The 892,508-nt window shown below is 61.4% G+C and carries 850 protein-coding genes, 15 tRNA genes, 2 rRNA genes, 12 pseudogenes, 4 CRISPR repeat arrays and 2 riboswitches (2 of these 885 running past the window's edge); of the genes and pseudogenes, 400 read left to right on the forward strand and 479 right to left on the reverse strand.

Translation table 11 applies throughout. The features are described 5' to 3' along the window. A protein-coding gene (gene gltX / locus Q0X23_RS02865) for a glutamate--tRNA ligase (protein ID WP_297858891.1) crosses the window boundary here: on the reverse strand, positions 1-607 show its start. Its footprint begins 833 nt before the window's first position; the window shows 607 of its 1,440 coding nt (coding positions 1-607); the start codon lies at positions 605-607; the stop codon falls past the left edge of the window. Between the two features lie 301 nt (positions 608-908). Here gltX and lptB point away from each other — a divergent pair, with 301 nt between their 5' ends. Continuing rightward, complete coding sequence (gene lptB / locus Q0X23_RS02870; RefSeq protein WP_297858892.1) at positions 909-1,679, forward strand: LPS export ABC transporter ATP-binding protein; 771 nt, start codon at positions 909-911, stop codon at positions 1,677-1,679. A gap of 82 nt (positions 1,680-1,761) precedes the next feature. Continuing rightward, entirely contained in the window at positions 1,762-3,258 is a 1,497-nt protein-coding gene (locus Q0X23_RS02875) for a DUF3084 domain-containing protein (protein WP_297858893.1), read from the forward strand. Positions 3,259-3,379: 121 nt separating this feature from the next. Here the strand turns inward: Q0X23_RS02875 and Q0X23_RS02880 are convergent, their stop codons facing one another. The 3 genes from Q0X23_RS02880 to purU all read right to left on the reverse strand — a co-directional run bounded on the left by Q0X23_RS02880 (position 3,380) and on the right by purU (position 8,487). Beyond that, on the reverse strand, positions 3,380-6,097 hold the full coding sequence (locus tag Q0X23_RS02880) for a DPP IV N-terminal domain-containing protein (RefSeq protein ID WP_297858894.1): 2,718 nt from the start codon (positions 6,095-6,097) through the stop codon (positions 3,380-3,382). A gap of 223 nt (positions 6,098-6,320) precedes the next feature. Further along, positions 6,321-7,568, reverse strand: a complete 1,248-nt coding sequence (locus Q0X23_RS02885; protein WP_119341233.1) for a S1C family serine protease — start codon at positions 7,566-7,568, stop codon at positions 6,321-6,323. A gap of 58 nt (positions 7,569-7,626) precedes the next feature. Further along, the gene (gene purU / locus Q0X23_RS02890) at positions 7,627-8,487 is read right to left on the reverse strand and encodes a formyltetrahydrofolate deformylase (protein ID WP_297858895.1); all 861 of its coding nucleotides are present in this window, start codon (positions 8,485-8,487) and stop codon (positions 7,627-7,629) included. Positions 8,488-8,635: 148 nt separating this feature from the next. Between purU and Q0X23_RS02895 the strand changes: the two genes are divergently transcribed. Continuing rightward, positions 8,636-9,178: a hypothetical protein gene (locus Q0X23_RS02895; protein ID WP_297858896.1), complete on the forward strand. Its 543-nt coding sequence runs from the start codon at positions 8,636-8,638 to the stop codon at positions 9,176-9,178. On the opposite strand, the gene typA is transcribed toward Q0X23_RS02895, so the two are convergent. The 6 genes from typA to Q0X23_RS02925 form a co-directional block, all read right to left on the reverse strand. Next, the gene (typA, locus tag Q0X23_RS02900; RefSeq protein ID WP_297858897.1) at positions 9,175-10,962 is read right to left on the reverse strand and encodes a translational GTPase TypA; all 1,788 of its coding nucleotides are present in this window, start codon (positions 10,960-10,962) and stop codon (positions 9,175-9,177) included. The two genes, Q0X23_RS02895 and typA, sit on opposite strands and share 4 nt — an antisense overlap. Before the next feature lie 523 nt (positions 10,963-11,485). After that, on the reverse strand, positions 11,486-13,036 hold the full coding sequence (locus Q0X23_RS02905) for a GMC family oxidoreductase (RefSeq protein ID WP_297858898.1): 1,551 nt from the start codon (positions 13,034-13,036) through the stop codon (positions 11,486-11,488). Between the two features lie 107 nt (positions 13,037-13,143). Next, positions 13,144-14,403, reverse strand: a complete 1,260-nt coding sequence (locus Q0X23_RS02910; protein ID WP_297858899.1) for a HAMP domain-containing sensor histidine kinase — start codon at positions 14,401-14,403, stop codon at positions 13,144-13,146. Between the two features lie 74 nt (positions 14,404-14,477). Beyond that, a complete protein-coding gene (locus Q0X23_RS02915; protein ID WP_297858900.1) occupies positions 14,478-15,125 on the reverse strand; it encodes a response regulator transcription factor in 648 nt (215 codons plus the stop codon). A 252-nt stretch (positions 15,126-15,377) separates the two neighbouring features. Further along, a complete protein-coding gene (locus Q0X23_RS02920) occupies positions 15,378-15,908 on the reverse strand; it encodes a TetR/AcrR family transcriptional regulator (RefSeq protein ID WP_297858901.1) in 531 nt (176 codons plus the stop codon). A 95-nt stretch (positions 15,909-16,003) separates the two neighbouring features. Beyond that, entirely contained in the window at positions 16,004-16,477 is a 474-nt protein-coding gene (locus tag Q0X23_RS02925; RefSeq protein WP_297858902.1) for a hypothetical protein, read from the reverse strand. A gap of 114 nt (positions 16,478-16,591) precedes the next feature. Between Q0X23_RS02925 and Q0X23_RS02930 the strand changes: the two genes are divergently transcribed. Continuing rightward, positions 16,592-17,038, forward strand: coding sequence for a hypothetical protein (locus tag Q0X23_RS02930; protein ID WP_297858903.1), 447 nt, complete (start codon positions 16,592-16,594; stop codon positions 17,036-17,038). 13 nt (positions 17,039-17,051) lie between these two features. Here Q0X23_RS02930 and Q0X23_RS02935 read toward each other — a convergent pair whose 3' ends face one another. Continuing rightward, positions 17,052-18,632, reverse strand: a complete 1,581-nt coding sequence (locus Q0X23_RS02935; protein WP_297858904.1) for a hypothetical protein — start codon at positions 18,630-18,632, stop codon at positions 17,052-17,054. Positions 18,633-18,879: 247 nt separating this feature from the next. On the opposite strand from Q0X23_RS02935, the gene Q0X23_RS02940 reads away from it, so the two are divergent. From Q0X23_RS02940 to Q0X23_RS02960, 5 genes are all read left to right on the forward strand, one after another. Further along, on the forward strand, positions 18,880-20,790 hold the full coding sequence (locus Q0X23_RS02940) for an alpha-amylase family protein (protein WP_297858905.1): 1,911 nt from the start codon (positions 18,880-18,882) through the stop codon (positions 20,788-20,790). Between the two features lie 10 nt (positions 20,791-20,800). Next, positions 20,801-22,390 carry an alpha-amylase family glycosyl hydrolase gene (locus tag Q0X23_RS02945; protein ID WP_297858906.1) on the forward strand — a complete coding sequence of 530 codons (1,590 nt, stop codon included), beginning with the start codon at positions 20,801-20,803 and terminating at the stop codon, positions 22,388-22,390. Continuing rightward, positions 22,387-22,839: a low molecular weight protein-tyrosine-phosphatase gene (locus tag Q0X23_RS02950; RefSeq protein ID WP_297858907.1), complete on the forward strand. Its 453-nt coding sequence runs from the start codon at positions 22,387-22,389 to the stop codon at positions 22,837-22,839. Before Q0X23_RS02945 ends, Q0X23_RS02950 begins: the two co-directional genes overlap by 4 nt. Further along, a complete protein-coding gene (locus Q0X23_RS02955) occupies positions 22,826-23,617 on the forward strand; it encodes a fructosamine kinase family protein (protein ID WP_297858908.1) in 792 nt (263 codons plus the stop codon). The genes Q0X23_RS02950 and Q0X23_RS02955 overlap by 14 nt, the downstream gene beginning before the upstream one ends. Positions 23,618-23,804: 187 nt before the next feature. Next, positions 23,805-24,563, forward strand: coding sequence for a DUF4388 domain-containing protein (locus Q0X23_RS02960; RefSeq protein ID WP_297858909.1), 759 nt, complete (start codon positions 23,805-23,807; stop codon positions 24,561-24,563). A 554-nt stretch (positions 24,564-25,117) separates the two neighbouring features. Here Q0X23_RS02960 and Q0X23_RS02965 read toward each other — a convergent pair. Both Q0X23_RS02965 and glpK read right to left on the reverse strand, forming a co-directional pair. Further along, positions 25,118-25,456 carry a dolichyl-phosphate-mannose-protein mannosyltransferase gene (locus Q0X23_RS02965; RefSeq protein WP_297858910.1) on the reverse strand — a complete coding sequence of 113 codons (339 nt, stop codon included), beginning with the start codon at positions 25,454-25,456 and terminating at the stop codon, positions 25,118-25,120. Positions 25,457-25,548: 92 nt separating this feature from the next. Continuing rightward, positions 25,549-27,039, reverse strand: coding sequence for a glycerol kinase GlpK (glpK, locus tag Q0X23_RS02970; protein WP_297858911.1), 1,491 nt, complete (start codon positions 27,037-27,039; stop codon positions 25,549-25,551). Between the two features lie 70 nt (positions 27,040-27,109). Between glpK and Q0X23_RS02975 the strand changes: the two genes are divergently transcribed. After that, positions 27,110-28,327, forward strand: a complete 1,218-nt coding sequence (locus tag Q0X23_RS02975; RefSeq protein ID WP_297858912.1) for a Gfo/Idh/MocA family protein — start codon at positions 27,110-27,112, stop codon at positions 28,325-28,327. Between the two features lie 513 nt (positions 28,328-28,840). On the opposite strand, the gene Q0X23_RS02980 is transcribed toward Q0X23_RS02975, so the two are convergent. From Q0X23_RS02980 to Q0X23_RS03055, 16 genes are all read right to left on the reverse strand, one after another. Further along, entirely contained in the window at positions 28,841-32,155 is a 3,315-nt protein-coding gene (locus tag Q0X23_RS02980) for a Swt1 family HEPN domain-containing protein (protein WP_297858913.1), read from the reverse strand. Positions 32,156-32,261: 106 nt separating this feature from the next. Beyond that, positions 32,262-32,618 (reverse strand): DUF86 domain-containing protein, encoded by a 357-nt coding sequence (locus Q0X23_RS02985; protein WP_297858914.1) that lies wholly within the window; start codon positions 32,616-32,618, stop codon positions 32,262-32,264. Then, positions 32,605-32,907, reverse strand: a complete 303-nt coding sequence (locus Q0X23_RS02990; protein WP_297858915.1) for a nucleotidyltransferase family protein — start codon at positions 32,905-32,907, stop codon at positions 32,605-32,607. Before Q0X23_RS02990 ends, Q0X23_RS02985 begins: the two co-directional genes overlap by 14 nt. Positions 32,908-32,951: 44 nt before the next feature. Further along, positions 32,952-36,923 (reverse strand): DUF559 domain-containing protein, encoded by a 3,972-nt coding sequence (locus tag Q0X23_RS02995; protein ID WP_297858916.1) that lies wholly within the window; start codon positions 36,921-36,923, stop codon positions 32,952-32,954. After that, the gene (locus Q0X23_RS03000; RefSeq protein WP_297858917.1) at positions 36,920-38,161 is read right to left on the reverse strand and encodes an ATP-binding protein; all 1,242 of its coding nucleotides are present in this window, start codon (positions 38,159-38,161) and stop codon (positions 36,920-36,922) included. The genes Q0X23_RS02995 and Q0X23_RS03000 overlap by 4 nt, the downstream gene beginning before the upstream one ends. A 42-nt stretch (positions 38,162-38,203) precedes the next feature. Beyond that, positions 38,204-41,785 carry a helicase-related protein gene (locus Q0X23_RS03005; RefSeq protein ID WP_297858918.1) on the reverse strand — a complete coding sequence of 1,194 codons (3,582 nt, stop codon included), beginning with the start codon at positions 41,783-41,785 and terminating at the stop codon, positions 38,204-38,206. Between the two features lie 172 nt (positions 41,786-41,957). Then, entirely contained in the window at positions 41,958-42,947 is a 990-nt protein-coding gene (locus tag Q0X23_RS03010; protein ID WP_297858919.1) for a tagatose 1,6-diphosphate aldolase, read from the reverse strand. Between the two features lie 45 nt (positions 42,948-42,992). Continuing rightward, a complete protein-coding gene (locus Q0X23_RS03015; RefSeq protein ID WP_297858920.1) occupies positions 42,993-43,841 on the reverse strand; it encodes a PfkB family carbohydrate kinase in 849 nt (282 codons plus the stop codon). Continuing rightward, positions 43,835-45,151: a fucose isomerase gene (locus tag Q0X23_RS03020; protein ID WP_297858921.1), complete on the reverse strand. Its 1,317-nt coding sequence runs from the start codon at positions 45,149-45,151 to the stop codon at positions 43,835-43,837. Before Q0X23_RS03020 ends, Q0X23_RS03015 begins: the two co-directional genes overlap by 7 nt. A gap of 48 nt (positions 45,152-45,199) precedes the next feature. Further along, the gene (locus Q0X23_RS03025) at positions 45,200-46,027 is read right to left on the reverse strand and encodes a carbohydrate ABC transporter permease (RefSeq protein WP_297858922.1); all 828 of its coding nucleotides are present in this window, start codon (positions 46,025-46,027) and stop codon (positions 45,200-45,202) included. Positions 46,028-46,326: 299 nt separating this feature from the next. Then, on the reverse strand, positions 46,327-47,190 hold the full coding sequence (locus Q0X23_RS03030; RefSeq protein WP_297858923.1) for a carbohydrate ABC transporter permease: 864 nt from the start codon (positions 47,188-47,190) through the stop codon (positions 46,327-46,329). 117 nt (positions 47,191-47,307) lie between these two features. After that, a complete protein-coding gene (locus Q0X23_RS03035) occupies positions 47,308-48,561 on the reverse strand; it encodes an ABC transporter substrate-binding protein (RefSeq protein WP_297858924.1) in 1,254 nt (417 codons plus the stop codon). Further along, positions 48,558-49,556 (reverse strand): Ldh family oxidoreductase, encoded by a 999-nt coding sequence (locus Q0X23_RS03040; protein ID WP_297858925.1) that lies wholly within the window; start codon positions 49,554-49,556, stop codon positions 48,558-48,560. The genes Q0X23_RS03035 and Q0X23_RS03040 overlap by 4 nt, the downstream gene beginning before the upstream one ends. Next, positions 49,553-50,479, reverse strand: a complete 927-nt coding sequence (locus Q0X23_RS03045) for an NAD(P)-dependent oxidoreductase (protein WP_297858926.1) — start codon at positions 50,477-50,479, stop codon at positions 49,553-49,555. The genes Q0X23_RS03040 and Q0X23_RS03045 overlap by 4 nt, the downstream gene beginning before the upstream one ends. A gap of 60 nt (positions 50,480-50,539) precedes the next feature. Beyond that, positions 50,540-51,718 (reverse strand): UxaA family hydrolase, encoded by a 1,179-nt coding sequence (locus tag Q0X23_RS03050; RefSeq protein ID WP_297858927.1) that lies wholly within the window; start codon positions 51,716-51,718, stop codon positions 50,540-50,542. Next, a complete protein-coding gene (locus Q0X23_RS03055; RefSeq protein ID WP_297858928.1) occupies positions 51,718-52,053 on the reverse strand; it encodes a UxaA family hydrolase in 336 nt (111 codons plus the stop codon). The genes Q0X23_RS03050 and Q0X23_RS03055 overlap by 1 nt, the downstream gene beginning before the upstream one ends. A 75-nt stretch (positions 52,054-52,128) precedes the next feature. On the opposite strand from Q0X23_RS03055, the gene Q0X23_RS03060 reads away from it, so the two are divergent. Further along, the gene (locus Q0X23_RS03060; RefSeq protein ID WP_297858929.1) at positions 52,129-52,779 is read left to right on the forward strand and encodes a GntR family transcriptional regulator; all 651 of its coding nucleotides are present in this window, start codon (positions 52,129-52,131) and stop codon (positions 52,777-52,779) included. A gap of 135 nt (positions 52,780-52,914) precedes the next feature. On the opposite strand, the gene murQ is transcribed toward Q0X23_RS03060, so the two are convergent. Genes murQ through Q0X23_RS03075 form a run of 3 tightly spaced genes read right to left on the reverse strand, consistent with a single transcriptional unit; the run spans position 52,915 to position 56,196 of the window. Then, on the reverse strand, positions 52,915-53,808 hold the full coding sequence (gene murQ / locus Q0X23_RS03065) for an N-acetylmuramic acid 6-phosphate etherase (RefSeq protein WP_297858930.1): 894 nt from the start codon (positions 53,806-53,808) through the stop codon (positions 52,915-52,917). A gap of 54 nt (positions 53,809-53,862) precedes the next feature. After that, on the reverse strand, positions 53,863-54,759 hold the full coding sequence (locus Q0X23_RS03070; protein WP_297858931.1) for an N-acetylglucosamine kinase: 897 nt from the start codon (positions 54,757-54,759) through the stop codon (positions 53,863-53,865). A 6-nt stretch (positions 54,760-54,765) separates the two neighbouring features. Continuing rightward, entirely contained in the window at positions 54,766-56,196 is a 1,431-nt protein-coding gene (locus tag Q0X23_RS03075) for an amidohydrolase (RefSeq protein ID WP_297858932.1), read from the reverse strand. Between the two features lie 149 nt (positions 56,197-56,345). Here Q0X23_RS03075 and Q0X23_RS03080 point away from each other — a divergent pair, with 149 nt between their 5' ends. Further along, entirely contained in the window at positions 56,346-58,082 is a 1,737-nt protein-coding gene (locus Q0X23_RS03080) for a VanW family protein (protein WP_297858933.1), read from the forward strand. Here Q0X23_RS03080 and Q0X23_RS03085 read toward each other — a convergent pair. The 5 genes from Q0X23_RS03085 to crcB form a co-directional block, all read right to left on the reverse strand. After that, positions 58,079-59,071, reverse strand: coding sequence for a diguanylate cyclase (locus Q0X23_RS03085; protein WP_297858934.1), 993 nt, complete (start codon positions 59,069-59,071; stop codon positions 58,079-58,081). The genes Q0X23_RS03080 and Q0X23_RS03085 overlap by 4 nt on opposite strands. A gap of 142 nt (positions 59,072-59,213) precedes the next feature. Continuing rightward, positions 59,214-59,828 (reverse strand): glycerol-3-phosphate 1-O-acyltransferase PlsY, encoded by a 615-nt coding sequence (gene plsY / locus Q0X23_RS03090; RefSeq protein ID WP_297858935.1) that lies wholly within the window; start codon positions 59,826-59,828, stop codon positions 59,214-59,216. Positions 59,829-60,299: 471 nt separating this feature from the next. Further along, positions 60,300-60,899 carry a sulfite oxidase-like oxidoreductase gene (locus Q0X23_RS03095; RefSeq protein ID WP_297858936.1) on the reverse strand — a complete coding sequence of 200 codons (600 nt, stop codon included), beginning with the start codon at positions 60,897-60,899 and terminating at the stop codon, positions 60,300-60,302. 55 nt (positions 60,900-60,954) lie between these two features. Then, on the reverse strand, positions 60,955-61,287 hold the full coding sequence (locus Q0X23_RS03100) for a DUF190 domain-containing protein (protein WP_297858937.1): 333 nt from the start codon (positions 61,285-61,287) through the stop codon (positions 60,955-60,957). Next, positions 61,284-61,658 (reverse strand): fluoride efflux transporter CrcB, encoded by a 375-nt coding sequence (gene crcB, locus Q0X23_RS03105; RefSeq protein WP_297858938.1) that lies wholly within the window; start codon positions 61,656-61,658, stop codon positions 61,284-61,286. Before crcB ends, Q0X23_RS03100 begins: the two co-directional genes overlap by 4 nt. A gap of 80 nt (positions 61,659-61,738) precedes the next feature. Between crcB and Q0X23_RS03110 the strand changes: the two genes are divergently transcribed. From Q0X23_RS03110 to tgt, 3 genes are all read left to right on the forward strand, one after another. Continuing rightward, positions 61,739-62,248, forward strand: a complete 510-nt coding sequence (locus tag Q0X23_RS03110) for a DUF4384 domain-containing protein (RefSeq protein ID WP_297858939.1) — start codon at positions 61,739-61,741, stop codon at positions 62,246-62,248. Continuing rightward, a complete protein-coding gene (locus Q0X23_RS03115) occupies positions 62,245-63,411 on the forward strand; it encodes a hypothetical protein (RefSeq protein WP_297858940.1) in 1,167 nt (388 codons plus the stop codon). The genes Q0X23_RS03110 and Q0X23_RS03115 overlap by 4 nt, the downstream gene beginning before the upstream one ends. Positions 63,412-63,555: 144 nt before the next feature. Further along, on the forward strand, positions 63,556-64,710 hold the full coding sequence (gene tgt / locus Q0X23_RS03120; RefSeq protein ID WP_297861152.1) for a tRNA guanosine(34) transglycosylase Tgt: 1,155 nt from the start codon (positions 63,556-63,558) through the stop codon (positions 64,708-64,710). On the opposite strand, the gene Q0X23_RS03125 is transcribed toward tgt, so the two are convergent. From Q0X23_RS03125 to Q0X23_RS03140, 4 genes are all read right to left on the reverse strand, one after another. Beyond that, on the reverse strand, positions 64,707-65,843 hold the full coding sequence (locus Q0X23_RS03125; RefSeq protein WP_297858941.1) for an AI-2E family transporter: 1,137 nt from the start codon (positions 65,841-65,843) through the stop codon (positions 64,707-64,709). The genes tgt and Q0X23_RS03125 overlap by 4 nt on opposite strands. Positions 65,844-65,849: 6 nt before the next feature. Then, positions 65,850-66,959, reverse strand: coding sequence for an AI-2E family transporter (locus tag Q0X23_RS03130; RefSeq protein ID WP_297858942.1), 1,110 nt, complete (start codon positions 66,957-66,959; stop codon positions 65,850-65,852). 18 nt (positions 66,960-66,977) lie between these two features. Next, positions 66,978-67,691 carry a M23 family metallopeptidase gene (locus Q0X23_RS03135; protein ID WP_297858943.1) on the reverse strand — a complete coding sequence of 238 codons (714 nt, stop codon included), beginning with the start codon at positions 67,689-67,691 and terminating at the stop codon, positions 66,978-66,980. Between the two features lie 69 nt (positions 67,692-67,760). Beyond that, positions 67,761-68,057 (reverse strand): L28 family ribosomal protein, encoded by a 297-nt coding sequence (locus Q0X23_RS03140; RefSeq protein WP_119339954.1) that lies wholly within the window; start codon positions 68,055-68,057, stop codon positions 67,761-67,763. Positions 68,058-68,162: 105 nt separating this feature from the next. Between Q0X23_RS03140 and lspA the strand changes: the two genes are divergently transcribed. Beyond that, positions 68,163-68,651, forward strand: a complete 489-nt coding sequence (gene lspA, locus Q0X23_RS03145) for a signal peptidase II (RefSeq protein ID WP_297858944.1) — start codon at positions 68,163-68,165, stop codon at positions 68,649-68,651. Between the two features lie 90 nt (positions 68,652-68,741). Here the strand turns inward: lspA and Q0X23_RS03150 are convergent, their stop codons facing one another. From Q0X23_RS03150 to Q0X23_RS03170, 5 genes are all read right to left on the reverse strand, one after another. After that, a complete protein-coding gene (locus Q0X23_RS03150) occupies positions 68,742-69,788 on the reverse strand; it encodes a hypothetical protein (protein WP_297858945.1) in 1,047 nt (348 codons plus the stop codon). 115 nt (positions 69,789-69,903) lie between these two features. Beyond that, complete coding sequence (locus tag Q0X23_RS03155) at positions 69,904-70,134, reverse strand: hypothetical protein (protein ID WP_119339951.1); 231 nt, start codon at positions 70,132-70,134, stop codon at positions 69,904-69,906. A gap of 139 nt (positions 70,135-70,273) precedes the next feature. Further along, positions 70,274-71,425 carry a pyridoxal phosphate-dependent aminotransferase gene (locus tag Q0X23_RS03160; protein ID WP_297858946.1) on the reverse strand — a complete coding sequence of 384 codons (1,152 nt, stop codon included), beginning with the start codon at positions 71,423-71,425 and terminating at the stop codon, positions 70,274-70,276. A gap of 48 nt (positions 71,426-71,473) precedes the next feature. Continuing rightward, entirely contained in the window at positions 71,474-71,998 is a 525-nt protein-coding gene (locus Q0X23_RS03165) for a DUF402 domain-containing protein (RefSeq protein ID WP_297858947.1), read from the reverse strand. 88 nt (positions 71,999-72,086) lie between these two features. Beyond that, on the reverse strand, positions 72,087-72,251 hold the full coding sequence (locus Q0X23_RS03170; protein WP_297858948.1) for a hypothetical protein: 165 nt from the start codon (positions 72,249-72,251) through the stop codon (positions 72,087-72,089). A 560-nt stretch (positions 72,252-72,811) separates the two neighbouring features. Here Q0X23_RS03170 and Q0X23_RS03175 point away from each other — a divergent pair. After that, on the forward strand, positions 72,812-73,282 hold the full coding sequence (locus Q0X23_RS03175; protein ID WP_297858949.1) for a hypothetical protein: 471 nt from the start codon (positions 72,812-72,814) through the stop codon (positions 73,280-73,282). A 402-nt stretch (positions 73,283-73,684) separates the two neighbouring features. Here the strand turns inward: Q0X23_RS03175 and Q0X23_RS03180 are convergent, their stop codons facing one another. Continuing rightward, positions 73,685-74,209 carry a Uma2 family endonuclease gene (locus Q0X23_RS03180; protein WP_297858950.1) on the reverse strand — a complete coding sequence of 175 codons (525 nt, stop codon included), beginning with the start codon at positions 74,207-74,209 and terminating at the stop codon, positions 73,685-73,687. A 104-nt stretch (positions 74,210-74,313) separates the two neighbouring features. On the opposite strand from Q0X23_RS03180, the gene paaA reads away from it, so the two are divergent. The 5 genes from paaA (at position 74,314) to Q0X23_RS03205 (ending at position 77,805) form a co-directional block, all read left to right on the forward strand. Next, the gene (gene paaA, locus Q0X23_RS03185; RefSeq protein WP_297858951.1) at positions 74,314-75,285 is read left to right on the forward strand and encodes a 1,2-phenylacetyl-CoA epoxidase subunit PaaA; all 972 of its coding nucleotides are present in this window, start codon (positions 74,314-74,316) and stop codon (positions 75,283-75,285) included. Between the two features lie 32 nt (positions 75,286-75,317). Further along, positions 75,318-75,878: a phenylacetic acid degradation protein gene (locus tag Q0X23_RS03190; RefSeq protein ID WP_297858952.1), complete on the forward strand. Its 561-nt coding sequence runs from the start codon at positions 75,318-75,320 to the stop codon at positions 75,876-75,878. Further along, complete coding sequence (gene paaC / locus Q0X23_RS03195) at positions 75,868-76,626, forward strand: 1,2-phenylacetyl-CoA epoxidase subunit PaaC (RefSeq protein WP_297858953.1); 759 nt, start codon at positions 75,868-75,870, stop codon at positions 76,624-76,626. The genes Q0X23_RS03190 and paaC overlap by 11 nt, the downstream gene beginning before the upstream one ends. 2 nt (positions 76,627-76,628) lie before the next feature. After that, positions 76,629-77,123 carry a 1,2-phenylacetyl-CoA epoxidase subunit PaaD gene (paaD, locus tag Q0X23_RS03200; RefSeq protein WP_297858954.1) on the forward strand — a complete coding sequence of 165 codons (495 nt, stop codon included), beginning with the start codon at positions 76,629-76,631 and terminating at the stop codon, positions 77,121-77,123. 97 nt (positions 77,124-77,220) lie between these two features. Next, positions 77,221-77,805, forward strand: a complete 585-nt coding sequence (locus Q0X23_RS03205) for a hypothetical protein (RefSeq protein WP_297858955.1) — start codon at positions 77,221-77,223, stop codon at positions 77,803-77,805. Positions 77,806-77,849: 44 nt separating this feature from the next. On the opposite strand, the gene Q0X23_RS03210 is transcribed toward Q0X23_RS03205, so the two are convergent. The 6 genes from Q0X23_RS03210 to Q0X23_RS03235 form a co-directional block, all read right to left on the reverse strand. After that, entirely contained in the window at positions 77,850-79,229 is a 1,380-nt protein-coding gene (locus Q0X23_RS03210; RefSeq protein WP_297858956.1) for a hypothetical protein, read from the reverse strand. Between the two features lie 55 nt (positions 79,230-79,284). Next, the gene (locus Q0X23_RS03215; protein ID WP_297858957.1) at positions 79,285-79,473 is read right to left on the reverse strand and encodes a hypothetical protein; all 189 of its coding nucleotides are present in this window, start codon (positions 79,471-79,473) and stop codon (positions 79,285-79,287) included. A gap of 63 nt (positions 79,474-79,536) precedes the next feature. Further along, the gene (locus Q0X23_RS03220; protein ID WP_297858958.1) at positions 79,537-79,782 is read right to left on the reverse strand and encodes a hypothetical protein; all 246 of its coding nucleotides are present in this window, start codon (positions 79,780-79,782) and stop codon (positions 79,537-79,539) included. 163 nt (positions 79,783-79,945) lie between these two features. Continuing rightward, positions 79,946-81,163: a VWA domain-containing protein gene (locus Q0X23_RS03225; protein ID WP_297858959.1), complete on the reverse strand. Its 1,218-nt coding sequence runs from the start codon at positions 81,161-81,163 to the stop codon at positions 79,946-79,948. A gap of 59 nt (positions 81,164-81,222) precedes the next feature. Next, the gene (locus Q0X23_RS03230; protein ID WP_297858960.1) at positions 81,223-82,644 is read right to left on the reverse strand and encodes a sigma 54-interacting transcriptional regulator; all 1,422 of its coding nucleotides are present in this window, start codon (positions 82,642-82,644) and stop codon (positions 81,223-81,225) included. A 176-nt stretch (positions 82,645-82,820) separates the two neighbouring features. Beyond that, entirely contained in the window at positions 82,821-83,396 is a 576-nt protein-coding gene (locus Q0X23_RS03235) for a lactate utilization protein (protein WP_297858961.1), read from the reverse strand. Between the two features lie 138 nt (positions 83,397-83,534). Here Q0X23_RS03235 and aroQ point away from each other — a divergent pair, with 138 nt between their 5' ends. Next, a complete protein-coding gene (gene aroQ / locus Q0X23_RS03240; RefSeq protein WP_297858962.1) occupies positions 83,535-83,975 on the forward strand; it encodes a type II 3-dehydroquinate dehydratase in 441 nt (146 codons plus the stop codon). After that, complete coding sequence (locus tag Q0X23_RS03245; protein WP_297858963.1) at positions 83,972-84,235, forward strand: hypothetical protein; 264 nt, start codon at positions 83,972-83,974, stop codon at positions 84,233-84,235. Before aroQ ends, Q0X23_RS03245 begins: the two co-directional genes overlap by 4 nt. Here Q0X23_RS03245 and Q0X23_RS03250 read toward each other — a convergent pair. Both Q0X23_RS03250 and Q0X23_RS03255 read right to left on the reverse strand, forming a co-directional pair. Next, positions 84,207-84,803, reverse strand: coding sequence for a biotin transporter BioY (locus tag Q0X23_RS03250; RefSeq protein ID WP_297858964.1), 597 nt, complete (start codon positions 84,801-84,803; stop codon positions 84,207-84,209). The two genes, Q0X23_RS03245 and Q0X23_RS03250, sit on opposite strands and share 29 nt — an antisense overlap. An 11-nt stretch (positions 84,804-84,814) precedes the next feature. Then, positions 84,815-85,732 carry a biotin--[acetyl-CoA-carboxylase] ligase gene (locus Q0X23_RS03255; RefSeq protein WP_297858965.1) on the reverse strand — a complete coding sequence of 306 codons (918 nt, stop codon included), beginning with the start codon at positions 85,730-85,732 and terminating at the stop codon, positions 84,815-84,817. Positions 85,733-85,880: 148 nt separating this feature from the next. On the opposite strand from Q0X23_RS03255, the gene Q0X23_RS03260 reads away from it, so the two are divergent. Further along, positions 85,881-87,644, forward strand: a complete 1,764-nt coding sequence (locus tag Q0X23_RS03260) for a WD40 repeat domain-containing protein (protein WP_297858966.1) — start codon at positions 85,881-85,883, stop codon at positions 87,642-87,644. On the opposite strand, the gene Q0X23_RS03265 is transcribed toward Q0X23_RS03260, so the two are convergent. Genes Q0X23_RS03265 through Q0X23_RS03275 form a run of 3 tightly spaced genes read right to left on the reverse strand, consistent with a single transcriptional unit; the run spans position 87,641 to position 89,310 of the window. Next, positions 87,641-87,940, reverse strand: coding sequence for a hypothetical protein (locus Q0X23_RS03265; RefSeq protein ID WP_297858967.1), 300 nt, complete (start codon positions 87,938-87,940; stop codon positions 87,641-87,643). The two genes, Q0X23_RS03260 and Q0X23_RS03265, sit on opposite strands and share 4 nt — an antisense overlap. Next, entirely contained in the window at positions 87,937-88,722 is a 786-nt protein-coding gene (locus Q0X23_RS03270; RefSeq protein ID WP_297858968.1) for a cobalamin-binding protein, read from the reverse strand. The genes Q0X23_RS03265 and Q0X23_RS03270 overlap by 4 nt, the downstream gene beginning before the upstream one ends. Positions 88,723-88,746: 24 nt before the next feature. Continuing rightward, positions 88,747-89,310 carry a cob(I)yrinic acid a,c-diamide adenosyltransferase gene (locus Q0X23_RS03275; RefSeq protein WP_297858969.1) on the reverse strand — a complete coding sequence of 188 codons (564 nt, stop codon included), beginning with the start codon at positions 89,308-89,310 and terminating at the stop codon, positions 88,747-88,749. A 94-nt stretch (positions 89,311-89,404) separates the two neighbouring features. On the opposite strand from Q0X23_RS03275, the gene Q0X23_RS03280 reads away from it, so the two are divergent. From Q0X23_RS03280 to Q0X23_RS03300, 5 genes and pseudogenes are all read left to right on the forward strand, one after another. Beyond that, entirely contained in the window at positions 89,405-89,695 is a 291-nt protein-coding gene (locus Q0X23_RS03280) for a nucleotidyltransferase family protein (protein ID WP_297858970.1), read from the forward strand. A 7-nt stretch (positions 89,696-89,702) separates the two neighbouring features. After that, positions 89,703-90,068 (forward strand): DUF86 domain-containing protein, encoded by a 366-nt coding sequence (locus tag Q0X23_RS03285; RefSeq protein WP_297858971.1) that lies wholly within the window; start codon positions 89,703-89,705, stop codon positions 90,066-90,068. 19 nt (positions 90,069-90,087) lie between these two features. Continuing rightward, a complete protein-coding gene (locus tag Q0X23_RS03290; RefSeq protein ID WP_297858972.1) occupies positions 90,088-90,507 on the forward strand; it encodes a serine hydrolase in 420 nt (139 codons plus the stop codon). A 214-nt stretch (positions 90,508-90,721) separates the two neighbouring features. Continuing rightward, positions 90,722-91,486: pseudogene (locus tag Q0X23_RS03295) on the forward strand (serine hydrolase domain-containing protein); the annotation flags it as partial. Between the two features lie 102 nt (positions 91,487-91,588). Then, positions 91,589-92,584 carry a M23 family metallopeptidase gene (locus tag Q0X23_RS03300; RefSeq protein WP_297858973.1) on the forward strand — a complete coding sequence of 332 codons (996 nt, stop codon included), beginning with the start codon at positions 91,589-91,591 and terminating at the stop codon, positions 92,582-92,584. 69 nt (positions 92,585-92,653) lie between these two features. On the opposite strand, the gene Q0X23_RS03305 is transcribed toward Q0X23_RS03300, so the two are convergent. Beyond that, positions 92,654-93,199, reverse strand: coding sequence for a 5-formyltetrahydrofolate cyclo-ligase (locus Q0X23_RS03305; protein WP_297858974.1), 546 nt, complete (start codon positions 93,197-93,199; stop codon positions 92,654-92,656). Between the two features lie 150 nt (positions 93,200-93,349). On the opposite strand from Q0X23_RS03305, the gene Q0X23_RS03310 reads away from it, so the two are divergent. The 4 genes and pseudogenes from Q0X23_RS03310 (at position 93,350) to Q0X23_RS03325 (ending at position 96,171) form a co-directional block, all read left to right on the forward strand. Continuing rightward, complete coding sequence (locus Q0X23_RS03310) at positions 93,350-93,601, forward strand: FmdB family transcriptional regulator (RefSeq protein ID WP_297858975.1); 252 nt, start codon at positions 93,350-93,352, stop codon at positions 93,599-93,601. Between the two features lie 122 nt (positions 93,602-93,723). Beyond that, positions 93,724-94,686: a prohibitin family protein gene (locus Q0X23_RS03315; protein ID WP_297858976.1), complete on the forward strand. Its 963-nt coding sequence runs from the start codon at positions 93,724-93,726 to the stop codon at positions 94,684-94,686. A gap of 51 nt (positions 94,687-94,737) precedes the next feature. Continuing rightward, positions 94,738-95,316 carry a glycerol-3-phosphate acyltransferase gene (locus tag Q0X23_RS03320; RefSeq protein ID WP_297858977.1) on the forward strand — a complete coding sequence of 193 codons (579 nt, stop codon included), beginning with the start codon at positions 94,738-94,740 and terminating at the stop codon, positions 95,314-95,316. A 124-nt stretch (positions 95,317-95,440) separates the two neighbouring features. Beyond that, positions 95,441-96,171: pseudogene (locus tag Q0X23_RS03325) on the forward strand (transposase). Positions 96,172-96,461: 290 nt separating this feature from the next. Here Q0X23_RS03325 and Q0X23_RS03330 read toward each other — a convergent pair. The 14 genes from Q0X23_RS03330 to Q0X23_RS03395 all read right to left on the reverse strand — a co-directional run bounded on the left by Q0X23_RS03330 (position 96,462) and on the right by Q0X23_RS03395 (position 108,958). Then, positions 96,462-97,835 (reverse strand): FAD-binding oxidoreductase, encoded by a 1,374-nt coding sequence (locus tag Q0X23_RS03330; protein WP_297858978.1) that lies wholly within the window; start codon positions 97,833-97,835, stop codon positions 96,462-96,464. Between the two features lie 196 nt (positions 97,836-98,031). Next, positions 98,032-99,258 (reverse strand): amidohydrolase family protein, encoded by a 1,227-nt coding sequence (locus Q0X23_RS03335; RefSeq protein WP_297858979.1) that lies wholly within the window; start codon positions 99,256-99,258, stop codon positions 98,032-98,034. A 163-nt stretch (positions 99,259-99,421) separates the two neighbouring features. After that, positions 99,422-100,615 carry an amidohydrolase family protein gene (locus tag Q0X23_RS03340; protein ID WP_297858980.1) on the reverse strand — a complete coding sequence of 398 codons (1,194 nt, stop codon included), beginning with the start codon at positions 100,613-100,615 and terminating at the stop codon, positions 99,422-99,424. Continuing rightward, positions 100,612-101,388: a creatininase family protein gene (locus tag Q0X23_RS03345; RefSeq protein ID WP_297858981.1), complete on the reverse strand. Its 777-nt coding sequence runs from the start codon at positions 101,386-101,388 to the stop codon at positions 100,612-100,614. The genes Q0X23_RS03340 and Q0X23_RS03345 overlap by 4 nt, the downstream gene beginning before the upstream one ends. 52 nt (positions 101,389-101,440) lie before the next feature. Further along, positions 101,441-101,878: a hypothetical protein gene (locus Q0X23_RS03350; protein WP_297858982.1), complete on the reverse strand. Its 438-nt coding sequence runs from the start codon at positions 101,876-101,878 to the stop codon at positions 101,441-101,443. Beyond that, complete coding sequence (locus Q0X23_RS03355) at positions 101,875-102,345, reverse strand: hypothetical protein (protein ID WP_297858983.1); 471 nt, start codon at positions 102,343-102,345, stop codon at positions 101,875-101,877. The genes Q0X23_RS03350 and Q0X23_RS03355 overlap by 4 nt, the downstream gene beginning before the upstream one ends. A 165-nt stretch (positions 102,346-102,510) precedes the next feature. Continuing rightward, positions 102,511-103,467: an ABC transporter substrate-binding protein gene (locus Q0X23_RS03360; RefSeq protein WP_297858984.1), complete on the reverse strand. Its 957-nt coding sequence runs from the start codon at positions 103,465-103,467 to the stop codon at positions 102,511-102,513. A 14-nt stretch (positions 103,468-103,481) separates the two neighbouring features. Then, positions 103,482-104,255 (reverse strand): ABC transporter permease, encoded by a 774-nt coding sequence (locus Q0X23_RS03365; RefSeq protein ID WP_297858985.1) that lies wholly within the window; start codon positions 104,253-104,255, stop codon positions 103,482-103,484. Continuing rightward, on the reverse strand, positions 104,252-105,040 hold the full coding sequence (locus Q0X23_RS03370; protein ID WP_297858986.1) for an ABC transporter ATP-binding protein: 789 nt from the start codon (positions 105,038-105,040) through the stop codon (positions 104,252-104,254). The genes Q0X23_RS03365 and Q0X23_RS03370 overlap by 4 nt, the downstream gene beginning before the upstream one ends. Before the next feature lie 496 nt (positions 105,041-105,536). Continuing rightward, on the reverse strand, positions 105,537-105,995 hold the full coding sequence (locus tag Q0X23_RS03375; RefSeq protein ID WP_297858987.1) for an ATP-binding cassette domain-containing protein: 459 nt from the start codon (positions 105,993-105,995) through the stop codon (positions 105,537-105,539). Further along, positions 105,929-106,174 carry a hypothetical protein gene (locus Q0X23_RS03380; protein WP_297858988.1) on the reverse strand — a complete coding sequence of 82 codons (246 nt, stop codon included), beginning with the start codon at positions 106,172-106,174 and terminating at the stop codon, positions 105,929-105,931. Before Q0X23_RS03380 ends, Q0X23_RS03375 begins: the two co-directional genes overlap by 67 nt. 83 nt (positions 106,175-106,257) lie before the next feature. Further along, on the reverse strand, positions 106,258-107,028 hold the full coding sequence (locus Q0X23_RS03385; protein ID WP_297858989.1) for an ABC transporter permease: 771 nt from the start codon (positions 107,026-107,028) through the stop codon (positions 106,258-106,260). Continuing rightward, the gene (locus Q0X23_RS03390) at positions 107,025-107,972 is read right to left on the reverse strand and encodes an ABC transporter ATP-binding protein (RefSeq protein WP_297858990.1); all 948 of its coding nucleotides are present in this window, start codon (positions 107,970-107,972) and stop codon (positions 107,025-107,027) included. Before Q0X23_RS03390 ends, Q0X23_RS03385 begins: the two co-directional genes overlap by 4 nt. 8 nt (positions 107,973-107,980) lie before the next feature. After that, the gene (locus Q0X23_RS03395; protein ID WP_297858991.1) at positions 107,981-108,958 is read right to left on the reverse strand and encodes a hypothetical protein; all 978 of its coding nucleotides are present in this window, start codon (positions 108,956-108,958) and stop codon (positions 107,981-107,983) included. A 518-nt stretch (positions 108,959-109,476) separates the two neighbouring features. Here Q0X23_RS03395 and Q0X23_RS03400 point away from each other — a divergent pair. Next, entirely contained in the window at positions 109,477-109,617 is a 141-nt protein-coding gene (locus Q0X23_RS03400; protein ID WP_297858992.1) for a hypothetical protein, read from the forward strand. On the opposite strand, the gene Q0X23_RS03405 is transcribed toward Q0X23_RS03400, so the two are convergent. Continuing rightward, complete coding sequence (locus tag Q0X23_RS03405) at positions 109,598-111,229, reverse strand: hypothetical protein (RefSeq protein ID WP_297858993.1); 1,632 nt, start codon at positions 111,227-111,229, stop codon at positions 109,598-109,600. The two genes, Q0X23_RS03400 and Q0X23_RS03405, sit on opposite strands and share 20 nt — an antisense overlap. A 157-nt stretch (positions 111,230-111,386) precedes the next feature. On the opposite strand from Q0X23_RS03405, the gene Q0X23_RS03410 reads away from it, so the two are divergent. Together Q0X23_RS03410 and Q0X23_RS03415 are read left to right on the forward strand one after the other, a co-directional pair. Continuing rightward, positions 111,387-111,656, forward strand: coding sequence for an AbrB/MazE/SpoVT family DNA-binding domain-containing protein (locus Q0X23_RS03410; RefSeq protein ID WP_297858994.1), 270 nt, complete (start codon positions 111,387-111,389; stop codon positions 111,654-111,656). Then, positions 111,653-112,051: a type II toxin-antitoxin system VapC family toxin gene (locus tag Q0X23_RS03415; RefSeq protein WP_297858995.1), complete on the forward strand. Its 399-nt coding sequence runs from the start codon at positions 111,653-111,655 to the stop codon at positions 112,049-112,051. Before Q0X23_RS03410 ends, Q0X23_RS03415 begins: the two co-directional genes overlap by 4 nt. Here Q0X23_RS03415 and Q0X23_RS03420 read toward each other — a convergent pair. After that, positions 112,048-112,503 (reverse strand): annotated as a pseudogene (locus Q0X23_RS03420) (ATP-binding protein); the annotation flags it as partial. The gene Q0X23_RS03415 and the pseudogene Q0X23_RS03420 sit on opposite strands and share 4 nt — an antisense overlap. Before the next feature lie 5 nt (positions 112,504-112,508). Between Q0X23_RS03420 and Q0X23_RS03425 the strand changes: the two are divergent. Beyond that, on the forward strand, positions 112,509-112,718 hold the full coding sequence (locus tag Q0X23_RS03425; protein ID WP_297858996.1) for a hypothetical protein: 210 nt from the start codon (positions 112,509-112,511) through the stop codon (positions 112,716-112,718). Here Q0X23_RS03425 and Q0X23_RS03430 read toward each other — a convergent pair. Continuing rightward, positions 112,705-113,115, reverse strand: a complete 411-nt coding sequence (locus tag Q0X23_RS03430; protein ID WP_297858997.1) for a PIN domain-containing protein — start codon at positions 113,113-113,115, stop codon at positions 112,705-112,707. The genes Q0X23_RS03425 and Q0X23_RS03430 overlap by 14 nt on opposite strands. Then, complete coding sequence (locus tag Q0X23_RS03435) at positions 113,115-113,321, reverse strand: type II toxin-antitoxin system VapB family antitoxin (RefSeq protein WP_013012885.1); 207 nt, start codon at positions 113,319-113,321, stop codon at positions 113,115-113,117. Before Q0X23_RS03435 ends, Q0X23_RS03430 begins: the two co-directional genes overlap by 1 nt. A 274-nt stretch (positions 113,322-113,595) precedes the next feature. Between Q0X23_RS03435 and Q0X23_RS03440 the strand changes: the two genes are divergently transcribed. The 5 genes from Q0X23_RS03440 to Q0X23_RS03460 all read left to right on the forward strand — a co-directional run bounded on the left by Q0X23_RS03440 (position 113,596) and on the right by Q0X23_RS03460 (position 117,617). Next, positions 113,596-114,027, forward strand: a complete 432-nt coding sequence (locus Q0X23_RS03440; RefSeq protein ID WP_297858998.1) for a hypothetical protein — start codon at positions 113,596-113,598, stop codon at positions 114,025-114,027. A 25-nt stretch (positions 114,028-114,052) separates the two neighbouring features. Then, a complete protein-coding gene (locus Q0X23_RS03445) occupies positions 114,053-114,667 on the forward strand; it encodes a hypothetical protein (protein WP_297858999.1) in 615 nt (204 codons plus the stop codon). After that, positions 114,664-115,191, forward strand: coding sequence for a hypothetical protein (locus tag Q0X23_RS03450; protein ID WP_297859000.1), 528 nt, complete (start codon positions 114,664-114,666; stop codon positions 115,189-115,191). The genes Q0X23_RS03445 and Q0X23_RS03450 overlap by 4 nt, the downstream gene beginning before the upstream one ends. 210 nt (positions 115,192-115,401) lie before the next feature. Continuing rightward, on the forward strand, positions 115,402-116,151 hold the full coding sequence (locus Q0X23_RS03455; protein WP_297859001.1) for a hypothetical protein: 750 nt from the start codon (positions 115,402-115,404) through the stop codon (positions 116,149-116,151). 26 nt (positions 116,152-116,177) lie between these two features. Beyond that, positions 116,178-117,617, forward strand: a complete 1,440-nt coding sequence (locus tag Q0X23_RS03460) for a nitrilase-related carbon-nitrogen hydrolase (RefSeq protein WP_297859002.1) — start codon at positions 116,178-116,180, stop codon at positions 117,615-117,617. Positions 117,618-117,807: 190 nt separating this feature from the next. On the opposite strand, the gene Q0X23_RS03465 is transcribed toward Q0X23_RS03460, so the two are convergent. From Q0X23_RS03465 to Q0X23_RS03510, 10 genes are all read right to left on the reverse strand, one after another. Then, positions 117,808-117,909, reverse strand: coding sequence for a hypothetical protein (locus tag Q0X23_RS03465; RefSeq protein WP_308446095.1), 102 nt, complete (start codon positions 117,907-117,909; stop codon positions 117,808-117,810). 59 nt (positions 117,910-117,968) lie between these two features. Further along, on the reverse strand, positions 117,969-119,657 hold the full coding sequence (locus Q0X23_RS03470; protein WP_297859003.1) for a helix-turn-helix domain-containing protein: 1,689 nt from the start codon (positions 119,655-119,657) through the stop codon (positions 117,969-117,971). Positions 119,658-119,747: 90 nt separating this feature from the next. Further along, entirely contained in the window at positions 119,748-120,488 is a 741-nt protein-coding gene (locus Q0X23_RS03475; protein ID WP_297859004.1) for an ABC transporter permease, read from the reverse strand. Next, positions 120,439-121,371, reverse strand: a complete 933-nt coding sequence (locus Q0X23_RS03480) for an ABC transporter ATP-binding protein (RefSeq protein ID WP_297859005.1) — start codon at positions 121,369-121,371, stop codon at positions 120,439-120,441. Before Q0X23_RS03480 ends, Q0X23_RS03475 begins: the two co-directional genes overlap by 50 nt. A gap of 1 nt (position 121,372) precedes the next feature. Next, complete coding sequence (locus Q0X23_RS03485) at positions 121,373-122,569, reverse strand: SagB family peptide dehydrogenase (protein ID WP_297859006.1); 1,197 nt, start codon at positions 122,567-122,569, stop codon at positions 121,373-121,375. Between the two features lie 21 nt (positions 122,570-122,590). After that, positions 122,591-122,992 (reverse strand): NHLP-related RiPP peptide, encoded by a 402-nt coding sequence (locus Q0X23_RS03490; RefSeq protein ID WP_297859007.1) that lies wholly within the window; start codon positions 122,990-122,992, stop codon positions 122,591-122,593. 70 nt (positions 122,993-123,062) lie between these two features. Continuing rightward, positions 123,063-123,212, reverse strand: a complete 150-nt coding sequence (locus Q0X23_RS03495) for an AAA family ATPase (protein ID WP_297859008.1) — start codon at positions 123,210-123,212, stop codon at positions 123,063-123,065. Between the two features lie 6 nt (positions 123,213-123,218). Beyond that, entirely contained in the window at positions 123,219-123,776 is a 558-nt protein-coding gene (locus Q0X23_RS03500; protein ID WP_308446096.1) for an ATP-binding cassette domain-containing protein, read from the reverse strand. 32 nt (positions 123,777-123,808) lie between these two features. Beyond that, entirely contained in the window at positions 123,809-125,596 is a 1,788-nt protein-coding gene (locus tag Q0X23_RS03505) for an ABC transporter ATP-binding protein (RefSeq protein ID WP_297859009.1), read from the reverse strand. Continuing rightward, positions 125,580-126,227, reverse strand: a complete 648-nt coding sequence (locus Q0X23_RS03510; RefSeq protein ID WP_297859010.1) for a hypothetical protein — start codon at positions 126,225-126,227, stop codon at positions 125,580-125,582. Before Q0X23_RS03510 ends, Q0X23_RS03505 begins: the two co-directional genes overlap by 17 nt. A 280-nt stretch (positions 126,228-126,507) precedes the next feature. On the opposite strand from Q0X23_RS03510, the gene Q0X23_RS03515 reads away from it, so the two are divergent. Then, positions 126,508-126,777 (forward strand): AbrB/MazE/SpoVT family DNA-binding domain-containing protein, encoded by a 270-nt coding sequence (locus tag Q0X23_RS03515; protein ID WP_297858994.1) that lies wholly within the window; start codon positions 126,508-126,510, stop codon positions 126,775-126,777. Then, positions 126,774-127,172 carry a type II toxin-antitoxin system VapC family toxin gene (locus Q0X23_RS03520; protein ID WP_297859011.1) on the forward strand — a complete coding sequence of 133 codons (399 nt, stop codon included), beginning with the start codon at positions 126,774-126,776 and terminating at the stop codon, positions 127,170-127,172. The genes Q0X23_RS03515 and Q0X23_RS03520 overlap by 4 nt, the downstream gene beginning before the upstream one ends. On the opposite strand, the gene Q0X23_RS03525 is transcribed toward Q0X23_RS03520, so the two are convergent. From Q0X23_RS03525 to Q0X23_RS03575, 11 genes and pseudogenes are all read right to left on the reverse strand, one after another. After that, on the reverse strand, positions 127,169-127,399 hold the full coding sequence (locus Q0X23_RS03525; protein ID WP_297859012.1) for a hypothetical protein: 231 nt from the start codon (positions 127,397-127,399) through the stop codon (positions 127,169-127,171). The genes Q0X23_RS03520 and Q0X23_RS03525 overlap by 4 nt on opposite strands. Before the next feature lie 5 nt (positions 127,400-127,404). Beyond that, positions 127,405-128,931 (reverse strand): ABC transporter ATP-binding protein, encoded by a 1,527-nt coding sequence (locus Q0X23_RS03530; RefSeq protein WP_297859013.1) that lies wholly within the window; start codon positions 128,929-128,931, stop codon positions 127,405-127,407. Between the two features lie 282 nt (positions 128,932-129,213). Further along, complete coding sequence (locus Q0X23_RS03535; protein ID WP_297859014.1) at positions 129,214-129,915, reverse strand: hypothetical protein; 702 nt, start codon at positions 129,913-129,915, stop codon at positions 129,214-129,216. 10 nt (positions 129,916-129,925) lie between these two features. Further along, positions 129,926-130,864 carry an ABC transporter ATP-binding protein gene (locus tag Q0X23_RS03540; RefSeq protein ID WP_297859015.1) on the reverse strand — a complete coding sequence of 313 codons (939 nt, stop codon included), beginning with the start codon at positions 130,862-130,864 and terminating at the stop codon, positions 129,926-129,928. Between the two features lie 115 nt (positions 130,865-130,979). Next, positions 130,980-131,573 (reverse strand): CPBP family intramembrane glutamic endopeptidase, encoded by a 594-nt coding sequence (locus Q0X23_RS03545; RefSeq protein ID WP_297859016.1) that lies wholly within the window; start codon positions 131,571-131,573, stop codon positions 130,980-130,982. Positions 131,574-132,410: 837 nt separating this feature from the next. After that, positions 132,411-132,842 carry a hypothetical protein gene (locus tag Q0X23_RS03550; protein WP_297859017.1) on the reverse strand — a complete coding sequence of 144 codons (432 nt, stop codon included), beginning with the start codon at positions 132,840-132,842 and terminating at the stop codon, positions 132,411-132,413. Positions 132,843-132,865: 23 nt separating this feature from the next. Then, positions 132,866-133,216: an SdpI family protein gene (locus tag Q0X23_RS03555; protein ID WP_119278139.1), complete on the reverse strand. Its 351-nt coding sequence runs from the start codon at positions 133,214-133,216 to the stop codon at positions 132,866-132,868. Position 133,217: 1 nt separating this feature from the next. Then, positions 133,218-134,243 (reverse strand): radical SAM protein, encoded by a 1,026-nt coding sequence (locus Q0X23_RS03560; protein ID WP_297859018.1) that lies wholly within the window; start codon positions 134,241-134,243, stop codon positions 133,218-133,220. Between the two features lie 15 nt (positions 134,244-134,258). Beyond that, positions 134,259-135,146: a hypothetical protein gene (locus Q0X23_RS03565; protein WP_297859019.1), complete on the reverse strand. Its 888-nt coding sequence runs from the start codon at positions 135,144-135,146 to the stop codon at positions 134,259-134,261. A gap of 84 nt (positions 135,147-135,230) precedes the next feature. Beyond that, on the reverse strand, positions 135,231-135,752 hold the full coding sequence (locus Q0X23_RS03570; RefSeq protein WP_297859020.1) for a LuxR C-terminal-related transcriptional regulator: 522 nt from the start codon (positions 135,750-135,752) through the stop codon (positions 135,231-135,233). A gap of 52 nt (positions 135,753-135,804) precedes the next feature. Then, positions 135,805-136,260: pseudogene (locus Q0X23_RS03575) on the reverse strand (ATP-binding protein); the annotation flags it as partial. A gap of 35 nt (positions 136,261-136,295) precedes the next feature. Here Q0X23_RS03575 and Q0X23_RS03580 point away from each other — a divergent pair. From Q0X23_RS03580 to Q0X23_RS03590, 3 genes are all read left to right on the forward strand, one after another. Next, positions 136,296-136,484 (forward strand): hypothetical protein, encoded by a 189-nt coding sequence (locus Q0X23_RS03580; RefSeq protein ID WP_297859021.1) that lies wholly within the window; start codon positions 136,296-136,298, stop codon positions 136,482-136,484. A gap of 220 nt (positions 136,485-136,704) precedes the next feature. Further along, positions 136,705-136,944, forward strand: coding sequence for a hypothetical protein (locus Q0X23_RS03585; RefSeq protein WP_297859022.1), 240 nt, complete (start codon positions 136,705-136,707; stop codon positions 136,942-136,944). A gap of 136 nt (positions 136,945-137,080) precedes the next feature. Continuing rightward, on the forward strand, positions 137,081-137,182 hold the full coding sequence (locus Q0X23_RS03590; protein ID WP_297859023.1) for an FAD-dependent oxidoreductase: 102 nt from the start codon (positions 137,081-137,083) through the stop codon (positions 137,180-137,182). A 164-nt stretch (positions 137,183-137,346) separates the two neighbouring features. Here Q0X23_RS03590 and Q0X23_RS03595 read toward each other — a convergent pair whose 3' ends face one another. Beyond that, positions 137,347-137,700, reverse strand: coding sequence for a hypothetical protein (locus tag Q0X23_RS03595; protein WP_297859024.1), 354 nt, complete (start codon positions 137,698-137,700; stop codon positions 137,347-137,349). Positions 137,701-138,062: 362 nt separating this feature from the next. After that, positions 138,063-138,749 carry a hypothetical protein gene (locus Q0X23_RS03600; protein WP_297859025.1) on the reverse strand — a complete coding sequence of 229 codons (687 nt, stop codon included), beginning with the start codon at positions 138,747-138,749 and terminating at the stop codon, positions 138,063-138,065. A 70-nt stretch (positions 138,750-138,819) separates the two neighbouring features. On the opposite strand from Q0X23_RS03600, the gene Q0X23_RS03605 reads away from it, so the two are divergent. From Q0X23_RS03605 to Q0X23_RS03625, 5 genes are all read left to right on the forward strand, one after another. Next, positions 138,820-139,065 carry a hypothetical protein gene (locus Q0X23_RS03605; RefSeq protein ID WP_297859026.1) on the forward strand — a complete coding sequence of 82 codons (246 nt, stop codon included), beginning with the start codon at positions 138,820-138,822 and terminating at the stop codon, positions 139,063-139,065. Between the two features lie 3 nt (positions 139,066-139,068). After that, positions 139,069-140,070 (forward strand): hypothetical protein, encoded by a 1,002-nt coding sequence (locus tag Q0X23_RS03610; protein ID WP_297859027.1) that lies wholly within the window; start codon positions 139,069-139,071, stop codon positions 140,068-140,070. Continuing rightward, positions 140,048-141,022, forward strand: coding sequence for an ABC transporter ATP-binding protein (locus Q0X23_RS03615; protein ID WP_297859028.1), 975 nt, complete (start codon positions 140,048-140,050; stop codon positions 141,020-141,022). The genes Q0X23_RS03610 and Q0X23_RS03615 overlap by 23 nt, the downstream gene beginning before the upstream one ends. Continuing rightward, positions 141,000-141,767, forward strand: a complete 768-nt coding sequence (locus Q0X23_RS03620; protein WP_297859029.1) for an ABC transporter permease — start codon at positions 141,000-141,002, stop codon at positions 141,765-141,767. The genes Q0X23_RS03615 and Q0X23_RS03620 overlap by 23 nt, the downstream gene beginning before the upstream one ends. Before the next feature lie 109 nt (positions 141,768-141,876). Further along, a complete protein-coding gene (locus Q0X23_RS03625; RefSeq protein WP_297859030.1) occupies positions 141,877-142,809 on the forward strand; it encodes a GNAT family N-acetyltransferase in 933 nt (310 codons plus the stop codon). 332 nt (positions 142,810-143,141) lie between these two features. On the opposite strand, the gene Q0X23_RS03630 is transcribed toward Q0X23_RS03625, so the two are convergent. Next, positions 143,142-144,632 (reverse strand): YifB family Mg chelatase-like AAA ATPase, encoded by a 1,491-nt coding sequence (locus Q0X23_RS03630; RefSeq protein ID WP_297859031.1) that lies wholly within the window; start codon positions 144,630-144,632, stop codon positions 143,142-143,144. A gap of 111 nt (positions 144,633-144,743) precedes the next feature. Here Q0X23_RS03630 and Q0X23_RS03635 point away from each other — a divergent pair, with 111 nt between their 5' ends. From Q0X23_RS03635 to Q0X23_RS03645, 3 genes are read left to right on the forward strand one after another with little or no spacing between them, the layout of a single operon-like run. Then, positions 144,744-145,046 carry a hypothetical protein gene (locus tag Q0X23_RS03635; RefSeq protein WP_308446071.1) on the forward strand — a complete coding sequence of 101 codons (303 nt, stop codon included), beginning with the start codon at positions 144,744-144,746 and terminating at the stop codon, positions 145,044-145,046. Then, positions 145,043-145,945: an ROK family protein gene (locus Q0X23_RS03640; protein ID WP_297859032.1), complete on the forward strand. Its 903-nt coding sequence runs from the start codon at positions 145,043-145,045 to the stop codon at positions 145,943-145,945. Before Q0X23_RS03635 ends, Q0X23_RS03640 begins: the two co-directional genes overlap by 4 nt. A gap of 58 nt (positions 145,946-146,003) precedes the next feature. Further along, on the forward strand, positions 146,004-146,249 hold the full coding sequence (locus Q0X23_RS03645) for a glutaredoxin family protein (protein WP_297859033.1): 246 nt from the start codon (positions 146,004-146,006) through the stop codon (positions 146,247-146,249). A 223-nt stretch (positions 146,250-146,472) separates the two neighbouring features. Here the strand turns inward: Q0X23_RS03645 and Q0X23_RS03650 are convergent, their stop codons facing one another. Further along, positions 146,473-148,317 (reverse strand): transcriptional regulator, encoded by a 1,845-nt coding sequence (locus Q0X23_RS03650; RefSeq protein WP_297859034.1) that lies wholly within the window; start codon positions 148,315-148,317, stop codon positions 146,473-146,475. Positions 148,318-148,818: 501 nt separating this feature from the next. On the opposite strand from Q0X23_RS03650, the gene Q0X23_RS03655 reads away from it, so the two are divergent. The 3 genes from Q0X23_RS03655 to Q0X23_RS03665 all read left to right on the forward strand — a co-directional run bounded on the left by Q0X23_RS03655 (position 148,819) and on the right by Q0X23_RS03665 (position 151,818). Then, complete coding sequence (locus Q0X23_RS03655) at positions 148,819-149,601, forward strand: hypothetical protein (RefSeq protein ID WP_297859035.1); 783 nt, start codon at positions 148,819-148,821, stop codon at positions 149,599-149,601. Positions 149,602-149,665: 64 nt separating this feature from the next. Continuing rightward, a complete protein-coding gene (locus Q0X23_RS03660; protein ID WP_297859036.1) occupies positions 149,666-150,466 on the forward strand; it encodes a hypothetical protein in 801 nt (266 codons plus the stop codon). Between the two features lie 149 nt (positions 150,467-150,615). Beyond that, positions 150,616-151,818 (forward strand): adenylosuccinate synthase, encoded by a 1,203-nt coding sequence (locus tag Q0X23_RS03665; protein WP_297859037.1) that lies wholly within the window; start codon positions 150,616-150,618, stop codon positions 151,816-151,818. Here Q0X23_RS03665 and Q0X23_RS03670 read toward each other — a convergent pair. The 6 genes from Q0X23_RS03670 to ald all read right to left on the reverse strand — a co-directional run bounded on the left by Q0X23_RS03670 (position 151,815) and on the right by ald (position 157,779). Continuing rightward, the gene (locus Q0X23_RS03670) at positions 151,815-152,942 is read right to left on the reverse strand and encodes an ABC transporter permease (protein WP_297859038.1); all 1,128 of its coding nucleotides are present in this window, start codon (positions 152,940-152,942) and stop codon (positions 151,815-151,817) included. The two genes, Q0X23_RS03665 and Q0X23_RS03670, sit on opposite strands and share 4 nt — an antisense overlap. A gap of 57 nt (positions 152,943-152,999) precedes the next feature. Then, positions 153,000-153,437, reverse strand: coding sequence for a 3D domain-containing protein (locus Q0X23_RS03675; protein WP_297859039.1), 438 nt, complete (start codon positions 153,435-153,437; stop codon positions 153,000-153,002). 367 nt (positions 153,438-153,804) lie between these two features. After that, positions 153,805-155,403 carry a DAK2 domain-containing protein gene (locus Q0X23_RS03680; RefSeq protein WP_297859040.1) on the reverse strand — a complete coding sequence of 533 codons (1,599 nt, stop codon included), beginning with the start codon at positions 155,401-155,403 and terminating at the stop codon, positions 153,805-153,807. After that, complete coding sequence (locus Q0X23_RS03685) at positions 155,396-155,737, reverse strand: Asp23/Gls24 family envelope stress response protein (RefSeq protein ID WP_119339902.1); 342 nt, start codon at positions 155,735-155,737, stop codon at positions 155,396-155,398. Before Q0X23_RS03685 ends, Q0X23_RS03680 begins: the two co-directional genes overlap by 8 nt. Positions 155,738-155,886: 149 nt before the next feature. After that, positions 155,887-156,558: a DUF3108 domain-containing protein gene (locus Q0X23_RS03690; protein ID WP_297859041.1), complete on the reverse strand. Its 672-nt coding sequence runs from the start codon at positions 156,556-156,558 to the stop codon at positions 155,887-155,889. A gap of 117 nt (positions 156,559-156,675) precedes the next feature. Then, positions 156,676-157,779, reverse strand: a complete 1,104-nt coding sequence (gene ald / locus Q0X23_RS03695) for an alanine dehydrogenase (RefSeq protein WP_297859042.1) — start codon at positions 157,777-157,779, stop codon at positions 156,676-156,678. A 109-nt stretch (positions 157,780-157,888) separates the two neighbouring features. Between ald and Q0X23_RS03700 the strand changes: the two genes are divergently transcribed. Further along, on the forward strand, positions 157,889-158,338 hold the full coding sequence (locus Q0X23_RS03700) for an Lrp/AsnC family transcriptional regulator (protein ID WP_297859043.1): 450 nt from the start codon (positions 157,889-157,891) through the stop codon (positions 158,336-158,338). 31 nt (positions 158,339-158,369) lie between these two features. Here Q0X23_RS03700 and truB read toward each other — a convergent pair whose 3' ends face one another. Beyond that, positions 158,370-159,299, reverse strand: a complete 930-nt coding sequence (gene truB, locus Q0X23_RS03705) for a tRNA pseudouridine(55) synthase TruB (RefSeq protein WP_297859044.1) — start codon at positions 159,297-159,299, stop codon at positions 158,370-158,372. A gap of 373 nt (positions 159,300-159,672) precedes the next feature. Here truB and Q0X23_RS03710 point away from each other — a divergent pair, with 373 nt between their 5' ends. The 4 genes from Q0X23_RS03710 (at position 159,673) to Q0X23_RS03725 (ending at position 162,879) form a co-directional block, all read left to right on the forward strand. Then, positions 159,673-160,479, forward strand: a complete 807-nt coding sequence (locus Q0X23_RS03710) for an enoyl-CoA hydratase/isomerase family protein (protein ID WP_297859045.1) — start codon at positions 159,673-159,675, stop codon at positions 160,477-160,479. A 99-nt stretch (positions 160,480-160,578) separates the two neighbouring features. Further along, complete coding sequence (locus tag Q0X23_RS03715) at positions 160,579-161,541, forward strand: pseudouridine synthase (protein ID WP_297859046.1); 963 nt, start codon at positions 160,579-160,581, stop codon at positions 161,539-161,541. After that, a complete protein-coding gene (hpt, locus tag Q0X23_RS03720; RefSeq protein ID WP_374707468.1) occupies positions 161,453-161,977 on the forward strand; it encodes a hypoxanthine phosphoribosyltransferase in 525 nt (174 codons plus the stop codon). The genes Q0X23_RS03715 and hpt overlap by 89 nt, the downstream gene beginning before the upstream one ends. Before the next feature lie 224 nt (positions 161,978-162,201). Continuing rightward, positions 162,202-162,879 (forward strand): queuosine precursor transporter, encoded by a 678-nt coding sequence (locus Q0X23_RS03725; protein ID WP_297859048.1) that lies wholly within the window; start codon positions 162,202-162,204, stop codon positions 162,877-162,879. A gap of 290 nt (positions 162,880-163,169) precedes the next feature. Here Q0X23_RS03725 and Q0X23_RS03730 read toward each other — a convergent pair whose 3' ends face one another. The 5 genes from Q0X23_RS03730 to Q0X23_RS03750 form a co-directional block, all read right to left on the reverse strand. Continuing rightward, positions 163,170-164,390 carry an endo-1,4-beta-xylanase gene (locus Q0X23_RS03730; RefSeq protein WP_297859049.1) on the reverse strand — a complete coding sequence of 407 codons (1,221 nt, stop codon included), beginning with the start codon at positions 164,388-164,390 and terminating at the stop codon, positions 163,170-163,172. A 237-nt stretch (positions 164,391-164,627) separates the two neighbouring features. Further along, on the reverse strand, positions 164,628-165,968 hold the full coding sequence (locus Q0X23_RS03735; protein WP_297859050.1) for an O-antigen ligase family protein: 1,341 nt from the start codon (positions 165,966-165,968) through the stop codon (positions 164,628-164,630). Between the two features lie 210 nt (positions 165,969-166,178). Continuing rightward, positions 166,179-167,447 carry a glycosyltransferase family 4 protein gene (locus Q0X23_RS03740; protein ID WP_297859051.1) on the reverse strand — a complete coding sequence of 423 codons (1,269 nt, stop codon included), beginning with the start codon at positions 167,445-167,447 and terminating at the stop codon, positions 166,179-166,181. A gap of 140 nt (positions 167,448-167,587) precedes the next feature. Next, the gene (locus tag Q0X23_RS03745) at positions 167,588-168,688 is read right to left on the reverse strand and encodes a glycosyltransferase family 4 protein (protein WP_297859052.1); all 1,101 of its coding nucleotides are present in this window, start codon (positions 168,686-168,688) and stop codon (positions 167,588-167,590) included. Positions 168,689-168,700: 12 nt separating this feature from the next. Then, positions 168,701-170,026 carry a hypothetical protein gene (locus Q0X23_RS03750; RefSeq protein ID WP_297859053.1) on the reverse strand — a complete coding sequence of 442 codons (1,326 nt, stop codon included), beginning with the start codon at positions 170,024-170,026 and terminating at the stop codon, positions 168,701-168,703. A 226-nt stretch (positions 170,027-170,252) separates the two neighbouring features. Here Q0X23_RS03750 and Q0X23_RS03755 point away from each other — a divergent pair, with 226 nt between their 5' ends. Continuing rightward, on the forward strand, positions 170,253-171,821 hold the full coding sequence (locus Q0X23_RS03755) for a polysaccharide biosynthesis tyrosine autokinase (RefSeq protein ID WP_297859054.1): 1,569 nt from the start codon (positions 170,253-170,255) through the stop codon (positions 171,819-171,821). Positions 171,822-172,537: 716 nt separating this feature from the next. Here Q0X23_RS03755 and Q0X23_RS03760 read toward each other — a convergent pair. Together Q0X23_RS03760 and Q0X23_RS03765 are read right to left on the reverse strand one after the other, a co-directional pair. Then, on the reverse strand, positions 172,538-172,999 hold the full coding sequence (locus Q0X23_RS03760) for a hypothetical protein (RefSeq protein ID WP_297859055.1): 462 nt from the start codon (positions 172,997-172,999) through the stop codon (positions 172,538-172,540). Then, positions 173,000-173,935, reverse strand: a complete 936-nt coding sequence (locus Q0X23_RS03765) for a hypothetical protein (RefSeq protein WP_297859056.1) — start codon at positions 173,933-173,935, stop codon at positions 173,000-173,002. It abuts the gene before it with no gap. 778 nt (positions 173,936-174,713) lie between these two features. Here Q0X23_RS03765 and Q0X23_RS03770 point away from each other — a divergent pair. The 6 genes from Q0X23_RS03770 (at position 174,714) to Q0X23_RS03795 (ending at position 182,257) form a co-directional block, all read left to right on the forward strand. Further along, complete coding sequence (locus tag Q0X23_RS03770) at positions 174,714-176,153, forward strand: FAD-linked oxidase C-terminal domain-containing protein (RefSeq protein ID WP_297859057.1); 1,440 nt, start codon at positions 174,714-174,716, stop codon at positions 176,151-176,153. Positions 176,154-176,243: 90 nt separating this feature from the next. Then, positions 176,244-177,317 carry an FAD-binding protein gene (locus Q0X23_RS03775; RefSeq protein ID WP_374707440.1) on the forward strand — a complete coding sequence of 358 codons (1,074 nt, stop codon included), beginning with the start codon at positions 176,244-176,246 and terminating at the stop codon, positions 177,315-177,317. 8 nt (positions 177,318-177,325) lie between these two features. Further along, on the forward strand, positions 177,326-178,594 hold the full coding sequence (gene glcF / locus Q0X23_RS03780; RefSeq protein ID WP_297859058.1) for a glycolate oxidase subunit GlcF: 1,269 nt from the start codon (positions 177,326-177,328) through the stop codon (positions 178,592-178,594). Positions 178,595-178,676: 82 nt separating this feature from the next. After that, positions 178,677-179,927, forward strand: a complete 1,251-nt coding sequence (locus Q0X23_RS03785; RefSeq protein ID WP_297859059.1) for a glycerate kinase — start codon at positions 178,677-178,679, stop codon at positions 179,925-179,927. Between the two features lie 60 nt (positions 179,928-179,987). Next, positions 179,988-180,848 (forward strand): ABC transporter permease, encoded by an 861-nt coding sequence (locus Q0X23_RS03790; protein ID WP_297859060.1) that lies wholly within the window; start codon positions 179,988-179,990, stop codon positions 180,846-180,848. After that, positions 180,845-182,257, forward strand: a complete 1,413-nt coding sequence (locus Q0X23_RS03795; protein WP_297859061.1) for a murein hydrolase activator EnvC — start codon at positions 180,845-180,847, stop codon at positions 182,255-182,257. The genes Q0X23_RS03790 and Q0X23_RS03795 overlap by 4 nt, the downstream gene beginning before the upstream one ends. A 149-nt stretch (positions 182,258-182,406) precedes the next feature. Here Q0X23_RS03795 and Q0X23_RS03800 read toward each other — a convergent pair. Continuing rightward, a tRNA-Ile gene (locus Q0X23_RS03800) sits at positions 182,407-182,483 on the reverse strand. A gap of 122 nt (positions 182,484-182,605) precedes the next feature. Here Q0X23_RS03800 and Q0X23_RS03805 point away from each other — a divergent pair. From Q0X23_RS03805 to Q0X23_RS03815, 3 genes are all read left to right on the forward strand, one after another. Further along, positions 182,606-182,682, forward strand: a tRNA-Pro gene (locus tag Q0X23_RS03805). A gap of 524 nt (positions 182,683-183,206) precedes the next feature. Next, on the forward strand, positions 183,207-183,653 hold the full coding sequence (locus tag Q0X23_RS03810) for an archease (RefSeq protein ID WP_297859062.1): 447 nt from the start codon (positions 183,207-183,209) through the stop codon (positions 183,651-183,653). Positions 183,654-183,662: 9 nt separating this feature from the next. Then, positions 183,663-185,090 carry an RtcB family protein gene (locus Q0X23_RS03815; protein ID WP_297859063.1) on the forward strand — a complete coding sequence of 476 codons (1,428 nt, stop codon included), beginning with the start codon at positions 183,663-183,665 and terminating at the stop codon, positions 185,088-185,090. Between the two features lie 50 nt (positions 185,091-185,140). Here Q0X23_RS03815 and Q0X23_RS03820 read toward each other — a convergent pair whose 3' ends face one another. The 11 genes and pseudogenes from Q0X23_RS03820 to Q0X23_RS03870 form a co-directional block, all read right to left on the reverse strand. Beyond that, positions 185,141-185,272 carry a hypothetical protein gene (locus Q0X23_RS03820; protein ID WP_297859064.1) on the reverse strand — a complete coding sequence of 44 codons (132 nt, stop codon included), beginning with the start codon at positions 185,270-185,272 and terminating at the stop codon, positions 185,141-185,143. A gap of 13 nt (positions 185,273-185,285) precedes the next feature. Further along, a complete protein-coding gene (locus Q0X23_RS03825) occupies positions 185,286-187,793 on the reverse strand; it encodes a heavy metal translocating P-type ATPase (RefSeq protein ID WP_297861159.1) in 2,508 nt (835 codons plus the stop codon). Between the two features lie 76 nt (positions 187,794-187,869). Next, entirely contained in the window at positions 187,870-188,199 is a 330-nt protein-coding gene (locus Q0X23_RS03830) for a metal-sensitive transcriptional regulator (protein WP_273048784.1), read from the reverse strand. Then, positions 188,177-188,380, reverse strand: coding sequence for a heavy-metal-associated domain-containing protein (locus Q0X23_RS03835; RefSeq protein WP_297859065.1), 204 nt, complete (start codon positions 188,378-188,380; stop codon positions 188,177-188,179). The genes Q0X23_RS03830 and Q0X23_RS03835 overlap by 23 nt, the downstream gene beginning before the upstream one ends. A 108-nt stretch (positions 188,381-188,488) precedes the next feature. Continuing rightward, positions 188,489-189,070 carry a DUF305 domain-containing protein gene (locus tag Q0X23_RS03840; protein WP_297859066.1) on the reverse strand — a complete coding sequence of 194 codons (582 nt, stop codon included), beginning with the start codon at positions 189,068-189,070 and terminating at the stop codon, positions 188,489-188,491. 37 nt (positions 189,071-189,107) lie between these two features. Further along, positions 189,108-189,449: pseudogene (locus Q0X23_RS03845) on the reverse strand (ATPase P); the annotation flags it as partial. Between the two features lie 51 nt (positions 189,450-189,500). Further along, positions 189,501-189,902, reverse strand: coding sequence for a VOC family protein (locus tag Q0X23_RS03850; RefSeq protein WP_297861160.1), 402 nt, complete (start codon positions 189,900-189,902; stop codon positions 189,501-189,503). Between the two features lie 5 nt (positions 189,903-189,907). Beyond that, a complete protein-coding gene (locus Q0X23_RS03855; RefSeq protein ID WP_297859067.1) occupies positions 189,908-190,051 on the reverse strand; it encodes a hypothetical protein in 144 nt (47 codons plus the stop codon). 617 nt (positions 190,052-190,668) lie between these two features. After that, the gene (locus Q0X23_RS03860; RefSeq protein ID WP_297859068.1) at positions 190,669-191,766 is read right to left on the reverse strand and encodes a cell wall metabolism sensor histidine kinase WalK; all 1,098 of its coding nucleotides are present in this window, start codon (positions 191,764-191,766) and stop codon (positions 190,669-190,671) included. Then, positions 191,766-192,431, reverse strand: a complete 666-nt coding sequence (locus Q0X23_RS03865; RefSeq protein ID WP_297859069.1) for a response regulator transcription factor — start codon at positions 192,429-192,431, stop codon at positions 191,766-191,768. The genes Q0X23_RS03860 and Q0X23_RS03865 overlap by 1 nt, the downstream gene beginning before the upstream one ends. Before the next feature lie 19 nt (positions 192,432-192,450). Continuing rightward, a complete protein-coding gene (locus Q0X23_RS03870; RefSeq protein WP_297859070.1) occupies positions 192,451-192,990 on the reverse strand; it encodes a DUF3105 domain-containing protein in 540 nt (179 codons plus the stop codon). A 240-nt stretch (positions 192,991-193,230) separates the two neighbouring features. Between Q0X23_RS03870 and Q0X23_RS03875 the strand changes: the two genes are divergently transcribed. Then, positions 193,231-194,217: a hypothetical protein gene (locus tag Q0X23_RS03875; protein ID WP_297859071.1), complete on the forward strand. Its 987-nt coding sequence runs from the start codon at positions 193,231-193,233 to the stop codon at positions 194,215-194,217. A 402-nt stretch (positions 194,218-194,619) separates the two neighbouring features. Next, positions 194,620-195,324, forward strand: coding sequence for a VIT1/CCC1 transporter family protein (locus Q0X23_RS03880; RefSeq protein WP_297859072.1), 705 nt, complete (start codon positions 194,620-194,622; stop codon positions 195,322-195,324). Between the two features lie 22 nt (positions 195,325-195,346). Here Q0X23_RS03880 and Q0X23_RS03885 read toward each other — a convergent pair whose 3' ends face one another. Both Q0X23_RS03885 and Q0X23_RS03890 read right to left on the reverse strand, forming a co-directional pair. Continuing rightward, entirely contained in the window at positions 195,347-195,829 is a 483-nt protein-coding gene (locus Q0X23_RS03885; RefSeq protein WP_297859073.1) for a DinB family protein, read from the reverse strand. After that, positions 195,826-196,218 (reverse strand): helix-turn-helix domain-containing protein, encoded by a 393-nt coding sequence (locus Q0X23_RS03890; RefSeq protein WP_297859074.1) that lies wholly within the window; start codon positions 196,216-196,218, stop codon positions 195,826-195,828. The genes Q0X23_RS03885 and Q0X23_RS03890 overlap by 4 nt, the downstream gene beginning before the upstream one ends. 114 nt (positions 196,219-196,332) lie before the next feature. On the opposite strand from Q0X23_RS03890, the pseudogene Q0X23_RS03895 reads away from it, so the two are divergent. Further along, a pseudogene (locus Q0X23_RS03895) lies at positions 196,333-197,012 on the forward strand (IS5 family transposase). 228 nt (positions 197,013-197,240) lie between these two features. Here the strand turns inward: Q0X23_RS03895 and Q0X23_RS03900 are convergent. The 7 genes from Q0X23_RS03900 to Q0X23_RS03930 all read right to left on the reverse strand — a co-directional run bounded on the left by Q0X23_RS03900 (position 197,241) and on the right by Q0X23_RS03930 (position 205,219). Next, positions 197,241-198,641 (reverse strand): putative glycoside hydrolase, encoded by a 1,401-nt coding sequence (locus tag Q0X23_RS03900; RefSeq protein ID WP_297859075.1) that lies wholly within the window; start codon positions 198,639-198,641, stop codon positions 197,241-197,243. A gap of 1,142 nt (positions 198,642-199,783) precedes the next feature. Beyond that, positions 199,784-200,401, reverse strand: coding sequence for a DsbA family protein (locus tag Q0X23_RS03905; protein WP_297859076.1), 618 nt, complete (start codon positions 200,399-200,401; stop codon positions 199,784-199,786). Between the two features lie 2 nt (positions 200,402-200,403). Then, entirely contained in the window at positions 200,404-201,369 is a 966-nt protein-coding gene (gene argC, locus Q0X23_RS03910) for an N-acetyl-gamma-glutamyl-phosphate reductase (RefSeq protein WP_297859077.1), read from the reverse strand. A 242-nt stretch (positions 201,370-201,611) separates the two neighbouring features. Then, on the reverse strand, positions 201,612-202,553 hold the full coding sequence (argF, locus tag Q0X23_RS03915) for an ornithine carbamoyltransferase (RefSeq protein WP_297859078.1): 942 nt from the start codon (positions 202,551-202,553) through the stop codon (positions 201,612-201,614). A gap of 84 nt (positions 202,554-202,637) precedes the next feature. After that, positions 202,638-203,336: a purine-nucleoside phosphorylase gene (gene deoD, locus Q0X23_RS03920; RefSeq protein ID WP_297859079.1), complete on the reverse strand. Its 699-nt coding sequence runs from the start codon at positions 203,334-203,336 to the stop codon at positions 202,638-202,640. 92 nt (positions 203,337-203,428) lie between these two features. Further along, entirely contained in the window at positions 203,429-204,526 is a 1,098-nt protein-coding gene (locus Q0X23_RS03925) for a type IV pilus twitching motility protein PilT (protein WP_297859080.1), read from the reverse strand. 186 nt (positions 204,527-204,712) lie between these two features. Beyond that, a complete protein-coding gene (locus Q0X23_RS03930; protein ID WP_297859081.1) occupies positions 204,713-205,219 on the reverse strand; it encodes a MogA/MoaB family molybdenum cofactor biosynthesis protein in 507 nt (168 codons plus the stop codon). 43 nt (positions 205,220-205,262) lie between these two features. On the opposite strand from Q0X23_RS03930, the gene Q0X23_RS03935 reads away from it, so the two are divergent. Together Q0X23_RS03935 and Q0X23_RS03940 are read left to right on the forward strand one after the other, a co-directional pair. Continuing rightward, positions 205,263-205,841, forward strand: coding sequence for a GNAT family N-acetyltransferase (locus Q0X23_RS03935; RefSeq protein WP_297859082.1), 579 nt, complete (start codon positions 205,263-205,265; stop codon positions 205,839-205,841). 365 nt (positions 205,842-206,206) lie between these two features. Next, on the forward strand, positions 206,207-207,364 hold the full coding sequence (locus Q0X23_RS03940; protein WP_297859083.1) for an amidohydrolase family protein: 1,158 nt from the start codon (positions 206,207-206,209) through the stop codon (positions 207,362-207,364). Between the two features lie 76 nt (positions 207,365-207,440). Here Q0X23_RS03940 and Q0X23_RS03945 read toward each other — a convergent pair whose 3' ends face one another. The 6 genes from Q0X23_RS03945 to Q0X23_RS03970 all read right to left on the reverse strand — a co-directional run bounded on the left by Q0X23_RS03945 (position 207,441) and on the right by Q0X23_RS03970 (position 212,192). Next, positions 207,441-207,968, reverse strand: coding sequence for a DUF192 domain-containing protein (locus tag Q0X23_RS03945; RefSeq protein WP_297859084.1), 528 nt, complete (start codon positions 207,966-207,968; stop codon positions 207,441-207,443). Beyond that, entirely contained in the window at positions 207,965-208,726 is a 762-nt protein-coding gene (locus Q0X23_RS03950) for a glutaminyl-peptide cyclotransferase (protein WP_297859085.1), read from the reverse strand. The genes Q0X23_RS03945 and Q0X23_RS03950 overlap by 4 nt, the downstream gene beginning before the upstream one ends. Positions 208,727-208,770: 44 nt before the next feature. Next, positions 208,771-209,397, reverse strand: coding sequence for a dTMP kinase (gene tmk / locus Q0X23_RS03955; RefSeq protein ID WP_297859086.1), 627 nt, complete (start codon positions 209,395-209,397; stop codon positions 208,771-208,773). Between the two features lie 28 nt (positions 209,398-209,425). Next, positions 209,426-210,178, reverse strand: coding sequence for a Nif3-like dinuclear metal center hexameric protein (locus Q0X23_RS03960; protein ID WP_297859087.1), 753 nt, complete (start codon positions 210,176-210,178; stop codon positions 209,426-209,428). A 145-nt stretch (positions 210,179-210,323) separates the two neighbouring features. Then, on the reverse strand, positions 210,324-211,778 hold the full coding sequence (locus tag Q0X23_RS03965) for a UDP-N-acetylmuramoyl-L-alanyl-D-glutamate--2,6-diaminopimelate ligase (RefSeq protein ID WP_297859088.1): 1,455 nt from the start codon (positions 211,776-211,778) through the stop codon (positions 210,324-210,326). 21 nt (positions 211,779-211,799) lie between these two features. Continuing rightward, complete coding sequence (locus Q0X23_RS03970) at positions 211,800-212,192, reverse strand: rhodanese-like domain-containing protein (RefSeq protein ID WP_297859089.1); 393 nt, start codon at positions 212,190-212,192, stop codon at positions 211,800-211,802. A gap of 47 nt (positions 212,193-212,239) precedes the next feature. Between Q0X23_RS03970 and Q0X23_RS03975 the strand changes: the two genes are divergently transcribed. Further along, positions 212,240-212,647: a hypothetical protein gene (locus Q0X23_RS03975; RefSeq protein ID WP_297859090.1), complete on the forward strand. Its 408-nt coding sequence runs from the start codon at positions 212,240-212,242 to the stop codon at positions 212,645-212,647. A gap of 76 nt (positions 212,648-212,723) precedes the next feature. Here Q0X23_RS03975 and Q0X23_RS16090 read toward each other — a convergent pair whose 3' ends face one another. Then, positions 212,724-212,873, reverse strand: a complete 150-nt coding sequence (locus tag Q0X23_RS16090; protein WP_374707441.1) for a PIG-L family deacetylase — start codon at positions 212,871-212,873, stop codon at positions 212,724-212,726. A gap of 110 nt (positions 212,874-212,983) precedes the next feature. On the opposite strand from Q0X23_RS16090, the gene Q0X23_RS03980 reads away from it, so the two are divergent. Next, positions 212,984-213,610: a hypothetical protein gene (locus tag Q0X23_RS03980; protein ID WP_297859091.1), complete on the forward strand. Its 627-nt coding sequence runs from the start codon at positions 212,984-212,986 to the stop codon at positions 213,608-213,610. Between the two features lie 345 nt (positions 213,611-213,955). Here Q0X23_RS03980 and hisD read toward each other — a convergent pair whose 3' ends face one another. The 12 genes and pseudogenes from hisD to Q0X23_RS04040 all read right to left on the reverse strand — a co-directional run bounded on the left by hisD (position 213,956) and on the right by Q0X23_RS04040 (position 225,853). Next, complete coding sequence (gene hisD / locus Q0X23_RS03985) at positions 213,956-215,203, reverse strand: histidinol dehydrogenase (protein WP_297859092.1); 1,248 nt, start codon at positions 215,201-215,203, stop codon at positions 213,956-213,958. A 143-nt stretch (positions 215,204-215,346) separates the two neighbouring features. Next, positions 215,347-216,150: a DUF3108 domain-containing protein gene (locus Q0X23_RS03990; protein WP_308446073.1), complete on the reverse strand. Its 804-nt coding sequence runs from the start codon at positions 216,148-216,150 to the stop codon at positions 215,347-215,349. A 136-nt stretch (positions 216,151-216,286) separates the two neighbouring features. Continuing rightward, entirely contained in the window at positions 216,287-217,375 is a 1,089-nt protein-coding gene (locus Q0X23_RS03995; RefSeq protein WP_297859093.1) for an aromatic ring-hydroxylating dioxygenase subunit alpha, read from the reverse strand. Positions 217,376-217,748: 373 nt separating this feature from the next. Continuing rightward, entirely contained in the window at positions 217,749-218,627 is an 879-nt protein-coding gene (locus tag Q0X23_RS16095) for a DUF4384 domain-containing protein (protein ID WP_308446074.1), read from the reverse strand. A 156-nt stretch (positions 218,628-218,783) separates the two neighbouring features. Continuing rightward, positions 218,784-218,859: transfer RNA gene (locus tag Q0X23_RS04005), tRNA-Val, on the reverse strand. Positions 218,860-218,862: 3 nt separating this feature from the next. Further along, positions 218,863-218,938 (reverse strand) — tRNA-Glu (locus Q0X23_RS04010). 115 nt (positions 218,939-219,053) lie between these two features. Continuing rightward, positions 219,054-219,129 (reverse strand) — tRNA-Lys (locus tag Q0X23_RS04015). Between the two features lie 136 nt (positions 219,130-219,265). Further along, the gene (locus tag Q0X23_RS04020) at positions 219,266-221,719 is read right to left on the reverse strand and encodes a cbb3-type cytochrome c oxidase subunit I (protein WP_297859094.1); all 2,454 of its coding nucleotides are present in this window, start codon (positions 221,717-221,719) and stop codon (positions 219,266-219,268) included. Between the two features lie 19 nt (positions 221,720-221,738). Further along, a complete protein-coding gene (gene coxB / locus Q0X23_RS04025) occupies positions 221,739-222,806 on the reverse strand; it encodes a cytochrome c oxidase subunit II (protein WP_297859095.1) in 1,068 nt (355 codons plus the stop codon). A gap of 122 nt (positions 222,807-222,928) precedes the next feature. Then, positions 222,929-224,779 (reverse strand): annotated as a pseudogene (locus tag Q0X23_RS04030) (heme o synthase). Positions 224,780-224,926: 147 nt separating this feature from the next. Next, positions 224,927-225,463 carry a DUF305 domain-containing protein gene (locus Q0X23_RS04035; protein ID WP_297861161.1) on the reverse strand — a complete coding sequence of 179 codons (537 nt, stop codon included), beginning with the start codon at positions 225,461-225,463 and terminating at the stop codon, positions 224,927-224,929. 147 nt (positions 225,464-225,610) lie between these two features. Beyond that, entirely contained in the window at positions 225,611-225,853 is a 243-nt protein-coding gene (locus Q0X23_RS04040; RefSeq protein WP_297859096.1) for a CDGSH iron-sulfur domain-containing protein, read from the reverse strand. A gap of 183 nt (positions 225,854-226,036) precedes the next feature. On the opposite strand from Q0X23_RS04040, the gene Q0X23_RS04045 reads away from it, so the two are divergent. Then, entirely contained in the window at positions 226,037-227,890 is a 1,854-nt protein-coding gene (locus Q0X23_RS04045; RefSeq protein ID WP_297859097.1) for a phosphoenolpyruvate carboxykinase (GTP), read from the forward strand. Positions 227,891-227,926: 36 nt separating this feature from the next. Here Q0X23_RS04045 and Q0X23_RS04050 read toward each other — a convergent pair whose 3' ends face one another. Continuing rightward, a complete protein-coding gene (locus Q0X23_RS04050) occupies positions 227,927-229,087 on the reverse strand; it encodes a transposase (protein ID WP_297859098.1) in 1,161 nt (386 codons plus the stop codon). Then, complete coding sequence (tnpA, locus tag Q0X23_RS04055) at positions 229,080-229,496, reverse strand: IS200/IS605 family transposase (RefSeq protein ID WP_297859099.1); 417 nt, start codon at positions 229,494-229,496, stop codon at positions 229,080-229,082. Before tnpA ends, Q0X23_RS04050 begins: the two co-directional genes overlap by 8 nt. A 275-nt stretch (positions 229,497-229,771) precedes the next feature. On the opposite strand from tnpA, the gene Q0X23_RS04060 reads away from it, so the two are divergent. After that, a complete protein-coding gene (locus Q0X23_RS04060; RefSeq protein WP_297859100.1) occupies positions 229,772-230,182 on the forward strand; it encodes a thioesterase family protein in 411 nt (136 codons plus the stop codon). A gap of 230 nt (positions 230,183-230,412) precedes the next feature. Here the strand turns inward: Q0X23_RS04060 and Q0X23_RS04065 are convergent, their stop codons facing one another. Continuing rightward, entirely contained in the window at positions 230,413-231,747 is a 1,335-nt protein-coding gene (locus Q0X23_RS04065) for a glucose-6-phosphate isomerase (protein ID WP_297859101.1), read from the reverse strand. A gap of 356 nt (positions 231,748-232,103) precedes the next feature. Here Q0X23_RS04065 and Q0X23_RS04070 point away from each other — a divergent pair, with 356 nt between their 5' ends. From Q0X23_RS04070 to Q0X23_RS04110, 9 genes are all read left to right on the forward strand, one after another. Further along, on the forward strand, positions 232,104-234,359 hold the full coding sequence (locus tag Q0X23_RS04070; RefSeq protein ID WP_297859102.1) for a bifunctional (p)ppGpp synthetase/guanosine-3',5'-bis(diphosphate) 3'-pyrophosphohydrolase: 2,256 nt from the start codon (positions 232,104-232,106) through the stop codon (positions 234,357-234,359). A 216-nt stretch (positions 234,360-234,575) separates the two neighbouring features. Continuing rightward, positions 234,576-235,208, forward strand: a complete 633-nt coding sequence (locus tag Q0X23_RS04075; protein ID WP_297859103.1) for a DUF92 domain-containing protein — start codon at positions 234,576-234,578, stop codon at positions 235,206-235,208. A gap of 289 nt (positions 235,209-235,497) precedes the next feature. Continuing rightward, positions 235,498-236,961: a lyase family protein gene (locus tag Q0X23_RS04080; RefSeq protein WP_297859104.1), complete on the forward strand. Its 1,464-nt coding sequence runs from the start codon at positions 235,498-235,500 to the stop codon at positions 236,959-236,961. A 279-nt stretch (positions 236,962-237,240) separates the two neighbouring features. Continuing rightward, positions 237,241-238,641 (forward strand): VWA domain-containing protein, encoded by a 1,401-nt coding sequence (locus tag Q0X23_RS04085; RefSeq protein WP_297859105.1) that lies wholly within the window; start codon positions 237,241-237,243, stop codon positions 238,639-238,641. A 119-nt stretch (positions 238,642-238,760) separates the two neighbouring features. Then, positions 238,761-240,569 carry a serine/threonine-protein kinase gene (locus Q0X23_RS04090; protein ID WP_297859106.1) on the forward strand — a complete coding sequence of 603 codons (1,809 nt, stop codon included), beginning with the start codon at positions 238,761-238,763 and terminating at the stop codon, positions 240,567-240,569. Beyond that, a complete protein-coding gene (locus Q0X23_RS04095; protein WP_297859107.1) occupies positions 240,566-241,153 on the forward strand; it encodes an FHA domain-containing protein in 588 nt (195 codons plus the stop codon). Before Q0X23_RS04090 ends, Q0X23_RS04095 begins: the two co-directional genes overlap by 4 nt. A gap of 2 nt (positions 241,154-241,155) precedes the next feature. Further along, on the forward strand, positions 241,156-242,940 hold the full coding sequence (locus Q0X23_RS04100; protein ID WP_297859108.1) for a PP2C family serine/threonine-protein phosphatase: 1,785 nt from the start codon (positions 241,156-241,158) through the stop codon (positions 242,938-242,940). 11 nt (positions 242,941-242,951) lie between these two features. Then, positions 242,952-244,670 (forward strand): VWA domain-containing protein, encoded by a 1,719-nt coding sequence (locus Q0X23_RS04105; RefSeq protein ID WP_297859109.1) that lies wholly within the window; start codon positions 242,952-242,954, stop codon positions 244,668-244,670. Positions 244,671-244,701: 31 nt separating this feature from the next. Next, positions 244,702-245,571 (forward strand): alpha/beta fold hydrolase, encoded by an 870-nt coding sequence (locus tag Q0X23_RS04110; RefSeq protein WP_297859110.1) that lies wholly within the window; start codon positions 244,702-244,704, stop codon positions 245,569-245,571. 48 nt (positions 245,572-245,619) lie between these two features. Here Q0X23_RS04110 and Q0X23_RS04115 read toward each other — a convergent pair whose 3' ends face one another. From Q0X23_RS04115 to Q0X23_RS04130, 5 genes are all read right to left on the reverse strand, one after another. Next, complete coding sequence (locus tag Q0X23_RS04115; RefSeq protein ID WP_297859111.1) at positions 245,620-246,294, reverse strand: ABC transporter permease; 675 nt, start codon at positions 246,292-246,294, stop codon at positions 245,620-245,622. Between the two features lie 74 nt (positions 246,295-246,368). Further along, on the reverse strand, positions 246,369-247,313 hold the full coding sequence (locus Q0X23_RS04120; protein WP_297859112.1) for an ABC transporter ATP-binding protein: 945 nt from the start codon (positions 247,311-247,313) through the stop codon (positions 246,369-246,371). Positions 247,314-247,432: 119 nt separating this feature from the next. Continuing rightward, positions 247,433-247,666, reverse strand: a complete 234-nt coding sequence (locus tag Q0X23_RS16140) for a four helix bundle protein (RefSeq protein WP_374707442.1) — start codon at positions 247,664-247,666, stop codon at positions 247,433-247,435. Positions 247,667-247,773: 107 nt separating this feature from the next. Further along, on the reverse strand, positions 247,774-249,114 hold the full coding sequence (locus Q0X23_RS04125; protein ID WP_297859113.1) for an ABC transporter permease: 1,341 nt from the start codon (positions 249,112-249,114) through the stop codon (positions 247,774-247,776). Further along, positions 249,111-250,022 (reverse strand): ABC transporter substrate-binding protein, encoded by a 912-nt coding sequence (locus Q0X23_RS04130; protein WP_297859114.1) that lies wholly within the window; start codon positions 250,020-250,022, stop codon positions 249,111-249,113. Before Q0X23_RS04130 ends, Q0X23_RS04125 begins: the two co-directional genes overlap by 4 nt. 154 nt (positions 250,023-250,176) lie before the next feature. Between Q0X23_RS04130 and Q0X23_RS04135 the strand changes: the two genes are divergently transcribed. After that, on the forward strand, positions 250,177-251,190 hold the full coding sequence (locus tag Q0X23_RS04135) for a zinc-dependent alcohol dehydrogenase family protein (protein WP_297859115.1): 1,014 nt from the start codon (positions 250,177-250,179) through the stop codon (positions 251,188-251,190). Here the strand turns inward: Q0X23_RS04135 and cax are convergent. From cax to Q0X23_RS04170, 7 genes are all read right to left on the reverse strand, one after another. Beyond that, on the reverse strand, positions 251,177-252,244 hold the full coding sequence (gene cax / locus Q0X23_RS04140; protein WP_297859116.1) for a calcium/proton exchanger: 1,068 nt from the start codon (positions 252,242-252,244) through the stop codon (positions 251,177-251,179). The two genes, Q0X23_RS04135 and cax, sit on opposite strands and share 14 nt — an antisense overlap. A 3-nt stretch (positions 252,245-252,247) precedes the next feature. Next, positions 252,248-252,661 (reverse strand): GNAT family acetyltransferase, encoded by a 414-nt coding sequence (locus Q0X23_RS04145; protein ID WP_297859117.1) that lies wholly within the window; start codon positions 252,659-252,661, stop codon positions 252,248-252,250. Positions 252,662-252,854: 193 nt separating this feature from the next. Continuing rightward, on the reverse strand, positions 252,855-253,259 hold the full coding sequence (locus tag Q0X23_RS04150) for a hypothetical protein (protein ID WP_297859118.1): 405 nt from the start codon (positions 253,257-253,259) through the stop codon (positions 252,855-252,857). A 325-nt stretch (positions 253,260-253,584) separates the two neighbouring features. Further along, complete coding sequence (locus Q0X23_RS04155) at positions 253,585-254,763, reverse strand: zinc-binding dehydrogenase (protein WP_297861162.1); 1,179 nt, start codon at positions 254,761-254,763, stop codon at positions 253,585-253,587. A 105-nt stretch (positions 254,764-254,868) separates the two neighbouring features. Further along, positions 254,869-255,744, reverse strand: coding sequence for a methylenetetrahydrofolate reductase [NAD(P)H] (gene metF / locus Q0X23_RS04160; RefSeq protein WP_297859119.1), 876 nt, complete (start codon positions 255,742-255,744; stop codon positions 254,869-254,871). Continuing rightward, the gene (locus Q0X23_RS04165; RefSeq protein ID WP_297859120.1) at positions 255,734-257,002 is read right to left on the reverse strand and encodes an O-acetylhomoserine aminocarboxypropyltransferase/cysteine synthase family protein; all 1,269 of its coding nucleotides are present in this window, start codon (positions 257,000-257,002) and stop codon (positions 255,734-255,736) included. The genes metF and Q0X23_RS04165 overlap by 11 nt, the downstream gene beginning before the upstream one ends. A 43-nt stretch (positions 257,003-257,045) precedes the next feature. Next, a riboswitch (SAM riboswitch) is annotated at positions 257,046-257,197 on the reverse strand. A gap of 151 nt (positions 257,198-257,348) precedes the next feature. Further along, positions 257,349-258,326 carry a bifunctional oligoribonuclease/PAP phosphatase NrnA gene (locus Q0X23_RS04170; RefSeq protein WP_297859121.1) on the reverse strand — a complete coding sequence of 326 codons (978 nt, stop codon included), beginning with the start codon at positions 258,324-258,326 and terminating at the stop codon, positions 257,349-257,351. Between the two features lie 136 nt (positions 258,327-258,462). On the opposite strand from Q0X23_RS04170, the gene aroA reads away from it, so the two are divergent. Together aroA and cmk are read left to right on the forward strand one after the other, a co-directional pair. Next, on the forward strand, positions 258,463-259,740 hold the full coding sequence (gene aroA / locus Q0X23_RS04175) for a 3-phosphoshikimate 1-carboxyvinyltransferase (RefSeq protein ID WP_297859122.1): 1,278 nt from the start codon (positions 258,463-258,465) through the stop codon (positions 259,738-259,740). Positions 259,741-259,917: 177 nt separating this feature from the next. Continuing rightward, a complete protein-coding gene (gene cmk, locus Q0X23_RS04180; RefSeq protein ID WP_297859123.1) occupies positions 259,918-260,541 on the forward strand; it encodes a (d)CMP kinase in 624 nt (207 codons plus the stop codon). Positions 260,542-260,913: 372 nt separating this feature from the next. Here the strand turns inward: cmk and Q0X23_RS04185 are convergent, their stop codons facing one another. The 3 genes from Q0X23_RS04185 to Q0X23_RS04195 all read right to left on the reverse strand — a co-directional run bounded on the left by Q0X23_RS04185 (position 260,914) and on the right by Q0X23_RS04195 (position 266,142). Further along, on the reverse strand, positions 260,914-262,236 hold the full coding sequence (locus Q0X23_RS04185; protein WP_297859124.1) for a 2-oxo acid dehydrogenase subunit E2: 1,323 nt from the start codon (positions 262,234-262,236) through the stop codon (positions 260,914-260,916). An 84-nt stretch (positions 262,237-262,320) separates the two neighbouring features. Further along, a complete protein-coding gene (gene aceE, locus Q0X23_RS04190) occupies positions 262,321-265,041 on the reverse strand; it encodes a pyruvate dehydrogenase (acetyl-transferring), homodimeric type (RefSeq protein WP_297859125.1) in 2,721 nt (906 codons plus the stop codon). A 426-nt stretch (positions 265,042-265,467) separates the two neighbouring features. Then, positions 265,468-266,142, reverse strand: coding sequence for a hypothetical protein (locus tag Q0X23_RS04195; RefSeq protein ID WP_119342025.1), 675 nt, complete (start codon positions 266,140-266,142; stop codon positions 265,468-265,470). Positions 266,143-266,306: 164 nt separating this feature from the next. Here Q0X23_RS04195 and trmB point away from each other — a divergent pair, with 164 nt between their 5' ends. Continuing rightward, positions 266,307-267,227 (forward strand): tRNA (guanosine(46)-N7)-methyltransferase TrmB, encoded by a 921-nt coding sequence (gene trmB, locus Q0X23_RS04200; protein WP_297859126.1) that lies wholly within the window; start codon positions 266,307-266,309, stop codon positions 267,225-267,227. On the opposite strand, the gene Q0X23_RS04205 is transcribed toward trmB, so the two are convergent. Both Q0X23_RS04205 and Q0X23_RS04210 read right to left on the reverse strand, forming a co-directional pair. Further along, positions 267,224-267,628: a bacteriohemerythrin gene (locus Q0X23_RS04205; RefSeq protein WP_297859127.1), complete on the reverse strand. Its 405-nt coding sequence runs from the start codon at positions 267,626-267,628 to the stop codon at positions 267,224-267,226. The two genes, trmB and Q0X23_RS04205, sit on opposite strands and share 4 nt — an antisense overlap. 49 nt (positions 267,629-267,677) lie before the next feature. Continuing rightward, the gene (locus Q0X23_RS04210) at positions 267,678-268,640 is read right to left on the reverse strand and encodes a Stp1/IreP family PP2C-type Ser/Thr phosphatase (RefSeq protein ID WP_297859128.1); all 963 of its coding nucleotides are present in this window, start codon (positions 268,638-268,640) and stop codon (positions 267,678-267,680) included. 124 nt (positions 268,641-268,764) lie between these two features. Here Q0X23_RS04210 and Q0X23_RS04215 point away from each other — a divergent pair, with 124 nt between their 5' ends. Next, positions 268,765-268,998 (forward strand): hypothetical protein, encoded by a 234-nt coding sequence (locus Q0X23_RS04215; protein ID WP_297859129.1) that lies wholly within the window; start codon positions 268,765-268,767, stop codon positions 268,996-268,998. Between the two features lie 3 nt (positions 268,999-269,001). Here Q0X23_RS04215 and nth read toward each other — a convergent pair whose 3' ends face one another. Beyond that, positions 269,002-269,637 (reverse strand): endonuclease III, encoded by a 636-nt coding sequence (nth, locus tag Q0X23_RS04220; protein ID WP_297859130.1) that lies wholly within the window; start codon positions 269,635-269,637, stop codon positions 269,002-269,004. A 147-nt stretch (positions 269,638-269,784) separates the two neighbouring features. Next, a complete protein-coding gene (gene proS, locus Q0X23_RS04225; RefSeq protein ID WP_297859131.1) occupies positions 269,785-271,218 on the reverse strand; it encodes a proline--tRNA ligase in 1,434 nt (477 codons plus the stop codon). Between the two features lie 269 nt (positions 271,219-271,487). Here proS and Q0X23_RS04230 point away from each other — a divergent pair, with 269 nt between their 5' ends. From Q0X23_RS04230 to Q0X23_RS04240, 3 genes are all read left to right on the forward strand, one after another. Then, the gene (locus tag Q0X23_RS04230; protein ID WP_297859132.1) at positions 271,488-274,070 is read left to right on the forward strand and encodes a S8 family serine peptidase; all 2,583 of its coding nucleotides are present in this window, start codon (positions 271,488-271,490) and stop codon (positions 274,068-274,070) included. 60 nt (positions 274,071-274,130) lie between these two features. Continuing rightward, on the forward strand, positions 274,131-274,661 hold the full coding sequence (locus tag Q0X23_RS04235) for a GNAT family N-acetyltransferase (RefSeq protein WP_297859133.1): 531 nt from the start codon (positions 274,131-274,133) through the stop codon (positions 274,659-274,661). Between the two features lie 145 nt (positions 274,662-274,806). Next, a complete protein-coding gene (locus Q0X23_RS04240; protein WP_297859134.1) occupies positions 274,807-276,036 on the forward strand; it encodes a 2,3-bisphosphoglycerate-independent phosphoglycerate mutase in 1,230 nt (409 codons plus the stop codon). A 378-nt stretch (positions 276,037-276,414) separates the two neighbouring features. On the opposite strand, the gene Q0X23_RS04245 is transcribed toward Q0X23_RS04240, so the two are convergent. The 3 genes from Q0X23_RS04245 to Q0X23_RS04255 are packed head-to-tail and all read right to left on the reverse strand — an operon-like array spanning position 276,415 to position 279,436. Beyond that, positions 276,415-277,389, reverse strand: a complete 975-nt coding sequence (locus Q0X23_RS04245) for an ABC transporter permease (protein WP_297859135.1) — start codon at positions 277,387-277,389, stop codon at positions 276,415-276,417. Continuing rightward, the gene (locus tag Q0X23_RS04250) at positions 277,379-278,308 is read right to left on the reverse strand and encodes an ABC transporter ATP-binding protein (protein ID WP_297859136.1); all 930 of its coding nucleotides are present in this window, start codon (positions 278,306-278,308) and stop codon (positions 277,379-277,381) included. Before Q0X23_RS04250 ends, Q0X23_RS04245 begins: the two co-directional genes overlap by 11 nt. A gap of 9 nt (positions 278,309-278,317) precedes the next feature. Further along, positions 278,318-279,436, reverse strand: a complete 1,119-nt coding sequence (locus Q0X23_RS04255) for an NEW3 domain-containing protein (protein WP_297861163.1) — start codon at positions 279,434-279,436, stop codon at positions 278,318-278,320. Positions 279,437-279,647: 211 nt separating this feature from the next. Between Q0X23_RS04255 and Q0X23_RS04260 the strand changes: the two genes are divergently transcribed. Further along, entirely contained in the window at positions 279,648-280,076 is a 429-nt protein-coding gene (locus Q0X23_RS04260) for an Hsp20/alpha crystallin family protein (protein WP_297861164.1), read from the forward strand. A 273-nt stretch (positions 280,077-280,349) separates the two neighbouring features. Here the strand turns inward: Q0X23_RS04260 and Q0X23_RS04265 are convergent, their stop codons facing one another. Both Q0X23_RS04265 and Q0X23_RS04270 read right to left on the reverse strand, forming a co-directional pair. Further along, entirely contained in the window at positions 280,350-281,531 is a 1,182-nt protein-coding gene (locus tag Q0X23_RS04265; protein ID WP_297859137.1) for a VanW family protein, read from the reverse strand. 40 nt (positions 281,532-281,571) lie between these two features. Next, the gene (locus Q0X23_RS04270) at positions 281,572-282,204 is read right to left on the reverse strand and encodes a TrmH family RNA methyltransferase (RefSeq protein ID WP_374707443.1); all 633 of its coding nucleotides are present in this window, start codon (positions 282,202-282,204) and stop codon (positions 281,572-281,574) included. A 32-nt stretch (positions 282,205-282,236) separates the two neighbouring features. On the opposite strand from Q0X23_RS04270, the gene Q0X23_RS04275 reads away from it, so the two are divergent. Beyond that, positions 282,237-283,205, forward strand: a complete 969-nt coding sequence (locus Q0X23_RS04275) for a zinc-binding dehydrogenase (protein WP_297859138.1) — start codon at positions 282,237-282,239, stop codon at positions 283,203-283,205. Here Q0X23_RS04275 and Q0X23_RS04280 read toward each other — a convergent pair. Further along, positions 283,202-284,218 (reverse strand): aldo/keto reductase, encoded by a 1,017-nt coding sequence (locus Q0X23_RS04280; protein ID WP_297859139.1) that lies wholly within the window; start codon positions 284,216-284,218, stop codon positions 283,202-283,204. The two genes, Q0X23_RS04275 and Q0X23_RS04280, sit on opposite strands and share 4 nt — an antisense overlap. 174 nt (positions 284,219-284,392) lie before the next feature. Then, positions 284,393-285,034 carry an ATP phosphoribosyltransferase gene (gene hisG / locus Q0X23_RS04285; RefSeq protein ID WP_297859140.1) on the reverse strand — a complete coding sequence of 214 codons (642 nt, stop codon included), beginning with the start codon at positions 285,032-285,034 and terminating at the stop codon, positions 284,393-284,395. A 145-nt stretch (positions 285,035-285,179) separates the two neighbouring features. Between hisG and Q0X23_RS04290 the strand changes: the two genes are divergently transcribed. From Q0X23_RS04290 to Q0X23_RS04300, 3 genes are all read left to right on the forward strand, one after another. Next, entirely contained in the window at positions 285,180-285,914 is a 735-nt protein-coding gene (locus Q0X23_RS04290; protein WP_297859141.1) for a pseudouridine synthase, read from the forward strand. A 332-nt stretch (positions 285,915-286,246) separates the two neighbouring features. After that, positions 286,247-286,867 carry a nitroreductase family protein gene (locus Q0X23_RS04295; RefSeq protein ID WP_297859142.1) on the forward strand — a complete coding sequence of 207 codons (621 nt, stop codon included), beginning with the start codon at positions 286,247-286,249 and terminating at the stop codon, positions 286,865-286,867. A gap of 47 nt (positions 286,868-286,914) precedes the next feature. Further along, the gene (locus tag Q0X23_RS04300; RefSeq protein WP_297859143.1) at positions 286,915-287,358 is read left to right on the forward strand and encodes a hypothetical protein; all 444 of its coding nucleotides are present in this window, start codon (positions 286,915-286,917) and stop codon (positions 287,356-287,358) included. A gap of 478 nt (positions 287,359-287,836) precedes the next feature. Here the strand turns inward: Q0X23_RS04300 and Q0X23_RS04305 are convergent, their stop codons facing one another. From Q0X23_RS04305 to Q0X23_RS04315, 3 genes are all read right to left on the reverse strand, one after another. Beyond that, complete coding sequence (locus tag Q0X23_RS04305) at positions 287,837-288,139, reverse strand: HU family DNA-binding protein (protein WP_119340146.1); 303 nt, start codon at positions 288,137-288,139, stop codon at positions 287,837-287,839. Positions 288,140-288,246: 107 nt separating this feature from the next. Further along, positions 288,247-288,888 (reverse strand): lysophospholipid acyltransferase family protein, encoded by a 642-nt coding sequence (locus Q0X23_RS04310; protein WP_297859144.1) that lies wholly within the window; start codon positions 288,886-288,888, stop codon positions 288,247-288,249. Positions 288,889-288,949: 61 nt separating this feature from the next. After that, on the reverse strand, positions 288,950-289,930 hold the full coding sequence (locus tag Q0X23_RS04315; RefSeq protein ID WP_297859145.1) for an MDR family oxidoreductase: 981 nt from the start codon (positions 289,928-289,930) through the stop codon (positions 288,950-288,952). Between the two features lie 460 nt (positions 289,931-290,390). On the opposite strand from Q0X23_RS04315, the gene Q0X23_RS04320 reads away from it, so the two are divergent. From Q0X23_RS04320 to mqnP, 3 genes are all read left to right on the forward strand, one after another. Continuing rightward, complete coding sequence (locus Q0X23_RS04320; protein ID WP_297859146.1) at positions 290,391-291,224, forward strand: sulfurtransferase; 834 nt, start codon at positions 290,391-290,393, stop codon at positions 291,222-291,224. Positions 291,225-291,462: 238 nt separating this feature from the next. After that, a complete protein-coding gene (locus Q0X23_RS04325; RefSeq protein WP_297859147.1) occupies positions 291,463-292,800 on the forward strand; it encodes an FAD-dependent oxidoreductase in 1,338 nt (445 codons plus the stop codon). Positions 292,801-292,873: 73 nt separating this feature from the next. Next, entirely contained in the window at positions 292,874-293,734 is an 861-nt protein-coding gene (gene mqnP / locus Q0X23_RS04330) for a menaquinone biosynthesis prenyltransferase MqnP (protein ID WP_297859148.1), read from the forward strand. A 208-nt stretch (positions 293,735-293,942) separates the two neighbouring features. Here the strand turns inward: mqnP and Q0X23_RS04335 are convergent, their stop codons facing one another. From Q0X23_RS04335 to Q0X23_RS04365, 7 genes are all read right to left on the reverse strand, one after another. Next, entirely contained in the window at positions 293,943-295,007 is a 1,065-nt protein-coding gene (locus tag Q0X23_RS04335) for an alanine--glyoxylate aminotransferase family protein (protein ID WP_297859149.1), read from the reverse strand. 189 nt (positions 295,008-295,196) lie between these two features. Next, entirely contained in the window at positions 295,197-297,977 is a 2,781-nt protein-coding gene (locus Q0X23_RS04340) for a hypothetical protein (protein ID WP_297859150.1), read from the reverse strand. 63 nt (positions 297,978-298,040) lie between these two features. Beyond that, positions 298,041-298,229: a hypothetical protein gene (locus tag Q0X23_RS04345; RefSeq protein ID WP_297859151.1), complete on the reverse strand. Its 189-nt coding sequence runs from the start codon at positions 298,227-298,229 to the stop codon at positions 298,041-298,043. 80 nt (positions 298,230-298,309) lie between these two features. Then, positions 298,310-301,324, reverse strand: a complete 3,015-nt coding sequence (locus Q0X23_RS04350) for a tetratricopeptide repeat protein (RefSeq protein WP_297859152.1) — start codon at positions 301,322-301,324, stop codon at positions 298,310-298,312. 368 nt (positions 301,325-301,692) lie between these two features. Next, complete coding sequence (locus Q0X23_RS04355) at positions 301,693-302,235, reverse strand: hypothetical protein (protein WP_297859153.1); 543 nt, start codon at positions 302,233-302,235, stop codon at positions 301,693-301,695. Positions 302,236-302,456: 221 nt separating this feature from the next. Then, a complete protein-coding gene (locus tag Q0X23_RS04360) occupies positions 302,457-304,025 on the reverse strand; it encodes an Ig-like domain-containing protein (RefSeq protein ID WP_297859154.1) in 1,569 nt (522 codons plus the stop codon). A 56-nt stretch (positions 304,026-304,081) separates the two neighbouring features. Continuing rightward, on the reverse strand, positions 304,082-304,645 hold the full coding sequence (locus Q0X23_RS04365) for a hypothetical protein (protein ID WP_297859155.1): 564 nt from the start codon (positions 304,643-304,645) through the stop codon (positions 304,082-304,084). A 97-nt stretch (positions 304,646-304,742) separates the two neighbouring features. On the opposite strand from Q0X23_RS04365, the gene Q0X23_RS04370 reads away from it, so the two are divergent. Both Q0X23_RS04370 and Q0X23_RS04375 read left to right on the forward strand, forming a co-directional pair. Beyond that, complete coding sequence (locus Q0X23_RS04370) at positions 304,743-306,845, forward strand: hypothetical protein (RefSeq protein WP_297859156.1); 2,103 nt, start codon at positions 304,743-304,745, stop codon at positions 306,843-306,845. 163 nt (positions 306,846-307,008) lie between these two features. Next, positions 307,009-308,550, forward strand: a complete 1,542-nt coding sequence (locus Q0X23_RS04375; protein ID WP_297859157.1) for a S8/S53 family peptidase — start codon at positions 307,009-307,011, stop codon at positions 308,548-308,550. A gap of 112 nt (positions 308,551-308,662) precedes the next feature. Here the strand turns inward: Q0X23_RS04375 and serA are convergent, their stop codons facing one another. After that, positions 308,663-310,228: a phosphoglycerate dehydrogenase gene (gene serA, locus Q0X23_RS04380; RefSeq protein ID WP_297859158.1), complete on the reverse strand. Its 1,566-nt coding sequence runs from the start codon at positions 310,226-310,228 to the stop codon at positions 308,663-308,665. A gap of 363 nt (positions 310,229-310,591) precedes the next feature. Here serA and Q0X23_RS04385 point away from each other — a divergent pair, with 363 nt between their 5' ends. The 7 genes from Q0X23_RS04385 (at position 310,592) to Q0X23_RS04415 (ending at position 317,911) form a co-directional block, all read left to right on the forward strand. After that, positions 310,592-311,431, forward strand: coding sequence for a DegV family protein (locus Q0X23_RS04385; protein WP_119340138.1), 840 nt, complete (start codon positions 310,592-310,594; stop codon positions 311,429-311,431). 193 nt (positions 311,432-311,624) lie between these two features. Then, complete coding sequence (locus Q0X23_RS04390) at positions 311,625-312,455, forward strand: DegV family protein (RefSeq protein ID WP_297859159.1); 831 nt, start codon at positions 311,625-311,627, stop codon at positions 312,453-312,455. 224 nt (positions 312,456-312,679) lie between these two features. After that, positions 312,680-313,144, forward strand: a complete 465-nt coding sequence (gene dtd / locus Q0X23_RS04395) for a D-aminoacyl-tRNA deacylase (protein WP_297859160.1) — start codon at positions 312,680-312,682, stop codon at positions 313,142-313,144. Positions 313,145-313,228: 84 nt separating this feature from the next. After that, a complete protein-coding gene (locus tag Q0X23_RS04400) occupies positions 313,229-314,443 on the forward strand; it encodes an ROK family transcriptional regulator (protein WP_297859161.1) in 1,215 nt (404 codons plus the stop codon). 1 nt (position 314,444) lies between these two features. Then, entirely contained in the window at positions 314,445-315,683 is a 1,239-nt protein-coding gene (locus tag Q0X23_RS04405; protein ID WP_297859162.1) for an ABC transporter substrate-binding protein, read from the forward strand. Between the two features lie 212 nt (positions 315,684-315,895). Next, positions 315,896-317,020 (forward strand): carbohydrate ABC transporter permease, encoded by a 1,125-nt coding sequence (locus Q0X23_RS04410; protein ID WP_297859163.1) that lies wholly within the window; start codon positions 315,896-315,898, stop codon positions 317,018-317,020. A gap of 81 nt (positions 317,021-317,101) precedes the next feature. Further along, positions 317,102-317,911 (forward strand): carbohydrate ABC transporter permease, encoded by an 810-nt coding sequence (locus Q0X23_RS04415; protein ID WP_297861166.1) that lies wholly within the window; start codon positions 317,102-317,104, stop codon positions 317,909-317,911. Between the two features lie 121 nt (positions 317,912-318,032). On the opposite strand, the gene Q0X23_RS04420 is transcribed toward Q0X23_RS04415, so the two are convergent. From Q0X23_RS04420 to Q0X23_RS04450, 7 genes are all read right to left on the reverse strand, one after another. Continuing rightward, the gene (locus tag Q0X23_RS04420) at positions 318,033-319,628 is read right to left on the reverse strand and encodes a hypothetical protein (RefSeq protein ID WP_297859164.1); all 1,596 of its coding nucleotides are present in this window, start codon (positions 319,626-319,628) and stop codon (positions 318,033-318,035) included. Between the two features lie 9 nt (positions 319,629-319,637). Beyond that, complete coding sequence (locus tag Q0X23_RS04425; RefSeq protein ID WP_297859165.1) at positions 319,638-321,860, reverse strand: hypothetical protein; 2,223 nt, start codon at positions 321,858-321,860, stop codon at positions 319,638-319,640. Next, positions 321,830-322,021 (reverse strand): hypothetical protein, encoded by a 192-nt coding sequence (locus Q0X23_RS04430; RefSeq protein WP_297859166.1) that lies wholly within the window; start codon positions 322,019-322,021, stop codon positions 321,830-321,832. Before Q0X23_RS04430 ends, Q0X23_RS04425 begins: the two co-directional genes overlap by 31 nt. Before the next feature lie 308 nt (positions 322,022-322,329). Continuing rightward, on the reverse strand, positions 322,330-324,612 hold the full coding sequence (locus Q0X23_RS04435; RefSeq protein WP_297859167.1) for a tetratricopeptide repeat protein: 2,283 nt from the start codon (positions 324,610-324,612) through the stop codon (positions 322,330-322,332). 46 nt (positions 324,613-324,658) lie between these two features. Beyond that, positions 324,659-325,075, reverse strand: coding sequence for a DUF6636 domain-containing protein (locus Q0X23_RS04440; RefSeq protein WP_297859168.1), 417 nt, complete (start codon positions 325,073-325,075; stop codon positions 324,659-324,661). A gap of 3 nt (positions 325,076-325,078) precedes the next feature. Further along, entirely contained in the window at positions 325,079-325,522 is a 444-nt protein-coding gene (locus Q0X23_RS04445) for a hypothetical protein (RefSeq protein ID WP_297859169.1), read from the reverse strand. Between the two features lie 3 nt (positions 325,523-325,525). Then, on the reverse strand, positions 325,526-326,107 hold the full coding sequence (locus tag Q0X23_RS04450) for a peptidoglycan-binding protein (protein ID WP_297859170.1): 582 nt from the start codon (positions 326,105-326,107) through the stop codon (positions 325,526-325,528). A gap of 107 nt (positions 326,108-326,214) precedes the next feature. Here Q0X23_RS04450 and nikB point away from each other — a divergent pair, with 107 nt between their 5' ends. The 4 genes from nikB to Q0X23_RS04470 all read left to right on the forward strand — a co-directional run bounded on the left by nikB (position 326,215) and on the right by Q0X23_RS04470 (position 331,518). Then, entirely contained in the window at positions 326,215-327,165 is a 951-nt protein-coding gene (gene nikB, locus Q0X23_RS04455; protein ID WP_297859171.1) for a nickel ABC transporter permease, read from the forward strand. Positions 327,166-327,281: 116 nt separating this feature from the next. Further along, entirely contained in the window at positions 327,282-328,148 is an 867-nt protein-coding gene (locus tag Q0X23_RS04460) for an ABC transporter permease (RefSeq protein WP_297859172.1), read from the forward strand. Positions 328,149-328,216: 68 nt separating this feature from the next. Then, a complete protein-coding gene (locus Q0X23_RS04465; RefSeq protein WP_297859173.1) occupies positions 328,217-329,734 on the forward strand; it encodes an ABC transporter substrate-binding protein in 1,518 nt (505 codons plus the stop codon). A 95-nt stretch (positions 329,735-329,829) separates the two neighbouring features. Continuing rightward, the gene (locus Q0X23_RS04470; protein ID WP_297859174.1) at positions 329,830-331,518 is read left to right on the forward strand and encodes a peptidoglycan DD-metalloendopeptidase family protein; all 1,689 of its coding nucleotides are present in this window, start codon (positions 329,830-329,832) and stop codon (positions 331,516-331,518) included. On the opposite strand, the gene Q0X23_RS04475 is transcribed toward Q0X23_RS04470, so the two are convergent. Further along, complete coding sequence (locus Q0X23_RS04475; RefSeq protein ID WP_374707444.1) at positions 331,515-333,464, reverse strand: DNA topoisomerase subunit B; 1,950 nt, start codon at positions 333,462-333,464, stop codon at positions 331,515-331,517. The genes Q0X23_RS04470 and Q0X23_RS04475 overlap by 4 nt on opposite strands. A 277-nt stretch (positions 333,465-333,741) precedes the next feature. Between Q0X23_RS04475 and Q0X23_RS04480 the strand changes: the two genes are divergently transcribed. Further along, a complete protein-coding gene (locus Q0X23_RS04480; RefSeq protein WP_297859176.1) occupies positions 333,742-334,212 on the forward strand; it encodes a hypothetical protein in 471 nt (156 codons plus the stop codon). On the opposite strand, the gene Q0X23_RS04485 is transcribed toward Q0X23_RS04480, so the two are convergent. After that, entirely contained in the window at positions 334,213-335,130 is a 918-nt protein-coding gene (locus tag Q0X23_RS04485) for a hypothetical protein (RefSeq protein ID WP_297859177.1), read from the reverse strand. 210 nt (positions 335,131-335,340) lie between these two features. Here Q0X23_RS04485 and Q0X23_RS04490 point away from each other — a divergent pair, with 210 nt between their 5' ends. Together Q0X23_RS04490 and Q0X23_RS04495 are read left to right on the forward strand one after the other, a co-directional pair. Next, positions 335,341-336,969: an amidase family protein gene (locus Q0X23_RS04490; protein WP_297859178.1), complete on the forward strand. Its 1,629-nt coding sequence runs from the start codon at positions 335,341-335,343 to the stop codon at positions 336,967-336,969. A 12-nt stretch (positions 336,970-336,981) separates the two neighbouring features. Next, positions 336,982-337,401 carry a hypothetical protein gene (locus tag Q0X23_RS04495; RefSeq protein ID WP_297859179.1) on the forward strand — a complete coding sequence of 140 codons (420 nt, stop codon included), beginning with the start codon at positions 336,982-336,984 and terminating at the stop codon, positions 337,399-337,401. Here the strand turns inward: Q0X23_RS04495 and Q0X23_RS04500 are convergent. The 8 genes from Q0X23_RS04500 to trpE all read right to left on the reverse strand — a co-directional run bounded on the left by Q0X23_RS04500 (position 337,364) and on the right by trpE (position 344,664). Next, positions 337,364-338,539, reverse strand: a complete 1,176-nt coding sequence (locus Q0X23_RS04500; protein WP_297859180.1) for a lipid-A-disaccharide synthase-related protein — start codon at positions 338,537-338,539, stop codon at positions 337,364-337,366. The genes Q0X23_RS04495 and Q0X23_RS04500 overlap by 38 nt on opposite strands. Further along, positions 338,536-339,561, reverse strand: coding sequence for an anthranilate phosphoribosyltransferase (gene trpD / locus Q0X23_RS04505; RefSeq protein ID WP_297859181.1), 1,026 nt, complete (start codon positions 339,559-339,561; stop codon positions 338,536-338,538). Before trpD ends, Q0X23_RS04500 begins: the two co-directional genes overlap by 4 nt. Positions 339,562-339,594: 33 nt before the next feature. After that, positions 339,595-340,452 (reverse strand): glycosyltransferase family 2 protein, encoded by an 858-nt coding sequence (locus Q0X23_RS04510; protein WP_297859182.1) that lies wholly within the window; start codon positions 340,450-340,452, stop codon positions 339,595-339,597. Beyond that, positions 340,445-341,326, reverse strand: coding sequence for a glycosyltransferase family 2 protein (locus tag Q0X23_RS04515; protein WP_297859183.1), 882 nt, complete (start codon positions 341,324-341,326; stop codon positions 340,445-340,447). Before Q0X23_RS04515 ends, Q0X23_RS04510 begins: the two co-directional genes overlap by 8 nt. Further along, positions 341,326-342,162 (reverse strand): glycosyltransferase family 2 protein, encoded by an 837-nt coding sequence (locus Q0X23_RS04520; protein WP_297859184.1) that lies wholly within the window; start codon positions 342,160-342,162, stop codon positions 341,326-341,328. Before Q0X23_RS04520 ends, Q0X23_RS04515 begins: the two co-directional genes overlap by 1 nt. 39 nt (positions 342,163-342,201) lie before the next feature. Continuing rightward, the gene (locus Q0X23_RS04525; RefSeq protein WP_297859185.1) at positions 342,202-342,810 is read right to left on the reverse strand and encodes an aminodeoxychorismate/anthranilate synthase component II; all 609 of its coding nucleotides are present in this window, start codon (positions 342,808-342,810) and stop codon (positions 342,202-342,204) included. After that, entirely contained in the window at positions 342,807-343,205 is a 399-nt protein-coding gene (locus Q0X23_RS04530; protein ID WP_297859186.1) for a four helix bundle protein, read from the reverse strand. The genes Q0X23_RS04525 and Q0X23_RS04530 overlap by 4 nt, the downstream gene beginning before the upstream one ends. A 64-nt stretch (positions 343,206-343,269) precedes the next feature. After that, positions 343,270-344,664 carry an anthranilate synthase component I gene (trpE, locus tag Q0X23_RS04535; protein ID WP_297861167.1) on the reverse strand — a complete coding sequence of 465 codons (1,395 nt, stop codon included), beginning with the start codon at positions 344,662-344,664 and terminating at the stop codon, positions 343,270-343,272. A 235-nt stretch (positions 344,665-344,899) separates the two neighbouring features. Between trpE and Q0X23_RS04540 the strand changes: the two genes are divergently transcribed. Beyond that, complete coding sequence (locus Q0X23_RS04540; RefSeq protein ID WP_297859187.1) at positions 344,900-345,664, forward strand: HAD family hydrolase; 765 nt, start codon at positions 344,900-344,902, stop codon at positions 345,662-345,664. 110 nt (positions 345,665-345,774) lie between these two features. On the opposite strand, the gene Q0X23_RS04545 is transcribed toward Q0X23_RS04540, so the two are convergent. Both Q0X23_RS04545 and Q0X23_RS04550 read right to left on the reverse strand, forming a co-directional pair. Further along, entirely contained in the window at positions 345,775-346,416 is a 642-nt protein-coding gene (locus tag Q0X23_RS04545; RefSeq protein WP_297859188.1) for a hypothetical protein, read from the reverse strand. Positions 346,417-346,836: 420 nt separating this feature from the next. Beyond that, positions 346,837-347,559: a PIG-L deacetylase family protein gene (locus Q0X23_RS04550; RefSeq protein ID WP_297859189.1), complete on the reverse strand. Its 723-nt coding sequence runs from the start codon at positions 347,557-347,559 to the stop codon at positions 346,837-346,839. A gap of 265 nt (positions 347,560-347,824) precedes the next feature. Here Q0X23_RS04550 and Q0X23_RS04555 point away from each other — a divergent pair. After that, positions 347,825-349,313: ribosomal RNA gene (locus Q0X23_RS04555) — 16S ribosomal RNA — on the forward strand. Between the two features lie 546 nt (positions 349,314-349,859). Continuing rightward, positions 349,860-351,155 (forward strand): cytochrome P450, encoded by a 1,296-nt coding sequence (locus Q0X23_RS04560; protein WP_297859190.1) that lies wholly within the window; start codon positions 349,860-349,862, stop codon positions 351,153-351,155. A 12-nt stretch (positions 351,156-351,167) separates the two neighbouring features. On the opposite strand, the gene Q0X23_RS04565 is transcribed toward Q0X23_RS04560, so the two are convergent. The 4 genes from Q0X23_RS04565 to Q0X23_RS04580 form a co-directional block, all read right to left on the reverse strand. Then, complete coding sequence (locus Q0X23_RS04565; protein WP_297859191.1) at positions 351,168-351,692, reverse strand: DUF192 domain-containing protein; 525 nt, start codon at positions 351,690-351,692, stop codon at positions 351,168-351,170. 120 nt (positions 351,693-351,812) lie between these two features. Further along, positions 351,813-352,136: a nitronate monooxygenase gene (locus tag Q0X23_RS04570; RefSeq protein WP_297859192.1), complete on the reverse strand. Its 324-nt coding sequence runs from the start codon at positions 352,134-352,136 to the stop codon at positions 351,813-351,815. Between the two features lie 12 nt (positions 352,137-352,148). Next, positions 352,149-353,042 carry a drug/metabolite exporter YedA gene (yedA, locus tag Q0X23_RS04575; RefSeq protein ID WP_297859193.1) on the reverse strand — a complete coding sequence of 298 codons (894 nt, stop codon included), beginning with the start codon at positions 353,040-353,042 and terminating at the stop codon, positions 352,149-352,151. Then, positions 353,033-353,587, reverse strand: coding sequence for a cysteine hydrolase family protein (locus tag Q0X23_RS04580; RefSeq protein WP_297859194.1), 555 nt, complete (start codon positions 353,585-353,587; stop codon positions 353,033-353,035). The genes yedA and Q0X23_RS04580 overlap by 10 nt, the downstream gene beginning before the upstream one ends. A gap of 202 nt (positions 353,588-353,789) precedes the next feature. Here Q0X23_RS04580 and Q0X23_RS04585 point away from each other — a divergent pair, with 202 nt between their 5' ends. The 11 genes from Q0X23_RS04585 (at position 353,790) to Q0X23_RS04635 (ending at position 365,085) form a co-directional block, all read left to right on the forward strand. Continuing rightward, positions 353,790-354,272 carry an Lrp/AsnC family transcriptional regulator gene (locus Q0X23_RS04585; RefSeq protein ID WP_297859195.1) on the forward strand — a complete coding sequence of 161 codons (483 nt, stop codon included), beginning with the start codon at positions 353,790-353,792 and terminating at the stop codon, positions 354,270-354,272. Positions 354,273-354,419: 147 nt separating this feature from the next. Further along, positions 354,420-355,067 carry a monothiol bacilliredoxin BrxC family protein gene (locus Q0X23_RS04590; RefSeq protein WP_297859196.1) on the forward strand — a complete coding sequence of 216 codons (648 nt, stop codon included), beginning with the start codon at positions 354,420-354,422 and terminating at the stop codon, positions 355,065-355,067. Between the two features lie 356 nt (positions 355,068-355,423). After that, entirely contained in the window at positions 355,424-356,305 is an 882-nt protein-coding gene (locus Q0X23_RS04595) for a histone deacetylase (RefSeq protein ID WP_297859197.1), read from the forward strand. A 509-nt stretch (positions 356,306-356,814) separates the two neighbouring features. Then, positions 356,815-357,696 (forward strand): pyridoxal kinase PdxY, encoded by an 882-nt coding sequence (gene pdxY / locus Q0X23_RS04600; protein WP_297859198.1) that lies wholly within the window; start codon positions 356,815-356,817, stop codon positions 357,694-357,696. A gap of 336 nt (positions 357,697-358,032) precedes the next feature. Continuing rightward, positions 358,033-358,350, forward strand: coding sequence for a hypothetical protein (locus tag Q0X23_RS04605; protein ID WP_297859199.1), 318 nt, complete (start codon positions 358,033-358,035; stop codon positions 358,348-358,350). Positions 358,351-358,836: 486 nt separating this feature from the next. Beyond that, a complete protein-coding gene (locus Q0X23_RS04610) occupies positions 358,837-359,883 on the forward strand; it encodes a LacI family DNA-binding transcriptional regulator (RefSeq protein ID WP_297859200.1) in 1,047 nt (348 codons plus the stop codon). Positions 359,884-359,942: 59 nt separating this feature from the next. After that, positions 359,943-360,947 carry a sugar ABC transporter substrate-binding protein gene (locus tag Q0X23_RS04615; protein WP_297859201.1) on the forward strand — a complete coding sequence of 335 codons (1,005 nt, stop codon included), beginning with the start codon at positions 359,943-359,945 and terminating at the stop codon, positions 360,945-360,947. A 117-nt stretch (positions 360,948-361,064) separates the two neighbouring features. Continuing rightward, positions 361,065-362,054, forward strand: a complete 990-nt coding sequence (locus tag Q0X23_RS04620) for an ABC transporter permease (RefSeq protein WP_297859202.1) — start codon at positions 361,065-361,067, stop codon at positions 362,052-362,054. 1 nt (position 362,055) lies between these two features. Beyond that, entirely contained in the window at positions 362,056-362,901 is an 846-nt protein-coding gene (locus tag Q0X23_RS04625; RefSeq protein ID WP_297859203.1) for an ATP-binding cassette domain-containing protein, read from the forward strand. Positions 362,902-362,955: 54 nt separating this feature from the next. Beyond that, a complete protein-coding gene (gene xylB, locus Q0X23_RS04630) occupies positions 362,956-364,383 on the forward strand; it encodes a xylulokinase (protein WP_297859204.1) in 1,428 nt (475 codons plus the stop codon). Positions 364,384-364,464: 81 nt separating this feature from the next. Further along, entirely contained in the window at positions 364,465-365,085 is a 621-nt protein-coding gene (locus tag Q0X23_RS04635) for a YceH family protein (RefSeq protein WP_297859205.1), read from the forward strand. 39 nt (positions 365,086-365,124) lie between these two features. Here Q0X23_RS04635 and Q0X23_RS04640 read toward each other — a convergent pair. Further along, positions 365,125-365,199: transfer RNA gene (locus Q0X23_RS04640), tRNA-Val, on the reverse strand. Between the two features lie 100 nt (positions 365,200-365,299). On the opposite strand from Q0X23_RS04640, the gene argB reads away from it, so the two are divergent. Together argB and Q0X23_RS04650 are read left to right on the forward strand one after the other, a co-directional pair. Continuing rightward, complete coding sequence (gene argB / locus Q0X23_RS04645; protein ID WP_297859206.1) at positions 365,300-366,052, forward strand: acetylglutamate kinase; 753 nt, start codon at positions 365,300-365,302, stop codon at positions 366,050-366,052. Positions 366,053-366,092: 40 nt separating this feature from the next. Next, positions 366,093-367,121, forward strand: coding sequence for a zinc-binding dehydrogenase (locus Q0X23_RS04650; RefSeq protein ID WP_297859207.1), 1,029 nt, complete (start codon positions 366,093-366,095; stop codon positions 367,119-367,121). Between the two features lie 140 nt (positions 367,122-367,261). Here the strand turns inward: Q0X23_RS04650 and Q0X23_RS04655 are convergent, their stop codons facing one another. After that, positions 367,262-367,456, reverse strand: coding sequence for a hypothetical protein (locus tag Q0X23_RS04655; RefSeq protein WP_297859208.1), 195 nt, complete (start codon positions 367,454-367,456; stop codon positions 367,262-367,264). Positions 367,457-367,646: 190 nt separating this feature from the next. Between Q0X23_RS04655 and Q0X23_RS04660 the strand changes: the two genes are divergently transcribed. Beyond that, a complete protein-coding gene (locus tag Q0X23_RS04660; RefSeq protein WP_297859209.1) occupies positions 367,647-368,219 on the forward strand; it encodes an NYN domain-containing protein in 573 nt (190 codons plus the stop codon). A gap of 42 nt (positions 368,220-368,261) precedes the next feature. Here the strand turns inward: Q0X23_RS04660 and Q0X23_RS04665 are convergent, their stop codons facing one another. The 3 genes from Q0X23_RS04665 to Q0X23_RS04675 form a co-directional block, all read right to left on the reverse strand. Continuing rightward, entirely contained in the window at positions 368,262-368,549 is a 288-nt protein-coding gene (locus tag Q0X23_RS04665) for a hypothetical protein (protein WP_297859210.1), read from the reverse strand. 293 nt (positions 368,550-368,842) lie between these two features. Continuing rightward, the gene (locus tag Q0X23_RS04670; RefSeq protein WP_297859211.1) at positions 368,843-369,319 is read right to left on the reverse strand and encodes a YbaK/EbsC family protein; all 477 of its coding nucleotides are present in this window, start codon (positions 369,317-369,319) and stop codon (positions 368,843-368,845) included. Next, positions 369,316-370,434, reverse strand: coding sequence for a M20 family metallopeptidase (locus tag Q0X23_RS04675; protein WP_297859212.1), 1,119 nt, complete (start codon positions 370,432-370,434; stop codon positions 369,316-369,318). Before Q0X23_RS04675 ends, Q0X23_RS04670 begins: the two co-directional genes overlap by 4 nt. A gap of 57 nt (positions 370,435-370,491) precedes the next feature. Here Q0X23_RS04675 and Q0X23_RS04680 point away from each other — a divergent pair, with 57 nt between their 5' ends. The 4 genes from Q0X23_RS04680 (at position 370,492) to Q0X23_RS04695 (ending at position 374,965) form a co-directional block, all read left to right on the forward strand. Then, the gene (locus Q0X23_RS04680; protein WP_297859213.1) at positions 370,492-372,333 is read left to right on the forward strand and encodes an arginine--tRNA ligase; all 1,842 of its coding nucleotides are present in this window, start codon (positions 370,492-370,494) and stop codon (positions 372,331-372,333) included. Between the two features lie 152 nt (positions 372,334-372,485). Then, positions 372,486-373,547: a S1C family serine protease gene (locus Q0X23_RS04685; RefSeq protein ID WP_297859214.1), complete on the forward strand. Its 1,062-nt coding sequence runs from the start codon at positions 372,486-372,488 to the stop codon at positions 373,545-373,547. Between the two features lie 84 nt (positions 373,548-373,631). After that, on the forward strand, positions 373,632-374,288 hold the full coding sequence (locus tag Q0X23_RS04690) for a deoxynucleoside kinase (RefSeq protein ID WP_297859215.1): 657 nt from the start codon (positions 373,632-373,634) through the stop codon (positions 374,286-374,288). A gap of 56 nt (positions 374,289-374,344) precedes the next feature. Next, entirely contained in the window at positions 374,345-374,965 is a 621-nt protein-coding gene (locus tag Q0X23_RS04695; protein ID WP_297859216.1) for a deoxynucleoside kinase, read from the forward strand. Here the strand turns inward: Q0X23_RS04695 and uvrA are convergent. From uvrA to dnaB, 3 genes are all read right to left on the reverse strand, one after another. Continuing rightward, complete coding sequence (gene uvrA / locus Q0X23_RS04700) at positions 374,962-377,901, reverse strand: excinuclease ABC subunit UvrA (RefSeq protein ID WP_297859217.1); 2,940 nt, start codon at positions 377,899-377,901, stop codon at positions 374,962-374,964. The genes Q0X23_RS04695 and uvrA overlap by 4 nt on opposite strands. Before the next feature lie 114 nt (positions 377,902-378,015). Further along, entirely contained in the window at positions 378,016-378,618 is a 603-nt protein-coding gene (locus Q0X23_RS04705) for a hypothetical protein (protein WP_297859218.1), read from the reverse strand. 36 nt (positions 378,619-378,654) lie between these two features. Further along, positions 378,655-379,995, reverse strand: coding sequence for a replicative DNA helicase (dnaB, locus tag Q0X23_RS04710; RefSeq protein ID WP_297861168.1), 1,341 nt, complete (start codon positions 379,993-379,995; stop codon positions 378,655-378,657). Positions 379,996-380,333: 338 nt separating this feature from the next. On the opposite strand from dnaB, the gene Q0X23_RS04715 reads away from it, so the two are divergent. After that, positions 380,334-380,409: transfer RNA gene (locus tag Q0X23_RS04715), tRNA-Asn, on the forward strand. A gap of 29 nt (positions 380,410-380,438) precedes the next feature. On the opposite strand, the gene Q0X23_RS04720 is transcribed toward Q0X23_RS04715, so the two are convergent. From Q0X23_RS04720 to Q0X23_RS04730, 3 genes are all read right to left on the reverse strand, one after another. Continuing rightward, complete coding sequence (locus Q0X23_RS04720; protein WP_297859219.1) at positions 380,439-381,182, reverse strand: amino acid ABC transporter ATP-binding protein; 744 nt, start codon at positions 381,180-381,182, stop codon at positions 380,439-380,441. Between the two features lie 77 nt (positions 381,183-381,259). Then, complete coding sequence (locus Q0X23_RS04725) at positions 381,260-382,366, reverse strand: amino acid ABC transporter permease (RefSeq protein WP_297859220.1); 1,107 nt, start codon at positions 382,364-382,366, stop codon at positions 381,260-381,262. A gap of 253 nt (positions 382,367-382,619) precedes the next feature. After that, on the reverse strand, positions 382,620-383,459 hold the full coding sequence (locus Q0X23_RS04730) for an ABC transporter substrate-binding protein (RefSeq protein ID WP_297859221.1): 840 nt from the start codon (positions 383,457-383,459) through the stop codon (positions 382,620-382,622). 215 nt (positions 383,460-383,674) lie between these two features. On the opposite strand from Q0X23_RS04730, the gene lepA reads away from it, so the two are divergent. After that, on the forward strand, positions 383,675-385,474 hold the full coding sequence (gene lepA, locus Q0X23_RS04735) for a translation elongation factor 4 (RefSeq protein ID WP_297859222.1): 1,800 nt from the start codon (positions 383,675-383,677) through the stop codon (positions 385,472-385,474). Here lepA and Q0X23_RS04740 read toward each other — a convergent pair. The 11 genes from Q0X23_RS04740 to Q0X23_RS04790 all read right to left on the reverse strand — a co-directional run bounded on the left by Q0X23_RS04740 (position 385,471) and on the right by Q0X23_RS04790 (position 395,645). Continuing rightward, positions 385,471-386,262: a type II secretion system protein gene (locus Q0X23_RS04740; protein WP_297859223.1), complete on the reverse strand. Its 792-nt coding sequence runs from the start codon at positions 386,260-386,262 to the stop codon at positions 385,471-385,473. The two genes, lepA and Q0X23_RS04740, sit on opposite strands and share 4 nt — an antisense overlap. A gap of 37 nt (positions 386,263-386,299) precedes the next feature. After that, positions 386,300-386,674 (reverse strand): prepilin-type N-terminal cleavage/methylation domain-containing protein, encoded by a 375-nt coding sequence (locus Q0X23_RS04745; RefSeq protein ID WP_297859224.1) that lies wholly within the window; start codon positions 386,672-386,674, stop codon positions 386,300-386,302. Further along, a complete protein-coding gene (locus Q0X23_RS04750) occupies positions 386,664-387,119 on the reverse strand; it encodes a Tfp pilus assembly protein FimT/FimU (protein WP_297859225.1) in 456 nt (151 codons plus the stop codon). The genes Q0X23_RS04745 and Q0X23_RS04750 overlap by 11 nt, the downstream gene beginning before the upstream one ends. Then, positions 387,116-389,236, reverse strand: coding sequence for a hypothetical protein (locus Q0X23_RS04755; protein ID WP_297859226.1), 2,121 nt, complete (start codon positions 389,234-389,236; stop codon positions 387,116-387,118). The genes Q0X23_RS04750 and Q0X23_RS04755 overlap by 4 nt, the downstream gene beginning before the upstream one ends. Positions 389,237-389,356: 120 nt before the next feature. After that, positions 389,357-389,941, reverse strand: a complete 585-nt coding sequence (locus Q0X23_RS04760; RefSeq protein WP_297859227.1) for a response regulator transcription factor — start codon at positions 389,939-389,941, stop codon at positions 389,357-389,359. Between the two features lie 221 nt (positions 389,942-390,162). After that, positions 390,163-390,945: a PilW family protein gene (locus Q0X23_RS04765; RefSeq protein ID WP_297859228.1), complete on the reverse strand. Its 783-nt coding sequence runs from the start codon at positions 390,943-390,945 to the stop codon at positions 390,163-390,165. Between the two features lie 11 nt (positions 390,946-390,956). Then, positions 390,957-391,397, reverse strand: coding sequence for a prepilin-type N-terminal cleavage/methylation domain-containing protein (locus Q0X23_RS04770; protein ID WP_119342198.1), 441 nt, complete (start codon positions 391,395-391,397; stop codon positions 390,957-390,959). Next, the gene (locus Q0X23_RS04775; RefSeq protein ID WP_297859229.1) at positions 391,397-391,822 is read right to left on the reverse strand and encodes a Tfp pilus assembly protein FimT/FimU; all 426 of its coding nucleotides are present in this window, start codon (positions 391,820-391,822) and stop codon (positions 391,397-391,399) included. Before Q0X23_RS04775 ends, Q0X23_RS04770 begins: the two co-directional genes overlap by 1 nt. Beyond that, the gene (locus tag Q0X23_RS04780; RefSeq protein WP_297859230.1) at positions 391,819-392,154 is read right to left on the reverse strand and encodes a hypothetical protein; all 336 of its coding nucleotides are present in this window, start codon (positions 392,152-392,154) and stop codon (positions 391,819-391,821) included. Before Q0X23_RS04780 ends, Q0X23_RS04775 begins: the two co-directional genes overlap by 4 nt. Positions 392,155-392,158: 4 nt before the next feature. Then, positions 392,159-394,402, reverse strand: coding sequence for a hypothetical protein (locus tag Q0X23_RS04785; RefSeq protein WP_297859231.1), 2,244 nt, complete (start codon positions 394,400-394,402; stop codon positions 392,159-392,161). Between the two features lie 253 nt (positions 394,403-394,655). Next, positions 394,656-395,645, reverse strand: coding sequence for a sensor histidine kinase KdpD (locus tag Q0X23_RS04790; protein ID WP_297859232.1), 990 nt, complete (start codon positions 395,643-395,645; stop codon positions 394,656-394,658). Positions 395,646-395,851: 206 nt separating this feature from the next. Between Q0X23_RS04790 and Q0X23_RS04795 the strand changes: the two genes are divergently transcribed. Beyond that, positions 395,852-396,625: a tRNA (adenine-N1)-methyltransferase gene (locus Q0X23_RS04795; RefSeq protein WP_297859233.1), complete on the forward strand. Its 774-nt coding sequence runs from the start codon at positions 395,852-395,854 to the stop codon at positions 396,623-396,625. Positions 396,626-396,688: 63 nt separating this feature from the next. On the opposite strand, the gene Q0X23_RS04800 is transcribed toward Q0X23_RS04795, so the two are convergent. Continuing rightward, positions 396,689-397,327 carry a hypothetical protein gene (locus Q0X23_RS04800; protein ID WP_297859234.1) on the reverse strand — a complete coding sequence of 213 codons (639 nt, stop codon included), beginning with the start codon at positions 397,325-397,327 and terminating at the stop codon, positions 396,689-396,691. Between the two features lie 683 nt (positions 397,328-398,010). On the opposite strand from Q0X23_RS04800, the gene Q0X23_RS04805 reads away from it, so the two are divergent. After that, positions 398,011-399,531: an NFACT family protein gene (locus Q0X23_RS04805; protein ID WP_297859235.1), complete on the forward strand. Its 1,521-nt coding sequence runs from the start codon at positions 398,011-398,013 to the stop codon at positions 399,529-399,531. Between the two features lie 5 nt (positions 399,532-399,536). Here the strand turns inward: Q0X23_RS04805 and Q0X23_RS04810 are convergent, their stop codons facing one another. Together Q0X23_RS04810 and Q0X23_RS04815 are read right to left on the reverse strand one after the other, a co-directional pair. Continuing rightward, positions 399,537-400,742 (reverse strand): potassium/proton antiporter, encoded by a 1,206-nt coding sequence (locus Q0X23_RS04810; protein ID WP_297859236.1) that lies wholly within the window; start codon positions 400,740-400,742, stop codon positions 399,537-399,539. A gap of 108 nt (positions 400,743-400,850) precedes the next feature. After that, positions 400,851-401,627, reverse strand: a complete 777-nt coding sequence (locus tag Q0X23_RS04815; RefSeq protein ID WP_297859237.1) for a fumarylacetoacetate hydrolase family protein — start codon at positions 401,625-401,627, stop codon at positions 400,851-400,853. A 164-nt stretch (positions 401,628-401,791) separates the two neighbouring features. Between Q0X23_RS04815 and Q0X23_RS04820 the strand changes: the two genes are divergently transcribed. Next, entirely contained in the window at positions 401,792-402,643 is an 852-nt protein-coding gene (locus Q0X23_RS04820; protein ID WP_297859238.1) for a PEGA domain-containing protein, read from the forward strand. Between the two features lie 165 nt (positions 402,644-402,808). Beyond that, positions 402,809-405,571: a tetratricopeptide repeat protein gene (locus Q0X23_RS04825; protein WP_297859239.1), complete on the forward strand. Its 2,763-nt coding sequence runs from the start codon at positions 402,809-402,811 to the stop codon at positions 405,569-405,571. Here the strand turns inward: Q0X23_RS04825 and Q0X23_RS04830 are convergent. The 8 genes from Q0X23_RS04830 to Q0X23_RS04865 all read right to left on the reverse strand — a co-directional run bounded on the left by Q0X23_RS04830 (position 405,565) and on the right by Q0X23_RS04865 (position 415,864). Then, positions 405,565-406,281, reverse strand: coding sequence for an alpha/beta fold hydrolase (locus Q0X23_RS04830; protein WP_297859240.1), 717 nt, complete (start codon positions 406,279-406,281; stop codon positions 405,565-405,567). The genes Q0X23_RS04825 and Q0X23_RS04830 overlap by 7 nt on opposite strands. 254 nt (positions 406,282-406,535) lie before the next feature. After that, the gene (locus Q0X23_RS04835; protein ID WP_297859241.1) at positions 406,536-407,819 is read right to left on the reverse strand and encodes a CCA tRNA nucleotidyltransferase; all 1,284 of its coding nucleotides are present in this window, start codon (positions 407,817-407,819) and stop codon (positions 406,536-406,538) included. A 72-nt stretch (positions 407,820-407,891) separates the two neighbouring features. Further along, a complete protein-coding gene (locus tag Q0X23_RS04840) occupies positions 407,892-408,662 on the reverse strand; it encodes a PIG-L deacetylase family protein (protein ID WP_297859242.1) in 771 nt (256 codons plus the stop codon). Between the two features lie 76 nt (positions 408,663-408,738). Continuing rightward, complete coding sequence (locus tag Q0X23_RS04845; protein ID WP_297859243.1) at positions 408,739-410,631, reverse strand: glycogen debranching N-terminal domain-containing protein; 1,893 nt, start codon at positions 410,629-410,631, stop codon at positions 408,739-408,741. 132 nt (positions 410,632-410,763) lie between these two features. Then, entirely contained in the window at positions 410,764-412,131 is a 1,368-nt protein-coding gene (locus Q0X23_RS04850; protein WP_297859244.1) for a carbohydrate ABC transporter permease, read from the reverse strand. 8 nt (positions 412,132-412,139) lie between these two features. Further along, positions 412,140-413,231 carry a carbohydrate ABC transporter permease gene (locus Q0X23_RS04855; protein ID WP_297859245.1) on the reverse strand — a complete coding sequence of 364 codons (1,092 nt, stop codon included), beginning with the start codon at positions 413,229-413,231 and terminating at the stop codon, positions 412,140-412,142. Positions 413,232-413,544: 313 nt separating this feature from the next. Next, complete coding sequence (locus Q0X23_RS04860) at positions 413,545-414,780, reverse strand: extracellular solute-binding protein (RefSeq protein WP_297859246.1); 1,236 nt, start codon at positions 414,778-414,780, stop codon at positions 413,545-413,547. A 100-nt stretch (positions 414,781-414,880) separates the two neighbouring features. After that, entirely contained in the window at positions 414,881-415,864 is a 984-nt protein-coding gene (locus tag Q0X23_RS04865; protein WP_297859247.1) for a LacI family DNA-binding transcriptional regulator, read from the reverse strand. A gap of 579 nt (positions 415,865-416,443) precedes the next feature. On the opposite strand from Q0X23_RS04865, the gene Q0X23_RS04870 reads away from it, so the two are divergent. Beyond that, positions 416,444-417,508 carry a glucose-1-phosphate thymidylyltransferase gene (locus Q0X23_RS04870; protein ID WP_297859248.1) on the forward strand — a complete coding sequence of 355 codons (1,065 nt, stop codon included), beginning with the start codon at positions 416,444-416,446 and terminating at the stop codon, positions 417,506-417,508. 56 nt (positions 417,509-417,564) lie between these two features. Then, complete coding sequence (locus Q0X23_RS04875) at positions 417,565-418,257, forward strand: LysM peptidoglycan-binding domain-containing protein (RefSeq protein WP_297859249.1); 693 nt, start codon at positions 417,565-417,567, stop codon at positions 418,255-418,257. Positions 418,258-418,514: 257 nt separating this feature from the next. On the opposite strand, the gene Q0X23_RS04880 is transcribed toward Q0X23_RS04875, so the two are convergent. Then, positions 418,515-418,898: a metallopeptidase family protein gene (locus tag Q0X23_RS04880; protein WP_297859250.1), complete on the reverse strand. Its 384-nt coding sequence runs from the start codon at positions 418,896-418,898 to the stop codon at positions 418,515-418,517. Positions 418,899-419,130: 232 nt separating this feature from the next. On the opposite strand from Q0X23_RS04880, the gene Q0X23_RS04885 reads away from it, so the two are divergent. The 4 genes from Q0X23_RS04885 (at position 419,131) to Q0X23_RS04900 (ending at position 423,685) form a co-directional block, all read left to right on the forward strand. Further along, positions 419,131-419,304 carry a hypothetical protein gene (locus Q0X23_RS04885; RefSeq protein ID WP_297859251.1) on the forward strand — a complete coding sequence of 58 codons (174 nt, stop codon included), beginning with the start codon at positions 419,131-419,133 and terminating at the stop codon, positions 419,302-419,304. A 164-nt stretch (positions 419,305-419,468) separates the two neighbouring features. After that, positions 419,469-420,569 (forward strand): phenylalanine--tRNA ligase subunit alpha, encoded by a 1,101-nt coding sequence (pheS, locus tag Q0X23_RS04890; protein WP_297859252.1) that lies wholly within the window; start codon positions 419,469-419,471, stop codon positions 420,567-420,569. 136 nt (positions 420,570-420,705) lie between these two features. Then, positions 420,706-423,060 carry a phenylalanine--tRNA ligase subunit beta gene (gene pheT, locus Q0X23_RS04895; RefSeq protein ID WP_297859253.1) on the forward strand — a complete coding sequence of 785 codons (2,355 nt, stop codon included), beginning with the start codon at positions 420,706-420,708 and terminating at the stop codon, positions 423,058-423,060. 139 nt (positions 423,061-423,199) lie between these two features. After that, on the forward strand, positions 423,200-423,685 hold the full coding sequence (locus tag Q0X23_RS04900; RefSeq protein WP_297859254.1) for a hypothetical protein: 486 nt from the start codon (positions 423,200-423,202) through the stop codon (positions 423,683-423,685). Between the two features lie 6 nt (positions 423,686-423,691). Here Q0X23_RS04900 and Q0X23_RS04905 read toward each other — a convergent pair whose 3' ends face one another. From Q0X23_RS04905 to Q0X23_RS04925, 5 genes are all read right to left on the reverse strand, one after another. Then, a complete protein-coding gene (locus Q0X23_RS04905; RefSeq protein ID WP_297859255.1) occupies positions 423,692-424,321 on the reverse strand; it encodes a viroplasmin family protein in 630 nt (209 codons plus the stop codon). 59 nt (positions 424,322-424,380) lie between these two features. After that, the gene (gene msrA / locus Q0X23_RS04910; RefSeq protein ID WP_297859256.1) at positions 424,381-424,938 is read right to left on the reverse strand and encodes a peptide-methionine (S)-S-oxide reductase MsrA; all 558 of its coding nucleotides are present in this window, start codon (positions 424,936-424,938) and stop codon (positions 424,381-424,383) included. A gap of 52 nt (positions 424,939-424,990) precedes the next feature. Then, a complete protein-coding gene (pfkA, locus tag Q0X23_RS04915) occupies positions 424,991-425,959 on the reverse strand; it encodes a 6-phosphofructokinase (RefSeq protein ID WP_297859257.1) in 969 nt (322 codons plus the stop codon). A gap of 309 nt (positions 425,960-426,268) precedes the next feature. Beyond that, the gene (gene rsmI / locus Q0X23_RS04920) at positions 426,269-427,087 is read right to left on the reverse strand and encodes a 16S rRNA (cytidine(1402)-2'-O)-methyltransferase (protein WP_297859258.1); all 819 of its coding nucleotides are present in this window, start codon (positions 427,085-427,087) and stop codon (positions 426,269-426,271) included. Beyond that, positions 427,087-428,424 (reverse strand): flavin monoamine oxidase family protein, encoded by a 1,338-nt coding sequence (locus Q0X23_RS04925; RefSeq protein ID WP_297859259.1) that lies wholly within the window; start codon positions 428,422-428,424, stop codon positions 427,087-427,089. The genes rsmI and Q0X23_RS04925 overlap by 1 nt, the downstream gene beginning before the upstream one ends. A 117-nt stretch (positions 428,425-428,541) precedes the next feature. Here Q0X23_RS04925 and Q0X23_RS04930 point away from each other — a divergent pair, with 117 nt between their 5' ends. The 5 genes from Q0X23_RS04930 (at position 428,542) to Q0X23_RS04950 (ending at position 434,024) form a co-directional block, all read left to right on the forward strand. Continuing rightward, entirely contained in the window at positions 428,542-429,681 is a 1,140-nt protein-coding gene (locus tag Q0X23_RS04930) for a site-2 protease family protein (protein ID WP_297859260.1), read from the forward strand. Between the two features lie 152 nt (positions 429,682-429,833). Continuing rightward, positions 429,834-431,322: ribosomal RNA gene (locus tag Q0X23_RS04935) — 16S ribosomal RNA — on the forward strand. A 123-nt stretch (positions 431,323-431,445) separates the two neighbouring features. Beyond that, on the forward strand, positions 431,446-432,267 hold the full coding sequence (locus tag Q0X23_RS04940) for a hypothetical protein (protein WP_297859261.1): 822 nt from the start codon (positions 431,446-431,448) through the stop codon (positions 432,265-432,267). Beyond that, on the forward strand, positions 432,264-433,346 hold the full coding sequence (locus Q0X23_RS04945) for a DNA adenine methylase (RefSeq protein ID WP_297859262.1): 1,083 nt from the start codon (positions 432,264-432,266) through the stop codon (positions 433,344-433,346). The genes Q0X23_RS04940 and Q0X23_RS04945 overlap by 4 nt, the downstream gene beginning before the upstream one ends. Positions 433,347-433,529: 183 nt before the next feature. Beyond that, a complete protein-coding gene (locus Q0X23_RS04950; RefSeq protein ID WP_297859263.1) occupies positions 433,530-434,024 on the forward strand; it encodes an NUDIX hydrolase in 495 nt (164 codons plus the stop codon). Positions 434,025-434,507: 483 nt separating this feature from the next. Here Q0X23_RS04950 and solA read toward each other — a convergent pair. Next, positions 434,508-435,678, reverse strand: a pseudogene (gene solA, locus Q0X23_RS04955) (N-methyl-L-tryptophan oxidase). Further along, entirely contained in the window at positions 435,675-436,646 is a 972-nt protein-coding gene (locus Q0X23_RS04965; RefSeq protein WP_297859266.1) for an NADPH:quinone oxidoreductase family protein, read from the reverse strand. The pseudogene solA and the gene Q0X23_RS04965 overlap by 4 nt, the downstream one beginning before the upstream one ends. A 167-nt stretch (positions 436,647-436,813) precedes the next feature. Between Q0X23_RS04965 and crtI the strand changes: the two genes are divergently transcribed. From crtI to Q0X23_RS04985, 4 genes are all read left to right on the forward strand, one after another. Next, on the forward strand, positions 436,814-438,454 hold the full coding sequence (gene crtI / locus Q0X23_RS04970; RefSeq protein WP_297859267.1) for a phytoene desaturase family protein: 1,641 nt from the start codon (positions 436,814-436,816) through the stop codon (positions 438,452-438,454). Positions 438,455-438,466: 12 nt separating this feature from the next. Next, the gene (locus tag Q0X23_RS04975) at positions 438,467-439,120 is read left to right on the forward strand and encodes a SinI family restriction endonuclease (protein ID WP_297859268.1); all 654 of its coding nucleotides are present in this window, start codon (positions 438,467-438,469) and stop codon (positions 439,118-439,120) included. 4 nt (positions 439,121-439,124) lie between these two features. Next, the gene (locus tag Q0X23_RS04980) at positions 439,125-440,270 is read left to right on the forward strand and encodes a DNA cytosine methyltransferase (protein ID WP_297859269.1); all 1,146 of its coding nucleotides are present in this window, start codon (positions 439,125-439,127) and stop codon (positions 440,268-440,270) included. Between the two features lie 154 nt (positions 440,271-440,424). After that, positions 440,425-441,300, forward strand: coding sequence for a hypothetical protein (locus Q0X23_RS04985; protein ID WP_297859270.1), 876 nt, complete (start codon positions 440,425-440,427; stop codon positions 441,298-441,300). A gap of 58 nt (positions 441,301-441,358) precedes the next feature. On the opposite strand, the gene Q0X23_RS04990 is transcribed toward Q0X23_RS04985, so the two are convergent. The 7 genes from Q0X23_RS04990 to bshA all read right to left on the reverse strand — a co-directional run bounded on the left by Q0X23_RS04990 (position 441,359) and on the right by bshA (position 450,523). Next, positions 441,359-442,207, reverse strand: a complete 849-nt coding sequence (locus Q0X23_RS04990; protein WP_297859271.1) for a hypothetical protein — start codon at positions 442,205-442,207, stop codon at positions 441,359-441,361. A gap of 58 nt (positions 442,208-442,265) precedes the next feature. Then, positions 442,266-443,498 (reverse strand): threonine ammonia-lyase, encoded by a 1,233-nt coding sequence (gene ilvA / locus Q0X23_RS04995; RefSeq protein WP_297859272.1) that lies wholly within the window; start codon positions 443,496-443,498, stop codon positions 442,266-442,268. A gap of 158 nt (positions 443,499-443,656) precedes the next feature. Continuing rightward, on the reverse strand, positions 443,657-444,880 hold the full coding sequence (locus tag Q0X23_RS05000) for a VWA-like domain-containing protein (RefSeq protein WP_297859273.1): 1,224 nt from the start codon (positions 444,878-444,880) through the stop codon (positions 443,657-443,659). Between the two features lie 25 nt (positions 444,881-444,905). Next, positions 444,906-447,581, reverse strand: a complete 2,676-nt coding sequence (locus Q0X23_RS05005; RefSeq protein ID WP_297859274.1) for a hypothetical protein — start codon at positions 447,579-447,581, stop codon at positions 444,906-444,908. A 49-nt stretch (positions 447,582-447,630) separates the two neighbouring features. Further along, entirely contained in the window at positions 447,631-448,626 is a 996-nt protein-coding gene (locus tag Q0X23_RS05010; protein ID WP_297859275.1) for an ATP-binding protein, read from the reverse strand. A 94-nt stretch (positions 448,627-448,720) separates the two neighbouring features. Beyond that, a complete protein-coding gene (locus tag Q0X23_RS05015; protein ID WP_297859276.1) occupies positions 448,721-449,194 on the reverse strand; it encodes a CYTH domain-containing protein in 474 nt (157 codons plus the stop codon). 63 nt (positions 449,195-449,257) lie between these two features. After that, positions 449,258-450,523 (reverse strand): N-acetyl-alpha-D-glucosaminyl L-malate synthase BshA, encoded by a 1,266-nt coding sequence (gene bshA / locus Q0X23_RS05020; RefSeq protein WP_297859277.1) that lies wholly within the window; start codon positions 450,521-450,523, stop codon positions 449,258-449,260. A 210-nt stretch (positions 450,524-450,733) separates the two neighbouring features. On the opposite strand from bshA, the gene Q0X23_RS05025 reads away from it, so the two are divergent. Continuing rightward, positions 450,734-450,910: a hypothetical protein gene (locus Q0X23_RS05025; protein ID WP_297859278.1), complete on the forward strand. Its 177-nt coding sequence runs from the start codon at positions 450,734-450,736 to the stop codon at positions 450,908-450,910. On the opposite strand, the gene Q0X23_RS05030 is transcribed toward Q0X23_RS05025, so the two are convergent. From Q0X23_RS05030 to argC (Q0X23_RS05055), 6 genes are all read right to left on the reverse strand, one after another. Then, the gene (locus Q0X23_RS05030; RefSeq protein ID WP_297861169.1) at positions 450,907-452,337 is read right to left on the reverse strand and encodes a phosphodiester glycosidase family protein; all 1,431 of its coding nucleotides are present in this window, start codon (positions 452,335-452,337) and stop codon (positions 450,907-450,909) included. The two genes, Q0X23_RS05025 and Q0X23_RS05030, sit on opposite strands and share 4 nt — an antisense overlap. A gap of 222 nt (positions 452,338-452,559) precedes the next feature. Then, positions 452,560-454,338, reverse strand: a complete 1,779-nt coding sequence (locus Q0X23_RS05035) for an acyl-CoA dehydrogenase (RefSeq protein WP_297859279.1) — start codon at positions 454,336-454,338, stop codon at positions 452,560-452,562. Between the two features lie 109 nt (positions 454,339-454,447). After that, complete coding sequence (locus tag Q0X23_RS05040; protein WP_297859280.1) at positions 454,448-455,257, reverse strand: [LysW]-aminoadipate kinase; 810 nt, start codon at positions 455,255-455,257, stop codon at positions 454,448-454,450. Between the two features lie 21 nt (positions 455,258-455,278). Beyond that, positions 455,279-455,722: a GNAT family N-acetyltransferase gene (locus Q0X23_RS05045; RefSeq protein ID WP_297859281.1), complete on the reverse strand. Its 444-nt coding sequence runs from the start codon at positions 455,720-455,722 to the stop codon at positions 455,279-455,281. A 4-nt stretch (positions 455,723-455,726) separates the two neighbouring features. Then, positions 455,727-456,251 (reverse strand): inosine/xanthosine triphosphatase, encoded by a 525-nt coding sequence (gene yjjX, locus Q0X23_RS05050; protein WP_297859282.1) that lies wholly within the window; start codon positions 456,249-456,251, stop codon positions 455,727-455,729. Between the two features lie 4 nt (positions 456,252-456,255). After that, positions 456,256-457,296: an N-acetyl-gamma-glutamyl-phosphate reductase gene (gene argC, locus Q0X23_RS05055; RefSeq protein ID WP_297859283.1), complete on the reverse strand. Its 1,041-nt coding sequence runs from the start codon at positions 457,294-457,296 to the stop codon at positions 456,256-456,258. Between the two features lie 36 nt (positions 457,297-457,332). Here argC (Q0X23_RS05055) and Q0X23_RS05060 point away from each other — a divergent pair, with 36 nt between their 5' ends. Then, positions 457,333-457,899 carry a DUF99 family protein gene (locus tag Q0X23_RS05060; RefSeq protein ID WP_297859284.1) on the forward strand — a complete coding sequence of 189 codons (567 nt, stop codon included), beginning with the start codon at positions 457,333-457,335 and terminating at the stop codon, positions 457,897-457,899. Positions 457,900-457,912: 13 nt separating this feature from the next. Here Q0X23_RS05060 and lysX read toward each other — a convergent pair whose 3' ends face one another. From lysX to Q0X23_RS05145, 17 genes are all read right to left on the reverse strand, one after another. Further along, entirely contained in the window at positions 457,913-458,758 is an 846-nt protein-coding gene (gene lysX / locus Q0X23_RS05065) for a lysine biosynthesis protein LysX (protein WP_297859285.1), read from the reverse strand. A gap of 219 nt (positions 458,759-458,977) precedes the next feature. Then, positions 458,978-459,142, reverse strand: a complete 165-nt coding sequence (lysW, locus tag Q0X23_RS05070) for a lysine biosynthesis protein LysW (protein ID WP_297859286.1) — start codon at positions 459,140-459,142, stop codon at positions 458,978-458,980. A gap of 59 nt (positions 459,143-459,201) precedes the next feature. Then, positions 459,202-459,522, reverse strand: a complete 321-nt coding sequence (locus Q0X23_RS05075) for a paraquat-inducible protein A (protein WP_297859287.1) — start codon at positions 459,520-459,522, stop codon at positions 459,202-459,204. A gap of 20 nt (positions 459,523-459,542) precedes the next feature. Beyond that, complete coding sequence (locus Q0X23_RS05080; protein WP_297859288.1) at positions 459,543-460,046, reverse strand: homoaconitate hydratase; 504 nt, start codon at positions 460,044-460,046, stop codon at positions 459,543-459,545. Next, positions 460,046-460,600: a DinB family protein gene (locus Q0X23_RS05085; RefSeq protein WP_297859289.1), complete on the reverse strand. Its 555-nt coding sequence runs from the start codon at positions 460,598-460,600 to the stop codon at positions 460,046-460,048. The genes Q0X23_RS05080 and Q0X23_RS05085 overlap by 1 nt, the downstream gene beginning before the upstream one ends. 14 nt (positions 460,601-460,614) lie before the next feature. Continuing rightward, positions 460,615-461,859: a 3-isopropylmalate dehydratase large subunit gene (locus Q0X23_RS05090; RefSeq protein WP_297859290.1), complete on the reverse strand. Its 1,245-nt coding sequence runs from the start codon at positions 461,857-461,859 to the stop codon at positions 460,615-460,617. A 175-nt stretch (positions 461,860-462,034) separates the two neighbouring features. Next, positions 462,035-463,270, reverse strand: a complete 1,236-nt coding sequence (locus tag Q0X23_RS05095) for a LeuA family protein (RefSeq protein ID WP_297859291.1) — start codon at positions 463,268-463,270, stop codon at positions 462,035-462,037. Positions 463,271-463,603: 333 nt separating this feature from the next. Continuing rightward, positions 463,604-466,450: a CHAT domain-containing protein gene (locus Q0X23_RS05100; protein WP_297859292.1), complete on the reverse strand. Its 2,847-nt coding sequence runs from the start codon at positions 466,448-466,450 to the stop codon at positions 463,604-463,606. 67 nt (positions 466,451-466,517) lie between these two features. Next, positions 466,518-468,374, reverse strand: coding sequence for a diguanylate cyclase (locus Q0X23_RS05105; RefSeq protein ID WP_297859293.1), 1,857 nt, complete (start codon positions 468,372-468,374; stop codon positions 466,518-466,520). A 213-nt stretch (positions 468,375-468,587) separates the two neighbouring features. Further along, positions 468,588-468,956, reverse strand: a complete 369-nt coding sequence (locus tag Q0X23_RS05110; protein ID WP_119340259.1) for a hypothetical protein — start codon at positions 468,954-468,956, stop codon at positions 468,588-468,590. 341 nt (positions 468,957-469,297) lie between these two features. Next, a complete protein-coding gene (locus tag Q0X23_RS05115) occupies positions 469,298-469,669 on the reverse strand; it encodes a hypothetical protein (protein WP_297859294.1) in 372 nt (123 codons plus the stop codon). A gap of 9 nt (positions 469,670-469,678) precedes the next feature. Further along, the gene (locus tag Q0X23_RS05120; RefSeq protein WP_297859295.1) at positions 469,679-471,367 is read right to left on the reverse strand and encodes a S8 family serine peptidase; all 1,689 of its coding nucleotides are present in this window, start codon (positions 471,365-471,367) and stop codon (positions 469,679-469,681) included. Positions 471,368-471,753: 386 nt separating this feature from the next. Beyond that, positions 471,754-472,056, reverse strand: coding sequence for a non-heme iron oxygenase ferredoxin subunit (locus Q0X23_RS05125; RefSeq protein WP_297859296.1), 303 nt, complete (start codon positions 472,054-472,056; stop codon positions 471,754-471,756). Between the two features lie 78 nt (positions 472,057-472,134). Continuing rightward, the gene (sufD, locus tag Q0X23_RS05130; protein WP_297859297.1) at positions 472,135-473,469 is read right to left on the reverse strand and encodes a Fe-S cluster assembly protein SufD; all 1,335 of its coding nucleotides are present in this window, start codon (positions 473,467-473,469) and stop codon (positions 472,135-472,137) included. Then, positions 473,469-474,878 carry a Fe-S cluster assembly protein SufB gene (gene sufB, locus Q0X23_RS05135; protein ID WP_297859298.1) on the reverse strand — a complete coding sequence of 470 codons (1,410 nt, stop codon included), beginning with the start codon at positions 474,876-474,878 and terminating at the stop codon, positions 473,469-473,471. The genes sufD and sufB overlap by 1 nt, the downstream gene beginning before the upstream one ends. 51 nt (positions 474,879-474,929) lie before the next feature. Then, positions 474,930-475,685, reverse strand: a complete 756-nt coding sequence (gene sufC, locus Q0X23_RS05140; protein WP_297859299.1) for a Fe-S cluster assembly ATPase SufC — start codon at positions 475,683-475,685, stop codon at positions 474,930-474,932. Between the two features lie 440 nt (positions 475,686-476,125). Continuing rightward, a complete protein-coding gene (locus tag Q0X23_RS05145) occupies positions 476,126-476,941 on the reverse strand; it encodes a pyruvate, water dikinase regulatory protein (protein WP_297859300.1) in 816 nt (271 codons plus the stop codon). A gap of 147 nt (positions 476,942-477,088) precedes the next feature. Between Q0X23_RS05145 and ppsA the strand changes: the two genes are divergently transcribed. After that, positions 477,089-479,458, forward strand: coding sequence for a phosphoenolpyruvate synthase (gene ppsA / locus Q0X23_RS05150; RefSeq protein WP_297859301.1), 2,370 nt, complete (start codon positions 477,089-477,091; stop codon positions 479,456-479,458). A gap of 75 nt (positions 479,459-479,533) precedes the next feature. On the opposite strand, the gene Q0X23_RS05155 is transcribed toward ppsA, so the two are convergent. The 3 genes from Q0X23_RS05155 to pyrE form a co-directional block, all read right to left on the reverse strand. Next, a complete protein-coding gene (locus Q0X23_RS05155) occupies positions 479,534-480,577 on the reverse strand; it encodes an NAD(P)H-dependent glycerol-3-phosphate dehydrogenase (RefSeq protein ID WP_297859302.1) in 1,044 nt (347 codons plus the stop codon). 96 nt (positions 480,578-480,673) lie between these two features. Further along, positions 480,674-481,735: a stage II sporulation protein M gene (locus Q0X23_RS05160; protein WP_297859303.1), complete on the reverse strand. Its 1,062-nt coding sequence runs from the start codon at positions 481,733-481,735 to the stop codon at positions 480,674-480,676. A gap of 24 nt (positions 481,736-481,759) precedes the next feature. Beyond that, positions 481,760-482,311: an orotate phosphoribosyltransferase gene (gene pyrE / locus Q0X23_RS05165; RefSeq protein WP_297859304.1), complete on the reverse strand. Its 552-nt coding sequence runs from the start codon at positions 482,309-482,311 to the stop codon at positions 481,760-481,762. Positions 482,312-482,428: 117 nt separating this feature from the next. Here pyrE and Q0X23_RS05170 point away from each other — a divergent pair, with 117 nt between their 5' ends. Genes Q0X23_RS05170 through Q0X23_RS05180 form a run of 3 tightly spaced genes read left to right on the forward strand, consistent with a single transcriptional unit; the run spans position 482,429 to position 484,675 of the window. Next, complete coding sequence (locus tag Q0X23_RS05170) at positions 482,429-483,097, forward strand: hypothetical protein (RefSeq protein WP_297861170.1); 669 nt, start codon at positions 482,429-482,431, stop codon at positions 483,095-483,097. Next, positions 483,090-484,169, forward strand: coding sequence for an enolase C-terminal domain-like protein (locus tag Q0X23_RS05175; protein ID WP_297859305.1), 1,080 nt, complete (start codon positions 483,090-483,092; stop codon positions 484,167-484,169). The genes Q0X23_RS05170 and Q0X23_RS05175 overlap by 8 nt, the downstream gene beginning before the upstream one ends. 8 nt (positions 484,170-484,177) lie before the next feature. Further along, positions 484,178-484,675: a nucleotidyltransferase domain-containing protein gene (locus Q0X23_RS05180; RefSeq protein WP_297859306.1), complete on the forward strand. Its 498-nt coding sequence runs from the start codon at positions 484,178-484,180 to the stop codon at positions 484,673-484,675. On the opposite strand, the gene Q0X23_RS05185 is transcribed toward Q0X23_RS05180, so the two are convergent. After that, a complete protein-coding gene (locus tag Q0X23_RS05185) occupies positions 484,672-485,541 on the reverse strand; it encodes a GNAT family N-acetyltransferase (protein ID WP_297859307.1) in 870 nt (289 codons plus the stop codon). The genes Q0X23_RS05180 and Q0X23_RS05185 overlap by 4 nt on opposite strands. Positions 485,542-485,697: 156 nt before the next feature. Between Q0X23_RS05185 and Q0X23_RS05190 the strand changes: the two genes are divergently transcribed. The 9 genes from Q0X23_RS05190 to Q0X23_RS05230 all read left to right on the forward strand — a co-directional run bounded on the left by Q0X23_RS05190 (position 485,698) and on the right by Q0X23_RS05230 (position 494,863). After that, positions 485,698-486,585, forward strand: coding sequence for a diacylglycerol kinase family protein (locus tag Q0X23_RS05190; RefSeq protein WP_297859308.1), 888 nt, complete (start codon positions 485,698-485,700; stop codon positions 486,583-486,585). 137 nt (positions 486,586-486,722) lie between these two features. Continuing rightward, positions 486,723-488,717: a GGDEF domain-containing phosphodiesterase gene (locus Q0X23_RS05195; RefSeq protein WP_297859309.1), complete on the forward strand. Its 1,995-nt coding sequence runs from the start codon at positions 486,723-486,725 to the stop codon at positions 488,715-488,717. Between the two features lie 20 nt (positions 488,718-488,737). Further along, positions 488,738-489,010 carry a hypothetical protein gene (locus tag Q0X23_RS05200; RefSeq protein ID WP_297859310.1) on the forward strand — a complete coding sequence of 91 codons (273 nt, stop codon included), beginning with the start codon at positions 488,738-488,740 and terminating at the stop codon, positions 489,008-489,010. Positions 489,011-489,346: 336 nt separating this feature from the next. Continuing rightward, entirely contained in the window at positions 489,347-490,372 is a 1,026-nt protein-coding gene (gene rlmN, locus Q0X23_RS05205) for a 23S rRNA (adenine(2503)-C(2))-methyltransferase RlmN (protein ID WP_297859311.1), read from the forward strand. Positions 490,373-490,635: 263 nt separating this feature from the next. Continuing rightward, a complete protein-coding gene (locus tag Q0X23_RS05210; protein ID WP_297859312.1) occupies positions 490,636-491,127 on the forward strand; it encodes an FKBP-type peptidyl-prolyl cis-trans isomerase in 492 nt (163 codons plus the stop codon). Between the two features lie 127 nt (positions 491,128-491,254). Then, positions 491,255-492,085, forward strand: a complete 831-nt coding sequence (rapZ, locus tag Q0X23_RS05215; protein WP_297859313.1) for an RNase adapter RapZ — start codon at positions 491,255-491,257, stop codon at positions 492,083-492,085. Between the two features lie 15 nt (positions 492,086-492,100). Then, on the forward strand, positions 492,101-493,426 hold the full coding sequence (yvcK, locus tag Q0X23_RS05220) for a gluconeogenesis factor YvcK family protein (RefSeq protein WP_297859314.1): 1,326 nt from the start codon (positions 492,101-492,103) through the stop codon (positions 493,424-493,426). 155 nt (positions 493,427-493,581) lie between these two features. After that, positions 493,582-494,268 (forward strand): glucodextranase DOMON-like domain-containing protein, encoded by a 687-nt coding sequence (locus tag Q0X23_RS05225; RefSeq protein WP_297859315.1) that lies wholly within the window; start codon positions 493,582-493,584, stop codon positions 494,266-494,268. A 226-nt stretch (positions 494,269-494,494) separates the two neighbouring features. Continuing rightward, positions 494,495-494,863, forward strand: a complete 369-nt coding sequence (locus Q0X23_RS05230; RefSeq protein ID WP_297859316.1) for a phage holin family protein — start codon at positions 494,495-494,497, stop codon at positions 494,861-494,863. Between the two features lie 52 nt (positions 494,864-494,915). Here the strand turns inward: Q0X23_RS05230 and Q0X23_RS05235 are convergent, their stop codons facing one another. The 3 genes from Q0X23_RS05235 to Q0X23_RS05245 all read right to left on the reverse strand — a co-directional run bounded on the left by Q0X23_RS05235 (position 494,916) and on the right by Q0X23_RS05245 (position 497,796). Then, positions 494,916-495,353 (reverse strand): CBS domain-containing protein, encoded by a 438-nt coding sequence (locus tag Q0X23_RS05235; RefSeq protein ID WP_297859317.1) that lies wholly within the window; start codon positions 495,351-495,353, stop codon positions 494,916-494,918. A 148-nt stretch (positions 495,354-495,501) separates the two neighbouring features. Next, entirely contained in the window at positions 495,502-496,659 is a 1,158-nt protein-coding gene (locus tag Q0X23_RS05240) for an MFS transporter (protein WP_297861171.1), read from the reverse strand. A gap of 252 nt (positions 496,660-496,911) precedes the next feature. Next, on the reverse strand, positions 496,912-497,796 hold the full coding sequence (locus tag Q0X23_RS05245) for an SIS domain-containing protein (RefSeq protein ID WP_297859318.1): 885 nt from the start codon (positions 497,794-497,796) through the stop codon (positions 496,912-496,914). Positions 497,797-497,995: 199 nt separating this feature from the next. Here Q0X23_RS05245 and Q0X23_RS05250 point away from each other — a divergent pair, with 199 nt between their 5' ends. Beyond that, the gene (locus Q0X23_RS05250) at positions 497,996-499,180 is read left to right on the forward strand and encodes an MFS transporter (RefSeq protein WP_297859319.1); all 1,185 of its coding nucleotides are present in this window, start codon (positions 497,996-497,998) and stop codon (positions 499,178-499,180) included. Between the two features lie 182 nt (positions 499,181-499,362). Here the strand turns inward: Q0X23_RS05250 and Q0X23_RS05255 are convergent, their stop codons facing one another. The 3 genes from Q0X23_RS05255 to dnaK are packed head-to-tail and all read right to left on the reverse strand — an operon-like array spanning position 499,363 to position 502,769. Further along, a complete protein-coding gene (locus Q0X23_RS05255; protein ID WP_297859320.1) occupies positions 499,363-500,238 on the reverse strand; it encodes a DnaJ C-terminal domain-containing protein in 876 nt (291 codons plus the stop codon). Positions 500,239-500,274: 36 nt separating this feature from the next. Beyond that, entirely contained in the window at positions 500,275-500,844 is a 570-nt protein-coding gene (locus Q0X23_RS05260) for a nucleotide exchange factor GrpE (RefSeq protein WP_297859321.1), read from the reverse strand. Between the two features lie 56 nt (positions 500,845-500,900). Next, positions 500,901-502,769: a molecular chaperone DnaK gene (gene dnaK / locus Q0X23_RS05265; RefSeq protein ID WP_297859322.1), complete on the reverse strand. Its 1,869-nt coding sequence runs from the start codon at positions 502,767-502,769 to the stop codon at positions 500,901-500,903. A gap of 416 nt (positions 502,770-503,185) precedes the next feature. On the opposite strand from dnaK, the gene ftsH reads away from it, so the two are divergent. After that, a complete protein-coding gene (gene ftsH / locus Q0X23_RS05270; RefSeq protein ID WP_297859323.1) occupies positions 503,186-505,066 on the forward strand; it encodes an ATP-dependent zinc metalloprotease FtsH in 1,881 nt (626 codons plus the stop codon). A 129-nt stretch (positions 505,067-505,195) separates the two neighbouring features. After that, positions 505,196-506,368 carry an alanyl-tRNA editing protein gene (locus Q0X23_RS05275; RefSeq protein WP_297859324.1) on the forward strand — a complete coding sequence of 391 codons (1,173 nt, stop codon included), beginning with the start codon at positions 505,196-505,198 and terminating at the stop codon, positions 506,366-506,368. A gap of 1 nt (position 506,369) precedes the next feature. On the opposite strand, the gene Q0X23_RS05280 is transcribed toward Q0X23_RS05275, so the two are convergent. Further along, the gene (locus tag Q0X23_RS05280) at positions 506,370-508,574 is read right to left on the reverse strand and encodes an MMPL family transporter (RefSeq protein WP_297859325.1); all 2,205 of its coding nucleotides are present in this window, start codon (positions 508,572-508,574) and stop codon (positions 506,370-506,372) included. Positions 508,575-508,950: 376 nt separating this feature from the next. Here Q0X23_RS05280 and Q0X23_RS05285 point away from each other — a divergent pair, with 376 nt between their 5' ends. Together Q0X23_RS05285 and Q0X23_RS05290 are read left to right on the forward strand one after the other, a co-directional pair. Further along, positions 508,951-509,211, forward strand: a complete 261-nt coding sequence (locus Q0X23_RS05285) for a hypothetical protein (protein WP_297859326.1) — start codon at positions 508,951-508,953, stop codon at positions 509,209-509,211. A 264-nt stretch (positions 509,212-509,475) separates the two neighbouring features. Continuing rightward, a complete protein-coding gene (locus Q0X23_RS05290) occupies positions 509,476-511,383 on the forward strand; it encodes a VWA domain-containing protein (RefSeq protein WP_297859327.1) in 1,908 nt (635 codons plus the stop codon). A gap of 221 nt (positions 511,384-511,604) precedes the next feature. On the opposite strand, the gene Q0X23_RS05295 is transcribed toward Q0X23_RS05290, so the two are convergent. Both Q0X23_RS05295 and Q0X23_RS05300 read right to left on the reverse strand, forming a co-directional pair. Further along, positions 511,605-511,955 (reverse strand): P-II family nitrogen regulator, encoded by a 351-nt coding sequence (locus Q0X23_RS05295; protein WP_119342316.1) that lies wholly within the window; start codon positions 511,953-511,955, stop codon positions 511,605-511,607. A gap of 11 nt (positions 511,956-511,966) precedes the next feature. Beyond that, positions 511,967-513,328 (reverse strand): ammonium transporter, encoded by a 1,362-nt coding sequence (locus Q0X23_RS05300; RefSeq protein WP_297859328.1) that lies wholly within the window; start codon positions 513,326-513,328, stop codon positions 511,967-511,969. A 317-nt stretch (positions 513,329-513,645) separates the two neighbouring features. On the opposite strand from Q0X23_RS05300, the gene Q0X23_RS05305 reads away from it, so the two are divergent. The 3 genes from Q0X23_RS05305 to Q0X23_RS05315 all read left to right on the forward strand — a co-directional run bounded on the left by Q0X23_RS05305 (position 513,646) and on the right by Q0X23_RS05315 (position 517,415). Beyond that, complete coding sequence (locus Q0X23_RS05305) at positions 513,646-514,551, forward strand: DeoR family transcriptional regulator (protein WP_297859329.1); 906 nt, start codon at positions 513,646-513,648, stop codon at positions 514,549-514,551. Between the two features lie 112 nt (positions 514,552-514,663). Then, positions 514,664-515,371 (forward strand): molybdenum cofactor biosynthesis protein MoaE, encoded by a 708-nt coding sequence (locus Q0X23_RS05310; RefSeq protein ID WP_297859330.1) that lies wholly within the window; start codon positions 514,664-514,666, stop codon positions 515,369-515,371. Between the two features lie 367 nt (positions 515,372-515,738). Further along, complete coding sequence (locus Q0X23_RS05315; protein ID WP_297859331.1) at positions 515,739-517,415, forward strand: 30S ribosomal protein S1; 1,677 nt, start codon at positions 515,739-515,741, stop codon at positions 517,413-517,415. 60 nt (positions 517,416-517,475) lie between these two features. Here Q0X23_RS05315 and Q0X23_RS05320 read toward each other — a convergent pair whose 3' ends face one another. Then, positions 517,476-518,549, reverse strand: a complete 1,074-nt coding sequence (locus tag Q0X23_RS05320; protein ID WP_297859332.1) for an aminopeptidase — start codon at positions 518,547-518,549, stop codon at positions 517,476-517,478. A 171-nt stretch (positions 518,550-518,720) separates the two neighbouring features. Here Q0X23_RS05320 and Q0X23_RS05325 point away from each other — a divergent pair, with 171 nt between their 5' ends. The 7 genes from Q0X23_RS05325 to Q0X23_RS05355 all read left to right on the forward strand — a co-directional run bounded on the left by Q0X23_RS05325 (position 518,721) and on the right by Q0X23_RS05355 (position 524,198). Continuing rightward, positions 518,721-520,145 (forward strand): E3 binding domain-containing protein, encoded by a 1,425-nt coding sequence (locus Q0X23_RS05325; protein ID WP_297859333.1) that lies wholly within the window; start codon positions 518,721-518,723, stop codon positions 520,143-520,145. A 107-nt stretch (positions 520,146-520,252) separates the two neighbouring features. Next, positions 520,253-520,768, forward strand: a complete 516-nt coding sequence (locus Q0X23_RS05330) for a hypothetical protein (RefSeq protein WP_297859334.1) — start codon at positions 520,253-520,255, stop codon at positions 520,766-520,768. A 90-nt stretch (positions 520,769-520,858) separates the two neighbouring features. Beyond that, positions 520,859-521,362, forward strand: coding sequence for a hypothetical protein (locus Q0X23_RS05335; RefSeq protein WP_297859335.1), 504 nt, complete (start codon positions 520,859-520,861; stop codon positions 521,360-521,362). 18 nt (positions 521,363-521,380) lie between these two features. Beyond that, positions 521,381-521,749 (forward strand): hypothetical protein, encoded by a 369-nt coding sequence (locus tag Q0X23_RS05340; RefSeq protein ID WP_297861172.1) that lies wholly within the window; start codon positions 521,381-521,383, stop codon positions 521,747-521,749. Between the two features lie 10 nt (positions 521,750-521,759). Next, positions 521,760-523,055, forward strand: coding sequence for a PEGA domain-containing protein (locus Q0X23_RS05345; protein WP_297859336.1), 1,296 nt, complete (start codon positions 521,760-521,762; stop codon positions 523,053-523,055). Positions 523,056-523,154: 99 nt separating this feature from the next. After that, a complete protein-coding gene (locus tag Q0X23_RS05350) occupies positions 523,155-523,715 on the forward strand; it encodes a YeeE/YedE family protein (RefSeq protein WP_297859337.1) in 561 nt (186 codons plus the stop codon). Positions 523,716-523,718: 3 nt separating this feature from the next. After that, positions 523,719-524,198 carry a DUF6691 family protein gene (locus tag Q0X23_RS05355; protein WP_119342016.1) on the forward strand — a complete coding sequence of 160 codons (480 nt, stop codon included), beginning with the start codon at positions 523,719-523,721 and terminating at the stop codon, positions 524,196-524,198. Positions 524,199-524,229: 31 nt separating this feature from the next. Here the strand turns inward: Q0X23_RS05355 and Q0X23_RS05360 are convergent, their stop codons facing one another. The 4 genes from Q0X23_RS05360 to Q0X23_RS05375 form a co-directional block, all read right to left on the reverse strand. Further along, the gene (locus tag Q0X23_RS05360; protein ID WP_297859338.1) at positions 524,230-524,889 is read right to left on the reverse strand and encodes a class I SAM-dependent methyltransferase; all 660 of its coding nucleotides are present in this window, start codon (positions 524,887-524,889) and stop codon (positions 524,230-524,232) included. Beyond that, on the reverse strand, positions 524,870-526,060 hold the full coding sequence (locus tag Q0X23_RS05365; RefSeq protein ID WP_297859339.1) for an anion transporter: 1,191 nt from the start codon (positions 526,058-526,060) through the stop codon (positions 524,870-524,872). Before Q0X23_RS05365 ends, Q0X23_RS05360 begins: the two co-directional genes overlap by 20 nt. Before the next feature lie 71 nt (positions 526,061-526,131). Continuing rightward, complete coding sequence (locus Q0X23_RS05370; RefSeq protein ID WP_297859340.1) at positions 526,132-526,359, reverse strand: hypothetical protein; 228 nt, start codon at positions 526,357-526,359, stop codon at positions 526,132-526,134. 106 nt (positions 526,360-526,465) lie between these two features. After that, the gene (locus Q0X23_RS05375) at positions 526,466-526,663 is read right to left on the reverse strand and encodes a hypothetical protein (RefSeq protein WP_297859341.1); all 198 of its coding nucleotides are present in this window, start codon (positions 526,661-526,663) and stop codon (positions 526,466-526,468) included. Positions 526,664-526,731: 68 nt separating this feature from the next. On the opposite strand from Q0X23_RS05375, the gene hrpB reads away from it, so the two are divergent. Both hrpB and Q0X23_RS05385 read left to right on the forward strand, forming a co-directional pair. Further along, positions 526,732-528,660, forward strand: coding sequence for an ATP-dependent helicase HrpB (gene hrpB / locus Q0X23_RS05380; RefSeq protein WP_297859342.1), 1,929 nt, complete (start codon positions 526,732-526,734; stop codon positions 528,658-528,660). Positions 528,661-528,774: 114 nt separating this feature from the next. Continuing rightward, complete coding sequence (locus tag Q0X23_RS05385; protein ID WP_297861173.1) at positions 528,775-529,212, forward strand: ATP-dependent helicase C-terminal domain-containing protein; 438 nt, start codon at positions 528,775-528,777, stop codon at positions 529,210-529,212. Between the two features lie 111 nt (positions 529,213-529,323). Here the strand turns inward: Q0X23_RS05385 and Q0X23_RS05390 are convergent, their stop codons facing one another. The 6 genes from Q0X23_RS05390 to Q0X23_RS05415 form a co-directional block, all read right to left on the reverse strand. Continuing rightward, the gene (locus tag Q0X23_RS05390) at positions 529,324-529,695 is read right to left on the reverse strand and encodes a hypothetical protein (protein WP_297859343.1); all 372 of its coding nucleotides are present in this window, start codon (positions 529,693-529,695) and stop codon (positions 529,324-529,326) included. Positions 529,696-529,704: 9 nt separating this feature from the next. Further along, positions 529,705-531,600, reverse strand: coding sequence for a S8 family serine peptidase (locus tag Q0X23_RS05395; RefSeq protein WP_297859344.1), 1,896 nt, complete (start codon positions 531,598-531,600; stop codon positions 529,705-529,707). A 177-nt stretch (positions 531,601-531,777) separates the two neighbouring features. Beyond that, entirely contained in the window at positions 531,778-532,365 is a 588-nt protein-coding gene (locus Q0X23_RS05400; protein WP_297859345.1) for a pyruvate kinase, read from the reverse strand. Next, positions 532,362-532,523, reverse strand: a complete 162-nt coding sequence (locus tag Q0X23_RS05405) for a hypothetical protein (protein ID WP_297859346.1) — start codon at positions 532,521-532,523, stop codon at positions 532,362-532,364. Before Q0X23_RS05405 ends, Q0X23_RS05400 begins: the two co-directional genes overlap by 4 nt. 79 nt (positions 532,524-532,602) lie before the next feature. Further along, positions 532,603-532,950 (reverse strand): hypothetical protein, encoded by a 348-nt coding sequence (locus tag Q0X23_RS05410; protein ID WP_297859347.1) that lies wholly within the window; start codon positions 532,948-532,950, stop codon positions 532,603-532,605. Positions 532,951-533,129: 179 nt separating this feature from the next. Continuing rightward, positions 533,130-534,341 (reverse strand): tyrosine-type recombinase/integrase, encoded by a 1,212-nt coding sequence (locus Q0X23_RS05415; RefSeq protein WP_297859348.1) that lies wholly within the window; start codon positions 534,339-534,341, stop codon positions 533,130-533,132. A 29-nt stretch (positions 534,342-534,370) separates the two neighbouring features. On the opposite strand from Q0X23_RS05415, the gene Q0X23_RS05420 reads away from it, so the two are divergent. Further along, a complete protein-coding gene (locus tag Q0X23_RS05420; protein WP_297859349.1) occupies positions 534,371-534,586 on the forward strand; it encodes a hypothetical protein in 216 nt (71 codons plus the stop codon). Between the two features lie 22 nt (positions 534,587-534,608). Here Q0X23_RS05420 and Q0X23_RS05425 read toward each other — a convergent pair whose 3' ends face one another. From Q0X23_RS05425 to Q0X23_RS05435, 3 genes are all read right to left on the reverse strand, one after another. Then, a complete protein-coding gene (locus Q0X23_RS05425) occupies positions 534,609-535,073 on the reverse strand; it encodes a DUF2335 domain-containing protein (protein ID WP_297859350.1) in 465 nt (154 codons plus the stop codon). Beyond that, entirely contained in the window at positions 535,039-535,260 is a 222-nt protein-coding gene (locus tag Q0X23_RS05430) for a hypothetical protein (RefSeq protein WP_297859351.1), read from the reverse strand. The genes Q0X23_RS05425 and Q0X23_RS05430 overlap by 35 nt, the downstream gene beginning before the upstream one ends. A gap of 86 nt (positions 535,261-535,346) precedes the next feature. Beyond that, complete coding sequence (locus Q0X23_RS05435; protein ID WP_297859352.1) at positions 535,347-535,766, reverse strand: S24/S26 family peptidase; 420 nt, start codon at positions 535,764-535,766, stop codon at positions 535,347-535,349. A 368-nt stretch (positions 535,767-536,134) separates the two neighbouring features. On the opposite strand from Q0X23_RS05435, the gene Q0X23_RS16145 reads away from it, so the two are divergent. The 38 genes from Q0X23_RS16145 to Q0X23_RS05620 all read left to right on the forward strand — a co-directional run bounded on the left by Q0X23_RS16145 (position 536,135) and on the right by Q0X23_RS05620 (position 553,933). Next, a complete protein-coding gene (locus Q0X23_RS16145) occupies positions 536,135-536,323 on the forward strand; it encodes a helix-turn-helix domain-containing protein (protein WP_374707445.1) in 189 nt (62 codons plus the stop codon). Beyond that, positions 536,316-536,525 (forward strand): helix-turn-helix domain-containing protein, encoded by a 210-nt coding sequence (locus Q0X23_RS05440; protein ID WP_297859353.1) that lies wholly within the window; start codon positions 536,316-536,318, stop codon positions 536,523-536,525. The genes Q0X23_RS16145 and Q0X23_RS05440 overlap by 8 nt, the downstream gene beginning before the upstream one ends. A 34-nt stretch (positions 536,526-536,559) precedes the next feature. Beyond that, positions 536,560-536,922, forward strand: coding sequence for a hypothetical protein (locus Q0X23_RS05445; RefSeq protein WP_297859354.1), 363 nt, complete (start codon positions 536,560-536,562; stop codon positions 536,920-536,922). Between the two features lie 124 nt (positions 536,923-537,046). After that, complete coding sequence (locus Q0X23_RS05450; RefSeq protein WP_297859355.1) at positions 537,047-537,403, forward strand: hypothetical protein; 357 nt, start codon at positions 537,047-537,049, stop codon at positions 537,401-537,403. Then, positions 537,396-537,518: a hypothetical protein gene (locus tag Q0X23_RS05455; protein ID WP_297859356.1), complete on the forward strand. Its 123-nt coding sequence runs from the start codon at positions 537,396-537,398 to the stop codon at positions 537,516-537,518. The genes Q0X23_RS05450 and Q0X23_RS05455 overlap by 8 nt, the downstream gene beginning before the upstream one ends. Positions 537,519-537,633: 115 nt before the next feature. Further along, positions 537,634-537,942 carry a hypothetical protein gene (locus Q0X23_RS05460; RefSeq protein WP_297859357.1) on the forward strand — a complete coding sequence of 103 codons (309 nt, stop codon included), beginning with the start codon at positions 537,634-537,636 and terminating at the stop codon, positions 537,940-537,942. Continuing rightward, positions 537,923-538,147: a hypothetical protein gene (locus Q0X23_RS05465; protein ID WP_297859358.1), complete on the forward strand. Its 225-nt coding sequence runs from the start codon at positions 537,923-537,925 to the stop codon at positions 538,145-538,147. The genes Q0X23_RS05460 and Q0X23_RS05465 overlap by 20 nt, the downstream gene beginning before the upstream one ends. A 7-nt stretch (positions 538,148-538,154) precedes the next feature. Beyond that, complete coding sequence (locus Q0X23_RS05470; RefSeq protein ID WP_297859359.1) at positions 538,155-538,373, forward strand: hypothetical protein; 219 nt, start codon at positions 538,155-538,157, stop codon at positions 538,371-538,373. Further along, positions 538,373-538,678 (forward strand): hypothetical protein, encoded by a 306-nt coding sequence (locus Q0X23_RS05475; RefSeq protein ID WP_297859360.1) that lies wholly within the window; start codon positions 538,373-538,375, stop codon positions 538,676-538,678. The genes Q0X23_RS05470 and Q0X23_RS05475 overlap by 1 nt, the downstream gene beginning before the upstream one ends. Next, a complete protein-coding gene (locus Q0X23_RS05480; protein ID WP_297859361.1) occupies positions 538,675-539,016 on the forward strand; it encodes a hypothetical protein in 342 nt (113 codons plus the stop codon). Before Q0X23_RS05475 ends, Q0X23_RS05480 begins: the two co-directional genes overlap by 4 nt. After that, complete coding sequence (locus tag Q0X23_RS05485) at positions 538,976-539,278, forward strand: hypothetical protein (protein ID WP_297859362.1); 303 nt, start codon at positions 538,976-538,978, stop codon at positions 539,276-539,278. The genes Q0X23_RS05480 and Q0X23_RS05485 overlap by 41 nt, the downstream gene beginning before the upstream one ends. After that, positions 539,275-540,930: a hypothetical protein gene (locus tag Q0X23_RS05490; protein WP_297859363.1), complete on the forward strand. Its 1,656-nt coding sequence runs from the start codon at positions 539,275-539,277 to the stop codon at positions 540,928-540,930. The genes Q0X23_RS05485 and Q0X23_RS05490 overlap by 4 nt, the downstream gene beginning before the upstream one ends. Before the next feature lie 182 nt (positions 540,931-541,112). Continuing rightward, positions 541,113-541,517, forward strand: coding sequence for a hypothetical protein (locus Q0X23_RS05495; RefSeq protein ID WP_297859364.1), 405 nt, complete (start codon positions 541,113-541,115; stop codon positions 541,515-541,517). A 3-nt stretch (positions 541,518-541,520) separates the two neighbouring features. Continuing rightward, positions 541,521-541,832, forward strand: coding sequence for a hypothetical protein (locus Q0X23_RS05500; protein WP_297859365.1), 312 nt, complete (start codon positions 541,521-541,523; stop codon positions 541,830-541,832). 42 nt (positions 541,833-541,874) lie between these two features. After that, positions 541,875-542,330: a hypothetical protein gene (locus Q0X23_RS05505; protein ID WP_297859366.1), complete on the forward strand. Its 456-nt coding sequence runs from the start codon at positions 541,875-541,877 to the stop codon at positions 542,328-542,330. Between the two features lie 73 nt (positions 542,331-542,403). Next, on the forward strand, positions 542,404-542,757 hold the full coding sequence (locus Q0X23_RS05510) for a hypothetical protein (protein WP_297859367.1): 354 nt from the start codon (positions 542,404-542,406) through the stop codon (positions 542,755-542,757). A 19-nt stretch (positions 542,758-542,776) separates the two neighbouring features. Then, the gene (locus tag Q0X23_RS05515; protein WP_297859368.1) at positions 542,777-543,196 is read left to right on the forward strand and encodes a hypothetical protein; all 420 of its coding nucleotides are present in this window, start codon (positions 542,777-542,779) and stop codon (positions 543,194-543,196) included. 76 nt (positions 543,197-543,272) lie between these two features. Continuing rightward, positions 543,273-543,779: a M23 family metallopeptidase gene (locus Q0X23_RS05520; RefSeq protein ID WP_297859369.1), complete on the forward strand. Its 507-nt coding sequence runs from the start codon at positions 543,273-543,275 to the stop codon at positions 543,777-543,779. Continuing rightward, the gene (locus Q0X23_RS05525) at positions 543,763-543,948 is read left to right on the forward strand and encodes a hypothetical protein (RefSeq protein WP_297859370.1); all 186 of its coding nucleotides are present in this window, start codon (positions 543,763-543,765) and stop codon (positions 543,946-543,948) included. The genes Q0X23_RS05520 and Q0X23_RS05525 overlap by 17 nt, the downstream gene beginning before the upstream one ends. 12 nt (positions 543,949-543,960) lie before the next feature. Continuing rightward, positions 543,961-544,140 (forward strand): hypothetical protein, encoded by a 180-nt coding sequence (locus tag Q0X23_RS05530; RefSeq protein ID WP_297859371.1) that lies wholly within the window; start codon positions 543,961-543,963, stop codon positions 544,138-544,140. After that, positions 544,118-544,582 carry a type II toxin-antitoxin system VapC family toxin gene (locus Q0X23_RS05535; protein ID WP_297859372.1) on the forward strand — a complete coding sequence of 155 codons (465 nt, stop codon included), beginning with the start codon at positions 544,118-544,120 and terminating at the stop codon, positions 544,580-544,582. Before Q0X23_RS05530 ends, Q0X23_RS05535 begins: the two co-directional genes overlap by 23 nt. Beyond that, positions 544,572-545,240 carry a DEAD/DEAH box helicase family protein gene (locus Q0X23_RS05540; RefSeq protein WP_297859373.1) on the forward strand — a complete coding sequence of 223 codons (669 nt, stop codon included), beginning with the start codon at positions 544,572-544,574 and terminating at the stop codon, positions 545,238-545,240. The genes Q0X23_RS05535 and Q0X23_RS05540 overlap by 11 nt, the downstream gene beginning before the upstream one ends. 99 nt (positions 545,241-545,339) lie before the next feature. Then, positions 545,340-545,720, forward strand: a complete 381-nt coding sequence (locus tag Q0X23_RS05545; RefSeq protein WP_297859374.1) for a hypothetical protein — start codon at positions 545,340-545,342, stop codon at positions 545,718-545,720. 9 nt (positions 545,721-545,729) lie between these two features. Next, entirely contained in the window at positions 545,730-546,239 is a 510-nt protein-coding gene (locus tag Q0X23_RS05550; RefSeq protein WP_297859375.1) for a hypothetical protein, read from the forward strand. A 6-nt stretch (positions 546,240-546,245) separates the two neighbouring features. Continuing rightward, on the forward strand, positions 546,246-547,118 hold the full coding sequence (locus Q0X23_RS05555; RefSeq protein WP_297859376.1) for a hypothetical protein: 873 nt from the start codon (positions 546,246-546,248) through the stop codon (positions 547,116-547,118). A 9-nt stretch (positions 547,119-547,127) separates the two neighbouring features. Beyond that, the gene (locus Q0X23_RS05560; protein ID WP_297859377.1) at positions 547,128-547,487 is read left to right on the forward strand and encodes a hypothetical protein; all 360 of its coding nucleotides are present in this window, start codon (positions 547,128-547,130) and stop codon (positions 547,485-547,487) included. Beyond that, a complete protein-coding gene (locus Q0X23_RS05565) occupies positions 547,487-547,834 on the forward strand; it encodes a hypothetical protein (RefSeq protein WP_297859378.1) in 348 nt (115 codons plus the stop codon). The genes Q0X23_RS05560 and Q0X23_RS05565 overlap by 1 nt, the downstream gene beginning before the upstream one ends. Further along, on the forward strand, positions 547,831-548,481 hold the full coding sequence (locus Q0X23_RS05570) for a hypothetical protein (protein WP_297859379.1): 651 nt from the start codon (positions 547,831-547,833) through the stop codon (positions 548,479-548,481). Before Q0X23_RS05565 ends, Q0X23_RS05570 begins: the two co-directional genes overlap by 4 nt. Next, the gene (locus Q0X23_RS05575) at positions 548,481-548,717 is read left to right on the forward strand and encodes a hypothetical protein (RefSeq protein WP_297859380.1); all 237 of its coding nucleotides are present in this window, start codon (positions 548,481-548,483) and stop codon (positions 548,715-548,717) included. The genes Q0X23_RS05570 and Q0X23_RS05575 overlap by 1 nt, the downstream gene beginning before the upstream one ends. Continuing rightward, positions 548,696-548,881 carry a hypothetical protein gene (locus Q0X23_RS05580; protein WP_297859381.1) on the forward strand — a complete coding sequence of 62 codons (186 nt, stop codon included), beginning with the start codon at positions 548,696-548,698 and terminating at the stop codon, positions 548,879-548,881. Before Q0X23_RS05575 ends, Q0X23_RS05580 begins: the two co-directional genes overlap by 22 nt. Positions 548,882-549,527: 646 nt before the next feature. Next, a complete protein-coding gene (locus tag Q0X23_RS05585; protein WP_297859382.1) occupies positions 549,528-549,947 on the forward strand; it encodes a hypothetical protein in 420 nt (139 codons plus the stop codon). Then, complete coding sequence (locus Q0X23_RS05590; RefSeq protein ID WP_297859383.1) at positions 549,947-550,081, forward strand: hypothetical protein; 135 nt, start codon at positions 549,947-549,949, stop codon at positions 550,079-550,081. Before Q0X23_RS05585 ends, Q0X23_RS05590 begins: the two co-directional genes overlap by 1 nt. Then, entirely contained in the window at positions 550,065-550,250 is a 186-nt protein-coding gene (locus Q0X23_RS05595) for a hypothetical protein (RefSeq protein WP_119341496.1), read from the forward strand. The genes Q0X23_RS05590 and Q0X23_RS05595 overlap by 17 nt, the downstream gene beginning before the upstream one ends. Next, positions 550,226-550,651 (forward strand): hypothetical protein, encoded by a 426-nt coding sequence (locus Q0X23_RS05600; RefSeq protein WP_297859384.1) that lies wholly within the window; start codon positions 550,226-550,228, stop codon positions 550,649-550,651. The genes Q0X23_RS05595 and Q0X23_RS05600 overlap by 25 nt, the downstream gene beginning before the upstream one ends. A 275-nt stretch (positions 550,652-550,926) precedes the next feature. Continuing rightward, positions 550,927-551,628, forward strand: coding sequence for a hypothetical protein (locus Q0X23_RS05605; RefSeq protein ID WP_297859385.1), 702 nt, complete (start codon positions 550,927-550,929; stop codon positions 551,626-551,628). Then, entirely contained in the window at positions 551,625-552,659 is a 1,035-nt protein-coding gene (locus tag Q0X23_RS05610; RefSeq protein ID WP_297859386.1) for a hypothetical protein, read from the forward strand. Before Q0X23_RS05605 ends, Q0X23_RS05610 begins: the two co-directional genes overlap by 4 nt. 2 nt (positions 552,660-552,661) lie before the next feature. Further along, positions 552,662-552,937 carry a hypothetical protein gene (locus Q0X23_RS05615; protein WP_297859387.1) on the forward strand — a complete coding sequence of 92 codons (276 nt, stop codon included), beginning with the start codon at positions 552,662-552,664 and terminating at the stop codon, positions 552,935-552,937. A gap of 471 nt (positions 552,938-553,408) precedes the next feature. Then, positions 553,409-553,933 (forward strand): lytic transglycosylase domain-containing protein, encoded by a 525-nt coding sequence (locus Q0X23_RS05620; protein WP_297859388.1) that lies wholly within the window; start codon positions 553,409-553,411, stop codon positions 553,931-553,933. Between the two features lie 66 nt (positions 553,934-553,999). Here the strand turns inward: Q0X23_RS05620 and Q0X23_RS05625 are convergent. Further along, positions 554,000-554,077, reverse strand: a tRNA-Arg gene (locus tag Q0X23_RS05625). Positions 554,078-554,279: 202 nt separating this feature from the next. Between Q0X23_RS05625 and gatB the strand changes: the two are divergent. The 3 genes and pseudogenes from gatB (at position 554,280) to Q0X23_RS05640 (ending at position 557,361) form a co-directional block, all read left to right on the forward strand. Further along, positions 554,280-555,705: pseudogene (gene gatB, locus Q0X23_RS05630) on the forward strand (Asp-tRNA(Asn)/Glu-tRNA(Gln) amidotransferase subunit GatB). Then, the gene (gene purM, locus Q0X23_RS05635; protein ID WP_297859389.1) at positions 555,702-556,709 is read left to right on the forward strand and encodes a phosphoribosylformylglycinamidine cyclo-ligase; all 1,008 of its coding nucleotides are present in this window, start codon (positions 555,702-555,704) and stop codon (positions 556,707-556,709) included. The pseudogene gatB and the gene purM overlap by 4 nt, the downstream one beginning before the upstream one ends. A 19-nt stretch (positions 556,710-556,728) precedes the next feature. After that, on the forward strand, positions 556,729-557,361 hold the full coding sequence (locus Q0X23_RS05640; protein ID WP_297859390.1) for a histidine phosphatase family protein: 633 nt from the start codon (positions 556,729-556,731) through the stop codon (positions 557,359-557,361). Positions 557,362-557,644: 283 nt separating this feature from the next. Here the strand turns inward: Q0X23_RS05640 and Q0X23_RS05645 are convergent, their stop codons facing one another. Next, a complete protein-coding gene (locus tag Q0X23_RS05645; RefSeq protein WP_297859391.1) occupies positions 557,645-557,878 on the reverse strand; it encodes a galactosyldiacylglycerol synthase in 234 nt (77 codons plus the stop codon). 34 nt (positions 557,879-557,912) lie between these two features. Here Q0X23_RS05645 and Q0X23_RS05650 point away from each other — a divergent pair, with 34 nt between their 5' ends. The 4 genes from Q0X23_RS05650 (at position 557,913) to Q0X23_RS05665 (ending at position 561,957) form a co-directional block, all read left to right on the forward strand. Beyond that, complete coding sequence (locus Q0X23_RS05650) at positions 557,913-559,028, forward strand: PLP-dependent aspartate aminotransferase family protein (RefSeq protein WP_297859392.1); 1,116 nt, start codon at positions 557,913-557,915, stop codon at positions 559,026-559,028. Between the two features lie 39 nt (positions 559,029-559,067). Further along, a complete protein-coding gene (locus tag Q0X23_RS05655; protein WP_297859393.1) occupies positions 559,068-560,117 on the forward strand; it encodes an agmatine deiminase family protein in 1,050 nt (349 codons plus the stop codon). A 171-nt stretch (positions 560,118-560,288) separates the two neighbouring features. After that, positions 560,289-561,164, forward strand: coding sequence for an N-carbamoylputrescine amidase (aguB, locus tag Q0X23_RS05660; protein ID WP_297859394.1), 876 nt, complete (start codon positions 560,289-560,291; stop codon positions 561,162-561,164). Positions 561,165-561,192: 28 nt separating this feature from the next. Then, positions 561,193-561,957, forward strand: coding sequence for an SDR family NAD(P)-dependent oxidoreductase (locus tag Q0X23_RS05665; protein WP_297859395.1), 765 nt, complete (start codon positions 561,193-561,195; stop codon positions 561,955-561,957). A gap of 38 nt (positions 561,958-561,995) precedes the next feature. Here the strand turns inward: Q0X23_RS05665 and Q0X23_RS05670 are convergent, their stop codons facing one another. From Q0X23_RS05670 to Q0X23_RS05690, 5 genes are all read right to left on the reverse strand, one after another. Beyond that, positions 561,996-562,274 (reverse strand): DUF4160 domain-containing protein, encoded by a 279-nt coding sequence (locus Q0X23_RS05670; RefSeq protein ID WP_297859396.1) that lies wholly within the window; start codon positions 562,272-562,274, stop codon positions 561,996-561,998. 111 nt (positions 562,275-562,385) lie between these two features. Next, complete coding sequence (locus Q0X23_RS05675) at positions 562,386-562,877, reverse strand: 8-oxo-dGTP diphosphatase (protein WP_297859397.1); 492 nt, start codon at positions 562,875-562,877, stop codon at positions 562,386-562,388. 11 nt (positions 562,878-562,888) lie between these two features. Further along, the gene (locus Q0X23_RS05680; protein WP_297859398.1) at positions 562,889-563,623 is read right to left on the reverse strand and encodes a zinc ribbon domain-containing protein; all 735 of its coding nucleotides are present in this window, start codon (positions 563,621-563,623) and stop codon (positions 562,889-562,891) included. 62 nt (positions 563,624-563,685) lie between these two features. Continuing rightward, positions 563,686-564,300, reverse strand: coding sequence for an MBL fold metallo-hydrolase (locus Q0X23_RS05685; RefSeq protein WP_297859399.1), 615 nt, complete (start codon positions 564,298-564,300; stop codon positions 563,686-563,688). A gap of 31 nt (positions 564,301-564,331) precedes the next feature. After that, positions 564,332-565,018, reverse strand: a complete 687-nt coding sequence (locus Q0X23_RS05690; RefSeq protein ID WP_297859400.1) for a sulfurtransferase — start codon at positions 565,016-565,018, stop codon at positions 564,332-564,334. Positions 565,019-565,130: 112 nt separating this feature from the next. Here Q0X23_RS05690 and Q0X23_RS05695 point away from each other — a divergent pair, with 112 nt between their 5' ends. The 4 genes from Q0X23_RS05695 to meaB all read left to right on the forward strand — a co-directional run bounded on the left by Q0X23_RS05695 (position 565,131) and on the right by meaB (position 567,973). After that, entirely contained in the window at positions 565,131-565,718 is a 588-nt protein-coding gene (locus Q0X23_RS05695; RefSeq protein ID WP_297859401.1) for a GNAT family N-acetyltransferase, read from the forward strand. Positions 565,719-565,997: 279 nt separating this feature from the next. Next, positions 565,998-566,459: a hypothetical protein gene (locus tag Q0X23_RS05700; RefSeq protein ID WP_297859402.1), complete on the forward strand. Its 462-nt coding sequence runs from the start codon at positions 565,998-566,000 to the stop codon at positions 566,457-566,459. A 170-nt stretch (positions 566,460-566,629) separates the two neighbouring features. Beyond that, on the forward strand, positions 566,630-567,007 hold the full coding sequence (locus Q0X23_RS05705; RefSeq protein WP_297859403.1) for a RidA family protein: 378 nt from the start codon (positions 566,630-566,632) through the stop codon (positions 567,005-567,007). Between the two features lie 39 nt (positions 567,008-567,046). Then, the gene (meaB, locus tag Q0X23_RS05710) at positions 567,047-567,973 is read left to right on the forward strand and encodes a methylmalonyl Co-A mutase-associated GTPase MeaB (protein WP_297859404.1); all 927 of its coding nucleotides are present in this window, start codon (positions 567,047-567,049) and stop codon (positions 567,971-567,973) included. On the opposite strand, the gene Q0X23_RS05715 is transcribed toward meaB, so the two are convergent. Then, positions 567,970-569,133, reverse strand: coding sequence for an aminotransferase class I/II-fold pyridoxal phosphate-dependent enzyme (locus Q0X23_RS05715; protein WP_297859405.1), 1,164 nt, complete (start codon positions 569,131-569,133; stop codon positions 567,970-567,972). The genes meaB and Q0X23_RS05715 overlap by 4 nt on opposite strands. Before the next feature lie 347 nt (positions 569,134-569,480). Between Q0X23_RS05715 and Q0X23_RS05720 the strand changes: the two genes are divergently transcribed. The 3 genes from Q0X23_RS05720 to Q0X23_RS05730 all read left to right on the forward strand — a co-directional run bounded on the left by Q0X23_RS05720 (position 569,481) and on the right by Q0X23_RS05730 (position 571,084). Continuing rightward, positions 569,481-570,326: a hypothetical protein gene (locus Q0X23_RS05720; RefSeq protein WP_297859406.1), complete on the forward strand. Its 846-nt coding sequence runs from the start codon at positions 569,481-569,483 to the stop codon at positions 570,324-570,326. 99 nt (positions 570,327-570,425) lie between these two features. Next, positions 570,426-570,608 carry a hypothetical protein gene (locus Q0X23_RS05725; protein WP_297859407.1) on the forward strand — a complete coding sequence of 61 codons (183 nt, stop codon included), beginning with the start codon at positions 570,426-570,428 and terminating at the stop codon, positions 570,606-570,608. A 59-nt stretch (positions 570,609-570,667) separates the two neighbouring features. After that, positions 570,668-571,084, forward strand: coding sequence for a hypothetical protein (locus Q0X23_RS05730; RefSeq protein ID WP_297859408.1), 417 nt, complete (start codon positions 570,668-570,670; stop codon positions 571,082-571,084). 6 nt (positions 571,085-571,090) lie between these two features. After that, positions 571,091-575,025: direct repeats of the CRISPR family, unit length 29 nt; unit sequence CGGTTCATCCCCGCGTGTGTGGGGAATAC. Between the two features lie 20 nt (positions 575,026-575,045). Here the strand turns inward: Q0X23_RS05730 and cas2e are convergent. From cas2e to Q0X23_RS05795, 13 genes are all read right to left on the reverse strand, one after another. Beyond that, positions 575,046-575,438 carry a type I-E CRISPR-associated endoribonuclease Cas2e gene (gene cas2e / locus Q0X23_RS05735; RefSeq protein ID WP_297859409.1) on the reverse strand — a complete coding sequence of 131 codons (393 nt, stop codon included), beginning with the start codon at positions 575,436-575,438 and terminating at the stop codon, positions 575,046-575,048. A gap of 3 nt (positions 575,439-575,441) precedes the next feature. Next, positions 575,442-576,389 (reverse strand): type I-E CRISPR-associated endonuclease Cas1e, encoded by a 948-nt coding sequence (cas1e, locus tag Q0X23_RS05740; protein ID WP_297859410.1) that lies wholly within the window; start codon positions 576,387-576,389, stop codon positions 575,442-575,444. A 16-nt stretch (positions 576,390-576,405) separates the two neighbouring features. After that, positions 576,406-577,050 (reverse strand): type I-E CRISPR-associated protein Cas6/Cse3/CasE, encoded by a 645-nt coding sequence (gene cas6e, locus Q0X23_RS05745; RefSeq protein WP_297859411.1) that lies wholly within the window; start codon positions 577,048-577,050, stop codon positions 576,406-576,408. After that, positions 577,025-577,720 carry a type I-E CRISPR-associated protein Cas5/CasD gene (gene cas5e, locus Q0X23_RS05750; protein ID WP_297859412.1) on the reverse strand — a complete coding sequence of 232 codons (696 nt, stop codon included), beginning with the start codon at positions 577,718-577,720 and terminating at the stop codon, positions 577,025-577,027. Before cas5e ends, cas6e begins: the two co-directional genes overlap by 26 nt. A 1-nt stretch (position 577,721) precedes the next feature. After that, positions 577,722-578,888, reverse strand: a complete 1,167-nt coding sequence (gene cas7e, locus Q0X23_RS05755) for a type I-E CRISPR-associated protein Cas7/Cse4/CasC (RefSeq protein ID WP_297859413.1) — start codon at positions 578,886-578,888, stop codon at positions 577,722-577,724. Next, complete coding sequence (casB, locus tag Q0X23_RS05760) at positions 578,885-579,484, reverse strand: type I-E CRISPR-associated protein Cse2/CasB (protein WP_297859414.1); 600 nt, start codon at positions 579,482-579,484, stop codon at positions 578,885-578,887. Before casB ends, cas7e begins: the two co-directional genes overlap by 4 nt. Then, complete coding sequence (gene casA, locus Q0X23_RS05765) at positions 579,465-581,012, reverse strand: type I-E CRISPR-associated protein Cse1/CasA (protein WP_297859415.1); 1,548 nt, start codon at positions 581,010-581,012, stop codon at positions 579,465-579,467. Before casA ends, casB begins: the two co-directional genes overlap by 20 nt. Before the next feature lie 53 nt (positions 581,013-581,065). After that, positions 581,066-581,242, reverse strand: coding sequence for a hypothetical protein (locus Q0X23_RS05770; protein ID WP_297859416.1), 177 nt, complete (start codon positions 581,240-581,242; stop codon positions 581,066-581,068). 221 nt (positions 581,243-581,463) lie between these two features. Beyond that, the gene (gene cas3, locus Q0X23_RS05775; RefSeq protein ID WP_297859417.1) at positions 581,464-584,181 is read right to left on the reverse strand and encodes a CRISPR-associated helicase Cas3'; all 2,718 of its coding nucleotides are present in this window, start codon (positions 584,179-584,181) and stop codon (positions 581,464-581,466) included. 28 nt (positions 584,182-584,209) lie between these two features. Next, positions 584,210-585,208 (reverse strand): YafY family protein, encoded by a 999-nt coding sequence (locus Q0X23_RS05780; protein WP_297859418.1) that lies wholly within the window; start codon positions 585,206-585,208, stop codon positions 584,210-584,212. 307 nt (positions 585,209-585,515) lie between these two features. Then, complete coding sequence (locus tag Q0X23_RS05785) at positions 585,516-586,442, reverse strand: C40 family peptidase (protein WP_297859419.1); 927 nt, start codon at positions 586,440-586,442, stop codon at positions 585,516-585,518. A gap of 61 nt (positions 586,443-586,503) precedes the next feature. Further along, a complete protein-coding gene (locus tag Q0X23_RS05790) occupies positions 586,504-587,670 on the reverse strand; it encodes a cation:proton antiporter (RefSeq protein ID WP_297859420.1) in 1,167 nt (388 codons plus the stop codon). Beyond that, positions 587,670-588,125: an HPP family protein gene (locus Q0X23_RS05795; protein ID WP_297859421.1), complete on the reverse strand. Its 456-nt coding sequence runs from the start codon at positions 588,123-588,125 to the stop codon at positions 587,670-587,672. The genes Q0X23_RS05790 and Q0X23_RS05795 overlap by 1 nt, the downstream gene beginning before the upstream one ends. Before the next feature lie 164 nt (positions 588,126-588,289). Here Q0X23_RS05795 and Q0X23_RS05800 point away from each other — a divergent pair, with 164 nt between their 5' ends. The 4 genes from Q0X23_RS05800 to Q0X23_RS05815 all read left to right on the forward strand — a co-directional run bounded on the left by Q0X23_RS05800 (position 588,290) and on the right by Q0X23_RS05815 (position 593,721). Continuing rightward, the gene (locus Q0X23_RS05800; RefSeq protein WP_297859422.1) at positions 588,290-589,567 is read left to right on the forward strand and encodes an S-layer homology domain-containing protein; all 1,278 of its coding nucleotides are present in this window, start codon (positions 588,290-588,292) and stop codon (positions 589,565-589,567) included. 494 nt (positions 589,568-590,061) lie between these two features. Further along, positions 590,062-591,288 (forward strand): DNA polymerase, encoded by a 1,227-nt coding sequence (locus Q0X23_RS05805; RefSeq protein ID WP_297859423.1) that lies wholly within the window; start codon positions 590,062-590,064, stop codon positions 591,286-591,288. A 37-nt stretch (positions 591,289-591,325) separates the two neighbouring features. Continuing rightward, a complete protein-coding gene (gene dnaX / locus Q0X23_RS05810; protein WP_297859424.1) occupies positions 591,326-593,209 on the forward strand; it encodes a DNA polymerase III subunit gamma/tau in 1,884 nt (627 codons plus the stop codon). Positions 593,210-593,445: 236 nt separating this feature from the next. Next, entirely contained in the window at positions 593,446-593,721 is a 276-nt protein-coding gene (locus tag Q0X23_RS05815) for a metal-sensitive transcriptional regulator (RefSeq protein ID WP_297859425.1), read from the forward strand. A gap of 8 nt (positions 593,722-593,729) precedes the next feature. Here the strand turns inward: Q0X23_RS05815 and Q0X23_RS16150 are convergent, their stop codons facing one another. Together Q0X23_RS16150 and Q0X23_RS05820 are read right to left on the reverse strand one after the other, a co-directional pair. Beyond that, the gene (locus Q0X23_RS16150) at positions 593,730-593,894 is read right to left on the reverse strand and encodes a hypothetical protein (RefSeq protein WP_374707469.1); all 165 of its coding nucleotides are present in this window, start codon (positions 593,892-593,894) and stop codon (positions 593,730-593,732) included. A 301-nt stretch (positions 593,895-594,195) separates the two neighbouring features. Further along, a complete protein-coding gene (locus tag Q0X23_RS05820; RefSeq protein WP_297859426.1) occupies positions 594,196-595,101 on the reverse strand; it encodes a hypothetical protein in 906 nt (301 codons plus the stop codon). A gap of 189 nt (positions 595,102-595,290) precedes the next feature. Here Q0X23_RS05820 and Q0X23_RS05825 point away from each other — a divergent pair, with 189 nt between their 5' ends. The 7 genes from Q0X23_RS05825 (at position 595,291) to Q0X23_RS05855 (ending at position 603,664) form a co-directional block, all read left to right on the forward strand. Further along, positions 595,291-596,328 (forward strand): LacI family DNA-binding transcriptional regulator, encoded by a 1,038-nt coding sequence (locus tag Q0X23_RS05825; RefSeq protein ID WP_297859427.1) that lies wholly within the window; start codon positions 595,291-595,293, stop codon positions 596,326-596,328. A 12-nt stretch (positions 596,329-596,340) separates the two neighbouring features. Further along, positions 596,341-597,630, forward strand: coding sequence for an ABC transporter substrate-binding protein (locus Q0X23_RS05830; protein ID WP_297859428.1), 1,290 nt, complete (start codon positions 596,341-596,343; stop codon positions 597,628-597,630). Between the two features lie 115 nt (positions 597,631-597,745). Then, on the forward strand, positions 597,746-598,597 hold the full coding sequence (locus tag Q0X23_RS05835) for a carbohydrate ABC transporter permease (RefSeq protein ID WP_297859429.1): 852 nt from the start codon (positions 597,746-597,748) through the stop codon (positions 598,595-598,597). Next, the gene (locus Q0X23_RS05840; protein WP_297859430.1) at positions 598,594-599,394 is read left to right on the forward strand and encodes a carbohydrate ABC transporter permease; all 801 of its coding nucleotides are present in this window, start codon (positions 598,594-598,596) and stop codon (positions 599,392-599,394) included. Before Q0X23_RS05835 ends, Q0X23_RS05840 begins: the two co-directional genes overlap by 4 nt. Before the next feature lie 75 nt (positions 599,395-599,469). Then, positions 599,470-600,531, forward strand: coding sequence for an ABC transporter ATP-binding protein (locus tag Q0X23_RS05845; RefSeq protein WP_297859431.1), 1,062 nt, complete (start codon positions 599,470-599,472; stop codon positions 600,529-600,531). 2 nt (positions 600,532-600,533) lie between these two features. After that, complete coding sequence (locus tag Q0X23_RS05850) at positions 600,534-601,820, forward strand: trehalase family glycosidase (RefSeq protein WP_297859432.1); 1,287 nt, start codon at positions 600,534-600,536, stop codon at positions 601,818-601,820. Positions 601,821-601,993: 173 nt separating this feature from the next. Then, positions 601,994-603,664 carry a sugar phosphorylase gene (locus tag Q0X23_RS05855; RefSeq protein WP_297859433.1) on the forward strand — a complete coding sequence of 557 codons (1,671 nt, stop codon included), beginning with the start codon at positions 601,994-601,996 and terminating at the stop codon, positions 603,662-603,664. 16 nt (positions 603,665-603,680) lie between these two features. On the opposite strand, the gene Q0X23_RS05860 is transcribed toward Q0X23_RS05855, so the two are convergent. Continuing rightward, the gene (locus Q0X23_RS05860; RefSeq protein WP_297859434.1) at positions 603,681-604,292 is read right to left on the reverse strand and encodes a lysoplasmalogenase; all 612 of its coding nucleotides are present in this window, start codon (positions 604,290-604,292) and stop codon (positions 603,681-603,683) included. Positions 604,293-604,483: 191 nt separating this feature from the next. On the opposite strand from Q0X23_RS05860, the gene Q0X23_RS05865 reads away from it, so the two are divergent. The 3 genes from Q0X23_RS05865 (at position 604,484) to Q0X23_RS05875 (ending at position 610,456) form a co-directional block, all read left to right on the forward strand. Continuing rightward, the gene (locus tag Q0X23_RS05865) at positions 604,484-605,239 is read left to right on the forward strand and encodes a DUF1175 family protein (RefSeq protein ID WP_297859435.1); all 756 of its coding nucleotides are present in this window, start codon (positions 604,484-604,486) and stop codon (positions 605,237-605,239) included. A gap of 128 nt (positions 605,240-605,367) precedes the next feature. After that, positions 605,368-609,834 carry an alpha-2-macroglobulin gene (locus Q0X23_RS05870; RefSeq protein WP_297859436.1) on the forward strand — a complete coding sequence of 1,489 codons (4,467 nt, stop codon included), beginning with the start codon at positions 605,368-605,370 and terminating at the stop codon, positions 609,832-609,834. Between the two features lie 22 nt (positions 609,835-609,856). Further along, entirely contained in the window at positions 609,857-610,456 is a 600-nt protein-coding gene (locus Q0X23_RS05875) for a hypothetical protein (protein WP_297859437.1), read from the forward strand. 57 nt (positions 610,457-610,513) lie between these two features. Here Q0X23_RS05875 and Q0X23_RS05880 read toward each other — a convergent pair whose 3' ends face one another. The 4 genes from Q0X23_RS05880 to Q0X23_RS05895 form a co-directional block, all read right to left on the reverse strand. Next, complete coding sequence (locus Q0X23_RS05880; protein ID WP_297859438.1) at positions 610,514-611,875, reverse strand: FAD-dependent oxidoreductase; 1,362 nt, start codon at positions 611,873-611,875, stop codon at positions 610,514-610,516. Positions 611,876-612,432: 557 nt separating this feature from the next. Beyond that, positions 612,433-612,957, reverse strand: a complete 525-nt coding sequence (gene nrdR / locus Q0X23_RS05885) for a transcriptional regulator NrdR (protein ID WP_297859439.1) — start codon at positions 612,955-612,957, stop codon at positions 612,433-612,435. A 73-nt stretch (positions 612,958-613,030) separates the two neighbouring features. Beyond that, complete coding sequence (locus Q0X23_RS05890; RefSeq protein ID WP_297859440.1) at positions 613,031-613,750, reverse strand: SDR family NAD(P)-dependent oxidoreductase; 720 nt, start codon at positions 613,748-613,750, stop codon at positions 613,031-613,033. A gap of 81 nt (positions 613,751-613,831) precedes the next feature. After that, positions 613,832-616,495: an HD domain-containing phosphohydrolase gene (locus Q0X23_RS05895; protein WP_297859441.1), complete on the reverse strand. Its 2,664-nt coding sequence runs from the start codon at positions 616,493-616,495 to the stop codon at positions 613,832-613,834. A gap of 572 nt (positions 616,496-617,067) precedes the next feature. Between Q0X23_RS05895 and Q0X23_RS05900 the strand changes: the two genes are divergently transcribed. Then, positions 617,068-617,379, forward strand: coding sequence for a hypothetical protein (locus Q0X23_RS05900; RefSeq protein WP_297859442.1), 312 nt, complete (start codon positions 617,068-617,070; stop codon positions 617,377-617,379). Next, a complete protein-coding gene (locus tag Q0X23_RS05905; RefSeq protein WP_297859443.1) occupies positions 617,376-618,323 on the forward strand; it encodes a GNAT family N-acetyltransferase in 948 nt (315 codons plus the stop codon). The genes Q0X23_RS05900 and Q0X23_RS05905 overlap by 4 nt, the downstream gene beginning before the upstream one ends. On the opposite strand, the gene Q0X23_RS05910 is transcribed toward Q0X23_RS05905, so the two are convergent. Continuing rightward, positions 618,295-618,492, reverse strand: coding sequence for a hypothetical protein (locus Q0X23_RS05910; RefSeq protein WP_297859444.1), 198 nt, complete (start codon positions 618,490-618,492; stop codon positions 618,295-618,297). The genes Q0X23_RS05905 and Q0X23_RS05910 overlap by 29 nt on opposite strands. A 28-nt stretch (positions 618,493-618,520) precedes the next feature. On the opposite strand from Q0X23_RS05910, the gene Q0X23_RS05915 reads away from it, so the two are divergent. Continuing rightward, positions 618,521-619,483 (forward strand): GNAT family N-acetyltransferase, encoded by a 963-nt coding sequence (locus Q0X23_RS05915; RefSeq protein ID WP_297859445.1) that lies wholly within the window; start codon positions 618,521-618,523, stop codon positions 619,481-619,483. Between the two features lie 261 nt (positions 619,484-619,744). Here Q0X23_RS05915 and Q0X23_RS05920 read toward each other — a convergent pair whose 3' ends face one another. The 8 genes from Q0X23_RS05920 to Q0X23_RS05955 form a co-directional block, all read right to left on the reverse strand. After that, the gene (locus Q0X23_RS05920) at positions 619,745-622,885 is read right to left on the reverse strand and encodes a type I restriction endonuclease subunit R (RefSeq protein ID WP_297859446.1); all 3,141 of its coding nucleotides are present in this window, start codon (positions 622,883-622,885) and stop codon (positions 619,745-619,747) included. Between the two features lie 2 nt (positions 622,886-622,887). Then, on the reverse strand, positions 622,888-623,784 hold the full coding sequence (locus Q0X23_RS05925; protein ID WP_297859447.1) for a DUF3800 domain-containing protein: 897 nt from the start codon (positions 623,782-623,784) through the stop codon (positions 622,888-622,890). Continuing rightward, the gene (locus tag Q0X23_RS05930) at positions 623,781-625,112 is read right to left on the reverse strand and encodes a restriction endonuclease subunit S (protein ID WP_297859448.1); all 1,332 of its coding nucleotides are present in this window, start codon (positions 625,110-625,112) and stop codon (positions 623,781-623,783) included. The genes Q0X23_RS05925 and Q0X23_RS05930 overlap by 4 nt, the downstream gene beginning before the upstream one ends. Positions 625,113-625,193: 81 nt before the next feature. Continuing rightward, entirely contained in the window at positions 625,194-626,363 is a 1,170-nt protein-coding gene (locus Q0X23_RS05935) for a Fic family protein (protein WP_297859449.1), read from the reverse strand. Positions 626,364-626,588: 225 nt separating this feature from the next. Next, on the reverse strand, positions 626,589-628,283 hold the full coding sequence (locus Q0X23_RS05940; RefSeq protein ID WP_297859450.1) for an ATP-binding protein: 1,695 nt from the start codon (positions 628,281-628,283) through the stop codon (positions 626,589-626,591). After that, positions 628,280-629,902 (reverse strand): class I SAM-dependent DNA methyltransferase, encoded by a 1,623-nt coding sequence (locus tag Q0X23_RS05945; protein ID WP_297859451.1) that lies wholly within the window; start codon positions 629,900-629,902, stop codon positions 628,280-628,282. Before Q0X23_RS05945 ends, Q0X23_RS05940 begins: the two co-directional genes overlap by 4 nt. Before the next feature lie 371 nt (positions 629,903-630,273). After that, a complete protein-coding gene (locus tag Q0X23_RS05950; protein WP_297859452.1) occupies positions 630,274-630,801 on the reverse strand; it encodes a chromate transporter in 528 nt (175 codons plus the stop codon). Continuing rightward, entirely contained in the window at positions 630,794-631,369 is a 576-nt protein-coding gene (locus Q0X23_RS05955) for a chromate transporter (protein ID WP_297859453.1), read from the reverse strand. Before Q0X23_RS05955 ends, Q0X23_RS05950 begins: the two co-directional genes overlap by 8 nt. Before the next feature lie 25 nt (positions 631,370-631,394). Between Q0X23_RS05955 and Q0X23_RS05960 the strand changes: the two genes are divergently transcribed. The 3 genes from Q0X23_RS05960 to Q0X23_RS05970 are packed head-to-tail and all read left to right on the forward strand — an operon-like array spanning position 631,395 to position 633,802. Further along, positions 631,395-632,189: a metallophosphoesterase family protein gene (locus tag Q0X23_RS05960; protein ID WP_297859454.1), complete on the forward strand. Its 795-nt coding sequence runs from the start codon at positions 631,395-631,397 to the stop codon at positions 632,187-632,189. Positions 632,190-632,198: 9 nt separating this feature from the next. Beyond that, a complete protein-coding gene (locus tag Q0X23_RS05965; protein WP_297859455.1) occupies positions 632,199-633,266 on the forward strand; it encodes a C45 family peptidase in 1,068 nt (355 codons plus the stop codon). A gap of 44 nt (positions 633,267-633,310) precedes the next feature. Continuing rightward, complete coding sequence (locus Q0X23_RS05970; protein WP_297861174.1) at positions 633,311-633,802, forward strand: macro domain-containing protein; 492 nt, start codon at positions 633,311-633,313, stop codon at positions 633,800-633,802. Here the strand turns inward: Q0X23_RS05970 and Q0X23_RS05975 are convergent. Next, entirely contained in the window at positions 633,799-635,010 is a 1,212-nt protein-coding gene (locus Q0X23_RS05975; protein ID WP_297859456.1) for a TCR/Tet family MFS transporter, read from the reverse strand. The two genes, Q0X23_RS05970 and Q0X23_RS05975, sit on opposite strands and share 4 nt — an antisense overlap. Positions 635,011-635,203: 193 nt before the next feature. Here Q0X23_RS05975 and tsaE point away from each other — a divergent pair, with 193 nt between their 5' ends. The 6 genes from tsaE to Q0X23_RS06005 all read left to right on the forward strand — a co-directional run bounded on the left by tsaE (position 635,204) and on the right by Q0X23_RS06005 (position 640,850). Beyond that, positions 635,204-635,629 carry a tRNA (adenosine(37)-N6)-threonylcarbamoyltransferase complex ATPase subunit type 1 TsaE gene (tsaE, locus tag Q0X23_RS05980; protein ID WP_297859457.1) on the forward strand — a complete coding sequence of 142 codons (426 nt, stop codon included), beginning with the start codon at positions 635,204-635,206 and terminating at the stop codon, positions 635,627-635,629. A gap of 153 nt (positions 635,630-635,782) precedes the next feature. Next, positions 635,783-637,027, forward strand: coding sequence for an extracellular solute-binding protein (locus tag Q0X23_RS05985; RefSeq protein WP_297859458.1), 1,245 nt, complete (start codon positions 635,783-635,785; stop codon positions 637,025-637,027). Positions 637,028-637,099: 72 nt separating this feature from the next. Then, positions 637,100-638,014 carry a carbohydrate ABC transporter permease gene (locus tag Q0X23_RS05990; RefSeq protein ID WP_297859459.1) on the forward strand — a complete coding sequence of 305 codons (915 nt, stop codon included), beginning with the start codon at positions 637,100-637,102 and terminating at the stop codon, positions 638,012-638,014. Further along, positions 638,014-638,826: a carbohydrate ABC transporter permease gene (locus Q0X23_RS05995; protein ID WP_297859460.1), complete on the forward strand. Its 813-nt coding sequence runs from the start codon at positions 638,014-638,016 to the stop codon at positions 638,824-638,826. The genes Q0X23_RS05990 and Q0X23_RS05995 overlap by 1 nt, the downstream gene beginning before the upstream one ends. 85 nt (positions 638,827-638,911) lie before the next feature. Beyond that, complete coding sequence (locus Q0X23_RS06000) at positions 638,912-639,103, forward strand: hypothetical protein (RefSeq protein ID WP_297859461.1); 192 nt, start codon at positions 638,912-638,914, stop codon at positions 639,101-639,103. A gap of 34 nt (positions 639,104-639,137) precedes the next feature. Further along, the gene (locus tag Q0X23_RS06005) at positions 639,138-640,850 is read left to right on the forward strand and encodes a glycoside hydrolase family 125 protein (RefSeq protein ID WP_297859462.1); all 1,713 of its coding nucleotides are present in this window, start codon (positions 639,138-639,140) and stop codon (positions 640,848-640,850) included. 372 nt (positions 640,851-641,222) lie between these two features. Here Q0X23_RS06005 and Q0X23_RS06010 read toward each other — a convergent pair whose 3' ends face one another. From Q0X23_RS06010 to Q0X23_RS06020, 3 genes are read right to left on the reverse strand one after another with little or no spacing between them, the layout of a single operon-like run. Beyond that, a complete protein-coding gene (locus Q0X23_RS06010; RefSeq protein WP_297859463.1) occupies positions 641,223-641,849 on the reverse strand; it encodes a PepSY-associated TM helix domain-containing protein in 627 nt (208 codons plus the stop codon). Beyond that, positions 641,833-642,369: a DUF2271 domain-containing protein gene (locus tag Q0X23_RS06015; RefSeq protein ID WP_297859464.1), complete on the reverse strand. Its 537-nt coding sequence runs from the start codon at positions 642,367-642,369 to the stop codon at positions 641,833-641,835. Before Q0X23_RS06015 ends, Q0X23_RS06010 begins: the two co-directional genes overlap by 17 nt. A gap of 17 nt (positions 642,370-642,386) precedes the next feature. Then, positions 642,387-643,295, reverse strand: a complete 909-nt coding sequence (locus Q0X23_RS06020; RefSeq protein ID WP_297859465.1) for an FAD:protein FMN transferase — start codon at positions 643,293-643,295, stop codon at positions 642,387-642,389. A gap of 170 nt (positions 643,296-643,465) precedes the next feature. On the opposite strand from Q0X23_RS06020, the gene Q0X23_RS06025 reads away from it, so the two are divergent. Then, a complete protein-coding gene (locus Q0X23_RS06025) occupies positions 643,466-643,741 on the forward strand; it encodes a hypothetical protein (protein WP_297859466.1) in 276 nt (91 codons plus the stop codon). Here Q0X23_RS06025 and Q0X23_RS06030 read toward each other — a convergent pair. From Q0X23_RS06030 to Q0X23_RS06040, 3 genes are all read right to left on the reverse strand, one after another. Continuing rightward, positions 643,705-644,415 carry an intradiol ring-cleavage dioxygenase gene (locus tag Q0X23_RS06030; protein WP_297859467.1) on the reverse strand — a complete coding sequence of 237 codons (711 nt, stop codon included), beginning with the start codon at positions 644,413-644,415 and terminating at the stop codon, positions 643,705-643,707. The two genes, Q0X23_RS06025 and Q0X23_RS06030, sit on opposite strands and share 37 nt — an antisense overlap. An 82-nt stretch (positions 644,416-644,497) precedes the next feature. Beyond that, positions 644,498-644,755 (reverse strand): SHOCT domain-containing protein, encoded by a 258-nt coding sequence (locus Q0X23_RS06035; protein ID WP_297859468.1) that lies wholly within the window; start codon positions 644,753-644,755, stop codon positions 644,498-644,500. A gap of 195 nt (positions 644,756-644,950) precedes the next feature. Next, a complete protein-coding gene (locus tag Q0X23_RS06040; protein ID WP_297859469.1) occupies positions 644,951-645,406 on the reverse strand; it encodes a hypothetical protein in 456 nt (151 codons plus the stop codon). Positions 645,407-645,694: 288 nt separating this feature from the next. On the opposite strand from Q0X23_RS06040, the gene Q0X23_RS06045 reads away from it, so the two are divergent. Both Q0X23_RS06045 and Q0X23_RS06050 read left to right on the forward strand, forming a co-directional pair. Beyond that, positions 645,695-646,357, forward strand: coding sequence for a response regulator transcription factor (locus Q0X23_RS06045; protein WP_297859470.1), 663 nt, complete (start codon positions 645,695-645,697; stop codon positions 646,355-646,357). Further along, entirely contained in the window at positions 646,354-647,691 is a 1,338-nt protein-coding gene (locus Q0X23_RS06050; RefSeq protein WP_297859471.1) for a HAMP domain-containing sensor histidine kinase, read from the forward strand. Before Q0X23_RS06045 ends, Q0X23_RS06050 begins: the two co-directional genes overlap by 4 nt. On the opposite strand, the gene Q0X23_RS06055 is transcribed toward Q0X23_RS06050, so the two are convergent. Further along, positions 647,678-648,946 carry a cell wall metabolism sensor histidine kinase WalK gene (locus tag Q0X23_RS06055; RefSeq protein WP_297859472.1) on the reverse strand — a complete coding sequence of 423 codons (1,269 nt, stop codon included), beginning with the start codon at positions 648,944-648,946 and terminating at the stop codon, positions 647,678-647,680. The two genes, Q0X23_RS06050 and Q0X23_RS06055, sit on opposite strands and share 14 nt — an antisense overlap. A 28-nt stretch (positions 648,947-648,974) precedes the next feature. Next, positions 648,975-649,682 (reverse strand): response regulator transcription factor, encoded by a 708-nt coding sequence (locus tag Q0X23_RS06060; protein WP_297859473.1) that lies wholly within the window; start codon positions 649,680-649,682, stop codon positions 648,975-648,977. 105 nt (positions 649,683-649,787) lie between these two features. On the opposite strand from Q0X23_RS06060, the gene Q0X23_RS06065 reads away from it, so the two are divergent. Then, positions 649,788-651,062, forward strand: a complete 1,275-nt coding sequence (locus Q0X23_RS06065; protein WP_297859474.1) for an MFS transporter — start codon at positions 649,788-649,790, stop codon at positions 651,060-651,062. A gap of 86 nt (positions 651,063-651,148) precedes the next feature. On the opposite strand, the gene Q0X23_RS06070 is transcribed toward Q0X23_RS06065, so the two are convergent. Beyond that, on the reverse strand, positions 651,149-651,388 hold the full coding sequence (locus Q0X23_RS06070; RefSeq protein ID WP_295398708.1) for a ferredoxin: 240 nt from the start codon (positions 651,386-651,388) through the stop codon (positions 651,149-651,151). Positions 651,389-651,922: 534 nt separating this feature from the next. Here Q0X23_RS06070 and Q0X23_RS06075 point away from each other — a divergent pair. Continuing rightward, a complete protein-coding gene (locus Q0X23_RS06075; RefSeq protein ID WP_297859475.1) occupies positions 651,923-652,978 on the forward strand; it encodes a [LysW]-lysine hydrolase in 1,056 nt (351 codons plus the stop codon). Positions 652,979-653,082: 104 nt separating this feature from the next. Here the strand turns inward: Q0X23_RS06075 and Q0X23_RS06080 are convergent, their stop codons facing one another. Beyond that, positions 653,083-653,544, reverse strand: a complete 462-nt coding sequence (locus Q0X23_RS06080) for a tRNA (cytidine(34)-2'-O)-methyltransferase (RefSeq protein WP_297859476.1) — start codon at positions 653,542-653,544, stop codon at positions 653,083-653,085. Between the two features lie 150 nt (positions 653,545-653,694). On the opposite strand from Q0X23_RS06080, the gene Q0X23_RS06085 reads away from it, so the two are divergent. Beyond that, positions 653,695-655,326: a diguanylate cyclase gene (locus Q0X23_RS06085; RefSeq protein ID WP_297859477.1), complete on the forward strand. Its 1,632-nt coding sequence runs from the start codon at positions 653,695-653,697 to the stop codon at positions 655,324-655,326. A gap of 777 nt (positions 655,327-656,103) precedes the next feature. On the opposite strand, the gene Q0X23_RS06090 is transcribed toward Q0X23_RS06085, so the two are convergent. The 3 genes from Q0X23_RS06090 to Q0X23_RS06100 all read right to left on the reverse strand — a co-directional run bounded on the left by Q0X23_RS06090 (position 656,104) and on the right by Q0X23_RS06100 (position 659,375). Next, positions 656,104-657,102, reverse strand: a complete 999-nt coding sequence (locus Q0X23_RS06090) for a DUF58 domain-containing protein (protein ID WP_297859478.1) — start codon at positions 657,100-657,102, stop codon at positions 656,104-656,106. 114 nt (positions 657,103-657,216) lie between these two features. Next, positions 657,217-658,146: a MoxR family ATPase gene (locus tag Q0X23_RS06095; protein ID WP_297859479.1), complete on the reverse strand. Its 930-nt coding sequence runs from the start codon at positions 658,144-658,146 to the stop codon at positions 657,217-657,219. Next, positions 658,143-659,375, reverse strand: a complete 1,233-nt coding sequence (locus tag Q0X23_RS06100) for a DUF4129 domain-containing protein (protein ID WP_297859480.1) — start codon at positions 659,373-659,375, stop codon at positions 658,143-658,145. The genes Q0X23_RS06095 and Q0X23_RS06100 overlap by 4 nt, the downstream gene beginning before the upstream one ends. A gap of 241 nt (positions 659,376-659,616) precedes the next feature. Here Q0X23_RS06100 and Q0X23_RS06105 point away from each other — a divergent pair, with 241 nt between their 5' ends. After that, complete coding sequence (locus Q0X23_RS06105) at positions 659,617-659,811, forward strand: hypothetical protein (RefSeq protein WP_297859481.1); 195 nt, start codon at positions 659,617-659,619, stop codon at positions 659,809-659,811. A 171-nt stretch (positions 659,812-659,982) separates the two neighbouring features. Here Q0X23_RS06105 and Q0X23_RS06110 read toward each other — a convergent pair whose 3' ends face one another. From Q0X23_RS06110 to Q0X23_RS06120, 3 genes are read right to left on the reverse strand one after another with little or no spacing between them, the layout of a single operon-like run. Then, positions 659,983-660,270: a metal-sensitive transcriptional regulator gene (locus tag Q0X23_RS06110; protein ID WP_297859482.1), complete on the reverse strand. Its 288-nt coding sequence runs from the start codon at positions 660,268-660,270 to the stop codon at positions 659,983-659,985. Between the two features lie 12 nt (positions 660,271-660,282). Then, positions 660,283-660,645, reverse strand: coding sequence for a rhodanese-like domain-containing protein (locus Q0X23_RS06115; RefSeq protein WP_297859483.1), 363 nt, complete (start codon positions 660,643-660,645; stop codon positions 660,283-660,285). Continuing rightward, positions 660,642-661,319, reverse strand: a complete 678-nt coding sequence (locus tag Q0X23_RS06120; RefSeq protein ID WP_297859484.1) for a thioredoxin family protein — start codon at positions 661,317-661,319, stop codon at positions 660,642-660,644. The genes Q0X23_RS06115 and Q0X23_RS06120 overlap by 4 nt, the downstream gene beginning before the upstream one ends. Positions 661,320-661,422: 103 nt before the next feature. On the opposite strand from Q0X23_RS06120, the gene Q0X23_RS06125 reads away from it, so the two are divergent. Beyond that, a complete protein-coding gene (locus Q0X23_RS06125) occupies positions 661,423-661,782 on the forward strand; it encodes a rhodanese-like domain-containing protein (protein ID WP_297859485.1) in 360 nt (119 codons plus the stop codon). A gap of 238 nt (positions 661,783-662,020) precedes the next feature. Here Q0X23_RS06125 and Q0X23_RS06130 read toward each other — a convergent pair whose 3' ends face one another. The 5 genes from Q0X23_RS06130 to Q0X23_RS06150 all read right to left on the reverse strand — a co-directional run bounded on the left by Q0X23_RS06130 (position 662,021) and on the right by Q0X23_RS06150 (position 666,589). After that, complete coding sequence (locus Q0X23_RS06130) at positions 662,021-662,644, reverse strand: MBL fold metallo-hydrolase (protein WP_297859486.1); 624 nt, start codon at positions 662,642-662,644, stop codon at positions 662,021-662,023. A gap of 261 nt (positions 662,645-662,905) precedes the next feature. Continuing rightward, on the reverse strand, positions 662,906-664,765 hold the full coding sequence (dxs, locus tag Q0X23_RS06135; protein WP_297859487.1) for a 1-deoxy-D-xylulose-5-phosphate synthase: 1,860 nt from the start codon (positions 664,763-664,765) through the stop codon (positions 662,906-662,908). Between the two features lie 119 nt (positions 664,766-664,884). Then, positions 664,885-665,565: a hypothetical protein gene (locus Q0X23_RS06140; protein WP_297859488.1), complete on the reverse strand. Its 681-nt coding sequence runs from the start codon at positions 665,563-665,565 to the stop codon at positions 664,885-664,887. 9 nt (positions 665,566-665,574) lie between these two features. Beyond that, positions 665,575-666,048, reverse strand: a complete 474-nt coding sequence (locus Q0X23_RS06145; RefSeq protein WP_297859489.1) for a hypothetical protein — start codon at positions 666,046-666,048, stop codon at positions 665,575-665,577. Positions 666,049-666,136: 88 nt separating this feature from the next. Further along, on the reverse strand, positions 666,137-666,589 hold the full coding sequence (locus Q0X23_RS06150) for a hypothetical protein (RefSeq protein WP_297859490.1): 453 nt from the start codon (positions 666,587-666,589) through the stop codon (positions 666,137-666,139). Positions 666,590-666,804: 215 nt separating this feature from the next. On the opposite strand from Q0X23_RS06150, the gene Q0X23_RS06155 reads away from it, so the two are divergent. Then, positions 666,805-667,146, forward strand: coding sequence for a hypothetical protein (locus Q0X23_RS06155; RefSeq protein WP_297859491.1), 342 nt, complete (start codon positions 666,805-666,807; stop codon positions 667,144-667,146). Positions 667,147-667,241: 95 nt separating this feature from the next. On the opposite strand, the gene Q0X23_RS06160 is transcribed toward Q0X23_RS06155, so the two are convergent. Further along, positions 667,242-667,904 carry a PspA/IM30 family protein gene (locus Q0X23_RS06160; protein ID WP_297859492.1) on the reverse strand — a complete coding sequence of 221 codons (663 nt, stop codon included), beginning with the start codon at positions 667,902-667,904 and terminating at the stop codon, positions 667,242-667,244. 311 nt (positions 667,905-668,215) lie between these two features. On the opposite strand from Q0X23_RS06160, the gene Q0X23_RS06165 reads away from it, so the two are divergent. Next, the gene (locus Q0X23_RS06165; RefSeq protein ID WP_297859493.1) at positions 668,216-669,226 is read left to right on the forward strand and encodes a polyprenyl synthetase family protein; all 1,011 of its coding nucleotides are present in this window, start codon (positions 668,216-668,218) and stop codon (positions 669,224-669,226) included. Positions 669,227-669,293: 67 nt separating this feature from the next. Then, entirely contained in the window at positions 669,294-670,364 is a 1,071-nt protein-coding gene (locus Q0X23_RS06170; protein ID WP_297859494.1) for an LLM class flavin-dependent oxidoreductase, read from the forward strand. 260 nt (positions 670,365-670,624) lie between these two features. Here Q0X23_RS06170 and Q0X23_RS06175 read toward each other — a convergent pair whose 3' ends face one another. From Q0X23_RS06175 to Q0X23_RS06195, 5 genes are read right to left on the reverse strand one after another with little or no spacing between them, the layout of a single operon-like run. After that, positions 670,625-671,494: a DMT family transporter gene (locus Q0X23_RS06175; protein ID WP_297859495.1), complete on the reverse strand. Its 870-nt coding sequence runs from the start codon at positions 671,492-671,494 to the stop codon at positions 670,625-670,627. A 1-nt stretch (position 671,495) separates the two neighbouring features. Further along, on the reverse strand, positions 671,496-671,855 hold the full coding sequence (locus Q0X23_RS06180; RefSeq protein WP_297859496.1) for an AzlD domain-containing protein: 360 nt from the start codon (positions 671,853-671,855) through the stop codon (positions 671,496-671,498). Continuing rightward, positions 671,819-672,532, reverse strand: coding sequence for an AzlC family ABC transporter permease (locus tag Q0X23_RS06185; protein WP_297859497.1), 714 nt, complete (start codon positions 672,530-672,532; stop codon positions 671,819-671,821). Before Q0X23_RS06185 ends, Q0X23_RS06180 begins: the two co-directional genes overlap by 37 nt. Then, positions 672,523-672,654: a hypothetical protein gene (locus tag Q0X23_RS06190; RefSeq protein WP_297859498.1), complete on the reverse strand. Its 132-nt coding sequence runs from the start codon at positions 672,652-672,654 to the stop codon at positions 672,523-672,525. Before Q0X23_RS06190 ends, Q0X23_RS06185 begins: the two co-directional genes overlap by 10 nt. Before the next feature lie 39 nt (positions 672,655-672,693). Continuing rightward, positions 672,694-673,362 carry a GntR family transcriptional regulator gene (locus tag Q0X23_RS06195; RefSeq protein WP_297859499.1) on the reverse strand — a complete coding sequence of 223 codons (669 nt, stop codon included), beginning with the start codon at positions 673,360-673,362 and terminating at the stop codon, positions 672,694-672,696. Between Q0X23_RS06195 and Q0X23_RS06200 the strand changes: the two genes are divergently transcribed. Next, entirely contained in the window at positions 673,361-675,271 is a 1,911-nt protein-coding gene (locus Q0X23_RS06200; protein ID WP_297859500.1) for a class I SAM-dependent DNA methyltransferase, read from the forward strand. The two genes, Q0X23_RS06195 and Q0X23_RS06200, sit on opposite strands and share 2 nt — an antisense overlap. Before the next feature lie 453 nt (positions 675,272-675,724). Here Q0X23_RS06200 and Q0X23_RS06205 read toward each other — a convergent pair whose 3' ends face one another. From Q0X23_RS06205 to dnaA, 5 genes are all read right to left on the reverse strand, one after another. Further along, positions 675,725-676,798 (reverse strand): hypothetical protein, encoded by a 1,074-nt coding sequence (locus tag Q0X23_RS06205; RefSeq protein WP_297859501.1) that lies wholly within the window; start codon positions 676,796-676,798, stop codon positions 675,725-675,727. A gap of 134 nt (positions 676,799-676,932) precedes the next feature. Next, on the reverse strand, positions 676,933-678,357 hold the full coding sequence (gene pyk / locus Q0X23_RS06210) for a pyruvate kinase (RefSeq protein ID WP_297859502.1): 1,425 nt from the start codon (positions 678,355-678,357) through the stop codon (positions 676,933-676,935). A gap of 68 nt (positions 678,358-678,425) precedes the next feature. Further along, a complete protein-coding gene (eno, locus tag Q0X23_RS06215; protein ID WP_297859503.1) occupies positions 678,426-679,700 on the reverse strand; it encodes a phosphopyruvate hydratase in 1,275 nt (424 codons plus the stop codon). A 162-nt stretch (positions 679,701-679,862) separates the two neighbouring features. Next, a complete protein-coding gene (gene dnaN, locus Q0X23_RS06220; protein ID WP_297859504.1) occupies positions 679,863-680,960 on the reverse strand; it encodes a DNA polymerase III subunit beta in 1,098 nt (365 codons plus the stop codon). Positions 680,961-681,889: 929 nt separating this feature from the next. Further along, positions 681,890-683,245 (reverse strand): chromosomal replication initiator protein DnaA, encoded by a 1,356-nt coding sequence (dnaA, locus tag Q0X23_RS06225; protein WP_297859505.1) that lies wholly within the window; start codon positions 683,243-683,245, stop codon positions 681,890-681,892. A 209-nt stretch (positions 683,246-683,454) separates the two neighbouring features. Here dnaA and mnmG point away from each other — a divergent pair, with 209 nt between their 5' ends. The 4 genes from mnmG (at position 683,455) to Q0X23_RS06245 (ending at position 687,681) form a co-directional block, all read left to right on the forward strand. Continuing rightward, positions 683,455-685,263, forward strand: coding sequence for a tRNA uridine-5-carboxymethylaminomethyl(34) synthesis enzyme MnmG (mnmG, locus tag Q0X23_RS06230; protein ID WP_297859506.1), 1,809 nt, complete (start codon positions 683,455-683,457; stop codon positions 685,261-685,263). A 129-nt stretch (positions 685,264-685,392) separates the two neighbouring features. Further along, positions 685,393-686,121 (forward strand): 16S rRNA (guanine(527)-N(7))-methyltransferase RsmG, encoded by a 729-nt coding sequence (gene rsmG, locus Q0X23_RS06235; RefSeq protein ID WP_297861175.1) that lies wholly within the window; start codon positions 685,393-685,395, stop codon positions 686,119-686,121. Between the two features lie 8 nt (positions 686,122-686,129). Then, complete coding sequence (locus Q0X23_RS06240; RefSeq protein WP_374707446.1) at positions 686,130-686,879, forward strand: ParA family protein; 750 nt, start codon at positions 686,130-686,132, stop codon at positions 686,877-686,879. Beyond that, positions 686,863-687,681 carry a ParB/RepB/Spo0J family partition protein gene (locus Q0X23_RS06245; RefSeq protein ID WP_119339613.1) on the forward strand — a complete coding sequence of 273 codons (819 nt, stop codon included), beginning with the start codon at positions 686,863-686,865 and terminating at the stop codon, positions 687,679-687,681. The genes Q0X23_RS06240 and Q0X23_RS06245 overlap by 17 nt, the downstream gene beginning before the upstream one ends. Before the next feature lie 32 nt (positions 687,682-687,713). Here the strand turns inward: Q0X23_RS06245 and Q0X23_RS06250 are convergent, their stop codons facing one another. The 3 genes from Q0X23_RS06250 to Q0X23_RS06260 all read right to left on the reverse strand — a co-directional run bounded on the left by Q0X23_RS06250 (position 687,714) and on the right by Q0X23_RS06260 (position 691,080). After that, positions 687,714-689,753: a DNA internalization-related competence protein ComEC/Rec2 gene (locus Q0X23_RS06250; protein ID WP_297859507.1), complete on the reverse strand. Its 2,040-nt coding sequence runs from the start codon at positions 689,751-689,753 to the stop codon at positions 687,714-687,716. After that, positions 689,750-690,115 carry a ComEA family DNA-binding protein gene (locus tag Q0X23_RS06255; protein WP_297859508.1) on the reverse strand — a complete coding sequence of 122 codons (366 nt, stop codon included), beginning with the start codon at positions 690,113-690,115 and terminating at the stop codon, positions 689,750-689,752. Before Q0X23_RS06255 ends, Q0X23_RS06250 begins: the two co-directional genes overlap by 4 nt. 110 nt (positions 690,116-690,225) lie before the next feature. Beyond that, on the reverse strand, positions 690,226-691,080 hold the full coding sequence (locus Q0X23_RS06260) for a hypothetical protein (protein WP_297859509.1): 855 nt from the start codon (positions 691,078-691,080) through the stop codon (positions 690,226-690,228). Between the two features lie 153 nt (positions 691,081-691,233). On the opposite strand from Q0X23_RS06260, the gene Q0X23_RS06265 reads away from it, so the two are divergent. Together Q0X23_RS06265 and Q0X23_RS06270 are read left to right on the forward strand one after the other, a co-directional pair. Beyond that, a complete protein-coding gene (locus Q0X23_RS06265) occupies positions 691,234-691,902 on the forward strand; it encodes a glycerophosphodiester phosphodiesterase (RefSeq protein WP_297859510.1) in 669 nt (222 codons plus the stop codon). Positions 691,903-691,943: 41 nt separating this feature from the next. Then, positions 691,944-692,138 (forward strand): hypothetical protein, encoded by a 195-nt coding sequence (locus Q0X23_RS06270; RefSeq protein WP_297859511.1) that lies wholly within the window; start codon positions 691,944-691,946, stop codon positions 692,136-692,138. A gap of 139 nt (positions 692,139-692,277) precedes the next feature. On the opposite strand, the gene Q0X23_RS06275 is transcribed toward Q0X23_RS06270, so the two are convergent. Continuing rightward, positions 692,278-693,297 (reverse strand): low specificity L-threonine aldolase, encoded by a 1,020-nt coding sequence (locus Q0X23_RS06275; protein ID WP_297859512.1) that lies wholly within the window; start codon positions 693,295-693,297, stop codon positions 692,278-692,280. Between the two features lie 32 nt (positions 693,298-693,329). Here Q0X23_RS06275 and Q0X23_RS06280 point away from each other — a divergent pair. Continuing rightward, positions 693,330-694,926: pseudogene (locus tag Q0X23_RS06280) on the forward strand (acyl-CoA dehydrogenase family protein). On the opposite strand, the gene Q0X23_RS06285 reads toward Q0X23_RS06280, so the two are convergent. Next, positions 694,923-696,938: a molybdopterin-dependent oxidoreductase gene (locus tag Q0X23_RS06285; protein WP_297859513.1), complete on the reverse strand. Its 2,016-nt coding sequence runs from the start codon at positions 696,936-696,938 to the stop codon at positions 694,923-694,925. The pseudogene Q0X23_RS06280 and the gene Q0X23_RS06285 sit on opposite strands and share 4 nt — an antisense overlap. 73 nt (positions 696,939-697,011) lie before the next feature. On the opposite strand from Q0X23_RS06285, the gene Q0X23_RS06290 reads away from it, so the two are divergent. Then, positions 697,012-697,287: a hypothetical protein gene (locus tag Q0X23_RS06290; protein WP_297859514.1), complete on the forward strand. Its 276-nt coding sequence runs from the start codon at positions 697,012-697,014 to the stop codon at positions 697,285-697,287. Positions 697,288-697,305: 18 nt separating this feature from the next. On the opposite strand, the gene Q0X23_RS06295 is transcribed toward Q0X23_RS06290, so the two are convergent. The 3 genes from Q0X23_RS06295 to Q0X23_RS06305 are packed head-to-tail and all read right to left on the reverse strand — an operon-like array spanning position 697,306 to position 699,149. Beyond that, the gene (locus Q0X23_RS06295) at positions 697,306-697,845 is read right to left on the reverse strand and encodes an AAA family ATPase (RefSeq protein ID WP_297859515.1); all 540 of its coding nucleotides are present in this window, start codon (positions 697,843-697,845) and stop codon (positions 697,306-697,308) included. After that, positions 697,842-698,081 (reverse strand): hypothetical protein, encoded by a 240-nt coding sequence (locus Q0X23_RS06300; protein WP_297859516.1) that lies wholly within the window; start codon positions 698,079-698,081, stop codon positions 697,842-697,844. Before Q0X23_RS06300 ends, Q0X23_RS06295 begins: the two co-directional genes overlap by 4 nt. Before the next feature lie 9 nt (positions 698,082-698,090). Continuing rightward, entirely contained in the window at positions 698,091-699,149 is a 1,059-nt protein-coding gene (locus Q0X23_RS06305) for an MFS transporter (RefSeq protein WP_297861177.1), read from the reverse strand. A 136-nt stretch (positions 699,150-699,285) separates the two neighbouring features. Between Q0X23_RS06305 and Q0X23_RS06310 the strand changes: the two genes are divergently transcribed. The 5 genes from Q0X23_RS06310 (at position 699,286) to Q0X23_RS06330 (ending at position 704,718) form a co-directional block, all read left to right on the forward strand. Then, on the forward strand, positions 699,286-700,221 hold the full coding sequence (locus tag Q0X23_RS06310) for a diguanylate cyclase (protein ID WP_297859517.1): 936 nt from the start codon (positions 699,286-699,288) through the stop codon (positions 700,219-700,221). Between the two features lie 387 nt (positions 700,222-700,608). Further along, complete coding sequence (locus Q0X23_RS06315) at positions 700,609-702,777, forward strand: primosomal protein N' (RefSeq protein WP_297859518.1); 2,169 nt, start codon at positions 700,609-700,611, stop codon at positions 702,775-702,777. Positions 702,778-702,971: 194 nt separating this feature from the next. After that, positions 702,972-703,685, forward strand: a complete 714-nt coding sequence (locus Q0X23_RS06320; RefSeq protein WP_297859519.1) for a hypothetical protein — start codon at positions 702,972-702,974, stop codon at positions 703,683-703,685. 92 nt (positions 703,686-703,777) lie between these two features. Further along, on the forward strand, positions 703,778-704,104 hold the full coding sequence (locus Q0X23_RS06325; protein ID WP_297859520.1) for a hypothetical protein: 327 nt from the start codon (positions 703,778-703,780) through the stop codon (positions 704,102-704,104). A gap of 17 nt (positions 704,105-704,121) precedes the next feature. Further along, entirely contained in the window at positions 704,122-704,718 is a 597-nt protein-coding gene (locus Q0X23_RS06330; RefSeq protein ID WP_297859521.1) for a GNAT family N-acetyltransferase, read from the forward strand. Between the two features lie 176 nt (positions 704,719-704,894). On the opposite strand, the gene Q0X23_RS06335 is transcribed toward Q0X23_RS06330, so the two are convergent. Beyond that, on the reverse strand, positions 704,895-705,734 hold the full coding sequence (locus Q0X23_RS06335) for a DMT family transporter (RefSeq protein WP_297859522.1): 840 nt from the start codon (positions 705,732-705,734) through the stop codon (positions 704,895-704,897). A gap of 17 nt (positions 705,735-705,751) precedes the next feature. Next, positions 705,752-707,743, reverse strand: a complete 1,992-nt coding sequence (locus Q0X23_RS06340) for a hypothetical protein (protein ID WP_297859523.1) — start codon at positions 707,741-707,743, stop codon at positions 705,752-705,754. A gap of 48 nt (positions 707,744-707,791) precedes the next feature. Between Q0X23_RS06340 and Q0X23_RS06345 the strand changes: the two genes are divergently transcribed. The 3 genes from Q0X23_RS06345 to Q0X23_RS06355 are packed head-to-tail and all read left to right on the forward strand — an operon-like array spanning position 707,792 to position 709,584. Continuing rightward, positions 707,792-708,085, forward strand: coding sequence for a hypothetical protein (locus tag Q0X23_RS06345; protein WP_297859524.1), 294 nt, complete (start codon positions 707,792-707,794; stop codon positions 708,083-708,085). A gap of 48 nt (positions 708,086-708,133) precedes the next feature. After that, positions 708,134-709,204 (forward strand): DNA replication/repair protein RecF, encoded by a 1,071-nt coding sequence (gene recF, locus Q0X23_RS06350; RefSeq protein WP_297859525.1) that lies wholly within the window; start codon positions 708,134-708,136, stop codon positions 709,202-709,204. Continuing rightward, entirely contained in the window at positions 709,195-709,584 is a 390-nt protein-coding gene (locus tag Q0X23_RS06355; protein ID WP_297859526.1) for a hypothetical protein, read from the forward strand. Before recF ends, Q0X23_RS06355 begins: the two co-directional genes overlap by 10 nt. Positions 709,585-709,828: 244 nt before the next feature. Here Q0X23_RS06355 and Q0X23_RS06360 read toward each other — a convergent pair whose 3' ends face one another. Then, a complete protein-coding gene (locus Q0X23_RS06360) occupies positions 709,829-710,581 on the reverse strand; it encodes a sulfite exporter TauE/SafE family protein (protein WP_297859527.1) in 753 nt (250 codons plus the stop codon). 68 nt (positions 710,582-710,649) lie between these two features. On the opposite strand from Q0X23_RS06360, the gene Q0X23_RS06365 reads away from it, so the two are divergent. The 5 genes from Q0X23_RS06365 to Q0X23_RS06385 all read left to right on the forward strand — a co-directional run bounded on the left by Q0X23_RS06365 (position 710,650) and on the right by Q0X23_RS06385 (position 714,105). After that, on the forward strand, positions 710,650-711,450 hold the full coding sequence (locus Q0X23_RS06365) for a DUF721 domain-containing protein (RefSeq protein ID WP_297859528.1): 801 nt from the start codon (positions 710,650-710,652) through the stop codon (positions 711,448-711,450). A gap of 87 nt (positions 711,451-711,537) precedes the next feature. After that, a complete protein-coding gene (locus Q0X23_RS06370; RefSeq protein WP_297859529.1) occupies positions 711,538-712,497 on the forward strand; it encodes a branched-chain amino acid transaminase in 960 nt (319 codons plus the stop codon). A gap of 76 nt (positions 712,498-712,573) precedes the next feature. Further along, positions 712,574-713,071, forward strand: a complete 498-nt coding sequence (locus tag Q0X23_RS06375) for a hypothetical protein (protein WP_297859530.1) — start codon at positions 712,574-712,576, stop codon at positions 713,069-713,071. Between the two features lie 62 nt (positions 713,072-713,133). Then, positions 713,134-713,352 (forward strand): hypothetical protein, encoded by a 219-nt coding sequence (locus tag Q0X23_RS06380; RefSeq protein ID WP_297859531.1) that lies wholly within the window; start codon positions 713,134-713,136, stop codon positions 713,350-713,352. A gap of 207 nt (positions 713,353-713,559) precedes the next feature. Further along, positions 713,560-714,105: an LOG family protein gene (locus tag Q0X23_RS06385; RefSeq protein WP_297859532.1), complete on the forward strand. Its 546-nt coding sequence runs from the start codon at positions 713,560-713,562 to the stop codon at positions 714,103-714,105. Between the two features lie 78 nt (positions 714,106-714,183). Here the strand turns inward: Q0X23_RS06385 and Q0X23_RS06390 are convergent, their stop codons facing one another. From Q0X23_RS06390 to Q0X23_RS06405, 4 genes are all read right to left on the reverse strand, one after another. Beyond that, positions 714,184-714,723 carry a hypothetical protein gene (locus tag Q0X23_RS06390; protein WP_297859533.1) on the reverse strand — a complete coding sequence of 180 codons (540 nt, stop codon included), beginning with the start codon at positions 714,721-714,723 and terminating at the stop codon, positions 714,184-714,186. An 80-nt stretch (positions 714,724-714,803) separates the two neighbouring features. Then, a complete protein-coding gene (locus tag Q0X23_RS06395; protein WP_297859534.1) occupies positions 714,804-716,096 on the reverse strand; it encodes an ABC transporter permease in 1,293 nt (430 codons plus the stop codon). Then, positions 716,093-716,806, reverse strand: a complete 714-nt coding sequence (locus tag Q0X23_RS06400; RefSeq protein ID WP_297859535.1) for an ABC transporter ATP-binding protein — start codon at positions 716,804-716,806, stop codon at positions 716,093-716,095. The genes Q0X23_RS06395 and Q0X23_RS06400 overlap by 4 nt, the downstream gene beginning before the upstream one ends. Further along, positions 716,803-718,152 carry an efflux RND transporter periplasmic adaptor subunit gene (locus tag Q0X23_RS06405; RefSeq protein WP_297859536.1) on the reverse strand — a complete coding sequence of 450 codons (1,350 nt, stop codon included), beginning with the start codon at positions 718,150-718,152 and terminating at the stop codon, positions 716,803-716,805. The genes Q0X23_RS06400 and Q0X23_RS06405 overlap by 4 nt, the downstream gene beginning before the upstream one ends. Positions 718,153-718,479: 327 nt before the next feature. On the opposite strand from Q0X23_RS06405, the gene Q0X23_RS06410 reads away from it, so the two are divergent. Continuing rightward, positions 718,480-719,151: a CPBP family intramembrane glutamic endopeptidase gene (locus tag Q0X23_RS06410; RefSeq protein ID WP_297859537.1), complete on the forward strand. Its 672-nt coding sequence runs from the start codon at positions 718,480-718,482 to the stop codon at positions 719,149-719,151. Positions 719,152-719,499: 348 nt separating this feature from the next. Here Q0X23_RS06410 and Q0X23_RS06415 read toward each other — a convergent pair whose 3' ends face one another. The 13 genes from Q0X23_RS06415 to Q0X23_RS06475 all read right to left on the reverse strand — a co-directional run bounded on the left by Q0X23_RS06415 (position 719,500) and on the right by Q0X23_RS06475 (position 739,256). Then, positions 719,500-720,573, reverse strand: a complete 1,074-nt coding sequence (locus Q0X23_RS06415) for a TolC family protein (RefSeq protein WP_297859538.1) — start codon at positions 720,571-720,573, stop codon at positions 719,500-719,502. Further along, positions 720,570-721,898, reverse strand: a complete 1,329-nt coding sequence (locus Q0X23_RS06420; RefSeq protein ID WP_297859539.1) for a TolC family protein — start codon at positions 721,896-721,898, stop codon at positions 720,570-720,572. Before Q0X23_RS06420 ends, Q0X23_RS06415 begins: the two co-directional genes overlap by 4 nt. 219 nt (positions 721,899-722,117) lie before the next feature. Then, positions 722,118-724,748 (reverse strand): C1 family peptidase, encoded by a 2,631-nt coding sequence (locus Q0X23_RS06425; RefSeq protein WP_297859540.1) that lies wholly within the window; start codon positions 724,746-724,748, stop codon positions 722,118-722,120. A 1-nt stretch (position 724,749) separates the two neighbouring features. Continuing rightward, positions 724,750-724,956, reverse strand: a complete 207-nt coding sequence (locus Q0X23_RS06430; protein ID WP_297859541.1) for a zinc ribbon domain-containing protein — start codon at positions 724,954-724,956, stop codon at positions 724,750-724,752. Positions 724,957-725,000: 44 nt separating this feature from the next. Beyond that, positions 725,001-725,717, reverse strand: coding sequence for a hypothetical protein (locus tag Q0X23_RS06435; protein WP_297859542.1), 717 nt, complete (start codon positions 725,715-725,717; stop codon positions 725,001-725,003). A gap of 214 nt (positions 725,718-725,931) precedes the next feature. After that, complete coding sequence (locus Q0X23_RS06440) at positions 725,932-729,030, reverse strand: tetratricopeptide repeat protein (RefSeq protein ID WP_297859543.1); 3,099 nt, start codon at positions 729,028-729,030, stop codon at positions 725,932-725,934. A gap of 758 nt (positions 729,031-729,788) precedes the next feature. Then, entirely contained in the window at positions 729,789-730,472 is a 684-nt protein-coding gene (locus tag Q0X23_RS06445) for a hypothetical protein (protein WP_297859544.1), read from the reverse strand. A gap of 9 nt (positions 730,473-730,481) precedes the next feature. Beyond that, positions 730,482-731,015, reverse strand: a complete 534-nt coding sequence (locus tag Q0X23_RS06450) for a hypothetical protein (RefSeq protein WP_297859545.1) — start codon at positions 731,013-731,015, stop codon at positions 730,482-730,484. A 16-nt stretch (positions 731,016-731,031) separates the two neighbouring features. After that, positions 731,032-733,629, reverse strand: a complete 2,598-nt coding sequence (locus Q0X23_RS06455; protein WP_297859546.1) for a S8/S53 family peptidase — start codon at positions 733,627-733,629, stop codon at positions 731,032-731,034. Positions 733,630-733,644: 15 nt separating this feature from the next. Further along, entirely contained in the window at positions 733,645-733,821 is a 177-nt protein-coding gene (locus Q0X23_RS06460; RefSeq protein WP_297859547.1) for a hypothetical protein, read from the reverse strand. 611 nt (positions 733,822-734,432) lie between these two features. Next, positions 734,433-737,936: an AAA family ATPase gene (locus tag Q0X23_RS06465; RefSeq protein ID WP_297859548.1), complete on the reverse strand. Its 3,504-nt coding sequence runs from the start codon at positions 737,934-737,936 to the stop codon at positions 734,433-734,435. 71 nt (positions 737,937-738,007) lie between these two features. Further along, positions 738,008-738,790 carry an ABC-2 family transporter protein gene (locus Q0X23_RS06470; RefSeq protein WP_297861178.1) on the reverse strand — a complete coding sequence of 261 codons (783 nt, stop codon included), beginning with the start codon at positions 738,788-738,790 and terminating at the stop codon, positions 738,008-738,010. 31 nt (positions 738,791-738,821) lie between these two features. After that, positions 738,822-739,256 (reverse strand): universal stress protein, encoded by a 435-nt coding sequence (locus Q0X23_RS06475; RefSeq protein WP_297859549.1) that lies wholly within the window; start codon positions 739,254-739,256, stop codon positions 738,822-738,824. A gap of 249 nt (positions 739,257-739,505) precedes the next feature. Between Q0X23_RS06475 and Q0X23_RS06480 the strand changes: the two genes are divergently transcribed. The 3 genes and pseudogenes from Q0X23_RS06480 to Q0X23_RS06490 all read left to right on the forward strand — a co-directional run bounded on the left by Q0X23_RS06480 (position 739,506) and on the right by Q0X23_RS06490 (position 742,328). Next, the gene (locus Q0X23_RS06480) at positions 739,506-740,618 is read left to right on the forward strand and encodes a type IV pilus twitching motility protein PilT (RefSeq protein ID WP_297859550.1); all 1,113 of its coding nucleotides are present in this window, start codon (positions 739,506-739,508) and stop codon (positions 740,616-740,618) included. A 64-nt stretch (positions 740,619-740,682) separates the two neighbouring features. After that, positions 740,683-741,397, forward strand: a pseudogene (gene rlmB, locus Q0X23_RS06485) (23S rRNA (guanosine(2251)-2'-O)-methyltransferase RlmB). Positions 741,398-741,449: 52 nt separating this feature from the next. Further along, on the forward strand, positions 741,450-742,328 hold the full coding sequence (locus Q0X23_RS06490) for a restriction endonuclease (protein WP_297861179.1): 879 nt from the start codon (positions 741,450-741,452) through the stop codon (positions 742,326-742,328). Here the strand turns inward: Q0X23_RS06490 and mltG are convergent. The 3 genes from mltG to alaS all read right to left on the reverse strand — a co-directional run bounded on the left by mltG (position 742,325) and on the right by alaS (position 746,863). Next, complete coding sequence (mltG, locus tag Q0X23_RS06495; protein WP_297859551.1) at positions 742,325-743,401, reverse strand: endolytic transglycosylase MltG; 1,077 nt, start codon at positions 743,399-743,401, stop codon at positions 742,325-742,327. The two genes, Q0X23_RS06490 and mltG, sit on opposite strands and share 4 nt — an antisense overlap. A gap of 24 nt (positions 743,402-743,425) precedes the next feature. Then, positions 743,426-743,830: a Holliday junction resolvase RuvX gene (ruvX, locus tag Q0X23_RS06500; RefSeq protein WP_297859552.1), complete on the reverse strand. Its 405-nt coding sequence runs from the start codon at positions 743,828-743,830 to the stop codon at positions 743,426-743,428. A 381-nt stretch (positions 743,831-744,211) separates the two neighbouring features. Beyond that, entirely contained in the window at positions 744,212-746,863 is a 2,652-nt protein-coding gene (gene alaS, locus Q0X23_RS06505) for an alanine--tRNA ligase (RefSeq protein WP_297859553.1), read from the reverse strand. 493 nt (positions 746,864-747,356) lie between these two features. Between alaS and Q0X23_RS06510 the strand changes: the two genes are divergently transcribed. Beyond that, on the forward strand, positions 747,357-748,469 hold the full coding sequence (locus tag Q0X23_RS06510) for an IMP dehydrogenase (protein ID WP_297859554.1): 1,113 nt from the start codon (positions 747,357-747,359) through the stop codon (positions 748,467-748,469). On the opposite strand, the gene Q0X23_RS06515 is transcribed toward Q0X23_RS06510, so the two are convergent. Both Q0X23_RS06515 and Q0X23_RS16155 read right to left on the reverse strand, forming a co-directional pair. Beyond that, positions 748,470-748,748, reverse strand: coding sequence for a YkgJ family cysteine cluster protein (locus Q0X23_RS06515; RefSeq protein WP_297859555.1), 279 nt, complete (start codon positions 748,746-748,748; stop codon positions 748,470-748,472). Next, positions 748,745-749,219, reverse strand: a pseudogene (locus Q0X23_RS16155) (DinB family protein). Before Q0X23_RS16155 ends, Q0X23_RS06515 begins: the two are co-directional and overlap by 4 nt. Positions 749,220-749,352: 133 nt before the next feature. Here Q0X23_RS16155 and Q0X23_RS06530 point away from each other — a divergent pair. From Q0X23_RS06530 to Q0X23_RS06540, 3 genes are all read left to right on the forward strand, one after another. Next, positions 749,353-750,492 carry an ABC transporter permease gene (locus Q0X23_RS06530; protein ID WP_297859557.1) on the forward strand — a complete coding sequence of 380 codons (1,140 nt, stop codon included), beginning with the start codon at positions 749,353-749,355 and terminating at the stop codon, positions 750,490-750,492. Continuing rightward, entirely contained in the window at positions 750,492-751,202 is a 711-nt protein-coding gene (locus tag Q0X23_RS06535) for an ABC transporter ATP-binding protein (RefSeq protein ID WP_297859558.1), read from the forward strand. Before Q0X23_RS06530 ends, Q0X23_RS06535 begins: the two co-directional genes overlap by 1 nt. 278 nt (positions 751,203-751,480) lie before the next feature. Continuing rightward, on the forward strand, positions 751,481-752,023 hold the full coding sequence (locus Q0X23_RS06540) for a DUF4256 domain-containing protein (RefSeq protein ID WP_297859559.1): 543 nt from the start codon (positions 751,481-751,483) through the stop codon (positions 752,021-752,023). Positions 752,024-752,031: 8 nt separating this feature from the next. On the opposite strand, the gene Q0X23_RS06545 is transcribed toward Q0X23_RS06540, so the two are convergent. Both Q0X23_RS06545 and Q0X23_RS06550 read right to left on the reverse strand, forming a co-directional pair. After that, positions 752,032-752,118, reverse strand: a tRNA-Leu gene (locus Q0X23_RS06545). A gap of 207 nt (positions 752,119-752,325) precedes the next feature. After that, a complete protein-coding gene (locus Q0X23_RS06550) occupies positions 752,326-752,487 on the reverse strand; it encodes a hypothetical protein (RefSeq protein WP_297859560.1) in 162 nt (53 codons plus the stop codon). Positions 752,488-752,773: 286 nt separating this feature from the next. Next, positions 752,774-753,398: direct repeats of the CRISPR family, unit length 34 nt; unit sequence TCGCAAAACCTTAGCCCCGAAAGGGGATTGCAAC. 91 nt (positions 753,399-753,489) lie between these two features. Between Q0X23_RS06550 and Q0X23_RS06555 the strand changes: the two genes are divergently transcribed. The 13 genes from Q0X23_RS06555 to Q0X23_RS06615 all read left to right on the forward strand — a co-directional run bounded on the left by Q0X23_RS06555 (position 753,490) and on the right by Q0X23_RS06615 (position 763,462). Further along, the gene (locus Q0X23_RS06555) at positions 753,490-754,716 is read left to right on the forward strand and encodes a TIGR02710 family CRISPR-associated CARF protein (RefSeq protein WP_297859561.1); all 1,227 of its coding nucleotides are present in this window, start codon (positions 753,490-753,492) and stop codon (positions 754,714-754,716) included. Positions 754,717-754,776: 60 nt separating this feature from the next. Further along, positions 754,777-754,936, forward strand: a riboswitch (cobalamin riboswitch). 158 nt (positions 754,937-755,094) lie between these two features. Then, positions 755,095-755,970 (forward strand): ABC transporter substrate-binding protein, encoded by an 876-nt coding sequence (locus tag Q0X23_RS06560; RefSeq protein WP_297859562.1) that lies wholly within the window; start codon positions 755,095-755,097, stop codon positions 755,968-755,970. A 14-nt stretch (positions 755,971-755,984) separates the two neighbouring features. Next, the gene (locus tag Q0X23_RS06565; RefSeq protein ID WP_297859563.1) at positions 755,985-757,055 is read left to right on the forward strand and encodes an iron ABC transporter permease; all 1,071 of its coding nucleotides are present in this window, start codon (positions 755,985-755,987) and stop codon (positions 757,053-757,055) included. Continuing rightward, entirely contained in the window at positions 757,052-757,867 is an 816-nt protein-coding gene (locus Q0X23_RS06570) for an ABC transporter ATP-binding protein (RefSeq protein WP_297859564.1), read from the forward strand. The genes Q0X23_RS06565 and Q0X23_RS06570 overlap by 4 nt, the downstream gene beginning before the upstream one ends. Then, positions 757,868-758,200 (forward strand): hypothetical protein, encoded by a 333-nt coding sequence (locus Q0X23_RS06575; protein WP_297859565.1) that lies wholly within the window; start codon positions 757,868-757,870, stop codon positions 758,198-758,200. Next, positions 758,197-758,745, forward strand: coding sequence for a histidine phosphatase family protein (locus tag Q0X23_RS06580; RefSeq protein WP_297859566.1), 549 nt, complete (start codon positions 758,197-758,199; stop codon positions 758,743-758,745). The genes Q0X23_RS06575 and Q0X23_RS06580 overlap by 4 nt, the downstream gene beginning before the upstream one ends. Next, on the forward strand, positions 758,735-759,247 hold the full coding sequence (gene cobU, locus Q0X23_RS06585; protein WP_297859567.1) for a bifunctional adenosylcobinamide kinase/adenosylcobinamide-phosphate guanylyltransferase: 513 nt from the start codon (positions 758,735-758,737) through the stop codon (positions 759,245-759,247). The genes Q0X23_RS06580 and cobU overlap by 11 nt, the downstream gene beginning before the upstream one ends. 15 nt (positions 759,248-759,262) lie before the next feature. After that, the gene (cobT, locus tag Q0X23_RS06590; RefSeq protein WP_297859568.1) at positions 759,263-760,318 is read left to right on the forward strand and encodes a nicotinate-nucleotide--dimethylbenzimidazole phosphoribosyltransferase; all 1,056 of its coding nucleotides are present in this window, start codon (positions 759,263-759,265) and stop codon (positions 760,316-760,318) included. A gap of 182 nt (positions 760,319-760,500) precedes the next feature. Next, positions 760,501-760,734 carry a DUF5522 domain-containing protein gene (locus Q0X23_RS06595; protein ID WP_297859569.1) on the forward strand — a complete coding sequence of 78 codons (234 nt, stop codon included), beginning with the start codon at positions 760,501-760,503 and terminating at the stop codon, positions 760,732-760,734. A 1-nt stretch (position 760,735) separates the two neighbouring features. After that, a complete protein-coding gene (locus tag Q0X23_RS06600) occupies positions 760,736-761,437 on the forward strand; it encodes an adenosylcobinamide-GDP ribazoletransferase (protein WP_297859570.1) in 702 nt (233 codons plus the stop codon). A gap of 75 nt (positions 761,438-761,512) precedes the next feature. Beyond that, on the forward strand, positions 761,513-762,271 hold the full coding sequence (locus Q0X23_RS06605; RefSeq protein ID WP_297859571.1) for a hypothetical protein: 759 nt from the start codon (positions 761,513-761,515) through the stop codon (positions 762,269-762,271). Positions 762,272-762,290: 19 nt separating this feature from the next. Beyond that, positions 762,291-762,587, forward strand: coding sequence for a hypothetical protein (locus Q0X23_RS06610; RefSeq protein WP_297859572.1), 297 nt, complete (start codon positions 762,291-762,293; stop codon positions 762,585-762,587). Positions 762,588-762,631: 44 nt separating this feature from the next. Beyond that, the gene (locus tag Q0X23_RS06615; RefSeq protein ID WP_297859573.1) at positions 762,632-763,462 is read left to right on the forward strand and encodes a hypothetical protein; all 831 of its coding nucleotides are present in this window, start codon (positions 762,632-762,634) and stop codon (positions 763,460-763,462) included. A gap of 130 nt (positions 763,463-763,592) precedes the next feature. On the opposite strand, the gene Q0X23_RS06620 is transcribed toward Q0X23_RS06615, so the two are convergent. The 8 genes from Q0X23_RS06620 to Q0X23_RS06655 all read right to left on the reverse strand — a co-directional run bounded on the left by Q0X23_RS06620 (position 763,593) and on the right by Q0X23_RS06655 (position 770,366). After that, complete coding sequence (locus Q0X23_RS06620; RefSeq protein WP_308446097.1) at positions 763,593-764,357, reverse strand: NAD(P)/FAD-dependent oxidoreductase; 765 nt, start codon at positions 764,355-764,357, stop codon at positions 763,593-763,595. Next, a complete protein-coding gene (locus Q0X23_RS06625; protein ID WP_297859574.1) occupies positions 764,358-764,900 on the reverse strand; it encodes an FAD-dependent oxidoreductase in 543 nt (180 codons plus the stop codon). Positions 764,901-765,407: 507 nt separating this feature from the next. Further along, positions 765,408-765,845: a hypothetical protein gene (locus Q0X23_RS06630; protein WP_297859575.1), complete on the reverse strand. Its 438-nt coding sequence runs from the start codon at positions 765,843-765,845 to the stop codon at positions 765,408-765,410. A gap of 299 nt (positions 765,846-766,144) precedes the next feature. Continuing rightward, positions 766,145-767,434, reverse strand: coding sequence for a cytochrome bc complex cytochrome b subunit (locus Q0X23_RS06635; RefSeq protein ID WP_297859576.1), 1,290 nt, complete (start codon positions 767,432-767,434; stop codon positions 766,145-766,147). 9 nt (positions 767,435-767,443) lie between these two features. After that, positions 767,444-768,088: a Rieske 2Fe-2S domain-containing protein gene (locus Q0X23_RS06640; RefSeq protein ID WP_297859577.1), complete on the reverse strand. Its 645-nt coding sequence runs from the start codon at positions 768,086-768,088 to the stop codon at positions 767,444-767,446. A 49-nt stretch (positions 768,089-768,137) separates the two neighbouring features. Further along, positions 768,138-768,629 (reverse strand): cytochrome C, encoded by a 492-nt coding sequence (locus Q0X23_RS06645; protein WP_297859578.1) that lies wholly within the window; start codon positions 768,627-768,629, stop codon positions 768,138-768,140. A gap of 14 nt (positions 768,630-768,643) precedes the next feature. Further along, a complete protein-coding gene (locus Q0X23_RS06650) occupies positions 768,644-769,399 on the reverse strand; it encodes a cytochrome c (protein WP_297859579.1) in 756 nt (251 codons plus the stop codon). Between the two features lie 199 nt (positions 769,400-769,598). Beyond that, on the reverse strand, positions 769,599-770,366 hold the full coding sequence (locus Q0X23_RS06655; protein ID WP_297859580.1) for a sugar phosphate isomerase/epimerase: 768 nt from the start codon (positions 770,364-770,366) through the stop codon (positions 769,599-769,601). 731 nt (positions 770,367-771,097) lie between these two features. After that, positions 771,098-771,733: direct repeats of the CRISPR family, unit length 35 nt; unit sequence GTCGCAAAACCTTAGCCCCGAAAGGGGATTGCAAC. Between the two features lie 166 nt (positions 771,734-771,899). Here Q0X23_RS06655 and cas10 point away from each other — a divergent pair. From cas10 to cas2, 12 genes are read left to right on the forward strand one after another with little or no spacing between them, the layout of a single operon-like run. Next, positions 771,900-774,314, forward strand: coding sequence for a type III-A CRISPR-associated protein Cas10/Csm1 (cas10, locus tag Q0X23_RS06660; RefSeq protein ID WP_297859581.1), 2,415 nt, complete (start codon positions 771,900-771,902; stop codon positions 774,312-774,314). Between the two features lie 9 nt (positions 774,315-774,323). Further along, positions 774,324-774,806 carry a type III-A CRISPR-associated protein Csm2 gene (gene csm2 / locus Q0X23_RS06665; RefSeq protein WP_297859582.1) on the forward strand — a complete coding sequence of 161 codons (483 nt, stop codon included), beginning with the start codon at positions 774,324-774,326 and terminating at the stop codon, positions 774,804-774,806. Continuing rightward, positions 774,806-775,483, forward strand: coding sequence for a type III-A CRISPR-associated RAMP protein Csm3 (gene csm3 / locus Q0X23_RS06670; RefSeq protein ID WP_297859583.1), 678 nt, complete (start codon positions 774,806-774,808; stop codon positions 775,481-775,483). Before csm2 ends, csm3 begins: the two co-directional genes overlap by 1 nt. Further along, entirely contained in the window at positions 775,480-776,355 is an 876-nt protein-coding gene (locus Q0X23_RS06675) for an RAMP superfamily CRISPR-associated protein (protein WP_297859584.1), read from the forward strand. The genes csm3 and Q0X23_RS06675 overlap by 4 nt, the downstream gene beginning before the upstream one ends. Continuing rightward, the gene (gene csm5 / locus Q0X23_RS06680; protein WP_297859585.1) at positions 776,352-777,482 is read left to right on the forward strand and encodes a type III-A CRISPR-associated RAMP protein Csm5; all 1,131 of its coding nucleotides are present in this window, start codon (positions 776,352-776,354) and stop codon (positions 777,480-777,482) included. The genes Q0X23_RS06675 and csm5 overlap by 4 nt, the downstream gene beginning before the upstream one ends. A gap of 30 nt (positions 777,483-777,512) precedes the next feature. Beyond that, positions 777,513-777,767: a type II toxin-antitoxin system VapB family antitoxin gene (locus tag Q0X23_RS06685; protein ID WP_276955495.1), complete on the forward strand. Its 255-nt coding sequence runs from the start codon at positions 777,513-777,515 to the stop codon at positions 777,765-777,767. Then, on the forward strand, positions 777,767-778,147 hold the full coding sequence (locus Q0X23_RS06690; RefSeq protein ID WP_297859586.1) for a type II toxin-antitoxin system VapC family toxin: 381 nt from the start codon (positions 777,767-777,769) through the stop codon (positions 778,145-778,147). The genes Q0X23_RS06685 and Q0X23_RS06690 overlap by 1 nt, the downstream gene beginning before the upstream one ends. After that, entirely contained in the window at positions 778,144-778,947 is an 804-nt protein-coding gene (cas6, locus tag Q0X23_RS06695) for a CRISPR-associated endoribonuclease Cas6 (protein WP_297859587.1), read from the forward strand. Before Q0X23_RS06690 ends, cas6 begins: the two co-directional genes overlap by 4 nt. Then, positions 778,886-780,286: a TIGR02710 family CRISPR-associated CARF protein gene (locus Q0X23_RS06700; RefSeq protein ID WP_297859588.1), complete on the forward strand. Its 1,401-nt coding sequence runs from the start codon at positions 778,886-778,888 to the stop codon at positions 780,284-780,286. The genes cas6 and Q0X23_RS06700 overlap by 62 nt, the downstream gene beginning before the upstream one ends. Continuing rightward, positions 780,283-780,444 carry a CRISPR-associated endonuclease Cas1 gene (locus Q0X23_RS16160; protein ID WP_374707447.1) on the forward strand — a complete coding sequence of 54 codons (162 nt, stop codon included), beginning with the start codon at positions 780,283-780,285 and terminating at the stop codon, positions 780,442-780,444. Before Q0X23_RS06700 ends, Q0X23_RS16160 begins: the two co-directional genes overlap by 4 nt. Beyond that, positions 780,441-780,866: a CRISPR-associated endonuclease Cas1 gene (gene cas1, locus Q0X23_RS06705; RefSeq protein WP_374707448.1), complete on the forward strand. Its 426-nt coding sequence runs from the start codon at positions 780,441-780,443 to the stop codon at positions 780,864-780,866. The genes Q0X23_RS16160 and cas1 overlap by 4 nt, the downstream gene beginning before the upstream one ends. A 1-nt stretch (position 780,867) precedes the next feature. After that, positions 780,868-781,146, forward strand: a complete 279-nt coding sequence (cas2, locus tag Q0X23_RS06710; RefSeq protein WP_297859589.1) for a CRISPR-associated endonuclease Cas2 — start codon at positions 780,868-780,870, stop codon at positions 781,144-781,146. A 379-nt stretch (positions 781,147-781,525) separates the two neighbouring features. Further along, positions 781,526-782,661: a CRISPR direct-repeat array (repeat unit 35 nt; unit sequence GTCGCAAAACCTTAGCCCCGAAAGGGGATTGCAAC). Positions 782,662-782,752: 91 nt separating this feature from the next. Here the strand turns inward: cas2 and Q0X23_RS06715 are convergent. Both Q0X23_RS06715 and Q0X23_RS06720 read right to left on the reverse strand, forming a co-directional pair. Then, positions 782,753-784,627 carry a hypothetical protein gene (locus Q0X23_RS06715; protein WP_297859590.1) on the reverse strand — a complete coding sequence of 625 codons (1,875 nt, stop codon included), beginning with the start codon at positions 784,625-784,627 and terminating at the stop codon, positions 782,753-782,755. A 12-nt stretch (positions 784,628-784,639) separates the two neighbouring features. Then, positions 784,640-785,275 (reverse strand): hypothetical protein, encoded by a 636-nt coding sequence (locus tag Q0X23_RS06720; RefSeq protein ID WP_297859591.1) that lies wholly within the window; start codon positions 785,273-785,275, stop codon positions 784,640-784,642. A 127-nt stretch (positions 785,276-785,402) separates the two neighbouring features. Here Q0X23_RS06720 and Q0X23_RS06725 point away from each other — a divergent pair. The 4 genes from Q0X23_RS06725 (at position 785,403) to Q0X23_RS06740 (ending at position 787,430) form a co-directional block, all read left to right on the forward strand. Then, a tRNA-Gln gene (locus Q0X23_RS06725) sits at positions 785,403-785,476 on the forward strand. A gap of 64 nt (positions 785,477-785,540) precedes the next feature. Further along, positions 785,541-785,615 (forward strand) — tRNA-Glu (locus Q0X23_RS06730). Positions 785,616-785,692: 77 nt separating this feature from the next. Continuing rightward, entirely contained in the window at positions 785,693-786,793 is a 1,101-nt protein-coding gene (locus Q0X23_RS06735) for a sugar MFS transporter (RefSeq protein WP_297859592.1), read from the forward strand. Beyond that, a complete protein-coding gene (locus tag Q0X23_RS06740) occupies positions 786,768-787,430 on the forward strand; it encodes an HAD family phosphatase (RefSeq protein ID WP_297859593.1) in 663 nt (220 codons plus the stop codon). Before Q0X23_RS06735 ends, Q0X23_RS06740 begins: the two co-directional genes overlap by 26 nt. Here Q0X23_RS06740 and Q0X23_RS06745 read toward each other — a convergent pair. From Q0X23_RS06745 to Q0X23_RS06775, 7 genes are all read right to left on the reverse strand, one after another. Next, positions 787,427-787,882 (reverse strand): isoprenylcysteine carboxylmethyltransferase family protein, encoded by a 456-nt coding sequence (locus tag Q0X23_RS06745; RefSeq protein WP_297859594.1) that lies wholly within the window; start codon positions 787,880-787,882, stop codon positions 787,427-787,429. The two genes, Q0X23_RS06740 and Q0X23_RS06745, sit on opposite strands and share 4 nt — an antisense overlap. 144 nt (positions 787,883-788,026) lie before the next feature. Then, on the reverse strand, positions 788,027-788,236 hold the full coding sequence (locus Q0X23_RS06750; protein ID WP_297859595.1) for a hypothetical protein: 210 nt from the start codon (positions 788,234-788,236) through the stop codon (positions 788,027-788,029). A 65-nt stretch (positions 788,237-788,301) separates the two neighbouring features. Continuing rightward, positions 788,302-788,955 (reverse strand): outer membrane lipoprotein carrier protein LolA, encoded by a 654-nt coding sequence (locus tag Q0X23_RS06755; RefSeq protein ID WP_297859596.1) that lies wholly within the window; start codon positions 788,953-788,955, stop codon positions 788,302-788,304. Next, positions 788,952-789,803, reverse strand: coding sequence for a hypothetical protein (locus Q0X23_RS06760; RefSeq protein WP_297859597.1), 852 nt, complete (start codon positions 789,801-789,803; stop codon positions 788,952-788,954). The genes Q0X23_RS06755 and Q0X23_RS06760 overlap by 4 nt, the downstream gene beginning before the upstream one ends. A gap of 171 nt (positions 789,804-789,974) precedes the next feature. Next, positions 789,975-791,096: an ABC transporter permease gene (locus Q0X23_RS06765; protein WP_297859598.1), complete on the reverse strand. Its 1,122-nt coding sequence runs from the start codon at positions 791,094-791,096 to the stop codon at positions 789,975-789,977. Continuing rightward, positions 791,093-791,968: a heme ABC exporter ATP-binding protein CcmA gene (gene ccmA, locus Q0X23_RS06770; RefSeq protein WP_297859599.1), complete on the reverse strand. Its 876-nt coding sequence runs from the start codon at positions 791,966-791,968 to the stop codon at positions 791,093-791,095. The genes Q0X23_RS06765 and ccmA overlap by 4 nt, the downstream gene beginning before the upstream one ends. Continuing rightward, the gene (locus Q0X23_RS06775; protein ID WP_297859600.1) at positions 791,955-792,548 is read right to left on the reverse strand and encodes a TetR/AcrR family transcriptional regulator; all 594 of its coding nucleotides are present in this window, start codon (positions 792,546-792,548) and stop codon (positions 791,955-791,957) included. Before Q0X23_RS06775 ends, ccmA begins: the two co-directional genes overlap by 14 nt. A gap of 108 nt (positions 792,549-792,656) precedes the next feature. On the opposite strand from Q0X23_RS06775, the gene Q0X23_RS06780 reads away from it, so the two are divergent. Together Q0X23_RS06780 and Q0X23_RS06785 are read left to right on the forward strand one after the other, a co-directional pair. Next, complete coding sequence (locus tag Q0X23_RS06780; RefSeq protein WP_297859601.1) at positions 792,657-793,196, forward strand: inorganic diphosphatase; 540 nt, start codon at positions 792,657-792,659, stop codon at positions 793,194-793,196. Positions 793,197-793,308: 112 nt separating this feature from the next. Further along, positions 793,309-793,740: a hypothetical protein gene (locus tag Q0X23_RS06785; RefSeq protein ID WP_297859602.1), complete on the forward strand. Its 432-nt coding sequence runs from the start codon at positions 793,309-793,311 to the stop codon at positions 793,738-793,740. Positions 793,741-793,883: 143 nt separating this feature from the next. Here the strand turns inward: Q0X23_RS06785 and moaA are convergent, their stop codons facing one another. Beyond that, positions 793,884-794,879, reverse strand: a complete 996-nt coding sequence (gene moaA / locus Q0X23_RS06790; RefSeq protein WP_374707449.1) for a GTP 3',8-cyclase MoaA — start codon at positions 794,877-794,879, stop codon at positions 793,884-793,886. 192 nt (positions 794,880-795,071) lie between these two features. On the opposite strand from moaA, the gene Q0X23_RS06795 reads away from it, so the two are divergent. Then, the gene (locus Q0X23_RS06795) at positions 795,072-795,476 is read left to right on the forward strand and encodes a thiol-disulfide oxidoreductase DCC family protein (RefSeq protein WP_297859604.1); all 405 of its coding nucleotides are present in this window, start codon (positions 795,072-795,074) and stop codon (positions 795,474-795,476) included. Positions 795,477-795,599: 123 nt separating this feature from the next. Next, on the forward strand, positions 795,600-796,427 hold the full coding sequence (locus tag Q0X23_RS06800) for a patatin-like phospholipase family protein (RefSeq protein WP_297859605.1): 828 nt from the start codon (positions 795,600-795,602) through the stop codon (positions 796,425-796,427). A gap of 59 nt (positions 796,428-796,486) precedes the next feature. On the opposite strand, the gene Q0X23_RS06805 is transcribed toward Q0X23_RS06800, so the two are convergent. Further along, a complete protein-coding gene (locus Q0X23_RS06805) occupies positions 796,487-797,605 on the reverse strand; it encodes a quinone-dependent dihydroorotate dehydrogenase (protein ID WP_297859606.1) in 1,119 nt (372 codons plus the stop codon). Between the two features lie 127 nt (positions 797,606-797,732). Then, positions 797,733-798,917, reverse strand: coding sequence for an acyl-CoA dehydrogenase family protein (locus Q0X23_RS06810; RefSeq protein ID WP_297859607.1), 1,185 nt, complete (start codon positions 798,915-798,917; stop codon positions 797,733-797,735). A gap of 212 nt (positions 798,918-799,129) precedes the next feature. On the opposite strand from Q0X23_RS06810, the gene Q0X23_RS06815 reads away from it, so the two are divergent. Beyond that, positions 799,130-799,519 carry a S1 RNA-binding domain-containing protein gene (locus tag Q0X23_RS06815; protein WP_119341975.1) on the forward strand — a complete coding sequence of 130 codons (390 nt, stop codon included), beginning with the start codon at positions 799,130-799,132 and terminating at the stop codon, positions 799,517-799,519. Between the two features lie 578 nt (positions 799,520-800,097). Here Q0X23_RS06815 and Q0X23_RS06820 read toward each other — a convergent pair. After that, complete coding sequence (locus Q0X23_RS06820; RefSeq protein ID WP_297859608.1) at positions 800,098-800,892, reverse strand: enoyl-ACP reductase; 795 nt, start codon at positions 800,890-800,892, stop codon at positions 800,098-800,100. Between the two features lie 271 nt (positions 800,893-801,163). Here Q0X23_RS06820 and Q0X23_RS06825 point away from each other — a divergent pair, with 271 nt between their 5' ends. The 3 genes from Q0X23_RS06825 to Q0X23_RS06835 all read left to right on the forward strand — a co-directional run bounded on the left by Q0X23_RS06825 (position 801,164) and on the right by Q0X23_RS06835 (position 802,862). Then, positions 801,164-801,391, forward strand: a complete 228-nt coding sequence (locus tag Q0X23_RS06825) for a hypothetical protein (RefSeq protein ID WP_119341977.1) — start codon at positions 801,164-801,166, stop codon at positions 801,389-801,391. A 107-nt stretch (positions 801,392-801,498) separates the two neighbouring features. Further along, positions 801,499-802,032 carry a DinB family protein gene (locus Q0X23_RS06830; protein ID WP_297859609.1) on the forward strand — a complete coding sequence of 178 codons (534 nt, stop codon included), beginning with the start codon at positions 801,499-801,501 and terminating at the stop codon, positions 802,030-802,032. Continuing rightward, a complete protein-coding gene (locus Q0X23_RS06835) occupies positions 802,029-802,862 on the forward strand; it encodes a neutral zinc metallopeptidase (protein WP_297859610.1) in 834 nt (277 codons plus the stop codon). Before Q0X23_RS06830 ends, Q0X23_RS06835 begins: the two co-directional genes overlap by 4 nt. Here Q0X23_RS06835 and opgC read toward each other — a convergent pair. Continuing rightward, positions 802,859-803,953 (reverse strand): OpgC domain-containing protein, encoded by a 1,095-nt coding sequence (gene opgC, locus Q0X23_RS06840; RefSeq protein ID WP_297859611.1) that lies wholly within the window; start codon positions 803,951-803,953, stop codon positions 802,859-802,861. The genes Q0X23_RS06835 and opgC overlap by 4 nt on opposite strands. A 54-nt stretch (positions 803,954-804,007) precedes the next feature. After that, on the reverse strand, positions 804,008-804,613 hold the full coding sequence (locus tag Q0X23_RS06845) for a metalloregulator ArsR/SmtB family transcription factor (protein ID WP_297859612.1): 606 nt from the start codon (positions 804,611-804,613) through the stop codon (positions 804,008-804,010). Between the two features lie 131 nt (positions 804,614-804,744). Between Q0X23_RS06845 and Q0X23_RS06850 the strand changes: the two genes are divergently transcribed. Together Q0X23_RS06850 and Q0X23_RS06855 are read left to right on the forward strand one after the other, a co-directional pair. Further along, complete coding sequence (locus tag Q0X23_RS06850; RefSeq protein ID WP_119339838.1) at positions 804,745-804,957, forward strand: DUF2892 domain-containing protein; 213 nt, start codon at positions 804,745-804,747, stop codon at positions 804,955-804,957. A 146-nt stretch (positions 804,958-805,103) separates the two neighbouring features. After that, positions 805,104-805,307: a DUF2892 domain-containing protein gene (locus Q0X23_RS06855; protein WP_119339839.1), complete on the forward strand. Its 204-nt coding sequence runs from the start codon at positions 805,104-805,106 to the stop codon at positions 805,305-805,307. Positions 805,308-805,415: 108 nt separating this feature from the next. On the opposite strand, the gene Q0X23_RS06860 is transcribed toward Q0X23_RS06855, so the two are convergent. After that, positions 805,416-805,742: a hypothetical protein gene (locus Q0X23_RS06860; RefSeq protein WP_297859613.1), complete on the reverse strand. Its 327-nt coding sequence runs from the start codon at positions 805,740-805,742 to the stop codon at positions 805,416-805,418. A gap of 189 nt (positions 805,743-805,931) precedes the next feature. Here Q0X23_RS06860 and Q0X23_RS06865 point away from each other — a divergent pair, with 189 nt between their 5' ends. Further along, positions 805,932-809,108 (forward strand): ExeM/NucH family extracellular endonuclease, encoded by a 3,177-nt coding sequence (locus tag Q0X23_RS06865; RefSeq protein ID WP_297859614.1) that lies wholly within the window; start codon positions 805,932-805,934, stop codon positions 809,106-809,108. A 393-nt stretch (positions 809,109-809,501) separates the two neighbouring features. On the opposite strand, the gene Q0X23_RS06870 is transcribed toward Q0X23_RS06865, so the two are convergent. From Q0X23_RS06870 to Q0X23_RS06885, 4 genes are all read right to left on the reverse strand, one after another. Continuing rightward, entirely contained in the window at positions 809,502-810,440 is a 939-nt protein-coding gene (locus tag Q0X23_RS06870) for an electron transfer flavoprotein subunit alpha/FixB family protein (protein WP_297859615.1), read from the reverse strand. Positions 810,441-810,501: 61 nt separating this feature from the next. Further along, complete coding sequence (locus Q0X23_RS06875) at positions 810,502-811,248, reverse strand: electron transfer flavoprotein subunit beta/FixA family protein (protein ID WP_297859616.1); 747 nt, start codon at positions 811,246-811,248, stop codon at positions 810,502-810,504. A 40-nt stretch (positions 811,249-811,288) separates the two neighbouring features. Then, positions 811,289-811,717, reverse strand: a complete 429-nt coding sequence (locus Q0X23_RS06880) for a four helix bundle protein (RefSeq protein WP_297859617.1) — start codon at positions 811,715-811,717, stop codon at positions 811,289-811,291. 35 nt (positions 811,718-811,752) lie between these two features. Beyond that, entirely contained in the window at positions 811,753-812,898 is a 1,146-nt protein-coding gene (locus Q0X23_RS06885; protein ID WP_297859618.1) for an acyl-CoA dehydrogenase family protein, read from the reverse strand. 221 nt (positions 812,899-813,119) lie between these two features. Between Q0X23_RS06885 and Q0X23_RS06890 the strand changes: the two genes are divergently transcribed. The 7 genes from Q0X23_RS06890 (at position 813,120) to Q0X23_RS06920 (ending at position 823,267) form a co-directional block, all read left to right on the forward strand. Next, positions 813,120-814,166: an NADH:flavin oxidoreductase/NADH oxidase gene (locus tag Q0X23_RS06890; protein WP_297859619.1), complete on the forward strand. Its 1,047-nt coding sequence runs from the start codon at positions 813,120-813,122 to the stop codon at positions 814,164-814,166. Between the two features lie 331 nt (positions 814,167-814,497). Then, positions 814,498-814,902 carry a cupin domain-containing protein gene (locus Q0X23_RS06895; RefSeq protein ID WP_297859620.1) on the forward strand — a complete coding sequence of 135 codons (405 nt, stop codon included), beginning with the start codon at positions 814,498-814,500 and terminating at the stop codon, positions 814,900-814,902. A gap of 205 nt (positions 814,903-815,107) precedes the next feature. Next, positions 815,108-817,795, forward strand: a complete 2,688-nt coding sequence (locus Q0X23_RS06900; protein ID WP_297859621.1) for a BTAD domain-containing putative transcriptional regulator — start codon at positions 815,108-815,110, stop codon at positions 817,793-817,795. Positions 817,796-817,827: 32 nt separating this feature from the next. Further along, positions 817,828-819,165 carry a hypothetical protein gene (locus Q0X23_RS06905; RefSeq protein WP_297859622.1) on the forward strand — a complete coding sequence of 446 codons (1,338 nt, stop codon included), beginning with the start codon at positions 817,828-817,830 and terminating at the stop codon, positions 819,163-819,165. 324 nt (positions 819,166-819,489) lie between these two features. Then, positions 819,490-822,015, forward strand: a complete 2,526-nt coding sequence (locus Q0X23_RS06910; protein ID WP_297859623.1) for a C1 family peptidase — start codon at positions 819,490-819,492, stop codon at positions 822,013-822,015. A gap of 131 nt (positions 822,016-822,146) precedes the next feature. Further along, the gene (locus Q0X23_RS06915; protein ID WP_297859624.1) at positions 822,147-822,359 is read left to right on the forward strand and encodes a hypothetical protein; all 213 of its coding nucleotides are present in this window, start codon (positions 822,147-822,149) and stop codon (positions 822,357-822,359) included. Positions 822,360-822,391: 32 nt separating this feature from the next. Further along, the gene (locus Q0X23_RS06920) at positions 822,392-823,267 is read left to right on the forward strand and encodes a PKD domain-containing protein (RefSeq protein ID WP_297859625.1); all 876 of its coding nucleotides are present in this window, start codon (positions 822,392-822,394) and stop codon (positions 823,265-823,267) included. Here the strand turns inward: Q0X23_RS06920 and Q0X23_RS06925 are convergent. Further along, complete coding sequence (locus tag Q0X23_RS06925) at positions 823,215-824,135, reverse strand: carbohydrate kinase (RefSeq protein WP_297859626.1); 921 nt, start codon at positions 824,133-824,135, stop codon at positions 823,215-823,217. The genes Q0X23_RS06920 and Q0X23_RS06925 overlap by 53 nt on opposite strands. A gap of 126 nt (positions 824,136-824,261) precedes the next feature. Between Q0X23_RS06925 and Q0X23_RS06930 the strand changes: the two genes are divergently transcribed. Together Q0X23_RS06930 and Q0X23_RS06935 are read left to right on the forward strand one after the other, a co-directional pair. Further along, positions 824,262-825,266 (forward strand): tagatose 1,6-diphosphate aldolase, encoded by a 1,005-nt coding sequence (locus tag Q0X23_RS06930; RefSeq protein WP_119339849.1) that lies wholly within the window; start codon positions 824,262-824,264, stop codon positions 825,264-825,266. Positions 825,267-825,655: 389 nt separating this feature from the next. Beyond that, positions 825,656-825,732 (forward strand) — tRNA-Arg (locus tag Q0X23_RS06935). Positions 825,733-825,829: 97 nt separating this feature from the next. Here the strand turns inward: Q0X23_RS06935 and Q0X23_RS06940 are convergent. After that, a complete protein-coding gene (locus Q0X23_RS06940; RefSeq protein ID WP_297859627.1) occupies positions 825,830-826,516 on the reverse strand; it encodes a hypothetical protein in 687 nt (228 codons plus the stop codon). Positions 826,517-826,613: 97 nt separating this feature from the next. Here Q0X23_RS06940 and Q0X23_RS06945 point away from each other — a divergent pair, with 97 nt between their 5' ends. The 4 genes from Q0X23_RS06945 (at position 826,614) to Q0X23_RS06960 (ending at position 830,124) form a co-directional block, all read left to right on the forward strand. Then, entirely contained in the window at positions 826,614-827,831 is a 1,218-nt protein-coding gene (locus Q0X23_RS06945) for an MFS transporter (protein WP_297859628.1), read from the forward strand. A gap of 84 nt (positions 827,832-827,915) precedes the next feature. After that, a tRNA-Ser gene (locus tag Q0X23_RS06950) sits at positions 827,916-828,005 on the forward strand. Positions 828,006-828,096: 91 nt separating this feature from the next. Continuing rightward, positions 828,097-828,191, forward strand: a tRNA-Ser gene (locus tag Q0X23_RS06955). 754 nt (positions 828,192-828,945) lie between these two features. Beyond that, positions 828,946-830,124: an MFS transporter gene (locus Q0X23_RS06960; protein ID WP_297859629.1), complete on the forward strand. Its 1,179-nt coding sequence runs from the start codon at positions 828,946-828,948 to the stop codon at positions 830,122-830,124. A gap of 5 nt (positions 830,125-830,129) precedes the next feature. On the opposite strand, the gene Q0X23_RS06965 is transcribed toward Q0X23_RS06960, so the two are convergent. Together Q0X23_RS06965 and glmS are read right to left on the reverse strand one after the other, a co-directional pair. Continuing rightward, complete coding sequence (locus Q0X23_RS06965) at positions 830,130-830,942, reverse strand: DUF72 domain-containing protein (protein ID WP_297859630.1); 813 nt, start codon at positions 830,940-830,942, stop codon at positions 830,130-830,132. A gap of 80 nt (positions 830,943-831,022) precedes the next feature. Continuing rightward, complete coding sequence (gene glmS, locus Q0X23_RS06970; protein ID WP_297859631.1) at positions 831,023-832,837, reverse strand: glutamine--fructose-6-phosphate transaminase (isomerizing); 1,815 nt, start codon at positions 832,835-832,837, stop codon at positions 831,023-831,025. Between the two features lie 759 nt (positions 832,838-833,596). On the opposite strand from glmS, the gene Q0X23_RS06975 reads away from it, so the two are divergent. The 4 genes from Q0X23_RS06975 (at position 833,597) to Q0X23_RS06990 (ending at position 839,203) form a co-directional block, all read left to right on the forward strand. Continuing rightward, the gene (locus Q0X23_RS06975) at positions 833,597-836,305 is read left to right on the forward strand and encodes an S-layer homology domain-containing protein (protein WP_297859632.1); all 2,709 of its coding nucleotides are present in this window, start codon (positions 833,597-833,599) and stop codon (positions 836,303-836,305) included. Between the two features lie 124 nt (positions 836,306-836,429). After that, positions 836,430-838,439, forward strand: coding sequence for an excinuclease ABC subunit UvrB (uvrB, locus tag Q0X23_RS06980; protein ID WP_297859633.1), 2,010 nt, complete (start codon positions 836,430-836,432; stop codon positions 838,437-838,439). Positions 838,440-838,460: 21 nt separating this feature from the next. Next, a complete protein-coding gene (locus Q0X23_RS06985; RefSeq protein ID WP_297859634.1) occupies positions 838,461-838,844 on the forward strand; it encodes a nucleotidyltransferase family protein in 384 nt (127 codons plus the stop codon). Beyond that, positions 838,841-839,203 (forward strand): DUF86 domain-containing protein, encoded by a 363-nt coding sequence (locus Q0X23_RS06990; RefSeq protein WP_297859635.1) that lies wholly within the window; start codon positions 838,841-838,843, stop codon positions 839,201-839,203. Before Q0X23_RS06985 ends, Q0X23_RS06990 begins: the two co-directional genes overlap by 4 nt. A gap of 41 nt (positions 839,204-839,244) precedes the next feature. On the opposite strand, the gene ndk is transcribed toward Q0X23_RS06990, so the two are convergent. Together ndk and Q0X23_RS07000 are read right to left on the reverse strand one after the other, a co-directional pair. Continuing rightward, positions 839,245-839,661, reverse strand: a complete 417-nt coding sequence (ndk, locus tag Q0X23_RS06995) for a nucleoside-diphosphate kinase (protein WP_119339883.1) — start codon at positions 839,659-839,661, stop codon at positions 839,245-839,247. Between the two features lie 119 nt (positions 839,662-839,780). Then, on the reverse strand, positions 839,781-841,646 hold the full coding sequence (locus Q0X23_RS07000) for a peptidyl-prolyl cis-trans isomerase (RefSeq protein WP_297859636.1): 1,866 nt from the start codon (positions 841,644-841,646) through the stop codon (positions 839,781-839,783). Positions 841,647-841,689: 43 nt separating this feature from the next. Here Q0X23_RS07000 and Q0X23_RS07005 point away from each other — a divergent pair. The 10 genes from Q0X23_RS07005 (at position 841,690) to purD (ending at position 851,238) form a co-directional block, all read left to right on the forward strand. Further along, positions 841,690-841,765: transfer RNA gene (locus Q0X23_RS07005), tRNA-Arg, on the forward strand. 214 nt (positions 841,766-841,979) lie between these two features. Continuing rightward, positions 841,980-842,678, forward strand: coding sequence for an endonuclease V (locus tag Q0X23_RS07010; protein WP_297859637.1), 699 nt, complete (start codon positions 841,980-841,982; stop codon positions 842,676-842,678). Positions 842,679-842,799: 121 nt separating this feature from the next. Continuing rightward, positions 842,800-843,714 (forward strand): MBL fold metallo-hydrolase, encoded by a 915-nt coding sequence (locus tag Q0X23_RS07015; protein ID WP_297859638.1) that lies wholly within the window; start codon positions 842,800-842,802, stop codon positions 843,712-843,714. Positions 843,715-843,841: 127 nt separating this feature from the next. Then, positions 843,842-845,461 (forward strand): long-chain fatty acid--CoA ligase, encoded by a 1,620-nt coding sequence (locus tag Q0X23_RS07020; RefSeq protein ID WP_297859639.1) that lies wholly within the window; start codon positions 843,842-843,844, stop codon positions 845,459-845,461. A 46-nt stretch (positions 845,462-845,507) separates the two neighbouring features. After that, the gene (locus Q0X23_RS07025) at positions 845,508-846,866 is read left to right on the forward strand and encodes a M20/M25/M40 family metallo-hydrolase (RefSeq protein ID WP_297859640.1); all 1,359 of its coding nucleotides are present in this window, start codon (positions 845,508-845,510) and stop codon (positions 846,864-846,866) included. A 102-nt stretch (positions 846,867-846,968) separates the two neighbouring features. Then, positions 846,969-847,865 carry an MBL fold metallo-hydrolase gene (locus tag Q0X23_RS07030; protein WP_297859641.1) on the forward strand — a complete coding sequence of 299 codons (897 nt, stop codon included), beginning with the start codon at positions 846,969-846,971 and terminating at the stop codon, positions 847,863-847,865. A 10-nt stretch (positions 847,866-847,875) separates the two neighbouring features. Continuing rightward, positions 847,876-848,484: a dihydrofolate reductase family protein gene (locus Q0X23_RS07035; RefSeq protein WP_297859642.1), complete on the forward strand. Its 609-nt coding sequence runs from the start codon at positions 847,876-847,878 to the stop codon at positions 848,482-848,484. A gap of 159 nt (positions 848,485-848,643) precedes the next feature. Beyond that, a complete protein-coding gene (locus tag Q0X23_RS07040; RefSeq protein WP_297859643.1) occupies positions 848,644-849,297 on the forward strand; it encodes an HAD family phosphatase in 654 nt (217 codons plus the stop codon). Further along, complete coding sequence (gene purN, locus Q0X23_RS07045; protein ID WP_297859644.1) at positions 849,294-849,914, forward strand: phosphoribosylglycinamide formyltransferase; 621 nt, start codon at positions 849,294-849,296, stop codon at positions 849,912-849,914. Before Q0X23_RS07040 ends, purN begins: the two co-directional genes overlap by 4 nt. Positions 849,915-849,984: 70 nt before the next feature. Then, positions 849,985-851,238, forward strand: coding sequence for a phosphoribosylamine--glycine ligase (purD, locus tag Q0X23_RS07050; RefSeq protein WP_297859645.1), 1,254 nt, complete (start codon positions 849,985-849,987; stop codon positions 851,236-851,238). A gap of 398 nt (positions 851,239-851,636) precedes the next feature. Here purD and Q0X23_RS07055 read toward each other — a convergent pair whose 3' ends face one another. The 7 genes from Q0X23_RS07055 to rpmH form a co-directional block, all read right to left on the reverse strand. After that, positions 851,637-852,413, reverse strand: a complete 777-nt coding sequence (locus tag Q0X23_RS07055) for an inositol monophosphatase family protein (RefSeq protein WP_297859646.1) — start codon at positions 852,411-852,413, stop codon at positions 851,637-851,639. A gap of 39 nt (positions 852,414-852,452) precedes the next feature. Next, entirely contained in the window at positions 852,453-853,352 is a 900-nt protein-coding gene (gene prmC / locus Q0X23_RS07060; protein ID WP_297859647.1) for a peptide chain release factor N(5)-glutamine methyltransferase, read from the reverse strand. Beyond that, the gene (locus Q0X23_RS07065) at positions 853,336-853,956 is read right to left on the reverse strand and encodes a R3H domain-containing nucleic acid-binding protein (protein WP_297859648.1); all 621 of its coding nucleotides are present in this window, start codon (positions 853,954-853,956) and stop codon (positions 853,336-853,338) included. The genes prmC and Q0X23_RS07065 overlap by 17 nt, the downstream gene beginning before the upstream one ends. A gap of 416 nt (positions 853,957-854,372) precedes the next feature. Then, entirely contained in the window at positions 854,373-855,749 is a 1,377-nt protein-coding gene (locus tag Q0X23_RS07070) for a YidC/Oxa1 family membrane protein insertase (protein ID WP_297859649.1), read from the reverse strand. Positions 855,750-855,762: 13 nt separating this feature from the next. After that, positions 855,763-856,020 carry a membrane protein insertion efficiency factor YidD gene (gene yidD, locus Q0X23_RS07075; RefSeq protein ID WP_186814635.1) on the reverse strand — a complete coding sequence of 86 codons (258 nt, stop codon included), beginning with the start codon at positions 856,018-856,020 and terminating at the stop codon, positions 855,763-855,765. A gap of 47 nt (positions 856,021-856,067) precedes the next feature. Continuing rightward, positions 856,068-856,400, reverse strand: coding sequence for a ribonuclease P protein component (gene rnpA, locus Q0X23_RS07080; protein WP_297859650.1), 333 nt, complete (start codon positions 856,398-856,400; stop codon positions 856,068-856,070). 137 nt (positions 856,401-856,537) lie between these two features. Continuing rightward, positions 856,538-856,696 carry a 50S ribosomal protein L34 gene (gene rpmH, locus Q0X23_RS07085; protein WP_119341620.1) on the reverse strand — a complete coding sequence of 53 codons (159 nt, stop codon included), beginning with the start codon at positions 856,694-856,696 and terminating at the stop codon, positions 856,538-856,540. Between the two features lie 446 nt (positions 856,697-857,142). Here rpmH and Q0X23_RS07090 point away from each other — a divergent pair, with 446 nt between their 5' ends. From Q0X23_RS07090 to Q0X23_RS07120, 7 genes are all read left to right on the forward strand, one after another. Continuing rightward, on the forward strand, positions 857,143-857,910 hold the full coding sequence (locus tag Q0X23_RS07090; protein WP_297859651.1) for an ABC transporter ATP-binding protein: 768 nt from the start codon (positions 857,143-857,145) through the stop codon (positions 857,908-857,910). A gap of 90 nt (positions 857,911-858,000) precedes the next feature. Continuing rightward, positions 858,001-859,941 carry a long-chain fatty acid--CoA ligase gene (locus tag Q0X23_RS07095; protein WP_297859652.1) on the forward strand — a complete coding sequence of 647 codons (1,941 nt, stop codon included), beginning with the start codon at positions 858,001-858,003 and terminating at the stop codon, positions 859,939-859,941. Positions 859,942-859,949: 8 nt separating this feature from the next. Continuing rightward, entirely contained in the window at positions 859,950-860,858 is a 909-nt protein-coding gene (locus Q0X23_RS07100) for a branched-chain amino acid ABC transporter permease (protein WP_119341617.1), read from the forward strand. Positions 860,859-860,951: 93 nt separating this feature from the next. Beyond that, complete coding sequence (locus Q0X23_RS07105; protein WP_297859653.1) at positions 860,952-862,028, forward strand: branched-chain amino acid ABC transporter permease; 1,077 nt, start codon at positions 860,952-860,954, stop codon at positions 862,026-862,028. Between the two features lie 92 nt (positions 862,029-862,120). Then, on the forward strand, positions 862,121-863,329 hold the full coding sequence (locus tag Q0X23_RS07110; protein ID WP_297859654.1) for an ABC transporter substrate-binding protein: 1,209 nt from the start codon (positions 862,121-862,123) through the stop codon (positions 863,327-863,329). Between the two features lie 66 nt (positions 863,330-863,395). Next, positions 863,396-864,214, forward strand: coding sequence for an ABC transporter ATP-binding protein (locus tag Q0X23_RS07115; RefSeq protein WP_297859655.1), 819 nt, complete (start codon positions 863,396-863,398; stop codon positions 864,212-864,214). 98 nt (positions 864,215-864,312) lie between these two features. After that, entirely contained in the window at positions 864,313-864,642 is a 330-nt protein-coding gene (locus tag Q0X23_RS07120) for a metal-sulfur cluster assembly factor (RefSeq protein WP_119341613.1), read from the forward strand. Between the two features lie 9 nt (positions 864,643-864,651). Here Q0X23_RS07120 and Q0X23_RS07125 read toward each other — a convergent pair whose 3' ends face one another. The 3 genes from Q0X23_RS07125 to Q0X23_RS07135 form a co-directional block, all read right to left on the reverse strand. After that, on the reverse strand, positions 864,652-865,062 hold the full coding sequence (locus tag Q0X23_RS07125) for a DUF3197 domain-containing protein (protein WP_297859656.1): 411 nt from the start codon (positions 865,060-865,062) through the stop codon (positions 864,652-864,654). 66 nt (positions 865,063-865,128) lie between these two features. Continuing rightward, positions 865,129-865,410: a DUF427 domain-containing protein gene (locus Q0X23_RS07130; RefSeq protein ID WP_297859657.1), complete on the reverse strand. Its 282-nt coding sequence runs from the start codon at positions 865,408-865,410 to the stop codon at positions 865,129-865,131. Positions 865,411-865,835: 425 nt separating this feature from the next. Continuing rightward, positions 865,836-867,278: an NAD-dependent succinate-semialdehyde dehydrogenase gene (locus Q0X23_RS07135; protein ID WP_297859658.1), complete on the reverse strand. Its 1,443-nt coding sequence runs from the start codon at positions 867,276-867,278 to the stop codon at positions 865,836-865,838. 312 nt (positions 867,279-867,590) lie between these two features. Between Q0X23_RS07135 and Q0X23_RS07140 the strand changes: the two genes are divergently transcribed. The 6 genes from Q0X23_RS07140 (at position 867,591) to Q0X23_RS07165 (ending at position 874,563) form a co-directional block, all read left to right on the forward strand. Next, positions 867,591-868,529 (forward strand): LysR family transcriptional regulator, encoded by a 939-nt coding sequence (locus tag Q0X23_RS07140; RefSeq protein WP_297859659.1) that lies wholly within the window; start codon positions 867,591-867,593, stop codon positions 868,527-868,529. A 178-nt stretch (positions 868,530-868,707) separates the two neighbouring features. Beyond that, entirely contained in the window at positions 868,708-869,877 is a 1,170-nt protein-coding gene (locus tag Q0X23_RS07145; protein ID WP_297859660.1) for an ABC transporter substrate-binding protein, read from the forward strand. A 225-nt stretch (positions 869,878-870,102) separates the two neighbouring features. After that, positions 870,103-871,125: an ABC transporter ATP-binding protein gene (locus Q0X23_RS07150; protein WP_297859661.1), complete on the forward strand. Its 1,023-nt coding sequence runs from the start codon at positions 870,103-870,105 to the stop codon at positions 871,123-871,125. Beyond that, a complete protein-coding gene (locus tag Q0X23_RS07155) occupies positions 871,122-872,036 on the forward strand; it encodes an ABC transporter permease (RefSeq protein ID WP_297859662.1) in 915 nt (304 codons plus the stop codon). The genes Q0X23_RS07150 and Q0X23_RS07155 overlap by 4 nt, the downstream gene beginning before the upstream one ends. Positions 872,037-872,128: 92 nt before the next feature. After that, positions 872,129-872,938, forward strand: a complete 810-nt coding sequence (locus Q0X23_RS07160; RefSeq protein WP_297859663.1) for an ABC transporter permease — start codon at positions 872,129-872,131, stop codon at positions 872,936-872,938. A gap of 182 nt (positions 872,939-873,120) precedes the next feature. Beyond that, complete coding sequence (locus tag Q0X23_RS07165) at positions 873,121-874,563, forward strand: gamma-aminobutyraldehyde dehydrogenase (RefSeq protein ID WP_297859664.1); 1,443 nt, start codon at positions 873,121-873,123, stop codon at positions 874,561-874,563. 43 nt (positions 874,564-874,606) lie between these two features. Here Q0X23_RS07165 and Q0X23_RS07170 read toward each other — a convergent pair whose 3' ends face one another. The 9 genes from Q0X23_RS07170 to Q0X23_RS07210 all read right to left on the reverse strand — a co-directional run bounded on the left by Q0X23_RS07170 (position 874,607) and on the right by Q0X23_RS07210 (position 884,918). Continuing rightward, entirely contained in the window at positions 874,607-875,983 is a 1,377-nt protein-coding gene (locus Q0X23_RS07170; RefSeq protein WP_297859665.1) for an FAD-binding oxidoreductase, read from the reverse strand. Between the two features lie 82 nt (positions 875,984-876,065). Then, complete coding sequence (locus Q0X23_RS07175; protein ID WP_297859666.1) at positions 876,066-877,427, reverse strand: aspartate aminotransferase family protein; 1,362 nt, start codon at positions 877,425-877,427, stop codon at positions 876,066-876,068. Beyond that, the gene (gene aac(6') / locus Q0X23_RS07180) at positions 877,424-877,870 is read right to left on the reverse strand and encodes an aminoglycoside 6'-N-acetyltransferase (protein ID WP_297859667.1); all 447 of its coding nucleotides are present in this window, start codon (positions 877,868-877,870) and stop codon (positions 877,424-877,426) included. Before aac(6') ends, Q0X23_RS07175 begins: the two co-directional genes overlap by 4 nt. Then, positions 877,867-879,408 carry an amidohydrolase gene (locus Q0X23_RS07185; protein ID WP_297859668.1) on the reverse strand — a complete coding sequence of 514 codons (1,542 nt, stop codon included), beginning with the start codon at positions 879,406-879,408 and terminating at the stop codon, positions 877,867-877,869. The genes aac(6') and Q0X23_RS07185 overlap by 4 nt, the downstream gene beginning before the upstream one ends. After that, positions 879,405-880,070, reverse strand: a complete 666-nt coding sequence (locus Q0X23_RS07190) for a GNAT family N-acetyltransferase (RefSeq protein ID WP_297859669.1) — start codon at positions 880,068-880,070, stop codon at positions 879,405-879,407. Before Q0X23_RS07190 ends, Q0X23_RS07185 begins: the two co-directional genes overlap by 4 nt. 41 nt (positions 880,071-880,111) lie before the next feature. Then, a complete protein-coding gene (locus tag Q0X23_RS07195) occupies positions 880,112-881,140 on the reverse strand; it encodes a PotD/PotF family extracellular solute-binding protein (RefSeq protein WP_297859670.1) in 1,029 nt (342 codons plus the stop codon). A gap of 44 nt (positions 881,141-881,184) precedes the next feature. Further along, positions 881,185-882,159, reverse strand: coding sequence for a threonine/serine dehydratase (locus Q0X23_RS07200; protein WP_297859671.1), 975 nt, complete (start codon positions 882,157-882,159; stop codon positions 881,185-881,187). Positions 882,160-882,167: 8 nt separating this feature from the next. Beyond that, a complete protein-coding gene (locus Q0X23_RS07205) occupies positions 882,168-883,520 on the reverse strand; it encodes an aspartate aminotransferase family protein (RefSeq protein WP_297859672.1) in 1,353 nt (450 codons plus the stop codon). 135 nt (positions 883,521-883,655) lie between these two features. Next, the gene (locus tag Q0X23_RS07210; protein ID WP_297859673.1) at positions 883,656-884,918 is read right to left on the reverse strand and encodes a serine hydrolase; all 1,263 of its coding nucleotides are present in this window, start codon (positions 884,916-884,918) and stop codon (positions 883,656-883,658) included. A gap of 1,246 nt (positions 884,919-886,164) precedes the next feature. Between Q0X23_RS07210 and Q0X23_RS07215 the strand changes: the two genes are divergently transcribed. Both Q0X23_RS07215 and Q0X23_RS07220 read left to right on the forward strand, forming a co-directional pair. After that, positions 886,165-886,527 (forward strand): hypothetical protein, encoded by a 363-nt coding sequence (locus tag Q0X23_RS07215; RefSeq protein ID WP_297859674.1) that lies wholly within the window; start codon positions 886,165-886,167, stop codon positions 886,525-886,527. 304 nt (positions 886,528-886,831) lie between these two features. Further along, positions 886,832-888,454, forward strand: a complete 1,623-nt coding sequence (locus Q0X23_RS07220; protein WP_297859675.1) for a hypothetical protein — start codon at positions 886,832-886,834, stop codon at positions 888,452-888,454. Positions 888,455-889,192: 738 nt separating this feature from the next. Here Q0X23_RS07220 and Q0X23_RS07225 read toward each other — a convergent pair. The 4 genes from Q0X23_RS07225 to Q0X23_RS07240 form a co-directional block, all read right to left on the reverse strand. Next, positions 889,193-890,221 carry a spermidine/putrescine ABC transporter substrate-binding protein gene (locus Q0X23_RS07225; RefSeq protein ID WP_297861182.1) on the reverse strand — a complete coding sequence of 343 codons (1,029 nt, stop codon included), beginning with the start codon at positions 890,219-890,221 and terminating at the stop codon, positions 889,193-889,195. An 81-nt stretch (positions 890,222-890,302) separates the two neighbouring features. After that, positions 890,303-891,088 carry an ABC transporter permease gene (locus tag Q0X23_RS07230; protein WP_297859676.1) on the reverse strand — a complete coding sequence of 262 codons (786 nt, stop codon included), beginning with the start codon at positions 891,086-891,088 and terminating at the stop codon, positions 890,303-890,305. Between the two features lie 82 nt (positions 891,089-891,170). Beyond that, positions 891,171-892,076 (reverse strand): ABC transporter permease, encoded by a 906-nt coding sequence (locus Q0X23_RS07235; protein WP_297859677.1) that lies wholly within the window; start codon positions 892,074-892,076, stop codon positions 891,171-891,173. Continuing rightward, positions 892,069-892,508: the end of an ABC transporter ATP-binding protein gene (locus tag Q0X23_RS07240; protein ID WP_374707450.1), read on the reverse strand. 916 nt of this gene lie beyond the right edge of the window; only the last 440 of its 1,356 coding nucleotides appear in the window; the start codon falls outside the window, past its right edge; it ends in the stop codon at positions 892,069-892,071. The genes Q0X23_RS07235 and Q0X23_RS07240 overlap by 8 nt, the downstream gene beginning before the upstream one ends.

Raw genomic sequence — 892,508 nt, forward strand, 5'->3', positions numbered from 1 at the left:
GATCGTCTACCATGGCCGCCAGGTGGTAGGTAGGGTAGCCGTCGGCCTTGAGGATCACCTTGTCGTCCAGGGCAGCATTCTCGAACTCGATGGGGCCGCGCAGCAGGTCGTGCACAACGGTTTTGCCCTCCAGGGGCACCTTGAGCCGCACCACGTGGGGCTCCCCGGCGGCGGCCCGTCGCTCGGCTTCCTCGGCCGGGTAGTCGCGGTAACGGCGGTTGTAGCCCTGCTCCTGCTTCCCCGCTCGGCGGGCCGCTTCGCGGGCGGCGGCCAGTTCCTCGGGGGTGTCGAAGGCCCGGTAGGCCGCGCCTTTTTCCAGGAGCATCTGCACGTGCTCGCGGTAGATGTGCAGACGTTGCGACTGCACGTAGGGGCCATTGGGGCCGCCTTTGGTGGGCGACTCGTCGGGGGAAAGCCGCAGCCACTCGAGCATCTCCAGAATGCGCCGCTCGGAGGTGGGGTTGTAGCGGGTGCGATCGGTGTCCTCGAGGCGAACGATGAACTTGCCCCCATGCTGTTTGGCAAAAACATAATTAAACAGAGCCTGGTAAGCCGTCCCCACATGGGGGTCGCCGGTGGGGCTGGGTGCAATGCGCGTCACAACCATAACCGATAGCTTAAGGCCCCAGGCCCAAAGCGGAAAGCCGGGGTCCTGGGCTGCCACAGGTGGGTGCATGGGGGATGGGCGCTGTTTGATCAACGATGCGTGTCGCAAGTCCCGGGTCACGGATAACCCCAAGGGCCAAGGCCCAGCTCAGCGCGATGCGCACAGAGCCGTTCAATAGCCTTTGGCCTTCAGCTTTAGACCACCCATGTAGACAAACCTTGCCCTACCGACCCCCCCAGACCCCCTTTGGGTTATTCCTCTCACAGCTGCCTTAGCGGGGGGTGCTACCCTGGTAGGGCAGATGGAAGCGGCATTGCAACCGAGATTTGGCACAACCCCCCCCTTCACTACCCGCCTCGAGGCCACCGGGCTGGTCAAGCGCTATGGCAAGCGGGAGGTGGTGCGGGGCGTAAGCCTGGAGCTCACCCGCGGCGAAATCGTGGCCCTGTTTGGCCCCAACGGGGCCGGCAAAACCACCACCTTTTACATGCTGGTGGGCTTTATCGAGCCCAACGCCGGACAGATTCGCCTGGGCGGGCAAGACGTCACCCGGCTGCCCATGTACAAGCGGGCCCGGCAGGGTCTGGGCTACCTGCCCCAGGAGCCCTCGGCCTTCCGGCGCATGACGGCCCTAGAAAACCTGCTGGCGGTGCTGGAGTTTCAACCCCTCTCCAAAAGCGAACGGGCTGAGCGGGCCAGAGAGCTGCTCGAGGAGCTGGGCATTGCCCACCTCAAAGATAAATACGCCTATACCCTCTCGGGCGGCGAGCGGCGGCGGCTGGAGATTGCCCGCGCGCTGTGCACCAATCCCAGCTTTATCCTCCTGGACGAGCCCTTCACCGGTGTTGACCCCAAAAACGTCCACGACATCCAGAAGCTCATCTCCGAGCTGCGCGAGCGGCGGGGGGTGGGCATCTTCATCACCGACCACTCGGTGCGCGAGACCCTGGCCATTGCCGACCGCATTTACCTGATGTACGACGGCCAGGTGGCCTTCCAGGGCTCGCCGGAGGAGTTCGCCCGCGACTCGGGGGTGCGCACGCACTACCTGGGCGACGAGTATGAGCTGTGAATTATCACAGGTCGCAGATCCCAATACCACCCCTTTAAACCCTGTCCGAAAGACCTGTGACTTATAGACTTGAGACCCTGGTATGACTTTCTGGGCCATCCTGATCCTTCTAGTGCTCGTGGCGGGCCTGGTGGCCTATGTGGGCGACCTGGTGGCCAAGCGGGTGGGCAAGCGCCACTGGCGTTTTTTGGGCCTGCGTCCCAAGGCCACCGCCACGCTGGTGGCAGTAGCGACGGGGGTGCTGATTGGTCTGGGGGCTTTTGGGGCCTTCTTCTTGCTGGTGCGCGATGCCCGCGAGACCATCCTGCAGGCCGAGGCGGTGCGCCAGGAGCGCGACCGGTTGCGCAACGAGGTGACGCGGTTGGAAAGCCGTGCGGCCAGCATTTTCAGCCAGTACGAGCAGCTCAAAACTGAGCGCGACGAGTTCGAGAAGAACAACACCCTGCTAGCAAGGCAGCTCGCGCAAAACGTCGAGCTCCAGCGCCAGACCCGCCAGGACCTCGAGGACGCCCTGATCGAGCGGGAGAAGTTGCGCCAGGAAGTCGAGAAACTCGAGGCCGAGCGGAACTCCCTGCGGCAGGCCCAAGCCCCGCTGCGGCAGGCCCTGACCACTTTGCAAAGCGAAAAGGCCCAGCTCCTGAGCGGTCGCGACCAGCTCTTGGCCCAGGCTGAACTGGCCAAGCGGCAGCTCCGCGAGCTCGAGGCTGCCGGGCGCAACGCGCAAAACCAGCTCCAGAAACTACAAAGCGAAAAAGAAAAGCTCGAACAAGCGCGTCGTGAAGCTCAGGCCCGCCTAACCGGCCTCCAGGCCCGCACCCGGGAGCTCGAGACCCGCTTGCGCCAGCTCGAGGCCGACAAACGCAACCTCGAGGGCGATGTGGCGGTGCTGGGCAGCAGCGCCTTGCAAGCGCCCCCCAGCGACACCCCCAACCGCACCCTCGAGGCCCTTCAGCGCGAGAATGGCGAGTTGCGCAACAAGCTGCTGGAGGCCCAGCGCGAGCTGCAGCAGCTGCGCGAACGAAACCGGCTGATAGCCGCTACTCTGGACAAAAGCCTGTCCATGAACCTGCTGGCCGAAGAACTGGTGGAGCCGGGCAACGAGCAGATAGCCCTGGAGGAGGTCACCCGGCGGGCCGACAACCGGGTGCGTCTGATCGGACTGCGGGGCCTTCAGGTGTTGGAAAACCCCAGTCTGAACAACCTCAAGCCGGGTCTTTTTCTGGCCCGCATCCAGAGCATCAGCGCCGAAGGGCGGGCCCTGGTGGTGATTGAGTACCGAGCCCGGGAACAGGCCTTTGCCGAGGGGGAGGTGCTGGCGGCAACCACCCTGGTGCTCCCGGCCAGCATGAGCGAGATGCGGCGCAAGTTCAATGCCCTTAGCCAGCAGGCGGAGAGCCGGCTCAGCGGGGCCGGCTGGGTTCCTGAAAAACTGGCCCGGGGGGGGATTGCCCTCGAGGAGTTTGTAAGCTTGGCTTCCCAGCTCTCCGGTAAACGTGGCGGCGCCCGCATTGCGGTGGTGGCCCTGGACAACCTCTACCCCACCGAACCGCCCCGGCTGGGGCTAAAGCTACTCCCATAGAGCGCTCTTCACATGGAACGAGCCTCCCGAGAATCAAGAATCCACTATCCGAGACCGAACAGTTGCCGCCCGGAAACTCGAAACACAAGCATCCGGGGGCCGGGCTTTGCTCTTGTGGAAACTACAACCCCGGCAAAACCAGGTTCAGGTAAAACCTGGGCCCCGGCTCGCCAATCCCCTGGGCGCCCCCCAGTGCTATGCTGCTGCCCGGTGCCAGATAAAACAAGGTCAGGCCCAGCCGCAGCTCTGCGCCCACCGCAAAACGCGTTTGGCTCCAGTCCAGGGGCGAACCGGCCACCCCCGCATCCACAAAGACCGATAGGCTCAGGTCGTCAAAAAACACCGGCCAGTTGCCAAAGCCCCGCTCGATGCTCCAGGGCGGCAGGCGGTACTCCAGCGACCCCACCAGCGCCTGCGACCCGCGCAGTTGACCCAGCCCATAGCCCCGCACCGCCAGCACCGGCGTACTGCCCACCACCAGCGGCAGCGAGCCCAAATCAAAGGCATCGAAGGCCAGGGGCGAGGTAGTAAAGCCACCCCCAACCCGCAGCCCGATCAGGTGCGAGGCTTCCAGCGGCAGGCGGAACTGAAATCCCAAAGCCCCCCGAACACTATAGCGCCAGTCCGGACTGCCCTCCCGCACAAAGGCGGTGCCCACCGCGCTCAGGCTGCTTCGGAAGCGAAAGAGGTCGCTGGCCGTACTGTTGAGGCCGCTCAAGCGAACCGAAAAGGCGTGGGTAACGGTATTCTGGATGGGGTCAAGGGCGGACTCGAGGACATCAGAACGTACGTACTGCAACCCCAAACTGCCCTGCGGCGACCAGAACGAAGCAGCAATACCCTGGGCATTATCGCTACCCGACCCCGCCGCTTGCAGGGTGATGGGAAAACCCAAGCCCGCAAACTGGTAGGCCGCATTGTAAAAAATCCCCCGCAAGTTGCTGTCAAACCCGGCCCCAACCTCATAGGCATGGATACCCACCGGGTCGGAAGCCCCAAAGGAAACCCCCAGAAAAGCGTTCAGCCCAAAGCCATCCACACTCACATCGGCCAGGGGCAGCCAGTACAGGGGGCGCAGGTAGCGCAAAGGGTCGTAGCGCTGGCCTTTGGCCGCCTCAGCAGGCTCGAAGGGGGGCAGGGGTTCGCGTTTCAGTTCCACCCGCTTCCAGGCGCTGGGGTTGTAGGGGGTCTGGTAGAGGTTGTAGCCCGTTTCGTCGTAGCCGGTAAAGATGATCTGCTGCTTGCTGTGCGAAAGGGTGGGCCGGTAGGCCCCGGTGAGCAGGTTGGTCACCTGAAAAACCGCGCCGTCCACCAGGCGGTAGGCATAGAGGTTGTAGACCCGGTTTACATCGCTGCTGTAAATCACGTACTGGCCGTCGGGGCTGAAGACCGGGTCGCTGTCTATGTTTTTATCCTGGGTGAGGGGGGTCAGGGCCCCGGTTTGTAGGGTGTAGCGGTAGAGGTCTTGAAACCCCCCTCGGCGCAGAAGAGATAGGATAAGCGAGCCCCCATCGGGCGATACCGCAAAAGAATGCACCACCCCATCCTGGTTGGGGAAGCTTCGCAGGGGCTGGGTGCGCTCGAGCTCGAGAAAATAGCGGGCCAGTTCGGTGGAGCCGTCCGGCGTGTTCCTGGCCATAAAGATGCTCTGGCCGTCGGGGGCATAGCGGGCGTAGTAGACCCGCTCCCCATTGGTGAGCCGCTTCACGCGGTCTTCCAGGCGGTCGTACCGATAAAGGTCGCTACCCACAAAGTAGGGGCTGGTGGTGCTGCTGGCGGTAAACAGCAAGTACCGCCCGTCCGGCGACCACTGCGGGTACTGGGCCGGGCCGTTCAGCAGTTCCCGTTCGCGCTCGTTTACGATGAGGCGCAGGCCGCTGCGCACGGGCGAAGCGTGCGCGTACACAATTCCATTGGCCGAATCGGTAGCGCCCTCGCTAAAAAAACCCAGGTTGCTGAGCTTTTGCACCGGGGTCAGGCCCTGGGCCCGGATGCGGGCAATTTCGTCCTGAAACTGGCTGGGCAGCCAGCGCACAAAGTCGGCGTAAATCTGGTCGAGCGAGAGCCCAAAGGCTTTTAGGAAAGGCTCGTTGAAGTCCTTGGTGGCCAGCATGGCCGCGTTGGCATCGGTGAAACGGCGGTAGGCATCCTCGCCAAAGCGCACCTCCAGGTACTGCACCAACCAGGCGCTGTAGTTATAGACCAGAAAGCCCAGGTAGGGCCAGGTGGACTTGCTGTAGGCCTGGCGAATCTCGTCCAGGGCAGGAAACCGGCCCGAAAGCACCATCTGGCGCAGCATCATGCGGGTGGTGGCGTCGTTCTGGCGCGACTCCCCCAGCTTTTTGTGCTTGAAGTAAAGCACCGTGCCTTCCACAAAGGGAAAGGGCTTCACCGCGTTTTGCGAAGGCAGTTGCCCAAAGATGCGGGTGCGGTCTTTGAGGGGGCCCCGCACCTGCGAGAGATCGAACATGTGCACAATCTCGTGGAAGATGACCGTCTCCCACCAGGAAGAAAGCCGGGGGTTGAATAAATCCGAGCTGCGGAACTGTCCGGTAAAAATGCCCACCACGTTGTTAGCAGGGTTGGCAAAGCCGTTAAGGGTGTCGCCCACGTCCGAAAGCACAATGCTGATGCGCCCAGGCGGCGGCTCGAAATCGGCCTGGAGCAGTTGGTAGGCGTTTTCGGCATATATGGCCGCCTCGCTGGCCACGCGCCCCAGGCCCGCATGGTAGTGAATGTCAAAATGCTCGGTCTGGAGCGTAAACCACTGCCGGGTAGGGTCGAACTGGGCCAGCGCCCCCGTGCCAAAGAGCAAAATAACCGCCAAGAGCCGCCACATTGGGCCCAGTATAGGCAACGCAGATGAAAGGCAATGTAGCGCGGCGTTGTGCAGACCCCCAAACCCAGTCGCAGGTCAACGAGTCGTTACCGCAGTGCATCCTTCACAGCCCGAAACCCTCCCGTGTGCGGGAGGGTTTGTCACTGCGCTCGAGCTGGGTTGTATCTGGCGATGGGGGTCACAACCAGAAGGCTCTAGGGCGGTCAAATTGCCCCGCCCGCCCTCAGCGAATCACCTGCGGCACCACCCGCACATCGCGGGTCTGGCCGTCGCGCCAGACCTTCAGGTTCACGGCTTCGCCTGGCTTTTTGGAGAGCAGCACCGCGCGCAGGTCGTTGATATTGTTGATGGGGTTACCGTCGGCCTCGAGCAGGATATCACCATTGACCCCCAGTTCAATCACCTGCCCGGTGCGAAGCTGTAGCTGCACGGTACGGGTGGCTGGCCGCAAGCCCGCCCGCTCGGCTGGGCCGCCCCGCTCCACCTGTTGAATCATAAGACCGGTATCCGGCAGGCGGTTCTGGCGGCGAATGTTCTCGGGGTACTCGCCCATCGAGAGCGCCGACAGGGTCACCCCTAAGCGGGGGCGGGAGCGCAGGATCTCCTCGGCGGTGATATCCTTCCCAGCCTTGAGGTCGGCCAGGTACTGCTTGGCCAGGTTGATGGGGATGGCAAAGCCAATCCCTGCCGACTGGGCCGCCCCAAAGGCCCCAGCGGAGCTATAGATGAAGGTGTTGATGCCGATTACCTCGCCGCGGGAGTTGAGCAGCGGCCCCCCGGAGTTGCCGGGGTTAATGGCTGCATCGGTCTGGATGACGGTGGGCACAAACGCCCCCTTACCCCCCCCGCTGCCATCGTTGGGGTTGCGCCTGATGGCTGAGACAATGCCTTCAGTGACCGTAAATTCCAGCCCAAAAGGGTTGCCCATGGCAATGGCCTTCTGCCCCACCCGCACCTGGTCGGAGTCGGCTAAGCGCATGGGCTTGAGCTTCTCCCGCGGGGCCTGCACCCGGATCAGGGCCAGGTCTAAGGGCTCGGCCCGGCCAATCACCCGGGCGGGATAGCTTTTGGGGTCGTTGTGAAAGCGCACCGTGATCTGGTCGGCCCCCTCGATCACGTGGTAATTGGTGAGGATCAGGCCGTCCTGATCGAGTACAAAGCCCGAGCCCGAGCCTTCCTGCGGCTGGGGCTGCAAAAAGGGTGAGAAAAAGCCAAAGTCCCGGCCAGCCTGCGGCGCACTCCGCACCGCCACGAACACCACGCCGTCCCCGCTACGCTGCACCACGTCCACGGTGTTGCGTTCGTTCTCGAGCAAAGCCCGGTTCTGGTCAAACGACTGCACCTGCACTTGCGTCTGCGGTTCGCTGGGGGCCGGGAGCGGGCTCTGGCTCTTGCTCAGATTGAACCAGGCCACCCCACCCCCCACCACCAGCAACACACCCAGGGCAATCGAAGCGTTTCTCATAGACATCTCAAAAACCTCCTCCCAATAGTGTAATCAACTACGGTGAAGACGATATGAAGTGCAATTATGAAAACACCACCGTTTTGTTGCCGTATACGATAATGCGGTCCTCGAGGTGCCACTGCACTGCCCGCGCCAGCACATTGCGCTCCAAGTCCCGGCCCAGCCGCACCAGCTCGGCCACATCGTGCCGGTGCGAGACCCGGGCCACGTCCTGTTCGATGATGGGCCCTTGGTCGAGGGCCTCGGTGACGTAGTGGGCGGTGGCGCCGATAATCTTCACCCCGCGCGTGTAGGCCTGTTTGTAGGGGTTGGCCCCCACAAAAGCGGGCAAGAAGGAGTGGTGGATGTTGATGATGCGATTGGGATAGCGCGCCACAAACTGCGGGGTGAGGATCTGCATGTAGCGGGCCAGCACCACAAGGTCGGTATCCTCCAGCAGTTGCAACATCTGGGCTTCCGCTTCCTCTTTGCGGTCTTTCTCCACCGGTACGTGGTGGTAGGGGATGCCAAAGCGCTCGACCTCCGGCCGCAGGTCTGGGTGGTTGGAAATCACCTGGGTCAGCTGGCAGGGCAGCTCGAGGTTGCTGTGCCGCCAGAGGAGTTCCAAGAGGGCGTGGTCGTATTTGGAGACCAGAATGGCCACCTTTTTGAGGTCGGCGGCGTAGGCGATACGCCAGTCCATCTCGAAACGGGCCGCTACCCGCTCGGCAAAGGCTTTTTCCAGGATTTCCCTCGAGACATCGAGGTGGGGGGTCTGAAACTCCAGGCGCATGAAAAATAGCCCCCCCTCAGGGTCGGTGGAGTGCTGGTCGAGGGCGGTGATATTGGCCCCGTGGTTGAAAAGAAAGTTCGAGACCGCCGCCACAATACCGGGCCGGTCAGGGCAGGTGATCAGGAGCCGTGCAGTGGTGTCGGTCTGCATACCGGCATCAGGCTAAAGGCTCCAGGCGCAAAGCTCAAGGTAGGAGCGGGCCCAGAGGGGACAGGGAAGCGGGGTCGGGAAAGGAAGGCAAGTTGGAAGTCTATCCGCCAGTACACTGGCTTCGGCGCAGCTTGTGCAGAATGATGGGATGAAAAAGTGGATGATTGGCCTTTTTATTGGGCTTTGTTCGCTGGGATGGGCCCACCAGCCGTTCTGGAACCCCGGCTCACCCACCTTACAGCAGGCCTACCGGGTTCTCGAGCCCACCATCTCCAAGGTTGTTACAGGTCAACTAGGGGCGGGCCAGCTTGGCTTCTATATCTTTGAACTGGCCGCCGGTTTTGTGTTGGATCTGGGGCTTTTTGTGGGAGCCGCCTGTCCCGCCGCTTTTCAGCCCCGGATGTGGCTGGTAGGGCCGGGGGTTCAAGGGAACCAACGCCCACCTTTCGCCGTTCCTGAGGGCCTGGGGGCCAGGGTTTTTGAGGGCGGCTGGCGCGAGTATCGCGGCCACGGCCTGGTCGCCCGCAAAGGCCCCGAATTGCGGGAGCGGCTTCAGGGCGGCACGTACTATGTGGTGGTGGAGGCTGGAAACGCCGCAGGCTATTACATGATTTCGCTGGCCGGCGCAGAGGTTCCGGGCGGGACAGCGGAGGGCCGGGCTGCTCTGGCTCGATTCAATCGCTGTGGCTAAACCGCCTCGGCCCGCTTGCGCTGGCTGGGGTCGAGCACCCGCTTCCTGAGGCGCAGGTTCTGGGGGGTGATTTCCAGAAGCTCGTCGGGGGCTAAGAACTCCAGGGCCTCCTCGAGGGTGAACTTGCGCGGGGGAATGAGGCGGATGTTCTCGTCGGAGCCCGCCGCCCGCACGTTGGTGAGCTTTTTGTTGATGTTGACGTTCACGTTCAGATCGTTGTCGCGCACGTGCTCGCCCACAATCATGCCCACATAGACCTCGGTGCCCGGCTCGATGAAGAAATTGACGCGCTCCTGCAAGCGATACAGACTGTAGGCGTAGGCCACCCCGGCCTCCATGGCCACCGCTGAGCCGGTGGTGCGGGTTTCCAGGCTGCCCACGTGCGGCCCGTAGGCATGGAAGTTGTGGCTCATCACGCCCTCGCCCGCGGTAAGGGTCAGGAACAGGGTGCGAAAACCAAACAGGGCCCGGGCCGGTACGGTGAACTCGGCGCGGATGCGTCCAGCTTCCTGCTCCATATGCACCATCTGGGCCTTGCGGCTACCCAGGGTCTCCATCACTGGGCCGAACCTGGCCTCGGGCACGTCTACTACCAGGTACTCGTAGGGCTCTTGAATCTGGCCGTCCACTTCCTTAAACAGCACGCTGGGCTGGCCCACCGATAGCTCGAAGCCCTCGCGCCGCATGGTCTCCAGGAGCACCGAGAGGTGGAGTTCGCCGCGTCCGTGTAGCTCAAAGGTGTCGGGGGTAACCTCGATTACACGCAGGGCCACGTTGGTCTCGAGCTCTTTGTGGAGACGTTCGCGAATCTGGCGGCTGGTGACGAACTTGCCTTCCTTGCCCGAAAAAGGCGAGGTGTTGGGGGTCACGGTAATGCTCACCGTGGGCTCGTCCACTGCCAGGCGGGGTAGGGCCTCGGGGGCTTCCCGGGCCGCAATGGTATCGCCGATTTCCACACCCTCCATGCCCGCGATGGCCACGATGTCGCCGGGGGTGACTTCGTCTACCTCGAGGCGCTCCAGGCCCCGGTGGGTAAAGACCGCCACCACCTTCAGGTCGCGCTGGCCGTGCTCACCCAGAATGGTCACAAACTGGTTCTTGCGCACCGTACCCCGGTGCACCTTGCCCAGGGCAATCTTGCCCAGGAAGTTGGAGTAGTCCAGGTTGGCCACCCGAAGCTGGAAGGGGCCTAGGGCCACCTGGGGGGCGGGGATGTGCTGCAGGATGGTCTCGAAGAGGTCGGTCAGGTCGGGCTTGGGGGTCTGGCCCAGCCAGGCCGTCCCCTCCCGGCCCACCGCATACAGGTAGGGAAAGTCAAGTTGTTCTTCGCTGGCTCCCAGCTCGGCCATCAGGTCGAAGGTCTCGTTCAGAACTTCGTCGGGCCTGGCGTCTTTTTTGTCTACCTTGTTGATGACCACAATGGGTTTGAGGCCGGCCTCAATGGCTTTCTTCAGCACAAAACGGGTCTGGGGCATGGGGCCTTCGGCGGCGTCTACCAGCAAGAGCACCCCGTCCACCATGCTCAAAGCCCGCTCCACCTCGCCGCCAAAGTCGGCGTGGCCGGGGGTATCCACAATGTTGATCTTGACGCCGCCCCATTCCACCGCGGTGTTCTTGGCCAGAATGGTAATGCCGCGCTCGCGCTCGAGGTCATTGGAGTCCATGATGCGCTCGCCGCCCTCGTCGTGGCGCGAGAGGGCCTTGGCCTGTTTAAGCATCGCGTCTACCAGGGTGGTCTTACCGTGGTCTACGTGCGCAATAATTGCGATATTTCTGAGTTCCATTGTGTCTCCGGGAAATGCACGCGCGGCGGCGGGCAACCGTAGTGTAGCGGATGAATGCAGGTTTGTATATGAGGGAAAAGCGCCCGCTCCCTCGATGGGAGAGGGCGGGGGTGATCGAGCCTCGCGGCTTGACTTATACCGGATTCAAAAAGACAGTTCAAAAAACCAAAAACCCATAGGTTGTCTTTTTGAATCCTAGAGCACACCCCTCCCTGGCGGTCGGCGAAGAAAGCGTCTCCCTTCCAAGGGGCGGTATCGCCCTCCGCTACGCGGATAACTTCGGTCGGGTTAGTGCGTCACCCTTCGGTGACGAACTAACCGAATCTGGTATTACGTAGGGCAAAAATCCAAAGTCGAAGGCGTTCTCTTTGCGCACCACCCCCCATCCTAACCCTCCCCCACAAGGGGAGGGGGGAGTGTACCTTGAGGTTTGCTGACTTTGCGGTTGCCCTGAGCCTGGATTCTTCATCGGGAAGAAAGCCTGCGTCTGGCCCAGACTTAAACCGAGCTTGAAGCCCAACATCTAAACCCCCAGCAGCAGGTCGGCGGCTCGCTCTGCCACCATCAGGGTGGGAATGTTGGTGTTGCCGCGAACCACCCCCGGCATCACCGAGGCGTCCACTACGTAAAGGTTCTCGGTACCGTAAACCTTCAGATGTTCGTCTACCACCTGCCCCATGCTGCACGTACCAGCAGGGTGGTAGAGGCTCTGGGCATGCTGCCGAATGTAGGCGGCCATTTCAACAGGGCTTTTTACTTCGGCCTGGCGATGGTGGGGCTGCCCCCGGTAGGGATCAAAAGCTTTCTGGGCAGCAATTTCGCGGGCCCACTCCATTCCGATTCGCAACACTTCCAGATCCTGCGGCTCCTTCAGGTAGTGCGGCTCGATGAGCGGCGCGGCCTCCGGGTCGACGCTCTTAAGGCCAATGAACCCCCGGCTCTGGGGCGCAATAAGCGTAGGGCCTATGGTGAAAAAGTAGCCCTCCTCGCGGTCGAAGCCGTGGTTGCTGAAGAAGGCCGGCCCAAAGTGGTACTGCAAATCGGGCGCGGGGGCCTGGGGCCGGGTGCGCACAAAAGCCCCGGCCTCGGCCACATTGCTCACAAAGGGGCCGCTTTGGGTGAGCAGGTAGCGGAGGGTATTGGCGAGGTTCTCGGCCTTGTCCAGGCTCACAGGCGCCTTGCAATGCCAGATGACCGGTAGGGCCAGGTGATCCCAGAGGTTCTGGCCTACCGGCAGATCCAGGCGCACCTCGATTCCAAGCGATTTCAGAGAATCGGCAGGGCCAATCCCAGAGAGCATCAGGAGTTGAGGCGACTGCACCGCACCGCTCGAGACGATCACCCCGCGACTGGCCCGCACCCGCCAGAGCTGGCCCTGGTGGCGGTACTCCACCCCAGTAGCCTTAGCTCCCTCGAACAGAATGCGGTGGGCCCTGGCCCCGGTCTGGGCATCCAGGTTGGGGCGCGGCAGGGCCGGTAGCAGGTAGGCCGTGGCCGCGCTGTGCCGGGCCCCGTTTCTCTGGCTGACGTGAAAAAGGCCCACCCCTTCCTGCCGGGGGCCGTTGAAGTCATGGTTGTGCTCCAGACCCCACTGCGCAGCGGCCTCAACGAAAGCCAGGCTCAGGGGATTGGTGTACTTACGTACCTCTACGTGCAAGGGGCCGCGGTCGCCGTGGTACTCGGAGGGGCCCAGGGGGTGGGTCTCGAGTTTCTTGAAGTAAGGCAGCACCTCGGCAAACGACCACCCCGGCTGTTGCCAGTCGTCGTAGTCGCGGGGGTTACCGCGAATCGCAATCATGGCATTGATACCGCTGCTGCCCCCCAGCCCCTTGCCCCGGGGCCAGTACAAAATGCGCCCCCCCAGCAAAGCCTGTGGTTCGGTGGAAAAAGCCCAGTCGTAGGGGCCCTTGAACAGCTTGGGAAAGGCCGCCGGGGCTTTGTGGTACAGGCCCTGCATGGGCTCACCGGCCTCGAGCACCAGCACCTTGAGGTCGGGCTTGGCGCTCAGCCGGCTGGCCAGCACGCAACCCGCCGAACCCGCCCCCACAATGACGTAGTCGTATTCCTGTCTCATTCGAAGCCATTGTACGGCCCAGCAAAATACACCTCCAGGGCCGGGGCAACGCCGACGCCGGATGGCCGACAGAGACAGGGTTGAGTGCACTGGAGGTTCTTCGCCCTTTAGCCCCTGGCCCCAGGCAACCAAACCCCCACCCGGGCCCCACCCCCGGGGCGATTCTCGGCGCGGGCCTTGCCTCCCATTCCCTGGGCGATAGCGGCTACCATCGCTAAGCCCAGGCCTACCCCATCGCTTCGGTCGTTCTTGACGAAAGCTTCGAAAGCTCTGGGCAGAACCTCGTTCGGGAAGCCGGGGCCTCGGTCGTAGACCCAAAGCCAGAACCCTTTATGCTCGGGCTCGAGCACAATCTTCTCCAGACCACCAGCGTGCTTTTGGGCGTTCTGAACAAGGTTTTCAATCACCAGCGAAAGCAGCCTGGGGTCGGCCTCCACCCATCCACTCCCCTCAACCTGTAGCCCGCGTTGCTCGAGAAAAGCTTTCAAGTTCAGCGGCTCTACCGGTACCCGGCCCTGGCCTTCCAGCCGGGCCAGGGTTAGCAAGCCCTGCAAAAGCGACTCCATGCGCAGCGCCTCGCGCAGGGCGCCCTCGGTGGCCCTGGGTTCCCCGGGCCGGCGCTGCAACACCTCCAGGTAGCCCTTGAGGGCAGCCAGGGGGTTGCGCAGTTCGTGCGAGGCCCCGTAGGCAAAACGCCGCGCAGCCTGCTCCTGCACTTTGAGCCGGTGCAGAGCGGCTTTAAGCTCGTTCATCAGGGTATTCATGGCTTCCACCGCAGGACGGGCTTCGGGAAGCAGGGGCGACGGAAGCGGCTCGAGGTTTTCGGCGTTGCGCCGGGCCAGTTCCCGCGAAACCGTGTCCAGCGGACGCAGCGACCGGGAAAGGCCAAAGGCCCCCACCGTAAACGCCAGCAGGGCCAGCACACCCCCAATCCCCAGATAAATCTGCAGCAACCGCTGGGGTAGAGCGGCCACCTCTTCCAGAGGGGTGCCCAGGCCCAATCCCCCCACGTCGCTGGGCAGCGCCACCCACAACCAGTTGTCCCGAATCTGGCGAAAGCTCTGGCCCTGGGACAGCGCCTCCTCGAGGCCCTCGGGGAGTTGATAATCGCCCAGGTCGGTGTAGGCAATGCGGCCTGCGGGGCTCAGGATAAAGCCAACCCCGCCGAACTCCTGCACTATTTGCGCCAAATCCTGAATGCGCACCTGCCCTTGACTGACCAGAAAACCCAGCCTGAAGAGGGCGGCCCGCTCGAGGGTATCCTGCACGGTGCGCTGGGCCTGCCGAACCGTTAAAACACCCAGCGGAACCCAGAGCAGGGCCAGGGCCAGCAGCAGCCACAGGAGTAGTCGCAGGCGAAGGGTCATGAGTAGGGTCGGGGAACCGGGAGCAGGGGTCGGGGGTCAGAGCAAAGCGGTGCGTTGGGTGCTGTGGGCCTCGATCACTTCCTCAAGATATAGCCATGCCCTCGCAGGGTGTGGAGCAGCATGGGCTCACCCAAGGCACGGCGCAACGCAGAAAGGTGCACCTCGAGGGTGTTGGGCTCGACTTCCTCGCCCCAGACCCGCTGCATCAGGGTTTCCTTGGGCAAGAGGCGCTCGGGGTGCTCCAAAAAACACTGCAATATCTGCAAGGCTTTAGGCGAAAGCTCCAGCAGCCGCTCCCCCCGGCGGGCCTCCATTTTGCGTGGGTACAGCAGTACATCGGCGTAGGAGAGCACCTCCGCGTCGCGCTTACTGCGACGCAACAGGGCCTCGAGGCGGGCCACGAGCTCCGAAAGGGCGTAGGGTTTGACCAGATAGTCGTCGGCCCCTTCACGCAGGCCTTTGACCCGCCACTCCACCTCGTCCAGGGCCGTGAGCATCAGCACCGGCACCGCACTCACCCGGCGAATCTCGCGCAAAACCCCAAATCCATCGCCCCCCGGCAACAGCACATCCAGCACCACCATATCCGGGCCCTCGGCCAGCTTGCGCAAACCCTCGGCGCCACTGGCCGCTTCCAGTACCTGGTAGCCCTCGAGCTCCAGCCCCAAGCGCAACGCTTCACGTACCCCCAGATCGTCTTCGATCAGCAGCACCAAGGCCATAAGGCTATTGTGGCAGATCCAGGCTGAGCCTGGGCTTAAAGAAGCAAAAGCCGAAAGCTGAAGGCCCAAAGCTCAAGTTATACCAGATTCGGTTAGTTCGTCACTAAACAGTGACGAACCAACCCGACTGAAAGGAGTGCTCTAGGATTCAAAAAGATAGCCTCTGGATTTTTTGGTTTGAATGACTATCTTTTTGAATCCGGTATTAGACAACTGGCTCATGGCAAATAATCCAGAGCGCTAAGTGTTGCTCTATTCGGGCAGGCCCCGCACAAAGAGGTCTACCCCTTCTTGTAAGAGCATTTCAGCCGAAAAACCGGGCATGTGCTGGGCGGTCATGTATGCCCCGTGCACGATTGAAGTGAACACCACCGCGAGCGCTCTGCCATGTCCAGGTGAGACTTTCTCCAATATATTTGCGAGTTGCTCCACAACCCGGCTCATAGCTTCTCGGGCCAGCAACACCGCTTCCTGATCGCCCCCCCGGCGGCTCGAGTGGGCGGTCATGAGGGCGGTCAGAGGTTCTACCTGACCACGGTAGGCCAGGGCCAGGGCCATCAGGCGCTCGTGCAGGGTGCCGGGGCGCGAAAGCCCCCGCTGGGTCTCTTGGAAGCCCTCCTCGAGCAAAGCTTCCAGCAGAGCCCGCTTGGAAGCAAAGTGGTGATAGACTGCCGCTTTGGTCAGACCCAGGGTTCGCGCCAGGTATTCCAGGCTGGTCGCCGCATACCCGCGCTCTGCAAACGCTTTACGGGCCTTTTGCAGGAGAGCCTGACGGGTGTCCATGTCGCTATAGCGTACGCCCCTTTTTTCCTATCCTGGTGTAGTTCCAGCAACAGAAATATAGAGCAACAGGCAGGGCAAACCCTGGTGAGGGTGTCTCAAAAAAGGTAGTTGACCCCAAAGCGAATCTGGATTCCAAAAGCCGTTCCGTAAATCCCGGTGGCATCGCTGGCCAGGTAAAGGGTCGGGACGGCCTCGGCAAACAAGCCAGAATCGCTGGCGGTGCTGTAATTCACCCCGGCCAGACCCCGAATCCCAAAAAAGTTCAGCGCCCCCAAACCCACCCAGTTGGCGCCAATCCCCCCATAAGGCAGCAGCCGACCGGCGCTCAACGGGAACAGCAGGTCGGCCCCCAGCTCCAAAAAGTTGGGGCTTATCCCAATCCCCACATTGGCCCTGGCCCCAAAGCCACCCCCCAAATTGTAGCTTCCCGCCTGCAACATCAAGCTGGTGAGGGGGGTGCCCTCTACCCACTGAAACACCAGGCTGGCTCCGGCGAAGGGTCGGTTGCCCTGTGCGAAAGCAGCCAATCCCCAAACGAGCAACACAAGAACGGCCAAACGTTTGCCCATACGGGTACATTTTAGGGGGCCTATCGGGGTAAAAGGGGTCAAAGTTTGTTACATAAAGATTTCATTAGCAAGCCCTAAGACTTCCCCCACGGCCATCTCTCTACACTGCAAACTATGCGCGCAGCCTATCTAGTGGTGTTGCTCCTGGCCCCACTTGCGGCCTGTGGGGGTCAAAGCGTTTTCAAGCCTCCCAACAACCCTGGTTCCCCTCCACCTTCCCCAGCTCCGGGTGAAAGTTTCAGCATGGCCGCCGACCCCTTTTCCCTGGCCCGGGGTGGTAGCGCCACCCTTACGGTACGGGTTACTTTCAACAACAGCAGCTTGACCCGGGTCTACTTAAAGTACCAGAGCAACACAGCGGGCCTCGAGGTCACACCCATCGAGCAGAACGCCGTGCGGGGAAGCTCCAACACCCAGACCGCTACCTTCACGGTGATCGATCGCGGCGTAGACCCCCTGGAGAAGAAGCCTTTCTTCTACATATACGGCCTTGCTTGCACCAGCAACGGTTGCAGCAATCAGTCCCAGCGGAGCATTACTGTGCAGTGGAACATGCCCTAGGAGGCATCATCGCTCAGTTAACTGTGCCCAGTGCGCCTTCCAGCTCCACGTCCTGGGTGCTGCCCCCGCGCACATACAGCCCCCGCCAGGCATCCTCGGTGGTGAAGAAGCCGTCCAGGCGCAGGTCGGTTCCGGGCTTGATGTACTGCTTGAGCGGACCGACGCCGGAGTTGCGGTCACCCGCGGTATAGGGGCCATCGCCATAGAGGTTGGTCTCGAAGTAGCCGTCGCCATCGGGGTCGAGCTCGGGCTTGTAGCGCAGACGCAGGTTCATGATTTGCAAGGTGCGGCGGGTACTGGAGGAACTGTTGGTAATCAGATCGGTGCAGTTGAGGCTGTTGCAGGCCGTCGCGGGGTTCTGGATGTCAATGCCCATACCAGGGCCGCTGAACTCCATGCCCAGGGCCTTGACCAACCCGCCATCCCACTGTTCGTAGCCGGAGTTGTTGGCCGCGATGCGGATGCGCTTGGAGGCACGCGTGTTTTGCACTTGCTGGCCGATTTGCTCTTGATTCACCTGCTGGCCCGTGCGGGGGTCGGTGCAGGTGTTGGCAAAAAAGGGATTATCGCCCTGGTTTTGCCTCGAGGCCCCAAAGTCGCCCTTGTAGTTGAGTTCGGCCAGCTTCTCGCCGGTACGCCAGCGGGTAGCCACCACCACCACGGTGTGGAAGCGGGCACAAACCCGCTGGTCGGTGCTGGTCTCGGAGTGGATGTTGATGTACCAGCCGATGTCGCCGTCCCGAATGGCAAAGCCCTTGAACCCCTCGGCCCGCTCGGGCTGGTTGTTGGTGTACTGCGCGGTATAGAGGAAGGGCGCCCGGTACCCAACCAGGCCGGGGTCGGAGTTGTGGTCGTGGCGGTAATAGCACCAGTAGACCGGGTCGATCTGAGGATGCCAGCTGGGGTAGTTGCGGTTATCGGGGCCTTTGGCTACCCAGAGGTTATCGAGCCAGGAGGGGCAGGTGGTGTTGGGCACGGGCCGTTCGGTAATGCCGCTCGGTAGGGCGGGTTCTGCCGAAGGCTGTCCGTTGCCCTCGGCCAGCAGCACCCAGTACTCTCCTTTGCCTTCCGGGGAACCCAACGCAATTTCACCGGCCCGGAAAGTGCGGGTGTAGGTGTTGAACTTCTTGCCATCGGCTGCGGTGGTCTCGCCCCGGCGCCAGCCCGAAAGCCACAGCGCGGAGTTCTCCCAGGCCACCACCACTGTGGCCTCGCGGGTCAGGGTCAGGCGCAGCCAGTCCGCACGGGTCGAGCTGGAGCCGGGCGCATCCAGAAGATCCCAACCGGCATACTCGGTGAAGCGCGGTCCAGAAGCCTGGTTGGGGTTATTGGGGTTGCGGTTTTTGTCGGCCTGTCGGGGCCAGTAGCGCAGTCCGCCATAGTTAGCCCGCAGTCGGCCATTTTCCTCACTCACCACCACATAGCGCGAGAGCAACGTAAGGGGCTGGTTGGTAGGGTGCTGGGTCAGCGACTCGGCCAGAAAAGGGCCATTGGAACTATCGGGGGTGGGGTTGTCGGTGTACTCTCCCCCGCCACAGGCCCCCAAACAAAGCCCCAGCCCCCCCAGCAGCGAAAGCATCTTCATTCGTTGCATGTAATCCTCCCCGGTACCCTGCTCATTTAGCGAGCAACTCTTAGCCCTAAAGTACAAGGACTCTTGCGCGTTGCTTTTCTGGATTAACCAGAGCTTAAGAAAGGCAACCGAGCAGGCTCAGAAAGCCCTAACCGACCTCACGAAAAGCCCGCCGGAGCGTTACGTTCTTAAGAGCAAAACGTGGGCCCGGCTGCACAACCCGCTTTGTGGGTAAGGCACCCAGCGATTGCGTAGAATACATGGGCGCATGGACGACCGCCGTTTTTTCCAGGGCATTGCGGAGCAAATGGTTTCATTAGACCCCTACCGCGCTACCGACCTTAGGGCGCGGATTCACCGCTATCTGAACGAATTAAAAGCCGGTTTGCAGGCGGTCTACCCAGAAGCCGATGGGGTAGCCGAGCGGGTGGCCCGGGTGCTTGGGCAAAACCTGGCCCAGCGACCGACCGACCTGCAAGCCCTGGACCTAGAGCGCATCCACACGCCGGACTGGTTTCAGAAGCCCCACATACACGGCTACATCGCCTACACCGACCGCTTCGCCGGAAACCTGAAGGGCGTGGCCGAGCGCGTTCCCTACCTGAAGGAACTGGGCATCCGCTACCTGCACCTGATGCCGTTGCTGCTACCCCGCCAGGGCGAAAACGACGGGGGCTACGCGGTGGCCGACTACCGCCGGGTACGCCCCGACCTAGGAACCATGGACGACCTCGAGGCCCTCTGCACAAAGCTCCGCCAGGAGGGGATAAGTCTTTGCCTGGATCTGGTGCTAAACCACGTAGCCCGCGAACACCCCTGGGCCCAGGCCGCCCGCCAGGGCGACCCCCGGTACCGCGACTACTTTTACATCTACCCCGACCGCACCCTGCCCGACGCTTTCGAGCGCACCCTGCCCGAGGTCTTCCCCGACTTTGCCCCCGGCAACTTCACCTGGGACGACGAACTGGGGGGCTGGGTCTGGACGACCTTTAATAGCTGGCAGTGGGATGTGAACTGGAGCAACCCCGAGGTGTTCCTGGAGTACCTCGACCTGATTTTGTGGCTGGCCAACCGGGGGGTAGAGGTCTTCCGGCTGGATGCCATCGCCTTCACCTGGAAGCGCCTGGGTACGAACTGCCAGAACCAGCCCGAGGTGCACGCCCTTACGCAAGCCCTGCGGGCGGCGGTGCGGATCGGCGCCCCCGCCGTGGCCTTCAAGGCCGAAGCCATTGTGGCCCCCGAAGACCTGATTGCCTACCTGGGCACCGGAGCGCACTTCGGCAAGGTTTCGGAGCTGGCCTATCACAACACCCTAATGGTGCAGATCTGGAGCAGCCTGGCCAGCCGCGATACCCGCCTTTTCACTCAGGCCCTGAAGCGCTTTCCGGAAAAGCCCCCCAGCACGGCCTGGGCCACCTACCTGCGCTGCCACGACGACATCGGCTGGGCCATCTCCGACACCGACGCTGCCGCCGTGGGACTCGATGGGGCCGCCCACCGCCGCTTTTTGTCCGAGTTTTACAAGGGCGACTTTCCGGGGTCGTTTGCCCGGGGGATGCACTTTCAGGAAAACCCCGCCACCGGCGACCGGCGCACCTCGGGGATGGCGGCCAGCCTGGCCGGGCTCGAGACCGCCCTGGAATCCGGCAACCCACGCCATGTGAACCTGGCCATAGAGCGCCTTCTGCTGGCCCATGCGGTCTTTATCGGCTACGGTGAGGGTATCCCGCTCATCTACATGGGCGACGAGCTAGGGATGCTCAACGACTACGACTACGTAAAGGAACCTGCTCACCAAGACGACAACCGCTGGCTGCACCGGCCCCGGATGGACTGGGCCAAAGCCCAGAAGCGGCGTCAGGGAGGCACGGTAGAGCACCGCCTGTTCCACGGCCTGAAAGCCTTGCTGGAGGCTCGAGCCCGCACCCCCCAGCTCCACGCGGCCTTTCCTACCCAGGCCCTTTGGCAAGCCAACCCACACCTGCTCTTGCTCAAGCGCCCGCACCCCCAGGGCACTGTGGTGCAGGTCTACAACTTCAGCGAACACGACCAGCCTTTCCCCTTTGAGGCTTTGCGCGCGGAGGGTGTTGTGCAGCCCTTCGACCTGATCAGCCAGGCCCCCGCCCCGGCTTACCTGGGGCCCTATGCCAGGCTGTGGCTCGTCCAGCACCCAGTGTAAAGGAGACCCTATGGAATGGTGGAAAACCGCAAGCATCTACCAGATCTACCCCCGCAGTTTCCAGGACTCGAACGGCGACGGCATCGGCGATCTGCCGGGCATCCGCAAGCGCCTGCCTTACATCCGCGACCTGGGCTTCGATGCCATCTGGCTTTCGCCTTTTTACAAAAGTCCCATGAAGGACTTCGGCTACGACGTAGCCGACTACTGCGATGTGGACCCCATCTTTGGCACCCTGAAGGACTTCGACGGGCTGATGGAAGACGCCCACCGGCTGGGCCTCCGGGTGCTCATCGACTTTGTGCCCAACCACACCTCCGACCAGCACCCCTGGTTCAAGGAGTCCAGAAGCAGCCGCGATAATCCCAAACGCGACTGGTACGTCTGGCGCGACCCCGCCCCGGACGGCGGCCCCCCCAACAACTGGCAGGCCTACTTCGGCGGGCCCTCCTGGACCTTCGACGACAAAACCGGCCAGTACTACCTGCACCAGTTTTTGCCCGAGCAGCCCGACCTCAACTGGCGCAACCCCGAGGTGCGCCGGGCCATGTACGACGTAATGCGCTTCTGGCTGGATAAGGGGGTGGACGGTTTTCGGGTTGATGTGCTCTGGCTTTTAGTCGAGGACGCCCTCTTCCGCGACGAACCCGACAACCCCCACTACAAACCCGGCGACATCGACCGCTTCCGCCATATTCACATCTACCAGGAAGACCAACCCGAGACCCGCGAAATTGTGCAGGAGATGCGCGCGGTGCTGGACGAGTATCCGGGCGACCGGGTGATGGTGGGCGAAATCTACCTGCCCTACGAGCAGCTCATGCCCTACTACGGCACCGCAGAAAAGCCCGGCTGCCACCTGCCCTTCAACTTTCACCTGATTTTCAGGGGCCTGTCCAACTGGACTGCCGAGAACATTCGCAGCATTGTGGAGGAGTACGAAAAGAGCCTGCCGCCCTTCGCCACCCCCAACTGGGTGCTGGGCAACCACGACCAGCACCGCCTGGCCACGCGGATTGGACACGACCAGGCCCGGGTAGCTGCAATGATGCTCTTTACCCTCCGAGGCTCGCCCACCTGGTACTACGGCGACGAGATTGGCATGGTGGATGGGCAAATTCCCCCCGAAAAGGTGCAAGACCCTGCCGCCTTGCGCCAGCGCGGGACCACGGGCGAACATGGCCTGGATCCGGGCCGCGACCCCGAGCGCACCCCCATGCAGTGGACACCCCACGCCTACGCCGGGTTCAGTACCCGTGAGCCCTGGCTGCCCATCTCGCCCGATTACACCGAACACAACGTGGAATCCCAGGATGCCGACCCCTTCTCCATGCTGACCCTAGTTCGCACCTTGCTGGTGGTGCGAAAGGAGACACCGGCCCTGTTCACCGGGGCCTACCAGACCTACAAAGCCCCTGCAGGCGTGTTTGCCTACCTGCGCGGCGGTGAGGTGCTGGTGGCGCTGAACTTTACCCCGGAGCCCAAAACCCTCTCCACCCCCGGAGGGGAGGTACTGCTTTCGACCTACCTCGACCGCTACGACAAAGTGGAGGGGGTGCTCGAGCTCCGCCCCCACGAAGGCGTTATCGTAAAACTATGACGCGGGTGCTTTTTGTTTGCATGGGCAACATCTGCCGCAGCCCCATGGCCGAGGGCATTTTGCGGCGCAAGCTGCGCGAGCGCGGCCTGGAGGGAGAGTTCGAGGTAGACTCCTGCGGCACCGGCGGCTGGCACGAGGGCGAGCCCGCCGACCCGCGCACCGAGCAGGTACTGGCACGGTACAACGCCCTGTTCCCCCACACCGCCCGCCGGGTTCGCGCCGAGGACTTAAACCACTTTGACCATATTTTTGTGATGGACAAGGAAAACCTCTGGACCCTCGAGCGCATGTTCCCAGCACACCGGGGCAAGGCCCGCCTGCTGCTGGAGCTAAACGGTGGCGGCGAGGTGCCCGACCCCTACTACGGCGGTATGGAGCAGTTTGAACAGGTCTACCGGATGCTGGACGAGGCGCTCGAGGTGTTCCTGCAGACCCATGCACCCCGCTGAACTGCTGCGCCAGGCCCGGCTCAAGGAATACCCCCTAGAGCCTCTGCACGGGGGCGATATAGGCCAGGTCTGGCGGGCCGGGCCCTATGTGGTCAAAACCCACCCCAGCCCCCCCGCCGGTATGTTCCAGGCCGAGGCCCGGGGGCTATTCGCCCTGTCTCAGGCCGGCATGCGCGTGCCCGAGATGTACTGGGCCAGCAACGAAGGGCTGGTGATGGAATACCTCCCGCCAGGCGAGCCAGACTGGCAAAAGCTGGCCCGGATGCTGGCCGGCCTGCACAAGCTCCGCCCCCCGGGCTATGGCTGGGACGACCGGGTATTTTTGGGCCGTTTTGAGCTGCCGAGCGGAACCCAAAGCGACTGGCAAAGCTTCTGGGTGGAAAAGCGCATCCAGCCCCTGCTGGAAGCCACCTGGCGCCAGTTGGGGCCGCTGGGCCCCCGGGTCGAAGCCTTGTTCAAGGAGCCCCTGCCCCAGGAGGGCCCGGCCCTGATCCACGGCGACCTGTGGCAGGGGAATGTGCGCCATGCCCAGGGGGGGCCGGCCCTGCTGGATCCCTCGGTCTGGTGGGGCGAACGGGCGGTTGACCTGGCCATGATGACCCTGTTCGGCGGCTTTCCAGCTCCGTTCTGGAAGGTATACCGCGTGCTCTACCCCATTCCCCCCGAGATTGAACGGGCCCTTCCGCACTACCAGGTTTACTACGTGCTGGTGCATGTGCTTTTTTTTGGCCCCCGCTACCTGCCCTTGCTGTTGCGCACCCTGGGGGCTGCCAGGTAGCGACACCCTTCACGTAACAATTTCTCGGTCAAATCCACCACTTATCCCCCCAAAACCCCTATCTTTAAAGGGGTAGGCTACCCCTCAGGTGCGCCTTCCCAACAACGCCTGCTACAATGATGGATGCTTCTCAAACCACCTGGGGGTAACCTGCGCCAATCTGCTTCTCCCCTCACAATCTGTTCTTATGGAAGGTACATTCGAGCTTCTGGGCCCCATTGAAATCCTGCAACTTCTCTCGCAGGCCGGTCAAACGGGGGTGTTCAAGGTGCCGGGGGGCGAGGTGTACCTCGAGCGCGGCCAGCCGGTGCACGCCCAGTACAAGGGCAAAACAGGCAAGGACGGGCTCTTGGAGATTCTGGCTCTGAGCGAAGGCAAATTTCGCTACCTGAAGGGCGAGCGTGCCAGGCAGTCGAGCCTGCTGGGTTCCCTGGATAACTACCTGCTCGAGGCCATCCGCTTCCTGGATGCCCGCCTCGACCTGAGCCCCTTCGACCAAGTGCATCTGGCCGATGCCAACCGCACCACCCACCTCACCCTTTCGCCCGACGAGTTCGAGTTGCTCCGGCACATGAGCAAGCCCATCAGCCTCTTTGACCTTGCGACCATTAGCGGCATTTCCAGTGATGAGGTTCAGCTCAACATCAGCCGGTTGGCCCGGCTGGGGCTGGTGCAGATCACCGCCCGCACCCCGCGCACGGTGCGCCTGGTAGTAGGCCGCCTGGAGGGCTCGAGCACAGCCCGCCTCGATACCCAGCTCCTCCGGGCCTGGCGCAGCCACTACGGCCCCTTCAGCCAGGTTGAGGTGCGCACCGAAGAACGCATCCTGCAAATGCCCGTCGAGGCCAGAAGCAATACCGGACCACAACTGCTGCTCTCCTCCGATGCCCTGTTCTTCTACAACCTGCGGGTAGGACAGGAGGTGCTGGTCTGGCCATCCCTGTAAGTGTTTTTTTTGGTATGTGCGTCAGACCAGATTCTGTTGATACCAACTTTACCTAGGCAGTTAGCTTTGAGGGTCGTTACAAGCTCCCTCATCCGGCGACACCCCAGGTGCAGTCAAGCATGTTCCTATCGCTGTTTGTAATACCAGATTCGGTTAGTTCGGCGCCATACGGCGCCGAACTAACCGGGCCGAAGTTATCCGCGTAGCGGAGGGCGTAAGCCCCTTGGAAGGGAGACGCTTTTTTCGCCGACCGTTCGGGAGGGGTGTGCTCTAGGATTCAAAAAGATAGCCTCTGAGGGTCTTTGGTTTGGATGATTATCTTTTTGAATCCGGTATTACAGCGGCGTAGAGATGGCTATACCTGGGGATTTGCCCTTCCATGGCAACCCCACCCTTGCCCTCCCCTGCTGGGGGGGGTAGGCAGTGTATGGGGGTCTATACGACGCTGCACTTATTTTGCGGTAGGTGTTGAAGCACGTTGACTGCCCAAAATTGCTATGTGCGGCTCATTGAGAGAGACTGCTGCGTATGCCGTATTCCTGGTTACCAGACCACTAGCTTTTCTTGCCCAGGCGATCCTGAGCAGCCTTGGCCAGCTCCTCGGCTTTGGCCCTGGCCTGCTCGGCGGCGTGCTGGGCCTGTTCGCTCAGGTGCTTGAGCTGGTCGGGCACCCCGTCACCGTCTTTGTCCAGGTTGGCCTTGAGCTCCTCGAATTTGGTTTTGGCCTGTTCGGCGGCCTGTTTGGCCTGGTTCATAACCCCCTCGAGCTGATCCGGTACTCCGTCGCCGTCCTTATCAAGACTAGCTTTCACTTCGTTGAATTTGCTTTCGGCCTGCTTAAGGGCGTTTTCCGCTGCTTCGCGGACTTTGTTGGCCAGTTCTTTGAAATCCATAAAAGTTCCCTCCACCCTCCATCCTAGCACCCCCATGTGACCCGGGCATGAAAGCGAAGGGTCGCACGTCCTGGGTCACGGGTCGCGAACCCTCAAGCATCTACCCAGTTTTTGGCCCGCTCCACGGCCTTTTTCCAGCCGCCATACAAGCGCTCCCGCTGTTCTTGGGGCATGACCGGCTCGAAGCGCTTCTGCACCACCCAGCGCTCGGCGATCTGCTCCCTGGAAAGCATTCCCACCCCCACCCCGGCCAGGTAGGCCGCGCCCAGCGCGGTGGTCTCGGTCACCTGGGGCCGCACCACCGGGGTGCCCAGAATATCGGCCTGAAACTGCATCAGCAGGTTGTTCACGGTGGCCCCACCATCCACCCGCAGTTCGGAAAGTTGCAACCCCGAGTCGGCCTCCATGGCTTCCAGCACATCCCGGCTCTGGTAGGCAATGGCCTCGAGGGCCGCCCGGGCAAGGTGGGCTCGGGTCGTCCCGCGGGTCAGGCCGATGAGGGTTCCACGGGCATACGCATCCCAGTAAGGCGCCCCCAGGCCCACAAAGGCCGGTACCAGATACACCCCATCGGTGCTTTCGACCTGGCGGGCCAGGGGCTCTACGTCGCTCGAGGTCTGGAGAATGCCCAGCCCATCCCGCAGCCACTGCACCACCGCCCCGGCCATGAACACCGAGCCCTCCAGGGCGTACTCGGGCGGCTCTCCTTCCAGTTGCCAGGCCACCGTGGTCAGGAGGCCCCGCTTCGACTCCACCTGTGACTGGCCGGTGTTCATGAGCATGAAGCAGCCTGTGCCGTAGGTGTTTTTGGCCATGCCGGGGGTAAAGCAGGCCTGCCCAAAAAGCGCCGCCTGCTGGTCGCCCGCTACCCCCGCAATGGGGATGGCCGTACCAAACAGCTCCGGCACGGTTTCACCGAAGAGCCCCGACGAGGGCCGCACCTCCGGCAAAAGCGCCTTGGGAATGCCCAGGATGCCCAGCAGGTGCTCGTCCCAGCGCAGGGTGTGCAGGTTAAAAAGCAGGGTGCGCGAGGCGTTGGACACGTCGGTGGCGTGTACCTGGCCCCCGGTCAGGTTATAGATTAGCCAGCTATCGATGGTGCCAAAGCACAGCTCGCCCTTTCCGGCCCGCTCCCTGAGCCCCGGCACGTTTTCCAAAAGCCACTTGACCTTGGTGCCGGAAAAATAGGCATCCAGCACCAGCCCGGTCTTCTGGCGGAACACCCCCTCGTAGCCCCCTTTGCGCAGTTCGTCGCAGATAGGCGCAGTGCGGCGGTCCTGCCAGACGATGGCCCGGTGCACCGGCCGGCCGGTGGCCCGCTCCCACAGCACGGTGGTCTCGCGCTGGTTGGTGATCCCGATGGCAGCGATCTCGCTGGGCAGAATGGCGGCCCGCTGGATGGCCTCGCGGGCGACCTGAAGCTGCGTCTGCCAGATTTCCAGGGGGTCGTGCTCGACCCAGCCCGGCTGGGGGAAGTGCTGCATGAATTCCTGCTGGGCTATGGCTCTGGGCTGACCCTCCAGGTCGAACACAATGGCCCGGCTGCTGGTGGTTCCCTGGTCTAGCGAGAGGATGTAAGGCATAAAACCTCCTGTGCTCCGATTGTATCCCACTCTATCGCAAAACAGATTTTAGATTTATAATCTAAAAAGCATGAAACGCAACAAGGAGTTCGCCAACCGGCTCCACGCCCTCACCCCGAAATTTGCCTACGTACCCCTGGAAGACCGCTTCCTGATGAACCCCGGCCCCCTCAAGTACCGCTTTAATGTGATTGGGGTGGGAGTTAACGGGCAGGAGCATATCAAGGTAACGCTGCTCGAGGGCCGTTGTACCATCCACGGGGTCTACGACCCCAACCCAAGCAGCGTAGAGGCCGCCAGGCGCATCAAGGCCCAGTTTTCCCAAGAGCCCCTGGTGGTCTACGAGAGCCTCGAGGCCGCCTGTTCCGACCCCGCAGTGGACGGCCTGATTATCTGCACCCCCAACCACACCCACCTCGAGGTGCTCAAGGTGGCCGTGCAGTCGGGCAAGCATATCCTGCTGGAAAAGCCCATGGCCACCAACCTGAAGGATGCCTACGCGATCTGGCAGATAGCAGAGCACTACCCCAAGGTGCTGCAGATTGGCCTCCAGTACCGCTACAAGCCCATCTACGTCGAGGCCATCCACGAGGCCAAAGTGCGCAAAAGCCTGGGCGAGATCAAGACCCTGACCATCCTGGAGCACCGCGAGCCCTTCTTGGACAAGGTCAAGCAGTGGAACAAGTTCTCCAAGTACTCCGGCGGCACCCTGGTGGAGAAGTGCTGCCACTACTTCGATTTGTTTAACCTGTTTGCCGAGTCGAGGCCGGCGAGCGTGTATGCCTCGGGCAGCCAGGCGGTGAACTTCCGCGACTTCGAGTACGGCGGCCTTCGCTCGGACATCCTGGACAACGCCTTCGTGATCGTGGAGTACGAGAACGGGGTGCGGGCCAACTTCAACCTGTGCATGTTCGCGCCCATGGTCTACGAGGAGATCGTCATCTGTGGCGACGAGGGCCGCCTCAAGGCCAGCGAGGGGGTGAACGGCCAGGCCTACTCCAAGTGGGAGAACTACCTCGAGGTGATTGCCCTCCCCGACCGCACCTCCCGCACCATGACCCCCAGCTACCCAGCCCTCATCGAGGAAACCGGCCACAGCGGGGCCACCTACTACGAGCACCTGCGCTGGATCGAGGCCATGGACGGCCAGCCTTCTACTGCTGCCACCGCCGAAGAGGGCTTCTGGAGCGTGGTGGTGGGGGTGGCGGCCGAAGAGTCGGTGAAGCGGGGGGAGAAGGTCATGGTGAAGGAGCTGCTCGAGGCCAACGGGCTGGGCCACCTGGCCTAGCGCCCAAGCTCAGCGCTCAGCTCAGATACCCAAACCGCCGTCCCCCCGCTCTTGTTTCAGCTTCCGACCATAGTCGGAAACAGAGCCGTCCCAATGGCACTTTGCACAACGCCCGTTCACAAAGGTATGCACACACGGCTCGTAGCCGTAGAGCAGATGCGCACACTCTGGGCATAGTGATTCCATGCGCGACGTGTGCAAAAAGAACAAGCTCCCGCACTCGTCACAAGTCTGGAAGGGTCTATTTGCCATATCAGAGTTTAGCAGAGTCTAATACCCGCTGGGGGAGGAAAACAGGGTCGGTGCATGAACCCTCGCAAACCTCAGCCAGGGGCGCTTCAGACGCCTGGGGTTGCAAAATTGCTCGTAGCAAGGCGAGATGGCTGGGTGTTATGCCCCCACCTAGCCTCCCCCGTTGGGGGAGGAAGGCGTGGCTTTACTTTATGCACCAGCCCTGGGGAAGAAATGGGGCTATGCGCTGGGGCAAAAATGGAATGAATTCGACAAGTTTTATCAGTCTGTCTCGAAGCCGTAGTTCTCGAACTTGAGGGTTCGGCTGTTCTCCGTAACCGTCCGAACCGTGTGCTCGCTGGCCCCGCTTGGCAGGCGCACCTGGATTTCCAGCGTGACCACCACCTCGGCGCCGGGTTGCCCAGCCAGGTGCGCGATCACTTCTTCGGCGATGCGCCCCGCCTCTGCCCCGACGCGAAGAGGATGGAGCCGCACGGTGCCGTGGTAGCGGCGGGGCAAGCGCGGTGGGCGAACTTCGGGCTCCCCGCCGCTCTTTACCCCGTTCCTGTCTTCCCTGGAGATATCACCCTGGACGGTATCGCCCTTTTCTGCTTCACGTTCGGTGGTTTTGATTTCAAGCTGCCGCCGGGCCACCTCGGGTTTGACGACGAGTCCGGGGTCTTCGGCGCTCAGCGAGACCGACTGTCCGCACTGCAAGCCGCGATACCTCCTGCCCGCTTCGTCGTAGCTCTCGGCATAGGCGAAGGTCTCGGACTCCCAGGTGAGTAGCGCCACGCCCTCGCGCAGGGCCCGTACCAGCACCTCCGGCCCGGCGAGCCGGGGCAGGTAGAGGTAGCGTGCGAAGTCCTCGACGAGCTGGCGCACCGGTACGTGCTCACCCCGCCACAGCGGTACTTCGTCCAGGTGCTTGCGCAAAACGGTCGCCCCGAGTTTGCCGAGGAGCAGCTCATCGCTTTTGAGCTTTTTGCTCGCCCGAATGGCGAGGGGGTCGGCGCCGGTGAGCCGTAGCGCTTGCCATTCGATGGGTCCTTGCGGCGACTTCTGTTCCGGCACCAAAAGCCACTGGTACGCCTCGGGCAAGCGTGCCTTCACGGCGGCGTCGGCGGCATTCTGCTGGGCTTCGGCCTGCCGAACCTGAAAGGGGCTGAGGTCGAGGGCTTCTTTCTCGGCCAGGATCGATTGCCACGCCAGGAACCCGCGCACCGCCTCGTCCAGGTCTTGTAGCCGAACCTTGTCGGCGGCCAGGAAAACCAGCGTGTTTTGGTAGATCCGCGGCGCGTTGCCGCGGGACTCGAGAATCGCCCGAGCTGCGCTCACGGCGGCGTTATCGGATTCCTTGCTGTAGGGGTGTTCCGGCGGCAGCACCACCAGGCGCGCCTCGAGGTCGTCCGGCACGTCGGCGATCGAGCGCGGCAGGGGATGCACGCGGGCAAACTCGCCCATCTGCCGCACGGCATCCCGGATGCGCTTTTCCAGCTCGGCAGCGACTTTGTCGGGGTCGCGCTTGAGCTGCTCGGCCCGATCCTCGGCCAGCTTGGTCACGGTGGGCTGCGTGGCGTACCAGAAGCGCGGGCCGTCTTGGTAGAGGTAGGTGGCTGCCGCCGCCAGCCGGCGCAGGGCATCGCCAAACACCGCCGGCGACTCGCCCGGCAGGACACAGCCGAGCTTCACCCGGCGGTCCTCGAGGCCCCGATGCGCCGCCCCCGCCGTGGGCGCCGACCCCAGGTAGACCGTGCGGGCCACGCGGCGCGTAGCGGAAAGCCTGCCCAGGTTGGGCACCTCGCCATCGATCTTCAGCGGCAGGGAGCTGGGCCCATCCACGTCCTTCTCGATGATGGGGGTCCAGTTGTCCGACAGATAGCGCGTGAGCTCGAACTGCACGCGCGGGTCGTCCACGGGAATGGTGGAGGGCAGGATCAGCGGGCTTTTGTCGCCCTTTTCCCACAGGCTGTGGATCACCGCGGCCATCAAGCGCAGCACCCCGCGGGTGCGCTGGAACTTGACCAGCGTGGACCAGTCCTCGTACAGCCGGTCGAAGACCTCGGGGTGGATGGGGTAGGCCGCCTGGATGCGGCGTTCGTAGTCGGTGGTTTTGCACTCGGGGGGAAACTCGGCGGCCTGGGTGCGGTACAGCTCGGCAAAGGCGCGGGCCGTCACGTCGCGCTGCTTGTACGCTTCCGGCCCGGCGAGCGGCTCGAACAGCCGTCGGCGCACGATCTCGAAGCCCTCCTCGGCGCTGGCCGGACGCCAGGACGACTCCACGCGCCCCACCACGTTGCGCAGCCGGTCGAGCGCCTCGCGCCCGCGCAGGCCGCCCACCTCCACGTCGTCGGCCTGGGTATCGGAAGCCGGCAGCGAGATCACCAGTAGGCAGGTACCGGCCAGCTTGGCCGACTCGGTGAGGGCCTGGGCAAAGCTGAACTGGGTCTCGAAGCTACCGCCCGGCAGGTCGGCGGCGTCGTGCAGTTGGCGGGCGTAGGCCACCCACTCGTCGATCAGAATGAGGCAGGGGCCATACTCGATAAACAGCTCACGCAGCGCATCGCCAGGGCTGGTAGCCCGCTCATCGTCGGCGCGGATGCGCTCGTAGGCCTCCCGCCCGCCCAGTTGCCAGGCCAGCTCGCCCCACAGCGTGCGCACCAGCGTGCCGTCGGGCTTGCGCATGGGGTTGCCGGGCGAGATTTTATTGCCCACCAGCACCACCCGCCGCGCCCTGGGCAGCGCCTTCACACCCGCTTCGGCCATCACCGCGTCGATGCCGGCGAGGTCGCCTGGCGCGGCACCGCTAAACAGGTGGTACAGCGCCAGCATGGAGTGGGTCTTGCCGCCGCCGAAATTGGTCTGAAGCTGGACCACCGGGTCGCCGCCGGTGCCCGACAAACGCTGCACCGCGCCCACCAGAAGCCGCTTTAAGCTCTCGGTGAGGAAGGTGCGGCGGAAGAACTCGGCGGGGTTTTGGTATTCGTCGCTGCCCTGGCCCAGGTGCACCTGCCACAAATCGGCGGCGAACTCGGCCTGCTGGTAGCGACCGCTGGCCACGTCGGGGTGGGGGTTTACCACCTCGCGCCAGGGCTTGAGCGCGCCGCTGGCTGCGGCCTCGATCAGCGAGCCCCCGGCCTTGCGTTTCTCGTTGCGCACCTGCTCGTCGAAGACCAGGCGACGAAGCTCCATCTTGATCCGGTTCACCTCGTCGGCCTGCGGAGCCGAGACGGCAGCGAGCAACCGCTCCATCGAATCGAGCGCACGGTCGGCATTGTCGCTCGAGAAAGGCGCCTGGTGCGCCCACTGGTTGCGCCACTCGCGCAGCTCGCTCACCAGCGAACGCTCGGCGAAACCCAGCGTCTTGCGGAACACCTCGTTCCAGGTCTCCCACATCAGCTTGAGCAGACCCGCCGCGTCCCACTCGGCGATGGGCTTGTTCTTGAGCAGCGGGTCCTCGGCATAGCGGCGCACCGTCTCCATGTTCACCGCTCCTGCCCGCACGGCCTCTTGTACTTCGCGCTCGACGTAGGGGGCCAGCCCCGCGCGCAGGAGTTCCAGCCCTTTGCCCACCCGCTCATGATTGGTTATGGCCATGTCTCAAGCCTCCGCATCCTCAAAAAGCGTCTCCTGGGCCGGGCGCGCCGCGCCGCCCTCCCGTGCCAGCCTCGCCGCCCGATGCGAGATCGTGGCTCACCCTCGGTCACGACGTCCCTCCTTTTTTCGCCTGCTCGAGCAGCTCGCGGAGCCGCGGCAGCAAGCCGGGCACCTCCTCAACGGCCGTTTTCCACACGATGTCCGCGTCGATGTCAAAGTAGGCGTGAACAATGCGATTGCGCATTCCGACCATGGCCCGCCAGGGAACGTCCTCAGCGCGTGACCTCGTCTCGTCCGAAATCTGGCTCGCAGCCTCGCCAATGATCTCGATCGCACGCACCACCGCAAAGAGCAGCATGCGGTCGGTGTCGAGATCGCCTCGAGTCCGGCCTGCGACGAATGTCGCGATGCTTTCGGCGGCCTCGACCATGTGCTGGAGACGGACACGGTCATCCGGACGCATACTGCACCTCCGCCTCGCGAAGCACCTCCTGCCGGAAGTGACGCGAGAGATCCTCGGCCGTGCGAAGATCGACGGCACGCCCACCCAACAGCGCTGAAAGCTCCGCCTCCATCGCGGCGAGCCTGATGAGCCCGGGCTTATGGCCGGGTTCAAACTCCACCAAAAGGTCAATGTCACTGTCCGGGCGCGCTGCGCCCTTGAGCGTTGAGCCGAAGAGCAACAGCTTGCGGATCCGATGCCGCTCACAGAAACGGCGCAGTTCGTCGTCGGCGATTGGAAGGCGCTTCATCAAGGGTTCCCTTCTTTACGTTCCTGATGGGTGATGGCCATGTCTCAAGCCTCCGCATCCTCAAAAAGCGTCTCCTGGGCCGGGCGCGCCGCGCCGCCCTCCCGTGCCAGCCGCACGATCTCCGGCCAGCTTTGCACCAAACCGTTGTAGGCCAGGGCCTCGGCAGCCCGCTTCTTTCGCTCGCAGATGGTGTAGAGCCGGTAGGCCAGCTCGCGCGCGGTTTCGGCCTTCGAGCCCAGCTTGGCCACCAGCTCCGCCGCGGCGGACTCGCCGCCCGATTCCAGCACCCGGATCAACTGGTGGACGGTTTCCCAGTGGGTGAGGCGCGCATCGCGCGCCGGGTCCCAGTCGGCGGGTAGTTCCTCGGGCTTCAGCAGCCGCACCTTGCCGCGTTTGGACTCGAGGATACCCGCCTCGGCCAGTCCCGCCACGCTGGTGTTTTTGGCCTTGGAGAGCGTCTCGGCCACGCCAAACTCGCCCTCGGCAAAGCCATGCTGCTCGAACCAGGCGATGGCCCAGCGCGTGTCGGCGTCGAAGTCGCCCTCCTGCTCAGCCAGGGCCTCGTCGAGCGTGGCGTTGATGAGCGCCAGCGCCTCACGCACCGAGACGGGCCGCCCCTCGGCGTCGAGCACCCGGGCGTAGCGGGTGTAGACCGCCATGCCCGGCCCGATGGCCGCCTGCGCCAGGTCCACCGGGGCGATGTTGGCCTTCTGTAGCTCGGTGAGCGCCGCGGGCAGCTCGGCCTTGAGGGCCTGCACGAACTCCCGGCGAGTGGCGGTCTCTCTCCCTGGCCCTCCCCCGCTGGGGGATGTATACCCCCACCCTGGCCCTCCCCCGTTGGGGGATTTATACCCCCACCCTGGCCCTCCCCCGTTGGGGGAGGGTATACGGGGGCGGCAGACCAGGACGATGCTCGAGGCCAGGGCGTTGGTACCCATGCCCACCATGCGGTTGCTAAGCTCCGTGCGCATGGGCCAGGTGCCGCTGATGGCGAAGCCGGCGCGGATCACCGCATCGAGGAAGGTCTCCCAGCCGGTAGAGACCCTCACCTCCTGCCCCTCTCCCGCTGGGAGAGGGGAGTCGGTTTCGGACTGCTTGAAGGCGTAGTAGATGGTGACCGGGAAGGCCGGGTGGGCCTGCTCGGCCAGGCGGTGCATGGCCTGGGTCATGCCGTCGAGGAAGAACGCCTCGGCCTTCTCCTTGCTGCCGTGGCGGTAGGGCGTGGCGACGAGTTCCTCTGCTTTTGGCACGGCGAGCGTGGCGAACAGGTCGGGAAAGACGGGCCTGAGCGAGCGGCGCAGCCAGACGTAGAAGAAGTCCGACAGGTCGGCGTAGCCGATGTTGTCGTAGTAGGGCGGGTCGGTGGAGATGAGTTTGCCCGTGCTGATGGATTGTGCCTGCGCACCATCCTGGGCTGCGGCTCCGCCTGCACGTGCCGGTGCTGCCTCTAGAGCCTTCCAAGTCCAGTCCACCATCGCCATCCAGTTGCCTGACGAATCACAAAACGGGTTCGCCTCGGCAAAATCCCACATCATCGGAATCGCCTGGCGTCCGAAGGTATTGCGCATCTTTTCGCCCGAGCTGTGCCAGCTACAGATGCTGGACCAGTAATCGGCACACTTATCCACCGCAAACGCCAAATACACCCCCACCGCCTCGGCGTAGGCCTGGGCGCCGGTGCCGCCGTTGCGCAGGGGGGTGGTGTGGCCCCCCTCCGGGTAGTGGCCCCCCTCCCTACCTCCCCCCTCCGGGGGGAGGAGAATTGCTCCCTCCACCAGCGGGGGAGGGCTGGGGTGGGGGCGTAAATCCCCCGTTGGGGGAGGGTTGGGATGGGGGCTATCATCCCCTTCTGAGGGAGGGCTGGGGTGGGGGTCAACATCCGGGGCAGGGTGGGGGCCAACGCTGTCGTGGGCGTGCAAGGCTTCCCAAATGGCTGTCAGGACGCCCTCGAGGTTGCCAAACACCTCACTGTTCCAGAAACGCAGCACGCGAATACCCCGCGCGTTCAACCAGGCAGTGCGCTCCGCATCGGCTGCCCGGCCTTGTTCGGTGTTGTGCTGGCTGCCGTCCAGCTCGACCGCCAGCCTTGCCGCAGGACAGTAGAAATCCAGAACGAAGCGGTCAATGGGATGCTGCCTGCGGAATTTGAAACCGTCCAATTGCTTCGCGCGCAAGCACTGCCATAGCAACTGCTCCGCATCGGTCATGGTTTTGCGCAGGTCGCGCGCAGCCTGCAACAGGGCAGGGGGAACCGGGGTGGGCTGCCAGGGTTGTGCCTCGGTGGCCCCCATGTCAGCCGCCCCCCTCCGGGGGGAGGAGAATTGCTCCCTCCCCCAGCGGGGGAGGGATGGGGTGGGGGCGTCTCTCCCCCAGCGGGAGAGGGCTGGCGTGGTGGCCCCCTCACCCATCGCCCTCAGGTAGTCCTGCTTCACACGCTCCATCGCCTCGCCCACCAGGTCGGAGAAGGTGGTGAGCGCGACGAGCTGGCGGGGGGTGAAGAGGTCGCCGTAGGTAGTGAGGCCGTAGTCCACCGTCCAGAAGTTGCGAGGGTCGTTGGGCAGCACAACCTCTGGCTTCCACGCTGGTTTCGCCTCCCGCGCCATCGCTTCGTGCTCTGGCGTGGGCGGCAAGTACACCCGTCCGCGCGGCCCCTCGGCAACGATTGCCATGAGCCGTGCGCCCATGCGCCCGGCGCGGCCTTCAGCCTTGATATAGTCGCCCGCGATCGGCGTGCCCGACATTAGGCAGCGGAAGTTTGCCCCGCGTGACAGCTTCGTTCCGTTCTTCGCCGCCTCCGGATCCTTGGGCTTGCCGACCTTGACGGTGAAACAGTAATACTCCCACCCTGGCCCCCCTCGGGGTAGTGGCCCCCCTCCCGGCCTCTCCCCGCTGGGTATTAGCCCCCCTCCCAACCTCCCCCCTCCGGGGGGAGGAGAATGGCTCCCTCCCCCAGCGGGGGAGGGTTGGGGTGGGGGCGTCCATCCCCCGTTGGGGGAGGGTTGGGGTGGGGGCGTCCATCCCCCGTTGGGGGAGGGCTGGGGTGGGGGCGTCCATCCCCCGTTGGGGGAGGGCTGGGGTGGGGGCGTCTCTCCCCCAGCAGGAGAGGGTTGGGTGGGGGCAGCGTTGTAGGTGATCACCGGCTCGACATACGCCTCCTTGCCCGGTTTGCTCGAGAGCACGAAGGTGGAGGCGAGCGGCACCTCCACGTGGGCGAAGGCCGGGTTGGGGCTCTTGACGGTGCGCGCCCACAGCCAGGCGATCACGGTGAGCTTCTGGCCGACCAGGGGTTTGAGGTCCGGACGGTCGGCGGCCATCTCGGGCGTCACTTCAATCTTGGGGTACAGGTGGCCGATGCGACGCTCGGCCTCGTCGCGCATCCACTGGCCGTAGTAGCGCACGTCCTCGGCCAGGCCCTGCGCGCCTTTCCACTCCCGTGCGAAGAGGTTCTTGTCTTTGCGCGCCTGGGGGTTTACGGGCGGCTGGCCGGCGAAGCGGGGCGGAATCTCGATCATGGCCTTGTTGATCAGCACCGCCACCGGGTTGAGGTCGCTGGCGTAGGCTTCCAAGCCCAGCCGCTGGGCTTCCAGCGGAAGCGCCCCGCCACCGGCGAAGGGGTCGTGAAAGGCGGGGAGCTTGTCCGGGTTGAAGAGTTCGGCGGCGCGGGGGTGGCTGGCGTGGTCGCGGCAGGCGCGCCGCCAGCTCTTCCAGACCTCCTCGCGGGCGGCCTGCAACACAGCTTCGTTGGTGGTGTTCTCCCACTGCACGAGGTCTTCGATGATCCTGAAGAGGTGCTGGCGTTCGGCTTCCTGGGCCTCTGGCGTGGGAAATTCCTCCGGCACGCTGGCGGGGTCGTCCACCATCTGGGCGAAGATCACCGCGCGGGCGGCAGCTAGGGGCCGGCGCGCCCACCACAGGTGCAGGGTGCTGGGGTGGCCGTGGCGGATGGACTTCTCACGGGCGCTCGCGGCGTTGATGGCCTCGAGGGGCAGAGCCACTTCGATCAGTTTCTTTCTCATAACACTCTCCACCATGGTGCAGCAATCACCCGCTGGGTCAGCGGAAAGACTTCATCGCCGCCATACAGCAGAAGCCCGCCGTCACACTTATCTTTATACTCGTCCAGGAAACTTTCCAGGCCCCTGGCATCCGCCGGTACCGCCCGGGTAGCGGTTTTGACCTCGATGGGTAGGAGCCGCCCGGGCGTCTCGATGACCAAGTCTACTTCCGCGCCGCTGGCCGTGCGCCAGTAGAGGATTTCGGGCCGGGGTGTCTGCAGTTCCCGCCAGGCCAGCAGATCCAGGAGCACCAGGTTCTCCAGGTGGGCGCCGCGGGGCTCGGCCTCGCCGCTCAGGTACAGGGCAAAAGCGGTATCGCCCCAGTAGAGCTTGGGGGCTTTGATGAGCCGCTTGGTGCGATTAACCGCATAGGCTGGCAGCCGCAGGGCCAGAAAGCTCGCCTCCAGCACGTTCAAGAAGCGGTGCACCTGGGGCTGCGCCAGCCCCACATCACGCCCCAGCTCGGCCTGGTTGAGCAAGGAGCCAATCCGCAAACAAGCCGCCTGAGCCAGTCGGCGGAAATCCCCCAGGTTTTCCACGGCCCGCAACTCCGGCAGGTCGCGCTCGAGGTAGGTCTGCAAATAGCCCGAGAACCAGAGCGCGCGCTGCTCGGGCGTGGAGAGTTCGTGGGCTGGCACCGGCATACCGCCGCGCCGCACCGCCTCGCGCCAGTCGGCGGGAGCGCGGGGGTTTTGGGTCAGCACCTCCGGCCACTGCACCGCTCGAGCGGCGAGCAGCGCACCCCAAAGGCCGGTGCGGCCCTGGCCCGCCAGCTCGCCCTGGGTGAGCGGCCAGAGCGTCACGTAGACGGCACGGCCCGCCAGCGACTCGCCAATGCGCTTGAGCATGAGTAGGTTTGCCGATCCGGTCAGCACGAAGCGGCCCGGGCGCCGCGGTCGGTCACGATCCACGGCCCGCTTGATGGCGATGAGCAAATCTTTGGCCCGTTGCACCTCGTCGAGCACCAGCGCAGGGGCTCGGGCCACCAGCGCTTCCGGGTCGGCCCCGGCCTGCAACCGCACCGCGAGGTCGTCGAGGGTGAGGTACGGCCAGCCCGCCAGCGCGGGATGGGCCCGCACCAGCGTGGTCTTGCCCGTTTGGCGAGCCCCGAGCAGAACCACCACCGGCATTACGCCGAGGGCCCTGTCCAGCGTGCGGGAGACGGCCCGGGGGAGCAACGAGCTGCTATCGGATTCCACAGCAGTATGATAATCATACTTTTGTAGTATTACAATCAACCTTCAGTTTGGCTCCTCCGCTCTGGCCAGCAGGGCGCTAAAGTCGTAGTTCACGCTGGTCACCTCGAAATCCGGCTCGCGCTTGAAGGGCCGACGCAGGTAGCGCACGCGGTGCCCGCCGCCCTCCTGGAACTCCACCAGCGCCAAAATGAAGTCGTCGGGCTTGTTAAGCGAGGTCAGGATTTCGTTTTTGGTCACGGTGAGGGTGTCGGCACCGGCCACGCGGCCCTTGACCTCCAGAAAGCGCAGCCGACCGGTGCGGGGGTCTCGGCTTTCGATGTCGTAGCCCAGTCGCTCAAACTCGCGGTCCACCGGCTCGAAGCCCAGCCGCCGCTCGGTCTCCATCACGATGGCGCGGGCGCGGGCGGCAGCGGCCTGGGTGTCCACCGGAGGGGTCGGGATGGGTGCTGCTTGGCCCATCATCCGGGCCAGGAGCCCGGCGGGCACCACCACTGCCCCGCCCAACACCACCGGCGGCAGGGCCGAGATCTGGGCCTCGCGCTCGAGTTCGGCCAGGCGGCGCTCGAGGCGGGCCTGGAGTTCGTCGGCCCGGCGGCGGGCTTCCTGCGAGTTGAGCCGCGCGCCGGCTTTGCCGGCCTGCTCTTGCAGCTTGAGTTCTTCGGCGCGGTGATCCCAGTGGGCGATTTCCTTGGTGAGGCGGTCTTTCACCGCGGCGCGGGTTTTCTCGATCTGGGTCAGGCGGCGCTCGCGCACCTCGGTGATGTGCTCGGGGACCACGGTGGCGATGGCGTGGGCCTGGGCGCGCTCTTCCAGCCCATGCGTGATCCAGCCACACTCGGGCCGCTCGAGGATCGCCGGTACCGCCGGCTCATCACCCTGCAGCGGGCGGTAGTCGAGGTAGGGCGCGTAGTACAGGTGCCGGGCCTGGCCGCTGGCGTCTTGCTCAATGTAAAGCATCCGGCGCGAGATGGTGCGCCGCTCACCGGAAGGGAGCAGGCTGGCGTCCTGGATGGCGTGCTCGAGGAAGAACAACACCCGTGGCGACGTTCCGGGGTCATGCTCGTCTACCAGCACGGTACCGCGCTTCAGGAGGTCGCGGTGGCGCTCAAGGGTAAGGTCGAGCACGGCCTCGAGCAGCGGGTGGCCGGGACAGACAAAGGCGGCGAGCGGCTGGCCGGGGGGCGTCATCAGCGGCTTCTCGAAAACGATGCGCTCGTAGCGCTCGAGCACGGGGTCGCCCGCGCCAATCTGGCGGTTGCGGTTGCGCACCGGTGCGGGCACGTGGCGGATCTCGTAGCGGCGCGGCTCGCGCTCGCGCACGCTTCCGCCCAGGCGCCTGAAGGCCTCGAGGAAGAACGATTCGACGTAATGCGGTTGCAACCGGCGCGCCTCGGCCCGCTCCATCGCCTCGCGCACGCGCGCCACGCGGCTGGCGTCCATGGCGTCGTGGGCGAGGGCCCGCTCCTCGAGCAGGTTCTGCAAGTGCGCGCGGTCTACCGCGTGCTCGATGGCCTGGGTCAGGCGCGCGCGCACCTCGGGCCGGTCGCCGTAGCGGATGGCCCCGATCATCAGCTCGCGCAGCGGCTTGCCTTCAAACAGCAGCTTGCCCAGCACATCAAAGACCTGGCCGCCCAGGGCCTGCCGCGCTTCCTCGAGCTTCTCCAAGAGCCGCCGGTAGACGTCGCCCTCGCGCGTCTCCTCGGCCACCAGGTTCCACAGGTGGCAGACCTCGGTCTGGCCGATGCGGTGGATGCGGCCAAAGCGCTGCTCGAGGCGGTTGGGGTTCCAGGGCAGGTCGTAGTTGACCATCAGGTGGGCCCGCTGCAAGTTGATGCCCTCGCCCGCAGCGTCGGTGGCCAGGAGCACGCGCACCTCGGGGTCGTGCAAAAAGCGTTCCTGGGCCTGCCGCCGCTCCTCGCGGCCCATGCCGCCGTGGATGACCGCCACGGCCTCGGGGCGGCCCAGCAAATCGCCGATGCGCCGCTCGAGGTAGGTGAGCGTGTCGCGGTGCTCGGTGAAGATCACCAACTTCTGGCGCGGCGAGGGCGCCGGCTTCGGGATGGGATCCGCGCCGTGCGCAAGCAGCGTGGGCTTGAAGATCTCGCCCAACAACTGCGATAGCTCGCGCCACTTGGTGTCCTGGCCGCTCCTGCGCACCTCGGCGGCGAGCGTTTCCAGGCGCTTTAGCGTCGCGATCTCCAGCCGCAGTTCGGCGATGGTGCTGGCGGCGGTGGCCTGATCCAGTATGGCTTCTTCAGTAGCCTCGATCTCGTTCTCGGGGGCCTCCTCGAGGTCTTCGAGGTCGTCGGCCTCGAGCAGCGGGCCGCTGGCCACGACCTCGCGCTGCAGCAGTTCCAGTTCGCGCAGGCGCTTTTCCAGCCGCTCGCGGCGGCGGCGCAGCGACTGGTAGATGGCCTCCGGCGAGGAGGCCAGGCGACGCTGTAGGATGGTGAGGGCAAAGCCCACCGTGCCCGCCCGCCGGTCGTCCTGGAGCGCCTCGGCGCGGCCCCACTCCTCGCGCACGTACTCGGTCACCCCCCGGTACAAGCGCGCTTCGGCATCGGAAAGCTTGTAGGGGACAGTATAGGCGATGCGCTCGGGGAAGAGGGGCGTGCCGTCGAACTTGAGTAGTTTCTCCTTCACCATACGCCGCATGAGGTCGCTGGTGTCCACCTGGTGCACGCCGTCGCGAAAGCGGCCCTCGAAGCGGTCGCCGTCCAGGAGCGCAAGGAAGAGCTGGAAATCTTCTTCCCTGCCGTTGTGCGGCGTGGCCGTCATCAAAAGGAAATGCCGCGTCAGACCCGAGACGAGCTGGCCGAGCCGGTAGCGCTTGGTGTACTTGACTTCGCCCCCGAAGAAACTGGCCGAGAGCTTGTGGGCCTCGTCGATCACCACCAGGTCGTAGCGGTTGTCCGGTGCGGCCAGCTTTTGCTGCACGTCCTCGTTGCGGGCCAGTTTGTCGAGCCGGGCAATCGCAAGGTCGTTCTCCAGAAACCAGTTGCCGGTGCGGGCGGCCTCGAGCTTGTCGTTGGTGAGGATCTCGAAGGCCAGGTGGAAGCGGCGTGCGAGTTCGTCCTGCCACTGCTCCACCAGGCTGCCGGGGCAGATGATCAGGCAGCGCTGGAGGTCGCCGCGGGCCATCAGCTCCTTGATGAGCAGGCCCGCCATGATGGTTTTGCCCGCGCCGGGGTCGTCGGCCAGCAAAAAGCGCAGCGGCTGGCGCGGCAGCATGGCCTCATAGACCGCAGTGATCTGGTGGGGCAGCGGCTCCACCAGCGAGGTATGCACGGCCAGAAGCGGATCGAAGAGGTGGGCCAGGCGGATGCGGTGGGCCTCAGCGGCCAGGCGGAAGGAAGCCCCATCGCCATCGAAGCTCCAGGGGCGACCCTGCTCGACGACCTCGAGCCGCGCCTCATCGTGGCGGTAAAGGAGCTCGTCGGCCACCTTGCCACCCGCATCGCGATAGACCAGCGTCAGGGCCTCGTAGCCGTGCCACTGCACATTGACGACGGTGACAGCCGAATGGGGAAGGATGCCGCGTACGCTCGTGCCGGGGGTAAGATCTTCAAGCTTCATGAGTCTGTGCTTGCGCTTGCCAGGGGCCTCGAGAGCAATCCGATACATTGATGTGCTGAAGACCCCATTTCCAGCACCATAAGGCATCTTCGCTATTGCGGCGAGGAAATATAAACCACACCCTCTTGTATCCCAGACCTCCAGCACCGCTGCCGGGCCGGTACTACACCTGATTCAGGAGAATGCCAGGGGTATCCACTACCGGCTGATGCGGGAGTAGCTAGCCCGCTACACCTGCAAGCTGCCAGTCTGCCTCGAGATGTTGGGGTGGGATGCCAAGCAGCAGTTCGTTCAGGCGTGCCAGGGTCTCGAGGCCCTCCTCGCGCAAAGCTTCGCGCACTCTGGTTTTGTCGGGGTAAAAGCGCAAAGGGTGCTGCCACACCGCCCGGCCCGCCAGGTAGCCCCTGGCGCCGGCGTTTAGGGCAGCCTCCAGCATCTGCACGAACTGATCGGCCCCCAGGCCCCCCGAAAGCAAAAGCCAGGGGGCGGGCAGCTTGCTGTACTCGCGCATGTCGGCTTCCAGGTCTTCGAGCGAATAGCCGCTGCCGCCAAACTCCCGCACCAGGCTGGCTGCCCCGGGGAAAGCCAGCTTGTAGAGATCCACGTTAAGGCCGGGGTCGGCGAAGGCGGCGGCAATCTCGAGCGAGAGGTCGCGCAGCTTGGCGTTGTAGGCGGCCTCGTCCTCGCCGGGGAGGGGGTAGGGCAGCACCTCGAAGATGAACAGGCGGTCGGCCTTCTTGCACTCTTCGCCCACCCTTCGCACGAACTCGAGCTGGTGCTCGACCACCTCGGTGGGGGCGTCGGGTCGGTGCCAGGCCAGCAGCTTCAGGCCATCGGCCCCCATGCGTACCGCCTGTTCCACACTCCAGCCCGGAATCACTGCGCTCTTGCGCCAGCCCCCTTCTACGGTCTCGAAGCGGTGGTGCTCGAGGGTCAGCATCAGGCCGGTCTCGCGCGGCAGGGTGGGCATGGCCGCCGGAAAGGCATAGTGCGGGTCTATCAGGATGCCGGTCACGGCCCGGCCCAGGATCTCGGCCAGGAGGCCCTTCAGCTCCGTCACTTCGGGCCCTACCTGTTCGGGGTCTCGGCCCAGGGCTTTCGCCACCAGGTGCATCAGGGGGGGTCGCTGGTCGATGGCCAGGGTGCCAAAGCGTAGGGCCCCATCGCCAATGCGGGCATACGCGCGGGCTTTTGCCGGGGTGGTTTTCATGGTCCTCCTATGGTTTTTCTGGTCGCAAAAGTTATGCTCAAAGCTTTAGCCCGAAGAAGCCAGCAAAGCCTGCACCTCGGCCCGGCGCGGGGGGGCGGCATTGGCGCAGTGCAGGGCGGCTACCGCGCTGGCGAACTTTAGCGCCTCCACATTCCCTTTGCCCTCGGCCACGGCCAGCGCAAAGGCCCCGTGGAACACATCGCCTGCCCCGGTGGTGTCCTGGACGTGTACCCGGTGGGCTGCTACCTGCCCTCCCATATAGGCCACCCCCTCGGCCCCCAGGGTCACGGCGGCAAACACCCCCAGGGCCTGCAAGCGGGCCAGCAGGGCCTCGACCCCCCCCAGTTTGGCGGCCAGTTCCTCCGAGGCCACCACATGGGTAGCGACCTGGGTCAGCATCCAGTCGTCGTCGCGGTCGCGGTCGAGGTCGAGCACCACCGGAATACCGCGCTCCCGCGCGGCCTGGCCCAGCCCATACCCGGCAGCGGCCCAGCGCCCATCCAGGAGCACGGCCCCTACCCCCTTGAGCAGGCGTTCTTCACTCAGTACCAGCTCTTCGGGCAGGGCAGGCCGGTACGGAAAAATATAGCGTTCGCCCTCCGGCGTCACCAGCACCGCCGAAACCGGGGTGGCCGCGCCCAGTTGGAAGTGCACCCTGACCCCCTCGGCCTGCAGCATCTCCTCCAGGCGCTCGCCGGCGGCATCGTCGCCCCGGCGGCTCAAGAGATGGGCCTCGGCCCCCAGCCTTGCCACCGCCACCGCCGCTACCGCAGCCGGGCCCCCAATGGTCTCGCGGTAGGCCCGCACCCCAGTCCGGCTTTCGCGGGGGGGAAACTCTTCGATGTAGAAACGCTGGTCCAGGTTGGCCCATCCCACGGTCAGCACCCTCACCATACCAGCCTGCGCTCCTCCGGACGGGCGGGCAGCACCTCGAGACCCAGCCAGGTGCACATCTCCAGCAGGGCCTCCTCGTGGGCGCCCATGCCCACCGCCATGTGGTGGGGGATGCGGTGGTTGAACCAGCTGGCCAAAAACTGCCGGGGGGTGAGGGGTTCGGTGGCCCAGGTGGGGCGGGTCAGGTAGCCCGAGTCGCCATCGTAGCCCTTCTCGCCATTCAGCACCCCTCCGTGCACCACGGCTTTGCCCCCGGGCAGCAGCCGCAAACCGCTGACGGGCCCGGCCCGAAGGGGCATGTCGCGCACGGCGGGCAGATTGCGGTTGAAGTGCGGCACCAGCCGGGTAGGGCCCCCGGCCCAGGCCTGGGGGGCCTCGCCCCCGTGCCAGAGCAGTATGCCTTTAGGCGAGAAGTGCGAGATGTCCAGCAAGATGGCTGGCTGGCCCGAGACGGCCTTTAAGGCCAGCAGGCTGGCCAGCCCCAGCACATCGCCCTCGGGGGCCAGGGTATAGCCCCGGTCGGCCAGGCGGGCCATGGCTGCGTAGGCCATCACCCCGGTTTTATCGGGAATTTCGGGCCATTCGCGGATGGCCACCCCGTCGTAGGGCCGGGCCAGTTTTTCTAAGGCCAGCTCGAGGCGAAACAGCTCGCGCAGGGCCTCCAGCGGGTACTCCGAAAGCTCGTCGAAAGCCGCAGCCCGATCGGTGACTTCGGCCTCCGGCACCGCTGCCAGCGCTTCCCATAGCTCGCCCAGCTCAGCCTTCTCCACCGTCAGGCCGGTCTGTGGCATGGCGGCAAAGGCAAAAAAACCCGGCGCATGGCCGCCCAGGGCGAGCACCCGCCCCTCGCGCAGCACCCGGGCCCCCCGCAGGGCATCCAGGGTGAGCTTCAGGCGGGCCTGAAACCAGGCATCCTCGGCGGATCCATAAAACCATTTGGTCGGTTTCTGGGCCAGTGAAACCCCCAGGTTGAGGCCGCAGATGGCGTTCTGCGGCAAGGGGCCGCTCTCCCACACCTCGGGCAGGGCCCAGAGCCCCACCGGGATGGGCAGCTCCAGCAGGGGCAAAAAAGCATCGCCGGTGGCAAAGGTCACGTGCTGCACCAGCAGCAAGTCGAGCCGGGCGGCCTGGGCGGCCCGGGCCGCAGCCTCGGCCTGGGGGGCATCGGCTACGGGCTCAGACACATAGGCCAGTTCAAAGCTTAACTTCTGGCCAAGCTTTTCCAGGGCCTCTTTTGAGGTATGCTCGAGGCCAAGCCGCGCCCCCCGAAAGAGGGGCCGCACGATGGGAACTAAACCGATTCGTAGCATAAATCAGGTAGAAGCAACCTTCTTGGTATAACTATCGACCCCAGACCCTTAGCCCTTCACCCCGCCCTGGGTCAGGCCGCCCACCACCCGTTCCTGGAAGACCGCAATCACCAGCGCCACCGGCACCAGGGCCACCACCAGGGCCGCGGAGATTAAGGGCCATGGAAACACATATTCGCCCTGGTAAAGCTGGATACCCACCGGCAGGGTTCGCATAGCCTTGGCCGGTAGTAGGGTGGAAGCCAACAAGAACTCGTCCCAGCTATTGACAAAGGCCAGGATGGCCGCCGTAAAAACCCCCGGCGCTGCCAGTGGCACCACCACGTGCCACAAAGCCCCTAACCGGGTACTGCCATCTACCATGGCGGCGGACTCGAGGTCGCGCGGGATACCCGCAAAAAAGCTCACCAGGGTAAGGGTTGCCACCGGCAGGGAAAGGGCCGCGTGCGGCAAAATGAGGGCCAGATACGTATTGCGCAAGCCCAACTCTACAAAAATCTGATAGAGCGGCACCATCAACGAGGCCACCGGAAACATCGAAACCCCCACCAGCAGCGATAAAATCAGGTTGCGACGCGGTACATGCAGTCGGGCCAGGGCATAGGCCGCCAGGCTGGCCACCCCCACACAAAGCACCGTAGAGAAACCCGCCACGACCAGGCTATTCAAAAAGTAGCGGGCCAGCGGCTGCTCGCGAAAAGCCTGCACGTAGTTTTGCAGGGTGGGGTTCTCCGGCCAGTAGGTAATGGGAATGCGGGTCAGCTCGGCCTCGCCCTTGATGGAGGTCATGAATATCCATAGGGCCGGGAAAAACCCGTTTAGCACCACAATGGCTGCTGCAAGCCATAGCCAGATGCGTGGGTTGTTAATTTTCATACTCCTCCCAGGCCATGAATAAAAGCCACCCAGAACCCCTCATGTCCCCAAAGCAACGCTTACCGCTAAGGTTCTTTCGGCGCTTCACGGCTATTTTCCTATGGCTCTCCCGTTTTTTCTCGCTTATAACAAAAATCGAGCCGCTGGCCATGCATGACTGCATCCAGGGGGCCGTACCACCGGCCCAACCCCGGCACATCCGGACACTGCGAACGGTATCCAAACGAACTTGTGGCAAGGGGGTTCTAGCCATAAAAAGTAAACTTACCGCAACCTTTGGCCCTGTGAGCAAAAGCGCTTTAGTCATCTGCACCCCGAATGTAGCGCAGATAAATCACGGTAATGACCATGCTGAGCAAAAAGAGTAGCACGGCCAGCGCTGAGCCATAGCCGAAGTTGAGGTTCTCGATACTGGTCACCCGCACATACATGGCCAGGGTCTCGGTGGCATTGCCGGGCCCGCCCTTGGTCATGGCGTAGGGAATGTCGAAGGTTTGAAAGGCTGTGATGGTTCGGAAAATCATGGCCACCAGAATCGCCGGTGTTAGAAGCGGCAGGGTAATGCGCCAAAACGACTGCCAGCGACTTGCGCCGTCTACCTGAGCCGCTTCGTAAAGTTCTTTGGGAATGGTCTGCAAACCCGCCAGCAAAATGAGGGCCACAAAGGAGCTGGTCTTCCAGATGATGGTAAAACAGATGGCTATAAAAGCCAGATCGGGCTTGAAAAGCCAAAACTGGCGCTCACCGCCTAAGCGCATAATCCAGTCGTTGACCACACCGTACTGGCTGTCGAAAAACCACTGGAAAATAAGGCCCACAAAAACCAGCGGCAGGGCCCAGGGCAGAAGCAGACCCAGGCGAACCGGCCACTTCACACGGAACGGCAGGTTGGCCAGTAAGGCCAGCAATAGCCCCACCACCAGGGCCCCCGGAACTGTAACCAGCACAATCAGGACGGTGTTTTTGAGGGCGCCCCAGAAGCGTGGGTCTCCAAAGGCCGCCGCATAGTTGGCCAGACCGGTAAAGCTGGCCTCGGGGCCCAGGGTGAGCTGGTACTGGAAAAAACTGGTGTAAATAAGCCGCACCACCGGATAGAGCGCCACAAAGCCCAACAACAGCCCTGCCGGGAGCAACAGCCAGATGGCCAGGGCTCGTTCGGACATATCGCCGAAACTTCGCCGGTACGGTTTGCCAGGGGCAGACACAGCTTTCCTCCTGAGGAAGCAGCCTCGAGCCGCACCAAGCGTGCATCAATGCGGCTCGAGGCGCAGGTCAAAGAGCTAGCGGTAAATGGCGCGCAGTCCGTCAATCACTTCCTTTGCGGCTGCCTCTGGGGTCTTGGTGCGGGCCAGCACTGCGTTAAGCGCTTTGCGCATCACATCGGCCACCTCGGGGTAGCGCGGGTGCACCGGCCGAGCCCGGGCCGCTTGCACCACCGGCAGGGCATCGGCAAACCAGGGATTGGCTTTTAGCACATCGGCATCGCGGTAGAGCGAGGGGAAGACGGGCAGGTTGGAGGCATCGATGGCCAGAATTTTGGAGACTTCCGGGCTCGAGAGGAAGCGCACCAGCTTGTAAGCCTGCGCCTTGTTCTTGGAAAAATCGGAGATGGTCCACTGCCAACCCCCCAGGCAGGAAGCCGAGCGCCCGCCTTCAAACTTGGGCAGCGGAACCACCCCAATCTTGCCCTTGACCTGGCTGTCGGCATCGTTTTGGAATCTGTTCCAGGCATAGGCAAAGAGGGTACCAAAAATCCAGCGACCGGCCTGCATCTCCTGGCGGATGGTGTCCTGGGCCTTCTCGGCCATATTGAGCGGAGAAACCTTGTGCTTATCCATCAGATCCAGCCAGAACTGCAAGGACGCGCGGGCCTGCGCTTCGGTGAGCACAAGCTTGCCCCCTTCGTCCACGTCGCCGCCGGCTGCCCAGATGGGCAGGAGGAAGCTGCATACCGTGCCCTCGGAGATGTTGCCCATGAAGCCAATGCCGTTGAGGTTGGGGTTGCGCTCGCCCGCCAGGATGGTCTGGGCCTGCTTGATGGCCTCATCCCAGGTTACGGGGGGCTTCAGACCGTACTTTTCCAGCAGGTCTTTGCGGTAGTACAAGAACTGGGCATCGGCAAAGCTCGGCAAGGCCACCAGACTCCCACCGATTACGTTGGCCTTGGCGTAGGCCGGAAGGTACTGCTTGAGCAGGGCATCTCGGGTTGCAGCCGGCAGGTATTTGTCCAGGGAATCGGCCCATTTAGCCGCGGCATACTGCGCGGGCCGGATGACGTCAATCAGAATCACGTCGATGCTGGGGTCACGCGAGGCCAGCACGGTGGTCAGGTATTGCTGCTGTTGATCGGAAGTGGCACCGCCCACCTCCACATCCACCCGCACCCCGGGGTTGCGCGACTGGTAGAGGTCGAAAATTTTCCGCATCACATCGGGGCGCTGCTGCCCCCCCACAAACACCCGCAAGCGGGTTTGCTGGGCCAGCGCAGTGGACATCACCAGCACAGCGACCAGTAGCCAAAAGAGCTTCTTCATGTATTTCCTCCTCCTTGTAGACGCATGCCTAGTTTACCGAGTTCGGCCTGAAGTGTCTCGCTAACTTCTACTCCTTCTTGCATAGCTTTCTCTCGTAAAGCGGCTCGGCGGGCACCGGGAATCCGGCCTCCGACCGCTTCAAGAGCATGGATAAGCTGAGCCATCCGGCCCGCGTAGCCCGCGCCGAATGCGCTGGGCTCGAGCCCCAGCAACAAGAGCCCCGGTTTGGCGGCCTGCTCGGGGGGCATCCAGGGCAGGGGCAGGTCGGGCGAGAGCGCCTCCCCCGCCAAGGCCCCGGCCAGGATTTCCACCAGCACCGCCAGCGCGAACCCCTTCCCGTCCCCGATGGGAATCAAAGAGCCATCCAGGGCGGCTTTGGCATCGGTGGTGGGGCGGCCTTCTTTATCGAGCGCCCAACCCTGTGGAATGGGCTCGCCCTTCTTGGCTGCGGCGATAATCTTGCCGCGCGCCACCACCGAGATGGAGGTGTCAATGATGACGGGTTGGGGATCGGCAGGGGCCCCCAGGGCAATGGGGTTGGTGCCGAGCACCGGCCCCGGTGCAATGGCGGGTGGGGTGTTGGCAAAGGCCAGGGCCACCAGCCCCTGCTGGGCCAGCCGGCCCACATAAGCCGACAAGACCCCCACATGCCCGGCGCCCCGCACGGCCAGGGTTGCACTCCCCTGTTCTCTGGCCATCTGGGAAAGCACCTGCACGGCCCACAACCCAGCCACCGGCCCCGGCGCGCCGTCGGCGTGCAGCACCGCCACCGAGGGTCGGGTGCGCCCCAGGCGCATCTCGGGCCTGGGGTTGAGCCCCCCAGCCTGGAGTTGAGCGGTGTACTGGGTTATGCGGGTGAGGCCATGCCCCACATTGCCCTCGAGTTCGGCCTCGAGGATCACCTCGGCCATTGCCTCGGCGTGGTCTGGGGACAGGCCCAGGTGATGGAAGTGACTAAAGACCACCTGCCTGAGTTCTGAATAAGGAACCTTCATGCCACCCCCAATAGATTTAACACGCCTTCGGCCACCCGCAGCCCCACTGCCTCCTGGGCCTCGGCGGTCAGACCGGCCACATGGGGGGTTATCCACAGGTTATCCACACCCCGCAGCACGTGCTCCGCTGGCAGGGGCTCGGGATCTACCACGTCCAGCACCGCCCCGGCCAGATGCCCCGAGCGCAGGGCCGACACCAGGTCGGTCTGGTTGACCAGCTCTCCCCGGGCGGTATTGATGAGATAACTCCCCTTGGGCATGGTTGCCAGGGTCTCGGCCCGGATGAGTTCCCTGGTTTCGGGGGTCAGTGGCGCATGCAGCGAGAGAAACTGGGCCGACCTGAGCACCTCTGCGGTGGAGAGCAACCGAATCTCCAGGTCTTCCACCGCGCTCTCCCAGGGCAGGCGCATGGGGTCAGCGGCCACCACCTTCATACCAAAAGCCCGGGCCCGCTTGGCCACCCGCAGCCCCACCTCGCCCAGGCCCAGCAGCCCCAGGGTCTTACCCGCCAGCTCAAAGCCCCCAAACGCGGCACGGTTCCAGCCACCCCCGGCCACATGGGCTGCGCCACCAGCAAGGTTGCGGGCCAGGTGCAGCATAGCCGCCAGCACATACTCGGCCACGGCGTTGGCGTTAATGCCGCGGGCAAAGTAAAGCTGCACCCCAAAGGTTTTGAGGTCAGACTGCACGATGTTATCCAGGCCCACCCCCAGCCGTCCCACCACCTTGAGGTTCGGCGCCGCGGCCAGCAGGTCGGCATTCACCAGGGTCTGGTTGCGCACCACCAGGGCCGTTGCCTCGGCCAGCTTAGCCTTGAGGGCCGCGCGGTCTTTCCAGAGGTTGGGGTCGTAGAAAACCTCGAGGCCCCCCTGCTGGAGGCGTTCCAGCCCGCTTTGTGTGATGAACTCGCAAACGATAATCATGGTAAAAAGCAGAAGGCTCGATGCTGAAAGCGCGAGGTGTTTTGCCTTGGGCTTTGGGCTTTAGGCGCTTGGGTACAGCTTCGTGATCACGAATTCGTTATGCCGCAGCAACTCCGCAGCGGTCAGGCGTCCGTTGGCGGTGCGCACAAACACATCCAGGATGCGATCGGCAGCCTGATCCAGGTTGATATCGCCTACCAGTAGGTCGGGCAGCTTCACATCGATGTGCTCGCTCATGGTGGCGCAGGTGATGGGGTTGGGAGAGACCTTGATGACAGGGATAAGGGGATGCCCCACGATGTTGCCCTGGCCGGTGGTGAAGAAGTGCAGCACGCTGCCCCCCGCCGCACACAGCGTGACCTGCTCGGCCCCCGCCGAGGAGCTATTCATGAAAACCAAACCCTGGCCGGGCTTGACCGGCTCGGCGTAATCAAGCACTGCGTTGATGGGGCGGGTGCCGGTTTTCTGGATGTTGCCCAGGGCTTTTTCCTCGATGGTAGAAAGCCCCCCGCGGATGTTGCCCTCGGTGGGCTGAGAGCCCAGCAGATCTACGCCCTGGTCTTCGATCATCTGAATGTATTCGTTGTAGATCTGCATGAACTTGCGCTTGAGGGCAGGGGTGGCGCAACGGCTGGCAATCAGGTGCTCCCCGCCAGTAAGCTCGGAGGTCTCGCCAAAGATGACCGAGGCCCCCATATCCACCAGCCGGTCTACCGCCCGGCCCTGGGCTTTGTTTCCGGCCAGGCCCAGGGTGGGGTCGGACTCGCCGCACTTGATGGAGAGCACCAGCTCGGACACCTGAATGGGCTCGCGCCGCAGCTCGGAGGCATCCTGCACCATCGGGTAGGCTGCCCGGCTGGCTGCATTAATCACGTTGAGGTCGCCGTGGCGCTCGATGGAGAAGGTCTCTACGGGCTTGCCGGTTTTGGCAATGGCCGAGGCCACCCGGTCGGTCCACTTGGGCTCGATACCGATCACCACCACCCCGTGCACGTTGGCGTTGGCCCCGTGGCCCGATAGGGTACGGAAGGTGAGCTCGAGGTCCTCGCCAAACTGCAAGCGCCCGTAGGGGTGGGGCAGGGCTGTAGTGCCGTTGATGAGCCGGGCTACCCCTTCGGCCGCGGCGTTGGAAAGATCGTCTACCGGCAGGATCAGCACGTGGTTGCGTACCCCCACAGCCCCGTTGGGACGGCGGTAGCCCGTGAGCTGTAAGCCCTTAGAAGTGGTTTTCCTGGGCATCAGCGGCCCCCTTTCGCCCGGGGCTTGGCGCTTTGGGCTTTGGCTTTTCCATAATCCCAACGCAGGGTGCGGAGGTTGTGCACGTGCACATAACCGCCCTTCCGAACAGGTTGGGTCATTCTGCCCACTTTTTCACCGTACTCGATGACCACATGGCCCTCCGGCATGTCCTTGAGGGCAATTTTGTGGCCCAGCGGAACGTCTTCCAGCAGCTTTACTTTGTGCGCTTTGCCACCCTCGAGGCTCTGGATGGTAAGTTCCTCGCCAGCCTTCAAGTCGTCCACCGCAACCGCCACATCATCGGTACTTTTGTGCGCCAAGGCTCTATGTGCCACAGATCCTCCTTTGCTTTGAATGGGATTTTATATCTAAAATCTTTTATGGTCAATGTGCTAAACTAATCAGCACGGATGACCCTGAACCGCACCACCCTGAACCGCGAAGCCTATAAGGCGCTCAGGCAGGCCATTCTGGCGCGCAAAATCCCTCCAGGACAAAAATTGGTGGTACGCGTACTGGCCGAAGACCTGGGGCTCTCCCCCACCCCGGTCAAGGAGGCCCTGAGTGCCCTGGAGCGCGAAGGGTTGGTCGTAGCGGTGCCCCACCGGGGCTATTTTGTTCTGGAGCCCAGCCTGGAAGACGTGCGGGAAATCTACAGCCTGCGCGAGGTGCTGGAAGGGCTGGCCGCCCGGCTGGCAGTAGAGAACGACGGGAAGGCCCTTTTGCGGCGGCTCGAGCGGCTGTTTGAAAAACAAGGTGAAGCTGCCGAGCAAGGCGACATAGACACCTATGGCGACCTCGACCTGGCCTTCCACCGCACCATCTGGGAAGCCTCGAGCAGCAAGCGCCTTCTGGCTACTGCCGAGACCATAGACGGCCAGATTCGCATGCTGATCAACAGTTCCGCGGCCATCCCGGGCCGCCTACCACTCTCCCGCACCGAGCACCAGGCCATCTTGCAGGCTGTCCGGGACAAGAACCCCGAAGCCGCAGAAGCTGCCATGCGAACCCACGTGCGCAACGCGGGGCGGGCGTTGGAGCGTTTTCTATCGTCAAGATAGGCAGCAAGAACCCCATATAGTGATCTGGCAACCAGGAATTCGGTATACACAGCAGTCCCTCACAATGCGCCGCACATCGCAATTTTGGGTAATCAACGTGCTTCAAAACATGCAGCAAAATAAGTTATTGGTGCACTAGCCCCCCAGCGCTCGCCGCACGTTCCCATCTACCTTTTCCAGTAATGCCTGGGCCGCCTCTGCACTAAGGTTTTTCTCAAGCATTACAATAGCGGTTTTGACGCGGTATCCACAGCGCTCGAGGGCCGCCCTGGCTTCTGCCTCGGTGGCCCCGGTGGCCGCTACCGTTAGCCGCACCGCCCGCGCCAGCAGTTTGGCATTGGTGGCCTGTACGTCCACCATCAGGTTGCCGTACACCTTGCCCAAACGCACCATAAGGGTACTGGAAAAGGTGTTGAGGGCTATCTTCTGGGCTGTGCCAGCCTTGAGGCGGGTCGAGCCCGAGATGACCTCGGGGCCGGTATCCAGCACAATGCCCACCTCGCTTAGCTGCACGATGGGGGTCTCGGGGTTGTTGGCAATGCCAATGGTAAGGGCCCCTGCTTCCTTGGCCGCGGCAAAAGCCCCCAGCGGGTAAGGGGTGGTGCCCGAGGCAGCAATACCGATAATCACATCGCTCGGAGTGGGATGCAGGGCCAGCACGTCGCGCCTTCCGGCCTCAAAGTCGTCCTCGGCACCCTCCACCGCTCGCCAGAGGGCTTCCGGGCCCCCGGCAATACAAGCCAGGGCCCGCTCCGGCGGCCAGGAAAAGGTGGGCGGAAGTTCGGAAGCGTCGAGCTGCCCCAGGCGCCCGCTGGTTCCAGCCCCCACATAAATCAAGCGCCCCCCCTCGAGCATCCGTTCGGCAGCCCGCTCAACAGCCCGGACAATCTGGGGGGCAGCCCGTTGCACAGCTTCCACCGCATGCAACTGATCGTCTATCAGGGCCTGCACGACCTGCGGGGTAGAACGGGTCTCGAGGTCGCGGTGGGCTTCGCTAATTTGTTCCGTAGCCAGAAGGGATTTATTCATACGGCTCCATCTCAAGTCGGAATCAAGGTTCTGCACTAGAGGCTGTATACCCGGTTAGCCCTCCGATTTCATCATCTGCAGGGCCATACGGGCCGCTGCCTCGGCGCTCGAGGCATATTGAACCGAAAGCTCAATCAGTTCACGGGCCCCCTGCTCAATCAGCGGACTCACCTGCAAAGCCCCCCCGCACAATACCACCGGCAGCGTCCCCAACCGATGCCGCAAGGTCAGGGCCAGTTCGGCTAGCTCGCGCCCAGCCTGGAGCAGTACCTGGGTAGCGGTCTCGTCGCCTTCCTCAGCAGCCCGGCCCACTGCCGGGGCCAGCGCCGCCACGGCCTGCCGCCCCCCACCATACACATACTCGCGGATGCGCGGCCAGTCCCGGCCCCCCAGCACGGCATACAGATGCCGGGCCAACGGGTACAAAGCTGTGTCCAGCCCCGCATCGTGCCAGCGCATCAGGTGGCGCAGGGCGGTTTTACCGATCCAAAAACCGGCCCCTTCATCCCCGATCAGGTAGCCGTGCCCGCCCGCCCGGTAGACGGTGCCATTCGGGGCAATGCTGTAGGCTACCGAGCCGGTTCCGGCATACACCACCATCCCCTCGCCGGGGGCGAAGTGGGCCCGGTAGACCAGCTCCATGTCATTGAACACCCCCACCTGCTGCTGCGAGAGTCCCAGCGCTCGCCCGATATATTCAGCCATCTGCTGGGCTTCGGGCGTGCCCGCATCCAGGCCGGTAATGCCCGCCACCACGGCAGCGGGCGCGTAGGCTTTTGTCTCTGACAGCAGCGTGTCCAGCGCCGCAAACACCTGGAACCGCATCTCGTCATTGAACAGATGCCCGATAATGGGCGCCGTGCGCCCCTGGGCCACCACTGTACCCGCTGCATCCAGCACCGCCCATTTGCTGCTGCTGGCCCCTCCATCAATCCCCAAAACACGGTGCATCCGGTATTAGCTTAGCTCGAGCGCCCCCCCCAACACCCGTCCCACCGGACGACCCTGCTCCCACAGGGTCAGGTCGGCGGGCGCGCCCGGGCGAATCTGGCCATGTTCGGGCCAGCCTGCCGCCAGGGCAGCGCCCCGGGTGTGGGCCCACAGCACCTCGGCGGGGGTCAGGTTCTGGGCTGGGTTTAAGGGGTGTGCCGTAGCGGCCTGGAGGTTCAGTTCAAAGAGGGGCCGCATCACCGGCGCATCCGAGCCGAAGGCCAGCGGCAGGCCGGTGTTCCAGAGGTCGCGCAGGCGGAAGGCCTCGAGTTCATGCCCCTTCAGATGATAGCGCACCAGCTCGGCATCACCCAGCAGGTGCATGGGCTGCATCGAGAGGGCCAGGTTTAGCCCCGAAAGCAGCAGCAGCTCGGCATCGCGCACGTGCTGGACATGCTCGAGGCGGAAAATACGCCGGGCCTGGAGCTTCAAGCGGTGAAAAACCTTCAGCGCCCCCTGTACCGCCCGCGTGCCGATGGCATGCACCACCAGGCCAAACCCAGCCTGCAAGGCTGCTTGTCCCTCACTTTCGATGAACTCGAGCGGGTCGAGCGCGAGGCCATGCGAGCCATCGGGATAGGGCTCGATCATCCAGGCGGTACGGCTACCCAGGGCCCCATCGGCAAAGAACTTGACCGCCGCTACTTCCAGGCGGTCGCCCCGCCAGCCGGGCCGGGTTTCGCGCCAGTGGTCTTTGTCCAGCGCCCACCACAGCCGCACCGGCAGCCGTCCCGATTGGGCCAGTTGCTCGGCCAGGCTGTAGTGGCACCAGCCCATGTGATGAACGGCGGTGTAGCCCCGGCAGGCCAGGTCTTGCAGGCCACGCTCGAGCTCGGCCAGGCCGGGCCGGGGCAGCACCCGGTTGACCAGCTCCTGGGCGTTCTCGAGCAGATATCCGGTGGGCCTGCCCTGTGCATCCCGCACCAGGGCCCCCCCCGGAGGGTCGGGGGTTTCGGGGGTTATGCCCGCTTGCTCCAGGGCCTGGCTATTGGCCCAGGCCGAGTGGCGGTCGCGGCTCTGCAAAAACACCGGGTGATGCGGGGCAGCGGCGTCCAGCAGTTCGCGGGTAGGGTAGGCCCGAAACAAATAGCCCCCGCCGCGAATCCAGGCGCCGGGGGACAGAGTGCGGGCCTTCTCGGCCACCCTTCGCGCCACGGCCTGGGGCTCGGTCAGGCCGTCCAGATCCAGGCTCTCCAGTTGCAGGCCCCACATCTGCGGATGGGCATGGGCTTCGTGCAGGCCGGGGGTAAGCTGCTCAAAAGACTTCTTTTTAGCGCCGGGGTAACGGGCGCTCAGGTCTTCCAGGCGGCCCACATCGGCAATACGCTCGCCCTCGAGATAGACCGCTTCGGCCTGATCCATTTCGCTCATGGTTTCTACGCGCCCATATAGCAGCATGGGGGCATCCTATCCCGCCCACCGCCAGCGCTCAAGTTGGGGGTCTTTTGCCCTGACGCTTTTGTCTTGCGACCTGAGACCCTCAAGAACTTGATTGGGTGATTACCTTCACACCTGGCCCATACCCAGCCGCTATACTCAGAAGCCGAATGAAACGGAGCTTGCTGATTAGTTTGGGAGTTTTCACCGGCCTGGTACTGGGCTGGGCTGTATTCGAGCGCTACCACCACCAGCGGGTGTTTGCAGGCGTAGAGGCCGCCGGGGTCGCGGTGGGCGGCCTGACCCTGGACGAGGCTGCCGCCAAAATTAGCGCCGCCACACAAAACATTACACCACCCCGCCTCACCCTCAAGGCAGGCGGACAAACCCTCGAGGTCTCTGCTGCCGAGCTTGGCTGGAGGCCGGATGCGCGCGCCACCGCCGAGCGGGCCTTCGCCGTGGGCCGTACCCGCTTTACCGAGCGCATAGCAGCTCTGTTGGGGCAGGTCAAGGTACCCCTCGTGCCCAGCGTGGACGCTGGCGCTCTGGAAAAGCGCCTGCAAGCAATTGCCCAGTCCCTCGAGTCCCCCCCCCAGAACGCCAAGGTCGTGTTTAAGGACGGTCAGTACCTGGTGACCCCAGAAAAAGCAGGGCTAAAGCTGGACATTCAGAGCGCGATTGAAACCTATGTGCTGCATCCTGAGCAGACCGTGCTCGAGTTCTTCCCCAAAACCCTCACCCCCCGCCTCACGGCCCCCATGCTGGAGCCTGTGGCCCGGCGGGCCAACGAGCTCCTGCGGCCCGTCACCCTGGTGTATGTCGAACCCAGGCCGGCCGGGGGTAGGAATGTACATAAACGCACCCTGAACAGCCGTGAGGTGGCCGCGCTTTTGAGCGTGCAGGAGGACGTCAAGGTTAATGTCCCGGCCCTGAATAAAATCCTGGCCCAGATGGCCCGCTTTGACCGGCTGCCGGTGGATGCGCGCTACGTCCTGAGCCCTGAGGGGCAACTGGTGGTGCGCCCGGAGGTGGAGGGCTGGAAGATGAACCAGCCCGAAACCCGCAAGCGACTGGAACTTGCCCTGCTGCGCCCCGATATCAGCGAGTTTGCCTTGACCGTGGTTCCCAAAGCTGCCCAGGTACGGGCCGCCGACCTCCCCAGGGCCGAAGACCTTCAGTTGCTGGCCGAAGCCACCACCTACTACGGCGGCTCGGCAGCCGAACGCATCGCCAACGTCCACGCCGCCGCCCGCAATCTGGATGGCTACATCGTGCCAGCAGGTGGGGTCTTCAATTTCAACGACGCCATCGGCAACATTAGCCCCGAGAACGGTTTCATGGAAGCCCTGGTCATCTCCGGAGGGCGCACCATCAAGGGCGTGGGGGGCGGGGTCTGTCAGGTCTCCACCACCGCCTTTCGGGCCTTGTACCAGGCCGGGCTGCCCATCCTCGAGCGCAACCAGCACGCCTACCGGGTGCGCTGGTATGACCCCATCGTGGGCTACGACGCGGCGGTGTACCAGCCCTACCTCAACCTGCGGGCCACCAACGACACCCCTGGCCCCCTGGTCGTGCGCACCGCCTTCACCCGCTCCACTCTCACGGTGCGGCTCTACGGCATCCCCGACGGACGGCAGGTTTCGGTTTCCAAACCCACCATCCTTTCCCGCACCCCCCACCCGCCGCCGCAGTACATCGTGGACAACAGCCTGCGCCCCGGCCAGGTCAAGCAGGTCGACTGGGCGGTGGATGGCTACCGCACCCGCATCACCCGCACCATCACCCACCCCGACGGAAAAGTGGAGGTGGACGTGCTCACCTCCAACTTCCGCCCCTGGCGGGCGGTCTACCAGGTGGGACCCCAGACGCCTACACCAGGGGATGAAGTGGCCTCGAGGTTGCCCTAGGCCGGACTCAGCTCCACCCGGTTGCGGCCCAGGTGTTTAGCCTGGTACAGCGCTTTGTCGGCCCGCTCGAGCAAATTGTGGATACTGTCGCCCATGTGCCCTTCGGCCACGCCAAAGCTGGCCGAGACGGCCCCCACCTCATCGAAGGGCCAGAAGGCGATGTCCTCGCGCAAACGTTCCACTGCAGCCAGTACATCGTGCTGGCTTTCGCCACGCATAACAATCATGAATTCTTCGCCGCCCCAGCGCCCCAGCATGTCGCCCTTTCGCAATGAAGACCGCAGGCGTCGGCCCACCTCTTTGAGCACCTGATCACCTACGTCATGTCCGTAGCGGTCGTTAATTTGCTTGAAGTGGTCAATATCCAGTAGAACCACATACAAACCGAACATATGTTGCGATGCCTCTTCCAGCACCTCACTCAGGGCCAGGCGATTGGGCAGCCCGGTTAGGGGGTCGGTGCGGGCCAGGGCGTGCATTTGCAGTACCTGCCGGTGCGCATCGGCCAGCTGATCCTTGATGCTGGCCAGCGCGTAGAGCAAGCCAGCCATGGCAAACAAGCGCATCTCATTCCGCACAAAAGCCAGGAACTCGTCGCGGTGGCTTCCCAGCGCCACCCCTCCCCCCAGGCGGAATAGGCCCAAGGCCAGGGTCATCACAAACAAGGCCAGGCTGTACATCAAGCCCCTGCGGGCATCAAAAACGATGTAGAGCAAAATCATCAAAAAAGCCATGACCCAGTAGGTGCTCTCGATCTCGACCCAGTTTTTTGTGAGATCGCCCCAGAAGAAGTAGTAGCCCAGCTTGATGGTAAAAAAGGCTGCCGTGATGGCAACAACTTCCCGTTCGATAGACTCCAGTTTAGCTTTGTGAAACAGCCGCCAGGCCCAGCTCACACACAGCAGAATGAACGCTGGATACAGCCAGTGAATGAACCCTTCCTCGGGACGAAATATCCAGATCAGTACCAAAACGGGGATGGCCAGCACTACGCCCCAAAAGTAGACCGTTCGCTTTCTGTTACTTGTCCAGTCCAAATGCACCCCCCTTGCACGCCATCAGTCTAAGGGGTTTGGCGGGGAATCTTTACTGCAAATGGGCACACCCATGCCATTGGGGCGTAACGGTAGTCTATTTAGCCACCTCCGAGTTAGACGCTTTATCGCCCAAGCGACGCTCATTTCCAGCCTGTAGGCGCTTAATGTTTTCACGGTGCGTCCAGAAAATAAGGCCAGCCAGCACCAGCAGGGTCAGGATTTCCCACAAAGGTCGTCCCAGTGCAATGGTAACAATCACAGCGGCCAGACCTCCAATCATACTTCCGGCGGATACAAACCGGGTAAGCCACATGGTGAGCACGCCCACCGGAAAAGCCAGCAGGGCCACCAGGGGGTCGAGGAACAACAGGGTACCAAAACTGGTCGCTACCCCCTTTCCTCCTGTAAAGCGCAGAAAAACCGAATAGTTGTGACCGAGCACCGCAGCCAACGCTACCCCCCCCAGCAAGGGCCCTTCGATGCCAAACAAGCGGGCCAGCAAAACCGCGATACCTCCCTTGAACACATCGAACACAGCCACCAGTGCTGCCGGGCCCGCCCCCAGGGTACGCAGGATGTTGGTAGCCCCAGTATTGCCCGAGCCCACTTTCTGGATGTCTACGCCATAGTAGCGGGCCACCCAAGCGCCCGCAGGAATCGCGCCAAACAAATAGGCCAGCAGCAAGATGAGCCAGGTTGTCCACTCCACACAAGCATTTTATATGACCTTACCGGGGCGCTACGTACGCATAGCTCAGGGACTGCCCTGAAAGTCGCCTGGTTGCTCTTCGTGTGCCATGCAAAGGGTTTGGAGGGTGTGCGTGAAGGCCATCCTCGGTACGGTTGCAGCATTCGGATTTTGGACGCCATAAAACATATCTAAGTACACAGGTAATACCAGATTCGGTTAGTTTGTCACTGAACAGTGACGTACTAACCCGACTGAAAGGAGTGCTCTAGGATTCAAAAAGATAGCCTCTGGGGATCTTTGGTTTGAATGACTATCTTTTTGAATCCGGTATAACTTGTTTTACGGCACGTATTGAAGCACGTTGATTGCCCCAAATTGCGATGTGCGGCTCATGGAGAGGGACTATAGTGTTTACCGAGTTCCTGTTTACCAGACCACTAAGCACATAGAAGCGTCCAGAAGCTATCTTTTTCGACTATCGGCCAAAGACTATCCGCTATCGCTAAAGCGCTCCTCTTTCCAGGGATCGCCCCGGCGGTGGTAGCCGTTCACTTCCCAAAAGCCCAGCTCTTCCTTATCCAGAAATTCCAAAGCGCGCACCCACTTGGCGCTTTTCCAGGCGTACAGGTGGGGCACCACCAGGCGCAAAGGGCCACCGTGGTCGCGGGGAATGGGCTGGCCAAAAAGGGTGTGGGCCAGCAGGTTTTGCTCGAGCAAAAAATCGTCCAGGCTCAGGTTGGTGGTATAGCCCCCGTAGCAGTGCACCAGCACAGCCCTGGCCTGCGGCTTGAGTTTGACCTGCTGCATCAGGTCCGGCACACGAATACCGCTCCACTGCACGTCCAGCTTGCTCCAGCGGGTCACGCAGTGGAAGTCGGCGGTCAGGTCGGACTGTGGGAGGGCCATCAAGTCTGGCCAGCTAAATGTTTTGGCCTCTTCCACCTGCCCCTTGATTTCAAAGCGCACCTCCTCGGGGCGCACGGTGGGGGTGGGGCCGTAGGTGAGCACGGGGAACTTCTCGGTGAGTACCTGGCCGGGGGGTACCCGGTTGGTGTCCAAGTTTTTGGGCTTAAAAAAGTTGCCAAACATACCCGAAGAATAGCCGCGGGGCCGTGGCGCTCGGGTAAGCGGGGGCACAAAACCCCTAGCGCGAACGGTACTGGATGACCTCCACTTTTTCCATGGTGATAAGCCCCTCCCGCACCATTTGATCCAGGGTGGGCAGGAAGGCCTGAATCTTTTCCTCGCTGTCCACAATCTCAATGCAGATGGGCAGGTCTTCGGAAAGCTGGAGAATTTTGGCGGTGTGAATGCGGGAATGGGCACCAAAGCCCATGAATCCCTTGAAGACCGTGGCTCCGGCCAGGCCCGATTTTTTGGCCTCGAGCACAATGGCCTCGTACAGCGGTTGACCCTGCCACTTGTCCGACTCCCCCAAAAAAATCCGCACCAGTTTGGCTTCCCCTTGCAGCTTCATACCCACCTCCCGGCCCAGCGGTAGGCCAGCCAGACCACCCCAAAGCCCAGCAGCACGCTACCTGCGACATACAAAAAGGCTTTGGGCCACTCCCCCTGCTGCACCAGGGTGAGGGTCTCCCAGCTAAAGGTGGAAAAGGTAGTGTAGCCCCCCAACACCCCCACCGCCAGAAACAGCCGCCACTCTGGGCTCAGGGCCCCGTCCAGGCTCAGGCGCAGCACCAGGCCAATCAAAAAGCTGCCGGAGAGGTTAATCAGAAAGGTGCTCCAGGGGAACCCCGGCCCGCTGAGGCCCTGCACCCAAGCCCCCAGCCCATAGCGCAGCGCGGCGCCTATGGCGCCCCCCAGCATGACCAGCAGATAGCGCTCCACGCTGCACAGTATCTTCCCTAAAGCCCACTTTAATCCAGCCCTCTACCGTGCTCTCAGGAAAAGCAGGTTAGACTTTTGGGATGAGATTTTGGAGCGTTGCAATTTTAATGCTGCTATTGGGAGCTTGCGCCCCCCAGCCGGGGATTAGCGATAACCAAAGGCGGGAATGGGGTTTACAGCCCATCATTGGCAACTTTGCACCCGACCGGGGCGAGGGCGGCAAGTACAAGCTGCGCGAACGGGTGTTTTTCAGCTTCACCCTGAGCCAGCCCGGCTACGTGACGCTGGTGACCATGGACTCCGACTCCACCACGGTGGTGCTCGAGCGCAACGTGCAACTGCCCGCCGGACGCCACACCTTCCCCCTGGCCACCGACCGCAACGCCCAGGGCCAGGCCACCTATCTGGTGGTGCCCCCCCTGGGGCCTTCGCGCTTTAGGCTCCTGTACACCAGTACCCCGGCCACCAACCGCGAGCTATTCCGGGGCAAGCTAAGCAACGAGGAGTTCAACCGCCATACCCAGGCCTACCTGAGCGAGGCCCCGGTGCGCGATGTGGCCGAGACCTGGATGGAGGCAGGACCCCAATGAGGACTTTATTATTGCTGTTCCTGACCCTTGTGCTGTTGGTAGCGTGTGGCCCCACCCCACCCCAAAACAGCCTGGATTTGAAGCCCAATGCGGTGGTGCTGCCCGACGACGAGGTCGATTCGGCTACCGCCACCGATATGAACGTGCAAACCGACAAAGACCTGACCGCAGGCCAGATTGTGATCAGCGATGAGGGCGAGGGTCTGGTACGCCGCATTACCGAGGTCACCCAGACCGGCGCGGGAATGGTGGGGGGTCAGGCGGTACGAAAGTTCTACCTCAAGACCGAAGATGCTGCCCTCGAGGACGCCATAGCCTCGGGCGAGGTGAGCCTCGAGACCGACCTGACCATCGGCGAGGCCAACATGGTGCAGGCCCTGGACGGGGTGAGCGTGCAAGACTTCACCGGAAAAATCAACCTGACCAACGTCAAGTTCGATATTCCAGGGGTTCCTGGCGCTTCCATCACCCTGAATGGCTTTATCGAACAAACCCTCAAGCCCAGCTTCAACCTCAAGTTCAGCAGCGGCAGCATCGAGGTGTTCAAGGCCGGTATGAGCGGTGCTCTAAAGGCGCAGGTGACCGCCACCATCCAGGCCAACGCCAGCTATAACCCCTTTAGTCTCAACAAAGAACTGGCCTCCTGGAACATCAAGCGGACCTTTTTGGTGGGCAGCGTGCCGGTGGTGGTGGTGTTGCAGCCCAAGCTGATTGCCGGGGTGAGCAGCAAGGCCAGCGGCAAGGTGACGGTAACGGTGGGCATCGCCCCTACCTTCAACACCAACGTCCAGCTCGACTATAATCGCAGCCGCACCACCAACGGCGGCTGGAACAACACCTTTACGGCCAGCTTTGCCCTCAACCCCACCTTTAACTACTCGGTGCCGGTGCAGGGCGCGGGAAGCGCTTTTGCGGGGCTGGCCATGGACATCAAGTTTTATGGCCTGGCGGGGCCCAGCCTCGAGGCCAAACCCTTCATCAACCTGACCCTCTCCGGCAACAATGGCTCGGCCACGCTCAAAAGCGGCATCAACGGTAGCAGCAAGGTCGAGGCCGGCTTTAAGGTGCTGGGCAAGGGCCTGGAAACCAGCTACAACGGCCCCAGCATCGAGCAGGCCCGCACCTTTAGCTGCCAGGCCCCCAGTACCTGTACGGCCAACTAGACTGCCGAAAGCTCAAGACTGCAGGCTAAAAAGAAAAAAAGCGAACAGTCGCCCTAGCCAAAGCGTGGGTGGGGGAGGCAGGTTGGCTTGCGGCTGCGGGTTGCTGGCCTTGCACATCAGCTCAACAACCCCGAAAATACCCAGGTGTTCAAGTTTTCCATCACCGCCCAGTCCGGCAGGGCCCGCACCGGGCTTTTTAGCACCCCCCACGGCGAGGTGCAAACCCCGCTCTTCATGCCGGTGGGCACCCAGGGCAGTGTGAAGGGGATTTCACCCAGGGAACTTAAAGAAATTGGCTCGCAGATTATCCTGGGCAACACCTACCATCTGCTCCTGCGTCCCGGCCCCGAGCGGGTGCGGGCCTTGGGCGGGCTGCACAAGTTTGCTGCCTACGATGGCCCCTGGCTCACCGACTCGGGCGGCTTTCAGGTGATGAGCCTGGGCGACCTGCGCAAAATTAGCGAGCAGGGCGTGACTTTTCGCAGCCACCTGAATGGCGACCTGATTGCACTGACCCCGGAATACAGCATCCAGGTACAAGAGGCCCTGGGGGCCGATATCATCATGGCCTTTGACGAGTGTCCCCCCTATCCGGCCACCCCCGACTACCTGAAGGCTTCGATTGAGCGCACCCTGCGCTGGCTCGAGCGCTGCCTGAAGGCCAAAACCCGCCCCGACCAGGCCCTTTTTGCCATTGCGCAGGGCGGTACCGACCTGGCCCTTCGTAAGGCCAGCGCCGAGGCCACCGTGGCTTTCGACACCCCGGGCCTGGCCATTGGGGGGCTGGCGGTGGGCGAGCCCAAGGAAGGCATGTACCCGGCGGTTGCGCTCTCCACGCAGCTTTTACCCGAGCATAAGCCCCGCTACCTGATGGGGGTAGGCCACCCCGAAGACCTGGTGGCCTCGGTGGCCCTGGGGGTGGATATGTTCGATTGTGTATACCCCACCCGCACCGGGCGCTTTGGCTATGCCCTGGTGCCCGAGGGCCGCCTGAACCTGAAGCTCACCCGCTACCTCGACGACCCCCGCCCCATCGACCCCGAGTGCGACTGCTACGCCTGCACGCACTTCAGCCGGGCCTACCTCTCGCACCTGGTGCGGGCCGAGGAGATGCTGGCCCCCCGCATGATCTCGCTGCATAACCTGCGCTACCTGCACCGCCTGATGGAAAGCGCTCGATCTGCCATCCGGTCCGGCGATTATGGCGAGTTTGCCAAAGACTTTGCCGGTAAGCGCTTTGGACGCGCAATTCCCCCATGGTTTACCGGGGCTCTTCAGGAAGGGGGGCACTGGCCTTAGCCCTCCTGGTAGAAACGGCTATTCAGGTAGTAGTCGGTGTACAAGATTTTTATAAAGGCCATCAGAGGTACCGATAGCAAGGCCCCGCCCAGGCCAAAAAGCGAGGCGCCAATCAGCACCGCTGCAATGCCCGTGACCGGGTGCAGGCTGGTGGTACGGCCCATAATCACCGGCCATACCACCCCTTGAATCTGGTTACAGATCCACAGGGCCAGGGCCACCACCGCCAGGGCCAGCCAGCCCAGCGGCAAGGCCAGCACCAACGCGGGGATGGCCGAGATAATCACGCCCAGCACGGGTACAAAGCTAAAGATAAAAGCCAAAAAGCCCAGCGAGATGGCCTGGGTCAGAACCTCGAGGCCAAACCCCTGAAAAAAGCCAAACGATACATACATCACTACGGTAATGAGCAGCCCATTGAACAAAGCGCCCAGAAGGGTGCCGCGCACGTAGCCCCCAAAGGCCATGTCGGCTTTCTGGGCCAGCTCGAGGGCCTGTGGCTGGTAGGGCTGGGGTATGGCCTTGAAGAGGGCCGAACCAATGCGGGGCAGGTCGTAGAGCAGGTATATCGAGATGGTAATCACGGTAAGAAGCTGAAAAGCACCGCCCAACAGCCCCGTGACAAAGCCCAGCAGGTTCCCTCCCTGGGCCAGCACCCCCTGGAGGGCCTGGAGCAAGGTCTGAATGAAAGCCTGGAGCAAGGTCTGTAGGTTGAGGGTGGCCTGATTGAGGGCCTCGAGCAGCACCGGCGGTAGCTCGAACCGGCCTATGTGTTCGGGCAGTTTTTGGGCCCAGTCGATGAGGGGCTGCAAAAGTACGGGTAAACCGGCAGCAAAGCGGGCCAGCTGGCCCACCATGCCGGCCAGCAACACCGTAGCCAGGCCCATGAAAAAAAGCATGCCCACAAAAACAGTCACCACGCCCAAGGCCCGGGTCAGGCGGCGCACTTCAAACCAGCGCACCACCGGGTTGGCTATGTACGAAAACACAAAAGCCGCCAGCACAATCCCGATGGCCGTGCGCGCGCCGTTCAAAATCCAGCTTAGAAATAGCAGCCCCAACCCGGCCAGAGCTGCGTACACCGCCAAGCGAACCCAGGGGTTCTGCCAGGCCCAGTTCAACGTTGCGCCCATACCACCTCAGCCCTCACGGTAGAACCGGCTGTTCAGGTACAGCTCGGTGTAGAGAACCTTGAAGAAAGCCATCAGCGGCACGGCCACCAGTGCGCCGACCAGCCCGAAGAGGCTCGAGCCCACCAGTATGGCTCCAATCACGCTCACCGGATGCAGGCTGGTGGTCTGGCCCAGAATGCGGGGGCTAAGGATGTGGGCTTCAATCTGATTGGCCGCGACCACTACCGCCAACACCGCGACTACCTGGGGCCACCCCACCGTGAGGGCCAGCAGCAGTGCCGGAACGGTAGATATGATGACCCCCGCAAACGGAATCAGGTTGAATACCGCCGCCAGGAATCCCAGCGACCCCGCCAGCGGAACCCCAGACACCCCCAGGCCCAGCGCCACAATCAAGCCCACCCCAATGGCCACCAGGAGCTGTCCCCGGATGTAGCCCCCTACTGCCCGGTCTAGCTTGGCTGCGATGTCGGCTGCCAGGGGTTGGTAGGGCAGGGGAATGGCCTGGAAAAGGTTTTTGGAAATTTGCGGCAGATCGTAGAGCAGATAAATGGAGATAATCAGCGCCGCAAAGAGTTGCAGCACCCCCCCTACCAGGGAAGCCAGGAACCCGATCAGGTTGCCCCCCTGGGCCAGCAGGGTGCGCAGCCCCTGCAATAGGGTCTGGGTAAAGCCCTGTAGCAGGGTTTGCAGGCTCTGGGCGGCCTGAGCAAAGGCCCCTTCCAGCGCAGGCGGCAGCTCAATCTGGCCAATACGCGAGGGCAGGTTTTCTATCCAGTTCAAAAGGGGGGCTAGAATGCGGGGAAGCTCTGTGGCAAAGCGGGCCAGCACATTGATCATATCGGCCATCAGGAAGGAAGCCAGCCCCAAAAACAACCCAAGCCCCAGGTAGACCAGCAGCACCCCTACAAAACGGGGCACCCGGCGCTTTTCCAGGGCCCGCACAATGGGCGAGGTCAGATAGGCAAAAAGAAAGGCCAAAAAAAGCGTAACCAAAGCCCCTCTGGCCCCCCCCAGCACCATGCCCAAAAGCTGAAGGAGCAGGTAAGCCAGTACGGCATACGCTGCCACGCGCACCCACAACAGCTTCCAGATCTCGGTAAGGTCGCGGCGCATGGGGACTACAATACCGCATCAGGGCAGGCCAAACTCGAGCTTCCCCCGAGCCCGCACCGCCTCGGGTGCGAGGCCCTGACCAAAATACCGGTCTTTATCGGGCTCACCGTCCCACAGCTCAAAAAGCAGGCGCGCCCCCTCGCCCGTACCCCGCAGCGCTGCCTCGGTACCGCTGTTGCCTACCCGGCCAATCCACTGCCCCTTGTACACCTTGCTGCCCACCTTAAGCCCTGGGGCAACACCGGAAAGGTGGGCGTATACCGTGGTATAGCCCTCAGCGTGACGAATCCAGATCTCCCGCCCGCGCAGTTTGTCCATCTGTTCCGGGCTGGCCCCTCCCGCCACCGCCCGTATCAGGGCCTCGAATTCGGCCCGGGACATTTCCTTGTAGTTGGTTTCGGCCTTAACCACCTCGCCCCCGGCCGCGGCCACCACCCCCATACCGAAGCGCACCGGTACACAGGCATCGTCGCCGGTAAACACAAAGCCGGGGTTGGTGCCTTTGCGGTATTCGCGGGGGGCACCGGGCAGGTTGGTGTCGGTTTTGGGCAGACAAGCCCCCGGCAAGGGCAGAGCAAATCCCTCGGGGCCTTTTTGCAGCTCTTGCTTGAGCCGGGTAACTTCTGACTGCAAACCCGCTATTTGCCGCCGGGCGCTGGAGAGCTGGCCGCTCTGCCACAGAGCCAGGAGCGTGACCAGTGCCAGGACAATCCAGCCGGGCTTGATCGGCATGCGTTTATTCTATGCGAAAGAAAAACAAGGGACACCATAGGAGGTGTCCCCGGCATTCGGCTTTAGGCCTTACAGCAGACTCAAAAGGCGGGCTTTAATCTGCTTGGCAGTAAGGCCCTCGAGCTTCATACCTTTGGATCGCTCGACGAGCTCGTAGACCTTGTGGGCGTGGCTGTTGGCCACCCGGAAGGTGATGTTCTGGCCCGCTACCGTAACCTTCACTTTGCGCAGGTTCGGTTCTTGCCAGTGCTTGGTGTAACCGGTAATCTTCTTACCCACCCCACCTTCACGCTTGGCCTTGCCGCGGGTAATGATGCTGTAGGCCACCGTGGGGCGCTTGCCGCTAATTTCGCAAATCTTCGACATCGCAGAACTCCTAACTGCCAGCACAAGGGAAGAAGTCCCTTGTTTCAGGGCAACGGCACCGAGTATAGCATACCCTCACACAGCCGTGCTAGACTTCCCAGCGGTATGAATATTGCCACCTGGCTGGTTCCTGCCCTGCTGGTCGCCGACCAGGCTATTAAGCTCATGGTGCTGTGGGCGGTTGGCCCCCGCATCTTCGACCCTGGGGTAGGCGCTATTTTCCTGACCAACTTGTTCTGGATTGTAGACGCCACTTTCATCAAGAACACCGGCGCGGCCTTTGGCATTTTTCAGGGGGGTGCCCGCATTCTGGTCTGGGTAAGCCTGGCAGTAGGCCTTGGGATACTGGTTTACCTGAGCCTGAACCACCGCCGGGTCTCGCGGCTGGGCCAGGTGGCCTTCTCCCTGATTGCTGCAGGGGCACTGGGCAATGCTGTAGACCGGCTGGGCCACGGCTGGGTGGTGGACTATGTGGACATCAACCGCACCGGGCTGGCTATTTTGGACAACTTTCCCATCTGGAATCTGGCCGATAGTTGTGTGGTCATCGGGGTTATTCTTTTACTACTGCCCCAGCGCAGGCGACGGTACTGATGGGCACGACTACAAACCCCCCTCCCGACGGGAGAGGGGCTGGGATAGGGGCTCGAATGTCGGCCCTGTATCTTTGATGGCGCACTAACCTTAGCCAATGCCCTCGGCCACTTCAATGCGTAGCAACGAACGCACATGCTCGAAGTGGTTGACAATGGTGGCTAGCGAGGAACCAGCAAATAGCAGTCCCAGGGCCAGATTACCCCGCTCACTCAACACCAGCGAACCGGAGTCGCCGGGGGCCGAGATGTTGGTGGTAACAATCTGGTCAATGAAGCGGGCCACCCGCCCGCCTCCATAGTTCACGTCTATCGTGGCCCCCAGTACGGTAATGCGGCCGGTGGTCATGTTGGTGGTACGCCCGGTTTTCTTGACCCGCTGCCCCACCAGTGTTTTGGAGCGGGGCTGCCAGCCCTGCACGTAGCCGTTCCAGTAAATCTCCCGGTCGAGGTCGTGGAACTGGCCCTCGGCAATGGCTGCGTCCACCAGGTTGCGGTGCTGGGCCCTTGGCACCGGCGGCTCGAAGGTAATGGGCACAAAGCGGCTGAGCCGGGCAATCAAGTCGGCAGGGAGGGTACCCCCATCGAACACCCCCGGCTGCAGGATGGGGTCGCCCAGGCTGGCACCGTTGGAGTTGGCCAGCACATGGTTGTTGCTGAGAATGTAAAAACGCGGTGGGATGCCCAGCCCGTGCGCCGGGGGGCTCACGGTCGCGCCGGGCAGAAAGTCGTAGACGGCGGTAGCCATGGTACCTGCCGTAACCCTGAAGTGCCCCACGCTATAACCACCCTCGGCAGGCCGAATGCGCCGGGTAAGGGTCTGTACCCCTATCTCCTCGGCGTTGCCGGCAAACACCTCGCCAATGGCCAGTACGTCGGTCTGCATATCGCCGAGCTTGGCCGGAATCAGGTCGGCCCGGCTGAGCTGGTTGCGCTCCAACTTCTGGCTGACCAAGACCACCAGGGCCGGTTCACCGGTCGGCTCGCCGTTCTTCCACTTGACCCCCACCCCCATGCCGCGCACATTCGGGCGCATGGCCTCGGGTGCTAGAAAATCATCTTGCGTGACCAGCTTGGCTTTTTCGGCCTCGGCCTGGGCACTGGCCGAAAGCATGGCTTTGGCTTCGTTAATAGGCATATCGTCCCCCTGCAGTTTGGGTAATGGTCCCCTGCTAATGCCCACGTAATGCAGAATCAGAGGTGGCTTATAACCGAGTGGCCTCGACACTCTTCTGACCGGAAGAAAAACCCTTTCACTGGGCCTGCACCGAGCCCACTTCCCGCACCCGCACCGGCACCCCCTCGAGGTTCCTGGGAACCCGCTCGTGCGGTTGCAAGGCCGCCAGCGGCAGCTTACGGCTCACCAACACCACCACCACCGCGCGGCCCTGCTCCTCCCCCCGCCCCACCCCCACCACATTGGGTAGGGCCATCAGGTGGGGGGTGTGTTTCTCGATGAGCGCTTGCAGGGTCTCCTCGGTCATACACCCTCCGTTCTCCCCGGGCTTTTCCGCGTCAAGTACCGGGGCAGCAATTCGGTGCTACCGGAAACACCGTCTACACAGCGTAACCCCAGGAGCGTTACATCTGCGTTACGGTTAGGATTGGGGCTCCACACCCGTTTTAGAGAATCGAGGCGATGCGCTCCAGGGCCTTGCGGATGTTGGCCTCGCTGGTAGCGTAGCTAAAGCGCACGTGGTGGGGGGCGGCGAAGTCGGTGCCGGGTACTACCGCCACCCGGGCCTCGTTCAGAAGCTTGAGGGCGGCCTGGTTTTCGTCGGGATCAATTTTGGACACGTCGGTGAGCACGTAGAAAGCACCGTTCACCTTGGGCGTGGGCAGGCCCAGTGCATTCAAGCCGTCCACAATGATGCTCCGCCGTGCACGGTAGGCCTCGCGGGCCATGGAGATAAATTTTTGCGCCTCGTCCACGTTGTTCAGGGCCTCGACCATGGCCCACTGGGCGATGGTGTCGGGGCTGGTGGTGGACTGGCTGGAAACGTCAATGATGCCCTTAATCACGTCCTTGGGGCCGCCAGCGTAGCCGATGCGCCAGCCGGTCATGGCGTAGGCTTTGGCCGCGCCATTGATGGTGATGGTGCGATCGGGGGCTACGTGGGCCGGCGAGAAGTGTTCGCCCTCGTAGATGAGGTGTTCATATATTTCGTCTGAAACAATATAAAGGTCGTGCTTGTTGGCCAGCTCGGCAATGGCTATCAGCACCTCTTTGGGGTAGACCGCTCCGGTGGGGTTGCCGGGCGAGTTAAGCACGATGGCCTTGGTGCGGGGGGTAATCTTGTGTTCGACCTCGGCAGGGTCGGGGATAAAGCCCGACTCGGGGCCGGTGTTGACCTCGACCGGCACGCCTTCGGCAAAGCGGGCCATCTCGGGGTAGCTGACCCAGTAGGGGCCAATCACAATTACCTCGTCGCCGGGGTCGAGAATAGCCTGGAACAGGTTGAAGAGGGCCTGCTTGCCACCTACCGTTACCACGGTCTGGTCGGGGGGAATCTCGAGGCCGTTTTCACGTTTGAACTTGGCGCTGATGGCTTCGCGCAGTTCGGGGATGCCCGCAGGAGGAGCGTATTTGGTCTTACCCGCCGCCATGGCCCTGGCCGCCGCATCCTTGACGAACTGAGGGGTGTCGAAGTCGGGCTCGCCGGCGGTCATGGCGATCAGGTCTACCCCCTGACGACGCAGCTCGAGGGCTTTGGCATTCACCGCCACCGTGGAGGAGGGCTTCATGGTTTTGACGCGCTTGGACAGGCCTCGCATACCAGTAGATTGTCCTGGGTTGAGCGGATGGGGTCAAGAGCCGGCTTGCTAGAACCGCTCGAGCCAAGCTCCCCCCTGCCCCGGCGGGAGCACCGGCCACTGCCGACGGCGCATGTGCCGCTGCACCTGTTCGACTGCGCGGGTGGCCTGCTCTACCCACTCGGTGGGGTACAGCGGGGCTTTGGCGGCGAACTCCTCGAGGTCGAAGGTCTGGCAGCGGTGATCGGCCCGGCACTTGATGTCTATTTCCAGGTCGTACTGCCAGATGCGGCCTGGCTCAAAGCGTGGTGGCGTCTGGATGTTCCAGTAGTATTCCAGCACCTTTCCCTCGGCGTCCAGGTCGGGCCCCCCCGAGTACCAGCGCCCCACAAAAAAAGCCACATAGGCCTGGTGCTGTACCCGCAGCACCCGGTTTTTGCTGACGTGGTGAAAGGTAAAACCCAGCGGCATGTAGACCAGCACCCCTTCCTCGCGCAGTTCGTATACCTGGGCCTCCCACCAGTAATGCAGCTTCTCGGCAGGGTATTTCCAGAACTCAATGCGCACCGTCTGGCCTATCTGGTAGTGCTCCATAGAAATCGCTCTTCCATCCGTACACGAAGCGTAGCCGATTTTTTACGGGGGTTTCAGGCATGGCGCTCTCAGCGTATCGCAAATGGGGTCAGTGCGGCTTATTCGCTTCAGCATCGTCGTCCCGGTCTTTGAAGCGCTCGAGCTCCTCGCGTTCCTCTTCCGGATTGGTAACACTCCAGATATAACGAACCAACACCACCAGGCCCACCAGGGCCAATAGGGTGAACAAGATCAAAAGAGCCGAAGAGAACACGGGACGCCTCACCTTTGGGCCATAGCAAAAATCGAACTGTACCGGGGAAGTACGGATTCACGAGTGAATCCAGATCGGTTGAAGCCTTATGAATAAGAGCATAACACACCCCTTGGCCCTGCCGTGACCAGAAACCTGCCCTGGCGAAGCGATGTTTTTTCGTTGCGAGTATAGCCAAACTACCTTGCTGTTAGAGAATTTCGAGCCGGATTTTGCTGCCGCCTTGCCAGATTTTATACCGGATTCAAAAAGACAGTTTACAAAACCAAAAACACCAGAGGCTGTCTTTTTGAATCCTAGAGCACTCCCTTCGGTCGGGTTAGTTCGTCACCATTCGGTGACGAACTAACCGAATCTGGTATTCGCTCCTGGATTGAAGCCCACCAAACCCTGGGGGATCAGCAGGCAGTCAAATAGAAAAAGCGCGTTCAGCACTGAAAAATCTGCGATATTTCGTTACTTCCGCGGGAGATCGGATAAGAGGCATATGAGTTTCGGCTCTCGGGCCATTAACGCCTTCTTGTCCTGGCCTCAGAAGCGCCGGTGCTAGGCTAGCGGACATGAAGTGGTCATCCTTGGGCCTGTTGGTATCGGGAAGTGTATTGATCTTCGCGGCCTGCGCCCCCAGGGCCAGCAGCCCCTCCGAAAGCAGTGTGCCCATCAAGCCGGGCGAAACCTACGTGCTGGAGGTGCGGGGCCTCCAGATTGCCAGGGGCAATAGCTTCACCCTGACGGTTGGAACCAACCTCGAGCGCCGCACCACCCTGGGGCGCGACTGGTTCTTCGTGACGGCCCGTCCCATCACGGCGGCGGCCCGTGGGGCCAACTTTAACTATTACCCCGACCGCCAAACCCTGAGCGTGGTGGTCATGCTGGATGCAGCCGTTAACCGTAACCAGGCCAGCCGGTTGGAAGTGCTCTACTGCGACCTGAAGCCGGGCCAGGGCGGCTGGACGGGCTCGGCCAACTACGACGCCAGCCTTAAGGACAAAACGCTCAAGGATGGAACCTGCACGCTCCGGCGAACTTGAGGGCACCCTAGAAGGCGCGCTAGCGTGCCACCCACTCAAGCTTCGCCACGCCTCCTCCGGATCTCCCTACGATGCCAAAGCGTAGGGAGATTTTATTGGTATGACTAATACCAGATTCGGTTAGTTCGGCGCCGGATGGCGGCGAACTAACCCGACCGAAGGGAGTGCTCTAGGATTCAAAAAGATAGCCTCTGGGGGTTCTTTGGTTTGGATGATTATCTTTTTGAATCCGGTATAATGTACACTGCCCCTGCCTCAGCTTAAGGCCTGATTTATCCAGTGACCCAAACCAGCTTCGAGAAGCACCGGGGGCTCGAGGCCCCACAGGCAAAGGACGCTTTAGCTACCTTGCCTGTACACAAAACCAGGCCCGAACAAGATATATGCGGTCATGGGCTTGCATTAGACCCACCACTCGAGCCTGTCCTCCCCAAACGCCAGCGGCGCCACCGCCGTGCCTTTCTCGAAGTAGACGGGCTGGTAGTCCGGGGCGCGGTAGACTTCTAGCTTTTCTTCCAGCAGGTTCACAATCCAGATTTCCGGGATGCCAGCGCGAATATACAGGGGAAGCTTCATGGTGCGGTCAAAAACCAGCGTTGCGTCACTCACCTCGATGATCAAAAGGATATCGGCAGGGCCGGGTGGGCGGTCGTCGTAGCGCGACCCAGGCGGCACTGTAAGGACAAAGTCCGGCTCGGGCTCCGACTTGTCGTCGAGCTGGATTGGAACCTGGCAGAACATGTAGGTCTTATCCTTCAGCTTAGTAACGATCTCGTAGTTCAGGGCTCCGATGTAGCGACGGTGCTTGTTGCCCATTGGGGACATGATGTAAACCTCACCGTTAATTAGTTCTACGCGGCCCTGCCCCAAGGCTCCGGCAGCATAGGCTTTGTGGTAATCCTCGACGGTGAAACGGTGCTTCACCATGGCCAAAGTATAGCAATCCTGGTTCGGGCCACTTTGAAATTTTGATTACCTCGAGCTAAACTAGCAAAAACTAACAAGCGTTAGTTTGGTAAACGGGAGGAGAGATGCCAGTAAAGTACGGAGTGCCCAGCGACCCTGATTACAACGAGCGCCTGGCCGAGTTCGAGGCCCGCATCAAGCGTGGCGAGAAAATCGAGCCTGGTGACTGGATGCCCGAGGAGTACCGCCGCCAGCTTATTCGCATGATCTCGCAGCACGCCCACTCCGAGGTGGTGGGCATGCTCCCCGAAGGGGCCTGGATTACCCGCGCCCCCACCCTCAAACGCAAGATGATCCTGGTGGCCAAGGTGCAGGACGAGGCCGGTCACGGCCAGTACCTCTACCACGCCGCCGAGACCCTGGGTGTGAGCCGCGAGGCCATGCTGGAAGCCTTGCTCGCAGGTAAAGCTAAGTACTCCTCCATCTTCAACTACCCCACCCTGACCTGGGCCGACATCGGCACCATCGGCTGGCTGGTGGATGGGGCGGCCATCAAGAACCAGACCATGCTGGCGGCCTGCTCCTATGGCCCCTACAGCCGGGCCATGGTGCGCATCTGCGCCGAGGAGACCTTCCACCACAAGCAGGGCAAGGAGATGGTGCTCTTGTATGCCAAAGGCACCCCCAAGCAGCGCCAGATGGCCCAGGACGCCATCAACCGCTGGTGGTGGCCGGCCCTGATGATGATGGGGCCCCACGACCAGGACAGCCCCAACACGGAAGTGCTGGTGCGCTGGGGCATCAAGACCAAAACCAACGACCAGGTGCGGCAGGAGTTCATCAACGAACACGCCCCCGAAATCCTGGAGGCGGGCCTCACCCTCCCCGACCCCGACCTGCGCTACGACGAGAAAACCGGTAACTGGCTGCACGGCCCCATCAACTGGGACGAGTTCTGGCAGGTGGTAAATGGCAACGGCCCCATGAACAAAGAACGCCTGGAAGCCCGGCGCCGCGCCCACGCCGAGGGGGCCTGGGTGCGCGAAGCCCTCGAGGCCTACGCGGCCAAACGGCAAAGATCCGCTGTTGCCGTTTAGTGGGCTATCGACAAGGCGCTGCGGAGGACAGCATGGATACACAGTGGCCCCGCTGGGAAGTCTTCAAGCAAGACAGCCCCAATAAGCCGCACCAGGCGGTGGGTTCGGTGCACGCCGCCGACCCCGAACACGCCCTCCTGACCGCCCGCAACATCTTTGCCCGGCGGCCTCAGGCGGTCAGTATGTGGGTGGTGCGGGCAGAAGACATTTACTCCTGGACCCAGGAAGAAGTTGCCGAAGGCCAAATGACGAAGGGGGAAAGCTACCAGGCCCAGGTCGGCCAGTATCTGGTTTTTCGCAAGACCAGCCACAAGCGCTCCATGACCTTTGTGGATTACGTGGGCGAAGTGCAGGCGGCCACCCCCGAGGAAGCCCTAAAGAAGGCCCAGGCAACCTTTACCGATGCCCTGGCCCTGGCCTGGTGGATTGTGCCCACCGACAGGGTGTACAAAAGCGACCCCAGCCCAGAAACCATCCAGAGCTGGTTCGCCCCAGCCAAGGACAAAACCTATAAGCAGCAGCAGTACTACGCCACGGTAGGCTCCCACATCAGCAAACACAAAGTGGGGCGGGGGGTGGAAGATGAGAAGTGAGGTTCGTGAGGCCCTGATTGCCAAACTGACCGCCCTGGCCGACGACGAGGTGATTCTGGCCCACCGGGGCAGCGAGTGGACCGGCCACGGGCCGATTCTAGAGGAGGACATTGCCCTGGCCAACATCGTGCAGGACGAACTGGGCCACGCCACCCTGTGGTACGGCCTGCGTCAGCAGCTCGATGGCTCCGACCCCGACCAGCTGGCTTTTTTCCGCGATGCCTACGGGTACCGCTGTTGTGAGCTGGTCGAGCTGCCCAAGGGCGACTGGGCCTTCACCATGCTCAGGCAGTACCTGTACGACCTGTACGAAGCTCTCTGGCTCGAGGCCGCCCAGCACAGCACGTACAAGCCCCTGGCCGAAGCGGTACAAAAAATCATGCGCGAGGAGCGCTTCCACCTCCAGCACACCCAGGCCTGGGTGGAGCGGCTGGGCCAGGGCACCGACGAATCCAACCGCCGCTTGCAGCAGGCCCTGGACATGCAGTGGGGCTACGCCCAACAGCTTTTTGTGCCCATCCCCAGCGAAGAGCTGCTGGTAGCCGAGGGCATCGTACCCGACCTTTTGCCCCTTAAGGAGCGGTGGCTCGAGCACAGTACCCGCCACCTGCAAAACGCCGGCCTCGAGCTGCCCATCAACCCCGGCTACCAGCCCACCTCCCGCACCTACCACACCGAGCACCTGTGGAGCATCCTGGCCGAGATGCAGTCCACTGCCCGCTGGGACACCGAAGCCAAGGTCTGGTGATTATGACCACCCTGCCCAGCACCAAGCAAGTCTGGGAGGCCCTGGCCCGGATTCCCGACCCCGAGATTCCGGTCATCAATATAGTCGAGATGGGCATTGTGCGGGAGGTGCATATTGAGGGCCCCAAGGCCATTATCAGCATGACCCCCACCTTCTCGGGCTGCCCGGCTTTGCACCTGATCCGGGAGCAGTTGGAGCAAACCGCCCGCTCGCTGGGCTTTGCGGAGGTCGAGGTGAAAACCGTGCTCTCGCCGCCCTGGAGCACCGACTGGATCACCCCCGAGGCCAAGGAGCGGCTGCGGCAGTACGGGATTGCGCCTCCCAAGCCGGCGCAGGAGCAGGGTTCGTTGATTGCGCTCGAGGCTGCCCCTACACGCTGCCCGCGCTGCGGCTCCTTCAACACTTCGGTCAAGAACACCTTTGGCCCCACCCTGTGCAAGGCTATTTATGTGTGCAACAACTGCAAAGAACCCTTCGAGAGCTTCAAAACGGTCTGATGTAACGCTGGCAAGCCCTTTGCAGGTCAAATGTAGCTACGTTCCTCCAATGCTTGGGTATATAATTGCATCGCTATAAGCGGTCAGGAGGAATCCTATGAAACGTTTAGCGCTACTCGGCAGCGTGCTGGCCCTAGCTTTTGCGGGTTGCGGGCTGATCAGCAGCCCCCCCATCGATAACCCCTTCCAGCTAGGAGGTAAGAGCATCACCTTTAACCTGGTTTCGGCGTCCGCTACCGGTTCGGCCAATGTAACCGCTACCTTCGAAGACCTCACCAACCTCAACCTTCCCGCCAACCCAAGCGGCTTCACTTATAACCTGGCCATCCAGAGCGTGAGCTTTGGTGCGGGCTGCCCTGCGACCATTCCCTCGCCCATCAACGTCACCCTGAACGCTACCCTGACCGTCTCAGATGGTAGCGGAGCTACTGCCCGCAGCAGCACTGCTTCTGCAAGCAACGTACAATTCACCCTTACCAACAGCGGCAGTCAAATTACGGTGGGCAATCTAACGGGTGGTACCCTCAACCTCAACGTCGGCCAAATTCTACCCATCATCCAAAACGGTGGAACGAACACCGCTGTGCTCGCAGCCCAGATCACCACCGTGAGCACCCCCGACCTGGCGGGCTGCGCCATGACCATCACCTGGGGCGGTGGACAGGGCACACTCAAGTTTTAGCGTTTCTCATCAACAAAACAGCCCACTCCTGGCGGAGTGGGTTTTTATCGCTGGGGTAGCTCGAAATAGCGACGCACAATGTCGCGCACCTCGGGGGGCAAAGGTTCGGACTCGAGGTAGTTTTCGGCCTGGCGCTGCACGTTTTGCGGGGGCTGGCCCGACTGCCAGGGGCTGGGCAGGGGCTGGGGTCTTCCCTGCCGGTTTTCACCCCGGCTGAGGGGCGCTTCGCCCGCCGGACGCTGCGGGTTGGCTGGAGGGCTCAGGGGGGGCCGAATCTGCTGACCCTGGGCCCCAGTACCGCCCTGTTCACTGCCCCCGGGCCGGCCCTGGCCCTGGGCGTTCGGCGCTGGATTATCGCGGGAAGCCTGGCCCTGCCCGGGTTGCGGCTGCGCCTGCCCAGGTTGCTGAGGCTGCGCCTGCCCAGGTTGAGATGGCTGCGCCTGCCCAGGTTGAGATGGCTGCGCCTGCCCAGGTTGCGGGGAGGGCTGCCCGGACGGGTTGGGCTCGCTTCCCTGAACACCAGGTGCAGCTTGTCCCTGCGGGGCTTGTTCGGAGGGCGAACGGCCTGTTTGAGACGGCTGTGCTTGTCCAGGTTGAGAGGGCTGTGCTTGTCCAGGTTGCGATGGCTGCGCTTGTCCAGGTTGGGATGCGGGTGGATTTTGACCAGGCTGGCCGGTCTGCGGTTGCCCGGTCGGGTCGGATTGGGGCTGCCCCGTGGGTGTGTTTTGCGGTTGTGTGGAGCCCTGACCGTTTGGGCTGGATGCAGGCTGTTCACGGCTTTGAGGGCTCCCGCTGGGGCGGGCTGCATCTTGGGTGTCTTCCTGGCTCGAGGCCGCGCCCGTGCGATCCTGCGCCTCCTGGCTGCCTGAGCTTTCAGGCCTTTCCGCAGGCCTGGCTGCTTCCGGGCCTTGCTGCTGGCTTTGCGACGAACCTTCGGGCGACTGGGGTTGTCCGGTTTGTGGGCTGGTATTGGGTTGGGCCGGGCTGGTCGTGGGGGGCGAACTGGGGGAGGCCGGGCTGGAAGGGGTAGGAGCCCCTGCCGGCGACGGTCCAAAGGGCAGTTGTAATGGGGGCAAGACCCACACCACACCCACCAGGGCCAGGTAGAGGGCCGCAAAAACCCAGGGCAAAGCCGGGGGTCGCGCCTCGCGCAAGCTGGCTTCCGCTTCGGTTTGGAGTTGGCCCCGCCAGGGGTGGTTGACGGGCGCCTCGAGCACACTGCGGTAGGCCAGGCCATAACGCCGGTCGAGTTCGGCTAGGGCTCTTGGCTCTTCCCAGCGCGTGGGATAGAGCAATCCTACCAGCGAAAACAAAACCCAGGCCGGATGCACCAACCAGGCCAGCGGAAGCAACAAAACAGCCAGCCCTACAGCCAACAAGAGCCGCATCCGCCAGGCCCGCCTTGCCGCCCACACCCGGTGCATGGCCTCAGGGTAGCGGATGGAACCTGGCGTCGGTAGGGTTCAGTGCACGTTGCAGCTAACGCTGTACCAGCAGCGAGGTGTTGGTGTTGCTAAACAGTTTCAGGTAAATATGCTGGGCAACCGAATCGTAGAAGTAAGCGGGCTGGGTAGCGGCGTCGAGCCCGGCCAGGCTCGAGAGTGAAGTAAGCGCGGTTTTGCCGCGGTTGGTGCCAGACTGCAAGGTTTCCAGCGCACAGCGGTGCACCGCTTAAGGTTACGTTGCACAACACGCAAAAACCGGGCTTTTGTCCCAAGCGCCCGGCTACACCTAAAGCTGCTCCAGAACTTCCTCGGCCTGTTGAAAGTAGCCATCTTTGGGAATCAGCACATAGCCCTTGGCGCTCTGCGCAGGGTAATAGGGCATATCGAGGCGCAACTCCCGCGTTGCGCCCTCGAAGCGGCGGATTTGTGCCGGGTTGAAGGCGGGCCGGGGCCGAAACTGTACGGCCTGCGAGATGCGTTCAATAAGGAGAGCTAAATAAGCAGCAATTCCCCAGGTTCGGGCCGATTTCACAAAGGGTAGTGTAGCCAGAAACAGCAAAGGAAGGATGAGTCAAGTGCGCTCTTCACCTATTTTGAGCCATCCGACTTTAAGAAAGCTTTGTCCTGTACAAACCAGCGGTCGCCTGGATGGGCGGCTATGTCTGTGAAAGGCGCGATATGACAGCCTCGAGATTTCAGTTCCGGCTTACCTTGCGGTTCAAAAAGTCCATCAGCACATATCGCCCAATGTTCCCCGGCGTGGTCATGTAGGCCTTGCCTTTGGTAATTTGCGTCAGCTTTTTAACAAAAGCCAGCAACTCGGGCTCGCGGGCCAGCATGAAGGTGTGGATGGGAATACCTTCCTTGCGGGCCAGGGTGGCCTCCTTAAGGGTCTCGGCCAGAATGACCGGGTCGAGACCCCAGGCGTTCTTGTAAATCTGGCCCGAGGGCAGGGTGAGCGCGGAGGGCTTGCCGTCGGTAATCATGATGATCTGTTTCATCTCGCCGCTCATTTTTTTGAGCATCTTGCGGGCCAGCTTAAGCCCTTCTGCGGTATTGGTGTGGTAAGGCCCGACCTGCACGGTGGGCAGCCGGCCCAGCGGTACCTCCTCGGCGCTGTCGTGGAACACACCAAAGCGCACCTGGTCGCCCGGGTACTGGGTGCGAATCAGGTGGGCCAGGCCCAAGGCCACGCGCTTGGCAGGGGTGAAGCGGTCTTCACCATACAAAATCATGGAGTGGGAACAGTCCAGCAGCACCACCGTGTTCATGGCAGCGGTGTACTCGGCCAGCTCGATGGTCAGGTCGCGCTCTTCGATGTTTTCCAGCCCCTTCATGATCACCTTTTTGAGGGTCTCGCCGATGTTGATGTTGGGCTGGTCACCAAACTCGTAGGGCTTGGTCTCGCCGCTCGACTCTACCCCCGAGGCATAGTGCCTTGTAACGTGGGCGCCGGGGGCATTTTTGCCCAGCGAACCCAGCAGGGTACGCAGGCTTTTGAGGCCCAGAAAGTCTACCGATTTGTTGGTGAGCTCGAGGCGGGTGTCCTGGGCCTCGCCCTGAAAGCCCTGTCCTGACTCCGTGGGGTCGTTGCCGGGAAGTCGGATAAAGCCTTCGTCTTGCAGGCGCTGCATCAGGCGCTGCAACTCCCGACCTAGTCGGGTTTCCTGAAAGTTCTGGGCATTGCGGGCCTCTTGCAGCCACTCCTCGGGAACGCGGTCTTGCTCCAGCAGGGCTTGCAGCAGAGCGTCCATCAGGTCTTCGGCGGTGGGGCCTCGGTTGGGGTCGGGCTGGTAGCGGTTGTAGGGGTCGGAAAAGCCCGAGTCCATCAGGAAGTCCTGAATCATGTCCATTAGGTCGGCGCCGCTGAGGTCGTCGAAGCCGGGCTCGTATTTGGAGTATCGGACAGGCATATTTCCTCGCTGATGGCTTTTTGGCTCTGCTATGAGCTACTGGCTATGTCCCAGGTACGTCAATTTCCACTCCCCCACCGCTCGCGCTCACGCTCGATAGGGGCGCTGTAGCTCTCCTCTCCCCGGGCAATCTTGCGGCGACCTGCCAGGCCCTCCAGGATAAACTCCCCGGCGGCCACCAGGGCTTCAGGGGTGTTCTGGGGTTCCAATTTTTTTGCAGCAGCCAGCAGGCCCGGCACTTTTTCCATTTCCTTCAGCACTGCTTTAGAGCTGCCCTCGGGCAGGGTCAGGAGGTTGCCGTCGGCAAAGTACTGCACGATTTCGTCTACCTGCAGGCCCCGGGCCCGTTCGCCATAGGCCAGGCCAAACGCCTTAAGCAAGAGGTCGCGCGCTACCCGCTCGGCCCCCTGGAGTTCGCCTTCGTATTCCAGCTCGATCTTGCCGGTGATGGCCGGCAGGGCCGCATAGAGGTCGAGGGGACGGGCCACCGGATGCTCGCCCAGGAGCAACGCCCGGCGTTCGGCGTTGGAGGCTACGAGTTCCAGCAGGCTAATCGAGAGGCGCTGCGAAACCCCCGAGGTCTTGTCTACGCGTTTGTCTTCCCGGGCCACAAAGGCCACCGCCTCCGAGGCCTCGGCCACATAGGGCGGTACGTACATGCCCTCTTCACGGGCAATCCAGGCTTCTTGGCGGGTGATGGAGAGGCCCTCCTCGAGGGTGCGGGGGTAGTGGGTGCGAATTTCCGAGCCGATGCGGTCTTTGAGGGGGGTGACAATCTTGCCCCGGGCGGTGTAGTCCTGGGGGTTGGCAGTGAAGGCAATCCAGACATCTAGCTCGAGGCGCACCGGGTAGCCCCGGATCTGCACGTCACCTTCTTGCAGGATGTTGAAGAGGGCCACCTGCACCTTGGGGGCCAGGTCGGCCACCTCGTTGATGCCGAAGATGCCCCGGTTGGCTCTGGGCAACAGGCCGTAATGGACGGCCTCGAGGTCGCCCAGACCAGTGCCCCGCTTGGCGGCCTTGATGGGGTCGATATCGCCCAGGATGTCGGCCACGGTGGTGTCGGGGGTGGCCAGCTTTTCCACGTAGCGCTCGGAGCGGGGAATCCAGACGATGGGCGCCTCGTCGCCGGCTTCTTCCAGCAGGCGCTTGGCCTCGGCCGAGAGCGGGAACAGGGGGTTATCGCGGATCTCGGTGGGCAGGGCCGGCACTTCGTCGTCCAGGAGTTCGGTAAGCTGGCGCAAAATGCGGCTTTTGGCCTGACCGCGCAGGCCCAGCAAAATGAAGTTGTGCCGCGCCAGAATGGCGTTGACCAGGCTGGGAATTACCGAGTCGTCGTAGCTCTGGATACCAGGGAACAGCCTCTCCCCTGCCCGAAGCTTTCCAATCAGGTTTTCCCGCGCCTCGTCCTTGACGCTGCGGCGGAGCTTTTCCAGGGGGTAGGTGCGCTTGAGTTCGCCGAGGGTTCGGGCCTTGGTCATTGCTCAAGTGTAGTGCGGTATGGCCCAAGATTGTGTAAATCAGATTGGGATTGAGCAGGTCGCAGGTTCCAGGTCACATATCGCAGGTCGCAAGCTCAATGCAGGTCAAGGGTCTAGCGCCCAGGAGCGCTGTATTAGCCTGTGGCTTGTGGAGGCTATCGCCTCCATGTTGGTTTTCATCTGCCAGATATTACAGCCACCACCAGCCGCCCCGGCCCGTGTACCCCCTTCACCATTATCTGGCCAATGTCGGCGGACTTACTGGGGCCGGAGTGCAGCCCAATAGCCGATGGCAGCGAGGGCTTCAGGGCATTCAGGGCTTCAACAAGGGTGGGGTAAATGCGGGCTTCGGGCACAAAGACCAGGTGGACGGGGGGCAAAAGCTGGTTGCGGCGGCCTTCCTGGCTGCTCAGGACGACCGTACCGGTCTCGGCCACTGCCCCCAGCGCCCAGGAAATGCCCAGCGGAGCCTCCTCGGGGGGCAAAACTGGGAGTTTAGGATGAAGCACTGGAGGGACGGTCTGGCCTACTGCTACCCCGGCAAAGGTCTGAGCAAAGTGGCCCAGCCATTCCGCTGCGGCCTCCAGGTTCTCCAGCCGTACCATCTCGCCCCCATTCCCGCTCAGGCGCTCAGTAAAGAGGGTCAGGGGTTCTGCAGGAGGCAGGCTGCCCGCTGGCAGCGGCTCAGGTAGCAGGGTCTTGGGACGGTGCTCGAGGGCGCGGTGAATGCGGCCCAAAATTCGCTCGCGCATACAACAAGTATAACGGCCAGACCTTGCGCTCCCATTTTCTGATCACGGTTCTGGCTTCGACCTGCAACAGTCAAGCTCGGGGTATACGTTTGTCCCGCAATTGCCCATTGCAATCCGGCCCCCTTAGCATAGAAACAAATGATCCTGATTCTCAACGGCCCCAACCTGAACCTGCTGGGCAGGCGTGAACCCGAGATATACGGCCATACGACCCTCGAGGAGCTAGAAGAGCTGTGCGAGGCCTGGGGCGCCGAGCTGGGCCTGGGGGTGGCCTGCCGCCAGTCCAACTTCGAGGGGCAATTGGTGGAGTGGATTCAGCAAGCCGCGGACGAGAGCTTCAAGGCCATCGTTCTGAACCCTGGGGCCCTCACCCATTACTCCCTGGCCCTGCTCGATGCCATCCGGGGGCAGCGACTGCCGGTGGTCGAGGTACACCTTTCCAACATCCATGCCCGCGAGGAGTACCGTAGCCGCTCGGTGACGGCAGCTGGGGCCAAAGGCTTGGTTTCAGGCTTTGGCCCCATGTCTTACAGAATGGCGCTGGTTTACTTGGCAGACCTGTTAGAGGCCCAGCCGTGAAGGTACACTGGCAGGAAGTGGCCATGGTAGCGGCCATCGCCTGGATTTTTGGAATCGTTTGGCAAATTCAGCATAGTGGCTTCTGGCCGTCCTTGCTGGCAGGGTTGCCACTGGGGCTGTTGGCGGGGGTGGCTTACTGGCTCCTGATGCCCTGGGTGATTCGCTGGGCAGCCAGGGGTCTCCCAAAAGAAAACCTCCCTCCCATCGGGAGGGAGGACGAAAATCCAGATCCTAGCGACGAACCAAGCGCCAGGCCATAGGCAGCAGGGTTGCGGCGATGGCGGCCTTGACCAGGTCGCCCAACAGAAACTTGGTCATCCCGGCGTAGAGCAGCGCCGAAAGGCCCGAAAAACGCCCCGCGCTGCCCAGGGCAAAACCCAGCCAGGTCACGCCGATGGCGTAGATAATCAGGCTGCCCAGCAGCATCGCGGAAAAGGTCTTGAGCGGGCTGCGGTCGGTGCCGTAGCGCTCGACCAGCCAACCGACCACAAAAGCCGCCAAGGGGTAGGAGATCAGGTAGCCCGCCGTGAACAGTTTGCCGGGATCGAACCAGGTGGTTCCACCTGCAAAAACCGGGAGCACCAGGCCCTGTGCCAGATAGGTCAGCATCGCCCAAAAACCCAAACGGCTGCCCAGGGCCGCACCCACCAACAGCACCCCCAGGGTCTGCAGCGTGATGGGTACGGGCTGGGTTGGAATGGCTACCTGGGCGGCCAGAGCCATGATCAGGCTGCCCCCCAGCACCAGCAGCACGTCGCGGGTGAGGCTGCGGGCCGGGAAAAGGGACTTGGAAAGCGGTAGGTATGGCAAACTCTGGGTCGGATTCATCTCAAGCTCCTTTACAAAACCCCCACCAACTGTACATCGCCTGCACCGATGCGGTGCGTCTGACCTGAGCGTTCCACCAGCAGCGAGCCATCCGGGGCGATGTCGGTAGCAAGACCCCGGATTTCGCCCTGTGGGGTCTGAACCCTGATCTGGTGTCCCAGGGTGTGGCTCTTGGCCCGGTAGTCGCGTAAAAGCCCTTGAGCGTCGGCCTCGAGCCGGGCGTAGCAGAACTCTAACCGCTCCAGCAAACGGGCCAGCACCAAAACCCTGGAGACTGCCCCAAACTCCTCGAGGGCCGCAGCCTCGGGTGGAAACCCTGCCGCACGGTGCACATTGAGGCCAATGCCCAAAAGCACATAGGCCGCCTCTTCCCCGCTCACCTGGGCTTCCAACAGCACCCCCGCCAGCTTGCGCCCATCGGGGGCCAGGAGGTCGTTGGGCCATTTGAGCCCGCCCACCCCGCAAGCCTCGCACAGGGCCAGACCCGCCGCCAGGGGCAAAAGCGGCAGGCTGGAAAGGGGTAGCCGGGGGCGCAGCAGCACCGAGAAGGTCAGGCTGTGGCCAGGTTCGCTGGCCCAGGCCCGCCCCCGCCGCCCTCGGCCTTTCTCCTGGCGTTCCGCCAGCACCACCGAGCCTTCCTCGGCCCCGTCCAGGGCCCAGTTTTTGAGCACATCCTGGGTACTGCTGACCGTCCCCAGGTAGGCGTAAAAGGCCCCGAAGCTACCCCTTCGCCGGGCTTCCAGGGCGGCTGGGGTGGGGGTGCCGGGGGCCAACCGATACCCCAGGCCTCGCCGGGTCTCGACGGGGTATCCAGCCTGCCGGAGCACGGCCATTTGCTTCCACACCGCTGCACGGCTGACACCAAGCCGCCGGGCCAGGCTTTCACCGCTCTGGTGCTGGTCGGTGAGATAGGCTAGCAGTGGGGGCACGTCAACTAAAATACCTTTCACGGGTTGACAAGCGCAAGTGGCGATTACCCCCGAAGACGTTCCCGACCAACCCTCCGTCCTTCGGAGGACTCGAGGCCACCCTCCTTCGTACACCCTGTTCTAACAGGCCTGTGAATAAGCTATAGGGGTGTGGAAATGGCTTGCTTGGATGGTGGTGGGCCTGACCTGTGCGCTGGCCCAGCAGCCCGTGCAGCTCCTGGCCGGGCATCGGGCCCCGGTGGGCGCTGTGGCTATAGGCCCGGGTGGCATTCTGGCGGTGGGGGCCGACGCCTATGTTCAGCTTTACCGGCCCGATGGGCGTTTGGTGCGCACCTTGAGCGGGCATGCCGACACCGTGCATACATTAGATGTGGCCCCGGATGGAACCCTGTTGAGCGGTGCTGCCGACACCACCCTGCGGCTCTGGGATCCACTCAGCGGAGCGGCCAGGGGGGTGCTGCAAGGGCACCGCGATCAGGTCTGGTCGGCCCGCTTCAGCCCGGACGGCGGGCGCATTGTGAGCGGCAGCGCCGACGGGGAACTGTGGCTGTGGACCAGGCAAGGACAGGCGCAGCAACTGAGCCTGGGGCGCAACTGGATCTATGGGGTAGGGTTCTCGCCCGATGGCACGCTGCTGGCAGCAGGCGGGCTGGACGGGGCGCTTTTGTGGAATCCCCGCGATGGCAGCCGCCTTCCTCTCCTGGGGCGACTCTCGGTGCGGGCCCTGGCCTGGGGGCCGGATGGCCGCCTGGCTACCGCGGACCGCGATGGGCGAATTCAGCTCTGGGACGCCAGGGGTAGCTTTGTTCGGCAGTTTAGGGCCCACCGCCTTGCGGTTAGCGCCCTGGTCTGGAGTGGCAACGGGCAGCTCATTAGCGGCGGTCAGGACGGGCAGATTATCTTCTGGCGGGGCGAGCAGCCCCTACGAAGCCTTCAGACCGCCTCGGCGCTGAGCCTGGCGGTGTCCGGGAACCAGCTCTTGAGCGGGCACGACGATGGGCGAGCCCGGCTATGGAACCTGCAAGGGACACTGCTCCAGACCCAGGAGCCCCCCGCGGCCTCGGTAGCTGTGCTGACCTTCAGCCCGGATGGCAACCTCCTGGCCAGCGGAGGCTGGGAGGGCGAGGTCTGGCTGTGGAACCAAAGGGGCCAGCCCGTGCGAAGGCTCACCGGGGCCGAGCTAGAGATTACCGCGCTGACCTTTACACCGGACGGACAGTATCTGGCGGCGGGCAGCCGCGACGGCCAGACCCGCATTTACCAGGTGGGCAGCGGGCGGCTGGTGCAGACCTTGGGGGCCCACGGGAACGGGGTGGGGGCCCTGGCTTTTGCCCCCAACGGGCGGGCCCTGGCCAGCGGGGGCCGCGACCGGCTGCTCTTTGTTTGGGACTGGCAAGCGGGAAAGAAGGTGCTCGAGTTTCGCGCCCATGAGTCGCACCTCACGGGCCTGGCCTGGAGCCGGGATGGCCGAACGCTTTATAGCAGCAGCAGCGACGAGAGCCTGGCCTGGTGGGCGCTTAGTCCCGAAGGGGCACGGCTCGAGCGCCGGATTATGGCCCACCCCAGGGGCCTGTATGGCCTGGCCCTGAGCCCCGACGGACGCACCCTGGCCACCGCCAGCCAAGACCAAACCCTGAAGCTCTGGAATGCCCGCTCGGGTGCCCTGCTACGAACCCTGCAAGGCCACACCGAAGCCGTCCAGGCCCTGGCCTTCTCGCCCGATGGCAAGCGGCTCGCGAGCGTAGGCTGGGATAAAACCTTGCGGCTTTGGAGTGTGCAGGGCCAGCTACTGGAGACCATCCCCGGCTTCGTCCGCCCCCTCTACGCCGTGGCCTGGAGCAGAGACGGGCGCCTGGCTGCGGGCAGCGGGACACTGCGACAAGCCGGAACGGTCGCTTTGTTCAGGCGTTAATTCACCTCTTGCCAGAGCCGCCCATACGCCCGCACCTCCCCCTGAGGAAAGGCCTGCTGTAAAAGCCCCTGCAAAAACCGGCCAGCGCTGGGGAATAGACCTGAGCAACCCTGGCGCACATAGACGAACACATACCCGGGGGGGCGCATAGACTGGCTAAACACCAGCATCCCCCCGTATTCGGGAAAGGCCTCGTAAAAGGTCGCCAAAAGGCCCTCGAGCAAAGCCCGGGCCTCGGGCAAAGGGGCTTCGCCCCTGGGCCGCACCCAGAAGGTAACCACTTTCAGGGGGGTCATGGCCTTGCTCCGTGCTGCCAGACCGGCACGTTTCGTAAGAGTTCGGCCAGCCTTTTCACGCCCTCGGCCAGGCGCGGCCCCGGCCGGCCCAGGTAGGCTTCCTCGAGGGCATAGACCTGCCGATTCTTGAGAGCGGGAATGTCCAGCTTCCGACCCAGCACCACCTCCAGGCGCAGTTTTTTGGCGCCGCACCACGAGACCGTAATCAGGTCGGGCTGGGCTTCCTCCACCTCGGCGGGGGTGAGGGGCTTGGAGCGCACCGGCAGGTGGGCAAAGGCGTTTTCTGCACCCAGCACTGCCAGCATCTGCGTGACCCAGCTATCCCGTCCGGCAGCAATCATGGGCCGGGGCCACCACTCCACCATCACCCTGGGGGGCCGCACCCAGTGCGGCAGGGTGCCACGGGCCTGGGCCATCTGCTGCTGCATGGCCCGCGCCACAAAGCGGCCCTGCTGCTCCAACCCCAGCCACCGGGCCACCCGCTCGATATCGGCGTACACGTCCTGCAAGGTCTGGGGGTCAAGCACCAGGTGAGGTATTTTTCGCTTTTCAAGACCCTCCACCACCCGCTCCATCCCCGGCACGCTCAGGCTGGCCAGCACCAGGTCGGGCCGCAGGGCTTCGACCTTGTCCAGGTCTATTTGCAAGTCGGGCCCGACCCGGGGCAGGCGGGCCACTTCGGGGGGAAAATCGGAGTTGCTATCCACCCCCACCAGCCAGTTCAAGCGGCCCAGGGCCCAGATAATCTCGGTATTGGAGCAGGTCAGGCTTACGAGGCGCATAGCGTCATATCTGAAGGCTACCGTCTATCTGCGCTTTTTGACCAGCCACTTCTCTTCAGAGAAGCCTTCGCGCTTATTGACCACTCGAGCCAGCGTAAAGAGCAGGTCGGAGAGCCGGTTGAGGTAGCGCAGGGCCTGTGGGTTGACCTCCTCGGTGCGCATCAGCTCGACCACCCGGCGCTCGGCCCTGCGGGCGATGGTGCGGGCCAGGTGCAAAGCCGCTGAGGCCGGGTGGCCGCCGGGGTGGATGAAACCGGTAAAGCGGGGGGCTTCTTCCTGGTAGCGGTCAATCAGGGCCTCGAGCTTCTCCACATCCGCGGCGTCCATGCGGGCCAGGTTGCGCTCGTAAGGGCCACCCTTGCGGGTAGCGAGGTCGGCCCCCAGGTCGAAAAGGGCGTTCTGGAGGTACTCGAGGTCGGCCTGGACATCGGCATGGGCGGCGGGCAGGGCCGCGCGGGCCAGCCCAATGGCGCTGTTGGCCTCGTCCACAGTGCCGTAGGCCTCTACCCGGGGGTGATCCTTGCCCACCCGGTCGGCCCCGTAGAGGCCGGTCTCGCCCGCGTCGCCGGTTTTGGTGTAAATTTTCATGCACTTATTTAACCCCAATTCGACGGGGCTCGAGTGGGTCTGGACTGACATACCCGCCTCGATGGTCGCCAGGGCCAGGCTGTACTATGGTCTCATGCGCAGGGGAAGCGTGCTGGCCATTCTGGAAGAGCGCCTGCCAGGCCTGACCGAACGTTATCAGATCAAAAGCCTGTATTTGTTTGGCTCCACCGCCCGCGACGAAGCCAATGCCAGAAGCGACGTGGATTTTCTGGTGCGCCTGGAGCTTCCCACCTTCGAACACTACATCGGCCTTAAACACGAGCTAGAAGACCTGCTGGGCTGCAAGGTAGATCTGGTCAGCACCAAAAAGGTGCCCGCCGAGCTGCGCCCGCACATCGAGGCCGATGCGCTGCAACTGGTATAGGGTACTTATGCGCAACCCCGATCTCCCCAACCCCCACCTGCTCTTTCAGGTGCACCTGGGGCAGATGCAACAAGCCGCCCAGCGCATCCTGGACTACACCGCCGGTATGGAGTTTGCCGAGTTTGCTGCCGATGGGCGCACCCAGGACGCCGTGCGATACAACCTGCAGCAGATCGGCGTAATTGCCGCCACCCTGCGCAAAAGCGAGCGAGAGGCGCTGGCCGAGCTCGACTGGCGCAGCATCCTGGACCTGCCCGACCTGGTGGGCCGTCTGCACTTTGGCATCCAGGACGAGATTCTCTGGGACCTGATCCAGCGCACCCTCCCCTACTGGCTGGTCATACTGGAGGAAAACCTACAGGAGACCACCTGACAAAATCGGTAGAAAGCAGATGACACGCGCTCCCCAATGGCTCTTTGGCCTGACCCTTCTGGCGGGTTGGAGCCTGGCCCAGACCCTCTGCATACCCCCTGCGCCGACCTACCCCTCCGGTCGCCCCATCACCGGCTACAGCGCGGCAAGCCTCGAGCCCTATGACCGGGTGATGCAAAGACTCCTGGAGCGCTACCAGATTCCCGGTGCAGCCCTGGCCGTGGCCAAGGATGGGCGGCTGGTGCTTTCGCGGGGCTACGGGTTGGCCGATGTGCGAACCAAAGAACCGGTGCAACCCGACGCGCTTTTTCGGCTGGCCAGCCTCAGCAAGCCCATCACGGCCGTCGCGGTGCTCCACCTGGGTGAGAGCCTGGTCTCCCAGGGGGGTCTACCCCGACCTGAACAGCTTTTTGCACGAAAAAGCCTTCGATCTGGTTAAGATGCCCCCCTTTGGCGGCCAGATAGCCGACCCCCGCCTGAAAAACATCACCCTGCGCGACCTCTCTGCAGCACTCCGGCGGGCTGGCATCGGGGCTGGGCCGGCGACCCCATGTTCCGCCCCACCCTGACCGATATCGCCCGGGCCATGCAGCGGCCCGAGCGCCTGAGCAGCCAGGAGTTAATCGCCTTCATGCTGAGCCGCACGCCTCCAGTTTGCCCCCGGCAGCCGCTCGGCCTATTCCAACCTGGGCTATGCCGTACTGGGGCAGGTTATCGAGAAGCTCAGCGGCCAGTCATACGAAGCCTATGTGCAATCCATGCTGCAACCGCTGGGCATTTACAGCGTGCGCGCGGGCAAAACCCGTCTGCAAGACCGCCTCAAAGGCGAGGTGCGCTACTACGATTTTCCGGGTGCTCCGCTGGTCAAGTCGGTGGTGGACGGTAGCCTGGTCAACCGGCCCTATGGCGAGTTCTACCTCGAGGCCCACACCGCCAACGGCGGCCTGGTGGCCTCGGCCCCCGACCTGGTGCGCCTGGTGGTGGCCCTGGAAGGCTGGCGTGGGCCGCCTCTTCTCTCCCACGAAGCTCTGCACGAGATGCTGCGCCGCCCCAAGCTGCCCCCGTACGAAAAGACCCCACGCTATTACGCCCTGGGCTGGGGGGTGCGGGTTCCCCAGCCCCAGGCCCAGGCCCTGCCACCCGGCAAAACCTCCGGCCAGGGCAGCAGCGACCCCCGCAACCCACCGGCCAAAATGTCCCCGGTACTCTCCCTGCCCCCCGAGCAGCTCGAGTGGAGCCACGACGGAGCTTTCGCCGGAAGCCGTACCCTGCTGCTGCGCCTACCGGAGGGGGTGGTCCTGGCAGCCCTCTTCAACAGCCGCCCCTGGAACGACTGGAGCTTTATCGCGGAGTTGCGGCGGGGCCTGGAGAACGCCACCAAGGCCGTGCGGCACTGGCCCGAGTACGACTGCTTTTGAGGATTGCCGATAGCCCCTAACCAAAAATAGCCCAAACGGCTCCGCATTCGACCCTCGGCTGTTCCTGACCCCAAACCACCGCTTAGCCGCTAGACTGACCTTATGCGTGGCTGGCTTTTTGCCCTCCTTACCCTGTATTCCCTGGCGTGGGCCCAGACCACCCATACCGTCAGGCCCGGCGAGACCCTCTACCGCATTGCCAAGCAGTACGACACAACCGTGGAAGCTCTACAGGTGCTCAACAACCTCAGCGACCCCACCCAGCTTCGGGTGGGGCAGGTTTTGCGCATCAGCGGGCAGCCCAGTGTTAGCGTCTACCGGCTGACCCAGACCCCGGCTCCCATCGAGGCCCTCGAGTGGCCCCGCCAGACCGTTCAGGGCCATCTGGCCGTGGTCCGGATTATTGCCCCGGAGCCGGTACAGGGCGAGGTGCGCTTCCTGAACAGCACCTATCCCATTCAGCAAAACCGTGTTTTGCTCCCGGTTCCGGCCCTGCAAGCCCCTGGGGTCTACCCGGCCCTGCTGCGGGTGGGCAGCCAGGAGGTTCCGCTCGAGGTTCAGGTCGTGGCCGGAACCTTTGGACGCTTCATCCTGCAACTGCCCCCGGAGCGCCGGGCCCTGCTGGTACCCGAAAAACTCCGGACCGAGCGGCTGCAGGTGGTCGGCTCGTGTGACTTCAACCGCCCCCAGCAGTGGCGTAGCCCCTTCCGAAAACCCATCCAGACCAACCGCATTACCGATCCCTTCGGCACCCGACGAAGCTACGACCAGGGGCGCACCTACTCCTACCACGAGGGGCTCGACTATGGCGTACCCGAGGGCACCCCGGTCTACGCCCCGGCCCCCGGCGTGGTGGGCCTGGCCGAAAAGCTCTTCGTACGGGGGGGCGCAGTCACCCTCGACCACGGACTGGGGGTGTGCAGCGGCTTCTGGCATCTTTCGCGCATCGCCGTGCGGCCCGGCCAGACCATAAAGGCCGGCGACCTGATTGGCTACTCCGGCAATACCGGCCTTTCCAACGGCCCCCACCTGCACTTTGAAATCCGCGTGCGCGGCATCCCCACCAACCCCGCGCCCTGGTATCTGGCGGTTCCTTGAACGGGGCATCTTACGCACACAAGCGCATCTAACCTTCTGGCCTGCGACATTTTGCAACACTGCTCTGCATTACGGCGCTTCCAACGCAGCCCGCACCCCCTGCTCGGTGGCCAGAAACTGTACCGGCACATCCCAGGGGTCGTGGGGCAGTTCAGGCACCACCAGCGCTTCGGCTACCAGGCCAACGGTCAGGGTTCTGGGCGGTAGCTGGGCCAGAAAACGGTCGTAGAAGCCCTGCCCATACCCCAGCCGGTGGCCCCAGGGGTCGAAGGCCAGCCCCGGCACCAGCACCGCATCCAGAATCTCGGGATCTACTTTAGGGGTCTCGGCAGCAGGCTCCCAGAAACCATATTTGTGTTTGACCAGCTTGCAGGGCAGGGGGTGCACCTCGAGCTGATAGGTGCGGGCCCTGGGCAGGTAGTACGTAGCGGGGTAAAGCTTTTGCAGTTCGGCCGCGTCGAGTTCGGTGCCGAATGCGCTGTAGAGCAGGATATGCCGGGCCTGATGCGAGGCCAAAAAGCGGGCCAGGTGCCGCACAACCCGCGCGGATAACTGCGCTGTCGGCAACCCTTTGCGAACCTCCTTGGCCCAGCTTCGGTGTTCGGCCTTGTTCATGCCCACCAGTATTCCACGCGAGGGTGGTGCTAAAGAAAAGTTATGGCGGTTATAAAAAAACCCACGTTGACAGTCACAAGGGTTGTTTGTCAAAATGCCAGGGTGAGGGAGGTGACCCCTCAAGACAAAATTGTCCCACAGGAGTCAGCTATGCCCAGATACGTTTACCAGAACCTCGAGACCGGCGAACAGTACGAGTTCGAACAGCGCTTCCACGACCCCGCCTACACCCACCACCCCGAGACCGGCGCTCCCATCAAGCGCCTGATCTTTGCCCCGGCCGTGGTGTTCAAGGGCTCGGGTTGGTACGTCAAGGACTCCAAAGCCTCCTCCACTGCTTCCTCTTCAGCCAAGGAAACCTCGAGCTGCGCTACCGGCACCTGTTCGGCCGCAGCCGACTGAGCGGCATTTACCGCTTGATGTCTCTAGCCGCAAGCTCTGGCTTGCGGCTTTTATCTGCTTCTTTTGCAGGAGGCGCTCTATCCCGGATACTGGTAGCGTAAGCTGAAAGGGGTGAGGTGAACATGTTTTTACTCTTGGGCATCGTTGTGGCGGTCTTAGGCATCTTCTTGCTGGCTCAACCTGGAAGCCGGCGGGCTTTGGGGGTGCCGCTCTTGCTGGTCGGCCTAGCCATAGCAGCCATCTCGCAGAGCTTTGTGGTGGTTCCTGCAGGTAATGTGGGCGTGGTATTCAATGTGTTTGGCGGTGTACAGCCCACACCACTGGGGGAAGGTTTTCGCATTGTGATTCCGGGCATCCAAAGCGTGATTCTGTACGACGCCCGGTTGAAAGAAGTCACGCTCGCCAAGGGGCCCGCGCCATCCGGGGCCACTACCCCGGGGGAGGATGCCATCAATGCCCGCAGTAAAGAGGGTCTGGATATCGGGGTAGATGTAACGGTGCAGTACCGCATTAAGCGGGACGAAGCGCCGCTACTCCACCGCAATCTGGGACCCAATTACCTCGAGACCCTCATCACCCCCCAAATCCGGAGCAAGGTGCGCGACGCGGTGGGCTTGTTCAACGCTGCTGAGCTGATTAGCACACAGCGAACCCAGCTTGAGGCCGCCGTAACCAAGGAACTGCGCGAAGACCTGGGCGCCCAGCACATCGAACTGATTTCGGTACTCCTGCGCCGGATTGACATCCCACCCTCGGTCGCGAAAGTGATTGAGGAAAAGCAGACCGCCGAGCAACAGGTACAGGTCGAGGTCAACCGCCGCCAGCAGGCCGAGATTGCCGCCCAGCGGGCGGTCGTGCAGGCCAAGGGCGAACGCGATGCCGCCATTTTGCGGGCTGAAGGCGAGGCCCAGGCCATCCGGCTGCGCGGCGAAGCCCTGCGGCAAAGCCCCCAGGTCATACAGCTTACGGTGGCCGAAAAGCTGGCCCCCAATATCCAGACCATCATGGTGCCCACCACGGGCAACTTCCTGCTCGACTTGCGGAGCCTGCAAAGCCCCGCTCAGCCCGCCCAACCTGCACGCTAAAAGCGGAGCTGGCCAGCGCGATGGGCCGAGCCATTTGGTAGCCTGTGCGGTATGGAATGGGTGTATGCGGCCCTGGCGGGCTATCTGTTTGGCTCGTTGCCATTTGCTTACTGGTTTGGCGTCCTGCAAAACAAAAACCTCCTCGCCGAGGGCTCGGGCAACGTGGGGGGCACCAACGCCTGGCGGGTACTGGGCGCAGTACCCGGGCTAATGGTGATGAGCCTGGACGTGGCCAAGGGCCTTATGGCAGTTGCGCTGGGCGAATTTCTAGTGCGTGAACCGGGCGGCGGACTGCTGGCAGGTGCCCTGGCCGTGCTGGGGCACTGCTACTCGGTGTGGCTGCTGGGGCGCGGTGGCAAGGGCATTGCCCCGGCCCTGGGGGCCTTGTTTGCCATCAACCCCTGGCTTTTGGCGACGGCAAGCGGGGCCTTTGGGCTGGCCTACCTGATGACCCGCAACCCCTACCGGAGCGTGGTGCTGGCGGCGCTAACTTTTCCGCTCACCTCGAGCGCCATCGGGGGTAGCCTTAGCTATCTGTGGTTTGGCTTCGGCGTGGCGATTCCCATTCTGCTCAAGCATCTGGCCGAGTGGAACCGACCAACCGGGCAGTTACCCAGCAAACCCAAATAAGCTCAATCGAAATCGGGGGCACAGGGTGGTTCCAGGAATGATACCCGATCTGCATCCGCAAAAAACGCTACCTACCCATGCGGGCATCTCAGAAACTGTTGTAAAAGTCTACTATGCTTGAAGGGTGGCTTCTACACGTAGATTTTACCCCAGCGACTTGAGCGATAAGGAGTGGGCCATCCTGGAGCCCTTGATCCCTGCCCCTAAAACCGGCGGCCGACCCGCTAAGGTGCCCAGAAGGGAGATCGTCCATGCCATACGCTACGTCCTGGAAAACGGCATCAAATCGAAAGCGGGAGGGGCGGTACGCCTCTCCCAGCGCCCTGGTGATGGATAGCCAGTCGGTGAAGACGAGTGAAAAGGGGGGCCCCGGGGACACGACGGGGCGAAGAAGGTCAAGGGGAGAAAGCGGCAGATTCTGACGGTTACGGGGGGCCGATGGCTGAAGGTGTATGTGCACCCGGCCAACGAGCATGACAAGTGGGGTGGGCAGGCGTTGCTTTTGGGGATGGACCCCTCCATGTGGCCCCGGGTGCGCAAGCTCTTTGTGGACTGGGGGTACTGGGGCCTCAAGGGGCTGGCTTCCTCCCTGGGCTGGAGCTGGAGGGGGTGGCCCGTCCATATGCGGGGGTGCGGGGGGTCTGGGTGCGGGAGGGGGAGCCGCTTCCGGAGGTAGAGCGTGTGAAGGGGTTTAGGCCGTTGCCCAGGCGGTGGGTGGTGGAGCGGACCTTTGCCTGGATGGGGCGGAACCGACGGCTGGGAAAAGATTACGAGTACCATCCTGAGGTAACGGAAGCCTGGATGTATTTAGGCATGATACGCTTGCTGGTGAAGCGGCTGGCAAAGGCCGCATAAGCTGGAGGAGGGAACTTTTACAACAGTTTCTTACCTGGACGCCGCGGACCTCAGGGACGACCGAGTGGCTCTATGGCGCCACCTACGGCGGCGGCACCTTCGTGGCGGTGGGGAGTGGAGGCGCCATCCTCACCTCGCCCTGAACCCTCGGAGGCGGGCTTTGCGCGAAGAAAGTATTTCACGCAACACTCCCCCAGCCAGGAAGCATTTCGCAACATAGCGAATGCGCAGCAGAAACATATGGAGCAGGGAAAGTTTCGTACACGGGCCGCGCGGCTGCAAACCAAAATTCACCACAACCGGGCCTTCTCGGTAAGTGGCTGGCTGCTAATCTTGCCGGGATTGAGGAGATTATGCGGGTTGTACCGGGCCCGGGCGGCCAGCACCACCTCACCGCTCCAGCGCGGGTCGGCGTCGAGGAGGAAGGTGTGCGGATCGGCCACCTGGATGCCCAGTTCTTCGCGCCGGGCAATTGCGGCGTAGATCGGCTCTTTGTCCTGGTAGTAGATGAGGTCGAGCGCAGCCAGCACCAGCTCGCCGCTCTGGCGGATGTATTCGTGGTGAAAGGCCACCTTGTCCCCGTGAAAGGCCCGGAGTGCAGAGATTTGTTCGAGCGCCTTTTCCGGCTCCGGGCTAAAACGCGATTGCAGATAAGTCCAGCCGGGGTCGGTTTTCATCGCCCAGAGCGTGGTGTGGTTCCAACTAAAGTCCGAGAGACAGAACTTGCCCTTGTGATAAGCTGAAGCCGGGGCAGTATAGGTGAGCTTTCCCCCGTAAGGGGCGGCTCTCTCCGCTACGGCAGTGGTACGATCCTCGGCTAGCTCGAGCAGCACCGCCGCCTGTCCTTCTATGATCCCGCCTGCGTCCACCAGCGGCCTAAAAAAACTCGGGATGGGCCACTCGTTAAGCGAGATCAGGCGTTTGGCTTCGGATTCGTCGAGGGCGAGTTGGTGGGAAAACCTCAGCGCGTCGGCGTAGTCGGGGAAACAGATCACAGCTTCTTCCCAGGGTACCGCGGGCACCAGGCTGACCTCGAGCCCCACCATGATCCCGCTCGTCCCATAGGCGTGGATGAAACCGAAAACGTCGTGACCCTCGAGCGTATGGGTTTTGGCTTCCTCGGTCATCTCGAGAACCGCGATGCTCTTAAGAAAGCCGTCCCACAAAACCCCGTTGCGGATCGAGCCCACCCCGCCGAAGCCCCCGCCCACGAAACCCCCAATAGCCGCCGTAGCCCAGGTGCTGGGGTAGCAGCGAAGTTCCCAGCCGCGCTCGCGGGCGAAGCGCTCGATCTGGCCCATCCGTACCCCGGCCTCCACTCGGATCACCCCCGAAGCCCCGTCGAAGTCCAGGATGCGGTTCAGGCGGTGGGTCGAGACCACGATCCCGCCGTGAAGGGGCACGCACTGGCCGTAATTACCGGTTCCCGCCCCGCGCACCGTGACCGGGATGCCCTCACGGGCTGCGTGGCTCACCACTTTTTGCAGCTCCGCCACGCTCTGCGGGGCTACGATCAGGTCGGCTAGCTTGTCCTCGAGCTGGGCTTTCAAAACCGGCGAATAATAAAAGGCGTCCCTGGAGAACACCGCGACGCTCCTGGCGTCGGTGAAAACGCCCTTCTCCCCCACGATTTTCCGCATGACTTCAGCCAGATCCGTTGCCATCCCAACTCGCTCCTTTATCTCATCCCGGTATTCGGAACCCTCCGGCACAGCTCGGGGCAGGCTTCGTGAAGAACTCTCCCGCGGGGGGAGACCGCCGAATCATGTCTGTACGAAGACCGATCGCTATAACTGATCCATAGGTGGTTGACGCGCGTATGGGATATCCCGCTTCGCTCAACATGACAAACCCTCGACTCTAAAAGTGGAAGTGGACTTCACGCCGCTCCTCCGCCCGAATCTGACCGCCCAGGATCACGTAACGCTTGGCGACCTGGAACTGGAGCGCTTCACGCCAGCTTTTGGCCTCTAGCACCACCAGATTCGCCTGGCAACCGGGCTCGAGCCCGTAGCCCGGCAGACCCAAAGCCTCCGCCGACCAATCGGTGACCATATGTCTGACGGTCTCGAGTTCCTCCCCCCAGGCCAGTTGCCCAACGTGAGCCATCCATGAGGCCACGTCCAGCGGGTCGTTGCGCCCGAAGGGGTAGTAGGGGTTGTCCACATCGTCCTGGGCGGTGACGACCCGCACCCCGGCGGCGAGCAGCTCCTTGACCCGCGTATTTCCCCGTGGGATCGGCGGGCGGTTGACCCCGCAGGTCACGAGTTCGATGTGCCCGTTGCTGATGACGGTCGCCCCCGCCTGTCGGATGAGCCGGATGGTCTCCTCTGCGGTCGCGTCGTCCTGAAAGCTCAGCGAGCCGAGCTGGGTGAGCAGGAGCGGCCAGCTATGCTCGATCGCGAGCTTCGCCAGGTAGGCCCCGGTCGTCGAGTCGGGGTTCTCGGTGTCGTCGGCGACGGCGTGCAGCGGCAGTTTATATTTTCGGGCCAGCTCGAGACAGAACTCGGCGTGTGCCTTCTGGTCGGTCTCGCTGGGCTCGAGCCAGGGAACTGCCCCCACCGCGTCACAGCCCATCTGAACGGCCTGCTCGAGTAAAGCCATGTTTTCGGGATGATGGGCGAAGCCGTTCTGCGGGAAGGGCACGAGCTGAATCGTGAGAAAGGAAAACCGGGCTTGCAACCGCTTCAAACCCTCGAAGGCCCGCAAACCCGCCCCTTCGTCCACGTCAGCAAATAGGCGGATCGCGCACGTCCCGTTCTGGATCGCTAGTTTGATCAGTTCGAGGCCCCGCTCGTAGACGCTCTGCGGCGTGTAAGCCCGTTTTACGTAGGCGAGCGCCTGGAAACGGTGCAGGGCGCGGACTTCCGGTGGCTGGCGGTTGAGTTCCCAGGTCCAGAACGACTTGCAAGCGTGGAGGTGGGGGTTGACGAAAGCAGGCTGGGCATAGCGGCCCTCGAGGTCAATCTCCCGCCTAGCTCCTCCCGACAAACCCTCCCCCACCGCCGCGATCACGCCGTCGGATACGGCAATATCCGCCCTTCGACCATCTGGGAGGATCGCATTTCGCAAAATCAGTTCCAGCAAAGCTCACCCCACCTGATTCGTGTCATGTTGAGCAAAGAAAAGCATCCCTGCCGAGCACCGCTCATCAACTGCTCGGGTGAAGTAACCGGCCTGTTTACGGGTATGGGTTTGGCCGTGTCCGTGCGCAGGAGAGATCCCTCCCTCCGTTCGGGATGACAACGTTTTAGAGCCAAGACTGACCGACCTCCTGTTTATAGATGAGCCTTCCAGCCTTGTACACCCGCAGCCGGGGTGAAACCTGGGCCAGGGCTTCGTCGGCAGTCAGGGCGTCCAGAATCACCAGGTCGGCGGCGCAGCCCACCTCGAGCCCGTACCCTCGCAACCCCAGAATCTTCGCGGGTGCGCGGGTGATCATCTCGAGCGCCGCCACCCGCTCCTCCGGCATGGTCAGGTGCGCGGCGTGGACGGCCACGTTGGCCTGCCAGAGCAGGTCGTAGTTGCCCATCGGCTGGAAGGGGTCGCGCACGTTATCCGAGCCGAGGGCCACGTTGATTCCGGCCTGACGCAGCGCCTTGATCGGCATGAGTCCCCTGGCGGGCGGGTGTCCCTTGCCCTGCAGCACTAAATTCACGGCGGGCAGGCTGACCATGTGAATTCCGGCCTCGGCGACCTTTTCGATGACACGACTTTGCACCTCGAGCGTCTGGAAGGTGAGCGAACAGTTGTGATCGGAAGTCACTCGACCCTGCAAGCCTCGAGCCCGCACCATCTCGGCCAGGGTTTCTAGGTCCAGGTGCCGGGGATCTTCGTGCTCGTCCATGTGCAAATCCACCGGGCGGTCGTAACGCTCGGCCAGATCGAGGGCGGACTTCATGGAGGCCACGGGGTCGGGGGTGATGTGCGGGGCTCCACCCACCACGTCTATACCCATCTCCAGCGCCTGCTCCATCACCGCGTCTCCTTCAGGAGTTCCGGGCATCCCCAGCGCCACAAACTCGAGGTCAATCCTCCCGGCGAACTCGGCTCGCAGCTCGAGCATCCCTTCCAGCACCTCGAGGCCCTTGGGCGAGTCCATGTCGAGGTGGCTGCGCAGGCAGGTGGTTCCCCTCGAGATCGCCTGCCAGATTCCGGCTCGAGCCCTGGTTTTGTAGTCTTCCTTGGCCCGTTTTGTCTTGCTTTCGCGCCAGCGCTCGATGGCCTCGAGGAGCGTACCCGATTGGTTCTCAAGACCGTCTACCCCCAGCGACAGGGTTTTGTCGAGATGACAGTGCGACTCCACGAAGCCGGGAAACACCGCCCTCCCCCCGAAGTCCTCGCCTTTATCCTGCGCTGACCCTACGAAGACAATTTTTCCCTTATCCACAAGGATATCCACCGGCTCGCCCCGGCCCCACAACCGCAGGTTTTTGAGGATCAAGACAGACCCCCAGGGTGGGCAACGTCGAAGTAAGCCACTTCAGCGATCAAATCCGCCAGCTTTTGCGCCGCCGAATCCATCCAGGCTTTGCCTTGTTCGGCGCTCGCTACGGTCGGGTCACCGAAGTGGCCCTCGGGGCTCCAGTCCCTCGTGAGCCAGCCCACCTGCGGCAGTATGGTGAGGTTGAGCGTTTCCGATTTGAAGTTGGGGTAGTGCGGCTCTGCCCGATCCAAGTGCACCAGGTCGGGTCGCCGGTGCAGCAGCAGCGCGGTCTCGACGGTTCCGGCGTGGATGCCAAAGCGTTGCTCCGGCGTGGGCAGGCTCGACCGGGCCGCCGAGTGATCGGGCTGGGTCACGAAACACAGCAGGCCGTACTCCGTCCGTAGGTCACGGGCCATCACCTGTAACAGGGCCAGGTTCCCGCCGTGGGCGTTGAACAAAAGCAGCCGCTTGAACCCGGCCCCGGCCACAGAAGCCGCGATGTCGCGCACTACTGCCATCAGCGTCGCGGCGGAGAGGGCAATCGTGCCGGGATAGCCGATGTGCTCGTTGCTTTTGCCGTAGGAGAGCACCGGCAAATACCAGGCCGGAACCCCGTCGGGGAGGCGGGCGAAGGCGGCCCGGACGGTATCCTCGGCCAGCAGAGCATCGGTCAGCAGGGGCAGGTGCGGTCCGTGCTGCTCTATGGCCCCGATGGGCAAAACCACCACGCCAGGGTCTTTGGGCAGGGCCTTTAGTTCCTTCCAGGTGTGTTCGGCGAAAGCACGTTTCATAGCCAACCTTAGCGTTTAGCCTTAGCCAAAATGCCTAGCGTATTGCCTCCTCTCACAACAGACGAATTGCCATCAGGGAAATCACGAACACCCCGAACAGGCTGCGGTGGGCCGCGACCAGGTTGGGGTCGGTAAGCCAGGCCATAAAGAACTGGTTGGCGAGGATAAAGCCGCCCCACAGCAGGATGCACCAACCGAAGGCGGCGGTGGCGACCTCGAGGCTCCCCGTCACGAAGGCCCACCACAACAGCCCCGAAGCCACGGCCTCCCAGACGATCACCCCACCAAAGAGCAGCGCCACCAGCCAGACCGGGGGGTGATAGATACCGGTGGTGCGGAGCATCAGCGTCCAGTTGGAGGAGGTCTTCCAGTTTTGCGGCACCAGCCCCAGGGCTTTGAAGGCTTCTAGGATGTTCATCAAGGTGACCATGCTGAGCCAGACAGCCCACACAAGCACGATGCCCTGTTTGATCTCCGGGATCCCGATCATGGCAGCAGGTGAACCGTCAGCAGCGAGACCAGAAACACGCCGAACAGGCTGCGGTGGGTGGCGGCGATGCTGTAGCCACCCTGCCCCTCGACCACGAAGGTCAGAAAGACCTCGTTCATCAGGATGAACGCCCCCCACATCGCCAGTGCAACGGCGAAAGCCAGATTGGCGGCAGGCAGAAAGGCTTCCTGGGCCGGGCTCATCAGACCCGCCCGCCACAAGAGCATCGCAGCTATGGCCTCCCAGGCGATGGCCCCGGCAAACAAGAGCCAGACCACCGACCGGGGGGTGTCGTAGATACGGGTAACCTGGAAAAGGGTCTCGAGGTTGTGCGAGTGCACCCGCCACCCCACGGGCAACAGCCGGGCTCCCTTCAGGGCGTCTAGTCCGTTCAGGATCACCACCGTCGAGAGCCACAGCGCCCACAACAATACGATCCCCTGTTTGATTAAGTGGGTGGATTCCATAGAGGGTAGTGGTGCATCTAATGCAAGGGGATGCGCCGGATAAGCATGAGAGACGTTTCTCGGCTACGTTTGCGACGCGGTTCCGGATAATAGTACTCCTCGAGTCTAAGCTGCTAGCGTAGCCGGGCGAGCAGAGGTAGTTTACCCTCCCCTACTGCCGTCTCCCTAGCGCGGTTTGGGCACGAACTGGTTGGTAAAGACTTTGCTCAGGTCAATCTCGCTCTTGAGCAGCTCGAGGTCTTTGAGCTGGTTGTAGAGGGTTTTCCAGCGCTCCGGGCTCATGTAGCCGATGCCGTTTTGCACCGCGTCGCCGCGCTGCACCAGGGGTTTTTGCTGCTCCGCCTGCCATACGATCCACTCCGGGGTCTGGCTCTGGTTGACCTCCTGGATGGCCGGGACGTAGCGCTGGGGATTGCCCATATAGCGATACCAGCCCAGCTGTGAGGCTTCCACGAAGGCTTTTACCGCCGCCGGGTTGTCGCGCAAAAACTGCTCGGTGGTAACGATCAGGTTCATGTAGGGGTTGAACCCCGAGTCGGCGATGAGCAAAGTGCCGGGGTTGGCTCCTTGCTGGCGGGCCGAGAACGGCTCGGAGATGACAAAGCACTGGGTAACCCGGCTTTTGTCGCGCAGCCAGTCGGCCAACTGCCCGTTATAGTTCACTACCTGCACCTTGCCGGAGAGGTTGTACTTCTTCTCGATAAAACGCCAGTACGCCGCCCCCGGCGAGACCGCCACCGTGCGCCCGGCCAGGTCTTCAAACCGGCGCACCGGGTTTTCGGTGTGGAACATAAAACCCTGGGGGTTGGTCTGGAAGGGCGCGAAAATCGCCACCACCGGGATTCCCTGGTCGCGGGCGAACATCACCGCCGCCGCGTCGGTCATGGCGAGCTGCACCCGTCCTGCCGCCAGCAAGGAGATCGAGGAAATGTTGGGGCCGCCCGGCTGAATGGTCAGGTCAATGCCCTTCTGCTTGTACAGCCCGTCTGCCAAAGCCGCGTAAAACCCGCCCTGCGAGGGCTGGGGGAACCAGTTGAGCACCATGCTCACCTTGGGCAGTTCCCGACCCTGCCCCAACGCCAACCCCAGGATCACCCAGATTGCCATCAACACTCTCTTCATAGTTCTCCTTCCCCTCATTCTCGAGCCGACTCGTGCCAGCTTTGCAAAAAGTAGTTGCTGAGGCTGCTCACCACCGCGAAAAACACGATCCCCACCAACGCCGAGCAGATCGTCGCGGCGAAGAGGGTGGGCATCTGCAAACGGCTGGCCGCGTCCACCAGAACGAACCCCAAGCCCCCCCGGTTACCTCCGGCCCCTGCGAAATACTCGCCCACGATGGCCCCGATCACCGCCAGCCCGCTGGCGATCCGCAATCCGGTAAAGAAGAAGGGCAACGAATACGGCAGCCGCAGCTTGAAGAGCGACTGGGCCGGGGTCGCGCCGTAGAGGGTGAAGAGCTGTTTGAGCGAGGCGTCGGTGGAGCGAAGCCCGGTGGTGGTGTTGGCGATCACCGGGAACACCGCGATCAGGATACCGATGGCGATGATCGAGGGCAGACCGATGCCAAACCAGATGATGATGATCGGTGCGACCGCGATCACCGGGATGGTCTGGAGCACCACCGTGTAGGGGAAAAAAGCTTTGTAGAGAAAGGGGATGTTCGAGAGGAGCAAGGCCACCACCGCCCCGATCAGGGCCGCCAGCAAAAAGGCGAACACCGCCGCCCGCAGAGTGATGAGGGTCGCGGTGGAAAGGATGGCCCAGTTCTCCTGAAAGGCCGCCACCACGTGGGCTGGGGCTGGAACCAGATAAGGCGGCGGCCCGAAAACCATCACCCCGATCTGCCACAGGGCGATCAGCGCCAGCAGGGCCGAGGCGGGCCAGGCTAGGTTCTTGAGCGTGCTCATGCCTTCACCGCCGGGGGCAGGGCCTCGTACCCCTCGAGCGCCCGCAACACCCCGTAAACCAGCTTGCCGTAGGTCTCGGAGGCGCGGAAGGAGGAGTCGCGTGGGTAGGGTACGGGAACCTCGATGGTCTCCGCGATCCGGCCAGGGTGTGGGGTCATCACCGCGATCCGCTGTGAGAGATAGACCGCCTCGAACATGTTGTGAGTGACAAAAACCACGGTGGCCCCGGTGGACTGTTTGAGCGAGAGCAGTTCGTCGTTGAGCCGCTGTCGGGTCATCTCGTCGAGCGCCCCGAAGGGTTCGTCCATCAGTATGATTTTGGGGCGTGTGATAAGGGCTCGAGCAATCGAGACCCGCATCTTCATCCCACCCGATAAAGTACGTGGAAAAGCACCGGCCCTTGGCCCCAAACCCACCAAGTCCAACACCTCTTTGGCCCGCTCGGTGCGCTCCTTGATGCCCACACCGCGCAGCTCAAGCGGCAAGGCCACGTTGTGCAGCACCGTGCGCCAGGGCAGCAGCGTCGGCTCCTGAAAGACAAAGGACATGTCCGAACGCGCCTGGGCCGATTCGGGAGCATAACCCTCGACCTGCACCCTCCCGGCGGTGATGTCCTCGAGACCCGCCAGCATCCGCAACAGCGTACTCTTGCCACAACCCGAAGGCCCTACCAGCGAGACGAACTCCCCGGGGCGCACCTCGAGGTTCACCCCCTCCAGGGCCAGGGTGCCGTCGGGGTAGCGCTTATACACGTCTGAAACCGAAATCAAAGGCCTGCTATCCACTACAAACCTCCAAGCGCAGAGGTGTCGGAGTAAAGGTTGGCACACCGTATCGGGCACGCGGAACCTGGGACACACCTACGGTTGCTCTGTTTATGGAGAGAGCCTCGTGGCTCATGGGGGCAAGTATAAGTATGCAGTGCCTGAGTGTCAATGGTCTCGAGTTCCCATAGTTTGGCAAGCGCTATAACTGGTATCTTCTGCACAACTATCGGTAACGTCCCGACAGTCAGTTCAATGTATAAATATAACTCAAGCTGCTACCCAACCAAATAGAGCAGGCCGGGAAAAACCAACCGCTGCATACCCCTGAGCCATCTAAAAGCGGTTCGCACAAATACTCAATACAGCGGGGTTTGCTGGGCCAAGTACATTACGCCTCACCGTAGGAGGCGTAATGACGGCAAACGTGAACCAACCCTCAAACTTAGACATCTTTCCCCTGCCTCCCGTGCGATGTCCTGAGTCTTTTGTCCCAGCGCCTCCACCATCACCTCCTTTAGTTCTCCTGGGCTTTTGGCACTGGCAAGCCCCGCAGCACCCCAGCGTAGACCAGCACCTCCGCGACGGTGTAGTTGCGCAAGATGGGGGCCCGCTGGCCATAAAAGCTGACGTAGCGCGGCACTGCCCCAGGGTAGCGCACCACGTCCTGGCCCAGCAGCTCGATCTGCCCGGAGGTGGGCCTCAGGAGCCCGGTGATCTGGCGCACCAGGGTGGTCTTCCCGGCCCCATTGGGCCCGAAAACCCCCAGGATCTCCCCTGGCGGATGTCGAGGGAGATCGCGTCGTTGGCCAGCACTCCTCGCGCCCCGTAGCGTTTGGTGAGCTTGCGGATGACGTAGAGGTTCACAAGCTACCCTCCTGCTCCAAGACCGGCTGGGCCTTGGTGAAGCTAAGAAGCTAAATATATAGAACACGCTGGCGAACCACTGCACCTCGAGGCCACCCGCACCGCCCATACGCCAGCCAGCGAGGCCACCGACCCGGTGGCGGTGAAAACCACCACACTCAGGGCCAGTACCGTGAACTGACTGCCCAGGCTCGAGAAAGCGGTGGCCCAGAGCAGCCGGACGTACAGGGAATGCTCCAGCGCAGGGTAGTGTCGGTTTAACCAGGCACGGATGGGATTTGCTCTCAAGTTAGACCCCCGATTCGCTAAAAGGCTCTCTAACCGCAATACCGGCATATTTCCAACGGATGTAGAGGTCTATGGTCGCCCTTTCAGTACGTTCCCAACGAACCCTGTTGTCGAGCCCTCCGGATGGCGCGTTGAAAGAGCCCGATCCCTAGCGCCAGATAGGCCAGGGCATTGACCCCGGCGAGGAGAAGAAGCTCCCAGCCAGGATCTTGCCCTTGACCGAGCATAATTCGTAGCGCAGAAGCCGAAGGCACCAGCGGCAGGAGGGAGCCCAGAGCATTCCAAGGCAAGGTCAGCGCCTCAAAACGTACCAAGAAAAGACCCAATAAAACGTATTGTAGGACGCCCAGGAGTTGCCCTACCCGCTTGTAAACCAGGGCCAGCCCCCCCAACATAAGCCCCAGGCCCAGTGCACTGAAGGCCAGGGTAGCCAAGGGGAGAAGGGCCAAAGGTTGGAGATCCAGCCTTGCTCCAGAGGTAGCGAGAATAGATAGAAAAACCGGGATGTTCAACAAGCCAATATAGAGGATGGATAGGGCCGCACGAACCAGCACCAACCCCAACAGACCGGGGCGGGTGAGGGCCAGTTGCTCCATAAGACCCGTCAATGCCTCCTCCGAAATGGTAGAGGCCGAAGTAGAGAGCAGGGAAAAGGCTAGGGTCCAGGCCAGGAGGCTGATCACCATAGCCTCCAGTCGCTCACCGAAGAGGGCCGAGCCGGCCAGGTAGCGCACCCCTATGAAGAAGAGGGCAAAGCCCACCGCCGCACCCATCACACCCCCAATGAGCTCCAGAGGATAACGGATAATGGATCTCAAAAAGCGCCAGAACTCAATTTGGACAACCCGAATCAAGGTCTCTTCCTTTCCCCTAGCATGCGCCAGAAAAGCCCCTCGAGGGAGAGGCTCTCCCGCTCCACCCGCTCGAGGGGTAGAGGATCCAAGATTCTGAGCACTTCCCACAGGACTTCCTCGCCCACCACCCGAACCGCTGCCCCCTCCACTTCCGCTCCACAGGCCCATAGTTTGGCAAGACGCGGATCCCCCTCTTCCAGGGGAGTCTGCAGCTCCAATCGGTAGGGATCGCCTGGAGAGCCTTGCAGCACCGCTTGTTTTTTCCCCTCCAGGGCCAACACCCCATCGAGAAGGATAGCCACCCGGTCGGCCAAGGCTTCGGCCAAGTCCATCTGGTGGGTAGTGAGGAGAATGGACTTGCCGTCATTCTTCAGCTGTAGGATCCATGTACTGATGGCTTCCTGGGCTTCAAGGTCTACCCCCAAGGTGGGCTCGTCCAGGAAAAGGATGGGGGGGTCGTGCACCAGCGCTACGACCAGGGCTGCCCTTTGTTGCTGTCCCCTGGAGAGGGTGCCCACAATTTGATTGGCCTTATCCAGAAGACCCACGGCCTCCAAGAACTCCAGTCCACGCTGCCGAGCCTGCTTGGGACTGAGTCCGCGTAGTACGCCAAAATAGACGAGATTCTCCAGGATGCTCAAGCGCCAGTAGAGGTTGCGGTTGCCCTCCAGCACCGCACCCAACCAGGTTCGTCGCTCTACCTGCGGTAGGCTTATCTGCCCACCATCCGGCTCTACCAGGCCAGCTAGTATCTTGACCAGGGTCGTCTTACCCGCGCCGTTGGGGCCCAAAAGGGTCAGGATCTCCCCCTGGAAGAGCTTTAGACTGATCCCCTTCAATGCCTCTTGCCAGCCCTTTCCCTTGGGATAGCGCTTGTGCAATTGATGGGCCTCCAGGACTGGGGCCGGGCTGGTGGAGTTGGCGCTCTTCATGCTTGGGTTCATGGTCGGCTCTAGAATATTCGGGCTTCCATGCCGGGGCATATGAAGTCAATGTGAGCGCCGGTGACCCCATCGCCAACGGCAAAATGGATACCACGCGCCCCCTCATTGAGCACCGAATTGACGCTCCAGTTGAGGTTGGAAGCCTCTAGACCCGGGTTATGGCTGATGGCCATTTCCACTAGCATGAGCTCGAGCCGAGGGTTCGAGAGCTCCCTTATTTCATCTGCGAAGTCTGCCCCGTCCACTGAACGCACCTCCTTCAGTTGTGAATTTTCTATAGTGACCCTCAGCGGGACTCTCCTTTGCTTGACCAGGCCGCCTAACAGCTGCCATGCCCTAATAGGCAGTGAAGTCAGTTGAGCAGGCATTATTCTGTGATGAGCAACCGCTACCCCTGGAACTATAGCTTCGCCGTTAACAATGTATCCCGGGTGGAAAAGATCCTCGTTATCTGGAATCATAGCGATTTCAAAGAACATGCCTACTGCCTCCCACTCGCCTGGCAGTAAGCCTGCCTGAACGCGAGGGAGCATAAGATCTAGCCTCTCCTTCAGGACGATTTCTAGTTCGCCGTAGGCCCCCTTAAATTCGATGCGTTGAACATCACCCTTCTTTAGCAAGGAGATCCACTTCTCATTTTCCTTGGTAGCTTTAGTGAAGTCCGAGGAAGCAAGCAGCTCTACCGTATAGATGGCCGCCTCCAAAGAGGGGTCAAAAGCGACAAGGGGAATAATCAAAACCCGGCTGCCTTTGAAGTAGCGCTCGAGTTGAAAAAATGAGAATCCATCCGCTGTTGTAGGCAAAAGAATTACATTTTTGTGCAGTTTCTTAGAGAGGTTTGATATCTCTTTCAACAAGGAAGATGCGATGCCTTGAGCTGTGAACCAATTAACCAAATCGAGATAATCCGTCACAAAAAGGGGCTTGGATTTTCCAAAAACAGGTGCCAAGGATAGTTCTAGCCTGTACTTCAAATCGCTCCCCATAATAACCCCCTAGAAATGCAGCCCCAGCTCAACCCTGGTAGCTTGGTCTCCTAAGCTAAAGGACTTGGTACCCTTGACTGGAACCGGCTAGATCCCCGCCGCACATGGGCAGGTTACTGAAGGGATTTGTTCAGGGTTGTTGAGTTCTTTAGGAATCCAAGTGTATGCAACAGTATAACCGAAAAATCCAACGAAGGGCTTGTCAGCGCTGCTCCCTCCAAGGTTACACAGTGGGTTAGCAATAAGCACTGTAGCCTTCTTGTGGCGACCTTCCGACACAAAATTAAGCAACCTTGGTGCTTTTGACCTAAGCTGTACGGTTTTCTCCACTCAGACCACCTCTCTGAGAAACCTTAAATCTGAGTTGGGGCTGCATTCCCAAATTTGTTGTAGCACCCCCCACGTAACCAAACCCCCTCTCAGAATGGTTACGTTCTTAACTCATTTTGGTTACCTTCCCTCTCATATTGGTTACCTTTTGACGGTTTTTGTCACCTTGCCCTTGCTAGGGTGAGGGTATGCGCAGGGTGAGATGGTTTTTGTTGTCGCTGATTCTGCTGGCTTTGGGTTGGAAGGAATTGGGCTACGCCTGCACCCTCCCCGACTGTGTTCCACCGGGGGCGGTGCGCTCGGGGGGGCCTAGCGGTACTGGGCGCTGAGCCTCTTGACCCAGGATCGGGCCGCGGTGTAGCGGGGGTCTTGCGGGGGCAGGCGATGTAGGAGGGCCTCCCAGAGGGTGAGGTCGTCCGGGATTTGCTGGGCCAGGCAGTAGAGCAGCTCGAGGTCGGGCTGTTGCAGCACGGCTTCTTTGAGCTGCTCTTCGATGCGGTGGCGCAGGAGCTCGATGCCCGGGGCCTGGCTTCTGGGCAGGAGGGGGCCCTGGTAGAGGGCCAGGGCTTGGTAAAGCTGGTTTCGTTCCAGGGCTTCTTGCAGTTGTAGAAAGTCGGCCTCGATGGGGCTAAGGAGCCGGTAGGGGCGGCTCTGGACTTCCAGGCCCTGCTGGCGCAGGCGGCAGAGCTCGCTCCGGAGGGCCTGGGGGTTGGGTGTGGGGTAGAGCTCTTGGGCCAGCTTCTCCCCTTCGATCCCCTCAGGATGAGCCAGCAGCAGAGTGAGGAGTTCTATGCTGCGGGGCCTCAGGTTGGGGAAGCCCTGGAGCTGGGCTTTTCCCAGGGTTTGCAGGTAGGGGGTGGCTTGGGTAAGCGGGGGAAGTTCCGCTGGCAGGAAGAGGGCTCTAGCCTCGGGGCGGAGGGCGTGGGCCATGCGGCGGTAGGGCTCGGGGAGGGGCTCACTGTTGAGTGCGCAGAGGTGGGCCACCGCCCGCAGCGCCTCCTCGGCCCACTCGGCTTCCAGGGTGGGCAGGCAGTCTTCCAAAAGAGGGCGGGCCTCGGGCTGAGGGTAGCGGTACAGTCCTTCGGCCAGCAGCAGCAGGGCCTGGGGCAGGGCTTGGTTAGAAGGTTGAGCTTTAGTCGCCCGCAGCAGGCGGGCAAGCTGCGGGTCTGCCGGGGGAGTCGGGCGTGAGGAGGACGGGAAGCGGTCTTTGAACAGCAGCACCCAGAGGGGCAGGTCGTAGGGCAGCAGGTGGGGGCTATGGTAGCTACTTAGATAAGTTTGCAAGAGTTCCGGATTGACCTGCCCCTGCATCCGCTGCAGCAGCAAGGCCAGCCACAGGGCGTAGTAGCGCACCGGGGGGGCCTCGTGGGCCAGCAAGGGGGGCAGGGATTCCTCGAGCGCAGCGAGGGGCTCCTCTCCGGCATAAGCCAGCAGGGTCAGCTCCTCCAGGCGGTAGTGGGGCTGCTCGGGGGCCTGCAGAGCGGCCAGGCTGGCGTAGGAAAGGGCTTCCCCCCACCGCCCCAGCCGCCTGAGGGTGCGGGCCAGGGCATGGGCCAGGCGGGCCTGCTCTCCGGCTGGGGCGCCCTGGGCTTGGAGCTGGTGAAAGGCTTCCTGCAGGGCCAGCAGGCCATCGGCGGGCGGGAGCGAGAGGCCCAGGTGGTAGAGGGTCAGGGGGGTCTGGGCCGCCTGGGCCGCGGCCAGGGCCAGGCGGCGGTAGGCGGCGTGGTCGCCCTGCCGGAAGGCGGCGAAGCCCAGGAGGGCCAGGCGTTCGGCGCTTTCTGTCTCCTCCCGCGGCTGCCAGGCCTCCAGCAGGGCTGCGGCCTCGGCAGGCTTTCCCAAGGACAGCAGGGCCAGCGCCACCGCTTTAGCATCCCCCTGCTGCTGGGCCAGCGCGAGGGCCTCCGCGTAGCGGCCCCGCCGGTAAAGGGCCAGGGCGTCCATGGGGGGAGTATAGCAAGCCGTGCCCCTCCCCACTTGAGGCTCGGGAACGAATGCCAAACTTTCGCCGGGTGCGGTTGTGGAGAGAACAGGAACAACCAGGTCTGCAAGGATCCGTATCGGCAATGTGGAGCATTCTAAAATGTGGTACGATTCAATTATGAAACACCCCGTGGTGCAACAAGCCGTACAGCTAGGGGTCAAAGGGCGTCTGGTACTACCGGCTGGGGTGCGCCGGGTTTTGCGGCTGCGGGAGGGGGATCGCCTGCTGCTGCGGCTGCGGGACGATGGGGTAATCGAGTTGGTCAAGGCGGAGGAAGTTGTACTGGGGAGCAAGGGTCTGTTGCAGCGTCTCTATCCGGCCCTGAAGGGGAAAACACTGGCTCAAGAACTGATCCAGGAACGGCGCAGGGAGGCCCTGCAGGAATGAGCGTGGTGCTGGATGCCTCGGCCTTGCTAGCCTACCTCAACCAGGAGGCGGGGGCTGAGGAAGTCGCTCGGCAGATGGTTGGGGGCGGTTTTATTAGCGCCGTGAATCTGGCCGAAGTCTACAGCAAGGTGGCCGAGTGGGGCCAGGACGTGCACCTGCTGGAGCAGGCCCTGGTGCGGCAGGGTTTGCTGGGGGGTGTATTGGAGGTGGTGCCCTTCGGCCCTGAAGACGTCCAGCTTGTAGCAACGCTGCGACCCTTGACCAAGGCCCAGGGGCTATCCCTGGGAGATCGGGTCTGTCTGGCGTTGGCTATGCGACTGAAATTGCCAGCCATCACCACCGACAGCGCCTGGAACAACCTGGAAGCAGGGGTTGAGGTGCGGGTGGTGCGTTAGGGCAGGCTCCGCCTATAGGTCAGCGCCTCGGCCAGGTGGGCTTCCTGGATGGGTTCTGAGTTCGAGAGGTCGGCGATGGTGCGGGCTGTCCGCAGGATGCGGTCGTAGCTGCGGGCGGTGAGGGCTAAGCGTTTAGTAGCCGCTTGCAAGAGGGCCTCACTGGAGGGGGAAAGCACCGTGTGCTGCCGTAGCGCTCTACCGAAGAGTTCGCTGTTGGGCTTTCCCTGGCGGGCCTTCATCTTTTCCCGAGCCAGGCGCACCCGTTCCCGCACTGCGGCGGTGGACTCCCCTTCCGGGGCGCGGGCGAGTTCGGCGGGGGTGAGGCGGGGGACTTCCACCACCAGGTCGAAGCGGTCGAGCAAGGGGCCGGAGATGCGGTTCACGTACCGGGTGCGCTGGGTAGGGGTGCAGCTGCAGGGTCTTTCCGGGTCGCCGTGCCAGCCGCAGGGGCAGGCGTGTGCAGGGCAATCGGGGGATTCCCGTTCAGGTGGGGTACGTTCTTCCCCGCAAGAAGCCGGGGCCGGTGGGCAAGATAGAGCTACGAGCTTTGTTGGTAGACGAGCACCGCCGGACAGGAGCCGGTGCCCGCAGCCTGGCTCGGAAGTATGGGGTGAGCAGCGGGACGGCCTGGAGGTGGGTGAGTGGGAAAAGGGCTAAGCGCTTTTGAGGTTGTGTTCCTGCAGGGGGCTATGGCCCGCGATGGTCGCAAAGTGGGCATCGCCAAAGTGCCACAGTTCACAGCCATGCACCAAGGCCGCTCCGGCGATCAGCAAGTCCACCGTAGGTACCCGCTGGCCGGAACGGGCCAGTTCGTAGGCCAGCTGGCCAGCCACCCCCGCCTCTTCGCTTCCCAAGGGTAGCCAGAGCAGGGCCTGCAGGTCAGCGGCGAGAAGACCGTAGTCTTTCTCGCTCTTTGCGCCGGACAGAAGTTCCACGGCAATCGGCGCTAGGACCGCGATCTCATGTACCTCCAAGGCGTTACCCAGGGCTTGCTTGACCTGGCGGGCACCCATGGGGTGATAAAACTCAATCCAGGCCGATGTATCTACCAAGATGCGGGCCACTAGCGGGACTCCCGCAGCGCGCGCAGGGTTTCCTGGGTGAGCTCGAGCTCCACCCGCCCGGCGTGGGCCCGGATGCCCCGGCGGCGCTGCTGGCGCACCAGCTCCTGCAAGGCCCGCTCGATGGCTTCCCGTTTGGTGCGCACCCCCAGCACCCGGCGGGCCTCTTCCAGCAGGGCTTCGTCAATTTCGATGGTCATGCGGGGCATGGTGTTTCGAGTATACACGCCCTCGCGTGCATTTAAGTGTGCTTCTAAGTCAGATGTAACAGTCAAGACCCCAACCACCCCGTGACCCGCTTATGGGCGGGCATCTACAGTAGGCTGGATGGCAGAGTCATGGCCGGGGTCAACGTCCTGGGGATTAACCTAAGTGGAGACATCATCTCCTAGGGCGCAATTGTCCCCGAAACCCCCCTGCTGCCCGAGTTTTCCAGGTGCTGGCGTGGAGTTGGGCTCACCCCTTGCCCCTGAAGGAGGCGACATGAGAGCTGCGACCTTGATATTGCTGACCCTTAGCCTGAGTGCCTGTAGCCTGCTCTACCCGGTGTATCCCATTGAGGCTAAGGTGGTAGAAGGCACTTACTCCCGCTCCATCTTGGAGAGTGACGGCTACTGGGTGGTCACCAAACATTTCGATAGCGATATCTTCTATTTCACCCTGCGCAAGACCGACACCGCTGATCCTGCTCTGGACAACCAGTGGTTCTGGCTCACCGCTGAGTCCTCGGGGTATGACGTTAGCCTCTATCCACAGCAAGTGCAGCTAGGCCAGATGGTGTCGCTTAGGGTCCGTAACAAGCCCGGTCAGCCACCCCCTCCCGCAGATCGGCGGATCGTGGGGGTCTTGGTGAGTTGGCAAGAAAAAACCCGATCCATACGCTTCGTGGTGAACGACCTCAGCGCGAGAAGGTAAGGTCGGCATGTTTAGGAGGAGAACGGTGAAAGCAGTGGGTTTGGCGGTGTTGGCGGGCTTGGCCTTGTTGGTGGCCGGTTGTGGCACGCAAAAGGCCACGGACTCGGTGGGCAAACGGGTGATGACGGCCTCGGATTCCCTCGACTATTTCAACGTCAAAGACGTTGGAGAGGTAAAACCACTTCCTAAGGGCAAGCTTTACCTGACGGCACAGGACATCCGCGCCAGGGGCGATCTCAGCACCCAGTCGCTCCAAGTCCTCTCGACCAACCCGAACGAGGGATATATCGAGGTCGGAGACTGGTGCATACCGAGCGGTGTGTACCAAGGTTTGCAGGAGACCACCCCGTACAACGTGAGCGTGGAGGCGATGAACGTGCTCGAGGGGTCGGAGCTCCAGTTCCTGTTCAACGCCACCCCCGACGAGATGCGATCGGAGCTGGAAAAGGTCGGGTTGAGCGTGCGCGACGTGCGTGAGCTATCGGTGGACGGCGAGTTGAGCATTGACGACTTGAGAACGCTCGCGAGTATGGCCGACCAAAGAAGCGCGCCTGCAAGGCTGGCTGTGATGAGCGGCCGTAGCTTCCGCACCATTCTCGAGAGCCGGATCGCTGCGCGTCAGGGGAGGAATGTACGATGAGCTGGAAAATCCTTTACCCGCTGTTGTGCGGTTTGGTCTTGGCCTCGAGCCTGAGCCTGGTTTTGGCAAAACCCTCCCCCGGCCGCTCGACAAGCGACCCCTTTACCGTGCAGGGAGCTTCTCGCGCGTCGGATCCCAAAGCGGACTGCGTGGCCCAGATGGGCAGGGGATCAGCCACCGCTCGCAACACCGCCACCACCTCCAGCAACCGCCCCGTCGCCAACCTGTACTACCCCAGGTATCTCGCGGCCAAGGCGGTGCTGGTTTTCACAACCTTCGCAGGCGGTAGGCAACTCGTGGCTCAGTCGGACTATAAAGAGAGCTACAGCGGGAACATGGGTGCGCTCACTGCCGACACAACGTACACCTACAACTGCGCGGACTATGCCAACCTTTACTCCGGTATTCTCGGATACGGCTTCCACAAAGCCCTTCCTGCGAACGACGACCCGACCCCCAACGGAGGCCGCACCGTCGTCTACTCGGATAACAACGGCGGTCAATACTCCTGGCAACCCTGGTAAGCAGGCATGGGCTGAGGCAGGGAATTTCCGCCTTGGCCCGTCGCTTTGACTGGGCTAAAGCACGCAGGGAGAACCGTGAGGAAAGCTTTACTGCCGCTAATAGCTCTCACCATACTGATCGCTCTGGGCCTTAGGTTTCTCGCCGTTGCCCCCCTTTCCGCTCAGCGGGCCGGGTGTTTTTCGGCGAACGAAGCTGGTTTCACTAACGGCGTGGCGCTCAGTCCTGCAGGGGACCGCTCCAGCCTCGACCTACGCCTCGCACTGACCAAAGCTCCGGTACCGACGATGAATTTTGACGCCTTCGTGTTCGTGAACGGGCGCTTGCAGCACATCGAGTCCAACATCGCTGTGGCCTGCGACCGGCCCGTCACACGCTCGGTGCCCTTACGCATCAGCCTACGGGATTCGGTGTCGGTGGTGTTCACCCGGCACATCGCGGACAAAACCGGTTCGGCCAGTGAGCTGGTACGTAAAGGGGATTTGTCCCAGCTTGAGCCAAGGCTTCTTTCCGACGCGGTCACGGTCGCTAACGGGGAGGGACTCGGCGAGTGGGCCAGCCCCGCCGACAGCACACCCGCACGCCCTGACAGGCCCACCCTCAGCCACATCTCAGCGGTAGGGGCAGCGATCAACACCTTCGGGGGGATCATCCGCATCAGTACCGAAAGGCAGCCGGTCGAGGTGCTGATCTACAACGACACCGCCAGGGCCACGACGTACCATCTCGTCTGCTTGCATAACGACACACAGCTCGCCTTCGTGGGCGGTCAGTCTCTCATCACACTGCGGCTGCCAGCAAACCAATACGCAACCGTCAGGGCAATGCTCGAGGTGCCCGCCGAGGGTGAACTGGGCCTAGTCCACTGCTACTCGCTCTACTCCTACGGAGCTTCCGCCAAGCAGCCGGTAGAAGTGACCCCGATCTGGCCCGCCTTCACACTTCGTGGGGCGATACGGTGAATGGCACCAGCCTGCTTAGGCCGTTTATGAGGGTTAAGCTCACCATAGAGGCTCCGCTGCCCCTGGCCTTGTCCGCTGGTCTTGGTGGCCTGAGCTACCTCAGCGTCACCGGGCCACTGCCTGCTTGGGTTTCGCCGTTGGCCCTCCTGGCTGTCTTCGCCTTGGCCCACCGACAAGCCTCATGGCAGAACCGGGGCCTGGTTATGGCTAGCTACCTTTTCAGCATCAATCTGCTCGTTACCCGCTCCCTATTCGGCCTGTACAGCATAGAACCAGCGGCCATCGCCACGTTATACGCGCTGGTCATTCTATATATAACGATGCTTTCCGCCGTTGCCACCGCCACCTTCCCCAGTACGCTCACCCCGTCGCGTATCCTGCTGTTTGCATCTTCGATGAGCTTATTCGACCGAGTGTGCTCCGACCCCGACCTGCTGCACAACCGCGCGGTTCCGTTCTCACATGGTTACTACCTCTTCTCTCCCGCGTTGTCTGGGCTTTACGCGCAACTAGGGATGTACGGGGCGAGCTTTGTAATCTATGCCGCCCTACTGCTGGGCCTGTGGGCCTTTTACCGCCACCGGGCTACCGGCGTGGCGGTGTTCGCTATCGGGGTAGCCCTCGCCATCGTGCTGAGCAACGCGTTACCGCAGCCGCGGCTTGAGGGCTACCTCGAGGTCAACTTGGTGCAGCCAGGCATCGTTGGGGACGGCAAGCATTTTGTCACACGCAGTGAGGACTACTTGCGCCGCGAACTCTCCCCGCAACTCAGGGGTGGGGCGCTAAATGTGTTGCCTGAGAGCAGCCTGTTCAACTATGACTTCGACACCGACCGCCTAGGGCTGCTCGCCCACGACAACTTGCTTATTGGGGGTACGATCCGCAGCCAGTCCTTGGTTTACAACTCCGTCGTTCTGTTACAAAAAGGGCGGGTTACCGCCCGCTATAACAAGATCTTTCTGGTGCCGGTAGAGGAGGACGCCCGGCTTCAGGCGGGCAATGAGCGGCAAACCAACACCCTCCGCTTTGGTGATGTGATTCTGGGCGTGGGTATTTGCTACGAGTCTTCCTTTGAGCGGATCGGCCTGAAAGCCGTCCATAATGGAGCACAAGCCCTGCTGTTTCTTTCCAACACCCAAAGCCTTTCAGCCACCGCTCTACAACTCAGGAGTGTGCAGGTTCGTTCGGCAGAGACCGGGAGAGTCGCGCTGTTTGTCGGGATGGCGGGGAACACCTCGATGATAGATGCTAAAGGAAAAGTAGTGTGGCGAATGCCCTGGGCTAGCTCCGAACGCCGGGCAATATCCGTCCCGCTCTACTCCGGCCTCACCAACGCGGCGCACTTTTCAGCCCAATTGAGCTACATTTTGGTGGCAGTCACGTGCGCTACTTTGGTGAGCCTTCTGTGGAAAGGGCTGCACAGAAAAGCCGAGAGGGATCATCAAGGCAGGCGCGACTTTCTTTAAAACTCAAAACTTGCATTACCCGAATATCCCGCATAAACACGCGCCACCTGCTCCTCCTAAGGCACGAAGTTCCTACGAGAGCCTGCGCAAAGAAGTTCGGGGAAAGGAGGCCGAACCGCAGACCGCGCCGCAATAGCACGCCATACTGCTCCTATTCTAGTGAGGCAGGGATGCTCGTTTCATACGATCCTCACCCCAGACTCCGCCTATAGGTCAACGCCTCCGCCAGGTGGGCTTCCTGGATGTGTTCTGAGCTCGAGAGGTCGGCGATGGTGCGGGCCGTCCGCAGGATGGGGGTCGGTGTGTAAGTAGCCTGGCACCGAGCGCAAAGTCCACTTTAGAGAGCAGAAGTTACTCAGCAGACCAAAAGCGCTTCAAACGTGTTTGCAACAGGACTCGCCGCGGATCATCAGGGTGTAGTTGGTTCAAGAGGGCTTCCCAAAATTCTGGGTCTTCCTCCTGCATTGCCAGCTCGAAAGCTGGCTGGATCGCGCTCTGAGAAAGCAGCGTTTTCTTCAGTAGCAACGAGAGCTCCTCACGAGCTTCTATCACGATTGGGGCCTCCGAGCCGGGCAAGAGCGGCCCGCCATACAGTGCCAGTGCGCCCTCTAGGTTACCTTGTAAGAGCCGCTCTCGCAGCGTGACAAAATCGGCCCAGACCCGGCCTGAAAGCCGGTAGGGACGGCTCACCAGGGGGAGCTGCTGCCGCAGTCGCCGAACCTCGGCTTTCGCTACTTCGGGCCTACTCCCCTCTCCCCAGACCCGGAGGGCCAACTGCTCTGCGCTCAGACCGGCGGGGTTGAGGACTAGGGCCACCAGAATCTCCCGATGCCGTAGGGTGAGCTGGAGCGGAGCACCCTCGAGCCAGACGGTCTCACCACCCAGAAAGTGCAACCGGAGCTTTGGGGCCGGCTCGAGCAAGGCCAAAACCTCTTGAAAAAAAGCCGCCGGACCGGCCAGAAAGGCTCGCCCCTCTGCGCTCAAACCTTCGAGAGCCCACAACGCCTCAGCCAGGGTTGTGCGGGCTTTGGCTTCCAAGCCCAGGCTGAGATAGGCCTTGGCTAGGTACAGGGCCGTCATAGCCGCACGGGGCGCGCTAGGTCGCCGCAGGAAACGCCCCAGAAGCTCTGCTAGGGGCTCCACGGCCTCCGAAGGGTTCAGCAGAGAAAACGGCAGCAGGTAGGCTAGCTCACCCCAGTCACCAAACGTGTCCAGGGTTTCCGCCCCCAGCACCTTGGCCTCGAGGCCCAGCACCAGGGCCTCTTCCAGCCTGCCCAGCCCCAAAAGCGCCCGCACCTCGCGGGCCAGGATGGGCAGCCGACGGGCCCGGATGGGAGGCAGTTGATCGTCCACAGTTGCGTAAGCCTCGAGGGCCGCCTCGGCCTGCCCCAGGGCCAGCAAAAAGTCCCCCTGCGCCAGCAGGGCGTCTGGATGCTTTATTTCCAGCGGCGGAAGCACCTCCAGCCGTCCCCCTAAAATCTGGGCGTAGCCCCACGCCATGTGCAAAGTGTTGCGCAGGGATGGATGCTTTAGCCCAATGGATTCGGCAACCCGCAGGCCCCAAGCCGCCCAGACCTCAGCCTGGGCATAAGCACCCAGGGTCACCTCGAGCAGCGCAAGAGCCGCTGCCGCCTGTACCGCCCGCTGCGGCTGGCCCGCGGCTTCGGCCTGCCGTAAGGCCTCGCGTAGCCAACGCCCCGCCTCGTGCGGGCTGCGCAAAACGGCCGCTGTAGCCAGGGTGTAAGCGGTTAGGAAGCACGGGCTTTGCTGATAGGCTTGCTGGGCCAATTCTAGGGCCTGGGAAAGCTGGCCGCGCTGCCAGGCGATCCGGCTCAAGAGCGCCTGTACTTCTGGGTGCTGACTGTGGGTTAGGTCGGGGAACTGTAAAAAGAGCGCGTTTTCCTGCCCGAGCTCGAGGGCAAACTCGAGGGCATAGCGCAAAAGCAGCGGGTCGGAAACGGGGGTCTGGCAAAGCCGCTCCAAGCACCAGGCCAGCCCCTCCTGGTGCTGGCCTGCGCCCCAGGCAGCTTCCAGATCCATGGAAGCATCTTATGAAAGGCACAAGCCCAATGGGTGAGTCAGGGCACCCCGACGAACGAGGGCGTAGAAGGGACAACCACAAGCCGCCGCTCACAACGGCCGGGACAGCCGTCGGGCCGCCACAGCGGCCCCCAACGCTGCCCAGCAAAGAAGAATAAACAACGGGTGCAGCAGCATACCATCCCCTTTGAGGGCAGTCTGGATCAGGAGGGCCAGGTTTTGTAGCGGCAGCAGCGGGGTAAGGGCCGCCGCCCACTCCGGAAGCATCCCGCGCTGGGCTGCCGCCGAGAGCAAAAACAGGGGAAAGAGGGTGGCGTTGACCAGATACGAGGCTGCATTCGCGGTGCGGACTAGGCTGCCCACCACCAGTCCCCAACTCCCGAGCGCCGCAAAGCCCAGCACCAGGCCGGGCAGCAACCCGGCGAGGCCGGACAGACTAAGGGGCAGGCCCAACCAAAAGGCCCCCAGCCCCAGGGTAAGTCCGAGCGCAAACGTCCCCAGCAGCGCACAAGCCCCTACCCTGGCCGCGATGTGTACGACCATAGGTAGGGGCGTGCTCCGGAGCCGCTTAAGTAGGCCGACCTCCCGCGCCGAGGCAACGCCCATCGCCAGACCCGCGTATGCCGCCATGGCCAACGCCAGTGCAGCCACAAAGGCTGTTGCCAAAAGGATATCCTGCCAGGACTGCCTACTCCAGAAGAATAGCACCAGCGACGGGAAAGCGAAGGTGAAAAAGGTGGCGGCCCGGTCTCTGAGGTAAAGGCGAATCTGCCATCCGGTTTCATTGGCCAGCAAGCGAAGGGGTGCTGGCGTTCGGGTGGTGATGGTCATGCGATGCTCCTTTCAACAGGGCCAGATACGCTTCCTCCAGGGTGGGACTTTGTATGCTCACGTCCTCCAGTCCCACCCCGCTCTTGCGCAAGGCTAGGAGGTCTTCGTCCGGCTGCAAGCTCGGAAGGGTGATCCGATCCCCCTCGACCCTCGCCCGCACGGCCAAAGCAGGAGGCAGCGCGGCGTCAGCCCGCCGGAAGCTGATCCGATGAGGAAGGCCAGCCTGGGCGATCATTGTCTGGGGGGGGCCGTCGAAGATAAGCTCTCCTTCTCGCAGCAGCAGCACCCGCCGACCCAGCCGTCCAGCCTCCTCCAGGTTGTGGGTGGTCAGCATAAAGGTCACCCCGCTCCCCGCTAGCTCTTCGATAAGGTCCCAGATGCGCAGCCGGGCTTCCGGGTCAAGATTGGCGGTGGGTTCGTCCAGGAAGATCAGGCGGGGTCTGCCTACCAGGGCTACGGCGAGCTCGAGCCGCCTGCGCTCGCCCCCGCTCAGGTTGCGCACCCAGCGATCCCGCCGATCCGCGAGGCCCAGCTTTTCCAAAAGCTCCGAGGTTGGAAGGGGGTTGGGGTAATAGCTGCCGAAGAGCTCGAGGCTCTCCCGGACGGTCAGCTCCGGATAAAGTCCTGCTTTGTCCTGGAAGACAAATCCCATCTGCCTCCGCACGTTGAGCGGCAGGTGCGGGACATCGGCCCCCAGAACCCTGGCCCGGCCCGCAGTGGGCCGCAGAAAACCACCCAGAACATCTAGAGTAGTGGTTTTGCCCGATCCGTTCGGCCCCAGTACCACCACCCGCTCAGCCGCCTCCACCGTAAAGCTGATACCTTTCAGCGCTGGGATGGAGCCGTACTGTTTGCGCAAGTCGGAGACCTCGATGATGCCCACTTCAGAACCTCCGAGAAACAAACGGGCTGAACTCCAGAGCTGCCTGGGGGTGCTTGACACCGACAGCAAACATCGCCATCACCCCCTGCTGTGCACCGTCCAGGCATAGATCGGATTCGATATCGGCAGCATTGACTGCTGCTGCGAAGAAACAACCCAGATCAAGCTTTGTCGAAAGCAGGTACAGCGTCTGGCCAAGATGGCCTATGTCCATAGCCATAACCATGTAGGTTCGCTCGTTGCGCCTATACTTCCAGTGGTTGCGGTAAAACCGGGACGCCATGATGATCAGCGCACCCGCGTGCAACACGTAGGGCTGACCCGCTGCGTAGTGAACGGCCCTTTCTGCAGCCTCCCTCTCGATAAAGGTAGTCAGAACCTCCAGGCTATGATCCTGAGGAAGATAGTGGTAGAGCCCCGGCCTTAGGTTCTCCACCTTGCGCACCAACAGGTAAGCCTCCGTCGGGTGCAGACCGCCACCCGACGGGCTGGTCTTGTGAATAGCGGTGTACACAGACTTGGCGGTACCCAATGGTGCAAAGGCATAGTACAGCAACACCGAGAGATCGTTCAGGGTAAGGGCCGATTCAGGGTTAAAGTACCGGGTGGACGCTCTTGATAGCAGTGTGTCGAAAAGGTCTGAGTTTGTTGGCCGTTCAGGCGGATTGAGTGGAATCTGGCTCAAAGCAAGAGGGTGGTTCCAGTAGGGAGATGGGGGAGGCTCGAGTTTCTCCCAAGATTTTGCTCCCTCGGCTAGCTTTTGAAGGGCAAAGCCGTAAGGATTAGCTTCCTCCGCATTTATCGGTGGAAAAAGAGAGACTCCTTTCCACTTAGAAAGAAAGTGATAGACAGCGCTCCTACAATGCCAAAGTTCGGAATCTAGAATTTCTTCCCTTCGGCGATATGCGCTGGCCCAGTTTTCGCCGAGATCAGTGATCAAAATTCTGGACTTACTCCACGCCATTACGCGCTCGGGCTTTTTCAGGCTAGACGCCTCAACCCAGGAGCGAGAAGGAATGTTCTGAAGCTCAGTGAACTCATCTGAGCAAAGCAAAGATTCTGCCTCGGCAATAGCCGAGGCAGCAAGCACCATGGATTGGTTTCTCAGTGCGATCCTGCCCTGAAGTAGCTCGCTGAAATCTGGCATGGTGCCATCAGTAAGAAAAAAGGCAACATACTTGGATCGCTTTACGTTCATCGCCTCACCACTAGATGAGACTCAATTCAAGGGCTCTTGAGTTCCGTTGGTCTTTGCACTCAAGAAAGCAAAAACCCAAGCAGCCCAAGCTCCCCAGCCTTGTAGTTCCATACCATCGCCGGTATGCTCCAAGGCGAAGTCAAACTGCTCGAGTACTTGACGCACCTCCTCCTTCGGCGGAAGGTTTATATGCTTGGTATCCGGGATCACCGGAGTGCTATTTCCCAGCACACCCAGGTACTTCAGAGCCAACTCGGGATTCTGCTGCAATGAATCCCTAAAATTATCATCGTCGGCAAGAAGCCCCAAAAACTCACGAACGCTGTTCACCTTTTGAGCACCCGTACCCACCATCTCGATCACCTCCGTTTTTCCTAAACCTAGCCAGCCTGAGGTAGCAAGCAGGTAGCGAATGGAGCCCATTCCGATTCAGCCCCCGTACAGCCAGGAATCGCCTCGCGCACTGGTAAAAGCTAGGTTATAGGGTAGTGCATTAGAGCAAAGCCCTCCGATATGTCAGCGCCTCGGCCAGGTTGTGGCTGGTGAGCACCACCGTCACCCCCTGGTTGCGCAGCTCCTCCAGGAACTGCCACAGCCGCTGGCGGTTGGCCGGGTCGAGTTCGTTGGTGGGTTCGTCCAACACCACCCCTCAAAGCTTCCCCATAAAGGCCGACAGCAGGGTGGGCAGGCGCACCTGGCCACCGCTAAGCTGGGCCAGCCGCCGCTTGGCGATGGGCAGCGGGTCGAAGCGCTCCAGCAGGGCCTGGGCCTGTTGGTGGACTTTTGGCACTGGCAAGCCCCGCAGCACCCCAGCGTAGACCAGCACCTCCGCGACGGTGTAGTTGCGCAAGATGGGGGCCCGCTGGCCATAAAAGCTGACGTAGCGCGGCACTGCCCCAGGGTAGCGCACCACGTCCTGGCCCAGCAGCTCGATCTGCCCGGAGGTGGGCCTCAGGAGCCCGGTGATCTGGCGCACCAGGGTGGTCTTCCCGGCCCCATTGGGCCCGAAAACCCCCAGGATCTCCCCTGGCGGATGTCGAGGGAGATCGCGTCGTTGGCCAGCACTCCTCGCGCCCCGTAGCGTTTGGTGAGCTTGCGGATGACGTAGAGGTTCACAAGCTACCCTCCTGCTCCAAGACCGGCTGGGGCCTTGGTGAAGATAAGGGGCGAGCCTGGAGGACGGGAACGGGATTGTGCACGTTTGGATTCATAGCTTCTAGCAAGACGTGTTGGGAGGTTTCAATTCACCCTATACCCCTCAGCCTGCAACCGCCAAAGCTCGGCATAAACGCCATTGTGGCGCAACAAAGCCTGATGAGAACCCTCCTCCACCAAACGCCCTTCCCGCAGCACTAGAATCCGGTCGGCCATCTGGACCGAGGCCAGCCGATGGGTAATAAGGAGCACCGTCTTGCCCTGGGCCAACTCCGCAAAGCGTCCGTAAAGGTGAGCCTCTTCTTTGGGGTCGAGGGAGGCGGTGGGCTCGTCGAGGATCAGAAGCTCCGCCTGACGGAAAAAAGCCCGGGCAAGGGCGAGCCGCTGCCACTCCCCTAAAGAGAGCTCCGTACCCCCGAAAGCTTTAGAGAGAAGAGCCTCGGCCCCTAGCCGCCGCAGCAGTTCCGAAGCGCCCCCGGCCCGGGCGGCCTCTTCCAAACGCCCAGGGTCAGCTTGGTGCTCCAAATCGGCAAGGACAATGTTTTCCCGCAACGTCAGTGCGTAGCGACCAAAATCCTGAAACACCGCCGCCACCAGGCGCCGCCAGGACTCCAGGTCTAATTCCCGCAGGTCTACCCCATCCACCAAAATACGGCCCTCGCTGGGGTCGTAGAAGCGGAGCAAGAGCTTCACCAGCGTGGTTTTACCGGCCCCGTTCTCCCCCACCAGCGCCAGCCGTTCTCCCCGGCGCATTACAAAGGAGATCCCCTCCATCGCGCGCCGGCCATCCGGGTAGCTAAACCCCACGTTTTCAAAGCGAATCTCCTCAAAGTGCCGCACCATTCGGCCTGCGCTTGAAGGAGCCAGCGCAGAGGAGCGGGCCAGAAAACCCTCGAGCCGTTCGAAGTACAGAAGACTCTCGTATAGCATGCCGCCGTCCTGCACCAAGCCGTACAGGTTTTGCTGAAGGCTCCCCACCGACTGTAACAAGAGCACCAGGCTACCCAGCCCACCCGAACCCAAAAGAGCCTGGCGCAGGCCTAGGTACAGCGCTGCCGCCGTGGCCAGAGCGCTGACAAAAACCAAGCCGCTGGCCCCCAGGGCCTGCCGCCCGCGCGCACGGCGGATCTCTTGGTATAGCCGCCCAAAAGCGTCGAGATAACGCCCACGGAAAAAAGGAAGCAGCCCAAAGAGGCGCACCTCCTTGGCCGCCTCGGGGTTGAGCAAAGCCTCGGCATAGTAGCGCATTCTCCGGGCCTCGGGAGCGCTGAAGAGCACCGCCTCCCACACCCCTTTTTGCAACCTGAAGGTCAGCAGCGCTTGTGGCAGGGTGGCCAGAAGCAACAACAAGGGGAAAATAGGGGCCAAAGTCAGGAGCAAGAGCAGCACCCCGGCCACCGCAATACCCCCGCGAAAAGCGTTACCGAAAAAAACCAATAGATTGAGCGGCTGATAGGGTGCTTGGTCGCGCAACACCTGAAGTTCATCGTAAAAACTAGCGTCCTCAAAGGGGGTGAGATCGGGCAGGCCGGCCGCCTTCTCCATCAGCAGTAGGTGTACCCGGGCGGTGAGCTTTTCGCTTACCGAACCTTGCAGGTAGGCCACCCAGGGCACCAGCAAAAAGTCGAGGGCAAACAGCAAGGCCAGCCCTAAGAGCGGCCCTAGCAGCGCAGGGGTAAGGGAGCCACTGCCCAACCCATAGACCAAACCGTCCACCAAAGCCCGCGTCGCGCTTAACACCCCCACCGGTATCAGGCCGCTTGCGGCAAGGAGGCCCACCAAGAGGGTGGCCTCGAGGGGAGCCGCTCGAAAAACCTGATGAAGCGCCGGAACGGTTTGGCGTAGCAGGGAGCGCCTATGAGCCAGTCGCAACCACCTCCCGGTTTACCTCTCTAGCCCAGCGCCCGGGGTCTATGTAGTTGAAAGCAATATGGGCCCACTCTTCAGAGGTAATCGGGCAAACTTCCTCGACAATATACCGTTTCCGCATGGGCTTCATGGAATCGTGACGCAGGATTGCCTTATGTCCCTCAGGAACCTCTACTATCACGAAAGATTCGCCTTCTTCATCCCACTCCCAAATCGGTACCCTGCCTGCCAAGGCATAAAAGGCATCCCTGTTCTCATCAAGGTTTCGAGCATGCATGCTTGACGGGCAATACCAACAAGACGTGCGGTATTTCCCGCAAGCCACTACCTCAAGGGGTCGAACATAGTAGCGAAACTTGTACACTTCACCGAAGAAGATCAGAGAAGGCTGCTCAAATGGATGAGCAATGTTGCCCCCTTGTGGATCAAGGGCGTAGGCAAGTTCCGAACTAGGTCCCAGACGAACAACCAGACCAAAATCGTCCCGCACTTCAACCCAACCGTTTAAAGTTCTGAGCTGGTCTCCGACGCTCAGCACCGTATCCTCCGCCAAATGTGCCTCCTTCCCTTGGCGAAGAAGGATTGGTAGGTTGTGCTGGTCTTCCCGCATGATCCTGTTGATCCAGTATTTCATGGCCGTAAACCTCCTTTCACTTTTAGCCTGTTGAAGGCACTTTCACCCTACCACCCCCCCGGTAACCAAACCCCCTCTCAGAATGGTTACGTTCTTAACTCATTTTGGTTACCTTCCCTCTCATATTGGTTACCTTTTGACGATTTTGGTCACCACTTGAGGCTCGGGAACGAATGCCAAACTTTCGCCGGGTGCGGTTGTGGAGAGAACAGGAACAACCAGGTCTGCAAGGATCCGTATCGGCAATGTGGAGCATTCTAAAATGTGGTACGATTCAATTATGAAACACCCCGTGGTGCAACAAGCCGTACAGCTAGGGGTCAAAGGGCGTCTGGTACTACCGGCTGGGGTGCGCCGGGTTTTGCGGCTGCGGGAGGGGGATCGCCTGCTGCTGCGGCTGCGGGACGATGGGGTAATCGAGTTGGTCAAGGCGGAGGAAGTTGTACTGGGGAGCAAGGGTCTGTTGCAGCGTCTCTATCCGGCCCTGAAGGGGAAAACACTGGCTCAAGAACTGATCCAGGAACGGCGCAGGGAGGCCCTGCAGGAATGAGCGTGGTGCTGGATGCCTCGGCCTTGCTAGCCTACCTCAACCAGGAGGCGGGGGCTGAGGAAGTCGCTCGGCAGATGGTTGGGGGCGGTTTTATTAGCGCCGTGAATCTGGCCGAAGTCTACAGCAAGGTGACCGAGTGGGGCCAGGACGTGCACCTGCTGGAGCAGGCCCTGGTGCGGCAGGGTTTGCTGGGGGGTGTATTGGAGGTGGTGCCCTTCGGCCCTGAAGACGTCCAGCTTGTAGCAACGCTGCGACCCTTGACCAAGGCCCAGGGGCTATCCCTGGGGGATCGGGTCTGTCTGGCGTTGGCTATGCGACTGAAATTGCCAGCCATCACCACCGACAGCGCCTGGAACAACCTGGAAGCAGGGGTTAAGGTGCGGGTGGTGCGTTAGAGCAGGCTCCGCCTATAGGTCAGCGCCTCGGCCAGGTGGGCTTCCTGGATGGGTTCTGAGTTCGAGAGGTCGGCGATGGTGCGGGCTGTCCGCAGGATGCGGTCGTAGCTGCAGGCGGTGAGGGCTAAATGTTGGGTGACCGCTTTACAGGGAGCTGGAGCACAAATACCTTCGTATGCTACTTGATCTGAACCCCGAGTGCAGGGCCTAGTGACCTGGGTGAACACGGCCGCTACCGGGAGTCCAGCACCTGCGGGCCCGCCAGCTCCACCACCCGGTCGAAGCGGCTGTGCAGTGCCTCATCCCCGTGCAGTACCACGACCAGGGCCTTTCCCGCGGTCCGGCGCAGGATGAGCTCGAGCACCCCCTCGCGGCTCTCGAGGTCCAAGTTGGCCAGGGGCTCGTCCAGAAGGTAGAGGTCGGCCTCTTCGCAAAGCAGCACGCCGATGGCGGCCCTCTGCCGCTGCCCCGAGGACAGGGCCTCCGGGCGGCGGTCCTCCAGGCCCTCCAGCCCCAGTTCCCGGCGGAGCCCGGCGTCGGGAACCAGCTCGCGCACCGTCAAGGGCGGCAGCTCGGGGGGAGCGGTGAGCGCGGCCACCCGCGCGGGCAGCTCCACCTCACCCCTCTGGGGGGCTAAATACCCCGACAGCACGTGCAGCAGGGTGGTCTTGCCCGCGCCGTTGGGTCCTACGAGCAGTAGGCGCTCACCCGGGCGGATTTCCACCCGCGGCAGCTCCAGCAGGGCCCCGCCCGCGTAGGCCAGCCGCACCCCCTCGAGTCGGGCTTCGGCGGACGGCCGCCCGCAGGGGGCGGGTGCGGAGGAGAGCAGCCCGTGGACGCGCTCGAGGACCTGCGCGTGGCGGTGGAACTCGGGCACCCTGCGCAGCAGGGAAAAGGTGTTGTCTACCGCCCGCCAGAAGGCGTTGACGAAGGCCAAGTACCCGCCGAAGCTCAGCACGCGGACCAGGACGAAGTAGCCGCCCACCACCAGCGCGAGCGTGTTGGCCAGGTTCATGAACACGTCGCTCCAGGCCTGTTGGGCCTCCATCAGCCGGTGGCTGCGGTAGGTGCCTTCGAGGTAGGCGCCCAGGGCCTCCCGGTTGGCGGCCAGAGTCGGGGGGAGAAGACGGGGTAGGCCGCGTAGGGCCCGGAAGGCCTTGAGCGATTGGGAGAGAACCTCGAGGTAGCGGGCCTCCCCCTCCCGCTCGTCCTCGGCAGCCCGGCGAACCCGCGTCCCGACCCGCTGCGCGACCCACAGTAGCGGCGGGACCAGCATCGCCAGGGCCAGGGTAGCCTGCCACGACAGGTACACCAGCACCCCCAGGAAGGCCAGGGTCGCCAGGGCCTGGCGGGCCACGGCAACCAAGAGGGAAACCGCAGGGGCCAGCCCCTCGAGGACGTCCTGGTGAACCCGGCTCACCAAGGCCCCGGCTCCCTCGCGGCTGAAGTCTCGCCAGTCGAGGCGGAGGGCCTGGGCCAGCAGCCGCCCCTCCACCTCGAGCACCACCCGGTTGACGAAGGCCTTCTGCCAGAGCGAGACGGCCCAGAACAGAGCAACCAGGCCCAGTCCCACGGCAAGGTAGGCAAGCCCCAGGAGCCCGAAGCGCCGGAAGTCTTGCGTGACCACCGCCTCGTCGAAGAGCCACTTGAGCATCAACGGGTGGAGCAGGGCCTCGGCCCCGCTCACCAGGCTGCTAACCGCCAGCAGGCGCAAGAAGCCCGCTTTGTGCTTTCCCAGAAGATGCCAAAAGATGTTCATGGCGGGTTTACCTCGTCCAGGGTGAAATCCGTCAGCAGGCGCTATAGCTCATGCGATACTCCTGCGGTTTCGCTATCAAAATCGGTGGTTGTGCGCCTTGAGCCCTCTCCAGGTGCGGCACTTTCTTTCGGTAAATTGAGCTGGAGCAAGGGGCGAACGAGCGTGTTGGGATCAAAAGATAGACATCCGGCCAGGCGTTGCTAGGGTACAAACCCAGGCACATTTGCGGCAAAACCATGGCTTTTGTGAAATCCCACGAGGTTTGCCTAGCCGGAAGACGAATCACTCTTGACCGATCAGTCCTCTTTTGAGCATTTTACGCTCGCCCCACAGGAAGACCAGTACCCCGACCAGCAGACTGAACAAACAAGAGGCGATAAATGCCAACAGATCGATCTGTCCGGTTCTGAGGTAGAGCAGGCCCCCCGCGAATGGGGAGAAAGGGGCCAGGCTCCCCAGCGTGGGAGTGGAGGCGGCCAACGCAGTGCCGAGGAGAATAAGCCACAGAATTTGAGGCAGGGAGCCGATTTTATGGAACACCAGCCGCATTCCTGCTAACACCAGGCCCAAGCCCCACATCGAAAAGAAGACCGGGAACCCGGTCAACGCCAGGTCGAGCGCGCTACCGAGGCCGCTGCCCCTGATGAGACCCAAAGCGAGGACAAAAAAGACTAGGGTTGGGACCGTCTCGATGGAACGCCCAACGGCTATCGCCAGCAAATAGGGTATGGATGGAAGCGGTTTTAGGTAGAACTCCTCCAGCCGTGTCTTATTCCCCGCTAGGGTGTCCATGGGCAGATTCAAGGCACCCCCCGCCATAAATGCCAGGAAGAAGCTTGCCGTGTTTGCCTCGACGGTGCCGCCGCCTTGGATGGCAATGCTACCCAAGGCCAGAAGAATCCCCATAAGGAAGAAGGAAACATAGTTGGTGATGAACTGGAATGGGTATCGCGACTCTTCCAGAATTCTGTTTCTGAGGGTCAACCAGCTGATCCTAAGGTAGGTTGACATGAGGATCGGTCCTTTCTTCCAAAAGAGCCAGGTAAGCGTTCTCGAAGTCGAGCGATCTGCTAACGTCGATCAATCTTGCACCGAACCGGCGTGCCAAGTCCAATACCAGCACCAGGCTATCTCGGTCGAGTGGAACAGTGACTCGATGGCCTGTCACCGAAACTGTGTCGGGTAAAGCTCCTGCAAACTGGGTTGTAAACGTGTCGAACTCGAGCTCTACCTTGCCTCTCCCCACCCGCCGGATAAGTGCCTCGGGACCGTCCTGAAAAATAGTCTTTCCACGGTGGATGACCACGACCTTGTGTGCAATCTGTTCGATCACGGAGAGTTGATGCGAGGATATGAGCACCGCGCACCCGCTCGAGGCAAACGAACGTATTAGATCGAGCATCTCACGGGTCGCTTCTATATCCAGTCCTAGGGTAGGCTCGTCCAGTATCAGAAGTTGGGGCTCGTGCAGGAGGGCGAGGATGAGTGATAGTTTTTGCTTCATGCCCCGTGAAAAACTATTGATCACAGCATTTTTATGTTCTGCCAAACCAAAGCGCTCGAGCAAAACAGCCGCTCTGTGGCGGATCATTAGCTCGGACAGTCCGTAACTGGCACCCACAAACCTGAGCAAATCCAGGGGCGTCCACCTGGGCGGCAGTTCGCGCTGACCGTCAAGCAAAGCACCGCATTTCCTCACTACCGAGTGGCGGTGTTTGGCCGGATCGAGGCCTAGTACCGAGACACGCCCCGAATCCGCATGCATCAAGCCCAGCATCACGCGCATGAGGGTGGTTTTGCCAGCTCCATTGGGGCCCAAGAGCCCCACTACCTCTCCCTCAGATAGGGTCAACTCTGCCCCATCAAGGGCTTTGGTGGGTATCCTCCCTGGTGTCCGGTAGTAAGCAACTACCTCTTTTAGTTCCACTAACATGCTCTATTCACCCTGGCTCGTGAGGGCAGGCCGAATGTAACGAAGGTACAAGCCTACCGAACAGTTTAGTCCCCAGTGCATAATCCAACCAGGTATTAGTGAGCCGTAGAAAAGATTAGCGGCCATGAATATAGCAGGAAGGAAACAGAGTAGGACTGATTAGCGCGCCAAGAACGTAGCGGTCGGGGCGAATTGAGTGGTGCTTAGCATATGCCCGGAACGGCAGGTAATGCAGAAGTCCAAAAAGCAGTGCTGTGACAACAATGGAGATCACCGAACCAAAAAGAATAAACAGTCCAACACCGATTAATCCCCGAAAAACGATTTCCTCCCAAAGCGTTGTACCTCCGTGGGTAATGAAGTTTTTAGGAATGGCGTATGATCCAAGATATGGGCAGCCATCGCTTACAACACCGGCCCTAACCAAGCCAGGGTAGTCTGTGCCAGTCATGTACCAGCGATAGAGGAAGATATTAGCCATCATTGTTGCCAATGTTAGCAAGATAACTTCAACAAAACTCGAACTCGAGAGCCTCCACCAAGACCCTGGAACAAACCAGTAGTCCAACGCTAGCCAGACACAGAATAGGACAAATGAGATAGCTATTGAATTTCTGTATCCTCGGTATGTGGGATCGGTGCGAGAGGTGGCATCGTTAAGCAGGTAGGCGGAGAGCAAAATCATAACAGTTAGCATTATCTCAGTCATGTCTCCCCCGAAACAAAGAAGGGGTGGACCTTAAGCTGACGCCCACCCCAAGCTCCCAGATGATTACCGTTTAGACACAATCTTCCTGCTGGGATTTTCAAAAGTGAGTCTAAGTCTCACTCCTGAGCAAGTTGAGCAACTTCCCACGCTGATTCTTACAGATAGCAAGAATCTCATCAGCGTCAAAATCTTCCTGGCGGGCATGTTTAGCCAAAGCAATATGGTCCATGATCGTTGTAAGAGATACAAATGGTGTAACCACAGCAGCCAGCTTTGACACGCAGCAAAACTTTACCAATCCGAACCATACTCGCCTCCTAACTAAAGTAGTACAGAGGACCAAAGCTGTCGTAAATCACGATGCTTATCCCGCAGCACCCGCCCCGCACCACAAAGCGAAATTGCCTGAAAAGCTTTTTCAACCGAACCACCTCCTACTTGCGCTTTTCCGATTTACGGCGCTCGAAATCTTCCGTGGGTATCACTTCGATACGAATGGATCGAATCCATTGCAGAAGCGACCGGATGGCCTTAGCAAATGAAGTTATCGTTTTTTATCACCCCCTTTTTCTACTTTTTCAGCCCTGCAGGGCTTTTCTATTAATAGCACCCCCAACGTAACCAAACCCCCTCTCAGAATGGTTACGTTCTTAACTCATTTTGGTTACCTTCCCTCTCATATTGGTTACCTTTTGACGGTTTTGGTTAACTTGCCCTTGCTAGGGTTGTGGTATGCGCAGGGTGAGATGGTTTTTGTTGTCGCTGATTCTGCTGGCTTTGGGTTGGAAGGAATTGGGCTACGCCTGCACCCTCCCCGACTGCCTGCCTCGGGGGGGCCTAGCGGTACTGGGCGCTGAGCCTCTTGACCCAGGATCGGGCCGCGGTGTAGCGGGGGTCTTGCGGGGGCAGGCGATGTAGGAGGGCCTCCCAGAGGGTGAGGTCGTCCGGGATTTGCTGGGCCAGGCGGTAGAGCAGCTCGAGGTCGGGCTGTTGCAGCACGGCTTCTTTGAGCTGCCCTTCGATGCGGTGGCGCAGGAGCTCGATGCCCGGGGCCTGGCTTCTGGGCAGGAGGGGGCCCTGGTAGAGGGCCAGGGCTTGGTAAAGCTGGTTTCGTTCCAGGGCTTCTTGCAGTTGTAGAAAGTCGGCCTCGATGGGGCTAAGGAGCCGGTAGGGGCGGTTCTGGACTTCCAGGCCCTGCTGGCGCAGGCGGAGAGCTAGCTCCTGCGGCCCCGCTGCCGCGTTGATGGTTAAGTCAGCTTGATTTTCCATAACGACCCACCGAGGTTGCTAGCTCACAAGTTCCGATGGTATAAGAAAAGCACCAGAATGAGAACCAGCAGTGGCACGATCTCAAAAGCCAGCCCCAGTACGGTTAGGCTGTTGGGATCGAGCTTGGTGTAGCGATCTAGGAGTAGAAGGGCGATGCCCAGAACAATCATAACGATCGAGACAGTGATAGTAACTCGGCCCGCAAAGCGGTTGGCCTCGTACCAGATGGACGGATCGGCCAGGGTCTTGGACGTCCTGAAGCCATAGGTGCTGTTGGGAGGAACTTTCCCCTGCACCAGCGGGATGGACAGCCCGACCAACAGCGCCGCCACGATGAAAATTGAAACGGCTATAGCCATGGTTGTCCCACGCATGCTAAGACCTCAGGAGCGAAAACCGTAATAGGACGTCCCCCACGACCTCCTGATAGTGCTCGCGGATGACGCGCTTGATCTGCGGGCTTTGGTACATGAAGCGGCAGATGTCGCACTGGTGTGCGAAGCGGTTTTCCCACTCAATAGAGGGATCCTTCTGACCGGCCCAGGCCACGATCTTCTCCGGCCCGTCCACTGCAAGCCAGATCTTTATGAAATCATTGGAGGCCGCCTCGTACATATCGTGCATGTTGGCTTGATCGAGCAGCCCCAGTTTGACCTCAGGGATCTTCTCGGCCGTGATGCCACAACAGGCGAAAAGCTCCTTTTGGGGCGTAGGTACGATGGTGGAAAGGATGCTGGTACAGCCTGACCTCAGGTGGACGTTATCAGCGTTGATCAGACAGTTCGTGTCATACGGAACCTCGCCGTCCTCCATCGCGATCCACGGGCTTTCTACAATTGTCACGTTCGCATCCAGATCGTGCCCGTCGAACAGTCCCTGGGCCAGGGGGTGCTCGAGCAGTACCTGCTTGGTCACCCGGCGCTCGGCCTGCAGCTCCACCATGATAGCAACGCCTATACCGAGTTGGGCCGCTGCCTTTGCTCCATGGAGAATGTTTTCGATGGGAACGAACTTGGCGTGATTATCACCCGTGCTTAGATTCAGCTCAGTCAATCCAGCATCCCGTAATTCAACTAGCCGATGCAGAGCGGCCTTCTCTGACGACGCCCAATAGCCGTTAGTGACACACCGAGTGGCTAGGCCAAGGCGCGTAGCAAGAGCCACCGCCTCTACCAAGTCGTCGCCTAGAAGAAAGCACTCCCCGCCAGAGAATGTCACTAAGCTGAGGGATTCGAAGCGAGCCGCCTCACGGATATATCTGAGGATATCTTCTTGGGGTGTCCGGCCCGGTACCCAAGGGTGCGAGCCGAAACAGCAATTTGCGCAGGCCGCCGTACACCTAAAGGTGGGTAGTACGGTTAGACAGGACGGTCCTGGTTGCTGCAGCCTAGCCGTATTCATAGCGGCTCCCTAGCTTCACAGGCCTGACTGCTCCTGAGCATATTTGGTGAAGAGGTCGACGAACTGGATCCACTCCGTGACGTGCTGGCTGGAGCTTATTGAGTTGCCGTTTGAGTTCCAGTTGGCATTGGTATTGGCATTAGCATTGGCGTTGGCGTTTAAGTTAGCGTTGGCGTTGTAGTTGACGTTAGCGTTTACCTTCCAGTTGGCGTTCGCTATCACGTTAACGTTGACGAAGATGAAGACCACAGTAGGCCTGACCCCGGCTTTGCTTAGGTTTCCGCTGATCGCGGCTGCCAGGCGAGAGGCATACTCCCTTATCTGGGAGTCTGCAATCTTTAGCTCGAGGATTTCCCTGACCTTCGGGTCTGAGACTAACACGTTGACCTGATCCTCGATCACCCGTTTCCACAGAGAATCAGGGGAAGTCAGGTCTTTTTCTACCTCTCGCAAGAAGCGGACGTCAAGCCGGTCGTTGGTCATGACGTTCCGTATCTGGCTTAGGGCCGGGTAGCGCTGTACGATGGCCCCAAGCCGCTCGCGTAGCACCGTATTGCCAACGAGATAAAACAGCAGTCGGTTGGCCTTGCTGATGTTGAGCCGGCTGTCCTGGGAGACGATGTTGTGCTGCACCAGAGTTGCGACTGGGTTCTCGACGAACTGCGATTGCAGAGCGTGGTCCTTGGGTAGGGTGCTGACAAAGCTCAGAAGCTGCTTCTCTTGGGCCGTGAGCTCGACGATGAGTGGCTCTTCCGTCTCGTTGATTGGCTTAACGAAGCCGTGGCCGCAGGACGTGAGCAGGAGACCACTGGCTGTGCCTACGAACTCTAGGAACTTCCTTCGGGTGCTGGAATGCCGCTTGCCTTCCCCAAATTGTTCTTTCGTGCCGTTCTCCCCTTTCATGCTGTTCTCCCTTAGATATCCCTATTTTCGAGTGAGCACTCCAAGGAGGTCAAGAGAAAAACTCCCATGCAATCTAGTAAAAACTCACACTCCGCGCCATCCCCGGCAGTGGGGGAGCAGGCCCAAGTAGTACAGTGCCAGCTCCACCCGGTTCTCTAGGCCCAGCTTTTCCTGTAGGGAGGACACCCAGTTGTATACCGTTCGCCTGGACACGCCCAGCATCCGGGCGATATCCGCATCGCAAAGACCCAGCGCCACCGAGCGCATTACCTGCCGCTCGCGGGCGGTCAGGCTATCCGGGCCCAGGGGCGGGAGTTTTTGGAAACCCCGACCCTGCGCGACCTCCCGCAACCCCTCGAGGACATCCTCCGGCCTGGCCGAGGTGGCTAGGATCCCCTCCGGCTGCAAGTCCATCAGGTCGCACAGGTAGTGGGAGGAAGGGCACTGGGTCACGATGAGGCAGGGCCGAGGAAGCCGGGCTAAGCCCCACAGGACGAAGCCCCAGGGGGCGTCCAGCACCAGGTGGACGGGGCGGGAGAGCGAAGCGGACGCCAGGAGGGTCAGGCCGTGGAGCCGTAAGGTCTCGACGCCACTATGGCATAGCATGCCGTACTCATTCTAGGAGATCCGGAGCGAAGCGGCTTGTTGGATTAAGCCCTCACGCCAGACTCCTTCGGTAGGTCAGCGCCTCCGCCAGGTGGGCTTCCTGGATGGGTTCTGAGTTCGAGAGGTCGGCGATGGTGCGGGCCGTCCGCAGGATGCGGTCGTAGCTCCTTGCGGTGAGGGCCAGGCGTTTAGTGGCCGCTTGCAAGAGGGCCTCACTGGTGGGGGAAAGCACCGTGTGCTGCCGCAGCGCCCTGCCGAAGAGTTCGCTATTGAGCTTCCCCTGGCGGGATTTCATCCTTTCCCTCGCCGCCAGCATCCGTTCTCGCACCGCGGCGGTGGACTCTCCTTCCGGTGCACGGGCGAGTTCGGCGGGGGTGAGGCGGGGGACTTCCACCACCAGGTCGAAGCGGTCGAGCAAGGGGCCGCTGATGCGGTTCACGTACCGGGTGCGCTGGGTGGGGGTGCAGCTACAGGGTCTTTCCGGGTCGCCGTGCCAGCCGCAGGGGCAGGCGTGTGCAGGGTAATCGGGGTATTCAAGGTAACATGACCTACTTTCTTCCTCGACAAAAACCGGGGCCGGTGGGAAAGGTAGAGCTACGAGCTCTGTTGGTGGAGGAGCACCGCCGGACAGGGGCCAGTGCCCGCAGCCTGGCCCGGAAGTATGGGGTGAGCAGCGGGACGGCCTGGAGGTGGGTGTACGGGAAGCGCAACCTTCTCAAGAGAGGCTCCTGACCCTCGCTACCCCTATCCCCGCCCTGATGCGCTGTGGCAGCGGTTAGCGCCCCTGGTTCAGGGCGAAGGCAAGAGAGTTCCATCCCGGTATGCCAGATGCTCCCTCGAGGAGGCCATCTTCCTGGTGTTGCGGGAGGGGCGGCCCTGGGGGATACTCCTCCGGGTTACCCACCGGGGAAGATGGTCTACTGGCACTATAGGAACTGGGTGAGCCGGGGGTGTGGGCGGAGGTGGAGCGGATGCTGGTGGGTTATGCGCCCTCCTGACCCTCACCTCCGTCCTCAAGCCCGATCACTTCTTGGTGTACTATCCACCCAACCTCACCCAGGTGGTCACCCTGCTCGAGCACCTCAAGATCCTGGCCCTCCCCTACCTGCAAGAGCGAACGCTCGAGGTCATCCACCGCGAGTGGGGCGTGCACTCCCCATCCCCATCGCATACCCCAAGTTCCAACAAGTAGGCCACACCGCGTTCCTGGTGTAGTTGCCGCGGCTGGCGGGGAGCGGTAAGCCTTAAGCACGTCGGAAAAAGGGCGAGCCCCCGTGCCCGTCCCTAGAATCGGCGTTTTGCGTCTGGTGTTTCGCATTTGATGTTTAGTGTCTCACTCCGCCAGTTCCACCTTCGAGGCCCAAAGCGCCATCCGGGTGAAGCAAAACTGCCACTCGATGGGTGAGGCCGCGGGGGTAGCGGCGGCGTAGTGCGCGGCGCGGGGCGTGGGGGTGCGCGAGATTGACGGGGTCGAGTTGCCCGAGGCCCTGCGGCGGCAGGGGGCCAACCTGTGAGGTACAACCCCGGCCGGCACCACCGGCGCTCGATCCGGCTAAAGGGGTTAAAAGGGGTTAGATGATTCCTCGGTGGGATCCTATTTTGTGACAGTCTGTGTCCAGGGCCGGGTCGGGCCGGGCCCAGCAGCCGTACCCAGGTGCTTGCGCAGGGTACGGCCGGGCACCAGCTCTTCGGCGATGAAGGCGCGCCCCCCGTACTCGAAGCGATCCAGCGGCCGGGGCACCAGCCCCGTAGAGGCCAGCTTCTCCAGCAAGACGTACTCCTGCTGCAGCCGGAACACCACGTCGTGCCCCTGTGGATCGGTGCCTACGTGCGGACGAGCCTCCTTGAGAATGACTTCCGCCCCGGTGTGGACGTCGAGGGCTTTGTAGAGCCCGCCCTTGTTGCTGAAGTGCAGCGCCTCCAACACCCGGTAACGCTCCTTCAACACCACGCCGCCCTGGCGCGACGGCCGAGGCCCCGGTTGGGGTTGGGAGGGCTGGGTCTGGGGTTGTGGCGGTCGGAAGGGGTCCTGGGCCCAGGGGGGCGCGGAGAACCAGGGGTTATACCAGATCCGGTTAGTTCGTCACCCTTAGGTGACGAACTAACCCGACCGAAGGGAGTGCTCTAGGATTCAAAAAGATCGCCTCTGGGGGTCTTTGGTTTGGATGATTATCTTTTTGAATCCGGTATTATGCTCCCGCCCAGAACCTTCCCCAGGACTTCGAGGAGCGGAGCTGAAACGGCCTCACCGATCCCCGCAACGGCCGTGCCGTGCAGCCAACTTCCGTCCTCGGTTGCGAGGCGTATTGCCTAAGCATTGACATCGTCGTCGGGGATCAGGTTGATCCGCACGAGGTAGGGGTGCTGGGGCCCGGTACCGGGGTCGAGCCGGTAACGATTTATGAGCTCTGCCAGCTCCTGCTGTAGCAGCTTGGCCCTTTCTCGACTGAGGTGCAGTGAGCTCGTTAGATCCAGGGTCGCTTCGGGGGAGCTAAGCAAAAGGTTCGTGAAGTCGAGCGCTTCGCCGGGGCATGGAGAGAAGCGGTAGCGCAGACCGGCAGTGGGCTCGAAGTCAACATAAAGCCCCTCCATGGACTGCTCCTGGGAGGCCCGCTTGAGCGCACTGACCGTCCCGGCCGTGAAGACCTGGTCGAAGCGCTTGTGTACGTCGGCCAGCCAATCTTCTAAGAACAGCTCTGGGATGAGGCTTAGGGGCAGGTAATAACAGCCGGCGGTGGCGGTGTAGCGCTTGATGGGGCTGCCAGCCCGTGGGGTCAGCCGGGTTAGCCGGGCCAGCCCGAGGGTGGCCAGGCGCTTGAGCCTGTAGGCGGCGGCGTCTACCTTCAGCCCCAGCCCGAAGGCGTACTCACTGGCCGATAACTCCTGGAACACCAGGGGGCCGAGGGTGCGGGCGCTGTCTACGTTGAGGAGAAAGCGTATGGCGCGGGGGTCGTCAACCGTTTGAATGCTGGTGGAATTCTCCGGTTGCATTTCCATCTGCTTAGGATAAATCCTCTTCATAAGAGGTCGTTGAGTCCGGACACGGCCTCTAAAAAGGAGGTAAGGCATGTTAAAGACCGTATCTGCACGTCTGGAGATCCCCCGTCGGCTGAACTTCAGGGCGGAGGGAATTCACCACCTGCCCCGCCCGTCGCTCGAGCTCTGGATGGGCGAGGCCCTGCCCCGCTGCGCGAAAAAGGGCTCGAATATCTCCCCTGCCATCTCATACACGATCAATTACACCTGGGTGCCGCCGATGGAGGCCCACCGGTCTCAACTACCCGCCGTGTGCCCCTGCGCTTCTGGGATGTAGACCATGGCCACATCCGTAAGCGGCCTTTCGCAACGTCTCGCGAGCGCCCTGGAGCCAGTCTTCGGGCGCTCGCCCACGCTGATATCTGACAGCCCGGAGCTGGTCGAGTGGCTCGCAGACCAGGGGTGTGAGTCCGTCCTCCTGGAAGTGGGAGCGGTCGAGAGGTTGTCCAAGCGCCATCGGCAGAATGTGCTGATGATCCCCGCCACCGACCAGGCCTTCTCCTTCCACGTGCTCGACCGGGCGTTCCGGGGAAGCCGTGTCCTGATCGTCCCGGTGATCGCCTTTGACCCGGCCCTCGAGGCGGCGCAGTACACCGTCGAGATGGTGTCGCGCTCCGACTTCGCCGCGGCGGTGGCCCAGAATCGGGCCTGGCTGGATCTGGTGCAGTACGCTGCAGAACCCCTGGTGTTTGAGGGGCCCGCCGGGCGGCTGGAGTGTGGGATCAAGGAGCGGGTGCAGCTGATGAAGCCCCGCACCCAGACCATGCTACTCCCCGGGGAGTGGGAGGCCATCGGCATGTACTTCGAGGTGCCGATGATCCCGGACAACGAGGACTTCTTCCATCCGGGCTACATCGTCAACGGCCAACTGGAGGTTTGTGGCGCGGCCGTGGCCCGGCACCGGCAGATGCCCGCCCCACTGGTGCCCCTGCACGCCGAGGCGTGGGAGCTGATGAGCGGCCTACTGGCCGAGGGCCGCTTCCCGCTGAAGGTCGAGGTGAAGGACTCGCGGCTGGTCGGGGCCACCGCCGGCGGGCGGGACATCACACCGGAGCTGCTGCGGCTGTCCAACGAGAAGCTCGAGCTGCTGCTGATCGAGTTCGCCTTTAGCAACAACCCCAGCCTCAAGGCGGGCATGCTTGACTGGAGCGTGAACTCGGTGATGAATGAGGGCATCCAGGGCCTCCACATCGCCGTTGGCGACGGCCTAACGGGTGCGCACATCGACCTGATCTGCGCCGACCTGGAGCTGACCAGCCATGATCTCGGAGCGGCAGGCTAGCTTAGGCGAGGTCGGGCAGGTGGTGGTGCGGGCGACCGACCTGTGGAAGACTTTCCGGCCGGGCCGGCGCGTGATCGAGGCCGTGCGCGGGGTCTCGCTGACGGTGGCGCGGGGCGAGGTACTGGCCTTTCTCGGGCCCAACGGCTCGGGCAAGTCGACTACAATTCGGATGATGGCCGGGCTCATGCGCCCGGACTCCGGCAAGGTAGAGGTGCTTGGTGTTGAGCTGTCGTCTGGCCTGCGTGGCAGCGCGGGGGTCGGCGCGGTTCTCGAGGGCAACCGCAACATGTACTGGCGCATGACCGTCGGCGAGAACCTGATGTACTTCGGCCGGCTGCGGGGGCTCAGCCGCCGGGAGGTGCGCGCCGAAAGCGACCGCCTCCTCGAGCAGTTCGGGCTGGCCGAGCGACGCGATGACCTGGCCCAGCAGCTCTCGCGGGGCTTGCAACAGCGCCTCGCGGTCGCGCTGGCACTGCTGCACCGGCCCAGCTTCCTGCTGCTAGACGAGCCGACCCTGGGGCTCGACTTCGAGTCCACGGAGGCCCTTAAGCGCATCATCCATGAGGTCGCCGGGGCGGGCACGGCAGTGCTGCTGGCGACCCACCAGCTCGACGTAGCAGAGTCGCTGGCCACCAGGGTCTCCCTGATCCACCGGGGGCGGCTGGTTGTGGACGAGAAGATCCAAAGCCTCGTGGCTCGGTTCTCCGGCGACTCCTTCAGCCTCGAGGTTGCCGACGAGCTCTCGCCCGAACAGCACGGCCGGCTGGCGGATCTGGGGGCCCTGATCCACGACAACACCATCACCTTCCGGGCCGAGCCCGCGACGTTCTGGGCGGTTATGGACGCGGTGCGCCCTGCCCGCGTGGTGCGCTTAGAAAAGAGCCAGGCCGACCTGATGGAGATCGTTCTCAGGCTCATAGAGGAACACAATGCTACAACTGATCACAAATGAGGCCTGCCGCAACCTGATCCTGTTCCGCCGCTACCTGGGTGAGTCTGTCGCCAGCCTGGTGGTGCTGATGCTGGTCTTCTACGGTCTCTTCTTGGGCACCCGCTACATGGCCGGGCCCACCGCCCAGTTCGGCGACCGGCTCGACGCCATGGTCGTCGGCTTCGTGCTGTGGACACTGATCCTGAGCTCGTTTGCGGGGCTGGCCCAGAACCTAGCGGAGGAGGCCCAGACGGGGGTGATGGAGCAGGTCTTCCTCTCCTCCTACCCGCCTACCGTGGTGTTCCTGGCCCGGTGTGTCTCCAGCGTTGGGTTCATCCTGCTGGTCAACGGGGCTGTGCTAGCCGCGCTCATCCTGCTGACCGGGGCCAGGATCGTCCTGCCGCTAGCGGTGATCCCCCCTGTCATCACAATCCTCATGGCTTCGTACGGGCTGGGGTTCGCCTTGGCCTCGCTGGCCCTGCGCTTCAAGCGCGTCACCCAGCTCGTGAACCTGGGGCAGTTCGCCCTTCTGTTCCTGGTCATGACCCCTTTCGAGCATTGGCAGAGCCCCGTTCCGGGGTACGTGCTTCCCATGGCACCCGGCGTCGGCCTGACCCGCGAGGTTATGGCACACGGGGGCAGCCTGGACGGCTCGATGATGTCGGCGGCAGCCCTTAACGGTCTGGTCTACCTGGCCCTGGGCGTCTGGGCGTTTCAGGTCGGGATCCGCAAAGTTAAGAGCCAGGGGCTGCTAAGCGGGTATTGAGACTGGAAGCGGTCGAACGCGGTGAGGCGGTCGGCCGACGATGTAACGGCCTATGGTCGGGGCAGGCTCTAACCCACCGCATAAGCACCCCAGGGAAGGAGGAGGAGACATGGGAGCCGGTACCGTTGCAGCCGGGCTGGAGACGTCCCGGACGAGTCTGAGGCCGATCTCGGTCGGCGACGCCGACCTGGTGTATGCCACCCTTCAAAACCCCAGGGTCACCCGCTACCTGGATCAGCCGCCGCCGTCGCTCGAGGCGGCGCGGGCTATGATCGAGGTGATGGCTGCGCCTGAGACGGGCCGCTGGTGGGTTGTTCGCGCCCGAGACGGCCGGGCCCTCGGGTCCGCGGGGCTCAACAGGCTCTACACACCGGGCGTGGGCATCGTCCTGGATCCCGCGGCGTGGGGGCACGGGCTCGCCACGGAGGTACTCGGGGCGGTGGTGCGGTACGCGCTCGAGGCGATGAGGCTCAGCCGTGTCGAGGCCCAGGTGCATGAGGACAATGTCGCCGCGAGGGCAGTGGTTGAGCGCCTGGGATTCACGGTGCGGGGCCTAACGCACCGTTTCTACCCGGCCGAAGGCCGGGTGCGGCTTACGTCGGTGTGGGGCAAATCCGGGGAGAATCCTGCGGGCGCCGCGGGCCTCCAAGCCGATCCAGTGACGAAGGCCGAGGTCTGCAAGCAGCTTGTGCTGCTCCCGGTGCAGGACATCCGGGCCACGCTGGGCTTCTACGTCGGCAGCCTTGGCTTCCGACTCGACTTCGTCCAGGGCGACCCGCCGCAGTACGCTGCCGTCTCACTGGGGTGCTGGTCTTCCGATGTTGGACGCATACACTTTTTCGCCTCCCCTGATGCGGCTGTGGCAGGTGCACGGCCGACCGTGTACTTGTGCCTGGGGGATGACCTGAGCTCCGTGTACCAGAGGGCTCGAGAGAACGGTGCGGCGGTGACGCGCGAACTGTTGGAGATCCAAGCCGGCACGCGGGAGTTCGTGCTGACTGATCCAGACGGCTACAGGGTGGCCTTCCGAGACGTACTCTAGCGCGTACTTCTTCGGCACAGACGCTCCCAGTGGGCAGGGGTATCCGCGATCGGCAGGCTACGCAGCCCCAGTCGCGCCCAGCGATGGAAATCTGAGAAAACAGGGGTTCCCCGGTCGCGTTTGGCGATGGAAAAACACGACCAGCGCATCCAGTAGGACTTATACCAGATCCGGTTAGTTCGTCACCCTTAGGTGACGAACTAACCGGACCGAAGGGAGTGCTCTAGGATTCAAAAAGACCGCCTCTGGTGTTTTTGGTTTTGCAAACTGTCTTTTTGAATCCGGTATAAGAATCCCCAGGGTGCATAAGTGCAAGTTTTGAGACGAATTTTTCACCCCAGACTCCTTCGGTAGGTCAGCGCCTCGGCCAGGTGGGTCTCCTGGATGTTCTCGGCCCCTGAGAGGTCGGCGATGGTGCGGGCTGTCCGCAGGATGCGGTCGTAGCTCCTTGCGGTGAGGGCCAGGCGTTTAGTGGCCGCTTGCAAGAGGGCCTCACTGGTGGGGGAAAGCACCGTGTGCTGCCGCAGCGCCCTGCCGAAGAGTTCGCTATTGAGCTTTCCCTGGCGGGCCTTCATCTTTTCCCTTGCCGCCAGCACCCGTTCTCGCACCACCGCGGTGGGTTCTCCTTCTGGTGCGCGGGAGAGTTCGGCTGGGGTGAGCCGGGGGACTTCCACCACCAGGTCGAAGCGGTCGAGCAAGGGGCCGGAGATGCGGTTCACGTACCGGGTGCGCTGGGTAGGGGTGCAGCTACAGGGTCTTTCCGGGTCACCGTGCCAGCCGCAGGGGCAAGGGTTCATGGCCGCAATCAGGAGAAACCTGGCCGGATAAGTAAAACTAGCCCGGGCCCTCGAGATGGTCACTACCCCGTCCTCGAGCGGCTGACGCAGCACCTCGAGGGCATCGCGGGAGAACTCGGGAAACTCGTCCAGGAACAGCACCCCCCGGTGGGCCAACGAAATCTCGCCAGGCTTGGGGATGGTGCCGCCGCCGATGAGCCCGGCATCGGAGACGGTGTGGTGGGGGCTGCGAAAGGGCGGGGTCTTGATGAGGCCCTTCATCAGCCGTCCAGCGGCAGAGTGGATGCGGGTGACCTCGAGGGCCTCCTCAGAACCCAGAGGCGGCAAAAGCCCCACCATCCGCTTCGCTAGCATGGTCTTGCCCGAGCCCGGCGTGCCGCTCATCAGCAGGTGGTGGCCCCCGGCTGCGGCAATCTCCAAAGCCCGCTTGGCTTTGGCCTGGCCCTTCACATCCAGCAGGTCGAGCAATGTTTCTGGCGCTTCGATTGCGGTGCTCGAGCAGACCACGGGCAACTCCTCCTGCCCCAGCAAAAAGCGCACCAGTTGCGCCAGGTGGGTCGCCCCAAAAACCTGCACCCCTTCAATCAGGGCGGCTTCTTCGGCAGAGGCGTGGGGCATGAGGAGCTTGTAGCCATCTTGAAGGGCACCCAGGGCCAGGTTCACCGCCCCCGGCACCGGGCGCAGTTCGCCATCCAGTCCCAGTTCGCCCGCCGAGGCAAAGCCTTGCAGGGCTTCGGTTGGAATGCTCCCCTGGGCACAGAGTAACCCCAGGGCAATGGGCAGATCGTAATGGGTGCCTTCCTTGCGCAGCTCGGCTGGGGCCAGGTTGATGACGACGCGTCCTTGCGGATAGGGAAAGCCCGCGTTCTTGAGGGCGGCCCGCACGCGCTCGCGCGATTCTTCCACAGCCTTGTCGGGCAGGCCCACCACCGCGTAGAAGGGCATCCCCTGAGAAACGTCCACCTCCACCGTGATGGGCTGGGCCTCGAGGCCAAATAGACTATAGGTTCGTACTTGCGCCAGCATAGCTACCGCTTTATAGCTTAGCGGGCCGGTTTGCAAAACTTGGGTAATTGGAAAGGTTGGGTCAAAGGCAAGCCAGAGGCCCCTTCCCTTGGGCTGTTATGCTGTTAGCCAATGAACGACCACTCCGTCATGGATGAGCAAGACCCGGTTCAAAACACCCTTCCCCGTCGCCTAATCGGGGAAGTAGCCTATGTGCTGCTGCTTTCGGCGCCCAGGGTGATCGCCGAGGGTATTAGAGTGCAGTTGGAACAGCGCCGGATTCCGGTTTACCTCGAGACCCCCTTTACCAGCTTTGGTCTGCCGGAAGCTTACCTGGGCACCTACACCGGGGATGTGGGCCTCTGGGTGCCCAAGGTACTGCACGAGGACGCTGTACTGATTGTGGAGCGCGACCACCAAGGAGAGCCATCATGAGCGTAGTGGGGATTGATCTGGGCGGAACCAAAATTATGGCAGGGGTGCTGAGCGAGGGGGTCATAAAGGCCAGGGTCACGGTACCCACTCCCGAGGAGGGGGGCCAGGCGGTTATCGAGGCCATGGCCCAGGCTGCTTTGTCGGCCATTGAGACCGCAGGTATCGGCATCAAGGCCATTGGCCTGGGTACCCCCGGGCCTCTGGACTTCAAGCGGGGCCGCATCAAGTTTGCGCCCAACATTGCCAACTTTACCGATTTTCCCATTGTGGAGCGGCTCGAGCAGGCCACCGGCTACAAGGTCTACATGGAAAACGACGCCAACGCCGCCGCGCTGGCCGAACATAAGCTAGGCGCAGCCCAGGGCGCCGAGAGCACCCTTTACATGACGGTCTCGACCGGGGTCGGGGGTGGTTTTGTGTGGGGCAACAAGGTGCTACGTGGCGCAAACGGCCAGGGGGGCGAGATCGGACACATCACCATGCAGCCCGGCGGCCCCCTGTGCGGCTGCGGGCTGGATGGCTGCCTGGAAGCCCTGGCGACAGGCCCCGCCATGGAGCGCATGGCCCTGGCCTCCTTCAAGCGAGAGATGGGCACCCGCGAACTCTTTGCCCTGTTCCAACAAGGCGATCCCAGGGCCAGCCGGATCGTGTTGCAGGCCGCAAGCTGGGTGGGCATTGCCCTGGCCTCGCTGGTCAAATGCTACGACCCCGAGGTGGTGGTGCTGGGGGGCGGGGTGGCGCTCAACGCCGGCCCAGCTTATCTGGACGAAGTGATGCGCTCGTACCATCGCTACATGGAAAACTGGATCATCCCGCCCGTCCACCTGGCCAAGCTGGGGAGCGAGGCCGGACTGCTGGGGGCGGCCCTAACGGCGGCCCTCGAGGTCGGCGAGGCCTAGCCAGCGTTATCAAAAGCACACTGTTTCATCCAGGGCCCACGTACACTCGCTGCTGGCTATGATTATCCTGTACACCACCTCCTGGTGCCCCGACTGCCGCGCTACCAAACAAGCCCTTGCTGCCCTCGGCCTGCCCTATACCGAAGTGGACATCGAACAGGACACGAGCGCTGCCGAACTGGTGATGAAGGTGAACAACGGCAAGCAGAGCGTACCCACCCTGGTTTATGGCCACCACGCCACCTCAATGAGCCGTTTTTCTATTGCCAAACTCAAGAGCTGGCTCGAGCAAGTGGGCCTTTAGGCGGGCAGCTACCAGACACAAAATTGTTATACCAGATTCGGTTAGTTCGCCGCCGTATGGCGGCGAACTAACCCGACTGAAAGGAGTGCTCTAGGATTCAAAAAGATAGCCTTTGGGGGTCTTTGGTTTGGATATCTTTTTGAATCCGGTATTACGCGCTCTGAAGAGCCGTCCAACCAGATCAAAGCTGGGGCTTGGAGCCCCAGCTTTTGTGTTGGAGGATTCAGTGTTTCCTCGCGGCTTCTACCGCGCTACGAAAAAATTCGAGCACCTCTACTTTTGGCGCAGACTGGGCCTGGGCTGCCGGGGCGATGCGGTAGGAAGTGACCTCGAGGTCAATCAGGCCGCTTTCGGCGCTGCTGGTGAGGCGGATGCTGGCCCCTGCCGGAACCCGGAACCACACATCAAGCTCTTCTTTCACGGGCAGCAACAAGGCATTGTCGGCCAAAGCCCCGGCCTGGATGCCATGAAGAAAAATCACCCGGGCCTCGCGGGGCTCCTGGATCTCCAGCATGAGGGGCGCCGCACGGCCCGAAATGCCCACCCCCAGGGGGTTCTCCACATACACGTGGCCCTTGAGGTGCAGCAGGGAAGCTTCATCTTGGCCCGCCCACATGATGCCCGAAGTGGTGGCCTGGGAAGGGGTGCGTACCCAGCGCACATGGCGGCCGTCCACTTCGAAGCCCTGGCCAAAACGGGCTTCTTCCAGGAGGGCCAGCTCGCTGCCCCGGGCCATCTCACCCACGCTCGGCCCCATCGGGAGGGCTTCGTTCATACCCAGCCAGGCCTTGAGGCCGTAGCGGGTCCAGCCCGGCAGGGTATTCACAAAAGTGCCCCAGTCGGCGGTGTCGCCAGCCATCAGGCGGTGGTAGGCCTCGGCCATGCGCTGTTCTTCCATGGCGCATTGCAGGGCAGCCTGGCGGTGGTACTGCTGGCGGCGCCCCGGCTGCAGTCCCAGGTACAGAACCCGGCGGCTGGCATCGTCGGAGAACTGCCACTGTCCAGCATAAACCAGCCAGCCCCGGCGCTCGAGCTCGTCCAGATAGGGTGTGGCCTCCAGCGCATCCAGCAAGCCCTGGCTGTAGGGGCCGGGGTGCACCGAGAGACGCTCCAAGGCCAGGCGCGCCTCCAGCGAAAGCATGCGGGCCTCGAGCTGTACCTGGGCCCGTACCCGCTGGGGCAGGGGCACTTCGGCGCCGGTGTGGGGCACCGCCAGCAGCTCGCGCAGGTGGCCGGGCGAGCCCCCCGAGGCCAGGAACAGCCGCGCCGCCTGGGCAAAGGGCAGGTTTGCGAGCATCGAGGCGCGGGCTTCGGCCCACGACAAAGGCGGCAGGGTGATGTAGCGGGTGCGTTCGGCGGGATAGTGGCTGCGCAACTCCAGGATCAGTTTAGGGTCTTCCCCATAGGAGGAGCGCTCAACCACCCACAGCCCATCACGGTCGGTCAGGATGCGCTCCATGGAGACATCGGTGTAGGGAGGGCGTAGGTAGTGCAGCGCCTTACCACCCCCCCTGGGGCCTTCCAGGAAAGGCACCCCCAGGGCTTTGGCCAGGGCCTGGGCAAAGGCCGTGCGCCCCGAGCCAGGTCGGCCCATCAGGATCAGCACCGAGGGCAGGGTCAGTTGTGAAGCCACCTCCTGCACCAGGCGTTCGCGTCCGACGGTACCCGAGCTATTGGCCATAAGCTGCGAGCGCTGGCCCTCGAGCCAGGCTCTAAACTCCACCGAGAGCTCCTCCAGCCCTTCCATGGGTGCCCCGGGCGAAGGGGTACGATCCAGGGAGACAAAGGGCGGAAGTTGCAAGGGATCTTCGCCCGCTTTGAACAGGGTATAGCCCAGGGGGGCCAGGGCCTGGCTCAAGCGATGCAGTTCGACCCGCAGGTTCTGCGAGGCCGCCGAATGTCCCCAAAGCAGGTCGGCCAACACCTCACGCCGGGTGGCTCCTTCCAGGGCCAGGTAGTACAGGATGGCCAAACCCTTGCGCTGGAGCTTTAGCTCGCGACCCTGATACTCCAGCCGGGCCGGCCCCCATAGTTTGAGTTGGATTGGTCCTCCAGCTTTATTCATCATCTACACTCCTTGCAAATCTCCCTGGGGCGTGGCCAAAGTCCCGGTGCAAATCCCTTGCCGGCAATTTCCGCGATATTCGCGGAGCATGAGTGCATTGGGGTATACGACCAGGGCCGATTCATCACGGGATTGCTTCCACAACCCCTGCCGGGAAATAGACGTAGCCCGGTGACAATCATCACCGATCCGAGTCTTTTGCTCTTTACCTCCCTTTCTCAAGCGTGAACTCCTTCGTTAAACCTCTCATGCAGAGTAACACGGTGAAAGGGAATCCCGTGGTCAAAATGCACAACCCAGGTCACACCCCTTTTGGGGGGTGTCGGTCGTTGATCAAAAGGGAATTGCTCGTAGCGAAACAAACCCAACATACAGCAACTCGCTGCGTTCTGCTGGGCCTATTTCATCTAAGGCAACTGCACCGCCATGCCTCTTTCCCTTCCAGCCTGCACCGCTGTGATGAATAAACAGCCCAAACATTGGTACTGTAGGACAATCACCCCTATGAAACACATCCAGGCATTGATTTTTCTAGCCATCTTCAGTGCGGCTTTGGCCCAAAACCCATGGCCTCCAAAGCTCGAGCAAGGCCAGGTATGGAACTTCGTCATCGAGGCCCAGGGCCAGCGCCTTGCCTGGAACGTGCGACTGGGCACAGCCCAGAATGGGGTCTTCGAGGCCCAGGCCCAGGGGGTGGACACCCGGGCCGCCCAGGTGGCCTACTTCGCCGAGACCCTGCCCGGCACCAACTACAAAAACGTGCTGGTGTTCGACTTCAAGGCTCCCACAGCGGCCTCGAGTGTTGCCTCGCCTTTTACCTGCCTCATCCAGCCGGACGGCAAGGGCACGGTCGCGCTGATTGGGCTGCCTTGCAGCGCCTCTTTGGGCAGCGCCGCCGCCGGCACCTCGGGCAGCGCCGGCGCCCCCACCTGGCTCAAAGAAGCCCGCAAGGAGCCGGTAGCAGGCCAGACCTGGCGCCTCGAGACCTTCAACGTGGCCTGGAACCTCACGTTGAGCAAGTCCGAGAGCGACGGGTTCTCGGGCAGTGCCAAAATGGTGGAAAACCGCAGCGGCGACCTGCTCCCTACCGACTGGGCCATGCGCCTGTACTATGTAGGCCGCACCCTGCGCCTGGATGTTTCCGTGGGGCAAGCCCTCATCTCCTGCCTGCTGGACGACCAGTACCAGAACGCCGTGGACGGGGTGCTGCGCGGCGAGGCTAACCTTTACAGCCAGGGCCAGCAGGGCAGCCGGGGTCAGGGTGGTTGCCGGGTGGTGCTGCGATAAAAATCGCTTTTTCCTCGCTTATGGCGTATCCTGATTAAAAGTTCAGGACACGGGGAAAACCACTATGGGCGAGGATGGCGGGGTCGAGATTCGGCAGGGGCGGTTCTTTCGCTATGCCCTTCCCAGGGGCTGGAGGGTGCTCGAGGATGGGAATTTTGCTGTTGTCCTGGTCGCCCCCGACCAGGCAGCCCTAACCATCATGGTGGGCAACGCGGGGCTGCCCCTTGGCTACAACCCCATGCAATATGTTTACGAGCGGCTCGCACCGCAGTTCCCCAATTTGGGCTTAGGGCAGCCCCAACCTGTCCAACCCGCCATGTGGATGCAGGCAGCCTGGGGGTTTGAACTTGCCTACAACGCAGGCGGGGTGCCTTGCCGTGGCGTCGCCAAGTGCAGCATGACCGCGGGCTACGACAGTTGCACCCTGGTCATCACCTGTGCCGCAGCCCAGGAGGTGCAGTGGGCAGACTACGCCCCCTGGCTGCCCCAGATAGCCGATCAGATTGTCCCAACCCACAGCGCAGCTTTTGGAGCCAGTGCCCTGATGATGCAAAGCCTGCAAAACTCCATAGCGCTGAGGCAGCAAGCCCAGGAATACTACCAATGGTCACAACAAACCTGGCAAGAGGTCATTGCCCACCGTGACCGGATTCAGGAGAAAAACAACTTCCACTTCCGCGAAAACCTAGGGGGTGTGGAGACCTTTGTTAATCCGTATGATTCAAAGTTGGTCGAGCTCTCCAACCAGCATACCTACCACTGGGTTAATCGCCAGGGGCAGGTCTTTTCCACCAACGACCCCAGCGAGAACCCCAATGCAGGTAGCAGCGAGGAGTGGCTGCCCATGACCCGGCACAAACCCTGAAGGCTCGGATCGGTATATTCCTTTCAGTTTACCTCCCATCCAACAGCTCTCAAAACCCTGGCAAATCACCAAACCTACACCTTCAGACCGTGTAGTTTGCCCTGAAGGCTGGCTTTTCTCTTTGGGCTTTGGGCCTTAGGCTATGTAACGTGCCAGGAATTGCCATCATTGGAGCCCAGTGGGGCGACGAAGGAAAAGGTAAAGTAACCGACGCCCTCGCAGAGAATGCCGACTTTGTGGTGCGCTACCAGGGCGGGGCCAACGCTGGCCACACCGTGGTAGCCCAGGGCAAAACCTTCAAACTGAACCTCCTGCCCACCGGGGTCATCCACCCCCAGGCCACCAACATCCTGGGCGACGGGATGGTGATAGACGCCTTCCGCTTTGCCGAGGAGATGCAGAACATCCGCGCCGAGGGCCTGGAACCCAAGGTGCTGGTGTCGGACAAAGCCCATCTGGTGCTACCCCATCACAAGGCAGTAGAAGCCCGCAACAACTTTGTGGGCACCACCAAACGGGGCATCGGGCCGGCCTACTCCGACCGGGCCCGGCGGGTAGGCATTCGGGCGGGCGATCTGCTGAGCGAGGCGGTATTGCGCGAGCGGGTCGAGACCCTGCTCACCGAGAAACCCAACTCGACCCGGGAAGCGGGCTGGGACACCCCCACCAAAGCCCTGGCCGACCTCGAGCGGATGCGCGAGATTCTGGCCCCCCACATCGCCGATACCGGCCACCTGCTGCGCGAGGCCATCAAGCATGGCAAAAAGGTACTCTTCGAGGGCGCCCAGGCTACTTTGCTCGACCTCAACTACGGCGACTATCCCTACGTGACCAGCTCGCACCCCACTGTGGGTGGGATTATTGTGGGCACCGGGGTAAACCACAAAGCCATTAACAAAGTCTATGGCGTGGCCAAAGCCTATGCTACCCGGGTGGGTAACGGCCCCTTCCCTACCGAACTCCACGGCGAAGAAGACGAGTTCCTGCGTCAGAAAGGCGGCGAGTTCGGCGTAACTACGGGCCGGGCAAGGCGCACCGGCTGGCTCGACCTGGTGCTGCTCAAGTACGCCTGCGAGGTCAACGGCTTTGATGGGCTGGTGATAACCAAACTGGACGTGCTTTCAGGCTTCTCCACCGTGAAGGTGGGCATCGAGCACCTTCCAGATGGCAGCGTGAAGTACGAGGCCATCCCCGGCTGGGGCGACCTATCGGGCATTGGAAGCCGCGAACAGTTGCCCGCCAGCGTCAAGCACTTCGTCGAACTGATTGAGGACTACACCCAGACCCCGGTGGTGATGTTCTCCACCAGCCCCCGGCGCGAGGACACCTTCGGCGCGGTAAGCTGGGTTTAGCGCAGCACCTCCCCCGGCTTGATGCGCAAAGCTCGCCAGAGGGGCAGGAGTGAGGCCAGCATCACCACCAGCAGGCTAAAGCCTGAGACCCACACAAAGTCGGAGGGCTTGATGTCTACCGGGAGGCGGGTCAGGAAGTACAGTTCGCCGGGAATTTCCACCGGGCGCCACTGGAAATAGCTGGACAGGCCCCAGCCCAGCAGGTTACCCATCAGAATGCCCAGCGCACCCAGAATAAGGCCCTGCAAGGCAAAGACACCGGCCACCTGGGTTCCCCGGGCCCCCATCACCCTTAAGAGGGCGATGTCGGGGGTTTTTTCGATCACCGTAAGCACCAGAACGCTGGCCATGCCCAGGGCCGCCACCACCACAATCAGGAAGACCACAATCCCAATCACCCGCTTTTGCAGGGCCAGTTGCTCTATGAGGGTGCGGTTGCTGGACTGCCAGGTCTGGGGGAAGTAGGCCCGCCCCGCCAGGGCCATCCCCACCTCGGGGGCTTTGTCGGGGTTGCGCAATCGCAACTGATAGCCCGAGAGCGCATCGGGCTGCTCCATGAGTTCGCGGGTATCGGCCAGGGTGGTAAAGGCAAACCCGGCATCGAGCAGGTAGTTGCCGGTTTGGAAGGTGCTCACTACCTCGAGCTGAATTCGCTTCTGGTTAATCGAGACCAGAAACAGCCTGTCGCCCGGATAGGCCCCCAGGCTGCGGGCCAGCGCACTGCCCAAAACGATGCTGCCGTCTTTGAGCCTGGACAGGTCGAGCTCGGGGTAGACGGCCTGTCCACCCGCCCCCAGCCCAATCAGGGTGGCGAAGTCGGCCCCGGCCCCTCGGCCTGCCTCGGCCCGGCGGGTCAGCAGGGCCTTGGTCAGGAGCACCGGTGCCTGGCCTATTACCTCCGGGTGGGGCGGTGGAACCGGGCTATCCTCGGGGTTCAGGCTTTGCAGGTAGAGGTGGGGCACGGCTTTGAGGGTAGCTTCTACCAACCCCTTAATGAAGCCGTTGGTGAGCGAAAGCGCGGTGGTGAGCACCATAATCCCCACTGCCACCCCCAGAAGTGTGATGAGGCTCTGGGTGCGGCGGTAGCGGAGTTGGCGCAGGGCAAGAAACCAGACAAAGCGCATAGATGGGGGCGAGGGTCGAGAGCCCTGCGATTTTTCGGCCCTCGACGCTCGAGTATCTTACCCCCGGCCTCGTTGGATCACCGTTACCCGGACGTTGCGCACCCCAAAGCGGATGGCGGTGCTGCGGTCTGGCAACCACACATCCAGCCGCTCCCGTTTGCGGGGGTGCATGGTATCCTCTACAACAAAAACCCGGTTTTTGAGCAAGTAGTTGAAGCGCCCTTTACCTACTCCCGCCGGGGTGCCCAGGTCTTCGAGCATCACCTTGGAGCCATAGGGCAGTTCGCGGAGCATATCCCGGCTTACTGCGATGATACCGATGCGGGTGCGGGCCCCGGTAGCGGTGATGAAGGGGGTGCTGTCGGTTTCCCGCACCGAGGAGGTGTAGGCCGTAGCCTTGAGGGTCATTACCCTGGGGGCCTGGGCCCAGCCCAATCCAAACACTGCCAATAGCAGGATTAGACTCGGAATGCGGAGACGAAATAACCGTTCCATACCCCTTGAGGGTAGGAGGGCAGTTCTCAGATTCTCTTAGAAAGAGGCGTCACGCCTCTCATTATTTTGTGAGATTTAACTGGGGTACTAACAGATTCTTTTAATTTTTACTTGCTGGACAGAGATAATTCACGATTACACTTTATGAGTTCAACCTAAAGGGCTTCTTGAGATTTCTCATCTCAAGCATGACGGCTCCCTGACAAAGTTTATAGACCGGTATACCAATTTTTTACCGTGCTGGACGAGTTTTATCTGCAACAAACCGACAGGCTTGCATTACGCCTGCGGCGTACAAAAGTAACGCTTGCCCGAAACACCCTGTCGGATTTGAACATCTGACCATGTCTGTGGGGGTGGGTTCGAATTATTCCAGCACGGCAAGGTAATCGTAGAGGTCGGGCCCACCGGGGTGAACCTCAAGACTGAGGTCGGGGAAAGCCTGGGAAATCCGGGCCGCCAGGGTGTTCAGGGTGTCTTTTGTGACCGTAGGGCCGTGGAAAATGGTCAGTATTTCGTAGTCGCCCTCCTGGGAGGCCAGCTGGATCATGTTGAACAGGGCCTCCTCGGGGGTGTCGGCGGCCAGGGCCAGTTTGTCGTCGCGCAGGCCAATGGGCTGGCCCTCGGTCACGCTCACCCCGCCAATCTCCACGCTGCGGCTGGCCCGGGTGACCTCCAGGGTGATCGCTCTCCTGGAGGCTTCTTCCATCTCGGGCAGGAGTTCGCTCGAGGGCAGGTCGGCCTGGTAAAGCACGCTGGCAGCCAGCCCCTGGCCCATGGTGCGGGTCGGAATCACGTGTACGGTCTTGCCCTCGGCCAGACCTGCCGCCTGCTGGGCCGACATAATCACGTTGCTGTTGTTGGGCAGCACGACTACCTCGGGGTTGGGGAGGCTCCTGATGGCATCCAGGATGTCCTGCACGCTGGGGTTGGCGGTCTGGCCTCCAGCCACAATGCGGGCCCCGAAACCCCGAAAAGCCTTGACCAGTCCCCAGCCGTTGGCCACTACTACCAGGCCCGTGGGTGGGGGGGCTTCGTCGGCAGCCCCGGCCATGGAAAGGATCTCGGTGTGCTGCTGCGACATGTCCTCAACCTTGGTACGCACCATCTTGCCGTAGCGGGCCACGCTGGCCAGCAGGCCGTCGGGATCGTTGGTGTGGATGTGGCCTTTGACGTAGCCCTCGGCCCCTACCACCAGCAAGGAGTCGCCAAAGGACGACACCGCCTCGCGGATTTTCTCCACGGGTTCGGCCACCCCTTCCATTAAAAACTCGGTGCAGTAGCCGAATTCTTCCTCCTCGAAGGCGGTCTGGGCATACTTCTCGATTTTGGGCGGTTCGGGCAAGGGCAGGCCCTTGAGGTAGCCCTCGAGGCCCTCCACAAAACGCAGCAACCCCACGCCGCCCGCATCCACCACCCCGGCCTGTTTGAGCACCGGCAGCAGCTCGGGGGTGCGATCGGAGGCTTCGCGGCCACTTTGCAGAGCCCCTTGCAGTACCTCCTCGAGGCTGGCTGCCCCATTTTCCATAGCCTTGCGGGCCCCTGCGGCAATCCCCCGCGAGACCGTCAGGATGGTGCCCTCCACGGGCTTCATCACTGCCTTGTAGCCCATGCGGGAGCCCTCCTCGAGGGCCTGGGCCAGCAGGGCTGGAGAAACCACACGGGCCTCTTTGATGGCCTCAGCAAAACCCTTGAGAATCTGGGAAGTAATCACCCCCGAGTTACCCCGCGCACCCAGCAACGAGCCATAGCTAATGGCCCGGGCCACCTCGCTCATCTTGCTGGTGTCGGCCAGATCCAACTCGCGCCGTACCGATTGCAGCGTAAGGTGCATATTGGTGCCGGTGTCGCCATCCGGCACCGGATACACGTTCAGGGCGTTGGTCTCCTCGACATACACCGCGAACCAATCGGTCGCATAGCGAAAGGCCTTGGCGAGTTCAGCAGGCGAAAGAGCCTCAGCCACGGCTCACCCCCACCACATGGATTCGCACGCTGGAAAGCTCGGCCCCTGCCAGGCTTTTGGCGGCCCAGTGCACCCGCTCCCCAATGCTATCCACCACCGTGGGAATGCGTGCACCAAAAGCCACCACCACATACAGATCGGCCTGATACTTGCCAGCGGCGTTCGGGTCGGGCTTGACCACCACCCCTTCGCTGGCCTCACTACGGCCCAGGATACGGCTGATGGATTCGCGGATACCGGCAGGACTCATCCCGAGCACACCCGGCACTTCATGCGCAGCCAGGCCCAGGATAGCCGCCAGCGCACTTTCTGTCACGGTAATGTTCCCTTTCAAAATTGGCCTCCAGATTTGGCTAGTTTACCCTTCAACCCCACCCTCTCCTATAGCCGGAAAACTATTGCACGGGGTTGATTTGATTCCTTATGGCGCAACTATAGCGTACCAAAACCCAGTTTCCAACCCTCCAGTATTAGTGAAAACAATTAGCGGTTGTTGTTCTCGATAAGGGTCGCTTCCAGCCGGCCAAAATCACGCCCGAAGATGATGCGAACTGGGGTGCGGCGAGCGTCCGGGCGATACCAGACCTCGACCAGCAAATCTTCGCGGGCAAAGCGGTAGCCCACCAGGCCATTGCTGACGGGCAGAACCTCCAGACGGCCCTCGACCAGCTTGGGGTAGTCCACCGCACGAATCAGGCGGGTTTCGGGGCGAACCCGCAGATAGTAAATGAGCGAAACCTGATCCATCACTTCTTCACTGGCGCTGTTCCAGCTTGACTGTTTGCCGTCAGGATAGACCACCCTGGCACGGGAGCCGTTGTGCTCCTGGCGCTCGAAATAGAGTCGGGTAGTGCCCTTGAGGGGCTCGGTCAGGACTTGCCAGAAGCGATCCGTGAAGAAGTCGTAACCGACCTGGCTCTCCGACTCGAGGCCATAGCCCAGCGCCTGAGCCAGCCCGGTGGTCTCGAGCTTTAGGCGAAAGCGCCAGCCCCCCTCTATGGGATCGGCGCTGAGGTAGAGCCGGCCTACCCCGAGTCCCTGCCAGGTTACGTTGTAAACCAGCCGTTCACCCGGCAGCCAGGGTACAGCCTGCGCCAGGGCGGGTGGCCCCAGGCTCGCCAGCACCCACAATAGAAACCACCCTCGATAGCGCATAGGCTTTCCCCAGGGTACAGCAAGCGCCTGCGATATTCCGGGTTAGGGCGGGTAGGGGCATGTTTTATTCAGGGCCCCTGCTCCCAAAAAAGTATTTACAAACACGCTACAAGACTGTTATAGAGCTGCCCTGGGCTCGGTGTAGGGCAACCCGAAGGCTTCCGCTACGCCCAAGCAGGTCAGCTTGCCCTGGTGGGTATTGAGGCCGAGCATCAGGGCCGGGTCGTCGTGGAGGGCATCCAAGCCTTTCTCGGCCAGTTTGAGCAGGTAGGGCAGGGTCTGGTTGGTGAGGGCAAAGGTAGAGGTGCGCGGCACCGCCCCCGGCATGTTGGCCACACCGTAGTGCACCACCCCATCCACCACGTAGGTGGGGTCGGCGTGGGTGGTGGGGCGAATGGTCTCCACACAACCGCCCTGATCTACCGCCACGTCCACAATCACCGCGCCCTCCTTCATGGTGGAAAGCATCTCTCGGGTAATCAGCTTGGGGGCTTTGGCCCCGGGAATCAGCACCGCCCCAATAAGAAGGTCGGCGTGGCGAATGGAAGCCGCCACGTTGGCCTCGGTGGAAGAAAGGGTAATCACCCGCCCACCAAAGACATCGTCGAGGTACTGCATCCGGGCTTTGCTTACGTCCAGGATGGTCACCTGTGCGCCCATGCCCAGGGCAATTTTGGCAGCGTTGGTGCCCACAATGCCTCCGCCGATAATCACCACGCTCGCCGGCGCCACTCCCGGCACCCCACCCAGGAGCACACCGCGCCCGCCGTGGGGTTTCTCCAGTGCTGCAGCGCCCACCTGTGGAGCCATGCGCCCGGCCACTTCGCTCATGGGCAGCAGCAAGGGCAGCGAACCATCCTCGAGCTGCACCGTTTCGTAAGCAATGCCGGTCGTACCCCCCTCGAGCAAAGCCCGGGTGAGGGGCTCGTCGGCGGCGAGGTGCAAATAGGTAAAGAGAATAAGCTCCCTGCGCAAATACCTGTACTCCTCGGCGATGGGTTCCTTCACTTTGACCACCAGGTCGGCGGCCCAGGCCTCCGGGGCACTTACAAGTTCGGCCCCGGCTTTTTGGTACTCGGCATCGGAAATACCGGAGCCCACCCCGGCCCCCTGCTGTACCCGTACCTTGTGCCCCCGCCGCACCAGGCTGGTCACGCCCCCGGGTGTGAGGGCTACACGGTTCTCGAGCGTCTTGATCTCTTTGGGCACACCAATCACCATAGCTACCTCCTGTTTTTTTCAAGATTAGACCGGTCTGGCGGCAAAGAAAAGCAAGTTTTTACGGGCTGCGCGGACTTTGGCTTTACGTACTTAAGCCATAATGATTTATATGGCTTCCAAACTGCTTGACAAAGTCAACATCGCTATCCTGAGCGAACTACAAAAGGATGGCCGAATCTCCTATAGCGAGCTCGGCCGACGGGTGGGGCTCTCGACCCCTGCCGTCACCGAGCGGGTGCGTCGCCTGGAGGATGTCGGCGTTATTTCCGGCTATGGGGCGCGGATCAATCCGGGAACCCTGGGCTACACCATCACCGCCCTGATCGAAGTGGCTACCCCGCCGGGCCGCTACCAGCAGATGCTCGAGTTTGCCCGCGCCACCCCTGCGGTGCGCGAATGCTATTTTGTGACCGGCGAATCTTCTTTTGTGGCCAAGGTCATGACACCTTCAGTAGAGCACCTGCAAGAACTCATCCAGCAGCTTGGCTTCTACGGCAGCACCCGTACCTCGGTGGTCTTATCCCAGCCCATCATCAAGGAGACCTTCGAACTAGGTTGAAGGCTACCGAGGGCCGACTGGGATTAGATGCTTACTCCTTGAATACCCGCTTGATGCGTAGCTTGAAACCATCCCCCTCGGCCATTGCCACCAGGCGGCCCTTGGGGCCGACCAGGGCCACCAGTCCCTTGGCCGGAATGGGCAGCGGTACGCCCTCCATCACCCGTTTGGTCTCGGTGTGGGACAGCTCCACGCTGGGACAGGAGAGGGCCTCGAGCTCGTCCAGGGTTTTATTTACGTCCAGGCGATCGATCTCCTGGGCCTGCTCGAGGCCAATCCTACCTACCCGGGTTCGCACCAGCCCCGAAAGGAAGGCCTTGCTGCCCAGTTGTTCGCCCAGGTCTCGAGCAAAAGAGCGTATATAGGTACCGGGCCCTACCACCAGACGTATCACTGCAGTTGGGTAATCGCCCAGGGGCCTGGGCAACTCCACCTGGCGACCCCGTTCCGATAGCAGCCAGCCCGCTGCCGAGTGGGCAATGCGGTAGGCGATGGGTGCCGGGTCGTAAGCCAGCAGGGTCACCTCGTGATACTTGACCGGGCGGGCCTCGAGCTTTAGCGCCTGTCCTTTACGCGCCGCCTCGTAGGCCTTGATGCCCCCCACCTTCACCGCCGAGTGAGCCGGGGGCGTCTGCTCCATCAAGGCCAAAAATGCAGGCAAGGCCGCTTCAATCTCGCGTTGGGTTGGACGCCGAGAACTTTCTTCTACAATCGGCCCTTCAGCATCTAGGGTATTGGTAGTTGCCCCAAAAGAAACCCAGGCGAGATACTCCTTTTCTTCTGCGGACAAAAATGGTACCAGCTTAGTCGAAACATCCGAGGCCAGGATCAAGACCCCAGTAGCCAATGGATCGAGGGTGCCGGTGTGGCCCACCCGGCGTGTGCCCAGCAGTTTTCGGGCCATGTCTACCACGTCGTGCGAGGTGCGGCCCAATGGTTTGTTCACGGCAAATAGGGCCATGCCAGCGGATTCTACCCAGAAACCCCCCAAAGGGGTAGCCTCAGTCAGGCGCCAAAAGCTGAAGGCCGAATGTGGCCAAAGCTAGAAGATGCTCCATGTTTAAACTGAAGTACTTCTGCAGAAAAAAAGGCCGCTATCCCACCCACGATGCCGCTATGGATTCCACTTTTGGCTTTCAGCCAACAGGGCTAGTGCGTAAAGTAAAACCACGCCTCCCTCCCCCAGCGGGGGAGGCCAGGTGGGGGCATAACACCCAGCCAGACGCCTACCTGCGATCATTTGCTGTAACACCAACTGTCTGAAGTGCTCCTGGCTGAGGTTTGCGAGGGTTCACGCACTGACCCTGTTTCAGCCAATTGCGTAAACTGCTGGCATGAACTGGCAACAACGCTACGAGCGCTTGAAGTTTGACCAGCCCAGTGAAGGGGTGCTCGAGGTCGTTCTCTCCAATCCAGGCCGTCTGAATGCCGCCGATAGCCATATGCACCGCGAGCTGGCCTATGTCTGGCGGGATATCGATGCCGATGAAAATATCGGCGCGGTACTGGTGCGGGGCGAGGGCGGGGCCTTCAGCAGCGGCGGCGACTTCGAGATGATCGAGGAGATGATCCGTGATTACGAGGCCTTGCTGCGGGTCTGGAAGGAAGCCCGCGACCTGGTATATGGGGTGGTGAACTGCTCGAAGCCCATCGTGGCAGCCATCGAAGGCCCGGCGGTGGGGGCCGGGCTGGCTGTGGCACTGCTGGCCGACATCAGCGTGGCCGGCAAGACCGCCCGCATCGTGGATGGGCATGTGCGGCTGGGGGTGGCAGCGGGCGACCATTCGGTAATGGTCTGGCCTTTGCTGTGCGGGCTCAGCAAAGCCAAGTATTACCTTTTGCTCAACGAGCCCCTCTCGGGGGAGGAAGCCGAGCGCATCGGGCTGGTGTCCCGCTGCGTGGAAGATGGCGCAGTTTATGCCGAAGCGCTCAAAATTGCACAGAAGCTGACCCAGGGCTCCCCCACCGCCATTCGCTTCACCAAGTATGCCCTCAACAACTGGTTGCGCATGATGGGGCCCAACTTCGACACTTCATTGGCGCTGGAGTTTATGGGCTTTTTGGGCCCCGACGCCAAAGAGGGGCTGGCGTCCCTTCAGGAAAAGCGCAGGCCCAGGTTTCAGAAGAAGTCCCCGCTGTAAAAATGCTGATAGCGGATATCTACGCAGGAGGGAGGGGGCTATAAGGTATTCATGGCTCGAGCTCCCATACGCAGCAATACCTGCGTTACTATAATGGCTATGCGCCTTCAACAATTCTTAGCTCGCTCGGGCATTGCCAGCCGCCGCAAGGCAGAGGATTTGATTCGGGCTGGACGTGTTTCCATCAACAATCAAATTGCGAGCATTGGGGCGGTGGTGCAAACCGGCGATATTGTACGGCTGGATGGGGAGCGGGTGCGAATGCCCCAAAAAAAGGTGGTCATCGCGTTGCACAAACCCAAAGGCTACACCACCACCCACGAAGACGAACACGCCGAAAAACTGGTCTACGAGCTGGTACCCAGACACCCGGGTCTGCACTCGGTGGGGCGGCTGGACAAAGATACCGAAGGGTTGTTGTTGCTCACCACCGACGGCCAGCTTACCCAGCTCCTGACCCATCCAAGTAATCAGGTACCCAAGCTCTACCGGGCCTGGTGCAAAGGCGGCAAGGTGAGCAAGGAAGCTTGCCAGCAACTCACACAGGGCGTAGTGCTGGGGGATGGGCTGGCCAAGGCTCTGGCAGCGCAGCCCATCAAGGACGGCATCAAGCTCACACTGACCGAAGGGCGCAAGCGCGAGGTACGGCGTATGCTGCGGAAGGTAGGCTATCCGGTCGATCGGTTGGTGCGACTGGCGGTAGGGCCCATTGAACTGGGTGAGCTCGAGGTCGGCCAGTGGCGCTACCTTACCCCAGAGGAAATTAAGCTGCTGTACACCAACGCTGGACCGCCCAGGTTACGCAAGCCTGCCCAAAGCCAGCGCCAGAAGCCCGCTGCGCTCAGCAGTCGAGCCCTGTCCCCCGGCAAACGCAAGGACAGTGCCAGCCGAAGTGCATCCAGGCCCAAACCGGCTAAATTACCCCAGGCCGATGTACGAGCCAAAAAGAGTACCGTAGAATCGAGCAGTGAGCATCTTTCAACCCGGAAAAGGCAAGGTACAACTCAGCGAAGTCCAAATCGCCGCCCGAATACGCGAACTGGGCGAGCAGATAAAACATGACTATGCAGGCCAGGAGCCCCATCTGGTCTGTGTGCTGAACGGGGCTTTCATCTTTATGGCCGACCTGGTGCGGGCCATAGACATGCCGCTCACCATGGACTTTCTGGCGGTTTCATCCTACGGCAACGCCCAGAAAAGTAGCGGCGAGGTGGAGCTCTTGAAGGACTTGCGGATGCCCATTGCAGGCCGCCAGGTGATTATCGTCGAGGATATTGTAGACACCGGCATCACCATCAACTACCTGCTGCGTATGCTGGAGGCCCGCCAGCCCGCCTCGCTCAAAATTGCCGCACTGCTTTCTAAACCTTCACGGCGCAAAATCGAAGTGCCCATCCATTACCTGGGCTTTGAAATTGAGGATGCTTTTGTCTACGGCTATGGCCTCGACCGGGGTCAATTCGACCGCAATCTGCCTTTCATTACCTCTCAAGCCTGAAAATAGATGCTGGGAAAGGCTTATGCGGATTATTGTGGCGAGCGATTTGTATCCAGAAAAACCCGCCCTTACCTTAAAAGCCCTGGGCCCAAGAATCAGCCTTTCTAATCCTCGACATTTTTACATTAGACCCCAAACTGACTTTTGGCCTACAACCTTAGACTTTCGACGTTTGACATGACCCAAGCAACCAAAACCCGATCAATCACCCATCGGCGCAACCTATGAAAAGCTATCGTTACCTGGACTTGATTACAGCCCTGTTTGTGGTGGTGCTGATTGCCTCCAACATCGCCTCGACCAAAGTGGTGCTTCTGGGCCCTTTCACCTTCGACGGCGGTACTTTGTTGTTTCCGCTGGCCTACATCTTTGGGGATGTGCTCACCGAAGTATATGGCTACAAAAAAAGCCGCCGGGTTATCTGGACGGGGTTCTTCTTGCTGCTGCTCTCCACCCTCACCTTTGGCCTGGTCAATGCCCTGCCTGCTCCATCAGACGAGTTTAGCCAGAAGTCTGCCGAGGCCTTTGCCACCATCCTGGGTCTGGTGCCGCGCATTGTGCTGGCCAGCCTGGTGGCCTATTTTGTGGGTGAGTTTGTCAACAGCTACATCCTGGCCAGGCTCAAGGTAGCCACCAACGGGCGCTGGTTGGCCCTGCGTACCATCGGCTCTACCCTGGTGGGGCAGGGGCTGGACACCGCTATCTTTTTGCTGATTGCCTTTTATGGTGTCTGGGACAACAGCCTGCTCTGGACGGTATTTGTCTCCAACTACATCTTCAAAATGGGAATCGAGGTGTTGTTCACCCCCCTGACCTACACGGTGGTGGGCTTTTTGAAGCGAGCTGAGCAGGAGGACTACTACGACCGCGACACCAACTTCAATCCCTTCTCGGTTCGGTAGAACAAAAGGCGCTTTGCAGCTCTTGCAATTGACCATTCCAGCATCGCGTTCCTGCGTTTCATGGACCAAAACCTTAAGCCGAAGGCCAAAAGCGTTCAGGCTTGTGAAATGGAGCTAAGTACAACAACGTTAGGAATTTGCTCTAGCCGAAAAGGGGAGCCCATAAGCTGCGCCGCTTTTAAAGACCGGCCACTTCTTTCACCGAGACCGTCACCACAAAAAATCTAATGTGGGCGCACTTAAAAACCTGAGGCTTGTGATAGTCTACTGACACTCTTACGACGCTGTACTTAGCGCCCTAGCTGCACATTCAGAATGGTTTCCCCATCTTCGTTCTTGCCAACCTCGGCCATAGCTGTATGGCTTTGCCCGTTTACACTGACGGTCACGCGGTGCGAGCCCAGAAAGGCTCGAGTACGAAATACCCCATCTTTGTCGGTTTTTCCCTGGGCTTTGGTCCACCACCGGCCCTTGATCAGCGTTCTGAGGCGTTCGTAAGCCGGCTTGGGGCTCATGTCCGCACGCAGCAGACCCGCGGGCGCTCCCATCCAGGCATTCAGGTCGGACAAATCCCACCAGGTGATGGCTTCTATGCTGGGGTGGCTAAACAGCACTCGGTAAAGGTTCTCCACATATTCGGCCTGGATGGCCTCTCCTTCCGGTGTGCTGGGCCAGGGACTGGGGCGGGAGCTGTCCCAGGCGATGTTTGTCCCGCTTAGAACGCTAATTTCGCTGAAGCGCACCGGACGTCCAAACTGGGCAATCCGGTCTACCCTCTCCCAAACTTCTCGCATACTCCAGAGTTGCTCGTGCATGTGGGACTGGATGCCAAAAGCATCGGGCAGGCGGTTGAGCCGTGCAAGTTCGGCGTATAACCGGAGGACAAAAGGGCCCGTCTCGTAATCGTTGTAGATGTAGGTCAGGGCCTCGCCGCGCCCTGCCGCTCTTGCCCATTCAAAAGCAGTGAGTACGTAGAGTACCGGACCATCGCGCCGTAGCCACTGCTGAACCCCATTGGCTTCTTGAAGGTTGTTGGCTTCGTTGACCACATCCCAGTACTTGATGCTGCCCTTGTAGCGCTGGATGATCTCGTTCACCCGCTCGCGCACCAGCCCAATGGTCTGGTCGGGGTCGCTGGGAATCCAGCTGGGGTTGTAGAAAGACCACACCAGGGGATGTCCCAAAAGGCTGAAGTTGTGTTCTTCCAGCCAGCGAACCATGCGATCCAGGCGAGCGTAGTTACGCTGTCCCTTTTGTGGCTCGAGCTCGGCCCAGTAAAAAGGGAGGGTGGCATAGTTGAAAACCTCGAGCAGGCGGTTCTGATACGAACGCTGCCAGGCTGCCCCATTTTGAGGCTCGAGGTTGAAGACATTGACACCAAACAAAAAAGCGTGACGGGTCTGCTCGACCCGCACCTGGGCCTCGGGCACGGGCTGCCCCCTGGCATCGCGCACCCGGACTACCAGCACACCCTTGCGGTAGCGCTCGATGCGGGCATCAACTCCGGCCATGATGGCCCCATCATAGGTTGTACCTACCGTCATGGCAGCTATAACGGTAGGGCTGCATCCGCTCAAAGGAAGCACCAGAAGCAAAAAGGCTGTATAAAAAAAGTATCTAATCCGCACTTTAGCTTATTGTCCCTATGCAGGTGATACCCGGGTGTAAGAAGCCCAACAAATACCCGCGCCAACGCCCCCCTAACTACGGACGCCATAGAGCGTGTTCGCTGGAGCCAAGCACAAACGCTAAGGCCTCTCGAGGCCGACAGAGGTTTCGGCATGGGAGGGCCTGGTTTCCCTTTCCATCAAGGCCCAGCCCAAACCAATCAAGATCCAGTGTGGAATAGCCACCTGAGGGCTTTCCAGATATACATCGGTAGCCCCGTTGATGAGGTTGGCGATGGTGCATACAAAAATAGCGATCAACAAAGTGCGATTAGCATAGCTATAGTGTTTGCGTGCCAGGCTCCAGACCATCGACACCAGAAAAGTAGCGTAGGTTAGCAGCCAGGCAATGGAAATAACCCAGCCCCCTCGAGCCAGAATGCCCATCAAGGCGTTATGGGGGTTGCGCAACACATCCAGCGTATCGGCCTCGACGGTCTGGAAACCGTAGTGATCGGCCAGGTTAACCCCCCAGCCCAGCCCCATGAGGTAGTACTCATTGACCACGGCCTCGTTCCAGATGGCCGTCCACCAGGCCAGGCGCCAGTTGGCGTTCTGGGTGGTGGTGCTGTCGAGCTGCCCCGCCTGGTCGGGCTCGAGGAAAAACAGAGCATTGGCCGCCAGCTGGTTGACGCTGATCTCCCGGTATCCCAGGCTGATCCGAACATCGAAGATGGCCAGCAAACTTACTGCCACAAACACCGCCACCATCAACCACAAACTGCGAGCCCGGAATGGCCCCTGCAAGACAAAACCCACCGCGTAGGCGGCCAGAGACGAGCGGCTGCGGGCAGCCGCAAACGCTACCAGGGCCAGAATCCAGGCCATGAAAGCCGGCGGCAAATAGCCTCGTACCCATATCACGGTAAAAAACAGCAACGGAATAATCGCGTCGGTAGGCTTGTAGGTCAGAATGGGCACGGTGGTTTGTGGGAAGTACGGCAGATAATCCACCAGGAAAATAAAACCGGTAATCGAGATGCTCATGCCCAACAAGACCGCCCAGGCCATTTTGGGCATCAGCCACGCCAGCGCCTGGTCATCCAGGCGTACCAGAAGTCTCCGAGCCGCAAAATAGGCCAAAAACCCGTACAACCCGTAGTAGAGTGTGGCAAAACTGCGGATGACTTCCAGCAGCGGCTGTTCCAAAAACCAGGCTGAGTAGATGATCTGGCCCAGGCCAAACAGGAAAACAAACACAAATAGCCAGGCTGAAATCTGGCGAGGAAAGTGCAATCCCCCCGACCAGACCGCCAGCGCCACTCCGACCAGCAGGGCGACCTCGCCAATCAGAACCGGATAGTAGCCGATATAGCCAAAAGCCCGACTAAAGGCCCAATACCCTGCCACCAAAACCAGCAGCAACCCGCCCAAAAGCATCGATGGGCGTACCACCCATTTGCTCGAGCTATCAATCAGCATCTAAACCAATCTCCTGCAGTTCCCTGGGGGGTTGTGGGCACGGTGTGCTTCATAGGGCCTCCGTAGACTATCTGATTTTGACTGATGCAGCAGCCAAATACCCACAACACTCTTCTGAACAAATATATAACCGACCAGGGGCAGTTCAGGTTTGCAACGGTTACGCCCAACGTTACGAACCGATTATGCAATGTGAACTAAAGGAGTTGTTTAGCGGGTAGGGAGTTTTTTGTTCGGTGGGTTCTCCCTGCCGGCCAGTATGCGCCTGTATAGCTGAATCATTCGCTCTGCCCGAACCGACTGGCTATTGGCCTTGACATATTCCCAGCCAGCCTTGCCCATCTCATACCTTAGCTGGGGGTCGGCATGTAGCTTTCGGATTCCCTCGGCGAGCCCTGTAACCGCTTCGTCGGGGGTGGTTACGGGAACCTTGAGCGTGGCAGCATCGGGCAAATGGTAGCCCACCCCTTGATGGCCCAGGGTCAGGACGGGCAACCCCTGGGCCAGGGCCTCGAGGGTTACGTTACCGAAGGTATCTTGTAAGCTGGTAAAGACAAAAATATCTGCTTCGAGGTACAAACCGCGCATTTGATGCCAATTCACCATCCCCAAAAACCTCACGGTATCTGCCAAATTCAGCCTGACCACCTCGGCCTCCCAGGATCTACGGAGCGGCCCATCCCCCGCAACCAGTACCCGCAGGGGCAAATCCCGCAGACGCTCGAGCGCTTCCAACAGCAGCGGCAGCCCCTTCCTGGGCTCAAAGCGGCTTGCCCACAATAGGGTCAGATATTCCTTGGGCTCTCGCTTGGGAAACACCATTGGGATATGCTCGTCTGCTATACCAATAATGTTGAACATCTCCATCCGCCTGGCCCCGGCCAGGCGCAACACCTCCACGGTTTCTGGGTTAATGGTCAGGATCATGGCCGATTGCTGCACGGCCTTGCGGATAGCAGGTATCCAGGGCAGCAACTTGACCCGCAGGGTTCGTAAGAATTCACTGCGCCAAGCTGCCCCAAAATAGCGCCGAAACGCAGTCGGGGCCACCTGACCTCCCCCGACCGGCCCCCACACAAACGGAACCGGCAAGCGCCAGAACTGCGGAGCCGAGCTGATGGTTGCCCAGCTCACGTAATGAACCAGATCAAAAGCCTTTTCCTGATGGAGTTTTCTAGCTACCCGGTAAGCTTCTTGCTGCCACAAAAGATAATGCAAACGCAATTTTCCCAGCTGATGGGTGTCCCAGGGATTCATCCAGCCCGCTAGTTGCACAAAGCCCGCTAGTTGCACAAAGTAAAAATGCAGATTGGGATTGGGATGTTTGGCTAAAAAATCCTCGATGTTCTGGCGGTATTCAGGATGGGTAATGACCCACACCTCACAGTGTTGCGAGAGCGACCAGGCCCATGACCAGGTGATGGCTTGCTCAGAACCATGATCTGGGCTGCAAGCAAAACCCACCAGCAAAATACGCATTTCTAAAGACCCACCCCCGTCTACTTTACTTGTTTTTCAAACCCATTTTGGGTTGTTTTTGGTGCTGGCTATGGGCTATCTTTTTGATAGCAGGCTGCAATTATAGTCAGCATGTCAATTACGAAAATGTGCCAAGGTCGTCACCTGACAACTACCCGCTGGTAAAGTTCGATGTATTGTGTGGCGATGCGTATGGGGGACAGTTCGGTTCTGCAATAGTCCCTGGCGCGTTCGGACCAGCGTGCTAAAGCCGCCGGATCGCTCAAATAGTTGCGAACTTGTTGGGCCATTTGCGCCGAATTGCCCGATAAAGGCAGCGCCAGGCCAGCCTCCTGAAGAGTTTGGGTCATTTGCAAACCACTGCTGACCAGGCAGGGCGTGCCCACCGACATGGCTTCCAGCACCGACATGCCAAACCCCTCCCAGCGCGAAAGCTGGATATAGGCTTTAGCCTGGGAAAGCACCGCAAGTTTATGTTCCCCAAAAACCGGCGCCTCGAAATGCACATTGGAAGAGGCGGTCTCTTTGAGCCGATTCAGCCAACGGAGGGTTTTGGCATCCTCGGTTCCATAAAGCCTGAACTCGTACTCCGGCAGTTCGTTGGCCAGGGCAATCAGGTAATCTATTCCCTTTTGCATCACATCAAAACGGCCCAGGTATACCAGGGTTTTGCTCTCAATCCCTTGCCACACGACCTCTTTTATGGGTGGGGCCGGATTGGGAATAACCTGCACCATACCCTTGAAACCCGGCACAAAGGCTTTTATATCGGCAGCCTCGCCGGTAGTCAGGGCGGTAATGGCAGCAGCCATATAGAAGCGCGGCTTCTCGATAAAGCGTGCATAAGGCCATTTTTTGAGGCGCCCACGCCGTAGCGATTGAGATGACAACTGACCGTGGGAGGTGATGATGAAAGGAATCCCTCGAGCCCGCAGCACCCGTGCTAGCTGGTATTGCTGCGGGATGAAGACAGAATGCATGTGAACCACATCGGGCTCAAAGCGATCCAGTAACCCGGCCAGGGTGGTTGAGTCCCAACCCAGGTTTTTACGAGGCAGAAAGCGATGCTCGAGGCCCGCTTGCTCAAGGGCAGTTTGCCCAACTGCATTGAGCGGATCACGGCTTACGATCTGAACCCGATGACCCAGGGCAGCCTGGGCCGGAGCAATCGCCCAGAGCGTGGTACTGACCCCATTAACCTCGTCGGATCCGCTGGTATCACACACGTGCCAGATCTTCATCGCTACGCTCTCTCAGGCAATTTTGCGCCCATACCGATACCAGACCAGTGCAGCCAAAACCGTCAGCAATACATTCGACGAGACCTGTATCATAACTGCTCCCTGCACCCCGTTGTGGCTGATTAGAAAAATGCCCGCAGATACCATAAAAGTTACAGTTATCGCGTACAACACAATAATCCAGCGCAGTTTTTCCTGCGAGCGCAAGGCCGACAAAAACACGATAGAAAACCCGACCAGCAGGGGCAGTGCGCCATAGGCAATCAGGAGATAGCTGATGGTTTGGTAGTTCTCTCCATATAACAAAGCAAAAATCCAGCTATGCAGAAGCGCCAGTATCAACCAGGCCAGCAGCCCCGTAAAGAAAAAAACGGTTGCGTAGCGCAACACCACTCGAGTGAGTTCGGCGGTGGTGCGGGCCCTGGCAAAAATCGGTATCAACAAAGCGCCAAAAGCATTCATAAAGCTATAGACCGGCAGCACCGTATTTTCCAGCGCCCGCAGGCTACCCACCGCAGCCAGGCCGCTGATATGGGACAGAATCAAGTAGGGAAAGGCTGCGATTACAACGGCCAGCAAGCTCGCGGGCAGGCTCCACCGGCCATAACCCCAGTGGCTGCGCAATACCACCCTGAACAGCGACATCCACCGACCCAGACCGCCGCCGTTTTGGGTAGGCAGTCCCATCTGCACGCTGCCCAGCCCCCTAGAGGACTCGGCCACCAGGCCCCGCCCCAGACTGCGTTCTACCCACAACCCCGAGCACAAGGCCGAAAAGCCCATCAGGCAAAGTGCCGAAAAAGCATTCAACCAGGACAGGTGATTAAAGAGCAAAGCCGAAGATAAGAAAACCGGCATGTAGATCAAGCCACCCTTGGCGGCAAGGGCCGGAGTAAGGTTGGCGTAGCACACCCGGCGCACCAGCATGGTGTAAAGCATCAGCGGCATGGCCACCGCCAGACCCAGGTACATTCCGGTAAAGGTTGGATCACGCTGCAAAGAAGCCACCAGCAGAATTACGCCCGTAGCACTCAAAGTGAGAATCCAGTTGAGGTGCACTACAATTTTTTGATAGGTAGCGGGCGCCTGACGAAAGCGGTTAGAAGAGAAAACCATCATCGGCTCGATAATCAGAGGGTTTTGAATCTGGTAGGCGATACTCAGAATGGCCCATCCCAGGGCAAAAGCACCGTAGGAATGCGGCTCGAGCCAGCGGGCCAACAAAATATTGATCAGGAAATTGGAAGCACCATAAAGCCCCTGATCCAGCACCGCCCAGGCGAAGCGGCTCGGAAAGCGCTCACGAATGAAATTGTTAATCCAGAGAATCGTAGACATTGATGCCTCAGGTCATGAGAAATTTTGTGAGAGGCATATTTTATTCACTCAACAAAATATCGTTTTTCAACACCTACTATAGCGTTATTCAATTCTGTTAGCTCTAGGCCAATCCACATAACGCACCTATTGTATTGGGCCAGGGGTCGCAGTTTATAAAGCTATGCCTAACAGGACGTGATATCTGACAGCCCAAAAATACCAAAGGTTTATATAATACTTCGATATGAATGGCATTTCTCAAATTCCTCCAGAGCCAGAATTGGATCTTGTGCGTTTGGGCAGAACCCTCAAGCGCCATGCCCTGTGGATTCTGGCCTTTGCTGTACTGCTAAGTGTGGCAACTTTTGTGCTCTCGAGCCTCCAAACACCGGTTTACCAGGCCAGTACCCGGCTTTTGGCAGCCCAGAGCAACGTGCTGTCGGGCAGCAACCTCCTGGGCACCGTGCCGGCTTCGGCCCTGATTGACGCGGGGGCCTACCGCGAAGCCGCCCTGAGTAACCTGGTTTTGGGGCGTACCTTGCAAGCAGCGGGCCTGGGCACGACCCCCCGCGACCTCGAGCGTTTTGCTCGCAGCTCACGAGTGCGTACCGTAGAGGGCAAGAATTCCAACGTCATTGTCTTGAGCGTTCGCAACCCCGACCCAGACCGCGCCGCCGAGATTGCCAACATCTGGGCCAGAAGCCTGCGCCAATGGGATGATGAGCGGGTACGCGGAAGCTTCGGCAATTTCCGTGAGTCCCTCGAGGCCCAGCTTGCCGTGGTGAGCGGCCAGATTAACCAGACCACCAACCGCAGCAACGAAAACCTTGCCAGCCTGCAAACCCTTCGGGCCAGCCTGTTGCGCGATATTGACCTGATGCGGGCCCTGGAGCGCAGTGCCACCGGCCAGTTGAGCCTGATAGACCGGGCCATTTCGCCTTCGCGTCCGGCCAGCCCGCGTCCGCTACTGTACGCGGTGGTGGCTTTTCTGCTGGGGCTAACCCTTGCGGTGGGGCTGGTACTTATGCGCGAGGCCGGAGTACGCAGTGTGCGCAACGCCGACGAAGCCTTTAGCCTGACCTCCCTGCCTCTGCTGGGTGAGTTTCCCAAGATGCCTGCGGGCGCAGGGCGTACCCTCTCCCCCGAAGTGGCCAGCTATTTGGACATCAACGTAACCCACACCATTGCGGGGGGTGGCCCTCGAATTATCGCCATTACCAGCCCGGCGGCCCTCGAGGGCAAGAGCAGCGTGGCCATCAGCCTGGCCCGGGCCTGTGCCAGGGCAGGTAAGCTCACCCTGCTGATGGATCTTAACAGCCGCAAGCCGGTGTTGCACAAGGAGTTCAGTATCACCCAGGGCCAGGATATCGTGAGTGCGCTGGTCAACCTGCCCCGCGTGCTCCCCCAGCCCACCCTGGTCGAGAGCAACCTGTACGTACTTCCCTGCCTGCAGCCCCTCGAGAACCCACCCCGCCTGCTCTCCGAGCTGTTCCGGCCCTTCATCACCCACCTCAAAGAGAGCGGCCAGTACGACATGATTATTATTGACACGCCGCCCGTGCTGAGCGTGACCGATACCCTGATCATGGCCCCCTATGTCTCCGGGGTGCTGATGGTGGTGCGCGAAGGCCAGACCGACCGCCGCCAGTTGCGCACGGCCCTCGAGATCCTCAAACGGGTCGGGGCCCAGACCCTGGGCCTGGTGATGAATCATGTCCGCGAGAGCCAGACCCTGCCCAAACCCGACAAGGTATACGAGGGCAGCAGCAGGAGCACCGGCATCTTTAGACCTGCTACTGAAGAAAAGCCATAACCTGACCCTGTTCCCACGGCCCAGGTTTGTCCTGGGCGGTTTTTTTTATTCTTGTGAGTTTCTCCATAGTCAAGATGCACGATGAGATCCCGAAAGATCTGTGGGGAATTGCGCAAGGTACACATGGCCGATTCCGCCAGTTTTGCCAATCTACCTTGGCGCAACTTCGCACAACGTCAGGAGCATCGGCATCCACCTGGATTGCAAACACCAACTTGCCTTGCTGGCTGGCATACTTCAAGATGGGAACCTCCCCACACTGCAACTTGAGGAAGGAAACCCTATCGCTGCAGTTAAGGCGGATCAACTGTAGCGAGTAAAAGTCCCTACAACTCTTTTGCGGCAGCGGGAGACTGAGGATTTCCTCGCGCAAGGAGCGGGTGGCAGACCGGTTCATCTGGAACCGAACCGCCGAGTAACCGCCTTCAAGTTTGGCAGGCTCCCATTCGGCACGAGCCTCCTCTGAATCGTGCTTCGGTTGTTTCCCGGATTGAACAAAAGTGGGCGAAAAAAGTACCCATCAGTACCCGGCACCAGGCGCACCTCGGCCCGGATGCCCTCCAAGCCCGGGACCGGGCTTTCCGGGAAATAGAACAAATATAGTGGCGCAGGGGCTGGAGACGGGAAAGCACAGCCCGAAAGCAAGGGGAACTGCTGAGGCTTACGGCCTGTGGCCAAGACTTAGCGGAACACTTCGTGTGGCGTTCTTATCACAGTTAGAAATCCACTACGTCAATGTTAAATCCGTGGGGCGAGGTAGGATTTTCGGTGATGCGCAGCCCTTTTAGCGGTCTCTGTTTACTATAAAAAGTAAACTGCAACCGCAGTGGTTGTTTATCCGGCAAACACCTCCAGGTTAGGTCTACCTCCGCCGAGTTGCGCTCAGAGTAATCAAAACCAAAAATGTAGTAGGTTTTCCTGGGCTGAGGGTTCGGATCTGGAATGCGGACGGGCTGGCCAGGCGTCAGAACCACCGCATCGGTTCTCTCCTCTGTTCTGTACAAGTAGCCAATACTCCTGTTTTTTTCGTTGTTGTTTGTGAGTTCAACTCCCGAGCATACCCCATTCGATGTATATTCCGCTTCAGTAACAGGTACGTAGTAAGACAACTCCAACTCGCATGCCGCTAAGGCAACGGCCAGGGTTGGAAACAGCCAGTGGAACTTAATCGTAACCACCTACCTTCTGTACATTCCAAATGCCCCGCTATAGAAACTCGCCATGTCGGTAACGTTGACAAAACTACCTTGCAACATATCTTGCATCCATGAGTTTGATTCTCTCCGAATCCACAAAAACACGTTTGCTGAAAACCAGCCCTCGTGCACAATATAGGCCTGCGACACAGCAAAGTGGCCTACTACGCCCTGCCCATACATAGAAATCACCGGCTCGTTGTCCCGACCAATTTTTCCACGCACTATATCCCACACACGCCAGGTGTGTTGACTGAAGTCTATCCAAGCGATGGGCAAGGCCACGATAGTCCATCCAGTAGCCGAGTAAACTACATTCACCCAGGCCTTATGGTTGCCCCGCATCTCCCAGTTTTTCCCTTCCGCACTCGCTCTGTCCTGAATCCAGTTGTTGGCACCTGGAATCATGTTGGTATCGCGGGTACTGCCTTGGTTTGAGTTTTGAAACCACCAGGTGTCGGTATAGCGAGCAATCCGCGGCTGATATACATTTTGACCGTCTCGCATGCCAAGGTAGACGGGTTCAAACATTTCCTGCGCGACAGCATACGCTGTACTGGGTGCGGAACCAGAATTGAGGATGCCTGCGGCTGGGCTTAGAAAACGTCTGAAGGAAGCGGCTTTGGCCCTTGTGTCGCTCAGGCTCTTGAAGCTACCGGCTGGCAGGATGAAGGAGAAAAAGCTGCGTTTATCGGTGGCCCCTACTGCATACAGGGCATGGGTAGGCTTGGGGTTTTGCAGTGTTCCCCAGAGGTCGGTAGTTTCAGGCCCCATCAGTACCAGGTGGTGTAGAGGCTTGTCCGATAGATCGTAGACGGTTTCATCGACAAACTTCAGGTCTTTGGCTTCTTGCAGGCTGACCCCGCCGGCAGAGACTTTCATCCCCAGGGTGAGGGCTTGGGCCAGGGCTAGCGGCACGGGTTCACCGTCTGAGGGAGAGGCGTTGAGCGGAGCGTTGGCGTGTTGCGATCCGCACGCCGCCAGCAGCAGTATTAGCCCAACGACCAACGATAGGACTCCACATAACCAAATACACCTCCGTATGCTCAGCTACACTTTCGTGTTCCAGAAGCATTCTGGCGTATCAAGTACACGTTGTCAAGTGACAAATGTATTTTTTTACTTAGTTAAATTATTGCCCATGTGCGGGCTCGGGATTGACCAGATGTGTGTCGTAGTTGCAGGGGAACCGGGAGGTCTAGCGTAACCATCTGCCCCTTGTGGTGGAACTCGAGGGTGATGGGGTGCACCAGCAACCAAGGCTGGCTCACGTTGGCCTTCCAGCCCTTGTGAGGATGCGTCTAGACACAGACCACATCCAGCCGGTCAAAGGAACATAAGGCTTCCTCCACCAACCTGTCTACACCTTCAAACTCGGAAAGTCTGCCCCTATAAGATTTGTATCACAGCGCTTCACACATCAACCAGTCCAAGAATAGGGTCTACCAGTGGAGTAGAACTCGGATGCAAATGAGGAGGGCGGCAAAAACCATCATCCGCATGACTCCGCCATCGGGCGGCGTAGGCCATCTTTTTCAAGGCGAACCTGGCCGCTGGTTCGTGAAATATTGACAAACCCCTAAACTATGGCTAGCTTCAAAGCACACCAGGAGGCCGCTTGCATGAGGTTTGTAGTTCGAGAGAGTTGTAACCAATACATCCATCTGGCAAATAGTGCCAAGATGGGGGGAGCCGCGTGAACCCAGCTCTGAGTGAACTCGAGCGCCTCTTTCCCCCTGGCCGCTTTCTGGTCAAACCTGGCGAACTGGCTCCATATGAATCCGATGCCCTTACCGCCTTCCGGGCCCGGCCCCTGGCGGTGGTGCTGCCAGAGAGCCACGAAGAGGTGGTTGCTGCAGTGCGCTGGTGCGCAAAGCACCAAATCCCCTACGTGGCGCGGGGCTCCGGCACCAGCCTCTCGGGGGGTTCACTGCCCATTGACGGCGGGCTCTTGATCGGCCTCAACCGTATGAACAAGCTGCTGCGGCTGGATGCAAAAGAGCGTCTGGCGGTGGTACAGCCAGGCTTCATCAACCTCCAGGTTTCCAACGCCGCTGCGCCCTATGGCCTCTACTATGCCCCCGACCCCTCCTCGCAGCCGGTCTCGACCATTGGGGGCAACCTGGCCTTCAACTCCGGCGGGGCCCACTGCCTCAAGTACGGCATGACCTCCAACCACGTGCTGGCCGCCCGGGTGGTACTGCCGGATGGCGAGACCATAGAGCTGGGCAGCGAAAGCCTGGAAAACACCGGCCCCGACTGGCTGGGCCTGTTTGTGGGTAGCGAAGGGCTTCTGGGCATCGCCACCGAAATTACCCTGCGCCTCCTCCCCAAGCCCGAGACCTATCACACGGTACTGGCCGCCTACGACTCGCTGGAAAAAGCAGGCGAAGCGGTGGCAGCGGTGGTGGCTTCTGGGCTGCTACCGGGTGCCATGGAGATTATGGACTCCCTGGCGATTGAAGCGGCGGAAGCCGCGGTCAAGGCCGGGTATCCCCTGGAAGCCCGGGCCCTTTTGATTGTGGAGCTCGAGGGCGAAACCCCCCAGGTCGAAGCCGAGGCGCAATACCTGGAAGAGGTCATCCAAAAGTCGGGGGCCTACGAGGTGCGGGTGGCACAAAACGCCGACGAGCGCATGAAAATCTGGAAAGGGCGCAAGGCCGCCTTCTCGGCGGTGGGGCGGCTCTCGCCGGACTACATCGTGCAGGACGGGGTGGTGCCGCGCTCCCGGCTGGGGCAGGCCCTCGCCGAAATTGAACAGCTCTCGGCCCGCTACGGCTTGCGGGTGGCCAACGTTTTTCACGCAGGCGATGGTAACCTGCACCCCCTCATTCTTTACAACGGACGGGTGGAGGGAGAACTTCAACGGGCCGAGGAGCTCGCAGGGGAAATCCTGAAGCTGTGCGTGGCCCTGGGCGGCTCCATCACCGGCGAGCATGGGGTGGGCATGGAGAAAAAGTCATACATGACGGAGATGTTCTCGGAGGACGACCTGGACGCCATGCAGCGCATCCGCCAGGCCCTCGACCCGTGGGCGCTTTCCAACCGGGGCAAGATGTTCCCCGGCGAAGCCCCCGCCCTCCGCTTCCATGGGGCCCATCCGCTGGAGAAAGCCGGGGTGATCTCGCGTGAGTAGTGCGGTTCTCGGAAAGTATCCGGCCGGGTCTGCAAGCCATAAAGCCGGGCAGGGGGGGTTTGTTGCCGGCATCGCAGGAGGTGCGCGGTCATGACACTTATGCCTTCCAGCCTTGCCGAAGTCCAGGAGGTCGTGCGCACGTACCCACACATCCGGCCCCGGGGTGGCGGCAGCAAGCCTGCGCTCTGTGCTCCCCTCGAGGGCCAGACCGTGCTGGAGATGGCAGGCCTTTCGGGAGTGCTCGAGTACGACCCCGGCGAGTACGTCCTGGTAGCCCGGGCCGGCACCAAGCTCGCCGAGGTGGAGGCCTTGCTGGCCGAGCACGGGCAGTATTTGCCTTTCGATCCGCCCTTTGTGGAGCAGGGAGCCACGCTCGGCGGCACAGTAGCGGCAGGGCTCTCGGGTCCCATGCGGCAGCGCTATGGGGGGGTGCGCGATTTTATTCTGGGGGTGCAGTTCGTGGATGGTGAGGGCCGCCTGGTGCGGGGTGGGGGCAAGGTGGTCAAGAATGCCGCCGGGTTCGACCTTCCCAAGCTGATGGTGGGCAGCCTGGGGCGGCTGGGCATCCTGACCGAGGTGGCCTTCAAGGTGTTTCCCTTTCCCAAAGCCACCGCCACCTTACTGGTCAATTTTTCCGGCCTGGAAGAAGCGCTAAAGGCCCTCTACCGCCTAGCGGGCTCGCCCATCGAGCTCTATGCCCTAGACCTCGAGCCCCCGGCTACCCTGGCCCTGCGGCTGGGGGGCCTGCCAGAAGCCCTCCCGGCCCGGCTGGAACGCCTCCAGTCCTTTTTAGGCCAAACCGGCGAACTTTTACGAGAGGCGGCCGAAGCCCGCTACTGGCGCCACCTGAACCCCCTGCCCCTGGGGGAGGGCAGGCTGGTCAAGGTGGCCCTCACCGCGCGGCATATCCCCGACCTGGAAAAAGCCCTGGGCAGCACCCCAAGGCGCTACCTGAGCGCGGGCAACCTCTTGTACCTGTCCTGGAACGACGAACCGGACAGGCTCGATGCGCTGCTCAAGGCCCAGGGCCTGTCCGGCCTGGTGCTAAAGGGCACTGTGGCGCGGAGCCAGCTTGGAATAAACTTGGAGCACGTACTGGGCCACAAAGTGTCCCGGGCCCTCGACCCCCAGGGGAAGTTTTCTTTGCATGCCCCTTTACCGTAGGAAACCCTATGCAGCACAAAATTGATGTCGAAAAACTTGGCCCCCAGGGCGAAATCATGGCCCACGCCATCGAAGCCTGCGTGCACTGTGGCTTCTGCCTGCCGGCCTGCCCCACCTACCAGGTGCTGGGCGAGGAAATGGACTCTCCCCGCGGGCGCATCTTCTTGATGAAGGAGGTGCTGGAAGGCAACCTCCAGATGGAGGAGGCCCAGCCCTACCTGGACAAGTGCCTGGGCTGCCAGGGCTGCGTGACGGCCTGCCCCAGCGGGGTGCCCTACGGCGAACTCATCTCCACCTACCGGGGCTTTAGCGAGCCCAAGCGCCACCGCTCCCCTTTCCAGAAGCTCTTTCGCATCGGCCTGCAGGAAACCCTCCCCTACCCGGCCCGCTTCCGCGCAGCGGCCACGCTGGGCCGGCTGGGCAAGCTGATCCAACCGCTGCTGCCAGCCGCGCTAAAAGCCCCCCTCGAGCTTTTGCCCGAAGCCCTGCCCAAAAGCGAACCCCTCCCGGCGTTCATCCCCGCCGAGGGCCCGCGGCGGGCCCGGGTGGCCTTCCTGGCCGGCTGTGCCCAGCAGGTGCTGCAACCGGGATTCAACCAGGCCACCCTGCAGGTGCTGGCCCGGAACGGGGTGGAGGTGGTGATACCCCAAAGCCAGGGCTGCTGCGGCGCGCTGGCCTTGCACACCGGCGAGCGGCAGCGGGCGTTGCAATTTGCCCGCAACAACCTTAAAGCCTTTGCCGGCGACTACGACGCCATTATCACCAACGCCGCCGGCTGTGGCTCGGGCCTCAAGGAGTACCCCCTGCTCTTTCACGGCGAGCCCGAACAAGCCCAGGCCGAGCAGCTGGCGGCCAGGGTCAAGGACATTTCGGTCTTTCTGGTAGAACTGGGCTTGCAGGAAGTCCCTGCCATGGAAAAACCCCTCAGGGTGGCCTACCACGACGCCTGCCACCTGGCCCATGCCCAGGGGGTACGGGCCGAACCCCGCCAGTTGCTCAAAAGCATTCCCGGTGTAGAACTGGTGGAGATTCCCGAGGGCGAGCTTTGCTGCGGCTCGGCGGGTACGTATAACCTCGAGCAGCCCACCATTGCCGCCACCCTGGGGGAGCGCAAGGCCCGCCACATTCTGGCTACCGGGGCCGATATGGTCGTAACCGGCAACATCGGCTGCTTTACGCAGATAAAGAGCCACCTGCGCAAACTGGGTCGCGAGATTCCGGTAATGCACACGGTGGAACTGCTCGAGCGGGCCTACCGCCACGAAAGCCCCGCATGAGATAGCCCAAAGCTAAAGACCAGAAGAAAAAGCGAGCTTTAGATAGCCGGTCTGTGCGCTCTTTTTCAGTACAATGCCGGTTATGCGCAAGCAACTTGTGGCCAGCTTCCAGCACGCCCTGGCACAAACCCACCCGGCCCACCTCACCGAACAACACCTGCCCGAGGAAGCCCCGGCGCTCATCGTGGCGGTGGGGAAAGCCGCCATCAGCATGTTGGAAGCGGCCCGGCAACGGTTTGCGCAGACCCCTTTCATCGCTGTACCCAAAGCCGAGGCGGGGCGGGCCTGGCCCGACGCTTTGCGTGGGCGCATCCTGCCCGCCAGCCACCCGGTACCCGATGAACGCAGTGTGGAGGCCGGGCAGACCATTTTGCAAGCGGTCTCCAGGCTGAAGCCAAGCGACTTGCTGCTTCTGCTGATCTCCGGAGGTGGCAGCGCCCTGATGTGTGCACCCTGGGGGATCAGCCTGGCCACCAAGCAGGCCCTGACGCAGGCTCTGCTGCGCTCCGGAGCCGATATTCAGGAGATGAATGCAGTGCGCAAGCACGTCTCGGCCCTCAAGGGCGGGCGGCTGGCGGCGGCCACTCCAGCCCGCATTCTGGCGCTGTACCTCTCCGATGTACCGGGCGACGACCTCTCGGTGATAGCCTCGGGGCCTACCGTGCCGGACGAAAGCACCTTTGCCGATGCCCTCGAGGTGCTGGACAAGTACCGCCTGGAGTTTCCCGAGGTGCGGGCTCACCTCCGGCAGGGCCTGGGGGGCGAGCTACCCGAGTCACCCAAGCCGGGGGATGCCCTCTTCGCACGGGTGGAAAATCGGCTGATTGGCAGCAATCAGACCCTGCTCGAGGCCGCCCAGAGCTACTGGCAGGCCCAGGGCTACCGTGCAGTCATCCTCTCCGACCGCTTCCAGGGCGAGGCCCGCGAACTGGCCCGCTTTCACGCCAACCTGGTGCAGAGCATCCGCGCCCACGGGCAGCCCTTCCGCCCTCCTGTGGTGTTGCTTTCTGGCGGTGAGGCCAGCGTCACGGTGCGCGGCTCGGGCCGGGGAGGGCGCAACCAGGAGTTTCTGGCCTGGCTGGGCTTTTATCTGGGACAGGCGGGCCTCTGGGCCCTGGCCGCCGACTCCGACGGGATTGACGGCAATACCCGCGCCGCAGGGGCCATCTGGCAACCGGACACCTGGGGGCGGGCCCGGGGGCAGGGGCTGGATCTTAAAGCCCAATTGCAAAAAAACGATTCGCATGGCTTTTTTGCGGCCATGAACGACCTGCTCGTCACCGGCGAGACCGCCAACAACCTCAACGATTTTCGGGTGCTGGTGGTCGAATAGAAAGTCGTTTCTAAGGGCCAATTCACATATAAGCTGAGTACAAACTGTACACTAAAGGCCGTGTATGCCCTCTCCCAGGCCTTGCGTTCGCTGCGCCAACACCTGACCAGTACGCTGGCAACCTTTTTTACCGCGTTGGTATCGTTTTCGCTGCTCTTTTTGCTGGGATTGGTGCTGTGGAACTTAGACCGGGTGGTAGCCTCCCTCGAGCGCGAGCTGGAAGTAGCCGCTTTCCTCAAACCGGAAGCACAAGCAACCGCCATTCTGAACGAGATCAAAGCCTGGCCGGAAGTCAGCGAGGCCAAACTGCAAACCAAGGAAGAAGCCCTGGCCACCCTCCAGCTCGACTACCCGTACCTGGCCCAGGCTCGAGAGTTCATCCAGAACCCCCTCCCGGACACCATCCGGCTCAAGTTAAAAGACCCCCAGCAGGTGCGCGAGGTAGGCCGCCGGGTAGCACGAATCGAAGGTGTAGACGGCGTGGAGTACGGGGGCGCCCTGACCGAGCAACTGGTGCGGGTGCTGGCGGGCTTGCGGGTGGCGGTCAATATTCTGATCGTGTTGCTGCTCCTGGACACCCTGTTTAGCGTGATGGGCACCATCCGGCTCTCCATCGAAAACCGCCGCGAGGAGCTACGGGTCATGCAACTTGTAGGGGCTACCCGGCGCTTTATCCAGGGGCCTTTCGTGGCCGAGGGTACGCTGCTCACCCTGGCTGCGGGCCTGGTGGCGCTCGGGCTGGGGGTGGTGTCCTACCGCTTTCTGGCCGAAGCCCTGCAAAACCTGCTGCCCTTCGTACCGGTGCTGGCCGGGGGCGACCTGATCCGGGCCGCTCTGGCCATGCTGGTGCTGGCGGTGCTGTTGGGGGCCACCGGGGCCTACCTGGCCAGCCGGGCCAATTTGCGGGAGGCCGATTTATGAAGCAGCGCTCTGGGATCGGGGGTCGGGGGTCAGGAAAGGGAGGGGTCGAAGCCGCTAGACGATTCCCAATAAACCTGCTTCTTATCCGCAAACATATCCAGCAAAGCCTCTGGATGCTGGTGCTCATGGGGGCTTTTGGCTTTCCGCCCTGGGCTCTGAGCCAGCCCAACCTGAACGAGCTGCAGCAGCAAGCCGAGCAGAACCGCCGGTTACAACAACTCCAGCAACAGCGCATCGCCCAGCTCAACCGCGACCTGGCCAACCTTGATGCCGCGACCCGGCAGCAACTGGCCGAGCTGCGCCGCCTCGAGGCCGAGATTACCCGCCTCGAGCGCGAACGCGCCGAACTGACCCGGCAGATAGACCTGCTGGAAGGCCAGAAAAAACAGGCCGAGGCCCGCATTGCCAGCCTGCAAAAGGAGCTACAGGGCCTGCGAGAGCGTCTTTCGGCCCTGCTGCAGAGCCTGCACCGCGAACGGGCCGGGCGCTACCTGCCCCTTCTGCGAGCCGAATCCTTCACCGATTTGTCGGTACGCAGCAAGTGGGTGGGGGTGCTGGGGCAGCACCAGACCGACCTGATGAACCGCATCAAGAACACCGTGCGCCAGCTCGACGAGGAACGCATACGGCTGGGGCTGCTGGTAGACACCCTTACCGAGCGCCGGGCCGAACGGCAGCAGCGCATCGCAGCCCTGGCGCAAAACCGCCAGACCGTGCAACTGACCGTGGCCAACCTGCGCCAGCAGCAGGCTGGGCGGCAGGTCATCCTGCGCGAAACCCTGCAAGCCCAGGCCCAGCTTCGGGTGGAGCTACAAGTCTTGCAGGGCCGCATTGCGGCCGAGCTGCGCCGCATTGCCGAGGAGCGCCGCCGGGCCGAGGAGGAACGCCGCCGCCGCGAAGCCGAGGAGCGCCGCCAACGCGAGCTACAGGCCCAACGCGAGCGAGAGCTACAAGCCCAACGCCAGCGCGAGGAGGCCGCCCGCCGCGAGCGCGAGACCGTGCGTGAACTCCCCTCGGTTCCCCGCGAGGTGGTGGGGGCCTTGCAGTTCCCGGTGCGGGGGGGCCGGGTAGCCGAGCCCTACGGGTTCCAGGGCAACGACTGGCAAACCCTACAGGGCGCAGAGGCTTCCAGCCCCATTGTGGCCGCTGCCAACGGGGTGGTGATTGATAGCCTGTTCATTGCCAACCTGGGCTATACCCTGACCATCCGCCACTCCGACCAGCTTGCCACCCAGTACGTGAATGTCCTCGAGCCCCGCGTCTCGGTGGGCCAGCGGGTGGGGCAGGGCCAGGTAATCGGTTTCACTGGAGGCGGCGTGCTGATTCCCAGCGACCAGATGTGGTTCCGGGTGATTGTGATTGATAACAACGGCAACTTTCGCTACGTAGACCCATCGCGGTATTACTGAAATCCACGCTTTTCCCAACAGGCTTGTTGCGTGGGTTACCGATGTACCGATGGCTGATAGCTCATAGCGGATAGCTACATTTTGCAGCTTCCAAAGTCCACAACAACATAGGCCCCCGAACTTGGTCAGGGGCCCCTCGTCTACTCTTTTGGTGGGCGATCCGGGACTCGAACCCGGGACCTCACGCTTATCAGGCGTGTGCTCTAACCAGCTGAGCTAACCGCCCCCACAGCGAGTTATGAGTATAGCGGTGGCTTTGCTGGAGGTCAAGCCAACGTGTTGACGATTCGGCCAAGGGTCGCTAGACTTGACTGTGCGCCTGGGGTCTTGTCGCAGGCAAAGTTAGATCGAGGCGTAGCGCAGCTTGGTAGCGCACACCCTTGGGGTGGGTGTGGTCGGAGGTTCAAATCCTCTCGCCTCGACCAAAATAAAGGCCGTTCGGGAAAAAACTTGCACCATGACAAGTTCAACCTGAATGGCTTTTTTCTATTTAGTACAGCGTCGTAGAGATGGCTATACCTGGGGGTTTTGCCCTTCCATGGCAACCCCACCCTTGCCCTACCCTGCTAGGGGAGGGTAGGCAGTGTATGGGGGTCTATACGACGCTGCATTTAGTTTGTTGCACCGACTTTACCTAGGTAGTTAGCTTTGAGGGTCGTCCCAAGCTCCCTCATCCGGCGACACCCCAGGTGCAGTTAATCGTGTTCCTATCGATGTTTGTAAATAGCGCGGTCGGGGTGTCACCACCTTCTCCCCCTAGGGAGAAGGCAAGGGGTTCATGTGGATTTGGTATTACACGACAACGAGTCAAGTGTCTTTTCCGAAAGAACAAAGGGTTTGCAGGCAACAAGCTCAGATACCTCTTTTTCCAGATAACTCACGCTTGCCCAAGCCCCGTGGTAATGCCCTGGTAACGACCCCACCCTACCCTTGATTGCAAGGGGGCCCTATGACCACGCAGCTTGGGCGCTGGGAGCACTTTCACCACCAGGCCGACATAGGGGTGCGGGGGATCGGCCCGACCCTGGACAAGGCCTTTGAGCAGGCGGCCCTGGCCCTCACTGCCGTCATTACCGACCCCGCGCGGGTACGGCCCATCCAAGCCGTGGAGATTGAGTGTGAGGCCCCGCGGATCTCGCTTCTGCTGGTGGACTGGCTCAATCGGCTCATTTACGAGATGGCCACCCGGCGGATGATTTTTGCTCAGTTCGAGGTGCACCTGAGCCCGCCCGACCTGGGGGGGGCTTTGAGCCTTCACGCGCTGGCCTGGGGAGAGCCGGTAGACCCCCTGCGACACCAGCCCGCAGTGGAGGTAAAGGGGGCGACCTACAGCGAGCTCGAGGTCAAACAAGACCCACAGGGCCACTGGGTTGTGCAGTGTGTGGTAGATGTCTGAGGAGGGTGCATGGACACAACCCGTCTCATTCAAAAATCCGAGTTTGAGTGGTGGCTAGAAGCCACCCCGCCCATGGGCGTACCGGGCATTCTGTACGCCAGCGAGGCCCTGCTACGCGAGATGGATGACAAGGTACTGGAGCAGATGGCCAACGTAGCCAGCCTGCCGGGCATTGTGCAAGCCGTGTACGCCATGCCCGATGCCCACTGGGGGTATGGCTTTCCGATTGGGGGGGTGGCAGCCTTTCGGGAAGACGACGGGGTGGTCTCGGCGGGCGGGGTGGGGTTCGACATCTCCTGTGGGGTGCGCACCCTGCACACCGGCCTGACGGTGGAAGACATCGCGCCCATCAAACAAGACCTGGCCCAGGGGCTATTTCGCCACGTCCCGGCAGGGGTGGGGAGCATCGGCAAGATTCACCTGGAGCCCGCCGAGATGGACACCATGCTGCAAGGCGGGGCCGAGTGGGCGGTGAAGCAGGGCTACGGCAGGCCCGAAGACCTCGAGCGCATCGAGGAGCATGGCCGCATGGAAGGGGCCCGGCCCGAGCTGGTCTCCCTTCAGGCCAAACGCCGGCAGGCCGACGAGATGGGCACCCTGGGCTCGGGCAACCACTACCTCGAGGTGCAGCAGGTGACCGAGGTGTTTGACACCAGGGTCGCCGAGGCTTTTGGGGTGGCGGTGGGCGATGTGCTGGTCAGCATTCACAGCGGCTCGAGGGGGCTGGGCCACCAGGTCGCTACCGACTATAGCAGGCAAATGGTAGAGGCCGCCCACAAGTATGGCCTGGAGCTCGCCGACCTCGAGCTCGCCTGCGCCCCCATCCAGTCCGAGGAAGGCCAGGCCTACCTGGGGGCCATGCGGGCCGCCATCAACTGCGCCCTGGCCAACCGGCAGATCCTGACCCACCTGGCCCGCGAGGCCTTTGCCTACCTGCTACCCAGGGCCGATTTGCGCCTGATTTACGATGTCTCACACAACACCGCCAAGCTCGAGGAACACCTCATCGAGGGAAAGCCCCAGCGCCTGTATGTCCACCGCAAGGGGGCCACCCGGGCCTTTGGCCCCGGCCACCCGGCCCTACCCGAAGCCTTCAGGGCGGTGGGCCAGCCGGTCTTGATCGGGGGGACGATGGGCACCGCCTCGTATATTCTGGTGGGCACGCCAGAGGGTGAAGCTCGGTCGCTAAGTTCCTCCTGCCACGGGGCCGGACGGGCCATGAGCCGCCACCAGGCCCTCAAGCAGTGGCGCGGCAAGGAGCTGGTGCGGGAGCTGGGCCAGCGGGGCATCATCGTGCGCAGCCCTTCACCCCGGGGCGTGGCCGAGGAGGCCCCCGGCGCCTACAAGGATGTAACAGCCGTGGTGGACGCCGCCCACGCCGCAGGGCTCTCGCGCAAGGTAGCCCGGCTCGAGCCCCTCATCTGTATCAAGGGATAGGGCCTAAGGCTTCGAATACCCAACCTGCCCCGAGCCGCATAACAGCTGTCCTATGGGTAAGAAGTGCCTATAGTAAGTTTGCTCATGGACTGTATGGCCATGCTGCCGTGTCCGGCGTGATCGGTCTGGGCCAGGCCCCCTGCAAGCAACAGCACCAAGAACATTCCCCACGCTTTTTGCATATCCTCCTCGCTATCAAGCAAGCGCTGCCCTTACAACGGGTACCTGGGCCCTGGGCTCAAAAAGCGGCTTGAACGCCCGCAACCTGAGCGCGTTGGAGAGCACGAACACCGAAGACAGACCCATCGCCGCCCCGGCCAGCACCGGCGAGAGCAGCCAGCCCGTGAAGGGGTAGAGCACACCTGCGGCCACCGGGATCAGCACGACGTTGTAGGCGAAGGCCCAGAAGAGGTTGAGCTTGATGTTCTTGAGGGTGGCCCTCGAGAGCGCGATGGCGTTGGGCACCCCACGCAGGTCGCCCGAGATCAGAATCACGTCGGCGGTCTCGATGGCGACGTCGGTGCCGGTGCCAATGGCCATACCCACATCGGCCTGGGCCAAAGCCGGGGCGTCGTTGATGCCGTCGCCCACGAAGGCGACGCGGTAGCCCCTGCCCTGGAGCTGCTTCACCGCGTCGGCCTTGCCCGCGGGCAGGACCTCGGCCAGCACCTCGTCGATGCCGAGCTGCCGGGCGATTGAGCGGGCGGTGCGCCGGTTGTCGCCGGTGATCATCGCCACCTCGAAGCCCTGGCGGTGCAGGGCGGCGATGGCCTCGAGGGTTCCTTCCTTGATGGGGTCGGCCACCGCCAGGATGGCCGCTAGCTTCCCGTTAACGGCGGCGTAGAGGGGGGTCTTGCCCTCGTCGGCCAGACACTGGGCCTCGGCGGCGAAGGGGCTCACGTCGACGCCCAGTTGGGCCATGTACCGATCCGCCCCCACGTCCACGCGGTAGATCCCCACCTGCCCGCTCACCCCGAAGCCGGGGAGGGCCTCGAAATCCTGGGGCTCGAGCAGCTCCAGCCCCCGAGCCCGCGCCTCCTTCACAACGGCCCGGGCGATGGGGTGCTCGGACTTCTGCTCGAGGGAGGCGATCAGGCGGAGCACTTCGGCCTCCTCGAAGCCCTCCTCGGTTCGCAAATCGGTGAGCTCCGGCTTGCCCTGGGTGAGGGTGCCGGTCTTGTCGAGGGCGATCACCTGGGCTTCCTGCAGGGTCTGTAAGGCCTCACCCTTGCGGAAGAGCACGCCCATCTCGGCGGCCTTGCCGGTGCCCACCATGATGCTGGTGGGGGTCGCCAGGCCCATCGCGCAGGGGCAGGCGATGATCAGCACCGCGACGGTGTTGACCAGGGCGTAGCTGACGGCGGCCTCACCCCCGAAGAGCAGCCACACCCCCGCGGTGAGCAGAGCGATCCCCAGCACGATGGGGGTAAACACCGCCACCACCCGGTCGGCCAGGTTCTGGATGGGGGGCTTGGATCCCTGGGCCGTCTCGACCAGCTTGATGATCTGCGCCAGCACGGTGTCCGCGCCCACGTCGGTGGCCCGGAAGGTAAAGGCCCCGTTTTGGTTGAGGGTTCCCCCGATGACTTGGGCCCCCTCGGATTTGAGCACGGGGATGGGTTCGCCGGTGATCATGGATTCGTCCACGTAGCTCTGGCCCGAGACCACCACCCCATCCACCGGGATCTTCTCCCCCGGGCGCACCGCAATTAGGTCGCCGGGCAGGACCTCGTCCACGGGGATTTCCCGCTCGGTGCTTCCCTCCACCACCCGGGCAGTCTTAGCCTGCAGCGAGAGCAGCCGCTGCATGGCCTCGGAGGTGCGGCCTTTGGCGAGGGCCTCGAGGTACTTGCCCAAGAGGATCAGCGTGATCACCACCCCCGCCGCCTCGAAGTAGACGTGGCGGGCCTGCGGGGGGAAGAGGCCGGGGAAGAGCACCACCGCCAGACTGTAGAAGTAGGCCGCGCTGGTGCCGATCATTACCAGGCTGTTCATGTCGGGTGAGCCCGAGCGCAGGGCTTTCCAGCCGTGGCGATAAAAGCGCAGGCCGGGGCCGAACTGCACCGGGGTTGCCAGGGCCAGCATCACCCAGGAGAGTGCGGTCATGACGCCGTGCCCGAAGGTGCGCATCAGCCATTCCTCGACGGGCGGTAAGAGCATGGGCAGCATGGCGATGAGGAAGAGCGGGAAGGCGAAGGCAGCGGCCAAGAGCACCGCGCGGCGCAGGTTGGCGATCTCCTTGGCGCGGGCTTCGCGCTCGAGGTCGGCGCGGTTCTGGCCCTTCCCCAGCTCGAGCACGCCGTACCCGGCCTCCCGCACGGCCCGTTTGAGCTGGGCCAGGCCGGTGCTGGCCGGGAGGTAGCGCACTGTGGCCCGCTCGGTGGCGAGGTTAACGCTCGCCTCGAGCACCCCGTCGAGCTTCTTCAAAGCGCGCTCGACCCGCCCCACGCAGGCCGCACAGGTCATGCCCGTAATGCCCAATTCAACCTCGGCCACCACCGGGGTATAGCCCACCTCCTGGATCTTCTCAATGAGGGCCTGCGGAGTGGTAGTAGTGGGGTCGTAGGCGACCGTAGCGCTTTCAGCCGCCAGGTTGACCGAGGCCGCCTCGACCCCCTCGAGCTTCTTCAGCCCGCGCTCCACCCGGTTCACGCAGGCGGCACAGGTCATGCCCTGAACGCCGATTTGCAGTTCTTTCACAATGCCTCCCGACGCACCCCTCCTGGGGAGGGGATAGCTGAGAAAAGGTGGCCCGACGGGCTCATCGGGCAACTCGAGGCTAACGGTACTTCAGCACTTCCATCAGCTCGGCCACCAGCTCGTCGGTGTCGCCGCGCTGGGCTGCGCTGGCCACGTGGTGCTCGAGGTGGCTCTTCAAGACCAGGTCGCCCACCTTGTCCAAGGCCCCCTGCACGGCCTTGATCTGCTTGAGCACGTCCACACAGTAGGGCTCGCCCTCGAGCATCTTGAGGATGCCCTCGAGGTGCCCCTTGGCCGAGAGCAGCCGGTTGCGCGCCTCCTGCCGCACCTTGGGATCAAGGTGCAGGGTGTGCTCGGCGATGGGGTTCACATTCCCTCCCTCTGGGTCACGCACGGACGGAGGCCGCATAGCCCTCTTCTTGCACCGCGTTGATAAGCCGCTCCACAGGAGCGTTGCCCTCGACGATGGCCCGGCCCTCCTGCAGGAAGACCTCCACCTTCTCCACCCCCAGCACACTCTTAAGGGCCTTCTCGACGCTCATCTTGCAGTGGCCGCAGCTCATGCCTTCGATTTTGAGTTCAATGCTCATCTTTCACCTCCACCCCCTCCAGGGGAGGGGTATATTCCCAGCTTAGGCTTCGCTGGAGATAAAGTCAACCCCACCCAGGGAGGGGTGGGGTTAGCGCAACACTCTGCTTCAAAGGGACTTTAGCCACTCCCGATACTGCTCGATCTCGCGGCGCTGCACGGCCATGACTTGCTGGGCGAACTCCTTGAGCTCAGGCTTGGTGGCCTTCTTCAGGGCCAGGTCGGACATGTCGATGGCGTCTTGGTGATGGGGGATCATCCCCTCTAAAAAAGCCCGGTCTACCGGCATGGAATGCCCCGGCATGGCTTGCATGCTCATCATGGCCGTGTCCATCATGGGCTTCATATCGCTTTTCATCATGTCCATGTACATCCGGGAGGGCGCTACCCCGTACCAAGCTTTGAGCCAGGCCGTGAGCTGGCCAATCTCCTTGTTCTGCACGGCGATGATCTCCTGGGCTGCTTTGCGGATGCGGGCGTCCTTCGAGACCTTGAGCACCGCCTGGGCCATCTCCACCGCGCCCTTGTGGTGTTCGATCATCATCGACATGTAGGCGATGTCGAAGTCCTTGCCAGTGAGCTTTTCCAGCGCAGCCATGCTCTGCATGGCCATGCCCCCGTGTTGCGAGTGATCGGTCTGGGCCAGGGCCAAGCCGAGCGCGAGTGTAAGTGCCACGATCGTTCGAATCATCTCTCCTACCTCCGTGCAAGATAGTGGCGGATTTGTGTTAAGCCCATGTAAAGCGCTGCCGCGACCCCACCCCCAGCAGCAGGGCATTCACCGTCACGATCACGGTGGAAGCGCTCATCAGCAGCGCTGCCCACTCCGGCCGCAGCAGGATACCGTAGCTGTTGTAGAGCGCTCCCGCCGCAACGGGGATGGCCAGCACGTTGTAGATTGCGGCCCAGAAGAGGTTCTGCTTGATCTTCCCCCGCACCTTGCGGGCTAGTTGAATAGCCTTGGCGACATCGGCGGGGTCGTTCCTTACCAGCACCACGTCGGCGGCCTCCACGGCCACGTCGGTGCCGGCCCCGATAGCGATTCCCACCTCGGCCTCGGCCAGGGCGGGGCGACTAGGTCACGGTCTCGACCTCGCGGTCGCGCCGGCACCCCGCTGCGGCTAAGCCCTGGGGCGTTCCTGCAACACCCAGCCGTTGCCGTCGGGATCGGTGAAGAAGACGAACGAGTTCCATTTCCCGCCTTTCCCCTCCAACCATACCCCCCCTTCGAGGTGCCGGACAGGGCTTACCCCCACCCCCCGCTCGAGCAATTCCCGCCGCGCGGCCTCGATGTCACCCACCACGATCTGCAAGCCCTCCAGCGAGCCGGGCGGCATGCTGTGGATCCCGCGGCTGAGGTGGATCGAGCAGGCCGAGCCGGGGGGGGTCAGCTGCACGACGCGCACGGAGTCGCTGACCTGTGCGTCGAGGTCTACGGCGAAGCCGCACTGCTCGGCGTAGAAGTGCTTGGCACGGTCGATGTCGGAGACGGGAATCTGGACCACCTCGAGCTTCCAATCCATCGCGCTCACGGCCGGCCCCCTGCCTGCGCGTAGCTCAGTAGCACCACGCCGGAGCCCAGGGTGGGGCTGCCGAAGTCGAAGATCCAGAGGTTGAGGGACTCCACTACCCCGTCGAGGGTCATAAGCAGCGAAGCCACGGTCTTGCGCATGCCGGTCCTCCTTTTCCCGCCCGCAGGCGGCTTATAACGCCCGTTGCCGATTCGCTAAAATGCAGATAACCATGTACATTCTGACTATAGCATATCCACTCCTAATACCGGATTCAAAAAGATAATCATCCAAACCAAAGATCCCCCAGAGGCTATCTTTTTGAATCCTAGAGCACACCCCTCCCGAACAGTCGGCGAAGAAAGCGTCTGCCTTCCAAAGGGGCTTACGCCCTCCGCTACGCGGATAACTTCCAAAGGGGCTTACGCCCTCCGCTACGCGGATAACTTCCAAAGGGGCTTACGCCCTCCGCTACGCGGATAACTTCCAAGGGGCGGTATCGCCCTCCGCAACGCGGATAACTTCGGCCCTGTTAGTTCGCCGCCATCCGGCGCCGAACTAACCGAATCTGGTATAAATCACAAAAATAGGTCACGGGTTTGCTAGTTAGCGGACACAGGCGCCCGCTGCGGGCCCGGCGGAGGTGGGAATGTACGGATTGATCAGCAGGTTGAAGGCCGTGACGGGGCGGTGCTGAGCAACCTGGGGCTGGGGCCGGAGAACCCGGTTCGCTAGATAACCTGGAGAAGCCGGGGCGGCTCGAGCCCTTTATAACGCTCTAAGGGGCCTCAGGGTGAGGGGGCTGGGGCAGCGTAAACCAGAAGGTGCTGCCGCGCCCGGCCTCGCTCCTCAGGCCCATCGTTCCCCCCATAGCCTCGACCAGGCCCTTGGCGATGGTCAGGCCTACCCCGCTTCCGCCGTCCTGCCGGCTGCGGGCCGAGTCCACGCGGTAGAAGCGCTCAAAGACCCGCGCCTGGTGCTCAGGGGGTATGCCCGGGCCGGTGTCGCGCACGCTGAAGCACACCCCGCTGGGCACTAGCCCGGCCTTGAGCACCACCTCCCCGCCGGACGGGGTGTGGCGCAGGGCGTTGGCGAGCAGGTTGGAAAGCACCTGTTGCAGGCGCTCGAGGTCGGCCCACACCGGGGGCAGACGTGGGGGCACGTCCAGGCGCAAAGCCACCCCCTGCTCGGCAAAGACCAGCTCGAAGCGCTCCGCGGCCTGCCTGAGGGCCTCGGCGGGATCGAGAGGCTGGGGGCGGATCTCTACCGCACCAGCTTCCACCCTCGAGACCAGCGAGAGGTCCTCGACTAGGCGGCGCATGGCCCGCACCTCGTGGGCGATGCGGTGGGCAGCCTGCTCGGGCGGTAGCACCCCGTCGGCCAGGGCCTCGGCGTAGCCCTGCAGCCCGGCCAGGGGGGTGCGCAGCTCGTGTGCCACCGAGCCGATGAGTTCGATGCGGCTGTGTTCGACCTTCTCCAGTGCCTCGGCCATGCGGTTGAAATCCTGGGCCAGCCAGGCCAGCTCGTCGCGCCCCTGAACCTTCAGGCGGTTGCGGTAATGCCCCTGGGCGATCTCCCGGCTGCCGCGGGCCAGCAGCCGCACGCTCCGGCTGACCCGCCTCGAGACCACCCAGGCCGTGCCCGCCGCCAGCAACCCGGCCAGCGGCAGCGAGGCCAGCCAGGCGGTGGTGAGGGTCGAGCGCAGGCCCTGCTCGAGGTCGGCGTGGAGGTCGGGGCCTTGTGGCCCGATGGCTGCCGCCATTTGCTCGATGTGCTTTTGGTAAAAGCGCGGGGCCAGCCACTCCGCGAAGCCCAGCAGCGCCACCACCGCCACCAAGGCCGCCAGCAGGTGGGTCAGGAATAGCCGTGTGAACATCACTCCTCCCGGAAGCGGTAGCCCACCCCGCGCACCGTCTCGATGTAGCGGGGGTTGTCGCCGTCCTCGCCCAGCTTTTTGCGCAGCCCGGCGATATGCACATCCACTACCCGATCCACCCCGGGGAAGTCGCTTCCCCAGACCCGCTCCAACAGGCGCTCGCGGCTCCACACCAACCCGGGGTGCTGGGCTAGGGTCAGGAGTAGGTCGAACTCGAGCTTCGAGAGCGCCAGGGGTTCTCCGGCCAGGTAGGCTTCACGCTCGCGGGGTCGGATCACCAACTCGCCGAAGGCCAGTTCGGCCTTCAGCCCGCTGCGGCGCAGCAAAGCCCGCACTCGAGCTACCACCTCGCGCGGGCTGAAGGGCTTGACCACGTAGTCGTCGGCCCCCAGGTCAAGCCCTCGGATGCGCTCTTCCTCTTCCCCCTTGGCGGTGAGCATCAAAACGGGCAGCTCGGGGTAGTCGCGTCGGAGTTCGCGGGCCACCTCCCAGCCCGAAAGCCGGGGCAGCATCAGGTCGAGCACCACCAGGCTGGCCTGGGGGATCTTCGCCAGTGCTTCTAGCCCGTCTAGGGCCTCTACCACCTCGTAGCCTTCCTGGCGTAGGTAAACACCTAATACCTCGCGGATCACCGGGTCATCATCGACCAGCAGCACACGAGCCACCCCAGCACCTCCAGGTTATCTAGCGAACCGGGTTTTCCGGCCCCCGTCCCCGGTAGGCATCTATAAAAGCCGCCGCCAACGCGGCATCCCAAGTCTCCAAGCGCAACAGCCTGTTCCAGGCAGTGAGCTCGAGGGCCTGACCTAGCCCTTGTCTGGGTACCACCACCAGCCCATCCCACTGGCCGGTAAATAGGCGCTGCCAGTTGCGAATCTGGTTCAAGGCCTCGGTAGGGGGTTGGTCGTAGTAGATCACCACATTACCGTGCTCCAATGCATGCACCAGCTTTTCCTTGGGTTCAGGACGTTGGTAAAAACCAGGGTTTGTCCAGTTGGGCCAGTGCACCCCGGAGGTAGGAGGGTCGATGGCATACTGCACTGGTGAGCCTATATTGATATGGCCCCGCCCGGCATCGGTATGTGTGACCACTCGAGCCTGTAAACCCGGCTTGCCCTGGTCAACCAGCGCGTCAAAACCGGCTGCCGACTGTTGTCCCTGCCACCAAAAAAAACCCCCAAGCAACACCCCCAAGACACCCACCCCTCCCCAGAACCAGAGCATGGGCGAGGGCTTGGGTTGAGCACCGTACCTGGATGCAGTTTTCTTTTTCTTTTTAGGTTGGGTTGCCATCGGATCACCTTGGTTGATTAGCTTAGGGATACTTTAGAATCTCGAGTACCCCATCATCCCACATTTCCCTCAAGCAGCCCCCCATGTAACCTTTCCTTCAGCTTCGGTTAAGCATTCACCCCGCATCCCCTTCAGCTTGACGGAGCATTCTCTAAAGCAGGAGGTAAAACTATGAATCCTATCCTGCGCAACTTGGCCGGACTCGCCCTGGCGGGCGTGCTTGCCGCCTGCGGAACCCAGCCCCAAACCCAGGACTCCCTGACCCAGGCCGATGCCCAGGCCCTCTCCGAAGCAGCCCAGGGCGACCTGCAGCTTACCGGTGCCATGCTGGGGGATGCTAGCGCCGGCGCCTTGAACACCCAGGGTGGGGTGGATAGTCTGGAAGCCCAAGCCCAAGCCTGGGGCCTGCCCCGTCGCATTAGCCTGATTTTGCGCGCGGTGGGCGTTCTGCACCTGCCGCCATCCGGCAGTGGAAACTGCACCCTCAGCACCACCCCCGTTTCACCAACCGATGCCGACGATGACGGCGTGCCGGCTGATGCCACCACCACCTACGATTGCAGCTATACCGGCCCCGGTGGAACCAGCTATAGCCTGAATGGCTCCATCCAGCTCCAGGATACCAACGACAACCAGCCCTACAGCGGCTACAGCGTCATCTTCAACAGTTTCCGATCGCGGGTCAGCAGCAGCAGCCTTTCGGTAGAACGCAACCTGAACGGCAGCTACTCGATGGATAAGCAAGATGCTACCTTGTTCAAAATCAGCAAGAACTACACCCACAGCGTAACCAAGACGGCTCTTAATAACACCTATACCGGCTCACTGGTCTTCAATGTCAGCAAGACCTACGCCCCCGACAACGACGGCGACAGCAACCCCTGGAATGCCGGCACCATCACCGTGGACAAGGCCAGCCCCGGCAGTGCAACCTGGACCCGAAACGGCAACACCCGCAATCTCGTTTGGTACACCGACCCTACCCTGCACTGGAACCGCTCGGTTTGTCAGAATCCTTTAGGTCGGCTAATGAATTTCGACCGTGGGGCCAAGGAGTATGTCTACACCAATCCGGCAAACGAAAAATCAACCCTGCGCATCGAGTTCAGCGCTTGTGGTCAGTTCACCGTAACCCTCAACAGCCAGACCGTGCAGTAAAACGCCTTGCAACGGCCAGACCGCGCAGTAAAACGCCTTGCAACGGCCAGACCGTGCAGTAAAACGCCTTGGCTGCAACCACCCCGGCTCTCCTGGGGTGGTTCTTTTCGTTCTGATACTGCTTAGTGGTCAGGTAACCAGGAAATCGGTATGCACTACTATCCCCTTCAATAAGCCGCACATCGCAACTATGGGCAATCAATGTGCTTCAAAACGTACCGCAAAACAAGTTACCGGTGCACTTAGAGCGCTCTTCACAAAGATCGAACCTCCCAGGGTTAGAAGTCCTTTGTCCCAGACAGAACAGTTGCCGCCCATCCGGGCGGCAACGTCTGTGAAGGACGCGATAAGAAGGTCTTTTTCCCGCCCCTGGAGTGATACCCTTGAGGCAGGAGGTACTTTATGTATGCCCGAACCCATATCGAACAACACTTCACCGGCTCCGAGACCATCCGGGATGTGGTGATCGGCATGTCCGACGGGCTCACGGTGCCGTTTGCGCTGGCAGCCGGGCTATCGGGCGCAGTGGATAATAGTTTTGTGGTCTTGATTGCCGGCATCGCCGAGGTAGCCGCGGGCTCCATTGCTATGGGGTTGGGCGGTTTTCTGGCAGCCCGCAGTGAGTCAGACCACTACAAAGCCGAGCTCGAGCGCGAGTGGCGCGAAGTGCGAGAGCTGCCCGAGAGCGAAACCGAGGAAGTGCGAGCAGTGTTCAGAAGATACGGGCTGGAAGGTGAGCCCCTGGAACAAGCCACCCGGGCCGTCACGGCCAAACCCCAGGCCTGGGTGGATTTCATGATGAAAGAGGAACTGGGCCTGGAAAAACCCAATCCCAAAAGGGCCTTGAGCAGTGCGCTCACCATTGGCGGCGCGTACATTGTGGGGGGAGCCATTCCGCTGATACCGTATGCACTTCGGCTTCCGATGTCGAGTGCGCTCTTGTGGAGCGTGGCAGTAACCCTGGTGGCGCTGGCAGTGTTCGGGGCGGTCAAGGCTCGCTTTACCGGCATCAGTATGTTCAAAGGCGCCTGGCAGACGGCCCTGGTAGGTGGCCTGGCAGCAGGGGTAGCGTTTGCCATAGCGCGGCTGGTGAGCGGGCTCGAGTAGATCCAAAAGCCAAGGTTCACCCTTAAGAACGCCAGGTGCCCATGACCCGGCGCAGCACAACAAGTTCGCCGGTATGGTAGGCGTTGTGAGCAGCGATGATGTGAATTTCGCGCAGAATGTTGTGCCGATACTGGCCGCTGTTCGGCAACGGTGCAAACAGGTCCATAGCCGGATTCTGCACGATTTCGACCAGTGCTTGCCGGTCGGCCATGAACTGCCGGACACTTGCATTCCAGCCTGCAAGATCGGTTGTGGCCTGGGCATGGGGCCAGTAGTCGTCGGGAAAGTGGGGCCAGCGGTATTGATCAGAAGCAATGTAGTCCAGAATGTCTTTCTGGGCCAGGCGCAGGTGCTCGACCAGGTGCCAGAAGGTGTAGGGGCATCCGGGAGGTCGGGTGTTGATGTGCTCCTCGGGAAAATCCGCTACCGCGTCCTCGAAGTCGGCGTGGGCTTGCCGGAGGGTGAGCAGGTTTACCAGTTGGCTGCGGAGTTCGGGGTTGCTCATGTGGGACTCCCATCCCCTTCTAAAACATATAACTCCCTTGCTTCAACCACACTCGCCCAATTATGCTCCGCCCAGCGGCACAGCGGTGCCAACACCTCATGCAGGCTATAGCCCAGAGGGGTGAGGGTATATTCGGTGTGTGGTGGTACTGCTGCATACACTTTGCGGGTGATAAGACCATTTTTCTGAAGATTCCGCAGGGTTTGAGTAAGCATTTTTTGCGAAATTCCCTCGATCAGGTGGAACAGCTCACCGTGCCGCAAGGTTCCCCGTTTGAGGGTATAGATGACGAGTACACTCCATTTGTCGGCCACCATGTCCAGGACTTGGTTTGAAGGACAACGACGACTCAATACATTGGCGATGGAGTTGGGGCGCTCGAGGCTCATATCGATTTTATAGAACTTGCAAGCCCAGTTGTCCATTACGCACCAAATAGTGCCTATAAATCGGCGTTGTTGCAAAAATAAAGAGCTACGCACCCCGTGGTAGCTTGACAACTGATGAAGAAAACAAGCAAAGACCACTATAAGGTGCAGGATTACAGCATCCTGAGCCGTCGTAGGGCAGGTTTATCGGTGAAAATGGAAGTCCATGCCCAAGAACTTTCTGGCAAACGGACGATTGCGGTGGATTCGACGGGGTTGAAAGTCTATGGGGAGGGCGAGTGGAAGGTCAGGCAACATGGAGTGAGTAAACGGCGAACCTGGCGCAAGTTACACCTGGCTATAGACACCAAAACTCCATCAGTGACGATCAGATGATGCCAATCCTGTTGGAGAATATCGAGCCAGAGATTGAAGTTGAGCAGGTCTGTGCCGATGGGGGATATGACCGAGGGGGCAGTTACCAAGCGATTGCTCGGCGCAAGGCTAAAGCCACCATCCCACCGCGAAAGGGAGCCCGAATCTGGCAGCATGGTAACGCTAAAGCCGAAAAGCTGGATCGAGACCAAAACCTCAGACGCATCCGTAAAGTCGGTAGAAAGCAATGGAAGAAGAAATCGGGCTATGATCAGCGAACTAAGGCTGAAACCGCTATGTTTCGCTACAAACGAATCATTGGCCATCAACTCTCAAATCGTCTTTTACAAAACCAGATCGTCGAAATGAAGCTGGGAGCGAAAACCCTAAACACCATGAGCGCTGTGGGGATGCCGGACAGCTTCAAAGTATCAGCCTGAACTTACGAACCTGGAGGACGGATACCTATTTATGCAACAAAGCCTTTGTAAACTGTCTTTTTTGAATCCGCTATAAGTGGTCGCGAACTTCCTACAGGCCTTCTCATGTCGGGCCATCTGACCCAGGATTACATTTTCTGTACGCAGACTCTGTTGGATTCACAAACAGGCGCAAACCCCTCGAGATCGCCTTGGTCATGGCGCTGACCGATGGTATCTATTTTGAGACTACTTGAGCAAAATCCTTCCGTCCAGTGGTGGAATCGTTATTCTGGTCACGGTAGCCCCATTATTCACGCCAGGATCCTGGGTGCCTTGAAGGGCTTTGAAGGTACCGCCTAAGTCTACGGTGATGGTTTGGGTTTTGCTCGAGTTGAGCAAGGCGATGCCGTTGTCAAAATCTCGTCGCCACACCGGCGAGCCGGAGGCAATGGGTGCTCCGGCTGTCCTTGGATAACCCAAATTGATGTCATATTCATCGAAGTAGGTGTAGTATTTCCAGCCCCCGTGCAGGAAGCTACCCCCAGACATTAGCGCAGCAGCCAATCCAAAGCGCATGGCCTGCAGGGTCTGGTAAGCTTTATCAGAATTAGGTGATTCGTCGGCGACAATTTTATTGGGCACCAGCGTAAAGCAGCCGGTATCCCGACACCAGGCCCGGTAGCGCTGCACGAACTCTTCAAAGCTGAGCCAATACTCGCCCTGGCTGAGGGCCTCGAGGTCAGTTTCAAATTCCATGCCATCTATGCTCTCGAGGTAGGAATAAGCCTTACCCTGGCGGTCGCGCAAGGGGCCGGTATTTCCGTTGAGATGAAAGCGGTCCGGGTAACCAGCAACGGAATTGGCCGTCAATATAGCGTTGGGCATAACTGCGCGCAGCTTTTGTAGAAACTCAATGCGGCCCATCTCAAAGGCCCGGTCGCGTTCTTGTACGGGATCCGCACGCCCATCGAGGTCGAGATCGAGCAGGTCTTTATCCGGCATGTAGGGCCCGTATACATAGCTGAAGCCGCGCCAGGTGCTATCCATGAAAGCCCCATCAAACAGCAGCAAATCTTCGCGCCAGACCCGGTAGTGCAGCTGCACCAGCAAGTCTACGGTGGCCGGATTGGCTAGGTTAAAGACCGGATAGTCACCAAAGGCATAGGCGATTTTACCGCTGGCGGTTCGCACGAAGACCTTACGGTAGAGTTGGGGATCGCTGGGATCATTATCGGCAGCCTCGAGGGCTGCACACATGCTCTGGGTACAACCATAGGTGCTGAAGTACTGGGTAAGCAGCTTGAGGTGGGGATTGCGTTTACGGGCCTCGGTCAGCACCCTGGTGTCGAAAGGCACCCGGCCCTCACCCGGGTGGATATTCAGAATAAACACACTGAGTTTCAAGAGCTTTTCGAGCGTCAGTTCACTCCAGTTGCCCCATCTGGGCCACCATAACGTAAATAGTCGCGGATAGGGAGGGTTGTAGGGCTGTAGCACCCGGTAGTTTACCTGACGGGTTAGCGCGTAGGGCTGGGTCGGATTACTTCGAGGAGCCGCCTTCACGAAAAAGCGGTGGGGTTGGTCGGGTTGTAACGCCACCGTGAAGCGATGGGTAAGGCCATCGCTGTAGCTGGCGGAAAGGCTCATTTCAGCAAAGGGTTTATCGCTGGTATCGGCGCGAACCAGCGCGGGTTCTTGGGTAGTGACACTAAAGGTGATGGAGTTGGCGCCTGCAGGTAGCAAGCGGCTGAAGGGGGTTATAGGGGAGAGCCTGGGATCGGCAGGCTCGGTCAGCGGCTCGGGGGCTATTGGAGGCGCTTCAGGGTTTGGGGCTTTGCATGCAGCTGTACCAAGCATAAACCCAGCAGCCAGCAATCCCATCGTGCTGATTCGAATAAAACGCAGCAAACGCTGCAACTGGGTAAAAACAAGATAGCTCGTAACTTTTGCTCGTGTATACATGATATTTATCGTCTAATTCTTCCTGGATATTGCCTTTAGGGCTTAGAGCTTGGTTAATATCTTTTGAAGATATTCTAATTCCTGCTGCTCTGCTGCCTGGTCTTCTGGCTCGCCCGGACTACCCGCTTAGCCCGGCCCCACGGTTCGTCGCCCTCAAATTCCCTCCACACCGAAACGACGGTATCGGGCCAGGCGGCCCTAAACCCGTCCATCAAACCCACAGTCCACCAGAATCAGGTAGCCCCCGCACTTAACATGAGCGCGAAACCTGCGTTTGAGCATTGATACATAGAAGAAGCCGCTGCTCGAGACCACTCTCAGGATGATCTGGCTTTGTGTCTCCACCGCATAGCTCTATTCACCACGCTCCGAGAGGGTCGACCCAGCCGGGCTTGAAAGTGGGCGCTGGTTTGGATGAGGCGAAATTCCGTGAGGTCTAAGTGCGCCCACATTAGATTTTTGTGGTGACGGTCTCGGTGAAAGAAGTGGCCGGTCTTTAAAGCGGCGCAGCTTATGGGCTCCCCTTTTCGGGTAGAGCAAATTCCTAACGTTGTTGTACTTATGTTGCGCCACATCCGGAAGATGCGCGAGACGACAACGCGGAGAGTGTTGGGTTGCTGCTCGAGGCGCAGTTGCCCAATCTCCTGGTGAGTACGCATGTCACAAAGCTATCGTGGAGATACTTGATACCACGGCCTCCTCCACCACCCCAGGCTCAGCGGTAACCGCCGGTTCATCTCATTGAATCCGAAATTGGCGCAAAAAACGTGCCCAGCTTGGTTTTTGCTACCAATTCCTGCAGTAAAATATTGAGCAGACCGCGAAAGCTATTTGCGGGGCCGCTTGATGGTCTCGATGTGGGCCCCGTTGTGCAGCACGGCGGTAAAAAGCTCCCACAGGGGTACAGCCAGCTCGGGCTCGGTGGTGAGTTCGCTAAAGCGAAAATAGGCTGCGTCGCCCGAAGGCAGCACAAAGGTGGGCGTGCCGAATACCCCCAGCTCCCCGGCCTGCTCCAGGTCGCGGGCGAGCTCGAGCCGCCGGTTTTCCTCGTCTTCCAGGTCGGCCATGAAGCGCTCCAGATCCAGGCCGGCCCGGTCTACGGCCTCCACAAAGGTTTGGTCGTCGCCCAGTGACCGCCGATCCTGGTGGCGCAGCCGAAACAGCTCGAGGGCAAAGCGCAGGTGGGCCGACTTCCCCTGTTGACGGGCCGCATGCGAGGCCAGAAAGGCCCGCAGGGACTTGGGGCCCTCCAGCGGCTGCTCGGCCAGCTTCCAGACCGGGGCGCTCTGCGGCAGACCCTGGTTTTCCGGGTGGTTGCCCTGCTCCAAGCTGTAGTGCCGCAGCTCCAGCTCCAGGCCCATTTGGGGGGCCACCACATGAATCAGCTCGAGGCCCCGCCAGGCGAAGGGGCACAGGTAGTCGAGGTACAGCGTAACGGTCTGCATCGTCAATATCCAAAATACTCGTAGGTGTAGGGGCCCTCCAGGCCCAGCATCAGGTCGAGGTTCTGCACCGCGGCCCCCGAAGCGCCCTTGCCCAGGTTATCGAATCGAGCTACCAGGAGGGCCTGCTCGCGCGCGGGGTTCTCGAAGACGAAGAGCTCGAGCAGGTTGGTACCGTTGAGGGCCTGGGGGTCCAGTACCGGGTGGTGCGCCCCGTAGGTCTCCAAAGGCATCACCCGCACAAAGCGCTGACCGCGGTAGCGCTCAACCAGGGCCTCATGCAGCTCGGCCCCGCTGACTTTTTGGGGCAGGGCCCAAAGGTGGATGGGGATAAAGTCCAGCATGCCCTGCCGAAAGCGCCCCACTGCCGGTGTGAAGATGGGGGGGTGCTCGAGGCCCGAGTAGAGGGTCATCTCGGGGATGTGTTTGTGGGTCAGCTCGAGGCCATAGGCCCGGTAGTCGCCGGCCAGCCGGTGCTCTCCCCTTCCTTCCATGGCTTCTATCAGTTGCCGCCCACCCCCCGAGTACCCCGAGATGGCATTCACCGAGGCCGCAAAGCGCCTGGGCAACAGCCCAGCGTCTATCAGGGGCCGCAACAGGGCAATCACGCCGGTGGGGTAGCAGCCGGGGTTGGAAACCAGGCGAGCCCGGCGAATATGTTCGGGTTGCGCAGGGGTTAGCTCCGGAAACCCATACACCCAGCCCTCGTCCACCCGGTGGGCCGAACTCGCGTCCAGAATGCGGGTCTCGGGGTTCTCCAGCATCCCCACCGCGGCTTTGGCCAGGTCGTCGTGCAAGCAGAGGATGGCCACATCCACCGCGTTTAATAGCCGCTTGCGCTCAGACTCATCCTTGCGCTTAGCAGGGTCAATGGAAACCAGTTCGATATCGCCGCGGCGCTGCAAGCGCGCCCGAATCTGTAGGCCGGTGGTGCCCGCTTCGCCATCAATAAACACGGTGGGTTTTTTCATGTTCTTTCCCGCCAAAAGTCAGCTATGTGAAATGTTCAACTTGACGTATGCCTCAGGTTTCAGGTCAACCGCGAACCCCGCCCTTATCGAAGGGCCAGCCGACTTTCGAAGGCAGGGGGGCTCATCGGGGTTTACACCCAGTTCCAAGAGCATGGCTCTCAGGCGAAAAACCACCGCCAGGGGCGATTCTTTTCGCGGCTAACCGACCAGCTTGCGAACAGAGTTCGAAAAGACCCACCTCTCTAGCTTAGCAAATGGTAAAGCAGCGCTTTCTGCGCGTGCAGGCGGTTTTCGGCCTGATCGAAGACGCGCGATTTCTTGTGCAGGGTGGCCTCCTCCACCACCTCCTCGCCGTAGTGAGCAGGCAGGCAGTGCAAGAAGATGCCATCGGGGTCAATCAGGTCGAGCATGGCCGGGTTCACTTGAAAACCGGCGAAGTCTTTGATTTTGCGCTTCTGGCTGGCCTCGGCCTCCTGGCCCATCGAGACCCAGACGTCGGTGTAAAGCACCTGGGCCCCTTCGGCAGCAGCGCGGGGGTCGTGGGTCAGGGTGATATCGGCTCCTAGCTTGAGGGCCTCCATGTAGATAATCGCGTTGGGCTCATAGCCGCGCGGGGTCGCGATGGTGAGCTTGACCCCCGACAGCACCGCACACTGGATATGGGCGTTGGCCATGTTGTTGCCATCGCCGATGTAGGCCACCTTGAGCCCCCGCGTATCCGGGAAGGTTTCCTCGATGGTCTGGTAGTCGGCCAGCAGTTGTACAGGGTGCAGCAGGTCGGAAAGACCGTTGATGACGGGCTTGGAGGAGTATCGGGCCAGCTCCTCGAGGGTGGAGTGCAGATAGACCCGGGCCATAATGCCCTCCACCCAGCGTTCCAAGTTCAGGGCAATATCGCGCACCGGCTCGCGGGTACCCAGGCCAATTTCGGCGTTGGTCAGGTTGACCGCGTGACCCCCCAGCTGGTTCATGGCCACCTCGAAGGTGGTTCGGGTGCGCAGGCTGGGCTTTTCGAAGATCATGGCTAAGGTCTGGCCCTCGAGGGGCCGCAACCCCTTGAACGCTCCCCGCTTCATGGCATGGGCCGTATCGAGCACTGCGCGGTATTCAGCCGGCGACAGGTCGAGATTCGAGAGAAAATCGCGGCCTTTCAGGCTGGAAACTGGCTTTATTGCTTCAACCACAGGTTGCCTCCGGGAATGCCTGATGCGCATAAAAACGCAGGCATGGGGTTTGATTATACAGGTTGGGAATATTCTGGCAAAAAATCAGATGGTCTCGAGAGCCACCTCGACCATCTGATTGAAGGTCTCCTGTCTTTCTTGTGGCGTTGTTTTCTCACGGGTAATCAGATGGTCGCTGATGGTCAGGATACACAAAGCTTGCACCGCAAACTTGGCCGCCAGGGTGTAAAGCCCTGCGGCCTCCATTTCAACCGCCAGCACCCCAAATTGCGCCCAGATTTTGTAAGCGTCGGGCTGGTCGTGATAGAAGGTGTCGGTCGAAAGCACATTGCCCACCCGCACCGACATCCCCCTGGCTTTTGCATGGTCGTAGGCTCGCCGCATGAGCTCAAAGTCGGCAATGGGGGCATAGTTCTGACCGGCAAAGCGCAGGTTGTTGATGGAGGAATCGGTGCTGGCCGCCTGGGCTATAACCAGATCCCGCAGTCTGAGGTGCTCCGTAATGGCCCCCGCCGTACCTACCCGAATGAGGGTCTTGCAACCATAAAACTGAATGAGCTCGTGGATGTAGATGCTGGCCGAGGGGATGCCCATTCCGGTGCCCTGTACGCTAACCCGTTTTCCCTTGTAGGTTCCGGTATAGCCAAACATGTTGCGTACCTGGTTATAGAGCACTGGATTTTCCAGAAAGTTCTCGGCAATGTACTTGGCCCGCAAGGGGTCTCCCGGCAGCAGGATGGCTTCGGCAATGGCACCGGACGGAGCGGAGATGTGTGGCGTCATGTCTGTACTTTATCGTTTAGAGCAGATACCGTACATGGCTGCGGTTCGCCGGCTCGGAACCAAAGGTGGGCAAAGACCCCCGTATTTCCGCATTATTCGTCGGCCCAGTCCCCAAAGCCCTGATTATCGGACTGGCGCAGGATGGCGAGTTCAAACTGGGTGGGGTTCTGAGCATACAGGCGGGCCGTCTGGTAGTCCACCCGGCCCTTGTTGTACAGGGAGAGCAGGTTTTCGTCGAAGCTCTGGTAGCCTTCCAGGCCCTGTTCGCGCAAAACCTCGCGCAGGCGGTCGGTCTGGCTGGGCTGCTTGAGGGCCTCGCGGATCCGGGGGGTCATGGTGATGACCTCGGTCACGGGCACCCGCTCGCCATCGGTGGTGGGTACCAGGCGTTGGTGGATGATGCCCAGGAGGCTTTCGGCCAGCAGCACCCGGTTGATGTTGCGCTCTCCCTGGCTGAAGAGCTCGAGCATCCGGTTCAGCACGCTGCTGCTGTCGCTGGACACAAAGGTCGAGAGCACCAGGTGGCCGGTATAGACCGCATTGAGCACCGCCGAGGCAGTGGCCGGGTCGCGGATCTCGCCTATCACAATCACATCGGCATTCTGGCGCATGGCAGCCAGCAGGGCTTTTTCGTAGGAAACCGCATCGGAACCAATTTCGCGCTGGATCACAGCCGAGCGCTTGGGGCGGTGCAGGTATTCGATGGGGTCCTCGACGGTGACGATGACACGGGTGTGGTGGGTATTAATCTCGTCTACCAGACGGGCCAGGGTAGTGGATTTGCCGGCACCTATGGGCCCCGTGACCAGCACCAGGCCCCGGCGCTGGTCGCGGAAGAACTCGAGGTACGCCGCGTCCAGGCTCACCTTGCTGAGGTCTTTGTCCTCGCTGCTCAGGGTATGCAGCACCGCACTGATAGAACCCCGCTGGTAAAAGAGGTTCACCCGTAGCCGGGTCAGGCCCGGCAGGCTATAAGCCACATCCACCTGACGAAAGGTGTGCAGGCGGGCTTGTTGTTGGGGTGTACACAGTTTCTCGACCAGGCTGGTGGTGAACTCCGGGGTGATGGCACTCTGGGTGATGGTTCTGAGTTCGCCCCCGATACGGGCCAGCACCGGCATTCCAGCATGCAGGTGGATGTCCGAGGCACCTTTATGCACAAGCAGGGTGAGCATTTCTTCAAAATGCATAGGCAATCAAGAGGAAGCCTATCATCTTTGCTGTCGCCCTGAGGCTGTTTGCAAACCGTAGAGCGTTACGGATCTTGCTACCCTTTTTGTTTTGGGGCCATACACGCAGGTCTTTTGGGGCTTGATAAGGAGAGATAGCGCATATAAAAACTCCCCTTGCGGGGAGTGGATGGTTTTTTGAAAAGCTCAGTCGAAGGAAAGGGCATTGTCCAGCCGGGCCACCGGACGACCGGTGATACGCTGCACGGCCTCGGGGATCAGGGGCAGGATGACCTCGAGCGAATCCTTGCACCCCTGGGGGCCACCCGGCAAGTTAACGATCAGGGTTTTGCCCCGCACACCGGCCACCCCTCTGGAAAGAGCAGCCAAGGGGTTTCTTTTGTAGGTCTCCATACGGATGAGTTCGGCAATGCCCGGAGCTTCTTTTTCCAGCATGTCGCGGGTGGCCTCGGGCACGTGGTCGCGGCTGCTCAGGCGGATGCTGCCGCTAGTCAGGATCAAATCCAGGCCGTCCCGGTCTGTCCACAAGCGCAGCATGCGCTTGATCTGGGCAGGCTCGTCGGGGATAATCTCATAGTTGGTAATTTCGTAGGGGCCAAAGGCTAGGGTTTCGCGCATCACCGCGTAGGCGCGGTCTTCGACCTCGCCACGGGCCTCGCGGTCGGATATGGTGAGGATGCCGACTCGAATCATTTGCCATCCAGTTTAGACCACAAAAATGATAGTTTTAGGTTATATGTGGCACGAGAGCGTTATACTGGAGGGCCGCTTTATTAAACTCGAGCCCCTGAGCCTGGAGCACGCCCCCGCCCTGCTCGAGCACTTCGACGCGGAGATGGTGCAGTACCTGAGCAATGCCCCTCGGGAAGCCACCCTGGAGGCCATGCAAAACTACGTCCGGTCGCTGCTTTCGGCCAAAGACCGAGTCAATTGGGCCATCTTCGACAAAGCCAGCGGCCAGATGGCGGGGCGTACCGGCTATGTGCGGGTCAACCCTGAGTACCGCTCGCTGGAAACCACCACCTGGATTTTCACCCCTTTTCAAGGGGGTTATACCAATATCGAAAGCAAATATCTGCTCCTCTGCCATGCTTTCGAGCAACTCAAAGTCATCCGGGTACAGTTTCGGGCCGATGCCCGCAACAGCCGCAGCTGCAAAGCCATCGAAAAGCTGGGGGCCACCTTCGAGGGTATCCTGCGCAAAGACCAGATTTATCCCAACGGCGTCATCCGCAACACGGCGGTTTACTCCATCATTGACGACGAGTGGCCTCAGGTCAAAAAGGGGCTCGAGGCCAGGCTTTACCGACTATAGGCGAAAAGATACCCATTTAGAATGACCCTTGAGGATGGCCGCCGTATGGGGATGGATTCCTTCTCGAAAAAAACTGCCTGTTGCATTCCATTTCCCCTTGGGGAAAACCCCCTTTTCCTCCCCCAGCGGGGGAGGTCAGGTGGCGGGCCGTGCCCATCCGAAGAGGAATCTCTAGCAAGATCTTTTCTTTCGAGCAGCATTTTGGGCGATTGTTAGGAAAATTGGGAACGAAATAAACGGATTTCTTATCAACTCCAAGCTGTTCAGTTTCAACGGTATACAATAAAATGCAAGCAAGCGTCGGCCGTTTGAGCAGTGCGGGTCTTTGATAGTAAATCTGCCTGACGTCTGCAATTGGGGGGCGCATGCACCTAACCAGCATTCCCATTTACGATCACCACGCGTATTCGTTGTTCAAAGAGGAACGCTGGCGGGCCGAACCGCTCGAGCGCTACTTCACCCAGAACCCAAGCCCCGAGATGCGCCCCTTTATGCGGGACAGCCTTTTTTTTCGTCGCAGCCTGCGCGACCTGGCCGAGTTTTTTGGCTGTGAACCCAGCCTGGAGGCCCTCGAGGAGGCTCGTCGGCAGCACAACTACCCCGAACTGGCCCGCTGGCTCTTTGCCGAGGCCAACATCTCTCACCTGCTCATTGAGGACAGCCAGGACAGCGAAAACCTGTGGCATGCGGAGACCTATGCCCCACACCTGGCCTTGGGGGTAGGGCGGATTGTGCAGCTCGAGACCGAGCTGGAGAAATTGCTGGATCATCACGACAGCGCGAGCCGACTCCTACAGGCCTTTGAAGCCCACCTGCGCGGGCTGGCTCCCTCGGTGGCTGCCTTTAAGAGCGTGGTGGCCTATCGCAGCGGCCTGGATGTCGGGCGGCACAATCTGGTCGAACTCGAGCGGGCCTACAGCGAATTGCGCCGCAGCCCGACCTCCAGTCAAACCCCGCGCATCACCAGCAAGCCCCTGCTGGATTCCATGTTGTGGATGGCCCTCAAGATAGCCAGCGAAACAGGCAAGGTAGTGCAGTTTCACACGGGCTATGGCGATCCCACCCTGGATATGCGCCTGGCCAATCCCCTCGGGCTACGCACGGTGCTGGAGGCCCCCGAACTGCATGGGCTGAAAATCGTCCTGCTACATGGCTATCCCTACGTGCGGGAAGCAGGCTATCTGGCCAGCAGCTACCCTGGCGTTTACCTGGACCTGGGGCTCACCATCCCCGCCGGAAGCGTACATGCCATGCGCACCGCCCTGCATGAGGCTACCCACCTGGCACCCATCAGCAAGGTGCTCTTCTCCACCAGCGCCCGCCACAGCCCCGAAATGTTCTGGATTGCGGCTCGTTGGGGACGGCGCATTGTGGCGCAGGTACTGGAGCAAGCCGTCTACAACGGCGACCTCACCAACGAGGAAGCCGAATGGGCCGCCCAGCGCATCCTCTCCCTCAATGCGGCCGAACTCTACGGCACCTTTGCCAGCCCTCCTACCGAGCCGGTGGTGTCGTTGTCTTAGTTCTATCGAGAACGGTCTAGTTGAGCTAAGCTACCGTGCATTTGCCGAGGGCTTCCCCCGAATAGTCGTGTAACAACTACTGGCTACCCTCAGGCAGTCTCACGCTGACCAGCGCGCCGGGTTCCACCTGGTTCTGGGCAAACCATCCCCGGGGCACCTCGAGCGCTTGCCGGTAGACCACCCCTGGATCGTAACTGCGACAGCCTTTGCCCTGGAGGGGTGTCGGGCAGGGCTCGACATCCAGAATAGTCAGGATTTTCCCCTGGCTGTCCAGAAAAGCCACCGACGCTGCGGTTTTGAAGCCCAGGCCCGTCCAGCCATCGTCGCGAGCCTGTGGAAAGCGATACAGAATGCCCTGGTTCGCTTTCAGGTTTTGCCGGGCAAAGGCCTCGAGTTGCCGGGGGTTGCTTATTTTGTAGACCGGTAGTTCCAGGGAACCTCTGGCGCTCGAGATGCTGACCACGGTTCGGGTTACCAGTGGCATGCGTTGTTGCGCTGGGCGGTTGAGGATCTGGCCTGCCAAAAAATAGCCTGTGGTAGATAGGGCTACCGCCAGGGCAATCAGCCCCAGGCCATAGCCGCGAATACGTCCGAAGCGGTTCATGGGTTGGGCACAACTTCAATCTCGAACAAGAAGGGCCAGAGTTTCCCGGTCACGAACACGCGGCGGTTCTGGCTGTCGTAGGCGATGCCGTTGAGCACGGCGTCGGGGTCGGGGTTGCGGGCCAGGGCCAGCAAGGCGAGGCCGGTCAGGTCGAGCCAGGCTTCCACGTTGCCGCTCTGGGGGTTAATGATGGCAATGCGGTTGGTCTGCCAGACATTGGCCCAGATGCGCCCCTGGATGTACTCGAGCTCGTTGAGCCGCGTCACCGGCTGCCCCCCTACCCGTACCGTAAGGGTACGCTCGGGCCGCAGGGTACGCGGGTTGAGAAAGAAGAGCTGTGCGGAGCCATCCGACATAATGAGCCGAGCCCCGTCGTGGGTCAGGCCCCAGCCTTCGGTCTGATAGGTAAAGCGCCCCACCGGACTAAAGTTCAGGTCGTAGATGAAACCCTCCTGGTTCTGCCAGGTGAGTTGGTAAAAGCGGTTCTGAAACAAAGTAATGCCCTCCCCGAAATATTTCTGGGCCAGCGAACGGCTTTGCAGCACCCGCCCGGTCTTAAGCTCCACCTTACGGATGCTGGACTGGCCGTAAAGGCCGGTGCCTTCATACAAAAAGCCGTTGTGGTAGATGAGCCCCTGGGTAAAGGCGGTGGGGTCGTGGGGGTAGGTACTCACCACCCGGAAGCCCCACACCGGCACCTGGGGCTGGGCCAGGGCCATACCCAGCAGAAGCCAAAGGAATAAAAAGGTGCGAAGCACGCCTTTACCTTACCGCAAGGCCCCAAAGATGAATGAGACCTGGGTCAAGCCATTCCTCTTTCCTCCAGGTAGCGGCGCAATTTTGCTTGAACTTCGTTAGCATATGGCTTCTCTACATCCAAAACAACGAACCGATCGCTTTCTTGCCGGGCAAGCTCCAGGAAGCCATCTAAAACCTTTTGATGAAATGCCAGTTCCTCGGCTTCAAACCGATCAGGTTCGTTGGACACCCGCCGATGTTTTGCCCGCCAAAGCCCAAGCCGGGGCGAAATCTTAAAGAGGAACGTAAGGTTTGGCTTCAGCTCTCCTAAGAAACCACTAGAAACGGCTCGGAGCCAGTCCAAAGAAAGCCCCCGGCCATACCCCTGATAAGCCAGCGAAGAGTCTAGCCAGCGGTCACAAAGCACCACCGCCCCCCGGGCAAGGGCTGGACGTATGACCGTTACGGCGTGCTCGGCGCGGTCAGCGCTATACAGCAAGAATTCCGTCTCTGGCTGCATGGGTCTCGTAAGAATCAACTTGCGCAGCTCAGTGCCCAACTCGGTACCGCCCGGTTCTCGAGTTAGCACAACCTCACGGCCTTTTTGCCTGTACCAGTCAGCCAAAAGCTGCGCTTGGGTAGACTTTCCGGCACCCTCGGGGCCTTCAAAAGTAAGGAAGAGGCCCTTCACCAACCCTCCCCAATAAGAGTACCCATCTTCATAACCCCGTCGGGTGGGCCAAAAACACCCAGGGCAGGCCAAACTCCTCTTCCAGCCGGGCGGCCAGGGCCTTGACCCCGAAGGTCTCGCTATCGTAGTGGCCGGCATAAATCACGCTGAGGCCCAGTTCGAAGGGTTCGTGGTAGTGGGCGTGCGAAGGCTCGCCGGTGATGTATAGGTCGCAGCCGAGGGCATTGGCCAGGCCCACGTCGCCCGCCCCACCCCCAGAGACAACCCCCACCCGCCGTATCTCATCCGGCCCCCCCTGGTGCAGAAGCGGCTGCATTCCGGTTAGCTCACCGATGCGGTCCATCACCTCGGCCAGGGGTTTTGCCGTTGCAAAATGCCCCACAAAGCCAATGGGGCCGTACCTGGGGTGCGGGAAAGGCTCCAACCCCTGCAAGCCCAGCTCGCGGGCCAGCACCGCATTGTTCCCCACCTCGGGATGGGCGTCGAGCGGTAGATGGGCCGTATAAAGGCTAATACCTGCAGAAAAAAGCCGCTCCAGCCGCCTCTTCTGGTAGCCCACAATGGCAAAGGGCTGCCCCCAGAAAAGCCCATGATGGGTAATCAGAAAGTCTACCTGGGCCTCTGCCGCCTGGTCGAAGATCACCTGGGCCGCGTCCACCGAGACCCCAATTTTTCGCACTTCGGTTTTCCCCTCCACCTGCAAGCCGTTGAGCGAGGGATCTTTGAACTCGCGTATTTTGAGGTAGTCGTCCAGCCAACGAACCAGCACGTCGCGTTGCATGGCTCTAGTCTAAGTCACCCAGTCTTCACCCCGTCTTAGGCCCGGTGAAGGACTTGAGCTTGGTGAGGGCTTTCGTGATGCCCCAAGCACACCCTCAGGCCCAATCAACAACTTCTCGAGCCAGACAAACCCATGTTTTTTGCCTTCATATTTCAGCTTTTATCTTGCGTTCCTCCAGCGCCAGGCGCACCTCCTCTACCTCGTTCCAGGGCAGTATCTCGGTGCCCCGCTCGAGCGTCCGCTCGTGGCCTTTGCCGCTAAAGAGCAGGGTGTCGCCAGGCTGGGCCAACCAGACCGCATAGCGGATGGCCTCGCGCCGGTCGGACACCAGGGCGTAGCGGCGGGGTTCACCGTGAGCCCGGGCCATGGTCTCCAGGATTGCCTCCAGGGGCTCGGTGCGGTGGTCTTCTTCGGTAAAGATGGCAAAGTCGGCCAGCCGACCGGCCACCTGGCCGATGCCCGTACGCCGGGTGGGATCCTGATTCCCGGCAGCCCCAATCACCACCACCAGGCGGTTTCGGGTGGTAGGGCGCAGGGTTCGGAGGGCCGCTTCCAGGCTGGCCCCGGTGTGGGCAAAGTCCACCACCACTCGGAAGGGCTCGCTTTGGAGTAGCTGCATCCGACCCGGCACACCCGGAAAGCAGGCCAGTCCAGCCTGGAGTTGGGCCACCGAGAGGCCCATCCGGCTCGCAGCGGCCAGGGCCGCCAGGGCGTTCTCGGCGTTGAAGCGCCCCACCATGGGCAACTGCACCGGGAACGACCCGATGGGCGAGATGACCTCAAACCCCAGCCCGCTGCTACTTTCCACCAGGTGCTGTAGCCGCCAGTCGCCCTGGGCGCCATAGGTCCAGGTCTGGGGGCGCTTGGCCAGGGTTTGCGTCCAGGGGTTGTCGCTATTCACAATGGCAAACCTCGAGCGCTCCAAAAGCTTCTTCTTCTCGGCGAAATAATTTTCCATGCTGCCGTGCAGGTCGAGGTGGTCTTCGTACAGGTTGGTAAAGATGCCCACTTCGTACAAAAGCCCCCGCACCCGCTCCAAAGCCAGCGCATGGCTGCTCACCTCCAGCACCGCCTGCTGGCAGCCTGCCGACACAAAGCGCTGCAACATCTCCTGCACCTGCGGGGCCTCGGGGGTGGTGAAGTGGCCGGGTAGAAAAAGCTCCTCATCCCCTATTCTGACCCCCACTGTGGAGAGCCGACCCACCGGCGGAGCGGCCGATTGCAACAGGTGATGGAGCAGCACCGCAACGGTGGTCTTGCCCTTGGAGCCGGTCACGCCGAGCAGCCTCAACTTTTGCGCTGGATAACCCCAGAAGGCTGCCGAAAGGTCGGCCAGGGCGGCCCGCGCATCGGAAACCCGCAGGTAGGGTACGTCCAGGTTCAGCTCACGCATCCCCACCACCGCCACTGCCCCTTTTTCGATGGCCTGGGGAATGTAGTCGTGGCCATCAAAAGGCTGGCGGCTGGGCAGGGGTACACCCGGTATGGCCACGAATACAAAACCGGGTTGCACCAAGCGCGAGTCGTGGGTTATACCCGCCACGGCCAGGGCGGGGGCGTTCTGACCAAACAGGGAAAACAGCTCTGCCAGCGTCGGCATGGGGTTTAGTTTAGCGCCCGTTTACCGCTCCTCCAGCCGTTCTACGGCTCCACCTATCCGCACCCACTCGGCAAAACCGCCCTCGATGTGACATACAGGCTCCAGACCCATCCGCTGTACCGTCTGGGCCGCCAGGGCCGAGCGCCAGCCTCCCGCGCAGTAGAAGATAAACTTCTTGCCTGAAGCGAAGATGGGCTTGTGGTAAGGGCTTTCGGGGTCTACCCAGAACTCCAGCATGCCCCGTGGGGCGTGGAAGGCCCCGGGAATCTTGCCCTCGCGCTTGAGCTCGCGGATATCGCGCAAATCCACGAACACGCAGTCGGGGTCGCCCAGGTAAGCCCTGGCTTCCTCGGCTTTGATGGTCTCGATCTCGGCCAGGGCTGCCTCGAGCAGCGCTTGGTAGCCGATTTTCATACCCATACCCCAATTTACTCATCTGGGCCATTTAAGCTAGGTGGGCTATGCGAATGCTTTTGTGGCTTTTGCCCTTGCTGTTCTCGGCCTGTGTGTTCGTGCGGCCCGAGCCCACCCCACCCCCACCGGTGCGGCCCGTACCCGCACCGCAGCCTACAGGCTTTGTGCTCAACGCGCGGCTGGGTTTGCCACCCTACCCTGGCAGCATTGCCCTCAAGCGCGAGGAGCGGGGCGGCTCGAGCAAGGCCGAGTTCGAAACCCGCGACCCCCTGGAGCAGGTCTATGCCTTCTTCCACAACTGGCTCACCAGCCGGGGCTGGGTACGCACCCGCCTCGAGTACAAAAGCCCTGCCACCAAGCTGGAGGCGGTGTACCAGCGGGGCGCCGAACGCTTCCAGCTCGAGCTCGACCAGCAGGGCCGCAGCGGGCGGTACAAGCTCGAGATAGATTTTTAGGATTCGCCCAGGCACAGGTTGCCACGATAGCCGTGCCCAGGTAGCCTGGAAGCCTCGATACCTCCTGGAGGCGTATTTACAAAGTTCCCTTGGAGCCCATCTCGCCCTGGGTAAGATCGAGGATACCGGTGCTTTGCCGGAGGTTCCTGGCGCGGTTCAATAAACCTCCACAACGCAATTCCCCGTCATCGGGATGCGGGGCGATCGCCAATACATCCAGACCCATAACCCCAGGGTTATATCACAGGGGCAGGGGTTGGCGGTTGGGGTAAATTGGGGTAGCTCGAGTACCCATGCTTGTTTGCACGGTCTCGTGAGTCATTAGGGGGAACCCACATGGTAATTACATCATTGGAAGATTTGGACGGAATGACCGATGTTATGGGCCTATTGGACGAGGGACAGCGTCTACAAAGCCGCCTGGGGGAATTGGGTGGGGTATTGCGCCAGGTGGCCAGCCAACTGGACAAGGGCAGCCCCCCCTCCCCTGGTATGGCCGCCAGCGTGATTGAAGTCTCCAAAGCCTTTGAAGGCTGGCACGAGCGAGCCCAGCGCATTCTGGGGGGTACCCCGGTTGAACCGGTATTACCCAGGGTATTGGAAGCCCTCGAGGCCCACCGCAAGGCCCTGGAAGAAGCTGCCCTTCGCCAAAAAGCCATGAACGTACTCGAGCAGGTCAGCAGCCTGGTGTACCGGGGGGCCGACGAGTTCCTACCGCTCTCCACAATACAGTTCGACGCCCTGGGCATGATCCGCAAATTTAAGGACATGATCGGCCTCAACGATGTCATCCTCTCCCTGGCCGGCGGCAACCACCCCTACAATCTGCTGCTTAAGCTGGTGCTGGACAAAGAAATGAGCAACGACGAGTGGATGAGCGTCTATCAAAAAGTAGGTCAGGAAATCGGCCAAGACCTGGCAGTAGCTGCCGCGCGCGGGCGGGTCTATTTGCCCGAGCATTAAACAACGGGCCGTAAGCCAAAAGCCAAAAGCTAAAAACAACAAAGTAGCAGCGGGCCACAAGTCCGCTGCCCTTTGTTTGGTTGAGAACCCTACCCCTACCTTGGTAGGCAAGCACGGTTAATAGTGTTGCCGAGCGTAGCAGTTGAGTTAACAACTGTACCGAGGCCCATATTTGCTGCTTTCCCCAACAGAAGCAGCCCCACCTTGGCTCGCGCCGTCTCTCCCTATGACATAGAGAGGGGGCTCCAAGTCAACCCGCCCCTTGCCCGTCTGGTGGGTGCTATAGAGGTGTCTGAACACCTGGGTAACAGCTTACTAACAACAAATACAACGTGCGTAATCAAGCTAATCCTTCATTCTGCGATCCAGGGCCCGAGCATGGGCTTCCAGACCCTCTTCGCGGGCCATGCGGGCTCCCAGTACCGAGAGCCTGCTGGCGGCTTCCTGGGTAAGGCCCACCAGCGGAATCACCTTGAGAAAATCGCGCAGCGAAAGCCCGCCGCCAAAGCGGGCCGTGCCAGAGGTGGGCATCACGTGGCTGGGGCCTGCGATGTAGTCGCCAAGTGCTTCGCAAGAATGTTCTCCCAGGAACACACCCCCGGCGTTGCGTACCATTCCCAAGACGGCCAGGGGGTCGTGAATGGAGAGGCACAGGTGCTCGGGGGCGTATAGGTTGGCCAGTTCCAGGGCTTGCTCCAGATGCTCCACCAGCACCAGACCGCTACGTTCCAGGGCCTGACGAGCGATGGGGGCTCTGGGCAGGTCGGCTAGCTGGCGCTCGAGTTCCTCCATCACCCGCTCCAATAGCTCGCGGTAGGCCGAAAGCAACCAGGCTTCCGAGTCCGGGCCGTGCTCGGCCTGGGCCAAAAGGTCGGCGGCCAGTAGCTTGGGGTCGGCGGAGGCATCGGCAATAATGAGGGTCTCGGTAGGCCCCGGCAGGCCCTCCATCCCCACCACCCCATACACCTCGCGCTTGGCCAGCACCACGTAGCGGTTACCCGGCCCCATGATTTTGTCCACCCGGGGCACCGTCTCGGTACCGTAGGCCAGTGCGGCAATGGCCTGCGCCCCGCCCATGCCGAACAAGCGGTCGGCCCCCGCAACCCAGGCGGCAGCCAGAATGCCGGGGTGTACCCTGGGCGGCGAAGCCAGCACAATCTCGCCCACCCCCGCAACTTTGGCCGGAACTGCCGTCATGAGCACAGTGGAGAGCAGGGGGGCCGACCCCCCGGGCACATACACCCCCACCCGATCCAGCGGGCGCACCAGCTGGCCCAGCACCCCTTCCGGCCCGGCCTCCAGAAAACCCCCCATCGGTTCACGCCGGTAGAAGGTTTCTATGCGTTCCTTGGCGGTCTCGAGGGCATCGCGCAGGTCGGCATCCAGGCTCTCGTAAGCCTCCCGCCAGACCCGCTTGGGTATTTCCTCTACCGGATGCCCGTCTATTTCCTGACTAATCCGTTGTAAAGCAACATCGCCCTCGAGTTCAATCTGGTGCAGAATGTGCCGCACCGTTTCGAGTGCATCGCCATACTCCACCGTCAGGCGGCGGCTTTTGAAGTGCTCTCGGATTTGCTCTGGGGTTTTGATCATAAACAAGGCCCTTCAGCAGCACAAACAAGGTCACGTGTCGCAAGTTGCAGGTCAAAAGGTTTTAGGTCAAGAGACAGCGATCAAGCACAAGAGGCAGGAACTTTTTCTTGCTGTCGGTTATTGAGCATAACTATCGCCTCCCCCTAGCTATACCGTCTGCGGCGGCGACGGCGGCGGCTGGGGCTCTCCCCTTCACGTTCTTTTTCTTTGGGGGGTTCACCGGCAACCACCCTGGGTTTGCCCGGCTCTCCCGCCACGATGCGGGGATGGCCGTTGCGCTGAGCATTGGAACGTTGGGCCGGTTCCTGGCGGCCCTGCATGGGCGGTAGTCGTTGTCCGGCCTCGAGGCGCTGTACCTGCGTCAGCTCGGCCTCAAAAATGTGCTCCCCTACCTTCTGCGTGAGGCGCACCGGATAGCCGTCTTCATCGAAGTAAAGCAGGCTCAAACCGGGTCGCAGACGGTAGACACGCATATTGCGAGGGGTCTTCTCGCCTGCAGTGTCCCCCTCGAGGGTCTGGTCGGGCAGGCGTTCGACATAAACCCTGCCACCGACCAGCGCAAATTTTTCGACCTCCCCCACCTCGAGTTTGAGCCTCCCCACCGCCAGAATCAGCGAGAGCGGGTCGTGCATCTCGGCCAGATAGGGAATGGCAAAGTCGTCCTTACCCTGGCTCACCGTTACCAACCCGTCTTCACGGGAAAAATCCACCTCCATCACCCGGGCCCCGTTGCCCTCCACCCGCTCGCGGTAGCGGCGGGGCAGGCCCAGGGGGTCTACCTCGCTCTCCCAGCGCTGCCGGGTTTTGGGCGGCGGAAGCTCCACATTGGCTTCCAGGGTCAGGCGCAACCCATCCCGGCGCGGCTCCACGGTCAGGCGCTGCTCGCCTGCCGGAAGACCGGCGTACCGGAGGCTATACCATAGCGACTGCGGAATCGCCCAATCCATGCCCACCATCCTACCAGCCCTGGGTCAGAAGCAAGTCCAGGCTCGAGGGTCCAGCGTCAAAGCGCTCATCTGTTACATTACCCCGCTTTCAGCTATCGGCTATGGACTATAGGCTTGTGGACGATAGACTCCCCACCTACCCCAAGGCCTCCGCCAACAGCCGGTGAAAATGATGCACCCCCTGCTCCCGCGCCACGCTGAAGCGTCCCCGGTCATAGAAGCGCGACTTAACCCCCTTCTGCACGGCCTCCACCACCACTTCGTCCTCTCGCTCCACCCGGTCGAGGGCAGCCCCAGCCCCCGCCTCGAGCTTGCCGGCATCCCAGATGTAGGGCAGAAACGAGACCTTGGTCAGCTCCGGCCCCAACGGACGCACCACATTAACCGACAGGCCCCAAGGGTAAAAGTTCAGCATCAGGTTGGGGAACACCCAGTAGTAGTAGGCCGCAATGCGCTGGCCGTAGTCGGGGGAGTCCTTGGGCAGGTCGAAACAAGGCTCGCCGGGGGGCGCAATGCCCAGTTGCAGGTTGCACCAGTCGTAGACCTCGGTGGTGTAGCTGCCGTAGTCAATGGCGGTGTTGAGGGAGGCATGGATAAAGGGAATGTGGAAGCCCTCGAGGTAGTTGTCGCAGTAAAGCGCCCAGTTGGCCCGCACCAGGTAGTCCCGCGCACGGGCAGGCTCAAAATAAAACTGCCGCAAGGGCATCCAGCCGATGCGCTCCTGGATGGGCCGCAGCACCTCTTGCAGCAACACGGTGGGGTTCAGGCTGGCCCACAGAAACTTCCCCTGGCCCCAGGTCTCGAAAGCCACCTTGGGCAGGTCGTCTTTGGGGCTGGGGAAGCCTTGCACGCCCTCGAACTCCGGCATGGCCTGAAAACAGCCATCCAGGCCAAAGCGCCGCCCGTGATAGCGGCAACGCAGGTAGCGGGCGTTGTCACCGGTCTCGGCCACCAGCATCCCCCGGTGGGTGCACACATTGGAGAGCAGGTGCAGTTGGTCGTCAAAGTCGCGGGTGATAACCAGCGGCTCGTCGAGGCAACCCTCCAGCAAAGTAAAGGGCTTGACTGTACCGGGGGCCTTCAAGTCGTCGGTATCGCCCACCCACTGCCAGCTCCGGGCAAAGACCTTCTCTTTGGTTTCCTCGTAAATGGCGGGGTCTTGGTAGAAGCTCGAGGGCAGGGTGGCGGCCTGGGCAATATCGGGGTGAACTTCCAGTTTCTTCATGGTTGCTCCTTGGGCGAGGGGGCAGGGTTTTTGAGCCAACAAACCAGGTCGGTACAGCCAGGCTTCGACTGTACGAGGGCGGCTGGGGTCTTATTTACCAGCAGCAATAATGTCCCTGGCAAAGCGCAATAATTTGGTCTGAATATCGAGCCAGGAGCGCATGGCTCCCATTATAGAGCGCTCTTCACATAAAGTGAGCCTTCCTGGCATTAGGAATCCTCTGCCCCAGTCAGAACAGTTGCCGCCCGGAAACTCGAAAACATGCGCCTGGGCCCAGACGCATTCTCGTTTTCGCAGGCGGCAACGTCTGTGAAGGGCGCTATTAAAGCAAAGGCCCCCCGCGCCTCCAGCGGGGGGGAGAGGGGGTGGGGACTTACTTACCCCACTCGAGCTTGACCACCATCTCGCCGCCTCTGGGGCTTACGCTCACCTCGAGCTTATCCCCTCCCCGGCGGTACTCCGCTTCGTAGGCCGGGTTCTTCTTGCCCCCCTTAGACTTGAAGTTCACCTTCACCCAGCCCTTCGAGAGCAGGTCGCGGTGGTAATAGCTAAAAATCTGCTCCACATCGCCCCCCCGGTAGGCCACGCGGTACTCGGTGTCCTCGCGGTCTTCCCACAGCACCCCGTAACCCGGTATGGGGGTAATGAAGAAGATGGGCGGCCTGGGCGCCACTAGCACGGGCGGCTCGGGGTTGCTGGCCCAGCGGGGCTGCACGTTGTAGCGCACCACGTCGCTCACCCAGTCGCGGTCGGGCAGAGGGGTGACCACAATCGAGAGAGCCCGGGCCAGGTTGCTGGCCCCCTGCACCCGCATCTGCCCGCTTTTGATGTCGGCCACCTGGGCGAGCGAGAGCGGCGTGCGGCTGGCCACCGCTAGCACCTGGTCTACGCCGGCAGGCCCGCCGATGGTGAAGTCGTAGCGAGCGCCCGGCTCGGGGAAAACCCGGGTCTCGCCGGCACGCAGGTAGTTGTACTGGTTGAAGGCGTTGGGCAGGATCAGGTCAATCTGGCCGTCGGCGTTGATGTTGAACAGGTAGACATAGGCGTTCTGGTTGACGCGGGTGTAAATCCTGATTTTGTCGCCAAAGAAGTAGGTGGCGTTGCCCAGCCCCGAAGGGTCGCGGTCGAGCCAGGTCTGCACGTCCAGGTCGGTGGGCACCGGGTTGACGATGATGCCCTGGGGGCTCAGCACCGGCGCCGCAGAGGCCATCAGGCCCAACAGCCCCACCATGCTTGCAATCAGTCGCTTCATCTGGTTCCTCCTGAACCCAGGGTAGGAAACCAGAAGCCCCCTGCCATGAAGCCTGCATCAGCAAAACTTAACCTTGGCTTTGAGCGATTCTTTAGTCGCCAGACAACAAAACCCCCTCGAGCGAAACAGCATGAAGGGGTTTTGGTATTTTGGGCTTGGTGGGCGACGAGGGACTCGAACCCCCGACTTCATCCTTGTAAGGGATGCACTCTACCAACTGAGTTAGTCGCCCGTGTGGTGACCCCAAGGGGATTCGAACCCCTGTTACCGCCGTGAGAGGGCGGCGTCCTAGGCCACTAGACGATGGGGCCGCTGGAGTCTTTTTTTGGGTCTGCGGGGATAGGCCCGCAAACAAGACCGTCCATCAGGGTAACACAGGCCCGCCGGTTCGTAAAGCCAAACCCCCGGCTCGCGCCGGGGGCCTTTTGGTGGACCGCACAGGACTTGAACCTGTGACCAACCGATTAAAAGTCGGTTGCTCTACCAACTGAGCTAGCGGTCCGGTTTTGCAGCATGTGGAGCAAAAAGCTTCCTACAGCCTTAGAGATTATAGGCAAAGGGCCCACAGTTGTCTATAGCGTGGCGCGCATAAAAAAAGCCGAGGGCCGGTGCTTTACCGACCCTCGAGCCTTCCCAAACTACCAGATATAGAAGATGGTCACGATGAACAGCCAGACTGCATCCACCAGGTGCCAGTACATCGAGGAGCCCTCGAGGGTGCCCTGCTCGTGGTTGTCAATTTTGCCGGCCAGACCCTGGGCGTAGGCCAGGGTTAGGCCGGTTCCACCGATGACCACGTGGGCCCCGTGCAGGCCCACGATCAGGAAGAAGGCCGTGAACCACAAAGCCGCCTTCTGGGCCGCTTCTGACTGACCCGCCGCGTTCAGGGCATCGACATAGTGCCCCGAGGCAATAGCAAACTCCCAAATCTGGAAGAGAAAGAAGACCACACCCAGGAGGATGCTAATCAACATGCCCAGCTTGAATGGCGAGAACTTGTTGGTGCGCAGGTCGTGGTGGGCGTAGTGAACGGTGAAGGAGCTGGCTACCAGGAAGAAAGTGTTCAGCAGGGCCAGCCACAGGGCCGGGCGGTGGTCTTCGGGCGGTACCGCAGCCCCAGTAAGGCGCAGGTACAAGTAGCCCGCAATCAGGATCCCAAAGAGGGCAATTTCCGAAACGATAAACCAGGCCATGCCCACCCAGGCATTGGATTTGCCGGTAACGGTGTGGTGTACCACAGGGTGGTCGTACTCTTTGCGCAAGGCCCACTGGAAGAGGCTGTAAATAAACAGTACCAGCCCCACCGCCAGCCAGCCGCCCCAGCCGGCTACCCCGCCCACAGAGGCATTGCCCATATCAGGGGCCAGCGAGATACCGATACCTGTAATGAGCAGGCCCACGGCAGTCATAAAGGGCCAGACCGTGGGCGCCGGCAAGTGGATGGTAGCGGGGTCAACGGGGGTCGGCTTTAAACCCTCCTTCTCCCAGTCGTAGAGGGGCCGCTCGGACTTGAAAACCGTGGGGAACTGCACCGCAAAGTTGTAGGAGGGCGGGGGCGAGGAAGTGGCCCACTCGAGGGTATACCCCCCCCAGGGGTTATCGGGGGCCTTGACGTTCTGACGGAAGCTCTGGATCACCGCAATCATCCAGGCAATACCCCCCAGGGCCAGAATGACCGCCCCCACGGTGGAAGCGAAGTTCAGCTCGTTCCACAGGTAGAGCCCATCCGGGTAGGTGTAGTAGCGGCGGGGCATCCCCAGGAAGCCCAGCACGTACTGGGGCATGAAGGTCAGCAAATAGCCCACCAGGAAGAGCCAGAAGTGCACCTTACCCCAGAACTCGGGGTACATGCGCCCGGTAATTTTGGGCCACCAGTAGTAAAGCCCGGCAAAAGCCAGGAAGCCCGAACCGGCCATCAGGACGTTGTGGAAGTGGGCCACCACGAAGTAGCTGTCCTGCACCTGGTAGTCGAAGGGCACCACCGCCAGCATGACCCCGGTAATCCCCCCCAGCAGGAAGTTGAACATGAAGCCCATCACAAAGAGCAGCGGGGTTTTGAAGTCGAGCTGGCCGCCCCACAGGGTGCCCAGCAAGTTGAAGATTTTGACCCCGGTCGGTACTGCAACCAGCACCGTGAAGAAGACAAACACCAGTTGGAACAGCAGGCTCTCGCCCACCGTGAACATATGGTGCGCCCAGACCAGGAAGCCCACCACCGCGATGCCCACCAGCGCAAACACCATGAAGCGATAACCGAACACCGGCTTGCGCGCGAAGGTGGAAGCTATCTCTGCAGCGATGCCCAAGTAGGGCAGCAGCATGATATACACCGCCGGGTGTGAGTAGAACCAGAAAAACTGCTGATAGAGCACCGGGTCGCCGCCGATGCCAGGGTCAAACAGGCTCAAACCCAGTTTGCGCGAGAGCAATACGGTCAGACTGGCTGCGGTAATGCCGGCCAGAGCAAAGAGCGAGAGCATGGAGGTAGCGAAAATGCCCCACACAAAGATGGGCATCTTCCAGAGGCCCATGCCCTTGGCCCGCAGATTGTAGACCGTAGCAGCGAAGTTGGCCGAACCCAGGAGGCTCGAAAGCCCCACCAGAAGTACGCCCATCATGAAGAAGTCGGTGCCCAGGCCCGTAGTGCGCGAGAAGGGATAGTAGAAGGTCCAGCCCACATCCGGCGCCCCACCAAAGAAAAGCGAGGTGTAAATCAGCACCCCCGAAAAGACGAAGAGCCACGCCGCAAAGGCGTTGATGCGCGGCAAGGCCACGTCTCGCTCGCCCAGCATGAGGGGCAGGATAAAGTTACCGAAACCCGCCAGCCCCGCCGGGATGATGAAGAAAAAGAGCATGGTAGCCCCGTGCAGGGTGAGCACCTGGTTGTAGGCATCGCCCACCAGGAACTGCTGCTCGGGGCCCGCCAGCTGCCAGCGAATGGCCACCGCCATCAGGCCCGAAAGTCCGAAAGCCACGAAGGACGTGACCAGGTAAATCATCCCGACTTTTTTGTGGTCACTGGTGGTCAGTAAGTCCCAGACCGAGGCCCAGAAACCCAGACGGGAAGTGGTTTGTGGAGTTGCGACAGCCATAATTTATTCAATCCTCCCGTTAGAACTTCTCCAGTTTGCTAAAGTCGAGACCATCCACTTTGTGGCTCATCAGGTAAGCCGCAATGGCCTTCACGTCGTCGTCGGAAAGGTTGAGGAAGGCAGGCATCTTGATGCCAGGCTTCATGCCGGGGGAGTTTTTGATCCAGGGCTCGAGGTACTCCGGCTTGTTCGGCCACATCCCGGCGCCCACCGTGGTACGGTTACCAAAGAAGGTGAGGTCGGGGTTGCTGGGAAGCCCCTGCGAAACACCTTTCAGGGCGTGGCAGGCCGCGCATTGCTGTTTGTACAAGGTCTCGCCCCGCACCAGGGTTGGGTCGCTCGGAGCGGCGGCCTGGTAGGCTTTGGCCCCCTCAATCCAGCGGTCGAACTCTTCCTGGGGCACCACCTTGACCCTAAAGCGCATGTTGGCATGCGAAGCCCCACATAGCTCCACGCACTGGCCGTAGTAAGTACCGATTTTCTCCGGGGTCACTTCGATATGCGTAACGACCCCCGGTATGGCGTCTCGAGCCCCCACCATGCTGGTGATGCGGAAGGAGTGGATGACATCGTAGTTGGTGCCGTCGCCGCCCGTAATCTCAAAGCGCACCGGCTTGCCTACCGGCAAAATGAGTTCGTTGGAGTTGCGAACCCCCTGCTCTTTGTAGTTGAAGTCCCACCAGAACTGCCACGCGCGTACCTCCACCACCATAGCGCCTGGGGTGGGACGATCGAGCTTGAACATGCTCTGGGCGGTAAGGCCAAAAATGATCAAGACGATGACGGTAGGAATGACCGTCCAGGCCACCTCGAGGCGGTCGTTGCCGTGGGTCTGCTCGGGCTCGGCGGTCTCCTGGCCGGTGCGGCGGAACTTAACGGTCACGTAGACCAGCGCCCCCGTAACCACCACGAACACCAGGGCCGCAAAACCCATCACCCAAGCCAACAAGCCCCAAACTTCCCGGTTGAACGCCGAAGCATCCCGATCCAGGATGTTGAGGGTGTGTCCCCCTGCTTGACCCGGCTCAGCCGCCAGCACCAGGCCCAGCATTAGAAGAACTATCAAACTTATACTTCGTTGTAGCATTCCTAGCATCCTCCGTTGGTTGTACTCGGTCATTCTAGCGCATATTATTTGGAAACATTTATTATTTGGAAACATTCCGGGATTTTGCCGAGGGCGTATCTTACCCCGCTAGGGTATTGTAACTACATCCACAAGGCACGGTCTATGGCCATCGCAACAAAAAGTAATGCCAGGTATAACATGGAGTATTTGTAAAGCGAGAGCGTCCAGGCGCGCTCGAGGGTCTGGTATAGGCGTAAGCTCCGCACCAAAAGCAACCCATTCAGCACCAGCGCTGCCACCAGATAAAACCAGCGCAGCTCGCCCATCAAAACCGGAATCAGGGCAATAACCACGGTCAGAATGGCGTAGAGCCCGATCTGATAGGCCGTTTCTCGCTCCCCCCGCACCACCGGCAGCATGGGAATGCCCACCGCGGCGTAGTCGTCTTTGATCATGAGGGCCAGCGCCCAAAAGTGCACAGGTGTCCAGAAGAAAACGAGCAGAAACAGATACCAGGCAAATAGGTTCAGCTCGCCCGTTACCGCAGCCCAACCCACCAGAGGCGGGAAAGCACCGGCAGCGCCGCCAATCACAATGTTGCTCCAGAAGCGGCGCTTCATGTAGAGGGTGTAGATAAGCACATACCAACCCAACCCCGCCATAGCCAGCAGCGCGGTGGTCAGGTTAGCGCCCCACCACAGCAGCAGAAAAGAGAGCACCATCAGGGCCGTGGCAAAAAGGGCGGCATCGCGGGTACTAATCTTGTGGGTGACGGTAGGGCGCTGGGCGGTGCGCTTCATGCGGCCGTCAATGTCACGGTCAATGACCATGTTGAAGGCGTTGGCTGAACCCGCGGCCATGTATCCGCCCAACAACACCACCACAAACAAGCCCAGACCCGGCCAGCCACCCGCCGCAATGAACATGGCCATCAGGGTGGTGAAAAGGAGCAAGCTAATTACGCGGGGCTTGGTCAACCAGAAATAATCGCGCCAGGTTGCGCGTTCGGGATTGGCAACAGAAACCACCATATCAGTTTACCTTGCTTCAGGTGTAGGAACCCTGGCCGGAGTAGCACGATAGCCCAGGCTCAGCGCCGAAACCGTAAGCAACAACCAGGTAAGCCAGACCGCATCGGAAAGCAAAAGATGGGGCAACTGGGTGTAAAGCGGCGCCGCCTGGTGCACGTTGAGGTAGCCCATGCCCAGTTGCAAAATGAACACCACCCCGGCCATCCGAGCAAACAATTTGGTGTAGGTGCTGGGTCGAAGAGTCGCCACCAAATTGGCAACCAAGACCACATACACACTCACCATCACCGCAATGAAAGGATGGTAGATGCGAAGTTGCACCAGAAAGTGCTCGCCAGGGGTGAGCGCGCGGCCCACCGCCTCGGCGGTGTTGCGCACCGGAAACAGGGCATCGCCCAACGAGGTCAGCGCCCCCGAGGCCGCTACCCCCAGAATCCCCACAAAGCCCAAACCCAACGCCCAGCCCAACACGCCCTGCCCTTTCCAGACTGGCCGGTGCTCTGGATGAATCGACCACCACGCCGCAAGGGTTAGGGAGCCAATCAGAAAAAGGGTGTTGATGAGGTGAATGGGGGCAATGACGGCCCGGGCAATGCTAGCATCCTGCCCTACCAGTCGAAAGAGCACCAGTCCCGCTCCCACCAGGCTTTCGGTAATCATGAAAAGCATGGCCAGACCGGCCCCCAAGCGGGCCAGGTGGCCTTTGGGAAAAGCCCGGCGCGACCAGACCAGAAGCCCAATTGTCAGGAGCAGCGAGAGGCCACTGGTGATCCGGTGGAAAAACTCGATGAAGGTCTCGAGGCCCCGAAAAGCGGGCAGCACTTCACCATTACAGGTTGGCCAGTGCGCCCCACAGCCATCTCCGGAGCCGGTGGCCTGCACCACATCGCCCCACAGGATGACCACCAGGGTAAAAATCACCAAACCCCAGGCGTAAGCAGTAAAGCGTCGGTTGGTCATAAGAAAAAGTCCCCCCTATGGGGTATGAACTTTATTCTGCCAGAATCACTCCAGAACCTCCATAAGGACAATTGTCCCTAATTGCGGGCTGAAAAACAAAAGCCGTATGCCGAAAGATCAAACAAGCGGACGGCTCGCACGATTGTCTCAGTGCCCGTGGCCGGGCATGGCGCTTGGGTCAAAGGGCAGTTTCTCTTCCCCACGCTCGGTGAGCCAGCGTTCCATGGTCTGAATTTCGCCAACCTGGCTTTGGCCCATGGCTTCAATCAGGTCTCGTGGGAGGCCCCCTGTTTTAACCTCGGCCAGGCCCTGCTCGATCATGGGCAAAGCGCCCTGGTGGTGGCGAATCATCAGTTGCAGAAACCGGGTCTCGGCAGCGCGGCCTTGTAGGGCCAGCAGTTCGGCAATCTCTTGCGGAGACGCCATGCCCATTGCGGCGGCGGCTTGGGCACTGGGGCGCTCAAAGCTAACCGTGAGTTGTCGCCACCAGGGTAGCCAGCCTCGCATCTGGGCCATCTGGGCCTGCTGGGTCTGGGCCACATCCAGGGCAAAGTAGCGCAGGTTTTCGTCGGCGGTTCGACGCTCAAAAATCCTGGCCAGCTCTACCGCCTGGGCATGGTGGGGAATCATCTTCAGGGCAAAGCGACCCTCGGGGCCGAGGGGTTGGGCCAGCAGGAGGCCCATCACAATAAGGACCAGTCCCCAAATGCCCCAAAGGGGCAAGGGGTATCGGCGTGGTGTGGGCGCGGGTCGTTGCATGGGTTTGTTTTAGCCAGGTGAGGCTTATCTGGTTTCAGCAAAGTTAGAGAAAAGGCTATGCTGGAGGCGCGATTATAGCTCCTCTCCAGATTCAGGAGTCAATACTACACTAACAAGCTCTATTTCTCCGGCTGCTGCCTCAAAACCTACCCGTTTGTGGCTGCCATCGCAAAAGGGCTTGTTTTCTGAGTGACCACAGCGGCACAGGGCTAGTTTAGCGCGCTCGAGCACCCGTTCTTCCCCATTGAGGACAAATTTTGTGCCTTCAGGCAAATCCAGCACCAGCGACCCATTCTCCCGCAAGCGGATTTTCATGAACTTAGTTTAGGCCCTGCCGGTTGGCTCAAACCGGGGCGATTGCCCCTACTGGGTTGAGGGCGCTTAGTAGAGACTGATTGCGAAGGCCAGTGAGAGATTTATCAAAGTCGCCAGCCTGCCCGAGGAGGAATCCAAATTCCCGTGAAATATCCAGGAACTACCGTTAGAGTTAAGGGCAATATGCCAAACCTCGAGTTCCCCCCTTACATCAAGAGCGAACGCGTCAGGAACTGGATCGCTGAGGCAGTTGCTTTGTGCAAGCCCGATGCTGTTCACTTCTGCGACGGCTCCGAGGAAGAGTACAACGCCTTGTGCGACCAGCTAGTCGAAGCCGGAACATTCATCCGCCTCAACCCTCAGTTGCGCCCCAACAGCTTCCTGGCCCGCTCCGATCCCAGCGACGTCGCACGGGTGGAAGATCGCACCTTTATTTGCTCCATCAACAAAGAAGACGCCGGTCCTACCAACAACTGGGTCAATCCCAAAGAAATGCACGCCACCTTGCAGGGCTTGTTCGATGGCTGCATGCGGGGCCGTACCATGTATGTAATCCCCTTCAGCATGGGACCGCTGGGTTCTCCCATTAGCTATATCGGCATCGAGATCACCGACTCGGCCTATGTGGTGGTCAACATGAAGATCATGACCCGCATGGGCAAGGCTGTTTACGACGTGCTGGGCGAGGATGGCGACTTTGTACCCTGCATGCATACCGTAGGAATGCCTCTGGAACCCGGTCAGAAGGACATCCCCTGGCCCTGCAACCCCAAGGTCAAATACATCGTGCACTTCCCCGAGGAGCGCAGCATCTGGAGCTATGGCTCGGGGTACGGTGGGAATGCCCTCTTGGGCAAAAAATGCCTGGCCTTGCGCATTGCCAGCGTGATTGGACGTGACGAGGGCTGGTTGGCCGAACACATGCTGATCCTGGGGGTCGAAGACCCCAAAGGCCAGAAGACCTATGTGGCCGCTGCCTTCCCCTCGGCCTGCGGCAAGACCAACTTCGCCATGCTAATCCCGCCCAAGCCCTTCCAGGAAGAGGGTTGGAAGGTCACGACCGTGGGCGACGATATCGCCTGGATCAAACCCGGCCCCGATGGGCGCCTTTATGCCATCAACCCCGAAGCGGGCTACTTTGGCGTGGCCCCCGGCACCTCCTATGCCACCAACCCCAACGCCATGGAGTCAATCAAGGCCAACACCATCTTCACCAATGTGGCCCTGACGCCAGAGGGCGATGTGTGGTGGGAAGGCATGGACGGCCCACCCCCGGCCAAGGCCATTGACTGGCAGGGCAACGAGTGGACCCCCGATTGTGGCCGCAAGGCCGCCCACCCCAACGCCCGCTTTACCGCCCCGGCCAGCCAGAACCCGGTTATTGATCCCGAGTGGGAAAATCCCAGGGGCGTTCCCATCAAAGCCTTTATCTTCGGCGGGCGCCGCGCCACGGTGGTACCGCTGGTCTATCAGAGCTTCAACTGGTCGTTTGGGGTCTACCTGGGAGCCACCATGGGCTCGGAAATGACCGCCGCCGCCTTTGGGCAGATCGGTGAGGTGCGCCGCGACCCCTTCGCCATGCTGCCTTTTATCGGCTACCACATGGCCAGCTATTTCAACCACTGGCTGGATATGGGCCGCCGGGTGGTAGACCCACCCCGCATCTTCAGCGTGAACTGGTTCCGCAAGGATAAGGATGGCAACTACCTGTGGCCCGGCTATGGCGAAAATATGCGCGTGCTGAAGTGGATTGTGGATCGCGCAAACGGGCGCGGCTACGCTACCGAGAGCCCTTTGGGCTACGTGCCTCATTACGAAAGCCTGGACTGGCGCGGCCTGGACTTCAGCAAGGAGCAGTTCCAGGAGCTAATGGCCATTGATCGCGACCTGTGGCTCAAGGAAATCCTCTCCCACGAAGAACTCTTCATCAAGCTCTACGAGCGGATGCCCAAAGAATTCCTGGCCATGCGCGAGCTCCTGATTTCCAACCTCTGGCGCTCGCCCGAGCACTGGGATGTGGGGGGATTGGAAGGGTGACGACTCCCCGCTCTGAAGAGCGGGGCTTCGCGGTTCTCACGGGACGGCCCTTGCCGTACCCATCCCCGCAGGCTCCGTCCGAGCCCATCTGCGGTCGGGTGCACGCCCCAACCGTGCCAGGACGTTGATGGCCGCAGCCACATCCCGGTGAAGAGAGGCCCCACAAGCGGGGCAGGTGAACTCCCTGACCCACAAGGGCCTCTTCTCCCGGTGCCCACACACCGGGCAGTCCTGGCTGGTGTGTTTGGGATCAACCCCCACGACCCGCCTACCAGCTTCTTCCGCTTTGTAGGCGAGGATTGCAAGAAACTGCGCCCACCCCGCGTCCTGCACCCCTTTGGCAGTGCGGGAGCGGGCCAGGCCGATGACGTTCAGGTCTTCGTGGACGACGGTGCCATACCGGTTGACCAGGTTCCGGGCCAGCTTGTGGTGGAAGTCTTTGCGCTGGTTGGCTACTTTGCGGTGCAGCCGGGCCAGGCGCATTTTGAGCTTCCTGCGTCGGTTGGAACCCCGCCGCTTCTTCGTCACGAACCGCTGGGTGCGGGCTAGTTTGGCCTGCGCCTTCTGGAAGTACCGAGGGGCCTCGACCATCTCCCCCTCCGAGGTGACGAGGAAGTGGGGGTTGGTGCCCAGGTCTATCCCGATGGCCTCTTGGTTTTCAGGAAGCGGTTGAGGGTCTACTTCGCAACTGAAAACGATGTACCAATGTTCGCCTTCCCGCTTCAGCGTGGCGGTCTTCAGTTTCCCCTCAAGGGGCCGGTGCAGCTTGACCTTCACCGAGCCGATGCCGTGGAGGAGCACCCGCTTCCCGCCCTCCTGAAGCTTTACCCCGGTGGTGCTGGCCTGGGGGAAGGTGAACGAGTCGTAGCGCCCCTGCCCCTTGAAGCGGGGGTATCCCGCTTTCTGTCCCGCCTTAACCCTACGGAAGAAGCCCTGGAAGGCTTTGTCCACCCGCTCAATGACGTTCTGCAAGACCTGGGAATGAATGTGCTTGTACTCCGGCAGGTCAGCCCGTATCTCTGGCAAGGAGCGCTTCTGTTCGTAGAAGCCCACCGTCCTCCCGGCCTTCTTGTAGGCATCCCTACGCTCTTGCAAAGCCGCGTTGTAGAGGTGGCGGCACAGCGCGAGGGTGCGCTCCAGGTCGCGGGCCTGGGGCTGGGTGGGGTACAGGCGGTACTTGAACGCCTTTCTAGTCATCGTCCACCTGATGCTTGCGTTGCAACTCGATGTAGCGCTGAATAGTCTGGGCTGAGATATTCCCGGCGCTGCCCACGTAGAAGGAGGGCGTCCACAAATGACCGCCGCCCTTGCCCCGCCGTAGCTTCGGGAACTCTTGCAGGATGCGCCGAGCCGATACGCCTTTCAGAATCTTCGCCACGTCCGAGGGCGGCCACTTGGGCGGCACGGAGAGGAACAAATGCACGTGGTCAGGCATGACCTCCATCCCCAGCACTACCCAGTCCCTCATCAAGCACGTCTCCCGCAACACCTGCATCAGCCGTTCGCGCACCTCGCCAAAGAAGGCATGTCTGCGGTACTTGGGGGTGAACACCAGATGGTAATTCAGGTTGTAATAGCTGTGACGTGTGGTGCGCTCTTCAAGCACATGCACATGATACCACAAAATGACCACCCACCATGCTATGTGCTCCTTCGGAGCACGTGGGGGAGTCCATGTATCCCCGCTCTGAAGAGGCGGGGGATTATAGCTCCCCCACACCCCCTCTTTCCTCTAAACCTCAGGTGTAACGCTTCATAGCCTCCCCTGGGTCAAGGGGAGGTTTTTGCCACACACCCTGTATCAGTTATCTTGTCGCTATCAACATTATCCAGGTATTCAATCGGTCGGACCAGGGCGGGGCGCATCCTATATTGGATACCGTGAACCGCTCCGATTTTTCCTTCTTCCACCGCTTGCGCGTCCGCTGGGCCGAGACGGACCCACAGGGCATCGTGTTCAACGGACACTACCTAACCTACTTCGATGTAGGTATTACCGAATACTGGCGGGCCTTAGGCATCCCCTACCCCAGCACGATAGGGCGCTTTGGGGTGGACTTGTTCGTGGTCAAGGCTACCGTGGAGTACCATGCCCCTGCCCGCTACGATGATGAACTCGATATTGGCGTGCGTGTGGGGCGTATTGGCAACAGCAGCATGCAGTTTGTGCTGGGCATCTTTCGGGGCGAGGAGCATCTTATCAGTGGTGAGGTGATATATGTGGCCGCCGATGCCCAAACCCGCAAGCCGCAGACCGTTCCACAAGCCATGCGCGAACTTCTCGGTCACTAGATTGAGAACTTGCAGTTATTCATTCGAATTGTTTCCGTCGTATAAAAAATGCCCTTTTATTCCGAAAAGGTGTACCCAACGAGGAATCTGATGCACTCGCGGACTAAGAAGGAATTGTTATCGCATCAGATTTCTCGCTTCGCTCAGAATGAGCATTGCGGGGTTGAAATCTGTGCGTTAATTGCAAAGAAGCAGGTTCACAGCAGTACAATTTCCAAAAAAAAGCTCGGTTACTCCACGCCCTCGGCTTTCAGTTCTTGGGCCAGGGTCTCCCAGCCCTTACGGCCCATCAGGGCGTAGGTGTATTCCTTGCCCAACTCCACCCCCGGCTGATCGAAAGCATTGATGTTCCAGAGTTCACCCAAGAAAGCGGTCTGCCACATCAGGTGTTGCAGCAGCCAGCCCAGGTTATAGGCATCGAGTTTTTCCAGGGCGAGGGTGTAGTTGGGCTGTCCAGCTTTGGCCAGGGCATGGGCAGTGGCCTTGGCCTCGGCATCCAGGAGTTCGAAAAAGCTCTTGCCGAAGAGGTACTCGAGCCCCTCCAGGCCCTTCACCGCCGGGATTTCCAGGTTCTCACTGGGGGCCAGGAGCCGCACAAAGGTGGTGAGCTTATCGCGGGGGCCCTCGCGGAAAAGCTGCACCTGGGCGTGCTGGTCAGTGGTGCCGATGGCCCGCACGGCGGTGGTGCCGGTGCGGACTTCATTCCCCTGACGGTCGCGCATCTTGCCCAGCGATTCGTCGTGGAGTTGCACAAACCAGTCGGGCAGATAGCGCAGGCGGGTCGAGTAGGGCATGAAAACCACGATGTTCTTGCCCCTCTGGCTAAAGAGGTGGTTGACCAGAGCGGTCTGGGCCGGGAGGTTATGTTCCAGGGCCCCCCTGGCCTGCTCGTTGGACTTGCGCGCTCCGGCCAGCAGGCTTTCCAGGTCTACCCCGGCAAAGGCCAGCGGCAGGGTGCCGACCGGACAGGTCACGCTGAAGCGCCCACCTACTGCAGGGGGCACCTCGAAGGCCGTCAGGCCCTCGGCCTCTGCATAGGGCCGCAGGATACCCTTGGCAGGATCGGTGGTGACCACCACGTGTTTTTTCCAATCGGTCACGGCCAGCTCGAGCCACTGCCTGAACACCAGAAAAGCCGCCATGGTCTCGGCCGTAGAACCCGATTTGGAAATCACATTGACCAGGGTTTTGTGGGGCTCGAGGGTGCGGAGCAGCCCAATGATGGGCTCAGGCTCCACATTGTCCACAAAATGCAGCCGCACCGAGCCATTCCCCAGGGCGGCATTCACCGCCTGCGCCCCTAACGCAGAGCCCCCAATACCCAGCACCACCAGGTCTTCGACCCAGCCGTTGGCCTGGCGGTAGCGCAGCACCCGGCGCACGGTTTCGGTGTCTTCGGGCACGTCAATCCAGCCCAAAAAAGCTTCGGGGTTGGATTTGCGCTCCCACAGCGCATCACGCGCCGTTTCCAGGCTATGCCCATGGACAGCCAGCATCGCTGGCCAGTCAATCCCCTCGGGGCCGATGCGTTCAGAAAACAGGTTGTTAAGGTCCAGGCGAAGCATGGGGTCAGTCTACCAGCCCGCAGCAAGTCTCTCGATATCGGATTCAAAAAGACAGCTTACAAAACCAAAAACTCCAAAGGCCGTCTCTTTGAATCCAGAGCACTCCCTTAAATCGGGTTAGTTCGTTACCGTTCGGCAACCACGCAACCGAATCTGGTATGCGGCGGGGCTGCCCTCACCTGCCTTTGTGCAAGCGGGTTTGTATACCCTTTGCCCAGTCCAGCCCAGGTATGCATGGCTGATTTATGGAGTTTCTCTTGAGATTTACATTTCCAGCATTGGTTAGACTCCGAGCGAAGTGCTAGACTTAGTAAAGTGTCTTTTGGGGCTAACCGAAGGCAAAGCCCACAACCGCTATGACCAAACATTCCCATGAACCCGTGGTGACCCCTCTATCGCCCGCAGAGCGTTCGGCGGTGGAGGCCCTGTGGCATGACCTAGAACCTCATCTACACTATCTCTCTGCCCACGCCAGGTCGCAAGTACGCGCCGCCCTCGAGTTCGCCCACGTGGCCCACGAAGGCCAGAAGCGCAAGAGTGGGGATCCCTACATCATTCACCCGGTCGCAGTCGCGCAAATCCTGGCCGAGCTAGGTCTGGACGCCGAGACGCTCATGGCCGGGCTCCTGCACGACACCATTGAGGATACCGAGGTGCGCCCCGAGGAGATCGAGGAGCGCTTTGGGGCGGCAGTACGCAAAATCGTGGAGGGCGAGACCAAGGTTTCTAAGCTCTACAAGCTGGCCCATGCCGCCCAGGAAGACAAACCCGCCGAGGAAAAGCACGCCGAAGACCTGCGTCAGATGTTCATCGCCATGGCTGAGGATGTGCGGATCATCATCGTCAAACTAGCCGACCGGTTACACAATTTGCGTACCCTGGAGTTCATGCCCCCCCACAAACAACAGCGCATCGCCCGCGAAACCCTGGAAATTTATGCCCCGCTGGCCCACCGGCTGGGCATTGGTCAGGTCAAGCTCGAGCTCGAAGACCTTTCTTTCCGCTACCTCGACCCCGAGAATTACCAGGCCTTAGAGGCCCGCCTCAAAAGCCACCGAGCCGAGCGCGAGGCCGCCGTACAGGCCGCCAAGGAGAAGCTCGAGCAGGCCCTCTCGCGCGACTTCATCCTCAAGCAGTCCATCAAGAACATCGAGGTCACGGGCCGCACAAAACACCTTTTTTCCATCTGGAAAAAGATGGAACGGGAGGGTAAAGCCATCGAGCAAATCTACGACCTGCTGGCCCTGCGGGTAATCCTGGAGCCACGTCAGGGCAAAGACCCCGAAGAGAACGCCCTGCGCGAGAAACAGGTCTGCTACCACGTGCTGGGGCTGGTACATGCCCTCTGGCAACCCATTCCGGGCCGGGTCAAGGACTACATTGCGGTGCCCAAGCCCAATGGCTACCAGTCGCTGCACACCACCGTCATTGCGGTGAATGGCCTGCCGCTGGAGGTGCAGATTCGCACCAAGGAGATGCACCAGGTCGCCGAGTTTGGGATTGCCGCCCACTGGCTCTACAAGGAGGGTGTCACCGACCCCGAAGGCCTCAAGCGGCGGGTAGGCTGGCTCAAGAGTATTCAGGACTGGCAACAGGAGTACAGCAGCTCGCGTGATTTTGTCGAGGCCGTCACCAAAGAACTGCTGGGCGGGCGGGTGTTTGTCTTCACCCCCAGGGGCAAGATCATCAACCTGCCCAAGGGCTCGACGCCGGTGGATTTTGCCTACCACATTCACACCGAGGTGGGGCACCACATGGTGGGGGCCAAGGTCAACGGACGCATCGTACCCCTCAGCTACGAGCTGCAAAACGGCGAGATCATCGAGATTCTCACCGCCAAAACCGCCCATCCTTCCAAAGACTGGGTGGACTATGCCAAAACCCGCTCGGCCAAGCAAAAAGTGCGGATGTTCTTCCGCGCCTTCGAGCGGGCCGAGACCCTGGAAAAGGGTGCGCGGATGCTGGAAAAATACTTCAAGCGACGGGGGCTCCCCAAACCCCTGGAAAGCCAGCTCGAGGAGGTGGGGCGCAAGCTCATCAAGAGCGCCTCGCCAGAGGATTTGTATGCCGCCATTGCGGGGGGTCGGGTGGCACCCCAGCAGGTTGCCCGCATCCTGGCACCCAAAACAGAAACGGTCGCTCCCAAAACCAAGCCGGTCAGGAACGAGCTGGGCATCCGCCTCGAGTCCAACCTGAACGTCCCCATCAAGCTGGCCAGTTGCTGCGAGCCCGCCAAGGGCGATGCCATCCTGGGCTACATCACTCGGGGGCGGGGGGTCACGATTCACAAGGCGGGCTGTCCCAACATGCGTCGCCTGATGGAGCAAGACTCGGGGCGGGTGGTGCTGGCCTACTGGGAAGGGCTGGGCCGGGTGATGCAGATTGAAGTCCTGGCCGACGACCGGGCCGGCCTGCTGCGCGACATCATGGACGCCATTGCCTCGATGGGCAAGAGTGCCATGGGCGTGAACTCGAACCCCACCTCCCCCCTCTCCTCGCTGTTTCGCATCAGCACCCGGGTAGACCTCACGGAAGGCGAACAGAAGGTGCTGGATGAGCGTCTGCGCAGCGTGCCCAACGTGCGCACAGTGAACTGGTCGCAGGTATTGTAGGCGTCGAGGGTCCAGAGTCGAGGAATAAAAGTGCGAAGGGCCTTGTGTACCTGGCTATGGGCTTTAGTACAGCGTCGTAGAGATGGCTATACCTGGGGATTTGCCCTTCCATGGCAAACCCACCCTTGCCCTCCCCTGCTAGGGGGAGGGTAGGCAGTGTATGGGGGTCTCTACAACGCTGCATTTAGTCCCTCAACCATCGGCGACTTCCCCCTTATGAACCTGCTTTTAGCCCTGCTCATCGCCTTTGTTGTGGCTGTACTGACCGAACGCATGGGCTGGCTCGGGCCCAAGACTGCCTGGGCTGCGGCACTGGTGGGTGGGCTGCCGCTGTGGGCCGGGGGCTTTAGCGCCGCCCTGGCGGTCATTTTTTTTGTGGCGCTGGGCAGTATCGCCAGTCGGCTCAACCCGGGGAGCCATGACCGCACCGGTCGCAGGGCTTTTCAAGTGCTGGCCAACGGACTTCCGGCTGCGCTGGGTATGGCACTGGGGTCGCCCATCTTCTTTGCGGCTGCACTGGCCACCGCCGCCGCCGACACGCTGGCCACCGAAATAGGCAGTCGAAGCCGGTGGGCCTGGCACCCGCTCAAAGGGCGGGTGGAGAGCGGAACCAACGCGGCGGTAAGTGCGCCCGGAACCCTTGCGCTGGTGCTGGGCGCGGGGATGTTTGCGCCCTGGGCCTGGTGGCTGGATGTGCCCGCTGGGGCTGTGGTGTTTGGTGGCATTGCTGGGGCTTTGGCCGACACGCTGCTGGGGTTGTTTGAAGACCGCTTTGAATGGTGGAGCAACGACCTGACCAATCTGCTGGCCACCACCACAGGCGGTTTGGTGGCGCTGTGGCTTGCTTGAAGGGCTGGCATCGGTTCAGGAGCAATCCCCTGACTCAAACCTAGGGTCGGTGCGTGAACCCTCGCAAACCTTAGCCAGGGGCGTTTCAAACGCCTGATATTGCAAAACATGCTCGTAGGTAGGCGACCCGGCTGGGTGTTATGCCCCCACCGGGCCTCCGCCGTTGGGGAAGAAGAAATGTTACTCTATGCACCAGCCCTGGACTCAAACCTTGCTTCCATCAGGGCAGTATATGCTGATGGTGGAAGGGCATTATCATCTAAATGGCTTGCCCTTTTGAGGAGGTCAGGTGCGCTGGCACAATCTATACCGTCGCTGGGTCTTACAAAGGCACTTCCGCTTTGCCAAAGAGCACCTGGGCGATTATTTTTTTGATGCCCTTACGGCCTATGCCCTGGGCCTAGGCAAGCTCAACATTGCCGAGGCCAAAGAGGCCGCCTGGGCTTTGAGCGAGCTGCGCAAAGACCCCATTCCAGGTTTTACTGGTCAGCTCGAGGATATTTTTTTTACCATAGACTTTCATCTGCGCGAGCGCTACGGTCACGAAATTGCAGGGGCCCTGCGGCGCGGCCTCTCCCGCAACGACCTCGACCTCACCGTGTTTCGGGCCTACGCCTGTGAGCGGCTGCTGCGGGTGCTAACGGCTTTGTCCGACCTGCGGCGGGAGTTGCTGGGTTTAGGACAGACCCACCGGCAAACCCTTTTGACCGCCTACACCCACCACCGCCCGGCCCAACCCACCACCCTGGGGCACTATCTGACCGGGGTGGAAAACCTGCTCTCGCGCGACTATCAGCGCCTGCGCTCGGCCTTCCAGACCACCGACAAGTGCCCCCTGGGCGCTTCGACCCTGGCGGGCAGCCCCTATCCGGTAGACCGCAAGGCCCTGGCCCAGTGGTTGGGGTTTGGGGGCACCTTAGAACACACCTACGACGCCATCGCCGCAGGCGACTGGGCCCTGGAAATTGCCTATGCCCTGGCGGGTATGGCCACCAGTTTGTCGCGTCTGGTGGCCGACCTCTTATTCTGGGCGGAGCAGGGTGGCTTCCTGGTGGCCGAAAAAATCAGCCAGGGGTCTTCCATCATGCCGCAGAAGGTAAACCCGGTGGTGCTGGAGCACGTGCGGGGTTTCCTGGCCGAACTGATGGGCGGCCCCACCACCCTGGGTCATCTCAACTACAGCACCCCGTTTGGCGATGTGAACGACCACGGGCCAGCGGTACTCGAGCCCCTATACAACCTGTTTTACGCTGCCGAAGGGGCTGTAGCACTTCTGCGGGTGGCCCTACAAGAAAGCCGCTTTGTACCCGAGGTGCTGGCCCAGGGCCTGCGCGACCGCAGCGTGCTGGCCTCCGAGCTGGTAGATGTGCTGGTCTCGGGTAGGCATCTCTCGTTGGCCGAGGCCTACCCCAAGGTACAGGGCATGTTGCGCGAGCTGAGCAGCAAGGGGCGCACGGTGGCCGAGCTGGGCCTGGACGACCTGCAAAGCCACCTGGGGTTTGGCGACCCCGAGCTGCTGCAAGCCCTGGAGCCCGAGCGCTTTATCGCCCGTCGGCGGGTGCTGGGCGGGGCCGCTCCGGAGGCCCAGGCGATTTACCTGGACTACGCCCTGAACCGGCTGAAGCTCGAGCGGCTAGAGCTAAAGGAACTCAAAAGCCGACGCCGCAAAGCCCTTCGAACCCTGGCCCAGGAGCCTTTGAGCCTGCTGGGTGAGCCCTCTCGAACCGGCCAGACCCTGAAGGCCGCCCCGTAGTTCAGTTTGGCGAGTCGCATACCCCACCGCAAGCCGACTTAGAAAAGCAAAAGTTGGTGGGGCGCTCAGTTGGTGGGGCGCTCAAGGGATAGGCCTACCCGCTGGCCAAATGTGAGTGGCTCATGCGGAAAAGGAATGCGGCAGCGCCCAAGCGCTTAAGCTACAATCGTTTTTGAATGCGCTCGTATTGGACACCTTCCTGGACATCCGGCCCCTGTGGAACCTGCCCCGCTTGGTTAGGCCTGCTCACCCAACTGCATAGCAGCGTATAGGAGATTTATGCTCGAGACCCGTCTGCAACCTCACCGCGAATACCTGCTGGCCAACATGCCCGGCCAGAAGATGTTTTTGGCCCTCAAGGTGCGCCCCGAGGCCCAGGCCGCGGGCGCTCGGCCCCAACTGGCCATTGCCTTTGTGGTGGATACCTCCGGCTCCATGCGCGAGGTGGTGACCGAACCCAAAGAGCGCACCGGCCAGAGCGTGCGGGTGGATGGCAAGGAGTATGAGGTCGTACGCGGCGCCAAGAGCAAGATGGATCTGGTGGTAGAGGCGCTGCAAAACCTGCTCCATAGCCGCGAGCTAAAACCCTCCGACCGCCTGGCGCTCATCAAGTTCGACGACCACGCCAGCGTGGTACAGCCCTTTACCGACGCCGCCCACAAGGCCCGCCTGATCGCAGCCGTGGAGCAACTGCCCCAGTTCTCCGGCGGAACCCACATGGGTGCGGGAATGCTGGAAGCCCTGAAGCAACTGCAAAAAGAGGCGGGCAGCCGCCGCATGATTCTGCTGACCGACGGGCAGGCTTTCGACGAGCCCCTCGTCGAGCAGGCCGCCCAAGCGTTGGCCGAGGCCCACATCCCCGTGACCGCCATTGGTGTGGGCGACGACTGGAACGACGATCTTCTTACCGACATCACCGACCGCACCCAGGGCAGGCCCTTCCACATAGTGCCCGATACCCAGAACCCGCTGCCCCCCAGCCTCAGGGCCACCGAGCTACCCAGGGCCATTTTGGGCGAGCTGGAAAACGCCGCCAGCGAGGTGATTACCCACATTGGACTATCGGTGCGAACCGTAAAGGACGTGACCCTGGATCGGGTCACGCGGGTCTACCCCACCCAGGCCGAGGTAGACCTGAAGGCCAAGCCCTACCCCCTGGGCAACGCGGCCAAGGGCGACTGGACGGTGTTTATCCTCGAGTTCACCCTACCCGCCCGGCCCCCGGCCCGCATTCGCATCGCCCAGATGGGCCTGACCTACGAAGTGCCCGGCCAGGGCTACCGAGGCGAGGTGCCCCCCATGGACGTGGTGGTGGAGTTTACCACCGACGAAACCCTGGCGGCCCGCATTGACCCCGAGGTGATGCAATGGGTGCAGCAGCGCAACATTGAGCAGCTAATCAAGCAGGCCACGGTGGAGGCCCGCACCGACCCCAGCAAGGCCGCCAAGACGCTGGAACTGGCCCGCAACCTGACCGTCAAGCTGGGCAACACCGCCATGACCCGCGCCCTCGACCAGGCCGTAGGCGAGCTTAAGAGCAGCAAGACCATCAGCATCGGCACCGCCAAGACCATCAAGATTGGGGCCAAGACCCAGGTGCTCAAACAAGGGCCCGAGGCCGCGCCGGGTAGGGAGGATCTGCCCTCCGACGAAGAAATTCGCAAGATGACCGGCGCCTAACTTGGAGCGGAGGCGCTCTGCCAAGCCCCTCTGCTTTGGATATGGAACGTTGTCCCTACTGCGCTAGCCCCGTACCTACTAATGCCGCAATCTGTCCGACCTGTGGCATGAGCATTGCCATGCCGGGTGAACAACATCTGCCCGTAGGAACCCGGCTCAAAGGTGGGCGCTACACCCTGGGCAAGGTGTTGGGGCAGGGTGGTTTTGGGATTACCTACCTGGGAGCCGATACCCAGGAAAACCGCCCCGTGGCCATTAAGGAACTGTTTCCCGAGGGGTCGTCACGCCGCGCCAACTCGCGCAATGTAGTACCGCCTACCAGCCTGCTGGGGGGCGGTTTTACCGAAACCATGGAGAAGTTTGAGGACGAGGCCCGCGTGATGAGCAAGTTCAACCATCCGGGTATCGTGCGCGTATTCGATATTTTCGAGGAAAACGGAACCGCGTATCTGGTGATGGAGTTTCTGAAAGGCCAGACTTTGGGCAAGCGGATCGAGAAGCAGGGCAAGCTGCCAGCCCGCGAGGTGCAGGATATTGCCCTCAAGCTGCTGGATGCCCTGGAGGTGGTACATGGCGCGGGGATGCTCCACCGCGACATCAAGCCCGACAACGTATTCTTGCACCAGGATGGCCGGGTGGTGCTGATCGACTTTGGCTCGGCAAGGCAGTTTGCCCAGGGCAAAACCCTCCAGCACACCCGGCTGGTTACACCGGGCTACGCGCCTTTGGAGCAGTACGGCACCGCCGGCAAGTTTGGCCCCTATACCGACCTCTACGCGCTGGGCGCTACGCTTTACCATGCGCTGATGGGCGTGGTGCCCCCTGCCGCTACCGACCGGGTGCAGAGCAATCAGCCCCTGCGGCTGCCACGCGAAACCCCCGATGGCCTCGAGCAGGCCGTCAACCGGGCCCTGGAAATCCGGGTGGACCGGCGCCCCCAGAGCGTGGCCGAGTTTCGGGCTATCTTGCTGGGCCAGCGGCAGCCCACCTCCACCGCACGGCCCACCTCCACCGCCCCGTCTGCAACCGGCAATCTTTCGATCCGGGTCAGCCCACCCCAGACCGCCGTGCGGGTGCAAGGCCCCAACAATTTTCAGCAGGTCGTGCAGGGCAATACCGACCTGGAAGGGCTCCCCTCGGGCACCTATACCCTCTATGCCGACGCCCAGGGTTTTCAGCCCCAGCAGGTCAAGGTACAGCTCCGGGCCGGGAGCGTCCTCGAGGCCCGCTTCACCCTGGCCCCCGTGCGGCGCCCGGCCCCAGCCCCTCGACCAGCGCCCCAGCCCACCCCCGCACCCCAACCCATCCCAACGCCCATGCCTGGGCCCCAGCCCAGCCCCACCCCCAGTCCTGCACCTGCACCACTGGCTAGTAGGCTCTACAACCTGAGGCTCAACCTGCTCACGCTGGCAGCGTTTCTAGCCTTGTTTTATGTGTTCTTCGAGGTGCGCCCTGCCACCTTGCAAACCTTCTTGCAGCCCCTCGACGAACAGCTCCAGCGCGACTTCAACACCTGGGTGCCGGGTTATCCTGGGGTCTTTGCCTGGCTGCGGGCGGGGTTTTATAGCGCGATTGTGCTGGGGGTTTTCTACACCCTGAGTTTTCTGGTGACCCAGGTGGTCTGGCTTTTGCCGCTGCTGGTGTTGGGGGGGGCAGGCTTGCTCTTGTACAGAAAACTGATCTCGCTCGAGCAGGGCGTCCTTGCCGCGGTTGTTCTGGGCGCGGTGTATCTGGGGGTGCTGCTCCTGGAGCGTCTGAGCATCCCCCTGGCGGTGGTGCTGGGCCTGGTGGCGGCTTTTCGCTGGGCCGACCCCGCCCGGGGAGAAATTATGGGGCCCGGTGGTCTGGCGGTCGCCGTGCTGATTCTAAGTTTTGGTGGTATCGTTCGCTTGACCCGCGAGCGGCAAAGAGAGGAGCGTAATCCATGATCGTGTGTAAGGTATGCGGAACCGAGAATCCCGATGGAACCCAGTATTGCGAAAGCTGCGGGGTCGAACTCACCCCAGCAGCCACCCCAGAACCTGGGGTAACTGAAGCTCAGGCGCCCGAGCCCGTGGTAAACGAAGCTCAGTCGCCTGAGCCCGTGGTAACCGAAACACCGGCTGCACCCGAAGTACCCACCGAACCCGCGCAGCCCGAGGCTCCCACCGCCCCGCCGCCCGCCCCCCTCTTCCGCCCGGCCAAACTGGTCTTCAAGCGCTTTGGCGCCCTTACCAACGAAAGCATTCCCCTGCAAGGCCCGCGCCTGGTGGTGGGTCGTTTTGATGCCTCCACCGGGCCGGTGGAGATTGACCTAACCGGCGTGCCGGGCGCCGAGAACATCTCGCGTCGCCATGCCGAACTGTTTTTTGAGGGGGTCTGGAAGGTACGCGACCTGGGCTCCACCAACGGCGTGTTCATCAAGCGGGCCGGTCAGGAGGCCTACTCCCCCCGCCTGGTGGAACCCGCCGAACTCAAGGACGGCGACGAGATTGCCTTTGGCAATGTAATTGTGGTCTTCCAGGAGGGCTAGCCATGCCGGACGAACGCTCCGGGTCGGAGCAGGGCACTCCCAGGGCTTACGACGCGGAGGATATCCAGGAAGTGGGTCGGGCCGAGGAAGAGGGCATGGGACCCCCCTCGAGCCAGCCTCCCCCTGCGTCAGAGGTGCCGCTGGATACGCTGGATTTGCAGGAAATTGCCCAGGCCGAAGCCGAAGGCATGACCCACGCCGATATGGGCCTGCCCCCCGAGGAAGAGCTGGCAGACCCCGCTAAAGAAGCCCCCCTTTCTGGGCTCGAGGGAGACTACCTCGAGGAAACCGTACTACCCTCCACCGTGGAAAACTACGCACTTACCCCCGGCTCCACTCACACCTGGGGCTCCCTGACCCTTCAGGTGGAAAGCCCCTACCGGGCAAGCTGGATGTGGGCAACCGAGGGGGGCCAGAGGCTTCTGGTAGGGCCCAAACAAGATGGCCGTCTGCTGGCTGGGCTGGACAACCACCGCCTGCTGCCCCGGCTGATCTATGCGGGCCCCGAAGGCATGGCCGTCGAGGCGGTAGAGGGCGAGCCGATAGGCCGCAAACTCTCGCTGCCGGCGGCCCTGGGGGTGGTGCAGCCGTTGGCCCAGCTGGTGTACTTCCTCGAGCTCAAGGGCTTGGCACTGGTAGACCTCGAGCCCCAGGCGCTCTGCCAGACCAACCAGGGGCTGCGGCTGGCCTTGCCGCCACGGCTGGCCCGCTTGGGCGAGCCAGCGCCCCAGGTCTGGCGGCAGGGCTACACCCCCCCCGAGGTTCTGGCCGAAGCAACCGTGAGCAGCAAGACCGGGGTGTACCTGCTGGGGGCTTTGTTGTTCGAACTTCTCACCGGCACGGCGCTGCCGGTGGAGGGGCCCAGCGAGTTGCTGCTCTCGAGCATCCCCATCCCGGGCGTGCCCCAGGCGCTGGCCCAGATGCTGGCCCCCCCCGGGGAGCGGGCAACCCCCAAGCAGGCTTTGGCCCTGCTCAAAAAGCTTTCGCACCCCAGCGAGGTGGAGGTGGTGCTCGAGCTCGGCGAGGCCACCAGCGTGGGCCTTAATCCCAGCCGCCATTACAACCAGGATGCCTATGCCTACCGCCTCGAGCGCGTCCAGTCGGAGTTTGGTCGCACCCTCTTACTCCGCGCCTGCGTAAGTGACGGCATGGGCGGCATGGCCGCCGGCGAGCGGGCCAGCCAGGCCGCCGTCGAGACCTTCATTGCGGGCCACCCGCCCCATCCCATTGACGACCCCCAGGCCCAGTCCGACTGGGGGGTGCGGCTGGTCTGGGCTGCCAATCAGGCCGTGCTCGAGACCCTGGCGGGCCTGGACGGGGGCTGCACCCTGAGCGGGGTGATGCTCTGGGGAGCCCGCTACACCGTGGCCCACGTGGGTGATACCCGCGTTTATCTCTGGCGTCAGGGCCAGCTCCAGCAGCTTACCCGCGACCATTCGTTGGTAGCCGCCCTGGTGGCCAGCCAGATGATTACCCGTGAGGAGGCCATGCGGCACCCCGACCGCAACCAGGTTTTGCGTTCGCTGGGCAACCTGCGCCAGCCGCAGGGGGGCTATGTGGAAACCCTCGAGGCCACCACCGGGCAGGTTTCAGGGGTGCTCGAGCCCGGCGAAGCCCTGGTGCTTGTCTCCGATGGGGTCTGGGGCGAGGTAACCGAGGCCCAAATGGCCGAGATTTTGAGTCAGGCAGGTAGCTTCCAGGCCGCCGCCGAAGCCCTGGTGCAGCAAGCGCTGGCCGCAGGCGCCCCCGACAACGCCACCGCGCTCATCGTCTGCCGCCGGGCTTAGTCCGATTTGAGATGAGACCCACCCCCCGCACCTTTGCCCTCCTGGGTGCTGCCGGCGCACTGCTGGGCGGCCTCCTGGGGGAGTTGCTGATTCCCCGGCCCAACCCCCAGGCAGCCACTTCCCAGCCAGCAGCCATTGCTCTGGTAATCGATGCCTCGGGCAGCATGAACGAGCAGAACAAACTGGCCGAGGTCAAGCGGGCCGCGCGGGACTTTGTGCTCCGGCAAGACCTGCAGGTCACCCAAATTGCGGTGGTGGGTTTTGGCAGCCAGGCCCACCTGGAAAGCCCCCTTTCCAGCAACCGGCAAGCTTTGCTCGAGGCCCTCGAGCGCATTCAGGACGGGGGCGGCACCATGATGGCGGAGGGCTTGCAGGCCGGGCAGGAAGCCCTAGGCCAGACCGAGGTGGTATCCCGTAGCATCCTGCTCTTTACCGACGGGGTTCCGGGCAGCACCCTCATGCCCGAGTCGGTGGCCCGTCGCCTGGCGCTGGGGGTGGCCGAGCAGATTCGGGCTCAGGGCATCCAGCTGGTAGCGGTGGGCACCGAAGACGCCAATTTGCGCTTCCTGGCCGAACTCACGGGCTCGCGCGAGTTGGTTTTTTCCACCACCTCCGGGCAGTTCGACCAGGCCTTTCGCCAGGCCGAGCAGGCCATCCAGCAACTTTTTGGGAACCGCGCCCCCATCGGTGCAGGCCGGGCTTTGCAAGAAGCCTTTTTGTGGGGGGGCCTGGTGGCTTTGGGGCTGGGGCTGGTGTTGCTGGTGGGCCAGAACATCCTGACCCTGCGCGGGCGCTGGTTCCGCGATCTGAGCTGGGTGCCCTTTGGCGCTGCCCTGCTGGGTGGGGCCTCGGCAGGGTTGGGACAGTTGCTCTTGGTGACCGGCAGTGGCCGGGGCCTGGGCTGGGCCATTCTGGGAGCCGGGGCCGGGCTTTTCCTGGGTCTGGCGGATCGCTCGAGGGCCAAAGCCCTGCGGGGCGCCCTGGGGGGCGCAGCAGGGGGTTTTCTGGGCGGCCTGGTGTTCGAGTGGCTGCTGGGCGGCAGCGGCACCCTGGCCCGGCTGGTGGGGTTCGCAGTCCTGGGAGCGGCCATCGGGCTGATGGTGCAATGGGCCCAACAAGCCTTCAAAGCAGCCTGGCTGATGGGCCTCACCACCGGCCCGTACGAGGGAAAGGAATATATTCTGGCCAAGCCGGTGGTCACGGTAGGCCGCTCCGATGCCAACGATATCGGTCTCTACCGCGAGCGCGATCTGCCGCTCAAGGCTGGTGTGCTGCGGCAGGAAAAGGGGCAGTGGGTCTGGGATGGCGCTACCATTCTGGTCAACGGGCAGGGCACCTCCCGGCAGGCATTGCAACCAGGCGACCGGCTGGGCTTCGGGGCTACCGAGTTTTTGTTCCAGGTGCGTGGGGCCCTGCCGCCCGAAGCCAAAGAAGCCTGGGTTTTGCATGGCGACCAGGGCTCGTATCCCCTGCCCTTCCCGCTCCAACGAGCGGTCATCGGCTCGGCCCCAAGTTGCCAGGTACAGGTGCCTGGCATTGCCGACCAGCACGTCGAGATTCGTCTGGGCCACGAGGGGTTGAAGCTTGTGGTGCGGGCCACGCCCACCCAGCTCAACGGGCAAAGCCTAAGAGCAGGTCAGCAACTACCCCTCAAGGCGGGGGATTTGCTCGAGCTTGGCACGCAAGAACTGGCCCTGGCCCGGCAGCGCAACCTGCCTGAATCTGGGTGATAGCTCTGTGCACCGTTTTCGGAGGTGACCCATGTTCGACGGCTTCGAAAGTCTGGATGTCCAGACCTCCACCGTGCGCATTCACCTGGTCAAAGGCGGCAGCGGCCCCCCGGTGCTGCTGCTGCACGGCTACCCCCAGACCCATGCCATGTGGCACCGGGTGGCCCCCCTACTGGCGCAGCACTTCACGGTGGTGGCGTCCGACCTGCGCGGCTACGGCGATAGCGAGAAGCCGCCGGGCGACCCGGCCCATCAGCACTATAGCAAGCGCCAGATGGCCCAGGATCAGGTCGAGGTGATGCGGGCCCTGGGCTTTGAGCGGTTCTTCGTAGTGGGTCACGACCGGGGCGGGCGGGTGGGCCACCGCATGGCCCTCGATTACCCCGAGCAGGTGCTAAAGCTGGCCGTGCTGGACATTGCTCCCACGCCCTACGTGTTTGCCCACCTAAGCCGCGAGCTGGCCCTGGCCTACTACCACTGGTTTTTCCTGGCCCAGCCCCCTGGCTTCCCCGAGCGCCTGATTAGCTTCGACCCCATCGGGTTTTTGCACCAGAAGCTGGGCGGCTGGGGAACGGGCCTGGCAGCCTTTGCCCCCGAGGCCCTGGCCGAATACAAGCGTTGCTTCCGCGACCCCGCCACCATCCACGCCACCTGTGAGGACTACCGCGCAGCGGCCGGTATAGACCTAAAGCACCACGCCGCCGATAGCCACAAGGTGGCGTGCCCCTTGCTGGTGCTGTGGGGCGCAAAGGGCATAGTTCACCGTACCTGCGATCCCCTGGCGGCCTGGCGGGAATACGCCCTGGATGTGCAGGGAAAGGCCATTGAGGCGGGCCACTTCCTCTGCGAGGAAAACCCCACCGCTACCACCCAGGCTTTGCTGGAATTCCTCCGGGCGTAGCTGGCCCGGAAGGTCAACCAAAAGTGTCCACCAGACCAGCCCCGCCCCCTACCGCCAGGGGGTGAGGGCCTGCTCCAAACGTGCCAGCGTCCAGTCCAGCAGCACCGCCAGCAAGGCCACCGCCGCCGCCCCCTGCACCACATAGGCCAGGTTGCTCACAGCCAGCCCGGCGATGATCGGTACCCCCAGGCCTCCCCCGCCCACCAGCGGGGCCACGGTGGCAGTAGCCAGAATCAGCACCAGGCTGGTACGAATGCCTGCCAGTATCACCGGCAAAGCCAGCGGCAACTCCACCCGCCAGAGCATCTGCCAGCGGGCATACCCCATGCCCTTCGCGGCATCCAGCACATCGTGGGGCAGTGAAGTGAGCCCTTCTAGACCATTGCGCACTACGGGCAGCAGGCCATACAAGAACAATGCCAGCACCGCTCCAGAAGAGCCAAAGCCAAAAAACGGCAGGGCCAGCACCAGCACCGCCACCGGGGGGAAGGTCTGCCCCACGGCCACCAGGTTCTCGAGCAAGGGGCGGAAGGCCGCCCCCGCGGGCCGGGTAACCAGCACCACCAGCGGCAAACCCACCAGTACCACCAGCGCACCCGCGCCAAAGGTGATGGCCAGGTGCTGCAAAGTGAGGTTCAGCAGGGTCTCGCGCTCGAAAAGGGGGCCCTGGGCACTGGGAAATAGAAGGGAAAAAAGAACCTTCCAGATAGATTGCTGGGCCAATAAGAAAAGTACCAGCCCCCACCCCAACAAAGGGAGCCAGAGCGGGTGGGCCGGTTTGCGGAGGACTCTGCGAACTATGCTTCCTCCTCCGAGACCGCAGCCAGCAGGGTCTCTAGCCGCACCAGACCGACCAGCCTGCCCGTTGCGTCGCTCACCCCCAGGGTGCGAAGGCCGCTCGCAAGCAGGGTCGCAAACGCTTCACGGGCACTGGCCGAATGAGGAATGGATACCGATGGACGGTGCGAGTCCAGCGGCTCAATCAGCCCATCTAAAGGAATTCGCGAAAGGCGCAAAAGGGTGCGCGAGGGCCCCAGAAAGCTCTGAACGAAGGAGGTTTTGGGACGCCGCAAAAGCACTTCGGGGGGGTCGTACTGTTCAATACGCCCCCCGTTCATCAAGCAGATGCGATCCGAGATTTTGACCGCTTCCTCGAGGTCATGGGTGACAAACAGCACGGTCTTTCTGAGTTCGCTTTGCAGCTTCAAAAACTCGTCCTGCAAGCGTTCGCGCGTGGGGGGGTCTACCGCACCAAAGGGCTCGTCCATTAGCAGCACCGGCGGGTCGGCGGCCAGGGCCCGGGCCAGGCCCACCCGCTGGGCCTGGCCACCCGAAAGCTCGCGCGGGTAGCGGCCTGCAAAGGTCTGGGGTTCCAGACCCACCAGGGCCAGCATCTCTTTGGCTCGAGCCTCGCGTTTTTCCTTTTTCCAGCCCAAAAGGCGCGGTACTACCATCACGTTCTCCAGCACACTCATATGCGGGAACAGCCCGATGCTCTGGATTACGTAGCCCATGCCCCGCCGGAGTTCCACCTCGTCCAGTCCGCGCACGTCCCGATTGTCCACAAACACCGTGCCCTCGGTCGGTTCAACCAGGCGGTTGACCGTGCGCAGCAGGGTGGTTTTGCCGCACCCCGACGGCCCCAGCAAGGTGACGAGTTGCCCCTGGGCGACCTCGAGGCTCACACCCCCCAGCGCCTCGAAGTCCCCGTAGCGCTTGACGACATTCTCAAAGCGGATCATAGGGTTGGGGCAGAGGGGTCAGGGATGAGGGGTTTTGGCCAGTTGGACAATCAGCGCCCGGAGCATCTTCTTTATTTGTGTACAAGATTGCATTAGTCGCCAGGTCTGCCCTTTCTCCATCAAGCCCAATCGCTCCGATAGTCCGATAGTAAGATATGCGCTTTCAGTTCGCATGACGAGCCATGGGCAATCCACAAAAATTGTACATACCCCTTTCTCGACCCACGCTCATGTCCTTCCGCTATGTTGGCCGGAATGGAAGCGCACGAGCGGTTGATCTGCAATGCCAAGCCACACAGTTCCTTCGTGGAGAACGACGCCGTCAAGTTGTAGCGCTGCACTGCCAAATCCATGCTTCGTTACCAAACTATCAGATCCTGGTAGGTCTTAATCAAAATCTGCATTCTTTCTAAACACTCCTTTTCCCATCAACTGTCGCCGCGCCCCTGACCCCTAACCTCTATATTCCCATCCTCCGCCTAAAGACCCCACCCACAAACCGCAGCACTGCGTCCACCAGCAGGGCCAGAAGGATAATCGGAATCGCCCCCAGCAGCACCATGTCGGGTGCGCCCCCTTCTACCCCGCGCAGGATGAAAAAACCCAGCCCTCCCGCGCCAATCAGGGCCGCGACGGTGGCGATGCCGATGGTCAGGGCAGCGGCACCACGCATACCCTCGAGCATCAACGGCAAGGCCAACGGCAGCTCGACCCGCCAGAAGAGCTGTGCCGGGCTCATACCCATGCCGCGTCCGGCGTCTTTGACTGCCTCGGGCACCCCGCGCAGGCCGGTATAGACGTTGAGCACCACCGGTAAGAGCGCATACAGGGTCAGGGCCAGCACAGCGGGGGCCGCCCCAATACCCCGAATCCCCGAGGCCTGCAGGGGGGCCTGGAAGGCAATCCGTAGCGGGTCGGGCCCCAGGAGGCTGTGGAGCCAGGCCCCCGCCATCACCAGGGCCAAAAGACCCAGCGGCAGCATGAGCAAAACCGCCAACCCCCCCGAAACCGCCCACAGCAAGCGAAAAGCAAACACCCCCACCACCAGCAGGGCCAGGGCGGTCTCGAGGCGCAGGGTTTGCGAAACCTGGGCCAGCAGCGGCAGGAGCAGGCCAAAAAGCGCCAGCGAGGGAATGGTCTGCAAAAACCCCATCACCCCCAGCACCCAGCCAAAGCGGGGGCTGCTGGCAGCCAGCACCCCAAGCGGCACCCCCACCCCAACGGCCAGCAGCACCGCGCTACCCGAGAGCGAAAGATGGCGCCATAGCTCGGTGGCAAACTGCTCACGCCAGGATCGCCACTCCACCACAGGCCCCAGTTGATCGAAGGCCCCAAGCCCAATCAGCAGCGCCAAGGCGAGCGGGGCCGTGAGCACCGCCCAGCCGCGCCCCTCGCGGTAGACTGCAAAGTAGCCCACATACAGCGCCAGCAGGGAGAGCCACAGGCCCCCCGCGGCAGAGACTCGAGCGCTCTCGGGCTGGTTGCTCAATAAATATGCTGCACCCTGTCCGACCAGCAAACCCCAGACCAGCAGGGCCATTCCCAGCAGCAACCCCCGCCAGAACCCCCGGACAAAGGCAATCAACAACCACAGCCCCAGCAACAGCAGGCCCCAGGAACCCGGCCAGCCCCACACGCCAACAGCTTCACCGGCGGCAATACGGCTTGCCTTAAGCTCGAGCCAGGGCAGCCCCAGGGCCACTAGCCCCAGCCCGACAGCCAGCAGGGCCACCGGGTGGGGGTTCAGGATTGTCCGCCGGGTCTCACCCTGAGCCCTGGGCCCTGGGCTCACCGCTCTCACCGGATAAAGTTCTTGGAGCGCAGGTAGGCCCGCGCCACCTCGGCGGGGTTTTTACCGTTCACCGCCACTTCCGCGTTGAGCTGGGAAAGCGCGGCTTCGCCCAGGCTGGCAAAGACCGGGTTAACTAGGGCGGCGAGTTCGGGAAAGCGGTCGAAAACGGCCTTGCGCACCGTGATGGCTGGCTGGTACACCGCCACCGCTCCCCTGGGGTCGGTCAGGGCCACCAGGCCCAGGGCCGCAATGCCGCCATCGGTGCCATAGGCCATGGCCGCATTCACCCCGCCCGTACCCCGGGCTGCCGCCTGCTGGGTCTGGGTGGTGTTGCCGCCGGGCAAGATTACCAGTTGCTCGGGCTTCATCTTGAAGCCGTAGACCTTCTCGAAGGCCTTGAGGGCATCGTCGCGGTCCACAAACTCCTGGCTGGCCGCCAGCCGCACCTGCGCCCCACCGTTCACCCAGCGGGCAAAGTCGGCCATGGTGCGGAGGTTATTTTGCTGGGCCAAAGCCTGCGGCACCGCAATGGCCCAGGTGTTGTTGGCCGGGGCCGGATTCAGCCAGACGATGTTGTTTTTGGCGTCGAGTTCTTTGGCCTTGGCAAAGCCTTTGGCCGCATCGCGGGTTACGGCCTGGGCGCTGGGATCATCCTTGAAAAACACCCCCAGGGCCGTACCGGTGTACTCGGGGTAGAGGTCTATCTCGCCGGAAAGCAGGGCCTTGCGCACCACATCGGTGGTGCCGGTGCTGCAACGGTCGTTCACCCGGAAGCCGTTGGCCTCGAGTAAAATCTTGACCATCTGACACAGCACTGCACCCTCGGTATCAATCTTGGAGCCCACCGTAACAGGGCCTTTCTGTGCCAGGGCCAGGCCCAGAAGCAGCGAAAGCAGGAAAGCCAATACATTCTTCATACCTCTCTCCTTTCCACAACGCCCTACGTTGCAACCATAACACACCCTGCAAGGCATTGTGTTCGCTGGCTTACCTAGCCCATGCTCAGCAGAACCGGTTCAAATGGGCAGCAAACGCACGGTAGCCAGGCGGCCCTTGCAGTAAAAACTAAGCATGTCAGGGTTGCCTGCCATGCGGGCCATGGTGCTGGAAACGGTGCATCAACCGTTGCGGCAGCAGCAACTAGCGGTACCCCAACCCCTGGGCCGCCAGATCCTGCTCCGGGTGCGGGCCTGTGGGGTCTGCCGCACCGATTTGCACATCTACGAGGGCGACCTGAAGGAACCCAAGTTACCGTTGGTACTGGGCCACGAGGTGGTGGGCGAGGTGGTAGCGCTGGGGCCACAGGCACAGCGCTTCCGAGTAGGCCAGCGGGTGGGGGTGCCCTGGCTGGGCTCTACCTGCGGCACGTGCCGCTACTGCCGGCGGGGCCAGGAAAACCTGTGCGAACAGGCCCGCTTCACCGGCTACACCCTGGACGGGGGTTACGCCGAATACACCCTGGCCCACGAGGACTACTGCTTCGCGCTGCCCGAGGGATATGGCGACCTCGAGGCTGCCCCCTTGCTTTGTGCGGGTCTGATTGGCTACCGGGCCTACCGGCTGGCCGGCGAGGGGGTCGAACGGCTCGGCCTTTATGGCTTTGGCGCGTCAGCCCACCTGCTTGCCCAAGTTGCTGTCTTCCAGGGAAAAGAGGTGTATGCCTTTACCCGACCCGGCGACACGGCGGCTCAGCAACTGGCGTTGCGATTGGGGGCGGTCTGGGCGGGAGGCTCCGACCAGCTTCCGCCCAAGCTCCTGGACGCAGCCCTGATTTTCGCCCCGGTAGGGGCCCTGGTGCCCCAGGCCCTGCGGGCTACCACCCGGGGCGGGGTGGTGGTGTGTGGGGGCATCCACATGAGCGAGATTCCCGCCTTTCCGTACAGCCTGCTCTGGGAAGAACGCGTGGTGCGCTCGGTGGCTAACCTCACCCGCCAGGATGGCGAGGCGTTCCTGGCTTTAGCCCAGGCCGCCGGGGTGCGGCCAGAGGTGATGCCTTTTGCCCTGGAGGAAGCCAACCAGGCCCTGATGGCCTTGAAAGAGGGGCGGGTGCACGGTGCGGCGGTGCTCCAGGTTAGCGCGGGGTGAAGAAGAAGGCAAAGCCCAGCAGGGCATAAACCCCCAGCAACAGCACCCCTTCCAGCCAGTGGCTTTCCCCATCGCGCACGACTGCGTTGGTCGCCAGAATCGAGGCCGCCAGGGCGGCAAGTTCCAGGGGGTTCTGAAACACCAGATCCATCGGGCGGCCCGCAAAATAGCCCACGATCACCAGAATGGGCGCGACCAGCAGGGCAATCTGCAAAGAAGAACCCACGGCAATCTGTACGGCCAGGTCCATCTTGTTTTTCATGGCGAATACCACCGCCGCGAAATGCTCGGCGGCATTGCCCACCAGCGGAATCAGGATGATGCCCACAAAAAACTCCGAGAGGCCCAGCACCTTGGTGGCCTCTTCCAGGCTGCCCACCAGAAACTCGGCCATTACCGCCACCCCCACCGTGGCGGCGGCCAGCACCCCCACCGCGGTGGCCACACTCCAGCTGGCCTCGTGGTGCCCCTCATCGGAAAGGCCCGAGACCAGGTCTTTGTGGGTGCGCAGGGAAAAATAGATGTTGGACAGGTAAATCAGAATCAGCACCCCTGCCGTGGCCAGGCTGAACATCTGGTCGGGCAGGGCGGGATTTGGCACCTTGAAAAAGTTGCGCTCGGCGATGTCGAAAAAGGCCGGCAGCATGAAGGCAATCAGGGTGAGGGTCAGGAGTGAGGCCATCAGGCCCGCGGCCTGGGCATTGAAGCGCTGGGTGCTGTAGCGCAGGCCACCCATGAATATGGAAAGCCCCAGCACCAGAAGCAGGTTGGACAGAATGGAGCCGGTGATGCTGGCCTTCACCACCTCGATCTTGCCAGCCAGCAGGGCCACCAGCGCAATGATGAGCTCGGCGGCATTCCCAAAGGTGGCGTTGAGCAAGCCCCCTACGGTGCTACCTGCGCGGGCCGCCAGTTCCTCGGTTGCGCGGCCCATGAAACCCGCCAGCGGCAGCAGGGCCAGGGCCGAAACCAGGAATATCCACACCGCCGGGGCATGTAGCACTTCCAGCGCAATCGCCAAGGGCACAAAACCCAGCAAAATATAGTTCCACATGGTCTATCCCCCCAGCCACTTCTCCATAAAAATAAGCTCATCGCGGCGGTAACCCAGCCGCTCGAAAAAATCCTGTGCCCCACTGTAGGAAGGCTCCACCAGCAGGTTCAGCTTCTGGCAACCCTTGGCCCGAAGGCGGGCCTCGAGCTCCTCCATCATCCGCTTGCCCCAGCCCTGCCCCTGCCCAAAGGGGTGGATGGCCATGTGGTACAGCCAGCCCCGGCGTCCGTCGTAGCCTGCGAGCAAGGCCCCCAGAATCTGGCCGTCTTCCTCCACCACCAAAAACAGGTCGGGGTCGCGCTCGAGCTTCTTCTGCAAGCCCTCAAAGCTATCCGAGGGGTTGAGCTCCAGGCCCGCGTCTTGCCAGAGGGCCATCACGCTGGAGTAGTCGGCCATGCGAAACTCACGGATGGGCATGATGCCATTAGCCTAGCGCATAGCCCTGTCTAAACGAAAGGGTAACCAGGATTTCCGGTAAGTTCTTATACCAGATTCGGTTAGTTCGTCACCATTCGGTGACGAACTAACCCGACCGAAGGGAGTGCTCTAGGATTCAAAAAGACAGCCTCTGGTGTTTTTGGTTTTGTAAACTGTCTTTTTGAATCCGATATTACGGCTTTTGGGGGAAAAACGCCTGGGCCATCTGGGCCATAGGGGCTAGCTCATGGTGCTGCTCGGCCATCACTCGGACAGCGGTACTCAGACTTTGGCCCTTGGCTTCGGCCTCGTGGGCCCGCTGGCTCCACTGCTGCCACTGCTGCTCGGCCTGGCGGGCGCGCAGCTCGGCGCTCTCGGCCCGCTGGCGGTGCACCTCCCGCCCAAAAAAATACCCCGCCGCCGCAAAAGCAATGGCCTCCACCCCGGCAAAAAGGTAGAGGGCACGGTTCCAGGTGGTCTCGCTCGAGTCCAGCAGGCTCAACATGTACACCACCAAAACCGCAAACCCCACCAACACCGCCGCCCCTATCCAGAGGGTGGCCCGCTCCCTAACCTGGGTCGGTTTGTCTTCGGTCATAAATCCTCCCATTTGCTCCAAAATCGCCGCGCTAACCGCCTACCGTGCAGTGGATGCAGGAACTATGCGTTGGGGGCATTGCGCCAAATGCTAAGGGGTCTGGTAACCAGGAACTCGGCATGCACCACTGTCTCTTCAAATGAGCCGCACATCGCATTTTTGGGCAATCAACGTGCTTCAAAACGTACCACAAAACAAGTTACCGCTGCACTAAGTAAGCTGGCCTGAGGTTCAAGTACCTACAACCAAAAGATTCCGAAAGGGCCTGCAACAATAGGTACTCTGCTGTTGGGCTATGATCTATCAGCTATGTGGCATCAACGCTCTAGGGTTTGAACACCACTTTGATGCCCCGCCGGGTTGCTGCGGCCTTGATGGCCTCGGGCCAGGCTTCCAGGCCGAACCGGTGGGTCACCATGGCCTCGATGCCGTTTAGCTCGGGCAGCAGCTTGACGGTCTGGGCAAAGTCGTCCCAGCTATAGGCATAGCTGCCCAGAAGCCCGATCTCGCGGAACCAGTAGGGCGAAAAATCGTGGAGGGCCGTGGCCGGGGCGCCCAGCAGCAAGACCCGCCCCCCTTCGCGCACCGCCCAACTGGCCTGCTGCAAACCTCCGGGAGAACCGGAAGCCTCCACCACCCCCTCGAAGCCACCCCGCCAGGAGATCGCCCCCAGGATGCCCCGGTAGCGCCGGGCTCCCACGGCTTGCTGGGCGGCTTGGGTGGAGGGGAATATCTGGTTGGCGCCCAACAGTTGGGCCAGTTCGGCCTGGCGGGGGTGGCGGGCTACGGCATACAGAGGCCCCTCAAAGCCCAGCACCCGCAGCATTTTGACGGTCAAGAGCCCAATGGTTCCCGCCCCGATGACCAGCATCTGCTCAGGCCAGTTCATGCTGTCGGCAGATGGGTACGAACCTTCCGGGCTTGGCCGGAGATCCGTCGGTGGCCTGCCCTTCCCCCAGGCTTGCCGCAGCCCATGCAAGACCACTGCCGCCGGTTCGGTCAGCACGGCACGTTCGTCGGGCACCTGCTCGTTTATGGGAAAAATGCGCTCGCGGTGGGCCACCATGCGCTGGGCCCAGCCACCGCCCAGGCTATTGCAAAAACCAATCATGCCGGGCCCCAGGTTGCCTTCGGCCACGTTAAAGCACAGGTGATCGTCGCCCCTGGCGCAGGCCGGGCAGTCCGGTAGGCCGCGCTCGAGGCAGGCCAGTACTGGATTGACCACCACCCGTACCCCCCCCAGTTCAGCCAGAATTTCGTGCCCCAGCACCGCCGGAAAGGAGAACATCCCCGAGAGGGTGGGGGCTTGTTTGCCATAGAGCAGGGCCAGGTCACTCCCGCAGATGCCCGCAAGCCGCACCTTCAAACGCTCGAAGCCCGGAGGACGTTCGGGCTCGGGCAGGGTGGTTAGTTGAAGGGACAACGCCCTGGTGGGATAGCGCTTGCCCAGCAACTTAGCAGCCACGTAACGCGGTATGGAAGGGGTAAAAAGCAAACCGCGCATGAGTACCTGGGCACCTGCACTCTGGCGGGTCAGGCTTTGGGCGGGGGCCGTTAACGTGGTTTGCATTTCCCCCTATTCTGCCCCTAAATGTGGCCTGGGAAAAGATCACCGCAGCACCGTTTGCAGGTTCTGCATCACCCTCCGGGTAGCGGGCGATTTGTTGAGGGTATAAAGGTGAATGCCCGGAACCCCCGCTGCCAGCAGTTCCTGGGCCTGGCGGGTGGTATGTTCGACCCCAATTTCCAGCACTTCCTCGGGGGACTGGGCTTTCTCCAACCTGGAGAGCAACGGCCCCGGGATGCTGGCCCCACACATGTCCATAAAGCGGCGAATCTGGGCCAGATCGGTGATGGGCATCAGGCCGGGTATGATCGGAACGGTAATCCCCATGCGGCGGGCCCGCTCGACAAAGCCAAAGTACAGCGCATTGTTGAAAAAGAGTTGGGTGACCACAAAGTCGAGTCCGGCCTCCACTTTGCGCTTGAGGTTTTGCAGGTCGGCCTCGAGGCTTACCGCCTCCGGATGCCCCTCGGGGTAACCCCCGCCGGCCACCGCGAAGGTGTCGCCAAACTCGGCCCGGATGAGCGCAATTAACTCTGAGGCATAGCGAAACCCCCCGGCCACCGGCTGGAACACCCGCACTCCCTTGGGGGGATCGCCCCGCAAAGCCATGATGTTCTGCACCCCCACCCGGGCATACGCATGCAACACCTCCAGCAGTTCTTGGCGGGTACTGCCCACGCAGGTCAGGTGGGCCATGGCCACCAGGCCCACCTCGTTCTGGATACGGGCCGCCCATTCGGCGGTTTTGCTGCGCTCGCTGCCCCCGGCCCCGTAGGTGATGGAGACAAAGCCGGGCTCGAGAGGCTTTAGCTCGTGCAGGGCACGAAACAGTGCAACCTCGCCCTGGGGGGTTTTGGGTGGAAAAAACTCAAAGGAAAAGACAGGCCGGGCACTTTGTAAAAGGGTGCTAATCTTCATGGGCCACCCCCTCCACCGCCCGCAGACCTTCTTCAAGCATCTGCTGAATGTCCTGGGGACTCTCGAGCCCCACCGAAAGACGGATCATCTCCGGCCCTACCCCGGCAGCCCGGCGGGCCGGTTCGGGAATGCGGGCGTGGGTGGTGCTCCAGGGATGCACGGCCAGGGTGCGGACATCACCCACGTTGGGGGCCTGGAGGATTCTCAACTGGGCCAAAAAGCGGCTGGCCCCCTCAAGCCCACCCCGAATCCCAAAGGTCAGGATGCTGCCAAAAACCCCGCGCAGATACCGGGTAGCCCGAGCATGGGCTGGGTCTGGGGCCAGGCCCGGGTAGCGCACCCAGGCCACCTGCGGCTGGGACTGGAGCCAGCCCGCCAGGGCCAGAGCGGTCTGGCTGGCGCGCTCAACCCGCAACTCCAGGGTCTCCAGGCCCTGAAACAACAGGTAAGCATTGAAGGGCGAGAGTACCATACCGCCCAGCGACAACCCCAGTTGGCGCACCCGCTCCAAGAAACATCGCGCCCCATGCTGTTCCCAGGGGATTCTGCCCTGGGCATCGGGGCTGGTGAACTGGGTATAGCGCTGCCAGAGCGGGGTTTCCCGCGACAGCACCGCTCCTCCCAGAATGGAGCCATGCCCGCTGGCCCACTTGGTCAGGCTATGCACCACCACATGCGCCCCGTGCTCGAGCGGGCGGGCCAGCGCCCCCACCGCGCCAAAGGTATTGTCCACCACCAGGGCCACTTGCCGTTTATCGCAGAGCCGGGCCAGCCCCTCCAGGTCTGGGAGCCTGAGCGAGGGGTTCCCCAGCACTTCTACAAACACGGCGCTGGTTTTCTCACTCAGGGCGCTTTCTACCGCTGCCGCCTCGGGCTCCACAAAATGAACCCGAACCCCCATCAGGCCCAGCACCTGGTTCAAAAGACCCACCGTCCCCCCAAACAAACCAGGACTGGCCACGATTTCATCACCCGAACGCACCAGGGCCAGCAAGGCAGCAAAGCTGGCTGCCTGGCCCGAAGCCAGGCACACCGCACCTAAGGCTGCCTCCAGGGCTGTTAAGCGGGCCTCGAGGGCCGCTACTGTAGGGTTTTGGATACGGGTGTAGGTGTAGCCCTGGTTGGTAGCAAACTTGTGAGCGCCGTCCTCCAGGTCTGCGAAGCCATAAGCAGCCGTGGCGTATATCGGCACGCCCACCGCGTTGTAGGGGTCTTGTTCGGGAAGCCCACTCAAAACAGCCAGACTGGAAAAGTCCACATACCCTCCTTCAGTTCTGCTCGAAGAAGGGCCTTTGTCCCTTCTTCCATCTTTCCCCTGAAGGCCTTTGCTGTGCCTAGCGACCTAGGGGGCGGATTTGGCACCAAGCGCGGGGGTTTCTCGGTAATGGGCGATTGTCCCCCGCAGGTTGCCGCAGCTTCGTCGGGCCGTTCCCTCCACTGCTCTGGATAGAAGAACTGCTTACCCTGGCCGGGTAAGGTTCTATGCAATGGTATGGGCTGGGAGAATCAGCGTCAAGCGACCTCGAGGCTCATGTTTCTGCCTCCGGTACACAGCAAGTCCTGCCCCCACACTTCACTTTTTTGCCCAGGGGGTTCTTGAAGCCCTAGATATAGCCCACCCGCCGGAGTTCTTCTTCCACGGCTGCCAGCACCTTCGGGTAGGCTTCGTCCAGGGTCAGCCCCCGCAAGGTAGCCCCCGCCGCAGGCACATGGCCGCCCCCACCCAGCTTAACCGCCACTGCCTGGGCCGAAACACCACCGCGGCTGCGGATGCTGAGCTTCACGCCCTCTTCCCGCTCGCGCAAAAAAACCGCGATCTGGCTGCCCTCCGCGTAGCGGATGATACCCACAAAATCGTCGGAGTCCTCTACGCTGACCTCGGAGGGCATATGAGCCGTCACCAGCAGGCCCCCAAAGTGAAACCCCACCGTGGAAAGCACCGCCCCCATGGCCTTGAAGTAGCCCACCGGTCGCCACTGCAAGCGGTCGGTAAGTTCGGCCAGTTTCACGCCGTGCCCCACCAGCTCGGCAGCAGTGTGGAGTACCTCGGGGGTGGTGTTGGCAAAACGAAAGTTGCCGGTATCGGTAATCAAGCCGGTCAGCACCGGTGTGGCCATCTCGGCAGTCCAGCCTACCCCCAGCGCATCTATCAGGTCTTTGACAATCTGGGCCGTGGCCGCTTTAGAAGGATCCACCACCGAAAGGTAGCCGAAGCGCGGGTTGGTGCCGTGGTGGTCAATGTTGATAACAAACCCCTCTACCGGTGCCCCCGCTACCCGGCCCGGTTCGGCGGCATCCAGCACCACCAGGGTGGCCCCTTCCGGTACCTGAGCGATGGGCTCGCTGTACTCGTCTTCTTTGACCAAGAAGCGCAGAAAACGCGGAGGGTCGGCAATCCAGGTCACTTTTTTGTCCATGGCCTTGAGGGCCCGGGCCAGCCCCAACGAAGAACCAATGGCATCGCCGTCGGGATCCACATGCGAAACAATAATGATAGGACCCTCGAGCTCCCGCAGCGTGTCGGCCACGGTGCGAACCTTCTCCCAGTAGCGCGGCTCGGGGCCGTTATGCAGAGCATCCATAGCTCTTCAACTATACCGGCTGGCTCTATAGCCGGATGAGTTTTCCATGCATTACGGCGCACGGCAAACAAACCGACTGGATCCAGGCCGTTGCAAGCCCCAAGGGCCCTCACAGGCTATAATCCCGGTTGGACTTATGGAACGGCTCATCCCCCCCACCCCGTCTCTAAAAGGCACCCTTCGCGTTCCAGGCGATAAATCGGTCACCCACCGTGGGCTGATGCTGGGCGCGCTGGCCCAGGGCGAAAGCACCCTCTACTACCCCCTCAAGGCCGGTGATACCCTCTCGACCGCCCAGGTCATGCGCCAGCTCGGAGCCGAGATTACCGAACGGGGCGAGCATTTTCACATCAAAGGGGCAGGCCTTCGGCTCCAGGAACCCACCGATGTACTCGACTGCGGCAACGCCGGAACCCTGATGCGGCTGGTGGCCGGGCTGCTCTCGGGGCAGGAAATCTTCACGGTGCTCACCGGCGATGCCTCGCTGCGGCGGCGGCCCATGGGCCGGGTCACCACCCCTCTGCGGCAGATGGGAGCTCGGATCGAGGGGCGTGAGGGCGGCAAGCTGGCGCCTCTGGCCATACGCGGCGGCGGCCTGCGCGGCATTCACTACGAGCTGCCGGTAGCCAGCGCGCAGGTCAAAAGTGCGGTCTTGTTGGCAGGTTTGTTTGCGGAAGAAGATACCGAGGTAGCCGAGCCCGCCCCCACCCGCGACCACACCGAGCGGGTCTTCCGGCACTATGGCCTGCCCATCGAACTCGAGGGCAACCTCATCCGCACCCGCCGGGCCGAGCCATTCGCCGCCAGAGACCTTATTGTTCCGGGCGATTTCAGCAGCGCGGCCTTTTTCATCGTAGCGGCCCTCATCACCCCCGAATCTGACATAACCCTCGAGGGCGTGGGCCTGAACCCCACCCGCACCGGGCTGCTTACGGTGCTCAAGGAGATGGGCGCCGACCTGAGCTGGGAGGTGACCGAGGGGCAAGACGGTGAGCCGGTGGGCGCTATTCGGGCCCGGTCGTCCAGGCTCAAAGGGGTCTCGGTAGACCCCAAGCTGATCCCGCTGATGGTGGACGAGGTGCCGGTGCTGGCGGCGGCAGCGGCCTGGGCCGAGGGCGAAACCTATATTCCTAACCTGGAGGAGCTCCGGGTCAAGGAGTCCGACCGTGTAGCGGCCATCGCCCACAACCTGCAAAACCTGGGTGCGCCGGTCGAGATGGGCCCCGACTGGCTCAAGATTCGCGGTGGTAGCGTGCAAAGCGGTGTGGTGGAACCTTTCCATGACCACCGCATCGCCATGGCCTTTGCGGTCTGCGGCCTGCCCAAAGGTGTAACCGTGCAGGATGCCGAGTGGGCCAGCATCAGCTTTCCGAGTTTCTGGGAAGCGTTAGAACGACTGACCGGTAGGGTTTAGTGCAGTCCGGCCCCGGGCGTCTGAGCCAATGTTGAAATGTACGAGCAAACTCGAGTAAGGCAATCTCAGACTCGTATGTGCCCTGATCTCTGGCTTTCCGACCTGCGACGTGGAACCCGAGACATGGGGCAACATACAGGCCTCTTTGCAAAAGTGTTCTGGTACTTCACCTAGCGTATGCACGACATCATCACCATAGACGGCCCCTCCGCCTCGGGCAAAACCAGCGTGGCCAAGCTGGTCGCCCAGCGCCTGGGCATTCCCTACATCTCCAGCGGCCTTCTGTACCGGGCGGTGGCCCTGATGTGTTTGCTCGAGAACGTCTCGGCCGAGGAAATTGAGGGGCGGCTGGAGAAGTACCGCCTCGAGCTCAGACCCACCTCCACCCAAAACCTGGTTTATCTGGACGGCCACGAGGTCAGCGAGGCTTTGCACAGCCTCGAGGTAGACCAGATTGTTTCCGCTGTAGCTGTGCGACCTGCCATAAGGGAGTACGTTAACAATGTGCTACGCAAAATTCCGCCCCCGTTCGTGGTAGACGGACGCGATATGGGCAGCACGGTTTTTCCCCAGGCCCGCTACAAGTTCTACCTGACCGCCAGCCCCGAAGTGCGGGCTAAGCGCCGCGTGCCCGAGCGCGACGCCGCCTACGAAACGGTGCTGGCCGAAATTATCCGACGTGACCAGGCCGACCAGAAACAGAGCGCTCCCGCCCGGGATGCCATCATCCTAGACACCAGCCACCTCGACCTCGATGGGGTAGTGCGGGCTGTGCTAAAGCACCTAGCCCCACCGAGCTAGAGCGATCTGCACAAAGATCGAGTCTCCCCTGCATTATCGCGCCCTTCACAGACCTTGCTGCCCATGTGAGCACGTGGCCCCTCTGCTCGCCCACAGGCTGGGCCGGTCTGGGTCATACCAAATCCTCATGAACCCCTTGCCTTCTCTCCGTTGGGAGAAGGTGGCGACACCCCGACCGCGCCATTTACAAACAGCAATAGGAACAAGATTGACTGCACCTGGGGTGTCGCCGGTTGAGGGAGCTTGGGACGATCCTCAAAGCCAACTGTCTAAGTAAAGTTGGTATCACACAAAAACCCAGACCACAGCAAGAGCCAAATAGGCCGGCCCCCACGCCTTGCAGGGCAACCCAAACAGCCGCGCCGACCTTACCTAACCCTCAAACCCCAACAAGAAGGGGTCTTCCAGCATCTCGGCCACAAAACGGCAGAAGCGGGCTGCATCGGCGCCGTCAATCAGGCGATGGTCGTAGGAGAGCGAGAAAGGCATGATGTTGCGCGGCTCAAAAGCGCCCTTCTCGGCGTTCCACACCGGCTCTATGCTGCTGCGCGAAACTCCCATGATGGCCACCTCAGGCCAGTTGACGATGGGGGTGAATCCCGTCCCGCCGATGCCACCCAGATTGGAGATGGTAAACGAGGCCCCTTGCATCTCTTCCGGGGTTAGCTTGCGGTCTCGAGCCTTAGCGGCAATCTCGCCTAGCTCGGCGGCCAGGGTGATTACCCCCTTCTTGTCCACATCGCGCACCACCGGCACCAGCAAGCCCGTGGGGGTATCCACAGCCACGCCAATATGGATGTACTCCTTGAAAATGACCTCGTTGGTAGCCGTATCTATGGAGGCGTTGAACTTGGGGAACTGCTTGAGGGCCGCTGCCGCAATCTTGAGCAGGATTGCGGTCATGGTGACTTTAGCGCCCCGCTTTTCCGCCCTGGGACCCATCTTCTTGCGCAGGGCCTCCATCTCGGTGATGTCGGCCTTGTCGAACTGGGTTACCATCGGGATGGTGCTCCAGGCCTGGGCCATGCTGCGCACGGTGGCCCGGCGAATCCCCGACATGGCCTCGCGGCGTACCGAACCAAACTTGCTGAAGTCAGGTAAGGGCATTGCAGGCACAGGGGCAGAAGTGGTGGGCGCAGGGACAACCTCACCGGTCGCAAACCGCTTTACATCGCTTTCGGAGATGCGGTAGGCGGGGCCGCTGCCCACCACATCCAGCAGATTGACCCCCATTTCTCGAGCCAGCCGGCGCACACTCGGTGCAGCCGGAATCAGCTTGCGCTGCCCTGCTGGCGCACTGGGCACAGAAGCCGCACCACGTGGGGGAGCCGGTACACTGGGGGGTTGGGCTGATGGTGCCGTACTGGCGGGCTGGGCTGAGGCAGGTGCAGGGGGTGGGGTTGTAGGGGTCGGCGGGGGGGGCGTTGCGGGTGCAGACTTGGGGGCTTCCGCGGATGTCGCAGCACTCCCCAGGACCGCTATCACCTGCCCGCTTTTCACCTCATCGCCGGGTTTAACCATCACTTTGGAAACCGTGCCCCCTTCAGAGGCGGGGGCTTCCATCACCGCTTTGTCGGTTTCCAACTCCAACACCGGCTGTCCTGCCGCGATGGTATCGCCCTCTTTGATCAACACCCCCACCACCACAGCGGAGGCCACATTATCGCCCAGGTCGGGTAGTTTTAGTTCTGCCATGTATTGCTCCCTTCCTTCACGCCCATAGCTCAGTGCGAATAGCGAATGGCTGCTCTTTTGCTGTGGGCTATCAGCTATTGGCTATCAGCGTTTGTATGGCGCCTCCCGCTTGGGGTCGATGCCCAGTTTCTTGATGGCTTCGCTAAGGGTATTGACGTTTACCTTGCCCTCGCTGCGCAGCGCCGAGAGGGCCGCCACCACCACATGTTTGGCATCCACCTCAAAGAAGTCGCGCAGGGCCTCGCGGGTCTCGGAGCGCCCGAAGCCGTCGGTGCCCAGGCTGTGGATGGGGCGGTTTAGATAGCCCGAGACCATATCCGGCAAGACCTTCATGTAATCACTCGCAGCGATGATGGGCCCCTCGGTTCCATTCAAACACTGCGCCACATAGGGCAGCTTGGCCTTGCTACCGGGGTTAAGGCGGTTCTGACGCGCGGTCTCCTGGGCCTCGTAGTAGAGGGCTTTATAACTGGTCACGCTCCATACATCAGCGGCGATGTTGTAGTCTGCCAGCATCTCGGCGGCCTTGAGCACCTCGTTCAGGATGGTGCCGGAACCCAAGAGCTGCACCCGGGCTTTGGGCTTTTTGAGGTCGCTTTTCTTGAACAGATAGAGGCCCTTCAGAATGCCCTGGCGGGTCTGTTCGCGTGGCTCGGGCATGGCAGGCTGGACATAGTTCTCGTTCATCAGGGTGATGTAGTAAAAGATGTCCTCGCCATCGTGGTACATGCGCTTTAGGCCGTCTTGCAGGATGACCGCCAGCTCATAGGCAAAAGCCGGGTCATAGGCGGGCATGTTGGGCACCGGAAGGGCCAGTACATGGGAGTGGCCGTCCTCGTGTTGCAAACCCTCGCCGTTCAGGGTGGTGCGGCCTGCGGTAGCCCCCATCAGGAAGCCCTTGGTGCGCTGGTCGCCTGCGGCCCAGACCAGATCGCCTACCCGCTGCAATCCGAACATCGAGTAGTAGATGTAGAAAGGAATGGTGGGCACGCCGTGGTGGGCGTAAGCGGTTCCGGCAGCGATAAAGCTGCACATGGCCCCGGCCTCGTTGATGCCCTCCTGTAGCAGTTGGCCGGTCTCGGACTCGCGGTAGACGGTCACGGTTCCGGCGTCCACAGGCGTGTAGAGCTGGCCCTTGGGCGAGTAGATGCCCACCGAGTTGATCACGCCTTCCATGCCGAAGGTACGGGCCTCGTCGGGCACGATGGGTACGATGAGCTTGCCCACCTCGGGGTGGCGCACCAGCTTGGTCAGTATCCGCACGAAGGCCATGGTGGTGGAAATCTCGCGCCCGCTCGAGCCTGCATAGAACTCCTCAAAGAAGGCACTATCGGGGGTGTTCAGCTTATACTCGCGCACACGTCGCTCGGGAATCAGACCCCCCAGTGCCTTGCGGCGCTCGAGCATGTAGCGCACCTCCGGCGAGTCGGGGCCGGGGTGGTAGAAAGGGGTCTTCTCCAGCTCTTCGTCGGGGATGGGAATACCCAGGTGATCCCGCGCTTCCCGCAGGTCTTCCAGGGTGAGCTTCTTGACCTGGTGGGCCACGTTCTTGGCCTGAGCGCTGGGCCCCAGGCAGTAGCCCTTGACCGTGCGGGCAATAATGACGGTGGGTGAACCCCGGTGTTCAGCGGCCGCTTTGAAGGCTGCATAAATCTTGTGGTTGTCGTGGCCCCCGCGCGAGAGGGTCAGACGGTCGAGGTCTTCGTCGCTCATCCCCTCGATGAGTTTTCGGAGGGCCGGGGTATTGAAGAACTTTTCGCGCAGCTCCTTACCGCCGTAGGCCGCATAGCGCTGGCTCTCGCCGTCTACGAGTTGCTCCATGCGTTCCAGCAACACCCCTTCGGTGTCTCGGGCAAAAAGCTCGTCCCAGGCACTGCCCCAAACCACCTTGATTACGTTCCAGCCCGCGCCCCGGTAGAGGGCCTCGAGCTCCTGGATAATTTTGGAATTGCCCCGCACCGGCCCGTCCAGGCGCTGAAGGTTGGCGTTGATCACAAAAACCAGGTTATCGAGTTCCTCGTTGGCAGCTACCCGCAAAGCCCCGGTGGTCTCGGGCTCGTCCTGTTCGCCGTCGCCCAGGAAAGCCCAAACCTTGGCATCGGACTTAGGCTTAAGGCCCCGGTCTTCCAGGTATCGCAGGAAGCGGGCCTGGTAAATAGCTTGCAGCGGCCCCAATCCCATGCTGACGGTAGGGAACTCCCAGTAGTCGGGCATCAGCCAGGGGTGGGGATAGCTAGACAGGCCGCGTCCCGGCCCACCCAGCAATTCGCGGCGAAACTTGCCCAAGTCATCTTCGGTCAAGCGTCCCTCTAGGTAGCTACGGGCATACACCCCCGGCGACATATGCCCCTGATAGAAGACCAGGTCGCGGTCGGGAGAGTCCTGGCCACGGAAAAAATGATTGAAGCCCATCTCCATTAGCTCGGCGATGCTAGCGTAGGTGGAGATGTGCCCCCCGATGCCATCGGCTTTTTTGTTGGCCTGCTGTACGATGGCGATGGTATTCCAGCGCAGGATGTTGGCGATGCGCTGCTCGAGCTCCATGTCGCCCGGATAAGGTGGCTGGTGCTCCAGCGAGATGGTGTTCACGTAAGGCGTATTGACCTTGTCGTGGATGACCACCCCGTAGCGGTAGGCGTAGTTCTCGAGCATCTCCATGAGCTGCGCCACCCGGTCACGCCCGGCAGTACGCAGGATGTACTCGAGGCTTTCGCGCCACTCCTGGTTCTCGAGATCTTCTAGTCGGATCTGCTCTTCGGCAGATAGCCCGGCACGGGCAGCAATTAGTTCGCGGTCTTCAACCATGCGGTGCTCCTTTGAGCCAGTAACCAAACACCCATGACCGAAGACGCGATTCCGCGGCCATTGGCGTTCGGCGTTTGGCGGCCGTTCTTTGTCATCAGCCTTACATTACAGCAGATATTTTCAAGGCCAATCGTAAGGAAGTATGTTTTTTACAGCATATAAAAAACTTTTACCAAATGGTAAATCTAGACCGGCTAAAAACCCGTAGCCAAGAGGCTAAGCAAGGTTTTTCGGAAGAACCACCCTGAGTGAGCCGCCGCTACTTACTCAGGCGCTGTTCCTTTACCGTAACCTGTGGATTTCGCTCCACGATGCCACAAATCTACTCCGTCCGCGCCCAACCAAACAGCTCGCTTCCCTACCCTGCCGCCCCTTCTCCGAGTGGATTTCGCACGGGGCCAGCGGCCAGTTAGATAGACTAATGTCTCAAGGCCCCAGCTTGCGCTTGAGGTACAAAAGCAAATCCTCCAGCGCCGTGCGCAAGGCCCGCTGCTCACGCAGGATGGCCTCGATGCGGTCTTCTGGGGTGGCCAGGGTAAGGGTTTTGAAGATCATGTTGGTGTTGCCGCAGCGCGGGCAGGGGATGGTGGGGGGTGAGCTGGTAGGGGCGTAGAAGATGCGGGTGTTGTCGCGGGTGCAGAGCATGTACTTGGCCCCGGCAGCCTCGCCGCGCCGGATGGCCTCGGCCAGCTCCCTGGCTTCTTCGGTAGCGTAGCCCAGGAAAAAGTCGCCCCCTACCTCTTCTATTGAAGGGAGCACTTCCCGGGTGGCGGTCAGGTCGGACTTCAGACCGCGCGGGGCAGTCCAGGAGATGCCGTTCCACTTGAAGTGGCGCAGGTGGCGCTTGCGGGCTTTGTCTTCGATTTCAACGATCAGGTTAACCTCGGGGTCTTTGGGGTAGTAGTACAGACGCACTGCCGCTACCCCGCTCAAAGCTGGCTCAGGGGGCATGGTATACGAGAGCGGGCCATCGGTTTTGATGCGGCTGTTGTAGCCGACCAGGTTTTGCAAATCGTAGAGGGTGAGTCCCGGATGCTCAAAGTCACCCTCTAGAAACGCCCGAACCTTGGCAAAGGCTTGCTCGAGACCCACATCTACCATAACTGGCTAAAGTCTACCATCCAGGTCAAGGGGCAAAAAAACCGCAACCTGGCACCCAGACACCCCAGAGGTTGTGTTGACCCCTCGACCATACACTATGGACTATTGGCTTTGCTTGCGCTTTCGCCCACAAGCCCAAGCGCCAAACCGTATAATGACCCCCCGTGTTGATCCGCGTCGGCGACACCGACTTCCCCCTATCCAGACCCCCCCAGGTGCTCGAGGTGGGCTTTGGCGATGGCCGTTTTACTGCCCAACTGGCGCGCCTGTACCCCGATTGGCAGATTCTAGGGGTAGAAATTTCGGCAGGCTCGGTGGCCAGGGCCCTGAAGCGCTTTCGGCGGGAGGGCATTGGGAATGTGCAGGTCTACCACGGCGAGGCTCTTTTTGCCTTGCGCAACCTAATCGCTCCACACAGCTTGCAGCGGGTCTATGTTAACTTCCCCGACCCCTGGCCCAAAGCTAAGCATGAACACAACCGCCTGCTGCAGCAGGCCTTTTACCGGCGGCTTTCCACCCGCCTGACCGATGGGGGCGAGCTGTTGCTCACCACCGACCACGAGCAATACTGGCAGTTTGCCCAGGCCGAGGGCAGGGCCAGCGGGCTTTTCGAGGTCGAGACCCCCCCGCCGCCCGAACACCACCTCACCACCAAGTACGCCCTGAAATGGAAAGAACAGGGCCGCAGGTTCTACCACGCGGTTTTTCGAAAGATTGCCGAAGACCCCACCCCCTGGCCCCCCCTTCGGAGGTATCCCATGCCCCATGCCCTAATGTCCGGTACCCTACCCGAACTCCACAACTTCGAGAAAACCGTAGTTCGCTTTGAGGGCGGCACAGCGGTGCTGCTCGAGGCCACCCGCACCCTCGGCCCTCAAAGCGGCTATTATTTCCATACCCATATCGAGGAAGAAGACCTTATTCAAGACGTACTGCTGGAAGCCCGCCCCAGCGCCCACGGGTTGTATGTGGGCATCTCGCGTTTTGGCGCACCCCTCAGCACCGCGGGGGTACGGGCTGCGGTGGAGTGGCTGGTAGGCTGGCTCGAGGGCCAGGGGCTTCGGGTTATGCAGCGTTCGTATTAGACGGTGCTTCGCAAGGCCACGTCAACTTTGCAGATGTGCTGGGTCAGCCAGCCAGCCAGTGTGGCATGCAGGTTTTCCAACGCCGCAGTGGAGATGCTTTGGGGCGTGTGCTGACGGTTAAATTCCGTCCAAAACTCCAGAAACTTGTTATGGGCTTCTTTGTTCTTTTGCGCTACCTTGCAGCCCCGCAAAGCCATACACAGCTCCTCATAGGCAAAATGGGTGTTTACGTAGGCATCTAGAAAAACAAACAAATGCTCAACCGCCTGGCGGTCAAGACGTCCGGCTCGAGCCTGCTCAATGAGTTGCTCGATCTGGTTGGCGTAGTCAAACAGGTTTCGGTGCTGGCTGTCAGTTCGAGGGTCTCCTACTTCGTACTGTTCACTCCACTGAATCGGCATATCCACCCCGTTGCTGCATTGTAGGCAGTTGGGGGCGGAAAAATGTCCTTTACGGGGTTGCGCTGCTGCCCAGCTGGTTGAACAAGACGAAGCCCAGCAGGCCAAACCACAGCAAAAGCAGAATCACGCTCCCCCAGCGCTGCCAGAAGGTCGGTTTTTTCTCCGGTTCGGCAATCTGGGTGGTGAGCACTTCCGGATCCGTGCCGCTTTGCAGGTGTACCGGCTGGCCGTTGTTGGCATCGAGCGGGAGGGCGTAGGGCTTGGGGCTCTCGGCCACCTGGCTGCCAATGGTCACCACCACCGCGCTGATATTGTCGGGGCCGCCCCAGTCGTTGGCCAACTTGATCAGTTTAGCCACCGCCGGTTCGGGCGGGTTGGTGAGGATCATCTCGGCAAGCACCTTGTCTTCCAGCACGCCGCTAAGGCCGTCCGAGCAGAGCAAAAACACATCGCCAGGCCGCACCTTGAGGCCTATCAGATCCACCCGCGCATTGGGAAACGAGCCCAGAGCATTGGTGATGACGTTGCGCCAGCGATGGTTGCGGGCCTCGTCCTCGGTCAAGAGGCCCTGGCGCACCCGATCGGCCACCCAGGAGTGGTCCTGGGTCAGTTGCAAGAGTTCCCCATCGCGCAGCAGATAGGCCCTCGAGTCGCCCACATGGGCAATCAGGGCATAGGGTAGGTCAAGCCATAGGGCCGTACAGGTAGTACCCATCCCCCGCGATTCGGGCTTTTGCCCGGCCAGGTAGATGGCCTCGTTGGCGGCCTCGTAGGCTTCCAGCAAACCCTGCGGCGAGGGCTCGCTGCGCTTGAGCACCTCGACAATCTGGCTCACCGCCATCTGTGAGGCTATCTCGCCGGTTCGGTGCCCGCCCATGCCATCGGCCACGATAAAAATACCCCCATAGCTGGTGACGAGCTGGTTCACCGCATCCTCGTTGAGGGCCCGCTTGCGGCCTGGGTCGGTCAGGGCCGCTGCAAACACCATGGGTAGGCTTTCTGAGCCCGGCATATAAGGCGCATTATAGGCCACCCCAGGGCAAAGTAAGGCCAAAAATCACCCAGCCGTTGGCTCTACGGCCCAATTGCAGTTGTCTCATCATTTGCCTCATGGCTTTTGCCCTACCCTGGAGTGTGTGAGACAGTTTTATTCCAATCTTCCGCGGGGCCCTGTAGGGGTGCTTTTGCTGGTGCTGGCCGGAACGGTGGGGCTGTTTTTGGTGTTATGGCTCATCACCACCTTGTGGGTGTTGGCCGTAGTGGCCGGCATTGTCGGTGCTTTGGCCTATGGGTGGCGGCGGCTGGAGAGCAGGTTTCGCCGGGGCCGCTGGCGCAGGCTACCCCAGCGTGTTCAGCGCTGGGAGGACTGACCCTCACCAAGCACCCTTACTCAAGCACTCGGCCCAAAGTGGGCAGCCCTCGCACTGGGGCTTGCGGGCCGTGCAGCGGTAGCGGCCAAACAGAATCAGGGCGTGGTGAACAAAAACCCATTTTTCTTCGGGGAACAGGCGCTCGAGGTCGGCCCCAATCTTCTCGGGGTCTTTTTGCTCCGACAACCCCAGCCGCCGGGCCAGCCGGGTCAGGTGGGTATCCACCGCAATGCCCGGCACGCCAAAAGCCGCCCCCAGCACCACCGTGGCGGTCTTCCAGCCCACCCCCGGTAGCTCGCGCAGCTGGGCCTTATCCATTGGCACCTCTGCCCCATGCTCCTCGACCAGCTTCCGGGCCAGCATGACCAGGTTCTTGGCCTTGCTCCGGTACAGACCGATGGTCTTGATGTAGGGCTCGACTTCCTCGGGGTGGGCCTGGGCCAGGGCAAAGGCATCGGGAAAGCGCTTGAAGAGGGCCGGGGTGGCCTTGTTCACCGAGGCATCGGTGGCCTGGGCCGAGAGCACCGTAGCAACCAGCAGTTCAAACGGGTTGGTGTGGGCCAGCTCGGTAGCGGCCTGGGGATAAAGCTGCTCCATGACAGAGAGCACCTTGGTGGCTCGAGCCCTTTTACTCTTCACAGACACCAGCCTCTTCCCCGCTGACCCCTTACCCCGGCTCTGCACCCTCAGCTCTGGGCTTTTGGCCTTCGGCTTAGGGCTCTTTGCTTTCAGCTTCTGGCCTTCGGCTTTGGGCCTTCGGCCTTTCCCCACAACCCTGGGCATACTTCAGTACGCTTTGGCAAACAGAATCCGCTTGCCGTAAGCACTGGACTTGCCGCAGCGGATGCAAGCACCGTGGGCTTCGGGCTCGTCGTAGGGGATGCAGCGGGTGGTGGCAGTGGTCTCGGCCTTGATCTGCTTTTCGCAGTCCTTGTCGCCGCAATGGAAGGCCTTCACAAAGCCCTGCTCGACCTTTTCTTTGAACTCGCTATAACTGTTCACTTCCCAGGTGTGGGTATCGCGGAACTGCAAGGCCCGCTGGTATAGGTCATGCTGGAACTGCTCGAGCCTGCCCGGAAGCAGGTTCGGCAATTCGGAAACCTGAACGGTCTCCTTGCCCCCCAGCCGGCTGGCCAGCACCGCCGTGCCCGCCTCCACATCCCGTGGGCCTAGCTCGAGGCGCAGCGGCACCCCCTTCAGCTCCCACTCGTTGAACTTGAAACCAGGGCTGTACTGGTCGCGGTCGTCAAGGAAGACCCGGATGCCCATCTTTTTGAGTTGCTCGGCCAGTTGGATTGCAGCAGGCAGAACCGTCTCGCGGGTCTCGGCCTTATAGATGGGCACAATCACCACCTGAATGGGGGCCAGCCGGGGCGGCAGAATTAGGCCCTTGTCGTCGCCGTGGGTCATCACGATGGCCCCCACCACCCGGGTGGTAAAGCCCCAGGATGTGGTGTGCACGTACTTGTTCTGCTGGTCTTTGTCCTGAAACTGGATATCGAAGGCTTTGGCGAAGTTCTGGCCCAGATAGTGTGAAGTACATGACTGAAGGGCCTTACCATCGCGCATCATGGCCTCGTAGCTGATGGAGTACACCGCCCCAGCAAACTTCTCCGACTCGGTCTTGGGGCCTTCCCAGCCCGGAATGGCGCACCACTCGCGCAGCACCGTAGCGTACACCCCAGCCATGCGGCGGGTTTCTTCCTCGGCTTCTTCCTGGGTGGCGTGGGCGGTGTGGCCCTCCTGCCACAAGAACTCGGTGGTGCGCAGAAAAAGCTTGGTTCGTAACTCCCAGCGCACCACGCTGTTCCACTGGTTCAAGAGCTGGGGCAGGTCGCGGTAGGTACGGATCCATTTGGCCCACATGTGTCCGATGATGGTCTCGGAGGTCGGGCGCACGGCCAGGGGCTCTTCCAGGGTCTCGCCCCCTGCCTGGGTCACCACCGCCAGCTCAGGGGCAAAGCCTTCGACGTGTTCGGCTTCCTTTTGCAAAAAGCTAATGGGAATGAAGAGGGGGAAGTAGGTGTTTTGGTGGCCGGTTTCCTTGAACATGCGGTCGAGTTCGCGCTGGATGTTTTCCCAGATGGCATAGCCATAGGGCTTGACCACCATGGTGCCGCGCACCGGGCCGTAGTCCACCAGGTCGGCCTTGAGCACCACTTCGTTGTACCACTCGTTGAAATCCTCCGTTTGCGGAATAAGGCCTTTGTCCTTCGCCATACCGACCCATCATAGCGGATGAAGCCTGAAATGGTTCTGGTCGCAATAAAATAAAATGTAACGAATCCGGTCTTGATGAAACGTCTAAGTAACTGCATTCTGTAACCCACACGCAGGCCATGAAGACATAGCATTAGAGGCGTCTTCACATAGAAGCTTCAGAAAGGGGTGATCTGGTCAAGTCAAGCGAATCACGTTTTATAAACCCTACAAATCTTAAAGTTGGAGTATCACGCTTACGAGGCATTGCAAAAGCGAAAGGAGTACAAGTGAGAAGGTTAGCTTTACTAGCTAGCGTAGCTGCGATCCTGGCGGCCTGTGGAGGCCCCAGGAGCAGCCAACCCGGCCCCGAGGTAATCGGCAGCCTACCCCCGGCCCCAACCAGCCAGATGGTAGACGAGACCCCGAGTCGTTGGTTCGTTGAGCTATCGGGCGGCGCCGTGAACGATGGCATTAGCCTGCAAAGCATCCAGGCCCAACATGCTGCCTTCCGGCAGGCCGCGCAAGCTGCCGGTGTGAAAATACAGTACGCCTATACCCAGCTCTTCAATGGCTTCTCGGTCGAAGTGCCCGGCAACAACCGCAAGCTGCTCTATACCTTGCCCGGGGTCGAGGGGGTGTATCCCATCGGCACCTACAAACTTCCCCCACGCGAAGCGGCCAATCCCGACCTGGCCAGCGCCATTACCCAAACCGGAGCCGATATCGCCCAAAACGACCTTGGCCTGACCGGACGCGGTGTAAAGGTGGGCATTATCGATTCGGGCATCGACTTGCAGCACCCAGCCTTTGCTGGCCGGATTGTAGACGGCTACGACTTTGTGGGCGACGATTACGATGCCTCCGACCCTGCCAAGTCGACCCCCGTACCCGACCCCAACCCCGACGACTGCGACGGCCACGGCACCCATGTGGCGGGTATTGTGGGCGGAAAGGACAGCCAGATCACCGGGGTGGCCCCCGGGGTCACCTTTGGAGCATACAAGGTGTTTGGCTGCGAGGGTTCTACCGGCGACGATGTGATCCTGGCTGCTCTCGAGCGGGCCGAGACCGCTGGCATGGACGTAGTGAACATGAGCCTGGGCTCACCCTTCGGCTGGAGTGTGCTGGGTAAGGCCATTACCAAAATGGTCAAGCGCGGTACGGTGGTGGTGGCCTCGGCAGGGAACAACGGCAACCTAGGCTTGTTTGCCACCGGTGACCCTGCCGCTACCGAGGGCGTAATCAGCGTGGCCTCCTTCGATAACATCAGCGTGAGCGCCCAGAAAGCCATTGTGAATGCCACCGGCAACCCCCTGGGCTACCTGGTGCTGGGCGGTGCCGAAGCACCCCCTACCAGTGGCATCAGCGCCGAAGTAGTCTGGGTGGGCCGGGGTTGCAATGTCGATACTCTGTTGGCCGACCCGGCCGGTAAAGTTGCCTTGATCGAGCGGGGAGCTTGTACCTTCAACGAAAAATACCAAAAAGCAGTTGCGGCCGGTGCGGTGGGTGTCATTATTCATAACAACACCACTGGCCTGTTTGCGGGCGGCGGCGTGGTCGGTGTTTCGGGCAAATTTGGTATCAGCATCTCCCAGGCCGATGGGCTGGCCTTACGGGCCCTGGCCACCCCCACCACCCTGACCTGGACGCCCGATACCACCCTGGTGGCCAACCCCACCGGAAACCTCATCTCTAGCTTTAGCTCCTGGGGTCTGAGTCAAGACCTGAAGCTCAGACCCGATCTGGGCGCACCCGGCGGCCTCATTCGTTCAGCAGTGCCTCTGGAGCAAGGTGGTTATGCCATTTTGAGCGGCACCTCCATGTCCTCGCCCCACGTGGCTGGCGCGGTGGCTTTGCTGCTGGAGGGCAACCCGGCTTTCTGGCGCACCCAACGGCCCAGCGAGGTGCGCAAGTACCTGCAGAATACGGCCATGCCCAAGCCCTTTGCCTTGGCGCCTACCAGCGGTTTCCCCGAAACCAGCTACCGCGAGGGCGCAGGGATGATCGACATCGTGGCCGCAGTGCAAAACCGTGTTACCGTAACCCCCTCGGCCATTTCCTTCGCCGAGAAAGCCGGGCCCCATACCGAGCGGCTGGTGCTCAAGAACCGCAGCAATGTGCCCCTCATCTACAGTCCCACGCACGTGCCCGGGCCCTCGGCGCAAGGCAGTATTTACGCGCCCACTTTTACCACAGCGGCCGCAACGGTCAGCTTCAGCCCCAGCCAGATCACCGTTCCTGCTCGAGGCGAGGCCATCCTTACCGTGACCATCACCCCTCCCGCTGGACTCCCTTCCAAGGGTCTTTACGGGGGCTACCTGATTCTTAATCCGGTGGGCGCGGGTATCAAGATGAACGTGCCCTATGTGGGCATGCAGGGCGGCTACCAGTCCGTGCAGATACTAACCCCCGCTGCCCCGGGTTTCCCCCTGCTGGGCAAACTTAACGCCGCAGGTACCGGCTTTGACATCCTGCCCAGCGGCGGTAGCTTTACCCTGCAAGGCAACGATGTACCGCAACTTCTGGTGCACTTCGAGCACGGGGCTCAGGTCTACGAGCTGGTGATTCTTGACGCAGCCACCAACGCCCCCATCCACCCCAAGTTTAACCGGGCGGATTACGGCGAGTATATCCCGCGCAACTCCTCGGCCAATGGCTTTTTTGCCCTTCCCTGGGACGGCACCCGCATCACCAAGTACCAAAAAGAAGACGTTTACGGCAACAAGATTCCGGTACCCAGCGAGTTCCAGGCTGTGCCCAACGGACAGTACAAGCTCCAGATCCGGGTACTCAAACCCACCGGCAAGGTACAAAACCCAGCCGACTGGGAGTCCTGGACCTCTCCGGTCATCACCATTGCCCGCCCCTAAAGCAGCCAGCCGTGCTCTAAGACCCGCTTCGGCGGGTCTTTTTTCGTATGCTGGGGGTACATGGAACTGCGCGGCCCCCGCCTGCTGCTTCGCTCCCCTCGACCAGAGGACACCGAGACGCTGTTTGCCCTGATGTCCGACCTCGAGCTGGCCCCCTTTGTCTACTGGAACCCCCACCAGAGCCCCCACGAAACCTACGAGTACCTGGAGCACCTGCAAGCCCAGGAGGGCTTTTTCATCATCGAGACCGAGGGCCGGCCCGCCGGGGTGATCGGGCTGCACCTGGACTGGCCCAACAAGCTGGGCGAGACCGAGACCTGGCTGGGGCGGCCCTACTGGGGCACCGGCCTCAACACCGAGGCCAAGGTGGTGCTCTTCGATTTTGCTTTTGGGCCCTGGGACTTGCGCCGCATCCAGGCCATTGCCCATGTGCATAACCCCCGCTCGCAGCGGGCGCTGGAAAAGCTGGGCTTTCGGCGCGAGGGGCTGTTGCGCCGCTGGCGCTGGATTCGCGGGGAGCCGTGGGACTTCTACATGTACAGCCTGCTGCCCGAAGAATGGATGTCGAGCCGACCACCCATTTTTTACTAGCGCAACCGATGCCGTTACACTCCCGCGACTTATACCAGATTCGGCCAGTTCGTCATCCTTCGGTGACGAACTGGCCTGACCGGAGTTATCCGCGTAGCGGGGGGCTACCGGCAGACCTACATCTTTTCATCGGTAGAATGAGCGCATGGATATGCTCCCGGTGATTGCCGAGTTGACCCAAAAAACCCCTTCCAAGATTCTGCTGGTCGTGCTGGACGGCGTGGGCGGGTTGCCGCAAACGCCCGGCGGGCCCACCGAACTGGCTGCAGCCCACACCCCCAACCTGGATGCCCTGGCCCAGCAGAGCGCTCTGGGGCTCCTGACCCCGGTCTATCCGGGCCTGGCCCCCGGCTCGGGCCCCGGCCACCTCTCGCTCTTTGGCTACGACCCCTTCAGGTACCTGGTGGGGCGGGGGGCGCTCTCGGCCATTGGAATTGGGGCCGATTTCCAGGACGGCGACGTGGGGGTGCGCGGCAACTTTGCCACCCTGGACGCCTCGGGTCTGGTGGTAGACCGCCGGGCAGGCCGGCCCAGCGACGCCGAGAATGTGCGGGTAGTGAGCAAGCTTAAGGCTGCCATCACAGAAATTGAGGGTGTGCGGGTGAGCTTCTACACCGAGTCCGAGCATCGCTTTGTGGTGATTTTGCGCGGGGCTGGTTTGGGCGAAAAAGTGAGCGATACTGACCCCCAGAAAACCGGCGTAGCCCCCCTCCCCTCGCGCCCTCACGATGAAACCGACGCAGCCAGCGCCAAAACTGCCCGCGTGCTCAACGCCCTTACCGCCCGCATTCGGGAAGTGCTGCACAACGAGCCGCAGATCAACGGGGCGCTCTTCCGGGGCATCTCCGAGAAGCCACGGTTTCCCAGTATGGCTGAGGTCTACAAGGTGCGCCCGGCTTGTGTGGCCAGCTACCCCATGTACAAGGGGGTGGCCAGTCTGGTGGGCATGGACGTGCTGCCGGTGGAGGGAGCAGAAGACGCCCCCCAGGGCAAGGTCAAGGCCCTGCAAGCGCACTGGGAGCAGTACGACTTCTTCTACCTGCACTTCAAGAAAACCGACTCCACAGGTGAGGATGGCAACTTCCAGGAGAAGGTACACAAGGTGGAGCTATTCGACCAGTTGCTGCCCGAGCTGCTGGCCCTGAAGCCCGATGTGCTGGCCATCACCGGCGACCACTCCACCCCCTCGGTGCTGAAGGCCCACTCCTGGCACCCCGTACCCTTGCTGCTGCAAGCGCCTTTCCTGCGCAACGACCCCGCCCAGCGCTTCACCGAGGACGAAGCTGCCAAGGGTAGCCTGGGCCACCTGCGGGGGGTGGAGCTGATGCCCTTGCTGCTGGCACACGCAGGCAAGCTACAAAAGTACGGGGCCTAGTCGGTTTCTAGCGAATGCTCAGTTCCGCGTTGTGGCTCATCGCGCCCTTCAAAGATGTGGCCCCTCATCCAGACTGCCACTGTTTTCGTCCAGAAAAAAGGATTCTTATACCAGATTCGGTTAGTTCGGCGCCGGATGGCGGCGAACTAACAGGGCCGAAGTTATCCGCGTTGCGGAGGGCGATACCGCCCCTTGGAAGTTATCTGCGTAGCGGAGGGCGTAAGCCCCTTTGGAAGGGAGACGCTTTCTTCGCCGACCGTTCGGGAGGGGGGTGCTCTAGGATTCAAAAAGATAGCCTCTGGGGGTCTTTGGTTTGGATGATTATCTTTTTGAATCCGGTATTACTGCTGGATGGTTCAATTTTTGTGAAGCAGCGCCCTAAGCCCGCACTTCCCGCCGCTGGAAAAGCACATAGGCCAGGGCAAACAGCAGCAAGGTAAGCGCGATTAGGCCTGTCAGCTGGGGCCAGGCCAGTAAGAAACTCTGACCTATGGGGAGGGGTGAACCCAGCAAAGCCCCCTGCAGTTGAGTAATCAGCACCGGGCCCAGGCTCCGTACCCCAGGGTTCAGGAGGACCTGGATGGCCTCAGCGTACAGGGTGTTGGGTGAAAGACGGGAGAAAGCCAGCAGGGCTTCAGTCTGGCGCAGCTCACTCTCGGGGTCAAATGGGTCGAAAGGGGCTACAGCCTGAGCCAGAAGCTGGGCTATGATGCCCCAGAACAGGGCAAAAAAAAGCCAGACTGCTATGGCCGCCAGTGCCGAGGTGGCCGCGCTACGGAAAAGCACCGAGGTGACCAGGGCAACACCCAGCCAAACCCCGGTATAAGCCAGTGTAGCCAGCAAGAAGAGCAAGGCCCGTCCGACTTCCTCGCTTCCGGGAGGAACACCCAGAAAAACCAGACCCAGGCCCACCACCAGCAAAAACAGGGCCAGCAAAATCAAAGCCAGGGTGGCCAGTCCGGCCAAAAACTTACCCCACAAAAGGGCATCGCGGTAGATGGGCTGGGCGAGGATGCGCGAAAGGGTGTTGCGGTTATACTCGCCGTTAATGGCATCGAAGCCCAGGGCAATAGCTGCGAGGGGTAAGAAGAAGCTCAAAAAAGCTACAAACGAGGGTAAAGGATCCTGGGCAGCGGTAAAAACCCTCAGCAGCAGAAAGGGGTCTTCGCTGATGGTTTGGCGCAGGGTTTGAGCCCCTGCGTAGACCGCACCCACCGCCGAGAACAGGATCAGCACCTCCAGGATTCGCATCCGGGTACTGCTGAGGTGGTCGGCCATTTCCTTGAAAAAGACCGCCCATAACCCCGTCCAAGGCGATCCTTCACGCCGAAGTTTGTTGGGACTAGGCTGCATGGCGTACCTCCTGGAAGTAACGGGCGTAGACCTCGTCTAGACTGGGTTGCTCCAACAAGAGGCTATGGAGGGCTGCCCCGGCCTCGAGCACGGTGCGGGCCACCTGGGGCCGGATGTCCTGGCTGGCCTCCAGCCTGAGCCCGCGGGTATCGGTTTGAACCCGGCTTATCTCTGGCAAGGCTTGCAAACGTTCTACCAGGCCATCCAAAGGGGTGGCCTCGAGGCGAATCCGGTACGCACCCCCCAAAATCCGCTGGGCCAGCTCTTCTACCCGCCCCTCCAGTACCAGTTTCCCTTTGTGGAAAAGCCCCACCCGGTCGCAGATGGTCTGCACTTGGTGTAGCAGGTGCGAGGAAAGCAGCACCGTTATTCCCTCGGCCTTCAGGCTCTGGATCATTTTCAAGAACTCTTGCGCCGCCTCAGGATCGAGGCCCAGGGTAGGCTCGTCTAAAACAACCACCCGGGGCTCTTTGAGGAGCACCTCAGCCAGCCCCAGGCGCTGGCGCATACCCCGGGAAAACGCGCTGACCGGGCGATGGGCCACCTCGGCCAGGCCCATGCGCTGCAGCACCCGTTCAATGCGGATCCTGGACAGGTCTCGAGGCAGACCATTGAGGCGGGCGGTATAAGCGAGGTTCTCCCAGGCTGTCATCTCGTTATAAAAACCCACCGAGTCGGGAAGGTAGCCCACCTGTTTTTTGAGAGAAAGGGGCTCGCGGGTAGGGTCGAGCCCCAGCACCCGCACCGTTCCAGCGCTGGGCTCGGTCAGCCCCAACAGCATGAGGATGGTTGTGGTTTTACCGGAGCCGTTGGGGCCTAAAAGGCCGTAGACTTCCCCCGCCTCGATGCGCAGGTCGAGTCCATCTACCGCTACCACCTTGCCATAGCGCTTGGTCAGGCCTTGGGTCTCTATGACCATAGGGCCTCCCTAACGGCGTCCAAAGCGCGAAACGGCAAAGCCCACTGCCCCAACCGCCACCGCGATCAAGGCCACCCCCACCAGACCCCATAAAGTAGAGGTCTGCACCGTAACCCGGTAATCGGCCGAGGCCTGGGCGCTACCCGCAGATGTCCTCAGGGTGAGCATATAGTCGCCTGCTACAGCTCGAGGAGACGGCTTGATTTTAGCCGTGACCTCCGACTCGCCCCCCGGGGCCAGCTTCTCGATTTTGTCGGGTTCAAACTTGACTTCCCAACCCGATGGCTCACTGGCCGAGAACTCGAGGTTTTCTGCCGGTGCGCTGCCGGTGTTCTTGACCACCAGCTTGATGGGGTTTTCTCGGCCTGCATAGGCCCGCCCAGAAAGCCGCCCCTCGGGGGTGGTGAGGCTAAGCTCGGTTTGGCCGGTGATGTCCAGGTTCACGACCAGTTCAGCCTTGGCTTCCCCTGCCAATGCACGCAGGGTAACGGCATACACCTTGGCTTCTACCTGCCGCGGAGGCGTGACCTGAACATCAAGATCTTTGGTTTCTCCGGCCTTTAGGGGCAAGCTGTTGACCTCCTGGCCGCCAAAAGCGGTGCTGAAGCTGACCCGGAAGTTTTCCGGGGCCTCGGCCTCCAGGTTGGTCAGCAGGTCTTGGTCGCTTTCGTTTTTGAGGATGACACGATAGCGAAAGCTGGCGGTGGGGGTGCCTTTAAGCACCGGAAGCTCGGACTCGAGGGAGAGCCGTTTGGGTAGTACCTGACCCAGCGTGAGTGCAATCGGCAACTCGGCCCGTACCCCACTGCCCTCGGCGATTAACCTGAAGCGATAGGTGCCGGGTCGCACGTTCTGGGGGGGTTCGAGGCGCAGGGAAAGGCTTTGTTCTCCGTCGGGCAACACATAGACCGCACTCACGACCCGGCCTCCACCCAGCAGGCTGGCCTTCCAGCCCTGTGCCGACTCGGTGAGCCGCACCTGGACGGTTTGGGGCGGCAGACTATAGCCCTTGAGGGTAATGGGCAGGTTTATGGTTTCTCCCACGCGCACACTTTGGGAAGGATAAGGTGTGTACAGAGCCAGACCCCGGTAACCCTGGGCGAGGCCCAGGCTCGTCAGCAGAAGCATTAACGCAATCAGGCGTGGCACGTTTCACCTCCAGGCCAAGTTTTTTTCAACTGTGAATCTAGGCCAGAAACATGAAATATGCATTAGAACCATAACAATACTTGACAAAGTAACGCTCAAGTTTTATATTTTGTGATTGTAGGGAACAGCCCGCCCTACGAAAGGAGGTTTCAGTATGCTGGAGATTGTTCGGAACACACCTGTTCAGACCATGCCTCTGCGGAGCTGGAATCTCTCAACTACAAACGACTTCTTCCAAGAATTTGACCGGCTCTGGAACGAGGTAACCACCTCTCTAGGCAGCCCGCTGACGAGCAGGTATCCTTATGACCTCTACGAAACTGGAGACAGCCTGGTACTTGAGATGGCTGTACCCGGCCTGCGCAAGGATGACCTCGAGGTTCGCCTGGAGGGCAACCAGCTTACCATTCGCGGCACTTACCCCGAGACCCAGAACGCCGAGGAACGCCGCTATTGGTCGCGCGGATTGCCGCGGGGAAGCTTCGTTCAAAGCCTTACCCTGCCTGCTTCGGTTGAGGTAGACAAGATTCAGGCCACCATTACCGATGGTCTGCTGCGCCTGACCCTGCCCAAAGTCGAGCAGGCCCGGGTACGTAAAATCGCTATTAGCTCGGCGTAATAGAGCGTCTCGACGAAAATCGAGTCATTCGGGACCCAAAAATCCTTTGTCCTGAACAAAACAGCGGCCGCCTGAAAACTCGAGACCCAAGCGCCCGTGGGCCGGGCCCGGCCCACAGGTGGGGTGCATCACATGCGTCTGCCAGGGAGTGAGCCACTACGTGGCTAACCTGGCCCAGACGCATTCTCATTTTCGCGGGTGGCCGCGCCAGCGAAGAGCGCGATAGGGGCAGTAAATTGCCCGATATCGGCTCGCCAGGTTACCCGGATTTGTCTAGCGGTTGCTGGCTGGGCGCAGGGCGGTCTGGGTGGGCAAGCGGTAGCCGTGGTTGTCGGGTGCGTCGTCGGTGGCGGCGGTAATCACCCGACCCGAGCGCAGGCGGGTACCCTCCCCCACCAGCCAGACCGCACCCCAGGGACGGTAGGTGCTGGTCAGGGTGTCCCTGGTCACCTTACCGCTTGCAAAGCGGATGGTGCGGTAAACGTTCACCGTGGCCCCCTCGGCGGCCCAATCCACCTGCACAAAGCGCTGGGCGGGTAGCTCGGGGCTCACGATAAAGCGGGTGGGCGGGGCCGGGGTGCGGCTAATGGTAACCGGGTTGCTCCAGGTCACCTCTCGGTCTTTGGTGCCGAACACGCGGAAGGTGAGGCGGCTGCCGCTGACGCTGCTCTGGATGAGCAGGTAGCCGGGGGTGTCGTTTTTGAACCGGAGGTCGAGGGCGGGCAGAAACACTGCTGCATCGAGGCCGGTAGGCTGATAGTAGCGCACCTGGTAGCTGTGCGGGCGGCGCTGCACAATGGGCAGCCCGGAGAAGTAGGCCGAGCGGAAAAGGGTGGTAGAGACCTGACACATGCCCCCGCCCACGCCCTCCACGGTTTGTTCGCCGGAGATCACAAAGGCTTTTTTGAAGCCGGTGCGCTCGGAGACCTCGCCCATGGCTTTAGCAAAGGAAAAGGTCTCGCCGGGGGCAATCTGCACCCCGTTCAGGCGGCTGGCTCCCAGGGTGATGTTGTAGCGGCGTTCGTAGGAGGAACCGGCAAAGGAGGTGGTGGCCTCGGCCAAGAGCTGACGGATGCCCAGGTTGTAGTAGTAGGGGGCGCCTTTGGGGTGAAGGGTGTGGGAGACCGGCAGGATAAATTCGTCCTGCTTGTTGCTGAGGGCCTCGAGGTAGCGTTTTTTGGCCTCGGCAACCGCAAAGCTGTGGCCCATCTGGTCGGCGAGTACCCAGTCCTTCAGGGCCTCGTCGTAGAACCAGCGGGCCTCCCGCGCAGGTCGGGCGGCTTTGGTCAACAGAGTTTCAAGCTGGCCCACCCCGCCAATCTTGATGCGCTGAGGGGTGCCAATGGTGACGATCTGGCCTTTTTCAATGCGGTTCTCCAAGGCATAGTAAATGCCATCTGGCCCCGCCCACGCCAGAGAAATCCAGAAAAAAGCAGCGAGAATGGTTTTTCGCATACCTTACTTTAGGACATAAAGCATTCAAAAGCTGTGCAAACTAGCCCCGACCCCGCTCATGCCGAGCTACCCAGCTTCGCAGCACAGCCTCGTAGTGCTCTGGTGAAAGGCGGGGCTGTTCATAAAACCCCGCCTGTAGGCGCTGCCGCTGGGCCTCAAAGAGGATCACCGCCGCCGCTACCGACACATTCAGGCTCTGCACCATGCCCATCATGGGAATCTGGATATGCCCGTCCGATAGTTCGGCGGCTTCGGGCGAAACCCCCCACTTTTCGGTACCCAGCAGGATACAGGTCGGGCGGGTGTAGTCGGCCACGCGGTAGTCCACGGCCCGCTCAGAAAAATGCGCAGCCAGCACCTGAAACCCGCGCGCCCTCAGATGGGTAAAAGCCGAGGCGGTGCCTTCATGAAGGTGCAGCCCCACCCATTTGGCCGCCGAGCCAGAGGTCTCGTTGTAGGTTTTGCCCTCCAGGCTCAGGCCATCGGCTCCTTCCAGGTCGGGAATGCCGTGCTTAGCGGGAATTGCGTTGGCCTCCAGCACTCCTACCGCATCGCAGGAGCGCAGGATGGCCGAGAAGTTATGGGGCTTGTGCACCCGTTCCAGGAGCACCGTCAGGTCGGGCTGGCGCTTATCCAGCACCGCACGCATTTTGGCAAGGCGCTCCGGCGTCACGAGGGTTTATTGTAACGTGCCAAAATAGCACCATGAAAGCCATTGTGGTTGAGCAAAACGGCCCCCCCGAAACCCTGCGCTATCAGGAAGTGCCCGACCCCAGCCCCAAAGCGGGCGAAGTGTTGGTACGCACCACCCTCACGAGCCTTAACTACGCCGATGTGCAGGCCCGGCGGGGGGGCTACGAGGCGGGCTCGCCCCCGCCCTTCATCCCTGGGCTGGATGCAGTCGGAATCGTAGAGGCGCTGGGAGAAGGGGTGGAAGGCCTGCAGGTAGGGCAACGGGTGGCGGCGTTTGCCGCCGGGGGTTCGTATGCCGAAAAGGTGGTTGCAAAAGCGGTACTCGCCTACCCGGTTCCCCCCGAGCTGCCCGACGAGGCGGTGTCGGGCCTCACCGCGCTGGTCACGGCCTACAACACCCTGACCTGGGCCGGGCGGCTACAAAAAGGTGAGACCGTGCTGGTACACGCCGCTGCTGGAGGGGTGGGGAGTCTGGCGGTACAGATAGCCAATGCACTGGGCGCCGGACGGGTCTTCGGAACCGTGGGCAGCTCAGCCAAGGCCGGGTTTGTGCGCAACCTGGGAGCCGATGAAGTTTTGGACTACGATGGCTTTGCGGAAAAGGTACTGGGTCTCACCCAGCAACAAGGCGCCGACCTGATCCTGGACTCGGTGGCCGGCGAGGTCTTCAATCAGGGAATGCAGTGTCTGGCCCCCTTTGGCCGACTGGTGGTGTATGGGCACGCCAGCGGACAGGCTGGAACCTTCGAAACCCGCCCCCTGCACCGCCAGACCAAGGCGGTCATCGGCTACAGCAGCGGACACTACCGGCGCAGCCGACCCGAGCTGCTAAGGCCCACGGTGGAAGCGGTGTTTGAGCTGCTAGAGGCCGGGAAAATTCGGCTAGAAATTGGGGCCCGGTTCAAAATGGAAGAAGCCCCCAAAGCCCACGCCCTGATGGAGAACCGCCAGAGCATGGGTAAAATTCTCCTGTATCCCTAAACCTCCCGCTCGGTGCGCGAAAGGGGCCAGCTCGACACTTCGGCCAGCGCAGCTATCTCCTCCGGGCTCAACTGCAGGCGAACCGCAGGCATCAGGTCTTGGAGTTGTTGCACGCTGTTGGCCCCAATGATGGGCGCGGTCATGAAAGGGCGCGAGAGCAGCCAGGCCAGCGCTATCTGCGCCGGGTGTACCCCATGCTGCTGAGCGATTTCCAGGATTTTGTCCAGGATCTTCCAGTTCTGCTCGCTAAAGCGCCCACTAGCAATGCCCTGGGCCCGCACGCTTTCGGGCAGGGGCTGGTCGCGGCGATACTTACCGGTCAGGAAGCCACCGGCCAGGGGGCTGTAGGGAATCACCCCCAGACCGTAGGTTTCGCACACCCTGGCCAGTTCCCGCTCGAAGTTCATGCGGGTGGGCATGGCCAGGCTGTACTCGGGCTGGATGGAAACAAAGCTTTCCAGGCCATGCTTGTCCGAGGCCCACAAAGCCTGCATCAAGCGCCAGGCCGAGAAATTGGAGCAGCCGATGTAGCGCACGTAGCCCCTGCGTACCAGGTCGGTTAGGGCCGAGAGGGTTTCTTCGATGGGAACCTGGTTGTCTATCCAGTGCACCTGATAGAGGTCTATGTAGTCCACCTGCAAGCGGCGCAGGCTGTCCTCCACAGCCCGCATAACCCAGGCTCGCGATAGACCTTCGCGTTGCAAGGGATGGTTGCGCCCTTCGGAACCGCCGGGCCCCATGGCCCCGCGCACCTTGGTGGCCACAATCACCCGGTCACGCAGCCCCCGGCTCTTGAGCCAGCGACCAATAATTTCCTCCGAAACCCCGCCGGGGTTGCCGGCAGCCCAGGTGGTGTAGATATCGGCGGTGTCAATGAGATTACCCCCCGCTTCCACAAAGGCGTCCATAATGGCAAAAGCCGTGGGCTCGTCGGCGGTCCAGCCAAACTGCATGGTGCCGAGGGCGATAGGGTGAACAAACAGGCCGGATTTTCCCAGTCTACGGTAGCTCATAGGGTTCGATTCTACGTCGGCCGTGTTCTTGGTAAAGGGCACTGGCTGATATACCCAGAACGGCCTTGCGATGAGCTTGTATCTAGTGCAGCTCGTTCTTCAGCAGCGCAGTACATGAAGTACATCCGCCTCCACACCGTAGGGGTGTTTGTCCATCAACAAGATCCTCTTCGGTCAGGTGGAGGCTGGCAGGGTATGGGCATTGGCCCGCAAGCGTTCGATGAGCGGGCGCAGCAGATCGCGCTTGAGCTTGAGCGACTGCCGGTTCACGATGAAACGGGCGGTGGAGTGGGCCAGCACCTCGAGCTCCACCAGACCCGCCGCCCGCAGGGTGGCCCCAGTCTGCACCACATCCACCACGGCATCGGCCAGCTCGGTAAGAGCAGCCAGTTCAACGTTACCCGTGAGTTCGATGATGTCGGCGACTAAACCCCGTTCGCGCAAGACTTGGGCAGTAAAGCGCGGATACTTGGTGGCAATGCGGCGGATGGGGCCGGTGGCCTGGGGGTGGCGAATCAGCGAGAGGCGGCAGGCCCCTGTGCCCAGGTCTACGGGCTCGTATACATCGCGCCCCGACTCCAGGAGTACGTCGTTGCCTACCACGCCGACATCGGCAATGCCCAGGTCTACGTAGGTGGGGACATCGTGGTTGCGGAGCTCGAGGATCGCCACCCCCCCCTCCTGACCGTGCAGCAAAGCCCGCTCGTTTTCGAGGGTTGGTAGGGCCAGTCCTGCTGCTGCCAGGGCGTTGTAACCATCGGCAAAGTTGCGCCCTTTGGGCAGGGCTACCACCAGAGCGAAACGTCCCCTTATCATCCGAACTTTCTTATATCACAAACCGACCCACGTGAATCAGGAAAACCCGGTGAAATCGCATTCGCCTCGTATAACCTTGACGCATAGCGCATAAGGCGATATATTACTTTTATAGGCCCCGAAAAGCGGGGGTTTTTTGTTTAACATGGCCAAAGAACGCCTCGACAAAGTGCTGGGACACCTGGGGGTGGGCACCCGCAAGGAGATACACCGACTGGCTCGAGCGGGCCTGATTGTCATAGACGGCCACACCATCACCGACGCGGCCTTCAAGTTCGACCCCGCCTTGTCGCGCATCGAGGTGGCGGGGGAGTTGCTGGAGTACCAGGCTTATTTTTACCTGATGCTCCACAAACCTGCTGGCTACATTACCTCCACCAAAGACCGTGACGGCATTCCCATCACCGCCCTGCTGCCCGAGGAATGGCAGCGCAGCGACTGGATGCCGGTAGGCCGCCTGGACAAGGATACCGAAGGGCTCTTGCTGCTTACCACCGATGGTGAACTGCTACACCGCCTGACCCACCCGCGCTGGAAGGTAGCCAAACGCTACTATGTCGAGCTGGCCGCCCCGGCCACGCCCGAAGATGAAGCGGTGTTTGCATCGGGCACACTTGAACTCGAGGGCGAACCGCTCCAGCCTGCCGAACTGCACATTGGCCCCGACCCTCACAAGGTGGAGCTGGTAATTCGGGAAGGCAAGTTTCACCAGGTCAAGCGGATGTTTGCCGCCAGGGGCAACCAGGTAACCTATCTCAAGCGGGTTGCTTTTGGGCCGCTCTCCCTTCCCAGCGACTTAACTACGGGAGAATCGCGCAAACTACTTCTCGAGGAAATAGGTGCTCTATACGAGGCCGTGGGTTTGGAGTGGCAGGAATAAAAAAACGATATCCAGGAAACCCGCTTCAGGAAGAGTTCTTTGACACCTCTGATACCAGATTCGGTTGATTCATTACCGAGCGGTAACGAATCAACCCAACCAAGGGAGACGCTTTCTTCGCTGACCGACAGGGAGGGGTGTGCTCTAGGATTCAAAAAGACAGCCTATGGGTTATTTGGTTTTGTGAACTGTCTTTTTGAATCCGGTATGATTTTTGCTGAGATTAACTAACTTTTAGGATCCATCCTAATGGGGTGCAACTGTTCTAAACGCTATGAATTGTAAAGTGTGGCATGGTTGACCACAGAAGATAGGCTAGAGTAGGCCTTTATATGGACGCCGTTAGCGAACGAATTCTTTCGGTCAAAGAGGCTGTACTGACCCGCCGCAGCATCCGCAAGTTCAAGCCCGAACCGATTCCTCAAGAGAAATTGGAAGAAATACTTGCTCTTGCCCTGAAGGCACCCAGCTCAAACAATCTTCAGCCCTGGCGGGTGGTGGTGGTGCAAGACCCCGAACTCAAGGAGCGCTTGCGCGAAGCTGCCAACAACCAGGCCCAGGTGAGCTCAGCACCTGCAGTATTGGTGGTATATAGCGATATGAAGGACACCCTCGAGCGGGTAGAGGAAATCTTCCACCCTGGGTTTTCCGAAGAGCAAAAGCAAACCAGAGCCGCCAATATGCGCAAGGCCTGGGAGGGCAAAAGCGATGAAGAACGGGAAAACTGGGGCAAGGCCCAGGGCTTTATTTTGCTGGGTTTTCTGATGCTGATTGCCCGTTCGTTTGGTTACGATACCGTGCCGATGGGCGGCTTCAATGCTGCCAGGGTTAAGGAACTTTTGGGCCTGCCTTCCTATGTGGCTATTGCGGCCTTGTTGCCCATTGGCGTTGCGGATGAAGCGGGGCGCGAACACCACCGCCGCGACCTCGAGCGCGTGGTGCGGTGGCAGTAAGAGCAAAAAGGGTGTTCTTATAGAGAAATTTGCTCTAGTCTAAGAGCATGTACGATCTGCTTCTGTCCGTCCACAACATCACCCGATGGCTGGTGTTGCTGGCTGCCATTTATCTAATCTATCGAAGCCTGAGCGGGCTCAGGAGCCGCACCTATGCGTCCGCCGATCGCCAGGCCGGCCAGGTTTACACTGGCTTGATGGATTTGCAACTGTTACTGGGCATCTTGCTGCTCTTTTTGAGCCCTCTGGTACAAAGCGCATGGGGCAACCTTGGCGCAGCCATGCAAAATAGCCAGACCCGCTTCTTCATTGCCGAACACTGGGTGCTAATGCTGGCAGCAGTGGTGCTCGCGCATGTGGGCAGCACCCGCGTCAAAAAAGCTGCTGAGGCCTTGCTCAAACAACGCCAGGCCTTGATCTGGTACGGGCTGAGCCTGGCATTGATGTTGCTGGCCATTCCCTGGTGGCGGCCCTTGTTGCGCTTGGGTTGAATAGCTGATTTCTTGCAGTTTTGCGTTTCGTGCATGAAATCTGATAACTCCGCCGTAGGTTATTCCGAGCGAAGCGAGGAATCTGATACGTATCGCACAGCAGTAATCTTCGGCTTGAATTACAAGTTTGAGATAAGGCACTTTTGAAGCGGTTTACGCTTTGGTGTAAATACCAGATTCGGTTAGTTCGGGGCCGGATGGCGGCGAACTAACAGGGCCGAAGTTATCCGCGTAGCGGAGGGCGATACCGCCCCTTGGAAGTTATCCGCGTAGCGGAGGGCGATACCGCCCCCTGGAAGGCAGACGCTTTCTTCGCCGACCGTTCGGGAGGGGTGTGCTCTAGGATTCAAAAAGATAGCTTCTGGGGGATCTTTGGTTTGGATGATTATCTTTTTGAATCCGGTATAAATCTGTAGTGAGGTACGGTAAAAAGCAATAGAGGAGGCCGAAGCCTCCTCTATTGGAAGGGACTGCAAGTTTATTTCTTGACGGTTTCCTTCAGGGCTTTGCCGGGTTTGAAGGCAGGATACTTGGAAGCGGGGATCTTGATCTTTTGGGTAGTACCGGGCTTCACGCCAGTACGGGCCTTGCGGCTGCGCACTTCAAAGGTGCCGAAACCGGTCAATTGCACTTTGCTACCGGCCTTGAGCGCATCTTCGACTTTGCTGAGGAAAGCGTCCACAGCAGCCTTGGCGTCTTTTTTCTTCAAGCCGGCGGCCGCGGCTACCTGGTCGATCAGGTCGGCTTTGGTTCTGGTTTTCTTGGATCCAGCTCTTGCCATACAGTTACCTCCTTTATTTTCCCTTCAGCACGGAGTGTATCACACCTTATCTCCAAATTGCAAGCACCAGGGCGACGTTGGTAGCCATTTCGCCCTAGACAGAATGGCTAAACGGTGGGCTTTCTGTGATATTCAGGGGGCAAAAGCGCGGTCACGGCGGCCTCGAGTTGCCGGGTCACCTCTTCTAAGGTCTGGTGGTCGGTCTTTCCTTGGGGCAGGACAATGGGGTCGCCAAACACCACCCGAATGGGCCGCCGCAGGCGGGGCCCCTTGCCCACCGGCCAGGCCTTATCGCTTCCGATAATGGCAGCAGGGACGATCGGGGCATTGGTGCGCAGGGCAATCGCAGCCGTGCCGGTCTTGAAGGGTTCGATAAAGCCGGTACGGCTACGGCGCCCCTCTGGGAAAATGCCAAAAGCCATGCCGCTTTTTAGGGTACGAATAGCCGCTTTGACCGCGCCCAGGTCGCCCGCGCCCCTCGAGACCGGTATTACGTACAGCCGTGGCAAAAGCCAGCGCAGGATGGGGTATTTGAACACATCGTCGCGTGACATATAGCTCACCACCCTGGGGCAGGCCACCCCCATCACCACCGGGTCGAGGAAGGACATGTGGTTGGAGGCCAGGATGACCGGACCTTCCTTGGGAATTTTCTCCGCACCTTCTACCTGTAAACCAAACAGCACCTGAAGCAGTGCCTTAGCCAGCGCTTTGGTGTTGTAGTAGACCCTCAGACCATACTCGTACATGGCATCCCATCATAAGCAAATAAGCCAAAAGCCAGGCATCCGACCATGAAGCCACATGGCTTCAGGACAACCGCACCACCACCCGCCCCCGCACCTGGCCTTGCAGAATGGCCGGGGCCAGCCCCGGCACTTCCTCCAGGCTTACGGTCTGCATGGCCGCTTCCAGGAAGGGCTTGGGCAGGTCGTGGGCCAGGCGTTGCCAGGCCCGAAGGCGTTTTTCTCTGGGGCACATTACCGAGTCAATGCCCAGCAGGTTCACGCCCCGCAGAATGAAGGGGAAGACAGTGGTCTCGAGCTTCACCCCCCCCGCGTTGCCACAGGCCGCTACACTGCTGCCATAGGCCATGCGCGGCAAAACCCCCGCCAGCACCGCCCCGCCTACGGTATCCACCGCCCCACCAAAACGCTCGGACTCGAGGGGCTTGGCTGGGGCAGCCAGCACGCTGCGATGCAAAATTTCACCAGCTCCCAATGACTTCAAATAGGCTTCTTCACTCGTGCGGCCCGTAGCCGCCACCACCCGGTAGCCCAGCCGGGCCAGCAGGGCCGTAGCCACGCTGCCTACACCCCCTGCCGCGCCGGTTACCAGTACATCGCGGTTCTTATCTATGGTGTGGGCCTCGAGGGCCATCACCGCCAGCATGGCGGTAAAGCCAGCCGTGCCGATGCCCATGGCTTGCTGCAAGGTGAGCCCATCGGGTAGGGGCACCAGCCACTCAGCCCGCACCCTAGCCAGTTGCGCAAGCCCACCCCAGTGCCGCTCGCCCACGCCCCAACCGGTAAGAATCACCAAATCCCCCGGCTTATAGTCCGGCGACGCCGACTCCACCACCGTTCCGGCCAGGTCAATGCCGGGAACCATCGGGAAGCTGCGAATCACCTTGCCCGCGCCGGTAATGGCCAGGCCATCCTTGTAGTTGAGGCTGCTGTAAGCCACCCGCACCAGCACGTCGCCGGGGGGCAGTTCGTCTACCGAAGCCTGCCGAATCTGGGCCGTGTAGGGGTCGCCGGTTTCTACTACCAAAGCTTTGAAGGTTTGCATGGCAACAACATACAGGATGGCACCTGGAAGCGTCTTGAAACGGCCCCAAAGCTGAACACCCGCTGATCTTTACCAAAAGGCGGTTAGACTCAAGCCGGGCACAAAAACACCATCCACCACAAGCCCTAATACCAGATCCGGTTAGTTCGGGGCCGCATGGCGGCGAACTAACCGGGCCGAAGTTATCCGCGTAGCGGAGGGCGATACCGCCCCTTGGAAGTTATCCGCGTAGCGGAGGGCGATACCGCCCCTTGGAAGTTATCCGCGTAGCGGAGGGCGTAAGCCCCTTTGGAAGGGAGACGCTTTCTTCGCCGACCGTTCGGGAGGGGGGTGCTCTAGGATTCAAAAAGATAGTCTCTGGGGGTCCTTAGTTTGGATGATTATCTTTTTGAATCCGGTATAACCCGCGCTGTGGCCAACGCCCTCGACCCCCGGCACCCTGCTCTGTTAGGCTGCTGCTATGAATCCCCTGGTCAGCGTCGAATGGTTGCACCAACACCTCGGCCAACCGCAGCTTCGCATTGTGGATTGCCGCTTTTCCCTACAAGACCCTACGGCCGGAAGGCGGGCCTACCAGGTGGGGCACATTCCAGGGGCCATTTTTTTGGATCTGGAGCAAGACCTCTCTGGGCCCGTAAGGCCCGACCGAAAAGGTGGCCGCCATCCCCTACCCACACCGAAGGCATTGGCTGAGACCCTGGGCCGTGCTGGTATCGGCAACGAGCACTTTGTGGTGGCCTACGACGAGCCGCCTGCCGGTGGGATGTATGCCCCGCACCTGTGGTGGCTTTTGCGGTGGCTGGGCCACGACCAGGTGGCTGTGCTGGACGGCGGCATAACGGCCTGGAAAGAGGCCGGCTACGGAGTTTCTACCCTGGCCGTCGAATACCCCGCTACCTCCTTCAGGGCCTACCCCCGGCCCGAGATGGTGGTGGATGCCGAGGCGGTGGCCCAGCGTCCGCCAGGCACCATCCTGATTGATTCCAGAGCTCCCGAGCGCTACCGGGGCGAGGTAGAACCCATAGACCCCGTGGCCGGGCACATTCCCGGCGCCATTAACCGCAACTGGCTGGACAGCCTGGATACCTTGGGGCGGTTCAAGCCAGCCGAGGCCCAGGCGGCACGGTTTGCCGGGCTCGAGGGTGAGGTGCTTGCGTACTGCGGCTCGGGCGTCTCGGCTACAGTAAATGTGCTGGCGCTCGAGCTCATCGGCAAACCGGCCAGGCTCTACGCAGGTTCGTGGAGTGACTGGGTATCAGACAACAGCCGTCCGGTGGCAAAAGGCGAGGCTTGAAGAGCCGGGAAAAAGCGATGGAAACTCGTGTTAACCCATAGCAAAAGCCCCCACTTCTGCTCATAAGCTGTAAGTACGTTATTCTGGGGTAAATCGGTAAAGGGCAGCGGCCCGGGCCGCGCCTTCGGGGGGGCGACACCGCGCACAAACAGCCGTATGGTTGGAATCAACTCCAAAAAGATTTGAACCTGCAAACGGCAGGTTGAAGACCCCCCGAGTACGCGGGCAGGTGGTTGGTATGAGCGAGGCAGGTAGTAACCAAGCCGATGTGGTGGTGGTGGGCGCAGGAATTTCAGGGCTGGTAGCAGCACGAATGCTACAAGAAGCCGGGCTGAAGGTGATGGTGCTGGAGGCCCATCACCGGGTGGGGGGGCGGCTTTTGAGCAAAACTCTGCCCGATGGTTCGACCTTCGATTTGGGCGGGCAGTGGGTCAGCCCGGATATGCCCCGGGTCATGGGGCTGATTCGGGAGTTGGGACTAACGACCTTTGAACAACACAACTCGGGGCGGATTGATCTGGCCGTCCAACCGCTCTCCTCGATGGACCGGCTCACCCAGGCCGAGTGGGCCTGGGTAAAGGCCCAACTGGATTTTCTGGTCGAGAGCGTGAACGTAGAAAAGCCCTCGGCCACCCCCAACGCCTCGGCGCTGGATGTACAGAGCGTGGAGGAGTGGAAGCGCCTGAATCTTGATAGCCCCTATCTACGCAACCTGTTCGACCAGATCATCCGCACCGAGTACACCATCGAGCCCAAGGACTTCTCGGTGTTGCACCTGCTTTATAGCCTCAAGAGCGCGGGTGGCTTCGAGGGGGTACTGGGCCTCGAGCGCGGCAACGAAACCCTGCGGGTGCGTGAGGGGATGCAAACCCTCTGCACCCGGCTGGCCGAGCAACTAGGCGATGCACTCCGGCTGAACTGCCAGGTCTACGACATTCTGCACGACACCCAGGGCGTCACGGTCATTGCTGAAGGCCTGAGCGCGCGGGCCGAGCGGGTCATACTGGCCATCCCGCCCAATCAGGTCACCCGCATCGACTTTGAGCCGGTGCTGCCCCGCCGCCGCACCAAGCTCATGCAGCGGCTCGAGATGGGCTCGGTAATCAAGTGTTTCGCCCTCTACGACCACCCTTTCTGGCGCCACAGACCCGCCACCCCCATAGACCCCGACCGGCTGCTCTTCGACGACACCATTGACGCCACCCCCCACGATGAACGCAACCCCGCCCTGGTGGCCTTCATCGGTGGGGATGACGCGGTGCTGTGGAGCGACAAGCCGTTTGAAATTCGCCGCCGGGCGGTGCTGGAAGACCTGGCCCTGGTTTTCGGAGAAGAAGCCCTTTACCCCAGGCTCTACTTCGACCACGACTGGCTGACCGAGCCCTTTATCGGCGGAGGCTACCAGTGCTACGCCCCGCCGGGCGTAATGTCAGCGGGGTTTGAGGAAATACGTGTTCCCATCGGGCGTATCCACTGGGCCGGAACCGAGACGGCGGTCCACTACTACGGGTATATCGAGGGGGCCATCGAAGCCGGGGAGCGGGCCGCCAGGGAGGTTCTGGAAAACCGGGCATAGCAGTCTAGCAGTCTGCAAAACCCCCACCTGCCCACATTGCCGGCTGAGCCTCAGGGTAAACTTAGGCAGATGTATGGTGGCCCTGACCAGCCGACTCAAAACCTATCTCGATCTGGTTCGTTTTGAACATACGCTGTTTGCCCTGCCCTTCGCCTATGGCGGCATGCTGCTGGCCGCCCGGGGCTGGCCGGGCTGGGAGGTGTTTGGTTGGATCACCGTGGCCATGGTAGGCGCCCGCACTGGGGCCATGGCCCTCAACCGGCTCATTGACCAGCGCATAGACGCTGCCAACCCCCGTACCGCCGGGCGGCATCTGCCCAGGGGCCTGGTCAAGCCAAACGAAGTCCTGGCCCTGGCGGTAGTGGGCCTGCTCTTGCTGACCCTGGCCGCCTTGAACCTCAACCCCCTAACCGCACAACTGCTACCGGTAGCGGTTTTCTTTCTGGTTGGCTATAGCTACACCAAGCGTTTTACCTGGCTGTGCCACTTCTGGCTGGGCCTGACCATCGGGGCCGCCTCGGCAGGCGGCTGGATTGCCGTTACGGGTGCGTTTGAACCCGCTTTGTTTGCGCTGTGGGCCGGTACGGCCTTCTGGCTGGCAGGCTTCGATATTCTCTACGCTACCCAAGACTACAGATTCGACCGTGAAAACGGCATTTACAGCATCCCGGCCCGCTTTGGCATTCCTGTGGCGCTGCGCATCGCCCAGGTCTCCCACGCCCTCACCTTTGGGTTCTTCTTACTTACGGGGTTTCTGGTTGGGACAGGTTGGGTTTACTACCTGGGTGTACTGGGGGTGGGCGCGGTGCTCTGGTACGAACACCGGTTGGTAAAACCGGACGATTTGAGCAAGGTAGACCAGGCCTTCTTCCAGGCCAATGTGGTAGTGAGCCTGGGCATGCTGCTGATCATTTTGCTCGAGACCTTGATTTGAACCCCCCCAAAGCCTCTGGCCCGTTATCCTCGGAGGTATGTCGGTGTTGGGGCTACTGCTCTCCCAGGGGCTGGTAAGCATGGGGTTGATCGTTCTTGTGTACGTCATTTTCTACGTGTTTCGTCCGGGTAGCTACACCGAACTAGCCGTGGTTTTCTACGCCTGGCGGTGGCCAGCTGGCTTTACGACCTGCTGCGGCCTCCCGGGGTCAGGCCCCAAGCTCGGCCCAGACCTCGCGTAGCATCTGGGCTACGGCGTAGGCATCGTAGAGGTCGGAGTAGCCCATCAGCGAGAGCCGGAAGATCTTGCCCTTGAGCTGGCCCTGCCCGCCAATGATGGTGGCACCCCTCGCGGCAAAAGCGTTTTTGACCTGGCCATAGGAAACCCCTTCCGGCAGGTAAAAACAGGTGGTGGCAGGGCTTCGCACCTCGGGCACCACTTGCAGGCCGAGTTGCTCGCCGGTGGCGTACAGGAGGTCGTTCTGCTGTTGCTTGAGGGCGATGTGCTCGGGCAGGCGGGGCAGCAGGTCTTCCAGCACCGCGGCGGTGGCAGCGACCAGGTTGATGGCGGGTGTCCAGGCCGACTCGCCACTGCTTTGCACCTTCAGCTCCGAGGCCAGGTTGAGGTAAAAGCTGCGGGGCTTCAAGCGCTCCAGGGCGCGGGGCGAGAGGGCCGCATAGGCCAGCCCCGGCGGGCACATGATGCCCTTTTGCGAGCCACAGGCGGCCGCATCGAGGTCCCAGCCCTCGAGGGCGAACTCGCTTACAAACAAGCTGGTGATGGCGTCCACCACCACCAGGGCCTCGGGAAAGCGGGCCTTAAAGGCCTGGGCCAGGGCGCGCACGTCGTTCAGGGCCCCGGTGGAAGACTCGGAGTGGGTGAGCAGCAGCCCGGCAAAGGGGCCTGTGGCGCTTTCCAGGTGCTCCGGGCGCACCACCTGGCCCCAGGGGAGGTCTATACGCTCCACTTCTAGACCAGCTTCCTTGGCAATCTTGGCCCAGCGCTCGGAAAAGTTGCCGTGCACCGGCACCAGCACCCGCTCGCCGGGGGCAAACAGGTTCTGCACCAGCGCGTCCATGGCCGCCGTGCCCGAGCCGGTAAGCATAAGCACCTGGCCCTGGGTCTGGAAGGCGGCCTCGAGGCCCGCTTTGGCCTGCAAGAAGACCTGTTTGGCAGCGTCCGAACGGTGGTGAAGCTGCGGCCGGGAGAGAGCTTCCAGGGCTTTGGGATGCAGTTCAACCGGGCCGGGGGTAAGCAGGCGGGGGCGGTACATGGGCTCTATTTTAGGCGCACACCCCGACCATGGTCTAAAGCGAGAACCACCCTGTGGCTTTATGGTCACAAGCCAGCGTTCCAAGAGGCGAAGAAATAAGAGAAATGCTGAGAGAGGAAAAAGGAAAGGTCGGGCAGCTACTAGTATGGCTCCCAAGCTTTCCTCTTTCCTCTGGGCTCCTTTCCCCTCTTATGGCCGCGCCAGCCCGCTCAGGACATAGATGATGATGCTCCTGGAGTTGAACCCGCCGTTGTCGTCTTCTATCTGGGCCACAATGGTGCGGGGCCCCGGGGTGTTGAAACGGGCGTTCACGCCATTTCCGGTGCGCCCGTTGATGTTGTCGCCGGGTTCGCTCGAGCTCCACACCGGGTTATCGCCGCTCACTGTGAAGTTCACCTGGTCGCCCACGTAGATGTAGCGGCTGTTGCTGGGAGCGGTGTACTGAATGCTGCCGATGTTCAGGCTCAAGATTCTCGAGGCCGCCACCTCGGCGCTGTCCTTCACGGTCAGGCCGTCTCGGCTGAAGCGGGCGATGATGGTCTGGCGGTCGGCCATCTTGGGCACCGTAAAAGAGTGCTCGCATGCCGGGCCATTGGGGTCGGCGGGGGGGATAAAGACCCCGCTGCTGCCGCCCAAGCTACGGCGCTTGAGGTTGGAGCGCCAGTTGACCTCGTGGGTGGGGCAGCCCGCCTGGGAGAAGGGCGAGGTGCGGGCCTTGAGTAAAGCCGAGTAAGGGAAGGGCAGGGTCTCGTCGCTGTTGCCGGTAATCCGTACGGTGGGGATGCCATTCGGAAACTGGCACTGGTTGGCCGCCAGGCGCACCTCGAACTGGCGGGTGGTGGTGGCCTGCTGGCTATCGGTGAGGGTAGCGGTAAGGGTGTGGGTACCGTTGGGCAGGTCTACCTCCAGGGTGTGCCGGTCGGCCTGAAGGGTGGTGCCCAGCAGGGTGGTACCCCTGCGCCACTGGATGGTGCCGGTGCCGGGGCCGTCTTCCTTGTCATCGGTGACAGCAAAAAGGGTCACCTGGTTGTTGGCGTTGCGGGCGGCGTGGCCGCTGTCGCAGACAAACTTGGGGCCTACCTCCTCGAACTTGGGGCGGCTGTTGGGGGCTTCCTGGGTGTTCAGGAGGATGTCGAAGAGCTTGACCTCCCAGTCCTTGCGGAAGATGAGCAGGTCTATGTCTACCCCCAGGTTGCCCTCGAGGCCATAGCGCATGGTCCAGTAGGGCTGCTGGGGATACTGAGCGGTGAACTTCACGTAGGGCCCGGCCTCAGCAGAAACCCCGGCCACCCCATAGAGCATCAGCCGCAGTGCCCCGTACACCCCGGTCTTGACGTCAACGCTACCTTCGATGGTGGGGCCGATGATGCCGCTTTGGTTTTTGGTGATGTTATTGATTTTGTGAAAGGCGCCGTCCTCGTAGCGCACCCCGGCCTCGAGCTCGAGCTCCTGCCAGGCCCCCACCTCAAACTCCACCCGCAGCGTACCATCCACATCCACTGTAAAGACCATCTCAATCAGGAAGACCAGCGGCCCGGCGGTGATGGTGCCCAGGGGCACCCGGGCAATCTGGAGGGACTTGTGCAGGTTCTTCTCCAGGGTGGCATTGAGCCGCACCTCGGCGTACTCGTTCAGCACAAACTTGGACAGGAAGAAGGGGCTCGAGCAAAAACCACTCCCACAGCGGAACTGCACCACCACCGAGGGGGTAAAGCGCACAAAGCCCGAGAGCGTGACCCCTTCCACTAACTCCACCGGGCCGATGTCCCTTCGGATGGGGCCCAGGGCCTGGGTGCTGGGCCCCAGTTGCTGGGCGGCGTAGAGAATCTGACCCCGCTCGAGGGCCGTCGCTCGCTGGGCCTCGGCCTCGCTCAGGGGCTGGGTCATCTCGATGTCGGCCTGGTCCAGCAGGTCGGCCACGTCGGCCTTGGCAGTGCGGACTTCCACCTTGCCGTCGTTGGTGTTCTGGATGGCCGTCACCCGGCGCAGGAAGCCGTTGGGGGCGTTGATGCGGGGGGCGCTGGCGACAATCTCGCCCACCGCCAGGTTCCGCAGGTTGCCGGCCAGGCGGTTGAAGATCAGGGTGCCGTTCTCCTGGTTGAAGCTCACCAGCTCCGCGCCCGAGACGTTGCCCAGTTCTTTCACGTTGGTCTTGAGGCTGGCGGTAGCCCTCAGGCTGCTGGCGGGCAGGTTGCTCGAGGCCAGCGTCACGCCCTGGGAGGGCATAGCCAAAACCACCTGCCCCCGCAGACTGCTCCCACCCACGCCGGGGGCCAGGCTGCCCTGGAAGCTGAAGATGGTGCCCAGGTGGGTCTCCACGGCAGTGTAGCTCAGGGCAACGGGCAGGCTGGCCTCCTGGACCTCGCCGGGGGTACAACCCAGGGTGTCCCCGGCCTTCACGCCGGTCAGGGCGCCTGTAAGCTCGAGGCTGCCCTGCTTGAGGCTATACGAGCCGCTCAGGCCGTCCTCGGCGCAAACCCCCTGAAACTCAGCGCTGCCACTGAACTGGTAGATGGTGCCCGCCAGCGGCCCCAGGAAGCGGGCGTTCTGACCCGCTGCCATAAAGGCGATGGGGTTCAGGCTGGAGTTGGGGTCGCGAGGCACCAGCCAGCCCGCCAGCACTACCTGACCCTGAATGCGCCGGAGCTTAGCCTTTATGCGGAGCTGACCTTGCAGGGCCTCGGGATCCAGGCCCTCATCCCCCAGGGCAATAGCCTTGAAGGGTAGCCCCTTGGGCGTGGTGCCGGTAATCTCGTAGACAGTGAGGCCGCCAATGAAGGGGTTGAACTGGGTGGTAATGGTAGCGGGCTTGAAGCTTCTCTGTACCTCGAGCTGCACCTGCGCGTCGGCCTGGTCGCCCACCAACAGTTCGGCCAACTCAGCGGGCGGAGGGGCCACCGAAGCCCCCCCGCCACACGCCGCCAGCGCCAAAACCAGAATCGTACCGATAATCCACTGTTTGATGTCCATAACCTCCCCTTTCTGTATTTCTCCAAAAGATGCCCATCCAGCGTTCCACAGGCGTTCCATCCCCTAACGCTCTTGCTCCAGGGGGTAGGGCGGTGCCTTGCTCAGCGAAGCCTCAAGGAAGCTCGAAAGCTCCTTGGCGCTCTCGAACTGGCGTACCTCTCCAGTACGCACATCCAGCAGCTCGTAGGTCAGTCGACTGAGCCGCTGGGTAAGTCGCAGGATGTAGCTCGAGTGAACCTTACTGAGGGCCATGCACCCAGTCTGAAGACCGAGCGTTCCACGGGCGTTCCATGGCGATCCCCCAGGAAAGCCTGGTCAAATTGAAGCAGGCCCTACAGCGTATTGACCGCTGCTGCTCGCAAACTACCCTGACGCTTTAGCCAAGCAGTGGCTGCCCAGTAATCCATATCTTTGACCTGGGCACGAAACCTATCCAGCTCGGACTTGCCGGCCACTTCTGCGTATCTGGCAATCATCTCATCGGCTTCGTCGCGCACCCACTGCTCACATTCTCTTGTCTTGGACAGAAAACACGCCAGAATAAGCCCGTTCTCCAACAACCCTTTTCTCTCAAAGAACTTGCAGAACGACCAAAATGAGCGGGCCGTGTAGATCATCGCATGAACTTCAAGGGTCAGATCGATGACCTGGAAGTTGATTCTGTGCGCCGCTGCTTCTTGACCCAGTGCATACAGGACATCGGCCAGGTTGATCATCGAGATGGCCATAGCCACCGGCTCACCCAGGGTTTGCTTGATGTGCAAGCTCTGTTCGTAGTACTTGCGGGCCTCCAGAAACTCCCCCTTCCGTTCGTGTACGTGCCCGAGGTTGGTCAAGGCTGCCGACTGCCCCCGCAGGTAGCCAATGCGCTCGCAGATTTCCAGACTGGACTGGTACATCCGGATGGCCTCCTCGACCTGTCCGGTGGACTCGAAGTTGATGGCGTAGTTGTTGAGCAGGTTGCCTTGCTCGGAAAGGTCGCCGACCTCAACCGCGATTTCGAGGGCTTGCCGATAAAGACGATTCGATTGATCGTAGCGCTCGAGCTGTTTCAGCAACGCCGCCAGCCGATTGAGCACCCGACACTGTTCCGAGCGATTGCCCACCGTCTCGAAGACGGTCAGGGCCCTGCTGTACCAGTCCTGGGCTTCCTCAAAACGACCAGCAAAGTGATTGCAAAGAGCGCCTGCGCAGTAGGCAATACCAAGATAGTCGCTTGGAGAAAAGGTTTTCAGGTAGGCCACGGCAGACTCTGCATAGTGCTTAGCTTCTTCATCCCTACCAATCCTGAAGAGGAAGTAGCCCTTGATGGCCTCGAGTTCTGCCTGCAAAGTCTCGTCGTTGGAACCTCGGGCTTTGAGAGCTGCGGCCATGTCTTCGATCTTGGCAATCCCGTCCTTAAACAGACCAGTAATCTCAAGAATTGCATATAAGCTGAGTAACGCCCGATTTAGCCGAAGCGTATCTCCGGTAACCGCCAGGTAGTCCAGCACGAAGAAGATATTGCTCAGTTCCTGCCGACATCTTGTCACCGTGTTTCGCTGGATACTGGTGCGCACAGCAGTCCCCAAATCCAATAGTTGATACAGGAAGTAGTCGCCAAACAGGGCGTAAACCTTCGTCTTTTCCCCTTCATTTAGCTGCTTTTCAGCGAACTGTCGCACCAGCTCGTGCATCGCGTAGCGCCTATCTTCTCCCCGCTGCACCAAGCTCTGGTTGATGAAGCGCAGCAGCAAACCCAGATGCGCCCCCGCCACGATCTGGGCGGCCTCGAGAGTAAAACCCCCGCGGAAGACCGAAAGCCGGGCCAACACCCCCTGCTCGGCCTCGGAAAGAAGCCGCCAGGAGTAGTCCAGAATGGCCTCGAGGCTACGGTGCCGCTCGGGCAGGTCGCGCCGGGGAGTTTGCAAAAGCTCGAAGCTGCGACCCAGTTGGGTCAGGATCTCATTCACGCTCAGTCCCCGCACCCAGGTCGCCAAGAGTTCTAAAGCCAACGGCATCCCCTGCACCCGGCGGGTTAGTTCGGCGATGGCCTCGAGGGCGGCTGGGGTCAGCACAAAGCGGTTGGAGAGCCGCTCAGCCTGCGCAATAAACAACCGTACCGCATCGAAGCCATCCAGGTCTTCCTCGGTCTGGGGGGGTGGGTAGCTCAAACCCTCTAGGTCGAAGAGCCACTCGTTGGGGAGTTCCAGAGCCACCCTCGAGGTCACCAATAGCTTGAGGCCAGGGGCCTGGGACAGCAATTCCTCCAACAAAGGTGCCCCTTCGAGAAGGTGTTCGAAATTGTCCAGCAATAAGAGCAGCGCTTTGCTGCGCAAGTAGAGGAGCAACTGGAGTTTGGGGTCGGTGGGCCCGGCAAAGGTGAAGTTCAGGGCGCCGGCAATGCTGGAGACCAGTTGCTCGGGCGAGGCCACCCCTTCAAGCGCCACCAGCCAGACCCCTTCAGGAAAACACTTCACTTGCTGGGCGGCCAGTTCCAGGGCCAGCCGGGTCTTGCCCATGCCGCCCAGCCCGACTAGGGTTAGGAGGCGGCAGTCGGGGTTGGCCAGGTGCTGGGCCAGGGTTCGCAGCTCGCGCCGCCGTCCAATGAAACGGGTGCTGGAGGTGGGAAGGTTGTGCTTTAGGGGAGCGGTTTCAATCGGTACGGCCGTACCCGCATTAAGCAAGCTATCGGCCAGCGCCCGGGTGGCCTCCAGGGGCCCGACCCCCAGCTCGGCCTTCAGGCTCCGTCGGAAGCGCTCGAAGACCCCCTGGGCCTGGGCGGGCTTCCCTGCCCGGTGCAGAACCCGCATCAGCGCCTGCACCGCTTCCTCATCCAGGGGGTCGGCGGCCAGCAGTCGGGAGAGCCAGCGCTCAGCCTGGGGCCAGTCGGTCTGGCTTTCCAGCACCCGAACCTGCTCATGCACCGCCATCCGCCAGGCCCGCGCCAGATCCTGGCGCTCGAGCTCGAGCCAGGCCCCGTAGCCGCTCAGGTCGGGGAAGGCGAGGCCCTCCAGAAAGGTTCCCCGGTAGCACGCCAATGCAGCCTGCCAGTCCCGGCACTCCAGGGCGCTGCGAAACTCCTGCATGTCGGTAGGCAGGGGTAGCCGCAGGCGGTGCGCATCGGCTTCCAGCGCCTCGGCCCACCCCTGTTGCCGCAAGCGGTGCACCAGTTTGCGCAGGTTAGAGAGTGCGCTGGCCTCGTCGGCCTCGGGGCTGTAGAGGTAGGCCATCTCACTGCGGCGCACCCAGTCGCCGCGCACCGCCAGGTAGTAGCCCAGCGAGGCAGGCCGGTCGAGCGGGAGGTCGCTAGTGGTGCTGGCCGTCTCGAGGCGAGGCGTGCCCAGCAGGCAAAGACGCACATCCATTGGGGTTTATTGTATAAACTTTTCTTTCACCCCGTTGGGCTACATGAGTTGCGCAGGATGGGTTTGCGAAATGGTTGGACGCAGTAACCACATGCCTGGCGCAGCTCCACTTAAGATCTTGCCGAAGGGTGTTTCGCTTTTCAGTGATGGAGTCAGCCAGCCCAAACCCCAATTCCAGGTTGCCACCATCGCCTGCAAAACGCTTTGAAGTTAGCAGATGGCGGTGTTTGCAGGATGTCTTATACCAGATTCGGTTAGTTCGGCGCCGGATGGCGCCGAACTAACCCGACCAAAGGGAGTGCTCTAGGATTCAAAAAGATAGCCTCTGGGGGTCTTTGGTTTGGATGATTATCTTTTTGAATCCGGTATTACTTGACGCTGATCTCGAGGGTGAAGTCCGCCGCCGTCAGGTCTGCCGGGCCGCTCACCCCAATCACAATGCCCTCGCTCTTGGTGCCCATGGTGATGTAACGGGTATGATCCTGGGTCTGACCCTTCCAGGGCCGATCCCATTTGTAGTCGGCTTCGCAGCTTCGCACGCTCTGGATATTGGGCGGCAGGCGGTAGTCGTTGCTGGCGTAAACCCACAGGCTCAGGTTGACGCTGGGGTCGGTGGGAATTACCCGCACCATCAGCTCGCCGATGCCGCTGAGCCGGGTCTGGGTGGCAAAGATCACGTGTTTGGCGGCAAACTTGGGAGCCTGCAACTGCACGAAACAGGCCATGCTGGAGCGCCAGGCCCAGGAGAGGTCGGGCATCTCGATGCCGTTTTCCAGCTTGCCGCTGACCTTTACAACCTTGCCGCGCTCCACCGGGGGAACCACCGTAACATGGCCGGGCCAGCCGCTTTGCGCCAGGATGACCGCTACAGCAAGAAAGATCAGAATAACCAAAGACCGAACCACTTTCATAAGGCCTCCTCAGGACTGAACCTGCTTACCTTCTCTGTGCTCTGCCTATGGGATGGGGGAACGTGGAAGCCAAGACAATCCCTCACGATGAACCCCCTGAAGGTTTTGACGTGTACTTAGGGATGGTCTTGGCTTACGGTTGAAGCCCATTCCGGGCGTGTGGGTGGATTGAGCTGGCTGGCTCGATTGGTCTTATTGCGGGCCCCAGTTTCTTTAGCTGCTCAAGGAACCAGGAAGGTTACCCTGAGCTCGGGCGGGTTGGTGGTGCTCTCACGGGCGGTAAGGCCGGCCGCGTCGAAGACGCCATCGCCATCGGTCGCACGGGCGAAGAAGAACATGAACTGGGAGCGGTTGTTGCGGGACGCGCGGTTGGCCCAGTCGTCGCGCACGGACTCGAGCGCGTCCGAAATGAGCTTGTACTCGACAATGGCATTAGCGGAAAGCTCGCCCAGTTCGTGCAGGATCGAGGTGCTGAAATCCGCTGCGTTCAGCGAAGGTCCATAGTCAACATGAGCTGCCATCAGGTGTTTACCGCCCAGCACGAGATCCGTGTAAGGCGTACCCGCGATGCCATTTTGATAGACACGCAACTGGGCTGAGGTGATGCGGCCCGGAACCGTGAGGCCCTCCGTTGCGAAGCTGGAAAGGTCGAAGCTCACAAAACCCTTGTACTGGGCGTTACCGGAGGCCCCACTGTCACCCGCATTGATGCTCACATCATTCGTATCGACAGTGCCATCCCCGCGAACATCACCATCCAAGGCAGCCACGCTCGTCAGGGTTCTGGTCAGTTCGCGGAAGGTAGTGAAGCTCGAGGTCACCGGAGCGAGCTTGTTGCCGGCCAGGTCGGTGGCGCTGTTGTTGAGATTGAATCTGTAGACCTTGCCTACACTGGTGTACTCGAGGTCGCCCACCGGGTCAATCTCGAGGCGGGTGTCACCGTTTGACCAGGTGAAGGTCACGGCGGGTATATCGGCGGACTGGTAGGCCAGCTCGGTGGTCTGACGGTTCATGGCTTCGCTGAAATCAATTACGATCTTGACGTTCTTGTTCACACCAATCGAACCGTTGTTGGGGGTAATGGAGACGATGCTGGGTGGGGTGGTGTCACCGGGCGGCGGTGGGGGCGGCGGTGCATCGCCCTGCGTAACGTTGAGGTTAGCCGAGCCGCTTACCGCGCCAGTCGTGGCAGTGATGGTGGTGGTGCCCACCGATATGGCGCTGGCTACACCGGTAGCGCCGATGGTAGCGACCGCGGTGTCGCTGGAAGTCCAGGTGAAGCTGGCGTTCACCACGTTGCCACTGGCATCTTTGGCTACTGCAGTGAAGGTCTGCGTCCCGCCAACCCGCACCGTAGCGGGGCTGGGTGAGACCGACACACTGGCAATGGTGGGTGCGCCGGGAGCGCAACCGGCCATCAGGGTCAGAACCATCAGAGCGGAGATGAAGAAGAACCGTTTTTTCATACCTACCTCCATGACCTGCAAGCTTGCGGGCCGACCCAAAGCGGGCCGATGCTGCTTTGGCAGCCTAGCTTGGTTCAAGTCTTCCCGTTTGGGGTTACCTGGTTGGCGCTGGCGGGGCAGCGCTTGAACAAAGCGATAGAGATTGATGGGCAACAGCAGCGTGTGCAGTAGCAGCACCGGGACAATGTCGGCCAGCACTGCGTAGCCGATAAAGGCCAGGTTGCTGGCTATGGCTACCAGGCGCAGCGTGGACATGTCGCGCATGCAGAATGTGGCCAGCACCAACAACGAAGCCAGATAGCCGGTGGGTTCGTGGACGTTCATACCAGTCTCCTTTCTATTGGAAATTCCTGCTGCAGTCAGGAAATATTCCCTATATGTCACAGACCGATTAAGGCGGCCACCTCAGGCAAACCTTGCTCATGCAGGTCAAAGTGCAAGGTGTAGGTGTTGCGTAGATTCAGACTCTTCTCAAGGGCACCCTGCTCGATAAAAGCCACTGGTGCAGCGCCAGGGCGATAGCCTACGAAGCCAAAGCACCCGGCAGCCGAGCAGGCCTCGCCCAAAAGCACGGCTGCGCCCTGGGCAGTAAAGCCCCTGGCTTGCACTACCCTGGCCGCTATCTGGAGGGTCTGGGGGTGGCGCTCGCTGCGACCCAACAAAAAACCTTCTATGGCTTGTCCATCGGCCAACCTGCCCTTGTAGCGGTAGAGTTGTAGCTCTGCCAGAGCAATGGGACTGCGGATAGCCAGGTGTTGGACGGGTTCAGTCTGGATAATCTGTATGCGGGCCTCGGTATAAATCTGGCCCCGCGCGTCAGCCAGAGCCATGAATGCAGCCATGCTTTCGTTGCGGCCCAGCGAGCCTGATCCCATCCACCAGGCCCCCAGGCTCAGACCCAGAACCAAAACTGTTGCTTGCGAGCCAGTGCTAAAGCCTGTCATTGCGAACCTCCTGATGCGCATAGCCTGCCAGGGGGTTCTTGACGCACCCTTGACGAACCCTTAACAAGGACATCCGAACGGGGAGTACAATGGGCAAATGCGGCTCATCAGCCTTGGCCAGGTGAGCTTGGAGGGTACTGCCTTCTCCCGGCCCAAGCCCCTGCTGTTGCTGGCCTACCTGACTCTGGAGGGCCCGCAGGATCGCCGCCGGCTGGCCGAACTGTTCTGGAACGAGGTCGGCTCCAAGGCCCTCAGCAACCTCTCGGTGGTGCTGGCCCAGTTCAAAAAAGAGGGAGCCGCTGAGGCTTTCCCCGATAAACCGGGGGTCAACCCCCTCTCGAGCCAGGTCGGCTGCGATGCCCTGGATTTCCTCGAGGCCCTGGAAAACCAAGACCTCGAGCGGGCCATTCATCTGTACGAAGGGCCGTTTTTGCGGGACCTGGGCAAGCCCCTGGAGACCCTGGAAGTCTCCGACGAAATCCTCGATTGGGTGCTGGAGAAGCGAGAGTCCTTTGCCCAGAAAGCCCAGATGGCGATGCTCGAGCAGGCCGAGGAACTCGCAGAGCAGCAACGGGCCAGGGAGGCTCGAGTGCTGGCCGAGCGGGCGTACTCGCTGGCTGAAGCCCCGGAGATGGAACCGGCCCTGCTGGCCCGCCTTCAGCGCTTGCTGGTGCAGACCGGAAGCGATCTAAGTCGACGGGCAGGCTCGGCGGCAAAGGCCAGCCTCGACGACCTGCCCGAGTCCGCTCGTAAAGTGTTTCTGGCCCTGGCCTTGCAGGATCAGCCCAACCTCACCATCGTGCGTAGCGCCCTCGAGACCTCCCTGGGCGAACTCTCCCAGGCCCAGGAAACCCTGATCCTTTCAGGGTTGGTGGATGCCAATAACCGGGTGTTGGCTGAAGAAACCGCCCGCGGCTGGCTCGAGGCCCACCCCGGCGAGCGCCTTACACTCCTGCTGGCCCTGGCCCGCAACACCCCACCCGAGATAGCTTTTACTCTATATCGCCAAATCCTCGAGCACACCCAGGGCGTGGGCGGTGTGGGCGATTTTCCTCGCGCTCGAGCGGCCTTCGCCGTTCGGGCTAAAGCCCTCATAGACGGGCTCAAGTTTGCCGAGGCGGCAGCCCTCCTGGGGCAAATTCGCGCCGTCGAGCGGGTGCTGGAAACCTACCCCGACACCGAAAGTCGCTTTCTGGAAGCCTATGCACTGGAGCGACTCGGGCGCTTCAAGGAGGCCCTGGAGCTGCTCCAAACCCTACCAGAGAAACTTCACACCCCCAGCACTACCGCCCTTAAATCGGTGCTGCTATGGCGCCGGGGGATGCCCCAGCAAGCCCAGGAGGCTGCCCTGAGCGTCCTGGAGAGCGGCGTAAGCTGGCTGTGGGCCAAGGCCATTGCCAACAATACGCTGGGCTATCTAGCTGGTTCGGAGGGGGATTTTCTACTGGCTGCTTCACATTTCAAAAAGGCCGCGGCTTTGTTCCAGGCAGCAGGGGCCAGGGATCGCTGGGTGGGAAGCCTAAACAATTACGCCATAGAACTGGATAAAATTGCCAGAGAAGCTGAAAAGAAGGGCATGGATGCTATAGCCCTCGAGTCTGCCAGAGCCGAAGCTGAGCAAGCCTACCATCAGGCGCTGGAAGCCTTAGATCAATCGGGCGAGAATGCCCTTCTTCGGGCAAGAATTCTGCTCAACCTGGGCATTCTTTGGGAGCGCCGCAAAGACTGGGTGAGGGCTGAAGCGCATTACCTGGAGGCCGTTCCTTTTGCCGAGACAGCAGGGGCCTTAGAAATCATGGCCCGGCTGTACCTGAACCTAGGATATGTCCATTCTGCGCAGCATGATGCTTCTAAAGCCAGGTCACACTTCGGCAGCGCCCTGGACTTTGCCTCCAGGGCAGGTGAGTTGTTGACGCAGGGAGTAGCCATGGCCCACCTGGCCGACCTGGATGATGATCCGGATGTACTGGAAGTTGCTTTATCGCTGATGGAACAGAGCGGGCATCTGGATGAGGTCAGGGATTTCCTGGTGAATTACGAGGGTGTGCTCAAACGGTTGATCAACAAGGCCCACGCCCTCGAACATCATGAAAAGGCACGGCGACTCGAGGGTCGGCTGGTGGCTTTGTACCAACAATACCGCAAAGACGATGGTTCGGTAGGTGGCCCCGTTCAACCAGCCCCACCCCGGCGAAACTGACCCGCAAAAATGCGGATAATCTGAGCCCACACCTGCTGTTAAGAGCCCGTTAAGACCTCCCCTCTAATTTTGGGATCAGGAATGCTCGACCACCCGTCCGCATTCCTGCGAGGTGACGAGGATGAGTCGAACCGTATTATTGTCGCTTATACCATGGGCCCTGATGGCATGTAACGTGTCCATCCTGTCGGAAGAGACAACCCTGGGCCACGAGGTGGTTGGGGCCTCCACCTCCTCCGATCCCACCGCCCGCCCGGCCTGGGGGCAGCGGGTGGGGGTTGGCGTGGGGAACCAATCCATCACCAGGGTCGAGATCAACGATGAGGCGGTGGCCTGGACGAAGGTAGGAAGCCAGGTGGTGTTCGACCTGCCCAGTCCACCTCCCCTGCCCTCCAGTCTGCCCGGCTCACCTGCCCAGTACTCCGACCGGGCTACCGTCAAGGTTGAAGTGTTTGGTAACAATCCTAGCAATCCTTTTCTGACGAGGAACTGGACGCCCTACGGCTCGGCGGTGACCGGGGAAGTGAATGTGTTGCTGCTAACCAGCAACTGCCCTTCCCAGGACGCAAGCTTCATGGGCATGACCGTGGTCAATCGTTTTGCCGTGGAGCAGTTGTGTTTTTTTACCCTGAACATCGGCCAGCGCGACACCGTCACCACCATTCAGAACCTCAAGAACAGCTTGAGTGAACTTGCGGTAAGCCGGAACGTTTTCTTCAGCATGGATCAGGGCGGGGGGCTCAACTCCTACGACCCTACCTGTGGTCAGACCTACCACCACCTGGATCCCAATTCCTTGAACTTCCAACTTATACAGGGAAACAGCCTCAAATCGTTGGTCGGGGCCAATTTTTCCTCGGTGGGCGGCCCCACCGGCCAGGGGGTCACGGTGGCCGTGATCGGGGGTGGGGTCAACCCGGCCTGGCTGGGCAACCCCTCCCAGCTGGTGAGCGGCTACAACTTCGTCAACCCGGGCCAACCCACCACCGAGACCTTCGCCTGCGACTTCGACCGCGACGGCACCAGCGACCTGGCCGGTCACGACACCCATGTGGCTGCCATTCTTCATACCATTGCACCCCAGGCCCAGATCGTGCCGCTCAAGGTTTGCAACGGCGCAGGCGACTGCCGCTCGGCCTACATTGCCATGGCCCTGATGTACCTGATGAACCCGCCTTACAGCGGGAGGGTCATTGCCAACGCGAGCAACGGTGGCCCTTTGCCCGACGACACCATATTTGAAATCCTTCAGCGGCCCCAGCTTAGCGACCCCACTCGTTTTTTGCTCATCGCCTCGGCGGGCAATCAAAAAGAAGCGGTCTTGCATTATCCAGGTGGTTATGCGCCTGGGGCGGCCCCTCCGGGCAGCCTGCCCAATGTGGTGTCGGTCGGGGCTTTTGGTATCAAGAGCTCGAGCGGAGCCTACGAACCTGCCGTCTTCAACACGGCTTTGAACTACGAGATACTGGCACCCGGCATTAACGTCTGCACCGATCCCGTCACCCAGTTCCGCTGCACCGCAGGGGCGGCCTACCCCGACCACCTCGGCCTGAGCGGAACCTCTTACGCAACCCCCCTCACCGCTGGGGTAGCTGCGCTTTATGCCCAGGCTAAACCCGGCCAAAACCTGCGGAACCTGCTCTTAACAAATGCAATCGCAGATGTTACCGGAACCACCCTGGGCCGCGTACAGTACAAACCTTAATTGCTCCCACTGTGTGTGGGTCACTGCGTCCAACATGGCACATTGGAATACTGCGCCTTTGACCATGCTGCCCGGCAAAAGGTCTTCAAGGATTTGACCAACTCCATGTAGATTAGAGCGCGGCCAAATCCACCCGCTCGAGCACATCCAGGCCCCGCAGGGCCTCCAGCACCGCCTCACTGGGGCGCTCGTCAATGGCCAGCACAAACAGCGCCTTTCCGCCGGGGTTGTCGCGGCCTAGCTGCATGCCCGCAATGTTGATTCCGTTCTCGCCCAAGAGCGTACCCACCTTACCCACCACCCCCGGCCGGTCGCGGTTGACGCAGACCAGCATGTGCCCGCTGGGCACGGCCTCCACCATGTGGTCATCAATGCCCACAATGCGCGGTTTGCCGCCCAGCACCGCGCCGCGGGCCTTGCGGGTCTCCTTGTCGGTCTCGAGGCGCACCTCCAGCACCTGCCGGTAGTCGAGCGACTGCTCGACCTGGCGGGTAACGAGCGAGATGCCTCGGTCGCGCAGGAGGGGTCGGGCCGAAACCAGGTTGGCCGCACCTGCTTCCAACACCTGATCCAGCAGCCCCTTGGCCACCGCCGAAGCGATGGGGTCGGGGTTTTTCTCGAACTCGCCATAATACGAAACCTCGACCGTCTGGGGGCGGCCCTGGGTAACCTGGGCCAGCAGCTTACCCAGCGCTTCGCCCAGGGGCAGCCAGGCCGAGAACATCTGCAAGCCTTCTGCATCGAAGCCGGTGTTGAGGGCGTGGGCCAGGTTGCCCTGAAGGGTCTCGATGACCCGCTCCAGAACAGCCTCGCCCACCCGCTCCTGGGCTTCTTGGGTATTGGCCCCCAGGTGAGCGGTATGTACTACCCTGGGGTGGTGCACCAGGGGGTGCTCGGCGTTGGGCGGCTCATCCACAAACACGTCCAGTCCGGCCCCCCACAGGTGCCCCTCGTTCAGCACCTCCACCAGGGCCTTTTCGTCCACGATGCCGCCGCGTGCGGCGTTCACCACCACCGCCCCTTTGGGCAGCAAGTAAAGCTCACGGCGACCAATCATGCCCCGGGTTTCGCTCGTGAGCGGGGTGTGAACGGTCAGGAAGTGGCACTGGCGCAGCATATCGGCCAGGTCGTCGAAAAGCTCCACCCCCAGGGTCTGGGCCCGGCTGCGGGGAATATAGGGGTCGTAGGCCAGCACCCGCATATCAAAGCCCTTGGCAAACTGGGCCACCTGCCCCCCAATGCGCCCCAGGCCCACTATGCCGATGGTCTTGTGGTTCAGCTCCAAGCCCAGGTACTTGCGATCCCACTGGCCCTGGCGAATCTTCTGATCCGACTCCACCAGGCCCCGTGCCACAGCCAGCAACAGGGCCCAGGCCAGCTCCGCTGCCGAGCGAGTGTTGGCCTCGGGAACGTTCACCACCAGGATGCCCCGGCGGGAGGCGGCCTCGAGGTCCACGTTGTCTACCCCCACCCCACCCCGGCCCACCACCTTGAGGTTGACTCCGGCCTCGAGTAGCCTGGCATCCACCTGGGTACGGCTGCGCGTAATGAGAGCATCGTACTGCCCGATTACCTCTAGGACCTCTTCTCGAGCCATTCCGGGCCGATAATCGAGCCGAAGGTCTGGGTGCTTCACCTCACCCAGCCGCATTTCATCGGTTACAAGCACTTTCCACATAGTTTTGTCCTGGGAGCCAGCCGGTATACCCCGGCATTCGCCCCAACCTTATCACCTTGTCCCAGATGGCACAAGCTCCAGGAGAAGGCAGCAGGCTTTCATTCTCATGGCTGAGGTAGAGTTCCAGACAATAAAACAGGGCTCCAACAAACGTGTGGTGTCGCCCCCTCGCCTACCGTGGGGAGAGGAAAAAGGCAAACGATAACACCAAGTCCAATCCCGTACCGTTGAGATAGAACCAAGTTCAATCCCGTACCGTGAGGCCCACAAAACAAACCCTGTGCTAGACTTACGGAACAGGTGTGACCTAACCCAAAGACCCTGGTGACGGGCTAATAGCCCGAACCACAAAGGAGAGAACGCATGAAAATAGCCATCGTAACCGACTCGACCTCCGACCTGCAGGCCCGCGCCGCCGAGATGGGCGTAGAGGTAGTACCCCTCTACGTCAACTTCCAGGGCAAAATCCACAAAGACTGGGTGGAAATCACCCCTGCCGACATCTTTGCAGGGGTAGCCGCCGGAGCGGGAATGCCCAGCACCAGCCAGCCCTCCCCCGCCGACTTCAAGGCCGCCTACGAACGCGCCCTGCAAAAAGCCGACCACGTACTCTCGATTCATATCTCCTCCAAGCTTTCCGGCACGGTGGGTTCGGCCAACCTGGCCGCGCAGGAGTTCCCCGGCAAAGTCACGGTTTTTGACTCACTGGCCGCCAGCATGGGCATCGGGATGATGGTCGAACGAGCCAAGGAGCTCCTGGACCAGGGGGCCGACCTGAAGCAGGTACTTGTCGAGCTCGAGCGCATCCGCGCCGACCACATCGTGCGCTTCACCCTGGCCACCCTGGACTACCTGAAGAAAAATGGGCGCATTGGGGGGGCTCAGGCCCTGCTGGGAGGCCTGTTGGGCATCAAGCCCATCCTGACCGTTAAGGAAGGCAAGGTCGAGGCCGCAGGCCGGGCCCGGGGCGAAAAAAAAGCCCTGGCCGAGATGGTCGAATCCCTCAAGACCTGGGCCGCAGGCCGCCAGAAAATCCGTATCTACTACCTCTACAACGCTGAAGAAAGCGATGTAGCCGCATTCAAAGCCGCCGTACAAGCCACCGGGCTGCCCCTGGAAGAGCGCATCACCAGTAGCATTGGGGGCGTGATTTCCACCCACACCGGGCCGGGGCTTTACGGGTATTATGCCTACAGCCTGTGAAATCCAGAGTGGGTAGCCCAGATATCCGACCTGCGACAAAGAGCTGGCATCTTCGAGGTGCGGCCACACATAACCCGGCCTCCCTTGAAAGCTGTTGGGGCCAGTAGCGCCCATCACGTAACGCCTGCGATCAATACAACATCAGCTATACTCGGCTGAATCGGGTTTCTGGAAATACAGCAGGGAGGTGAAGATGGAACGTACCGCGTTTGTTGCCGATTCAACCCTGGGTTTGAGCCCCCAGGAGGCCCTCAAGCGGGATGTATACGTAATCCCGCAGCAGGTCATCATCGAAGGCAAGAGCTACCGCGACTATGTGGAGATGACCCCGGACGAGGTGATAAAGGCCCAACTCGCCGGCAAAAAGGTCAGCACCAGCCAGATTTCTGCGGTGGATCTGGAGGCTTTGTACAGGAATCTGCTCGAGAAGTTCGACCGCATTGTTTCGGTACATGTCTCGAGCAAACTTTCGGGTACCTGCTCCACAGCCCGTATGGTAGCCGAGAAGTTTGGCAACCGCGTCAAGGTGATAGACGGCCTGACCCTGAACGGCGGGCTTTCTTTTGTGATCGAGGAGGCACAGCGCAAGCTCTCGGCAGGGGTGCCCTGGGACAAGCTGGAGGAGGCCATTGCCCCACTGGTAGAGCGGGTGCGTGGCTTCGTGCTACCGGCCACGCTGGAATACCTGCACCGAGGTGGGCGCATTGGCGGCTTGCAGCACTTCATTGGTTCCCTGCTCAAACTGCTGCCGGTGCTAGAGGTGCGGGATGGGCTGGTGAGGCCCCTCGAGCGGGCCCGGGGCTGGCACAAGGGCTTACAGCAACTCGCCCAGGCTTTTCACCAGGCCTTCCCCGAGGGGGCCCGGGTCATCCTGGCCCACGCCTACAACCCTCAGGGCATCGAAGAGCTCCGCAAGCTGATTAGCCAGGAGGGTGTGGTGATTGAAGGCGTGCGGGAGTGCGGCCCCGCTGTGGCCGCCCACACCGGCCCCGGCACGGTCGCGCTGTTTGCGGCACCAAGGTAGGTTCACACACCAGAGCAAAGCTCGAGGGCCTCTACGCTGCGCCCTATGGCATTGGTCAAACCCAGGTTGCCTGTCTTCAGAGCGGCCTGGTCAAAGGCGCGATACCTAGAGCTATCCCGATTTGGATGTAAAAACACGATCGAAACACTTCGGCGTTCGCCCATTGGCCTCAGGCGTTCAGCTTTCGGCTGACAACACCCCCCCTTCCCTGTTATGGTCTGGACGTGCGTGCCGTTGTGCAAAGAGTTAGCCAGGCCCAGGTGGTCGTAGGGGGTAAGGTTGTGGGCCAGATTGGACAGGGGTTGCTGGTGTTGCTGGGCGTGGGAAGGGGCGACACCCTGGACGATGCCGCCTACCTGGCCCGAAAAATTGCGGGGCTGCGGGTTTTTGCCGACGCCGATGGCAAGATGAATTTATCCCTGGCCGATGTGGGGGGCGAGGTGTTGGCCGTGTCGCAGTTCACCCTGTTTGGCGATACCCGCAAGGGCAACCGGCCCAGCTTTATCGAGGCAGCAGCACCCGATGAAGGTCGGCGGCTCTACGAGGGTTTTTGCGACCTGATGACCCAGCAGGGGCTTCACGTCGAGACCGGGGTTTTCCAGGCTCATATGGAGGTACACCTGATCAACGATGGCCCTGTAACACTCTGGCTCGACTCCGCCGAACGGTTCCAGCACCGACGTAGCTAGCCCCCAGGCAGTTGACAGGCCGCAATCGGATGGGATATAGTTCGTTCGCTGAACTTACTAAGTTAACGCTTTATTTGAGGTGCCATGGCCCGCAACGCACCCCTTGACCAGCAGGCCATCAAGCGGCAGAACCGCCGCCTGATTCTGGAGGCCCTGCGCCGAAACGGCCCCTCGAGCCGGGCGACGCTGGCCCGCGCGGTAGGCCTTACCAAAAGCACGGTCTCTTCGCTGGTTCAGGAGATGCTTGAAGAAGGCCTGCTGGATGAAGGCAACCAGCACAAGCCGGGTGTGGGCCGCCCCGGCACCGAGCTCGAGTTCTCCCCCGAGCATACCCTGGCCTTGGGGGCCGAGCTGGGCGTGGAGAATACCCAAATTGTGCTGCTCGACCTGAACAACAAAATCCACGGCGAGTGGGACTGGGTCGAAAGCCCCTACACCCCGCTGGCCGAGCGGATATCCAAACTGGCCGAACAGATCAGAATCCGGCTGGCGGATCCCACACATCTGCTGGGGGTGGGGCTCGCCGTCCCCGGCGTGGTCAGCGGACGAAACCTTATCTATGCACCGGGCCCGGGCTGGCGCAACGAGCGGCCTGCCGATTTGCTCGAGGCCCTGCTAAAAGTCCCCGCAAACGTCGAAAACGACGCCAACGCTGCCGCCCTGGGCGAAACCTTCTGGGGCGAGAATCAAAGCCCGCTGGTCTACGTGGTCATGACTACGGGCCTGGGAACGGGGTTGGTGGTGGAGGGGCAGGTTTACCGGGGCCGCCTGGGGGCTGCTGGCGAACTGGGCCACTGGCTCACCGGCCAACCCAAAAGCCGCAGCGGCGGCGGGGATGTCGAAGACACCCTTTCGCTGCGCGCCATGGTGCGGCACTACCAGGCTGCCAGTGGCCGGCAGGAAGGCTTTTGGGGCATCCTGCAACGGGCCGAGCAGCAAGACCCCTATGCCCTGCAGGCCCTGCAAAACCTGGCCTACGAGTTGGGGCGTTTTGTGGTTAACCTATGTGTCACCTTTGACCCCGCTGTGGTGGTGCTGGGCGGGGCCGGGGCCGAGGCCTGGAAGTGGCTCGAGGCCCCCCTGCGACAGACCATCCGCAACCTGGCTTTTATCCCCGAACACGGCGAAATACCCGTCAAGCCCAGCGCGTTCGGACATCTGGCCCCGGCTATGGGCGCCGCTGCCTTGGTGCTGCAGCGCTTTCTAGCAAATGGTGGAACCAGGGAGTGGAGCCCGCCAATCTCCGCCCTGGGGACTCGGCCAACCATTGGCGCCCCATCTATGTCGAGGAGGACATAATATGCGAAAGTTTCTCTTAGCCCTGGTAGCCGCAGCCCTTGGCTCGCTGGCAGTGGCCCAGTCGGGGAGGTTGGAAATCTTCTCCTGGTGGGCCGGAGACGAAGGCCCCGCTCTACAAGCCCTCATTGATTTGTACAAGAAGCGCTACCCCAACGTGGAAGTCATCAACGCCACCGTGACCGGCGGCTCCGGGGTGAATGCCCGGGCCGTCCTCAAGACCCGCATGCTGGGCGGCGATCCCCCCGATAGCTTCCAGGTACACGCAGGTCAAGAACTCACCGGCACCTGGGTGGTCGCCGACCGCATGGAAGACCTGACCCCCCTCTTCAACCAGGAAGGCTGGATGAACCGCTTCCCCAAAGGGCTCATTGACCTGATTTCCTACAAAGGCAAGATTTACAGCGTACCCGTCAACATCCACCGCTCCAACGTAATGTGGTATAACCCTGCCAAGCTGCGGGAGTGGGGGGTACAGCCACCCAAAACCTGGGCCGAGTTCCTGACCACTTGCCAGACCCTCAAAGGCAAGGGACTGGAAGCGCCCTTGGCCCTTGGTGAAAACTGGACCCAGCAGCACCTGTGGGAGTCGGTGGCCCTGGGGGTGCTCGGTGCCAACGACTACACCAACCTCTGGAACGGCAAGCTACGTTTCAACGACCCCAAGGTAGTGGCGGTGTGGAACACCTTTGGCCGGGTGCTCGACTGCGCCAACAAAGACGCCTCGGGCCTCTCCTGGCAGCAGGCAGTAGACCGCGTACTGGATGGCACTTCGGCTTTCAACATCATGGGTGACTGGGCTGCCGGCTACATGACCACCACCAAGGGCCTCAAACCCGGCGAAGGCTTCGGCTGGGCCCCGGCACCCGGTACGGCCGGCGTGTTCATGATGCTCTCCGACTCCTTCGGCCTGCCCAAGGGCGTTAAGAACCGCGCCAACGTGCTCAACTGGCTGCGGCTGGTCGGCTCCAAAGAAGGCCAGGACGCTTTCAACCCGCTCAAGGGTTCGATTGCTGCCCGCACCGACTCCGACCCCAGCAAGTACAACGCCTACCTGCAATCGGCCATGCGTGACTGGCGCAACAACCGCATTGTGGGCTCGCTGGTGCACGGTGCTGTGGCCCCCGAGTCCTTCATGAGCCAGTTTGGCACCGTGATGGAAATCTACCTCTCGGGCCGCAACGCCCAGGCTGCCTCCAATGCAGCCCAGGCCATTGCCACCCAGGTTCGTCTGGGCCAGTAGTTCACCTGGAGGGGCAGGTACACAAACCTGCCCCTCTATCTTTTTTTCGCACAACCGCCCCCTCGAAAACGCTCATCCAATCAGTCCAAAGCGGCGTAGTCGACGAAGAATCTGCACCGCTCGGAATGAACCCGGCGAAATAACCCACCACGCTGCCACGCAAACAAAGAACTGCCTTTATAACTAGCGAGGCGCCAACCCCAGAGGTAAAGATGAACTGGCTCAAGAATAAAGACACCCTCTACGGCTTCCTGGTCATCCTGCCCTCGCTGGTGCTGCTGGGCATTTTCGTCTATGGTTTTATCCTTCAGACCTTTTATACCTCCCTCACCGACTGGGGTCGAGACCCGGCCCAGGCCCTCTCGGCCAACCCTCAGATTCGCTTTATCGGCTTTGAAAACTACCGCGAGCTTTTCACCGGGTTTGTGGATGCGCGGTTTCGTCAGGATCTGGTCAACACCTTCTTCTTCACGCTGTTCTTCATTCTGGGCTGCCTGGGGGTGGGGCTGGGGCTGGCCATTGTGCTGGATCGAAGCCCCAAGGGCGAGGGTTTTTTCCGCACCATCTTCTTGTTTCCTATGTCGCTGTCGTTCATCGTGACCGGAACCATCTGGCGCTGGATGCTGCAACCGCAGGGCGGTGTCAACCAGCTCCCCACCCTGGTGGGGCTGCCCAAGGGCGATTTCGCCTGGCTCACCAGCCGCGAGCAGATCTGGCAGGTAAGCTGGAACGACCTGCCCTTCCTCACCGCCCTGGTAGTGAGCGCAGTGCTGGTGTTCATCGCCCTGGGGGCTTTCCGGAGCGGTGAGCGCCGGCGGGGCTTTATCGCCTCCGGCTCGGCGGCTTTGCTGCTCCTGTGGGCCTTCACACTGGGCCGCACCCTGCAACCCCTCCCCTACGACGAACCCCACGGCTTTAACCTGGCCTTTATCGGCATTATCCTGGCCGCCGTCTGGCAGATGTCGGGCTACACCATGGCCCTGTACCTGGCCGGGCTGCGCGGCATCCCCGAGGAGCTGCGGGAGGCCGCCCGGGTAGATGGCGCCTCGGAGTGGCAGCTTTACCAGCGCATTATCTTTCCCCTACTGGCCCCCATCACGCTTTCGGCCATGATCATCCTGGGCCACATCAGCCTAAAAATTTTCGACCTGATTTTTGCCATGGCCGGGGCCGACAACGCCCCCACCGACGTGCCCGCCCTCTTGATGTACCTGACCACCTTCCGGGCCAACCAAATTGCCAAAGGGGCGGCCATCGGGATGATTCTGCTCTTGCTGGTGGCTGCGGTGATTGTGCCCTACCTGTACAGCCAGCTCAAAAGCGAGGTGCGGCGATGACCCTCGAAATTCACAAAACCCAACGCGAGGTACGGCGATGACCCTCGAAATTCACAAAACCCAACGTGAGGTACGGCGATGATGGGTCGGATTGTGCAGTATGGGGTTTTGTTCCTGGCCACGCTGTTCTTTTTGCTGCCGGTTTATCTGGTCATCATCACTGCGCTCAAAGAACCCTCCGCCATCACCCTGAAAGACACCTGGCGGCTCCCCGAGCGCTGGTACTGGGAGAGTTTTGCCCAGGCCTGGACGGCTTTTTTGCCCAAGCTGCAAAACAGCTTTTTCCTGACCATCATGGCCACCATTCTTTCGGCCTTGCTGGGTTCGCTGAATGGCTATGTGCTGGCTAAATGGAAATTCCCTGGGGCCAGTATCGTTTTTCCCCTGATGCTTTTTGGCATGTTCATCCCCTACCAGGCTGTGCTGATTCCGCTGTTCCAGTTTGTGCGCGAGATTGGGCTGGGTGGTACGTTATGGGGGCTTATTCTGGTACACGTGGTGTACGGGCTGCCCATCACCACCCTTATTTTCCGCAACTACTACGCTGAAATCCCCGACGAGATGATCGAGGCGGGGCGCATAGACGGTGCGGGGTTCTTTGGCATCTACAGCCGCATCGTATTCCCGCTCTCGGTACCGGGGTTTGTGGTGGTGGTCATCTGGCAGTTCACCCAGATCTGGAATGAGTTTTTGTTTGCCGTGACGCTGGTGAGCAGCCCGGCCAACCAGCCCATCACGGTGGCCCTGGCCCAGCTTGCGGGCGGCGAGGCGGTGAAGTGGAACCTGCCCATGGCGGGTGCCCTGCTGGCCGCCTTGCCAACGCTCCTGGTCTACATCTTCCTGGGGCGCTACTTCATTCGGGGGCTGTTGGCGGGGTCGGTGAAGGGGTAGAACCCCAGTGATCTGGCACAAAGAATTCGGCATACACAGCGGTTCCCCCCATCAGCCGAACATCGCAATTTTGAGCAATCAATGTGCTTCAAAACATAACTGAAAGCGATTTACCAGAGCACTAAGGTGCGGTGCTGAAGTTTCGGAGCACCGAGCTGGCCTGGAAAAACGACATATCCCAGCCAAACGCGGGGTAGCCTGCAGCCCAGGCAGGGCCTGCAAAGGCGTTGACGTTCTCGAAGGGGCCGTAGCATTGCACAAACCAGTTGTAGGTGCGGTTCGCCTCGAGCCCCGGAACCACCGTGGTGCGGTCGGTATAGAAGGTGCGGGTGGGCTGGCCTGCGCTGCTCAGGAACAAAAGGCAGGTGCTATCGGCCGGCCGCGACCACTGCAAGGGGGTGTTGAGGGGGAGGCCGCTTTGGCCCTGGTTGGGGCTCGAGAGTCCGGGGGCTACAGGCAGCACGCGGTCAATAAAGCCGCTGGATCCCAGGCCATTTTGCTGGAAGCTGAGGGTGCGGCCATCGGGGGCGTCGGCATAGGCGGCGAAGGTGAGGGTTTTACCCGGAATCACCGGGGTGGCCCAGGACAGGTTTAGCGGGCTTTCGGCGTTGTTGGAGGCAATCAGGAAGAGCGAGCGGGCCTCGAGGTTCACGTAAAGCTGCCTCGAGCGCAGGGTCAGGCCGCTGGGGTTGGTCAGGTTCACGCTCAAGGCCCCGGTGCTGATGGGGGCTACGCCCACGTTCAGGCTGGCGCTCTCCCCAGGGTCGAGCGAGACCACCCGGCTGCCGTAGGCCAGAAAGGCCTCGGGGGTGCCGGGCAGGTCGGGCACGTACCGCCACTGCAGGACATACACCCGGCCCTGCACACTGCCGCTGCCGTTCCAGGCCGCGGTCAGGGTGTAGGCCGGACCCTGGCCAGGAAAGAGGGTCTGCAGGTTGTAACCGGGGGGCACAAACTGGGTCAGCCTGGCCTGGGGCGCCCCAAACACCACCTGCACCCCGGTGTTGGCGGGGTTGGGGAAGGTGATGCCGCTGCCCGATTGGGGCAGAAGGCTACCGCTCAGGCCGGCGGTCTGCTCGGCAGAAGCCCCGCCCAGGCTGGTGAAGAGCAACAAAAGGGGGTCGGGCCGGCTCAGGCCCAAAAAGATGTGCTCCTGGGTAGCAGCAGGCCGCACGGTGAGGTCGTAGGGGGGTGTGATGCCAGACAGGCTAAAGCGGCCCTCGGCGTCGGTGTTCACACACCGGCTACCCTGGCAGACCGGCACACCTGCCAGCGGCTGCCCAAAGCGGTTCTTGGCCTGGCCGCTCACGGTCATCTGGCTGCTGGCCGAAACCCCCAGGGTGAGGGTGCGCTCACGCTTGAGCACCTGGCCGTTTACGCTGGCAGTAGCCCGCACCAGCAGAGTGTACTCGCCTGCGGCCAGCTCACCGGAGGGGTTCAGGGTCAGGGTGCTGCTGCTCTGGATGGGGTTCTGGCTGAAGCTGGCACTGACGCCCAGGGTGCTGGGGATACGAACCAGCGAAAGCTGCACCTGGGCGCTGAAGCCGCCGGTTTTTTCCAGCGTGACCTCGAGGCTTCCAGTAGTACCGGCCTCGAGGTTTAGGGTGCCGGTCGAAAGGGCAATCTGAAAGTCGCCTTCCACGGGCGGGGATGGGGGGGTGGGGTTTCCACCCGCACAACCCGCAATCAGCAGCAAAGAAAGCAAGCAGTAGCGCATCGGTACCTCCTAGTTGATGCAGGCCGGCAGCCGGAAGTCCTGGGTGGCGACCGTGGGGCGGGCCGGGGGGCCGGCATTGCCATCGGTGACCTCGAGGGTCAGCCGAAAGCGAAAACCACAGGTAGCCCCGGGATAGAGCGAGGTCAGGTTGGCGATCATCACCGTGGGCAGGTCGGTGCCGCCGCTGGTAAAGAAAATGTTCCCCGAACCGCCCGGTACGTTCTGCTGCGTGCCGGAGATAGGGTTGCCGCTGCCGTCCAGCCGCTGGATTTTCCAGGTGTAGGTAAGCATCTGGTTCTCGTTGTCCTGCACCCAGCCCTTGAGGGCAATCTGGGTGGAGCCGATCTCGGGGTTGACCCCGGCGGGCTGGGTGATGAGGGCGCTCGGCGGGTAGTTGGCGGGGGCCGGGCTTACATTGACGTTCACCGTGGCGCTGCCCTTCTTGCCCCGGGCGTTGCTGACCTCCAGGGTCAGGGTGCGGGAGGCCGTGCTGCTGCTAAGGGTTATGGTGGGGGTACCGCAGGCGTTGGCGGGCAGGGTGTCGGCGGCCACACTGCTCTTCCAGACCGCATTGGCGCAATTCTGGGTGCTAAGGCTGGGGTCGAGCCAGCTCCCCTGCAGGAGCACGGTCTGGCCGGCATAGAAGCCCTGACCCTGCTTGGGGTTCAGGATCTGGACGCTGGGCGGGGGGTCTTGCACGTTCAGGCTCAGGGTGGCGCTGCTGTTTAGCCCCGCGCTGTTGCTGGCGCTGGCGGTAATGGTGTGGGGGCCTTCGGTGGTGAAGGTATAGGTTAGGCAAGGCGGGTTGGCATTGGCAGCAATGCTGCCCAGGCTGCCCTCCACGCTGCTACTCAGGCTCACTGCCTTGGGCCCGTCCTGCGGATCGTAGGCGGTGGCGCAAAGGCTAAAGGGCTTGAGGAGCTGCGGCGATCCCACGCCTCCCTGCGAGAGCTTCACGCTGGACGGCTGAGGGGTGGCCTGGGCGATGGTACCCAGGTTTTTGTCGTAGACCTTCAGGTCGTAGTCCAGGCGGAACTCGATCACCTCCAGATCAATGCCCAGATGAAAACCCAGATAGGCCTCTACCCCGGCGGAAAGCCGCCAAACGGGATTGCGCGGCACCACCGCGTCCATCTCGAGGTAGCCCCCCAGCTTGGCGTAGGGCCCCACAATGCCATAAAGCAGTACATCGGCCTTACCCAGCAGGCTCCCCCGAACCTGAGCGCCGGTGTTGGCCCCGCTCAGACCGGCGTTAAAGCTCTCGTCAAAGCTGCTGCAGTTGTTGAAACCGCTCTTGTACTCCAGACAGGCCTGGGCGTTAAGGCTCTGGGTAGCGCCAAAGCTTAGGCCCGCGCTCACCTGCCCGGTGGCGCTCACCACCATCTTCAGGCTGGGCACAAATACCAGCGGCACCGGCCCCACAAACACCGTGATGGGCGTAAAGTTGAAGCTGGCCAGTTCCTTTTCCTTATTGATGCTGTAGCCCAGCCCGGAGCTCACCTTAACCTCGGCGCTTTGCTTTATGCCGTAGGCTGCCTTGAAGTAGACCCCGTTGGGGTAGGCGGGCACCCCAAAGACCTTCTTCCAGCTTACCCCGGCGCTAAAACCGTTCTGCACGTCGAAGAAGACCTTGCCCGAGACCCGCACCTGGTCGTTTGTGGTGGACGGGTTGTTGTCCTGGTCGTAGAGCACCTCGTCGAAGCTAAAGTCCAGGGTGGCCATGGGCCTGACCCCACCCTGGGCGCTGTAGGAGGTGAGGCCGCCGGCAAAGCGCACGCTCTGGGCCAGGGCCTGGGCCGATTGCAGGTCGGAGGGGGTGAGGGTCTTCTGGAACTCGGCCTCGCCTTGCTCGAGGGCCTCGCCAAGGTCGGCTTCCTCGGTCTGCACGGTTACGGTGTTGCCCGCGCGGCTGATGCCCTTGACCTTTTGCAGGAGGCCGTAGGGGGCCGCTGGGGTGGGCTCGCTCACCAGCACCTGTCCGACCTCGAGGGCCTGGAGCTGGGGGTTGTCGGCGCTAAAGATGAGGGTGGCCTGGCAGAGCGGGCGGTTCTGGTTGGTGTAGTCCAGGCAGGCCGGGGCGTTGGTGAGGGCGAAGCTGGACAAAGACGCCTGGCTCTGGGGGTTTAGCACCCGGGTATCGGGGTCGATTTTGGGCTCAATCCGGCTGGGGGGGCCACCCCCACAGGCCGCGAGCAGCAGGGCTAGGGCTGCGATTTTAGCTGGGTAGCGCATGCTTCCTCCTTTGCACGCTCGAGGGCTGCCACCAGATCTTCCAGGCGGGCAAAGTTGTACCGGGCTCCGCCCCGCAAGGGTTCAAGGCTGAAGCGCCACTGCTGCTCGCCGTCGCTCCACATGCGGAGCACATAGCACTGTTCCTGGTGGCCCTCTGGCATGGCAACCAGCGTAGAAGGGGGGGCGTCAATTGAGCGTCAAGTGGGGGCACGGGCGTATCGCCAAGTCATACCAAAACCACGTTAACCCCTTGCCTTCTCCCCTGGCGGGTGAAGGTGGCAACACCCCGACCGCGCTATTTACAAACAGTTACGCAAACGCAGTTGACTGCACCTGGGGTGTCGCCGAATGAGGAAGCTGGGAACGACCCTCAAAGCCACCTCTACAGGTAAATTTGGTAACAAACCCCCTTGCTTGCTCAAGGCAGAAGTGAACCACAACAAGGGCAATCCAGGCTTGCTGCTTGACCCTAGCGCAGGCTCCGAGGTAACCCTTCGAGCTGGCTTTGCCAGAGTTCCTGAGCCCTCCGCACCGCGGCAGTAGCCTGGAGGTGTTGCCCCAGGTGGGCATGGGCCTCGCCCAGCAGGCGGTGGGCGGGCACGCTCAGGCAGAGGGTTTCCAGGGCCAAGGCCCGGGCCAGCGGCTCGGGATCGGGAGAACTCCGCAGGAGCGAAAGCCGCAAAGCACCCATCTGCCAGGCCAGGTGCTGCACCGGGGTCTGGGGCCGGCAGCAGGCGAGAAGGCGCTCGAGTAAGTTTTCCTTTCGGCCAAGCGCCAGCAGGTCGAACTCGGCGCCCATGGCCAGGTCGTCCAAGCGGGCTTCCCGCAAGCTGGGTAGCAGGGTCTCGATGGGCCCGGTTTCCTCTGGGCAGCGCCAGAGACCCAGCAAGGCCCGGTTGTAGCGGCAGGCCCACAAAAGCCGCTCGTCCTGGGCCGCCTGGGCCAGCCTCGAGGCCTCTTCCAGCCGGCCTTCGGCCTCCGGGTAGACCGCCAAATAGCTCAGCAGCTCGACCTGCACCAACAAGACCTGGGCCTGCAAACCGGGGCCCAGGGGCCGGGCCAGCTCGAGGGCTTCCTCGAGGGTGTTCCAGGCCGGGCCGAACTGCCCCTGCAAAAAGTACAGGTAGCCCAGGTTGCGATAGCTGGTGGTCTCGGTACGGGCATCACCCAAACTACGCGACAGCTCGATGGCCTCGGTAAAGCGTTTTGTGGCCTGGGCGTAGCGGCCCAAGCGCAAGGTAGTGGCGGCCAGGTTTTGTAGCAGACTTCCTGCCAAGGCCAGCTGTCCCTCCCGCCGGGCCAGGGTCAGGGCTTCTTCAAAAGAGGCCTCGGAAGCCTCGTACTCACCTCGCAGACCGAACAAGGCCCCCAGGTTGCTCAGCGCCCGCAGGCGGGTCTGGGAGCTTTGGGCCCGTGCGGCGGCCTCCAGATGGGGCCTGGCCTCCTCCAACGCCCCAGCTACCAGATGGGCCGCCCCTAAAGAAAGCCGGGCCAAAGAGATTCGCTCCCCATCGCACAACCGCCGGGCTACTTCCAGGGCTTCCAGCGCCTCCAGGGCGGACTCCTGGGGTCTGCCCTGCCGCAGCCGAAGCCCGGCCCTACGCTGGTGGTGTTCGAAGTAGATCGAATCGCTCTGCGTGCACCTTGCCAGTACGCCCAGCCGCTCCACCAGGGCGTCCAGTAGGGCCAGGTTGCTCTGCTGCTCGGCGAGCTGGCTCAGGTGTAAAAGGGCTTCCACAGCCTCCGCTTCGCCGCTCACCCAGAGGGCCTGAAAGAAAGCGAGTTGGGCCTCATTCGGCTTGCCCCGCTGCAACGCCAGCCGGCCTGCGGCCAACAAGTGGGGGTAGGCCCGCTCCGGCTCCAAAGCCCACAACCAGTAGCGAGCTGTGGCACTGGGCTCTCCCCTCTGCGCTTCCAGGGCCAGCGCAATCCGGCGGCATAGATGCTGGCGCAGGGCCTTGGGCAAAAGGAGTGGGGGCGGGGCGGCCTCGAGCTCTGCCCACGCCCGCGCTACTGCGTAGGGCTCCTCTTCCAGCACCATAGCCCAGAACTCGGGACGAACCTCCTCCGCATAAAGGCTTCGGGCCTCCCAGAGGCGCTGGGCCAATGGATCCAAGACCGCGGACTGGAGTAAGGCCGCCTGGGCCTGGGTGGCCGCCAGGGGCTCCATACCCAGCTCCTGCCAGAGGGACTGGCGCAGGTTCTCGTAAAGCTGCCAGGCTGCCTGCACCCGCCCAGCCCTGGACTCCAGGCGCATGGCCTCGCGCACCGCGCTCTCGTGCAGGGGATCGAGCTGGATAAGCTCATAAAGGTACCCCAGCGCTTGCTCCGGCTGGTTCTGCGCGGCCTGCCAGAGCCGCTCGCGGCGCAGCTCCTCCAGCCTTTGGCGCTCGAGGGCCAGCCACTCCCAAAACGCAGGGGGCAGATCATCCGGCAGACCCCGCAAAAGCGGCTCGCGCAAAGCCTCCAGGGTGGGTGCCTGCGCGTCTACCTCGGCGTACAGCGCGGGCTGCTCCCCGTCTAGCAACCACGTCCCGGCCCCTGGCAGCCGACGCAGCAGGTACAGGGCCTGCCGCAGGTTTTGCGCTGCGTTTTTGGCCCACAGCAGCTCGGCCACCTCGCGCCGGCTGAGACCCCCGCCCAGCGCCAGCACCCCCAGCAAGGCCCACTGGCGGCCCTTAAGGGAGAGAGCTTCACCCTGCCAGAGGGCTTCGGGCGAGCCCAGGAGCCTGAGGCGCAGCATGGCTTTCATCCTACTGGTGTTTGGCCATAGTACCACAAAGCCAGAGCTCGAGGGGCTAAAAAAAGCGTTGTACGCTCCGGGAGAGCTCAAAACCCCGCTTATCTTTGTTGATGCAGCGCAGCCGGGCCTGGGTCACGTCGCAGCGAAAACCGCCTTCGCTCCAGACCTTGCCGTAGGCCAGCACCGGCAGGCGGGGGTCGGCCACGGTATCCCCTACACAGAGCCGGGTGGCCTGGCCCCGCTCGCTCAGGCCAAAGGCATTACCCCAGTCCAGCGAGCAGTCTTTGGGCTTGGCCGGTAGGCGGGCCTGGTTTTGCAACAGGTCGCAGCGCAGCACCGCCTCATCCGCTACCCGGTCCACATAAGCAAAGCAGTGAATGTTGCCCGAGGGGGTCTTAAAGCCCCCCAGCTCAAAGTAGCCCTGGGCCAGGGCCGGAAACAGCAAAAACGCCAGGAAAATCAGGTTTTTCATCGGTTACCTCCGCAGCCTAAGCGAGTCCACAATGGGCTTGATGAGGGGGTCGTAGGTGGCCTTTTCGGCGGTGGGGTACTCGAGGTACACGGTGAAAAATACCCCGTCCCTGAGCTTTTTATACTCGTAGACCACCAAATTGCCCTTAAACCCCGAGACCGCGTAATAGTCTGGCTTCAGCACCTTGTAGGTTACACGCAGGTTCTTCTGGGCCTGCGCGTAGTACTCGGGCAGGGTCAACACGTAAGCATCCAGGGCTCCCGAAACCACCAGCCGGGCCGCTCCCCGACGAAAGGACTGACCATCGCCGTTCTCGGGTGGGGGTTCGGCGGTCATGAAAGCCGGGCGCTGGATGCAAAAAGCAAAGCGGGCGTTGCAGTAGTTGGCCCACTCTGGCGCAGCCCAGGCCAGGCCCGTTAGCAACACCAGCAAAAACCAACGCAGCATGGCCTACTTCTTCTCCGGGGCAAAGTCGCTGAAGAGGTTAGCCCAGGTAACCCCGTCCATCACCCCATCGGTACGCACCTTCAGCCCGCTCACGTTGGCCAGACGCTTCTGAAAGGCACTGACCGCAGCCTGGGTCTTGGGGCCAAAAAAGCCGTCGGCCTCACCCACCTCGCGGTAGCCGAGCTCCAGAAGCCGCTGTTGCAGGCTACGCACCTGCACCCCGCTCAGGCGAGGGTTTTGCAGTTGCAAAGCACGCGAGAAGATGGGGGCCTGGATGCGGCCACTGTAAAACATGGCCACCCAGGTATTGGGCCCCACGGTACCTTTTTCATCGCCCTTGATTCCCTGCATCTCCTGAAAGTTAATCACCGCCTGCCAGGTGCGGGGGCCATAGATGCGGTCGAGCTCGCCAACCTCGGGGTAGCCCGCATTGAGGAGGTAGCTCTGCACGCTGTAGACGTCCTCGCCTTTCATTCGGCTGGTTTGCAGGCCCAGGGGCCGGGCGTAGAAACTGGCCTGAGCTAGGGCTTGCGAAAGCACCAGAAGGCTCAGGGCAACTAGAAAAAAAAGAATGTTTTTTCGCACAGAACTCCTCCTTGTCCGAGGTTAGCAAACCGGCGAAGTAGCCTCAGGTCATTTGCTCCTTCTTCGGCCCACAAACGCTAAAAGGCGATATACTCGGGCTACTCGTTATGGTCGGCTATGTGGTTAATCGTCTTCTTGCGGCCATCCCCACCCTCTTAGGGGTGGCCATCATCACCTTTTTGCTCATGCGGGCCGTGCCGGGCGATGTGGTCACCAGCCTGGTGGGCCTCGAGGCCAACGTCAACCCCGAGCGCATGGCCGAGCTACGCCGCCTGTTTGGGCTCGACCTGCCCCTGCATGTGCAGTTCGGACAGTGGCTGGGGGCTGTCCTGCAGGGCGATTTTGGCAGCAGCCTGCGCACCGGGCGCGAGGTAGCCCAGGACCTGGCCCTGCGTTTTCCGGTCACGCTCCAGCTCACCCTGATGGGCCTCTTGACCGCCCTCCTGATTGCGGTACCCCTGGGGGTGCTGGCGGCCATCCGGCGGGGGGGCTTTGTGGACTACTTTGCCTCGTTCTTTGCCATTCTGGGCCTCTCGGTGCCGGGGTTTTTCCTGGCCTTGCTGCTCATTCTGCTCTTCGCCCTGGCCTTGGGCTGGCTGCCCCCGGCGGGTTTTGTGCCCCTGGCCGAAAACCCCGCGCAAAACTTTCGGCACATGGTTCTGCCGGCCCTCTCGCTGGGCCTGATTCTGGCCGGAGCCGTCACGCGCATCCTGCGCAGCTCGATGCTCGAGGTGCTCTCGCGCGACTATATCCGCACCGCCCGGGCCAAGGGGCTCTCCGAGCGGGTGGTGATCTTCCGCCATGCCCTGCGCAACGCCCTGATTCCGGTGGTCACCGTGATCGGCATCCAGTTTGGCTCGTTGCTGGGCGGAGCGGTCATTATCGAGCAGGTTTTCAGCCTGCCGGGGGTGGGGCGCTTTGCCCTCGAGGGCATCAACCTGCGCGACTACCCGGTGGTGCAGGGCACGGTGCTCTTCGTGGCCACCGCGGCAGTGCTGGTCAACCTTTGGGTGGACTTGCTCTACTCGCTCATAGACCCTAGGATTCGGTATGAGTAAACCAGCGAGAGGCCTGCGGGCTTCCCAGTGCTTCAATCCACCACAGGGTTTGAACCTGGCCGCTCGAGTCAGCTTCTTTTCGCCATGACACCAGCTCCCCACTCCGGAGGACAACCGTGACCACCCCCGCTTCGGCCAGCCCATCGAACTGGGCCCTGACACTCAGGGCCCTCCTGCGCAACCGCTCGGCGGTCATTGGCGGCACCATTACCCTGGTGGTGCTGCTGGGTGCACTCCTGGCCCCCCTCATTGCCCCCTGGGATCCCCTCAAGTTCGACCCCCCCAACCGCCTCTCGGGCCCTTCCGCAGAACACTGGCTGGGCACCGACCAGTACGGGCGCGACTTGCTCTCGAGGGTGCTCTACGGCGCCCGCTTCTCGCTCTCGGTGGCGGCGGTCTCGGTGCTGGCCGGGCTGCTGGTAGGCGGAACCCTGGGCCTGCTGGCCGGCTACTTTCGGGGCTGGCTCGACCTCACCATCTCGCGCCTGGCCGACATCCTGATTGCCTACCCCGCCATCCTGCTGGCCATTGCTTTCCTGGCCTTTCTGGGGGGCAGTTTCATCAACCTGGTTCTGGCCATCTCGGTGGTGTTTGTGGGGCCTTTCATCCGGGTGGCCCGGGCCGCCGTGCTGACCGTGCGGGAAGAACTATACGTGGAGGCCGGGCGGGCCATGGGGGCTTCGGACGGGCGGATGATTTTCCGTACCATCCTGCCCAACGCAGCGGCCCCACTGATTGTGGAGGTCACCCTGCGTTTCGCCTATGCCGTGCTGGCCGAAGCAGCGCTGTCGTTTCTGGGGCTGGGCATCCAGCCACCCTTTCCGGCCCTGGGCTCTATGGTCTCGGAGGGCCGGGCTTTTCTTTCGCTCTCACCCTGGGGCTCGCTGGTGCCCGGTTCTGCCATCGTGCTGATGGTGCTGGGTTTCAACCTGCTGGGCGACGGTCTGCGCGACGCTCTCGACCCCCGGCTGCGGCAACGGTAGGCCTCACTTCTCAGCGGTACAATTGTGGTTATGTACCGGTATAATCAGTTGCTACACAAGGAGGCGCGATGAAAAAACTGATGGTTCTGTTGGTTCTGGCCCTGGCTGCGGTATCGCTGGCGCAAAAGTCGGGCGGCATCCTGCGGGCCGGCATGCAAACCGACCCGGTAGGGCTCGACCCCCACACCACCAACGCCACCGCCAGCCGCAACGTGCTGGAAAACATCTACGACACCCTGGTGATGCTCGACAGCAAAGGTCGCATCGTGCCCGGTCTAGCCCAGTCCTGGACGGTCTCGCAGGACGGCCTGACCTGGACCTTCCGCCTGCGGCCAGGTGTGACCTTCCACAACGGCGATCCCCTCAAGGCCTCCGATGTGGCCTTCTCCATCAACCGTATCAAAGACCCGGCCACCAAGAGCCCCCGCGCCAACGACTTTGCGGTGGTGCGCTCGGTCACGGCGCCCAACGACAGCACCGTGGTCATCACCCTTTCCCAGCCTTTTACGCCGCTGCTGGCCAAGCTGGCCTTCAGCACCAACGTAATTGTTTCGGAGAAGGTAACCAGGGAAAACAACAACGACCTGAACAAAGCGGTTATCGGGACTGGCCCTTTCCGCTTCGTGGAGTACATCCCCCAGACCCGGCTGGTAGTGCGTAAGTGGGACAAGTACTGGCAAAAGGACAACCAGGGCCGCCCCTTGCCCTACCTCGATGGCATCACCTACACCTTCTACCCCGACCCCGCCGCCCGCTCCACTGCCCTGCGGGCCGGGGCGGTGGACTGGATCGAGTACGTCACTGCTGCCGATGTGCGCCCGCTTAAGGCCGACCGCAACCTGACCGTGGTGGGCGGCCCCTCGGCCAACTTCCGGGCCCTTTATTTCAACACCACCAAAGAACCCTACAACAACCCCAAGGTGCGCCAGGCCATCGCCTATGCCATTGACAAAAAGGCCATTGTGGATCTGGCTCTCTTTGGTACCGGCGGCATTGTGGCCCGGGGCACCACCATCCCCGCAGGGGCCTACGCCTACACCAACAGCCCCTACAACACCCGCGATGTGGCCAGAGCCAAGCAGCTTCTGGCCGAAGCCGGCCTGGCCAACGGCTTCACCATGAACCTCTACGTCACCTCCACCTACGACTTCCTGCGCACTCCGGCAGACGTCATCCGCGACAACCTGGCCGAGGTGGGCATCCGGGTCAACATCCAGGCCGAAGACTGGAACGTCTATCTGCCCAAAGCCCTGCGCAGCGAGTTCGATGTTACCCTCCTGGGCACCTCGGGGCAGGCCGACCCCGACGACTACCTCTTCAATACCTTCCACCCCACCTCGGCCCTGAACCTCTCCAAGTACAAGAACGACCGCGTTACCCAGCTTCTGGAGCAGGGCCGCCGCGTAGCCAGCCAGGCCGAGCGCCAGCGCATCTACACCCAGGTGCAGGAGCTGGTCTTGCAGGACAGCCCCATGGCCTTCCTGTTCCACTCGGCCCAGTACGAGGCCATGAACCGCCGCGTGCAGGGCTTTTTGCATTTCCCCAACACCAGCTACCTGGCCTTCCGCTACACCTGGCTACAGTAGCATCTGATAGACGCTGGGGCGAACCCTCGAGTTCGCCCTTTTTTTGCGCTCTTCGCACCACATTTGCCGAGCAATTCCTCAGAGATAATCGGGCCATGCGGCTGCTGGCCTTTGGTTTACTTGGACTGGGTCTGGCCCTGGCCCACTTCGCCCCACCCTTGCCCGACGCAAAAATTGCTCCACCCTCTCGGCAGTTTGGCCTGCCGCTGCAAGGCCCGCCAGGCCCCGATACCTGGCTTTTGGGGCAGCTTTACGGCAACACCACCGGGGCCTACCGCCAGCGGAGTAGCGCCTACCGGGCCGGGCAGGGGATTCACTTTGGCCTGGACTTTTCGGCCCGTTGTGGCACCCCCGTGGTGGCCATTGGGGATGGGGTGGTGGTAGAGGTAGATGGGCCGCACGGCTCTCCGCCGCACAACCTGGTGATTGACCACGGTAACGGGCTGGCCAGCCTGTATGGGCATTTATTGGAGCGCCCCGCTTTGCGGGTGGGCACCCGGGTACGGCGCGGGCAGGTAGTGGGCAAGGTAGGCGATTCGCAGTATAGCTGCACCGCCGCCCCCCACCTGCATCTGGAGATCCGCGACAGCTCTCACCAGCGCTTTTTTAACCCGATTCCCTACATCGCTGCCGACTGGGAGACGCTGACTTTGCTGGGGGGGTTCTCGAGGGGGTTTCAGCGCGACCTGAACAACCCCCGCCGCTGGCAGTTCCCCGACCAGCAGCCCGAAGCCCGTCGCGGCGGCCCCCTGCTCAACAACTACGCTAAAGCCTGGCCAGCAACCCTGGCAAGCAAACCCCAGCCCAGCGCTGTGGCGAATAGTTTTGCCGATTTGCCGGGCCTCTCCTTGCTCTTTGGTGCGACCGGACTGGAGTTTACCCGCACCCCCAACCCCCGCCGCCTCACCTCCGGTGGCTGCTGCGTGAGCCCCCTCTGGAGCCCCGACTCCAGCACGGTGCTCTTCCTTGACAAGCCTGGCCCTCAAAGCCCCGTTGCCCTCTACGGGGTGTCTGTCCTGCAGCCCGGCACACCCAGGCCCGTGCTACCGGTTGCCCATTACAACAAAAACTTTACCTATGCCCTGCTCCCCGGAAGGCCCAGCCTGATCGAGCGTTTGTCCGATGGGCAGCTTTTTTACCTCGAGACCCAGGGCGGCAACGTGGTCTGGTCGCCCAGCAGCCAGCGGCTGGCCTGGAACACCACCCAGCTCGAGGGCAATTTCGACCGGCGCCGCTCGGATATCTGGGTAGCCCCCCTTGGAGGGGCGCCCCAGCGGGTAGCCACGGTGTATGGCGGCGGGCTCACAGGCTGGCTGGACGAGGAAACCCTCTTGCTCACCGGCAAACGCAATCCAGAAGACGCCTTAAGGAACCTCGAGACCCTCCACCTCCCTACCGGCAAACGCCGTGTCCTGGCCCGCGCAATGGCCCTGCGAAGCATCCTGCCCAGCCCCGATGGGCGCTGGATGGTCTTCTACGTGGCCTTCGACCGGCCTGAACGCAATGGCCTTTTCGTTGTCTCCCGCGAGGGCGAACAGCGCAAGCTGAACGGGTTTGGCTCCTACCGCTGGCGGGATAACCAAAGGCTGGTCTACACTCCCTTGGTTCTGGGCCAGCCCACCCACCGTCTCTTTGAGTACGACCTGCAAAACAACACCTCCCGTCTGCTGGCCGACCTGGGCGCAAAGGTGTTGAACGACCAGTGGCAGGTATCGCCAGATGGCGGGCGGGTGGTTTTTTTCAGTAGCCAAGACCGCAACCTGTGGGTGCTCGAGCTACCCTAAATTTCAATCTGCGCGAAGCGGGCGTTCTCCTCGATAAACTCGCGGCGGGGCTGCACATCCGAGCCCATCAGGTCATCGAAAATCTGGGCAGCGTAAGAGGCGTCCCGCATGTCCACTTTTTTCAACACGCGCTTGGCGGGATCCATGGTGGTTTCCCAGAGCTGATCGGCGTTCATCTCGCCCAGCCCCTTGAAGCGCTGGATTTCGTAAGGCTTGTCGCCAATACTGGCCAGGGCTTTCTTGAGCGCCTCATCGTCGAAGATGTACTCGACATTCTTGCTCTTGCCCACCCGCAGACCATAGAGCGGGGGCTGGGCCACGTACAAGTAGCCATGCTCGATGATGGGGCGCATATAGCGATAGAAGAAGGTGAGCAGCAGCGTGCGGATGTGGGAGCCGTCCACGTCGGCGTCGGTCATGATGATGATCTTGTGGTAGCGCAGATCTTCGATGTTGAAGTGAGTCTCTTCGTTGTCCTTACCGCCAATACCCGCACCGATGGCCGCGACCATGGCCCGCACCTCGGCGTTTTTAAGAGCTTTGTTGAGGCCTGCTTTTTCGACGTTCAGAATTTTCCCGCGTAAAGGCAAGATGGCCTGGAAGCGGCGGTCCCGCCCACTCTTGGCGCTGCCCCCCGCCGAGTCCCCCTCCACAATGAAGAGTTCGGCTTCGGCAGGATCTTCGGACTGGCAGTCGGCCAGCTTGCCGGGCAGGTCGTCGGACTCGAGGGGGTTAGCCCGGCGTACCAGCTCGCGGGCCTTACGGGCCGCCTCGCGGGCCTGGGCAGCCCGCTGGGCTTTTTCGTAGATGAGCTTGGCGATGCGGGGGTTTTCTTCCAGGTACTCGGAAAACTTCTCGTATACCACCTTGCTGACCGCGGTGCCGGCCTCGGGGTTGAGGAGCTTGCCCTTGGTCTGGCCCTCAAACTGAGGCTGAGGTATCTTGACCGAGATCACGCACGAAAGGCCTTCCAGCAGGTCGTCGCCAGTGGGTTCTAAGTCCTTGACCAGCCCTGCTTTTTTAGCATAAGCGTTGATGGCCCTGGTGTAGGCGGTCTTGAAGCCAGAAATGTGGGTGCCACCATCTATCGTGGGAATCATGTTGGCAAAGCTAACCAGATTAGCGCTGTAGCCCTTGGTGTGGATCAGGCCCACATCTACACCCACCGCCTCGACCTGGCCCTGCAACAGCACCGGCTTGTCGTAAAGCAGTTCCTCGCCATCGGCGCGGTACCTGGCAAAGGAGCCTACCCCGCCTTTGTCAAAGAAGACCTCTTCCTTCTGATGAACCTCGTCCTTGAAAACCAGCTTGAGGCCCGCTACCAGAAAGGACACCTCGCGCAGCCGCACCCGCAGCCGGCTGGCTTCAAACTTCTGCTCACTCCCGAAAATTTGCGGGTCAGGCAGGAAAGTGACGCGGGTACCGCGCTTGCCCTTGGGGGCATCGCCCAAAACATGCAAGGGCTTGGTGACATCCCCTCGGCTGAACTCGATCAGGTAGTGCTTACCATCACGAAAGACCTCCACGCGGGTGTACTCCGAGAGGGCATTGACCACGCTGGCCCCCACCCCGTGCAGCCCCCCCGAGACCTTGTAAGCCCCTTCTTCGAACTTACCCCCGGCGTGCAGCACCGTGTAAATCACCTCAACCGCGGGCTTCTGCTCTTCGGGCATGATGTCTACTGGAATTCCACGCCCGTTGTCCTCCACCGTAATGGAACCATCGGGGTGGAGGGTGGTGACGATTTCAGTGGCAAACCCCGCCAGGGCTTCGTCTACGGAGTTGTCCAGAATCTCCTTGAAGAGGTGATGGTACCCGTCGGCCTGGGTGCCGCCAATATACATGGCGGGGCGGTGGCGAACTCCTTCCAAGCCTTTTAGAACCTTAATTGCGGATGCGTCGTAGCTGGCAGTGACTTCAGTACTCACTTCGTCAGTATAACACATTTCGCCATTTACATAATAGCTACAACCAAAGCGCGAAAGGGTGAAAATGCTATCCAGGACTGGTTAATCCAGAGCAATTCGGAGGGTCTTAAGGTGGCATAAAAGCTCTAAATGGGTTACGGGTAAGCACTTTTACCTGTCTGGTACAAATTTCTACAAGGTGCTACAAATCGTGCACTCTGTTCTAATTCCGATAGAAGCGAACTGGGATGTATCGTTTTTTATTGCAATCCTCAGAATTCTGCGTAGTCTTTGGGAGAAAGGGGTTGCTATGTCCATGAGAATCATTGTTATTGTTGCAGGGCTGTTGGGGGTCGGGCTGCTGGGGGCTTGTTCGCAGATTGTGGGGGGTTTCAGTGCCTTCAACCTCACCACGCCCAAAGAACCCTGCACCCTCACGGGCAGCGTGCGCGAACTCAACCTTTCCTTCAACTACACCGGAACCCTCAAGGGCGTGAACCTGCTCTTTACCCCCAACGGCAAGTCGTCTGTTGCGGTCAATATCGCCGATTTGAGTGCCCCACCCACCGGCCTGCGGGTCAACACCCTGACCGCTGGGGAAGCCCGGCTCTTCATTAACCTCGCCACCCTCGAGCCCAGCGCTGCCTCGTCCCAGGCCATCCCGCAACCCAACCCCCGCCAGATCTACCCGATGGATATCGAACTACAGGCCATCGGCAGCAACGGGGAGCGCCCGGGTGTACTCAAGCTGCCCAATGTGGACGTAGCGAATTGTTACGTGCCCTAATCAGCGCTTGACCGATCCCACAGCGCTAATGGCGTGCTCGCTCGAGCTGGTGCTAAGCCGGAGGCGCCGGCCCAGTTCGCGCCACCAGATATAGGCGGGGCTATCCAGGCGTTTGATGTGCTCGAGGTCGGCTTCCTTGCGCCAGCTTTTCAGGCGCAGCAAAAAAAGGTTCAAGAACAGATCGCGGTACTCGGCGCTCGCTCGATCCATGTGAAAATGGAAACGCAGCCCCCGTTGCTGGGAGAAAGAAACGAGGATGGGCACTCCTTCGGGGCCTTCTACGGGTATCTCCACGGTGCTATCCGGGAAGGTCGAGGAGGTGAACTCGTACTCTTCTTGAATCATGCCGAGCTCGAGCAAAATCAGGGCAAAAGCCCGCATCTCGAGGCCATTGATCTCGCGGTAGATCCGGTCAAAAAGGTCGTAGGTAGAGCTATAGTGAAACAGCTCACCAGGCGCTTGGGCCCACCACATCGCATACTGCCCTTTGGGCGCAGAGAGCGCAGCCTGGATGTAGAGGCGGTCGCGGCGGGTGACGGGCTCGAGGGTTTCGGGGTAAATGGCCAGCAAATCGTCGGTGCTGTAAAAAACCGGGCGAATACGCCCCCACTTCTGGGCCAGCTCGTGCACCGCCACATAGTGGGCGGCTGCTTTTTCATCGGCGATGGGGTAGAAAAACAGGTCGTATTCGCCGTCCTCGGCCCGCACCCGCAGGGGAATTTCCAGCACCCCCTCGCGAGTCAGGCGCAGCACATCGGCCTCCAGCACCTGAATACCCGACTTACGAAAAACGGTCTCTACCGTGGTCGCGAACAACAGACGATTGGCCGCTTTCACCTCGGGGGCACTGCTTTCAATCAGGCCCTCGATATGAACCTTGGGCCAGTGCGCGGGAGCGTTGGAGAAAAGTTCTTGCATAAGAATCCAAAAGGTGCAGAGCTACCCAAACCAAGGGTAGCGAGGTTTTCATGAGCGCCCTGTGATATTTAAGCTGGAGCGGCGTTACGTGGCAGATGAGGCCCAGGTGCAGGTCTGTGGGTTGCCTTCAGGACGGGTTATTCCTTCACTACACCCCCAAATGGGGGTATCCACTTATCGGGGGGTTGGGTTGCTGCCATACTGAACCCTATGCCCAGAAGGCTACAACTGTTCTCGGCCCTGGTTTTCCTGGGTTTGGGGCTGGTAGTGTGGTGGGCGATGAGCCAGGCTGCCGAAAAACGTCTGAATCCGAATAAACGCGACTGGGAAAGCTTTGTGGCCCGTCAGGTGGCCGAACAAACTGCCGAGCACAGCTATCCACTGCGGCGGCCCCTGGACTTTGGCCCCTTCGAGGCGGCGCTGGCGCAGCTTGAGACACCCCTGCTCGAGCATTTGCAAACCCTGACCCAGCAGGCCACCATCCCAGAACTTCAGGCCGAAATGCAGGCCGGACGCCTCACCTCTGAGCAGCTCACGCTGTTTTACCTGTGGCGCATCCGGCGCTACAACGACCGGTTGCGGGCTTATCTGGAACTGAACCCGGCGGTGCTCGAGGAAGCCCGCGCCCGCGACGCAGAGCGTCGGCAGGGAAAGCTGCGCGGGGTGCTCCACGGCATTCCCCTCAGCCTCAAGGACAACATCTCCACGGTAGGCCCCCTGCACACCACCGCGGGCGCTGCCGTGCTGGCCGAGCACATGGCCGACCAGGATGCCTTTATTGTGCAGAAGTTGCGGGCTGCCGGGGCAGTGATTCTGGGCAAGAACAACCTTTCGGAGTGGGCCAACTTCATGACCAGCCAGTCGGTAAACGGCTACAGCACCCTGGGCGGTCATACCCGCAACCCCTACGGCCCCTTTGACGTGGGGGGCAGCAGCAGCGGCACCGCCGTAGCAGTGGCGGCCAACCTGGCCGTGGCCGGCATCGGCTCCGAAACCTCCGGCTCGCTCATCTACCCCGCCGCCCAAAACAGCGTGTTCACCCTCAAACCCACCCTGGGCCTGGTCAGCCGCGATCGCATCATCCCCATCACTGCCGCCCAGGACACCGCCGGCCCCATGACCAAAAGCGCCGCCGACCTGGCCGTGCTGATGTCGGTGATAGCAGGCCACGACCCTACCGATACCACCACAGAAATTGCCGCCCGATTCTCTTTCCCTGCCACCCCGCCCGCTTTCTCCCTGCCCCTTCGGGTGGGCTGGGTACAGCACACCCAGCGCAAGGGCGATGCGGAAGCCCTGGCGCAGGTGGCCCAGGTGCTCTCTACGCTGGGCGTAGAGGTGGTGGAAGTGCCTTTTTCGGAAAGCTCCATCCAGATGATGCCGGTGTTGCACGCCGGCATGCGGCGCGATCTGGCCCGGTATCTGCAAACCACCGGGGCAGCCATTCGGGGTCTGCAAGAGGTGATCGAGTACAACCGCCAGCACCCCGAGGCCATGCGCTATGGGCAGGATTTGCTCGAGGCCTCGCTCGCCCACCCGTTTTCCGAGGCCGAGTACGAAGCCCTGGTTTCCAAGAACCACCTGCAGGGCAGCGAACGTCTTCTGGACATGATGCAAACGAGCCAGGTGGAGGTGCTGCTGACGGTGAGCAACAGCCTGAGCGTGCTCACCTCCACCTCGGGTTTCCCGGTCGTGAACCTACCGGCAGGTTACCGCGAAAGCGGTGAACCGGTCGGGGCCTCACTGGTAGCACAACCCCTGCAAGATCCGCTGCTCATCGGGCTGGCCCAGGCAGTAGCAGACCAGCTTAACATCCACAAACCCCCTGTTCTTCCGTAAATTCTGGCTGGCATGGAAATTCCCCTTCCGGTTTACATCATCGGGCTGCGCGGCCTGCTCAACCTGATTGCGCTGCTTTTAATTGGGGCCTCGTTGCTTTATAACCTGCCCCTGCTGGTGCGCGAACCCAACCCCAGGCAGTTGCGCTTTTTCAAGTTAACGGCGGGGTTTGCCGTAGTGGCCATTGGGCTGGAGCTGCTGGTGCGCACGCTCTTTATGGGCGGGGTAACCTGGCTGCACGCCGTGTATGGCCTCCTGGCCGCCAGCATTTTGTGGTTTGTGAGCGGCCTGGGGCCTGGGGGCTGGTTTCGCAAAAGCCTGGAAAAAGCGCCCGAGCAGGTGGGGCCTTATTTTTTCTGGGCCAGCCTGGTGGGCTTGCTCTTGTGGTGGCGTTTCATCGAGACGGGGATTGCCCTTGGCCCGAATCCGTAGCCTGCAACAGCCCGTGAATCTCCAGGGCAATTCGCCGGGCCGCCCCAGGCACGCCCATGGCGGCCTGTCCGTCGGCCCGGGCTTGCTTAAGGCGTTCGGGCGAGGCCAGCAACTGCCGTACACCCTGGGCAATGGCCTGGGGGTGGGGTTCTACCAGCAGCAGGGCTTCGCCCAACAAGCGCTTTTGCTGGGCCGCGAAGATCCTGGTGTACTGCGGCCCACCGGTGGGAAACCCCACCAGCGGCACCCCAAAGCCAGCGGCCTGTTCGGCGGCTGTGCCGCTGGTGGAAATACCGACGGCAGCCCCTTCCAGCACAGTTTTGAAGGCTTTTTGCGCCAGGTAGACCCCCGTGCCGTCGGGGTGCTGAAAGCGGTGGGTCAGGCCCACCTCTTTGCCGGTGCTTTCCAGCCACCACCCGGCCACGGCCTCCATAGGCAGGCCGGCCCAGGCCACCACCGGTGTGAGGCCCAGATCGTTCAAGAGACGAACCGCCTCGAGCATTTTGGGCAGGCTTTCGTAGGCATCGCTGCGCGAGCCCGGCAGGAGCAGTAAATAGGGTGGGGTCAGATCGAGCGGCCCCTGTTCTGGCGCATCGAGCATGGGGTTGCCCAGGTAGCGGGCGTGAGGCACCCCGTGGGCCCTGAGCCAGTGCTCGCCCTCCGGTTCGCGCGGATACACCCCCACCGCCCGGCGCATCAGAAAGCGCTCGAGGGCGCTATAAGGCCGGCTCCAGCCCTGCGGCTGCCAGGCCCGCAGCGAGGAGCGGCACTGCATCAAAAAAAGCGGAGGTCGACCCATAAAATGGCCCACCAGCAGGGCATAGATATCCCCCACTACCAACGTAGCCACTGCTTCCCGCGTAGCCTCCCTCACGGCGCGGTAGTGCGCCAGGCTCATCGAGACCCAGCCCGCTTTCAGGTCGGCCCAGATGGCCGCCAGGCTTTGCAGTGCGAAGCCGCCCGAGGGCATCTCCTGGCGCGGCCCCAGCACAGCAAAGCCCGCCTGCTCGTAGGCTTGGCCGCGGCCCACCAGCGGCACCGCCTGTAGCTCGTAGCCCAGCCTTTGCAGCTCCCAGGCCAGCACCGCCCCGATGATGTCCTCGCCGTGGCCATTGGAAACCACCACAATTTTTCTCATGCCTGGGTGAGCTTGACCAGGCGCTCGAGCACCTCGAGGCCCGCCCCACTGTCCAGCAAAGTCTGGGCCAGCACAACCCCCTCAGCGATGCCGGAGGCTTTACCTGCTAAGTAAAAAGCCGCTCCGGCATTTAAAGCCACTGCATCGCGCTTGGGGCCTTTTTGTTGGCCGCCCAGAATGGCCCGTGCCTCCACAGCATTTTCGGCTGCGGTGCCTCCACCAATTGCGTCGTAGGGGGCCGGTGGCAGCCCCACTTCCTCAGGACGGAGCTCATACAGCCGAATCTGTCCGTCTTTCAGTTCAGCCACGATGTTTTCGCCCAGCACCAGTTCGTCGATGGCCTCGAGGCCCCCCCCGCGGGCCATCCGGCCATGCACCACCAGGGCCCGGCTCGAGCCCAGATCGCGTAGCACCCTGGCAAACGGTTCTACCAGCCCGGGGCTGCTCACACCCACCAGGTTCAGGCTGGCAAAAGCCGGGTTGGTCAGGGGGCCCAGCAGGTTAAAAACGGTGCGAACCCCCAGCTCGGCCCGCACCGGGGCCACATAGCGCATAGCCGGGTGGTGGTTGCGGGCAAACAAGAAGCCCAGGCCCAAGGTCTCGATGGCCTCGGCTACTTTTTCAAGCGGAAGATCGATGCGCACCCCCAGGGCCTCGAGCAAATCAAAAGACCCCGACCGGGAAGATGCGGCGCGATTGCCGTGCTTGGCCACCGCGACCCCGCCCGCAGCCACCACAAAGCAGGTGGTGGTGGAAATATTGAAGGCATCCGGGGCCACCCCCCCGGTGCCCACGATGTCCATAAGGGGCTTGCGCCGGGTTTCTACGCGCAGCGCTGCTTCGCGCATCCCCGCGGCAAATCCGGCAATTTCCTCAGCGGTTTCACCCCGGGTACGCAAGGCCATCAGCACCCCGGCGGTCTGCACCGGGGTTAGGTCACCCGACATGATGCGCTGCATCAGGGCATGGGCCTCGGTCTGGGATAGGGGCTCGGCCAGTAGGGCTTTTTTAAGTTCGTCCACATCTCCTCCAAAGGCATTTTTCTCCATAAAAGCTTATACCGAGAGCGGAAGCCGCCAGCCGCGCCTTAAGCCCCGCCACAAAGCCCCCACCCTGTCGAAGCGGCCCCGCAGGCTGAACTCAACCAGCCAAAAGAAGGCATACCCTGCCACCGCCAGTCCAGGCCGGGGAGCGTGCTTACGAAACAGGCGAACGTTGTACGCAGCAAAGTGCTCGTCGGCCTTCAGGCTTCCATGCCAGGAAGTGCCTCCCTTGTGCCACACCCGCGCCTGGGGCGCCACGGCCAGCTTGAAACCGCTTTTCAGGAGCCGCAACCCCATATCAGCATCCTCGCCGTACATGAAAAAACCTTCGTCCAGCAAACCCACCCGCTCGAGCGCCTCCCGCCGCAGCAACAGGCTGGCCCCACTGATGTAGTTCAACCGAGGGGTCTGCCCCGGATGGTTCAGCAAACGAATTAGACCCCAGGGCAGCACCACCTCGCCCCCACCCCAGGCCTGTACCTGTTCGGGCCTGTCCATCTCGTAGAGCACCGATCCCACCGCCCCGATCTGGACATCCTGCTGGGCTTGCTCAACCATGGCAGCGAGCGCCCGGGCGTCGGGCAGGGTATCCGGGTTTAGGAGCCAGACGTACGCGGCCCCTTCGGTCAGGGCCCGCCGGATCCCCACGTTGTTGCCGCCTGCATACCCCAGGTTGCGCCCCAGTTCCATGACCTCTACTTTTGGAAACGCCGCCCGGATCTGCGCCACCGAGTCGTTGTCGGAAGCGTTGTCCAGCACCAGCACTCGGTAGTTGGGGTACTCGAGTTTTTCCAAAGCCCCCAGGCAGGCCACCGTGTCGCGCCAGGCCCGGTAGTTGAGAATCAGAATGTAAATCAGAGGCTCAGCCACCCCTACCCTCCAGAAGCCCCTGGGTATAGGCGGCCTCGAGCAAAAACCGGTACCGCCTGAAAGCCCCCGCCCCCTGTTCCCAGCCGCGCTTTTCCAAAAGCCTCAGGGCCCTGTCCCACGGGTAAAGTCGGCGCTTCAGGGTCAGCGAGGCGGGATTAGCCCCGGTCCAGAGGGCCACCTGCGGGCTGGGGTGCATCCGGTAAAACTGCCAGGCCATGCGCCCCATGCTCCGCGCTTTTTTCATCATGGTTTCCAGGTTGACCCGGTCCTCGTGCGCGGCCCGTGCCCCCAAGGCCAGGCGGGGCCATAACCCTTTGCGCCAGAGCCGAAGACCCAGCTCATGTTCTTCCCAGCCATAGCCCCCAAAAGCAGCGAAGGGCTCGGCCAGCCCGCACGGCAGGGAGAGGCTGGCAAACCAGAACCCGCCCCAGCCTAAAGGCGAGCCGTTGGCCCTACCCCGCACCCCCGACTCGGCCCTCTCCCGCCAGAAACGGGTGAAGGGGTCTTGCCCCAGCGCTTCGGGTACATAGGTGCGGCTCACCGCTGCCGAGCGGGGATAGCGCTGGTGCAGTTCCAGATGGGCCCGCAAAAAGCCCTTTTCTGGCACCACGTCGTCGTCGTTGAAGAGCACATACTGGGCCCGGGCCCGGGCCAGCCCCGCGTTGCGCGCAGCGGCCAGGCCTGCATTCGGCTGACGCAGCACGCGCAGCCGGGGGTCGCGGAGCGCACCCAATACCTGGGGGGTCTCGTCGGTAGAGCCGTCGTCCACCACGATTACCTCAAAATCGACCCCCTGCTGCGCCAGGAAAGCCGCCACCGTCCGGATGACCAGTTCAACCCGGTTGTGCGTGGGAATTACGACACTAAAGTCCATTAGGTTCGTGTGTTCTTGCTGGCCTCGAGGGCCTCCCAGGCCCCCCAGGCAAAGGCCAGCTCATAATCGCCCCGGCCTCCCAGCAGCCCTTTCAGGCTGGGCAACAAAGCCATCTTCACGGCCAGCAGGGTGGGATGTACGCCCAGGGCCCAGGCAATCCGGGGGTCACCGTGCTTTTGCCAGACCCGCACATGGGCTGCACCCGCCTGCCGCGCTTTCTGGACAGCCCGGGTGCGGTGCTCGGGGGCTTCGTGCAACGCTACCGCCTCCCGCACGAAAACCAGCCGCATCCCTGCTCTCATCAGACGGTAGCCCAGGTCGGAGTCCTCACCGCCATAGGCGCTGAAGGCGGGGTCGTAGCCGCCCACCTCCTCAAACAGCGCTTTGGGCATAGAGGTGTTGTTGCCGGTCACGTGCCACCAGAAGGCCTTTGGCCCCAGGAGCTCGGCGGCCCCGCTGCCACGCAGTTCGGGGGGCAGTATCAGCCGCCCTACCGCCACCGTGCGGGGGTGGGTATGGGCCCGCCGGTGGGCCTCGATCCAGCCCGCCTGGGGCATCACGTCGTCATCGGAGAAGAGCAATAAGTTGCCCCGAGCAGCCTTGGCCCCCTGATTGCGGGCATTCGCGGCCCCAAGACCCTGCCCATAGCCCTGGCCGGTCTGAAGTACCTGCAGGGGATAGGGCGGATGGTAGCCCTGCAAAAAGGCCAGGGTGTCGTCGGTGCAGCCGTCGGCCACCACAATGACCTCGAGCTCGCCCGCCTGGGTTTCCAGGCCGCGCAGCTTTTTTTCCAGCAAGGTGCGCCGGTTGTGGGTCGGCACAATAACCGAAATCATGTTAGATAGCTTATAGCGGAAAGATATCAGCAAAAAAACTTATCGGCACACCTGCAGAAAATTGCCCAGCATCTGCTGGCCACCCTCGGTCAGCACGGACTCGGGGTGAAATTGCACGCCGTGGGTCGGGTAATGGCGGTGGCGCAGGCCCATCACGGTGCGGCCTCCGGCCTCCTCTACCCAGGCATTAACCTCGAGCTCCTCCGGCAAATCCTGCACCACCAACGAGTGGTAGCGGGTGGCCGTCAGGGGGGTGGCAAGACCGGTAAATACCCCGCTGCCGTCGTGCTCGATGCGACTGGTTTTGCCATGCACGATGACCCGATGTCGCAAAACCCGAGCCCCAAAGGCCTCGCCAATGCTCTGGTGGCCCAGACATACGCCCAGGATGGGATACTTGGGCGCGTACTGCTGTATCAGCGGCACCGACAGACCCGCCTCCCTGGGCGTACAGGGGCCAGGCGAAACCACGATACCGTCGGGGTCGAAGTCTTCCACGTCCTTCAGCTCGAAGCGGTCGTTCCGCCAGACCGTCAAATCTGCACCCAGCTCGCCCAGGTACTGCACCAGGTTGTAGGTAAAGGAGTCGTAGTTATCAATCATCAGAATTCGGGCTTGTGGCTCGTGGCCTGTTGCTTGTGGCTTCATGTTCTACCTCGAGGTTTGGGTTTTTTCAGATTGGGGTGGTTCTCCTGGTATCGAATAAAGCTGGATACCTGACGGCATTGCTGAACTATTTTGGTTTGCAGAGGCGCTATTTCATCGGCTGTGCTGAACCCCAGCTCTCGGGCAATCTCGAGCAGGGTATCGAGCTCGTAAGCTGAACCTAAGGCCATCTGAACAAACCGCGCTGTGTCGCCCGGAGAGGCTCGGCCTACCCCCTCGGGGATGTTTGCAGGTATAGATATGGCTGCACGTCGAACCTGGGCTGTGAGACCGTAGGCTTCTTCTTTGGGCCAAGTTCGAGTGAGGCGGTAAATCTCCTTTACAAGCTGTATGCCTTCTTTCCATATTTCCAGGTTTTGTACGCTGGAGGGCCCCATAGCCTACCTCCTTCCCAACCGACTTCCACCCACCACTTGCCACGGGCCACAAGCCACATGCCCACTAAAGCCCCTCCTCCGCCAGCCGCACCGCCTTAAGCATGGCCTGGGCTTTGTTCAAACACTCCTGGTACTCTGCCGAGGGGTTGGAGTCGTAGACCACCCCGGCCCCGGCCTGGATGTGCAGCTGCTCCTGGGCAATCACCATCGTGCGCAAGGTCAGGGCCACATCCATGTGCCCGTCGTAGGCCACATAGCCAAAAGCCCCGCCATAGGCGCCTCGACGCGAGGGCTCGAGCTCCTCGATAATCTCCATGGCCCGGATCTTGGGCGCTCCCGAGACGGTGCCCATCGGCAGCACCGAGGCCAGGGCATCGAGGGGGGTTTTATCCTCGCGCAGCTCGCCCTCTACCGTAGAAACGATGTGCATCACGTGCGAGTAGTGCTCCACCGCCATGAGCTGGGTGGGCCTGACGCTGCCATAGCGGCAGACCCGGCCCAAGTCGTTGCGCGAGAGGTCGACCAGCATCACATGTTCGGCCCGTTCTTTTTCGTCGGAGAGCAATTCCTCGGCCAGGGCCTGGTCTTCCGCTGCGTCTTTGCCCCGCCGGCGGGTGCCCGCAATGGGGCGGGTCACCACCCTCCGACCGTCCGAACGCAAGAGGCTTTCGGGGCTGCTGGAAATGAGCGTTACCTCTCCCAGATCCAGGAAACCCATGTAGGGGCTGGGGTTCACCGCGCGCAGCGCACGATAGACGGCAAAAGGGTGCACATTGAGGGGAGCCGATAGCCGCAAACTGGGCACCACCTGGAAAATGTCGCCCGCCCGGATGTACTCCAGCGCCCGCTCCACCATGCCCTCATACTCGGCCTGCGAAACGTTCTGGCTAAAGTCCAGGCGTCGCCCTGCCCGCTCACCGGGTACGCCGGGCAGGGGGCCGTGGAGCTTTTTCTCAGCCCAGGCGATGCGCTTCAGGGCCTCGGCCCGCTCTTCCTCCAGGGCAGGAGCCACGATGTGCATCTGCTGCTTAAACTGGTCGAAAACCACCACCACCTCGGGCTCGACAAATAAGAGGTCGGGGATCTCGAGCAAATCGGGCTTCTGGCTGGGTAGCTGCTCGTAATAGCGAATCAGGTCGTAGGCCGCATAGCCCACCGCGCCGCCCCAAAAAAGGGGCAGGTCGGGGTCGGGTACGATGGGCCGGTGGATGGCCTGGTAGAGGGTGCGCAGGGGGTCGGTGGTCTTTAGGGTTTGCCCATTCAGGGTAAACACCCCCTCCTTCAGCCGCCACACCTTGCGCGCTCCCACCCCCACAAAGCTCCACCTCGCCCAGGCCTTGCCCCCCTCCACCGACTCCAGCAGAAAGCTGGGGCTGCTTTTTTCGGAAAGCTTCAAGTAGGCCGTAACGGGGGTCTCGAGGTCGGCCAGCAGGGTTTTCTTGACCGGAACTGTGGGCATGGTTTTTGCCGAGGTTTGCATGGCTTCTCCTTTGAGTGCAATAAAAAATCCCCTGAGAAAAAAGCCCCAGGGGTACTGACCGCTACCGTCCCAGGGCTATCAGGGCCACCACCAACCCTTGACTTGTGCAGTTCGTACCATCTGGCCCTTAGTCTGCGGCATGGTGCCCCAGAATGCAAGCCACCTCTTTACGCTGTCCTGTACGCCGAACCACAAACCCGATACGCTAGGGCCTATGCGTTGGCTGACCTTCGACCTCGACGGCACCCTGGCCGACTGGCCCTTCCGTCATCTGATGCGGCCCCACATGGAGCCTTTGCTGGCCCAACCGACCATCCGAGCGGCCCTGCGCGAGGAGTACCTGAATCGGCTTGCCCAGGGTGACCCCACACGGGTCTACGACTGGGGCGACATTCATCGCGCCGTGCAGGAAAAACTGGGACTACCGCCCATCTTTCCTAATCTCCTCGAGGTGCTGGCGGAGGCCAGGTTTGAACACGGGATGGTCTACCCCGATGTACCCGCTGGGCTGGCGGCGTTCCGCAGCCAGGGCTACCGCATTGCGGTAGCGACCAATGGCCTGGCCAAGTATCAACAAATTCTGGTAGACAAGCTGGCCATCCCCTACGACCGGATTCTGGCCCCGGATATTTCGCAAGCCCTCAAGCCCGACCCGGCTTTCTGGAACCCGGTGCGAAACGAACTGGCAGACACTATTGTGCACATCGGCGACCTGCTCAGTCAGGACATCTGGGGAGCCAACGAAGCGGGCCTGGTCGCGGTGTGGATCTGGCGCACCATGCCCCAGGACTGGCGAGCAACGCCCGTACATGAGCGCACCCGCCACCCAGATCTGAACGCCGTAATCGCAGCCAGGGTACAGAGTGAACTCGAGGAGCACGGCTTTGTGGGCCGCGTTCGCCCCGAGGCCCCGCCCCGGCCCGATTACATCTTGGCCGACCTGCACGAACTACAGGCCGTGCTTCAGCAGGCAGATTAGCGCTCTTCACAAAAACTGAGCCATCCCGGATCAAGAATCTCTTTTCCTGCATAGAACCGTAGCCATCTGAATGGGCGGCCACGTCTGTGAAGGTCACCGATGGTCAGTCCTCAGGGCCACCCCAGCCCAAACGTACCGTGCAGGCTGCGAAACCAGCCTTCGGCATAGCCTCCGGCAATGTTGAGGCGGCTATAGCCAATCGTGAGCTTGCCCTCGAGGCCCGGTGTCACCACCCAGGGGGCTTCCAGACCCACCGCCCACTGCCCACCCAGGCCCCCCAGGTGATACCAGCGAGGGTCGCCATCCACCCCCCAGCCCTGGCCGCGCACCACGGTCTCGGGGTGAACCACCAAGGCCCCCAGACCCACCCTGGGTACCACCCGCAGCGGCCCCGCTTCCAGCGCGTAGGCCAGGTTAAAGAGCACGTAGTTGAAGCCATCGGTCACGTTGAACTGCTCAAAAATGCCCCTGTTGCTCTCGGCTGCGGCAAAGTAGAGCTTCTGGTGGATGAGCTCGAGCTCATATCTAAGGCCCACCCTTTCGCCGTACCACAGCCGCACCGTGTAGTAGGGAAATCCTTCCAGGTCGCGCCCCTCAAAACGAACCCCCTCCACCACGGTGGAGGGATACCCCCGCTGCACGACGCGCAGATCGGTGGGCGCATTGCTGGTCAGGCCCAGGGAAATTTGCAGGCCCAGGCTCTGGGCCACGGCGGTTCCCAACAACACCAGCAGGGCAACACAACCGCGCATACCCCAAGGTAGGGCCGCCTCATGAGGGGCTGCTGTTGAAAGGATAAACGGCTTGGGTTTGGGGGAATAAAAAAAGGCGGCTTTTCTGCCGCTGATAAAATAAATATATCATGCTATGCACTATGCGTCAAGCATATGCAGAGAACTCCCTCTAGAACGGCCATTCCGCCCATATCAAACCCCAAAACTCGAGACATTTCACCCAGGGCTGGTGCATAAAGTAAATCCACGCCTTCCTCCCCCAACGGGGGAGGCTAGGTGGGGGCATAACACTCAGCCATCTCGCCTTGCTACGAGCATTTTTGCAACCCCAGGCGTCTGAAGCACCCCTGGCTGAGGTTTGTGAGGGTTCACGCACCGACCCTGACATTTCACCCACTCTGACCCCTTTTTTACTTGAAGTCTGGGGGAGTGGACTGCCTACCGCCCGGCATACCAGAGCAGCTCGTGCTGCACAGGCCCCTCGTAGCCCGCCAGGTGAAAAGTCTCGCTGGCCAGACGGTGGCTGAAACGGTCCATGAAATTGAGCACTGAGAGCGCCTGGGTGCGGTGTTGGGCCATGGCCCGCAGTTTTTGCAGCAAGGCATCCATGGGCAATTGGCGCACATGGGTGGGGGGCAACCAACCCTCGAGGTACTCCGGCAGGGGTTGAGGCGGTGCATAAAAAAATAGTTTGATCTTTTGCCCCGACTTCCGGGCCGCTTGTACCACAAACTGGTGGGTGGCCACGTGGTCGGGGTGGCGGTTGGAGCCGTTGGGGGCAAAGGTAATAATGGCCCTGGGCCGCAATACTTCAAAGCGCCACAGCAGCAAGTCCACAATTTCAGGATGATCGGCCACCCCATTGGGGGTTGCAAAGCCGTGCCCCCTGGCCTCCCCTTCCAGCGAGCTATTGGGCCGCCCGTTGGGAAAATCGTGGAGTTCGAAGTGGCCCACCTTAAGGATGTCCACGGCGCGCTTCAGCTCCTCTGCACGAAAATCCCCCAGCCTCTCAGGCGCACACAGGCCCAGGGTTCGCCCTGCTTCGCCTTTGGTCAAAGTGATCAGGCCCGTTTCCAGACCCCAGTCGGCATATTGAATAAGCGTCCCCCCCGCACCAAACACTTCATCATCGGGATGGGGAACCACCACCAGCAAGTCCATGCCTCTATACTACCCAGAGCAGCTCCCTGTATTTAGTGCGATGCTCCGCCAGGCCCTGAAGATCAGGCCAGTAAATGTCTTGGATAGTTCGGTAGTTCCTTCCTATTGACAGAGCCTCAAGCATTTGATACTCTCTTCTTTGCGTCGCCAAACGGTGAGGCGAGAATCTTGAAAGCGTAGGTTAGGAAATAAATACGACCACAACGTGGTTTTTGCCACGTCAAAACTTTTGAGCATAAGCTCAAACCCAAAGCTCGCAAGAGCATTTTTGGAGAGTTTGATCCTGGCTCAGGGTGAACGCTGGCGGTATGCCTAAGACATGCAAGTCGCACGGACTGTTTCGGCAGTTAGTGGCGGACGGGTGAGTAACACGTAGGTGACCTGCCCCAAAGTCGGGGACAACTAGGAGAAATCTTAGCTAATCCCCGATGTGAACCTCGGTCCTGACCGATGTTCAAAGCTTCGGCGCTTTGGGATGGGCCTGCGCTGGATCAGGTAGTTGGTAGGGTAATGGCCTACCAAGCCGACGACCCATAGCTGGTCTGAGAGGACGACCAGCCACAGGGGTACTGAGACACGGACCCCACTCCTACGGGAGGCAGCAGTTAGGAATCTTCCCCAATGGGCGAAAGCCTGAGGGAGCGATACCGCTTGAAGGACGAAGCCCCTCGGGGTGTAAACTTCTGAACTGGGGACGATTATGACGGTACCCAGGTAATAGCACCGGCTAACTCCGTGCCAGCAGCCGCGGTAATACGGAGGGTGCGAGCGTTACCCGGATTTACTGGGTGTAAAGGGCGTGTAGGCGGTCTCTCAAGTCCGATGCTAAAGACCAAGGCTCAACCTCGGGAATGCGTTGGATACTGTGAGGCTAGACGGTCGGAGAGGGTAGCGGAATTTCCGGAGTAGCGGTGAAATGCGCAGATACCGGAAGGAACGCCAATAGCGAAAGCAGCTACCTGGACGATTTGTGACGCTGAGGCGCGAAAGCGTGGGGAGCAAACCGGATTAGATACCCGGGTAGTCCACGCCCTAAACGTTGAGTGCTGGGTGTCCGACATCTGTTGGGTGCCGTAGCTAACGCGTTAAGCACTCCACCTGGGAAGTACGGTCGCAAGACTGAAACTCAAAGGAATTGACGGGGGCCCGCACAAGCGGTGGAGCATGTGGTTTAATTCGAAGCAACGCGCAGAACCTTACCAGGTCTTGACATGTAGGGAATCTCGCTGAAAGGCGAGCGTGCCCGCAAGGGAACCCTAACACAGGTGCTGCATGGTCGTCGTCAGCTCGTGTCGTGAGATGTTGGGTTAAGTCCCGCAACGAGCGCAACCCTTGTTGCTAGTTGCTAGCGGTTCGGCCGAGCACTCTAGCGAGACTGCCTACGAAAGTAGGAGGAAGGCGGGGATGACGTCTGATCCGCATGGCCCTTACGACCTGGGCGACACACGTGCTACAATGCCGCGCACAAAGCGACGCTACTTCGCAAGAAGACGCTAATCGCCTAAATCGCGGCTCAGTTCGGATTGGGGTCTGCAACTCGACCCCATGAAGCTGGAATCGCTAGTAATCGCGAATCAGCCATGTCGCGGTGAATACGTTCCCGGGCCTTGTACACACCGCCCGTCAAGCCATGGAAGTGGGTTTTGCCTGAAATCGCCGGGAGCCTCAGGCAGGCGCTTAGGGTAAGGCTCATGACTGGGGCTAAGTCGTAACAAGGTAACTGTACCGGAAGGTGCGGTTGGATCACCTCCTTTCTAAGGAGTTTCATGCGCCGCTCGCGGCGCCAAGTCTGGCGGCCATCGTAGCCGAACCAGACCTTCGCGCAAGCGAAGACTCGCCTAACCTGCGCCAAGATTCGGCCCGCCCCGCAAGGGGCGGGTTTTTTTGCTTCTGAAAACAGGGTCGGTGTGTGAACCCTCGCAAATCGGCGACCTAGCTGGATATCGAAGCCCCCACCTAGCCTCCCCCGTTGGGGGAGGAAGGAGTAGTTTGCTTTATGCACCAGCCCCGCTTCTGATACCAGATTCGGTTAGTTCGGCGCCAAAGTGTGACGAACTAACAGGGCCGAAGTCATCCGCGTAGCGGAGGGCGATACCGCCCCTTGGAAGTTATCCGCGTAGCGGAGGGCGTAAGCCCCTTTGGAAGGGAGACGCTTTCTTCGCCGACCGTTCGGGAGGGGGGTGCTCTAGGATTCAAAAAGATAGCCTCTGGGGGATCTTTAGTTTGGATGATTATCTTTTTGAATCCGGTATGAAAAGGGGTTTTTCCCTCCTCCAGGAAGGCAGTAAACTCTTCTGAGGATGATCCTCGACCCCACCGAGCTCGAGCTGCGCCAAGACCCCCTGGCTTTTTTTGTTCACCTCTCCCGCACCAGCCCCGACATTACCACCTTCCGCTTTGCCTCGGGCAAGGAGATTGTTTTTCTCAACCACCCTGACCCGATTCGCGAAGTGCTCATCGAGCGGGCCGAGCTGTTCCACAAATCCGACCTGACCCGCGCCTTTGCCGGGGGCATGGGCAACGGCATTTTGCTTTCCGAGGGCGAGTTCTGGAAGCAGCAGAGCCGGCTGATGCGTCCGGCCTTCCACTACAAGCGCCTGCAGGGCTACGCCGAGGTGATGCGCCGGTTTACCCTGGAGATGCTCGCGCACTGGCAAAACAGCGAAATTCGGCACATCGACGAGGACATGAACGCCCTCACGTTGCGGGTGGTGGCCAAGTGCATGTTCGATGTGGAGGCCGGCGAAGACCGCGAGATCATGCACCGGGCCATCATGCTGGGGCAAAAGGTGGTGGGGCAGATGGTCTATGGCTGGCTCAACCTACCCGACTGGCACCCCGCCATGAACCGCGACGGCATCCGGGTGGTGCGGGCCCTGAACGAGATGGTGAGCCGTCACATCGCCTGGCGAAGGGAGCGCGGCGACCTGGGCGACGATCTGCTCTCCATGCTCCTGGAGGCCCAGAACCAGCCCGACGTAGAGCTTTCCGACCGGCAACTGCGCGACGAGGTGCTCACGGTAATCACGGCGGGCCTCGAGACCACCGCCAACGCCCTGATCTGGACGTGGTACCTGCTCGACCAGCATCCAGAGGTGAAGGCCAGGCTAAGGGCCGAGGTGGACAGCCTGGGCAAGCTGCCGGGCTTTGAAGGGGTGCAACGTCTGCCCTATCTGGATCAGGTCTTCAAGGAAAGCCTGCGGCTGTATCCGCCGGTCTGGATTATCGGGCGTGAAAACGTGGAGGCGCTCGAGCTCGGCGGCCTGAAGCTAGCCCCCAAGACCCAGATGGTGATGAGCCAGTGGACCGCCCACCGCGACCCCCGCTTCTTCGAGCAACCCGACCTTTTCCGGCCCGAGCGCTGGACCCCCGAGTTCGAAAAATCGCTGCCCAAGGGAGCCTATTTCCCCTTTAGCCTGGGGCCCCGGGTATGTACAGGTCAGGGTTTTGCCACGGTGGAGTACAAGATAATTGTGGCCACAGTGCTGCAAAAGTTCGACCTCGAGCTCGCCCGCCCGGCCCCCATCCGCCCTGAGCCCAACTTCACCCTCTGCGCTCACGGGGGGCTGCCCATGCGGGTGCGCGAGCGGAAGTAGCCCCCAGCTTTGCTAATCTGACCGGGCTTTGAGCACCTGGATGGAGGGCCCTTCAATCTGGCTACCCACGCCGATACCCTGTTGGGCAAACCAGCCCCAAGCCACCTCTAGCCGCCCCCGGTAAGCCACCTTGGGGAAGTAGCTGGGGCATCGGGCGCTACAGGGCTTTAGGTCAAGCACCTGCAAGATCACCCCATTGCGGTCGAAGAAAGCCACTGAGACCGGAGCGGTGTATGCACGGGCCTCGAGGGGCTGGTCGGTAACCTGCGGATGCAACCACATGAGCCCGCCGTGCTCGAGTACCATCCCCCGCAGTCGCTGCACTTTTTCGGGCTGTGCGGCCATGTCTACTATCTCCACGGTAAGGGCCACCGGCTGGGCATGCGGTGCTCTGAGGCTGATTCGCTCCTGGCCCAGGGCCCTGGAGGCAGTAACCGGGGAGGGGCGCCGGGCAGAAGCGGCCAGCAATACCATGGGCATTGCACCCAGAATCAGCAGCAGCACCATCAGGACTACCGAACTCCTGTACTCCCGCATGTTCTTATTGAGCACCCTGGCTGGCAATGGGAATAGGACACGGCCCACCGAGCCAGACATCCCGACAGTAGGATGGCCGGAAGACATCTTAAGCGAGTAAGAAAGCCAGGTTGTACTCGCCTAGGGCGTCACGGGCGGCACCTCCAGCCCAGGCGGCAGCAGGCCCAACTCGGCCCGGATGGGTTGCAGGCGTTCTAAAGCGGTTTGCAGCTCGGCTTGCGAAACCTCTACCGGCTTCAACACAAATGGGTTGACATTGAAGGGCCGGTCGGTTAGGGCACGAATTTTGCGAATCTCCTCGCCCAGCTTATCGGGCGGGAGCATGACCCCTGCCAGCGAGCCCAGTCCGCCCACGTTGGAAACAGCAGCCACCAGCTCGGGGGTGGTGGCCCCTCCCGCCATGGGGGCCTGAACGATGGGGTGGGGGGTCAGGTCAAAAGCCATGCCGGATTGTACTCACTTCCGCGCCACCGCGACCAGCGCCACCCCCAGCAAAATGATGGGCAGGGCGATAAAGGTGTAGATGTCCAGCTTTTCGTGGGCAATGAAAACCCCCAACAGCACCGCCACCACCGGGTTCACATAGGCGTAGCTGGTAGCCAGGGCGGGGCGCACGGTATCGAGCAGGTAGGTAAAAGCACTGTAGGCAATCAGGGAACCGAACACTGTGAGGTACAGCAGAGCCAGGATGGCCCCCAGGCCCGGCATCTGGATCATGCGCTCACCCAGGAGGAGGCTCAGGCCCAGCAGAAAAAGCCCGCCGGTGAGCATCTGGGTAGCCGAGGTCATCAGCCCGCTGGGCAGAGGAAGGTGGCGGCTCCAGGCCGTACCAAAGGCCCAGCACAGAGGCGCACAGGCCAGAATGAGTGTGGCCACCAGGTTGGAGCGCAGGGAGCCCTCGAGCGAGAGCAATATCACCCCACCAAACCCCACCAGGAGCCCCACCCACTCCGTGCGGTGCGGCCAGCGGCCCCACAGACCCGAGAACAGCACCACCAGCAGGGGAGTTGCGGCAGGAAAGATGGCGGTGAGGCTCGAGGCCACCCCCAGCGAGGAAGCCAGCATCACCCCGCCCATACCACCCCCCATCAGCAGAATGCCCACCCGGGCTGCACCCCCCCACTCCGCAGGTGTGGGCATGGGCATCCCCCGTCCACGCAAAAACACATACAGCGCTCCACCCGCCACCAGGAAGCGAATCGCACTACCCAGAAATGGAGGAAACCCCTGTACGGCGTAGTGGATGGCCAGGTAGGTCGAGCCCCAGATAAAGTACAAAGCCAGCAACGACAGCAGCACCAAGAGTGGGTTGTGGGGACGGAACAGGCTTGGCTGCACCGTCACAACCACTTTCTCTCCAGGGCTTCCTGGGTGCTGACCACCGTGCAGAACTCTCCCTCCAGGCTGGCCAGATGCACCCGGTGCACCTCGTCGGCCGGAATCATGCCCTCGGGGCTTTGCTTGGCAAAGGTAGCGCAGGCATCTCCCACCAGCCACACCTCGAAGCCCAGGTTGCCGGCCATGCGCACGGTGGTGGAGACGCAGTGGTCGGTGGTCAGGCCCGCCACCACCAAGCGGGCGATGCCCTCCCGGTGCAGATAGGCCTCGAGGTCGGTGCCTATAAAGGCGCTGTTGACGGTCTTGGCGAAGACCGGCTCCCCTTCCAGGGGGCGGGCCTCGAGCTTGAAGTCGTGTCCGGGTTGACCGGGGCAGAGCGGCGAGGTAAGGCGAAGCGAGTGGTGCTGGACGTGAAGAACCGGCGCACCGGTCTGCCGAAACTTCTCCAGCAAGGCGGCCACGTTGCGTTCGAACAGGGGGTTGTTGCGAGGGCCAAAGTAGGCGGTATCGTCGAGCCCTTGTTGGATGTCAATAAGCAGCAAGGCGGTTCTGGACATGGCCGGCCTCATTAGAGCACAAACCCAGAAAAGCTCAACCTGAGCCGGGACGGGATTGGCTAAAGCTGGCCTGCGGAGGATGACAGGCATCGGCTCAGGCTGAGGGTCTGGAGGTATTCCCCAAGCGGGGAATAACCCAATGATATACACTTTATGGCACTTTTGTCCATACATGGTTTGATATTTTGTTATCATACCGAATATGGTTCAGCTAGATATGCGCGACAAGGCGATTTTGCTCGAGCTACAGCAAGAAAGCCGGCTTTCCTATGCCGAAATGGGCAGCCGGGTAGGGCTTTCTCCGGCAGCCGTGCACGACCGGGTAAAAAAACTCGAGCGCAAAGGCGTTATCCGGGCATACAAAATTCAGGTAGACCCCGAAGCCCTGGGCCTCAAGCTAACGGCCTTTGTGGCCATTCGGCTGGACAACAACTTCACCGGACGGGAAATCCAGCCCGGCCTCGAGCAATTCCACCAGATCGAGGAGATGCACAGCATCGCCGGAGAAAATGACCTGTTGCTCAAGGTGCGCACCAGCGATACCAAAGCCCTGGAAGCTCTTATTTACCGTATTAAGGCCGTGCCAGGCATCGCCCGTATCACCTCGACCATTGTGCTCTCGACGGCGCTGGAAGGCCGCCCATTGGTTCCTGGCGAAAGCGACGAATCCATCGAGTTGCGTTGAGCGGGTATTGTAAGCGCTTACAAAAAAGTATGGCAGGTTAGCTTATGCCCAACTTTCTTTTGGAGTAGCAGGTATGTGCAAGCGGTGAAGAAGGGGAAGTGTCCCGGCTAACGTTTGCCTAGAGCCCCTGCGGCTAGACTCAGAGCCATGAGAGAGCGCATGTATGCCATTACCACCCCCGAAGAAGCCGACATATTTATCGACAGCCAGCCCGTTACCGCCATTTTCAAAGCCGGCACCTGCCACAAAACCATGCAGGGCTGGGGCAACGTAGAAAAAATACTGCGGGAACGACCCGAAATTCCGGTGGGCATTATCAAGGTGGTGGAGCACCGCCCGGCCTCCAACCGGGTGGCCGAGCGCACCGGCATTGTGCACCACTCACCCCAGATTATTCTTTTCCGCAACGGCCAGCCGCTCTTTGAGCTAAACAACTGGGACATTACCCTGGAAAACCTCGAGCCCCTCTTCAGCCAGCACCTGCCCGATGTGAAGGTAGAAAAACCACAGGAAGGTGGCACGAGCAACCTCGAGCCCTACAAGCGCCTGCTGGACGCTTACCTGAGTGGAGCTGTAAGTGAGTCACAGTTCACCTGGACGTATCTGAATATGTTCCGCGAGGATGCCTCGCTGCGCTCGCAGGAAGAGTTTGCGCTGCTCAACTCGCTGTTTGGCAACCCCGACGAGCACCACATTCACCCCAGGGCCATCATGCAATACGAGCAAGAAAACCCCCAGCCCACGCCTTTGCGCGAGCGGGTGCAGGCCCTGCGGGCTCAGCTCGAGACCCTGTAAACCCTGTCCGACGTGTTTTTGTCCCCGCCTTTAATGGTGGGGCTTCTCATTTCTCCCTGCATACTCAGCAATGCAAATAGGTCGAGCAGCCAACAATAAAAACCCCCTCAGGGCAGGGGGGTTAATGCGTATCTGGCGCAGTACAGCAGAATTGACGAGCCAGGTAAGGTGCTTAGCCTCGAGGGGTTCCAATGGGAACCTTATGAGCAGGGGTGGCTCGAGGCTAAGCAATGTAAATGTTAGGGAATAGTTGTGCAAAAGATATGGAAACGTTTACAAGATTAAGAATAGGCCTTACAGGAAGCCCCTACTCAAACCACACAGCGCATTGGGCCAATGTGGCATCTTGAGGAAGCATGTATCGGGCCTACTCCACCTCCCACTGCATCCTCGAGCTCCCTGAATATCACCCTTTCCCCAAGTACAAATACAGCGGGGTTGCCGAGGCGCTTAAGCAAGACCTGAACATCCAACCGGCCCCCGCCATTGCCTGGGAGACCCTGGCCCTGGCCCATACCCACGAGTACCTGCAAAAGCTCCGCACCGAGGGGCTGAGCCGCCAGGAGGCCCACAAGGTAGGGCTGCCCTGGACCCAAAGCCTGCTGACGCGGGCCTTACATGCTGCGGGCGGCACCCTGGCCGCCACCCAGGATGCCCTGCAAACCGGCCTGGGCCTCAACCTGGCCGGGGGCACCCACCATGCCTATCCAGGCCGGGCCGAGGGGTACTGCCTGTTCAACGACGTGGCCATAGCCATCGCCCAACTGCGGGCCCAAGGCTGGCGCGGACGGGCCCTGGTCGTAGACCTGGACGCCCACCAGGGCAACGGCACGGCGGTTTTTTTTCGGCATGACCCCCATGTGTTTACCCTCTCGATACACGCCGAGCGCAACTACCCCCTCAAAAAGGAGCAAAGCGACCTGGACGTGGGCTTGAGCGATGCCACCGGCGATGCCGAATATCTGGAAGCTCTGGAGCCCGCCCTGGAAAAAGCCTTCGCCTTCAGACCCGACCTGGTCTTCTTCAATGCGGGGGTAGATGTACTGCAAAACGACCGCTTTGGGCGGCTGGGCCTCAGTTTGTGGGGGCTGGCCGAGCGGGATCGGCGGGTGTTCGCAAAAGTGAAGCAGGCCCACGTGCCCCTGGTGGTGGTCATGGGCGGCGGCTACAACCGCGACCCCCACATCACGGTAACGGCCCATGCTCAGACCTACCGGCTGGCGCTCGAGGCCCGTTAGGGCGCGAGCCCACTGCGCAAAAGTGGGTGCACAACCCACTGCACACACCTCGTTTAGTGCTCGAGGCCCGCTAGGGCGCGAGCCCACTGCGTAAAAGTGGGTGCACAACCCACCACGCCGGCCTCGTCTTGCGCTCGAGGCCTGCTAGGGCGCGAGCCCACTGCGTAAAAGTGGGTGCACAACCCACCACGCCGGCCTCGTCTTGCGCTCGAGGCCCGCTAGGGCGCGAGCCCACTGCGTAAAAGTGGGTGCACAACCCACCACGCCGGCCTCGTCTTGCGCTCGAGGCCCGCTAGGGCGCGAGCCCACTGCGTAAAAGTGGGTGCACAACCCACTGCACACACCTCGTTTAGTGCTCGAGGTTCAGGGCGCTCATTGAACCCAGAATGGCAGGGTGCTGATGGCCGATAAAGCGCCATACGTCCTGAGACCTGCGGCCTCTGCAGCAAAATACCAAAGACCCCCAGATAGGCTGGCAGTCTCTTAAGCCTTTCCCTTAGACTGCCTGCATGCAACCACCCCGCAGTATTCTTTCCATTCAGAGTTGGGTCTCATACGGTCATGCCGGCAACGCTGCGGCGGTGTTCCCCTTGCAACGCATGGGCTTCGAGGTCTGGGCCATCCACACCGTTCAGTTCTCCAACCACACCGGCTACGGGCAGTGGAAGGGCATGATCATGCCCCCCGAGCACCTGAGCGCAGTGGTAGAAGGCATTGCCGAGCGCGAGGTGCTGGGGCAGTGCGACGCAGTGCTATCGGGCTACATGGGCAGCGGCGGCACAGCCGAGGCCATTTTGTCGGCCCTGGCCCGGGTACGCCAACGCAACCCCAGGGCGCTTTTTTGTTGCGACCCGGTGATGGGCGATGAGGGGCGGGGGTTGTTCGTGCGCCCCGAAATTCCCGAGATCATCAAGCACCAGGTGCTGCCCCGGGCCGACATCATCACCCCCAATCAGTTCGAGCTCGAGCTCCTCACCGAGCTTTCCGCCAAAACCCTGCGCGAGGTACTGGAGGCCGCCCACATCGTTCGTGCGCAAATTCATCAGGCCGGCCCCCGCATCGTGGTAGTCACCAGCATGCTGCGCGAGGGGGCGCCGGAGGGCACCATCGAAACCCTGGCCGTGGCCGATGAGGGGGCCTGGCTGGTGCGCACCCCCCGTATTCCCCTCGAGCCCCCCCGCAACGGCACTGGCGACGCCATCGCGGCGTTGTTCCTGGGCCATTACCTGAAAACCGGCAACGTGGCGCTGAGCCTGGAGAACGCGGTCTCGGCCATGTACAACATGCTCCTGCTCACCCACCAGATGAACACCCGCGAAATTCAACTAATAGCCGCCCAGGAAGAGTATGTGAACCCCAGCCAGCGCTTTTCCGCCGAACAGGTGGCGTAGTCGTAGAAGTAGGCCCAGCCCGCCACACGTACTGCACTGTAATAGGCGTAAGCCGCCGAGTAGCAGGCCGCCCGGCTCAAAAAGCTTTTGGGGCGGCAAATGCTGTTCATGTTGACCAGGAAGTTGTCGTCGGCAACAAATTCCTGTCCGACAGATGGTGGCTCATACCAGATTCGTTTAGTTCGGCGCCGGATGGCGGCGAACTAACAGGGCCGAATTTATCCGCGTAGCGGAGGGCGTAAGCCCCTTTGGAAGGGAGACGCTTTCTTCGCCGACCGTTCGGGAGGGTTGTGCTCTAGGATTCAAAAAGATAGCCTCTGGGGATCTTTGGTTTGGATGATTATCTTTTTGATCCGGTATAACCTGCTTCCGGCGGCCTGGGTAGGCTTCGCGGTAGCGGCCCCCAGCGGCTTTTTGCTGCTGTTGCCCGAGGCACAGAGCATTGGGGTAAGCCCAATATTTCTGGCCAAGATGGCCCTGATTGGCCTGGCCGGGCTCAACGCCTGGGTCTTCCATGCCCGTGTGGGGCGCAACGTGCAGGAGTGGAACCAGAACGTGGACCCACCCCCTGCGGCCAAACTGACAGCCCTCCTCTCGCTTCTGGTCTGGGTCGCGGTCATTGCCCTGGGACGGCTAATCGCTTACCTGACATGAAGCACAAAAGGTAGGGGGTCAGGGCTCCCCTCGAGCCCCAACCCCCTGGCAGCTTCGGTGGCCGAACAATGGCTTCTAGGTGGTTTGGGCCTGAAGGTGATCTCCCCTCGAGATTCATCGGCCCATGGACCACTGTCTCGCTCCGAAGTGGTTTTTTTAGTATGCCCTTATGATGAGCAGTTCCACGGTAATTTGACCAAAAAAACTTTAGCCCCCAAAGACACCTCGTTTTAAAGCGAGTCAAAACGGGCTTGCAGTGCTTTCTTCTCCTTACAGCACGTGTGTTGCAAAATCGAACAACGGTTTGAGCGTTAAAATGCGCACCAAAGTAGAGGCTATTGCATTCTCTGATTAAGTGTGATAAAAACGAGGACATACAGAACTGCAAACGATTGCAAAATAAGCTGGCACTATAAGAATATTATCACAAAATATCTTATGGCAGTACGGTTTATAAGCAATCATTAGTGCAAACGATTGCAAATTATGATTAGCCTCGACGATGTTGCCAAACTGGCCCAGGTCTCTCCTGCGACCGTTTCGCGCGCCCTATCCCGGCCCGAAATGGTCGCCGAGGCTACCCGCGAGCGCATTCTTCAGGCCGCCCGGGAGCTTGGTTACCAGCCCAACCAGCTTGCCCGAAGCCTGCGACAACGCAGCAGCCGTACCCTAGGCCTGATCATCACCGACATCCTCAACCCCTTTCACGCCACCCTGGCCAAAGGCGTGCAGGATGCCGCCGAGAAGCACAATTACACGGTTTTTCTCTTCAACACCGACGAAGACCCCGAAAAAGAGCAGCGTGCCCTCAACGCCCTGCGGGGTCATCTGCCCCAGGGGTTGCTAATCGTACCAACCCCTAAAGCCAAAGAAAACCTCAAGCTCGTACCCAAGCTGCCTACGGTAGAACTCGATCGCAGCAGCGGAACCCCCGGTGTACGCACAGTGATGGTTGACAACATTGGCGGAGCGCGCACCGCTGTGCAGCATCTGATTGAGCTGGGTCACCGACGTATCGGCATGATTGTCGGGCGTCTCGACATTTCCACCGCTGTCGAGCGTCTCCAGGGCTACCGAGAAGCCCTGACCGCAGCAGGTATCTCCTATTGCGAAAAACTGGTTCTTCCCGGCAACCACCGTGAGGAAGACGGGCGCCAAGCAGCCCTCACCCTGCTCAACCTTCCACCCGAAGAACGCCCCACCGCCCTGTTTGTAGGCAACAACGAGATGACCGTGGGCGCAGTGCTGGCGGTGCGTGAGCTGGGCCTGCGCATCCCCCAGGAACTCTCCATCGTAGGCTTCGACGACTCCCGCTGGGCGGCTACCATGCACCCAGCGCTAACCGTTGTGGCCCAGCCCACCTACGAGTTGGGCTTCCTGGCTTGTGAGACCCTTCTGAGTTCGCTTAGCCGGGGCCAGCCGGCCCTGCCAACCAGCATTCGGCTGGATGTGAGTTTCATTGTTCGAGAGTCCACCGCCCCACCGGACGGTTTTACCAATGGACTCAAGCGACGAAGGAGGCGGAAGCACTGAAGTATCAATGTCGGCGTCTGGCAATTAGGCTCTTTCTGGGTTGTTTGAGAGGGGTAACTATGCGCAAGGTAGTAGGCATTACAGGTTCGTTGGTGTTGGCAGTTGCCATGCTGGGCTTGGTCACGGCCCAAAACAAGACCCCTTATGTGGGCTTGATTACCAAAACCGAGTCCAACCCGTTCTTTGTCAAAATGAAGGAAGGCGCTCAAAAGGAAGCGCAGAAGCTGGGTGCAAAATTCATCAGCGCTGCCGGAAAAATCGATGGAGACAACGCCGGACAGGTTGCGGCCATCGAGAACATGGTAGCCGCCGGCGTGAATACCATCCTGATCACCCCTAGCGATGCCAAGGCCATCATCCCGGCCATCAAGAAAGCCCAGGCTGCCGGGGTGCAGGTGATTGCGCTGGATAGCCCCACCGACCCCGCCAGTGCGGTTGACGCCCTGTTTGCCACCAACAACTACCAGGCCGGCGTGCTGATTGGTAAATACGCTGCTGCCGCCATGAAAGGCAAGAAGCCGGTGATTGCTACCCTGGATCTGTTCCCCGGCCACCCCGTGGGGGCCCAGCGCCACAACGGCTTCCTGGCCGGGTTTGGGCTGAAAAGCCTTGGCGCTGAAAGCAACGAGCTGGCCAAGCCCGCCGAAGTAGTCTGCATGGCCGACACCTTCGGCGACCGGGCTAAGGGTCAGACCGCTATGGAAAACTGCCTGCAGAAAAACCCCAACATCAACCTGGTCTACACCATCAACGAACCCGCAGCCGCTGGTGCCTATCAGGCTTTGAAGGCCGCCGGCAAGGAGAAGAGCGTAATTATCGTTTCGGTAGACGGTGGGTGTGAGGGAGTACGCAACGTGGAACAGGGCATCATTGCCGCCACCTCGCAGCAATACCCCTTGCGCATGGCAGCCATGGGGGTTCAGGCCGGGGTCGAGTATGTCAAAACCGGCAAGAAGGCCTCGGGCTACGTGGATACTGGGGTCGAGCTGATTGCCAAGGCGCCCGTGCCCGGTGTTGCCAGCAAAGACGTGAAGTACGGTCTGGCCAATTGCTGGGGCCAGTAGTCTGCTGTCACAGGGGGTGGTGTGGCAGAGCGTCCACCACCCCCAAAATCAGAGCATGAACTCAAAAAGTGTAATATGGATCCGAAAAAAAAGTGAAGCCGCTATAGGGAAGAACGTATGGCAGAGCAACCATCCGGCACCACCCAGTCTCCCAGAAGCATACTGGAGAGGCTACCGAGCCTCACCATCCTGGGCCCCCTGGTAGCGCTTTTGTTGGCCATTGTCTTTTTTAGCCTGCAATCGGAACGCTTTTTGACCGGGCAGAACTTTTCCCTGATTTTGCAGCAGGTCTCGGTAGTGGCGGTGCTGGCGATTGGGCAGACCCTAATTATCCTAACCGCTGGGATTGACCTCTCGGTAGGCTTTGTGATGGCCCTGGGAACCATGGTGATGGCCAAGTTCGCGGTGGATCTGGGGATGCCTCCGCTGTTGGCCATTTTGTGTGGGATGGTCGTTACTACTGCTTTTGGCTTTTTGAACGGCTTTTTGATCACCCGCTTCAAGCTGCCCCCCTTTATTGTCACCCTGGGCACCATGAACATCGCCTTTGCCCTCACCCAGATTTACTCGAGGGCCCAGACCGTGAGCAACCTGCCCGATGCCCACCTGTTCTGGGGCAATACCTTTCGCTTGGGCGAGACGGTCTTCACCTATGGGGTGGTACTGGTGATTGTGCTTTACCTGTTGGTCTGGTTTTTCCTAAGCGAGACCGCCCCAGGCCGCCACCTTTATGCCGTGGGCAACAACCCCGAGGCCGCCCGCTTGATGGGCATTCCCACCCAGCGGGTGCTGCTCCTGACCTACACCATCGCAGGATTATTCTACGGAATCGCCGGTTGGCTTCTGATTTCCCGTACCAGTGTGGCCGACCCCAACGCTGGGCAGACCGAGAATCTCGAGACCATCACCGCCGTGGTGCTGGGCGGAACCAGCCTATTTGGGGGGCGGGGGATGATTCTGGGCACCCTGCTGGGGGCCATCATCGTGGGGGTTTTTCGCAACGGCCTGACCCTGATGGGGGTCTCCTCGGTCTATCAAGTGCTCATTACCGGCATCCTGGTGATCCTGGCGGTAGTGGCTGACCAAATCTCCAAACGGAGGGGCTAAGATGGAAGCGAATCCGGTGCAATCGACCCAGGCTAATCCAATCCCCGAACCCACATCCACCCTCCAGCCCAAGCTGGTACTCGAGGCCCGGGGTCTGGTCAAACGCTACGGGCATGTTACCGCCCTGGACGGCGCCGACTTTGAACTGCGCGAGGGTGAGATTCTGGCAGTGATCGGGGACAACGGCGCGGGCAAGTCCACCCTGATCAAGGCCCTTTCGGGGGCCATCGTTCCGGACTCGGGCGAAATATACCTGGACGGCAAACGGGTACACTTCAGAAGCCCTATCGACGCCCGCAAGAACGGCATCGAGACGGTCTACCAGGATCTGGCGGTGGCCCCGGCCATGACCATTGCCGAGAACCTTTTTTTAGGCCGGGAGATTCTGCGTCCTGGCTGGTTTGCCCGCCTGATTCGCTGGGTCGATAAAAAGAAGATGCTTGAGGAAGCCATTACCGATATGCAAGACCTGAAGATCGGCATTCGCTCCATGAGCCAGGCCGTCGAGACCCTCTCGGGCGGTCAGCGGCAAGGGGTAGCAGTGGCCCGCAGTGCGGCTTTTGCCCGGCATGTGGTGATTATGGACGAGCCCACCGCAGCGCTGGGGGTAAAGGAGGGCAACATGGTGCTCGAGCTCATCCGGCGAGTACGCGACAGCGGGCTGCCGGTCATCATTATCAGCCACAACATGCCCCATGTTTTTGAAATTGCCAACCGCATTCACATTCAGCGCCTGGGCAAACGGGCCGCCGTGGTTAACCCCAAAAAAATCAGCATGTCCGACACGGTGGCGGTGATGACCGGCGCCAAAAGCCCCGCCGAGCTAAACCCCGAGGCGCTGGCATAATTTCGACACCTGGGGTACTACACGACATATTCCCATACAGAGTAAGTTGGTGTTGTGTTTTTAGGCATCGATCTGGGCACCGGCTCCTGCAAGGCTTTGCTGCTCTCGAGCGGTGGAACCGTCGTTTCCGAGGCCAGCCAGGCCTATCCCGTAAACGCCCCCAAACCCGGCTGGGCCGAGTCCGACCCCGAAAACTGGTGGCAGGCGGTGGGTGAGGCTGCCCGCAGGGCTGTAAAGGGGCATGCCGACAAAGTACTGGCCGTTGGACTCTCGGGCCAGATGCACGGCGTCGTGCTAGTAGATGCCAACGGCAGTCCCCTGCGACCGGCCATCCTCTGGGCAGATGGCCGCGCCACCCAGGAGCTACAGGCCCTGGAAGCCCTACCCGACAGGCTGCGGCATCGCCTGGCCAATCCCCCGGCAGTGGGCATGGCCGCCGCCAGCCTGCTCTGGTTGAAAACCCACGAAGAAGCGCTTTATCAAAAAGCCCGTTGGGCGCTCCAGCCCAAAGACTGGCTGCGCCTTTGGCTCACAGGAGAGGCCCACAGCGAGCCCTCCGATGCCTCGGGCACCTTTCTCTACGACCTCCTGGCCGACACCTGGGCCTTTGAGGTCATGGAAGCCCTGGGCCTGCGCCCCGATCTCTTCCCCCCTTTGGTAGGCTCTGCCGAGATTGCCGGATACCTGGGGCCGGAGGCGGCCCGGCATCTGGGCCTGCCGACCGGGATTCCGGTAGCCGCCGGGGCCGCCGATACTGCCGCGGCTCTTCTGGGCTGTGGTTTGAAACTAGGCGAGGCCCAGCTTACGGTGGGCTCCGGGGCGCAACTCACCGTGTTGCTGGCCGAAGCCAAAGTAGACCCCACCCTACGCACGCACCTCTTCCGGGCAGCCCTTCCCGGACAATGGTACGCCATGGCCGCCATACAGAACGCCGGGCTGGCCTTGGAGTGGGTACGAGCACTGCTCGGCCTGAACTGGGAGCAGGCTTACCAAGAGGCTCAATCGGTAGCGCCTGGGTGTGAAGGGCTTACCTTTCTCCCCTACCTGACCGGGGAACGCACCCCCCATCTCGACCCCCTGGCCCGGGGGGTCTGGGCTGGGCTGGGCCGACACCACCAGCGGGGCCATCTGATGCGGGCTGCCCTCGAGGGGGTGGCCTTCAGTCTGCGCGACGGCCTCGAGGCTTTAGGAGAGGCCGTCGCGCCCCATAGCCCCTTGCGGCTGGCCGGCGGGGGTAGCACCCATCCCTTCTGGCAACAGATGCTGGCCGATGTGCTGGGCTGCCCTTTACAACCCAACCCCATTCCCTCGGCATCTGGAAAGGGCGCAGCTGTGCTGGCAGCGCGGGCTATAGGAACCACAGTGCACACCCCCCCAAGCCCTTTGCCCACCAGCATGACCCCTTCTGGCATTAGCTACCATGAGCACTACCTCCGTTTCAAACATCTTTACAAGCAGTTAACCGATTGGTTCAGAATGTAAAAAATAAATCGTGAATGTGCTTTCATGCAGTATTAGCTACAACCGCTTGCAAAGGCATCTGCATAACATAAAATCCTATCCGTGAACCTTCTGAGTGAGGCCGAAGTGCGGGTGCTGGGCACCCTGATCGAAAAGCAGTACGCTACCCCCGACTACTACCCCATGACCGAGAACGCCATACGGCTGGGGGCCAACCAAAAAAACAACCGCAATCCGGTCACCCAGCTGAGCGAAGCCGAGGTGCGCGAAGCCCTGGACTCGCTACAGCGCAAGCGGCTGTGTGGCATGTTCCGCGAGCACGGCGCGCGGGCACCCAAATACCGGCAGTTTCTGGATCGGGAGTACCGGCTCGAGGCCCCTGCCACCATCGTGATGGCCCTCCTGATGCTGCGTGGCCCGCAAACCCTGGGCGAACTGCGGGCCCGCGCCGAGAGCATGAACCACAAGTTTGCCTCGCTCCAGGAAGCCGAGGCGGTGCTGCAAACCCTGATTGGCCTGGCCCCCCAGCCGCTGGTGACACAATTGGAGCGCCAGCCCGGCGAGCGCGAGGTGCGCTATGCCCACCTCCTGGCCGGAACCCCGGCCCCCATCGTCCGGGTAGAGGAAAAAAGTGAGCTGGAAAGCCGGGTGGAAGCCCTGGAAGCGGAGGTGCGCGATTTGCGGAGGGCGGTGGAGGGGCTCAGGAAGGCGCTGGGAGGATAAATGCAATAACCGAGACCTTTGTGGCCTCGGTTGCCCTCTTGGTGGGCGATGTAGGATTTGAACCTACGACCCCACGCGTGTGAAGCGTGTGCTCTCCCGCTGAGCTAATCGCCCTTGTTTGCCGCTTACTCACGCAAGCGCATTCAAAAGGGTAACACCGGCCTCTGGACGTGTCAAGCCAAGCCAAAACCGCGCACTGGGTATGATGGACGCCATGGAACCGGCTTTGCTGGTAAAAATTGGGGGTAGCCTCAAGGAAGCAGGCGAGTTGCTGGATGAAATCGGGGGCTATCCCGGCCCGCTGGTGTTGGTGCATGGCGGCGGCCCCCGCATTGGCGAGTGGCTGAACCGCATGGGCTTCGAGACCCATTTTTACCAGGGGTTGCGAATTACCCCACCCGAGCAGATGGAAGTGGTGGAGATGGTGCTCACCACCCTGGGTAAACAACTGGCCGAGGGTCTCTCGCGCCGCGGGCGGCCCAGCGTGGCCCTGACAGGGCGCGATGCAGGTCTGCTCGAGGCCCGCCCGCTAGACCCCATACTGGGCCGGGTGGGCGAGGTCACCCGTGTCAACACCCCGGTTCTGGAAAAACTGCTGCAAGCAGGCCTGACCCCCCTGATCGCCCCCATCGGCCTCGATGCCCAGGGCCCCCTCAACATCAATGCCGACACCGCCGCCGGGGCCATCGCCGGGGCGCTACACCTGCCGGCAGTCTTCCTGACCGATGTGGTGGGGGTGCTGCGCGACCCCAAAGACCCCAGCAGCCGCTTCGCCGAACTCAGCGCGTCGCAGGTACAGGCCCTAATCCTGGACGGCACCATATCCGGCGGCATGATTCCCAAGGTCGAGGCCGCCCTGAATGCCCTCAGCAAAGGCGCTCCCTGGGCCACCATTGCCAGGGGAAGCCCGGGCATCTTGCAAGGGGTGCTGGAAGGCACAGCAGGCACGCGGGTTGCAGGCAGCTGAGATTTGACGTTCTGTAGCATCCGGTGGCACAATCGCCCCTATGCGAGCGGTCTGGATGGAGGCCAGGGGCGGCCCGGAGGTTTTGCGCTTTGGTGAACTGGCCGAGCCGGCAGCAGAGGCCGGGCAGGTTCGCGTGGCTGTAAAAGCCGTGGCCCTCAACCACCTGGATCTCTGGGTGCGCAAGGGGGTGGCCAGCCCCAAACTGCCGCTTCCGCACATCCTGGGTGCCGATGTGGCCGGGGTGGTGGAAGCCGTGGGGGCCGGTGTGGAGGGCCTGACGCCGGGGGATGCGGTGGTGCTGAACCCTGGGGTCTCCTGCGGCCGCTGCGAGCGCTGCTTAAGCGGGCAGGACAACCTTTGCCCCAAGTACCAAATTCTAGGCGAACACCGCTGGGGCGGCTATGCAGAGCTGGTGAGTGTACCGGCGGCCAACATCCTGCCCAAACCGGCCAACCTAAGCTGGGTCGAGGCCGCCTCGGTGCCCCTCACCTTCCTGACCGCCTGGCAGATGGTGGTGGACAAGCTCCAGGTCAGGCCAGGCGAGGACCTGCTGGTGATGGCTGCCGGTTCGGGGGTCTCGGTGGCCGCCATTCAGATTGCCAAGCTATATGGGGCACGGGTCATCGCCACCGCCAGCAGCGAGGAGAAGCTGGCCCAGGCCAGGGCGCTGGGTGCGGACGAAACGGTCAGCTACGCTTATCCGGACTGGTTCAAAGAAGTCCGCCGACTCACCGGCGGCAAGGGAGCCGACGCGGTGGTGGACCATACCGGGGTGCAGTACTGGGAAGGGGTGATCAAGGCTACCGCCTGGGGTGGGCGCATCTGCTTGGTGGGGGCTTCCTCGGGGTACGAAGCCACAACCCCCCTCGCTCATGTCTTTTACCGGCAGCTTTCCATTTTTGGCTCCACCATGGGTTCCAAGAGTCGCCTCTTCCCCATTCTCCGCTGGGTGGCCGAGGGCCGGCTCAAGCCCATCGTGGGGGCCACGCTGCCCCTCGCACAGGCCACCGAGGGACACCGGCTGCTGGAAGAGCGCCGGGTGTTTGGCAAGGTGGTTTTGGAAGTTTGAGGCAGCTTCCTCGAGATCAATCAAGCCCCTGGGAGTACCCTTCAAGCCGGCTGCATAACCTTGCACTGAGTTTGAATAACGCCTGCTCAAAGGCGCGCCTTCAGCCTCGAGCCCGGCATCTTTACATCGGCTGACCCATCTCACAAACACGCAGTTTGGTTCTTGTGGCTTTGCACGTAGACCAGCGCAGCGCGCACGGCATGGCGTGAAGCTCGCAAAGGCTGGCGGGGGTTGGGGTCGAGCAAATAGACCTCGATACTTTGCAGCAGCAATGCCTTGAAGAACTCTTCTTTACCGCGCCAGTCCAGTATTTGTTGCACCTCGAGGTTGCCCAAACCCGTTACAGCGCTTGGAAATTGACCCGCAATGTCGCATGATGTAAAGAGCAGAGCTAGGGGTGGCCCTGTCTGAATCAGCAACGGTCGCACAAGCGAACCGAGATAGTAGATTGGGCCGTCTAGATGTAGCATACACATCTAGGGTAGCGGATTGCCCCTCCGCAGACAGGAAGCGAGACTAAATAAGATGAAGACGGCTTTGTTTATTGACGGCTCCTACATGTACGATGCGGCCAAGCGATTGGGGTGGAACATTGACCACCGGAAGGCGATTGGGGTTTTCTCCAAGCCCGAGGACCTTTACAACGCCTTCTATTACGCCCCCGTCACGGACAGCAACGATGAGCGTCAGCAGAAATTCCTTGACGCGCTGGTGTTCATGGGCTACACCGTGCGCAGCCGGGAAACCCACGGCGACCCCCGCTTCGAGGCCATGATCGCCACCGACTTGCTCATCACCGCGCCCCGCTGGGAGCGCGCGGTGGTAGCCAGCGGCTCGGGCGACTTAGCCCATACCCTCTCGGCCCTCAGAGCCCAGGGCAAGGAGATTCACCTGCTGGGGGTGCCCGAACTGACCGACCTCGAGCTGCGCAATCAGAGCGACCGCTACCTGGACTTGCGCGAGTTGCAGTCCCAGCTCGAGCGCACTGGCGGTGGACGTCGCGCCTATCCCACCATCAGCGAGGAAAGCTTTGTCGGCGAAGAGCAGACCAGTACCGCCCGGCGACTGATGGACAACCTCGAGGACGAGTTGCAGTAAAACTGCCTTTGCAAGAACCCCTACCCTGCCGGTAGGGGTTTTTCACGTCCATTCCTTGATGGGAACCAGCTCACCCCCCTCTACCACCTTGCGCTTGGGGCGATAGGCGTGGTCGAACCAGATTTCCAGCACGGCCCGGTCGAGATGCTGCGGCGAGACAACAATCTTGCGCACGTAGTACCCGCCCTCGTCGGAGGCGGAAATTTCGTTGCCCTTGGTGAGGCGTAGCTCCACAATTTCGCCACTGCGCACGGTACGAACCCGCACCCGGAAAGCAGTATCACCCTCGCGCTGCACGTGTTCATCCGGTTTGCGAAACAAACCAAACATATCAATAGCTTATCGCACCATTTCTTTGGTTCTGCTGAAGGCGTCCAACTCATACCGTCAAAAAGACAGTTTAAAGAATCAAAAGCCCCAGAGACGGTCTTTTTGAATCCTAGAGCACACCCCTCCCTGTCGGTCGGCGAAAAAAGCGTCTCCCTTCCAAGGGGCTTGCGCCCTCCGCTATGCGGATAACTTTGGCCGGGTTGATTGATTACCGTTCGGTAACGAATCAAACGAATCTGGTATCATACGTGGCTCCCAGCCCACACATTCCCACAGGTAGTTTCGAATGGGCGCTAAGTCATTCGCATTATGCGGCCTCCGGTCAGGGCCAGCAGTTCATTTGGGGAAAGGCCGAAGAGGGCAAAAGGAGTACCGGCAGCGGCATAGATGCGCTCATATTGCAACAGATCGGGGTCAATCAGGGCTTCTAGTTGCTGGGCGTGGCCCACCGGCGGCACCCCTCCAATGGCAAAGCCAGTCACGCTGCGCACGTAGTCGCCATCGGGCTTGACCAGCTTTTCCCCCAGGTCTGCTTCGATGCGGTGGGTGTCTACCCGGTTGGCCCCCGAGACCAGCAGTAAATAGGGTTGTCCACTAATGGCCCCCCGAAAAATCAGCGATTTGACAATCTGGCCCACCGTGCAGCCCACGGCGTTGGCGGCTTCTTGGGCGGTACGGGTGGAGGCGGAGAGCTCCTGCACCCGCAGGTGGCCGAAGCCTTTCTGATGCAAGACGTCCTGTACCTTTTGCGCGCTAGGCGAGAGCTTCATCGGGAGAGTTCGTCCAGAACGCCACACAGCAGGGCGATGCGGGCCGGAATTTGCGGGATGTAGACATTCTCGCTAAGCTGGTGGGCCGCCTCGCCGAACAAGCCCAGCCCGTCCAGGGTGGGTACGCCCAGGGCCGCCGTAAAGTTGCCATCTGAGCCGCCCCCTACCCTTCCAGGGCCTAGCTGCAGCCCTACCTCGGCCCCGATGCGCCGGGCCATCTCGAAGAGCTCGAGCGAAGCCGGGGAAGGCTCCATGGGGGGACGGTTCAGACCGCCCTCGAGCGAGAGCGACGCCCCCGGCAAAACCGGCTGCAAGGCCTGGAGTGCGCGCTCCACCCGCTCGGCCTCGGCCATGGTCCAGGCCCGCAGGTCGATGTCTACCCAGGCCGAGGCCGCCACCACGTTGCTGGTCGTCCCGCCCTTGATGACGTTGGGCCCCAGGGTGGTGCCCCTGTCCCAGTCTTGCAGGGCCACAATTTTGGGAATCTGGTGGGCCAGCTCGACGATGGCGTTGATGCCCTTCTCGGGCTCGACGCCTTGGTGGGCGGGCTTGCCGTGGGCGGTGAGCCGATACTGACCCACCCCCTTACGGGCTACCTTGAGGTCGCCGTTGCCCATGGGCGCCTCCAGCACCAGCACCAGGTCGTTGCGCCGAGCCCCGGCCTCGATGGCCGCCCGCGAAGCCTGCGAACCCACCTCCTCGTCGGGGGTGAAGAGAAGCTCGAGGGCCGGCAAACCCAGCCCCAGGGCCTGGTTGGTGCGCAAGGCCCACAAAAGCTGCACGATGTTGCCTTTCATGTCGTAGACGCCGGGGCCGTAGGCCCGCTCGCCTTCAATCTTCCAGGGCACGGCAAAGACCCCCACCGGATGCACCGTGTCGAAGTGGCAGAGCACCAGCACCTTTTTGCCGGAGCCAGGCATCTGTACCCGCAGCATGGGGCCGTTGGCGGTCTCCTCGCGCTCCAGGGTTCCAAAGGGCTCGAAGTGCCGGGCAATCCAGCGGGCTACCTTGTCCAGGCCGGGGAGGTCGTGGGAGGGGGCCTCGAGGGTGACAATGGCTTCCAGGTCTTGAAGAATGGCGGGCAGTTGGGATTGCAGGTGTTCCAGAGGCTTCACAGGCCCATACTAACGCTCCAGGCGGGCAAAGGTGAATCTTTCTGCTATCCTATTGCGGTGTTAGCCCATCGCCCTGGTATCAAAGCTCAGCTCAAAGAAACCATCGCTCAGGCCCTGGAGGCCCTGGGTTTGCAGGAATGGCCCGAAATAGTTGTGCAGGAAACCCCTCTGGACAAAGAAGGCGACTACGGAACGCCCATTGCCATGAGCCTGGCCCGCACCCTGCGCAAAGCCCCCCCGCAGATCGCCGCCGACCTGGTGCAGAATATCCAGCTACCTGCCTGGGTCAAGCGCACCTTTGTGGTAGGAGGTTACCTGAACTTTGAGCTAGACCCCGCTTTTTTGGTGCAGACCGCCACGCTGCCCTTGGCTCCCTTCCCGCGAACCGGGGGCAAGGTGCTCTTGGAGCACACCTCGGTCAACCCCAACAAAGAGCTGCACGTGGGACACCTGCGCAACATCTGCCTGGGCGACTCGCTCTCGCGCATCCTGCGCTTTGCCGGGCGCGAGGTAGAGGTCATGAACTACATCGACGACACCGGACGGCAGGCCGCCGAGAGCCTCTATGCCCTGCGGTATTTCGGCCTGGACAAGGCCCCCGCCCACGTCAAATACGACCACTGGGTAGGCGAGGCCTACGTGCGGCTACACCAGGCCATGGAAAACCCCGACAAAAAAGCGGTTATCGAACAAGGGGTACAGGAGACCCTGCACCGGCTCGAGGCGGGCGAGCTACGGCCTGAGGTAGACAAAATCCTGCGCTCGCAGCTCCAGACCATGTACCGCCTGGGGGCCGAGTACGACGCGCTGGTGTGGGAGTCGGACATCGTGCGCGAGGGCTTGCTGGGACAGGCCATGAAGGCCCTCGAGGGCTCCCCCTACGTCTCCCGCCCCACCGAGGGCAAGTACGCCGGGGCCCTGGTCATGGACACCAGCGCCTTCATTCCGGGTTTGGAAGACCCCTACCTGGTGCTCATTCGCTCCAACGGTACCAGCACCTACACCGCCAAGGACATCGCCCTGCAGTTCTGGAAGATGGGCCTGCTGGAGGGCATCAAGTTTGTGGAGTACGACACCCAGCCCAGCGGCGCCCGGCTCTATAGCACCCACCCCAATGGAACGGTTATGCCCTTTGGCGGGGCCAGCGAGACCATCAACGTGGTGGATGCCCGCCAGAGCCATGCCCTGCGGGTGGTGCAGGCTTCCCTCGAGGTCGAGGGCCGGCACGACCTGGCCGAAAAGTGCTTTCACCTGGCCTACGAGACGGTACTGCTCGAGGGCAAGCAGATGTCCGGGCGCAAGGGCATTGTGGTCTCGGTGGATGAGGTGATGGACGAGGCCGTCCGGCGGGTGCTGAAAGTGATTGCCGAGAAAAACCCCGACCACCCCAGCCCGGAGGAGGCCGCCGAGCAGATCGGGGTGGGCGCGGTGCGGTTTGCCATGCTAAAAACCGAGGCCAAAAAGCAGATTGACTTCCGCTACGACCAGGCCCTGAGCTTTGAGGGCGATACCGGCCCCTACATCCAGTACGCCTACGCCCGGGCCGGTTCTATTCTGCGCAAAGCCGATGAGCAGGGGGTTTTGCAGGAAGAAGCCAATTACGCCCAGGCCACCGCCTACGAGGTCATTCTGGCGAAAAACATCCTGCGCTTCCCCGAGGCCGTGCAGGACGCCGCCCGCAACAAGGCTCCGCATATCCTGGCGCAGTATTTGCTCGAGCTGGCCGCGGCCTGGAGCAGCTTTTACAATGCCAAGACCCCAGATGGAAAGTCCGCTACCCCCGTTCTGACCGCACCTCCAGGGCTGCGCGGCATACGCTTGGAGCTGGTCAAAGCCTTGCGTCAAACCCTCAAACAGGGTTTGGAATTGCTGGGCTTGCAGGCTCCGGAGGTCATGTAGACTCGCAGGATTAAGGTTTCTTGAACGCCCCTAAAGCGCTTTTGGGCTTACAAAACCCTGCTGCAAATAAGCAAAACCCCACTTTAGGGGGTTTCTGAGGAACGGCTATTGATTACTCACCATCGGCATATGAGAATGAAAAAGGTTTGCCGATGAAGCGCACGATTGCCCTCCTGACCCTGTTGGCCCTGACCCCGGCTTTTGCTCAAGCGCCCCGCCTGACCACCCCCGAGGAGGTGGCCCGGGTGGAGGTGATTCGCCGGGCTTTACCTGCCGTGGTCAAGATTTTTGGCATCCTGCGCGACCCCCAGACCGGCAACGAAGGCCCCACCAACGGCTCGGGCTTTTTTTATGCACCCAGCCGCATCATCACCAACTACCATGTGGTGCAGGACTTGCGCGACATCAGCGTGGAGCTCTTTGATGGACGCTCCTTCCCGGCCCAGGTGTTTGCGGTGGACAAAGGCATTGATATCGCCATCCTGACCGTGCAGGGGGTGACGGCTCCGGCCCAGCTTTCCTTCGGCAGTTCACAAAATTTGCCGGTGGGGATGGGTCTGGTGGTCATCGGCAGCCCCTTTGGACAGCGCAACCTGTCCTCCTACGGCATTCTGGCAGGAACCGGCCCCACCGCTGCGGAGAAAAACGACCTCGACCCCGAAGTGGGGGCGGAAATTGGCGATTTGCTTTTCACCGATGCCCGCATCGTGCAGGGCAACTCGGGGGGGCCGGTGCTGGATTTGCAGGGCCGGGTGGTGGGGGTGGCCAACGCCACGCTGGGCGACCTGAGCGGGGTGGGCGGGGTGGGGGTGGCCATTCCGGGCGACCTGGTGCGGCAAAGTGTGAACGACCTCGAGCGCTTTGGGGTGCCCCAGCGGGGCAACCTGGGCGCTACCCTGCTCGACCTGGGCGAGCTCGACCCCATCCTGCTGGGGCGGGTGGGCCTGCTTTCCACCCGCGGGGCCATGATTGAAAAGGTGCAACCCGGCGGCCCCGCCGCACGGGCCGGCCTGCGCCAGGCCCAGCGCGACCAGCGCGGCAAACTGGTCAGCCTGGGCGATATCATCCTGGCCGTCAATGGCCGCACCATGCGCAATGCCAGCGAGGTGACCCAGACCATCGCCCGTTTCCGCCCGGGCGACCGGGTCAACCTCACCATCTGGCGCAACGGACGGCGGCTGGACGTCAGCCTGACCATGATTGCCAGGCGCTGATGCGCCTGCCGAGGGCCGAGGGTTAAGCGCTCGAACACAAACGGCCCTTGACACTCGGCCCTCAACCCTGGACGCTATAGCACGATGTATATCGCGATCGAGGGTGTGATTGGGGTGGGCAAAACCACCCTGGCCCGGCTGCTGGCCGAGCGGCTGGGGGCCGAGAGTTTGCATGAGGTGGTGGAGGAGAACCCTTTTTTGCCCCTGTTCTATCAGGATCCGGTGCGCTACGGCTTTAAGGTGCAGGTGTTTTTCCTCCTCTCGCGCTACAAGCAACTGCTGCCCCTCTCGCAGCCCAGCCTGTTTGCGCGAGGGGTGGTAGCCGACTACCTGTTTGACAAGGACGCAATTTTTGCTGCCATGAACTTGAGCGGGGCCGAGTGGGAGCTGTACAACGACCTCTACACCCACCTCTCGCCCAAGCTGCCCACCCCCGACCTGACCCTCTACCTGCGGGCCCCCCTGCCGGTCATACTGGAGCGCATCCGCCGCCGGGGGCGGGTCTTCGAGAAGCAGATGGAGGCCGAGTACCTGGCCCGCCTGAGCGAGTTCTACGAGCGCCACTTCGCTACCTACCCCCATCCCTTGTGGGTGCTGGATACCCAGGAGTTCGACTTTGCCGAGCGCGAAGCCGACCGGGACTGGGTGGTGCGGCGCGTACAGGAGAGACTGGGCATCTCGGCAGCCAATCCGGGGCATCCCGACCCTGCCGCAAGCCCTGCGGGTCTCGAGCGCTCTTGAAATTAGTACGCCTGGTTTTTTGGCCCTAGACCCCCGATGCTTGACCCTCAACCCCCATGTATATCGCGATTGCAGGCAACATTGGCTCCGGTAAGTCTACCCTGACGGGACTGCTGGCTGAGCGCTATGGGCTTTTGCCGGTCTACGAGGCCGTGGACGAGAACCCCTACCTGGCCGACTTCTACGCCCACATGGGGCGCTGGGCCTTTCAGTCGCAGGTTTTTTTCCTGGCCAAGCGGCTAAAGCAGCACCTCGAGCAGATCAACCCTGCCCAGCATGTGGTGCAGGATCGCACCATCTTCGAGGACGCCTTTATCTTCGCCCAGAACCTGTGGCTCGAGGGCCATCTCTCCGAGCGCGACTGGCAGACCTACCTGGCTCTCTACGAAGGCATTGCTCCGGCGTTGCGCAAACCCGACCTGCTGATTTATGTGCGCTCCTCGGTCGAAACCCTGCAAGCCCATATTGCCCGCCGGGGACGGGACTATGAGCAAAGCATCCCCACCCTGTACCTGGCCTCGCTTAACCGCCTCTACGAAGCCTGGGTTGGGGCCTACGACCTCTCGCCGGTGCTAGTGATTTCCAGTGACACCGTCAACTACGCCGAGGATGAAGAAGCCCGGGAGCTGATGTTTCGGATGCTGGAAGCCTACGGCCTGAGCACCCCGCTGGTTTAGTCCGCCGCTACGCCCACCTTCTGCCTGATCTCGGGAATCCGGGCCAGGAAAGCCCCGGTGGGGCTGGAAGTGCGGGCTACCTCCTCGGGGGTGCCTTCGGCCACAATCTGGCCCCCCCGTGCGCCGCCTTCGGGGCCCAGGTCAACTACCCAGTCGGCGGTCTTAACCACATCCATGTTGTGCTCGATCACCACCACGGTATTGCCCCCATCGACCAGGCGGTGCAGGACGGAGAGCAGCTTGGCGGTGTCCTCGAAATGCAGGCCTGTGGTGGGCTCATCCAGGATGTACAAGGTGCGCCCGGTGGAGCGACGGCCGAGCTCGGTGGAGAGTTTGATGCGCTGGGCCTCGCCGCCCGAAAGCGTAGGGGATGGTTGGCCCAGCTTCATGTAGCCCAGGCCCACGTCCACCATCAGTTGCAGTTTGCGGGCAATGGTGGGGATGTTCTCAAAGAAGCCCAGCGCCTCCTCTACGGTCATGTCCAGAACGTCGGCGATGTTTTTCCCGCGGAGCTTCACTTCCAGGGTCTCTTTATTGTAGCGCTTACCCTTGCACACCTCGCACTGCACGTAGAGGTCGGGCAGGAACAGCATTTCGATCTTTTTGGTGCCGTCACCGCTGCAGGCCTCGCAGCGCCCTCCCTTGACGTTGAAACTGAAGCGCCCCGCCTCGTAACCGCGCTTGCGGGCTTCGGGGGTCTTGGAGAAGAGGTCGCGGATTTCGTCGAAGATGCCGGTGTAGGTGGCCGGGTTGGAGCGGGGGGTTCGGCCGATGGGCGACTGGTCAATCTCGATGACCTTGTCCAGGTGTTCGATGCCCTCGAGGCCCTCGAAGCGGCCCGGAATGGCCTTGGCCCGCATCAGGTCTCGAGCCAGCGCGGCATAAAGGATGTCGTGAACGAGGGTAGATTTCCCCGACCCCGACGGCCCGGTAATGGCCACAAACTTGCCCAGGGGGATTTTCAGGTTAACGCCTTTCAGGTTGTGCTCGCGGGCCCCCTTCACCACCAGCCACTTGCCGTTGCCTTTTCGGCGGATCCCGGGCACCGGGATGTGTTTGCTGCCGCGCAGGTAGGCCCCGGTCAGGCTTTCTGGATGCGCCAGGATGTCCTCGAGCCGCCCTTCGGCCACCACCTCGCCCCCGTGCACCCCGGCCCCCGGCCCCATATCCACAATCCAGTCGGCCTCGCGCATGGTTTCTTCGTCGTGCTCCACCACCAGCAGGGTGTTGCCCAGATCGCGCAGCTTTTTGAGGGTGGAAAGCAGACGCTGGTTGTCGCGGGGGTGCAGCCCGATGGAAGGCTCGTCCAGTACATAGAGCACCCCGGTCAGGCCCGAACCCACCTGGGTAGCCAGTCGAATACGCTGGGCCTCGCCGCCCGAGAGGGTGTTGGCCGCACGGTCGAGGGTCAGGTAGTCCAGGCCCACATCCTCCAGAAAGCCCAGGCGGCTGTAAATCTCGCGCCAGATGGGGGCCGCCACCTGCATCTGGAACTCGTTCAGGTTGCGGTACTCGAGGGGCTCGGCCAGGCCCTCGAGGGGGATGCGAAAGGGCTTAAGCTTCTCTCCCACCTCCATCAGGTTGTTGTGGGCCACCGCCTGGAAGAACTGCCTGGCCTCGCGCACCGGCAGGTTAGAAACTTCGGCAATGTTAAACTGCCCCATCCGCACCGAGAGCACCTCGCGCTTGTAGCGGGTTCCCCCGCAGGCCGGGCAGGCCTTGAGGGTCATGTAGGCTTCCAGGGCCTCGCGCAGCCCTTCGGACTCGGTCTCGTTGTAGCGGCCCTCGAGCCAGGGAATCACCCCCTCGTAGCTCACCATAAAGCGCATGGTCTCGCGCCCGTTGCGCCGGAAGACCACCTCGAAAGGCTCGGGCAGGCCGTACAGCACCGCTCGCTGGGCCTCTGGCGAAAGCTGTTTGAAGGGGGTCTTCATGTCGAAGCCCAGGTGCTCCGAGAGCGCCCGCAGGCGATCCCACAGGTAGCCCTTACCGTTGTCGCGGCCCTTGCTCCAGGGGATGATGGCCCCCTCGGCCAGCGAGAGCTCGGGGTTCACCACCAGCTCGGGGTCGAAGACCTGGTTATAGCCCAGGCCCGAGCAGTCCGGGCAGGCCCCGTAGGGCGCGTTGAAGGAAAAGATACGGGGCTCCAACTCCTCCAACACGCTCCCGTGCTCCGGGCAGGCAAACTTTTCCGAGAAAAGCTCTTCTTTGCCCGTATCGGGGTACAAAACCCGCATCAGCCCCTCACCCCGCAACAGCGCCAGCTCCACCGACTCGGCGATGCGGGCACGTTCCTCTGGCTTCAAGACCACCCGGTCTACCACCAGGTCAATGTCGTGCTTCTCGTACTTCTCTAGCCGCAACCCCAGGGCTTCTTCCAGGGTATAGATCACCCCGTCCACCCGCACCCGCGCGTAGCCCTCTTTTTGTAGTTGCTGGAACTCCTTGCGATACTCACCCTTGCGCCCCCGCACCACCGGGGCCATCAGGATGGCTTTGGTTCCCTCGGGCTGGCGGAAGAGCCGGTCGGTAATCTCCGAGGCCGACTGCCGCTCGATGGGGCGCCCGCAGTGGGGGCAGTAGGCGGTGCCGACACGGGCAAACAGAAGGCGCAGGTAGTCGTGTACCTCGGTTACGGTGCCCACCGTGGAGCGTGGGTTGTGCGAGGTGGTCTTTTGGTCTATGGAAATAGCCGGGGAAAGCCCCTCAATGCTCTCCACGTCGGGCTTTTCCATCACTCCCAAAAACTGCCTCGCATACGACGACAAGCTCTCCACGTAGCGGCGCTGCCCTTCGGCGTAAATGGTGTCGAAGGCCAAAGTGCTCTTGCCCGAGCCCGAGACCCCCGTAATGACGATGAACTGCCCCCGGGGCAGTTCAACGGTAATGTTCTTCAGGTTGTGCTCTTTGGCTCCCCGGACGATAATCCTGTCCATCCGAGCACTATAACACCCACCCCTGGGTTATGTAAATAACATACACCACATGGCAGATAGGGTGTATGATAGTGCATTTGTAGCAAAAAGGCGGGGCTATGAAAGGCTGGCAAACTACTTCACGATAAGGTCGGCCACCCAGACAATCTCGCAGGCCCCGTTGCCGGTGTCATGACGAATGGTGGAGGTTTTCCAGAAAAAACCATCGGGGCCGCTCACATTGACCAGGTAGCCTTTGATTTTCACCAGATTGCCAGGTTTGACCCGCTCCAGACGCTCACGGATGTTGTCGTTGGCCGGAATCAGGTGCATGTTTGCGCTGCTGACCACAATCTCCCCTGGCGGGATGGGCGGCTCCTGGCTCCAGGCATAAAAGTAGAAGCGATCCGACTGACGGATGTTCAGCTTGCTGATCACCGCGATATCGGACATGCGGCCCCAGCCCAAAGCCAGGTCAACTGGGGAAATGGCGGCAGCCGCGTCGTAGCGGTAGAGGCGCTTCGAAAGCACGCGGGCCTCGAGCTCGAAATAGGCCACCGGCCTGAACTGGTAACCTGGTTTCTCCAGCCGTACCTCGTTCCAGGGGTTTAGCGGGGCCTGGTAGGGCGCTTGAGGAGCCAGCACCCCAGGCGGGCGGGCGATGGACCGGGCCTGCACATCCCGAATAAACCAGAAGGTACTCCCCGCCAGAACAACCAGTAGCCAGACCAGTCGCACGCTCGCAGTCTAGCCGCAAACAGCCGGTAAGTCCGGTCAAATTTCGTCTTTGGCCAGGTCGTTGAAGCGCACGTGCTGGGCATGAAACTGGAGCTCTACCGTACCGGTGGGGCCGTTGCGCTGCTTACCCACAATAATCTCGGCAATCCCGGCTTTTTCGGAGTGGGGGTTGTAGTATTCGTCGCGGTAGATGAACATCACCAGGTCGGCGTCTTGCTCGATGGAGCCGCTTTCCCTGAGGTCGGAAAGCATGGGGCGTTTGTTGGGGCGCGACTCCACCGCCCGGGAGAGCTGCGAGAGGGCAATTACCGGCACGTTGAGCTCGCGGGCCAGTCCTTTGAGCCCCCGGGAAATTTGGGCAATTTCCTGCTGGCGGTTCTCGCCGCCATTCTTGCTGCCGCCCGGGCCGGACATCAGTTGCAGGTAGTCAATCACAATCAGCCCCAGCTTGTGCTGGGCATGCAGGCGGCGGGCACGGGCCCGCAGCTCCATCAGGGTCATGTCGGAGGTGTCGTCGATCAGGATAGCGGCCTCGGAGATGCGGCCTGCTACATCTACCAGGCGGGAAAAATCGCGGTCGGTGAGCTGCCCCTGGCGTAGGCGGTTCATGTCGATGCGGGCCTCGGAGCAAAGCATCCGGGTCACCAGTTGCACCGCCGGCATCTCGAGCGAGAAGATGGCCACCGCGGCCCCTTCGCCCCGCAGGGCCACGTTTTGCGCGATGGTCAGCGCAAAGCTGGTTTTACCCATGCTGGGCCGCGCCGCGATGATGTTGAGCGAGCCGCTTGTAAGTCCACCAATCAGACCATCCAGCTCGCGGAAGCCGCTCTTGATACCGTCGACCTGGCCCTTGTTCTCGTACAGCAGTTGAATGTGCTCGAAGGTCTCGTGCACCAGTTCCTTCATGCTCTGAAACTCGGAGCGGGCCCCCTGGGTAGAGACCTCGAGCACCTTGCGGCCCGCAGTGTCGAGGATGTCCTCCAGGCTCCCCTCCTCGTCGTAGGCCATCTTCATGGCCTCACCTGCCGCCATAATCAGCTTGCGCAACGTCCACTTCTCGGCCACGATGCGCCCGTAGTAGTCGGCATAGGCCGCCGTGGGCGTGTGCTCCGAGAGCCCCACCAGGTACGACAGACCGCCGACATGCTCGAGTTCTCCGCTCTGGCGAAGCTGCTCGGAGAGCGTCACCAGGTCTACCGGGTCGCGCCGGGCCCGCAGCGCTACCATAGCCTCCCAGATTTTGCGGTGCGCTTCCTTGTAAAAAGCATCGGCAGCCAGCAGACCCTCGAGGCGATCCAGCACCTCACTATCCAGCAGCACCGAGCCCAGCACACTGGCCTCGGCATCCAGGTTATGCGGGGGTACGCGGCCCTCCAAGGGGGTGGTTGCCATGAGAATACTCCTATACACCAAACCAATATCAGCAAGTTCTTACTCTATTCAATCCAGGCTGGTTTGGCAAAGGCCATCCAATCACACCCCCAGGGTCGGTGTATGAACCTTCGCAAACCTCAGCCAGGAGCACTTCAGGCGGTTGGTGCTGCAAAAAAAGCTCGTAGGTAGGCGACCTAGCTGGGTATTATGCCCCCACCTAGCCTTCCCCGTTGGGGGAGGAAGGTATGGTTTTACTCTATGCACCAGCCCTGCCACACCCCTCCTGTGCTTGCCAACTATACCAAGCTCTGCTATATTTTTAGCTGCTATCGGTGAGTCGTTCCGCGATAGCTCAGCTGGTAGAGCGTTCGACTGTTAATCGAATGGTCGCAGGTTCGAGCCCTGCTCGCGGAGCCAGCAAACCCGGGGAAACCCGGGTTTTTTTGTTATAAACGCCCGGCCTCGATGATGCTGGCCAAAAACTGCTGGGTGCGCTCGCGCTGCGGGTCAGAAAAAATCTGCTGGGGTGGCCCTTCTTCATGCACCACCCCCTCGTACATGAAGCAGACCTTGCTGGCCACTTCCCTGGCGAAGCCCATCTCATGCGTGGCCAAAACCATGGTCATGCCCTCCCGGGCCAGTTCACGCAATAGGTTCAGCACCTCAGAGACCAACTCGGGGTCGAGGGCCGAGGTAATCTCGTCCAGCAAGAGCAGCATGGGCTCCATGGCCAGCGCCCGCACAATGGCCACGCGCTGTTGCTGCCCACCCGACAGCTGGTCGGGGTAGGCCTGGGCTTTGTGCGCCAGACCAATTCGTTTGAGCAAGGTCATGGCTTTGGCCTGGGCTTCGGCCTGGGGCATCCGCAGCACCTGGGTGGGGGCCAGGGTGATGTTTTGCAGTACGCTCATGTGGGGAAACAGGTTGAAGCTCTGAAACACAATGCCCACATCGCGCCTGAGCGCGTTTAGGTCTACCCCCGGCCCGGTGATGCGGTCGCCGTGAAGCCGAATCTCGCCTCCCTGGATTTCCTCGAGGCCATTAATGCAGCGCAGCAAGGTGGACTTACCGCAGCCCGAGGGCCCAATCAAACAGACCACCTGATGCTCCTCTACACTCAAGTTAAGGCCCCGCAACACCTCGTTGGAACCAAAGCGCTTGACCACGTTCTTAACTTCTAAAAAGCTCATACCGGGCCTCCCGGGCCGAAAGCTGAACAAGGGTCGGTAGGCAATGGTTGGCAGTCCGAGCGCATCATCGCTTCCCCCTACCCCTGCCGAAAGCGGGCCCGGTCGCGCTCCACCAGCCGATCGACCAGGCGGGTCTGGGGGATGGTGATGAGGATAAAAAGAAGGGCCACGGTGGTCACAGCAGACAGGTTGAAGTCGTTGGAGGCAATGATGCGGGCCTGGTTGAAAGCATCGATCACCCCCACCACATTCACCAGTGCGGTGTCTTTTTGCATACCGATGAAGTTGTTGAGCAAGGGCGGGATGATGCGCCGCACCGCCTGGGGCACCACCACAAAGCGCAGGGTCTGGCCGTAGGAGAGACCCAGGCTGCGGGCCGCGGCCCACTGGCTGGGGTGGATGCTTTCCAAACCAGCCCGGTAGACCTCGGCCATATAGGCCCCGTAGGTCAGGGTCAGGGCCAGCACCGCTAGGGCCTCTAAGGGCAGGCTGCGGAAAAAGCCAATACCGGTGAGAGGCAGGCCAAAGCCAATCAAGTAAATCACGATGATGGAGGGCAGACTCAGGAAAGCATCGGTATAAAAGGTAGCAATAAAGCGAATGGGCTGGGCGGGTTTGCCGGGCAGCAGCTTGGCAATGGCCACCACCAGGCCCCAAATCAGGGAAAAAAACCCGGCAAACAAGAAAATAACCACATTGACCCAGAAAGCCTGCAAGATAAGGCCAAAAGAATTGGCGATGAGCTCGAGCTGAAAAAAAGTGCGCCCGACTGCGACATTGTTGGCAATAAAAAACAGTACAAACAGTAAAAACAGCACCAGCGCCCCCGCGTAGCCCAGGGTAAACCAGGCCCAGGTATGGGCTTCCGCGCTGTGAACCCTGGCTGCAATCAGGTTTTCACTCTGCAAGGCCCGCCGGGCTGCTTGCGACTGCCCCAGGCTGCGGCTGGCTGGGAGCAAAAGACCCAGAGGCACCAGCGCCACCAATACCAGCAAGGCATCGGCCCATAGCGCCTGAAACTGGTTGGCGGTCATGGTCTGTTTGACCCCCCACATGACCATCCCCGTAGCCAGCATCAGCAAAATAGCCAGCCCCAGCGCTGCCAGCGCAAAACCAAAGCCATCCCTGGGCAGGGTGGGATTACGCCGCCGCGATTCTTTGCTGTTTGAATCTGGCTCCATCATGGATAAACGATTCTACCGAAAAAAGCCGGGGGTGCATCCCCACACCCCAGCGCGAACCAATGGTTCAGCATCCAGTTACCGCAAGTCTCAAGTCGCAGCCTCAGGGCTGTAGACCATGAGCTATTGACTCCTAACTAATGCAGCGTCGTATGGATCCCCATACACTGCCTACCCTCCCCTAGCAGGGGAGGGCAAGGGTGGGGTTGCCATAGAAGGGCAAATCCCCAGGTACAGCCATCTCTACGACGCTGTACTAAGGCCGCCAGACCGGCACGGTGGTAGGGTCAATGCCCCATTCCTTGGCAAGATATGTCTGGGAAAGCTTTTTGAGGGTGCCGTCTTTTTCCAGCGCTTCCAAGATCCTGTCAATCTGAGCCCGGTTGGCGTTGCCCTTGGCAAAAAGGGCTCCGTAGTTCTCGCCGGTCTGGAACTGGCCTACCACTGCCAACGCCCCGCCCGACTTGCCTGCCTCGGACAGCACAATCGAGGTGTCAATGATGAAGGCGTCTATCTGCCCCGCCCGCAGCGCTGTGAAACCTGCCGCCACATCGGGGAAGACCCGGGTCAGGTTTTGGGGGTGCTTGAGGGTATCGCTCAGGAACTTAGCCGCCGTCGTAGCCTGCTGCACCCCTAAGCGGGCCGTTTTGAGGCTGGCCGGGCCGCTAAACTTAGCCTTGTCGGCAGACCGCACCAAGACCCCGATATCCGAGGAGAAGTAGGGCCGGGAGAAGTCTACTACCCGCTTGCGAGCCTCGGTTATGGTGATCTGCGAGAGCGCAAAGTCGAAGTTGCGGGTCTGACCGGCAATCAGAGCATCCCAGGCCACATTCTGCACCACCACTTTATCCAGCCCGGCGCGGTGGGCAATGTTGGCTGCCAGGCAGTACTCGAAGCCGTCCTTGATGGTGGCGGGGCTGTCGCCATTCCAGAAACCGGGCCCCGGCAGGTTGGTCTGCACGGTGAGCTGACCTGCAACGACAGGACGGATGGGAAACTGCCCTTTCTGGCCGGTAACTTCGCAGTTACCAATTTTGGTCTGGGCCAGGCCCAGCGAAGCGAGGGTTACTAGACCTGCTATCCATAGTCGTTTCACTTCAAACCTCCCCGGTGCAATGGAGCTATTTACTGCTAAAGAACTTCGTGCTCAACATTACAAAACCCAGATGAGCGTGTCAATGACCTGATGAGAGCTGGTCTTGATGATGGGCAGTAAATGCCAATACCTGGCGACGATAGGCGGCGAATTCTGGGCTTTGTGCAGCCTTTGCTTACAGAGTTTCCCGCGGTATCGGCTACAATGTATAGGCTGTGCAGGAGCGGATTAGAAATTTCTCCATCATTGCGCACGTAGACCACGGCAAGTCTACGCTGGCGGATCGGATTCTCCAGATGACCAAAGCGGTCTCGGACCGGGAGATGCGCGAGCAGTTTCTGGACTCGCTCGAGCTCGAGCGCGAACGCGGTATCACCATCAAGGCCAGCGCGGTGCGGCTTTTTTACCAGAGCCAAGCCGGCGAAACCTACACCTTCAACCTGATCGATACCCCCGGCCACGTGGACTTTGGCTACGAGGTAAGCCGAGCGCTGGCCGCCGTGGAAGGGGTGCTGTTGGTGGTGGACGCCTCCCAGGGCGTGGAGGCCCAGACCATCGCCAACTTCTACCTGGCTATGGAGCACGAGCACACCATCATCCCGGTGATCAACAAGATTGACCTGCCGGGGGCGCAGCCGCTGGAGGTGGCCCTCGAGGTAGAAGAAGTGCTGGGCATCCCCGCCGACGACTGTGTATTTGCCTCCGGCAAAACCGGCCAGGGGGTAGACGAGATTCTGGAGGCCATCGTGGCCCGCATCCCGGCCCCTGCGGGAGCGCCCCAGAACCCCACCCAGGCCCTCATCTTCGATTCCATCTACGATGCCTACCAGGGGGTCATCCCCTATGTGCGGGTGATGGACGGCCGCATCAAGCCAGGCGACACCATCCGCATCTGGTCTACCGGCAAGGAATTCGAGGTGGACAAGGTGGGGGTCTTCCGCCCAGGGGCCCTGGAACCCGTGGCGCAGCTGGGCCCCGGCGAGGTGGGCTGGATTACCGCCTCCATCCGCGAGATTGGCGACGCCCAGGTTGGCGACACCATCACCTCGGCCCAGAGCCCCTGCCAGGCTCCCTATCCGGGCTTCCAGCCGGCCAAGCCGGTGGTCTTTGCCGGCCTCTACCCCACCGACACCCAGGATTACAACCGGCTGCGCGAGGCCCTGGAAAAGCTCAAGCTCAACGACGCGGCGCTCTCCTTTGAGCCGGAGACCTCCGAGGCCCTGGGCTTTGGCTTCCGCTGTGGCTTTTTGGGCCTGTTGCACGCCGAGATTGTGCAAGAAAGGCTCGAGCGCGAGTTCAACCTCGACCTCATCTCCACTGCCCCCAGCGTGATTTACCGGGTCAAGCTCTCGGACGGCTCCGAGATCGAGATTCACAACCCCTCCGAGCTGCCCAGCCCGGACAAAGTCGAGGCCATCTACGAGCCTTACGTCAAACTTACGGTCTATACCCCCGAAGAGTACGTGGGCTCCATCATGCAGCTTTTGCAAGAAAAGCGCGGCAAAATGGTCAACATGCACTACATCGGCAAGCGGGTGGAGCTGGTTTACCAGGTGCCGTTTGGAGAAATCCTCTACGACTTTCACGACCGACTGAAGTCCATCAGCCGGGGCTATGCCTCCATGGATTATGAGCAGATCGGCTACCAGGAAGGCGAGCTGGTCAAGGTCTCCATTTTGGTCAACGAAGAACCCGTAGATGCGCTGGCCTTCATCGCCCACAAGGACAAAGCCTATGGCATTGGGCGCGAGATTGTGGACAAGCTGGGGGAGGTGATTCCCCGCCAGCAGTTTGCGGTGCCCATCCAGGCAGCCATCGGGGGCAAGATTATCGCCCGGGCCACCGTCAAGGCCCTGCGCAAAGACGTACTGGCCAAGTGCTACGGCGGCGACATCACCCGCAAGAAAAAGCTTTTGGAAAAGCAAAAAGAGGGCAAGAAGCGCATGAAGGCCATCGGCAAGGTAGACGTACCGCAGGAGGCCTTCCTGGCGGTGCTGTCGGCTGGGCGCGACTAGTTGAGGGTTATATCGGTCAAGCGCTTGGGCAGGTTGCGGGGAGCCGCCTCGAAGCGCAGCGGATTGGCCGGTACACGGGAGTCTCGCCCACCCTGGCGGATTTCACCCTGGAGCGAAAAACGTACCCTCACCGCGCTGTGTTCCGGCCGAAGGGATACAGCAGGGGCGGCGGGACAAGGAGCCAGCGTGGCCAGGCCCGCCTCGTCGAAGCCCAGGCAGTCGCTGTAAGTCACCACAAAACCGCCCGGCTGCACATAGTCGGCCAGCAGATTGCCGGTGCTGTCTGAAATGTCGGTGGGAATGGTAGCCGGTAGCCCGTTGGGCAAGCGGTTGCTCCCCACCACCAGGTTGCGCTCGTAGATGTACAGCAACCACTTGTCGTTGTTGGCGGGGTCGGAGCCGGGGTTCTCGGCCCCGCTGGCCCGGCTCACCACCCAGCCCCGGTTAACGGGGTAGATCATTACAAACTTTACTACCTCTACCCCGCTCTCCAACCGGGGGGGCTGAAGCAGGGCAATGGCCGGGTCTTGGCCAATGCGCCAGGTGTTGTTGTTGGTATTGGGGTTTCGCACTGTATAGCCGCCCGCGCCTCCAATGGTGAGGGTCACGCCCGGAGGATAGATAAAAGCTGCCGTAGACAGATAATCGCTCACCAGGTTGCCCGCGTTGCGCAGGTCTTCGGTGAGGAGCTGGGAGTTTTGTACAAAGCGCAGGCTGTCGCTGCTGCTGCGCAGCCCGGCGGCAATCAGGGCCAGGATGGCTACGCCAATGACAGCAGCGATCAGCATTTCAATGAGGGTAATACCTGTTCTACGCATAGAACCTTTACAAGGGAGGCAGGGCCACCTCGGTGGCAAAGCGGTAGGGGCGGTTTTGCGGGCCGGTGAACTGAAGGGTGATCCGACGCAGCACCACCTGGGTTCCAATGGTCTGGATATTTTCAACGTTTACGGTGGGGTTGCTAAAGCCACCGGGGGGCGTTACCGAAGGAGGCACGGCCGCATTGAAGGTGGTACGAGTTGACCAACTGGCCCGCAGGTTATCAAAGTAGCTCCGGGCAAAGGCCTGGGCCTGGGTATCGATCTGGGCGTTGCGGGTAAGGGTGAAGCTCGAGCCAAAATAGGTCAGGATCAGAATGGTCAGGGAGAGGATGGCCAGCGCCACCATCACCTCCACAAAGGAGAATCCGCTACGGCGCACGAACCACCACCTTTCCCGTGCTGCCCACAATGTGCACATTGAGTATCCGGTTGCCAGGCCCTTGCAGGACGTAGGTTCTGTTCGCTACATCTACAATGCCGTATGGCGCCAGAAAGGTTACTCGACCCTCACCCGCTGGTACGCTCTGGAAGGTTACGCCCTGGGGAAGGGTCTTTTGTGGGAGCTGAGGGAGGCTGCTGCTGGGCCCGACCCCGTAGGTGCTGCTGTTAGCGTCCGCCTGAAAGGAAAAGTTGACCGACTGCCGCCGGGCTTGCTGGCGAATGTTGAGGAGCTCGGTCGCCACCTGGGTAGCTGCTTCGCGGATGGCCAGGCTCTCTTGGTAGGAGCGCAGCGAAACAAAGCCCACCCCCAGCAGGATGCCGAGCACCGCCAGCACGATCAGAAACTCCACCAGGCTGACGCCCTTTGGGGAAAGTCTTTTCATTGCCCCACCACTTCCCAGATACCCCGATTAAGTTGAGCCTGCTGCCCTGTCGCGATACGTGGACGCAAACGATTGTCGTGGTAGATGGTCAGGCCCGAGATGCCGCCTCCAGGGCCCGGTACAAAGATGCCGGTGTCGGCTGCGACCAGCCCGCCCCGCAGATCCCAGCGCCCATTCAGCTTGGAGTATTTGCGCTGCGAAAGGCCAAAAATAGCGTTGGCCGAGTAGAGCAGCCCATCGGTGCGCAGGGGGCCGGTACCTCGAGCATTTATGGAGTCGGCCCAAAGGTTCTTAAGAATGGCGTTGTTGAAGGTGGCCGAGGTTACCTCGTAGCGGGCTGCCCTCGAGAGGATGCTGCTGGCCTCCGCGGGGGTTAGGGTGACGGTGTTCAGTACAGTGTCGCCTCGGCAGAAGGAAACCTGGGCCCCGCTACGGATGGTGCTGTAGTTGGCGTAGTTCTGGGGGTCGTGGCTGCAACCGGTAGAGAAGTAAATCTGGTTTTCACCAAAGGTGTAGAGGCGGGGGCGGTAGCTGCTGTCGCGCAGGTAGCGCTGGAGCTCGCGGCGGTTGAAGTTGGCGATCTCGGTCAGGGCCAGGTTGGGTCGCTGACTGGGGCCTTGGGAACGGATCTGGGAACAGGCTGGGTTGGTGGTGTCGGCCCGGCAAAAGGTCATGGTTTGTTGGTTGCGGCTGGGGCTGAGCATATCCACGTTGTCGCGGGTGGGGTCGTTGAGCCAGGTGTCAATGGTCATGTAATCGCCCACCACAGCATTCCCACCCGCAATCAGGTTGAGTTGGGGCAGGCGGCTGGGGGTGCTGTAATCGCAGGCCGCCAGGGTGCTTTCGGTGCCGCAGTCGTAGGTCAGGTCGCCCATCACGTAGACGTTGCCACGGGCCAGGATGGTGCCGTTGCCGCGCACACGGCCCCGAATCACCACATCCCCATTGATAAAAACCGTGCCGCTCAGGGTAATGGGTGTCACGGAGCCATCCAGAATCACGTTGTTGGGGCTCTGGCCCAGGTTGGCCGAGGTCTGGGTCAGCACCGAACCCCCGCCGGGCCAGGTAATGCTGCCGCTGGGGTTGATGGTCATGGCCGCCGTGATGGAGCCCGCGCTGTAGCTCTCGTTGGTTCCGGCCAGGCTCGAGCTCACCTCAGCATTCCACTCGGCATCGTCAATCAGGCGGTTGTTGTTGGTGTCGGCAATGGGCAGGGGAAAACCATCCGGCAGCTCGCCATCCGGGGCCCGGTTGCCAAAAGCCGCCAGGTTGTTGCTGTCTGGATAGTTGTAGTAGAGGTTTTGCGGGGTGGTGCAGTTGCTGGGGGTTGAGCAGTCGGCGGGGGTGACGCTGACCAGGGCCGTCGAGCGGATGCGGGTATCGCCGGGGTTCATGGTGGTGCGGTAGCGGTTGGAGGGGCCGATGTTGCCGCTGTACTGCTGGCTGACCGTACCCCGGGCTACCAGCGAGCCATGCACCACCCCAGCTTCTTCGTTGTCGCGCATGATCAGGCTTTCCAGCACGCCCACCTTGGCCCGCCGCCACCAAGTGCTGGGGTCGGCGGTGGGGTTGCCCCTTAGTGCGTCCATGCTTTTTACATCCAGGTGGCAGAAAATGCACTCGGCATTGTTGGTCAGAAGGGCGTAATCGAAGGGGAAAAAGGCCCGATTTATCCGCAAGACTTGCCTTAGGCGCCGGGTGGTGCCATCGGCCAGGGTGCCGGTGGAGATGAGGGTGAGCACGATGGCATCGGGGTCGGTGCTGGTATCGTCCTGGCGCGAGACCCGTACCACAAAGCTCGAGCCATCCCCCAGGCTTTGCGGGTCGCCAAACAGGCTGGCAATGGTGGTGCCGTTGGTCAGGCCTATGCGGTTGAGCTCGGCTGCGTAGGCACTTACGCTGGGAGAGGCGGCAGCGGCCAGCACCTCGTGCCACAACCGGGCCACGGCCCGCTCGAGGCCTGCCTCGGCGGCGAACTGGGCCTGCGAGGTGCGCAGGGCGTCCTGGGCGTTGCGGCGGTTGTTGAGCGAGGTGAGCGAAGCCACGCTTACCAGAATGATAACGATGAACATGAATACCAGCGTTGAAACCAGCGTAATTCCCTTGGTATTTGGCATGAAACGCCTCCAGACCTCCCAAACTTACTTGAATGATTTGTAATCGCCTTCAATTGTAACACCCCCAAATGGGGGTATTTAATCTATACCACTTTTGTCTGTCCAGGAGGAAACCACCCTCTAAATGCTTAGCAACCCCAGGCTGCGGGCCCGCTCGAGGGCCTCCACGCGGTTGCGGGCCTCGAGTTTCTCGTAGAGCCGTACCAGGTGATCCTTGACGGTCTCGGGCGAGATGTGCAGGTTGCGGGCAATTTCTTTGGTGGAAAGCCCCTGGGCCATCCACTGTAATACTTCCTGCTCGCGGGCAGTCAGTTTGGGAAGTTCCGGTGCCCGCAGGCGGGGCTCTTGCCCCTGGCTGAGCCTACGTAGACGTTCGGCCAGAGCCTCAGGCGGAAGCTCTTTCGACCAGTAGGCGTCGGCACCAGCATAGGCCGCCTGCTGGATCAAAACCGGTTCGTTGAAGGTAGTCAGGAGGGTAATCAGGCCCCGGTAGCGCTGCTCGCGCAGCAAACGTGTGGCGGTGATTCCGTCCATTTGCGGCATTCGCACATCCAGCACCACCCCATCCGGCAGCAGTTGCAAGCACAGGTTCAGGGCTTCCTGTCCGTCGCCGGCCTCCCCCACCACCTCGAAGCCCTCGCGCTCGAGGGCCGCCCGCAGGCCCACGCGAAAAAGGGGGTGGTCGTCGGCAATGAGGAGTCTCATAGCATCTCTCAAGCCATAAAGCCTTCAAGCCAATTCTAAGGCCACCCGTAAACTACCAGATGTTCTTTTTTGGCGGTTTGGTTGGACTTGATCTTCACAAGTCAGGGGTATTATCGCGCTCTTCAAAGACGTAGCACGCCATCCATCGCGGTCGCCACAAATACTTGGTGAAGCAAACCCCGCTGTAGCGAGTATTTGCAGAAACCACCCTCACGTGGCAATCAGTTGCCAGGAGGAACAGCCCTTGGTATGCCCCTGGCAAGAATATCGGTCTGCCGGGTAGCCCGCAGGCCATTGGCATAGGCAACAGCCACTTCAATCCGTACCGATCCAATCAGAGCGTTGGCGCTGTTCAGGTTCACGCTGATTGTGTTGGTCGGGATCGCCAGAACTCGATCTATTTCACTGGCTATGCCAGCAAACGATAGGAGGCTCAGATTGGTTCCATCGTCGGTTACCGAATCGGCCACCACCCCTCTGGATTTGAATCCTGCAGAAGTCCAGTTGTTGGCTACGCTGGTTGGATTGGTGTTCGCATTCCAGGTCAGGCCTCTGGCCTGGTATTCCACCAGCACCCATCCGCTGTTACCCGGCGTATTACCCAGATCGGCGATGTAAGGATCTCGAGGCTCGAGGCGGTACAAAAAGCCACAGTACTGGTTCGTGGTCAGGGGGCAGTAAGCCGTTCTGGGGGGCACCAGAACTGCCAAGGCATCGTCTCCAGTGACCACTGCCGTATTGGTCACGCCTGTTTGTACCGTGATGGTGGCGTTGTTGGGGAAGATATAACCGGCTTGCGATATCACATCGCTCATACGTAGGGTAGCCTGACGAACATCCTCATTGACCCGTCCTGCCAGTACCTGGCGGGTGGTAATATCCTGGTTTTGGAAGATCAGTCGGCTCGACAGGCTCAAGACCAGGCCCAGCACCGCCATGGCAACCAGCAGCTCTACTAAAGTTATGCCCCTGGAGCTCAGGTGATTGGTGTATCCTGTGTTCATCAAAGCTCCCCCTAGCGAAGCCCGGTGGACTGCGGATTGCCGATATCGGTTACAAGGCGAGCGCGAAGGTTGGAGCCCTGCCGCACCTCCACCTCAATGCGTCGCAGGGGTGGCTGACCCGTACCGGTAAAAGCCGTGCCATCGGGGTTGATGACCTGAGCAGCGTTGATGGTAGCGGTCAGACCCACCGATGCGAGCTTGCTGGCCAGGGCCGACAGATCGGGCGGGGTGGAGCCTGCGGTGTAGTTGGCTGGTACGCTCCAGTGGGTGCGGTAGCGCTCTGTCACGCTTTGTACGTACTCGGAAGCAAAGGCGTTGATACGGCTCTGGCGACTGATCTGCAGGCTCGAGCCGATATTGGCTGCCACCACCCCCAGCACAATGGTTAAAACCGCCAGCGCAACCAGTACCTCCACCAGGGTGAAGCCTGACATGTTGCGGTTGGACTTCATCAGGGAATCACCACCTTTCCAGTAGGTAATAGCACGACCTCCCGAGCGGGCCTCGAGCCAATCTGCAAACCCAAGCGGTACTGATTGAGGGGAAAACCTCGACCCGCATACTGAATCGTTGAACCAGAAGGCGTAAGCGATACGATCTGTACAGCGTTGGGAACTACCATGCTACCCACCGGGCCCTCCGAGTTGGCCCACTCGAGCCGGCTGTTTGGGCCCGTGGTGATGGTAACGGTGTAGCCGCGGCTTTCCGTGAGTGCGCGGTTGCCCACCGAACGCAAGGCTTCGGCTACCTCTTGTAGGGCCTGGTTGAGGCGGCTACTTTGAATATAAGCGTTAAGGTTAGCCACCGCCAGTCCGCCCAGAATAGCCATTACGGCCAGCACGATGAGCATCTCGAGCAAGGTAAATCCCCGTCTCATGAACCACCCCGTTTGTAGTTCATTTGAAGCTGTAGCTGCTGGGGCAACTGGTTAATTTCAAATGGGTACACCTCACGCTTGCTGCCGTCCTGGAAGTTCAGCACCCATCTGCCGTTTTGCTGGGTAATGAAGTTCACCATCTCGGGTCGGATTTCCTCCAGCGCCAGGCTGCTCATGGGCCTGGCAGCGCCCGGTTGGGCTGGAGAAGCTTCCTGAATGGTCACGACAGCGGGTTTCGGGGTAGGTGCGGTGGCCTGGTTCCTTGGCCACAGCATCCAGACCAGATAGACCCCTACGGCCAGGGCCAGTGCGAAAATAATTCTGAGCACCATGGTCTCACCGCACCCTTTCGTTGGGGTCGGCAGAGAGCCGCCAGGAAACCGTCTGTCCGGGGTTGCCCACCACCAGGTTGAAGCCATAGCCCCCGTTGCGCAAACGGTGGTCGTAGTTGACCGTAAGAGCGCAGTCCTCTGTATCGGCTACAAAGTAGGTCTGCCCTGCGCTATTGCACTGCCGGTTCGTGTCGGTTGGGCTGGATAAGAAGTTATAACGGCTGCTCTTCCACCAGCCTTTAAAGCGCCCAGGCGCCAGAATGCCCAGTTCCTTGGCAATCAATCCCCCATTCATGGCTACGCCCAGCATGCTGGTTTTGCCCGCAATGCGAAAGTTGCTGTACAAGAAAGCATCCACACGGGTGACCTGGGTTTCATAGGAAAGCGCCTGGTCGCGCACCACCCGCAAGGTACGCCCACCCTGTATGTGGATGTAACCTACTACATTGCCTGCGTTATCGCGCAAGTCCTGCCCTCCGTTACTAGGAGGAATTGAAGAAGGGCAACCATTGCTGCCAGCAGAAAGATTGGCCAGCCGACACGCAATTGCCCTAGCCTGATTGGAGGGGATGCGGGCGTTGACAAGCTCGGTCTCGATGGTGTTGCGAAAACTAACTTTAGCCGATGTGCTGCCGGGAGGCATGCCAAAGTCCCAGCGCCAGGTGTTATAGGCCAGGTTGCTCGATCCCAACAGGGTATTTTTATAAAAGTCGTCCGAAATCCACCCGGTAAAGTTGCCGCTTGGGTCTATAGAGCCAGGTCTAAAGCTATAGGAATAGGCATCCTGAGCCGGATTGGATTGGTTGGCCGCACGGGTGATCACGCGGCTGGCAGAGATTTCGGTGCCTTCCACGTTGTAATAACGGCCATCTTTGAGCACCAGCTCGTCACCCGTCTGCGTATCGTAATAACGATTGCCACCGTAAAAACCAAACTGAGCCCGGTAGAAGTCCGCAGATTGGCGCAGGTCCACGGGCAACAAATTCCCACTAGCGTTGCGCTCGGTGTAGTCACCTACAATGGTGTTACCCCGCGCGGCCAGCCTTAGTTCATCCCGCCCATTGGCAATGTTGAGCCGGGCGCATTGATCCGGGTCGGTCACCCCCGTACAGACCCCTTGCCCTGGCTTGGAGGGGGGGTTCTGGTAGGTCACGTTGCCCGCGATGTACAAGTTGCGTCCGGCATAGATTGCGCCGCGTCCACGAACCACCCCCTTGATGACCACATCCCCGCTCACATACACATCTTTGTCCAGCACAATAGGGTTCTCGGGGGTGCCAATGAGTACCAGGTTGCCTTCGTGGGTTCGGCTAATTCCGCCCACCATCGCCGAGACCTGGGTCACCGGATTGAGCACCTGGCCAGAGCTCAGCGCTACAATGGTGCCACCTCTAAGACTACCGTTCGCACTGGCCATTGCTACCGAGCGCTTGATGGGGGGAAAATCGGGGATGCCGTCCCCGTCGGTATCTTGGGGTAGGGCCGAGTTGGTAGAGTTGGCTTCCACATTCCCGGTCACCAATGAGCCGTTGATCTTGTAGGCATTCAGTGTGCCGGTTCCGTTGGCCGAGTAGTTACCGCGCGTCAGAGCTCCTTCACCGTTCCGAGGGGTGTCGTCGTTGGTAATGGTGCGCGCAGCGTAGAGGTTACCCCGGATCACCGAGCCCCCCTCATGACCGCCCGAGCCCTGTCCACTTACACCCTCGGTACCCCAACCGGGCCGGTGGTGAAACAAAGCCCCCACATCCCCATTGACCCGCAGGTGGCAGTACATGCAGTTGGTGGTCTCGGAAAGCATGGCCAGCTTAAAGACATCGTTTTGTCCAAAGCTGATCCGCCGGACTACCGTCTGACTTTCGTTGCCTCGGCTGGCGGTAGAGGCCACCTCAATCCAGCCGTACTCCGCGCCCACGCCCGAAGTACCCAGTACCCGCCAGCGTCCGGTTATTCCATTGCCCAGGTCTACGGTGGCAGTGGGGGGGTTTGCGTTGACCTGGTCTAAATAGGCCGGCACACTGATGCCCCGGCTGCGGTAATCGAGCACCAGTTGCAACCGGGCGCGTTCCGAGAGGCCATCGGCGGATTGGGCCAGCTCGTCGCGGACGCTTACTGTTCGACCATTTCGTAGCTCGCTGAGCACGCTGGCGCTGAGGGTGGTAAAAATCGCGATCACGATCACCACCGCTACCAGCACAGTAACAAGCGCGATTCCTTTCCTAGCGAAGGGGTTGGTTTGTCCAGACTTCATGGCGACACCTCGTCAACTTTCCTTATAACCAGTGTGGGCAGGATTGGCCTTTCGCTACACCCCCAGATGGGGGCTTCGGTGTTACGTTAATGTGTTGTTAATGTATTAACCCAAAGGTTATTTTGTGGGCAATTACCCATCCTAGAGCGCGTTTCTGCATGTTTTCAAAGACCCCCTCGTCTATGGCCAAAAATCACAAGCCATATCCCGATAAGAGCAAATGTTTGCAGACAAAAAGGTTCCTTGCCTGGATTCACAGTAACTGAATGCGCAGCCTTGTTCCCTGGCCCCCTAAAGCCAGGTTTTCCAAGCGCCCCCCATGCACCTCGGCCACCCGCCGGGCCACATACAGCCCCAACCCCGCGCTGCCCGCCCGCACCCCCCGCAGGCGCTGGCTGCGGAAGGGCTGGGATAAGGCCTCCAAGCTATCGGGCAGGCCGGGTCCATCGTCTTCGACCTCGAGCCAGCCATCCCCCGCCCTGAGTACCACCCGGCTACGGGCATGGCGCAGGGCATTCTCGGTCAGGTTGGCCACAGCCCGCTCGAGCAAGAGCCGCTCGGCGCGGGCCTGCCCGGCTCCTTCAATCTCCAGTCGCAGACCGCGCTTTTGGGCCTGCTGGGCATAGCGCAGGCGAAAGTCTTCCAGAATCGAGCGCAGATTGAGGTTTTCCGGCTGGATCCGCTGGGCCTCGAGGCGGCTGGCAGTGAGCAGATTTTCCACCAACAAATAGCTGCGGTTCAGTTCGTCTTGCAAGCTGCGCAGCATTTCTTTGCGTTTTTCCGGCCCAATTTTGTCGGCCTCTTCCAGGTATTCCAGCGCCCTAAGGCTGGCCAGCAGGGGGGTCTTGAGGTCGTGGGTCAGGGCAGCGTAGGTGGCCTCGCGGGCTTCTAGCAACTCCCGCAGGTGATCCAGCACTTCCTCGAAGCCCTCGCGCAATTGGGCAATCTCGGCCGGGGGGCGCTGCTTGGGTGAGGGCAGCGAGAGATCGGCCAGGGTGCGGCCCGCCCCGCGCAGGTAGTACAGGCTGCGGGTTAGCTCGTCCATGGGGCGCAAAAGGGTATTGGCCAGGACATAGCCCACCCCCGCTGCAATCAGGGCCAGCACCAGCATCCAGGCCAGCAAAAAAAGCGAGGTCTCGAGGGGCTCCCCGCGGGCCGAGACCCAAAAGGTCAGCACAATCACCAGGTTAGGAACAAAGGCCAGTAAACCAATCACCCAGGCCAGTTGATGCTTGAGCGGCATAGCTTCAGTCTACCTATCGCTAGAGGAGTAGGAGCGGGCGAAGTTGGCCAGCACCACCCCCACCTGGTTTTCCAGAATTTGCCTTAGCTCGAGTAAAATTAACAAACTTCCCCCCCCCATTTGGGGGTACGGCTGCGCTTAGGAAACGGCTAGGCCTAGCCAGCCAGTTTGACAAAACCACCCACCCCCCCGCTAGGCTAGGCTCCATGACCTACGGCGACTGGGCCCTGCTGCAAGACCGACGGGGCCGCTCCTACCTGTTCCGCTTGCAAGAAGGGGGCAGCTTCAACTACCACCGGGGCTCTCTAAGCCACCAGGCCATCGTGCAAGCGGGCCCCGGCACCCGGATCGCCACCCCCCAGGGTGAGCCGTTCACCATCCACCGCCCCACCCTGGAAGACTACGTGCTGCACATGCCCCGCGAGGCCACCCCCACCTACCCCAAGGACGCTGCCACCATCTGCTTTTTGCTCGACCTGGCCCCCGGTATGCAGGTGCTGGAGGCAGGTTCGGGCTCCGGCGGCCTCACCCTCTACCTGGCCAGGGCTGTGGGCCCCACCGGCCAGGTGTGGAGCTACGAAACCCGCCCCAAACACCAGGCTCGAGCCCGCCGCAATCTGAGCGCGTTTGAAGACTGGGGCAACGTGATCTGGCTCGAGGCCGACCTCTCCCAGGCCGAGCTACCCCCCAACGCCTTCGACGGCGTGGCGCTGGATCTGATGGAACCCTGGACGGTGCTGGCGGCTGTGACCCCGGCCCTCAAGCCCGACCGCTTCCTGGCCTGCTACCTGCCCAACCTCACCCAGGTGGTCGCGCTTCTGGAGTACCTAAACGCCCATCGCCTGCCCTACCTGCACGAGCGCACCCTGGAAGTGCTGCACCGCGAGTGGGACGTGCGCCCCCCCATCGCCCACCCCAAGTTTCAGCAGGTGGGGCATACGGCGTTTCTGGTACAGCTAAGAAGAATTGGAAAGGTATAATGGTTGGGTTCAGTTGCGACACACAGTGCTCTCCGCCGCAACCAGTTGTTAGCTGCCCTTACATCACCTACTCAGCTTCCGAAACACACCGTCAGATACGAGTTTGCTCACTACCTTGCTCGATGCAGAGCTGATGAGGCCATCCCATCCAGCCAAGGCGTTTCCCTCCGACGCAGCAGTCGCGTACCAGACGGCCTTGTCATCGGAGGTCGACCAAAGAACTGCTTCGAAGTTCGCCCAGGGCGTTCTGATATTGTAGCCACCGTAGGTCTGGGTGGTACTTGAACCGATGACGGTGTTCCCGATGACGGTCGCACTCCCTGTGGTGTATGATCTCTGAGGAATGTACGTTGACGATGTTCCGCTCCCAGTCGGCTGAAACGTTAGAACGGCATCGATCTGAAGCTCGCTCAAGCGCTCCGCGATCTGCTCAACGGTGTACTTCTGACCAGGGAAGAAGACTGTGATGGATCTCAGGCAAGTCACTCCGGTAGCGGCAGCAAGCTCTGCGCAAAGCTTGTTTTCCGCAAGCTGTCGGTACTCCAAGTTCTGAAAGCTGCTGTGAACGAGCAACTTGCTGAAATTGCGTTGGACAGCCTCACGATTGACCTGCGAGGTTATACGAGTGGTCGTGCATCCCACCAGAATCACGGCAAGCACGACGGCCGCAACTGCGCACCACACTTTGTTTTGGCTCTTCATCCGATGTACCTCCTTCGTGCAACCAACGTTTGACTTAAGCGGACCGCCGTAGGCGGGTCCGCTTGAAGGAGGGGTTAGGCGCCACCGTTGGGATGCCGATGAATGAGTTGCAGGTATGCCCAATAACACTTTGCTGAGAGGAGTTATACCGAAGTGGCGAATGCTGATAAACCCTCGAGGTTTTTTATTCACCCAAAACCTCCGCCTTTCTAAACTCGGTTCGCGAGGCAACCCAGGTTCGCAGTTTAGCCCGGAGCACCAAGCAGGCATACATCTAAATATATATAACCGATTTTACCCGGTCACACGGTAAAATAAACATTCAAATGGCTTGGGCTAGAAGAGGTGAGGGCCTGCCTTACCAATATGGCAGTAAATCGGAGCGTATCGGCATCAACGCGGAATATGGCCCTGTTAGCCTTGCTTTTTGTGTACAAGGTGGTTCTTGAGAACCCCCTACCCAAGAACATCCAGACCAAACTAGCCCATACCCGTGGGGTTCACCATCTGGTTCTGTTGCTGCCATACGGAATTGAAATGCGCTTGATGTTGGCTTGCACAGGCTGGGTCGCTTAATTCTCCAGCGGAATTGGAGCAAGGCCTCCATGCAGCGCAAATAAAAGCCTGAAGTTTGTCTTCGGGGATCTTCGCCAAACCCCTATACTTGGCCGTGGAAGGGCCGGATGGAAGGTTTGCTGATTCATGCGGTGGTGCGCGAGCTGGCGGGGCAGTTGCCTCTGCGCAGCCTGGGCTGGGCTTTCCCGGACGAGGGGACAGCAGCGCTTTTGTTGGAGGGGGTGGGCAACCTGGTGCTGCGCTACCGCCCGCCTAATCCGATTTTCACAGTGGAGCCGGGTCGTCTGGAAGGCGAGGCCCGAACTCCTTTTCAGCGGCTGCTGGCTGCGCGCTGCAAGGGGCGGCTTTTGGCCTTAGAGCAGATCAAGCTCGACCGGGTGGTGGTGTTGGCGTTCGAGGGGGAAAAGGGCTTTGTGGAGGTGGCCCCAGCCCGGCTGGTCTTCGAGCTGACCGGGCGCAATGCCAACCTGATACTCTGCGACCTCGAGGGGCAGATTCTAGGCATTGACCGCCCGGTTACGTCCGCCATCAACCGCTTCCGGGAGCTGCGGCCCGGTCTGCCCTACACCCCGCCCCCGCCCTACCAGAAGCTCGACCCACGCACCCTGCAGCAGGAGGAACTTGCTCCTTTTGTGGGCCGAACCCTGGCCGAGCTGGCCCGGAAGCTGGATGGCGTAGGCAAGGAGCTGAGCGCCGAACTTGCGCGCCGCGCGCAGATGATCCCCCAAACCCCACTTGCCGCCGAACATCTGCCGCTTATCCACAGGGTTATCCACAGCCTGGTGGAGCAGCCCGGTGGGCAGGCCCACCTGTCTGAAGATCTGCGACAGGCCTGGGAGGAAGAAGAGACCGAGGCCCTGCGCAAGCCGTTGCGCGAGGCCCTCCAGCGGCAGATCAAAACCCTGCAAGCCCGCTTACAGGACTACCAGCGGGCCATAGAGCGGCTCGAGGAAGCCCAGCGTTTGCGCCAGTGGGGCGACCTGCTGATGGCCTACGGCCATACCCTACCGCCGGGGCCTGTGGCGCGCCTTCCGGACTTCTTTGGTAAGACCGTCGAAATTCCGCTGGAAAAGGGGCTCTCCCCCATTCAGAACGCTGTCAGGTATTACGAGCGGGCTAAGCGCCTGGAGGGAAGCGCCGAAAAAGCCCTGGCGCTGATACCCGCTACCGAGGCCCAGATTGCCGACCTCGAGGCCGCCCTAAGGCAGCTCGAGCATCTGTCCCGCACAGAGCTACTGGAGCAAAACCGCAAGATTCGGATCAAAGGCCCCCAGGTAGGGCTACGTTTCAGAAGCCCCGGCGGCTTCGAGGTCTGGGTGGGCCGAAACAGCAAGGAAAACGACTTCCTGACCCGCATGGCTCATTCCGAAGACCTGTGGTTTCACGCCCAGGGCCTCCCCGGCTCGCATGTCATCCTGCGCACCCAGGGGCAGCCCGCCGCCCTGCCCGACCTGCTTTATGCCGCCCAGCTCGCGGCTTATCACTCCAAGGCCAGGGGCGAGACAAACGTACCGGTGGACTACACCCCCAAAAAACACGTCTGGCGGCCACGCAAGGCGGCCCCGGGGCAGGTGCTCTATACCCAGGGCAAGACCCTGTTTGTGGATGCAGCGCTGCCAGAAGGATAAGCGCTTCAGGGCGAAGCGGAGGGCTCTTCATCGGCACGCACACGCAACCAGCGGGCCGCCAGGGGCAGGGTAGTACCCTGCACCAGCACCGAGAAGAGCACCACGAAAAAGGTTACGTTGAAGATTTTCTGGGCGGCCTCCACCCCGGCCAGCAAGGGAAAGGTGGCCAGCACAATAGGAATGGCTCCACGCAGGCCCACCCAGGCAATAAAGGCCTTCTCGTTCCGGGTGAAGCGGGGCGTGGGTAGGCTGAGCCAAACCGCCACCGGACGGGCTACCAGCATCAGGAACAAGGCCAGCAGAATTGCACTTGGGGCCACCGAGGGCAGTTGGGAAGGAAACACCAGCAGGCCCAAGGTCAGGAACATACCAATCTCCATCAGCCAGCTGTTGCCTTCATGGAAACTGAGGAGAGCAGTTTTGCGAGGAAAATCGCTGTTGCCCACCACCACCCCGGCCACATACGCGGCCAGGAAGCCGCTCCCGCCGAGTACCGCCGTTAGCGAGAAGACCAATAGCATCAGGGTGATGGAAAGAACTGCATACAGCCCATCGAAGCTAAGCCGCAGGTAACGCAGCAGCCAGACCGAGGCCCGCCCCAGCCCGTACCCCAGCAGCAGGCCCAGCAGCATCTGCTGGACGAACAGGGGCAGAATCTGCCAGCCGCTTATTCCGGGCTGGGTCAGGAGCAGGGTCAGGCCCGCCGTCAGGAAAACCGCCATGGGGTCGTTGGTGCCCGACTCGAACTCGAGCAAAGGTCGCAGCGGCTTGCGCAGACGCACCGCCCGTTCGCGCAAAACGCTGAACACCGCGCTGGCATCGGTGCTGGAAACAATGGCCCCCAGCAAGAGGGCCTCGAGCCAGCGCAGCTCGAGCACCCAGTAGGCAAAAGCCCCGGTGGCCAGCATGGTAATAAGCACACCCAAAGAAGCCAGCGAAAGCCCCGGCCCCAGAATGGGTCGCACCGTGCCCCAGCGGGTAAAAAGCCCCCCGGAGTACAAAATAAAAACCAGCGCCACCGTACCCACAAACTGGGCCAGGGCGTAGTTGTCAAACCAGATACCCCCCGGCCCGTCGCTGCCGGCCAGCATTCCAATAGCCAGAAACAACAAGAGCCCCGGCACCCCCAGCCGCCCACCCAGCTTGGTGGCCAGCACGCTCAGGAGCAGCAAAACGCTCACAACCAGCAGGATGAGTTCGGCCTTTGGCAACTACACCTCCTTGACCCGGCTGCTCTATTGGGCAGACAGCGCATTTTCTGGTGCTCAGGGGGCACCCTGGGGTTCAGTATGCCGCCAAAATCAGCGCCAAGCAGCGGCTCAGTTCTCAATTCGGGTGTGCAGATCGCCAATGCCTTCGATGGCCACTTCCACCTGGTCGCCGCGCTTGAGCTCGCCTACCCCTTCGGGCGTACCGGTCAGTACCACATCGCCAGGCTCTAAGGTCATGAAGCTGCTGATGTAAGAGAGGATTTTAGCCACCGGGAAGATCATCAGGCTGGTGTGGGCCTCCTGGCGCAGCTCCCCGTTCACATAGGTGCGCAGGGTGGTGTTCTGGGGGTCAAGCGAGGTAACCAGCCAGGGCCCCAGGGGACAAAACCTGTCGGCGGACTTGGCCCGCACCCACTGCAGGTCGGTTTTTTGTTTGTCGCGGGCGGTTACGTCCAGAGCGCAGGTGTAGCCCAGCACGTGCTCGAGGGCCTCGTCCTCGGGCACATTCTTCATGCGGCTCTCGATCACCACCGCCAGCTCCCCTTCGTAGTGCAGCAGGTTGGTGAAGCTGGGGTAGGGCACCACATCGCCGGAGCGGTCGGGGCGGGCCGGATTGGCCGGGTGGGCCAGGGTATTGGGCCCCTTGAGGAACAGCCCCGGCTCTTTGGGAAGTTCGCCGCCAAAATCGTGGCCCATTTCGCGGATGTGGTCGAGGTAGTTGCGCCCTACGCACACAATCTTGCTGGGCGTGGCCGGGGCCAGCAGGGTGACCCCGCCCAGGTCAAAGTGACGGCCCGTGGGGTTGCCCGCCGGGCCGTCGGTTTCGTGGATCGTCTCGCCTTCCAGAACCCCCCATTGACCAGCGCCAAAACGTACAATCTTCATAGTGGCTCAAGTATACCGTTGTGCATCTCCCCTGCCTTGGGACGTTTGGCTTACCTGGTTGCCTGCTCAACCGACACTCAAGACGCGCGGGCCGGGGGTGCTAAAGTCTACTTGGGCCGCCTCGAGTTCGGCTTTGTCGAGATAAGAATAGGAAAGGAGTGTACATGAACGCACTTTTGCTCTGGATTTTGGGCATTCTGGGGGTGCTGATATTAGTCTGGGGGCTCACCCGCCTGCAGCGCGGTGGACTGGCCTGGACGGGCTTCGGTCTGGTACTGGGCTTGTTTGGCCTGGGCGGGGCCTGGCTGCACCATCAGTACGGCGTCTCGGTCTTCTGGGGGCTGGGCGTGCTGGGGGTGCTGCTGCTGGTCTGGGCGCTACTCAACCTGAGGAGCCGGCTGGCCGGCTGGATCACAGCCCTGGCCGTTTTGCTGGCGCTTACCGGCTTTGGCAGCATTGCACTCTTGAGCAGCAGCAGCCCCAACCTGCTGACCTCCGGTGCCATTCCCGATCCGCTCAACAATTTCCGCACCAACCCGGCCATACCACCTACTGCAACCCCCACCACGCCCGAACCCGCCCCAGCAGCCCCCGCGCCCGCAGAGCCCGCCCCGGCCCCTACCAGCCCCGAGCCTGCCCCCACCCCACCGGAGCCAAGCCTGCCGCAATCCACTCCCGAACCCTCGCCCGCGCCAACGCCCACCACACCGTCGCCCGCACCAACGCCCACCGAGACCACCCCACCCCCGCCTGCCCAGCCTGTGACCTCGGGCAGCGTGCGCGAGGTTGAGCCAAGCTGTCCTTGCCTCCTGAACGTGAGTGTCAATGCAGCGAACCCCACCGTTCGCATCCTGCAAGGCAGCACCGAGATTGCCAGCAGCAAGCTGGGGCGCTCGAGCTTCTTGCTCGAGGCAGGCGACTACACCCTGCAGGTCGAGGCCCCCGGCTACCGTACCTTCAGCGCCCTGATTAACGTGCCGCGCAACAAAAACCTGGAAGTGGAGCTGGTGCAGTAGGGCTCAAGGTTCGAAGCCGAAGGCCATGGCCCCTCGTGACGGGCAGAACGGGCTGCGTTTTGCTTTCATTGGCAAGCTCAGATGGGCCCCCAGGGCATTCAGCATTTAGTTTTCGGCTCATTTTTCCTTGCAGATTACACTACACCCCGGTATGGTGTAGGTATTGTGGGAGAAGTGAGTACACTCTGGCAAAGCTACCTGGAGACCCTGCGCCCACACCTCTCCGGGCGCGACCACCGGGGCAAAAAGGGGAGCTTGCGCTGGCTCGAGGCTGCCGTGGCCGAGCGCGGTGGACGGGCCGGAACAGTTCGCAACATTTTGTACAAAGACCTGGGCAGCCCGGAAGAAAAGCTCCGCCTGTTCGAGGTGATCGGCGATTTGTACACCGAGTCGGGCCTGCAAGCGCCCTCGCTGCCCTCGGAGCTGGCCCTGGAGTCGGCCCGGCGGGCCTTAGGGCGCGACAAGCGCCGGCTATTCCGGCGTTTTGTGCGGGCGCTGGAGCAGGGCGACAAGCCCCAGATGGTGGTGGTCGGGGGGCCCGCTACCGGCAAGGGCGTGCTGCTGGCGGCGGTGGAGCGGGCGGTGCCCAACTGTCTGATGGTGAACCTGGGGGGGGAGCTGGCCCAGCATCTGCACCCCCTGGCCGAGAAGCTACATATCGAGCTCGAGGGCATCTTCTCCCAGCTCTCCCCTACCCAGCCCTACGCGCTGCAGGCCGCCCTGCAAGACGAGCTGCGCAACGAGATCGCCAAGGCGCTCAACGCTCACGGCAAACCCCTGCTCCTGCGGGCAGAAAAAGAGGGCCAGATTGGGGGGCTTAGCCTGCGCGACGCCCAGGGCAACCCGGTAGGGCTGGCGGCCTGGGTCGAACCCCTGCTGCGCCGTCTGACCATCCCCTTTTTGGCTGGTCTTTCCGAACCGCCACCCAACCTGGCCTGGAGCCCGCTCTCGGCCCCCAGCCGGGCCGAGGCCCGCCGCTACGTGAAAGACCGCCTGCCCGACCTGCCCCCCGAGCGGGTGGAGGCCCTGGTGAACCAGGCCGGGCGCAACTTTGCCGAGCTTTCCCGGCTGGTGCTGCTGGAAGCCGCCCAGACCCACGGGAGCACCCCGAACCTGGCCCAGGACACCACCCTGCGCCCCATCCTGCATGCGCTGGCTATACTTTCCCCCGAGGCCGACCCGGGGGTTCCGGTAGCTCTGCTGGAAAAAGCCCTGAACAAAGGCCTCGAGCACCTCTCGCAGGCTGAACGGGCCCTGCTGGCCCCCATGGGCGAGAGCAAGGTACGCCCAGCCCTGCGCACCCTGCTGCCCACCGTACCCGAAAAAGAAGCCCGCAAACTGCACACCCTGGCCCTGGATTTTTTCAAGAACGACCTGTTCCGACAGCTTCACCACGCCCGGGGGGCTCAGCGGCTCGACAGGTTGCTGGAGCTGCTTTCGCAAGACCCCAGCCGGCTTTCGCTCCTGCCCACCCTCTGGGCCGAGTCGCAGCACTGGCCTGGCCCCGAACGCGAAAAACTGGCCATGGCAGTGGTGCGCTACCGCGCCGTACTGGGCCAGTACGCCCACCCCGAGGCCCTGGAGGCCCTCGATTTACTTTTTCGCTCCGCTGACCCCGCCACGCAGTCCTGGGCCCGGGTCAAGGCCGCCGAAGCCCGGGTGGACGCGGGGGATTTCCCCGCTGCGCTGGAACTGTTGCCCCCACCCGAAACACTCTCGGGCGACGTGGGGGCCGAGGGGCTTCTGGTCTGGGCGGCGGTGGAGCGCTGGCAGGGCGATTACGCCCAGGCCGAAGCCTATGTGCAGCAAGCCCTCTCGTTGCCCATCCAGCCTTTTCTGGCCGACCGGGTGCGGCTATGGCAGGGCTTGGTGGCCAAGGACGCTGGCCGCTTCGAGGAAGCCCTGAAAGCCCTGCGGCAGGTCTCGCACGATCCGCTGCTGGTGGGGCGGGCCCGCTACCAGTCGGGCGACCTGCTTTTGCGTACCGGCCGGGTCTTCGAGGCCGAGGCCCAGATGCGGCAGGGCCTGGAAGCCCTCGAGTCCTCGGGCGCACCGCCCGAAGAGGTAGCCCGGGTACGGGCCCGGTTCGGCACCGCCCTGCGGCGCATTGGCAACTTCGAGGAGGCCGAGAAATACCTTTACCAGTCCATCCGCGAAGCCTCCGACGGGTTTATCCGCGCTCGAGCCATGAGCGAGGCCAGCGTATTGGAGCTCGTACGGGGTCGTCCCCTGGAGGCCCTGAACCTGCTGGCCGAGGCCGAGGCCTATCTGCGCGAGGTACGCGAACGCCCCGAGGAGGCCCACTACCGCCACCGCCGTACCCTCTACCGCATTGCCGTGGCCTACTGGGTGCGGGCCTGCGGCCTGCCCTATCTGCCCCCCTATGTGGGCGGGCAAAAAGCACCTGACGCCGAGCGGATTTTGCGAGAGCTGCGCGAAGAACTCCTTAGCAAAAAGCTTCCCGGCGACCGTTATATTGCCCTGGCGATTGACGTGGCCCTCAAGCTTTCCTTGCTCATGCCGCCCGACCAGGCCGAGGCCATGATGCAGGGATGTTTGCAGCAAAGCGACCCTTACTTCCAGGCCCAGGCCCGCTTGGGCTATGCCGAGACCCTCGCAAGGCAGGAGAAGTGGGCCGAGGCCCTGGCGCAGGTGGTGCAGATTGGCGATTTGCAAGACCCCGGGGTGCAGAGCTGGAAACTGGGTCTGGAAACCCAGGCCTTGCTGGGGCTCGGCCAGGAGGAAGCCGCCTGGAAGAAGCTGCAAAGCTGCATCGGTCTGCCAGCCCCCTACCGCGCCCAGCTGGGCCGGGTGCTGGGGAAAATCTGGCCCGCCCAGGCGCTGCGCCAGCGGCTCAAAACCCAGTCACCGCTCGCCCTAGACGACTGTTTGGCCCTGCACCTGAGCCAAAAGGCTCCCGCTCAGTGATCAATTTCCCTCAAGAAGCCCAGCAAAGCCGTATTAAAAGCTTTGGGGTTCTCCAGGTTGGCCAGATGGCCCGCCTGGGGAATGATGAGTATCCGGCTATCGGGAATTTGTGCTGCCATCTGCCGTGCGTCCGCAGGAGGGGTCAGGGTGTCCTCTTCGCCCACCAGTATCAGCGCTGGGGTGGCAATATCTGGCAGCAACGGTACCGAGTCTGGGCGCTCAGCCAGCCCTTTGAGGCTGGCAATGGTCTTGTCTGGATCGACAGCCAGCAAGGTCTGGCGAACCTGCTCCACCAAAGCTGGGTTCCGGGTGCGCGTAGTCCCGCCAAGGTGACCCGGCAACAACGCTTCGGGCAGAAAACCCGTTCCCTCCTGTCGAATCCGCAAGGCCATCTGGGCCCGAGCCGCTTTTTGTTCGGGGGTATCGGGGGTGGCGCGGGTGTCGGCCAGCACCAGGCCCGCAAAGCGTTCAGGCTCGAGGTTCCACAGTCTGAAAATCACATACCCACCCATGGAAAGCCCCACAAACACCGCCTTCTCCCAGCCACGCGCGTCCATCTTGACCAGCACGTGGGCCGCCGCACTTTCCAGATTCTCGTAGCCCAAAATATCCGGCACCAGCACGGGGTGCCTCTGGACGAGCAAAAGCTGCTCCTCCCACATGGCCGGGCCGTAAGGAAAGGCATGAAGAAAGATCACCGGAACAGACATGCCCCAAGCATAGCCGAAAGCCAAATGCTTCCACTACCAGGTGGCCCCGGCATCCAAACTGCGATACATCCAGACACCAGGCCCTTGACCGCGCTACCTGTCGCGTTTCCCATATTTACGCTACACGCGATGCAGCGTAAATTACCCCACACCCCATAGCTTCCAAAGGATGCTGTGTGGGGTATTCGTGGGAGGCCGCTCTGGCAGACAAACTTGAGGCATCGGACAAGCTCAATTGAGCACAACCTGGAAGCTCACTGTACGAAACCTGGGGGTCGGGCTTCCTTGGATAAACCCTTCAGAGCCGCCTGGTACAGCTTTTCAATATCGGTTTCGCCGGTTTCCAGTTGCCAGTCGTAGGCAGCCTGAAGCATCCGGCTAAAGTCCTTTCCGGGCTTGTGGCCCCGCTCGATCAGGTGCCGCCCCAACAAAACCGGCCTCACCGGCACCGGCTGGGGCTCAAAAAACTTCCAGGACTCTGACGACCGACGCTCGCCTCCATCGGCCTCGTACAGGGCCCTCAGGGCGGGCAAGTGCGGCCCGGCCTGGGCCTGAAACTTGCGAATGGCCGCCGGGGTGGGCCTGGTAAAGACCGGCACCATGTGCAAAGCCGTGGTGACCACCAACTCCTCTCGCAGGTCGTTGGGCAGGCGCAGGTCGCGGGCGATACGAGGAATCAGGTCGGCCCCTACCCGCTCGTGCCCGTGAAAGCTGTACCAGCCTTCGGGCTTCCAGCGGGCGGTGTCTTTCTTGCCGATGTCGTGCAACAGGGCGTGCCAGCGGTAGCGTGGCGGGGCCCGGTCAAGTACCTGAAGCACATGCGTGAGTACGTCCCCTTCAGGGTGCCAGCGGGGGTTTTGCAGGAGCAGGTGGGTGTCCTCAAACTCGGGGATCAGGCGCTGCAGGATTTCCAGGTCGTACAAGTAGCGCACGAAGCGGCTGGGCGTGCCATTCTGAAAGGCCTTATCGAACTCGGCGGTTACACGTTCGATGGCCACATGCGAGAGCACCTCCGGGGCCGCTGACCGCGCCGCTTCCAGGGTCTTTGGCTCGATTTCGAAGCCGTAGCGCGCCACAAAGCGGCCAGCCCGAATCACCCGCAGGTAGTCCTCGCGAAAGCGCTGGGCCGGGTCGCCCACCGCCCGCAGCACCCCCGCCTCGATGTCCTGCTGACCGCCGTAGGGGTCGATCACGCGCCCCTGGGCGTTCAAGGCAATGGCCCCGATGGTGAAGTCGCGCCGAGCCAGATCCTCTTCGATGCTCTGACCCCACTGGACCCTGGCCTTGCGCCCAAAGGTCTCTACGTCGCGCCGAAAAGTGGTGACCTCGTAAGGATGGCGGTCAATCAGCACCGTGACGGTGCCGTGCTCGATGCCGGTGGGAATGGCCTCGAGGCCATGGGCTCGGGCCAGGCGCATAACTTCCTCGGGCGGGGCCGGGGTGGCAAAGTCCAGGTCTTCGGGGGTCAGGCCCAGCAGAATATCGCGCACCGCCCCACCCACCAGGTACAGGTCGGGTAGGAAGGATAGTTTTTGCATGACAGCACGGTAGTCCATAGCCAGCGCCAAACCTTGAAGGTGACAGCTGCGGGGCTTATTGCCAGGGCGGTTTTACACTTCTAGACCCCGCAAACCCTCCACAGAAAGCCCCCTGATTCCGCCCAGCACAAAGCACTCCTCCTCGAGCAGACCCGGCCAGTCTTGTAGCACTTGAGCGAAATTTTCCTCCGGTCCGGCCTGCGAGGCATGAGCCAGCACCGCGGCCCGGATGGTCGCAGCATAGGGTCGCACATCCACGCGCAGTGCCACCGAGCAGGCCGAAACCCCGTAGCGCCCAGGGTCAAACTTGGTTCTGGCTACCTGTTCCGTGAGGCGCACAGGGAACAGGAGGTACTTTGGGGGGTCGGACATCACGTTGCCCGCCCGCCAGAACGCCCCCACAGTAGCCCGGTGCAGGTGAATGTGGTCTGCGTGCCCGTAGTAGCCCTGCGGGTCAAAGCCAATCATCACCTGAGGGCGGATCTGGGCTATGTGTGCGAGTAAAACGTCCTCCACCTGCTGCAAGTCCTGGTGCATGAAGCCCTGGGGATTGGCCCGGGCCACCTCGAGCGGATAGCCGGAGTCCTGATAGTCCAGAAAAATAGGCTTTTGCAGGCCCAGGATGGCGCAGGCGGCCTCGAGCTCCTTTTGGCGCAGCCTGCCCAGCGCCGGCCCTTTTGGATAAAGCGATGTATCAATGGCCGGATGCCGAATGCGGCCCTGCTCCCCCCGGGTCGCGCAGATCAGGAAAACTTCGTGGCCCAGGGAAGCGTATTTGGTCAAGGTACCGGCACAAAAAAACGATTCGTCGTCGGGGTGGGCAAAGATAGCGAGTAGACGCATCGCTTCTCAGTGTACCGCTCTTCACCCAGGAGGTCAGCGCATTTTTTTCGAACGCCCTAGCCTTTGCTTTTTCGATTTACACCCTCACCTTGCGCAGCTCGAGCACCCCCCGCACCGGATGCTTGCGGTCTATTTCCTGAATCAGGCGCAGCATGTACACCACCGCTGCTGAGTCCCAGGCTTGCGGCCTGCAGGAAGCCGGATATGGCACTGGGGGCTCCCCCTCCTGCCTTGGATAGCCCCCCACCAGCTCCGGCAAGCGCCAGTCGTGCTGGGTCATGGCCAGGCGGAACAGGTTCTCGGCGGCCTGCAGGGCCTCCTCGTAGAAGCCATAGCGCACCAGTCCGCCGATGAACAGGGCGGTATCGTGCGGCCAGACCGAGCCGTTGTGGTACGAGAGGGGATTGTAGCGCACCTCATCCGTGCCCAGGGTGCGCAGACCCCAACCGCTGTAAAGCGCCTCGGAAAACAGGGTCTCGACCAGTTGGGGCGCGACCTCATCCGGCACGATGCCGCTCCAAAGCAGATGTCCGGGGTTAGAGGTCAGAATGGCCATGGGCTTTTTTGCGCCATCCAGACCGGCTGCATAGGTTTTGCGTTCCGGCAGCCAGAACTTCTGGTGAAAACGGGTTTTGAGGGCTTGGGCCCTGGCGCCCCATGCTTTGGCCTGATCAACCTGGCCCAGCGCCCGATAAAACTCGGCTGCACCCTGATAGGCCATATAGGCATAACCCTGCACCTCACAGACCGCAATAGCTCCCTGGGCCAACGAGCCATCCTGGTGGCTTTGCGAGTCGTGCGAATCCTTCCAGGACTGCACCACATGGCCCCGGTTGGTGTTGGGAGCGTACTCCAAGAAGCCGTCCTGGTCGGGGTCTGCGTAGTCGGTCATCCAGGTGAGGGCTGCTTCCCAGTTGGGTTGTAGCTGGCGTACAAAAGCCATGTCGCCGGTATCTTTCCAATGCTGGTGCAGCAAGATCAAAAATAGCGGGGTGGCGTCCACGGTGCCGTAGTAACGCGTAAAGGGCACTTTTCCGGTGCGCGAGAGTTCGCCCAGGCGCATCTCGTGGATAATCTTGCCGGGGGTCTCGTCCAGAAAGGCATTGACCTCGGTGCCCTGGTATTTGGCCAGGTAGGCTAGCACCCCCCGGGTCACATCGCTGGCCCAGGGCTGCATCATGTAGGCCGTAAGCAGCGAGTCGCGGCCAAAGGGACAGACATACCAGGGGATGCCTGCCGCTGGGAAAAGCCCCTCGGGCAAAGAAAAAAGCAGGGCCCGCAGGTCGGTAATGGCCTGCTCCAAGACCCGCTGGCTGCGCCCGCTTTCCATATAGAGCGGGAAGCGCTTCTTCCAGTCCTCATAGTCGGGCAGCGGCGGGGTGTGGGGCTCGAAGGGGCTCTCGAAGCGGCCCTCCAGGCGCAAGCTTACTTTTTGCTTGGGGGCGAGTTCAAACCTCCACTGGAAGGTCTTGCCGTCAGTGGGGGTGGCTTCACTGGATAAATCCGGGGCCGATGGTGGGGCAGGCAAGGGATCAAAAGAGAGATGGGTCGCGACCCGCAGGCCATCCTCGGCGGTATATTCGAAGCCGCCAATCTTGCGCGAAACCTTGTGCCAACCCTTGGCCTCGAAGAGGTCGGCAAAGTCGGCAGCGGCCTCGAGGGCTATCTCCACGGTCTGGGCCTTCAGCGAGGTGTTTTCCAGCTCGAGCCGCTCGCTAAAGCCACCCCGCACCATATGCAGCTCGCGCCTCATACCTACTAGCTGGTCGGGCCCCACCATCAGGCTCCAGTGCTGCACCAGGCGATCCGGGCGCGGCGTCTCGGAAACCAGCAGGCCAAAGCCGGGCATGTTCCACAGGTAACGAGAGAGGTAGCGGGTGTCGTGGCGATAGAAACCTCGTTCGTCCTTATCGGCCATCCCCTGATCAGACAAAACAGCGTAAGTATCGTCTTCTTTGAGCGGCAACATGTAGAACCTCGATATGGCCGGAGGCTAAAAGCGCAGGCGAAATCGGTTGTTGGGAAGCTATATGCATCATATCCTGCTCTGGTCGATCATCCAACTCAGCTTTTGGCCTTTCGGCTTTGAGCGTTCAGCCGACTAGCCTTTCAAAGCGCTGGTCGAAACCCCCTCCACAAAGTAGCGCTGAAACACCACAAAAAGAATGATAATGGGAATCATGGAGAGAAAGGCACTGGCCAACATCAGGCCCCAGTCGCCCGCCACCCCGTAAGCGCTGCGAAAGAAGGAAAGGCCCAGGGGCAGGGTGTAATTGGTCTGCTGACCCGACAGCACCACCGCCGCCTTGAAGAACTCGTTCCACATGCCCTGGAAGGTCAGGATGGTAAGGGCCCCCAGCGCGGGCGTGGCCATGGGGATGATGATGCGAAAAAAAGTGGTGATGGGGCTGGCCCCGTCAATCAGGGCCGCTTCCTCAATTTCGCGGGGAATGGACTCGAAAAACTGCTTCATGATGAAGACGGCCCCCGCCCCCACCGCACTCCAGACCACCATGCCCCACAAGCTGCCCAAGAGACCCAGGTCGCGCAGCACCAGGTAGTTGGAGATGAAAATGGCCTGGGCCGGCACGGTCATGGTAAAGACCACGAAAGCAAACAGGTAGTTCTTGCCGGGGAAGTACATCCGGGCCAGGGCGTAGCCGGCCAACGAGGCAAAAAGCAGGGTCGTCAGTACCACCGCCAGCGAGACCAGAAAAGTATTCAGCGTCCAGCGCAAAAAGAAGCTGGCCCCGGTGTTGGGGTCGCGGGCCTCGTTAAAAACCCGCACATAGTTGCGGAAGGTATACCCCAGAAAGCCAGGCGCTGCACTGTCCCAGCTGGCCACCCGCCCCCGGCGCTCGAGGCGGTTGGGATCCAAGGTTGCCGAGTGATACATCTGCCCCCTGGGTGCTTCGATGTCCAGGGGCAGACGGGCCGCTTTAGGGCCTTGACCCTCGTAGGTGATGGTAAAGCTGTAGGTGACGATCTGGCCCGGCTGGCCCCCCACCAGCGCCGAACGGCGGCCTATCTCCTGCACCTCCGAGACCTTGGCATACTGCGCCGCCTGCACTTCATCGAAAACGGCCCCCAGGCCCGCCCCCGCCCGCCGGGTCGGAACCGTCACTATTGGGGTTTGGGGCGCCTGGCCTTCTTCCACAAAATAGCTGACCTGAAAGGGAATCTTGGCCCCTGGTGCGAATCCCCCCGTCCAGGGGTTTCCTGCACCCAACTGCCCTAGCCGCCAGGCCGCTGCCCAGTTTTTGGGCTGGGTCTGGGCAAAGGAGTAACGGTAAGGCCACTCGAGGGGATTGTCCTTCAAACTACCCAGGTAGGCCACATAAAATGGCCCAATAAAGAAAACCGCCAGGGCCAGCATGGCCCCATAAATCCAGGCGGCCCTGGCCCAGCGCTGCCTGGCCAGGTGACGCTCATCCAGCTTGCGCACGGGTTTTATTACTTGCGCCGCCATAGCTCCTCCTAGTGGGCCTTCTCCGAAATGCCCAGGGCCCGCTGCAGCAGCACAATCGCAAAGGTCAAAGCCGCCAGAATGATGGCTGCTGCCGAGGCCAGCCCTACCCTACCCTCTCCACTGAACACGTTGTTGTAGACGTAGTAGGCCAGCACAATTATGGAATCCAGCGGAGCCGCATCGCCCATCAGGGCCACCTGGTCGAACATCTGCAAGGTGCCAATAAGCGAGAGCGTAATCACCAGAAAGGTTACCGGGCGCAGCATGGGCACGGTCACGTTAAAAAACTGCTGCAGGGGTGAGGCCCCATCAATTGCCGCCGCTTCGTAGATGCTTTTGGGAATGTCCTGCAAACCCGCCAAAAAGATGAGCATCAGGGTGGGAATAGTGGTGAAGGTGTTGAGCATAATAATGCTCCACAGCGGGATGGGAACCCCCAGGAAGCGGTCGGAGTTGGTCAACCAGGTAAACTCGGGCGGCTGGGCTTCCCGTGGCACCACCACCCCCAGGGCTACCAGGAGCCAGGTTAGCACCAACCCCACCGCCAGCGAGATGGTCGCTAGGGCCGGGTCAGTGGGGGCCACAGGCAGACCGCGCATGCGTTCCCAGCCCACCTGTAGGGCCTGAGCCAGTACAAAGACAGCAAGAAAGGTCAGGAGCACCGGGGCCAGCGAACCAATCCAGCCAACAAAGGTGTTCAGAAAACCGGTTTTCTGAAAGAACCAGATCGCAATCACGGTTACGGCTGCCGAAGAAAGCACGCTGGGGATGTAGTAAACGGTACGGAAAAAGGTGATCCCCCGCAGGCGCTGATTTAGGATGGCCGCCATGCTCAAAGCCAGAAAGGTCTGGAGGATGGTCACGATCAGCATAAAGCTGATGGAGTGGGTTATTGCCGCAATAAAGCGTGGATCTTGAAACAACTGGACAAAATTTGCAAAACCAACGATCTGATAGGACTGCCCAATCAGGGTCTTGTCGGTAAAGCTAAAGCCCAGGGTGCGCACAAAAGCAAATACAAAGAAAACGCCCAAGTGAACCAGGAAAGGAGCCAGGAACAAGAGGGCATAGAGCGCTTCAGTTCGTTGCGATCTAAGCATGTATCCCCCTTTCAGTAGTAAGCCCGCGATAGGAATGTCGGCCCAAACCAGACCACTAGTGCACCGGTAACTTGTTTTGTGGTGCGTTTTGAAGCACGTTGATTACCCAACATTGCGATGTGGGGCTCATTCGAAGAGACAGTGGTGCATGCCGAGTTCCTGGTTACCAGACCACTAGTTACGATGCTTGGCACTGGCACGGCCTTATTACTGGCACAGCCTGCATATCCCATTTCTACGCTGCGGAGTGGTTGACATGGATCTGAGCGCCAAAGAACCGATCTCAGCGCTCAGACCCACATCTTGGTTCGATTTATCGCACCAAGCGGTTGAGCTCGGCCTGGGCATCGGCCAGGGCCTGGTCAACCGACTTCTTGCCGGTGATCACCGCCAGCAAGGCTTCGTTGATGGGCCGCATCCACTCGCCACCGTCTAGTGCACCAAACTTGAAGGGTAGCACCGCTCCACCCACGCTGGTCGACCCCTGGAAGACCACCCGGTTCAGCTCGTTTTCCTTACCGGGGCGCTGGAAGATGGGGCTGTTGGCCAGAGCGCTGCGGCTGGGCAGGGCCAGGCCACGGGAGAGAATCCAGTTCTGGGCCTCGGGGCTGGTAAGCGCCCGTAGTACCTTGGCGGCGGCCTCCTTGTTGCGTGAGGCGGCGTTCATGCTCCAGGAAACGGTGAAGATGAAGTTGCCCCGCTGCTTGGTTACCGGGTCGAGAGGAATGAGCGTGGTACCGTAGCGCATGTTGGGCGCCTTGTCGCGCAGGAAGCCCCCAATCCAGGCTCCCTCGATAGCTACCGCGGCCCGCTCGGCGCCAAAGCAGCCGCCGGTCCAACCCTCGCCCAGATCCTGGGCATATTTACCGGCTCCATCTTTTACCAGGCTGGTATACCACTCAAAGGCCCGGCGGAAGTTGGCATCCAGTACGGTACGCCCCTGGGCATTGAAGGGCCGCCAGCCGGTCGCATAGGCGAAGGCGCCGAAGCGGGCGTGGTCGGCCACCACGCAAAGCCCTGCCACATCCTTGACTGTAGCTTGCACCCGCTTGAGTTTGTCCTTGAAGGTGTCCCAGGTGTCGGTCTGGTTGGGGTAGGGTACCTTGGCCTCGTCAAAGAGGTCGCGGTTATACTGCACCGCCAGGGTGTTGAAGTCCTTGGGCAAACCATAGACATTACCCTTGAGGGTGAAGGCGTTCAGGAGGTTGCGGTTGAAGACCCCTAGCTCTTGTGGCGAGAAGTATTTATTCAAAGGCTCCACCCGGCCCGAAGCAAACAGCGGCTCCGACCAGAAGATATCCACGTAAAACAAGTCTGCGGCAGTACCCGCCGAGAGCGCGTTCAAGAGCGCTGCGCGATAATCGCCTTCTACCCCCTGGTATTCGGCGCGGATGTTGTCCTTTTGGAGCGCCGGATTAACCACTTCCCGAACCAGGCTGCTGATAATGGCTGTATCGTTGCCACCAAAGCCTTGCAACCGTACCACCGTTTGCGCCGAGGCCACGCCCAACGCGGCTAAAGCCAGACCTGCTACCCACCATCGCTTCATAATTTCCTCCTCAAGTTAGTGTGCAAAGTACTCGAGCCCCCAAAAAGCCAGAACGCCAATGTGATGTTTCCCTTTCGAGGGGCCTGAGGCCAAGCGGCACTCAGGCGGTTTTCACCTCCCGCAGGCTGGTGGTGCCCCGAAGCACCATTTGCACCGGCACCCGCATCCCATGCGGGGTACCTCCGGCCAGCGATTCTTTGAGCAACCGAACCGCAGCCCTGGCAACCTGCCCGATATCCTGGCGCACCGTAGTGATGGCGGTGCCTATCTCCGGCAGGTCGTCGAACCCCACCAGCGAAACGTCTTGAGGAATTCGCAGACCCAGATCTTCCAGGGCTGCCGCAGCACCCATGGCCATCTCGTCGGAGGCGGCAAACAAGCCCGTAAAGCGCAGCCCTTGCTCCCAGGCTTTACGCAGAACCCGGTAAGCCGTAAGAGTAGAGAAGTCGCCATCCAGCACGAGATGCGGTTGAAAGGGAATGTTATAGGCTTCCAGCGCCTTGCGGTAGCCCAGCAATCGCTCGCGCCCCACCTGCTGCTGGGGCTGACCGGTGAGGTGGGCAATCTCCCGGTGGCCGAGCTCGAGCAGGTGCCTGGTAGCAGCATAAGCCCCTCCTTCGTCGTCTGGGGCTACCCAGTAAGCGCCGGGATAGACCCCAATCAGCACGTGGGGGGTTTGGGCGTTTTGTAAGGCTTCCAGGCGTGGGTCGTGATCGTGCGCCCCCAGAAGAATATAACCTCTGGCGGGCTTCAGGGGCAGTCCGGCTGCATCGGTAGGGGTCTCCTCCAGACGCATCCCCTCGCGCCAAAGAGCCTCTGTCAGGTGTTCAAACAGCAAGACGAAATAGGGAATATAGCGCCGCACGCCTGGAGCCAATAAAATCCCCACCGTATCGCTGCGTCCGGTCAGTTCGCGGGCGGCCTGCATGGGCACATACCCCAGCCGCTCCATCACCTCGAGTACCCGCTCACGGGTTTGTGGGTGTACCCCAGCGCGCTGGTTCAGAACCCGGCTCACCGTCCCGGTTGAAACCCCTGCCAGGCGGGCGACATCTCCAATGGTGGGCATCCGGCGATTGTCCATAAGACCTTTTGTAAGCGTTTACAGTTTTTGTTTGATAAATATACAAACCTTTCCAAGAATTGTCAACCTCCATATATATTGTTCTCTAAGAAAGAATTCACAATCACTCAGGCTGTTTGCCAACTTTTTTCAACTAGTTGCGGGCCAAGGTGTAATCGATTACAACACAGTATTATACCGGATTCAAAAAGATAATCATCCAAACTAAAGACCCCCAGAGGCTATCTTTTTGAATCCTAGAGCACCCCCCTCCCGAACGGTCGGCGAAGAAAGCGTCTCCCTTCCAAAGGGGCTTACGCCCTCCGCTACGCGGATAACTTCCAGGGGGCGGTATCGCCCTCCGCTACGCGGATAACTTCGGCCCTGCTAGTTCGCCGCCATACGGCGCCGAACTAACCGAATCTGGTATTGGCTCACCACATAAGGCAACCGTAAAGTCAGAAAACCACAAGGCAAACTCCCCTCTCCCTTGATGGGAGGGGGAGCTTAAGGCAACTTTGCGGTTGCCCCAGCTCGCCACACCCTCCCACACCTTCAGATGCACAACCCCTCTCAACCACTGCTAAGATAGGCCTCAGCATGAAAGGATTGATTCTCGCTGCCGGACGCGGCACCAGGCTACGTCCCCTTACCCATACCCGGCCCAAACCGGTCATTCGGCTGGGTGGTAAACCCATCATTTACTACGCCGTGGAAAACCTCTTCGAAGCAGGCATTACCGAGGTGGGGGTGGTGGTCTCACCGGATACCCAGGAAGACATTCGGCAAGCCCTCAAAGATTTCCCAGGCGTTCACCTTACCTACATCGTGCAAGAACACGCCCTGGGTATTGCCCATGCGGTGGGCACCGCCAAGGAATGGTTGGGCCAGAGCCCCTTTGTGCTCTATCTGGGCGACAACCTATTCCAGCAGGGAATCAAGCCTTTTGTCGAGGCCTTCAAACCCGGTGTGGGGGCGGTAATTGCCCTGGTGCGGGTGCCCGATCCCCGGCAGTTTGGGGTGGCGGTGTTGGAGCAGGGGCGGATTGTCAAGCTGCTCGAGAAACCCAAAGACCCGCCTTCCAATCTGGCCGTAGCGGGGGTGTACGTATTTAGTCCGACCATCATGGAGATTATCGCCAACCTCAAGCCCAGCGCCCGTGGCGAGTATGAAATCACCGACGCCATCCAGGCCCTGATGGATCAGGGTCATACCGTACTGGGACAAGAAATTGCCGGCTGGTGGAAAGACACCGGGCGCCCCGCCGACCTGCTTGATGCCAACCGGCTCTTGCTGGTGGAGCAAAAAAGCCCCACCCCGGTTGTGGAGGGGCACGTACACGACAGCCAGATCACCGGACGGGTGGTGATCGAGAAAGGAGCGGTGGTCAAGAACAGCACCGTGTTGGGCCCGGTGCACATCGCCCAGAATGCCATGATTGAGGGGGCCTATATTGGCCCGTTCACCTCGGTGGGGCCAAATGCCATCGTGCGGCAAGCCGAGGTGGAGTTTTCCATTTTGGAAGATGGCGCGGTAGTAGAAGACGTGCCTTTGCGGCTTCACGAGTGCATTTTGGGGGTGGGCGCCAGGGTAACCAGGCGCAACGGCCTGCCCAAGGCCCACAAGCTGGTGCTGGGCGATTTGAGCAGCCTCGAGCTGGCCTGAGGCGGTTTGCATAATCCTTTGATAGAGCCGGGGTATACTCCGGTTGGAGGTAAATTATGTGGCCGTTTGGAAAGTCATTGTCTGCTCGAGTTCAGGACGCCATCAACCAGTGGCCCCCACTCCAGGGGCTGGGGCTCAACATTCAAGAACAAGGAGGCAATATTCGTATCACCGGGGCGGTTCCCCGTCAGCCCCACCTGTCCCTTCTGCAAGCCACAGTTGAGGGGGTTAAGGGGGTCAAATCGGTGGACTTGAGCGGTGTTATCGTGGCGCAGCAAGAGGTCTCCGAGGCCGCCATTGCCGCCGAAGAGGAAGCCATCCGCAAAGCCACCGAGGCCAGCAAGCTGGCCAAAAAAGTGCTGGCCACCCTGGAAGCCAACGGTGAACTCAAGGATGACCCCATCGCGGTGTTGCAAAAGGGCACTGGGGTTGTGCTTAAGGGTGCGGTGGACAGCCAGCACGAGTACAACTTGGCGGTTCAACTAGCCAAGCAAGCCGGCGCCACCGAGGTTGACGCTAGCGAACTGCAAATTGTGGAAGGTGCTAAGGCCAGGTTCGCCGCCGAGCAGGGCGGGGTCAACATCCCCGACGAATGGTACACCGTGCAACCCGGTGATACCCTCTCGGGCATTGCACTGAAGTTTTATGGCGATGCCTCCCGCGAGAGCTACATGAAGATTGCCAAGGCCAACAACATCGCCAACCCCGACCTGATCCGGGTGGGCCAGAAGCTACAAATCCCGCGCTAGAGCGCTCTTCACATATTTCGAGCTATCCGACTTTAAGAAAGATTTGTCCTGTACAGAACAGTTGCCGCCCGGATGGGCGGCAACGTCTGTGAAGGGCGCGATAAGGCCTACGTACGCCAAGCCCCCGCCTGGAGCGCTTCCCACGAATACCCCACACAGCATCCTTTGGAAGCTATGCGTGTGCGGTAATTTACGCTGCATCGCGTGTAGCGTAAATGTGGAAAACGCGATGGGGGCTTTTTTCGTTCCCCCGTGGCTTAGCGCCCTTCCCGATAGCGCCGCAGGTTCTGCATATCCTCTTGTACAAGGTCGTCCCGCCAGGCCAGCGACTCCAGATGGTGGCGCAACTCATGCAGCAGGGTCTCCCAGATTTCACCCTCCCAGTCAAACGCGGGGTCTGCGGCAGCCAGCGCTGCAAAAGAGCCATAAAACAGGGCAATATGCCGGCCTATGCCTGCATGGCCTCCCAGCACCGAGGGATAGCCGGGATCGTAGTATTCACCCAGGCGCAACAGGTCGGGCTCGTCGGGATCGGGCTTGAGGTGCTCCAGCACATGAAGGCCGTGCAGGCCACGCTTATACTCGGCGGGTATTTCCTCCCACAGTCGCTCGGCGGTCTCGACAAAGGTCTCGTAGGTCATTGGGCCCAGTCTGGCACAGATAAGCGAAGGCAACCGTGAGGCGGATAAGGGTGATGAGCCTCGAGCCAACCTGCTGTTCGCACCTTGCTAGCACGCAGGTAACTTGCGGTATGTGCTGAAGCACGTTGACTGCCCAAAAATGCGATGTGCGACTCATTGAGAGGGACTGCTGTGTATTCCGAATTCCTGGTTACCAGAGCGCTAGATATCTGTGGCGCTCTAAAATACGCATATGGAATCCCTCAAACTGGTAGGCACGCTGTTGTTGGTGCTAAGCGCGGCTGAGATAGCGCTATGGCGGGTGCTGGCCCCACGCAACCCAAACCTGAACAGGGTTTTTCCCATCCTGATATCCAGCGCCGTAGCGAGCGCAGTACTGGGGCTGGTTTTGTTTGTGGTGGGCTAGCAGTGATTGACCCAGCTTTCACCCGGATGGTACGCTAAGCCACAAGTATGGCCAGGAGGTGGTTTTTTAGGTAGGCCTGCGGGAGATGCAACACTCTCTCGTGGGCGGCCTGTGTGCCGCCCATCGCTTTTAGGTAGACTGGGCGAGGTTTTGTTGGAGGCTCGATGAACATTGAAGCAGCACTGGATGAAATCGGCAAGGCGTCCACTTTGGAGCACCTGCAGGGCCTGAAGGTAAAGTATCTGGGTAAGAACGGCCTGGTCACGCAGGAAATGAAAACCCTGGGTCGGCTATCCCCGGAAGAGCGTCGGGAAAAAGGTCGGGTGCTCAACGAGCGGAAACAGATCCTGGAAAGCGCCCTGGAAGCGCGCGAAGCCCAGCTCAAGGAACTGGCCCTACAGGCGAGGCTTCTGCAGGAGTCGCTAGACGTTTCGCTCCCCGGCTATGCCTTTCCTTCGGGGGGGCTGCACATCACCAGCCTGATTTTGCAGGAGCTGGTGGGCATCTTTCGCAAGCAGGGCTTTAGCGTGGTGGAGGGCCCGGAGGTCGAGAGTGAGTTCTTCAACTTCGACGCCATCAACATGCCTGAGTGGCACCCTGCACGGGACATGCAGGATACCTTCTGGGTGGAGCTTAGCCGCCGGTCAGCGGACACCCACGCCGGGGAAGAAGGCCCTGAGGGAGGCTTCACCATCCGGGGCCCTTTTGGCGAGGACGTCAACGGCCTGGGAGGGGCGGTGCTGCGTACCCACACCTCGGGAATGCAGATTCGCTACATGATCCAGCACACCCCGCCCTTTCGGATTGTGGTGCCGGGGCGGGTCTTTCGCTACGAGCAGACCGACGCTTCCCACGAGGCCATGTTCCACCAGCTCGAGGGCCTGGTGGTGGGGCCCCACATCACCATGGCCGACCTCAAAGGGGCCATCAGCGAGCTGGCCCGGGGGCTTTTTGGCGAGGAGGGCAAGGCCCGCTTCCAGCCAACCTACTTTCCCTTTGTGGAGCCGGGGGTGCAGTTTGCCATGTGGTGGCCCGAGCGGCAAAAGTGGCTCGAGCTCGGCGGGGCGGGCATGGTACACCCCTACTTGTTCAAGGCCGTGGACGACTACCGTGAACGGCAGGGCCTGCCCAGGGCCTACGAGGGCATGACCGGCTGGGCTTTCGGGATGGGGGTCGAGCGGCTGGCCTTGCTGCGCTATGGAATTCCAGACATTCGCTACTTCTACCAGAACCGCCTGAGCTTTTTGCGGCAGTTTAGAGGTTAGCCATCGCTCCTACCTGATAGCTGTCGTGGCCCAGGGCCAAAGATCTGCAACATGAGACCTGAAACATATAGCATTTCGCAAGAATCCAGGCCGACAGAACCGAATGTAAGCCGCCTTTGCCAAAAACGAGGTTTCCATGAAAATTGTGCGTAGCTGGCTCAAAGAATTTCTGCCCGACGCGCCCGGTAGCGAGCGCCTGGAAGAGCTTTTGGCCGGGCTGGGCCTCGAGACCGAATCCATCAGCCAACTGACACCTCCCCACCGTAAAGTGGTGTTTGCGCGCGTGCTGGAGGTGCAAAAGCTTGAGGGCAAAGAAGTCCGTAGGCTCGTGCTGGACATCGGACAGGAGGTGCAGGTGGTCTCGGGTGCGCCCAACGCCAAAGCCGGAATGGCGGTGGCGCTGGCGCTGCCCGGGGCGGTGCTGCCCGACGGAACCGAGCTGGGGGCGCGTAAAATTGCGGGCCTCGAGTCTTACGGCATGGCCCTATCGGCCAAGGAGCTGGGGGTGGGCGAGTATGCGGGGGGCTTGCTGGAGTTCGCCCCCGATGCTTTACCCCCTGGAACCCCTCTGGCCGAGGTCTGGGGCCCCGACGAGGTCATCGAGGTCGAGATTACCCCCAACCGCCCGGACTGGCTCTCGGTATACGGGGTGGCCCGCGACCTGGCCGCTTTGGGTCTGACCCTGGTGCGGCCCAGCCCTAAGCCCCAGACCACCCCTTTGGCCCTACCCTTTGGGGTCTGGATTGAAGATACCGAGGGCTGCGACCGCTTCACCCTGTCTTATGCCCGGGGGGTCAAGGTGGGCCCCAGCCCGCTAGAGGTGCAGCGCCGCCTCTACGCCGCCGGGATGCGCCCCATCTCCAACGTGGTGGACGCCACCAACTACACCATGCTCGAGCTGGGCAACCCCATGCACGCCTACGACGCCGCTTTCATCCGGGAAGGGCTGGTGGTGCGCCGGGCGCGCCCGGGCGAAAAGCTGATCACGCTGGATGGGGTGGAGCGCATCCTGGACGAGCGCGACCTGCTCATCACCGTCAAGGAAGGCCAGGAGACCCGCCCCGCCGGACTGGCCGGGGTAATGGGGGGCCTCGAGGACGAAATCCGCGATACCACCACTGCGGTGGCCCTCGAGGTGGCCCACTTCCACCCCGTGCGGGTGCGCCGCACCGCCAGGCGCCAGGGCCTCAAGACCGAGGCCTCCTACCGCTTCGAGCGCGGGGTAGACCCCGACGGGCCGCCTCTGGCCGCCGAGCGCTTCATGGAGCTTCTGCAAGCCTGGGGGGGCGAGGGGGTCGAGGTCGCCCACGAACGCCTGGACCTCAACCACACCCGGCCCCCAAAGCCCATCGCTTTTCGCCCCAGCTATGCCTGCAAGCTCGTAGGGATGGACTACCCCCAGGCCACCCAGCGCCAGGTGCTCCAGCGTCTGGGCTGCACCGTGCAGCCCACCGCCCAGGAGGAGGTCTGGGAGGTCATACCGCCCAGCCACCGGGTAGACCTCACCATCGAGGAAGATCTGGTGGAAGAGGTGGCCCGCATCGTGGGCTACGACCAGATTCCTATCACCCTGCCCAGCTTCTTCCCCCACCCCGACAACCTGGGCGTAGACGCCCCTTACGAAGCCACCCTTCGGCTCAAGCAGGTGATGGCCGGGCTGGGTTTCCAGGAAGTGTTGAACTACGCCTGGTCGTCGCCGCAGGAGTGCGAGCTAATGCGGGCACCGGCCCCCACGGTCTTTATGCACAACCCCCAGACCCCAGACCGCACCGCCCTGCGCACGGCCCTTTACCCCGGCCTGCTCAAAAACCTGCAAACCGCGCTGGCCCAGGCCGAAGAGGGCCCCTTCCTGCTCTTCGAGGTGGGCAACGTGTTCAACCAGACCGAAACCCCCCACATCGCAGCCCTGCTGTGCGGCGACCCGGTGCCGGGGCTATGGCAGAAGGGCCTGCAAAGCAGTTTCTTTGCTCTCAAGGGGCTCCTCGAGACCGCCGCGCGCAACCTGGGCAGTCTGGTGCGGGTCGAACAGGAGACTGTGCCCCACCTGCACCCAGGCATCAGCGGGGCGGTCTACTGGAACGAGCAGAAGGTGGGGCATATCGGCGCCCTGCACCCGGCCATTGCCGCTGCCCTGGAACTACCCGAATTGTTCCTATTCGAGCTCACCCTTCCGTTGAGCAAAGGCTCGAGCACCTTTACCGATCTTGCCAAGTACCCCGCTTCCATGCGCGATCTGGCGGTGGTGGTGCCGGAATCTACCCCCTTTGCCGAAGTTCAGGGTCTGATTCGCGCCAGCGCGGGCGCGCACCTGGAAAAGCTCGAGATTTTCGATGTTTACAAAGGCAAACCGCTCGAGGAGGGCCAGAAGAGCCTGGCTTTCCACCTGACCTTCCGCCACGAGGGGCGCACCCTGACCGACCTCGAGACCGACAGCTTCATGCAAGCCATTATTGCTGCTTTGGAGCAACATGGTTTTTCCATCCGCCGTTAGCCGCTGTTGCTGCTATTTGCAGTCTACCTTTACAGACCTCTAGTTGCTCGCGGCAGACTTTGATATAAGCCTGGGCTGAGGTCAGAGCTGGGTCAAAACAGCACTTGAAAATGCAGCGGCATGGGTATACTTCAGTTTGATGCTAAGCTGGCTCGATCTAATGGCTCTTCTTGTGCTGGCGGCAGCCGTGGCCATGGGCATTCGTCAGGGTGCCCACTTTGCCCTGGCCGCCATATCGGCGCTGGTGCTGTATGTATTGCTGGCCCCACTGGTAGCGCCTTTGGTTCCCAGCTTTGTTCTGCCCTTGCTGGCCCTGGTGCTGGGTCTGGGGATGGCCTACATAGCCCAGCTCATTCCCCTAACCTTCCTGACCCCTACCCTCGAGGGCATCATCGGCGGTGCGGGGGGTCTATTGTGGGGCCTGTTCCTGGCTATTACCATCTGGGTGAGCTTCCCCAGCGAGTTTGTGGCCTCTACCGGCGCTTTGCGCTACCCCTCCGAGCAGATTCCCAGCGGGGTCAAGGATGGCATCGTGAGTAGCCCGTTTGCCCGCCCCTTGTTCGACTGGGCGGCCGGAAACCCGATTCTCAGAGCAGCCCTGCTCCCCTTCATCCATCATCCCTGAACGCGGCTATTTACGCCCAAAATCGGCGGGGTTTTCGCCCCAGCTCTCGGTCTGCCATTTGAGAATCGGGGTGCAGTAGGTATTGGAGCGCAACCAGTCCTCGGCCCAGGCGATGCGCTCGAACAAGACCGCGTTTTGCGGGGTGCGTTTTAGGTGGGTGCGGGCTTTTTTGGCCTTTACCCAGGCGATGGCATTCACCGAGTCCGAGTAAATAGGCCAGGGGTAACCCTTTTCCTTACATAGCATCAGGGCCTCCACAATGGCCAAAAACTCGCCCACATTGTTGGTACCCTGGGCGAAAGGCCCCCGGTAAAAAATTTCCTTCCCCGTGGCAGTATCCACACAGCGGTACTCGAGCAGCCCCGGATTGCCGCTGCAGGCCGCATCCACACAGTAGCTGGGGGTGATCGGTGGAGGTAGCTCCAATAGCCTGCCCTGATTGGCTTTCCGACCTTTGTAGTGGTCGTATTCTCCAGCAAAAGCCCGCCGAGCCTCGTCCAGACTGTCAAAAGCCTTGAACTGGGCCCCTGCAAAACCCCTAACCTGCGCCTCGGCTTCGGGCCAAAAAGAGAAAATTCCGGTTTTGCGGCCTTTCCAGACCACGTAATACTTGCTTTTGCTCTTCCCTTGGGCCATGCCTCAGGGAGTGTACCGCAAAAGACCCCCTCGAGGTTCCTCGGCCCCCCAACCGAGCCCTACCCGGCCACCGAGTTCTTTTTGAGCCGCTCAAAGTACTGCTTGCGAAACTTGGCTACCTTGGGGCCGACCACAAACGCACAGTAGGGCTGGTAGGGGTTACGCTTGAAGTATTCCTGGTGATAGTCCTCAGCGGGATAGAACTTGTCGAAAGCCACCAGCTCGGTCACGAGGGGATTCTCCCAAACTCCGGCTTTGGTAAAAGCCTGCATCACCTCCTCGGCCACCTCTTTTTGCGTAGGCGAGTGGTAGAAAATGACCGAACGGTACTGAGGTCCCACATCGTTGCCCTGGCGGTTTGGGGTGGTGGGGTCGTGAATGGTGAAGAAGATTTCCAGAATTTCCCGGTACGAAATCTGGCTGGGGTCAAAGGTCACCTGTACTACCTCGGCGTGGCCGGTCTGCTGGCTGCACACCTGTTCGTAGGTGGGGTTGGGCACGTGCCCCCCGGAATAGCCCGAGACCACATCCACTACGCCCTTTAGTTCATCATAGACTGCTTCCAAACACCAAAAACATCCGCCTCCCAGGGTAGCGACTTCCAGGTTTTGACCCATACCCTACTATTCTTGACGGAACTTTAGAAGTGCGATGTAATACGGCTAACTGTCACAAAGCCAGTACCCTGGCAAGTTCATATTTCTTGTGGTTGATGTCCTTGCGCTTCTCGATGGCTTCCTTGAAGGGGGTGAGGCGAATTTCGTCGTTCACCTCGCCAATGGCCACCCCACTGGCTCCACTCAGGAGGGCCTCCACGCAGGCGGCACCTAAACGACTGGCCAGCACCCGGTCTTTGGCAGTCGGGCTGCCCCCGCGCTGGATATGGCCCAGAACCGTGACCCGGCCCTCAAAGCCCGAGTACTGGCGCACATCCCGGGCGAGTTGCTCGGCCCCGCCCTCGTAGCCCCCTTCAGCCACCACCACAATGGAGGAGCGCTTGCCCTTTTCCGCCGACTTGTTAATTACCTCGGCGCAGGCCTGGGCGTCGGTGGGTATTTCGGGAATCACCACTACCTCCGCCCCTCCGGCAATCCCCACCTCGAGCGCAATAAAGCCCGCATGGCGGCCCATGACCTCGATGAAAAAGACCCTCGAGTGACTGGCAGCAGTATCGCGGATGCGATCGATAGCGTCCAGAGCAGTGTTCACCGCCGTATCGAAACCGATGGTGTAGTCGGTGCCGTAGAGGTCGTTGTCTATGGTCCCCGGTGCGCCCACCACCGGAATGTGATGCTCCGCCTGGAGTTTGGCCGCCCCGGCATAGGTTCCGTTACCACCAATGGCAATCACCCCATCGATTCCAGCTTTTTTCAGATTTTCCGCAGCCTTGGACCGACCTTCGGGGGTCATAAATTCCTTGCTGCGGGCCGTGAGCAAAATGGTACCCCCCCGTTGCAGGGTATTGGCCACATCCCGCGGCCCCATCGGTACAAAATCGCCCTCGATCATGCCCTGGTAGCCACTGCGGATGCCGATCACTTCCAGGCCGTGGGCCACACCAGAGCGCACCACCGCGCGAATAGCCGCATTCATGCCGGGTGCATCGCCTCCACTGGTAAAAACCGCAATTCGTTTCATCAAAGCAAACTCCACAAGCAGAAGTTGTTCTACTCGAGCCCAAGGGCCGCCAGCCAAAAGCTGCCTGTTAGTTTACTCAGAAAGGTCTGGTTTGTGTCATCAAGGGGCCCAAAGCCCAGGGCTCAGGGCCGAATGCACGCCGGCTTCAAACATTTCTCACATGGAGCATCAAGGCCTTTGATACCAGATTCGGTTAGTTCGTCGCCGAATGGTGACGAACTAACCCGACTGAAGGGAGTGCTATAGGAATCAAAAAGACAACCTATGGGGTTTTTGGTTTTGTAAACTGTCTTTTTGAATCCGGTATGACTAGCTATTCAATGGCTTTTTCGTGGCCGCTTGCTTGTGGGCCAGTTCATAGGCCTGGTTGCGGGGAACCCCCGCCTCAACCAGGGCTTTGACCAGTTCCTTACCTTTGAGTCCCTGTCCCTTGAGCTGTATCAGCAAATCTTCGGCTTTGGGATTTGAGTCCTCGGCCTTTGGCGTCTTTGGCCCCAACACCAGCACAAACTCGCCCCGTGGCTCTTTGAAATGCCCCTGCGCATCGCCCAGGCGGCCCCGCCAAATTTCCTCGTGCAGCTTGGAAATTTCGCGGACAACGGCCAACGGGTGTTCGGGGCCGTATATCTGGAGCAGGTCTTGCAGGGTTTCCTGCAAGCGATGGGGGGCCTCGTAGAGTATCACCGTACGGCCCCAAACCTGTTCCAGCCGCGCCTTACGCACCGAACGCTTTTGGGGCAGGAACCCCTCGAAAACAAAGCGGGCGGCTGGCAGGCCCGAGGCCACCAGGGCCGGAATCAGGGCTGTGGGGCCGGGCAATACCTCCACCTGCCAGCCTTCCTTCAGCGCCAGGGCCACCAGCTCGGCGCCAGGGTCGGAGATGCCTGGTGTGCCAGCATCGGTCACGTAGGCGACCCGCTCGTAGCCTTCCAGCAGCCGTTTGGCGTTGCCCACGGTGTGCTGGTCGAGCCGCACCATCGGTTTGGAGATACCCAGGTGCTTGAGCAAAATGCCGGTGCGCCTGGTGTCCTCGCAGGCAACTACCTCGGCTTCCTTGAGAACCCGAATGGCCCGCAAGGTAATGTCCTCGAGGTTGCCAATGGGCGTGGGAACCAAAATCAGGCGCATCAACCCAGTGTAACCGCTACTTCCTGTGCCGCCCGCTGCCCCGAGTGAATGGCCCCCTCCACATACCCCGTCCAGACGGTTGCGGTCTCGGTTCCGGCCCAGTGAATAAGACCCACCGGCTCGCGCAGGGCCGCGCCGTAGCGGGTCATCACCTGGGGTGGCATGTAGCCCTCGTAGCAGCCCCGGCTCCAGGGCTCTTTTGTCCAGTCGTGGTCGGCATAATCCAGGGGGTGCGCGGCTTCGGGCCCAAAGAAGCGAACCATACACCGCACGAACTCGGCCCGGCGCTCCTCGGGCGTTTTTGCACTCCACACCCTGGCCATAGCCCCATCTATAAAACCCACCAAAATACCCAAACTGCCGTCCGGCGGGCTCAGATCAAACACCGGGCTCACCACCGCGCTATCGCTGAAGGCTTCGCCGGAAAGCCCCTGCGCTCGCCAGAACGGCTTGGCATAGGCGGCAAAGCACTTGATGACCGAACCCATCGGCATCGAAACCTGCAGTTGCCGGCGTCGGTCTGGTAGGGGCGGGCTGAAGGCAATTTCGGCGGCCAGCACGGGGGGCACCGCCACAATCACCCGCCGGGCTTGCCAGCGTCCGCTCTGGGCATGAACCGTGACCGAATCGGTTTCCTGCACGATGGATTGAACCGGGCTGGAAAGCACCAGGCTTTCCCCCAGGCTCTCCCCCAGTTTTTGCGCCAGCCCGTGCATGCCACCCTCGAGGCGGTCTTGCTGGGCTCCGTTCTTGACCTCGGCCAGGCTCTCCAGCGAGCCTGCGGCCCGTATGTAGGCCAGAAAATATAAAAGCGAGACCTCCTGGGGTTCGGCGCACAAAATAGCCCGGGTAGCCACATCAAACAACCGCCGGGCCGCCTCCGACGAGACCCCAGCCTGCCAGTCCGCCACGGTCTGGGCATCCCAGGTAGCAGCCACCGGGGCTTGCCAGGGGGCCTCCTGCGGTAGTTTCCGGGCCATTTGATTGAGCTGGGCAATGGCTTTTCCCGTCTGCCAGGCCGCCCGCAGGCCAACAGGCGGTACCAGACCCCGGTAGGTTTTGCGTTGCCTCCCTATTTCCAGCACCCGTCGCCCAGTCGCGTACTGGGGAATCCGGCCCACCCCGAACTCGGCGGCCAGTGTGTCCAGTGCAGTTTGGTGGGCGCCCCGCCAGGTGCCGCCGAAGTCCACGCGCAGCCCGCCCACCTGTCCACCCAAGACCCGGCCCCCCACCCGGTCACGGGCCTCGAGCACCACCACTCGGTAGCCCCGGCGCAGCAGTTCCCGGGCCGCCACCATCCCGGCAAACCCAGCCCCAACCACCAGCACATCGGTCATGGTTCCAGGGTAGAAGATCGGGCCACTCCCCACGTGAGAGCGAGACAACCCAAAGGCCAGATACCGATGCAAAACCATCTCACGCAGACCTTTTGGCGCGGGTGTAGTATGGGCGGGATGTTTTCCCGACCCATCCGGCTTCCCTTCCGGCTTTTGGGCATCCCGGTCTCGCTCGACCTGAGCTTTCTGATCGTGCTGCCGCTGTTTGCCTTCCTGATTGGCAGCCAGCTTCCGGTCTATTTGCGGCTGCTGCAAATCAGCGCACCGCCCGAATTGTTGCAAGGCCCCACCCCCTACCTGCTGGGCCTGCTGGCGGCACTGGGGCTCTTTCTCAGCGTGCTCATCCACGAACTCGGCCATGCCCTCACTGCCCGGGCCTACGGGGTACAGACCCGCGAGATTACCCTGTGGCTTCTGGGCGGGGTAGCCCAGCTCGAGCAAATCCCCCGCGCCCGTGGCGCCGAGGCCGTTATTGCCATCGCCGGCCCCATTGTGAGCGTGTTGCTCTCGGGGTTGTTTGGCCTGCTGCGTGGGTTTGTACCCTCGAGCGCCGCCGAAGGGCAGTTTCTGCTGGGGTACCTGGGCATCATCAACCTGAGCCTGGCTTTGTTCAACCTGCTTCCAGCCCTGCCGCTCGACGGCGGGCGCATCCTGCGCAGCCTGCTGGCGCTATACCAACCCTATCTCGTAGCCACCCGCACCGCCGTGGCTACCAGCAAAGTCCTGGCCTTTGGGCTGGGTCTGCTGGGCTTGCTGGTGGGCAACCTCTTCATGCTCCTGATTGCTTTTTTTGTCTTTATGGCGGCCAGCGCCGAGGCCGAACAAGCCGTGCTGAACCGCACCCTCGAGGGTCTGCGGGTGCGCGACCTGATGACCCGGGAAGTCAGCGTTGTATCGCCCAGCCTGAGCGTGGCCGAACTTCTGGAAAAGATGATGCTGGAGCGGCATGTGGGCTACCCGGTGGTGGAAGAAGGGCGGCTTCTGGGCCTCATAAGTCTGGAAGACCTGCAAGGGGCCTCCCCGCAGACGCGGGTACAGGAGCGCATGCGCCCCCCTTTGCAGCTAGACGAATACACCGAGGCGCTCGAGGCCCTGCAGCGCATGGCCCAAGAGGGGTTCTCGAGGCTCCTCATCACCGACGCCGAGGGCAACCTGGTTGGTATCCTCAGCAAAACCGACTTGCTGCGGGCCTTGCAACTTCGGGCTGCCCAGATGAACTTGAGCGATCAATCCGGTCCTCCTCTGGGGAGGGCTTGACAGGTTTGAGGGTAGTCGGTACACTTCTCGTTGCGCTGCCGCGAGGTAGCCAAGCACCTTGACAAAGAAAGATCAGCAGAAACACGTACTAAACGTCATTTTCTCGGACGTTCTAAACGAGAAAAACCCTGGTTCGCCTTTTTTGGCGAGCATTTTTGGAGAGTTTGATCCTGGCTCAGGGTGAACGCTGGCGGTATGCCTAAGACATGCAAGTCGCACGGACTGTTTCGGCAGTTAGTGGCGGACGGGTGAGTAACACGTAGGTGACCTGCCCCAAAGTCGGGGACAACTAGGAGAAATCTTAGCTAATCCCCGATGTGAACCTCGGTCCTGACCGATGTTCAAAGCTTCGGCGCTTTGGGATGGGCCTGCGCTGGATCAGGTAGTTGGTAGGGTAATGGCCTACCAAGCCGACGACCCATAGCTGGTCTGAGAGGACGACCAGCCACAGGGGTACTGAGACACGGACCCCACTCCTACGGGAGGCAGCAGTTAGGAATCTTCCCCAATGGGCGAAAGCCTGAGGGAGCGATACCGCTTGAAGGACGAAGCCCCTCGGGGTGTAAACTTCTGAACTGGGGACGATTATGACGGTACCCAGGTAATAGCACCGGCTAACTCCGTGCCAGCAGCCGCGGTAATACGGAGGGTGCGAGCGTTACCCGGATTTACTGGGTGTAAAGGGCGTGTAGGCGGTCTCTCAAGTCCGATGCTAAAGACCAAGGCTCAACCTCGGGAATGCGTTGGATACTGTGAGGCTAGACGGTCGGAGAGGGTAGCGGAATTTCCGGAGTAGCGGTGAAATGCGCAGATACCGGAAGGAACGCCAATAGCGAAAGCAGCTACCTGGACGATTTGTGACGCTGAGGCGCGAAAGCGTGGGGAGCAAACCGGATTAGATACCCGGGTAGTCCACGCCCTAAACGTTGAGTGCTGGGTGTCCGACATCTGTTGGGTGCCGTAGCTAACGCGTTAAGCACTCCACCTGGGAAGTACGGTCGCAAGACTGAAACTCAAAGGAATTGACGGGGGCCCGCACAAGCGGTGGAGCATGTGGTTTAATTCGAAGCAACGCGCAGAACCTTACCAGGTCTTGACATGTAGGGAATCTCGCTGAAAGGCGAGCGTGCCCGCAAGGGAACCCTAACACAGGTGCTGCATGGTCGTCGTCAGCTCGTGTCGTGAGATGTTGGGTTAAGTCCCGCAACGAGCGCAACCCTTGTTGCTAGTTGCTAGCGGTTCGGCCGAGCACTCTAGCGAGACTGCCTACGAAAGTAGGAGGAAGGCGGGGATGACGTCTGATCCGCATGGCCCTTACGACCTGGGCGACACACGTGCTACAATGCCGCGCACAAAGCGACGCTACTTCGCAAGAAGACGCTAATCGCCTAAATCGCGGCTCAGTTCGGATTGGGGTCTGCAACTCGACCCCATGAAGCTGGAATCGCTAGTAATCGCGAATCAGCCATGTCGCGGTGAATACGTTCCCGGGCCTTGTACACACCGCCCGTCAAGCCATGGAAGTGGGTTTTGCCTGAAATCGCCGGGAGCCTCAGGCAGGCGCTTAGGGTAAGGCTCATGACTGGGGCTAAGTCGTAACAAGGTAACTGTACCGGAAGGTGCGGTTGGATCACCTCCTTTCTAAGGAGCACATAGCCTCTCCCCTATGCGGGATGGGTTCATAGAAGCTCGGCTGATCTTTCTTTGTTCAAGCTAGCGCCCTTCGGGGCGCTTTTTTGTTTCCAAGGCAGGTATACTCTCTGTGTGATCGATATCTTCAAAGATGTAGCACATCAAATAGCTTCATTTGAAGATGACCCGAGCAAGGCAGGTAGGCCAACTGGCTCCGCCAAGGGAGGTTTTTCCTTTGAAGGTTTGGTTGCCAAAGGGCTCAATCAAGTAATTGGTGCTTTGAGGGGTCTACATGGTGCTACTCCTCATTCTGTTTTAGTGGGTACCCTATCACCTCGAAAGCTAAAAACAAACGACGGTATCTTTGCCATAAGCAAGGATCAGCGACAAATCGTATTTAGAATGCGAAATATCATTTCTGGAGAAACACTTACCACACCTATAGTGGTAAAAGAGCAATGGCTCAAACGTACTTATAAGGTGGAAGAATGGTATGACGGAAAAATAGCGGAGCTTTCAAGCAAGGGTTGGATCCCCGAAGATGGGGAAGTTTTTTCTGGTCACAATTACAGCAAAATACATAAGGGATTGACCATAGAGTTTGATGGCACTGTACTCTTCATCGAAAAAGGGGCTTTGTGTTGGAAAGTATTGTTGGAATGTAAGTCTGCCAAATCATCTAAAAAGGGCCGTATTGATGGTAATGCACACGAGCGGTTTGCCTATCAAAACCTCGAATATCTTGAGCTGGCTGCTTTGTACCCAAGAACACAGCTTATTTTGCTTACTAACGATGCCTTTGTTCGCTATAAAAACAAATACCATACAGGCTTCGGTGTTCATGGCATTCGCCTCTCAAACGCATTTGCTTGGTACGACTTCGACATGGTTAGTACTGCTTCACAGTATGTAAGGCTATTTAAGCGTTGGCATGCATGGCTGGAGGGTAAATGATTAAGTATATCGGTTCAAAGCGTGCTTTATTGCCCTGGATAGTTGGAACAATTGAAGAAATACGCAGGCTGGAAAAAGTCAATACCGTAGTAGATCTGTTTTCAGGCAGTTCTCGTGTTGGTCATGCTCTGAAAGCCAGAGGCTTTCTGGTAACTGCCAATGACATAAACTCCTATGCTTTTGTACTTGCTAAAGCATTGATTGAAGCAGATGCCCGCAAATATGATCAATCTTACATATCAAAAATTCTAAATGAGCTTATGCAAGTTACACCTGTAGCGGGTTGGTTTACAAAAGCTAACTGTGAAGACGCTCGGTATTTTCAGCCCAAAAATGGAGCTAAGATAGAAGCCATTCGTGAAGAAATCGAAACAAAGTATTCGAATGATCCATTGCTCAAGGCAATACTAATAACCAGCCTGATGTTAGCAGCAGATAAAGTTGATTCAACAACAGGCGTACAAATGGCTTATCTAAAGGACTGGGCTCCCAGATCTTACAAAGATTTACGACTTGAATACCCTCCTCTTCTTCCAGGAACGGGCGAAGCTTTTCAAGGCGATGCTCTTGAAATAACTGGAAAACTAAATGCTGATATTTTTTATCTAGACCCTCCTTACAACCAGCACTCTTACCTGGGAAACTACCATGTATGGGAAACTTTAGTGCGTTGGGATAATCCCCAAACTTATGGCATCGCACAGAAACGAATCGATGTGCAAGAGCGCAAAAGTCCGTTTAACTCAAAGCGTGAAGCTCGTGATGCAATGATCACTGTCCTAGCTCAAATAAAGGCTAGCCATGTGGTGGTATCGTTCAATGATGAAGGGTTTTTCACTGCCGAAGAAATCGAATCCATGCTCAAAGATTGGGGGTATGTGGCACGCTTGACGCGCCAGCATCAACGCTACGTCGGAGCAAGGATTGGTATCTACAACCCCCAAGGGGAAAAAGTGGGGCAAATTTCCCACACTGAAAATCACGAGTTCCTATTCGTTGCAACCCATAGCCAAAAACTATACAGAGCTTTTCAGGAACAGCCCGAAATGCAAGTCGTCTCACAACCTACCTTGCTCTAATCGTCAGAATTAAAGCCACCTACTTGCTTGATATTGGTGAGCGGTAAGAATATGTGCCTTTATGCACGACAAATACCCTAGTTCCGTGTACACTATCTTTAGGCACCCATTCTTGGGTCATTGGGAAGTAGTTACAGTATGCGTTATTCAGTTGGTTCGCGCCGCCGTAGGTCCAAGCGCGGCATGACTGGGGGCAATGGGCCTCAGTCACTGCCGCAATCCCGTCGCCGTGTGACTTCGGCCGGCGGGGTGGTGTTGCGCGAGCGGGCTGGGGGAAAGGGCCTCGAGGTACTTCTGATTGCCATCAAGGACGGGCGGGTCTGGAGCCTGCCCAAAGGCCAGGTGGAGCCAGGGGAGCGTTATTTTCAAACAGCTATCCGCGAGGTACGGGAAGAGACCGGCATCGAGGCCAAGGTGCTGGCCCCCCTGGGCAGCATCCGCTACCACTTCACGGTCAAGGATGACGGCGTCCAGACCACCGTCACCAAGGAAGTCCACCACTTCTTGATGGGCTATGTGGGGGGGACACCCCGGCCCCAGAAAGAAGAGGTGGACGGGGTGGACTGGTTTCTGGTGCCCGAGGCCCTCAAACGGCTCTCTCACCAGAACGAACGCGACGCCGTGCTCAGGGCCCTGGCCCACTGGGACACCAAAGCTATCGCTGGCACACATGGCTAGGCGTTGCTTTCAGCGTCCAGTGCTCGACGCTGGCATCTAAAGCCAGCTTTTGTTATACCGGATTCAAAAAGACAGTTTAGAAAAACAAAAACTCATAGGTTGTCTTTTTGAATCTTAGAGCACACCCCTCCCGAACGGTCGGCGAAGAAAGCGTCTCCCTTCCAAGGGGCGGTATCGCCCTCCGCTGCGCGGATAACTTCCAAGGGGCGGTATCGCCCTCCGCTGCGCGGATAACTTCGGTCGGGTTGATTCGTTACCGTTCGGTAACGAATCAACCGAATCTGGTATTATCTCTTCTTCTTGAACGCATCGGCGAAAGGAGCTGTGATGAGCAAAATCAGCACCAGCAGGCCAATGCCCACCACGCCGCCCAGAATCCATTCCATTGGGGTTACGCTCGAGATCATCGTCTTACCTCCGCATCTTCGTAGAGCATAACATACCCCCTATGGGTATTTGAAGCTTGGCGTCTGGGCAAGGGCTTTAGCCCCATACTGGTCGCTGGACCAGGCGAAAAGGGGCCAGATCAAATGGGCTTCGCCCATGCAAGGCCAGCTCGGCCAGGGCCTCCCCTACCGCCGCCGAGTGCTTGAAGCCATGTCCGGAGCAAGGCGAGGCCACCAGGATGCGCTCAGAGTCGGGGTGGAAGTCGAGAATAAAGTCGCCATCGACGGTCGAAGTGTACAAGCAGGTAGCGCTCTTGAGACAGTTGGGGCCCAGCCCCTTCAGGCGGCCTTGCACATAGCGGGTGAGGAAAGCCCGGGTTTCGGCCTCAGATACCTGCCGCTCCACCTGATCGGGGTGGGTGGGGGTATGGGCCTGTTCGGTAGCTACCTTCACACCCTGCGAAACCTGCGGGAAGCCGTAGAAGTGCTCTCCCTCGGCGCTGCCGAACATCCAGATAAAGATGGGAAAGCGCTCCGGCTGGTAGGCTTGGGGGTCTGGGGCCTCGAGCCAGAACAACACCTGCCGGTAGACCCGCAGCACCTGCGCCAGGGGTTCACCCAACAGTTGGGCAGCCCAGGCCCCCGCACCTACCACCACTTTAGCAGCCCGGTAGCGGGTCTGGTCGGTTTCGACCTCTACCCCATCATTTAGGGGAACGATTCGCCGAACGGTTTCGCCGGCATACACCGCCGCGCCTAAGCGCTGGGCCTGCTCGAGCTGCACCTGCACACAGCGCTCGGGGTAGAGCAGCCCTGCCCCTGGCTCAAAGTAGCCGGTCTCGTCGCCTTGCAGTATGAACTGGGGAAAACGCTCTTGTATTTGCGCCGCATCCAGTACCTCGTGGGCGATGCCAAACTGCCGGGCAGCCTCCAGGGTGCGCTCTAAAAACTGCGGCTTGCCGTGGTGCAGGGCCTCACCCACCTGACCGCTCAGAATCAGGCCCCCACAGGCCCAAAAAAGCGAGGCGCCGGTCTGGGCCTCGAGGGTCGCGCCAAATCTGGTGCGAACGCAGCACCAGCGGCACATAAGCAGCTCCCTCGCCGATGGCCTGCCGGGTAATGCGGGTCTCGCCGTGGCTGGAGCCGTAGATGTGCGGGGGCCGATGCCGGTCTATTCCTATCACCCTGGCCCCGCGCCGGGCCAGCTGGTACAGGCTGGCGCTGCCCATGGCACCCAGGCCTACTACGATTGCCTCGGCAGTGTTCATGGCTCCAGAATCACCTTGCCGGTGTTCTTACGGCTCAACACAAACCGAAAGGCTTCGGCTGCCTGCTCCAGCTTGAACCGCTCCCCCACCACCGGCCGCACCCGGCCTGAAGCCAACAGGGGCATCAGGAAAGCGGTGGCTTTTTGCATCTCGGCGGGGTCGCTGAGGAAGGGGGTGAGCCATACGCCCATCACACTCTGGTTGCCTTTCATCAGGCTCACCGGGTACATCTGGGCCATCTCGCGCGAGGCCGAGCCAATCACCAGCAGGCGGCCCCGGTAGGCCAGCATCTTGAGGCTCTGGGCAAAGCCTGCGCCCCCCACCACCTCCATCAGGATGTCCACACCCCTGCCTTCGGTGGCCTGCCTGACCGCATCCACCAGGTTGTCCTGGGTATTGAGCAGCGCTACGTTGGCCCCCAGGCTACGGCAAAGGGCCAGTTTTTCCTCGCTGCTGGCCAGGGCCACCACCCGCAGACCCAGGGCCCCGGCAATCTGAATGGAGGCCGTACCCAACGCCCCAGCTGCGGCCTGAATCAGAACCCACTCGCCCGGTTTGGCCTGAGCCTGGGTTTGCAGGGCGAAATAGGCGGTGAAGTAGGAGACCGGAAAGGCTGCGGCTTCGGCTGCGCTCATCTGGGGCGGTACTGGCAGTACCGAACGGGACTGCACCACAGCATACTCAGCAAAAGCACCGCTTCCGCCGAGGGCCGCCACTCGTTGGCCTACGTAGAGCCCCTCGACCCCGTCGCCCATAGCCTCCACGACCCCAGCAAACTCCATACCCGGAACCGTAGGGTAGCGGGTACGCACCAGATACTCGCCCGCCACATAAAGGATGTCGGCGAAGTTAAGCCCCGCCGCCTCAACCCGGATGAGCACCTGCCCCGCGCCGGGGCTGGGTTTGGGCAGGTTGGTGAGCTCCAGAACCTCAGGGCCGCCAGCGCGCTGTACCTGGATGGCTTTCATGGTGCATAGCATAAGGCCCTCAACAAAAAGCCAAAAGCCAGAAGCGGGCTCGCATCGCTCGGTCTGGGTAGCTCTACTTTTGTACCCAGCGTTGTAGCGTGGGAAGCCACAGAATGTAGCTCTGCCGAAGAATGTCCCTGCTACCCCAGGGTATCCTTGGCGGTGATATGAAGAGAACCGCCATTGTGATTGGGTCGGGTATTGGAGGGCTGGCGATGGGCATACGCCTGCAAAGCCTGGGCTTCGATACCACCATCGTAGAAAAACTGGACGGCCCCGGTGGGCGGGCCTATGTCAAACACGTAGACGGCTTTACCTTCGATATGGGGCCTACCGTTATTACCGTGCCGCACTTCATCGAGGAGCTTTTTAGCCTCGAGCGCGGCCAGTCCAACCTGCACCTGCCCGATTTTCCCCCCGGGGTGCTGGGCGAGGACAAGCGCATCCGGGAGGGCATCTCGGGGGGGCCCCAAACCAGCAAGTACGTGCAAATTATCCCCATCCTGCCTTTTTATCGTATCTACTTCGACGACGGCACCTTCTTCGACTACGACGGCGACCCCGAAAACACCCGCCGCCAGGTAGCGGCCCTGGGCGAGCCGGGCGACCTCGAGGGGTACGAGCGTTTCCATGCCGACGCCAGAGCGATTTTTGAGCGGGGCTTCCTCGAACTGGGCTACACCCACTTTGGCGACCTGGGCACCATGCTGCGGGTAATTCCCGACCTGCTGCGCCTGGACGCCGTGCGCACCCTGTTCAGCTTTGCCAGCAAGTATTTCAAATCGCCCAAGTTGCGCCAGGTCTTTAGCTTCGAGACCCTTTTGGTAGGGGGCAACCCCTTGAGCGTACCGGCCATCTACGCCATGATTCACTTTGTAGAAAAAACCTGGGGCATCCACTTTGCGCTGGGGGGTACGGGGGCTTTGGTGCGGGCCTTTGTGCAGAAGTTCGAGGAACTCGGCGGCATCATGCGCTACAATGCCGAGGTCGGGAAAATCAACGTAGTGCGCGAGGGCAACAAAAAAATTGCCAAGGGCATCACCCTGGCCGACGGCACCGTGCTGCACGCCGATATTGTGGTCTCGAACGCCGACTACGCCAACACCTACCTGAAACTGATTGAGCCCCAGTACCGCTTCTGGCAGTCGGATCTGGTGGTGAAGAACCGCCCCCAGAGCATGTCGCTGGTGGTGATCTACTTTGGCTTCCGGGCCGACGGCCGCGAAGGCCAGAAGCTGCGCCACCACAACATCGTCCTGGGGCCCCGCTACGAGGAGCTCTTGAAGGACATCTTTGGGCGCAAGGTGCTGGCCAGGGACTTCAGCCAGTACCTGCACATCCCCACCCTCACCGACCCCAGCCTGGCCCCGCCCGGCCACCACGCGGCCTACACCCTGATTCCCGTACCCCACAACGGCAGCAAGCTGGACTGGGACTTGCTGGGCGAGCCGTTTGTGAACAAGGTGCTCCGGTTCCTGGACGAGCGCGGCTACCTGCCGGGGCTGATGGAGCGCCTGGTGCACAAGAGCTTCATCACCCCGGACTACTTCGAGCACACCCTGAATAGTTACCTGGGCAACGCCTTTGGGCCGGAGCCCATCCTGGCCCAGTCGGCTTTCTTCCGGCCCCACAACAAGAGCGAGGACATCACCAATCTTTACCTGGTAGGGGCAGGCGTCCAGCCTGGCGCGGGCACCCCCAGCGTAATGATGTCGGCCAAGATGACCGCACGGCTAATCGCGCAGGATTTTGGGATTGTGAGTAAGGTCAAGGAAAATCAATTCATACAAGAACCTGTGGGCGTTTAGTATGGGATTGTAATGAATTTTGAAGATCTTTTGACGTCAGCTAAAAGCACTGTGCGAATACTCGGGAAGCCCTGGGATAAACGCCTCGAGGTCATCCTAAGCTATTGCTGGCAAAGTCCTAAACAAGGAGCATTTCCCAAAATTGGGAGGCTCAGTCTACTCGAGAATACCAGTGCTTACCTGGAGCGTTACATTGAACGATATTTTCAAGCTCAAGAGCAAAAGTTATACCTGCGAGAAGTAAAAACCAGTGCGGATCCTGCCTTGGGCGTCATCCTTGGGGCATTTGCTAAGGTGGAGAACTTACCAAAGGCTACAGAACACCACCGCATTTCCATGGCCGCTGAGAACCTGCTGGGTGAATTGTTGGAACGCTACATTGCCGAGCGCCTCGAGCCGTATGGCTGGGTCTGGTGCGCCGGTAACACTGTCCGATCGGTTGATTTTCTTCGCCAAGACCTCAGTATTGCGCTGCAGATTAAGAACCGGGACAACAGCGAAAACAGTTCCTCTTCGGCTATTCGTGCGGGAACGAACATCCAGAAGTGGTTTCGCATTTACTCAAAAACTGGCAAAACCAACTGGGAAAACTTTCCTTTTGGGGAAGGTCTGAGCGAGGAAGATTTTCACAGGTATATCCAAAATTACGCAAAAAGCCTAAAATAATAGCATGCATCGCTTATCGCATATTTCTCTGTTCTCGGGGGCGATGGGTTTGGACTTAGGCTTGGAGCAAGCAGGTTTTGAAACGCGGGCCTTTGTTGAACTTGACCCCATGGCTCACTTAACTATTTACCATAATCTAGATCGCCTCGGTAGGAAGGCAGTGGTTTTTGAAGACGTAACGCAAGTAACCGCTAAAGATTTGCTAGATGCAACAAATTTACAAGTTGGTGAAGTCACGCTGGTTTCAGGTGGGCCTCCTTGCCAGCCCTTCAGCACCGCTGGTCGCCGTACAGCCATACAAGATCCAAGAGGTAGCTTATTCCGTGATTTTGTTCGCCTCATCGAAGGCATTCGACCGCGTTTTTTTGTGATGGAAAATGTGCGGGGTTTACTCTCAGCAGCCATACGCCACCGTCCTATTGCACAACGAGGTAAGGAAGCCCGTCCGTTGGAACCCGACGAGTTACCAGGTTCAGCTTTTCAAGTCATTTTAGACGAGTTTACTCGCCTCGGTTACACCTATGTATATGGTCTCCTTAACGCTGCAAATTATGGCGTACCGCAGATACGCGAACGAGTAATTATCATCGGAAGTCGCGATCACGAGCCGATTGCTCTACCCAAACCTACTCACAGCCAGAGCGGATTAGGGCTTCCAAGGTGGCGTACTCTAAGAGAAGCCCTCGCAAACCTACGCGACCCCGAGCCCCTATTTCCACCTTATCCCGATTCGCGCTTGCGATTCCTTCGGCTGATCCCTGAAGGTGGTAACTGGCGAAACTTGCCGCGTGAACTGCTTCCAGAAGCCATGGGAGGGGCGCTTGGCTCCGCTGGAGGGAAGGTAGGCTTCTATCGTCGCTTAGCCTGGGATAAACCGTCTCCTACAATCACAACAAGCCCTGCTCAAAAAGCCACCGATATGTGCCATCCTACTGAATTACGGCCCATTAGCGTCCGTGAGGCTGCGCGTATTCAGGGGTTTCCTGACGACTGGATTTTTTGTGGCTCGATGACCGATCAGTACCGCCAAATTGGAAATGCTGTTCCTCCATGCTTAGGAAAAGCTATTGGGGATTCCATAATTGCAACCATCAAGGGAGAGCATAAATCTACTGCTATTCAGGCTGGACTGTTTGAGCTGGCAAGTTAAACCGCATGCTCAACTTTCCTAAATAAAACCTAAGCATCCAGATGAATTAACACGGGGTAAAAACGTGACCAGCACGTAATTCGCACTATATCTCTTCTTAGACTTCTAACCGTTGACGCCCAAAGAATGGATTGCGACGAAAGGGGTGTCAACCATGCAAAACCTGGGTTCGGGCAAATGGCTTTTAGCGCTGGCAGGTGCGCTGCTGCTCGCGGCTTGTGGCAGCCCCAGCAACTCCACACCCTCCGCAACACCCATCAGCGAAAACATGTCGGTGGAAGAGGCCCGCTCCGTGAGCAACAACCTCGAGCTCCAGGGCCGGGCCCCTGAGCAGCAAGTGGTCTTCGACTTTAGCGGCAAGGTGGAAGAAGGCCCCAGCAAGGACACCACCCTGATGGGCAAATTGACCCTCGAGCTCAAGCCGGTAGGGGGCGGCCACTTTGTATTTATGGGCGCACTGACCGGCACCAACCTGAATGTGCCGGCCAAAGGGGTGCTGACCCGTGGGGGGCGCATCTACATCTTCTTCGAGGTGGACAAGGCCAATAATTTGCTGATTATCGGCACCGGTAAGCGCGAGGCGGGCGGGGTGTTCAAGGGCCCGTTTGTGGGGCCTGCCGCCGGCGACCGGGGCAGTTGGACGGCCACGCCCGTATCGGGGCCGACCCCCATGCCCACCCCCCAGCCGCAAAAGCTCAGCTACGACTTTAGTGGGCTGGTGGAGGATGGCCCGGCCAAGGGGACAAAGCTGGAAGGCAGGCTCAACCTGGAAGTCCGGCTCAAGGAAGGCTACGGACGCTTGGAGGGCAAGCTGGTACTGGCCGATGGCAGCGAGATTCCGGTCAAGGGCGCCCTGGCCGGCGACAAGAAGGTGTTTGTCATCTTTGACCTGGGCAAGGGCGGGCGCATTGTGGGCGAGGGCGACGTCCAGGCCGACAAGAGCATCCAGGGCCCTTTTATCCTAGTGCAGCAAGAGAATGGGCGCACCAGCCTGAGCCAAGGCTCCTGGACGGCCATGCCGATTCCTTAGAGATTGAGGAAGTTAGTGCACAACGGCTCGAGGTTCTGCCTCGAGCCGCCTGCTTGGGCTACCGGGGGGCAACGACCTCGAACGTCGCCGGCGAAACCACCAGGGTGCAGGCTTTGATCAGCACCTTGTTGACCGTGGCCCCTCCGCCAAAGTCCAGGCTCCGCTCATTGCAGGCGCTGGCCCCGGCATAGCCCTGAAGCGAACCCGCCACCCAGCCACCCCCCGAGCCGGCCAGCGAGCCATCGGGGGGAATGCGCCGCGACACGCTGCCAGGGTTGGCAATCAGGTGGGCCAGGGGGGTCTGAGCCGGATTGGTACGGCTAGGGTACAGCTTCAGCGAGCCGTAGTCCGGGGCGCGGTCGATGGCATAGGCCGGGGCCATCTCGAACGACCACTCGACCGCCCCAAGGCGAAGCGGGTTGGGCAGGTTCAGGCGGTAGGGCGCGGGATAGGCCAGCGTCCAGCGGGGCTGGCTGTAGAGGTCATCTGCCGATACGTACGTGGGGAAAAAGCGAGGGTCGAAAAAAGCGTACCAGTTGATCCAGGTCTCGAACAGGGATTCCGTGGGCACCTGCTTCAGGGCGTAGGAGGGGCCAAAGCGGTTGGAAAGCTCCTGGAGCGGCATCCCGTTGAAGGCAATGCGTTGGATGGGGTCGAGGCCGTTGCGCTCGCGGTCGTACCAGGCCGTGGCATAGATGAAGTTGGGCCTGCGCCAGTCGGTGCTCTGGCCGGGGTTCACCACCCAGACCCTAGTGGACTGGAGCACCGCAATATAGGCCTGCCCCTCAATCACCGTGGGGTGGTTGCTCACCAGAAAATTGAGGATTCGATCCTGATCGGTAAAAGGAGCCGTCTGAGCTAGGGCCAGGCCAAACAAAAAGGCACACGCTGCCAAGGACTTTTTCATACCCATACTGTACGCGACCGAACGTCACCCAAACGTCATCGGGAAAACTGGCCGACCTTCAATCCGGCCAATCGCCCACGTTTTCGCGCTCGACTGCGTAGCCGGCTCGCTCGAGGCCCACCACCACCTCGTCGCCGTGGGCCGCATCGCGCACCTCGAGCACCAGCTCCACCCCCACCTTGCCCAGGGGGGCCAGCCAGAGGGCCCGGCGGTGAAAGATGTCGATGATGTTGGCCCCGGCCCCCGCCACCAGGTCGACCACCCGGGCCAGGGCCCCCGGGCGGTCTATGACGGCCAGCTTCAGGAGCAGGTAGCGCCCCTGCCGCACCATGACCTGCTCGATCACGCGGGAGAGCAGGTTGCCGTCGATGTTGCCCCCGCAGAGCACCGTGGCCACGGTCTGCCCGGTCTGGGTGGGCACCTTGCCGGCCAGGATGGCCCCCATCCCGGCGGCCCCGGCCCCCTCCACCACCAGCTTGAGGTTCTGGGCGCAGTGGGCAATTCCTCGGGCGATTTCGTCGTCGGTGACCTCGACCACCTGGTCTACGTACTGCCGGATGAGGGGCAGGGTCAGGTCGCCGGGGCGCTTGACCGCGATGCCATCGGCGATGGTCTGGGCCACCGGCACGCTGACCGGCTCCCCGGCCTTGAGCGAGAGGTTGACCGGTGCACAGCCCACCGCCTGCACCCCCACCAGGCGGGTCTGGGGGCGCAGGCTCTTGACCGCTACGGCAATGCCCCCCATCAGGCCTCCCCCACCGATGGGCACCACCAGCACGTCCAGGTCGGGCAGGGCTTCCAGGAGCTCGAGGCCAATGGTGCCCTGGCCAGCGATGATTTTTTCGTCGTTGAAGGCGTGGACGTAGGTGTAGCCGTGCTGCTGCTGGAGTTCGTGGGCGTGGGCCACCGCATCATCGAAGCTGGTGCCGTACAAGACCACCTCGGCCCCCAGACGGCGGGTCGCCACAATCTTGGTCAGGGGGGCGTGCTGGGGCATCACGATCACCGAGCGGATGCCCTGCATGGCCGCAGCCAGGGCCACCCCCTGGGCGTGGTTGCCCGCCGAAGGGGCAATCACTCCCCGGGCTTTTTCTTCCGGGGTGAGGGCGGCTATTTTGTGGTAGGCTCCGCGAATCTTGAAGGAGCCGCTTTTTTGCAGGCTTTCAGCCTTCACCCACAGCCGCACCCCAAGCTCTTCGGAAGCCAGGGGGTCGGGCAGGGTGGGAGTGGGCGCGATAATCCCGCGGATCACTTCGCGGGCGGCCCGGATGTCCTCGAGTCGAACAGTCATGTGGTGATTGTATCGCTAGTCATGTGGTGATTGTATCGCTAGTGGTCTGGCAACCAAGAATTCAGTATGCACTTCAGTGACTCCCAAATTAGCCGCACATCGCAATTATGGGCAATCATCGGGCTCCAAAACATGCCGTAAAACAAGTTACCAGTGCACTAGAGCAAGCGGGCAACCTCACCAAAGGGAAAAGCGCCGGACTCGAGCCCCCCCGGGGCCACCACCCACAGGGTGGGGAGTTGCGGGGCCTCTGGGGGAAAGTCGCCGTAGCCGTCGGTCAGATACACACACACCCCTTCCGACTGGCGACCTATGCGGTCAAAAAACGGGCGGAAATCGGTGCCGCCGCCCCCCTGGGGCGGGGGGATTTCGTCGCCCGGCTGCAGCACATAGGGGCCGTATAGGGCAGCATCGGCGTAGAAGAGCTGGGCCGTGAGGTGCGGGTAGGCCCCCAGGATGCCCTGTACCTCGCCCAGAAAGCGTTGGATGAGGATATCGTCCACTGAACCCGAGGTATCCACAGCGATGTATACCGGCAGACGCTCGCCCTCGAGGGTCTCCAGGTACCAGCCCCGCCCCACGTGGCGGCGGTCGTAGCCGGCAAAGTCGGTGGGGGTGCGCACCAGAAACCGCCACAGCAGGGTTTTCCAGTCCAGTTCTGGCGGCTGCAAAAGTCCAAAAGCCCGCTCGAGGCCCGCTGGCAGACTGCCCTTGCCCTGGCTACGGGCAACGGCCTGGGCCTGCTGGATGGCTTTCTTCCAGTGCTTCTCGATTGCGGCCTTCTCGGCCTCGCACAGGGCGTCGCTGCCCAGGCGCTTTTTGCCGCGGAACAGCTTACCCTTGTCCTTTGGCTGGCCTTGACCCTCTTTTGCCTCAGCACCTTCGGACTTTGCATCGTTTGGGGGGGCCTCGAGCAAATCCAGTACCACCGGCTCTTGTGGCCTGGGCAACAGAGCGTAGACCTCCTCAACGGCGCGGTGCTCGAGCTCGGTGTTGCGCAGATGCCCCTCCGGCAGGCCGAAGCCGTTGTGCAGCAGGATGCCATTGACCACAATGTCTGCGGCAATGTTCCAGCGCTCCGGGTCGCGGTGCGAGCGGCGGGTCACGTGCAGCAGAGCAGCGTGCAGGACCTCGTGCAGCAGCACCCCATCGAAGTGCTCGTCGGAAAGGGCCGCCATGAAGCGGGGGTTGTAGAAAACGTCGCGCCCATCGGTGGCTGCGGTGGGGAGTTCCAGGCTGGGCCGGTAGTGGGCAAAGAGGGCCAGGGTGGCCAAAAAGGGCGAGCGCTTGCGCAGGCGAAACAGGCTGGCGCTGATACGGCGGTCGAGCACGGGCGGTGCAGTGGGAATCCGGGATGGAGGGTTCTTTTCGACTTCGGACATTTCAACCTCGCGCAAGTCGTCTGGATTATGAACCGCCAGCCCTCGATCTTAGACGCTCTACGGCCCTGTTCCGCACCAGTCGGTTGCCGTCCTGGGCCAAGCGCTCCAGCACTGTGGCGGGCGTATTGGGGTTCTGGGCCACCGCGTAGCGCACCAGCCACTCCGGGGCAGCCCAGTGGCGCACCTTGGATAACTCCTGCGCAGGGATGTGAGGCCCGGCCAGGGCCACCGCGCGGTTCAAAGCAAAGGGCGACCTCGAGGCGGCCAGCGCCAGCCGGGCGCGGTACACCGCCAGGGTCTGGGGGTCGAGGTGGGGGTTCTGCAGGGCTGCGAGGCGCACGTTTTCGTCTGTATCCCGCAGCAGAACACCCAGGGTAGCCTGGGGGGTCTGGGGGTGCTGGGCCACGGCCTGGCGCACATCCCGGTCGGCGTCCTGGGCCAGAATGGCCAGCATTTCGGGGCCGAGGGCCGGGTTCCTGGCCAGCGCCTGCCGCACCGTCCACTCGCCGTCGAAGAGCAGGTCTTGCAAAGTCGAGGGCGGCGTGGCCGGGTTTTGTGCAGCCAGGGTGCGGCCCCAGACACCCTGCTGGGCCAGTTGCTGCAAGAACCGGCCTTCCAGGCCCGGATCGAGGGCCTCGGCCCGGCGGTACTGCGCCACCAGGTCGGCCGGGGCACGGGGGTGGGCCTGAGCCGCTTGCCGTACCTGCTCGTCGGGGTCGGCCAGCAGTCTGTGCAGGGCGGGCACGGGGGTGAGGGGGTGCTCGGCTACCCGCAGCCGAATGTCCTGCGGGTCGTCGTTGGCCAGACGCCCCAAAATTTCTGCGGTCACCTGCGGGTGCATCAGCACCGCCCGCCGCACATCGGCATCGGGGTCTTGCGAGAGCAAAAACAGCAGGTCGCGGTTCACACCCGGGTTGGAGGCCAGGGCTTGGCGCACCCGCCAGTCGGGATCCTGGGCCAGGACGCTCTGGGTATGAAAAGGGGTCAAGGGGTGCTGGGCAGCCAGGCGTCGGGCCCACTCGTTGCCTTGGGCCAGCCTGTCCAGCAGTGCTGGCGGCAGGGGCTCTGCGAGTTTAGCTCTTCGGAAAAACTCCACCAAACCCATTTCCACCTGCGGTTCCAGACCTTCAAGAAGCAAACGCAAGGCCCCTTCCGGCACCCGGGGGTGGTCGGCTACGGCCTGGCGTACGTCGCGGTCGGGGTCCTGGGCCAGTTGGTACAGTACCTCGACAGGGGTGGAGGGGCGGGCCGCTACCGCCTGGCGCACCCGCCAGTGGTCGTCCTGGGCTAGTTGTAAAACCACCGGCAGGGGGGTCTGGGCGTTCTGGGCCACCTGGGCCCGCACGTCGGGCTGCTCGTCGTGGGCCAGGGCTTGCAGGCTTTCCGGCGGGGTAAAGGGGTGTACCGCCACCGCCTGTCGCACGTCGGGATCGGTATCGGCGGCCATGGCGGCCAGGGTGGCGGCAGGGGTATGGGGGTGGCGGGCCACTGCCAGACGGGCGAGCCAGTCGGGGTCGGTGTGGTAGCGGTGTAAGAACTGCACCGGGGCGTGGGGATGGGCCAGGGCTAGCCGCCGGGTGTGCGCACCCAAGGCGGCCAGGCGCTGGAGTTCCTGGGGCGAGAGCCGGGGGTCGTGGGATTGAAGCTGCTCTAAGAACCGGCGCATTTGCGAGGGGAGGGCAGGGTTTTGGGCTGCAGCCTGCCGCACCTCTTCGGATTCATCTGCCAGGAGGCGCTCGAGCAGCCCCGCGGGGCACCGGGGGTTGGCGGCCACCGCCTGTCGTACCTCCCGGTCGCCGTCCTGGGCCAGCGTCTCGAGCCAGGCCACAGGCAGGCCCGGGTTGCCAGCCGCGGCGATGCGCACCCGCCAGTCGTCGTCGGTGGTCAGGCGCTCCAGTAGCGAGGGCGGGGTTTGGGGGTGCCGGGCCACCAGCGCACGCACCCAGGGGGTGGCCTGAACCAGGGTCTCCAGGGGCATCTCCACCGGAAGCCCGGCCTCCAGCCGCTCCACCCAGTTCAGGGTCTGGTGGGGGGTAGCCGGATGCTGGCGGGCCGCTTTGCGTACCGTCTCCTCTTCATCGAGCAGGAAGGCTTCCAGCACCGCTTTAGGCAGGTCGGCCTGTTCCAGGAGGGCTAAGCGCAGGCCGGGGTCGGGCTCGAGGGCCAGGCGCGGGGCCAGCCAGGCCGGGGTCATGCCCAGCAGCACCATCTGTCGCAGCTCGAGGTAGTCCATGTCCGCTTCGCACCAACCCAGGGCCGCCTCCAGGGGCTCGCTTTCGAAGCCCACGTGCAGCCGGGCCGCCTCGGCCACCCCCGGCAGGGCATGATCGGTTAGGGCCTCTACAAGCTCGAGGGGCGCCTGTGGATTGCGCAGCACGCTGAGCACAGCACCATAGTCGCCCTCCCGCACCGCCCAGCGCAGGAAATGCGAGGAAGCCTCGGGGCTGCCCAGCAAGCGCAGACGGGCATATCCTGGAAGCTCGGCCAGCCAGTTGGCATTCACCAGCAAGAACAGATCCAGCACCGGGTTGCCCAGCACTGCTTCGGGAAAGTGCACCGCCAGCCGCCAAAGCACCGCTTCGGGGGTATTGGGGTTAGCCGCCACCGCACGGCGGATTTCGGCTTCGGGCCGAGCGGCCAGAGCCCGCAGCCGCTCGGGCGGGGTCTGGGGGTTCTGGGCTTCTTCAAGCAAGGCCTTCATACGCACTTCGATTCCACCCCACAGGGCCTTCGGGGCTATCCCCCGCCGCTCAGCCCAGTACCAGTTCCCGGTAATCCTCGAGGTAGGCCCGCAGGCGGGGCTCTTCGTGTATCAGCAGGGCAAACTCTCCCACCCCGTGCTGCTTTAGCCGCGTATACAGGTCGGACACCAGTAGCTGTACCCATTCTGTGGGGGCCACCTCGACCATCCAGCGGAAGGCGTTCAGGGCCTGGCGGGCGCTTTCGGCGCGAAAGGCCAGCCCCATCGTGAGGGCATAGCGGGCCGAGGGTTCCTCGGGGAAAGGGGGGCTGGCCTGGCCGTGCAGAATTTCGCTCAGCTCGGGCAGCGCCCGGTAGACCTGCTCGTAGGCCGCGAGTTCGGCAGCAGCAGCCTCGCCCACCACCGGGGCGATGTCGAGCCCAGCCTTGAGCAAATGTGAGGCCATCTCCCAGCTCCGGGGACTGGGCCAGGCCGGGCTTTTGGCGTCCATCTGGTGCAACAGGGCCGGGCGAAAGGCCAGGAAAGCCAGAATGCGCTCGTCAATACCAACCTGCAAGCCATAGGCCTTGAAGCTCTCGTAGTTTGGGGCGACCTCGAGATGAATGAAGCGGTTGGCCAGCGGGGCCGGCATATCAAACACCGCTGCGCGGTCTTCCTTGCGGTTGCCCGCCGCCCAGACAAACCAGCCCTCCGGCAGCTCATACGAGCCCACCTTGCGGTCGAGGATGAGCTGCTGGGCCATGCCCTGCATGGTCGGGGGGGCCATGTTGAGCTCGTCCAGGAACAAAATACCCTCACCCTCCCGGGGCAAAAACTCGGGCGGATACCACCGTGAAACCCCGTCCAGGGGCACCGGCAGCCCGCGCAGGTCGGTGGGGGCCAGTTGCGAGAGGCGCAAGTCAATAAAGCCAAGCCCATACTTGCGGGCGGTCTGCGCCACGATGGAGGATTTCCCTACCCCCGGCGGCCCCCATAGCATGGTGGCAATCTGTATACGATGCTCAATTAGACCCGAAAGGTACTGGGCAAGTTCGGTAGGGCTCACGCGCCCAGTGTGGGGGATGCGGGGGCGAACTTTGTAGGCAAATGAACATTCGGGCCTGGTTAAATTTGCGCTAAAGAAAATATCCCCTGTGGCCTTAGGGCTTGCCCCACCTCGAGAACGGGTGCACCACCAGATTGGCGTTCAGGTAGCGGGGGTCGCGGGTCACCTCCTCCCCCACCCAGTCGGGCAGCTCGAGGGGTTGGTCGGGGGACTTTAGCTCCACCTCGGCCACCACCAGCCCCAGGTTTTCACCCGCAAACTCATCTACCTCCCAGACCCGTCCGCGGTATTCGATGCGGTAGCGGGTTTTCTCGATGAGGGGCCGCAGGCAAAGTTGCTCGAGCAGTTCCTGGGCCTCGGCCAGCGGGAGGGGGTACTCGTACTCGAGACGGGTTAACCCCTGGGCCTGGCCCTTGATGGTCAGGTAAGCCTGATCGCCTGCAATCCGCACCCGCACAGTGCGGGCCTCCTGGCGGCACAAATAGCCCTGGCGGTACAGCACGCCCACCGCCCCCGGCTTCCAGTCTGAAGAGCGAACCAGGAATTTGCGCTCGGTTTCGGAGCCCATACCCCATTGTATGGGCTGAATTCGCAGGCTTTGTTGCTGGAAGCCGCGCTATTTTCCCACCGCTTAAACCTCGAGGGTCTTCTCGTAGACCTCCAGATACCGGGGCAGCACCACCTCGGGCCGGAAACGCTCGATGGCCCGTGTGCGGGCGGCCTCGCCCATGTTGCGGCGGCGGGTGCGGCTCGTGAGGATTTCCAGGCTGGCCTCGAGCATCCCCTGCACATCGCCCATCGGGCGCAAAAAGCCGGTTCGGCCCTCCTCAATGAGTTCGGGTAGCCCCCCCACCCGGCTCGCCACCACCGGCACGCCACTGGCCATAGCCTCCAGGGCCACCAGTCCAAAGGACTCCTGCTCGGAGGGCAGCAAAAAAAGGTCGGCCACGCTCATGAACTTCTCAATGGTGGGGGTAGACTCCAAAAACTGTACCCGTCCGGCTATCTCGAGGTCGTGGGCCAGCTCGATGGCTTCCTGCCGCAAGGGCCCCTCGCCAATCATGAGCATCCGCGCGGGCATCCGCTCCACAATGCCGGCAAATACCCGCAAAGCATCCAGCGGGCGCTTGACCGCGCGGAAGTTCGAAACGTGCATTACGATGGCCTCTTCCGGCTGGGCAAAACGGGCCCGGTAGGCTGGATCGCGGTTGGGCTTGAAGCGCTCGGGATCCACCCAGTTGTAGATCACTTCAATCTCGCGCTCCACCCCCAGTTTGCGGTGGGTGTCGTGAGCCAGCGAGTGGGAGACCGCCGTCACCGCGTCCGAGGTGCGCACAGCGTGCTGGGTGGTTTTGGCAAAGGCCGGTTCAGGCCCGATCAGGGTCACGTCGGTGCCGTGCAGGGTGGTCACGACCTTGATATCCAGCCCCATGTCGCGGGCCAGAATGGCGCTGGTGGCGTGGGGAATGGCGTAGTGGGCATGCACCAGTTCAATCTTGAAGCGCTCGATGAGCTCAGCGATGGAGTTTGCGGCAGTGAGCGGGGTCAGGGGTTCCTGGAACAGGGGATAATCGGCGCTCAAAATTTGATGAAAATGCAGCGAACCCGCCCTCAGGGGTCGCTTGAGCAACCCCAGCCAGCGGGCCACGCTCTGCCTGGAGGCCTGGAATATGCGGCCCAGCCCACCTACCGGATCCTGGCCCATCGAGATGGGGCCCGCACCCAGCAGGTTGCTGCTCAGGCCCAGCTGGCTCAGCCTCTCTTCGGTCAGGCGAAAGGGCCGCTCGGTGGCCACCACATGCACCCGGTGTCCCAGCCCCGCCAGGGCCAGCGCCAGCTCGGTAGCCACCACCCCCGAACCCCCTGCGCTGGCATGGCAAAGAATCGCTATGTTCATACAACCTCCCTTCGTGCGGCCTCGAGATCCGGACGACAATGGCCGATGCCTCTGCCCAGAAGCATGTTTCCATACTGAGCGTGCCCGGTCAGCACAGCTTCAGATTTTGGGATCGACTCCTGGGGGCGTGTCCAGGCTAAAACATAAAAATGAGAAACGGGCTAAAAGCCAGCTTAAGAAAACCTAAAGGAACGGGGCTACGTGGTGCGCATGAGCCAGCCCCACCGCCACTACGTGGGGATTTGTATTGGCATCTATAACCCCCAGGGCCAGAAGGTAGGTCAGGTCTCTCGTACCGAAAACGAAGAGTATTTGTTTGTGGCCACCCACAGCAAAAAGGTCTTCTACGCTCTGCGCTCGAGGGAGGCGGGGCGGCTGGCAGGCTAGGGTCTGGGAAACAGGGCCAGCCCACTCACCACCGGGCGAACCCCCAGCAGGCCCCCGTTCGGGTTCTTGAGCTGTCCTTTCACCCATAGTTGCGCCGAGCCGCCACCATCCATGCGAATGGCCCCCCAGAAACCCAGTTCCTGCAAAGTGCGGGCCAGCGCCTCGGGGCGCATGGGCTCGGTCACGATGAAGTAAAGCGCGCCCTCCTGCGTCCAGGCCACCGCCGACTGCGCTGCCACTGCCTCCACCGGGGCGCGGTCGCGGAAGGGTTCGGCGTTGGGGCTAAAAACATTGACCCCGCCCTGGATGAGCAGGGGGCCCGCTTCCAGGGCGTGGCTCACGGGCGGCTCGAGGCCCACCAAAAGCCGAAGTGTTTCGCCGGTGCGGGCCAGGGGCTCTTCGGCCGGGAAGCTCAGCGCCCAGAAGCCCTCGGGGAGTTCGTAGGGGGCAGGGTAGGTAGCAACAATCTGTTCGCCCTGCACCAGGTGAATGTTCTCGCCCGCCCGCCCCACCGGCCCCGGCAGGGTGTGCACGGTGTAGCGGGCCCGGGCCAGGTTGAGCCCCACCCGCAACGTGCGCCCATCGGCCAGCTGCACCGAGGCCGTAAAGCGGGGCAGGCCGGCAAATACATTGTTGTCCTGCCAGAACAAGGCACTGCGCCCGTAGGGAAAACTGAGGGGCACCCCACCCCGCACCCACAGGCCGATGGGGGTGCCGGTGCGGCCATCGAAATAGCCCCCGTTCAAGAGGGCCAGCGCCCCGGGGGCCATCTCCGGCAGCGCCCGGCGCTCGCCAGGGCGGCCTACGGGCTCCATGCGCCAGCGCCCCGGCTGGGCCTGAAGCCAGTAAACCCGCACCGGCTCGGGCGTCCAGGCCCACAGCTCTCGGTAACGGAAACCGGGCTCTACGGTCTCCTCGCGCTCGGGCTCGAGGTAGTACACATCAAGCACGTAGCGGCGGGGGTTCTCAAGCACAAAGCTGCGATAGCGGTAGAGGCGGCCCAGCGGGGCTTGCAGGGTCAGGCGGGTGCTCTGCACCTCGTAGCTAGCCAATACCTCCACCCCCGCAGGCCGCAGGCCCTCGAGGCCCGGCAAAAAGTAAGGCAGACTTAGCTCCAGGCGGCCCGGATAGGGTGCTAAGTCGGAAGGCGCAGGCAGCACGGCGTCGCCCTCGGGCAGATCCAGCACCAGGCGCAAGCGGCTGGCGTCCGCGGAAAAACGCACCCGCGCCTCCGGGGCAGTTATCAGGCCCACCGCGCGGATTACTTCTATGGGCAACAGCATCCCCTGGGGCGGGGGAAGGCCGGCCTCCAGCGGGGGGGCCCAGCCAATCCCTTCTACGTAGGTAAAACTTAGCTCAGCTTTGCGAAAGGTGAGGGCACCATTTTCCTGCGTGACACTGAGCCCCAACCTGTTTGCCGGGAGCATCGGGTTTCCCGCTGGGGGGGTCTGGGCGTAAACCATTGCCCAGGGCACAGCCAGTATTATCAGCCAGCGCAGCATGGTTTTATTCCAAACCATATCTATACCTGCAAAAATGGGTAAAGGCTCAATCGTTGTTGAGGAGAGCCAGCATCCTGGCCACCAAGTTTTAGTCCGATGCGGACGAAAGCGGTACAGCCAGCAATAACCTCACGGGCCAGAATTGAGTCAGCTTTCTACCAGCCAGTCCTGTTCTGGACACACAAAAGTATCGTCCAACCGCTGAAGCCGGGCTGCCAGCAGGGGCACCTTGTCGAGTTCGTAGTGGTAGAAGTAGCGGGCAGCTTCCAGCTTCCCCCGGTAAAAAGCCCCTTCCTTCCCTACCGACTTCTGCGCCTGTTGCAGCCACAGCCAGGCCAGGGTCACGGTACCAAAAAGCTCCAGATAGGCAAATGCGTTGGCAAAGGCCCGTTCTACCTCGCCCTGGGCTGCTTTGTTCAACAAATGCTGGGTGACTTCGGTGGTGGTCTTGAGCGCTTGCTCGAGCTCGCGCGCATACCCGCACAGGCTGCTGTGCGCCTGGCAGGCCCGGATGGTCTCTTCAATGGCCCCTGCCCACAGCCGAAAGCCCGCCCCACCCTCCATCCCCACCTTGCGGGCCAGCAGATCGAGGGCCTGGATGCCGTTGGTACCCTCATGGATGGCGTTCAGCCGGTTGTCACGGTAGAACTGCTCCACGTTGTAGTCGCGGGTGTAGCCATAGCCCCCATGAACCTGGATGGCCAGCTCGTTGGCTTTAATTCCAAGCTCGCTCACCCAACCTTTGACCACCGGGGTCAGCACCTCCAGCAGCAGGTGCGCCTGTTGAGCGGCTTCTGGAGTGGGGGCAGTGCGCTCTTCATCTACCAGCCGGGCCGCGTACAAGCACAGGTGCAACGAGCCTTCGGCGTAGGCTTTTTGCGCCAGCAACATGCGCCGCACGTCGGGGTGCTGGATGATGGGCACGGCCGGGCTGGCCGGGTTTTTGTCGTGCATACGGCGGCCCTGGGTACGCTCCTGGGCGTATTCCAGGGCGTGCAGGTAACCCGTATAGGCCAGCGCCATGGCCCCCATGCCCACCCCAATGCGGGCCTCGTTCATCATGGTGAACATATAGGAGAGGCCCTGGTGCGGTGCACCCACCAGCTCACCTACCGCGTCCTCGAGGCTGAGCAAACAGTTGGGAATGCCCCGGTAGCCCATCTTGTGGTTGAGACCGGCCACCTTGACCCCGTTGCGTCGCCCCAGGCTACCGCCGTCGTTCACCAGGTACTTGGGCACAATGAAGAGCGAGATCCCCTTAACCCCTGGAGGCCCGCCGGGAATCTTGGCCAGCACCAGGTGCACGATGTTCTCCGAAACCTCGTGGTCGCCCCCGGAAATCCACATCTTGGAGCCGTTGAGCCGGTAGGTGCCGTCGGGCTGGGGTTCGGCGCGGGTCAGGATATCGGTCAGGGAAGAACCGGCGTGGGGCTCGGAGAGGCACATGGTGCCAAAGAAGCGGCCTTCCAGTTGGGGCAGCAGGTATTTTTTTTGTTGGGAAGGCGAGCCATACTTCCGGAGCACGTTGGCATTGCCCGCCGTCAGCAAGGCAAAGCTGGCGGTGGCAATGTTGGCCGCCTTGAAAAAAGCCCCGTAAGCCGTGGAGATCACGTAGGGCAGTTGGATGCCGCCCAGCTCGTAGTCGTGGGTTGCGGCAAACAGGCCCGCCTGGCGGTAGGCCTCGAGGGCCGCCTTGACCTCGGGGTTGGTGTGGACTTTTTCGCCATCGAAGTACGGCTCTTGCTGGTCGTTTTTCTTGTTGTGGGTGGCGAAGTGTTCGGTGGCAATCTTGTAGGCCACATCCAGAATGTCCTTGAAGGTCTGGCGGCTGTGGTCGCGGTAGCGTTCGCGTTGGGTCAGGGCCTCGACCTCCAGCACTTCGTACAGCAGGAACTCGAGGTCGCGCCGGGAGATGAGCTTGTCCATAATGCTGCGATTTTACCCAACCTCAACCGGGCCGCTGACCCAGATCACACCCCCACCCCCCGAGCGCTGTGGGGGTCTCTATTAGCGGTTGAGCACGCAGGTTCGAAGTCTACCGCACCACCGTACCGGCCCCCGCCAGGGCAGCTGAAATCGGATTTTCGATTCGGGCATCGCCAAAGACCACCCGGCCCACCCCGCCCTGCACCGCTTCCACTGCACCCAGCACCTTTTTTTTCATGCGCCCCTGGGCCACGCTCATGTACTGCGGGTCGTTCACCCGGGCCGCGGGAATTTCGCGGATCAGACTCGACTCATCCGGAAAGTTGGCCAAAAGGCCCGGAATATTGGACAAAAGCAGCAAGGCTTCGGCTTTGAACGCCGTAGCCAGCATGGCCGCCGCCGTGTCGCCGTCGGTGTTGATGGCCTCGCCCTGGTAGGACACCGCTGGCGGGGTGAGCACCGGCAGATAGCCCGCCTCCAGGAGCAGGCTTAGCAAGGCGGTGTTCACCTTTTCCACCGAACCCGTGTAGTCGCCCCGGTGAACCTTGATTTTGCCGTTCTCGAGGTACTTGACCGCCTCCTTGCGCTTGCCCTCGAAGATGCGGCCATCGAGCCCCGAGAGTCCCACTGCGTTCACGCCCTCCCGCTGCAACAGCTCTACGATGCGCTTATTGACCAGGCCGCAGTAAACCATCTCGAAAATTTCCAGGGTCTTGCGGTCGGTAAGGCGGCTGGTCAGGCCGCCCGGGTGGGTCAAAAACTGCGGGGGGTGGCCCAGCGCCTCGGCGATTTTGTTGGTCTCGCTGCTGCCGCCGTGAACTAGAATCAGCCTCTGGCCTGCTTTCCAGCGCTGCGCTGCGTCCTTGGCCACGGCCTCGTAGTTGATGCCTTCCGAACCCCCTACCTTTACCACAATCATCGGCCAACCTCTAGCCAGCCATCATACCGATTTTTTGTACACATCGGGGAAATGCCGCTCCATGAAGCGCTCAGGAACCGCCAGTGGCCGGAAGCCAAAGCGGGCATACAGGCTGTGGGCGTCGCGGGTAGCCAGCATCCAGCGTCGCAAGCCCTGGAGTTCGGGGTGGGCCAGGATCACTTCCATCAGCCACTTGCCCAGCCCAGCCCCTCGGTGGGCTTTCAGCATGTACACATCGGCCAGATAGGCAAAAGTGGCCCGGTCGGTAACCAGCCGCGCCCAGCCTATCGGTTCCTCGCCCCGGTAGATTCCAAAAGCCAGCGAGTTCTGGAAGGCTCTGGCCACCACTTCCAGGGGAATCCCCGGCGACCAGTACGCCTCGTGGGAAAGATGGTGATGCATTAGGGCCAGGTCAAGCCTGGCAAAATCGGTGCTGATGGTGTACTCGCCTTTTTGCCACTCCACCTTTCTACTCTAGCGGATAGAGTTCCGGGCGCAAGAAAGGGGGTAGGGCCAGCTCTATGGTGTGCCGCCAAAACTCCACCCGTTCGACGCGGGAAAGGGTCAGGATACCAACCGCCCCACTGCCCTTTTTGGTATCTTTTTGGCCCATCAGGTCGTCCATCACCAGGCCCAATTCCTGCCCCCCACGCAGCCGCTCCCCCACCACCGGCGGCAGCAAAACCGAGCCCCCCCGGGCCATCCCCCTGCGCCCGTCGGCCCGCAGCACCACTGCAATATTGAAAAGCCAGCTCCCGTAGGTGTTGAATTCCACCCCAGCTTCCAGCCCCAACCCCCAGCTTGCTCCCGGCTGGGCCAGGGCCGCTTTGGCTCGGTTTTCTGCTCCCAAAAAAGTTTCTTCGTAGCCAATCGGCTGGTCAGGCACTCCACTGGGCACCTCCACACCGCGAATTTCAAGCTCAGGGAAAAGCTCTGCAAACACCAGACGAACGGGCTCGAGTTTGGCCGGGTTGGTACTGCCGACGACTAACATGGCCCTAGGGATGCAGACCGGGGAACTCGAGGCCAGTGGTCTCAGGCCAGCCCATCCGCACATTCAGGCTCTGGATGGCGTGCCCTGCCGTGCCCTTGACCAGGTTGTCGATGGCCGAGATCACCACCAGCCGCCCGGTGTCCTCTTCCAGTTCGAAGCCCACATCGCAGTAGTTGGTGCCCTCAACCACGCCTGGGTCAGGGTAGCGGTGGATGCCCTTCTTGAGCTTCACCATGCGAATGAAGGGCTCTGCACCGTAGACCTTGCGATAGGCGCCCCATACGTCTTTCTCAGTGAGGCCCGCACGCAAAAAGGTCTGGGCAGTCATCAGGATGCCGCGCACCCGGTCAGTGGCCACGGCGGTAAGGTGGACCTGGGGGTGGCCCGGCAGGTTCTCGCGTATTTCGGCGGTGTGGCGGTGCCCGGTGGGCTTGTAGGCCCGGATGCTGCCCGCGCGTTCCGGATGGTGCGAGGCCAGGCTGGGCTCGGCCCCCGCCGCACTGGTGGAAATCATGACGGTAGCAAAAATGGGTCCATCCACCAGCAGGCCCTCCTGGACGAGCGGGTACAGGCCCAGAAGGGTGGCGGTGGCGTTGCAGCCGCAACAAGCGATGTGGTTAGCGGTTTTGAGGGCTTCGCGGTAGAGCTCGGGATTGCCATACACCCAGCGGCCCAAAAGGTCGGGGCGGGGGTGGTCTTCGCCGTAGAATTTTTTGTACAGACCCAGATCTTTCAGGCGAAAGTCTGCCGAGAGGTCGAGGGTGATGGGGGCCAGGCCAGCGTACTTCTCGAACTCCCTGGCCGCGACGCCGTGGGGCATGGAAAGCACCAGGATATCGCAGGGCTCCAAACTGGCCGGGTCTACGAACTTCAGGTTGGTGCGGCCCCGCAGGTTGGGGTGTACCAGGCTCACGGGGTCACCCACCATCCGGCGCGAGGTTACCTGCTTGACTTCCAGGAAAGGATGCCCCAGGGCCAGCCGCAAAAACTCTCCCCCCGCGTAGCCGGAGCCGCCCACAATCGAAACGGTCTTCTTCTCGCTCATACAATCAACGGTCTAGAATACCCGATAAGCACCCCTATGCAAACCGGCAGATTCTCCTACGTGGTCGGCTTTGACGACTTTCCCTTCGAGCGCTTACACCGGGGCAACGTGCGGGTGGTGGGGGTGGTGTACAACAGGCTGCGGCTGGAAGGGGTGTTGAGCGGCCAGGTTCGGCGGGACGGACGCAACAGCACCCGCGTTCTGACCGGGCTCATCCAGCACTCCAAGTTCTACCCCAGCCTGCAACTGGTGCTGCTGCAGGGCATTGCCCTGGGCGGGTTCAACGTGGTGGATATCCGGGCCTTATCGGAAAACCTGGGCCTGCCGGTGCTGGTGGTCTCGAGGCGCAAGCCCAATCTTGCCACCATCGAGGCCGCCCTCCGCAAAGTGCGCGGTGGCAAGCAGAAATGGGCGCTGATTCAGAAGGCTGGGGCTATCGAGCACGTGGCTGGCGTCTACGTGCAACGTGCCGGGCTGAGCGTAAAGCAAGCCGAGCAGGTTATCCGGCGCCTGGCGGTGCACTCCCGCATCCCCGAGCCCCTGCGGGCCGCCCACCTGATTGCAGGCGGCCTTGCCACAGGGCAGAGCCGGGCTCGGCCCTGAGCTACCGGCACTTCTAATGAAGCCACAGACTCCAGGCATACTCCAGAATTTTGCCCGGGATGTCCACGCCGGTGGTGCTTACCGAGTTCTTGAACTCCATGGTGTGGTTGACCTCGTTCACCAACAGGCCCCGGGGCGACTCGAAGAGATCAATGGCCACCACCCCGCCCCCCACGGCTTTGGCCGCGCGCACGGCCAGGTCGGCCAGCTCAGGGGTCACTTCGCACCTGGAGGCCTTGCCGCCGCGGGCGGTGTTGGTAATCCAGTGGGCCGAGCTGCGGTAGATGGCCCCAATGCAGGTATCCCCCACCACGAAGGCCCGGATGTCGCGGCCCCCTTTCTCTACCAGTTCCTGCACGTAGTAGAGCTGGTGCTGGTAGCCCCCCAGCACCTCCTTGTGCTCGATTACCGTTTCGGCGGCGTCGCGGTCGCGGATGAGCGAGAGCAGGCGGCCCCAGCTTCCCACCACCGGCTTCATCACCACCGGATAGCCCATTTCTTCGATAAGCTTGAGGGCCTCCTCGGCCTCGGTGGCCAGGGCGGTTTTGGGCTGGGGCACCCCGTGGGCCTCGAGGGCACAGCTCGTGGCCCACTTATCACCACAAACCTCGATGACCTCCGGCGCGTTCACCACCGGAATCCCCAGGCTTTTTAAGTAGCGCGAGACCGCCAGGCCTTTGCTCTGGGAGACCAGGCGCTCCACCGCACAGGTGATGCCCTCGAGTTCCGGTGGGCGCTCTCCCAAGCGCATGGGCAGTTGCTTGGCATAGATTTTCTTGAAGGGAATGCCCAGCCCCTCGGCGGCCCGGAAGAGCATCTCCTCGTCGGGGCGGATACGGTCGTAGAGAATGGCTAGCATATTAGTCTCAAGTCATAACAGATTCGGTTAGTTCGGCGCCGGATGGCGGCGAACTAACCCGACCGAAGGAAGTGCTCTAGGATTCAAAAAGATAGCCTCTGAGGGTCTTTGGTTTGGATGATTATCTTTTTGAATCCGGTTTCGCAAGACAAAGGTCGCAGGTGCGCTATACAGCAAGAGACATGCGACCTGAGACCCGCGACGCGCTGGAAAGCAGCGCTATTCGCCCCAGTCCTCCGCTTCTTCGGGCGCGGCTTGCAGCCTGAGGGGCTCCAACCCCACCACCTCGAGCTCCGCTCCACAGGTATCGCAGACCACCAGCTCGCCTAGCTCGGGGTTCTCCAGTTCAATCGGGCTTCCACACTCTACACATTCGACTGTCATGGTTTCTCCTTGGGTTGGTTGATTGCTATGCCTAAAGCGCCTGGCTTTCGGCTATCAGCCTAGTATCGTTCGGCATCTTCTTCGTCCTCGTCCAGTTCCGACCAGTCGGGCGCGAAGCGGTGGCCGCACTCCGGGCAGATTGCCTCTTCCTCGCCTTCCCCCACTTCAAAGGTCAGGCCGCACTCGGGGCAGTCTACAAAAAGCCCCTCCTCCCCCTCTTCAATGACCACCACCTCGAGGGGATCGGCAGAGAGAATCTGCAAAAAGGCCCCACAGGACTCGCACTCAAAGTAGTCGTCGGGGGTCAGTTCCTCCAGGTCTTCGCTGGCGAGGTAGTTGGGCTCGCCGCACACCGGGCAGATCACTTCCAGGTCTTCCATAAATCCTCAACCCCACCAGTCTACCCCTCGGCGCTTTCCCCGGGAAACCGCCCGTACTTGCGGTAGTACTCCAGAATGCTCCCTTCCTTCAGGGCTTCCAGCAAAAAAGCAGGCGGGGGCCTGAGTCGGAAGGTTTCTGCTCCGCGCCGCAAAAGGCCCTGCTCGAAGTCCAGCTCTACTTCATCGCCGTCCTGCAAAGCATTCACCACCTCCGGGGCCTCAAAGGGCATGATGCCCAGGTTGACCAGGTTGCGGTAGAAGATGCGGGCGTAGCTCTTGGCAATGATGGCCTTCAGGCCCAGTTTGCGCAAGGCCTCTGGGGCGTACTCGCGGGAAGAGCCCAGGCCGGTGTTTTTGCCACAGACCAGGATGTCCCCCGGGCGATAGTTCGGCGCAAAATCGGGGCGAAAGTGGGCAAAGGCATAGGTGTGAAACTTGTCTTCCCCCACCATGAAGGGCGCGTACTTGCCGGGAAGGATATCGTCGGTGTTGATGGCGTCGCCAAATTTCCAGACCCTGGGCATTATTTCCACTTCCTTTCGTTCCAGTAATCGGGGTGGTCTACCGCAAACACATCGGGCGTTAACAGCCCAAGCTGCCGGGCCAACCCGTAAAGTTGCCCCCGGTGGTGCACCTCATCCTGATAGGCGTGCTGCAGCAGCAGCCAGCCGCGCATCCCTTCGTGCCAGGGGTTGTCGGTAGCGAAGTCGCTCAGGCGGGAAGCCGGCGCCTCCAGGGCCCAGGTTCGCATCCGTTTTTGAACATCCTCCAGCCAGTGGTGGAGCGTCTCGAGCCTGTGGATGGTCAGATGCTTGTGTAGCTCCCAGTCGGCGTCGGGGCTCTCTTCCAGGGTTCCTTTGGGCTCCCACTGTTGCAAAAGCAGACCCCGAGCCGCATAGAACTGGTGCGCCCCGATGTGATGGAACATCTCCCCCACCGTCCTCGAGCCCGGCCACAGGGTGCGCCGCAAATCCGCTTCTGAGAAGCAGCCGAGCAGCTTCAGCGTGACCATCCGCACCCCGTCCCAGTGGTCGAGGAAGCGCTCGAGGGTAGTGTAAACGGTTGCAACGCCGGTCATCTTGCCCCCCGAGCCTAACCCCCCAACAGTTCCTCCGGCGTGGTGATGTACCCTGCCACCGCCGTAGCCGCTGCCACCCGGGGCGAAGCCAGATAAATTTCGGCATCCGCCGCCCCCATGCGGCCCCTAAAGTTGCGGTTGGAAGTGCTCACACACACCTCGCCCGGGGCCAGCACGCCCTGGTGGCGGCCCATACAGGGCCCGCAGCCAGGAGTACCCAGGGTCGCGCCCGCTTGCAACAGGGTGAGCAGAGTGCCGTCGGCGGTGGCCTCCTCGAGCACCTGCGAGGAAGCCGGAATAATGAGCATGCGAACCCCCGGCGCCACCTTGCGGCCCTTCAGAATTTCGGCCACCTGGTGCAGGTCGTCGAGCCGCCCGTTGGTACAGGTGCCCACAAAAACTTGGTCTACCTTCTTGCCCTTGACCTTGGCCACATCTTCCACGTTGTCCACGTAAAAGGGCACCGAGACGCGGGGGGTGAGGCTTGTGAGGTCAATTTCGACTTCCTTAGCGTAGACCGCCCCCTTGTCGGGGTAGAGCCAGTCGGGCACCGCGTAGAGTTCAAGAATCTCGCCGCTAGGCACCACCAGCCCGCACTTGGCCCCGGCTTCCACGGTCAGGTTGGCCAGGGTGAGGCGCTGACTGCGGGAAAGGGATTCGGCCCCGTCCAGAAGGTGCATCTCGATGCTCATGTAGGTCGCCCCGTCGGCGGTGAGGACGCGGATCATCTCGAGGGCCGCGTCCTTGGCCGTGGCGCCGGGGGCCAGCGAGCCCCTGAAGGTTACCTTGACCGTCTCGGGCACCCGCAGCCAGGTGCGCCCGGAGGCTGCCGCCAGTGCGATGTCGGTAGCCCCCATCCCGCTGCCAAAGCAGGCAATCCCGCCGTAGGTGGTGGAGTGCGAGTCCGAGCCCAGCACAATGCCCCCCGGTAGGGCCAGCCGCTCCTCCACCAGAACCTGGTGGCAGATGCCCCGCCCCACATCAAACACCCGGCAGCCGTGGCGGTTGCCCCACTCGCGGATTTCTTTTTGGGCCTTGGCCACCTCCACATTGGCCGCCGGGGCCACGTGGTCTATCACGATGGAGACTTTCTCGGGGAAGCGCGGGGTGGCCCCAAGCTGCTCCAGCCGCTTGAAAAAGCTACCGGCAATGGAGTCCACTACCATCACCTGGTCTACCTCCACCACCACCAGTTCGCCCGCCCGCACCGCGCGGCCCGCTCGTTTGGAAAGGATTTTTTCAGCTAAAGTCAGGTACACGCCGACCTCCTATCAGGCGCCTCTATACGAATGAAACCACGCGGCAGCACACCGTGGTTGTGTTTGCTGAACCACCGTCCCAATTCGTAGCGGTGAGTTGCCCACGTGAACCTCGCGCGAAATTCTTAAGCACATCGGCATCTCGGTGGATGAATATCAAAAGCTCTGACATATCTTAGTCCAGGTTCTCCAGCCGTGCGTTGGGCACTTCCTCGGGCAGGGTATGGCGAGAAAGGCCTTGAACCTCGGCAATCTCGAGCAAAAGTTCCTCAGGCTTCTTGCTGCGTCCAATCTCGGCGGTGCGAGCCTTGAACTCCTGGGCAATCAGCCTGGCCTGCTCCTTGCTGATTACAAAGTTCTCCACTTCCTTCAAATAGTAGTAGATCAGATGCCAGCCTGAAAGCGGGCCCAAGAGAAGCTGATTTTTGTCCACCCCAAAGTCGTGCAGGCTGTGGGCCTCGTAAACTTTTTTCTCGTTCAGTACTGCTTTCTGATGCACCCCGGCCGTATGGGTGCGGTTGGTGAGCGAAACCGGCTCAGTATAGGGCACCAGGGTGCCCAGAATCGAGGCCATCAAAACGTTCAAGGGGTAGCACTGGCTGAGGTTGTACTGCGAGGCGATTTCGGGGTAGCGCTTGGACAGGTTGAACAGCACGCCCGTAACCGAGGGAATCCCGGAACGCTCGGCCAGGCCCCAGATGGAAGCGTCCACGTAGCGCACCCCCGCCCGCACGGCGGCATTCACATTCGCCAGGGCCAGGCCCCGGTCGTTGTGGAAGTGGCATTCGAGGCTCACCGTGGGATATCGCTCTTGCAACCGGGTAACTACGGCCACCACATCCTCGGGCTCGGCGATGCCCACGGTATCGGGCATGCCCAGGGTATTCACGTAGGGGTACACCGCATCGTAAAGGCAAAAAACGTCCTCGAGCGGGGTGCGAAAGGCATCCTCGGCGCTGAAGCGGATATACAGGTCGGGGTAGGCCTGGCGGGTAGCTCGGATCACCTCTCGGGCCAGCGTCACCGATTCTTCCAGGCTTTTCTGCGCGTTGTACTGCTGGGCCAGGGGTGAAACCCCCAGGTACAGGTTCAGCCCGTTGCAACCGGCCTCCAGCGCTTTTTCGATGTCCAGTGGATTGGTACGGCAGTGGCCCAAAAAGCGCAGCGGCTTGTCGGTGAGCGTTCGGGCATGGGCAATGAGCTCGCGCACGTCCTCCGCCTCGGCCTCTCCCACCACAGGCGAGAAGAACTCGAAGTGCGTCACGCCCAGCTCAATCAGACCTACCAGCAATTGCTTTTTCTCCTCGAGGGTAAAGCGGTACTTCTCGGTGTCGAACAAAAGTGGTGACTGCTGACCATCGCGGAAGGTGGTGTCCACGATTTCAATACGGGAGTGGGTAGGCTCTGGCATAACATCCTTCATAAAAAAAATCGCCCGCAAGCAGGTGCGGGCCGGGATACGCAGCTGCGCGGACTAGCTCAGACTAGCCCCCCGGCACTGGGTTTTTTTGCACTTACGATCATCACTGGCAGAAGTGTACGGGTGGTATACCGTGCTTGTCAAGGTTGGTGTGGTTTAAGGTTTGTGCCCTCTTGTACCAGATTCGGTTAGTTCGTCACTAAACAGTGACGAACTAACCCGACTGAAAGGAGTGCTCTAGGATTCAAAAAGATAGCCTCTGGATTTTTTTGTTTGAATGACTATCTTTTTAAATCCGGTATTATTCGGTTGGATCAGACTGCCCTATATGTGTACAGTGCGGTGCGGATCCCCCGTAGCCGTAAACGCCGACCAGAAGTAGGGGTTGGGATACTCCCGGCGCAACACCAGTTGGGCCTCGCGCAGGGCCGTAGCCACCGTCATCCCCGCCCGCAGGTTGGTATAAAAGGTGGTCATGAACCTGGCGGTAGCATCGTCGCGTACCGGCCACAAGCTGGCAATCAAGCAGGGCGCACCTGCATAAAGGAATCCCCGCGCCAGACCCATCAGTTCGTCGCCGCTGGTTTGCTTGGCCAGACCCGTCTCGCAGGCCGAGAGCACCACCAACTCGGCCCCCAGGCGCAGGTTATAGAGATCGCGGGCCGCCAGCCAGCCGTCGGTCATACGCAGCCCGGAAAACATAGGGTTGTCGGGGCGGAAAGCCCCGTGGGTGGCGATGTGCAAGACCTCGGCCTGGGGTGCGGCCGCAAAGAAGTTTTGTAGTGTGGCCGCCTCACCCACAAACTTGTGGGGGGTCTGGGCAATCTGGCTGATCTGTTCCACTTCGAGGGTAGCCTGGGGAATGTTTTCGATAGGCACGCCAAAAGCCACCAGCGAGCCGGGGTCGTGCCGAACACGTTTACGGCACAAGGCGTACACCGCCGCGCTGGGCGAGAGGGAAAGCTCTGCACGGTCGAGTAGGTATTGTTCGCCATCATATAAAGCTGCAAAAGGCACCGCGTGGAGTATCCCGTGCGGGACGATAATGAGGGGCTGGCCGGAGAGTTGGAGCGGGAGGGGTTCGATGAGTAGCTGGTAAAGGGCATGGAGTTGGTCGTCTACCGAGCGCTTGAGGGCTTCCTCACCATATATCTTCAGCATTATGCCGCCTTGAGCGACCCGGCTGAGAAAGAACTCGAGCTGTTCGACGTGCTGCTGAACCTGCTCGAGGGTGCCCAGCCCCCGTACCGCCTCGACGCGACCCCCGTCCACCACAAAGGCCATCAGACCCTCGCGGGTATGGAAGTACTCGAGCAGGGTGGTGCCGGGCTCCAAGGTTTGCTGCAGTTCGTGCAGGCGAAGCTCCTGCACCTGTTCGACCATGACGATTTCGGGCTGGAGGCGCTCAAGCTCGCGGATGAGCTGTGTGACCCGCTCCTCCAGAGCCACCATTTTTTCCCAGTTGTTGCCACGGATTCCCGTTGCCGCTTCGGCTTCTACCGCCAGGAAGTGCTGGTTGAGCTCCTGGCGCGCCTGGGCGAGTTCCTGTTGCAAGCGTTCAACCTCGGGGTCGGCTGAGCTGCGCGGGCTTTCGCCGCCACGGGCCAGCAGGTCTACCAGGGCCCGCGACTTGGCGCGTTCGGCATATTCGAAGGCTTCACGGGAGTGCTTTGTGTCCAGAAGCAAGTTCACCAGGTCGCCGTAGACCTCCAGCTTATCGCCCAGGTAAGCCGACTTGAACTCGTCCACGCTGAGGCTGGCCCGCACGCCCTCGAGGCGCTCGATGGCGCGTTTGAAGTGCAGTTCGGCGGCCTGGGTGCGGTTCTCCAGCAGGGCCATCTGACCGCGCAGGCGTTCGATGCGGATGGTGAGGTCGGGGATGCCCAGCCCCACGGCCAGTGAGGCGGCCTCTTCCAGGCAGCGCTTGGCCTCCGGGCGGTTGCCCAGCTCCAGCAGGGCTTCGGCCATCACGCTCAGGCCCAGGGCCTTGGCTGAGGGCACCTCGCTCAGGGCCTCAATGGCCCGACCCGCTATCAGCACAGCCTGCTCGAGGGCGGCCATCTGGCCCTGGCGGCCCGATTCCAAAAACAACGAGGCCACCGAAACATCTACCAGTGCCGCCTGGATGGCGTTTTGCAGGGACAACCAGCCCTCCCGCGCCCGTTCCAGGGTCTGGCGGGCTTCCTCGAGTCTGCCCTGCTTGGCCTGGGCGCCCCCCAGGGTGGTCAGGGCCTCGGCCTGCTCCATCTGCATACCCCGCGCCGCAAAAACCTCCACCAGTTCCTGAGAGAGCTTGCGGGCTTCCGACAGCAGGTTTAGATCGAGGTGGATGCGGGCCTCCTCGAGCTGGGCAAAGGCCGCGTTGGGGTTGCCATTGAGCCTGCCATACATGGCCCGCACCCGGCTCAAAAGATCCAGGGCCTGGTTCAGTCGGCCTTCCTTTCGGTAAAGCAGGGCCAGATTCACGCTGTTGCCGATAAAGTCTTCGGTCAGGTTGTGGGTACGAAAAATGTCCAGGGCGGTCTGGTAATGGGCCACCGCCTCGCGGTAGCGATCCTGGGCCTCGTAAATCAGGGCCAGGTTGCCGTGGGCCTTACCCTGGCCTACCACATCCCCCACCCTCGAGAGTTGTTCCAGCGCATTCTTGATGGCGCTCTCGGCCTCGAGCATCCGCCCTGAGCGGTAGTGAATGATGCCAATGTTGATGCTCACCAATGCTGCATCGCGAAACAGCCCCAGCCCCATAAAGGCCTCGCGGGTTTTTTCCGCCAGGGCCAGGGCTCCGCTCATGTCGCCCATAACCGCCAGGGCCTGGATCTGCCGCATTCCAGCGCGGGTCGCGTCTTCCTCGTATCCCAGGCTTTGCAGCCCCTTGCGGGCTTCTTCATAGACGGGGATAGACTCGGCAAAATTGCCGCGTACCGTCAGGCCTACCGCATAGGCCCACAGGGCCAGCGGGCGGGCCCTGGCGTCGTGGACATGGGCTGCGACTTCTACAGCCCGTTCCCCTGCCAGCAAGGCCCTGGCGGTATCCACGTCTTTTTGACGGTCTACTTCCGCCTTGAGAACCTCGATTAATTCAATCGCTGGCATGGTCTGCTGTAAACGCGCCTGCCTTTTGGCTGGATCAGGCTCGTCCATCAGATACCGGGCCAGGTCAATGGTATTCATAGCCGCAACGTCCCAATCTTAAGGGGAATTGCTACGTAAACACAATTTTGGCGGTTTACACACAGGCTCAAGCGGCTGAATCTTCGCTCAGGAAGCCCCTGATAGAAAGCAAGGCCTCTACCACCACGGGGTCGAAACGCTGCCGGGCTTCTTTGGTAATATCTTCCAGGGCTTCTTCGATGCTGCGAGCAGCCCGACCTTCCACGGGTTGTACCGCGGCTGTAAATTGCCTGGCCACTTGCAGTACGCGGGCAGCCCTGGGAATTGGTTCACCCGACCAGCCCAGCGGTTGATCCCTTCCATCCCAGTGGCTCTGAACAAACATCAGCACCCGTGCGGCTTCGCGCAGCAACCCATCGGGCATCTGCACATCCGGGGAGCTTTCTATTTCGCCCAGGGCCATTTGCAGCAGGTAGCAACTGGCGTGCAAGACCTGTTGTTCTTCTGGCCCCATGCTCAGCGCCTGGGCCAGCCGGTTTGCAAGGCGGAATAGGGGCGTGTTGAGTTGAATAAATTGCTCCTGCCCCTGGGGAAACAGGGGGGTGCGGCCCTTACGCAAGGCCTTGTCCTTGTACATCTGGTCGTCGGCAATGCGCCACAGGTTCTGGATATCCGATACATCGGTGGGATAGACCGCATAGCCCAGGCTGACCTTCAGAAAAGTGCTATCTGAAACGCGAATTTCCTCCAACAGTGCGCGGTAGCGCTCTGCCGTGCGGAGCGGGTTGAGGGTGCTGGAACCCTCGATGATCAGAGCAAATTCGTCGCCCCCCAGGCGGTAGGCCCGGTCACCAGCCCGGGCCCTCGAGCGCAGCACCCCACCCAGCCGCACCAACACATGATCGGCGTGTACGTGGCCGTAGGTATCGTTAATGGCTTTGAAGCCGTCCAGGTCGAGCAGCACCAGCACCACCACCCGGCCATTGGCCCGGTGGGTGAGCTTTTCCAGGTCGCGCTCAAAGGCCCGGCGGTTGCCCAGCCCGGTCAGGGGGTCGGTGTAGGCGGCCCAGGCCAACTCTCGCCGCAAAGTCCACTCGACCCGCACCACCCCAATGGCTGCCGCCATATCGCTGAGGAGTTCCTGGGTCTGGGCATCGGGCAGCCAGTGTTGTTGGGTGCTGAAGAGCAACAAGGCGCTGGCTTCGCTACTCTGCCGCAGGATGGGCAGGATAAACAGGCTGCGCAGCCCTGCTTCCACCAGCTCAGGGCGGTGGGCAGGATACAGGTCGTAGCGGGGAATGCCCACCTGTTGACCGCCACGCAGGCGTTCGCCCAACTGGCGGGTAATGGCTGCTTCTACGGGCAGCCCCGAACCCCAGCCTGCCTGAGCAATGGTGCGAATGGCGTGCCCTTCGAAGGTAATCAGGCGGGCTCCTTCCGCCCCAGAAAGGCGGGTGGCTTCCTCGAGGGCGTCCTGCAAGCCCAGCTCGAGCGGCTGCTCGTGCGAGACCCGTAGCAAGGCATTAATCGCCGATAGCCACAGCGACTGGCGCTCTGCCGCTTCGCGCAAATACACCTCGCGCAGGATCGGCGCCACGCCTGCCATGTACTGGCTGACCCAGTCAACTTCAGCCTGGCCCAGGGAACGGGCCGGAGCATACAGGTGCAGTAGCGCCCACACCTGCCGACTGGCCACCAGCGGCAGGGTCAGGTTGACCGCAGGCTCATGGGTGGGGGCTTGCAGCCGGAAGGGCAGGGCACTGAAAACCCGGTTCAAGAAATGCTCTTCGCGATCTAAATGCGCTTTTCCGCCCAACCAACCCTCTGGCGAACCCAGATAGGCCGTCTTGAGCGAGGACTCCACTACCGCTTCGATCCCCTCGAGGGCAGCCTGTGGCACCCCGCGAAAAGCCTGCAAGCCAAAGTGGTTTTGACCATCCCGTACCCACAAAAAAGCCTGTTCAACCCCTGGCAGTTCGCGCAACAGTTCCTCTAATCCCCACTCGAATGCCTGGTTAGCGCCAGCCGAGAGCAATCGCTCAATCAGTTGGGTAGAAATTGTCTGTAGTGGTACGGGCCGGCCAGGTTTGGACTCCGAGGACAATCGAGCCAAGCGCAAACGACGGGGGGGGCGATCTTGAGGCATGTCAACACTCTCTAAATACATTTCTGAATTAAATCCTGCCAAAATCCCTTATTAATACACGTCTACCGAGCGCACCACAAACTGCTGCTCACCCAGGTTCATCTCGAGGTGGTAAACCCCCGTGGTAGGCACCGGCAGACGAAACATGCCCGATGCACAGAGCTCCACTTCTTGCAACAAGCCCCCATCGCAGGCCATCAAGCGGGCCAGGCCGTTGCTCTGGGTAGGTGTTACCAGCTTGCCAATCAAGAGCGGTTCGGTTCCCTCGACCTTGAGGCTCAGGTCAAGGTAGTGGTTGTCCACCTTATACAGCCTGCTCCACGATCCGCTCAGGCTGTGATTGCGCACAGCGCTCAGGGCATTGCGCGAATCCATGACCAGGATGGCTTCGCGGCGGGTGGGTGTTTTATCGGTAATCACAGTATTCTCCTTTGTATGACTGCGCCTAGTATCTAGACTTCACAATAAGCAAACCCTCGAGCGCTGGGGGTGCAAATAACCGTTACGTGGGACAAAACTGCTTAATCCAACCCCCCAATTCGTTATGTTTTTTGTGCAGTGAACAGGCCACCGAAAAGCCAGCGGATCTATGCCCATCCAAATCTTTAGATAGAAGTTTTTTGTGGAAATCTCCAAAGAATGCTGGACCTGATAGCAAACACCCTTCTAGAAATCGCTTTGTCGGTTGGGGCAGGCCAGGCCCGGCTCAGATAAACAACATTGCACGGGTTCAACCCGTGCAATGCTGGCATCAAGGCAACCTATAGCACTTCCAGACCTCGCACCCAAAAGGTCTCTTCACCCAAATCAAACTCCAACACATGATCACCCTTCTCCTGAACACTCAGGCGAAAGGTGCCATACTCGTTGACGAGGCTACGGTTGCTCCCACCTGGCCCGTGCAGCACAACGCTCAGCGTTACCGGCTTGTGTGCCTCGGCAATCACCTGCCCCACCAGCACAGCATCCCTGCCCTCGGGCCTAAGCGACAAATCCAGGTACATATCCCCGGCCTTGTAGAGTCTGCTCCAGGCAGAATGAAAAGGCTGGTGACGCACAGCGCTGGTAGGTGTGTTCCGGGAGTCCATGATCAGGATGGCTTCTTTATAGGGCATCGGGTTGTGTAAAATCATGGCTCTTCCTCACTTGCGGGTAACGGTGATCAGGTCAGCAAAGGCGGCTTGCCAGCCCGCCGTCTTGCGTATGAAAACTACGGCGCTGGTGTTATTGGCCCCGGTCTTGAAATCTACCGAACGCTGAACCCAGTCGGTGCTTCCAACTGCCGGTACACCCACCTCTGACCTGCCAAAATTTCTTGCTCCCAGCAATAAGGATTCACCCGAGCCATCCACCTTGAGCCAGGCTGTAAGGGTGTAGGTGGTGTTGGGAGCCAGGCCGGTGATGGTTTGCTCTAAACTACCCGTACCGCTAATGCGCGCACTATTGGCTCCGGCAATAAAATCGCCAAACCGGCTATCCCGGCCTATCGAGACAGGGCCGCTGGTAGTCCAGTTGGCAAAACTCCCCGACTCGAAGCTGCCGTTGCGCACGAAGTCCAGCGTACCGGTATTGGAAGCTGGGGAAAAGCCCGGCAAGCTGCGCAGGAAGCGCTCAACATCCAGACGGCCCGCGCCGTGGCACCAAAGCCCGCCCTGGCCATCCGGCACGCTGCACCAGCTCGAGTTGGCCCGGTACAGGTTGTACCAGAGGCTCCGCAGCTCCAGGCTGGTTTCGTAATAATATTTCAAGTCATTACGTATCCAAATGGCTGTGGTCTCGCTATAGGCCAGGGCCAGCGCTCCAGCCACGAGGGGGGCGGCAAAGGAAGTGCCCCGAAACTTGGCCGTGCGATTGCCGGGGTAGTAACTGGACACATCGTTACCGGGTGCCCAGGTGAACACATCTGCGCCAAAGGAAGAGAATTTAGAGAGCTTGTCATCGCTATCCACGCTCCCCACCCCAATAACATTGCTCAACCACCAGCCCCAGCGACCCGGATAGGTAATTTCGTTTTTTTTCCCCTGATTACCAGCCGAGGTCACCACCCAGACCCCCCTGGAGCCTGCAAAATTGATGGCATCCACCAACGGTTGGTACCATTCAAAGGCCCCTAGCGATAGGTTGATAATCTTTACACCCACATTCACCGCGTGGTTAATGGCCAGAATCACATCATCCAGATCGCCTTGACCGTTGCTGTTCAGTACGCGAATGGGCAGGATGGTGGCCTTGGGTGCTACTTGCAAAATTAGTCCTGCAACGGCGGTGCCATGACCATAAGCGCTGCCACCCGTGGGCTCCATAGGGTTGTTGTCGTTCTCAATAAAATCACGCCACTCGCTGCTGGGCGCCAGGCGACCCACAAAACCGGGGTGGGCAGTATCTACACCGGTATCCACCACCGCCACCTTGACCCCCTCGCCAAACTTCCGGGCGATGGCATGGGCCTGGGGCAGCCTAATCTGCATGAAGACCGCGTTGTTTTCGTCCGGCATGGAGGGTAGATTGGTTCCGCCGTCCCAGCTATTCCATCCCCCGGCCCAACTGTTGAAACCCCCAGCCCAGCTATTGAACCCACCCACCCAAGATTTAAAACCATTGGCTTGGGTGGTAGGGGCACTCAAAGTGCCGTTGGCCGTGGACTGCACCGAAACCCCCCTGGACATCAGTGCGGCATGCTCTGCAGTGCTCAGTTTCAGGTGGGCGATGCCCGGGTCGGGGTACCACGAAAGGATCGCGCCGCCGTATTTCTGCAGGGTGGCTTCCTGGGTATCGCTGGCCCCAATCTTGACGGTAATGATGTAGCCAGGGTCGGTCGCACCCGCCGGCATACCTTCATTCAGCCCACCACAAGCCGCGAGCAGCAAGGCTAAAACAAATAAAGCCCCGATGCGCGCCCTGCCGATTGATCCTGTTAGCGTATCCTTCACTCCGGTTCACCTCCACGCGACACTGCCTTACTGAGGGCCAGCATGCATGAAGGGATACGCCCACCTAACCGCAAATAACCGTTACGGAGCTTTAGAAACTCAAAAGCAGGACAATTAAAGACTTATTTTGCCGTTGCAGTCTGGGTTTGGGCAGATAACGCCAAGCCCACACAAACCTCTTTAAAAAACATCTCGCGCTTACCACCATTGCGCCTCACGGCGTGGTGTAACCGGCACAGCAAACCCCACTGTACCGAGTATTCGCGGGAACCGCTTTGGGCCTGGCGTCAAACCTCTAACCAGACCTGCCCCTCTTCTAATCTAACTTTATAAGCCTTAACCGGGCGCGGCGCGGGCAGGGTGGCCTTGCCGGTGCGCAGGTTGAAGCGGGCCCCGTGCCGGGTGCACTGGATGGTATCGCCCTCTACCGGACCATCGGAGAGTGGGTTTTTGTCGTGGGTGCAGATGTCCGATATGGCAAAAACTTCCTCGCCGGTGTAGAGCAACAGCACCGGGGTTTTCTCGCCCTGTACCTTCACCACCAGGCGGCCATTTTCGAACTGCTCCAGGGTAGCAACAGGAATCCACATAGCGAAGCTGAAAGCTAGAGGCCAGAGGCCGAAGGCCAAAAGTACTGGGCTTTTTAGCTTTCGGCCTTCAGCTCTAGGCTATACCCTTACCTTTTCCTCGATGATGCTCTCGATGTACTGCCGCAGCGGCTCGAGGGGGATACGGGTGAGCACATCGGTCATGTGGCCCTTCACCAGAATTTGCTGGGCCATGTGGCGGGGTAGACCGCGGCTCATGAGGTAGAAAAGTTCTTCCGGGGCTACGGGCGCGGTAGAAGAGCCGTGCGAGCACTTAACGTCGTTGGCCCCGATCTCGAGCTGCGGTACACTATCGCTGCGGGCGTCCTCCGACAAGAGCAGGTTGCGGTTGGTCTGGTAGGCATCGGTTTTCTGGGCCCCTTGCTCTACCTTGATCAGGCCTGCGTACACCGTACGGCTCTGATCCTTGGCCGCGCCTTTGTAGAGCACATCGGAGTAGGCATGATCGGCTACGTGGTGTTGCAGGGTGTAGTGGTCTACGTGTTCGTGGCCGGTAGTAAAGTACAGCCCGAGCATCTCAGAGGACGAACCCGGCCCCAGCATCTCCGACTGCACCTCGGCCCGGCTGATGGTCGCCCCCATGTTCACCACCAGGTCATTGAGGGCGGCATCGCGCGCTAGGTGAGCCCGCTGGCGGTGGAAGTGATAGAAACCCTGGCCCAGCAGTTGGATGTGCGCGTGGCGCACCTTGGCTCCGTTGCCCACGATGATTTCGGTGGAGGAGGTATTGACGGAAGGGGCTACCTTGGCGGGCGAGATGTACTCCTCGATGTAGACGGCCTGGCTGTTTACGTCGCCCACAATCAGGGTGCGTGAGCCCGAAAGCTTGCCACCCTCCAGGTACTTAAAGACCCCGATGGGCTTATCAAACTCCACGTTCTTGGGGATGTAAAGGAATACTCCGTGGGTGAATAGAGCCGCGTTCAGGGCGGGAATCTTGGAGTTCTCGGGACGGTTTTTTTGCGTGCCCACCAGGTCGCTCCAGTTGACCGCCTTGAAGAGGTTCTCCTCCACCAGCCTGGGGTGCTGGGCTATGGCCTCGTGCAGGCTGGTGAAGATAACGCCCTGCTGGCGGTATGCCTCGGGCAACTCGACGTGCACCAGGTCGGCCCCTACAAAGACCGCGTATCCCGAGAGCTGGGCCTGGGCCAGACGCTCCTGTACCGCCTGGGGAATGGCCGAGACCCGGCCAGTGGGGAGCTCTAAGGCCAGCTCCTCGAAGGGCACCTCGGTGATGTCGGTGTACTTCCACTCCTCGGTGTGGGTGGTGGGGTAGGGCAGCCCGGCAAAGGTCTCCCAGGCTTCCAGGCGCTTGGCCCGGAGCCAGTCGGGTTCATTCAGCTTGCTGGAGACCTGCAACACCAGGTCACGCGAGAGGTTTGAGGTCAGTTCCATTAGCCCACCGACCCTTCCATCTCGAGCTCAATCAAGCGGTTTAGCTCAACGGCGTACTCGAGGGGCAGCTCCTTGGCTACCGGCTCGATGAAGCCCCGCACAATCAGGGCGGCAGCTTCGTCCTCGGGCAGCCCCCGGCTTTGCAGGTAGAAGATCTGTTCATCGTTGAGGCGGCTCACGGTCGCCTCGTGGCCCACGGTGGCGGTGTCGTCCTCGATCTCCATGTAGGGGTAGGTGTCGGTGCGGGACTCCTCGTTGATCAGGAGCGCGTCGCACTCCACATTCACCTTCACGTGCTTGGCCCCTTCGTACACCTTAATCAGCCCGCGGTAGCTGCTGCGGCCCGAGCCCTTGGAGATGCTCTTGGACACGATGCTGCCGCCTGTGTTAGAGGCCGCAAAAATCAGCTTGCCCCCGGCGTCCTGGTGCTGGCCAGTGTTGGCAAAGGCAATCGAGAGGATGTCCGAGCGAGCCCCCTCCTCGACCAGGTAGCTGCTGGGGTACTTCATGGTCACCTTGGAGCCCAGGTTGCCGTCCAGCCACATATGGTAGGCGTCCTTCTTAACCAGGGCCCGCTGGGTAACCAGGTTGTACATGTTGTGCGACCAGTTCTGGATGGTGGTGTAGCGGCTACGGGCGCCCTGGTTCACCACAATCTCGATCACGCCAGAGTGGAATGAGTCGGTGGTGTAGGTGGGGGCGGTGCAGCCCTCGATGTAGTGCATATCGGCACCCTCGTCCACCACAATGATGGTGCGCTCGAACTGGCCCAGCTCAGCGGTATTGACCCGGAAGTAAGCTTGCAAGGGCAGGTCTACCTTGACCCCCTTGGGCACATACACAAAGCTCCCGCCCGACCAGACCGCCGAGTTGAGGGCGGCGTACTTGTTGTCCTCGGGGGGAATGACGGTAGCAAAGTACTCGCGGAAGAGGTCTTCGTGGTGCTTGAGCCCTTCCTCGATGGAGACGAAGATGACCCCCAGGCGCTGCAGCTCTTCTTTTACCTGATGGTAAACCATCTCGGAGTCGTACTGTGCGCCCACCCCGGCCAGCACCTTGCGCTCGGCCTCGGGGATGCCCAGTTTTTCGTAGGTGCGGCGAATCTCCTCGGGCACTTCTTCCCAGCTACGGGCGTCGCGCTTTTCGGTGGGCTTGGCGTAGAAGTAGATCTCGTCCATGTTGAGCCCGGAGAGATCGGCCCCCCAGGTCGGCACCGGCTTAGACTGGTAGATTTCCAGGGCCTTCAAACGGAACTCGAGCATCCAGGCGGGCTCGTCCTTATGGTAGCTGATGGCCTCCACCACGCGCCGCGAGAGGCCTTTTTCGGCTTTCCAAACGGGCTTTACTTCGTCCACAAAGCCGTACTTGTATTCATTACCAATGTCTTCAACGACCAGGTTATCTGACATTTGCACTCCCTTCATGTCGAACCGATGGCCTATAGCCAGTGCCACTGGCTTTTAGCCCGTTACTGCCAATTCCTTCACCCAGTCGTAGCCCTGCTCCTCGAGCTTCAGCGCCAGTTCGGGGCCGCCCGAGGTCACGATGCGGCCATCAATCATCACGTGCACTGCATCCGGCACAATGTAGTTCAGCAAGCGCTGGTAGTGGGTAATCAGCAGCGCGCCAAAGTTGGGGCCACGCATGGCGTTCACGCCCTTGGCCACCACCTTCAAGGCGTCGATGTCCAGACCGGAATCGGTCTCGTCCATGATGGCATAGGTGGGCTCCAGAACCATCATGTGCATGATCTCGTTGCGCTTCTTCTCGCCCCCGGAAAAGCCATCGTTGAGATAGCGGGTCAGAATGCTCTCGTCCCACTCGAGGGTCTGCAAGGCCTTTTGCAGCTTGCCGTAAAACTCCATCATGTTCACTTCGCCGCCCTTTTTGGCCTGTAAAGCCAGGCGCAGGAAGTTGGCGTTGGAAACCCCCGGCACTTCAACCGGATACTGGAAAGCCAGGAACAACCCCTTGCGGGCCCGCTCGTCGGCTTCCATCTCCAGGATGCTCTCACCGTCCATAAGGATGTCGCCCTTGGTGATTTCGTAGCTGGGGTCGCCGGCGATGATTTTGCCCAGGGTGCTTTTACCTGCTCCGTTGGGCCCCATGATGGCGTGTACCTGGCCCTTGGGTAGGATTAGATTAACCCCGTTAAGGATGGTCTCGCCATCCACAATTTTGGCGTGCAGGTTGCGGATTTCCAGTTGGTTTACCATGCTTCTCCCCTTGTACGTGTTTGACTGTATCTTACTGCGAATCGCTCGCAATAAGAGTATAGGTTCTTATTTCAATAATGTATAGTAGTTTAGTCGGGATTCTGATTGCCCAGGTTACAAATTAACCTCTATAGATGGGGGTTGCCGGACTTGTAAGCTGACGCCATGGCATTCCTCGACTTGTTCCATTTGATACCAGATTCGGTTAGTTCGTCACTCTTCAGTGACGAACTAACCCGACTAAAAGGAGTGCTCTAGGATTCAAAAAGATAGCCTCTGGACTTTTTGATTTGAATGACTATCTTTTTGAATCCGGTATGATTCATCCCCGGCACGACTCAGCGCGCCATATCCCGAGCCATCACGCCGAGCTGAGCAACAAAATCAACCCAATTTTTCCATCTTCGGGCAAAACAGCACAGGTGGAGATTTGGTTGGTATCAGCCGATTTTACGCTTTAGACCAGCACTTTGAACTATGTTGGTGGCGATTTCCTCTATAGAAGCGCTGGTGGTGTCGAAATACTGAATCCCCACCCGCTTGAAAAGCAGCTCGGCCCGCCGCACCTCGTACTCACACTGCTCCATAGAGGCATACTGGCTGTTTGGCTTGCGCTGGGTGCGAATCTGATGCAGTCGGGCAGGGTTGATGGTCAGGCCAAAAATTTTGTCTTTATACGCCTTGACCGGCTCAGGCAGGGTATCGCGCTCGAAATCGTCCTCGGCCAGCGGGTAGTTAGCAGCCCGCAGCCCATACTGCAAGCCCAAAAACAAACACGTAGGCGTCTTGCCAGCCCGGCTGACCCCGATCAGGATCACGTCGGCCATCTGGTAATGCCGATCCCCCAGGCCATCATCGGTGGCAAGCACAAAATCTACTGCATCAATGCGGGTAAAATAGCTATTATCGCTCACGCTGTGCAGCCGACCCACCCGGCCCGTGGGGGGCTGACCGAGCTCGCGTTCCAATTCCCCCAAGTAGGTACGAAAAAGGTCAAAATGCAGGGCTGGGGCTGTTTTGAGCTGGTCATTTAACACTGGATTGGCCAGGGTCGAAAACACAATAGGGCGTACCTGCTCACGTTCGAAAATTGAATTGATTTCGTACACCAGGCCATAAACCTCTTCTTCGGTATCTGTGAAAGGCCGCGTTACATAGCGAAACCGCACGGCTTCAAACTGGGCCAAAAGACTCCGCGCCACCGACTCCGCCGTTAAGCCCGTATGGTCTGAGACAATAAAAACTGTTCGCTCCATAGCACGCTCCCGCAGCTCATCCCAATAACAGTGTAGTTTATGTGTGTAGCGCATGCTACACAGAACTCTGGAACATACCTACACCAAAACCAGCTACTCCCCATTGCCCACAGGCCAAACTACCATCAACAGCAACGAGGTGTGTTTATGGCTTATATCCGTTGGTTCGAAACGCTGGGCATGAAAGACCTGGAAACCGTAGGCGGCAAAAATGCCTCCATTGGAGAGATGATCGCCAACCTATCCCAGGCCGGGGTGCGGGTTCCGGGGGGGTTTGCTACCACGGCAGAGGCCTTTCGCGAATTCTTGCACCACAACCATCTGGTCGAGCGCATCCACACTGCCCTGAGCAAACTAAATACCCATGATGTAGACGAACTGGCCCGTGTAGGGGCCGAAATTCGCAGCTGGGTAGAAAATGCCGAGCTACCGGGGGCCCTGGAAGTAGCCATCGTAGATGCCTACATTCGCCTCGAGTCCGCCTCCCAGGGCGGGCTTTCTGTTGCCGTACGCTCCAGTGCAACCGCCGAAGACCTGCCCGAGGCCAGCTTTGCAGGGCAGCAAGAAACCTTTTTGAACGTAAAGGGCATTGAAAGTGTGCTCCTGCACGTCAAAAAGGTCTTTGCCTCGCTCTACAATGACCGGGCCATCGCCTACCGCGTCCACCACGGCTTTGCCCACGAAGAAGTAGCCCTCTCGGCTGGCATACAGCGCATGGTTCGCAGCGACCTGGGGGCCTCCGGCGTGGCCTTTACCCTCGACACCGAGTCCGGCTTCCGCGATGTAGTTTTCATTACCTCGAGCTACGGTCTGGGCGAACTGGTGGTTCAGGGGGCGGTCAATCCGGATGAGTTCTACGTGTACAAGAAAGGGTTGGCCGAGGGCCGCCATACCATTTTGCAGCGCACCCTGGGCAGCAAGCTGCAAAAGATGGTCTACGCCGGAGAGGGCCGGGGGGTGCAGGCTGTTGATACCTCCTCCCTCGAGCGCCGCAGCTTCTCGCTCTCCGACACGGATGTGCTGGAGCTGGCCAAGCAGGCCCTCCTGATTGAGCAACACTACGGCAGACCCATGGACATCGAGTGGGCCAAGGACGGCCTGGACGGGCAAATTTACATTTTGCAGGCCCGCCCCGAGACCGTGCAGAGCCGCGCAAGCCGCGTACTCGAGCGCTTCGAGATGCTGGAGCACGCCCCGGTGCTGGTAACCGGTCGGGCTGTGGGACAGCGTATCGGCGCAGGTACGGTACGGGTCATCAAGCATCCCCGCGAGATGAACCGGGTACAGGAGGGGGACGTGCTGGTCGCCGACATGACCGACCCCGACTGGGAACCGGTGATGAAGAAAGCAGCGGCCATCGTAACCAACCGGGGTGGGCGCACCTGCCATGCGGCCATCATCGCCCGGGAAATGAATATCCCTGCGGTGGTGGGCGCCGGCAACGCCACCCAGGAACTGCGCGATGGCGAGATGGTTACCGTCTCCTGCGCCGAGGGCGATACCGGGCGGGTGTACGCAGGCACCCCCCGCTTTGAGGTGAAGCGGATTGAGCTTGACAACATGCCCGAAATCCCCACCAAGATCATGATGAACGTGGCCAGCCCCGAGCGGGCCTTCAGCTTTGCCAACCTGCCCAACGCCGGGGTGGGGCTGGCGAGGCTCGAGTTCATCATCAACAACGTGATTGGCATTCACCCTAGAGCACTGCTGGAGTTCGACCGGCAGCCCGAGAACCTGAAAAAAGAGATTGAGCAGCGCACCGCCGGCTACGAAAGCCCGGTAGCCTTCTACCGCGAGAAACTGGCCGAGGGCATCGCTATGATTGCGGCTGCGTTTGCCCCCAATCCGGTGATCGTGCGGCTTTCCGACTTCAAGTCCAACGAATATGCCCATCTGCTCGGGGGTAGCCGCTACGAACCCAAAGAGGAAAACCCCATGATCGGCTTCCGGGGGGCCTCGCGCTACCGCAGCCCCGAGTTTGCCGAAGCCTTTGCCCTGGAGTGTCGGGCCCTCCGCGAGGTGCGGGAGGAGAAGGGCCTGAAGAACGTGTGGGTGATGGTACCCTTCGTGCGCACGGTAGGCGAAGCCAAAGCGGTGCTTGAAATCCTGAAGAACAACGGCCTCGAGCGCGGCAAAGACGGCCTAAAGCTCATCATGATGTGCGAGGTGCCCTCCAATGCCATCCTGGCCGAGCAGTTCCTGGAGCTTTTCGATGGTTTCTCGATTGGCTCCAACGACCTGACCCAGCTCACCCTGGCCCTGGACCGCGACTCGGGCCTGGTTGCGGATTTATTTAGTGAACAGGATGATGCGGTGAAGTTTTTGCTCGAGCGCGCCATCGGCACGGCCAAAAAGATGGGCAAATACATCGGCATCTGCGGCCAAGGCCCCTCCGACCACCCCGAGCTGGCCCTCTGGCTGGTGCAGCAGGGCATCGAGAGCATCTCCCTCAACCCCGATAGCGTGCTCGAGACCTGGCTCTTTTTGGCCGAAAAGAGTCCGGCCCGGGTGGGTTAGAAAGCTTTCAGGGCTTTGCTGTGGATAACCTGGTATTAAAGGGTGTCAAGCCGCGGGATGGCCAGAAGACCTGGCCTACTCCGGCTTGGCCTCCCGCCCCATCAAGCGGGAGAGTTCTTCTAGCGGGTCGCTTTTCAGGTAAATGACCCGGTAGACCGCCTCGGTGATGGGCAGGTCGGCCCCGGTATCCTGATCCCAGGCGTGCAGGGCCCTCACGGTGTAGATGCCCTCCACCACAGACTTTTGGGCTTCCAGGTGGGCCAGGGTTTCTCCTCTTACAATCCGCTCTCCAGCGCTGCGGTTGCGCGAAAGGGGGCTGCTGGCCGTGGCAATCAGGTCGCCCAGGCCCGAGAGACCCATAAAGGTGCTCTCCTTGGCCCCCTGGGCCATCCCGAACTTGATGATTTCGCGCAGGCCCCTTGTAATCAAGGCTGCTTTGGCGTTGTCTCCGAGCTTTAACCCGTCTACCATACCTGCTGCCAGGGCAATAACGTTTTTGAGGGCCCCCCCCAGTTCCACGCCAATCAGATCCGAAGAGGTATAGACCCGGAAACTGGGGCCACTGAAAACTTGCTGTACCTGCTGGGCAAAATCAGGGTCTTTGGCAGCCACCACAGCGGTTGCAGGCAGGAAGCGTGCTATCTCTTCGGCCAGGTTGGGGCCGGATAGAGCGGCTACCTGGGTTACGCCCGTTACCTCTTCCACCACCTGGCTCATGCGCAGCAGGTGGTGATCGGTGAAGTGCAAACCCTTGATCACAGAAAGATAGGCGCTGGCTTTGGGCAGGCGGCCCAGGGTTTCCCGCAGGGCCTTGGAGGGAACGGCCACAACAGCAAATTGGGCTTGATGCAAAGCTTCTTCGGCATCGGCAGTCGGGTACAGCGATTCGGGAAAGCGAGCCCCGGGCAGGTACTCGAGGTTCTGCCGCTCGGCCCGCATGGCCTCGGCGTGTTCGGGCCGACGGGCCCAAAGATGAACCGGAAGCCCCTTGGAGGCAACCAGCAAGGCCAGCGCGGTTCCCCAGGACCCCGCACCCAGCACAGCAACGGGGCGCCTGCTTCCTTTGTCCGCTATGAGCGGCTCAGTCTGTGCGATGGTAATGGTAGATGTGAGGGACATAGCTCAGCAAAACAGTGCGTCCTCAGCTACACAATGTACGGTCTGCATACCCCGGCCCCGGCAAACATAACACGATAGGCTCCCCCAGGAAGCGCCCTAAGGCCGCATGAGAACCAGGATCGAGAAGGCCTCGTACCAAGCGCCCATCAGCAAAAAGAACCCCCCCAGATAAACCGTAAGCCCCAGAGCCCGCAAGCCCGCCCGGTAGCCTTCGCCGCGCAGGGTCTTGAGCATTAGAACCATGCCGCCAAAAGTGGCCAGGATGTAGGCTTGCAGCTCCACCACAATGGTAGGGAGGTGCAGCAGATAGTTGGCCAGGGGCAGGGCCACCGGACTCAGGGCAAAGCCCAGCACGAAATACCGCATGGCGTTAAAGAGCAAGGCCGGAATGCCCAGGAAAAGCCCCGGTACGGCAGTGGTCAGGACAAGTCCATTGGTTAAGTTCCAGTAAAAAATTACGAGGGCCAGACCCAAGACCCCCCCGCCCAAAGCGCTGCCAAGACCAATCTGCTCGAGGGCGCCTCCGACCAGCTCCTGCATAAGCCGCACAAGTTCGGGGTTGGCATAAGCCACCAACCCCCCCAGGGCAAACAGGCCGTAGAGGCCCCCGTTGATGCCCAGGTACAAGCCCCGGTACTGGCGCACCAAAGCCCAGCCTTCGACCCACCAGCGGGCCAGGGCGTTGCGGCCCCGCAGGGCCAAAAGCCAGCCCAGCGAGAGGGCCACAAACAGTACCCAGGCTATCGGGTTCTTGAGCCAGCCCGGTAGCAACCCGCCTTCCGGGGCAAAGCCAATCCGAGTGACCTCGCCGTCCCGGATGACCACCCGCACCTCCCCACCGCGCCCGGCTACCGTAGCCGGAAACTTAACGATGGTTCCGCGGGGGGTGGAATCTTCCAGGGGCGCGTTGAGGTTGACCGATAGGTCGCGGGGAACCGGCGGAAAAGCCAGGCTGCGCTCGAGCAGCCGGATGGCCTCTTCGGTTGGCTTGCCAAGCGCTTGTGAGGGGTCCACCTGGTATTTGCCAGCCTGCCAGTCTTGTACAGCCTGACGGGCAATCTCCAGGTTGGACTGGGCCAGCGCCGATCCGAATAGCGCCCAAACCACAAGCAGCCACTTTCCGGCCCGGCTGAACAGGTGCGAAGGTGAACGCAACATATGCCCTTAGCCTACCAAGTCTGGCTAGACTTCCTGTAAGCGCTCTCCCCGTTGGCACAGCGGGCAGGCCTCGGGGGCGTAGGTCGGAAAGTCGAGCTGTACCAGCGAGCGGTAGGGCACGCTAAACTCGGCCCGGCCTGCGCTTCGGTCCACGATGGCCCCCACCGCCACGCAGTGGGCCCCTTTAGACTCGGCGGCCTGGATGGCCTTCTGCACCGAGCCTCCGGTGGTAACCACGTCCTCCACGGCCAGAAATCGCTCACCCGGGTGAATGGTGAGGCCCTCGCGCACCTGCATGCCCCCCTGGCCGTCCTTTTCGGCAAAGAGGGCCCGCACACCCAGGGCCTTGGCGGTCACAAAGGCAAGGATGACACCCCCCATGGCCGGGCCGATAACAAACTGAATATCCAAATCGTCGAACAGCTCCCCCAGCGCTTGCCCCACGGCCTCTGCGTAAAGGGGATGTTGTAACAGGGTGGTGGACTGCAGAAACTTAGGCGAGTGCCGGCCTGAGCGCAGTAAAAAATGCCCCTCCAACAGGGCGCCGGTTTCTTTATAGAGGCTCAGAACGTCCACAGCCCCCATGCTACCCGACTCGGCTTACACTAAAGCAGCATGAACGAGCACTTCCCCAACACCAAGCTGTACCTGCCGGGCGAAGATGCCCCGGAAAAGACCCGCCAGCTAACCCAAATGCCCCTCCTGATCCTGGTCGGCCTGACCGGCGTGGGCAAAACCAGCCTTATCCAGGCCCTGAACTACCCCACCCTGCCCGACCGACGGGAACTCGTGGATCGCTACGTTTTTCCCTTGTATGGCTATGCTCCTGACCAACCGCTAGACCGCAGCGAACGGTTCGCCCTGACCCGGCGCTTTCGCCAGGAGCACCCCGGCGGGGTGGCGGAAATCCTGGCCCACAGCCGTGCCTTGCCTACCTGGCCCTTGCTCTTCGATGGCTTGCGCGGCGAGGAAGAAGTCCGTTTTGCCCTGGAACACCTTCCCCTGAGCTACTTTGTGGTGCTCGAGGCCCGTGACCTGACCCGACTCTCGCGCCTGCTGACCCGGGGGGACGCCTTCGACCGGGTTCAGGTAGACCGGAGCGACCGGGCCGCCCTGCATACGCTGGCCCAGGAGGTTTTAAGCGAGGGGGAGCTCGAGCAAGCTCTGAGCTGGAACGTTCCTATGCATGAACTCACCGCCAAGCTCAGGATTGTGGCTGAGGAGCGCAAAAACTACAACCCCGATGGCACCCGCCGAGCCCTCCAGGGCACACCTCGAGCCCTATTTCTGAATACCGAAACCCTGAGCCTGGCCGAAGAGGCGGCGGCCATTCGGGCCTTTGTGGAGCAAGTCCATGCCTAGCATCAAGCGCATTACACCCCGTCCGTTCCGGCTGCCCCTCAGGGGTACGCTGCGCTGGGGACGGGCCTCGGAGCTTGCCGCCCTGGAGCACGTGCTGCTCGAGATCGAGCTTTCCGACGGCTCGGTAGGCCGCGCCGAGATTCCCCCCCGCCCCACCATCTACGGCGAGACCTTGGGAACCATCCTGGCTGCACTGGACTATCTTTCCCCGCAGTTGGTGGGCCTCGAGGTCGAGGATACCGAGGCCATCCAGCAGGTGCTGAACAACTTTCCCAGCAACCTCACTGCCAAAGCGGGGCTGGACATCGCCTTGTGGGAGGCTTGGGCCCAGAGCGAAGGGCAGACCCTCTGGCAGGTCTTTGAGCCCCACCACCCCCGGGTACAGGTCAGCTACATCCTGGGGATCGCCGACGAGGCCGAGATGCTGGCCGATGCAAGGGCGGTCTACCAGGCCGGGGTACGGGTGCTTAAGGTGAAGGTAGGCCGGGATCTGGAGGGCGACCTAGCCCGCATAGCCGCTCTCAAATGGCATTTCCCAGACGCAGCCCTTTATGCCGATGCCAACGAGACCCTCTCCCCCCAGGAGGCCGAGGGATACTTGCAAAAGTGGGCCGAGGCCGGGCTTCTGTACGTAGAAGAACCTCTGCCCATCGCCGAGGTGCTGGCCCGCAAGCGCCTGCACAAAGCGGCCATTCTGCCCATTATCGCCGACGACTCGGCCTTTACCCTGCGCGACCTGTGGCGCGAGGCCCAGCTCGATACCTACGACATTCTGAACCTCAAACCGGCCCGCACCGGCTACACCCAGACCCTGCAGATGCTGGCCCTAAACCGCGCCGAGAGCAAGAAAGCCATGGTGGGGTCGCAGGCTTTGTCCAGCTTTGGGGCCTATCAGACCGCGCTGATGGCCTTCCAGGAAGGGGTGACGGAGCCCTGTGAGCTGGCTTTTCACCTCAAAGCCGAAGGCGGATTTTGCAGCTTCCCTCCGCTCAAGGACGGGTGGCTATACTGGGAAGACCTAGCCCAGTGCCGCTTCGACCCCCAGGCTTTTGAGCCCTACACCCTGAACTAGCAATTTTTATGACCCCCATCCTGCTACCCGAACGGATTGTTCAGGTGTTGCGGGTGATCTGCCCCATCCTGAATGATGGCCAGGTGGAATGGGCGGTGAGCGGCAGTCTGGCCCTGGCGCTGCACGGGTTACCGGTAGTACCCAAGGACATCGACCTCCAAACCGACCGCGTGGGGGCCGAGCAGGTGGCCCGGTTGCTGGTGGAGTACCTGGTCTATCCCCCCGGAATGCACCTGGGGGTTCGGCTGGTGCGCTCGTATCTGGCCCAGTTTAAGATTCATGACATCGTGGTCGAGACCATGGGCAACCTAGAATTCCAAAGCCCCGATGGGCGCTGGAAGCCTGCCCCCGACTTCCGGCATAAAAGAACAACGGTGGATTACCTGGGCCTTTGTATCCCGGTGGTTTCGCTGGAATTCTTGCTGGCTTTCTACGCCCAGCTCCAGCGCCCGGGCCGGGTAGCCCTCATTGAGGCCAGACTCAAAACCACAGCGGGGGAGGGCTAGTAGAGTTCCAGGGCATAGGTGACGACCGCACTGGTTTGCCTGAACCCCAGGCGTTTGTAGAGGGCCTGGGCGGCTTTCTCGTGGTCGTGGGCGCGCACCTGCAAGCTCTGGATTTGCGGGTTGCTAAACGCCCACTCGGCGGCAGCACCTAAAAGCGCCCGGCCCAGCCCTTTCCCCCGGGCCTCCGGCACCACCCCAATGTAGGCAATCTCGGCCTGGGTGTCGTCGAGCTCGAGCTCGGCCATGCCCACCGGTGCCTGGCCCTGTTCGGCGTAGGCCATGAAGAGCTCCACTTCCGCGCCCAGGAAGTGCTGGCGCAGCTCTTCGTCGGTCCAGTGCAGGCGCAGGCTCCAGCCATCGTCGGCCCGGCTGTAGAGGTCGCGGTAGACCTGGGGGTCGCAGGGTTCGGCCAGCTCAATCTTGTAGCCGGGAGGCACCGGATACGACAGATCGGTGCGGCCTATGGCGAAGAAGTAGGTGGTGTGCTCGGCAGAAAAGCCCACCTGTTCCAGCAGGTCTCGAGCGTAGCGGTTGCGGGCCTCGGGGAAAGCATACAGGGTGGGATACCCCTCCTGGCGGGCTTTTTTGACCAGGTGCTCCAGAAGGGCTTTGCCATCGCCCGCACGGATGATGGGGCCCTCGAGGGCCACCCCGTCCCAGAAGGGCACCAGGGCCCCATACCCCTGCACCCGGCCCGCCTCGAGCCAGACCCAGGCCTTTTCATCCTCTCCGGCCATTACTTCCCACCACAAGCCTTCAGGGGTACGCGCCTCGGGCGCTAACGAGCGGCGCTCCGGAGCTTCATCCATCCAGCAAAGCAGCTCGGCAAGCTGGGAAAGGTGGGTTTGCGCTACGGGCCGGTTCATCGTGCCTTCCTTTGCAGTAAGGGCGCTCAGACACGAGGCTTGTCTTAGGGCGCCCAAAAGGCGGTCTTCCAAGCCCGAAGGATAAGCGAAAGCGAAAACCACCCTGGTTAACCGTATTGTACAACGCCGGTTTCTGTTAGAATCTTGCGAAACATAATGAGCGGTTTCACTACCTTCGTCATCAACCCGGCGGCAGGGCGTGGGCGGGTGGGCCAGATGTTGCGGCGGCTCGAGACCGCCATTCGCCAGCACGCCCGGTCTTCCGACATAGAAATCACCATCACCCAGGCCCCAGGACACGGCATCGAGGTAGCCCGCAGCGCCCCTGCAGGCAGCCGGGTGGTTGCGGTGGGGGGCGACGGAACCGTGCACGAGGTGGTGCGTGGAATTGCTGGCTCGGACAAGGCCCTGGGGGTTGTGCCCATCGGCAGCGGCAACGACTTCGCCCGCATGGTGGGCCTGCACCGGCTGGGCCTGGAGGCCGCCCTGCAGACCGCCCTGCATGGGGGTATCCATACCATAGACCTGGGCCTGGTCAACAACCAGCCCTATGGGGCCAGCTTAGGCATTGGCTTCGATGCGGCGGTGGCCCGCAAGGCCCTCTCGGCCCCTACCTTTCTGCGAGGAATGCCCCGCTATTTGTACTCTATTTTTGGTGTGCTCAAGGAACTGGAGCTGCCCACCCTCGAGCTCATCCAAAACGGCCAGACCGTCTATCAGGGCCCTAGCTTGCTGGTAGCCCTGATGAACGCCTCGACCTATGGGGGAGGTATTCCCATCGTGCCCGACGCCGTACCCACAGACGGCCTCATTTCGGCGGCGGTAGCCGGCGAGTTCAGCCGCCTGGGGGTGGTGGGGATTCTGCCCCGGCTCATTCTGGGACGACACGTGCACCACCCCCGGCTGCACTTCTTCCGGGGTGCCGAGTTCACGGCCCGCTTCGACCGTCCCGTCCCCGCCCATTCCGACGGCGAGCTTATTGAACCTGCCACCGAGTACCGCGTACACATGGTTCCGGGGGGCTTGAAGGTAATCCAGCCGTAATTCTGCCAAGTTTCAGTAAAATTAGTGTTGTTGATAACAGCTCAACCGGTGACATATAACCAACCCTCCATACCGACCCCCTGGTACATTGGAAATACATAGGGCTTGGAGCCTCTTATGAAAGGATTGGACATTCGGTGAACGAGGTTAGTTGGAAGCTATTTGCGCCGCTCTCAATTGAAGGGGCTACGCTCTTGATCGAACATCAGGATTTGCCTTCCGGCATGGCCGTACGCCTGGGGGGGGTCGGGGGCGTGGTGCTCAAACCTCAGGAAGCCCAGGAACTCTTGCTCAACCTGCTCACCGGCGAATCCTGGGTGAGCAGTCGCCTGGTCTGGGCGGCCCCTCGGCTGCACATCGGGCAAAAAGGCTACAACCTGAGCGAACGGGCCAAGCTGGCCCTGATCGAAGCGCTACAGTCGCTATTGGTGGAATCCCAGGGCGTAGCGGTCAACCCCATGCCCAAGGAAACCTGGCAGCGCTCGCTCCTGGAAATCACCCAGCAACGCTTTACCAGCGTGGAGGAAGCCCTGCCCAAGCTGGGGGAGGTTCTGATTTCCCTGGGCTTCAAGGGCATCTGTTTGTGGCTACGCGACAGCAACGAACGCACCCTTAAACTGGTCGGGCAGTACCCCGAAGCCTCCCCACCCGAAGATCTCCTGCCCGAGCGACACGCCGTATATTTCCAGGTGTTGGAGCGCAACCTGCTCATTGCCGCTGACGATGCCCGCCAGGACGCCCGCATGACCGAACTGCGTGACATCCTGGTAAGCCGGGGTCTGGGCGCGGTCTTGCAGGTGGTCTTCCACGGCGAAAGTGGTCTGCGTGGGGTCATGTGGATCGAAAGCATCCAGCCCCGCAAATGGAGCAACGCCGATGAGACCCTGGCCCTGGCCCTGGCTCAGGTCATCGAGCGCATACTGCGCCCCCTTAAAGACGACCTCAAAATCCAGACCCCTGAGCGCAAGTCGCTGGCGGTTAAGCGCAGCGAGTTTGAACTCAACCTGGCCCAAGCCCTCTCGCTGGCCCAGCGGCACGGGCGCTCACTGGCCCTTATGCGCATCCGAATCGAGGGCATGAACAAGGCCCAGACCGAGCAGGCCGCCCGCGAAATTGCCTATACCCTGCGCCAGAGCGACTCACTCGCGTACCTGGGCGACCAGGGTTTTGCCCTGCTGCTTTCCGAGGTGCGCTGGACGGCGGGGGCCAGCCGGGTGGCCCATCGCTTGCTGGGCCGCCTGCGGGCCGCACTGTCAGGCCTGAAGGTGGGCATTGGCATCGCCATGTTTCCCCAGGACGCCACCTCGGTGGAGGGGCTGTGGAATCAAGCCGAACAAGCCTGCCAGAAGGCCCTCGAGACCGGCGGCGGCATCCGCCTCCTGACCCCCGGCGCCACCGAGCTACAAGAGGCCCTCTCGCAAGACGGCCTGACCCTGCACTTCCAGCCGGTTTTCAACCTGAGCGACCTCGAGCTCGTAGCCGTGGAGGCCCTGGCCCGCTGGCCCAAACCCAAGGGGCTGCACCAGGCCGGCGAGTTTCTGCCCCTGGCCGAGCAGGTCGGTCTGATGAGCGCCCAGGATCGCTGGGCCCTCGACAAGGTGCTCGACCAGGCCGCCCTCTGGAAGCCCTCCGGGGTCAACGCCCGCTTCAGCGTGAACATCTCCTCTGAAACCCTGATAGACCCCAACTTCCCCACCGTGTTACAGGAGATGTTCTCAGCTAAGCGCCTGCCCACCGACATCATCATCCTCGAGCTGCGTGAGGAGGCCATTCTGAGCGACCTCGAGACCGCCAGCCGCAGCCTCGAGATCCTCAAGCACCTGGGGGTCTCTATCGCCCTCGACAACTTTGGCACCAACCCCCTCCCGCTCACCCAGCTCAAACGCCTGCCGCTGGACTGGATCAAGCTCAACCCGGCCTTATCGGCCTCGGAAAACGCCCCGCTGGCTAAAGCGGCCATTGACATGGTGCACGCTGTCGGCACTAAAGCAGTCGCTAAGGGCTTAGAAGAGCAGTCCCAGCTCACCCGCATGAAGGAGCTCGGCGCCGACTACGGCCAGGGCCATATCCTGGGCTGGCCCGTCCCCGCCGAGGATCTGGGGGCCCTGCTGGTGTGGGGCATTGGTACCTGATATCTGCTACCATTGACGTTGTGACCGAAGGTGCGGTGCTGGTGCTGCGGCTGCTGCTATGGCTGCTGCCCGGCCTCCTGATGTTTCTGGCCGTGCGCGGTTTTCTGGCCGGGCGCCGCCGCGTGGCCCTGGGCCTGTTGATAGGTGGGGTGTTGGCCGCCCTGCTGGTCAAGCCCTTTGCGGTAGGTTTTGCCTTTTGGGTGATCGGTGGCCTGGCCGGACTGGGCGGGGGACGCAACCCCAAATATGCCCGCGAGCTGCGCGAGCGTATCGAAGAACAGCAAAGGCGTTAAGGTCGCGAATTTGACTTTTCTCCCCATAAATCTTGCCAAAAGCCCAAAGCCGAAGGCCGATAGCACCTACCGTTGCTCCGAGGCCCAAAGGTGATCGGGCGCCCGACCTGGACATGAGGGCACGCTATACTGATACCAGATTCGGTCAGTTCGGCGCCAAAGTGTGACGAACTAACAGGGCCGAAGTCATCCGCGTAGCGGAGGGCGTAAGCCCCTTTGGAAGGGAGCCGCTTTTTTCGCCGACCGACAGGGAGGGGTGTGCTCCAGGATTCAAAAAGACAGCCTCTGGTGTTTTTGGTTTTGTAAAGTGTCTTTTTGAATCCGGTATAAAGCGTTATGGCACTGCAAGACAAAACCTCGCTGCTTTCCCTGCCCATCGAGGCGCTTCCGGGCGAGGGCTACCGCCGACAGCAACTAGCGGGCTGGCTCTACGATAAAGGTGCCCGCCAGTGGGACGAGATGACCGACCTGCCCCGGGCCCTCCGCAGCGAGTGGGCCGAGCGCTTCCGCATCTCGGAGTTTGCCGAGGTAATGCCCTACCCAAGCCAGGACGGCTCGGTAAAGTACCTTTATACCCTGCTCGACGGTCAGAAAACCGAGGCCGTCTATATGCCCTACCAAAACCGCAAGACCCTCTGCATTTCCAGCATGGTGGGCTGCCCGGCAGGCTGCACCTTCTGCGCGACCGGCAGGATGGGCTTTGGGCGCAACCTTACGGCGGCGGAGATCGTGGACCAGATTTTGTTCACCGCTCACCACCAGGGCCACGCCCCCCGCGAAATTCGCAATGTGGTGCTGATGGGCATGGGCGAGCCGCTTCTGAACGTGGATAACGTGTTTGCCGCCATCGGGCGAATGCTGCACCCCCAGGGGCTGGCCATGAGCCCGCGCCGCATTACCCTTTCCACCGTGGGGATTCCGCGGGGTATCTACAAACTGGCCGAGTCGGGGCTGGGGGTGCGCCTGGCCCTATCGCTCCACGCCCCCGACGACGAAACCCGTCAGCAGATCATCCCCACCGCACACCGCTACCGCATCGCCGAAATTATGGACGCCGTGCGGCACTACTACGCCCAGACCGGCCGACGGGTCACGCTGGAATACACCCTGCTGCGGGGCGTCAACGACCACGACTGGCAGGCCCGTGCGCTGGGGGGGCTCTTCAAAGGCCTCAGCGTACACATGAACCTGATTCCCTGGAACCCCTGGGAGGGCGCCCCCCACCAGGGCACCCCCAAAGCGCAGATTCTCAAGTTTGCGGCTACCTTGGAGCAGCAGGGCATCCCTACCTCGGTGCGCTGGAGCCGGGGGCGGGATGTAGGAGCCGCCTGTGGGCAACTCACCCTGCAACAACCTGCCTGAAATATGCCGCAAGTCGCATATCGCAGGCCCACCTGCTTCGAGCTTTTTGACACCTCGAGCGAAGCTTGAAAAGAGCCAATCCCAGGTTTATACCAGATTCGGTTAGTTCGTCACTGTTTAGTGACGAACTAACCCGACTGAAAGGAGTGCTCTAGGATTCAAAAAGATAGCCTCTGGACTTTTTGATTTGAATGACTATCTTTTTGAATCCGGTATTACTCCCCTAACGGCTTTCAGGCAAAACCCATACAATGGGCGGCGGTATGAACCGAAACTTCATTCTTATTGCCGTTGCAGTGCTGGCCCTGCTGGGTGTGGGTGCGTATCTGCTTTTGGGGCAACGCTCCGGTGGTCAGGCCAGCGTGGGCAACGGCACCCTATGCACCAACCAGCCCCCTGCCGCCACCGGCCTCTCCAACGAGGGCATTACCGCCCTGCGCATCGAAGACCTCAAGGAAGGCAGCGGCCCCCAGGCCATCACCTCCAACACCGTGCGCATGCAGTACATTGGGCGTTTGGTGGACGGCAAGCAGTTTGACACCTCCTGCCAGCCGGGCCGCACCCCCTTCGAGTTCACCCTGGGGGCCGGTCAGGTAATCCCGGGTTGGGACTCGGGCATTGTGGGGATGCGTGTGGGCGGTCAGCGCCGTCTGATTATCCCCGCCAACCTGGCCTATGGCGACCGCAGCCCCAGCCCGGACATTCCGCCCAACTCGGCCCTGATTTTTGACGTGGAGCTGCTGGAAATCAAGTAGCCGAGGCCTTTAGCAAGCCGGGCTGACCCCCCGTTCGCAAAAGACGCAAGTATACTTGGAGGATGGGTCGGCACCCCTTGGGTGCGAACCTGGGACGGTCTCTAGGCTTGTGGGGAAGGATGAGTCCATGAGGTTTGTGGTGCTAAGTGGGCAAAGCGGTGCAGGCCTGACCTCGGCCCGGATGGCCCTGGAAGACCTGGGCTATTTTTCGGTGGATAATCTGCCGCCCCAGCTCTGGGGGGACCTGCTCAAAACTGTAGAGGCTCGAGGCATCCACAAGGTGGTGGTGGTGCTGGACATCCGGGCCCGCGACCTGCTGGGTGAGGTAGAAACAGTACTGAGCCAGCTCAAGCCCTTTATTATCTACCTCGAGGCCAAGTCGGACATCCTGCTCAAGCGCTACAACCTTTCGCGCCGTCTCCACCCCCTGGGTATGGGCAACCTGCTGCGCGAAATTGATGAAGAGCGCCTGGCCCTGGCCCCCCTGCGCGACCGGGCCGACCTGGTGATCGACACCTCCGAGCGCACCCCCCGCCAGCTCAAAGAGGCCCTCGAGGCTGCTCTGGGCGAAGAAGAAAGCTTTCTGCTGCGGATTTTCTCCTTCGGCTTCAAGTGGGGCCCCCCGCAGGACGCCGACCTGGTGCTGGATGTGCGCTCCCTGCCCAACCCGCACTACGACCCGGTGCTCAAATCGCGTCCCGGTACCGATCTCGAGGTAGCCGCTTATGTCTTCGCCGATAAAAAGAACGAGCCCTTCTACCGTTCATTGCTGGCTACCATTGGGCTTTCGGCGGATGGTGCGCGCCAGAGCGGGCGGGCCGCTTACACGGTGGCCATCGGTTGTACAGGGGGCCAGCACCGCAGTGTGGCGGTCGCCGAACGGCTGGCCCAGGAACTCTCCGGGCGCTTTCGAGTGGAGCTAGAGCACCGTGACCTGGAAAAAGCCATGTTTGCCTGAGCGAGGCTGGCAAGGATGATCTGGAACAAAGCCAAACGCCCCAACCTGCGTACGCTTACCCAGGGTCTGCGAACCAACCCTGCCGATGACCGTTTCCTCAGTACCCTGCGCTGGCTACTGCCGGGCATGCGGGTCAAGCGGTATGCGTTGCTGGCCGCCCTGGGGATGTTGTGTATGTTCACAGGGGTGGTGCATCTCTCCTGGCAAACCTCGTTCTTGCCCTGGTTTTTGCAAACTACGCGTTGGGCTGGTTACTTTTCCATCCCACTATGGATCTCGGGCGGCCTGTGGCTGTTGGGTGGCCTGATTCTGTTCTTGACCGGTCTGCGCTGGATGAACCGCAGCATGCTCTCGGCCATTACCGACCCCGGCTCGGTCTCCAAGCAGGTCTACATCCGCAGGAAGCTCGAGGCGGGCCCCCGCATCGTGGCCCTGGGCGGTGGAACGGGGCTTTCACGGGTGTTACGCGGCCTCAAGATGGAAACCGCCAACATTACCGCGGTGGTTGCTGTCACCGACGACGGAGGGTCTACCGGCCGCCTGCGGGTTTCGTTTGGGGTGCCGGCGGTAGGCGACCTGGTCGACTGTCTGGCGGCCCTTTCCGACACCGAAGGGCTACCCGAATTGATGGAGTACCGTTTCCAACGTGGCGATGAACTCAAGGGCCACACCTTCGGCAACCTGATGCTGGTCTCGCTCTCCGAACTCAACAACGACTTTGCCAAGGCCATGCGCCAGGCCAACCAGGTGCTAAGACTCCGCGGAGCGGTCTGGCCCGCTACCTTCGAGACCGCCCGGCTCTGGGCCGAGCGCGAAGATGGCACCCGGGTCCAAGGGGAAACTGCTCTGCGCGAAAAATCCGGCCGCATCCGCAAGGTTGGGCTGGCCCCCATCGGGGTAGCGGCCATGCCCGAAGCTGTCCATGCCCTGCGAAAAGCCGATATGATTGTGCTGGGGCCGGGCAGCCTTTATTCCAGCGTCATTCCTAGCTTTTTGCCCAGGGGCATCCAGGTCGCCATCCAGCAGTCCCCGGCCAGGCTGGTTTACATTGTCAACATCATGAGCGAGCGGGGCGAGACCGAAGGCATGGATGCCCACGACCATTTTCAGGCCGTAGTGCAACACCTGGGCCGCCAACCCAACGTGGTGCTGGTTAACAACGCCCGCATTCCCGAGAACCTGCTCAAGCGCTACCGGGCCGAGGGCCAGACGCCGGTACGCTTCAACCCCAAGCGCTTCGAGGGCCTAGGGGTGCAGATTGTGGCCGAAGACTTTTTGGAGCCCGGCTTTGCCCAGCACGACCCCACTCGTCTGGTCAAGGCCCTGTTGTCCTTACGGTAGTCATGATAATCGCATGGGAAGCGTATCTATCTGCCCTTGATAGAGCGTCAAGGACAAGGTAGGGTATCACCTTGTGAGCCGCTCGAGGTTCACAGGCTGTCTATATTTACCTACATCGCTGGCATAGTTGGGTATTGCAGGGAAACCCATCCGCCATGATCCCTCTTCTCTTCTCCGATCCGGTAGGCGACGACTACGGCCTGGGCTATGTCTACCCGCGTACAGCACTCTTTGCTGAAGCCGGTTTTGCCGACCTGACCGGTTTTGAAGCCCTTCGCAATGGGGATAAGGTGGTTCTACGGGTCAGGCTCCACCGCTATCCCAATCCCAGCAACGCCCCTCATGGTTTTTCTCTGGCTACCATTGGAATATACATTCACACCGATGCGGGCGGCAACGAAGAGCTCCCTGGCGCAGGCTTCAAAACCCCCGCCGGACAAGGTTGGAACCGGGCCTACCTGCTCACCGGTTGGAAGGCCGAAGAGTACCAACCAGGTGGAACCGTGCAGGCCGTACCGGTTGTTAAGAATGGCGATTGGCTCGAGCTCTCCCCCAATCTGCCTCCAGGGGACTATGGCTACTACGTAGCAGTGGGACTCTACGACCCCTTCACCCCCTGGCACTTTCGCCCGGTCCGCCCCGGAGGGGGCACATGGACAATCGATGGCCCGGCAGGTGCGCCCGCCGCCGTGGATGTGCTCTCGCAAAGCCAGATCCAGGCTTATCAACGTGGCGTCTTACCGCCCGTGCGTGCTATCCAGAACCGCATTCCCTGGGCCGTTCTGAGCGCTGCAATGGGGGTGCTTTTTATTTTGCTGGCCTTTCGCTTCCCACGAAGATGAAGCCAGAGTCAGGGGGTCAATGGTCTGAAGCCGATGGTTAATTGTCTATAGTCCATTGCCGATAGTCGCATCTCTGTAGTAACTCCACCAGAACAGCACACGCTGAAGACGCGGGTTGCACAATGGCAAAGCCGCTCCACGGCTGCGCCATATGGCACTTGGTACAGCCCACTTCAGGAAAACCCTAGCCCTTACCCAGACATTCCAAAGAGGTGTACCCTGAGCTATGCGCGACCTTCTGCTGCGGTTGGTGCTCAATACCCTGGCCTTATGGATCGTGACCCAACTCTATGGGGGCATTTATTTTGCCAGAGGAAGCGGTCTGGGGGATTATCTGCTGGCTGGGCTGATTTTTGGCCTAGCCAACGCCCTGCTCAAACCCATTCTGCTGCTACTTACCCTGCCGTTCAACATTCTGACCCTGGGTTTATTTACCCTGGTCGTTAACGCGGTAATTTTGTTGGTTGTGGCCAGTCTGACCCCGCTGGATGTGCGTGGGTTTGGCGGCGCGCTGATTGGAGCCCTCCTGCTCTCGGTTATCAGCTTTGGGCTCAACTTGCTCATTGGCCCCTCCGATCGGCGCAGGGCAGGGTGAGCAAGCGCAATAAGAGAGGGCAGGGCTTTTGTCTAGCTGCCTCTCCAACGCTTCAGCGTGAGCCGGTGATGTAGCTCTCCAACTCGGCAATCATGAACTCCTGCTGGGTCATGATGGCCTTGACCACATCTCCAATGGAAACCACGCCAACTAGTTTTCCGTCCTCAATCACCGGAAGGTGGCGCACGCGGTTACCGGTCATCAGGTTCATGCAGTCGGCCACGGTGGCATCCGGGGTAACGGTAATGAGGTCGTCGGTCATGACCTCGCCAACCAGGGTGTCTTTGGAAATGCGGCCCATCAGGATGATCTTGCGGGCGTAATCGCGCTCGGAGAAGATGCCCACCAGTTGGTTGCCGTTCATCACCATGAGGGCACCCACATCATAAGCAGCCATGCGCCCAAGCGCCTCAAAAACCGTGGCGTCCGCTGGGATTGCATGCACCATATTGCCCTTGGCCTGGAGCAATTGCCGTACCGTGCTGGTCATCCCACACCTCCCAAAAGCTGTCTATATAGACTGGGCTATAGAACCCAGGTCAGGTTCAGCGGGGCAAAAAAACACAACCACATCTGCCCTATCGTCTCTGAACGTTAGGGGTATTTTACCCTGTTCGTCCCATAATCCAAATAGTGACCTACGAGCCCCCGCGCACCGCTCTATCGAGGTCGGGTCTGGCTTCGCGCACCGCCAGCGAGAGGGTCAGGGCCGGAATCAGCAACAATCCCAGCACACTCAAGCTCTCCAGCACCCCAAAGCGCTCAATGATGGGCCCCACCGCCCCGTAGAGTAGCCCGGCGAACCCCCAGGTGAAGCCCATCAAAAGCCCCGAGACCGTAGCCATCTGGCGCGGTTCATGCTCCTGGGCCATCGTGACCGCCACTGGCACGCCCGCGTTCATCAGGGCGCCCGTAACGGCCAGCAAGGCCACGTAAAACCAGTTTTCTGGAGGCACCACCAGCAAGGCGATGTAAAGGGGAATTGCAAAAAGCATGGTGCCTACCAGCACGTTGCGCCGACCCAGCCGATCCGACAAGGTTCCACCCAAAAAAGCGCCAACGGTGGCTGAAATGCTGTAGATAGAAAGCGTCAGGGCCACCTGAGCATCGGAGATACCCCGCTGAGCAAACCAGAAGGGGATGGTGGTCGAAAAGCTCATAAACACAATGCTGCGGAGGGTCGAGACCGCCCACAAACGGGCCACATGGCCGCGAAACACCCGCTGCAAGTCACTAAAGCTCGAGGGTTTGGTTTGCAGCCTTGTGGGGGGTGCCTGGCGCAGCAGCAAAAAAGCAGGCACCAGGGCCAGGGGAATGAACCAGGCCAGGGTTTGCAATCCCCCCTGGTTTACTGCGGTGAGCGAGACGATGGGGCCCAGCGAGATGCCCACGTAGCCCCCCGTGCCAAAGAAGCTCATCCAGAAACCGCGCCGGGCCGGGTCGGCATACTGCCCTACCAGGGCGGCCCCCGCCGAGTGAAACAAAGCCGAACCCAGCCCCGACAAGGCCAGCACCACCCCCGCCACCCAGAGGTTGGGGAAAAACCCCAGCAGCCCACCCCCCAAAGCCATTAACAATGGCCCCAATGCAGCCAAAACGCGGCGATCATAGCGGTCAGCCACCAGCCCGGCCAGGGGTTGCAGTAAGCTGCCGGTGAGGGATTGCAAGGCCACCAAAAGCGAAACCGCCCCGTAGCTCACGCCAAAAGCCGTCTGCAGTTTGGGCAGCAGTGGGGTCAGAAATGCACCGAATAAGTCGTTGGTGGCGTGAAGCCAGGAGAGCAAAAAGGGCAGCACCCCATGAGCATACGCTGACCGGCGGGTCAGGAAAAGCGACCTGAGAATCAAAGACCTCCAGGTGTACCATCACAGGTCGCACGCCCCAGGTCTTGGGTCAAAAATTGGCTCAGGGCTGAGGTTTGTACGCTCGAGCGAGGCTCTGGGCCAGGGTCAATCAAACCGTGAGACAGCTCAGGTGTTGACCACTGTGCATTGAACATGCTGCTTATTTTTAGCTATCAGCCACCGACCATGAGCTTTCGTCCCGTTTCAGGTTGCCTGTCTCAGATTGTCCAGCACCTCCCAGTCCCCCGGTTCCACCCCATACAGCAGGGCCAGATAGTAGCTGGCCCAGGCCACGCGGTACCAGTAGCACAGGGCTTTAGCCAGGGTGCCTTCGGCTTCGGGCTCGGGGAGTTCGATCAGGGTGTCTACACGGTTTTCCAGAATTTCCTGGGCGTAGCGCTTGCGCTCATCATCGCCTACCAGCACGGCGGCGATGGGGTCGCCTTGCTCGTGGCGGGCCTCGAGGCCTGTTAGGAAAAACTCCAGGGACGAGGGCGGGGGGGTGAAGGATAGACTCTTACCAATACGGCTAAAAATTTGCTGTAAAGCCGCTGCTAGACCCGGATAACGGTCGGGTACCACCCACATGGGCGTGCGCTCCAGCAAAGAGTAAGCCAGAAACTTGGCCGGGTTTTTGCTCAAGCTTACCTCCGGGCGCAGGCGCTCACGCTCCAGGAGCAAGGCCTGGTCTATGCGGGCTAGCTCGGCTTGCTGACCCGTGGCCAGCAACAAAAAACGCAGGTAACGGTAGGTGGAAAGGGGGTGAGCCAGTATCTCCACCTCGACGTTTTCCCTAAAACCCAGGCGCACAATCTCTGCCCCGCTCACCGAGGCATACAGGCCCGCGCCGACAGCGCCGCCGAAATCGTAGCCGCCCTCGAGCACAAACTGTGTGCCCGTGGCAGTGAGCTCCTGGGCAAAGTCTTGTGCAAGCTGCGCTGCCCACCAACCCTCCCCAAACCCCACCACCCCATAAGGCGGCGCATAGCGCACCTGGGGAACTGGCCCGCTGCCCACCAAATCGCGTAAATCAAAGGCCAGGCCCAGGCGGTCGGCCAGGTAGGTTTCCTGTGAATCGAGGTCGCGCATTCACTTTAGTTTACCGGCCTGTCAAACCACAAAAGGGTTTACCGGGCTTGACCCCGCCGATCAAAACAGTTGCAAATCTCGAGCCCAGAAGGCAGCCTGCCAGCCTACACAAATACAGGCCATCGAACATAGGTCGGCCGAGAGACAGCGAGGACAACATTTTACGCTTCACCGGCAAATAAGGTAGCCTGAACCTCGCATGTCGCCCTGGGCCGTCCTCACCGCCGCCATGACCGCCGGAACTGCGGTTTCGCTCATCGGACAGGCCTACCCCACCCTGGCCCCTTTCATCCGTGCCGATCTGGGGCTTTCCCTGGCGGCTGTGGGCCTGCTCAATACCTTTATCTACATCGGCACCATGCTGGGCTCGCTACCCTCGGGCTGGCTCACCGACAAGCTCGGCAGCCGCACGGTGATGATTGCCGGAACCCTGATAGGGGCCGGTCTGGCGGTTGCTGTTGCGGTGTTGGCCCGATCCCAGTGGGTGTTCATTCCACTTTTGTTCCTGGTCGGGTTGGTAGTCGCCTCAGCTACCCCAGCAGGAGCACAAGCGGTCGCCCAATCGTTTCCACCGGAGCGGCGCGGGCTGGTGATTGGGTTGCGTCAGATGGCCGTTCCCCTGGGGGGCGCGCTGGCCGCTGCCATCCTGCCCGCCGTCGCCCATTTCGCCGGCTGGCGCTGGGCTTCGGTGGTGGCAGCTCTACTAGCAGTTATGGCAGCTCTGGTTGCAGCTCGACTCTACTACGAAAGCCTGCCCGCCAAAGCTCCGCCCAGGGGCGCCCACCCTGTGCTCACCCAGGTGCTGCGCGAACGCAACATCCTGCTGGCGGGCATCGCGGGCGTCACCCTGCCCACCGGGCAGTTTGTGATGATTACCTACCTGATTTTGTTCCTCAAGGAGCGGTATGGGGTTCCCGAACTCACCGGAGCCATCCTGCTAACCGCAGCCCAGTTTGCCGGCGCTTTTAGTCGGGTGTTCTGGTCGTGGTTATCGGACAAAATGGGCGGGCAGCGCAAACCCTTGTTGGTGATGATGGTGGGGCTGGCCGGCCTCTTTGCGCTGGTGCTGGCCTGGCTCCCATCCGGCACACCCCTGCTGCTAAAAGCCCTGATTGTGGTGCTGTACGGCGCCACCGCCCTGGGCTGGCAAGGGCTGCATTTTTCACTCTTGACCGAACTCTCTCCCCCTGGCTGGGAGGGCCGTGTGGTAGGGTTCGGCCTGATTTTTACCTCGATTGGCATCGCCTCCGCGCCCCCCCTGTTTGGCTTGCTGGTAGATTTCAGCAACAACTACGCCCTGGGCTGGATTGCCCAGGCAACCGTTTTTGGGATTGGGGCTTTGTTACTCTCCAACATTGAGGAACGACCCCGCCCCCAAGTCTAAGTGCGCCCACATTAGATTTTTGCGGTGACGGTCTCGGCGAAAGAAGTGGCCGGTGTTTAAAGCGGCGCGGCTTATGGGCTCCCCTTTTCGGGTAGAGCAAATTCCTAACGTTGTCGTACTTAGTAGAAGGTGCGCACGCATTCACAACTTCCAGGGCAGGATAGACGGCTGATTGGAGCGGCCTACCGAACCTTTAACAATTCGGCCAGTTGGGCATACAAGCGTTCTTCTTCAGGGCTTGGGCTGGTTGGAATGGTGATGCGAATTTCGGCGTACTGGTCTCCCCGGCTTTTGTCCTTGCGGGGCCAGCCCTTGCCCGCCAGGCGCAGCTTGCGCCCAGCCTGGGTACGTTTAGGAATGGTCATTTCGACAGGGCCATCCAGGGTCTGTACCCGCACCTTACCCCCTACCACTGCAATGGGGGCCGGCACATCCACGAACGTGTAAATATCGTCGCCTTCCAGGCGCATCTCCGGTCTGGACTGCAGTTTGATGTGAAGGTACAGATCGCCCCCGGCGCGGCCCTTGCCGGCCAGGCGAATTTTCTGGCCTTCCCGCACCCCAGGCGGAATGCGCACGGTAATACGCTCGGGGCCTATGGAGATGGTTTTTTCGCCACCTCGGTAGGCCTCCTCCAGGGCCAGGGAGAGTTCGGCTTCTAAATCGCCTCCCACCCGGCGCGGGCCCTGGCGGGTAGCCTCTCCAAACAAGTCGAATCCGCCGCTGCGCCCGGCAAAGTTACCAAAAAGCTGCTGGAAGAAGTCGGAAAAATCACCCACATTTCCGCTAAAGCCCCCAAACCCGCCCTGTTCTGTTGGGGGGCCTTGCCAGTGTCCGCTACCGGCAGCTGTACCGTAGGTATCGTAGAACTTGCGCTTTTCCGGGTCGGACAAGACCGTGTAGGCTTCGTTGATTTCCTTAAACTTATCCTCGGCCCCGGGCTCTTTGCTCACGTCAGGGTGGTATTTGCGGGCCAGCTTCTTGAACGCCTTCTTGATTTCGTCTTCGGAGGCGTTTTTAGTGACCCCGAGAATTTTGTAGTAATCCTTGTAGGCCATAGCAAGCTAAGAGTCGAGCGAAGAGGACAGAGGGCCTTAGTTCTTCTCGCTCTCTGCACTTTGCTCGCTGCTCCCTGCCTCCTTTACTCCGTTTCCCACCACCACCCGTGCAGGCCGCACCAGCAAGTCGCCATACCTGAAGCCCTGCTGGTACACGTGCATTACCTTGCCTTCCTCGCCTTCGACTGCACCGATGGCCTCGTGATAGCGCGGGTCAAACTCGGCCCCCACACCCGGCACGCCCTCCACCCCCAGGCTTTTCAGGTTGCGGGTAAAGTTTTCCAGAACGGTCTTGACACCGGGAATCAGATCTTCTGGTTTAACACTGGCAAAACCCAGGGCCCGCTCGAGGTCGTCCAGCGTTCCCAAAAGCGAGCGCACTGCATCGAATTTGCCGTTGCGCTGGGCGGCTTCGAGTTCTTGTGCCATGCGCTTCTTGTAGTTTTCAAAGTCGGCATAAAGGCGCAGGAACTTGTTTTTGGAGGCCTCGAGCTCCGCCTTCAAAAACTCCACCTCGCCGCGCAAGCGCTCCAGCTCCGGCAGTTCGTTGGAGGCCTCTGATATCTCCGGGGCAGGCGATTCGGCCACGGTTTCTTTATTCTCCATACACACCTCAAAATAACCCAGAGGCTGAGGGGCCAGGGCCCCCCAACCCAGCGCGTTCAGTCCGCAGGCTTGTAGTCCGCATCAATCACATCGTCCGACTTGGGGGTGCTGCTCGAGGCTTGCGCGCTAGAGGCGGCAGCGCCCTGTTCGTAGGCTTGCAAGGCCGCCAGCAGCTCCTCGGTCGCACTGCGAAGATCGGCATCGGAGCCGTCGCTATCGACCAGGCTCTTGGCCTTGCTCACAGCAGCTTCCAGCCGGCTCTTGGCTTCCGGTGTGCTTTCCTTTTCGGTCATCACCCGCTCGGCCTGGATGCGGGCGGTGTCGAGGTTGTTCTTGAGGTCGGCGTGTTCCTTACGCTTGCGGTCGGCTTCGGCGTTGGCCTCGGCTTCCTTCACCATGCGGTCGATTTCCTGCTCGGAAAGGGTGGTGGTGTTCTGGATGGTGATGGAGGCTTCCTTACCGGTGGACTTTTCCTTGGCCGTGGCGTGCAGGATGCCGTTGGCGTCAATGTCGAAGGTGACTTCGATTTGAGGCATACCCGCTGGCATGGGCGGGATACCGTCCAGACGGAAGCGGCCCAGGCTCTTGTTGTCGGCGGCCATGGGGCGCTCGCCCTGCAGCACATGAATCTCCACCGAGGGCTGGTTGTGCTCGGCGGTGGTGAAGATCTCCGACTTACGGGTGGGCACGGTGGTGTTGCGTGGAATCAAGACCGTGCAAACCCCACCCTTGGTCTCTACCCCCAGCGAGAGCGGGGTCACGTCCAGAAGAACTACGTCTTCTACATGACCGGTCAGCACCCCGGCCTGCACGGCCGCCCCCAGGGCCACCACCTCGTCGGGGTTGACGCTGCGGTTGGGTTCTTTGCCCAGCATTTCCTTCACAATCTGCTGCACTGCCGGGACACGGGTCGAGCCCCCCACCAGGAGCACCTCATCAATCTGGCTGGCGTTCAAACCCGCATCGCGCAGGGCTTGCTCCACGGGGCCCCGAATCTTCTTGAGGAGGGGCTGGATGAGTTCTTCAAACTTGGCCCGGGTCAGCTTGCGCTCCAGGTGTAAGGGGGTTTTGGAAACCGGATCCAGACCGATGAAGGGCAGGCTGATGGTGGTCTCGCTGACCGCCGAGAGCTCGATTTTGGCCTTTTCGGCGGCCTCGATCAGGCGTTGCAGGGCCTGGCGGTCGGCTTTCAAGTCTACGCCGCCCGACTCTTTCTTGAACTCCTCAGCCAGCCAGTTCACAATGGCGTGGTCGAAGTCGGAGCCGCCCAGGTGGGTATCGCCGGCGGTGGCCTTCACCTCGAAGACCCCCTCGCCAATCTCGAGCACCGTCACGTCGAAGGTACCCCCGCCCAGGTCGAAGACCAGCACGGTCTCGTGGCCCTTTTTGTCCAGGCCATAGGCCAGCGCGGCAGCCGTGGGCTCGTTGACGATGCGCAAGACCTCGAGGCCCGCAATTTTCCCGGCGTTGGCCGTGGCCTCGCGCTGGGAGTTGTTGAAGTAAGCCGGCACGGTAATGACGGCCTTGGTAATCTTTTCGCCCAGCTTCTTGCTGGCATCGTCTACCAGCTTGCGCAGCACCATGGCCGAGATTTCCTCAGGGGTGTAGAGCTTGCCCTGGATATCTACCCGCACCCCGCCATCGGGGCCCTTGACAACCTTGTAGGGTACGCGTTTGACCTCATCCTGCACCTCGTCCCAGCTACGCCCAATGAAGCGCTTGATCTCGAACACGGTGCCCTCGGCGTTCAGCACGGCTTGCCGCCGTGCCACCCGGCCTACGAGCTGGTCGCTGCCCTTGTACGCCACCACGCTGGGGGTGGTGCGCTCGCCTTCGGCGTTTTCCAGCACTACGGGCGTCCCGCCTTCCATGATGGCGATAACGCTGTTGGTTGTTCCTAAGTCAATTCCTACGGCTTTTGCCATATATCCTCCGCTAGCCGCACTAAGCACGGCTCACTAATCCATAGGATAGCTTTTGCATACAGATGTGTCAATAGACTTGAGTGAAGCATTATCAAGTTTGAAGCTTGAATATAGCCTGGTGCACCGAGTACCTGCCAGTGAAGCTCAGGTGCTGGCCGTGCGACATTCCTGGCACAACCTCGAGCCATAAAACCTCAAGCACATCGCCTAAACCATTCCACTCGAGTTGAGCAAGAGGGAGTAGGTGAAGGTGGCCGGTATCAGGCAAAGTTTTGACCCTGAAAAAAATGCTCGATTCGACCCAAGCCTCTATATGAGCTTTCCCTCAGTCGGTATGCAAGGGATGTTGCTGCCCTCAGTTTCAAGGTACGTTTGACTACCTTTGTCGCCCGAGTAGGGTGTAACTTAAGGGGACAATGAACCGTTTGCCGTTCAACCTTTGGTTTATCTTGTTCGCTGCTATTCTGATTGCCTGGGCCTTTAGCCTGACCTCCAATCAGCAGCCCACCAATCAGGTGGCCTACACCACCTTTCTCAATGAAATTGACCAGGGCCGTGTAGCCAAAATTGCGGTGGATGGACGGCAGCTAAACGTAACCCGCCGGGAAGATAGCGACCAGTACGTCACGTATGCTCCCAGCCCCATAGACACCACGACCATCCGCGAGTGGGGCGACAAGAAAATTCAGGTCGAAATTGCTCCTCCCAGGCGGGATAACCCCTTGCTGGGCTTCTTGATACCGCTGCTTTTGGTTGGTCTGCTGGTGGCTATCTTTTTCTTTTTCTCCCGCAACCGAGGCCCCTCAGGCGATAACGCCTTCAGCTTTACCAAGAGCCGGGCCAAGGTGCTGACCGAAGCCCCCAAAACCAACTTCAAGGACGTGGCGGGTTGCGAGGAAGCCAAGGAGGAGCTCAAGGAGATTGTGGAGTTCCTCAAGGCTCCAGCCCGCTTCCACGAGATGGGCGCCCGCATTCCCAAAGGGGTGCTGCTGGTAGGGCCGCCCGGCTCGGGCAAGACCCATATCGCGCGGGCTGTAGCGGGCGAGGCCAAGGTGCCTTTTATTGCTGCTTCGGGCTCGGACTTTGTGGAGATGTTCGTGGGGGTGGGGGCGGCCCGGGTACGCGACCTGTTCGAGACCGCCAAGCGCCATGCACCCTGCATCATCTTTATTGATGAGATTGATGCGGTAGGCCGCCGTCGCGGGGGCGGGGTAGGCGGTGGCAACGACGAGCGCGAGCAGACCCTGAACCAACTGCTGGTAGAGCTCGACGGTTTTGAGAAAGAGACCAGCATCATTATCATGGCGGCCACCAACCGCCCCGATGTACTTGACCCGGCCCTGCTACGCCCGGGCCGTTTTGACCGGCAGGTTGCCATTGACGCACCTGATGTAAAAGGTCGTGAACAGATCCTCAAAATTCACGCCAAGGGCAAGCCGCTGGCCGAAGACGTGGACCTGGCCCTGCTGGCCAAGCGCACCCCGGGCTTTGTGGGGGCCGACCTGGAAAACCTGCTCAACGAAGCGGCCCTGCTGGCCGCTCGCGACAGCCGCAAGAAAATCACCATGAAAGACCTGGAAGAAGCCGCCGACCGGGTCATTATGGGGCCGGCCAAAAAGAGCATGGTGATTACTCAAAAGGATCGCGAGGTAACCGCCTACCACGAGGCCGGGCACGCCCTGGCCGCACACTTCCTGGAGCATGCCGACAATGTGCATAAGGTGACCATTGTGCCGCGTGGGCGGGCCATGGGCTTCATGATGCCCAGCCGCCAGGACACCCTGCACTGGAGCAAGAAGCGCCTGACCGACCAGATTGCTGTTGCTTTGGCGGGTCGCGCGGCCGAAGAGCTGGTGTTTGACGATGTAACCACCGGGGCTGAGAACGACTTCCGCCAGGCCACCGACCTAGCCCGGCGCATGATTACCGAGTGGGGTATGCACCCCGACTTCGGTACGGTGGCCTACCAGGTGCGCGAGGACACCTATCTGGGCGGCTACGACACCCGCCAGTACTCCGAAGACACCGCCAAACGCATTGATGAAGCCGTACAGAAACTGTTGCAGGAACAGCACGACAAGGTTTTAAATCTGCTAACCGAGAAGAGAGATGTGCTGGAGCGCGTCACACAGGCACTCCTCGAGCGCGAGACCCTGAATGCCGAGGAGTTTGTGCGGGTGGTGGAGGGCGAGGCCCTGGAGAGCCTCGAGCCCCCCAGCGAACCGCCCAAGGACAAGGAAGAAAAAGAGCCCCCGCGCATCGTGCCCAAGATCAAACCCAACCTGGGTGGCGCTTGAACCCAGAGTCCTCTGTTCGTTGTCGCCCTGGTTTGTTGCCACGCTATAACGCTGTGGCGCCATGAACCGGGAGCGATAGGGTAGCGAAGCCGGGTTTTCGGAGGGTCTTCATTCCGGTAAGCTAACTAAATGCGGCTGTACTGGGAACAACCTTACACCAGCGAGTTCGAGGCCCGGGTGGTGCGGGCCTGGAGCGAGGGTGGAAAGCACTATGCAGTGCTGGATCAGACCCTCTTCTACCCCACCGCTGGGGGCCAGGCCTGCGATACCGGCACCCTGGACGGGGTGGCGGTGGTGGCGGTGCTCGAGGACGCCAAGACCACCGGCCAGGTGATTCACCGGCTGGAAAGCCCCCTCTCCGAGGGGCAAACCGTGGTGGGCAAACTCGACTGGGCCCGCCGCTACCGGCACATGCAGCGCCACACAGCCGAACACATGCTGGGGCAGGCATTTTTGCGGGCTGCTGGTTGGAACGTGGTAGCGGTCAACATGCATAGCCCGGTCTGCACCATGGACTTCGACGGCGAACCCGACGAGGCCATCATTCGGCGGGCCGAGGCCCTGGCCAACTGGGCGGTGTATGCCAACACGGCGGTTCGCACATTCTTTACAGACGGCTCGGAAGTCGAGGCCCTGGGCCTACGGCGCAACCCCAAGGTAACGGGCACCATCCGGGTGGTGGAAATTGAGCACTGGGACAAGGTGGCCTGCGGTGGCCTGCACGTGGCCCGCACTGGCGAAGCGGGCCCCATCAAAATCACCAGGCTCGAGCGCTACAAAGGCGGTACGCGCATCTACTTTGTGGCAGGCTGGGAGGCTCTGGAGCTTTTTGATCAGGAACACCGCCTGCTCGCGCGGCTGGGCGAGAAGTTTAGCTCGGGGCTTTTGGAGCTGGAAAAACCCATCGAGAACATGCGCAGCGAGTGGTACCGGGTACGGGCCGAAAACAGCGCCCTCAAGGACGAGCTGGCCGAACGCCTTATGCGCGACCTGCTGGCCGAGTTCCCCGGCCTGACCATTGCGGCAAAGGTTCCCAACACAGTGCTGGACATGGTGGGCAAGCGCCTGGCCGAGTGGCCGGGGGTGCTGGCTCTGCTGCTTGCCGAGGCCGAGGACAAAACCCGCTATGTACTGCTCAAGCATCCGAGCCGCAGCGAGGACTTACAGGCCCTCTGGGAGGCTGTGCTTAAGCCCCTGGGCGCCAGAGGTGGGGGGGCCTTGGTCAAGCTGGGGGTGCTGCCCCTGGCAGCTCTACACAAGGCCCTGGAGGGCTTCCAGAAATACCTCTCCAGCCATTCGTGAATTAGGATTCCAGGCTCACTCTAGGCATCATCCGGCGGAGCGGCTCCGGCAGCCACCAGTTCCACCGACCCGCCAGTACCAGCACCGAGGGCACCAGCACCAGCCGCACCAGGGTGGCATCCAGCAAGACCGCCACCGCCAGACCCAGGCCGATGGTCTTGTTGGCCACCACCTGCCCAAACACAAAGGCCGAGAAGACAATAATCATGATCAGGGCCGCACTGGTGATCACCCCGGCGGTTCGCTCCAGGGCATAGCGCACCGCCTGGGGGGTGTCCAGCCCGGCCAGGTGGGCCTCCTGGACGCGGGAGAGCAAAAAGATTTCGTAGTCCATCGAGAGGCCAAAGATCACCGCAAAGAGCAGGATGGGGAGTGAGCTATCGATGCCCCCCACATCGGTGGGCGCCCCCACCAGTCCGGCAGCAAAACCCTCCTGGAAGATCAGGGTGATCAGGCCGTAGGCTGCCCCCACCGTGAGGGTGTTCATCAGGATGGACTTGAGGGGAATCAAGAGGCTGCGGAAGGCCACGGCCAGCAAAAGAAAAGTAGCCACAAAGACCGTCCCGATGGCTGCTGGCATGGCCCCCACCAGGGCCTGGGTGAACTCCATGGAGCCCACCGGCGCACCGCCCAGCAGCACCCGCTCGAAGCCCGCGTTCCGGGCTTCCTGCTTGAGCCTGGCGTACCACTCGGGGATGCGGGGGGCCTGTACGGCATCGCGGGGAATCACCGTCAGGCGCAGGTAGCGGCGGTTCTGGCTCACGTACTGGTTGGAGAGGCCCACCAGCTCGGCAAAGCCGCCCTGGCCCGAGAGCCGCCCGGCCAAAAAAGGCGAAACCACCAGCCGCACCTCGGGCCAGGCTGAAAGGCGCTGCTCGAGGTCGCGCCAGCGGGCCCGGTTCTCCGGGGTGAAGCCTTCTTCTCCCAGATCCAGGAGGACTTCAAAAGCGTCCAGGGTGCCCCCGAGCCCCATCTGTCGGATGAGCTCGAGGCCCTTGCGCGACTCCACATTCGGGCCGAGTCCAAAAGCCCCGGTGTAGCCCAGCTTCATCTGGGTGGCCGGCCAGGCCAAAGCCAGAAGCAGCCCGGCTACCCCAAACGCCCACATCCAGGGACGCAGCATCACGCCCTGGGCCCAGCGGCCCCAGAAGGGGCTCACCTGGCCGCTGCTGGTGGGTTTGAAGACCAGGCGACGCGGGGAATTCACCCGCTCACCCAAAAGCGAGAGAATAGCCGGCAGCAGGGTAATCGAGGCCAGTACCGTCAGGGCAATGGACATCACCCCACCCACCCCCATCGAGCGGATGAAGGTCAGGTCGGGCACCAACATGGCCCCCATGGCAATGGCCACCACCAGCCCGCTCGAGGCCACCGTCCGCCCGGCGGTCTGGGTGGTGATGGCTGCCGCCGTCCGCGCCGAACGCCCCGCGGCCAGCTCTTCGCGGAAGCGGTTGACCATCAGCAAGGCATAGTCAATCCCCGCCCCCAGCGAAAGCATGGTAATCACCGAAAGGGCAAAGCTACTCACCTCGCCCAAATACGTAAGGAAAAACAAGCCGGCCAGGCCGGTGGTGATGGCCACCACCCCCACCATCAGGGGCAGGCCGGTGGCCACCAGGGCCCCAAAGGCCAGCAAGAGCACCAGCCCGGTCAGGGGCAGGGCCATCAGTTCGCTGCGTTTGACATCGGCTTCCAGCAGGTGCAAAAAGTCTTTGGTGACAGCAGTGGCCCCGGTCACGTAAAAGCGAATCTCAGGGGTCTGAGCTGCACGGGCCGCGCGCCGCAGGGCTTCAATCACGGCCTCGCCGTTCTCGAGGCGGGTATCCAGCAAGGTAGCGGTAATCTTCCCGTCGGAACCCTGTTGCTGCAAGGGGCTAGGTGCATCGTAGCGGTGGAGGCGCACCACACCCTCGAGGCCCTCGATGTTGGCAATGAGTTGATTGTAGATCTCCCGAAACCGGGGGTCGCTTTCGGGCAGGCTGGATTCACTCACCAGCACCGTGCGATCTGTCGAGGGCAGAGCAAAGTCCTCGACAAGTAGTTGCAACACCCTCTGGGCCTCGCTGTTTTTTACATCGCTGGCGTTGGCCGCCAGACGCCCTGGAACCATGCGAGCTGCCGGAATAGCCAGCAAAACCACCAAGAGCCAAACAAAAATAACCTGTAGCGGATATCGCGTCACAAAGCGGCCAAGGCGAACAAACATAAATCAGGACAACCCCAAACTTGCTCAATATGCTCCTTCCTTCACAAGAAGACAAGAGCCGATGCCGCAATTGGGCCCTCCTATGCCTGTTGCCGCAAGATCTACCCTTATACCAAATCCACATGAACCCCCTGCCTTCTCCCCGGTGGGAGAAGGTGGCGACACCCCGACCGCGCTATTTACAAACAGCGATAGGAACACGATTAACTGCACCTGAGGTGTCGCCGGATGAGGGGGCTGGAGACGACCCTCAAAGCTAACTGTTCAAGCAAAGTTGGTATTACCACCAAAGCGGATTCTTGAGCTATCCGGACAGAACCCTGATAGGAGCCTGTAGCATGCTTTTTAGCGCATAAAGAAGCATACTATCAACAAGATGGACTTTTTAATTGCAGCGCTCTTACTTGGCCTGGTGGTTTATTTCCTCTTTCGGGTGCTGAGGGGGTTACTGCCCGCTCGTCTGTGGGCCCGCTTCCGCATTAGGGGAATGCGCCTGGTGCCCCGCAAAGTAACCGAGAAATGCACCGTCTGTAAGGAGGTGCTCAACCCGGCTGAAGTGGCCGCCCTGCGCCAGGGCCGGCGCAAATGTCCCGAAATGGCCCGCTGCCCTTACCAGCGCAGCCGTTGGCTGAACTGATGGCAAACCTCATACATGGTAAAGCCGGTGGCCGATAGCCTCTTAGCTGAATAGCCAAACAACTTCATGGCTCTGGATCCTCAGCCACACGGATAACGCCTCCCTAAGGGCTTTTACTGCTGTACCTCTAAACGTTAGTGTAATGGTAGCTTTGGAGGGATTGACAGCGCTACACCCACTTCGCATTCGCCAAAATCTAGCCTGCCTTCAGCGCTGTCGCTATAAAGTGGAGTTGGGTTTGCAGACTTGCATTCAAAGGAATCTATGGGAATCGGGAAAATAACATGGGTTTTATTAAGTTGGTGGATTCTACTGGCGGGGGCCGCTGCTGCCGAAGTCAGAAACCCCTCACGGTACGTGTTTGTGGTAGATGTTTCGGCCTCGATGGTTGGGCGGGAGGATGGGCGCACGGTGATCTTTCCGCAGGTGCAACGCGAGTTGATGCGCTTTGCCGAACGGTTCACCGACGAAATCGAGATACACCTGGTGCCCTTTAGCAAGGAGCCCCTGAGCGTTACCCGGTTCGTGCTGCCGCGCGAGCGCGAGGAGATGTTGCGCCACATTCGCAGCCTGCGGGCTGAGGGCAGTTCCAGCCATATCTTTGGGAGCCTGAAGCGGGTCTATAGCGAGCTATGCGACGAACCTCGAGCCTTCTTTCTCTTTACCGATGGTCTGGACAACTCGGCAGAACCCGCCCAGATGCCGGAGCTACGGAGCCAATGTCCCCTCAGCCTGGTGGCAATAGGAGCGCTACCCAAAGGCTTTTCCGACGCCTGGACTGGGTTTCGGCAGAATAGCCTGGCCGACGAATCCTCGAGGTGGCCCCAGACCAACCCTCCTGCACCAGAAAGGATGGCCTCGAGCGAAAAAAGGGCCCCGACCGAAGCATCCGGTACGCCTGCTCCAGGAGACCCGCCCTCCAGCGCAGAGCCTGTCCAGGCTGGCGTACAAAAGGAATACGGCGAAGAACCAAGCCCAGAGCCCACCCCAGCTACTGCACCGGCCAACCCTGGAACCAGCCCAGCCCCGCCCCAGCCCCGCCCCATACCACCCACACCCCAGGCCCAGCCGCGCCCAAAACCTGCAGTACCGGCCCCACCTCCGGCCGTGTCCACCCCATCGGCCCCACCTCCGGCTGTGTCCACCCCATCGGCCCGACCTCCGGCAGCGCCGTCCCAGCCCAGGCCAGCCCCAACGCCGGTTCCCAGGCAACCTGCGGAACCGACCAGGCCCCCACCCAGCGCTCCTCCTGCGTTAGTACCCCCTGCCACACCGGCCAAACCCACCCCACCCCCCACAGCAGTACCTACCCCTCCGCCCCCCGCAGCCCAACCCCCGCCACCCAAACCTGCCCAGTACCGGCTGCGAGCGGTGGGATCACCCAGCCTGGTGGACGGGGCAGTGGTGGTGGTGTACCGCCTTGAGGGTAGCCCCGAAGCCACCCTGCCCCTCGAGCTCAGCCTGAAGGAAGTACCCCCCAACCTGCGGGCGCGCTACAATAACTACCCAGAAGCCATTTCTTTGCGCCCCGGGGAGCGGTTCGAGCTGCGCGTTTCCAATCCGAGCACACAAGAAGCCGTCCTCGAGACGGTCTTCAAAGTGGAAGGTGCTCCTGGCGCTCTGGTCGAGCTTCCCCCAGTCCTGCGACTAACGGTGCCCCCCCTTGGGGTCTCGCGGGGCTGGCCCGTCTGGGGGTGGGCTTTGATGGGGCTGCTGGGGGTGATGCTCCTGGCGGGGCTTGGCCAGATGTGGGGTCGCCTGCGCCAAAGGGCCCAGACCACCCTGCGGGCCGGGCCGACGAGCACGGGACGGGGTTTGAGCTATGGGCCATCCGAGGGAGGCGAGGTGCGGGTGTTACACCCTCCGACCACGCCCAGCCTGATCAGTCTGGATTTTTTTGGCGCAGCCCCAGAGCAGCGGCGCAAATACCTCCCGACCATGATGGGCGAGTACGACCTGGGAGAGGCTATAGGGGACCCGGCCCTCGAGCGCCTGCGGGTGCACCCCAGGCCGGAGGGGCTCGAGATTCTCCACATTCCCGGACACCTGTGCTTGTACCTCGAGGCCAGAGAAACCCTCCATCCAGGTCAGATCGTGGCATCGGGTCACACGCTTTACATCTCCGACCTCAGCGGGAGCGCTATCGGCCTTCTAAGCGTGCAAAAAATGTGATTGCCTCTCACCATTACGACCCCACGCGGTGCGGCGTGATATACACGGCACAGCAAAAAGCGCTGTACCGATGCAAGCACTACTGGTGCAAGCACTACTGGTGCAAGCACTACTGGTAGAAGCACTGGGTATTCGCGGTAGGCCACTCTGGCTGGGGTTTGTTTGAATAGATGGCATGAAAATCCAGGTGGAGGTTATCCACCTGGATGGTAGCCGCTCGATTAAGAAACCGGGGTTACGGCCGCAGTGTCTTCCTCGCCGGTACGGATGCGGTAGACCTTTTCCACCGGCAGCACAAAAATTTTGCCGTCCCCTACCTCGCCAGTGCGCGCACCGGCCAGAATGGCCCGCACGGTAGGCTCGACAAAGTGGTCGGAAACACCGATTTCCAGGCGCACCTTTTCCGAGAGTTCCATCTTAACGGTAGTACCCCGGTAGGTCTCGACCCGCTCGGTCTCGCCGCCATGACCCTGCACCCGGCTGATCGAAAGGCCCCGCACCTCGGCTTTGAAAAGCGCCTCTAACACATCGTTGAGCTTCTCCGTCCGAACGATGGCTACAATCAGTTTCATGGCAGTTCTCCCTAATCGGTGCCGCCCACGGCCTTGGGTCTGGCCACCGGCATGGCAGCTTCGCTCTTGACCAGGATGGCGCCTTCGCCGCTGGTGTAGGCTTCTTCGCCGTGCTGGGTGATGTCCATACCCACCCCCTCTTCCTTGACTGCGGCCTTAAGCGGGGTAATGGCCCCCACCAGTTTTAGCAGCAGAAAGGTCATGGCGCCGCTGTAGACCACAGCAATCAGCACCGCAAAGGCCTGAATCAGCACCTGAGCCGGATTGCCCGCAATTAGGCCGTCGAACAAGCCGTTCACCGCCTTCTGGGCAAATACCCCGGTCAGAAGAGCGCCGGTGATACCGCCCACCCCGTGCGCAGCAAACACATCAAGCGAGTCGTCCAGGCTGCTCCTGGCCCGCCACAGCAGCACATAGTAGCTAGGGAAAGCCCCAATTGCACCCATCACCAGGGCAAATAAGGGCGAGACAAAAGCAGCAGCCGGGGTGATCACTACTAGACCCACCACAATCGCGGTGGCCAGCCCCACAGCGGTTACCCGGCCCGTGCGCATTAGGTCAATCAGAGACCAGACCACAATGGTGGCCGCCGGAGCCAGGATGGTGTTGGTCAGGGCCAGCCCTGCGGTTGCACTAGCCGCCCAGGCGCTACCCGCATTGAAGCCAAACCAGCCAAACCAGAGCAGAGCCGCCCCCAGCAGCACAAAGGGCACATTGTGGGGCAGGATGGCCTGCCGCCCGAAATCCTTGCGAGCTCCCAACACCAGGGCTGCTACTAAAGCGGCAATCCCGGAGTTGATGTGTACCACTGTGCCGCCGGCAAAGTCCCAGGCCCCCAGATCGGCCAGGAAGCCGCCCCCCCAGACCCACTTGGCGATGGGGGCATACACAAAGAGGCCCCAGAGGGTGATGAATAGCAAAAAGGCCGGGAAGCGCATCCGCTCCACCACCGCCCCCGAGACCAGCGCAGCGGTGATGATAGCAAAGGTGCCCTGGAAGATCATCCAGAGCATGTGGGGAATGGTTATGGAGGCAATGGCTCCTTTGTTCTCCATACCCACGTTATTCAGGAACAAGTAGCGCAGGTCGCCAATAAAGTTGCCATCGCCCGAGAGGGCCAGCGTGTAGCCCAACAAGGCCCAGGCCACCGCCACAAAACCGAGCGCCGAGAAGCTCATCATCATGGTGTTGAGAGCGTTTTTGGAGCGCACCAGCCCCCCATAGAAGAAGGCCAGCGCTGGGGTCATCAAGAGCACCAGACCTGTAGCCACCAGCATCCACGCGGTGTCGGCTGCGCTGAACTCAGGGTCTTCGGCAAAAGCCAGGCCCATTAGCGTGGCCCCCAAGAATATCGGTAGTCGAAGGTTTTTCATCAACCTTTCACCTCCTGGGCAAGAGACTACCCAAGGTTTTACATATTGTCAATTGTGTTTGTAACAAATGTACATAAATTTGATGACATTTATCCAAACATATGGGAAAAAATATCGAATGCTGGCGTGAATTTTACTTTTTGCTGCTTCAACGCAGTACAATTTGATTAGGTTATTACCGAACAGCAGGCAAATGGTATGTTTTAAACCTTCATTACAGATTCCTGGAGCAGGAACGGCGTGGCATTGCGAAGCACCCCACAATGCAACCCGCCATACCACAGACGACCAGTTTGGTTCTAAACTGGAAGTTGAACATGACCGAGCGGCAACGGCGCATTCTGCATCTGCTGGTAGATAGCTATATCCAGACCCAGAACCCCGTATCTTCGGGGGTACTGGCAGAGCAGTTGTCGTTGTCGCCTGCCACAGTGCGCTACGAGTTAATTGAACTCGAGCTGCAAGGCTTGATCGGCAAGCCCCACGCCTCCGCTGGCCGCGTCCCTACCCGCGCAGGGTTCCGCCACTATGCCCTGTCCAAACTGCCCCCCAACCCCTTACCCCAGGCCACCCAGGACAAGCTGGCCCAGGTGCTAGAGGACGCCGGCCCCAGGCGCGAAGCGCTGGTAGTCCAGGTGGCCTCCAAGCTCTCGGGCTATCCAGCCTTGTTACGCCTACGGCCACAGCGTGCACCCAAACTGCTACAAGTGCACCTTTCCAACCTGACACCCGGCAAGGTGCTGGCTGTTGCCGTTCTGGAAGGCGGGCGGGTACGCGAGGCCCGCATAGAGCTATCCTTCACCCCCACCGAAGCCCAGCTGAGTGAAGCAGAGCAACGCTTGTTTAAAGCCACCCAGCCTGTTATGGCCAGCACGCCCGCCATGATGGAGTTGTACGAATCCATCGGAAGAGCATTTGCCCATGGCAGCCAGGAGGAATACCGCGAAGGAATGGGGTTGTTGCTCAGCGAGCCGGAGGCCCAGAACCCCCTGTTTTTACGCCAGGCTATAGCGGTTTTTGAGACCCCCAGCGACTCCACCTTCACCCCCCCCGGGGGTGTGAACGTCCGGGTCGGCGAGGACGAGGGGCTCTCACTGGTACAGGCCGGAATCGGGGTTAACGATCAGGTGGGCGAACTCTCGCTGCTGGGCCCGGTACGCATGCGTTACGAAAAGGCCCTCTCGGTAGCCTTCACCATGAGCCAGGCGTATATGGGGAAGTAAACCACCCTGCGGCTAAAGCCCGGGGCTTCCGGGGGTGGTTCAGGTAAGCATTTTGAGCTTCTGAGCTCTTAGCCCTAGACACCCGGCCCTCGAGCCTGGACAATCTATATTTATGAGAATTCAGGTCTTGCTGTTTGCCCTTTTCCGTGAGCAGGCGGGGCAGGCCCGGCTGCTGCTCGATCTGCCCGATGGCTCAACCGTGGCCGATGCCAAAGCCCTGCTGGAACAGCAGTACTCCCTGCAACTCTCGGGGGGGCTGGCGGCCCTCAACGAGCAACTCGCTCAACCTGGCGACCTCCTCCAGGACGGCGACGAGCTGGCTTTCTTGCCCCCGGTATCGGGAGGCTCGATATCACCCAAACTCGACGCCCAAAAGCAAGTGGAAAACGATCGTTTTGGACTGACCCACGAGGTTCTGCAGGTGCAGCCCTGGGTGGACTGGGCCTCGGACGACCCCTATGGAGCAGTCATCAGCTTTCTGGGCACCACCCGCAGCCCCAACAAAGGCCAGGCCGTGACCTATCTGGAATACGAAGCCTATCCGGGCATGGCGGAGAAAGTGATGCAGCAGATCATCGCTGAGATGCGCGAACGTTGGGTATTGGGCCGGGTGGCCTTGTGGCACCGTTTGGGCCGGGTGATGCCCAGCGAAGGTTCCATTCTGATTGTGGTCTCGGCCCCCCACCGCCCCGAAGCCTTCGAGGCTTGCCGCTACGCAATTGAGCGGGTCAAGCAAGTTCTACCGGTGTGGAAGAAAGAATTCCTGCCCGATGGGTCTCACTGGGTGGAGGGGCATACACCCGAAGAATTCAAGCTCTAGCGCAGTAGCAGATGACCAAACGCCGAAGGCTAACTGCTCCAAAAAAGCCCACGCTTCCAGGCTGGTCAGCAAACAATGCTGTGGTCCATAACGTGACTTTATCGAACTTTCAATCTGTAACTTTAAGCAGCCGAGTGATGTATGAGAAACTCCGCTCTGGACTGAGTATCTGCACCCGCTCAATTGAGTTAGACCGTGTTGGACAAACCCAGAAACCTGTGCTATAACTAACAGGTATGTCTCAGCTTAGGGTCTAGTATCCCTGGGGAGGCAACCCGTCGCGCAGACCATCCCAACACCAAACCCAGAGCAGTCTGGGTGGGAATCTTGGCGCGACAGAAGGTAAAGGCAGAGAGGAAACAGGCGAATGGAAGACCAAGCTACCCAGACTCCAGTGGAAACTGGAAATGAGCCCCAAGTTTTTAGCATGGAGCAAGCCCTGCAAGACGCAGAGGCAAGGCTCGAGAAGACCGTCCAGCGCGGCCAGATTGTCACCGGCACGGTGGTGTTCGTCACCAACGACGGGGTAATGGTGGACATTGGCGCGCGCACCGAAGCCATCATTCCGCTCAACCAGCTCACCGAGGAGAACCTGCCCGAGGAGGAACTCAAAAATCTCCTCAAGCCGGGCGACACCGTGACCGCCTACGTGGTGCGGGCCGACCTCGAGAACGGCCAGGTGGTGCTTTCCAAAAAGCGGGCCGAGGCCGACCAAAGCTGGGTCAAGATTCAGACCCTGTTTGACCAGGGCGAGCCGGTAATGGTGGAAGTGAAGGAAAAAGTCAAAGGGGGTCTGGTCGCTACTGTCGAAGGGATTCGCGCCTTCCTGCCTGCCAGCCAGGTAGATCTCAAACGCACCCCAGAGCTCGACGAGTATGTGGGTCAGCGCTTCCTGGTCAAAATCATCGAACTCAACCGCAAGAAGGGCCGGGTCATCCTGTCGCGCCGCACCGTACTGGAAACCGAGCAAAAAGCCGCCCGCAGCCAGATTCTTTCCAGCCTGAAGGAAGGCGATATCGTCGAGGGCCAGGTGGTCGAAGTCACCGAGTTTGGCGTGTTCGTGGCCCTGGGCGGGGTAGATGGCCTGGTACACCGCAGCGAGATCACCTGGGGCCGTTTCAACCACCCCAAGGATGTAGTACAAAAGGGCCAGACCGTGAAGGCCAAGGTGCTCTCGGTAGATACCGAGCGGGAGCGGGTCAACCTCTCCATGAAGGCCCTTACCGAAGACCCCTGGCTGACCGTTTCAGAAAAGCACCCCATCGGCTCCAAGCTCACTGGTAAGGTCGTGGGCCTGACCCAGTTCGGGGCCTTTGTGGAAGTGGAGCCGGGCCTCGAGGGCCTCATCCACATCTCCGAGCTGTCCTGGACCAAGCGCCCCAAGCACCCCAGCGAAATCTTGAAGGAAGGCCAGGTGGTTGAAGCCCAGGTGCTGCGCATAGACCCCGCCGAGCGCCGTCTCTCGCTGGGCCTGAAGCAAACCCAGCCTGACCCCTGGAAGAGCCTGCCCGACCGCTTCCCACCCGGTACCCCGGTCAAGGGCAAGGTCACGGGCCTGACCGACTTTGGGGTTTTCGTGGAGATCGAGCCCGGCATCGAAGGGCTCATTCACGTCTCCGAGCTGGCCTACGAGCGCGTCGAGAAGCCCTCCGAGCTGTTCAAGAAAGGCGACGAAGTCGAGGCGGCCATCCTGCAGATTGACCCCGTGGAGCAGCGCATCAGCCTCTCGCGCAAGCGCCTCCTGACCCCACCGCCCCAGGCAGTAAGCATCCCCGGCGACGAAGAGGGCGAAGGCCGCAAGGGCCGCCGCGAGGGCAAGGGCGGCGAGCGTCCCAAGCGTCCAAAAGGCAAGGGGGGCCCCCGCGAAGGGCGCGGCCGCGAGCGCGATTTCGACTATGGGGGTGCTTCTGGCGCAGCCGCCTACACCAACTATGACCCCAGCGTGGTCTCTGCATCCACAACCAACGTGAAGCTCGGCGACGTGTTCGGCGACCTCCTGAGCCAGCTTAGCCTGGAAGAGGACAAGGACAAAGAAAAAGCCTGATGCTGATCTCTCAAGAAAAGCCGCTCGCGGGCGGCTTTTCTTATGGCCAAGCTCTTTGCCCTACAAACCCACAAACCGTCCTTCCTCCTGCAACACCTCTCCATCAGCCAACAGACGCCCCCCCTGGCGCAAGTCCAGAATCAAGTCCCAGTGGATCGAGGAGGCGTTGGTACCGCCGGTCTCGGGGTAGCTTTGCCCCAGGGCCAGGTGCACCGTGCCGCCGATTTTTTCGTCGTAGAGGATAAGGCCGGTGGGGCGGTTAATGCCGAAGTTCGTGCCGATGCCCAGCTCGCCCAGGCAGCGCGCGCCGGGGTCGGCCTCGAGCATCCTGTGAAGGTACGCCTCCCCCGCCAAGGCGCTGGCTTCCACCACCCGCCCCTCGCGAAAGCGCAGGCGCACCCCCTCCACCCGCTGCCCCGAGACCACCACCGGCAGGTTGAAGCGGATCTCGCCCTCGGCGGAGGTTTCGAGGGGCCCGGTGAACACCTCGCCCGAAGGCATGTTGCGCTTGCCATCGGAGTTGATCCACTTTCGCCCCTCCACCCGAAGCCGCAGGTCGGTTCCATCTGCCTGGATACGAATTTCCTTCACCTTTTGCAGCCGCTCGATAAGGGCCGCCTGGAAGGCCGACAAAGCGCGCCAGGACGCAATGGGGTTGAGGCGGTCGAGATACAAAGCCCGCTCCACAAAGGCCCGAAAGCCCGCCGTGGACATGCCGGCCTGCTGGGCATAACCGGCAGTAGGGTAGAGCGTCAGGCACCAGCGCTTACGCGCCCGTGTTTGCGCGTAAGGCCGCCATCCGGTGCGAAACTGGGCCAGGCGGGCCGGGGGCACCTCGGCGAGCTCGAGGGGGTTCTGGGCACTCTCGATGCGCAGGCTGGCGTCCACGTGTTCCATGAGCCGCAACTGGGGCAGGGGCGGCTGGTTGAGCCAGGCTTCCCCGTACAGAAAAAAGGGCCTCGAGGTCGCCGCAGGAAAGATTTGCACAAGGGGGTAGGCCCCGCGCTGCAAGGCCACCGCTTGCAGGGCCTCGAGCAGGGGTAGGGCCGGCGGTTCGGCTTCAATCAGAACCGTCTGGCCGGGCTGCAAGTCCAGGCAGTACTCGGCCAACAGGGCCGCAAAACGGGTTTCCATATCCTCCAGTTATACCCGCTTAGACGTAAAACCACGACCCGCCAAACAAGATTAAGTGCGAACCACAACGCCTAAATTGAACGATCATTTCACACAATTTGGCCTACTTTACTCTCTCTCTTGCGCACATGCACGTAAAATTCGCCACTTCTGCGCTATGATGTAGAAAGCATGAGCGAAGTCAAAATCACCCCGTTGGCCCGTCGTCTGGCGGAAGAAAACGGCATAGATTGGCGTCAAATTAAAGGCACCGGCCCCGATGGCACGGTAGTCGAACGCGACATTCTGGCCTTCCTAGCAAAGGTCATGGCGGGCGAGGTTAATCTGCCCCCGGCCCCCGAAGAAACAGCGCCTCACACGGGTGCTATCCCCAACATGACCCAAGCCCAGGCAGCCTTGCAGAAGGAGGGGGTACAGCTGGGCGACCTGGTGCCCTCGCCTGCACCGACCCCGTCTCCCCTATCGGCGGCGCCCACCATGGACGATATCGAGTTTGACCTCGACCTCGACCTGGACGCCCCGGCCCCTCCGGTACCCCCAGCCGCCGAAGCCTTCGAAGAAGCGCCCACGCTGGCCCCTGAGCCTCCGCTGGTGCCGAATTTCGACGAGCCAGAGCCTTTGGTCGCTAGCGAGCCCCTGCCCACGCTGCAATGGGAGGAACCAGAGCCCGCCCCAGCCCCGGTAGCGCCGCTTCCCGAGGTGAACCCCGAGTTGGCCGGCCTGCCGCCCCTCCCTACCGAGACCGACCTGGCGCCCCCCAGCAGTGCGCCCAAGCTCATCTGGGAAACCCAGGAGGTCATAACCGCCCCCGAGGCGCCCACCCCTCCGCCCAGCCCCCTGCAGGCGGGGATGAGCTTCAGCAACGCTCCCGAACCCGAAGTTGCTCCGGCCCCTGCATATCAAACCCCGGTAGAGGCCCCACCCGTTGCATCCAGGCAGCAGGAGGCCTCGTCCATACCACCGGTGGAACGGGAGGTATCGCAGATGCCCTTCACAGCGCAAGAGGCGGCCCCTGCTTCGCCGGTGGAGCCGCCGGCAGCCCCGCAGCCCGAACCCGTGGCACCGCCCATAGCGCCTGCGCCCACGGGCGTGGCAGCTATACCCAGTACAGAAACCACCCCCCTCCCCAAAATGCTGCGGGTACAGGCCTGGCAACGCCTGGTGGAAATTGGCCCGGCCCAAAGCGCCGCCCAGACCCTGAGCGAGGCCTGGCGCATGGAGGTGGGGGTGGATGCCCTGCTGTACCGTGCAGCGGACAAGGCCCTGGCCGACACCCAGACCCCAATGCGCCCTACCAAGGGCAGCCTCGAGGGCGACACACTGAAAAGCCTGCGGGTGGCTCCCGCGCAGTCGTTGCGCGGAGCCCTGGACTCTTTGCGGATGGCCGCCGACCCCGCCGAGGGGCTGGTGGTGCTCTCGCTGGTAGACAGCGCTTTTGATCAGGTCATCTTCCCCGGCCTGTCAACCCTTACCCTGGGCCGGGCTAGCGGGGGCCACGCCCTGCTGACCCTAAGCGGCGACCTGGGCACCGAACTGGCCGGAAAGCTGCTGGAGCGGGTGGCCTACTACCTCGAGCGGCCCATCCTGCTGGCCTGAACCGTACTTTTATCAAGCGATCGGGTCGGCCAGGGGCCGACCTTTTTTCTTGAGGTTTTCTGAATCTTGGAAGATCTGTCCCCGCAACCTGGGTAACATGGGGGTTGATGAAGCGCTTTCTGAGTCTCCTGGTCATCTTGAGCATCTTCACCCTGACCCCTGCCCTAGCCCAGTTGGGCAGCTTTGTGAGCGTCCGCGCCGTGAGTGGGCTGGGCCTGGCGGCGGGCTACGGCACCCTGGGGGCCGAGGTCGAGTGGCTCGACCCCTTTACGGTGGTCTACCCCCGTGGCAGCCTGGCCTACATGGTGGGGGGTGGGGTCTGGTTGGGCGGAAGCGTAACGGGGGGCAGTTTGCAGGCAGGAGCTGCGCTCTACTCCGGCCCAGACCGCGAGGGGTTGTTTGGCGCCGTGCGCGGCGGGGGGGCCATTGTGGCCGACAACGCTACCCGGGTAGGCACACTGTTTGGCACCCTCTCGCTAAGTGGGGGCTACCGCCTGGTTAGCGGGCCGCTCGAGCTAGGCTTGGAGGGCGGCATTTTCTTCGCTAGCACCGACATCAACGCCACGCAGAGCCTGCTCTACATCACCCCCACCCTGGCCATCAGTGCGGGGTTTCGCTTTTGAGCCCATACAACCGAAACGGCCTGCTTAGCTTCGCTTAAGACAGACCGCCTTCCCCTATGCGGCGTGTTGGGGATGTGCTAGGCTCGAGGCATGAGAAAAATTGCTTTCCCACTCTTGCTCGGTAGTCTTGTTCTGGCTCTTTCGAGCTGCATTATTGTAGGCACCATCCCGGTCTCCAACTTCCGCTTCGACAGCAACTGGCAGCGCAATACCGACGGTCGTTACGTTTTTTGCACCAACAAAACCACCCAGATGCGCTATAAATTCCGTGCACCGGACTCCTCGGTGATCACCTCTATTGAAGAAACGTATGTAGGCTTTGCATCTGAACGTACCCTTACTCTCAACCGCCCCCTGGCCGACCTCACCCGCGATGGAAGCGATCTGGTATTTGTCGGCACTCTAACTTTTGGTCAGGGTGGTGTGCCCCAGAGCCTGCCCTCAGGCGTGAGCCAGCAGTCCATCGTCGTCACCCCCATCACGCCTCCCCCCTCCATCACCGGTAAAACCACGGTCACGGTCACGGTTTCAACCCTGAGTGGTAGCCAGTACTCGGGCTCGTATGTCTATGATGTCTACTCCAACTGCCCCTAGAAAGGACTGTTGAACCCTATGCTTCGCCCGCTCTTGCTTCTTTTGTTGGCTTTTGCCCTTTCGTCTTGCATCTTGCTGGTGGAAGACGAGCCCCCGCGCCCCCAGCCGGTGCAGCCCGTAACCCCGGTGACCCCGGTACAGCCCAGCATTGTGACGCCGGGCCCGGGTAGCTTTACCTACCGCTGCAACGGGGGCACCCTGGTGGTGCGCTACCTGGACAGCAGCAACCTGCAACTCTTCTACGATGGGGCCTTCCAGAACCTGAGCCTGGTGCGCCGCAGCCCCACCTTGCTGTTTAGCGGGGGGGCCTACACCTGGGAGTGGACGGGCAGCCGCGGCACCCTAAGCGTGCGCGGCCAGGTGGTGCTTAGCAACTGCGCTCTGTAACGGAGGTGGTATGAAAAAAATCGTTGGTATTTTGGGCCTGGCTTTGCTCTCCTCGGCCCTGGCGCAACCCTTGCGCCCCCAGAGCATTATCGTGAACCCCACGCCCCCGCAGGACCTTCAGGTGCGGGTCTGGGTAGACAAAGACCCCAACAAAACCGGCAACCCGGTCTACCAGTTTGGCGAGAACATCCAGATCTCGGTGCAGGTCAGCCAGCCGGCTTATGTCTACCTTTTTAGCGTGCGGGCGACCGGCGAGATTAGCGGGATTCTCCCCAACGCCTTTGAGCAGCAAAACCTGTTGCAAGCCGGCGAAGTACGTACCTTCCCCGGCCCCGGAGCCCGCTACACCTTTACCGTGGAAGGCCCGGCCGGGCAGGATCGGGTGCTGGCCGTGGCCAGCCGCCGCCCGCTGGATGTTTCGGAGATTATCAACATCCAGACCGGCGAGGCCCGCATCCAGGGCGAGAGCAACCTGGCCAGGGCCCTCTCGATTGTGGTGACGCCCATCCCCACCACCGACTGGGTAACCGACGAAGCCTACTACATCGCCGGGCAGCTTCCGCCACCCCCGCCCACTACTGGCACCCTGTCGGTCAGCAGCATCCCCAGCGGCGCCCAGGTGCTGATCAACGGGCGCGCGGTGGGCAATACGCCTTTGTCCATCGAGTTGCAACCTGGCAGCTATAACCTCGAGCTGCGCCTCAGCGGCTACAACCCCTCGCGCACCCCCGTCACCATCCAGGCCGGGCGGGTTACCCAGCTCAATCTGCCGCTCGTTGCCACCCCACCGCCCACCGGTGTCCTGGCGGTGGACAGCAACCCCAGGGGCGCCCAGGTGCTGATTAATGGCCGCCTGGTGGGCAGCACCCCCCTCAACCTCACCCTCAACCCCGGCACCTACACCGTGGAACTGCGCCGCAGTGGGTTCAGCCCCTTCCGCACCAACGTCACCGTCCAGGCGGGCCGTACCACGCGCCTCAGCATCAATTTGGTGGGCATTGCGCCGCCGCCGCAACCCGTCCAGCCCGTGCAGCCTGTTCAGCCGGTTCAACCTGTGCAGCCCGTTCAGCCGGTGCGGCCTCCCTCGGGTTCTTACACCTACACCTGCCAGGGCGGTACCCTGGTGGTGAACTACATCAGCAGCAACCAGGTGCGCCTGTTCTACGACGGGGCCTTCCAGACCCTGCCGCTGGTTCGTAGCGGGGCCGAGCTGGTTTACTCCAACAACACCTACACCTGGGAGATTGGGCAGCTTGGGCGCCTGCTGGTGCGGGGTCAGGTGGCCCTGTTCAACTGCCGCATCTAAAGCCTCTTTGGCCTCGAGCCTCCCTAAAAATGGGCTCGAGGTTCTTTTTTGCAGATTAGTTTACAATCTTTGTCAGCTTTTCTCGGATGATGGGTTTCTATGGAATGGCTCACCCAACCCTGGCCCTGGTACGTAGCGGGCCCCCTGATTGGCCTGACCGTGCCCCTCTTGCTCCTGATGGGCAACCGGCGCTTTGGCATCTCTTCCTCGCTGCGGCACCTCTGCGCGGCCCTGGGCAGCCGGCAGCCCTTCTTCCGCTATAACTGGCGGGCCGAAAGCTGGAACCTGGCTTTTGTGCTGGGCATCGCGGCGGGCGGGTTTGTGGCCGGGGCGCTCTGGGCCAACCCCAACCCGGTATCGCTCAACCCCCAGACTGCCCTCGCCCTGGCGCAGATGGGAGTTTCGGCGGACTCGGGCTTCTTGCCCCAAGAACTTTTTTCCTGGCAAGCGGTGCTGAGCCTGCCGGGGGCCTTGTTTTTGCTCCTGGGCGGGTTCCTGATTGGCTTTGGGGCGCGCTGGGCGGCAGGGTGTACCTCGGGGCATTCCATTACCGGGCTGGCCGCACTGCAACTACCTTCCTTGCTGGCCACACTGGGCTTCTTTGTGGGGGGGCTGATATCGGCCCACCTGCTCCTGCCCTGGCTCCTTTCCTGGAGGTAAAGCATGGCCTTTCCCATACCCGATGAGTTCAAGGTCGAAGCACAGACCACAAGGCCCACCGGCAGCCTCCTGGCATACGTACCTTATTTATTGGCGGGGGCTTTTTTTGGTATCGTGGCCATTCGCTCCGAGATTGCCTCCTGGTACCGCATCTACGAGATGTTCCGCTTTGAGTCGTTTCACATGTACGGGGTTATTGGCAGTGCGGTATTGACCGCAGCCCTTTCGCTGTGGCTGCTGAGGCGGCTTGGGGTCAAATCCCGCGATGGGGAACCCCTGCGCATCCGCCCATCTGATCCGGGCCGCTACCGCTACATTTTGGGCGGGGTGGTGTTTGGGCTGGGCTGGGGGCTGGTGGGGGCCTGCCCAGGGCCCATTTACGCCCTGCTGGGCAGCGGGTATGCGGGTGCGCTGCTGATTTTGCTGGGGGCGCTGCTGGGCACTTATGCGTATGGCCTCGTGCAGCACCGGCTGCCGCATTGAGGAAGGCTTGTGGCGTGTGGGGGTAGGAGGACTACACACCCAATAGCGCCAGGGCCTGCCCCAGCACCTCGAGCTCGGCCCGAACTTTCTCTACCTGCACCAGCTTTTGTAAATACTGCTGCTGCTCTTGCAGAGCGGCTTTGAGCAGGGGGTGCCGGGCCTTGAGCAGCAACGGCCCGTAGCGCAGGGCCGGCTCGAGCGGCAACCCCGCATAGGCCGTACAAGTGCCGCGCTGTAGGGTAAGGATGCCATAGCGCCAGAAGCCCTCCACCATCTGTTCGTTCACCAGGGCGAACCCAGCAGAAAGCGCCCAGCGGCGCAGGGGTTCGGCGCTATCGTTGGGCTGGAGCACCAGGCGGGGGGGCAGCCTGCTGGGGTGGGCCGAGAGGATGCGAACCATGCGACCGGCCCCCATCCCACACAGGCTCAGGGCGGTGGCCTCGCCCGCCTGCAAAGCCGAAAGGCCATCGCCTAAGCGCACCTCGGCGTTCAGGCCCGCAAGGGCTCGCCTCGAGTTCTCCCAGGGCCCCCGGTTTTTCTCCACCACAATCACCCGCTCCACCCGCCCGGACAGGAGCAGATAGCGCGGCAAAAGAGCATGGTCGGCCCCGATATCGGCATGGGTAGGTGCCCTGATTTCCTGGGCTACCGCCATCAGACGGGGCTCCAATCTAGCGGTAAATCCAGCCATAAGCGATCAGCAAAGTAACCAGCGTGAGCGGCAGGCCAAAGCGCAGGTGCTCCATAAAGCCTAGATGGTAGCCTTCGCGCCTTGCGGCCTCGGCCACAATCAGGTTGGCCACCGACCCCAATAGGGTCAGGTTGCCCGCCAGGGTCGAGGCCGCCGCCAGCAAAAGCCAGCCCTGGGTGTCGCCGGCGGGGATTAGAGGGTACAACAGCAGCACTGCCGGCACATTGGAGATCAGGTTGGAGAGGAGTACCGTCACGGCGGCCAGGCCCGCCGCCGAGCTGGCCAGAGGCTCAATTCGAACCAGCAGGCCCAGCTCCTTGACGGCAGCCGTGACCATAAAAAGCCCCGAGAACATCACCAGCAGCTCCCAGTCCACCCGCATAAAAAAGCGCTCGGAGCGAATCCGGCGGCTCCACAGCAGAAGCCCGGCGGCTATCAGAGCAGCCTGGGCCAGCGGATAGCCCAGCACAAAGGCGGTCAGCAGGGCCAGGGTAATCCAGAGGCCCTTGAACAACAGCGCCCGGTTGTAGCGGAAGCGCAGGGGCGGCAAGGGCGGCAGGGGCTTCAGGGAGCGCAGCGCCGGATAGAAGAGATACAAAAGCCCCACCTGTACCAGAAGGCCCAGCAAGGCCACCGGGGTCAGGGCAGCGGCAAAGTCCAGGTAGCTGATGCGGGAGAGGCTTCCCACCACAATGTTCTGGGGGTTGCCGGTCAGGGTGGCCACGCTGCCCAGGTTGGTCGCCCCGGCCAGAGCCAGCAGGTAGGGTACCGGCGGCAGCCCCAGGGTGCGCGTAAGGGCCAGCACCAGCGGGGTAAAGAGGATGGCGATGGTGTCGTTGAGGAACAAGGCCGACAGAACGCCGGTGCCAAAGGTCAGCCAAACCAACAGGCCCAACGGTGAGCGGGCTAGGTGCACCAGCCAGTTGAGTACGAGCTGAAAAAACCCCGCATAGCCCAGGTGGGTGTTGAGTACCATCACCCCAAACAAAAAGCCCAGGGTATGGGGTTCCAGGGCCCGCCAGGCCCGCTCAAAGTCGAGCACCCCCAGCACAATCAGAAAAGCTGCGCCGGTGAGGGCGATGGCCGCCCGGTTCATGCGGTAGCCCGGCCAGTAACCCAGGCCCAGACCCAGGTAGGTTAGCAGCAAGACAGCATAGGCAAGGTACTCCACAACTCCATCCTAATTGCTTGTGCAGCAGGTGCAGCAACCCTCAGCCCAGATGGAGCCGGAAGTCCGCTTCTTTACAGCACGTAGCCGATCCTGGTATCGGGTTCGGTCTTGTCTGGGGCGCGCTCCTGCAACACCAGCAGCAGGGCCTGGGCCTGCTCGAGCCGCTCGATAAAGTAGCTCGAGCCATTCTCACTCAGGGCTTCGTACTCGCCGCGCTCGGCGTCCATCCGCACCGCCACCACCCGCCGGGTCTGAACAAAAAGCTCGGCCCAGGGCAAGTATTCCTCGGTTCTGCTCATATCCATACAACGATAGTAGAAGCCCAACAAAAGCACTGTCGAAAATAGGCAGTAAAACCCCTCTGGGCGTTTCTTGGACTGCATGAGTCCAAAAAATTACGCCGGCCTATCGCAGCGCCATCTGCCCCAGCAACTCGCTCAGTCCAATCAGGCTACCCGTCATCACCAGCGTCAGAATCAGCCAGACCGAAATTACCTCGCTGAGGGCAGGCGACTCGGCGCGCCAGAACCGGGGTTGGCGCACCTGTTGGGCGGCCACAAGCGCTGCAAGTACCAATAGGAGTAACCACAACAGTCCAAACACCTTGGGTTCAGGGTAGCAGCCCTGCCTGAAGGGGCCTGTGCAAAAATACCAGAGCGAAAGTAGGGGCCATGTCCGAAGCCAGCCTGCCCATCTATTCCGTTCTGCCCGCGCTGCGAAACGCCCTGCGTTCGCACCGCACGGCAATTCTGCAAGCCCCTCCGGGCGCAGGCAAAAGCACGGTGCTGCCCCTGGAGCTGCTGGAGGAGCCCTGGCTTTTGGGCCAGAAAATCTGGATGCTCCAGCCCCGCCGCCTGGCCGCCCGCAACGCGGCGGCCCGTATGGCCGCCCTGCTGGGCGAGGAGGTGGGGCAGACCGTGGGCTACCGGGTGCGCTTTGAGAGCCGGGTAGGGCCCCAAACCCGCATCGAGGTGCTTACCGAAGGCATCCTGACCCGCCGCCTGCAAAAAGACCCGGGCCTCGCAGGGGTGGGGCTGGTCATCTTTGACGAGTTCCACGAACGCAGCCTCCAGGCTGACCTGGGCCTGGTGCTGTGCCGCGAGGTGCAGCAGGCCCTGCGCGAAGACCTGCGCATTTTGTTGATGTCGGCGACGCTGGATACCGAGGGGCTGGGCCGGCTGCTGGAAGCCCCGGTCGTGACCGCAGAGGGCAGGCTGTACCCCGTAGAAGTCCGCTACCTGCCCCGCGACCCCGAAGGCCCCCTGCCCGGGGTGGTGGCAGGGGCGGTCTCGAGGGCCCTGGCCGAGCACCCGGGCGATATTCTGGTCTTTTTGCCGGGGGTGGGCGAGATTGCCCGCACCCAGCGGCTTCTGGCCGAGCGGCACCCCGAGGTGAAAATTGCCCCGCTCTACGGCGACCTGCCCCTCGCGGCCCAACAGGCGGCCATCCTGCCCGACCCGCAAGGGCGCAAGGTGGTGCTTTCAACCTCCATTGCCGAGACCAGCCTGACCATCGAGGGCATCCGGGTGGTGGTGGACTCGGGGTACTCGAGGCTCCCCCGCTTCGATGCGAAAAGCGGCCTCACGCGCCTGGAGACGGCGCGCGTCACCCAGGACGCCGCCGAGCAGCGCAGGGGGCGGGCCGGGCGGCTGGGGCCGGGGGTCTGCTATCGGCTGTGGAGCCAGGCCACCCATGGGCAGCTCCTAAAAGAGCGCAGGCCGGAGATTCTGGAGGCCGACCTGGCCCCGCTGGTGCTCGAGCTGGCCCAGTGGGGCGTGCAAGACCCCCACAAGCTGGACTGGGTCACCCCACCCCCCGCCGGGGCCCTCCGGCAGGCCCGCGCACTCCTGGAAGCCCTGGGAGCGCTGGAAGGCCAGGCCCTCACCGAACGGGGCATAGCGATGCTCGAGTGGCCCACCCACCCCCGCCTGGCCCACCTGCTTATGGAAGGCCAGGCCCTGCGGCAAAGCGCTCTGGCCGCCGACCTGGCCGCGCTGCTGGAGGAGCGCGACCCCTTGCCCAGGGGGGCCGGAGCCGATGTGGGCTTGCGCTTACAGGCCCTGCGGCACTGGCGCCAGAGCGGCAAAGCCCTTCACGGCGCCGAGCCGGGTACGCTGGCCCGGATCGAGCGGCTCAGCCAGCAGTGGCGTCAGCGCCTGGGGGTGGCTGCGGAAAACCAGCCGACCGAGGAGCGAAAGGTTGGAATGCTGATTGCCATGGCCTACCCCGACCGGCTGGCCCGCCTGCGCGAAGGGGAGCGCCTGCGCTACCGCCTCTCGGGGGGGCGGGGGGTGCGCCTGGACGAGAACGACCTGCTGGCTGGCAGCCCCTGGCTGGCCGTGGCCCACCTGGACGCAGGTCTGGAGGAGGGCCGCATATTTCTGGCCGCTCCGGTCGAGCCACAAGACCTGGCGCCCTTGGCCCGGCCCGTCGAGACCGTCGCCTGGGATGCCCAGGGCGGGGTGCTGCTGGCCCAGCGCGAGCTGCGGGTGGGGGAGGTGGCGCTTGCCAGGGAGCCGCTCCGCCAGGTGAACCCCACACAACGCCGCGAAATTCTCTGCCAGGTGGTGCGGGCCGAAGGGCTGGCGCTCTTGCCCTAGACAGAAGAACTCCGCCAGTGGCAGGCCCGGGTTCTCTGCCTGCGAAGCTGGCGGCCCGAGGAAGGCTGGCCCGATGTTTCCGACGAGCACCTGCTGGATACCCTCGAGGACTGGCTGGCCCCCTGGCTGGAGGGAGTCTCGCGCCGCACAGATTTTGCCCGCCTCGAGCTCGAGCGCATCCTGGGGGGGCTCTTGCCCTGGCCGCTTCCGCCGCGCCTGGACGCACTGGCCCCCACAAGGCTTCAGGTGCCCAGCGGTTCGCGCGTCAGACTCACCTACCACCCCGATGGCAGCCCGCCGGTGCTGGCGGTAAAGCTACAGGAAATGTTTGGCCTGGCCGATACCCCCACCGTCAACGAGGGGCGCACACGGGTGCTGCTACACCTGCTCTCCCCGGCCCAGCGGCCCATCCAGGTGACGCAAGACCTCAAAAGCTTCTGGAACCACACCTACCCCGAAGTTCGCAAGGAACTGCGGGGGCGCTACCCCAAACACCCCTGGCCCGAAGACCCCTGGAACGCCCTGCCTACCCGCAAGACCAGGCCCCGGTAGAACTGAAACAAGGGTTCGAAAAGATTTTTGCATTGCCCAGTACTTCAAAAAACGCCTTAAGGCGTAAGAAGACCCCCAGGTTTGTTCCTGGGGGTCTGGATTTGCGGGAGGCTAGATTTCGATGTGATCCAGCCGAATAACCTGATCCTGCAGGGCTATCTCCAGATGGTACTCGCCCCCCTGCGGCACCTCGAGCCGGAACGAGCCGGTCAGGCTGATAGGAGCCGTCAGTTGGGTTTGTTCGTTGCGCAGGGCAGTGCTGCCCTGAATCTGGGCGAGCTGGCTGGGGTCGGCCACGATATACCCTTGCAGGTAGGCTTTGTGGTTATCCGGTTTCAGGCTCAGGTCGAGGTAGAAGTCGCCCGCCTTGTACAGTTGCGACCAGGCCCCGGTGAAGTTCCGGTGGCGCACCGCCAGCGAGGTCTTGCGGGAGTCCATCACCAGGATGGCCTGCAGTTGGGGTTTCTTGGATTCGGTCATCATGATGGCTCCTTAGTTTCCCGAGACGGCCCAGGTGATGGCGGCCACGAGCAGATGCAATCCCATATTGGTCAGGCGGGTGGTACCGGTGCTGCTGGGGAAGAAACCCACCCGGCGGGCCGGAGCGGTGCCGCTTTGCATGGCGGCCCCAATGTCGTAGCCAAACAGGGTCGAGCGGGTGGTGTCGGAGGTCAGGCTGGCCACGCTCACCGCCCCAGAGGCGACCTTGCCCCAGTTGAGCGCATCCGAGCTGCTGTAGATGGTTGAGTTGTACAGGGGCAGGCCCGCCGCGAGGGGGTGGGTGTTGTTGAGCAGGGTGACCTGGGTCTGTCCGGTCTGGGTGTTGCGGTCACCGGATTTACTCCCGGTCATGCGCATCTCGTCAAACAAATCCCAGTGCATCACCACCACCGGCACGGCTACATTGTTGAATTTGGTGCTCACGTCGCCCGGGGTCACGCTGCCCGAGATGAGCACCAAATCCCGGCCCGTGGCGTCGGAGGCTGTGCTGGCCTTATCGTCCCTCACCGTGAGGGTATAGCCGATGCTTTCAAGTCGGGTTCGAATGGCCGCATCGCCGGCGCTCAGGTTGGTGTTCCCCACCACCAGGATGGCTTGCTTGCGCTGCAGATCGGGGGCTTTTTGCAGCAGGCCCACGGTGTTGACCAACCCCCGCTGTACTCCGGAAATGCCCAGGTTCACAGCGGAGTGCTCGAGGTAAGTCCCCACGCTGGCCTTGTTCACCGTCTCGGCCAGCGCCAGGGCGATGGCCCCGGTCACCTGCGGGGTGGCAAAGGACGTACCGGTGTAATAGGCAAACCGGTTGTCGGGGTAGGCTCCGGCAATCAGGACACCCGGGGCCACGAACTCCAGCGAGGGGCCCCTGCAAGAAAAGAGGGAGATGGCCAGGGCGCTACTAATGCTGCCTACGCTGACCAGGAACTGGTGGTTGTTCACGCCGTTGTTGGCCCAGGCGGCGGGGTAGGTAAGGTTGCTGTCGCCGGTGTTGCCCGCCGAGGCCACAATGTAGATGCCCTGGTTGGTCGCGCTGTTGATGGTGAGCTGCAGGGCGGTGTCGTTGACGGTAGTACCCAGAGAAACGTTGATGACCTGGGCGCCCATGCTCATGGCGTGCTGGATGCCCGAGATCACACCGGCTACCGTGCCCGCCCCATCGCCGTTCAAGACCCGGATGGGCAGGATGGCAGCCCGTGGGGCCACTTGCAAAATGAGGCTGGCCACCCCGGTGCCGTGGCCGTACATGCTGCCAGCCACCTCCTGGGGAATGGCATCCCAATCCACGAAGTCGTAGTGCTGATAGTTGGGGGCCAGCCGACCCGCAAACTGGGGATGGGCCAGGTCAATGCCGGTGTCCAGCACCGCCACCTTGATGCCCTGGCCGAAGTTGCGGCTGAGGGCCTGGGCCTGGGGCACCTTGGTCAGCATGAACTGGAAGCGGTTTTCGCTGGGGAGGGCGGGGATGGTGCTGGTGCCACCGGCCCAGCTATTCCAGCCACCCGCCCAGCTATTAAAGCCGCCCGCCCAGCTATTGAAACCCCCGGTCCAGGAGTTGAAGCCCAGGGCGGTGGCCGGGGTGCGCACGGTGGCGTTGGGCTCGAGGGTGGTGTTTTGCAGCGAGGCCCCGCTCCCCTGCAGGGCCGCAGCGGCCTCGCTACTGAGCTTCAGAATGGCCTGCGCCTCGAGCCAGGCAATCACCTCGCCCCCGTAGCGCTGGGCCAGGCGTTCTGGGGTATCGCTTGCAGTGATGGGCACCGTCAGCAAATAGCCGTTATCGCTGGAGGGCAGAGCGGTGGGTCTGTTGGGGCCACCGCAGGCTGCCAGCAGTGCCAGCAACGCCAGTGCGAGGGCTCGGTAGAGGCCAGATATGGATGGAATGGCGTTTTTCATGCATAGGCCTCGCTCCGTAGAGTTCTTGCTGAGTCCAAGCCTAGGGAAAAAGCCCGTCGTCCAGTGCGAAAAAAACCGTTACATACACCCGCATGTAACGCCAATCTGGGAAAGTACCTCCCAGAAGCACTTTTGGAGGTGGGACGTTACCGGCGTTACGGAGAAAACGGGGTTGTATTAAGACCAGGCCTTGAGGGGGCGCATCTTAGGGGTTTTTTTGTACTGATGGTCTTGCATCCGCCGCAAGACTTGCGTGAGCACCCGGATCCCCTGCTCGAGGTAGGGCCCCTTGTTGAGCATCACGCACTCGGCCCGGGCGGCCAGTACCGCGTCCGATACCTCAGCACGGGAAGGGGTGCCTTTCTTGACCAGCCGATCCAGCACCTGGGTGGCCCAGATGACCGGCACCGAGGCCGCTTCGGCCAGCCAGAGGATCTCTTCCTGCATCTCGGCCAGGCGTTCGTAGCCAAGTTCTACCGCCAGGTCGCCCCGGGCAATCATGATGGCGGTAGGCCAGCGCCCAGCGGCTCGCACCGCCAGTTCGGGCAGGTTGCCCACCGCCAGGGCCGTCTCGACCTTGAGCACCAGACCGCGCAAACGGTGGGGATGGCGAGCTTCCAGTTCCGAAAGCAGGTGTTCCACATCTTCCGGCCGTTGCACGAAGGAGTACCCCAGCAGGTCGGCGTTGTGAAGGGCGAACTCGAGGTCTCCCAGATCCTTGGGGCTGAGCGGTTCGATGTCCAGCGGGGTATCGGGCAGGTTCAAGCTCTTCTCGGGTTGCAGTTTGAAGCCCTGGGAGGCGTACCGACCACCCGCAGCAGCACCGCTTGGGGTTCGACTTGCTCCACGCGGGCCTCGAGCTTGCCCTCATCCATAAAAACCCGGTGGCCCACCTGCAGTCCCGCAAGCGGCGTCGGTAGCAACTTCCTCCGGCAGCGTGACCAGGATGCGGGGACCCCTGCCGGGACCAAAAAGCTCCACAGTAGCGGCCTCGAGCAAAGCCTACCGGGCAAAAAAGTCTTCTGGTCGTGGGTAGGGCATCTTCCCATGACCCAACATCCGGCTCAGGGTGGCCAGCAGCGCCTCGAGGTTCTCCCGCACCCTGGACTCGGCTCGCCCCAGCGAGGATAGCCCCAGCCAGGCCAGTTCGCGCTGTAGGGGGCGCAGATCGTGCTTTCGCAAGGCCAGGTAGTCGGCCAGATTGCGGGCCGACCGAGCAAACGGTGGCCGCTTCAGGTAGGGCAGCCAGCGCTGGTATTGCGCCGCGCCCTCCTGCTCTACCTGCGCCCGTAAGGTGGAAATTTGCCGGTAGAGGGCCTCGAGAGCAGCGCGTTCCTCTGAAGCTTGCATAATTCGAGATTCGAGACAGCTCGACACCTGGGCCCCTATCTAGCCCTTGCTACCATAGCGTTGCCTGGTCTCTTCAGACCAATGTCAGCTTGGGGCCGGAGTCCCCCCTTTTTGTATTGTCTCGCTGGTGCGCCCGGCAGGACTCGAACCTGCGACCTAAGGTTTAGGAAAACCTGGCATTATCTTTTGACGGTTTTGACCAGTTTTGATTTTGCTTTGCCGGACAGATTCTTTTGCTGCTTCATGTTTGTTGTAACCAGTTCATTTTGTTCAGTTCTGCCACCGTGTAGGTGTAATAAGGTGTCAAGGCTCAGGGCCGCCCGGCGCTGGTCTTCCTCTTGAAGGTGCTGGTAAATCCGCAGGGCTAAGCTGGGGTCTGCGTGGCGCAACCGGTCGGCCACCTGTTTGGGATTGAGGCCTGCGCGAAAGGCCAGCGAGGTGTAGGTGTGCCGGATGCCGTGGGGGCTGATGTAGGGCACGCCCGCCTTCCGGCAAAGCAATTTGAGCACCCTGGCCGCGTTGCGGTGGGTGATAGGGGTTCCTACCTCCGAAGGAAAAATCAGGCCGTTCTCTTTCCAGCGCTTGGCGGTGGCCCGCTCTTCGGCCTGGCCCTGGCGGTGGGCGGCAAGCAGAGCTTGGGTATCCGGGTCGAGGTATAGCGCGGCCTGGGAGTGCCGGGTTTTGGTAGGGCCAAACGTGCCATCAAGCCGAAGGGTTCGGCGCACCCACAGCCGCTCCCCCTCCCAGTCCTGCCACTGAAGGGCCAGGGTTTCGCCAATCCGAAGCCCGGTAGCGAGCATAAAAGCAAACATGGGGTATAGCCGGTGTGACCGGGCGACCTCGAGGAACTTCGCCGCATCCTGGGCGGCCCATGCCTGGGCGGGGCGCACCCGGCCCCCTGATGGAGGGTCTACCGCCTCTGCCGGGTTGGACTCGATGAGGTCTAGCCGCAGGGCATCCCGCAGAGCTGCCCGCAAGAACTGGAAGGTTTGCCGCCGGGTGGACGGGGAGAGGTGGGCCAGGTCAGCCAGGAAGGAGCGGATGGCCAGCGGGGTTAGCCGGGTGAGGGGCATCTGGGCCAGCGGGGCTAGCCGCTTTTTATACTCGTCGTACTTGGCGGCAGTAGATGGACGGATGTTGTGGGTGCGGACGTGTTCGGCAGCCCACCGCTCGAGCCATTCTCCCAGCCGCAAGCGGCTAGGCTGGATTAGGCCATAGCCCGCTTTGGGCAGCAGCCGGGCGAGCCGCTCGGCTACCTCGCGCCGGGTACGCCCGTACACCCAGCGCTTTTGCTGCTTGCCGTCAGGCCCATAGCCCACCGTGACGAAGGCCGCCCAGCGCCCGTCTTTGCGCTGGAAGATGGAACCCTCGCCTTTGCCGCGTCGGGGCATGCTACCCTCCAGGGTGATATGCTGGATTCATGACGGTGGTGCTGCCGCGTGGGCTGGAAAAGAAAATCTCCGACCTGCAAAAGATCAAGGGCAAGGGATGGGACAAGGAGCTCGAGAGAGCCATTGACGCCATCTTGGCGGAAGACCTGCTGCTTACCCCAAACCCCAAGCAAAAACTGACCGAAGCGCAAGCCATAAAAGAAGCTAGTAAAGCCGTCAAAGAAGACCGAGCGTGGCGAAAATAGGCCCGGTTACTGACAAAGCGCATCACGGGTTTTTCTGCTCCTGCTGGTTAGGCACAAACCGGTTACGCAAAAACACCCCAACCAGCACAGCCAACCCAGTCACACCAAACCCTGCCGCTGCAATGTTATTGTCCCTGTAAGCAAGGACAAACGCAGCAGCCAAACTAAAGATGGTTACCACAAGCCCCATCCACTGCCCAGCCCGGAACGATTTGTAGTCATACTCCATCATTTGCTTGGTGAGCTGGGCGTCCTGTTGACGTAACTCGATTAAAGCCCTTTGCTCACGCTCTGCCATTTCCATCAAGCGGCTTGCCGCGCCGGGTAAAACCCTTTCATAGCCCTCGAAGTCAGACGGCTTAGGCAGTGGGCTAACGTTTATCTCACCCTGAATGTGGCTGAATGTGCCTATTACGGGTGACTTCGAAACCGGATTGACAACCTGGGAAGGTTTAGCGGGTAAGTTCTGTTTCCTTCTTTTGCCCATGCGCGGCTACCTCGGAATCCATCTTGCGCATTGCGATCCGCAGGTAGTCGCCAACGGCATTCCAGTACGGCTTTTGCTCCCGGCTTTGGATATGTCTGTGAGCGTAGTCCCTGTAGTAGCTGGGCGAGTACATCCCAAACACGCTCAAAAAACCACGCACAAAAGCCTTGCTCTGAAAGTGCCTCATAGCTACCGTATTGTACCTGCGGGTCATTAAAACGGGCTGTTGTTTTCTCACATTCAAAAGTCACCCCCTCAAAAACCGACCAATCGTTACAACCGCCCCCCTGCCGGATCGTGGTAGTACACCCGTCCAATCACCCGCATCTCGGAAGGCCGCCAGGGGCGGTATTTGGGGTTGTCGGATACTAGCCACAGCTCGCCATCGTCCAGCCGTCGTGCGCGCTTGATGGTGTGCCCATCGCCGGGTATCTCGAACACGTACACCCGCCCCTCCCGTAAATCGAGGTCCGACGGGTCCACATACACCCTGTCACCATCTTTGAGAGTGGGGGCCATGCTGTCCCCCTCGACCTGATACAGCAGGCTACCCCTGCGCCACACGTCCGCAAGCACGGGCATACCGTCGGCATCCACAGGCCGCCCGGCGCTGGCAAGGCCACGCACCGGCTCGATGAAAAAGCGCAGCTTACTGACCCGCTCGCCGGGTTGAAGAACCGTGGGAGATTCCAAATCTAAAAGGGGTTCAAGCCCGGTTTGTTCCTGCCAATCCGAAGCCCGCCAACCCAAAGCTTTTAACAAAAGAGAAAACTGCCTAACCGTGAGCGTAGAAGGGTCTTTTTTGCCGTTCTCAAGGCGATATATAAGAGCTTGATACAACTCACCCCCTGTTTCATTCTCAATATCCACCAAAGATTTCCCCAACATAGCTCGCCTAGCAGCAATAGCCCGCCCCCATACGGGCTTTTCCTTTTTCGTGACTTTGGGCATACAGCTAATGCTATGGTTGGCAACCAACATAAGTCATTCACCCCCTGTAAACACTATGAACGCTATGACTTGACAAGTCATGAACTTTGTGTTCATACTTGGCATTAGCCATGAACGAAAAGTTCATAACCTCAGGCAAAGCAGCCAAGATTTTAGGGGTAGCAACGAGCACAGTAACCGCTATGTGCGAGCGGGGCGAGTTTTCTGGGGCGTATAGGCCCGGCAAGTGGTGGCGTATCCCGCTAGCCGAAGTGCAACGGAAGCGGCAGCCCCGCAAACCGGAGGCCCCCCGTGACTAACCCCAAAATCGCCTACCGCGTCGAAGAAGCCGCGCAAATCCTGGGCGTCCACCCCAGCACGGTTTACGAGCTGGTACGGGCCGGAACCCTGCCGCACAAGAGGCTAGGCCGCCGGATCATCATCCCGGCCAGGGCGCTTGAGGAATGGCTGAACACCCCCGAGCCCTGGGCCAGCTACGACTACACCCACGCAAGGAAATAACCCCGGCGTTCGCCGGGGCCAGAAAGGAGACACCATGAGTATAGCACAGTACTACGTCACTAAAGTCGAGCCGTGCCCCCAGTGTGGAGGAAGTGGCGTCATTTTGCATCCTTATTGGCGCGAATATTGGGAGGAGTTTGATAATCGCCTCGCTCCCACCAAAGCAGAACACTATACATTCTGGCGTAATCACGGCTACAACCCCTACAGCCCGCCTAGCGAGGAAATCACGTGCCACAACTGCAATGGCTCGGGGTGCATCGAATCTCGTGCATCGTTAGAGGAAGCGCTGCGCGCGATTTTCCCAAAAATGTTGGGGGAAATCCAGCAGCGCGAGGAGCTGGATTTAGAAGCCGCTGATGCGGCAGCCTTTGCTGCCGAGTGGGAGGCGCAATGAAAATGAAAATGCCATTGACGCGGGAAATTGCTCTTGCTGCCGCTGGGCTTTTCCTGGTTTGGCTGCTGACACCCACCGAAAATAACCCCGGCTGTCACCGGGGTCAGAAAGGAACGGAAACAGTATGAGTATAGTACAGATTCAGAAGCCGCTAGAAGATCTTGGGGAACTGCTGCACAGCATGGGCCTGAGCCTCAAATACGCCGTTCACCCCATCGAGGGCGGGCAGATTTGGGAGATCAAGGCGAAAAACGGGGCTGTGGACTGGGGGATCGGGGTTGGGAACAATCGGACTGACGCCCTGGCCAGCTTGCTTTTTGAGCTAGGGATTGAGCTTACCTTTGACCACCCTAATAAACCCTACGCACGCTGGGGCAGGCCCTACAAAGGATATGAAAGCCCGGAGCTCGAGCGCATCGTATGGCTCGAGCACATCGGCTGGGGCAACGTCTTCGAAATTCGGGGGTGGCGGTATGTCTGACCCTGAGCACCACCACCACCTGATTTGGCTGACATACGTGACCGTTTACCGGTCTCGGATGCAAGACCTCGCTATCCGCTGGTGGCTCGAGCGCATTGGAGGCGATCAGCAATGAAAATGCCGCTTAGACGTGAAATGGCACTGACGGCCGCCGGGCTTTTTTTGGTCTGGCTGCTGGTTGCCTTGCTAGACACGGCTGCGCTCTGGTTGCGCGGCCTGGGGGGGTAGTTATGCACATAGCAGTCATTTTTGGCTATCCAGCCATCTACACCGACGGCACGCTCTACTGGTTCTGCCACAAGCGCGACCACCAGGCCACCGAACTGGTGCGGCAGCTGGCCGATTTGCTCAGGGCTGTGCTGGTGGTGGTGGACTACATGCCCGGCATCGAGCGCGAGGCTATGGCAGCCTGGGCCATCCGCCAGATTGACCAGCTCCGCTCCAGCGATATGCCGGTGGAGCAGTGGTGGGCCCTGGAGGATTGCCGGATCAACCTATGGCAGATGCACAGGAGGAACCATGTTGCTGCAAACGCCTGACGACGTGGCCCGCGAACTGCGCCGCAACCCTGGGCGAGAGTTTGATCTGACCCGCCCGGGCTGCCATGCGCCCATACGGATCTACGCCCGCCAAAGCGGCCTCATCACCATGTGGGCGCCAGAGCAAAGCCGCCCGATACATGGAATCGTCAAGCTTACGGCTTTTGAACTTGGCGAAGGCCCCTACGAGCTTTCGCCCGTCTAGAGGAACTATGCAAATCTCGCCCTACGACATTGAAACGCTGGTGCAGGCAACAACAGAAGCCATCCTGAATCAGCCCGCAGATGAGCGGGCAAGCTGGGTGTTGTTGCTGCTGGAAAACCTGGATGTAGGCGTCGCTTTGCGCGAAGGCAAAGAACAGGCCAACGCGCTGCTTCATCCCATTATCCGCTGTGCCTACGACCGCTGGAATACCGGGAGGTGGGGCTGATGCTATTTGGACTGCCCACACAGGACGAAATCGACCAATGGGATTATCGCGAGCGGGCCGAGGGTAAGGTCATGGTAAAAATCAGGCCGCCGAACGACCCCCGCTACAAGCTGCTCGAGGCCACTTTATTGATTGCCCGCTATGCACCCAAGAAACAGGGCCGCTATGTGAGCGATGCCAAGGTGCCCTGGGAGTACATCAAGCGAATCCGCAAAGCGCTGATTGAACTGAATATTTCATTGGAAAGTTGGGACTTTGCAATTGAGCTCAGCCGGCTCTACGAATCGTTCGAGGATCTGCGATGACCCCTCAATCTAAAACATCGAACGAGCTCAAGGGCCTATTAGCGCTGGCCACTGAACACGCACGACGTTCAAGCCGCACCCCCTGGGTCAGCATGACGATTCGTGATACCACGATCAGCATTCAGATACGGCGCACCTACACCAACCAGGTGCGCGTGCTGGTGGCCAGCAAAAACGGCCAACCCACAAACGCCCAGATCGATTTCGTTATCAAGGCCCTGGGGCTGCGCCCATTCCAAACCGACACGTTGCCGCTGTATGGGACAAACGCCGCCATCCTGCTTGTATCCGAACACTATGACGCCCGAGACCTTGACCCCCGCCCAAGCCCAGTCTGAAATAGCCAGGCTGGGCTATTACCTGGATTCCGACCTCGAGTGCCTTGGTGCTGAAAAGCGCCAGGGCGAGTGGATTTTTCGGTTCCGGCTGCGTCAGCCGTCCGGCTTGACCATCGAGCGCAGCCAAAGCGACCTGCCGTCACTGCTGGCTACCTTGGCCTGGATGCAGCGGCCAGAGCCGGTGTTTGATTTATTCCAGATGAGCCTTACGGATGCCCAGGCCTGGCACCGCCTGCGGCAATTGCGACGCGAGCAGTCATGACCACCGGCACCGGCAACTTCTACGGAGAAACGGCCACCGGCATCCACCGGGCCGTTGACCTGTGGAACCACAACCACCCTGGCCAGCCGCTACCCCGGGCTCTGTACCGTGCCCTCATCCGGCATGGTAAGCCCAAGGCCCCCCCAGGGGTGGGGGGCCTCGAGCGGCTTTCCCGGGTGCACGGGTGGTACGACCAGGCCCTTACCCAGTCCTGGCATCTGGGTGGGGGGGAGGGCTTGTCAAATGGTGCATATCGTGCCGGTCACGTCCAGGACGGCATTCTGCCTGTGGATAATAAAAATATCACAAATGCACAGGCACACATATCAGGCCTGAAGGCCTACCTCGAGGCCACCCCCGGCACCGTAAAGATGAGAATCCGGGGCCAGGTAACGCCCAGGCCTGTCAACCCAGATGCCCGGCGCGGCCAGATTGAGAAACTGACCCGGCAAGCGCTGAGCCGGCTAACCGCCAGGACCCGCGAACTCGAAGCGCGGGGATTCAAACCGGATTATCTGCTGACCCTTACCTACCCTGGCGATTGGCGAGGGGCCCTGATGAGCAGCGAAGCCGAGCCAAAGATTGTTCGTTTTCGCGAATGCTGGGAACGATTGGAGGATCTACGCTCAAAAATAAAGCGGGCCCGAGAAGCAATGCGCTATAACCCTGACGGCGACTGGGTATTGCGCTATCTGCTAGAGGAATTTGCCGCGACAAAATCTGACGCTCGGAAGATTTTGGGGGAGCTCCGCACGCTGGGCCCAGACGGTCGGAAAGTAAAAGAGCACAAAAACTCGTTCTTGAAGCGGTTTGAGCGCAAGTTTGGCGCTCAGCACCTCAGCAGCCACTGCTGTTACGCTCAGGCCTTGAAAGCAGCCCAGGAAGCAGAGGAATCAGGATTATATGTGAGCGTGAAAGTACGCATATCAGACCGGGAGGGGCCCTGGAAGTGGGAGGTGGTGGGAATCCTTTACCGCGTATTCTGGTGGCTCGAGTTCCAGAAGCGCGGGGCGCCACACCTGCACATGATCTTTTTTGATGTGCGCGTAGGCCTCGACTGGGATGCCGTGCAGAACTGGGTAGGCCATGCCTGGGGTGCTGTAGTAGCAGGGCGGCGCAGTGCCAAAGATCACAGCATCAGCCATAATCCAAAGCTTGCCCGACTTCTCGAGGGATACGACACACAGCGCGAGTTGTGGGGCAAAAAAATGGCCGATCTGTGGCTTCAGCAGGGCGTAGAGGCCCTGGGGCTAAACTGGGGGCTTTTCCAGCACGTTAGAGCGGGAACCCGCCTCGAGGCCATGCGCAAGGCGCACTGGGGCTATGTTTCAAAGGAGGCCGCCAAATATGCCTCCAAAAAATACCAATCCAAGGTGCCCCAAAACTACCGCAACGTAGGGCGGTGGTGGGGCCATCGGCACATCAAGAGGACTCCCCCGTACTGGGTCAACCTACCCATAGAATCTATAGAACAGACCATCATCAAACCCATACAGGCCGCAACCAGCACCTTACCTCCAGGATGCTTTCGCTTTCGGCAAAAGCTCGAGCGGTTTTTTGAAGCCGCTCGCAATGGGGAGCCTTATGGCTATATCACCGTCTGGGGTCAGGCCGCCGTAGATGCCGCTTTGGAGGCGTTGGATGGAGTTTGAAAGTATCTGCAAAAAAAGCTACAAGGTGCAGTTCAATGATCAGAAAACTGCTTTGCGGATTGCCCGTCTCTTGGGCAGGCGAAAGGGCATAAAGTTCTATGTTTACAAATGCCATCACTGCGGATGCTGGCATCTGACACGGCGCTCGCCCAAGGAGTTTGCTACCCTGAAGGAGATCAGCTATGGACGATAAAAACCTGAACCCCCTACGTTTGATCATTGGCCTGTGCCTGATTGGGTATCTCGGCTGGCTATTGCTGAAGCCGCCTAGCGAACCGCTAGTAGAGCAAGTAACCTCTACAAACCCGACGAGCTCGTCCACCAGTTTTGCAAGCCCAACTGCAAAACCGGCACTACCAACTCCCGAAAATGAGTGCCTGGGGAAAATCGAACAAGTATCGCTATCCAACTACGAGATTCGCCTGAAAATCTCTGGCGCAGCTGAGCGCATCCTGGTCTACACCGACCAGGGCAACGTGACCGCCTCGACAGTAGAGGCCGGCTCCGCCGGAGAGTACCGCGTGCGCACACCGGGCCCGGCCACCGCTGTACAGCTGGATGACTGCTCACCGCTCAATCTGAGGTAAATCATGGACATCAAAAAAGGGTACATCGGGAGATCTGCTTTTCGGCTATTTACCAGAAAATCCAACCCCATCACACCCACCACCGCCCAGCAAACCCAACTGATGACTGTGCTGCTGGCCGACCGCCGCAGCGCTGAAAGCATCATGAGCTATGCCCGGGGCGACCTGCGCAACCTCAACGGCATCGAAATCAAAGAGCTTGCCGCCCTGCCTGGGGTGGGTGAGGCCGCTGCCGCTAAAGTCATTGCGCTTTTTGCGCTGCTAAACCAACTTCTCACACCGCGTCAGACTCCACCGGCTAACTCAGACGGCTAATCCAGCCTTGATTATGGGACTACCCACAACGACCATGTGGGTATGGCGTATACCCGCGTGCCCATCTCCCCCAACCAACAACTGGGGCCAGGGCTGTACGAAGCTGAGCTAGTGGTATCCGGCGACATCCGCCGCGCAACCCGAACCGATCTCCAACGTGTGCTATCGGCCAAATTCGGCCAGGCCGTGGAAGTGGTGGACTGGGGAAGGTCTGGCGGGAATTACGTACTTCAGTTTCGAGTCAAGCAAACCCAGGCCCAGGTGCAGACCGATGACCTTTACCAACCTGCGGCCTTTTTTGTGCCAATCATCATCACGGTAGCAGCTATTGCAGGAGCCATCTATTATGCGTACCGATTCGTCGTAGAAATCAAATCCGCCTTTGCTCTGGTATCTCAGCCGGCGCGAGACACCGCTGTAGGTGGAGTTGGTGTAGGAATGGCAGGCCTCGGCTTAGGGGCTGCCCTGTTTGGATTGTATCTACTGGCAAGGAGGTGAAAATGGCCCGCGCCCGCAAAAAAACCCGCCGCAAACTGCCCAAGCGCGATAAAAAAGGACGCTTCGTCAAAAAATGAAACTGCAACTACCCGAAACACTCCTGACCCAGCCGGTGGAAACCCCCACCGGCATAACTGAAGGCGTGCCGCTGGAATCCGAACAGCTTGACCCCATTGTCACGGAAGCGGTCGAATCCCAGCCTGCCCAACCAACACATGCAAAAGAATCGGAAAATGCAAAAGAAAAAACCCCGGAAAAGCGCACTGGCAAAGGTAAATCCCTGCCAATAGTAGGCATCGCCCTGGCCGCCCTGGCCGCCGTCGTAGCAGTAGCCAGTCAAGGAAACTATGGAAGCCCAACCATTCGAGCCGAACAACCCCACACCCCCCAGCCCGCCGGTGGAAACCGGGGCATCGTCTGGGAATGAAGCTGAAAGCTTTACCCCATTGACAGAGGAAACCTCAACTACGTTTGAGGAAATCCCCAGCGCTCCCGAAGCAGTAATTCCGTTTACCGGAGAGGAAATCGTCAACGGGACAGCTATGGTGCTGGCCCTGGGGTTGCGTTTTGAAACACCGGAAGAAGCCCAGGCCTTCATGACCACCTACAAAGCCGGGGTAGTGCCGATGCTGCCCCCTGCGGCTGTACTGGATGCACTGAAAGTAGGGGAAGCGCTGGCCGAATATGGAATTGGGCGAAATCGGATGCCTGGCATGGGCAACCTGGCTGAATTGCCTGGATGGCTGCGCCTGGTGCTGGGTGGGCTGGTGCTGGCCATGAGCGCCTATGGAGGGATCAATGCCGCAAAAGCTGCCCGGGTGGGCATGGCTGATACTGCTGGGGATTCTGCTGCTACTCCTAACTAGGCGGGGTGGCCTCATGTTGCCGTGTCCGAATGCAGACATTCCCAGAAGTGGGCGCTACTTCTGGCCGATCAATCCAATGAAACCCCGGCCTGACGTGACGTTCATGGACCCCAACTACCCGGCTGAATGGGGGATTCACACCGGGGTAGACCTCAACCACCCGGACGGTGGGGATAGCGATTTGGGCCAGCCCCTGCATGCTTTGACCGATGGCCGGGTAGAAGCCGTGCTGCGCAACGTGGGGCCTTCCTGGGGCAACATTGTGGTGCTGTGGCACCCAGGGCCCGGTGTGTGGAGCCGCTACGCGCACCTGGAAAAAGTGCTGGTGCAGCGCTGCCAGGTGGTGAGCGCGGGGCAGGTCATCGGCACCGTGGGCAAGGGGTTTGGCAACCGCTGGCAGGCGCACCTGCATCTGGACGTTTTGAAAAAGAGGCCAGAACGATGGGATGACTGGCCTGGGCAGGACAGGGCCCGGCTGCTGAATCACTACATAGACCCCTGGGCCTTCCTGCAAAAGCAGGCCCAGGCAGGCCGGATTGTCTGGCCCAAACGTTGGGAGGGAAGACATGCCAACATTGCCTGACCTATTCCCATACGCGGTGCTGGCTGGAGGCCTTTACCTGGGCCTGGGCCGCGTGAAGAACCTGCGGGCGGGGCAGGGCTGCCCCAAATGCGAGACCGTGCAGGCAATAGTAGCCTTTGGCCTGGCTGCGTGGGCGGGGTGGGAGCTTTGGCAAAACTACCAAGCGTGATAAGCTGGGAGTATGAAGCGTGCGGCCCCCAAAACGCCAAAACCAAAAACCATCGGCCCGGACTCAAACTCATGGGCAGATGATTTTGTGGTCATCGAACCCGCCAACCCCGACAAAAGGCCGCTACCCCCACAGGTCAAACTCAAAGGCAAAAAAAGCTCGCTTGAATATGTCAAAGAACAGCGAAGATGAGCTGGTTATCTTTGATACCAACGCGCTGATCCAGTTACACACACAAGAACAGTTCAGCGATTTGGCCTTGTCGATTTACCAAAAGGCAAAATATATTGGCGTTTGCAATCTGGTTGTGCCTGAAATAGCGGGTGCAACCGGGGCTATGGTGCGAAACAAAAGCCTCAGTAAACGCGATAGAGCGAAAATCCAATCCTTTTTGCTGGATAATCTAGAAAACTGGCTGGTACTTCCGGTTTCAAAAAAGGTTTGTCGCAAAGCATTCGACCTATGCCAAAAACACCCCCTCAAAGGAGCCGACGCCGTACATCTGGCCACTGTCCTAGCTATGCAGCTATTTCGTGGACTACGTTTTTTCACCCTAGACAAAACCCTGTACCGGGCCGCCCAAAAAGAAAAAATCCCCGTGGTGACCATTCCGGAGTTCGAGCGTGGCCGGTAGGCAGACCTTTCGAATGCTCGTTGTAGGCAAGTCGGGCTCAGGAAAGTCCACCCTGGCCCGGCAGATAATCCGGCGTATGGAGGGGCGCTACCGGCATCTGATCATCGTCAACCGCAAGCGAGAGTTTGCCGAGCTGTGCGAAGGGCGCTACACCGTGGGCGAGGACGGCGACCCCCAGCCTGCCCTCAAGCGCCACCGCCGGGTGATTTTCCAGGTGACGGGCTACGACCCCAGGCCCTTCCTGGACAATCTGGGCCAGGCGATCATGCGAATGCAGGATGTGCTGCTGGTGCTCGATGAAGCCCACCACTTCTTTCCCAGGGGGCAGACCCCCAAGGGCCTTTTTGAAGTTTTGACCGGAGGAAGAGAAGCCGGGCACAACACCATCTTCATCACCCAGATGCTCCAGGGGGCTACGGGCGGGATTGACCCCGGGGTGAGGCGGCAGGCCTCGCACCTGATCACCTTCCGGGTGACTGAGCCTCGAGAGGTAGCAGCCGTGGCCGACATGTTCCCCGAGCTGGGTGAAGGGGTGCGCACCCTGGCCCGACCCGAGAGCGGCCTGCCCCCCGAGTACGGCATCAAGGATCTGGATCGGGACTTTGCCGGTGTAATCAAACGAGCCAACCAGGGCCGGGTATTTGTGCGGCTGGAATAGCCGTCTGTTTTAGCCGTCCAATTCAGCCTTGATTTTCTGCCAACAGCCTTTCAGCCTGGGTGCAGGAGGCATATGGCAGAAAATACGCAAGCCAATGATATGCGTAAGCTGGCATCGGCCCAGAATCCGCTACAGGTGGTGCAAAACCCAATCGTAGTAAGCACCAGCCTGGGCGTGCTGGGCGCATACTGGCTGCGCAAAACCCTGTACACCCAACGCCGTGACATCTTCGGCTGGGCCGATAGAAAAGATGGCCGGGTGGTGTACTGGCAGGTGGGAAAAGACGGCAAGCCCATTGTGGGCAAGGAAAATCAGAACGCCTACACGTCCCGGATTGTTTTTAACCTAGCGGGGGTGCTGCTTGGCACAATTCTGATCAACAACAACCTGATTGAGGACGCAACAGCAGATTATATCGGTCTGGGGGTGGCCGCCGGATCGTTTGCGAATCTGGTCATGACCCTATTCCAGATCGACTAAGGAGAGACCATGCAAGAAGCCTTTGAACGAATCAAACAGATCAATCCTGCCGCACGACCCATCACCGTGCTGTTCACCAGCCCGGAGTTTGCCAGCTTCAGCGGTAAGCAGCGAGTAAAAGTAGGCACTTTCACTGTGCCTCGCGGGGCCACCTGGATTTTGCCCAACCCCCTGCCTTTGATTGCCAAGCTGTACGACAACGCAGGCAACCAGATTCCGCCGGACTCTGACCTGATCATCGCCAAGCGTTCGCGCCCGGATGACCACCCCGAGTTCATCGCCAAAGTGCAGTATGCCGCCTACTATGACCTGACCGAAAGCCAGCAGCGGGATGCAAAGTATTACCAAAACATCTTGCAAACCCTGGCGCCTTTGCGAGTAGGGGCGCAGATTCAGGCGATTCGATTCCGGCAAGAGGAGCAGCTCGAGGTCTACGTAGAAAGCAGTGTGAGTGTAGATCTGACTCAGTCCGGTACCCGGTTGGAGCTGCCCGCCGGGGTAGACAACTCCAACGTGTAGGGGGAAATGATGGGCCTCTTTGAACAACTGCGCGACAACATCAGCCGGGGTCTGGGGGCCCTGCAAGGCCGCCGCCCTGTCAATCCTGAGCCGGTGGCCCCTGTAGCTCCAATGCAAGCCCAGGCCGCCATGCCCGATAGCCCGTGGCTGACCGCCTGGCTGGATGAAGAAGATTTCAGCGCTAGCGGTCTCCCCTATCGGCCCAACGAATGGTTTAGCCTGGCCCAGTTCCGGGTGCCGGAAGATCGGCAGGTGCAAATTCGATCTGGCGAGCGGCGCATCCGCATGTATCTCAAGGGACTGGCCGTGCGTGCCGGGCAAAACCTGGGCGCACCCGCTGCTCGCAACGTGGTTGTGCCCAATCTGATTGAAACCCGGCAGGCCTCGCCCACCCTGCCAACGCTATTCCACCCCGAGATAGCGGTATGGGCGCTGGTGGGGTCTAACTGGCAAAAGTGCCCCATCACTGCTATCAACTACAACACCAACACCATCACCTTTACCGAGCCCGCTGGGGTCACCAGCAACACCGGAATCGAAATCTACTACACCCATAGCGATGGGCAATTCCGCTTCCGGGTGCTGCGCGAGCTGGGCGGAATAGACGATTCGGCAGCCACCGCCTTCAACGGCAGCTTTTCAGCGCTTCACAGCCTCGAGCAGTCCAACCTGGAAGCTATGTGGGCCTGGGCCAACGAGGTAAACCTGGTGCCCGGTATGCGGGTCAGCCTCGAGGTGTACACCACCAATGTGCCGATGGTCTGGAATGATAGAGCTAATCACTATCTGCACATCTACGCGGAAAGCCGGAAATTGAATGTGCTGGATCGCAGCCGCCTGGTGAAGATGGCCGAGCTGTCGGCAAGGAACAACCTGTAGGGGGACACTATGAGCTTTGGCGTCTCCAACGCGCTGGCAAATCCCTACAGCAACTATGTGGCTGGGGGCTATGACCCCATGCCGATGGCGGCCCCTTCTGGCTCCAATAGCCCGGACTGGCTCAAAGCCATCAATGACATCGTGAGCGCTGTGGATGCCGGGCTGGGCATTTACGAGCGCATTGACTACCCCTCATGGAAACGGGCCCAGGATGCCCTGGCGCTGGAACGTGAACGCCGTCTGCAAGAGCAGGCAAAGGCAAATCAAGCCCAGGCCCAGGCCGCCGGCACGCCCGCCTGGCTGTGGGTGGCGCTGGGGGTGGGTGGGGTCGCCGTGCTGTTGTTGGTGGTCAAACAAATCAAGGAATAATGGAAATGGAACCGCTGACGGCTATTTTGGGATTTGCAGGGGGGCTGCTCAACTGGGACGCCCGCCGCCGTCAAGCGGATGTGGCCTATGAAGCGCTCCGGGTTGAAAAAGAGCGCCTCGAGGCCGACCTCCGCCTGGGCATCGCCACCCTGGAAACCCGGCAACGCCTGGCCCAGATTGAAGCGCAAATGAAGGCCATGTTGGCGCAACAGCAAGGGGATACAGATCGCACCCGGGCCTACTACAGCTTTGCCAAAACCCGGGCCTTTAGCGGTGCCCTGGTAGCGCTGGCCGGGGTGGCCCTGGTGGCCGGGGCCTTTTACCTGGCCGAAAGGGGGGCTGCATGAGCAACGCTGCCCTAGTGCTGGGAGTGGCCGGGGTAGCCGTGGTGGGTGTGGGCCTGGTGCTGGCCAACCAAAAAGCCGAGGCAGAAAAAAGCGTGCAAACGCTGGCCCCTAAAACCCCTGCAAATGCGCCCAACATCCCCACCCATACCAACCAGCCAAGCGCTGAACAACAAAACGCCACGCTGCTGCAACTGCTGAGTTCATATAGATCTGACCTGGCACGGCTGCAAAGTGAACGCCTGAGCGCAGAGATTGATCTTCAACAAGCCGAAGCGGCAGGAGGCAGCGTGTGCGAGGGGTACGCACTGGATCCAGAATTTACCTATCGCTGCAACGGTTTTCCTGTATGCGGCATAAATGAATGGTGGGAGCTAACCGGACAAAAGACCAATCAAGCCATCCTGCGCCAATGCAAAGCCGCCATTACCGGGATAGGCGCATTATCTGAGCGAACAGTAGAGATGAAGGGCGAGCACAACCGTGCCCGCTGGGAAAATCTGATGGGCATCATTCGGCAAGGCCAGGCCCAGGCCCAGGCTGCGAGCGCAAGGTATCAGCTGGCCAAAGCCAGAATCCAGGAGATTGACCAGCAAATAGCGGAAGTGCAAAAGAAAATCGGAGACCTCAACGCCAAGGGGGTGTACTGATGGGCGATATTGCGGCCTGGAAAGCCATTGCTGACCTGGGGATGGGCATGGTCAGCCTGGTGGCCCTGGTTGTGATCAGCCTCAGATTGCTCGCCAGCGTTAGCGATACGCACAAAGAGGTGCGCCTGATCCGCCTCGAGCTGCACCGCGCGATTGGCTATATGCAGGCGTACATGAGCCGGCAGGGAGTGCATTTTCGCAAAGAGGATGATGTATGGACGGAAAAACGCTCGTAATCATTGCCGCAGCCGCAGGCCTGGCGCTATGGCTGGGCATGATGATTGGTCGGCAATCGGCTATGCCTGGCTTTGCCGGGCCGGTAGGGCCTGGTGAGACCGATACCGGCGACACCAGTACCATCGGCCAGGTGCCCGATCCAGGAGGTGTGGTGTGGACGTAAAGCTGCTGTTGGGGGGTGCATTGCTAGCTGGGCTAGGCCTGGGAGCGTATATGCTCGCTGGCCGCCAATCCAATCCAACCGCACCAAGCCCGGATGCGAACAACCCAAAACCAACAACGCCCATTGCTGATTTTGCCTGTGCCCAGATAGTTACCCAGTGTGCGGACGGAAGCTGGGCAGGTACGCCGTGCGGGTGCAGCGACAGAGGGGGTGTAGCCAAAACAAACCCGGCATCTGTCATTTACGATCAGCCGCAACCTATCCCAAAGCCGGAAGTGATTGCAATAGCCGGAGGGCCGGTACAAGGCATTGATATGGTGGGGGCTGCAACTACGCCAAAATACTCAGACACCATCAAGCCCTCATACGTCGAAGACCGCCCTGCCTATTGGGACATGTGGAGTTAAGATGAACGATAAAGACACGCTTCTAACGGTGCTGGTGCTGGGGGGGCTGGCCCTGGGAGGGTACTGGTTGATTAAAAGTAGCCAAGTCCAGGCCGCTTATCCTGCTCCCGCTCCCGAACCTTCCTCACCCGATCCATCCCCACTGGGAAACTCAGACGTGGTTGACCGGAGTCCCTTTGGCTATAGCGTAGGCGATCCGTGTAAGCGATTCCCGAGCCTGTGCAAGTTTTGGTGACAAAATGAACCTGACCGACTTTATCCCCCCTACCCAAACCTGGATCGTGTGGGCTGTGCAAGCCGCGCTGGCCGTTGGTGTGATCTCGTTGCTGGCAGGTCTATTGGTGGCGGTGGTGGGCAAGGTGCCCATCATCGGGCCTGTGCTGGCGAGCCTGGTGCGCATCATTGGCGGCAACTACGAAAAATGGCTGGCCGAGCGGTTGCCCAAAATAGCAGAGCAGGCAGTGCTGGCGGTAGAAGAGCGCTATCGCAAAAGCGATTTGCCGGCAGAGGTGCGATCTACCGAAAAAATGCGCGAGGCGATTGAGCTGGTGGAACAGATGGCCCCAGGGGTCAACCGTTCGATTGCCAAAGCGCAAATAGAATCCGCCCTAACGCGAATGAGAAGCGCATACATGGAACAGAAAGCGAGGTTGAACTGATGAACACAAATCTAGATTTTGGCGATGGCTTCCGCTTCGGCCTGGGCTACATGACCGCTGCGCTGGTGGCCCTGGGTGTGGTGGCGGTGCTGGGTGCGATTCTGGGAGTGGCAGCCAGTGGAAAGCAGCAGTAACGCACCCACCTTTTGGGAGTCCTACCGCAACGGGGTGGGCCTGGCCCTGGGCCTGGCCACGGTGTATTTGCTGATTCTCGCATTGCTGGGCTGGTTGGTGAGCAAGCAACTGGAAACCCCCACCAAACCTAAGGAGAGCTCCGCATGTTCAACTTCCTGGCAAACCTGAATCCCAACGATCTGCTAGCCGCGCTGGACGAGCTGCGGGCCAGCGCGGCTCAGATGAAGTGCATAGAGGAGCGGCTGGCTGCGATGCAGCGGATGCTCGAGTACGAGTTTGGATCCCCCGTGCGCGACCTGCCGGCGCACGACCCGCGCAACCTGCCGCTAATCGCACAAATCACAGCCGGACTGGTGGATGTGCAGGCTGGGCTGGGGAAACCCGCCACGCGGGGGCACATTGCCAACGTTGGAGACAACCCGGCAGATCTGTACTTCCATGCCCGTGGCAAACGAGCAGGGCCTTACAAGCTGCTGTCGGGGGCAACCCTTGACCTAAGTTTTGCCCTCGAACAGCTCGAGGTGATCCCAGACCCCGCCGGAACCGTTGTGCAAATTCATCTGCAATGATCACGCCTATCGCCCACACCAGCAAACGAGGACGACACCACCTGCCCGAGGTGGCCATATACCGAGGCCCACAGGCCATAGGTGTTGTGGGCGATGGAAGCTTTAGCGCACTATTTGGGTTCTCCTGGGCCTGCATCTGGAATAAAGGGCAGGGGTTGAAGCTTTACAAAGAGGCAGGAGGCACGTGGCTGGAACAGAACAGCCCTGAGCCGCTGCCACAGCTGCAAAATACAGATCGACATCTATCGTGCCAATCCGACCAGGCCGCCCGGCCAATGATTGCCTGGGAGCGCTCTGGCAGTGTGCATGTGTGGTTCTGGGACCCAGTGGCGGTGCAATTTGATGTAGAAAATCTGGGGCCTGGGGTAGACCCGGTGCTGCTCATGGATGCCCAGCTAAATGGAATAGTGGGCAATTCAGATGGAGTGCTGTTTTATCTGGATAGCAGTAGAACAGAAGTAAAATATCGGCTCCAGCGCGACCGATGGGCGACTGAGTACAGCCTGGCCTTATTGCCAGAACCTATGTATCTGGATCAGGCCATAGTGCTTCCCTGGCGCTATGAGCTGCTACTGGGCAACGAAACAACGCCTACCTACGCATTGCGTTCAGCCCTCTATCCGATTGATGTTGGCACAGAGTATTTGGCAGGACAGGTAAACGCATTGAATGGGACATATCTGCCTGCTCGCATAGATGCCGCCGCGCTCGAGGCCCTGGCCGGGCAAATCGAACCCAGGCCGGGCAGCTATACCCCAGCAGCAATTTTTTTGAGTGCTACCGAGGGCCTGGCCGGGCAGATTGAGCCCAAGCCGGGCACCTATGCGCTGGCAGTCATCCGCTACACCGCTACCGAGGCCCTGGCCGGCCAGATCGAGCCCAGGCCAGGCACCTATGCGCTGGCAGTCATCCGCTACACCGCTACCGAGGGCCTAACCGCGCAGATTGAGCCACTTAACGGACGGTATCACCTATGAAATTGAATCACCTAACGCCCGAAATCACAGCTCGAGTCCCCCTCTCCGTTGGCGTAAGAGCCTGGATAGAAGTAACAAAATATCGCCGTGGCAGCAATAAACCGCATTTTTACCACGCGCAACACAACCTGATTTTGAACAAGGGCCTGGATCATGGCCTGGCCAACTGGGGTGGAATTATTATCCATCCCGTAGAAATCATAGATTACAGGGGTTTTGAGCAGATGTTCGTATACGTAGCGGTGGGAACAGGAACAACCGCACCCGCCAACAATCAAACCGGTCTGAGCAACGAAATAGCCCGAACCGCCGCCAATCTGGGCCTGGGGGCAGGCCGCACACGTCAGCGTTTGAGCGATGGGGTGCACCGCATTACATTCACGCGGGCTTTTGATTACAGCCAGGCCAACGGCAACCTCACTGAGTTTGGGGGAAGCCATAGCCCTAACAGCGCCGATGGCACACATACACGAGAGCTATTTCGGGACGGTGGGGGGAACCCCATCGTCATAACTAAAACGAGCAACGAACGATTAGCAATCACCTATCACTTTGAAGTAACGCTGACCCCAACAACCGAAACCGCGCAGGGATCCATAAACTTATTGGACAACAGCGGGAATGTTGTGCTGACGCGGCTGGTAAAAGGCCTGTGGATAGGCACAGAAGACAGCCCACATAATGATTACGGTGGATTCATCGGGGACAATAATAAGGCAGATCGAATCGGGCACTGGGTGACCTCTCAGGCCTCAAATATGACCTACCTGGATACCACAAGCTTCAACGGTGGGCGATATGGTGAGCGACTGGCATACACCAACGGCAACTACTACCGTGATGTAGAAGGGGAGAGAGGCCCTGAGGCAAATAACCAAAATATATTTGCCTATGGGCTAGCTGGATTTGTTGATTGGTTTGTGTCCTACAAAATCCGCTTTGTGGATGGCTCGGGGGCAGATAACCCTATTGCCAAAGACAAAGATTACCGGCTAAAACTGGCGCTACGAATGAACGTACAGCGGGTGTGACCATGACAAAACACTTTCAGTTCTCAGTAAAGGCAAAACTCATGGATCAGGCAGAGATGCTCGATCTGGGCACGCTCACCTTATCGGATCCGGCCTACTCGGTGAACAAAAGCGACCTCACCGAAAAGGAAGCAGCAAGCGCGGCTTTGAGTGAACTGAAATACATCAAAGCCAGCAACGTATACCAGTGGCGCTCTGCAATCATTCCGGCAGCCAACTTTGGGGGATTGATTGTGCAGCTGGTCTCGAGCTGGATCGACCTGAACCTTGAATCATGATTCCCCTTCCGGTTTGGCCTACAGCTCCAACGGTGCCGGCCAGTAATGCCATTAGCCAGCTGGTGGTGCGAACCAGGCACAACATCCGCCATATTTACAGCCACGTGCCGGGAGTGAGCAAGGGCAGCGTGGTCTACTTTGACCTGAACGGCTATGGCTGGTATGACGGAAGCAGCGGGATGATAACGCACAACCGAGGCAGAAAGGGATTGAGGCGGACAGCAAGGGGGATTGAAGATGGCCTGGGCAAAACTTCTAACTAGCCCCTGGGTTTGGGGGGGAATAGGGCTTTTGGTGTATCAACGAACTCGAAACACCTCGAGCATTGATCCAAACGCCAAACCACCAGCAACCCCCACCACCGGTGCAGCCTGCGGCTACCCTGCTTCAGGTTTGCCGCCGGCGCCAGCCAAGACAGTGGCCGAACTGCAAAACCGTGTGTGGCGGGCCATCCTGGACTACAACGGCAAGGTGAACGACACCGCCAACGGCATGGGATTTGTTCCAGATACCATTGGCAAAACCTACGCTAAATATCTGGCTGAATTTTTGGTAGAATCTGCCATCAAAAACAATGTACCCCTGGATCTGCTGGTAGCTTTGGCGCGACGCGAAAGCAGTTTTATCCCCACAGTAACCACCGGGCGGTATGAAGCCATCGGATGGACAGACGAGGCCATCAAAAAAGCAGTGCAAAATCAGTGGGCAATAGGCCCGCTTCAGGTTAAGCCGGTGGTCTTTACCGAGGTTGGCCTGGCCAGCCCGGCACGCTGGCCAGGTGACCCGATTCCCTGGCCGCATCCTGCCCGTTTGAGAGATGCTGTGGAAGCCGGAGCCCGCTATCTGGCCAAGCAGCAAAAACGATTTGGCACCTGGTGCGCTGCCCTTCATGCGTACAACCAAGGCCCAACGGCATATACCAATGGGGCCAGGGCGGATAGGTACGTGAACCAGATTATTGCCTGGGCAAATAGCTATACTGAATTGCGGACGTAAGGTGTCAATAAGGTGTCATTAAGTGCAATAACCGGGTGAACGTACCCGGTTATTTTCGTCCAGAACTGGTGCGCCCGGCAGGACTCGAACCTGCGACCTAAGGTTTAGGAAACCTTCGCTCTATCCAAACTGAGCTACGAGCGCAAAGGGCTTGCTCGAGCAAGCAACCCAGATTGTAACACCTACCTCGGCAGGCTTCTACCGTGCACGGGGGACATCTGGCCCCATGATGATCGATGTTGCAAGGCCAAACGCCAAATGGATAAAACCCCTTGTGCCTGGAGTGTCGTGGACAAATTTTTACCGACGGCGCCTTTGGGCCGTCTGGACCTATAATGGTCAGGGTATGCCCGAGTTCGAAGCGGTGGTGGGGCTGGAAGTCCACCTGCACCTAAAAACCAAAAGCAAGATGTTTTGTAGCTGCGACGCCAACTATTTTGGCGACCCGCCCAACACCCATACCTGTCCGGTCTGCCTGGGGCTGCCGGGGGTGCTACCGGTGGTGAATGCCCAGGCGGTGGACTTTGGCATCCTGTTTGGGCTGGCCCTGAACTGCAGCATCGCCTCCTGGACGCAGTTTCATCGCAAGAGCTACTACTACCCCGACATGCCCAAAAACTACCAGATCTCCCAGTACGACCTGCCCATCGCCGAGCACGGGTATCTGGAAGTGGAGGGCCAAAAAGTGCGCATCAAGCGGGTGCACCTGGAGGAGGACGCCGCCAAATCTACCCACCCGGACGGCGCCGCTTACTCGCTGATTGACCTCAACCGGGCCGGCTCGCCCCTCATCGAGATGGTTACCGAGCCGGATATTCGCACCCCCGAGCAGGCCCGGATCTTCCTGTCCCACATCCGCTCGATAGCCCAGACCCTGGGGGTCTCGGAGGCCAACCCCGAGGAGGGCAAGATGCGGGCCGATGTGAACGTCTCGGTGCGGCCGGTGGGGGGGCCTATGGGCACCAAGGTGGAGATTAAGAACCTCAACTCTTTCAGGAGCGTGGCCCGGGCCCTCGAGTTCGAGATCAAGCGCCAGCAGGAACTTCTGCGCAGCGGGCGCCGGGTGGAGCAAGCCACCCTGGGCTGGGACGAAGCCGCCGGCAAAACCTACCTGATGCGCCTCAAGGAGGGCGAGGCCGACTACCGCTACTTCCCCGACCCCGACCTGCCCCCCATTGTGGTAGACGAGGCCTGGCTTTCCCGGCTCAAAGCCGCCCTGCCCGAGCTACCTGCGCAAAAGTACGCCCGCTACGTGGAGCGTGGGGTGCGCCCCTACGACGCCGAGATTCTGGCCTACAACGCTTCGCTGGCCCGCTTCTTCGATGAGGCGCTGGCCCTCGTACCAGGGCAACCCCCAAACCATCGCCAACCTGCTCAACGCCGATGTGGCCAGCTACCTGAACGAGCGCCAACAGGAGGTACAGCAGACCGCCCTCACCCCCGAACATCTGGCTCAGTTGGCCGGGTTGTTCGAGCGTCGCGAGATTACCAACCGCGTCCTCGCGCAGCTTCTGCCCGAGGTGATGGCCGGGGCCAGCCCCATCAAGCTGGTGGAGGAGCGCGGCCTGCGCTCGGTTTCGGATGAAGGCTCGCTCAAGCCCCTGGTGGAGCGTGTGGTGGCCGCCCACCCCAGGGTGGTAGAGCAGGTTAAGGGCGGTAACCTCAAGGCCGCCAACGCCCTCCTGGGCCCCATCATGAAAGAAACCAGGGGCACCGCCAAGGCCGATGTGGTCAAGAAACTGCTGAGCGAGATGCTGGGGGTGGAGCTATGAACTACCAGGAGGCGGGCGTAGACATTGACCGCAAGGCCGGGGCCCTGAGAGCAGCCGCCCAAAAAATCAAGGAAACCTACACCCCCCAGGTGCTGCGGGGCATCGGGGCTTTTGGGGGGATGATGGAGGTCTCCCGGCTCAAGGAGATGGCCGCGCCGGTATTGGTGGCCTCCACCGACGGGGTGGGCACCAAGACCCTGCTGGCCGCCCAGACCGGGCGCTACGGGGGGTTGGGCTTCGACCTGGTGCACCACTCGGTCAACGACCTGCTGGTGCAGGGGGCCAGGCCCCTCTTTTTCATGGACTATATTGCCAGCGCCCGCCTCGAGGCCGAGGTACTCGCAGCGGTACTGGAATCGCTGGCCGAAGCCTGCAAAGCCATAGGCATGCCCCTGCTGGGCGGCGAGACCGCCGAGATGCCCGGGGTCTACCACGAAGGGGGCCTCGACCTGGTGGGCACCATTGTGGGGGTGGTGGATAAGGACAAAATTGTGGACGGCGCCCAGGTGCAGCCGGGCGATGTGCTGCTGGCCCTGCCTTCTTCCGGGCTGCATACCAACGGCTATAGCCTGGCCCGCAAGGTCTTCGCGGGCTGGAACCTGAAAGAGCCCCGGCCCCAGCTCGGCGGGCAGTCGCTGGCCGAGGCCCTCCTGGTACCCCACCGCTGCTACCTGGAGGAAGTTGATTTGCTCCAGCGCGAGGGCATCGAAATTCGGGCTATGGCCCATATTACCGGCGGCGGCGTTTACGAAAACCTGCCCCGGGTGCTGCCGCAGGGGCTGGGGGCTGAAATCCGGCGTGGAACCTTTCCAGTCCCCCCCATTTTTGAGCTAATACAACGGGCTGGAAACGTAGCCGAGCAGGAGATGTTCCGCGTGTTCAACATGGGGCTTGGTTACATTTTGGTTCTAAGTTCAGATATGGCATCTGGGGCCGGGACACTTTTAACCCAAAGCTACCCGGTAGGCTATATCATGGAAGGGTCAGGGATTAAGGTCGTCTGAAACCCTGCCCCCCTACCGTATGAAAGAACTCTGGCTGCTGCGCCATGGTGAAACGCCTTGGAACGCCGAGGGGCGCTTTCAAGGACACTACGACATCAACCTTTCGCCCCAGGGCCTGCACCAGGCCTACCGGGTAGCCGAGCGCCTGGCTGCCTGCAGACAGGGGTTTGATGGCCTTTACAGCTCCGACCTCCAACGGGCCGCGCTCACCGCCAAGCCGGTAGCGGAGGCCCTGCACCTTGTGCCGATCTACGACCCTCGGCTGCGCGAAATTTATGCGGGGGAGTTGCAAGGTCTGTTGCGCAGCGAGATGGAGAGGCTCTACCCCGAGTTCCATGCGGCCATCCAGCAGGACCCCTGGAACACCCGGCGCCCCGGCGGCGAGAGCATGGCCGACCTGGCCCGCCGGGTACAGGCGTTTTTGAACGATCTGCCGGATGGGCGGTTTATCGTGGTGACGCACGGGGGGGTAATTCGGGCTGCCCTGAAAATCGTGCTCGAGCTAGAAAACGGCTCCTGGCGCAAGTTCCAGATCCAGAACACCTCTATCACCCGTCTGCTCTACCCTGAAGGGGTTGCGCTTTCGATTGGGGATGTGGGCCACCTCGAGGCCTGGGCCGAGGGGCTGATGGACGAGGCCACCCTGTCGTAGCCCTGGGTACTGCGTGCAGCGGTAACTTATGCGGCATGTTTTGAAGCATGTTGATTGCCCATAATTGCGATTTGCGGCTCGTTGGGAGGCACTGAATACAGCGTCGAAGAGATGGCTATACCAGGGGATTTGTCCTTCCATAGCAACCCCACCCCTGCCCTCCCCTGCTCGGGGAGGGTGGGCAGTGTATGGGGATCTATGCAACGCTGCACTGAAGTGCATGCTGAATTCTTGGTTGTCAGACCCCTGAGTTCCGGGCTCGGAAAAAACCCGCCTGTTCAATTTATCTGGACCAGCGAACGCTGAGATCTTCTTTGCCCGCCATGGCTTTTTGTAGCATCTCCAGCAGGGCCGGGTCGGCGCCCTGTTCGTGCCAGGTCTCGAGCAGGTCGGCGTTCAGGTAGTAGTCCTGATCGAGGGCGTGCTCTTCTTCCATCTGCGAGACCAGGAACTCCAGTTGGGCATCGCTAATCTCGCCGATAAGCGCTCCGGTGTCGGCGTTGAACAGTTGGGCCATGGGAAGAGTCTACCAGGGTCGGTATACTCCTGGCATGAATCCCCCCTTCCGACTCAAGCCGGCCTCCTGGCTAGTGGCCGCAGGCCGCCCGTCCGAGCCCGGCCAACCCCTCAATACCCCCCTGGTGCCGGCTTCTAACTTCCTTCTGGGAACCGAGCGGGCCTACGCCCGCGACGGCGGAACCCCCACCTGGGAGGCCCTCGAGACCCTGGTGGGGGGCCTGGAGGCCGGGCGGGCCGTGGCCTTTGCTTCCGGGATGGCCGCCGTGGCAGCGGTCTTCGAGCAGTTGCCGGCAGGGGCAGGGGTGGTGCTGCCAGACGACTGCTACCAGGGGGTGGTGGGGCTGGCTCTGGCGGGCGCTGAAAAGCAGCGCTGGCGCGTGCAGCGGCTGGCGCTGGAGGACACCCAAGGCTGGGTTCAGGCCTGTGCGGTGGCCGACCTGATCTGGCTCGAGTCCCCCTCCAACCCCCTGCTAACGGTGGTGGATCTGGCGACCATCGCTCAAGCCCCGCGCAAACCCGGCGCAATCCTGGCGGTGGACAACACCTTCGCCACCCCCCTGAACCAGCAGCCCCTCGAGCTCGGGGCCACGGTATCCATCCAGTCCGTCACCAAGTTCATCGGCGGCCACTCCGACCTGCTGGGCGGGGTAGCCACCACCCGCGACGAAGCCCTCTGGCAGGCCCTCCGGCGGTCCCGCATGCTGAGCGGCGCTACCCCCGGTACCCTCGAGGCCTTCCTGGCCGTGCGGGGGGCCCGAACGCTCGAGCTGCGCCTGCAAAGAGCACAGCAGACCGCCCAGGTGCTGGCCGAACGCCTCGAGCAACACCCCCGGGTGGCCCGCGTGCGCTACCCGGGCCTGCCCTCCCACCCCACCCACGCCACAGCCCGACGCGTGCTGAAGGGCTTTGGCACCATCCTCTCCTTCGAGTTGCACGGCGGGGCAGCCCAGGCCGATGCGGTCTGCCAGCGCGTCCAGCTCATCCGCCACGCCACCAGCCTGGGGGCGGTGGAGTCCACCATGGAACGCCGGGCGGCCATCCCCGGGCAGGAGCACCTGCCGCCCTCCCTTCTGCGGCTTAGCGTGGGCATCGAGGATGCCGAAGACCTCTGGGCCGACCTCGACGCGGCCCTGCGGACGGCCTGGTAGTTTTGTGGGCTTTTTTCGCGGTGTTATACTCTAGTTTTTGTGGAGAAGACCCTCACCCCCCGCCATCTGGGCTTTGCGATGCCGGCCGAATGGGCCCCCCACGCGGCTACCTGGACGGCCTGGCCCTACGACGACGAAAAGTGGCTGGGCTACCTGGAGCCCGTGCGACAGGAGTTCGCGGCTTTTGTGAACACCCTGGCCCGCTTCGAGCCGGTTCACCTGGTAGTGAATGACCAGGAGTCCGAGCAAGACGCCAGAGCACGCCTCTCGGGCCCCATCCATTTCCACCGCATCTCCCACGACGACTGCTGGCTGCGCGACTCAGGGGCCATTTTTGTCACCCGCTCGAGCCAGGAAAAAGCAGCCCCTGCAAGCGAACTGGCCGCCGTCAACTGGGAGTTCAACGGCTGGGGAGGGAAGTATCCTGCCCAACAGGACAACCAGATGCCCCTGCACATGGCCGGCATTCTGGGCCTGCGGCTGTTCCATGCGGGCATCGTGATGGAGGGCGGGAGCCTCGAGGTCAACGGCGAGGGGATGGGCCTCACCACCCGGCAGTGCCTGCTCTCGCCAGAGCGCAACCCCGGCCTCGACGAGGAGGCCCTCGAGGGCTACCTGAACGAGTACCTGGGCATCAACCACCTAGTCTGGCTGGGCCATGGGCTCGAGGGCGACCACACCGACGGGCACATCGACACCCTCACCCGCTTCACCGCGCCCCGCGCCATCGTCACCTCGGTCTCTTCCGACCCCGACGACCCCAACCACCGCCCTTTGCAAGAAAACCTGGAAATCCTGCAAAGCCTGGGGGGCTTTCGCGTCGTGGAGCTCCCCCTACCCCAAAACCCCATCTGGCTGGACGATCAAACCCGCCTGCCCCTGACCTACGCCAACTTCTATATTGCCAACGGAGCCGTGCTGGTACCCATCTACGGCGACCCTAACGACGAAAAGGCGCTGGCCATTTTACGCCCGCTGTTCCCTGGGCGCGAGGTCATCGGCCTCAAGAGCCGCTATCTCATCACCGGCGGGGGCAGCTTCCACTGCGTCACCCAGCAGCAACCGGAGGGTAGGCTATGGAATGGGTAACTCAGGCACAAGAGGACAACCCTGTAAACAACCCGAGGGCACACTGCCATCCAGTTTCAACCAACCAACCCTTCGTCCTGCTCAATGAACGTCCTTTTGCTCACGACCCGCGCTGAGTGCAGCCGAGTTCCTCGAAGTTCGGCCATAGACCATTAACCTTTAGGAGCCCTCATGACCAAACTTGCCGTTGTGCAAATGTCCATGACAGCAGACCGCGACCACAACGTGGCCAAGGCCACCCGGATGGTGCGCGAAGCCGCCGCAAAGGGGGCGCAAATTGTGCTGCTGCCGGAGCTATTCGAGAATCTTTACTTTTGCCAGGCCGAGCGGGATAAGTTTTTTGCCCTGGCCAATCCGGTCGAAAATCACCCTTTTCTGCCCCACTTCCAGCAGTTGGCCCAGGAACTCGGCGTGGTGCTGCCCATTTCTTTTTTCGAGAAGGCCGGGCAGGCTTACTACAACAGCCTGGCCCTGATTGACGCCACGGGCGAAATCCTGGGCACTTACCGCAAGTCGCATATCCCCGACGGCCCCGGCTACGAAGAGAAGTACTACTTCAACCCGGGCGATACCGGCTTCAAGGCCTTCCCCACCTGCTTTGGCCCGGTGGGCGCGGGCATTTGCTGGGATCAGTGGTTCCCCGAGTGTGCCCGCAGCATGGCCCTGCTGGGCGCGGAAATTCTCCTCTACCCCACCGCCATTGGCTCCGAGCCCGCCGAGGCCGGCGGCATCGATACCAAGGACATGTGGCAGCGCGCCATGATCGGCCATGCGGTGGCCAACGTCTGCTACCTGGCCGCCGCCAACCGGGTGGGCACCGAGGTGGTGGAGGGCCTCGAGCAGACCTTCTATGGCTCCTCCTTCATCGCCGACTACATGGGCAACAAGCTGGCCGAGGCAGGCCGCAGCGAAGAGACCGTTTTGCTGGCCGATTTAAACCTGGAAGAAGCCCGCGCCTTCCGGGCGAGTTTTGGTTTCTTTCGCGATCGTCGGCCCGACCTGTACGGCCCGCTTCTCACCCTGGACGGCCAAACCCGCCGCCCCTGACTGGGCCGCTTTTGGTTAAACTTTCAGCATGTTTCGTGGCAAGGTGGTGCTGATTACCGGAGCGGCCCGCGGTATTGGACGGGCCATTGCCGAGGCTTTTGCCCATGAGCAGGCCCTCCTGGTGCTATGTGATGTGCGGCCGGAGGGCCTCGAGGTAGCCAAGCGCCTGGGGGCTCTGTTCGTGTACGCCGACCTGGCCCTGCCCGAGCATCGTGCGCGCTTCGTGGAGCAGGCCGTCAAACAGTGGGGCAGCATTCACGTGCTGGTTAACAACGCCGCCATCGCCGCCCCCGGCTCGGCGCTCAAGGTGGGGCTGGCCGATTGGCAGCGAACCCTGGAAGTGAACCTGACCGCACCCATGCACCTTTCGGCCCTGGCAGCCCGCGAAATGGTGCGCTCGGGTGGGGGGGCGATTGTCAATGTGGCCAGCGTGCAAGGGCTGTTGGCCGAGCAGAACAATGCCGCCTACAACGCCTCCAAGGGGGGCCTGGTGAACCTGACCCGTTCGCTGGCGCTCGACCTGGCGCCCCTACACATCCGGGTCAATGCGGTGGCACCGGGGGCCATCGCCACCGAGAGCGTGTTGGAAGCCATCCAGATGTCCGAGCACCCCGAACTCACCCGCCAGGACTGGGAAGACCTGCACGCCCTGCGCCGCCTGGGCAAGCCCGAGGAGGTGGCCCAGGCTGTGGTGTTTTTGGCTTCCGAACGGGCCAGCTTCATCACCGGGGCCATTCTGCCGGTAGACGGCGGCATGACAGCCAGTTTTATGATGGCTGGCAGACCGGTATAAAGGAGAAAACCGCCAGGAGCGCCTTGGCGGCTCTTTGGCTATTCCTGGTGCAGCAGCAGCTCTCCACTGGGCTTTTCACCCTCGCTGCCCCTGGCGCTGGCCCAGTATTTGAGAAGCTGGTCGCGGGAATCCAGGATGGCTTGCTGGATGCGGCTCAGTTCGGCACGGGAAAAGCCGTTGTTGGACTGCAAGGCCAGCGGCTGCAGTAAGAACTTGGCGAAGTGCCCTTCGTGTTTGACGCAAATATAGGGCTGCTCGAGGTTGTAGCCCGAGTTGACGTAAAAGCGGTACTGACCCGACCGATGGAGTGTAATCATACGATGCTCTTATCTCCCAAATGTGACAAAAAACCATAACTTAATGCAACCACGTAACGTTACTCTACCATAGCTCACGAGGGTGAGGATGAGAGGCGGCAGGGCTGAATATCAACGGTTAAATGACCATGCTACCGGCTGGCCGTCCGCGTAAGGCATCACCCCGTGGAAAGGGCGTGGATCGGCATCGAACACCAGGGGCAGAAAGTGCTTGTCACCTGGCCACATATGGAGTTCTTGGCGCAGTATTTTTTCCATGGGAATCCAGTGGAGTTGGCCCTCTGAATTAGACTCGAGGGGGGTTCCTGACCAGTCTGGAATCACAAAAATGAAACCAAACCAGTCCTCGCCGTTTTTGCCGAAACCCGGCCAGGAGAGGGTTCCCCGCAAGACAAGCTGGAGCGCCTCGAGGCCCGCTTCTTCCCGGATTTCCCGCCGCATGCCGGCGGCCACATCCTCGGTGGGCTCGAGTTTACCTCCCAGCCCGTTGTATTTGCCAAAAGCCGGATCGTCGGGGCGGGCGTTGCGGTAAACCAGCAAGACCTGCTGGCCGTCGGGCGAAAGCACAAAACCCAGGGTGGCGAGGATAGGGGTGTAAGGCATAGCTTTTGAACCTACTCCCCTTTCCACAAGATGCGCCCACAGGAGGGACAACGCACCACCTTCTGGGCCTGGTGGATTTGCTGGGCCACGTGCATGGGAAGCTGGACGTTGCAGGCCGTACAGCGATAGCCGTTGCTGGTTTTGGCCATTTTGGCCAGGCCCGTACCTTTGCGGGCCTTGCGGATGGACTCGTACTCCTTGACGATGGGCGCGGGAATGGTGGCAGCCAGTTGGTCGCGGTCGGCTTTTTTGGACTGGTAGGCGGCCTCGAGGTCGTTTACCCGCTGCTGGTTGGCGGCCTCCAGCGCCTCGAGCCTGGGCCTGGCTTCGTCTAACTGGGTTTTGACCTGGGCCAGTTCTTCTTCCAGCTTGTCCATCTGCTCCATCAGCGGCATCATCTGGCCCACCACGTCTTTGCTGCCCTCGAGGTCTTCGATCAGGCCCGAGAGCTGGCGAATCTGCTCGCCGTACTGGGTTTGCTCCTTGGCCCCGGTGGCCTGGGCCTGGGCCGCTTTGGCTTTTTCACGCTTGCTTTTGAGATCTTGCAGCTCGAGGTCGGCCTTGTGGTAGGCCAGGCGCACTTCGCGCAACTGGTCTTGCAAGCCAGTAAGTTGATTCTCCAATGCCCTGAAGTGTACACGGGCCTGCGTTAGCTCCTCGGGAATGCGGGATTGATCTTCGCGGATCTGGTCAAGCTCGAGGTCGCGTTCCTGTAGGCGGTTCAACTCGGCCAGCGGGTCACTCACGTGTATAGTCTAACACCCTCCACTGCGCCTGGCGTCAGGGGCGGTGGATGCGAGGCAGAAAATTAGCCCACAAGATAGGGATTATGGGCCATTTCCTCGGCCAGGGTCGTGCGGGGGCCATGACCGGGGTAGACCACCGTCTGGGGGGGCAGCCGGGTGAGTTTTTGCAGCGAGGCAAACAGGGCCTGGGGGTCGCTGCCCGGCAGGTCGTAGCGGCCAATGCCACCCCGAAAGAGCACATCCCCGCTCACCAGGTAGCCGGGGCTGTAAAAGCCCACATGCCCCGGCGCATGACCGGGCAGGAACAGCACCGAAAGGCCCAGACCAAAATCCAGTTCCTGCCCCTCGGCCAGGGGCAGGACAGGCTCGGGCGGCTGGGGAATGGACAGGCCCCAGCGGGCCGCGCTCTGCACGGCGTTCTGGTAGAGGGCCAGGTCGCCTGGATGCAGGTAAACCGGCAGCTCTAAAGCCTCCACCAATGGCGCCACCGCCCCCACATGGTCGAAATGGGCGTGGGTCAGCAGGATGGCCTCCGGGCGCAGGCCCACCCGGTGCACTTCGGCCAGGATGCGCTCCGGCTCGTCCCCAGGGTCTACAATGACCCCCCGTCCACGCTCGCCCACCAGCAAGTAGGTGTTTTCTTGTAAGGGGCCCACGCTAAGACCATATACCTTCATGCCCCATAGCCTACAGGCAAAAGCCCCCGTATCAAGGCCGCTCCACCGGTAGGTCGGCCTCGGCTTCCCACTCGAGCATACTGCCCAGGTAGTTGCGGGCCTGTACCCCCTGCTGCCGCAGCAGCCAGAACGCGCTGGCGCTGCGGGCCCCGCTGCGGCAGTGCACCCCCACCACCTGGCCCGCATAAAGTCCCAGGGCCTCGGCGTTGTCGAGCCCAAAGACCCCCAGCGGAATGTTTTTCGCGCCGGGAATGTGGGCGATGGCGAACTCTTGCGGTTCGCGCACGTCGAGCAGAAGCTGATCCGGATGGGTCAGTATTTCGTCGGCTGTCAGGAGAATATCGCGTTTGAGCCTGGCCCAGGGTTCGCCCGCCTGGGGCTGGGCCGGGGTTTGGCTGGTGGCCCGGGCCTCCCAACCCTGCGGCCACAACTGCACCTCCAGTCCGCCCAGGGCCAGCATGAAAGCGGTCTTGGTGAGGCGGGTGCTGAAGCCCACATCGTAGACCACCACCGGCCTCTGGGGGCCTGCCCCTAAGCGCCCGTTGAGATCGGCCAGGGCCTGCTCGAGCTGCCGGAGCTCCTCTTCGCTGCGCAGGCGCCCGCGAAAGCCCGAAAGGTCGAGGTTGATGGCCCCCTCCAGGTGCCCCCGGGCATACTCGGCGGGCGAGCGGCTATCTATGAGCAAAGCATGGGCGGGTGGGTCGGTGGAAAGAATCATATTCCCAATTGTACCGGTCTGCCCTATGCAGCTTTGCCCAACGCCCCTGACAGAACCCGGTTTGCCGCTTGTTATGCAGGTTGCGGGCCATCGGGCTGGTATCCTGAAAGCCATGAGCTTGCTTGTGGACGTACTTTCCGGTGCCGAGGTGGCCCCTTTCATTCCCGAGCTGGCCCGGCTGCGGATGGCGGTCTTCAGGGCGTGGCCTTATCTGTACGAGGGGAGCCTCGAGTATGAAGAGCACTACCTGGCCAAGTTTCTGGGCCTTCCAGAAAGCACCCTGGTGGTGGTGCGGGATGGCGAACGGGTGGTGGGGGCCTCTACGGCCTTGCCCCTGGCGCAGGCCGAGGCCGAGTTTCAAGAACCCTTCGTGAAGGCGGGGCTCGAGCCAGCCGATTGGTACTACTTTGGGGAGTCGGTGCTGGAACCGGCCTACCGCGGCCAGGGGTTGGGGGTGGCCTTTTTCCGTCACCGAGAGGCCCGGGCCCTGCAACTCGGCTACCGCCAGGTCACTTTTTGTGCCGTCGAACGCCCGGCGAACCACCCCCTCAAGCCTTCCGACTACGTACCCCTGGATGCGTTCTGGCAGCGGCGCGGATATTCCAAGCGCCCAGATCTGGTTTGTCAGTTTGCTTGGCAAGACCTGGGCCAGCCCCAGGAGACCCCTAAGCCGCTGGTTTTTTGGATCAAGGCGCTCTAATACAAAGCGCATAAACTGACAATCGTTTCACAATTCCGCTCGTGTACAGAACTCCGTTAGAATCTGTAAAATCCACCGTCTCGCCACGAGAAACACCCCGATACCCACAAGGTTATCCACAGACAACAGGGGGTTATCCACAGAGTTATCCACAGGCTGGACCCTGGGCTTGTTGAGAAATGTATGAGTCCCACCCTAAAGGGGCTATAAGGCTTATATGAGTACAAATTTCACTTTTTTCTACCGCCTGGTACTAGTATCTTTGGCCAAAGGATACCTATGCAGCCTACGGATGCTACCCCCGGTGTCAATCTGAAGGGTTTTTTGCGCTATGTGGCAGGTCTCTTGAACCGGTGCCCCTCCTGGGTGGCCTCGCTAGCCCCCGACCAGAGCTATGCCCTGGCCCAGTCACCTACCGGGGTGCGCTACCTGCTCCACGTGGAAGCCCAGACCCCCACCCACGAAGACGCCTTGCAAACTGTACTGACTGCCCAGCAAACCCATCGCGCCGAGGGGGTTGTCTTCATTGCCCTAAATGGACAATACAGCCCGCGGTTTCGGGCGCTGGCTAAAGCCCAGGGGGTTCACCTATGGACGCTGGAGGAAGTAGATTATCTGGTCATGGCCGCCGACCTCGAGTCCAACACCCCGCTGGCCTACCTGGGCCTGGAGGTCAGGCCGCCCAAAACCACCCTGGTACAAGAACCTGCCCCGGCCCGTCAGGCCACCCAGGGTTTCTAAAACGGAGGCCGGTCTTGGCAGCCTGTAAACACCTCGAATACCAGATTCGGTTGATTCGTGGCGGAAGGGTGACGAACTAACCGAATCTGGCATAACCAATGCTTCCAAGCAAAAGATAAGAACCTGGGCTAGCTATTAGCCATCAACCGGGCTTGGTATAAGCTGTTGATATGAGCCAGAAACAAGTCCAGACCAACCACGCACCCCAGGCCATCGGCCCCTACAGCCAAGCTATTGTGGCAAACGGCATGGTGTTTTGCTCGGGTCAGATTCCCCTGACCCCCTCCGGTGATCTGGTTACGGGCGATGTGGAGGCCCAGACCCATCAGGTGATGAAGAACCTGGGCGCGGTGCTCGAGGCCGCCGGAAGCTCCATGGCCAAAGTAGTACAAACCACCTGCTACCTGGCCGACATGAACGATTTTCCAGTCTTCAACAAAGTTTATGCCGAGTATGTAAAAGAACCCTTCCCGGCCCGCGCCACCGTGCAGGTAGCCCGCCTGCCGCGCGATGTCAGGGTAGAAGTAGCCTGCATCGCCCTTCTCTAGCCCAATCTTACAGCGCTAGAACCGCGATAGACTGAACCCATGAACCTCTACGAGCGTTTTCTGGCCCAGGACATGCGGGCTCTGGCCCGGGCCATCACCTTAGTGGAGTCAGGCTATGCCGAAGGGCAGGCCCTCTTGCGCCAGTTGCGCGGGCGCGGCCACGCCCGGGTGGTGGGCCTCACCGGCAGCCCCGGGGCAGGCAAAAGCACCCTCACCGACCGGCTGATCGAGGAGGCCCGCAAGCGGGACGAGCGGGTGGCGGTGCTGGCGGTAGACCCCAGCAGCCCCTTCACCGGGGGGGCCATTCTGGGCGACCGCATCCGCATGATGCGCCACCACCAGGATAAAAACGTATATATTCGCTCGCTGGCCAGCCGGGGGGCGCTAGGAGGGCTGGCGGGTGCCACGGTGGCCAGCCTGGCCCTGCTGGAGGCGTTTGGCTTTGACCGCATCTTCGTGGAGACGGTGGGGGTGGGGCAGAGCGAGGTGGATATTGCCCGCGTAGCCGATACCACCGTGCTCATTCTGACCCCTGCTGCAGGCGACGCCGTACAGGCCTTCAAGGCCGGGGTGATGGAGATTGCCGATGTTTTTGTGGTCAACAAGTTCGACCTACCCGGGGGGGAGCGCATTGTGCAGGAGCTCAAGACCACCCTCGAGCTCGCCGCCCCGCGCCCCGCCGGCTGGAAGCCGCCCGTCCTGACCGCCGTGGCCCCCAAAGCCGAGGGGATTCCCGAGCTGTTCGAGGCCCTGGAGACCCATTACCAGCACCTGCAAAAGCACAACCTGCTCGAGGCCGACCGGCTCGAGCGGGCCCGCTTCGAAATCGAGAGTGTGATTCAGGAATGGGGCCGCCGCAAGACCCGTGAAGGCCAGGAGCTGATTGCCAGGGTAGCCCACGGCGACCTTACCCCCGAGGAAGCCGCCATGCAGCTTTTGGGCGTGCTCGAGGGCACCCGCACCTAGCCCTCTGCGCTACGAATAAAGGCCCCTATTTTCTGGGCAGCCTGGCGCAGCACCACCTCGGGCTGTACCAGCGCAAAACGCACGTAGCCCACCCCACCCGGCCCAAAAGCCCGTCCCGGCGAGAGGGCCACACCGGTTTGGGCCAGTAGCGCTTTGGCAAACTGCAAATCGTCCAGGGCCAGCCCTGGGGGCAGCCGGGCCCAGAGGTACATCCCGGCCTCCGGTAGCGGAACCTCCCAGCCCTGCTCGGCCAGGGCCGCCGCCATGGCGCTGCGCCGGCCGGCCCAGATCCGGGCATCGGCCTGCAAGCGCGCCGGGGGGATGGCCAGCGCCGCCATGCCCATGCGCTGGATGCCCAGGTACGGGTTGAAATCAATGGGGGCTTTGAGGGCTTCCAGGCTCTCGATGGCCCGGGCGTTGCCCAGGGCAAAGCCCAGCCGGAACCCGGCCAGGTGGTAGCTCTTGGAAAAGCTAAAAAGCTCCACCACCCGTTCCCGCCCCCCAGGTAGGGCCAGGGGTGAGGGGGTGGGCTTTAGGGCCTGGTCGAGGTAGGGGTTGTCGTGGATGAGCAGCAGGTCGTAGTGCTGGCAGAACTTCAGCGCCTCCACAAAAAATTCCTCGGGGGCCAGGGCCGCGGTGGGGTTGTTGGGGTAGTTGAGCAGCACCGCCTTGGCCCGCCGGGCTACTGCCTCCGGCACGGCCCACAGGTTGGGCAGCAAATTCTCACCCAGGGGCATCAGGTAGGCCTCGAGGCCCGCCACCCGGGCCGCCCCAAAGTAGGAGGGGTAGGCCACGTCGCACATCAGCAGTACGTCGCCGGGGTCGGCCACGGCCATGAGCAGGTGGGCCAGTCCCTCCTGCGAACCAATCAGGCAGAGGGCCTCCTGCTGGGGCTCGAGGCGCACCCCATAGCGCCGGAAGTACCATTCGGCAGCGGACTCCAGGAAGGGCAAGGTGCCCGACTTGAGGCAGTAGCCATAGGTCGCGGGGTCGTCGATGGCCTGTTTGAGGGCTTGCAGGGCTTCGGGCGGCGGCGGCAGGTCGGAGGCCCCAATCGAGAGGTCTATCACCTCCAGGCCCCGGGCGCGGGCCTCGGCCTTGGCGGCGTCCATCTCCAGGAAAACCCCTCCACCCAAGGGGGTACGACGGGAGCGAAACATACTGGGCACTACCATACCGCAAGATGCAAGCCCATACCGCCAGCGCGAGGTTCATGGCCAATGTTTCGCAGCATCCCATAGCGCACCAGTCAAACCGAGTAGGGAGTTGTCTTTTGCTTGGGTAGCATTTCTTGCAAGCGCTGGCTCACCACCCGCAACAACTGGGTCAGGGTTGCCAATAGAGCGCTCTTCACATAAAAAGAGCCTCCCGAGAATTAAAAATCCCAGACAGAACAGCTGCCGCCCGGAAACTCGAAAACATGCGTCTGGGCTCAGACGCATTCTCTTTTTCGCGGTCGATAACGACCGTGAAGGTCGCGATAAGGCAGTCGGTTTGACATCGCCGCATGGACGGGGTGACGGTGCCTATCGGGGAGCCCTTCGTCACCCCGGCGGGCTCGAGGCTGCGCTACCCCGGCGACCGCAGCCTGGGGGCTCCGGCGGGGGAGGTGGTGAACTGCCGGTGTACGATTATTGGAGTCATGGTAGAGCAGGAACCGTTGACCGGGCAGCTTGAGTATGAGCGCCCCAAAGCGGGCGTGCATTTCCGCCAGTGGAGAGCTACCTCAGAAGCCAACCGCAAAACGGTCCTGCGCGGCCTGAGCCGGGCCGGACTACTCGACTGGCTGAAAGACAATCCCCTTGGGGAAATCCGGGTCGTGCAAAGCCTCTATGACGAGTCCGGTTCGTTCCACGGGGTCTATAACCCGGTCGTCGCGAGCATTCGGCTCAGCCTGGAGCGCCCTGACATTGGCCAGCAACCGGCCTGGGGCGAACTTCACACCGTCTCCGCAATTGCGAATAACCCCAACGCCGCGGCACAGATCTCCCTACTCCACGAGACCGGCCACCATATCTTGACCGTGTTGGGGCGGCAGATGGGGTCTGCGCTCGAGGACAAAATCCGGAAGGTTTGGAACCAGGCTAATTATGTGTCGAGGCGGGCGAGCGTGAACTGGAAGGAATACTTCTGCGAGACGCACTGCGCGTATGTCTATTTGCCAGGGTCGGTGCGTGAACCTTCACAAACCTCAGCCAGGGGTGCTTCAGACGCCTGGGGTTGCAAAAATGCTCGTAGCAAGGCGAGATGGCTGGGTGTTATGCCCCCACCTAGCCTCCCCCGTTGGGGGAGGAAGGCGTGGCTTTACTTTATGCACCAGCCCTGGTCTATTTGCGGGATGAACTGCAGGTGAAAGACCCCCTGGGGTATAATCTGATCAGGGAGATCCGCCGGATGATCGGCACGGGAGACTGACATGGCTGGTACGCTAACAAAAATCGATTGGGTTCGGATGCGCCAGCTTGCCGCAGAGGTCGAGCAGTTGAAGACCTTGGGCCAATGGACGTTAGCCGAGTACCGTCGGATCAACCGTGAAGCTGTGGCCGCAGGTGGCGACGCTCCCGGCGCTCGTGACTGGCTGCTGCAAGAAGCCGACCCTGCCTGGCACGACCAGTTGGTGCAGGCTGTGCTATAGTTAACTCAATACATCCCCCTCGGGGAAGGCCCACCGGGCACCTCGAGGGGGATTTTTCTTTGCCCATTCGCTCTTTCACCCACCGCATCCCGCTCCAACTGCGGCGACTGCGCCAGGGCATCGTGCTGGTGCGGGCCAGCAACGACACGGTGGTGGATGAGTACGGCACCACCATCACCGTTGAGGCCCTCATGCGGGACTGGCTGCCCGGCTTCTGGCAGCACCGCACCATCAGCCTGCAGCACAACCTGCCGGAACTCCGGGGCATCCGGGACAAGCCGTTTATCGGTCTTGCCCGGCGGGTGGATTTCACTCCCCAGCTCGAGGTGGAGGCGGAGGTGCTCGACCCGGAGACTCGAGCTCTGGTCGAAGCGGGCCGGATCACCGGGGCTAGCCTGGAGTTCGTGCCGCTCGAGCCGCACCCAACGGGTAGCCGGACGCAACAGCGTGGTCTACTACCGCTCTCGAGCACGTAGAGCTGACCACTTCAACCCGTGTGTGCGTGGAATACCGAAGCCGCTGCGCGTTCAAATAGCGTTATAGCAGTTCATCCCCGCGTGTGTGGGGAATACACTCGGGGTCGGTCGCTTTCTCGCCTACGGCTCGGTTCATCCCCGCGTGTGTGGGGAATACACCAGGTACGACCCCAGGGCCGCCAAGCCCCCCGGTTCATCCCCGCGTGTGTGGGGAATACGGCATCCAGGGACGAGAAATCACCGACGTTATCGGTTCATCCCCGCGTGTGTGGGGAATACCGGCAGGTCGTCCCGGTAGACGATGAGCCGCTCGGTTCATCCCCGCGTGTGTGGGGAATACGTCGCAATTTGCTCCCTGACCCCGACCGGATCACGGTTCATCCCCGCGTGTGTGGGGAATACGGCTGGAGGATTTCTTGCTCAGGAGGTGGTAGCGGTTCATCCCCGCGTGTGTGGGGAATACGAACAGCCAGGAGGTTTTCGGCTGGAATGGTCGGTTCATCCCCGCGTGTGTGGGGAATACGGGGAGACGAACACTGCCCCCACCGGCAGGGGCGGTTCATCCCCGCGTGTGTGGGGAATACGAGATGGGCCAGGAAAGGATTGCGCGGGTCCCCTGGTTCATCCCCGCGTGTGTGGGGAATACTCCCTATAGTTCTGCCGCTGGCGGCGTTCGCACGGTTCATCCCCGCGTGTGTGGGGAATACTAGTTTCGTGGATATTCCTGGCTTTGCAATAACGGTTCATCCCCGCGTGTGTGGGGAATACGCCGCCCCCAGCTTCCCATTGCTGGCCAAAAAAGGTTCATCCCCGCGTGTGTGGGGAATACGCCAGCAATGTAGCCCCCAGGGTCAGGGGAGCCGGTTCATCCCCGCGTGTGTGGGGAATACTTGAGCTATAGCCAATATCATTAGCGCGTCGTCGGTTCATCCCCGCGTGTGTGGGGAATACGGCAGGCCGATGACGTCCACCTTCAAACCAGGCGGTTCATCCCCGCGTGTGTGGGGAATACGAGGTGCTCCCTCACCTGGTCGGCGGTGAGCTCCGGTTCATCCCCGCGTGTGTGGGGAATACGCTGCTTACGAAGCGTTACAGCAGGAATATGCGGTTCATCCCCGCGTGTGTGGGGAATACGCCGCGTTCAGCCCATCTCAGTTTGTGCAGGGCGGTTCATCCCCGCGTGTGTGGGGAATACGTTGTCAAGCCATACCTCGACGTAGCTGCCGTCGGTTCATCCCCGCGTGTGTGGGGAATACATTTGGTACGCCGCGAGGACCTCGAGGCTTTGCGGTTCATCCCCGCGTGTGTGGGGAATACGATGGGCGGCACCAACAAGCGTACTTTCCCCCGCGGTTCATCCCCGCGTGTGTGGGGAATACTTCCAATCCCCCCTGCTTGAAGGGGGGCTTTCGGTTCATCCCCGCGTGTGTGGGGAATACGACGGTACATTGCACCCCTCCCCAGGGCACCTCGGTTCATCCCCGCGTGTGTGGGGAATACGGGCCTATAGGCCAGCCTAGGGGCTATAGGGGCGGTTCATCCCCGCGTGTGTGGGGAATACTTCCAATCCCCCCTGCTTGAAGGGGGGCTTTCGGTTCATCCCCGCGTGTGTGGGGAATACGACGGTACATTGCACCCCTCCCCAGGGCACCTCGGTTCATCCCCGCGTGTGTGGGGAATACGGGCCTATAGGCCAGCCTAGGGGCTATAGGGGCGGTTCATCCCCGCGTGTGTGGGGAATACTTCCAATCCCCCCTGCTTGAAGGGGGGCTTTCGGTTCATCCCCGCGTGTGTGGGGAATACCCATTCAGGCGTAACCAGCACCGGTTCGCCGTCGGTTCATCCCCGCGTGTGTGGGGAATACGCCGCCGTGCCGCCGTGCCGTGATGCCGATAACGGTTCATCCCCGCGTGTGTGGGGAATACGCAGGAACAGGATGATGTACGGCAACAGGGCCTCGGTTCATCCCCGCGTGTGTGGGGAATACGTAGTCGTGCTCGTTCTCTTGAATGCCCAATACGGTTCATCCCCGCGTGTGTGGGGAATACGTGGAGCGGGCCTTCTTCCGCACCCGGCCCTTCGGTTCATCCCCGCGTGTGTGGGGAATACGCCGCCGTGCCGCCGTGCCGTGATGCCGATAACGGTTCATCCCCGCGTGTGTGGGGAATACGCAGGAACAGGATGATGTACGGCAACAGGGCCTCGGTTCATCCCCGCGTGTGTGGGGAATACTACGGCACGTTACGCAGCGGCACGGAATCCTTCGGTTCATCCCCGCGTGTGTGGGGAATACGGCTGGATTATCCAGACCATCTACGGCGTCTACGGTTCATCCCCGCGTGTGTGGGGAATACGCCACCTGACCCTATTAGGGTGTCTGTCGTTTCGGTTCATCCCCGCGTGTGTGGGGAATACGCCGGGAGGGGCTAGAGCGGCTGGCAGACCGCGGTTCATCCCCGCGTGTGTGGGGAATACTGAAACATTACACGACCTACGAACGAAAACAACGGTTCATCCCCGCGTGTGTGGGGAATACTACCTGGTCGCCGGGCTGTGGCGGGTTTTCGCGCGGTTCATCCCCGCGTGTGTGGGGAATACTCCAGACAGCAGTCTGGCCATTGCGCTTGCCGCGGTTCATCCCCGCGTGTGTGGGGAATACGTCATATCTGCGTGCGATATTTGTATTGCGGCGGTTCATCCCCGCGTGTGTGGGGAATACTATACCTGATGATGACCGCTAGCACTTTCCCTCCGGTTCATCCCCGCGTGTGTGGGGAATACCTTGAATTGATTCTGGATAAGACAATAAATAACGGTTCATCCCCGCGTGTGTGGGGAATACCCTGGGCGGGATATCGCCCGGGTTGTAGTGGGCGGTTCATCCCCGCGTGTGTGGGGAATACACTAGACGCCGCAGTGCAGCGCAACTCCGTAGCGGTTCATCCCCGCGTGTGTGGGGAATACTTCAACGCTCAGCGCGTTGGCCCTCAATATTGCGGTTCATCCCCGCGTGTGTGGGGAATACTTTGGCGCTTGCGCGCCACGCTCTCGAGCATATCGGTTCATCCCCGCGTGTGTGGGGAATACTAAAACGTTTGCTCGTGGAATTTCCCGTCGCGCGGTTCATCCCCGCGTGTGTGGGGAATACGCTCCGGCGGTAATCCCTCTAGGATACTCTTCCGGTTCATCCCCGCGTGTGTGGGGAATACATTGTGCAGAAATGCTTGGGGCGGTCGCCCCGCGGTTCATCCCCGCGTGTGTGGGGAATACTTCACGACCCCGCCGAGGGCTACGGCGGACAGCGGTTCATCCCCGCGTGTGTGGGGAATACGGCACGGCAACACAGCAACACGGCACGGCTACGGTTCATCCCCGCGTGTGTGGGGAATACGACAACCCTCTGGACGCCTCGCTGGTCGTCGCCGGTTCATCCCCGCGTGTGTGGGGAATACGATGTGTGGTGCGTGTACGACACCCAGTCATCCGGTTCATCCCCGCGTGTGTGGGGAATACGCCTGCGGATACGGTGCCCCAGAAATCCACTTCGGTTCATCCCCGCGTGTGTGGGGAATACGCTCATCGCAGCGCCCCAGCCTGCTTTGAGCGCGGTTCATCCCCGCGTGTGTGGGGAATACTACTACGTCGTCCCAGTAGCGTTGATCCACCCACGGTTCATCCCCGCGTGTGTGGGGAATACCTGGGCATGGAATACCCAGTCCCGTCCATGCACGGTTCATCCCCGCGTGTGTGGGGAATACCCGCTCGGAAAGCCCGAACGAACGCTGGAGGGCGGTTCATCCCCGCGTGTGTGGGGAATACATAATGCCGTACCCCATCATCGAGAAGTATTTCGGTTCATCCCCGCGTGTGTGGGGAATACGTGCGTTACCGCAACGACGTGAATCGGCTGGCCGGTTCATCCCCGCGTGTGTGGGGAATACACTTGATTCTAACAGCAAATTCAGCCGCTTACCCCGTCTGAAGTGTCGAAATCCCGAGCTGATGGGTTGGGATTTTCTTTTTCAAGGTTCTCGGTCGCCTTAGACTTTTTCCGTTTGGCATGCATGCGCTGCCATTCGGCGTTTTGCACAGCGACCAGCGTGATGCCATCAAAGTCTACCAGGGTGCGGGTGGCGTCGCCATGGGTTCGGATCGTAAAACCTTGCTCGTTGCTGGTACGGTACATCAGGCAACAACGCCCTACGGTCTTTTTCTCTTTGCACTTCTCCCACAGCAGATCCCGCACCAATGCCGACATGCTGCCCACAAAAACACCGCTGCTCACTTCCAGCATCCAGCGCGATAGCTCGCCGCGCAGACGCTTGGGTACATTTTCCAGCACAATCACGACCATAGTTTAGTTGGGGTCGTCTGGCTCGAGTTCGCCATAGGCCACCCCACCAGGAACCGTACCGTCCACATCCCATAGCTCACCGGGGGCCGAGGCATCTTCGGCATAGGGATCGAGGATTTCCAGGGCATCGAACAAAGAGTGTAAATCTGAGACGATGCGCTCCAACAGCTTGACCTCCCGGAGCTGGTCGCGCAGGGCCTGGCGCACCCGCCTCTCTACGCCGAACTCCGATTCGGCTACTACCTTAAAAGCAGTTGGGATCAGGGTTTCGGCCTTGTAGAGGTCGGCCACATCGTAGACGAAGGAAAGCTGCTTGCCGGTGTGGATGAACCCGAGGGCCGGGCTGTACCCCGCCGAGACGATGGCGGCGTGGGCAATCCCGTACAGGCAGGCGGCCCCCGCCGAGAGGGCGCGGTTGATGGGGTCGGCGGCAGCCCAGTTCCCCCGGTTGTAGTTGCGGCCCTTCCACTCCACCCCGGTCTCGCGGCTCCAGCGAGCGTAGCTATCACGCATCCGTACCCCCTCTCGGCCCCGAATTTGTTCCAGGGTAAGGTCGGGCGGCAGTCCTTCGGGAAAGCGCATCCGGTACATGCGCTTGACCACTTCCAGGTGCGCCTCTGGGTCGGCCCAGGCTTGCGCTTGGCGCATCAGGTTGGCACTGGAACGGGTTTCACCCATGCCACTGGCATAAAAGCGCACCATCTCCTCACCCACCCAGAACACCGAACAGCCGTTGTTGGCAAGCTGACGAATGGCGGCATGGGTGATGGAGGTGCCGGGGCCCAGCAGCAGCACCCCCAGCGCGGCAGCCGGTATGGCCACCACCCCTTCTTGGCTGTAGTAGGCTACGGCCTGGTCTTGCTGCTCGAGGCGGCCATGCTCGAGGTAGATGTACGAAAGCCCGTCGCGGAACTTGGGAAGTTCTTGTAGATTGCGGGTTTCGTATTTCATGTCTTCCCCTCATCTCCTAGCGAGAAACCTTTGCGATGGAGAGCAGGCCAAACCCTAGGGCCTTGGCGTGACCGAGGCCGGTAGCAAGCGTGCGCTTGAACACCTCGAGGTCGGCGATCTTTAGGTAGCCCTCGTACAGCACCGACTGCACCACAATGGGCGGGCCACCCGAGTGCTTGACCATCTTCACGCGCTCGCTCTGGGCCACCATCGCGCCCAAGACGGCAAAGCCGCCCTTCTCGCCCTGCCGGGAGAGCCACTCGAGTTGCTCCTCGACCCCCTTAAGACCGTGGCGCTTGCCCTGCTTGGTGACGGTGGGGTTGGCCTTGAGTCGGAAGCGCAGGGTTTGGGCGGGTTGGAGGTGCTCGAGGAGTAGGGGCTTATACTCGGGCAAGCTTTGAAAGTAGCCAGGAAACCGCTCATTGAGTTTGTCCCAGTTAGGTCGTCCTGCGCTCTGAACCAGCACAATCGGGGTTTTACCCGCTTCCAAGCGCCAGAGAAACGGCTCGACGGTTCTCCCACGCTCTTCGCTCTCGCCCTCGGCGGGTCGCTCAGCCTTACGGAAGGCCCAGCACAGGGTGGCGTGGAGCTGGTAGGGGTTGGCGAGGTCGGTGCGGGCTTGCTTGGAGCGGGGATCAAGCTGGAGTCGGCTCAGGTACACGCTCCACCTCCACAAAATCCGAAACCACGAAGCGGGCCCCAAAGCGGCGCTCAGCAAATGAGCCGAGTGGCTGATCCATGCGCAGTGAGCCTTCGCTCGAGTCCCGATTTTCGAGCATCACGGGCAGTCTGGCCGACTCGAGGTCTTTTCCTTCCTCGTCCTTGGGCCAATCACGCCCGAGGAATTCGTACTTCAAAGCTTCTCGCAAGGGCTCGTCCCGCAAGCCATCGGGCAGGAATACGCCAGGGCTTGGCACATAGCCTTTTCTTCCGAGGAAAAGCGGCCAAACCGGGTTTTTGAGCGCCTGGTGAGCGCGCTTGAGCAGCCTCCAATCCTTTCCTTCCAACCCCACGAGGAAGACGGCATCGGCCAAGTAGTAGCGCCTCGAGATGGTGGTGGGGTGCACCTTGGACTCATCGGCAGCGATCACGTTCTGGGCGGTCTGGTAGTCGTAGCGCAGCACGCCCGGCTGATCCACCCGTACACCCATAAGTAAATCCGCCAGTTCCAGTACAGGCTCGCGCTTCTCACGGTCTATGCCCATCGCGGCGCACAGCAGACCGATCACCCCGCTTTTGGAGGGCGAAAGATCGGTGTCCCGCTCGTCGAAGCGGCTCTTGGTGCCCCAGGACTGCATGGGGCCTGCCAGGCGTAGCAGTAGGGTGGGCATGTCAGACCCCCATGTTGGCCCTGACCTTTTCCAGCGCCTTTGTTATGAGTTCGCCCAGGTTTTTAGCAGATGTGCCGATTTGGCTTTTTGCCTCGGTCAGGTTGAGTACCCAGGCCTCCCCGTTTTGGTCGTAGGCCTCGGAGAGTTTCTGCCACTTGGCCTCGAGCTGCTCCAGCGAGGCCTCGGTGAGGCTCTTCTCCTTGTTAGGACGAATCGGCTTCTCAAAGGCGTTGGCCAGGTTGCGCGGGTCGGCCTCCTGGCGCACGGTGAAAACGACATACTCCGGGTCGTTGTGGGCGGCGAAGGAGTTTTGCTTTCCGCTGGGCTTGGCCTTGACCATGGCCCTGAGGAAAGCCTCGAGGCCCCTAAGCATCAGCTCGGCATCGCCCTGGAGGTTCTCACGGAGCTTCTCGAGGTCTATGGCTGCATAGCGATAGAAGCAGGCCGAGTTGAACTCCACCGTGCCCAGCATGTCGGCCCCGGCATTGTCGTCGGGCTTGAGGTCATCCACGGCGGTGTAGAAGTCGAACTCGCGCTCCACGGCGTGGGTGGAGATGGCATGGGCCACCTGACAGGCGGCGTCCTGGTTCTTCTCAGGCAAATCGGCCAGCATGCGGCCAAAGAGCGCCACATCGAGGGCCTTGCCCCCATCCAGCACACTGCCCAAAGCTTTTTTGATCTCGTCAGGGACGGCTTCCCTGCCAGCTTTCTTAGCGTCTTTGGCTTTCTTTTTACCTCCCTCTTCCTCGGCTTGGGGTGCCACCAGGCCGTCCCAGTGACGGTCTATGAGGTCGGCGATTTTGGCCACCTCTTGCTGGCCCAAGAACAGCAGGTACTGGGTTTTGCCCTCTGCATCAACCTTCAGGCCCATACCGCCCAGGGCTTGCTCTACTTTCTGCCGAGCCTCCTCCTCGCTCCGGCCCTTGGCCTTAAGCTGTTCTACCAACGTTTGCACCAATCGCTTGGTGCGCAGAGCCATCGCCTCCTGGGGGAGGCCGCCCGGGTGATCGCGCACATACTCCCGCGCGGCCCGCTTGAGGCACTGGCTGCTGATGCGCCCCCGGCGCACCCCGCCAAAAATGGCGTCCTTGGGAGAACCGGTGTCGTCGCGGTTGAGGTTACTGGGGGCGAAGTTTTGCAGGATGTGGATCTCGAGCAGGTGTTTCATTCTTCCTCTCCTCCTTCGGTTTCTTTTGCCACAGTGCGGTAAAAAGCCCTGGCCCACTTCTGCTGCACCGGCCTGCGCTCATGGTTCCAGGCCAAGAGGTCGCGCAAGAGTTCCGACCAGTAGATGGGGATGCCTTCCTCGCTCTTGAGCAGCCGTACCATCTGGCGTATCCGGTACGGGAGCTGTTCCTCGTCGGCATCGAGCAAGGCGATGAAGCGCTGCTCGATGCTTTTGGACTGGCCGCGCTCGAGGTAAAGCTGGGCGATGGCGTGGCCCAGCGTGCGGCGGTAGCCTTTACTCACGTCACTCTCTTCGCTCTGGCTCACTTCAGGTTCTTCCTCGGGATTTTTGCGGAACTGCTCCAGCTCCGATGAAGACACCGTATTAGCCCACAACCCGGCCACCAGGTAATAGACCATCCGCTCCCAGCGGTCTTCCCGCTCGTCCTGAATGCGGCCCAAGAACCCCTCGACCACAGGGATTACTTCCTGGCCTGGATCGCCCAGGGCGCGGCGCATCCGCGCCAGGTCGGCGGGTTCGCTGCGACGGCGTAAGTGGAGTACAAAGGCTTGTTCCTTAGTTATTTCCTTTTGCACCTGCTACCTCCCTTCCGTAGATATGGGCCAGCAGGATACCTTCGCTCTTGTGAATGGCCCGCAACGCTCTGGCATCGTCCCCGGCGGCTAAAATTGTGAGCTTCCATGCCCGCAAGGCTTCCCGCCGGAGGATCTTTAGCCAGTCCTGCTCGAGCCGGGCTTGCTGCTCTTCGAAATCGGGGCCCAGCCGCACGATCCAGTCGGCGAAATGGCCCTCGAGCGCCGACCAGTAGGCAACTTGGTGGGGAAAGCTCTGCACCAGCTTGTTCACGTCGTCCTTGTGCGGCTGCCGATCTCCCAGGGTCAGAAGCTCTTTAGCCAGGACTCGAGCCGCCCCATTCAAAGCCCCTCCCATTTCTTCGGCTCGCTCCAGGTTCTGCTCCACAAAGCGCCAGATGTCCTGATCGCTCAGGATGGCCTCGGGCAGACGGTAGACCTCACCCCGCCATAGCTCAATCTTGGCCTGGTCGTTGGCCTGGCCCGCGACCATTACCGGAATGCCCCGTCCTTTAAACCGAGTACCCAGCGCCCTGTAGACGTTGCGGGCGTGATCCACCACGCCTAAGCTCCGTTCAGAGCCGGGTTTAGGCAGCAACGAGGCGAAGTCCCGCCACAGCGCCCGGCCCTCGCGAAAGCCGAGCGGATACTGCTTGGAGGGGTCTTTGGGGTCGGGGCGGAAGGCCACCATGGGGTCGGGGCGTACCGCGGCTTCCTCGTAGCGAATCCCCGAGGCGTAGGCGATCCAGCGCACCACGGTCTGGCCGTTTTCTGTTTCGGGCTCGAGGCGCACCGCGCGCGAGAGCCAGGTGTAGCGGTGGACGATGCCCTTGGGGGTGGCCCTGGCGGCCTCGCAGTTTTGCAGGTTGGACACCCGCAGCGGCTCCTGCTCCCAGGTGGCAAAATCGCGCTCGTACTCGCTTTTGGGATAGCTGACGAGGTTCAAGCATAGCGTCTCGTGGAGGTTCTCGCCCAGCATGAGGGCCAATGCTGCCGTTGCCACGGGCGCGGTAGCGGTGTGGCAAAGCACGCTCTTGCCCGCCGAAAGGGCAAAGGTCTGGTTGGCCACCAGCAATCGGGCAGCCTCGGCGGGGTACAGGGGGCGGGGCCTCGAGGTGACGGTGTGGTCGAACAAAACCTTGTTGTTGTCGGAGTTGAGCTCGGGGGCCAGCACCGTCCAGGAGCGGCAGGAGCGCTCGAGGGTGAAGTCGGGCACCTGGAATAAGGGCTTCTTAGGGTGGAACAGGTCGAAACGGTCGTGGTACCTGTCCAGATAAGCCCGGATCTTCCCTGCGTCGAAGTTGTTCTCGAACCATTCTGCCGCCTCGTAGGAATCCACTGGGCCTTGCAGCGCCCGGTGCAAAATAGCCTCGAGTAAGCGATGTAGCGCTACGGTCACGAGCGGACTGGGATCTTCGATACGCTCGAACCGACGGGCTTCGAGCAGGGTTTGCTCGAGGCTCACCTCCTTTAGCTGGTTTCCCTCCCTAACGGGAATCCAGGGCTGGGTTATTAGGTTGAACGTGGGCAAAACTCACCTCCCTTGATTTGGATAGCGATGGCTTAAGACGGGAAACACATCCCTCACGAGGTATCGCAGTCCCACTCATCAAGGGAGCCATATTGCTCCTGCAGCCTGTGCTCGGCCAACCTCAGCTCGAGCTCGGCCCTGAATTTTTCGGTGTTGGAAACGTTTGCAGCATGTGCTGCATCCATCACCAAATTTACAAGCTCGTCGTCTGCTAAAATGCCATAGAGCACGGAGCACACCTCCTGACTCACCGAGGAACCTCTCTTTGCTTGGCGGCGGGCGAGGTTCCTCGGTTTTAGGGCATTAAAGCAGAAAATGGTTTGATTGTCAATCTCCCTAACCCTCTGTACTACCAACTTACGTTTTAGCAATAAGCCCCACGAATGTGGGGATGTTGTAACCCTTTGTCCTACCAACGGTTCATCCCCGCTTGGGCGAGGAACGCTATCTATCATAGCGCACTCCTATAAACCACCCCAAGCTCGGGGTGAAGCTCGAGCTCGAGTTCCCCCAGCACGGCCCTTCCCCCCTCGAGCACCACCAGGTGGGCGTGGGCCAGCAGTGGGGTTTCGCTCCAGACCTTGGCGGCTAGGCCCTGGCTCTTGCGGTGGGCTTCAAGCGCGGCGAAGTCGTCGTTGATAAGCTCATGGCGGCTGAGCTTGACCGAGCGGGCAAACACACACTTAGCCTCGGCCAGCTCGAGCTTGGCGGCCAGGCTGACCGGTTGCTGCCCGCCTGCATCCAGGCAGAGCCTTCCCCCTACCTTGTGCAGCAATACCACCGTAACGCTGGGGCGACCCTTGCGGGTTTTGAGCAGGCTGGGGTCGTCGTCGGGGTTGGGGTCGTCGTCGGGGAGCTTGGGGGGGAGCTTGGGGAAGGTCGGGGGATCGAGCCAGTCGGTCTCACAGGGTTCACCAAACGGGGCGTAGGCTGCCTCGTCCTGGTCTCGCGCATTCCTTTGCTCCATGCGGGTCTGGGCCTGCTCGAGGGCCGTCTTCCACTCTTCTGAAAGCCCCTGGAGCGGCGGCTCGCTGTACACCTTCTGCACAAGAGGATCTATGTCGCCCGGGAGGTCAATGTGGGTGCGGCTCCGCAGCGCGAGCCAGCTTCGCAGCAGAACGTAGCGCTCGTAAATTCGTTCGGCAGAACCAAAATCCGGCACGCCCTCCTCCTCTAAGCCCGCTACCCACAGCACTGGCTTGGTGTGGGCGTGGCGCTCCTTGGGGTCACGCTCGTGACGGTGCAGCCGCCCGGCGCGTTGCAGCACCAGATCCACCGGAGCCAAGTCGGTGAACATCACGTCGAAGTCGAGGTCGAGGGATTGCTCGACCACCTGGGTAGCGACCAGGATGGCTTTCTGAGGACGCTGGCCCTGTTTGCCAAACTTGGCGAGGACGGCCTTCTCGCGCTCTAAGCGCTCCTCGAGGGGGTAGCGGGCATGGAACAGGTGAACCTCTACCCCATCCGCCTTGCCCACCAACGCCTGGTACAAGTCCTGCGCCCGCTGCACGGCGTTGACGATGCAGGCTACGCAGCCGCCCGACCGGGCCTGCTCGAGCGCTTTCCCGGCGAGGGCCTCGAGGTCAAGCGGCAAGGCCCTCAGCACCAGCGTGGGCTGTTTCCTCGCCTCAAAGGTTTCCACGGCGGGTTTAGCGTCGCCCTTTACGACGCGGGTAATGCGCGGGTAGGGTTTGTCTTCCGCTTTGGGTATCTCACCTGCCCCGAACGCCTTGAGCAAAGCCTCCCGCTTGGCCTTGGGCAGCGTCGCGCTCATCAGCACGACCGATGAACCCAACGCCCAGAGCCAGCGCACCAGGGTCTCAATCAGGCCGCTGGTGTAGGTGTCGTAGGCATGCACCTCGTCCAGCACCACCACCCGGTTGCCCAGCCCCCACAGCCGGACGAACTGGTGCTTGGTGGGCAGAATACTCAAGAGCGCCTGATCCACCGTCCCCACCGCATACTCCGAGAGCAGGCCGCGCTTGCGGTGGGAGAACCAGACCTGGGCCTTTACCCCTTCCTCTCCTCCTTCGGGTGTGTTGGGGCGCACGCGTATCTTCTGGTACGCCTCTACCAGCTCGCTGGCCCCGTGCAGGAGTTGCAGGTCGAGCCTGCGGGACTTTCCATAGCGGCCCAGGAACGCCTTGGCCCGCTCGAACATCAGGTTGCCGGTGGCCTGGGTGGGCAAAGCAATGTACATCCCCCGGTGCCCGTTGGCCGCTTGCAATCGCAAATGGGCATAGAGCGCGGCTTCGGTCTTGCCCTCACCCATTGGGGCCTCGACCAGGAACAGGGCGGGGGTGTCGATCCCTTCCAATAACCGCTCGAGCACGGCTTGCAACGGGCGAGCCCTGAACGGCTGGTCGGGTTTGCCCAGGTAGGCAAACACCGCTTCCAGGGTTTGCGGCTCGGGCATCAGGGTTTCCCGCTTGAACCAGCCCACGCTATCGAGCTTTTGTGCGGCCCGCTTTTTAGCTTCCTGGTAATACTCGGTCAGGTCGTCCCCGAGCGGGTGGAAGTCGAGGCTGGAGCCGATCCAGTCGGCGAAGCTGGTCAGGCCCGCCAGGCGTTCGAAGGCCGCACCCTTGTAGATAGAGACCTTGGGGGCATTCCCTACCTCGAGCACCTCGAGTACCGCTTCGAACAGTTCCTGGCGTACCTCGTCCCAGACCCCTTTGCCTTTTTCCCTGCTGGTCACATCTTTGAGGTCATTCTGTGTGGCCCGAAAACCATGGTGCGCGCCCACCGCAGCAGCGACGTTTTTGGCGGCCCTGCTTACCCAACCTCGCCCCTCGAGAAGTCCTGGCAGTACTTCCTCACTGATCACGCTGTGGGAAACGTCATTCGGTGGGAGGGTAGGGTCAACATTCCAGGTCAACCCTGCGGCCCGGACCCGCTCCTTACCCTCGAGCCACTTCTGCTGGAAGGCCGGGCTGGCCTTGCCGATGTCGTGCAACCCCGCCAGGGCGCAGATCCAGGCTTTGGCTTGCTGGGGCTCGAGATTCAGATCCCGGGCGTACAGCTCGAGGGTCTTTGGGGGCTCACGCTCGAGAATCGCCTCGGCGCTGGCCGCTACGTCAAGCAAATGAGCAATGAGCGGATGCCAGGAGCCGTCGTTCTTCTCCCTGTCACTTTTCGCCCATAGGGCTTTTGCCTTTTCCAAAAGCATAATCACCTTACCGTATCGCTCCTTCGCGTCATTTCCTGTCGCACATCGCCGCCACCTGCCGCGCTTCCTCGAGCCACCTTCTCCTGAGGCCCTCCGGCCCCAGCACCTCCACCCGCGCCCCCCAGCTCTGCACCCAGGAAAGCAGCTCGAGGGGAAAGTTGTGGTTATCGGTGCCCACGGTAATACAAACCTCGAGGCCCCCACCCGGAAGCCTCGAGGCAATATGCAGGTTGGGATAGCCGCCTTCCAGGATGCGGTAGGCGGCCTCGGGGCGGAAGCGCAGCCGGACTTCCACCGGCACGCCGCCGCTGCTCCCGACCACCCCCCAGGCATTGGAGAGGTAGTGTCGGGGGTCAAAATCGTTGGGGATGGTGTAGGCCCCTGGTTCCCCTACCAGCCGCACGCGGCGCATCCGGCTCAGCTTGTAGGTGCGCAGGGCCCGGCGGTTGCGTTCATAGCCGATGACGTACATGCCCAGGTTGGTGCGGGCAATCTCCAGAAAGTAGACCTCGAGCAGGTTCTGACCCGGCCTGCCTGGGCCGCCGGGCTTCAGGTAGTCGAACGCAATCGGCTGGCGTTTGAACCAGGCCTCGGCCAGCGTGGCCATGGCAAGCCCCTCGTCCTGGTGTTGCAGGGTGCGGTGCTCGAGGTCTTCGGTGCTTTTGAGGGCCAGCTCTTGGGCCGGCGAGGGCAGCCGCCGGGCCAGTTTCTTGAGGGCCGAAAGGTAGGTGGGCTCGTAGCCGGGGGTGTGGTGGTAGAGCATCCGCAAGGCGCTGTGGGTAACCAGGGCTTCCACCGGGCTCAGCTCCTGGCTTTGCAGCAACTGATACTGCGGCGAACGACCCTTTTTGGCCACCTCGATGGCTTGCAGATCCTCGAGCAGACGTAAAGCCGTCCGTTTATCCACCCCCAGCGTTTTGGCCAGCTCCTGGGCCGTGTGGGGCCTGGTCGAAAGCAGGTCTCGAGCCTCCATCAAACGCAAAGACTTTTTGTGGTGGGCACGCTCCCGGCGAGGTTCATCCCTCATATGGCCTCCATATGGCCTCGCGTATCAGCGTAGCAGGCAATGCCCAGCGGTCGTCCATTTCAGGTCTTTGCTTTGTATGCTGCTCAACTCTATTGATGGAAGCATAGTCATATCCGAATACACGCAGCAGGCATCTATGGTTTATCTCCGGGCTTTTTTCAATGCTAGCAATAGGGCGGGGAAAGCAAGGTTCATTTTCCATACCCCACAGTATCCGGCTCAAGCACGACTATTCTTGACGCGAATAGGCCCAACCCCTCCCTCAAGGCTGGGCGTCTCACATGGAGCGGTTTCTACCGGCAAGCCCTCAAGGCTGCTGGGCCGACAACGCCTCCACCCGCTTAGCCCCCCGGTAGACCCGCTTGTAGTAGGGGCTGTCCAGGCTTTCAATCACCACCCGGCTGCCGTAGCTGTTGGCATGGGCAAACACGCCCCGGCCCAGGTAGATGCCCACATGGTCGATCTGGCGGCCCCCAAAGCTGAAAAACACCAGATCGCCCTGGCGCATGGCCCCTTGCACCGTGCTGAAAGCACCCCATTGGTCGCGGCTGGTGCGGGGCACCTTGATGCCCACCTCGGCAAAAACCTGCTGCACGAAAGCCGAGCAGTCCACCGCGCGGTCGGAGTTGGCCCCAAACACATAGGGCAGCCCCAGGTATTTGAGCACCACCAGGATGAGGGGATGGGTGGGGTCGTAGTCGGTGTCGGCGGGCGGGCTGGGCTGGGGCTGCGGGGCCGGTTCGGGGGCGGGTTGGGGTGGGGTGGGGCTCGGAAGTGGGCTCGAGCCCACCAGATTGGCCGAGGAGCCTGCGGGAGGGGCAGGATTGGGGTTGGCAGGGGACGGGCTGGATGCAGAGGGATTGGCAGGAGGGTTGCTGGGGGCCGCTACGCTCACCTGGGGAATCCGAAGCACCTGCCCCAGCGATAAGGCGGTGCCCTCGAGGCTGTTTTCTTGCTGGATGGCCTGCACCGTGGAGCCATAGCGCCGGGCAATGGAAAACAGCGTATCGCCGCGCTGCACAGTGTGCTGTACCACCCGGGGCGGCAGTTGCAGCACCTGCCCCACGCTCAGGGTGGCCTCGCTCAGGCCGTTGAGCCGCATCAGAATTTCCACGGTGGTATCGTGGCGTCTGGCAATGGAGAACAGGGTATCGCCGCGCTGCACCGTATAGGTCGGCACGCTCTGGGCCAGCGCCATCGCAATAAGCCAGGGCAATATAGCAATTGGGCGCATATCAAAGTGAGTATACGCCCGGTTGCCATATTTTCACGTTCATGTAGCCATTATTCGGCTTTCATGGGGAACCCCCGGAAGCCTGAGCGCGTTCGGCCCAGGCAATGGCGGGCCGCAAAAAGAGTGGGGCCAGCAAGGTCGTGCCCACCACCATGAACAGCACCAGGGCATACTCTTCCTCGTTCACCGCTCCGGCGGCCAGGCCCAGCGCAGCCACAATCAGGCCCACCTCTCCCCGGGGGGCCATCCCCACCCCCACCACCACCGCCCGGCGAAAGCCCTGGCTCCAGGCCCCCAGAAACCCCCCCAAAAGCTTGCCCACCAGGGCAATCAGCAAAACCCCGCTGCCCACCAGCCAGACCTTGGCACTGAGCAAGGCGGTCAGTTCCAGGCGCACCCCCACCATGGCAAAAAAAATGGGGGTCAAAAACTGCCCCACCACCCGGACGTGCTCCTCTATGGCCAGCTCTTCGCGCACCTCAGCCAGGAGCATTCCGGCCAGGAAGGCCCCCACAATGGGGGCCAGGCCAATGGTGGCCGCCAGCGCCGCCAGCCCCACCCCCACCAGCAGGGCAAAGCCGAAGGGATTGCCCAGGGTGAAGCGGGGCAGCGAGACTCGCCGTAGCCAGGGCACCAGCAGCATGGCCCCGCCCACAAACAACACCGAGAGCAGGGTGATGCGCAGCGCCACCGCCAGCTCGAAGGTGCCGCTCTGGGCCACCCCGTTCACCACCGCCAGCACAATCAGGCCCAGCACATCGTCGATTACCGCCGCCCCCAAAATAATGCGGCTGTAGTTGCGCGAAAGCACGCCCAGCTCCAGCAGCACCCGGGCAGTAATGCCCACGCTGGTCGCTACCAGGGCCGTACCCAAAAACAGCGCCGGGAGTTGGGCCAAGCCAATGCTAAGGCCAAAGAAATACCCCCCCACAAAGGGAAACAACACCCCCAGCACCGCTACCAAAAAGGCCTCCTTGCCCACCGCCAGAATGTCGCGCAGGCGGGTCTCGAGGCCCACCATAAAGAGCAGGAAAATGGCCCCCAGTTCGGCCAGGAACTCCAGAATTTCACCGTCGTGCACCAGGCCCAGTAAAGCAGGCCCCACCAGCAAACCCGCCAGCACCTCGCCGATCACCACCGGCTGCTTGAGCCTTGCAAACAACCAGCCCACCAGCTGCGCGGCCAGCAGGAGAAAAAAAACCTCGACCAGATGCCCCATGCCGTGCATCAGTGCCCCCGCACAAACAAGCGCAAGAAGTCGGAGCGGGTCAGGGTGCCCAGCAGTTGCCGCTGCTCGTCTACCACCAAGACCCGCCGGTACTGCCGGTCTTGCAGCATCAGGCCCAGGGCTTTCTCAATGGGGTCGTCGGGGCCTACCGCAGCCACCTCGGTTCGCATCAGGCGGTGCACGGGGGTGTTCTTGTAGCGCTCCACCAGCCGGTCGAAGGAGCCGGGGTCTACCCACTCGTCCAGAAAGCGCAGGGCCTCCACATCAGAAAAGGGCACTTTTTGCGGCTCGGGTAGCATCTGGTCGATCTCGAGCAGCCCCACCACCGCTCCCCCATCGTCCACCACCGGCAAGCCCCCCAGGCGGTGCTCGAGCATCCGCTCGGCAGCCACATACAGGGTTTCATTTTTGTGCACCGTATAGGGGCGCGACCCCATCAGATTTTTGACCTGCATGGGGGGATTGTACCCAATGGGGCCCAGGCGAAAGTCCCAAACATGAAATGGGTGATAAAGTTCCCAATTCCGCTTATGGGCTGGCTAAGTTGAGCCCTCACTTTGGCTGCGTAGCGTAGGAGACGGAGCCAAGTTTACTTGGCCGTAGCAAAAAGGAGGTTTGTATGAAAAGCCGATTGGCCATAGCTAGTTTTGTGCTGGCCGCATTCTTCGGTGTGTTTGCCAGCGCCCAGACCCAGTTTCGGGATATCCCGGCGGGGCACTGGGCCCGCCAGGCGGTGGAATTTGCCGTACAGTGCGGTCTGATTGAGGGTTTCCCGGATGGTACCTTCCGGGGCAACCAGAACCTTACCCGCTACCAGGCCGCCCTGATTTTCTTTCGCCTTTACCAGACCAACCGCCTCGAGAACGCCCGGCCCGAGTGCCGCCTGGCCGTTGAGCGGGGGGCCCAGGAGGTTGGCCCCGAGCTGGAGCAGCTCCGGCAACGCTTTACGGCCCTCGAGAAAACCAGCCAGGATCAGGCCGGTAAGCTGGCCGAGCTCGAGGCCGAGGTCAAGCGGGCCATCGAGACCAGCCAGCGGGCAGCCGCCCTCGAGCAGCGCTTGGCAGCCCTCGAGCAGCAGGTTCAGCGCCTGAGCCAGGCCCCGCAACCCGCCCAGCCAGCCCAGCCGGCAGGCCCCACCCCAGCCGAGCTTCAGGCCCGCATCGCCGCCCTCGAGCAGCAAGTCCAGCGCCTGAGCCAGGCCCCGGCGGCGCCCACTGCGCCCCAGGATGCGGTGGCCCTCGAGCGCCGCATTGCCACACTCGAAGAGCAGATTCGCAACCGCCCCGACACCGCCCGCGTGGCGGCTCTGGAAGAGCAGGTACGCAGCCTCAGCAACCAGGTCACCACCCTGCAAGGCCAGGTGACCGAGCTGCGCCAGCAGGCCCAGCAACCCGCCCCTGCCCCCCAGCCTCAGCCGCAACCCCAGCCGCAGCCTCAGCCGCAGCCTGAAGTACGGCCGGTGCCCCCGGTCACGCCCGCCGCTCCCCCGGCCCGCAACCTCTACTTTGGCGCCGGAGCCGCCCTCGGTATCCTTCCTACCCCTCCTGGCGGTATCTTTGACACCAATAACCTGGCCGTTAGCGGCATGGTTGGCGTGCGCAATGTGTTCCTGGGCTTCGGCCTGCGGGCCGGCCTGGACTACAACCTGGGCACCCAGGCCCTGGGCATCGAAGCCTACCTGACCCGCCACTTTGGCAGCGGACTCCTGAGCCCCTACGTGGGGGTGGGGGCTCGCTTCCTGCCCGCCCTGGTCAACCCCATCTATGGCACCGCCGCCGTGGGGCTCGATCTCAACCTGTTTGGCCCGCTGGGCCTCTTCGTGGAGGGCAACCCCCGCTTCGAGCCCGGAGGCAACTTTGGCCTGGGCGCCCGCGCAGGCTTGAAGTTCAATTTCTAGAGTGGTTCCCACAAATACTCGTACGGCGGGGTTTGCTGTGCCGAGTACATTACGCCTCACTGTGTGAGGAGTAATGGTGGGAAACGCGATAAACCGACGTCTACGCACAGAGCCCTCGTATGAGGGCTCTTTTTTTTTTGAACCCATGGGCGCAAAGTCTGTGATACCGGATTCAAAAAGACAGTTTACAAAACCAAAAACACCAGAGGCTGTCTTTTTGGATCCTAGAGCACCCCCCTCCCGAACGGTCGGCGAAGAAAGCGTCTCCCTTCCAAAGGGGCTTACGCCCTCCGCTACGCGGATAACTTCCAAGGGACGGTATCGCCCTCCGCTACGCGGATAACTTCGGCCCTGTTGATCCGTTGCGGTTCGGTAAGGAATCAATCGAATCTGGTGTTATTTGTCCTTGCAAAAACTTGATATTTATATTATGTAATATACATAATCACTGAACGGTTTCAGTGATTTGAATTCCCCTTACCCCGGAGGTTTGCATGGGCATCCACTACCTGTTCCTGGACATGAACGCCTACTTTGCCTCGGTGGAGCAACAGCTCAGGCCCGAGTTACGCGGCAGGCCGGTAGCGGTAGCGCCTATGCTGGCCGAGACCACCTGCTGCATCGCCGCGAGCTACGAGGCCAAGCGCTACGGTGTTAAAACCGGGACGCTGGTACAGGATGCCCGGCTTTTGTGCCCTGGGCTCGAGGTGGTCGAGGCCCGCCCCAAGGAGTACATCCGCATCCATCACCAGATTCTGCGGGCGGTAGATACGGTATTGCCCATCGAAGCCGTGCTCTCGATAGACGAGATGGTCTGCAAACTGATGGGCCGGGAACAGGAGCCCGCTCATGCCCTAAGGCTGGGGGAGCAGGTCAAACAGGCCATCTACCGGCAGGTGGGCCAGGAGCTTCGCTGCTCGGTGGGGTTGGGGCCCAATCGGTTCTTGGCCAAGGTGGCCGCCGAGATGCACAAACCCGACGGCCTGACCCTTTTGCAGCTCTCCGACCTGCCCCACCGGCTGTATTCGCTGGCCCTGCGCGACCTACCCGGGATTGGCCCTGGCATGGAGCAGCGCCTGTTCAAGCACGGCGTGACCACGGTGGAGCAGCTCTACCAGCTATCCGTGCTACAGCTTTCGCAGGTCTGGGGCAGCCGGGTACACGGCTTTGCCTGGTGGCACCGCCTGCGGGGGGCCGACCTGCCCGAAACCCCCACCAGGCGGCGCAGCCTGAGCCATTCTCACGTGCTGCCGCCGGTGTTTCGCAGCGAGGCCGGGGCCCGGGCCGTGCTCACCCGGCTGGTGCACCGCGCAGCGGCCCGTCTGCGCCACGAGGGCTACTGGGCCGGTTCGGTGGCCCTGTTCGTGCGCTTTCTGGACGGCAGTGAAAAGCGAAAATGGGATGCTCACCTGCGCATCCAGCCCAGCCAGGACACCCTGACCCTACTGCGCGTGATCCTGCGGCTCTGGGCGCAAAAGCCCGAGGGCACCCCCTTCAAGGTAGGCCTGGCCCTGGGCAGCCTGATTCCCGAGCAGGAGCTGGGCTGGCCGCTCTTTGAGTCCGACCAGAAACTGGTGCGGCTGGCCCAGGCTATGGACAAAGCCAACGGCAAGTACGGCCCCCAGGCCCTGTACTTTTTGGGTATGCACCGCACCGAGCAAAGTGCTGTCACCCGGATTGCCTTTAGCCGCATTCCCGACCTCGAGCTACCCGATATTTAGCTTTGCGCTTTGGGCCCTGGGCCTTAAGCTAGAACCCGTGAGCGCCCTCTACCGCCAGGCCCGCCCCACCACCTTCGACGAGATGGTGGGCCAGGAGCACGTGAAAGAAGTACTGCTGAACGCACTTCGGCAGGGCAAGCTGGCGCAGGCGTATCTGTTCTCGGGGCCGCGGGGGGTGGGCAAAACCAGCAGCGCCCGCCTGATTGCCCAGGCAGTCAACTGTTCGTCCGACCCCAAGCCCTGTGGGGTCTGCGAGGGTTGCCGTCTGGTGCGGGAGGGGCGGCACCCGGATGTGCTGGAAATTGACGCCGCTTCGAATAACTCGGTGGAAGACGTACGCGACCTGCGCGAGCGCATTCTGCTGGCCCCCATCCTGGGGCAGCACAAGGTGGTGATCCTCGACGAGGCCCACATGATGTCCAAAAGCGCCTTCAATGCGCTTTTGAAGACGCTCGAGGAACCCCCTCCGCATGTGATCTTCATCTTTGCCACCACCGAGCCCGAGCGGATGCCCCCCACCATCCTCTCGCGCACCCAGCACTTCCGCTTCCGGCGGCTTTCCGAGGCCGAAATTGTCGAGAAGCTGCAGCGCATCCTGGCCAGTTTAGGCCGCGAGGCGGAACCCCCCGCCCTGCAACTCGTCGCCCGGCTGGCCGACGGGGCCATGCGCGATGCCGAGAGCCTGCTGGATAGGCTTCTGACCCTCGAGGGCCCCCTCACCCTGCAACAGACCGAAGAGGCCCTGGGGCTGCCCCCGCAAGAGGCCCTGTTTGCTGTGGCCGAGGCCCTGGACAAAGGGCAGATCCGGCAGGCGCTGGAACAAGCCCAGCACCTCTACACCCAGGGGTTCGCAGCGCGTACCCTGGCCCAGGGGCTATTGGAGGCCTTACGGGCCGGACTGTACGGGCGCATGGGGCTGGGCACTGGCCCCCACCTGAACCAGCCCGAGGAGCGCATAGTGGCCGCCATGACCGCCCTGGACGAAGCCATGGAGCGCCTCCTCAAGCGCTCCGATGCGCTTTCGCTGGAGCTGGCCATCCTGAGCGCCTACCAGGCCCTCCATGCAGCCCCCGTCGCCTACGCCGTGCCTGCTGCCAGCCCGGCCATTCCCGATTTCGACCCCAGGCCCAAGAAGGTAGAGGGTCGAGGGCCAAGGGTCGAGGGCCAGGAAAGGAGTTCCATACCCCCCAGCGCCCTTGCATCGAGCGTGGCCGACCTGGCCTCGGAGTGGCGGCGGGTTATGGGGGCGCTCAAGATAACCATCCGGGGCTTCGTGCGCGAGGCCGAACCCCGCTTTGAGGAAGACAGGGTGGTGTTGTTGTTTCCGGAGCAAAAAAGCTTCCACCACCAGGGGGCGCAGAAGCACCTGGGTGAAATCCAGAAGGCGGTGCGGGAAGTGCTGGGCATAGAGCAGGTCGAGCTGCAGCTGGGGAAAAAAAAACTAACGGATGAGCCTCTGGCCCGTGCCTTCTCGCCAGGCAAGCCCATCCCACCGGCGGCCACCGGCCAAGTAGAGCCCGCTGTACCGCCAGCCGAACCTACCCCTGCTCCAGAACACCCACAACCACTACCCACTGAAAACCTTCCCATACCCCCGGGGAGCAGCGCTGCCCCTGTCGAGCCTGCCCCTGCCGACACACCCTGGGAAGAACCCAATCCATCGCTGCTGCACCCCCCGGTGGCCGGGCCACCCGAACCAGCGCCCTGGAACCCCGAAGCCTCGCTGGATCAAACCCCTCCCGAAGAGGCGTCGGATGATACCGAGGCCAAGCCCGCCAACGAGGCCAGTCTGTTAGAAGACCCGCGTTTTCAAAAACTGGTACAGCTGTTCGGCGGAAGGCTGCGCAAGTTTTACCCCGAGGCCCCGCGCGAAGCCGCCCTCGAGGCCGCTTCAACCGACCTCGAGGAAGAGCCCGACTAGCGCACCGGTAATACCAAATCCATATGAACCCCTTGCCTTCTCCCCGGAGGAAGAAGGTGGCGACACCCCGACCGCGCTATTTAACAGCGATAGGAACACGATTGACTGCACCTGGTGTCGCCGGATGAGGGGGCTTGGGATGACCCTCAAAGCTAACTGCCTGGGTAAAGCTTGGTAGTAGGCCATGCCCGGTACCCATCACCTATAGAAAAAATAGTGGTATAGACTAAGTTCCTATGAACACCACCGATCTCAACGGGGAAACCGTGGACAGTATCCTCAAGCGCCTGCGCCGCATCGAAGGGCAGGTGCGGGGTTTGCAGAAAATGGTGGAAGAGGGCCGCCCCTGCGAGGATGTGCTCACCCAGATGACCGCTACCAAGAAAGCCATGGAGTCGGCCTCTACCCTGATCCTTCAGGAATTCCTGACCCTGTGCGCCACCGACATTGCCAAAGGCGACAGCCAGAAACCCGCCCAGATTGCAGCGATGCTGCGCAAGTTTGCCGGGTAACAAAGAATCTATCGCTTGAACAAAATGGAATTGGCAATTTCCAGACAGGCCTTTTCGACCTTCTGGGTAAGCGACGCCCGCTCGGCCTGGGAAGCCACCACCCGGTCAATGGCATTTCGCCAGACCTGATCGCGCCAGCTCGCAATAAGGCGCGAAATCAGCCATTCGTCCAGCGAACCCCACCGCCCGGCGGTCGCCCGCTTCTTCCCACCGGCGAAGGTGGTCTTGCATGCGTTCGATGATAGGTGCGGAGGACATGGGTTTTCTCATCTTAGGGCGGGAGCGGCTAAATGCAAGAAGCCAATGCACCAGATACTCCGCGGCAATGCTGGGGCAGAATGCCCATGTGTCTTGCGTCGTTGGTCAAGGGCCGGTAAACCCGAGGACGCCACACATGCTGGCTTACAATAGGCCAGTAGCGTTTTAGCCCCGGGCCATGCAACATTCGCATTCATAGAGACGGCAACGCCTTGTTTACCTGGGCAAACCAATCTCACGAATCCTGGCCACCACCCACTGCATAGCATCGCTGTTGCGGGCCGTGACGCCGCTGTGGTCCTCGCGTGACTGAAAGCGGAAAAGGTTGGCCTGCGAACCATCGAGCCGATAATCGGGGTCGTCGTCGAAGATGAAGTTGAGCGGGGCCAGGTTGGCCGGGCTGCGGCTGACCACCTCGAGGCCCACCCGCACATTGGGTGGAACCACGTCGTTGAGGTCTTGTTTGGTTGGCTGGCCCGGCACTGCAATCACCCTGCAAGGGTTGCCGCCTTCGTTATCGTTGAGCGGGAAAGGACGGCGCAAGCCCCGGACATCGTAGTAATCCTGGATGATGCGATTGTTGCGCAGGTTGTCGGCATCCCAGAAGCTGCAAATGGCATCCAGGTAGATAAAGTAGTCGAAGCGCACCTCGGGGTGGTTCCAGGCCAGCAGGCTGGCCCAGACGGTGCCGTGGGAGTGGGCCAGCAGCACCACCCGGGTAGGGTTCTCGAATCCCTTGATCCAGTACTCGTAGACCCGCCGCAGGTAGCCTTCGGCCTCGAGGTAACCGTTCTCCTGCTGCCTCGAGATGCCGCTGGTGTGGGCATACAGAAAAGCCGATACATCAAAATATTCCGTGCTGTAACCCAGACTACGAAAAGCCCCGGCCACCGCTTGGGCGGTCTGGCGCGGCGTGCTGCTGCGGGGAAATACCTCGTCGTCGAGGTAGCCATAGTTGTCGAACGGCGGGTTGCAGGCATCCCCCACCACCGGCAGCGAAGCACAGCGTCCTGCAAATCCGATCACCACCACATCGGGGCTGCCGGCTGGCCGCAGGTTGCGCTCTGGTGGGGCCGGTATACAAGCAGATAGCAGTAACACCAACCACAAAAGGTGCTTCACGGTTCACAGCGTACAACCGAGGATGGGCTTGATGGTCTCGAGCAGGCCCCAAAAACAGCCTTTCAAAAGCTTTTTTTGTGGCCAGGTGCGCCGTGCGGGGTCAGCGGGGGACTTGCACGAAATGGAGGGCAGTGTTATTTTGTGGAAAACGTTTACATAACGTTCTAAAGCAGCATTTATCGCTCGTTTATGGCTACTCCTCGCACCAATCCCGATATCCGCCGCGTGGCAGCGGAGGCCGGGGTCTCTATTGCCACGGTCTCGAGGGTGCTCAACAACCCCGACCGCGTCAGCCCCCAAACCCGCGAGCGGGTGCTCGAGATTGCCACCCGCCTGGGGTATCAGCCCAATCCCAACGGCAAGCGCCTGCGCAAAGGACGGGCCGAGACCATCGGCCTGGTGATTCCCTCCCCCCAGGGCCGCTTTGCCGATTCATTTTTTCTGGAGCTGCTGGCCGGGCTGGGGGAAGGGCTCTTGGGCGCCGGTCTGGATTTGCTGGTAGCCACCTGCCCGCCGGGTGCGGAGGAGCTGACCGTCTACCGGCGGTTGGTGGAAGGCAAGCGGGTCGACGGTCTGGTTGTGGCCCGCACCCGCCGCTACGACGAACGCATTGCGTACCTACTCGAGCAAAACATCCCTTTCGTGTCGCACGGACGCAGCGACCTCATCACCACCCCTTACCCCTACCTGGATGTGGATGGGCAGCAGGGTTTTTATATGGCCACAGCGCATCTGCTGCACCTGGGCCACCGTGAGATTGCCTTTATCGGGGCACCCCACGAACTCAACTTTGCCGCTCACCGTCTGGCCGGCTATCGGCAAGCCATGGCCGAGGCCAACCTCCCCCTCCGGCTCGAGTGGCTGCTCGAAGGCGACCTCAGCGAGAACAGCGGGTATCAGTTGGCCCAAAGTTTGCTGGAACCGCCCAGGCTCCCCACGGCCATCCTTTGCGCCAACGACCTCATGGCCATTGGGGTTCTGCGGGCTCTGCGCGAACGAGGCCTGCAGGCTGGCCGGGAGGTCTCGGTCATTGGCTACGACGATATCCCCCAGGCCCAGTACACCGACCCGCCGCTTTCAACCGTACACCAGCCCTTCCGCGATACCGGCAAGCGGCTGGTGGAGATGTTGCTGGCCCGGCTGGCCGGGGTGCCGGTTGCAGCCTTGCAGGAGGTCTGGGTTCCCGAGTTGGTGTTGCGGGGGTCGGATGGTCCCCCGCCGACCTAGAAGGAGGAAGGCATGAAGAAGAGCAGGTGGTTGTGGTTGGGTCTCTTGAGCACCCTGCTGGTGCTGTCCGGGGTGCTGGCGCAACAGACGGCATCGCTATTGTTTGTCTCGACCCAGTTCACCCCCATCGAGGAAGCCCAGCGCATGCGCCAGGTGATCCTGAAGGATTTCCAGGGGCGGGTGGAGTTCATCCCCGAGGACAACGCCCCCTTTACCAGCCGCATTCTCTCTGAAGTGCGGGCGGGCCGGGTGAATGTGGGCCTGGCCGGGGGCCTGCACGGCGACTTCCCGCCGCTGGTTGCCGCAGGTGCGCTGGATCCTGTGGACGATGTGCTGACCCAGCTCAAGGACCGCCGGTTCTCGCAATCGTTTGTGAACCTGGGCAAGATGGGCACGGGCAACCAGCTTTACATCCCCTGGATGCAGGCCACCTACATCATGGTGGCCAACCGGCAGGCCTTGCAGTATTTGCCGGCGGGCGCTAACGTCAACACCCTTACCTACACCCAGCTTAAGGCGTGGGCCGCCAACATCCAGCGGGCTACCGGTCGGCGCATGCTGGGCTTCCCGGCAGGCCCCAGGGGCCTGATGCACCGCTTCACGCAGGGATATCTGTATCCCTCCTACACCAAGAGCGCGGTCACCAAGTTTAGAAGCGATGAGGCCGAAAGCATGTGGCTCGAGTTCAAGAGCCTCTGGCAGCACGTAAACCCGCAGTCCACCAGCTACGACTTTATGCAGGAGCCCCTCCTGGCCGGCGAGGTCTGGATTGCCTGGGATCACATCGCCCGCTTGCGCGATGCGCTCAACCAAAAACCAGGCGACTTTGTGGCCTTCCCGGCCCCCATCGGGCCTTATGGCCGGGGCTTCATGCCGGTGCTGGCCGGGCTGGCCATCCCCAAGGGCAGCCCCAGCCGGGCCGCGGCGGTGGCGGCCATCGAGTACCTGACCCGCCCCGAGGTGCAGATCACCACCCTGGTACAAAACGGCTTTTTCCCGGTCATCCAGGTGCGCCTGCCCGACAACCTGCCCCAGGGCATCCGCATGGGGGCCGATGCCATCGCGCGGCAGGCCCAGAGCAACGTGGCCCTGCCCAGCCTGTTGCCGGTGGGCCTGGGCGCCAGAGGCGGCGAGTACAACAAGGTCTTCCAGGACACCTTTGCCCGTATCGTGCTGCGCAACGAAGATGTTCGCCGGGTGCTCGATAGCGAAGCCGCCAACCTGCGCCGCATCATGAACGAAACCCGGGCGCCCTGCTGGTCGCCCGACCCAGCCAGCAGCGGGGCCTGCCCGGTGAACTAAAGCGGTTCTCTAAGCGCCGTAGGTGCCATTTGGGCTAAAGGAGCAGGGGTCGGTCTAATACACCGGCCCCTTTCCAAAGTGCGCGCCCGGCTCGGGAAGAAAAAGGAAGGGTCAGATGCGTAGTGAACGGTACATACCCTACGTACTCATTTTGCCGAGCGTGCTGTTTTTGTTGTTCCTGTTCGCTTGGCCGCTCCTGGAGGCCCTGCTCTTGTCGGTGCGGGGCAGCGGGGGGCAGTGGACGCTCGAGAACTTCCAGCGCATGGCCGCCGACCTCTACTTCAAGGATGCCGTCAAATACACCTTGCTGCTGACCGTGGTGATTGTGCCCTTGCAGGTGGTGATGGCCCTGGGGATGGCCATGTTGCTGGGGGGCATCTCCAAAGGCAGGGACCTGTTCTTGTATGTATGGACCATCCCGCTGGGCATTTCCGATCTGGCAGCCGGTATTGTGTGGCTGGCCATTTTTACCGAGCGGGGTTACCTCAACAGCTTTTTGCAGGGCATCGGGGTAATTCAACAGCCACAGCTCTGGCTTAGCTACGAGACCCCCTGGATGATTTTCCTGGCGGTGGTGGCGGCCGAAGTCTGGCGGGCGACGGCCATTGTGTTTGTGATTCTGGTGGCGGGCCTGCAACTGATTCCCAAGGAATACGGCGAGGCCGCCGAGGTGTTTGGCGCCAGGCCCTGGCAACGCTTCTGGAAAGTCACTCTGCCGCTGCTGATGCCGAGCCTGCAGGTAGCCCTGATTCTGCGCACCATTCTGGCCCTCGAGGTCTTTGCGGTGGTGGTCGCCCTGGGCGGGCGCAACCTGCCGGTGCTGGCTGGCGAAGCCTACTACTGGTACAACGCCTATCAAAATCCGGGGGTGGCGGCGGCCTATGCGGTCATAATTCTGGGGATCTCGGTGGTCGCCACCATACTTTATTTGCGACTGATGCGCTCCAAGCAGGAGGGGGCCGCATGAACCTGCGTTGGCTCTATCTGTTTTTGGCGATCGTGCTGGTATTGTGGGTACTGATTCCCATCTTTCTGATCGCCACCCTGGCTTTTAGCGACCGCCCTTCGGTCTTTGCCTGGCCCAAGGGCCTCTTGCCGCTGCAGTTTTCCCTGGAGACCATCTCCTTCTTTTTTGGGGTGGAGGGGGTCTGGAAAGCCATCCGCAACAGCCTGACCGTGGCCGCCATGACCCTGGTTTTCTCGGTGCTGCTGGGGGCCCCGGCGGGCTATGCCCTGGCCCGCTACCGTTTTGCAGGCGCCGACGCCTACCGCCTGCTGATTCTGATGACGCGGGCTTTTCCCCTGGCCATTCTGGCCATCCCGCTGGCAGTGCAGTTCATCCAGGTGGGCATCTACGACACCGCCTTTGGGGTGGCGCTGGTGCACACCGCGCTGGCCCTGCCCTTTGCGGTGCTGGTGACCAGCAGCCTGTTTCTGGGCATCCCCAAGGAACTGGAAGAGGCGGCCTGGACCCTGGGCTGTAACCGCATCCAGGCCTTCCTTCGGGTGGTGCTGCCGCTGGCCCTGCCCGGACTGGCAGCCACCGCCATTTTTGCCTTTGTGATCTCGTGGAATGAGGTCTTTGCCGCTACCCTGCTCACCCTGCGCGAGCGCACCCTACCGGCTTTCTTGCTGACCTCGCTCAACGACTCTCCCCTGCCCTTCCGCTTTGCCGGGGGCTTCTTCCTGATTGTGCCGGCCTTGATCTTCATCTTCATCATCCGGCGCTACCTGTTTACCCTGTGGGGCATCGCCAACCGGTGAGGGCGGCAAGGGACAAAAAAGAATCTTTGGGAGTTGCACCCCCAGCTTTTCAGCTTTCGACCCTCCAGGAGGTTTATGGCTTCGATCCGAGTGGAAAACATCGAGAAAACCTTTGGCAAGTTCAAGGCTCTGAACGGGGTTTCGCTCGAGGTGCGCGACCAGGAATTTGTGGTGTTGCTGGGGCCCTCGGGCTGTGGCAAGACCACCCTGCTGCGCATTATTGCGGGCCTCGAGCAGGCCGAAAAGGGGCAGGTCTGGATTGGCGACCGCGATGTGAGCCAGCTGCCCCCCCGCGCGCGCAAGATTGCCATGGTTTTCCAGAACTACGCGGTTTTTCCCCACCTCACGGTATTTGAGAACATCGCCTTTGGCCTGCGCATGCAGAAGGCCGCGCCGGAGAAACTCAAGGCCAACGTGGAGCGAGCCGCCAACCTGATGCATATCGAGAACCTGCTCGAGCGCTACCCGGCCCAGCTCTCGGGCGGGCAGCGCCAGCGGGTGGCGGTGGCCCGGGCCCTGGCGGTCGAACCCGAGGTGCTCTTGATGGACGAGCCCCTCTCCAACCTGGACGCCCTCTTGCGCCTGGAGATGCGGGCCGAACTCAAGCGTCTTTTGGCCGAGAGCCGCACCACCACCCTGTACGTCACCCACGACCAGGTAGAGGCCATGAGCCTGGCCGACCGCATCGCGGTGATGAACACCGGCTACGTGGTGCAGTACGACGAACCCATGAAGGTCTATCAGGAGCCGGCCAATACCTTTGTGGGCGGCTTTATCGGCAGTCCGCCCATGAACTTCTTGAAACTTCCGGTGGAGGGCCGGCAGGCCCGGATCGACTCGCTCAGCCTGGACTTGCCCATGGCGGCCCCCGGCCTGGAGGTTTTGCTGGGGGTACGGCCCGAGGATCTGGAAGCCTTTACCGTTCAGCAGCCGCAAAGCTTCCCCGCCGAGGTGCTGGTGGTGGAGCCCCTGGGGCCCCACCTCCTGCTAACCCTGCGCTTTGGCCCGCAGCACCTCAAAGCCACCGTACCCCCCGACTTTGCAGTCAGGGCGGGGCAAACCATCTGGCTTAAGCCCCAGCCGGATCGCCTGCGCTGGCTGGACCCCAGCAGTGGACAGGCCCTCGAGGCGAGGTAAAGATGCCGGTTCAGGAATCGCTTACCGAGGAAGCCCGGCGCATCCTGCGGGCCAACGACCGGGGGGGCTTCACCATCCCCACCGCCGGGCTATATCCCTTTCAATGGCTGTGGGATGCGGGCTTTACCGCCCTGGGCTGGATGCAGTTTGATGAAGGGCGGGCCTGGCAGGAGCTCGAGACCCTTTTCCTGGGGCAGTGGCCGAACGGGATGCTGCCTCACATCGTCTTCCACCGGCCCGAGCCCACCTACTTTCCCGGCCCCGAGCGCTGGGGGGTGGCCCGCACCCCGCCCACCTCGGCCATCACCCAGCCGCCGGTTATCGCGACCTTTGTGCGCTGGATGCTCGAGCAGGCCCAGGATCAGGCCCTGGCCGAGGCCAAAGCCTGCAGCCTGTATCCCAGGATGCTGGCCTACCACCGCTGGTTCAAGCGCGAGCGTGACCCGGAGAATACCGGCCTCATCAGCGTGCTGCACCCCTGGGAGACCGGGGCCGACAACAGCCCGGCCTGGGACGAAGCCCTGGCCCGGGTCGAGGTAGACCCGGCCCTGCCGCCCTATACCCGCCGCGATACCGCCCATGTGGACCCCAGCCAGCGCCCCCACCAGAGCGAGTACGACCGTTTTTTGACCCTGCTCGAGGTCTACAAGCGGGCCGGCTTCGACCAGCTTCGCCTGCTCCGCGAATGTCCTTTCCGGGTAGCGAGCCTCTTGATTGACTGCGTGCTGCACCGGGCCAACCGCGATCTGCTGTGGCTTTCGCGCCGGTTGGGCTTCGCCGACGAGGCCGAAATTGAGGGGTGGCTCGAGGCCAGCCAGCGGGGCATCGAAAGCCTGTGGGACGAGGAAGCTGGGCTTTATTTCAACCGCGACCTCCGTAGCGGTGCGGCCATCCGGGTTGGGGTTTCGGCCTCTTTCCTGCCCCTCTACGCCGGAACGGCCAGCCCACAAAGGGCCCTGCGCCTGCTGCACACCCTGGAGGGGTGGGCCCGGCAGGTGCGCTACCTTGTTCCCAGCACCGACCCCTATAGCCCCCGCTTCGAGCCCCAGCGCTACTGGCGCGGCCCGGTCTGGGCAGTGGTGAACTATCTGATTGCCCTGGGTTTTGCCGAGTACGGCTACCCCGAGATGGCCCTTCGCATCCGCCAGGACACCCTGAAGTTGTGCGAGATGACCGGTTTCAGCGAGTACTTTCACCCGCTCACCGGGCAAGGCTTGGGGGGGAGTGCCTTCTCCTGGACAGCGGCCATCTACCTGGCCTGGGGTCAGGCCGAAGGCCCCGTGCGCTGAGTGGGTGGCTGGCGGTCTTGCCGAAAATCGTATGCTAACTGTCAAGCAGCCTGCCGAGCCCCTTGCCCAAGAGCGAAAACCGCGGCCCTACCGGGCTTGTACGCCCGTTCTTGCGCCCACACCGTAGGATAGGAACTGCGATTCAACACCCTGCCCTTCCTCCTCATACCGCCATGACCATCACGACCGACCTACAACAGAAAATGCAGGCCCACCTCGAGTTCCTCTACCCGGGCCGGGGTGAGGAAGTACTGGAACAGCTCCAGGCTCTGCTAAAGCGCTACCCTGCCCTTGCTCGAGCCACCCCAGCGCCTCACTGGAGCGAAAAAGACGCCGTCCTGATCACCTACGCCGACCAGATTACCCAGGCCGGCGAGGCCCCCCTGCAAACCCTGCAGCGCTTTTTGCGGCAGTACCTGCATGGGGTGTTCTCCGGGGTGCACATCCTGCCCTTCTACCCCTACACCTCCGACGACGGCTTCAGCGTGGTGGACTTCAAGCAGGTCAAACCCGAGTGGGGCTCCTGGGAACACATCCAGGCCATTGCCCAGGACTTCCGCCTGATGGCCGACCTGGTCTGCAACCACGTCTCGGCCTGGTCGCCGTGGTTCCAGGCTTTCTTGCGCGACGACCCCAGGTATCAAAACTATTTCATTGTGGTAAAGCCCGGCACCGACCTCTCCAAAGTCTTCCGGCCTCGAGCCCTGCCTTTGCTGACCCCCTTCCAAACCAGGAGCGGCGAGAAGCTGGTCTGGACCACCTTCTCCCCCGACCAGGTTGACCTCAACTTTGCCAACCCCGCGGTGCTTTTGGAGGTACTGGATGCGCTCTTGTTCTACGTCAAAAACGGCGCCCAGCTGATCCGGCTGGATGCGGTGGGGTTTATCTGGAAAGAGCCGGGCACCTCCTGTATGCACCTGGAGGGGGCCCACCGCATCGTCAAGCTGATGCGGCTGGTGCTGGACGCGGTGGCGCCGCAGGTGGTTCTGATCACCGAGACCAACGTACCGCACCGTGACAACATCGCTTATTTTGGCAACGGGCGCGACGAGGCCCAGATGGTTTACCAGTTCCCCCTACCCCCACTGGTGCTGCACACCTTCCGCACCGGCGACGCCAGCAAGCTGGCCGCCTGGGCAGCGGGCCTGGAATCCCCCAGCGAACAAACCACCTTCTTCAACTTTCTGGCCTCCCACGACGGGCTGGGGGTGGTGCCCGCCCAGGGCCTTTTAGAGCCCGAAGAAATTGCCGCCCTGGTGCAACAAGCCCTGGATCATGGGGGCCGTGTCAACTACAAAGACACCCCTGAGGGCCCGGTGCCCTACGAGCTCTGCCTGACGTTGTTCGATGCCCTCAATCCCCCCTACAGCGAGGAGCCCGAAGACCTCCAGATTGACCGCTTCCTGGCTGCTCAGGCCATTCTCCTCAGCCTGCAGGGCGTACCGGGGGTATACATCCACAGCCTCTTCGGCTCTCCCTCCGACCATGCAGGTCTGGAGGAAAGCGGTATTAACCGCCGCCTCAACCGGCACAAGTTCACCGGCCCGGAGCTCGAAGGATTGCTGGGCAACCCCCATACCCGCGCGTACAAAATCCTTCAGCGCATGACCCACCTGATCAAGGTGCGGGCCTCCCACCCGGCCTTTCACCCAGGCGCCCCCCAGGTGGTGATGGAGTCCAGGGAAGTGCTGCGCATCATCCGGGGCTACCGCGACCGGCAGGTGGGCTGCTATATCAATGTGACCCCAAAACCCCAGCTCATCAACCGCGTGGGGCGCGACCTGATCAGCGGGAAATACTTTTCCGGGCAGATTCCGCCCTATGGCGTGTTGTGGCTGGTTTGAGGCAACGGAAGGTTTTTTACCGCACCGCCCCGGCCAGCAAATACTGGGCCACGTAGTACAGCGGTAGCCCCAGCAAGGGGTTCAGGGGTTCTTGCACCACAAAGCGCTCCCGGGCCACAAACAGGTCGGACAGGTAAAAAAGCAGCGCCCCCAGCCAGACCTGGGGCTTTGGCACCCCCAGGCCCACCCAGAGCATCAGGCTGATGACCAGGCCGTAGGCCAGCACCGGCCCCCGCCAGCCCGCCAGATGCGGCCACAGCCAGCGCAGCCAGAAATACCCCCCCAACAAGACCAGCAGCAAGCCCCCCAGGCCCGGTGAACCCACCTGCACAAAGGCCCCCACATAGGCCAGATGGGCCAGCAAAAAAGCCACCAGACCGGCCAGAAAGACCCGGTTCGACCTGAAGAGCAGAAGCATGTCTCCGACCGCCGAAAGCAGCAATCCTGCAAAAACAAGCTGTGCGAACAAACTTGCCAGGCCCAGGCTGAGAGCGAAGAACAAGAACCCCAGCGAGCAGAGCACCTTGAAGGAAGCCCGCAAAGCAGGCCACCGCTGCCACTCCGCCCAGAGCAGGCCCAGCAGACTGAAACCGCCCCATCCCAGCCAGAGCCCACTCCATTCATTCATGGCTTTCCACACCCACCTGAGTTAGTCTTTATACCGGATTCACAAAGACAGTTTACAAAACCAAAACCCAGGGGCGGTATCGCCCTCCGCTACGCGGATAACTTCGCTCAGGTTGATTCGCCACCTAACGGTAACGAGTCAACCGAATCTGCCCCCAGCTTACCTTAGATCGCGCTACAATCGAAACGAGTATGCAAGCGGCCAACATGTGGTGGGTGGGGCGACGCCTGGGGTGGGTGGCTTTGGGGCTTTGTGGCTTGGCGCTGGCCGCGCCCCTCGGCCCAGCCTGGCCCAACCTGGCCGACCTCGACCAGGACGGCTATCCCGACATTGCCGAGTTCCACGGTGCCGCCGAGCGCGAGGCGTTTTTGGAGTGGTTTGCCGCCATTGCCGAGGCCCAGTTCACCGCCCCCTCGCCCGCCTGGCTACCCCAGGAGCAGGACTGCGCCGGCCTGCTTCGCTTTGCCTTTTTCGAGGCCCTGAAGCCCAAGACGACGGCCTGGTTCCAGAAGTTTCCCTACCTGCCCAGGGTACAGACCCCGCCCCTGAGCGCCTACCCCTTGCCGCAGATTGGCCGGGCGGTCTTCCGCATCGAACCGGGGGCCTACCGCCCCGACGATGTGCAGGCAGGCCGCCTGGTTAGCTGGGCCAGCGCCGTGTACCTGATGCGGTACTCGAGCGTCCTGCTGGGCCGCACCCCGGACAAGGCCCGGCGCGGCGACCTCTTGTTTTTCGTGCGCCCGCTGGCCAAGGGCTCGGCTTACCACAGCATGGTCTACCTGGGGAACGGCCTGGTGGTCTACCACACCGGCTATGCCCCCTCCCAGGGCGGAGAAGTGCGGCTGGTGAGCCTGCAAACCCTGAACCTGCACCCCCAGAAATACTGGCATCCCAGGCCCGAGAACCCCTATTTTCTGGGGTTTTATCGTTGGAAAATCGTGCATTAGCCCACCCCATCCGGAGGCCCCATGAGACCTCATCCCCAGTCCGCACTTCCTCAGCTTGCCGAACCACCGCCCGAGGAACTGCAGCAATGGTAGGCAAAAATCCACAAATCGCATCCAGGTGAGGTGTTATGCGCAAATATTCGCAGGATTGGAAACGTTTTTGGCAGGCAGGAATGGGGTTGCTGGGGCTGGTATTGATCGGCTTGATACCGGGCTCGGCCCAGCGCCAGGAGCCGCAGCTATATGGGGGCGGCACCTTTAGTCCCACTCAGCAGGTGCGGGTGGAGTATTACCTGCCGGGGGGCGGCAGCAGCCAGGTTCGCGTCCTGCGGATTGGGAACCCCGAAAAGGTGGTGGAGCTGGGGGGGCCGCGCGGTTTTGAGCGTACCCGTGAACTGGACTTGACGCCGGTGCAGAGCGTGCCGGTATTTCGCACCGCAAACCGGCCCTATGGTGAGGTGAACCTGGGGCGCTTGCCCGAGGGGTTGTACCTGGTCCAGATTGGCACCCCACGCCCTAGCTCGGCTACGCTGGTGCTGGTCACCAACCTGGGGCTCCTGGTGAAGTCTGACCCGCAGAGAATGCTGGTCTACACCGCCAGCCTGAGCAATGGACAGCCCCGCACAGCGCAGATTTTTGTCTCCAGGGACAAGCGCCTCGTCCAGCAGGTGCGGGCCGAGGGTGGGCTGGCCTATTTCCAGAGCGACCTGAAGAGCACCGAAAACCTTTTTGTGGCCGCCCGCTCGGGCACTTCCTGGGCTTTCAGCAGCGCCTACTGGCAAAGCTGGAACCAGGAGCAAAACCGGGTTTATCTCATTACCGACCGCCCGGTCTACCGCCCCGGCCACACGGTGTTTTTCAAAGGGACGGCCCGCAGCACGAGCGGTCTCAGGCCGATGGCAGGCCAGCCGGTAGAGGTGGAAGTGCGCGACTACGACGATAACGAAGTGTTCTCAGGCCGCTTCACCACCGACGCCTACGGCAGCTTTAGCGGGCAGTTTCGCATCGGGCTGGACGCCCGACTGGGCGGATATACGCTGGTGGCCCGGCTGGAGGACGAAGAGCATGCGGGCGAGTTCGAGGTGCAGGAGTTTGTCAAGCCCGAGTACAGGGTAACGGTCGAAGCGGCCCAAAAGGTAGCGGTACAGGGGGAGAAAGCCCGCTTTGTGGTGAAAGGGGAGTACCTGTTCGGGGGGCCGGTCTCGGGTGGCAGGGTGAGCTACTCCATCCTTCAGCGACCCTACTATCGCTTTGCGTATGTCTCGAGCTACGGCTTCTACCAGAACGAGGGCTACGAAGATACCTACGAGGGCAAGATCATCGAGCGGGGTGAGGGCCGGCTCAATGCCCAGGGCGAGCTGGTGGTGGAGGTACCCCTCAAGCCGGGAGAGGAAGACTACCGCCTGACCCTCGAGGCCGGCGTGACCGACGAGGCCGGGCGGGAGATCGGCGGAACCGGCTTCCTGACCGCCTACCGCGCGGGGGTTGTGCTGGACATCCGCACCGACCAGTACGCCTACCAGACCAACGACACCCTGACCGCCACCGTGCGGGCCGAAGACCTAGAGGGCAACCCTGTCTCGGTGCCCTTTACCGTGACCGCCAGCCGCGCCTTCTGGGTGCGGGGCCAGGGCGAAGAGCGCGAGCGAACCCTGCGCCTGCAAGGCCGCACAGACGCCAGGGGCCAGGCCACGGTGCGCCTCAAACTGCCTAAACAAGGCTCCTATGCCCTTACGGTGGAGGCCCGCGACGGGGCCGGGCGGGCCACCCAGGCCCTGGACTGGGTCTGGGTCTCGGATGGTTCGTACTGGTTCTGGGACTATAAGAGCCTGAGGATTACCGTGGACAAGCCCGAGTACAGGGTGGGCGAGACGGCCCGCTTCGTGGTGCAGTCGCCGGTTTCGGACGGCTGGGCGCTGGTGAACCTGGAGGGCGAGCGCATCTCCAGGCCGGAAATTGTGCGGTTTCAGGGCTCCACTTTCACCTACGAACTCAAACTCACCCCAGAGATGGCCCCCAACGGCTACCTATCGGTTACGGTGCTGGGGAAAGACGCGTACTACACCGAAGTGGCGGGCTTCTTGCTCCCGCCCAGCGAAAAATTCCTGAACGTTGCCATCGCTGCCGACAAAGCCACCTACAAGCCCGGTGAGACCGCGACCTACCGGCTCAAGGTAGCCGACCCCCAGGGCCGCCCGGTGAAAAGCCAGGTGACGGTGGGGCTGGTAGACGAGGCCATCTACCTAGTGCGTCCCGAGAAAGCCCCGGACATACGCGGCTTCTTCTGGGGCTTGAAAAGCAATGTGGTGGGCACCCAGACCGCAGGGGGCTACTACTTTGGCAACGTGGCGCCTGCTTACAGCACGGCAGCCCGGGCTCCCATGGACAAGGCTGTCTTCGGGCAGTCCAAAGAGTCCCTGGCCCAGCCCAGGGTACGCGAAGACTTCCGCGATACCATCCTGTGGCTGCCCAGTGTGGAGACCAACGAACAGGGCGAGGCCACCGTGGAAGCTCGCTTTCCCGACAACCTGACCCAGTGGCGCCTGACCGCCAGGGCCATCTCGCTCTCGGATACCGTGGGGCAGGCCACCCAGACCGTCACCACCACCCTGCCGGTGATTGCCCGCCTCAGCACCCCGCGCTTCCTGGTTCGGGGCGACGAGGCCACCTTGCGGGTGATTGGACAGAACAACCTGGCAGAAAACCAGGCGGGCCAGCTGCGCCTCGAGGCCACCAACATCAGTCTGCTCACCCCCCCCACCACCCTGGCCCAGCTTCCCGCCGGAGGCCGGGCGGCTACCGGCTACCGGGTGCGGGCCGACCAGAGCGGTACCGTCACCCTGCAGGCCTCGGCCCTCACTCCCGCCGCTTCAGACGCCCTGCGCACCCGGCTCTCCATCTTCCCCAAAGGGCTCAAGGAAGAGCTGGGCTGGGCCTCTCAGTCGGGCGAGCGCTGGAAGTTTACCCTGCCGCCCAGCACCGACCTCAGCCAGACCCAGGGCAAACTCTATCTGCACCCCTCGCTGGCGGCTGCCGTCACCCCGGCCCTGGGGTATCTGGCCGGTTACCCCTACGGCTGCTCCGAGCAAACCATGAGCCGATTCCTGCCCAGCGTGCTGGCCAAGCAGGCAGGCGACTTCGCCCAGTTGCCTGAAAACCTGGCCGCGAACCTCGACGACTTTGTGGCCGCCGGGCTCAAGCGCCTCTACGACTTCCAGCACGAGGACGGCGGCTGGGGCTTCTGGCAAAACGACGCCTCCTCGGTCTATATCTCTTCGTATGTACTTTCGGGGCTGTTGCAGGCCCAGCAGGCCGGTTATCGGGTACGTGAAGACGCGCTCAGGAGGGGTGTACAGTACCTGCTCAAAACCCTGAACCGGCCCGACGCCAGCACCTACGCCGCCGACGCAGTGGCCTACGCCGCCTATGCCTTTGCCCTGGCCGGGCCCCGCTACATGCCCCAGGGCTGGCAACCGGGCGTATTACAAGCGGGTCGTCCCCTGCTCAATCGCACCGCTTTCCAGTCAGTCCAGCCTTTGGATTTGGGCTACCTGCAAGACTACCTGACCCGACGCGACCTCACCCCCTATGGCCATGCGCTAATCGTGCTGGCCTACCAGCAGAACGGCAATCGAACCCAGGCCGAGCGGGCCCTGGATGGTCTGCTGACCAAGCTGACCGAACGCGAGCGCAGCGCCTACTGGGAGGTGCGGGCCCCGCGCTTTGCCTGGAACGACGACCGCCTCGAGGCCACCGCCCGGGGTCTGGAAGCCCTGGCCAAACTGCGCCCAAACCATCCGGCCATCGCAAAAATTGTGAACTGGCTCATGCAAGAACGCAAAGGCGCCCGCTGGATCTCTACCAAGGACACCGCCGCCGTGGTGGTGGCTGCGCTGGCCCTGGCCAAAGCCTCCGGTGAGCAACCCGGCGAGCAGGAGGTGCAGGTCTTGGTCAACGGGCAAACCCAGACCCTGCGGGTTCCGGCCAAAGGCGCCGAGCTGGCCCTGGAAGGCTTGCGGGTGGGCGCAAACGAAGTAGAGGTTATTAGCAATAACCGGCTGTACCTGAGCGGCAGTGTGGGCTACTTCGAGGAGCGGGCCTACCTGCAACCCGAGGCCAAAGGCCTGCGGGTGGCCCGCACCTACGAGAAGCTCACCCCCCGCTACGACACCAAGGCCGAGCGCTTTGTCTACGACCGCAGCCCGCTCAGTGGCCCGCTCAAGGTGGGCGAGCTGGTGGTCGTGACCCTGACGGTGCGCCCCGAGCAAGGCGCGGTGCGCTACGTGGTGGTGGAGGAGCCTACCCCGGCAGGCCTGGCTGTGGTGGAAAACGACGACTCCTTCCGCATTGCCGGGGTGCGCTCGCGCTTTGGCGACGATTACTACGGCTGGAACTACTGGTTCGACGGGCGGGAGATCCGCGACCGGCAGGTGGAGTTCTTCTTTAGCTACTTGAGTGGCCCCGTGACCTTTACCTACGTCCTGCGGGCCGAGACCCCCGGCCGTTTCACTGCGCTACCGACCCTGGCCTGGATGATGTACGAGCCGGAGGTGCGGGGGGTGGGTACGGTGCGACAGGTGCAGGTAAGGGAGTAATGGAGTGGGGAGAAAAAGGCTTATGCACCCTCGCTTCTCCCAGACGCTCTTTTTTTCCCCTTACCTGTTGGTGCTGGCGCTGGCCTTCATCTCCCCCGCCGGGGCGCAGGCCTGGAAGAGCGCACAGGCCCCGGGTTTTGTGGTGCGGTGGGCCCAAAACGCCGACACCCAGCACCTGAGCGAGGTCTTCCGGGTTTTGCAAAAGGCCCACCGGGATTTACAGACTGCCGGTTATTCCTTGCCGCCGCAGGTTCGGGTGGTCATCCACCCCAGCCTGGCGTCCTACACCGCCTCGACACGGCTGCCGTGGTTTGTGCTGGCCGCCGCCAATCGCAGTACGCACCAGATTGACACCCAGCGCCTGCGGATTCTTTTGGAGCGGGGAACCCTGGAAGGCACCCTGCGCCACGAGCTCTTTCACCTGGCCCAGCCCGCGGGCTGGCCGCGCTGGAAAGCCGAGGGAATGGCCTTGCGTTTTGCCGGAGAAGAGCCTACCGCCAGACCGCTCGAGCCCATTACCGAGGCCGAGCTCGAGCGCCTCCTGGCAGCCCCACCCGACCGGGAAACCCTTCGCCGGGCGATGGCCACCGCCTACCGCTGGACCAGCCGACTCCAGCGGTAAAGGCCCTTCAATACCCCATCGGCTTCGGTCAAATAGCCGGCCATCGGCTATGGGCTTTCAGCCCACCACCTCGAGCATCTTCTCCACACTGGTCACCTTGACCCGTGGCCGGCCCTGGGTCTGTCCCAGCGCGGTTTCGTGGGCGTCCAGGCGCAGCCAGTGCTCGAGGGTTACGTAGTGCACCCCCCGCTCCCTGAGGAGCCGTGGGATGGCCTCGGGGTCGGGGTCAGGGGCCAGCGACAGGTGGGGGGCATCCTCCAGCAACAGTTTTACCGTCTCGGTAGCGCAGGCTTTGTTGGTACCAATCACCCCACTGGGGCCACGCTTGATCCAGCCCGCCGTGTATTCCCCTGGCGCCACCTGGCCCTCGCGCAGCACCCGCCCGGCCTGGTTGGGGATAACCCCTTTGCGGCTGTCGAAGGGCACCTCGGGCAGGGGCACACCCTTGTAGCCCACCGAGCGCAGCACCATCCCCACCTCGAGCTCCTCGAACACCCCCGTACCCACCGCGTTCAGGTTTTCGTCCAGACGGTTTTTCTCCAGGCGAATCTTCTGCACCCGGCCCTCGCCCAGAATCGCCACCGGCGAGACCAAAAAGCGGATGTGCACCCGGCGGGGCTTGCCCGTAAGCGGCCTGGCCGCAAACTCTCGCAGAATTTCCAGGTTCTTCTGAAGGGCAGGTTCGCCCGCAATGGAGGCGGCACTTTTTTCGTCGAGCTCGAGTTCCTCCGGCCTGACCACAATATCGGCGTTGTGCAACTCGCCCAGTTCGCGTAGCTCCTTGGTGGTGAACTTGGCCTGGGCCGGGCCCCGGCGGCCCAGCATGTAGATGTCGGTGACCTGGCTCTGGGCCAGCACCGGCAGGGCGTGATCGGCGATGTCGGTTGTGCGCAATTCATCTGCCGACTTGGCCAGGATGCGGGTCACATCCACCGCCACGTTGCCCATCCCCACCACCGCTACCCCGCGCATGTTGAGGCGGAGGGGCAGGTTCTGGTAGTCGGGGTGGCCGTTGTACCAGGCCACAAACTCGGTGGCCGAGAGGCTCCCCGGCAGGTCTTCACCAGGGACGCCCAGATGACGGTCGCTCGAGGCCCCCACCGTATACACCACCGCATCGTAATGCCGACGCAGGTCACCCAGGGTCAGGTCGCGACCAAACTCGACATTGCCCCAAAAGCGCACCCGGGGGTCTTGCAACACCTTCTGCATCACCTTGGTGACCGACTTGATGGTCTGGTGGTCGGGGGCCACCCCATAGCGCACCAGCCCATAGGGGGTGGGCAGTCGGTCAAACACATCTACCGAGACAGGGGTTTCGCTCTGCTTGATCAGGGCTTCGGCAGCATAAATGCCCGAAGGCCCCGAACCGATGACCGCGACCCGCAGGGGTCGGTTTGCGTCGAACTGGTTTGCCATTCCTAACATCCTCCGGCCTGCTTGTAGAATACGGTGGCGGGTCGGCCCCGCACAGACAGCGCAAATCATATCCCATGAGCGGCATGACCGGAGGGATGGGTGTACCTGAACAAAAACCCCCGTACTACCCGCCATCCCCCTCCCGCTTCTTCAGGCCCGTTCACCCAAGGTTACCTCCAGGTCATGCAGTTGACCATTCCGCCAAACTTTGAGGCTCACGCGGGCTCCGGCCCCCAGTTCCCCCGGGGCCGCCAGCAAATCTTCACATGTGGTACAGGGTCTTGCCGTGAATGGCGAGCAGGCTATCCCCCCGCATCAAACCACCCTGGGCAGCAGGGGCTATCGGGCTGTAGCAAGACTGCCATTTACCCCACCTTTTGTTCAGCCCCGGCTGGGCGCCCAGGCCTAGATGGCCACGCAGGACACTTCTACGTTCCATGGGTTTGCAGGTGTTCTACCACCCGCCGCAGGGTGGGTAGTGGGGGCGTGAACGCCCTCACCTCAAAGACAGCGCCAACCCCTTTGACCTACAGTAAGCTTGTTATCCCGGCTTTTCTTCAAACCGTTCCCAGCTTGGCCTCGTCGGCCAGATTGAGTTCGTCTTCTTCTTCCATCTTTTGCGCTTTCTTACCCTTGCCGGGCTTACGGTCCAGCTTGCGCACTTCCTCGATAAAGTTTTCCAGGCTATCAAACTCGCGGTAGACCGAGGCGAAGCGTATGTAGGCCACCGGGTCTAACTCTTTCAAAAAAGCCAGGGAGCGCAGCCCGATTTCCTCGGAGGTAATCTCCATTTCCTTGACCGTGTCCTCGAAGCCAAAGGCAAACTCCTGCAAGACCTCGGGGTCAATGGGGCGCTTCTGGGCGGCCAGGCTCAGCCCCCGCAGCAGTTTATTGGGATCGAAGGTCTCCTTGCGTCCCGAGCGCTTAATAACCAGCAAAGGCTCCACCTGGGCCCGCTCGTAGGTGGTAAAGCGGCGTTTGCAGGCGGGGCACTCCCGGCGGCGGCGAATGACCGAACCCTCGTCGGAAGGACGGGAATCCAGCACGCGGCTATCGGGGTTTCCACAAAATGGGCAGTTCATAAAACGGTCAAGAGTCTAAGGACGAAGGTCGAAAGCCAAATAATTATCACCTGCCAGACCTTTGAAATTCCTTTCACGGTAGTTCCCTCAGCAGGTCATAGATTTCCGGCTGGTGCGGCGGTTCGGGGAGCAAAACCTCCAAAAGCTGCCCCCTTACCCCCTCCGAGACCATCGAGCCCAGGGCCACCGCCACCCGCACCAGGGATCGGTCGTGCTCCTCGCCTACAGGATCGCGGCTGGGGATGACGCCATTGACCCGCACGTTGGTGGGGAAAATGCGGGTGGCCCCTTCAATCAAACCGGCCACCGCCCCGCGAATCGCTGCCACATGGGGCTGCTCCCGTTGCAAGGGGGGCAGTACCAGGGTTACGAAGCCCCCGCCGCTCAGGTAGCGAAGGCCCTGCTGCAATACGTACAGGCTGGATTTCACGTCGGCGTTGAGCAGATCGTACCACTCCCCCTCCAGGAGCTCCACAAACGGGGTTTTGCTCTCGGCGCTGGTGACGTGCACAATCCCGTCGAGCATCCCAAACAGCTCTTCGATTTTCTCGAAGGTGTTCATCACATCGAGCACCAGCGACATATCCCCCCGGATGGGAATGGCCGTAGCCCCCAACTGCTCGACCTCGGAGGCAATCGCGGTGGCCATTTCCACATCGGGGTCTACGGTGATGACCGTGGCCCCATTGCGGGCATAGGAGCGGGCCACCGAACGCCCAAACCCCCGCCCGGCCCCCGTCACCATTACGATGCGCTGCTCCAGACCCAACAAATCTCGTGAAAATTCGACCATTGAACTCCATCATAGCGCAAAAAGCCGTGTGGAGCGTAATGTTGATAACGCTGGGGCTTTCCCCTGGGCAACCCACCCCCATCAGTCGGCAGCCTGGGAGACCCGCATGGCGTCTTCCAACCCCTGGATTTTGAGGAAAACTTCCACCAGATGGCGATCCAGATGGCCGTGGTGGACGCTGCGCCATAGCTCCTGGGCCGCCATTTCGGGCGGCATGGCGGCTTTGTAAGGCCGCTCGGAGCAAAGCGCATCGAACACATCGCAGATGGCAAAAATGCGGGCCGATAGCGGAATGTGTTCGGCGGCCAGACCATCCGGGTAGCCGCGCCCATCCCAGCGCTCGTGGTGGTGGCGTACCACCTGACGGGCTGCCAGGGGCACAAAAGGTAGGTTGCGTACCAGGTCGTCACCTAAAGGGGCATGGGTTTTCATGGTACTGAACTCTTCCGGGGTGAGCTTGCCTGGTTTGAGCAGGATGGCATCGGGGATGGTGAGCTTGCCCACATCGTGCAGATAGGCCCCCCAGCGCAAATCGCGCAACTCGGTCTCGCTCATACCTAAGGCACGGCCCAACTGCTCGGCCATGGCCGCCACCCGGTCGGTGTGGCCGGCGGTTTCGCGGTCGCGGGCCTCCAAGGCCAGACCGATGGCCCGCAAGGCCCCGTCGTAGGCGGCCTCGAGCTGCCGGGTGCGCTCCAGACGCAAGAGCAAAGCCCCAAGAATCTGAGCGGCTCCCTTGAGCAAGCGATTTTCCGAGGTATTCCAGCCCTGGCTGGGCTCGAGGCGAAAAATAGCCAGCCCGGCCTGGAGCTCTGGATCGCGCACCACCTCAATCAGGTAAAGGCCCCTTATGCCCACCTTGGCATAGACCTTCAGCAACGGGTGGCTGAGCGTATCGCCGACCTGAAACACCTCCTGTTGCTGCACCAGGCGTGCTAAGTGCTCACGCGGAATGGGATTCTGCAGAAGATGCATCGCTTCCGACCGAAGGTGCCCGGCCACCGAGCGAACGTGAAAGGCATCTCCCTCCAGGATGCCCAGGGCTACGGCATCGGCCTGGGCCATGCTGCGAATTTTGTCCAACGCCAGCGGCAGGAGTGAGGCGTCGTTGCCGCCCAGCATCTGCGATAGCTCCAGCAGGGCTGTTTTTTCAGCAATCTCGGCCTCGAGGCTCTCGTTGGCCCGTACCCGCTCCAAGGTGTTGGCGGCGATGTTGGCAATAACCTGCATCAAGCGCATATCCCGATCCAGGTAGGCGTATGCACCGTTGCGAGCGGAAATCAGCACCCCCAGGGGATGTCCTTTGGAGCTGAACAATGGCATCACGATTTCCGAGTAGGGCGGACGGGGTGTTTTGAATGGACCAAAGGCCCGCTTGTCGAGATGGGCTTGCTGGCTCCAGACAGGCGCTCGGCTTTCCACCGCAGCCCAGCTAAGACCCTGGCCCTGGGGCACCAGCACGTCTTTGATCTCCAGGAAAAAGCCCGCCGCCGCATAGCACCGCAGGTGTTTGCCGTCCGGCTCAATTAGGAGCAACGCCGCGTGTTCTGAGTTCATCAGGCGGATGGTCTCGCGTACCAGCCGCTTGGTTATCTCGCCGGTACCCTTCAGGCCCCGCAAGGCTGCGCTGAGGGCCTCGATCACTTCGAACTCGTGGATGCGGGCCTCGAGCTCGGCCTGCTGGCGGTGGGCCGCCAGCAACACCGTGACCTGCAAAGCGTACTGGCGGGCCACCTCCACCGATTGCTCGCTAAAAGCCCGATCGCGGAAGGCGTCCAGATTGATCTCGGCCACCACCTCGCCTCCTAGCAAGATGGGCATACAAAGGGTGGAGCGAATGCGGGCCACCAGATCCTGACTGGCCTGGTTGAGCTGGCTGGCCAGCCGCTCGTTCTCCTGGTGAACTGCATAAATGCGCTGAATGTCGGCGTGGTTGGCAATGCGGGGTTGGCCCTGCCGCCAGGCTGCCGGGTTGCCGTGCCAGGTTATGACCTCTAGCTCGCTACTATGCACCCCCAGGATGCCCTCGCCAAAGCCTTTCTGAGCCACAAAGACAAAATCTGAACCCTGGCGCAGACGAATGCTGCCGGCCTGGGCTCCCGGCACCACCCGCACCGCCGATTCCAGCAGGCGGGGCCAGAGTTCCTCTTTAGAACCCCTGGCCAAAGCTTCCACGGTACTCAGGAGGGCTGTGTAGGCCGTTTCGATGGGTCTGGTGTGCATCTGGCGGCGAGACCCCTCCAGATAAAGCCCCAGCAAAGGCCCGGTCAACACCGCCTGCAACAAAAAGCCGGCCACCAGTTCTCCCAGCCCCTCACGGGCCAACAGGAACAAGAGCCCGATATTGAGCAGGCTTAAGACCCCCAGCGCTACCACCAGGGCCTGTATCCGGTTCCGCACTACCAGCCTGGGGTAAAGCCACCAGACCACCAGCCCCCCCAGCAGCAGGGCTAACCCCTGCACCCCCATGCGGAGGTTGACGGAGCTTGTGGTCTGCGCCACCTGGACAACCGGTATGTCCAGCAAACGCAACAAAGTGTGCAGACCCAGGGCTAGCACGTTGATCAGCAACAGGCCCACCAGGGTGCTCCGCCAGCGTTTTTCGTCATCCAGGGCAGCGAGCAGCAAAAGCCCTACTTGCAATGCGAACAACAAGCTAGAGTAAAGCCCCAGCACATCCATAAAAAAAGCGCTCGAGAACGCTATAAGACCCATGGTCGAGGCCAGCATGGTGAATGGTGTCATGCCCCAACGCTCCCGACCACCGTGCGCTGCTATCAGCAAGGTTGTACAAATGATGGAGATGAGCACCCCTGCAAGTTCCACAACACCTAGAGGTTAACTTGGAAACACATAAAACAGCGGATATTTGCACCAATTTTGCCAGGAAAGCGTTACGGAGCTTTGGTCGAGCCAAGCAACCATCGAAGATTGAATGAAGACGGCATCAAGCACCCAGAACCCGGTCCCCCTATGTCCTGCGCCCTTCCTTGTGGGAGAACAAAAACCAAACCCGTCTTGCGGGGCTAGTGTGCCATGTGCTACACTCCCGGGAGTAGAACAAATACCGCAAAGGAGGTGAAACCCTGATGATGATCTTCTACTTTCTGCCTGCCCTTGGAGTCGCATCCGCGGTTTGCGGCCGAGCGGTTACGTTAATGCCATAAGTGCCAACGTATACCCAAGCTGGGGGCAAACCTAAAGCCCCCAGCTTTCTTGTGGTTTTACGAAAGGATTGTGCGATGACAATGATTCAAAACCCAACCCGTTCTCTATCCCACCCCAAGCCCCCGTTGATTGGTATTGCTGAGGTTCTAATGTCTGTCAACAACCCCAACCGGCCCCCGGCCACCTCCTGGCTCGAGGAAGAACTGGAAGCCCCCGGTTCCGACCGGCTTTCCGACGAAGCCAGTAGCCAGGAATATTTCGCCGACCGCGCCCACCGCAAGGCCCGCAAGCCCCCCCGCCGCCAGACCGTCAAGAAGCTGCTCGAGTCCGGCCAGGCACAGGGCCGCACTTTTGGGCACCTGGGCTTGCATCCCCAGGGCTCTGAGGTGTTGCGCAGGGTCAGGCAGATTGCCCGTGAGAATGCTACGCCGTTCACCCCTGTGGAGGAGAGCTTGCTATGAATATCCGCCCCTTCGACTTTTCCGAAGCCGACTACCAGGCTTTTGCCGCCGTGCGCGAGGCCGCCCACCCCGAGGCGCCGCTGGACATTGCCGGATTGCAGCACCTGGATCGCACCCGGGCCCAAAACGACGTAATGGAACGCTTTTTGCTCGAGCAAGCCGGACAAATCGTAGGGATACTGGAGTACGCCACCCCCTACTACGACCCCAAACCGGGGGCCCTCGAGATACGCTACCACCTGCACCCCGACGCCCAGGCCCTCGAAGCGCCGCTTTGGGAATTTTTACTGGCCCAACTGGCCCCCCACCAGCCTCGGGAGCTCCAGGCCCAGGTGCGGGAAAACTGGCCGGAGTACCGCTTCTTGCTGACCCAGGGCTTTGCCGAAGTGGAGCGGCGCTGGGAGTCGGTGCTGGATTTACAAAGCTTCGACCCCACCCCTTTTGTCCGCCCCTTACCTCCGGGTATCGCCCTACGGCCTCTGAGCGAGTTGCCCTGGCAGGAAGAGGCCTTCCTGCAAGCTTTATACGAACTGGAGATTGAATTGCTCGGGGATGTGCCCAGCCGCGAGCCCATCACCCCCTGGCCCTTCGAAGTCTGGCAGGCGCGCACCCTGGGCGACCCCAACCTGCTGCCCGAGGGGTATTTCCTGGCGCTGGAAGGCCCAAAGATGGTGGGGGTTACCACGCTGTTCAGATCCCACCGCCCCCAAACCCTGCGCACGGGGCTTACCGGGGTACGGGCCAGCCACCGCCGCCAGGGCCTTGCGCTGGCCCTCAAGCTGCGGGCCATCGAGTTTGCCCGAACCTACGGGGTGCGCTACATCCGCACCTCCAACCACCAGATCAACCGCCCCATGCTGGCCATCAACGAGGCCCTGGGGTTTGTGAAGGAGCCGGCAGCGGTGTTCTTGCGCCTCAGTCCCGTACCCCAAAGGCCCGGCTAATGGTGTAATCGATGATCAGAAATAGCACAATCAGCATGAGCAGGGCCCCCCACCAGGGGGTGTTGACCCAGATTAGTACGAAAGTGCGCTCGAGCAGTTTCCACAGGATAAAACCAAATACCACCGTGGTCACGATGGCAGCCAACTTCTGGCGAATCTTTTGGCTCACAGGCTTAGCTTAGCATCAGGAGCAGCGTATGGTACCGAACCTGAACATTCGACCTTTTGAGGAGCGCGACTACCCCGCCATTGCCGCGGTGCTGATGGCCGCCTGGCCCGACGAAGTGCACACCGAAGCCGGGCTGCGCGAACACGATAAGCACGCCCCTGAGATCCGGTGGGGTCGCTTTGTGGCCGAGGTTGAGCACCAGATGGTGGGGGTGGGCGAGTACAGCCAGTTCGAGGGCATGTACCACCCACAAAAGTTCGCGGCCTGGGTCACGGTAAAGCCAGCTTTCCGCAGCCAGGGCATCGGCAAAGCGCTGTACCGGCGGGTTCTGGGAGCGATTGAACCCCACAACCCCATCTCGATCCTGAGCAGCACCCGCGAAGACCAGCCCCACGCCCTGGCCTGGCTCAAAAAACTGGGCTTTGCCGAGAAGATGCGCTACTGGGAGTCGCGGCTGGACGTAAAGCGCTTCGACTTTGGCCCCTGGGCCGGCAAGATTGAAGCTGTGGAAGCTGCGGGTTTCGAGCTTCGGAGCATGAAGGAGCTCGAGAGCGACCCAGCCTACAAGCAAAAGCTCTACGACCTCTGGCTCGAGGCCCGCCTGGACGTGCCACGCCCGGAGGAAATAAGCGAGGTGAGCTTCGAGGACTACTGCAAATGGGTGTTCGATAGCCGCTACTACCTGCCGGAAGGGCATTTTGTGGCCGTAGACCAGCACACCGGCCAGTACGTAGCCCTCTCCACCCTCTGGAAAACCGACAGCGACTACCTGCACACCGGCCTCACCGGCACCCGCCGGGCCTACCGGCGCAAAGGGCTGGCCCTGGCCCTCAAGCTGAAGGGCATCCGCTTTGCCCAGGCCTACGGAGCCAGGGAGATTCGCACCGGCAACGAGTCGAACAACCGCGCCATGCTCTCCATCAACGAAGCGCTGGGTTTTGTGAAGCAGCCCGCCTGGATCGACCTGGTCAAGGTTTTGAAGGAGGGTTAGAGCGGTCCCCACGAATACTCGGTACTGCGTGGGTTGCTGTGCCAAGTACATGTGGGAAACACAATAAGGCCCACCGAACCCCACCAACCCCAAACCAGGCCGCGCCGCGCTTCGCTTTGGAAGCTGCCAAGAAAAGCAAGGCTGCCGAGGCCGCTTGTAGCAAGCTCTCGAGCGAAAACATCGCACCAGCAGCGCTCAAAAGGCAACAAAGGCGAACAGTCTGGGATGTGCGCGGGTGATTTGTGTTGTTAGACGCCCCATTTATGCGGCCGCCCATTCCGCAGACAGGAGCGCGGCCTGTTCCAGCACCGTCTGCGTCGCCTTCTCCTGCTTGTCGGGCGGGTAACCGTACTTGCGCAGGATGCGCTTGACGAGCACGCGAAGCTGAGCCCGCACGTTCTCGCGAAGGTTCCAGTCGATCGTCACATTGTTGCGGACCGTCTCTACCAGCTCCCGTGCGATCGTGCGCAGCGTCTCGTCGCCCAGCACCTTCACGGCGCTGTCGTTGGTCTCGAGCGCGTCGTAGAACGCCAACTCCTCCTCGCTCAGGTTCAGCTTCTCGCCGCGGGCGTTGGCCTCACGCATCTCGCGAGCCAGGGCGATGAGTTCCTCGATCACCTGCGCCGCCTCGATCGCTCGATTCTGATAGCGGCGGATCGTCTGCTCCAGCATCTCGGCGAACGAGCGGGCCTGGACGAGGTTCTTGCGCCGCCAGGTGGCGAGCTCGCCCTTCAGCAGCTTCTGCAGCAGCTCCACCGCGAGGTTGCGCTGGGGCATCCCGCGCACCTCGGCCAGGAACTCATCCGAGAGAATCGAGATGTCCGGCTTCGCCAGGCCGGCCGCCGCGAAGATGTCGACGACACCCTCGGGCGCCACGGCGCGGGAGATGATTCTCCGCACCGCGTCGTCGATCTCTTCTTCCGGCCGCGCCTCGCCGGGCGCGCGCTTGGCGAGCACCGCGGCCACGGCCTGGAAGAAGGCCACGTCGTAGCGAATGCGGAGCGCCTCGTCGTGCGGCACGGCTAGCGCGAACGCCTGCGACAGCTCGCGCACGGCGCGTACGCACCGGTCCTTGCCGTTCTCCTGGCAAAGGATGTGCTCCTGCGCGGCGGGGAGGAGCGTCAGCCGCTCCTGGGGCGTGCCGCTCACCCACTTTCCCCGGTCGAATCCGTGGAAGAGGCCGCAGCAGACCTCATACTTCTCGAGCATCACTGCCACGGCCTCGTCCTGGTCGAGCGCGGTGCGCCCGGTGCCGCCGCTCTCGGTGTAGGTGGCGAGCGCCGCCTTCAGCTCGTGCGCGAGCCCCAGATAGTCGACCACCAGCCCGCCGGGCTTGTCCTTGAACACGCGGTTGACCCGCGCAATCGCCTGCATCAGGCCGTGGCCGCGCATGGGCTTGTCGACGTACATGGTATGCAGCGACGGTGCGTCGAAGCCGGTGAGCCACATGTCGCGCACGATGACGAGCCTGAAGGCGTCGTTGGGGTCGCGGAAGCGGTTGGCCAGCGCCTCGCGGCGGGGCTTGTTGCGGATGTGCGGCTGCCAGTCCGCCGGGTCCGAGGCCGAGCCGGTCATGACGACCTTGACGCTCCCGCGCCCGTCGTCGTCATCGTGCCAGCCGGGCCTGAGCTTCACGATCTCGCGATAGAGTTCCACGCAGATACGCCGGCTCATGCAGACGACCATCGCCTTGCCATCCATCGCCTCGAGCCGCCGCTCGAAGTGCTCGAGGATGTCCCGGGCCACGAGCTCGAGGCGCTTCTCGGCGCCGACCACCGCTTCGAGCTGCGCCCACTTGGTCTTGAGCTTTTCCTTGCGTTCGACCTCCTCGCCTTCGGTGGCCTCCTCGAACTCCGGGTCGATCCGGGGTCGCTCGGATTCGTCAAGCGCGAGCTTGGCCAAGCGGCTCTCGTAGTAGATTGGCACTGTGGCGCCGTCCAGCACGGCGCGCTGGATGTCGTAAACACTGATGTAATCGCCGAACACGGCGCGGGTGTTCGCGTCCGCCAGTTCGATCGGCGTGCCCGTGAAGCCGATGAACGAGGCGTGCGGCAGCGCGTCGCGCATATGGCGCGCGAAGCCATCAATAAAGTCGTACTGGCTGCGGTGCGCCTCGTCGGCAATCACCACGATGTTGCGCCGTTCGGAGAGAGTCGGGTGTCGGTCGCCCTTTTCTTCCGGAAAGAACTTGTGGATGGTCGTGAACACCACGCCGCCCGCGGCCACCAACAGCAGCTCGCGCAAGTGCGCGCGGCTCTCGGCCTGCACCGGCGGCTGGCGCAGTAGATCCTTGCAGCGCGAGAAGGTGCCGAAGAGCTGATTGTCGAGATCGTTTCGGTCCGTCAGCACCACGACCGTCGGGTTCTCCATCGCCGGCTCGCGGACGATCCGGCCGGCGTAGAAGGCCATCGTCAGGCTCTTGCCCGAGCCCTGCGTGTGCCAGACCACGCCGATGCGCCGGTCTCCGGGCATGCCTCCAGGCTTGCGGCCCGCCTCGTAGCGGCCGCCGGCCTCCGCCACGCGGTCGCCCCGCGCCAGCTCCGCCGCGCGCAGCGTCTCCGCCACGGCCACCTGGACGGCGTGGAACTGGTGGTAGCCGGCCATCTTCTTGGCGATGCGCCCGCTGCCGTCGTCCTCGAAGACGATGAAGTCGCGTACCAGATCGAGGAAGCGCCGCGGCGCGAGCAGTCCCTCCGTAACCACCTGCAACTCCGGGACGTGGGCGTCGGCCAGCGTCTCGCCGGAAATCGTGCGCCAGGGCTTGAACCACTCCCGCCCCGCCGTGAGCGTCCCGGCGCGCGCCTGCACGCCGTCGGAGATCACCAGCACCGCGTTGGTGGCAAAGAGAGAAGCAATCTCGGCCTGGTAGGTTCGGAGTTGCTGCCACGCGGTCCAGATCGTCGCGTCTTCGTCGGCCGCGTTCTTCAGCTCCAGCACCGCGAGCGGCAGGCCGTTGACGAACAACACCACGTCGGGCCGGCGGGTGTGCTTGTTCTCCACGACCGTGAACTGGTTCACCGCCAGCCAGTCGTTGCGTTCGGGGTCGTCGAAAGCGATCACCCTGGCCTGCGCACCGCGGACGTGTCCATCGGCGCCGCGGTACTCCACCGTCACGCCGTCCACTATCAGCCGGTGCAGGTTGCGGTTGCGCTGGATCAGGTCGGCGCCCTCGGGCCGCGTCAGTTTGCGGAAGGCGTCCTCCAGCGCCTCCGCTGGAAGGTCGGGATTCAGCCGCACCAGGGCATCGCGCAGGCGTTGCTCGAGAACCACCTGGCCGTAATCGGTGCGCTCGGGCGCGGGACCATCCGGCGCGAGGTCGGGGCCGTGGGCGATTCGCCAGCCGATGGCCTCCAACCAAGCGAGGGCGGCTTCTTCGACGGTGGATTCGGTGAAGGGATTCATACTCATTCCTTCCTCTTTTGCGGCGCCTTGTCTTCTGGATGCTGAGCCTCATAGATCCAGAAGTTGATCGGCCTCTGCGGGTCGGGCGTCCACAGCCCCTGTTTTCTCTTTAGGCTCACCCCAAGTTTGTGCTTCTTGCACCTCGCGTCGAGATGTTGCAACACAGAAAATCGCTCACTTGAACTACGCGACGCGTCCGGTGCCTCGTTCTGATCGTCGAAAAGCCCAGATTGCGGCGACTTCGCCGTCAGCCACGCTTGATAAGCATCGAACTGGGTTCTGGAGAAGACTGCCATCCCGGCGAAAAGGTCGGCTAACTGAAGCAGTGGTTGTTCATGAGACAAGGCCGACCGTATCTCTTCCAAGCCGAAATCGCGGCGGAGTCTGACACGAAACTGACCCTCGTTGAAAAGCGAGCGTTCGATTTCCAGGCGATCAGCAACATTTTCAAGGCAGTCCTGAACAGTGCTCCAGTCCATCGCCGTGTGCTCGTCAGGATGAAGCCGCCACACTGCACCGTGTGGCCACCGGCTCCGCAGCACGTTGCGAAAGAGGTGGTAGTACATCCGTTGAAGGTTGGCGATATCGTCCCGGCCGGGTATATCGTGCCGGCTATCTTGGATATCCCATATCAGGATATCTACCCGGAGTCTTCGATCAAGCGCATGTTTTATCGTGAACTCACACATCTTTTGGGCGCCGATCCGCTCTCTCGCCTGGCGTAGCTTCTCCCATTTGAACTCGCTAATACCTGATTCTGTGAGAAGACCCTTTAACTCGTTGTTAAGATCTTCTAAGGCATCAACCAGCACCGTTACCAATCCCAGGCTTCTAAAGCGCCCCGTGTTCCAGTTGGACTCGTCGCTGAAACCAACATGCGTAATGCTTTGGCTATTCACAACCCTCTTTCCTCCAAAAACCGTTCCGCATCCTTAACCCGCACCTCGCCGGAGATGAGCTTGGGCAGCAGGGTGTCGCGCAGGGTGGCAAGGGTGCGGGATTGCTCAACATTCGCCAAAATAGCTTCAAACCATGCTGCAACCAGTCCTTCAAACGCGGTAAGGACAGCAGGCTGAGGCACTGGGCGCTGGATTGCCTCGAATGTCTGGCGCGTGATTGTCGAAAATACCGAACCATGCGCCATCGACTTGAGTTGATCGATCATCCGTTGCGCAGTCAGGTATACGAAATAATCACCTGCATAGCCGGTCCCGCGCAGGCCATAGCAAGACTGGTTAAACGTCATTTCTCGGCCTGCGATGGCAAGATTGCCGACGGTACCACGTGCAGAAATGATCGTTGTGCCCTTCGGGATCAATCGCGCAGAACTTCCAGCCAAGCCTTGGCTTGTGATCGTTTTCTCTGTGGATACGACGAATACGTCGCTCGCAGCGGGTGTATCGACTACCGAGAACCAAGGGATGTCCCCGTCCCAATACTCCTTAACAGATGTCTTCGGCGTTCCTCCGCCAATGATCGTTAGAACCTCACTGAGCGGCTGCATTTCCCACCCCTCCGGAATCTCGCCCAGTTCCGATTCGACGAGGCGGTCGGGGAAGAGGTCGTAGAGGTGGGCGGGCAGGCCCGGCAGGGACTGGCCGCGCTGCCAGCGGCCTTCCAGCTTGGCGCGCACGGGCTCGAAGTCCACGAACCACGCGCGGAACAAGGCGCGGGCCATCGCCTCCAGCGTTTCGTTTTGCTTGCGGTTGAGTTCGATCTTGTCGTCCAGCGTGCCAAGGATGTGGGCGATGGCGCGTTGTTCGTCCGGCGGCGGAAGTCGGACAGTCATTTGCCGAAGATGCGTCGGCCCGAAATGCCTGATCACACTGCCAGCGCCAACTACCTCAGCCTGCTGCTGAAAGTCGGGACCTTCGAGTAAGTACCGAATGAACGGCGCGACGATGCTGGCATCGCGCGGACGCATCCGGATGATCCCTGTATACGGGATGGCGCCCACGCCATCGTCGCCAACGACCGCAATTCGCCCCAGTGAAGCCGATGTGCTGAGCAGGATGTCGCCCTTCGCCAGTGCAAAATGTGACCATTTCCTCGCCACCATCTCGGGATCGAGATAATTGCACCCAGCCAGGACAGAACTGCCGCGATCAAGACCTGATAGTCTTACAAGCGGGACGCCCTCGTCACGGAAGTCTTTCGCAAGAATCCCGGGGCCCTCCTGGAAGTCGATTACGTTTGAAAACGGTACTTCCCGCCACTCACCCCCCATCCCCAACCTCCTTCAAATCAGCCTCCATCGCCCCATCCCTCCACGCGCCCCCACCCTGCCGTCTCGCCAGCGCCGAGTTTTTCATTCCGCCGCCTCCTCGAACAGCCGCAGGTAGGGGTCGAAGCGAAAGCGCCGGTTGCGGGCGTAGCCGGTGATCTCGCGCAACAAGCCGATGCCTTCGAGGCGCGCGACGATCTGGTTGGCCCCGGCCGGGGTGATGCCGAGCCACTCGCGCACGGTGGCGACACTGACGATGGGATGCTCGAACAGGCGGTCCATCACGCGCTGGCCGTTGGCGGCGGCGCGGCCCAGGTGCTCGGTGATCTTCGCGCGGTAGTCCTCGCGCATGCGCAGGATGGCCGCGGCGGTGGCCGTCGCCTCACGGCTGACGACCTCGACCCCCTTGAGAAAAAAGCCGAGCCACCCCTCCCAGTCGCCCGCGTCGCGCACGGCTTGCAGGCGTTCGTAGTATTCGGCGCGATGTTGCTTGAAGTAGTGCGACAGATACAGCACGGGCTTGGCCAGCAGCCGCTTTTCGACGAGCAGGAAGGCGATGAGCAGTCGGCCAATCCTTCCGTTGCCATCCAGAAACGGGTGGATGGTCTCGAACTGGGCGTGGGCGAGCCCCACTTGCACCAGCGGCGGCAGGCCGGCGCCGTCGTGGAGGAACTTTTCCAGATCGGCGAGGGCTGGCGGCACTTCGTGCGGCGGCGGGGGTAAGAAGCGGGCGGTGTTCAGGGTGCAGCCCGCGGGGCCGATCCAGTTTTGGCTTGTGCGCAGCTCGCCGGGCGCAAGTCTTCCGCCGCGCACGCCGCGCATCAGTTCGGCGTGGATTTCGCGGATCAGCCGCACCGAGACAGGCAGCTCGGCCAGCCGCGCCAGCCCCAGGTTCATTGCCCGCACGTAGTTGGCGACCTCGTTCACGTCCTTGGGGGTGTCGGGGTCGAAGAGCTGCGCCTCGGCGGCCAGCAGGTTTTGCAGCGAGGACTGGGTACCCTCGATCTGGCTGGAGAGCACCGCCTCCTTGCGCACATACATGAAGACGAACAGATCGGGGTTGGGCAGCGTGAGCACCGCACCATCGAGACGGCCGAGGGCATGGTCGGCGGCCGAGAGCGCCTCGCGCAAGGCCCCACCGAAATCGAGCGGCGGGTTAGGCGGCAGCGGTGCCGGGATGAAGGCCCGATAGCCCGTCGGCTGGCGGAGGTAGCGCCCGGCACGGTCTGGCTTATTTTCACTTGCGTTGCTCATGGCCCGAAGTTGACTGCTTGGTAAACGTTACGTTTATTTTGCTGACTTACTCCGGGCATAGTCAACGTTCCGTTGAGAACCCCAGCGCCTCCAGGTTGGCCTCGATCGCCCTCCCATGCGGCGCCCGAACCACGGGCTCCAAAGCGCTCGCCAGACGAAATGCACGCGCCGCGCAAATAAATGCACGCGTGCATTTCCCGTGCATTGCCGTGCATTTAGTGTTCGTTACTGGGGTTTCCGATAGGCAACGCTGCGTCCCCGCTCGCCTTCACGCTCGATCACTCCTCGTTCTGCGAGCCGGTCTAGCAATCGGTAGGCTTGCGGGCCGGTGATCCGGCACAGCTCCGCCGCCTCGCGCCGAGTGATGCGCCCGTGCTTGTCCACGTATTGCAGCACCATCTGCTCCTGTTGCAGGGGTTCAAAGCCGCGGCTGCGCACATAGCCCGCCTTGTCGCCAAGCAGCCGGTAGGTCGCGGCGGAGAGGTGCCAGGTGCGGCCTTTTTTCTGCCCGCGCTCTTCGACGAGCCCGGCTTCGACCAGGCGGTGCAGCGCGGCGCGCGTGTCGGTCTCCGGCTTTTGCACGAGGTGGGCCGCTTCGTCCGTGGTGAGGCTGCGTGTCTGCCACAGGCTGTTGAGGATGAGCAGCTCGTCGAGCGCGAGGTCGCGCCCCTGTTGCGCTTCGGTCACCAGCAGGCGCACGAAGTCGAGGTTGGCCGCGCCGCCGGGGATGACGACGCTGACCGTGGCGTCGTTGCTGTGCGCATAGGAGGGGGCCGGACGGCCGTTGCGCAGTTGCTCAAAGAAGATGGTGTCGATGCCACGCGCGGTGCGCTCGACGATGCCGGCGCGCTTGAAGGCATCGGCCAGCAGAGGGTTCCTGGGGCGCGGCGCGGTGACGAGCAGGTTGTCGAGCCGCACGCCCTCGGGAAAGCCGCCGGGGCTGGTAATCTCGATCTGGTCGGTCTGCCACTGGAAGTGCACGGCGCCGAGGCGTTGGTAGTCGCGGTGGATCAGCGCGTTGGCCAGCGCCTCGCGCAACGCGCGTTCCGGGTAGTCGGGCACGCCCACGCGCAGCAGCCCCACCATCAATTCCTGTTCGCGGTTGCGGGCGCGGATGCGTGCCTCGATTTCTTCCATCACCCGCAAGAGCGGCCAGCGGAAGAAGTCGTTGACTTCGACCTCCAGCCTGCGCAGCACCTGGAAAGCGACTTCGTGACTGGGAACGAAACGGCGCAGGGCATCCTCCTTGCCGAAGAGCAGCAGCGCCGCCAGCCGAACCCCGCGCACGACGCCGTTGGCCTCCACCACGCCGAGCGCCTTGGCCAGTTCCAGATCGGGCAGATCGAGGAGGGATTCGTCGCTGCGCCCGCGCCGCTCGCGCACGCTGCGGCGAAAGCGCTCGAACTCGAGCGGGTCGAGATGTTCCCAGCGCGCCTCGGTGACGATCTGCGCGGATGGGTCGAGCAACCCGCGGTCGGCCTGCAACGACTGCACGGCGTAACCGTCCATCGGCACGCAGGCAGGTTTGCCGTCGCCACCCAGCACGCGCCGCAGAAAGACGCCTTCGCTGGTCGCCACGGGTTGCGGCTCGGGTGGAATTTCGATGGCGAGCACGGTCAGGCCATCGAGCTGCACGCTTTCGATCCGCACGGACAGCGATGGCCGAGTGCGGTTGGCGATCAGCGCGGCGATGCGGGCCAAGTCGGTTGCCGCGCCATGCCGGGGCCGCGCGCCGGTGATGCGGCCATCGTCTTCCACGCCGACGAGCAGATAGGCGGCTTCGCGGCCGACGCGATTGGCCAGGCAGGCGACGGCTTCGATGAGCGGGCGGTCGGCCAGCGGCGCGCGTTCCTCGCCCTTGAATTCGACCGCGAGGGTCTCTCCGCCTGCGATGAGGGCGCGCAGCGTCTCCGGGCTCATGACGATTCGCTCCCAAACCCCAGCGCCTCCAGGTTGGCCTCGATCGCGGTATCGAGCCTGGCGGCCTCCGCCTGCTGTTCCCGCAGTTGCGCGACGAGGCGCTTCATCTTTTCCTCGAACGGCTCGCCGTCGTCTTCCTGCTCTGCCGCGCCGACGTAGCGCCCGGGTGTGAGCACGTAGCTATGTTTGCGGATGTCGTCCAGCGTGGCGGATTTGCAGAATCCGGGGATGTCACAATATGTAACGGTTGCCCCATGATGGGCAGGCACAAGGCCTGCCCCTACGGTGCCGCGCCAGGCGTGGTAGGTATCGGCGATCTTCTTGATGTCCTCGTCGGTCAGCTCGCGGTGGGTGCGGTCCACCATGCGGCCCATCTTGCGGGCATCGATGAAGAGCACCTGGCCGCGGCGGTCGCGGAAGCGTCCGTTCTTCTTGTCGCGCGCGAGGAACCAGAGGCACGCCGGAATCTGCGTCGAGTAGAAGAGCTGGCCCGGCAGCGCGACCATGCAGTCCACCAGGTCGGCCTCGATCAGGTTCTTGCGGATCTCGCCCTCGCCGGACTGCTGAGAGGACATGGAGCCATTGGCCAGCACGAAGCCCGCCACGCCCAAGGGTGCCAGGTGGTGCACGATGTGCTGCACCCAGGCGAAGTTGGCGTTGCCCACCGGTGGCACGCCGTACTTCCAGCGCTTGTCGTCGCGCAGGCGTTCGCCGCCCCAGTCTGAGACGTTGAAGGGGGGATTGGCCAGGATGAAGTCGGCCTTGAGGTCGGGGAAGCGGTCGTTGTGGAAGGTGTCGCCGTGGGCGATCTGGCCCTCAATGCCGCGGATGGCCAGGTTCATCTTGGCGAGGCGCCAGGTGGTGTAGTTCGACTCCTGCCCGTAGATCGAGATGTCGGCTTTGGCTTTGCCGCCGTTGCCATTGCCATTGGCATGAGCGCGGATGAACTCCATCGACTGCACGAACATCCCCGAGGAGCCGCAGCAGGGGTCGTAGACGCGGCCGCGGTAGGGCTCGAGCATCTCCACCAGCAGCTTTACCACGCAACGCGGGGTGTAGAACTCGCCGCCCTTCTTGCCCTCGGCGCTGGCAAACTGCGACAGGAAATACTCGTAGACACGCCCCAGCACATCCTTGGCGCGGGCTTCGGCATCGCCCACCTTGATGTTGCTGATCAGGTCAATGAGCTGGCCCAACCGCGTTTTGTCCAGCGCGGGGCGGGCGTAGTCCTTGGGTAGCACCCCCTTCAAGGCCGGATTATCGCGCTCGATGCCGGCCATGGCATCGTCCACCAATTGGCCGATGGTGGGTTGCTTGGCCTGGGCTTTGAGGTGTGCCCAGCGCGCCTCGGGGGGCACCCAGAAGATGTTCTCGGCGCGGTACTCGTCCGGGTCTTCGGGATCCGCGCCCTGGGCACGTTCGGCCTCGAGCTTCGCGTGCTGCTCCTCGAAGGCATCCGAAATGTACTTGAGGAAGATGAGGCCGAGCACGACGTGCTTGTACTCGGCGGCATCCATCGAGCCGCGCAGGGCATCGGCCATCTTCCAGAGCTCGGCCTCGTAACCGAGGGCGGCGCCGGTAGCGTTCGAGCTGCTCGTGTTGTTCTTTCGCTTTGCCAATGGCTACCTCATTCGATCGTTGCACTGCGGCGGTTGGCCGGGGCGTCTAACTAATATTTATACCGCACCTGCGGAATATACCCCCGCCAAAAAGTAGTTATGCCGCAGTGACGAATGCCGACAAACCAACCATGCTTTACTCATCCAAAAACCTCCTTCTTTTTGATCGCTGCGCTTAGGTTCGTCTCCCTTGCTTTTTTCGAGTACCAGACAGTTGTATTTGCATTATCACAGGTTTTACCCAAGCGGCTGTTTAGTTGACCAGCAGCCCATCTTCAGGGCCAGGCGGATCCGGCGCTCGAGCGCCGGGCTTCTACCTTCGGCGTGGTGTGTTTGCGGCTCACCGGGACTGCGGGTAGCGGTGGAGGGGGCTACCTGAGCGGCAAAAGCGCTGCAAACAGCCCCAGTGCCGCACCCCCACCAATCACCCAGACCACGTTCACCCCCCGGTAAATCAGGAACGTGGCGGCGGCCAGCAACGCAAACCAGCCGAGCCCCTCTACCCCTAGCTGCACAAGTACCAGCACCATGCTGGCGCTAAGGCCCATGCTGATGGGCACCAGGGCCTTGCGCAAAGCCCGGCTCCAGCGCGCCCGGGCCATCCAGTCCCAGCCTTTTACCAGCCACATGGCCCCCAGCGCACCGGGCAAAAACATGCCCAGCATGGCCGCCAATGCGCCCGGCAAACCGGCGGCATTCAAGCCGTAAAACAGCACCGCCAGCATGTTGGGCCCCGGCACAAACTGCCCCAGGGCAAAGCCGTCGGCAAACTGCTGGCCCGTGACCCAGCCGTTGCCGATAATGATCCGGGCCATCTCCGGCAGGTTGGCCATCCCCCCGCCAAAGCTCAGCACCCCAAAGCGCAAGAAGGCCAGGAAGACCGCCAGGGTTTCAGCCACGGGGCTCCACCTCCGAGCCGGGCCAGGCTTCGGCGGCCTCCGGCCAGTAGAGGGCCATGCCCACCGGCACAAACATGAGCAACACCAGGAGCAACGGCCAGTGCAGCAGACCATAGGTGGCAAAAACCCCCAGGGACAGCAAAACTGCCTTGAGCGAATCCAGCGCAATGGGGGCCTGGCGTAGCATGGTGGCCAGAATGAGCCCAATGGCCGCAGCCGCCACCCCGTTCAGGGCGCTTTCGGCCAGCGAGCCCGGCAGCGCGCCAAAGCGGAAGTAGGCGAGGCTCAGAAGCAGCATCAGCAGGGCGCCAGGGGTCAGCACGCCCAATAGGGCCAACACCCCCCCCACCACGCCCCCCAGGCGCATGCCCAGGTGGGCCGCGGTGTTTGCAAAGACAGGCCCCGGCAGGATGCGGCACAGTGCAGTAGTCTCCAGAAACTCCCGCTCGGCCATCCAGCCCCGCCGGAGCACCAGGGCCTGGTAGAGCTGGGCATTGCCCCCGCCCCCAAAAGCCACCAAGCCCACCTGCAAAAACGCCCAAAAAAGATGGCCAATGGGCACTTTCATGCCCCGGATGATACACTGTCCGGCGGTGCATTACGTTGTCGGTGACATTCACGGCTGCCTGCAAGCCCTCATCCGGCTCTTGCAGCGCGAGGGGTTGATAGGGGAGACGCTTCAGTGGACGGGTGGGGAGGCCCAGCTCTGGTTCCTGGGCGACTATGCCGACCGGGGCCCCAATGGCATTGGGGTGATTGAGCTTTTGATGAACCTCGAGCACCAGGCAGCAGAAGCCGGGGGCGCGGTGCACGCCCTCCTGGGCAACCACGACCTGATGCTGCTGGCCGCACACCGCTTTACCCAGGTCGAAATTCCCAGCTTCAAGCGCCAGGGGCAGCGCATGACCTTTTACGAAATCTGGCAGCGGGTAGGCGGCAAAGAGCCCGATTTCGAGCGATTGAACGAGAGCCACATTGAATGGCTGCAAAACCGCCCGGCCCTGGCCCGGGTCGAGGGCACCCTGCTGATGCACGCCGATAGTCTGTTCTACCTGGAGTACGGCGACAGCCTGGAGCAGATCAACCAGAGCCTGCGCGATATTCTGCGCTCGGATAGCGTTGAGGCCTGGGACGCGCTGGCCGAGCAATTTGCCAGTCGGTTCTCGTTCCTGAACGGGGGCATTGCCCTGACCGAAGAATTCCTGGGGCAACTCGGCGCAAGCCGCCTGATCCACGGCCACACCCCCATCTACAGCCTGATTGGCTATGCCCCCCAGATGGTGCTGTACCCGTTGGAATACAACGACGGCCTCTGCTTCAACGTGGATCACTGCTTGTGGAACGGAGGGCTGGGGTTTGTGCTAAACCTGAGCCAACTGAGCGCATAATGACTGCATATGCTGCCCTACCTTCAACTTTCGGGTTCCCCCTACGATCAAGGCCTGAAGCAAGGCATTGCCTGGGCCGACCGGATTGACCACAACCTGGGGCTCTATTTCCACCGCTTTGAGGTCGAGTGCAAGCTCTCCCCCCGCGAAGCCCGCGAACGGGGCGCGCGGTACTTGGAGGCCATCCGGCAGCAAAGTCCGGCCTATGCCCAGGGCCTCGAGGGCATAGCGGCGGGGTCGGGCCAGCCCCTAATCGACATTGCCACCCTCAACGTGCGCTACGAGATTGTCTACCACCAGTTCGGCCACGAGGCCCCCAACGGCTGCACCGCGTTTGCCCTCATGCCAGCCCACAGCGCCGACGGCCACCTCTGGATGGGCCAGAACTGGGACTGGATGGAGGGGGTGCAAGGCGCCCTCCAGCACATCACCGAGCCCGACGGTACAAGGGTGCTGGCCTTTACCGAGGCGGGCATCTTTGGCGGCAAGATTGGCCTTAACGCCCACGGACTGGGGCTTTGCATCAACGGCCTGGTCTCCAAGGGCGACCACTGGGCCGGGCTGGGCAAGCCTTTCCACCTGCGAACCTACGAGGCCCTGCGGCAAAAAACGCTTGATGATGCCAAAACGGCCATTGTCGAAAACCCCCGCACAGCTTCGGGCAACTTTCTGGTCGGCCAGGGGGGAAAGGCCCTGGACATAGAGGTTTCGCCCAGCGGCGTCGCCCTGTGGGAGGGCGAACGCCAGCTGGTACACGCCAACCACTACCTGGCCCCCGAGCGCTTTGGCATCGAGGTGCCGCCCATCGAGTGGCTCGACCGTTCGCACCACCGGGCCGAACGCCTCGACCTGCGGTTGCGCGAGGTCAACAAGCCCGGCCTAAAGGAGCTTCAGGCGGCCCTCTCCGACCGGGAGGGTGCTCCTTATGCGGTCTGCCGCACCGCCAGCCCCGAAGAATACGCGCTGGGTGAGCCCTACCGCACCATCGTTTCGGTCATCATGAACCTGGGCACCCTCGAGCTGTGGGTTTCCGACGGCCCGCCCCACGAGAACCCCTACACGCACTACCGGGTTTGAGCCACGCTCACCTCATGTCGTTCATCGAGCGCTACCATGACCCTATGGCCCACATCCAGGTAGCCCAGGGCGATATTACCGAGTTTGCGGGCGACGCCATCGTGAATGCCGCCAACAACCACCTGATCCTGGGCGCTGGGGTCGCGGGGGCCATCCGGCGCAAAGGCGGGCCCCGCATCCAGGAAGAATGTGACAGACATGGGCCCATTCGGGTTGGTGAAGCGGCCCTCACCGGCGCCGGAGCGCTGCCGGTGCGCTTTGTGATTCATGCGGCCGTCTTGGGCGACCAGCCCGCCAGCCTGCAAACCGTTCGAAGTGCCACGCGGGCTGCGGTTCTTCTGGCGCTGCAGCATAACTTGCGCAGGGTGGCTTTTCCCCTGCTGGGAACTGGTGTGGGCGGATTGGCGCTAGACGAAGTGATCGAAGCGATGCTGGACGAGCTACAGAACGCTCCCAACACCCTGGAAATCACCCTGTTTGGCTACAGCCCCTCCGATGCAGAGGCCCTCCAGCAGGCTCTGGCCCGCCACGGCTAGCCTTTGCGCAGGCTGCGAAACAGCCGGGCGGTATTGGCCGCCGCCGTCGCATAGAGCAAAGCCCCCACAAAGAAGGGAAGCCCGAGGAGCCAGGGCGGAAGGCCAGGTTTCGCAACCCAGGAAAGCAGAACCCCACCCAGCAACCCGCCTGTGGCCAACGTAAGGCTTTGCAGCCCAGAGAGGGCCCCTTGTAGGGTTCCTTGTTCTTTCGGCGAGACCTCGCGGGTCAGAAAGGACTGGATCAAGGGCTGGCCCAGGTTGCTGAGGGCGGCCAGCGCAATGGTGGCGTACATCATCCAGCCCTGGGTGGCCAGACCGTACAGGGTAAAGGCGAAAAAGCCCACGCTCTGGGCCAGGGTAAGCGCCCGTCGCTCGCCCAGTCGGCCCACTATGGGCCGAACCAGCCCGGCCTGCACAATCACACCGCCCAGGCCCACCAGAAACAGCGAAAAGCCCACCTCTAAGGGCTTCCAGTCGAACTTGTAGGCCGTGTACAGCACCCACACGCTTTGCAAAGCCCCAAATGCCAGGAAGATGAGCGTAAGACTAAAGGTCAGGCCGCGCAAAATGGGGGTCTTGCCCAGAATCGAGAGGGCCGTGAAGGGATTGAGCGATTTGGCTTGGGTGCTGCGGTTTTCCGGCCTGAGCGACTCGGGCAGCACAAAATAGCCATATAGAAAGTTGAGAAAAGCCAGGCCCGCGGCGAAGTAGAAGGGCAGGCGCAGGTCTATGTTGCCCAGCAGCCCGCCCACCACCGGCCCCAGCACAAAGCCCATCCCGAAGGTGGCCCCAATCAGGCCAAAGTTGCGGGCCCGCTCCTCGGGCCTGGAAATATCGGCGATGTAGGCGTTGGCGGTGGAGAGGCTGGCACCCAGGGCCCCGGCGATGACTCGAGCCAAAAACAGCACCCAGATAGACTGCGTCAGGGCCGCAATCAGATAATCGATGCCGGTGCCCAAAAGCGAGGCCAGCAACACCGGGCGCCGCCCATAGCGGTCGGAGAGCATGCCCAGAATGGGGCCGCATGCAAACTGCATCACCGCATACACCGCAAAAAACAGGCCGTTGAGCCGCGCCCCGGCCTCCACGCTACCCGCCAGGGTCTCGATAAGCTTGGGCAGCACCGGTATGACCAGCCCCAGTCCCATCACGTTGATCAGCACCGAAATCAGAATGAACGGTATAGAGGCGGTTCGAGCAGAAGCCATAACCGCGCCATTATGTCACCTCAAGGTTCGGCCAATAAGGAGCGCGCATATCCTTCCATTTGAGTCGAAGAAGCAGCACGATGAAGAAGCCACCTGTACAGGTTTAGTTTGAGTGCATGGGGTCGGATCTTGAACCATTTGACTTTGGCCATGGACTATCGGCTATACGCTATCGGCAGGGTAAGCTAAAAGCGTGCACCTGGAGAGCCTCGAGGACACCCGTACCCTGGGCCTAAAGCTCGCCAAGACCCTGCCCGAAGGCACCCTCGTACTGCTGACGGGGCCCATGGGCGCGGGCAAGACCGCTTTGGTGAAATTTATCGCCGAGGGCCTGGGCTTCAAAGGCGAGGTGACCAGCCCCACCTACACCCTGATTCACGAGTACCCCACCCCAGCGGGCCTGGTAGTGCACATCGACGCCTACCGCATGGCCGATCAGGAGGAGCTTTATCACCTGGGCCTGGAGGACTACCTGCCCGAGGCCCGCCTGGTGCTAATTGAGTGGGGTAAGCCCGAGGTATTTCCGGATAGCCTGGAAGTTCGCCTCGAGCCCACCGCGCAAGGGCGCAGCGTCGAGCTAATTCCCCACGGGCATGCACCAGCAATAGCTTTGCTATAGCCCTGGAACGCAAAACTCCCACATCCTGACTGGCTTCTTCCTGCAGGCCGCGCATTCTGGGGGGCATTGGCCGCTTCTGACAAGAACCGTTTTTCGTTTTATAATCCATCTCGACCCATCGAGGTTTGTGGCAAATCCCGAAGGAGGAAGTCTATGAGAATAGTCCTGCTAACCCTGTTTGCCCTATGGGGTGCAGCCCTGGCCCAGGGTCAGATCACCATCACCTACTGGCAATATGATTTCAGGAGCAAGGTGGAGGCGGTCAACGAGCTGATCAAAAAGTTCGAGGCTGCCAACCCCGGCATCAAGGTACAGCACCAGACCTTTCCCTTTGACGCCTACCAGCAAAAAGTGGCTTCGTCTATTCCGGCCGGCCAGGGGCCCGATGTGGTCAACCTGTTCTATGGCTGGCTGCCCACCTGGGTCAAGGCCGGGTATTTGCAACCCATGCCCGCCGAATATACAAAGGTGCTGGATAGCGAGTTCTCGAGCCTGGCCCAGGCGGCCAAAGTAGGGGGCAAGCTCTACGGTATGCCCACCGCGGTGCGTTCGCTGGCTCTTTTCTACAACCGCGACCTGCTGAATGCCGCCGGCTTCAAGACCCCCCCTAAAACCTGGGATGAGTTCCTCAGCATGGCGGCCAAGCTGACCGTCAAGGACGGCAACAAGTTCACCCAACTGGGCTACGCCATGGCCCCCGATGGCCAGGACCACCACCTGGTGCGCGAGGTACTCATCCGGCAGTTTGGTGGGCGGCCTTACTCTGACGACGGCCGCAAAGTGCTCTACGACAACGCAGCCGGGCTCAAAGCCTTCACCTTCTACACCGACTGGCTCAAGAAGTACAACGTGGGAACCCTGGGCAACCAGTTCTTCCCCGGCAACAACGCCTACCGCGATGCTTTTATCGCTGGCAAGGTAGGCATGATTATTGATGGCTCTTTCGCCATCGGCACCATCCGCAATGGAGCCAAGTTCAACTGGGGTGTAGCCGAGTTGCCTATAGAAAAAGCCGGGGCCCGCAAAGTGAACTACGGTTCCTTCTGGATGCACGGCCTGACCCCCCTGGCCACCGGGCCCAAACTGGCCGCTTCGCTCAAGTTCCTGGAGTTTCTGGTCTCCGAGGAGACCCAGCGCTACTGGCTCGAGAAGGTGGGCGAACTGCCCGCCCGCAAGAGCCTGATCAAAGACCCTAAACTCACCCTGGATAAGGTGTACGGCCCCTTTGTCATTTCGCTGTCCTATGCCAAAGCCACCCCGTTTGTGGACGAGATCGGGCAGCGCAAGGTGATGACCGACGCCATTAACCGGGTGCTCCTGGAAAACAAAGACCCGGCGGAATCCTGGCGTAGCGCAGCCGCCGAAGAGCAAAAGCTGCTGGACAACTTTTGGAAGTAAATGGTCTGAAGTTCATGGCTTGTAGCTTGTGGGTAAAGCACAGGCTGCAAGCTCTCTCTTATCCGCCTTTTTATGAGACCACCTGAACCCGCCCAACGAAGGGTGTCGCTGGCGACCCGCGAAGCGCTATGGGCCTTTGCCTTTCTGGCCATCCCACTGGCTTTCTTCCTGTTTATCCGCATCTGGCCAGCGTTTCAGGCGCTGTGGCTCTCGCTGTTCGACTGGCACGCCGACCCCAGCAAGCGGCCTTTTGTGGGGCTGGAACACTACGAGCAAATGTTGAGTGACCGGCTTTTGCTCAAAGCCCTGCAAAACACGCTGGCCTATACCCTGCTCGGCGTACCGCTACAACTGCTGCTGGGGCTTGGTATTGCCCTCCTGCTGAATGCCGTGACCCGGTTTCGGGATGTGTTTCGGGCCATCTATTTTGCCCCCTATGTCACCCCAGCCGCAGCCATTGCCTGGGTCTTTAGCTGGATGCTCTCGCCCAACTTTGGCATCGTCAACGAGATTTTGAGTGTGTTTGGCATTCCACCCCAGCCCTTTCTGACCAAGCCCTCCCAGGCCCTGGCCACCGTGACCCTGATTGTGGTGTGGCAAAACCTGGGCTTTCAGGTGGTGCTCTTTTTGGCGGGTTTGCAAAACATCCCGCGCGACTACTACGAGGCCGCCCGCATCGATGGGGCCAGCAACTGGCAACTGTTCCGTCACATCACCTTTCCCCTTCTGAACCCGGTGATGGTCTTCTCGGCGGTGATTGGCACCATCGGCTTCTTGCAGCTTTTTACCCAGGTGGTGAACCTCAACTTCACTGACCAGGGCGGGCCGCTCGGTTCTACCTTGACGCTGGCCCTCTACATCTACCAGGTGGCCTTTGCCCGCTTTGAACTCGGCTACGCAGCGGCCATTACGGTTTTGCTGTTTGTGATCATCCTGAGCATTACCCTGGTGCAACTGCGGCTGTTGTCGCGGCGGGTGGAGTACTGATGAAGCGCCTGTCTACCTTCTTGATTTACGCCCTGCTGATTCTGGGCAGCCTGGTAATGTTTTTTCCGTTTGTGTGGATGTTCCTGACCTCCCTCAAACCTTTTGCCGAAATTTTCGAGCTCCAGGTATGGCCCCAGGCCCCCACCCTGGACAACTACCGCGAGGTGCTCTTCAAAACCCAGTTTCCCCGCTGGTTCTTGAACAGTCTGATTGTCGCGGGCATTACCACGCTCTCGGTGTTGTTCTTCGACTCGCTGGTCGGCTATGCCCTGGCCAAACTGCGCTTTCCCGGCAAGGGTCTGATTTTTGTGCTGATTCTGTCCACCCTGATGGTGCCTACCGAGATGCTTGTGATCCCCTGGTATGTGATGAGCACCGAGTACGGCTGGAGCAACACCTACTGGGGCCTGTTGTTTCCGGGCATTATCAGCGCTTTTGGGGTGTTTTTGATGCGGCAGTTTTTCGAGACCCTGCCCACCGACCTGCTGGACGCCGGGCGCATAGACGGGCTAAGTGAGTTTGGGGTGTTCTGGCGGATTGCTTTCCCGCTGGTGCGGCCGGCCCTGGCGGCTTTGGGTATTTTTACCTTCCTGGGCAACTGGAACGCTTTTTTGTGGCCGCTGATCGTGGTGCAGACCGCCGATATGCGCACCATACCGGTGGGGGTGGCGCTGTTCTCGAGCGAGGCCGGCACCGCCTGGAACCTGATCATGGCGGCCAGCAGCTTAGCGGTGCTGCCGGTGCTCTTGGTATTCCTGTTCTTCCAGCGCCAGATTATCGAGGGGGTGGTGCTGACGGGGGTAAAAGGCTAGAAAAGCCTTCGCAAACAAGCCGGCGCATTGTCTGCTACGAAAGCAACCTCTACCGTAGCACCTCGAAGGCGGTAATCTATTTTCCATGAACAAAGCCATCGGGCGCTTCTTTGGGCAAAAGTACCGCTGGCAAGTGGTTTGCTTTGTGGCCGGAGTCCTGGTGGGCGTGATGTTTGCCAACTGGTTCCGTAGTATCGTCACCGTAGTGTTCGTAGCAGGGGTGTTGCTGGCGCTGTACTTCATCTGGGTCTACTTCGATAAGCTCAAAAAGCAGTAGCGGCAGGCCCTTTGCTAGCTCCTTCCAACGCACGATGATGGAACTCATGACCCCCGCCCCCATCCTGGACACCCCGCCCGCGCACCTGCCCACGGGCAACCTGGATATTCACGTGGAGGCCAGCCCCAACGCCCCTTCGATTGCCCGTATCGGGGTGGCCTCACTTGCACTGAATGGGCTTTTGGACTGGGTGGGGGAGCCGCTGCTGGAGGTCTCGGGGAAGGGCTGGAAGCTCTCGCGCACGGCGGACTGGATTCCGGTCTGGGAAAACGAACACCTCAGCGCAACGCTGCTGGCCCCTTTTGGCGAGCGGGGGCTGGCGCTGCGTTTGGAGCCCCGCACCCCCGGGCCTATTCAAGTGGCCGGCAACCTGGAATACCTGGGCCTGCGGCGCTTTCGAGAGGAAAAACTGGACGCAACCTTCCGTGTTTCGCACGATGCCTGGACGGGCAGCTATGTACTCGAGGCCCGCACCGAGCGCACCCTGCTGGCCCTGGGCTTGCAGGCCGACACCGCCCCCAGCCGGGCCGACTGGGGGCCGCAGTTTGTGCTCGAGTGGGCGTCCGGCCCGGTCACGCTCTACCTGGGCCTGGCCCCCGAGGCCGACGGCGCCCGCACCACCGCCCTGCACTTGCGCCGGGTGGGCTGGGACAACCTGCTGCGCCAGACCCTGCACAAGCTGGCCTTGCTGGCAGGCCACTACAGCGGCCCGCTCTACGAGGTCTACCGGCGGCACCTGATTTTCAGCTACTTCTACGCCCAGGCCAATACTCTGGAGGGCGAGCCGGTGCTGCTCACCTCGCGCAGCCCGCACTACTACGTCTCGGGGGCCTACTGGGCGCGGGACGGGCTTTTGTGGTTCTTTCCGGCCTTGCTCAAGGCCGACCGCAAGCGGGCCAAAGAGGTACTCAAGGCGGTCTTCCGCCGCTTTGCCCGCTGGCCGGGGGAGCACGCCCAGTACCTGAGCGGGCCGCCTTTGTACCCGGGCTTCGAGCTCGACCAGGCCGCGGCCTATCCGTTAGCGCTGGCCCGCTACCTGGAAGCTACCGGCCCCAACCCCGAACTCGTCGCCGAGTTGCGCGAACCGCTGGAGTGGGTGTTTGAGCGTGTGGCCCAGGAAAAACACCCTTCCCTCTCGCTTTACCGCACCTTCCTCTCCCCCACCGACGACCCCGTGCCAGAGCCCTACCTAACCTACGACAACGCCCTGTGGGCGGTGGCCCTGGAGCGCCTTTCGCCCTACTGGCGGGAGTCCGAAACGCTCAAGCACGAGGCCCGCGCCCTGCGCGAGACCCTCTACCGCCAGGCCGAGCGCAACGGACGTTTTGTGTTTAGCTTTGAACCGGGGGGCAGCCACACCTTTGCCGACGAACCGGCAGGCAGCCTGCTCTTGCTGCCGCACCTGGGCTTTTGCAACCGCCAGGACCCCATCTGGCAGGCCACCGCGCTCTGGGTTCTGGGGAACGACAACCCCCACCACTACAAAGGGCGCTTTCCCGGCGAGGGCTCGGCGCACTTTCCTTTTCCCTCGGGCTTTGGCCTAGCCAACCGGATTTTGTCGGGATTGATGCGGCCTGCGGGGGATGCCCTGATGGTGCTCGAGCAGGCCCCTTTAGACCAGGGCTACGCCTGTGAGTCCTTCGACCTCGAGACCGGCCAGGCCCGCACCGGGGTAGGGTTTGCTGCGCTGGCCGGTTTTATCGCCTATGCGCTCGCGGCCAGCAAAGAAGGCCGGTCTCCTGTCTAGCGCATGGGTAATACCAGATTCAAAAGAAAGTCATTCAAAGCAAAAAATCCAGAGGCTATCTTTTTGAATCCTAGAGCACTCCTTTCAGTCGGGTTAGTTTGTCATTGAACAGTGACGAACTAACCGAATCTGGTATAGCTTGTTTTGCGGCATGTTTTGAAGCACGTTGCTTGCCCAAAATTGCATGTGCAGCTCTTTGGGAGGCACTGAAGTGCATACTGAATTCTTGGCTGCTAAGTACGACAACGTTAGGAATTTGCTCTACCCGAAAAGGGGAGCCCATAAGCCGCGCCGCTTTAAACACCGGCCACTTCTTTCGCCGAGACCGTCACCGCAAAAATCTAATGTGGGCGCACTTAGACCACTAGCCATTCAGGCTGTTTGCCACATCATCAGCAACAGCACCGCGGTTCCGATCAGCGCCACCGTCAGGGCCGCCGTGCGGGTCTTGCGAAAAAAGAGCGAAAGCCCAAAACCGGTCAGGGCCACCAACAGCAAGAACCCGCCCGAAAGGTCGATTAGCCAGGCCCAGGCCCGGCCCGCGTCGCGCCCCCGGTGCAGGTCGTTAAGCACCGCCACCGGGCCCTGGGCCACCACCTTCAGGGTGTAGCTGCCGTCCTGGCGGTCGATAAAGGCGTCGGCAGCGTAGGCCGGCCCGCGGAAGCTGATGGAGGCTTCTTGCTGGTTGGCCTGGGTATCGCTGACCCGGCCTTTTAGGCCGTGGGCTGCCCGCAGGGCCTCGGCGGTTTGCAGCCAGTCTACCTGCCCATCCCGCTGCCAGTTGTGCGGCAGGGTACCGCTATAGGTGTGGGTGGTCTGGGCGGTGCCCCACACCCACTCGGGGTGGTTCAGGGTGATGCCGGTAGCAGCGAAAAAAAGCACCGCCAGCAGGCTCAGCATGGAGGCATACAGGTGCAGCCAGCGGGCCAGCGCGTAGGCCCGGGTACGCAGGGGCTTTGAGAGCTTCTCGCTGTGGGCAACTTCAACCCTGCCGATCATAGCTCAAGCTCACCTCCTTCAGTTCGCTGGCCACGCTGTAGCTGCGTTTGAAGGGGGTCTGGGCCAGGGTAACTTTTTCGCGGAAGAGTTCGTAGGGACCGTGTTCGCGCACCAGCTCCACGCATACGTAGTAGTCGCCCTGGCTCACCAGGTTGCCCTTATCGTCCTTGCCGTCGAAGCTTAGGGTGTAGCGCCCCGGCATGCGGGTCGGGCCCGAGACGGTCTCGGTCAGTTCGTTGCTACGGTACCAGCGCTTGAGTTCGTTGAGCCAGCGCGGGCCCTTGCGGGACTGTTGAAACCAGACTGCCAGGGTACGCACGGGCAGGCCCTGGGCGTTTTCGAGCCAGACCGCCACATAGGGCGGACGGTAGCGAGACCCGCTACCCACATACTCAAAGGTGATGTCCAGCTTCATGCCGGCCCACTTAGCCTGGGCCAGGCCCCGCCCAGCCCACAGGGTCAGGAGCAAAGCGGCGGTGCGGTAGATGAAGTTTCGACGGCTAATAAAGCTGTGTTGCATGGGTATCTCCTCCATGGTTAGTGAATTTGTTGTTGCTCAAAACGGGGGTTGCTGTGGGTCTGGCCGTTGGCTTCCACCAGCAAACAACCCACCCCGAAGACCTCGGCCAGGGCCAGGCTCAGCATGGGCTCGAGCACACAAAAAGCCGTGGCCAGCACATCGGCGGCGGCTGCGCTGGGGGCTACCACCGTAGCCTGCAGCACCTGGGTGGCGGGCCGGGCGGTGCGGGGGTCAAAGAGGTGGGCCCCCCGCTGTGAGCGTCCGCTGGTGGCCACGCCTTGGTTGCAGATCCAGAGCCGGGCCAGCGGCGGTGCATTGTCGGCAGGGCTATAGGGATGGGCCACCGCCACCCGCACCCGTTGCTGTCCCAGGTGCCGCAGGTCACCCCCCAGGCTGAGCAGTACCTCGAGCCCACCCGCTTGCAAAGCTGCCTGGGCTGCCCGGTCGGCGATGAGCCCTTTGGCCAGGGCATTGAAGGTCAGGGGCAGGGGAGTGCGTTTGTGGGCTACGGGGCCCTCGAGGTGCCACAAAGGGCCCTGGAGGTTGGCCCGCAGGGCTTCGAGTTCGGCCTCGCTGGGCTGGGGGTTTGGCCGGTACAGGGCCTCAAGGGCAGCAGCCGCCGGGTTGAAAGCCCCGTAGGTATGGGCCATCCAGCTCTCGGCCTGGCGCAACAACTCCCGGAGTTCTGGCGAAAGCCGCGCCGTGCCCAGGGCCTGCCAGCGCGACAGCTCGGAGGTGGGCGAGAAACTGCTGTAGATGCCCTCGAGGCGCTCAATCTCGGCCAGCACAACCGCTTCTGCGGCGCGCGCCTTTGAGGGGCCATCGGACATTAGTTGCAGCTCGAGGGCCGTCCCCAAGACCCCTTCGTAGCGAACGAAGTAGCGTTGGGGGCGCGTCTTGAACAAGGTGTGGAAAGCCAAGGGCATAGAATCTCCCGACCGTGGAGCAGCATCTCAAGAGGGCGCGATGGTTTGATAAACACCTTATGAAGATTGAGTGAAGATCCTACAGAACGCATATCCTCCAAAGCACAGCTTGAAGGAGGCAGGTAACAAATTGCTAACAAGCAGTAGGGAACCCCCTTTCGGAAAAGGACTTGGAGCGGCGCCTGTGGCGAGGGCATCGGATCATCGAGAGCGCCTTTTCCAGCCTGGATCGACTGGGGCTGAGCGAACGCCCCTACCGCAAGACCCGGGGGCTGATCTTTCACATCTATGCGGTGTTGCTGGGCTATGGTCTGCGCATGCTGATGAAGCACGAACCCGCCTGGAGGCTCCTGATCTCTTATGGACGCAGGCTGGAGATCGGGTGGGGTCGTTTTTCCGAATTGGGGTCCTACAGATTAAGCCCAATATCGAAGGTCGCGGCATAACCGGCCCCGTTCGAGGTCAGGTTGAGCAACAGTTGGCTCCCGCCGCTGCGGTAGATGCCGTCGTTGGCGTTGCGGGTGCGGGTGCCCACCTTAAGGTAGGGTGGGTTGGCAAAAATGCGGTCGCTCAGGGCGTCGTCGAAGAAGAGCTGGGAGGTGAAGTCGCGGTTCTGGTAGCGGATTTTGAAGTGGATGTGCACGGTGCGGCCCGGATACCAGCCGGGGTAGATGGTGGTGAACTGGGCTACCCCCTGGGCATCGGTGATCTGGTGGCCGCGCAGCCACTTCTGCCCCCGGGTATCGGCAAAGCGATCCTGTACGCCGGAGTAAATGCCCTGGGCGTCGCACTGCCAGATATCCACCATCGCGCCCGGTAGCAAGGTGCAGCCGCCGCTCGAGACCCTCGAGACCACAAAACGCAACACCAGCGGCACCCCAGGCTTTACCAAGCCCGTGCTGGGGTCGGAGCGGATGTCCGAGCGGTTCAACTGGGTATCCACAAAGTAGGGCCCTTCGGTGAGGGCCGGGCGCACGATGCACGAGGGCAGCGGCGTGTTTTGCGCAGAGGCCCTGGGCCCGATGAGCGCGCCCACCCCAGCCAGGCCACCCAGTCCCAGCACCGAAAGCACCTCGCGGCGGCTCAAAATTCTTCCGATGGGTTTGTCATCGTTGTCCATAGGGGTCTCCTGTACTGCATTCTTGTAGCAAACTGCGGTGAAATGGGTTAAGGCCGGATGCACCGCACCCGGCCTGGTTCCATCAGCCACCCAGGTTCTTCTTCAGGGTCTCGAACTCGGTTTGGCCAATCTCCCCTTTGGCATAGCGCTCGCGGGCAATCTCCAGGGCCCGGTCGGGGGTCGGCTGGGTTTGTCCCGAGGTGGGGCTGCGCAACAGCCGCACCATCAGCACCCCCACCAGCGCAATAAGCCCAAGCAGCAGCAGAATCCACAGCAGGTCGTCTACCAGACCCCAGCCGTAGTGGCCAAAGCCATCCCAACGTCCGCGGTGATCGATCATCCACATGGGTTTCCTTTACACATAGGGCGTGTGGTCGGTGGTTCTACCACACGCTTTATACCTCAACTCATACCAGATTCGGTTGGTTCGTCACCCTTCGGTGACGAACCAACCCGACCGAAGGGAGTGCTCTAGGATTCAAAAAGACAACCTATGGGTTTTTGAACTGTCTTTTTGAATCCGGTATCAAAGGGCCTAGCGCCACCAACCCCTGGGCCCCCGTCCATCGCGGCCGGCTAGGCCCATGCGCAGCTGTACCGGCTGGGCCGCAAAGGCTTTGGCCACCGCCTGGCTGCTGGCTTTGAGGGTGTTGGCCTCCTGGGCGGTCAGACGCCCGGTCTGCACGGCCTGGTCAATGGCCTGGTTGCGGGCCGTCACCAGGGCGGCCTCGAGGGCGGCGGGAGTTTTGCCGAGTTCGGTCGCAAGCTGGGCCAGGGTCTTGGTGCCGCCGCTCAGAACCGCGAGTTCGGCGGGGGTCACACCCAAAAACTGCGCCGCGCTAAAGTACAGGTTACCCATCGGACCCCTGGGCGCCTTCATCCGTTGCATGGGCTGGGCCGGTGCGGGCTGGGGGGCTGGGGTTTGCTGGGCAAAAGCGCCCGCCAAGGCCAGACTCGAAACCACCAAGAGGGTTTTCATGCTTTTGTTCATACTCGTCCTCCTTCTGGAAAGCCCTTCTTGCTTTCCCGTAAAGAAGTTTGCGGCAGGGCGGTTACCGGACAGTTATGGCTTGCTGAGAGGGTTTCTCATCCAAAGAAGTGCCTTCTGCAGGGCTCCAGTAGGTCTTGCCCGAGGTGTTGCAAAAAACTATCGACGATTAAGGGTTATGGAGCGGGGTCGGGCGCAAGGCCCAACAGGGGTTGGTGGGGCGGCGCATCTACGAAGTGGCCTCGAGCCCGCCATAACCCCCCCATAACCCCTAGAATGCAGACTGGAACCATGCGGCTTTTGCTGGTTGAAGACGAACCCAACATTGCCCGCCCGGTCCTGCGGGCCCTGGAAGCCCAGGGCCACCAGGTTCGCCATGCAGCGGATCTGAGCACAGCACGGGCGCTTTTAGCCGAGGCCGAACCCGATTTGATGATCCTGGACGTGCGCCTGCCGGAGTCGGAGGACGGAGGGTTTATCCTGGCCAAAGAGGCCCGCAGCGCCGGGTATAAGGGCCCCATCCTGTTCATGACCGCCCGCGATGCCCTTTCCGACCGGGTGATGGGCCTGGATGAAGGCGGCGACGACTACGTGGTCAAGCCCTTCGACCTGCCGGAGCTTTTGGCCCGGGTGCGGGCTTTGCTGCGCCGGGTGAGCGAGGTCAAGCAAAGCCGGGTGCAGCATGGCCCCCTCGAGCTCGACCTGACCGACCGGAGCGTGCGCTGGGCCGGGCGGGGGGTGGATTTGAGCCCCCGCGAGTATGCTTTGCTGGAGCGGCTGGCCCTGTTTCCGGGGCGGGTGTACAGCCCCGAGGAGCTGCTCGATCTGGTCTGGGGCGAGGAGGCCTCCGACCCGGGGGTGGTGAAGGTGTGCGTGCACCACCTGCGCAATAAGCTAGACCCCCAGGTCGTGCGCACGGTGCCGGGGGGCTACAGGCTGGGGATAGAACCATGAGCCTGCGTCTGCGCCTGGCCCTGTTCATCGCCCTGGCCATCGCCCTGGCCCTGCTGGTGCAGGGGTTCTTGGGTTATGCCAGCTTCGAGCGCCTGCAGATGGGCAACCTCGAGCGCGAGCTAGGCGCCTATCTGGGCCGTATCACAGACCAGTTGGAAGGCCGCCGGGGCCCCCGCATGTTCCGGCGGGATCGGGATAGCGATGAAACCCGGTTTTTGCGCCCGCCGGAGCGCCTGCGCGAAAACGATCCACAGCTTTCCCTTCCCAACCCCGCCCCGCCCGGCACGGTCGCGAGTGCCCGGCTGGTGCGGGAGGGGCAGGTGTGGCGGGAGTGGGGGAGCTTTCCCGAGGCCATTCCACCGAGCGAAAGCCCCGAGCCCCGCCTCGAGCAAAACTGGCTCTACCAAAGCGTGCGCCTGGGGCCAGAGGTCTATCTGCAGGGGGCCATCGAGGCCAGCCAGGTTCGGGCCAGCCTGGCCGGCTACCAGCAGACGGTGCTGTTCACCGCACTGGTGGTGGCGCTGCTGGGGGCCTGGGTGGCCTGGCTGGTGAGCGGGCCGGCCCTGCGGCCCTTGCGCCATCTGCAAGAAGCCACCCGCCGGGTGGCCGACTCGGGCGACCTGAGCCTGCGGGTGCCCGCCGAGGGCAGCGGGGAGCTTTTGCAGCTCAGCCAGACCTTCAATCAGATGCTCGAGCGGCTCTCGGCCTTTCGAGAGCGCGAGACCCAGTTCACCCGCAACGCCGCCCACGAACTGCGCACACCCCTAACCGCTGTACGCCTGCAACTCGACTCTCAGCAGCAAGGGCTGGCCTCACCTGAAGAAACCCTGGCCGTAGTGCGCGAAGAGGTCGAGCGGATGAGCCGCCTGAGCGAGTCGCTCCTGACCCTGGCGCGGGAGGGGCGGGGGCAGAAGGTGGGGCTGGATCTGGCCCAGCTTGCCCAAGAGGTGGCCGCGCGGGCCGGCGCATCCTATCGAGGGCCCGAGACCCTGAAGCTCACCGGCGACCCCCTCCTGCTTGCCCAGGCGCTAGAAAACCTGTTGAACAACGCCCAAAAGTACGCACCCGGGGCGCCTGTGCAGGTGGAACTCGAGCCCGCTCCCGACCCGGCTTTTGTCATCCTGCGGGTGCGCGACGAGGGGCCCGGCATGCCTCCGGAGGTGCTGGCGCGGGCCACCGAGCCCTTTTACCGGGCGCCGGGGGTTCGCGTGCCCGGCCATGGGTTGGGCCTCTCGGTGGTGGCCCAGGTGGCCCAGGCCCACCAGGGCCGGCTGGTACTTTTGCCCAACCGTCCCCAGGGCCTCCAGGCCGAGCTCTGGATCAGGTGGGCTTGAGGGGTAGCTGCAACTCGAACAAGGCCCCCCCTTCGGGGCGGTTCTGGGCGCGCACCTGTCCGCCCTGCAGCTCTACCAGGGTCTTGACGATGGAAAGCCCCAGGCCACTCCCACCGGTGGCCCTCGAGCGCGAGGCTTCGGCCCGGTAAAAGCGGTCGAACACCTTGTTCAGGGCCTCTTCGGGGATACCGGGGCCGCTGTCCAGCACCCGCAGGTAGGCCCGGGTGGTATCGGCCCTCACCTGAAGAACAATCTGCCCCCCCGCAGGGCTGTGTTCCAGGGCGTTGGACAGCAGATTGCCGATGACCTGAGCCAGCCGGTCGGGGTCGGCCTGAACCGGTACGGGCTGGTCGGGAAGCTCTAGCTCGAGCTGCACCTGCCTGGCCTCGAGCGCAGCCCGGAAGGTTGCGGCCATCCGGCCTGCCTGTTCGGCCAGGTTTAGCGGTTGCAGCAGCAGGTTGAGCCGTCCGGCATCGGCCAGCGAGAGGGTGCGCAGGTCTTCGACCAGGCGGGCCAACAGCCTGGCCTGGTGGTGCAGGCGGTCGATCTCGGCCATCTCCAAAGGCATCACCCCGTCCTGGATGGCCTCCAGACGGCCCTGCATCACCGTGAGGGGGGTGCGCAGTTCGTGGGCAATATCGGCAATCATGGCCCGCCGCTCGGCCTCGAGGCGCTCGAGCGAGGCGGCCATGTGGTTAAAGTTACGGGCCAGCCGGGCCACTTCATCCTCGCCCTGGGGCGCGGGAATCCGCACCGAGAGGTTGCCCTGGGCCAGGTGGCTGGCCGCTGCCGAGATGGCCTCGATGGGGCGGGCCATGCGGCGGGCAAAGACCAGCGCCACCAACACCCCCAGGGCCGTAGCCACCAGGCCAGCAATCAGCAGGTTTTGCTGCAAGCGGGCCTCCAGGCTGGGCCGCCGCAGGCGGGGCGGGGCCTGAAGCCGCACCGCGGGTGCGCTGGGGTCATCGGTGGTAATCCAGAAGACCGGATTGGGGTTGTCGGGGCTCTCGGAAGGCCGCATCCGCACCCGAATTTCGCGACCTTCCGCCAACATCTGCCGCAGCTCAGGGGTCAGGCTCAGGCTGGGCGGGCGGCCCTCGTTGCGCCGCAGGAAGTCCCGCACCTCGGCCGGTAGTTCCCGAAAGGTACGCTCCCGCTGGAAGGTATTCAGGGCCACCGTCAGCAAGCTGGTGGCGACCGCCACCAGGGCCATCAGGAGGCTCAGGCGCACTTCGATGCGATTCAACCAATACATAGCCCAAGGTTTCGGCGCGCCAGTTGGTTCAGGCCTCGAGCCACAGCCGATACCCCACCCCCCGCACCGTCTGCAGAAGGTTAGCGCCCCCGGCGGCCTCGAGCTTCCTGCGCAGGTTCTTGAGGTGCACGTCCACCACCCGCTCCAGGGCGTTGGACTCAGGTAAGGCCGCCTCCAGCAGTTCGGCCCGGGTAAAAGCCTTGCCCGGGGTGCGGGCCAGGGTCTCCAGCAGCCGGAACTCGGTGGGGGTGAGCTCCAGGCGTTCTCCCCCCAGCTTTGCCAGCACTTTTTCGCTATCAATCTCCAGAGGCCCCACCCGCACAATGGACTTATTTGCTTCGGGGGGCGCACTTCGGCGCAGCACCGCCTTGACCCGGGCCACCACCTCGCGGGGGCTGAAAGGCTTGGTGATGTAGTCGTCGGCGCCCAGCTCCAGGCCCAGCAGCTTGTCCAGGTCTTCGGTACGGGCGGTTAGCAGAATCACCGGGGTGTGGCCGTTATTCCGGATGCGGCGCAGCACCTCGAGGCCATCCATCTCCGGCAGCATGATGTCCAGAAGCACCAGGTCGGGCCGGGCCACCCGTATCAGGTTCAGGGCCTGTTTGCCATCCAAGGCCCGCTCGGTACGGAAGCCCTCCCGCCGCAGGTAGCCCTCGAGGATCTCGGCAATCTCTGGTTCGTCTTCGACCACCAGTACCAGTGCCACCGGTTCCAGTGTATCGGTAGACCCGGTCATGAAAACAGTCTGTGGGCAGGCTGTAAAGGGCTGCGGTGGAATTTATGTAGATTTCAAGAAGCCCACCCTTCCCAAACCTGACCCGCCGGTCAATAATGGGCTTTCGTGACGCTGCCCGCAGGCGAGCCCCGCCGTTCGCAAAACCTGGCCATCTGGGAGGGCATGCTGGCCATCCTGTTCATCAACTGGAGCGCCGGCGTGGTCATGACCGGCTACGCCCTGTGGCTGGGGGCGCCCCCGGCGGCCCTGGCCATTCTGGGTGCGCTGCCCATGGTGGGGCAGATGGCCGCCCCCCTGGCCCTTTTTTTTCGGGGCAGCCGCAAGGATCTGAGCGCCAACCTCTCGGTTTTCGGACGCGGCCTGTTTGTGTTGGTGCTGTTCGTACCGCTCATGCCCGAACCCTGGCGCATTCCCGGCCTCTTGTTGATAGCCGCCCTATCGCAGCTCGCTGTCGCCCCCGTCAACGTGCTATGGACGGGCTGGATGGCCGATCTGGTGCCAGAAAAACAGCGGGGGCGCTACTTCGGTCTGCGCAACGGGGTGCTGGGCCTGGTCGGCACCCTGGGCAACCTGGTGGCGGGTAGCCTGATTGATGCGCTGGGCAAGCCCTGGGGGTTTTTGCTGGTGCTGGGGCTTGGGGTAGCGGCAGGCGTGAGTGCCACCTTCATTTTGCGAAAGCAGTACGAACCTCCCACTACTAGCGCACCCCCCCGCTTCGACGCATTTATCCACCCCCTTTCCGACCGGCGCTTTCGGGGGTTCCTGGGCTTTGTGGTGCTGTTTTTGGGCGCGGTGAGCGTGGGCGGGCCGTTTGTGTTTCCGCTTTTCCTGGAGCATGTCCGCATGAGCTTTACCCAGGTGGGCCTCTGGACGGTGATTGCTGCAAGCTGTGGGCTGGTGCTGAGCCCCTTGTGGGGCCGCCTGGCCGACCGGATTGGTCACTGGCAGGTGTTGCTCTTAAGCAGCAGTGTAGCCGCGCTGGTGCTCCCCCCGCTCTGGCTGCTGGGGGGGGCGGGCCGCCTCGAGACCATCTGGGCCGCCGCCGCCTTCGATGCGGTGGCCTGGGGCGGCATCGGCACCGCCCTCACCAACGTGGCGCTGCAAAGTGCGCCCCCCGAAAAGCGCAACCTCTATCTGGCCTGGTACTGGATGGCCTTTGCGGTAGGGGGCATTATGGGCTCTCTCTTAGGGGGGGTATTGGGCAGCCTGCACACCCAGTTAAAGCTCTTCCCCAGCCCCTACCACCTGCCCATCCTGGTCTCGATGCTTTTACGGGTGGTGGCCGTGTACTACCTGGGGTGGCGCATCCGGCGCGATAAAAGGCGAGCTGCGGGGCTCCTGGCCCCCACAGCAGGCTCTACAAATCGAGGGCCCACGTGAAGTACCCCTGCCACCCAGGCATCTTTGGTCTTTTCGCACCACAAGAAAAGCGGCCCTGGGGCCGCCTTTCGCGATGAGTTGAGGGCTTACTCGAGGCCCGACAGCCTGCGGTTTTTGGCGATGTAGTCATGCCACTGCTCGGGCACATCTTCTTCGGGGTAGATGGCCGAGACCGGGCAGGCCGGCACACAAGCGCCGCAGTCAATGCATTCGTCGGGGTGGATGTAGAACTGGTCTCCACCGTCGTAGATGCACTCCACCGGGCAGACTTCGACACAGGACTTGTCCTTGGTGCCGATGCAGGGTTCAACAATTACGTGGGGCATGGTTTTCCTCCATTGGTTGGCTTGGGGTTTTTGGACAAAGCAAAGCCGCCAAACTGAGCCTTATTCTAAGGAATTCTGGGAAAAGTCAAGGGGTATGCGAAAGCTATTCCGCAAAATGTTATAGAAAAGAGGGGGTGTGGGGGAGCTATAAAACCCATCCCCTTCAGGGGTGGGATACATGGACTCCCCCACGTGCCCCGCAGGGGCACATAGCACGATGGGTGGCCGATCTGCTAGAATTGTGCCTGGAAACAAAAGTTTCCGGGGTTCTTGAGAGTACAGGTATGGGGTTCCGCCCACGAAGCGCTGGGCGGGTAAAACCTGTAGCGTAGACCTCGGACGTGTGCGGCGAAAACCAAGCCGTGCATCAACGTCCGAACTACCGTGGGGCACACGGGAAGTCACGCTTGGGGAGAGGGTGTAAGACCTACACATCGTGGGCAGTCCTCGTTGAACCAAGAATCCCACCGGCTTTAGCTGTGGGAGTGTCAATCTGTCGGAATGCGGCCCTAACCTGCCGCGGGCCATTCAGGTATGAGTCTAGACCCCGTTGATTTTCTAAAGGGCGCCCTCGAGATTCCCTCGGTCTCGGGGCAGGAACGCACGGTGGCCCAGTACCTGGCCGAAGGTATGAAAAAGCTGGGCTATGCCAAAGCCTGGGTAGACGAGGCCGACAATGCCCGGGGTCAGGTGGGCACGGGGCCGATGCAAGTGGTGCTGCTGGGCCACATCGACACCGTGCCGGGGATGGTGCCGGTGCGGCTCGAGGGCGACAAGCTCTTTGGCCGGGGTTCGGTGGACGCCAAAGGGCCTTTTGTGACCTTTGTGCTGGCCGCCGCCGGGCTTCCTGAAGAGGTCTTGCGAAAGCTCACCATCCACGTAGTCGGGGCCACCGAGGAGGAAGTGCCCAGCTCCAAAGGCGCCCGCTACGTGGTGGACAAGCTCAAGCCCGACTTTGTGGTGATTGGGGAGCCCTCGAGCTGGCAAGGCATCACCCTGGGCTACAAGGGCCGCCTGCTGGTGCGGGTGCGGCGCGAAAAGGACAACTTCCACTCCGCCCACCACGAGCCCAACGCCGCCGAGGAGCTGATCAGCTACTTTGTCAGCATCAAGGCCTGGGCCGAGGCCATGAACGGGGGCCAGGGGCCTTTCAACCAGGTGCAGTACAACTTGCGCGACTTCAAAATCGAGCACCCCGACAACCGCCAGCTGGCCGAGATGAAGTTTGACCTGCGCCTGCCCCCCCGGCTTTCGGTCGAGGAGGCCATCCGCCACCTTTCAGCCTATGCCCCGCCCATCCTGGATCTGGACTTCTCCGGGCGCGAGGTGCCCTATGTGGGCCCCAAGGACACCCCCCTCACCCGTGCCCTGCGGCTGGGTATCCGGCAGGCGGGCGGCGAGCCGGTGTTCAAATACAAAACTGGCACCTCCGACATGAACATCGTGGCCCCTCACTGGAAAGTGCCCATGGTGGCCTACGGGCCGGGCGACTCCACCCTCGACCACACCCCCAACGAGCATGTGGAAATCCCCGAGTTTTTGAAGGCCATCGAGGCTTTGCGAGCAGCCCTTACGCGGCTGGCGAAGTAGGTGAGGGTGCCGAAAACCCAAAGCCGAAGGCTCAAGGCCAGCGAAAGCAGCCTATCTACCGTCCGTAGTCGATGGCTGTGCAGCGGATGTGCCGAACGGGGGCCTTAGGCTTCCGCTCCAAAACCCACCTGCCGCAGGGCTTCATAAAGCCCCACCCCCACCGCTACGGCCAGGTTGAGCGAGCGCCCGCCTTGGCCGGGCATAGGGATGGTGACGCTGGGAAAGCGCCCCAGCACCTCCGGCGGTAAGCCCCTGCTCTCCGGGCCAAAGAGCAGGTAATCGCCCGGCCGGTACTGCACCTCGGTGTAAAGCCGCGGCACCTTGCTGCTAAAAGCCCAGACCCGGCTGCCCTGGGGCAAAGCTTCCAGAAAAGCCTGCCAGGAGTCGTGCAGAACGTAGTCGAGCGCGGGCCAGTAATCCAGCCCGGCCCGCCTGAGCTTGGGGCTATTCCACTGGAAACCCAGCGGGCGCACCAGGTGCAGCGCGGCCCCCGTGGCTGCACAGGTGCGGGCAATGTTGCCGGCGTTTTGCGGGATTTCGGGCTGGTAGAGGACTACCTTGAACATGCCCCGAATTTATCGCACTTAGGCCCCATACCCGGGGGCCATTTGATTAAGGTGCGGTGCGGCAGGTAACGGCAAAAAGGGGTAAAAGGTAACGTCTTGGTGTGCATTTTGCACCAGGATCACCCCCTGGCTGATGCTACCTTCGAGGGAATGGCTGAGGGGTATCCCGAAATTGGGCTGATGCTGCTGGCAACTGCTGTCGGCCTGGTGCTGTGGTGGCTGGCCCAAGGTGAGCCGGTATGGCGCTGGGCCAGTTTGGGGATGCTGGCCTGGGGGCTTCAGACCGGGGTTGGGCTGCTCGAGCGCACCCAGGGCCTCGAGGCCCCCTTCACACCCTCCCAGGCGCTGCTGCTTGTTGCAGCCCTGGCCTGGAGCGCCAACCTGCGTCAGCTAAAGCCCACCGAGCCGCCCCGCCTGACCCTGGCCCTGATGCCCCTTCTGCTGGCAGCGTTGGCTGGAACGCTTTACTGGGTGCCCTCGCGTTTTGCTGAGGTCGTCTGGCTGGTCGATTGGCTACCGATGCTCTTTGCGCTGCCCTTACTGGAGGCTGCCCTGCGGGGGCGGGCCAGCGAGGCCCGGCTGGTATGGGGCTTGGGGCTGCTGCTCAAGGCAGGGGGTAGCCTGGCCCTGGGGTGGTTGGACGGGGCAGCGGGGTTTGTGTATGTTGCCTGGGCCCTGGGCTACATCCTGATCGGCTGGGGAGGCTACCTCGAGGCCAAAGACGAGCGTATCGGTAAGGTTTTGTTGGGGTTTATCCCGACCGCCCTGCTTTGCTGCCTGGTGCTGCTGGGCATAGGGCTGGGCCAGGCCAACCATGCCTTTGGGCCGCTCATCCTGGCCGGGTGGGGATATGCAGTTTTGCTGGCCCTGGGCGGGATTGGACTGGTCATCTACCAGCGCATCAGCAACGCTGAGCGCCAGCTGGAGTTGTGGATCAACTTGCTCGAGACCCTCTCCAGCAAAAGTCAGTCTACCCAACACCTGATTCCCGAAGGGGTTTTACAAAGCGTTCTACACGGCCTGAAGCCGCTTTATGGCAACCTGGTGGGGCTGGAGGTACGTTCGGATGTGACCGTCCGGGCAGGCCAGAGCGGCCCTTACGTGCATACCTTTGAGCTGGCCCTCGAGCACCCCGCCGAAGGTCGGCTCTACTTTTCCGGCCCCCCCAGGGACGAGCGGGGGCTGGAAGCCCTGGCTCCTTTGCTCACCGAGCGACTGCGGCTCTCCCTGACCCTCAACGAATGGCGCAGCAAAGCCTACACCGACCCCCTCACCGGCCTCTTGAACCGCCGGGGATTTGAGCGCCAGATGCAGCGGCTGATTCGCCTGGCGGGCGAGCGGGGCAAGCCCCTAACCCTAGCCCTGCTGGACATAGACCACTTCAAGCGGGTCAACGACACCTATGGTCACCCGTTGGGCGACGAGGTGCTCAAACAACTGGCCGAGTTGCTGCGCAAGGCAAGCCGGAGCGACGACCTGGCCGTGCGGCTGGGGGGTGAAGAGTTTAGTCTGGTGTTGTTTGGGGCCGACCTCGAGGATGCCTACCGTGTGTTGGAGCGCATCCGGGCCGAGGTGCGGGCCTTGCGCATTAACCCAATTGGCTGGAACCTGAGCATCTCGGGCGGTTTGGCCGGTGGGGAGATTCCTCCCTCGATGGCCACCGTGCAGCGCTGGCTCGAGCAAGCCGACCAGGCGCTTTACGAGGCCAAGCAAGCGGGCCGAGACCGGGTCTATCCCCTTCCCACCTCTACCCTGGTGTTGCAGGATTTGCTCGAGCAATAGGGCGCTCTTCACAAATATTGAGCCCCCAGGATAGGGAGTCCTTTGTCCCAGAGCGGTTCTAACGAATGCCCAGCACGTCATTATTTGCCGTGCTCGGTACATTACAGTGCTTTTTGCGTAATGGTGGAAACTGCGGCACGGACTACGGTTGATAAGAAATCCGTTTATTTCGTTACCTAATTTTCTGAACAATCACCCAAAATGCTGATGCTCGAAAGAAGAGGTCATGACAGAGGGTTTCGCTTCAGATGAGCACTGCCCCCACCCGACCTCCCCCGCTGGGGGAGGAAAAGGAGATTTTTCGCCAAGGTCAAATGGAACGAAATAATACCAGATTCGGTTAGTTCGGCGCCGGATGGCGGCGAACTAACAGGGCCGAAGTTATCCGCGTAGCGGAGGGCGTAAGCCCCTTTGGAAGGGAGACGCTTTCTTCGCCGACCGTTCGGGAGGGGGGTGCTCTAGGATTCAAAAAAATAGCCTCTGGGGGATCTTTGGTTTGGATGATTATCTTTTTGAATCCGGTATAAGCAGGTTTCCTAGTGATGCACGGAAACTCGCGTTTGTGCACTGGCCTGGCGCGGATAACCGTGCCACCCCGCTGCACGGCTAAGCAAGCCTATCACCTTGGTGAGGCAGGTCTCTTTAGTGCACGGGCAACTTTTTTTGAAGCACGCTGATTGCCCGCAATTGCGATATGCGTCTCTCGCATACCGAACTATTTATTACTAGCCCTTCTTGTTTTTTGCAGGCGCCACATCTGTAAAGCGTACGATAGGGCTAGCCTCCAAGCCCTAAAACACTCTGGTCACCGCGCAAAATGCGCACCTGCACACCCTCGGCCACCAGATGAGCTCTCTTTTGCAGCAGTCGCTGCACCCCGTCGCTTAAACCAAATACCCGCCTTCCTTTTTCCCCTGGCCATAGAAAAAACCCCTCGGGCAAAGCCACCAGGTGTACCTGGGATGCCCGGGCGCTGGCCCGTAATGCGCCCTCCAGAACCTTCCCGGAGGCCAGCATGGTTAGGAGAATCAGGTTGACGCCGGGGCCAGGCTCGGGTACCGGCATAGCGTCAACCTGAGGGTGGGCACGGCCCAGCTCGGCGAGCAGCCGCTGCTCGTGCACGGATCCATAGCCCGCAGGTAAGGTCTTTTTGCCCAACGATAGACCTACCGCCAGCCCCTCTTCGGCCGCAGCGCGTATCAGGCTGGCGGCCAGACTACAGGCGTGCTCGAGGTAAACCGCCCCAGACTTGCCGGTTCCCTGTAAGTCCAGGTGTAGCCAGACCGCGCTGCTCCTTACCCGCTCAAACTCCCTTAGCATTGGCCGGCCATGGCGGGCGGTAGCCTTCCAGTGGAGGTGTCGCAGGGGGTCACCAGGGGAGTACGCACGCACCCCCACAAACCGGGTGGCATCCTCCAGGCCCCCCGCGGCAGGTTGCCCATCGGCCAAGAGGATGCGCTTGAGGTCTGGTAGGAGCACCGGGTATACCTGGGGGTAAACCACCACCGAGGCCTGTGCTGGGTTGAGGGGCACTTCTCGCTCGAGCACGCCCAGCACATCACGCAGGTACATCCGCACGCCCGGTAAAGCATGCTCACCTCGACGCCGGGCCAGCAGGTTAATAACTTTGTCTAATCGCCAGTTGCCCCACACCAAGGCCCGTCCGCCCCAGGGCAGCACCCCCAACGGGGCCGAACCTTCTCCTTCCAGCCTCACGTATAGGGGAATCCAGGTCTGAAGCACAACCTGGAGATGGGCTTCGGCCGTTTTCCCCATATGAAGAAATGGCCTGGGTGTAACAAGAGAAATCCGCGCACGCGCCCAACACGGCCCGAACACAAGCAGGCCCACAACGAGCAGTGGTAGCAACCATACCCCCATGGCTATTGCTCAAGCCTCTACCGGTACCGGGAGGCTTTGCAAAATTTCCTCCAATATTCGCTCTGCCCGAACCCCCTCGAGCCTTGCCTCGTAGCGCAGCAGCAGACGGTGCGCCAGCACCGGCACAACCGCACTTTGCAGGTCGTCCGGTAATACAAAGTCGCGTCCGGCCAGGGCCGCCAAAGCCTGAGCAAAGCGCTGTAAAGCCAGGGCAGCCCTGGGGCTTGCCCCGAGTAGCACCTGGGGCGACTGCCGGGTGGCGTGGACAATGGCCATGAGGTACTCCTCGAGGTCGGGCTCAATGTGCACCTGCCGTACTTCTCTTTGTAGGTGCAAAATCTCTTCAGCCTGGGTAAGGGGTTCTAGGGCTTCCTCGGGGTTTGCGTCCCGCAGCCGGCGTAGCATCTCGAGTTCAGCCTGAGGCTCGGGGTAGCGCAAGCTCAAGCGGCAGATGAAGCGGTCGAGCTGGGCCTCAGGAAGGCGATAGGTACCTTCTTGCTCGATGGGGTTTTGGGTGGCGATCACCCAGAAGGGTCGGGGCAGCAGGTGGGTTTGGCCTTCCAGCGTTACCTGCCCTTCCTGCATGGCTTCCAGCAGGGCCGACTGGGTTTTTGGGGTGGCCCGATTAAGCTCGTCAGCCAACAGCACCCCGGTGAAGATGGGCCCGGGCCGAAAGCGAAACTCACCGTTGTGATAGATGTAGACCCCGGTAAGGTCGCTGGGGAGCAGGTCGGGGGTCATCTGCACCCGCCGGTAGGCCAAGCCCAGGCTGCGGGCCAACGCCCGGGCCAGGGAGGTTTTGCCTGTTCCCGGCACATCCTCCAGCAACAAGTGTCCACCCGATAACAACGCGGCCAAGGCCTGCCGAATCACCTCGGCCTTTCCGACAATCACCTGCGCTACCTGTCGTTCGATGCGCTCGCACCACGCAGCAATCATGAGGGGGAGAACCTCCGAGGTAGTTCTTCGGCCAAACCCGTGGCTTCGTCGCCGTACTTTGCAAGCCGTCGCCCGCCGTAGCGCACCTGTTGGTAGAGCTCCAAGAGCCGTTGCAGGGAGACCTTATCCTCGGGCCGCTCTCTGGTGAGTCCATCTACGTAACGGCCTGGGCTCGCAAAGGGTGGCCGAGGCCAGCCCTGGCGCCCCATTTGCTGCTCGAAGCGGCGGTAGGCCTCGCGAATGGGGTCTTGCAAGGGCACATAGGGTGTAGCGGCATCGGCGTGCGGGTGAAGGGGCTTGGGCTGGCCGGCTTCGGTTTGCTGCAACCGCCAGGCGAGGTAGAGGAGTCCCATTAGCATCAAGAACCCCAAGCCAGCCATCAGAGTTGCCAGCAGATAGCCTGTCTCGGTGAAGCCGGGTGGTACCGGGCGATCTAACCACTCCTGCGCTTCCAAGCCTAAGCCCTCGAGCCCCGTGGGAAGGGTAAAACCCCCCAGACCCTCTCCGCCTCGCAACCCCGCCAGCAGCACAACCCAGGTGAGGGTCACTGCCAGCACCGGTAGCAAGAAGGAGCCGCCGCTCGCACGGCGCTTAGCCCGATGCCCCCAAAAAACCAAGATCAGCACCAGGGCCAGCACCAGCAACAACGTCATCTGCAACCCATTCAAAACTTGATCCAACCGAGGAAGCCAGGGCTCGAGGGCCGAGCTTGCGGGCCGCACCCAGCGCACCGGGGGCGCGGACGGGCCAGGGGCCTGGAGCACGTCACCTGCAGGAGCAGTCGGCATTGGCTGAACCAGCGCTGGGCTCGAGCTCGACGAAGGTGGTCCCACGCTCAGACTCCCAAATCCCACCCCAACCGCGGCGCACACCAACGCCAATGCAACCAACCCCGCAGGCCTCAGCCAGAACGGACGCCCCAGGCTCTGCGTCAGGGCCAATTCACGCACCAGCCCATACAAAAGGTGCAGCACCAGCAGCCAGCCCAGCAACCCGCCGGAGGGAAGCAGCGCCAGCAGCCCCAGCCCTGGCCACATCGCCCAGCGCATGTTCCTTTGTGTGGTTCCAGCAATTGTGCCAAAAACCCACAGCACCAGGGTGGTTTGGAAGCAGTGCACCCAGGCTAGCTCCCAGGAGGCCGGAGAACCCGTAAAATGCAGCAAGCCCGGGAGGGCCGAAAACCATAAAAAGCCATCGCGGTAACGGCTGCGCCACAACAGGACGAACATACCCATTCCCAATAGCAGCGGAAAGCGTAGCTCGGGTGCTGATACCAGCAAAAAGACCACAGCTACCCAACCAATAAAAACCTGTTGAAGAGAGAAGCGAAGCGGGCCAAGCGGCTTGTGTAGATATGCTCGTGAGTACAGCGGCAAATCAAGGCCTTGAACATCCCAAACCTTCATATTTTGATTGTAGGCAATAGACAAAAAAAAAATAGGTGCCACCCTCTCCTAAAGGAGAACTGAGATGAAAAAGATCGGTTTAATTTTCGTTTTGACGTTCTTGGCCTTCGGGGGCCTGGCCCGGTATTACACGCTCTCCCAATCCGACCAGACCGCCTGTATGCGCATTCGAGACTGCCATTTCCCAGAGAAGGGCCCGACCGGCAACAATTTGCCCAACACGAAGCTTCTACTTACGGGCGTGTATGACTGGCGGTAGTGGTGGCTTTGCTACGAGTTTCATCTAAACTCGACCTGAGTTTGCCTTAGCAAAGCCTGGTCACTTCCGTCGGTTCAGGTAGCTCGGCCCCAATAGGCAACAGATGCCAGGGTTCGCACAAGATTGGAAAAGACGGGGCCCTATCCTCCTTCTTTCGGTGGCGGCCACTGTCTATTTTCGTAAAAGCCGCACCATCTCCACCAGTTGGGCAGGCGCGGGGGGCTCGAGGTCGGCCTGGCAGCGGGCCAGGTAGGCTTCCAGTATCTCCTCCCCTACCGATTCCAGCGCACTCCTGACCCCACTCAACAGGGTTAGAATATCGCGGCATTCCCGATCTTCTTCCACCATCTTCTGCAAACCGCGCACCTGGCCTTCCAGGCGGCGCAAGCGGTGGATAATCCGGGTCTTTTCGCTGGGGTCGAAGGGAGCGTTTGGGGTGGGTGCGGAGGCAGTGGGCAAGGCAACCCTCCTTTAGCGGGTAATGGGGTATTTGCGCGACATCCAGGCCTGAATTCCCCCATTCACCAGGTTGAGGTTCTGGTAGCCCTTGCCCATCAGGTACTGCACCGCTACGGCGCTGCGGTTCTGGGTGTTGCAGTGGATGTAGACCGGGCGATCCTTGGGCACCCGGCTCCACCAGCGCTCAATCTCTTGCAAGGGCCAGTTGATCGCGCCTTTGACGTGTCCCTGGGCAAACTCCTGGGGGGTGCGCACATCAATTACCAGCACCTTGGGGTTAGCAAGGGCCGCCTTCAGGTCGTCTACCGTGACGATTCTGGGCTGGGCCAGACCCCAGGAGAATAGGGCCAGCAGCATGAGGGGGGCTATCCTCATGCCACCACCCCAGCGCTGGCTTTGATGGCCGCCTCCACAAACACCCGGTCGGGCTGCCCACCCAGGATGCGCTGCTGGGTAGCCCCGCTGATGATGGTATCGGGCACCCCGGAGATGCTGTAGCGCCTGGAAAGCTGGGGAAACTCGCTGGCCTCCACCCCTTCGGCGATAACGTTGGGGTTGTGATAGGCCAGCTTGTAGGTCGCGAGCACGGCCTGGGGGCAGTAGGGGCAGGTGGGGGTCACGAAGGCCTGCATGCGCACCGGCGAGGTCACTTTTTGCAGGTCGGCCTGCGACTTTTCGCCCAGCTTGGTCTCGCCGGTGCCCAGCATCAGCAGGGTCTCGATAAGGGTGCTGAACTCGTAGCCGGCCGGCAGCCCCAAAAAGCGAATGTTGCTGCGCTGTGAACCTTTTTCGCGCAGCAGGATGGTAGGCGCATAGCTCAGGCCCAGGGCCTGCGCCTCGGGGTCGGCGTGCAAGGAGCGCTGCTCGAGGCTGAGATTGGGGTTCAAAGCGACAACTTCCTTTAGCAAGCCCAGGGTCTCATCCTGAAGGCCCACTTCCTGCCCGGGAAGTTCGATACCCGAGGTAGTAAACACCACCAGCTCCACCGGGTTTTGAATAGGGGCCAGCATTTCACGCACCTGGGCTTGAATTTTCTCGTCTAAGAACATGGTTTCTCCTTTGGCTGGGGGCCCTTATACCCCCACCGGTATATCAAGTATACCCCCTGGGGATATATTTCGCAAGGGCGTCCGGCCCCTAAACTAAGGAGGTATGTGGGGTTGGTTCAAAAGTCTGTTGGGTTTAGGGCCCAGGGTGCCCCGTATCACGGTCAAAGAGGCCCAGGAGAAGCTCAAGGCTGGAGCGGTGATGATTGACGTGCGCACCCCCCTCGAGCGCAAGATGAGCAAAATTCCCGGCTCCCAGGGCTTACCGCTGGCCGAACTGGCCAAGCGTTGGGAGAGCCTGCCCAAGAACAAGCCCATCATCTGCCAGTGCGAAAGCGGCAGCCGCAGCCAGCAAGCCGCCGAGTTTTTGGCCAGTAAAGGTCTGGAGGTCTACAACCTGGCCGGGGGTATCTCGGCCTGGCAAGCCGCGGGTTTGCCGGTAAAAAAGGGTGATATTCAGCGCTAAGTACAACAACGTTAGGAATTTGCTCTACCCGAAAAGGGGAGCCCATAAGCTGCGCCGCTCTAAAGACCGGCCACTTCTTTCACCGAGACCGTCACCACAAAAATCTAATGTGGGCGCACTTAGTGGTCAGGTAACCAGGAAATCGATATGCACTACAGTCCATCTCAATGAGGCGCACACCGCAATTTTGGGTAGTCAACGTGCTTCAAAGCGCGCCGTAAAACAAGTTACCCGTGCATTAGACCCCTAGCTTTTCCGCTAGCGCTCGCACGGCCTCGAGGGTAGTGGGCGGCCCATGGCCCACAAAGATGGTGTGGGCCTCGAGGCGGGCTATCTTGCCCACCGTGCGCCGGGCTTCCTGGGTGTCGTGGTTGACCATCGCCGGTGAGACGATGGGCCCTTTAGGCCCAACGCGCAGGGCATCGGCGGCAATCAGCACCCCCTCGCGCAGCAGACCTATTTGTCCAGGCGTGTGACCCGGAAGATGAACCACCTGCCAGCCCATCACCATCGCACCCTGCTCCACCGGTGTCAGGGCTTCTTTAGGCACGGGTTTGGCGCTGTTAGCAATCCAGTCGCCCAGCCAGGGAATGGGCGGAAAGGGTGGGCGGCGCTGTTCTCCAGCAATAAAGGGAATATCGAGCGGGTGGGCATAGATGGGCAACCCGAAGCGCTCCCAGAGCATCCGAGCTCCACCCACATGGTCGAGGTGGTGGTGGGTCAGGAGCAGTGCAGCGGGTTTTTCCTCGCCCAGAAGGCCCAGAAGCTTGCGGTTTTCATTGGGCATGCCCGAGTCCACCAGCAGCGGGCCTTGGGGTGTGTCCAACCAATAGGTATTAGCTACCAGCGCAAAGCGTTTCATACAGCCTACTTACTGCCTTGCAGGGCACAGGCCCGAAGGCCTCCCTAGGCGGTGCAGCATCCCTGGTGATCTGGTAACAAAGAATTCGGAGTACGCTACGATTCCTCTCAATAAGTCGCATAGGGCAATTTTGGGCAATCAACGGGCTTCAAAACATGCCGCAAAACAAGTTGCCTGTGCACCAGGACTGAATCGGGTGGGGCCGGCGCAAGCCACGCGCACCAGCGGCAACCTCTTTGAAGGGCGCGACTATGGGAGCCCTCAAACCCAGTGGGTGGCAGTCTTAATCCCCACGCCCATCTCGGTCAGGGCCGCCCGGATGGCCTCGGTGTCAATGCCCGCCTCGCGGTGCATGCGGGGGATGGAGCCGTGGTCGAAAAAGCGGTCAGGTAGCCCTAGAACGCGAATATCGGGTTTCAGACCTAGTTCGTTAAGGGCCTCTAACACCGCGCTGCCAAAGCCCCCCATCCTCTGGTGGTCTTCGGTGGTGACCAGCTTATAGCCCTCCAGGGTCAGCCGCTCGAGCATCCCCTTATCGAGCGGCTTGATGAAGCGGGCGTTGATGACGCCCACCTCGGGGTTGTCCCCGGCGGCCTCGAGGGCATACTTAAGGGTCTTGCCAAAGCTAAGGATGTAGGCCTGACGGCCTTCCTTTAGCACCTCCCAGCGGCCCCACTCGATCTCGGGCCAAGCGCCTTCGGGGGCTTTTTCTACATTGTCGCGGGCATAGCGGATGGCGATAGGCCCACCTAGTTCCAGGGCCTTCTTGAGCATGGCGCGCAGTTCCAGGGCATCCTTGGGCGCGGCAATCTGCACGTTGGGCACTGTGCGCAAATAAGCAATGTCGAAAACCCCGTTGTGCGTAGCCCCATCGCCCCCCACAATCCCGGCCCGATCCACCGCGAACACCACCGGCACATTTTCGATGGCAATGTCGTGAACAATTTGGTCAAAGGCCCGCTGCATGAAGGTGGAGTAAATCGCCAGCACCGGCTTGAGCCCCCGCAAGGCCATGCCCGCCGCCACCGTAGCCGCCACATCCTCGCAGATGCCGGTGTCCAGGTAGCGCTCGGGGTGGGTCTGGGAGTAGCGCACCAGGCCCGAGCCCTCGCGCATGGCCGGGGTAATCACAAAGAGCTTGGGTTCCAGGTAGGCCAGCTCGGTCACGGCATCGCCAAAGGCTGCCGACCAGGAGTAGCCCTTGCTCACCTTGGTGGGGTTCTCCGGGTTGAAGCCGGGGGGGCCGTGCCAGTAGATGGGGTCTTCCTCGGCCACCCCGTAGCCTTTGCCTTTCTGGGTCACAATGTGCAGCAAGGTGGGACCATCGAGTTCCTTAATTTGCTCGAGGATGTGAATCAGGCCCGGCAGGTCGTGCCCGTCCACCGGCCCCACATAGCGGATGCCCCAGGCGTAAAAGGGGTTCTCCTGGTGCAGCATCAGCTTGGCGGCCTCCTTGGCCCGGTCTACGAGGTTGAAAAGCCGGGGGGAGATACCCTCCAGCACCTGCTTGCCCCATTTCTGGGTGTCCTGCACCCATTTCTTGGTCTGGTACTCCTTGAAGTAGCGGTTCAGCGCCCCCACGTTCTCCGAGATGGACATCTCGTTGTCGTTCAGAATCATCAGGAGTTTGGGCTTGCGCTCCCCGATCACATTGAGGGCAGCTAGGGCCATCCCGCCCGTCAAGGCCCCGTCGCCAATAATGCCCACCACGTGATAGTCCTGGCCCAGTGTATCGCGGGCTATAGCCATACCCAGGGCGTTGGCCAGCGAGGTGGAGGCGTGGCCCACCGTAAGGGCGTCGTGCTCGCTCTCCGAGACCTTGGTAAAGCCCGAGATGCCCCCTTCCTGGCGGATGGTGTGGATGACATCCTTGCGCCCGGTGAGGATTTTGTGGGCGTAGGCCTGGTGGCCCACGTCAAAAAGCAGACGGTCACGGGGGGAGTCGAATACCTTGTGCAGGGCCACAATGAGCTCCACCGCCCCCAGCGAGGAGGCCAGGTGACCGCCGTTCTGGGCACAAACCCGGATAATCTCGCTGCGTAGCTCTTCTGCTAGTTGCAGCAGCTCTTCCTGCGAGAGGGTTTTGAGGTCTTGGGGTTGGTTAACTTTTTGCAGAATCACAGATGCCTCCCAAAACAACCTGATGACAGCACAGTGGCTTTACACATATTGCTCTCAACTTTAGGGGTTTACAGGCCCGTTGCAGTACCCCAGAGAACAAAGGGGCGGGCTAAGGGGATCTATTTGAAGTTACGGTCAATCAGCGAAAGTCCGCCCTGGTCGCTAAAATTCACCGAACTAAAAATTTCGCCCACCCCAGGGAAGAACCATAGCTCGAAGCTTTCACGCAGGTTAGGGTTGCGGGGGTCGCGGATCTCCCAGGCAATGCGAAAAACCTCAAAGCTACCAGCCGGCACCGTCACGTTGGACTTGCCCAGCACCGAATAGGTGTAATCCAGCACCCGGTCGCTTACCCGGGTCACGTTGTTGCCTGCTCGCAGCTCGACGACCTCGCGGGTCTGCCCACCCCAGCGGGCCCCGACCACGAGGTTGGCCTGGGGCGGATACTCCTGGATGGGCGGGGTGTAGCGGATCACTTGCAGCCGGTCGAAATCCTCCATGCCCAGAAGACGCACCCCACTGGCGTCTACCTGGCGGTAGTAGGAGCGCTCGAGGCCCCGCCCACTGAGGCGAAAGCGGATGGCCGGCTGGCCTTCAAAGGTAGTGGGGCCGATGACCGAAAGCCGCACCGGCGGGTCGCCAATGGAGGCCCGGGGCGGGAGGTATACCCAGTCCAATCCTGGCTGGGAGGGATAGAAGCCCACCGAGCCTTGAATAATGGCGGTGTTGGTCTGGGGTTCAGTGGCACGCGGTGCGCAGGCCACCAAAAGTAGCAGGAGCAGTGGAGCGATTCGTCGCATCGCTTCAATTTACCTTCTGGCAGTGGCAGGCGGATGTAAAACCTCGCGCAATTCGATTAAGAACAAGGGCAGTTCGGCCAGGGCCGGGGGTTCTTCGATGTCCGAAACCAGCACCAGCTCGGCCCCCAGGCGCTCGAGGTACTCCACCCCCCGCTCGAAGCTCTGGTTTAGTTCGTGGTAGCGCGCCAGCAGGCGATCCCGGGTGGGGCCTTCGGTGCCCGGCTTGGCCAGAAAGTGCTCGAGTTCGGCCAGGTGCGGCAGCAGTTTGCGCAAATCCCGCCCATACTGCCGCACCTGTTTGAGCGGTTCGTGCAGGTGGGAAAGCCCCTGGCTCTGCTGCCTTATTTCGGCCAGGGCCAGTTCCAGCCGCTGGGCCTGTTCGCTTTGCGGCGGGGGCAGGCTGCGACCCGCACCCAAGGCCCAGGCCAAGAGCCCCACCACCAGCAACAGGAGCATCAACTCCAGCAACGCGATACCGGCCACCTTGTTTTCAGAATACGCCACCTTCGCCCATACGCAAGTCTCACATACCCAGGTAACCGCAGCGCTCAGGGATCCACAACCACAAACCCTAGGCCACCTCGTTGAGTGCTTCCAGCTCAAACAAGGGCTGCATGCCGCTTTTTTGTAGCCGCCGGTACCGTCGCAAGAGCTTTGGGTCGAGCCGTAGTGTTTCACATGGGGCCGCGGTTTTCGCCAGGCGCAGCTCAGCCAACATCTGGGCCGCTTCGGACTCGCTGAGGCGGGCCGGCGGGGACTTGCGTAGGGTCGCTCGAGCGCGCACCCTGGGCGCCGCGCCCGACCCCAGCCACGGCCCCAATGGGGGGTAGGCAGGGACGGCATCCATTATCTGCCCCCGCCCCAGGAGCCTGTACCCTACCCAGGCCAGGCCCCCACCCAGCAAACCCAGCCCCAGCACCCAGCCCAGACCCCACGGAGCCAGCGTGAGGGAAGCCAGGCCCAGCCCTATAGCCAGCGCCAGGGCCAGCTTGCCTGCCTGCAGGTACCACGAGCTCCGGTACATGGTTATAACGATACCCATGGGTCGTCAGGGCAGCGTCTGCATAGCTTCGCGGGTAATCCAGCTCTACCCCCTGGCCGGGGTTTGCTCGAGTATTAAGAGCCCAGTTTAGCCACATTCGAACCAAAAGTAAGAAAATACGGCTGTTACAGATAAAAACGCCTTCTTGTCAGCCCGTTTTTTATCAAAAGATGACGCAACAGCCCTAACTTCTATACATGATTATGGGCATTTGCAAAGAAAAGCGCCTGCGCGATGCGGCCATTGCCGCCTACCGGGCCGAGGCCCTGCAGGCCGGCGAGGCCTGGTACAAAAGCGTGGCCTACGAGGAACTGCGACGCATTTTCGGCGAGGAGTGGCTGGGCCTGGGGTATTTCCGGCTGGTGGAGATCTGCAGCGCCCGCGAGGTCACGGTGGAGGTGGACGGGGAGCTTTTCTCAGTGGCAGAGGTGAGCAGAGCCCCCGGTGAAGCCTTGGCTGTGGTGGTGCGCCACCTGCCCAGCGGGCGGGCAGTAGGCAGCCTGGCCCAGTTGGGCGAGGTGTTTCTAAGCCAAAGCTGACACTCAAAAGTTATCGTAAGCTTCGTAACCTGTAGAACGTTCGCACAAAACCCCCCGAGTCGATCGGGGGGTTTTGACTATGCCAAAGCCGCGGCTCAGGCCATGCCTAGCTCGCGCTTGAGGCGGGCCAGGTCGTCCTCGACTTCCTTGCTGCTGCCCAGGCTCTCGAGTTCCTTCTCGATGTTGTTCTTGTCCATCTCCGAGAGGGCTGCGTGCTTGTCTTCCATGGCCTCGATGCGGCGCTCCATGTCCTCGAAGGCCTCCACCGCGCTGTGGGTATCCACCTTGGACTCGAACTTGCGCACCGTCTCGGCGGCCTCCACGCCCTTCTTGCGGGCAATCAGGAGGGCTTTCTTGGCCTCGGACTCCTGAATTTTGCCTTCCAGCGCCTTTAGCTGGGTGGTTAGCTGGTTAACCAGGGCCTGCTGCTGGGCCACCTGTTGGGCAAAGCCGTCGGAAAGGGCGTGGGCCTGCTGTTTGCGCTTTAGGGCTTCGCGGGCCAGGTCTTCGCGTTCGCTCCGGAGGGCCTCGGCAGCTTTTTGTTCCCAGGCCCGCACCTGTTCGGCGTAGTTTTGTTGCTCGCGCTCGAGCTTCTTCAACTCGGCCATGGCCTCCGCCACTTCCATCCGAGCATCCCGCAGCGTAGCCCGCATGTCTTCCAGGGCCTGTTCGATGATCTTTTCGGGGTCTTCGGCCCGCTTGATGAGGTCGTTGATGTTGGCCCGAATCAGGCGGGAAAGGCGATCAAGAATACCCATGTTTGTGCCTCCTGTGGAGCTTTAGTGTAGCGCACCCATAGGGCGCACTCAACCGCTGACAAACACCAAATGTTGGCGGGCTATGCTCACCCTTAGCGCAGGCCCTGCTGCCATTGCAAGATTATATGATACAGATCGGCGCAGATAATGTAAAGCATAAACAGCAGAAAGAGTGGGGCAATCTGCGCGGAATCAGGGGCAGCAGGCGTTACATCCCCTCTTCACCTCTGGCAAAGAAAGAAGCGGAGGCAGCTCGTCCCTCGGCGACCCGGCTTTTTGTCCTCTGTGCGTTGTCGCCGTAGTATCTATCCATGACCGCAACCCTCTCCCCCGCTCAGGTACGCGCGGCGATTCAGCAATACCTTCTGGACGCCCTGCCCAACCCCGAGGCCGCCAGGCGACCCGAACTGGCCCTGTACGCCCGGATGCTGCGCGACTACCCCGAGCGCGGCGGCAAGATGCTGCGCGGGATGCTATTGGTCTATACCGGGCTGGCCTATGGAGCCGAGGTCAAGCAACTCCTGCCTGTTGCGGCGGCCCTCGAGCTCTTCCAGAACTGGGCCCTGATCCACGACGACATCGAGGACGCCTCCGATGAACGGCGGGGTAAGCCCGCTTTGCACAAGGTGTATGGGGTTCCGCTGGCCCTGAACGCAGGCGATGCGCTGCACGCCAAACAGTGGGCCCTGCTCATCGAGGCCGGGGTCTCGCAGGCCGTGCTGCTGGAGTTTGTCCGGCTGGTGGAGCTCACAGCCCAGGGTCAGCACCTCGAGATGACCTGGATGGAGCACCAGCGCTTCGATCTGCAGGAAGCCGACTACCTGGAAATGGTGGGGCAGAAGGCCGCTTACTACACCGCCGTAGCCCCCTTGCGGCTGGGCGCCCTGGCCGCCGGTGTGGAACCCCCTGCTGTTTTTGAAGGGGCTGGCATGAAGCTGGGCATCGGGTTTCAGATTGTGGACGACGTGCTCAACCTGGTAGGCGACCCGGTCAAGTACGGCAAGGAGATTGCTGGGGATTTGTGGGAGGGCAAGCGCACCCTGATCTTGCTACACTACCTGCAAAATGCCTCTGCAGACGAGCGGATACGGGCCGAGCGCTTACTTTGCATTTCCAGAGAAGAAAAACCGGCTCCAGAGGTGGCCTGGCTGCACCAGCGGCTGTTGCAATCGGGCGCGGTGGCCTATGCCCAGGCTACGGCTGAGCAAATGCTGACCGAAGGAATGGGCATGCTCGAGCCCGTCTTGCGGACAGCCCCCAAGGCGGCCATCGGAACTGTGGTGCTGGAGGTACTGCAAAGCCTGGTTCGGCGTGAAGCGTGAAAGCCCCGTGCGGCCAACGTGTCCTGGCCCAGGGTTTGTTTCGCTATAAATAGTATAGTGCTTTTTCATGGAGCCTTCGCCTTTTGAGCTCGGGTTGTATACCTTCGTTGAAAACACCCCCGACCCCCACACCGGGCTGCTGCAAGACCCGGCACAGCGCATGAAAAACCTGCTCGAGACCGCCGAACTGGCCGACCAGGTGAGCCTGGATGTGTTTGCGGTGGGCGAACACCACCGCGAAGAGTACCTCGCAAGCGCCCCCGCTGTCATCCTGGCGGCCATGGCCTCCCGCACCCGGCGCATCCGCCTCTCCAGCGCCGTCACGGTGCTTAGTTCCGACGACCCGGTGCGGGTTTTCCAGCAGTTCGCCACCCTCGACCTGCTCTCGGGGGGCCGGGCCGAGATCATGGCCGGACGCGGCTCGTTCATCGAGTCGTTTCCCCTGTTTGGCTACGATTTAGACGATTACAACGAGCTGTTCGAAGAGAAGCTGGGGCTTCTCCTGCAAATCCGCGCCCAGGAACGCGTCACCTGGAGCGGAAAGCACCGCCCCGCCATCCAGGGCCAGCCCATCTACCCGCGCCCGGTGCAGAATCCGCTGCCGGTGTGGGTGGCGGTGGGCGGCACCCCGACCTCGGTGGTGCGGGCCGCCCGCCTGGGCCTGCCCATGGCCCTGGCCATCATCGGCGGCCTGCCCGAGCGCTTCGCTCCCCTTCTGGAGCTCTACCGCCAGACCGCCCGCCAGCTAGACCTGCCCCCCCAGCCCCTCTCCATCAATGCCCACGGCTTCATTGCCGACGACCCCAAAGAGGCCCTCGAGCTTTCCTATGCCACCAGCAGCCCGGTCATGAACCGCATCGGGCGCGAACGCGGCTGGCCTCCCCAAAGCCGCGCCCAGTACGAGGCCAGCACCAACCTGCGCGGGGCGCTTTTTGTGGGCCACCCCGAGCAGATCATCGAGAAAATCCTCTACCAGCACCAGATCTTCGGCCACCAGCGCTTCTTGCTGCAACTGAGTGTGGGCACCGTGCCCCACGCCAAGATGATGCGGGCCATCGAGCTTTTCGGAACAAAGGTCGCGCCAGTGGTGCGGCGAGAAATTGCAAAGCGGGCAGCGCCATCGCTCACGGCCTCCTGAAAGCCACCCGACCGCTCATGCTTCTGTCTCGAGGACATGCTCGCGTCCGAGAAGCCATCTGCACGGGCTAATACCAACTTTACTTGGACAGTTAGCTTTGAGGGTCGTCCCAACCCCCCTCAACCGGCGACACCCCAGGCGCAGTCAATCGTGTTCTTATCGCTGTTTGTAAATAGCGCGGTCGGGGTGTCGCCACCTTCTCCCACCGAGAAGGCACGGGGTTTATGTGGATTTGGTATAAAGGCTGCAAGCAAAGCGTTTTAGCGCCGCACCACCAATGCCACCCCCACTGCCGCCAGCCCCATGCCCAGCAGGGCCCATCCCCCCAGCCGCTCACCAAACAAAAAGTAGGCTTCCAGCGCGGTAGCGGGCGGCACCAGGTAGAACAGGCTGGCTACCGCGCTGGCCGAGTTGTGGCGGATCAGGTACATCAGGAGCAAAATAGCCCCGACCGAGAGCACCAGAACCAGCCAGACCAGGGCAAACACAAACGGCGGGGTCCAGTGGATTTGCATGGTCTCGCGGAACAGCAGGCTCATTACAAAAAGCCCCACCGAGGCCGCGATGTACTGCACCACCGTCCCCCCCACCAGGGGCATCTGCACCGCAAAGCGCTTCTGGTAGAGGGTACCCAGGGTGGTGCAGAGCAAAGCCAGCACAATGGCCACAAAGGCCGAGGGCTCGATAGAGAGCAGGCGGGCCGAGAGGGCTTTCTCCCCGACCACCAGCCCCACCCCCGCAAAGCCCAGCAGCAGCCCGGCCCACTGCACCCCGCTCACCCGCTCGCGCAGCAAAAACTGGGCCAAAACAGCGGTCAGGATAGGCTGCAAGCCCACAATCAGCGCCGAGAGGCCCGCCGGGAGGCCCCTCGAGATCGCAAAGAACACCCCGCCCAGATAGCCCGCATGCAGCAAGAGCCCCGAGACGCCAATATGCAGGTTCAGGGCCCAGCCCTTCGGCCAGGGCGAGCGCACGAGCCCGGCCAGACCAGCCAGCAGTCCCACCACCAACAGCATCCGCACCCACAAAAAGGTGAAGGGCTCGGCATAGGGCAGGCCCAGCTTGGCCCCCACAAAACCGGTGCTCCACAGGAGCACGAACAGGATGGGGGCCAGGGTAGAAAGCCGCACCCTAAACCCCCATCCATTGCAAGAGCCACAAAGCCCCCATGCCCACCAAAAGCGTGAGCAGGATGTTCCGAAAGCGCCAGGCCGCCACGGCTGCAATAACTCCGGCCAACAAGCGCTCATTGTCGAGCCCTATAGCCCACTGGCCGCCCGGGGCCAGCAGGGTCGGAAACACCAGGCCGGCCAGGGTAGCCGCGGGTACGTAGCGCAGGGCCTGTTGCAGGTTGGGTGGTAGCTGAAAGCGCTCCAGCATCACCAGCGGCCCGTAGCGCAGCGCAAAAGCAATCAGGGTCATGCCCAGCAGGGTGATCCAGAGCTCGAGGTCGCTCATTCCCGGCCCGCTCCCATCCAGTTCTCCAGCCATACACCGGCCCCAATGCCCACCAGTGCCCCAATAAAAAGCCCCGAGCGGTAGGGTAGGCCGATCAGGGCTGTAGACACCAGGCCCCCCACCAGGGCCGCCGCCAGGCTGGGGCGGTCGTGCACCGCCGGCACCAACAACACCAGAAAACACAGCGGCACCGCAAAGTCCAGCGCCCAGGCCTCGGGCAAGCGCGCCCCCAGCAGTGCCCCCAGGTAGGTAGCAACCACCCAGTTTAGCCACAGCAACGCACCTATACCCAGATAAAACCAGGGGGTGAGCCTTGGGCCCAGCACCCCGTACTGGTTCAGTGCCAGGGCGAAGTTCTGATCCACCATCAAGAAAGCCGCCAGGAGTTTCATACGCCCGGACAGGGCTTCCAGGGGCTTGGCCAGGGCACTGCTGTACATGATGTAGCGCAGGTTCACCACCAGGGTGGCCAGCCACACGAAGAAGATGGAGGCCCCCGCCCCCATCAGTTGCAGGGCCACCAGCTGGGCCGCCCCGGCGAACACCAGCACTGACATTACGGTCACTTCCACTGCACTCAAGCCCACCTTCACGCCCGCGATGCCGGTGACCAGGCCAAAGGGCACGATGCCTACCGCAATGGGCAGCGAGACCAGCACCCCCCGCCAGAAAGCCGCCTGGGGTGTGGGGGGAAGGGCGTTTACAGCCATAATTTCACCTGCTCCTCGGTCAGGTTGCCCCCACACAGAACGGTAGTCGCTTTCTCTACAGGCTTGCTGGGCCAGCGTTCCGCTCGATTAAGGTTGTTGAGCAGGTGTTTGATGGCATTCATGAGCAAATCTTCCAAGAAGGGCCAACCCTCGGCGATGGCTTAGCCCTGGGGCTCTATTTTCAGGCGGGCCAGGGCGTCCTGGAAATGGCGATACAAGCGTCGTTCGGCCTGCCGAACATCCCCCGCAACCCCCGCTTCGATAATTCCAGCGTGCTCTTCTACCGAGACCAGCCCCAGTTTGAGGCTGCCAAAGTAGGCGAGCTCGAGGCGGTGGTGCTTAACCCGAAAACCCTGGATGATTTCGATTAGCTCGAGGTTGCCGCAGGGACGAACATACACGTCGTGGAAGGCCGAATCGGCCTCGACCGCTCCAGGGATATCGCCTTTTTTTAGCGCGGCCTTGAGGCGGGCGTTGGCCTCCCGCATAGCCCTCAGGCTGGCTTTGCTCAGATGGGGGAATGAAAACTTCAGGGCCATGCTGTCCAGAACGGCGCGGATCGGATAAATCTGTTCAGCCTCGTCCAGGTCAACCGGCCTGACCCGCGTCCAGCGGTTCTTGGCGGTCTCGACCAGCCCCTCGTCCTCCAGGCGGCGCAGGGCTTCGCGCACGGGGGTGCTGCTCACGCTCAGGCGCTCCGCGAGTTGCTGGTCGCGCAACTGCTCCCCGGGTTCCAGGACTCCCAGTACGATCCAGTCGCGCAGTTGCGGGTAAACCGACTCCCGCAGGATAGGGCGCTGGAGGGTTGGGGCAAATTCCGGCACAGGCATGCTCACCTCTTCAAGGAGTCTGTCGGCTACGAAAAAGATTGGCCGCCAGGGATTGCTCCACATCGTCGGCCGTAGCACGACACTTGCCGATAGCTTCTTCTCTTCCAGAGGATTCTTATCTCCACGAGGTTCACCAGGATGTAATATATCGCACGCCGGTTTCTGCCAAACAAAACCTGGCCCGCAGGTCTTTTCTACCCCTTGTCCTGGCCGATTGGCCATATTCTACACTCGTAGTGATAGGCTGGGTTTTGTGGCCTTTAAACTTCCCGAAAGCCCATCTGGAGAGGCTGCCAAGGCTTTAGGAGCCTACTATACCGACCCAACCATCGTCGGTTTCTTGGTGCGCTGGGCAATTCGCACGCCGAGCGATTCGGTTCTGGACCCCTCATTTGGCGGAGGTGTTTTTCTACAGGCTGCTGTCCAAAGACTGGAGCAACTCGGCGGCAACCCCCGAAGCCAGATCTTTGGGGTCGAAATTGACCCGCAGGTGCACGCGCGCACCCGGCTGTTTCTGGAACACCGTGGAATTCGCCCATCCAATCTTATTTTGGGTGATTTTTTCGACCTGTTGCCAGGCCAGATACCCTCGCTCACTGCTGTTGTGGGCAATCCGCCGTTCATTCGTTACCAGCGCTTCACGGGCGAGGGGCGAGCCCGGGCCATGGCCCGGGCATCTTCGGAAGGCGTCGCGCTCAGCAAGCTATCTAGTTCGTGGGCTCCTTTTCTTGTGCACTCCGTGGCGATGCTCTGTAGCGGCGGGCGCCTGGGTATGGTAATTCCCATGGAGCTTGGGCACGCCGCATATGCGCGACCGCTGCTCGCATACCTGGCCCGAAGTTTTGAACAGATTGCTTTTCTCACCTTCAAAAAAAAGCTTTTCCCGAGCCTGAGCCAGGACACACTCCTTTTGCTTGCCGAGGGAAAAGGTGGTAAGGCTTCTCACTTCCATTTGCTGGATTTGGATAAACCTTCCGATTTGAACAACCTCGACCCTGCCCTTGAAAGGCAAAGCATCGAAGCGCAGGCATTAACTTCGGGCCGGCAAAGAATCATCGAATACTTCCTCCCACCGAAGGCCAGAGCGCTGTACCGTGAGTTGAGCCATTCTAAGCAGACCCGGCGCCTGGGCGAGCTGGCCGATGTGGGGATCGGCTATGTGACGGGCAACAACAGCTTCTTCCATTTGAGTCCTTTGCAGGTGGCCAGGTGGGGCATTTCATCCAGGTACCTCAAGCCCGCGGTTCGTAGGGCTCGAGGTTTATCGGGCCTGAGGTTTACCCCATCGGATTGGGAAGGGGGTCTTTTGCGTGGCGAGAGTGGCTACCTGTTGCACATCACCGGCCAGGACGATCTGCCCCTGGAGTTGCAAGCATACCTGGCTTACGGCGAATCCGAAGGCGCGCACCAGGCCCACAAATGCCGGGTTCGTGACCCCTGGTATGCCGTACCCCACGTCTACCAGCCGGACGCTTTTCTCACCTACATGAGCGGTGAATATCCGCGTCTGGTAACCAATGAAGCGCATGTAGTGGCCCCAAATAGCCTGCACATTTTGCGCTTGCGTTCAACCAGCCCCCTGGGCGCAGCCGGCCTGGCCTGCTTATGGCAGACCTCCCTCACCCGATTGAGCGCTGAAATTGAAGGTCATGCGCTGGGGGGCGGGATGCTCAAAGTCGAGCCGAGAGAGGCTGAAAAAGTGGTGCTGGCAGCTCCAAACCTGCCCCTGGATGCACTCGATGCCCTCCTGGCCGAGCTGGATTCGTTGTTACGCATAGGCCGTACAGAAGCCGCCCAAGATCTGGCGGATGATATTATCCTCATCCAGGGTCTGGGGCTAACCCGGGCAGAACAGCGCCTGTTGCGCAGGGCGGCGAATGTGCTCAAAGAGCGCCGGTCTGCCAGGTAATACCAGATTCGGTTGATTCGCTACCGAACAGTAACGAACCAACCCGACCGAAGTTATCCGCGTAGCGGAGGGCGATACCGCCCCTTGGAAGTTATCCGCGTAGCGGAGGGCGATACCGCCCCTTGGAAGTTATCCGCGTAGCGGAGGGCGATACCGCCCCTTGGAAGTTATCCGCGTAGCGGAGGGCGATACCGCCCCTTGGAAGTTATCCGCGTAGCGGAGGGCGATACCGCCCCTTGGAAGGGTGAGGCTTTTTTCGCCGACCATTCGGGAGGGGTGTGCACTAGGATTCAAAAAGACAACCTATAGAGTGCTTTCACAAAGATCGAGCCTCCCAGGGTAAGGAGTCCTTTGTCCCAGACAGAGCAGGTGCCGCTCATCTGGGCGGCAACGTCTGTGAAGGACGCTCTAAACCAGCCACTGGGGACGATGCGCTTTGGGTACAAAGCTCCTTCAGCGCGTTTCAAGCTTGATCCCTACCGTGGTGCGCGGTTTGAATCCGGGTAGGCTGGGGTTGAGGAAATTCCCGGCCTCGAGGTTCTTTTGCAAGAAGCGCAGGAAGAATGCGGCGGCAAAATGGCGGGCCAGATCGTGGGCGCGTTCCTGATCCCACACCGGCTCCCAGCAACGCCAGTAGTCCTCTTCCCTGCTGCGCACCTCGGGTGTGCACTCCACAAAGGGGTTGTGCTGGGCGGCGGCCAGGGTCAGGAGGTACTTCTGGCTCGAGCCCGCCTTACGGAAATATTCCAGCCCGTCGCGGCGGTAGGTAGCCACGTCGTCGGCCTCGCCCACCGCCACGAACAATGGCAGCTTGAAGTTGGCCAGCGAGCGGGCTCCAATCCAGGGCTGGCCGTAGGGGGCCATGGCAAACACCGCCTGGATGCGGGGGTCGGGCTTAACCATATTCAAGCCACGTTGGGCCTCCAGTTGGGCAAAAAAAGGCAGAGCAAAACAGGGCCCCTCGTTGCTGCTGCGGCAGTACTCGCTCAGGGCACTGCCGTCAAGCCCGGCTCCAGCCGCATTAATGACGGAATAGCCGCCATAGCTGTAGCCCAGCAATCCCACATTGCTGGCATCTGCACTGGGCATTTGCCGGGCCACCTCGCCAATGGCGAACAGGATGTCCAGTGGACGGTCGGCAATGCTGGTGATGTAGTTTTGCTGCGTGAGGGTCTGGTAGGTCGAGCCGGGGTGCTCGAGGGCGGCTACCACAAACCCCCAGCTGGCCAGGTGTTCGTTCAGGTAAGCAAACTGAAACCGGGTGCCGGGCTGTCCGTGCGAGGCCAGAATCAAGGGGAATCGGCCGTTTGCAGGGGTGGCATCGCGGTTGGCGCGCCCGCTGATTCGAACCGGGGTTTGTCCTACCACGCTTTCGTAAACAAGGTTCTGCTGGGTTCCGCTGGTGGGGTACCAAACCTCAGCGGCAATGGTGCGGTTCTGACGGCTCGAGTCGGTCATTTGCAGGGTTTTGACCCCGACCACAAAATTCCCTCGCTGAGCCAGAGGAGGTGCGTCTGGACGTTTCATACTCACTCCTTGGGCCATAACCCCGGTCAAGGCCTGTAAAATCAAGATCAGCAAGGCTATTCGATAGTTGGGCATATCACCTCTGGAGCCCAGATTGCTGGGTGCAAGCCAGGCCCTATTGAGCAGGGTTTTCTTCAACTCACCCGCTCCACCCGGATCATATTGGTGGTGCCACGAACCCCAAAGGGCACGCCGGCAGCAATCACCACGTACTCACCTACCTCGGCCAGCCCGGTCTCCTTGGCCTTGGCCACGGCAATTTCCACCATGTCGTCGGTGTCTTTGGGGTCGGGAGCCAGAAGGGGCAATACGTCGGAAACTAAGGCCAGCTGGTTGCGCACGTGGGGGTTGGGGGTCAGGGCCAGAATGGGTACCGGTGGTCGGGTGCGGGCCACCCGGCGGGCCGCCCCGCCGGTAGCCGTAAACACCACAACCGCTTTGGCTCCAGTGGACTCCACCACGTCGTCCACTGCCCGGGCGATGGCGTCCTGCACAGTGCGGTTGGCCGGGGGCCGCAGGGCATTCAGGCGGTCTTTGTACTCCTGGGTGGCCTCAATGGTTCTGGCGACCCGGCTCATAAACGAGACCGCTTCCACCGGGTACTGCCCGGCGGCGGTCTCCGCCGAAAGCATGATGGCGTCGGTGCCATCAAAGATGGCGTTGGCCACGTCCGAGGCCTCAGCCCGGGTGGGGCTGGGGTTTTTAATCATGGACTCGAGCATCTGGGTAGCGGTAATGACCGCCTTGCCGGCCTGCACGGCCTTGAGGATAATCCGCTTCTGTACCGCCGGCACCTCCTCCAAGGGCATCTCCACCCCCAGGTCGCCGCGGGCTACCATAATGCCATCGGCCTCTTCCAGAATCTCGTCGAAGCGGGCCACCGCACTGGGTTTTTCGATTTTGGCCATCAGCCGCGCGCGGGAGTTATGGCGGGTCAGGTAGTGGCGGGCTAAAAGCAGGTCGTCGCGGCTGCGCACAAAGCTGATGGCCACCCAGTCTACGTCCAGCTCGGCCCCCAGGGCGATGTCGTCGATGTCTTTATCGGTCAGGGCCGGAATGGAGAGGTCGGCCCCGGGAATGTTGATGCCTTTGTTGTTGGACAACCGCCCCCCGATGATGACGGTAGTGTGGATATCGTTGAGGCGAACCTCCTCCACCCGCAGGCGGATATTTCCGTCGTCCAGGAGCAGTATCTGCCCCGGAGCTACGTCGTTGGGCAGGCCCCGGTAGGTGGTCGAAACCCGGGTCTCATCGCCCTCGATGGGTTCAGAAGTGATGATGAACTTCTGCCCGGCCTGCAGCTCCACCGCGCCCTCGCGGAAACGCCCGCAGCGAATCTTGGGGCCCTGCAGGTCTTGCAGGATGGCCACCGTGCGGCCCAGGGCGCTCGAGGCTTCCCGGATCATGTGCACCGATTCGCGGTGGTCGTCGGACATTCCGTGGGAGAAGTTGAGGCGGAAGACGTCCACCCCGGCTTCGATCAGGGCGCGCACCATCTCGGGCGAGCGCGAAGCGGGCCCCAGGGTGGCCACAATTTTGGTTCGTTTTGGAAGTCCCATAGTTCTGCTCTCGGGTTGCAGGTCTCAGGTCTCAGGCCAATGGCTGTCCCGACCTGTGACCTGCAACATCATCTCTTGAACGCTCCAAAGCCCAGGAAGCGGGCCCCAGAACCCAGTTCTTCCTCGATGCGTAGGAGCTGGTTGTACTTGGCCAGGCGATCCGAGCGGCTGGCCGAGCCGGTCTTGATCTGGCCGGCATTGACCGCCACGGCGATATCGGCGATGGTGTTGTCCTCGGTCTCGCCCGAGCGGTGCGAGAGGATGGTGGTGTAGCCGCTGCGGTGGGCCAGGCGGATGGCCTCGAGGGTTTCGCTCAAGGTACCGATCTGGTTGACCTTAACCAGGATAGAGTTCCCCACCCCCATCTCGATGCCACGCTGCAGGATGGCCGGGTTGGTCACAAACAGGTCGTCGCCAACGAGTTGGGTGCGCTGGCCCAATCGCTCGGTCAGGAGTTTCCAGGTTTCCCAGTCGTCCTCGGCCAGCCCGTCCTCGATGGAAACAATGGGGTACTGGTTCACCCAGTTTTCCCAGTAAGCCACCATCTCGGGGCCCGTAAGCGACTTGCCGTCGGCCTCGAGCACATACTTGCCATCCCGATAGAACTCCGAGCTGGCCGGGTCGAGGGCCAGCGCAATGTCCTGGCCGGGCTTGTAACCGGCCTTCTCGATGGCGCTCAGAAGTACCTCGACCGCCTCTACGTTCGACTTGAGGTCGGGGGCAAACCCCCCCTCGTCCCCCACGTTGGTGTTGTAGCCTTTGGCCTTCAAGACCGATTTGAGGGCGTGGAAGGTCTCTACCCCGGCCCGCAGCGCCTCGCTGAAGGTCGGCAGCCCACCCGGCACCAGCATGAACTCCTGGAAGTCCACGTTGTTATCGGCGTGCTTCCCCCCGTTGATCACGTTCATCAGGGGCACCGGCAGGGTCACCCCCTGCACCCCACCCAGGTAGCGGTATAGCGGCAGGCCCAGTGCGTCGGCAGCTGCGTGGGCCGTGGCCAGCGAGACCGCCAGCATGGCATTGGCCCCCAGATTGCCTTTGTTGGCGGTACCATCGAGTTCCAGCAGGGTTTTGTCCACAGCTTCCTGGTTGAGCGCATCCAGCCCTATAACTTCGTCGGCAATACGCTCGTTGATGGCGGCCACCGCCCGCAACACCCCTTTACCGCCAAAGCGGGGGCCGCCGTCCCGCAGCTCGACCGCCTCGTGGGCTCCGGTTGAAGCCCCGGAGGGCACCATGGCCCGCCCACGGGCCCCGGACTCTAGCACCACCTCGGCCTCGACGGTGGGGTTGCCGCGGGAGTCGAGTACTTCCCGTCCTTTGATTTCTAGAATTGTGGTCATGGAAAAGGCCTCCTTGCTGGAAACGCTTCTATTTCCGCACAAGCCGCTTAAGAGTCTAACATCCCCACGTCAGGCTTGATCAAACTGCGTTCAGGAGAAAGCCCAACAATGCAGATCTGAAGACCCTTTGCAGCAGGCATTTCATCGGGTACACACGCCGCCCTAGACCCGCAGGGGAACCACCACAGCCAGATAACCCGCATCCTCCACAGCCTGTAGCACACTGGGGCTGGTGGGGCCGGACAGTTTGATCCGCACGGCACCCTCGATGGGGGCCAGCGCATCAATCAGGTACTGGGCGTTGTAGGCCACCATAAGCTGGGGTTCGCCCGAAGAATCGATGGCAAGCTCTTCCCTGCCCCGCCCGTAATCTCCCTCGGCATCGATGTCGAGCTTGCCATTGTTGAACAATAGATTAACGCGGTGGTTGTTGCGATCCGACAGCACCGCTACCCGCTTGAGGCCCTCGCGCAGGGCCTCGGCAGCCAGGATGGCTTCCAGGACAAAGCTTTGTGGAATCACCCGTGCATAGTCGGGGAATTCGCCTTCCATCAGCTTGACCGACATGCGAACGGCCTCCCCCACCAGGGTCAGGGTGCCCTCTCCCACTGCAAAGGCCACCTCCCCCTGGGCATCCTTGAAGACCCGCACAATCTCGTCGGCGCTCCTGGCCGGGATCACCAGCTTGCGGGTTTGGAGTTGCATGGGCAGGTCGTAGCGGGCCAAGCGGAAACCGTCGGAGGCGACCGCCCGCAGGCTGGAGGGGGACATCTCCAGCTGTACCCCCCGGAAAATGGCCCGATACTCCTCGGTGCTGGCTGCGTAGCGCACCCGGGTGATGGCCTGGGCCAGGCGCGAGGCGGCAATCTTTTCAGAGCCAGGGGCCTTAAAGGCCAGTTCGGGGTAGCCATCGGGGCTGGTGGTGGAAAGCTGGGTGTTGAAGGCGCCCGAGTGAAGCTCGAGGCGCTCCCCCGACCGCTCACCCGTGCCAAAGACCAGCTCTATCAGCTCCCCCGGGGCGCTTCGGACAATCTGTGCAAAGGTCTGGGCCGGCACCAGGACCTGGCCGGAGCCCTGGATCTCGGCGGGTAGCTTGACCTCGAGGTCTACCTCGCCGTTGGTACCGCGTAGAATCAGACCCTGCTCGGACAGTTCGATGGGTAAATAGGTCAGGATGGGGTTTGAACTGCGGCTGGGAATGATCCGCTCGAGGATGGAAAGTCCTTCGGCAAGGGTACGTTTGGGGATGCGAACTTCCACACTGGCCTCCGTGTTGGGCTATTAGCCGGGTTTGCGGCCCCCGGTGAGCCCAAATATTCTAACAGTCAACCCAGTTTCCATAAATGCGCCTAAGACCTACCACAGGGTTGGTGCATAAAGTAAAACCACGCCTTCCTCCCCCAACGGGGGAGGCTAGGTGGGGGCATAACACCCAGAGAGGTCACCTACCTGCGGGCATTTTTTCAGCAACAAACGTCTTAAGTGCCCCTGGCTGAGGTTTGCGAGGTTTCACGCACCGACCCTGAGGCCTACCATACCCTGGTTGCTTGTGGGTGGGTTTTAGAAAATCCTGGATATTACTCCCGAGTGGCTAAAATATCCACTGTTCACCACCCACCACCGGCGTGAATCGTAATGGGCCTGGTTCAGAGCGCCACGTAAAGCACCAATGATTGTTTTTGAGCTGAAGGGGGTTGAAGCTGAGTTGTGGAATTACTTTTTCCTAAAAATTTGCCCTAAGTGGTGTATAAGACTTCAGGGGTCTGGGCCTTTGAAGTTTTTGAGGGAGCTTTAGTTCGACTGAAACAGGCTGCAGAATTTAAATACCTACTTCTTTTTAAAAATTTTAAGAATTAGTAATAGTAGTAATAGGGCCTGTGGATATGTGGATAAGGGCTCTTTAATCCGCATTGGTATCGAATTTGACCTGTGGATAAAGGGACTGGGTAATTGTGTATAAGCTGTGGATAAACTGTGGACGAATTGGGTACTTATCCACAGGCCTGTTATGAACGTACTTATCCACAAGTCTATCCACAGGGTTGTCCACATCTTATCCACAGGGTTATCCACAGGTTGAATTAATTTATCCACAGTTTTAAGGCTCGCAATTATGTTATTCAATTACAAGGAAACGCGACTTGGGCCAAGTTCTTGAGATCGGAGGGTGGTTATTTGTCAAAACCTGATTAGCGCAGCCGTTCCTTGATGCCTTTGAGGGCTTGTTGCAAGGCGGTGTCACTATCTATATTCTCCTGGATCTTCTGGATGGCATAAAGCACGGTGGTGTGGTCGCGTCCATCGAAGAACTGACCGATCTCTGGCAAGGAGGCGTGGGTCATCTCCCGAATCAGGTACATAGCCATCTGGCGGGGAATAACGACCTCCTTGCGGCGACCTGCCCCGCGAATCTCTTCCAGCTTGAGGTTGTAATAATCGGCCACAGCCTTGAGGATTTCCTCGGGGGTCAGGTTGGCATCGGTAGCGGCAAACACGTCGGAAAGAGCCTTGACCGCTACTGCTTTACTCAGTTGCACACCGTTAAGCGAAGCATAGGCAATCACCCGCATCAGGGCCCCCTCGAGTTCGCGGATGTTGGAGGTGATCTGTTTGGCAATGTACTCGAGGACCTCCTCGGGGATGCGCATATTGCGGTACTCGGAGTTCATCTTGAGGATGGCCACCCGGGTCTCGAGGTCGGGCGACTGGATGTCGGTGATTAGACCCCACTCGAAGCGGCTGCGTAAGCGGGCTTCTAAGGTGAGGATGTCCTTGGGAGGCCGGTCGGAGGACAGGATGATCTGTTTGCGGGCCTCGTAGAGGGCATTGAAGGTGTGGAAGAACTCCTCCTGGGTACGTTCCTTGCCGGCGATGAACTGGATGTCGTCTACCAGCAGCAAATCCACCGAGCGGTAGCGGTCGCGAAACTCGGTCATGCGGTCTTCACGGATGGCGTTGATGAGCTCGTTGGTGAAGGTCTCGGTGGAGACGTACTCAATTTTCTTGTCCGGGAAGCGCTGAGCTACCGAGTGACCTACTGCGTGCATCAGGTGGGTCTTGCCCAGTCCCACCCCTCCGTAGATAAATAGAGGGTTGTACGCGTTACCGGGGGATTCGGCCACGGCCACGGCTGCAGCGTGGGCCAGGTTGTTGTTCTGTCCCACCACAAAGTTTTCGAAGATGTATTTGGGGTTGAGCCGAGCACGCGATTCCTGCGGCTTGCTTTGAGTGGAAGCCGAGAAAATATCGTCTTGAACAGGCTTCCCGGGTACAACCTTGAGTTCAAAGCGCGGGGTTTGGGCCCCCAGGCGGGTCAGGGCCTCGGTGAGCAGTTCGGCGTAGTGATCCTCGATCCAGCCCTTGAAAAAGCTGGTGGGAACGCCCAGCTCGAGCGAGCCGTTGACGACCCCGAGCGGCTGAATCTTTTCAAACCAGGTGTGGTACTCCACCTCGGTGATGCTTTGGCGCACGTACTCGAGCACGTTTTGCCAGACAGTGTTTTGGGTCAAGGCCAATCCTCCTGAAATCCTAACAAGTTTGTACATTCTACCGAGTTATCCACAGGTGGGGAATGCCCTGTGGATAATCCTGTTCAGGCGAATAAAAACACCCCTCTAGGGCTTAAGACCCTGTACTAGACAGCTAAATTTCGAAATATTGAGCCGCAAATCGGTCTTGGGGCGTCAAAGTTAAGGCACAAGCGATTTTAGATGCGGGAATGCTCTGCTAGAATGCGAGGTTAGGAGTTGGGTGGATGAAGGTCTATGACGTAATTGTGGTAGGGGGTGGACACGCCGGCATCGAAGCCGCCTGGGCCGCAGCTAGGCTTGGGGCCAAGGTGGGGCTGGTTACGTCCAACCCCGAGCGCATCGGCTTGATGCCCTGTAACCCGGCGGTGGGCGGGCCCGGCAAGAGCCAACTGGTGGCGGAAATAGAGGCTCTTGGCGGCCTGATGGGTAAACTGGCCGACGCCACCGCCATTCATACCCGTGTACTTAACCGTTCCAAGGGCCCTGCTGTGCAGAGCCTACGGGTGCAGGTAGACCGTGATGCGTATGCCCTTGAAGCCCAGCGTGTATTGCTGGCCCATCCCCACATCGAGAGCGTGCGGGCCGAGGTGGCAGCGTTGTGGTTGGAGCGGGATAGCCTGCGCGGAGTTCAGACCGTGGATGGTCGAAAAATAGCTGCCCAAGCCGTGGTTGTAGCCAGCGGCACCTTCTTGCAGGGAGTGGTTTGGTACGGGCGGCAGTCCAGGGCCGCGGGACGTCAAGGCGAGCCCCCGGCCCGCTTTCTCTCCGAAAGCCTGAAGGCCGTAGGGCACCGCTTGCTTCGCTTTAAAACCGGTACGCCGCCCCGCATCCAGGCCGACTCTGTGGATTACCAAAAGCTGGAGGTGGTGCCTGCCGACGACCCCCCCGAGACCTTTTCGGGTACGGTGGGTATGCATGCCACAGCCCGCCCTACCTGGCAGACCCGCACCACCGAGGCCACTCACCTGCTCATCCGGGAAAACCTGCATCTGTCCCCTCTGTATGGTGGGGACATTGAAGGGGTGGGGCCGCGATACTGCCCCTCCATAGAGGACAAAGTGGTGCGTTTTGCCGATAAGGACACCCATTTGCTCTTTGTTGAGCCTGATGGCCTTCACACCACGGAGTTGTACTTACAGGGTTTCAGCTCTTCCCTACCCCCGGAATTGCAGGTGCGCATGGTGCAAACTCTGCCGGGGTTTGAAAAGGCCGTCATCCAGCGCTATGCCTATGCGGTGGAATACGATGCGGTAGACCCCCTGGAACTGACTCCAGGACTCCAATCCCGTAAGCAGCCAGGGTTGTTTACGGCGGGCCAACTCAACGGCACTTCGGGTTACGAAGAAGCTGCAGCCCAGGGGTTACTGGCCGGGTTGAATGCAGCCCGCTATGCAATGGGCCTGGCGGAAGTCTGCTTGCCCCGTGAATCTGGCTATATCGGGGTCATGGTGGACGATCTGGTGCATCGGGGTGTGGACGAACCCTACCGAATGATGACCTCGAGGGTGGAGTTGCGCCTGCTGTGCCGCTCCGACAATGCCGATGAGCGTTTGCTGCCTCTGGCGGCAGCCTGGGGTTTGCGCTCGCCGAAGGATTTGCAGACGGTGCAAGCCAAGTACGCTCGAGTCCAGGGCGAACTGCTTCGCCTACAAAAAAGCCGGGTGGACGGCGTCTCGGCGTTGCAGTACCTGCGCCGTCCCGAGGTCAGCTATGAACAGGTGCTGCAGATAATTGGCCAGCCCGAGGAGCCTTTGAATAAAGCCGAAGCTTACCAGGTAGAGGTGCGGGCCAAGTACGCGGGCTACATGGAGCGGCAGGCCAAGCTGCGGGAAAAGCTGAAGGAGCTCGAGGTCTACCTCCTCCCCGCGACCCTGGACTATGGCAAAGTCCCCAGCCTTTCCAAAGAGGCGGTGGAAAAACTAAGCCGGGTTCGACCCCGTTCGGTGGCGGAAGCCTCGAGGGTTCCGGGCATTCGCGACTCGGATATTACCGCGCTTTTGGTCTATCTGAGCAAGGTTCCAGCCTCTGTCTAGGTTTCAGACCGAGCCAAACCGCACACCATGTTTCACGTTTTACATTAGGGGAAATCTCGTTGTGGAGGAAAGGTTCTCAGTGCTCCAGATGTGGAAAAATCAATGGGTGGGCACTTAGCCAACACCATGATGCAAATGACTCTAGAGGGTAGACGGTTGTTTTTACAGGGCGGTCAGGAACTTGGGCTGGATCTAGAGCCATACCTCCCTCGGTTTGCCCGATTCTATGAACTGCTCAACCTCGTCAACCAAAGCACCAATCTAACTGCTATACGGGATGAACAAGGCATCGTCCTAAAACATTTTTTGGATTCACTAACCTGTTTGTCCTACTCTGGTTTTATAGACGGCCTCTCGGTAATTGACGTCGGCACCGGGGCGGGTTTCCCCGGTTTGCCCCTGGCCATTGTGCGGCCCAACATCCACTTTGATCTTCTGGATGCCACCCAAAAAAAAGTGGGGTTTGTTGCCCAGGTGATTCAGGATCTGGGGCTGAGCAACGCCCAGGCGCTTTGGGGGCGCGCAGAGACACTCGCTCGGCAAAATGTAAAACGTGAAACATACGACGCGGCCTTAACCCGGGCAGTGGCTTCGCTGGCAACGGTGGCCGAGCTAACCCTCCCGTTGGTACGAATGGGTGGATTTGTGATTGCGCAAAAAGGGGCTGGGGCGGAAGCGGAAGCTGAGCAGGCCCAGGGTGCATTGCGGAGATTGGGAGGGGTGGTTGAGCACATCCTTCGGTTAACACTGCCCCGCACCGGGGATGAGCGCGCCCTGGTTATCATTCAGAAAATCTCCCCTAGCCCGCTTGAGTATCCGCGCAAACCCGGGGTTCCCGCTAAAAATCCGTTATCCTAGTGGACAAGGTGAAGCGCATCGGGATCGTAAATCAAAAAGGTGGGGTCGGGAAGACCACCACAGCGGTCAATCTTTCGGCCTACCTGGCTAAAGCGGGTCAGAAAGTTTTGCTGGTGGATCTCGACCCACAAGTCAACGCGACCTCCGGTGTAGGGCAGGCTGTGCAGGAAGAGAATATCTATACCGTGCTGGTCGGCTCTGGTGAAGCCCAGAGGGCTGTGGTCAACATTACCAAAGGCCTGGATTTATTGCCCTCGAGCCCCAATCTGGTGGGGGCTTCCGCCGAACTCATTGAAAACCCTACCCGGCTTGCCGAAGTACTGCGCCCGCTCGAGCCTGCCTACGACCTGATCCTGCTGGATGCGCCCCCCAGCCTGGGGCCCATCACCCTCAATGTGCTTGCGGCTTCGGAGGGGCTAATTGTGCCGGTGCAGGCCGAATACTACGCGTTAGAGGGTATCGCGGGTTTGATGGAGACCATTGATCAGGTACGTGCCAGTCTCAACCCGGCCCTGCGGCTTCTGGGTGTGCTGATTACCATGTATGACCCCCGCACCTTGCTATCGCAGCAAGTCGAAAGCAACATCCGTGTGAATTTGGGCGAGAAGGTCTTCTGGACAGTGATTCCACGCAACGTCCGGCTGGCCGAAGCCCCCAGCCACGGTCAGGACATAGGCCAGTATGCCCCTACCAGCAGTGGAGCCCATGCCTACCGACGGCTGGCCGAGGAGGTGATGCGCCGTGTCCAAGAAGCCTAGCGGTCTGGGCAAGGGGTTGGAGGCCTTGTTGCCCAAAACCCCGGCCTCCCTGACCAAACTGCCCCTGGCCTTGATCAAACCCAACCCTGGGCAGCCCCGCCGCCTTTTTGATCCGGTTGCGCTGGACGAACTGGCGGCTTCCATCAAGGAAAAAGGTCTGTTGCAACCCCTGTTGGTGCGCCCCAAGGGGGATATGTACGAGCTGGTCGCAGGCGAGCGACGCTTCAAAGCCGCTCAGATGGCGGGGTTGCGCGAGGTGCCGGTGGTCATCAAAGACATTGGTGAGCGCGAGGCCCTCGAGATTGCCCTGATAGAAAACCTCCAGCGTGAGGACCTCAACCCCCTGGAAGAAGCTGAAGGGTACAAAAAACTGGTGGATATGGGGATGACCCAGGAAGAGGTGGCCAGGGCGGTGGGGAAGGCCCGGGTAACCGTGACCAACGCCTTGCGCCTGCTGCAGTTGAGCCCTGAAATCATGCAAGCCCTTGAAGAGAACAAAATAAGTGCAGGACATGCCAGGGCCCTCCTGATGCTGCCCGAAGCCCGGCGCAATTGGGGGCTTTCGGAGGTGCTTTCCAGGCAACTCAGTGTGCGTGAGACCGAAAAACTCAAAGACAAACCGGCGGCACAGGGCGCACGTTCCAGAGGTGAAGAGGCCTATGCCGACATTGCCCGCAACCTTTCGCGTCGGCTTGGCACCAAGGTTCGCTTTACCCATTACAAGCGAGGTAAGATCGAAATTAGCTACCACTCCGAGGAAGAACTGAGCGCCATCTTGCAGGCTTTGGGCTACGAAGCCTGACCCGGGATACCCCAGCCTGTCCTGGGGGAAATTCAGGGTAATGGTATCCGGATTGCGCCCTCGAGATCGGTGCGGCGGATCTCCACACCGTGTAAGCTCAATCGCTCCAGCACGGATCGGGTGGGGTGCCCGTAGGGGTTGCTGCCCACCCCGATCAGGGCTACCCTGGGCTGAAAACTTTGTAGCAATCGTCCGCCAGTGCTGGTATCGGAGCCGTGGTGTCCTACTTTGAGAAAGTCCACTTTTTCGGCCTCCCAAAGGGCCTCGGCCGAAACCGGAGCGTCTCCAGTGAACAGGGCTTTACGCCCTTTGTACTCCAGCACAAACACCAGGCTACGGTCGTTGTCCAGCGCTTCGCGGCCCTGCGGCCCCAGAAAGCGCAGGCTGGCCCCAGCAATTTTGAGCTGTGTGCCGGCTCGAGCCGATACTATCTGCACCCGCTGACGGTGGGCGGCTTGGTGCAAGGCATCGTCTAATTCATCCCCCCGCACCCGCGGTCCAGTGACCAGTGTGCCTAACGGAAAGTTTTGCATCACCAGCGGCAGGGCCTGTATATGGTCCCCGTCGGGGTGGGTAGCGATTACCAGATCCAGATCATCTACCCCCAGGGCCCGCAGCGCACTTTCCAGTCGGGGATAGGCCCAGTCCCGGCCCCCGTCCACCAGAATCTCCACCCTGCCCGGCAGGCGTACCAGCGTGGCATCGCCCTGCCCCACGTCGAGCTGCCAGATTTCGGCCCGTTGGAGTGTTTGCGGCAACAGCGAAACCAGGATCGTGGTCGCGGCCAGTACGCCGGCCCGCGACCAACGAATGCGACCATAAAGTGCAGCCAGCAAGGGCAAAATCCCCAGAAAATACAGCGCAAAACCTGTGGGGCCAATCTCGCCCCAGCGCAGTTGCGGCCCGCTGGATAGCCACCCCACCAGTCCCAGCGTAAGTTGGCTGAGCCACTCCACTGGCCAGGCCAGAACCCCGCCCAGCAGCAGCTTGACAAAGCCCAGCGGAACCAACAGGTTCAAAATCGGAAGCACCAGCAAATTGGCGATGGGGGAGACCAGTGGCAGTTGGTGAAAGTGGTGGAGCAGTAGTGGAAGGATAAAGAGCTGGGCTGCAAAAGTCACACTGACCGAGGCCCAGAGCCAGTTTTGCCAGCCCTGAAGCTTTGGCAAGCGGGGAAGCAGCAGGGCCATTCCCAGCACGGCCAGGTAGGAAAGCTGGGCCGAGAGGCTGAAGATGGCATGAGGCCAGATCAACAGGTGAATAAAAAGCGCGAGCGAGAGGGCGGGCAACACCGCCACCTTGCCCTTGCCCAAAAACAAGCCCAGCAACACCAGACCCCCCATGATCACCGCCCGTACCAGCGAGGGTTGCGGCCCGACCAACAGCAAATACATCAGCAGGAGGCCCAGGGTCACCAGATAACGCCAGTGTCCTAGCCGGTACAAAAGCAGTACCAGAAATCCAGCCAGAATGGCCACGTGGAGCCCGGAAAGAGCCAACGCGTGGGCCAGTCCGGCCCGCTGGAACTCGCCATAGGTCTCCCCCAGCTCCCGCCGCTCACCGAGGGTTAAGGCTTCTGCCAGCGCTGCTGCCGAGGGGGAGAGCCCGGCCACCAATTGCTGTCGGAGCCGCTGCCGGGTGTCCGGGGCCGGGGGTTCAAACCGCACCACCTGCCGGGCCTGCAAGACCGCCTGGACGCCCAGACCGCGTAGCCAGATTGCTTGATCAAATCCGCCGGGATTGCGCCGGCTTTGTGGGCGGAGCAGATGGCCCTCCAGGATGTAGTTACCATCCTGCAAGCGGGGAAAATACCGCACGTAAACCCGCCCCTGGGGGGTGTGCAGGAACCCTTCTTGGAGGGTGCCCTGAAGCCGCACCCACTGTCCTATCTGCGAAGCCCAGGGGTCTTTGGACAGACCCAGATGAAGAACCACCAGGGTGTACGCCAGTAAGCCCAACCACCGCGCCGTCTGCGGCAACCAAAGCCCAGCCAGCAAGCCCAAGAACGCCCAGGGGGTAAGCTGGGTTAGAGCACCGAGCAGTGCCCCCAGGCCCAAGGCATAAGGAATCATAGGGCGACCAGCGGCCGCAAGCGCTCCAATAGCTTGGGGCCAATTCCCTTGACCCGATCCAGATCCTCGAGCGAACGGTAGGGGCGGCCTTCAATAATGCGCTGGGCGAGCGCGGGGCCAACACCGGGCAGGCTTTCAATCTCGGCCTGGCTAGCGCTGTTGAGGTTGACCTTGGCAACCTCCGGGGCAACAGGGCCGGGTTGTAGGGCAGACGAGGTCACCTCTGGCCGGGCCAGCAAGCCCTGTGTAGCCGGGGTTTTGACCTCAGCCTGGGCGAACCGAACGGTTAGTTGGGGCCAAATACTTGCGAATCCAAGCGCAAGGACAACAGCAATATAGGCTACGCTCAGCCAACGTTCCACAAAGCCCCAATTTAGCTACCCTTGGGGTGAGAGCGGGGTTATTTGACAAGAGACAGGCTGTTGCGAAAATGTCAGGGCCTGGTATGTGGAGGGTCTATTTTTTCGTCCAATCAGTAGGGCTCGGATAAGCGCCACTGAATCAGTGAGAGCGACAGCCCGATGGCAATCACGCCCAGCGGAATCCAAATATCGCTGGTGGTGCCCATATTCACCACCAGATACCCCACCGTGACCACCGCCGTAATGAGCGCAGATACTTTGAGCAGCGTCGAGATAATCCGCTGGGTAGAACGGAGGGTTCTGACAGGGGCTACCGGCGGAACGGTTAAATCGCCTTGCGAGGCCGGAGCCGAGGGCACCGGAGTAGGTAAGGGCTCGGCCACAGCGGGCGCAGCGCTGGATTTGGGGGAGCCTTCATACGCCCAGATGGAGTCGCTGGGTTCATCGGGCAGGGTTTTGGGGGGTTCTGCGATGTTAATTTGCCCCGAGGGAGCGGGTTCAATCTCTGCCGGGGCGGGCATTTCCAAGGGGGTAGGGTGGGGTGGATGGGCAATCGGTTTGCTGGGAGCGGCAGCCGGTTCTTCTAACTTGGGGAACAGGGGAGAGGCTGGCGCTGCCGGGGCTTGCTCGAGAGTTTTAGGGCGTTCGATGATCTGGGTGGGTTCGGATTTGGCTTTGAGTACGTGGCCCTTGAGCGACTCCAGAAAGAGTTTCAACTCGTCTTTCTGGAAGGCAATCGGGGCAATTTCCATTAGGGTGCCCTGTTCGCCTACTACATCCACATTGCCTGTCTGTTTGTTGACACCAATACGCTTAATTTGAGAGAGCCGCGCACTTTGCTGGGTGTGGTCATCCAGGTAAAACAATTCTCGGCTGGTCAGTGCGAGAAGACCTCCAGGGCCTTCTAGCCGAGCAATAATATCGGCCTGGGTTAGGTCTGAAAGGCGAGCTTCATATTTGCCCATGATTATCAGTTTACAACATACGCAGGATAGTCTGCTTGCATCCGTCACGTAAAATCGAACAGATGGCGGTATAACCATGGCTCCCAGACATGAAAGTTGTCCGAAAAAGAAGAAAAACCCTGCACAGCAAAGGAGAACCAGATGACATTCTCTATGCCTGTTCTACTTGGTCACCGCGGTTCTCCCCACGGGGCCAGGGAAAACACCCTCGAGTCCTTCCAGCTGGCCCTGGAAGCGGGCCTGGATGGCCTCGAGCTTGACCTGCACCGCACCCGCGATGGGGTTCTGGCGGTTTATCACGACTTCGAGTTTGAGGGACGGCCCATCAACGAACTGGACTGGCCTGCTTTGCAACACCTGGCGCCCTGGATGCCCCGCCTCGAGCAGGTTTTTGAACTGGCCGAGCAATTTCCCAAAACCTGGCTCAACTTGGAGCTCAAAAGCCAGCCGGGCCCCTCAGACGGCCGCGAAGCCGCGCTGGTCCAAGCCCTCCTGGTCTGGCCAGAGCGAGAACGGGTCTGGATCAGCAGCTTCGATCCCCTGGCCCTGATTCGCTTGCACCGGCTAAAGGTAGATGTTCCGCTGGCCTTGCTGTATGCCGAGCCCGAGATGGAAGAACTGGTGCCCTGCTTGCCGGTGCAGGGGGTACATCCTCATTTTGCCCTGCTGAACCAGGCCAAGGTGAGCGAACATAAGGCCAGGGGCCTTTTTGTAGCCACCTGGACGGTCAACCAGGCCGCCGTTGTGCGCGAACTCCTGGCGTGGGGTGTGGACGGTATCATTGGCGACCTGCCCACAGAGCTTCTGGCAGGCAGACGCTAAATTGCACACCCCCTTGCGGCACTCTGCGCTACGCTTGAGCCATGCAAGGGATGCGTTTCAAACTCATTGCCGCTGCCGACCCGGATATGTTCCAAGATCGGCTCAACCGTTTTGTGGAGAGCCTGCCTCCGGATGCGCTGATTGTAGATATTAAGTTTTCCACCTCGACCAGCGGCGCACAGACCATGTACGCCGCTTTGGTGCATTACAAGTCGGTGGAAGAGTGGAAAGACTAGTGGTCAGGTAATCAGGAAATCGGTGCGCAAATCAGTGCCTTCCAATGAGCCGCAGATCGCAATTTGGGGCAATCAACGTGCTTCAAAACGCGCCGAAAATAAGTTGTTGGTGCACCGGAAAAGTCCGCCATTGCAGCGATCAGGCGATTTGTAAGGCTTGTTCAATACGTTCCAGCGCCAGCGGTATATCTTCGTCGCGCAGGTCGCGGTGGGTGACAAAGCGCACCCGGTTGGCAGCCATCGGATTAATCAGTACCCCCAGCTCACGCAGCCGCTCGGCAAAAGCGGGGGCCTGGGGAACCTGGGCATACACCATATTGGTCTGCACCGCTTGCATGTCTACCTCGAGGTGCAGGCGCAGCATCCCTTCCGCCAGGGCCCGGGCCATCTGGTGGTCTTTGGCCAGGTGCTGGGGGCCTTCGGTCAGGGCCACGATGCCGGCCGCCGCCAGCACCCCGGCCTGCCGCATTCCACCCCCCAGCAGCTTGCGGTAGCGCCAGGCCTCGGCCCTGTAGTCGCGGGGCATCAGCAAAAGGGAGCCGACCGGCGCCCCCAGCCCTTTGGACAAACAGATCGAGACCGTGCGGAAACCCCGGGCCAGCTCGGTAGGGGTGGTTTGCAGGGCCACTACCGCATTGAAGAAGCGCGCCCCGTCCAGGTGGGTGGGGAGACCAGCCTGGTGGGCGACTTGCTGAATGGCACGCTGAACCGCCAGGGGCACGACCGTACCGCCGGCGGTGTTGTGGGTGTTTTCCAGTGCGATCAGGCCGGTGGGGGCCTGGTGTACCGAGGTGTGGATTGCGGCCCGCACGGCCTCGGGGTCGGGTACGCCGTAAGGGGCTTCCACAATCCGGATGGTTCCGCCCGAGAGCACCGCCAGCGAGCCTGGCTCGTATTCATAAATGTGCGCCCCTTTGGGAGCAATCACCTCCTGGCCGCGTTTCAGGTGCAGCATCAGGGCGACCTGGTTGGTCATGGTGCCGCTGGGCATGAAGAGGGCGGCCTCGAGGCCCAGCATCTCGGCGGCCAGGGCCTCCAGGCGGTTTACGGTGGGGTCTTCGCCGTACACATCGTCTCCTACCTCGGCCTCGGCCATGGCCTTGCGCATAGCAGGGGTGGGCCGGGTTACGGTGTCGGAGCGGAGGTCAATAACCTGCATGGGCCTTATACTACTGCTGAAAGCAGGGTTGTATGGAACATCAGTCCTACGCCTACGCTAAGAACCACTGGATGCTGGAGTCGGATCTGCCGGCCCTCCTGAACCGTTACTGGAAAGGTTGGGAGGCCCATCGGGACGAATTCGAAAGCTTTGGTGCCCTAGCCGGAGGCGAGGCCTACCGCGTGGCCGACCATGTGGACAAAGAAGCTCGCTCGGTGCTCGTGATGCACGACCTGGAAGGCCAGCGCATAGACCGGGTACGGCTTTCGCCAGCTCAGGAAAGCCTCAACCGCCAACTGGCCGCCATCAACCGTGCCCCCTACCAGGGGGGAAGCTGGCACCTGCACTTTGCCCAGGGCTTCCTACTGGCCGACCCCGGTCTGTACTGCATCCAGACCATCACCAACGCCACCGTCTACGCCATCCACAAGTACGCCCCGCAGTTTGCCCCTTGGAAAGAAGAACTTTTGCAGGGAAAAGCTTTTGGAGCTACCTGGATGACCGAGGTGCAAGGCGGCTCCGATCTGGGGGCCAACAAAGTGCGGGCCGTGCCCGACGGGGCGGTCTGGCGTCTCTATGGTGACAAATACTTCTCCAGCGGGGCGGGCCTGACCGACTATGCGATTGTTTCGGCCCGCCCGGAAGGCGCCCCGCCCGGCCCCAAGGGGGTGGCTTTGTTCCTGGTGCCCCGCCTGGATAGCAACGGGGCGCTCAACTACCGGGTACGCCGCCTCAAGGACAAGCTGGCCACCCGCGCGGTGCCTTCGGGCGAGGTGGACTTCGACCACACCGAGGCCTACCTCATCGGCAAGCCCGAGGAAGGCATTTATTACATCCTGGAAACCCTGACCCTCTCGCGCCTGGCCAATGCAGTGGGGGCGCTGGGTCTGGCTCGCAAAGCCCAGCTCGAGGCCCTCTTCCGCGCCCGCTCCCGGGTGGCCTTCGGCCAGAAGCTGGAAGAGCACCCCCTCATCCGGCGCGACCTGACCGACCTAGCAGTGCGCATTGCGGGTGGGCTGGCCCTCACCTTCCGCGCGGTGGCGGCCTGGGAGGAGGCCTGGCTCGAGACCCCCCCCCTACAGCCCTCGCTACCACTACGCCCGCCTGCTGGCGCACCTGGCCAAGGCCCGCACCGCCGAGCATGGCACCTACTGCACCCAGCTCGGGATGGAACTATTCGGCGGGGTAGGCTTCGTGGAGGACTTTGCCATCGCCCGTCTGGCGAGAGAGGCCCTGATTACCCCCATCTGGGAAGGGCCGGCCAACGTGCAGGCCCTGGACACCCTGGAGGTGCTCTTCCGCAAGGGGGCCGCCGAGCCTTTTGTGGAGGAGTTTGCGTCCAGGCTCGAGGCTGTTGGCACCGAGGAGGCCCATCGGGCCCGCTCCGTGTTGCAAGACACCCTGGCCGGCCTGCGGGCCCTTTCCCCCCAGGAGGCCCAGTGGCAGGCCAAGGACGCCCTGCGCACCCTGGCCGATGCCGCTACCGTAGCTCTCCTGTACGACCTCGGCGGCGAGCGCTACGCCAAGCTGGCGGCCCTGTACGCCCGGCACTTCCTGCAAAAGGAGGAGTACCCGGCCTGGGCGATGCGGGCAAAGGAGGTTTGGAGTTTGGCCGGTGTTGCCGTTTAGTCCAGTGCTTCCAGGCGCACCGGGTTGCTGTGAAAGGTTGAACCCTCGCCCATGTCGGTAAGGTGTTCACCGGTGAGCCAGTTGATGCCCTTGCCATCGGGGGCCGACTGTTCCCACCAGGTGCCTTCCAGCACCACCGTACCCCGGACGGGGGCCTCGCTCACCCGTACCCGACGCACCACGGCGCCGTGCTGGGAGCGTATCCGCACCAGCGCCCCATCGGCTGCTGCGTAGGCCCGCGCATCCTCGGGGTGCACCAACAATATTGGCTCGCCACCTTCGCCTTGCACCAGGCGCCCGATGTGTCCGTAGGTGGTATTCAGGAAGTGCTTGGCTGGGGGGGTCATCAGGATCAGGGGGAAGTCCCTTGTGGGCTCGGTCAGGATCACCTGGGGTGGGGGGTCGAACTGTACTTTGCCCGAAGGGGTGGCTGCCTGCTCGGTGAAGGGGCGGAAGTCCGGGGGAAGGTTGAGCCGCACGAAGCCTTCGGCCTTGAGCCGCTCGAGGGTGATACCCCCCAACCAGGGGTGGTCGGTGTCCAGCAGCGAGCGGGCCAGGGTCTCGGCGTCCCAGTAGAGGGTGGGTTCCTCCAGGCCCAGCCTTTTGCCCAGCTCGGCGAAGACCCAGGTGTTGGGCCGGGCCTCGCCCTGGGGGGGCATCAGCGCCTCGTTCCAGGAGAGGTAGTAGTGGCCATAGGCAGTGTAAAGATCGGGGTGCTCCAGGAAAGTGGTGGCGGGCAGCACGTAGTCGGCGTAGCGGGTGGTCTCGGTGAGGGCCTGCTCGAGCACCACCGTAAAAAGGTCTTCGCGCAGCAGGCCTTTTTGCACCAGGTCGGAGCGGGGGGCCACTACCGCGGGGTTGGAGTTGAAGACAAACAGGATCCGGATGGGGGGCTCCAGGGCCGTGAGGGCTGTGCCGATCTGGGTCATGTTGACCCGTCGGGGCGAGGGGGTGCGCTGGGCCAGCAGGTGCTGCCCCCCCAGGTAGCGGCGGTCAAGGGCAAAGGCCCCCCCAGTGCTCAGGAGGGCCCCGCCCCCCCGGTGCTGCCAGGCCCCAGTGAGGGCCGGCAACAGAACGACCGCTCGCAGGGCCGAGGCCCCGCCGGGGTGGCGGGTCAGGCCGTAGCTGGTACGAATGAAACTGGCCCTGGCCTGGGCGAACTCGAGCCCCAGCCGCTCGACCGTGGCCGCCGGTACGCCGGTGACCGCCTCTACCCGCTCCGGTGTCCAGGCTTCGGCAGCTTGCATGAAAGCCTCGAAGCCGGTGGTCATGCGGGCTATGTAGGCCGTGTCGTGAAGGCCAGCTTTTACAATGGCCCGCGCCATCCCGTAGGCCAGCGCCGCGTCGGTACCGGGCCGAATTTTGACGTGCTCGTCGGCAAAGCGGCTGGTGAGGTTTTCGTAGGGGTCGATGTGCACAATGCGGGCCCCGTTCTGGCGGGCTTTCTTTAGGAAAGGAGTCAGGTGGGTGTGGGTGTGCAGGCTGTTGATGCCCCACAGCAGGATGAAACGGGCCTGGGGGACGTCCTCGGGGTCGGTGCCTAGACGGTCGCCGTAGGTGGCTACCCAGGCCGCCCGGCCCGCGGTGGCGCAGATGGTGGTCTCGAGTTCGCTCGCACCAATCGCCCGGAAAAAGGTGAGGGGGTGCTCGTACTGCATCAGGCCCATGGTGCCCGCATAGTAATAGGGCAGTATGGCCTCTGCCCCATACTGCTTTAAGGTGTCTTTCAGCCGAGCGGCAATATCGTCTAAGGCTGCCTCCCAGCTCACCCGCTCGAACCGGCCTTCGCCCTTCTGGCCCACCCGCTTCAAAGGGTACAGAGGCCGCAAAGGGTGGTGCTGGCGCTCGGGGTAGCGGTAGGTCTTGACACAGGCAAAGCCCTGGGTCATGGGGTGGCGGGGGTCGCCCTCGATTTTGAGCAGCGTATAGCGGGTATCGTCGATGGTAGCAATTAACGAACAGGCATCGGGACAGTCCAGGGGGCAGGTGACGCGGGCCTGGCGAACATTCATATTCACCATACTAAAAAACCTACCCTAAGCTGTCCATGCGGGGCTTACATTGGCCCCTGTAGACTGGTGCTCGATGCAGGGCCGCCGCTGGCTGATCTATGCCACTGGACTTCTCTGGCTTCCGCTGGTCATGGCCGGGGGTTCGCTGCTTCTTACCCGGGCGGTGGCGGCCCCGCTGTTCGTGGCCTACCTGAGCCTGTTTTGTCTGGTGGTTTCGCTGGTGTTGTTCTGGATGGGTATTGCCGGGCTGCTGCGCCGGCGGCTGCGGGTAGCCGACCTGCTCTGGTTGGGGTTGTATGGGGTGGGGGCCTTGCTCTACACCCAGCTCACCGGCGTGCTCAGGCCGTGAAGCGGGCGCGTTTTGGGCTTACAGTAGGGGCTCCAACCCAAAGTGCTGCACGATACCCCGGGCGGCCTCTGCGGGTGACATTTCGCCGGTGTCTATGCGTAGGCTTTCCACAAAGGGAATAGCCTCTAAGGCGCCCTGTTCCAGCATCTGCAAGAGCCGTTCGGGGCGGGAGAGCTTCTTGAGGGGTTTGCGCTCGGGGCTTTGGATTCGCTGCAAAAGCACTTCGCGGGGAGCTTCCAGCTTGACGAACCGGGGCTCGATGCCGGACGCTTCGCAGACTTCCAGCACTTGCCGGATAAACGCATCGCTGCTGGGCGGGGTGTACACAAAGGTGAAGATGAGCCCCTTCTGCCCCATCTGGGCCATCTGCTTGAAGGTAAAAAGCCGCACCGCTCGCAGGAGCTGTACGTACTCCGGGCTGCCCCACTCGAAGAGCTTGGCGGCGTAGTCAATGGAGAGGTGATTGTCGAAGACGGGGTAGCCGGTGAGCCGGGTGAGTTCATTGGCTACGGTTAGCTTACCTACCGCAGCTGGGCCGTAGAGAAAGACCAGCTTCATAGGTCGGATTTCTCCCGTAACTGCTCGGCCAGCACGGCCCCGTAATGAAGCCGCATCCACTCGATCCGAACCAGACGTGCACTACCCAGTTTTTGCGTCAGAATCTGGCGCGAGAACCCAATGGCGGTAGCCGATAAAGAGGCCATAATCGGCAACCGCCTTGCCGGGCTGCTTTGCCGCAACAACTCAATTTGCAGCCGTACCACTTTGGGGTTGGTGTCGGAAGGCCCCGCCATGAGGCCAGTTTAGCGCAGCGCCCGTCCGGCCAGCAGCACGGCCAGGAGCGAGACCCCCAGAGCCGTCCCCTGGCCCCACAGTGCGCTTTCCCCAATAAAGGGCGGGTACACCAGCCCCGCCACCGTGCCCCCCAGGTAAAAAGCGGCCACATAAGTGCCGCTCACCCCGCTACCGCCCTGCCCCGAAACCCCGCCCGCAATAGCCTGGGCAGTAAAAATGCCCGCCATCATGAGCACAAACCCCACCAGAATCCAAAAGGGTTGGTCGGGAAGCTGAACCAACAGGCCCAGCGCCGCCACCCCCAAGGCCAGCCGAAAAGCCCGCACCACACCCAGTCTCTTTACCCAAACACCGGCCAGGGCGCTGCCGGGAATGCCCGCCAGGTAGGCGAAAAAAACTCCCCCAATCTGGCCTTGCGACAAACCCAGGGCCTCGAGGCGGTAGGGCAGCAGGTTAGCCACAAAAAAGTTGACAAAGAGGAGGGCAAAGCCCAGGGCATACAAGGGCCAGGCCGAGAGGGTATAGCGGGGAGCGGGCAGGGCCAGATGGTCGCGCTCTCGCAGGACGAAAAGGGCAGTGATCGCTATCGGCAGCGCCAGCAACACGATGGCCCAGCGCTCGCCCAAACCCTCGGCTAAAAGCCCCCCCAGCCCGCGCCCCAGGCCCCCACCCAGCACATTCCCGGCCACCCATAAACCGGCCATCTGGGCGTGCTTGCGGGGGTACAACTTGGGCAGGAGGGCCAGCGAGAGCCCGGGAACTGCCGCCGCAAAGGCCCCCTGGAGCGTGCGGCACAGCGTCCAGATTTCCAGGCTGGGCGCGAGGCCGGCCAGCACCCCAAACAAGCCCACCCCAAATAGCCCACCGCCGATCACGCTGCCCACCGGCAGGCGGATGCGCGGCACCACCGGCGAGAGCAGCACCAGCACCAGAAAGGGCAGGCTGATGCCCAGATGGGTGCTGCCGGGGGCGGTGCCGAAGAGGCGCTCCAATCCGGGCAGCATGGGCACTACCGAGTACAGCGCCACATAGATCAAAATGCCCGATGGAATTAAGGCCCAGGCCACACTCAAAGCATACCGGTGGGTTGTGGCTTTGGCCCCCAGGAGCTGGCCTCGAGCCCGGCCCATTATGTAACGCTGTGAGGCGGGGTTATGGGTATTTTTCACGTGCCAGACTTAAGGGTCTACCTAAAATGAGCCCATGTTGCATTCGTCCGAGTCGATCTGGCCCTGGTTTTACCGATTGTATTGGAATACCGCTTTTGTGGGGGCGGCCCTGGCCCTGCTGCAACTGTGGCGAGGGCAATGGGCCCTCGAGGTTGTTTCGCTGGTCTATTTGTTGGTTACCCTGGCGGCCTTTCTGCTGGCCCGCCGCTACCCCAAAACCGCGCCGGTCTTGCACCTGGTGGCGGCCCTGGGGATGCTGGTATGGGTGTGCCAACAGCCCTGGGACGCCATTCTCCCGGGGTGGAACCAGCAGATGACGCTTTATATCAGTGCAACCCTGGCCACCCTGGGCCTGACAGTGCTGGCCATATTCGGCGGGCTGTGGATGATGGTAGGAGGGCTGATCCTCCTGGCGGCGCTGCTGCCCTACCCTGAGTCGGGACTGTACTGGGCGGTATGGCCGCTGTGGGCAGCGGGCGGGCTGGTGGGACTTTCGGTTTTCAAGGCGATACACAAGCTCGAGGTCGCCCAGCAAGATTTATCCAGGGTGATCTTACGAGACCGCCAGACCGGACTGAGCAACCGCCTGGCCCTCGAGGCCGACTACGAGCGTTACCAGGCCCTGGCCAGCCGCAGTGACCAGCCCCTGCTTTTCTCCTGCTGGCTTTTGGGGATCTCGGGGCAAAACCCTCGGCTGTTGCAGGAGCTGGCCCAGGTGATGCGGGAGGCCATGCGCCAGGGGGATGGCTTGTACCGGGTGGACGACGACCAATTCTGCGGCCTGCACATTGGCTTGGTCAGTGGGCACGAGCTGACCGAGCGGCTCAGCAAAAGGCTGCCCCAGGCCCGGGTGGTCTGGGTGGTGTGCAACGGCCTGACCCTGGAAGAAGCGCTGGCCCAGGCCCAGGACTTGCTCTACCGCAGCCCCCGGCAGCCAGCCCGGCACATATCGGCCATGCCCAAAGCGTAAGAGCCAAGTCCAATCGGCTATAGCCGTTGGTCTGTGGTCTGAAGTCCATAAACGAGTTGTCTGGCAACCAAGAATTCAGCATGCACTTCAGTGCAGCGTTGCATAGATCCCCATACACTGCCTACCCTCCCCGAGCAGGGGAGGGCAGGGGTGGGGTTGCTATGGAAGGACAAACCCCCTGGTATAGCCATCTCTTCGACGCTGTATTCAGTGCCTCCCAATGGGCCGCACATCGCAATTATGGGCAATCAACCTGCTTCAAAATGTACCGCAAAATAAGTTACCGGTGCACTGGCTATGAACCCCAGGCGCTAGTCAACAAGCGCCCAGATTGAAGAGGCCCCCTTCGGTGCAACCTGTTCCGCCGCTTCAGGTAATCTGGACGGGATGTGGCTTTTGAAGGTGGCCCTGCCCCTGCCCTTGGAGCCGATGTCGTACCTGCCCCCCCATACCGACGGACGCGCTGAGGTGCTGGGCTGCCGGGTGGTGGTGCCCTGGCGCGGTGAACTGCGGGTGGGGGTGGTGGTGGAGCTCGAGGAAGGGCAGCACAAGAGCTTTGCGCTGCGCGAAGCCATTGCCTACCTGGACGAGCGACCCTGGCTACGACCTGCCGAAATCGAATACCTGGCCCAGGCAGCCCGCGACAGCTTTTGTATGGTGGGCACGCTGCTAAATGACCTATTGCCATTCCTCGAGCCCCCCCTTCTGCACCGCGTGCGGCTGTTGCCGCAAGCCGACCCGGCGGTGCTGCCCAGGGGCCTGGAGGCCCTGGCCGAGGGCTGGCAGGAGGCCCAGGGTTTCGATCCCAAGCTGCTGGATTTTTTGCGGGAGGCCGGGGTGTTGCAGGAAGAAGTGGCCGAGCGGCGCACCCTTGCCCGGGCCCTGGTAACCCTGCGCGAGCCCTCGGAAAAACTGAGCGAGAAGGCCAAAGCGGCCTGGTATGCCCTGCGCGACCTGCAGCAGGTGGAGAGCATGGCAGCCCTGGCCCGGGCCGCAGGGGTGGGGGTGGGGGTGGTGAAGGGCCTGGTGGACAAGGGCTACATCGGCTTTGTGGGGGTAGAACCGACCACCGAAACGGTGGTGGCGCGCAGCCTCGAGCCCCTCGAGCTGCCTGCCATTCCGGTGCGGCTGGAGGGCGGGCGGCTCCTGGAGCGCATCCGTGCGCTGCTTGCCTGGGTGCAGTCCGGCCCGGTTTTGTTGCTTTTTCCCGAGGTGGCCCTGCTCAGAAGATTCCAGCCCTACTTCCCCGAGGCGCTGGTTTTGCACGGCGAGATGAAAGCCGAGGAGCGCCGTAGGGTCTGGGGGCAGGCCAGCCAGGGGGCAAGATGGGTGCTGGCAACCTACCAGGGCTTGCTGCTGCCGCTTTCCTGGGAGCGCATGGTGGTTATCGAGGAGGCCGCCGAAGCCTACAAACTACCGGGGGGCTCGAGGGCTTTTGTACCCCGCCTGGCCCGGCTGCGGGCCCAGGGGCTGGGGGTGCCCATCCACTACTGCTCCAGTGTCAACAGCGCCGAAGTCTGGGATGAACCGGCCCATCTGTTGCCCCCGCCCCAGCCGCGGCTTTACCTGCTGGATTTGCGTCGGGAGCGGGGCTGGCCCCTCTCGGGGGCGGCCATTGCCCTCTTGCAGCAGGTGCAGGAGAAAAACCGCCAGGCTGTTGTGCTCTCGGCCCGGCGAGGCTACAGTGCGGTGCTGCGTTGCAAGCAGTGCGACTGGAAGGCCATGTGCCCCAATTGCGCGCTGCCGCTGCGCTACCACAAAAGCGGGCGGCTGGGCCTGTTGCAGTGCCACCAGTGCGGCCACGAGGAAAAAGCGCCCGACCTGTGCCCAAGCTGCCAGTCGGATATCTTCGACCCCAAGGGGCCGGGGGTGGAGTGGCTTCTGGAGGCCCTGGCCCAGCACCTTCCGGCCCTGCCCCGCTACAGCTACACCGCCGAGGCCAAAGACGATCTGCGCAAGCTGCTGGCGGGTGAACCTGGCGTGCTGGTGGGTACGACCGCCATTCTGCGGGGGCCGGTGCTGCCTGAGCTGGCCCTGGTGCTCTTACCCTATGCCGACGGGTTCATCCTCGAGTCCGACTTCCGGGCTGCCGAGCGCTACCACCGCCTCTTGTGGCAGCTCGCCGACCTGCACCCGAAGCGCCGCCCCTTGTTGGCCTTGCAGACCTTCGAGCCCGCGCACCCCGCCCACCGGGCCCTCGAGCACACCGACCCCCAGGGCTTTATGAACCTGGAGCTGGCCCTGCGTCATACCCTGGGCTACCCCCCGGCCAGCCGGATGGTGAAGCTCGAGGTCGCCCACCCCAAGGAGCCGGTAGCCCGCGACGCCATCCTCCAGCTTGCCGCAGCGCTCAAGCCCAAAGCCGAGCCGGGCGAACTCCTGGGCCCGGCCCCGGCCCCCGTAGCCCGCCTGCGGGGCCAGTACGTGTTTCACTTGCTCCTCAAAAGCTCCGAAGCCCGCATCCAGGCCCTGATGGAAAACCTGCCCCCCGTGCGCGGGGCGCGGCTACGCATAGACCCCGACCCCCAGCGTTTTGTGGGGTTGCTCGAGGATTAGTTTTATCTGATCCTCTGCAAACGCTCGGCTGCATGCAAAATTCCAGCGCCGGAGGACTGGGATTTCCGAAATGTATTAAGAAAGTAATGTGCTCTGGACTACAAAAAGTGGGGGGGGGCTACCCCTAAACTCGTTCCAACTACATAAAAACGCTTGCTTTTTGCATCATGCGTTCCCTTCCAAGGAGGTGTGTGATGACAAGAATTGCTCGTACTGCATCGGTTTGCCTGATGGTTTTGTTGCTGATTCTGGCCGCCTGCTCGAGTACACCCAGGGTTGTTGAAACAGGTCAGGCGCCAGAGCCCATTCCCGCCGCCTACCGCGCCATGATCGAGGCCCACCCGGATTTTCAAATGGTGGCGACGCTGGCCGCTAAGGAGGGCAAGAGGGTGGACTGGTCGAAGGCTACCCAGAGCACCAACCCAAGCGGCAGATGGGTGGCGCAAATCCCTTTGTGGTGGGATGAAAACATGCTCGAGTTACTGATTGTGACAATTGAACACGAGAAGGTCGTGGATGTGTTGCTATCTCGCATCACATTCGAGAGAGAGATGCAGACGGCACAAATTGCTTTCACAGACCTTTCCACGAGAGTAGTTGCCATAGCGAAATTAAGTACTGTAGAAGGTAAGGCGGTTTTGCAGCAAGTGATTTGGGGGATTGGTAAAGGGGCTTCTTCTATTTCTCAAATGCTACAACCTAATCCAACAGAAATATCGAGGCTATGCAATTGGCAGCACCCTGACATTGTTCTTGCAATCACAGGACTCACACTGGCCACGCAGGCAATGTATGCCACGTGCTCCTGGGGTTGGTGGATGCCAGCTTGTTGGGGTGCGGTAGCCGCATATGGAGTGGCGCTTGTGTCGTATTACTCTGCTTTGAGGGCACATGGTTGCATACGCTAGTGCCAACACGCTACTGCACTGCTGCATAGTTCTATTCGCCCTCCAATGATGGCGGCTGGTTTAGAAAACAGACTTTTTTCTCGGAGGAGCCTATGAACCAAGAAGCTCAAAAAGTGATTCCACCACACTTCCAGGTGCTGCTCACAATTGCCCGAGGGCTATACTTCACTGCGGGCAACCTGATGTTTGTTGCTGAGTTTCTCCAATGGAGAGCAAAAGGCTATACCTGGCCAGAACCTTCGGCTTGGCTTGCCGTGCTGGGCTTAGTTCTCATGTTCCAGGCGTTTTTTGGCTTGACCTATAAATGGCTTCATACCCTCATGCGGGTGCGGCCCGTGCTGGTCGCTTACACTTTGTGGAGCATGGTTGTGACAGGAGCGGGATTTTTGGTGGTTGCCTTTTTCTTGGCAATTACCTAGCCGGGTAGGATGGGCGCATGGCGTTTGTCATCCGCCCCTATACGCCCCCCGACCTTCCCCACCTGTACCGCGTCTGCCTGCTAACTGGCGATAGCGGGGCCGATGCCAGCGGGCTATACCGCGACCCCGACCTGCTGGGCCATTTTTACGCCGCGCCCTATGCGGTGCACGAGCCCGACCTGACCTTTGTGCTCACCGACGAGGAAGGGGTGTGCGGCTATGTGCTGGGCTGCCGCGATTCAATGGAGTTCGCCGCCTGGATGGAAGCCGTGTGGCTGCCGCCGCTGCGGCGCAGATACCCCCTGCCGCCCGTAGGGGATGCCTCCAAAGATGCTGCCATGATCCGACTGATTCACAAAGGCTACACTCCCTCGAGCCTCACGCCCGAATACCCGGCGCACCTGCACATCGACCTGTTGCCCAGGGCCCAGGGCCTGGGCCAGGGCCGCAGGCTGATGGAGGTGTTCCTCAACCGCCTGCGCGAGCTGGGCGTGCCGGGCGTGCACCTGGGGGTGGGACAGCGCAATGTGGGCGCGGTGGCTTTTTACGAGCGGATGGGGTTTGTGCGCTTGCAAACCTTTCCCTGGGGCTACGAGTACGGCCTGAAGCTGTAAAGGGGGGCCAGGGGCTATGCGGGGAGACGGCCTGTAATATCGGATTCAAGCTGACAGTTTACAAAACCAAAAAACCCATAGATTGTCTTTTTGAATCCTAGAGCACTTCCTTCGGTCGGGTTGATTCGCTACCGAACGGTAAAAATCAACCAAATCTGGTATAAAGACCCCCGTCTTCAGCCCGAGGCAATCAGGGTAATGGCCACCAGCGAAAGCAACACGCCCACGGTCTGGCCCCGGCTCAGGTGTTCGCGCAGCAAGCCCCAGGCCAGCAGGGCGGTAAAGGCGGGGTAAAGTGAGGAAATGACGGCGGCCACGTCCAGCCGGCCCGTCTGGGCCGCCACCAGAAAGAGCACGTTGCCCCCAGCGTCCAGCAGCCCGGCCAGGCCCACCAGGCCCAGACTGGCGGAAAGCCGGGCTTCTCGGCGCAGCAGGCCCAGCCACGCCACCAGACCCAGCATCAGGAGGGTGGCGGTGAGCTTGGCCAGGGCCGAGGGCCAGAACAGCCCCTCCACCTGGTGAATCAGGGCGAAATAGCCCCCAAAGCCCAGCCCGGCCAGAAACGCATAAACCAGGCCCTGCGCAGGGCCCGCGCCACCTTCCGGGCGGGCGGCCAGCCAGACGCCCAGAAGGCCCACCCCAAAGCCCAGCAGTTGCAACGGGGTGGGGAGGCCCTCGAGCCCAAACCCCACCAGGGCGGCCAGCCCCGCCCCCACCACCCCGGCCATAGGGGCGGCCAGCCCCATCTGCCCGGCCTCGAAGGACCGGTACAAAAACACCAGCCCCACACAGCCCGCCAACCCGGCGGCCAGGCTCCAGGGGAGATCCTGGGGCTGAAAGGCTTCACCGCGCAAGAGGGCCAGCAGAGCGAACAGCAAGAGCCCGGTGGTGTGTACCAGCAGGGCAATCAGGTAGGGGTTGAGTCTGCGGGAGGCCACCCCGCCGCTAAAATCGCCCGCGCCCCAGGAGATGGCCGAGAGTAGGGCAAAGAAAACCGCCGTCAGTTCTACGCTCATATCCGCTGGATGGATTTCTAACGCTCGGTGCCTTGGAGCCAGCCAACAAAGCTGTTCACCACGTCGTTATCGCCGATCAGCTCGGGCTGGCGCACCACCGCCTCCAGGAAAGCCCGCACCAGGGCTTCGTCGGCTTTTTCCAGAAGTTCGGCAATGCTCTGGCCGCTGTAGGGGCCGCCGGTCAGTTTGCGGCTCAGGCTGGGGATTTGCCGGGCCCGGGGGGCCGCCGCCTGCAAGGCTGCCTGCACCTGCCGAATGGCCAGGGCCTCGCCCTGGGGGGAGAGCATCTGGGCGCTACTTAGCAAAGGGGCGTTGCCCAGGTTGCGCAGCTCCACCCCTGCCCTGTAGAGCTGGCGGGCCAGGCTGGGCTTATGGGCGGTGAGCGAAAGGCGGGTGCTGGCCGCACCGTAGAGCACCTCGAGGGTGTAGGTGCCCTCGTCAGGCAGCCGCACTGCCGCCCCGGTCAAAACCAGGCCGGTGGTCAGGGGTCGCACCGCAACGGCCTTACTGGCGCTTTGCAGCACCTGGCCCTGGGCATCCAGTAAGCGGGTGACCAGGGTGCCCGAGGCCAGGTAGGGAACCCCCTCGATCTTGACCTGAGGAAAGACGGCCTCGCCCGCCGTGAAGGGACGGGCCTCGAGGTCATCCGCCCGCAGCATCAGGTGTTGCAGCGATACGCTGGTTTTTGCCCCGGCCATCTGCCGGATGGCGCGCTGGGCCCAGGCAGCCAGGGGGCTTCTGGGGTGATTTTGCAAGAAGCTCTGGTAGTGCCCCAGGGCCTGCTCCCAGAGGCCGGCCCGCTCGGCCAGGTAGCCCTGCCAGAAGGCCAGCCGGGGCGCGCTGGCCTCCTGCAAATCCTTCAAGGCAGCCTTGAACTCCTCCCCTTCATCTACCCGCAGGGCTAGGTTGTAGGCCTCGCGGGCGCCCAGGAAGTCGCTATACAAAGCCCGCACCAGCCCCAGGTTGTAGGCCGGCACGGCGTACTCCTGGCGGGACTGGGCCTCGAGCTTCAGCGAGCGTTGCGAAGCTCGGATGGAGCGGGCATAGTCGCCCAGCAGGTAGTAGGCCCAGCCCAGGTTGGTCCAGTAGAGGTTTTTCTCCGGCAGGAGCGCGGCGGCGCGCTCGAGGGCCTCTTGAGCCAGCGCGGGATTATTTTGGTCGAAAGCCACAAAACTCAGCTCTTCCCAGGCCAGGGGCATCTCGGGGGCCAGCTCGGTCAGTTGGCGGGCCACCGCGCCCCACTGCCTATCTTCCAGGCCCCGAAACAGCAGCAGGGCTGCAAGCCGCTCATACACTTTTCCTCCGGCCAGCTTGCGGGCCGCATTCAGCGCCTCGGTGCGGCGACGCTCGGAGAAATCCACCAGAGCCTGGTAGGCCAGCGGTAGCTTGTTCTGCCGCACCTGGCTCCAAAAATCTTGCAGCTCCCTGGGCAGTTGTTCGGTGATCAAAAGCGAGGCCACCCCGTTGTCGCGCAGGGCCACAGCAGCCCGGTAGTAGGGGAGGGGGAGGGGGGTGTTCTGTACCGTCAGGTCGCCCTGGGCCAGCCGGGCCAGTTCGTCGTTGCGGGCGGTCTCGAGCCGCCAGGCTCCCGGACTGACCCCGGTCTGGCGCGCTGCCCAGTACAGCACCAGCTCGGGCCGGCTGAAGCGGGCGCTGCGAATACCCCGTGTATCGGCCAGGAAGACCCGTAGCCAGCCCTGCGGGTCTACCTGCCCTACCAGAACCCAGCTTGCCCCGCTAATCTCCCAGGCCAGCCGCGCCCCGCCAGCGGTGAAAAGCGAACCCGCCGCCAGGTTGTAGCTGCCCTGCCAGGGCATGTCCGGTAGCAGGATGGCAGCCAGCGAAGGCGGGGCCACCCCCAGCCCTCCGGCCACCGCCTGCGCCAGGGCATGGCCGCCTGGCCCCGCAAAGGGCAGCACCAAGCCCGGTTGTACCGGCACGGCCTGACCTGATGCCTGGCCCCAGGCCAGGGCCGACCAAAGCAGCAACACCCAGAACCCGCGTGTCATGCCGTCATCTTACCGGGATGGAGTACCGGCTCGAGCTACACTGGGGCAATGAAGCCGTGGCTGCGACATGGACTGGTGTTGTTTATCATTGCCCTCCTGAGCCTCAGCCCCCTGCTGCTGGCGCTGCTGGCCGGAGCCTTTGCAAATGCCAATAGCTGCACCCTGCATGAAGGAAACATCAACCCCTGCGTGGTAGGGGGGCGGGATTACGGCCCTACCCTCTACACCTTGTTTGTACTGGGCTGGCTATCCCTTGCCACGATTCCCCTGGGAATGGGGGCAGGGGGGGTGTATCTGCTGGCGGTATGGATTCGCAAAGCCTCCAACAGGGCCCGCAAATGAGCTGGTAGGCCTTGAGCCTTGAGCCTTCTGCCTTTAGCCTTGTGCTTGGTGCGTCTGTTGCGCTTGCGGCAAAAAAACTTCAGGAACCTCGCCAGCCCGCTTTTTGCGCCGGGATTGGGCCTGACCACCATTGTGGGTGGCAACGCCCAGGGCAAGACCAACCTGCTCGAGGCCATCGAGCTGGTGCTGGGCGGGGAACTGCGCAACGGCACAACCGAGCGCATCGCCTTTGGCCAAAGCGAAGCCTGGCTTTTTGCCGAGGTCGAGACCCAGTTTGGCAACAGCCGCCTGGAAGTAAAGCTCAGCCGCGAGGGCCGCGAACACAAGCTCAACGAAGCCCCGGCCTCGCTGCGTGAGCTTTCGCAACTGCCGGGCGCGGTGCTCCTGGGCCCCGACGACCTCGAGCTGGTGCTGGGGCCTCCAGAAGAACGCCGCCGGTTTCTGGATGTGCTGCTCTCGCGTTTCTCGGCCCGCTACCGCGCCATGCTGGGTCAGTACAGCCGGGCTTTGCAGCAGCGCAACGCGGTTCTGAAAAGCAGCTTTCGCCCTGCTTCCAGGGGGGGCGAGAGGGAGAGGCCTGGCTCCATCCAATCTTCCATTGGCATCTGGAACCAGGAGCTGGTCAAGTACGGCAGCGAAATCCTGAGCCTGCGCCGCCGGATGCTCGCCAAGCTGACCCCCCTGGCCCGCGAAGCCTACCGCGAGCTGGCCCCGGGCGAACTGAGCCTGGAGCTATGCGAGACCACCGAGCCCGAACGCTTCCTTCAGGCCCTGGAAGACAACCTGCCCGACGACCTGCAGCGCGGCGCCACCAGTGTGGGGCCCCACCGCGACGACCTGACCCTGCTGCTCTCGGGCCGCGAGGCCGCCCGGTTTGGCAGCCGGGGGGAGTGCCGCAGCATTGCCCTGGCCCTGCGCCTGGCCGAACACCGCCTGCTCTGGTCTCACTACGAAGAGGCCCCGCTTTTGCTGGTAGACGAGTGGAACACCGAGCTCGACGCCCGCCGCCGGGGGGCCTTGCTGGCCTATGCACAGAGCCTGCCCCAGGCCATTCTGGCAGGCCTGGAAACCCCGGGCGAGGGGGCCGTGATGGAGATTGAAGCGGGGGTGTGGCGCTGAAAATGTCCAGGGAGAAGCCGGTGAACCCCGACGCCATCCGCGAGGCCCAGCGCGGACTGGCCTGGGCGTTCTTGCTCTCGCTGGTCATTCTGGCCGGGATTGTGGCCCTGCTGGCGGGCTTTACCCTGGCGCGTTTGCTGCCCTACGCGGGCCTGCTGGCGACCTCGAGCGAACTCGCCACCCTGCCCTCAGGGGAGCGAATACACCCCTCCTGGTTTCGGATAAACATCATAGCTTTTGCTGTTTCGCTCGGGCTTTTTGTGGCCTCGCTGTGGGGTTTGCTCTGGCTGCGGCGGTGGGCCAGGGTTCCGGTGGCCGAAGCCCAGCCCCATCCGAAGCAGGCGCAAAGAAAACCGTCCAAGAAAAAGCGCAAACGTTGAAGGTGGTGCGGGTTGCTTGCGCAAGGATGGCCGAGAGCCCAAAGCCCAGGGTCGAACGACAAAAGCAAGCAGCCTCGAGGGGCTTTGCCGGGCACAGATTTCCCTTGCGAATTCCGAAGCACCCTTAGTGGTCTGGCAACCTAGAATTCAGTATGCACCTCAGTGCCTCCCAATAAGCCGTACATCGCAAGTATAGGCAATCAACGTGCTTCAAAACATGCCGCAAAATAAGTTACCGATGCACTTAGACCAGCAGCAATCGAAGCCCGCCCAGCAAGGCCAGCGTGAGGGCCATCCACTCGAAAGTGCTCTGCGGGAGGTAGTCCAGGAGGCGTCGGCCTGCCCAGGCCCCCAGCCCCACGGCGGGCACCAGCCACAGGTTGAACGCCAGCGACCCCCAGGTGATGAGGCCCAGCCCCACCGCAAAGGGCACCTTGAATAGATTGACCACCAGAAAGTACCAGGCGATGCTGCCCACCACCTCGAGCTTCCCCATCCGCATGGCCAGCATATAAATAAGCACAAAAGGGCCTGCCGCATTGGCCACCATAGTAGTAAAACCGGCGGCCATGCCCATGCTGGGGGCAAAAGCCGGATGCCTGGAGATGTTCACGTCACTCAGATGCCGGGCCTTGCGGTAAAGCTGATACAGGGTCATGCCCACGATAATCGCGCCGATCACCCGCTGCACCTGTGCGTCGTTGCTGAAGTAGAGCATGAGCGTGCCCAGGCCAATCCCCACGGCAGTCCAGGGAAAAATGCGCAGAAGCTCTTGCCAGCGCACGCTTTGGCGGAGCATACGCACCGCAATGAAGTCGGCGCAAATCAGCACCGGCAACAAAGCACCCGTGGCCTCGCGGGCCGGGATGATGCTGGCGAATAAGACCACCGCAATCGTTACAGCGCCCGACAGCCCGGTTTTGGAAGCGCCCACCAGCCAGGCTGCCAAAAAGGCCACGGCCCAGGAGGGGGGGCTTAGCTCCATGGCCGCTACCATACCCTAACCCAGCCCAAGGGTGCGCCAGGCTGTAGCCAAGCCCGGGTTTTTTGTCTAGCCTGTAGGGGATGTCCAGGGCCAGACCCTCTGCCGAGATTGTGGCCAAAATTCTGCGCCAAAAAGGGCTGAGCGCAGGGGTTCAGCGGGGCCAGGTGCTGGCGCTCTGGCCCGAGATTGCCGGGCCTGCCCTGAGCGAGCTAACCGAGGCCGACCGCCTGGAAGACGGGGTGCTGTTTGTGCGGGTGGCCGACTCGGTGGTGGCGCACCAGCTCACCTACTTGCGTGAGGAGTTCCTCAAGCGCTACCAGGAACAGCTTCCCGGATTGGTGCAGGAGCTGCGGTTCTTGGTAGGTGCAGAGAAAAAGAGCATACCCAAGAGCAAACCGATGACCCGGCCAAAACTGAGCCCCGAGGAAGAAGCGCGCCTGAGAGAGCTAACCGAGCACTCCCCCCAAGACCTCCAGGGGGTGATCCTCCGGGCGGGAAGGGCGGTCTTGCAGAAGCAAAAAGAGAACCCCCACCCGCCCTGCCCCATCTGCGGCGCGCCCAGCCCTGAGCGCCCCTGCAAGCCCTGTCAGAAGCTTCTGACCGAACCTGTTGTTCTGCGTGAATCGGGTCGCTTGACCCGCTTTCCACTCAAGACGCGCCTCGAGGGCGATCCGCTCGAGGCCGCCCGCTACCTGGCCCGGCAGAAGCTCGAGGCCCAGCTCCGAGAGCTTTTGCCCCAGGTCATCCAGCAGCCCGAGCTGATGCCCATCCTGCAAGACACCGCAAGGCGCTACTTGCAGCTTTGTACCGGCGAAAAAGAGGTTCGGGGCCACCGCCATCTGCTGCCCGAGACCCTGCGCTCCCTGCTCAAAGAGGTATGATTGTAACACCCGCGGCCCCTTTCTGCTGTAGCATCCGGGCCCCTATAAGCGTGTAGACCCAGACGCGGTACCCACTCTGGAGGATTTATGTCAACCGAAACCAAACCCAAAAGCGTTGGCGGCGATAGCAAAATGAAGGCGGGCCTGATCTGGTTCAACGGGCATCTGGTGCCCCAGGAAGAGGCCAGGGTTTCGGTACTCACCCACGCGCTGCACTACGGCACCAGCATTTTCGAGGGCATCCGGGCCTACGAGACCCCCAAAGGCCCCGCCATCTTCCGCCTGCACGAACACACCGAGCGCTTCTTCCATAGCGCCAAGGTCATGATGTTCGAGATGCCCTACACCCCCGAGCAGATTAACCAGGCCATTCAGGAGGTCATCCGGGCCAACGGCTACAAAAGCTGCTACATCCGCCCCCTGGCCTGGATGGGAGCCAACACCCTGGGTGTGAATCCCCTGCCCAACAACCCCGCCGAGGTGATGATTGCCGCCTGGGAATGGGGCACCTACCTGGGTGACGAGGCCGTGCGCAAGGGGGCCCGGCTCATCACCTCGTCCTGGGCCCGTTTCCCCGCCAACGTGATGCCGGGTAAGGCCAAGGTGGGGGGCAACTACGTCAACAGCGCCCTGGCCCGCGTGGAAGCCCAGCAGGCCGGGGCCGACGAAGCCCTGCTGCTCGACAAGGAAGGCTTCGTGGCCGAGGGTTCGGGCGAGAACATTTTCTTCCTGCGGGGAAATACCCTCTACGTGATCGAGCACTCGGTCAACCTGATGGGCATTACCCGCGACTCCGTCATCACCATTGCCCGCGACCTGGGCTACGAGGTACGCGAGGTGCGGGCTACCCGCGACCAACTCTACATGGCCGACGAGATGTTCATGGTCGGCACCGCCGCTGAAGTTACGCCCATCTCCTACCTTGACCACCGGGCCATTGGCACCGGCAAGGCCGGCGAGCACACCATGAAGCTCCGGGCCGCCTACATGGACGTGGTGCAGGGCAAAAACCCCAAATACGAGGCCTGGCTGACCTACGTCAAGTAGCAGGCGGGTTGAGGCGCGTTTCCTACGGGAAAGCGGGCTTTGGGGTAGTTGTCCTTATTACACCGTAAACTGAAACATGCACCTCAAGGTGGAGTTCCACAATCTGGTCACCAAGACCCACACGGTTATGGCGGGCACTTTTCCGGTGGCGCTGTACCATGAACACGAACATGGCTTTTACGTGGAGCGGGCCTTTGTAGGACACCCCAGCTACCGTTACTGGAAGGCCCACATTCTGCCTGCCCAGCACCTGCAAGTGTGCCAGTACTTTACCCACCAAGGACGCTATCCTTTTGAGTTTTACATAGACATCGTGCAGGTCGAGCGGGAGGGGCATGTCCTGATGGTCAAGGACTTGTACCTGGATCTGGGTATTGCCCATGGCGGTACCCTTACCCTGATGGACAACCACGAACTGTTCGAGGCGCTAGGTGCGGGCCTGATGGGCCTGGAGGAAGCCTTCCTGGCCACCCGAACCCTGCACGACCTGATCAACCGCCTGGGGCAGCACGAAAACAACCTGGAGCGCACCTTGCAAGCCCAGGGCATTGGGCTGCAATGGGACTGGAAATAGTCCTCCACATGAGAAGGCGTTGGTGCCCCTAGGCGGGTTCCCGATCCCCTACAATTCAGGCCATGACCCCTTTTCGTAAGTGGCAGATCTTTGCACCCCTGGGCCTTACCCTGATTGGAGCCGGCATCTCCCTGACCGATCACGCCAGCTACCTGAAAGCGCAGGGAGAGCCCTGGTTCTGGCTGGGCACCCTGGGGCTGGTGGTGTTGAACTCAGGCGTGGCCCTGATGGCCGATGCGGTGAAGAACCGGGTGCTGTTTGAAATAAGTCGGCGCAAGTAGAGCATCAGGGGGTAAGCTTGAATGCCGATAGCCGAAAGCTTGAACAGAGCGGATAGTCAAGAGCCGATGGGCGAAAGGGTCGAAAGCCGATTGAGAAAAAACCTGTTGTGCGCAGGCCAAAGCTCGACAAAGTAGATTAGATGAGGCATCGTTTCGGCGTAGGGTCTTTTCGGGGATAATGCCCGGGCCGCAGGGTAGGCTGTGTATATGCGACTCGTAACCGTGTTTGGTTCGTCCAGGGTGCAGCCCGGCACCCCGGCTTTTGCCGAGGCCCGCGCCTGGGGGCGCACAATTGCCGAGGCTGGGTTTGGCGTGGCTACGGGCGGGTACAACGGGGCGATGGAGGCTGTTTCGCAGGGGGCCAAAGAGGCCGGTGGGCTGGTGGTGGGCATCACTGCGCCTGTGCTGTTTCCGCAGCGCAACGGGCCCAACGTGCACGTGGATCTGGAGCTGCCGTCCTCCTCGCTACTCACCCGCATCGAGCGGCTGATTGATGTGGGTGTGGCCTGCCTGGCCCTGCCGGGCGGGGTAGGCACCCTGGCCGAAATCCTGGCGGCCTGGAACCTGAACCATATCGCCGAGATGCAGGGCAAACCCCAGAAGCCCCTGGGGGTGCACGTGGGATGGTTGGGGGTCATCCGGGCAGGCCTCGAGGTCACCCCCGAAGCCCTGCGGATGCTCACCCCCATAGACTCGCTGCAAAGCCTGCAAGGGTTTCTTGGCCGGCTTCGCGCTGCAGCACCCGGAAGGTAAAGCGCACCTCGAGGCGGCTTTGCGCCAGGGCCGCTCCCAAAAAGAGCAGGACAAACAGCAGTCTGGCCATACGCCCTCCTACTTCTTGGAAAGCAGGGCAATCAGGTTCTTGAGGTTGTCGGCGGTGCGGGGCTGCTCTTTAAAGGGGTTGTAGGGCTTGCCCTGGGCGATGGCCTGGAAGAGCCCGCCCCGGCCTCCGGGCGGCCCCTGGAAATTGCCCTGCCCCGCCTGGGGGTTCTGCCCGCTGGCCTGCTCGCGGCGCTGGCGGGCCTCCTCGCGTTGCTTCAGGATGGTCTGGTCGATCCATTTGAGCTGGGCCGGGGTCAGGATGTTGTCCTCGATATTTGTGAGGATTTTGCTGGCATCGGCGGGCTTCAGGTCGGCGCGGTTTTGCAGGTCGCGCAGAAGGGGCAAAAGCTTCTGGGCCTGGGCTTTGGTGAAAGCCAGGCCCCGCTCTTTGTCCAGCTCGTCCATCAGCCCAAGGGTGGCCACCAGGTCGAAGACCGGGCGGTAGGCCTCAAAACGTTGGCGCATCTCGGGGCTAATGTTGGGCGGCCCCCCTTGCGCCAAAGCAAACCCCAACGCCAGTGTGGTCAGCAGGCTCAGCAGTCTCTTCATGCACCCTCCTTTAGCGACTGTAGTGTGCCAGGGCATTGTGTAGAAGCGGTAAAGAAAGGCGGGCGGCTATGGGTTTTCTGCTACTCGTACCTGAGCGACTCCACCGGGTCGAGCCGGGCGGCCCTCGAGGCGGGGTAAAAGCCAAAGAAAACCCCCACCGCCACCGAGAATACGAAAGCCAGCACCATGCTGAAGGGGTCGAAGACCGGGGTCACCCGCAGCAGTTGCCCCACGCTGCCCGCCATGGCCAGCCCCAGAAAAATGCCCAGAATGCCGCCCCCCACCGAGAGCACCACCGACTCCACCAAAAACTGGGTCAGGATGTCGCGGGGCTTGGCCCCCAGGGCCTTGCGGATGCCGATCTCGCGGGTGCGCTCGGTCACCGAGACCAGCATGATGTTCATGATGCCAATGCCCCCCACCAGGAGGCTAATCCCGGCCACCCCGCCCAGAAAGAGGGTCATGGTCTGGGTGACCTGGTTGACCGAGGCCAGCGCGTCGGCCTGGTTCTGCACGCTAAAGTCGTACTCGCTGGGGTCGCTCACTTTGCGGCGCTGGGCCATGAAGTCGGTCAGTTCTTGCTGGAGGCGGGAGAGCGAGTCCTTGTCGGGGGCCTGGACGTAGATAGCGTTCACCCGGGGCTCGCCGGTGCTGCTGCGGGCGAGGCGCTGAAGGTAGGTCGAAAGCGGCACCATCACCTGGTAGTTGGGGCTGGCAAAGCCCGAGTCGCCTTTGTCGGGCAGCACCCCCACCACCGTGAAGGAGATACCCGCGATGCGCAGGCGCTGGCCGATGGGGTCTTGCCCACCGAACAAGTCCTGGGCGATGCCGTAGCCGATCACCGCCACCCGCCTTCGGCTTTGCACGTCGGCCTCGCCGAAGAAGCTGCCTTCGGCGGGCTGGGCGTTGCGCACGCTGGCATAGTCGGGCCAGGTGCCAATCACGGTGGCGTTCAGGTTGCTGGCCCCCACCTTCACCTGCTGGTTGCTTTGCAGGGCGGGCGCTACCCCGGCCAGGCGACCGGCAAAGGCCGCCTTGACCGCCTCGGCATCGGCCAGGGTGATGGTCTGGGGGCCGCCAAAGCGCACCAGACCAAAGCCCCCCCCGCGCCCCCCGGTGGCACTCCCGATGGTGAGCAGGTTGGTGCCCAGGCTTTGCAGGGTGCGGGTGATGTTGGCCGTTGAGCCCTGGCCCACCATGGTCAGGGCCACCACCGCCGCCACCCCGATAATCACCCCCAGGGTAGTCAGAATAGAGCGCAGGGGGTTTCCCAGAATGGCCCGCCAGGCGATGCGAAACACCTGCCAGGGGTTCATTCCGGCCACGCGCGAGCGCACTTTTTTGGGGGTCGGGGTCACCATGGATGCGCTCATGCCACACCTCCTACAGCCCGCTTGCGGTGAAGGTTGGGGCCATCGGACTCGATCTGCCCGTCGCGGATGCGCACGATGCGCCCGGTGTACTCGGCAATATCGGCCTCGTGGGTCACCACAATCACGCAGGTGCCCTCGTCGTTAAGCTCCTGAAAAAGCCGCATCACCTCGGCGGCGGTCTTGGAGTCGAGGTTGCCGGTCGGTTCGTCGGCCAGCAGGATGGAGGGGCGCATGGTCAGGGCCCGGGCCACCGCCACCCGCTGCTTCTGGCCCCCCGAAAGCTGCGAGGGCAGGTTTTTTAGCTTGTCCCCCAGCCCCACCTTTTGCAGCACCTCGAGGGCCCGTTCGCGCCGTTCTTCGGGGCCGTAACCCGCATAGATGAGCGGCACCTCCACGTTTTCCAGCACGTTCAGGCGCGGCAGCAGGTGAAAAGCCTGGAACACAAAGCCAATCTCCTGGTTGCGCATCTCGGCCCGCTGGTTTTCGCTCAGGGTGGTCACGTCCTGCCCGGCCAGGTGGTACTGCCCGCTGGTGGGCCGGTCGAGCAGGCCGATAATCTGCATCAGGGTGGTTTTGCCCGAGCCCGAAGGCCCCATCAGGGCCACCATCTCGCCCGAGCGAATCTCCAGCGAAACCCCCTTGAGCGCCTCGAACTCGAGCGCCCCACTCTTGTACACCTTGCGCACCTGGTCTAGCGCGACCACCGTCACCGGCCACCTCCTGGCGGGGCGCCCAGGGGCAGGCGCAGGCCGCCCTGCCCGCCCTGGTTGTTCGAGGCCGGCTGCACCCGGCTGGGCAGCACCACGGTCTGGCGGGGCTGCAAGCCTTCCAGCACCACCTGGTTGACCCCGTCGTCCGGCCCCAGCACCACCCGCACGGTCTCCTTGTTGCCGTCGGGCATGAGCACATCCACATAGGCCCGGTTGCGCACGGTCTGCACGGCCCGCTTGGGGATGGTCAGGGCGTCCTGGATTTCCTCGATGATAATCTCGCCCTCGGCGCTCATGCCGGGCCGCAGCTTGCGCTGGGGGTTGGGGATGTTCACGGTTACGTAGAAAAAGGCGATGTTCTGCTGAATCTGGGCCTTGGGAGCAATGGCGGTAACTTTGCCTTCAAAGGTTTCCCCACTGAAGGCGTCCAGCGTTACCTCGACCCGCTGGCCCACCCGCACCTTGGCAATCTCGCTCTCGTCAATCTGCACTGGCAGGTTCACGCTGGAATCGTCGATCAGGGTGAGCAGGGCAGTGCTGTTGCTGACCGTGGCCCCCACCCCGATGCTGCCCACCTGGGCGTTGACTTCGGCCACCACGCCATCGAAGGGGGCGTAGATTTTGGTGTTGGCCAGATTTTCTTCGGCGTTTTTGACCTCGAGCCGGGCCTGCTCTACGGCAATCTGGGCGTTGCGCAGGTCCTGGGTGTTGGCGCTATTCCGCAGCGAGAGGGCCTGGCGGGCGGTGTTCAGGTTGACCTGGGCCACCTCGAGGGCTGCCTGGGCCTTGGCGTAGGCGTCGCGGGCGCTTTGCAGGCTCTGGGCGCTGGCGCCCCCCAGATCGAAGAGCTTCTGGGTGGCCTGCAGGTTGGTGCGGGCGGCCTCGAGGTCGCGCCGGGCGTTGGCATAGGCCACCTCGGCGCTGGCGATGTTTTGCCGGTTGGCGGCCTGGGTGCTGGCCTGGTCGGCCCGCAGCTTGTCCAGGTTGGCCTGGGCCTTTTGCAGGGTCAGCCGGGCGTTTTCCAGGGCGCGGGTGTAGTTGGTGGGGTCGAGCTGCACAATAAGCTGCCCCCGCTGCACCCGGTCGCCCACGGTGGGCAGCCTGAGCACGGTGCCGTTGACTGCCGGTTTGACCGCCAGGGTCTGGACGGCCTCGAGGGTGCCCGGCCCCGAGACCGAGACCCGAAACACCCCTTGCTGCACAGGCGCAGTCTCCACCGCGGGGGTGTTGCTGGCGGTGGGCTTGGGTCGCAGGAACCAGTAGGCCGCGCCCCCCAGCCCGGCCAAGACCAGGGCCACAACCAGCCAAAGCCAGGGTACGCGGGTACGAGTACGGGAGCCAGTCATGTTCACCCCTCGATGTTCCTCTAGCATAGCCAATGTTCGGTGTATGGAATGCGAAGGTTTGATGAAGACGAACCCTGGGGCTTCACTGGCAGGGAATTGATGGCTAGTATTGAGAAAATAAAACATGTTCTGTGCAACAATCCAGGAATGTTTAGATGAAAGGCAACAGACATAGCTCCAGAAAGGAGGCGGTTTTGGGTGGTGATGGTTGGCTATTTGTTGAGGTAGGCGGGTTATATAAAAATCCTGGTATAGGGTGTTAGACAGCAGGGTGTTATTTAATCGCTAGTTGGGCGCTGAAATACCTATCATCACAGAGAACAGGAGATGAATAAGAAACAAAAGATTGCAACTTTCGTGGGGTTGTTCGTTGCATTGGGATTGCCGTTTGTTCTGGATTTGCTTTTGGGTATACGCCCTGAAGATATGGCTATTCCTTCGCGAGTCATTCTCTTTGTTACAGAAGAATGGACTCTCGCTTTTGTCCTGTTGGGGATTGTTCTTCTTTGGGAAAGGCAATCGCTGGCATCAATTGGCATCAAGAAGGTATCCTGGCGTGATTTGCTTTGGGGAGTGCTGGGGTTCATCGTTGGCGCATTTTCTTTTATCCTGACCATGCCCCTTGTCAATGCACTGGGCTTGGGCACGACGTCGAGTGGCATTTCACAATTAGCGCAAATTCCGATTGTGCTGCGAATAGGGATTGTCCTCACGGCAGGTATTACGGAAGAAATATTGTTTCGTGGTTATCCCATTGAGCGTATAAACGCTCTAACAGGCAGACTTGGCTTAAGCGCATTCATCGCTTATGTGGTATTCGTCTTGCTTCACATACCCTTCTGGGGGCTCGGCGGCACAATCCAGATTGGGGTGTGGAGCATTGTGATCACGATTCTCTACGTCAAACGGAGAAACCTCCTTGCTTGTATGCTGATGCACATCTTGAACGATGCCTACGCTTTTATTCTCTTGCCGTTGTTCGCTCAATATCTACCTTAATCAGGAACATAGCCGCCCAACCCGCCGCTTCAGCCGACACGCTCCGCGTGCGGCTGAGCGGCAGGCCGTTAGGGCGCTACCCCACTCGCTTCAAGCATGGCCCGTGCGGGCGCCGGGCGGCATCGCTCGAAAAAGTAGAAGGTAGTGGAGGTCGGGCTGGCCGAGGGAGGGTGCAGTCGAGTTGCTCCGCAAAAACTAGCCAGCCGAACCCCAGCCAGTACCAGCACAATCATCCGTGCCCACAGAAAAGCTCCCTCCCTGCCAGTGCCGCGGGTTCTACCCTCACTTTAGCCCCGGCCCCGAAATGGATGGCGCCAGGGGTAAATACAGCCCAAATCGCATGGATGACTATGGCCCACTGGCCGCCCGCACCAGGCCGGTAAAGTCCTGGCCTGCTGCCACCGAGAAAGCCGCCAGGGCTTTCCAGTAGGTGTTTTGCGCCTGAATCAGGGCATACTCGGCGCTGCGCAGCGAGACCTGGTCGGTTTGTAGTTGTAAAGCCGAGATGGTGCCGGCCCGCAGGGCGGCCTGGCTCTGCTCCACCACCCGCTGGGCGTTGGCGACGTTGGCCTGGGCTAAAGCGATGCTGCGGTAGGCGTTCTGGGCGGCCTGGTGGGTGTTGGTTAGGTTGGTCTGAGCATTCTGTTGGGCGGTTTGCAGGGTGCGCTGGTTGTTCTCCAGGCTGGTTTTGGCTGTGTTGAGCTGGACGGCGGGGGTGTAGTCGTTATCGGCCAGCTTGACGTTCAGTTCGGCAAGTTCTACGGCCTGCTGGGCTTGCAGCACGCTGGGCAGCCGACTAAAGAGGTCGCGGCTCAGGGCCTGGAGGTCGGCTTGCAGCACCGGAGGGGCCGGAGGAGCGGCCACCATGACGTTGCCCAGGTCGCTCAGGCCCAGCAGCGCGGCAAGCTGGGCGGCCAGCACCGGGAGCTGGGACTGGGCGTTGGTGAGGGACTGCCTCGAGCTATCCAGGGTGGTCTGGGCCCGGGCTACGTCCAGGGCGGTGGCGTTGCCGGCGGCCTGGCGGGCCTTGGCCACCTCCAGATTGCGCTGGTTCAGGGCTACCTGGGCCTGGAACAAGGCCACGTTTTGCTGGGCTTCGTAGAGGCTTACGTAGGCGTTCACCACGCTCTGCATGACCGAAAGCCGGGTGGCCTCGAGGTTCACCTCGGCCAGCTTTGCGCTCTGCTCGGCCTGGGTGCGGGCCACCACCAGGGTGCTGGGGTCGGCCTTGAGCGCATTGAGCTGCAGGGTGGCGTTTTGCAGGGTGGCCTGGGCGCTTTGCAGCGAGGGGCCCCGGCTGTAGGCCTGCGATAGGGCCTGGGGCAGGGTGAGGGTGTTCTGGGCTAACCCCAGGGAGCAAACCGGCAGCAGCGCCAGCAAAAGCAAGGGCTTCGACAGAAGGTTCGAGACACGGTGCGTCATTTACTCCCTCCGAGAGTGGTGGTAAGGTCCTGTCCAAGGGCGTTTTGCAGGGCCAGGGCGGCCAGTTGGGCCTGGGTTAGGGCGGCCTCGAGGTTGCGCTGGGCTTGCAGCCGGTTGAGTTCTGCTGCCTGAACCTCCACGCTGGTACCGGTGCCGGCCTGCAGCCGGGCCTGGGCGGTGCGCAGGTTCTGGTTGGCCGCATTCAGGCCGGCCCGGGCGGCGGAAATGGCGGCCCGGGCAGTCTGGAGGTTCTGGTACTTTTGCCGCACGTCCAGCTCGGCGGCCTTGCGGGTGCTTTCCAGGGCTTGCTGCGCCACTTGCAGCGCGGTCTGGGCCGTGCGGATGCGGCTGTCGGCCACGGGGTCGAAAATGGGCATGCTAAGGGAGAGCCCCACACTCCAACCCTGCTGCAAGGCCCCGCCGCTCCCCTGCATTAGCGGCACCGCTCCAGAAAGTGAGGCAGTGCCGCTCTTGAAGTTCAGCCCGCTCGAGAGCGAAATGCCGCTATCGCTGTAAACCGCGCTCACCGAAGCATTGGGAATCAGCCGGTCGCGCTCGGCGCTGGCCAGGTTTTCTTCGGCATCCTGCAATTGGGACTGGCTTCGCAACACGTCGGAGCGGCGGCTCAGGGCCCTTTGCAGCAAGGCCTCCAGGCCCTCGCCGGGCAGGCTGGGTTCCTCGGGGGGGGTGACGGGGTTGCCGAGCTGTTGGGGGCTCAGGCCCAGGGTGCTGGCCAGGGTCAGGCGGGCCAGCTCGAGGGCCCCCTGGGCGCTCACCAGCCCCGATCGGGCGGTGTCCAGGTTCTGCTGGGCGGTGAGCAGGTCGCTCAGGGTGGCGGTGCCGGCCTGGTTCTGCGCGGTGACAATCTGCAACTGGCGTTCGCGCAGGGCCAGGGTGGCCTGGGCGATGCTCAGGTCGGTCTGGGCCTGGCGCAGGTTGAAGTACTGCGTATGCAGGGCCAGGTAAAGGGTGTTGCGAGCATCGCGGCGGGTCAGGGCGGCCCGCTCCAGGGCCCGCTCGGCGCTGCGCGCGGCGTCGGCGCTCGTAGACCAGGGCAGCACCCCCAGGCTGGCCGTGCCGGAAAGGCTCAGGCTGCTGCCGCTCTGGCGCAGGGTGTAGTCGGCCCCACCCGACAGCTTGAAGCCCAGGGCGGCCTGGGCGGCTTCCAGCTGCCGCACCGCGCTCTCGTAGTTCAGGTCGGCGCTTCTCCAGTCCAGGGTACCCGGCAGGGCTTGCAGGGCCTGGGGAAGCTCGAGGGCGCCCTGGGCCAGGACAGGAGGTGCTAAGGCGAGCAGGGTGGCGATGGTGGGTACAGGGTTCTTCACGTTCCCTCCGCGGCAGTCATGTTCTGGCAAGCTTGTGTAAAGGTGCAGTACGAGATATGTAGGTTTGGTGAAGGTAGGCGCCGGGCTTCCCCAGTTTATCGCTGTGATCGTGCTTTTTGTCTGTAAAAACAAAGCAGGCATGCCGCCCATGGGCGGCATGCCTGCTTAACTGGCGACTTGGTTCGAACCTTGGCTACGACCCGGGCGTGGGCCAGGGCCCTATCTGAGCGTGAAGGAGTAGTAGGTGCACCTGCCTGCCCACACCGTGATGGGCCCCTTGCTGCGGCTGGGGTCGGGGGCGTTGACCTTGACAGTTACGCGGCAGTTGTCGGTGCCGAGCCCTTCGTTGTGGACGTTGTAGAGATCAAAGACGTTGCGGGTGGAGCCGGTATCGGCGAGAAGGACGTTATCAAACCCCGGGCCGCTTACGTAGAGCTTCCAGTCGTAGGTGAGGGCTTCGTTGCTGGGGTTCTCTACGCTGATCCCCCCGTAGTAGCGGGTGGGGGTAGGCCCGATGACAAGGGTGCAACCCTTTTCGCTCAGGACGATGGTGCTGCCGCCGGCTACCTTTACGCTCCCGCAGAAGCGGAACTGCCCACCGGTGAACTCCCTCGAGTACACCCCATAATCGGTGATCTTGGGGTAGGGGTTGGGGGGTGGGGGCAGCACGTTCAGGTTGAGGGTCTGGGTAGCGGTGGCCCCGTCGCTATCTTGGGTGGTCACGCGCACCTGGCGGAGTCCGGTAGCCCCAAAGGTGACCGAGACCGAGCAGCCCGTACCTGCCGAAAGCGTATCGGGCGCATCCACTGACCAGGTGGTGGTACCGCATAGCTTGTTGGTGTCGGGTTCGTTGGGGTCGGTAATGAGCGCGGTGATGGGGTAGGCCTCGCCCTGGTGGGGGTCTCCCCCGTATTGCAGGTTCAGGGTGGGCGGGGTGTTGATTACGTTGACCACGAAGCTGCTGCTGGCCTGGCTGCTGCCATATTTGGCCAGCAAGGTTATAGTCCGGGAACCCACCGAGTTCAGAGTGCGCTTGAGTTCGGGGCCGAACAGGCTGTTGGAATCGGTGCTCCAGCCGCCATTGTAGAGGGTGCCGTCCAGATTTGAGGTCACGCTCAGGTTGACGCTCTTGGCCACAGGGTGGGTGATCTGGAAGAACTGGGCCAGGTTGGTCTCGACCCGGAGCTGTACGGTAGCGGGGTTGGTTTTGATGGTGATCTTGGGCGCTTCCGAGCCGCCCGGCGCGGCCTGCTCCTGCTTCCAGGCCTCGCTGCGGCGGCCATCGAAGTTCAGCACGCTCAGGGAATTGAAGATGCCGCTGACATAGTCGGCGGGGACGTAGTAAAAGCCGCGGTCGCCCGCGCCGCAGCCCCAGGAGTTCTTGACGATGAAATACCCACCCCCGCCGATGCTGGGGGTCTGGCCGAACTGGCTCATGTCTTCATTGGAGAGAAACCCCACGATCTGCACGGCGTGGCCGCCGTAGGAGCCGGCTACCTCTTTGCCCTTATCGTCGAGCCTGGTCTTGGCGTAGTTGCTCACCACGCCGTCGTTTTTCACATCGTCCATGAAACCTTTGTAGACCGGGAACGAAGCCAGGAGCACATAGCCTTGCGAGAGGTACTGGCGCAGGAGGTTGAGCTTGAAGGTCTCGCCGTTTTTCCAGACCTGGGTGGTCTTCGAGGAGGCCACGCCGGGCCCGCCAAAGGTTACCTTGGCGTAGCTACAAAAAGTGAAGATAAAGGTGGTGCAGACCCGGCGGCTCTGGTGGGCGGTATCCGAGCAGGTGCCACTGTAGCCGTTGCAGCTGTTGGCATACGAACTGCTGTCGCCATCTTTGACGCTGGGGCGTGAGGTGGCCCTGTTGTAGGTCCAGCCCCCCTCGCTGGGGAAGCTCTGGCCTTTATTGACCGCGGTCTCGAGGGCCTTCTCCGACCAGTAACCGTCGGTGTAGTCGCTGGAGTCCCAGTCCTGCTTGACCTTGTTGACCAGGAACTGCTCGGAGAGGTCTACGGGGTTGTTGTTTTGCACCCGCTCGCGGCTTTCCACCGCCCCGATCGCGGTGAAGGCCCAGCAGGTGCCGCGTTTGGCTTGGTTTTTGACCGGGCTGATGAAGTTTTTGAGGGGGAACCAGAAGCGCTTGGCCAGGTTGGTAGGGGTGCAGGGTCCGTTGTTGTCGGTGCCGTTGCCAGGGTTGATGGCTTGGGGTTGCACCCCGCCGCCGGGCTCGAGCCGGGCCGTGCGCAGGCTGGCAGGCTTGCTTCCCAACAGGCCATCGAGCTGCTCGAGGGCGGCTTTGACCTCGGCCAGCGGCTTTCCCTTGAGGCTATCGGGGCTGGGGGCCTGGGGTTTGAGGTCCTCGGGCAAGAGCGAGTAGCTCAGGGCATAATCGTCCAGGGCGTTGTCCACGCTTTGCGCGCGCTGGTAGGTCTCGACGGCGTTGCGCAGCTGGGTGCCCAGGCCAAACAGCACCACCGGCTCCCCCCCCGGCCCGCTCACCGGGCGGTCGCCCTCGAAGCTGGGGCTACCCGCAGCCTCGGCGAGCAGGGCTTGGGTGTTGGGGTCTTTGTCCGGGATGCCGTTTAGAAAGCTCTTATCGCTTTGGTATTGGGCTTCTCGAGCCTGTTTGGCTGCGGCGACTGCGGCGGTGCTGGAAAGCACCAGCTCGCCCGAGGCAATACCTTTCTGGAACTCCTCGGGGCTGACCATCTGGGCGTCAGCCGGGATACCCTCTTTCCAGGCGTTGGCCTCGGTGAACAGATCGGGATCGGTTTTGCTCCCGCCGACCGAGCACGCTGCCAATGCGACGAGCAAAAAGCCGGTGATGCCTAACCACTGCAATATTTTCATCTTAGTTCCTCCTTACTGGCACGGCGAGCTCGAGCCCGCACACTCCACAAAACTGCGCATAGGGCGAGGTAAACCTGGCCTGACAGCGGGGGCAGGCCTCGAGCAGCCGCTCGCCGTCGTTGGTGCAATAGCGCTCGTCTGTGCTGGTCGGTACAGCCCGGGCACAGCGCGGACAGATGCGGTAAAAAATCCCTGTCTCTTCTTCCACACGCTTACCCCCTTGCAAATCGAGCCCAGCCATCCATGTGTGGCTTATTTCTGGCAGTCGAGCCGCACCCGCAGGCTGGGGGTGGGGGTGGTGTAACTGGCGCCGCTGGCCCGGATGGTGTTCTCGAAGCCGTTGGGATTGATCTCCAGGAGCAGCTTGGTGGGGGTTTTGATCTGGTCTTTGGGGGTGTCGTAGCGGTACCAGAACTTGAGTTGATGGGTTACCACCCCGCCCGGCGGGAGGTTGGCATAGGTGAGCTTCTGCACGTCCAGAGCGTCGGCGGTAAGGGTTTGTGCGTCGGCGAAGGCGACCTGGATGCCCTGGTCACGCATCCCGGTAAAAACCGGCTGCACCATGGCCCTGGCCCCGCTGCGCAGCTCCACCGTCGCGCCCCAGCCGGGGGTCTCGAGGGGGGTTCCAGCGTCTTTCACGATGGGCTCGAGCTTGATGACCTTGAAGCGCCAGACGCCGTTGAACAGGGTCTCGCCCAGGCAGCCCTCCAGCGAGGCCCGCTGGTTGGCCCCGCCGGGGGTCTGGTTGGCGGGGGTCGAGCCGCCCAGGGTCAAGGTGGCTCCCCTAAGGCTGTAATTGATTCCCAGCTCCTTAAGCACCGAGAGGGGCAGATAGGTCTTGCCGTTCACCACAATGGCCTTATCGGCGGCCACCTGTCCATTTACCACGATGCTGTAGGTGGTGCCCGCGGCCCACGCTATACCGGCGGCTAGGAGTACGGCCAGGGTGCGCAATCTGGGGTCGAACATGGTTGCTCCTTTCGACCCCCAGGGTGCTGCAGGGCCGGTCAGAAGCGGGTCAGAATTGCAGGGGGTTTTGCCGAACCACAAGCGAGCCCCCCACCCTTCGCGGGGGGCCTGTGCGCTTCGTAAGCGTGAGCCATTCGAGACTCAAAATTCTTAAGCCCCGAACGGGGCTGTTGCCGTCTGGGCCGACAGCCGCATCAGGGGGGCGCTGGGTGGTTCAGGCCGTGAGGAAGCCCTGCCAGTTCTCCGGCAAGGTCTCGCCCACCTCGAGCATCCTAGCCCTGGCTTCTTCGTACAGTCGGCCCAGGCTTTTGTGGTTCCCCGCGCGGCGCAGGGCCCCCAGGGTCAGGCGCAAAGCCTCGAGGTCGTAGGGGTCAGCCTCCAGCAGGATTCTTCCCAGCCGGGCGGCCTCCTTGGGGTCGGCCTCGAGCAAGGCCTCGGCCCTCGAGCGCAGGGCCAGGTGCGCCGACTCGCGTGCGGTCTCGTAAAAGGAGGGAAGACCCCCCAGATACGCCCCCCGCCACAAGCGGGCCTCGCCGGCGCGCAAAAACTCTTCCAGGTCGGAACCGACCGCCGCGCCCAGGGCATATCCGGAGGGGGTGGTGGCCACGGCGGAAGCGCCCAGGCTTGTTCTCACCGTGTGGATCAGCTCCTTGAGCGAAGAAGCGGCTTTTTCCTCGTCCTCGCCGGGGTAGAGGCGGTCTAAAAGCTCGAGCTTGCCCACCTCACCCCGCCCGGCTACCCGGGCCTCGAGCAGGAGGGCCAGCAGCTCCTGGCGTTTGTGGCCCCGCACCGCCCGACCTCCCAGTTGCATAGGGCCCAGCACTTCTAGGCAAAGTAGAGCCGGGGAATTGCTCGAAACCGGGGATTGATTTAGCGAGGGGAAGTAGCGGCGGGCCAGGTGAGCTCCGTTAAGCAGGCCGCGCTCCTCGAACCAACACAAACGCGCGCGGGCGCTGTCTATGTTCCCGGTGATGCGATCAAGCTCGAGGCCGATGCATTCGGCATACACCTGCCAGTCGGAACCCGAGGCCAGTTGATAGGCTTTCTCTAAGCACGTGCAGGCTGCCTCGGCCTGGCCCAGCTCGGCCAGCGCCAGCCCCTGAGCGGTAAGAGCCTGATATTGCGGTTGTTTGAGGCCAAATCCCTGGGCCATGGTCAGGCACGCCTGGGCTATTTCCAGGCCCCGTGCGGCCCGTCCCGCACTGGTTTCTACTTTAGATAACTGGTAGAGGGCCATGAACAGCTTGCTGCCGCCAAAAGGCTTTGCCAGCTCCAAGGCGCTTTCGGCATGCTTGCGGGCCAGGGTGTGGCCATAGGGGGGCTGCCAGTCCAGGTAGAGGTTGCTGAGCTGGGCTTCACAGGTGATCAGGAAACTCGAGGCATCGCTTTGCTGCAAAATCTCCCGGCTTTCGCAGAAGGCTTCCTCGGCTTGCTCGTACTGGCCCATCTCGTGCAGAATGCGGGCTTTCTTGGTCAGGGTGCTGGCGTAGTGGCGGCTGATGCCGGCCTCGGCGTACAGGCGCAAAGCTTCTTCGGTGTCGGCCAGCATCTCGGCTTCCCGGCTGAGTTCCTCCAGCACCATGGCCCGGTTATGCAGGGTGGAGGCAGTGTAGGCCGGCTGGCCTGCATCGCGAGCAGCCTCCACGGCCTGGTTGAAAAGGGAAAGGGCGGCCTCGAGGTCATCCTGATAAAAACGCGCCAGCCCACAAACCGTCAGCAACCGCGCCCGATCCAGCAGTGAGCAAGGTTGATTCAAGGCGGCTTTGGCAATAGCTTCGGCACCCACGTGGTCGCCCTGCAGGGTGCGGGCAAAGCCGATGTTATAGGCCAGCGCCGGGGTGGGTTCATGGTGCAGCGCCGGGTGAGCTTCCCAGTGCTGCAATACCCCCTTGTAGTCCCCCATAGCAAATTGCAGGGCAATCCGGCGCTTGATCCAGTCGGGCTGGGCTTTCTCGCGCTCAGAAAAGCGCCCCATTAGCCGCTCGACCTCGCGCGAATCGCCCAGGTCGGCGTAGCAGCCCGCCAGCAGGTAAAGCGCCTCGGGGTGGTCGGGCCGGTCTTCCAGTACCAGCCGCAGCAGCCGCATGGCCTCGGGGCGGTCTGCTTTTTCCAGAACCTGGGCTGCGGCAAAGGCCAGCTTGCCGCGCAGGGGTGCGGGCGCATGGGTCGCGGCCCTGGCCCACAGCCGTGCGGCTTGCACCTCATCCCCCTGCTGCTGGGCGGCCTCAGCAGCGCCTTGCAGGTGGGCCAGAATTTGTTCGCTTTGCAACCCGGCTTCCTCGAGATATTGTGCGGCGTCCAGCGGTTGATCGGCTAGGGCCTCGAGGGCCCTTTGGGCATAGCCACGGCGCAGTTGCGCCGGCAGGCTGCGCAGGGTGACTTCCTGATAGAGTGGGTGGGCAAACTCCCCAGCCCAAAAAAGGCCTTTTCGCTGCAAAGCTAGCTGGGCTGTGTTCAATTCCTGAGATGAAAGCCCGGCTACTTTGGCCCACACCACAGGGCTGGCCCCCAGCCCCAGCAGGGCTTTGCTTTCCAGGGCCTGGCGCAGGGTGGGGGAGTCGGTTGCCTCGCGCAGCCAGTGTTCCAGGAGTGCCTCTACCGTCAGGGGCAAGGTGCCTACCTGCGGAGGCCGCCAGTACCACCGCCGCCCATCGCTCCACAAAAAGCCTTGTCGGGCCAGGTGGCGCAGATACTCCAGGCTGAACAGCGGGTTGCCCTGGGCGCGGCCATAAATCCAGGCCAGGGCGCCTTCGGGCAGGGGGCTTCCCATCTCGGCCTCGAGCATGGCTTGCGAGGCTTCGGGGGAGAGGGGCGTTACACGATAGGCCTCGAAAGGTTCGGGGGGAATGCTGCGGCTGGTGACCAGCAGGGCCACGCCCCTGGTTCGCAAAGCAAGGGCGGCCAGGGCCTGGATCCACTCGAGGCCCTCCGGGCTCACCTCGTGGATGTCTTCCAGGTGCAGCACCACCGGGGCCAGCGCGGAGAGCAGCGCTCCCAATGCCTCCGCCGTTCGTTTGCTACCCAGGGCTTCGCCTTTTTGCAGCTTGAGCAGCAGGGGTTCGGCCCAGGCCGGGAGCCGGTCGGGCCGAGGAATGCCCCGTACCAAAGCACCCGGCGGCACCATAGCAGGAAAGCTAAAACTGCGACAGGAGGTCTCGCGCAGGAGCTGCCGGGCAGTGTGGCTCTTGCCAACCCCCGGCTCGCCCCACAGGGCCAGGGCCAGCCCAACTCGTTTGAGCACCACCCCTTTGAGGCGTGGCCGCAGTAAGGCAGTTGGCTCCACTCTGGTTTCCGTACCTTCCAGTCTAACCATGATGCGAACCACAGCCTAGTTGAGCCCACGTTATATCGGCGTTACGCGCAGGTCTGGGAGTGCTGCACGCCACTCCTACGGTAAGCTGGTCAAATATTCGCAGCAGACACCAGCTCCCTCCCTACAGCGTAGGGAGGGTGGGGGAGGGTATTGAGCAAGGCCCTGAATCAGTAAGGGGAGTGTATTTCAGCAACTTAGAGCGCTCTTCACATATTTCGAGCCATCCGACTTCAAGAAAGCTTTGTACTGGACAGAATAGTTGCTGCCCGGAAACTCGAGACCCCAGCACTCGTGGGCCGAGCCCGGCCCACGCTTGGGTGCGTAATACCAGATTCGGTTAGTTCGTCTAGTTCGTCACCGTTTGGTGACGAACTAACCCGACCGAAGTTATCCGCGTAGCGGAGGGCGATACCGCCCCTTGGAAGTTATCCGCGTAGCGGAGGGCGATACCGCCCCTTGGAAGTTATCCGCGTAGCGGAGGGCGATACCGCCCCTTGGAAGGGAGACGCTTTCTTCGCCGACCGACAGTGAAGGGCCATCGGCCCCCGGCTAGCGCCGGTACTCAAGGGAGGGGTGTGCTCTAGGATTCAAAAAGACAGCCTCTGGTGTTTTTGGTTTTGTGAACTGTCTTTTTGAATCCGGTATAACATGCGTCTGGGCGCAGACGCATTCTCGTTTTCGCGGGCGGCAACGTCTGTGAAGGGCGCGATAAGAAGCCCTTTGCAAGCGCAAAGGGCCGGTTGGATTGAAGGTGTCGGCTACAGGCTTACCCGCACGTCCTTGCTGCCTGTATCGCCATACTCGCCCACCCGCAGCACCAACGCCTTGACCTCGGTGCCCTTGGGCACAGAAAACACCACCGCAAAGTTCAGGGCCGCCCCTGGCAGCAGGCTAAAGCCCCCACCCGTGTTAGTCCCAGCGGGGCTATCGTAGGCGATGGGCGGAAACGAGCGCCCATCAACACCGGCCAGGGCGGTGTTGCCGGGGTTGTTCACGCTCAGCGAGGGGGCCACCGTGCCCGACTGCTTGGCGTTCTTGAGCAGTCCGGTGACCACCACCAGTTCTTCCTCGGCGCTGCGGGGCTGAATGGTCAGGTTGTTCTTGTCGAAGCGGGTGGTGTAGCTCTCCATCCGCTCCACCTTTTGAATTTGCACCCGGAAGAGCCCGGTCAGGATCTGGTCCCCCACCTTGCCCTGGAACTGCCCGGCCAGTTGGTTGGCCCCGCCCGCAGCGCGAATCTCGTAGCCGCCCTGCACCTTGACCACCGTCTGGCCCAGGGCCTTGGCCACGTCGGCCAGCGGCACGTAGGCGGTGCCCTGCACCACGATCACCCGCGTAGAGGCCACCTGCCCGTTCAGGATGAGCCGTTGGGCGCTCTGGGCCAGCGCCAAGAGCGAGAGGCCCAGCGCCAGTACCAGGACTATTTTCCAAAGCTGATGCATGTTTTCCTCCTACTTGAACTTCTTTACCCGTTCAATGACGGCCAGGGCCCACTTGCGGTAGCTCTCGGGATCCATGCTGCTATGGGTGAGCAAAAAAGCATACTCGCGGTAACGGAAGGCCAGGCTGAAGACTGGCTGGCTCTGGTCGCTGCGAAACAGCCCGGCTTCGTCCCCCACGTTCAGGCCCACCCAGCTGGGGGCCCCCTTGCGGATTCCCCCCAGCCAGTGCTGGGCCCCCTGAGGGCTGCTGCGGAAGTATTGCAGTTGGATGACCCCACCGGAGGACAGGTTCTGAATGCAGTAGGACATGGGCTGTACCGAGCCGATGGCCTGCGCCATGGCCTGGGCCTCGGCCTGGCCGCCGCTGCCGCTCAGGGGCTTGCCATCCTGCAAAATGCCTTCGTTGCTCATCACAAAGCCCAACGAGCCCAGGGCGTTGGGGGTGTTATTGGCATTGAAAATGCCCATCAGGTAGCAGGGGTGGGGGTCTTTCTGGGCCAGGGCAAAGCCAAGCAACAAAGCTATAAACCAGAATCTGCGCATGATGATCCTCCCTTATCTACGGCCCGCCCACGCCCAGTTGCAGGTTGTAGGGCACCAGTGGCAGGCGCACCGAGCCATCGGCAAACTCACCTGTGCGTACCACCTCCACCACGTACTGGACAGCGGGCAGGCTGCTCAGGTCTATACGCTCGCCTTCGGGCCCACCCCCTGGGGTGCTGAAAGGCTGGCCCTCGGCCACCTTGTTGCCGCTCAGGTTGTAGAGGTTGAGATGGAGGCCCTCGCCACCGAGCTGAATGTTGCGGATGTCCACGTTGCGCTCGAAGATGAAGCCCTCTCGCACCCCTTTGAGATAGCGCAGACCGGGGTCGCCAGGGTTAATCCACCATAGGTTAAGCGAGCCAAAGATGGTGATCAGGGGGGGTATGGGAGGGCTGAAGGCGCCCAAGCCAAAGGCATATTTGCCCACCTCGCCCGCGCTGGCCGAAACCTTAACAGTATAGGTCGCGGTGCCGTTGGGGAAGGTGTAGACCGGCAGGCTACTGCAATCCGGGCCGGTGTAGCCCACAAACACCTCGTTGTTGCCCCCGTCGAAGATACGCACCGTGAGGGGGATATCGGTGGAGAGGATGTTGAAGATAAAAGGCTTGGAGCTGCTGGCGGTGGCGGTGAAGCTGTAGTAGTCCACGTCGTTGCTCACGTGCAGGGTAGCGCTGTAGCTGCCCTGGCCCACGTTGCGGGCAGTGTTGCCGGTCTCGTTGGGCTCCAAGGCATCGGGGTCAAGCGAAATGGACTGTCGCGTGAAGGAGAAGTTGTAGGGCAATCGGGCCAGCGCCGAGAGGGTCAGCAGCGCATTTCCCGGTGGGATGTCCATAATCAAAGTACGCCCGTTTGCCCCGGTCTTGTCGCTGATGAGCTGGGTATCGCCGCAGCCCGACTCCTTCACCAGTCCATTGCCCAGCCCAAGCTTGCCCAGCCCATTGGGGTAGTCGAAGATGAATTTGACCCGGCTGTAGCCCGGGGCGTTCACCCGGTAGACGTCCTTATCGGCCCCGTTGTGCAGGCTAAGGTCGTAGGTGGTGCCGGGGGTGGGGGTAGTGGCCTGGGCCGGGGTGTTGTTGGGCTCGAGCCGATCCGGATTCAAAAAATTCCCCGCCGCCTGGAGCACCGCCGCAAAGGCGTTCACGTAATAGTTCACCTTGGGGTCGGGCGAGTTGTTGTAGCCGGCCTGTTGCAGGATGTCCCTGACCTGGTCGGAGGTGAGGGCGGGGTTGTAGGCCCGCATCATGGCGGCGATCCCGGCGATGAAGGGTGTGGAAGCGCTGGTGCCGCCGAAGGTGGCGAGGCCCAGGGGGAGATTTTCTCCATAGATGGCACGAATGTTGGTAGGAGCCCAGATGTCTATGTGGGGCCCGTAGTTGGAATAGCCGATGGCGGTGTTGCTGTTGTTTGCCAGCGCCCCCACGCAGATTACCCCGTTCAGTTTGCAGGGTACCGCATTGGCATTCTTTCCCTCGTTTCCTGCCGAGGCTACCAGCACCCGGCCCGCTGCCAGAGCATCTTCAAAGGCGTTGTAGAACCCAGTGACCTCGTACGCCAGATTAGCAAAGTCACACCACGGGTCTACGCTACAAATTCCAAAGCTCATCGAGATTACGTCGGCTCCCCAGCCGATAGCTGAGCGCACCGCATGTTTGACTTGATAGAGGTCGGCGCTGGTCTTGAACAAAATGGGGTCGGCCACCTGCCCCCCCGTTCCCGCAGCGCCGGTACCGTTGTTCAACACCGAGAGGGCCACACTCGCTGCACCCGTGCCGTGCCAGGGGCATGCACCTCCACCACAACTCCAGGGGTTGGTTCCACCAGCGTTGTAGTCGCTGTCCACAAAGTCGTACTGCAGGGGGGTGGTGGGGAAGTCGGCAATTAGGTTGTTGTTCGCGCCGTCAAGCCAGAAGCCGCCGTCAATGATGGCGATGCGGGGTCTGCGTGGCACGCCCCTGGCGGCTACGAACTGCCAGGCCCGCACCACGTTGGCCCGGCTGCCGGTGTCGCCGAACTCGGCCCAGGCAAAGGCGTTGTTGTTGCTCCCCTCGTTGGTTTGCAGGAGCACGGTATCGCCCGGTGCGTCGCCCTGCCCCACGAAGTTCGCGCTCGCACCCTGTCCGTTCGCTAAAGCGCGGGCTACCAGGGCCAGCAGCTTGGCCCCGCCGTCGCTGGAAATTTTGAAGGTGCCGCCCAATCCGGCCTTTTCGGCATCGGCCTTAAAGGTGGCAACATCCAGCTTGCTGGGGTCTATCTTGACCAGGTACTCGGTGGGCGTGGCGTACTTGGGCTCGAGGGTGATGCCGGAGCCGGGTGGAGGCGTGGGCACCGCGTTGTTGGCCAGCACCACCCCACCGTAGCGGTTCAAAAAGTCTTGCAGTTCGCCCTGGTTTTTGGGCGAGAGGATTACCTCGTTGAGAACGAAGGTAGCTTTGTTGCCCTGCTCATCCGCCACCGCAGCCAGCGGGCGCGGCCCCTGAGGGCCGTCGGGGAGGCTGGCGGGCTCGGGCTGCACGGTGGGGTCTACGGTGTAGTTGAAGGTTACGTTGGGGGGGCCGTTGCGTCCGCAAGCGGCCAGCCATACCAGTAACAGAATCCAGACCAGATGCTTCATGCGTTCTCCTTTCGGTTAGCGCAGGCCCTCCAAAGGCGGTTTGAGCTGGGCCTCGAGCCAGGCCACCAGTTCCAGGGGACTCTCGAACTCGAGCACCTCCCCCGCCCGCTCGAGACGGGCCTGCCAGGGGTGGGTTTCGTCCGGCGGCTGCACGATGAGCCGGTACTCGCGTTTGCTTTCGTCTTCATCCACGCCTCACCTCCTTGTGTGGGCCACCTTAGCAGGGGGGGCGTGGCAAGGGCGTGGCAAGACTCAACCTTGCCACAAAAGCGCACAAGCGCTTATCAGGGTTCAAGCACTAAACAAAAGCCTTCCGGGTCTTCTGGAGCGGTTCCCACGAATAGTCGGTACGGCGGTTTTTGCCGCACCGACTACAATACGACGCACCGTGTGCGTCGTATTGGTGGGAAACGTGATGGAGAACTGCTTCAGGAGGCCTCACCTATTCAGGGCACGCTCGAACATCTTGGATAGCACATCTTTCAGGTTCGCGTTGGAAGTGTTATACCAGATTCGGTTAGTTCATCACCCTTTGGTGACGAACTAACCCGACCGAAGTTATCCGCGTAGCGGAGGGCGATACCGCCCCTTGGAAGGGAGACGCTTCCTTCGCCGACCGTCAGTGAAGGGCCATCGGCCCCCGGCTAGCGCCGGTACTCAAGGGAGGGGTGTGCTCTAGGATTCAAAAAGACAGCCTCTAGTGTTTTTGGTTTTGTAAACTGTCTTTTTGAATCTGGTATTACGTAACTAAAAATGCTCTGGAGCGCTTTTATTTTCGCTCTGAAGTTATAGGGCGGCTTGATTCAGGGAGTAACGTTTGGATGAAATGCGTACCATTGCCAGAATCCATCTTTCAGCTCCGGATACTCCTTCAGGCTCCCGGATAGGGCCTGCAAGCCCTGCTCTGCCAGGCGTTGCTGGTCCAGGGCCTGGCTCAAATCCCCCCGGGCACGCATGGCCACCATCACTGCCTGGCGCAGCGAGAGCTTTTCCAGCGGGGGTATCCCTTGGACCTCCAGCAGCTCGAGGCCTTTTTGCAGGTCTTCGGGGGAAACCCGCCCCAGCCGGGCCTGGGCCCAAAGCCGAACGCTCCAGAGTTGCGAGGTGGTGGTGGGGTCGTCGGAGTGTGCATCCTGCACGGCCTGCAAAGCCAATGCCGGTTGGTTCAGCTTCAGCCGGGCCAGCCCTTCCACCCAGGACATGCGCGGGGGGTTCAGAAAGTCGGATAGGCGGGGCTCCTGGGAGAGCCGCTCGAGCCGCTTTAGGGCCTGTTCGGGCTGCCCCAGCGAGACCTCGCAGCGGGCCAGGTGGGTCTCGACCCAGGGCACTCGGCCCCACAGCCCCAGTTCCCGTGTGGACTCGGCCGCGGAGGCCAGCATGGCCGCCGCCTCGGCGGGCCGGCCCAGCCAGTGCAGGTCGTCGGCCAGCACCACCTGGTAGAACAGGGCGTCGGCCTGGTGCCCGCTTTGCTGGCTGAGTTCCAGGGCCTGGGATACCGCCCGGTAAGCGGCCCCCAGCGCCCCTCGGTACCAGTGCACCAGGCTCAGGTTGTTGAGAAACTTGGCCTCCATCTCGGGGTTTTGCGGCTCGCGGGCGCTTTGCAGGCCCTCCTCGAGGGGGCCCAGGGCGGCCTCGAAGTTGCTGCGCTGGTAGTGGATGGCAAACAGGTTCAAAAGGGCATAGCGCAGCAGGGTCACGTCCCCTATCTCCCTGGCCTCGGCAATGGCCTGTTCGGCCAGCTGCACCGCCTGCTCGTAGTGTCCCTGGGCCGCGGTGAAGGTGGCGGCGTTTTGCAGGGCGTTGTTCTGCCCGGTGCGGCTGCCCAGGGCCTGGGCCAGGCTTCGCTCGGCTTCGGTGTAGCGCAGGGCGGTTTCCAGGTGGCCCTGGCGGTAGGCGAAAATGCTCAGCCAGTCGTAAATGTCCAGAGTAAGAAGATCCTGCGGCAGGTGGGTAAGGGCCTGTTGTAAACGGGATTCGGCGGCCCTGAGATCGCCCATCGCCGCCAGGGCCCGGCCCCCCAGATAATGCGCCTGGCCCGATAGCGCAGGAGGCAGAGGCTGGTCTTGCAGCGCCAAGTTCGCCTGCTGCAAGGCTTCGGCGTACCGTGCGGAAAGCAGGTGGAGCTCGGCCCAGCCCAGCCGGGTTTCGGCTTGCAAGGCGGTATCTCCCAGTTGTGAGGCCAGTTGTTGCATGTGGCTTAGCGCCTCGGCCCAGGGGACGCGTTCGTCCAGGGTTTTCCAGAGCCGGGCCTGTTCGCGCCGAATTTCGAAGGCCACCCGGCCCTCTGCGCCGTCTGCCAGGGCTTTCTGGTACTGCTCGAGGGCCTCCCGGTGGGCATAGATCCGCACCGCGGCCTCGGCGGCCCGGATGCGCCAGGGGATGGCCGCTTGAGGTTTTCCACCTTCCTCCCAGTGCTCGGCAATGCGGGCGGGGTTGCCGCTTTGCCTTTCTAAGCCCTGGGCCAGCTTGCGATGCAACAACTGCCTGCGCTGGGCACCCAAACCCTCCCGGATCGAGCGCCGCACCAGATCGTGGCTAAAGGCGTAGCCGGGCCCCTGCGGCTGGAGCAGATTCGCAGCCAGGGCTTGCTCCAGGGCCTCCAGGCTCTCCCACTCCGAAAGGGCGGTGGCCCCTTCCAACTCTTCCAGGCCAAAACCATCGCCCGTCAGGCTGGCCGCCTCCAGAAGCCGCTGGGGTGCAGCCCCCAGCCCCTGCAGGCGGCGGGCCACCGCTTCCTGCACCGAGGCGGGCAAAGGCAGCTCGCGATAGTCCCTGGTCTCCTGGTCGTAGGGGGTGCGCCAGCCCTCGGGGCCCACCTGCAGCGCCCCCGACTCGAACAAAGCTTTGAGGGTTTCCAGTACGAACAGCGGGTTGCCCCCGGTGGCCTGGTGCAGGCGCTGGGTGAAGCGAATCGCGCCGCTCGAGCCCGATAAGGCCCGCACCAGCCGCAGGAGGTCGGTCTCAGAGAGCGGCTTCAGCTCAATCAGGATGGCCTGACCCTGAAGGACCTGTTGCTGGATGGTCTGCAGGATGAGGGGGTTCAGCTCTTCCCGCCGGAAGGCCACCAGAGGGTGCAGCACCCCCTCGGGCAGCAGCCGCCCCAGGGCGTAGGCGGCCACCTCGTTGCTGGCGGCATCCTGCACGAACTGCAAGTCGTCGGTCACGATGCTCCGCACGCCTCGCCGCCCCAGGGCCCGGATCACCTCGGTGATGGCCTCCAACAGACGCAGCTTGCCCTCCGGGGTGGTGATGGGAGGTGGCGCATCTTCCAGCTCGGGCACAAGCCGGGCAAGCTCCCGCCGTGCCCAGGGGGGAAGCTCCAGGCCGGGAAACTGGGCCAAGGACTGGCGAATGGCCCGGGTGTAGAAGGCGTAGGGGATGCCGCTATCGCCGGGCTGGGCTTGCAGGAGAAACAAGGGGCCCTTGTGCCTGGCAAACTCCTGCATCAGCCGGGTCTTGCCCACCCCCGCTGGCCCGCAGAGGTAGATGGCTTGCCCGGCCGCCCAGGCGGCTTCCATACGGGCCCACTCGGCCTCGCGCCCGATCAGGGGAGGGTCAAGCGCGAGGCCTATACCGGTCGGTGCAGGCGGGGGTGGGGGAGCGGCAAGGGTTCCCTGCTCGATCTGGCGGGCCAGTTCCAGGGTCTCGGGCAGCGGTTCTAGGTGTAATTCGTACCGGAGCAGATCTTTCAGCCGGGCAAAGCGGGCCAGCGCAGCCTCCCGCTCGCCCAGCAGGGCGTGCAGCCGCATGGCCTCGCGGTGGTGCAGTTCTTGCAGTTCGTCTTCGCGCAGGAGCCCCAGCCGCGCCGAGAGGGCCCCCCGCAGGTCGTGGGCGGCCTCGAGGCGTTCAGCTTGCCTTTGCAGGGCCTCGCGCCACAGGTGGGCCAGTTCTTCGCGCCGGGCCTCGATCCATTCGGCAAAGCCCTCCGCGCCCGAAAGCTCCAGCCCATCCAGCAACGGCCCCCGGTAGAGGGCCAGGGCGGGCTCGAGTTCCCCTTCCTTCAGATGCGCCCGGAACGCGGCCACATCGGTCTGGATAGGCCCCAGTTGCAGCATGTCGCGGTCTGTTTGCAGCAGGGTTGCAATAGGCGTATGCCGCAGCCGGTTGAGCTCGCGCCGCAGGTTGCTCCGGGCGGTGGCCTCATCTTGCTCGCTCCAGAACAGCCCGGCCAGCTTGCTCCGGGGGGTGGGGCCTTCCAGGGCCAGATAGGCCAGCAGCCCCAACAGCTTACGCGTGGGCAGCGCCAGCGGCCTTCCCGCCTGCTCCACCACAGGCGCTCCCAGCAAACGCAGACGAACCCCGGACATAGTTTGTTTTCAGGATAACCCACACGACGTCATGAAGCTGTTATGACCTGTCTCCACCATATCTGGGCTACTCAAGCCCCCATGCCAGAGAACTGCCTGAGCCCCTTGCGCCACAGCCAGCGATTGATTATCCAGAACACCGCGAACCAGACCCCCAGCACCAAAAACCCCTGGGCCACACTGCCCGTTACCGGCAGCCCCGCAAACAGCGCCGCCGGGAAGTAGACCAGGTAGGGAAACGGTGTGAGGAGTGCAATACTGCGGACGGCTTCGGGGAAAACCGACAGGGGCGCAATCAGACCCGAAAGAAAGAGATAGGCCATAAACCACAGCTCCTCCACGGCGGCCCCGCGCTCGGTCCAGAAGCAAAGCATGGCGAATGTGTACTGCATCAGGAAGCGCAACAGAAAAGCGGCCACCGAGGCCACCAGCCCCAACACCACACCTTCCAGCTCGGGCACGAAGCGAGCCTGCGGATAGACCAGCAGAAAAACCGCCACAATGACGAGCCCAAAGGGCAGCCGGGTCAGGCGCTCGGCCACGTGCTGCATCAGGTGATCCCAGCCGGGGTCAATGGGCTTCAGCAGCTTGAACGAGAGCCGCCCCTGCACCACGTCGTCCTGGAACTCCCAGATCACCCACACGATGGTGAGCTGGCGCACCAGAAACACGCATAGAAAATAGCGGGCGAACTCCTCTGCCGAAAGGGCAAAGCTGCCCCTTTCGGCAGCCTGCGTCCAGACCCCCATCAGAATCAGGGGGAGCATAGCCGAGAGGGCCCAGAGCAGCACCTCGGCGCGGTATTCCAGGAAGTAGGCGTACCAGACGGTCAAGAGGGCACGCAGCTTGCGCAGCACCCCTCTAGTTTACGACGGTATTTCTGGGTCACTTGCTCCGCAGCACCAGCACCGGCTTGTCCGAGCGGTGCAACACCGCTTCGGTCACCGAGCCCAGCATGAAGCGATCCAGCCCACTGCGCCCGTGGGTGCCCATCACGATCAGGTCGTGGTTCTTGGCTTCGGCCAGGATGGCGTCTACCGGCTTGGCCTCCACCAGCTTGGTCTCGGCCTCGACCCCGGCGGTCTGGGCCAGCTCGGCGGCCTTGCTGAGGGCTTCGCTCCCTACCCGCTTGAGGTCTTCGATCAGCTCGAGGCCATAGGGCACACTTTCAGGGCTGATCCACAGGCTCGAGCTGATGTTCTCCACCGCATACAAGAACGTCACGCTGGCCCCCATGCTTTTGGCGACCTCGAGGCCTTCCGTAATGGCTTTCTGGCTGCAAGCACTACCATCGGTGGGCATCAGGATTTTTTTGTACATTACGCCCTCCTTGTCCTTCTGACTCTAATCTAGCCTTCGTCTGTCAGGACGAAAGCCCCTGCGGAAGATTCCAGAAGTAACGCTCCTGTACCACCGCGTAACGCCCTCTATTTTGGGCCAAAAATCCGATAAACACAAGAGAATTCGCCCATCCGGCTGTCAAGCGCAAATAACCAAAATTAACGTAACAGTCCGCTGGTTGAGAAGCCCGATCAGCCCGCTCAAGACCTCCTACAATCGCATTTGCCTATGACCTTTCCAGAACTGCTTGCCAATCTAGTTGCCCGGGGGGTTTCCGACATCCACATGCACGTGGGGTTGCCCCTGATGGCCCGCCTGCACGGCAAACTTGGCCCCATCACCCAAAGCCCCCTCACGCCCCAGTACACTGCCGCGCTGGTCGATATGATGTGCAACGAGCGGCAGAAAGCCATTTTTGCCGAACGCAACCAGGTAGACCTGGCCTACTCAGTGCAGGGGGTGGCCCGTTTCCGCGTCAACCTGTTCCGCCAGCGCGGCTCGGTAAGCTGCGTAATGCGGGTGGTCAACTCCGACGAGAGCAAGCTCAAGATAGTCTCGCTGCCCCAGGAAACCATCAACTACTTCCGCGACAAGGAAAAAGGTCTGGTGCTGGTTACCGGCCCCACCGGCTCGGGCAAGTCCACCACCCTGGCCCGCATCCTCGACGAAATTAACCAGCACCACGCCAAAATGATCGTGACCCTGGAAGACCCCATCGAATACCTGCACCGGGGCAAAAATTCCATCGTGGTGCAGCGCGAGATTGGTCAGGATGCCCCCAGCTTCAAGGATGGGCTGGTAGCGGCTATGCGCCAGGACCCCGACGTAATCATGATCGGCGAGATTCGCGACCACGCCACGGCAACAGCAGCCCTGGAAGCGGCCCAGACCGGCCACCTGGTCTTCTCCACGCTGCACACCCTCGATACCGTGCGCACCGTCAACCGCGTGCTCGACCTCTTCCCCCCGCACGAGCGCGAGGTAGCCCGCATCCTCTTTGCCGAGTCGCTGGTAGGCATTGTCTCCCAGCGCTTGCTGCCCAGCAAGCAGGGGGGGCGGGTTTGTGCAATGGAAATCCTCAAGGGTAACCTGCGCATCCGCGACCTGATCAAAGACCCCGACCGCACCAACGAAATCTACGAGGCCCTCAAGGATTCGTCCCTCGATGGGATGCAGACCTTCGACGACCACCTGGCCGAGCTCTATGCCCGCGACCAGATTGACCTGGAAACTGCCCTGGCCCACGCCACCAGCGCCCAGTACGTCAAGGTGAAAGCCCTGCAAATCAATGCGGCCCGCCAGACGCTTATTGATGAGTCTTCCGCTCAACACAGCAACTAAAGCCGATGTACCCAGTGCCCACCCCGCCTAGGGCGGGTTTTCCTTTCTGCCCTAAACTGTTTCTATGCTTATCTACGGGCGAAACCCGGTTTTGGAAGCTCTGCGCGAGGGGCAGGTGGGGCAGGTCTGGGTAGCCAAAGGTGTGGAAAGCTGGCTCCTGAAGGAGCTGGACAAGCTGAGGGCCCCATACAAACTGGTACCCCCGCATCGAGCTGGATCAGATGGTCAAGACCACCCAGCACCAGGGCCTGGTGGCCGAGATTGAAGAAGCCACCTATGCCGACCCCGAGGCCCCCTTTCGCCTGGCCCAACAGCGCGGCGAGCAGGTCTTGCTGGTGGTGCTGGACGGCGTGACCGACCCACGCAACTACGGAGCCCTGATCCGCAGCGCCTTTGCGCTGGGGGCACACGGGGTGGTGACCGAAGAGCGCCGCAGTGCGCCCTTATCGGCCCTGGTGCTCAAAGCCTCGGCAGGTACGGCCCGCAAGATTCCCCTGGTGCAGGTCAAGAACATTACGCGATATCTGGAACAAATTAAGCAGCAGGGGGTCTGGGTGTACGGTACCAGCGGCAAAGCCAGCAAGACCATTGCCGAACTGGACTACCGCCGCCCCCTGGCGATTGTAATTGGCTCGGAAGGCGAGGGAATGCGTCGCCTGGTGAGTGAGCACTGCGACGAGCTGGCCAAAATTCCCCTGGCCGAAGGGGCGGAAAGCCTGAACGCGGCGGTGGCCTTGGGGGTGGTGCTGTATCAGGTGCGATTGGGACGCAGAACTTGAGCTTTTTATATACAATGCTGGACAAATGCCTGTACCAAACTATCAACGCTTCATGCTTCCATTGCTCCGGCTTGCCTCCGATGGCCTGGAGCATAACATGGATGAAGCCTACGAGATTTTGGCAAAACAATTTGGACTGACCCCAGAGGAAAGGACAGAACTATTGCCAAGTGGGGGGCAGAGCCGGTATGAAAACCGTGTTGGATGGGCCAGAACCTATTTGACAAAGGCTGGTTTGCTGGAGTCTCCTGCACGGGGGAGATTCCGGATCACCCAACTGGGTGTGCAGACCTTGCAATCTGGAGTTGCCGAGATAGATAACACATATCTCAGGCAGTTTCCTGGGTTTGTTGAGTTTAGAAAAAAGGAACGCTCCGAGGTCGAAGGTGAGTTGGGTGGAGAGGAAAATAGTACTAGCACGCCAGACGAACAACTCGAGCAGCTACACCTTTTGCTTCAAAAGCAGTTGGCACAAGACCTTTTGGATCGAGTTAGGCAGTGCTCGCCCGCTTTCTTCGAGCGACTGGTTGTACAACTATTAGTAGCCATGGGATATGGAGGCTCGGTGAGCGATGCTGGAAAAGCTGTAGGACGTAGTGGCGATGATGGCATAGACGGGATTATCAAACAGGATAGGCTTGGCCTGGATAACATCTACATTCAAGCAAAGCGATGGAACAACACCGTTTCGAGCGAAGTTGTTCGCACCTTTGCAGGAAGTCTTGCGGTACAAAAAGCCAATCGGGGTGTAATCATTACCACATCAGATTTTTCAAGCAGTGCCAAAGAAACAGCTAAAACGCTGGGGAATATCGTATTGATAGATGGGGAGACCCTGGCCCGATACATGATTGAATACAATGTGGGCGTCACGGTAGCTGCTCGCTATGAGATAAAAAGAGTAGATAGAGACTTTTTTGAGGAAGACTAGCGATAGTACTTTGCCGTATCGCGCAGATGTCCCTGGAAGTCCACGTTCAGGAACAAACGCCCCTGGGCGTGCAGGAAGTACAGGTATTTTTGGCCTTTGTCGTTGGTGCGCACGGGGTTAAGAACGGCCTGCAGGGCTTCGGCGCCGGGGTTGCCAATGGCACCGGGGGGCAGGCCGCGCCGGGTGTAGCTGTTGTAGGGGGTGTCCTTTTCGAAGTCGCCCGCGCTGCGGTTGAGTTCGGGCAGACGCTTGCCCAGGCCGTAGGCCACCGTGGGGTCGGCCTGGAGGGGCATCCCGATTTCCAGACGGTTGAGGAAGATGCCGGCGATAACGGGCTTTTCGCTGCTGTTGGCGGCCTCGGCCTGCACGATGGAGGCCAGCGTGACCCAGTCGTGGATGCTTTTTAGCCCAAGCTGCTTCAGGCGGCTCAGGGCCTGGGGCGTGAACTCCTGTTGCATGCGGCGGGTCATGGCGCGGATTACGTCTTCGGCGGTGTAGTCGAGGGGGAAATCGTAGGTAGCGGGGAAGAGGTAGCCCTCGAGGCTGGGCCCACTGGCCTCTACGGGACGCAGCTCGGCGGTAGGGTTATTAACCAGCTCGAGGAAGCGGGGGCCGTCCAGGTTGTTGTCACTCAGGCGCTGGGCCATGTCCACCGCCCGCCAGCCTTCGGGAAAGGTGATGCGTACCGTGAGGGGGCGCGACTCGTCGGTGATGGCCAGGGCGATGGCCCGCAGACCCTTGCCCTCGAGCTTGTAGTAGCCAGGCTTGAGTTCTTTGTCCTGCCCCGAAAAGCGCAGGTACAAAGCAAACAGGTAGCCCGAGCGCACCAGCCCGGCCTGCTCGAGCAAACGCCCCACGGCGGTGGCCCCGCTGCCTTTGGGAATTCGAATCTCGGCGGTGGTGCCGGTAGGGCCCATCAGGTACAGGGCGTAGCCCAACACCACCGCCACCAGCACAAACATGAACAGCACCCCCCGCAGAATCCAGCGGGTGGGCGACTTGCCCCGTTCCCGGGGGCCGTCGGGGGCCGTCGGGGGTGTCTCTGAAAGGGAGGTCTTGTTGGGCTCATCCATGCTACATACTCCGAAATACGCGGCTTATGCACCTGCCAAATAAGACTCGAGCAGCGCAATGGCTGCGGCTTCGTCTAGCTTACCCTTCTCTTGCCGGATGCGCTTGGGGGCGTTCCTCAGGCGGTGCTGACCCAGCTTGGTGGTGTAGCGCTCGTCCAAAAGCTCGACGTGCAGGCCCTGCTCGCGCATGGCCTCGACCAAGGCCAGCACCGATTCGGCCTGCGTACTCAGGCTGCCGTCGGTGCGCAGGGGGAGCCCCACCACAAAGCGCTCGGCCCGCTCCTGTTCGGCCAGGGCCGCCAGGGCTTTGAGGTCGGCCTCGAGGCCCTTGCGAACCAGGTAGCCCCGGCCAAAAGCCCAGGGTGAGCCCGTCTCGCCGACCGCCAGGCCAATCCGGGCTTCCCCTACGTCCAGCGCCACTACTTTCATCCTGTCTATTATTTCGCCTGGCTGGCTAGAGAAAATGAGGATACACTGCCAAGTTTCGAATTTGTGCTTTTGTCGTCTGATTCCGGATTCAAAAAGATAATCATCCAAACCAAAGATCCCCCAGAGGCTATCTTTTTGAATCCTAGAGCACACCCCCCCGAACGGTCGGCGAAAAAAGCGCCTCCCTTCCAAAGGGGCTTACGCCCTCCGCTACGCGGATAACTTCCAAAGGGCGGTATCGCCCTCCGCTACGCGGATAACTTCGGCCCTGTTGGTTCGGCGCCGGATGGCGGCGAACTAACCGAATCTGGTATCAGGGCCTGTGGCGCCTGGCCCGGGGTATGCGGGGGGGCTGGAGCGGTCTTGAGGGGGTCGTAGGCCCTACCTCAGCGCTGCCTCGAGCGCCGCAAAGGCCTTGTCCAGGTCGAAGCCCCCGCCCTGGGCCAGCGCTCCTTTACCGCCGCCGCGCCCCCCGGCGGCCTCCGAAAGCTTCTTCATCACCGCGCCGGCATCCAGGCCCTTGCTCTGGGCGGCCTTACCCACCTTGATGACCAGGTTCTGCCCCGACCCCACCGCCACCAGGTCGGCCTTGTACTTGTTCAGCAGCTCGTCGGCTGCGCCGCGCAGGGCGCCGGCCTCGATGCCCTCGAGCTTCACCGCCAGGTAGGTGTAGCCGTTCGCCTCCTGCAGCCGGGCCCCCGCCGAGCCGCCCCCAAGCTGGGCTCGAGCCAGCTCCAGCTTGAGCTTCTCAACTTCCTTTTCCCGCGTCTTGAGCTCGTCTTGCAGTTTGCGCACCCGCTCCGGCAGGCTTTCGGGGGCCGCACCCAGCTCGCGGGACAAGCCGTTTACCCGATCCAGCATCTCGCGCACGTAGCGCACCGCCCCGCTGCCAGTGAGGGCCTCAACCCGCCGCACCCCCGCCGCCACCGACTCCTCGGCTACAATCACAAAGGCCCCAATCTCGCCGGTGCGCCGCACATGGCAGCCGCCGCACAGCTCCTTGGAGGTCACGTTGTCCACCGCGCCCTCCACGCTCACCACCCGCACCACATCACCGTACTTTTCACCGAACAGGGCCATGGCCCCTTCCTTGCGGGCTTCTTCCAGGGGCTTGTAGGTGTAGCTGACCGGGAAGTCGGCCTGAATCCAGCGGTTGACCAGCAGCTCGACCCGGGCCAGGTCTTTGGCGGCAATGGGTTCAAACTGGCTAAAGTCGAAGCGCAGGCGGTCGGGCCCCACGTAGCTTCCTTTTTGCTGAACGTGCGTGCCCAGCACGGCCCGCAGAGCGGCGTGCAGCAGGTGGGTGGCGGTGTGGTTTTTCTCGGTATCGCGCCGGTGCGGGTCCACCAGAGCCCGCACCACCGTGCCGGCCCTCAGGGTGCCCTCTTCTACCCGGGCCAGATGCAAAAAGATGCCATCGGGGTTTTTCTGGGTAGTGGAAACCTTGGCCCAGCCCCCCTCCCACTCCAGAATGCCCGCATCCCCCACCTGCCCACCCCCTTCGGCATAGAAGGGGGTCTTGTCCAGCACCACCTGCACCTCGGATCCGGCAGGGGCTTCTTGCAGGGTCTGCTCGCCTACCAGCAAGAGCTTGACCCGGACCTGGGCTTCCAGGTTCTCGTAGCCCACAAAGTTGGTGCTCCCGTAGTCGGCGGCCAGGGCGGCCAGGGCTTCGTTGGATTTTTTGAAGAGTTCCTTGTCGAAGGCCATGCGCTGACGAGCCAGCTCCTGGGCCTCTTCCAGGGCTTTCTCGTAGCCCTCGGTGTCCACCTTGATGCCGCGCTCGTCGGCAATCTCCAGCGTAAGGTCGAGCGGGAAGCCATAGGTGTCGTAAAGGGTGAAGGCGTCCCGGCCCGCAAGGGTGTCGCCCGGCTGCAGGCCGGCCAGCATGCTGTCCAGGCGTTTGATGCCGCTTTCCAGGGTGCGCAAAAACTGCTCCTCTTCGATTCGGATCTGCTTTTGCACGCTCTCGAGGTTCTCTTTGAGCTCGGGGTAGACCCCGCCCATCACCTCCGCCACCACCTCAGCCAGCTTGTACATGAAGGGCTCGCGCAGGCCCAGCAGGTAGCCAAAGCGCACCGCCCGGCGCAACAATCGCCGCACCACATAGCCGCGCCCGGTGTTGGAGAAGTGGGCCCCATCGGCCAGGATAAAGGCCACCGCGCGGGCATGTTCGGAAATCACCCGGTGCGCCACCGAACTGGGGCCTTCATAACTGACGCCGGTCAGCTCCACAATTTTGGCAATCAGGGGCTGGAACTCGTCGGTCTCGTAAAAGTCGGTCACGCCCTGCAAGACCATGGCCACCCGGGCCAGGCCCATGCCGGTGTCGATGTTGGGCTTGGGCAAAGGTTCCAGGATGCCCCCGTCTTTGCGGTCGTACTGGGGGAAAACCAGGTTCCAGATCTCCACAAAGCGGTTGGACTCGCGGGTCTCGTAGTAGTCGGCCCAGGTATCGCTGCCAAACGCGGGCCCCCGGTCGTAGTAGATTTCGCTGCACGGCCCGCAGGGGCCGTTGGGGCCTTTGGTGGGGGCGTTTTGCGGCCAGAAGTTTTCGTCGGCATCGAAGCGATGGATTTTTTCCGGGGGTACGCCCACCCGCGTCCAGTGTTCGAAGGCCTCGTCGTCGTCCTTGTAGATGGTCACATAGATGCGTTCGGGGTCCAGCCCCAGCCACTTTGGGTCGGTCAGGAACTCCCAGGCCCACTCGATGGCCTCTTTTTTGAAGTAGTCGCCAAAACTGAAGTTGCCCAACATCTCAAAGACCGTCTGGTGTCGGTTGGTGCGCCCCACGTTCTCGATGTCGCCGGTGCGCACCGACTTCTGGCAGGTGGTCACCCGATACCACTCGCCCTCGTGGCCGGGAAAAACCGGTTTTTTGCCCAAAAAGTAGGGCTTGAGGGGGGTCATACCGGCGTTGATGAAGAGCAGCGTAGGGTCGTCCTGGGGGATCACGCTAAAGCTCGGCAGGCGCAAATGCCCCTTGGACTCGAAGAACTGAAGAAATTTCTCGCGGATTTCGGCGGTTTTCATCGTGGCCTCTCATACCAGATTCGGTTAGTTCGTCACTGAAGGGTGACGAACTAACCCGACCGAAGGGAGTGCTCTAGGATTCAAAAAGACAGCCTCTGGTGTTTTTAGTTTTGTAAACTGTCCTTTTGAATCCGGTATCAAACCCATTCAGCATAAAAATGATACCCCGCCAGGCAAACCCCCGCCGACCCCTTCATAGCGAAGGGATGCATCCAGCAGGTGGCTCGAGCAGCGGCCCACCGGCAATTATGCAGATTGCTTGTGCCTTTTGTAAGGCCGGGGTCGGTGCGTGAACCCTAGCAAACCTCAGCCAGGGGCGCTTCAGACGCCTGGGGTTGCAAAAATGCTCGTAGCAAGGCGAGATGGCTGGGTGTTATGCCCCCACCTAGCCTCCCCCGTTGGGGGAGGAAGGCGTGGCTTTACTTTATGCACCAGCCCTGCAAGGGCAGGATGTCCTCGTTGGATGCCCGGCGCTTTGGTAGAATACCCTTTCGTGAACTACGGCATTTTCGACGATATCGCCCAGGCCGCCCTGGAAAAAACCCAGGCCGATCTGGCCCGGTATCCCTACGAACGCTTCGAAACTTATTACACCTTCGCCGACAAAACCATCATCCCCACCTTCCTGACCCAGCCGGTCTCGCGCACCCAGGTCAACACCCGGCAGTTGTTCCATACCACCAAGGGCACCCTGGAGCTCTTCCCCGCCTTTGGGGCCTCCATGAGCATGATGCGCAGCCGCTTCGCCCGCGACGTGTGGGACGAGGGCAAGGGGGGGGTACACGTTTTGCCCAGAGTAGGGCTATCCGACGACGAACGCCTTGCAGATGTACGGGCCAGTGCTCCCGCCCTGGTGGGGGCGGCGCTCGGTATTAACGAGAAAGAAGAATTCCTGGCCGAGCTCTTCGCGGAACCCAACCTGATTTTCGCTTCGATTGACATTGCCCACGGGGCCAATGCGGCGGTGCTGCCGGTGCTGCACAAGATACGCGGGTTGGGCCTCGACAGCGGTATCATCCTGGGCAACGTGGGCTCCATCGAGGGCTTTGCCTACGCCTACTGGCTGATGAAGCTCTCGGGCTTCCGGCACTTCATCCTCAAGGTGGGGGTGGGGCCAGGTTCGGTCTGTACCACCCGCATCAACACCGGCGTGGGGGTGGGGCAGCTTTCGTTGCTGGAAGAAATACGTCGGTTCCAGTCGGTGGTGGGCTATGCCGACGTTCAGATAATCGCCGATGGTGGGGTGAACAGCTCGGGCGACTTCGTGAAGGCCCTGGCCTACAGCGACGGGGTGATGATGGGTAAGTTCTTTGCCTCCGGCAGCTTCGAGGACGAGGTTTTGATCAAAAAAGATGGGCACCTCGAGGGCGTCTTGCTCTACGGCATGGCCTCCTCGCTGGTCACCGAAAAGCGCAACTTCATCGAGGGCTCCTCGCAGACCCTGCGGGCCTTCCACCACACCGCCCAGGAAGCCATTGCCCGCCTGCGCGAGGGCTTGCAAAGCGCCATGACCTACGTCAACGCCACCAACCTGACCGAGTTCAGGGGCAACGTGCGCTTTGCCAGGAACTCGGCGGCGGCCATCACCGAGGCCGGGGTGCACTAATCAGCCGTCGGTCTGCTCCAGGCCATAAATACCCAGGTACCGCCGGATTCTTGCCTCCAGCGTCGGCAACGGCGCGACCTCGCCACAAACCCAGTCCGGGGTGTAGTTGCGGCAGACCTGCGGGCGCAATGGGTAGATGGTGCACGCACACCCGGCGTCCAGATGTTTGCAGGGCACGCCCAGGGGCTTTTGCAAGGCGGTGATGTCGGGAGCGGCACAGCAGGCCCCACACAGGCTGCACTCCTGGCGCCAGAAGCTAGAAGGATAAACCGGGTTCATCGGGCCTGCTGCAATACCTCGCGAATGCGCCAGAAAGCCAGGTAAAGGTGGTGGGCCTCGTGCACCAGGAAGAGCTCGAGCCACTCCCGCAGGGGCATCGGGCCCGCTGCGCTGTGGATGCCCACCCGCTCCAGTTGGGCTTCGCTCAGGGCCGCGACTTGCTGATTGAGCTGGGTCCTAAGCTTTTTGAGTTCGGCCAGCACCTCTTGGGGCGAGCGCTCTAGCAGCAACAAAAAGGCCGGTTCGGTGTCGGGTTTGAGCCGCTCGATCAGGGGGGCCCTCTTCCTGCAGGATGCGGGCCATGCGATCCTGGGTGACCAGGGTGAAGTGGGCCAGGTGGGCCAAGTTCTCGAGGGCCGACCACTTCTCGGGCAGACTGCGCTGGCGCAGTTGCTCGGGGGTCGCTTTGCCCACAATTTGCGGTAGTCCGGCCAGGGATAGCTCAAAACGGGTCAACAGGGTGCTTTTCATGCCTCTAGCTTAGGTCAAATGGGAATGTCCAACCGGATATTATTCCAGGTTTCGCCCCCGTCCCTCTCTTCGAATACCCCACACCCGGGCACATACCCCACTTTTTTCAGCGTTTGCGGTTATTCTGATGGGCGTGGAAGTTCTGGCACTGGTCTATCGCAACCTACGGGCGCGGCCCATTCGTAGCATTTTGACTTTGCTGGGAATTGTGGTCTCGACGGCCTCGATGGTGCTTTTTTTGTCGTTTGGAGAGGGGCTGCGCAAGGCCCTGGGGGCGGAGTTGTCCAATGTGGGGCCGGCCATTCTGGTGCTTCCCGAAGGCGTGGAGGCCATCAGCCCCGGCTACCCCGAGCTGCGCCCCGACACCTTACGGCAGATTCAATCTGTGGCGGCGGAACTGGGCATCACCCAGGTGATTCCCACGGCCACTTTTGCCCGGGGGGGCTTTGATCCCTCGAGCAGCTTCATCTTTCAGGGCCTGCCCCAGGGGTTCGGGCCCAAAGACCTCTATCCAAACGCCGAGCTCGAGTCCGGCAGCCCCACCCCCGGAGTGTCCGGTGCGGTGGTGGGTGGGGGCATTGCCCAGCGCAACAACCTTTCGCTGGGGAAGACCTTGCGGCTCAGTCCACAGGTTTCGCTCAAGGTGGTGGGGGTGCTACAGAAGACCGGTGGCATTACCGATAGCTTCATCTTTGTTCCCATAGAGTCGGTGCAGGCCGTGCTCAATACCGAAAACTACACCTCGATTCTGGTCTCCATAGACCCGGGTCGTCGGGCGGAAGAGGTGGCCCGCGGGCTTAAGGAAAAAATCTCCGGCGTGGAAGCACAAACCGCGGGTGATGTGATGCGCTTCGCCGAGCGGGCGGTGCGGATTTCCGACCTGGTGCGCTTTGGCATCAGCCTGGTGGCGCTGGTGGTGGGCGGTCTGTTGGTGGCCAACACGGTGATGATGTCGGTCTACGAGCGCATCCGCGAGTTTGGCCTGATGCGGGCTTTGGGGGCCAAGCGGGGTTTCATCTTTGGCCTGGTGCTGCTGGAAGCCTTGCTGCTGGGTGTGGTGGGAGGGTTGCTGGGCCTGGTGTTGGGGCAGGCGGCCTCGGGGCTGGTCAACTGGTACACTGGCCGTGAGGTGGGTATTGCCCTCTCGGCCGTGACCTTCCGCCTGGCCTCCTTTGCCCTGCTGGTGGCGGTGGTGCTGGGCCTGCTGGCCGGGTTTTTGCCGGCCCGCACCGCCAGCCGACTGAAGGTGGTCGAGGCGTTGGGGAGGGTTTGATGCTCGAGGCCATTAACCTGCACAAGCGCTACCACCAGGGTGAGATTGACGTGGTGGCGGTGGATCATTTCACCTATCGCTTCCCCGCCGGCCTGACCGCCATTGTGGGGCCTTCGGGTTCGGGCAAGACCACCCTCCTGAATCTGCTGGCCGGCTTCGACGTGCCCAGCGAAGGTGAGGTGCGGCTCGATACCACCCCGCTTTCGACCCTCTCCGAGGATGGCCGCTCGGAAGTGCGCCTCAAGCACATGGGCTTCGTGTTTCAGCAGTGGAACCTGATTCCCACCCTGACTGCCCTGGAAAACGTGGCCTTCCCCATGATGCTGGCGGGCTACGGCTTCAAGGCGCGCACCGACCGGGCCGCCCATCTGCTGGAAGCCGTGGGATTGGGCCCGCGGGGCAGCCATCTGCCCAGCAAGCTATCGGGCGGGGAGCAGCAGCGCGTAGCCATTGCCCGCGCCCTGGCCCTGAACCCACCCATCCTGTTTGCCGACGAGCCTACCGGCAACCTCGACTCGGTTTCGGGGGCCCGGGTGGTGGAGTTGCTTTTGCAGCAGGCGCAGGAGGGCCGCACGGTAATTCTGGTCACGCACGACCTCGAGCTCGCCCGCAAGGCCGAGCGCATCCTGCACCTCAAGGATGGCAGGCTCTTGCGGGTGGAAGAGTTCACCGCAGCAGCCGTGCTGGCCCACACCGCAGAACAGGTCTAGTGGTCTGGTAACCTAGAACGCAGTATGCACTTTAGTGCAGCGTCGTATAGACCCCCATACACTGCCTGCCCTCTCCTGGCAGGGGAGGGCAAGGGTGGGGTTGGTGGGGTTGCCATAGAAGGGCAAATCCCCAGGTACCCAGGTATAGCCATCTCTACGACGCTGTATTTAGTGCCTCCCAATGAGCCGTTCATCGCAATTATGGGTAATCAACGTGCTTTAAAACATGCCACACAATAAGTTACCGGTGCACTAGCCCCACCTCCGAGAGGTCCGCCATGAAACAGCAATCCGAAGAACTCCTCCGTGTGCTCAAAAGCCGTTTCGAGCAACACCCGCACCGCCACCCCGGGCTCAAGTGGGCCGATATCGAGGCCCGGCTCCTGGCCCAGCCACACAAGCTGGCCTCGCTGCTGCAAATGGAAAACACCGGCGGGGAGCCGGATGTGGTGGGCTACGACGCAACGAGCGGTGCGCTTTTGTTTTTCGACTGCTCGCCCGAAAGCCCTAAAGGCCGCCGCAGCCTCTGCTACGACCGAGCGGCCCTCGAGGCCCGCAAGGCAAACAAACCGGCGGGCTCGGCATTGGAGATGGCTGCCGCTATGGGCCTCGAGCTGCTGACCGAAGAGCAGTACCGGGCCCTGCAACAACTGGGCCCCTTCGATACCAAGACCTCGAGCTGGCTACAAACCCCCAAACCCATCCGAAAACTTGGCGGGGCCCTCTTTGGCGACCGCCGCTATAACTGCGTGTTCGTGTACCACAACGGGGCCGAGTCGTACTACGCCGCGAGGGGCTTTCGCGGCTGTTTGCGTGTGTAACTGTTTGCTGGTGCCGGGAGCGGGACTTGAACCCGCACAGGCTTGCGCCCGCTACCCCCTCAAGATAGTGTGTCTACCAGTTCCACCATCCCGGCAGGCAAACATTAGGTTAGTGGGGCTTGGGGCGCTTGTCAAGGAGACCTTCCCAGTGCACAGGGCTGGTGCATAAAGTAAAACCTCTCCTTCCTCCCCCAACGGGGGAGGCTAGGTGGGGGCCTAATACCCGGCCTGGTCGCCTGTCTACGAGCATTATTTTGCAACACTGGCTATCTAGAGCGCACTAAGCTAAGGTTTGCAGGGGTTTACGCACCGACCCTGTCCCAGTGCACCGGTGCAGCCCCGACAAAACCCCTCGCCCCCACCCGGCCAGCCCCCGTTACCAAAGGCGTTACCCCCCCTTTAGCCCCCAAAAACCCCGCCGCAACCGCACCCCCTTGTGGCCCAAAGCCCACAAAAGCGCCCATCCCCACACAGTGTAAGCAACTTCCAAAAATGACCCATTATGTTTTGCGCAAAATGCTATAATGCCTTTGTCAAGCTTCTCGACAGCGCTTCTTGAAAACCAAAACGTGCGATAAAAAAGGCAAACCCGCGCTATAAAAAATCCAAAAGTGCGGATTTGTAAGCACCCATCGCAAAAACTGCCATTTTCTACCCAGTTATCCACAGCCCCCCTGTGGATAACTCGATTTTCTCATAAATACCCCCCTCCAGCCCCCTGTACAGGACGGCATTTAACGGGGTATGCTGTCGCAAAACCTTAGCCCCGAAAGGGGATTGCAACTCGAATGTAGCAGCGGCCGGGCGAGCGTGCCCGACCGCGTGTCGCAAAACCTTAGCCCCGAAAGGGGATTGCAACGGGCGGGCAGATGCTCGCCCTGCGCCGACGCTACCAGGTCGCAAAACCTTAGCCCCGAAAGGGGATTGCAACATCTGAAGAGGTGAGGGCGGCCTCGGCTGCAGCGCGGGGGTCGCAAAACCTTAGCCCCGAAAGGGGATTGCAACAGGTTCTTTTGCTCTCGCGCTTCGACGATAGCTGGGGAAGAGTCGCAAAACCTTAGCCCCGAAAGGGGATTGCAACTATACAGCGCTGCTTGGTGTAACTAGCCAAACCTCTAATCGCAAAACCTTAGCCCCGAAAGGGGATTGCAACCATCAAATACGGATTGCCGGCTTTACTAATACGCGGATATCGCAAAACCTTAGCCCCGAAAGGGGATTGCAACCCCGAAAATGTTTTTGAGTTTGGGTGCCATGTTTACTCCATCGCAAAACCTTAGCCCCGAAAGGGGATTGCAACCGCTTAAAGTGATGTGTACCAACCCCACCACCGCCACCGAATCGCAAAACCTTAGCCCCGAAAGGGGATTGCAACCTGTCCAGGCAGCTTATCCACTGTTGGCCAGGCCCGAAGGGTAGGGTTTGTTTTTTGACCCTTGGGGCTGTTTTTTTGATATACCTGTGACATGGAAGCCCAAACCCGCAAAGTGCTCATCCTGACTGTGGGGCAGACCCTCGAGCCCCTGGAGTTCTCCCTCACCGAACACACCCCGGAGGGGGTAGTTTTTGTGGCCAGCCAGGGGAGCCAGCCGGTCGCGGGGGAGCTGGTGCGGCGCTATGGCGATGCACTGCGCTTTCATACCCTGCTTCTGGACGACCCCGAGGACATGGGCGAAATTTTCCGCAAGGCACGGGAGGCCCTGCGCAAAGCACTGGACTGGGAAGCCCAGGTGATCGTTGCCGACATTACCGGCGGCACCAAGACCATGGCGGCGGGTGTGGTGCTGGCGCTAAGCGGGCAGGGGGTCACCTTCAGCTACGTGGGCGGCGCCAAGCGCGACGACAGGGGGCGGGTGGTGAGCGGCTCCGAGCAGATGCGCTTCCTGGAAGACCCCACCCAGCGCTACGGCCTGCGCGAGTGGGAGGGCTTCCGGCGGGCCTGGAACCAGTGCGACTACCGCGCTGCGCAGGAGTTTTTGAGCGAGCTGCTGGCCCGGCCCCTCACCCCCTCCGAGCAGCGCTTTTACCAGCACCTCAAAGGTGTGAGCGAGGCTATGCAGGACTGGGATCTCTTCCACCACAAGACAGCCTGGCAGAACCTGGAGGAACACCTCGAGCCCGCCCTGACCGTTGCCGAGGCCTGGGGGCATGGGGCCAAGGTGCGGGTGTTGCAGGCTTTGAAGGAGGCCAAAGCCCGCCTGCGCCAAATTCTGGACAAGGAAGGCAAGCCCACCCTGGCCCTGCTGGCGGACTTGCTGGCCAACGCCGAGCGGCGGGCGGCCCGGGGGCGCTTTGACGATGCCCTGGCCCGGCTGTACCGGGCCATCGAGATGGCCGTAGAGGCCGATATCCTCGAGCGCACCGGGGTGCTGCTGGATGACGAGAAGACCTTCACCGAGGCCTACGAAAAGCATCTTTCCCTTGCCAAACGCTACCAAGAAGCGTCGGGGCTGCGCGAAGCGCTCAGTGTTGCGTCGGCTTTCGATGGGGCCCTGGGAGCGACCAACACCCTGGCCCAGCGGCTCTATGCCGATTACACCGACAAAGGCCAGCTCGGCAATCTCCTGACAGCGCGCAACCAGAGCATCCTGGCCCACGGCCATCAGCCGGTGAGCGAGGCCCACTACACCGACCTGCGGGATTATCTGCGTGGTTTTGGCCTCGAGGCCGCCCCGGCCTGGCCCAACTGGTAACAGGGCTTGAAGGGGCCCGGTCTTGGGTGTAGGGTGTACCTGGGGCCCGCTAGGGCTCACACAACCCGGCCAAGTTTTGGTGCTTGGGCGCGTAGCCCAGGCTTAAAGTGGGGAAGTCCGGTGAAAATCCGGCACTGTCGCGCAGCGGTAACGGCGCACTGGGGTGGCCCAGCCACCACCGCCCGAAGTCCGAATACCTGCCAAAACGCCCTCCCACCCGATACGGAGGGCACCTCTCGCAAGAAGGGGGAGTTTCGGGGAATTACTAGTTTTTGGTAGCGTCCTCACTCCCGAGGGCGTTTTTTTTCGCCCTGTGGCGCATAGCCCGCCACCGAAAAAACGCCCCTCACGCGAAGCCGGGTTGGGAAAGGACGCAATGTGAAGAGATGGTTTTTATGGTTGTTTTTGGTTTTGGGTCTTCAGCTTTCGGCTTTGGGCTTGGCCCAGTACCCCCGCACCCTCACCGACGACCTCGGCCGCAGCGTCACCCTCAAGGCCGCACCCCAGCGCATCGTAACCCTGCTGCCCTCGGTTACCGAGACCCTTTGCGCCATGAACGCTTGTGGGCGGCTGGTGGGCGTGGACGACTTTTCCGACTTTCCCGAGGCGGTCAAGCGGCTGCCCAAGGTGGGGGGGTATTTCAACCCGAACCTCGAGGCCATGGTGGCCCTCAAGCCCGACCTGGTGATTGTTTCGATTTACGGCAAGCTGCATGAGTCGCTGGAGAAAGCCGGGGTGGCCAGCTTTGCCGTCCGGGCCGAAACCTACGACGACATCTTCCGCACCACGCGGCTTTTGGGCCGGGTGCTGGGCCTGGAGTCGCAGGCCGAGCGGCTGGTGGCCCGCATCCAGCAAGAGGTATATGCAGTCGAGAGCAAGGCCGCCAAGGCCACCACACGGCCCACCGTCTACTACGAGATAGACCCCACCCCCTACACGGTGGGCCCCGACTCCTTTATCGGGGTACTTATCGCCAAGGCCCGGGGGCAGAACATTGTGCCCAGGGAGCTGGGGCCCTTCCCCCAGATCAGCCCCGAGCTGGTGGTGCAAAAGAACCCCGCCATCATCGTGCTGACCCATCCGGGGGCTGCCGACCTGCCCAGGCGGGCGGGCTGGAGCAACCTGGCGGCCATCCGCAACAAGCGGATCTGTGCCTACACCGGCGAGCAGGACAACCTGCTCTCGCGCCCCGGCCCCCGGGTGGCCCAGGGCTTGCAACTGCTGGTGGGGTGTTTCCATCCTGACCTACGGTAGGTTTGCACACGGCCATGCAAAAAAGCTCCTATGCTGCCCCACAGGCTTCCTTGGCCCAAGGAGGAGGCGGGCACTGGCGTGCTCGCAGGCTGCTGGTGTTTGGGGGCTTGTTGGTGCTATTGGCGCTGAGTTTGGTGCTGGGGGTGGGGCAAGGGGCGGTGGCCACTGCACCCAAAGAGGTGGTGCGGGCTTTGCTGGGCCTGCACGAAAACCCCATCATCACCGAACTGCGCCTGCCCCGCGTGCTGGCGGCCATGCTGGTGGGGGCGGCGTTGGGCCTCTCGGGGGCGGCTTTCCAGGGCCTGTTCCGCAACCCCCTGGCCGACCCCTACCTGATGGGATCGGCGGCGGGAGCGGCCTTTGGGGTCACGCTGGCGGTGAGCGCTTTGGGCGGGCTTTCGGGGGCCTTTGCCCAGCACGAGGTGTTTGCTTTCTTGCCGGCTTCCGCTACGCTTTTTGGCTTTCTGGGCGCGGTAGGGGCGGTGGCCCTGACGCTCCTCTTATCGGGGGGTGCCAGCCGCACCAGCGACCTGATTCTGGCCGGGGTGGTGGTGGGGAGCGTGCTGGTTAGCCTGACCAGCTACCTGATGTTGCAGGACGCCGACCGGGTGCGGGCGGTGTTTGCCTACACCCTGGGCAACCTGGCCTTCGTGGGCTGGAGCGGGGTGGGGTCGTTGGCGCTGTATCTGTTTGGCACGCTCCCCATCTTTTTGCTGCTGGGGCGCACCCTCAACGCCCTCTCGCTGGGCGAAGAAACCGCCCGCAGCCTGGGTCTGCCGCTGGGCTGGCTTAAGCTCTGTATCATCGGGGCCGTCACCTTGCTCACGGCGGCGGCGGTGGCCCAGGCGGGCATCATCGGCTTTGTGGGGCTGGTGGCCCCGCACATCCTGCGCCGGTTGGGGGGCGGCGACTACCGCTACCTGCTGCCGGCCTCGGCCCTGGGGGGGGCGGTTTTGCTGGCGCTGGCCGACCTGCTGGCCCGTACCCTGATCGCCCCCGCCGAACTGCCGGTGGGCATCCTGACCACGCTGTTGGGGGGGCCCTTCTTTTTGTACCTGCTGTGGCAGGGGAGGCGCAAGGCATGACCGGCGAAGTGCAACTACCCAGCCCAGGCCCGGTGGACGGGGCCCTTCATCCAGGGCTCTGGGCCCGTGGCCTGTCTTTTTCCTACCGCAACCGGGCGGTGTTGCGGGAGGTGAGCCTCGAGCTTCGCCCCGGCGAGTGGCTGGCCCTTTTGGGCCCCAACGGGGTGGGGAAGAGCACCCTGCTGCGGCTGATGGCAGGGCTGCTCAGGCCAACTGCGGGCGAGGTGCGGCTGGGAGGGGAGCGCCTGGAGCGGCTGTCGAGCTGGGCGCGGGGCCAGCAGATTGCCTTTCTGCCCCAAAACGGGGGCTACCCCGAAGACCTCACCGTAGAGGAGGTGGTGTTGCTGGGGCGCACCCCCCACCTGGGGTTGCTGGGCCGGGCCGGGAAGGCCGATGCCGAGGCCGCCGACTGGGCCATGGCGCAAACCCAGGTAACCGAGTTTCGCCACCGCCTGCTGCCCACCCTTTCCGGCGGGGAGCGCCAGCGGGCGCTGCTGGCCCGGGCGCTGGCGGCGCGTCCGCGGTTTCTGCTTCTAGACGAGCCCACCAACCACCTCGACCTGCACCACCAGGCCGAGTTTATCTGTTTGCTGGCGAATCTGCGGGCCCAGGACATCGGCATCCTGACGGTGCTGCACGACCCCAACCTGGCCCGCCTTGCGGATCGGGTGGCCTTTATGCAGGAGGGTCGGCTGATGGCTTTGGGCACACCGCTCGAGGTGCTCCAGGAGCCCCTTTTGCAGTCGGTGTATGGCGGCTGGGTGCGGGTGCACGCGGTGGACGGTGAGCCGGTGGTGCTTCTGGGAGGGTAGATGCAGGCCAGCCTCAAAGTGACCCCCACGCTCTTGCTATTAGACCTGGGCGAAGTGCGCCGCCTTATCACCCAGGATGGCCCCCGGCTGGCCCGCTATATTGCAGTGCTGCGCGAGCCGCACGCCCGCTGTGTGCGCTTGCGGGGGGTGGGGGTTTCGGCCCTGATGCGAAAGGGCATTCCGCCAGGCGAGACCCTGCTCTACACCCTGCCGGACGACCCGCTGGACTTCGAGCAAGAGGGTCCCAGCCTGCACCTGCCGGGGCTTCGGCTGTATTTGGGCGGCCCTCCGGCGTTTGTCGAAACCCCCTTCTATGCTTGGGTGGAACCATGAGCGAACTCTGGCTGGTGCGCCACGGGCAGACGACCTGGAATGTGGAGGGCCGGCTGACCGGCTGGACCGATGTGCCCCTTACCCCTCTGGGGGAGCAGCAGGCCCGGGCTTTGGCTGGGTGGCTTGGGCAGGAGGGCTTCGATGGGGTGCTGGCCTCGGATCTACAGCGTGCGGTGCACACCGCACGGCTGGCCTATGGCGAGCCCCAGGCCCGGCTGCCTGAGCTGCGCGAGCTGCACTTTGGCGACCTCGAGGGCCTGCGCTGGGCCGAGCTGCCCGAAGCCCAGCAGAAGGCCCTGCTGGCCTTCGAGGGCTTCCAGGCCCCCGGCGGAGAGGCCACCGCAACCCTGCGGGAGCGGGTGTACGGCTTCTTTGACCGCCTACCCCCAGGCCGCCATCTGGTCTTCACCCACGGGGGGGTGCTGCGGATGGTGCTGCGCGAGTTTGACCAGGATCGTTTCCTGCCGCCCTGTGCGGTGCTGGGGCTGGACTGGGCCCACAAGCGGGTGCTGTTTGTGCGCGGGGAGGGGGCCGATGCAAGCTAGGCTCATCCTGGTGACGGGGGGCGCCCGTGCGGGCAAGAGTGCTTTTGCCCAGGAGTGGGCCCAGGCCCTGGGTGAGCCGGTCAGTTTTATCGCCACCGCCCAGGCCCTCGACGAAGAGATGCGCCAGCGCATTGCACGCCACCAGGCCGAGCGCCCCCCGGGCTGGGAGACCCTGGAAGAGCCCCTCGAGGTGCCCCAGGCCCTCGCACGCGCCTTGGGCCGGGTGGTGCTGCTGGACTGCCTGACCTTGTGGGTTTCCAACCTGATGCTGGCCGGGCGCGAGGTCTTGCCGGAGCTGGAGAACCTTCTGGCGCTCTGGGCCGAGACCGGCAAAACCCTGCTGGTGGTCAGCAACGAGGTGGGCATGGGCATCGTGCCCGACAATGCCCTGGCCCGGCGCTACCGCGACCTGCTGGGCGCGGCCAACCGTCGCATAGCCGAGGAGGCCGATGTGGTGTACCTGCTGGTTGCGGGGATTCCCCTGAAGCTTAAGTCGTTGTAAACAAAGCGGAAGACCATGTTTAACATCCAACCTGTCTCGCAAGACTGGCTGCAAAGGGCCCTCGAGTACCACCACACCCTGACCAAGCCACCTGGCTCCCTGGGCTATTTGGAGGTGCTGGGCTGTCGGCTGGCGGCCATCCAGCAAACCCTGCACCCCCGCCTGGGCAAGGGCGCGGTGGTGGTCTGCGCCGCCGACCACGGCGTGGCCGCCGAGGGGGTCTCGGCCTACCCGCCAGAGGTCACGGCGCAGATGGTGCTCAACTTTCAGGCCGGTGGAGCGGCGATTAATCAGATTGCCCGAGCCGCCGAAGCCGAGGTCTGGGTGGTGGATGTGGGGGTGAAGGCCCCTCAGCCCCTGAGCCCAGGAGGCCCAGGCCACCGGGTTCGCCAGGGAAGCGGCAATATTCAAAGGGAGCCCGCCATGCGCCAGGCCGAGGCCCTGGAGGCTATCCAGGTGGGCGCCGAAGCCGCCAGGGCCGCCGTTGCAAAGGGGGCAAACATCCTCGCAGCGGGCGACATGGGCATCGGCAACACCACCGCCGCAGCGGCCCTCACGGCGGCCTTGCTGGGCTTGAGCGCGGAAGCGGTCACGGGGCGCGGCACCGGGGTAGACGATGCGCGGTACGGGCACAAGCTCGAGGTCGTCCGGGCCGCTTTAGCGCGAGCCCAGGCCAGGCTGGGCGAGCTGTCTAAAGCTGACCCATTGGCGGTGCTGGCGGAGCTGGGGGGCCTGGAAATCGCGGCCATTGCCGGGGTGTTTTTGGCCGGAGCCGAGGCGGGCTTGCCCCTGGTGACCGACGGCTTCCCGGTGACCGCCGGAGCTTTGCTGGCCTGCCGCATCGAGCCCCGGGTGCAGGGGTATCTGTTTGCTGGGCATCGCTCGGTGGAGCCGGGGCACACCCGGCAGCTAGAAGCCCTGGGGCTCAGGCCCATCCTGGAGCTCGATTTGCGCTTAGGCGAGGGCACCGGGGCGGTGCTCAGCTTTCCGCTTTTGCGGGCGGCGGCGGCAGTGATGGCAGGTATGGCTACATTTTCCCAGGCGGGGGTGTCGCAGACTGGAAAGCCGTAGAAATCTCGTCCTGGGCGAGATAGACATCCGTAGAGAGTCTGAAGCTCAAGGCGGAAAACAATCTCTGGATATTCTTTGGGCCAAAGACCCTCGAGGGTTCAGCGCTTCGGCGGGCGAACAAACATAGGCTGGATGGATATTCAGTGCAAAAAAATCTGTAGAATCAATCCAGGGAAGCGAAAATGCCCAAAATGCAGCTCAAGGAAAACGTGGATTATTACCTCGAGAACGGCCTGTACGTCTTCACCGAGGCGTATCATCTCAAGCGCGGCTACTGCTGTGGCTCTAAGTGCCGGCACTGCCCATACCCCAAAGAGATTCAGGCCCAGACCGTGCAACTCAGGCTCGAGGGCCATCCCATCCAGAGCCGCGAGGCCTTCGTGGCCCGTTTTGGGCCGCTTCTGGTAAAACCATAGTGTGCGCCCTTTCTGGTTAGCCGTTGGATTTCTGACCGTCTTTCCCATTCCCCATTTGGGCGAGGTCAAAGGCGGGGAGATGAAGGCGGCTTCGGCCTTTTACCCGGTGGCCGGCTACCTAATCGGGGGGGTGCTGGCCCTGGTGGCCTGGCTCACGGCGGGCCTCCCCGACGGTTTGCAAGGTGCGCTTTTGCTGGCGGTCTGGCTGGCCTCTACGGGTATGCTGCATCTGGACGGCCTGCTGGACTCTGCCGATGCACTCCTGGCCATGAAGCCCCCCGCCGAGCGCCTGCGGATTCTGGGCGATGTGCATATGGGCAGCTTTGCCTTTGGGGTGGGGTTTGTGGTGCTGCTCCTCAAGTGGCAATTGCTATCGGCTGCGCCTGAGCCGTGGCTGCTTTTGGCCCTGCCCGCGCTAACGCGCTTCGCTCTGCTTTTGCCCATGAACCTGTTCCCCGCCGCCCGCCCAGAGGGGCTGGGGGCCCGGAGCCGCGAGGGGAGAATCTTGCCGGCCTTGCTGTTTGTCTTGCCGGCTATCTATTTCTTCCCCTGGGTGGCGCTGTTAGCCATAACGTTGATGCTGCTACTGGCTTTTTGGGCCGCAAGAAGGCTGGGGGGTGGGCTTTCCGGCGATGTGTACGGAGCCTTGGTAGAGCTGGGGGAGGTGGCGGGGCTTTTGGTCGGGGTATTAATAAAGGCGTAAATGTAGTTTGAGATACACATTGGGGGGGGGGGGGGGATAGACTTAAGCTGGAAAAATCATTTCAGGAGGTGCATTATGCATAACCGAAAAGCGCTGGCTTGGCTGATGGTGGCGTTGCTGGTATTGGCGGGGTGCTCGAGCACGCCCAGGGTAGTGGAAACAAAGCCAAACCCAACCGCTGTATCCCCCGAAATCCGGGCGCAAATAGAGGCCAATCCGGAATTCCAACTCGTAGCGCGTCTGGCGGCACAGGAAGGAAAATACCTTGACTGGTCGGATTCAAGATTATCCAAAGATTCCTCGCACGGAACTTTGGTCTACATCCCGCTTTTGCTTGCTCAAGACCGCGTTCAACTGGTTGTTGTAAACTATAGTGAAAATAACATCAACATAACTGTTACGAGCGGAGATATTATCAATAACGAAGAAATGATTCTGCGCACCGTAGATTTTGACCGCAACGTGGTCGCAATGGTGCGGATTACTTCGGAATTGAGTGCCTTTTCCTCGACCTCAGTCAAGATGTACGAAATCGGAAGCATAAATAATCAGGCACAATCTCTTGATGAACTTTTCAGGCCAGTAGGGTCGAAAAAAGTGAACCTTGATGAAGTAAGTCAACAGCAGAGGCCCTGTGGTCGGGAAGAAGCACTTGTGGCAGCTGCTAGTGCCGCATATGCTGCTGCACAAGCAGCTGTAGGGCCAGCGTGCGGTTGGGGAGCACTTTTTTGGACTCCTCAATGTTGGATTGCTATAGGGGTTCTTGCATCGGCATCCATTTACCTAGGGGTTGCTTTAGGCGATTTACGTAACTGCTATGCTAGGAATGGATAGTAATTGTCAGGAGGCTGCCGTGTTTGCTGTAAGAAATCCTAAGGTACTCAACGAGGTAAGCAAGTATCTATTCAGGCTGGCTGCAAGTTTCTTCCTCATCAATGTTTTCACCAACCTGGTAATTCTCCGCAAATCGCCGGTTCTCACTGATTTTTTGTATCTTGTCATGGCGGTGGGGCTGCTGGTTTTATCGTTTACTACCATCGGTAAGGCGAAACATCCCGATCCGGATTTGCAGCCGTTCGTAGATGTATCTCTGCTCATTAGCGGCCTGCTGGTTCTGATTTCCTCGCTCATCGTAATTTTTGCAGGCTAGGAAGTATTATGCTACACAACTGCAAAGCGACAGTTTGGCTTGTCATGGGTTTATTTGTACTGTCCGGTTGCGTGGCGCCTGTCCCGGTTCCTCAACCGGGGCGCACGTACCAGGCCCAGCTTGAAGAACTGCGTGGGATGTCGCGCCTCGAGGTGAGTCCCGGCGAGGCTGTCCAGGCCGTTATGCAAGCTGTACGGGAGACCTCGCCCGAGTACTGGCGGCAGACCTTACCGCCGGAGATTCTGAGCGGTATCACTGCTCCTGATGGACGGTTGGATGCGGCTAGGGTTCGCCTCGAGACGCCGCTTAGGGTGGAAAGTCTGGTGCGCCCTACCCCCGATGAGGTGATGCAGCTCGCCGCGCTCAACCGCTCAGAGGCTCTACAGATTGCCCAGGCTACGCCTGATCTGGCTCGCTTGCGTGCGGAGAACCCCCAGGAATTCGAAGCCATGGTGGAACTCATTGCCCTGGAAAAAGCCCGTGCCCTCGAGGTGGCCTACTCGGGCTACTACGTTTTTCCCGTCCGGGTCGAAGGGGTGGGCCTGGTGGGTGAGGTTTACGTGAGCCTGGCCCGGCTGGAGGGCCGCGCGCCGAGCCTTGCGGCTGCTCAGTACCCGGCGCCCCGTTCGAGCCTGCCTTACCTGAGCCTGGCGCAGGCCCAGCAACTGTCTGGCAGTGCGCAGGGGGGGCGGCTCGTGAGCCTGTCCGGTCTGGTGGAGGGTCTCACCCGCGAGGCCATCTGGCTGTTTGGCGAGGTGGCTGTACACGCCAAGAGCGGTCAACGCTACCGGCTGACGCGCAAGCTCGAGGCTGCTGGCCTTACCGTTAGCGCTCGGGGCTTCAGGCTGGCGGTTGGGCTCGAGGTGCTTCCATGAGCAAGTGGTGGCGAACGTTGTTGCCGCGTTCCTCCTTTCAACACGGCGACACCCCAGTCCACAGTAAATGCCCAGCACGGCGGTTTTTCGCCGTACTGGGCAGTCTGCGGTGTCTCTGGCTAATACCCCGTCACGCCCCCAAGGGCAGGGCGGGTCGCAAGGTTTCGGAACGGGGGATCGAATAGGTGAGCGCGCGGGCTTGCAAGACTTCGCGGGCGGCCCGCCGTCCGCTGGCATAAGCCCCGTGTACGGTGGCGGCCCAGGCGTTGGAGGCGGTGTGCTCTCCGGCAAAGAAGAGCCGGTTGCCCACCGGCTGGGCCAGGATGCGGCGGGCCTGGGAGGCCCCCACGCTGGCCTTGCTGTAGGCCCCCAGGATGTGGGGTTCGTCCTGCCAGTGGGCCAGCCGGGCCTTGCTGGGGGTCAGGTCGGGGCGGCCCAGGGCCTGGCGCAAGGTTTGCAGGGCGTTTTTGAGGGCGGCTTCCTCCGGCAGAGCCAGCAGCTCGCGGGCCTTATCGCCGGTGGCCAGGGCGGTCAGGATCTCCACCCCTACCCCATGACCGGCGGTGCTGCTCCACCACTCGTCGGGGTTGGCCCCGGGCACGTAAAGCTCCACGATGCCCTCGGGAAAGATACGCTCTTCGAAGTGGAAGAAGAGCTTGACCGCATCGGCAATGCCCAGTTGGGCAATGGCCACCTGCTTCTCCTCGGGCAGCTCGGGGATAAAACGCACCCGTCCGGCTTTCAAAATGCCCAAAGGCAAGGTAACAACGGCCTGGTCGGCCCGGAAGACCCGCCCGTCGGTGGTGCGGGCCTTCACGCCGAAGGGGCCCCACTCGAGCGTCTCCACCACGGCCCCGAGCCGTATATCAAGCCCGGTGGCTAGCTTTATCGCCAGTCAATCGTAGCCGTCCAGGATGCGAAAATCGCCCTCCTCGGCTGATTTGTCGTACAGGAACTCGAGCGCCGCCTGGGCGCTCAATCGCCTGGGGTTGTCGAAGTCGGAGATATATTCTTGTAGCTTGTAGGGGATTTTCTGGCCCGATAGCTGATTGCGCTGCAAGTATTCAGCCAGCGACTCCTCGCCTGAAGCCGCGGGCCAGTCCACCATCCGAATATTGTTGTAGCCTCGCTCCTGGCAGCCTACCTGGGCAATGGTGCGCAGGCTTCCGTCCGGCAGGCGCACCAGGGTGTCCTCCTGCTGGTTGAAATAGTGGGTACGCAGGCCGAATTGTGCGGGGAGGGGATAGGTGGGAACCTGGCTGCTATGGATGAACTCCGCGCCAAGTTCGATGGGTACAGCGGCAAAGCTTCTATCGGTGCGGATGCGTCCTCCGACGCGGTGTTGGGCTTCTAGTACGGTAACCTGATGGTTCGCTTTCTGTAGGTCTTGGGCCGCGGCCAGACCGGCGGCTCCGGCGCCTATGACGAGCGTTTTCATGCAAATCTACCTTTTTACACTTCTGGTAACCTTTCTCCCGAGAATTGTTCTGGATGCTCGGGCATCACCCTGCCGACTTAGTCGCTCCATCGCACGGTGGCATACCGTGTGGTGGCAGTTCGTCGTGTTGCTTACGTAGCGGTGTAATCTCCCAACAAGGTTCGATTAACGTTACTGCCGACCTGTCAACCACCTCCCTTTGAACCCGATTACCCCCGTAGGGGTACATACAGTCTAGCGCGGGCCGGGTAAGCTCGATGAAGGATTACCCACAATTGGTGCCAGAAACCGTATTTTTAGCGATAGGGCAGTGAAGGAATAAGTGAATCCAGAACGGCATATCGCTTTATGTCCCAAATAAATATTTATGCAATCGGGCCGGTGTTCTATACGGGAGGCAAGCGAACCGTCCAGGACGAATAGTTATGGGGCGCTCAGTCCAGACAAGAGCGCTTGCAGGCTGACAGGGCATGCACAAAAGCGCCGGTGGATTGCCGTTTATATGCATTAAAGCCTTTTGGGCAGGGGCAGGCCCAGCAGTCCGAATATCTTCTCGAGCCGTTCTTGCTCGTACAAGAAGCCCAGGCCCTTTCGGCGTACCAGCCACGAGCGCACGGCCTGGGTGTGCTGAGGTACGCCCCGCAAGCGGCAAAGCTCATCCAAACCGTGTATTTCGGCCCCGACGGTCTCGCTGCTGTATGAGCACACCCGGCAGCCCAGGTACATGGGGTTGGCGTCATACATGAAAACCAACTGCCCCTGATAATAAGCCCAAATCAGGAGCGCACCGTCCTCGAGGTTCACCACCCCCAGGGCCGTGCACCCCAGGTGCTGGGAGAGCTGGGCGGTTAGAGCAGCAAAGCGGTCTTGCTGGGAAGAAAGGTTTTCCAGGGACATCTCGAGCTTGGGGTACACCCCCAGGGCTGGTGCATAAAGTAAATCCACGCCTTCCTCCCCCAACGGGGGAGGCTAGGTGGGGGCATAACACCCAGCCATCTCGCCTTGCTACGAGCATTTTTGCAACCCCAGGCGTCTGAAACACCCCTGGCTGAGGTTTGTGAGGGTTCACGCACCGACCCTGGGTACACCCCCAGGTGAGCACCGAGTGCACTGGCCTCGAGTTCCCCCAGTACCGCTCGGGCCGCCTCGAGGCGCACATGGCACAAAAGGATGCTCTGGTACACGACTGATTATAGAGCCAAAAAGAAAGCGCCCCAAAAGGGCGCTTTCTGGCGGGGGGTGTGTCAATCGTCGGCGGCGGAGCCTTTGCCGATGAGCTTAACCTCGACCTCCTGGTTCCAGTCCTTGCCGTAGACCGCCTTCATGATGATGTACGAGACTACCCCGGTGATGACGGGCACGATGAAGACCAGTACCCACAGCAGACCGTTGGAAAGGCTTAGGTCTACCTTGTACCCGGCCAGGGTGCTCATGATGTAAAACATCAGCATCCCGATCACAAAGCTGGTGCGGAAGGGGTGCTGGCTGGGGAGCTCGAGATAGCGCTGCTTGTTCTTGGCGTAGTCCAGGAAGGGAATCGCCAGCGCCCCCAGGATGATGATGGTGGGCACCAGGATGCCCCCCCAGAACTGCGGGCCAAAGGTAGCCCCCAGAAACTCAAAGCGCCAGTTGGCAGGAATAATCTGCAAAATCCCGTAAATCCACATGAAGTACCAGTCGGGCTTCACCGGCGGGGTGTTGGCGGTAGGGGGGCCAAAGGCCTGCACCGGGTGGGCCAGGAAAGCCCCGGCGATAAAGGTAGTGACTGCTATGTAAACCAGGAACAGAATGCCCATCATGGCCGCCTGCTGCGGGAAGAGCGGCACCCCCACAATCTTGCCCGGCGCAACCTTCTCGGCGTACTTGGGCTGGGTGTGCTTTTGCTTGATCATGATGGTCAGGTGGGCGCCGATCAGCCCGATCAGGGCCAGCGGTAGCCACAGCACGTGGATGGGGAAGAGCCGGGGGATGGTCTGGGCGTTGGTGGGCGAAAGTTCGCCCGCAAAGAGGATATCCGAAAGAAGCTTGCCCACCCAGGGGGCCGCGGCCCCAATCTCGTAGCCAATCTTGGTGGCGGTGAGGGCGTAGTTGTCGAAGGGCAGGGCGTAGCCGGTGAAAGCAGTGATGATGGAAAGCACCAGCAAAAACACCCCCACAATCCAGTTCAGCTCGCGGGGGTTCTTGTAGGCCCCGGTCAGGTGGATGCGCAGCATGTGCAAAAAGGCCGCGGCAATCATGATGTGGGCGGCCCAGTGGTGCAGCGAGCGCAGCACCGCCCCAAACGGCAGCGAGTCGATGTAGAGAATGGAGTAGTAGGCGGCCGGTACTTCTTGCCCCCCGGAGAGCGAACCCGAGACCGGGCGGATGGAAGGCTCGTAGTTGAGGGTCAGGAAAATGCCGGTTAGCACCAGGGTGATAAAGGAAAAGAGGGTAATCTCGCCCAGAAAGAACGAGTGGTGCACCGGGAAGGCCTTGCGGAAAGCCTTGGCATAAAGCTTTCCAATGCTCAAGCGATCGTCTAGCCACTGATACATGCTTCCTCCCTAGACATCGGCCCCTGGCTTGCCCAAAAACTCGCCCGCCACCACTACCTTGCCCCCTTCGACCTTGATGGGCAGTTGGGGAACGGGCGCGGGTACAGGCCCACCTACCACCTTGGCCTGGTTGTAGATGTCGTACTTACCACCGTGGCAGGGGCAAAGCCAGGTGTCGTTTTGCCACTGGCTGACGGTGCAGCCGAGGTGTTTGCATACCGCCGAGTAGGCCAGCACCCCCTCGGGCGAGGCATACTGCTTGGTTTCGGGGCTCATTTTGGCCGGGTCGGCCAGAATCACCATTAGGGTGTTGGTGATCAGGTCTTTTTTGACTACATTCTCGGGGCTTTTGGGGAAAGCGATAATGAACGGTATTTTTTCGCCTTGCGCAGCCCGCAGGTCGTCCAGGGTGATCTCCTGTTCGGCCTTGGGGCCGGTGGCAAATACCAGAATGTCGCCTGCGGCCACGGGTTCTTTGCTGGGAATCTTTTCCTCGCGCGGCACCAGGCCCGCCCCCACCCACAGGGTGGAAAGTACCGCAGCACCCGCGCTTACCCCGATGGCTGCCTGCAGAATGGCCCGACGGGTGGCTTGGGCCTGCGGGTCTTCGGGGTGGTGCTCGTGGTGATGGGCTGTGGCTTCGTGATCAGCCATTCTTAACTCCTCCAATTCGCAGTTGTTTCAAGCTTCGGGTTTGCTGTGGTCACCAGGGGAAGTCGCCTTTTTCGTCCTCGGCCAGGACTTCCTCTTGCATAAAGAATTTTTTGTAGATGGCAATCAAGATCGCGAGGATGAGCATCATTGCGCCAAAAACCCCTGCTTGTAAGGTGGTGGCGTTGTAGTAACCGATCTCAGGGTTGTTGGCAAAGACTAGGGTGCGCACAAAGAAGCCCGAAAGCACCACCAGCAGGATCGAGAGCACTACCCCCGCCACCATGGGCAGGCTGCTGGGTTCGGGGTCGTGCATGCCGGGGCGCAGTTCGGAGCCCTCGAGCCAGTTGCTCAAGAGCCCGATGAAGCCATAGGTGAAGAGCACGATGGCGAAGGCAATCAGCCCAATGTTACCCACGGTGAGGTGAGGCACGACCCCGGCCTCGTGGACGACCCGCATCTGGTTGTTCAGGTAAGCCATCAGAAACAGGGCCGCCGAAAAAACCAGGGCAAAGTAGGGCACTACGGTGTCATTCCGATACATGTCCCCTCCAGGGCTTAGCGGGCCGCCTTGAACTCATCGGGCGTCACCCCGCCGAACTTGTTGCTCCAGCTGTTCTTGATGTAGGTAGCCACGCCGGCGAGTTCCTCGTCGGAAAGTTGGGCGAAGGCGGGCATCCCGCCCTTGCCTTTGAGCAGGATGTTGATGGTGTAGGCCTTGTCGGCCACGTTTTTGCTGCCATCCAGGGCCGGGAAGACCCCCGGCAGCCCTTTGCCGGTGGCCTGGTGGCAGCCGGCGCAGCTGGCGCTGTAAACGGCCTCGCCCTTGGTTTTGAGGGCTTCGTCTACCGCAGCGACAGCGCCCCCGTGGTCGCCCCCATGTGCCCCGGCCTCGGCGGCGGCGGGGGGTTTGGCCACTTCCTCGAGGGTCTTATTGGTCACGCCGGTGGCGGCAAAGAAGAGCCAGACCCCACCCAGGATGGCCGCGGTGGCAATGGCCGCCCCCAGCCCCGGGAAGCGTTCGCGGGTGGGCTTGACATCCGGGTCGGCGACCCGCAGGGTTACGTCCAGGGTGCCCGAGACTTCTTTGCCCTCCTCGAGGCCCTGCAGCAGCACCCCGGGGGTGTTGGCCACCTTGAAGGGCACTTCCTTTACTTCTTTGGTCCCATTGGTGTAGTGGGTGACTACTCGAAGCAGGTGCTCCCCATCGCTTAGCGAGCGGGTGTCGTAGGTTACTTTGAAGGGGGGTTGGGTGAGCACCTGCACGGGCTCGGTGCCACCATCTAGATAGACTTCGATACGCTCAATTGGCATTGCTCGGTTCCTCCTGGCCAGACCTGCTTTGGGGGCCTAGGCACTGTTCCCAAGACTACCAGAAAATTAGGGGCTTATGCCCCTGTTGGTTAATCATAAAAACTTATTGTTGGGGCAAATGTCCCTAAAGCAAACTGTAACGATAAAAGATTGATGTCCTTACTACATTGTTTGGAATGATTTTTATAAATTTTTGAAACTAGTCCAAATTTTTTCCGAGCAATAAAGCTACGCTCTGGCGCACACCCGCTTCGCCGCCGGTGACCTCGAGGGCCGCCGTTCCTGCAAACCCCTCCAGCGCCCCCCGCACCCAGTCCCAGTCCACCGCACCCTTGCCGCAGGGCAGGTGATCGTCCTGGTGGCCGTGGTTGTCGTGCAGGTGAAGATGTAGCAGGCGGCTGCCCACTAGGCGGTGGTATTCTTGCGGGCCGCTGGGGCCGCGCTGGATAAGGGCGTGCCCCACGTCCAAACAGAAGCCATACCGAGGGTGGGTCTCCAGCAGCTCTGCTAGATCGCTTGGGGTTTCCAGCAGATCGGCTTCGCTTAGGCCCAGGTTTTCCAGCGCTACCGGTATGGCCAACTCCAGCCGCTCGAGTGCTTCGTTTATCAGTTGGTGGGCATGCGCGACCGCCTCGGGCAGGCGCAGGGGCACCAAGCCGGTGTGCAGTACCCCGCAGGCGGCCCCTATCTCGGCCCCAAAGGCAATAGCCCGCTGGGTGCGCTCGAGGGAAAGCTGCTGCATTTGCGGCACCAGCGAGGCGATGTTCCAGTCCACAAACGGCAGGTGCAGCGTAAAGCCCACCCCGGCTGCTCGGCCCATCTCGGCTAGCTCGCGGGCCCCGGGCAGCCGAGGGTCTATCTCGTGTTGGTCGTAGGCAATCTCCAGAAAAAGGCCAAGCTGCGCTGCCAGATCGAGGGATTTGGGGTAGCTAAGGCCAGCGGTAAGGGGGCTAAAACCTAGCTTCATACAAGGTGCGGTGCGGATTATACCCCTTTGGCCTGAAGTGCATAGCGTTACGCAGGTGGGGTATGGGGGTCGGTGCGTGAACCCTCGCAAACCTTAGCCGGGAGCGCTTCAAACGCTTGGTGTTGCAAAAATGCTCGTAGGTAGGCGCCTGGCTTGGGGTTATGCCCCCACCTAGCCTTCCCCGCTGGGGGAGGAAGGCGTGGTTTTACTTTATGCACCGGTTCTGGTAGGGGTATAGGGCTTCTATTGTGGGTGTGAATGGCTGGTACTGGCCTTCCTGGCAGCAGCACCCCGGGAGACCACCTGTACCTGCTCAAAGGCCACGCCATGAGCGCCATCCGTCATGGGCCATAGCCCCGTTACCAAAGGCGTTACCCCCCCTTTAGCCCCCAAAAACCCCGCCGCAACCGCACCCCCTTGTGGCCCAAAGCCCACAAAAGCGCCCATTCCCACACAGTGGAAGCAACTTCCAAAAATGACCCATTATGTTTTGCGCAAAATGCTATAATGCCTTTGTCGGGCTTCTCGACGGCGCTTCTTGAAAACCAAAACGTGTGATAAAAAAGGCAAACCCGCGCTATAAAAAATCCAAAAGTGCGGATTTGTAAGCATTCATCGCAAAAACTGCCATTTTCTACCCAGTTATCCACAGCCCCCTGTGGATAACTCGATTTTCTCATAAATACCCCCTTCCAGCCCCCTGTACAGGACGGCATTTAACGGGGTATGCTGTCGCAAAACCTTAGCCCCGAAAGGGGATTGCAACTCGGGCTGCCAAGAACAAGACCCCAGCCCCCATCCCCGCTAAGTCGCAAAACCTTAGCCCCGAAAGGGGATTGCAACTGAGCGTGCCCGACCGCGTGAATAAGGGCCGCGGCTGCCGTCGCAAAACCTTAGCCCCGAAAGGGGATTGCAACTTACGTCGGCAAGGACGTAAGCCCGACCAATAGGCCGGATAAGTCGCAAAACCTTAGCCCCGAAAGGGGATTGCAACCCGTACCGACCGTCAATGTAGGTAAGGCGCTCGAGAACGTGTCGCAAAACCTTAGCCCCGAAAGGGGATTGCAACTGGTAGCACGCTGATACTTCGGCTTCGGTGACGCGGGTCGCAAAACCTTAGCCCCGAAAGGGGATTGCAACGGGTCGAACATCGCCGCGGCCGGCCTTGCATGGCCGGTTGGTCGCAAAACCTTAGCCCCGAAAGGGGATTGCAACAGAATTATTATCATATTCCCTCCAAGCCCCCGCGGATAGAGGGTCGCAAAACCTTAGCCCCGAAAGGGGATTGCAACTCAGCCCTACACTGAGCGGGTTACGGTTAGGTTTAGAAGTGTCGCAAAACCTTAGCCCCGAAAGGGGAGTGCAGCTCGGAGGTTACGGGGCTTTGTGTGTGTTGAAAAATTCAACAAAAGGGGCATTTGGACGGTGTGGAGGGTCTCGCGCGTTGAATGATGTCAACTAGCAAATGTAAAAGTAAACCGTAGTGACAAAATACCCGGCCAGTTGAAAAGCAAATGCTATAAATCTTGCAGAATGGACTCGAACACTCCAAATAAACTTGCGCTGGCAGGGCTTCTGCACGACCTGGGCAAGGTTTACCAGCGGGCTTATTGGGGGCAGCCGCCTGAAGGCATTTCGGACTGGAGCCACCCGGCCTATACCGAGTGGGCCATTCGCAAATGGAAACGGCTTTTTTCCGACAACGAATGGTTGGCCCAGACAGCAGCCCGCCACCACGAGGGCTGGCGGGAAAAGCCCCAGTGGCAGCCCCAGACTCCGGAGCAGTGGTGCGTGGCCCTGGCCGATACCTATGCCTCAAAAGAGCGTAGGGAAGTGGACGAGAAGGGTGGGCATCCTATAGCAACCCCTCTCGAGCCGGTGCTAGCAGGCTTGCGGGTGCAAGAGGCGTATGGCCAGCGGGGTTGGGGCTACAGCATGGTGCGGGCCAGCCAGGAAGTGGGCCAGAAACCGGGCGAAGCCTACCCGGAGGCAAAGCCCAACATTTCGGGCGACACCTACTGGCGGGTGGCCGAGCGGCTCGAGGCGCGTCTGGCGGAGCTGGACAAGCTCAACCTGAACCTTGGGGCTTTAGTATCTAACCTGCAGGGCATTTTTCAAGAGCTTTTGTGGAACGTGCCCTCGGACACCCAGGGTGAACCGGGCGTTTCGCTTTACGACCACCTGCGGCTAACCGGAGCCATTTCAGCGGCGCTTTGGGCTTATCACGGCGGGTCGCCGAGCATCGAAGCCCTTCGGGACGAGAACCCCGAAAAGTTCTTGCTGGTGCTGGGTGATCTGGGCGGCATCCAGAGCCATATTTACCGCATCCAGGGGGCCCAGACTGGGGTGGGCGGCCTTGCTAAACGGCTTCGGGCGCGCAGCCTCGAGGTCTCCCTGGCCGCTGAGGCTATGGGCCTGGAACTCCTGCGGCGCACCGGTTTGACCACTTTACAGCGCATCATGAGCGCAGGGGGCAAGTTCTACCTGCTTTTGCCCAATACCCCAGAAGTTCAGCAGGCCCTAACCGAGGTGCGCCGGGAGTGGGAAGCATGGGCCTTGCAGCAAGGAGCTACTTTGCTACCTTTCCTGGCTGCGCATGCTTTTGCCCCGGCAGGCTTCAAGGCTTTTAGCCAGGTGCTTCAGGAAGCCCACCGCAAGCTATCCGAGGCCAAGCTCAAGCCCCTGCAAAGCCGGCTCGATGACTTTTATCTGAGCAAAGGTACGCAGAGCTTGCGCCCCTGCCGGGCCTGCGGGGTGCGGCCCGCCAAGTCCGCTACCGACGAGCTCTGCTATGGCTGTGAGCGCGATGCGCACTTGGGCCGCCTGATTCCTAAGCGGCAAGAGATCGGCTTTTTCTCTCAAAACGCCCCTGAGCCCCACTACCGCTTTCCCGGCCTGCGGGTAGCGCTGAAGGGTTCCAGTGATCACACCCTGCGCACCCGCCCGGACTTCACCCCCGCTGCCCACCCCTGGGAGGTGCGGCTTCTGGCCGGGCATGTCCCCACGCTAAAAGACGCCCTGGGCGCGGGGCGTTGGTGCGATCTGAACGAGTACCAGGTTTGGGCTAAGGAACAGAAGCTCTGGGAGGAGGAGGAAGGCGGGCGCGAAGCCAGCGACCCCCTCACCCTGGCCGAGCTGGCCGAGTTCTCTACTGGGGCAAAGTACCTGGGGGCCCTGATGCTGGACGCCGACCGCATGGGCGAGGCCTTTGCCACCGGCTTTGTGGATGAAAAGGGCCAAGACCACAGCAGCCCCAGCCGCATGGCAAGCCTTTCGCGGATGCTCGAGCTCTTCTTCGCGGGCGAGGTGCTGGAGCTGATCAAGAACCCCAAAACCTACCAGCAACGCTTGGGCTGGGACGATCTAACCGCTGGGGAAAAAGTCCGACGCTACCCCCTCATCTACTCGGTCTATGCCGGGGGCGACGACCTCTTCTTGCTGGGGCCGTGGGATGTGCTCTTGGAGTTTGCCCTGGATCTGGAAGCCCTCTACCGGCTGTTTACCCAGCACCCCAAGCTCACCCTTTCGGGCGGCTTTGTGCTGGTAAACCCCTCGCTGCCCATCCCGCTTTTGGCCGAGGCGGTGCAGGAAGCCGAGAAGGCCGCCAAAGCTGCCGGGCGCGACCGGCTCCACCTGTTCGGTCAGAGCGTGCCCTGGGCCGAGCTGCGCGGCCTGGTGGGGTGGGTGCGGGATTTCCGCAGTCATCTGCAAGCCGAGGGCAAGGAAGGCATGACCAGCGCCTTGGCCTACCGGCTGCTTCGGCTGTGGCGGCAACACCAGCAAGGCGACCCGGCCCAGCAAATGCGCTACAAGCCCTTGCTGGCCTACACCCTGCGCGAGCGGAAGGAGGAGATACGCCAGCACTACCTACGGCTAACCGACCATACCCATACAGCCTGGGCGCACCTGCCGGTGTGGGTGCAGTGGGGGCTTTATCTGGAGCGCTAAGGAGGAGATATGGAGTTCTTTGAGAACCTGGAGAAAGGCGTTTACAGGAAGGGGCTTTTTGACGAGGACGCCAAACGTTGGGCGCAGGAACTGAGGAACGAGGGCCAGGGTCAAGACAAACTTAAGTCGAGCCAGTTCCGTAACTATTTCCACGAGTTCCGCAGGCTCGAGGACGCCTTCGAGCGTTACAAGCGCGAGGCTGGGGGCGATGAGGCGCTGGCCTGGAGTCGGCTCACCTCCCAAATCGAGCTGCTGAGGGCAAAGTTGGCCTATGGGGGGCGCTCAAACGGCGGTCCTCTGCAAAAGCTTCCCAAGTTCCGAGAGAAGATGGACGAACTCTTATCAGATGCCAAGACAAGCCCCAAGCACTTCGCCGTGGTCATGTTGTTTTTGGAGGCAGTATTGGCCTATTTCTATGGTCTGGAAGGAGAGCGTGGGGGCGAAGCTGCCCCCCGTAGTCCAGAGCGGCCTGCTCAGGGGAGGAGGTACTAATGAAATTACTCGGCTACAAGCGCATCTACGGCATCATCCGGCTCAAAAGCGGGCTGCGGATTGGCATGAGCAAGGACCAGATGGCCATCGGGGACGTGGACAACCCGGTGATCCGCAACCCCCTGACCGAGGAGCCCTACATCCCCGGTTCCTCGCTTAAGGGGAAGATGCGGTATTTGCTCGAGTGGCACCTAGGGGGTGACTATATTTCCCGCTCGACCGAGAGAAATGTCTACGTGCCTGACGACCCGAAAGATCCGGTTGGTCGTATCTTTGGTAGCGCGCCTAGTAACGAGGCCCAGCGCCGAATTGCCCAAAAGCGCGGCCCCACCCGCCTGCTGGTGCGCGATGCCTACCTGACGCCTGAGTCCAAACGGGCCCTCGAGGCCATGACCGCCCGGGGCGGCTACCTGACCGAGGTCAAGCAGGAGGTGTTTATTCCCCGCATCGGCGGCAACGCCAACCCCCGCACCGCCGAGCGCGTGCCTGCCGGGGCCGAGTTCGCCTTCGAGATCGTCTACCGGGTGATGGACACCGGCGACGGCGGACAGACCGACCGAGAGAACTTCAAGCACGTACAAAAGGCCCTCGAGCTTCTGCAACTCGATGGGCTGGGGGGCTACATCAGCCGGGGCTATGGGCAGGTAGAACTCGACTACCGGGTTGAGGACAAATGAGGGTCAAGGCCTTTCACCTGGCGCTAAGAAGCATCAGCGCTCCGCCGAGCGCACCCACCCTCTGGGGCCACCTGGCCTGGTGGGTGCGCTACACGCAGGGGGAAGCGGCGCTAATAGAGTGGCTCGAGGCCTTCCGTCAGGATCCACCCTTTCTCATCTCCTCGGCCTTTCCCAGGGGCTACCTGCCCCGCCCCCTGCTGCCCCAGCTCCAAGAGAGCGACACAGAACGGCGCAAAGCACTCAAGGGTATCCGCTACCTGAGCCTCGAGACCTTCGGGCAGGTGATTCAGAAAGGCGAGCAAGCCTTGCTGGAATCACCGGAACTCAAAGAGAAGAAGGCTCCCAAGGCGACCCTCGCCACCCAGACCCGGGTGGGCATCAACCGTACTACCGGCACCGCCCAGGAGGGCATCCTGTTTACCGACCAGGTGCACTGGCTGGGTGAGCGGGAATGGACGGTGTACGTGCGGCTTCGGCGAGAGGCCGACTACCTGGCGGAAGCCTTGGCGCACATCGGCACCTTTGGCTATGGTGGTAAGGCCAGCGTGGGGCTGGGGCGCTTTGAGGTGGTGGATACCCAGGAGATGGACTTACCCGAGGCCGATAACCCCACCCACTACGTCACCCTTTCCCCCACCTTGCCCAAGGGTGAGGGGTACTGGGCCCTGGAAACCTACTGGGGCCGCCTGGGGGGTCACTACGCCCAGGCCGAGACCCCCTTCAAGCGCCCTTACCTGCGGGCCAAGGAGGGCAGCGTGTTCAAGGTGCAGCCCACAGCGGGCCTCCTGGACGTGACGCCCGAACCGGCCCCGGAAGTAGGGGTGCGGGTGTGGGAATACCTATGGGCCTTTCCATTGGGGGTGCGGGTATGAGCTTTCTGGAGAGCTACCGCTTAGAACTCGAGACCTTGGGCCCCATTCACGTAGGCATCGGGGAGGCTTTTCCGGCCTACAGCTACCTGGTAGACGAAGCCAAGAAGGAAGCCCTGATCCTGGACGCGGGGCGGCTCTTGGAGCTTCTTTCTCCCGAGCAGCAACAGAACTACCTGCTAGCCGTGGCCCAGGGTCCCAAGCAAGCCCAAAAGAGCCTGCAGTCCCTGTGGAACAGCGGCCTGCTAGACCCTACCCCGGCCATCGTGCGCCGCCTCCCCGTGACCCCAGCCTTCATCAATACCGTCAAGAACGCTACCGACGCCGCGGGCCTGGAGTTCCGCACCCTACCCAGGAGCCCGCTGGGGGCTTACCTGCCGGGCTCGAGCCTCAAGGGGGCTTTGCGCACGGCCTGGCTGTTCAAGCGGGCAGTGCAGCAAGGGCGGGATATCGAATACAAAGGTCGCTGGCAATGGGGCCAGAAGGTTCACGGAGGCGAGTGGCCCCTCATCCAGCCGCCCGAGAGGATATCAACCCCTGTTGCACAGGCCTTTGAGGCCCTGGTGCTGGATTACGCGACCGAGCGTAGCCCCAACCTTTACCGCGACCCCTTCCGCCAAGTGCGTGTGGGCGACAGCGAACCCAGCGAGAACCTTTTGCTCAACCGCATCGGGGTGTTCCACCCCAGGGGTCAGATGGACCAGACCGTAATCCTGGCCGAGATGTTCCGAGTGGGAACCAAGCTCCAAGTCACCCTGCGCCTGCACACCGGTTTAGCCCAGCAAAGGCACAAAGACACGGTTTCCCACGTCATTTCAGCCCAAGCGCTGGCCGAGGCTTGCCGGGAGTATTACCTCGAGGTGCTTCACCTCGAGCGAGAATACGCGCAAAATCACGGTCTTGCACAGGCGCTCAAGGTCTACGAGGCCCTGGATAAGCGGCTGAACCAGGATAGCCGCCTCTTCCCCCTGCGCATTGGCTTTGGCAGCGGGCGCATGTCCATCCGGCTGGCGCTCCTGCTCGATGGGGAGGAGGGTCAGGAGCCCAAAACCCGCAAGACCGCTGGGCACTCCAATCCCAAAGATGGCTTCCCGCTGGGCTGGGCCATTGCCAGGCTCGAGCCTTACTGAAAGCCTGTTTTTTCAGCCTATACTGAATCCATGGCCCTGACCGTCAAAAACCCCGAGGTCGAACGCCTGGCCGAGGAGGTAGCCCGCCTGGCGGGCGAGACCAAGACCGAGGCCATCCGTAAGGCCCTCCTGGAGCGCAAGGCCCGGCTGGCCCGCCCCGAGCGCCCGCGCAGCGAGGTCATCGAGGAGTTTCTGCGTGATATGCAAGACTTACTGCCCAAGGGCCGCCGTCCTACTAAAGAAGAAGAGGAAGAGATCCTGGGCTTTGGCCCGGAGGGCTACTGATGGTGCTGGACAGCTCGGTGCTGCTGCATATTCTTTTCCGCGAGCCGGGTTACCCGGAGGTTGCGCGCAAGCTGAACGGGGCTTCGCAGCTTTTGGTAGGGGCTCCAACCCTAGTCGAAACGGCCATGGTGCTGATTCATCGGGAAGGTGATACACAGTTACTTGTACTGGAAGACTTTTTGCGCCGCCTCCGGGTAGAAGTGGTGCCTTTTACCGAGGAGCATTACCATGAAGCCCTCGCGGCTTTCCGGCGCTTTGGCAAAGGCCGCCACCCCGCGGCCCTCAACTTTGGCGACTGCCTGAGCTACGCGGTGGCCAAGGTGAGCGGCCTGCCCCTGGCCTACGTGGGCGACGACTTCGCCCAGACCGACTTGTCATGATACTCGCGGCCCTCGTCCTCCCCTTAGAAGGCCCCGCCCGCCCCGACCCCGACGGCTGGCGCGGCCTGGTGTACGGCATGCTCAAGGAAATAGACCCCGAACTGCACGCGGCTCAGTCTAACCCTTTTAGCCTGGGGCTTGGTGGGGCCGAGGGGCAGTGGTGGGTGCGGATTGGCCTTCTGGATGAGGGGCTGTATGCCCGCCTCTCGCCCCGCTTGTTTGGCCTGGTGGGTCAGAGCGTCAAGGTGAAGGCGCCCTTCAGGGTCCAGGCTGTGTTGCAGGAAGAGCACCCCTGGGCCGGCGTGAGCACCTATTCCCGGCTTTTCCAGGGGCAGGCTTCGGCCAGCCTGGGCCTGCACTTTGCCAGCCCCACCTTCTTCCGCCGCAAGGGAAACAGCTACCCTCTGCCTGAGCCTAAGCTGGTCTTCGACTCGCTCACCCAGCGCTGGAACGCCTTTGCCCCGGTCAAAGTACCCCCCGAACTGGCCGAAACCTGGGAGCGGGCGACCATCACCCGCTTCCAGGGCCACACCCAGGCCATCCGGCCCAACCCGGACGAACGGGGGGTGGGTTTTGTGGGCCGGGTGGTGTACCACCTGCCCGCTGCCAAGCCCACCGAGGCCCAGTGGATGCAGGCTTTGGGGCGGTTTGCTTTTTATGCCGGGGTGGGGGCCAAGACCAGCCTGGGGTTTGGGCGGGTACGGGGGTTTGATCCCATGCGGAAGGAGAAATCTGCCAATGGAAGACTTGAAGCAGAAGATTCATCAAGTTTGGCAACACCTCAAGACCCAGGAGCTTGAAGGCGCAAAGGCGCAGCATTTTTACAACCAAAATATCTGGCCGTTGTTGCTCGATCTCTGGCGGCAGGAGCCCCAGGTACACCCTTTTCGGGAGAACTTCGATGTATCCATCCACACCCTGGGCACCAGTCCGGAAGCCACCACCCTGGCCGCTTTGGGTCTGGGCGCTTCAGAGGTGTACGTTTTGCACACCCCAGAGAGCAAGCACTACCTAGCTCAGCTTCAGAAAGACCTGGGCCGCGAGATCTACCCTATCCAGATAGGTAAAAGCGATGTTACCCGGCTCTACCAGGCAGTCGGCGAGCAAGTACGCCAGCATCCGGGCAAAAAAATTGCCCTGGACCTCACCAGTGGTACCAAGGCCATGAGCGCAGGGATGGCCGCAGCGGGTTACTTCTTGCAAAGGGTGCACCCCAGTTTGCGGGTGGCTTATGTGGATAACGATGACTTCGATGCGATTTTGCGTAAACCAGTAGCCGGCACCGAGAAACTGATTCTGCTGCCCAACCCCCACGAGGTACTGGGCGACCTTGACGAGCACCTGGCTCAGGAGTTTTACAAAGCGCGGGAGTTCGGCAAGGCCGCCGACCGCTACAACGAACTTCGCCGAAAGACCGGTCAGGGCGGCTTTGAGGTGTATGCAGCGCTGTGCGATATGTACCAGCGGTGGTACGCCTTGGACTTTGAGGGCGCGCTGAGCAATGCGGAGCGCCTGTTGAAATTTTTGAGCCAGGATGCTTACCGCAATCATCCGCTAAACCTTCGCGCCAAACGCATAAAAGAGCAGAAAGAAGGCCTCGAGGGCATCGTTAGTCTGCTTGAGTCGCAAAGTTTTACCGAGAAAAAGGACATTCTTTGGTTGACTGCAACGCTGCTACAACTGGGTGATGAGCGCAAAGAACGGCAGCCGGTCTTGGCGGCGCTCTACTTTTATCGGGCCCTCGAGCTCATCTTGCAGCACCGTATTGCTGTTAACGGCAGAAGCAACGACAATCCAGTACTGACCCCCGAGGAGCAAGACCACCTGCGCCAAAGCCTGGCCAGATGGCTGAAAAAATCTTTGGAGGAGATAAAGCCCATCAAAAAGTTGGGTTTGCTAGAGAGTATGGCCCTATTGCGTTATTTGGAAGACCCCCTACTTGATAATTTCTCCGAAAATGATTTGCAGGGCTACCAAGGGATGTTGCAAAGCCGCAACAAAAGCCTTCTCATCCATGGTCTCGAGGTGAGCAAAAAAGGCGATGTGGAAAAACTTCAGCAGTTTGCGCGAAAGCTGTACCTAACCACACGCGAAGAGGCCAAGCTGGCGTTGTCGGTTGAACCGGTAGAGCTGATGTGACCCTCCACCTCACCGAGCAGTCGGCTACCCTGCGCCTACGCCAGGGCCGCTTGATGGTGGATCTCGACGGACAAACGCTGGCCCAGCTCCCCGCCCGTAAGGTGCGGGGGGTGGTGGTCTGGGGCAACGTGCGGCTCACCACCCTACCGATGCCGTGAACGCAGCGCTTTCGTATGGCTACATGGTTTTGTTGGGCCGCGTCCTGCTGGCCTTGCACCTGGCGGGCCTGCACCCCGAGCTGGGCCTTTTGCATGCCGAGGGCCGCCGCGCCCCTGCCCTGGCCTTCGATCTGATGGAGGAGTTTCGCGTGCCGGTGGTGGATGCTGTGGTGGTGGGGGCCTTTTTGCGCGCCGAGCTAACCCCCGAAAAGCACAGCGAAGCCCGCAATGGCGGGGTATACCTCAACGATGCCGGTCGCAAAACCTTGCTGCGCCTGCTGGAGACCCGCTTTGCCCAGGAGGCCCAGCACCCCAAGGGTTTTCGTAAACCCTACCAGCAACTCATCGAGACCCAGGCTGCCCGGCTCAAGGCGGCCATCCTGGATCGCGCTACCTACACGCCCTTCTACCTGTGGAGATAATATGCCCACCGACTCGCACTTTTTCACCATTACCTACGACATCCCCGACGATGGCCGCCGGGTTAAGGTGGCCAACACCCTCAAAAGTTTTGGCGAGCGGGTACAGCTTTCGGTATTCGAGTGCTGGCTGAGCCCGGCCCAACTTGCCGAACTAAAGAAGCTGCTGCAAAAGAAAGCGAAGCTCTCCCAGGACAGCATCCGCATCTACCCCATTGGGGGCACGGTAGAGGTACTGGGCACGGGCCAAATCGCTGAAGACCCCGACTTCCTGATTCTCTAGCCTGCGTTAAGCAAACCGTTACACGGCCCCCAACCCCCACAAATGCCGCCGCAACCGCACCCCCTTGTGGCCCAAAGCCCACAAAATCGCCCATCCCCACACAGTGGAAGCAACTTCCAAAAATGACCCATTATGTTTTGCGCAAAATGCTATAATACCTTTGTCGGGCTTCTCGACGGCGCTTCTTGAAAACCAAAACGTGCGATAAAAAAGGCAAACCCGCGCTATAAAAAATCCAAAAGTGCGGATTTGTAAGCACCCATCGCAAAAACTACCATTTTCTACCCAGTTATCCACAACCCCCCTGTGGATAACTCGATTTTCTCATAAATACCCCCCTCCAGCCCCCTGTACAGGACGGCATTTAACGGGGTATGCTGTCGCAAAACCTTAGCCCCGAAAGGGGATTGCAACCAGGCGAGGAAGGCGGCGGTAAAGCCTAGAAAAAACCAAGTCGCAAAACCTTAGCCCCGAAAGGGGATTGCAACATAAAAAAAGAAGATATAGAATATTTTGCAGATTTTGTGTCGCAAAACCTTAGCCCCGAAAGGGGATTGCAACGGCCTCAAAATAGGGCGCTGGCTGCCGTCCTTGCCAAGTCGCAAAACCTTAGCCCCGAAAGGGGATTGCAACTTTCTTTCATCCGCCGAGCCAGGGCCTCGGCGGCCCCCCCGGTCGCAAAACCTTAGCCCCGAAAGGGGATTGCAACTCACGGGTAGAGCTTTTGGTTTCGCGGCGGCGGGTGTAGTCGCAAAACCTTAGCCCCGAAAGGGGATTGCAACACTTCTACATCACGTATACCCAACGTGACTTTAGGGCTATGTCGCAAAACCTTAGCCCCGAAAGGGGATTGCAACTCCAGAGCAGCCGGGGGCAGCCATGAGCGGTCAACCAATGTCGCAAAACCTTAGCCCCGAAAGGGGATTGCAACCTCGCCCAAGCGTGGGTACTTGGCCATGAACTCCTCCAGTCGCAAAACCTTAGCCCCGAAAGGGGATTGCAACCCGGAGGACTACCTGCCCATCCACAGCTGGTTTGATGCTTGTCGCAAAACCTTAGCCCCGAAAGGGGATTGCAACCTTGACGTCACTAGTGACGTGCACGCCGTCACCCAAAAGTCGCAAAACCTTAGCCCCGAAAGGGGATTGCAACAGTGGTGTACAGGTGTACGCACCCCATGATTGGCAACGTGTCGCAAAACCTTAGCCCCGAAAGGGGATTGCAACACGTTGCTACCGAAATGCAATAGAAATTGACAAAGTCGCAAAACCTTAGCCCCGAAAGGGGATTGCAACTTCAGGTCCCCGTCGTTGGCCTGGGCAGCCTCGAACCGGTCGCAAAACCTTAGCCCCGAAAGGGGATTGCAACTACAGGCCAGCAAACCCGAGGCAGTGAACGAGCTATGTCGCAAAACCTTAGCCCCGAAAGGGGATTGCAACCCTCTGGGGGAGAAGAAGGATCCTTAGCCGCATCGTACCGTGTCGCAAAACCTTAGCCCCGAAAGGGGATTGCAATTTTGTGTCTTGATTGAGCTTTGGAAGAGATAATGCAAAATACAAACCCCCGGTTTGGCGCGGGGGTTTGTTGGGAGGCTTTTCGATTTGCTCTAGAACTCTTCGTCCCACTCCACGATGGTCTCGCTGGTGAGGCCGGGGTTGGGCTTGGCAGCGGATGTGCCTGCGGTGGCTGCGGCGGTGGGTACTGTGGGCCTTTGGGCGCGCCGCAGGGGGGTGCGTTGGTTTTGTAGCAGGCCAAACTGGGCAGCGATGCCCCGCAGGCCAATGGTGGCAAAAATAATCACCAAAAACACCGTAAGTCCCCAGAACAACTGCGCTACCAGGTTTTGTTGGATGGAAAGGTTGGTGAGGACACCCAGGAAAGGCAACCGCCCGTAGCGAGAGTCGGAAAGAATAGAACCGATGTAAGAAAGGCCTTCCATCATGGCCGGGAGCAGCAGGAAGAAGAAGGCCAGCCCCAGGAAACGCCAGTAGATGTTGCGTCCCCCGAAGGTGAGGGTTAGCAGATACAGCGGAAAGAAGGCCAGCATCCCCGCCAGGATGAACAGAAAAGCCCGGGGGATGCCCAGAATGGTCTGCAGCAGCCAGACCTGTACGTCGTGGAAGGCACCCAGGCTTTGGCCCTCCAGGGCCAGGCCGTTCTCGAGCAGCTCCCCCGAGAGCACCGTAAAGTCGCTGGTGCGCAGGCCTACTGCATTTTCGGCCAGGGCAAAGACCCGGCTGGTGCGCTGGGCCAGCTCGGGTCGCAGGGCCTCGACCAGGGGCTGCACGGCGGTTTTGTAGCGAGCGTTGACCTGAGCCAGAGTACGGCGGGCGGTGTCGCTCTGGCCGGTCTCGGCCTGGGCCTGGGCCTCCAGCAGGCGACCGCGCACCTCGAGCAAGGCCCGCTTCCAGTCGTCGATGCTGTAGATGCCGGCTCCAGAGAGACTATCGGCGATCCGCTCCAGCTTGCGGTTGTCTTTGATCAGGAAGCGCAGGTCACCCAGCAACTGCTGATAGGCGTCGGTGGTGGGCGTGGGCGTAGGAGCCGCAGCTTGAACCGGACGTGGCGCAGGGGCAGGTTTGGGCGTGGCGGGGACAACGGGGCGGGCAGCAGGCTGGGCTGCGGCGGCCCTGGCCGGGGTTGCCTCCCTGGGCGCCGGGGGGGTGCGGGGTGCCTCTAGGCGAACCCCCCCAGCAGCGGGGGGGTTTTGGGCGGTAGTGGTGGGGTTACTTCGCCGCTGGCTTTGCGGGGCCGAGGCGGCTTTGAGAAAGTTCTGGGCCTGAGTGACCAGCGCTTGCACGTCGGTTTTGAAGCCGTTGAGGTTGCCGCTGGAAAGCTTGCCCAGGGCATCCACGAACCCCTTGGCCGTGAGGCCCTGGGCGCGGGGGGAGTCCTGCACGATCAGGTACAGGGCATAGGCCCGGGTGGCCTCGAGGTAAGCCTGCACGGCACTGGTCTGGGCCTGGGCCCGCTGGAGGGCGTTGGTAATGCCCTGGGCATAGGTGCGCTCAAACAGGCGACGCAGGCCGTCGAGGTTGTTGGCGGCGGCCAGGGTCTGGGCCTGGGCTTGCAGGCTATTGGGCAGCCCGCTGGCCGAGAGCACCTTGGGCAGCAGGCGGCTGGCGTCGGCGCTATTGCCGGCAGCCAGGGCGCTGAAGTAGTTGTCGTAGAGGGCCTTGCCCATAATGGCCTTGATGATCTGGATGCGGGCCTCGAGGTCGGTGTTGCTGCGGCGGGCCAGGGCCTGGCGAGCATCGGCCAACGATTGCTGCACCCCCTCGCGCAGCACCGGGGCCAGTTCGCTCGCTCCCTTGCGGAAGTCGTCTTCGGCTTTGGACAAAAGCTCTAAGGCCCGCGCAGGGTTGCTGTTTTGCAGCGAACGCACCTGATCCAGCGTGGGCGCGAGCTGGTCGTACAAGGTGAGGGCCGGAGCGGCCCAGGCCACGCTCCACAGAGCGAGTATCGCAAACCAACGCTTCATCGTCATAACCTCCTAACGCTCCCCCACCTGGATGGCTTCAATCTTGCTCATTCGATACAGCAGTTGCCCCAGATTGGTGTCGTTGCGTGTGAGCACAGCCAGGTAACCACGGTCAAGCGGGCGTAGTACCAGCTGAGCTTCCCTGAACACAGTGTAAAACACCTTGTAACTCCCTTTACGTTCAAGTAACCGATGCACGGTGGTCAACAGGCTTACCAGACTCTCATTATAAACTCCCAGACGGCATTCTTGACCGTAACTGGACTCCAGCACCACCGCCAGCACCCCCTCTCCCCGGGCCAGATCCAGTACCAGGGCCTGGCGGTCTTGCTCGCGTTCTAGGTCCACGTACTCGGTCAGGTCGGTGGTCTCGAGGGTGGGCCGGGTGGAGTTGCGCACCACCTCGACGCTGGGGGTCTGGGCCTTGAGCTGGCGCACCAGCTTTTGCAGGTCGGGCATCAGTCCACTCACAGGAAGAACGCCCATCAGCTCACGCTGCAAGGATCCCTCGATGAGCTCTGCCCAACTGCGGGGCCCCAGCAAATCCGGCGACTGCCCCCGCAGGGCCCGCTTGAGCAGGTTGTGGGCGGCCACAGGCGAGATCACCCGCGACAGGGCCTCGATAATTTTCTGCTCGGTATCGTTCAACTATGCCCTCCAGGGGTGTTTATGGGCCGAAACACACAAGGCCTGTGGAAGATTATAGTGAAGCCCTTGTCAAAACCAGGGTCATCTTGTACCATACCCGTTGCCTGCTTGAACAGGCTCCGCGTTTTGGGGCATCGTCTAACGGCAGGACTACGGATTCTGGCTCCGTCAATCGTGGTTCGAATCCACGTGCCCCAGCCAGATTTATCTTGAAGGCTGCGTCTTGTGCCATGCGCTGGGAAGCGTCCTCAAGATAAACCCAACTGGCCCCATCGACTAGCGGTTAGGTCACCGCCCTTTCAAGGCGGCGGCAGGGGTTCGAATCCCCTTGGGGTCACCAGAAAACCCCCGGCACGCACCGGGGGTTTTAGTTTTGAAGGTCTATAGGCTGTTGTCAGTCTGGGTTTTGGCCCGTTTATGAGTCTGCCTATCCATCCTTTGGCCCGCGCCCGCCTTACCTGGGGCAGTGCCCTGGGCCTGTTCATGACCGGGGCCATTGGGGCGTCGGTAGGGGCGGTCATTCCGCAGTGGCAGGCCGAGTTTGGCGTGGGCCCGGAGCTGGCCTGGTACTTCAACCTTTTTTTTGTGGGGGCTTTGCTGGGTATCTTTTTGGGCAGCCGGATGCGCCGACGCCACCCCTGGCTTCCCCTGGCCCTGCTGGCCGAGGGGCTGGGACTGCTGCTCATTGCCCTAACCCCCCAGATGGGCGGGGTGTTTGGGGCTGCCTTGCTGATGGGCCTGGGGGTGGCGGTGGCCAACTTTCATTGCAACGCGCTTCCGCTCGAGCTCTACCCCAAGGGCCAACTGGTTGTGCTTTACCGGGTCAACACCGCGTTTGGGGTGGGGGCGGTGCTGGCCCCTTTGCTGATGGTGGGGCTGCCCTGGCGCTGGGGCTATGGGGTGCTGGCCCTGGTGGCCCTGGTGGCGGCGGGATTGCTGTGGAAAACGCCGGCGGCTCGAGCGCGCACCGAGGCCCCCGAGGCCCGGCAGTCGTGGGGTTTGCTGCCCTTCGTGCTGCTGGCGGCGGTGTCGTATGTGGCGGTGGAGCTGGTCATCTCGAGCTTCTCCGGGGTCTACCTGCGCCACCTGGGCTACGACCCCCGCTGGCTGGGGGTGCTGCTCTCGTTGTACTGGGTGGCCCTCACCCTGGGGCGCTGGTTGCTGGCCGATTTTGTAGCGGCCAGACCCCTGGCCCGGCTGGTTGGGCTGCACCTGGGGGCGGTGCTGGTGGCGCTGTGCTACCTGGTGCCTCCTTTGGCCTGGCTCTTTCCGCTGGTGGGGTTCTGGGTAGCCCCCACCTTTCCCACCCTGTATGCCTTTACCGAGCGCACCATTGGCTACGGGGGGCTGGCTTTTTTGTTCTACGCCGCGGCGGTGGGCAGCAACCTGGTTCCGGCGGCTTTTGCCCTGCTGCCCCGAGAGGCCCTGGCCCCGGGTATGCTGCTGGTGGTGGGCTGGATGACCGCCATGACCTACCTGCTCTGGAGAAAGAGTGAAGCTCGAGGCCCTGTTATTTGACCTGGACGGCACCCTGGCCGATACCGACCGCCTGCACGAGCAGGCCTGGCTCGAGGGCCTGGCCCGCTACGGCATCCAGGCCGACCACGCCTACTACCAGACCCAGATCAGCGGGGGCCTGAACCCCGAGATTGTGCGGCGCCTGCTGCCCCAGCTCCCCTGGGCCGAAGGCGAAGCCTTCCTGGCGCAAAAGGAGGCCCGCTTCCGTGAGCTGGCTGCCGGGGTGGGGCCCTTACCCGGTTTGCGGGCGCTGTGGAACTGGGCCACCAAGCGGGGGCTCCGCAGGGCCCTGGTGAGCAACGCCCCCAGGGTGAATGCCCTGTTCATGCTCGAGCGGCTCGAGCTCAGTTTCGACTGCGTGGTGCTGTCGGAAGAGCTGCCCGCCGGTAAGCCCGACCCGCTGCCGTACCGCAGGGCGCTCGAGCTACTCGGGATAAGCCCGGACGAGGCCCTGGCCTTCGAGGACTCCCCCTCGGGCGTGCGGTCTGCCGTGGGGGCCGGTATCCGCGCCGTGGCCCTGACTACCGGACACCGGCCCGAAGCCCTAAAGCGAGCGGGGGCCTTCTTGTGCATTGCCGACTTCACCGATGAGCACCTGTGGGGCTGGCTGAAAAGCCATGAGCCAGCAGTGCCCTAATAAACCCAGGGAATCAGCTTTTTGACCCGGCCCCGGTAGCTTGGGTAGTCGGGGTAGCGCTCTTGCAGAAAGCGCTCCTCGAGGCCTGCCTTGCGGTCGAGCAAACCGAACAAAAGCCCGCTCAACAAAAGCGTCCAGGGGTTAAGGTGCGCCAGGCTGCTCCCAATGGCCCACAGCAGCACCCCGCAGTAGATGGGGTGCCGCACCACCCGGTAGAGCCCGGTTTGTACCAGGTAGCCCTCAGGCCTGGGCTTGGGTAGGGCGGTCAGGTTGCGCCCGAGTTGCCACGCCGCCAGGAGCAGCACCAGGAGCCCCCCCCAGGCCAGCCCCTGCCCCAACCCGGTAAGCCAGGGCGGGCTAAAAGAAGGTGTGAACCACAAAGCCAGCCCCAGCAGGCCCAGCAGGCCAAACTGCCCCACCACGTACCACTCACCCCGCTCGCCGAAGCGCATAGGGATAGGATACCGGAACCTCCTCAAAGTGTTCGTAGACTAAGTTGCACCCAGGGCCGGATAAAATAAAACCACTCCTTCCTCCCCCGATGGGGAAGGTTAGGTGGGGGCATAACACCCAGTCAGGTTACCTCCCTACGAGCATTAGTAGCCCTGCCCCCACAGCTCCACACCGGTGGCCGAGGCCAGGCTCGAGAGCACCCTGGGCATCAGCCAGAACTGCGCCAGCAGCATAGGCAGCAGAACCACCCAGGCCAGCGGCCAGAGGTTGTAGGGCGGGTAGACCAGCACCAAGAGGCTCCCGCTCAAGGAAGCAAGGCCCAAGCCCACCAAGAGGCGCAGCAGACCGCTCACACTTTACATGTAGCCCCGCTCAGTTACCGAGGCATTACCTTGTCGGGGGACGGTAGCGGGTTCGCTCAGTTGCGCCGCAAGACCTCGGCATCGGCGGGGCGCTTGCGCAGGATTTGGGGGGTCAGGTTGGCGCGGCGGAAGTTGCTAAAGCTGAGGTCGGCCAGAACTTTATTGCTGTTGTCGCGCAGGGTAATGGCCAGGGGGCGCGGGTCGGACTTGAGCACCAGAATTTCCATGCTGGCAAAGCCCAGCGAGGCGTCCTTGGGGCTGCCGCCAATGCGCCAGGCAGCCCCGGCGGGGGTGTTTTGCTCGCCCAGTAGCCTGAGGGTGACCCGCTCGGCCAGCTGGTCGAAGTCGCCCAAGTCGGTCAGGTTGATGCCCAGGCCCTCTATGCGGGCCTTGGCTCGAGGTTGGATGATGACCTGGTTGGTCAGAAACAGGTAGTTCCAGACTTCTTTATCCGAAATCACCACGAAGTTGCCCTCGAGGGCAGCGGGTTTTTTGAACTCCACCCGGGCCAGTTGCTCCTTGCCTGGAATCACCTGAAGCCGGAACTCGGCGTCCTGGCTGCTGCCGTCGGGCAGTTGAACCCTGCCGGTGATGGTGGCCTCCCAGGGTGAGCGATCCAGGTTGGCCTGCACCTGGCGGGTGATCTCGGCGATGGTCTGGGCCGCTACCAGGCCAAAGGATACAAGGGCGATTGCCAGCAACTTTTTCATTCAGTGCCTCCAAAACTGAGCGTGTAGCGTAACCATAGCGAAAACCCACCGTCGTAGCTTGCGTCGGCGCGGAAGCGGTAGGCTTCCACTCCCAAGCTAGCAGCCCAGGGGTAGGCGGCGGTTAGGCGCAGCTTAAGATTGTTGAGTTCCTCGTCCAGGGGTGCGGTGAGGGCGGCCTCGAGCCGCCAGAGCTGCCCGGCCCGCAGGGTGGTCTCGAGCAACGTCCCGGCCTCGTCGAGCTCGCCCCGCCAGCCCAGCAGGGCATACAGGCGCGAATCATCTACCCCCAGGCCAAGGGTATAGGTCTGCTCCTGGCGCAAGGCATAGCTAAGCTCGCCCGAGCCGCTGGCAAGGCCGGCCAGGCTGCGCTTATAGCCCAGCCCCAGGCCCAAGGTTTCCCGAGGGCTCAGGCGGTAGCGCCCCAAAAGGCCCACCCTGAGCCCCCCCAGGGCCTCGTCCCCCACCCACAAAGCCGAGCGCTGGGTGGTGCTGTACAGGGCCTCGAGGCTGGCCGCTACCGGCCCGAAGGTTCCACCGATGCGGCTTTCGACGCCCCAACCCGCAAACCCCAGGCCGGCCCGCACCCGGTAGCTCAGGCGTCCCAGGGCGCTAAACTCGAGGGTGCGTGCAAGACCTACCCCCAGTGCATCGCGTTGAAATCGGGCCTCCAGCGCAAAGTCCCCCAGCGGCAGGGTGGCTTCTGCGGTAGGCGTCAGGGCGTCGGGCAGGCGGCCAAAAAGCCCCATGGTAAGGGATTGGGCCAGGCCAAAGGCCGAAAGCTGAAGGCCCAGGACGATAAGGACGAAGTGCAACAAGCGCCGGTATTGGTGAAATCCCATCTGAATCATGTGATTCCCTTCTATCGGGCTAAAGATTACCCCGACCAAATGTCGTTTGAGCTTTCCTGGGTGGCTTCCTGGGTCTGGAGCTTCCATGTAGATTTCGGCCTGGGGCAAGGATCCACGGATTCCATGATGACCTGTGACCTGAGATTGAGCGAATGAAGCTGATCATGTCCTTTATGCGGCCAGCCGCTTACCAAAGCGCAGGCTGGCTAAGCCTAGCACGGCCACGCTAAAAATGCTTAGCGCCAGCAGGTCAATCCAGAGGGTCTCGAGGCCCGCCCCCCGCAGCATCACCCCGCGCGTACCGTCAATCAGATAGCGGGCCGGAATGACTGCCGACAACGCCTTGAAAAAGAGGGGCATTCCGTCCACTGGGAACACAAACCCCGACAAAAAGATGGTGGGCAGAATATAGGCAAAGGTGCCAAACACCGCCTGAATCTGGGTGCGGGCCAGGGTGGAAATGAGCACCCCCACCCCCAGTGAGCCCAGCACAAAAAGCACAATTAGCCCAAAGAGCAGCAGAAGGCTGCCGCGCACCGGCACGCCGAATACAAAATGCCCCAGCGCAAGCACCACCAGGCTGACCAGGGTGGCGATGACAAAATAAGGCAGCACCTTCCCCAGCACCACCTCGTAGGGCTGGATGGGGCTGGCAATCAGGGCCTCCATGGTGCGGCCCTCGTTTTCCCGCACAATCGAGAGGGCCGTGAGCAACACGGTAAAAATGGTCATGATCAGGCCGATAATGCCGGGGATGGTGAACCAGGCGGTTTTGTTGTCGGGGTTGTAGAGGGTGTGCAGGGTAGGGGTGAGGGGCGGGGTGGTGGCGGTTCCGGCCAGTACCTTGCCGGCCAGCAGCCTGCTGTTCACATCGCCCAGTACCTTGCGCAAAGCAGCCTGGGTCTGAAAGGCAAAGTTGGGGTCGGAGCCGTCCACGTAGACCTCGAGCGTCACCGCTTTATCCTGCCGCACGGCTTGCAGGGCGCCAGCCGGTATCACCAACCCCACCCGGGCCCGGTTTTGCTGAATAGCCTGTGGAACCTGCGCCGGGTCTTGAGCAATGTGGGTGAGGGTGAAGCGATTTTCTTTTTGTAGCTCTTGCAGCAGGTACTGGCTGATGCGGTCTTGCGAGCCATCGTAAACCGAGAGCCGAATGCCCGAGAGGGTGAAGTTGATGGCATAGCCAAACAACAGGGTCATGACGATGGGCAGACCCACAATCAGCCGCGAGAGCACATGGTCGCGCCGGATCTGGGTGAACTCCTTTTGGGCCAGGGCGGCAATGCGGTTCACGCTGCACCTCCTTTTTGGCGAGTCAGGATGATAAACACGTCTTCCAGGTTGGGGTACACGGTTTGGAGGGGTAGGGGCGGGGTGGCCTGTTTATCCAAAATCAGCCGCACCCCGTTGCCGCTGGGCCAACCATCCAGCACACCGGGCAGGGAGCGAATTTGTTCCAGGGGCAAGCTGGTCTCGCTGTAGACCACCTGGGCACTTTGCAGGGCCAGCTGCTCGAGTTCGTGGGGGGTTCCCTGGGCAATCACCTGGCCGCCAAAGAGCAGCGCCAGCCGGTGGCAGCGCTCGGCCTCGTCCATGTAGTGGGTGGTGACCAGCACCACAGCGCCTCGAGCGGCTTCCTGGTGAATCAGATCCCAGATGATGCGACGCGAGACCGGATCGAGGCCGGTGGTGGGCTCGTCCAGAAACACCACCTGGGGCCCGTGTACCACCGCCTGCGCCAGGGCCAGCCGTTGCCGCCACCCTCCCGAGAGGGCCCCGGCCAGCTGGTGGGCGAAATCCTGCAAGCCAAAGCGCCGAATGGTCTCCTCAACTGCGTAGGGTACGGCTCTGGCGTCCAGGTAGAGCCGGGCGCGGAACTCCAGGTTCTCCCGCACCGTGAGGTCGCGGTAGACGCTGGCTTCCTGGGTGGCATAGCCGATGGCGGCCTTGACCTGTTCGGGGTTGCGGCGCACGTCCAGCCCGGCCACCAGGGCCCCGCCGGCGCTGGGCAGCAAGACCCCGCTCAGGATGCGGATGAGGGTGGTTTTGCCCGAACCGTTGGGGCCCAGCAGGCCAAACACCTCGCCGGGACGCACCTGCAAGCTCACCTTGTCCAGGGCCACCAGGTTGCCAAACCGCCTCGAGACCTGCTCAACGCTGACCACGCTGCCTCCCTTCCAGAAAACCCCGCACGTGGGCCTGCAAATCGAACGGGGGCTGAATCCCCATGGCCCCCAACATCAACACCCGGGCAAAAAGCGGTCCCAGCAGCGCTATGGCTGCTTGTGAAGGGGTCTCCTCCGCACGCAGACAGGCTTGTTTTTGCAGCTCGGCAAAAAATTCGAACACCCTCGACATGGCCTTGCGCAAACCCAGGGGCCCGGTTTCGCCGCGCAGCTCGGGGTGACGGGCCAGCTCGGGCAGCAAGCGTACCAGCAAACCCTGGTTGGCCTCGAGCATCTGCAGGTAGCGCTCGGTCAGGTACAGCAGGTCGGCCTCGAGGTTGCCCGAAAGCCGGGGCAAGACCTGCTCTACCGGAGGGTGTAACTTCTGCACGGCCTCGTGCAACAGGGCTTCCTTGCTACCAAACTGCCGAAACAGCGTGACCTCGGAGACCCCAGCCCGGGCCGCGATTTCGCGGGTGGTGGCGCCTTTGTAGCCCTTTTCCGCTAGGAGCTCCAGCCCCGAACGCATCAAGGTTGTGCGGGTGGCGTCGGCCTCCTCAAAGCTTGAAAGTAAGTACATACTTACATCTAGCCTAGCCTACAGACCCTCTTGGGTCAAGCTGTGCAGAGCACGCTTTGTCGAGAAGCCTTTGCCGCTTTTGCCTGCGGATGTCAGAATGGGTGCGCTATGGCGAATCTCAAGAACCTGCCTGTTGGTAAAAAGGCCCCCGAAATTGTCCATATGGTCATCGAAGTGCCGCGTGGTTCTTCCAACAAGTACGAGTACGACCCCGACCTCGAGGCCATCAAGCTCGACCGAGTGCTGCCCACGGCCCAGTTTTATCCGGGCGACTACGGCTTTATTCCCTCCACCCTGGCCGAGGACGGCGACCCCCTCGATGGCGTCATCCTCTCCACCTACCCCCTCTTGCCCGGCGTGGTGGTCGATGTGCGGGTGGTGGGCATGGTGGATATGCAAGACGAAAAGGGCGGGGATGCCAAAATTATCGGGGTGGTGGCCGAAGACCCGCGCTGGGACTATATCCAGAACCTGAACGACGTGCCTACCGCCTTTAAGCAGGAAATCCAGAATTTCTTCGAGACCTACAAGGCCCTGGAGGCCCACAAGGGCAAGTGGGTCAAGGTTTCGGGCTGGAAAGACAAGGCCGGTGCAGTGGCCGAGGTGCAGGCCTGTATCGAGCGCTTCAAAGAGGTCAAAGATCGCTAGACCTACCGCATTTTTGCGGGTTGTGTGTCTTGCGAAAGGTCGCAATGCGGGATGTTTGAAATGGCTTGACCAGCCAGGGGCCTTTGTGGTTATGTAATCGAACGAGCTATCTATGGCCTTGCAGCAGCGGATCGAATCTTTATTGAAGGCGCTGGAGGTGCCCGACCTGGGGGTCGAGATGCCCCAGGTGAACGACGAGGAGGGTTTCCTCGAGGCCCTGGAAGCGGCCATCCGTAGTTTTATCGAGGACGGCGAAGACGACGAAAGCCCCCTGGGCTTAATTGAGTCCGACCCTTCCGCCTACGACCTTAGCGATGAGCCCGATACCGAAGAACTGCAAAACGCCGTCAAAGACTTCATGAACGCCGGCGACTCCCAGCTCACCCTCATCACCCCCGAGAGCCCCCTCCAGCCCGATGGCGGCGAAAACCCCAACAAGTTCTGGGTGTTCTTGCTCCAGATGCCCACCCTTTCCGAGCACCGCTGGTGGGCCATTGTGGACAAAAACGGGCGGAACGAAACCTATAACTACGGGATTATCTAGCGATCTGACTAACAAGAGGTTATGCAGTTGACCGGCGCGGTGGAGTACCAGAAGCTGCTGCTTTGGCCTGGGTTGCTCGCAAAAGCCGGTGTGCCTGACCTATTCGTACACCTCATGCCAGATAGGCCGCCCGGTGTAGAACGTTACCCCCCAATCCCCACCATAACCCGCTCGCGTAAAGTGGGGAGGGTGTTGCCAAAAGCAGGCTTACGGTCGGTGGCCAGCAGAATGGCATCTACCAGAGCTTCAACAGGGTTGGGGGCCTCGAAGGCCCAGGCGATGTCCATTTCCAGGTCGGTCAGCAGGCAAGGCCTTAGTTTCTTATCGGCCGTGAGGCGCAAGCGGGAGCACTTGGAGCAAAAAGCCTCGGTGACCGGGTTAATAAAGCCCACTGTACCCACCGCACCGGGAATACGGTAAACCCGGGCCGGGGCGGTGGGGTCGTTTTCTACCTTTTCCAATGGGCCGAAGTGGGCCTCGATTCTGGCCCTGGTCTCGGCCCCGGCGATGAAGCGCTGCTGGTAAAGCTGGGGGTTGGAGTTATCGAGGTGCATATACTCCAGAAAGCGCACCTCCAGCGGCTTGTCCAGCGAGAGTGAAGCCAGGGGGATCACCTCGTCGTCGTTCATACCCCGGATCATCACCGCGTTGATTTTCACCGGATGCAACCCCAGCGCCCAGGCGGTCTCGATGGCGTCCCAGACCTTCTCGACCTGCCCACCTCGGGTCATGGCTTTGAAGACCTCGGGGGTCACGGCGTCCATCGAGAGATTTATCCGCTTGAGACCGGCGTTCATCAGTTCTTTGGCTTTGCGGGCAAACAGAAGCCCATTGGTGGTAATGGCAATGTCCTGGATACCCAGCTCTTTTGCCACGGCAATCATCTGCGGCAGCTCCTTGCGCACCAGCGGCTCGCCTCCGGTAAAGCGCACCGACTCCAGGCCCAGCATCTGCATGGCCTGCAGGAAGTGGTGGGTATCCTCGACCGAGATGGTGCCCGGGGGCTCGGACTGCTCCCAGCCTAGCGGATGACAGTACAGGCAGTGCAGGTTGCAGCGCGGCGTAACCGAAAGCCGAAGGTCTTTGATGATGCGTCCGTAGTTATCAATCAGCTTCACTGTGATGACCCCGTGTTGCATATTCTAGCAACACGGTCGACTTATGGCGCAAGAGGGGTTACAAATATCCCGGTAGGGGTCGAGAGTCGAGGATTCCAATATCACTGGTCTATATCGCTGGAGAAGCAACAAATCTCAGGTCAGAGGTGCAGTTTATTTAGCTTTCCAACTCTATCCACACTCCCAGGGGCCAAACTGAAATAAACTGAAATTATGAAGGTCATCGTGTTGTTTGATGGGCTGTGCAATCTCTGCAACAGCACGGTGCAGTTCATCATTCGCCACGATCCTTCGGGGCGTTTCGGGTTCGCCTCGCAGCAGTCCGAGATTGGGCAGAAATTGCTCGCGCAGCACAATATCTCAACTGCGCAGGCCCTAGCGGATAGTGTGGTGGTACTGGAAGGCGATAAGGTCTGGCTCGAGTCGGACGCGGTGTTTCACATCCTCTACCGGCTGGGTGGCATCTGGAGCATCCCGGCGGTGCTGTGGTTTTTACCCAAGCGGCTGCGGGACTGGGCCTACCGCAGGGTAGCGAAGCACCGCTACCGCATTTTCGGCAAACGTGAGCATTGCATGGTGCCCACTCCAGAACTCAAACAGCGCTTCCTGGACGTGTAAATTTGGATATCCTCGAGTCTGGTTCTCTGCCACCGCATAGCAAACGCGCTACCGGCTATGTATAGACCATCGGAATTCTTGAAACGGATAGTGCAAAACCGAAGGGTGGTTTAGCCTGGAGATATGGCCGATTATAAACGCTTTGGCCTGGCCCTGGGGGGTGGAGGGGCCAGGGGGTACGCCCACATTGGGGTGATGCGGGTCCTGGAGCGCGAGGGCTTTAAGCCCAGCGTGATTGCCGGCACCAGCATGGGCAGCCTGATGGGGGCCATGTTTGCCAGTGGGCACACCGCCGATGAGGTGCAGGAAGTGCTCTCCCAGGTATCTTTCTGGCGTTTTCTGGACTGGAACCCCCTGAGCGATATGCTCAACTACAGCGAGCTGGTGCGATTCTTGGAGCCCCATATCCCCCGCCAGATGGAGGATTTTCCCATTCCTCTGGGCATCACCGCCACCGACCTGATCACCGGCGCCGAGGTCTATTTTCGCCAGGGCGATGTGTTCCAGGCCATTCGGGCTTCCATTGCCTATCCGGGGGCCATCAATCCCATCTGGGTGGGAAACCAACTTTTGGCCGACGGGGGCATCCTGAACCAGATTCCGGTAGATCTGGTGCGCTTTTTGGGTGCCGAGCGGGTGATTGCGGTGGACGTGACCCCCCTCGAGGTTCTGCGCGAACAGCCCCACAAGAAAAGCTGGTGGGAACAGATTTTTCGCCGTGGTATTGATGCCAACCCCATCCAGAACGTGTACCGCGCCGTCGAGATCATGCAGATTCGGCTGGCCGAGGTCAAGCTGGCGGTATCGCGCCCCGACCTGGTGCTGCGGCCCAAGCTCGAGGGCATCGGGCTCTTCAGCTTCCAGCAGTTGGAGCAGGCCATCCAGGATGGGGAAGCGGCGGCCTTAGGCAAGCTCGAGGAGATTCAAGCGCTGCTTACTACCGAGGCTTGATACCGGATTCAAAAAGACAGTTCACAAAACCAAAAAACCATAGGTTGTCTTTTTGAATCCTAGAGCACTCCCTTCGGTCGGGTTGATTCTTTACCCAACGGTAACGAATCAACCGAATCTGGTATGCGTTCTTGTAGGCGGCTCATCCCTTCCTGCTCCAGTCTTTGTAGCAACCCCCGGCACAGCTTTTTCGCCATAAAAGGCCCCTCGTAGACCAAGCCAGTGTACACCTGTACCAGCGTGGCCCCGCCTGCAAGCCGCTCCCACACGTCCTCAGCGCTGAAGATGCCCCCCACCGAGATAATGGGCAAACGGCCCTGTAGCCTTGTGTGCAGGTACCGGAGCACCTCGAGCGAACGCGCTCGCAGCGGCTTGCCCGACAGCCCGCCGGCCTCGTCTGTGGGCGTAGTCAGCCCTGCGCGGCTGGTGGTGGTGTTGGTAGCAATCAGCCCGGAAAGCCGGTACTGTTCCACCAGCGCCAGAATCTGGTCTATCTGCGCCCAGGTTAGGTCGGGGGCAATTTTGAGCAGCAGGGGTTTGCGGCCCTGGACAAAGCCCACAAGCGCCGCAAGCAGCTCTTCCAGCCGGTCTTTGTCCTGCAAGGCCCTAAGCCCCGGCGTGTTGGGAGAGCTGACGTTAACGACAAAGTAATCGCCATAGGGCCAGAGGATAGAGAGGCTTTGCAGGTAGTCCTTTGGCGCTTCTTCCAAAGGGGTTGCTTTCGACTTCCCCAGGTTGATGCCTATGGGCACCGTGAGCTTGCCGAAGGTTTGCTGCAAGTGCTTCAGCCGAGCGGCAATGGCCTCGGCCCCCTCGTTGTTAAAGCCCATGCGGTTGATGAGGGCCTGGTCCTGGGGCAGCCGAAAAAGGCGAGGCTTATCGTTGCCTGGTTGGGGCAGTGCCGTTACCGAGCCGATTTCCACATGCCCAAACCCCAGCGCCGCCCAGGCCCGTACCGCCACCGCGTTTTTGTCGAAGCCCGCCGCCAGTCCGATGGGGTTGGGGAAGCGCAGGCCAAAGGCCGTGACTGCGAGGCGCTCGTCCTGCACCGCGCAGAGCCGACGCATGAGCTCGAGGGTAGGCCCCCGCTGTCCCAGCCAGGCCAGGCCGTGCATCACCCGTTCGTGAATGGTCTCGGGATCCTGGCGAAACAACCAGGGTTTGAATAGTTCGTACACGGGGAAAGAATAGCAGGAGCAAGGGGGTACCTGGGAGCAGAGGCCCGGGGGCAGGAGAAAAGAAAAAGGGACTGAAGACAGTCCCCTGCGAGCTTTTCGGATTCCTTTGCCCTGCTCCCTGCACCCTCTATCTGTACTGGGCCAGCAGGTTTTTGGCGATGATGACCTTCAGGACCTCGCTGGTGCCCTCGCCGATGCGGGTCAGACGGGCGTCGCGCCAGTAGCGCTCCACCGGGTACTCCTGGATGTAGCCATAGCCACCCAGAATCTGGATGGCCTCGTCGCAGGCCCGCACACCTGCTTCCGAGGCAAATAGCTTGGCCTGGGCCGCGGCCTGACCAAAGGGCCTGCCGGCATCGCGCAGCTCGGCGGCCTTGAGATATAAAAGGCGTGCGGCCTCGAGTTCGGTCGCCATGTCCGCCAGCTTGTGCGAGACGGCCTGGAAAAAGGCGATGGGCTTGCCAAACTGCTCGCGCTCCAAAGCATATTTGGCCGCAAACTCCATTGCGGCCCGCCCCAGCCCCACCGCCATAGCAGCGATGCCGATGCGGCCCCCTTCCAGTACCTTCATCACGTCGTAGAAGCCCTTGCCCCGCTCGCCCAGCAGGGCTTCTTTGGGCAGGTGGATGTCTTCGAAAATGAGCTGGGCGGTGTCGGAAGCGTTGAGCCCGAGCTTTTTTTCCTTGCGCCCAATGCGCAAGCCCTGAATGGGCGCCTCGAAGACCACCGCCGAGAGCCCCAGGTGTTTTTTCTCTTCGCTGGGCGCGGCATCGGTGCGGGCGTTGACCACATAAATGCCTGCCACCGACCCCTGGGTGATGAATTGTTTGGAGCCGTTCAGCACCCAGCCCGAAGCGGTCTCTTCGGCCCGGGTGCGCATAGCGGCCGCGTCCGAACCGCTGCCCGGTTCGGTCAGGCCCCAGGCCCCCAGTACCTCGCCCGAGGCCAGCCGGGGGAGAAACTGCCGCTTCTGCTGCTCGTTGCCCGCCAGCAAAATGTGCCCGGTACAAAGGCTGTTGTGCGAGGCCACCGTGAGGGCCAGGGCACCGTCTACCGCTGCAACTTCTTCAATGATGCGGGCAAAAACACGCGTCGAGAGCCCCGCCCCGCCATACTGCTCGGGCACCTGGGCCCCCATCACGCCCATCTCGCCCAGCTTTTTCACAATCTCAAAGGGAAATGCGCCTGTCTGGTCACGCTCGGTGGCGGTGGGGGCCACCTCGGCCTGTAAAAAGTCCCGCAGTGCGCCGATAATCTGTCGCTCCTCGCTGTCCAGCTCGAACCACAAGTCCCTGGGGCGGTCTGCAATCATTGGGGGTTCCTCCGTACAACCAATATATCACTTTTTATAACAGGTGTTGGAAATACGTTACAAAACACTCGAGGCCGATGGCGGTTTTGCTCGGTGTTCTGGATGCGCTTCGCAGTGAAATAAGCCGCAGGTGATATAGTGAATCATCGTGAATCCCTACAGCTTTAGTACACTTGTGTTGGGATTTCGAGTCGTTTTGGAGGAACGCCTGAATGGAGCTTGAAGCCGGTGCAATTGTAGAAGGTCGCGTCACGCGAATCATGGAGTTTGGGGCTTTTATCGAGTTTCCCACGGGAGAATCGGGGCTGGTACACATCTCGCAGGTGGCCCACGAGTTTGTCAAGAACATCCGCGATCACCTGAACGAAGGCGATGTGGTCTCGGTGCTGGTGCTGGGCCGCGACGACAAGGGCCGCCTCGACCTCTCCATCAAGGAGCTCACCCCAGCCCCCGTCGAACCCCCCCGGCCCAAGCGCTTACCCCGCCAGGCCCCCGAGTTTGAAAACAAACTCAAAAGCTTTTTGCGCGGCTCAGGTGGTTTTGGTGGCGGTGGAGGCAGCAAAAAGCCGGGCGGTGGAAAGGGTGGGCGCAAGCGCCGCTAAGGCATTGGCGCATATATTTTGAAGGATGACCCGACCGGCCAGCCCTTAGGGTTTACGACAGCACAGGTTGAAATGAGAATCCAAAGCGGAGTTGGCCCCACTTCTTTGGTTTTTTCCGCCCACGTATTGCCAGGCGGCTTCGGATTGTCCTCATTCAAAATGGACAGCGTCTTGGGCGCCATCCGGCCCGTTGCACATGCAAATGACAAAGGTGGGCGGTGTGCCTTTGCTAGAAGCTTTCAGCCATGAACCTTTGTGAGCCCTGCTTGCTCCAGGGTCAAGGCAGGAACCAATGAGCGAGGAACCAAAACCCTCTAGCGGTAGTGTCCTACGGGTAATACCAGATTCGGTTAGTTCGCCACCCTTCGGTGACGAACTAACAGGGCCGAAGTTATCCGCGTAGCGGAGGGCGATACCGCCCCTTGGAAGTTATCCGCGTAGCGGAGGGCGTAAGCCCCTTTGGAAGGGAGACGCTTTTTTCGCCGACCGTTCGGGAGGGGTGTGCTCTAGGATTCAAAAAGACAACCTATGGGATTTTGGTCTTTTGAACTGTCTTTTTGAATCCGGTATAACCCATATCAGGCTCCTTCTTCATCAAAGCTCATGCCCATGATGCTGTAGCCTGCATCCACGTATACCGTCTGGCCGGTGGTTCCGCTGGACAGGGGAGAGAGCAGGTACAGGCCCAGGTTCCCCACCTCCTCGTGGGTAATCATGCGCCCCAGGGGGGCGGTGGCGTTGTACTTGGCCACCATCTTGCGAAAGCCGGGGATGCTCATGGCGGCAACGGTGCGGATGGCCCCTGCGCTGACCGCATTGACCCGGATGTTCTTCTTACCGAGCTCGTAGGCCAGGTAGCGTACGCTGGCTTCCAGGGCGGCCTTGGCAATGCCCATCACGTTGTATTTGGGCACCACCTTCTCGGAAGCGTAGTAGGTTAGGGTAACCAGACTGCCCCCTTCGCGCAGGAGCGGCTCGGCCTCGCGGGCCACCGCCACCAGCGAATAGGCCGAGACTTGCAGGGCAGTGTTCCAGTCAGCGGCGGTGGTATCAATAAACCGCCCTTCCATGGCCGGGCGGGGGGCAAAGGCAACCGAATGCACTAGATAATCCAGTCCTCCCCAGGCGCTCTGCAGATCGGCAAACATGGCCTTGAGGGCGGTTTCGTCGGTTACGTCCACCTGATACAGGCGCTGGTTGGGGCGCCCGGCGGTGAGCTTTTCGAGTTTTTCCCGCAGCCTCTCCCCCTGGTAGCTAAAGGCTATTTCGGCCCCAGCAGCATGCAGTTTTTCGGCGATGGCCCAGCCCAGGCTGTGCTCGTTGGTTACGCCCATGACCAGGGCTTTCTTGCCGGACAAGTCAATACAGACCATAACCCCCGTATCTTACCCGCACCGCCTCGAGGATTGGCAATCCCTTGGTGGAGTTTCGAACAGATTCCGACCGCTTCCTGGCAAAGCGTTCCGCAGGTTGCTTTTACGCCTCTGAACCAATCCTCATAAAACCCTATTAGAATAATGTCTACAACAGGTTGTTTAGATTATTACCAATAGTGGGACATTTCTCACTACCGCAGGTGACAATCCTGAGACTATAAACATTCTTCAAATGCACGAATCTCTTTCGGCAGCAAGGGAGGTAGATATGCAGACGCTCCAACAGGGGGTGGCAACCATGGGAGGCATTCAGTGTGAGTGGGTTCCGGGCACCATGAACCAGGTCAAGGTTCGCTTGCCGGGCCATGATGTACAGGTGAGCCTCGAGCAGCTGCAACAGATTGCCGGGGTAGATGCAGTACACGAACTCTACCTCAAGGGCCTGATCTCCCTCCCTCTGAGCAGCAAGCTGCGCGAAGCCTTCGATAAGGCCTAGCCCCGAGCGAGTTCCCATCAGGCGACCCTGCGGGGTCGCTTTGTTGTGATTTGGCTAGGGGTTTCTCGCTCATGGTATTTTGTGTCCCCCGTTCAGTAGAATACGGTATGCCTGCAGCCCAGGAGGGGTTGGCTCGCTTTGGCGACGCAGAGAACTGTCTCAAGCATCTGGAACGCTCGAGGCGCGAACTGGTGCGCTTTGTGGAAAGCCTTACCGACGAGCAGCTATTTCATCGGCCCGGTGCAGAGGTCTGGAGCGTTGCCGAGGTGTTGGAACACGTTTCGCTGGTGGAAGAATCGGCGGGCAAAATTATTCGTCGCTTGCGCAAGGTGGCCCTGGGCGAGGCCGAGCCTTTCCCCCCGTCTTCCCCCGGTCAGACCCGCCCCGACGGCCGCCCCCTGGCCCCGCCCCTGACGGAGCCCAAGGGGGGGCTATCCCGTGCGGCCCTGTTGGAGCGACTACAGGCCGTGCGCGAGCGCGTGCTGGCCGAGGTAGCCGAAAGCGGGGAACGTTTGTCGCACCCCCCTACCTACGCGCACCCTTTTTTTGGCGATCTGACCGCCTTGGGCTGGCTGCAAACCCTGGTCTATCACGAGCGGCATCATTTGCGGCAAATTCAAGAACGATTGGGGGCTTTATGAAATGGGAAGATCTGCGCAAGAGCCAGAATGTGGAAGACCGCCGGGGACGCGGCCCCCGCATGGGGGGCCCTGCCGGCATCGGCATAGGAGCGGTGATACTGGCCTTGCTGGGTGGGTTGTTGTTTGGGGTGAACCCTGCCGATATTCTTTCCCAACTCCAGGGCGGGCCCGTGACCACCGCCCCGGCTCCCCAAAACACACCTGCCAACGACCGGGAGGGCCAGTTTGTGCGTTCCATCGTGGGCGACCTGGAAGATACCTGGGGGCAGATGATCCAGGGCTACCGGCCCCCACAACTGGTCTTGTTCGATGGCCAGGTGGAGTCGGCCTGTGGATATGCCAGCGCAGCGGTGGGGCCTTTTTACTGTCCCCGCGATGCCAAAGTGTATCTCGACACCAGCTTTTTTGATCAGATGGAGCGCCTGGCCCGGGGGCAGACCAGCGACTTTGCCAAGGCCTACGTGATTGCCCACGAGGTGGGCCACCACATCCAGAACCTGCTGGGCATATCCGACAAGGTGCGCGCTCAGCAAGCCCGCAGTAGCCAGACGGTGGCCAACCAGCTCTCGGTGCGCCTGGAGTTGCAGGCCGACTGTCTGGCCGGGGTCTGGGGCCACTACGCCCAGCGGCGCGGTTTGCTCGAGTTTGGCGATGTGGAGGGGGCCATTGCAGCGGCCAGCGCCATCGGCGACGACAACCTTCAGCGTCGTTCGCAGGGCTATGTGGTGCCGGAGGCCTTCACCCACGGTTCGTCGGAGCAGCGGGTGGCCTGGTTCAACCGGGGTTTCCAGAGCGGCGACCCCAACCGCTGCGATACCTTCCGCAACTAACCGGCGGCTCTTTGCTTGCGCCACCAGCGATAGAGCTGGATAGAGGCCCAGATGCCCCCCAGGGCCAGCAGTTGTAGCCCGGTGCCCCGCCAGGGGTTTTGCGTGACCTTCCAGTAGTCGAGCAGGTTGTAGAGCGGAACCATCGCGATGAGGTGCGCGGTAAAGGTCCACAGCGAGGCCGACCCCAGGGGAATTAAGAACCAGCCCACCCCACGGGAAAGCGGCAGCCAGAACCAGGTGATGAGGATATAAAAGGCCTGCAGATACAGCGCAACCAACAGCAGCCTGGGCCATACCAATGGTTCGGTGTTGGCATCGCCCAGCACCGAACGATCCAGCCAGGGCAGCCAGCCCTGGGCATGAACCATAATGAGCGCAGCAGCCGTCAGCAAAACCCCTACCCCCAAGCCATCGCGCAGCCAGGGTCTTTGGGCCCAGAACCGGGCTAGCTCGAGGCGGTGGAAGCCTACTACCAGCCCCACAAAAAACAAAACTTGCCAGGCTGCCGGCATGAAGATCGAGGCAATGGGGGCCCCGACCACGGTGGGAAACACCTGGCTCAAGATGTACACCGCCCCCGAAACCAGCAGTACCCACCTGCCCTGCCTGCGATACAGCAGCCAGAAGGCCAGGGGGGTGAACAGCATGTACCAGACATACAGCCCCAGAATCTCCGAGCCGTTGTAGCCATCTTGCAGGGTGAAAACACCGGCCACAAACTCCAGCACGTTTTGCTTTTTGTCCCAGGGGTCGTACCAGACCCTGAGCCCCAGCAGGCTGAGGCTCATGAAGCCCAGGGCAATCAGAACCGCCGTGCGGTAGAGCACCAGCAGCCGCGACAGAACCCGCTCGAGGGATTGCAGGAGGGTCTGGCGGCTGGCCAGGATGCCTAAGGTGAGGCCAGAGATGAAATAAAAACCCTCGGCGGCACTGATGTAAAAGTTGAGTCGACCCGAAAAAACATACAAAAACGATTCGCCGCCAATATGGTCAATGGCCATCGCGAACAGGCAAAAGCCCCGCAGCCAATCTATGCGCAAATCGCGGCTTGTAGAGTCGGAATATACCCAAGAACGTAACCAGGAGGCCATATGCTACCCAGTATAAATTTTCAGGGTGAAGCGCTGGGTCAAAAAATGCTTGCGCTATGGCGAACGTTTGGTGATGAGAAAGTGGCAGGCCCGATGCCCGTTCCGCTGGCAGAAGGGGCGCTCGGCGGGCAGGCCGGTGGCCTTGGTGATCACCTTGGGCGGCAGGTTGCATACCGGCTCGAAACGTTGTCCGGTTGCGTAGTACAAGCAATTGTAGGCTTTGAGCTCCCACCCCGCCGGGGTTTCCTCCAGGGTGCCCAGCATGTCGCCGTAGTCCATGTGGGTGAGCAGGGCACGGAGCTTGGCCGGGCCCTCGAGGCCCTGAAGCTTGCGCCTTAGCTCTGCCGCCATGCTTTCAGCCACCCCGTCCAACAACCGCTCAATGAGGCCCTCGCGCTCGGCCTCGGCCAGCACGGCGTCCAGAAGCTCGGGGTAGCGTTTGGGGAAGAGGCCCTCCGAAGCCTGGGTCAACCGGTAGACCGTGGCTGGGCGACCCTTGCCTTCGCGGCGCTGTTCTCGCGCCAGCCAGCCGCTTTTTTCCAGGCTGTGCAGTTGGTGCCGAACGGCGGTCTCGCTCAGGCCTAGGTGCGCCATCAGTTCCTTGATGGTGCTGGGGCCGTGCTGTTTGAGGTATTCCATCAGGGGACGGGGGGTTTTCATGCTGACTCCAGGGGGCTTGGTTTATTTTTCACTATTTTCGCTATTGAAATAGCACTAAATGAAGTATACCCTTAAATCAGAGATTCGGTGCGATTTATGAACCCGAACTCACCGACTCAGAGGAGGGGAGTATGAAACCCAACGAAGGTACAACCGACCGGATCATTCGCCTGGTGCTGGCAGCGGTGTTCTTCCTGCTGGCTTTTACGGTGGCCGGTGGGGTGTGGGTCTATGTGGCCGTCGGCCTGGGTGCGATCATGCTGCTGACAGCAGCCATTGGCTTCTGCCCACTGTACGCACTTTTGGGCATCAACACCTGCCCGGTACCCCAGCGCAAAGCCTAGAGCAACGCAAGGGTGGGTCTGCCTTTGTTCACAGTTTTTTTCGCGACACGATGGGTAGAATATAAGTGGAATCGGGTCAATCAAAACCCAGGGGTGCTAGCGCCTGTAAGCGATTGATTGGCCCATTCCCTAACGAGGAGGAAACTATGGTTCCCAATGTGGGTAGCACAGACCGGCTGGTTCGCTACATTCTGGCGGTGGTGTTTTTCCTGATCGCCTTTTTTGGTAGCAGCGGCATCTGGGCCTGGGTGTTTGGTCTTTTGGGGGTGATTATGGCAGTAACCGCCACCCTCAACTTCTGCCCCATCTGGGCGGCGTTCAAAATTAATACTCGAGGTAAAGCGACCTGAGCGCGCTCCTCCCTCGCCCCGGCTTTCAGGCCGGGGTTTTGTTTTGGGTCAGCGCATGGGGCGGAAGGGTGTTGATGGCACCTCGAGCCCCCCACAGCAACCAGAAGGTCAGAGAAAAACAAAGGCCACCAGCAAAAATAGCGTCCCTGGCCCCTGAGCCTGGTATACCGCACCCCCCACCGGCCCGGCAATCAGGTGGGCCAGGCCAAAGGCCAGCCCGTTGCGCAGGCTTTGCAGGGTGCTGACCCGATGGGCTTTGGCACGGGCGTCCACAATCCGTACCGAACCCACGAAAAACAGGCCGAACCCATCCCGACCAGCATCCCACAGGGCAGCATCAGCACCGGGCTGTTGGCCAGGGCCATGCTGACATAGGCTGGTGATCTGGTAACCAGGAACTCGGTGTACACCGCAGTCCCTCTCCATGAGCTGCACATGGCAATTTTGCCCAATTAACCCGCTTCAAAACGCGCCACAAAACAAGTTGCCCGTGCACTGGGCATGCCAAGGTAATGTCAAAAGAAACGCACCTTTGCGGTAAGCTGGGCCTAACCGTTTTTTTGACTGGGCTTGTTCGCTACACTGCCCTGACGGTAGGTTAATACAGTTCGGCAGGAGGTTTGCATGAAGCCATCTTTGCGTCCGGGTGTTTTAGCTATCGTTTTGATTGTGCTGGCGGCCTGTACGCAGGCCCAGCCCACCCAACCCCAGCCCCAACTGACCGCTCAGGCCGTCTCGAATGGCGTGGTGATTAGCCAGGTGTATGGCGGGGGTGGCAACAGCGGGGCCCCTTTCACCCACGACTTTGTCGAGCTGTTCAACCGCGGGAGCACGCCGGTTTCCCTGGATGGCTGGTCTGTCCAGTACGCCAGTGCGACGGGTACCGGCAGCTTTGGCGCCAGCAGCACCCAGCTCACCGAGTTGCCCAGCGTGACGCTGCAACCCGGGCAGTACTACCTTGTGCAGCAGGCAGGGGGTACGGCGGGTGCGGCTCTGCCTGCACCGGACTTAATTGATCCCACGCCCATTGCCATGGCAGCGGCAGCGGGCAAGGTAGCGCTTGTCTCGAGCACCGCCCCCCTGGGTTGTAATGGCGGCTCCACCCCCTGTTCTGCCGCCCAACTGGCCCAAATTGTAGATCTGGTTGGGTATGGCAATGCCAATTTCTTCGAGGGTTCGGCGGTGGCCCCCACCCTCTCCAACACCACCGCTGCGCTGCGCAAGGGCAACGGCTGCACCGAAACCGACCAGAACGCTGCCGACTTTGAAGCAGCCGCGCCCAGCCCGCGCAACACAGCTTCCGCCCGCAATTTTTGCGGGGAGTCGGCCCCCAGCGTGGTGGCCTCGGTTCCGGCCCCAGGCGGTACCATCAACCCCAACGATAACCTGGCCCTCACCTTCAGCGAGCCCGTGAACGTGAGTGGCAACTGGTTTGAAATTGCCTGCTCGGCCAGTGGAACGCGCACGGTGGCCGACGCAGTGGTCTCGGCCAACGCCACCTCCACGCAGTTCGTCATTAACCCCAACGTCGATTTCGCCTCGGGCGAGAGTTGTACCCTCACGGTTTTTGCCGCGCAGGTGTCGGATGTGGATACCCTCGACCCCCCCGACACCATGAGCGCCAACTTTGCCCTTGCCTATAACCCGGTCTCGGTCTGCGACCTGCCCCATACCCCCATCTACCAGATTCAGGGCAGCGGCCTGGCGGCGGCCATTACCGGCAGTGTGGTCACCAAGGGCGTGGTGGTGGGCGACTATGAAGGCCCTACCCCGGCCCTGCGTGGTTTTTATATCCAAGACCCCACCGGCGATGGCGATAACACCACCTCCGACGGCATTTTCGTGTTCAACGCCAACAACGACAACGTTTCGCTGGGCGATGTGGTGCGGGTGACCGGAACGGCGAACGAGTTCCAGGATCAGACCCAGGTGAGTGCGACCTCCATTACCAAGTGCGGCAGCGGAACCGTCACACCTGTAGACGTGACCCTGCCTTTTGCCTCGGCCACCGATGCCGAGCGCTACGAGGGCATGCTGGTGCGCCTACCCCAGACCCTCTACGTGACCGAGCACTTCCAGCTCGGGCGCTTTGGGCAGGTGGTGCTCTCGTCGGGCGGCAGGCTGATGCAGCCCACCCACGTGACCACGCCCGGCGCTGCGGCCAATGCCCTGCAAGCTCAGAACAACCTCAACCGCATCATCCTGGATGACGCCCTGCAAAACCAGAACCCCGACCCCATTTTGTTTGGCCGCAATGGGCAGCCCTTGAGCGCCAGCAACACCCTGCGCGGGGGCGACACCGCCACGGGCATTGTGGGCGTGATGACCTATACCTGGGCTGGTAACGCCGCCAGCGGCAACGCCTACCGGGTGCGGCCTATTGGGGCCTTGAACGGTTACGCGAACTTTGTGGCGGCCAACCCGCGCCCCACCACCTCGCCCGCTGTGGGGGGAACCCTGCGGGTGGTGGGGATGAACCTGCTCAACTTCTTCAATACCTTTGACGGGCTGCCGGACACAGTAGACAACTGTACGAACGGGGTGGGGGGTGCGCCCACCGACTGCCGGGGCGCCGATACCCTGCCCGAGTTCAACCGCCAGTGGCCCAAGACGGTCGCGGCCGTCCTGGCCATGAACCCGGATGTGCTGGGCTTCAACGAGATGGAAAACGACGGCTACGGTCCCGACAGTGCTATTGCCTTCCTGGTGGACAAACTCAACGAAGCCACCGCGCCAGAAACCTTTGCCTTCATCGACGCCGATGCGGCCACCGGCCAGGTGAACGCCCTGGGCAGCGATGCCATCAAGGTGGGCCTGATCTACAAGCCGGCCCGCGTGACCCCGGTGGGCCAGACGGCAGTGCTCAACACCGCAGCCTTCGTGAACGGCGGCGACAGCGCCCCACGCAACCGAGCCTCCTTGGCCCAGGCCTTCCAGCAAAACGACAACGGGGCCATTTTCATCGTGAACGTGAACCACCTCAAAAGCAAGGGCTCGGCCTGCGACCTGCCCGACCAGGGCGACGGGCAGGGCAACTGCAATGCGGTACGCACCAATGCTGCGCACCAGCTTGCGGCCTGGCTGGCCACCCACCCCACCGGCATTGCCGACCCGGACGTGCTCCTGATTGGCGACTACAACGCCTACGCCCAGGAAGACCCCATTACCGCCCTCAAAAATGCGGGCTTTGTGAATCTGCTCGAGACCCGCCTGGGCCCTGGGGCCTACTCGTATGTGTTCGATGGGCAGTGGGGCTACCTCGACCATGCCCTGGCCTCGGCCTCCCTGAATGCGCAGGTTGCTGGGGTGGCCGAGTACCACATCAACGCCGATGAGCCCAGCGTGCTCGACTACAACACCGACTTCAAGACCGTAAACTTGCAAGCGGTGCTCTATGCCCCCGATCAGTTCAGGGTGTCCGACCATGACCCGGTGGTGGTGGGGCTGAACTTGGCTGCTCCGGGGGCCTGGTTCTTTGGCCCCATTGCGCCGTTCCCGGCCTTCAGCAACGTCAACTCGGGCCAGACCATCCCGCTCATCTTCAGCCTGGGCGGCAACAAGGGGCTCGACATCTTTGCGCCAGGGTTCCCCAAGTGGCAGGTGATTCCGTGTGGCTCTACCGCTGCGGTGAACGGCACCCACCCCACCAGCAGCAAAGGGGGCCTCCGCTACAACCCCCTGCAAGATCGCTACACCTACCCCTGGAAAACCGAGAAAGCCTGGGCCGGTAGCTGCCGCCAACTGGTGGTGCGCTACACCAACGGCATTACCTACCGGGCCAACTTCAACTTTGTGAAGTAGCTGCCCATCAAGAGAGCCGAGTGGGGTCAACTGGCCCCACTCGAGTTTTGCGGTAAACCTTATGTCAGATTCGGTTGATTCGTTACCGTACGGTAACGAATCAACCCGACCGAAGTTATCCGCGTAGCGGAGGGCGATACCGCCCCTTGGAAGTTATCCGCGTAGCGGAGGGCGATACCGCCCCTTGGAAGTTATCCGCGTAGCGGAGGGCGTAAGCCCCTTTGGAAGGGAGACGCTTTCTTCGCCGACCGTTCGGGAGGGGTGTGCTCTAGGATTCAAAAAGATAGCCCCTGGGGGTCTTTGGTTTGGATGATTATCTTTTTGAATCCGGTATAATCTGTCCAGGACAAAGCTATCTTGAAGTTGGATGGCTCAAAATATGTGGCGAGCGCTCTAATCCTTTAACTTCTTCGCCGCCTCAATAAGCGCAGGCAATACCTGGTGCACGTCGCCCACAATGCCATAGTCGGCAACCTTGAAGATGGGGGCCTCGGCGTCCTTGTTCACCGCCACGATGTACTTGCTTTTGTTCATGCCAGCCTGGTGCTGTACCGCGCCGCTCACCGCCAGAGCAATGTAGACGTTGGGCTGTACGGTCTTGCCGGTCTGGCCCACCTGCTCGCCGTAGGGCCGCCAGCCCGCATCCACCACCGCGCGGGTCGCGCCCACCGCTGCGCCCAGGGCGTTGGCCAGTTCTTCCACTCCCGCAAAAGCCTCCGGGCTGCCCAGCCCGCGCCCGCCTGTAACCACCACGGTGGCCTCGGTCAGCGAGACCCCTTTCTTCTGCTCGGCTACGCGTTCCAGGATCTCTACCCCAGCGGGAATGCTTACCTCGAGGGCCTCTACTGTACCGCTACCCTGGGGCTCGGCCAGGGGGGTGGTGTTGGGTTTGGCCGTAAAGACCACCGGCAAGGGGGCCTGCTGACGCTCGGTGACGCGGTTCAGAAAGCTGTAGCGGGTGCCGATGATGCTTTGACCGTCGGTGCTGGTTTCCAGGGTGTCTTCCAGCAGCCCGGCCTTCATCCTGTAGGCCAGCCGGGCCGTCCAGGTGCGGCTTTGGCGGCCCCCGGAGGCGATGACCACCTGGGCTGCGCTTTTTTGTACTGCGCTGTAGGCGGCCTGGGCCCACTTTTCAGCGGTGTAGGGCCCTACCTCGGCAGCGTAGACCACCGGCAGGTACTGGGCGGCCTCCTGGGCCACGGATGAAGTGTTTTCGCCAATCACCACGCCTGCAATGGGGCCCAGGCTCGCAAGCTGCCGGGCGCGGCTGATGGCTTCGAGAGCGCCCTTGCGCAGGCGCTGGCCGTCGTGTTCAAGAACTACCAGAATCATGGGGAACCTCCGATTGGCGGACAACCAAGATGCCTTTTGGCCTTTCACCCTGGCTTATCGGCTAAATTGCCTTGGCTTCTTCGTGTAAGAGCCGCACCAGCTCGTGCGCGGCGGCCACGGGGTCTTTGCCGTCCAGCACCTTGTTCAGGCGGGTACGTTCCTGGATGGTCTGCTCCACAATAGCCACCTTGCTGCTGGTACTGACGGGCACCTTTTTGAGCTCTTTGCGCTTGGCCTTCATGATGCCGGGTAGGGTGGGGTAGCGGGGTTCGTTGAGGCCCTGCTGACTGGTGAAGACGGCGGGTAAGGCCACCCGCACCACCTCGGCGCCCTCGTCGAGGTCGTGCTTGGCTTTGGCGTGAGACTCGCCCTCGAGTTCGATCTGGGTGGTCCAGCTCACCACCGGCCAGGAGAGCGCCTCGGCGATGGCCGGCCCCAGGGCCTGAGCGTCCCAATCGGCCTGCTGCCCGCCGGTGAAGACCAACGTGGGGGCTTCGGCCTTTATAACCTCGGCCAGGGCCTCGGCCTGGGTGATGGGGTCGGTGTAGCCCTCGGCGACCAGATGAACGGCCCGGTCAATGCCCATGGCAAGGGCAGTGCGGATGGCCTCCTCGAAGCGCTCTGGGCCCATGGCCACCACCACGCTCTCGCCGCCGTGCTTCTCCTGAAGCCTGATGACTTCCTCCACCGCCCACTCGTCCATCTGGTCGAGGATCATGGTGGCCCCGGAGAGGTCTACCTGGCCCCCCTCGATCTTGAGGCGGGACTCACCGTCGGGTACTTGCCGGATGACTGCTATGAATTTCATCTTATGCCTCCAAAGGTAGTAAAGGGTCTATAGTTTGTGGTCAATGATCTATCGTCAGGGCCCAATTAAAGTTGGTGTCTAGGTTTTTGAGCAGGGCGTTGAGCTTACCATTTAAGGTGCTGGTTTGATTGTAAAGGTGTTGAACTGCGGCCTGTTGCAAAAAGCCGAACTCAGCAGCAAGGTGCAGCGAACAGACCGTATCGAGTAGGGAACCTCGAGCCTGATACAGGAAGCGACAGAAGTCTTTGTCGGTACTGCGCCCTTTTTTCTCAACAATGTTGCGCGCAATCGAATTGGCAGCTCGTCTTAGCTGGCTGGTGAGACCAAATCGTTCCTTTTCAGAGAAGGCTCCACTAAGCTGGTAAACCTGCACCGACAAGGCCACACTCAGATGGTAAACCTCGAGCTGCTCAAATCCAAAAAAACCGCTGCTGCTTAGTGGTCGAGCTTTGCGTTGTTTATTTTCCATAGAAATGTTTTTGGCTATAGACCATCGGCTACAGACTATTGACTCAAAATGTGCCGCGCAATGATGAGCCGCTGGATTTCGTTGGTGCCCTCGTAAATCTGGTTCAGCTTGACATCGCGTAAAAGCTTTTCTACCGGGTACTCGTGCATGTAGCCAAAGCCGCCGTGGATCTGTATGGCCTGGTTGGCCGCCTCGAAGGCCATTTCCGAGGCATAGGCCTTGGCAATGGCAGCGGCGTGGGCCTGGGGCAGCCCCTGGTCGGTCAGCCAGGCCGCGTAGTAGGTGTAGGCACGGGCGGTCTCGAGGCCCATCAACATCTCGGCCAGCTTGAACTGGATGGCCTGGAACTCGGCGATGGGCTTGCCAAAAGCTTCGCGCTCCTTGGCGTACTTGGTGGCCTCTTCCAAAGCCCGCCGGGCCACCCCCACACTGCCCGCCGCCACCGGGATGCGGGTTTTGTCCAGGGTGTGCATGGCGATCTTGAAGCCATCGCCCTCCTGGCCCAGCAGGTTCTCGGCGGGCACCCGGCAGTCTTCAAAGACCAGCTCATAGGTGCCGCTGGCCCGCTGGCCCATCTTGCCGTGCAGTTTGTGGGCGGTAAAGCCGGGGGTGCCTTTCTCCACCACGATGGCAATCACCCCCTTGTGGCGCAGCTCGGGGGCGATGGTGGCAAAAACCACCACCGTTTCGGCCTCGCCGCCGTTGGAAATCCAGGTTTTGCTGCCGGAGAGCACGTAGTGGTCGCCCTCGCGCACGGCCCGGGTGCGTAGAGCGGCGGCATCGGAGCCGTTGCCCGGCTCGGAGAGGGCAAAGGCTGCCAAGGCCGGCTTCCCGGTGAGTTTTTTGAAGAAGCGCTGCTTTTGCTCGTGGGTGCCGGCCAGCAGGATGGGGGTGATGCCCAGGTCGGAGGCCATGGGGATGGTGTAGATGCCCATGCAGCCCCAGGCCAGCTCCTCCCCGATGATGACCTCCTCGAGCATCCCCAGCCCCAGGCCCCCGTATTCCTCGGGGATGATGGCATTCAGCAGGCCCACCTCATGGAGCTTCTCCACCACCCCCCAGGGCACCTCCTCTTTGGCGTCGTACTCGGCGGCGATGGGAGCAATTTGCTCTTTGGCAAAGCGGCGGGCCAGCTTTTGCAGTTCCTTTTGTTCGTCGGTCAGGTTGAAGTCAATCGGCATGGCGGAAGGCGGAAGGCTAAGGGCCCCAGGCCAAAAAGCGACTCGCTTCGGGCTTGCGGCTTTTAGCTTTCGGCGTTGGTTCACCTCCTTACAAAAACTTCTTGTACTTAGTATAACTTTTTCCTACCTGGCTAGTCTATCGTAACACGGGCTTGGTGGAGAAAAAACGTTATGTATGCAGTTCCACAAATTGGCTGGCTCCAGGCCGTAGAATCCGCGCTATGAGCTTGCTCTTTAGCTCCCTGAAGCTGCGTTCGGTTACCCTAAAAAACCGCATCACCATGTCGCCCATGTGCCAGTACTCGGCCCGGGAAGGGCACGTCACCGAGTGGCATCTGCTGCACTACCCCACCCGAGCGGTGGGCGGGGTGGGGCTTGTTATGGTGGAGGCCACGGCGGTGGAGGCCCGGGGGGTGATCAGCCCGGATGACCTGGGCATCTGGTCGGACGCACACGTGCCGGGGCTAAAAAAGCTTACCGGGCGCATCAGGGAGGCGGGAGCGGTACCGGGTATCCAGATTGCCCATGCCGGGCGCAAGGCCGGTACGGCCAGCCCCTGGCAGGGCGGCCAACCCCTGCACCGTTGGACACCGGTAGCCCCCAGCCCCCTGGCCTTCCATGAAGGCTGGCCGGTGCCGCAGGCACTGGACGAAGTGGGCCTGGAGGAGGTACGCCAGGCCTTCCAGCAGGGGGCCCGGCGGGCCCTGGCAGCAGGTTTTGAGGTGCTGGAACTTCACATGGCTCACGGCTATCTGCTGCACTCTTTTCTGTCACCCCTCACCAACCGCCGCAGCGACCGCTACGGGGGCAGCCGCGAAAACCGCTTGCGCTTCCCCCTGGAAGTGGTGCAGACGGTGCGGCAGGCCTGGCCGGAGGAGTTGCCGCTTTTGGTGCGGGTCTCGGCCAGCGACTGGGTAGAGGGGGGCTGGGACATCACCGACACGGTGGCGTTTGCAAAGGAACTGCAAAAACGCGGTGTGGATTTGCTGGACTGTTCTTCGGGAGGGGCCATTCCGGGCGTAAAAATTCCGGTGGGGCCTGGCTACCAGGTGCCCTTTGCGGCCCAGGTTCGGTTGTCCACAGGCTTATCCACAGGCGCGGTGGGCCTCCTGACCGAGCCCTTACAAGCCGAGGCCGTTCTTCAGGCCAACCAGGCCGACCTGATTCTCCTGGGCCGGGCCTTGCTCCGAGAGCCCTACTGGCCCTATCGCGCCGCGCAAGCCCTGGGCGCTAAGGTCTGGCCGGTGCAGTACGAGCGGGCTTTCTGAGCGCGGCCTTCCACGAATACCCCCCACAGCATCCTTTGGATGCTATGGGGTGTGGGGTAATTTACGCTGCACCGCGTGTAGCGCAAATGTCGGGAAACGCGATGAGGGTGTTTGCTGGAACGAACTTGGTAGTCGGTTGCAAAAATGCCAGTGCTCTCTCGCGGGTCGTAGGTCTCGAGTTGCAGGCCAAAGGCCAGCTCGAGCCTGTACTGGATTTATTTCGTACACGAGCTCAAAAACCTCGCAATAACTCCACCACAACAGATTCGTTTTGCTTCCTTGCTTATCGCTATCGGCTATGGACTATAGACCATCGGCGGTAAATTGAGCTATGGAAAACCCATGGAAAGCCTTTGTGCCCCAGGCCCCCACCCGGCAGGGCAAGCCTGAATGGTTTACCGGAACGGTTTATTTGAGCGAGCTGGTGGTCACTCCAGCGCCCATGCACCTGCATGTGTTACGGGTGATGTTTGCGCCAGGGGCTCGCACCGCCTGGCACACCCACCCCAAAGGGCAGGTATTGCACGTCGAGGCCGGAATTGGCTGGTTCCAGCGCTGGGGTGAGCCGGTGCGGGAGATGAAAGCCGGTGACACCATCTACTTTGCCCCGGACGAGAAGCACTGGCACGGGGCCAGCGCGGCCCATGCCATGACCCATCTGGCGATTCAGGCAGCGGTGGATGGGGTTAGCACGGACTGGCTGGAACACGTCTCCGAGGAGCAGTACCGGCTTTGATTATGGCCAGACGTGTCTGGTATCTGGATTGATTCCGACCCCGGCTTCGACGACCAGGAAGGCTCGAGCAAGAGTTCGGCCACTGTTCATAGGGGCACTTTCGTCGGAAAAATATCGCGCGTCCTGCGCAGCGTTGAACTGAGAACTCGCCCCGAGTTCCCGGCATAACGCCGATATAACGCCTGCCCGTATAGGCTGGTTCCGCATGGGCAAGGCCACCGGTAACCCGGCCGAGGCACGCTTGGAGCTTGTGTTACTGGGTGTGCCGGGCCTCTGTCTGGGAGGGCAGCCGATAGCGCTGTCGGTCAGGAAATTCATGGGGGTGATCGCGTATCTAGCCCTCGAGGGGCCGACCTCGCGCGGCAAGCTGGTGAGCTTGTTGTGGAGCGACCTGGACGAGGAGGGAGCGCGCCGCAACCTGCGGCTGGGGCTCCACCGGGTAAAGAGCAAAAACCCCGAACTGGCCAGGTATCTTGAGGCCTCCGGCGAAGTCCTGAGTCTGAGTGGAGCCTGGCAGAGCGACGTGCAGCGCCTTGAGGCAGCCCTCGAGGCCGGGCAACACGAGGCCGCACTCGAGGCCTACCGGGGGCACCTGCTCGAGGGCTTCGAGATCGAGGACGCCGAGGGCTTCCACGACTGGCTGGGGGCCAAGCGCGAGCACCTCAACCGCCAGTGGCAGAAGGCCATGCTCTACCAGGCCGAGGTGCTGGAGACCCGTGGCGAGTGGCGCAAGGCCCTGGACATCCATCTGCGGCTACTGGCCGACGACAACCTGCAAGAGCGCCATCACCGCGAGGTGATGCGGCTCTTTTACCTGCTCGGCGACCGCGAGGCGGCCCTCGAGCAGTTCGAGCAACTGCAAGCCACGCTGCGAAAAGAGTTGGGCGTGGAGCCCCGCTCCGAGACCCTCAGCCTGCTGAGCACCATCCGCCAGGGTGGCAGTGCCGACGCCAAGCGGGCGCTCTTGCTAACCAGCGCCGAGGCCGTGCCTGAGGTGCCCGCCCATCTTTACGGGCGCGAGAGGTTGCTTGACGAGGGTTTGAGAAAACTCGAGCGCAGAGAGCGGGTCTTGCTTCAGGGCTTCGGCGGGATGGGCAAGACCGCGCTGGCGGCGACGCTGGCTCGAGACTTCCTGCGCCAAACCGGAAAGCCCGTCCTGTGGCTGCACGCGGGCACCCAGGGCCCCGAGGCGATCTTCGAGGCCCTGGCCTACCCCTACGACGCCCAGCAGGGCCTGCTCAAGGCCGAGCACAAGGCCAGCTTCGTCCATAGCCTGCTCAAGGAGCAGCAGCCCGGCCTGCTGGTGCTGGACGACGTGTGGAACGGCTATAGCCTGCAAAAGCTGCTCGAGGCCCTGCCCGCCGGGCTGCCCCTGTTGGTCACCGCCCGCGAGCGCTACCCGCAGCTCGCCCGGCTCTACGTAGACCGCCTCGAGCGCCCCGATGCCCTGCACCTCCTCAGCGCCTATGCCGAAGAGATCTGGGCCGACTCGAGCGAACCCGAAGCTTTGTGCGAACTGCTGGGCAACCACCCTTTCGCCCTGCGGCTAGCGGGCCTGGCCCTGCGCCAGAGCGGCGAGGCCCCCAGTGCCCTCAAGGAGCGCATCAAGGACGCCCCCCACGACCTCAAGACCCCCGGCGAGTTCCGGGACGAAGGCCGCGAGAGCGTGGCGGCGCTGCTGGGCTTGAGCCTCGAGGCCCTCTCCGACCCCGAGTACGAGGCCTTCCTGAGCTTCGGGATTCTGCCCACCCCGCGCACCACGGCGGGCTTTCTGGCCCGGTGCATGCGCCGCGAGCCGGAGGCCACCGAGGAAGCCCTCTACGCCCTGAGTCAGCGCGGGCTGGCCGAGCGGGTCAGCCGACCGGGCAGCGACGCTGTGAGCTACCGCCTGCACGACCTGGCCCACAGCTACGCCAAGGCCAACCGACTGCAACGCCCCAGCAGCCTTGCGCGGGCCGCGCTCGAGTACCTCGAGGCCCACAAAACCCACTACGATTTGCTCGAGGCCGACATCTCCAACCTGCTGGCGGCGGCCCAGGCCGCCAAGGGCGAGAGGCTGGTGCGCTACCTGTACCTGCTCACGGTGGACGGGGCGTATTTTACGGCTCGAGGGCACTCAATCCACTCGGTGGAGCTGCTCAGAACAGCCGCAGCTACCGCCGAGACCGTTGCCCCCGAACTCGCCCACCACCTGCTGGGCAAACTAGGCGACTACCACCAGAAGTTCCTGGGCGATCTGGACGGCGCGGCAGACCACTACAGGGGGGCGATGGAGGTGGCTCGGGAGGTCGGCAACACCGCACGGCAGGCGGCTTTCCTGGCCGCCATCGGACAGATCAAAGGCCGTCAGAACAGGCCGGAGGCCGAAGATTATTTCGCTCGAGCCTACGAGATCGCCCGTAGCAGCGGGGATGACCTGACGCTGTGCGCGGTGCTGGAAAAGCACGGCTACGTGGCGGGGATTCGGGGCGATCACCGGAAAGCGAATGCACTGCTAAAAGAGTCATTGGCGGCCCTCGAGCGGCTGGAAAATAGTTCGACCCTGAGCCCGAAAGAAGTTCAACACAGGCGGTTTTTCACCCTCCTCAACCTGGCCGAATCCGAGGACTTGACCGGCGCTTTCGAGGCGGGCCTATCGGCTTGCCAGCAAGCGCTCGAGCTGGCCCAAAGCTGCGCGAACGACCTGTGGGTAGCCTACGCCCATTCGCAAGCCGCAGACATGTACCACCGGGCTGGGCAACGTACTCAGGTTCTCGACCACATGAAGAAAGCACTGGAACTGTTTGAACGCAATCACGCCCAAAACGATGTGGTGCGGATAATGAACTTCCTGGCGAGTGAGGGGTACAGCCTGGAGGCTCGAGAAACGCTCGAGAAACACCGCCTTAACTAGATTGCTCTTAACAGCTTGAACGGGAGGATGCCATGCGGGAACAAGTTCTGAGTCTGGTATTCACGGCCTTACTGGTGGCAGGGTGCGGGCAGGTTAGGCCCTCCGACGCGGCGGACGCGGACGGCAAGGTGCGGGCGCAGGCCATCGTCCTTAGCAACCTGCGTGGACTGACCATGCCCCAGCTCTACGTGCCCGACCCTAACGATCGGGTCAACTGCGCTGTCAACGAGTTCAGTATGCCAGGGCAAGGCTACTGGGTCTCGGACGCGGTAGGCGGCCTGAGCTACGCGCCCGTGACCAGCTCCGTCAGCGCCGGAAAGGTCGGGGCCGGGCTGCAAAGCGGCTTCTTTACCGGGGCCACGCTTAAGCGCAGCATGGTAATTCTGATCGCGGACGACTTCAAAAACGGCGTCTTTAATGTGGGCAACGCGCTGTTCACCCAGACCACCCTCGACCAGCCGACCATCCAGAACCTCCAGCAGACCGGCGCACTCTCGCACGGGGCCTTGGTGGCGCGACATGCCAGGGACGTGCTCCTGGGCACCGGGCGCTACAGCTTTGTCTCCTACAACTCCGGCGAGTGGGTGTACAAAGAGGCCAGCACCAACAGCCGATTCACCGTCAAAGCCATAGACACCGGCCTGAGCAGCAGCGCAGTGATTGCCGACAAGATCAAGACCTACCTCCAGTTCCTGGCCCTCAAAAACCAGACCGCCGTGGTCAACCTGAGCTTCGCCCTCATGCCCTGCGGCGTAAAAAGCGACTTCGAGCAGTGGGACGCGCAGAACTCGGGCGTGCAGACCTTCGAGGGGTACATGCAGGCCCTGGCCACGCTCAACACGGTGGACTACGACGCGCTGGTGGCAGCAATAGTGGAGAGCACCAACCTGCCCAACGACCCCCTGCTGGGTCTCATCAACAACACCGCCTACGGAGCCGCCCGGCACGTCTACGTGGCGGCCTCGGGCAACTTCAGCCTGAAGTATTCGATGTACCCAGCCAACTGGAAGAACGTAGTCAATGTGACCGGCTCGACGGCCTCGAGCGGCCCCGACGGCAGGGTGCGCAACGACAAGTTGTTCAACCAGGGCGAGATCATGCACACGGCGGCCTCGCTGGTGCTCAACCCGCCGCCCTTGCTGCTGAACGGCAAAAAAGTCTACTACCTGGGTACCTCGTTCTCGGCGCCCACGGTGAGCGTGTTCAGCGCTCTGGACTTGGCGGGCTGGCTCAAGTGCGGCGGCGGGACGGGCGTCTCCAAGCTGGCGGTCAACTCGCTAGGATTGGTGGATCGGCACCTCGAGGACTGGGTCGTGAGCGGACAGGTGCAGCAGAAGGGCGCGGTGAGCGAACTCTGCACGGGGCCGTAGACCCCCGACATTGGCGAGTCCTGAGTTGATCTTGTAAATAACGAGCCTTGTATCGTGCCCATCTTCGCGAAGGGGGCGCTGCGTTGTGGTCACCTGTTCACGAAATTGCTGAAGACCTCGGCGCATGTTGGGGGGGCTTTTCCGCACCAAACCCCTTGCCCAAAATCGGACTAGGGCGTGCGGGGTGAGCGGCGGTTTTGTGAGTTCGTGTGCCGTACAGCGTAACCGCCCGATTCGGGGCCATCTAGAAACGCTCGAGAAACACCTTTTTTTCTACCCTCATCCCCGGAGGTGAGGGGAATGAATTGGAAGAAGTCAATGGGTATGACAGTGCTGCTGGCGCTGCTGGCGTCGTGCGGCGGCGGGAACCCCGGTGGGGGCGGCGACTCGGACATTTTCAAGCCCGAGAACGCATTCGGGAAGGCGCCACCCGAAGGGGCGGAAAACATCTCGCCGGAGGAGTTCGGCAACCTTAGCAAAGACCCCAACTTCCGCTGGGAGTCGGCCTCAGCACAGGCAATGCGCAAGCAAAAGACCGACGCCCAGTTCCAGGCCGACAAGGTGCTGCTCGAGGGCCTGGCCGACCCTCGACTGGCCCGCTTTCTCAAGAACCCGCTCCCCGGACTAAAGGAAAACTTTGGTGGGCAGTACCTGATCAGCGTGCCTACCCGCAGTGGCAAGATGCTCAAGGTGCTCACCCAGGGCAAGCGCGAGACCTACCGTGAGCTGGTCAGCGGGCGGCAGCGCTACCTCGACAAGAGCAACCAGTTGGGCGTCTACAAGAGCCTCTACGAGAGCCTTTCCGAAAGCCTGCGGAGCGGGCTGCCCGCCCCCCAAGACCTGCAGAACCAAAGCTATGAACAGATCATGACAGCGCTCAAACAGGCCGAGAACAAGCTGGCCAGCAACATCGAGCAGATTGAACTCCAGGCCGAGCAACGGGGCTTCTCACGCCCGGGCGTGAGCGCCCAGGCCGACCCCTACATGCCTCCCACCTACCCGGCCAACGCCAACGCCGAGGTCGAGTCAGGCGAAGGCTCCGACCGCACCGGCAACGGTTGCGGGCCGGTCTCCGGCGGGGTCTACGAGCGGCTGCACTGGGCACAGAAATACTTCACCACCAGTATCAAGAACCAGGGTAACCGGGGCTCCTGCGTCTCGTTCGCCCTTGCGTCGGCCCTCGAGACCCAGGTCGCCATCCGCAATGCCAGGTGGGTTAACCTGTCTGAGCAGTACCTCTACAACCGCATCAAGTCGGTCTGGGATCCCGACAACTACGGCGACGGCACCAACACCGCCGACGCCGCCGAGGAGTTCCACGACTCCGGCTACCTGCTCCCCTTCGAAAGCCAATGGAACTACAACCCCTCCTACAGCCGTGTGGATCACGAGGACGACGAGTACTACACCAAGAGCTGCACCGACTACGACGAGCGCTGCTCCAACACCACCCACCAGGGCAAGTTCGTATGCACCACCGTGGACAACGTGTCCTACTGCGGCTCCATCCCGCCCAACCCTGGCCAGGATGGCTACCGCATCTCCGAGTCGCACCTTTTGTGGTCAAACGGCATCTTTAGCGGTGATATCCCGGTGAACACCGTGCGCGCCCTGCTCACGCTGGGACACCCCATGGTGGTGGCCCTCGAGGTGTTCGAGAACGGTTTCTCCCCCAACGCCGAGGGCTTCCTCACCAGCTACGCCGACGACGATCTGCGCGGTGGTCATGCGGTGCACCTGGTGGGTTACCTCTCCAACGCCAAGATCCAGGCTAAGTTCCCCAACGCCCCGATCGGCGAGGGCGGTGGCTACTTCGTAATCAAGAACTCCTGGAGCGACTGCTGGGGCGACGGGGGCTACGTCTATATTCCGGTCAACTGGGCCAACCAGTTCTTCAAGAACATCACCTACTACACCGCGGGCAGCCTCTCGAGCATCTTCACCAACAAGCCCCCCGCCGTGCAGATCGCCGCGCCCTCGAACGGGAGCAGCTTTCCCTTCGCCCAGGACACCACCTACAAGGCCACCGCCACCGACCCCAACGGCGGCAACCTAATCATCCGCTGGTCGTCTAGTCTGGACGGCGACCTGGGCAGCGGCGCACAGATCACCAAGCACTTCACCAGCCCCGGTACCCGCGTCATCACCGCCGTGGCCGAGGATTCACTGGGCTTCAGGAGCGAGCCCGCCAGCATCACCGTGACCGGAATCAACCAGGCCCCCACCGCCAAAATCCTCACCCCCCTGCCTAGCGCCACCATCTACGCGGGCAGCACCGTGGTCAACTTCCAGGGGGAAGGCCTCGACGGCGACGGTGCATTCCCGGTTGAGCTGAGCTGCGACCGACTGAGCTGGAAGAGCAGCAACGCGGCGGACAATCTGGGCAGCGGCTGCGACTTTAACCACACCTTCACCACTACCGGAAGCCGCACCATCACCCTCACTGCCACCGACCTCTACGGCGCGAAGGGCACCGCAACGGTCTCGGTCAATGTGACGCCCAAGCCGCCGGCTGGGCCGCCGATTATCAACATCACCAACCCCATTGACGACAAGTACTATGGCAGCGCTAACACCAACATCCGCCTCTCCTACAGCAAGGACGACCCCGGCGAAAAGCCTGGCGATATGTACACGGTGGTGTGGCGGATTAAAGTCGGCAGCCAGACCAAGACCATCACCCCCAAGACCTGCACCATCCGGGGCCTGCCTTATCCATGTTTCAACCCATCGGAGATGGGCTATAACGACAATGGCGTCAAGCAAGCCGAGGTCTCGGTTTCGGTGACCGACGCCGAAGGTCTGACCGGCACCGACAAGGTGAATATCTCGTTCGGATTTGTGCCCTGATGCCTACTCGCTGAGCGCCGCTGGTACGGAGAAAGCATCTTGAGGCAATTTTTCATGGGGAAGGGTAGGGATGAAGGCTAGCAACGCTTCTGCAACGCCCGATTTTCTACCCTTTCCCCAGGAGGCCGTGCATGAGTGAACCCATTCCCAAGGAAGTCTGTTTCGAGTTGCGCATTCGGCCCGAGTCGGCGGCGTATTCCTGGCACGCCACCCTCAAGCTGCTGGCCCTCCAGCCGGGCCTCCCCCAGGGGGAACTCGAGCGCTACGAGTTTGACAGCCCGCTCGAGCTGGCCCGGCACCTGGCGAGCCTGGAAAACCCAAAGCCCAAAGGAAAATTGCGCTAAAGCGGTAGTGCGTCTTGGCAGGAGGAACCCTTATGATTCGAACGCTGCGCTGGACAGCTTTGGCTTTACTGTTCTGCATTCTGGCGGCGTGTGGCGGAGGGGGTAACCCCGGTACGAACAAACCCCCGGTAGCTTCCTTCACCGCAAACCCGACCGTACAGGCCGGAATCCCCTTGGCTTTCGACGGCTCGGCCTCCTCCGACCCCGACGGCGAGCCGCTCTCCTTTAGCTGGGAGTTCGGCGACGGGGTGCGGGGCGGGGCGGCCAAAATCGCGCACATCTTCACCGAGGCCGGAACCTTCAAGGTCAGGCTCACCGTGGGCGATGGCAGAGGCGGAACGAACAGCACCGAGAAAACCGTCACCGTCACCCCCGGCCCGGCCCCCTCCAAAACCGTCAGTGCCCTGGCCTTGGTGACCGACCCCTCGGGCAACGCCCTTTCCGGCGTTTCGGTAAGCGCGGCGGGCGGTGGCAACGCTACCACCGATGCCAGCGGCAGGGCCAGCGTGCCGGGCGTGGGGATGGGGGTTCCGGTCACGCTAAAGTTTTCCAAGACCGGTTTCGCCGACCAGTTCAAGGTGCTCGAGCTGCCCGCCGCCGCCGAGTCGGGCTATCTCGAGGCCCGCTTGATGCCTCGAGAATCCGCCCAAACCCTGGCGGATGCGGCCAAAGGTGGGAGCCTGACCGGGAAACAAGGCGCGAAGATCACCCTTCCGGCCAATGCCCTGGTGGACTCCGGTGGGAAACTGGTCAGCGGGGCTGTGCAGGTCAGCCTTTCGCCGGTGGACGTGGGGGCCAGCCCCGAGGCCTTCCCCGGCCGGTTCGCGGGGGTGGGGCCGACTGGCGAACAGGGCATTATTCCAGCTCTTCGCGCCACGGAGGGTTGGCCCCGGCGCGGGTACAGGTGATAGCTGCCACACCGGCGGCAAAGTTCATCAAGGCTGTAATTTGTTCGCCGTTCAGCGATTCCAGTGCGGCCCTGGCCCAGACCCCACTCTGCCACAGCCAGCTCAGGGTGCCGGACATGAAGGCATCCCCGGCGCCCACCGTGTCCACCACCTGAACCTGGGGAGCCTGGACTCGAACAATTTCCTGGTCGCGAACGGCAAAAGCCCCCTGGCCCCCACGGGTCACGATGACCCATACCGGGCCCTGTTTCTGCCACGCCTGGGCAACGCTTTCCAGCCGCTCGCCCGGATAGAGCCACTCGAGGTCGGCCTGGCTGACCTTGACCAGATCGACCTGCTCGAGCCAGCCCGAAAGCCGCTTGAGGTAGTCCTCGCGGTTTGGAATTAGAAAAGGCCGTACGTTGGGGTCAAGGGTGATCAGCCGCCGCCGGGCCTCGCGTTGCATCAGGCGCTCGAGGCTCGAGGCCCCGGGCTCCAGTACCAGCGAGTAGGAGCCAAAGTGCAGGGCCGCCTGGGGGGGGAGGGTGGTGGGCAGGTCTTCGGGGTAGAGCAAGCGGTCGGCGGTGTTTTCGCAGTAGAACGCAAAAAACTCGCCCGACTCGGAAGGGGTTACCAGGGCCAGGGTGGTAAGCTCCTGGCCCTCCTTGACATATTCCAGGCTTACCTTGCTCTCGGCCAGGTGGCGCCGGAGCAACTGCCCAAAGGCATCGCGCGATATTCGCCCCAGAAAGGCTGTGGGCGTGCCCAGGCGGCCTGCTCCCATGGCTACGTTGTACGGGGAACCACCGGGATGCGGGACGTAAGCAGTAGCGCCGTTGTGGGCAGTGGGGGTCATGTCTATCAGAGCTTCTCCGGCGACAATCAGCATGTTTCCTCCTGGGATGACAGGGCACGACTATGGGAGCAGTTTATCCTTGACTTTTGCGTCCTGTAAGCCCATCCGCCAGGCGGGTTTGTAGCGGCCTTTAGGGTAGACTTGAGGATGGAGATAACTATGGGACTGAGCAAAGGAAAGTTTGATCGGATTCAGGCTTGTGCCGACGACCATGGCGTAATTGCGGCTGCCGCAATGGATCAGCGCGGCTCCTTGCGCAAGGCCATTGCCAAGGCCAGAGGGGCGGAGGTGAGCGATGCCGAACTCACCGAGTTCAAAACCGCCGTGGTCAAAATCCTTACCCCCTATGCTTCGGCGATTTTGATTGATACTGAGTATGGCCTGCCCGCTCTAAAGCATAAAGCCCCCCGCACTGGCGTTCTGCTGGCCTATGAAAAGTCGGGCTACGACACCAGCACTTCAGGCCGCCTGCCCGACCTGCTGCCCGACCTGAGCGTGCGGCGCATTCAGGAAGCGGGCGGCGATGCGGTCAAGATTCTGCTCTACTACAACCCCGAAGACGACCCCAAAATCAACACCATTAAGCACGCCTTCATCGAGCGGGTAGGGGCCGAGTGCGCGGCCCTGGAGATGCCGTTTTTCCTCGAGCCCATCGCCTACAACGACCAGCTGGGCGAGGGCCTCGAGCTGGCCAAAGCCAAGCCCCGCTATGTGGCCATGTACATGGAGGAGTTCTCCAAAGACCGCTATGGCGTGGACGTGCTCAAGGTCGAGTTGCCCTTCAACATCGCCTACACCAGCGGCACCCTGGGCTTCAAGGGCGAGGAAGCCTACACCCGGGCCCAGGCCCTGCAGTTCCTCAAGGACACCGCCAGCGCTGCCGGCAAGCCTTTTATCTACCTCTCGGCAGGGGTGAGCGATGCAGTCTTCCGCGAGTCGCTCGAGATGGCCGCCGAAGCGGGGGTGCCCTTCAGCGGGGTGTTGTGTGGGCGGGCTACCTGGCAGGATGGGATTCCGGTTTATGCCAAGCAAGGGCTGGCGGCCCTGGAAGACTGGCTTGCCGACCAGGGCGTGAAGAATATCCAGATGCTCAACGAAGTGCTGGCCAAAGGCGCCAAGCCCTGGTGGACGCACTACGGCAGCCTGGAAGCGGCCAGAGGCTAGCGCTCCAAACCAAAAATGGCTCCCAATTGGGAGCCATTTTTTATACCGGATTCAAAAAGATAATCATCCAAACCAAAGATCCCCAGAGGCTATCTTTTTGAATCCTAGAGCACACCCCTCCCGAACGGTCGGCGAAGAAAGCGTCTGCCTTCCAGGGGGCTTACGCCCTCCGCTACGCGGATAACTTCCAAGGGGCTTACGCCCTCCGCTACGCGGATAATTTTGGTCGGGTTGACTCTTTTCCGTTCGGTAACGAATCAGCCGAACCTAATTTATGAAATGTCAATCGCATCGGATAACCGAGAAGACTTCCATCTTCGATTGACAGCATTTGGGTGGCTGTGCTACCCTACAGGACGCATTTGGTGGTGTACACCAATGCCCTTTTAGGGCGCGTAGCTCAGTTGGATAGAGCGACTGACTACGGATCAGTAGGTCGTGGGTTCGAATCCTGCCGCGCCCGCCAGTTTATCCGGGGAATACGCCCCGGATTACTTTTTTCCTCAAGGTTGTTTTTTCAAGCTTGTGTGGTAGTGAGGTCAGGCCCTCCTGGGATAGCCGCTTCAAGCAAGGCCTCGAGGTGTCCCCAAGGTCTGCTCGGGCTGTTCGGTGAAAGCCTTGAGCATCTCAGTTGAAACTTTGGCTAAGCTCTGGTTGAGCAACCGTACATCCCCCAGCATGCGCAGCCCTGGGCCATCAAAGGCGTCCAGGCCTGCGTGAGCGGCCCGCTCCCAAGACTTTAGAACCTGGGGTAACTGTTCGGGAATAAAATGACTATGAACGCTGAGGGTAAACAGGCTCACCAGGATGTTGGGGTCGCCTTCGTACCAAGAGGAAACCCACCTAGCCTCAGATTTGGAGTAGTCCAGCACCCAGAGTTTGCCTGCGGGGTCAAGGGCGAGGTTTTGCAGCATTTTTTCGGAATCCAGCAAATCCTCATCGAGCAAAGCACCTTTCACAGACATGGCCAGTAGAAGCTCAGGATGCTTGAGGTCTACCAACCTATCCAGTTCCAAGACGGGGGTGATGATACCGACGGGCTCGAACCGCTCGTCTACCAGCACCCAGACTCGAGGGCTGCCAAGCCCCACCCCGCGCGCCAGAATGGAGCGCAATACCTCGCCCTGAATCTGAGGCTGCGGTAGCCGCTTCGCACGGTACATCCGGCCCTGGTCGTCATGGGCCAGGTGGGTTTTATCCTTTTCCCAAATCAGGTCTTGCTCGGCAATCACCAGGGTTGCTTCACGCATGTGTTTCCTCCCGCACACTCCCATTGTTGGGTTGCCCGGGGTTCCGACCGGCTGAACGCAGATAAACTGCATTTGTGCTACCCGTATACTGGGTCAAATGCGCGCCCACACCAACCCCTGGTACTTAGTGCTCTCCTCCTATTGGTTTGCGAGTAGCTTCAAATGGTTTCTGATTCTGTTGGTGCTGCTGCCGGCCCGGGTGGCCGAGCTGGTGCCCGAACCCGAGCGGGCCACCCGGCTGGGGTTCTTGTTTGCCCTGGGTGCGGTAATGGCCATTATTGGGCCGCCCATCTGGGGTTACATCTCCGACCGGGTAGGGCGTCGGATGCCCTTTCTGGCCCTAGGGGCCATCCTGACGGCAGGTTCGCTGGTCTGGATGGCCTATGCGGGCAGCTACTGGCAACTGGTGGTGGCCTATTTGCTGCTCCAGCTCGCCGACGATATGGCCACCGGCCCCTACTCGGCGCTCATTCCCGACCTTACGGCCCGCCGGGAACGCGGGGTGGCTTCGGGGTGGCTTGGAACCCTCCAGGTAGGGGGCCAGGTGGTGGCGGGGGCGGTGGGCTTTTTGCTGGCCAACCTACAGTGGCAGTTCCTCCTGATCGCCCTGGTCAACTTGCTGGCCGCCGGGATGATCCTGAGCCTGATTCGGGAGGTGCCGGGGTTGCAGCCACAAAGGCGAGGGCTTTGGGAGAGCATGGTGGCCCCCTGGCGCAACGCCGATTTCCGCTGGGTCTGGTTCACCCGCTTCCTGGTCATGCTGGCGCAATACACGGTACAGACCTACCTTCAGTACTACCTGGCCGATGTGGTGCAAACCTTCCAGGCTTTCGGCCAGACCCTGGCCACTGAAGCCTTCCAGGCGGTAGCGTTGCTGGGTCTGCTCATTTCCATTGGGGCCGCTATTTCGGCGGTGCCTGCGGGGCGCATATCCGACCAACAAGGCCGTAAGCCCATCATCTACGTGGCGGGGGTGGGGCTGGCGGCCTTGATGCTGCCCATCCTGTTGCTGCCGCGCTACGATGTGCTGATAGTGCTGGCAGTGGTGTTTGGGTTTCTGTACGGGGCCTATCTGGCGGTGGACTGGGCGCTGGTCTCGGACGTGTTGCCCAATCCAAAGGCCCATGCCACCGATATGGGTATCTGGCAAACCTCGATTGTGCTGCCACAGGTGCTGGCGGGCGGTTTTGGGGCCATGCTCGATACTTTCAATCGCCAGAGCGCGGGCTCGGGCTATACGGTGCTGTTCTTGATTGCCGCCGTGTGTTTTGTGCTGGGTACCCTTCTGGTGCGCCAGATTCGCTCGGTGCGCTAGCTTGCTTGACAAGCCCAGCGCTCGATCCCATATTGGTAGAGCGCTTTGGCCTAGAGGAAGGCGTACATCCAGCTTGTGGCGTGTGGAGGGATGGCTGAGTGGTTGAAAGCGGCGGTCTTGAAAACCGTTGTAGGCGCGAGCCTACCGGGGGTTCGAATCCCTCTCCCTCCGCCAATACCGGTCTTGGTGTTTCAAATGCCCGGTTTTGTGCTAAAGTATCGTTTGCGGTTTTTGGGGACGTGCCCCCAAACCCAACAACCCAACTGGAGGGGTGGCCGAGTGGCTGAAGGCGGCGGTTTGCTAAACCGTTATAGGGAACGAAAGTCCCTATCGGGGGTTCGAATCCCCCCTCCTCCGCCAGAGTAAAGGCCAGGGAATAGCTTCTCTGGCCTTTTTGCTATATCGAAAATCCTGGTGGGTGTTTTTTTCAGAGCGGCCTCCCACGAATAGTCGTATAGAAGATTTTGCTGTGGCGGGTGGGTACCACGATCAGGACAGCCCATTCCCTGCGGCTTATACCGGATTCAAAAAGACAGTTTACAAAACCAAAAACACCAGAGGCTGTCTTTTTGAATCCTAGAGCACTCCCTTCCAAGGGGCGGTATCGCCCTCCGCTACGCGGATAACTTCGGTCGGGTTAGTTCGTCACCAAAGGGTGACGAACTAACCGAATCTGGTATTACCAGAACCCTCCAAAAGTATGCAAACCGCTGCAGAGTTATCCACAGGTTATCCACAGATTTATCCACAGCTTATTCACAGAGTTTAAACGCATAAACGCAAATTGTTGCAGAGCTATAACGTTTCATCCCCTTTTGTGTAAGGTGTAAAACCCGGTATCACCGGTTCAATAGGGCAACCGCAAGTTGCCTTAAGCACCATCTCCCTCGAGGGGAGAGGGCGGAGGTGAGGGCGTCCGAGCCTCGCTGCTTGACTTGCGTAGGGCAAAAATCCAAGATAAAAAGGCATTCGCTTTGCTCACTACCCCCCACCCTAACCCTCCCCCACAAGCGGAGAGGGGAGTGTGCCTTGTGGTTTTCTGGCCTTGCGGTTGCCCTGACCGGCTCAACCAGGAAAGGCCCAGGGCTTTTCGCATGCGGTAAACTATTGGGCGGTGACACCGCTTTCGTTGTTGTTTCTCACCCTGTTCAATAGCATTTTGGGCCTTTCGGTGTTGTTCCCCATCCTGGGGCCGCTTGCTCGCGAGCTGGGCTTGAGCGAGGTGCAGGTTGGATTGTTTTCCACCGGCTACGCCCTGATGCAGTTCGTCCTGGCCGCCTACTGGGGGCGTCGCAGCGAGGTGCTGGGGCGCAAGCCCATCCTGTTGATGGGCATTGTGGGTTTTGCAGTCAGCTTTTTTTTATTTGCTTTTTTTGCCTGGCTGGGCTACCAGAAAGTGCTTCTGGGGTGGGGTCTTTTTGCGGCTATGCTATTTTCCCGGCTTTTGGGGGGTGCTTTTTCTTCAGCTACCTTGCCCACTGCGCAGGCCTACCTGGCCGATATTACCCCCCGTGAAGGGCGTACCCAGAGCTTCGCCATTCTGGGGGCCGCTTTTGGTTTGGGGGTGATTTTTGGCCCCGCCATTGGGGCGGGGCTGGCTCATTTTGGCTTGCTGGCGCCGGTGGTTTTTTCGGCCAGCCTGGCCCTGCTGAATGCGTTGTTTGTGTGGGTGGTCTTGCCGGAGTCGCGCAAGGCTGAGGCCCGCCCCCAAAGCCCGCCCCAGCTCTCCTGGGCCGACCCCCGTATCCTGCCTTTGCTATTAATAGGCTTGAGCATCAACCTGGCCTCCATCGCCATGGAGCAGACAGTAGCTTTTTTGTATCAGGATCGTCTTTTGCTGAGCCCTGCCCAGACTGCCCAGGCTGTAGGTATAGCCCTGGTGGTTTTTGGGGTGGTGGGGGTGCTGGTGCAGGGGGTCTGGGTGCGGGCTGTCAAGTGGCCGCCGCGAAAGCTGCTGATGCTGGGGATGCCCCTGTTGTTGCTGGGCTACCTGGGCCTGATGTTTGCCTCTAGCTTTGCTTGGCTCACCGCTTCGCTGATGCTGCTGGGTTTGGGTTCCATGACCAGCCCTGGCCTCACGGCGGCTCAGTCGCTGGCGGTCTCCGACGATGAACAAGGTGCAGTAGCAGGCCTGTCCAGTGCGGCGCAGGCCCTGGGCCGGATGCTGGGGCCGGTGGTGGGTACCTCGTTGTACGGGCTTTCCCCGGCCTATCCCTATGTGTTTTCGGCCCTTCTGATCGGGTTGGCGCTGGTGTTTTTCCTTAGCAGGCCGCAGCTGGCAAGCGCTCGGTAGTGGCTTTATCCGGGTTGCAGCCCGGCTTCTTCCAGGAGCTTCTTGAGCATTTCCAGGTTCGCCAGGGCGTGGCCTTTGGTGGTGTTGTTGAAAATGAACCAGACCTGCGTCAGGGTGTGGTGCTCGAGCGCCGCCAGCAGCGCTTGCACCCAGTAGTGCAGTTCCTCTTCGCTGTAGCGATAGTCATGTCGCTCGGACTGATCCTTGCCCTCGTGCCACTTTTCCTTGTTGCGTCCCGAAAGCCGGATGTACGCAGTCTCGCCGGTGAGGTGTAGCTCGTTCTTGGGCAGACCGGGCAGGGGAGGATAATCGGTGCTAACCCAAATCAACCCCGCCCTGTGGAAAGCCTCGCGGACCTCCTCGTTATCCCAGGAAGTGTGACGAAACTCCACTGCCAGGCCGCCAGGGGCCAGGACGTGGTCGGCAAAACGCTGGGCCAGTGCGGCAAAATACCTGCGGTTTTCGGGGGTGCGGTGAAAGCTTTGGGGAAACTGGGCCAGAAAGGGCCCCAGCACCCCTGCCTCGCGCAATGGAGCCACCGACTCAAAAAGCCGCCGGTAGTCGTCTTCGCTAGCGTTGCGCTCATGGGTCATGCGCTGGTGAATTTTGATCGCCCAGTGCACCCGCCCCTGGCTGCGCTCGAGCATGCCAGCAAAGGCTTTGAGGCCCGGAATGTTGTAAAAAGAGGAGTTCAGCTCCACGGCGTTGAAGGTTCGCGCATAGATGGAGAGCCACTCGTCTTTTTTGGCCTCGGGGGGGTACAAGAGGCCCACCCAGTCCTCGTTGGTATAGCCGCCGGTGCCCAGATAGATTTCCACGCTTTCCATTGTGGCACAAGCCCAATTGTCCGAACAAAAACGCGCCACCCGAAGGCAGCGCGTTGGCAGTAGGGGAAGAGCTACTCGACCGTCACGCTCTTGGCCAGGTTCCGCGGCTGATCCACGTCGCGGCCCAGGAATACGGCGGTCTCGTAGGCCAGGAGTTGCAGCGGTACCACGCTTACTACCGGGGCCAGCAGGGGGTGGGTTCTGGGCACGTAAATCACGTCCTGGGCAAACTTCTGTACCTCGGTATCACCCTCGCTGGCCACTGCGATCACCCGCCCACCCCGGGCCCGCACCTCCTGGATGTTGGAGACAGTTTTTTCGTAGAAGGGGCTCTGGGTGGCGAGCACCACCACCGGCAGGCGCTCGTCAATCAGGGCGATGGGGCCGTGTTTCATCTCGCCGGCGGGGTAGGCCTCGGCGTGGATGTAGCTGATTTCTTTGAGCTTGAGGGCCCCTTCGTAGGCGGTGGGGGCCTGGATGTGCCGCCCCAGGAACAGATAGTCCTGGGCCTGGTGGTACTTCTCGGCAATATGGGCAATGTGGGGGCGTTGCTCCAGGGTTTCTTCTACCAGCCGGGGCAGCTTGCGCATCTCGCGCAGGAGTTCCCGCGCCGCCGTTTCGTCTAGGGTGCCCCTGGCCCGGCCCATCCACACCGCCAGCATGGCCATGGCGGCCAGCATGGCGATGTAGGCTTTGGTGGAAGCCACCCCAATTTCCGGCCCTGCGTGAATGTAGAGGGTGTCGTCTACCTCGCGGGTTATGCTGCTGCCCTTGGCGTTGATGACCCCCAGGGTGCCGGCTCCCTTGCGCCCCGCCTCGCGAATGGCCTCGAGGGTATCGATGGTCTCGCCCGACTGGCTGATGCAGATGGCCAGGGTTTTGTCGTCCACCACTGGGTCGCGGTAGCGGTACTCGGAGGCCACGTCAATCTCTACCGGTACCCGGGCCAAAGCCTCCAGCAGATACTTCCCCACCCAGGCCGCGTAATAGGCTGTGCCGCAGGCCACGATGTGCACCTTGTCGTAGCGGGTGGGCTCGAGGCTGAGGCCCAGCTCCACCCCGGCTTCCTCTTCGTAGAGGCGGCCCCCCAGCGTGTTTTCCAGCACCCGGGGCTGCTCGTAGATTTCTTTGAGCATGTAGTGGGGGTGTCCGCCTTTCTCGGCGGCCTCGAGGCTCCACTCCACCGTCACCACTTCCCGCTCTACTGGGTTGCCGGCCAGGTCGGTGACCTGTACCCCCTCGCGGCGCACCACCGCCATATCGCCGTCGTGTAGAAAAATCACCCGGCGGGTATAGGGCAGGAGGGCCGGGACGTCCGAGGCCACGAAGTTCTCCCCCTCGCCCAGCCCAATTACCAGCGGGCTCACGGTGCGGGCTACCACAATCTCTTCGTGGTTCTGGTGGGCTACCACCAGGGCATAGGCCCCGTAGGCCTCGGAGAGGGCCAGTCGCACCGCTTCGGTCAGGCTCCCCTGGTATTTTTCTTCAATCAAGTGGGCCAGCACTTCCGAGTCGGTCTCGGAGCTGAAGGTGTGGCCCCGCGCAATCAGGCCCTCTTTGAGGGGCAGGTAGTTTTCGATGATGCCGTTGTGAATCACGGCAATCTCGCCCTTCTCGGTCATATGAGGGTGGGCGTTGGGGTCGGTGGGGGCCCCATGGGTGGCCCAGCGGGTGTGTCCCACCCCAAACTGCCCGCTCAGGCGGTGCTCCTTCAGGCTATCGGCCAGCACCTTGAGCTTGCCCGCTTTCTTGACCACCTCCAGATGCCCATTGACCTTGACCGCAATTCCCGCCGAGTCGTAGCCCCGGTACTCCAGGCGCTTCAGCCCGTCTAGAATCACCTCCGACGCATCTCTAAAACCCACATATCCCACGATCCCGCACATGTTTCAACCTCACAATCTTGGTCGTTTGCCTCGAGTCAACCCTGTATCAACCATAGAACAACCAAAGGGCCAACCCACCCGTTTTTGCACCAAACCGACGTTACCTTGCCCACCCATTCGGTAGGCCTCCAGCCAGCTCTACAGCTAGCTGATGACTTGCGCTCTACAAATGTCTTCTGATTCCCTTGAACCCTGCTCTTTGGTTGTCCAGCGCTCGCGCTTCTGGCTTTCCCGTGGAGCTGTTCTGACCCGTACTTCTGGGGCCAGCGGAGAGGGCGGGGTTCACGCCCTGGCGGCATCCGCGGAACCTTCGATCTTTCGCAGCTCGCTGCTTATCTCTACCAGAGACCGCCACCTCGTAAGGTAAAAGATGGCTTTCCGGGTGGGAGCAGAATTGGTTTTTGCTAACCGACCCTATTGGAACCACCTTTACCCCCTGCGCTCCTCACTTTGTAGTCAGGTCTCCTTTCTGGGCTTAATAAAGCCCTACTTATTGTACGGTTTTTTCGTCTGTGTGCCCGTTCATACTTGACAGCCCGACAAATACACGGGTATGATGCCCCCCGGATGCGCAAGGTGAGAGCTTTTTGAGCCCCGTGAATGGGGTCGTCTCTTACCAGGCGTCCGTTGCGGATGTAAGGGTTTTTTTGGGAGAGGAAACACGGCAACTCGCCCCGTAAAAGAAATCCCGCACCTCCGCAACATCAGGTTCTTGTGGTGTGTCCATCTGGACACAACACGAGAGTTTGAGGAGGCAGAATGAAGAAGAAGCTAGTAGTTTACTTGGCTGGGTTGCTGACCGTGCTCGGTCTAGGCTTCGGTCAGGCACAGTTCTCCGACGTACCCGCCGGACACTGGGCCAAAGAAGCCGTCGAGCGCATCGCGGCCTGCGGTCTTATCACGGGCTTCCCCGACGGGACGTTCCGTGGTAACACCAACCTGACCCGCTACCAGGCTGCCCTGATCTTCCAGCGCTTGCTCAACGAGATTCAGCAGGGCGGCGAGTGCGTGAAGGGTCAAGGCGGCGGCATGAGCGAAGAGGACATGACCGCCATCCGCAACGCGGTGCAGGAACTGGCCGCCGAGCTGGCTGCTTTGGGTGTGCGCGTCTCGGCCCTGGAAGATAACGCCGCTTCCAAAGACGACATCGCCCGCCTCGAGGCCGCCATCGAAGAGCTCAAGGGCATGAAGGCCGAGCCCGCTCCGTCCGGCATGGACGAAGCCGCCCTGGCCGACCTGGCCGACCGCGTCGAAGCCGCCAGCGTGGCCGCCGACACCGCTTTGGCCCAGGCCCAGATCCTGGCCGAGCGCCTGGACGGCGTGGAAGGCGATGTGGCCGCCCTCAAGACCCAGGTCGAGGCCGATGCCGACAGCATCCGCGCCCTCAACGAGCTGGCCGTGCTGCTGAACCAGGACGTGCTCAGCCTGCAAGACCGCGTCACCGCCCTCGAGAAGCAACTGGGCGACGTGGACTTTGAGAGCTTCGCCAACCGCGAAGACCTGAGCGCCATCCAGGAGTTCGCCACCGCCCTGCGCAGCGACCTGGTGCGCCTCTCCGACCGGGTGAGCGCCCTGGATACCCGTGTGAGTGGGCTGGACAGCCGTCTGGCCGCAGTGGAAGCCACCCGGCCGACCCTGACCGGTTCCTTGCTGGGCCGCTATGGCTACCGCTTTACCACCGGCGCCGATTTCGACATCGACCGCCTTTTCCCGGCAGCGGGTTTCGCGAACGATAGCGACGGTACCGACTTAGCCGGTGCATCGGATACCCTGGGCCAGGCCGACCTGACCTTTGGTCTGAAGCGCACCCCCGGCACCGGCAGCGGCTTCAATCTTGCTGAAGCCAGCGTGGCCCTACGCTTCTCCGCTGGCAATGGCAGCCTTCAGGTGCCCGCCAACACGATCTCGCTCAGGGGGGTTAGCGTTTCCGGCAATGTGGACGGCCAGCCGGTCAGCCTGCGCTATAGCATCAGCAACACCTTCCGCTTCACGCCCTACTTCCTCAACAATAACGCGACGGCCGCGGGCAGCGGCTTTGTGGTGAGCGCCAACCTGACCAAGGCCCTGCTCTCACCCAACTTCACCATTGTGCTGGGCAGCACCGCTGCGAACGCGCTCGCAGCGGACCGCGATTACTTCGGTATCCGCGGCGCCATTAACTTGCTGGGCCTCAACCTGGGCGTGAACTACGCCGAGAACGACCTGCGGGGCACTGGGGCCGATGACCGCAAAGCCGTAGTCGGTGTGGATTGGAGCGGCAAGCTGCTGGGCTTCCTGGACCTCGAAGGCGAGTTCATTAACTCCAACGACATTAACACCAACACCGCTGGCTCCCTCTTCTACGTCCAGGCGGGCACCTCGCTGGGCCCCATCAGCCTGCGCGGGAACTACCGCTCCATCAACCCCGGCTTCGCTACCGGAAACTGGACCGATGCGGCGGCCGGCACTTCCATGGGTCTTTCCCAAGACGACACCGACCGCCTTTTCAACCCCGCCAACGCCGGTGCGGGCTTTGGTCTGATTGCCTCGGCTTCGCTGGGCATCATTGGGGTGAACGGCTACCTCGACAGCCGCGTACCGCAGCTTACCCTAACCCCAGACACCACCGCTTTTGGGGTGGGTGTCACCCTTGGGCCCATCGCCGGCTTTAACGTAACGGGTTATCTCAACAACGCCAGCACCGCGGGCGCTGCGCAGTACTCGGTGGGCAACACCTACTCCAACCGGGGCCCGGCGACGCGCGCGGCCTTCGGCACCAACCTGGGGGTTCGTGTGGCGCACGATGGGGCCGCTTCCGGGGCTTTGATCAGCGGCCTGAACCTGGCTTTTGAGTTCCGTAGTTCGGATGGAGCCAACGCAGGCTTCGGCAGCAACGGCGCCCGTACCGACCTGGTGGGTGAGGCCAGCTACCCCATCAACCTGGGCTTCCTTACCTTCACGCCCAACCTCCGCTACCACAGCTACACTGCCGCTACCACACCGGGCACCGAGGTGAGCTACTCGACCCTCAAGTTCGGCATCCAGGCCAGCACCCAGCCGCTCTTCTTCGGCATCAGCCTCAACGGTGCCTATGCCTTGCGCAACACCGACTTCGCCAGCGGCACCGATGCCAGCGAGACCCTCATCCGGGTGGGCCTAGGCTTTGCCAACTTCTTGTTGCCGGGGGCCACTCTCAACGTAGACGCGGCCCAGGTGACCGGTAGCGGGGTGGGCGGCTATACCACCCGCGGGTTCAACAACCCCTTTACCACCACCAACGACGGACTCTTCAACGGCCCGAACGGCGGCTTTGGCCCTGTTGCACAATTTACAGGCGACGGCGGCGTTCGCGGCATCCAGGTGCGCTACACCTACGCGGGTTGGGGCATCTGGTACGGTGTGTTCGACCTAGACAGCAACGGTACCGACTTCAGCACCATCGAGAGCGTGGGCCGTGGCTTCCGCGTCTTCTACACCCTGAGCTTCTAAGCCCCTAGAAGCCCGTATCCCCGCCCTTTGGGGCGGGGTTTTTGTGTACATTGTGTTCTGATTTAGACAGAAAACTACCCCAAGAAGTAAATTAACAATCTATGCCAGAACGCCGGGGGTTTAGATGAGTCATGTGTTTCGCTACCAGGGCCCGGAGCCAAAAGGCGACCAGCCCCAGGCCATTGCCGGTCTCGCGGAAGCCCTGCGCGATGGGGAGCGCTTCGTGACCCTGCTGGGGGCCACCGGCACCGGCAAGACCGTGACCATGGCCAAGGTAATCGAGCGGCTGGAACGCCCGGCCTTGGTGATGGCCCCCAACAAGGTGCTGGCCGCCCAACTGGCCGCCGAGTTCCGCGAGCTGTTCCCCGAGAACGCGGTGGAGTTCTTCATCAGCTACTACGACTACTACCAGCCCGAAGCCTACGTGCCGGGGCGCGATTTGTTCATCGAGAAGGATGCTGCCATCAACCCCGAGATTGAGCGCCTGCGCCACTCCACCACCCGCAGCCTGCTTACGCGGCGCGATGTGATTGTGGTGGCCTCGGTCTCGGCCATCTACGGCCTGGGCAGCCCCGAAGACTACAAGAACATGAGCCTGATTGTGGAGGTGGGGCAGGACTACCCCCGCGAAGCCCTGATTGAGCGGCTGGTGGACTTGCAGTACGAACGGGGCGATTTGCAACTGGAAGCGGGGCGTTTTAGGGCCAAAGGCGAGGTGCTCGAGGTCTGGCCGGCCTACGAGCAGGAGCCCATCCGCATCGAGCTATTCGGCAACACCATCGACCGCGTGACGGTGGTGCACCCGGTGACGGGCGACCGGCTCAAAGATTTGCCGGGGTTTGTGCTTTTGGGGGCCAGCCACTACGCCACCCCGGAGTGGCGCTTGAAGCAGGCCATCCCGGAGATTAAGAGGGAGCTGGAGGAGCGGCTCAAGGTGTTCGAGGCCGAGGGCAAACTGCTGGAGGCCCAGCGGCTCAAGGAGCGCACCTTGTACGACCTGGAGATGCTCGAGGTCATGGGCACCTGCCCCGGTATCGAGAACTACAGCCGCTTTTTGTCCGGAAAAGCTCCCGGCGAAGCGCCCTACACCCTGCTGGACTACTTTCCCGAGGATTATCTGGTCTTCCTGGACGAGTCGCACGTGACCGCGCCGCAGCTTCGGGGGATGTACAACGGCGACTACATGCGCAAGAAAACCCTGGTGGACTACGGCTTCCGCCTGCCCAGCGCCCTCGACAACCGCCCCCTCAAGTTTGGCGAGTTTTTAGAGCGGGTGGGGCAGCTCGTTTTTGTATCGGCCACCCCCGGCCCCTACGAGCTGGAGGTCTCGGGCCGGGTGGTCGAGCAGATCATCCGCCCTACCGGCCTTTTGGATCCCTTGGTTACGGTCAAACCTGCTGCTGGTCAAATCGAAGACCTGATGGGGGCCATCCGCACCCGCGCGGCGCGGGGGGAGCGCACCCTGGTCACCGTGCTCACCGTGCGCATGGCCGAGGAACTCACGGCCTACCTGGTGGAGCACGGGGTGAAGGCTCGCTACCTGCACCACGAACTCGACGCCTTCGAGCGGCAGGCCCTCTTGCGCGACCTGCGGCTGGGTTACTTCGATGCCCTGGTGGGCATCAACCTGCTGCGCGAGGGGCTCGATTTGCCCGAGGTCTCGCTGGTGGCCATTCTGGATGCCGACAAGCAGGGCTTTTTGCGCTCCGAGCGCTCGCTCATCCAGACCATTGGCCGGGCCGCCCGCAACGTGGGGGGCGAGGTGTTTCTCTACGCTGATACGGTTTCGGACTCGATGCGGGCTGCCATAGACGAGACCAACCGCCGCCGGGCCATCCAGGAAGCCTACAACGCCGCACACGGCATCACCCCGGCCACCATCCAGAAATCGGTGCGCAAGGTGGTCAAACCTGAAGACTACGAGGCCGAGGCCGCCGAGATGGTGCTGGACGACCCCGCTTTGCTCCAGAGCCTGCTGGAGCAGCTCGAGACCGAGATGTGGGCGGCCTCCGAGGCCCTCGACTTTGAGAAGGCCGCGTCCTTGCGCGACCAGATGCGGAGCCTCGAGGCCCGCCTCAAGGGCCTGCCCGAGCCCACCACTGCCGGGAAGGGCAGGCGGCGGCGACGGCGCTAGCAGGTCTTGTACACTAAATGCATGACGGTTCGAGAGCGCATCCTCCAGCACCTCGAGGCCCTAAGCCCGGCTCAGCTTGAAGAGCTTCTGGACGACCTCGAGGCCCGTACCCGCCCTCCTTTGACGAAGGAGGTGGTGCTGGCCCTGCGCGAGCCTATTTGGGCCCTGGCTCAGCGTTGTGGGGTGGAGCGACTGTGGCTGTTTGGCTCGGTGGTGCGGGGAACTGCCCAGGCCGGAAGCGATGTGGATTTCCTGGCCAGGTTTACTCGCGCCAAGCTAGAAGACCGGCTGGATTTCAAGGAAGGCCTCGAGGCCCTCCTGGGTTGGCCTGTGGAGGTGGTAGAAGTGGCCCACCTTCACCCCGAGGTACAAGAAAGTATCTGGGCCGAGGCAGTAGAGCTGTGAAGAACCCTCGGCTTTACCTGCGGCAGATCCTTGAAGCCGCCAACTTTATCCTAGAAACCGCGCACAGCCTACAGGACTTACAAAACTCCAAACTGATCCGCGATGCAGTGATTCGCAATTTCGAGGTCATGGGCGAGGCAGCCAAGCGCTTATCGCCCGCTTTTCGGATGCAGCACCCCCAGGTTCCCTGGCGCAGCCTGGCCGGGTTTCGGGATGTGCTCATTCACGACTACGACGAGGTAGCGGTAGAGGTGGTGTGGGACGTTATCGAGAACAGCTTGCCCGAAGTGCAATTTGAAGTGGCGAACCTGCTTGACGAAGGCGCCGGCGGCCTCGAGGGGGATCGAGATTCTAGCTAGAACTTTACAGCCGCCGGGAAGGGTAGGCGGCGGCGACGGCGCTAGCCGATAATCTCTTCGGGCTTGAAGAAAATCCCGATCTCACGCGCCGCGCTTTCGGGGCCATCGGAGCCGTGGATGATGTTCTCGTCCACGGTAGTGGCAAAATCGGCGCGAATGGTGCCGGGGGCAGCCTCCCAGGGGCGGGTCGCGCCCATCAGGCGGCGCATCTCGGCAATGGCCCCCGGGCCCTCCACCACCATGGCCACCACCGGCCCACTGGTAATAAAGTTAACCAGCCCCTCAAAGAAGGGTTTGCCTTTGTGCTCGCCGTAGTGGGTCTCGGCGGTCTCGCGGGCAATGACCATTTTCTTCATGGCCACAATCTTGAAGCCTTTGCGCTCGATGCGGTTGATGATTTCGCCCGTTAGGCCCCGGCGCACGCCGTCGGGCTTGACCATGATGTAGGTGCGTTCCATACCGCAGTAGAGTTTACACGCTCGGCGCCAATTGCAGAAGGTCTGTGTCGCCGCCAGCCAATTTTGGGGTACAAAGAAAAACCCTCCCCAAAGCGGGGAGGGTCATGCCCCCTGCAGAGTTAGCGATTGGCCGGGGGGTTGGCCGGGGTGGAGGGGTTGCTCGGAGCGCTGGTGCCCGGCTGGTTGCCATTGGTTTTGGGCTCTTCCTTTTTGGGCTCTTCCTTGGGCGTTAGAGCCGCCAACACTTTTTGCAGATTGTTTTCTACCTTGGCGGCCTTGCGCACCTCTTCTACCCATTTCTGGGCGGCTTCGGCCCGGCGGGTGGCCAGTACTTGTTGGCGGGCCTGCTCCTTCACCTCCTCGAAGGGACGCAAAACTTCAGCCTTGCGGTCGTTGACGATCAGTACCTGGAAACTGCCATCCTCGAGCTTCACCACCTCGCTCACCTCGCCCAGCGGGCCTTTGGGGAAGCTACCTCGGGTCAGGAAGACCAGCCGGTTGGGCACGGGGGGCATGGTACCCGGGTTGACCACGCCAAAGTCCTGCACCGTGCCCCCGTTGGCCTTGGCCAAGTCTTCCAGTTTGCCGCCCTTGAGGGCCGCGGCCCGGAAGGCCTCGGCCTTGGCCTTGTCTTCCTTCTTGAAGCTCACCGCCTGTACCCTGGCCGAGGCCGGGATGGTGAAGTTGGCCAGGTTGGCGTCGTAGAACTTGCGAACGTCGGTGTCCGAGACGGCAATATTGCGGGTTTGCCAGAGCTGGGCCTGGTTGGCAATGTCGGTCTTGGAGCCGAAGAAGGGCTGGCCCAGGCCCTTGGCGGCCTGGTAGACGACCTCGCGGCTGATGAGCTGCTCGAGGGTCTGGGGCATGAAGAACTGCACGGCCAGCTCCCCCAGGCCCTGTTGTAGCAGCTGGGGCACCTGCTGGTTGGCAAAGACCGACTGGGTCACTTCGGCCAGCCTGATTTCGGTCTCGCCCACCTTTGCCACCACCGGGTTTTCAAACTTGAAGGTAGCCCCTTCGGCAAACTTTACGTTGGCCTTTTTTCGCAGCTCCTCGATGTAGGCTTCCAGCGCACCCTGGCCTTTGATGCGCTTGGCATCTTCCTTGACCCGATCCTTCACTTCTTCAAACTTCACCTCGCCGGCGGGCAGGTACTTCTCCACCTTGACAATGTAGAAGCGGCCTCCGGCCTCGATGGGCTTGCTGATCTGGCCATCGCGCAGCTTGAACACGGCATCGGCCACGGCATTGGGGAAGACCACCCGGGTCACGGGGCCGGGTTCGCTCTTGCCGGCCTCGGCGCCCAGGGCCCCGCCTTGTTCGGCGTTGAGCTTGGAGTTGGCCTTGGCAATGGCGGCAAAGTCGGCGCCGGAAGCGCTGACCTGGGCATAGATTTTGTCGGCCGTGGCCTTGTCGTCGAGCACAATCTGGCGGGCCTGTACGCGCGCTTCGTTTTTGTACTGATCGCGGTTGAGCTCAAAGTAGAGGCGCATCTCTTCTTCAGTGGGCTCGGCTTTTTTCTGGATGTCCTCGATGCGTTTGTTGATGCGAATCTGATCGCGCAATTCGTTGCGCAGTTGCGAGTCGGTATAGCCTACCTGGGTCAGGAAGCGGTCGTAGTCTTCCTTCTTTTGCAGGCCGAAGCGTTCTTTGATGGTGTCGAGTTCCTTCTTGAGCTCCCCGCTGGAAACCCCAATACGGGCCGTATCTTGCAGAAGCGCATTGGTGATGACAAAGCGCTCGCCAAAGTTAACATCGGCCAGATTCTTCAGAAGCCCCTGGGGATTGGTGCTCAAGATGGGGTCATTCTGCTGGGCCCGGGCCAGGTCTAGCTCGTAGACCGGGCGGCCATTCACGGTGAACTCGGTCTTGCCCTGGGTACTGCGCTGGCCCTGGGGCGTAAATAAGAGGACCGAGCCCACCACAAAAGCCAGGGCCAGAACCCCGAAGATAATCGCAACAACCCGTCTGTTGATTCCAAACACTTGACTGCCTCCTCTGTGCGGTGCTACCCTTCTTTGTGCTGTTGCACCCGTAGCTCAGTGGATAGAGCGTTCGCCTCCGGAGCGAAAGGCCACAGGTTCGAGTCCTGTCGGGTGCGCCATCTTCATCTTCCCTGGGTCGGGCTGAGCCCGGCCTTTTTTCCGGTAGCATCGCCCCACTGAACTCTTTGTACCCCGACTTGGTAAGACCAGGGTTAAGTGTCAGCGAACCTACACCAAGGGCCGATTGTAGCATATCCGGAGATTGGGCTTTACGATTTGTCGGGGATATGCCTGGGTTCTGATCGCGCTTCCCGCGAATATCGCAGACTGCTTATGCCTGCCCCCTTTCCAAAGCCCAAAGACCTGCGCGAAGCCGCCGCGATGCAGAAGTCGTTGGCGGAGGCCGTGATCTTACGAGGGAATCCAGCGTTTGTTCGCTATGTTGTCTCCCTGGATGCTTCCCACCCGACCCGCTTTTCCAGGCAAAAAGGCCCCTCGATAGCGGCGGCGGTGTTGTGGGATATGGAGAAGGGCGAGGTGCTCGAGGTCGCCACGACGCAAATGGACGAGGCCCCACTATTTCCCTACGTACCCGGTTTTTTGTCCTTCCGTGAAGCCCCGCTCTATCTGGCTGCACTGGCCCAGCTATCCCGCCCGCCCGAGGTGCTGCTGGTCGATGGGCAGGGGATTGCCCACCCCAGGCGGCTGGGTATTGCGGCCCACCTGGGGGTGCACCTGGATCTACCGGCCATCGGGGTCGCCAAGACCTTGCTGTTTGGCAAACCGGAGGCCGAACTACCCCAGGAAGCCGGTTCGACGGTACGGTTAATGAATGACAATGAGCAGATCGGCTGGGTCTATCGCAGCCGCACAGGGGTAAGACCACTCTTTATCTCGCCTGGACACCGGGTGGGCATGAAAGAAAGCCTGGCCTTTGTGCGTCTGTTTGCAGGCAAATATCGCCTACCCGAACCCCTGCGTCTGGCGCACCAGGAAGCCGGAGCGCGGCGGCGGCTGGCGGCACATGAATGAAAGCTGGTACGGCGCGCTGTGGGCAATGTGAATTGGACTCACATTAAGTCTGGCGACCTAAACTAGGGTTTTTAATGTACTTTATTTCGTCAACCAAAGCGAAAAACCCGAGGAGGTCAATATGCAAAAGGTTTCACGCCGTCAAGCGCTCAAGCTGCTGGGTACTACCGGTGCAGTGGCTGCCGCCGGTACACTACCCGCCATGGCCCAACAGACCCCAGCCATGCCCAATGGGTCAGGCTTCTATCGTTTCAAGCTGGGGGACTACACCCTCACGGTGCTGAGCGATGGCCAGACCCCTCCCGGCAACGCCTTCCCCAACTGGGGTGCTACCCCCGGCAAGCAGGCCGAGTTCGAGGCCGCGCTGCGGGAAAACTTCCTCGAGCCCACCCAGTTCATCAACAACTTCAACCCCATGGTTATCGATACTGGTCGGGCCAGGATTTTAGTAGACACCGGGCGGGGCCAGGCTGGGCAGCTCCTGGCCCACATGGCCAACGCCGGCCTGCGGCCTGCCGATATCAACACCGTCTTCATTACCCATGGTCACGGCGACCATATCGGCGGTCTGGTGCGCGATGGCCAGCCGGTTTTCGCCAACGCACAGCACATCATGGGCGAGACCGAACTCCAGTTTTGGCTCTCCCAGGCCAACCCTCCGGCCAATCTGGTAGCCCTGCGCGACCGCTTTACCCGCGTGCGCCCTGGGGCCGAAATTGCACCGGGCGTGACCGCTGTGGATACCCCCGGCCATACCGTGGGCCACCTGGCTGTACAGATCACCTCGGGGGGGCGGACGCTGTGGCACCTGGGCGACGCTGGCGGGCACTACATTCTTTCCTTGCGCTTCCCCGACCACTACCTGGGTTTCGACGCCAACCCCCAGCAGGCCGTGGCCACCCGGGCGCGGCTGTGGCAGGCTGCTGCCGCCGACCGCATTGCGGTGGTGGGCTATCACTTTGCTTGGCCGGGGGTGGGCTACGTGCGTCGGGCGGGCAATGCCTACGAGTTTGTGCCGGCGTTCTTCACTTTCTGATCCGGATGGCGAATGGCTTATAGCGGGTAGCATGAACCTTGAAGCACCCTCCTCGAGCCTTCGGGGAGGGTTTTATACTTTTGTTACCACGCAAGACGTATCATCAGTCAAAGCAAAGGAGAAGCCTATGCAGTCCACCATGATGGATTTTCCGCTAACGCTCGTGCACCTCCTCGAGCGGGCCGGCCAGCTCTTTCCCAAAGAAGAAATCGTGACCCGCCTGCCCGATAAATCGCTCCACCGCTACACCTTTGGCGATTTTTACCGGCGCTCCCGCCAACTGGCTTCGGCCTTGCAGAAGGCGGGCCTGCAGAAGGGCGACCGCGTGGCCACCCTTTCCTGGAACACCTACGCGCACCTCGAGGCCTACTTCGGCATCCCGGTGGCCGGGGGGGTCTTGCACCCCCTCAACCTGCGGCTCCACCCCTCCGATATTGCCTACATCATCAACCACGCCCAGGACAAAATCCTGATTGTGGACGACGTGCTCCTCAAGCTCTACGAGGCGGTCAGGGAGCACGTAAAGCTCGAGCGGGTGCTGGTGGTGCCCCTTTCGGGCCAGCCGGTGCCGGAGGGCCTGGAAAGCTACGAGGACTTCCTGGCCTCAGGTGACCCGGATTTTGCCTACCCCAGCCTCGACGAGCGCGATGCCGCCGGAATGTGCTACACCTCCGGCACCACCGGGAAGCCCAAGGGGGTGGTGTACTCGCACCGCTCGATTGTGCTGCACAGTCTGGGTTCGGCCCTGCCGGATGCGCTGAACCTGGCCAGTACCGATGTGCTGCTGCCGGTGGTGCCCATGTTTCATGTGCTGGCCTGGGGGCTGCCCTTTACCGGGGTAATGACGGGTAGCAAGCTGGTGATGCCGGGGCCGCACCTGGACGCTGAGAGTTTACTGGACCTGTACGAATCGGAACACGTGACCAAGACTGCCGGCGTACCAACCATCTGGCTGGGGGTCTTGCAGGCGCTGCAAAAGGAGCCGGGGCGCTGGAAGCTGGAACCCATGGAGATGGTGGTGGGTGGCTCGGCAGCCCCCGAAGCCATGATTCGGGCTTTTGACCGGTTTGGTTTGAGGGTGCTGCACGCCTGGGGCATGACCGAGATGAGCCCCCTGGGCACCACCAGCCGCTTGAAGCGTCATCTGCGGGGTGATGCCGAAGTGGAGTACCGCTACCGGGCCAAGCAGGGCGTGCCAACCCCCCTGGTGGAGATTCGGGCGGTGGGTGAGCAGGGCGAGGTGCCCTGGGATGGGCAGTCGCTGGGAGAACTGCAGGTGCGCGGGCCCTGGGTGGCCAAAAGCTACTACAACCTCGAGGAAGAGTCGGACAAGTGGACCCCGGATGGCTGGTTCCGCACGGGCGATGTGGTGGCCATCGACCCCGAAGGCTATATCCGGATTGCCGACCGCACCAAGGATCTGATCAAGTCTGGGGGCGAGTGGATCAGCTCGATTGACCTCGAGAACGCCCTGATGGCCCACCCGGCGGTGAAGGAGGCCGCGGTCGTGGCCATCCCCGACCCCAAGTGGGATGAGCGCCCCCTGGCTGCCGTTGTACTGAAGGACGGGCAGCGTGTGACCCCCGAGGAGCTTCGGGCTTTCCTCGAGCCCAAGTTTGCCAAGTGGTGGCTGCCCGATGCCTATGTGTTTGTGGACGAAATCCCCCGCACCAGCACCGGCAAGTTTCTGAAGTCCAGGCTGCGCGAGCAGTTCAGCGACTACAAGACCCGAACGACCTCCGCCTGAGCCGCTCTTCTTAGCACAGAGCCATGACAGGGCGTATATTCTAGCCATGTCCAGCGCCATAGACCGCTTCTTGCAAGAAAACCTCGAGGCCTACCTGCAGCAAACCATCCGGCTCTGCGCCCAGCCCAGCGTCTCGGCCACCGGCGAGGGGGTGCTCGAGTGCGCCCATTTGGTAGAACAAGCCCTGCAACAACACGGCTTCCAGACCTGGAAGATCGAGGGCTACGGCAACCCGGTGATTGTGGGCCGGGCCAGGGGCCGATCCGAACGTACCCTGCTGTTTTACAACCACTACGACGTGCAACCCCCCGAGCCGCTGGAGCTGTGGGACTCGCCCCCCTTTGAGCCGCAAATCCGCGAGGGCAAGCTCTTTGCCCGTGGCGCCAAGGACGACAAGGGCGAGTTCATGGCCCGCCTGGCGGCGGTGGATGCGGTGCGGGCCGCCCATGGGGGCGAGCTGCCCTGCGGGGTGCTGTTTGTGGTGGAGGGCAACGAAGAGGTCGGCAGCCCCGGCATCGCCCGGTTTGTGCAAGACCACCTGGACTTACTCCGCTGCGACGGGGCCATCTGGGAGGAAGGCGGCATCGACTTCGAGGAGCGGCCTGGCACATCGCTCGGACGACGCGGCATTCTGGCAGTCGAGCTGGAAGTCCAGACCCTCTCCCGCGATGCCCACTCCGGCAGCGCCCACATCCTGCCCAGCGCAGCCTGGCGGATGGTGCGGGTGCTGGCCTCACTCAAGGACGAAAACGAACGCATCCTGATTCCTGGCTTCTACAACGACGTGAAGCCCATCTCGGAACTCGATCTGGAGTTGCTGCGCCGCCTGCCCGACAACGAACCCTACCTGCGCGAGACCTTCGAGGTGCGCGGGTTTGTGGGGGGGCTTACCGGCTTCGAGCTTAAAAAAGCCGTTTTCAACCCCACCTGCAACATTCAGGGCATCATTACCGGCTACCAGGGCCCGGGTAACAAGACCGTCATTCCGGCCAAAGCCTCGGCCAAGCTGGACTTCCGCCTGGTGCCCGACCAGGATCCCACCGACATCCTGAAAAAGCTACGCACCCACCTCGACGCCGAGGGCTTTACCGACGTGCGCATCACCTATACCGACTACATGTTCCCCGCCAGGTCGGAGGCCGACCACCCCCTGGTGCGGCTGGCCGCAAAGGCCGCCGAGGAGGTCTACCAGAAGCCCTACCAGCTTATCCCCCTCACCGGCGGCAGCTCGCCCGTTTATGCCTTTGCCAGGCCCCTGGGCATCCCGGTGATCGATGCGGGGGTAGGCTTTGGCATTACCAACCGCACCCACGCCCCCAACGAGAACATTCGTATCCAGGACTTCCACAACGCTGCGCGGCACATCGCCCGGATTCTGGATGGCTTTGCTGGTATTTGGGGGTAGCCTGAAGCGGTAGACTGAAAGCCCCACGCCGGCAGGGCAGGATGGCATCTGGGGCCGCGAAAGCTCAGGTGCAGCTTTACGGGACTTGCGTAGAATAAGTTTGTGATCCACATTCTCGACCTTCACGACCGGGCCCCCAGGGTGATTGCCTCGTTTGTGCTGGAAACAAAGGCGGGGCCGGTGCTTTTTGAAACCGGGCCCGAGTCGCGCTTCTCGGTGCTCCTGGATGGCCTCAATGCGCTGGGCTATGCGGCTTCGGACATTCGGCAAGTGTTCGTGACCCACATCCACCTCGACCACGCCGGGGCGGCCTGGCGTATGGCCGAGCGGGGGGCCACCATCTACGTTCACCCCAAAGGAGCGCCCCACCTGATAGACCCCAGCAAGCTCTGGGCCTCGGCCACGCGCATCTACGGCGAGCAGATGGAAGCCCTGTGGGGCCAGATGGGCTATGTGCCGGAGGAGCAGGTCGAGATTATCGAGGATGGCGAGGTCTTTCGGGTGGGCGAGTTCGAGATCAAGGCCCTCGAGACCCCCGGCCATGCCTACCACCACCACGCTTTTTTGATTGGCGACGCGTTGATTGGGGGTGATGTAACGGGGGTGAAGATCGGGCGCGGCCCGGTGCTGCCGCCCTGCCCCCCGCCGGAGATTCACATCGAAGCCTGGCTGGCCTCCCTCGGCAAAATTCGCGCCTTGAAGCCCCGCAAGCTCTACCTGACCCATTTTGGCCAGACCGAGGACGTGGAGCCCCACCTGAGCGCTCTGGAAGACAAACTGCTGGAGTGGGCCGACTGGATCAAGCAAAAGCTCAAGGCCGGCCAAACCCGCGAGCAGATGGTGCTCGAGTTTGAAGCCTACGTGGCCACTACCCTGCGGGCTGCGGGCCTCTCCGATGAGGAGGTGCAGGAGTACGAGTTTGCCGACCCCTCCTGGATGAGCGTGGACGGGCTGGTGCGCTACTGGAACAAGCACCATCCGGAAGAGGTGATGTCGTAGAGTTGATGCAATGCGAAGGATTGTCGGAGCTGTGTATGTCTCGCTGGACGGCGTAATGCAAGCCCCCGGCGGGCCGGAGGAGGACACCAGCGGGGGCTTTTCGTTGGGGGGCTGGATCTGGACCTATTCCGATGATACCACCCGTGAGGTGGTGCGGAGTTACTTGCTGGGGCCGTCCTACGAGCTACTGCTGGGGCGCAGAACCTACGACATTTTTGCGGCCTACTGGCCCCAGGTGCCCCCGGACAACCCCATTGCGGCGCGCTTCAACCCCACAGCCAAGTATGTGCTCACCAGCCGCGACCTGAGCCCCCCGTGGCACAACAGCCACCGGCTGAGCGGCCTGGAAGCGGTGCGGGCGCTCAAGGCCACCCCGGGCCCCGACCTGCTGGTGCAGGGGAGTTCGACGCTCTACCCCCAACTGCTGGGGGCGGGCTTGCTGGATCGGTTGATTGTTCAGATATTCCCGGTAACGCTGGGCCAGGGTAAGCGGCTCTTTGGCCAGGGAACACCGCCCGCGAGCCTGAAGCTGGTGAACAGCGTGGCCTCGAGCACCGGCGTGCTGATGGCTACCTATGAGCCCATGGGCCAGATGCCGCCCGTATCGTCTTTTTCTTGAGAGGTGTACATCGACGTGGCCTTTGCAGACGGACTAGAGTATGGGTATGGTCAAGCAAAAATACGTCTGCTGGCAGGAAGATAACCTGTGGCTGGGCTACTTGTTTCCAGGTTATGGGAAAGTAGCGGACTACACCACAACAGTGATATTTTTCAAGGTATGAACACCATCGCTGCAGACCTGGAAGGTACCCTCACCACCGGCGAAACCTGGCGGGGTATGGCGGCCTGGATGCAGGCCCACGGGCGGGCCGGGCAGTACCAGCGGTTTTTCTATCGGAATCTGCCAGGTGCAGTTGCTGCAAAAATGGGCTGGATAGACAAGCGGGCCTTCCAGGATCGCTTTATGGAAGGGGCTGCCAGGCTTTTGGCCGGACTCCGCTCGGAAGAACTGGTAGCGGTAAGCGAGTGGGTGGTCACCAACGAACTCTGGCCCAGGCGGCGGCTCCAGGTGCTCGACGAACTTCAGAAGATTCAGCAGCAGGAGCGCCGCCTGGTGTTGTGCTCGGCCACCTTCCAGCCCATCCTGGAGGCCTTTGCCCGGCGAATGGGCGAAGGGGTGGTGGCCCTGGGGACACCCCTCGAGATCGAAGGCGGCGTCTTTACCGGGCGGCTGCGGGGGCCGGTGCGCTCAGGGGTGCACAAAGCCGAGCACCTGCGTAAGCTGCTGCGTGGCGAGGCCCTCTTTGCGGCCTACGGCGATAGCCTGCCCGACCTGCCCATGCTCGAGCTGGCCGAAGAGCCGGTAGCGGTGTATCCCGAACCCAGGCTGCGCGAACTGGCCAAAAAGCGCAACTGGAGGGTCATCGAATGAGCCATTTCCCATTGCCACGCCCGGCCCGGATCGCAGTGATGGCCTCGGGGCGGGGCAGCAACCTGGAGGCCTTACTAAAGGCTTTCCCCCACGACAACCCGTTGGGCCACATCGTGCTGGTCATCTCCGACCGGCGCGAGGCTTTGGCCCTGCAAAAAGCTGTCGAAGCCCAGGTCGAGGCCGAATACGTACCCTGGCCCAAGAGCCGCGACCAGGGGGTGGCCTACAAAACCGGGCGCGAGCAGTTCGAGCGGGTTGCAGGCCAGCTCCTGCACGAACACCGCATAGACCTGATTCTCTTGGCGGGTTTTATGCGCCTGCTTTCGCCAGCGTTTGTGCAGGCCTGGCAGGGGCGCATCCTCAATATCCACCCCTCGCTATTGCCGCGGTTTCCGGGGCTAAACGCCCAGCGCCAGGCTTTGGAGGCCGGGGTGTCTGAGTCGGGCTGTACGGTGCATTTTGTGGATGCCGGCATGGACACCGGCCCCATCATTTTGCAGCGCCGGGTACCGGTACTGCCGGGCGATACCGAAGAAACCCTGGCCGCCCGCATCCTCGAGCAAGAACACCTGGCCTACCCCGAGGCGGTGCGAAGGGTGTTGCAGGGAAGGGTATAAGGCGCAGAGCGGCTATACCTTTGCCCAGACCCCTACCCCCTGCTCCCCAACCCCTGTTATTCTTGGCTGCGTGAAGGTCTTGGTGGTGGGTTCGGGTGGGCGAGAACATGCAATGTGCTGGAAGGTGGCGCAGTCGCCGCTGGTCAGCGAACTTTATGCTGCGCCGGGCAACCCCGGCATGGCCGAGTTGGCCGAGTGCGTTCCCTGGGATGGCGATGTGGGCCAACTGGCCGAGTGGGCCGACCGGGAAGGCATCGAACTGACCCTGGTGGGGCCCGAGGCGCCTTTGGTGGAGGGGATTGCCGATGCGTTTTTGGCCAGGGGACTCAAAATTTTCGGGCCTACCCAACAAGCTGCCATGATTGAGGGCTCCAAGGCTTTTGCCAAGGGGCTGATGGAGCGCCTGGGCATTCCTACCGCCAGGCACAAGACCTTCAGCGATGTGCTGGATGCGCTTTCCTACCTCGAGACAGTGGGGGCCCCCATCGTGGTCAAGGATTCCGGCCTGGCCGCCGGCAAAGGGGTCACGGTAGCCACCAGCCTCCAGCAAGCCAAACAGGCTGTGGCCAACATTCTTTCGGGAGCCGAGCAGGCCGAGGTTGTCATCGAGGAGTTTTTGAGCGGCCCGGAAGTAACCGTGCTGGCCGTGACCGATGGCATAACCATCCGGCCCCTGCTGCCCTCGCAGGATCACAAGCGCCTGCAAGACGGCGACACCGGCCCCATGACCGGCGGCATGGGCGCCATCTGCCCTTATCCCCTGGCTTCGGGCCTGATGACCGAGATTCTAGAGCGGGTACTCAAGCCCCTGGTAGATGGCCTCAGGGCCGAGGGAATTGTCTACAAAGGGGTTATTTACGCCGGTCTGATGTTGACCGACGAAGGGCCCAAGGTGCTGGAGTTCAACGCCCGCTTTGGCGACCCCGAGTGTCAGGCCATGCTGCCCCTCTTGGAAACCGACCTGCTCGAGCTGGCCCTGGCGGTGGTAGAGGACCGCCTGCACGAGGTAAAGCTCGAGTGGCACCCCTGGGCTTCGGCCTGCGTGGTGATGGCCGCGCCGGGCTACCCCGACGACCCCCACAAGGGCTTGCCCTTATCCCTACCCCTGCAGCCCCCCGAGCAGGTGCTCTACTTCCAGGCCGGAACCCGCCGGGGCCCCCAGGGCCTGCTGACCAACGGGGGCCGGGTGCTCAGCGTGGTGGGGTTGGGTGAGGATTTGAAGAAAGCGCTCGAGCGGGCCTATACCGGGGTGGCTGCAGTCAAGTTTGAGCACGCCCTATACCGGCGGGATATCGGGCGCAAGGTCGTAACCAACGTGGGGTAGCAGCCGATACTTTGATTTGGGGCCGAGCCGAAAGGCTCAATCCGAGCAGTCGCCAAGGGGGTACTTGTGCCCACAATATGGGCAGGGCCTCTGCAACTTGCAGGCTATAAAGCCCTGGGGCAACTCCATGCCACAGGCCAGGCAGAGCCGCTTGCTTTTATCTAATACCAGATTCGGTTAGTTCGGCTCCGGATGGCGGCGAACTAACAGGGCCGAAGTTATCCGCGTAGCGGAGGGCGATACCGCCCCTTGGAAGTTATCCGCGTAGCGGAGGGCGATACCGCCCCTTGGAAGGGAGACGCATTTTTTGCCGACCGTTCGGGAGGGGTGTGCTCTAGGATTCAAAAAGATAGCCTCTGGATCCGCGGCTGGATTGGGTGGAGGGGGCGAGGCTTCGCTCATGTTCCCAGGATGGTCTGAAGCAAACGATCGTGAATCAGGCCGTTTGAGGCCACCAGATAGCGGTTGCCCAGCCGATAGGCCTCGCCTTGTAAGTCTGTAACCTTACCCCCAGCCTCGGTGATGATCAGCCAGCCGGCGGCCACGTCCCAGGGGTTGAGCTTCACCTCCCAAAAACCATCCAGCCGGCCCGCGGCCACATACGCCAGGTCGAGGGCGGCGGCGCCGGGCCTGCGCACCATGAGCCCCTTGGCCAGCGCACGCTGGAAGTAGGTTACGTTTTCGGCATCTTTGCTCACATCGTAGGGAAAACCGGTAGCCAGGAGGCTGCCCAGCAGGGTATCCCTTGTAGAGACGTGGATGGGGCGACCATTTAGAAAGGCGCCCTGGCCCTTGATAGCGGTAAAAAGCTCATTGCGGGCAGTGTCGAGGATCACCCCCAGCACCACCTCGCCGTGGGCTTCCAGGCCAATGCTCACCGCATAAAAAGGAAATCCGTGGGCGTAGTTGACGGTGCCGTCCAGGGGGTCCACAATCCAGCGAAAGGCCCCTTCCTTGTCCTGGCCTTGCTCCTCGCCCAGCACCACGTGTTCGGGGTGGCGCGAGGCGATGAGTTCGCGTATGGCCGCTTCGGACTCGTGGTCGGCCTGGGTCACCACGTCGGTTGGGGTGGATTTGGTGCTTTGGGTAAAGCCTTTTTCCTGGTAGTACAGGTGGATGCCTCTGGCCAGATAAGCTGCGTCGAGGGCGGTTTGCAGGTACGCACGCAAGTCCATAGGGCAGATTCTATCGCGGTTTTTGCAGATTCTGCCGCCTTATTCGTTATCCGGGATCAATAAGTCGGCGTCCTCATCTTCCGATTCGACAGGGGAGTGGGAGGGCTTCTGGCAGGCCAGGTAGCGGGGTTGTTGAGCCAGGTCACGCAGTACCCTGGCTCCGCGCCAGCCCTGCGCGCTGGCTTCCCCCAGCAGCGTATAGGCGTTCTCGGGGGCCAACTCGAGCCATAGCCAGCCACCGGGTTTGAGGGCCTTCCAGGCATGGGGCAAGAGCTCGCGGGCCACGTTGAGCCCCTCGGGTCCAGCATAGAGGGCGCTGGGGTCTTCGTAGGCCAGTTCGGGTGGGGCCTCTGGGCGGTAGCTGTCGGGCAGGTAGGGCGGGTTGGAGACAATCAGATCCAGCTCGCTCAGGTCGGCGGTAAAGGGGGCCTCCAGGAAGGTGACCTCGAGGCCCAGGTTCAGGGCATTCCGCCGGGCCAGCTCGAGGGCCTTGGGATTGATGTCCGTGGCCCATACCGTGGCTTTGGGGCGTATGGTCTTGATGGCCAGGGCAATGGCCCCGCTGCCCGTGCCCACGTCCAGCACCCGGGTTTCTGCCTCCACCGACAGGTCGGCCAGGGCGTGTTCCACCAGCCCTTCGGTCTCGGGCCGGGGAATCAAGACCCCCCGCTCCACCCGTAGCCTTAGCCCATAAAACTCGGTCTCGCCCAGCAGCAGTTGGAGCGGGTAGCCGCTTAAGCGTAGATTCAGCATGGCCCAGGCGGCCTCTTCTACATCCGGCGGAACAGCCTGCATCAGCCGAGCCGCTAGCTGTTCGTCGTCCAGGCCAGCGGCATGGCCTACAATCCAGCGGGACTCGGCGGCGGGCTTTTGGGCGGTCTCGAGCTGCCGCTGGAATGCCCGTAAAAGTTCCAGATAGCTCCTACTCGTCGGATCCACCCTCTTCTGCTGCCGCGGGCTGGCTCCCATCCCGGGGCAGCACCACCACATGGCGCTCTTCCCCTTCCCCCACCGAGGTGGTGGTCACTTTGGGGTGTTGTTTGAGCATCACGTGAATCAGGCGCCGTTCGCTGGGGCGCATGGGCGGCAGCTCGATGGGCTGCCCGCTCACCTCTACCTGCAACACTGCATCGGAGGCCATGCGGCGGATGCGCTCCTCATTGCGGCGGCGGTAGCCGGCAGCATCCAGCACCACCCGATAGGCCGAGCCAAAGTGCTTGGCCATGGCCACATTGGCGATGAACTCGAGGCTTTGCAGGGTTTTGCCCTCCCGCCCGATTACCCGCCCGGAGTCGCCGCCCAGAATTTCCACCCGGAAAAGCTCCCCTTCCTGCACAATGTCCACCGAGTAAGCCGGGTCAAGCCGCAGCAATAGCCCCACCATAAAGTGCTCTAAAACACTTTTGGGGTCTTGCGCCGGGGTGGCCGGGGTCACGATGGGGGCTGCCTCTTCCTCCTTCAACACGACCTCCGGGGCGGTTTCATTCTCCCCGATCCCCAGGTCGGATAACAGATCATCAAGTCCTCGCTTTTTGTCATCCATATGCAATCGTCCGATTATAGCTTACCAGGCACGAACAAAAAGCACCCTTTAGTGGGGTGTGCGGGGTCGGTGCGTAAACTGCTGCAAACCTTGGCTAAGCGCGCTTTAGAGAGCTGGTATTGCAAAAAATGCGCGTAGGCAGGCGACCTGGTCGGGTATTAGACCCCCCATCTAGCCTCCCCCGTGGAGGGAGGAAGAAGAGGTTTTACTTCATGTATCGGCCCTCGTGGGTGCGAGCAGATTAAGTTTGCTATGACTTGTTAGCAGAGAAAATTGCTGAGGAACGTACTGTAAATTCCCAGAAGTTCCATCAGGATTTCCACGATGCCCACCTTCTTCTATAGGAATGTGTCAAACCGACTGCGCAATGTCAATTGCGCAGTCGGTTTATCGGCTGGGGTTTAAGAACCAAACTGCTAGCTGGCTGCGGAGGGTTTTCCAATCCCAAGCTGCTTGTTTATTAAGTACTGCTGACCTACACCCAGTATCGTGAACAAGGTGTAATACAGGTTTACCCCCGCAGGAAAGCTAAATAGAATAAAGGCAAAGACTAGATTAATTATTATCCCTTGCCGAATGGCATCTTTGTTTCCTGCTGCGGTCATCAGCGTGGATAAGAAAATGACCAGTATGTAAATGACGGGAAGAATGTAGAACGGATCGGGTAATGCCAGGTCTGGAACCCAAAGAAATCCTTGACCAAACTCATAGCCCGACATGATTTTGAACATCAAGAACAGGATGGGCATCTGCAAGAGCAGGGGAAAGCAGCCTCCCAGGGGGTTAATTTTGTGCTCCTGGTAGAGCTTCATCATCTCCTCTTGCTGCTTCTCCTTGTTGTCCTTGTATTTTTCCTGGATTTTCTTCATCAGGGGCTGGATTTTCTGCATTTCGGCCATGCTCTTGTATTGTTGATGCATCAAGGGCCAAAACAGTATCCGAATCAGGATTGTGATCAGCACGATTGCCAACAGCCAGCTGCCCCCTGCCAGTCGGTGGGCCTCTTCAAACAGCCACAGCAGCCCCAGCGAAATTTGACCCCAGATATTGGGCTGGAAAACCCCGGGTAGCTCGTAGAAGTTTTCTACACTGAGCCGCACCAGCTCGTTGGCGCCGCCATATACCTTGAGGCCGAAGCCACCCGCCGGAACCGAAATCTCGGCAATACCGGCCCCGTTGAGCTGGGTCAGGGTGATGGGGGTGGGGGTCTGGGGGCGCACGAACATGGCAAAACCTGTGCTTTTCTGGGTTTGCCAGCCTACGTACACTGCGGGCCCCTGCCCTGCGTTGAGGGGCTCCTGATTGCCCTGGCCCAGCCACTTGGTGATGGGGCTATCGGTGCCGCCAATACCGGTCCAGACCAGCTTGCGGGGGCTGGGGCTTTGCACCTCCACATCAATAGTCAGGAAGCGGGGGTGGATGGTGTAGGTAAGGGTGGTTTCTCCATTGCTGAAGCGGGCGATAAAGTCGGCGTCGGGGTTGCCCTGTTCGCGGCGGATAAACTCACGCTGGCTGGGGGAGAAGCCCTCGAGGGTTCCGGGCAAGGCCTGGCCGACCCGAACCAGGTTGGGGGCGCGGTCGTAGTTGCCCTTGAAGTCGGTAGCGCGCACGGTCTTGATGTACCAGCCTGCAATTTGCCCTTGCTCGTTAAAGGCAATGTCGGCCAGGTTGGTGACGGCCACCTTTTCGGGCTTGCCATCTTTGTTGACGTCCACATCGCGCCACTCGGGCGTGAGGGCAAAGGCGGGGGCCAGGGCAAACAAAGCCAAACTTGTCCAGAACCAGCGTTTCATCCAGTAGCTCCTTTTATTTCAGCGAGTCCAGGGGGTTCCAGCGGACTCTGGGGCGTTCTTGGGGTACGTAATCCAGCCCGCCGGGGTGCAGGGGGTGGCACTTCAGAATGCGCTTGGTGCTCAGGTACAAACCCCAAAAAGGCCCGTGGCGCTCCAGGGCCTCCAGCGCATAGTGGCTACAGGTAGGGTAAAAGCGACAGGTGGGCGGCTTCAAAGGCGAAATAAAGCGCCGATAAAAACGCACGCTCCCCATCAGAATTTGATTCAACATTTCAGACCAACACTCCAGGTTCCCACAATAGGGCAAACCAACCTGTGTCATTGTACCAGCCCGCTCTTTTTTAGGGCATGGGTTAAATCTTTGAGTAAGTCCCAGTAGGAGGCAGTTACTGCCTCGGCTTGGGCCACGATCACCATCTCGCAGGGCGGCAGATGCATTTTTCTTAGAATTTCCCGCAGGCGACGGCGAATCTTGTTGCGTACAGTGGCTTTTTTGGAAACTTTGTTGGACACCACAATGCCTACCCGCACCGGATTGAAGGCTGTAGGGCGTAGCGGAAACCAGCGCACGGTCAGGTACTTTCCACGCCCTACACGCCCTCCCCGAAGGCGCTGGAAGGCTTTTTCTCCCTTGAGTGAAGAGAACGGCATGGGAACAGGTGAGGGGCCAGGGATAAGGCCAGGGATAAGGGAAGAATGATAGGTTTTCTGCCCCCTGACCCCTTCCCCCGGTACTTTAGAGGTAAAAAAACTCCCCAGAAGCGGGGAGCTATGCGAACACCCTGGGCCTAACGGCTCAGTTGAGGTTCGCTGCTAACGCTTAGCTTTACACGGCCTTTGGCACGGCGGCGAGCCAGCACCTTGCGGCCTCCGGCGGTCTTCATGCGGGCCCGGAAACCATGGGTTTTGGCCCGCTTGCGCTTGTTGGGTTGCCAAGTGCGTTTCATCGCTTCCTCCAAAGCTGGCCAGGGTTGCGACCCCTGATTTGCCAGACAAAAGTTCTGCCGGGTCGAGCCAGGCAACCCTAAAAGTGTAGCACAACTGCGCGGAGGCGGGAAGCGGGGTACGGTTGGCGTACAAAAAAAGCGGTGGGAAGGGCAAGCCAGGAGGAAGATGCTAGGCGATGGAAAATCTGCGGAGGTAGGGCCTTAGAAACGCTGTCCCTCGAGCCGATCCAGAGGTAGCCAGTCTCCATGACAAAAAAACGAACTTTTCCGCAATGCCTGTAATATAACGTTTTTTTGCAAATGACGCCACAAAACGTTGACATGCAGGGAGTGCCTGGTTATACTCAGCCCCAACCAAACGCTCGTTTGTTCGTATCTAGGACTGACGCAAGCAACGACATTGCTTTTCAGATAAGCTTGAGACAGACCATAGCTAAGGAGGGCCGGTGCAGCTTAGGGTAGAGAATGTGACGCTCAACTTTGGTGGCGTGAATGCGCTCAGTGGGGTTTCCCTCGAGGTCGCCCAGGGCGAGCTGGTAGCGGTAATTGGCCCCAACGGGGCGGGCAAGACCAGCCTTCTGAACTGCATATCGGGCTTCTATCACCCCAGTACGGGCCGCATCACCTTTGAGGGGCACGACCTGACCCACGCTTCCCCCCACCAGGTCACCCAGTACGGCATTGCCCGGGCCTTCCAGAACATCGAACTTTTCACCGGCATGTCGGTGCTGGAAAACCTCTTGATGGCCCGCCACACCTTTGGGCATTACAACCTGCTGGACAACATCCTGATTTATGGCCGGGCCATGCGGGTGGGGGTGGAGAACCGCCGCTTCTGCGAGGAGATTATCGACTTCATGGAACTCGAGCCCTACCGCAAAGCCCTGGTTGGCGATCTGCCCTACGGGGTACGCAAACGGGTCGAGGTCGCCCGGGCGCTGGCCCTCTCGCCCAAGCTGCTGCTCCTCGATGAGCCCATGGCCGGCATGACCCTGGAAGAAAAAGAAGACATGGTGCGCTTCATCCTGGACATCCGGGCCGAGCGGGGCACTACCATTATTCTTATCGAGCACGACCTGGGGGTAGTGATGGATATCTCCGACCGGGTCTATGTGCTCGATTTCGGCCAGGTGATTGCCTCTGGCCTCCCCGAAGAGGTTAGCCAGAACCCCAGGGTGCAGGAAGCCTATGTGGGGGTGGATCATGCGGCTTAGGCGGTCTCAGGTCTTCGGTCCAGGAAGCAAAAGTACCTCCGACCTGCAACCTGCAACCTGTGACCTGTGGCCTGTTTGGGGAGGTTGCCCATGATGCCCTCCGGCTACGAACTCAAAAAATATACCCTTCCGCAAGTCCTGCGGATGCGCGCTGAACAGACACCAGGGCGGGTCGCTATCCGCAAGAAGGATTTTGGCATCTGGAACGAGATTACCTATGCCGACTACTACCGGCACGTAACCAATTTCGCTGCAGGGTTGCTCTCGCTGGGCTTTCAGCCTGGTGAACGGCTGGCGGTGATTGCCGACAACATTCCGGAGTGGCTCTACGCCGAACTGGCGGCACAGTCCTTGGGGGGTATCTCGGTAGGGGTCTATCAATCCTCGCTGCCACCCGAGATTGCTTACGTGCTGTCCTACACCGGAGCGGCCTTTGTGGTAGCCGAAGACCAGGAGCAGGTGGATAAGCTGCTGGAAATCCGTAGTGAAATTCCCAGTGTGCGTAAGGTGATCTACCAGGACCCCAGAGGCATGCGGGTCTACGCCGACGATCCCTGGATTATGGGCTTTGAGGCGGTGGAGAAACTGGGCGAGGCGTATCTCAAACAGCACCCCAGAGCTGTTGAGGAACGCATTGCTTTGGGTAAGCCCGAGGATGTGTGTCATCTTTCCCTTACTTCCGGCACTACCGGCAGACCCAAGGCGGCCATGCTGATGCACCGCAACCTGCTGCACATGGGGGTGGCCTTGCAGGAGGTAGACCCCCTCGAGCTCACCGACGACTACCTTTCCTTCCTGCCCTTTGCCTGGATTGGCGAGCAGATGATGTCGGTGGGGATGGCGCTAGCGGGCGGGTTTGCCGTCAACATGCCCGAGTCGGTGGAAACCGCCATGAGCGACCTGAAGGAAATCGGGCCCCACGTAATGTTCAGTCCTCCCCGGGTTTGGGAGGGCACCCAGAGCCAAATTTGGGTGCGTATCTCCGAGACCTATGCCTTCAACCGCTGGGTTTACCAGCAGATGCTCAAAATCGGTTACCGTGCTGCCGACTACCGCATGCATGGCAAGCCCATGCCGCTGGGTCTGCGGCTTGCCTACTGGTTCGCCGACCAGATCATGTTCAAGCCGCTGCGCGACCAGCTTGGCTTTTTGCGGCTGCGTCGGGCCTATACCGGGGGGGCGGCGCTGGGGCCGGATGTCTTCCGCTTCTATCACGCCATTGGGGTCAACCTCAAGCAAATCTACGGCCAGACCGAGATAATCGGAATTGCCTTTGTGCACCGCGACGGCGATGTGCGGGCCGATACGGTGGGGGTGCCGATTCCCGGTGGCGAGGTCAAAATTAGCGAACGGGGCGAAATCCTCTGTCGCTCGGATGCAGTGGTAGCGGGCTACTGGCAGAACCCCGAGGCCACCGCCGAGACCTTCGCGGATGGTTGGCTACATACGGGCGACGCCGGCTACCTGACACCCGAGGGGCACCTGGTGGTCATTGACCGTGTCTCGGATGTGATGCACACCAGCACCCAGCAGATGTTCAGTCCCCAGTTCATCGAGAACAAACTCAAGTTCAGCCCCTATATCAAAGAAGCCGTGGTGTTTGGCGATCAGAAACCCTACCTGACGGCCTTCATCAATGTAGACCCGCAAACCGTGGGCAAGTGGGCTGAGGACAACCGGATCGCCTACACCACCTATATTGACCTCTCGCAAAAACCGCAGGTGGCCGAACTTATCCGTAGGGAGGTCAGGGCCGTCAATGATGGGCTGCCCGAGCACCTGCGGATCAAGCGCTTCGTACTCTTGTACAAGCTGCTCGATGCCGATGATGACGAGCTGACCCGCACCGGTAAGGTACGTCGCAAGTTCATTGTGCAGCGCTACCAACCTCTTGTGGATGCGCTGTATAGCCAAACCAGCAAGGTGCAGGTAGATACCGAGTTCAAATACCAGGATGGTACGGTGCAAAAGGTATCTACCGAGGTGAGTGTGTTGGAAGCCGACAGCAGCAAAGAACTGGTAGGCGCGTAGGAGGGGCCGTGATTGACTTTGTGCAGAACCTCATCTCCGGGATTGCGGTGGGCTGTATCTATGCCCTGGCGGCCCTGGGGTTTGTGCTGGTTTATAAATCCAGCCGGGTGATCAATTTTTCCAACGGGCAGTTCATCGCCATCGGGGCTTTTCTGGCCTATGCGCTGGCGGTATGGGCCAAGCTGCCGGTTTTGCTGGCGGCCCTGCTGGCCATGTTGCTCACAGCCGGGCTGGGCTTTCTGGTAGAACGGGTTTTCTTGCGCAGAATGGTGGGACAGCCGATCATCTCGGTAATCATGGTGACCATTGGGCTGGCCAGCGTGCTGGACGGGCTGATGTACCTGACCCCGTTCGGCTCGGGCAACTTTACCTTTCCGCAGTTTTTGCCGCAGGGCGGCCTTAACCTGGGGGGCATCAGCATTTCGTACCCGCAGCTTTTGGCCATCGGCTTTACTGCCCTCTTTTTAGTGCTATTTGGCTGGTTTTTCCAGCGCTCGGTGCTGGGGGTTTCGATGCGGGCGGTGGCCGATGACCAGATGGCCTCCATGAGCGTGGGGGTCTCGGTACAGCGGGTGTTTGCCCTGGCCTGGGCAGTAGCGGGCCTGACCGCGGCTGCTGCAGGCATTGTGGTGGGGGCGGTCTCGGGCCTGAACCAGGACGGTCTAATAGCCATCGGGCTGGCGGTCTTCCCGGCGGTGATTCTGGGGGGGCTGGACTCTGTGCCGGGGGCGGTGGTGGGGGGGATTATCATCGGCATCCTGCAATCTTTGTCCACGGCCTACCTGGACGGGCTCTTCAGTCAGATTGGGCTGGTGGGAGGGGGTTCGCAGTATGTGATGCCTTTTGTTGTGCTCCTGGTCATGCTGTGGTTCAAGCCGCATGGGTTGTTTGGTACGGAGGAGATCGAGCGGGTATGAGAAAGCCAGTAGCCAAAGGTCAAAAGCTAAAGGCCAAAAACCTTAGCGGCCTCGAGCCCTTAGCCTTCAGCTTTCAGCCTAGCGGAGTCACCTATGCGTAACCCTTGGGCCCAGACCGGCAACTACCGCACCTCCTATGTGCAAGACACCACTATCTTTGCCAACTACCGCGAGATTGTCTCGGTGGTATTGCTGCTTTTGGCCCTGTGTATCCTGCCGATGTTGTTAGAGCGCTCGCAGGTGCTGGTGCTCAACTTCATCCTGATTTATGCCATTGCGGTGCTGGGGCTCAATATCACCACCGGCTACGCTGGCCTGATCAGCGTGGGGCAGGCGGCTTTTATGGGGGTGGGGGCCTACACCGTGGCCCTGAGCGCGCCCAACCTGCCCTTCTGGCTCACCATTCCCCTGGGGGGTATCACCGCGGCCATCATCGGATTCATCGTGGGGATTCCCAGCCTCCGGGTCAAGCACCTTTACCTGGCCCTGGCTACCCTTGCGTTTCAGGAGATTTTCGTCTGGGTGGTGGGGCGCAGTCCGGCGCTGGCCCAGGGGGCTGCGATTCCGGTGGAGATGCGTAACTTCCTGGGCCTCGAGATTGGCTTTCGCAACCACAACTACTTCTGGTACTACGTCATTCTGTTTGTGCTGGTGCTGATGGTAATCGCCTGGCGTAACCTGCTGCGGGGCAAATATGGTCGCGCCCTCATTGCGGTGCGTGACAACGACCGTGCCGCCGATGCGATGGGCATGGACCCGGGTCGTACCAAACTCTTTGCATTTGCCTTGGGTGCTTTTTATGGTGGTATCGCCGGGGGGTTGTTGGCCTACATGCAGCGGGCCGTGGTGGTGGAAGAGTTTACCCTGACCCGTTCGGTGGCGCTTCTGGCCATGGCCATTGTGGGCGGTCTGGGAACCGTAGTGGGAAGCCTGCTGGGCCCGGCTTTTATCGAGTTTTTGCGGCTCTATATGGAGCGGCTGTCGGAATGGATGAAAGCCAATCCCTTCGTTCAGAGTATTACCCCAGCCGGTGTGGACGTGGCCTCAGCCTTGTTGCCCCTTTCCTTTGGCCTGGTAATTGTGCTGTTCCTGGTCTTTGAGCCAAGGGGGCTATACAACTGGTGGCGGCTCTTGCGAAGTTATTTCCGAACGTGGCCGTTCAAGTATTGAGGCCGATGGCCGGTAGCTAAGAAAACCTGGGCAACATCGCGTGATGCGCGTTGCAATCAAACAGTGAAGTGTTGAGAGGAACAGGAGGAGTCATGAAGCGAGCGATTATTTTAGGGATGATGGCCATGCTGGGACTGGTTATGGCCCAAGGACGCACGGTGAACCTGCTGTGGTCGGGGGCCGTGACCGGGCCTACCTCGGACGTGGGGGGGCCGTATGGGGCCGGCATCGAGGATTACTGCAAATATGCCAACGATCAGAAGCTGATTCCGGGTGTCACCCTCAACTGCACCGTGCGCGACGACCAGTACCAGAACCCCAACACCCAGCGCATCTTCGAGGAAGCGCTGGATCGGGCCAAGCCGGCCATGTACCTGGGCTACTCCACCGGCGCCATGCTACAACTGAAGCCCCTGATTAACGAGGTCAAGATGCCTACCCTACCGGCCTCGGCGCACATCGGGCTAATTGACCCGCCCAACAATCAGTACATGTTCCTGCCGGTGAGCAGCTACTCCGAGCAGGTGGTAGCGCTGATGGAATACATCAACCGCACCGACAAGAACGCCAAGATTGCCCTGGTGGTGAACCCCAGCCCCTTCGGGCGGGCGGTGGTGGATCATGCCCGTCGGGCTGCCCAGCGGCTCGGCCAGAGCATTGTGGATGTGCGGGAAGTGGGTGGAGGCAACCTGGACAATACCGCACTACTGCGGGCGTTGGATGCAGCAGGTGCGCAGTACATCATCCACCAGAACGTGGCCGGGCCGGTAGCCAACATTCTAAAGGATGCCAAACGCCTGGGCCTGGACAAAAAGATTAAGCAGATGGGGGCGGTGTACACCGGTGGTGCCGACCTAATTCGCCTGGCGGGCGATGCTGCTGAAGGCTTTTTGTGGGCGAGCAGCTACTATACCCTGGACGAGAACGCCCCCGGCATCAATTTGCAAAAACAACTGGCTGCCAAGTACAACCGTAGCGCCGACATCCTCAACTCTACCAACTACACCGCCGGTATGCTGGCGGCGGCCATCGCGGTGGAGGCCATGAAGCGGGCCGCGCAGCGCTTCAGTGGACGTATTGACAACGAGACGGTTTATCAGGCCCTGATTGGAATGAACGGGCCCAACGCCTTCAAGCCCGGATTCGCGGTTTCTACCAAGGCCGGCATCGAGATTGACTTTACCCGTACCGAACAGACCGGGGCCGAGGGCCTGCGGGTGCTGGAAGCCAAGGGGGGCAAGTTTGTTCCAGTAACCGATCCCTTTACCTCCGCGCTGTTCCGCCAGGTGCGGAATCCGTAGAGGAAGCAAAAGCTGAGGGCCTATGGCCGACTGCTGCTTCTAACGCTCGGCTTTGTGCGAGGTGATATGCATCCTGAAGACCTGGGCCCCATTCTGCTGGAAGTCAACAACATAGAGGTGGTGTATAAGGACATCATCCAGGTGTTGCGGGGGGTGTCGCTGAAGGTGCCGGAGGGCCAGGTGACTGCGCTGCTTGGCCCCAATGGAGCCGGAAAGACCACCACCTTGCGGGCCATCTCGGGGTTGCTGGTGCCCGAGGATGGCAAGGTCGTCTCGGGTTCCATCCTGTACCGAGGCGAAAATATCGCCAACAAACCGCCCGAGCAGATTGTGCTCAAAGGTATCGTGCAGGTGCCGGAAGGGCGGCGGGTTTTCAAACACCTCACGGTGGAAGAAAATTTGCGGGTCGGTTCGGCCACCCGGCGAGACGGGGCCAAGGTCAAAGAAGACCTCGAGCGCATCTACCACTACTTTCCCAAGCTGGCCTTGATCAAGACCCGCCTGGCAGGCTACTGCTCCGGGGGCGAGCAGCAGATGCTGGCCATTGGGCGGGCTCTGCTGGCCAACCCCCGGCTCTTGCTGCTGGACGAACCCAGCCTGGGGCTGGCGCCCATGCTGGTGCGGGAAATTTTCGACATCGTGGCCCAGATCAACGCCGAGGAAGGCGTGACGGTACTGGTGGTGGAGCAGAACGCCCGGGTGGCCCTCTCGGTGGCCCACTATGGCTACATCATGGAGTCCGGGCGGATTGCCCTGGAAGGCACCAGGGAGTACCTCGAGTCCAACCCTGACGTCAAGGAATTTTATCTGGGGGTGGCCAAGTCGGGGGGACGCAAGAGTTTCAAGGATGTCAAGAGCTACCGCCGTCGCAAGCGGTTCATGTGAAGTGCGCGGACTTCCCGGAGGAGCGAGCTCGTTTTCGCTCCTCTTTTTTGCAACACAAGACAGGATGTACAAAACCGGCCTGAAGTACCATATAAATCATGAGCGAGACGACACTGCCTACCAAAGAGCAGGTTTTGGAAGCCCTCAAGGTTGTGCGGGACCCGGAGATTCCTGTTAACGTGGTGGATTTGGGGCTGGTTTACGACGCCGAAGTCAAAGAAGGGGGCGTGGTGGACATCACCATGACCCTGACCTCCATCGGTTGTCCCGCACAGGATATTGTCAAGGCCGACGCCGAAATTGCCGTAATGCGCCTGGAGGGTGTAAATGCGGTCAACGTAGACTTTGTATGGACCCCGCCCTGGACGCCTGCCAAGATGACTGAAGATGGTAAGCGTCAGATGCGGATGTTTGGTTTCAACGTTTGATGGTCGGCATTACATGCGGCTGGTAAACTCGCGCTTGATGTAAAGCATGGGATCGGTGGGGTTGGCTGCCGCCCGGATGAGCTTTTCGGCTTCTGCATCCTCGAGCTCAAACAACGCTCCGTACTCCGAAGGGGCAATTACAGCTTCCTTAAAGTCGGTCACGCCGCGCTCAAGCAGCCAGATGGTCAGCTCTTTCAGTGCTGCATCGCCCTGGGGGCCAAACCTGGGCCCGAAGGCATCCAGGCTCAAAATGCGGTGCTGGCCCTGGCGTACAAATACGGCAAAGCGGGCTTGGGCCCGCTGGTCTTGCCAGTCGGTGATATAGAAAACTGCGGCCTCGGGAAAGTCTACGCCCTTCAGGGCTTCCTTGAGGTCTGAAAGAGTTTCTTGGGGAGCGCCACGAAGACCTACGAGTTCCATGCCCATATTCTAACCAAGCGCTGTTTTTACTTCCGTTGGGCATGAACTGGCGAAGAAGTGTTTTCGCTAGGGCTCTACCCTTACGCCCTTCCAGAAAGCGATGCGCCCCCGGATCTGCTTTGCGGCTTCTTTGGGCTCGGGATAGTACCAGGCCGCATCCTTGTTGATCTGGCCATCGACCTCGAGGCTGTAGTAGCTCGCCACGCCCTTCCAGGGGCAGGTGGTGTGGGTAGAGGACTCGCGCAAAAATTCCCGTTTTACCGATTCGGCAGGGAAGTAATGGTTTCCTTCGACCACCACGGTATCGTTGCTCTCTGCGATGACCCGACCGTTCCAGATGGCTTTCATGGTGTCAGGGTAGCGCGGGAGGCAGGGGGACGAAGTATTGCGGAATACAGAAAGAAAACCGGTGCTGGTAGGGTTTGTTGACTCCAATCCCCCGACCCCTTTCACCCATCAAGGGTGAAAGGGGTGGTTGAGGGTCTGGTTTTTATACCAGATTCGGTTAGTACAGCGTTGTAGAGATGGCTGTACCTGGGGATTTGCCCTTCCATGGCAACCCCACCCTTGCCCTCCCCTGCTAGGGGAGGGTAGGCAGTGTATGGGGTCTATACGAACTAACCCGACCGAAGTTATCCGCGTAGCGGAGGGCGATACCGCCCCTTGGAAGGGAGACGCTTTCTTCGCCGACCGACAGGGAGGGGTGTGCTCTAGGATTCAAAAAGACAACCTATGGGTTTTTGGTTTTTTGAACTGTCTTTTTGAATCCGGTATTACGGGAGCATAAAGGAGATGAGCTTGGTCTCCAGAAACTCCTCCATGCCCCAGTGGCCTCCCTCGCGGCCCAGGCCCGAGTTTTTATAGCCGCCAAAGGGCAGGTTAGAGCCCATGGCGCTGGGGACAGGGTCGTTAACGCCCACAATGCCGTACTCGAGGGCCTCGGCTACCCGGAAGGCGCGGCTCAAATCCTTCGTCCAGATGTAGGCGGCCAGCCCGTAGTCGGTATTGTTGGCCCAGGCAATGGCCTGTTCTTCGTCCTCAAAGGGCATCAGGGGGGCAACCGGCCCAAAGGTTTCTTCCTCCAAAATTTTCATACCCGGCTGGATACCGGTGAGCACGGTGGGGGCGTACAAAAGCCCACCCAGGGGCTTGCCCCCGGCGGCTACCTTGGCGCCTTTAGAGAGAGCATCCTCCACATGCGAGACCACTTTGTCCAGGCCCTGTTGCTCCACCAGGGGCCCCACGTTGGTGTTGGTATCGAGGGGGTCGCCCACCTTGAGCTGGCTCACCGCCTCGGCCAACGCTCCGGCGTAGTCGGCCTCGAGCTTCTTGTGCACATAGATGCGGTTGGTGGTTACGCAGGTCTGTCCGGCGTTGCGGTACTTGGAGAGCAGGGTAAACTGCACGGCTTTTTCGATGTCGGCATCCTCAAAGATGATGAACGGTGCATTGCCGCCGAGCTCGAGCGAGACCCGCTTCATGGTGTCGGCGCCCTGGCGGTAGAGAATCTTGCCCACAGGCGTGGAGCCGGTAAAGGTAATCTTGCGGATGCGCATGTCCTCCATCAAGACCCTGGACACCGGAACCGGGTCGGAGGCGGGCAGCACCTGCAGGGTGCCGGCAGGGCCCCCAGCTTCCTCCCAGAGCTTGGCCAGGTAGAGGGCGCACAATGGGGTTTGCTCGGCGGGCTTGACAATGATGGCGCAGCCCGCGGCCAGCGCAGGAGCGGCCTTGCGGGTAATCATGCTGGTGGGGAAGTTCCAGGGGGTCACGGCGTACACCGGCCCTACCGGCTCGTAGACGGCCATCTGGCGTTTGTTCGGGAAACGCGAGTGAATGAGCTCTCCGTTCACCCTGGTGGCTTCTTCGGCGCACCATTCCACAAAGCTGGCCGCATACAGGACTTCTCCCTTGGCCTCGGTGATGGGTTTACCCATTTCCAAAGCGGTCAGGCGCCCGAGCTCCTCCTGGTGGGCAATGAGCAGGTCGTTCCATTTGCGCAGGATTTTCCCACGCTCGAAGCCGGTGAGCTTTTTCCACTCCTTGAAGGCGGCTACCGCAGCATCGGCGGCCATTCGGGCTTCAGCTTCGCCACAGTCGGCTACCTGGGCCAGCAGTTCGCCGCTGTAGGGGCTCTTAACCGCAAAAGTTCTGGGGGTCTGGTGCCACTTGCCGCCTACATAGGCGCTGCTGGGAAAATCGAAGTCTTTGACCATAGCAGCCCTTAGCATACTCCGGCGCTACCAGACTGCGGGTAGGGGGAACCTTGCAATTACAGGGTCGCTAAGCGAACCCTCACAAACCTCAACCAGGGGCTCTTTAGTGCACAGGTAATACCAGATTCGGTTAGTTCGCCACTGTTTAGTGACGAACTAACCCGACTGAAAGGAGTGCTCTAGGATTCAAAAAGATAGCCTCTGGGGGATCTTTGGATTGGATGATTATCTTTTTGAATCCGGTATGAGGGGTCGCTCGAGCAGTTACACTTGAGTCATCTAAATCATCGATTTTGCCGATGGGAGCCTGTGGTGCAAATCTCGCTCAAACAACTGGTCTACTTTATAGCCGTGGCCGAGTCGGGCTCGATTTCCAAAGCCCTGACCTCCCTGAACGTAACCCAGTCGGTGGTCACGGAGGCCATCAAGAAGCTAGAAGATACCCTGGGAGCCGAGCTTTTTACCCGGCACGCCAGGGGCATGATGTTGACCCATGCCGGGCATCAGTTTTTGCGCCATGCCCACCAAGTGCTGGCTGCACTGCGCAACGCCGAGCAGGCCATCCGCGAACGCCCGGACGCCACCACCGGCCAGCTTAACCTGGGCGTAACCAGCCTGGTGACGGCCTACTACCTGCCCTATTTGCTCGACCGCTTCGAGCGGGTTTTCCCGGGCATTCAGGTGGTCGTGGTGGAAGACCGGCGGGGGTACATCGAGCACCTGCTGATTAACGGCGAGCTCGACGTGGCGGTGATGAATGTTTCGGTGGTGGATAAGCAGGCCCTCGAGACCCGCACCCTGCTGTGGGCTCCCTGGCGGGTCTGGCTGCCCACCAACCACCCCCTGGTGCAGCGGGAGGCGGTGTCGTTGGGGGAGTTGCGCGAGGAACGCTTTTTATACCTGAAGAATGATGAGCTCGAGGAAGTCACCCAGCAAATCTACCGCCTAAGCGGCTTTCCCCAAGTGGCTGTGCGTACCGATTCTATCGAGGCCATGCGCAGCCTGGTGGCGGTGGGTATTGGCGTGGCGGTTTTGCCCAACCTGATGTATAGGCCCTGGAGCCTGGAGGGCGACCGGCTGGAGTCGAGGCCCTTGCTCGAGGATTTACCACGCTTAGAGATAGGCGTGGCCTGGCGCCGGGGGAGTGTGCTGAGCGAGGCCGCCCGGCAGTTCTTGGTGGTGGTGGGGGAGCACAGCCGGGTGCAGGTCTACGGCATGAGCTACGCCGAGCTCCCCGGTGTCGCCGAATAACACCATGCGGAGTACGAACGCCCAATGAAATAACCTATCTCTTTTACCGATATCTCCCATTACCGCAGGTTGCTTGTTGAAAGCAAACCGGGTCCGCTATTGTAGGGAGCAGTTCGACAGCTGGAGACGCCTGCGTGAATGTGGCCAGGCCCCGGGCTGTCGTATTTAAGGAGGGAGCATGCGCACACGATGGTTCATGGCAGTGATTTGTCTGGCAATGCTGACGGGTTTGGCGCTAGCACAGCTTCCGGCCAGCCGGGCTAAGCAGTCCCTGGGGCCCAACGAGGGCCAGCTCAACATCCTGGCCTGGCCGGGTTATGTAGAAAACGGCTCCACTGACAAGAGCGCCGACTGGGTTACGGGCTTCGAGAAAGAAACCGGCTGCAAGGTGACCGTCAAGGTCTTTAGCAGCTCGGACGAAGCGGTGCGCCTGATGAATCAGGGCGGCTACGACCTGGTCACCGCCTCGGGCGATGCCACCCAGCGCCTGATTGCCGGCAATGTGGTAGCCCCCATCAACTGGAACCTGATTCCCAACACCCGCAACATCGACCGTCGCCTGCTGAATGCACCCTGGTATGTGGTCAATGGGGTGCGCTACGGGGTGCCCTACCAGTTTGGCGTGAACGTGCTGGCCTACAACACCAACGTCTTCAAGACCCCCCCGGATAGCTGGAAGGTGGTTTTCGAGGAGATGACGCTCCCCGACGGGAAAAGCAATAAGGGCCGCATCCAGGCCTACTACGGCCCCATCTACGTGGCCGACGCTGCGCTGTACCTGATGCGTACCCGGCCCGAACTCGGCATCAAAGACCCCTACGAGCTCAACGAGCGGCAGTACCAGGAGGTGCTCAAACTGTTGCGCCAGCAACGCACGCTGCTCCAGCGCTACTGGAACGACGCCAACGCCCAAGTGCAGGACTTCACCAACGAAGGTGTGGTGGCCTCGACAACCTGGATTTTCCAGGTCAACACCCTCAAGGCCAATAAGCGCCCCATTGACTGGGTGGTGCCCAAAGAAGGGGCTACCGGCTGGGCCGATACCACCATGCTGGCGGCCAACTCCAAAAACTCCAACTGCGCTTACCGCTGGCTTAACTGGCAGCTTACCAACAAGGTGCAGGCCGACATTGCGGGCTGGTTCGGTTCCAACCCCGTGGTACCGGCAGCCTGCAACACCCCCGGCTCCTTGCTGTCTGCCGATGGCTGCAAGAACCAGGGCTTCAACGACTTCGACAAGATATTCTTCTGGCGTACTCCGACTGTCCAGTGCCGTACCCAGAACAACCAGTGTGTGCCCTATAGCCGCTGGGTAAGCGACTACATTGCCATTCAGGGGGGCCGCTGAGGGTTTGCAAAGAAAGCCAGACTGCTCATGAACCGCGCCGCGGTCGGTCGGGTTCTCAAGGAAAGATACAGGCCGGAATGTTAGAAGATGGCCTCTGGGTTTACAGGAGGACTATCTTTTGAAGGCGGTCTGAGCAGAGGCTACCACAGACCTCAAACAGGGTAGGGTTGGGGTTCAGGAAAGCCCGCCCCAACCCTAACCCGAGACCACGCTACGATGGTACAGATGCTGCAAGAACCCCAAAACCAATCCACTCAGGCGGCCGTGATCCTGCACGGGGTGTCGTGTTACTTCGGTGCGGTAAAGGCCGTGGATGGAGTAGACCTGGAAATCTTTCCGGGTGAATTCTTCTCCATGCTGGGGCCATCGGGCTCGGGCAAGACCACCTGTTTGCGCCTCATCGGTGGGTTCGAGCAGCCTACCTCGGGGCATATTGTGCTGTTCGGGCAGGATGCCTCCCGGCTGCCGCCCTACGCCCGCGACGTGAACACGGTGTTTCAGGACTATGCGCTTTTTCCACACATGAACGTACGCGACAACGTAGCGTATGCGCTCATGGTGCGGGGGGTGCCCCGGTCCGAACGCCACCGGCGGGCCGAGGAGATGCTAGAACTGGTCAAGCTGGCAGGGTTAGGGGATCGGCGGCCTGGGCAACTCTCGGGGGGCCAGCGACAGCGTGTGGCCCTGGCTCGAGCGCTCATCAACCAGCCCAAGCTGTTGTTGCTGGACGAGCCTTTGGGGGCACTGGACTTGAAGCTGCGCGAGGAAATGCAAATAGAGCTGAAGGCCCTGCAGCGCCAGCTCGGTATCACCTTCATCTACGTTACCCACGACCAGGGCGAGGCCCTTTCCATGTCGGATCGGGTGGCGGTGTTCAACCACGGAAAAATCGAGCAGCTCGACACCCCCAAAGCCCTTTACGAATACCCTAAAACCGAGTTCGTAGCCCGCTTTGTGGGTAGCGCTAATGTGCTCGAGGGCCGCTTGTTGGGTCTTCGGGAAGGCAAGTATGCCTTGCGCCCGGAGCGCATCTCCATCGTGGTGGGTAGCCACTGCGGGGCCAACTGCCTCTGCGGTACCCTGCTGGACATCCACTACCTGGGGGCCCAGACCCGCTACGAGGTTCAAGTGGGCAGCGAGCGCCTGACGGCGGTGACATCCTCGGAAGAGCAGGATCTCCAGATTGGTAGCCCTGTCACCCTGCGCTGGGAAAGCGGTTCGCTGCGAGCCTTGCAGGAGGCCCCATGACCCTGCGCCGACGCCTTTCCGATGTGCTGTATTTGCGGCCGCTCCTGCTGCTACTGCTGCTGCTGATACCGCCCGTACTGTGGCTGGGTGTCATCTACCTGGGCTCGCTCTTCAACCTGATGCTCTACAGCTTTTACTCCCTCAACGACTTTACCGGTCAGGTGGAGTATCGCTTCTCACTCTCGGCTTTTCGGCAGCTTTTTAGCTCTCCGGCCAATGTAGATATCGTGCTGCGCACCACCCTGATGGCCCTGGCGGTCACGCTGGCCTGCATCGCCATTGGCTTCCCGGTTGCCTATTACATCGCCTTTTACACCCAGGGCAATGCCAAGACCTTCTGGTATCTGATGGTGCTGTTGCCGTTGTGGTCGAGCTACCTGATCAAGGTGTATGCCTGGCGCTTAATTTTGGCGGGCGAAGGGGTGGTGAGCTGGTTTTTCAACCTGCTGGGGCTGGGCTGGCTTTTGCAGGGTATCCTGAGCCTGCCGGTGATAGGTGGCCCCAGTCTATCCAACAGCTACCTGGGCATGTTTTTGGTTTTTACCTACGTCTGGCTGCCTTACATGATTTTGCCCATCATCGCGGCGCTGGAGCGTGTCCCCAAATCGCTCATCCAGGCCTCGTCCGACCTGGGGGCCAGGCCCGCGCAGACCTTTCGCAAGGTGATCTGGCCGCTGGCCATTCCCGGTGTAGCAGCAGGTTCGATCTTTACCTTTTCCCTGACCCTGGGCGATTACATCATCCCCCAGGTGGTGGGGCAGCCAGGCTTTTTTATCGGGCAGATGGTCTATGTGCAACAAGGCACCGCAGGCAACCTGCCCCTGGCGGCGGCTTTCTCGGTGGTGCCGGTGGTCATCATCGCTATTTACCTGCTCATCGTGCGGCGACTGGGGGCTTTTAATGCGCTGTGAGGGTCTTGAGTCTCGCGCAGGTCTTTGGGCCAGGAGCACGGCTCCAGACTGGCAACTTGCAACTTGCAATCTGTGGCATGGGAGGGAGGGGTATGCCGGGTAAGCCTTCGCTGGGCCTGCGCTTAGCGTTCTACCTGGGGATGCTTTTTTTGCACTTCCCCATTGCCATCATCGTTTTGTATGCCCTGACCACCGAAGATCGCACCTACCAGTTTCCACCCCCGGGCCTGACCCTGCGCTGGTTTGGCGAGGCCATGCAGCGGACTGATATGTGGGCTGCATTGTGGCTGTCGTTGCAGGTAGCCGCCATGGCCACGGCCATCGCCTTAGTACTGGGGACTATGGTGGCGGCGGCCATGTACCGCTTTCAGTTTTTGGGCAAGGACTTTCTCACCGTGCTGCTAATTTTGCCCATCGCCCTGCCGGGCATCCTGACCGGCATTGCCCTCCTTACTACCTTCAAGCGGCTGGCCCTCGAGCCAAGCTTCTGGACGATTGTTATCGGCCACGCTACCTTTTGTATCGTCACGGTGTACAACAACGTGGTCGCCCGCTTCCGCCGCATGGGCTCCTCCCAGATGGAAGCCTCCATGGATCTGGGCGCGGACTGGTTTGCCACCTGGCGCCATGTGGTGCTACCCAGCCTCGCCACGGCGTTGTTGGCGGGTGGCATGTTGTCGTTTGCGCTCTCGTTCGACGAAGTAATTGTGACCACTTTTACCGCCGCCGACCAGAAGACCCTGCCCATCTGGTTCTTAAACGAGCTATTCCGCCCCCGCGAACGCCCCATCACCAATGTGGTGGCGGTTTTTGTGATGCTAGTCACCTTTTTGCCGATTGTGCTGGCTCAGTGGCTTACCCGCCACACCGACGACCTGCACGGGGGAGGTAAGACGGGCTAACAGTATAAGTAGCAAAGCAGAGGACTAAGTGGTCTGGTAACCAGGAACTCGGTATGAACTACAGTCCCTCCCAATGAACCACACATCGCAATTTGGGGCAATCAACGTGCTTCAAAACGTGCCGTAAAACAAGTTACCTGTGCACTAAGCAACCCAAAACCGGACGAAAGTGAGGAAATAATATGGCCAAAACCCTTATAAGAGAGAGCAAGATGTTGATTGATGGAGAATTTGTCGCCGGGGAGAGCACCCCTCTGGACATCCTTAACCCGGCAACGGGCGAGGTACTCCTGAAGCTACCCGAGGCCTCGGCGGAACAGGTCAAACAGGCCGTGGCAGCTGCGGAAAAAGCCTTTGATTCCTGGTCGCAGACTACCCCTAAAGACCGTTCGCTGATGCTGCTCAAGCTGGCCGATAAGATCGATGCGCACGCCGAGGAGTTCGCCCGGCTGGAATCGCTCAACTGTGGGAAACCCTATCTGGCCGCGCTGAACGACGAGATCCCGGCCATCTCGGACTGCTTTCGTTTTTTTGCCGGGGCGGTGCGCTCGATGACCGGGGCCCTGGCCGGGGAGTACCTGGCCGGGCACACCAGCATGATTCGCCGCGATCCGGTGGGGGTGGTGGCCAGCATTGCCCCCTGGAACTACCCTTTGATGATGGCAGCCTGGAAACTGGCCCCGGCTCTGGCTGCGGGCAACACAGTGGTGCTAAAGCCCAGCGAGCAGACCCCCCTGACCACCCTCCGGTTGGCCGAACTGCTGGCTGAGATTTTCCCGCCGGGGGTGGTGAATGTGGTGACCGGGGTGGGGGAGACGGTGGGGGCCTCGCTGGTGGCGCACCCGGGGGTGCGGATGGTCTCACTCACGGGGGATGTGGCCACCGGCAGGCGGGTGCTCGAGGCCGCTTCGCAAAGCCTCAAGCGCACCCACTTAGAGCTCGGCGGTAAGGCCCCGGTCATCGTGATGGACGACGCCGACCTCGAGGCCGCCGTGCAGGGCATCAGAATCTTCGGCTACTACAACGCCGGGCAGGACTGCACCGCAGCCTGTCGGGTGTATGCGGGCAAGAAAATCTACGACAAGTTCGTGGCCGAGCTATCGGACGCGGTCAAGTCCATCAAGGTGGGCGCGCAAACCGACGAAGGGGTAGAGATGGGGCCCCTGATTACCGAGCGGCAGCGGGCGCGGGTGGCCAGCTTTGTGGAGCGGGCCAAGATGCAGAAGCATATCGAGGTGACCGCAGGGGGCCACCCCGCCGAGGGCAAGGGTTTCTTCTACGAGCCCACGGTGGTGGCCGGGGCCTTGCAGTCCGACGAAATCGTGCGGCGCGAGGTGTTTGGGCCGGTGGTCTCGGTCACCCGCTTCACAGACCCCGAGGAGGCCATCGCCTGGGCCAACGACTCCGACTACGGCCTGGCCAGCTCGGTCTGGACGCAGGATGTGGGTAAGGCCATGCGCATTGCCAGCCGTTTGCAGTACGGCTGCACCTGGATCAACACCCACTTCATGCTGGTGAACGAGATGCCGCACGGGGGGCTCAAGCAATCGGGCTACGGCAAGGACATGAGCCTGTATGCGCTCGAGGACTACACCGTAGCCCGGCACATCATGGTCAAGCACTAGCGGCGATGGCTGCCCTCGGAGCCCTGGATCCGATTGCCTTGAACTATAGCTGCGCAGTATCGCCCCAGTTTTGCAGCCCGGCCTGGTAGGCTGGGTTCTGGTAGCGCGATAGCAAAAAGGCCGGAGCATAGCCGGGCAATGCAGCGCCGGTCACATGAGCCGCAAGCAACTCTCCAGCCGCACAGGCGGCCATCACGCCAAAGCCCGATAGCGCCCCAACGATGTAAGCCCCCTTAACCGGAAGGGGGCCAATCAGGGGACGGTTCTCCTGGGTTTTAAGGTAATAGCCCCCGTCTATCCAGGGCTTGGGGGCTTTCTCGAAATACCGTTGCATGCCCGGAACCATCACCGACAGGCCGCGCAGGGCCACCTCGGCGTAGTGGGGGTCTTTGGGAAGGGGGAAGACGGGCTCCACAGGCCCGGTGTGCAGGTTGTAGAGCACCAGCAGGGTGGTGCTGGCCTCCGGCCCATCGGGCCGGCAGTGGACACCCGAAGGAAGCTTTCCTAAGAGCCACCGGGTACTCTCCTCCTCGGCCAGCACGGCCCGTTCTTCGGGGCTCCAGGGCAGTTCTGTCTCGTCCATCCAGATGAGCATGGGGGCCTCGCGGGGTATAGCGCCCAGGGTCTCGCTGAAGCTCATCTTGAGATGCCGCTCGGCAAAGACGGGCAGTTCCACCCCCAGCAACTGGCCCACCTGTTTTTGCATGGGCCCGGCGGCGTTGATGAAGACCTGCGTCCCCAGGGTGTGCATGGAACCATCGGGGTATTTGACCTGCACAGACGCCACCGCCCCGCCCTTTAGATCCACCCCCACCACCTGGCCCCGTACCAGCCGAACCCCGCTTTCGCGGGCCTGTTCCAGCAGGTACATTCCCAGTTGCTGGGCCGAGAGCCAGCCCGCCCGGCGCACATGCAGTACAGCCCGGGTGTGGGTGTTGAGGTAAGGAAAGTGCTGCTGAATCAGGGCTGGGTCGCTAATCAGGTCGGCTCCCTCGAGCCAGGGGTCGAAGCCCTGGGCAGGGGAGGGCCGGTAGGAACTGTGGCTGTGGTCGTGAACCCGCAGAGCCCCCGCGCCCTTCTGGGCAGCATCCAGGGCAGCCTGGGCCAGCATGGGAATTTTGCCTGCATCGCCAGAAGCGTAGAGGTAACCCCGGCGGTTTAGGTGGATGCGGTTGGAAGATTCGCGGGCGATGACCTCGAGCAGCTCGATGCTGCGGTTCATGAGGGCAATCATGTGCCCGTCCGGCCCCGGCCACCAGTTGCGGTAGGCCTCGGTAGACTTGTCGGAGGTGAGCGAAAGGGGGTCGCCTTGCTCCACAATAACGATGTCCTTCAAGCCCTTTTTCCCCAGGTAATAGGCCGCCGCGACCCCGGCGATACCGGCTCCGCAGATAACGACTTCGGCTATGGGGTTGGTCATAAATTGTATACAGTATACATCTAGAATCGGGCTGAGTTGGAAAGCCTGGCGCCAAAGGCCCAGGGCCGAAGGTAACAGCGAATTAGCCCAGAAGCGCCTGCACCGCTTCCTCGAAGACCTCGGTGTGCCGCCGCACCTGCTCGGGGGTGGTCTCGGGCGAGATCAGGGTCATGTTGTGGAAGGGGGTGAGCAGAATGCCCCGGTTCAACATGAACAGATGAATAAAGGGGTCGAGGTCGGGGTCCTGGCCGGCCAGGGCCTCGGAACCATTCCGGGCCGGGTTGGGGCGGAAGAGGTACTCCACCCGGCAGCCCACCCGGGTGACGTGCCAGGGCAGGCTGTGCTTTTTGATTACGTCCTGCACTTCGGCCTCGAGCTGCTCTCCCAGGGCCATCATGCGCCGGTAGGCGGCCTCGGTCAGGACGTGCTCGAGGGTAGCCCGCATGGCCGCCAGCGAGAGGGCGTTGGCCGCCAGGGTGCCCCCGATGCCTCCGGTATCAGCGTAGGGGGGTTGGATGACGCTGTGCGCTTTTTGCCCAACCTCCTCAGTGAAGCCATAGGCTGCGCTGGGAATACCGCTGCCCAGGGGTTTACCCACCGTCAGAATATCAGGCTCCAGGCCGTGTGCTTTGGTGTAGCCCCCCGGCCCTGCCGAGAGGGTGTGGGTTTCGTCGATGATGAGCAGCGTGCCGTAGCGGCGGGTAAGTTCGCGCAAGGCCTCGTGGTAGCCCGGCAGCGGCTGCACGATGCCCACGTTGGTCATCACCGGCTCGGCCAGCACCGCCGCCACGTCACCAGGGCGAAGGGCCTCTTCCAGGGCCGCCAGGTCGTTCCACTCCACCACTTTGGTGGTCAGGGTGGGGTCTACCTGGGGTCCGATGTTGCCGGGGCGGCTGGCGGGTTTTCCATCCACCAGCCAGGCGTAGGCCTCGTCCACCGTGCCGTGGTAGCAGCCGTGGAAGACCAGCACCTTGGGCCTGCCGGTAATGGCCCGCGCCAGCCGGAGCGAGAAGCGGTTGGCGTCGGTGGCCGAGAGAGCGAATTGCCAGTACTTGAGGCCAAAACGGCGCTGCAACTCCTCGGCTACCCAGAAGGCGTTCTCGGAGGGCAGCATGGTGGTGATACCCTTCTCTAGCTGCTGGGTGATGCTGGGCAGGGCAGCCTGGGGCGAGTGGCCGGTCATGGCCCCGGTGTCGCCCAGGCACAGGTCTATGTACTGAAGCCCGTCCACATCGCGAAATATGGCCCCCCTGGCCTCGGCCACAAAGATCGGGAAGCCCCCCGGCCAGCGGGTCATCCAGTGCATGGGCACCCCCGCCAGCAACGAGTTTTGCGCACGCTGATAGAGTTCAAACGACCTGGGGTGGCGCTCAGCAAAAAGCTGCTGCTCTGTTTGCATCAGGGCTTTGACTTTGTTGCGATCAATGGTTGCGCTGGCGTTCATGTTTCTACCTCTTGGAGGGGTTTGCGAAAGCACACGATGCGCTCGACTTCCTGGTAGCCCAGGCGGGCGTGGGCCAGGTGGCTCTGGGTATTCGAAATTTCACTATCGGAAGCCATCTCGGTACAACCCTGGGCCCGGGCCCAATCCTCGGCGGCCTCCACCAGCCGGCGCCCGACGCCGGTCTTGCGGTGGGTGGGTGCGACATACCAGCCCTCGAGGTAGCCCACCGGGCTGCTTTCGCAGCCCTCGGCGTAGGCCCGCAAGGAGACCTCCACAAAGCCCACCAGTGCCCCCTCCTGTTCGGCCACAAAACCCACCTGATGGTCGGACTGCAGGATTTCGGCCACCTCGAGCTCAAAATCCGAAGCGCTGTCGGGCCACAAGGCGGTGCGCAGCCGGAAGTAGGCCGGTAGGTCTTGAGGTTGCAAGCGCCGGATGGTCAAGAGAACCCCTCCCCGCCCAGCACGGTGTGCTGTACACAAAGGCTGTAGGGGTCTTGTATATCACCCTCCAGCACTACAAAGTCGGCCCACTGGCCCATCTCCAGGCTGCCGCGGTTGCCCTCATCGCCCTGGGCGATGGCCCCGCCCTGCGTGTACGCCCAGAGGGCTTGCTCGAGGCCCACTTCGTTGCCCATCACCAGCGGCTCGTGCAGGGCGGCCTGCAAACCCTTGAGGGGCTCCACTTGATGCACCACCGGCCCGTCCGATGAAAAGGCTACCGTCAGGCCCGCTTCGAACATGGCCCGCAGGTTGAAGCAGCGCTTCAGCCACTCGTCGGGCACGTAGCGCTCGTAGTTGGCCCGCAGCTCGCGCAAAAAGATGGGCTGGGGTACGGCGATAACCCCCAGTTCGCGGGCTTTTTGCAGGTGCTCTGGGCCGGCCAGGCCAAAGTGCTCGAGGCGGTGGCGCGGGCCTGGGGTCTGCTGGTAGAGCCGCTCGTAGACCCGCAACACCTGATCCAGGGCCCGGTCGCCGATGGCATGGGTGCCGATGCGAAAGCCTGCGCGGTGGGCCTCGAGCGCCAGAGCGAATAGCTCTTCCTCCTCGAAGCGCAGGATGCCGTACTGGGGAGGCTTTAGGGTCTTGTAGGGCTGGGAAATGGCGGCAGTAGCCCCGGAAAGCCCCCCATCGGCAAAAAACTTCACCGAGTCGCAACGCAGCCGGTCGGAAACGTGCTTCTCGGGCAGGGGGAAGGTCTCGGTGCCCCCGTCGGGGCGGCGGATGTAGAGCAGGTTGACCCGGATGGGGAGCTCGCCGCGTTCGTCCAAAGCCCGGTAGGCGGCGTAGAGCGGCGGGTCTACGGCGGGGTCGGTGGCGCTGGTGATGCCCAGGCTGCGCAGGTACGCGCATCCCGCCTTCACCCACAGCTCGTATTGGGCCTGGGTGGGCTCGCCCATAGCCCGAAAGACCAGCCCGTAGGCGGTTTCGTACAGGATGCCCTGGTCGTAGTGGATCTCCCCACCGGGCACAGAGGTTTCTGGGGTAATGCCCGATAGCTGTAGGGCACGGGAATTCACCGCGTGAATGTGGGCGCAAGTACGGGTGAGCAGCACCGGGTTATGGGGCGCAAGTTTGTCCAGGGCAGCTTTGGAAGGCATGGCCTTTTCGACCAGCATGGCCTCGTTCCAGCCCCGCCCCCACAACCACTCGCCGGGCTTCAGCGTCCTGGCCCGTTCTGCTACCCTGGCGTACACCTCGGCCAGCGAGGTAATGCCCCGCAAATCGAGCAGGGTGGTGCGCAGTTGCCCCACTTTCCAGATGTGCACGTGCGCGTCGTTGAAGCCGGGGAGCAGGGTGCGGCCTTCCAGGTGAAGCTGCGGAGTGCCCGGCGGGGCCAGCTTCAGAAGGTCGGAAAGGACGCCTGTAGCGGCAATCCTGCCGTTTTGCACGTAGAGGGCCTCGAGGGGCTCCAGGCGGTACACCCCCCCCCGCCTCGAGGGGTTCAGGATTTGGCCACCGTACAGGAGTAAACGGCTCATGGATTCCTTCCTGGGGCCTGGGGATTGCGCCACACGATAAACACCCCGTAGTTGCCACAACTGGGGTCGTCGAGGTAGTCGGGCATAATGCCCCAGACGTTGTAGCCGCGTTTGAGCTGTACTGAGAGTACCGGGTCGAACATCTCGCCTTTGACCACCCGGGCCACGTACTGCTCGATGAAAAGGTCGCGCTGATAGCGGGCAAAGCCCTTGGGCATGGCCCCGGCCACGTGGCCCTTGAGGCCCAGGCGGCGCACCAGTTCCTGGCGGGCGGTGTAGAGCAGGGTGGAAAGCCCCAGCCCGCGAAATGCGGGGTGGACGCCGATATCAGCCCCGTAGAGCCAGTCGCCCTGGGGGTCGTGGGTGGTGAGCCAGTTGTGCCCCACGGCCTCCATGTACTTGTGCTGAAAGTGCAGAAAGTTGACCCGGGTGCGCAGGTCAGTGGAGCAGGCCACCACCTGGCCGGTCTCACGCTTCACTACCGCGTGCTGCCCCTCGGGGAAAACCCGCATATGGGCCTGGTAGTGCTCGGCGGTGATCAGCTCGTCTATGGCCAGCGAGGGAAAAGAAGCCCGCTGGATGGCCTCGAGCGCCTCGGCCATCCAGGGTTCCGACTGCACCACCGCAAAGCGGTGGTCGGGGCTTACCAGAAGTTCGCGCATAAAGGTTTTTTATAGCCCATAGCCATAGGTCGGGCTGCTTGTTAACGGCTTTTGAGTTGCGTCCAGGCTTCGTCCAGTACACGGTTTTTGTTGCCCTGATCCAGAATGAACTCGAGCACTTTCATCTGGGCTTCGCTGGGCCAGATGGCGGGGTTCCCCAGCATATCGGGCTTCAGGAGTTTTTTGGCGGCGGCGTTGGGGGTGGCCGACTGCTGGTACTCGGCCAGGCGGGCCCCAATTTTAGCGTCCAGGATGAAGTTGATGAACCGGTGCGCGGCCTCGGGGTTGGGGGCTTTGGCCGGAATGGCCATGCTATCGATGAAAAGCGTGCTGCCCTCCTTGGGAATGGTGAAGCCGTAGCGGGGGTTGCCCTCGGCCACCCGCAGCGCGTCCTGGTTGTAGACCACCGCCGCCACAATCTGGTTGGCCAGCAGCAGCTTGGTGGCCGAAACCCCACCCTGGAAGCCCTTGAAATTACGGCTCCGCTTGGCGGCGAGCATGGCCTCCAGGGCCTGCTTGACCTGGGCAGGTTCGGTGGTGTTAACCGAACGGCCCAGGTAGCGCAGGCCGATGCCCAGCATCTCGCGCGAAGAGTCCATTAAGGTAAAAGGCCCCTTCTGCTGCCGGGGGTCGAAGAGCACGCTCCAGGAGGCGGGCGGGGTCTTGAAAATATCGGTGCGGTACATCAGGCCCACCGTGCCCCACAAGTACCCCACGGTGTAGCGGTTACCGGGGTCGAAGGGGGGGTTGGTGAACTTGGGCTCGAGGTTTTTCAGGTTGGGAATTTTGCTCTTGTCCAGGGGTTGCAACAGCTTCAGGTTAATCAACACCGGCACAATGAAATCCGAGGGTACTACCAGGTCGAACTGGCTGACGCCGCCGGCCTGGAGCTTGGCCTGCATCTCCTCGTTGGACTCGTAGTAGGTGATGCGTACCTTGAGGCCGGTTTGTTTCTCAAAATCGGCCACGATGGCCGGGTCTATGTAGTCGGTCCAGGTGTAAAGCTGGAGGGTGTTGTTTTGTGCGAAAGCCAGCGCCAGAAAAATCATCAGCGCGAGGATATGTTTCATGATTTGCTCCTTTTGGCTCTTATCAACATACGGTTGTGGGTACGCTACTGCAAGATAGCCTGGAGCATCGGAAGGCCGATATTGGCTCCGCAGATGACGATGACCACTGTTTGTCCCTGGTATTGCGCGGAATTCTGGAGAAAAGCCGCCAGTGCGACCCCTGCGGCCCCCTCCAGAAGCTGGTGTTGGGTCTCTAAAAAAAGCCGCATGGCCGCCTTGATTTCCTCTTCAGTGACCGTGACCCAGCCGTCAACTAACTGCTGGCAGAGGCCAAGGGTGATGGCCCCCGGCTCCAAACCACCCGCACTGCCATCCGATAGGGTGGGCTTAGCCTCAACCGAGACGATTTGTCCGGCCCGGATCGAGGCCAGCATGGCCGCGTCATTTTGGGGTTGGCAGCCGACCATTTGGGCCCGCGGCCAGACCGATTTGAGGTACGAGGCGATGCCAGCGATCATCCCGCCGCCCCCCACCGTCGCAAAGACTGCATCTGGGGATTGTGGCATCTGTTGGGCCATCTCTACCCCGATGGTGCCCTGCCCGGCAATCACCTCCGGGTCGTTGTAGGGCGAGATGTAGGTCATGTCGTTTTGCCGGGCATACTGCCTGGCATAAATCTCGGTATCTTCGCTGCTCTGCCCGTAGATGCGCACCTCGGCCCCATAGCGCCTGATGGCCTCCAACTTGGTCGGGCTGGCCCCTTCCGGTACAAAAACCACACCCCTGGCCCTCAGCTTATGGAGTCCGTAAGCCACCCCGGCCCCGTGGTTGCCGCTGCTGGCCGCCACCACGCCTTTTTGCAGGTGCTCGGGCGAGAGCGAAAGCAGCTTGTTCAGCGCCCCCCGCACCTTGAAGGAGCCGGTGTGCTGGAGGTTCTCGAGCTTCAGCCAGACCTGAGCCCCCGTGATCTGCGAGAGGGCCAGCGATAGGTCCAGTGGGGTCTCGCGCACGTGGGGCCGCAGGTGGGCGCGGGCCTGTAGGATGGCCCGGGGCAAATCCGAGGCGAGCAAACCGGCCATGCGCTGCCCTAGGCCCCCACCGCCATGGCCTGGTAGGTCTCACGGATGGCCCCCGCCACCACCCCCAAAGCCTCGAGCAGCATCTCCTCGGGGATGTCCAGGGCAGGCAAAAAGCGGATGCAGTTGGTGTAAAGCCCGGCCCGGATCAGAATAACGCCCCGCCTCGAGGCCAGCTTGATGGTCTCCATGGCGAACTCCTGCCAGGGTTCTTTGGTCTGGGGGTCTTTGACGAACTCGAGCACCATCATGGCCCCCACCCCGCGCACATCGCCCAGCACCGGAATTTCGCCCTTCAGCGGCTCAAAGGTCTCGCGCACTATGCGTTCTATACGCTGGGCTTTGTCCAGGAAGCCGGGGGACTCGAGTATCTTCAGGGCTTCCAGAGCCGACACACAGGCCAGGGGGTTGCCGCCGTAGGTGCTGCCCACCCCGCCCACGTGGGGGGCATCCAGAATCTCGGCCCGGCCCGTCACGGCGCTAATGGGCATGCCCGCTCCCAGGCTCTTAGCGCTAATAATCAGGTCGGGTACCACCCCGCTGTGTTCGATGGCCCAGAGCTTCCCGGTGCGGCCCGAGCCACTCTGAATTTCATCGGCAATCATCACCGCACCCGTTGTGTCGCAGACCTCGCGGATCTTGCGCAGGAACTGGTGCGGCACCGGAATAAAGCCCCCCTCGCCGATCACCGGCTCAATCACGATGGCTGCCAGCGCCGAGGGGTCTATGTGGGCGGTCAGGGCGTTTTCCAGGTTCCAGCAGGCCCAGTCCACGTATTCTTCGGGGGTCATGCCCTTGGGTGTGCGGTACAGGTTCGGCACCGGCAGGCGGTAGACCTCGGGAGCAAAGGGGCCAAAGCCCTTCTTGAAAAGGCCCCACTTGCTGGTCATGGCCATGGTCAGGTTGGTGCGCCCGTGGTAGGCCCCCTCGAAGACGATCACCCCACTGCGCCCGGTGTAGCGGCGGGCGAACTTGACGGCGTTTTCCACCGCCTCGGCCCCGCCGTTGGCCAGGAGGGTCTTTTTGGGGAAGTTGCCGGGGGTGAGCCGGTTCAGGGCCTCGCAAACGGCTACGTAGGGCTCGTAGTTGGCCACGATGCTACACATGTGCAACAGCTCGTCGGCCTGGGCTTTGATGGCTTCTACCACGCTTTGGGGCGTGTGCCCGACGGCCAGCACCCCGATGCCGCCTGCCAGGTCAATAAGGGTGTTGCCGTCCACGTCTTCTACCAGCGAGCCGTGGGCTTTCTTCACCGCGATGGGGTTGGCCTGGGCCAGCGCAGCGCTCACGGCGGCGGCCCGGCGCGATTGGAGTTCCTGGCTTTTGGGGCCGGGAATGGGGGTTTTGAGCTGGATATATGACATAACTTCCTCCAGGGAAGGTCTGGGGTTTGGGGCCGGTTATCACCGGCCAAGCGCAAAAACAACGTACTGCTTGCAGCACCAAACAACCCCGGGCCCCGGAGGCGGAATGCAGGCCTTCTGCACGTCCATCTGGCCTTAGCTTAGCAGAACGTAAAGGGCGCTGAGAACCTCCTCCTCCCAGCGGGTATAGGCCGAGTAAATACCCCTGTGGGTGGTGGGGCCACGGCCCTGCCCACCCAGGATGTAGACGAGTGCGTTCTGTTCCTCTGGGTCGAAGAGCAGCCCGCTCAGCAGACCGTAGGCGTCGCCCAGGTGCCCATACCAGGGCCGCCCGTGACCCCCCACCGGACAATCCAGACCGGGGGTGTTGGTAAAACGCCACACCCCCAACCCCCAACTGAGGGCCTGCCCCTCCATCGTATCGCCGTTGTGTCCGTCCCATATCCACTGGGGTTGCAACATCTGTTGTAGCGTGGCGGGTTGCAGGATGGGGGGTGCTTTCCCCATAAACAGCAGCGCCATCTGGGCCAGTTCCAAGGCCGAAGCCCGTAGGCCCCCCTGCGGCGAGAAAAAAGTGGCGTTGGTGCCAGGCTGGTAGGTGCTCAGGTTCACCACCACCAAACTGTCGTCGGGTTTATTGGGGTTCTGGGTCATGGGGCCAGGGGGTGCCACACCGCCGTAGTCATCTACCTGCGCTACCCAGGGGCCTGAAGGGTTCCACACGCCGCCCGCTTGCTTGCGATACAGCACCGCCAGGTTGCCGATCTCCTCCGGGGTGAACCGGCTCACGTTGAACCCACCTCCCAGCCCCAGAGGCCGCAGCACTGTTCGCTCCATAAACAGGTCGAAGCGCACCCCTGCAACACATTCAATCAGGGTGCCCAGCACCCCCGTATTGAGGTTGGCGTACTGGGCGTAGGCGCCGGGGGCATGGCGGGGGTCAAAGTGCGCCCCGTCCTCAAAGAAGCGCCCCTCCGGTCTGAAGAAATCCTGTAGGGTGTAGGGGCTGGGAACGGCGTATCGGCTACCGTCCCGAATCGAAGAGGTGTGGCTAAGCAGATGCCAGACGCGAATGGGCGCCTTGGGGAAGGCCGGGTTCCGCAGGGTAAAGCCCAGGTACTCGCTTACGTCGGTCTCCAGGTCTATTGTGCCCTGCTCAACCAACCGCATTATCCCCAGGGCCACCGCCAGTTTGGAGATGGAGGCTACCCGGAAGCGGGTCTGGTTGTTTACCGGAAGGTTTTTGCCGGGGTCGTTCGGGTCAATATAGCGGTCTCCAAACGACTCGGCATAGACGATGTTCCCGGCCCGGATGACCACAACCTGAAGGCTGGGAATGGCGTGTAGGGGGTCTTGGAGAAGGGTTTGAAGCTTAGTCTGGAGACTTTGAAATGGCATCTGATTGCATTGTAGGGCTCGATAAGAATAATATACCTGAGTTTAAATACCGTTAGAATTGTTGACATATTTTTTCAACCTGATTTACAGTGCGGCTGGCTACTCCCCCAAACTGTAGCCCGGACTATGGAGGTGAATTCAGCTATGCGTTTTTCATCTTTTGGTCGTTGGTCGCTGGTCGTTGGTCGTTGGTCGCTGGGCTAGTTTTGTTGCTTGTGGCTTGTGCTACAACCGACAATGCGAATCTCGATTATTGGCCAGAATATGAATCCGAAGGCGTCCTTTTCTATGCCGAGGGGGTGGAATCCAATGTCGGGTCAGAATCGGGGGATCTGGTCAATTCTCTGCAAATAAAAGCCTCAGCCACTAAATGCTCCATGAGGCTGGATTACCCCCATAAAACTACATGGAAAATCACCCTTTATAATCAACAGGATATAGTGAAAGCAAAAGCCAGTGGAAACTGCGAAACATCACCCCCCTGGCCAGGCTTGCGCTACCATCTATACATGGTGTTGGAGCGAGGCGAGCCCACGATTGGCTTTGAGCCCAGATGGGTTGAGATTGCCAGAGGGGGCCCCATAACACGAATTGCCCAAACCCTGGTTACTGCGCAAACAGGAATCTGGAGTGCATCTTCGACCTTCGTGGTTGCGCCATGCACCCACAACGCCAGATACCGCGTTTGGGCATATATAGTGCGAGAAGCGCCCGGGCTTGCGGCTTCGACGCCCATCGTGTTTGGGCCCGTGGCGACTCCGGTTGAAATCAAATGCTTTGAAGATCCGAAGCCGAAACCTGATCCACCTACTAGGTAGTCGAGGTGCTTGTGAAAACCTCTCTGCAGGACGCTATACTCAAAATGACGTATTTGAACGTGGGTCTTTATGGGTGGTATTACAAGATTCGTAGGAAGCTAAACCAGACTTTGTTCGGCTACTACTCGAGCTGGCGGCTTCCCAACCAACCAGAGCCCAAGCCAACACCCGACGAGCTCGAGCACGCGCTGCTTCAACCAAGCTTTTTGGTCTCCGAGAGCGAGTTTTGGTGGCTCCCATACCTAGGCTTCAGAAAGCGGTTTAAGCTTATTCGGGGCGATGTTGAAGAACTGTATGACTCGGTGAACCACCATGGAGTAATAAAAGTGCTGCACCAAAACGGTGTATATAAGGTGGCTGGCCGTAATCCCGTTGGGCGATGCGACTTTGAAAGATTGGATCCGATGGAATGTTTTTATTGTAACCCTGTGAATGATCTGGCTCGAGTCCCCGACTTATCGGGCATCGAAGAGCATTTTTACCTTCGACCCTTGCTGACGGTTCTCAGGCTAGAGGTTATGGATGAAACCACCCATCTAGGGCGGCCAGCAGTTTTGCTGCAGGGGGAGCCCAAATCCGAAGCCGAAATAGAGCGCTTGTACTACTTTTTGCCCACGCCAGAGGACTGGTGGAGAATAGCCGATCGGTATCACATCGCACTCGATATGCAATCGGGCTTGCTGCTTTACTACAAGGGCTTTGTAAAAGAAGGCATCCTGGTGGAGTCGGAGGTGCTCGAGCTAGATTACTCAAACGATGACGCCAGCACTGAGCGCATATTCCAGGTGTAGGGTGCTATGGAACACGAGCCCAAGCGCTTTTCGGAGGCGCAGGGGACCTTGGAAAATATGCTGCTGAAGCGGTAGCCCCTCATACACAGACGCTTACACATAAATCTAGACACGACCTATTTTTTCAACCTGATTTACACTGTGACTGGCTACCCCAAACTGTAGCCCGGGCTATGAAGGTGAATTCAGCTATGCGTTTTTCATCTTTTGGTCGCTGGTCGCTGGGCTAGTTCTGCTGCTGGCGGCGTGCGGAACCCAGCAGGCCAAACTGCCCCTTGAAACCTCTCCCTCGGACGGTGAACCGGTGCCCGTGGCCCTGGCCCAAGCCCTGGTCCTGGGGATGAAGGTCTCTGCTGGAGGAGTCAGCCTGCAAGAAGCAAAAACCTACAAGTTTGCCAACGAAACGGTTTATGACATGGCCGGAAAAGCCTTGCACCACCTGCTCCTAGTCGGGCCAGAGACCAGCGATTTTTGGGGCATTTTGAACAACCCCCAACCCAGCCATGCCCTCTACGCTGTTGGGGCCACCGATAAGCGCAGCTTCTTCACCTTCGTCATGCCCGCTGGTAGCTTCAGAAGCCTGACCGAAACCCGAACCAAAGCAGGTTCCTTCAAGCGCTTCCTGAGCCCCTCGCCTGGGATTCTCTACCTTGAAGACCAGCGTGGACGCATCTGGGATACCGCTACATCTACCGAGGTAAGCGCCGAACAGGCAAAACTCTGGCGACAGGCCCAGCAGGTACTCTTTGAACAGCGGCAGAAGGACGGTATCCTGGACAAGATCAAGGAAGACTGGGACAGGCTTCGCACCGAGGCCAATAAGAAGAGCCTGGCTCAAAGCGCTGGACTGCCCACGCTGGACGAGGTAACCCTGCCCAATGGTATCCTGAATGTACCCAGACTGCTAACCGCGTTGGAGGCGCAGAAGGCTGCTCAAGGAGTAAGCCCCAGCTACACCAACGAGCGAACCTGGTGCATGGGCTGGTTCTGCGCTGGGATGGGCTACGCCAGCGTGGTACGGAAAAACCGTTACAACGGAGACCTGGCGAACAACAGCTTTTACAACCCCGACAACCCTCAGGACGCTAGCGACTGCCCCGCTGGTAACAAGTGTCGGATTGGGAGCGATATTCAGAATGCTGATCCGCTGGGAAATAACCAGTGGATGAGTTTTTATCCTTATTCCAGAGTTCCACCTAATGGAGGCCAGTGGGGCGCCTGGGATTTTGGTAACAGCGGCTTAATGCCCCTAGATGTTGTTGGTTGTGGCCCCATGTCCATAATTCGGGTTTTCGCCTGGTATGCCATCCAACGAAGTGCGTTTACAGGCGGCTCCAACGTTAATTTCGTAAATACAGACGCTGTACCCCCTGCCACGGCAAGGGACGTAGCCTTCCTGATGTTTGAACCGGTGCACCTGGGCTCCAACTTTTACCAACCCAAAATTGGCCGTTACACAGATGCCTGGCATTACAGGGGCTCGGGCTTGACCCGCGACACCAACATGATTCCCGGTGCAAACAACTGGATTAGAGATCACGCCAACACCGAAGGACAAAACTGGGAGATGCGGGGTAGCCACAAGGCATTTATCAACCTAGTTTACTCGGCGGGAGCGTGGATCATTGTAGGTATGCCAATAACCTGGGTTGACTTTAGTCAACACACCTGGCGTGTACGGGACATTGCACGTGGAAAGATTGGTCGGGATAATGAGCCAGTCATCGCCCTTTACCCGACCGGTAGAGATAATGGCTTGGAAGGTCACTACGTTATGTCTCAAGCCTACATTGTGCACGAGGGATGGTTCTCGGCCACTGTGTTTTTGTGGATAACCAGAGACAAGGGCGACTTCAGGGAGGGTACGTTTGTCAACGTAACCGATATGGGCGCCTACTATAGCGGGGCCGGCATGTACCGGAGGTAGCTGCAATGAAAGGACTCAGGTGGTCTAGGTGGCATCTGGTGGGCCTTACCTTGATACTTACGGCCTGCCCGTTTCCGTCCCCTGCTCCTGCAACCATGTACCTGTTCTATTTTCCCGATAACCCGGCCCTGTGCCCACAGGGTATCCAGGCCGAGGTCAGAGTTGAGTCAGGTGATCGCGAATATCTTTTTCGTAGGCTTTATTTCAACCCCGGGAACTACAGAGATCACGATGAAGAGGAGGTTGCTGGAGACTGGGAGCCCAGGCCGGGTAGTGAAGGAACGTTTGTAGCGGTTCGATTCCAGATGACCCGATCCGCGACCAGCCCATTGCGGAATGAAACCCTCAGCCCTCCCTTGCCTGCCTTGGAGATGTGGAAGGGCTTCTATGAACTGAAAATTCTTCCGTACGACAGACGGTTACCCCGCCTGCGGGTGCAATGCTCGGATGCGCCCGCATTAGAATTTGTAAGCCAACCAGGCAAGTTGATTTTTGTGATACTGGAAGATGCGACAGTTCCCAGCAAACTACGGGTTTTGCAGTATGCTACATACGAATTTGGCCCGTAGGGGGGCCTCCTTGTCCCCCTGGTAGTGAACCCTACTACCAGGGGGTCTATTGTGGTGAAGTTGTGCAGCTTTGTCTGGGTTGTAATGCCCGGACTGGAATAGTGGAACGGCTGAACAACGCGACACCGGCGGCTTTGATTCGCTTTGCTTTGGGCCTGAACCCGTACCTCTAGCGGCTCTTCACCGCTGTCCAGACCTCGTCGTAGAGGCGGGTATCGCGCCCCAAGTCGAGGACGAACTCGAGCTTCGCCATGGTGGCGGCATCGGGGTAGATGGCGGGGTTCTTGCGGTCGGCGGGGTTGATAAAAGGCAGGGCGGCCTTGTTGGGGGTGGCGTAGCGGTTGAAGTTGGAGAGCTGGGCCCCGATTTTAGCATCCAGAATAAAGTTGATGAACTGGTGGGCGGCCTCGGGGTTGGGGGCACGGGCAGGAATGGCCAGGTTGTCCAGGAAGAGCGCGGCCCCCTCCTTGGGCACCACAAAGCCCACGTTCTTGTTCTCGTCGGCGGCCTTGAGGGCATCGCCGTTGTAGACCACCGCGTAGGTAGCGGTTCCTGCGACCAGCCGGTTCTTGGCCCCCACCCCGCCTTCAAAGCCCAGGAAGCGGGGGTTCTTTTTGGCGTTCAGGAGTACCTGCCCGGCAGCCCGCACCTCGGCGGGGTTTTTGCTGTTGATGGACTTGCCCTGGTAGCGCAGCGCGGCCCCCATCATCTCGCGGATGGAGTCCATCAGCACAAAGGGCTTCTCGGCCCCCGGCCCCAGAATTACGCTCCAACTGGTGGGGGTGGGCACACGGTCTTTGCGGTACATGATGCCCGACATGCCCCACTGGTAGGCCACACTGTAGCGGTTGCCGGGGTCGAAGGGCGGGTTGGCAAACTTGGGCTCGAGGTTCTTCAGGTTGGGGATTTTGCTCTTGTCCAGCGGCTGTACCAGCTTGAGCTGGATCAGGGTGGGGATGATGTAGTCGCCCGGCACAATCACGTCGTATTGTGAGACCCCGCCAGCCTGGAGTTTGGCCAGCATATCTTCGTTGGACTCGTAGAGGTCGATGCGCACCCGCAGGTTGAACTTTTGTTCAAAGGCTTTGATGATGGCCGGATCCATGTACTCCGACCAGATAAAAAGCCGCATCTCGCGGGGCTGGGCCAGGGCCAGGGGCAAAACCATTAAGCCGAGTAGAGCCAGCAGGCGGTTCATCATTTCTCCTCCAGGATGTACTTAGTTTACCGTAGGGGCTTACGTTTCTCCATGCGGGTTTGGGGCTCACTTTGAGCTAGCTCAGCGCCGGGTCAGGCGTTCGGAGGCCAGCACCAGGAACACCGTTATCAAAAAAATCAGCGTGGATAGGGCGTGAATCTCGGGGGTGACGCCCCGCCGCACCGAGGCGTAAATCAGGAGGGGCAGGGTTTGCGAGGTGGGGCCGGCGGTGAAAAAGCTAATCACAAAGTCGTCCAGCGAGAGGGTAAAGGCCAGCATGGCCCCGGCCACGATGCCGGGGGTGAGCAGGGGCAGCAGGACGCGGCGCACAAAGTAGCTGTAGCTGGCGTAGAGGTCGCGGGCGGCCTCGTCGAGGTCGTGCCCCAGGCTTTTGAGGCGGCTGCGCACAGTGAGGGCCACGAAGGCAATCTGGAAGGTCACGTGGCCCAGAATCATGGTGAAGAGGCCCGGCTCAAAGAGGCTCGAGACCATGCGAAAAGCCCCAAAGGCCACCACCAGCGCCACTGCAAAGATGATGTCGGGTGTGACCACCGGCAGGTATAGGAGGTTCTCCAAAAAGCCCTGGCTGCGCCGGGGCCAGGGATAGCGCTCGAGGGCAATGGCAAAAAGCGTGCCCAGTACGGCAGCGATAACGGTGGAAACCAGCGCCAGCACGAAGGTGTTGCGGGTGGCCTCGAGGATGTCCGGATTGTTCAGAAGCCGCACGTACCAGTCCCAGGTAAACCCCGACCAGGTGAGGCCGTAGCGGGTTTTATTGAAGGAAAGCACCCCCACCGCCAGCATGGGCAGGTACAAAAAGGCCAGCGTGGCGATGGCCGTAATGCCCACCCAGGGGTTCAGGCGCATATATGCCTCCTGTCAATAGCCGATAGTCTATGGTTTGTGACTTTTCGACTATGGATCATTGGCCATTGGCTACCGGCCCGCTTCATACCAGATCCACATCCTTCCCCCGGCGGCGGTAGAGGGCTAAACCAATAAGGGTCATGACCATCAGGCCCAGGCTAACCGCCGCTCCGTAAGGCCAGTCGCGGCTGGCGTAAAACTGCTGCTGGATCAGGTTGCCCACCAGAAGATACTTGGCTCCGCCCAGGAGGTCGGGGATGACGAACATCCCCATGGCCGGGATGAAGGTCAGGATCACACCCACCGTAAGGCCCGGCAGGGTCTGGGGCCAGACGGCCTGAAAGAAGGTACGGATGCGGCTGGCGTAGAGGTCCTGGGCTGCTTCCACCAGGCTCCAGTCGAGCCGTTCGACCGAGGAGAACAGGGGCATCACCACAAACGGTAGAAAAGCCGTCACCATACCGATATAGACCGCCAGCGGGCTGGGGTACAGGCCCGCGTCCGGGGCCAGGAGGCCCAGGCCCTGGGCCAGCTTGGCGAAAGGGAGGTCGGGGGCCAGCAACATCTGCCAGGCGTAGGTGCGGATGACCAGGTTGGTCCAGAAGGGAATAATCACCAGCGCCAGCCAGAGGTAGCGGGTGCGGGGCGGCCTGCTGGCAATAAAGAAGGCCAGGGGGTAGGCCAGCACGATGCAGACCAGGGTGGTGACAAAAGCCACCCAGAGGCTCCGCAGCAAAATCAGGATGGTGTCGGGGCTCCAGCCGAAGATGCCATAGCCCAGCAGACGGGCGTAGTTTTCCAGATTGAAGCGCCAGACCACCTCGCCGTACTGGCCTCGTTCGGCAAAGGAGAGGGCCACCAGCGAGAGGCCCGGTATCACCAGCAAGCCCAGAATCCAGATAACCGCAGGCAGCAAGAACCACAGCCCTCGGCGGTAGAGCTGGGCGGGGGTGGTGAGTTCACCGAACCAGACGATGAGCCTATTCATCCAGCACCACCAGTGCATCTGCCGGTAGCTCGGCCCAGAGTTCCTGCCCGGCCTGAAAGGTGGGGTGGGGGGCGGTACGCACGCGAATATCGCAGGCCTCGAGCGAAGACGAAGCCATTGCACTGCTCGATAAACTTTCCCGCAATTCATCGGATGCTCGCGCCCTTTGGGCCTCGAGCGAAGACGAGGCCATTGCACTGCTCGATAAACTTTCCCGCAATTCATCGGATGCTCGCGCCCTTTGGGCCTCGAGCGAAGACGAGGCCATTGCACTGCTCGATAAACTTTCCCGCAATTCATCGGATGCTCGCGCCCTTTGGGCCTCGAGCGAAGACGAGGCCATTGCACTGCTCGATAAACTTTCCCGCAATTCATCGGATGCTCGCGCCCTTTGGGCCTCGAGCCAGACCTCCTGATAGGCCCCCCGGTAGA

The sequence above is a fragment of the Meiothermus sp. genome (genome assembly GCF_026004115.1).
Taxonomy (GTDB): domain Bacteria; phylum Deinococcota; class Deinococci; order Deinococcales; family Thermaceae; genus Meiothermus.

What these genes read in the sequence shown, in the direction of transcription:
- lptB (WP_297858892.1), top strand. Translation starts at nt 909, where the DNA reads ATGGAAGCGGCATTGCAACCGAGATTTGGCACAACCCCCCCCTTCACT.
- Q0X23_RS02875 (WP_297858893.1), top strand. Translation starts at nt 1,762, where the DNA reads ATGACTTTCTGGGCCATCCTGATCCTTCTAGTGCTCGTGGCGGGCCTG.
- Q0X23_RS02880 (WP_297858894.1), bottom strand. Translation starts at nt 6,097, where the DNA reads ATGTGGCGGCTCTTGGCGGTTATTTTGCTCTTTGGCACGGGGGCGCTG.
- Q0X23_RS02885 (WP_119341233.1), bottom strand. Translation starts at nt 7,568, where the DNA reads ATGTCTATGAGAAACGCTTCGATTGCCCTGGGTGTGTTGCTGGTGGTG.
- purU (WP_297858895.1), bottom strand. Translation starts at nt 8,487, where the DNA reads ATGCAGACCGACACCACTGCACGGCTCCTGATCACCTGCCCTGACCGG.
- Q0X23_RS02895 (WP_297858896.1), top strand. Translation starts at nt 8,636, where the DNA reads ATGAAAAAGTGGATGATTGGCCTTTTTATTGGGCTTTGTTCGCTGGGA.
- typA (WP_297858897.1), bottom strand. Translation starts at nt 10,962, where the DNA reads ATGGAACTCAGAAATATCGCAATTATTGCGCACGTAGACCACGGTAAG.
- Q0X23_RS02905 (WP_297858898.1), bottom strand. Translation starts at nt 13,036, where the DNA reads ATGAGACAGGAATACGACTACGTCATTGTGGGGGCGGGTTCGGCGGGT.
- Q0X23_RS02910 (WP_297858899.1), bottom strand. Translation starts at nt 14,403, where the DNA reads ATGACCCTTCGCCTGCGACTACTCCTGTGGCTGCTGCTGGCCCTGGCC.
- Q0X23_RS02915 (WP_297858900.1), bottom strand. Translation starts at nt 15,125, where the DNA reads ATGGCCTTGGTGCTGCTGATCGAAGACGATCTGGGGGTACGTGAAGCG.
- Q0X23_RS02920 (WP_297858901.1), bottom strand. Translation starts at nt 15,908, where the DNA reads ATGGACACCCGTCAGGCTCTCCTGCAAAAGGCCCGTAAAGCGTTTGCA.
- Q0X23_RS02925 (WP_297858902.1), bottom strand. Translation starts at nt 16,477, where the DNA reads ATGGGCAAACGTTTGGCCGTTCTTGTGTTGCTCGTTTGGGGATTGGCT.
- Q0X23_RS02930 (WP_297858903.1), top strand. Translation starts at nt 16,592, where the DNA reads ATGCGCGCAGCCTATCTAGTGGTGTTGCTCCTGGCCCCACTTGCGGCC.
- Q0X23_RS02935 (WP_297858904.1), bottom strand. Translation starts at nt 18,632, where the DNA reads ATGCAACGAATGAAGATGCTTTCGCTGCTGGGGGGGCTGGGGCTTTGT.
- Q0X23_RS02940 (WP_297858905.1), top strand. Translation starts at nt 18,880, where the DNA reads ATGGACGACCGCCGTTTTTTCCAGGGCATTGCGGAGCAAATGGTTTCA.
- Q0X23_RS02945 (WP_297858906.1), top strand. Translation starts at nt 20,801, where the DNA reads ATGGAATGGTGGAAAACCGCAAGCATCTACCAGATCTACCCCCGCAGT.
- Q0X23_RS02950 (WP_297858907.1), top strand. Translation starts at nt 22,387, where the DNA reads ATGACGCGGGTGCTTTTTGTTTGCATGGGCAACATCTGCCGCAGCCCC.
- Q0X23_RS02955 (WP_297858908.1), top strand. Translation starts at nt 22,826, where the DNA reads ATGCACCCCGCTGAACTGCTGCGCCAGGCCCGGCTCAAGGAATACCCC.
- Q0X23_RS02960 (WP_297858909.1), top strand. Translation starts at nt 23,805, where the DNA reads ATGGAAGGTACATTCGAGCTTCTGGGCCCCATTGAAATCCTGCAACTT.
- Q0X23_RS02965 (WP_297858910.1), bottom strand. Translation starts at nt 25,456, where the DNA reads ATGGATTTCAAAGAACTGGCCAACAAAGTCCGCGAAGCAGCGGAAAAC.
- glpK (WP_297858911.1), bottom strand. Translation starts at nt 27,039, where the DNA reads ATGCCTTACATCCTCTCGCTAGACCAGGGAACCACCAGCAGCCGGGCC.
- Q0X23_RS02975 (WP_297858912.1), top strand. Translation starts at nt 27,110, where the DNA reads ATGAAACGCAACAAGGAGTTCGCCAACCGGCTCCACGCCCTCACCCCG.
- Q0X23_RS02980 (WP_297858913.1), bottom strand. Translation starts at nt 32,155, where the DNA reads ATGGCCATAACCAATCATGAGCGGGTGGGCAAAGGGCTGGAACTCCTG.
- Q0X23_RS02985 (WP_297858914.1), bottom strand. Translation starts at nt 32,618, where the DNA reads ATGCGTCCGGATGACCGTGTCCGTCTCCAGCACATGGTCGAGGCCGCC.
- Q0X23_RS02990 (WP_297858915.1), bottom strand. Translation starts at nt 32,907, where the DNA reads ATGAAGCGCCTTCCAATCGCCGACGACGAACTGCGCCGTTTCTGTGAG.
- Q0X23_RS02995 (WP_297858916.1), bottom strand. Translation starts at nt 36,923, where the DNA reads ATGAGAAAGAAACTGATCGAAGTGGCTCTGCCCCTCGAGGCCATCAAC.
- Q0X23_RS03005 (WP_297858918.1), bottom strand. Translation starts at nt 41,785, where the DNA reads ATGTATCGGATTGCTCTCGAGGCCCCTGGCAAGCGCAAGCACAGACTC.
- Q0X23_RS03010 (WP_297858919.1), bottom strand. Translation starts at nt 42,947, where the DNA reads ATGAAAACCACCCCGGCAAAAGCCCGCGCGTATGCCCGCATTGGCGAT.
- Q0X23_RS03015 (WP_297858920.1), bottom strand. Translation starts at nt 43,841, where the DNA reads ATGGTGAGGGTGCTGACCGTGGGATGGGCCAACCTGGACCAGCGTTTC.
- Q0X23_RS03020 (WP_297858921.1), bottom strand. Translation starts at nt 45,151, where the DNA reads ATGCTACGAATCGGTTTAGTTCCCATCGTGCGGCCCCTCTTTCGGGGG.
- Q0X23_RS03025 (WP_297858922.1), bottom strand. Translation starts at nt 46,027, where the DNA reads ATGAAAATTAACAACCCACGCATCTGGCTATGGCTTGCAGCAGCCATT.
- Q0X23_RS03030 (WP_297858923.1), bottom strand. Translation starts at nt 47,190, where the DNA reads ATGTCCGAACGAGCCCTGGCCATCTGGCTGTTGCTCCCGGCAGGGCTG.
- Q0X23_RS03035 (WP_297858924.1), bottom strand. Translation starts at nt 48,561, where the DNA reads ATGAAGAAGCTCTTTTGGCTACTGGTCGCTGTGCTGGTGATGTCCACT.
- Q0X23_RS03040 (WP_297858925.1), bottom strand. Translation starts at nt 49,556, where the DNA reads ATGAAGGTTCCTTATTCAGAACTCAGGCAGGTGGTCTTTAGTCACTTC.
- Q0X23_RS03045 (WP_297858926.1), bottom strand. Translation starts at nt 50,479, where the DNA reads ATGATTATCGTTTGCGAGTTCATCACACAAAGCGGGCTGGAACGCCTC.
- Q0X23_RS03050 (WP_297858927.1), bottom strand. Translation starts at nt 51,718, where the DNA reads ATGCCCAGGAAAACCACTTCTAAGGGCTTACAGCTCACGGGCTACCGC.
- Q0X23_RS03060 (WP_297858929.1), top strand. Translation starts at nt 52,129, where the DNA reads ATGACCCTGAACCGCACCACCCTGAACCGCGAAGCCTATAAGGCGCTC.
- murQ (WP_297858930.1), bottom strand. Translation starts at nt 53,808, where the DNA reads ATGAATAAATCCCTTCTGGCTACGGAACAAATTAGCGAAGCCCACCGC.
- Q0X23_RS03070 (WP_297858931.1), bottom strand. Translation starts at nt 54,759, where the DNA reads ATGCACCGTGTTTTGGGGATTGATGGAGGGGCCAGCAGCAGCAAATGG.
- Q0X23_RS03075 (WP_297858932.1), bottom strand. Translation starts at nt 56,196, where the DNA reads ATGCTGCTATATGGGCGCGTAGAAACCATGAGCGAAATGGATCAGGCC.
- Q0X23_RS03080 (WP_297858933.1), top strand. Translation starts at nt 56,346, where the DNA reads ATGAAACGGAGCTTGCTGATTAGTTTGGGAGTTTTCACCGGCCTGGTA.
- Q0X23_RS03095 (WP_297858936.1), bottom strand. Translation starts at nt 60,899, where the DNA reads ATGTTTGGCAACTTTTTTAAGCCCAAAAACTTGGACACCAACCGGGTA.
- Q0X23_RS03100 (WP_297858937.1), bottom strand. Translation starts at nt 61,287, where the DNA reads ATGAAGCTGCAAGGGGAAGCCAAACTGGTGCGGATTTTTTTGGGGGAG.
- Q0X23_RS03110 (WP_297858939.1), top strand. Translation starts at nt 61,739, where the DNA reads ATGAGATTTTGGAGCGTTGCAATTTTAATGCTGCTATTGGGAGCTTGC.
- Q0X23_RS03115 (WP_297858940.1), top strand. Translation starts at nt 62,245, where the DNA reads ATGAGGACTTTATTATTGCTGTTCCTGACCCTTGTGCTGTTGGTAGCG.
- Q0X23_RS03125 (WP_297858941.1), bottom strand. Translation starts at nt 65,843, where the DNA reads ATGGGCGCAACGTTGAACTGGGCCTGGCAGAACCCCTGGGTTCGCTTG.
- Q0X23_RS03130 (WP_297858942.1), bottom strand. Translation starts at nt 66,959, where the DNA reads ATGCGCCGCGACCTTACCGAGATCTGGAAGCTGTTGTGGGTGCGCGTG.
- Q0X23_RS03135 (WP_297858943.1), bottom strand. Translation starts at nt 67,691, where the DNA reads ATGCCGATCAAGCCCGGCTGGATTGTCCTGGCACTGGTCACGCTCCTG.
- Q0X23_RS03140 (WP_119339954.1), bottom strand. Translation starts at nt 68,057, where the DNA reads ATGTCGAAGATTTGCGAAATTAGCGGCAAGCGCCCCACGGTGGCCTAC.
- lspA (WP_297858944.1), top strand. Translation starts at nt 68,163, where the DNA reads ATGAATATTGCCACCTGGCTGGTTCCTGCCCTGCTGGTCGCCGACCAG.
- Q0X23_RS03150 (WP_297858945.1), bottom strand. Translation starts at nt 69,788, where the DNA reads ATGCCTATTAACGAAGCCAAAGCCATGCTTTCGGCCAGTGCCCAGGCC.
- Q0X23_RS03155 (WP_119339951.1), bottom strand. Translation starts at nt 70,134, where the DNA reads ATGACCGAGGAGACCCTGCAAGCGCTCATCGAGAAACACACCCCCCAC.
- Q0X23_RS03160 (WP_297858946.1), bottom strand. Translation starts at nt 71,425, where the DNA reads ATGCGAGGCCTGTCCAAGCGCGTCAAAACCATGAAGCCCTCCTCCACG.
- Q0X23_RS03165 (WP_297858947.1), bottom strand. Translation starts at nt 71,998, where the DNA reads ATGGAGCACTACCAGATAGGCCAGACGGTGCGCATTGAGTTCTGGAAA.
- Q0X23_RS03175 (WP_297858949.1), top strand. Translation starts at nt 72,812, where the DNA reads ATGAAGTGGTCATCCTTGGGCCTGTTGGTATCGGGAAGTGTATTGATC.
- Q0X23_RS03180 (WP_297858950.1), bottom strand. Translation starts at nt 74,209, where the DNA reads ATGGTGAAGCACCGTTTCACCGTCGAGGATTACCACAAAGCCTATGCT.
- paaA (WP_297858951.1), top strand. Translation starts at nt 74,314, where the DNA reads ATGCCAGTAAAGTACGGAGTGCCCAGCGACCCTGATTACAACGAGCGC.
- Q0X23_RS03190 (WP_297858952.1), top strand. Translation starts at nt 75,318, where the DNA reads ATGGATACACAGTGGCCCCGCTGGGAAGTCTTCAAGCAAGACAGCCCC.
- paaC (WP_297858953.1), top strand. Translation starts at nt 75,868, where the DNA reads ATGAGAAGTGAGGTTCGTGAGGCCCTGATTGCCAAACTGACCGCCCTG.
- paaD (WP_297858954.1), top strand. Translation starts at nt 76,629, where the DNA reads ATGACCACCCTGCCCAGCACCAAGCAAGTCTGGGAGGCCCTGGCCCGG.
- Q0X23_RS03205 (WP_297858955.1), top strand. Translation starts at nt 77,221, where the DNA reads ATGAAACGTTTAGCGCTACTCGGCAGCGTGCTGGCCCTAGCTTTTGCG.
- Q0X23_RS03210 (WP_297858956.1), bottom strand. Translation starts at nt 79,229, where the DNA reads ATGCACCGGGTGTGGGCGGCAAGGCGGGCCTGGCGGATGCGGCTCTTG.
- Q0X23_RS03225 (WP_297858959.1), bottom strand. Translation starts at nt 81,163, where the DNA reads ATGCCTGTCCGATACTCCAAATACGAGCCCGGCTTCGACGACCTCAGC.
- Q0X23_RS03230 (WP_297858960.1), bottom strand. Translation starts at nt 82,644, where the DNA reads ATGACCAAGGCCCGAACCCTCGGCGAACTCAAGCGCACCTACCCCCTG.
- Q0X23_RS03235 (WP_297858961.1), bottom strand. Translation starts at nt 83,396, where the DNA reads ATGCGCGAGCGAATTTTGGGCCGCATTCACCGCGCCCTCGAGCACCGT.
- aroQ (WP_297858962.1), top strand. Translation starts at nt 83,535, where the DNA reads ATGATCCTGATTCTCAACGGCCCCAACCTGAACCTGCTGGGCAGGCGT.
- Q0X23_RS03250 (WP_297858964.1), bottom strand. Translation starts at nt 84,803, where the DNA reads ATGAATCCGACCCAGAGTTTGCCATACCTACCGCTTTCCAAGTCCCTT.
- Q0X23_RS03265 (WP_297858967.1), bottom strand. Translation starts at nt 87,940, where the DNA reads ATGACCCCCCTGAAAGTGGTTACCTTCTGGGTGCGGCCCAGGGGCGAA.
- Q0X23_RS03270 (WP_297858968.1), bottom strand. Translation starts at nt 88,722, where the DNA reads ATGCGCCTCGTAAGCCTGACCTGCTCCAATACCGAGATTATCTGGGCC.
- Q0X23_RS03275 (WP_297858969.1), bottom strand. Translation starts at nt 89,310, where the DNA reads ATGAAAATTTACACCAAAACCGGCGACGCGGGCGAGACCGGCCTCTAC.
- Q0X23_RS03280 (WP_297858970.1), top strand. Translation starts at nt 89,405, where the DNA reads ATGCGCAGGGGAAGCGTGCTGGCCATTCTGGAAGAGCGCCTGCCAGGC.
- Q0X23_RS03285 (WP_297858971.1), top strand. Translation starts at nt 89,703, where the DNA reads ATGCGCAACCCCGATCTCCCCAACCCCCACCTGCTCTTTCAGGTGCAC.
- Q0X23_RS03290 (WP_297858972.1), top strand. Translation starts at nt 90,088, where the DNA reads ATGACACGCGCTCCCCAATGGCTCTTTGGCCTGACCCTTCTGGCGGGT.
- Q0X23_RS03300 (WP_297858973.1), top strand. Translation starts at nt 91,589, where the DNA reads ATGCGTGGCTGGCTTTTTGCCCTCCTTACCCTGTATTCCCTGGCGTGG.
- Q0X23_RS03305 (WP_297858974.1), bottom strand. Translation starts at nt 93,199, where the DNA reads ATGAACAAGGCCGAACACCGAAGCTGGGCCAAGGAGGTTCGCAAAGGG.
- Q0X23_RS03310 (WP_297858975.1), top strand. Translation starts at nt 93,350, where the DNA reads ATGCCCAGATACGTTTACCAGAACCTCGAGACCGGCGAACAGTACGAG.
- Q0X23_RS03315 (WP_297858976.1), top strand. Translation starts at nt 93,724, where the DNA reads ATGTTTTTACTCTTGGGCATCGTTGTGGCGGTCTTAGGCATCTTCTTG.
- Q0X23_RS03320 (WP_297858977.1), top strand. Translation starts at nt 94,738, where the DNA reads ATGGAATGGGTGTATGCGGCCCTGGCGGGCTATCTGTTTGGCTCGTTG.
- Q0X23_RS03330 (WP_297858978.1), bottom strand. Translation starts at nt 97,835, where the DNA reads ATGGCAACGGATCTGGCTGAAGTCATGCGGAAAATCGTGGGGGAGAAG.
- Q0X23_RS03345 (WP_297858981.1), bottom strand. Translation starts at nt 101,388, where the DNA reads ATGAAACGTGCTTTCGCCGAACACACCTGGAAGGAACTAAAGGCCCTG.
- Q0X23_RS03350 (WP_297858982.1), bottom strand. Translation starts at nt 101,878, where the DNA reads ATGATCGGGATCCCGGAGATCAAACAGGGCATCGTGCTTGTGTGGGCT.
- Q0X23_RS03355 (WP_297858983.1), bottom strand. Translation starts at nt 102,345, where the DNA reads ATGGAATCCACCCACTTAATCAAACAGGGGATCGTATTGTTGTGGGCG.
- Q0X23_RS03360 (WP_297858984.1), bottom strand. Translation starts at nt 103,467, where the DNA reads ATGAAGAGAGTGTTGATGGCAATCTGGGTGATCCTGGGGTTGGCGTTG.
- Q0X23_RS03365 (WP_297858985.1), bottom strand. Translation starts at nt 104,255, where the DNA reads ATGAGCACGCTCAAGAACCTAGCCTGGCCCGCCTCGGCCCTGCTGGCG.
- Q0X23_RS03375 (WP_297858987.1), bottom strand. Translation starts at nt 105,995, where the DNA reads ATGGGCGGTGCGGGTGGCCTCGAGGTGCAGTGGTTCGCCAGCGTGTTC.
- Q0X23_RS03390 (WP_297858990.1), bottom strand. Translation starts at nt 107,972, where the DNA reads ATGAACCCAAGCATGAAGAGCGCCAACTCCACCAGCCCGGCCCCAGTC.
- Q0X23_RS03395 (WP_297858991.1), bottom strand. Translation starts at nt 108,958, where the DNA reads ATGGGGAGCGATTTGAAGTACAGGCTAGAACTATCCTTGGCACCTGTT.
- Q0X23_RS03400 (WP_297858992.1), top strand. Translation starts at nt 109,477, where the DNA reads ATGCGCAGGGTGAGATGGTTTTTGTTGTCGCTGATTCTGCTGGCTTTG.
- Q0X23_RS03405 (WP_297858993.1), bottom strand. Translation starts at nt 111,229, where the DNA reads ATGGACGCCCTGGCCCTTTACCGGCGGGGCCGCTACGCGGAGGCCCTC.
- Q0X23_RS03410 (WP_297858994.1), top strand. Translation starts at nt 111,387, where the DNA reads ATGAAACACCCCGTGGTGCAACAAGCCGTACAGCTAGGGGTCAAAGGG.
- Q0X23_RS03415 (WP_297858995.1), top strand. Translation starts at nt 111,653, where the DNA reads ATGAGCGTGGTGCTGGATGCCTCGGCCTTGCTAGCCTACCTCAACCAG.
- Q0X23_RS03435 (WP_013012885.1), bottom strand. Translation starts at nt 113,321, where the DNA reads ATGCCCCGCATGACCATCGAAATTGACGAAGCCCTGCTGGAAGAGGCC.
- Q0X23_RS03440 (WP_297858998.1), top strand. Translation starts at nt 113,596, where the DNA reads ATGAGAGCTGCGACCTTGATATTGCTGACCCTTAGCCTGAGTGCCTGT.
- Q0X23_RS03450 (WP_297859000.1), top strand. Translation starts at nt 114,664, where the DNA reads ATGAGCTGGAAAATCCTTTACCCGCTGTTGTGCGGTTTGGTCTTGGCC.
- Q0X23_RS03460 (WP_297859002.1), top strand. Translation starts at nt 116,178, where the DNA reads ATGAGGGTTAAGCTCACCATAGAGGCTCCGCTGCCCCTGGCCTTGTCC.
- Q0X23_RS03470 (WP_297859003.1), bottom strand. Translation starts at nt 119,657, where the DNA reads ATGGATCTGGAAGCTGCCTGGGGCGCAGGCCAGCACCAGGAGGGGCTG.
- Q0X23_RS03475 (WP_297859004.1), bottom strand. Translation starts at nt 120,488, where the DNA reads ATGACCATCACCACCCGAACGCCAGCACCCCTTCGCTTGCTGGCCAAT.
- Q0X23_RS03485 (WP_297859006.1), bottom strand. Translation starts at nt 122,569, where the DNA reads ATGAACGTAAAGCGATCCAAGTATGTTGCCTTTTTTCTTACTGATGGC.
- Q0X23_RS03490 (WP_297859007.1), bottom strand. Translation starts at nt 122,992, where the DNA reads ATGGGCTCCATTCGCTACCTGCTTGCTACCTCAGGCTGGCTAGGTTTA.
- Q0X23_RS03510 (WP_297859010.1), bottom strand. Translation starts at nt 126,227, where the DNA reads ATGAAATACTGGATCAACAGGATCATGCGGGAAGACCAGCACAACCTA.
- Q0X23_RS03515 (WP_297858994.1), top strand. Translation starts at nt 126,508, where the DNA reads ATGAAACACCCCGTGGTGCAACAAGCCGTACAGCTAGGGGTCAAAGGG.
- Q0X23_RS03520 (WP_297859011.1), top strand. Translation starts at nt 126,774, where the DNA reads ATGAGCGTGGTGCTGGATGCCTCGGCCTTGCTAGCCTACCTCAACCAG.
- Q0X23_RS03530 (WP_297859013.1), bottom strand. Translation starts at nt 128,931, where the DNA reads ATGAACATCTTTTGGCATCTTCTGGGAAAGCACAAAGCGGGCTTCTTG.
- Q0X23_RS03540 (WP_297859015.1), bottom strand. Translation starts at nt 130,864, where the DNA reads ATGTTAGTGGAACTAAAAGAGGTAGTTGCTTACTACCGGACACCAGGG.
- Q0X23_RS03545 (WP_297859016.1), bottom strand. Translation starts at nt 131,573, where the DNA reads ATGACTGAGATAATGCTAACTGTTATGATTTTGCTCTCCGCCTACCTG.
- Q0X23_RS03550 (WP_297859017.1), bottom strand. Translation starts at nt 132,842, where the DNA reads ATGGAAAATCAAGCTGACTTAACCATCAACGCGGCAGCGGGGCCGCAG.
- Q0X23_RS03555 (WP_119278139.1), bottom strand. Translation starts at nt 133,216, where the DNA reads ATGCGTGGGACAACCATGGCTATAGCCGTTTCAATTTTCATCGTGGCG.
- Q0X23_RS03560 (WP_297859018.1), bottom strand. Translation starts at nt 134,243, where the DNA reads ATGAATACGGCTAGGCTGCAGCAACCAGGACCGTCCTGTCTAACCGTA.
- Q0X23_RS03565 (WP_297859019.1), bottom strand. Translation starts at nt 135,146, where the DNA reads ATGAAAGGGGAGAACGGCACGAAAGAACAATTTGGGGAAGGCAAGCGG.
- Q0X23_RS03570 (WP_297859020.1), bottom strand. Translation starts at nt 135,752, where the DNA reads ATGCTATGCCATAGTGGCGTCGAGACCTTACGGCTCCACGGCCTGACC.
- Q0X23_RS03580 (WP_297859021.1), top strand. Translation starts at nt 136,296, where the DNA reads ATGACCTACTTTCTTCCTCGACAAAAACCGGGGCCGGTGGGAAAGGTA.
- Q0X23_RS03600 (WP_297859025.1), bottom strand. Translation starts at nt 138,749, where the DNA reads ATGGAAATGCAACCGGAGAATTCCACCAGCATTCAAACGGTTGACGAC.
- Q0X23_RS03605 (WP_297859026.1), top strand. Translation starts at nt 138,820, where the DNA reads ATGTTAAAGACCGTATCTGCACGTCTGGAGATCCCCCGTCGGCTGAAC.
- Q0X23_RS03610 (WP_297859027.1), top strand. Translation starts at nt 139,069, where the DNA reads ATGGCCACATCCGTAAGCGGCCTTTCGCAACGTCTCGCGAGCGCCCTG.
- Q0X23_RS03615 (WP_297859028.1), top strand. Translation starts at nt 140,048, where the DNA reads ATGATCTCGGAGCGGCAGGCTAGCTTAGGCGAGGTCGGGCAGGTGGTG.
- Q0X23_RS03620 (WP_297859029.1), top strand. Translation starts at nt 141,000, where the DNA reads ATGCTACAACTGATCACAAATGAGGCCTGCCGCAACCTGATCCTGTTC.
- Q0X23_RS03625 (WP_297859030.1), top strand. Translation starts at nt 141,877, where the DNA reads ATGGGAGCCGGTACCGTTGCAGCCGGGCTGGAGACGTCCCGGACGAGT.
- Q0X23_RS03630 (WP_297859031.1), bottom strand. Translation starts at nt 144,632, where the DNA reads ATGCTGGCGCAAGTACGAACCTATAGTCTATTTGGCCTCGAGGCCCAG.
- Q0X23_RS03635 (WP_308446071.1), top strand. Translation starts at nt 144,744, where the DNA reads ATGAACGACCACTCCGTCATGGATGAGCAAGACCCGGTTCAAAACACC.
- Q0X23_RS03640 (WP_297859032.1), top strand. Translation starts at nt 145,043, where the DNA reads ATGAGCGTAGTGGGGATTGATCTGGGCGGAACCAAAATTATGGCAGGG.
- Q0X23_RS03645 (WP_297859033.1), top strand. Translation starts at nt 146,004, where the DNA reads ATGATTATCCTGTACACCACCTCCTGGTGCCCCGACTGCCGCGCTACC.
- Q0X23_RS03650 (WP_297859034.1), bottom strand. Translation starts at nt 148,317, where the DNA reads ATGATGAATAAAGCTGGAGGACCAATCCAACTCAAACTATGGGGGCCG.
- Q0X23_RS03655 (WP_297859035.1), top strand. Translation starts at nt 148,819, where the DNA reads ATGAAACACATCCAGGCATTGATTTTTCTAGCCATCTTCAGTGCGGCT.
- Q0X23_RS03660 (WP_297859036.1), top strand. Translation starts at nt 149,666, where the DNA reads ATGGGCGAGGATGGCGGGGTCGAGATTCGGCAGGGGCGGTTCTTTCGC.
- Q0X23_RS03670 (WP_297859038.1), bottom strand. Translation starts at nt 152,942, where the DNA reads ATGCGCTTTGTCTGGTTTCTTGCCCTGCGCCAACTCCGCTACCGCCGC.
- Q0X23_RS03675 (WP_297859039.1), bottom strand. Translation starts at nt 153,437, where the DNA reads ATGGAACGGTTATTTCGTCTCCGCATTCCGAGTCTAATCCTGCTATTG.
- Q0X23_RS03690 (WP_297859041.1), bottom strand. Translation starts at nt 156,558, where the DNA reads ATGCGCTATCGAGGGTGGTTTCTATTGTGGGTGCTGGCGAGCCTGGGG.
- ald (WP_297859042.1), bottom strand. Translation starts at nt 157,779, where the DNA reads ATGGTGATTGGTGTGCCCAAAGAGATCAAGACGCTCGAGAACCGTGTA.
- Q0X23_RS03700 (WP_297859043.1), top strand. Translation starts at nt 157,889, where the DNA reads ATGGCTTCCAAACTGCTTGACAAAGTCAACATCGCTATCCTGAGCGAA.
- truB (WP_297859044.1), bottom strand. Translation starts at nt 159,299, where the DNA reads ATGGCCCTATTTGCCGTGAACAAACCATTGGGCCGCACCTCGCACGAC.
- Q0X23_RS03710 (WP_297859045.1), top strand. Translation starts at nt 159,673, where the DNA reads ATGAACTGGCAACAACGCTACGAGCGCTTGAAGTTTGACCAGCCCAGT.
- Q0X23_RS03715 (WP_297859046.1), top strand. Translation starts at nt 160,579, where the DNA reads ATGCGCCTTCAACAATTCTTAGCTCGCTCGGGCATTGCCAGCCGCCGC.
- Q0X23_RS03725 (WP_297859048.1), top strand. Translation starts at nt 162,202, where the DNA reads ATGAAAAGCTATCGTTACCTGGACTTGATTACAGCCCTGTTTGTGGTG.
- Q0X23_RS03730 (WP_297859049.1), bottom strand. Translation starts at nt 164,390, where the DNA reads ATGGCCGGAGTTGATGCCCGCATCGAGCGCTACCGCAAGGGTGTGCTG.
- Q0X23_RS03735 (WP_297859050.1), bottom strand. Translation starts at nt 165,968, where the DNA reads ATGCTGATTGATAGCTCGAGCAAATGGGTGGTACGCCCATCGATGCTT.
- Q0X23_RS03740 (WP_297859051.1), bottom strand. Translation starts at nt 167,447, where the DNA reads ATGCGTATTTTGCTGGTGGGTTTTGCTTGCAGCCCAGATCATGGTTCT.
- Q0X23_RS03745 (WP_297859052.1), bottom strand. Translation starts at nt 168,688, where the DNA reads ATGAAGATCTGGCACGTGTGTGATACCAGCGGATCCGACGAGGTTAAT.
- Q0X23_RS03750 (WP_297859053.1), bottom strand. Translation starts at nt 170,026, where the DNA reads ATGTCTACGATTCTCTGGATTAACAATTTCATTCGTGAGCGCTTTCCG.
- Q0X23_RS03755 (WP_297859054.1), top strand. Translation starts at nt 170,253, where the DNA reads ATGAATGGCATTTCTCAAATTCCTCCAGAGCCAGAATTGGATCTTGTG.
- Q0X23_RS03775 (WP_374707440.1), top strand. Translation starts at nt 176,244, where the DNA reads ATGACACTTATGCCTTCCAGCCTTGCCGAAGTCCAGGAGGTCGTGCGC.
- glcF (WP_297859058.1), top strand. Translation starts at nt 177,326, where the DNA reads ATGCAGCACAAAATTGATGTCGAAAAACTTGGCCCCCAGGGCGAAATC.
- Q0X23_RS03785 (WP_297859059.1), top strand. Translation starts at nt 178,677, where the DNA reads ATGCGCAAGCAACTTGTGGCCAGCTTCCAGCACGCCCTGGCACAAACC.
- Q0X23_RS03795 (WP_297859061.1), top strand. Translation starts at nt 180,845, where the DNA reads ATGAAGCAGCGCTCTGGGATCGGGGGTCGGGGGTCAGGAAAGGGAGGG.
- Q0X23_RS03810 (WP_297859062.1), top strand. Translation starts at nt 183,207, where the DNA reads ATGACCACGCAGCTTGGGCGCTGGGAGCACTTTCACCACCAGGCCGAC.
- Q0X23_RS03815 (WP_297859063.1), top strand. Translation starts at nt 183,663, where the DNA reads ATGGACACAACCCGTCTCATTCAAAAATCCGAGTTTGAGTGGTGGCTA.
- Q0X23_RS03820 (WP_297859064.1), bottom strand. Translation starts at nt 185,272, where the DNA reads ATGCAAAAAGCGTGGGGAATGTTCTTGGTGCTGTTGCTTGCAGGGGGC.
- Q0X23_RS03830 (WP_273048784.1), bottom strand. Translation starts at nt 188,199, where the DNA reads ATGCGGCCTCCGTCCGTGCGTGACCCAGAGGGAGGGAATGTGAACCCC.
- Q0X23_RS03835 (WP_297859065.1), bottom strand. Translation starts at nt 188,380, where the DNA reads ATGAGCATTGAACTCAAAATCGAAGGCATGAGCTGCGGCCACTGCAAG.
- Q0X23_RS03840 (WP_297859066.1), bottom strand. Translation starts at nt 189,070, where the DNA reads ATGATTCGAACGATCGTGGCACTTACACTCGCGCTCGGCTTGGCCCTG.
- Q0X23_RS03850 (WP_297861160.1), bottom strand. Translation starts at nt 189,902, where the DNA reads ATGGATTGGAAGCTCGAGGTGGTCCAGATTCCCGTCTCCGACATCGAC.
- Q0X23_RS03855 (WP_297859067.1), bottom strand. Translation starts at nt 190,051, where the DNA reads ATGCGCAAGACCGTGGCTTCGCTGCTTATGACCCTCGACGGGGTAGTG.
- Q0X23_RS03860 (WP_297859068.1), bottom strand. Translation starts at nt 191,766, where the DNA reads ATGTTCACACGGCTATTCCTGACCCACCTGCTGGCGGCCTTGGTGGCG.
- Q0X23_RS03870 (WP_297859070.1), bottom strand. Translation starts at nt 192,990, where the DNA reads ATGCTCTGGTTCTGGGGAGGGGTGGGTGTCTTGGGGGTGTTGCTTGGG.
- Q0X23_RS03875 (WP_297859071.1), top strand. Translation starts at nt 193,231, where the DNA reads ATGAATCCTATCCTGCGCAACTTGGCCGGACTCGCCCTGGCGGGCGTG.
- Q0X23_RS03880 (WP_297859072.1), top strand. Translation starts at nt 194,620, where the DNA reads ATGTATGCCCGAACCCATATCGAACAACACTTCACCGGCTCCGAGACC.
- Q0X23_RS03885 (WP_297859073.1), bottom strand. Translation starts at nt 195,829, where the DNA reads ATGAGCAACCCCGAACTCCGCAGCCAACTGGTAAACCTGCTCACCCTC.
- Q0X23_RS03890 (WP_297859074.1), bottom strand. Translation starts at nt 196,218, where the DNA reads ATGAGCCTCGAGCGCCCCAACTCCATCGCCAATGTATTGAGTCGTCGT.
- Q0X23_RS03900 (WP_297859075.1), bottom strand. Translation starts at nt 198,641, where the DNA reads ATGAGCCTTTCCGCCAGCTACAGCGATGGCCTTACCCATCGCTTCACG.
- Q0X23_RS03905 (WP_297859076.1), bottom strand. Translation starts at nt 200,401, where the DNA reads ATGCAGACCGTTACGCTGTACCTCGACTACCTGTGCCCCTTCGCCTGG.
- argC (WP_297859077.1), bottom strand. Translation starts at nt 201,369, where the DNA reads ATGAAAAAACCCACCGTGTTTATTGATGGCGAAGCGGGCACCACCGGC.
- deoD (WP_297859079.1), bottom strand. Translation starts at nt 203,336, where the DNA reads ATGACGCCACACATCTCCGCTCCGTCCGGTGCCATTGCCGAAGCCATC.
- Q0X23_RS03925 (WP_297859080.1), bottom strand. Translation starts at nt 204,526, where the DNA reads ATGCATTTTGAAGAAATGCTCACCCTGCTTGTGCATAAAGGTGCCTCG.
- Q0X23_RS03930 (WP_297859081.1), bottom strand. Translation starts at nt 205,219, where the DNA reads ATGATTCGAGTCGGCATCCTCACCATATCCGACCGCGAGGCCCGTGGC.
- Q0X23_RS03935 (WP_297859082.1), top strand. Translation starts at nt 205,263, where the DNA reads ATGTGGCACGAGAGCGTTATACTGGAGGGCCGCTTTATTAAACTCGAG.
- Q0X23_RS03940 (WP_297859083.1), top strand. Translation starts at nt 206,207, where the DNA reads ATGCACCTAACCAGCATTCCCATTTACGATCACCACGCGTATTCGTTG.
- Q0X23_RS03945 (WP_297859084.1), bottom strand. Translation starts at nt 207,968, where the DNA reads ATGAACCGCTTCGGACGTATTCGCGGCTATGGCCTGGGGCTGATTGCC.
- Q0X23_RS03960 (WP_297859087.1), bottom strand. Translation starts at nt 210,178, where the DNA reads ATGCAACGCGACGTGCTGGTTCGTTGGCTGGACGACTACCTCAAAATA.
- Q0X23_RS03965 (WP_297859088.1), bottom strand. Translation starts at nt 211,778, where the DNA reads ATGCCGACGCTGGCAGAGCTGTTTTCCCTGTTTGGTCAGAACGCCCCC.
- Q0X23_RS03970 (WP_297859089.1), bottom strand. Translation starts at nt 212,192, where the DNA reads ATGAAAATCGGCTACCAAGCGCTGCTCGAGGCAGCCCTGGCCGAGATC.
- Q0X23_RS03975 (WP_297859090.1), top strand. Translation starts at nt 212,240, where the DNA reads ATGCGAATGCTTTTGTGGCTTTTGCCCTTGCTGTTCTCGGCCTGTGTG.
- Q0X23_RS16090 (WP_374707441.1), bottom strand. Translation starts at nt 212,873, where the DNA reads ATGGGTCTGGATGTATTGGCGATCGCCCCGCATCCCGATGACGGGGAA.
- Q0X23_RS03980 (WP_297859091.1), top strand. Translation starts at nt 212,984, where the DNA reads ATGGTAATTACATCATTGGAAGATTTGGACGGAATGACCGATGTTATG.
- hisD (WP_297859092.1), bottom strand. Translation starts at nt 215,203, where the DNA reads ATGATCAAAACCCCAGAGCAAATCCGAGAGCACTTCAAAAGCCGCCGC.
- Q0X23_RS03990 (WP_308446073.1), bottom strand. Translation starts at nt 216,150, where the DNA reads ATGGATTGGGCGATTCCGCAGTCGCTATGGTATAGCCTCCGGTACGCC.
- Q0X23_RS03995 (WP_297859093.1), bottom strand. Translation starts at nt 217,375, where the DNA reads ATGAAGAAACTGGAAGTTCACCCCGATATTGCCCAGGCCGCCACCCTG.
- Q0X23_RS16095 (WP_308446074.1), bottom strand. Translation starts at nt 218,627, where the DNA reads ATGAAGCGACTGATTGCAAGCATGGTGGGGCTGTTGGGCCTGATGGCC.
- Q0X23_RS04020 (WP_297859094.1), bottom strand. Translation starts at nt 221,719, where the DNA reads ATGGCTGTCGCAACTCCACAAACCACTTCCCGTCTGGGTTTCTGGGCC.
- coxB (WP_297859095.1), bottom strand. Translation starts at nt 222,806, where the DNA reads ATGCTACAACGAAGTATAAGTTTGATAGTTCTTCTAATGCTGGGCCTG.
- Q0X23_RS04035 (WP_297861161.1), bottom strand. Translation starts at nt 225,463, where the DNA reads ATGGGCCTCCTGCTGGCCCAACCCCTCGGCCCCGAGGGTCGCTTTGCC.
- Q0X23_RS04040 (WP_297859096.1), bottom strand. Translation starts at nt 225,853, where the DNA reads ATGAAAATCCGCTTGCGGGAGAATGGGTCGCTGGTGCTGGATTTGCCT.
- Q0X23_RS04045 (WP_297859097.1), top strand. Translation starts at nt 226,037, where the DNA reads ATGCCAAACCTCGAGTTCCCCCCTTACATCAAGAGCGAACGCGTCAGG.
- Q0X23_RS04050 (WP_297859098.1), bottom strand. Translation starts at nt 229,087, where the DNA reads ATGACTAGAAAGGCGTTCAAGTACCGCCTGTACCCCACCCAGCCCCAG.
- Q0X23_RS04065 (WP_297859101.1), bottom strand. Translation starts at nt 231,747, where the DNA reads ATGCTTCGCCTGGACCTTAACAACCTGTTTTCTGAACGCATCGGCCCC.
- Q0X23_RS04070 (WP_297859102.1), top strand. Translation starts at nt 232,104, where the DNA reads ATGACCAAACATTCCCATGAACCCGTGGTGACCCCTCTATCGCCCGCA.
- Q0X23_RS04075 (WP_297859103.1), top strand. Translation starts at nt 234,576, where the DNA reads ATGAACCTGCTTTTAGCCCTGCTCATCGCCTTTGTTGTGGCTGTACTG.
- Q0X23_RS04085 (WP_297859105.1), top strand. Translation starts at nt 237,241, where the DNA reads ATGCTCGAGACCCGTCTGCAACCTCACCGCGAATACCTGCTGGCCAAC.
- Q0X23_RS04090 (WP_297859106.1), top strand. Translation starts at nt 238,761, where the DNA reads ATGCCGGGTGAACAACATCTGCCCGTAGGAACCCGGCTCAAAGGTGGG.
- Q0X23_RS04095 (WP_297859107.1), top strand. Translation starts at nt 240,566, where the DNA reads ATGATCGTGTGTAAGGTATGCGGAACCGAGAATCCCGATGGAACCCAG.
- Q0X23_RS04100 (WP_297859108.1), top strand. Translation starts at nt 241,156, where the DNA reads ATGCCGGACGAACGCTCCGGGTCGGAGCAGGGCACTCCCAGGGCTTAC.
- Q0X23_RS04105 (WP_297859109.1), top strand. Translation starts at nt 242,952, where the DNA reads ATGAGACCCACCCCCCGCACCTTTGCCCTCCTGGGTGCTGCCGGCGCA.
- Q0X23_RS04110 (WP_297859110.1), top strand. Translation starts at nt 244,702, where the DNA reads ATGTTCGACGGCTTCGAAAGTCTGGATGTCCAGACCTCCACCGTGCGC.
- Q0X23_RS04120 (WP_297859112.1), bottom strand. Translation starts at nt 247,313, where the DNA reads ATGATCCGCTTTGAGAATGTCGTCAAGCGCTACGGGGACTTCGAGGCG.
- Q0X23_RS16140 (WP_374707442.1), bottom strand. Translation starts at nt 247,666, where the DNA reads ATGGATTTGGCAGTGCAGCGCTACAACTTGACGGCGTCGTTCTCCACG.
- Q0X23_RS04130 (WP_297859114.1), bottom strand. Translation starts at nt 250,022, where the DNA reads ATGAAGAATGTATTGGCTTTCCTGCTTTCGCTGCTTCTGGGCCTGGCC.
- Q0X23_RS04135 (WP_297859115.1), top strand. Translation starts at nt 250,177, where the DNA reads ATGTCAGGGTTGCCTGCCATGCGGGCCATGGTGCTGGAAACGGTGCAT.
- cax (WP_297859116.1), bottom strand. Translation starts at nt 252,244, where the DNA reads ATGTGGAACTATATTTTGCTGGGTTTTGTGCCCTTGGCGATTGCGCTG.
- Q0X23_RS04145 (WP_297859117.1), bottom strand. Translation starts at nt 252,661, where the DNA reads ATGCCCATCCGTGAGTTTCGCATGGCCGACTACTCCAGCGTGATGGCC.
- Q0X23_RS04150 (WP_297859118.1), bottom strand. Translation starts at nt 253,259, where the DNA reads ATGACCGAAGACAAACCGACCCAGGTTAGGGAGCGGGCCACCCTCTGG.
- Q0X23_RS04155 (WP_297861162.1), bottom strand. Translation starts at nt 254,763, where the DNA reads ATGCGCGGTTTGCTTTTTACCCCTTCCATACCGCGTTACGTGGCTGCT.
- metF (WP_297859119.1), bottom strand. Translation starts at nt 255,744, where the DNA reads ATGAAGATTAGCACCCTTTTACAAAGTGCCCGGCCTGTCTTTTCCTTT.
- Q0X23_RS04170 (WP_297859121.1), bottom strand. Translation starts at nt 258,326, where the DNA reads ATGGATGCTCTGCATAACGGCCCCGAGCCGCGCTACTGGGAGAAGGTT.
- aroA (WP_297859122.1), top strand. Translation starts at nt 258,463, where the DNA reads ATGGAACGGCTCATCCCCCCCACCCCGTCTCTAAAAGGCACCCTTCGC.
- cmk (WP_297859123.1), top strand. Translation starts at nt 259,918, where the DNA reads ATGCACGACATCATCACCATAGACGGCCCCTCCGCCTCGGGCAAAACC.
- Q0X23_RS04185 (WP_297859124.1), bottom strand. Translation starts at nt 262,236, where the DNA reads ATGGCAGAACTAAAACTACCCGACCTGGGCGATAATGTGGCCTCCGCT.
- aceE (WP_297859125.1), bottom strand. Translation starts at nt 265,041, where the DNA reads ATGGTTGAAGACCGCGAACTAATTGCTGCCCGTGCCGGGCTATCTGCC.
- Q0X23_RS04195 (WP_119342025.1), bottom strand. Translation starts at nt 266,142, where the DNA reads ATGGTAGATGTGGGTCTCGAGCAAGCCTTTGCCAAGGTTCGGGCGTTT.
- Q0X23_RS04205 (WP_297859127.1), bottom strand. Translation starts at nt 267,628, where the DNA reads ATGCCGATTCAGTGGAGTGAACAGTACGAAGTAGGAGACCCTCGAACT.
- Q0X23_RS04210 (WP_297859128.1), bottom strand. Translation starts at nt 268,640, where the DNA reads ATGCCGGGCTCAGAAAGCCTACCCATGGTGTTTGCAGCGGCCCTGACC.
- proS (WP_297859131.1), bottom strand. Translation starts at nt 271,218, where the DNA reads ATGGCGAAGGACAAAGGCCTTATTCCGCAAACGGAGGATTTCAACGAG.
- Q0X23_RS04235 (WP_297859133.1), top strand. Translation starts at nt 274,131, where the DNA reads ATGGAACTGCGCGGCCCCCGCCTGCTGCTTCGCTCCCCTCGACCAGAG.
- Q0X23_RS04240 (WP_297859134.1), top strand. Translation starts at nt 274,807, where the DNA reads ATGGATATGCTCCCGGTGATTGCCGAGTTGACCCAAAAAACCCCTTCC.
- Q0X23_RS04245 (WP_297859135.1), bottom strand. Translation starts at nt 277,389, where the DNA reads ATGCAGCCTAGTCCCAACAAACTTCGGCGTGAAGGATCGCCTTGGACG.
- Q0X23_RS04250 (WP_297859136.1), bottom strand. Translation starts at nt 278,308, where the DNA reads ATGGTCATAGAGACCCAAGGCCTGACCAAGCGCTATGGCAAGGTGGTA.
- Q0X23_RS04255 (WP_297861163.1), bottom strand. Translation starts at nt 279,436, where the DNA reads ATGCTTCTGCTGACGAGCCTGGGCCTCGCCCAGGGTTACCGGGGTCTG.
- Q0X23_RS04260 (WP_297861164.1), top strand. Translation starts at nt 279,648, where the DNA reads ATGCCTCTGCGGAGCTGGAATCTCTCAACTACAAACGACTTCTTCCAA.
- Q0X23_RS04265 (WP_297859137.1), bottom strand. Translation starts at nt 281,531, where the DNA reads ATGCGAAAAACCATTCTCGCTGCTTTTTTCTGGATTTCTCTGGCGTGG.
- Q0X23_RS04275 (WP_297859138.1), top strand. Translation starts at nt 282,237, where the DNA reads ATGAAAGCCATTGTGGTTGAGCAAAACGGCCCCCCCGAAACCCTGCGC.
- Q0X23_RS04280 (WP_297859139.1), bottom strand. Translation starts at nt 284,218, where the DNA reads ATGAGCTACCGTAGACTGGGAAAATCCGGCCTGTTTGTTCACCCTATC.
- hisG (WP_297859140.1), bottom strand. Translation starts at nt 285,034, where the DNA reads ATGATAAGGGGACGTTTCGCTCTGGTGGTAGCCCTGCCCAAAGGGCGC.
- Q0X23_RS04290 (WP_297859141.1), top strand. Translation starts at nt 285,180, where the DNA reads ATGGCCAAAGAACGCCTCGACAAAGTGCTGGGACACCTGGGGGTGGGC.
- Q0X23_RS04295 (WP_297859142.1), top strand. Translation starts at nt 286,247, where the DNA reads ATGGACGCCGTTAGCGAACGAATTCTTTCGGTCAAAGAGGCTGTACTG.
- Q0X23_RS04300 (WP_297859143.1), top strand. Translation starts at nt 286,915, where the DNA reads ATGTACGATCTGCTTCTGTCCGTCCACAACATCACCCGATGGCTGGTG.
- Q0X23_RS04305 (WP_119340146.1), bottom strand. Translation starts at nt 288,139, where the DNA reads ATGGCAAGAGCTGGATCCAAGAAAACCAGAACCAAAGCCGACCTGATC.
- Q0X23_RS04310 (WP_297859144.1), bottom strand. Translation starts at nt 288,888, where the DNA reads ATGTACGAGTATGGTCTGAGGGTCTACTACAACACCAAAGCGCTGGCT.
- Q0X23_RS04315 (WP_297859145.1), bottom strand. Translation starts at nt 289,930, where the DNA reads ATGCAAACCTTCAAAGCTTTGGTAGTAGAAACCGGCGACCCCTACACG.
- Q0X23_RS04320 (WP_297859146.1), top strand. Translation starts at nt 290,391, where the DNA reads ATGAATCCCCTGGTCAGCGTCGAATGGTTGCACCAACACCTCGGCCAA.
- Q0X23_RS04325 (WP_297859147.1), top strand. Translation starts at nt 291,463, where the DNA reads ATGAGCGAGGCAGGTAGTAACCAAGCCGATGTGGTGGTGGTGGGCGCA.
- mqnP (WP_297859148.1), top strand. Translation starts at nt 292,874, where the DNA reads ATGGTGGCCCTGACCAGCCGACTCAAAACCTATCTCGATCTGGTTCGT.
- Q0X23_RS04335 (WP_297859149.1), bottom strand. Translation starts at nt 295,007, where the DNA reads ATGTACCGCCCCCGCCTGCTTACCCCCGGCCCGGTTGAACTGCATCCC.
- Q0X23_RS04340 (WP_297859150.1), bottom strand. Translation starts at nt 297,977, where the DNA reads ATGGACATCAAACAGTGGATTATCGGTACGATTCTGGTTTTGGCGCTG.
- Q0X23_RS04345 (WP_297859151.1), bottom strand. Translation starts at nt 298,229, where the DNA reads ATGGCCCTCAGTAAGGTTCACTCGAGCTACATCCTGCGACTTACCCAG.
- Q0X23_RS04350 (WP_297859152.1), bottom strand. Translation starts at nt 301,324, where the DNA reads ATGGATGTGCGTCTTTGCCTGCTGGGCACGCCTCGCCTCGAGACGGCC.
- Q0X23_RS04355 (WP_297859153.1), bottom strand. Translation starts at nt 302,235, where the DNA reads ATGAAAGTGGTTCGGTCTTTGGTTATTCTGATCTTTCTTGCTGTAGCG.
- Q0X23_RS04360 (WP_297859154.1), bottom strand. Translation starts at nt 304,025, where the DNA reads ATGAACGTCCACGAACCCACCGGCTATCTGGCTTCGTTGTTGGTGCTG.
- Q0X23_RS04365 (WP_297859155.1), bottom strand. Translation starts at nt 304,645, where the DNA reads ATGACAGGCTTTAGCACTGGCTCGCAAGCAACAGTTTTGGTTCTGGGT.
- Q0X23_RS04370 (WP_297859156.1), top strand. Translation starts at nt 304,743, where the DNA reads ATGCGGCTCATCAGCCTTGGCCAGGTGAGCTTGGAGGGTACTGCCTTC.
- Q0X23_RS04375 (WP_297859157.1), top strand. Translation starts at nt 307,009, where the DNA reads ATGGCATGTAACGTGTCCATCCTGTCGGAAGAGACAACCCTGGGCCAC.
- serA (WP_297859158.1), bottom strand. Translation starts at nt 310,228, where the DNA reads ATGTGGAAAGTGCTTGTAACCGATGAAATGCGGCTGGGTGAGGTGAAG.
- Q0X23_RS04385 (WP_119340138.1), top strand. Translation starts at nt 310,592, where the DNA reads ATGAAAATAGCCATCGTAACCGACTCGACCTCCGACCTGCAGGCCCGC.
- Q0X23_RS04390 (WP_297859159.1), top strand. Translation starts at nt 311,625, where the DNA reads ATGGAACGTACCGCGTTTGTTGCCGATTCAACCCTGGGTTTGAGCCCC.
- Q0X23_RS04400 (WP_297859161.1), top strand. Translation starts at nt 313,229, where the DNA reads ATGGCCCGCAACGCACCCCTTGACCAGCAGGCCATCAAGCGGCAGAAC.
- Q0X23_RS04405 (WP_297859162.1), top strand. Translation starts at nt 314,445, where the DNA reads ATGCGAAAGTTTCTCTTAGCCCTGGTAGCCGCAGCCCTTGGCTCGCTG.
- Q0X23_RS04410 (WP_297859163.1), top strand. Translation starts at nt 315,896, where the DNA reads ATGAACTGGCTCAAGAATAAAGACACCCTCTACGGCTTCCTGGTCATC.
- Q0X23_RS04415 (WP_297861166.1), top strand. Translation starts at nt 317,102, where the DNA reads ATGGGTCGGATTGTGCAGTATGGGGTTTTGTTCCTGGCCACGCTGTTC.
- Q0X23_RS04420 (WP_297859164.1), bottom strand. Translation starts at nt 319,628, where the DNA reads ATGCGCTACTGCTTGCTTTCTTTGCTGCTGATTGCGGGTTGTGCGGGT.
- Q0X23_RS04425 (WP_297859165.1), bottom strand. Translation starts at nt 321,860, where the DNA reads ATGCGCTACCCAGCTAAAATCGCAGCCCTAGCCCTGCTGCTCGCGGCC.
- Q0X23_RS04430 (WP_297859166.1), bottom strand. Translation starts at nt 322,021, where the DNA reads ATGCCAGAGGGCCACCAGGAACAGTGCTATGTGCTCCGCATGTGGAGC.
- Q0X23_RS04435 (WP_297859167.1), bottom strand. Translation starts at nt 324,612, where the DNA reads ATGAAAGCCATGCTGCGCCTCAGGCTCCTGGGCTCGCCCGAAGCCCTC.
- Q0X23_RS04440 (WP_297859168.1), bottom strand. Translation starts at nt 325,075, where the DNA reads ATGAAAAACCTGATTTTCCTGGCGTTTTTGCTGTTTCCGGCCCTGGCC.
- Q0X23_RS04445 (WP_297859169.1), bottom strand. Translation starts at nt 325,522, where the DNA reads ATGCTGCGTTGGTTTTTGCTGGTGTTGCTAACGGGCCTGGCCTGGGCT.
- nikB (WP_297859171.1), top strand. Translation starts at nt 326,215, where the DNA reads ATGGTCGGCTATGTGGTTAATCGTCTTCTTGCGGCCATCCCCACCCTC.
- Q0X23_RS04465 (WP_297859173.1), top strand. Translation starts at nt 328,217, where the DNA reads ATGAAAAAACTGATGGTTCTGTTGGTTCTGGCCCTGGCTGCGGTATCG.
- Q0X23_RS04470 (WP_297859174.1), top strand. Translation starts at nt 329,830, where the DNA reads ATGCGGCTGCTGGCCTTTGGTTTACTTGGACTGGGTCTGGCCCTGGCC.
- Q0X23_RS04475 (WP_374707444.1), bottom strand. Translation starts at nt 333,464, where the DNA reads ATGTGTTATACTGACGAAGTGAGTACTGAAGTCACTGCCAGCTACGAC.
- Q0X23_RS04480 (WP_297859176.1), top strand. Translation starts at nt 333,742, where the DNA reads ATGAGAATCATTGTTATTGTTGCAGGGCTGTTGGGGGTCGGGCTGCTG.
- Q0X23_RS04485 (WP_297859177.1), bottom strand. Translation starts at nt 335,130, where the DNA reads ATGCAAGAACTTTTCTCCAACGCTCCCGCGCACTGGCCCAAGGTTCAT.
- Q0X23_RS04490 (WP_297859178.1), top strand. Translation starts at nt 335,341, where the DNA reads ATGCCCAGAAGGCTACAACTGTTCTCGGCCCTGGTTTTCCTGGGTTTG.
- Q0X23_RS04495 (WP_297859179.1), top strand. Translation starts at nt 336,982, where the DNA reads ATGGAAATTCCCCTTCCGGTTTACATCATCGGGCTGCGCGGCCTGCTC.
- Q0X23_RS04500 (WP_297859180.1), bottom strand. Translation starts at nt 338,539, where the DNA reads ATGAGAAAAATTGTGGTGGTTTCCAATGGCCACGGCGAGGACATCATC.
- Q0X23_RS04515 (WP_297859183.1), bottom strand. Translation starts at nt 341,326, where the DNA reads ATGGACTTTAGTGTCGTAATTCCCACGCACAACCGGGTTGAACTGGTC.
- Q0X23_RS04520 (WP_297859184.1), bottom strand. Translation starts at nt 342,162, where the DNA reads ATGATTTCGGTTATTGTGCCGACCCACAACCGGCGCACCTTGCTGGAA.
- Q0X23_RS04525 (WP_297859185.1), bottom strand. Translation starts at nt 342,810, where the DNA reads ATGAAGCCACAAGCAACAGGCCACGAGCCACAAGCCCGAATTCTGATG.
- Q0X23_RS04530 (WP_297859186.1), bottom strand. Translation starts at nt 343,205, where the DNA reads ATGGGGCCCTCCAGCGTACAAAACCTGGAAATATGGAAAGAAGGCATA.
- trpE (WP_297861167.1), bottom strand. Translation starts at nt 344,664, where the DNA reads ATGCCCACAGTTCCGGTCAAGAAAACCCTGCTGGCCGACCTCGAGACC.
- Q0X23_RS04540 (WP_297859187.1), top strand. Translation starts at nt 344,900, where the DNA reads ATGCGTTGGCTGACCTTCGACCTCGACGGCACCCTGGCCGACTGGCCC.
- Q0X23_RS04545 (WP_297859188.1), bottom strand. Translation starts at nt 346,416, where the DNA reads ATGCGCGGTTGTGTTGCCCTGCTGGTGTTGTTGGGAACCGCCGTGGCC.
- Q0X23_RS04550 (WP_297859189.1), bottom strand. Translation starts at nt 347,559, where the DNA reads ATGGACTTGCTGGTGGTGGTTCCCCATCCCGATGATGAAGTGTTTGGT.
- Q0X23_RS04560 (WP_297859190.1), top strand. Translation starts at nt 349,860, where the DNA reads ATGATCCTCGACCCCACCGAGCTCGAGCTGCGCCAAGACCCCCTGGCT.
- Q0X23_RS04565 (WP_297859191.1), bottom strand. Translation starts at nt 351,692, where the DNA reads ATGCGGGAGTACAGGAGTTCGGTAGTCCTGATGGTGCTGCTGCTGATT.
- Q0X23_RS04570 (WP_297859192.1), bottom strand. Translation starts at nt 352,136, where the DNA reads ATGGCTTTTGACCTGACCCCCCACCCCATCGTTCAGGCCCCCATGGCG.
- Q0X23_RS04580 (WP_297859194.1), bottom strand. Translation starts at nt 353,587, where the DNA reads ATGTCCAGAACCGCCTTGCTGCTTATTGACATCCAACAAGGGCTCGAC.
- Q0X23_RS04585 (WP_297859195.1), top strand. Translation starts at nt 353,790, where the DNA reads ATGGTTCAGCTAGATATGCGCGACAAGGCGATTTTGCTCGAGCTACAG.
- Q0X23_RS04590 (WP_297859196.1), top strand. Translation starts at nt 354,420, where the DNA reads ATGAGAGAGCGCATGTATGCCATTACCACCCCCGAAGAAGCCGACATA.
- Q0X23_RS04595 (WP_297859197.1), top strand. Translation starts at nt 355,424, where the DNA reads ATGTATCGGGCCTACTCCACCTCCCACTGCATCCTCGAGCTCCCTGAA.
- pdxY (WP_297859198.1), top strand. Translation starts at nt 356,815, where the DNA reads ATGCAACCACCCCGCAGTATTCTTTCCATTCAGAGTTGGGTCTCATAC.
- Q0X23_RS04605 (WP_297859199.1), top strand. Translation starts at nt 358,033, where the DNA reads ATGATTATCTTTTTGATCCGGTATAACCTGCTTCCGGCGGCCTGGGTA.
- Q0X23_RS04610 (WP_297859200.1), top strand. Translation starts at nt 358,837, where the DNA reads ATGATTAGCCTCGACGATGTTGCCAAACTGGCCCAGGTCTCTCCTGCG.
- Q0X23_RS04615 (WP_297859201.1), top strand. Translation starts at nt 359,943, where the DNA reads ATGCGCAAGGTAGTAGGCATTACAGGTTCGTTGGTGTTGGCAGTTGCC.
- Q0X23_RS04620 (WP_297859202.1), top strand. Translation starts at nt 361,065, where the DNA reads ATGGCAGAGCAACCATCCGGCACCACCCAGTCTCCCAGAAGCATACTG.
- Q0X23_RS04625 (WP_297859203.1), top strand. Translation starts at nt 362,056, where the DNA reads ATGGAAGCGAATCCGGTGCAATCGACCCAGGCTAATCCAATCCCCGAA.
- argB (WP_297859206.1), top strand. Translation starts at nt 365,300, where the DNA reads ATGGAACCGGCTTTGCTGGTAAAAATTGGGGGTAGCCTCAAGGAAGCA.
- Q0X23_RS04650 (WP_297859207.1), top strand. Translation starts at nt 366,093, where the DNA reads ATGCGAGCGGTCTGGATGGAGGCCAGGGGCGGCCCGGAGGTTTTGCGC.
- Q0X23_RS04660 (WP_297859209.1), top strand. Translation starts at nt 367,647, where the DNA reads ATGAAGACGGCTTTGTTTATTGACGGCTCCTACATGTACGATGCGGCC.
- Q0X23_RS04665 (WP_297859210.1), bottom strand. Translation starts at nt 368,549, where the DNA reads ATGTTTGGTTTGTTTCGCAAACCGGATGAACACGTGCAGCGCGAGGGT.
- Q0X23_RS04670 (WP_297859211.1), bottom strand. Translation starts at nt 369,319, where the DNA reads ATGAAGCTCTCGCCTAGCGCGCAAAAGGTACAGGACGTCTTGCATCAG.
- Q0X23_RS04685 (WP_297859214.1), top strand. Translation starts at nt 372,486, where the DNA reads ATGAAGCGCACGATTGCCCTCCTGACCCTGTTGGCCCTGACCCCGGCT.
- Q0X23_RS04690 (WP_297859215.1), top strand. Translation starts at nt 373,632, where the DNA reads ATGTATATCGCGATCGAGGGTGTGATTGGGGTGGGCAAAACCACCCTG.
- Q0X23_RS04695 (WP_297859216.1), top strand. Translation starts at nt 374,345, where the DNA reads ATGTATATCGCGATTGCAGGCAACATTGGCTCCGGTAAGTCTACCCTG.
- uvrA (WP_297859217.1), bottom strand. Translation starts at nt 377,901, where the DNA reads ATGGACAGGATTATCGTCCGGGGAGCCAAAGAGCACAACCTGAAGAAC.
- Q0X23_RS04720 (WP_297859219.1), bottom strand. Translation starts at nt 381,182, where the DNA reads ATGAGCTTTTTAGAAGTTAAGAACGTGGTCAAGCGCTTTGGTTCCAAC.
- Q0X23_RS04725 (WP_297859220.1), bottom strand. Translation starts at nt 382,366, where the DNA reads ATGATGGAGCCAGATTCAAACAGCAAAGAATCGCGGCGGCGTAATCCC.
- Q0X23_RS04740 (WP_297859223.1), bottom strand. Translation starts at nt 386,262, where the DNA reads ATGCTGATCGCTGCTGTCATTGGCGTAGCCATCCTGGCCCTGATTGCC.
- Q0X23_RS04750 (WP_297859225.1), bottom strand. Translation starts at nt 387,119, where the DNA reads ATGAAAAGACTTTCCCCAAAGGGCGTCAGCCTGGTGGAGTTTCTGATC.
- Q0X23_RS04755 (WP_297859226.1), bottom strand. Translation starts at nt 389,236, where the DNA reads ATGCCAAATACCAAGGGAATTACGCTGGTTTCAACGCTGGTATTCATG.
- Q0X23_RS04760 (WP_297859227.1), bottom strand. Translation starts at nt 389,941, where the DNA reads ATGAGACTCCTCATTGCCGACGACCACCCCCTTTTTCGCGTGGGCCTG.
- Q0X23_RS04765 (WP_297859228.1), bottom strand. Translation starts at nt 390,945, where the DNA reads ATGAACACAGGATACACCAATCACCTGAGCTCCAGGGGCATAACTTTA.
- Q0X23_RS04770 (WP_119342198.1), bottom strand. Translation starts at nt 391,397, where the DNA reads ATGAAGTCCAACCGCAACATGTCAGGCTTCACCCTGGTGGAGGTACTG.
- Q0X23_RS04775 (WP_297859229.1), bottom strand. Translation starts at nt 391,822, where the DNA reads ATGAGACGGGGATTTACCTTGCTCGAGATGCTCATCGTGCTGGCCGTA.
- Q0X23_RS04780 (WP_297859230.1), bottom strand. Translation starts at nt 392,154, where the DNA reads ATGGTGCTCAGAATTATTTTCGCACTGGCCCTGGCCGTAGGGGTCTAT.
- Q0X23_RS04785 (WP_297859231.1), bottom strand. Translation starts at nt 394,402, where the DNA reads ATGAAGTCTGGACAAACCAACCCCTTCGCTAGGAAAGGAATCGCGCTT.
- Q0X23_RS04790 (WP_297859232.1), bottom strand. Translation starts at nt 395,645, where the DNA reads ATGCCGCTCAAGCATCAACTGGCCTGGGTGATTGGTTTACTGGCCTTT.
- Q0X23_RS04795 (WP_297859233.1), top strand. Translation starts at nt 395,852, where the DNA reads ATGACCTACGGCGACTGGGCCCTGCTGCAAGACCGACGGGGCCGCTCC.
- Q0X23_RS04800 (WP_297859234.1), bottom strand. Translation starts at nt 397,327, where the DNA reads ATGAAGAGCCAAAACAAAGTGTGGTGCGCAGTTGCGGCCGTCGTGCTT.
- Q0X23_RS04805 (WP_297859235.1), top strand. Translation starts at nt 398,011, where the DNA reads ATGGAAGGTTTGCTGATTCATGCGGTGGTGCGCGAGCTGGCGGGGCAG.
- Q0X23_RS04815 (WP_297859237.1), bottom strand. Translation starts at nt 401,627, where the DNA reads ATGAAGATTGTACGTTTTGGCGCTGGTCAATGGGGGGTTCTGGAAGGC.
- Q0X23_RS04820 (WP_297859238.1), top strand. Translation starts at nt 401,792, where the DNA reads ATGAACGCACTTTTGCTCTGGATTTTGGGCATTCTGGGGGTGCTGATA.
- Q0X23_RS04830 (WP_297859240.1), bottom strand. Translation starts at nt 406,281, where the DNA reads ATGTCTGTTCCGGTGATCTTTCTTCATGCCTTTCCTTACGGCCCGGCC.
- Q0X23_RS04835 (WP_297859241.1), bottom strand. Translation starts at nt 407,819, where the DNA reads ATGCAAAAACTATCCTTCCTACCCGACCTGTACCTGGTGGGTGGGGCG.
- Q0X23_RS04840 (WP_297859242.1), bottom strand. Translation starts at nt 408,662, where the DNA reads ATGCGTCTACTCGCTATCTTTGCCCACCCCGACGACGAATCGTTTTTT.
- Q0X23_RS04845 (WP_297859243.1), bottom strand. Translation starts at nt 410,631, where the DNA reads ATGTTGCCGCTCAAAGAAGACGATACTTACGCTGTTTTGTCTGATCAG.
- Q0X23_RS04850 (WP_297859244.1), bottom strand. Translation starts at nt 412,131, where the DNA reads ATGGCGGCGCAAGTAATAAAACCCGTGCGCAAGCTGGATGAGCGTCAC.
- Q0X23_RS04855 (WP_297859245.1), bottom strand. Translation starts at nt 413,231, where the DNA reads ATGCTTAGATCGCAACGAACTGAAGCGCTCTATGCCCTCTTGTTCCTG.
- Q0X23_RS04860 (WP_297859246.1), bottom strand. Translation starts at nt 414,780, where the DNA reads ATGAAGCGATGGTGGGTAGCAGGTCTGGCTTTAGCCGCGTTGGGCGTG.
- Q0X23_RS04865 (WP_297859247.1), bottom strand. Translation starts at nt 415,864, where the DNA reads ATGGACAATCGCCGGATGCCCACCATTGGAGATGTCGCCCGCCTGGCA.
- Q0X23_RS04870 (WP_297859248.1), top strand. Translation starts at nt 416,444, where the DNA reads ATGAAAGGATTGATTCTCGCTGCCGGACGCGGCACCAGGCTACGTCCC.
- Q0X23_RS04875 (WP_297859249.1), top strand. Translation starts at nt 417,565, where the DNA reads ATGTGGCCGTTTGGAAAGTCATTGTCTGCTCGAGTTCAGGACGCCATC.
- Q0X23_RS04880 (WP_297859250.1), bottom strand. Translation starts at nt 418,898, where the DNA reads ATGACCTACGAGACCTTTGTCGAGACCGCCGAGCGACTGTGGGAGGAA.
- Q0X23_RS04885 (WP_297859251.1), top strand. Translation starts at nt 419,131, where the DNA reads ATGGAATCCCTCAAACTGGTAGGCACGCTGTTGTTGGTGCTAAGCGCG.
- pheS (WP_297859252.1), top strand. Translation starts at nt 419,469, where the DNA reads ATGAACATTGAAGCAGCACTGGATGAAATCGGCAAGGCGTCCACTTTG.
- pheT (WP_297859253.1), top strand. Translation starts at nt 420,706, where the DNA reads ATGAAAATTGTGCGTAGCTGGCTCAAAGAATTTCTGCCCGACGCGCCC.
- Q0X23_RS04900 (WP_297859254.1), top strand. Translation starts at nt 423,200, where the DNA reads ATGCTAAGCTGGCTCGATCTAATGGCTCTTCTTGTGCTGGCGGCAGCC.
- Q0X23_RS04905 (WP_297859255.1), bottom strand. Translation starts at nt 424,321, where the DNA reads ATGGCCCAAGGGAAGAGCAAAAGCAAGTATTACGTGGTCTGGAAAGGC.
- msrA (WP_297859256.1), bottom strand. Translation starts at nt 424,938, where the DNA reads ATGGGTCAAAACCTGGAAGTCGCTACCCTGGGAGGCGGATGTTTTTGG.
- pfkA (WP_297859257.1), bottom strand. Translation starts at nt 425,959, where the DNA reads ATGAAACGAATTGCGGTTTTTACCAGTGGAGGCGATGCACCCGGCATG.
- rsmI (WP_297859258.1), bottom strand. Translation starts at nt 427,087, where the DNA reads ATGCGCCTGATTTTGGTTCCCACGCCCATTGGCAACCTCGAGGACATT.
- Q0X23_RS04925 (WP_297859259.1), bottom strand. Translation starts at nt 428,424, where the DNA reads ATGACCGATGTGCTGGTGGTTGGGGCTGGGTTTGCCGGGATGGTGGCG.
- Q0X23_RS04930 (WP_297859260.1), top strand. Translation starts at nt 428,542, where the DNA reads ATGTTTTCCCGACCCATCCGGCTTCCCTTCCGGCTTTTGGGCATCCCG.
- Q0X23_RS04945 (WP_297859262.1), top strand. Translation starts at nt 432,264, where the DNA reads ATGATTAAGTATATCGGTTCAAAGCGTGCTTTATTGCCCTGGATAGTT.
- Q0X23_RS04950 (WP_297859263.1), top strand. Translation starts at nt 433,530, where the DNA reads ATGACTGGGGGCAATGGGCCTCAGTCACTGCCGCAATCCCGTCGCCGT.
- Q0X23_RS04965 (WP_297859266.1), bottom strand. Translation starts at nt 436,646, where the DNA reads ATGAAAGCCATCCAGGTACAGCGCGCTGGCGGCCCTGAGGTTCTGGAG.
- crtI (WP_297859267.1), top strand. Translation starts at nt 436,814, where the DNA reads ATGAAGAGAACCGCCATTGTGATTGGGTCGGGTATTGGAGGGCTGGCG.
- Q0X23_RS04975 (WP_297859268.1), top strand. Translation starts at nt 438,467, where the DNA reads ATGAATTTTGAAGATCTTTTGACGTCAGCTAAAAGCACTGTGCGAATA.
- Q0X23_RS04980 (WP_297859269.1), top strand. Translation starts at nt 439,125, where the DNA reads ATGCATCGCTTATCGCATATTTCTCTGTTCTCGGGGGCGATGGGTTTG.
- Q0X23_RS04985 (WP_297859270.1), top strand. Translation starts at nt 440,425, where the DNA reads ATGCAAAACCTGGGTTCGGGCAAATGGCTTTTAGCGCTGGCAGGTGCG.
- Q0X23_RS04990 (WP_297859271.1), bottom strand. Translation starts at nt 442,207, where the DNA reads ATGAAAAAGTCCTTGGCAGCGTGTGCCTTTTTGTTTGGCCTGGCCCTA.
- ilvA (WP_297859272.1), bottom strand. Translation starts at nt 443,498, where the DNA reads ATGACTGTTCGACTCGAGGACATCCGGGCCGCCCGCGAAGTGATCCGC.
- Q0X23_RS05000 (WP_297859273.1), bottom strand. Translation starts at nt 444,880, where the DNA reads ATGTCCGAAGTCGAAAAGAACCCTCCATCCCGGATTCCCACTGCACCG.
- Q0X23_RS05005 (WP_297859274.1), bottom strand. Translation starts at nt 447,581, where the DNA reads ATGAAGGCCTTGCTTGAAGAAGCCCAGAACCCCCAGACCCCGCCCGAG.
- Q0X23_RS05015 (WP_297859276.1), bottom strand. Translation starts at nt 449,194, where the DNA reads ATGGGCTCCGAAACCGAGCGCAAATTCCTGGTTCGCTCTTCAGACTGG.
- bshA (WP_297859277.1), bottom strand. Translation starts at nt 450,523, where the DNA reads ATGAACATAGCGATTCTTTGCCATGCCAGCGCAGGGGGTTCGGGGGTG.
- Q0X23_RS05025 (WP_297859278.1), top strand. Translation starts at nt 450,734, where the DNA reads ATGAGCCAGCCCCACCGCCACTACGTGGGGATTTGTATTGGCATCTAT.
- Q0X23_RS05030 (WP_297861169.1), bottom strand. Translation starts at nt 452,337, where the DNA reads ATGCTCCCGGCAAACAGGTTGGGGCTCAGTGTCACGCAGGAAAATGGT.
- Q0X23_RS05035 (WP_297859279.1), bottom strand. Translation starts at nt 454,338, where the DNA reads ATGGACAAGCTCATCTCCCGGCGCGACCTCGAGTTCCTGCTGTACGAA.
- Q0X23_RS05040 (WP_297859280.1), bottom strand. Translation starts at nt 455,257, where the DNA reads ATGATTGTGGTAAAGGTAGGGGGTTCGGAAGGCATCAACTACGAGGCC.
- yjjX (WP_297859282.1), bottom strand. Translation starts at nt 456,251, where the DNA reads ATGTTAGTCGTCGGCAGTACCAACCCGGCCAAACTCGAGCCCGTTCGT.
- argC (WP_297859283.1), bottom strand. Translation starts at nt 457,296, where the DNA reads ATGAGCGAGAAGAAGACCGTTTCGATTGTGGGCGGCTCCGGCTACGCG.
- Q0X23_RS05060 (WP_297859284.1), top strand. Translation starts at nt 457,333, where the DNA reads ATGCAAACCGGCAGATTCTCCTACGTGGTCGGCTTTGACGACTTTCCC.
- lysX (WP_297859285.1), bottom strand. Translation starts at nt 458,758, where the DNA reads ATGCTAGCCATTCTCTACGACCGTATCCGCCCCGACGAGGAGATGCTC.
- lysW (WP_297859286.1), bottom strand. Translation starts at nt 459,142, where the DNA reads ATGACAGTCGAATGTGTAGAGTGTGGAAGCCCGATTGAACTGGAGAAC.
- Q0X23_RS05075 (WP_297859287.1), bottom strand. Translation starts at nt 459,522, where the DNA reads ATGGAAGACCTGGAAGTGATCTGCCCGGTGTGCGGCGAGCCCAACTAC.
- Q0X23_RS05080 (WP_297859288.1), bottom strand. Translation starts at nt 460,046, where the DNA reads ATGCCCAGGGTCTGGAAATTTGGCGACGCCATCAACACCGACGATATC.
- Q0X23_RS05085 (WP_297859289.1), bottom strand. Translation starts at nt 460,600, where the DNA reads ATGACCGGCGTTGCAACCGTTTACACTACCCTCGAGCGCTTCCTCGAC.
- Q0X23_RS05095 (WP_297859291.1), bottom strand. Translation starts at nt 463,270, where the DNA reads ATGCCAGAGCCTACCCACTCCCGTATTGAAATCGTGGACACCACCTTC.
- Q0X23_RS05100 (WP_297859292.1), bottom strand. Translation starts at nt 466,450, where the DNA reads ATGAATACCATTGACCTGGCCCGGTATCTGATGGACGAGCCTGATCCA.
- Q0X23_RS05115 (WP_297859294.1), bottom strand. Translation starts at nt 469,669, where the DNA reads ATGATTTTACACAACCCGATGCCCTATAAAGAAGCCATCCTGATCATG.
- Q0X23_RS05120 (WP_297859295.1), bottom strand. Translation starts at nt 471,367, where the DNA reads ATGCCGGCGGGTGCGACCGACCCTGGCTACATCATTACCGTCAAGATT.
- Q0X23_RS05125 (WP_297859296.1), bottom strand. Translation starts at nt 472,056, where the DNA reads ATGTGGATTCCTGTTGCTACCCTGGAGCAGTTCGAAAATGGCCGCCTG.
- sufD (WP_297859297.1), bottom strand. Translation starts at nt 473,469, where the DNA reads ATGGAACTGACCTCAAACCTCTCGCGTGACCTGGTGTTGCAGGTCTCC.
- sufB (WP_297859298.1), bottom strand. Translation starts at nt 474,878, where the DNA reads ATGTCAGATAACCTGGTCGTTGAAGACATTGGTAATGAATACAAGTAC.
- sufC (WP_297859299.1), bottom strand. Translation starts at nt 475,685, where the DNA reads ATGGTAAACCAACTGGAAATCCGCAACCTGCACGCCAAAATTGTGGAT.
- Q0X23_RS05145 (WP_297859300.1), bottom strand. Translation starts at nt 476,941, where the DNA reads ATGGAGCGAACAGTTTTTATTGTCTCAGACCATACGGGCTTAACGGCG.
- ppsA (WP_297859301.1), top strand. Translation starts at nt 477,089, where the DNA reads ATGGCTTATATCCGTTGGTTCGAAACGCTGGGCATGAAAGACCTGGAA.
- Q0X23_RS05155 (WP_297859302.1), bottom strand. Translation starts at nt 480,577, where the DNA reads ATGTCCCTCACATCTACCATTACCATCGCACAGACTGAGCCGCTCATA.
- Q0X23_RS05160 (WP_297859303.1), bottom strand. Translation starts at nt 481,735, where the DNA reads ATGTTGCGTTCACCTTCGCACCTGTTCAGCCGGGCCGGAAAGTGGCTG.
- Q0X23_RS05170 (WP_297861170.1), top strand. Translation starts at nt 482,429, where the DNA reads ATGCCCCTCCTGATCCTGGTCGGCCTGACCGGCGTGGGCAAAACCAGC.
- Q0X23_RS05175 (WP_297859305.1), top strand. Translation starts at nt 483,090, where the DNA reads ATGCCTAGCATCAAGCGCATTACACCCCGTCCGTTCCGGCTGCCCCTC.
- Q0X23_RS05180 (WP_297859306.1), top strand. Translation starts at nt 484,178, where the DNA reads ATGACCCCCATCCTGCTACCCGAACGGATTGTTCAGGTGTTGCGGGTG.
- Q0X23_RS05185 (WP_297859307.1), bottom strand. Translation starts at nt 485,541, where the DNA reads ATGAACCGGCCCGTAGCGCAAACCCACCTTTCCCAGCTTGCCGAGCTG.
- Q0X23_RS05190 (WP_297859308.1), top strand. Translation starts at nt 485,698, where the DNA reads ATGAGCGGTTTCACTACCTTCGTCATCAACCCGGCGGCAGGGCGTGGG.
- rlmN (WP_297859311.1), top strand. Translation starts at nt 489,347, where the DNA reads ATGGCACTGCAAGACAAAACCTCGCTGCTTTCCCTGCCCATCGAGGCG.
- Q0X23_RS05210 (WP_297859312.1), top strand. Translation starts at nt 490,636, where the DNA reads ATGAACCGAAACTTCATTCTTATTGCCGTTGCAGTGCTGGCCCTGCTG.
- rapZ (WP_297859313.1), top strand. Translation starts at nt 491,255, where the DNA reads ATGAGGTTTGTGGTGCTAAGTGGGCAAAGCGGTGCAGGCCTGACCTCG.
- yvcK (WP_297859314.1), top strand. Translation starts at nt 492,101, where the DNA reads ATGATCTGGAACAAAGCCAAACGCCCCAACCTGCGTACGCTTACCCAG.
- Q0X23_RS05225 (WP_297859315.1), top strand. Translation starts at nt 493,582, where the DNA reads ATGATCCCTCTTCTCTTCTCCGATCCGGTAGGCGACGACTACGGCCTG.
- Q0X23_RS05230 (WP_297859316.1), top strand. Translation starts at nt 494,495, where the DNA reads ATGCGCGACCTTCTGCTGCGGTTGGTGCTCAATACCCTGGCCTTATGG.
- Q0X23_RS05235 (WP_297859317.1), bottom strand. Translation starts at nt 495,353, where the DNA reads ATGACCAGCACGGTACGGCAATTGCTCCAGGCCAAGGGCAATATGGTG.
- Q0X23_RS05245 (WP_297859318.1), bottom strand. Translation starts at nt 497,796, where the DNA reads ATGCGCGACCTCGATTCACAGGAAACCTACCTGGCCGACCGCCTGGGC.
- Q0X23_RS05250 (WP_297859319.1), top strand. Translation starts at nt 497,996, where the DNA reads ATGTCGCCCTGGGCCGTCCTCACCGCCGCCATGACCGCCGGAACTGCG.
- Q0X23_RS05255 (WP_297859320.1), bottom strand. Translation starts at nt 500,238, where the DNA reads ATGGCCTACAAGGATTACTACAAAATTCTCGGGGTCACTAAAAACGCC.
- Q0X23_RS05260 (WP_297859321.1), bottom strand. Translation starts at nt 500,844, where the DNA reads ATGGAGAATAAAGAAACCGTGGCCGAATCGCCTGCCCCGGAGATATCA.
- dnaK (WP_297859322.1), bottom strand. Translation starts at nt 502,769, where the DNA reads ATGGCAAAAGCCGTAGGAATTGACTTAGGAACAACCAACAGCGTTATC.
- ftsH (WP_297859323.1), top strand. Translation starts at nt 503,186, where the DNA reads ATGAACCGTTTGCCGTTCAACCTTTGGTTTATCTTGTTCGCTGCTATT.
- Q0X23_RS05275 (WP_297859324.1), top strand. Translation starts at nt 505,196, where the DNA reads ATGCGGCTGTACTGGGAACAACCTTACACCAGCGAGTTCGAGGCCCGG.
- Q0X23_RS05280 (WP_297859325.1), bottom strand. Translation starts at nt 508,574, where the DNA reads ATGTTTGTTCGCCTTGGCCGCTTTGTGACGCGATATCCGCTACAGGTT.
- Q0X23_RS05285 (WP_297859326.1), top strand. Translation starts at nt 508,951, where the DNA reads ATGGACTTTTTAATTGCAGCGCTCTTACTTGGCCTGGTGGTTTATTTC.
- Q0X23_RS05290 (WP_297859327.1), top strand. Translation starts at nt 509,476, where the DNA reads ATGGGAATCGGGAAAATAACATGGGTTTTATTAAGTTGGTGGATTCTA.
- Q0X23_RS05295 (WP_119342316.1), bottom strand. Translation starts at nt 511,955, where the DNA reads ATGAAACTGATTGTAGCCATCGTTCGGACGGAGAAGCTCAACGATGTG.
- Q0X23_RS05300 (WP_297859328.1), bottom strand. Translation starts at nt 513,328, where the DNA reads ATGAAAAACCTTCGACTACCGATATTCTTGGGGGCCACGCTAATGGGC.
- Q0X23_RS05305 (WP_297859329.1), top strand. Translation starts at nt 513,646, where the DNA reads ATGACCGAGCGGCAACGGCGCATTCTGCATCTGCTGGTAGATAGCTAT.
- Q0X23_RS05310 (WP_297859330.1), top strand. Translation starts at nt 514,664, where the DNA reads ATGAGAATTCAGGTCTTGCTGTTTGCCCTTTTCCGTGAGCAGGCGGGG.
- Q0X23_RS05315 (WP_297859331.1), top strand. Translation starts at nt 515,739, where the DNA reads ATGGAAGACCAAGCTACCCAGACTCCAGTGGAAACTGGAAATGAGCCC.
- Q0X23_RS05320 (WP_297859332.1), bottom strand. Translation starts at nt 518,549, where the DNA reads ATGGAAACCCGTTTTGCGGCCCTGTTGGCCGAGTACTGCCTGGACTTG.
- Q0X23_RS05325 (WP_297859333.1), top strand. Translation starts at nt 518,721, where the DNA reads ATGAGCGAAGTCAAAATCACCCCGTTGGCCCGTCGTCTGGCGGAAGAA.
- Q0X23_RS05330 (WP_297859334.1), top strand. Translation starts at nt 520,253, where the DNA reads ATGAAGCGCTTTCTGAGTCTCCTGGTCATCTTGAGCATCTTCACCCTG.
- Q0X23_RS05335 (WP_297859335.1), top strand. Translation starts at nt 520,859, where the DNA reads ATGAGAAAAATTGCTTTCCCACTCTTGCTCGGTAGTCTTGTTCTGGCT.
- Q0X23_RS05340 (WP_297861172.1), top strand. Translation starts at nt 521,381, where the DNA reads ATGCTTCGCCCGCTCTTGCTTCTTTTGTTGGCTTTTGCCCTTTCGTCT.
- Q0X23_RS05345 (WP_297859336.1), top strand. Translation starts at nt 521,760, where the DNA reads ATGAAAAAAATCGTTGGTATTTTGGGCCTGGCTTTGCTCTCCTCGGCC.
- Q0X23_RS05350 (WP_297859337.1), top strand. Translation starts at nt 523,155, where the DNA reads ATGGAATGGCTCACCCAACCCTGGCCCTGGTACGTAGCGGGCCCCCTG.
- Q0X23_RS05355 (WP_119342016.1), top strand. Translation starts at nt 523,719, where the DNA reads ATGGCCTTTCCCATACCCGATGAGTTCAAGGTCGAAGCACAGACCACA.
- Q0X23_RS05360 (WP_297859338.1), bottom strand. Translation starts at nt 524,889, where the DNA reads ATGGCTGGATTTACCGCTAGATTGGAGCCCCGTCTGATGGCGGTAGCC.
- Q0X23_RS05370 (WP_297859340.1), bottom strand. Translation starts at nt 526,359, where the DNA reads ATGAGCAGAACCGAGGAATACTTGCCCTGGGCCGAGCTTTTTGTTCAG.
- hrpB (WP_297859342.1), top strand. Translation starts at nt 526,732, where the DNA reads ATGTCCGAAGCCAGCCTGCCCATCTATTCCGTTCTGCCCGCGCTGCGA.
- Q0X23_RS05390 (WP_297859343.1), bottom strand. Translation starts at nt 529,695, where the DNA reads ATGATGACCGAATCCAAGAAACCCCAACTGCAGGCCATCCTGGTGATG.
- Q0X23_RS05395 (WP_297859344.1), bottom strand. Translation starts at nt 531,600, where the DNA reads ATGAAAAACGCCATTCCATCCATATCTGGCCTCTACCGAGCCCTCGCA.
- Q0X23_RS05410 (WP_297859347.1), bottom strand. Translation starts at nt 532,950, where the DNA reads ATGCAAGCTTCAGAGGAACGCGCTGCTCTCGAGGCCCTCTACCGGCAA.
- Q0X23_RS05415 (WP_297859348.1), bottom strand. Translation starts at nt 534,341, where the DNA reads ATGCCCCGACGCGGCAAAGGCGAGGGTTCCATCTTCCAGCGCAAAGAC.
- Q0X23_RS05420 (WP_297859349.1), top strand. Translation starts at nt 534,371, where the DNA reads ATGACGGTGGTGCTGCCGCGTGGGCTGGAAAAGAAAATCTCCGACCTG.
- Q0X23_RS05425 (WP_297859350.1), bottom strand. Translation starts at nt 535,073, where the DNA reads ATGGGCAAAAGAAGGAAACAGAACTTACCCGCTAAACCTTCCCAGGTT.
- Q0X23_RS05430 (WP_297859351.1), bottom strand. Translation starts at nt 535,260, where the DNA reads ATGAGGCACTTTCAGAGCAAGGCTTTTGTGCGTGGTTTTTTGAGCGTG.
- Q0X23_RS16145 (WP_374707445.1), top strand. Translation starts at nt 536,135, where the DNA reads ATGAACGAAAAGTTCATAACCTCAGGCAAAGCAGCCAAGATTTTAGGG.
- Q0X23_RS05445 (WP_297859354.1), top strand. Translation starts at nt 536,560, where the DNA reads ATGAGTATAGCACAGTACTACGTCACTAAAGTCGAGCCGTGCCCCCAG.
- Q0X23_RS05450 (WP_297859355.1), top strand. Translation starts at nt 537,047, where the DNA reads ATGAGTATAGTACAGATTCAGAAGCCGCTAGAAGATCTTGGGGAACTG.
- Q0X23_RS05455 (WP_297859356.1), top strand. Translation starts at nt 537,396, where the DNA reads ATGTCTGACCCTGAGCACCACCACCACCTGATTTGGCTGACATACGTG.
- Q0X23_RS05460 (WP_297859357.1), top strand. Translation starts at nt 537,634, where the DNA reads ATGCACATAGCAGTCATTTTTGGCTATCCAGCCATCTACACCGACGGC.
- Q0X23_RS05465 (WP_297859358.1), top strand. Translation starts at nt 537,923, where the DNA reads ATGTTGCTGCAAACGCCTGACGACGTGGCCCGCGAACTGCGCCGCAAC.
- Q0X23_RS05470 (WP_297859359.1), top strand. Translation starts at nt 538,155, where the DNA reads ATGCAAATCTCGCCCTACGACATTGAAACGCTGGTGCAGGCAACAACA.
- Q0X23_RS05475 (WP_297859360.1), top strand. Translation starts at nt 538,373, where the DNA reads ATGCTATTTGGACTGCCCACACAGGACGAAATCGACCAATGGGATTAT.
- Q0X23_RS05480 (WP_297859361.1), top strand. Translation starts at nt 538,675, where the DNA reads ATGACCCCTCAATCTAAAACATCGAACGAGCTCAAGGGCCTATTAGCG.
- Q0X23_RS05485 (WP_297859362.1), top strand. Translation starts at nt 538,976, where the DNA reads ATGACGCCCGAGACCTTGACCCCCGCCCAAGCCCAGTCTGAAATAGCC.
- Q0X23_RS05490 (WP_297859363.1), top strand. Translation starts at nt 539,275, where the DNA reads ATGACCACCGGCACCGGCAACTTCTACGGAGAAACGGCCACCGGCATC.
- Q0X23_RS05495 (WP_297859364.1), top strand. Translation starts at nt 541,113, where the DNA reads ATGGACGATAAAAACCTGAACCCCCTACGTTTGATCATTGGCCTGTGC.
- Q0X23_RS05500 (WP_297859365.1), top strand. Translation starts at nt 541,521, where the DNA reads ATGGACATCAAAAAAGGGTACATCGGGAGATCTGCTTTTCGGCTATTT.
- Q0X23_RS05505 (WP_297859366.1), top strand. Translation starts at nt 541,875, where the DNA reads ATGGCGTATACCCGCGTGCCCATCTCCCCCAACCAACAACTGGGGCCA.
- Q0X23_RS05510 (WP_297859367.1), top strand. Translation starts at nt 542,404, where the DNA reads ATGAAACTGCAACTACCCGAAACACTCCTGACCCAGCCGGTGGAAACC.
- Q0X23_RS05520 (WP_297859369.1), top strand. Translation starts at nt 543,273, where the DNA reads ATGAAACCCCGGCCTGACGTGACGTTCATGGACCCCAACTACCCGGCT.
- Q0X23_RS05525 (WP_297859370.1), top strand. Translation starts at nt 543,763, where the DNA reads ATGCCAACATTGCCTGACCTATTCCCATACGCGGTGCTGGCTGGAGGC.
- Q0X23_RS05530 (WP_297859371.1), top strand. Translation starts at nt 543,961, where the DNA reads ATGAAGCGTGCGGCCCCCAAAACGCCAAAACCAAAAACCATCGGCCCG.
- Q0X23_RS05535 (WP_297859372.1), top strand. Translation starts at nt 544,118, where the DNA reads ATGTCAAAGAACAGCGAAGATGAGCTGGTTATCTTTGATACCAACGCG.
- Q0X23_RS05545 (WP_297859374.1), top strand. Translation starts at nt 545,340, where the DNA reads ATGCGTAAGCTGGCATCGGCCCAGAATCCGCTACAGGTGGTGCAAAAC.
- Q0X23_RS05550 (WP_297859375.1), top strand. Translation starts at nt 545,730, where the DNA reads ATGCAAGAAGCCTTTGAACGAATCAAACAGATCAATCCTGCCGCACGA.
- Q0X23_RS05555 (WP_297859376.1), top strand. Translation starts at nt 546,246, where the DNA reads ATGATGGGCCTCTTTGAACAACTGCGCGACAACATCAGCCGGGGTCTG.
- Q0X23_RS05560 (WP_297859377.1), top strand. Translation starts at nt 547,128, where the DNA reads ATGAGCTTTGGCGTCTCCAACGCGCTGGCAAATCCCTACAGCAACTAT.
- Q0X23_RS05565 (WP_297859378.1), top strand. Translation starts at nt 547,487, where the DNA reads ATGGAAATGGAACCGCTGACGGCTATTTTGGGATTTGCAGGGGGGCTG.
- Q0X23_RS05570 (WP_297859379.1), top strand. Translation starts at nt 547,831, where the DNA reads ATGAGCAACGCTGCCCTAGTGCTGGGAGTGGCCGGGGTAGCCGTGGTG.
- Q0X23_RS05575 (WP_297859380.1), top strand. Translation starts at nt 548,481, where the DNA reads ATGGGCGATATTGCGGCCTGGAAAGCCATTGCTGACCTGGGGATGGGC.
- Q0X23_RS05580 (WP_297859381.1), top strand. Translation starts at nt 548,696, where the DNA reads ATGGACGGAAAAACGCTCGTAATCATTGCCGCAGCCGCAGGCCTGGCG.
- Q0X23_RS05585 (WP_297859382.1), top strand. Translation starts at nt 549,528, where the DNA reads ATGAACCTGACCGACTTTATCCCCCCTACCCAAACCTGGATCGTGTGG.
- Q0X23_RS05590 (WP_297859383.1), top strand. Translation starts at nt 549,947, where the DNA reads ATGAACACAAATCTAGATTTTGGCGATGGCTTCCGCTTCGGCCTGGGC.
- Q0X23_RS05600 (WP_297859384.1), top strand. Translation starts at nt 550,226, where the DNA reads ATGTTCAACTTCCTGGCAAACCTGAATCCCAACGATCTGCTAGCCGCG.
- Q0X23_RS05605 (WP_297859385.1), top strand. Translation starts at nt 550,927, where the DNA reads ATGATTGCCTGGGAGCGCTCTGGCAGTGTGCATGTGTGGTTCTGGGAC.
- Q0X23_RS05610 (WP_297859386.1), top strand. Translation starts at nt 551,625, where the DNA reads ATGAAATTGAATCACCTAACGCCCGAAATCACAGCTCGAGTCCCCCTC.
- Q0X23_RS05615 (WP_297859387.1), top strand. Translation starts at nt 552,662, where the DNA reads ATGACAAAACACTTTCAGTTCTCAGTAAAGGCAAAACTCATGGATCAG.
- purM (WP_297859389.1), top strand. Translation starts at nt 555,702, where the DNA reads ATGAACTACCAGGAGGCGGGCGTAGACATTGACCGCAAGGCCGGGGCC.
- Q0X23_RS05640 (WP_297859390.1), top strand. Translation starts at nt 556,729, where the DNA reads ATGAAAGAACTCTGGCTGCTGCGCCATGGTGAAACGCCTTGGAACGCC.
- Q0X23_RS05645 (WP_297859391.1), bottom strand. Translation starts at nt 557,878, where the DNA reads ATGGCCCAACTGTTCAACGCCGACACCGGAGCGCTTATCGGCGAGATT.
- Q0X23_RS05650 (WP_297859392.1), top strand. Translation starts at nt 557,913, where the DNA reads ATGAATCCCCCCTTCCGACTCAAGCCGGCCTCCTGGCTAGTGGCCGCA.
- aguB (WP_297859394.1), top strand. Translation starts at nt 560,289, where the DNA reads ATGACCAAACTTGCCGTTGTGCAAATGTCCATGACAGCAGACCGCGAC.
- Q0X23_RS05665 (WP_297859395.1), top strand. Translation starts at nt 561,193, where the DNA reads ATGTTTCGTGGCAAGGTGGTGCTGATTACCGGAGCGGCCCGCGGTATT.
- Q0X23_RS05670 (WP_297859396.1), bottom strand. Translation starts at nt 562,274, where the DNA reads ATGATTACACTCCATCGGTCGGGTCAGTACCGCTTTTACGTCAACTCG.
- Q0X23_RS05675 (WP_297859397.1), bottom strand. Translation starts at nt 562,877, where the DNA reads ATGCCTTACACCCCTATCCTCGCCACCCTGGGTTTTGTGCTTTCGCCC.
- Q0X23_RS05685 (WP_297859399.1), bottom strand. Translation starts at nt 564,300, where the DNA reads ATGAAGGTATATGGTCTTAGCGTGGGCCCCTTACAAGAAAACACCTAC.
- Q0X23_RS05690 (WP_297859400.1), bottom strand. Translation starts at nt 565,018, where the DNA reads ATGATTCTTTCCACCGACCCACCCGCCCATGCTTTGCTCATAGATAGC.
- Q0X23_RS05695 (WP_297859401.1), top strand. Translation starts at nt 565,131, where the DNA reads ATGAGCTTGCTTGTGGACGTACTTTCCGGTGCCGAGGTGGCCCCTTTC.
- Q0X23_RS05700 (WP_297859402.1), top strand. Translation starts at nt 565,998, where the DNA reads ATGCAGCCTACGGATGCTACCCCCGGTGTCAATCTGAAGGGTTTTTTG.
- Q0X23_RS05705 (WP_297859403.1), top strand. Translation starts at nt 566,630, where the DNA reads ATGAGCCAGAAACAAGTCCAGACCAACCACGCACCCCAGGCCATCGGC.
- meaB (WP_297859404.1), top strand. Translation starts at nt 567,047, where the DNA reads ATGAACCTCTACGAGCGTTTTCTGGCCCAGGACATGCGGGCTCTGGCC.
- Q0X23_RS05715 (WP_297859405.1), bottom strand. Translation starts at nt 569,133, where the DNA reads ATGTTTCGCTCCCGTCGTACCCCCTTGGGTGGAGGGGTTTTCCTGGAG.
- Q0X23_RS05720 (WP_297859406.1), top strand. Translation starts at nt 569,481, where the DNA reads ATGGACGGGGTGACGGTGCCTATCGGGGAGCCCTTCGTCACCCCGGCG.
- Q0X23_RS05725 (WP_297859407.1), top strand. Translation starts at nt 570,426, where the DNA reads ATGCGCCAGCTTGCCGCAGAGGTCGAGCAGTTGAAGACCTTGGGCCAA.
- cas2e (WP_297859409.1), bottom strand. Translation starts at nt 575,438, where the DNA reads ATGGTCGTGATTGTGCTGGAAAATGTACCCAAGCGTCTGCGCGGCGAG.
- cas1e (WP_297859410.1), bottom strand. Translation starts at nt 576,389, where the DNA reads ATGAAATACGAAACCCGCAATCTACAAGAACTTCCCAAGTTCCGCGAC.
- cas5e (WP_297859412.1), bottom strand. Translation starts at nt 577,720, where the DNA reads ATGCCCACCCTACTGCTACGCCTGGCAGGCCCCATGCAGTCCTGGGGC.
- cas7e (WP_297859413.1), bottom strand. Translation starts at nt 578,888, where the DNA reads ATGAAACACCTGCTCGAGATCCACATCCTGCAAAACTTCGCCCCCAGT.
- cas3 (WP_297859417.1), bottom strand. Translation starts at nt 584,181, where the DNA reads ATGCTTTTGGAAAAGGCAAAAGCCCTATGGGCGAAAAGTGACAGGGAG.
- Q0X23_RS05780 (WP_297859418.1), bottom strand. Translation starts at nt 585,208, where the DNA reads ATGAGGGATGAACCTCGCCGGGAGCGTGCCCACCACAAAAAGTCTTTG.
- Q0X23_RS05785 (WP_297859419.1), bottom strand. Translation starts at nt 586,442, where the DNA reads ATGCGCCCAATTGCTATATTGCCCTGGCTTATTGCGATGGCGCTGGCC.
- Q0X23_RS05790 (WP_297859420.1), bottom strand. Translation starts at nt 587,670, where the DNA reads ATGCACGGCATGGGGCATCTGGTCGAGGTTTTTTTTCTCCTGCTGGCC.
- Q0X23_RS05795 (WP_297859421.1), bottom strand. Translation starts at nt 588,125, where the DNA reads ATGCAGGTCAAAAATCTGATGGGGTCGCGCCCCTATACGGTGCACAAA.
- Q0X23_RS05800 (WP_297859422.1), top strand. Translation starts at nt 588,290, where the DNA reads ATGAAAAGCCGATTGGCCATAGCTAGTTTTGTGCTGGCCGCATTCTTC.
- Q0X23_RS05805 (WP_297859423.1), top strand. Translation starts at nt 590,062, where the DNA reads ATGGGCATCCACTACCTGTTCCTGGACATGAACGCCTACTTTGCCTCG.
- Q0X23_RS05815 (WP_297859425.1), top strand. Translation starts at nt 593,446, where the DNA reads ATGAACACCACCGATCTCAACGGGGAAACCGTGGACAGTATCCTCAAG.
- Q0X23_RS05825 (WP_297859427.1), top strand. Translation starts at nt 595,291, where the DNA reads ATGGCTACTCCTCGCACCAATCCCGATATCCGCCGCGTGGCAGCGGAG.
- Q0X23_RS05830 (WP_297859428.1), top strand. Translation starts at nt 596,341, where the DNA reads ATGAAGAAGAGCAGGTGGTTGTGGTTGGGTCTCTTGAGCACCCTGCTG.
- Q0X23_RS05835 (WP_297859429.1), top strand. Translation starts at nt 597,746, where the DNA reads ATGCGTAGTGAACGGTACATACCCTACGTACTCATTTTGCCGAGCGTG.
- Q0X23_RS05840 (WP_297859430.1), top strand. Translation starts at nt 598,594, where the DNA reads ATGAACCTGCGTTGGCTCTATCTGTTTTTGGCGATCGTGCTGGTATTG.
- Q0X23_RS05845 (WP_297859431.1), top strand. Translation starts at nt 599,470, where the DNA reads ATGGCTTCGATCCGAGTGGAAAACATCGAGAAAACCTTTGGCAAGTTC.
- Q0X23_RS05850 (WP_297859432.1), top strand. Translation starts at nt 600,534, where the DNA reads ATGCCGGTTCAGGAATCGCTTACCGAGGAAGCCCGGCGCATCCTGCGG.
- Q0X23_RS05855 (WP_297859433.1), top strand. Translation starts at nt 601,994, where the DNA reads ATGACCATCACGACCGACCTACAACAGAAAATGCAGGCCCACCTCGAG.
- Q0X23_RS05860 (WP_297859434.1), bottom strand. Translation starts at nt 604,292, where the DNA reads ATGAATGAATGGAGTGGGCTCTGGCTGGGATGGGGCGGTTTCAGTCTG.
- Q0X23_RS05865 (WP_297859435.1), top strand. Translation starts at nt 604,484, where the DNA reads ATGCAAGCGGCCAACATGTGGTGGGTGGGGCGACGCCTGGGGTGGGTG.
- Q0X23_RS05870 (WP_297859436.1), top strand. Translation starts at nt 605,368, where the DNA reads ATGCGCAAATATTCGCAGGATTGGAAACGTTTTTGGCAGGCAGGAATG.
- Q0X23_RS05875 (WP_297859437.1), top strand. Translation starts at nt 609,857, where the DNA reads ATGCACCCTCGCTTCTCCCAGACGCTCTTTTTTTCCCCTTACCTGTTG.
- Q0X23_RS05880 (WP_297859438.1), bottom strand. Translation starts at nt 611,875, where the DNA reads ATGGCAAACCAGTTCGACGCAAACCGACCCCTGCGGGTCGCGGTCATC.
- nrdR (WP_297859439.1), bottom strand. Translation starts at nt 612,957, where the DNA reads ATGAACTGCCCATTTTGTGGAAACCCCGATAGCCGCGTGCTGGATTCC.
- Q0X23_RS05890 (WP_297859440.1), bottom strand. Translation starts at nt 613,750, where the DNA reads ATGGTCGAATTTTCACGAGATTTGTTGGGTCTGGAGCAGCGCATCGTA.
- Q0X23_RS05895 (WP_297859441.1), bottom strand. Translation starts at nt 616,495, where the DNA reads ATGACACCATTCACCATGCTGGCCTCGACCATGGGTCTTATAGCGTTC.
- Q0X23_RS05900 (WP_297859442.1), top strand. Translation starts at nt 617,068, where the DNA reads ATGTCTGTCAACAACCCCAACCGGCCCCCGGCCACCTCCTGGCTCGAG.
- Q0X23_RS05905 (WP_297859443.1), top strand. Translation starts at nt 617,376, where the DNA reads ATGAATATCCGCCCCTTCGACTTTTCCGAAGCCGACTACCAGGCTTTT.
- Q0X23_RS05915 (WP_297859445.1), top strand. Translation starts at nt 618,521, where the DNA reads ATGGTACCGAACCTGAACATTCGACCTTTTGAGGAGCGCGACTACCCC.
- Q0X23_RS05920 (WP_297859446.1), bottom strand. Translation starts at nt 622,885, where the DNA reads ATGAATCCCTTCACCGAATCCACCGTCGAAGAAGCCGCCCTCGCTTGG.
- Q0X23_RS05930 (WP_297859448.1), bottom strand. Translation starts at nt 625,112, where the DNA reads ATGGGGGGTGAGTGGCGGGAAGTACCGTTTTCAAACGTAATCGACTTC.
- Q0X23_RS05935 (WP_297859449.1), bottom strand. Translation starts at nt 626,363, where the DNA reads ATGAGCAACGCAAGTGAAAATAAGCCAGACCGTGCCGGGCGCTACCTC.
- Q0X23_RS05940 (WP_297859450.1), bottom strand. Translation starts at nt 628,283, where the DNA reads ATGAGCCCGGAGACGCTGCGCGCCCTCATCGCAGGCGGAGAGACCCTC.
- Q0X23_RS05955 (WP_297859453.1), bottom strand. Translation starts at nt 631,369, where the DNA reads ATGAAAGTGCCCATTGGCCATCTTTTTTGGGCGTTTTTGCAGGTGGGC.
- Q0X23_RS05965 (WP_297859455.1), top strand. Translation starts at nt 632,199, where the DNA reads ATGCTGCCCTACCTTCAACTTTCGGGTTCCCCCTACGATCAAGGCCTG.
- Q0X23_RS05970 (WP_297861174.1), top strand. Translation starts at nt 633,311, where the DNA reads ATGGCCCACATCCAGGTAGCCCAGGGCGATATTACCGAGTTTGCGGGC.
- Q0X23_RS05975 (WP_297859456.1), bottom strand. Translation starts at nt 635,010, where the DNA reads ATGGCTTCTGCTCGAACCGCCTCTATACCGTTCATTCTGATTTCGGTG.
- Q0X23_RS05985 (WP_297859458.1), top strand. Translation starts at nt 635,783, where the DNA reads ATGAGAATAGTCCTGCTAACCCTGTTTGCCCTATGGGGTGCAGCCCTG.
- Q0X23_RS05990 (WP_297859459.1), top strand. Translation starts at nt 637,100, where the DNA reads ATGAGACCACCTGAACCCGCCCAACGAAGGGTGTCGCTGGCGACCCGC.
- Q0X23_RS05995 (WP_297859460.1), top strand. Translation starts at nt 638,014, where the DNA reads ATGAAGCGCCTGTCTACCTTCTTGATTTACGCCCTGCTGATTCTGGGC.
- Q0X23_RS06000 (WP_297859461.1), top strand. Translation starts at nt 638,912, where the DNA reads ATGAACAAAGCCATCGGGCGCTTCTTTGGGCAAAAGTACCGCTGGCAA.
- Q0X23_RS06005 (WP_297859462.1), top strand. Translation starts at nt 639,138, where the DNA reads ATGATGGAACTCATGACCCCCGCCCCCATCCTGGACACCCCGCCCGCG.
- Q0X23_RS06010 (WP_297859463.1), bottom strand. Translation starts at nt 641,849, where the DNA reads ATGATCGGCAGGGTTGAAGTTGCCCACAGCGAGAAGCTCTCAAAGCCC.
- Q0X23_RS06015 (WP_297859464.1), bottom strand. Translation starts at nt 642,369, where the DNA reads ATGCAACACAGCTTTATTAGCCGTCGAAACTTCATCTACCGCACCGCC.
- Q0X23_RS06020 (WP_297859465.1), bottom strand. Translation starts at nt 643,295, where the DNA reads ATGCCCTTGGCTTTCCACACCTTGTTCAAGACGCGCCCCCAACGCTAC.
- Q0X23_RS06030 (WP_297859467.1), bottom strand. Translation starts at nt 644,415, where the DNA reads ATGGACAACGATGACAAACCCATCGGAAGAATTTTGAGCCGCCGCGAG.
- Q0X23_RS06035 (WP_297859468.1), bottom strand. Translation starts at nt 644,755, where the DNA reads ATGATCGATCACCGCGGACGTTGGGATGGCTTTGGCCACTACGGCTGG.
- Q0X23_RS06040 (WP_297859469.1), bottom strand. Translation starts at nt 645,406, where the DNA reads ATGAACAAAAGCATGAAAACCCTCTTGGTGGTTTCGAGTCTGGCCTTG.
- Q0X23_RS06045 (WP_297859470.1), top strand. Translation starts at nt 645,695, where the DNA reads ATGCGGCTTTTGCTGGTTGAAGACGAACCCAACATTGCCCGCCCGGTC.
- Q0X23_RS06050 (WP_297859471.1), top strand. Translation starts at nt 646,354, where the DNA reads ATGAGCCTGCGTCTGCGCCTGGCCCTGTTCATCGCCCTGGCCATCGCC.
- Q0X23_RS06055 (WP_297859472.1), bottom strand. Translation starts at nt 648,946, where the DNA reads ATGTATTGGTTGAATCGCATCGAAGTGCGCCTGAGCCTCCTGATGGCC.
- Q0X23_RS06060 (WP_297859473.1), bottom strand. Translation starts at nt 649,682, where the DNA reads ATGACCGGGTCTACCGATACACTGGAACCGGTGGCACTGGTACTGGTG.
- Q0X23_RS06070 (WP_295398708.1), bottom strand. Translation starts at nt 651,388, where the DNA reads ATGCCCCACGTAATTGTTGAACCCTGCATCGGCACCAAGGACAAGTCC.
- Q0X23_RS06075 (WP_297859475.1), top strand. Translation starts at nt 651,923, where the DNA reads ATGAGTCTAGACCCCGTTGATTTTCTAAAGGGCGCCCTCGAGATTCCC.
- Q0X23_RS06080 (WP_297859476.1), bottom strand. Translation starts at nt 653,544, where the DNA reads ATGTTCAAGGTAGTCCTCTACCAGCCCGAAATCCCGCAAAACGCCGGC.
- Q0X23_RS06085 (WP_297859477.1), top strand. Translation starts at nt 653,695, where the DNA reads ATGGCTGAGGGGTATCCCGAAATTGGGCTGATGCTGCTGGCAACTGCT.
- Q0X23_RS06090 (WP_297859478.1), bottom strand. Translation starts at nt 657,102, where the DNA reads ATGGGGAAAACGGCCGAAGCCCATCTCCAGGTTGTGCTTCAGACCTGG.
- Q0X23_RS06095 (WP_297859479.1), bottom strand. Translation starts at nt 658,146, where the DNA reads ATGATTGCTGCGTGGTGCGAGCGCATCGAACGACAGGTAGCGCAGGTG.
- Q0X23_RS06100 (WP_297859480.1), bottom strand. Translation starts at nt 659,375, where the DNA reads ATGTTCGTCCTGTTGTGGCGCAGCCGTTACCGCGATGGCTTTTTATGG.
- Q0X23_RS06105 (WP_297859481.1), top strand. Translation starts at nt 659,617, where the DNA reads ATGAAAAAGATCGGTTTAATTTTCGTTTTGACGTTCTTGGCCTTCGGG.
- Q0X23_RS06115 (WP_297859483.1), bottom strand. Translation starts at nt 660,645, where the DNA reads ATGAGGATAGCCCCCCTCATGCTGCTGGCCCTATTCTCCTGGGGTCTG.
- Q0X23_RS06120 (WP_297859484.1), bottom strand. Translation starts at nt 661,319, where the DNA reads ATGTTCTTAGACGAGAAAATTCAAGCCCAGGTGCGTGAAATGCTGGCC.
- Q0X23_RS06125 (WP_297859485.1), top strand. Translation starts at nt 661,423, where the DNA reads ATGTGGGGTTGGTTCAAAAGTCTGTTGGGTTTAGGGCCCAGGGTGCCC.
- Q0X23_RS06130 (WP_297859486.1), bottom strand. Translation starts at nt 662,644, where the DNA reads ATGAAACGCTTTGCGCTGGTAGCTAATACCTATTGGTTGGACACACCC.
- Q0X23_RS06140 (WP_297859488.1), bottom strand. Translation starts at nt 665,565, where the DNA reads ATGCGACGAATCGCTCCACTGCTCCTGCTACTTTTGGTGGCCTGCGCA.
- Q0X23_RS06150 (WP_297859490.1), bottom strand. Translation starts at nt 666,589, where the DNA reads ATGTACCGGAGCTCGTGGTACCTGCAGGCAGGCAAGCTGGCCCTGGCG.
- Q0X23_RS06155 (WP_297859491.1), top strand. Translation starts at nt 666,805, where the DNA reads ATGATTATGGGCATTTGCAAAGAAAAGCGCCTGCGCGATGCGGCCATT.
- Q0X23_RS06160 (WP_297859492.1), bottom strand. Translation starts at nt 667,904, where the DNA reads ATGGGTATTCTTGATCGCCTTTCCCGCCTGATTCGGGCCAACATCAAC.
- Q0X23_RS06165 (WP_297859493.1), top strand. Translation starts at nt 668,216, where the DNA reads ATGACCGCAACCCTCTCCCCCGCTCAGGTACGCGCGGCGATTCAGCAA.
- Q0X23_RS06170 (WP_297859494.1), top strand. Translation starts at nt 669,294, where the DNA reads ATGGAGCCTTCGCCTTTTGAGCTCGGGTTGTATACCTTCGTTGAAAAC.
- Q0X23_RS06180 (WP_297859496.1), bottom strand. Translation starts at nt 671,855, where the DNA reads ATGGCTGGAGAACTGGATGGGAGCGGGCCGGGAATGAGCGACCTCGAG.
- Q0X23_RS06185 (WP_297859497.1), bottom strand. Translation starts at nt 672,532, where the DNA reads ATGGCTGTAAACGCCCTTCCCCCCACACCCCAGGCGGCTTTCTGGCGG.
- Q0X23_RS06190 (WP_297859498.1), bottom strand. Translation starts at nt 672,654, where the DNA reads ATGAATGCCATCAAACACCTGCTCAACAACCTTAATCGAGCGGAACGC.
- Q0X23_RS06200 (WP_297859500.1), top strand. Translation starts at nt 673,361, where the DNA reads ATGCTCACCTCTTCAAGGAGTCTGTCGGCTACGAAAAAGATTGGCCGC.
- Q0X23_RS06195 (WP_297859499.1), bottom strand. Translation starts at nt 673,362, where the DNA reads ATGCCTGTGCCGGAATTTGCCCCAACCCTCCAGCGCCCTATCCTGCGG.
- Q0X23_RS06205 (WP_297859501.1), bottom strand. Translation starts at nt 676,798, where the DNA reads ATGAAACGTCCAGACGCACCTCCTCTGGCTCAGCGAGGGAATTTTGTG.
- pyk (WP_297859502.1), bottom strand. Translation starts at nt 678,357, where the DNA reads ATGGGACTTCCAAAACGAACCAAAATTGTGGCCACCCTGGGGCCCGCT.
- eno (WP_297859503.1), bottom strand. Translation starts at nt 679,700, where the DNA reads ATGACCACAATTCTAGAAATCAAAGGACGGGAAGTACTCGACTCCCGC.
- dnaA (WP_297859505.1), bottom strand. Translation starts at nt 683,245, where the DNA reads ATGTACAAACTTGTTAGGATTTCAGGAGGATTGGCCTTGACCCAAAAC.
- mnmG (WP_297859506.1), top strand. Translation starts at nt 683,455, where the DNA reads ATGAAGGTCTATGACGTAATTGTGGTAGGGGGTGGACACGCCGGCATC.
- rsmG (WP_297861175.1), top strand. Translation starts at nt 685,393, where the DNA reads ATGCAAATGACTCTAGAGGGTAGACGGTTGTTTTTACAGGGCGGTCAG.
- Q0X23_RS06250 (WP_297859507.1), bottom strand. Translation starts at nt 689,753, where the DNA reads ATGATTCCTTATGCCTTGGGCCTGGGGGCACTGCTCGGTGCTCTAACC.
- Q0X23_RS06260 (WP_297859509.1), bottom strand. Translation starts at nt 691,080, where the DNA reads ATGGGCAAATATGAAGCTCGCCTTTCAGACCTAACCCAGGCCGATATT.
- Q0X23_RS06265 (WP_297859510.1), top strand. Translation starts at nt 691,234, where the DNA reads ATGCCTGTTCTACTTGGTCACCGCGGTTCTCCCCACGGGGCCAGGGAA.
- Q0X23_RS06270 (WP_297859511.1), top strand. Translation starts at nt 691,944, where the DNA reads ATGCAAGGGATGCGTTTCAAACTCATTGCCGCTGCCGACCCGGATATG.
- Q0X23_RS06275 (WP_297859512.1), bottom strand. Translation starts at nt 693,297, where the DNA reads ATGCAGGTTATTGACCTCCGCTCCGACACCGTAACCCGGCCCACCCCT.
- Q0X23_RS06285 (WP_297859513.1), bottom strand. Translation starts at nt 696,938, where the DNA reads ATGAATGTTCGCCAGGCCCGCGTCACCTGCCCCCTGGACTGTCCCGAT.
- Q0X23_RS06290 (WP_297859514.1), top strand. Translation starts at nt 697,012, where the DNA reads ATGCAGGGCCGCCGCTGGCTGATCTATGCCACTGGACTTCTCTGGCTT.
- Q0X23_RS06295 (WP_297859515.1), bottom strand. Translation starts at nt 697,845, where the DNA reads ATGAAGCTGGTCTTTCTCTACGGCCCAGCTGCGGTAGGTAAGCTAACC.
- Q0X23_RS06300 (WP_297859516.1), bottom strand. Translation starts at nt 698,081, where the DNA reads ATGGCGGGGCCTTCCGACACCAACCCCAAAGTGGTACGGCTGCAAATT.
- Q0X23_RS06310 (WP_297859517.1), top strand. Translation starts at nt 699,286, where the DNA reads ATGTTGCATTCGTCCGAGTCGATCTGGCCCTGGTTTTACCGATTGTAT.
- Q0X23_RS06315 (WP_297859518.1), top strand. Translation starts at nt 700,609, where the DNA reads ATGTGGCTTTTGAAGGTGGCCCTGCCCCTGCCCTTGGAGCCGATGTCG.
- Q0X23_RS06320 (WP_297859519.1), top strand. Translation starts at nt 702,972, where the DNA reads ATGACAAGAATTGCTCGTACTGCATCGGTTTGCCTGATGGTTTTGTTG.
- Q0X23_RS06325 (WP_297859520.1), top strand. Translation starts at nt 703,778, where the DNA reads ATGAACCAAGAAGCTCAAAAAGTGATTCCACCACACTTCCAGGTGCTG.
- Q0X23_RS06330 (WP_297859521.1), top strand. Translation starts at nt 704,122, where the DNA reads ATGGCGTTTGTCATCCGCCCCTATACGCCCCCCGACCTTCCCCACCTG.
- Q0X23_RS06335 (WP_297859522.1), bottom strand. Translation starts at nt 705,734, where the DNA reads ATGAGCGTAGAACTGACGGCGGTTTTCTTTGCCCTACTCTCGGCCATC.
- Q0X23_RS06340 (WP_297859523.1), bottom strand. Translation starts at nt 707,743, where the DNA reads ATGACACGCGGGTTCTGGGTGTTGCTGCTTTGGTCGGCCCTGGCCTGG.
- Q0X23_RS06345 (WP_297859524.1), top strand. Translation starts at nt 707,792, where the DNA reads ATGAAGCCGTGGCTGCGACATGGACTGGTGTTGTTTATCATTGCCCTC.
- Q0X23_RS06360 (WP_297859527.1), bottom strand. Translation starts at nt 710,581, where the DNA reads ATGGTAGCGGCCATGGAGCTAAGCCCCCCCTCCTGGGCCGTGGCCTTT.
- Q0X23_RS06365 (WP_297859528.1), top strand. Translation starts at nt 710,650, where the DNA reads ATGTCCAGGGCCAGACCCTCTGCCGAGATTGTGGCCAAAATTCTGCGC.
- Q0X23_RS06370 (WP_297859529.1), top strand. Translation starts at nt 711,538, where the DNA reads ATGTCAACCGAAACCAAACCCAAAAGCGTTGGCGGCGATAGCAAAATG.
- Q0X23_RS06375 (WP_297859530.1), top strand. Translation starts at nt 712,574, where the DNA reads ATGCACCTCAAGGTGGAGTTCCACAATCTGGTCACCAAGACCCACACG.
- Q0X23_RS06380 (WP_297859531.1), top strand. Translation starts at nt 713,134, where the DNA reads ATGACCCCTTTTCGTAAGTGGCAGATCTTTGCACCCCTGGGCCTTACC.
- Q0X23_RS06385 (WP_297859532.1), top strand. Translation starts at nt 713,560, where the DNA reads ATGCGACTCGTAACCGTGTTTGGTTCGTCCAGGGTGCAGCCCGGCACC.
- Q0X23_RS06390 (WP_297859533.1), bottom strand. Translation starts at nt 714,723, where the DNA reads ATGAAGAGACTGCTGAGCCTGCTGACCACACTGGCGTTGGGGTTTGCT.
- Q0X23_RS06395 (WP_297859534.1), bottom strand. Translation starts at nt 716,096, where the DNA reads ATGAGCGCATCCATGGTGACCCCGACCCCCAAAAAAGTGCGCTCGCGC.
- Q0X23_RS06405 (WP_297859536.1), bottom strand. Translation starts at nt 718,152, where the DNA reads ATGACTGGCTCCCGTACTCGTACCCGCGTACCCTGGCTTTGGCTGGTT.
- Q0X23_RS06410 (WP_297859537.1), top strand. Translation starts at nt 718,480, where the DNA reads ATGAATAAGAAACAAAAGATTGCAACTTTCGTGGGGTTGTTCGTTGCA.
- Q0X23_RS06415 (WP_297859538.1), bottom strand. Translation starts at nt 720,573, where the DNA reads ATGACGCACCGTGTCTCGAACCTTCTGTCGAAGCCCTTGCTTTTGCTG.
- Q0X23_RS06425 (WP_297859540.1), bottom strand. Translation starts at nt 724,748, where the DNA reads ATGAAAATATTGCAGTGGTTAGGCATCACCGGCTTTTTGCTCGTCGCA.
- Q0X23_RS06435 (WP_297859542.1), bottom strand. Translation starts at nt 725,717, where the DNA reads ATGTTCGACCCCAGATTGCGCACCCTGGCCGTACTCCTAGCCGCCGGT.
- Q0X23_RS06440 (WP_297859543.1), bottom strand. Translation starts at nt 729,030, where the DNA reads ATGGTTAGACTGGAAGGTACGGAAACCAGAGTGGAGCCAACTGCCTTA.
- Q0X23_RS06445 (WP_297859544.1), bottom strand. Translation starts at nt 730,472, where the DNA reads ATGCATCAGCTTTGGAAAATAGTCCTGGTACTGGCGCTGGGCCTCTCG.
- Q0X23_RS06450 (WP_297859545.1), bottom strand. Translation starts at nt 731,015, where the DNA reads ATGCGCAGATTCTGGTTTATAGCTTTGTTGCTTGGCTTTGCCCTGGCC.
- Q0X23_RS06455 (WP_297859546.1), bottom strand. Translation starts at nt 733,629, where the DNA reads ATGAAGCATCTGGTCTGGATTCTGTTACTGGTATGGCTGGCCGCTTGC.
- Q0X23_RS06465 (WP_297859548.1), bottom strand. Translation starts at nt 737,936, where the DNA reads ATGTCCGGGGTTCGTCTGCGTTTGCTGGGAGCGCCTGTGGTGGAGCAG.
- Q0X23_RS06475 (WP_297859549.1), bottom strand. Translation starts at nt 739,256, where the DNA reads ATGTACAAAAAAATCCTGATGCCCACCGATGGTAGTGCTTGCAGCCAG.
- Q0X23_RS06480 (WP_297859550.1), top strand. Translation starts at nt 739,506, where the DNA reads ATGACCTTTCCAGAACTGCTTGCCAATCTAGTTGCCCGGGGGGTTTCC.
- Q0X23_RS06490 (WP_297861179.1), top strand. Translation starts at nt 741,450, where the DNA reads ATGCTTCCATTGCTCCGGCTTGCCTCCGATGGCCTGGAGCATAACATG.
- mltG (WP_297859551.1), bottom strand. Translation starts at nt 743,401, where the DNA reads ATGGATGAGCCCAACAAGACCTCCCTTTCAGAGACACCCCCGACGGCC.
- ruvX (WP_297859552.1), bottom strand. Translation starts at nt 743,830, where the DNA reads ATGAAAGTAGTGGCGCTGGACGTAGGGGAAGCCCGGATTGGCCTGGCG.
- alaS (WP_297859553.1), bottom strand. Translation starts at nt 746,863, where the DNA reads ATGAAAACCGCCGAAATCCGCGAGAAATTTCTTCAGTTCTTCGAGTCC.
- Q0X23_RS06515 (WP_297859555.1), bottom strand. Translation starts at nt 748,748, where the DNA reads ATGAACCCGGTTTATCCTTCTAGCTTCTGGCGCCAGGAGTGCAGCCTG.
- Q0X23_RS06535 (WP_297859558.1), top strand. Translation starts at nt 750,492, where the DNA reads ATGCTCGAGGCCATTAACCTGCACAAGCGCTACCACCAGGGTGAGATT.
- Q0X23_RS06540 (WP_297859559.1), top strand. Translation starts at nt 751,481, where the DNA reads ATGAAACAGCAATCCGAAGAACTCCTCCGTGTGCTCAAAAGCCGTTTC.
- Q0X23_RS06550 (WP_297859560.1), bottom strand. Translation starts at nt 752,487, where the DNA reads ATGGGCGCTTTTGTGGGCTTTGGGCCACAAGGGGGTGCGGTTGCGGCG.
- Q0X23_RS06555 (WP_297859561.1), top strand. Translation starts at nt 753,490, where the DNA reads ATGGAAGCCCAAACCCGCAAAGTGCTCATCCTGACTGTGGGGCAGACC.
- Q0X23_RS06565 (WP_297859563.1), top strand. Translation starts at nt 755,985, where the DNA reads ATGCAAAAAAGCTCCTATGCTGCCCCACAGGCTTCCTTGGCCCAAGGA.
- Q0X23_RS06570 (WP_297859564.1), top strand. Translation starts at nt 757,052, where the DNA reads ATGACCGGCGAAGTGCAACTACCCAGCCCAGGCCCGGTGGACGGGGCC.
- Q0X23_RS06575 (WP_297859565.1), top strand. Translation starts at nt 757,868, where the DNA reads ATGCAGGCCAGCCTCAAAGTGACCCCCACGCTCTTGCTATTAGACCTG.
- Q0X23_RS06580 (WP_297859566.1), top strand. Translation starts at nt 758,197, where the DNA reads ATGAGCGAACTCTGGCTGGTGCGCCACGGGCAGACGACCTGGAATGTG.
- cobU (WP_297859567.1), top strand. Translation starts at nt 758,735, where the DNA reads ATGCAAGCTAGGCTCATCCTGGTGACGGGGGGCGCCCGTGCGGGCAAG.
- cobT (WP_297859568.1), top strand. Translation starts at nt 759,263, where the DNA reads ATGTTTAACATCCAACCTGTCTCGCAAGACTGGCTGCAAAGGGCCCTC.
- Q0X23_RS06595 (WP_297859569.1), top strand. Translation starts at nt 760,501, where the DNA reads ATGCCCAAAATGCAGCTCAAGGAAAACGTGGATTATTACCTCGAGAAC.
- Q0X23_RS06605 (WP_297859571.1), top strand. Translation starts at nt 761,513, where the DNA reads ATGCATAACCGAAAAGCGCTGGCTTGGCTGATGGTGGCGTTGCTGGTA.
- Q0X23_RS06615 (WP_297859573.1), top strand. Translation starts at nt 762,632, where the DNA reads ATGGGTTTATTTGTACTGTCCGGTTGCGTGGCGCCTGTCCCGGTTCCT.
- Q0X23_RS06625 (WP_297859574.1), bottom strand. Translation starts at nt 764,900, where the DNA reads ATGAAAACGCTCGTCATAGGCGCCGGAGCCGCCGGTCTGGCCGCGGCC.
- Q0X23_RS06635 (WP_297859576.1), bottom strand. Translation starts at nt 767,434, where the DNA reads ATGTATCAGTGGCTAGACGATCGCTTGAGCATTGGAAAGCTTTATGCC.
- Q0X23_RS06640 (WP_297859577.1), bottom strand. Translation starts at nt 768,088, where the DNA reads ATGGCTGATCACGAAGCCACAGCCCATCACCACGAGCACCACCCCGAA.
- Q0X23_RS06645 (WP_297859578.1), bottom strand. Translation starts at nt 768,629, where the DNA reads ATGTATCGGAATGACACCGTAGTGCCCTACTTTGCCCTGGTTTTTTCG.
- Q0X23_RS06650 (WP_297859579.1), bottom strand. Translation starts at nt 769,399, where the DNA reads ATGCCAATTGAGCGTATCGAAGTCTATCTAGATGGTGGCACCGAGCCC.
- Q0X23_RS06655 (WP_297859580.1), bottom strand. Translation starts at nt 770,366, where the DNA reads ATGAAGCTAGGTTTTAGCCCCCTTACCGCTGGCCTTAGCTACCCCAAA.
- cas10 (WP_297859581.1), top strand. Translation starts at nt 771,900, where the DNA reads ATGGACTCGAACACTCCAAATAAACTTGCGCTGGCAGGGCTTCTGCAC.
- csm2 (WP_297859582.1), top strand. Translation starts at nt 774,324, where the DNA reads ATGGAGTTCTTTGAGAACCTGGAGAAAGGCGTTTACAGGAAGGGGCTT.
- csm3 (WP_297859583.1), top strand. Translation starts at nt 774,806, where the DNA reads ATGAAATTACTCGGCTACAAGCGCATCTACGGCATCATCCGGCTCAAA.
- Q0X23_RS06675 (WP_297859584.1), top strand. Translation starts at nt 775,480, where the DNA reads ATGAGGGTCAAGGCCTTTCACCTGGCGCTAAGAAGCATCAGCGCTCCG.
- csm5 (WP_297859585.1), top strand. Translation starts at nt 776,352, where the DNA reads ATGAGCTTTCTGGAGAGCTACCGCTTAGAACTCGAGACCTTGGGCCCC.
- Q0X23_RS06685 (WP_276955495.1), top strand. Translation starts at nt 777,513, where the DNA reads ATGGCCCTGACCGTCAAAAACCCCGAGGTCGAACGCCTGGCCGAGGAG.
- Q0X23_RS06690 (WP_297859586.1), top strand. Translation starts at nt 777,767, where the DNA reads ATGGTGCTGGACAGCTCGGTGCTGCTGCATATTCTTTTCCGCGAGCCG.
- cas6 (WP_297859587.1), top strand. Translation starts at nt 778,144, where the DNA reads ATGATACTCGCGGCCCTCGTCCTCCCCTTAGAAGGCCCCGCCCGCCCC.
- Q0X23_RS06700 (WP_297859588.1), top strand. Translation starts at nt 778,886, where the DNA reads ATGGAAGACTTGAAGCAGAAGATTCATCAAGTTTGGCAACACCTCAAG.
- cas2 (WP_297859589.1), top strand. Translation starts at nt 780,868, where the DNA reads ATGCCCACCGACTCGCACTTTTTCACCATTACCTACGACATCCCCGAC.
- Q0X23_RS06715 (WP_297859590.1), bottom strand. Translation starts at nt 784,627, where the DNA reads ATGAAGCGTTGGTTTGCGATACTCGCTCTGTGGAGCGTGGCCTGGGCC.
- Q0X23_RS06735 (WP_297859592.1), top strand. Translation starts at nt 785,693, where the DNA reads ATGAGTCTGCCTATCCATCCTTTGGCCCGCGCCCGCCTTACCTGGGGC.
- Q0X23_RS06745 (WP_297859594.1), bottom strand. Translation starts at nt 787,882, where the DNA reads ATGCGCTTCGGCGAGCGGGGTGAGTGGTACGTGGTGGGGCAGTTTGGC.
- Q0X23_RS06755 (WP_297859596.1), bottom strand. Translation starts at nt 788,955, where the DNA reads ATGAAAAAGTTGCTGGCAATCGCCCTTGTATCCTTTGGCCTGGTAGCG.
- Q0X23_RS06760 (WP_297859597.1), bottom strand. Translation starts at nt 789,803, where the DNA reads ATGATTCAGATGGGATTTCACCAATACCGGCGCTTGTTGCACTTCGTC.
- Q0X23_RS06775 (WP_297859600.1), bottom strand. Translation starts at nt 792,548, where the DNA reads ATGTACTTACTTTCAAGCTTTGAGGAGGCCGACGCCACCCGCACAACC.
- Q0X23_RS06780 (WP_297859601.1), top strand. Translation starts at nt 792,657, where the DNA reads ATGGCGAATCTCAAGAACCTGCCTGTTGGTAAAAAGGCCCCCGAAATT.
- Q0X23_RS06785 (WP_297859602.1), top strand. Translation starts at nt 793,309, where the DNA reads ATGGCCTTGCAGCAGCGGATCGAATCTTTATTGAAGGCGCTGGAGGTG.
- moaA (WP_374707449.1), bottom strand. Translation starts at nt 794,879, where the DNA reads ATGCAACACGGGGTCATCACAGTGAAGCTGATTGATAACTACGGACGC.
- Q0X23_RS06795 (WP_297859604.1), top strand. Translation starts at nt 795,072, where the DNA reads ATGAAGGTCATCGTGTTGTTTGATGGGCTGTGCAATCTCTGCAACAGC.
- Q0X23_RS06800 (WP_297859605.1), top strand. Translation starts at nt 795,600, where the DNA reads ATGGCCGATTATAAACGCTTTGGCCTGGCCCTGGGGGGTGGAGGGGCC.
- Q0X23_RS06810 (WP_297859607.1), bottom strand. Translation starts at nt 798,917, where the DNA reads ATGATTGCAGACCGCCCCAGGGACTTGTGGTTCGAGCTGGACAGCGAG.
- Q0X23_RS06815 (WP_119341975.1), top strand. Translation starts at nt 799,130, where the DNA reads ATGGAGCTTGAAGCCGGTGCAATTGTAGAAGGTCGCGTCACGCGAATC.
- Q0X23_RS06820 (WP_297859608.1), bottom strand. Translation starts at nt 800,892, where the DNA reads ATGGTCTGTATTGACTTGTCCGGCAAGAAAGCCCTGGTCATGGGCGTA.
- Q0X23_RS06825 (WP_119341977.1), top strand. Translation starts at nt 801,164, where the DNA reads ATGCAGACGCTCCAACAGGGGGTGGCAACCATGGGAGGCATTCAGTGT.
- Q0X23_RS06830 (WP_297859609.1), top strand. Translation starts at nt 801,499, where the DNA reads ATGCCTGCAGCCCAGGAGGGGTTGGCTCGCTTTGGCGACGCAGAGAAC.
- Q0X23_RS06835 (WP_297859610.1), top strand. Translation starts at nt 802,029, where the DNA reads ATGAAATGGGAAGATCTGCGCAAGAGCCAGAATGTGGAAGACCGCCGG.
- opgC (WP_297859611.1), bottom strand. Translation starts at nt 803,953, where the DNA reads ATGGCCTCCTGGTTACGTTCTTGGGTATATTCCGACTCTACAAGCCGC.
- Q0X23_RS06845 (WP_297859612.1), bottom strand. Translation starts at nt 804,613, where the DNA reads ATGAAAACCCCCCGTCCCCTGATGGAATACCTCAAACAGCACGGCCCC.
- Q0X23_RS06850 (WP_119339838.1), top strand. Translation starts at nt 804,745, where the DNA reads ATGAAACCCAACGAAGGTACAACCGACCGGATCATTCGCCTGGTGCTG.
- Q0X23_RS06855 (WP_119339839.1), top strand. Translation starts at nt 805,104, where the DNA reads ATGGTTCCCAATGTGGGTAGCACAGACCGGCTGGTTCGCTACATTCTG.
- Q0X23_RS06865 (WP_297859614.1), top strand. Translation starts at nt 805,932, where the DNA reads ATGAAGCCATCTTTGCGTCCGGGTGTTTTAGCTATCGTTTTGATTGTG.
- Q0X23_RS06870 (WP_297859615.1), bottom strand. Translation starts at nt 810,440, where the DNA reads ATGATTCTGGTAGTTCTTGAACACGACGGCCAGCGCCTGCGCAAGGGC.
- Q0X23_RS06875 (WP_297859616.1), bottom strand. Translation starts at nt 811,248, where the DNA reads ATGAAATTCATAGCAGTCATCCGGCAAGTACCCGACGGTGAGTCCCGC.
- Q0X23_RS06880 (WP_297859617.1), bottom strand. Translation starts at nt 811,717, where the DNA reads ATGGAAAATAAACAACGCAAAGCTCGACCACTAAGCAGCAGCGGTTTT.
- Q0X23_RS06885 (WP_297859618.1), bottom strand. Translation starts at nt 812,898, where the DNA reads ATGCCGATTGACTTCAACCTGACCGACGAACAAAAGGAACTGCAAAAG.
- Q0X23_RS06890 (WP_297859619.1), top strand. Translation starts at nt 813,120, where the DNA reads ATGAGCTTGCTCTTTAGCTCCCTGAAGCTGCGTTCGGTTACCCTAAAA.
- Q0X23_RS06895 (WP_297859620.1), top strand. Translation starts at nt 814,498, where the DNA reads ATGGAAAACCCATGGAAAGCCTTTGTGCCCCAGGCCCCCACCCGGCAG.
- Q0X23_RS06900 (WP_297859621.1), top strand. Translation starts at nt 815,108, where the DNA reads ATGGGCAAGGCCACCGGTAACCCGGCCGAGGCACGCTTGGAGCTTGTG.
- Q0X23_RS06905 (WP_297859622.1), top strand. Translation starts at nt 817,828, where the DNA reads ATGCGGGAACAAGTTCTGAGTCTGGTATTCACGGCCTTACTGGTGGCA.
- Q0X23_RS06910 (WP_297859623.1), top strand. Translation starts at nt 819,490, where the DNA reads ATGACAGTGCTGCTGGCGCTGCTGGCGTCGTGCGGCGGCGGGAACCCC.
- Q0X23_RS06915 (WP_297859624.1), top strand. Translation starts at nt 822,147, where the DNA reads ATGAGTGAACCCATTCCCAAGGAAGTCTGTTTCGAGTTGCGCATTCGG.
- Q0X23_RS06920 (WP_297859625.1), top strand. Translation starts at nt 822,392, where the DNA reads ATGATTCGAACGCTGCGCTGGACAGCTTTGGCTTTACTGTTCTGCATT.
- Q0X23_RS06925 (WP_297859626.1), bottom strand. Translation starts at nt 824,135, where the DNA reads ATGCTGATTGTCGCCGGAGAAGCTCTGATAGACATGACCCCCACTGCC.
- Q0X23_RS06930 (WP_119339849.1), top strand. Translation starts at nt 824,262, where the DNA reads ATGGGACTGAGCAAAGGAAAGTTTGATCGGATTCAGGCTTGTGCCGAC.
- Q0X23_RS06940 (WP_297859627.1), bottom strand. Translation starts at nt 826,516, where the DNA reads ATGCGTGAAGCAACCCTGGTGATTGCCGAGCAAGACCTGATTTGGGAA.
- Q0X23_RS06945 (WP_297859628.1), top strand. Translation starts at nt 826,614, where the DNA reads ATGCGCGCCCACACCAACCCCTGGTACTTAGTGCTCTCCTCCTATTGG.
- glmS (WP_297859631.1), bottom strand. Translation starts at nt 832,837, where the DNA reads ATGTGCGGGATCGTGGGATATGTGGGTTTTAGAGATGCGTCGGAGGTG.
- Q0X23_RS06975 (WP_297859632.1), top strand. Translation starts at nt 833,597, where the DNA reads ATGAAGAAGAAGCTAGTAGTTTACTTGGCTGGGTTGCTGACCGTGCTC.
- uvrB (WP_297859633.1), top strand. Translation starts at nt 836,430, where the DNA reads ATGAGTCATGTGTTTCGCTACCAGGGCCCGGAGCCAAAAGGCGACCAG.
- Q0X23_RS06985 (WP_297859634.1), top strand. Translation starts at nt 838,461, where the DNA reads ATGACGGTTCGAGAGCGCATCCTCCAGCACCTCGAGGCCCTAAGCCCG.
- ndk (WP_119339883.1), bottom strand. Translation starts at nt 839,661, where the DNA reads ATGGAACGCACCTACATCATGGTCAAGCCCGACGGCGTGCGCCGGGGC.
- Q0X23_RS07010 (WP_297859637.1), top strand. Translation starts at nt 841,980, where the DNA reads ATGCCTGCCCCCTTTCCAAAGCCCAAAGACCTGCGCGAAGCCGCCGCG.
- Q0X23_RS07015 (WP_297859638.1), top strand. Translation starts at nt 842,800, where the DNA reads ATGCAAAAGGTTTCACGCCGTCAAGCGCTCAAGCTGCTGGGTACTACC.
- Q0X23_RS07020 (WP_297859639.1), top strand. Translation starts at nt 843,842, where the DNA reads ATGCAGTCCACCATGATGGATTTTCCGCTAACGCTCGTGCACCTCCTC.
- Q0X23_RS07025 (WP_297859640.1), top strand. Translation starts at nt 845,508, where the DNA reads ATGTCCAGCGCCATAGACCGCTTCTTGCAAGAAAACCTCGAGGCCTAC.
- Q0X23_RS07035 (WP_297859642.1), top strand. Translation starts at nt 847,876, where the DNA reads ATGCGAAGGATTGTCGGAGCTGTGTATGTCTCGCTGGACGGCGTAATG.
- Q0X23_RS07040 (WP_297859643.1), top strand. Translation starts at nt 848,644, where the DNA reads ATGAACACCATCGCTGCAGACCTGGAAGGTACCCTCACCACCGGCGAA.
- purN (WP_297859644.1), top strand. Translation starts at nt 849,294, where the DNA reads ATGAGCCATTTCCCATTGCCACGCCCGGCCCGGATCGCAGTGATGGCC.
- Q0X23_RS07055 (WP_297859646.1), bottom strand. Translation starts at nt 852,413, where the DNA reads ATGGACTTGCGTGCGTACCTGCAAACCGCCCTCGACGCAGCTTATCTG.
- Q0X23_RS07065 (WP_297859648.1), bottom strand. Translation starts at nt 853,956, where the DNA reads ATGGATGACAAAAAGCGAGGACTTGATGATCTGTTATCCGACCTGGGG.
- Q0X23_RS07070 (WP_297859649.1), bottom strand. Translation starts at nt 855,749, where the DNA reads ATGAAACGCTGGTTCTGGACAAGTTTGGCTTTGTTTGCCCTGGCCCCC.
- yidD (WP_186814635.1), bottom strand. Translation starts at nt 856,020, where the DNA reads ATGTTGAATCAAATTCTGATGGGGAGCGTGCGTTTTTATCGGCGCTTT.
- rnpA (WP_297859650.1), bottom strand. Translation starts at nt 856,400, where the DNA reads ATGCCGTTCTCTTCACTCAAGGGAGAAAAAGCCTTCCAGCGCCTTCGG.
- rpmH (WP_119341620.1), bottom strand. Translation starts at nt 856,696, where the DNA reads ATGAAACGCACTTGGCAACCCAACAAGCGCAAGCGGGCCAAAACCCAT.
- Q0X23_RS07095 (WP_297859652.1), top strand. Translation starts at nt 858,001, where the DNA reads ATGATGCCCTCCGGCTACGAACTCAAAAAATATACCCTTCCGCAAGTC.
- Q0X23_RS07105 (WP_297859653.1), top strand. Translation starts at nt 860,952, where the DNA reads ATGCGTAACCCTTGGGCCCAGACCGGCAACTACCGCACCTCCTATGTG.
- Q0X23_RS07110 (WP_297859654.1), top strand. Translation starts at nt 862,121, where the DNA reads ATGAAGCGAGCGATTATTTTAGGGATGATGGCCATGCTGGGACTGGTT.
- Q0X23_RS07115 (WP_297859655.1), top strand. Translation starts at nt 863,396, where the DNA reads ATGCATCCTGAAGACCTGGGCCCCATTCTGCTGGAAGTCAACAACATA.
- Q0X23_RS07120 (WP_119341613.1), top strand. Translation starts at nt 864,313, where the DNA reads ATGAGCGAGACGACACTGCCTACCAAAGAGCAGGTTTTGGAAGCCCTC.
- Q0X23_RS07125 (WP_297859656.1), bottom strand. Translation starts at nt 865,062, where the DNA reads ATGGAACTCGTAGGTCTTCGTGGCGCTCCCCAAGAAACTCTTTCAGAC.
- Q0X23_RS07130 (WP_297859657.1), bottom strand. Translation starts at nt 865,410, where the DNA reads ATGAAAGCCATCTGGAACGGTCGGGTCATCGCAGAGAGCAACGATACC.
- Q0X23_RS07135 (WP_297859658.1), bottom strand. Translation starts at nt 867,278, where the DNA reads ATGGTCAAAGACTTCGATTTTCCCAGCAGCGCCTATGTAGGCGGCAAG.
- Q0X23_RS07145 (WP_297859660.1), top strand. Translation starts at nt 868,708, where the DNA reads ATGCGCACACGATGGTTCATGGCAGTGATTTGTCTGGCAATGCTGACG.
- Q0X23_RS07150 (WP_297859661.1), top strand. Translation starts at nt 870,103, where the DNA reads ATGCTGCAAGAACCCCAAAACCAATCCACTCAGGCGGCCGTGATCCTG.
- Q0X23_RS07155 (WP_297859662.1), top strand. Translation starts at nt 871,122, where the DNA reads ATGACCCTGCGCCGACGCCTTTCCGATGTGCTGTATTTGCGGCCGCTC.
- Q0X23_RS07160 (WP_297859663.1), top strand. Translation starts at nt 872,129, where the DNA reads ATGCCGGGTAAGCCTTCGCTGGGCCTGCGCTTAGCGTTCTACCTGGGG.
- Q0X23_RS07165 (WP_297859664.1), top strand. Translation starts at nt 873,121, where the DNA reads ATGGCCAAAACCCTTATAAGAGAGAGCAAGATGTTGATTGATGGAGAA.
- Q0X23_RS07170 (WP_297859665.1), bottom strand. Translation starts at nt 875,983, where the DNA reads ATGACCAACCCCATAGCCGAAGTCGTTATCTGCGGAGCCGGTATCGCC.
- Q0X23_RS07175 (WP_297859666.1), bottom strand. Translation starts at nt 877,427, where the DNA reads ATGAACGCCAGCGCAACCATTGATCGCAACAAAGTCAAAGCCCTGATG.
- Q0X23_RS07185 (WP_297859668.1), bottom strand. Translation starts at nt 879,408, where the DNA reads ATGAGCCGTTTACTCCTGTACGGTGGCCAAATCCTGAACCCCTCGAGG.
- Q0X23_RS07190 (WP_297859669.1), bottom strand. Translation starts at nt 880,070, where the DNA reads ATGCGCGAACTTCTGGTAAGCCCCGACCACCGCTTTGCGGTGGTGCAG.
- Q0X23_RS07195 (WP_297859670.1), bottom strand. Translation starts at nt 881,140, where the DNA reads ATGAAACATATCCTCGCGCTGATGATTTTTCTGGCGCTGGCTTTCGCA.
- Q0X23_RS07200 (WP_297859671.1), bottom strand. Translation starts at nt 882,159, where the DNA reads ATGGCCGGTTTGCTCGCCTCGGATTTGCCCCGGGCCATCCTACAGGCC.
- Q0X23_RS07205 (WP_297859672.1), bottom strand. Translation starts at nt 883,520, where the DNA reads ATGTCATATATCCAGCTCAAAACCCCCATTCCCGGCCCCAAAAGCCAG.
- Q0X23_RS07210 (WP_297859673.1), bottom strand. Translation starts at nt 884,918, where the DNA reads ATGCCATTTCAAAGTCTCCAGACTAAGCTTCAAACCCTTCTCCAAGAC.
- Q0X23_RS07225 (WP_297861182.1), bottom strand. Translation starts at nt 890,221, where the DNA reads ATGAACCGCCTGCTGGCTCTACTCGGCTTAATGGTTTTGCCCCTGGCC.
- Q0X23_RS07230 (WP_297859676.1), bottom strand. Translation starts at nt 891,088, where the DNA reads ATGCGCCTGAACCCCTGGGTGGGCATTACGGCCATCGCCACGCTGGCC.
- Q0X23_RS07235 (WP_297859677.1), bottom strand. Translation starts at nt 892,076, where the DNA reads ATGAATAGGCTCATCGTCTGGTTCGGTGAACTCACCACCCCCGCCCAG.